This window comes from Cloacibacterium sp. TD35, assembly GCF_028864635.1.
Lineage (GTDB): Bacteria > Bacteroidota > Bacteroidia > Flavobacteriales > Weeksellaceae > Cloacibacterium.
The window spans coordinates 1,074,387-1,997,132 of the sequence record NZ_CP104850.1; the positions used below are offsets into that span (position 1 = coordinate 1,074,387).

General features: G+C 33.1%; 834 protein-coding genes, 23 tRNA genes, 3 rRNA genes, 1 pseudogene and 1 riboswitch (2 of these 862 running past the window's edge). Of the genes and pseudogenes, 507 read left to right on the forward strand and 354 right to left on the reverse strand.

Going from position 1 to position 922,746, the window contains the following annotated elements; all coding sequences use genetic code 11:
* From N7277_RS04910 to N7277_RS04920, 3 genes are all read right to left on the reverse strand, one after another.
* A protein-coding gene (locus N7277_RS04910) for an alpha/beta fold hydrolase (RefSeq protein ID WP_274780598.1) crosses the window boundary here: on the reverse strand, window positions 1-533 show its 5' portion. The gene continues 250 nt to the left of window position 1, outside the view; 533 of the gene's 783 nt are visible here — the first part of the coding sequence; its start codon is at window positions 531-533; the stop codon falls past the left edge of the window.
* A gap of 61 nt (window positions 534-594) precedes the next feature.
* Entirely contained in the window at window positions 595-1,098 is a 504-nt protein-coding gene (locus N7277_RS04915) for a hypothetical protein (protein WP_274780599.1), read from the reverse strand.
* A 65-nt stretch (window positions 1,099-1,163) separates the two neighbouring features.
* Window positions 1,164-2,090: a YeiH family protein gene (locus N7277_RS04920; protein WP_274780600.1), complete on the reverse strand. Its 927-nt coding sequence runs from the start codon at window positions 2,088-2,090 to the stop codon at window positions 1,164-1,166.
* A gap of 111 nt (window positions 2,091-2,201) precedes the next feature.
* Between N7277_RS04920 and N7277_RS04925 the strand changes: the two genes are divergently transcribed.
* Entirely contained in the window at window positions 2,202-2,588 is a 387-nt protein-coding gene (locus N7277_RS04925; protein ID WP_274780601.1) for a rhodanese-like domain-containing protein, read from the forward strand.
* A 77-nt stretch (window positions 2,589-2,665) separates the two neighbouring features.
* Here N7277_RS04925 and N7277_RS04930 read toward each other — a convergent pair whose 3' ends face one another.
* Complete coding sequence (locus tag N7277_RS04930) at window positions 2,666-4,711, reverse strand: protein-disulfide reductase DsbD family protein (RefSeq protein WP_274780602.1); 2,046 nt, start codon at window positions 4,709-4,711, stop codon at window positions 2,666-2,668.
* A 111-nt stretch (window positions 4,712-4,822) separates the two neighbouring features.
* Window positions 4,823-5,752, reverse strand: a complete 930-nt coding sequence (gene tilS / locus N7277_RS04935) for a tRNA lysidine(34) synthetase TilS (RefSeq protein WP_274780603.1) — start codon at window positions 5,750-5,752, stop codon at window positions 4,823-4,825.
* 89 nt (window positions 5,753-5,841) lie between these two features.
* Between tilS and N7277_RS04940 the strand changes: the two genes are divergently transcribed.
* The 5 genes from N7277_RS04940 to N7277_RS04960 all read left to right on the forward strand — a co-directional run bounded on the left by N7277_RS04940 (window position 5,842) and on the right by N7277_RS04960 (window position 9,783).
* A complete protein-coding gene (locus N7277_RS04940; protein ID WP_274780604.1) occupies window positions 5,842-6,678 on the forward strand; it encodes an OmpA/MotB family protein in 837 nt (278 codons plus the stop codon).
* Window positions 6,679-6,785: 107 nt separating this feature from the next.
* Window positions 6,786-7,430 carry an O-methyltransferase gene (locus tag N7277_RS04945; RefSeq protein ID WP_274780605.1) on the forward strand — a complete coding sequence of 215 codons (645 nt, stop codon included), beginning with the start codon at window positions 6,786-6,788 and terminating at the stop codon, window positions 7,428-7,430.
* A 46-nt stretch (window positions 7,431-7,476) separates the two neighbouring features.
* Complete coding sequence (locus tag N7277_RS04950; protein WP_274780606.1) at window positions 7,477-8,181, forward strand: C40 family peptidase; 705 nt, start codon at window positions 7,477-7,479, stop codon at window positions 8,179-8,181.
* Window positions 8,182-8,191: 10 nt separating this feature from the next.
* Window positions 8,192-8,530, forward strand: coding sequence for a cupin domain-containing protein (locus N7277_RS04955; protein ID WP_274780607.1), 339 nt, complete (start codon window positions 8,192-8,194; stop codon window positions 8,528-8,530).
* Window positions 8,531-8,541: 11 nt separating this feature from the next.
* Window positions 8,542-9,783 carry a 3-deoxy-D-manno-octulosonic acid transferase gene (locus N7277_RS04960; RefSeq protein WP_274780608.1) on the forward strand — a complete coding sequence of 414 codons (1,242 nt, stop codon included), beginning with the start codon at window positions 8,542-8,544 and terminating at the stop codon, window positions 9,781-9,783.
* A 67-nt stretch (window positions 9,784-9,850) separates the two neighbouring features.
* On the opposite strand, the gene N7277_RS04965 is transcribed toward N7277_RS04960, so the two are convergent.
* Entirely contained in the window at window positions 9,851-10,603 is a 753-nt protein-coding gene (locus N7277_RS04965) for a glycosyltransferase family 2 protein (RefSeq protein WP_274780609.1), read from the reverse strand.
* Between the two features lie 246 nt (window positions 10,604-10,849).
* Here N7277_RS04965 and leuS point away from each other — a divergent pair, with 246 nt between their 5' ends.
* The 9 genes from leuS (at window position 10,850) to N7277_RS05010 (ending at window position 20,699) form a co-directional block, all read left to right on the forward strand.
* Window positions 10,850-13,663: a leucine--tRNA ligase gene (gene leuS, locus N7277_RS04970; RefSeq protein WP_274780610.1), complete on the forward strand. Its 2,814-nt coding sequence runs from the start codon at window positions 10,850-10,852 to the stop codon at window positions 13,661-13,663.
* A gap of 267 nt (window positions 13,664-13,930) precedes the next feature.
* Entirely contained in the window at window positions 13,931-14,791 is an 861-nt protein-coding gene (locus N7277_RS04975; protein WP_274780611.1) for a MotA/TolQ/ExbB proton channel family protein, read from the forward strand.
* Window positions 14,792-14,877: 86 nt separating this feature from the next.
* On the forward strand, window positions 14,878-15,477 hold the full coding sequence (locus N7277_RS04980; RefSeq protein ID WP_274780612.1) for an ExbD/TolR family protein: 600 nt from the start codon (window positions 14,878-14,880) through the stop codon (window positions 15,475-15,477).
* A gap of 7 nt (window positions 15,478-15,484) precedes the next feature.
* Window positions 15,485-16,048, forward strand: a complete 564-nt coding sequence (locus N7277_RS04985; protein ID WP_274780613.1) for an ExbD/TolR family protein — start codon at window positions 15,485-15,487, stop codon at window positions 16,046-16,048.
* A 25-nt stretch (window positions 16,049-16,073) separates the two neighbouring features.
* The gene (locus N7277_RS04990; protein WP_274780614.1) at window positions 16,074-16,904 is read left to right on the forward strand and encodes an energy transducer TonB; all 831 of its coding nucleotides are present in this window, start codon (window positions 16,074-16,076) and stop codon (window positions 16,902-16,904) included.
* A 261-nt stretch (window positions 16,905-17,165) separates the two neighbouring features.
* Complete coding sequence (locus N7277_RS04995; protein ID WP_274780615.1) at window positions 17,166-18,032, forward strand: PstS family phosphate ABC transporter substrate-binding protein; 867 nt, start codon at window positions 17,166-17,168, stop codon at window positions 18,030-18,032.
* Between the two features lie 93 nt (window positions 18,033-18,125).
* Complete coding sequence (locus N7277_RS05000) at window positions 18,126-19,787, forward strand: tetratricopeptide repeat protein (RefSeq protein ID WP_274780616.1); 1,662 nt, start codon at window positions 18,126-18,128, stop codon at window positions 19,785-19,787.
* Window positions 19,788-19,865: 78 nt separating this feature from the next.
* Window positions 19,866-20,585 (forward strand): bacillithiol biosynthesis deacetylase BshB1, encoded by a 720-nt coding sequence (gene bshB1 / locus N7277_RS05005; RefSeq protein WP_274780617.1) that lies wholly within the window; start codon window positions 19,866-19,868, stop codon window positions 20,583-20,585.
* A 38-nt stretch (window positions 20,586-20,623) separates the two neighbouring features.
* Window positions 20,624-20,699 (forward strand) — tRNA-His (locus tag N7277_RS05010).
* Between the two features lie 55 nt (window positions 20,700-20,754).
* Here the strand turns inward: N7277_RS05010 and dtd are convergent.
* Window positions 20,755-21,204 (reverse strand): D-aminoacyl-tRNA deacylase, encoded by a 450-nt coding sequence (gene dtd / locus N7277_RS05015; RefSeq protein WP_274780618.1) that lies wholly within the window; start codon window positions 21,202-21,204, stop codon window positions 20,755-20,757.
* Window positions 21,205-21,213: 9 nt separating this feature from the next.
* Window positions 21,214-21,666: a hypothetical protein gene (locus N7277_RS05020; protein ID WP_274780619.1), complete on the reverse strand. Its 453-nt coding sequence runs from the start codon at window positions 21,664-21,666 to the stop codon at window positions 21,214-21,216.
* Between the two features lie 114 nt (window positions 21,667-21,780).
* Here N7277_RS05020 and greA point away from each other — a divergent pair, with 114 nt between their 5' ends.
* From greA to N7277_RS05055, 7 genes are all read left to right on the forward strand, one after another.
* Complete coding sequence (gene greA / locus N7277_RS05025) at window positions 21,781-22,248, forward strand: transcription elongation factor GreA (RefSeq protein WP_274780800.1); 468 nt, start codon at window positions 21,781-21,783, stop codon at window positions 22,246-22,248.
* 26 nt (window positions 22,249-22,274) lie between these two features.
* Window positions 22,275-22,664 (forward strand): HIT family protein, encoded by a 390-nt coding sequence (locus tag N7277_RS05030; RefSeq protein WP_274780620.1) that lies wholly within the window; start codon window positions 22,275-22,277, stop codon window positions 22,662-22,664.
* Window positions 22,665-22,719: 55 nt separating this feature from the next.
* Window positions 22,720-23,904 carry an ATP-dependent Clp protease ATP-binding subunit ClpX gene (gene clpX, locus N7277_RS05035; RefSeq protein ID WP_274780621.1) on the forward strand — a complete coding sequence of 395 codons (1,185 nt, stop codon included), beginning with the start codon at window positions 22,720-22,722 and terminating at the stop codon, window positions 23,902-23,904.
* Between the two features lie 166 nt (window positions 23,905-24,070).
* Window positions 24,071-26,020 (forward strand): hypothetical protein, encoded by a 1,950-nt coding sequence (locus tag N7277_RS05040; RefSeq protein WP_274780622.1) that lies wholly within the window; start codon window positions 24,071-24,073, stop codon window positions 26,018-26,020.
* 9 nt (window positions 26,021-26,029) lie between these two features.
* The gene (locus N7277_RS05045; protein WP_274780623.1) at window positions 26,030-26,251 is read left to right on the forward strand and encodes a hypothetical protein; all 222 of its coding nucleotides are present in this window, start codon (window positions 26,030-26,032) and stop codon (window positions 26,249-26,251) included.
* A 46-nt stretch (window positions 26,252-26,297) separates the two neighbouring features.
* Complete coding sequence (locus tag N7277_RS05050; RefSeq protein ID WP_274780624.1) at window positions 26,298-27,587, forward strand: peroxiredoxin family protein; 1,290 nt, start codon at window positions 26,298-26,300, stop codon at window positions 27,585-27,587.
* A gap of 44 nt (window positions 27,588-27,631) precedes the next feature.
* Window positions 27,632-27,705 (forward strand) — tRNA-Met (locus tag N7277_RS05055).
* A gap of 314 nt (window positions 27,706-28,019) precedes the next feature.
* On the opposite strand, the gene N7277_RS05060 is transcribed toward N7277_RS05055, so the two are convergent.
* The 5 genes from N7277_RS05060 to N7277_RS05080 all read right to left on the reverse strand — a co-directional run bounded on the left by N7277_RS05060 (window position 28,020) and on the right by N7277_RS05080 (window position 32,554).
* Window positions 28,020-29,057, reverse strand: coding sequence for a DUF3810 domain-containing protein (locus tag N7277_RS05060; RefSeq protein WP_274780625.1), 1,038 nt, complete (start codon window positions 29,055-29,057; stop codon window positions 28,020-28,022).
* Window positions 29,051-30,004, reverse strand: coding sequence for an ROK family protein (locus N7277_RS05065; protein ID WP_274780626.1), 954 nt, complete (start codon window positions 30,002-30,004; stop codon window positions 29,051-29,053). The genes N7277_RS05060 and N7277_RS05065 overlap by 7 nt, the downstream gene beginning before the upstream one ends.
* Window position 30,005: 1 nt before the next feature.
* Window positions 30,006-31,277 (reverse strand): MFS transporter, encoded by a 1,272-nt coding sequence (locus N7277_RS05070; protein ID WP_274780627.1) that lies wholly within the window; start codon window positions 31,275-31,277, stop codon window positions 30,006-30,008.
* A gap of 91 nt (window positions 31,278-31,368) precedes the next feature.
* Window positions 31,369-32,091 (reverse strand): lysophospholipid acyltransferase family protein, encoded by a 723-nt coding sequence (locus tag N7277_RS05075; RefSeq protein ID WP_274780628.1) that lies wholly within the window; start codon window positions 32,089-32,091, stop codon window positions 31,369-31,371.
* A 4-nt stretch (window positions 32,092-32,095) separates the two neighbouring features.
* Window positions 32,096-32,554 (reverse strand): GtrA family protein, encoded by a 459-nt coding sequence (locus tag N7277_RS05080; protein ID WP_274780629.1) that lies wholly within the window; start codon window positions 32,552-32,554, stop codon window positions 32,096-32,098.
* Between the two features lie 217 nt (window positions 32,555-32,771).
* Between N7277_RS05080 and N7277_RS05085 the strand changes: the two genes are divergently transcribed.
* The 11 genes from N7277_RS05085 (at window position 32,772) to N7277_RS05135 (ending at window position 49,381) form a co-directional block, all read left to right on the forward strand.
* On the forward strand, window positions 32,772-33,026 hold the full coding sequence (locus N7277_RS05085; RefSeq protein ID WP_274780630.1) for a hypothetical protein: 255 nt from the start codon (window positions 32,772-32,774) through the stop codon (window positions 33,024-33,026).
* Window positions 33,027-33,065: 39 nt separating this feature from the next.
* Entirely contained in the window at window positions 33,066-33,929 is an 864-nt protein-coding gene (locus N7277_RS05090; RefSeq protein ID WP_274780631.1) for a BadF/BadG/BcrA/BcrD ATPase family protein, read from the forward strand.
* A gap of 60 nt (window positions 33,930-33,989) precedes the next feature.
* On the forward strand, window positions 33,990-36,275 hold the full coding sequence (locus tag N7277_RS05095) for an NADP-dependent malic enzyme (protein ID WP_274780632.1): 2,286 nt from the start codon (window positions 33,990-33,992) through the stop codon (window positions 36,273-36,275).
* A 91-nt stretch (window positions 36,276-36,366) separates the two neighbouring features.
* Window positions 36,367-38,703 carry a beta-glucosidase BglX gene (gene bglX / locus N7277_RS05100; protein ID WP_274780633.1) on the forward strand — a complete coding sequence of 779 codons (2,337 nt, stop codon included), beginning with the start codon at window positions 36,367-36,369 and terminating at the stop codon, window positions 38,701-38,703.
* A 10-nt stretch (window positions 38,704-38,713) separates the two neighbouring features.
* Window positions 38,714-40,513 (forward strand): discoidin domain-containing protein, encoded by a 1,800-nt coding sequence (locus tag N7277_RS05105; protein ID WP_274780634.1) that lies wholly within the window; start codon window positions 38,714-38,716, stop codon window positions 40,511-40,513.
* Window positions 40,514-40,714: 201 nt separating this feature from the next.
* Window positions 40,715-43,510 (forward strand): SusC/RagA family TonB-linked outer membrane protein, encoded by a 2,796-nt coding sequence (locus tag N7277_RS05110; protein ID WP_274780635.1) that lies wholly within the window; start codon window positions 40,715-40,717, stop codon window positions 43,508-43,510.
* A gap of 12 nt (window positions 43,511-43,522) precedes the next feature.
* Complete coding sequence (locus tag N7277_RS05115) at window positions 43,523-45,001, forward strand: RagB/SusD family nutrient uptake outer membrane protein (protein WP_274780636.1); 1,479 nt, start codon at window positions 43,523-43,525, stop codon at window positions 44,999-45,001.
* Window positions 45,002-45,020: 19 nt separating this feature from the next.
* A complete protein-coding gene (locus N7277_RS05120) occupies window positions 45,021-45,863 on the forward strand; it encodes a LamG domain-containing protein (RefSeq protein WP_274780637.1) in 843 nt (280 codons plus the stop codon).
* 21 nt (window positions 45,864-45,884) lie between these two features.
* Window positions 45,885-47,258 carry a glucoamylase family protein gene (locus tag N7277_RS05125; RefSeq protein ID WP_274780638.1) on the forward strand — a complete coding sequence of 458 codons (1,374 nt, stop codon included), beginning with the start codon at window positions 45,885-45,887 and terminating at the stop codon, window positions 47,256-47,258.
* Between the two features lie 33 nt (window positions 47,259-47,291).
* Window positions 47,292-48,668: a glucoamylase family protein gene (locus N7277_RS05130; RefSeq protein ID WP_274780639.1), complete on the forward strand. Its 1,377-nt coding sequence runs from the start codon at window positions 47,292-47,294 to the stop codon at window positions 48,666-48,668.
* 8 nt (window positions 48,669-48,676) lie between these two features.
* A complete protein-coding gene (locus N7277_RS05135) occupies window positions 48,677-49,381 on the forward strand; it encodes a carboxylesterase family protein (protein ID WP_274780640.1) in 705 nt (234 codons plus the stop codon).
* Window positions 49,382-49,487: 106 nt separating this feature from the next.
* Here N7277_RS05135 and N7277_RS05140 read toward each other — a convergent pair whose 3' ends face one another.
* Entirely contained in the window at window positions 49,488-51,260 is a 1,773-nt protein-coding gene (locus N7277_RS05140) for an AMP-dependent synthetase/ligase (RefSeq protein WP_274780641.1), read from the reverse strand.
* Window positions 51,261-51,378: 118 nt separating this feature from the next.
* Here N7277_RS05140 and ruvA point away from each other — a divergent pair, with 118 nt between their 5' ends.
* The 9 genes from ruvA to rrf all read left to right on the forward strand — a co-directional run bounded on the left by ruvA (window position 51,379) and on the right by rrf (window position 65,397).
* Window positions 51,379-51,963 (forward strand): Holliday junction branch migration protein RuvA, encoded by a 585-nt coding sequence (ruvA, locus tag N7277_RS05145; protein ID WP_274780642.1) that lies wholly within the window; start codon window positions 51,379-51,381, stop codon window positions 51,961-51,963.
* Window positions 51,964-51,968: 5 nt separating this feature from the next.
* Entirely contained in the window at window positions 51,969-58,982 is a 7,014-nt protein-coding gene (gene sov, locus N7277_RS05150) for a T9SS outer membrane translocon Sov/SprA (RefSeq protein ID WP_274780643.1), read from the forward strand.
* 129 nt (window positions 58,983-59,111) lie between these two features.
* Window positions 59,112-59,489: a glycine cleavage system protein GcvH gene (gene gcvH, locus N7277_RS05155; RefSeq protein ID WP_104793984.1), complete on the forward strand. Its 378-nt coding sequence runs from the start codon at window positions 59,112-59,114 to the stop codon at window positions 59,487-59,489.
* 58 nt (window positions 59,490-59,547) lie between these two features.
* A complete protein-coding gene (locus N7277_RS05160; RefSeq protein WP_342455294.1) occupies window positions 59,548-59,844 on the forward strand; it encodes a VanZ family protein in 297 nt (98 codons plus the stop codon).
* A gap of 605 nt (window positions 59,845-60,449) precedes the next feature.
* Window positions 60,450-61,966: ribosomal RNA gene (locus N7277_RS05165) — 16S ribosomal RNA — on the forward strand.
* A gap of 120 nt (window positions 61,967-62,086) precedes the next feature.
* Window positions 62,087-62,160 (forward strand) — tRNA-Ile (locus N7277_RS05170).
* Window positions 62,161-62,173: 13 nt separating this feature from the next.
* A tRNA-Ala gene (locus N7277_RS05175) sits at window positions 62,174-62,247 on the forward strand.
* A 171-nt stretch (window positions 62,248-62,418) separates the two neighbouring features.
* A 23S ribosomal RNA gene (locus N7277_RS05180) occupies window positions 62,419-65,197 on the forward strand.
* Window positions 65,198-65,289: 92 nt separating this feature from the next.
* Window positions 65,290-65,397: ribosomal RNA gene (gene rrf / locus N7277_RS05185) — 5S ribosomal RNA — on the forward strand.
* The 16S, 23S and 5S rRNA genes sit together here with 2 tRNA genes alongside, the layout of an rRNA operon.
* A gap of 500 nt (window positions 65,398-65,897) precedes the next feature.
* Here the strand turns inward: rrf and sucC are convergent.
* The 3 genes from sucC to N7277_RS05200 all read right to left on the reverse strand — a co-directional run bounded on the left by sucC (window position 65,898) and on the right by N7277_RS05200 (window position 68,916).
* Entirely contained in the window at window positions 65,898-67,088 is a 1,191-nt protein-coding gene (gene sucC / locus N7277_RS05190; RefSeq protein ID WP_104794440.1) for an ADP-forming succinate--CoA ligase subunit beta, read from the reverse strand.
* Between the two features lie 113 nt (window positions 67,089-67,201).
* Complete coding sequence (locus tag N7277_RS05195) at window positions 67,202-67,588, reverse strand: DUF423 domain-containing protein (RefSeq protein ID WP_274780645.1); 387 nt, start codon at window positions 67,586-67,588, stop codon at window positions 67,202-67,204.
* On the reverse strand, window positions 67,588-68,916 hold the full coding sequence (locus N7277_RS05200) for a hydroxymethylglutaryl-CoA reductase, degradative (RefSeq protein ID WP_274780646.1): 1,329 nt from the start codon (window positions 68,914-68,916) through the stop codon (window positions 67,588-67,590). Before N7277_RS05200 ends, N7277_RS05195 begins: the two co-directional genes overlap by 1 nt.
* A 198-nt stretch (window positions 68,917-69,114) precedes the next feature.
* Here N7277_RS05200 and N7277_RS05205 point away from each other — a divergent pair.
* From N7277_RS05205 to abc-f, 14 genes are all read left to right on the forward strand, one after another.
* Window positions 69,115-69,185 (forward strand) — tRNA-Gln (locus N7277_RS05205).
* A 137-nt stretch (window positions 69,186-69,322) separates the two neighbouring features.
* Window positions 69,323-69,484, forward strand: coding sequence for a hypothetical protein (locus tag N7277_RS05210; protein WP_274780647.1), 162 nt, complete (start codon window positions 69,323-69,325; stop codon window positions 69,482-69,484).
* A 17-nt stretch (window positions 69,485-69,501) separates the two neighbouring features.
* A complete protein-coding gene (locus tag N7277_RS05215; protein ID WP_274780648.1) occupies window positions 69,502-69,762 on the forward strand; it encodes a hypothetical protein in 261 nt (86 codons plus the stop codon).
* Window positions 69,763-69,776: 14 nt separating this feature from the next.
* Complete coding sequence (locus N7277_RS05220; protein WP_274780649.1) at window positions 69,777-70,034, forward strand: hypothetical protein; 258 nt, start codon at window positions 69,777-69,779, stop codon at window positions 70,032-70,034.
* 115 nt (window positions 70,035-70,149) lie between these two features.
* Complete coding sequence (locus tag N7277_RS05225) at window positions 70,150-70,713, forward strand: hypothetical protein (RefSeq protein ID WP_274780650.1); 564 nt, start codon at window positions 70,150-70,152, stop codon at window positions 70,711-70,713.
* A 174-nt stretch (window positions 70,714-70,887) separates the two neighbouring features.
* Entirely contained in the window at window positions 70,888-71,445 is a 558-nt protein-coding gene (locus N7277_RS05230) for a helix-turn-helix domain-containing protein (RefSeq protein WP_274780651.1), read from the forward strand.
* A gap of 16 nt (window positions 71,446-71,461) precedes the next feature.
* On the forward strand, window positions 71,462-71,908 hold the full coding sequence (locus N7277_RS05235; RefSeq protein ID WP_274780652.1) for a response regulator: 447 nt from the start codon (window positions 71,462-71,464) through the stop codon (window positions 71,906-71,908).
* A gap of 6 nt (window positions 71,909-71,914) precedes the next feature.
* The gene (locus N7277_RS05240; RefSeq protein WP_274780653.1) at window positions 71,915-74,944 is read left to right on the forward strand and encodes a PAS domain-containing protein; all 3,030 of its coding nucleotides are present in this window, start codon (window positions 71,915-71,917) and stop codon (window positions 74,942-74,944) included.
* Window positions 74,945-75,457: 513 nt separating this feature from the next.
* Window positions 75,458-75,541, forward strand: a complete 84-nt coding sequence (locus tag N7277_RS11955) for a hypothetical protein (protein ID WP_446715134.1) — start codon at window positions 75,458-75,460, stop codon at window positions 75,539-75,541.
* Between the two features lie 4 nt (window positions 75,542-75,545).
* Window positions 75,546-75,848 (forward strand): YtxH domain-containing protein, encoded by a 303-nt coding sequence (locus tag N7277_RS05245; protein ID WP_274780654.1) that lies wholly within the window; start codon window positions 75,546-75,548, stop codon window positions 75,846-75,848.
* A gap of 45 nt (window positions 75,849-75,893) precedes the next feature.
* Entirely contained in the window at window positions 75,894-76,157 is a 264-nt protein-coding gene (locus N7277_RS05250; protein WP_342455295.1) for a GlsB/YeaQ/YmgE family stress response membrane protein, read from the forward strand.
* Window positions 76,158-76,198: 41 nt separating this feature from the next.
* A complete protein-coding gene (locus tag N7277_RS05255; protein ID WP_274780655.1) occupies window positions 76,199-76,717 on the forward strand; it encodes an energy transducer TonB in 519 nt (172 codons plus the stop codon).
* Window positions 76,718-76,749: 32 nt separating this feature from the next.
* Window positions 76,750-76,989 carry a hypothetical protein gene (locus tag N7277_RS05260; RefSeq protein WP_274780656.1) on the forward strand — a complete coding sequence of 80 codons (240 nt, stop codon included), beginning with the start codon at window positions 76,750-76,752 and terminating at the stop codon, window positions 76,987-76,989.
* Window positions 76,990-77,107: 118 nt separating this feature from the next.
* A complete protein-coding gene (abc-f, locus tag N7277_RS05265; RefSeq protein WP_274780657.1) occupies window positions 77,108-79,045 on the forward strand; it encodes a ribosomal protection-like ABC-F family protein in 1,938 nt (645 codons plus the stop codon).
* Here abc-f and N7277_RS05270 read toward each other — a convergent pair.
* The 3 genes from N7277_RS05270 to N7277_RS05280 form a co-directional block, all read right to left on the reverse strand.
* On the reverse strand, window positions 79,042-79,587 hold the full coding sequence (locus N7277_RS05270; protein WP_274780658.1) for a mechanosensitive ion channel family protein: 546 nt from the start codon (window positions 79,585-79,587) through the stop codon (window positions 79,042-79,044). The two genes, abc-f and N7277_RS05270, sit on opposite strands and share 4 nt — an antisense overlap.
* A gap of 252 nt (window positions 79,588-79,839) precedes the next feature.
* Window positions 79,840-80,346, reverse strand: coding sequence for a hypothetical protein (locus N7277_RS05275; protein WP_274780659.1), 507 nt, complete (start codon window positions 80,344-80,346; stop codon window positions 79,840-79,842).
* An 86-nt stretch (window positions 80,347-80,432) separates the two neighbouring features.
* A complete protein-coding gene (locus N7277_RS05280; protein ID WP_274780660.1) occupies window positions 80,433-82,685 on the reverse strand; it encodes a TonB-dependent siderophore receptor in 2,253 nt (750 codons plus the stop codon).
* Window positions 82,686-82,897: 212 nt separating this feature from the next.
* On the opposite strand from N7277_RS05280, the gene lnt reads away from it, so the two are divergent.
* The 5 genes from lnt (at window position 82,898) to ftsY (ending at window position 86,338) form a co-directional block, all read left to right on the forward strand.
* Window positions 82,898-84,523 carry an apolipoprotein N-acyltransferase gene (lnt, locus tag N7277_RS05285; RefSeq protein WP_274780661.1) on the forward strand — a complete coding sequence of 542 codons (1,626 nt, stop codon included), beginning with the start codon at window positions 82,898-82,900 and terminating at the stop codon, window positions 84,521-84,523.
* A 128-nt stretch (window positions 84,524-84,651) separates the two neighbouring features.
* On the forward strand, window positions 84,652-84,888 hold the full coding sequence (gene rpmB, locus N7277_RS05290) for a 50S ribosomal protein L28 (protein ID WP_069797241.1): 237 nt from the start codon (window positions 84,652-84,654) through the stop codon (window positions 84,886-84,888).
* A gap of 6 nt (window positions 84,889-84,894) precedes the next feature.
* A complete protein-coding gene (gene rpmG / locus N7277_RS05295) occupies window positions 84,895-85,077 on the forward strand; it encodes a 50S ribosomal protein L33 (RefSeq protein WP_039341297.1) in 183 nt (60 codons plus the stop codon).
* A gap of 19 nt (window positions 85,078-85,096) precedes the next feature.
* Entirely contained in the window at window positions 85,097-85,249 is a 153-nt protein-coding gene (locus N7277_RS05300; RefSeq protein WP_069797240.1) for a DUF4295 domain-containing protein, read from the forward strand.
* Window positions 85,250-85,381: 132 nt separating this feature from the next.
* A complete protein-coding gene (ftsY, locus tag N7277_RS05305) occupies window positions 85,382-86,338 on the forward strand; it encodes a signal recognition particle-docking protein FtsY (RefSeq protein WP_274780662.1) in 957 nt (318 codons plus the stop codon).
* Between the two features lie 83 nt (window positions 86,339-86,421).
* Here ftsY and sppA read toward each other — a convergent pair whose 3' ends face one another.
* A complete protein-coding gene (gene sppA / locus N7277_RS05310; protein ID WP_274780663.1) occupies window positions 86,422-88,173 on the reverse strand; it encodes a signal peptide peptidase SppA in 1,752 nt (583 codons plus the stop codon).
* Window positions 88,174-88,204: 31 nt separating this feature from the next.
* On the opposite strand from sppA, the gene folK reads away from it, so the two are divergent.
* The 5 genes from folK (at window position 88,205) to fmt (ending at window position 94,596) form a co-directional block, all read left to right on the forward strand.
* On the forward strand, window positions 88,205-88,627 hold the full coding sequence (gene folK, locus N7277_RS05315) for a 2-amino-4-hydroxy-6-hydroxymethyldihydropteridine diphosphokinase (protein WP_274780664.1): 423 nt from the start codon (window positions 88,205-88,207) through the stop codon (window positions 88,625-88,627).
* Between the two features lie 10 nt (window positions 88,628-88,637).
* Window positions 88,638-90,101 (forward strand): OmpA family protein, encoded by a 1,464-nt coding sequence (locus tag N7277_RS05320; RefSeq protein ID WP_274780665.1) that lies wholly within the window; start codon window positions 88,638-88,640, stop codon window positions 90,099-90,101.
* A 32-nt stretch (window positions 90,102-90,133) separates the two neighbouring features.
* On the forward strand, window positions 90,134-91,636 hold the full coding sequence (locus N7277_RS05325; RefSeq protein WP_274780666.1) for an OmpA family protein: 1,503 nt from the start codon (window positions 90,134-90,136) through the stop codon (window positions 91,634-91,636).
* A gap of 81 nt (window positions 91,637-91,717) precedes the next feature.
* Window positions 91,718-93,619, forward strand: a complete 1,902-nt coding sequence (locus N7277_RS05330; RefSeq protein ID WP_274780667.1) for a RecQ family ATP-dependent DNA helicase — start codon at window positions 91,718-91,720, stop codon at window positions 93,617-93,619.
* 29 nt (window positions 93,620-93,648) lie between these two features.
* A complete protein-coding gene (fmt, locus tag N7277_RS05335) occupies window positions 93,649-94,596 on the forward strand; it encodes a methionyl-tRNA formyltransferase (protein WP_274780668.1) in 948 nt (315 codons plus the stop codon).
* 38 nt (window positions 94,597-94,634) lie between these two features.
* Here fmt and ribB read toward each other — a convergent pair whose 3' ends face one another.
* From ribB to N7277_RS05370, 7 genes are all read right to left on the reverse strand, one after another.
* Window positions 94,635-95,756: a 3,4-dihydroxy-2-butanone-4-phosphate synthase gene (gene ribB, locus N7277_RS05340; protein ID WP_274780669.1), complete on the reverse strand. Its 1,122-nt coding sequence runs from the start codon at window positions 95,754-95,756 to the stop codon at window positions 94,635-94,637.
* A 91-nt stretch (window positions 95,757-95,847) separates the two neighbouring features.
* Complete coding sequence (gene murB, locus N7277_RS05345) at window positions 95,848-96,867, reverse strand: UDP-N-acetylmuramate dehydrogenase (protein WP_274780670.1); 1,020 nt, start codon at window positions 96,865-96,867, stop codon at window positions 95,848-95,850.
* A gap of 140 nt (window positions 96,868-97,007) precedes the next feature.
* Entirely contained in the window at window positions 97,008-98,201 is a 1,194-nt protein-coding gene (locus N7277_RS05350; protein WP_274780671.1) for a pyridoxal phosphate-dependent aminotransferase, read from the reverse strand.
* 128 nt (window positions 98,202-98,329) lie between these two features.
* Complete coding sequence (murA, locus tag N7277_RS05355; protein WP_274780672.1) at window positions 98,330-99,643, reverse strand: UDP-N-acetylglucosamine 1-carboxyvinyltransferase; 1,314 nt, start codon at window positions 99,641-99,643, stop codon at window positions 98,330-98,332.
* Window positions 99,643-100,269: a DUF4290 domain-containing protein gene (locus tag N7277_RS05360; protein ID WP_274780673.1), complete on the reverse strand. Its 627-nt coding sequence runs from the start codon at window positions 100,267-100,269 to the stop codon at window positions 99,643-99,645. Before N7277_RS05360 ends, murA begins: the two co-directional genes overlap by 1 nt.
* Window positions 100,270-100,315: 46 nt before the next feature.
* A complete protein-coding gene (locus tag N7277_RS05365) occupies window positions 100,316-100,720 on the reverse strand; it encodes a thiol-disulfide oxidoreductase DCC family protein (RefSeq protein ID WP_274780674.1) in 405 nt (134 codons plus the stop codon).
* A 1-nt stretch (window position 100,721) separates the two neighbouring features.
* Window positions 100,722-101,213 carry a heme-binding domain-containing protein gene (locus tag N7277_RS05370; RefSeq protein WP_274780675.1) on the reverse strand — a complete coding sequence of 164 codons (492 nt, stop codon included), beginning with the start codon at window positions 101,211-101,213 and terminating at the stop codon, window positions 100,722-100,724.
* A 254-nt stretch (window positions 101,214-101,467) separates the two neighbouring features.
* Between N7277_RS05370 and der the strand changes: the two genes are divergently transcribed.
* Together der and upp are read left to right on the forward strand one after the other, a co-directional pair.
* Entirely contained in the window at window positions 101,468-102,775 is a 1,308-nt protein-coding gene (der, locus tag N7277_RS05375) for a ribosome biogenesis GTPase Der (RefSeq protein WP_069799639.1), read from the forward strand.
* Between the two features lie 139 nt (window positions 102,776-102,914).
* Window positions 102,915-103,565, forward strand: coding sequence for a uracil phosphoribosyltransferase (gene upp, locus N7277_RS05380; protein ID WP_274780676.1), 651 nt, complete (start codon window positions 102,915-102,917; stop codon window positions 103,563-103,565).
* 3 nt (window positions 103,566-103,568) lie between these two features.
* Here upp and N7277_RS05385 read toward each other — a convergent pair whose 3' ends face one another.
* From N7277_RS05385 to N7277_RS05395, 3 genes are all read right to left on the reverse strand, one after another.
* The gene (locus tag N7277_RS05385; protein ID WP_274780677.1) at window positions 103,569-104,222 is read right to left on the reverse strand and encodes a ComF family protein; all 654 of its coding nucleotides are present in this window, start codon (window positions 104,220-104,222) and stop codon (window positions 103,569-103,571) included.
* Between the two features lie 46 nt (window positions 104,223-104,268).
* Window positions 104,269-104,718, reverse strand: coding sequence for a DUF4442 domain-containing protein (locus tag N7277_RS05390; protein WP_274780678.1), 450 nt, complete (start codon window positions 104,716-104,718; stop codon window positions 104,269-104,271).
* A gap of 130 nt (window positions 104,719-104,848) precedes the next feature.
* Window positions 104,849-106,978: a M3 family metallopeptidase gene (locus tag N7277_RS05395; protein WP_274780679.1), complete on the reverse strand. Its 2,130-nt coding sequence runs from the start codon at window positions 106,976-106,978 to the stop codon at window positions 104,849-104,851.
* Between the two features lie 125 nt (window positions 106,979-107,103).
* Here N7277_RS05395 and N7277_RS05400 point away from each other — a divergent pair, with 125 nt between their 5' ends.
* Window positions 107,104-107,907, forward strand: coding sequence for a head GIN domain-containing protein (locus N7277_RS05400; RefSeq protein WP_274780680.1), 804 nt, complete (start codon window positions 107,104-107,106; stop codon window positions 107,905-107,907).
* A gap of 91 nt (window positions 107,908-107,998) precedes the next feature.
* Here the strand turns inward: N7277_RS05400 and N7277_RS05405 are convergent, their stop codons facing one another.
* The 3 genes from N7277_RS05405 to N7277_RS05415 are packed head-to-tail and all read right to left on the reverse strand — an operon-like array spanning window position 107,999 to window position 109,810.
* Window positions 107,999-108,793 carry a TPM domain-containing protein gene (locus N7277_RS05405; protein WP_274780681.1) on the reverse strand — a complete coding sequence of 265 codons (795 nt, stop codon included), beginning with the start codon at window positions 108,791-108,793 and terminating at the stop codon, window positions 107,999-108,001.
* The gene (locus N7277_RS05410) at window positions 108,774-109,202 is read right to left on the reverse strand and encodes a TPM domain-containing protein (RefSeq protein WP_446715126.1); all 429 of its coding nucleotides are present in this window, start codon (window positions 109,200-109,202) and stop codon (window positions 108,774-108,776) included. The genes N7277_RS05405 and N7277_RS05410 overlap by 20 nt, the downstream gene beginning before the upstream one ends.
* Window positions 109,202-109,810: a LemA family protein gene (locus tag N7277_RS05415; protein ID WP_069799623.1), complete on the reverse strand. Its 609-nt coding sequence runs from the start codon at window positions 109,808-109,810 to the stop codon at window positions 109,202-109,204. Before N7277_RS05415 ends, N7277_RS05410 begins: the two co-directional genes overlap by 1 nt.
* 87 nt (window positions 109,811-109,897) lie before the next feature.
* On the opposite strand from N7277_RS05415, the gene N7277_RS05420 reads away from it, so the two are divergent.
* Entirely contained in the window at window positions 109,898-110,392 is a 495-nt protein-coding gene (locus tag N7277_RS05420) for a dihydrofolate reductase (RefSeq protein ID WP_274780682.1), read from the forward strand.
* Window positions 110,393-110,443: 51 nt separating this feature from the next.
* A complete protein-coding gene (locus N7277_RS05425) occupies window positions 110,444-111,010 on the forward strand; it encodes a DUF2892 domain-containing protein (protein WP_274780683.1) in 567 nt (188 codons plus the stop codon).
* A 71-nt stretch (window positions 111,011-111,081) separates the two neighbouring features.
* Here the strand turns inward: N7277_RS05425 and N7277_RS05430 are convergent, their stop codons facing one another.
* The 3 genes from N7277_RS05430 to N7277_RS05440 form a co-directional block, all read right to left on the reverse strand.
* Entirely contained in the window at window positions 111,082-111,714 is a 633-nt protein-coding gene (locus N7277_RS05430) for a trimeric intracellular cation channel family protein (RefSeq protein ID WP_274780684.1), read from the reverse strand.
* A gap of 22 nt (window positions 111,715-111,736) precedes the next feature.
* On the reverse strand, window positions 111,737-112,195 hold the full coding sequence (coaD, locus tag N7277_RS05435; RefSeq protein ID WP_274780685.1) for a pantetheine-phosphate adenylyltransferase: 459 nt from the start codon (window positions 112,193-112,195) through the stop codon (window positions 111,737-111,739).
* Window positions 112,196-112,287: 92 nt separating this feature from the next.
* Window positions 112,288-113,271: a D-alanine--D-alanine ligase gene (locus tag N7277_RS05440; RefSeq protein ID WP_274780686.1), complete on the reverse strand. Its 984-nt coding sequence runs from the start codon at window positions 113,269-113,271 to the stop codon at window positions 112,288-112,290.
* 105 nt (window positions 113,272-113,376) lie between these two features.
* Between N7277_RS05440 and N7277_RS05445 the strand changes: the two genes are divergently transcribed.
* The 5 genes from N7277_RS05445 to murI all read left to right on the forward strand — a co-directional run bounded on the left by N7277_RS05445 (window position 113,377) and on the right by murI (window position 118,617).
* Complete coding sequence (locus tag N7277_RS05445) at window positions 113,377-114,360, forward strand: PASTA domain-containing protein (RefSeq protein WP_274780687.1); 984 nt, start codon at window positions 113,377-113,379, stop codon at window positions 114,358-114,360.
* Between the two features lie 67 nt (window positions 114,361-114,427).
* A complete protein-coding gene (locus N7277_RS05450) occupies window positions 114,428-115,492 on the forward strand; it encodes an RluA family pseudouridine synthase (protein WP_274780688.1) in 1,065 nt (354 codons plus the stop codon).
* An 87-nt stretch (window positions 115,493-115,579) separates the two neighbouring features.
* Window positions 115,580-116,530 carry a PorP/SprF family type IX secretion system membrane protein gene (locus N7277_RS05455; protein WP_069799607.1) on the forward strand — a complete coding sequence of 317 codons (951 nt, stop codon included), beginning with the start codon at window positions 115,580-115,582 and terminating at the stop codon, window positions 116,528-116,530.
* A 75-nt stretch (window positions 116,531-116,605) separates the two neighbouring features.
* On the forward strand, window positions 116,606-117,730 hold the full coding sequence (hemW, locus tag N7277_RS05460; RefSeq protein WP_274780689.1) for a radical SAM family heme chaperone HemW: 1,125 nt from the start codon (window positions 116,606-116,608) through the stop codon (window positions 117,728-117,730).
* A gap of 65 nt (window positions 117,731-117,795) precedes the next feature.
* Window positions 117,796-118,617, forward strand: coding sequence for a glutamate racemase (gene murI, locus N7277_RS05465; protein WP_274780690.1), 822 nt, complete (start codon window positions 117,796-117,798; stop codon window positions 118,615-118,617).
* A gap of 9 nt (window positions 118,618-118,626) precedes the next feature.
* Here the strand turns inward: murI and rsmD are convergent, their stop codons facing one another.
* The gene (gene rsmD / locus N7277_RS05470; protein ID WP_446715127.1) at window positions 118,627-119,202 is read right to left on the reverse strand and encodes a 16S rRNA (guanine(966)-N(2))-methyltransferase RsmD; all 576 of its coding nucleotides are present in this window, start codon (window positions 119,200-119,202) and stop codon (window positions 118,627-118,629) included.
* A 24-nt stretch (window positions 119,203-119,226) separates the two neighbouring features.
* On the reverse strand, window positions 119,227-119,943 hold the full coding sequence (locus tag N7277_RS05475; RefSeq protein ID WP_274780691.1) for a DUF3822 family protein: 717 nt from the start codon (window positions 119,941-119,943) through the stop codon (window positions 119,227-119,229).
* 66 nt (window positions 119,944-120,009) lie between these two features.
* Here N7277_RS05475 and N7277_RS05480 point away from each other — a divergent pair, with 66 nt between their 5' ends.
* Window positions 120,010-120,327, forward strand: a complete 318-nt coding sequence (locus N7277_RS05480; protein ID WP_213196727.1) for a DUF6370 family protein — start codon at window positions 120,010-120,012, stop codon at window positions 120,325-120,327.
* Here the strand turns inward: N7277_RS05480 and N7277_RS05485 are convergent.
* Together N7277_RS05485 and N7277_RS05490 are read right to left on the reverse strand one after the other, a co-directional pair.
* Complete coding sequence (locus N7277_RS05485; RefSeq protein ID WP_274780692.1) at window positions 120,314-120,808, reverse strand: Smr/MutS family protein; 495 nt, start codon at window positions 120,806-120,808, stop codon at window positions 120,314-120,316. The genes N7277_RS05480 and N7277_RS05485 overlap by 14 nt on opposite strands.
* A 44-nt stretch (window positions 120,809-120,852) precedes the next feature.
* On the reverse strand, window positions 120,853-121,347 hold the full coding sequence (locus N7277_RS05490) for a metallophosphoesterase family protein (protein WP_274780693.1): 495 nt from the start codon (window positions 121,345-121,347) through the stop codon (window positions 120,853-120,855).
* A 42-nt stretch (window positions 121,348-121,389) separates the two neighbouring features.
* Here N7277_RS05490 and truA point away from each other — a divergent pair, with 42 nt between their 5' ends.
* The 25 genes from truA (at window position 121,390) to N7277_RS05615 (ending at window position 148,747) form a co-directional block, all read left to right on the forward strand.
* Entirely contained in the window at window positions 121,390-122,121 is a 732-nt protein-coding gene (truA, locus tag N7277_RS05495; protein WP_274780694.1) for a tRNA pseudouridine(38-40) synthase TruA, read from the forward strand.
* Between the two features lie 7 nt (window positions 122,122-122,128).
* Window positions 122,129-123,880, forward strand: a complete 1,752-nt coding sequence (locus tag N7277_RS05500) for an ABC transporter ATP-binding protein (protein ID WP_274780695.1) — start codon at window positions 122,129-122,131, stop codon at window positions 123,878-123,880.
* A gap of 70 nt (window positions 123,881-123,950) precedes the next feature.
* A complete protein-coding gene (rpsU, locus tag N7277_RS05505; protein ID WP_104794387.1) occupies window positions 123,951-124,148 on the forward strand; it encodes a 30S ribosomal protein S21 in 198 nt (65 codons plus the stop codon).
* Window positions 124,149-124,234: 86 nt separating this feature from the next.
* The gene (locus N7277_RS05510; protein WP_274780696.1) at window positions 124,235-125,119 is read left to right on the forward strand and encodes a tyrosine-type recombinase/integrase; all 885 of its coding nucleotides are present in this window, start codon (window positions 124,235-124,237) and stop codon (window positions 125,117-125,119) included.
* Window positions 125,120-125,151: 32 nt separating this feature from the next.
* Window positions 125,152-125,442, forward strand: coding sequence for an HPF/RaiA family ribosome-associated protein (locus N7277_RS05515; protein WP_213196722.1), 291 nt, complete (start codon window positions 125,152-125,154; stop codon window positions 125,440-125,442).
* Between the two features lie 107 nt (window positions 125,443-125,549).
* Window positions 125,550-125,623 (forward strand) — tRNA-Thr (locus N7277_RS05520).
* A 21-nt stretch (window positions 125,624-125,644) separates the two neighbouring features.
* Window positions 125,645-125,727: transfer RNA gene (locus tag N7277_RS05525), tRNA-Tyr, on the forward strand.
* A gap of 85 nt (window positions 125,728-125,812) precedes the next feature.
* Window positions 125,813-125,885, forward strand: a tRNA-Gly gene (locus N7277_RS05530).
* A gap of 48 nt (window positions 125,886-125,933) precedes the next feature.
* Window positions 125,934-126,005 (forward strand) — tRNA-Thr (locus tag N7277_RS05535).
* Window positions 126,006-126,219: 214 nt separating this feature from the next.
* On the forward strand, window positions 126,220-127,407 hold the full coding sequence (tuf, locus tag N7277_RS05540; RefSeq protein ID WP_274780697.1) for an elongation factor Tu: 1,188 nt from the start codon (window positions 126,220-126,222) through the stop codon (window positions 127,405-127,407).
* Between the two features lie 53 nt (window positions 127,408-127,460).
* Window positions 127,461-127,531: transfer RNA gene (locus N7277_RS05545), tRNA-Trp, on the forward strand.
* 12 nt (window positions 127,532-127,543) lie between these two features.
* Window positions 127,544-127,750 carry a preprotein translocase subunit SecE gene (secE, locus tag N7277_RS05550; protein ID WP_069799577.1) on the forward strand — a complete coding sequence of 69 codons (207 nt, stop codon included), beginning with the start codon at window positions 127,544-127,546 and terminating at the stop codon, window positions 127,748-127,750.
* Between the two features lie 10 nt (window positions 127,751-127,760).
* Window positions 127,761-128,303, forward strand: coding sequence for a transcription termination/antitermination protein NusG (nusG, locus tag N7277_RS05555; protein WP_069799576.1), 543 nt, complete (start codon window positions 127,761-127,763; stop codon window positions 128,301-128,303).
* A gap of 148 nt (window positions 128,304-128,451) precedes the next feature.
* Complete coding sequence (locus tag N7277_RS05560) at window positions 128,452-129,723, forward strand: Y-family DNA polymerase (RefSeq protein ID WP_274780698.1); 1,272 nt, start codon at window positions 128,452-128,454, stop codon at window positions 129,721-129,723.
* 166 nt (window positions 129,724-129,889) lie between these two features.
* On the forward strand, window positions 129,890-130,333 hold the full coding sequence (gene rplK, locus N7277_RS05565; RefSeq protein WP_274780699.1) for a 50S ribosomal protein L11: 444 nt from the start codon (window positions 129,890-129,892) through the stop codon (window positions 130,331-130,333).
* Between the two features lie 11 nt (window positions 130,334-130,344).
* The gene (gene rplA, locus N7277_RS05570; RefSeq protein WP_069799569.1) at window positions 130,345-131,037 is read left to right on the forward strand and encodes a 50S ribosomal protein L1; all 693 of its coding nucleotides are present in this window, start codon (window positions 130,345-130,347) and stop codon (window positions 131,035-131,037) included.
* A gap of 13 nt (window positions 131,038-131,050) precedes the next feature.
* Window positions 131,051-131,653: a 50S ribosomal protein L10 gene (gene rplJ, locus N7277_RS05575; protein ID WP_274780700.1), complete on the forward strand. Its 603-nt coding sequence runs from the start codon at window positions 131,051-131,053 to the stop codon at window positions 131,651-131,653.
* Between the two features lie 67 nt (window positions 131,654-131,720).
* Window positions 131,721-132,089, forward strand: a complete 369-nt coding sequence (gene rplL / locus N7277_RS05580) for a 50S ribosomal protein L7/L12 (RefSeq protein WP_104794381.1) — start codon at window positions 131,721-131,723, stop codon at window positions 132,087-132,089.
* Between the two features lie 267 nt (window positions 132,090-132,356).
* A complete protein-coding gene (gene rpoB / locus N7277_RS05585; RefSeq protein ID WP_274780701.1) occupies window positions 132,357-136,184 on the forward strand; it encodes a DNA-directed RNA polymerase subunit beta in 3,828 nt (1,275 codons plus the stop codon).
* A 30-nt stretch (window positions 136,185-136,214) separates the two neighbouring features.
* On the forward strand, window positions 136,215-140,483 hold the full coding sequence (gene rpoC, locus N7277_RS05590; RefSeq protein ID WP_274780805.1) for a DNA-directed RNA polymerase subunit beta': 4,269 nt from the start codon (window positions 136,215-136,217) through the stop codon (window positions 140,481-140,483).
* An 88-nt stretch (window positions 140,484-140,571) separates the two neighbouring features.
* Entirely contained in the window at window positions 140,572-140,874 is a 303-nt protein-coding gene (locus N7277_RS05595) for a DUF3467 domain-containing protein (protein WP_274780702.1), read from the forward strand.
* Window positions 140,875-141,008: 134 nt separating this feature from the next.
* Window positions 141,009-141,383, forward strand: coding sequence for a hypothetical protein (locus tag N7277_RS05600; protein WP_274780703.1), 375 nt, complete (start codon window positions 141,009-141,011; stop codon window positions 141,381-141,383).
* 16 nt (window positions 141,384-141,399) lie between these two features.
* The gene (locus N7277_RS05605; RefSeq protein ID WP_274780704.1) at window positions 141,400-145,134 is read left to right on the forward strand and encodes a WD40/YVTN/BNR-like repeat-containing protein; all 3,735 of its coding nucleotides are present in this window, start codon (window positions 141,400-141,402) and stop codon (window positions 145,132-145,134) included.
* A 94-nt stretch (window positions 145,135-145,228) separates the two neighbouring features.
* Window positions 145,229-147,379 (forward strand): TonB-dependent receptor, encoded by a 2,151-nt coding sequence (locus N7277_RS05610; protein ID WP_274780705.1) that lies wholly within the window; start codon window positions 145,229-145,231, stop codon window positions 147,377-147,379.
* A gap of 90 nt (window positions 147,380-147,469) precedes the next feature.
* A complete protein-coding gene (locus N7277_RS05615; RefSeq protein WP_274780706.1) occupies window positions 147,470-148,747 on the forward strand; it encodes an alkaline phosphatase family protein in 1,278 nt (425 codons plus the stop codon).
* Window positions 148,748-148,750: 3 nt separating this feature from the next.
* Here the strand turns inward: N7277_RS05615 and dinB are convergent, their stop codons facing one another.
* The 3 genes from dinB to lpxK all read right to left on the reverse strand — a co-directional run bounded on the left by dinB (window position 148,751) and on the right by lpxK (window position 151,965).
* Window positions 148,751-149,836, reverse strand: a complete 1,086-nt coding sequence (gene dinB / locus N7277_RS05620; protein WP_274780707.1) for a DNA polymerase IV — start codon at window positions 149,834-149,836, stop codon at window positions 148,751-148,753.
* 298 nt (window positions 149,837-150,134) lie between these two features.
* A complete protein-coding gene (locus N7277_RS05625) occupies window positions 150,135-150,950 on the reverse strand; it encodes a purine-nucleoside phosphorylase (protein ID WP_274780708.1) in 816 nt (271 codons plus the stop codon).
* Entirely contained in the window at window positions 150,934-151,965 is a 1,032-nt protein-coding gene (lpxK, locus tag N7277_RS05630) for a tetraacyldisaccharide 4'-kinase (protein ID WP_274780709.1), read from the reverse strand. The genes N7277_RS05625 and lpxK overlap by 17 nt, the downstream gene beginning before the upstream one ends.
* A gap of 188 nt (window positions 151,966-152,153) precedes the next feature.
* On the opposite strand from lpxK, the gene N7277_RS05635 reads away from it, so the two are divergent.
* The 13 genes from N7277_RS05635 to N7277_RS05695 all read left to right on the forward strand — a co-directional run bounded on the left by N7277_RS05635 (window position 152,154) and on the right by N7277_RS05695 (window position 161,744).
* Window positions 152,154-153,011 carry a YicC/YloC family endoribonuclease gene (locus tag N7277_RS05635; RefSeq protein ID WP_274780710.1) on the forward strand — a complete coding sequence of 286 codons (858 nt, stop codon included), beginning with the start codon at window positions 152,154-152,156 and terminating at the stop codon, window positions 153,009-153,011.
* Window positions 153,012-153,098: 87 nt separating this feature from the next.
* Window positions 153,099-153,662, forward strand: a complete 564-nt coding sequence (gene gmk / locus N7277_RS05640) for a guanylate kinase (protein WP_274780711.1) — start codon at window positions 153,099-153,101, stop codon at window positions 153,660-153,662.
* 25 nt (window positions 153,663-153,687) lie between these two features.
* Window positions 153,688-154,704 carry a quinolinate synthase NadA gene (nadA, locus tag N7277_RS05645; RefSeq protein ID WP_274780806.1) on the forward strand — a complete coding sequence of 339 codons (1,017 nt, stop codon included), beginning with the start codon at window positions 153,688-153,690 and terminating at the stop codon, window positions 154,702-154,704.
* Window positions 154,705-154,711: 7 nt separating this feature from the next.
* The gene (locus N7277_RS05650; protein WP_213196705.1) at window positions 154,712-155,221 is read left to right on the forward strand and encodes a hypothetical protein; all 510 of its coding nucleotides are present in this window, start codon (window positions 154,712-154,714) and stop codon (window positions 155,219-155,221) included.
* Window positions 155,217-155,576 carry a dihydroneopterin aldolase gene (folB, locus tag N7277_RS05655; protein ID WP_274780807.1) on the forward strand — a complete coding sequence of 120 codons (360 nt, stop codon included), beginning with the start codon at window positions 155,217-155,219 and terminating at the stop codon, window positions 155,574-155,576. Before N7277_RS05650 ends, folB begins: the two co-directional genes overlap by 5 nt.
* 63 nt (window positions 155,577-155,639) lie before the next feature.
* Window positions 155,640-155,710, forward strand: a tRNA-Cys gene (locus tag N7277_RS05660).
* A 114-nt stretch (window positions 155,711-155,824) separates the two neighbouring features.
* Complete coding sequence (locus tag N7277_RS05665; protein ID WP_274780712.1) at window positions 155,825-157,444, forward strand: LIC_10190 family membrane protein; 1,620 nt, start codon at window positions 155,825-155,827, stop codon at window positions 157,442-157,444.
* Window positions 157,445-157,486: 42 nt separating this feature from the next.
* A complete protein-coding gene (aroC, locus tag N7277_RS05670; protein ID WP_274780713.1) occupies window positions 157,487-158,548 on the forward strand; it encodes a chorismate synthase in 1,062 nt (353 codons plus the stop codon).
* Window positions 158,549-158,558: 10 nt separating this feature from the next.
* Complete coding sequence (locus N7277_RS05675) at window positions 158,559-159,116, forward strand: thioredoxin family protein (protein ID WP_274780714.1); 558 nt, start codon at window positions 158,559-158,561, stop codon at window positions 159,114-159,116.
* 44 nt (window positions 159,117-159,160) lie between these two features.
* Window positions 159,161-159,718 carry a TlpA family protein disulfide reductase gene (locus N7277_RS05680; RefSeq protein WP_274780715.1) on the forward strand — a complete coding sequence of 186 codons (558 nt, stop codon included), beginning with the start codon at window positions 159,161-159,163 and terminating at the stop codon, window positions 159,716-159,718.
* Window positions 159,719-159,834: 116 nt separating this feature from the next.
* Window positions 159,835-160,158 (forward strand): YkvA family protein, encoded by a 324-nt coding sequence (locus N7277_RS05685; protein ID WP_274780716.1) that lies wholly within the window; start codon window positions 159,835-159,837, stop codon window positions 160,156-160,158.
* A 77-nt stretch (window positions 160,159-160,235) separates the two neighbouring features.
* A complete protein-coding gene (gene miaA / locus N7277_RS05690; RefSeq protein ID WP_274780717.1) occupies window positions 160,236-161,141 on the forward strand; it encodes a tRNA (adenosine(37)-N6)-dimethylallyltransferase MiaA in 906 nt (301 codons plus the stop codon).
* Window positions 161,142-161,186: 45 nt separating this feature from the next.
* A complete protein-coding gene (locus tag N7277_RS05695) occupies window positions 161,187-161,744 on the forward strand; it encodes a thioredoxin family protein (RefSeq protein WP_104794362.1) in 558 nt (185 codons plus the stop codon).
* Window positions 161,745-161,804: 60 nt separating this feature from the next.
* On the opposite strand, the gene N7277_RS05700 is transcribed toward N7277_RS05695, so the two are convergent.
* The gene (locus N7277_RS05700; protein ID WP_274780808.1) at window positions 161,805-162,440 is read right to left on the reverse strand and encodes an MBL fold metallo-hydrolase; all 636 of its coding nucleotides are present in this window, start codon (window positions 162,438-162,440) and stop codon (window positions 161,805-161,807) included.
* Window positions 162,441-162,532: 92 nt separating this feature from the next.
* Here N7277_RS05700 and N7277_RS05705 point away from each other — a divergent pair, with 92 nt between their 5' ends.
* Window positions 162,533-163,741 (forward strand): type IX secretion system plug protein, encoded by a 1,209-nt coding sequence (locus N7277_RS05705; RefSeq protein WP_274780718.1) that lies wholly within the window; start codon window positions 162,533-162,535, stop codon window positions 163,739-163,741.
* A 37-nt stretch (window positions 163,742-163,778) separates the two neighbouring features.
* Here N7277_RS05705 and hemH read toward each other — a convergent pair whose 3' ends face one another.
* Together hemH and N7277_RS05715 are read right to left on the reverse strand one after the other, a co-directional pair.
* Window positions 163,779-164,810, reverse strand: coding sequence for a ferrochelatase (gene hemH / locus N7277_RS05710; RefSeq protein WP_274780719.1), 1,032 nt, complete (start codon window positions 164,808-164,810; stop codon window positions 163,779-163,781).
* Window positions 164,811-164,868: 58 nt separating this feature from the next.
* Window positions 164,869-165,747, reverse strand: a complete 879-nt coding sequence (locus N7277_RS05715) for a NifU family protein (RefSeq protein WP_274780720.1) — start codon at window positions 165,745-165,747, stop codon at window positions 164,869-164,871.
* A 129-nt stretch (window positions 165,748-165,876) separates the two neighbouring features.
* On the opposite strand from N7277_RS05715, the gene N7277_RS05720 reads away from it, so the two are divergent.
* Together N7277_RS05720 and N7277_RS05725 are read left to right on the forward strand one after the other, a co-directional pair.
* On the forward strand, window positions 165,877-166,398 hold the full coding sequence (locus tag N7277_RS05720) for a gamma carbonic anhydrase family protein (protein ID WP_274780721.1): 522 nt from the start codon (window positions 165,877-165,879) through the stop codon (window positions 166,396-166,398).
* A 55-nt stretch (window positions 166,399-166,453) separates the two neighbouring features.
* On the forward strand, window positions 166,454-166,939 hold the full coding sequence (locus tag N7277_RS05725) for a GNAT family N-acetyltransferase (protein WP_446715128.1): 486 nt from the start codon (window positions 166,454-166,456) through the stop codon (window positions 166,937-166,939).
* Between the two features lie 46 nt (window positions 166,940-166,985).
* Here the strand turns inward: N7277_RS05725 and N7277_RS05730 are convergent, their stop codons facing one another.
* A complete protein-coding gene (locus N7277_RS05730) occupies window positions 166,986-168,320 on the reverse strand; it encodes a cbb3-type cytochrome c oxidase subunit I (protein ID WP_274780722.1) in 1,335 nt (444 codons plus the stop codon).
* Window positions 168,304-168,690, reverse strand: coding sequence for a c-type cytochrome (locus N7277_RS05735; protein ID WP_274780723.1), 387 nt, complete (start codon window positions 168,688-168,690; stop codon window positions 168,304-168,306). Before N7277_RS05735 ends, N7277_RS05730 begins: the two co-directional genes overlap by 17 nt.
* Before the next feature lie 218 nt (window positions 168,691-168,908).
* On the opposite strand from N7277_RS05735, the gene N7277_RS05740 reads away from it, so the two are divergent.
* On the forward strand, window positions 168,909-171,041 hold the full coding sequence (locus N7277_RS05740; RefSeq protein ID WP_274780724.1) for a helix-turn-helix domain-containing protein: 2,133 nt from the start codon (window positions 168,909-168,911) through the stop codon (window positions 171,039-171,041).
* On the opposite strand, the gene N7277_RS05745 is transcribed toward N7277_RS05740, so the two are convergent.
* The 3 genes from N7277_RS05745 to N7277_RS05755 all read right to left on the reverse strand — a co-directional run bounded on the left by N7277_RS05745 (window position 171,038) and on the right by N7277_RS05755 (window position 174,211).
* Window positions 171,038-172,924, reverse strand: a complete 1,887-nt coding sequence (locus N7277_RS05745) for an ABC-F family ATP-binding cassette domain-containing protein (RefSeq protein ID WP_274780725.1) — start codon at window positions 172,922-172,924, stop codon at window positions 171,038-171,040. The two genes, N7277_RS05740 and N7277_RS05745, sit on opposite strands and share 4 nt — an antisense overlap.
* A 79-nt stretch (window positions 172,925-173,003) precedes the next feature.
* Entirely contained in the window at window positions 173,004-173,336 is a 333-nt protein-coding gene (locus N7277_RS05750) for a HopJ type III effector protein (protein ID WP_274780726.1), read from the reverse strand.
* Window positions 173,337-173,347: 11 nt separating this feature from the next.
* Window positions 173,348-174,211, reverse strand: a complete 864-nt coding sequence (locus N7277_RS05755; RefSeq protein WP_274780727.1) for a GH25 family lysozyme — start codon at window positions 174,209-174,211, stop codon at window positions 173,348-173,350.
* A 57-nt stretch (window positions 174,212-174,268) separates the two neighbouring features.
* On the opposite strand from N7277_RS05755, the gene N7277_RS05760 reads away from it, so the two are divergent.
* From N7277_RS05760 to deoC, 5 genes are read left to right on the forward strand one after another with little or no spacing between them, the layout of a single operon-like run.
* Window positions 174,269-175,534 carry an NAD(P)/FAD-dependent oxidoreductase gene (locus N7277_RS05760; RefSeq protein WP_274780728.1) on the forward strand — a complete coding sequence of 422 codons (1,266 nt, stop codon included), beginning with the start codon at window positions 174,269-174,271 and terminating at the stop codon, window positions 175,532-175,534.
* Window positions 175,531-176,211 (forward strand): tRNA (guanosine(37)-N1)-methyltransferase TrmD, encoded by a 681-nt coding sequence (gene trmD / locus N7277_RS05765; protein ID WP_274780729.1) that lies wholly within the window; start codon window positions 175,531-175,533, stop codon window positions 176,209-176,211. Before N7277_RS05760 ends, trmD begins: the two co-directional genes overlap by 4 nt.
* 53 nt (window positions 176,212-176,264) lie before the next feature.
* Window positions 176,265-177,221, forward strand: coding sequence for an endonuclease/exonuclease/phosphatase family protein (locus N7277_RS05770; RefSeq protein ID WP_274780730.1), 957 nt, complete (start codon window positions 176,265-176,267; stop codon window positions 177,219-177,221).
* 7 nt (window positions 177,222-177,228) lie between these two features.
* Window positions 177,229-177,699: an Lrp/AsnC family transcriptional regulator gene (locus N7277_RS05775; protein WP_274780731.1), complete on the forward strand. Its 471-nt coding sequence runs from the start codon at window positions 177,229-177,231 to the stop codon at window positions 177,697-177,699.
* 4 nt (window positions 177,700-177,703) lie between these two features.
* Window positions 177,704-178,447, forward strand: coding sequence for a deoxyribose-phosphate aldolase (deoC, locus tag N7277_RS05780; protein WP_274780732.1), 744 nt, complete (start codon window positions 177,704-177,706; stop codon window positions 178,445-178,447).
* 73 nt (window positions 178,448-178,520) lie between these two features.
* Here deoC and N7277_RS05785 read toward each other — a convergent pair whose 3' ends face one another.
* Window positions 178,521-178,880 carry a T9SS type A sorting domain-containing protein gene (locus tag N7277_RS05785; protein ID WP_274780733.1) on the reverse strand — a complete coding sequence of 120 codons (360 nt, stop codon included), beginning with the start codon at window positions 178,878-178,880 and terminating at the stop codon, window positions 178,521-178,523.
* 115 nt (window positions 178,881-178,995) lie between these two features.
* Between N7277_RS05785 and hemB the strand changes: the two genes are divergently transcribed.
* From hemB to N7277_RS05835, 10 genes are all read left to right on the forward strand, one after another.
* Window positions 178,996-179,988: a porphobilinogen synthase gene (hemB, locus tag N7277_RS05790; protein ID WP_274780734.1), complete on the forward strand. Its 993-nt coding sequence runs from the start codon at window positions 178,996-178,998 to the stop codon at window positions 179,986-179,988.
* A gap of 109 nt (window positions 179,989-180,097) precedes the next feature.
* Window positions 180,098-180,826, forward strand: a complete 729-nt coding sequence (gene lptB / locus N7277_RS05795; protein WP_274780735.1) for an LPS export ABC transporter ATP-binding protein — start codon at window positions 180,098-180,100, stop codon at window positions 180,824-180,826.
* A 36-nt stretch (window positions 180,827-180,862) separates the two neighbouring features.
* Window positions 180,863-181,438, forward strand: a complete 576-nt coding sequence (locus N7277_RS05800) for a cob(I)yrinic acid a,c-diamide adenosyltransferase (protein WP_274780736.1) — start codon at window positions 180,863-180,865, stop codon at window positions 181,436-181,438.
* 25 nt (window positions 181,439-181,463) lie between these two features.
* Complete coding sequence (locus tag N7277_RS05805; RefSeq protein WP_274780737.1) at window positions 181,464-182,084, forward strand: thiamine diphosphokinase; 621 nt, start codon at window positions 181,464-181,466, stop codon at window positions 182,082-182,084.
* 70 nt (window positions 182,085-182,154) lie between these two features.
* Complete coding sequence (locus N7277_RS05810) at window positions 182,155-183,549, forward strand: arginine decarboxylase (protein ID WP_104794341.1); 1,395 nt, start codon at window positions 182,155-182,157, stop codon at window positions 183,547-183,549.
* 52 nt (window positions 183,550-183,601) lie between these two features.
* The gene (speB, locus tag N7277_RS05815; RefSeq protein WP_274780738.1) at window positions 183,602-184,456 is read left to right on the forward strand and encodes an agmatinase; all 855 of its coding nucleotides are present in this window, start codon (window positions 183,602-183,604) and stop codon (window positions 184,454-184,456) included.
* A gap of 170 nt (window positions 184,457-184,626) precedes the next feature.
* Window positions 184,627-185,112, forward strand: coding sequence for a BON domain-containing protein (locus N7277_RS05820; RefSeq protein WP_274780739.1), 486 nt, complete (start codon window positions 184,627-184,629; stop codon window positions 185,110-185,112).
* Between the two features lie 235 nt (window positions 185,113-185,347).
* Entirely contained in the window at window positions 185,348-186,598 is a 1,251-nt protein-coding gene (locus N7277_RS05825; protein ID WP_274780740.1) for a dicarboxylate/amino acid:cation symporter, read from the forward strand.
* A gap of 152 nt (window positions 186,599-186,750) precedes the next feature.
* Window positions 186,751-187,854 carry an Mrp/NBP35 family ATP-binding protein gene (locus N7277_RS05830; RefSeq protein WP_274780741.1) on the forward strand — a complete coding sequence of 368 codons (1,104 nt, stop codon included), beginning with the start codon at window positions 186,751-186,753 and terminating at the stop codon, window positions 187,852-187,854.
* A 42-nt stretch (window positions 187,855-187,896) separates the two neighbouring features.
* The gene (locus tag N7277_RS05835) at window positions 187,897-188,148 is read left to right on the forward strand and encodes a NifU family protein (RefSeq protein WP_069797210.1); all 252 of its coding nucleotides are present in this window, start codon (window positions 187,897-187,899) and stop codon (window positions 188,146-188,148) included.
* A gap of 65 nt (window positions 188,149-188,213) precedes the next feature.
* Here N7277_RS05835 and N7277_RS05840 read toward each other — a convergent pair whose 3' ends face one another.
* The 3 genes from N7277_RS05840 to N7277_RS05850 form a co-directional block, all read right to left on the reverse strand.
* Window positions 188,214-189,839, reverse strand: coding sequence for an AMP-binding protein (locus tag N7277_RS05840; RefSeq protein ID WP_274780742.1), 1,626 nt, complete (start codon window positions 189,837-189,839; stop codon window positions 188,214-188,216).
* Window positions 189,840-189,944: 105 nt separating this feature from the next.
* Window positions 189,945-190,835 carry a Ppx/GppA phosphatase family protein gene (locus N7277_RS05845; protein WP_274780743.1) on the reverse strand — a complete coding sequence of 297 codons (891 nt, stop codon included), beginning with the start codon at window positions 190,833-190,835 and terminating at the stop codon, window positions 189,945-189,947.
* A 3-nt stretch (window positions 190,836-190,838) separates the two neighbouring features.
* Window positions 190,839-191,321: a SixA phosphatase family protein gene (locus N7277_RS05850; RefSeq protein ID WP_274780744.1), complete on the reverse strand. Its 483-nt coding sequence runs from the start codon at window positions 191,319-191,321 to the stop codon at window positions 190,839-190,841.
* Between the two features lie 81 nt (window positions 191,322-191,402).
* On the opposite strand from N7277_RS05850, the gene ruvX reads away from it, so the two are divergent.
* From ruvX to mazG, 4 genes are all read left to right on the forward strand, one after another.
* Window positions 191,403-191,819 (forward strand): Holliday junction resolvase RuvX, encoded by a 417-nt coding sequence (gene ruvX / locus N7277_RS05855; RefSeq protein WP_274780745.1) that lies wholly within the window; start codon window positions 191,403-191,405, stop codon window positions 191,817-191,819.
* Window positions 191,816-192,388, forward strand: a complete 573-nt coding sequence (def, locus tag N7277_RS05860) for a peptide deformylase (protein ID WP_274780746.1) — start codon at window positions 191,816-191,818, stop codon at window positions 192,386-192,388. The genes ruvX and def overlap by 4 nt, the downstream gene beginning before the upstream one ends.
* Window positions 192,389-192,470: 82 nt before the next feature.
* Window positions 192,471-193,037, forward strand: a complete 567-nt coding sequence (locus tag N7277_RS05865) for a DUF5606 family protein (protein WP_274780747.1) — start codon at window positions 192,471-192,473, stop codon at window positions 193,035-193,037.
* A 102-nt stretch (window positions 193,038-193,139) separates the two neighbouring features.
* Entirely contained in the window at window positions 193,140-193,907 is a 768-nt protein-coding gene (mazG, locus tag N7277_RS05870) for a nucleoside triphosphate pyrophosphohydrolase (RefSeq protein WP_274780748.1), read from the forward strand.
* Here mazG and N7277_RS05875 read toward each other — a convergent pair whose 3' ends face one another.
* The 26 genes from N7277_RS05875 to N7277_RS06000 form a co-directional block, all read right to left on the reverse strand.
* Window positions 193,908-194,300, reverse strand: coding sequence for a YidH family protein (locus N7277_RS05875; protein WP_274780749.1), 393 nt, complete (start codon window positions 194,298-194,300; stop codon window positions 193,908-193,910).
* Between the two features lie 84 nt (window positions 194,301-194,384).
* The gene (locus N7277_RS05880; protein ID WP_274780750.1) at window positions 194,385-196,244 is read right to left on the reverse strand and encodes a CocE/NonD family hydrolase; all 1,860 of its coding nucleotides are present in this window, start codon (window positions 196,242-196,244) and stop codon (window positions 194,385-194,387) included.
* Window positions 196,245-196,378: 134 nt separating this feature from the next.
* Window positions 196,379-197,500, reverse strand: coding sequence for an ABC transporter permease (locus N7277_RS05885; RefSeq protein WP_274780751.1), 1,122 nt, complete (start codon window positions 197,498-197,500; stop codon window positions 196,379-196,381).
* Between the two features lie 31 nt (window positions 197,501-197,531).
* Complete coding sequence (locus N7277_RS05890; protein WP_274780752.1) at window positions 197,532-198,638, reverse strand: ABC transporter permease; 1,107 nt, start codon at window positions 198,636-198,638, stop codon at window positions 197,532-197,534.
* 1 nt (window position 198,639) lies between these two features.
* The gene (locus N7277_RS05895; protein ID WP_274780753.1) at window positions 198,640-199,386 is read right to left on the reverse strand and encodes an ABC transporter ATP-binding protein; all 747 of its coding nucleotides are present in this window, start codon (window positions 199,384-199,386) and stop codon (window positions 198,640-198,642) included.
* A complete protein-coding gene (locus tag N7277_RS05900) occupies window positions 199,379-200,302 on the reverse strand; it encodes an ABC transporter ATP-binding protein (protein ID WP_274780754.1) in 924 nt (307 codons plus the stop codon). The genes N7277_RS05895 and N7277_RS05900 overlap by 8 nt, the downstream gene beginning before the upstream one ends.
* A 2-nt stretch (window positions 200,303-200,304) precedes the next feature.
* Window positions 200,305-201,282, reverse strand: a complete 978-nt coding sequence (locus N7277_RS05905) for an HlyD family secretion protein (protein ID WP_274780755.1) — start codon at window positions 201,280-201,282, stop codon at window positions 200,305-200,307.
* 21 nt (window positions 201,283-201,303) lie between these two features.
* The gene (locus N7277_RS05910) at window positions 201,304-202,554 is read right to left on the reverse strand and encodes a TolC family protein (protein WP_274780756.1); all 1,251 of its coding nucleotides are present in this window, start codon (window positions 202,552-202,554) and stop codon (window positions 201,304-201,306) included.
* A gap of 4 nt (window positions 202,555-202,558) precedes the next feature.
* The gene (locus N7277_RS05915; protein ID WP_274780757.1) at window positions 202,559-203,188 is read right to left on the reverse strand and encodes a TetR/AcrR family transcriptional regulator; all 630 of its coding nucleotides are present in this window, start codon (window positions 203,186-203,188) and stop codon (window positions 202,559-202,561) included.
* Between the two features lie 141 nt (window positions 203,189-203,329).
* Entirely contained in the window at window positions 203,330-204,427 is a 1,098-nt protein-coding gene (locus N7277_RS05920) for an MBL fold metallo-hydrolase (RefSeq protein ID WP_274780758.1), read from the reverse strand.
* Window positions 204,428-204,554: 127 nt separating this feature from the next.
* The gene (locus tag N7277_RS05925) at window positions 204,555-205,934 is read right to left on the reverse strand and encodes an NADH-quinone oxidoreductase subunit N (protein WP_274780759.1); all 1,380 of its coding nucleotides are present in this window, start codon (window positions 205,932-205,934) and stop codon (window positions 204,555-204,557) included.
* Window positions 205,935-206,007: 73 nt separating this feature from the next.
* Window positions 206,008-207,492 carry a complex I subunit 4 family protein gene (locus N7277_RS05930; protein WP_274780760.1) on the reverse strand — a complete coding sequence of 495 codons (1,485 nt, stop codon included), beginning with the start codon at window positions 207,490-207,492 and terminating at the stop codon, window positions 206,008-206,010.
* Between the two features lie 3 nt (window positions 207,493-207,495).
* Window positions 207,496-209,388 carry an NADH-quinone oxidoreductase subunit L gene (gene nuoL / locus N7277_RS05935; protein WP_274780761.1) on the reverse strand — a complete coding sequence of 631 codons (1,893 nt, stop codon included), beginning with the start codon at window positions 209,386-209,388 and terminating at the stop codon, window positions 207,496-207,498.
* Between the two features lie 5 nt (window positions 209,389-209,393).
* Window positions 209,394-209,720, reverse strand: coding sequence for an NADH-quinone oxidoreductase subunit NuoK (gene nuoK, locus N7277_RS05940; RefSeq protein ID WP_274780762.1), 327 nt, complete (start codon window positions 209,718-209,720; stop codon window positions 209,394-209,396).
* A 4-nt stretch (window positions 209,721-209,724) separates the two neighbouring features.
* A complete protein-coding gene (locus N7277_RS05945; RefSeq protein ID WP_274780763.1) occupies window positions 209,725-210,219 on the reverse strand; it encodes an NADH-quinone oxidoreductase subunit J family protein in 495 nt (164 codons plus the stop codon).
* Window positions 210,220-210,774 (reverse strand): NuoI/complex I 23 kDa subunit family protein, encoded by a 555-nt coding sequence (locus tag N7277_RS05950; RefSeq protein WP_274780764.1) that lies wholly within the window; start codon window positions 210,772-210,774, stop codon window positions 210,220-210,222. It lies immediately after the preceding gene.
* 71 nt (window positions 210,775-210,845) lie between these two features.
* Complete coding sequence (gene nuoH / locus N7277_RS05955; protein WP_274780765.1) at window positions 210,846-211,895, reverse strand: NADH-quinone oxidoreductase subunit NuoH; 1,050 nt, start codon at window positions 211,893-211,895, stop codon at window positions 210,846-210,848.
* Between the two features lie 37 nt (window positions 211,896-211,932).
* A complete protein-coding gene (locus tag N7277_RS05960; RefSeq protein ID WP_274780766.1) occupies window positions 211,933-212,943 on the reverse strand; it encodes a 2Fe-2S iron-sulfur cluster-binding protein in 1,011 nt (336 codons plus the stop codon).
* A gap of 45 nt (window positions 212,944-212,988) precedes the next feature.
* Complete coding sequence (gene nuoF / locus N7277_RS05965) at window positions 212,989-214,341, reverse strand: NADH-quinone oxidoreductase subunit NuoF (protein WP_274780767.1); 1,353 nt, start codon at window positions 214,339-214,341, stop codon at window positions 212,989-212,991.
* A 12-nt stretch (window positions 214,342-214,353) separates the two neighbouring features.
* Window positions 214,354-214,863: an NADH-quinone oxidoreductase subunit NuoE family protein gene (locus tag N7277_RS05970; protein WP_274780768.1), complete on the reverse strand. Its 510-nt coding sequence runs from the start codon at window positions 214,861-214,863 to the stop codon at window positions 214,354-214,356.
* Between the two features lie 101 nt (window positions 214,864-214,964).
* Window positions 214,965-216,188, reverse strand: coding sequence for an NADH-quinone oxidoreductase subunit D (locus N7277_RS05975; protein ID WP_274780769.1), 1,224 nt, complete (start codon window positions 216,186-216,188; stop codon window positions 214,965-214,967).
* A gap of 22 nt (window positions 216,189-216,210) precedes the next feature.
* A complete protein-coding gene (locus tag N7277_RS05980) occupies window positions 216,211-216,705 on the reverse strand; it encodes an NADH-quinone oxidoreductase subunit C (RefSeq protein WP_274780770.1) in 495 nt (164 codons plus the stop codon).
* A 131-nt stretch (window positions 216,706-216,836) separates the two neighbouring features.
* The gene (locus tag N7277_RS05985; RefSeq protein WP_069797184.1) at window positions 216,837-217,394 is read right to left on the reverse strand and encodes an NADH-quinone oxidoreductase subunit B; all 558 of its coding nucleotides are present in this window, start codon (window positions 217,392-217,394) and stop codon (window positions 216,837-216,839) included.
* Window positions 217,395-217,463: 69 nt separating this feature from the next.
* On the reverse strand, window positions 217,464-217,835 hold the full coding sequence (locus N7277_RS05990) for an NADH-quinone oxidoreductase subunit A (RefSeq protein ID WP_274780771.1): 372 nt from the start codon (window positions 217,833-217,835) through the stop codon (window positions 217,464-217,466).
* A gap of 117 nt (window positions 217,836-217,952) precedes the next feature.
* Entirely contained in the window at window positions 217,953-218,132 is a 180-nt protein-coding gene (locus N7277_RS05995) for a hypothetical protein (RefSeq protein WP_069797182.1), read from the reverse strand.
* Between the two features lie 10 nt (window positions 218,133-218,142).
* Window positions 218,143-219,267 carry a GNAT family N-acetyltransferase gene (locus tag N7277_RS06000; RefSeq protein ID WP_274780772.1) on the reverse strand — a complete coding sequence of 375 codons (1,125 nt, stop codon included), beginning with the start codon at window positions 219,265-219,267 and terminating at the stop codon, window positions 218,143-218,145.
* A gap of 110 nt (window positions 219,268-219,377) precedes the next feature.
* Here N7277_RS06000 and N7277_RS06005 point away from each other — a divergent pair, with 110 nt between their 5' ends.
* Entirely contained in the window at window positions 219,378-220,088 is a 711-nt protein-coding gene (locus N7277_RS06005) for a zinc metallopeptidase (RefSeq protein ID WP_274780773.1), read from the forward strand.
* Window positions 220,089-220,090: 2 nt separating this feature from the next.
* On the opposite strand, the gene N7277_RS06010 is transcribed toward N7277_RS06005, so the two are convergent.
* The 11 genes from N7277_RS06010 to rbfA form a co-directional block, all read right to left on the reverse strand.
* Complete coding sequence (locus N7277_RS06010) at window positions 220,091-220,696, reverse strand: IMPACT family protein (RefSeq protein WP_274780774.1); 606 nt, start codon at window positions 220,694-220,696, stop codon at window positions 220,091-220,093.
* 52 nt (window positions 220,697-220,748) lie between these two features.
* Window positions 220,749-221,417, reverse strand: a complete 669-nt coding sequence (locus N7277_RS06015) for a T9SS type A sorting domain-containing protein (protein WP_274780775.1) — start codon at window positions 221,415-221,417, stop codon at window positions 220,749-220,751.
* Window positions 221,418-221,429: 12 nt separating this feature from the next.
* Window positions 221,430-222,014 carry a phage tail protein gene (locus tag N7277_RS06020; protein ID WP_274780776.1) on the reverse strand — a complete coding sequence of 195 codons (585 nt, stop codon included), beginning with the start codon at window positions 222,012-222,014 and terminating at the stop codon, window positions 221,430-221,432.
* A 189-nt stretch (window positions 222,015-222,203) separates the two neighbouring features.
* Complete coding sequence (ribD, locus tag N7277_RS06025) at window positions 222,204-223,226, reverse strand: bifunctional diaminohydroxyphosphoribosylaminopyrimidine deaminase/5-amino-6-(5-phosphoribosylamino)uracil reductase RibD (RefSeq protein ID WP_274780777.1); 1,023 nt, start codon at window positions 223,224-223,226, stop codon at window positions 222,204-222,206.
* Between the two features lie 36 nt (window positions 223,227-223,262).
* Window positions 223,263-223,865, reverse strand: coding sequence for a hypothetical protein (locus N7277_RS06030; protein WP_274778688.1), 603 nt, complete (start codon window positions 223,863-223,865; stop codon window positions 223,263-223,265).
* A gap of 1 nt (window position 223,866) precedes the next feature.
* Window positions 223,867-225,651 (reverse strand): DUF349 domain-containing protein, encoded by a 1,785-nt coding sequence (locus tag N7277_RS06035; protein ID WP_274778689.1) that lies wholly within the window; start codon window positions 225,649-225,651, stop codon window positions 223,867-223,869.
* A gap of 176 nt (window positions 225,652-225,827) precedes the next feature.
* Window positions 225,828-226,562: a shikimate dehydrogenase family protein gene (locus N7277_RS06040; RefSeq protein ID WP_274778690.1), complete on the reverse strand. Its 735-nt coding sequence runs from the start codon at window positions 226,560-226,562 to the stop codon at window positions 225,828-225,830.
* A 61-nt stretch (window positions 226,563-226,623) separates the two neighbouring features.
* The gene (locus N7277_RS06045) at window positions 226,624-228,729 is read right to left on the reverse strand and encodes an endonuclease (RefSeq protein WP_274778691.1); all 2,106 of its coding nucleotides are present in this window, start codon (window positions 228,727-228,729) and stop codon (window positions 226,624-226,626) included.
* Window positions 228,730-228,929: 200 nt separating this feature from the next.
* Complete coding sequence (locus tag N7277_RS06050; RefSeq protein ID WP_274778692.1) at window positions 228,930-230,795, reverse strand: endonuclease; 1,866 nt, start codon at window positions 230,793-230,795, stop codon at window positions 228,930-228,932.
* Between the two features lie 58 nt (window positions 230,796-230,853).
* The gene (locus N7277_RS06055; protein ID WP_274778693.1) at window positions 230,854-232,065 is read right to left on the reverse strand and encodes an ABC transporter permease; all 1,212 of its coding nucleotides are present in this window, start codon (window positions 232,063-232,065) and stop codon (window positions 230,854-230,856) included.
* Between the two features lie 3 nt (window positions 232,066-232,068).
* Window positions 232,069-232,431, reverse strand: a complete 363-nt coding sequence (rbfA, locus tag N7277_RS06060) for a 30S ribosome-binding factor RbfA (RefSeq protein ID WP_069797170.1) — start codon at window positions 232,429-232,431, stop codon at window positions 232,069-232,071.
* A 221-nt stretch (window positions 232,432-232,652) separates the two neighbouring features.
* On the opposite strand from rbfA, the gene mce reads away from it, so the two are divergent.
* From mce to N7277_RS06080, 4 genes are all read left to right on the forward strand, one after another.
* Window positions 232,653-233,051, forward strand: a complete 399-nt coding sequence (gene mce, locus N7277_RS06065) for a methylmalonyl-CoA epimerase (protein ID WP_274778694.1) — start codon at window positions 232,653-232,655, stop codon at window positions 233,049-233,051.
* Between the two features lie 76 nt (window positions 233,052-233,127).
* Window positions 233,128-233,201 (forward strand) — tRNA-Ile (locus N7277_RS06070).
* Window positions 233,202-233,310: 109 nt separating this feature from the next.
* Complete coding sequence (locus N7277_RS06075; protein ID WP_274778695.1) at window positions 233,311-233,721, forward strand: Rrf2 family transcriptional regulator; 411 nt, start codon at window positions 233,311-233,313, stop codon at window positions 233,719-233,721.
* 53 nt (window positions 233,722-233,774) lie between these two features.
* Window positions 233,775-234,428: an NAD(P)-dependent oxidoreductase gene (locus N7277_RS06080; protein ID WP_274778696.1), complete on the forward strand. Its 654-nt coding sequence runs from the start codon at window positions 233,775-233,777 to the stop codon at window positions 234,426-234,428.
* 40 nt (window positions 234,429-234,468) lie between these two features.
* On the opposite strand, the gene N7277_RS06085 is transcribed toward N7277_RS06080, so the two are convergent.
* Together N7277_RS06085 and N7277_RS06090 are read right to left on the reverse strand one after the other, a co-directional pair.
* The gene (locus N7277_RS06085; protein WP_274778697.1) at window positions 234,469-234,612 is read right to left on the reverse strand and encodes a hypothetical protein; all 144 of its coding nucleotides are present in this window, start codon (window positions 234,610-234,612) and stop codon (window positions 234,469-234,471) included.
* Between the two features lie 78 nt (window positions 234,613-234,690).
* Entirely contained in the window at window positions 234,691-235,581 is an 891-nt protein-coding gene (locus tag N7277_RS06090) for a M23 family metallopeptidase (RefSeq protein ID WP_274778698.1), read from the reverse strand.
* Window positions 235,582-235,868: 287 nt separating this feature from the next.
* On the opposite strand from N7277_RS06090, the gene N7277_RS06095 reads away from it, so the two are divergent.
* Window positions 235,869-236,879: an NAD(P)H-dependent glycerol-3-phosphate dehydrogenase gene (locus N7277_RS06095; RefSeq protein WP_274778699.1), complete on the forward strand. Its 1,011-nt coding sequence runs from the start codon at window positions 235,869-235,871 to the stop codon at window positions 236,877-236,879.
* A 73-nt stretch (window positions 236,880-236,952) separates the two neighbouring features.
* Window positions 236,953-238,251, forward strand: coding sequence for an aminopeptidase P family protein (locus N7277_RS06100; RefSeq protein ID WP_274778700.1), 1,299 nt, complete (start codon window positions 236,953-236,955; stop codon window positions 238,249-238,251).
* Between the two features lie 38 nt (window positions 238,252-238,289).
* On the opposite strand, the gene N7277_RS06105 is transcribed toward N7277_RS06100, so the two are convergent.
* Window positions 238,290-238,922 (reverse strand): alpha/beta hydrolase, encoded by a 633-nt coding sequence (locus N7277_RS06105; protein WP_274778701.1) that lies wholly within the window; start codon window positions 238,920-238,922, stop codon window positions 238,290-238,292.
* Window positions 238,923-239,017: 95 nt separating this feature from the next.
* Complete coding sequence (locus N7277_RS06110; RefSeq protein ID WP_274778702.1) at window positions 239,018-240,220, reverse strand: aminotransferase class I/II-fold pyridoxal phosphate-dependent enzyme; 1,203 nt, start codon at window positions 240,218-240,220, stop codon at window positions 239,018-239,020.
* Window positions 240,221-240,373: 153 nt separating this feature from the next.
* Between N7277_RS06110 and N7277_RS06115 the strand changes: the two genes are divergently transcribed.
* Window positions 240,374-240,832, forward strand: coding sequence for an Lrp/AsnC family transcriptional regulator (locus N7277_RS06115; protein ID WP_274778703.1), 459 nt, complete (start codon window positions 240,374-240,376; stop codon window positions 240,830-240,832).
* Window positions 240,833-240,880: 48 nt separating this feature from the next.
* Here the strand turns inward: N7277_RS06115 and N7277_RS06120 are convergent, their stop codons facing one another.
* Both N7277_RS06120 and tyrS read right to left on the reverse strand, forming a co-directional pair.
* Complete coding sequence (locus tag N7277_RS06120; RefSeq protein ID WP_213189708.1) at window positions 240,881-241,636, reverse strand: acyl-CoA desaturase; 756 nt, start codon at window positions 241,634-241,636, stop codon at window positions 240,881-240,883.
* 119 nt (window positions 241,637-241,755) lie between these two features.
* Window positions 241,756-243,051 carry a tyrosine--tRNA ligase gene (gene tyrS / locus N7277_RS06125; RefSeq protein ID WP_274778704.1) on the reverse strand — a complete coding sequence of 432 codons (1,296 nt, stop codon included), beginning with the start codon at window positions 243,049-243,051 and terminating at the stop codon, window positions 241,756-241,758.
* Window positions 243,052-243,257: 206 nt separating this feature from the next.
* On the opposite strand from tyrS, the gene N7277_RS06130 reads away from it, so the two are divergent.
* The 8 genes from N7277_RS06130 to N7277_RS06165 all read left to right on the forward strand — a co-directional run bounded on the left by N7277_RS06130 (window position 243,258) and on the right by N7277_RS06165 (window position 253,044).
* Window positions 243,258-243,806, forward strand: coding sequence for an RNA polymerase sigma factor (locus tag N7277_RS06130; RefSeq protein WP_274778705.1), 549 nt, complete (start codon window positions 243,258-243,260; stop codon window positions 243,804-243,806).
* A gap of 80 nt (window positions 243,807-243,886) precedes the next feature.
* Window positions 243,887-244,753, forward strand: coding sequence for a lipoyl synthase (gene lipA / locus N7277_RS06135; RefSeq protein ID WP_274778706.1), 867 nt, complete (start codon window positions 243,887-243,889; stop codon window positions 244,751-244,753).
* A 103-nt stretch (window positions 244,754-244,856) separates the two neighbouring features.
* A complete protein-coding gene (locus tag N7277_RS06140; RefSeq protein ID WP_274778707.1) occupies window positions 244,857-245,642 on the forward strand; it encodes a dienelactone hydrolase family protein in 786 nt (261 codons plus the stop codon).
* A gap of 66 nt (window positions 245,643-245,708) precedes the next feature.
* Window positions 245,709-246,965, forward strand: coding sequence for a CinA family nicotinamide mononucleotide deamidase-related protein (locus N7277_RS06145; protein ID WP_274778708.1), 1,257 nt, complete (start codon window positions 245,709-245,711; stop codon window positions 246,963-246,965).
* 150 nt (window positions 246,966-247,115) lie between these two features.
* Window positions 247,116-247,778 carry a head GIN domain-containing protein gene (locus N7277_RS06150; RefSeq protein WP_274778709.1) on the forward strand — a complete coding sequence of 221 codons (663 nt, stop codon included), beginning with the start codon at window positions 247,116-247,118 and terminating at the stop codon, window positions 247,776-247,778.
* 102 nt (window positions 247,779-247,880) lie between these two features.
* Window positions 247,881-249,968 (forward strand): M13 family metallopeptidase, encoded by a 2,088-nt coding sequence (locus N7277_RS06155; RefSeq protein WP_274778710.1) that lies wholly within the window; start codon window positions 247,881-247,883, stop codon window positions 249,966-249,968.
* 160 nt (window positions 249,969-250,128) lie between these two features.
* Window positions 250,129-252,153: a M13 family metallopeptidase gene (locus tag N7277_RS06160; protein WP_274778711.1), complete on the forward strand. Its 2,025-nt coding sequence runs from the start codon at window positions 250,129-250,131 to the stop codon at window positions 252,151-252,153.
* Between the two features lie 57 nt (window positions 252,154-252,210).
* Window positions 252,211-253,044, forward strand: a complete 834-nt coding sequence (locus tag N7277_RS06165) for an alpha/beta hydrolase family protein (RefSeq protein WP_274778712.1) — start codon at window positions 252,211-252,213, stop codon at window positions 253,042-253,044.
* A gap of 260 nt (window positions 253,045-253,304) precedes the next feature.
* Here the strand turns inward: N7277_RS06165 and N7277_RS06170 are convergent, their stop codons facing one another.
* From N7277_RS06170 to N7277_RS06245, 16 genes are all read right to left on the reverse strand, one after another.
* The gene (locus N7277_RS06170; protein ID WP_274778713.1) at window positions 253,305-254,126 is read right to left on the reverse strand and encodes a flavin reductase family protein; all 822 of its coding nucleotides are present in this window, start codon (window positions 254,124-254,126) and stop codon (window positions 253,305-253,307) included.
* 50 nt (window positions 254,127-254,176) lie between these two features.
* The gene (locus N7277_RS06175) at window positions 254,177-254,539 is read right to left on the reverse strand and encodes a four helix bundle protein (protein ID WP_274778714.1); all 363 of its coding nucleotides are present in this window, start codon (window positions 254,537-254,539) and stop codon (window positions 254,177-254,179) included.
* A 55-nt stretch (window positions 254,540-254,594) separates the two neighbouring features.
* Window positions 254,595-255,842 (reverse strand): fumarylacetoacetase, encoded by a 1,248-nt coding sequence (gene fahA, locus N7277_RS06180; RefSeq protein WP_274778715.1) that lies wholly within the window; start codon window positions 255,840-255,842, stop codon window positions 254,595-254,597.
* 72 nt (window positions 255,843-255,914) lie between these two features.
* The gene (locus tag N7277_RS06185; RefSeq protein ID WP_274778716.1) at window positions 255,915-256,385 is read right to left on the reverse strand and encodes a hypothetical protein; all 471 of its coding nucleotides are present in this window, start codon (window positions 256,383-256,385) and stop codon (window positions 255,915-255,917) included.
* Window positions 256,386-256,388: 3 nt separating this feature from the next.
* Window positions 256,389-257,519, reverse strand: coding sequence for a 4-hydroxyphenylpyruvate dioxygenase (gene hppD, locus N7277_RS06190; protein WP_274778717.1), 1,131 nt, complete (start codon window positions 257,517-257,519; stop codon window positions 256,389-256,391).
* A 104-nt stretch (window positions 257,520-257,623) separates the two neighbouring features.
* Window positions 257,624-258,907 (reverse strand): acetyl-CoA hydrolase/transferase family protein, encoded by a 1,284-nt coding sequence (locus tag N7277_RS06195; RefSeq protein ID WP_274778718.1) that lies wholly within the window; start codon window positions 258,905-258,907, stop codon window positions 257,624-257,626.
* A gap of 195 nt (window positions 258,908-259,102) precedes the next feature.
* Entirely contained in the window at window positions 259,103-260,290 is a 1,188-nt protein-coding gene (locus N7277_RS06200) for a homogentisate 1,2-dioxygenase (protein ID WP_274778719.1), read from the reverse strand.
* 111 nt (window positions 260,291-260,401) lie between these two features.
* Window positions 260,402-260,830, reverse strand: coding sequence for a CBS domain-containing protein (locus N7277_RS06205; protein ID WP_274778720.1), 429 nt, complete (start codon window positions 260,828-260,830; stop codon window positions 260,402-260,404).
* A gap of 93 nt (window positions 260,831-260,923) precedes the next feature.
* Window positions 260,924-262,264, reverse strand: a complete 1,341-nt coding sequence (locus N7277_RS06210) for a UDP-N-acetylmuramate--L-alanine ligase (protein WP_274778721.1) — start codon at window positions 262,262-262,264, stop codon at window positions 260,924-260,926.
* Between the two features lie 61 nt (window positions 262,265-262,325).
* On the reverse strand, window positions 262,326-263,129 hold the full coding sequence (locus tag N7277_RS06215; RefSeq protein ID WP_274778722.1) for a lysophospholipid acyltransferase family protein: 804 nt from the start codon (window positions 263,127-263,129) through the stop codon (window positions 262,326-262,328).
* 93 nt (window positions 263,130-263,222) lie between these two features.
* Window positions 263,223-263,852, reverse strand: a complete 630-nt coding sequence (locus N7277_RS06220; RefSeq protein ID WP_274778723.1) for an NUDIX hydrolase — start codon at window positions 263,850-263,852, stop codon at window positions 263,223-263,225.
* Between the two features lie 455 nt (window positions 263,853-264,307).
* The gene (locus tag N7277_RS06225; RefSeq protein WP_274778724.1) at window positions 264,308-264,889 is read right to left on the reverse strand and encodes a hypothetical protein; all 582 of its coding nucleotides are present in this window, start codon (window positions 264,887-264,889) and stop codon (window positions 264,308-264,310) included.
* A 108-nt stretch (window positions 264,890-264,997) separates the two neighbouring features.
* Complete coding sequence (locus N7277_RS06230; RefSeq protein ID WP_274778725.1) at window positions 264,998-265,321, reverse strand: hypothetical protein; 324 nt, start codon at window positions 265,319-265,321, stop codon at window positions 264,998-265,000.
* A gap of 35 nt (window positions 265,322-265,356) precedes the next feature.
* Window positions 265,357-265,857 (reverse strand): hypothetical protein, encoded by a 501-nt coding sequence (locus tag N7277_RS06235; protein WP_274778726.1) that lies wholly within the window; start codon window positions 265,855-265,857, stop codon window positions 265,357-265,359.
* Window positions 265,858-266,409: 552 nt separating this feature from the next.
* Window positions 266,410-267,966 (reverse strand): ribonuclease E/G, encoded by a 1,557-nt coding sequence (locus N7277_RS06240; RefSeq protein ID WP_274778727.1) that lies wholly within the window; start codon window positions 267,964-267,966, stop codon window positions 266,410-266,412.
* Window positions 267,967-268,211: 245 nt separating this feature from the next.
* Window positions 268,212-268,502 (reverse strand): HU family DNA-binding protein, encoded by a 291-nt coding sequence (locus N7277_RS06245; protein WP_069797137.1) that lies wholly within the window; start codon window positions 268,500-268,502, stop codon window positions 268,212-268,214.
* 47 nt (window positions 268,503-268,549) lie between these two features.
* On the opposite strand from N7277_RS06245, the gene mutY reads away from it, so the two are divergent.
* The 6 genes from mutY to N7277_RS06275 all read left to right on the forward strand — a co-directional run bounded on the left by mutY (window position 268,550) and on the right by N7277_RS06275 (window position 275,797).
* Window positions 268,550-269,587, forward strand: a complete 1,038-nt coding sequence (mutY, locus tag N7277_RS06250; protein WP_274778728.1) for an A/G-specific adenine glycosylase — start codon at window positions 268,550-268,552, stop codon at window positions 269,585-269,587.
* 57 nt (window positions 269,588-269,644) lie between these two features.
* Window positions 269,645-270,199, forward strand: a complete 555-nt coding sequence (gldD, locus tag N7277_RS06255) for a gliding motility lipoprotein GldD (protein ID WP_274778729.1) — start codon at window positions 269,645-269,647, stop codon at window positions 270,197-270,199.
* A 52-nt stretch (window positions 270,200-270,251) separates the two neighbouring features.
* On the forward strand, window positions 270,252-271,172 hold the full coding sequence (locus N7277_RS06260; RefSeq protein WP_274778730.1) for a PfkB family carbohydrate kinase: 921 nt from the start codon (window positions 270,252-270,254) through the stop codon (window positions 271,170-271,172).
* A 95-nt stretch (window positions 271,173-271,267) separates the two neighbouring features.
* Window positions 271,268-273,118 (forward strand): hypothetical protein, encoded by a 1,851-nt coding sequence (locus N7277_RS06265; RefSeq protein WP_274778731.1) that lies wholly within the window; start codon window positions 271,268-271,270, stop codon window positions 273,116-273,118.
* Between the two features lie 79 nt (window positions 273,119-273,197).
* Complete coding sequence (locus tag N7277_RS06270; RefSeq protein WP_274778732.1) at window positions 273,198-274,550, forward strand: peptidylprolyl isomerase; 1,353 nt, start codon at window positions 273,198-273,200, stop codon at window positions 274,548-274,550.
* Between the two features lie 314 nt (window positions 274,551-274,864).
* Window positions 274,865-275,797, forward strand: a complete 933-nt coding sequence (locus N7277_RS06275; RefSeq protein WP_274778733.1) for an NAD(P)H-dependent flavin oxidoreductase — start codon at window positions 274,865-274,867, stop codon at window positions 275,795-275,797.
* Window positions 275,798-275,861: 64 nt separating this feature from the next.
* Here the strand turns inward: N7277_RS06275 and N7277_RS06280 are convergent, their stop codons facing one another.
* Window positions 275,862-276,158: a rhodanese-like domain-containing protein gene (locus tag N7277_RS06280; RefSeq protein ID WP_274778734.1), complete on the reverse strand. Its 297-nt coding sequence runs from the start codon at window positions 276,156-276,158 to the stop codon at window positions 275,862-275,864.
* Window positions 276,159-276,235: 77 nt separating this feature from the next.
* Between N7277_RS06280 and queG the strand changes: the two genes are divergently transcribed.
* Entirely contained in the window at window positions 276,236-277,171 is a 936-nt protein-coding gene (gene queG, locus N7277_RS06285) for a tRNA epoxyqueuosine(34) reductase QueG (protein WP_274778735.1), read from the forward strand.
* Between the two features lie 95 nt (window positions 277,172-277,266).
* The gene (locus N7277_RS06290) at window positions 277,267-277,947 is read left to right on the forward strand and encodes a TIGR02117 family protein (RefSeq protein WP_274778736.1); all 681 of its coding nucleotides are present in this window, start codon (window positions 277,267-277,269) and stop codon (window positions 277,945-277,947) included.
* Window positions 277,948-278,178: 231 nt separating this feature from the next.
* Here the strand turns inward: N7277_RS06290 and N7277_RS06295 are convergent, their stop codons facing one another.
* The 5 genes from N7277_RS06295 to N7277_RS06315 all read right to left on the reverse strand — a co-directional run bounded on the left by N7277_RS06295 (window position 278,179) and on the right by N7277_RS06315 (window position 281,939).
* Window positions 278,179-278,712, reverse strand: a complete 534-nt coding sequence (locus N7277_RS06295) for a hypothetical protein (protein WP_274778737.1) — start codon at window positions 278,710-278,712, stop codon at window positions 278,179-278,181.
* 128 nt (window positions 278,713-278,840) lie between these two features.
* Complete coding sequence (locus tag N7277_RS06300) at window positions 278,841-280,142, reverse strand: hypothetical protein (RefSeq protein WP_274778738.1); 1,302 nt, start codon at window positions 280,140-280,142, stop codon at window positions 278,841-278,843.
* 34 nt (window positions 280,143-280,176) lie between these two features.
* A complete protein-coding gene (locus N7277_RS06305; protein WP_274778739.1) occupies window positions 280,177-280,713 on the reverse strand; it encodes a YceI family protein in 537 nt (178 codons plus the stop codon).
* A gap of 306 nt (window positions 280,714-281,019) precedes the next feature.
* A tRNA-Leu gene (locus N7277_RS06310) sits at window positions 281,020-281,101 on the reverse strand.
* 70 nt (window positions 281,102-281,171) lie between these two features.
* Window positions 281,172-281,939 (reverse strand): MBL fold metallo-hydrolase, encoded by a 768-nt coding sequence (locus N7277_RS06315; protein ID WP_274778740.1) that lies wholly within the window; start codon window positions 281,937-281,939, stop codon window positions 281,172-281,174.
* 47 nt (window positions 281,940-281,986) lie between these two features.
* Here N7277_RS06315 and N7277_RS06320 point away from each other — a divergent pair, with 47 nt between their 5' ends.
* Window positions 281,987-283,420 (forward strand): TonB-dependent receptor, encoded by a 1,434-nt coding sequence (locus N7277_RS06320; RefSeq protein ID WP_274778741.1) that lies wholly within the window; start codon window positions 281,987-281,989, stop codon window positions 283,418-283,420.
* A gap of 13 nt (window positions 283,421-283,433) precedes the next feature.
* Window positions 283,434-283,880, forward strand: coding sequence for a GAF domain-containing protein (locus tag N7277_RS06325; RefSeq protein ID WP_446715099.1), 447 nt, complete (start codon window positions 283,434-283,436; stop codon window positions 283,878-283,880).
* A gap of 18 nt (window positions 283,881-283,898) precedes the next feature.
* On the opposite strand, the gene N7277_RS06330 is transcribed toward N7277_RS06325, so the two are convergent.
* Window positions 283,899-284,474, reverse strand: coding sequence for a pyruvate decarboxylase (locus tag N7277_RS06330; protein WP_274778742.1), 576 nt, complete (start codon window positions 284,472-284,474; stop codon window positions 283,899-283,901).
* Window positions 284,475-284,647: 173 nt separating this feature from the next.
* On the opposite strand from N7277_RS06330, the gene rpsO reads away from it, so the two are divergent.
* From rpsO to N7277_RS06355, 5 genes are all read left to right on the forward strand, one after another.
* Entirely contained in the window at window positions 284,648-284,917 is a 270-nt protein-coding gene (rpsO, locus tag N7277_RS06335; RefSeq protein ID WP_274778743.1) for a 30S ribosomal protein S15, read from the forward strand.
* A gap of 146 nt (window positions 284,918-285,063) precedes the next feature.
* Window positions 285,064-287,250, forward strand: coding sequence for a polyribonucleotide nucleotidyltransferase (locus tag N7277_RS06340; RefSeq protein WP_274780811.1), 2,187 nt, complete (start codon window positions 285,064-285,066; stop codon window positions 287,248-287,250).
* 391 nt (window positions 287,251-287,641) lie between these two features.
* The gene (locus N7277_RS06345; protein WP_274778744.1) at window positions 287,642-289,318 is read left to right on the forward strand and encodes a formate--tetrahydrofolate ligase; all 1,677 of its coding nucleotides are present in this window, start codon (window positions 287,642-287,644) and stop codon (window positions 289,316-289,318) included.
* A gap of 663 nt (window positions 289,319-289,981) precedes the next feature.
* Complete coding sequence (locus N7277_RS06350) at window positions 289,982-290,542, forward strand: YceI family protein (RefSeq protein WP_274780812.1); 561 nt, start codon at window positions 289,982-289,984, stop codon at window positions 290,540-290,542.
* A 101-nt stretch (window positions 290,543-290,643) separates the two neighbouring features.
* Entirely contained in the window at window positions 290,644-291,291 is a 648-nt protein-coding gene (locus N7277_RS06355; protein ID WP_274778745.1) for an alpha/beta hydrolase, read from the forward strand.
* Here the strand turns inward: N7277_RS06355 and N7277_RS06360 are convergent, their stop codons facing one another.
* Genes N7277_RS06360 through N7277_RS06370 form a run of 3 tightly spaced genes read right to left on the reverse strand, consistent with a single transcriptional unit; the run spans window position 291,292 to window position 293,840 of the window.
* Window positions 291,292-292,296: an MlaD family protein gene (locus N7277_RS06360; protein WP_274778746.1), complete on the reverse strand. Its 1,005-nt coding sequence runs from the start codon at window positions 292,294-292,296 to the stop codon at window positions 291,292-291,294. It lies immediately after the preceding gene.
* A 13-nt stretch (window positions 292,297-292,309) separates the two neighbouring features.
* Window positions 292,310-293,059, reverse strand: a complete 750-nt coding sequence (locus N7277_RS06365; protein ID WP_274778747.1) for an ABC transporter ATP-binding protein — start codon at window positions 293,057-293,059, stop codon at window positions 292,310-292,312.
* A 1-nt stretch (window position 293,060) separates the two neighbouring features.
* Window positions 293,061-293,840, reverse strand: a complete 780-nt coding sequence (locus N7277_RS06370) for an MlaE family ABC transporter permease (RefSeq protein WP_274778748.1) — start codon at window positions 293,838-293,840, stop codon at window positions 293,061-293,063.
* Window positions 293,841-294,007: 167 nt separating this feature from the next.
* Here N7277_RS06370 and N7277_RS06375 point away from each other — a divergent pair, with 167 nt between their 5' ends.
* The 3 genes from N7277_RS06375 to N7277_RS06385 all read left to right on the forward strand — a co-directional run bounded on the left by N7277_RS06375 (window position 294,008) and on the right by N7277_RS06385 (window position 296,535).
* On the forward strand, window positions 294,008-295,429 hold the full coding sequence (locus N7277_RS06375; protein WP_274778749.1) for an L-serine ammonia-lyase: 1,422 nt from the start codon (window positions 294,008-294,010) through the stop codon (window positions 295,427-295,429).
* Between the two features lie 71 nt (window positions 295,430-295,500).
* Window positions 295,501-295,890: a hypothetical protein gene (locus N7277_RS06380; RefSeq protein ID WP_274778750.1), complete on the forward strand. Its 390-nt coding sequence runs from the start codon at window positions 295,501-295,503 to the stop codon at window positions 295,888-295,890.
* On the forward strand, window positions 295,891-296,535 hold the full coding sequence (locus N7277_RS06385) for a DUF1684 domain-containing protein (protein WP_274778751.1): 645 nt from the start codon (window positions 295,891-295,893) through the stop codon (window positions 296,533-296,535).
* A gap of 160 nt (window positions 296,536-296,695) precedes the next feature.
* Here the strand turns inward: N7277_RS06385 and mtaB are convergent, their stop codons facing one another.
* Both mtaB and N7277_RS06395 read right to left on the reverse strand, forming a co-directional pair.
* Window positions 296,696-298,045 carry a tRNA (N(6)-L-threonylcarbamoyladenosine(37)-C(2))-methylthiotransferase MtaB gene (gene mtaB, locus N7277_RS06390; protein WP_274778752.1) on the reverse strand — a complete coding sequence of 450 codons (1,350 nt, stop codon included), beginning with the start codon at window positions 298,043-298,045 and terminating at the stop codon, window positions 296,696-296,698.
* Between the two features lie 196 nt (window positions 298,046-298,241).
* On the reverse strand, window positions 298,242-298,808 hold the full coding sequence (locus N7277_RS06395; RefSeq protein ID WP_274778753.1) for a cysteine dioxygenase: 567 nt from the start codon (window positions 298,806-298,808) through the stop codon (window positions 298,242-298,244).
* Window positions 298,809-299,016: 208 nt separating this feature from the next.
* Between N7277_RS06395 and glgP the strand changes: the two genes are divergently transcribed.
* The 10 genes from glgP (at window position 299,017) to recG (ending at window position 313,611) form a co-directional block, all read left to right on the forward strand.
* Complete coding sequence (gene glgP / locus N7277_RS06400; protein WP_274778754.1) at window positions 299,017-300,675, forward strand: alpha-glucan family phosphorylase; 1,659 nt, start codon at window positions 299,017-299,019, stop codon at window positions 300,673-300,675.
* Window positions 300,676-300,853: 178 nt separating this feature from the next.
* Window positions 300,854-301,837, forward strand: coding sequence for an isoaspartyl peptidase/L-asparaginase family protein (locus tag N7277_RS06405; RefSeq protein WP_274778755.1), 984 nt, complete (start codon window positions 300,854-300,856; stop codon window positions 301,835-301,837).
* A gap of 55 nt (window positions 301,838-301,892) precedes the next feature.
* Window positions 301,893-302,549, forward strand: coding sequence for a copper homeostasis protein CutC (locus N7277_RS06410; protein WP_274778756.1), 657 nt, complete (start codon window positions 301,893-301,895; stop codon window positions 302,547-302,549).
* Between the two features lie 108 nt (window positions 302,550-302,657).
* Window positions 302,658-303,698, forward strand: coding sequence for a glucokinase (locus N7277_RS06415; RefSeq protein ID WP_274778757.1), 1,041 nt, complete (start codon window positions 302,658-302,660; stop codon window positions 303,696-303,698).
* A gap of 30 nt (window positions 303,699-303,728) precedes the next feature.
* Entirely contained in the window at window positions 303,729-305,858 is a 2,130-nt protein-coding gene (locus tag N7277_RS06420) for a S9 family peptidase (protein ID WP_274778758.1), read from the forward strand.
* Window positions 305,859-305,985: 127 nt separating this feature from the next.
* A complete protein-coding gene (locus N7277_RS06425; protein ID WP_274778759.1) occupies window positions 305,986-307,641 on the forward strand; it encodes a peptide MFS transporter in 1,656 nt (551 codons plus the stop codon).
* Between the two features lie 102 nt (window positions 307,642-307,743).
* Window positions 307,744-309,249: a peptide MFS transporter gene (locus tag N7277_RS06430; protein ID WP_274778760.1), complete on the forward strand. Its 1,506-nt coding sequence runs from the start codon at window positions 307,744-307,746 to the stop codon at window positions 309,247-309,249.
* Window positions 309,250-309,322: 73 nt separating this feature from the next.
* Window positions 309,323-310,834 (forward strand): peptide MFS transporter, encoded by a 1,512-nt coding sequence (locus tag N7277_RS06435; RefSeq protein ID WP_274778761.1) that lies wholly within the window; start codon window positions 309,323-309,325, stop codon window positions 310,832-310,834.
* An 18-nt stretch (window positions 310,835-310,852) separates the two neighbouring features.
* Window positions 310,853-311,389, forward strand: a complete 537-nt coding sequence (locus N7277_RS06440; protein ID WP_274778762.1) for a thioredoxin family protein — start codon at window positions 310,853-310,855, stop codon at window positions 311,387-311,389.
* Window positions 311,390-311,517: 128 nt separating this feature from the next.
* A complete protein-coding gene (gene recG, locus N7277_RS06445; protein WP_274778763.1) occupies window positions 311,518-313,611 on the forward strand; it encodes an ATP-dependent DNA helicase RecG in 2,094 nt (697 codons plus the stop codon).
* Here recG and N7277_RS06450 read toward each other — a convergent pair.
* From N7277_RS06450 to dapA, 17 genes are all read right to left on the reverse strand, one after another.
* Window positions 313,608-314,318 (reverse strand): hypothetical protein, encoded by a 711-nt coding sequence (locus N7277_RS06450; RefSeq protein WP_274778764.1) that lies wholly within the window; start codon window positions 314,316-314,318, stop codon window positions 313,608-313,610. The two genes, recG and N7277_RS06450, sit on opposite strands and share 4 nt — an antisense overlap.
* Window positions 314,319-314,418: 100 nt before the next feature.
* Window positions 314,419-315,393 carry a cytochrome b/b6 domain-containing protein gene (locus N7277_RS06455; RefSeq protein ID WP_274778765.1) on the reverse strand — a complete coding sequence of 325 codons (975 nt, stop codon included), beginning with the start codon at window positions 315,391-315,393 and terminating at the stop codon, window positions 314,419-314,421.
* Window positions 315,394-315,473: 80 nt separating this feature from the next.
* On the reverse strand, window positions 315,474-315,866 hold the full coding sequence (locus tag N7277_RS06460) for a hypothetical protein (RefSeq protein ID WP_274778766.1): 393 nt from the start codon (window positions 315,864-315,866) through the stop codon (window positions 315,474-315,476).
* Window positions 315,867-315,955: 89 nt separating this feature from the next.
* The gene (locus N7277_RS06465) at window positions 315,956-317,053 is read right to left on the reverse strand and encodes a VIT1/CCC1 transporter family protein (RefSeq protein ID WP_274778767.1); all 1,098 of its coding nucleotides are present in this window, start codon (window positions 317,051-317,053) and stop codon (window positions 315,956-315,958) included.
* A gap of 10 nt (window positions 317,054-317,063) precedes the next feature.
* Window positions 317,064-318,362 carry a DUF3570 domain-containing protein gene (locus N7277_RS06470; RefSeq protein ID WP_274778768.1) on the reverse strand — a complete coding sequence of 433 codons (1,299 nt, stop codon included), beginning with the start codon at window positions 318,360-318,362 and terminating at the stop codon, window positions 317,064-317,066.
* 30 nt (window positions 318,363-318,392) lie between these two features.
* A complete protein-coding gene (locus N7277_RS06475) occupies window positions 318,393-318,611 on the reverse strand; it encodes a DUF4266 domain-containing protein (RefSeq protein ID WP_274778769.1) in 219 nt (72 codons plus the stop codon).
* A 2-nt stretch (window positions 318,612-318,613) separates the two neighbouring features.
* Window positions 318,614-319,534 (reverse strand): FAD:protein FMN transferase, encoded by a 921-nt coding sequence (locus tag N7277_RS06480; RefSeq protein WP_274778770.1) that lies wholly within the window; start codon window positions 319,532-319,534, stop codon window positions 318,614-318,616.
* Between the two features lies 1 nt (window position 319,535).
* Complete coding sequence (locus tag N7277_RS06485; RefSeq protein ID WP_274778771.1) at window positions 319,536-319,979, reverse strand: thioredoxin family protein; 444 nt, start codon at window positions 319,977-319,979, stop codon at window positions 319,536-319,538.
* 66 nt (window positions 319,980-320,045) lie between these two features.
* Window positions 320,046-321,179 (reverse strand): efflux RND transporter periplasmic adaptor subunit, encoded by a 1,134-nt coding sequence (locus tag N7277_RS06490; RefSeq protein ID WP_274778772.1) that lies wholly within the window; start codon window positions 321,177-321,179, stop codon window positions 320,046-320,048.
* 49 nt (window positions 321,180-321,228) lie between these two features.
* Window positions 321,229-321,795: a cytochrome b/b6 domain-containing protein gene (locus N7277_RS06495; RefSeq protein WP_274778773.1), complete on the reverse strand. Its 567-nt coding sequence runs from the start codon at window positions 321,793-321,795 to the stop codon at window positions 321,229-321,231.
* A gap of 7 nt (window positions 321,796-321,802) precedes the next feature.
* Window positions 321,803-323,023, reverse strand: a complete 1,221-nt coding sequence (locus tag N7277_RS11960; RefSeq protein ID WP_446715100.1) for a TolC family protein — start codon at window positions 323,021-323,023, stop codon at window positions 321,803-321,805.
* Window positions 323,024-323,035: 12 nt separating this feature from the next.
* Entirely contained in the window at window positions 323,036-326,206 is a 3,171-nt protein-coding gene (locus N7277_RS06500; RefSeq protein WP_446715101.1) for an efflux RND transporter permease subunit, read from the reverse strand.
* Window positions 326,207-326,278: 72 nt separating this feature from the next.
* Window positions 326,279-326,668 carry a hypothetical protein gene (locus N7277_RS06505; RefSeq protein WP_274778774.1) on the reverse strand — a complete coding sequence of 130 codons (390 nt, stop codon included), beginning with the start codon at window positions 326,666-326,668 and terminating at the stop codon, window positions 326,279-326,281.
* Between the two features lie 69 nt (window positions 326,669-326,737).
* Window positions 326,738-327,226, reverse strand: coding sequence for a GNAT family N-acetyltransferase (locus N7277_RS06510; protein WP_274778775.1), 489 nt, complete (start codon window positions 327,224-327,226; stop codon window positions 326,738-326,740).
* The gene (locus N7277_RS06515; protein ID WP_274778776.1) at window positions 327,223-328,287 is read right to left on the reverse strand and encodes a M48 family metallopeptidase; all 1,065 of its coding nucleotides are present in this window, start codon (window positions 328,285-328,287) and stop codon (window positions 327,223-327,225) included. The genes N7277_RS06510 and N7277_RS06515 overlap by 4 nt, the downstream gene beginning before the upstream one ends.
* Window positions 328,288-329,250, reverse strand: coding sequence for a YjgN family protein (locus N7277_RS06520; protein ID WP_274778777.1), 963 nt, complete (start codon window positions 329,248-329,250; stop codon window positions 328,288-328,290).
* A gap of 96 nt (window positions 329,251-329,346) precedes the next feature.
* Window positions 329,347-330,219 carry a 4-hydroxy-tetrahydrodipicolinate synthase gene (gene dapA, locus N7277_RS06525; RefSeq protein WP_104793359.1) on the reverse strand — a complete coding sequence of 291 codons (873 nt, stop codon included), beginning with the start codon at window positions 330,217-330,219 and terminating at the stop codon, window positions 329,347-329,349.
* Between the two features lie 160 nt (window positions 330,220-330,379).
* On the opposite strand from dapA, the gene N7277_RS06530 reads away from it, so the two are divergent.
* Genes N7277_RS06530 through recO form a run of 4 tightly spaced genes read left to right on the forward strand, consistent with a single transcriptional unit; the run spans window position 330,380 to window position 335,009 of the window.
* Entirely contained in the window at window positions 330,380-331,129 is a 750-nt protein-coding gene (locus N7277_RS06530; RefSeq protein ID WP_274778778.1) for a 5'-nucleotidase C-terminal domain-containing protein, read from the forward strand.
* On the forward strand, window positions 331,129-332,079 hold the full coding sequence (locus N7277_RS06535; RefSeq protein ID WP_274778779.1) for a bifunctional metallophosphatase/5'-nucleotidase: 951 nt from the start codon (window positions 331,129-331,131) through the stop codon (window positions 332,077-332,079). The genes N7277_RS06530 and N7277_RS06535 overlap by 1 nt, the downstream gene beginning before the upstream one ends.
* A 9-nt stretch (window positions 332,080-332,088) precedes the next feature.
* Complete coding sequence (porZ, locus tag N7277_RS06540; RefSeq protein WP_274778780.1) at window positions 332,089-334,326, forward strand: type IX secretion system anionic LPS delivery protein PorZ; 2,238 nt, start codon at window positions 332,089-332,091, stop codon at window positions 334,324-334,326.
* Window positions 334,326-335,009: a DNA repair protein RecO gene (recO, locus tag N7277_RS06545; RefSeq protein WP_274778781.1), complete on the forward strand. Its 684-nt coding sequence runs from the start codon at window positions 334,326-334,328 to the stop codon at window positions 335,007-335,009. The genes porZ and recO overlap by 1 nt, the downstream gene beginning before the upstream one ends.
* 33 nt (window positions 335,010-335,042) lie before the next feature.
* On the opposite strand, the gene N7277_RS06550 is transcribed toward recO, so the two are convergent.
* A complete protein-coding gene (locus N7277_RS06550; protein WP_274778782.1) occupies window positions 335,043-335,780 on the reverse strand; it encodes a hypothetical protein in 738 nt (245 codons plus the stop codon).
* A 75-nt stretch (window positions 335,781-335,855) separates the two neighbouring features.
* Here N7277_RS06550 and N7277_RS06555 point away from each other — a divergent pair, with 75 nt between their 5' ends.
* Window positions 335,856-336,287, forward strand: a complete 432-nt coding sequence (locus N7277_RS06555) for an RNA-binding S4 domain-containing protein (RefSeq protein ID WP_274778783.1) — start codon at window positions 335,856-335,858, stop codon at window positions 336,285-336,287.
* On the opposite strand, the gene N7277_RS06560 is transcribed toward N7277_RS06555, so the two are convergent.
* Complete coding sequence (locus tag N7277_RS06560) at window positions 336,265-336,786, reverse strand: shikimate kinase (protein WP_274778784.1); 522 nt, start codon at window positions 336,784-336,786, stop codon at window positions 336,265-336,267. The two genes, N7277_RS06555 and N7277_RS06560, sit on opposite strands and share 23 nt — an antisense overlap.
* Window positions 336,787-336,875: 89 nt before the next feature.
* On the opposite strand from N7277_RS06560, the gene N7277_RS06565 reads away from it, so the two are divergent.
* The 3 genes from N7277_RS06565 to N7277_RS06575 all read left to right on the forward strand — a co-directional run bounded on the left by N7277_RS06565 (window position 336,876) and on the right by N7277_RS06575 (window position 337,179).
* Window positions 336,876-336,948, forward strand: a tRNA-Lys gene (locus N7277_RS06565).
* 32 nt (window positions 336,949-336,980) lie between these two features.
* Window positions 336,981-337,063 (forward strand) — tRNA-Leu (locus N7277_RS06570).
* 43 nt (window positions 337,064-337,106) lie between these two features.
* Window positions 337,107-337,179, forward strand: a tRNA-Lys gene (locus N7277_RS06575).
* Window positions 337,180-337,268: 89 nt separating this feature from the next.
* Here N7277_RS06575 and panC read toward each other — a convergent pair.
* On the reverse strand, window positions 337,269-338,108 hold the full coding sequence (panC, locus tag N7277_RS06580; RefSeq protein WP_274778785.1) for a pantoate--beta-alanine ligase: 840 nt from the start codon (window positions 338,106-338,108) through the stop codon (window positions 337,269-337,271).
* A 112-nt stretch (window positions 338,109-338,220) separates the two neighbouring features.
* On the opposite strand from panC, the gene N7277_RS06585 reads away from it, so the two are divergent.
* From N7277_RS06585 to N7277_RS06620, 8 genes are all read left to right on the forward strand, one after another.
* On the forward strand, window positions 338,221-338,991 hold the full coding sequence (locus N7277_RS06585; protein WP_274778786.1) for a glycogen/starch synthase: 771 nt from the start codon (window positions 338,221-338,223) through the stop codon (window positions 338,989-338,991).
* A gap of 25 nt (window positions 338,992-339,016) precedes the next feature.
* Complete coding sequence (locus N7277_RS06590) at window positions 339,017-340,558, forward strand: DUF4270 domain-containing protein (protein ID WP_274778787.1); 1,542 nt, start codon at window positions 339,017-339,019, stop codon at window positions 340,556-340,558.
* A gap of 6 nt (window positions 340,559-340,564) precedes the next feature.
* On the forward strand, window positions 340,565-342,415 hold the full coding sequence (gene glmS / locus N7277_RS06595; protein WP_274778788.1) for a glutamine--fructose-6-phosphate transaminase (isomerizing): 1,851 nt from the start codon (window positions 340,565-340,567) through the stop codon (window positions 342,413-342,415).
* Between the two features lie 114 nt (window positions 342,416-342,529).
* On the forward strand, window positions 342,530-343,939 hold the full coding sequence (gene porK / locus N7277_RS06600; RefSeq protein WP_274778789.1) for a type IX secretion system lipoprotein PorK/GldK: 1,410 nt from the start codon (window positions 342,530-342,532) through the stop codon (window positions 343,937-343,939).
* A gap of 44 nt (window positions 343,940-343,983) precedes the next feature.
* Window positions 343,984-344,670, forward strand: a complete 687-nt coding sequence (gene porL / locus N7277_RS06605) for a type IX secretion system motor protein PorL/GldL (RefSeq protein ID WP_274778790.1) — start codon at window positions 343,984-343,986, stop codon at window positions 344,668-344,670.
* 49 nt (window positions 344,671-344,719) lie between these two features.
* Window positions 344,720-346,288 carry a type IX secretion system motor protein PorM/GldM gene (porM, locus tag N7277_RS06610; protein WP_274778791.1) on the forward strand — a complete coding sequence of 523 codons (1,569 nt, stop codon included), beginning with the start codon at window positions 344,720-344,722 and terminating at the stop codon, window positions 346,286-346,288.
* A 36-nt stretch (window positions 346,289-346,324) separates the two neighbouring features.
* Window positions 346,325-347,431: a type IX secretion system ring protein PorN/GldN gene (gene porN, locus N7277_RS06615; RefSeq protein WP_274778792.1), complete on the forward strand. Its 1,107-nt coding sequence runs from the start codon at window positions 346,325-346,327 to the stop codon at window positions 347,429-347,431.
* 64 nt (window positions 347,432-347,495) lie between these two features.
* Window positions 347,496-348,533: an NAD(P)/FAD-dependent oxidoreductase gene (locus N7277_RS06620; RefSeq protein ID WP_274778793.1), complete on the forward strand. Its 1,038-nt coding sequence runs from the start codon at window positions 347,496-347,498 to the stop codon at window positions 348,531-348,533.
* A gap of 29 nt (window positions 348,534-348,562) precedes the next feature.
* Here N7277_RS06620 and N7277_RS06625 read toward each other — a convergent pair.
* Together N7277_RS06625 and N7277_RS06630 are read right to left on the reverse strand one after the other, a co-directional pair.
* Window positions 348,563-348,649: transfer RNA gene (locus N7277_RS06625), tRNA-Ser, on the reverse strand.
* A gap of 23 nt (window positions 348,650-348,672) precedes the next feature.
* Complete coding sequence (locus tag N7277_RS06630; RefSeq protein ID WP_274778794.1) at window positions 348,673-349,698, reverse strand: asparaginase; 1,026 nt, start codon at window positions 349,696-349,698, stop codon at window positions 348,673-348,675.
* A gap of 86 nt (window positions 349,699-349,784) precedes the next feature.
* Between N7277_RS06630 and N7277_RS06635 the strand changes: the two genes are divergently transcribed.
* Window positions 349,785-350,450: a TrmH family RNA methyltransferase gene (locus N7277_RS06635; protein ID WP_274778795.1), complete on the forward strand. Its 666-nt coding sequence runs from the start codon at window positions 349,785-349,787 to the stop codon at window positions 350,448-350,450.
* Between the two features lie 6 nt (window positions 350,451-350,456).
* Here the strand turns inward: N7277_RS06635 and N7277_RS06640 are convergent, their stop codons facing one another.
* The 3 genes from N7277_RS06640 to tsaD are packed head-to-tail and all read right to left on the reverse strand — an operon-like array spanning window position 350,457 to window position 353,118.
* On the reverse strand, window positions 350,457-351,155 hold the full coding sequence (locus tag N7277_RS06640; protein ID WP_274778796.1) for an RsmE family RNA methyltransferase: 699 nt from the start codon (window positions 351,153-351,155) through the stop codon (window positions 350,457-350,459).
* A gap of 4 nt (window positions 351,156-351,159) precedes the next feature.
* Entirely contained in the window at window positions 351,160-352,041 is an 882-nt protein-coding gene (locus N7277_RS06645; RefSeq protein ID WP_274778797.1) for a DUF808 domain-containing protein, read from the reverse strand.
* 60 nt (window positions 352,042-352,101) lie between these two features.
* Entirely contained in the window at window positions 352,102-353,118 is a 1,017-nt protein-coding gene (gene tsaD / locus N7277_RS06650; RefSeq protein ID WP_069799422.1) for a tRNA (adenosine(37)-N6)-threonylcarbamoyltransferase complex transferase subunit TsaD, read from the reverse strand.
* Between the two features lie 5 nt (window positions 353,119-353,123).
* On the opposite strand from tsaD, the gene N7277_RS06655 reads away from it, so the two are divergent.
* The 5 genes from N7277_RS06655 (at window position 353,124) to ric (ending at window position 360,256) form a co-directional block, all read left to right on the forward strand.
* Window positions 353,124-357,896, forward strand: a complete 4,773-nt coding sequence (locus N7277_RS06655; RefSeq protein ID WP_274778798.1) for a translocation/assembly module TamB domain-containing protein — start codon at window positions 353,124-353,126, stop codon at window positions 357,894-357,896.
* A gap of 134 nt (window positions 357,897-358,030) precedes the next feature.
* Entirely contained in the window at window positions 358,031-358,501 is a 471-nt protein-coding gene (locus N7277_RS06660) for an Lrp/AsnC family transcriptional regulator (RefSeq protein WP_274778799.1), read from the forward strand.
* 69 nt (window positions 358,502-358,570) lie between these two features.
* Window positions 358,571-358,945 carry a hypothetical protein gene (locus N7277_RS06665; RefSeq protein WP_274778800.1) on the forward strand — a complete coding sequence of 125 codons (375 nt, stop codon included), beginning with the start codon at window positions 358,571-358,573 and terminating at the stop codon, window positions 358,943-358,945.
* A 63-nt stretch (window positions 358,946-359,008) separates the two neighbouring features.
* Window positions 359,009-359,443 (forward strand): RrF2 family transcriptional regulator, encoded by a 435-nt coding sequence (locus tag N7277_RS06670; RefSeq protein ID WP_274778801.1) that lies wholly within the window; start codon window positions 359,009-359,011, stop codon window positions 359,441-359,443.
* A gap of 93 nt (window positions 359,444-359,536) precedes the next feature.
* Entirely contained in the window at window positions 359,537-360,256 is a 720-nt protein-coding gene (gene ric / locus N7277_RS06675) for an iron-sulfur cluster repair di-iron protein (RefSeq protein WP_274778802.1), read from the forward strand.
* A 79-nt stretch (window positions 360,257-360,335) separates the two neighbouring features.
* Here ric and N7277_RS06680 read toward each other — a convergent pair whose 3' ends face one another.
* From N7277_RS06680 to N7277_RS06705, 6 genes are all read right to left on the reverse strand, one after another.
* Complete coding sequence (locus N7277_RS06680) at window positions 360,336-361,283, reverse strand: transketolase family protein (protein ID WP_104792343.1); 948 nt, start codon at window positions 361,281-361,283, stop codon at window positions 360,336-360,338.
* Window positions 361,284-361,303: 20 nt separating this feature from the next.
* Window positions 361,304-362,155, reverse strand: coding sequence for a transketolase (locus tag N7277_RS06685; RefSeq protein WP_274778803.1), 852 nt, complete (start codon window positions 362,153-362,155; stop codon window positions 361,304-361,306).
* Between the two features lie 123 nt (window positions 362,156-362,278).
* The gene (locus tag N7277_RS06690) at window positions 362,279-363,835 is read right to left on the reverse strand and encodes a sodium:solute symporter (protein ID WP_274778804.1); all 1,557 of its coding nucleotides are present in this window, start codon (window positions 363,833-363,835) and stop codon (window positions 362,279-362,281) included.
* 69 nt (window positions 363,836-363,904) lie between these two features.
* Window positions 363,905-365,305 carry an MFS transporter gene (locus N7277_RS06695; protein WP_274778805.1) on the reverse strand — a complete coding sequence of 467 codons (1,401 nt, stop codon included), beginning with the start codon at window positions 365,303-365,305 and terminating at the stop codon, window positions 363,905-363,907.
* Between the two features lie 178 nt (window positions 365,306-365,483).
* Entirely contained in the window at window positions 365,484-367,154 is a 1,671-nt protein-coding gene (asnB, locus tag N7277_RS06700; RefSeq protein ID WP_274778806.1) for an asparagine synthase B, read from the reverse strand.
* A 246-nt stretch (window positions 367,155-367,400) separates the two neighbouring features.
* A complete protein-coding gene (locus tag N7277_RS06705; protein ID WP_274778807.1) occupies window positions 367,401-368,603 on the reverse strand; it encodes an RsmB/NOP family class I SAM-dependent RNA methyltransferase in 1,203 nt (400 codons plus the stop codon).
* Window positions 368,604-368,846: 243 nt separating this feature from the next.
* Between N7277_RS06705 and N7277_RS06710 the strand changes: the two genes are divergently transcribed.
* Entirely contained in the window at window positions 368,847-369,590 is a 744-nt protein-coding gene (locus N7277_RS06710; protein WP_274778808.1) for a DUF3575 domain-containing protein, read from the forward strand.
* 24 nt (window positions 369,591-369,614) lie between these two features.
* Window positions 369,615-369,947: a zinc ribbon domain-containing protein YjdM gene (locus N7277_RS06715; protein ID WP_069799390.1), complete on the forward strand. Its 333-nt coding sequence runs from the start codon at window positions 369,615-369,617 to the stop codon at window positions 369,945-369,947.
* Window positions 369,948-370,276: 329 nt separating this feature from the next.
* On the opposite strand, the gene N7277_RS06720 is transcribed toward N7277_RS06715, so the two are convergent.
* On the reverse strand, window positions 370,277-371,215 hold the full coding sequence (locus tag N7277_RS06720) for a sulfate/molybdate ABC transporter ATP-binding protein (protein ID WP_274778809.1): 939 nt from the start codon (window positions 371,213-371,215) through the stop codon (window positions 370,277-370,279).
* 91 nt (window positions 371,216-371,306) lie between these two features.
* Here N7277_RS06720 and N7277_RS06725 point away from each other — a divergent pair, with 91 nt between their 5' ends.
* Together N7277_RS06725 and pheS are read left to right on the forward strand one after the other, a co-directional pair.
* On the forward strand, window positions 371,307-371,963 hold the full coding sequence (locus N7277_RS06725) for a YceI family protein (RefSeq protein WP_274778810.1): 657 nt from the start codon (window positions 371,307-371,309) through the stop codon (window positions 371,961-371,963).
* A gap of 142 nt (window positions 371,964-372,105) precedes the next feature.
* Window positions 372,106-373,116, forward strand: a complete 1,011-nt coding sequence (pheS, locus tag N7277_RS06730; RefSeq protein WP_274778811.1) for a phenylalanine--tRNA ligase subunit alpha — start codon at window positions 372,106-372,108, stop codon at window positions 373,114-373,116.
* Between the two features lie 75 nt (window positions 373,117-373,191).
* On the opposite strand, the gene N7277_RS06735 is transcribed toward pheS, so the two are convergent.
* Entirely contained in the window at window positions 373,192-375,618 is a 2,427-nt protein-coding gene (locus tag N7277_RS06735) for a DUF5916 domain-containing protein (RefSeq protein WP_274778812.1), read from the reverse strand.
* Between the two features lie 133 nt (window positions 375,619-375,751).
* On the reverse strand, window positions 375,752-376,516 hold the full coding sequence (locus N7277_RS06740) for a DUF3108 domain-containing protein (protein ID WP_274778813.1): 765 nt from the start codon (window positions 376,514-376,516) through the stop codon (window positions 375,752-375,754).
* 185 nt (window positions 376,517-376,701) lie between these two features.
* Here N7277_RS06740 and N7277_RS06745 point away from each other — a divergent pair, with 185 nt between their 5' ends.
* Window positions 376,702-377,754 carry an NAD(P)/FAD-dependent oxidoreductase gene (locus tag N7277_RS06745; RefSeq protein ID WP_274778814.1) on the forward strand — a complete coding sequence of 351 codons (1,053 nt, stop codon included), beginning with the start codon at window positions 376,702-376,704 and terminating at the stop codon, window positions 377,752-377,754.
* Between the two features lie 52 nt (window positions 377,755-377,806).
* Window positions 377,807-378,139, forward strand: coding sequence for a 2Fe-2S iron-sulfur cluster-binding protein (locus tag N7277_RS06750; RefSeq protein WP_274778815.1), 333 nt, complete (start codon window positions 377,807-377,809; stop codon window positions 378,137-378,139).
* Window positions 378,140-378,208: 69 nt separating this feature from the next.
* Here N7277_RS06750 and N7277_RS06755 read toward each other — a convergent pair whose 3' ends face one another.
* The 3 genes from N7277_RS06755 to N7277_RS06765 form a co-directional block, all read right to left on the reverse strand.
* Window positions 378,209-379,651, reverse strand: a complete 1,443-nt coding sequence (locus N7277_RS06755) for an aminoacyl-histidine dipeptidase (protein WP_274778816.1) — start codon at window positions 379,649-379,651, stop codon at window positions 378,209-378,211.
* Between the two features lie 78 nt (window positions 379,652-379,729).
* Window positions 379,730-380,113 carry a hypothetical protein gene (locus tag N7277_RS06760; RefSeq protein WP_274778817.1) on the reverse strand — a complete coding sequence of 128 codons (384 nt, stop codon included), beginning with the start codon at window positions 380,111-380,113 and terminating at the stop codon, window positions 379,730-379,732.
* A gap of 46 nt (window positions 380,114-380,159) precedes the next feature.
* A complete protein-coding gene (locus N7277_RS06765; protein ID WP_274780813.1) occupies window positions 380,160-380,762 on the reverse strand; it encodes a hypothetical protein in 603 nt (200 codons plus the stop codon).
* Between the two features lie 70 nt (window positions 380,763-380,832).
* Between N7277_RS06765 and recR the strand changes: the two genes are divergently transcribed.
* Window positions 380,833-381,444: a recombination mediator RecR gene (gene recR / locus N7277_RS06770; protein ID WP_274778818.1), complete on the forward strand. Its 612-nt coding sequence runs from the start codon at window positions 380,833-380,835 to the stop codon at window positions 381,442-381,444.
* On the opposite strand, the gene N7277_RS06775 is transcribed toward recR, so the two are convergent.
* A complete protein-coding gene (locus tag N7277_RS06775; protein WP_274778819.1) occupies window positions 381,441-381,935 on the reverse strand; it encodes a hypothetical protein in 495 nt (164 codons plus the stop codon). The genes recR and N7277_RS06775 overlap by 4 nt on opposite strands.
* Before the next feature lie 1,358 nt (window positions 381,936-383,293).
* Between N7277_RS06775 and N7277_RS06780 the strand changes: the two genes are divergently transcribed.
* Genes N7277_RS06780 through N7277_RS06795 form a run of 4 tightly spaced genes read left to right on the forward strand, consistent with a single transcriptional unit; the run spans window position 383,294 to window position 387,186 of the window.
* Window positions 383,294-384,244, forward strand: a complete 951-nt coding sequence (locus N7277_RS06780) for a hypothetical protein (RefSeq protein ID WP_274778820.1) — start codon at window positions 383,294-383,296, stop codon at window positions 384,242-384,244.
* Window positions 384,232-385,032, forward strand: a complete 801-nt coding sequence (locus tag N7277_RS06785) for a glycosyltransferase family 2 protein (RefSeq protein WP_274778821.1) — start codon at window positions 384,232-384,234, stop codon at window positions 385,030-385,032. Before N7277_RS06780 ends, N7277_RS06785 begins: the two co-directional genes overlap by 13 nt.
* 4 nt (window positions 385,033-385,036) lie before the next feature.
* Complete coding sequence (locus N7277_RS06790; protein WP_274778822.1) at window positions 385,037-386,167, forward strand: NAD-dependent epimerase/dehydratase family protein; 1,131 nt, start codon at window positions 385,037-385,039, stop codon at window positions 386,165-386,167.
* Window positions 386,164-387,186 carry a hypothetical protein gene (locus N7277_RS06795; RefSeq protein WP_274778823.1) on the forward strand — a complete coding sequence of 341 codons (1,023 nt, stop codon included), beginning with the start codon at window positions 386,164-386,166 and terminating at the stop codon, window positions 387,184-387,186. Before N7277_RS06790 ends, N7277_RS06795 begins: the two co-directional genes overlap by 4 nt.
* A gap of 51 nt (window positions 387,187-387,237) precedes the next feature.
* Here N7277_RS06795 and secG read toward each other — a convergent pair whose 3' ends face one another.
* The gene (gene secG / locus N7277_RS06800; protein ID WP_069799356.1) at window positions 387,238-387,576 is read right to left on the reverse strand and encodes a preprotein translocase subunit SecG; all 339 of its coding nucleotides are present in this window, start codon (window positions 387,574-387,576) and stop codon (window positions 387,238-387,240) included.
* 67 nt (window positions 387,577-387,643) lie between these two features.
* Window positions 387,644-388,132: a hypothetical protein gene (locus N7277_RS06805; protein WP_274778824.1), complete on the reverse strand. Its 489-nt coding sequence runs from the start codon at window positions 388,130-388,132 to the stop codon at window positions 387,644-387,646.
* A 114-nt stretch (window positions 388,133-388,246) separates the two neighbouring features.
* On the opposite strand from N7277_RS06805, the gene N7277_RS06810 reads away from it, so the two are divergent.
* Both N7277_RS06810 and N7277_RS06815 read left to right on the forward strand, forming a co-directional pair.
* Window positions 388,247-390,571, forward strand: a complete 2,325-nt coding sequence (locus N7277_RS06810; protein WP_274778825.1) for an ATP-dependent helicase — start codon at window positions 388,247-388,249, stop codon at window positions 390,569-390,571.
* A gap of 59 nt (window positions 390,572-390,630) precedes the next feature.
* On the forward strand, window positions 390,631-391,467 hold the full coding sequence (locus N7277_RS06815; RefSeq protein ID WP_274778826.1) for an alpha/beta hydrolase: 837 nt from the start codon (window positions 390,631-390,633) through the stop codon (window positions 391,465-391,467).
* Between the two features lie 4 nt (window positions 391,468-391,471).
* Here the strand turns inward: N7277_RS06815 and N7277_RS06820 are convergent, their stop codons facing one another.
* Both N7277_RS06820 and N7277_RS06825 read right to left on the reverse strand, forming a co-directional pair.
* On the reverse strand, window positions 391,472-391,855 hold the full coding sequence (locus tag N7277_RS06820; RefSeq protein WP_274778827.1) for a DUF3037 domain-containing protein: 384 nt from the start codon (window positions 391,853-391,855) through the stop codon (window positions 391,472-391,474).
* A complete protein-coding gene (locus N7277_RS06825; RefSeq protein WP_274778828.1) occupies window positions 391,842-392,621 on the reverse strand; it encodes a HipA family kinase in 780 nt (259 codons plus the stop codon). Before N7277_RS06825 ends, N7277_RS06820 begins: the two co-directional genes overlap by 14 nt.
* A 114-nt stretch (window positions 392,622-392,735) precedes the next feature.
* Between N7277_RS06825 and polA the strand changes: the two genes are divergently transcribed.
* The 11 genes from polA (at window position 392,736) to N7277_RS06880 (ending at window position 405,815) form a co-directional block, all read left to right on the forward strand.
* A complete protein-coding gene (polA, locus tag N7277_RS06830) occupies window positions 392,736-395,576 on the forward strand; it encodes a DNA polymerase I (RefSeq protein WP_274778829.1) in 2,841 nt (946 codons plus the stop codon).
* A 34-nt stretch (window positions 395,577-395,610) separates the two neighbouring features.
* Window positions 395,611-395,880, forward strand: a complete 270-nt coding sequence (locus N7277_RS06835; RefSeq protein WP_069797596.1) for a YciI family protein — start codon at window positions 395,611-395,613, stop codon at window positions 395,878-395,880.
* 3 nt (window positions 395,881-395,883) lie between these two features.
* The gene (locus N7277_RS06840) at window positions 395,884-396,750 is read left to right on the forward strand and encodes a glycosyltransferase family 2 protein (RefSeq protein WP_274778830.1); all 867 of its coding nucleotides are present in this window, start codon (window positions 395,884-395,886) and stop codon (window positions 396,748-396,750) included.
* 3 nt (window positions 396,751-396,753) lie between these two features.
* On the forward strand, window positions 396,754-398,418 hold the full coding sequence (locus tag N7277_RS06845) for an amidohydrolase (RefSeq protein ID WP_274778831.1): 1,665 nt from the start codon (window positions 396,754-396,756) through the stop codon (window positions 398,416-398,418).
* A 36-nt stretch (window positions 398,419-398,454) separates the two neighbouring features.
* Entirely contained in the window at window positions 398,455-399,495 is a 1,041-nt protein-coding gene (locus tag N7277_RS06850; RefSeq protein WP_274778832.1) for a hypothetical protein, read from the forward strand.
* Window positions 399,496-399,502: 7 nt separating this feature from the next.
* The gene (locus N7277_RS06855) at window positions 399,503-400,297 is read left to right on the forward strand and encodes an FkbM family methyltransferase (protein WP_274778833.1); all 795 of its coding nucleotides are present in this window, start codon (window positions 399,503-399,505) and stop codon (window positions 400,295-400,297) included.
* Window positions 400,298-400,362: 65 nt separating this feature from the next.
* On the forward strand, window positions 400,363-401,847 hold the full coding sequence (locus N7277_RS06860; RefSeq protein WP_274778834.1) for a lipopolysaccharide biosynthesis protein: 1,485 nt from the start codon (window positions 400,363-400,365) through the stop codon (window positions 401,845-401,847).
* Between the two features lie 223 nt (window positions 401,848-402,070).
* A complete protein-coding gene (hpt, locus tag N7277_RS06865) occupies window positions 402,071-402,625 on the forward strand; it encodes a hypoxanthine phosphoribosyltransferase (protein ID WP_213188699.1) in 555 nt (184 codons plus the stop codon).
* Window positions 402,626-402,716: 91 nt separating this feature from the next.
* Window positions 402,717-403,295 carry an adenylate kinase gene (locus N7277_RS06870; RefSeq protein WP_274778835.1) on the forward strand — a complete coding sequence of 193 codons (579 nt, stop codon included), beginning with the start codon at window positions 402,717-402,719 and terminating at the stop codon, window positions 403,293-403,295.
* Between the two features lie 86 nt (window positions 403,296-403,381).
* On the forward strand, window positions 403,382-404,365 hold the full coding sequence (gene obgE / locus N7277_RS06875; protein ID WP_274778836.1) for a GTPase ObgE: 984 nt from the start codon (window positions 403,382-403,384) through the stop codon (window positions 404,363-404,365).
* A gap of 199 nt (window positions 404,366-404,564) precedes the next feature.
* Complete coding sequence (locus N7277_RS06880) at window positions 404,565-405,815, forward strand: DEAD/DEAH box helicase (RefSeq protein ID WP_274778837.1); 1,251 nt, start codon at window positions 404,565-404,567, stop codon at window positions 405,813-405,815.
* 85 nt (window positions 405,816-405,900) lie between these two features.
* Here the strand turns inward: N7277_RS06880 and N7277_RS06885 are convergent, their stop codons facing one another.
* The 8 genes from N7277_RS06885 to N7277_RS06920 form a co-directional block, all read right to left on the reverse strand.
* Window positions 405,901-406,665 carry a TatD family hydrolase gene (locus N7277_RS06885; protein ID WP_274778838.1) on the reverse strand — a complete coding sequence of 255 codons (765 nt, stop codon included), beginning with the start codon at window positions 406,663-406,665 and terminating at the stop codon, window positions 405,901-405,903.
* Window positions 406,666-406,710: 45 nt separating this feature from the next.
* A complete protein-coding gene (locus N7277_RS06890; RefSeq protein WP_274778839.1) occupies window positions 406,711-407,223 on the reverse strand; it encodes a GNAT family N-acetyltransferase in 513 nt (170 codons plus the stop codon).
* Window positions 407,220-408,176, reverse strand: coding sequence for a GSCFA domain-containing protein (locus N7277_RS06895; RefSeq protein WP_274778840.1), 957 nt, complete (start codon window positions 408,174-408,176; stop codon window positions 407,220-407,222). The genes N7277_RS06890 and N7277_RS06895 overlap by 4 nt, the downstream gene beginning before the upstream one ends.
* A gap of 1 nt (window position 408,177) precedes the next feature.
* A complete protein-coding gene (locus N7277_RS06900; RefSeq protein ID WP_274778841.1) occupies window positions 408,178-409,149 on the reverse strand; it encodes a polyprenyl synthetase family protein in 972 nt (323 codons plus the stop codon).
* A gap of 101 nt (window positions 409,150-409,250) precedes the next feature.
* A complete protein-coding gene (locus tag N7277_RS06905; RefSeq protein WP_274778842.1) occupies window positions 409,251-410,393 on the reverse strand; it encodes an inorganic phosphate transporter in 1,143 nt (380 codons plus the stop codon).
* A 34-nt stretch (window positions 410,394-410,427) separates the two neighbouring features.
* Window positions 410,428-411,066: a DUF47 domain-containing protein gene (locus N7277_RS06910; protein WP_274778843.1), complete on the reverse strand. Its 639-nt coding sequence runs from the start codon at window positions 411,064-411,066 to the stop codon at window positions 410,428-410,430.
* 90 nt (window positions 411,067-411,156) lie between these two features.
* A complete protein-coding gene (locus tag N7277_RS06915) occupies window positions 411,157-411,879 on the reverse strand; it encodes a DUF2490 domain-containing protein (protein ID WP_274778844.1) in 723 nt (240 codons plus the stop codon).
* Between the two features lie 185 nt (window positions 411,880-412,064).
* Complete coding sequence (locus tag N7277_RS06920; RefSeq protein WP_274778845.1) at window positions 412,065-413,777, reverse strand: DEAD/DEAH box helicase; 1,713 nt, start codon at window positions 413,775-413,777, stop codon at window positions 412,065-412,067.
* A gap of 210 nt (window positions 413,778-413,987) precedes the next feature.
* Between N7277_RS06920 and N7277_RS06925 the strand changes: the two genes are divergently transcribed.
* Entirely contained in the window at window positions 413,988-414,641 is a 654-nt protein-coding gene (locus N7277_RS06925) for a DUF2461 domain-containing protein (RefSeq protein WP_274778846.1), read from the forward strand.
* A 34-nt stretch (window positions 414,642-414,675) separates the two neighbouring features.
* Here N7277_RS06925 and N7277_RS06930 read toward each other — a convergent pair whose 3' ends face one another.
* Both N7277_RS06930 and N7277_RS06935 read right to left on the reverse strand, forming a co-directional pair.
* Window positions 414,676-415,191 (reverse strand): TlpA family protein disulfide reductase, encoded by a 516-nt coding sequence (locus N7277_RS06930; protein WP_274778847.1) that lies wholly within the window; start codon window positions 415,189-415,191, stop codon window positions 414,676-414,678.
* Between the two features lie 23 nt (window positions 415,192-415,214).
* Window positions 415,215-416,840 (reverse strand): alpha-amylase family glycosyl hydrolase, encoded by a 1,626-nt coding sequence (locus tag N7277_RS06935; RefSeq protein WP_274778848.1) that lies wholly within the window; start codon window positions 416,838-416,840, stop codon window positions 415,215-415,217.
* A gap of 210 nt (window positions 416,841-417,050) precedes the next feature.
* Between N7277_RS06935 and N7277_RS06940 the strand changes: the two genes are divergently transcribed.
* The 22 genes from N7277_RS06940 to N7277_RS07045 all read left to right on the forward strand — a co-directional run bounded on the left by N7277_RS06940 (window position 417,051) and on the right by N7277_RS07045 (window position 435,655).
* Window positions 417,051-418,337, forward strand: a complete 1,287-nt coding sequence (locus tag N7277_RS06940; protein WP_274778849.1) for an adenylosuccinate synthase — start codon at window positions 417,051-417,053, stop codon at window positions 418,335-418,337.
* Between the two features lie 206 nt (window positions 418,338-418,543).
* Window positions 418,544-419,368: an energy transducer TonB gene (locus N7277_RS06945; RefSeq protein ID WP_274778850.1), complete on the forward strand. Its 825-nt coding sequence runs from the start codon at window positions 418,544-418,546 to the stop codon at window positions 419,366-419,368.
* A 190-nt stretch (window positions 419,369-419,558) separates the two neighbouring features.
* Entirely contained in the window at window positions 419,559-420,332 is a 774-nt protein-coding gene (locus N7277_RS06950; RefSeq protein ID WP_274778851.1) for a ParA family protein, read from the forward strand.
* 59 nt (window positions 420,333-420,391) lie between these two features.
* Window positions 420,392-421,279, forward strand: coding sequence for a ParB/RepB/Spo0J family partition protein (locus N7277_RS06955; RefSeq protein WP_274778852.1), 888 nt, complete (start codon window positions 420,392-420,394; stop codon window positions 421,277-421,279).
* Complete coding sequence (locus N7277_RS06960; RefSeq protein WP_274778853.1) at window positions 421,279-421,863, forward strand: DUF5683 domain-containing protein; 585 nt, start codon at window positions 421,279-421,281, stop codon at window positions 421,861-421,863. The genes N7277_RS06955 and N7277_RS06960 overlap by 1 nt, the downstream gene beginning before the upstream one ends.
* Before the next feature lie 11 nt (window positions 421,864-421,874).
* Complete coding sequence (gene dapB / locus N7277_RS06965; RefSeq protein WP_274778854.1) at window positions 421,875-422,576, forward strand: 4-hydroxy-tetrahydrodipicolinate reductase; 702 nt, start codon at window positions 421,875-421,877, stop codon at window positions 422,574-422,576.
* A 101-nt stretch (window positions 422,577-422,677) separates the two neighbouring features.
* Entirely contained in the window at window positions 422,678-424,333 is a 1,656-nt protein-coding gene (lepB, locus tag N7277_RS06970) for a signal peptidase I (RefSeq protein WP_274778855.1), read from the forward strand.
* Window positions 424,334-424,425: 92 nt separating this feature from the next.
* A complete protein-coding gene (locus N7277_RS06975; RefSeq protein ID WP_274778856.1) occupies window positions 424,426-425,052 on the forward strand; it encodes a WbqC family protein in 627 nt (208 codons plus the stop codon).
* The gene (locus N7277_RS06980) at window positions 425,052-426,746 is read left to right on the forward strand and encodes a S8 family serine peptidase (RefSeq protein ID WP_274778857.1); all 1,695 of its coding nucleotides are present in this window, start codon (window positions 425,052-425,054) and stop codon (window positions 426,744-426,746) included. Before N7277_RS06975 ends, N7277_RS06980 begins: the two co-directional genes overlap by 1 nt.
* Before the next feature lie 153 nt (window positions 426,747-426,899).
* Window positions 426,900-427,394, forward strand: a complete 495-nt coding sequence (locus N7277_RS06985; protein WP_274778858.1) for a lipocalin family protein — start codon at window positions 426,900-426,902, stop codon at window positions 427,392-427,394.
* Window positions 427,395-427,417: 23 nt separating this feature from the next.
* Window positions 427,418-428,113 carry an OmpA family protein gene (locus N7277_RS06990; RefSeq protein WP_274778859.1) on the forward strand — a complete coding sequence of 232 codons (696 nt, stop codon included), beginning with the start codon at window positions 427,418-427,420 and terminating at the stop codon, window positions 428,111-428,113.
* Window positions 428,114-428,204: 91 nt separating this feature from the next.
* Window positions 428,205-429,092: a decaprenyl-phosphate phosphoribosyltransferase gene (locus tag N7277_RS06995; protein WP_274778860.1), complete on the forward strand. Its 888-nt coding sequence runs from the start codon at window positions 428,205-428,207 to the stop codon at window positions 429,090-429,092.
* Window positions 429,089-430,405 carry an FAD-binding oxidoreductase gene (locus N7277_RS07000; protein ID WP_274778861.1) on the forward strand — a complete coding sequence of 439 codons (1,317 nt, stop codon included), beginning with the start codon at window positions 429,089-429,091 and terminating at the stop codon, window positions 430,403-430,405. Before N7277_RS06995 ends, N7277_RS07000 begins: the two co-directional genes overlap by 4 nt.
* A gap of 38 nt (window positions 430,406-430,443) precedes the next feature.
* Entirely contained in the window at window positions 430,444-431,169 is a 726-nt protein-coding gene (locus N7277_RS07005; protein WP_274778862.1) for an SDR family NAD(P)-dependent oxidoreductase, read from the forward strand.
* Between the two features lie 42 nt (window positions 431,170-431,211).
* Entirely contained in the window at window positions 431,212-431,781 is a 570-nt protein-coding gene (locus tag N7277_RS07010; protein WP_274778863.1) for a hypothetical protein, read from the forward strand.
* Window positions 431,782-431,857: 76 nt separating this feature from the next.
* Window positions 431,858-432,445 carry an HAD family hydrolase gene (locus N7277_RS07015; RefSeq protein WP_274778864.1) on the forward strand — a complete coding sequence of 196 codons (588 nt, stop codon included), beginning with the start codon at window positions 431,858-431,860 and terminating at the stop codon, window positions 432,443-432,445.
* Window positions 432,446-432,517: 72 nt separating this feature from the next.
* A complete protein-coding gene (locus N7277_RS07020) occupies window positions 432,518-433,660 on the forward strand; it encodes a cysteine desulfurase family protein (protein ID WP_274778865.1) in 1,143 nt (380 codons plus the stop codon).
* Window positions 433,661-433,766: 106 nt separating this feature from the next.
* A complete protein-coding gene (gene trxA / locus N7277_RS07025) occupies window positions 433,767-434,084 on the forward strand; it encodes a thioredoxin (RefSeq protein WP_069797670.1) in 318 nt (105 codons plus the stop codon).
* Window positions 434,085-434,211: 127 nt separating this feature from the next.
* Window positions 434,212-434,285 (forward strand) — tRNA-Asp (locus tag N7277_RS07030).
* Between the two features lie 32 nt (window positions 434,286-434,317).
* A tRNA-Asp gene (locus N7277_RS07035) sits at window positions 434,318-434,391 on the forward strand.
* A gap of 149 nt (window positions 434,392-434,540) precedes the next feature.
* Window positions 434,541-435,209, forward strand: a complete 669-nt coding sequence (locus N7277_RS07040; RefSeq protein WP_274778866.1) for a hypothetical protein — start codon at window positions 434,541-434,543, stop codon at window positions 435,207-435,209.
* A gap of 62 nt (window positions 435,210-435,271) precedes the next feature.
* Window positions 435,272-435,655 carry an acyl-CoA thioesterase gene (locus N7277_RS07045; RefSeq protein ID WP_274778867.1) on the forward strand — a complete coding sequence of 128 codons (384 nt, stop codon included), beginning with the start codon at window positions 435,272-435,274 and terminating at the stop codon, window positions 435,653-435,655.
* Window positions 435,656-435,676: 21 nt separating this feature from the next.
* Here the strand turns inward: N7277_RS07045 and N7277_RS07050 are convergent, their stop codons facing one another.
* The 8 genes from N7277_RS07050 to N7277_RS07085 all read right to left on the reverse strand — a co-directional run bounded on the left by N7277_RS07050 (window position 435,677) and on the right by N7277_RS07085 (window position 446,307).
* Window positions 435,677-436,624, reverse strand: a complete 948-nt coding sequence (locus N7277_RS07050) for a TIGR01212 family radical SAM protein (RefSeq protein WP_274778868.1) — start codon at window positions 436,622-436,624, stop codon at window positions 435,677-435,679.
* A 12-nt stretch (window positions 436,625-436,636) separates the two neighbouring features.
* A complete protein-coding gene (locus N7277_RS07055; protein ID WP_274778869.1) occupies window positions 436,637-437,155 on the reverse strand; it encodes a hypothetical protein in 519 nt (172 codons plus the stop codon).
* The gene (locus N7277_RS07060; protein WP_274778870.1) at window positions 437,155-438,498 is read right to left on the reverse strand and encodes a PDZ domain-containing protein; all 1,344 of its coding nucleotides are present in this window, start codon (window positions 438,496-438,498) and stop codon (window positions 437,155-437,157) included. Before N7277_RS07060 ends, N7277_RS07055 begins: the two co-directional genes overlap by 1 nt.
* 136 nt (window positions 438,499-438,634) lie before the next feature.
* A complete protein-coding gene (ahcY, locus tag N7277_RS07065; RefSeq protein WP_274778871.1) occupies window positions 438,635-439,948 on the reverse strand; it encodes an adenosylhomocysteinase in 1,314 nt (437 codons plus the stop codon).
* Between the two features lie 148 nt (window positions 439,949-440,096).
* Window positions 440,097-441,536 (reverse strand): TolC family protein, encoded by a 1,440-nt coding sequence (locus tag N7277_RS07070; protein WP_274778872.1) that lies wholly within the window; start codon window positions 441,534-441,536, stop codon window positions 440,097-440,099.
* Window positions 441,520-444,696, reverse strand: coding sequence for an efflux RND transporter permease subunit (locus N7277_RS07075; RefSeq protein WP_274778873.1), 3,177 nt, complete (start codon window positions 444,694-444,696; stop codon window positions 441,520-441,522). The genes N7277_RS07070 and N7277_RS07075 overlap by 17 nt, the downstream gene beginning before the upstream one ends.
* A gap of 23 nt (window positions 444,697-444,719) precedes the next feature.
* Window positions 444,720-445,802, reverse strand: a complete 1,083-nt coding sequence (locus N7277_RS07080) for an efflux RND transporter periplasmic adaptor subunit (protein WP_446715135.1) — start codon at window positions 445,800-445,802, stop codon at window positions 444,720-444,722.
* Window positions 445,803-445,929: 127 nt separating this feature from the next.
* Window positions 445,930-446,307: a hypothetical protein gene (locus N7277_RS07085; protein WP_274778874.1), complete on the reverse strand. Its 378-nt coding sequence runs from the start codon at window positions 446,305-446,307 to the stop codon at window positions 445,930-445,932.
* Window positions 446,308-446,456: 149 nt separating this feature from the next.
* On the opposite strand from N7277_RS07085, the gene N7277_RS07090 reads away from it, so the two are divergent.
* Complete coding sequence (locus N7277_RS07090; protein ID WP_274778875.1) at window positions 446,457-447,095, forward strand: 4'-phosphopantetheinyl transferase superfamily protein; 639 nt, start codon at window positions 446,457-446,459, stop codon at window positions 447,093-447,095.
* On the opposite strand, the gene N7277_RS07095 is transcribed toward N7277_RS07090, so the two are convergent.
* From N7277_RS07095 to porU, 4 genes are all read right to left on the reverse strand, one after another.
* On the reverse strand, window positions 447,092-449,326 hold the full coding sequence (locus tag N7277_RS07095; protein WP_274778876.1) for an FUSC family protein: 2,235 nt from the start codon (window positions 449,324-449,326) through the stop codon (window positions 447,092-447,094). The genes N7277_RS07090 and N7277_RS07095 overlap by 4 nt on opposite strands.
* A 118-nt stretch (window positions 449,327-449,444) precedes the next feature.
* Complete coding sequence (locus tag N7277_RS07100) at window positions 449,445-449,768, reverse strand: YegP family protein (RefSeq protein WP_274778877.1); 324 nt, start codon at window positions 449,766-449,768, stop codon at window positions 449,445-449,447.
* 93 nt (window positions 449,769-449,861) lie between these two features.
* Window positions 449,862-450,989, reverse strand: coding sequence for a type IX secretion system outer membrane channel protein PorV (gene porV, locus N7277_RS07105; protein WP_274778878.1), 1,128 nt, complete (start codon window positions 450,987-450,989; stop codon window positions 449,862-449,864).
* A gap of 11 nt (window positions 450,990-451,000) precedes the next feature.
* Window positions 451,001-454,921, reverse strand: coding sequence for a type IX secretion system sortase PorU (gene porU / locus N7277_RS07110; RefSeq protein ID WP_274778879.1), 3,921 nt, complete (start codon window positions 454,919-454,921; stop codon window positions 451,001-451,003).
* Between the two features lie 164 nt (window positions 454,922-455,085).
* Here porU and gldJ point away from each other — a divergent pair, with 164 nt between their 5' ends.
* Together gldJ and N7277_RS07120 are read left to right on the forward strand one after the other, a co-directional pair.
* Window positions 455,086-456,699 carry a gliding motility lipoprotein GldJ gene (gene gldJ / locus N7277_RS07115; RefSeq protein WP_274778880.1) on the forward strand — a complete coding sequence of 538 codons (1,614 nt, stop codon included), beginning with the start codon at window positions 455,086-455,088 and terminating at the stop codon, window positions 456,697-456,699.
* A gap of 63 nt (window positions 456,700-456,762) precedes the next feature.
* Window positions 456,763-458,037: a UDP-N-acetylmuramoyl-tripeptide--D-alanyl-D-alanine ligase gene (locus N7277_RS07120; protein ID WP_274778881.1), complete on the forward strand. Its 1,275-nt coding sequence runs from the start codon at window positions 456,763-456,765 to the stop codon at window positions 458,035-458,037.
* A gap of 33 nt (window positions 458,038-458,070) precedes the next feature.
* Here the strand turns inward: N7277_RS07120 and N7277_RS07125 are convergent, their stop codons facing one another.
* Window positions 458,071-458,646 (reverse strand): NUDIX hydrolase, encoded by a 576-nt coding sequence (locus N7277_RS07125; protein ID WP_342455282.1) that lies wholly within the window; start codon window positions 458,644-458,646, stop codon window positions 458,071-458,073.
* A gap of 73 nt (window positions 458,647-458,719) precedes the next feature.
* Here N7277_RS07125 and N7277_RS07130 point away from each other — a divergent pair, with 73 nt between their 5' ends.
* Window positions 458,720-459,109: an SRPBCC family protein gene (locus tag N7277_RS07130; RefSeq protein WP_274778883.1), complete on the forward strand. Its 390-nt coding sequence runs from the start codon at window positions 458,720-458,722 to the stop codon at window positions 459,107-459,109.
* A gap of 50 nt (window positions 459,110-459,159) precedes the next feature.
* Here the strand turns inward: N7277_RS07130 and N7277_RS07135 are convergent, their stop codons facing one another.
* Genes N7277_RS07135 through N7277_RS07145 form a run of 3 tightly spaced genes read right to left on the reverse strand, consistent with a single transcriptional unit; the run spans window position 459,160 to window position 462,174 of the window.
* A complete protein-coding gene (locus N7277_RS07135) occupies window positions 459,160-460,206 on the reverse strand; it encodes an anhydro-N-acetylmuramic acid kinase (RefSeq protein WP_274778884.1) in 1,047 nt (348 codons plus the stop codon).
* 54 nt (window positions 460,207-460,260) lie between these two features.
* Window positions 460,261-460,854: an LPS export ABC transporter periplasmic protein LptC gene (locus tag N7277_RS07140; protein ID WP_274778885.1), complete on the reverse strand. Its 594-nt coding sequence runs from the start codon at window positions 460,852-460,854 to the stop codon at window positions 460,261-460,263.
* Between the two features lie 48 nt (window positions 460,855-460,902).
* A complete protein-coding gene (locus N7277_RS07145; protein ID WP_446715136.1) occupies window positions 460,903-462,174 on the reverse strand; it encodes a hypothetical protein in 1,272 nt (423 codons plus the stop codon).
* A 183-nt stretch (window positions 462,175-462,357) separates the two neighbouring features.
* Between N7277_RS07145 and N7277_RS07150 the strand changes: the two genes are divergently transcribed.
* On the forward strand, window positions 462,358-463,476 hold the full coding sequence (locus tag N7277_RS07150; protein ID WP_274778887.1) for a DNA polymerase III subunit: 1,119 nt from the start codon (window positions 462,358-462,360) through the stop codon (window positions 463,474-463,476).
* A gap of 33 nt (window positions 463,477-463,509) precedes the next feature.
* Here N7277_RS07150 and N7277_RS07155 read toward each other — a convergent pair whose 3' ends face one another.
* Window positions 463,510-463,725, reverse strand: coding sequence for a hypothetical protein (locus N7277_RS07155; protein ID WP_274778888.1), 216 nt, complete (start codon window positions 463,723-463,725; stop codon window positions 463,510-463,512).
* A 133-nt stretch (window positions 463,726-463,858) separates the two neighbouring features.
* Here N7277_RS07155 and N7277_RS07160 point away from each other — a divergent pair, with 133 nt between their 5' ends.
* The 4 genes from N7277_RS07160 (at window position 463,859) to N7277_RS07175 (ending at window position 468,559) form a co-directional block, all read left to right on the forward strand.
* The gene (locus tag N7277_RS07160) at window positions 463,859-464,488 is read left to right on the forward strand and encodes a TetR/AcrR family transcriptional regulator (RefSeq protein ID WP_274778889.1); all 630 of its coding nucleotides are present in this window, start codon (window positions 463,859-463,861) and stop codon (window positions 464,486-464,488) included.
* The gene (locus N7277_RS07165; protein ID WP_274778890.1) at window positions 464,472-465,782 is read left to right on the forward strand and encodes a TolC family protein; all 1,311 of its coding nucleotides are present in this window, start codon (window positions 464,472-464,474) and stop codon (window positions 465,780-465,782) included. The genes N7277_RS07160 and N7277_RS07165 overlap by 17 nt, the downstream gene beginning before the upstream one ends.
* 35 nt (window positions 465,783-465,817) lie before the next feature.
* On the forward strand, window positions 465,818-466,903 hold the full coding sequence (locus N7277_RS07170; protein ID WP_274778891.1) for an HlyD family secretion protein: 1,086 nt from the start codon (window positions 465,818-465,820) through the stop codon (window positions 466,901-466,903).
* Window positions 466,904-466,981: 78 nt separating this feature from the next.
* A complete protein-coding gene (locus tag N7277_RS07175) occupies window positions 466,982-468,559 on the forward strand; it encodes an MDR family MFS transporter (RefSeq protein ID WP_274778892.1) in 1,578 nt (525 codons plus the stop codon).
* Between the two features lie 35 nt (window positions 468,560-468,594).
* Here N7277_RS07175 and N7277_RS07180 read toward each other — a convergent pair whose 3' ends face one another.
* On the reverse strand, window positions 468,595-469,497 hold the full coding sequence (locus N7277_RS07180; RefSeq protein ID WP_274778893.1) for a CorA family divalent cation transporter: 903 nt from the start codon (window positions 469,495-469,497) through the stop codon (window positions 468,595-468,597).
* 169 nt (window positions 469,498-469,666) lie between these two features.
* Between N7277_RS07180 and N7277_RS07185 the strand changes: the two genes are divergently transcribed.
* The 10 genes from N7277_RS07185 (at window position 469,667) to apaG (ending at window position 484,925) form a co-directional block, all read left to right on the forward strand.
* Window positions 469,667-470,689 (forward strand): 3-oxoacyl-ACP synthase III family protein, encoded by a 1,023-nt coding sequence (locus N7277_RS07185; protein ID WP_274778894.1) that lies wholly within the window; start codon window positions 469,667-469,669, stop codon window positions 470,687-470,689.
* A 220-nt stretch (window positions 470,690-470,909) separates the two neighbouring features.
* A complete protein-coding gene (gene ppdK / locus N7277_RS07190; RefSeq protein WP_274778895.1) occupies window positions 470,910-473,675 on the forward strand; it encodes a pyruvate, phosphate dikinase in 2,766 nt (921 codons plus the stop codon).
* A gap of 159 nt (window positions 473,676-473,834) precedes the next feature.
* Window positions 473,835-475,772 (forward strand): 1,4-alpha-glucan branching protein GlgB, encoded by a 1,938-nt coding sequence (glgB, locus tag N7277_RS07195; protein ID WP_274778896.1) that lies wholly within the window; start codon window positions 473,835-473,837, stop codon window positions 475,770-475,772.
* A 36-nt stretch (window positions 475,773-475,808) separates the two neighbouring features.
* Window positions 475,809-477,218: a glycogen synthase gene (locus tag N7277_RS07200; protein ID WP_274778897.1), complete on the forward strand. Its 1,410-nt coding sequence runs from the start codon at window positions 475,809-475,811 to the stop codon at window positions 477,216-477,218.
* Between the two features lie 66 nt (window positions 477,219-477,284).
* Entirely contained in the window at window positions 477,285-478,556 is a 1,272-nt protein-coding gene (locus N7277_RS07205; RefSeq protein ID WP_274778898.1) for a glucose-1-phosphate adenylyltransferase, read from the forward strand.
* A gap of 88 nt (window positions 478,557-478,644) precedes the next feature.
* Window positions 478,645-479,049, forward strand: coding sequence for a hypothetical protein (locus N7277_RS07210; protein WP_274778899.1), 405 nt, complete (start codon window positions 478,645-478,647; stop codon window positions 479,047-479,049).
* Window positions 479,050-479,124: 75 nt separating this feature from the next.
* Complete coding sequence (locus N7277_RS07215; protein ID WP_274778900.1) at window positions 479,125-480,162, forward strand: polyketide cyclase; 1,038 nt, start codon at window positions 479,125-479,127, stop codon at window positions 480,160-480,162.
* Window positions 480,163-480,342: 180 nt separating this feature from the next.
* On the forward strand, window positions 480,343-483,144 hold the full coding sequence (locus tag N7277_RS07220) for a 2-oxoglutarate dehydrogenase E1 component (RefSeq protein WP_274778901.1): 2,802 nt from the start codon (window positions 480,343-480,345) through the stop codon (window positions 483,142-483,144).
* Between the two features lie 59 nt (window positions 483,145-483,203).
* Window positions 483,204-484,430, forward strand: a complete 1,227-nt coding sequence (odhB, locus tag N7277_RS07225; RefSeq protein WP_274778902.1) for a 2-oxoglutarate dehydrogenase complex dihydrolipoyllysine-residue succinyltransferase — start codon at window positions 483,204-483,206, stop codon at window positions 484,428-484,430.
* 108 nt (window positions 484,431-484,538) lie between these two features.
* Window positions 484,539-484,925 (forward strand): Co2+/Mg2+ efflux protein ApaG, encoded by a 387-nt coding sequence (gene apaG, locus N7277_RS07230; protein ID WP_274778903.1) that lies wholly within the window; start codon window positions 484,539-484,541, stop codon window positions 484,923-484,925.
* 63 nt (window positions 484,926-484,988) lie between these two features.
* Here the strand turns inward: apaG and N7277_RS07235 are convergent, their stop codons facing one another.
* Genes N7277_RS07235 through N7277_RS07245 form a run of 3 tightly spaced genes read right to left on the reverse strand, consistent with a single transcriptional unit; the run spans window position 484,989 to window position 487,443 of the window.
* On the reverse strand, window positions 484,989-485,543 hold the full coding sequence (locus N7277_RS07235) for a 3'-5' exonuclease (RefSeq protein WP_274778904.1): 555 nt from the start codon (window positions 485,541-485,543) through the stop codon (window positions 484,989-484,991).
* Between the two features lie 21 nt (window positions 485,544-485,564).
* Window positions 485,565-486,527: a glycosyltransferase family 2 protein gene (locus N7277_RS07240; protein WP_274778905.1), complete on the reverse strand. Its 963-nt coding sequence runs from the start codon at window positions 486,525-486,527 to the stop codon at window positions 485,565-485,567.
* A 13-nt stretch (window positions 486,528-486,540) separates the two neighbouring features.
* A complete protein-coding gene (locus tag N7277_RS07245; protein WP_274778906.1) occupies window positions 486,541-487,443 on the reverse strand; it encodes a lysophospholipid acyltransferase family protein in 903 nt (300 codons plus the stop codon).
* A 112-nt stretch (window positions 487,444-487,555) separates the two neighbouring features.
* On the opposite strand from N7277_RS07245, the gene N7277_RS07250 reads away from it, so the two are divergent.
* Window positions 487,556-488,092 (forward strand): thioredoxin family protein, encoded by a 537-nt coding sequence (locus N7277_RS07250; protein ID WP_446715137.1) that lies wholly within the window; start codon window positions 487,556-487,558, stop codon window positions 488,090-488,092.
* A gap of 43 nt (window positions 488,093-488,135) precedes the next feature.
* Here the strand turns inward: N7277_RS07250 and N7277_RS07255 are convergent, their stop codons facing one another.
* The gene (locus N7277_RS07255) at window positions 488,136-489,497 is read right to left on the reverse strand and encodes an aldehyde dehydrogenase (protein ID WP_274778908.1); all 1,362 of its coding nucleotides are present in this window, start codon (window positions 489,495-489,497) and stop codon (window positions 488,136-488,138) included.
* A gap of 172 nt (window positions 489,498-489,669) precedes the next feature.
* Here N7277_RS07255 and N7277_RS07260 point away from each other — a divergent pair, with 172 nt between their 5' ends.
* The 6 genes from N7277_RS07260 to purF all read left to right on the forward strand — a co-directional run bounded on the left by N7277_RS07260 (window position 489,670) and on the right by purF (window position 498,735).
* Window positions 489,670-490,476, forward strand: coding sequence for an SDR family oxidoreductase (locus N7277_RS07260; protein ID WP_274778909.1), 807 nt, complete (start codon window positions 489,670-489,672; stop codon window positions 490,474-490,476).
* Window positions 490,477-490,610: 134 nt separating this feature from the next.
* On the forward strand, window positions 490,611-492,038 hold the full coding sequence (purB, locus tag N7277_RS07265) for an adenylosuccinate lyase (RefSeq protein WP_274778910.1): 1,428 nt from the start codon (window positions 490,611-490,613) through the stop codon (window positions 492,036-492,038).
* Between the two features lie 99 nt (window positions 492,039-492,137).
* Complete coding sequence (locus N7277_RS07270) at window positions 492,138-492,749, forward strand: hypothetical protein (protein WP_274778911.1); 612 nt, start codon at window positions 492,138-492,140, stop codon at window positions 492,747-492,749.
* Window positions 492,750-492,779: 30 nt separating this feature from the next.
* Window positions 492,780-496,475, forward strand: a complete 3,696-nt coding sequence (locus N7277_RS07275) for a phosphoribosylformylglycinamidine synthase (RefSeq protein WP_274778912.1) — start codon at window positions 492,780-492,782, stop codon at window positions 496,473-496,475.
* Window positions 496,476-496,496: 21 nt separating this feature from the next.
* Window positions 496,497-497,216, forward strand: coding sequence for a phosphoribosylaminoimidazolesuccinocarboxamide synthase (gene purC / locus N7277_RS07280; protein ID WP_274778913.1), 720 nt, complete (start codon window positions 496,497-496,499; stop codon window positions 497,214-497,216).
* A 34-nt stretch (window positions 497,217-497,250) separates the two neighbouring features.
* A complete protein-coding gene (gene purF / locus N7277_RS07285; RefSeq protein WP_274778914.1) occupies window positions 497,251-498,735 on the forward strand; it encodes an amidophosphoribosyltransferase in 1,485 nt (494 codons plus the stop codon).
* A gap of 87 nt (window positions 498,736-498,822) precedes the next feature.
* Here purF and N7277_RS07290 read toward each other — a convergent pair whose 3' ends face one another.
* From N7277_RS07290 to N7277_RS07305, 4 genes are all read right to left on the reverse strand, one after another.
* Window positions 498,823-499,434: a porin family protein gene (locus tag N7277_RS07290; RefSeq protein ID WP_274778915.1), complete on the reverse strand. Its 612-nt coding sequence runs from the start codon at window positions 499,432-499,434 to the stop codon at window positions 498,823-498,825.
* 159 nt (window positions 499,435-499,593) lie between these two features.
* Window positions 499,594-500,190, reverse strand: a complete 597-nt coding sequence (locus N7277_RS07295) for a porin family protein (protein WP_274778916.1) — start codon at window positions 500,188-500,190, stop codon at window positions 499,594-499,596.
* A 315-nt stretch (window positions 500,191-500,505) separates the two neighbouring features.
* A complete protein-coding gene (gene aroB / locus N7277_RS07300) occupies window positions 500,506-501,549 on the reverse strand; it encodes a 3-dehydroquinate synthase (protein ID WP_274778917.1) in 1,044 nt (347 codons plus the stop codon).
* 84 nt (window positions 501,550-501,633) lie between these two features.
* Entirely contained in the window at window positions 501,634-504,057 is a 2,424-nt protein-coding gene (locus N7277_RS07305; protein WP_274778918.1) for a TonB-dependent receptor plug domain-containing protein, read from the reverse strand.
* A 222-nt stretch (window positions 504,058-504,279) separates the two neighbouring features.
* On the opposite strand from N7277_RS07305, the gene N7277_RS07310 reads away from it, so the two are divergent.
* From N7277_RS07310 to kbl, 4 genes are all read left to right on the forward strand, one after another.
* Entirely contained in the window at window positions 504,280-505,452 is a 1,173-nt protein-coding gene (locus N7277_RS07310; protein ID WP_274778919.1) for a proline dehydrogenase family protein, read from the forward strand.
* Window positions 505,453-505,590: 138 nt separating this feature from the next.
* Entirely contained in the window at window positions 505,591-508,029 is a 2,439-nt protein-coding gene (gene priA / locus N7277_RS07315) for a replication restart helicase PriA (RefSeq protein ID WP_274778920.1), read from the forward strand.
* Between the two features lie 115 nt (window positions 508,030-508,144).
* The gene (gene dacB / locus N7277_RS07320; RefSeq protein WP_274778921.1) at window positions 508,145-509,590 is read left to right on the forward strand and encodes a D-alanyl-D-alanine carboxypeptidase/D-alanyl-D-alanine endopeptidase; all 1,446 of its coding nucleotides are present in this window, start codon (window positions 508,145-508,147) and stop codon (window positions 509,588-509,590) included.
* Between the two features lie 81 nt (window positions 509,591-509,671).
* On the forward strand, window positions 509,672-510,868 hold the full coding sequence (kbl, locus tag N7277_RS07325) for a glycine C-acetyltransferase (RefSeq protein WP_274778922.1): 1,197 nt from the start codon (window positions 509,672-509,674) through the stop codon (window positions 510,866-510,868).
* Window positions 510,869-510,918: 50 nt separating this feature from the next.
* Here the strand turns inward: kbl and N7277_RS07330 are convergent, their stop codons facing one another.
* On the reverse strand, window positions 510,919-511,380 hold the full coding sequence (locus N7277_RS07330) for a hypothetical protein (protein WP_274778923.1): 462 nt from the start codon (window positions 511,378-511,380) through the stop codon (window positions 510,919-510,921).
* Between the two features lie 100 nt (window positions 511,381-511,480).
* Here N7277_RS07330 and N7277_RS07335 point away from each other — a divergent pair, with 100 nt between their 5' ends.
* Complete coding sequence (locus N7277_RS07335; RefSeq protein ID WP_274778924.1) at window positions 511,481-511,912, forward strand: DUF4268 domain-containing protein; 432 nt, start codon at window positions 511,481-511,483, stop codon at window positions 511,910-511,912.
* Window positions 511,913-511,949: 37 nt separating this feature from the next.
* Here the strand turns inward: N7277_RS07335 and gldG are convergent, their stop codons facing one another.
* The 4 genes from gldG to N7277_RS07355 form a co-directional block, all read right to left on the reverse strand.
* Window positions 511,950-513,605, reverse strand: a complete 1,656-nt coding sequence (gene gldG, locus N7277_RS07340) for a gliding motility-associated ABC transporter substrate-binding protein GldG (RefSeq protein ID WP_274778925.1) — start codon at window positions 513,603-513,605, stop codon at window positions 511,950-511,952.
* A gap of 8 nt (window positions 513,606-513,613) precedes the next feature.
* Window positions 513,614-514,342: an ABC transporter permease gene (locus N7277_RS07345; protein WP_274778926.1), complete on the reverse strand. Its 729-nt coding sequence runs from the start codon at window positions 514,340-514,342 to the stop codon at window positions 513,614-513,616.
* Window positions 514,343-514,423: 81 nt separating this feature from the next.
* Window positions 514,424-514,987, reverse strand: a complete 564-nt coding sequence (locus N7277_RS07350; RefSeq protein WP_274778927.1) for a CopD family protein — start codon at window positions 514,985-514,987, stop codon at window positions 514,424-514,426.
* A gap of 53 nt (window positions 514,988-515,040) precedes the next feature.
* The gene (locus N7277_RS07355; protein WP_274778928.1) at window positions 515,041-515,868 is read right to left on the reverse strand and encodes an SAM hydrolase/SAM-dependent halogenase family protein; all 828 of its coding nucleotides are present in this window, start codon (window positions 515,866-515,868) and stop codon (window positions 515,041-515,043) included.
* Window positions 515,869-515,945: 77 nt separating this feature from the next.
* Between N7277_RS07355 and N7277_RS07360 the strand changes: the two genes are divergently transcribed.
* Window positions 515,946-516,905 carry a PhoH family protein gene (locus N7277_RS07360; protein WP_274778929.1) on the forward strand — a complete coding sequence of 320 codons (960 nt, stop codon included), beginning with the start codon at window positions 515,946-515,948 and terminating at the stop codon, window positions 516,903-516,905.
* Window positions 516,906-516,962: 57 nt separating this feature from the next.
* Here the strand turns inward: N7277_RS07360 and ffh are convergent, their stop codons facing one another.
* From ffh to N7277_RS07375, 3 genes are all read right to left on the reverse strand, one after another.
* On the reverse strand, window positions 516,963-518,330 hold the full coding sequence (gene ffh / locus N7277_RS07365) for a signal recognition particle protein (protein WP_274778930.1): 1,368 nt from the start codon (window positions 518,328-518,330) through the stop codon (window positions 516,963-516,965).
* A gap of 114 nt (window positions 518,331-518,444) precedes the next feature.
* On the reverse strand, window positions 518,445-518,702 hold the full coding sequence (locus N7277_RS07370; protein ID WP_274778931.1) for a hypothetical protein: 258 nt from the start codon (window positions 518,700-518,702) through the stop codon (window positions 518,445-518,447).
* Window positions 518,703-518,746: 44 nt separating this feature from the next.
* Window positions 518,747-519,694, reverse strand: a complete 948-nt coding sequence (locus tag N7277_RS07375; protein WP_274778932.1) for a kelch repeat-containing protein — start codon at window positions 519,692-519,694, stop codon at window positions 518,747-518,749.
* Window positions 519,695-520,062: 368 nt separating this feature from the next.
* Between N7277_RS07375 and N7277_RS07380 the strand changes: the two genes are divergently transcribed.
* Entirely contained in the window at window positions 520,063-520,386 is a 324-nt protein-coding gene (locus N7277_RS07380; protein WP_274778933.1) for a hypothetical protein, read from the forward strand.
* A 61-nt stretch (window positions 520,387-520,447) separates the two neighbouring features.
* Here the strand turns inward: N7277_RS07380 and N7277_RS07385 are convergent, their stop codons facing one another.
* Both N7277_RS07385 and N7277_RS07390 read right to left on the reverse strand, forming a co-directional pair.
* Window positions 520,448-520,642 carry a cold-shock protein gene (locus N7277_RS07385; protein WP_274778934.1) on the reverse strand — a complete coding sequence of 65 codons (195 nt, stop codon included), beginning with the start codon at window positions 520,640-520,642 and terminating at the stop codon, window positions 520,448-520,450.
* 163 nt (window positions 520,643-520,805) lie between these two features.
* Window positions 520,806-521,234 (reverse strand): cold-shock protein, encoded by a 429-nt coding sequence (locus N7277_RS07390; RefSeq protein WP_274778935.1) that lies wholly within the window; start codon window positions 521,232-521,234, stop codon window positions 520,806-520,808.
* 798 nt (window positions 521,235-522,032) lie between these two features.
* Here N7277_RS07390 and N7277_RS07395 point away from each other — a divergent pair.
* From N7277_RS07395 to N7277_RS07470, 16 genes are all read left to right on the forward strand, one after another.
* On the forward strand, window positions 522,033-523,097 hold the full coding sequence (locus tag N7277_RS07395; RefSeq protein WP_274778936.1) for an SBBP repeat-containing protein: 1,065 nt from the start codon (window positions 522,033-522,035) through the stop codon (window positions 523,095-523,097).
* Window positions 523,098-523,320: 223 nt separating this feature from the next.
* Window positions 523,321-524,244: a bile acid:sodium symporter family protein gene (locus tag N7277_RS07400; RefSeq protein ID WP_446715138.1), complete on the forward strand. Its 924-nt coding sequence runs from the start codon at window positions 523,321-523,323 to the stop codon at window positions 524,242-524,244.
* 321 nt (window positions 524,245-524,565) lie between these two features.
* A complete protein-coding gene (locus N7277_RS07405; RefSeq protein WP_274778938.1) occupies window positions 524,566-527,544 on the forward strand; it encodes a SusC/RagA family TonB-linked outer membrane protein in 2,979 nt (992 codons plus the stop codon).
* Window positions 527,545-527,553: 9 nt separating this feature from the next.
* Entirely contained in the window at window positions 527,554-529,005 is a 1,452-nt protein-coding gene (locus N7277_RS07410) for a SusD/RagB family nutrient-binding outer membrane lipoprotein (protein WP_274778939.1), read from the forward strand.
* Between the two features lie 71 nt (window positions 529,006-529,076).
* Window positions 529,077-529,838 carry a glycerophosphodiester phosphodiesterase gene (locus tag N7277_RS07415; protein ID WP_274778940.1) on the forward strand — a complete coding sequence of 254 codons (762 nt, stop codon included), beginning with the start codon at window positions 529,077-529,079 and terminating at the stop codon, window positions 529,836-529,838.
* A gap of 45 nt (window positions 529,839-529,883) precedes the next feature.
* Complete coding sequence (locus tag N7277_RS07420) at window positions 529,884-531,470, forward strand: calcineurin-like phosphoesterase family protein (RefSeq protein WP_274778941.1); 1,587 nt, start codon at window positions 529,884-529,886, stop codon at window positions 531,468-531,470.
* Between the two features lie 206 nt (window positions 531,471-531,676).
* Entirely contained in the window at window positions 531,677-531,940 is a 264-nt protein-coding gene (locus N7277_RS07425; RefSeq protein ID WP_274778942.1) for an AtpZ/AtpI family protein, read from the forward strand.
* 5 nt (window positions 531,941-531,945) lie between these two features.
* Complete coding sequence (locus tag N7277_RS07430) at window positions 531,946-532,317, forward strand: hypothetical protein (protein ID WP_274778943.1); 372 nt, start codon at window positions 531,946-531,948, stop codon at window positions 532,315-532,317.
* Between the two features lie 64 nt (window positions 532,318-532,381).
* Window positions 532,382-533,542, forward strand: coding sequence for a F0F1 ATP synthase subunit A (gene atpB, locus N7277_RS07435; protein WP_274778944.1), 1,161 nt, complete (start codon window positions 532,382-532,384; stop codon window positions 533,540-533,542).
* A gap of 60 nt (window positions 533,543-533,602) precedes the next feature.
* Entirely contained in the window at window positions 533,603-533,797 is a 195-nt protein-coding gene (atpE, locus tag N7277_RS07440) for an ATP synthase F0 subunit C (RefSeq protein ID WP_012782425.1), read from the forward strand.
* A gap of 85 nt (window positions 533,798-533,882) precedes the next feature.
* Window positions 533,883-534,380 (forward strand): F0F1 ATP synthase subunit B, encoded by a 498-nt coding sequence (locus tag N7277_RS07445; RefSeq protein ID WP_069796933.1) that lies wholly within the window; start codon window positions 533,883-533,885, stop codon window positions 534,378-534,380.
* Between the two features lies 1 nt (window position 534,381).
* A complete protein-coding gene (atpH, locus tag N7277_RS07450) occupies window positions 534,382-534,921 on the forward strand; it encodes an ATP synthase F1 subunit delta (protein ID WP_274778945.1) in 540 nt (179 codons plus the stop codon).
* 16 nt (window positions 534,922-534,937) lie between these two features.
* Window positions 534,938-536,515 carry a F0F1 ATP synthase subunit alpha gene (gene atpA / locus N7277_RS07455; RefSeq protein WP_274778946.1) on the forward strand — a complete coding sequence of 526 codons (1,578 nt, stop codon included), beginning with the start codon at window positions 534,938-534,940 and terminating at the stop codon, window positions 536,513-536,515.
* A 72-nt stretch (window positions 536,516-536,587) separates the two neighbouring features.
* A complete protein-coding gene (atpG, locus tag N7277_RS07460; RefSeq protein ID WP_274778947.1) occupies window positions 536,588-537,445 on the forward strand; it encodes an ATP synthase F1 subunit gamma in 858 nt (285 codons plus the stop codon).
* 540 nt (window positions 537,446-537,985) lie between these two features.
* Window positions 537,986-539,329, forward strand: a complete 1,344-nt coding sequence (locus N7277_RS07465; RefSeq protein ID WP_274778948.1) for a hemolysin family protein — start codon at window positions 537,986-537,988, stop codon at window positions 539,327-539,329.
* A gap of 40 nt (window positions 539,330-539,369) precedes the next feature.
* A complete protein-coding gene (locus N7277_RS07470) occupies window positions 539,370-539,657 on the forward strand; it encodes an ATP-dependent Clp protease adaptor ClpS (RefSeq protein WP_274778949.1) in 288 nt (95 codons plus the stop codon).
* 39 nt (window positions 539,658-539,696) lie between these two features.
* Here N7277_RS07470 and N7277_RS07475 read toward each other — a convergent pair whose 3' ends face one another.
* Genes N7277_RS07475 through tamL form a run of 3 tightly spaced genes read right to left on the reverse strand, consistent with a single transcriptional unit; the run spans window position 539,697 to window position 545,193 of the window.
* Window positions 539,697-540,398 (reverse strand): hypothetical protein, encoded by a 702-nt coding sequence (locus N7277_RS07475; protein ID WP_274778950.1) that lies wholly within the window; start codon window positions 540,396-540,398, stop codon window positions 539,697-539,699.
* Between the two features lie 21 nt (window positions 540,399-540,419).
* The gene (locus N7277_RS07480) at window positions 540,420-542,621 is read right to left on the reverse strand and encodes a M20/M25/M40 family metallo-hydrolase (RefSeq protein ID WP_274778951.1); all 2,202 of its coding nucleotides are present in this window, start codon (window positions 542,619-542,621) and stop codon (window positions 540,420-540,422) included.
* Between the two features lie 10 nt (window positions 542,622-542,631).
* Window positions 542,632-545,193, reverse strand: a complete 2,562-nt coding sequence (tamL, locus tag N7277_RS07485; RefSeq protein WP_274778952.1) for a translocation and assembly module lipoprotein TamL — start codon at window positions 545,191-545,193, stop codon at window positions 542,632-542,634.
* Between tamL and N7277_RS07490 the strand changes: the two genes are divergently transcribed.
* Window positions 545,179-545,907 (forward strand): TrmH family RNA methyltransferase, encoded by a 729-nt coding sequence (locus tag N7277_RS07490; protein ID WP_274778953.1) that lies wholly within the window; start codon window positions 545,179-545,181, stop codon window positions 545,905-545,907. The genes tamL and N7277_RS07490 overlap by 15 nt on opposite strands.
* Before the next feature lie 71 nt (window positions 545,908-545,978).
* The gene (locus tag N7277_RS07495) at window positions 545,979-546,908 is read left to right on the forward strand and encodes a diacylglycerol/lipid kinase family protein (RefSeq protein WP_274778954.1); all 930 of its coding nucleotides are present in this window, start codon (window positions 545,979-545,981) and stop codon (window positions 546,906-546,908) included.
* 9 nt (window positions 546,909-546,917) lie between these two features.
* Here the strand turns inward: N7277_RS07495 and N7277_RS07500 are convergent, their stop codons facing one another.
* The 5 genes from N7277_RS07500 to porQ form a co-directional block, all read right to left on the reverse strand.
* Window positions 546,918-547,421, reverse strand: a complete 504-nt coding sequence (locus N7277_RS07500) for a phosphoribosyl-ATP pyrophosphatase (protein WP_274778955.1) — start codon at window positions 547,419-547,421, stop codon at window positions 546,918-546,920.
* An 11-nt stretch (window positions 547,422-547,432) separates the two neighbouring features.
* Window positions 547,433-547,744: a phage holin family protein gene (locus tag N7277_RS07505; RefSeq protein ID WP_069796910.1), complete on the reverse strand. Its 312-nt coding sequence runs from the start codon at window positions 547,742-547,744 to the stop codon at window positions 547,433-547,435.
* 81 nt (window positions 547,745-547,825) lie between these two features.
* On the reverse strand, window positions 547,826-548,170 hold the full coding sequence (locus N7277_RS07510) for a YtxH domain-containing protein (protein WP_274778956.1): 345 nt from the start codon (window positions 548,168-548,170) through the stop codon (window positions 547,826-547,828).
* 123 nt (window positions 548,171-548,293) lie between these two features.
* Window positions 548,294-548,968 (reverse strand): (d)CMP kinase, encoded by a 675-nt coding sequence (cmk, locus tag N7277_RS07515; protein ID WP_274778957.1) that lies wholly within the window; start codon window positions 548,966-548,968, stop codon window positions 548,294-548,296.
* A 94-nt stretch (window positions 548,969-549,062) separates the two neighbouring features.
* Entirely contained in the window at window positions 549,063-550,061 is a 999-nt protein-coding gene (gene porQ / locus N7277_RS07520; protein WP_274778958.1) for a type IX secretion system protein PorQ, read from the reverse strand.
* Window positions 550,062-550,233: 172 nt separating this feature from the next.
* Between porQ and pyrH the strand changes: the two genes are divergently transcribed.
* Window positions 550,234-550,941, forward strand: a complete 708-nt coding sequence (pyrH, locus tag N7277_RS07525) for a UMP kinase (protein ID WP_069796895.1) — start codon at window positions 550,234-550,236, stop codon at window positions 550,939-550,941.
* Between the two features lie 29 nt (window positions 550,942-550,970).
* Window positions 550,971-551,525 (forward strand): ribosome recycling factor, encoded by a 555-nt coding sequence (gene frr / locus N7277_RS07530; RefSeq protein ID WP_274778959.1) that lies wholly within the window; start codon window positions 550,971-550,973, stop codon window positions 551,523-551,525.
* Between the two features lie 88 nt (window positions 551,526-551,613).
* Here the strand turns inward: frr and N7277_RS07535 are convergent, their stop codons facing one another.
* The 3 genes from N7277_RS07535 to N7277_RS07545 all read right to left on the reverse strand — a co-directional run bounded on the left by N7277_RS07535 (window position 551,614) and on the right by N7277_RS07545 (window position 556,495).
* A complete protein-coding gene (locus N7277_RS07535) occupies window positions 551,614-553,068 on the reverse strand; it encodes an LptF/LptG family permease (protein WP_274778960.1) in 1,455 nt (484 codons plus the stop codon).
* A gap of 252 nt (window positions 553,069-553,320) precedes the next feature.
* Window positions 553,321-553,950 (reverse strand): LolA family protein, encoded by a 630-nt coding sequence (locus tag N7277_RS07540; RefSeq protein ID WP_274778961.1) that lies wholly within the window; start codon window positions 553,948-553,950, stop codon window positions 553,321-553,323.
* Window positions 553,951-554,062: 112 nt separating this feature from the next.
* Window positions 554,063-556,495 (reverse strand): FtsK/SpoIIIE family DNA translocase, encoded by a 2,433-nt coding sequence (locus N7277_RS07545; protein ID WP_274778962.1) that lies wholly within the window; start codon window positions 556,493-556,495, stop codon window positions 554,063-554,065.
* 319 nt (window positions 556,496-556,814) lie between these two features.
* Here N7277_RS07545 and ccsB point away from each other — a divergent pair, with 319 nt between their 5' ends.
* From ccsB to N7277_RS07565, 4 genes are all read left to right on the forward strand, one after another.
* The gene (gene ccsB / locus N7277_RS07550) at window positions 556,815-559,994 is read left to right on the forward strand and encodes a c-type cytochrome biogenesis protein CcsB (RefSeq protein WP_274778963.1); all 3,180 of its coding nucleotides are present in this window, start codon (window positions 556,815-556,817) and stop codon (window positions 559,992-559,994) included.
* A 57-nt stretch (window positions 559,995-560,051) separates the two neighbouring features.
* The gene (locus N7277_RS07555) at window positions 560,052-560,411 is read left to right on the forward strand and encodes a cupin domain-containing protein (protein WP_274778964.1); all 360 of its coding nucleotides are present in this window, start codon (window positions 560,052-560,054) and stop codon (window positions 560,409-560,411) included.
* A 65-nt stretch (window positions 560,412-560,476) separates the two neighbouring features.
* Window positions 560,477-561,256, forward strand: coding sequence for an alpha/beta fold hydrolase (locus tag N7277_RS07560; protein WP_213196259.1), 780 nt, complete (start codon window positions 560,477-560,479; stop codon window positions 561,254-561,256).
* 146 nt (window positions 561,257-561,402) lie between these two features.
* On the forward strand, window positions 561,403-561,864 hold the full coding sequence (locus tag N7277_RS07565; protein ID WP_274778965.1) for an Lrp/AsnC family transcriptional regulator: 462 nt from the start codon (window positions 561,403-561,405) through the stop codon (window positions 561,862-561,864).
* A gap of 74 nt (window positions 561,865-561,938) precedes the next feature.
* Here the strand turns inward: N7277_RS07565 and N7277_RS07570 are convergent, their stop codons facing one another.
* Both N7277_RS07570 and N7277_RS07575 read right to left on the reverse strand, forming a co-directional pair.
* Window positions 561,939-562,547, reverse strand: a complete 609-nt coding sequence (locus N7277_RS07570) for an HAD family hydrolase (protein ID WP_274778966.1) — start codon at window positions 562,545-562,547, stop codon at window positions 561,939-561,941.
* Between the two features lie 12 nt (window positions 562,548-562,559).
* Window positions 562,560-562,994, reverse strand: a complete 435-nt coding sequence (locus tag N7277_RS07575; RefSeq protein WP_274778967.1) for a type I restriction enzyme HsdR N-terminal domain-containing protein — start codon at window positions 562,992-562,994, stop codon at window positions 562,560-562,562.
* 4 nt (window positions 562,995-562,998) lie between these two features.
* On the opposite strand from N7277_RS07575, the gene holA reads away from it, so the two are divergent.
* The 5 genes from holA (at window position 562,999) to N7277_RS07600 (ending at window position 566,655) form a co-directional block, all read left to right on the forward strand.
* Complete coding sequence (gene holA / locus N7277_RS07580) at window positions 562,999-564,030, forward strand: DNA polymerase III subunit delta (RefSeq protein ID WP_274778968.1); 1,032 nt, start codon at window positions 562,999-563,001, stop codon at window positions 564,028-564,030.
* 2 nt (window positions 564,031-564,032) lie between these two features.
* Window positions 564,033-564,995: a YitT family protein gene (locus tag N7277_RS07585; RefSeq protein ID WP_446715102.1), complete on the forward strand. Its 963-nt coding sequence runs from the start codon at window positions 564,033-564,035 to the stop codon at window positions 564,993-564,995.
* 146 nt (window positions 564,996-565,141) lie between these two features.
* Window positions 565,142-566,083 carry a thioredoxin-disulfide reductase gene (trxB, locus tag N7277_RS07590; protein WP_274778969.1) on the forward strand — a complete coding sequence of 314 codons (942 nt, stop codon included), beginning with the start codon at window positions 565,142-565,144 and terminating at the stop codon, window positions 566,081-566,083.
* A 4-nt stretch (window positions 566,084-566,087) separates the two neighbouring features.
* On the forward strand, window positions 566,088-566,453 hold the full coding sequence (gene crcB, locus N7277_RS07595; RefSeq protein ID WP_274778970.1) for a fluoride efflux transporter CrcB: 366 nt from the start codon (window positions 566,088-566,090) through the stop codon (window positions 566,451-566,453).
* A 117-nt stretch (window positions 566,454-566,570) separates the two neighbouring features.
* A tRNA-Ser gene (locus N7277_RS07600) sits at window positions 566,571-566,655 on the forward strand.
* A gap of 176 nt (window positions 566,656-566,831) precedes the next feature.
* Here the strand turns inward: N7277_RS07600 and N7277_RS07605 are convergent.
* Both N7277_RS07605 and N7277_RS07610 read right to left on the reverse strand, forming a co-directional pair.
* Window positions 566,832-567,545, reverse strand: a complete 714-nt coding sequence (locus N7277_RS07605) for a pirin family protein (RefSeq protein ID WP_274778971.1) — start codon at window positions 567,543-567,545, stop codon at window positions 566,832-566,834.
* 87 nt (window positions 567,546-567,632) lie between these two features.
* Window positions 567,633-567,950 carry a hypothetical protein gene (locus N7277_RS07610; protein WP_274778972.1) on the reverse strand — a complete coding sequence of 106 codons (318 nt, stop codon included), beginning with the start codon at window positions 567,948-567,950 and terminating at the stop codon, window positions 567,633-567,635.
* Between the two features lie 320 nt (window positions 567,951-568,270).
* Here N7277_RS07610 and N7277_RS07615 point away from each other — a divergent pair, with 320 nt between their 5' ends.
* The 8 genes from N7277_RS07615 to N7277_RS07650 all read left to right on the forward strand — a co-directional run bounded on the left by N7277_RS07615 (window position 568,271) and on the right by N7277_RS07650 (window position 578,114).
* Window positions 568,271-568,591 (forward strand): GNAT family N-acetyltransferase, encoded by a 321-nt coding sequence (locus N7277_RS07615; protein WP_274778973.1) that lies wholly within the window; start codon window positions 568,271-568,273, stop codon window positions 568,589-568,591.
* An 18-nt stretch (window positions 568,592-568,609) separates the two neighbouring features.
* On the forward strand, window positions 568,610-569,518 hold the full coding sequence (locus tag N7277_RS07620) for a pirin family protein (protein WP_274778974.1): 909 nt from the start codon (window positions 568,610-568,612) through the stop codon (window positions 569,516-569,518).
* Window positions 569,519-569,866: 348 nt separating this feature from the next.
* Window positions 569,867-570,328, forward strand: a complete 462-nt coding sequence (locus tag N7277_RS07625; protein ID WP_274778975.1) for a transcriptional regulator — start codon at window positions 569,867-569,869, stop codon at window positions 570,326-570,328.
* Window positions 570,329-570,349: 21 nt separating this feature from the next.
* Window positions 570,350-571,534 (forward strand): efflux RND transporter periplasmic adaptor subunit, encoded by a 1,185-nt coding sequence (locus N7277_RS07630; protein ID WP_274778976.1) that lies wholly within the window; start codon window positions 570,350-570,352, stop codon window positions 571,532-571,534.
* Window positions 571,534-574,677, forward strand: coding sequence for an efflux RND transporter permease subunit (locus N7277_RS07635; protein WP_274778977.1), 3,144 nt, complete (start codon window positions 571,534-571,536; stop codon window positions 574,675-574,677). Before N7277_RS07630 ends, N7277_RS07635 begins: the two co-directional genes overlap by 1 nt.
* Window positions 574,678-574,693: 16 nt before the next feature.
* Window positions 574,694-576,100: a TolC family protein gene (locus tag N7277_RS07640; RefSeq protein ID WP_274778978.1), complete on the forward strand. Its 1,407-nt coding sequence runs from the start codon at window positions 574,694-574,696 to the stop codon at window positions 576,098-576,100.
* Window positions 576,101-576,249: 149 nt separating this feature from the next.
* On the forward strand, window positions 576,250-576,852 hold the full coding sequence (locus tag N7277_RS07645) for a Crp/Fnr family transcriptional regulator (protein ID WP_274778979.1): 603 nt from the start codon (window positions 576,250-576,252) through the stop codon (window positions 576,850-576,852).
* A gap of 53 nt (window positions 576,853-576,905) precedes the next feature.
* Window positions 576,906-578,114 carry a hypothetical protein gene (locus N7277_RS07650; protein WP_274778980.1) on the forward strand — a complete coding sequence of 403 codons (1,209 nt, stop codon included), beginning with the start codon at window positions 576,906-576,908 and terminating at the stop codon, window positions 578,112-578,114.
* 79 nt (window positions 578,115-578,193) lie between these two features.
* On the opposite strand, the gene N7277_RS07655 is transcribed toward N7277_RS07650, so the two are convergent.
* The 8 genes from N7277_RS07655 to N7277_RS07690 all read right to left on the reverse strand — a co-directional run bounded on the left by N7277_RS07655 (window position 578,194) and on the right by N7277_RS07690 (window position 585,453).
* Window positions 578,194-578,742, reverse strand: coding sequence for a fasciclin domain-containing protein (locus tag N7277_RS07655; protein WP_274778981.1), 549 nt, complete (start codon window positions 578,740-578,742; stop codon window positions 578,194-578,196).
* 186 nt (window positions 578,743-578,928) lie between these two features.
* Complete coding sequence (locus N7277_RS07660) at window positions 578,929-579,696, reverse strand: ABC transporter permease subunit (protein ID WP_274778982.1); 768 nt, start codon at window positions 579,694-579,696, stop codon at window positions 578,929-578,931.
* Entirely contained in the window at window positions 579,693-580,406 is a 714-nt protein-coding gene (locus tag N7277_RS07665) for an ABC transporter ATP-binding protein (protein WP_274778983.1), read from the reverse strand. The genes N7277_RS07660 and N7277_RS07665 overlap by 4 nt, the downstream gene beginning before the upstream one ends.
* Before the next feature lie 88 nt (window positions 580,407-580,494).
* Complete coding sequence (nosD, locus tag N7277_RS07670; protein WP_274778984.1) at window positions 580,495-581,745, reverse strand: nitrous oxide reductase family maturation protein NosD; 1,251 nt, start codon at window positions 581,743-581,745, stop codon at window positions 580,495-580,497.
* A gap of 85 nt (window positions 581,746-581,830) precedes the next feature.
* Entirely contained in the window at window positions 581,831-582,244 is a 414-nt protein-coding gene (locus N7277_RS07675; RefSeq protein WP_274778985.1) for a nitrous oxide reductase accessory protein NosL, read from the reverse strand.
* Window position 582,245: 1 nt separating this feature from the next.
* On the reverse strand, window positions 582,246-582,833 hold the full coding sequence (locus tag N7277_RS07680) for a hypothetical protein (protein ID WP_274778986.1): 588 nt from the start codon (window positions 582,831-582,833) through the stop codon (window positions 582,246-582,248).
* An 89-nt stretch (window positions 582,834-582,922) separates the two neighbouring features.
* Window positions 582,923-584,923, reverse strand: coding sequence for a Sec-dependent nitrous-oxide reductase (gene nosZ / locus N7277_RS07685; RefSeq protein ID WP_274778987.1), 2,001 nt, complete (start codon window positions 584,921-584,923; stop codon window positions 582,923-582,925).
* A gap of 26 nt (window positions 584,924-584,949) precedes the next feature.
* The gene (locus tag N7277_RS07690) at window positions 584,950-585,453 is read right to left on the reverse strand and encodes a c-type cytochrome (RefSeq protein ID WP_274778988.1); all 504 of its coding nucleotides are present in this window, start codon (window positions 585,451-585,453) and stop codon (window positions 584,950-584,952) included.
* 206 nt (window positions 585,454-585,659) lie between these two features.
* On the opposite strand from N7277_RS07690, the gene N7277_RS07695 reads away from it, so the two are divergent.
* On the forward strand, window positions 585,660-586,031 hold the full coding sequence (locus N7277_RS07695; RefSeq protein WP_274778989.1) for a hypothetical protein: 372 nt from the start codon (window positions 585,660-585,662) through the stop codon (window positions 586,029-586,031).
* 60 nt (window positions 586,032-586,091) lie between these two features.
* On the opposite strand, the gene N7277_RS07700 is transcribed toward N7277_RS07695, so the two are convergent.
* Window positions 586,092-587,234 carry a methionine aminotransferase gene (locus N7277_RS07700; RefSeq protein ID WP_274778990.1) on the reverse strand — a complete coding sequence of 381 codons (1,143 nt, stop codon included), beginning with the start codon at window positions 587,232-587,234 and terminating at the stop codon, window positions 586,092-586,094.
* 52 nt (window positions 587,235-587,286) lie between these two features.
* On the opposite strand from N7277_RS07700, the gene N7277_RS07705 reads away from it, so the two are divergent.
* Window positions 587,287-588,300, forward strand: coding sequence for a M28 family metallopeptidase (locus tag N7277_RS07705; RefSeq protein ID WP_274778991.1), 1,014 nt, complete (start codon window positions 587,287-587,289; stop codon window positions 588,298-588,300).
* Window positions 588,301-588,518: 218 nt separating this feature from the next.
* On the opposite strand, the gene N7277_RS07710 is transcribed toward N7277_RS07705, so the two are convergent.
* From N7277_RS07710 to N7277_RS07720, 3 genes are all read right to left on the reverse strand, one after another.
* A complete protein-coding gene (locus N7277_RS07710; RefSeq protein ID WP_274778992.1) occupies window positions 588,519-590,024 on the reverse strand; it encodes a tyrosine-type recombinase/integrase in 1,506 nt (501 codons plus the stop codon).
* 29 nt (window positions 590,025-590,053) lie between these two features.
* Window positions 590,054-590,335, reverse strand: coding sequence for a hypothetical protein (locus N7277_RS07715; protein WP_274778993.1), 282 nt, complete (start codon window positions 590,333-590,335; stop codon window positions 590,054-590,056).
* A 140-nt stretch (window positions 590,336-590,475) separates the two neighbouring features.
* Window positions 590,476-590,913, reverse strand: coding sequence for a hypothetical protein (locus N7277_RS07720; RefSeq protein ID WP_274778994.1), 438 nt, complete (start codon window positions 590,911-590,913; stop codon window positions 590,476-590,478).
* 493 nt (window positions 590,914-591,406) lie between these two features.
* Between N7277_RS07720 and N7277_RS07725 the strand changes: the two genes are divergently transcribed.
* On the forward strand, window positions 591,407-591,580 hold the full coding sequence (locus N7277_RS07725) for a hypothetical protein (protein ID WP_274778995.1): 174 nt from the start codon (window positions 591,407-591,409) through the stop codon (window positions 591,578-591,580).
* A gap of 114 nt (window positions 591,581-591,694) precedes the next feature.
* On the opposite strand, the gene N7277_RS07730 is transcribed toward N7277_RS07725, so the two are convergent.
* From N7277_RS07730 to N7277_RS07740, 3 genes are read right to left on the reverse strand one after another with little or no spacing between them, the layout of a single operon-like run.
* Window positions 591,695-594,199, reverse strand: coding sequence for a GIY-YIG nuclease family protein (locus tag N7277_RS07730; protein WP_274778996.1), 2,505 nt, complete (start codon window positions 594,197-594,199; stop codon window positions 591,695-591,697).
* A complete protein-coding gene (locus N7277_RS07735; protein ID WP_274778997.1) occupies window positions 594,192-595,727 on the reverse strand; it encodes an Eco57I restriction-modification methylase domain-containing protein in 1,536 nt (511 codons plus the stop codon). Before N7277_RS07735 ends, N7277_RS07730 begins: the two co-directional genes overlap by 8 nt.
* Window positions 595,708-596,376 carry an SAM-dependent DNA methyltransferase gene (locus N7277_RS07740; protein WP_274778998.1) on the reverse strand — a complete coding sequence of 223 codons (669 nt, stop codon included), beginning with the start codon at window positions 596,374-596,376 and terminating at the stop codon, window positions 595,708-595,710. Before N7277_RS07740 ends, N7277_RS07735 begins: the two co-directional genes overlap by 20 nt.
* Before the next feature lie 428 nt (window positions 596,377-596,804).
* Here N7277_RS07740 and N7277_RS07745 point away from each other — a divergent pair, with 428 nt between their 5' ends.
* The 4 genes from N7277_RS07745 to N7277_RS07760 all read left to right on the forward strand — a co-directional run bounded on the left by N7277_RS07745 (window position 596,805) and on the right by N7277_RS07760 (window position 599,767).
* Window positions 596,805-596,981, forward strand: a complete 177-nt coding sequence (locus N7277_RS07745) for a hypothetical protein (protein ID WP_274778999.1) — start codon at window positions 596,805-596,807, stop codon at window positions 596,979-596,981.
* Window positions 596,974-598,542: a DNA methyltransferase gene (locus tag N7277_RS07750; RefSeq protein WP_274779000.1), complete on the forward strand. Its 1,569-nt coding sequence runs from the start codon at window positions 596,974-596,976 to the stop codon at window positions 598,540-598,542. Before N7277_RS07745 ends, N7277_RS07750 begins: the two co-directional genes overlap by 8 nt.
* A gap of 314 nt (window positions 598,543-598,856) precedes the next feature.
* A complete protein-coding gene (locus N7277_RS07755) occupies window positions 598,857-599,468 on the forward strand; it encodes a recombinase family protein (protein WP_274779001.1) in 612 nt (203 codons plus the stop codon).
* Window positions 599,465-599,767 carry a hypothetical protein gene (locus N7277_RS07760; protein ID WP_274779002.1) on the forward strand — a complete coding sequence of 101 codons (303 nt, stop codon included), beginning with the start codon at window positions 599,465-599,467 and terminating at the stop codon, window positions 599,765-599,767. The genes N7277_RS07755 and N7277_RS07760 overlap by 4 nt, the downstream gene beginning before the upstream one ends.
* On the opposite strand, the gene N7277_RS07765 is transcribed toward N7277_RS07760, so the two are convergent.
* The 7 genes from N7277_RS07765 to uvrA (N7277_RS07795) form a co-directional block, all read right to left on the reverse strand.
* Window positions 599,760-600,227, reverse strand: a complete 468-nt coding sequence (locus tag N7277_RS07765) for a hypothetical protein (protein WP_274779003.1) — start codon at window positions 600,225-600,227, stop codon at window positions 599,760-599,762. The two genes, N7277_RS07760 and N7277_RS07765, sit on opposite strands and share 8 nt — an antisense overlap.
* Before the next feature lie 480 nt (window positions 600,228-600,707).
* Window positions 600,708-602,162, reverse strand: a complete 1,455-nt coding sequence (locus N7277_RS07770) for a DNA methyltransferase (RefSeq protein WP_274779004.1) — start codon at window positions 602,160-602,162, stop codon at window positions 600,708-600,710.
* Between the two features lie 333 nt (window positions 602,163-602,495).
* Window positions 602,496-603,233 (reverse strand): hypothetical protein, encoded by a 738-nt coding sequence (locus N7277_RS07775; RefSeq protein WP_274779005.1) that lies wholly within the window; start codon window positions 603,231-603,233, stop codon window positions 602,496-602,498.
* 339 nt (window positions 603,234-603,572) lie between these two features.
* A complete protein-coding gene (locus N7277_RS07780; protein ID WP_274779006.1) occupies window positions 603,573-603,881 on the reverse strand; it encodes a T9SS type B sorting domain-containing protein in 309 nt (102 codons plus the stop codon).
* 232 nt (window positions 603,882-604,113) lie between these two features.
* Window positions 604,114-604,185 (reverse strand) — tRNA-Arg (locus N7277_RS07785).
* A 321-nt stretch (window positions 604,186-604,506) separates the two neighbouring features.
* Complete coding sequence (locus tag N7277_RS07790; RefSeq protein ID WP_446715103.1) at window positions 604,507-605,574, reverse strand: YheT family hydrolase; 1,068 nt, start codon at window positions 605,572-605,574, stop codon at window positions 604,507-604,509.
* On the reverse strand, window positions 605,471-608,254 hold the full coding sequence (uvrA, locus tag N7277_RS07795) for an excinuclease ABC subunit UvrA (RefSeq protein WP_274779008.1): 2,784 nt from the start codon (window positions 608,252-608,254) through the stop codon (window positions 605,471-605,473). The genes N7277_RS07790 and uvrA (N7277_RS07795) overlap by 104 nt, the downstream gene beginning before the upstream one ends.
* A 341-nt stretch (window positions 608,255-608,595) precedes the next feature.
* Between uvrA (N7277_RS07795) and N7277_RS07800 the strand changes: the two genes are divergently transcribed.
* The 5 genes from N7277_RS07800 to N7277_RS07820 all read left to right on the forward strand — a co-directional run bounded on the left by N7277_RS07800 (window position 608,596) and on the right by N7277_RS07820 (window position 615,446).
* Window positions 608,596-610,389: a TonB-dependent receptor plug domain-containing protein gene (locus N7277_RS07800; protein ID WP_274779009.1), complete on the forward strand. Its 1,794-nt coding sequence runs from the start codon at window positions 608,596-608,598 to the stop codon at window positions 610,387-610,389.
* Window positions 610,390-610,498: 109 nt separating this feature from the next.
* Window positions 610,499-611,128: a hypothetical protein gene (locus tag N7277_RS07805; RefSeq protein WP_274779010.1), complete on the forward strand. Its 630-nt coding sequence runs from the start codon at window positions 610,499-610,501 to the stop codon at window positions 611,126-611,128.
* Window positions 611,129-611,200: 72 nt separating this feature from the next.
* Complete coding sequence (gene dnaN / locus N7277_RS07810; RefSeq protein WP_069796875.1) at window positions 611,201-612,331, forward strand: DNA polymerase III subunit beta; 1,131 nt, start codon at window positions 611,201-611,203, stop codon at window positions 612,329-612,331.
* A gap of 239 nt (window positions 612,332-612,570) precedes the next feature.
* Complete coding sequence (pheT, locus tag N7277_RS07815; protein ID WP_274779011.1) at window positions 612,571-614,970, forward strand: phenylalanine--tRNA ligase subunit beta; 2,400 nt, start codon at window positions 612,571-612,573, stop codon at window positions 614,968-614,970.
* Window positions 614,971-615,047: 77 nt separating this feature from the next.
* A complete protein-coding gene (locus N7277_RS07820) occupies window positions 615,048-615,446 on the forward strand; it encodes an META domain-containing protein (RefSeq protein WP_274779012.1) in 399 nt (132 codons plus the stop codon).
* Window positions 615,447-615,488: 42 nt separating this feature from the next.
* Here N7277_RS07820 and N7277_RS07825 read toward each other — a convergent pair whose 3' ends face one another.
* The 4 genes from N7277_RS07825 to N7277_RS07840 all read right to left on the reverse strand — a co-directional run bounded on the left by N7277_RS07825 (window position 615,489) and on the right by N7277_RS07840 (window position 619,073).
* Window positions 615,489-615,731 (reverse strand): hypothetical protein, encoded by a 243-nt coding sequence (locus tag N7277_RS07825; RefSeq protein ID WP_069796870.1) that lies wholly within the window; start codon window positions 615,729-615,731, stop codon window positions 615,489-615,491.
* A 46-nt stretch (window positions 615,732-615,777) separates the two neighbouring features.
* Entirely contained in the window at window positions 615,778-617,100 is a 1,323-nt protein-coding gene (locus tag N7277_RS07830; protein WP_274779013.1) for a hypothetical protein, read from the reverse strand.
* 90 nt (window positions 617,101-617,190) lie between these two features.
* Window positions 617,191-618,081 carry a 3-hydroxybutyryl-CoA dehydrogenase gene (locus N7277_RS07835; RefSeq protein ID WP_274779014.1) on the reverse strand — a complete coding sequence of 297 codons (891 nt, stop codon included), beginning with the start codon at window positions 618,079-618,081 and terminating at the stop codon, window positions 617,191-617,193.
* A gap of 29 nt (window positions 618,082-618,110) precedes the next feature.
* On the reverse strand, window positions 618,111-619,073 hold the full coding sequence (locus N7277_RS07840; protein ID WP_274779015.1) for a Gfo/Idh/MocA family protein: 963 nt from the start codon (window positions 619,071-619,073) through the stop codon (window positions 618,111-618,113).
* A 215-nt stretch (window positions 619,074-619,288) separates the two neighbouring features.
* Between N7277_RS07840 and N7277_RS07845 the strand changes: the two genes are divergently transcribed.
* The 5 genes from N7277_RS07845 (at window position 619,289) to N7277_RS07865 (ending at window position 626,408) form a co-directional block, all read left to right on the forward strand.
* Window positions 619,289-619,939, forward strand: a complete 651-nt coding sequence (locus N7277_RS07845; RefSeq protein WP_274779016.1) for a protein-L-isoaspartate(D-aspartate) O-methyltransferase — start codon at window positions 619,289-619,291, stop codon at window positions 619,937-619,939.
* 5 nt (window positions 619,940-619,944) lie between these two features.
* The gene (locus N7277_RS07850; RefSeq protein ID WP_274779017.1) at window positions 619,945-620,670 is read left to right on the forward strand and encodes a nitroreductase family protein; all 726 of its coding nucleotides are present in this window, start codon (window positions 619,945-619,947) and stop codon (window positions 620,668-620,670) included.
* Between the two features lie 119 nt (window positions 620,671-620,789).
* Entirely contained in the window at window positions 620,790-622,787 is a 1,998-nt protein-coding gene (locus N7277_RS07855) for a urocanate hydratase (RefSeq protein ID WP_274780816.1), read from the forward strand.
* Between the two features lie 167 nt (window positions 622,788-622,954).
* Window positions 622,955-623,899: a fasciclin domain-containing protein gene (locus tag N7277_RS07860; protein ID WP_274779018.1), complete on the forward strand. Its 945-nt coding sequence runs from the start codon at window positions 622,955-622,957 to the stop codon at window positions 623,897-623,899.
* A gap of 118 nt (window positions 623,900-624,017) precedes the next feature.
* Window positions 624,018-626,408: a TonB-dependent receptor gene (locus N7277_RS07865; RefSeq protein WP_274779019.1), complete on the forward strand. Its 2,391-nt coding sequence runs from the start codon at window positions 624,018-624,020 to the stop codon at window positions 626,406-626,408.
* A gap of 20 nt (window positions 626,409-626,428) precedes the next feature.
* On the opposite strand, the gene N7277_RS07870 is transcribed toward N7277_RS07865, so the two are convergent.
* Window positions 626,429-627,967 (reverse strand): S41 family peptidase, encoded by a 1,539-nt coding sequence (locus N7277_RS07870; protein ID WP_274779020.1) that lies wholly within the window; start codon window positions 627,965-627,967, stop codon window positions 626,429-626,431.
* Between the two features lie 167 nt (window positions 627,968-628,134).
* On the opposite strand from N7277_RS07870, the gene katG reads away from it, so the two are divergent.
* The 4 genes from katG to N7277_RS07890 all read left to right on the forward strand — a co-directional run bounded on the left by katG (window position 628,135) and on the right by N7277_RS07890 (window position 632,117).
* Window positions 628,135-630,378 carry a catalase/peroxidase HPI gene (gene katG, locus N7277_RS07875; RefSeq protein ID WP_274779021.1) on the forward strand — a complete coding sequence of 748 codons (2,244 nt, stop codon included), beginning with the start codon at window positions 628,135-628,137 and terminating at the stop codon, window positions 630,376-630,378.
* Window positions 630,379-630,504: 126 nt separating this feature from the next.
* The gene (locus N7277_RS07880; protein WP_274779022.1) at window positions 630,505-631,005 is read left to right on the forward strand and encodes an RNA polymerase sigma factor; all 501 of its coding nucleotides are present in this window, start codon (window positions 630,505-630,507) and stop codon (window positions 631,003-631,005) included.
* Window positions 630,995-631,618 (forward strand): hypothetical protein, encoded by a 624-nt coding sequence (locus N7277_RS07885; protein WP_274779023.1) that lies wholly within the window; start codon window positions 630,995-630,997, stop codon window positions 631,616-631,618. Before N7277_RS07880 ends, N7277_RS07885 begins: the two co-directional genes overlap by 11 nt.
* Before the next feature lies 1 nt (window position 631,619).
* Window positions 631,620-632,117: a hypothetical protein gene (locus N7277_RS07890; RefSeq protein WP_274779024.1), complete on the forward strand. Its 498-nt coding sequence runs from the start codon at window positions 631,620-631,622 to the stop codon at window positions 632,115-632,117.
* Window positions 632,118-632,179: 62 nt separating this feature from the next.
* On the opposite strand, the gene N7277_RS07895 is transcribed toward N7277_RS07890, so the two are convergent.
* Entirely contained in the window at window positions 632,180-634,399 is a 2,220-nt protein-coding gene (locus tag N7277_RS07895; RefSeq protein WP_274779025.1) for an NADP-dependent isocitrate dehydrogenase, read from the reverse strand.
* Window positions 634,400-634,545: 146 nt separating this feature from the next.
* Between N7277_RS07895 and tpx the strand changes: the two genes are divergently transcribed.
* The 13 genes from tpx to argH all read left to right on the forward strand — a co-directional run bounded on the left by tpx (window position 634,546) and on the right by argH (window position 648,268).
* Window positions 634,546-635,043 (forward strand): thiol peroxidase, encoded by a 498-nt coding sequence (gene tpx / locus N7277_RS07900; protein WP_274779026.1) that lies wholly within the window; start codon window positions 634,546-634,548, stop codon window positions 635,041-635,043.
* Between the two features lie 74 nt (window positions 635,044-635,117).
* Window positions 635,118-635,573, forward strand: coding sequence for a nuclear transport factor 2 family protein (locus N7277_RS07905; RefSeq protein WP_274779027.1), 456 nt, complete (start codon window positions 635,118-635,120; stop codon window positions 635,571-635,573).
* 58 nt (window positions 635,574-635,631) lie between these two features.
* Complete coding sequence (locus tag N7277_RS07910) at window positions 635,632-636,048, forward strand: SRPBCC domain-containing protein (protein ID WP_274779028.1); 417 nt, start codon at window positions 635,632-635,634, stop codon at window positions 636,046-636,048.
* A 58-nt stretch (window positions 636,049-636,106) separates the two neighbouring features.
* A complete protein-coding gene (locus tag N7277_RS07915) occupies window positions 636,107-636,748 on the forward strand; it encodes a J domain-containing protein (protein WP_274779029.1) in 642 nt (213 codons plus the stop codon).
* 90 nt (window positions 636,749-636,838) lie between these two features.
* Window positions 636,839-639,697, forward strand: a complete 2,859-nt coding sequence (gene gcvP, locus N7277_RS07920) for an aminomethyl-transferring glycine dehydrogenase (protein ID WP_274779030.1) — start codon at window positions 636,839-636,841, stop codon at window positions 639,695-639,697.
* 255 nt (window positions 639,698-639,952) lie between these two features.
* Complete coding sequence (locus N7277_RS07925; RefSeq protein ID WP_274779031.1) at window positions 639,953-640,528, forward strand: GNAT family N-acetyltransferase; 576 nt, start codon at window positions 639,953-639,955, stop codon at window positions 640,526-640,528.
* Between the two features lie 5 nt (window positions 640,529-640,533).
* Window positions 640,534-641,730: an argininosuccinate synthase gene (gene argG, locus N7277_RS07930; protein ID WP_274779032.1), complete on the forward strand. Its 1,197-nt coding sequence runs from the start codon at window positions 640,534-640,536 to the stop codon at window positions 641,728-641,730.
* Window positions 641,723-642,682, forward strand: coding sequence for an N-acetyl-gamma-glutamyl-phosphate reductase (gene argC, locus N7277_RS07935; protein ID WP_274779033.1), 960 nt, complete (start codon window positions 641,723-641,725; stop codon window positions 642,680-642,682). The genes argG and argC overlap by 8 nt, the downstream gene beginning before the upstream one ends.
* Before the next feature lie 298 nt (window positions 642,683-642,980).
* Window positions 642,981-644,117, forward strand: a complete 1,137-nt coding sequence (locus tag N7277_RS07940; RefSeq protein WP_274779034.1) for an aspartate aminotransferase family protein — start codon at window positions 642,981-642,983, stop codon at window positions 644,115-644,117.
* A gap of 3 nt (window positions 644,118-644,120) precedes the next feature.
* Complete coding sequence (locus N7277_RS07945; protein WP_274779035.1) at window positions 644,121-645,062, forward strand: acetylornithine carbamoyltransferase; 942 nt, start codon at window positions 644,121-644,123, stop codon at window positions 645,060-645,062.
* A gap of 33 nt (window positions 645,063-645,095) precedes the next feature.
* Window positions 645,096-645,896 (forward strand): acetylglutamate kinase, encoded by an 801-nt coding sequence (gene argB, locus N7277_RS07950; protein WP_274779036.1) that lies wholly within the window; start codon window positions 645,096-645,098, stop codon window positions 645,894-645,896.
* Window positions 645,874-646,956 carry a M20 family metallo-hydrolase gene (locus N7277_RS07955; protein ID WP_274779037.1) on the forward strand — a complete coding sequence of 361 codons (1,083 nt, stop codon included), beginning with the start codon at window positions 645,874-645,876 and terminating at the stop codon, window positions 646,954-646,956. The genes argB and N7277_RS07955 overlap by 23 nt, the downstream gene beginning before the upstream one ends.
* A 1-nt stretch (window position 646,957) precedes the next feature.
* Window positions 646,958-648,268 (forward strand): argininosuccinate lyase, encoded by a 1,311-nt coding sequence (gene argH / locus N7277_RS07960; RefSeq protein WP_274779038.1) that lies wholly within the window; start codon window positions 646,958-646,960, stop codon window positions 648,266-648,268.
* Window positions 648,269-648,323: 55 nt separating this feature from the next.
* Here the strand turns inward: argH and N7277_RS07965 are convergent, their stop codons facing one another.
* From N7277_RS07965 to N7277_RS07975, 3 genes are all read right to left on the reverse strand, one after another.
* Entirely contained in the window at window positions 648,324-648,845 is a 522-nt protein-coding gene (locus N7277_RS07965; RefSeq protein ID WP_274779039.1) for an Lrp/AsnC family transcriptional regulator, read from the reverse strand.
* A 117-nt stretch (window positions 648,846-648,962) separates the two neighbouring features.
* On the reverse strand, window positions 648,963-649,658 hold the full coding sequence (locus N7277_RS07970) for a DUF1003 domain-containing protein (protein WP_274779040.1): 696 nt from the start codon (window positions 649,656-649,658) through the stop codon (window positions 648,963-648,965).
* A 32-nt stretch (window positions 649,659-649,690) separates the two neighbouring features.
* Window positions 649,691-650,785, reverse strand: a complete 1,095-nt coding sequence (locus tag N7277_RS07975) for a hypothetical protein (RefSeq protein ID WP_274779041.1) — start codon at window positions 650,783-650,785, stop codon at window positions 649,691-649,693.
* Between the two features lie 48 nt (window positions 650,786-650,833).
* Here N7277_RS07975 and dgt point away from each other — a divergent pair, with 48 nt between their 5' ends.
* Together dgt and N7277_RS07985 are read left to right on the forward strand one after the other, a co-directional pair.
* Window positions 650,834-652,192, forward strand: a complete 1,359-nt coding sequence (gene dgt, locus N7277_RS07980; protein ID WP_274779042.1) for a dGTP triphosphohydrolase — start codon at window positions 650,834-650,836, stop codon at window positions 652,190-652,192.
* A gap of 185 nt (window positions 652,193-652,377) precedes the next feature.
* Window positions 652,378-653,310 (forward strand): SPFH domain-containing protein, encoded by a 933-nt coding sequence (locus tag N7277_RS07985; protein ID WP_274779043.1) that lies wholly within the window; start codon window positions 652,378-652,380, stop codon window positions 653,308-653,310.
* A 48-nt stretch (window positions 653,311-653,358) separates the two neighbouring features.
* On the opposite strand, the gene N7277_RS07990 is transcribed toward N7277_RS07985, so the two are convergent.
* The gene (locus N7277_RS07990; RefSeq protein ID WP_274779044.1) at window positions 653,359-655,044 is read right to left on the reverse strand and encodes an APC family permease; all 1,686 of its coding nucleotides are present in this window, start codon (window positions 655,042-655,044) and stop codon (window positions 653,359-653,361) included.
* Window positions 655,045-655,229: 185 nt separating this feature from the next.
* On the opposite strand from N7277_RS07990, the gene N7277_RS07995 reads away from it, so the two are divergent.
* The 4 genes from N7277_RS07995 to N7277_RS08010 all read left to right on the forward strand — a co-directional run bounded on the left by N7277_RS07995 (window position 655,230) and on the right by N7277_RS08010 (window position 660,471).
* Complete coding sequence (locus N7277_RS07995) at window positions 655,230-658,184, forward strand: tetratricopeptide repeat protein (protein WP_274779045.1); 2,955 nt, start codon at window positions 655,230-655,232, stop codon at window positions 658,182-658,184.
* A 28-nt stretch (window positions 658,185-658,212) separates the two neighbouring features.
* Window positions 658,213-659,982, forward strand: coding sequence for a TonB-dependent receptor (locus N7277_RS08000; RefSeq protein ID WP_274779046.1), 1,770 nt, complete (start codon window positions 658,213-658,215; stop codon window positions 659,980-659,982).
* Window positions 659,983-660,041: 59 nt separating this feature from the next.
* A tRNA-Arg gene (locus N7277_RS08005) sits at window positions 660,042-660,113 on the forward strand.
* Between the two features lie 121 nt (window positions 660,114-660,234).
* On the forward strand, window positions 660,235-660,471 hold the full coding sequence (locus tag N7277_RS08010; RefSeq protein WP_274779047.1) for a YdcH family protein: 237 nt from the start codon (window positions 660,235-660,237) through the stop codon (window positions 660,469-660,471).
* 61 nt (window positions 660,472-660,532) lie between these two features.
* Here N7277_RS08010 and N7277_RS08015 read toward each other — a convergent pair whose 3' ends face one another.
* Window positions 660,533-662,656: a Tex family protein gene (locus N7277_RS08015; RefSeq protein ID WP_274779048.1), complete on the reverse strand. Its 2,124-nt coding sequence runs from the start codon at window positions 662,654-662,656 to the stop codon at window positions 660,533-660,535.
* A gap of 958 nt (window positions 662,657-663,614) precedes the next feature.
* On the opposite strand from N7277_RS08015, the gene N7277_RS08020 reads away from it, so the two are divergent.
* Together N7277_RS08020 and N7277_RS08025 are read left to right on the forward strand one after the other, a co-directional pair.
* Window positions 663,615-664,709 (forward strand): 6-phosphofructokinase, encoded by a 1,095-nt coding sequence (locus N7277_RS08020; protein ID WP_274779049.1) that lies wholly within the window; start codon window positions 663,615-663,617, stop codon window positions 664,707-664,709.
* 216 nt (window positions 664,710-664,925) lie between these two features.
* Entirely contained in the window at window positions 664,926-665,639 is a 714-nt protein-coding gene (locus N7277_RS08025) for a 3-ketoacyl-ACP reductase (RefSeq protein WP_274779050.1), read from the forward strand.
* 80 nt (window positions 665,640-665,719) lie between these two features.
* On the opposite strand, the gene N7277_RS08030 is transcribed toward N7277_RS08025, so the two are convergent.
* From N7277_RS08030 to N7277_RS08040, 3 genes are all read right to left on the reverse strand, one after another.
* Window positions 665,720-666,247 (reverse strand): hypothetical protein, encoded by a 528-nt coding sequence (locus N7277_RS08030; RefSeq protein WP_274779051.1) that lies wholly within the window; start codon window positions 666,245-666,247, stop codon window positions 665,720-665,722.
* A gap of 17 nt (window positions 666,248-666,264) precedes the next feature.
* On the reverse strand, window positions 666,265-669,987 hold the full coding sequence (locus tag N7277_RS08035) for a hypothetical protein (RefSeq protein WP_274779052.1): 3,723 nt from the start codon (window positions 669,985-669,987) through the stop codon (window positions 666,265-666,267).
* A gap of 67 nt (window positions 669,988-670,054) precedes the next feature.
* On the reverse strand, window positions 670,055-670,672 hold the full coding sequence (locus N7277_RS08040; protein WP_274779053.1) for a hypothetical protein: 618 nt from the start codon (window positions 670,670-670,672) through the stop codon (window positions 670,055-670,057).
* Between the two features lie 479 nt (window positions 670,673-671,151).
* Between N7277_RS08040 and typA the strand changes: the two genes are divergently transcribed.
* The 4 genes from typA to N7277_RS08060 all read left to right on the forward strand — a co-directional run bounded on the left by typA (window position 671,152) and on the right by N7277_RS08060 (window position 675,910).
* Entirely contained in the window at window positions 671,152-672,954 is a 1,803-nt protein-coding gene (typA, locus tag N7277_RS08045) for a translational GTPase TypA (protein WP_274779054.1), read from the forward strand.
* A gap of 33 nt (window positions 672,955-672,987) precedes the next feature.
* On the forward strand, window positions 672,988-674,079 hold the full coding sequence (gene ychF / locus N7277_RS08050; protein WP_274779055.1) for a redox-regulated ATPase YchF: 1,092 nt from the start codon (window positions 672,988-672,990) through the stop codon (window positions 674,077-674,079).
* A 177-nt stretch (window positions 674,080-674,256) separates the two neighbouring features.
* A complete protein-coding gene (locus tag N7277_RS08055; protein WP_274779056.1) occupies window positions 674,257-675,012 on the forward strand; it encodes an SDR family NAD(P)-dependent oxidoreductase in 756 nt (251 codons plus the stop codon).
* A gap of 109 nt (window positions 675,013-675,121) precedes the next feature.
* A complete protein-coding gene (locus N7277_RS08060; protein WP_274779057.1) occupies window positions 675,122-675,910 on the forward strand; it encodes a TIGR00266 family protein in 789 nt (262 codons plus the stop codon).
* Window positions 675,911-675,968: 58 nt separating this feature from the next.
* On the opposite strand, the gene N7277_RS08065 is transcribed toward N7277_RS08060, so the two are convergent.
* A complete protein-coding gene (locus tag N7277_RS08065) occupies window positions 675,969-676,673 on the reverse strand; it encodes a DsbA family oxidoreductase (RefSeq protein ID WP_274779058.1) in 705 nt (234 codons plus the stop codon).
* A gap of 171 nt (window positions 676,674-676,844) precedes the next feature.
* Here N7277_RS08065 and N7277_RS08070 point away from each other — a divergent pair, with 171 nt between their 5' ends.
* Genes N7277_RS08070 through N7277_RS08085 form a run of 4 tightly spaced genes read left to right on the forward strand, consistent with a single transcriptional unit; the run spans window position 676,845 to window position 682,509 of the window.
* Complete coding sequence (locus tag N7277_RS08070; protein WP_274779059.1) at window positions 676,845-678,725, forward strand: DNA topoisomerase IV subunit B; 1,881 nt, start codon at window positions 676,845-676,847, stop codon at window positions 678,723-678,725.
* Between the two features lie 28 nt (window positions 678,726-678,753).
* On the forward strand, window positions 678,754-679,254 hold the full coding sequence (locus tag N7277_RS08075) for a hypothetical protein (protein ID WP_274779060.1): 501 nt from the start codon (window positions 678,754-678,756) through the stop codon (window positions 679,252-679,254).
* A gap of 2 nt (window positions 679,255-679,256) precedes the next feature.
* On the forward strand, window positions 679,257-681,857 hold the full coding sequence (locus tag N7277_RS08080) for a DNA gyrase/topoisomerase IV subunit A (RefSeq protein WP_274779061.1): 2,601 nt from the start codon (window positions 679,257-679,259) through the stop codon (window positions 681,855-681,857).
* Window positions 681,858-681,867: 10 nt separating this feature from the next.
* Entirely contained in the window at window positions 681,868-682,509 is a 642-nt protein-coding gene (locus N7277_RS08085) for a rhomboid family intramembrane serine protease (protein ID WP_274779062.1), read from the forward strand.
* Window positions 682,510-682,814: 305 nt separating this feature from the next.
* Here the strand turns inward: N7277_RS08085 and N7277_RS08090 are convergent, their stop codons facing one another.
* From N7277_RS08090 to N7277_RS08110, 5 genes are all read right to left on the reverse strand, one after another.
* Entirely contained in the window at window positions 682,815-683,318 is a 504-nt protein-coding gene (locus N7277_RS08090) for a hypothetical protein (protein ID WP_274779063.1), read from the reverse strand.
* 147 nt (window positions 683,319-683,465) lie between these two features.
* Complete coding sequence (locus N7277_RS08095) at window positions 683,466-683,960, reverse strand: hypothetical protein (protein ID WP_274779064.1); 495 nt, start codon at window positions 683,958-683,960, stop codon at window positions 683,466-683,468.
* Between the two features lie 162 nt (window positions 683,961-684,122).
* Complete coding sequence (locus tag N7277_RS08100; RefSeq protein WP_274779065.1) at window positions 684,123-684,581, reverse strand: hypothetical protein; 459 nt, start codon at window positions 684,579-684,581, stop codon at window positions 684,123-684,125.
* Window positions 684,582-684,743: 162 nt separating this feature from the next.
* Window positions 684,744-685,214 carry a hypothetical protein gene (locus N7277_RS08105; RefSeq protein WP_274779066.1) on the reverse strand — a complete coding sequence of 157 codons (471 nt, stop codon included), beginning with the start codon at window positions 685,212-685,214 and terminating at the stop codon, window positions 684,744-684,746.
* A 5-nt stretch (window positions 685,215-685,219) separates the two neighbouring features.
* Window positions 685,220-687,076, reverse strand: a complete 1,857-nt coding sequence (locus N7277_RS08110; protein WP_274779067.1) for a hypothetical protein — start codon at window positions 687,074-687,076, stop codon at window positions 685,220-685,222.
* A gap of 424 nt (window positions 687,077-687,500) precedes the next feature.
* On the opposite strand from N7277_RS08110, the gene N7277_RS08115 reads away from it, so the two are divergent.
* The gene (locus N7277_RS08115) at window positions 687,501-687,983 is read left to right on the forward strand and encodes a hypothetical protein (protein WP_274779068.1); all 483 of its coding nucleotides are present in this window, start codon (window positions 687,501-687,503) and stop codon (window positions 687,981-687,983) included.
* Window positions 687,984-688,315: 332 nt separating this feature from the next.
* Here N7277_RS08115 and N7277_RS08120 read toward each other — a convergent pair whose 3' ends face one another.
* The 6 genes from N7277_RS08120 to N7277_RS08145 form a co-directional block, all read right to left on the reverse strand.
* Window positions 688,316-691,180 carry an alpha/beta hydrolase family protein gene (locus N7277_RS08120; RefSeq protein WP_274779069.1) on the reverse strand — a complete coding sequence of 955 codons (2,865 nt, stop codon included), beginning with the start codon at window positions 691,178-691,180 and terminating at the stop codon, window positions 688,316-688,318.
* Between the two features lie 65 nt (window positions 691,181-691,245).
* On the reverse strand, window positions 691,246-692,094 hold the full coding sequence (gene prmC, locus N7277_RS08125) for a peptide chain release factor N(5)-glutamine methyltransferase (RefSeq protein WP_274779070.1): 849 nt from the start codon (window positions 692,092-692,094) through the stop codon (window positions 691,246-691,248).
* A 13-nt stretch (window positions 692,095-692,107) separates the two neighbouring features.
* The gene (gene yaaA, locus N7277_RS08130; protein ID WP_274779071.1) at window positions 692,108-692,869 is read right to left on the reverse strand and encodes a peroxide stress protein YaaA; all 762 of its coding nucleotides are present in this window, start codon (window positions 692,867-692,869) and stop codon (window positions 692,108-692,110) included.
* A 212-nt stretch (window positions 692,870-693,081) separates the two neighbouring features.
* Window positions 693,082-693,693 carry an L-threonylcarbamoyladenylate synthase gene (locus tag N7277_RS08135; RefSeq protein WP_274779072.1) on the reverse strand — a complete coding sequence of 204 codons (612 nt, stop codon included), beginning with the start codon at window positions 693,691-693,693 and terminating at the stop codon, window positions 693,082-693,084.
* Between the two features lie 109 nt (window positions 693,694-693,802).
* Window positions 693,803-694,054 carry a GIY-YIG nuclease family protein gene (locus N7277_RS08140; protein WP_274779073.1) on the reverse strand — a complete coding sequence of 84 codons (252 nt, stop codon included), beginning with the start codon at window positions 694,052-694,054 and terminating at the stop codon, window positions 693,803-693,805.
* A gap of 38 nt (window positions 694,055-694,092) precedes the next feature.
* Window positions 694,093-694,165 (reverse strand) — tRNA-Met (locus tag N7277_RS08145).
* Between the two features lie 223 nt (window positions 694,166-694,388).
* Between N7277_RS08145 and N7277_RS08150 the strand changes: the two genes are divergently transcribed.
* The 4 genes from N7277_RS08150 to N7277_RS08165 all read left to right on the forward strand — a co-directional run bounded on the left by N7277_RS08150 (window position 694,389) and on the right by N7277_RS08165 (window position 699,179).
* Window positions 694,389-695,801: a CotH kinase family protein gene (locus tag N7277_RS08150; protein WP_274779074.1), complete on the forward strand. Its 1,413-nt coding sequence runs from the start codon at window positions 694,389-694,391 to the stop codon at window positions 695,799-695,801.
* Window positions 695,802-695,980: 179 nt separating this feature from the next.
* Window positions 695,981-696,340: a BlaI/MecI/CopY family transcriptional regulator gene (locus tag N7277_RS08155; RefSeq protein WP_274780817.1), complete on the forward strand. Its 360-nt coding sequence runs from the start codon at window positions 695,981-695,983 to the stop codon at window positions 696,338-696,340.
* 66 nt (window positions 696,341-696,406) lie between these two features.
* A complete protein-coding gene (locus tag N7277_RS08160) occupies window positions 696,407-698,260 on the forward strand; it encodes a M56 family metallopeptidase (protein ID WP_274779075.1) in 1,854 nt (617 codons plus the stop codon).
* Window positions 698,261-698,318: 58 nt separating this feature from the next.
* Window positions 698,319-699,179 (forward strand): GLPGLI family protein, encoded by an 861-nt coding sequence (locus tag N7277_RS08165; RefSeq protein ID WP_274779076.1) that lies wholly within the window; start codon window positions 698,319-698,321, stop codon window positions 699,177-699,179.
* A gap of 62 nt (window positions 699,180-699,241) precedes the next feature.
* On the opposite strand, the gene fsa is transcribed toward N7277_RS08165, so the two are convergent.
* On the reverse strand, window positions 699,242-699,895 hold the full coding sequence (gene fsa / locus N7277_RS08170; protein WP_069798232.1) for a fructose-6-phosphate aldolase: 654 nt from the start codon (window positions 699,893-699,895) through the stop codon (window positions 699,242-699,244).
* Between the two features lie 239 nt (window positions 699,896-700,134).
* Between fsa and pepE the strand changes: the two genes are divergently transcribed.
* Window positions 700,135-700,827, forward strand: a complete 693-nt coding sequence (pepE, locus tag N7277_RS08175; RefSeq protein ID WP_274779077.1) for a dipeptidase PepE — start codon at window positions 700,135-700,137, stop codon at window positions 700,825-700,827.
* Window positions 700,828-700,905: 78 nt separating this feature from the next.
* Here the strand turns inward: pepE and N7277_RS08180 are convergent, their stop codons facing one another.
* Window positions 700,906-701,316: an acyl-CoA thioesterase gene (locus N7277_RS08180; protein ID WP_274779078.1), complete on the reverse strand. Its 411-nt coding sequence runs from the start codon at window positions 701,314-701,316 to the stop codon at window positions 700,906-700,908.
* A gap of 136 nt (window positions 701,317-701,452) precedes the next feature.
* On the opposite strand from N7277_RS08180, the gene dnaA reads away from it, so the two are divergent.
* From dnaA to N7277_RS08195, 3 genes are all read left to right on the forward strand, one after another.
* Complete coding sequence (dnaA, locus tag N7277_RS08185) at window positions 701,453-702,904, forward strand: chromosomal replication initiator protein DnaA (protein ID WP_274780818.1); 1,452 nt, start codon at window positions 701,453-701,455, stop codon at window positions 702,902-702,904.
* 97 nt (window positions 702,905-703,001) lie between these two features.
* Window positions 703,002-703,460: a low molecular weight protein-tyrosine-phosphatase gene (locus N7277_RS08190; protein WP_274779079.1), complete on the forward strand. Its 459-nt coding sequence runs from the start codon at window positions 703,002-703,004 to the stop codon at window positions 703,458-703,460.
* A gap of 50 nt (window positions 703,461-703,510) precedes the next feature.
* Window positions 703,511-704,209, forward strand: a complete 699-nt coding sequence (locus N7277_RS08195) for an SAM-dependent methyltransferase (protein ID WP_274779080.1) — start codon at window positions 703,511-703,513, stop codon at window positions 704,207-704,209.
* 2 nt (window positions 704,210-704,211) lie between these two features.
* On the opposite strand, the gene N7277_RS08200 is transcribed toward N7277_RS08195, so the two are convergent.
* Window positions 704,212-704,607 (reverse strand): hypothetical protein, encoded by a 396-nt coding sequence (locus N7277_RS08200; protein ID WP_274779081.1) that lies wholly within the window; start codon window positions 704,605-704,607, stop codon window positions 704,212-704,214.
* Between the two features lie 96 nt (window positions 704,608-704,703).
* Window positions 704,704-705,177, reverse strand: a complete 474-nt coding sequence (locus tag N7277_RS08205) for an Mpo1 family 2-hydroxy fatty acid dioxygenase (RefSeq protein WP_274779082.1) — start codon at window positions 705,175-705,177, stop codon at window positions 704,704-704,706.
* A gap of 97 nt (window positions 705,178-705,274) precedes the next feature.
* Here N7277_RS08205 and N7277_RS08210 point away from each other — a divergent pair, with 97 nt between their 5' ends.
* Window positions 705,275-705,979, forward strand: a complete 705-nt coding sequence (locus N7277_RS08210; protein ID WP_274779083.1) for a class I SAM-dependent methyltransferase — start codon at window positions 705,275-705,277, stop codon at window positions 705,977-705,979.
* A 3-nt stretch (window positions 705,980-705,982) separates the two neighbouring features.
* On the opposite strand, the gene N7277_RS08215 is transcribed toward N7277_RS08210, so the two are convergent.
* Entirely contained in the window at window positions 705,983-706,471 is a 489-nt protein-coding gene (locus N7277_RS08215; protein WP_274779084.1) for a hypothetical protein, read from the reverse strand.
* Between the two features lie 197 nt (window positions 706,472-706,668).
* Here N7277_RS08215 and N7277_RS08220 point away from each other — a divergent pair, with 197 nt between their 5' ends.
* Entirely contained in the window at window positions 706,669-707,043 is a 375-nt protein-coding gene (locus N7277_RS08220) for a hypothetical protein (RefSeq protein ID WP_274779085.1), read from the forward strand.
* Window positions 707,044-707,092: 49 nt separating this feature from the next.
* On the opposite strand, the gene metG is transcribed toward N7277_RS08220, so the two are convergent.
* On the reverse strand, window positions 707,093-709,126 hold the full coding sequence (metG, locus tag N7277_RS08225; RefSeq protein WP_446715104.1) for a methionine--tRNA ligase: 2,034 nt from the start codon (window positions 709,124-709,126) through the stop codon (window positions 707,093-707,095).
* 363 nt (window positions 709,127-709,489) lie between these two features.
* Between metG and N7277_RS08230 the strand changes: the two genes are divergently transcribed.
* The 15 genes from N7277_RS08230 to N7277_RS08300 all read left to right on the forward strand — a co-directional run bounded on the left by N7277_RS08230 (window position 709,490) and on the right by N7277_RS08300 (window position 732,404).
* A complete protein-coding gene (locus N7277_RS08230) occupies window positions 709,490-712,207 on the forward strand; it encodes a SusC/RagA family TonB-linked outer membrane protein (RefSeq protein WP_274779086.1) in 2,718 nt (905 codons plus the stop codon).
* A 12-nt stretch (window positions 712,208-712,219) separates the two neighbouring features.
* On the forward strand, window positions 712,220-713,863 hold the full coding sequence (locus N7277_RS08235; protein WP_274779087.1) for a RagB/SusD family nutrient uptake outer membrane protein: 1,644 nt from the start codon (window positions 712,220-712,222) through the stop codon (window positions 713,861-713,863).
* Between the two features lie 20 nt (window positions 713,864-713,883).
* Window positions 713,884-715,011 (forward strand): SusE domain-containing protein, encoded by a 1,128-nt coding sequence (locus tag N7277_RS08240; protein ID WP_274779088.1) that lies wholly within the window; start codon window positions 713,884-713,886, stop codon window positions 715,009-715,011.
* Window positions 715,012-715,036: 25 nt separating this feature from the next.
* On the forward strand, window positions 715,037-716,434 hold the full coding sequence (locus N7277_RS08245) for a SusE domain-containing protein (RefSeq protein ID WP_274779089.1): 1,398 nt from the start codon (window positions 715,037-715,039) through the stop codon (window positions 716,432-716,434).
* Window positions 716,435-716,612: 178 nt separating this feature from the next.
* A complete protein-coding gene (locus tag N7277_RS08250) occupies window positions 716,613-718,775 on the forward strand; it encodes a glycoside hydrolase family 97 protein (protein ID WP_274779090.1) in 2,163 nt (720 codons plus the stop codon).
* 6 nt (window positions 718,776-718,781) lie between these two features.
* Window positions 718,782-720,626, forward strand: a complete 1,845-nt coding sequence (locus tag N7277_RS08255) for a glycoside hydrolase family 13 protein (protein ID WP_274779091.1) — start codon at window positions 718,782-718,784, stop codon at window positions 720,624-720,626.
* 31 nt (window positions 720,627-720,657) lie between these two features.
* Window positions 720,658-721,980, forward strand: coding sequence for an SLC45 family MFS transporter (locus N7277_RS08260; RefSeq protein WP_274779092.1), 1,323 nt, complete (start codon window positions 720,658-720,660; stop codon window positions 721,978-721,980).
* Between the two features lie 395 nt (window positions 721,981-722,375).
* Window positions 722,376-723,365 carry a phosphoribosylformylglycinamidine cyclo-ligase gene (purM, locus tag N7277_RS08265; RefSeq protein WP_274780820.1) on the forward strand — a complete coding sequence of 330 codons (990 nt, stop codon included), beginning with the start codon at window positions 722,376-722,378 and terminating at the stop codon, window positions 723,363-723,365.
* 68 nt (window positions 723,366-723,433) lie between these two features.
* Window positions 723,434-724,000, forward strand: a complete 567-nt coding sequence (gene purN / locus N7277_RS08270; RefSeq protein WP_274779093.1) for a phosphoribosylglycinamide formyltransferase — start codon at window positions 723,434-723,436, stop codon at window positions 723,998-724,000.
* Window positions 724,001-724,021: 21 nt separating this feature from the next.
* Window positions 724,022-725,536: a bifunctional phosphoribosylaminoimidazolecarboxamide formyltransferase/IMP cyclohydrolase gene (purH, locus tag N7277_RS08275; RefSeq protein ID WP_274779094.1), complete on the forward strand. Its 1,515-nt coding sequence runs from the start codon at window positions 724,022-724,024 to the stop codon at window positions 725,534-725,536.
* 110 nt (window positions 725,537-725,646) lie between these two features.
* On the forward strand, window positions 725,647-726,885 hold the full coding sequence (purD, locus tag N7277_RS08280; protein ID WP_274779095.1) for a phosphoribosylamine--glycine ligase: 1,239 nt from the start codon (window positions 725,647-725,649) through the stop codon (window positions 726,883-726,885).
* A 265-nt stretch (window positions 726,886-727,150) separates the two neighbouring features.
* Window positions 727,151-728,680 carry a glutamine-hydrolyzing GMP synthase gene (guaA, locus tag N7277_RS08285; protein ID WP_274779096.1) on the forward strand — a complete coding sequence of 510 codons (1,530 nt, stop codon included), beginning with the start codon at window positions 727,151-727,153 and terminating at the stop codon, window positions 728,678-728,680.
* A gap of 150 nt (window positions 728,681-728,830) precedes the next feature.
* Window positions 728,831-729,964 carry a porin gene (locus N7277_RS08290; RefSeq protein WP_274779097.1) on the forward strand — a complete coding sequence of 378 codons (1,134 nt, stop codon included), beginning with the start codon at window positions 728,831-728,833 and terminating at the stop codon, window positions 729,962-729,964.
* 57 nt (window positions 729,965-730,021) lie between these two features.
* On the forward strand, window positions 730,022-731,014 hold the full coding sequence (locus N7277_RS08295; RefSeq protein WP_274779098.1) for a hypothetical protein: 993 nt from the start codon (window positions 730,022-730,024) through the stop codon (window positions 731,012-731,014).
* Window positions 731,015-731,051: 37 nt separating this feature from the next.
* Entirely contained in the window at window positions 731,052-732,404 is a 1,353-nt protein-coding gene (locus N7277_RS08300) for a DEAD/DEAH box helicase (protein ID WP_274779099.1), read from the forward strand.
* Window positions 732,405-732,439: 35 nt separating this feature from the next.
* Here the strand turns inward: N7277_RS08300 and N7277_RS08305 are convergent, their stop codons facing one another.
* The 3 genes from N7277_RS08305 to N7277_RS08315 all read right to left on the reverse strand — a co-directional run bounded on the left by N7277_RS08305 (window position 732,440) and on the right by N7277_RS08315 (window position 735,767).
* A complete protein-coding gene (locus tag N7277_RS08305; protein WP_274779100.1) occupies window positions 732,440-733,099 on the reverse strand; it encodes a GDSL-type esterase/lipase family protein in 660 nt (219 codons plus the stop codon).
* A 45-nt stretch (window positions 733,100-733,144) separates the two neighbouring features.
* Window positions 733,145-734,515 carry an aminotransferase class V-fold PLP-dependent enzyme gene (locus tag N7277_RS08310; protein WP_274779101.1) on the reverse strand — a complete coding sequence of 457 codons (1,371 nt, stop codon included), beginning with the start codon at window positions 734,513-734,515 and terminating at the stop codon, window positions 733,145-733,147.
* Window positions 734,516-734,603: 88 nt separating this feature from the next.
* The gene (locus N7277_RS08315; RefSeq protein ID WP_274779102.1) at window positions 734,604-735,767 is read right to left on the reverse strand and encodes an iron-containing alcohol dehydrogenase; all 1,164 of its coding nucleotides are present in this window, start codon (window positions 735,765-735,767) and stop codon (window positions 734,604-734,606) included.
* Window positions 735,768-735,890: 123 nt separating this feature from the next.
* Between N7277_RS08315 and N7277_RS08320 the strand changes: the two genes are divergently transcribed.
* Complete coding sequence (locus N7277_RS08320) at window positions 735,891-738,437, forward strand: phosphoenolpyruvate carboxylase (protein ID WP_274779103.1); 2,547 nt, start codon at window positions 735,891-735,893, stop codon at window positions 738,435-738,437.
* Between the two features lie 48 nt (window positions 738,438-738,485).
* Here N7277_RS08320 and N7277_RS08325 read toward each other — a convergent pair whose 3' ends face one another.
* On the reverse strand, window positions 738,486-740,081 hold the full coding sequence (locus N7277_RS08325) for a S8/S53 family peptidase (protein WP_274779104.1): 1,596 nt from the start codon (window positions 740,079-740,081) through the stop codon (window positions 738,486-738,488).
* 104 nt (window positions 740,082-740,185) lie between these two features.
* Here N7277_RS08325 and N7277_RS08330 point away from each other — a divergent pair, with 104 nt between their 5' ends.
* The 3 genes from N7277_RS08330 to N7277_RS08340 are packed head-to-tail and all read left to right on the forward strand — an operon-like array spanning window position 740,186 to window position 742,810.
* Window positions 740,186-741,310 (forward strand): DegT/DnrJ/EryC1/StrS family aminotransferase, encoded by a 1,125-nt coding sequence (locus N7277_RS08330; protein ID WP_274779105.1) that lies wholly within the window; start codon window positions 740,186-740,188, stop codon window positions 741,308-741,310.
* Between the two features lie 36 nt (window positions 741,311-741,346).
* Entirely contained in the window at window positions 741,347-742,366 is a 1,020-nt protein-coding gene (gene galE / locus N7277_RS08335) for a UDP-glucose 4-epimerase GalE (protein ID WP_274779106.1), read from the forward strand.
* A gap of 6 nt (window positions 742,367-742,372) precedes the next feature.
* Entirely contained in the window at window positions 742,373-742,810 is a 438-nt protein-coding gene (locus N7277_RS08340) for an adenylyltransferase/cytidyltransferase family protein (protein WP_274779107.1), read from the forward strand.
* Window positions 742,811-742,845: 35 nt separating this feature from the next.
* On the opposite strand, the gene N7277_RS08345 is transcribed toward N7277_RS08340, so the two are convergent.
* The 4 genes from N7277_RS08345 to pnuC all read right to left on the reverse strand — a co-directional run bounded on the left by N7277_RS08345 (window position 742,846) and on the right by pnuC (window position 748,095).
* Window positions 742,846-745,371: a TonB-dependent receptor domain-containing protein gene (locus N7277_RS08345; protein WP_446715105.1), complete on the reverse strand. Its 2,526-nt coding sequence runs from the start codon at window positions 745,369-745,371 to the stop codon at window positions 742,846-742,848.
* Between the two features lie 138 nt (window positions 745,372-745,509).
* Window positions 745,510-746,547: an endolytic transglycosylase MltG gene (gene mltG / locus N7277_RS08350; RefSeq protein WP_274779109.1), complete on the reverse strand. Its 1,038-nt coding sequence runs from the start codon at window positions 746,545-746,547 to the stop codon at window positions 745,510-745,512.
* A 39-nt stretch (window positions 746,548-746,586) separates the two neighbouring features.
* Window positions 746,587-747,372 carry a diaminopimelate epimerase gene (gene dapF, locus N7277_RS08355; RefSeq protein WP_274779110.1) on the reverse strand — a complete coding sequence of 262 codons (786 nt, stop codon included), beginning with the start codon at window positions 747,370-747,372 and terminating at the stop codon, window positions 746,587-746,589.
* A gap of 60 nt (window positions 747,373-747,432) precedes the next feature.
* Window positions 747,433-748,095 (reverse strand): nicotinamide riboside transporter PnuC, encoded by a 663-nt coding sequence (gene pnuC, locus N7277_RS08360; RefSeq protein WP_274779111.1) that lies wholly within the window; start codon window positions 748,093-748,095, stop codon window positions 747,433-747,435.
* Between the two features lie 209 nt (window positions 748,096-748,304).
* Between pnuC and N7277_RS08365 the strand changes: the two genes are divergently transcribed.
* The 7 genes from N7277_RS08365 (at window position 748,305) to N7277_RS08395 (ending at window position 757,777) form a co-directional block, all read left to right on the forward strand.
* Entirely contained in the window at window positions 748,305-749,846 is a 1,542-nt protein-coding gene (locus N7277_RS08365) for an APC family permease (RefSeq protein WP_274779112.1), read from the forward strand.
* Between the two features lie 52 nt (window positions 749,847-749,898).
* Window positions 749,899-750,918, forward strand: coding sequence for a WD40/YVTN/BNR-like repeat-containing protein (locus tag N7277_RS08370; protein ID WP_274779113.1), 1,020 nt, complete (start codon window positions 749,899-749,901; stop codon window positions 750,916-750,918).
* Between the two features lie 77 nt (window positions 750,919-750,995).
* On the forward strand, window positions 750,996-752,354 hold the full coding sequence (gene hemN / locus N7277_RS08375) for an oxygen-independent coproporphyrinogen III oxidase (RefSeq protein ID WP_274779114.1): 1,359 nt from the start codon (window positions 750,996-750,998) through the stop codon (window positions 752,352-752,354).
* A 216-nt stretch (window positions 752,355-752,570) separates the two neighbouring features.
* A complete protein-coding gene (secD, locus tag N7277_RS08380) occupies window positions 752,571-755,462 on the forward strand; it encodes a protein translocase subunit SecD (protein ID WP_274779115.1) in 2,892 nt (963 codons plus the stop codon).
* Between the two features lie 100 nt (window positions 755,463-755,562).
* On the forward strand, window positions 755,563-756,810 hold the full coding sequence (locus tag N7277_RS08385) for a TCR/Tet family MFS transporter (protein WP_274779116.1): 1,248 nt from the start codon (window positions 755,563-755,565) through the stop codon (window positions 756,808-756,810).
* A gap of 32 nt (window positions 756,811-756,842) precedes the next feature.
* Window positions 756,843-757,202 carry a Sec-independent protein translocase subunit TatA/TatB gene (locus N7277_RS08390; protein ID WP_274779117.1) on the forward strand — a complete coding sequence of 120 codons (360 nt, stop codon included), beginning with the start codon at window positions 756,843-756,845 and terminating at the stop codon, window positions 757,200-757,202.
* Entirely contained in the window at window positions 757,202-757,777 is a 576-nt protein-coding gene (locus N7277_RS08395; RefSeq protein ID WP_274779118.1) for a phosphatase PAP2 family protein, read from the forward strand. Before N7277_RS08390 ends, N7277_RS08395 begins: the two co-directional genes overlap by 1 nt.
* Before the next feature lie 4 nt (window positions 757,778-757,781).
* On the opposite strand, the gene rlmH is transcribed toward N7277_RS08395, so the two are convergent.
* On the reverse strand, window positions 757,782-758,255 hold the full coding sequence (gene rlmH, locus N7277_RS08400) for a 23S rRNA (pseudouridine(1915)-N(3))-methyltransferase RlmH (protein ID WP_274779119.1): 474 nt from the start codon (window positions 758,253-758,255) through the stop codon (window positions 757,782-757,784).
* Window positions 758,256-758,348: 93 nt separating this feature from the next.
* Here rlmH and N7277_RS08405 point away from each other — a divergent pair, with 93 nt between their 5' ends.
* The gene (locus tag N7277_RS08405) at window positions 758,349-759,293 is read left to right on the forward strand and encodes a YihY/virulence factor BrkB family protein (protein ID WP_274780821.1); all 945 of its coding nucleotides are present in this window, start codon (window positions 758,349-758,351) and stop codon (window positions 759,291-759,293) included.
* A 62-nt stretch (window positions 759,294-759,355) separates the two neighbouring features.
* Here N7277_RS08405 and N7277_RS08410 read toward each other — a convergent pair whose 3' ends face one another.
* Window positions 759,356-761,272 carry a TonB-dependent receptor gene (locus N7277_RS08410; protein WP_274779120.1) on the reverse strand — a complete coding sequence of 639 codons (1,917 nt, stop codon included), beginning with the start codon at window positions 761,270-761,272 and terminating at the stop codon, window positions 759,356-759,358.
* 114 nt (window positions 761,273-761,386) lie between these two features.
* Window positions 761,387-761,593, reverse strand: a riboswitch (cobalamin riboswitch).
* A gap of 81 nt (window positions 761,594-761,674) precedes the next feature.
* Window positions 761,675-762,154, reverse strand: a complete 480-nt coding sequence (cdd, locus tag N7277_RS08415; RefSeq protein ID WP_069798332.1) for a cytidine deaminase — start codon at window positions 762,152-762,154, stop codon at window positions 761,675-761,677.
* A gap of 108 nt (window positions 762,155-762,262) precedes the next feature.
* Between cdd and namA the strand changes: the two genes are divergently transcribed.
* Entirely contained in the window at window positions 762,263-763,315 is a 1,053-nt protein-coding gene (namA, locus tag N7277_RS08420; RefSeq protein WP_274779121.1) for an NADPH dehydrogenase NamA, read from the forward strand.
* A gap of 42 nt (window positions 763,316-763,357) precedes the next feature.
* Here namA and nhaA read toward each other — a convergent pair whose 3' ends face one another.
* From nhaA to N7277_RS08435, 3 genes are all read right to left on the reverse strand, one after another.
* Window positions 763,358-764,530: a Na+/H+ antiporter NhaA gene (gene nhaA, locus N7277_RS08425; protein WP_274779122.1), complete on the reverse strand. Its 1,173-nt coding sequence runs from the start codon at window positions 764,528-764,530 to the stop codon at window positions 763,358-763,360.
* Between the two features lie 2 nt (window positions 764,531-764,532).
* On the reverse strand, window positions 764,533-766,737 hold the full coding sequence (locus N7277_RS08430) for a RelA/SpoT family protein (protein ID WP_274779123.1): 2,205 nt from the start codon (window positions 766,735-766,737) through the stop codon (window positions 764,533-764,535).
* A 130-nt stretch (window positions 766,738-766,867) separates the two neighbouring features.
* Window positions 766,868-767,308 (reverse strand): hypothetical protein, encoded by a 441-nt coding sequence (locus N7277_RS08435; protein WP_274779124.1) that lies wholly within the window; start codon window positions 767,306-767,308, stop codon window positions 766,868-766,870.
* Window positions 767,309-767,549: 241 nt separating this feature from the next.
* Between N7277_RS08435 and dacB (N7277_RS08440) the strand changes: the two genes are divergently transcribed.
* On the forward strand, window positions 767,550-768,899 hold the full coding sequence (gene dacB, locus N7277_RS08440; RefSeq protein ID WP_274779125.1) for a D-alanyl-D-alanine carboxypeptidase/D-alanyl-D-alanine endopeptidase: 1,350 nt from the start codon (window positions 767,550-767,552) through the stop codon (window positions 768,897-768,899).
* Window positions 768,900-768,929: 30 nt separating this feature from the next.
* Window positions 768,930-770,081, forward strand: coding sequence for a sensor histidine kinase (locus tag N7277_RS08445; RefSeq protein WP_274779126.1), 1,152 nt, complete (start codon window positions 768,930-768,932; stop codon window positions 770,079-770,081).
* Between the two features lie 60 nt (window positions 770,082-770,141).
* Here the strand turns inward: N7277_RS08445 and N7277_RS08450 are convergent, their stop codons facing one another.
* The 3 genes from N7277_RS08450 to N7277_RS08460 all read right to left on the reverse strand — a co-directional run bounded on the left by N7277_RS08450 (window position 770,142) and on the right by N7277_RS08460 (window position 773,782).
* Window positions 770,142-771,749 (reverse strand): M1 family metallopeptidase, encoded by a 1,608-nt coding sequence (locus tag N7277_RS08450; protein ID WP_274779127.1) that lies wholly within the window; start codon window positions 771,747-771,749, stop codon window positions 770,142-770,144.
* A 108-nt stretch (window positions 771,750-771,857) separates the two neighbouring features.
* Window positions 771,858-773,042 (reverse strand): sigma-54-dependent transcriptional regulator, encoded by a 1,185-nt coding sequence (locus N7277_RS08455; RefSeq protein ID WP_274779128.1) that lies wholly within the window; start codon window positions 773,040-773,042, stop codon window positions 771,858-771,860.
* Window positions 773,043-773,128: 86 nt separating this feature from the next.
* Window positions 773,129-773,782, reverse strand: a complete 654-nt coding sequence (locus N7277_RS08460) for a YggS family pyridoxal phosphate-dependent enzyme (RefSeq protein WP_274779129.1) — start codon at window positions 773,780-773,782, stop codon at window positions 773,129-773,131.
* 88 nt (window positions 773,783-773,870) lie between these two features.
* Between N7277_RS08460 and N7277_RS08465 the strand changes: the two genes are divergently transcribed.
* Genes N7277_RS08465 through arsB form a run of 6 tightly spaced genes read left to right on the forward strand, consistent with a single transcriptional unit; the run spans window position 773,871 to window position 778,165 of the window.
* Entirely contained in the window at window positions 773,871-774,200 is a 330-nt protein-coding gene (locus N7277_RS08465) for an ArsR/SmtB family transcription factor (RefSeq protein ID WP_274779130.1), read from the forward strand.
* Between the two features lie 23 nt (window positions 774,201-774,223).
* Window positions 774,224-775,063, forward strand: a complete 840-nt coding sequence (locus N7277_RS08470) for an arsenite methyltransferase (RefSeq protein ID WP_274779131.1) — start codon at window positions 774,224-774,226, stop codon at window positions 775,061-775,063.
* Between the two features lie 12 nt (window positions 775,064-775,075).
* Window positions 775,076-775,696 carry a class I SAM-dependent methyltransferase gene (locus N7277_RS08475; protein ID WP_274779132.1) on the forward strand — a complete coding sequence of 207 codons (621 nt, stop codon included), beginning with the start codon at window positions 775,076-775,078 and terminating at the stop codon, window positions 775,694-775,696.
* Window positions 775,697-775,705: 9 nt separating this feature from the next.
* Window positions 775,706-776,494, forward strand: a complete 789-nt coding sequence (locus tag N7277_RS08480; RefSeq protein ID WP_274779133.1) for a cation transporter — start codon at window positions 775,706-775,708, stop codon at window positions 776,492-776,494.
* A 4-nt stretch (window positions 776,495-776,498) separates the two neighbouring features.
* Window positions 776,499-777,113, forward strand: a complete 615-nt coding sequence (locus N7277_RS08485; protein WP_274779134.1) for an arsenate-mycothiol transferase ArsC — start codon at window positions 776,499-776,501, stop codon at window positions 777,111-777,113.
* Window positions 777,114-777,133: 20 nt separating this feature from the next.
* Window positions 777,134-778,165, forward strand: coding sequence for an ACR3 family arsenite efflux transporter (gene arsB / locus N7277_RS08490; RefSeq protein ID WP_274779135.1), 1,032 nt, complete (start codon window positions 777,134-777,136; stop codon window positions 778,163-778,165).
* A gap of 21 nt (window positions 778,166-778,186) precedes the next feature.
* On the opposite strand, the gene N7277_RS08495 is transcribed toward arsB, so the two are convergent.
* The 6 genes from N7277_RS08495 to N7277_RS08520 form a co-directional block, all read right to left on the reverse strand.
* The gene (locus tag N7277_RS08495; protein ID WP_274779136.1) at window positions 778,187-778,867 is read right to left on the reverse strand and encodes an SIR2 family NAD-dependent protein deacylase; all 681 of its coding nucleotides are present in this window, start codon (window positions 778,865-778,867) and stop codon (window positions 778,187-778,189) included.
* Window positions 778,864-779,190, reverse strand: coding sequence for a hypothetical protein (locus N7277_RS08500; protein ID WP_274779137.1), 327 nt, complete (start codon window positions 779,188-779,190; stop codon window positions 778,864-778,866). The genes N7277_RS08495 and N7277_RS08500 overlap by 4 nt, the downstream gene beginning before the upstream one ends.
* Before the next feature lie 4 nt (window positions 779,191-779,194).
* Window positions 779,195-780,754, reverse strand: coding sequence for an amidase (locus N7277_RS08505; RefSeq protein WP_274779138.1), 1,560 nt, complete (start codon window positions 780,752-780,754; stop codon window positions 779,195-779,197).
* Between the two features lie 49 nt (window positions 780,755-780,803).
* On the reverse strand, window positions 780,804-783,359 hold the full coding sequence (locus N7277_RS08510) for a heavy metal translocating P-type ATPase (protein ID WP_274779139.1): 2,556 nt from the start codon (window positions 783,357-783,359) through the stop codon (window positions 780,804-780,806).
* A 109-nt stretch (window positions 783,360-783,468) separates the two neighbouring features.
* Entirely contained in the window at window positions 783,469-784,008 is a 540-nt protein-coding gene (locus tag N7277_RS08515; protein WP_274779140.1) for a helix-turn-helix transcriptional regulator, read from the reverse strand.
* Between the two features lie 20 nt (window positions 784,009-784,028).
* A complete protein-coding gene (locus N7277_RS08520) occupies window positions 784,029-784,421 on the reverse strand; it encodes an acyl-CoA thioesterase (protein ID WP_274779141.1) in 393 nt (130 codons plus the stop codon).
* 184 nt (window positions 784,422-784,605) lie between these two features.
* Between N7277_RS08520 and N7277_RS08525 the strand changes: the two genes are divergently transcribed.
* On the forward strand, window positions 784,606-785,472 hold the full coding sequence (locus N7277_RS08525; protein ID WP_274779142.1) for an aldo/keto reductase: 867 nt from the start codon (window positions 784,606-784,608) through the stop codon (window positions 785,470-785,472).
* A 317-nt stretch (window positions 785,473-785,789) separates the two neighbouring features.
* Window positions 785,790-786,137, forward strand: coding sequence for an RNA recognition motif domain-containing protein (locus tag N7277_RS08530; protein WP_274779143.1), 348 nt, complete (start codon window positions 785,790-785,792; stop codon window positions 786,135-786,137).
* Window positions 786,138-786,208: 71 nt separating this feature from the next.
* Here the strand turns inward: N7277_RS08530 and N7277_RS08535 are convergent, their stop codons facing one another.
* The 3 genes from N7277_RS08535 to N7277_RS08545 all read right to left on the reverse strand — a co-directional run bounded on the left by N7277_RS08535 (window position 786,209) and on the right by N7277_RS08545 (window position 789,016).
* Window positions 786,209-788,008: a DUF4153 domain-containing protein gene (locus N7277_RS08535; protein ID WP_274779144.1), complete on the reverse strand. Its 1,800-nt coding sequence runs from the start codon at window positions 788,006-788,008 to the stop codon at window positions 786,209-786,211.
* Between the two features lie 79 nt (window positions 788,009-788,087).
* Window positions 788,088-788,477: a BlaI/MecI/CopY family transcriptional regulator gene (locus tag N7277_RS08540; RefSeq protein ID WP_274779145.1), complete on the reverse strand. Its 390-nt coding sequence runs from the start codon at window positions 788,475-788,477 to the stop codon at window positions 788,088-788,090.
* Between the two features lie 41 nt (window positions 788,478-788,518).
* On the reverse strand, window positions 788,519-789,016 hold the full coding sequence (locus tag N7277_RS08545) for a phosphatase PAP2 family protein (RefSeq protein ID WP_274779146.1): 498 nt from the start codon (window positions 789,014-789,016) through the stop codon (window positions 788,519-788,521).
* Window positions 789,017-789,301: 285 nt separating this feature from the next.
* Between N7277_RS08545 and pdhA the strand changes: the two genes are divergently transcribed.
* From pdhA to N7277_RS08650, 21 genes are all read left to right on the forward strand, one after another.
* Window positions 789,302-790,303: a pyruvate dehydrogenase (acetyl-transferring) E1 component subunit alpha gene (gene pdhA, locus N7277_RS08550; RefSeq protein ID WP_274779147.1), complete on the forward strand. Its 1,002-nt coding sequence runs from the start codon at window positions 789,302-789,304 to the stop codon at window positions 790,301-790,303.
* A gap of 96 nt (window positions 790,304-790,399) precedes the next feature.
* Complete coding sequence (locus tag N7277_RS08555) at window positions 790,400-792,013, forward strand: pyruvate dehydrogenase complex dihydrolipoamide acetyltransferase (protein WP_274779148.1); 1,614 nt, start codon at window positions 790,400-790,402, stop codon at window positions 792,011-792,013.
* A 130-nt stretch (window positions 792,014-792,143) separates the two neighbouring features.
* Window positions 792,144-792,809: an ABC transporter ATP-binding protein gene (locus N7277_RS08560; protein ID WP_069798382.1), complete on the forward strand. Its 666-nt coding sequence runs from the start codon at window positions 792,144-792,146 to the stop codon at window positions 792,807-792,809.
* A gap of 28 nt (window positions 792,810-792,837) precedes the next feature.
* Window positions 792,838-793,515, forward strand: coding sequence for a RadC family protein (gene radC / locus N7277_RS08565; protein WP_274779149.1), 678 nt, complete (start codon window positions 792,838-792,840; stop codon window positions 793,513-793,515).
* Window positions 793,512-794,408, forward strand: coding sequence for a hypothetical protein (locus N7277_RS08570; protein ID WP_274779150.1), 897 nt, complete (start codon window positions 793,512-793,514; stop codon window positions 794,406-794,408). The genes radC and N7277_RS08570 overlap by 4 nt, the downstream gene beginning before the upstream one ends.
* A 35-nt stretch (window positions 794,409-794,443) precedes the next feature.
* Complete coding sequence (locus N7277_RS08575; RefSeq protein WP_274779151.1) at window positions 794,444-794,953, forward strand: DUF7935 family protein; 510 nt, start codon at window positions 794,444-794,446, stop codon at window positions 794,951-794,953.
* Window positions 794,954-794,982: 29 nt separating this feature from the next.
* Entirely contained in the window at window positions 794,983-795,600 is a 618-nt protein-coding gene (locus tag N7277_RS08580; protein WP_274779152.1) for an inorganic pyrophosphatase, read from the forward strand.
* Window positions 795,601-795,778: 178 nt separating this feature from the next.
* Complete coding sequence (locus tag N7277_RS08585) at window positions 795,779-798,052, forward strand: sodium-translocating pyrophosphatase (protein ID WP_274779153.1); 2,274 nt, start codon at window positions 795,779-795,781, stop codon at window positions 798,050-798,052.
* 93 nt (window positions 798,053-798,145) lie between these two features.
* Window positions 798,146-799,231, forward strand: a complete 1,086-nt coding sequence (gene dnaX / locus N7277_RS08590) for a DNA polymerase III subunit gamma/tau (RefSeq protein ID WP_274779154.1) — start codon at window positions 798,146-798,148, stop codon at window positions 799,229-799,231.
* A gap of 203 nt (window positions 799,232-799,434) precedes the next feature.
* The gene (locus N7277_RS08595) at window positions 799,435-799,836 is read left to right on the forward strand and encodes a hypothetical protein (RefSeq protein ID WP_274779155.1); all 402 of its coding nucleotides are present in this window, start codon (window positions 799,435-799,437) and stop codon (window positions 799,834-799,836) included.
* Between the two features lie 12 nt (window positions 799,837-799,848).
* Entirely contained in the window at window positions 799,849-801,123 is a 1,275-nt protein-coding gene (locus N7277_RS08600; protein ID WP_274779156.1) for a TIGR00341 family protein, read from the forward strand.
* Window positions 801,124-801,158: 35 nt separating this feature from the next.
* A complete protein-coding gene (locus N7277_RS08605; RefSeq protein ID WP_274779157.1) occupies window positions 801,159-802,568 on the forward strand; it encodes a chloride channel protein in 1,410 nt (469 codons plus the stop codon).
* A gap of 110 nt (window positions 802,569-802,678) precedes the next feature.
* On the forward strand, window positions 802,679-803,758 hold the full coding sequence (locus tag N7277_RS08610; RefSeq protein ID WP_274779158.1) for a chorismate mutase: 1,080 nt from the start codon (window positions 802,679-802,681) through the stop codon (window positions 803,756-803,758).
* Window positions 803,759-803,830: 72 nt separating this feature from the next.
* Entirely contained in the window at window positions 803,831-804,757 is a 927-nt protein-coding gene (rsgA, locus tag N7277_RS08615) for a ribosome small subunit-dependent GTPase A (RefSeq protein ID WP_274779159.1), read from the forward strand.
* A 3-nt stretch (window positions 804,758-804,760) separates the two neighbouring features.
* Window positions 804,761-805,405: an alpha/beta fold hydrolase gene (locus N7277_RS08620; RefSeq protein ID WP_274779160.1), complete on the forward strand. Its 645-nt coding sequence runs from the start codon at window positions 804,761-804,763 to the stop codon at window positions 805,403-805,405.
* 77 nt (window positions 805,406-805,482) lie between these two features.
* Complete coding sequence (locus N7277_RS08625) at window positions 805,483-806,409, forward strand: mevalonate kinase family protein (RefSeq protein ID WP_274779161.1); 927 nt, start codon at window positions 805,483-805,485, stop codon at window positions 806,407-806,409.
* A gap of 70 nt (window positions 806,410-806,479) precedes the next feature.
* A complete protein-coding gene (locus tag N7277_RS08630) occupies window positions 806,480-807,373 on the forward strand; it encodes a UbiA family prenyltransferase (protein ID WP_274779162.1) in 894 nt (297 codons plus the stop codon).
* A gap of 78 nt (window positions 807,374-807,451) precedes the next feature.
* Entirely contained in the window at window positions 807,452-808,444 is a 993-nt protein-coding gene (locus tag N7277_RS08635; RefSeq protein ID WP_274779163.1) for a pseudouridine synthase, read from the forward strand.
* Between the two features lie 163 nt (window positions 808,445-808,607).
* Entirely contained in the window at window positions 808,608-808,994 is a 387-nt protein-coding gene (gene ytxJ, locus N7277_RS08640) for a bacillithiol system redox-active protein YtxJ (protein WP_274779164.1), read from the forward strand.
* Window positions 808,995-809,005: 11 nt separating this feature from the next.
* Window positions 809,006-809,584: a Crp/Fnr family transcriptional regulator gene (locus tag N7277_RS08645; RefSeq protein WP_274779165.1), complete on the forward strand. Its 579-nt coding sequence runs from the start codon at window positions 809,006-809,008 to the stop codon at window positions 809,582-809,584.
* 29 nt (window positions 809,585-809,613) lie between these two features.
* Window positions 809,614-809,877, forward strand: a complete 264-nt coding sequence (locus N7277_RS08650) for a GNAT family N-acetyltransferase (RefSeq protein ID WP_274779166.1) — start codon at window positions 809,614-809,616, stop codon at window positions 809,875-809,877.
* Window positions 809,878-809,917: 40 nt separating this feature from the next.
* Here the strand turns inward: N7277_RS08650 and N7277_RS08655 are convergent, their stop codons facing one another.
* The 3 genes from N7277_RS08655 to N7277_RS08665 all read right to left on the reverse strand — a co-directional run bounded on the left by N7277_RS08655 (window position 809,918) and on the right by N7277_RS08665 (window position 812,461).
* Entirely contained in the window at window positions 809,918-810,574 is a 657-nt protein-coding gene (locus tag N7277_RS08655; protein WP_274779167.1) for a 3-oxoacid CoA-transferase subunit B, read from the reverse strand.
* Window positions 810,575-810,576: 2 nt separating this feature from the next.
* Window positions 810,577-811,281 carry a CoA transferase subunit A gene (locus N7277_RS08660; protein WP_274779168.1) on the reverse strand — a complete coding sequence of 235 codons (705 nt, stop codon included), beginning with the start codon at window positions 811,279-811,281 and terminating at the stop codon, window positions 810,577-810,579.
* Window positions 811,282-811,384: 103 nt separating this feature from the next.
* A complete protein-coding gene (locus N7277_RS08665) occupies window positions 811,385-812,461 on the reverse strand; it encodes a M42 family metallopeptidase (RefSeq protein WP_274779169.1) in 1,077 nt (358 codons plus the stop codon).
* 55 nt (window positions 812,462-812,516) lie between these two features.
* Here N7277_RS08665 and N7277_RS08670 point away from each other — a divergent pair, with 55 nt between their 5' ends.
* Together N7277_RS08670 and N7277_RS08675 are read left to right on the forward strand one after the other, a co-directional pair.
* A complete protein-coding gene (locus tag N7277_RS08670; protein ID WP_274779170.1) occupies window positions 812,517-813,227 on the forward strand; it encodes a DUF4294 domain-containing protein in 711 nt (236 codons plus the stop codon).
* A 1-nt stretch (window position 813,228) separates the two neighbouring features.
* Window positions 813,229-814,020, forward strand: a complete 792-nt coding sequence (locus N7277_RS08675) for a S1/P1 nuclease (RefSeq protein WP_274779171.1) — start codon at window positions 813,229-813,231, stop codon at window positions 814,018-814,020.
* Here N7277_RS08675 and N7277_RS08680 read toward each other — a convergent pair.
* Both N7277_RS08680 and mnmD read right to left on the reverse strand, forming a co-directional pair.
* Window positions 814,012-814,428 (reverse strand): NUDIX hydrolase, encoded by a 417-nt coding sequence (locus N7277_RS08680; RefSeq protein WP_274779172.1) that lies wholly within the window; start codon window positions 814,426-814,428, stop codon window positions 814,012-814,014. The two genes, N7277_RS08675 and N7277_RS08680, sit on opposite strands and share 9 nt — an antisense overlap.
* A gap of 26 nt (window positions 814,429-814,454) precedes the next feature.
* The gene (gene mnmD, locus N7277_RS08685) at window positions 814,455-815,144 is read right to left on the reverse strand and encodes a tRNA (5-methylaminomethyl-2-thiouridine)(34)-methyltransferase MnmD (RefSeq protein WP_274779173.1); all 690 of its coding nucleotides are present in this window, start codon (window positions 815,142-815,144) and stop codon (window positions 814,455-814,457) included.
* Window positions 815,145-815,228: 84 nt separating this feature from the next.
* Between mnmD and N7277_RS08690 the strand changes: the two genes are divergently transcribed.
* From N7277_RS08690 to N7277_RS08700, 3 genes are all read left to right on the forward strand, one after another.
* The gene (locus N7277_RS08690; protein ID WP_274779174.1) at window positions 815,229-816,302 is read left to right on the forward strand and encodes a branched-chain amino acid aminotransferase; all 1,074 of its coding nucleotides are present in this window, start codon (window positions 815,229-815,231) and stop codon (window positions 816,300-816,302) included.
* A gap of 90 nt (window positions 816,303-816,392) precedes the next feature.
* Window positions 816,393-816,902, forward strand: a complete 510-nt coding sequence (locus tag N7277_RS08695; protein ID WP_274779175.1) for an FKBP-type peptidyl-prolyl cis-trans isomerase — start codon at window positions 816,393-816,395, stop codon at window positions 816,900-816,902.
* Between the two features lie 78 nt (window positions 816,903-816,980).
* Window positions 816,981-817,988: a peptidylprolyl isomerase gene (locus N7277_RS08700; protein ID WP_446715139.1), complete on the forward strand. Its 1,008-nt coding sequence runs from the start codon at window positions 816,981-816,983 to the stop codon at window positions 817,986-817,988.
* Window positions 817,989-818,050: 62 nt separating this feature from the next.
* Here the strand turns inward: N7277_RS08700 and N7277_RS08705 are convergent, their stop codons facing one another.
* Complete coding sequence (locus tag N7277_RS08705) at window positions 818,051-818,878, reverse strand: ion transporter (protein WP_274779177.1); 828 nt, start codon at window positions 818,876-818,878, stop codon at window positions 818,051-818,053.
* 152 nt (window positions 818,879-819,030) lie between these two features.
* Here N7277_RS08705 and N7277_RS08710 point away from each other — a divergent pair, with 152 nt between their 5' ends.
* The 6 genes from N7277_RS08710 to N7277_RS08735 all read left to right on the forward strand — a co-directional run bounded on the left by N7277_RS08710 (window position 819,031) and on the right by N7277_RS08735 (window position 825,391).
* Window positions 819,031-820,128 carry a Nif3-like dinuclear metal center hexameric protein gene (locus N7277_RS08710; RefSeq protein ID WP_274779178.1) on the forward strand — a complete coding sequence of 366 codons (1,098 nt, stop codon included), beginning with the start codon at window positions 819,031-819,033 and terminating at the stop codon, window positions 820,126-820,128.
* 3 nt (window positions 820,129-820,131) lie between these two features.
* Window positions 820,132-820,911, forward strand: coding sequence for a zinc ribbon domain-containing protein (locus N7277_RS08715; RefSeq protein WP_274779179.1), 780 nt, complete (start codon window positions 820,132-820,134; stop codon window positions 820,909-820,911).
* A 68-nt stretch (window positions 820,912-820,979) separates the two neighbouring features.
* Window positions 820,980-821,459, forward strand: a complete 480-nt coding sequence (locus N7277_RS08720; protein WP_274779180.1) for a PH domain-containing protein — start codon at window positions 820,980-820,982, stop codon at window positions 821,457-821,459.
* 7 nt (window positions 821,460-821,466) lie between these two features.
* Complete coding sequence (gene kdsA, locus N7277_RS08725) at window positions 821,467-822,279, forward strand: 3-deoxy-8-phosphooctulonate synthase (protein ID WP_274779181.1); 813 nt, start codon at window positions 821,467-821,469, stop codon at window positions 822,277-822,279.
* A 384-nt stretch (window positions 822,280-822,663) separates the two neighbouring features.
* Window positions 822,664-824,802 (forward strand): TonB-dependent receptor plug domain-containing protein, encoded by a 2,139-nt coding sequence (locus tag N7277_RS08730; RefSeq protein WP_274780822.1) that lies wholly within the window; start codon window positions 822,664-822,666, stop codon window positions 824,800-824,802.
* A gap of 88 nt (window positions 824,803-824,890) precedes the next feature.
* On the forward strand, window positions 824,891-825,391 hold the full coding sequence (locus N7277_RS08735) for a hypothetical protein (RefSeq protein WP_274779182.1): 501 nt from the start codon (window positions 824,891-824,893) through the stop codon (window positions 825,389-825,391).
* Between the two features lie 52 nt (window positions 825,392-825,443).
* Here N7277_RS08735 and N7277_RS08740 read toward each other — a convergent pair whose 3' ends face one another.
* The 3 genes from N7277_RS08740 to N7277_RS08750 all read right to left on the reverse strand — a co-directional run bounded on the left by N7277_RS08740 (window position 825,444) and on the right by N7277_RS08750 (window position 828,723).
* Entirely contained in the window at window positions 825,444-826,796 is a 1,353-nt protein-coding gene (locus tag N7277_RS08740) for an MATE family efflux transporter (RefSeq protein WP_274779183.1), read from the reverse strand.
* A gap of 16 nt (window positions 826,797-826,812) precedes the next feature.
* On the reverse strand, window positions 826,813-827,643 hold the full coding sequence (gene tatC / locus N7277_RS08745) for a twin-arginine translocase subunit TatC (protein ID WP_274779184.1): 831 nt from the start codon (window positions 827,641-827,643) through the stop codon (window positions 826,813-826,815).
* A 120-nt stretch (window positions 827,644-827,763) separates the two neighbouring features.
* Window positions 827,764-828,723, reverse strand: coding sequence for a KpsF/GutQ family sugar-phosphate isomerase (locus N7277_RS08750; protein WP_274779185.1), 960 nt, complete (start codon window positions 828,721-828,723; stop codon window positions 827,764-827,766).
* Window positions 828,724-828,857: 134 nt separating this feature from the next.
* On the opposite strand from N7277_RS08750, the gene recQ reads away from it, so the two are divergent.
* From recQ to N7277_RS08775, 5 genes are all read left to right on the forward strand, one after another.
* On the forward strand, window positions 828,858-831,059 hold the full coding sequence (gene recQ, locus N7277_RS08755; protein WP_274779186.1) for a DNA helicase RecQ: 2,202 nt from the start codon (window positions 828,858-828,860) through the stop codon (window positions 831,057-831,059).
* 101 nt (window positions 831,060-831,160) lie between these two features.
* The gene (locus tag N7277_RS08760) at window positions 831,161-832,231 is read left to right on the forward strand and encodes a glycosyltransferase (protein ID WP_274779187.1); all 1,071 of its coding nucleotides are present in this window, start codon (window positions 831,161-831,163) and stop codon (window positions 832,229-832,231) included.
* Between the two features lie 114 nt (window positions 832,232-832,345).
* Window positions 832,346-833,749, forward strand: coding sequence for a dihydrolipoyl dehydrogenase (lpdA, locus tag N7277_RS08765; protein ID WP_274779188.1), 1,404 nt, complete (start codon window positions 832,346-832,348; stop codon window positions 833,747-833,749).
* 126 nt (window positions 833,750-833,875) lie between these two features.
* Window positions 833,876-834,310, forward strand: a complete 435-nt coding sequence (locus tag N7277_RS08770) for a VOC family protein (RefSeq protein ID WP_274779189.1) — start codon at window positions 833,876-833,878, stop codon at window positions 834,308-834,310.
* 41 nt (window positions 834,311-834,351) lie between these two features.
* Entirely contained in the window at window positions 834,352-835,188 is an 837-nt protein-coding gene (locus tag N7277_RS08775) for a CvfB family protein (RefSeq protein WP_274779190.1), read from the forward strand.
* 30 nt (window positions 835,189-835,218) lie between these two features.
* On the opposite strand, the gene N7277_RS08780 is transcribed toward N7277_RS08775, so the two are convergent.
* Window positions 835,219-835,572, reverse strand: coding sequence for a DUF2116 family Zn-ribbon domain-containing protein (locus N7277_RS08780; RefSeq protein ID WP_274779191.1), 354 nt, complete (start codon window positions 835,570-835,572; stop codon window positions 835,219-835,221).
* Window positions 835,573-835,711: 139 nt separating this feature from the next.
* Window positions 835,712-836,344 carry a hypothetical protein gene (locus tag N7277_RS08785; RefSeq protein ID WP_274779192.1) on the reverse strand — a complete coding sequence of 211 codons (633 nt, stop codon included), beginning with the start codon at window positions 836,342-836,344 and terminating at the stop codon, window positions 835,712-835,714.
* 217 nt (window positions 836,345-836,561) lie between these two features.
* Here N7277_RS08785 and N7277_RS08790 point away from each other — a divergent pair, with 217 nt between their 5' ends.
* The 3 genes from N7277_RS08790 (at window position 836,562) to hisS (ending at window position 839,131) form a co-directional block, all read left to right on the forward strand.
* Window positions 836,562-836,891, forward strand: a complete 330-nt coding sequence (locus N7277_RS08790) for a single-stranded DNA-binding protein (protein ID WP_274779193.1) — start codon at window positions 836,562-836,564, stop codon at window positions 836,889-836,891.
* Window positions 836,892-837,210: 319 nt separating this feature from the next.
* Complete coding sequence (locus tag N7277_RS08795; protein ID WP_274779194.1) at window positions 837,211-837,696, forward strand: GNAT family N-acetyltransferase; 486 nt, start codon at window positions 837,211-837,213, stop codon at window positions 837,694-837,696.
* A 91-nt stretch (window positions 837,697-837,787) separates the two neighbouring features.
* Window positions 837,788-839,131 carry a histidine--tRNA ligase gene (gene hisS, locus N7277_RS08800; protein WP_274779195.1) on the forward strand — a complete coding sequence of 448 codons (1,344 nt, stop codon included), beginning with the start codon at window positions 837,788-837,790 and terminating at the stop codon, window positions 839,129-839,131.
* Between the two features lie 30 nt (window positions 839,132-839,161).
* Here hisS and N7277_RS08805 read toward each other — a convergent pair whose 3' ends face one another.
* Window positions 839,162-839,473: a YtxH domain-containing protein gene (locus N7277_RS08805; protein ID WP_274779196.1), complete on the reverse strand. Its 312-nt coding sequence runs from the start codon at window positions 839,471-839,473 to the stop codon at window positions 839,162-839,164.
* Between the two features lie 139 nt (window positions 839,474-839,612).
* On the opposite strand from N7277_RS08805, the pseudogene N7277_RS08810 reads away from it, so the two are divergent.
* Together N7277_RS08810 and N7277_RS08815 are read left to right on the forward strand one after the other, a co-directional pair.
* A pseudogene (locus N7277_RS08810) lies at window positions 839,613-840,411 on the forward strand (class I SAM-dependent methyltransferase).
* A gap of 245 nt (window positions 840,412-840,656) precedes the next feature.
* Window positions 840,657-841,925 (forward strand): OmpP1/FadL family transporter, encoded by a 1,269-nt coding sequence (locus N7277_RS08815; protein WP_274779197.1) that lies wholly within the window; start codon window positions 840,657-840,659, stop codon window positions 841,923-841,925.
* A gap of 221 nt (window positions 841,926-842,146) precedes the next feature.
* Here the strand turns inward: N7277_RS08815 and pruA are convergent, their stop codons facing one another.
* Entirely contained in the window at window positions 842,147-843,772 is a 1,626-nt protein-coding gene (gene pruA, locus N7277_RS08820) for an L-glutamate gamma-semialdehyde dehydrogenase (RefSeq protein WP_274779198.1), read from the reverse strand.
* Window positions 843,773-843,997: 225 nt separating this feature from the next.
* Between pruA and N7277_RS08825 the strand changes: the two genes are divergently transcribed.
* Window positions 843,998-844,528 carry a lipocalin family protein gene (locus tag N7277_RS08825; RefSeq protein WP_274779199.1) on the forward strand — a complete coding sequence of 177 codons (531 nt, stop codon included), beginning with the start codon at window positions 843,998-844,000 and terminating at the stop codon, window positions 844,526-844,528.
* A 150-nt stretch (window positions 844,529-844,678) separates the two neighbouring features.
* Here N7277_RS08825 and N7277_RS08830 read toward each other — a convergent pair whose 3' ends face one another.
* The gene (locus tag N7277_RS08830) at window positions 844,679-844,900 is read right to left on the reverse strand and encodes a hypothetical protein (RefSeq protein ID WP_274779200.1); all 222 of its coding nucleotides are present in this window, start codon (window positions 844,898-844,900) and stop codon (window positions 844,679-844,681) included.
* Between the two features lie 953 nt (window positions 844,901-845,853).
* On the opposite strand from N7277_RS08830, the gene N7277_RS08835 reads away from it, so the two are divergent.
* The 5 genes from N7277_RS08835 (at window position 845,854) to N7277_RS08855 (ending at window position 850,183) form a co-directional block, all read left to right on the forward strand.
* A complete protein-coding gene (locus N7277_RS08835) occupies window positions 845,854-846,843 on the forward strand; it encodes an IS110 family transposase (RefSeq protein WP_274779201.1) in 990 nt (329 codons plus the stop codon).
* Window positions 846,844-847,092: 249 nt separating this feature from the next.
* On the forward strand, window positions 847,093-848,001 hold the full coding sequence (locus N7277_RS08840) for a L,D-transpeptidase (RefSeq protein ID WP_274779202.1): 909 nt from the start codon (window positions 847,093-847,095) through the stop codon (window positions 847,999-848,001).
* Between the two features lie 150 nt (window positions 848,002-848,151).
* On the forward strand, window positions 848,152-849,537 hold the full coding sequence (gene mnmE, locus N7277_RS08845) for a tRNA uridine-5-carboxymethylaminomethyl(34) synthesis GTPase MnmE (protein ID WP_274779203.1): 1,386 nt from the start codon (window positions 848,152-848,154) through the stop codon (window positions 849,535-849,537).
* Between the two features lie 118 nt (window positions 849,538-849,655).
* The gene (locus N7277_RS08850; RefSeq protein ID WP_274779204.1) at window positions 849,656-849,928 is read left to right on the forward strand and encodes a DUF7683 domain-containing protein; all 273 of its coding nucleotides are present in this window, start codon (window positions 849,656-849,658) and stop codon (window positions 849,926-849,928) included.
* A gap of 69 nt (window positions 849,929-849,997) precedes the next feature.
* Complete coding sequence (locus N7277_RS08855; RefSeq protein WP_274779205.1) at window positions 849,998-850,183, forward strand: hypothetical protein; 186 nt, start codon at window positions 849,998-850,000, stop codon at window positions 850,181-850,183.
* 108 nt (window positions 850,184-850,291) lie between these two features.
* Here N7277_RS08855 and N7277_RS08860 read toward each other — a convergent pair whose 3' ends face one another.
* The 5 genes from N7277_RS08860 to N7277_RS08880 are packed head-to-tail and all read right to left on the reverse strand — an operon-like array spanning window position 850,292 to window position 855,365.
* Window positions 850,292-851,413: a hypothetical protein gene (locus N7277_RS08860; protein ID WP_274779206.1), complete on the reverse strand. Its 1,122-nt coding sequence runs from the start codon at window positions 851,411-851,413 to the stop codon at window positions 850,292-850,294.
* A gap of 55 nt (window positions 851,414-851,468) precedes the next feature.
* The gene (locus N7277_RS08865; RefSeq protein WP_274779207.1) at window positions 851,469-852,188 is read right to left on the reverse strand and encodes an ABC transporter ATP-binding protein; all 720 of its coding nucleotides are present in this window, start codon (window positions 852,186-852,188) and stop codon (window positions 851,469-851,471) included.
* A 5-nt stretch (window positions 852,189-852,193) separates the two neighbouring features.
* A complete protein-coding gene (locus tag N7277_RS08870; protein WP_274779208.1) occupies window positions 852,194-853,411 on the reverse strand; it encodes an ABC transporter permease in 1,218 nt (405 codons plus the stop codon).
* Window positions 853,408-854,622 (reverse strand): ABC transporter permease, encoded by a 1,215-nt coding sequence (locus N7277_RS08875; protein WP_274779209.1) that lies wholly within the window; start codon window positions 854,620-854,622, stop codon window positions 853,408-853,410. The genes N7277_RS08870 and N7277_RS08875 overlap by 4 nt, the downstream gene beginning before the upstream one ends.
* A complete protein-coding gene (locus N7277_RS08880) occupies window positions 854,619-855,365 on the reverse strand; it encodes an outer membrane lipoprotein-sorting protein (RefSeq protein ID WP_274779210.1) in 747 nt (248 codons plus the stop codon). Before N7277_RS08880 ends, N7277_RS08875 begins: the two co-directional genes overlap by 4 nt.
* A 1,117-nt stretch (window positions 855,366-856,482) precedes the next feature.
* Between N7277_RS08880 and N7277_RS08885 the strand changes: the two genes are divergently transcribed.
* The 4 genes from N7277_RS08885 (at window position 856,483) to N7277_RS08900 (ending at window position 859,092) form a co-directional block, all read left to right on the forward strand.
* Window positions 856,483-857,157, forward strand: coding sequence for a helix-turn-helix domain-containing protein (locus N7277_RS08885; protein ID WP_274779211.1), 675 nt, complete (start codon window positions 856,483-856,485; stop codon window positions 857,155-857,157).
* A gap of 480 nt (window positions 857,158-857,637) precedes the next feature.
* Window positions 857,638-858,111, forward strand: a complete 474-nt coding sequence (locus tag N7277_RS08890) for a hypothetical protein (RefSeq protein ID WP_274779212.1) — start codon at window positions 857,638-857,640, stop codon at window positions 858,109-858,111.
* Between the two features lie 23 nt (window positions 858,112-858,134).
* A complete protein-coding gene (locus tag N7277_RS08895; protein ID WP_274779213.1) occupies window positions 858,135-858,479 on the forward strand; it encodes a phage holin family protein in 345 nt (114 codons plus the stop codon).
* A gap of 169 nt (window positions 858,480-858,648) precedes the next feature.
* The gene (locus N7277_RS08900; RefSeq protein ID WP_274779214.1) at window positions 858,649-859,092 is read left to right on the forward strand and encodes a DUF2147 domain-containing protein; all 444 of its coding nucleotides are present in this window, start codon (window positions 858,649-858,651) and stop codon (window positions 859,090-859,092) included.
* Between the two features lie 32 nt (window positions 859,093-859,124).
* Here the strand turns inward: N7277_RS08900 and N7277_RS08905 are convergent, their stop codons facing one another.
* Window positions 859,125-860,897: an AMP-dependent synthetase/ligase gene (locus tag N7277_RS08905; RefSeq protein WP_274779215.1), complete on the reverse strand. Its 1,773-nt coding sequence runs from the start codon at window positions 860,895-860,897 to the stop codon at window positions 859,125-859,127.
* 121 nt (window positions 860,898-861,018) lie between these two features.
* Here N7277_RS08905 and N7277_RS08910 point away from each other — a divergent pair, with 121 nt between their 5' ends.
* The 3 genes from N7277_RS08910 (at window position 861,019) to N7277_RS08920 (ending at window position 864,072) form a co-directional block, all read left to right on the forward strand.
* Window positions 861,019-862,161, forward strand: a complete 1,143-nt coding sequence (locus N7277_RS08910) for an acyl-CoA dehydrogenase (RefSeq protein ID WP_274779216.1) — start codon at window positions 861,019-861,021, stop codon at window positions 862,159-862,161.
* Between the two features lie 90 nt (window positions 862,162-862,251).
* The gene (locus N7277_RS08915) at window positions 862,252-863,319 is read left to right on the forward strand and encodes a DUF2891 domain-containing protein (protein WP_274779217.1); all 1,068 of its coding nucleotides are present in this window, start codon (window positions 862,252-862,254) and stop codon (window positions 863,317-863,319) included.
* A 207-nt stretch (window positions 863,320-863,526) separates the two neighbouring features.
* Entirely contained in the window at window positions 863,527-864,072 is a 546-nt protein-coding gene (locus N7277_RS08920) for an energy transducer TonB (RefSeq protein ID WP_274779218.1), read from the forward strand.
* A 53-nt stretch (window positions 864,073-864,125) separates the two neighbouring features.
* Here the strand turns inward: N7277_RS08920 and N7277_RS08925 are convergent, their stop codons facing one another.
* From N7277_RS08925 to N7277_RS08935, 3 genes are all read right to left on the reverse strand, one after another.
* Window positions 864,126-865,295 (reverse strand): DUF4349 domain-containing protein, encoded by a 1,170-nt coding sequence (locus tag N7277_RS08925; RefSeq protein ID WP_274779219.1) that lies wholly within the window; start codon window positions 865,293-865,295, stop codon window positions 864,126-864,128.
* A 179-nt stretch (window positions 865,296-865,474) separates the two neighbouring features.
* On the reverse strand, window positions 865,475-867,070 hold the full coding sequence (locus N7277_RS08930; RefSeq protein ID WP_274779220.1) for a peptide chain release factor 3: 1,596 nt from the start codon (window positions 867,068-867,070) through the stop codon (window positions 865,475-865,477).
* Window positions 867,071-867,264: 194 nt separating this feature from the next.
* The gene (locus N7277_RS08935) at window positions 867,265-868,098 is read right to left on the reverse strand and encodes a T9SS type A sorting domain-containing protein (RefSeq protein WP_274779221.1); all 834 of its coding nucleotides are present in this window, start codon (window positions 868,096-868,098) and stop codon (window positions 867,265-867,267) included.
* Window positions 868,099-868,372: 274 nt separating this feature from the next.
* Between N7277_RS08935 and N7277_RS08940 the strand changes: the two genes are divergently transcribed.
* From N7277_RS08940 to N7277_RS08955, 4 genes are all read left to right on the forward strand, one after another.
* Window positions 868,373-869,212, forward strand: coding sequence for a CPBP family intramembrane glutamic endopeptidase (locus N7277_RS08940; RefSeq protein WP_274779222.1), 840 nt, complete (start codon window positions 868,373-868,375; stop codon window positions 869,210-869,212).
* 46 nt (window positions 869,213-869,258) lie between these two features.
* On the forward strand, window positions 869,259-869,828 hold the full coding sequence (rdgB, locus tag N7277_RS08945; protein ID WP_274779223.1) for an RdgB/HAM1 family non-canonical purine NTP pyrophosphatase: 570 nt from the start codon (window positions 869,259-869,261) through the stop codon (window positions 869,826-869,828).
* Between the two features lie 107 nt (window positions 869,829-869,935).
* Entirely contained in the window at window positions 869,936-870,850 is a 915-nt protein-coding gene (locus tag N7277_RS08950) for a ribonuclease Z (RefSeq protein ID WP_274779224.1), read from the forward strand.
* Window positions 870,851-870,918: 68 nt separating this feature from the next.
* Entirely contained in the window at window positions 870,919-871,686 is a 768-nt protein-coding gene (locus tag N7277_RS08955; protein ID WP_274779225.1) for a TIGR02757 family protein, read from the forward strand.
* 9 nt (window positions 871,687-871,695) lie between these two features.
* Here the strand turns inward: N7277_RS08955 and mgtE are convergent, their stop codons facing one another.
* A complete protein-coding gene (gene mgtE / locus N7277_RS08960) occupies window positions 871,696-873,045 on the reverse strand; it encodes a magnesium transporter (protein ID WP_274780823.1) in 1,350 nt (449 codons plus the stop codon).
* Window positions 873,046-873,178: 133 nt separating this feature from the next.
* Here mgtE and N7277_RS08965 point away from each other — a divergent pair, with 133 nt between their 5' ends.
* Window positions 873,179-873,706, forward strand: a complete 528-nt coding sequence (locus N7277_RS08965) for a coiled-coil domain-containing protein (protein ID WP_274779226.1) — start codon at window positions 873,179-873,181, stop codon at window positions 873,704-873,706.
* On the opposite strand, the gene rsmA is transcribed toward N7277_RS08965, so the two are convergent.
* On the reverse strand, window positions 873,703-874,476 hold the full coding sequence (gene rsmA / locus N7277_RS08970; protein WP_274779227.1) for a 16S rRNA (adenine(1518)-N(6)/adenine(1519)-N(6))-dimethyltransferase RsmA: 774 nt from the start codon (window positions 874,474-874,476) through the stop codon (window positions 873,703-873,705). The genes N7277_RS08965 and rsmA overlap by 4 nt on opposite strands.
* A gap of 89 nt (window positions 874,477-874,565) precedes the next feature.
* Here rsmA and N7277_RS08975 point away from each other — a divergent pair, with 89 nt between their 5' ends.
* From N7277_RS08975 to rluF, 6 genes are all read left to right on the forward strand, one after another.
* Complete coding sequence (locus N7277_RS08975) at window positions 874,566-875,465, forward strand: cell division protein FtsX (protein WP_274779228.1); 900 nt, start codon at window positions 874,566-874,568, stop codon at window positions 875,463-875,465.
* A gap of 12 nt (window positions 875,466-875,477) precedes the next feature.
* The gene (locus N7277_RS08980) at window positions 875,478-875,753 is read left to right on the forward strand and encodes a DUF3098 domain-containing protein (RefSeq protein WP_274779229.1); all 276 of its coding nucleotides are present in this window, start codon (window positions 875,478-875,480) and stop codon (window positions 875,751-875,753) included.
* 77 nt (window positions 875,754-875,830) lie between these two features.
* Window positions 875,831-876,646, forward strand: a complete 816-nt coding sequence (locus N7277_RS08985; RefSeq protein WP_274779230.1) for an undecaprenyl-diphosphate phosphatase — start codon at window positions 875,831-875,833, stop codon at window positions 876,644-876,646.
* Between the two features lie 21 nt (window positions 876,647-876,667).
* Entirely contained in the window at window positions 876,668-877,366 is a 699-nt protein-coding gene (truB, locus tag N7277_RS08990; protein WP_274779231.1) for a tRNA pseudouridine(55) synthase TruB, read from the forward strand.
* A 2-nt stretch (window positions 877,367-877,368) separates the two neighbouring features.
* Window positions 877,369-877,923 (forward strand): hypothetical protein, encoded by a 555-nt coding sequence (locus N7277_RS08995; protein WP_274779232.1) that lies wholly within the window; start codon window positions 877,369-877,371, stop codon window positions 877,921-877,923.
* 14 nt (window positions 877,924-877,937) lie between these two features.
* A complete protein-coding gene (gene rluF / locus N7277_RS09000; RefSeq protein WP_274779233.1) occupies window positions 877,938-878,657 on the forward strand; it encodes a 23S rRNA pseudouridine(2604) synthase RluF in 720 nt (239 codons plus the stop codon).
* A gap of 696 nt (window positions 878,658-879,353) precedes the next feature.
* On the opposite strand, the gene N7277_RS09005 is transcribed toward rluF, so the two are convergent.
* Both N7277_RS09005 and N7277_RS09010 read right to left on the reverse strand, forming a co-directional pair.
* Window positions 879,354-879,728 (reverse strand): DUF779 domain-containing protein, encoded by a 375-nt coding sequence (locus N7277_RS09005; protein WP_274779234.1) that lies wholly within the window; start codon window positions 879,726-879,728, stop codon window positions 879,354-879,356.
* A 76-nt stretch (window positions 879,729-879,804) separates the two neighbouring features.
* Window positions 879,805-881,310, reverse strand: a complete 1,506-nt coding sequence (locus tag N7277_RS09010) for an aldehyde dehydrogenase family protein (protein WP_274779235.1) — start codon at window positions 881,308-881,310, stop codon at window positions 879,805-879,807.
* Window positions 881,311-881,506: 196 nt separating this feature from the next.
* Between N7277_RS09010 and N7277_RS09015 the strand changes: the two genes are divergently transcribed.
* A complete protein-coding gene (locus N7277_RS09015) occupies window positions 881,507-882,451 on the forward strand; it encodes an AraC family transcriptional regulator (RefSeq protein WP_274779236.1) in 945 nt (314 codons plus the stop codon).
* Window positions 882,452-882,514: 63 nt separating this feature from the next.
* Here N7277_RS09015 and N7277_RS09020 read toward each other — a convergent pair whose 3' ends face one another.
* The 7 genes from N7277_RS09020 to N7277_RS09050 all read right to left on the reverse strand — a co-directional run bounded on the left by N7277_RS09020 (window position 882,515) and on the right by N7277_RS09050 (window position 891,096).
* The gene (locus N7277_RS09020; RefSeq protein ID WP_274779237.1) at window positions 882,515-884,290 is read right to left on the reverse strand and encodes an acyl-CoA dehydrogenase family protein; all 1,776 of its coding nucleotides are present in this window, start codon (window positions 884,288-884,290) and stop codon (window positions 882,515-882,517) included.
* Between the two features lie 21 nt (window positions 884,291-884,311).
* On the reverse strand, window positions 884,312-885,493 hold the full coding sequence (locus N7277_RS09025; protein WP_274779238.1) for a thiolase family protein: 1,182 nt from the start codon (window positions 885,491-885,493) through the stop codon (window positions 884,312-884,314).
* A 21-nt stretch (window positions 885,494-885,514) separates the two neighbouring features.
* Window positions 885,515-887,908 carry a 3-hydroxyacyl-CoA dehydrogenase/enoyl-CoA hydratase family protein gene (locus tag N7277_RS09030; RefSeq protein ID WP_274779239.1) on the reverse strand — a complete coding sequence of 798 codons (2,394 nt, stop codon included), beginning with the start codon at window positions 887,906-887,908 and terminating at the stop codon, window positions 885,515-885,517.
* Between the two features lie 13 nt (window positions 887,909-887,921).
* On the reverse strand, window positions 887,922-888,374 hold the full coding sequence (locus tag N7277_RS09035; protein WP_274779240.1) for a MarR family winged helix-turn-helix transcriptional regulator: 453 nt from the start codon (window positions 888,372-888,374) through the stop codon (window positions 887,922-887,924).
* Window positions 888,375-888,539: 165 nt separating this feature from the next.
* Window positions 888,540-889,463, reverse strand: coding sequence for an ABC transporter ATP-binding protein (locus N7277_RS09040; protein ID WP_274779241.1), 924 nt, complete (start codon window positions 889,461-889,463; stop codon window positions 888,540-888,542).
* 1 nt (window position 889,464) lies between these two features.
* On the reverse strand, window positions 889,465-890,436 hold the full coding sequence (locus N7277_RS09045; RefSeq protein WP_274779242.1) for an iron ABC transporter permease: 972 nt from the start codon (window positions 890,434-890,436) through the stop codon (window positions 889,465-889,467).
* Window positions 890,437-890,541: 105 nt separating this feature from the next.
* On the reverse strand, window positions 890,542-891,096 hold the full coding sequence (locus tag N7277_RS09050) for a TlpA family protein disulfide reductase (RefSeq protein WP_274779243.1): 555 nt from the start codon (window positions 891,094-891,096) through the stop codon (window positions 890,542-890,544).
* A 180-nt stretch (window positions 891,097-891,276) separates the two neighbouring features.
* Here N7277_RS09050 and N7277_RS09055 point away from each other — a divergent pair, with 180 nt between their 5' ends.
* From N7277_RS09055 to N7277_RS09130, 16 genes are all read left to right on the forward strand, one after another.
* On the forward strand, window positions 891,277-891,849 hold the full coding sequence (locus N7277_RS09055; protein WP_446715140.1) for a SanA/YdcF family protein: 573 nt from the start codon (window positions 891,277-891,279) through the stop codon (window positions 891,847-891,849).
* A gap of 78 nt (window positions 891,850-891,927) precedes the next feature.
* Entirely contained in the window at window positions 891,928-892,545 is a 618-nt protein-coding gene (udk, locus tag N7277_RS09060; RefSeq protein ID WP_213189146.1) for a uridine kinase, read from the forward strand.
* Complete coding sequence (locus N7277_RS09065) at window positions 892,545-892,904, forward strand: FtsB family cell division protein (protein ID WP_274779245.1); 360 nt, start codon at window positions 892,545-892,547, stop codon at window positions 892,902-892,904. The genes udk and N7277_RS09065 overlap by 1 nt, the downstream gene beginning before the upstream one ends.
* Window positions 892,905-892,926: 22 nt before the next feature.
* Window positions 892,927-894,126, forward strand: coding sequence for a methylmalonyl-CoA mutase family protein (locus tag N7277_RS09070; protein WP_274779246.1), 1,200 nt, complete (start codon window positions 892,927-892,929; stop codon window positions 894,124-894,126).
* A gap of 33 nt (window positions 894,127-894,159) precedes the next feature.
* Window positions 894,160-895,311: a class I SAM-dependent methyltransferase gene (locus N7277_RS09075; protein WP_274779247.1), complete on the forward strand. Its 1,152-nt coding sequence runs from the start codon at window positions 894,160-894,162 to the stop codon at window positions 895,309-895,311.
* A gap of 77 nt (window positions 895,312-895,388) precedes the next feature.
* Window positions 895,389-895,607, forward strand: a complete 219-nt coding sequence (locus N7277_RS09080) for a hypothetical protein (RefSeq protein WP_274779248.1) — start codon at window positions 895,389-895,391, stop codon at window positions 895,605-895,607.
* A 72-nt stretch (window positions 895,608-895,679) separates the two neighbouring features.
* Window positions 895,680-897,062, forward strand: coding sequence for a dipeptidase (locus N7277_RS09085; protein WP_069799013.1), 1,383 nt, complete (start codon window positions 895,680-895,682; stop codon window positions 897,060-897,062).
* Window positions 897,063-897,339: 277 nt separating this feature from the next.
* The gene (locus tag N7277_RS09090; protein ID WP_274779249.1) at window positions 897,340-898,086 is read left to right on the forward strand and encodes an electron transfer flavoprotein subunit beta/FixA family protein; all 747 of its coding nucleotides are present in this window, start codon (window positions 897,340-897,342) and stop codon (window positions 898,084-898,086) included.
* A gap of 38 nt (window positions 898,087-898,124) precedes the next feature.
* On the forward strand, window positions 898,125-899,072 hold the full coding sequence (locus tag N7277_RS09095; protein ID WP_274779250.1) for an electron transfer flavoprotein subunit alpha/FixB family protein: 948 nt from the start codon (window positions 898,125-898,127) through the stop codon (window positions 899,070-899,072).
* Window positions 899,073-899,299: 227 nt separating this feature from the next.
* Window positions 899,300-899,899 (forward strand): bifunctional nuclease family protein, encoded by a 600-nt coding sequence (locus N7277_RS09100; protein WP_274779251.1) that lies wholly within the window; start codon window positions 899,300-899,302, stop codon window positions 899,897-899,899.
* Window positions 899,900-899,977: 78 nt separating this feature from the next.
* On the forward strand, window positions 899,978-901,351 hold the full coding sequence (locus N7277_RS09105; protein ID WP_274779252.1) for a nucleoside permease: 1,374 nt from the start codon (window positions 899,978-899,980) through the stop codon (window positions 901,349-901,351).
* Between the two features lie 103 nt (window positions 901,352-901,454).
* Complete coding sequence (locus N7277_RS09110; protein WP_274779253.1) at window positions 901,455-902,633, forward strand: acetyl-CoA C-acyltransferase; 1,179 nt, start codon at window positions 901,455-901,457, stop codon at window positions 902,631-902,633.
* A gap of 107 nt (window positions 902,634-902,740) precedes the next feature.
* Window positions 902,741-904,264, forward strand: a complete 1,524-nt coding sequence (locus N7277_RS09115) for an MFS transporter (RefSeq protein ID WP_274779254.1) — start codon at window positions 902,741-902,743, stop codon at window positions 904,262-904,264.
* Between the two features lie 136 nt (window positions 904,265-904,400).
* Window positions 904,401-907,232 carry an excinuclease ABC subunit UvrA gene (gene uvrA, locus N7277_RS09120; RefSeq protein WP_274779255.1) on the forward strand — a complete coding sequence of 944 codons (2,832 nt, stop codon included), beginning with the start codon at window positions 904,401-904,403 and terminating at the stop codon, window positions 907,230-907,232.
* Between the two features lie 44 nt (window positions 907,233-907,276).
* Window positions 907,277-907,768 carry a GNAT family N-acetyltransferase gene (locus N7277_RS09125; protein ID WP_274779256.1) on the forward strand — a complete coding sequence of 164 codons (492 nt, stop codon included), beginning with the start codon at window positions 907,277-907,279 and terminating at the stop codon, window positions 907,766-907,768.
* A gap of 83 nt (window positions 907,769-907,851) precedes the next feature.
* A complete protein-coding gene (locus N7277_RS09130) occupies window positions 907,852-908,199 on the forward strand; it encodes a hypothetical protein (RefSeq protein ID WP_274779257.1) in 348 nt (115 codons plus the stop codon).
* Window positions 908,200-908,249: 50 nt separating this feature from the next.
* Here N7277_RS09130 and N7277_RS09135 read toward each other — a convergent pair whose 3' ends face one another.
* From N7277_RS09135 to N7277_RS09145, 3 genes are all read right to left on the reverse strand, one after another.
* Window positions 908,250-908,720, reverse strand: a complete 471-nt coding sequence (locus tag N7277_RS09135; protein ID WP_274779258.1) for a methylglyoxal synthase — start codon at window positions 908,718-908,720, stop codon at window positions 908,250-908,252.
* Window positions 908,721-908,801: 81 nt separating this feature from the next.
* Entirely contained in the window at window positions 908,802-909,434 is a 633-nt protein-coding gene (locus tag N7277_RS09140; protein WP_274779259.1) for a peroxiredoxin, read from the reverse strand.
* Window positions 909,435-909,591: 157 nt separating this feature from the next.
* Entirely contained in the window at window positions 909,592-910,791 is a 1,200-nt protein-coding gene (locus tag N7277_RS09145; protein WP_274779260.1) for a pyridoxal phosphate-dependent aminotransferase, read from the reverse strand.
* A gap of 94 nt (window positions 910,792-910,885) precedes the next feature.
* Between N7277_RS09145 and rsmG the strand changes: the two genes are divergently transcribed.
* The 4 genes from rsmG (at window position 910,886) to N7277_RS09165 (ending at window position 915,184) form a co-directional block, all read left to right on the forward strand.
* Window positions 910,886-911,521 carry a 16S rRNA (guanine(527)-N(7))-methyltransferase RsmG gene (rsmG, locus tag N7277_RS09150; RefSeq protein WP_213189132.1) on the forward strand — a complete coding sequence of 212 codons (636 nt, stop codon included), beginning with the start codon at window positions 910,886-910,888 and terminating at the stop codon, window positions 911,519-911,521.
* Between the two features lie 12 nt (window positions 911,522-911,533).
* Window positions 911,534-911,950, forward strand: a complete 417-nt coding sequence (locus tag N7277_RS09155; RefSeq protein WP_274779261.1) for a hypothetical protein — start codon at window positions 911,534-911,536, stop codon at window positions 911,948-911,950.
* 121 nt (window positions 911,951-912,071) lie between these two features.
* Complete coding sequence (locus tag N7277_RS09160; protein ID WP_274779262.1) at window positions 912,072-912,488, forward strand: DUF922 domain-containing protein; 417 nt, start codon at window positions 912,072-912,074, stop codon at window positions 912,486-912,488.
* A complete protein-coding gene (locus tag N7277_RS09165; RefSeq protein WP_274779263.1) occupies window positions 912,488-915,184 on the forward strand; it encodes a PD-(D/E)XK nuclease family protein in 2,697 nt (898 codons plus the stop codon). The genes N7277_RS09160 and N7277_RS09165 overlap by 1 nt, the downstream gene beginning before the upstream one ends.
* Window positions 915,185-915,219: 35 nt before the next feature.
* Here the strand turns inward: N7277_RS09165 and N7277_RS09170 are convergent, their stop codons facing one another.
* From N7277_RS09170 to era, 7 genes are all read right to left on the reverse strand, one after another.
* Window positions 915,220-916,452, reverse strand: coding sequence for a dihydrolipoamide acetyltransferase family protein (locus N7277_RS09170; protein ID WP_274779264.1), 1,233 nt, complete (start codon window positions 916,450-916,452; stop codon window positions 915,220-915,222).
* 57 nt (window positions 916,453-916,509) lie between these two features.
* Complete coding sequence (locus N7277_RS09175) at window positions 916,510-917,691, reverse strand: acyl-CoA dehydrogenase family protein (protein ID WP_274779265.1); 1,182 nt, start codon at window positions 917,689-917,691, stop codon at window positions 916,510-916,512.
* Window positions 917,692-917,833: 142 nt separating this feature from the next.
* Window positions 917,834-918,325 carry a hypothetical protein gene (locus N7277_RS09180; RefSeq protein WP_274779266.1) on the reverse strand — a complete coding sequence of 164 codons (492 nt, stop codon included), beginning with the start codon at window positions 918,323-918,325 and terminating at the stop codon, window positions 917,834-917,836.
* A gap of 180 nt (window positions 918,326-918,505) precedes the next feature.
* Window positions 918,506-919,087: an alpha-ketoglutarate-dependent dioxygenase AlkB family protein gene (locus tag N7277_RS09185; protein ID WP_274779267.1), complete on the reverse strand. Its 582-nt coding sequence runs from the start codon at window positions 919,085-919,087 to the stop codon at window positions 918,506-918,508.
* 124 nt (window positions 919,088-919,211) lie between these two features.
* Window positions 919,212-921,614, reverse strand: a complete 2,403-nt coding sequence (locus N7277_RS09190; protein WP_274779268.1) for an alpha/beta hydrolase family protein — start codon at window positions 921,612-921,614, stop codon at window positions 919,212-919,214.
* A 209-nt stretch (window positions 921,615-921,823) separates the two neighbouring features.
* On the reverse strand, window positions 921,824-922,234 hold the full coding sequence (locus N7277_RS09195) for a DoxX family protein (RefSeq protein WP_274779269.1): 411 nt from the start codon (window positions 922,232-922,234) through the stop codon (window positions 921,824-921,826).
* Between the two features lie 126 nt (window positions 922,235-922,360).
* On the reverse strand, window positions 922,361-922,746 hold the end of the coding sequence (era, locus tag N7277_RS09200; RefSeq protein ID WP_274779270.1) for a GTPase Era. It continues 490 nt past the right edge of the window; 386 of the gene's 876 nt are visible here — the last part of the coding sequence; its start codon lies off the right edge, out of view; it ends in the stop codon at window positions 922,361-922,363.

Genomic DNA, 922,746 nt, shown 5'->3' on the forward strand with positions numbered 1-922,746 from the left:
AATTGAGCAGCTTTTACGCCTTCTTTATTGGTAGATTTTGCGACGTTTTTTGCCAATTCTATTTTGCCTTCTAAAATATCTTTTTCATTATTGCTAAAAAGATTGGGGATAGAAGTTTTGACGAAAGTTTCAAAATTTTCATCAATTACTGCAATACTTCTTTTACGGATTGCTTTTTTCTCTTCATCATCTGCAACTGTAGTCGAGAAAAATAAAGTCGTGCTCTCCAAAATTTCAGGAAATTTTTCTGCAAAAGCCAGAGAAACATAACCTCCCAAAGAATGTCCTAGCAAATTGATTTTCTCTAATTTTAGAGCATCTATTACTTCTTTTACTTTTTCTGCCATCAATTCTACGGTGTGTATTTCTTGATAAACTTTAGATTTTCCATGACCGGGTAAATCTATTTTAATTAACGTGAAATCTTTAGAAAGATGAGCTTCCATCTCGTCCCAGATGGTTGTGTTTTCCATAAAACCATGAAGTAAAACCAATGGTTTTTTGCCGTTTCCTGAAATTTCGTGATGTAGCATAATTTTATATTTTTTAGATGCGAGAAACGAGATTCAATTTGCGTTAAATCTTTATTTCAACTTATTTCCAAATATCGATGTAATCTACAAAACCTTGAGCGTTTATTTTCTGTTGAAGTCTAAAGAAATCTCCTTTTCCTTCATCTCTGAATGTATTGCTGTTGCTCTTAGATTCTGTTTTACCATTGATGGTTTGTGTGATTTTTCCGTAGAAATTAATATGTTTTGGCGATACTCTGTCCGCTTTTCCATCTATAATGAGTATGTTTTTTCCAGATTTTGCATTTCCTTTTACTTCGTAACCATCACTCATAATTTTAGTGAAATTTACGGTTCCAGTTAGGGAAACGCCATCATCAGATACGAAAGTAAGTTTATGTTTTCCGCTTAAATCGCTGTAATTATTTTTGTTGTTCAATGCTCTTATGCTGTCATTGTATTTCATTCTCACCGCATTGATGGAGTCAATAATCTTAGTGCTGTCTACATCTTTAGCATTATTTTCTCCGGTTTTATTGCACGAGAAAGCGATTAGAATCAAAGGAATAAAAAATAGTTTTTTCATGGTTATCGAATTAATTTGTATTGTTTGAATACAAATTTAAACCAAACTTTTTATTCTTTCAATACTTACTTTAAAAATTGTAAAACAGCGTAAAGTGAAATGCTAGAAATGAAAATCCAAAGGATAATTCCTAAAAGAAGAGGCTTAATACCTATATTTTTGAGATTTTGTAAAGATAATCCTGCTCCAATTAAGAAAAGAGCAACCTTGAGTGTGTCTCTAGAAATTTCAGAAATGATAGAATTGAAATTTTGTAAAAATGGAAGGTAGGTTCCTGCTAAAATCGCTAAAACAAAGAAACCAATGAAATAAGGAATCTTAATTTTCCCTTCACTTTTGGTAAAAATAGAAATAAGAAAAGCCAGCGGGATAATCCATAAAGCTCGGGCTAATTTTACGGTGGTGGCAATTTGTAACGCTTCGTTGCCATATTTACTGGCAGCGCCAACTACAGAACTTGTATCATGAATAGCGATAGCGCTCCAAATTCCAAACTGATTTTGAGTTAAATTAAAAAAATGCCCAATTTCTGGGAAAATAAACAACGCAACAGCATTTAAAACAAAGACAATTCCTAAAGCTACAGAAGTTTGTTTGCTATTGGCTTTTAAAATGGGTGCAACTGCTGCGATTGCGCTTCCTCCACAGATTGCGGTTCCTGCGGAAATGAGTTGAGCAATGGTTTTGTCAATTTTTAAAATTCTAGCGAGTAATAAACCGAAAATCATGACCAAAGCAATCGTAGAAACCGTAAAAAGAAAACCTTGGCTTCCTGCTTTTATTGCAGTGTTCAGATTAATTCCGAAACCTAATCCTATAATAGAATACTGCAATAATTTTTTAACAAAAATATCTGTCTCTAGAACTTTCCCGAATATATTCACAAAAAGAATTCCGAATAATAAAGCAATTGGCGGAGAAACAAGTGGTGAAAAAGATAATACAACGAGTGCTAAAAATAGGAGTTGAAGAAGTAATTTTTTTTGAAGCATGTTCTTTCTGAAAAGTCGACTGCAAAATTATTCAAAACCAAATATTGCTATTGTAACTTTTGTTACATAAGAACTCTCGCTAATGAAATAGTTTTGTAAAAAATAGAAAAAATGAAAAAGTTAATATCAATATTGAGCTTAGGAGCTTTAGTTATCATGGGAACACAGTGTTCTTCTCCTAAACCAGCAGAAAATAATACTCAAGCTGAAGTCCAAAAAAAAGTTTCAATTAAAGAACAAGTTGCAAACGGGGCATTTTTGGTAGATGTAAGAACGCCACAAGAATTTGCAGAAGGAAGTGTAAAAGGAGCCGTGAATATTCCGCTTGATGAAGTAGAAAGTAGATTGAATGAATTCAAAGGAAAACCATCTGTAATTGTTTTTTGCAGAACAGGAAACAGAAGCGGACAAGCGAAAGCGATTCTAGAATATAACGGAATAAAAAATGTAACCAACGGAATTAATGCCAAAACGGTAAACGAAGAATTGGCTAAATAAAATGTTCTAAACAATTTACTTATAAAAAAAGCTTTCAAAATTTTGAAAGCTTTTTTTTTATCAATAAAATGATGATTCTATTTATGTTTTTTATAAAAATCTATTCCACATTCTAAGAATTTTTTGAAATCTTCTTTCGGCATATAACCAGAAACAGGCGTGTTAATCACTTTTCCTTCTGGAGTTACCAAAACGTAATGCGGTTGAGAATTATTATTAAAATTCACTTGTTGGAACATACTCCATTTATCACCGATGGTTTTAATGCGTTTCATTTGTCCGTTTCCTAAATCTACTTTGGTTTGTTCTGCTTCTGGCAATTCTTCTTTGTCGTCTACATAAAGAGAAGCAAGAATTACCTCGTTTTGTAAAGTAGGTAAAATATCAGGTTCACTCCACACAAATTCTTCCATTTTTCTGCAGTTTTCGCAACCATAACCTGTGAAATCTATCAAGACAGGTTTGTTTTCTTTCTTTGCCAGTGCTATAGCCTTGAAATAATCATGTTCGGGATGCATTCCTAGAATTCCGTCTTTTTCATCATGAAGATAACTCACATTAATTGGAGGCAAAATTCCTGAAAGCATCTGTAGTTTTGGTCTTTCTGCAGGAACTAATCCTTGAACTAAATATACTAAAAATCCAATTCCTAAAACTCCAAAAATTTTTCGGGTAACAGAAATTTTTTGGTTTTTATCATCATGTGGAAATCTTATTTTTCCAAATAAATAAAGCACTAAACCGATGGTAATGATAATCCAAATCGCGATGAAAAGTTCGCGTTTTAGTAAGAATGTTTTGGATACCAAATCTGCTTTTGATAAAAATTTTAATGCTAATGCTAATTCTACGAAACCTAGAACTACTTTTACAGTATTCATCCAGCCACCAGATTTTGGTAAACTTTGTAACGCTTGTGGAAATAATGCCAATAGTCCGAAAACGATTGCCCAGCTTAAACCAAATCCTGCTAAAGCAAAGGTTAATAGCATCGGAACGTTTGCAGAACCCGTAACGGCGCTTCCTAATAAACTTCCTAAAATTGGTCCGGTACAAGAAAATGAAACAATGACCAAGGTTAAAGCCATAAAGAAAATCCCGATGATTCCTCCAGCTTCTTCTGCTTTTGAAGATTTATTGGCAATAGAACTTGGCAATGTAATATCATAATATCCGAAGAAACTTCCTGCGAAGAATAAGAATATCAAGAAAAATGCAATATTTAAGCTAACTGATGTAGAAATTTGATTGAAAATGTTTCCCGCAATTCCATCAATAATGTGAAACGGAACGCTCAATAAAACGAAGATTAAAAGAATGAAAAATCCGTAAATAAATGCGTCTCTTTTTCCTTTTGCTTTGTCTTTTTGCCCTTTGGTAAAGAACGAAACCGTTAATGGAATCATTGGGAAAACGCAAGGTGTTAACAAGGCGATTAATCCTCCTAAAAATCCTAAAAATAAATAAGTGAGGTAGTTTTCAGATTTTTTCTCTTTCGCTACACCACAGTCTGTTAAAGGATTTTCGAAATCCAATGAAGAAACCTTTAAACCTTCTTGTTGCGGAGCAATTTCTATATTTTTAGTTGTTACAGGAGTAGCAGCTACAGATTTAGTAGAGTCTGTATTTTGTAGCACTTCTTTGTTTTCCTCAGTTTTTACAACTGCTGAACCTGCTATCGTTTTTTCAAATTCTAAAGATTCAGGAGCAAGACAGACTCTGTCATCACAAGTTTGATAGGTAAACTCTCCAATTACATTGGCTGGTTTTTCTGGGTTTTTGAGTTTAAATTTTTGCTTAATGGTTACATTTCCAGATAAGAAAATCAAATCTGTACCGAAAGCTTCAGAAAATTCGGTTTTTCTACTGCCTGTTTCTACAGGTTTTCCAATCAGTTGAATGTCTTTAGAATTCAGTTTTAATTCTGTGGGAATGGCTCCAGATTCTGGGTCGATGTCTTTAGAGTAAATATGCCATCCTTTGTCAATATTAGCGGTAATTACTGCTTCGTATTCGTTATTTGGGAGTGATTTTACATCGTATTTTATCGTGACGTGTTTCTGAATTTGCGCAGAGAACAATGAGGTAATAGCGATAAAAAGTAAAAGCAAAAACTTCTTCATTATTTAATTTTTAGAGGTACAAAAATATAAAATTGTAGGTCTTAAAAGATATAAACAGTCTGATTTAACTTATTTTAAGACTTATTTAAAAACAAAATTTATTTCAAAATATTATTTTGTCTTTTTTTTACAGATAATTTCCTTCTTCTTTATGGAAATCTCATAGGTGCTGCTTCGGAAAAATTTACCGTTTTCAGCATTCATGATTTTTTCGATTTCAATGCCTGTGAAACCGAGTTTTCTAATGATTTCAATGATGAGGACTTTCGGTTTTTGGAATAAAATGTCTTTCTTCAAAGTAAATCCTTCTTCATTTTCTTTTGTTAAAATTTCTTGAAAGGTCTTTTCGATTACGTATTGATAAAAATCGTTAACCGAACTTAAATAAGACAGACTTTCACCGAATTGTTCTAGAAACTGTGGAAAAATCTCTAGAATTTTTGGGGTGAGTTGATTACGGATTTTATTTCTAAGATAATCATTTTTTTCATTGGATTTATCTTCTCTGAAATCGATGTGGTTTTCTTCTGCGAAAGCATAAATTTCTGCTTTGGTAAACTTCAGAATTGGACGAAGAATGCTGTTCTCATTTTTCGGAATTCCGCTTAATCCTTTAATTCCAGAGCCGCGAGAAAGATTGATGAAAAAGGTTTCTAACTCATCATTGAGATGGTGTGCCGTAACAATATAATCAAGATTTTCTTGCTCTAAAATTTTAAAAAAGAAATCATACCTCAATTCTCTTGCCCAATTTTGAAGGGATTTCATTTGAGTTTTTTCTTCTTCGGAAACATCTTTTAGATGAAATTTTATTTGATTTTTTCTACAAAAATCTTCAACAATTTTTTGATCAAGATTAGAATCTTCTCCTCGGAAATGATAGTTTACATGAGCTACTTGAAACTCCAAATTTGAAAATTGAAATAAGTGAGAAAGCACCATAGAATCTGCACCACCCGAAACAGCCAAAAGAAATTTTTTAGAAAAAATATCTTCTCCTAAAACTTCTAAATTTTCCTTAAAATTGTTAAAATCTAACAAAACTGCCTATTTTTAGGCAAATATAATTCTTATTGTGGAATGATTTTTGTAATTTTGGTAACAATAATTTTAAAAAAGATAAAAGCTTTATGAAAATTTTAAAAATTTTTGCTGTTGGAGCAATCGCACTTACGCTTACTTCATGTGTGAGCAAAAAGCAATATGATGCATTAAATCTTAATTACAAACAATGTATTGAGAATGCAGGAGAGAGACAAAGACAAATTCAAGATTTACAAGCAGCAAATGCAGGTTTGACCAGTGAAAATAATTTATTAAGAGACCAAAACGGTGCCCTTAAATCTTCACTAGACGCTTGTTTGTCAAACGCAGGAAAAGGTTCTGCTAATATTGATAAATTAATCGGAGAGATTAATGCTTCTAACTCTTACATTAAGCGTTTGATTTCTACCAATTCTAAAAATGACAGTTTAAATTTAGCTTTATCTAATAAATTGAAAAGAAGTTTAGATAATGTAGCAGATGCAGATGTAGACGTAAAAGTTCTAAAAGGAGTAGTGATGATTTCACTTTCTGACAAAATGCTATACAAAACAGGAGATTACAATATTTTACCAGCAGCTCAAGAAGTGCTAGGAAAAGTGGCTAAAGTGATTAATGATTATGATACATATAGCGTTCTTATCGAAGGAAATACAGATAACGTTCCTTTAGCAAGTGCTAATTTACCAAGAGACAACTGGGATTTATCTGCATTGAGAGGAACAGCCGTTGCGAAAATTTTACAAACACAATTTGGGGTAAATCCTAACAGAATTACAGCAGGAGGTAGAAGCGAGTACAATCCTAAAACCACCAATGCTTCAGTTTCTGGACGTGCAGAAAACCGTAGAACGGAAATCATTATCATGCCTAAGTTAGATGAATTCATGAAATTAATGGACATCGCTCCAGTGAAAAAATAGAATCTTAGATTCATTATTTAAAAACCTCGAATTTTTTCGAGGTTTTTTTATTTTGGTGAATTTGGATTTAAAATCTTTAAATTTGTAAAAAATCATTACATTAACCAATGAGTTATTTCGAAGAGTTGCATCCAGAAATGGATAGATATTTAGAAGATACCGCTTCTGCAGAACCAGAAATTTTGAAAAGATTACGAAAAGAAACTTTTCAGAAAACTACACAACCGCACATGATTTCTGGTTATCTTCAAGGAAGATTGCTTTCTTTTATTTCAAAAATGGTTTCGCCGAAAAATATTCTAGAAATAGGCACTTTCACAGGTTATGCAGCGCTTTGTTTAGCTGAAGGTTTGCAGAGAGACGGGAAATTGACCACGCTAGATGTAAATGAAGATTTGGCTTATTTGCCTCAAAAATATTTTGCCCAAAGTGAATGGGCTTCTCAAATAGACTTTAAACTACAAGATGCTAAAGAATTTTTGAAAAATTCTAATGAAACCTTTGATTTGATTTTCATTGATGCAGACAAAGAAAACTATCCTAAATATTTAGAATTGGTGAAACCAAGAATGAAATCAGGAAGTGTCTTGATGATTGATAATGTACTTTGGTACGGAAAAGTGCTCGATGAAAAGGGAAATAAGCAAACCGAACAGATAAAACTCGTGAATAAATTAGTTGCCGAAGATGCAGAGTTTGAAAATGTAATTTTACCTTTGCGAGACGGAATTCATTTAGTTCGTAAAATTTAAAGACGAAAATAATTTTGAGTCTTTAAATTATATCAATACAATCATTATGGAAAAATACTACTGCAGCGTATCTGTTTCACCGATGAGAGCCGAAGTTTCAGAAAAATCTGAAATGATTTCTCAGATTTTATATGGTGAAACCTGTGTAATTTTAGAAACGGAAGGAGTTTTCAGTAAAATCAAAATGGATTTTGATGGTTATGAAGGCTGGATAAATACTTCAGTTTTGAAAAAACAAAATGCTGAAATTTCTAAAAATGTGATTACGCAGTCTTTTGGTGAATTTAATTTGCCAGAAGGTAAAAGTTTTCTTTCCATAGGAAGTGAAGTCGGTTTTGTAACAGAGAATGCTGTTGATACAGATAACCTTCGTGAAAGTTTAGTAGAAACGGCCAAAAAATTCTTGAATGTTCCCTTTTTATGGGGAGGAAGAAGCTTTTTTGGAATAGATGATAGCGGATTTGTGCAGTTATTATACAAAGTACACGGAATTACTTTACCGAGAGATCCAGAACAACAAGCTTTACAGGGAATAGCTCGTGATTTTGTAGAAGAAAGCGAAGCAGGAGATTTAGCATTTTTTGAAGATGCAGAAGGAAATATAGTGCATGTTGGTTTAGTGTTGTCACCTTTTGAAATCATTCATGCAAGCGGAAAGGTGAGAATAGATTCTCTAGATTTTTCTGGAATTTATAATGCAGAACATAATAAGCACACGCATAAATTGAGGTTTGTGAAAACTTTTCTTTAATTTAAAATTAATGATAAAAACTAAAGAAAATTCTGAACATTATTTTTGGGGAGAACAATGTGATTCTTGGATTTTTCACAATTCTGAAAATTTGGCGGTGAAACAAGAAATGATGCCGCCGAAAACTTTAGAAAAATTGCATTTTCATGAGTTGGCTCAACAGGTTTTTTATATTTTAAAAGGAGAAGCTACATTTTATATAGAAGGAGAAAAATTTATAGTAAAATCTGGAGAAGGAATTGCCATAGAACCCAAAAAGAAACATTACATTGCTAATGAAACTATAGAAAATTTAGAATTTTTGGTAATTTCTAATCCTTCGACTGATGAAGATAGGATTTTAGTTTAAACATACAGCATTTGAAAACACTCTACAGCATATCCATCTTTCACCTTGAATTAGCGTTCAAGGTTTTATCGTGGTTTAATGACAAAATTAAGCGCGGTTTAGAAGGCAGAAAACAATCTTTGGAAATTGTAAAGTCTAACATTTCTAAAGACGACAAAGTCCTCTGGATGCACGCTGCAAGTTTAGGGGAATATGAACAAGGTTTGCCCGTTTTAGAAAAGCTGAAAGAAAAATATCCGACTCATAAAGTCTTAATTACTTTTTTCTCGCCTTCTGGTTATGAAAATGTGGTGAAAAAGAATAAAGAAGATATTTTATGTTATCTTCCTTTTGATAAAAAATCTACGATTTCAGAATTTGTAAAAGCGGTAAATCCTGAAATTTTCTTTACCGTAAAATATGATTTTTGGTATCATCTTTTAGAAGAATTAAAAAAGCAAAATGCCAAAATTTTTGTGATTTCTGCATTGTTTTATGAGAATCAAGTCTTTTTTAAATCTTATGGAAAATGGTTTGTAAACGAACTGAAAAAAAATGTAGATTGGATTTTTCATCAAACCGAAAAGTCTCTTTCTTTAGCTCAAAAATTTGATTTAACCAAAGGTTCGGTTTCTGGCGATACTCGTTTTGACCGAGTGAAACAAATCAAAAACCGAGATAATTTTGTTGAATTTATTGACGAATTTAAAACAGATAAGAAATTATTAGTTTTCGGAAGTTCTTGGGAAGCCGAAGAAAAAATGGCTCAAATTCTTTCTCAAAAATTAGAAAATTTTAAAATTCTCATTGCTCCACACGATTTGAAAAGAGTGCAAAATCTAAAACAAATCTTTCCAAACGCAATTCTTTATAGTGAATTGGAGACTTCCAGTTTCCAACTCCCAGCGTCCAGCATTTTAATCATTGATTGTATTGGATTACTCTCCAAATTGTATTCTTACGCAGATATCGCAATTGTAGGTGGTGGTTTTCATGATAAAGGATTGCACAATATATTAGAAGCAGCAACTTTCGGGGTTCCCGTAATTTTTGGAAATAAATACAAGAAAAATCCTGAAGCTGATGCCTTAATTGCCCAAAATGGAGGGAAATCTTTTGATAACGAAGAATTGGCAGCTGATTTTGTACTTGAATTGTCAAAAAATTCAAATCTGTTACAAGAAATGAGTGAAAATGAAGGAAATTTTGTTCATTCTCAACCGTATTCTTCGGAAATTATTTTGATGAAAATTTTAGAAACTGTAAAATCGTAAAGTTATGAAGATGTGAAGTCGTTTTAGCGGTTTTACAACTTTACGAATCATCAACTTTGCAAAAAATCTAATTAAAAAATTTAGAATATTTCTTAAATCCATTGAAAGCCCAATTTGCAGTGTAGAACAAGGACTTAAAGGTAGAAAATTTCATATGTTCTTTATAAACCAGATACTGGTCTTTCATGATATTGGTTTTCTTTCTAGAGACACTACTCGCGTGCATTCTGTATTTTGCCAAAGTCTTTTTAAGCGGTTTTCCATATGGAATTTTTTTGAGTAAATTCAGCCACATAATATGGTCTTCACGCTTGCTCCCTTCAGGGAAAAATTCTTTACTCACTCTAGCGGAATCGTACATAGAAGCAAGTAGAGAAAGTCTACAGGTTTTGAGTAAATTATTAAAAGTTACATTGATATCTGCCTCGAAATCTGCAATTTTAGGTTGAAGATTTTCATCACATCTAGAATAAGTACAATACGCTAGTTCTGCATTTTCAGTTTTCATAAAAGACAACATTTCAGACAAGAAATTGGGCTCCCAATAATCATCAGCGTCCAGAAAAGTGATATATCTGCCTGTTGCTTTTTCTAGAGCAAGGTTTCTTGCATGGCCTGCGCCTCCATTTTTTTCTGCTTCAACTAAAATAATTCTTGAATCATGGTGACTTTTGATGATTTCTACAGAATTGTCTGTGGATTTATCATCAGTAATAATCCATTCCCAGTCTGTAAAATTTTGGTTAAGTACAGATTGTATAGTTTCTTCTAAAAATTGAGAAGAATTATAACACGGCGTTATGATGGAAACTTGTGGCATCTTTTGCAAATATACTTATTGTAATCAATAAAAATCTACCTTTACATAAACTATAATCATGGGTTGTTATTGGCGTTTATTTTGGGGTTTTTATTATAGGAACAATTTCTTCCTCTTTTGTCAAAAAATGGCATTTAAAAATAAATTTAAAGCCCTCATCTTTTAAGGTGGGGATTTTTCTTTTAAAAATCATAAATTTGTAAATTCTTAGAAATCAAGTTTAACAATACTTTAAAATATTACAGCGTGTTTTACGATCACAAGCAGATAGAGCAAAAATGGCAAAAGTTTTGGGAAGAAAACCAAACTTATAAAACTGAAAATAATTCTACAAAACCTAAATTCTACGTTCTGGATATGTTTCCTTATCCTTCTGGAGCAGGTTTACACGTAGGTCACCCTCTTGGTTATATCGCCTCGGATATTTATGCAAGGTTCAAGAGACATCAAGGTTTTAACGTTTTGCATCCTATTGGTTATGATTCTTTTGGTTTGCCAGCAGAACAATACGCGATACAAACTGGGCAACATCCTGCAATTACTACAGAGCAAAATATTACCAGATACGAAGAGCAGTTGCGTAAAATTGGCTTCTCTTTCGATTGGAGTAGAGAAGTGAGAACTTCTGATGCTTCTTATTACAAGTGGACACAATGGATTTTTATCGAATTGTTTCATTCTTGGTACAATAAAATTTCGGATAAAGCAGAATCTATCGATACTTTGGTAGAACATTTTTCAAAATTCGGAACTGAAAATTTAAATGCAGTTCAGAATGATGAATTAAACTTCACAGCAGAAGAATGGAACGCTGCTGATGAAAACAAAAAACAAGACATTTTACTCAATTACAGATTAGCTTACAGAGCCGAAACTACCGTAAACTGGTGTCCAGCTTTAGGAACGGTTTTGGCGAATGATGAGGTAAAAGACGGGAAATCTGAACGTGGTGGTTATCCTGTTTTTCAGAAAAAAATGATGCAGTGGAGTATGAGAATCACAGCGTATTCTGAAAGGTTGTTGAAAGGTTTACAAAAACTAGATTGGCCACAACCATTGAAGGATTCTCAAGAATATTGGATCGGAAAATCTCAAGGAGCAGCGGTAAAATTCAATGTTTCTGGAATAGATGAGCAGATTGAAGTTTTCACCACTCGTCCTGATACTATTTTTGGGGCAACTTTTATGGTTTTAGCACCAGAAAATCCTTTGGTTTCAACATTAACAACGGCAGAGCAAAAATCTGAAGTTGAAAACTATATTGAAGAAACTTCTAAAAAAACGGAACGTGATAGAATGGCAGACGTGAAAAACGTTTCCGGAGCGTTCACAGGAAGTTACGCTGTAAATCCTTTTACAGGGAAAAATATCCCAATTTATATTTCAGATTACGTTTTGATGGGTTACGGAACGGGTGCTGTAATGGCTGTTCCTGCGCATGATGAACGTGATCACCGTTTTGCTAAAAAATTCGGTTTAGAAATCATCAATGTGATTGAAAACGATTTTGATATTCAAGAAGAATCTTATGATTCTAAAGATTCAGTTTGTGTAAATTCTGAATTTTTGAACGGACTGAATTATAATGATGCGAAAGCAAAAATTATTTCAGAAATCGAAAAAATGGGAATTGGTCACGGAACTACGAATTACAGACAACGAGATGCTATTTTCTCTCGACAAAGATATTGGGGAGAACCCGTTCCTGTGTATTATAAAGAAGGAATGCCTTATACTTTGCCAGTTTCTGCATTGCCTTTAGAATTACCAGAAGTTGAAAAATATTTGCCAACAGAAGACGGCGATCCACCATTAGGAAACGCGAAAAATTTCGCTTGGGACGAAGCGAACCAAAAAGTGGTTTCTATAGATTTAATTGATGAAAAAACCGTTTTCCCGATTGAACTTTCTACAATGCCAGGTTGGGCAGGAAGTTCTTGGTATTTCTTGAGATATATGGATCCGAAAAATAACGGTGAATTCTGTGCAAAAGATCTATCAGATTATTGGGGACAAGTAGATTTATACATTGGCGGAAGCGAACACGCAACTGGTCACTTGTTGTATTCTAGATTTTGGAATATGTTCTTAAAAGACAGGGGTTACATCAACCAAGATGAACCTTTCCAAAAATTGATAAATCAGGGAATGATTTTGGGGATGAGTGCGTTTGTCTTCAGAGTTGATGGAACAAATCAATTTGTTTCAAAAAACTTAGCTAAAGAATACGAAACTCAAAAAATTCACGTAGATGTTTCTTTATTGAAAGGAACTTCAGACGAATTAGATATTGAAGCTTTTAAAAATTGGAGAGCAGAATTTAATGATGCAGAATTTATTTTAGAAGACGGGAAATATATCACGGAACGTGAAGTAGAAAAAATGTCAAAATCGAAATACAATGTTGTAAATCCAGATGATATTGCAGAAGAATACGGTGCAGATTGTCTGCGTTTGTATGAAATGTTCTTAGGGCCTTTAGAACAATCAAAACCTTGGAATACGCAAGGCTTAAGCGGTGTTTACGGATTTTTGAAAAAATTCTATAACCTTTATTTTGATGGAGATACGTTCTCAGTTTCAGATGAAGAACCAACGAAAGCAGAGTTGAAAGTGCTGCATACTTTGATTAAGAAATTTACGTTTGATATTCAGAATTTCTCATTCAATACATCGGTTTCTCAGTTTATGATTGCCGTAAACGAGTTGCAAAAAATGAAGTGCAATAAGAGAGCGATTTTAGAACCTTTAGCGGTAATTATTTCTCCTTATGCACCACATATTTGTGAGGAACTTTGGGAAAAATTAGGTAAAAATACATCAATAGAATTCGAAAAATTGCCAGAATTAAATGAAGCGTATTTGGTAGAAGATGAGATTAATTATCCGGTAAGTTTTAATGGGAAAATGAAGTTCACTTTAGCTTTAGCGGCAGATTTAGATGCCAAGCAAATTGAAGAAATTGCTATGAGTAATGATAAAGTTCAAGAGGTTTTAGCAGGAGCAACTCCTAAAAAAATTATCATCGTACCAAAGAAGATTATCAATATCGTGTTTTAACGAATTGTTAAATATTTTTTAAAAATTTATAAAAATTTATTTGAATATTTGAAAAAAAATAAGGCTAAAAATTTTGTAATTTTTATAATTTTAACGTGTTGAGAAAATATCTCACAAAAATTGCAAAAAATATTGTTAAATCTATAATGCACAATGGTTTTCTATTCATAAGAAATTTATCATTGAATGATTTTTAACTTGCATTTTACAATAAAATAGCTTTATTTTACAGCCTCAAAAAAATTAACAATTATAATTTAGTTTAATATGGAAATGAATGTTTCAACACAAGAGGAGCAAGTAGTTGCTAAAAAAGTAGGAGGTCTTAATCCTGCAGTTGTTTTACCTATTCTATATGTTATAGCGTTAGGTATTTATATTTTTATTTTAGGTAATCCTGGTAACTTTAAGAACGAAGGGGTTACTGGTCTTTCAGTTGCTTTTTCTGATGTAGAGAATAAGGATTTGCATCCAGATTCTTTCATGGGGATTATTTACATGGGTGGGCCAATCGTTCACATCTTAATTTTATTCATGATTACTGTAATCGTTTTCGCTATTGAGCGTTTCTTCGTTCTTAGAAAAGCAGCAGGTACAGGTAACTTAGAAAACTTTGTAGTAAAAGTTAGAAATTTACTTGACAAAAATAAAATTGATGAAGCTATTGAAGAGTGTGATGCTCAGAGAGGTTCTGTAGGTAACGTAGTAAAAGAAGGTCTTACTACTTACAAAGCTCTAGCAAACGATACAACGCTTAACAAAGAACAAAAAATGGTAGCACTTACTAAATCTGTTGAAGAAGCTACTACATTAGAAATGCCAATGTTAGAAAAGAACATGATGATTCTTTCTACTCTAGGTACAGTTGCTACGTTAGTTGCACTATTAGGAACGGTAATCGGTATGATTAAGTCTTTCCAAGCTTTAGGTGCTGCTGGAGGTACTCCTGATGCTGCTGCATTATCAATCGGTATTTCTGAAGCACTTATCAACACTGCATTAGGTATTGGTACTTCGGCTATCGCTATTATTCTTTATAACTTCTTTACTTCTAAAATTGACGGACTTACATACAAAATCGACGAGATTGGTATGTCTATCCAACAATCTTTTGCAGAATTTAACTAATCAGTTAATTTTTGGCAAAAAAATTGCACTCTTTAATATATAAAGAATGCAAAAACTAGAAGTTTAATTTAATAAAAAATAATAAAATGGCGAGAGTCAAACCAAAAAGACACGGTGTTGTAACAGACATGACAGCAATGTGTGATGTTACTTTCTTGCTTCTTACATTCTTTATTATGACTACTCAGTTTAAAAAGCCTGATGTAGAGCAAATTAAACCGCCAACTTCTATTTCTGAAAAATTACTTCCAGATGGAAACTTAATGACAGTTAATGTTACTCCAGACGGTAAGTTTTATTTCGCAGCTGTTGAAAACTTTAAAGAAAGATCAGAGTTGCTAGACAAAATGGGAGCTAAATATGGTGTAAAATTTTCAGACGCAGACAAAGTAGCTTTTTTCAAAACTCCTGCAATCGGAGTTCCAATGAATCAGCTAAAGAGTTTTCTTAATATGCCTGAAGATCAAAGAAAGTTTGTAAAAACTGCAGGAGTTCCATTAGACAGTACAAATAAGCAATTAATAGATTGGATTAGTAGCAGTCTTGAAATTAATCCAGAATATAAATTGGCTATTAAAGGAGATGCAAACACTAATTACCCTAAAGTAAAAAATTTATTTGAAGGGCTTAGAGATATAGAGTATTATAAGTTTTGGTTAATTACTAGCCAGGAAACTAATAAATAGTAAAGAAATGGCAGAAGTACAAGTACAAGACAAGAGCGAAAAGGGAGGCAAAGTCCGTTCCAAAAAGCAGAGTACTAAGGTTGACATGACACCAATGGTGGATCTTAACTTTTTGATGCTTATGTTTTTTATGTTTACTACTACATTTAGTAAACCTAATGTAATGGACCTTGGGTTACCAGCTAAACCAAAAGTAGATGCTCCAAAACCACCACCAACTGAAATTGATTTATCTAACTCAATTTCTTTGATTATTGGTAAAGATAATAGAATTTTCTATCACCAGTTAGATCAAGCAGGTCTTAATGAACAGACTTTACAAGAAACTACCTATGATAGAGAAGGGATTACAAAAGTAATCGAGCAAGCAAAACGTAATGCTAAAGATGTTACTAAGTTTACAGTAATTATCAAGCCTACAGATGATGCAGTATATAAAAATTTCGTAGATATTTTAGATGAAATGGCGATTACTAAGTCAGAACAATATGGTGTTACAGACATTAAGCCATGGGAAAAAGCTATCTACGAGAAAAAAGTTGGAGGTTCTACACCGGCACCAGCTCAATAATTAATTCAAAACTTATTTGAATATTATGGAAAATGAAAATTTAAATTACAATCCATCTTTAGATGAAATTGTATTTGAGCATAGAAATAAAGAATACGGTGCATATGATTTAAGATCAAGTTATAGAAGAATCTTAACAAGATCTATGATCATTGGAACTCTTATTTTCTGTATAGCAGCAATTACTCCATTTGTAGTAATGAAAATTAAGCAATTAACTGCTAAAGAAAAAACAGAAGTAGATGCTAACCTTATCGAAATTCTTCCTGAAGAACAAGTGAAAGAAGAGATTGTGGAAAAAGAAGAAACTCCACCACCTCCACCACCTAAAGTAGAAGAGAAAATAGAAATTCTACAAAACGTAGTACCTGAGCCAGTAAAGGCGCCTAAAGTGGAAACTCCACCTCCGCCGATTTCTGAGCAGTTAAAAACTACTACAGGTCTTGTAAATCAAGAAGGGGTAAAACAAACGAATTATGCACCACCTCCTGTTGCTGCTCCACCAAAAGCTGCTGCAGTAGAGTCTAAAGCTCCAAGTACTACAGAGGTTTATGAATCTGTAGACCAAGAAGCGGAATTCCCAGGAAGTTTAAATTCTTTCAGAAATAAAATTGCTGAAAATTTTGACAACTCTGCAATGGAAGGAGGCGAAGGGACGCTTAAAACTACAGTAACTTTTATTGTAGAAAGAGATGGTTCAATTTCTGATGTTAAAGCATCTGGATCTAACTCAGATTTTAATAGTGAAGCTGTAAGAACAGTGAAAAGTATTAGAACAAAATGGGTTCCTGCAAAAATTAATGGTCAGCCAGTAAGACAAAGATTTAGGTTACCATTAACTATGAATTTTGAATAAACTTACCAATTTTCATATAAAAAGAGAAGCGTAAGCTTCTCTTTTTTATGTCATTTATTAATAAACTTAATTGCTTGTATATGTTTAATTACTTATCTATTTTAATCGGATTATTTTATATTGCATTAGGTGTTTTTGTAATTGTATATAGGTTTTTTTTAGTACAATTAGATGAAATGCCATCTTACTTACTAGGTGGTTTACTCATTATATATGGTATTTTTAGAATAGTAAGAGCGATTTATTACATAAGAAGAAAAGATGAAGAAATTTAAGAGTTTTATTTTTTTTATTTTGGCGTTCTCAATCATTTCTTGTTCTCAAAATGAATCAAGCAGACCTAATAAAGGCGAGATAGTAATAGCCGCAGATGAATCCTTTAGAAACGTAACAGAAGCTCTAGCAGAAAGGTATGTTGCGCATTATCCAGAAACTAAACTTCATCTGAAATTTCAGAAAGAAGACTATGCCTTAATGGATTTATTAAAGCAAAATGTAAGAGTTATTGTGATGTCTAGAGAACTCACTGATAAAGAAAAAGAACTCTACAAACAAATGGTAGATTTACCATTAAAACCAGCGAAATTTGCTGGAGATGCAGCGGTATTCATCGTAGCTAAAAATTCCCCTAGAAACTCGATTAGTATAGAAGACATAAAAAAAGAGCTACAATCTGATGAAAAAAATATAATTTTTGATGGAGTAAATGCTAGTAATTTCAATTTTGTAGCACAGAAATTAAATTTACCTCCTCAAAAAATAAAATATTCACTAATCAAAGGCAATAAAGGAATAGTTGAACAAATCAATAAATTTCCTAATAGTATTGGGGTAATAAGTTTAAACACTATTTCTAATCCTTATTCTCTGGAAGCTAAAAATCTAAGAGAGCAAATTAAGATTCTACCTATTACAGTAAATAATACCTCTTATCTTCCTGATTTAGAAAATATTAGAAACATGAAATATCCTTTTACAAGGATTCTTTATTTTTTAACCAATGAAGGACACTTCGGATTAGGCAATGGCTTCATAAGATTTTCTTGTACACAAAAAGGACAGATAGTTGTAAGTAAAGAAGGACTTCAACCTTATAATATTTTTAAGAGAGAAGTAATGATGAGATAAAAAATTTTTAATTTTAATAGATTTAATTTAATTTTGGAACGAAAATTGTGTATTACTACTCAGGATAATACAGTAACAATAAAAAATAGAAAAATGAAATATATATTCGGACTTCCTAAAAAAATAGTTTTTGGTGCAGCGGCAACTTTTCTATTAAGTTTTGCAAGTGCACAAACAGTGTCAGAAGGGATTAATAATTTAGATAGCCATAAATATGCTAAGGCTAAAGAAATTTTTAATCAAATGATTGCCAAGTCACCTTCTGCAGAAAACTATTATTATTTAGGATACTCATATTTAAGTCAGTTTGAACCCAATTTTGAACTAGCTAAAGAAAATTTCGATAAAGGTTTAGCAATTGATTCTAAAAGCTATCTTAATAAAATTGGTCTTGCTACCATTAAATTAGGTAAAGGTCAAAAAGCTTCGGCACTTACTGAGCTTACTCAGGTTGCAAAAGAGTCTAAAGAAAAAGACGCAGAAGTTCTTTACAGAATCGGAGAAGCTCTTACCATGTTCGAAAATAATAATGATCCAGCTTTAGCCATTACTTATATTAATAAAGCAATTGAAAAAGCTCAGAAATATGGTGTTCCTGCTTATTATTACTACACTTTAGGAGATGCATATAGATTAACTAGAGATCCAGGAAATGCAATGACTGCTTACGATAGAGCATCTGAAGTAGCTAAAAATAAAGCATCTGTTTTTTACAGAATGGCTACATTATGGATGGCTGCTAAACAATATAAAAAAGCAGAAGAAAATATTGCAAAAGCAATCAATACAGATGCAACCTATGCTCCTGCTTACAAAGCTCAAGCTCAATATAACAAAATTTTCCAAAGACACGAGGAAACTACACAGAGTTTGATTAATTATACGAAGTATGCAGACGAAGATCCAAGTACAGCATTAGAAATTGCTAAATTATACTTTATTAATAGTGACTTTGCAGAATCTAAAGCGACTTTGGATAAAGTTTTTGACAAAGTAAATGATCCTATTAAATATAAATTAAGAGCTTATTTACAGTATAATGAAAATGATTTTGCAAACGCTAAAGCTAATCTAGAAACTTATTATGCAAAAGTTGAGCAATCTAGAATCATTCCGAGTGATGCTGGTTTAGAAGCGGTAATTTATGCAGGATTAGCATCTAAAGAAGCTGATGCTACTGTAAAAGCTTCTTTAATGCAGAAAGCAAACGAAAAATTAGCCGTAGTAAAAGCTGCTAAAGATGATACTTTAGATTGGAATTCAGAATTCGCGAAAGCATCAAGTGGTGCTGCAGAGCTTCAAGCAAAAGCAGACGCAGGTCCTTCTAATGATAACATCGTGGCACTAAAAAAACAAGTAGCTGCTAATAAAGAAGATACTACTGCATTGTTTAATTTAGCAATGGCTTATCAAGAAGTAAGCAATTGGAATGGAGCTGCTCTAGCTTGGCAGAAAATGAATGATCTTCTCCCAACATGGGAACCCGCTTATTACAGCAAAGGTTATGCATTACAACAAGCTGGGTATAAAGAACTAGCTGCTGTAGCTTTCCAGAAATATATAGATATAGCTTTGACTAAAACTCCTGCGGAGCAACAGGCTTTACACGAAACATTGTTCGGTGCTTACTATTCTGTAGCTTACTTGTTACATACTACTGATAAGGTAAAAGCAAATGAAGCTTTACAAAAGGCACTTGCGATGAAACCAAACGATCATAATTCACTTCTTTTACAAAAAGAATTAATGAAATAAAACAAAAAGCTTCTCAATCGAGAAGCTTTTTTAATTTTAAATTTTTAATTTTAATTTTAATTTCTGTATTTTTGGCCCATGAAAGTAGATATTTTAGCAATAGGAGCACATCCAGATGATGTAGAGTTAGGCTGCGGAGGGACTATAGCAAAATTAATTTCCGAAGGGAAAAAAGTAGCCATCATAGACCTTACCGAAGGCGAATTGGGAACTAGAGGAACGAATGAAACCAGAGCACAAGAAGCTGCTGCAGCATCCGAAATTTTGGGAATTTCTGCTAGAGAAAATCTTAAAATGAAAGATGGTTTTATCATCAATTCACAAGAATATCAGTTTAGAATTATAGAAATGATTAGGAAATACCAACCTGAAATCGTGCTTTGTAATGCGATTGACGACAGGCATCCTGATCATGCAAAAGCCGCAAAATTAGTTTCAGATGCTTGTTTTTTATCTGGATTGATTAAAATAGAGACCGAATTAAATGGTGAATCCCAAAAATTTTGGAGGCCAAAACAGGTTTTTCATTACATTCAGTGGAAAAATATTGAACCAGATTTTGTGATGGATATTTCTGGATTTTTAGACAAAAAAATAGAGGCTTGTTTGGCTTATAAAACTCAGTTTTATGACCCAACTTCCACAGAACCAATGACTCCCATCGCAACCAAAGATTTTTTAGAAAGTCTTACTTACAGAGCGCAAGATTTAGGGAGATTAAGTGGAGTAGATTATGCAGAAGGTTTCACAACTGAAAAGTTATTAGCATTTAAAAATTTTGAAGGAATTATTTGTTAATTGTTTTAAAAATTTTATATATTTGCACACGCAAAAACGGTGATTGTAGCTCAGTTGGTTAGAGCGTCGGATTGTGGTTCCGAAGGTCGTGGGTTCGAGACCCATCATTCACCCAAAAAATAGCATCCAAATTTTGGATGCTTTTTTATTTTATAAGTTTCTTGGGATTTTATACTTTGGTGATGCTGTCTAGAACCAGAGTTACAGGGCCATCATTCAGTAAAGATACTTTCATATCTGCCCCGAATATTCCGCTTTCTATTTTTAATCCAGATTTAGCAATTTCAGATTTAAAATATTCAAATAGAGGAATGGCTTTTTCTGGTTTAGCTGCTTTTATATATGAAGGTCTATTGCCTTTTTTGTAATCAGAGATTAAAGTAAACTGGCTGATACATAAAATCTCTCCAGCTACATCTTTTACAGAAAGGTTCATTTTTCCTTCAGTATCTGAAAAAATTCTTAAGTCTACCACTTTTTTAATTAACCAATTGGCATCTTCTTGAGTGTCATTTTCATCTACACCGATGAGAAGGAGCAATCCTTGAGAAATTTCTCCTACAATTTTTCCTTCTAATGCTACAGATGCCTCTTTTACACGTTGAACTACTATTTTCATGCCTCTAAATTAATTATAAATATTTAAAATATTGGAAGTAGAATTATAATTATAATAATATTGTTTCAGGGGATATGGACTTATAGAAGCTGGTGCTCCAGAATTGAGAAACCATTTCGCATTATCTTTTTTACAAATGACCAAGCTGCCATTTTCCACTTCTAATGTAGTGTCTGTGGATGGACAAATGTGGGGTGCGTTTCTATCGTAAATTTTGAAACCATCATTGGTTCTATAAACTATTAAGCCCCTGGTTCCAGATTGCTGTTCTGAGACGTAGATCCAGCCTCCAATATTGTTAAGAGGATAATAAGAAGGTAGGCTTAAATTGAGTTGAACAGAAATAAATTGGTTAGGAAAACAACTGGTAGTTTCTTCTCTGTTGGAACAAGAGTTGAGTGTTTTTAATGCGCTGAAAGCCAGTGAAATTGGGATAATTATTTTTAAAAGGGTTGGTTTCATATTAAAATTAATCATATCTTTGTAACTCGAATTTTTAATGAATATTGTCCGGCAAAGGTCGGATTATTTTTTTATATTAACATTAACGCAAAATAACCAGATATGAGTAAATTAATGAATTATGTAACCAAAGAAGGTTTGGAAAAAATGAAGGCAGAGTTAGAACAACTCGAAAGCATAGAAAGGCCTAAAATTACTCAACAAATTGCAGAAGCAAGAGATAAAGGAGACTTATCTGAAAATGCAGAATATGACGCAGCAAAAGAAGCGCAAGGCTTGCTAGAAATGAAAATCTCTAAAATTAAAGATATTATTGCAAATTCTAAAGTGATTGACGAAAGCCAACTGGACACTTCTAAAGTTTCTATACTTTGTACCGTTCGTCTTAAAAATAATGCAACCAAACAAGAACAAAAATTTACGCTTGTTCCAGATAATGAATCTGATATTAAAGCAGGAAAAATTTCTGTAAATACTCCTATTGCAAAAGGATTGCTAGGTAAAGCTGTAGGCGAAACAGCGGAGATTGTATTACCAAACGGTAATAAACTTTCTTTTGAAGTTTTAGAAATTTCATTGTAATTTTAATCTTTAAAAAATTACAAATTATGAGTTCTATATTCACCAAAATTGTAAACGGAGAAATCCCGTGCTACAAAATCGCTGAAGACGAAAATTATTTAGCTTTCTTAGATGCAATGCCATTAGCAAAAGGTCATACTTTAGTGATTCCAAAGAAACAAGTAGACTTAATTTTTGATTTAGAATCAGAAGAATTTAAAAATCTTTGGGGATTCGCTCAACAAGTAGCTAAAAAAGTTGGAGCATCGATGCCATGTGTAAGAGTCGGGGTGGCAGTGATAGGATTAGAAGTTCCTCACGCACACATCCATTTGGTTCCCATGAATACCATGCAAGACCTTAATTTTGGAAACAAAAGACTGAAACTTTCACCAGAAGAATATCAAGAAATTCAAAATAAAATAATTAACTCTTAAAATATATTAACTCAAATTTCATAGCGAAGTTTGAGTTTTTTCAAAAATAAAAAGAATGAATCCTAATCAATGCTCATTTTGCGGAAGAAAAAAATCTGAAGTGGAAATTTTAATCTCAGGACAAAATGGATTTATCTGTGAAAACTGCGTAGAACAAGCGCATGCTATCGTAAAAGAAAGTGTACATGAAGATGAGTTTTCGCCAGCTACCTCGATTGAAGAGCTTAAAAAACCTAGGGAAATTAAAGAATTTCTAGACGAATATGTTATTGGTCAAGATCAAGCCAAAAAACAATTATCAATAGCGGTTTATAATCATTATAAAAGACTTCTTCATAATAAAGACGAAAATAAATCTGTAGAGATTGAGAAGTCTAATATTATTATGGTGGGCGAAACAGGAACAGGTAAAACACTTTTAGCGAAAACCATTGCTAAGCAATTAAACGTTCCGTTTTGTATTGTAGATGCTACCATTTTAACAGAAGCTGGTTACGTAGGAGAAGATGTAGAAAGTATTTTGTCTAGACTTCTCATGGTGGCAGATTATGATGTGGAAAAGGCGGAAAAAGGAATTGTTTTTATTGATGAAATTGATAAAATTGCTAGAAAATCAGACAATCCGAGTATTACCAGAGATGTTTCTGGTGAGGGGGTTCAGCAAGGTTTATTGAAACTTCTAGAAGGTAGTATTGTAAATGTTCCGCCACAAGGAGGAAGGAAACATCCTGACCAAAAATACATTCAAGTCAATACTCAGAATATTTTATTTATTGCAGGTGGAGCTTTTGATGGGATTAAAGAAATCATTGAGAGAAGACTCAATAAGCAAGCGATAGGTTTCAGTACAGATAAACATTCTAAAGTAGAAGAAGAAAGCTATATTTTAGAAAAATTAAATGCTACAGATTTAAGAAGTTTCGGGCTTATTCCAGAACTGTTAGGTAGATTTCCTATTGTTACCCATTTGGATAAACTCACCAAAGAAACCATGCTTAGAATTCTTACAGAGCCCAAAAATTCTATTATCAATCAGTTTGTAGAATTATTTAGATTAGATGGAATAAAACTTTCATTTACTGAAGAAGCACTAGAAAAAATTGTAGATTATACTATTGATAAAGGCTTGGGTGCAAGAGGTCTTAGGGGGACTACAGAGAAGGTTTTAGAGGATTATATGTATAAAATAGATGAAATAGATAAAAATTTACAAATAGATAATGAGGATATTATGATATAAATGCTTTTTTTTATATAAAATTACTATATTTGTATATTCAAAGAGTTGTATAAATTCTTAAAAAAACACAAAAATGAAAAAACAATTATTAACTGTTGGCTTTCTAGTCCTATTTATTGGCATAGGAAGTGCACAAGTACTAACTCATGTTGGTGCAGATGCTAAGTTGTATGTTGGAAGTGGCGCACTAGTTTATTCTGGTGGAGATTTCCAACTTAATTCTACTGTTGAAAAATCAGTTGAAAATAAAGGTAGTATAACGATAGTTGGGAATTACCTTAAAGGAGCTTCTGCTGGTGCTTCTGCAGATGGAAAAGAATTTGTAAGCGTTTATACAGATGTTAATGACTATGGTCAAGTTCAAATTCTGGGTGGAGGAGCTCTTACAGATGCTAGAATGACTGTTCAAAGACCTGCCGCGTCATCATCTTATTTCAATGCTACTTTTCCTGTTGCTTTTCCCTATAAAGATAACGTAAAGTATTTTATGACGAGTTTTGGTAAAGCCGAAACCGACTTTAAGGGAGATTGTGCAATTGGAGCTAATTGTGGTCCTTCAATTTACAACATGACCCTTAGAAAATGGAATAATAACAAACTTGTAAACGATGCCGTGCCATCAGGAGCTGCATTTGTTGCTGGGGATTATTATCTTGTAAACCTTAGAGATACTGGAATGCAGAATGCTATGACGGGTATTATCGGTTACAAGGGTTTGCCTTCTCCAGGCGAATATAATGCTACAGCTAAAGGTCTTATTAATGGTTACGAGGCTACATTTTCGGATTTAGATTATAATACCTGGAAAGAGTATGTAAATCAGTATAACGAAAAGTATAAAACCTACCTAGGAGACATCAGTTCAACTAGTAAAACTTATGCTAAAAATACCTACAGATTTGGAAATCCTTACACATCTAATCTAGATTTAAGTGCATTTGATGGCGCTAATGCTTGGCTTTTCATAAAAAATAATAGTGGTAATAGAACCATAAAGCAAGCTACTACTGATTTAATGATAAAGGATTTTTATGTAAGCAAGAGAACTTCAAGCTATGGAATTACATGGAACCCAGTAAAAGGTTCAGAAGATAATAATACTTCAGGATCTTCTACTTACCACAAAGCAATGTTTGATGGAACACAATGGACAGGTGACGCTCAAGCGTTATTAATTAGACCATTTGAAACTTTCAATTTGAATTTTCCTTTAATTGATCCTAGTGCTACCAAACTAGGAAGTAGAATTATAGATATTGAAGTGAAATTTGGAGATAATCATAAAACTTATAGTTATAGCCCAAGTGGAACAATAGGTTCAACACCAGTGCCTTATGGAAGAGTCTCTTCTGGAGCATTAAAAACAGAATCAACAGCTCAAAAATTAGCTTCAAATACTTATAATTTTTATCAAGCAGGGATATTCCTAGTTAATAATGATAAAATTTTAGGTTCTCCTGCTTTCTTAGTTGGATCTAATTATAATACAGAGTCTGGAAGTGCTAGTACAAATACAAACGATGTATATGCTTTTGGAATAAATCCTGATACATCAGTAGCTTACAACAGTAAAAAAGATTTTAATACTTTTAATACTGATACTTATATTGGAAAACCTATGGGTATTGGATTTAATAATCTTGTTTTGGGTAATCAATATGAGCTTAGATTCAATCTTTATGAAGGGTCAATATTCAATGAGGTAAAAGACTTATCAGCTGATAAATTTTATTTATTAGATAAAGAAAATCAAAAAGTTACTGAAATATCTGCAGCAAATTCTTATAAATTTGTGGTATCAAACAGTGATTATAATTCTAGATTTGAGATTTATTGGAAATCTTATTCTCCTACGGGAACACTTGGTACAGATGTCGTTAAAAATGATAACAAATCTACATTTATTTACAGCGAAAATGCTCACAATAAAGTTAGATTTGAGAAATCTGGAAAAGCAGAATTGAGTATTTATGAAATGGGAGGAAAACTTATTACGAGTATTCCAAATGTTTCAACTACTAATGATTATATTTTACCGATAGATAATAATAGAGTATACGTAGTTATTGTTAAGTATAATGATGGAACCGTTAGAACGATAAAAACTATTAAATAAAAACATAAAATGATGAAATTAATAAATAAATTTAAATATAAGTTTATGTTATTGTTGGCTTTGGCTTATAATGGTTTAAGTTACGGCCAATTGGAAGGTGGAGATCCACCACCACCAGAAGGAGATGGTGCGCCAGCAACACCTATCGATAATTACATTTTTGTATTATTTATAGTAGCATTATTTGTAATAACATATACATACCGAAGATTAAAAATTAAGAATATATAAAACTAAAAAAACTCACTAATAGTGAGTTTTTTTTTATCTTTATTGCATGAAAAGAAAAATATCACAATTCGTATTTTTATTGTTGAGCTATTTGGTTTCAGCTCAATTTACCATCAAGATAGAAGCTCCCAAAGATTTTTCATTTAATGAAGCTTATCTCTATACTTTAAATGGGTCTAAGGATATTTTAGTAGATAAGGCAGAAAAAAAGAATGATACTTGGGTATTTAGTGTGAAAAATAATTATCAAGGATTATTAAAAATTTATTTTCCTCAGGCAAATACATCTGTGAATTTTATCTCAGAAAATAAAAATGTAGAACTTAGATTTACTACTAAAAATAACAAAGTGCACCAGATAGATTATATTGATGAGGCAAATAATATTTTTTACAGTATCCAGGATCAGCAGAAAAAAAAGGAGCAAATTTTACCTGCCCTCTACCAAATTCAAAATTTCTACAAAGAAAACTCTGATTTTGGCATAGCGCTTAAAAATGAAATTGCTCATCTAAGTTCAGACGTTACTTATGATTATGAAAAGCATCCTTTTTTAAATTATTATTTTAAAACCTATCAGATTTATTTACAAGAGTCTGTAGGGAAGAAAAATCCTACTAATGATGAAATTATCTCTTTTCTTAATAATACGCAGAATTTTTTAGAGACATCTTCTCTTCTTAAGCCTATTTTAATGGTCTTTTTAAGTAATACTAGCAGAACGAGCTTAGGGGATGAAATAGATAAACTGCTAACTACCGTAAACATAGAAACCCCACGTGGACAAACAATTTTGTCTGAATTAATAGAAATTTTTAATGTATACAGCATTAAAGATCTAAAGGAAAAATATCTTAAAGAAGCGAAGAATTTAAAATGTACAATTAATGATAGATTAGCCAATACTATAAAAGCCAATACAAATACAGAAATAGGTAAAATTATACCGAATAATATTTTCCATAATCCAGTAAATACTAAAGTGAAGTCTTTACACGAAGTAAAAGCAGATAAAAAGATTATTATATTATGGTCTTCTACTTGTTCTCACTGCGAAAAAGAAATTGGAGAGATGGTTCTTCAGTATAATAAATTAAAAGAAAAAAATATTGAAGTAGTGGGGCTTTCTTTGGATTCTGATGCTAAATCATATTCTGATAAAGTTAAAATGTTACCTTGGATTAATGATACTGAATTAAAAGGTTGGTACAGCAGTTATGTAGATACCTATAATGTACATGCTACACCAACTTTCTATATAGTAGATGCTAAGAATAAGATTATAGCTAACCCAGATAACTTTTCTGAAATTTTAGAATTATTACAGCTAAAATAATTTGTAGACTTTAAAATTATTTATATATTTGCACCACGAAAATCGGCGAGGTAGCTCAGGTGGTTAGAGCGTTGGATTCATAACCCAAAGGTCACGGGTTCAAATCCCGTCTTCGCTACAATAAAAGCAATGAATATTTTAATATTCATTGCTTTTTTTTTAATTTCATTATTATAATCAAAAATCATATTTTTTAACGTCAAATTATCAATTTGGATTGGTAGAGCCTTATTTTTAATAAATTATAATCTCTAGGAGGTATCAGGATAAGGGTGATAAAACAAATTAATTAAAAAAATATGTGAAAAATTTTGTTAGTTTAGAAGAAATATGTATTTTTACACCGCTTTCAATGGGCCATCGCTCGAAAGCAATAAATTTTTTTTCATCATTTGTGTTTTTAGAATCACATCCTAGGATGTGATTCTTTTTTTATGAATTTTTTCTTTCGTACAGAACTAATAAATCAATAAAATAAGAGTAAGTTACACTACCTTCCTGTTGATTAGACTTCAAGAAGATATCATTAGTAAAATAAAAAAAATCGGTTAGTAAAGAATCGTTTTTTTCTTTGAACATCCTTTCGTTTTTTAAGTCTTTTTTTACCTCTTTAGAGAGGAATAAGCTTGCTTGAGATGCAAACTCAGGACTAGAGCTGCGCAAAGCATTTACCAAACTTTTAGTGACAAATAAATAGGCACAGTATTTGAGTTCAGAATTGTCAGAATTTTTACAAATCAAAAAGCCTATAAAATTAGCTTCTTGTTCCCTTGCAAAACCTAATTGATGTGCATTTTCATGTGATATTGTAAATGGAAGGTAAGTATCAGGTAATTCTGAATTATATTGTGCTTCTGTGGTAAATGGATTGTAATAGCCAAGAATTCCTGTATAGCTTATTAATGGATTAAATAAGCTGGCTTTAAAGTTGTCAATGTTTGACGTTTCAAACGGATAATACTCTTTGGGTAAGCGCTTTTGAGAATGAAGTATGCTTGACTTTAATACTTCAATGTTTTCAATTTTGAATACATTCTTTGTTGCAATTTTTTTTCTTTCTTGATTGGTTAATGCAATGTATTTTAAAGTAAGTTTTTCTAATTCTTTGCTGGATATTTCTACTTTATTTTTGTCATAAAAAGGTTTTTGGAAATAGAGCATTCCCCACGAAATTTGATAAATAAAATAAGAAATATTTAGTATGATCAATAGAACTCTAAAGTTTCTACTCTTAATGCTTTTGAAAAGAAAAAATAAAAGGAAAAAGATGAAAATGATATAAAGAATATCCCCAAAAGAATATTTTAAATGAGAGAACGTCTCATTTTGAAACTGTTTTTTGAAATGAAAAAAAGCAATGAGTTGCTGAACAATTATTTCGCTTTTTGAAAAGATATAGAATAAAAGAAATTGGGCAAACAATAAGCCTGCCCAAAATAATGATTGTTTATTTTTTAAAATTTTTACCATACTAAAGCGCTTGCCCCAAGAATTGCAGCATCTGCTTCTTGTAAGTCACTGTACAAAATTTTAACTTTATTTTTGAAAACTTGTAATAAGTTGTCTTCCATAGCTTGTCTGGTTGGCTTCATGATAAGGTCACCAGCTTTCGTTAATCCACCGAATAGTACAATTGCTTCAGGTGCAGAAAAATGTACGAAAGTAGCTAAAGCTTCTCCTAAAATTTGACCTGTAAATTCGAAAACTTCATTCGCTAAAGAATCTCCTTGTTCTGCGCATTTAAATACGGTTTCACTGGTCAACTCATTGATAGGATAATTTTCTAATAAACTAGGAGAGTGCTGTGTTTCTTGTAATAATTCAATAGCGGTATCTCTTACACCTGTTGCAGATGCATAAGCTTCTAAAGAACCTTTCAGTCCAGTTCCTTTGTGCTCTCTACCACCGTTTCTTACAATTACGTGACCTAGTTCTCCTGCAAAACCGTTGTGTCCTAAAACGATTTTTCCATCAATGATGATTCCGCTACCTACACCAGTTCCTAAAGTAATGGTGATAAAGTTTTTCATTCCTTTAGCAGCTCCATATTGCATTTCGCCTACTGCAGCAGCATTAGCATCATTAGTTAATTTAGCAGGAATGTGGAATTTCTGTTCTAGAAGTTCAGCCATAGGAATAATGCCTTTCCATTTTAAGTTGGCAGCATATTCTATAGTTCCTTGATAATAATTAGCATTAGGAGCACCCATTCCTATTCCTACGAATGCTTGTGGGCCGCCATATTGCTCAATCATAGGATTTAGTTTTTCTGCTAAATCATCTATAAAAGCTTCTACGTTGTCATGTTCATTGGTTTTAATTCTGTCTTGAATTAGAATTTCACCTTTTTTATTTACGACACCGAATTTGGTATTGGTACCACCTACATCAATACCAATTGCATATTTTTCTTTCATATTAGTCAACTTTAATGTCTTTATTTACGTTTTTGCTTCCTACTAATGCATAGAATAGCATATAAGAAATACCTATTACCACTACCCAATAACTCTGTACATATCCGAAAATATCAGCAGCATAACCTTGAACTGCCGGGATAATACCACCACCACAAACCATCACCATGAAAATACCAGATGCAGCTGCAGTATATTTTCCTAATCCTTCTGTAGCTAAGTTAAAGATTCCTCCCCACATTACAGAAGTACACAGACCACATAATACCAATAGCATAATACTTACTGGAACTTGAGCTAAACCGAAAGAAATATCAGATTGGAAAACAGGCATACTTACCATTTGGTCTTTTGGTAAGAAGATTGCTAAAAGTACAAATACTAATCCTAGAACAGCTGCGAAACTTAACATTGATTTACTAGAAAATTTAGAACCTAAAACACCTCCAGTTAATCTTCCTATTAACATGAGGAACCAATATGTTCCTACTACAGTTCCTGCAGTGGTAGCATTGATTTGTAAATCGCCAGTCATATAAAGGTTAGCAATATTCGGGATTCCTACTTCTACACCTACATATACGAAAATTGCAATCGCTCCTAATACGAAATGTCTGAATGAAAGTGGACTGTGGGTATTTTTCTCAGTGCTTTTCTCTGCTACAATGTGTGGCTCTGGAATGCTCATAGAATATAATACGATAAATGCCAAAACAAAAATTCCTATTGCTAAGAATAATGCTGGATTAGCATCTGAAATAGTAGCCTTAGCTACATCTCCCATTAAATAACCTACTAATACTGGAACGATGGTAGCTCCCATAGAGTTTAAAGTACCACCGAATTGTAATAATTGGTTACCTCTTTTTCCTTCTCCTCCTAATGTATTCAGCATAGGGTTTACTACAGTATTCAGCATACACATAGAAAAACCTCCTACAAATGCTCCAATTAAATAAACGGCAAAACTTTCGATTTTACCAGAGAAGAAAGTAATTGCTACACCAGCAATACCTACCAAAATTGCAGTAAGAGCAGTTTTTTTATAACCAATTTTTTGCAGCATTAAACCTGCAGGAATTCCCATGAAAGCATAGGCGATAAAATTGGCAAAATTACCTAATTGTGAAAGTAAATTACTTGCCTGAAATTGGTTTTTAACAATTACTCCCATCGGATTTTGTAAACCTGTAACGAAGGCAATCATAAAAAAGAGTGCAAACATCATTGCAATCGGTAAAGCATAGCTTTGTTTGTTTTGGTTAGTGTCCATATTTTTGTTTTTAATTTATTTTTATAAATTGTGTTTAGAAAAAATTCTAACAAATATATCATTATTTTCTCGAAATGATATAATAGGAATTTTAATTATTTTGAAGGGTAAATTTAATAAGATTATGTGAAACTTCTTTCAATTCCTGTATGTTTTTTGTTGGCTCTAAAATCTCGTTAAAATAAATTTTAATTTTTCCTGGATAGCCTTTCCCATGGTCAAAAGGAAACATTTCCTTCAATCCTACAATGGTAAAAACAGCAAGAGGAGACTGGTGTTTGTTAGATAAAATAAAAGCTCCATCTTTAAATTTGTCTAAAATGACAGACGTGTCATCTGGAACGCCACCTTCTGGAAAAATCACAATGCTGTCTCCTTCTTCCATGCGTTCTGCACATCTTTCATAGACTTCTGCTCTGCTTTTGGGAGAACTTCTATCTACCATTACACAAATTCTTTTATAGATAGTACCGAAAATAGGAATTTTTACCAATTCTTTTTTGCCAACAAAACAAATAGGATGATGAGGAAATAATAAAACTGGAATAAAAATATCTACAATCGATGTGTGATTGGCAATAATAACGTATTGTTGGTTTCTGTCAATTTTTTTGTTGGTCTGATTAATGAGTTCATACCTGAATCCCATGCCGTAAAAAACGAATTTACACCATAATCTCACAAAAAAATAAGCGTATTTATAATGTTCTTTTTTTATAGAAAGGATGTAAACAGGAATGAAAAATAAAATAAGTAAAATTCCGGCAAGTAAAACCATCCAGCCTCGCCAAAGATAATTAAGTATTCTTGTCATACCATTAACCATTAAAAATCACATTTTTTTTGACTGAGTAATTAAGGATAGAAACCAATCCAATTGCAGCCATTTTACTTAAAATTTGCGGACTGAAGGTATAAATAATCATGTCTAGATTATCTCTGAAGATTGTATTGTAGAATAATTGGAAAAACAGCAAACTAAGTATGGTAGAAAAAAAAGAAATTACCATAAAGTAAGCAAATTCTTTTTTCTTAGAGTGTTTCCCGCGTTCGAAAACAAACCAAATGCTTAAAAAATAATTGAAAATAATACCACAAGTAGTAGACAAAATATTGCTCAACGGAAAATGAATTCCGTGAAAATTAGTTTCACTTGAATAAAAACGAGGGATATTAACACTGAATAATTTAAAACTCCCAATTTCTATAATCGCACTTAAACCTCCCGCAATAATAAAAAATAGAACTTGCTTTTGTTTTAATAAAAGTTGTTTCATAAAATTTTCTTACTACAAATTTAAACTTAAATGTTAAAGTTTAATAAATTATGATTAATTATTTTTTTATAACAAAAAATTATATAATTTAGTATTACAAAATACGCCATCAAAACCTGATAAAAAATTCATTTTCAATTATATATGAAAGTGATTTTTTTGTCTTGACACCAGATTGTTCATTGATATTTACCACACCAAATCAAAAAGTAAAAGTATGAAAACCCCGAGACCATACAGAAAATTTCAGTATAAGCAAGATAAGATTAAGGATTTAGAAGAACATAATCCTCGCTTCAAAAGAATCTATACAGAATTCGAAAATCTCTCAGACGAAATATGGGATATAGAAACTGGCGATAGAGCCTCTGTGCCAGATGATTTTATGTTTGCACTTAAATTACAAACGCATTATCTAGAAGATGAAATAGATCATTGGCTAGACCTAAAAGATGAGGAAAGCATAGAATAAAAAAGATTTTCCTAATTTAGCAATTTAAACGGTTTGTGTATGATTGCAATTGTTGACGGTGGTTCTACAAAATGTGACTGGGTAATACTAGATCATTCTGGTAAGATTTCTCAAAAAGCCAAAACACTCGGTTTTAATCCAAATATTATTAATGCAGATTTGATTCCTCAAGAAATAGAGAAGAATCCGCATTTGTATTTTCTTAAAGAACACTTAAAAGAAATTTATTTTTACGGCTCTGGTTGCGGTACTCCAGAAAATGCAGCTTTGGTTGAAACCAATTTGCAAAAAGCATTTCCACATGCCAAAGTAACTGTAAAAGAAGACATGACGGCTGCAGCCTATGCAGCATATAATGGTAAACCTGCAATTGTTTGTATTCTGGGAACGGGTTCTAATTCATGTTTTTTTGATGGAGAAGTCGTAAGAAGAGATTTGCCCTCGCTTGGATTTTTAATTGGGGATGAAGGAAGTGGTTCTGCACTAGGTAAACAATTGTTGCGCAGGTTTTTCATGAAAAAATTACCCAAAGATTTACACGAAGATTTTATGGCGACCTATCATCTTACGATAGAAGATGCTATTAAAAACATGTATCATAATCCTAGAGCTAATGCATATCTCGCAGAATTTAATAAATTTGTAGTCCTCAAAAAATCTCATCCATATTTTCAAAATATGATATTTGATGAGATGAAAAACTTCTTTGAATACCAAGTGCTTCCTTATGAAGAAGCCAGAGAAGCAGAGATTAACTTTATTGGTTCTATCGCTTTTGTGTACGAAGATATTTTGAGATCTGCTGCCGCAGAACTTAATCTTACCGTAGGAAAAATTGTACAAAGACCTATAGAAAGTCTAGTAGAGTATCATAAAAAATACATTTTTAATCAAGAGGAATAAAAATATTTCCTCTTATTTTTTTAATATAGAATTTACTTTTAATTAAATTTTTTAAAATTTATGTCAGATAAAACGAATAGAGATCAGGAACAATTTAGAAACGCAGCTCTTGATTATCACAGAAATGAACCTAAAGGGAAAATAGAAGTTATTCCTTCTAAACCTCACTCTTCACAGAGAGATTTATCGTTAGCATATTCACCAGGTGTAGCAGAACCTTGTTTAGAAATAGAAAAAAATCCGTCTACTATATATGAATATACCAGCAAAGGAAACTTAGTTGCTGTAATTTCAAACGGAACTGCTGTTTTAGGATTGGGAGACATCGGTGCAGAAGCTTCTAAACCAGTAATGGAAGGAAAAGGATTGCTATTTAAAATTTTTGCAGATATCAATGTTTTCGATATTGAGATTAATGAAAAAGATCCAGACAAATTTATAGAAATCGTTAAAGGAATTTCGCCCACTTTTGGTGGAATCAATTTAGAAGATATTAAAGCGCCAGAAGCTTTCTACATAGAACAAAGACTGAAAGAAGAGCTTAATATTCCTTTGATGCATGATGACCAACACGGAACTGCCATCATTTCTGCAGCAGCCTTACTCAATGCGTTAGAACTTGCAGATAAAAAGATAGATGAAGTAAAAATGGTAGTAAATGGAGCGGGAGCAGCAGCAATCGCTTGTACCAAATTATATATTGCACTAGGTCTTAAAAAAGAAAACGTATTGATGTGTGATTCTAAAGGAGTAATCAATCATAAGAGAGAAAACCTTACTCCAGAAAAATTAGATTTTATTGCACAAACAGATATTTCTACATTAGAACAAGCTTTGGAAGGAGCAGATGTTTTTGTTGGTCTGTCTAAAGGAGATGTAATGACCGCAAAAATGCTTAGTTCAATGGCAGAAAACCCTGTGGTTTTTGCTTTGGCAAATCCTACTCCAGAGATTGATTATAATCTTGCTATCGCAACCAGACCAGACGTCATTATGGCAACGGGAAGAAGTGATTTTCCTAATCAGGTAAATAACGTTCTTGGTTTTCCATATATTTTCAGAGGAGCATTAGATGTACAAGCCAATGGAATTAATGAAGAAATGAAACTGGCTGCTGTAAAAGCAATTGCAGAGTTAGCAAAAGAGCCAGTTCCTGAAATGGTAAAACTGGCTTACAATGTTAAAAACATGGGATTCGGCAGAGAATATTTTATTCCGAAACCTTTTGACAATAGACTATTAACCAAAGTTTCAATCGCAGTAGCAAAAGCTGCTATGGAAAGCGGAATTTCTAGAAAACCGATTGCCGATTTTGAAGAATACGAAAATCAGTTGCTAGACAGAATGGGTAGAGATGAAAAACTCATCAGAATGATGCAAAACAGAGCGCGCTCTAACCCAAAACGCGTTACTCTAGGAAATGCCGAAGAATATAATGTACTGAAAGCCGCACAGATTCTTTATGAAGAAGGAATTGCTCAACCTATTTTATTGGGAGAAAAAAAATTCATCAAAGAACAAATGGAGAAATTCGGAATTCATCTAGACGTTCCGATTGTAGATCCAATGGATGATGACCAAGACGATAATCGTAAAAAATACAGAGAAACCCTTTGGAAACTTCGCAACAGAAAGGGTGTAAATGAATATATTGCCAAAAGGCTAGTGAGAAACAGAGATTATTACGGCCCACTAATGTTGCAACATGGTGATACCGATGCTTTAATTGTTGGGTATTCTAAGAATTATAGAACTGTTCTGAAACCTGTTTTAGAAATTATAGAAAAAGCAAAAGGAGTAGATAAAATTGCTTCTATGATGATGATTTTATCAGACAAGAAACCTTATTTCTTTGCAGATACTTCAATCAATGTAAATCCTACACCAGAAGAAATGGCTAACATCGCGAAGATGGCAGAATACGCGGTTAAATCTTTTGCGATTCAACCAAGAATTGCCATGCTTTCTTACGAAAATTTCTCCGCCAATTCTGAGACGTCTAAAAAAGTAGCAAAAGCAGTAAATATTCTACATCAAAAATATCCAGATATGATTGTAGATGGAGAGTTTCAACCTGATTTTGCTATGAGTGCAGACCATCTTCAGGATTATCCTTTCTCAAAATTAGGAAAAACGCCTGCTAATACTTTTATATTTCCAAATTTAGAAAGTGCTAATCTTTCTTATAAAATTATCAGAGGGATGAAAGTAGCACAAGTAGTTGGTCCTATTTTATTAGGACTGAAACAACCGGTACACGTTTTACAAATGAGAGCAAGTGTAGATGAGATTGTAAACTTGGCTACTATAGCCGTTTTAGATGCTCAAATGCGCGAAAATCAATAATATTTAAACCGAGAATTTTCTCGGTTTTTTTAGTGTTAAAATTTTTTTCCCTCAAAAATAATTATCTAACTTTAGCCGTAAAATTAAAATTATGTTTAGCATAAAGTCAAAATTCTTATTAGCAGTAGTATTAATTTCTGGTTACGCTCATTCTCAAGAAGTTGTAAATAAACCGTACTACAATTACCAAACTAAAGAGGATCAATCTAAAAAGTCTGTTTTCGTAAATTCTTTGTTGAAAAAGATGACATTAGACGAAAAGCTAGGTCAACTTAATCTTCCTGGAGCTGGTGATATTACCACGGGACAAGCTCAAAGTTCTGATATCGCAAAGAAAATTCAAGAAGGAAAAGTAGGAGGTCTCTTTAATATTAAAGGAGTAGAAAAAATTAGAGAAGTTCAAAAAATTGCTGTTGAAAAAAGCAGACTGAAAATTCCTTTGCTTTTCGGGATGGATGTAATCCATGGTTATGAAACTAATTTTCCTATTCCTCTTGGTTTAGCTTCTTCTTTTGATACTCAATTAGTGCAGCAATCTGCAAGAGTAGCAGCAAATGAAGCAAGTGCTAGTGGTATTAACTGGACTTTCTCGCCAATGGTAGATATTTCTAGAGATCCAAGATGGGGAAGAGTAGCAGAAGGAGCTGGAGAAGATCCTTATTTAGGTTCTGAGATGGCAAAAGCAATGGTTTTTGGGTATCAAGGAAAAGATTTATCTCTTAATAATACGATAATGGCTTGTGTGAAACATTTCGCATTGTACGGAGCTCCAGAAGCTGGTAGAGATTATAATACAGTAGACATGAGCCATGTAAGAATGTATAATGAATACTTTCCTCCATATAAAGCTGCTGTAGACGCAGGTGTAGGCTCTGTGATGGCTTCTTTTAATGAAGTAGACGGAATTCCTGCAACAGGAAATAAATGGCTTATGACTGAAGTTCTTAGAAATCAATGGAAATTCAAAGGTTTCGTGGTTACAGATTATACCGGTATAAATGAAATGATAGATCACGGAATGGGAGATTTACAGCAAGTTTCGGCTTTGGCAATGAATGCTGGTGTAGATATGGATATGGTAGGCGAAGGTTTTCTTACTACCCTTAAAAAATCTGTACAAGAAGGAAAAGTAAATATCAAACAAATTGATTTAGCGGTAAAAAGAATTCTTGAAGCAAAATACGATTTAGGACTTTTCGATGATCCATATAAATATTGTGATGTAAACAGAACAAAAAATGAAGTTTTCAGTCAGGCTAACAGAGATATTGCCAGAAATATTGCAGCACAGTCAATGGTTTTAATGAAAAATACCAATGAAATTCTTCCTTTAAAATCTCAAAAAAATATCGCTGTAATTGGGCCATTAGCAGACAATGCTGAAAATATGCCAGGAACATGGAGCGTTGCCGCAAAACATAAAGAAGCGATTTCACTTTTAGCAGGTCTTAAAAAGACTTTCGGTAATTCTGTGAATTTTACTTATGCTAAAGGTTCTAATATAGATTATGACGCAACTTTCGAACAAAACGCTGCTCTGTTTGGCAAAAACACTTATAGAGATAGCAGAAGCAAAGAAGAAATGCTTAAAGAGGCTGTAGATATAGCCAATAAAGCAGATGTAATTCTTCTTGCCATTGGTGAAACTGCAGAAATGAGTGGTGAATCTAGTTCTAGAACTAATATTTCTATTCCACAAGCTCAAAAAGATTTATTAAAAGAATTGAAAAAAACAGGCAAGCCAATTGTTTTGGTATTATTTGCAGGTAGAGCAATGGAAATCAATGAGGAAAGCGAATTGGCAGATGCTATTCTTAATGTATGGTTCCCAGGTTCAGAAGCTGGCTTAGCAATTTCTGATGTACTTTTTGGTAAAGTAAATCCTTCAGCTAAATTACCGATGACTTTCCCAAGAAGTGTAGGTCAAGTTCCTATTTTCTACAATCACAAAAACACAGGAAGACCACTTTCTCAATCATCTACTGAAAAATGCCAATTTGATAAATTCCGTTCTAATTATTTAGATGAATGTAACACTCCGCTTTATCCTTTCGGTTACGGTTTAAGTTACACTCAGTTTGCATACAATAATCTAAATGTAAGTTCTAAAAATTTAAAAGGAAACCAAACTTTAAAAGTTTCTGTAGAATTGAAAAATTCTGGAAAATATGATGGTGCAGAAATCGCACAATTATACATCAGAGACATGGTAGGTAGCAATACAAGGCCAGTAAAAGAATTAAAAGGTTTCCAAAAAATATTCTTAAAAGCAGGAGAAGCCAAAACCGTTACCTTTAATGTAACTCCAGAAGATTTAAAATTCTATGATAATAACCTAAAATACGATTGGGAATCTGGTGAATTTGAAATTTTTGTAGGAGGCGATTCTCAAAAGACCGTTTCTCAAAAAATCACTTGGAATAAATAAATCTCAAAATATGAGAGCTTTTATCATCGCATTGTTTTCTGTTGTGTTCTTTTCGGCACAGCAGAAAACTTATTGTAATCCTATTAATATAGATTACGGATATACTCCCATTCCTAATTTTGCAACTCAAGGAAAACATAGAGCAACTGCAGACCCAGTAATTGTTAATTTTAAAGGAAAATACTTCCTTTTTAGTACCAATCAATGGGGATATTGGTGGAGTGAAGACATGTTAAATTGGAATTTTATTTCTAGAAAATTCTTAAAACCCGAAAACGAATTTCCAAACAAGGAAGCTGGTAAAGTAGATCATAAATTAGATGTTAATCATCAAGTTTATGATGAATTATGTGCTCCTGCAGTTTTCGAAATGAATGATGAATTGTACGTAATAGGTTCTACACACGGACCGAATTTTGCTATTTGGAAATCTAAAAATCCTACAAAAGATGAATGGGAAATTGCTGTAGATAATTTTAAAGTGGGAGCATGGGATCCTGCCTTTTTGTATGATAAAGATTTGAAAAAACTCTTCCTTTATTGGGGGTCTAGCAATGAATTTCCACTTCTAGGAACTGAGATTAATACACAAACATTGCAGTCCGAAGGTTACGTAAAACCATTGATGTCTTTGCATCCAGATGATCACGGTTGGGAAAGATTTGGAGAATATAATGACAATACCTTTCTCAAACCATTTATGGAAGGAGCATGGGTAACTAAGCATAATAATAAGTATTATCTGCAATATGGCGCTCCTGGAACTGAGTTTAGCGGTTATGCAGATGGAGTTTATGTCAGCAATAATCCGTTGGAAGGATTTTCTTATCAAAAACACAATCCTTTCTCATATAAACCGGGTGGTTTTGCAAGAGGAGCCGGACATGGTGCTACTTATCAAGATAATTTCGGGCAATATTGGCATGTTTCTACCATGGTCATTAGCCAAAAAAATAATTTTGAAAGAAGAATAGGAATTTGGCCAGCTGGTTTTGATCAAGATGATGTGATGTACAGTAACACAGCTTACGGAGATTATCCTACTTATCTCCCAAATAAAAATGCAGACCATATCAAAGGTTTGTTTACAGGTTGGATGCTACTGAACTACAATAAGCCCGTTAAAGTTTCTTCTACTTTAGGAAGTTTCCAACCCAATTTTGCAGTTGATGAAGATATTAAAACGTATTGGAGTGCTAAAACTGGCGGAGCTAATGAATATATACAAACCGATTTAGGTGAAAAATCTTTAGTGAAGGCTATTCAAATTAATTTTGCTGACCAAGATGCTGAGTTTTTAGGCAAAACTTTAGGAAAATCGCATCAATATAAAATCTACGCTTCTGATGACGAAAAAAATTGGAAATTAGTGGTAGACAAGTCAAATAACACCAAAGATGTACCTCACGATTATATAGAAATAGAAAAACCATTTACCACAAGATATCTTAAAATTCAAAATATTAAAATGCCGACTGGCAAATTTGCCATCAGTGGATTGAGAGTTTTCGGAAACGGAAGTGGTGAAAAGCCTCAAAAAGTAGAAAATTTTGTGGTTCTGAGAAATCCAAAAGAAAAAGCAGGGGAGAGAAGAAGTTCATGGCTAAAATGGAAGCAAAATAACTTAGCAGATGGTTATGTAATTTATTTTGGGAAGTCTCCAGACAAGTTGTACGGAAGCATCATGGTTTATGGTAAAAATGACTACTATTTTACAGGGATGGATGCTGCAGATACTTATTATTTTCAGATTGAAGCCTTCAATAATAATGGAGTTTCTGCAAAAACAGAAATTTCAAAAGTTGACTAATTCGTAAAAAAGAGCCTGTTTAAAAGCTTTGGTTTTGCTTTTTTAATGATTTTTAACATTTTTTTAAAATTTTAATAAAACAAATGTTATGCGTAGAATAAAATTGTACATTTGATTCTGCATTTTGTCACAAAATAAGATAATAAAAATAAATTTTAATTCATTATTGTTATGGTGAAAAACACTGTGAAATTAACAAGTATGATAGCTGCAATTTATTTATTTGCAGGATATCAGGAATTAAGCGCTCAAACAAAAGATTCGCTTAAAGAAAAACAAATAGAAGAGGTAGTGATGATTGGGTATGGAACGGCTAAGAAAAGAGATCTTACCGGTTCTATAGCTAAAGTTGGAGGAGATGTAGTTGCAGATAAACCAAATGCTAACCCAATAAACGCTTTACAAGGTCAAGTTGCGGGTTTATCTGTAGTAAATTCTGGTCAGCCTGGTTCCCAAGCTGATGTTAGAATTAGAGGGACCGTTACAATTAACCAGACTCAGCCTGTGTATATTGTAGATGGAGTTTTTGCCAATAATATTGACTTTTTGAACCCATCAGATATAGAATCTATGGAAGTTCTAAAAGATCCATCATCTCTAGCAATTTTTGGTAATAGAGGTGCTAATGGTGCAATTATTGTGACTACTAAGAGAGCAAAATCAGGAAAAACAACTATTAACCTTAGTTCTTCAATTGGGGTTAAATCTCTAGATAATAGACCTGATTTGGTAGGTGCAGAAGGCTTTAAAACACTTTATAATGAAGATTTAGCTAATCAAGGTCTTCCTGCATATAATTTATTTAATTTATTTAATGCAGATACCAATTGGATTGATACCATTAAAAAAGAGGGTGGAATTATTAACCAAAATAATTTAACTATTTCTAATGGTACTGATAAAAATAAAGTAAGTTTCTCTTTTGGTTATCAAACAGAAGATGGTTCTATTAAATATGAAAAATTTGATAGATTAACCATGAAATTTAATGATGACGTAAAAATTTCAGACAAAGTAAGAGCAGGTTTTGGAATTACAGGATCTTATTCTAAATTACCACAATTGAGAAGTTTTAGCTCAGCGCTTAATGCTACTCCTGTAGTTGCTCCTATAAACTTAACACCTGGAGATTATTTCGGTTTATATAATTCACTTCCTCAGCAAATAGGTGCAGCACAAATAGGAAACCCTTTAGCTGTAGTAGAAGGAATGAGAAATACTCAGTATAATAAAGATTTTCAATTTAACCCGAATGCATATTTTGAATTTGATTTCTTGAAAAACTTTACTTTCCGTTCTAACTATTTTGTAACATATCGTAATGGAACCGGAAGAGGTTATACACCAGTTTTTGATGTTTATGTAGCAGAATCTAATTCTTCTACTCCTTATTCTGGTAATTTACTTACTGGTATTAATCAATTTGAAAATAGAGACGTTACGTTCCAACAAAACCAGTTATTAACTTATAAAAATAAATTTGGGGCACATGATTTAACTTTGATGGCAGGTTTCGAGACTATTAATAGAGAATACTCTAGTATGTCTGGTAGCGCTAAAGGAAGTTTATCTAATCCTCTAGGTCAAATTCCTAATAACCCAAGATTTTGGTATCTGCATTCAGATTTTGTAGATTCTACAACTAAAGTAGTTAATACCAGTGCATACAAACAGAGACAAGCATCTTATTTTGGTAGAATGCTTTATAGCTTTAATAATAAATATATGCTTAATGCTTCTGTGCGTAATGATGGTTCATCTCAGTTAGCTCCAGGAAATAGATTTGACTGGTTCTGGTCTGTAGGTGGTGCTTGGGAAATTTCTAAGGAAAACTTCATGAGTGAGGTACAATTTATCAATTATTTAAAAATTAAAGGTTCTTATGGTGATTTAGGAAACCAATACACTCCATATAGCTATTTTGGATATCCAATATATGTAGAAGGTGGAACAGGTGTATTTAACGGGAATCTATATCCAGCATTCGTAAAAGCATACGAAGAAGCTACTGATTTAAAATGGGAACATTTAAAATCTTATGAATTTGGTTTTGAATCAATGATGATTGGCAGAAAACTATCTTTTGATGCTACTTATTATAATAAAAAAACAGAAGGCTTACTAAACTATGTGATTGGAAACCCTAATTACTTTATGAATGCCGGTTCTATTGAGGCAAAAGGTTTTGAATTTGTTTTAGGATGGAAAGATAGAATTTCACAAGATTTCACGTATTCCATTAATGGTAACTTAACCACTACTGAAACCAAAGTTCTTAATACATTAGAAGATGGTTATAAAGTATTTTATGGTCCAGCTATTTATAAAGAAGGCTTACCAGTAGGTGCTTTCTATGGTTATATTGTAGACGGATTATATCAATCTTATGCAGATATTCTTGGCTCACCAGCTTCTACAATTGGAGATGTTGCGCCTGGAGATTTTAAATACAGAGATGTAAATGGTGATGGTAAAATCACACCAGATGATAGAACTATTATTGGTGATCCAACTCCAGATTTCACTTACGGATTTAGTGTAGGTGCAGATTACAAAGGATTCTTCCTTAATGCAGATTTCTACGGAGTATACGGAAACGAAATTTTTAGAAATTGGGGTAATGGTAATTCATTTGCGCCATTTAACTATCGTGAAGAAAGATTAGACAGATGGACTGGTGCAGGAACCTCTAATTGGGAGCCAAGAAGTTACACCGCATCTGCTTATAACAGAGAAAACTCTACTTATATGATTGAGGATGGTAGCTTCTTCAGAATCAGAAATGTACAGTTAGGTTATAATTTCAATAAAGGTTTAATCGAAGGTTTAGGAATTCAAGCATTAAAAGTTTATTTCAATGTTCAGAATCTTAAAACTTGGGATAATGTGAATGGCTTTACTCCAGAATTTGGTGGTTCAGCTACAGAATTTGGTGTAAATAACAGTGGATATCCAAATCCTAGAATTACAAGTTTCGGTATTAATGTTACATTCTAAAAAATTAAAGTAATGAAAATAAATATAATTAAGAATCTACTTTTAGGTGGAGTTTTATTGATAAGTGCTAGCTCACTTCAAAGTTGTAATGATGATTGGTTAGATTTAAAACCAGAAGGAAGACCAGTAGGAGACGAAGTTCCTTTAGGTGGTTTTGAAGCAAGTGCTTTCGGTTTATATGCGAGTCTAAGAACAGAAGGTGGTGTAAGTGATTTTACTTACGTTTGGACACACTGTATCAGAGCAGATGACAATGAAAAAGGAAGTACAGCATCAGATGCTGCTACAGATGGTAATGTTTTTAATAATTTCGGTTATGTAGCAACTAATGGACACATTAAAAATAATTGGAATGGTCATTATAAAATTATTTATGATGCTAATGAATTAATCAATACAGCAGTAGCTTCTGGAGATACATCAAACGGAACGATGGTAAATATTGCAGAAGCAAAAGCAATTAGAGCATTTTGTTACTTTGAGTTAAGAAGAGATTATGGAGAAGTTCCAATCAATCTTAAAACGATAGACGTTCCTGCAGATGAGGTAGCGCCTAAAAGCACAGTGGCACAAGTAGACGCTCAAATCATAAAAGATTTAACAGAAGCTGCAGAAGTTTTACCAACTCAATGGCCAAGTTCTTACCTAGGTAGAGCAACTAAAGGAATGGCAAATGCACTATTAGCAAAACTTTACCTTTACCAAGGAAATTGGGCTAAAGCGCTTGAATTATCAGAAACAGTAATCAACTCTGGAGTATATCAATTAAATGCTTCTTATGATAATGAGTTTACAAAAGCAGGGAATAACTCTAAAGAATCTGTTTTTGAAATCCAAAAAACTTATGATTATCCAACTAAGTACACCAATAATTTCTACGAATGTCAAGGAGTTAGAGGTTCTGGAACTTGGGATTTAGGTTGGGGCTTTAATGTACCATCTGTAGAATTGGTAGCAGCTTATGAAAATGGAGATTTACGTAAGAAAACTACAATTTTAACTTCAGGAGGTCCAGATATTTATAGCAGTGCAGGATATACATTACCTAGTGTACCTACTGTAGCTCAACAGTATTGGAATGGAAAAGCTTATACTTATCCAGCAGAAAGAATTCAATATGCACAAAACAAAAACCACTGGGAAAATATCAAAATTATACGTTATGCAGATGTAGTTTTAATGGCTGCTGAAGCTGCTAATGAATTAGGACAGTCTGGTAAAGCGGCTAATTATGTAAATATGATCAGAAACAGAGCAGGACTTACAAATACTACTGCAGCAGATCAAGTTACACTAAGAACGGCTATTAAACAAGAACGTAGAATAGAATTCGCAATGGAATTCGAAAGATTCTACGACTTAGTAAGATGGGGAGATGCACCTGCAGTTTTAGGAGCAAAAGGATATACAGATAAAAACAAGTATTTCCCAATTCCTCAAGAAGCTATTGACAAATCTCAAGGAGTTTTAGTTCAAAATCCTAATTATTAATCTTTAAGACTTACAAAAAATGAAAAATAAAATATTCAAAATTTTTGGTGCTCTTTCTATTTCATTTTTGATGTTTTCTTGTCAAAATTTAGATAGACCAGAATTAGGAGATTATCCTAAAGATGCCAATCAACCAGGTGGACCGTTAAAATTTTATGTTGCTTTTGATGGTACTACTAGTAATCCATTAATGAATGCAGTAGACAGTATTAGAGCAAAATTCCCATCTGATAATCCATTAGCTTCAATTGATGGAGCAAAAGGAAAAGCAGCACAAGGTGCAAATTATAAGTATATCAAATATAGCAGTGCAAATGATTTTGCTAAAGAAGCAAAAAGTTTTTCACTATCTGTTTGGGTAAAAAAAGGAGATTTAAAAACAGATCATATTTTCAGTATGCCTGCTGCTTCTTCTTATCACTGGTCTGCAGCATCTATGTTTTTACTTACAGAAGGTTCAGTTGCACAGCCTGTAGTAAAGTTCTTTGTAAAAGATAAAACCAGTGAAAAATGGTTTGAATGGACAGGAGCTAATGCAGTTACAGGTCTGTATGATAATAACTGGCACCACTTAGCATTTGTTTATGATGCAGGTACTTCTAAAATGACGCTTTACAAAGATGGAGTAGCACATGCAAATGCACCAGAGTGGACAGGTCATGGAAATGTAGTTTTAGAGCCTACTAAAATTACAGGATTAAAAATTGGAGCAGGACCACAAGAATTTACTGCACAACAAGTAAGTCAAGGAGCAGATGATTGGTTGAAAAATTCATGGAATGGAGGTATTGACCAATTTAGACTGTATGCTACTGCACTTACTGCTGCCGAAGTAAATACTTTATACACTAAGAAAAAATAATAGATGAAATATAATAATTTCATGAAAATTTTAGCAACTGCCATACTTTTGTGTGGCAGTTGTTCTTCTGAGACTACCTCTGGAACAGAGCCAAATCCACCTACACCTACAGACACTCCCCAAACCTACACAGACCCAGAAATTATAGAAATGGTTCAGAAAGATGCACTTAAATATTTTTGGGATTATGCACAATCTAATTCTAAATTAGCCAGAGAAAGATATCATACCGATAATCCTGGTCAAGATGCTCATGTAGTTTCTACTGGTGGTTCTGGTTTCGGGTTGATGACGATTTTAGTAGGGATTAAAAATGGTTATGTAACGAGAACCGATGCCGTTTCTAGATTATCGACCGCTCTTAATTTCTTACAAAACGCCAATCGTTTTCATGGTGCTTGGGCACATTGGATGGATGAAAATACAGGAAATGTTATTCCTTTCAGCACAAAAGATAATGGAGGAGATTTAGTAGAAACTGCTTTTCTAGCTCAAGGTTTAATCTGTGTAAGAGAATATTTTAAAAATTCGTCAGATGCTACAGAGTTAGCCATTTCAAAAAAAGCAGACGATTTATGGAAAGGAATCGAGTGGAATTGGTATACTCAAGGTCAAAACGTTTTGTATTGGCATTGGTCACCTAATTATAATTTTGAGATGAATCACCAATTGCGAGGTTTTGATGAAACTTTAATCACATATGTTTTAGCGGCAGCTTCACCTAATTATGCTATTGAAAAAACGGTTTACACCGAAGGTTGGGCAAGAAGTGGTGCTATAAAAACATCTGCCTCACAATACGGAATTCCTTTAATAGTAAATCATAACGGAGCAAACGGAACAGTTGGCCCTATGTTTTGGTCAAATTATTCTTTCTTAGGATTAGATCCTAGAGGTTTAAGAGATGACTATGTAAATTATGGAGATGCAGTGGTAAATCATTCCAAAATTATGTATCAGTACTGTGTTACCAATCCTAAAAGTTGGCAAGGATACAATTCTAAAAGTTGGGGTTTAACGGCAAGTTATTCTAGAAATCCCCAAACTGGAGGAGATGATTATGCAGCTCATCAACCGAATAACGACTTAGGAATAATTTCTCCTACAGCAGCTATTTCGGATATGCCTTATACGCCTACAGAAAGTATGAATTTTTTAAGATTTTTATACAATGAAAATTATAAAAAATACATCGGTGTTGCAGGGCCTTATGATGCATATTCTGTACATTACAATTGGGTAACTCCAAGATATTTAGCAATAGACCAAGGAACAATCGCGCCGATGGTAGAAAACCATCGTTCGGCATTTTTATGGCAGTTGTTTATGAATGCTCCAGATGTAAAACAAGGTTTACTGAAATTAGGTTTCCATTCTACTCAATATGGATTCTAAAATTTATTCGAATAGGTTTAATTATTAATAAAAATGAAAAAAATAATCATATTTCTTTTTGCAAGTTTCACTTTGAGTTCTTGTCAGTCTCAAAAAACCGTGACTGAGACCAAGAATACAGAAACTTCAAAATTAACAGACCAACAATTAATGGATAAGGTTCAAAAAGATGCACTCAAATATTTTTGGAACTATGCAGAACCTAATTCATTGCTGGGAAGAGAACGTTATCACGAAGACAATATCTACCCTCAAAATGATAAACATGTAGTTACTACAGGTGGTTCAGGTTTTGGTTTAGCCACCGTTTTGGTAGGAGTAGAAAGAGGCTTTATTCCAAGAGACGAAGCCGTGAAAAGACTCAATACCATGATGGATTTCTTAGCCAAAGCAGATCGTTTTCACGGAGCATGGAGTCATTGGATTAATGGAGAAACCGGAAAAGTAGTTCCTTTTGGCAGAAAAGACAATGGTGGAGATTTAGTAGAAACCGCTTTTCTCACTTCAGGGATTTTAATGGTTCGCGAATATTTTAAAGATGGTAATGCAGAAGAAAAAGCATTGGCTCAAAAATGTGACGAACTTTGGAAAGGAATTGAATGGAATTGGTACACCAAAGGTGGCGAAAAAGTGTTGTATTGGCATTGGTCACCAGAATATCAGTGGGAGATGAATTTCCCATTGCAAGGTTATAATGAATGTCTGATTACCTATATTTTAGCAGCTTCATCGCCTACTCATGCTATAGATGCAGAAACTTATTATCAAGGCTGGACTAGAAACGGAACCTACCTTACAGATAAGTCTAAGTACGGACTTCCGCTTTATGTGAAACACAATTATTCTGAGGAATATGGAGGTCCTTTATTTTGGGCACATTATTCGTACATTGGTTTAGACCCAACTGGTTTAAGTGATAGACTTATCAAAAATTATTTTGATTTGAATAAAAACCAAGTGCTCATTGATTATCAATATTGTGTAGAAAATCCTAAAGATTGGAAAGGATATGGCGAAAATTATTGGGGACTTACCGCAAGTTACACCAGAAATAATGATGGTGGAGTAGGTTATACCGCGCATCAGCCCACTGAAGATAGAGGTGTAATTACGCCAACTGCTGCTTTGAGTAGTTTTCCGTATTCGCCTAAAGAATCGATGAAATTTTTAAGATTTATGTATACGCAGAAACCAGAATTTATTGGTAGTGCAGGTCCTTTTGATGCGACTTCTATTCATTATGATAATTGGTTTACGCCACGTTATTTGGCTATTGACCAAGGAACAATTGCTCCCATGATTGAAAATTATAGAACAGGTTTCCTTTGGAAGTTGTTTATGAACGCACCAGAAATCAAACAAGGGCTTAAAAAATTAGAATTCAAATCAGAGAAGTATAACATTAAATAAATATGAAGATGAAATTCATTTTAAAAATCACGGCGTTACTTGCATTTGGCTTTATCAGTCAAGCAAATGCTCAAGAAATAAAAGCAGAATTCAAGAAAGAAGTGAAAGTAGAAAAAAATATTTCTTACGTTTTTGATTATCCTCAAAACGCTAAAGGAAATGTTCCGCTTATTGTTTTTTTACACGGTTCTGGTGAAAGAGGAACCAATTTAGAAATGGTAAAAGCGCACAGTCCGTTTACCTATAAAAATTTAATGCAGGAACCTGTGGCAATTCTTGCACCGCAATGTCCCGAAAATATGTGGTGGGATACACAAGCCGTGTATTTTTTGATTCAAGAAATCGTGCAGAAATATAAAATAGATGCGTCAAGAATTTATATCACAGGTTTATCTATGGGAGGTTGGGGAACGCTGAAATTGGCAGGAGAACATCCTGAAATGTTTGCAGCAGTAGCTTCTGTTTGTGCGCCTACAGACAGAGTGATGCTAGCCAATATCCACAATTATAAAGACATGAACCTGAAAATTTATCATGGCGGAATGGATGATGTGGTGTTGCCAGAAAACGCGACTAATTTTTGGATGAAAGTTCACCCGATTAATCCAAAAGCAGAACTCATTATCTTCCCGAATGATAATCACAATTCTTGGGATTCTACTTATTCTAACCCAGAATTTTACAAGTGGCTTCTCTCACAGAAAAAGAAATAACAGTTTACAAATAAAAACCCCTCCAAATTTTTGGAGGGGTTTTGTTTTTTTAGACTTGTTAATATTTCTATTCAACTTTTCATATATGGTGAATTATAATCATCTTCTACGCATACATTCCCTCAATCAAAGCATTGAATTTTTCTAGAATAATTTTACGTTTTATTTTTAGTGTTGGGGTAATTTCGCCACGTTCTATGGTAAATTCTTCTGGTAAAAGTTTGAACTTTTTAATTTTTTCAAAACTTGCAAATTCCTTTTGAATATCGTTCACTACTTTTTCAAAAGTTTCTTTAATGAAAGGCGTTTCCAGTAATTTTTTCTTCTCTTCAATATTTAGAGAAAGGTAATTTTTAAATTCCTCGTATTTTTCCATTAAGGTTTCAAAATTCGGAACAATCACTGCAGAAACATAAGGTTTTCCTTCGGCAATTACCATCGCTTGTGCAATGTAAGGATTGCTTTGTAATGGGATTTCTATACTTTGTGGCGCAATATATTTCCCGTTAGAAGTTTTCATTAAATCCTTAATTCTATCGGTAATATATAGATTTCCTTCTTCGTCTATTCTACCAGCATCACCCGTTCTGAAATAACCATCTTCCGTGAAAACTTTAGCTGTTTCTTCTTCGTTTTTGTAGTAACCTTTCATCACTCCTTTATATTTTACCAAGATTTCATCATCTGCTCCTATTTTAATTTCTACACCTGGTAGAGCTTTTCCTACGCTTCCGTACACATAATTTTTCGGAGGAAGTGCAGTAACTGTAGCGGTAGTTTCGGTAAGTCCATATCCCACAATCACTGGTAAACCGATGGCTGCAAAAAATTCTGAAATTTCTTTTTTCAGCATCGCTCCACCACAAGGTAAAAACGAAAGATTTCCGCCCAATTCATTTTTAATTTTTCTGAAAACCAATTTGTCAAAGAAACTAAACTGTAATTGTAAACCAAACGGAACTTTAGCACCAGTTCTTTTTTTATCAGCTACTTTAGCGCCAACTTCCAAAGCTTTTTTGAAAAGTTTTTGTTTCGTAGGGGAAGAAGCTTCTATTTTTTTAACTAAAGTTTGATATACTTTTTCGTAGAATCTTGGTACGGCACACATTGCAGTTGGCTGAACATGTTTCAGCGTGTTCAAGATATTTTTGGGGTCTTCTAAAATGGCAACTTCACCACCTTGAGAAAGTACAAAAAGCGTCCAGCTTCTTTCGAAAATGTGACTTAATGGTAAAAAAGCCAAAGATTTCATATCGTACAAATTGTCGAAACTGAAAAATTCTTTGTGTGCCGCAACTACCGCTTTGAAGCCACCATGTGTAAGCATTACACCTTTCGGGATTCCTGTAGTTCCAGAAGTGTATAGAATGGTTGCCAAATCTTCATCTGAAATATCGATGAGGTTTCTTTCCGTAGCAAAATGCTTGATAAAATCTGGGAAATAAGTAATGTTTTCGGCTTCGTCTTTTATGACATGAGACGTGAAAATATGTAATTTTTTGCTCAAATGTTTCTCGGCACTTTTCAGAATTTCAAGTTGAGGCGTGTCTCCCACCAAAATGTGCTGCATTTCGGTTTGCTTGATGATGTATTCGGTCTGGTCGTAATTATTGGTGGCGTAAATGGGAATGGTAATGGCTCCCAACATTTGCACGGCAACGTCAAAAATAATCCAATCTTTAGAATTTTGAGAAAAAACACCTACACAATCTCCCTTTTTTACGTCTAGAGTATGCAATCCGTTTGCAGTTTGGCAAACCATTGCCCAGAATTTTTTCCAGGTAAGAATCTCTATTTCGTCACCGTTTCTAAAGCTAAGAGCGGTTTTCTGTGGGAATTTTTTGGTGTTTTCTTCTAAAAGCTGAAGTAGGTTTTTCATTGTTTGTTTACTATTTATATTATAACTTCCCAAAATTACGAATTATTGCATGTTTTATGCGTATAAATTGATTTTTAATTTTTAGAGATTTGTTATCTTTGAAGATTATTAAAAAACTATGATTTTTTCATTAAAAGGTATTGTTCAAGAACTTACTCCTACTTATGTGGTGATAGAGGTAAATGGAGTGGGTTATTATGTAGGTATTTCTTTGCAAACATCTCAGCGACTTTCTTTAGGGAAAGAAGTTTTTCTTTTTACACAGCAAATCATCAGAGAAGATGCACATTTGCTTTTCGGGTTTTATACCAAAGAAGAAAAAGAGATGTTTAATCTTCTTATTTCCGTAAACGGAGTGGGTGCAGTTTCTGCGCTTATTCTGCTTTCTTCATTAGATCTTAAAGACATTGCGCAAGCTATTCTCAATAAAAATTCTGCCCTGCTCCAAAAAGTAAAAGGAATTGGTGCTAAAACCGCTGAAAGAATTATCGTAGATTTACGAGATAAGGTAGAAAAATTCGGGGTTTCTACAGAGAACATTTCTGCTTTTGCAGACAATAAAGTGAAAGAAGAATCGTTATCTGCTTTAGAAGTTTTAGGGATTCCTAAAAAGATGAGTGAGAAGATTGCCGATAGAATTTTAAAACAAAATCCAGATTTGCAAACCGAAGAGTTGGTGAAACAAATTCTAAAAACTATATAACACAAGTGAAGAAAACTTTTCCTCTGCATAAAATCTATTTTTCGATTGTATTTTTATGTTTTTCTGCGCTATTTTTTGCGCAGCAAAAGCCTTTAGATACAGCGAATATTTCTATAAGGAAAGATTATGCCTTGCCCAATCCTACAAGGTACGAAGCGTTTTATGATGTAAAAACAGGGATGTATTATCTCTATCCAAAAGTTGGGAATATTGTAACAGGAGCGCCAATTGTTCTTACCCCAAAAGAATATTCTACTTACACACTTAATAATAGCCTCAAAGATTATTATCAGCAAAAAGCTTTCGGTGGAAATCTCTACAAAGAAGATAAAAAAGAAGCCGAAAATAAAGGCTTAATTCAAAGTGTTACCATTAAAAATAAAATTTTTGAAACCATTTTTGGAAGCAATAAAATAGAATTAATCCCAAATGGATTTGCGAGTTTTGATTTAGGAGGTTTGTACCAGAAAATTGAGAATCCATTAATTCTTCCCCAAAACAGAACCAATTTTGCGATTAATATTCAGCAGAGAATTCAGCTAGGTGTTTTAGGAAAGGTTGGAGAAAATCTACAACTCAAAGCCAATTACGATACGCAGTCTGGTTTTGCATTTGAGAATAGAATGAATCTCGTTTGGCAAGCCAAAGGAACCTGGAGAGATTTACAAAATCAAGCCATCAGCGAAGCAAAAAATCCACTGAAAGGAGGCGAAGATAAAATTATAAAAAGAGTAGAATTCGGTAATGTGAACATGCCACTTTCTACCAATTTAATCAGAGGTTCTGAATCTCTTTTTGGTTTGAAAACCGAATTTCAATTAGGAAAAACGTACGGAACTTTGGTGTTTTCTCAGCAACAAGGTGAAGCCAGAAATATTGTAGTTCAAGGAGGTGGCGTAATGCAAACCTTCAAAATAAATGCCTATGATTACGAAGATAATCAGCACTATTTCTTAGGTCAATATTTCTTAAATAATTATGACAATGCTTTAGCCAATTATCCTTTAATCAATTCTAGAATTTCGATTACTCGATTAGAACTTTGGGTTTTAGACCAAGGTTCTGGTAATTTGCAAGAGCAGAAAAGTATTCTCGGGATTAGAGATTTAGGAGAAGGAGGAAGTTTCCCGGACAATTCTAATTTAGGTGTTTATAATGCCGTAGCCAATCTTGGCGGAATAAGAGATGTAAACCAAACCTACAATTCAATTAACAATCAATCACTTCCGAATACTACAGGCGACCCAAGCTATAAAGATGGAGAACATTTTATCTTTAACCGAAAAGCAAAAAGATTAAATCCTGCTGAATATACCTTTAATCCACAAGTGGGTTATATTTCTTTGAATCAAAGATTAAATGACAATCAACTTTTGGCAGCGTCTTTCTCTTATACCGTTTCTGGTGACAGCAAAGTCTATAAAGTAGGGGAATTTTCCGAAGAAAGTCCAGTAGTGATTACCAAATTACTGAAACCGAACGTTTCCGTAAAAACTACTTCACCGATGTGGAATTTAATGATGAAAAACGTTTATTCATTAAATGCCAATCAAATTGACTCACAAAATTTCTTGTTAAATGTTTTATATCGTGATAATGACAGTGGGGGAAAAGTAAATTATCTACCAGGAACACCTGTTGCAGACCAAAATTTATTGAAATTACTGAATTGGGATAGACTGAATGTGAATAACGATATTCAGAACAATACGAATGGGCAACAAGGAGATGGTTTATTTGACTTTGTACAGGGAATTACGGTAGATGCACAAAACGGTAGAGTAATGTTTACCAAAGCTCAACCTTTTGGTAGCTACTTAGAATCTGTTTTAGGAAGCAATGATCCGAAATTTGTTTTCAATGAACTGTATACCCAACAAAAACAAGTCGCTTCTGAAAATAATTTAGCGCTTAGATATACCATCGAAGGTAGATATAAAGGTTCGCAGGGAACAGGAATTTCTCTGGGAGCGATAAATGTTCCGCGTGGTTCTGTAAAAGTAACTGCAAATGGAGTAGTACTTACAGAAGGCGTAGATTACACGGTAGATTATATGTTGGGCCAAGTTACCATTATCAATGAAATGGTAAAACAATCTGGTCAAGCTATCAACGTGAGTTTAGAAAACCAATTAACCTTCAACACACAGAGAAAAAGATTTTTAGGATTAAATCTCGAGAGAAAATTTAACGAAAATCTTACCATTGGTGCAACTGTGGTGAATTATTCAGAAACACCATTGACCCAAAAAGTACAAACAGGTTTCGAAGCGGTGAATAACACGATGGCTGGTTTTAATTTAATGTATAATAACCAATCACAGTTTTTAACCAGACTTACAGATAAAATTCCGTTTATCAATACAGAAGCACCGTCTAATATTAATTTGAAATTAGAAGGAGCATATCTTATCCCAGGTCAAAATAAAGGAATCAATGATGAATCTTACATTGATGATTTTGAACAAACCACTTCTAAAATTTCATTAAAAGAACCTGCGGTTTGGAGTTTAGCGTCTAAACCAGAAATTGGTTTCGGAAGTTCTAATAATAATGACTTGACCAATGGATATGGAAGAGGTTTACTCTCTTGGTACAATATAGACCCTAGGTTCTATGGAGTTGGAGGAAAAGCACCGAATGGAATTAATGCTGAAGCACTTTCTAATCACGCTTCCAGAAGAGTTCAAATGATAGAACTTTTTAACAATAGAGATTTTGTAGCGGGTGAACAAACGTTCACCAATACTTTTGATATTACTTATTATCCTAAAGAAAGAGGTCCGTATAACTTAAATCAAAATGCAGAAATCCCATCACAGAGATGGGCTGGTTTAATGAGACCGATTACGGTTTCTAACTTCAGAAGTTCGAATATAGAATATGTGGAATTTTGGATGATGGATCCTTATGCAGACGGTAAATATTTAGGAACTGCTCCTAAATTAATGTTGCAATTAGGAAACGTTTCAGAAGATATTCTGAAAGATGGCAAACTACAATATGAAAATGGATTGCCTACACCAAAAACTCCAGCGAAAACTTCTTCTACCAATTGGGGAACTCAGCCAGACCAATTCCCAGTTTTATATGCTTTTGGTACAGAAAACGAAGAAAGAACAGCTCAGGATGTAGGTTTTGATGGTTTAGATAATGTAGCGGAAGCTACTGCTTTTAATACCAATTTCATTAATCCAGTAAAAAACGAGCCAGACCCAGCTGCAGATGATTTTGTATTTTACCTTTCAAGTCAGTTTCAGGGTGCGTTAGCTTCATCTATGATTGAGCGTTATAAATATTTTAGAAACCCAGATGGAAACTCTCAGTCTAATTCTTTAGAAGTCTCTTCTCAAACTCCTGATGCAGAAGATGTAAATAAAGATTATAATCTAGACCAAAGCGAAAATTACAATCAGTATGATATTAATTTAGCACAAAGCGAATTGGTTTTAGGAAGAAATAATATTGTAGATGTAAAAGAAGTAGAAGTTAAATTCCAAAACGGACAAACTTCTAAAAATAAATGGTTCTTATTCAGAATTCCAGTTGCCAATTATAATTCTTCTACCGAAACTTCTGGTGCAGACCAAATTTTAAATAATGTGAGATTTGCCAGAATGATGCTTACTGGTTTTGATGAAACCGCTACCATAAGATTCGGAACTTTAGACCTGGTAAGAAGTGAATGGAGAAAATATGGTAAACAGATTTATGCAAATAGTGTAAATACTACTTCTGAAGGAACAGGTATTTCAGATAACTCTAAATTTGATGTAGGAAGCGTAAATCTAGAAGAAAATGCTTTGGGAACTCCACCTTATGTGTTGCCTCCAGGAATTGAGAGACAGGTTCTCAGCGGAAACGCAGGCGCACAAAGACAAAACGAAGCTTCTCTTTATATGAAAACTACTTTGCCTAAAAATGAAGCGAGAGGGGTTTTCAAAAATATCGCTTTGGATATGAGAAGATTCCAGAATCTAGAGTTGTTTGTACACGCAGAAGATTTAATTAATAAAACTTCAAATCTAGATAAAAACGCAAAATTCTTCATCAGGTTCGGTAGTGATGCTACAGATAACTACTATGAATATGAAGCTTCGCTAAAATATACCGCTCCGAATGCAACTTCTCCGCTTGATATTTGGCCGAACGAAAATACGGTGAGATTAGCCATTCAAAATTTTGTAGATTTAAAAATCTTGAGAGATAAGAACTCTGCTGTTACTACAGAACGATTTACATCTGCTGATTTTGGAGATGAAGATAAAAGTTTCTATGTAAAAGGTAGACCTAGTTTAGGAAACATTACCACTATGATGATTGGGGTAAGGAATAATGATGCAGTAGATAAAAACCTTATTCTTTGGGTTAATGAAATCAGACTTTCGGGTATAGAAAATAAAGGTGGTTATGCTGGAAATGCGAATCTTAACTTTAATTTAGGAGATTTTGCTACGGTAAATGCAAGTGGAGCATATTCTACCATTGGATTTGGTTTTATTAACCAAAAACCTGTAGAACGTTCACAAACCACTAACTCAGCCTTTGGTATCAATACGATGGTGAATGTAGATAAATTCTTACCAGAAAAATTAGGACTTAAAATTCCTGTGAATTATTCTTATTCTCAAACCATAGAAGATCCTAAGTACAATCCACTGAATGATGATGTAGAATTTAGCAAGGATCCAAAGAAAGACGAACTGAAAAAAGTAGCAAGAACGTATACGCAGCAAAGAAGTATTGGGGTACTCAATATGAGAAAGGATAGAATGAATCCTAATAAAAAACCAAAATTCTATGATGTAGAAAACCTATCCATCTCTCTAATGTATAATGATGACAAGTATAGAGATGTATACACCAAAGATAATTACAGACAATATTTAAGAGGAAATATAGATTACAGTTTTAATTTTAAACCTTGGAATCTTAAGCCATTTAATAAAATTATAAGTGATACCGCCAAATCTTATCCTTATCTGAAATGGGCAAAAGAAATTAATTTTAATTTAGTTCCTACCAAAGTTTCTTTCAGAACAGAGTTAGATAGAAATTATAATGAATTAGAATTTAGAAATATTGATGCGCTACTTAACGGGAATTCTTCAGCGGATTTTGATGTGATTAAAAACCGAAACTTCTTCTTCGGATGGCAATATAACGTAGGATTTAATTTAACCAAATCCCTCAAATTAGATATTTCATCTGCTACCAGAACGATTAATGACCAGCTAGATATTCAAACCTTTGACAGAAGTTCTATTTTCCAAAATGTTTTCCAAAAAGGAAGACCGGTTCTTTATAACCATAGAATTCAGTTGAGTTACAGATTCCCATTCGAAAATTTACCATATTTAGACTTTGTAAATACAGAAATTGGTTACGGCGTACAATACAATTGGAGTGCTCGTTCTACAGCAATGGTAGATACTAATGGAGTAAAACTGGGGAACTTGGCACAGAATACCAATAATATTAATGTATCGGGAGGTGCAGATTTTAATAGTTTCTTCAATAAGTTTAAGTATTTTAGAAAAGTTAATGATAAAATGAATGCCAGAAAATCCGAAATAGATTCTCTGAATAATGTCTATACTCAGAATTTTTTGAAAAAAGGAAGGCGAAATGCGTTCAAATCCTATACTTTTAAAAATAAATTGACACCTACTCAAGCTTTTGCTTATGCATTAACGGCGATAAAACAATTAGATTTTAATTATACTGAAAATAACGGAACCGTTTTACCGGGATTATTATCTTCTCCTAATTTCTATGGATACGGAAAAGGAATTGGCGGGCCAACTTTTGGATTCTTATTAGGTTCTCAAGCAGACATCAGAAGATATGTCATAGAAAACAGTTGGATTTCTTCTTCACAATACATGACGGAAGCATATTCTCAGATGACTACTAGAAATCTTACAGGAAATATTCAGATTCAGCCTATCAATGATTTTAGAATAGATGTGAGTTTTACTAAAAATTACATGAAGAATTTAATGCATGGTAATTTTAATGTAGATGCTATTAGCAGTACGCCTCAGTTTGATTTTTCATTCGCTAGTGAAATGATTACGTTTACCAATTCTAATATTCTCTTGAAAACAAGTTTTGGAAGCAATAATATTTACGAAAAAATCATTGATAACGCTAAGGCGATTTCTCAATTGTATGGAACACCACAAGCTGATGGTTATGCAGAACATTACAGCAAAGCCAATGCTTATGTTTTGATTCCAGCTTTCCAAGCAGCCATTGAAGGAAAATCTCCAACTAGAAATAACAATTTAGAAAAATCTAAATTCCCAATGCCAAATTGGAGAATTACCTATTCAGGAATTAAAAACATACCTTTTATTAATAGTCAGTTTGCTAAGTTTGATATTCTTCATGCTTACACATCTACTTATACCGCAACTGGAATTCAGAAAAGTGTAGACTATTATAATAAGAATGTAAATCCTGGAGCGCCTCAATATGATATCAATAATGATGTGTACAATCCATATACATTTAATACAATAGGCTATGTAGAAGACTTCTCTCCACTTTTAGGAGCAGATGTTACCATGAGAAACAATATGCAGTTCCGTTTACAATATAATAAGAACAGAATGTATACACTCGGTTTGGTAAATCATACCTTGACCGAAGATTTAGGCTCTGAATATGTTTTTGGTTTTGGATATATTTTAAAAGATTTAAAAATCAAAGTCAGATATCAAGGAAAAGAAAAAAATCTGAAAAGTGATTTAAATGTAAGAGCGGATTTTTCACTAAGAGATAATCAAACCAGAATCACCAATATATTATTAGATGACTCACAGATTACCGGAGGTCAAAGATTAATGAGCGTAAAAGTTTCGGCAGATTATAACATCTCTCAAAACTTTAATTTAAGATTCTTCTATGATCAATTAATGACCAAGTATAAAATTTCTACAGCATTTCCACTTTCTACAGTTAGAGCTGGTATTACCGCTACCTTTAATTTTGGAGGAGGTCAAGGTTTCTAAATACACGTATAATATATATAGTATATAATATAGAATAGAATCAAATTTATTTGGTTCTATTTTTTTTAGAAAAAACTTTTTTGCAACCTCCATATAATTTCATTAATTTTGGGAAAAATAAATTTAGAAATGAACACACCATCAGAATTAAAGTACACCAAAGATCACGAATGGGTTAAACTAGAAGGAAACGTAGCTACGGTAGGAATCACCGATTTTGCACAAAGCGAATTAGGAGACATCGTTTTTGTAGATGTAGATACAGTAGATGATGATTTGAATGCAGGAGAAGTATTCGGTAGCGTAGAAGCAGTAAAGACCGTTTCAGATTTATATTTACCAGTTTCAGGTAAAGTAATAGAGTTTAATGAAGAATTAGAAGGCGAACCAGAATTGGTAAACACAGATCCATACGGAAAAGGATGGATTGTAAAAGTAGAACTTTCAGAAGGTGCAGACCAATCAGAATTACTAACTGCAGAACAGTACCAAGAACTCATTGGATAAAATAACTCACATATTTAGATATTACGTATTGCCCATTTATTGGGCAATACTTACATATATGCTCCTCAAACCGGGAGTAGAAAACAAAGAATATTGGTTCATGTTCTCAGGAGTTGATAAAATACTACACATATCAATATTTGCCCTATTAGGATTTGTTTTTAGAATATCTTTTCCCAGAATGCTATTTTTTACATTTTTCTTTATCATGTTTATATATGGATTAGGCACAGAAATATTACAAAGAGAAATGCATTTAGGAAGAAGTATGGAATTTTTAGACCTTATTGCAGATTCATTAGGAGTATTAATAGGATATGTTACCTATCAAAAAATTAAAAACTATTACTTCTGAACTACTATAATCCCCAATTCTACTTAGAGTTTATACCTTATACCATAATAAACAAAGCGTATTTACTTATTGTGGATAACTTTGAAAACACATGTAAGTTATTTATTTTCAGAATGATGTTTTCCCCAATTTAAACAGCTGTATAAATTTTTTCAGAAAACATTTGCATCGTATTGGTTTATCGTTATACTTTTGCATCACCAAAATAACGGTAGAGCAGAAGCTAATTAAGAAAAAGAGACGAAATAAAAACTTAAAAATATTTCAAAAAATATTTGGAAGTTAAGAAAAAAGTCTTACCTTTGCAGTCCCTTAAATGAGGGAGCGCAGAAGAGTAGAGGTTTTTTTTGAAAGAGATAGATTAAGTTAAACTAACTAATAAAATAGTGCGACTGACGGTCTCGAAAAAAAATAAAAATTTTTTCAAAAAAAGTTTTGTCAATTAAAAAATAATTTATACTTTTGCACTCGCAAATCAGAAACGAAAGATGACAGAAAAGCTTTCTGAGGCGCGAAAGAAAAAGAGATCTTTGAAATACAATATAACAACCAAGTAAAAAAAATAAACCAAAGCGAAGTCAACTTTGAGTGAGTCAGACAAACATACAATGGAGAGTTTGATCCTGGCTCAGGATGAACGCTAGCGGGAGGCCTAACACATGCAAGCCGAGCGGTAGAGTTTCTTCGGAAACTTGAGAGCGGCGTACGGGTGCGGAACACGTGTGCAACCTACCTTTATCTGGAGGATAGCCTTTCGAAAGGAAGATTAATACTCCATAATATATTGATTGGCATCAATTAATATTGAAAGCTCCGGCGGATAGAGATGGGCACGCGCAAGATTAGCTAGTTGGTGAGGTAACGGCTCACCAAGGCGATGATCTTTAGGGGGCCTGAGAGGGTGATCCCCCACACTGGTACTGAGACACGGACCAGACTCCTACGGGAGGCAGCAGTGAGGAATATTGGTCAATGGGTGAAAGCCTGAACCAGCCATCCCGCGTGAAGGACGACTGCCCTATGGGTTGTAAACTTCTTTTGTATAGGGATAAACCTACCTTCGTGAGGGTAGCTGAAGGTACTATACGAATAAGCACCGGCTAACTCCGTGCCAGCAGCCGCGGTAATACGGAGGGTGCAAGCGTTATCCGGATTTATTGGGTTTAAAGGGTCCGTAGGCGGACTTATAAGTCAGTGGTGAAAGCCTGTCGCTTAACGATAGAACTGCCATTGATACTGTAAGTCTTGAGTATATTTGAGGTAGCTGGAATAAGTAGTGTAGCGGTGAAATGCATAGATATTACTTAGAACACCAATTGCGAAGGCAGGTTACCAAGATATAACTGACGCTGAGGGACGAAAGCGTGGGGAGCGAACAGGATTAGATACCCTGGTAGTCCACGCCGTAAACGATGCTAACTCGTTTTTGGGGCGCAAGCTTCAGAGACCAAGCGAAAGTGATAAGTTAGCCACCTGGGGAGTACGCTCGCAAGAGTGAAACTCAAAGGAATTGACGGGGGCCCGCACAAGCGGTGGATTATGTGGTTTAATTCGATGATACGCGAGGAACCTTACCAAGACTTAAATGGGAATTGACAGCTTTAGAAATAGAGCTTTCTTCGGACAATTTTCAAGGTGCTGCATGGTTGTCGTCAGCTCGTGCCGTGAGGTGTTAGGTTAAGTCCTGCAACGAGCGCAACCCCTGTCACTAGTTGCCATCATTCAGTTGGGGACTCTAGTGAGACTGCCTACGCAAGTAGAGAGGAAGGTGGGGATGACGTCAAATCATCACGGCCCTTACGTCTTGGGCCACACACGTAATACAATGGCCGGTACAGAGGGCAGCTACACAGCGATGTGATGCAAATCTCGAAAGCCGGTCTCAGTTCGGATTGGAGTCTGCAACTCGACTCTATGAAGCTGGAATCGCTAGTAATCGCGCATCAGCCATGGCGCGGTGAATACGTTCCCGGGCCTTGTACACACCGCCCGTCAAGCCATGGAAGCTGGGGGTACCTGAAGTCGGTGACCGTAATAGGAGCTGCCTAGGGTAAAACTAGTAACTAGGGCTAAGTCGTAACAAGGTAGCCGTACCGGAAGGTGCGGCTGGAACATCTCATTTTAGAGCGTCTTTAGACGTAAAACAAAATTAAAATAAGAACTTACTCAGTTCGCTTTGGTTTTTTACTGGTTGATATATAAAAATATACCCCTAATCATTAGTAAGAGGGAAGAGATTTAAAGTCTCGTAGCTCAGCTGGTTAGAGCGCTACACTGATAATGTAGAGGTCGGCAGTTCGAGCCTGCCCGAGACTACTAAAGAATTAGAGGGGAATTAGCTCAGCTGGCTAGAGCGCCTGCCTTGCACGCAGGAGGTCAAGGGTTCGACTCCCTTATTCTCCACAGTTTTAGAGGTCTAATTTAAAAGTGACGAATAGAGCCAAAAACAATATTTGTTCATTAGACATCTAAGAAGAAAAATAGATCATTGACATTAACGATAAAGACATCACAAAGAGATAACCGAGCACTTTCGAGTGCCGAGTATAAAAATATACTAATATAATTATTAGGAAAGAAATCGTTAAGGGCGTATGGCGGATGCCTAGGCTTTCAGAGGCGACGAAGGACGTGGTAAGCTGCGAAAAGCTGCGGGGATTGGCACACACGAATTGATCCGCAGATGTCCGAATGGGGCAACCCGGCATATTGAAGATATGTCACCCAGCAATGGGAGCAAACCCGGAGAACTGAAACATCTAAGTACCCGGAGGAAAAGAAATCGAAGAGATTCCGTAAGTAGTGGCGAGCGAAAGCGGATTAGCCCAAAAGTCTTTATATGTTTAGAAGAATGTTCTGGAAAGAACAGCCGTAGAGGGTGATAGCCCCGTAATCGAAAGGCATACATAGATGATAAATGAGTAGGGCGGGACACGTGAAATCCTGTCTGAATATGGGGGGACCATCCTCCAAGGCTAAATACTCCTGAAAGACCGATAGTGAACAAGTACTGTGAAGGAAAGGTGAAAAGCACTTCGAATAGAAGGGTGAAAGAGAACCTGAAACCGTACGCCTACAAGCGGTCGGAGCAGATTTATTCTGTGACGGCGTGCCTTTTGCATAATGAGCCTACGAGTTAATTTTACTAGCGAGGTTAAGGACTTCAGGTCCGGAGCCGGAGCGAAAGCGAGTCTGAATAGGGCGCATAGTTAGTAGGATTAGACGCGAAACCTTGTGATCTACCCATGGGCAGGTTGAAGCTCTGGTAACACAGAGTGGAGGACCGAACCGGTTGACGTTGAAAAGTCTTCGGATGACCTGTGGGTAGGGGTGAAAGGCCAATCAAACTGGGAGATAGCTCGTACTCCCCGAAATGCATTTAGGTGCAGCGTTGCGACAAGTTTATTAGAGGTAGAGCTACTGATTGGATGCGGGGGTTTCATCGCCTACCAATTCCTGACAAACTCCGAATGCTAATAAATGTTTCGCAGCAGTGAGGGCATGGGTGCTAAGGTCCATGTCCGAGAGGGAAAGAACCCAGACCAACAGCTAAGGTCCCCAAATATATGCTAAGTTGAAACAACGCGGTTGGACTGCATTGACAGCTAGGATGTTGGCTTGGAAGCAGCCATTCATTTAAAGAGTGCGTAACAGCTCACTAGTCGAGCGGTCCGGCATGGATAATAATCGGGCATAAGCATATTACCGAAGCTATGGATTTGTACATTAGTACATCTGGTAGGGGAGCATTCTATTTGCGCCGAAGCAGTATCGCGAGGTATTGTGGAGCGGATAGAAAAGAAAATGTAGGCATAAGTAACGATAAAGGGGGCGAGAAACCCCCTCACCGAAAGACTAAGGTTTCCTCAGCCATGCTAATCAGCTGAGGGTTAGTCGGGGCCTAACGCGAACCCGAAAGGGGTAGTGGATGGACAACGGGTTAATATTCCCGTACCTGTATAATAATAAAGTGACGGAGTTGGAAATTAGGTGCGTACTGACGGAATAGTACGTTGAAGTAACTGCGAGGTTACGATAGTACAGCAAGTCTTCGGATGCGCTGATAATCCTAAGGACCCGCTTCCAAGAAAAGCGATTTATACAGCCCGTACCAAAACCGACACAGGTAGTCGAGGAGAGAATCCTAAGGTGCTCGAGTGAGTCGTGGCTAAGGAACTAGGCAAAATAGTCTCGTAACTTCGGAAGAAGAGACGCCAGAGCAATCTGGCCGCAGTGAAGAGGCCCAGGCGACTGTTTATCAAAAACACAGGACTCTGCTAAATCGAAAGATGCTGTATAGGGTCTGACACCTGCCCGGTGCTGGAAGGTTAAGGAAGGTGCTTAGAAGTAATTCGAAGGCATTGACTGAAGCCCCAGTAAACGGCGGCCGTAACTATAACGGTCCTAAGGTAGCGAAATTCCTTGTCGGGTAAGTTCCGACCTGCACGAATGGTGTAACGATCTGGGCACTGTCTCAGCCACGAGCTCGGTGAAATTGTAGTATCGGTGAAGATGCCGATTACCCGCAATGGGACGAAAAGACCCTGTGAACCTTTACTATAACTTCGTATTGACTCTGAGTAAATAATGTGTAGGATAGGTGGGAGGCTTTGAAGCAGGCACGCTAGTGTTTGTGGAGCCAACGTTGAAATACCACCCTTTGTTTACTTGGAGCCTAACTTCGAAAGAAGGACATTGCGTGGTGGGTAGTTTGACTGGGGTGGTCGCCTCCAAAAGAGTAACGGAGGCTTTCAAAGGTACCCTCAGCACGCTTGGTAACCGTGCGTAGAGTGTAATGGCATAAGGGTGCTTGACTGTGAGACCTACAAGTCGATCAGGTGCGAAAGCAGGACATAGTGATCCGGTGGTTCCGTATGGAAGGGCCATCGCTCATAGGATAAAAGGTACTCCGGGGATAACAGGCTAGTCTCCCCCAAGAGCTCACATCGACGGGGAGGTTCGGCACCTCGATGTCGGCTCGTCACATCCTGGGGCTGGAGAAGGTCCCAAGGGTTGGGCTGTTCGCCCATTAAAGTGGCACGCGAGCTGGGTTCAGAACGTCGTGAGACAGTTCGGTCTCTATCTATTGCGGGCGTTAGAAGTTTGAGCGGAGTTGACTCTAGTACGAGAGGACCGTGTTGAACAAACCTCTGGTGTATCAGTTGTACCGCCAGGTGCACCGCTGAGTAGCTATGTTTGGAAGAGATAAGCACTGAAAGCATATAAGTGCGAAACTCGCCGCGAGATGAGACTTCTTTTAAGGGTCGTTGGAGATGACGACGTTGATAGGCTACAGGTGTAAAGGCAGTAATGTCATAGCCGAGTAGTACTAATTACCCGTAGATTTATAGCCTAATAAGGCACTCGAAAGAGATAAGGTTAGCTCTTTGTGAACGTTTTTATCGATAAAAAAAAGTTATAAACATAACTCTTATATACAATATTTAGGGTGGTTTTAGCAGAGGGGCTCACCTGTTCCCATTCCGAACACAGAAGTTAAGCCCTCTAGCGCCGATGGTACTGCTAACGCGGGAGAGTAGGTCGCCGCCAGTTTTTATTTTTAAATCCTCATCATGCAAATGATGAGGATTTTTTGTTTATACATACCGTGTACAATCATACCTAGGTTTATGAGGTAAAAAAAAGACACTAAATCTCTATATCTATCTTAAAACAAGTGATACAAATACAAAAAAACCTTTATTCTTATTTTAGAATAAAGGTTTTTTTTATTGTTTTTTATTTTTTAGACTTGGATTTTTAGAGTATAATTTCTATGTGGTTAAATGATGATGTATTATTATATTTAGGAATAAATATGCTAATTAGTATTAATTAGATAGATTGTCTATTGCAATAGGGATAGTAGTGGAAATCCTTTTTTGCTTAGCAGTTTGTAATTATTATCTGAAAGCGTTGGCAAAAAAATATTGTAACGGATAGCCCTACCGAATAAGCCTTGGGTTTTCATTGGGAATGAGGGATTGCCATAAAAATAAAAAATCCGTCCTAAAATAGAACGGATTTTAATTATTTGAAGTAAGTATGTTTTATTATGCTAAAACTTCTGATACTTTATTTGCAGCTTCTTCTAGAGTAATTGCTGAGTGAATTGGTAAACCAGCATCGTCAATCAATTGCTTAGCTTCTACAGCGTTTGTACCTTGAAGACGTACAATTAAAGGAACTGGAAGGCTTCCCATAGCTTTGTAAGCATCTACTACACCTTGTGCAACTCTGTCGCAACGTACAATTCCTCCGAAGATGTTAATAAGGATTGCTTTTACATTTGGATCTCTTAGGATAATTCCGAAAGCAGTTTGTACTCTCTGAGCATCTGCAGTACCACCTACATCTAAGAAGTTTGCAGGATTACCACCAGAAAGTTTGATAATATCCATAGTAGCCATTGCAAGACCAGCACCGTTTACCATACAAGCTACGTTACCGTCTAATTTCACGAAATTAAGACCAGCTTCGCCAGCTTCTACGTCCATAGGATCTTCTTCTCTAGTATCTCTTAATGCTGCTAAATCTTTGTGACGGAATAATGAGTTGTCATCTAAAGTCACTTTAGCATCTACAGCTACAATTTTATTGTCTGAAGTTTTAAGAACAGGATTGATTTCGAATAATGAAGCGTCAATTCCTACGTAAGCTTTGTAAAGTGCATCAATGAATTTTACAAATTCTTTGAAAGACTCACCAGATAAACCTAGGTTGAAAGCTATTTTTCTAGCTTGGAAACCTTGTAAACCTAAAGTTGGGTCGATTACTTCTTTGTGAATTAAATGAGGGGTAACTTCTGCTACGTGCTCAATATCCATACCACCTTCGGTAGAGTAAACCACAGTATTTTTACCTAAAGCTCTATCTAAAAGAATAGAAACATAAAATTCTTTAGTTTCTGTTTCGCCAGGATAATATACATCTTCTGCAACCAAAACAGAGTTTACCAATTTACCTTCTGCTGAAGTTTGAGGGGTAACTAATCTCATCCCAATGATGTTCTGAGCATTTTCCTTTAGTTTATCATAATTTGGTGAGAATTTTACACCGCCACCTTTACCTCTACCACCAGCGTGAACTTGAGCTTTTACTACCCAACCTTCGCTTCCGGTTAATTCTTTTAATTTATCAGCTGCTTCTACAGCTTCCTCTACGTTGTTTGCCACAAAACCACGTTGGATTCTAACGCCGTAAGAAGCTAAAATCTCTTTTGATTGATACTCGTGAAGATTCATAATATTTCTAAAATTTTTATTTAAAAGTTAGTTTTCACAAAAATATAAAAAAAGAGGCAAGTAGAAAGGAAAACCCATCAAGTTTTTTGCCTAATTTTTAATGATAATTTATTTTAAAACTTAGTCTTGGCGAAAACATAGATTAATAAAGCCCATCCTAAAATCATTAACAAACCTCCAATTGGAGTGATGGGACCTAAAAATTTAAGATTCGTCTTTAAAACGTCTTGAAAACTCAAGAAATAAATGCTCACTGAGAATAAAAAAGTTCCCAAAATAATGAGCCAAGCGGTAGTTTTTTCTATTCCTGTTTCAAATTTTAAGAAAAATCCTATGATGAGAAGGAGCAAAGCATGATACATTTGGTATTTTACACCTGTTTCAAAACTGGTCAATCTTTCTACAGAAAGAACTTTTTTTAAAGCATGCGCACCGAATGCTCCTAAAATTACAGAAGTTAATCCGTACAAAGCGCCGATGATTAAGGTAATAGTTTTCATTATTTATTTCTAAGTTTATTTAATTCTGAAATCACTTCGTGGTGACTTACGGTTTTATCTTTAAAATAGTTGACAAAATATTGTTTTTCTTCTTCGGTAGCACCAAATTGGTTTAAGATATTGAAAAGGTGCATTTTCATGTGCCCTTTTTGGATTCCTGTAGTTACTAAAGAACGAAGTGCAGCAAAATTTTGTGCCAAACCAGAAACTGCCAAAATACTCATCAACTCTTGAGCTGATGGTTTTCCCAGAAGTGCCAAAGAAAATTTCACTAAAGGATGAAGATTGGTTAAACCACCAACTACGCCAACAGAAATCGGTAAATCTATCCAAAATCTGAAAATTCCGTTGTCTGTGGTACAATGTGTAAGAGATTTATATTTTCCGTCTTTACTTGCGTAAGCATGCGCACAAGCTTCTGTAGCACGGAAATCATTTCCTGTAGCGATTACCACAGCATCTATACCGTTCATAACACCTTTATTGTGTGTAGTCGCTCTATATGGTTCTATTTCTGCAATGGTTACGGCTTGTTTAAATTTCCAAGCGAATTCTTCATTAGAAATTCCGCTGTCGTCTTTTAAATCGTCTATTTTACAAGAAACTTCTGCTCTTACGATACAATCTGGAGTGAAGTTAGACAGAATATTCATCACAATCTGAAGTGAGTTTTTCTCGTCTTCTGAAAAAGCATCAGATTGAGCTACTTCTTCTTTTAATGTCTTCCCGAACTGTTCCAGACAAGAATTAATGAAATTAGCACCCATAGAATCTACAGTGTTGAAACTGGCCTTGAGTTGATAATAATCTGCTAATTCCGAAGTTTTATCTATGAGTTTAATATCTAAAACTCCGCCGCCACGCTTTCTCATGTTTGCGGTGATGTCTTCTGTAGCTTCAAAGAGTTTTTTCTTTAAAGTAAAATTGAAAAAATGCAGTAATTTATGCGCTTCTACTTTAAAGATAAAATGTGTGTGTCCTAATTTCTCGGTGTTGATAATTGTGGTTTTGAAACCGCCTCTTTCTAACCAGAATTTTGCAGATTTAGACGCTGCCGCAACTACAGAACTTTCTTCTACAGCCATTGGTAATGCCATTAATTTTCCATCAATAAGGAAATTGGGCGCAATTCCGTAAGGCATATAAAAGTTGGTAATGGTATTTTCAGAGAATTCTTCGTGGAGTTTTTGTAAGTCTGGATTATCGTTCCAATATTGCTGAAGAATTTTTTGGTATTCTTGGTTTCCTTGTAAATATTCGTTTATTAACCAATCAATTTTGTGTTGTTTCGAAAGTTTAGAAAAGCCTTCAATTGGTTTATGATTCATAGAATTGTTTTTTTACTTTTCAAAGATACAAAATTTGAAGAAGAAGACTAGAGTAGTGTTTTTACAAATATACTATGAGAGAAAGTGATAAAAAAACAGTTTGAAATTCAAGTAAATAGAAATTTTTTGTAATTTTTTTTGTTTTAGCTATTGCAAATAGAAAATTTTGTATTAAATTTGCACCACCAAAAACGGTATAGACTCATGGTGTAACGGTAGCACTACGGTTTTTGGTACCGTCTGTCGGGGTTCGAATCCCTGTGAGTCTACACTTATAAAGAAACCTTCTGATTTTTCAGGAGGTTTTTTTGTTTCTAAAAATTCTATAAAATTCCCAAAAAATCCTATAATATACTGTTAATGTTATTGTTGAATCTTTGCAATGTAAACATCAAAGATTAAGAAAATGACAACGATAATACAAAACGCTACCACTTTTGGATACAAAATAGTACATGCTATTTTACAAAATGAATACGTGCAATTATCTGCTCAATATCTTACAGTAGATTTTATGATTATGGCATTAATCATAGAATCTAAGAAAATCCTACATAAAATTATCTAACACCAAAAAACGAAACTATGAATAATTTAAAACACATAGAGGATTATTTTATAAAGCTTCACAGGAATTTTGGTATTTCTGAATTGTCTTACCAGGATAGAAGGTTAGAACTAGACGAAAGCAATATGAAACACTTGGTTTTCGCTTCTGAAGCTTTTGATGAGGAATTTGAAAATCTCGTAGATCACTGCTCCATGATTTATGATGAATTACAAAAGGGCTTTTCTTTAAGAATAAGAAAAGATGTGAATAATAATTATTTAGTTAACGTAATTTAAAAAATTAGAAAGTCATGAACATTTTATTATTAATACTCGCAGCCATTTTTATTGGATATTCTATAGAAACCTTCCATGAAAGTAGAACCAAATTGAATATCGTAAAAGTTATCTTATTTTCATTTTTAGTAGCATTTCTCGCTAGTGGAATAAGTGCTTATGTTTTAGGAAAAAATCTATTTACAGATTTGTTTGACGGAACGCTTCTCTTCAGCGGAATTGTAACCTCTATTATTACCACTTATTTTTTGAAATCTATCGTAAGTGAATAATTAAAGAAATTCTGTAACAGTTTCAGAAAATCATATAAAACAAAAGATTTCAATTCTATACAACTTTGCAATAACATAAAAATAACACACCACTTAACACAAAAAATTTAAAATTATGAAAAACGTAAAAAGAGCTATTTTAGGAATAGGAATTTTATCAGCAGGTTTATTAAGCGCACAGAGTGCCGAAATGAATAACATGATTAAAATAGGAGGAAATGTAGGAATTGCAGCTCCGTCGACCAATGCATCTGCTAATTTAGGTTTAGATATTGCTTATCAGCATTTAGTAACTCCAGGCTTCGGGTTAGGGATCGCTACAGGTTATAATCATTTCTTCGGAAAAGATAATGATGGAATCGAAAATAATGATTTCGGAGTAGTTCCGGTAGCAGGTTTAATAAGAGTTTATCCTAAGCAAACAGGATTTTATTTTGGTACAGATTTAGGATATGCATTTATTACTGGTGATGAAAACGTAGCGGCTAATGCTCCTGTTGCAAGACCTGATGGTGGTTTTTATCTAAAACCAGAATTAGGATGGCATAATAGACATTGGAATGTAGCATTACAATATACTAAAGTATTCACAGGTTCTAAAGGAGACTTACCAGGGCAAGATTATAACGCAGCTTCTCTAGGTTTAGGTGTTGCTTATAATATTCCTTTGGGTGAATAATTTTATCATCAGAAACTAACAAGTAAAAAGTAGTTTTCTCTTCATATAGTTTATTATTTAGTTTAACTCTCACAAGTACGGATTATTTTGTTATTTGTGAGAGTTTTTAAGGTACTAGATAAAAACAATGATAACTTACTTTTTTTACTAACTTTATCAACTAAATAATGACCTATGAAAATATTTACAAAATTTGATTATAATGCAGTTTGTAAAAAAGTATTAGAAGAAAAATTAGACCAATTAGGAGCTAAATATAGAGTAGTGGCTTTTGGAGAAGTAGAATTTTTAGAAAAAATTCCTGTAGATAAGATGAAAGAATTCCGTGCAGAGTTAGAAGAATACGGTATTACCATCATCGAAAATCAAAAAACAGTCTTGATTGAAAAAATAAAAGAAGCGATCCTAGAAATGGTTCATTCTGAAGAGCCTATTAATGTAAAAGCATCTGTTTATCTTACCGATAAACTCAATCACAGTTATGGATATCTCTCCAATTTGTTTTCAGAAGTTACGTTCAGTTCTATAGAGAATTACATTATGATGCAGAAAATAGAACACGCCAAAAATTTAATCATTAAAGACAATCTTACTTTAACCGAAGTTGCATATAGATTAAACTACAGCAGTGTGGCGCATTTAAGTACACAGTTCAAAAATATTACAGGAATTACACCATCTCAGTTCCAGAGAATTATTACCAAACGTAGAGAAATTGCGAATAAAAAATAAATCTAAATAAAAAACTATGAACACAGATTACATTCACATCATCTTGGCAGATGACGACGAGGATGACAGATTATTCTTCACCGATGCTTTTTCTGAACTAAAAATTAATACCAAAGTTCATACCTATAATGATGGAGTAGAACTCATGAATTATCTTAATTCAGACGATGCAGTTTTACCACAGGTTTTATTTCTAGACTTGAATATGCCTAAAAAAAATGGAATAGAATGTCTGCACGAAATAAAAGCCAATAAAAAATTTGATGATATTGCCATAGCAATTTATTCTACCTCATCTTCAGAAGAGCATATAGAAGAAACTTTCGTAAGCGGTGCGAATATTTACATCAAAAAGCCGAATGATTTTGATACGCTCAAAAAAGTTTTGTCAGATGTAGTAGCGATTAATTGGCAATACCATACTTCTGGTCTTAACAAAGATAATTTTTTACTGAGAATGTAATCTTATATGAAATTTACCAGCAAACCTCTTTTCCTTAAAATCATTTTTGCTATTACCATAGCAATTATACTTTTTATTTCTTCGGTTTCATTCAAACATATCAAAGCTTTACATGATTCTAATGAAATCTTAGAGCACACTTATCGTGTTTTGATTAAAATAGAACATGTTTTTACTAAAATTAAAAATGTAGAAATAGACAGAAGAAATTATTTATTGACTCATGACAAAAAATTAATCCATCAAATTGAAATTGATAAAAATGAAATTAAAGAAAATCTAGATCAACTTAGAGAGATAACTTTAGAAAGTCCTTATCATTTTCAAACTACGAAACGATTAGAGTCTTTAATCGATAAAAAACTTAAAGTAGTAGATGAAATTCTAGATCCTAAATTTGATTTAAATGACAATGAAAGGGTTACAGAAAATATTTACAGAGGAAAAGCAATAATGGATGAAATTTCTGCCGTCATTAGAAATTTAAGGAAATCTGAGACTAATTTGCTGGAGGCTAGATCTTTGAAAAGTGATCAAGTAAATAAATTTACCCCTCTTATTAATTTATTAACCTTTTTTGTAACGATTATTCTCCTTGTTTTAGCCATTATAAAAATCAATAGAGATCTTAAAAACGCAACCATTATTAATGAGAAACTTATTTTAGCTAATGAAACGGCTAACCTTGCAGAAGAAATCGGTAATTATGGTACTTGGCAATTTAATTTAGAAACTAAAAAATATACTTTCTCCGAAAATGAATTTCGCTTACTAGATTATGAGCCAGACTCTCTAGAAGATAATTATGAAGGATTTATGAATAGAATTCATCCTGATGATTTGTATTACGTACAAGGAATTTTATCAGAGATGATTAATCATGAAAATCTCGCTCCATTTACCTATAGAATTATTAGAAATAATGGCGATGTGAGATACCTTCGTTCTTCTGGAAAAATGATTAAGAATCTTCAGAATGAAAAAATTTTTCTAGGGATTACAAGTGATGTAACAGAAGAAATTGAAAACCAAAAAAGTATATCAGAAAAAAATAAAGAATTTGAAAAGAAAAACAGAACTCTATTCTTAGCAAACGAAACCAATAAAGAAGCAGAAATTGCTGGTAATTACGGTACTGCACAATGGTTTGTAAAAGATAATAGATTTATATTTTCTGATAATAATTATCGCTTATTCGGTCTAGACCCGAAAGATAGACCAGAGTTTTCAGCATTATTTAATCAGGTACACCCAGATGATAAAGCACTTGTAGATGCTAAACTTGATGAAATGGCACAAAGTAAATCTTTCAATCCATATATCATTAGAGTAATAAGAGCAGATAATCAAGAGGTAAAATACCTGTCTATAAATAACAAGCATATAAAAGATGATAATAATGAAGAATATGTACTCATAATTTCCTTAGATGTTACCGAAATTTTCAAAGCACAAAACACCATTTTAGAGAGAAATAAAGAACTCGAAAAAATCAATAATGAAATTCTCCTCTCTAACACAGCTCTTAAATTCGGAGAGGAAATCGGAGGTTATGGAAATTGGAGTTGGAATATCAAAGAAAATACTTGGTATTTTTCAGATAATTTATACAAATTGCTTGGGGCTAAACCTAAATCTTTTGAATCCAATTTAGAAAATTATTATAATTACGTACATCCAGAAGATTTAGAATATTTTACAGAGGTCATGAACAAAATGAAGGAAGAAGAAAATCTTCCAGCTTTTACCTATAGAATTTTGAGACCTTCAGGAGAAATAATTTATGTAAAAGGAGTAGGAACACCTACTTATGATACGAGTGGAAATAAATTTTTAGCTGGGGTAGTGGTAAATATTACAGAAGAAGTAAGAAATAACGAAACGCTTCAAAAAACATTTGAGGAGCTTAAATATTATAATGAAAGTAGTAAAGAAGCAGAAATTATCGGTAAATACGGCTTCTGGAAATGGAATGTAGATAAAACAGAATTCGAATTTTCGGATAATATTTTCAGACTTTTTGGGGTAGAAAAAGAAAAATTTGACACCAGAGTAGACAGTTTTATTCCTTATGTTTATGCAGATGATTTAGATTTTGTTTTAGATAATCTCAAAAAATTACAGAATAAGGAAAAAAATGCTAAACCTTACGAACACAGAATCATAAAAAAAGATACTGGTGAAATAAGATACATCAGAGTTTCTAATAAACCGATTGAAGATTCAGATGAAGGCTTCTACTATTTAATGATTACGCAAGATATTACTGAGGAAGTCAATAAAAATATTGAAACCAATCAAAAAAATAGAGAACTAGAGGCATCTAATAAAGAGTTACAAGCATTCAATTACGTTGCCAGTCATGATTTACAAGAGCCATTAAGAAAAATAGAAACCTTTATTTCTAGATTGGAAGCCAAAGATTATCAGAATCTTACAGAAACTGGTCAGCAGTATTTTGATAGGATAAAAGTTGCAGCAGGAAGAATGAGACTACTCATCAAAGATTTACTACAATTCTCTAGAACCAATAAATCTGAACAGGTTTTCGAAAAAGCAGACCTTAATGATTTGCTGGAAAATGCTAAACACGAAATTGCAGAACCTATAGAAGAGAAAAAAGCAGTCATTTATGCAGAGCATCTTCCGAAAATGAAAGTGATTCCTTTCCAGATTCAGCAGTTGTTTATCAACTTGTTGGGGAATTCTATTAAATATTCTAAACCAAATGTAGCTCCAGAAATCAAAATAGATTACGAAAAAGCATCTTTTGAAAAAGTAGGGAATATAACTTTCTCTGCAAAGAGAATTTTCCACAAGTTTACTTTTACAGATAACGGAATTGGTTTCTCGCCAGAATATTCTGATAGAATCTTCGAACTTTTCAGCAGATTGCATAATAAAGACGAAATTGCAGGAACCGGAATTGGTTTAGCAATATGTAAAAAAATTGTAGACAATCACAAAGGCTTTATCTTCGCTGAAGGGAAACCAAATGAAGGAGCCACATTTACCGTTTATTTGCCAGAAGTTTAGATAATAGTTCTTATAAATGAAAACACGCTTTTAGAGCGTGTTTTTTTATGCAAATTCTATAAGAATAATACAATTTTTTGTAATGAGATTGGTTGGCAATTGTCACATCTTTGTCATGTAGAAAACCAGGAAAGCCTTCAGGGAAAAAGTTCATTCTATTCTACATCTTTATTTCTACTTATTACAAAAGATTAGTAAAAATATTGATGTTTTATAACATCTTAAAATTCTAAAAATTTTGATTAAAATGATGTAATAAATTGTAAATCAAAATTTTAAATCTTTGTAATGTTAAAATGAAGCATCAGAGTTTTATTCTTCATTTAAACAGAGAAGTAGCAATTATATAACAAAGCATTAAAATTATGTAATGAATAAAATAGGTTATTTTTAAAAATTTGCAGATTAAAGAGATGATATAAATTAAAATGAGTTATGAATAAATTTACCTACTTTACGGTTACATTGTTAATATTAATATGGGCAATTGGGTTTTTCTTTTTTGAAACAAGTATGCTGATTAACATATTATTTGTCTTAGCGCTTTGTATAATGATTTATGAAATTATAAAAGACGATATTAACAGTAAACAGTAAAATTATGAACACCACAGCAAAAAGAACATTAGGCGTAATAGGCGCAACAGCAGTAGGCGCAGTAGCAGGGATTTTATTTGCACCAGCAAAAGGAAAAGACACCAGAGCAAAACTAAGAACACAAGCAAAAAATGCTCAATCAAAAACCAAAGAAACGGTGAGTCAACTTTCTGAAAAGGCAAAAAATAAATACAATACTATTTCTAGCCAAATTTCAGAAAAAATAAAAGCAAACAAAGAGCAGATTCTGTCTTCTGCAAAAAGAGTAACGAGTGAAGTAGAAACAGAACTAGATGCTCTTAGATAAATCTATAAACACACACCAAAAATATAAACACTAAATCACAAAATTATGATCAATATTATTGCATGGATTATTTTCGGCTTAATCGCTGGAGCAATCGCAAGATTTTTAAAACCAGGAAATGACCCTGCTGGTTGGATTACTACCATCATCATTGGTATCGTAGGTAGCGTATTAGGAGGCTTTTTAGGAAGAATTTTCTTCGGAGCAGACGTAACAAATAATGTGTTCAGTTTTTATAGCTTAGCCATGTCTGTAGTAGGAGCCATTATTGTACTATACGCTTATAATGCACTTTCTAGAAAGGCATAAACACCCAAAATCAATCACATAAACACCAAAAACATTAAATTATGAAAAAGTTAGCAACCGCACTATCAATTGGTGCATTCTCTCTCGTGTTTTCACAGGGAGTAAATATTTCAAAATTTCACAGAGCATATATCGCTCAAGACGAAAATAATGTAGCATTTTTAGTAAAAGCTCCAGAAGATGATGGACCAGCTAAATTGCAAGCCAAAATTCAAGCAATTAAGGCTAAGGAAAAAGTAGCTCCATACTCACAAGTTCCACTTTTACCAGGAACAGAAAGGCCAAGTTTCGGACAAAGTAAACAAGATTTTATTAATGCTGTAAATGCTGGTATAGATAGAAACGCAGTTTCAGGTTCTGGTACACAATACACGCATGTAAGTTTCTTGGTTACAGAAACAGGTAAAATTTCAGACGTAAAAGCTTCAGGAAACAATGAATCACTGAACTTAGCAACTATTTTAGCGATTTATGAACTTAAACAAGGGTTTATTCCAGCTAAATACAATGGAGAAAATATGGCATCAGTAGTTCATATGAATATCCCTGTAGCCCTATAAAAACATCAAAATAAACATAAAGACACAAAATTATGGACAGATTAAATATCGCTAGAAGATTGCAAACTTTTGCAATGGCTGTAATGGCTACCCTAATCGGAGGATTAGTCTGGGCGCAAGAAAAAACAGCTCAGTTAGACGTAGATGTGGATGTAAATAAAGGAACGGATATGTCTAGTAACTGGATGCAGAATCCATTAATTTGGGTAATCGGCGCTCTAGTTCTCATCATTCTGATTGCATTAGTTGCAAGAGGAGGAAATAGTAAATAATTTTTTTATCATCATTTATATTTCTCTTTTTAACCAAAAAAAACTGTATCTTTTTATAAGGTGCAGTTTTTTATTTTTAAAACTTTATTTTTGCAGTCTCAAAAAATAACAAATTATTATGCTTTCAGTTCAAGGTCTTGGTCTTCATCATTCGGGAAATTATCTTTTTAGAGATGTAAATTTCACCATCAAAAAAGATGATAAGATAGGTTTGGTAGGGAAAAATGGTGCAGGAAAATCTACCCTTCTCAAAATGATTTCCGGTGATATTAACTTCTACGAAGGAAATATTGTTCCAGATGGTAATATTACGATCGGTTTCTTAAAACAAGATTTAGATTTCGTAAAAGGAAGAACCGTTTGGAATGAAACACTTCAAGCTTTCGAGCAAATTAATGCTTGGAAAAAAGAACTAGAAGAAGTAAATCATCAATTAGCAACTAGAACTGATTATGAATCAGATGCTTATCATGATTTAATACATAAAATGACAGATCTTAATGATTATCTTCATCATCATGATGCGTATAATCTGGAAGGAGATATAGAAAAAGTTTTATTAGGTCTTGGTTTCAAAGCTGCAGATTTTCACAGACTTACGGATGAATTTTCTGGAGGGTGGAGAATGAGAATAGAATTGGCTAAATTATTACTTCAGAATAATGACCTTTTGCTTCTGGATGAGCCTACCAATCACTTAGATATGGAGTCTATCATCTGGCTGGAAAATTTCTTGAAAGATTATAATGGAGCTATCGTTCTGGTAAGTCACGATAAACAGTTTATGACTTCGGTTTGCAACAGAACTTTTGACATTAATAACAAGAAAATAGACGATTATAAAGCCAATTATACTAAATATCTAGAACTTAGAAAAGACAGGAAAGAAAAACTGATTCAAGCGAAGAAAAACCAAGATGCAGAAATTAAACAAATGGAAGATAATATCAATCGCTTCCGTGCTTCTGCAACCAAAGCTTCTTTTGCACAATCTCTCATGAAAAAACTTGAAAAAATCGAAAGAATTGAAGTAGAGAATGAAGACGTTTCTAAATTTAATATTCGTTTTGTGCAGAGTGTAGTGCCAGGAAAAGTGATTTTCGAGGCACAAAACTTAGGCAAGAAATATGGCAACAATCAAGTTTTTGATAAAGTAGATTTTTTTGTTCAGCGTGGTGACAGAATTGCACTTTTAGGACAAAACGGACAAGGAAAAACCACTTTAGCCAAAATTTTAGCAGGTGAAATCAAAGATTATTCGGGAGAATGGAATCTTGGGCATAATGTAAACATAGGATATTTTGCGCAGAACCAAGAAGAAGTTCTAAATCCTGAAAAAACAGTTTTACAAGAAGCAGAAGACGCTGCAACCGAGGAAACTAGAACTAAAGTTCGTGATTTACTGGGAAGTTTCCTTTTTTCTGGAGAAGATGTAACTAAAAAAACGAAAGTGCTTTCTGGAGGCGAAAGAAACAGACTAGCACTTTGTAAATTGTTACTTCGTCCTTTCAATACCTTGATTATGGACGAACCTACGAATCACCTAGATATCCAATCGAAGGAAATTATCAAGTTGGCGCTGCAGAAATTCGAAGGAACCATTATTGTTATTTCTCACGACAGAGAATTTTTACAAGGACTGTGTGATAAGATTTTCGAGTTCAGAGATGGCAGTATGAAGGAGTTTTTAGGAAATATTAATGAATATCTAGAATACCGTCAAAAAGAATCTCTAAGAGAAATCTCTGCTGAAAAATCTAAATTAAGTCAGGAAGCAGAAATAAAAGTAGAAGAAAAGAAAGAAGCCGCTACTAACGAAGCGAAATCTCAGCAAAATACTTCAAATTTTGTAAGCAAAGAGCAGAAAAATCTTCAAAATAGATTAAAAAAAGTTGAAGAAAAAATTGCAGACTACGAAAAAGAAATTGCTCAACTAGAAAACATCTTTGCCAAGTCTAACCCATCTGAAGCAGAACTTAAAAAATATCAAGATTTGCAGGATGAACTGGCTTCTACCATGCAAGAATGGGAAGAAATCGCTGAAAAATTAGGCTAAGATTTTTTACTGTGATTGATAAAAGGAGTGTTAAAAATTAACTGATTGGGAACATAGACGGTTTCTCCGTTTTCTGTTCTCAGTTTGGTAGTAAGCATACTGATGTCTTCTACCGTTCCTTTTATATTGCTAATGGTTACTAGGTCCCCAATTTGAAAAGTTTTCTCAAAATTCACAGCTGCGCCTGCAAAAATTCCAGAAACCACATCTTTTAATGCAACACCAGCAATAACGCCAGCAATTCCTAAACTGCCTATGAATTTTACCATGAAACTACCCAAATGCATAATTTCTAAGGCAATATAAATTCCCAAAGCGTATAATATATATTTGGCAAGTTTTGCTAAAAGAAGAGGGGTGTTTTTATTGGCATTTTCGGGAAAAACGCGGTGTAAGATTTTCGTGATAATTTTAATCAGATATTTGCTTAAAAAAGAAAATATAATGGCAAAAACGATTAATAAGACCATATTGGGAACATAGCTTATAATAGTGTCCCACCAATTGTAAAACTTCTCTTGAATAACCTCTATATTTTTCATAGTACGAAAATAAAAAAAACGGCGAGACAAAATATAAAATATCTTATCCCGCCTAAAAACACAAATGAAAAAATGTTAATTTATTTAGATTATATCTATTTAATTAATAATAGCCTAACGAACGTTAAGGTGATTTTTAAACTTGTAAAAGTAAAGAAATCAGTATTTTATCTTGTATTAAACAAACTTTGCAAAGTTACAAATTATTATTTAATGCGCAATAAATTTTATAAAAAAATATTTTTTCAATAATTATGATATTGTCAAAAATAATGCCAAAATCAATCCAACTATTGTGATAATTATCCCTTTTTTGAAAATTTTAGATTTCGGATTAAACATCCAAAATGAAGAAATCACAAAAAAGAATAATGAAACTCCAAAAATCGTGTTCAATAAATAAAATTTATGTTTAGAATCTGATTTGTGCAGTTCAGTCATTTTCTTTAAAACGTAAGGAAGTTCTTTTTTAGTATATTTTGCCTCTCCTGTTTTTGCATTATAAGTTCCTTCTTTGAAGATGATGAGGTCTCCTTTTTGCTCTTTCACTTCTAACCCTTTTATTTTAAGTTCTTTTCCAAGCTTGTCATTAGGAATATTGACATCTATTTTTTTTTCGATTTTCTTTTCATTTTTCAGAAAATCTGTGTCTCTATAAATCAGTAATACACCACTAATTGCGTATACCGCCATAATTCCCGCCATAAAATAACCGATGTAGCGATGTAAAAGTCTCATTGTAGTTCTTGTGTTCTTCATTTTCTAGGTATAGCTTATTATTTTGTTTAAAAGATAAAAGTGGAAAATAAGTTTTTCCACTTTTTGATTAAAATAAATATAATGGATTAAAACTTATAATTAAATGTTAAATAAAAATTTCTAGGAGTAATAGGATTTACAGAGTAATTTTCGTGTACATTGTAATCTACCACATCGAAAATGTTTCCTAATCTTCCCTGAACGTTGAGTTTCTTAAATTGGTAACCTACAGTGAAATCTACAGTGGTAAAGCCACCAATTTCATACATTCTATTTGTTTTTTGGTTTCCGTTAGAGTCTTTTAGATTGTTCCAACCTGCAAGTCTCTCTCCTGTATAAAAGGCTGTGAATCCTAGTTTCAATCCTTTCATGTATTTTGGTAAGGTGTAGAAGATAGAAGCGTTCGCTGTATTTGCAGGGGTTCTTACTAATCTTTCTCCCTCTATGAAGCTTCCTTCAGAATCTGGGGTGTCTGTATAAACCATGTTGTTGTAAGCGTACCCAGCATTGATTGAGAGATTGGGAGTAGGGTTTCCAGTAATGTCTAGTTCTATACCACGGCTTCTGGTTGCTCCAGTCATTTCTTTCACATTGGTGTCTAAGTTTATGTTTCCGTTTATGTCCAAAGAAGCTGTTTGGGCTAAATTGCTATTGTCTATTTGATATGCGGTAATATTAAACGCTAAAGTGTTTTTCCATATATTTTTCTTTAAGCCAATTTCATATTGGTCTATTAATGAAGAGGGAAGGGGTAAGTTGTTAATATCTCTTCCAGAGTTAGGGTTAAACGAATTGCTATAACTTGCAAATGTGCTGAAGCTATTATCAATCTGATAAACTAATCCTACTCTTGGCGAAAATGCACTTTCTCTAGGATTTCCTGAACTTGCTTTATATGTTTTAGTGTTATTCAAATAGTTTTCTACAATGGTGCTCTTGTTTTCTAAATAAGACCATCTTAAACCAGCTAGAACTTTAAATTTATCAGTGATAGAAATTAAATCTTGAGCATAAATACCCACTCTTCTTGTAGGAATTCTGTTTAGATCCTTTTGTCTTGAATTTAGTATATTTCCAGATTTCCAAGTGTTTTCATCTGATATAGATATGTTTCCATTGCTGGTGTTTCCATTGGTGCTATAAACAAAGTTGTTTCCAGCATCTGCGAAGCTTCCATCTTGTTTTTGTAGTTGGTAAGCATAAGTGTCTGCTTGTAAATAATCAGCATCTGCACCAACTAAAAGTTTATGATTTAATTTTCCAGTTTTGAAATGACCATTTAAATTGAACTGAAGGCTTCCGTATTTTTGTTCTTGAAGTTGCTTGTTTAATGTTCTCTTCCAAATGTAATCGCCATTGGTTTGCAGATTCCACTGAATTCTTTCAGTTCCGTAAAAATCCCGGGTATAATCTTGGAAAAATGCAACCGTATTAAAGTTCCAGTCTGCATTTATTTCATGGTTTAATGTTACCGTAGAAGTAAGCATTTCATTGGTTTGATATTGCCAAGTAGCACCAGGGAATTTATTGATTCCTATAAGGGTATTAAGTTTAGATTCGCTAGTAGTACTATTGATTACTAATCCGCCTAAACCAAAATCTGGCGTAAAGTGGTGTTTGAGATAATCTGCTTCTATGATGATTTGTGTTTTTTCTGAAATGTTATAAAGGAAACTAGGGTTGAAATAGTGTTTTTCTGATTGTACAAAATCTCTGAAACTTTCTTTGTTTTCGTAGCTTCCGTTTACTCTAAAAGCTGAATTTTTAGTTAGTTTACCATACATGTCAATAGTAGGTTTAACATTATTCCAGCTTCCATAATTTAAAGCGATATTTCCACCAAAATTAAATAAAGGTTTTTTAGTTACCATGTTTACAATTCCACCAGGAGCCACGTTTCCATAAAGAATTGCTGCACTACCTTTTAATACTTCTACACGTTCTAGACCAGAAACTTCTGGGAAAATTCCTGAGTTTACTCTACTTCCGTTTTTGTAAATATTTTCATTGCCAAAAGTGTAACCTCTTGCCCCAAAACTATCTTGAGACGCACCTCTTGCTGAGGTGATATAAACACCATTTACATTTTTTACTACATCAGAAAGCTGTTGTGCTTGTTGCTGTTCTATTATTTCATGAGTTACGATGGCAATGGCTTGTGGAGTTTCCATAACGTCTAGCTGAGATTTTGTGGTAGAAACTCTTGCGTTATTAGGATTTCCTGTTTTATGAAGTTTTATGTCTTCTATTGTTCTGGTATATAAACTGTCTTTTTTTTGTTGAGCATTTACAGTAATTGATGCAGCAACAAATAAAAGGGGAAGTATTTGATTTCTCATTTAAATTTATTTAGAATGATTAAGAATAATATTGCAAAAATAAAAATGTAAGTCTAAATCACAAAATTTATTTAGAATAATTTTAAATAAGATTGAAAAAATTTTAATTTATTCAGATTATCAGTTGTTTATGAAATATGACTTTTATCATGTTTCTCTTTTCTAGCCCATGTAAAAACCTTAAATTTGCCCTTCACGAATAGGTTTTACTTATGAAATATATTTTTCTATCATTAATATCAGCTCTATTATTATCCATTTCTTGGCCCACTTACGGAATTCCGTTTTTTATATTTTTTGCTTTTGTTCCATTGTTATTAATGGAGCAAGAAATTTCTAAATTTTCAAAAATCAATAAAAAAGGATGGACTGTTTTTGGTTTAACTTACCTTGCTTTTTTTATATGGAATGTGTTAACTACAGGTTGGTTGTATCATGCTAAAAGTCCAGACGGAAATAACTCTCTTTTGGCAGTTGCAATTCCTGTTATTGTCAATTCTTTATTGATGAGTTTTGTTTTTCAATTGTACTATTGGTACAAGAAGGTAACGGGAACATATTTTGGGTTGGTATTTTTTGTTGCGATTTGGTTAAGTTTCGAAAGGTTTCATCTCAATTGGGAATTTACTTGGCCTTGGCTTAATCTAGGAAATTCGTTTTCAGAATATCCTCAGTTAATTCAGTGGTACGACACTATTGGCGCAACTGGCGGTAGTTTTTGGATTTTGCTAATTAATGTATTTGCTTTTTATACATTGAGAATTTGGCAAGCAGGAAGAATAAGAAAAGATTTGGTGAAGAATATTTCTATTTTAGTTACAATTATTGTTCTGCCTCTTCTGATTTCTATTTATAAATACAATTCTTATCAAGAAAAACCTGTAGGAGAAGTTACCACGCTTTTGCTTCAGCCAAAATTAGATCCCTATACCGAAAAATACAGCAAAGATTCTTTACAGATATTAGGAGAACTTTTGACTTTAGCTAAAGAAAATTCTAAAACAAAAGTAGATTTTTTTATTGCGCCCGAAACTGCATTTCCCGGGAACGGAAGCTTGAGCGAAAATGGTTTTAATAAAAGTACTTCTATTGCGATTGCCAAAGAATTTTTAGGAAAACACCCGCAATCTATATTTTTAACAGGAGCTTCTACGCATAAATTTTTGTTTGACGAAGCAGCAACTGAAGATTATTCTACTAAAATTCAAGAAGGAGTTTGGGTAAATTCTTATAATTCTGCATTGCAAATTATTCCAAATCAAGAAGTGGAGGTTTATCACAAAGCGAAATTGGTTCCTGGAGTAGAAATTTTCCCATATATTAGATATCTAAAGCCTATTTTGGGAGATGCGATGCTGGATTTCGGAGGTGCTAACTCATCTCTTGGAATCGATAAGGAAAGAAAAGTTTTCAGCAATAGATTTAACAAAGCAAAAATGGCTCCCATCATTTGTTACGAGAGTATTTATGGAGAATATGTAACCGATTATGTGAGAAATGGAGCGAATCTTCTCGCAATTATGACCAATGATTCTTGGTGGGATAATACCGAAGGTCACAAACAATTACTTTCTTATGCCAGACTGAGAGCTATAGAGACTAGGAGAGAGATTGTACGTGCTGCCAATAGTGGAATCTCGGCGCACATCAATGCAAGGGGAGACGTTCTACAAGACACCTTTTATGACGATAGAACAGCACTATTGATAAAGGCTAATTTGCTCGAAGAAAAATCTATTTACACAAAAATAGGTGATTTAATCTCAAGAATTGCTATATTTGTGCTCGGATTTTTAATTATTTACCACTTCGGAGAAAGAATAGCCTCTAAAAAATAATTTACAAAATTTAGATTAAATTTTTTTGAAAAATTACAAATTTATTTGTTTGAAAATTTGTGAGTTCAAAAAAATATCTATAATTTTGCACACTCAAAATACATAGTAGTAAAAAAGAACATCGAGATATGTCAAGAATTTGCCAAATAACAGGTAAGCGTGCAATGGTAGGAAACAACGTTTCTCACGCAAATAACAAAACGAAAAGACGTTTTGAAATTAATTTATTAGAGAAGACATTTTATCTTCCAGAGCAAGAAAAAAGCGTAACATTAAGAGTTTCTGCTCATGGTTTGAGAGTTATCAATAAAATTGGTATCGAGGAGGCGATTGAAAGAGCAACAAGAAACGGATTTTTAAAATAATAAGAAATGGCTAAGAAAGGAAATAGAGTTCAAGTAATTCTTGAGTGCACAGAGCACAAAGAAACAGGTGTGGCTGGAATGTCTAGATACATCACCACAAAAAATAAAAAGAACACTACGGAAAGATTAGAGCTTAAAAAGTACAATCCGGTTCTTAAGAAATATACAGTTCACAAAGAAATCAAGTAATCTTTAAAAATATTAAAAGATGGCAAAGAAAGTTGTTGCAACGCTTCAATCAGGTCAGTCTAAAAAAATGACCAAAGTTGTGAAAATGGTAAAGTCTCCTAAGACTGGAGCTTACGTTTTCGAAGAAAAAGTAATGAATGCAGACGATGTAGAAGCTTATTTAAAAAAATAATTCTACGTCTTGTATAAACATATAAAACTACTCAATTTTTTTGGGTAGTTTTTTTGTTATCTTTGTGAACCAAAAAATTATAAAAAAAAGAAAGGCTTTAGTTTTGAAGGTCTTAAATCTCAAATCTTACGTATGAGTTGGTTTAAAAATATATTTAAAAAAGAGGAAAAAGAATCTCTAGACAAAGGTTTAGAAAAATCGAGTCAAGGTTTTTTTGATAAAATTTCTAGAGCAGTAGTCGGAAAATCTAAAGTAGATGATGAGGTTCTAGATGAGCTAGAAGAAGTACTTATTGCTTCTGATGTAGGAGTAAATACCACTGTAAAAATCATCGAAAGAATAGAAGCCAGAGTAGAAAGAGATAAATATGTAAACACTTCTGAATTGGATAAAATTCTTCGTGAAGAGATCTCAGCTTTACTTTTAGAAAATCCACATTCTCAAACTAAAAATATAGATGAGACTAAAAAGCCATACGTAATTATGGTGGTTGGAGTAAATGGTGTAGGAAAAACAACTACCATTGGTAAGCTAGCCAATCAATTTAAATCTCAAGGCTTAAACGTAGTTTTGGGAGCTGCAGATACATTTAGAGCTGCTGCAGTAGATCAATTGGTGATTTGGAGTGAAAGAGTAGGTGTTCCTATCGTAAAGCAAAATATGGGTTCTGATCCTGCTTCTGTAGCTTTTGACACGGTTCAAAGTGCTGTGGCACAAAATGCAGATGTAGTCATCATTGATACCGCGGGAAGATTGCACAATAAAATCAATTTAATGAATGAGCTTTCTAAAATTAAACGTGTAATGCAGAAGGTTTTGCCAGAAGCTCCACACGAAGTTTTATTGGTTTTAGATGGTTCTACTGGTCAAAACGCTTTTGAGCAGGCAAAACAATTTACTGCAGCTACAGAAGTTACAGCTCTTGCGGTAACGAAGCTAGATGGAACCGCAAAAGGAGGTGTAGTAATTGGTATTTCAGATCAGTTTCAGATTCCTGTAAAATACATTGGAGTAGGAGAAAAAATGGAAGATTTGCAATTATTTAATGGTGAAGAATTTGTAGATTCTTTCTTTAAAAAGAGATCATAAGATATATTTTATAAAAAATTAAAATCGCCGTTTCAAAATTTTTGAAACGGCGATTTCGTTTTAATATGGATGGAAATGTTTTGCTATTTAATTGTAATCTGATAAGGGAGTGCCATTTGTACTCCATTATTCAGTTTCGGATTGGTTATTTTTTGGAAGAGTTCATAGTTTTCTTTTCCTACTTTTTTAGAAATTACTCTTGCGGCTATTTCATCTTCCTCGGTTTGTTTGAAGAATTCTTCTAGCGGACTAGATTTTCTAGGATAGCTGTCTAGTGAATAGTCTTTCAATTTTGCTTTGGTAGCGGCATAACTAATTGCTTGTTGAAGAGAGCCTAATTCATCTACCAAGCCTAATTGTTTTGCTCTGGTTCCGCTCCAAACTCTGCCACCACCAATTGCATCAATCTGTTCAAAAGATTTTTTTCTGTTTTGAGTTACAAAATATACGAATCTTTTATAAGTGCTTTCTACGCTTCTGGTTAAAATAGGGATGGTTCCAGGAGCTGCTCCAGAGAGTGGCGAGTAAACTTGTGAATTCGCATTAGTAGAAACAATGTCAGAACGAATACCGTTTCTATTGGCCAAATCTTTAAAATTCATGATCATGCCAAAAACACCTATAGAACCCGTTAAAGTATTAGGTGAAGAATAGATTTTATCAGCAGCCATAGAGATGTAATAACCACCAGAAGCCGCATAATCACCGAAAGAAACCACTAAAGGTTTTTTGAGTTTAAGTTGTTGTAATTCAAATAGGATTTCGTCTGAAGCATTTCCGCTTCCACCAGGTGAATTCACGCGTAAAACCACTGCTTTTATGTCATCATCTTCTGCTAAATCTTTGATGTATTTTATATATTTTTCAGAGTGAATATTTTGATATTCATCACCATTGAAGATTTCTCCAGCAGCGTAGAGAACGGCAATCTTGTTGTCATTACTTTTCTCTTCGTCTAAAGCATTGATGTATTTATTAACAGAGATTCTATTGATTTTTTCGTCAGACTTTAACTTGAGTTGTTTTTTTATTAGGTTTTCGTATTCAGATTTTTGTAACAGTTGGTCTGCCAATTTATTTTTTACAACTAATTCTGGAATAAAACCATATAAACTGTCTACTGCGGTTTTGAAACTAGCATCATCTAATTTTCTAGAAACTTTAATTTTAGTAGATATATTTCCCCAAATGTCATTGAGGAGTGTAGAAAGTTGCTCTTTGTTTTCAGGGGAAATGTCATTTCTTATAAAGGGTTCTACTGCAGCTTTGAATTTTCCGTGTCTGATAACGTCTACCCCAATACCGTATTTTGCGGCAAAATCTTTTAAGAAAGTTACTTCTGTAGACATTCCTTTGAGTTCTATCATTCCTACAGGATTTAGGTATAATTTATCTGCTACTGAGGCTAGATAATATGATTTTTGGGACATATTATTTCCGTAAGCATACACGAATTTGCCTGATTTCTTAAAATCTTCGATGGCAGCCCTTATGTCATCAGCCTGAGTGATTCCCGCTGGTAAATTGTCAACCTCTATACTAATCCCTTTGATTTTATCGTCTTTTTTAGCGTTATTAATTGCTTTTATTACGTCTAGAAGAAGTACATCTTTACTTTGACCAAAATCGAAGATGCTTTCTTCTTTTTCGGTGTAAGAGTCTATAACATTTCCTTTGAAGTTGATGGTGAGAACAGAATTATTGTCTACGTAAGGTTTTTGGTCGCTGCTCATAGTACTTGCAACAAAAAACAATATCATAAATCCAAATAAAACTATTCCGATTAAAAGAATGGCTACTATATTTGCAAATACATTTTTTATAAAATCTTTCATAATAATTTTGAAAACTTAATTATTGATTAATATGTCGTTACATTATGTGGTTTTGTTACTGGGTAGCAATTTAGGAGATACTCAGTCTAATTTAGATAAAGCGATTACAAAAATAGAAAAATGCTTGGGAAAAGTGATAAAAATGTCAGAAATGATAGAAACTCAACCAGTAGAGTTTGAAAGTAAAAATATTTTTCGTAATATTGCATTAGGCTTAACTACCACGCACTCGCCTTATTGTTTTCTGAATATAGTAAAATCTATAGAACGAGAGATGGGAAGAGAGCTTGATTCATCTGCAGTAGGAGGTTATATTGATAGAATTATAGATATTGATATTATATCATTTAATAATATTAATTTTGAATCTAAGAAACTGAAAATTCCTCATCATAAGCATTTATATGAAAGAGATTTTTCTAAGATTCTACTAGATAGTTTGAATATAAAATAAAAACACAAATATGAAATTAGGTTTATTAGCACTATTGTTATCTTTTCCTAGCTTTTTCTTAGCGCAAGATAACAAAGAGAATAGTGTGTATCCCAACACATTTACTTCTGGCTCTACAAAAGTGTCAAAATTTGACAATAAAGCCAAAAAGTATAATGATTGGGCTATCACTTTAGGAGGTGGTACATCAATTATGCAGCACAGTGATTTAACTTCTCTGAACCAAGACGGTAAAAACTACGGCTGGAACGCTTACGTAGGACTAGCAAAACAAATTAGTGATAAATTTGGGTTAGAACTACAATACCAAACTGGTAAAACTAAGCAGACTGGTAGAATTGTCACAAGACCTTCTTATGGATTAGGGGTAGCTACTACTAGGTACAATCAAGTAACCTTATTAGGTGATGTAAACTTTTCTAATTTTTTTAGAAGAACAGATAACAAGTCCCCTTTTAGGTGGTCTATACATGGTTATGCAGGTATAGGTTTACAAGGTTATGAGTTCGAAAGAAATGACGATAAGCCATTAACTACACTGCCAAATGGAAGTGTTATTGATGAAAATTATCAGAAATTTACGCAACCTTTTAGAATAGATTCATTCTTTTATCAAGGTGGAGCTGGTGTAAAATACAATTTGTCAAGAAGAATTGATATTGACACTAGATTTATGTATGTAATTTCTGGTGACGATGAATTTGATGGTGGTGGAGAAACACCTGACGGAGTTTATAATCAAATAAAGAGAAATTTCTCTGATAACATGATTGTTGCCAATATAGGCGTAACAATAAAACTAGGAAGACACAATACTCATTTATCTTGGTATGATGCTAATAATGAGGCTCTAAGAAAAGTTATTGCTTTAGAAAGTAGAGAGGTAGAACCTATCATTTGCGAGAGAGGAGATGCTGATAAAGATGGCGTTTGCGATGATTGGGATAGAGAACTAGATACACCTTTTGGAGCTAGGGTAGATGGTTCGGGTAAAGCATTAGATATGGATTTAGATGGAGTTATAGATCTAAATGATGCATGTGTTACCGTTCCAGGTCTTGCTAAAAACAAAGGTTGTCCTTACATAGCAGACGAAACTCTAGAAATTATCGAAGAAATCAACAAATTTGAAGGAATTGAGTTCGAATTGAATAAAGATGTAATCAGAGTTCAGTCTTATGCTAAGCTAGACAATGCTGCAGAATTAATCAAAAAATTAAATTCTACAGTTAAGTTCTATGTAATCGGAGGAACTGATACCAGAGCTTCAGATAATTATAACTTTGACTTGTCTGAAAGAAGAGCAAAAGCTGTTAAAAATTATTTAGTTAGCAAAGGGGTAGATCCAGAAGTACTTATTACTGAAGGTAGAGGCGAAAAAGACCTTAAATATCCAGAATGTAACCCAGCTACTAAGTGTCCAGAATGGAAAAATGAAGCCAACAGAAGAGTTTATTTCAAAGCGGCTCAATAATTTTAATCTTTCAATTTAAAAAATACAAAATCATGAAAATAAATTTTGCAACTTTCACATTAGCAATGCTTTTGCCTTTGTCAGTTACAGCACAACAAAAAGATAACTTTTATGTAGGAGATCAAAATAAACCTTTTACACAAAAAGAAAAAAAGTTTAACGATTGGGCAATCTCTGCTGGATTTGGTATCCCATTAATTCAATCGGGAGACCTAACTTCAATTAAAAATGGAGCAGGTAAAAACCTATTTGGATATTCAGCATATTTAAGTGTAGATAAAGCCATTACCCATGCTTTTGGGTTAAATCTTCAATATGATTTAGGAGAAACAAAACAAGGTTTAGCTAAAATTAATGAAGGTACAGTAGCTACAAACGTAGGGGCTAAAACCAAATATCAAGCAATAAGTTTGATGGGTGATGTTAATTTTTCTAATTTATTGAGAAGAGTAGACAATAACTCTCCATATAGATGGGCATTTCATGGGTATGCAGGACTTGGTGCTTTATCATACAAAGCCTATAGACAAGATAAAGGTTCGTCTTCAGCGCCGATGGTTACTGATATTAAGCTTTCAGCAAGCTCATTATTTGGACAAGCTGGGGCTGGAGTAAAGTTTAAGGTAAATAGAAGAATTGATATTGAAGGTAGAGTAATGTACGTAGTTACTGGTGACGATTCTTTTGACGGTGGAGGTAACTATTTAGGAAGTGAAGATGTGGGATACAAGGGATATGATAGCCCAGTGAATCTAAGAGAAGACCAAGTGTCTGATAACTTCTTCAATGCAACTTTGGGTATTTCTTTAAAATTAGGAAAACACCAATCGCACTTAATGTGGCATGACCCACTACAAGAAATTTATTACAAATTAGATGTTTTAGATAACAAAAATGTAGATGTAGAAGTTTGTAAAAAAGGAGACGTAGATAATGACGGTGTTTGTGATGATTGGGATAGACAATTAGATACTCCAATGGGAGCAAGAGTAGATGGAGCAGGTGTTGCGCTAGATGCAGATTTAGACGGAGTGATAGACTTAAATGATAAGTGTGTTACCGTTCCTGGACCAGTAGAAAACAATGGTTGTCCTAAGGTGGTAGTAGTAGATAAGAGCGCATTGGCTACAGATATAGAAATTGCATTAAGAGATGTTTTATTTAATTTTAATAAATCAACCATAAGACCAGAATCAAGTTCTAAATTAGACCTAGCTGCTCAGATTATTAAAGGTTCACAAGGTGGTACTTATTTATTAATTGGGCATACTGATAAAAAAGGTTCAGATGCTTATAACTTAGCACTTTCTAGAGCTAGAGCTGCAGAAGTAGTGAAAGAATTAGAAAAAAGAGGAGTTAACCCATCTCAAATTAAATCTAAAGGAGTGGGTGAATCTGAAGCTAAAGTAGCAGAATCAGCATCTGATGAAGCAAGATTACAAGACAGAAAAGTAGAAGTAAGATATGTGTTAGATTCTGAATGGAATTCTATACCAAAAAATGATATTCCTACGAAGTTAATCATTAAAAAATAATTTTTGAAATCAATACTAAAAGCTGCGTTTATCGCAGCTTTTTTTATGCAAAATTTTAAACTAAATTCTTAAATTTACCAAATGCAATCTTCTCATCATTTAGCTGAACTCACACAGAAAACCCTTACTCATTTTTGGGGGTATCAAGATTTCAGGGATTCACAACAAGACATCATTCATGCGGTTATTGCGGGTAAAGATACCATAGCACTTTTACCTACTGGTGGTGGTAAATCTCTTTGTTATCAGCTTCCAGCTTTGGTTTTAGAAGGCACATGTTTAGTTATTTCTCCACTTTTGGCTTTAATGAAAGACCAAGTTCAGCAGTTGAAATTAAGAGGAATAGAAGCAGAATATTTAAGTTCTGAATTAGATGAATTACAACAAGAAGAAATTTACGGTAGATGTATAGAAGGAATTACCAAATTGCTTTATATTTCTCCAGAAAGACTTCAGAATCGCCAATTTTTAGAAAGAATAGAAGAAATTCAGATTTCATTTATTGCAGTAGACGAAGCACACTGTATTTCTGAATGGGGACAAGATTTCAGACCGAGTTATCAAAATATTAAAAATTTTAGAACACTTTTTAAGAACGTTCCTTGCCTTGCGCTTACTGCTACAGCAACTCCAAAAGTTTTAGAAGACATTAAACTAAAATTGGGATTTACTCAATATCAAATTTTTAGAAAAAGTTTTAAAAGAGAAAATATTAGTATTTTTAATGATGAGGTAGCAGATAAATACCAGAGAGTTTTAGATTTGCTAAAACACAACCAAAACTCAGGGATTATTTATATCAGAACCAGAAAGGAAGCCGAAAATTTGACAGAATTTTTACAAAAAAATAAACTTAAAAATGTAGACTTTTTCCACGCAGGACTTTCTGTGAAAGAAAAGCATCAGAAGCAAGAAAAATGGCTCAAAAGTAACCAGAATGTGTTGATTTCTACCAACGCTTTTGGGATGGGAATTGATAAAGAAAACGTGAGATTTGTAATTCATTTTTCACCAGCACCCTCATTAGAAAACTACTATCAGGAAATCGGAAGAGCAGGTAGAGATGGCGAGAAAAGTTATGCTTTTCTGCTGTGGAACGAGCAAGAATTACTGAATTTAGATGATGTTTTTCAGAACCAGACTCCTTCTAAATCAGAGTTTTTAAAAGTAATTTCTTATCTGTATTCTACTTTTATGATTGCAGAAAATGAATTGCCGGAAAATATTTTTGAACTGAGTATTTCTAAAATTCAAAACTTTACTAAAATCTCTCAAGCCAAGATTAGAAATGTGCTTAATTTTCTGCATAATCAGGAGTTAATTTATCTCAATACCTCTAAAAATTTATCTACTTTAGAATTGAAATTTGAGGTAAGTGATTTAGAAAATTTGCAGAAAAAAGATAGTTATTTCATAGAATTATTGCTCAGATGTGTTGACGGTTTATCTACGCACAGAGTGCAGTTTAGCGAAGCGAATACTTGCAAAAAATTGGGAGTTGGCGCTCAAGAACTCAAAGAAAGACTGAAAGAAATTCACCAAAAAGGATATCTAGATTATCTGGACGGGAGTTTAGATTCTATCAGATTTTTGAAACCTAGAGAAGACCGAACTTTTTCTGGGAAATGGTGGAATCTTTTTGAGCAAATTCAGAAAAATAAATTGCAGAAATGGGAGGAAATGAAGTTTTATACCAGAAATCATGATTGCTGTAAAATGAAACTTATTCTTACTTATTTTGGCGAAAAAGAGACGAAAAATTGCGGAAATTGCTATGTTTGCACCGCCAAAAATTCTAAAACCAATCCTATTAGTGCGGAGAGACAAATTCTAGATATTCTACAGCAAAAACCAGCTACTTTAGATGATTTGAATGCGATTTTGTTAGAATATTCCAGAGAAAAAATTCAAGAAGTGCTCATCTTTTTGCTGGATTTAGGAAAAATTAGAATGTTAGATTTTAGAACGTATACCATTAAATAATTCTTTGTAAAAAGAAGATTCTTATAAAAATGAAAAATTTAAAAGTTGTTTTTTTCGGGACGCCAGATTTTGCGGCTAAATCTTTAGAAGCGATTCATCATTCTCATCACGAAATTGTGGGAGTAGTTACCGTTGCAGATAAGCCTTCTGGTCGAGGACAAAAATTAACCGAATCTCCTGTTAAAAAATTCGCTGTAGAAAATAATTTGCCTGTTTTTCAGCCAGAAAAACTCAGAAATTCAGAGTTTTTGGATGAAATGAGAAAACTAGAGGCAGATGTTTTCGTGGTGGTTGCCTTTAGAATGATGCCAAAAGTATTATTTGAAATGCCAAAAATGGGAACTTTCAATCTTCACGCAAGTTTATTGCCTGATTACAGAGGTGCGGCTCCAATCAATTTTGCGATTATTAACGGCGAAGAAAAAACGGGCGCTACTACCTTTTTCATCAATGAAAAGATAGATGAAGGAAACATTCTTTTGCAAGAAGAATTGCCTATTTCACCAGATGACAATGCAGGAAGTTTGCATGATCGATTGATGGAAATGGGTGCAAAACTGGTGGTAAAAACCTTAGATGGTTTAGCCGAAAATTCTATCACAGAACAACCGCAACCACAAGTTGCAGAGCGCAAAAATGCTTTCAAAATTTTCAAAGAAGATATGAGAATTCATTGGGGTCAAGAAACGGTTAATGTTCATAATTTTATCAGAGGAATGTCGCCTTATCCTTGCGCTTTTACCGCTTTGAAAATCGGTGAAGAAACAAAGGGTTTGAAGATTTATGCAGGAACTTTTGAAGTTTCAGAACATCAGAAAACGGCGGGAACTCTAGAAATTGCTAAAAATATTTTTAAAATTTATACGACAGACGGATTTTATTTGCCAACAGAAGTTCAGTTAGAAGGAAAAAAACGAATGAGTGTGAAAGATTTCTTAAACGGATTTCACAGTTTCGAGGATATAAAAATAGCGTAGAAATTTCTACGCTATTTTCGATTCATATTTTTAAGATTTTACATCTGTACCATTTCGGTAATTTCTACACCATAACCAGCAACAAGTGGTTTCTGATTAGGATTTTGAGTAATCACTCTGAATTTGGTGATGCCTAATTTTTTAAGAATTTGTGTTCCAATTCCATATTCTATGAAGTTTGCAGTAAGAGTAGGTCTTGCAACTTGTCCGTCTTGAAAGTTCAAGAATTGTTGCAGTTTTCTCATCGTGAGTTCTGCATTAGATACATTATTGATGAAAATAAGTGCGCCTTTTCCTTCTGCATTAATCATATTGGTTACTTTTTCCAGTTGAGGATTTTCACCGTTAATCAATCTGCTTAAAACATCAAAATAAGCACTAGAAGACTGAACTCTTACTAAAACTGGCTCATCTATTTCCCAATTTCCTTTGGTTAATGCAAAGTGAATTTGGTCTGTATGTTTTTCTTGGAAAGCATGGAAATCAAACTCACCGAAAGCTGTTTTTACTCTTCTAGACTCTATTTCGTTTACCAAATCACCTTTTTTCAATTGGTAATTGATTAAATCTTCAATTGAAATGATTTTAAGGTCTAATTTTTTAGCCAAAACCACCAATTCTGGTAATCTTGCCATGGTTCCATCTTCGTTCATAATTTCGCAGATGACACCACCTTCTTTCAGTCCAGCTAATTTGGTTAAATCAATCGCAGCTTCTGTATGACCAGCTCTTTTTAGAACGCCACCCGTTTTTGCACGAAGCGGAAAAATGTGACCAGGTCTCATGAAATCTGTCGGCTTAGTTTTTTCATCCATCAAAGCCAAAATTGTTTTTGCTCTATCACTAGCTGAAATTCCTGTAGAAACACCGTCTCCTAATAAATCGATAGAAACCGTAAAAGCAGTTTCTTTCGGGTCTGTACTTCTAGAAACCATGGCTTCAAGGCCTAGTTCATCACATTTTTTTTCAGGAAGAGGTGTACAGATTAATCCACGACCATGAATGGTCATAAAATTGATAATTTCTGGAGTGGTAAGTTCGGCCGCAGAAAGAAAATCTCCTTCATTTTCACGGTTTTCATCATCTACTACGATGATTACTTTACCATTTTTAAGGTCTTCTATTGCTTCAGGAATTGTATTGAGTTTAATTTCAGACATTTTTACTTTTTAATTTTGCGCAAAGATAAGCATTAGTGATTAGTTTTGAGTTTCAATATGACGAATTAATCAATTGATTTTATTGATAACTCTATAAAATATTGACTTCTCTTTCGAGTTCTATTCCGTATTTTTCTTTAACAGAGTCAATAATCTGGGTAGAGAAATCGTGAATTTCTTTTCCTGATGCGTTTCCAGTGGCGTTAATAATAACTAAGGCTTGTAATTTATGAGAAGCTACATTTCCTAATTGTTTGCCTTTCCAGCCTGCATTTTCTATGAGCCAACCCGCAGGAACTTTTACCCAATCACCATTTGCATATCCTTGAATTTCAGGGAATTTTTCCTTTAAATTTTCAAATTGAGCTATAGGAATGCTTGGATTTTTGAAGAAACTTCCAGCGTTTCCAATTTCGGCAGGATTTGGCAATTTACTTTCTCTGATATTGATAACCGCTTTAGAAACCTCTTGAATAGTAGGATTTTCAATTCCTAAATTTTTTAATTCTGTAGAAATTGCTCCATATTCTGTTTTGATGTGATGGTTTTGGGTGGTCAGTTTAAACGTGACTTTTACAATTACATATTTTCCTTTGGCAGAAGTTTTAAAGATAGAATCTCTGTAACCAAATTTGCAATCTTCCAAAGATAATTCCTCAATCTCTGAAGTTTCTAAATTTAGGGCTTTACAAGAAACGAAATAGTCTTTAATTTCTGTTCCATAAGCGCCAATATTCTGAATAGGACAAGTCCCTACATTTCCCGGAATGAGCGAAAGATTTTCTAATCCGCCATAATTTTTAGAAAGTGTATACAGTACAAATTCATGCCAGTTTTCACCTGCTTTTGCAGAAATGAGCACGTGATTTTCGTCTAAAATTTCTTCGGAAATCCCTTTTAAATTTAGTTTAATCACTAATCCATTAAAATCTTGGGTGAAGAGCAAATTACTACCGCCACCTAAAAAAAGCATTTTAAAATGATTGATTTTGGCAAATTCTGTGGCATATTTTAGCTCGTGTAAATCATGTACTTCGGCAAAATAATGCGCTTTTGCTTCAACACCAAAAGTATTGTAATTCTTTAAAGAGATATTTTCTTGAATTTTCATTTTTTTCAAAAGTCTTTTTGACTGCAAAGTATTTTCGAAGCCTTCAGTTTCTAATTTTTACAAATTTACTGAAAATAAGTTTTGCGAAAAGGAAATTGCTTAAATCAAAAAAAACGAACCGAAGTTCGTTTTTAAAAATTTTATTTTTTGTATTGCTCTAAAGCGATTTTCAGTAATTCTACGCTTCTTCGCAAGTCTTCTTCTTTTAGAACGTAAGCAATTCTTACTTGTTTTTTTCCGAGTTCTGGAACCGAATAAAAACCTGAAGCTGGAGCTACCATTACGGTTTCGCCGTTGTCAGAAAAATCTTCTAGTAACCATTGTGCAAAATCATCTGCATCTTCTACTGGTAATTCTGCTACACAGTAAAAAGCACCTTTTGGAGTAGGGCATTTCACACCCGGAATTTCGTTTAATAATTCTACCAAAAGATTTCTACGTTTGGTATATTCTTCACGAACCGATTGAATGTATTCTGCATCATTATCATGGGCTGCGGTTGCTAAAATCTGACCAATAAGCACTGGGGAAAGTCTTGCCTGAGCAAATTTCATGGCAGCATCATGAAGTGTTTTAGAACGAGTGACCAAACAGCCAATTCTTACGCCACACATAGAATAACGCTTAGATTCTGAATCAATGATTATAGAATGTTCCGCAATTTCTGGAAATTCTAGCATAGATACTTGCTTCTCGCCATCATAAACATATTCTCTGTAAACTTCGTCTGAAATGATAACGATATCATGTTTCAAAGCAATTTCTGCTAATTTTTGTAACTCTTCTCTGGTATAAAGATAACCAGTAGGATTTCCTGGATTACAAACGATAATCGCTTTGGTTTTATCTGTAATTTTCTTTTCAAATTCTTCAATAGAAGGTAGAGCAAAACCAGTATCAATAGTAGAAGGAACGGCTACTACTTTTACACCAATAGCATTGGTAAATCCGTTATAATTCGCATAATAAGGTTCTGGAATAATGATTTCGTCTCCGTCATCACACAATACAGAAAGTGCAAAATTCAATGCTTCTGAGCCACCATTGGTTACGATGAAATTATCCGTAGTTAAATCGGTGAAACCAAGAGAGTGGTAGTATTTTTCTAATTGTTTTCTGTACTCTAAATTTCCTTCAGAAAGGGCATATTCTAGAACTTTTAAATCGATATTTTTCAGTGCATCAAGAGCGGTTTTTGGTGTTTCGATGTCTGGCTGACCAATGTTCAGGTGATACACTTTTGTGCCTTTTGCTTTAGCAGCAATTGCATAAGGAACTAACTTTCTAATTGGTGAAGCAGGCATTCTTCCTGCTCTTACTGATGTTTTTGGCATATCTGAAATTTTGTAGCACAAAAGTAATGAAATTTTTTGATGAAGTGATAACCTAAAGTTTTATGAATGATGCAATATTGATTTTGATAAGAAATAAGAAACGCAGCTTGAAAAAGCTGCGTTTGGTTTTATAATTGAATTCTTTCGATATCTGCTCCTAGAGCTTTTAGCCTTCCATCAATGTTTTCATAACCTCTGTCAATTTGTTCAATGTTATGAATAATTGATTTTCCTTCGGCAGAAAGTGCTGCGATAAGAAGTGCGTTTCCTGCTCTAATATCTGGCGAAGTCATGTTTGTTCCACGTAATGGGAATTCATGATTAAGGCCTACTACAGTTGCTCTGTGAGGATCACATAGAATAATCTGAGCGCCCATATCTATTAATTTATCTACAAAGAATAATCTCGATTCAAACATTTTTTGGTGAATCAAAACAGTTCCTTTGGCTTGAGTAGCGACTACCAAAACGATAGATAATAAATCTGGTGTAAATCCTGGCCAAGGTGCATCTGAAACGGTTAAAATAGAACCATCAATAAATTTCTGAATTTTATAGTGTTCTTGCTCGGGAATAATAATATCATCACCACTTCTATCAATTTGAATACCTAATTTTCTGAATGTATTTGGGATAATTCCTAATTGTTCGTATGCGGTATTTTTGATGGTAATTTCTGAACGAGTCATTGCAGCAAGACCAATCCAAGAACCTATTTCTACCATATCTGGAAGCATGGTGTGCTCTGTTCCGTGAAGATAAGAAACACCTTCTATGGTTAATAAATTAGAACCAATTCCAGAAATGTTGGCGCCCATTCTGTTGAGCATTTTACAAAGTTGTTGCAGATAAGGTTCGCAAGCCGCATTGTAGATTCTGGTTTTTCCTTTGGCTAACACTGCAGCCATAATAATATTGGCGGTTCCTGTTACAGAAGCTTCTTCTAATAAAATAAATTTACCACGAAGTTCTTTTGCTTTTAAAGTATAGAAATATTCAGTTTCGTCATAATGAAATTCTGCACCGAGTTCTACAAACCCTTGGAAGTGAGTGTCTAATCTTCTTCTACCAATTTTGTCACCACCAGGAGTTGGCATATACGCTTCGCCAAATCTAGCAAGCATAGGTCCAAGAATCATAATAGAACCACGTAATTTGGCTCCATCTTTTTTAAACTCTTTAGATTTTATGTAATCAAAGTTAACTTGATCTGCTTTGAAAGTATAATCACCGTGGGCATTTTTAGTAATCTTCACCCCGAAATCTCCCAGAATTTCTATAAGGCGGTTTACATCATGAATATCTGGAATGTTTTTTATTCTAACTTCTTCGTCAGTTAGAAGCACTGCACAAAGAATTTGCAACGCTTCATTTTTGGCACCTTGTGGTGTGATTTCGCCGTGTAATTTTTTTCCTCCTCTTATTTGAAATGCTTCACTCATTATCTTTTTCGGTTTTTATTATAGTTGTTGAAACGTTTTTTAGGGGTGTTTTTTTGGTTTTTATTTTTGTTGCTAGAGTAATAAATTCTACTTTTCTCCAGCGAATCTATACTTGTAAGGTCTAATCTGTTTTCTGATAGTTCCTTTAAGTGGCGGAAGATTACCTCATCTTGTACGTGTTCTTTATTATACACATTATAAGATTTCTTCATGTTATTGGCAATCACTTCTATCAAAGCTTCTTTTTCTTCTCCATCTTCTAGTTCTATGGCTTTGTCTATCAGTTGAAGGATGCTTTTGCCGTAGAATTTATAATCTCCTTGAAGTTTTGGGTACTCCATTTTATTAGGTTTCTGTGCCAATTCTTCTCTGGTTGGGAAAGGATAGGGAGCATCTACATCTAAGTCATACTCTGCTAATATAAAGAGATGATCCCAAAGTTTATGTTTATAATTTTCCTCGTCACGAAGGTGCGGATTTCTCTGCCCCATAAAATCTACAATGGCGGCAGCCATTTCGTTGCGTTCTTCTTTGGTAGGAAGTTCTTTGCAACGTTCCACAAGCTGCTGAATATTACGACCATATTCTGGTAAATGGAGACGAGTTCTTTGTGTATTGTATTCCATAATTGCAAAGATAGTGATTAGAATGATAAAGCGCTAATTTAGGTAATTAGTCTATGAATTTTTTCTGTTGTTCTGGAGTGAGTATAGCGCAAGAATTCTTTATCAATCGATGGCGATTTCTTGCAATAAAATCATAAACCCCATCTCTCAAAAATCTAGGAATGATTTTAAAAATTGATGCTAATGAATACATCCCACCTAAGTTTTCGGCAATGGTGATGACTGCATTAGATTTATGGAGATAATATTTTTCTGGCTTCCAGAGATAAATGGTGTTGAGGTTTTTTTGTTCTAAACCTCTTTGTCTTAGAAATTCTTGTCCGAATTTTCCTTGTAAAGAGGCAAATAGAAATTGTTCTTTGGAGTCGTTTTTTAAAATCCAATGTACCCAAAAATTGCAGAAACCACATTCTCCATCGTAAAAGAGATAAAATTTATTTTGGTCTATCAAATTATTCTTCCTTAATTTTTAGTTGTTCATCAGTTAGATTGTTCATCATCGCGGTTACTTCTTTCATAGAAATGAAATACGCCTGTAGTTTTTGTTTTTGTTCAGGAGTAAGTTTTGCATTTTGATGAATCAGAAGGTAAGATTCTAACGGCATTTTGCCTTCCTCTATTTCGTGAGCAGATTTTTTAAGTTTTTTAGCTTGTCTTAATGGTTCGTAAGTGGCAAATGTAGAAAAATTAAGTTCTTTTCTTCCTTCGTCTATATGGTCTTTTATCAACCAACCGAATGGCTGAATATTGGTGTACCAAGGATATACAGATTCGTTTGAATGGCAATCATAGCAGCTTGTTTTAATTAATTGAGCTACATCTTCAGGTGTTTTTTTGATGGTTAAAAAATCCATGTTTTTGTCTACTGGCGGATTGGTTTTGTCAATCTGGAAAAATTGTAATAACGCAAAAGCCAAAACTAGAAGAAAAAATAGTTTTTTCATGATAGGTTTTTATTTAAATGTGAAGTTACAAATTATATTCATAATAATTTTACTAGTCGTTATTATTTTAGTCAAATTTTATGAATGTCATATCATAAAAATATTTCTTCATAAGAATTGAAAATCATAACCTTATTCAACAAATAAATTTAAAATCTTATCTTTGCAAAAATTTTAAGGCTCCCAAAGTGGGAGATACCTATTAATAACTTAATCCTATTTTATAATTTTTAGGGATTATTAATACAATTTTTATGAGTAATATCGTTGCAATCGTTGGGCGTCCCAACGTAGGAAAATCCACATTATTTAATCGTTTATTAGAAAGAAGAGAAGCCATCGTAGATTCTACGGCTGGTGTAACCAGAGACCGTCATTACGGTAAATCTGACTGGAATGGAGTAGACTTTACGGTAATAGATACTGGTGGTTATGATGTAGGTAGTGATGATATCTTCGAAGAAGAAATCCGTAAACAAGTTCAGTTGGCTGTAGACGAAGCTACTTCTATCATTTTTATGGTAAACGTAGAAGAAGGACTCCAAGATATAGACCACGAAATCTATAATCTTTTAAGAAAAGCCAATAAACCTCTATATTTAGTGGTAAACAAAGTAGATTCTGCTAAAGAAATGCTTGCTGCTACAGAATTTTATCAATTAGGAGTAGAAAAATATTATACGCTTTCTTCTGCTACAGGCTCTGGAACTGGTGAATTGTTAGATGACTTGGTTGCAGATTTCCCTACAACAGAATACAAAGATCCTTTCGAAGGCTTGCCAAAAATTACCATTGCAGGAAGACCAAACGTAGGAAAATCTACGCTTACCAATGCGCTTCTTGATGATAACAGAAACATTGTTACAGATATCGCAGGTACAACCAGAGATTCTATCGAAACGTTATATAATAAATTCGGGCACGAATTTGTGTTGGTAGATACTGCCGGAATGCGTAGAAAATCTAAAGTTTCTGAAGACTTAGAATTCTATTCAGTCATGCGTTCTATTAGAGCGATTGAGCATTCTGATGTGGTGATTATTATGGTAGATGCTACTTTAGGCTGGGAATCTCAGGATATGAACATCTTTTCTTTGGCTCAAAAAAACAGAAAAGGAATCGTAATTGTAGTGAATAAGTGGGATTTGGTGGAAAAAGAAACCAATACCATGAGAGATTTTGAAAATAAAATCAAAGAAAAAATCGCTCAGTTTAATGATGTTCCAATTCTTTTTGTTTCTGCATTGACGAAACAAAGAATCTTAAAAGCGGTAGAAACGGCAATGATGGTGTATGAAAACCGTAAGAAAAGAATCAAAACTTCTAAACTTAACGAAATTTTATTACCGATTATTGAGCAAACTCCGCCACCTGCAATCAAAGGAAAATATGTGAAAATTAAATATATTACCCAATTGCCAACTCCAGTTCCGCAATTTGCGTTTTTCTGTAATCTACCACAGTATGTGAAAGAACCATACAGAAGATTCATCGAAAACCAATTGCGTAAGCAATTTGATTTTACGGGAGTTCCTATTGATGTATATTTCAGACAAAAATAAATGATTAAGCCCTTTTAGAATGTTCTATTCTGAAAGGGTTTTTTCATTCAAAATGAAATTGATGTTCAAAATCATTTCAATCACTTAAAAAATATCAATAAATTTGTAAAAATTATTTTTAATAAATTCTCACATCCACATGGTAACTGTTCTTTCTCAAAATTTCTCATTAGTCAATTCTTGGATCAACGAACTAAGAAATGTAGAAACTCAAACCAATAGAGCCAATTTCCGTAAAAGCATGGAAAGAATCGGCGAAATTGCAGCTTTTGAAATTTCTAAAGGTTTAGAATTCAAAGAAATAGAAATTTCTACACCATTAGACAAAATTATGGTTAAAGAAATTGCAGTTCAACCTGTAATTACTACTATTTTGAGAGCAGGAGTTCCTCTTTTTGAAGGAATTCTGAATTATTTTGACAAAGCAGACTGTGGTTTTGTAGCCGCTTACAGAAAACACGATGCCAATGATTATTTCTCTATAAAACAAGATTATCTTACTTGTCCTAGTGTAGACGGAAGACCATTAATAGTAGCAGATCCCATGTTAGCAACTGGCGCAAGTTTAATAGAAGCGCTGAAAGATTTATTAAACCACGGAACACCTTCTCAATTGCATATTGTAGCAGTTATTGCAAGTAAACAAGGCGTAGAAACGCTTTCAAATGCATTTCCAGATGCGCATATTTGGGTAGGAGCCATCGATGAAAATCTTACTTCAAAAGGTTATATTTCTCCAGGATTAGGAGATGCAGGAGATTTGTCTTACGGACAAAAATTGCAGAGATAATCACTACGAATCAAAAGCCATCACCAAAACGCTAACTTCATTACTTGGATTTTTCAGTATTTCCCAAGCAATGGCACTTATCGTATTTCCTGTGGTGAAAACATCGTCAATTAACAAAACATGTTTTCCTGAAATTTCTTCGGTGAGCGAAAAATCATACTTGGTTTCAGCACGGTGAGATTTGTCTTTTTGGGCTTGTGCTTTTTGGTAAGTATTTCTTTTGAGTGCTTTTTTGTGATGAGGTATTTCCCAATTTTTAGAAAGCGTGTCTGCAAAAAGATGTAATTGGTTGTAACCTCTTTTCTTCAATTTTTTTGGATGAAGCGGAACAGTAATTATTACATCAAGTTTTTCATGGGTAAATTTTAACCTTTCTATAGTCCATTCAGCAATAATTTTCCCAACTTTTTCCTGAGAACGATATTTGAGTTGGTGAATGATTTTCTGACTCAATGCTTCTTCTTGAAATTCCATCACAGCATAAGCATTTTTCACTGGGAATAAAAGCTTACATCTCTGTTTCAGCGGATTTTCTTCATAGAAATTAAAGTGAGAAAATTTAATTTGAGGAAAACATACATGGCAAACCAATTCGTCTTTTGAAATGATGGTATTACAATGCAAACATCTGTTCGGGAACAATAAATCCAGAAGCATAAAGAATGGTTTTAGTTTTTTTTCAAAACTAAATTAGTGAAAATAATTAATTTTTTACTTTAAAACTCCAGGTAAATGAAAATTTAGAAACCAAGTCGCCTTTTTGGTCTTTACCTTCAGAAAACATGGTTAATGTTTGTCCTTCTCCAGTTTCGATGGCTTTTTGTAAAACGGCATCCAGTTCTTTTCCTTGATGACAAGAAAAAGTAACACTACCCACTGCTTTTTTGGTAAATTCAGCTTGGTTATGAACCACCAGCATAGAGATTTTTTTGCCAGATTTTCTAATTTTTTCGGCGCAAAGAAACCCCGTAGAAAATTCTGCAGCCATTCCTTGAACTGCCCAAAACATAGAATTGAAAGGGTTTTGGTTCAGCCAGCCAAATTTCACTTTGGTGATGCAGATTTCATCATTCATTTCTTTTAGACGCACACCTGCAATCCAAGAAATTGGGATTTTTAAAAACAGAAACAGGTGTAGTTGGAATTTGTTCATGTCACAAATCTAAAAATTTTAATCTTTGAAAAAAGAAAATTTACTATTCTTAAAATACAAAAAACCGCAGAAACGACTTCTGCGGTTTTTTTATTCACTATTGAATTGCGAAGTAAAATTCACATTTTATCTATTTCACAAATCCTTTGTTTTGTAGAAGTGGTTTAATGTCTGGAGTTCTTCCTGTAAAATCTTTGAACGCTTGATTCAAGTCTACAGAATTCCCTACAGATAAAATATATTTTCTGAAACGATCACCGTTTTCTCTGGTCATTCCACCATTGTCAGTAATCCATTTCCAAGCATCTGCATTCAAAACGTCGCTCCACATATAAGCGTAATAACCTGCAGAATAACCGCCTCCCCAAATGTGAGCAAAGTAAGGAGAATGATATCTTGGTGGAACTTGTGGCAAAGTAAATCCGTATTTGGTTAAGACTTCTTTTTCAAAATCTAAAGTAGGTTTTATTTCAGCTTCAGATTTTACAGAATGCCAAGCCATATCTAATGTTGCCGCAGAAACCAATTCTGTAGTGGCATAACCTTGGTTAAAAGTAGCCGCTTTTTTAATTTTATCTACCAAAGTTTGAGGCATTGGTTCTTTGGTTTCATAGTGTAGCGCATAATTTTTAAGAACTGAAGGTTCTAACGCAAAAAATTCATTGATTTGAGAAGGGAATTCTACAAAATCTCTAGGAACATTGGTTCCAGAAATGGTAATGTATTTTTGGTTGGCAAAAAGTCCGTGTAAAGTGTGCCCAAATTCGTGGAACATGGTAGACACATCATCATAAGAAATTAATGAAGGTTTTCCTGGAGCAGGTTTTTGGTAGTTGAACACATTTACGATTACAGGTTTAGTTCCTGTCATGAATGATTGTTCTACGAAGTTGCTCATCCAAGCGCCACCATTTTTATTATCTCTGGTATAAAAATCTAAGTAATAAATCGCTAAAGATTTTCCGTCTCTATCAAACACTTCATAAGCTACTACATCTGGATGATATACTGGTAAATCTTTTCTTTCTTTGAAAGTAATTCCGTAGAATTTTTCAGCAGCATAGAAAACACCTTTTTCTAAAACGGTAGAAACTTCAAAATAAGGTTTGATTTGGTTTTCGTCTAAATCAAATTTTGCTTTACGCACTTGTTCTGCATAGAAATTCCAATCCCAAGGTGCTAATTCGAAGCCTCCTTTTTGAGCATCAATTAGCGCTTGAATATCTACAATTTCTCTTTTCGCTTGCTCTACTGCAGGTTTTCCTAATTGGTAAAGAAGATCCATTGCGTTTTCTGGTTTTTTTGCCATTTGGTCTACCAAATTCAATTCAGCGTAAGAAGATTTTCCCATAAGATGAGCTTTCTCCATTCTCAGTTTCGCTTGTCTTTCGAGGATAGTTCTTGTATCATTTTCATCTCCTTTTTCTGCTCTGTACCAAGAAGCTTTGAATAATTTTTCTCTGGTCGCTCTGTTTTTAAGATTTTGAAGAAGCGGTTGTTGAGTTGTATTGAGCAAAGTCAAAAGATATTTGCCTTCATAACCAGCATTTTTAGCATCTGTAGCTGCAGCAGCGATTTCATCAGCAGATAATCCGTCTAATTCCTTAACGTCTGAAATTAAAACAGCTCCTTTTTTTCTCGCTTCTAGCAATTTACTAGAAAATTGAGTAGAAAGTGTTGCTAATTCTGCGTTTATTTTTTTCATTTGCTCTTTATCAGTATCAGAAAGATTAGCGCCAGCCAATTCAAAACGTTGCTTGTATACTTCTAATAATCTTTGATCTTCTGAATCTAAACCATCTGTTTTAATGGCTTTAATTCTATTATAAAGAGCAGAATTTAGATAAATTTTATCTGCATGAGATGCAAAAATAGGAGCGTATTGTTCTTCTATTTTCTGTAGATTAGGATTGGTATTAGAACCAGTAAGATTGTAGAAAACAATTTGTGCGCGTTTCAATACTTCCCCGCTTTTTTCGAGTCCCAAAATGGTGTTTTCAAATGTTGCTGCTTCCTTGTTGTTAAGTATTGCAGCAATTTCTGCTTCGTTTACTTTTAAACCGTAGTCAAAAGCGGGAGCATAATGCTCGTCTTTAATTTTGTCAAATTCTGGAGCCTGATACTGCAATGTACTTTTCTTATAAAAAGGATTGTTTAAAACAGCAGTATCATCAATTTTTGTGGTATTTTCTTTCATGGTAGAACAAGAAATGCTGAAACCTAATGCAGACATCAGCAAAATTGATGTAATATTTTTCATTGTTAAATTGTTGAATATTTATAGGGTTAAAGATACAAAATTTGTAGAAAGCGATTCAGTATTCTGCCAAAAGCAATTCTGTAACAAAAAATAAATCTAAACGTCTAATTATTAAAATATTAATCATGAAAAAAACGATTCCTGTCTTTCTTTTAAGCTTATTATTAGCTTCTTGCATCAATGTAAAATCTGATGATGGAAGCATTGGTGATATCTTCACAGGCAAAAAAGGAAATGGACCGATGACTGAGAAAACATTTTCGGGAGATTTCAATAGCATAGAAGTTTCTACTTCTATTCATGCAGATGTTATAAAATCTGATATAGAAAAAGTAGTCATTTCTGCGCCTTCAGATATTATTGAATTTGTGAAAGTAGAACAAAACGGAGAAAGCGTAAGAATTTACGTGAATTCTGATTTTAGAAATCCTATTTCTACAGAAAGAGTAAAAGCCATTATTTATGCTAAAGATTTTGATGAACTGCGTGCTAATTCTAGTGCTTCTGTTCGGGTGAAAGACACTTTTATGCAAGATAAACTGAAAGTAAATGTTTCCAGTTCTGCAGGTATTGATGGACATCTAGAAGCCAATCAATTAGATGTTTCTGTGAGCAGTAGCGGAAGTTTTTCTGGAAAAGTTTGGGCAGATTATGCTCGTTTCGAAGTTTCTTCGAGTGGCGATTTTTCTGTAGATGGAAAAGTGCAGCATGGCAGTATTCACGCCAGTTCTTCTGGTGATTTTAACGGGAGAAATTTAGAAGTAAAAGAAGGAGAGTTTCACGCTTCGTCATCAGGAAGTATTTCTGCGATGGTTTCTCAAAAAGCTTCGGCACAAGCGTCTTCTAGTGGAGATGTAAACCTTAAAAAACTGGGAAATCCCGTTATTTCTTCTTCTGAAAGCAGCAGTGGAAGCGTAAATATAAATTAAAATTCATTTTTCTTCATATACCAACTATTAAACCGAAAAAGCAACTCCATTTTGAGTTGCTTTTTATTTTTTTAATTTTATTCAAAATTTTCTACCAGCCTCCAGAAGCGCCACCTCCTCCAAAACTTCCGCCACCACCGAAACCGCCAAATCCACCGCCTGAACTTCCACCACCGAAACCTCCTCCAAAACTTCCTGGGAAGAAACCGCCTGGATAGACTCTTCTTCCTCTTCTGGTAATAATCACATCTCCGTCATCATTACCAAAACCTCCTCCATTGTTACTTTTTGATAAAATATAAATAATAAAGAACAGAATAAGTGCGAAAATAAGAATGTGTTTCAGGGAAATATCAATCGGTTGAGGTTCTGATTCAGAAAGGGGTTTAAATTTACCTCTTACGACATCCATTATAGCAGAAGTTCCAGAATTTATTCCTGCAAACCATTGCCCTTTTTTGAAATTTGGTGTTACCAAATAATCTAGTATTTGCCCTGCAACAGAAGCCGTAAGATATTGCTCTACACCACGACCTTGCTGAATAGACATTTTTCTGTCTTCGGTTGCAATGAGGAAAACAACGCCGTTATCAGGTTCTTTCTGACCTATTTTCCATTTTTCTCCCCATTGAGTAGCTACAAAATTCACATCTTCGCCATTAGTTGTAGGAATGATGACTACCAGAATTTCTGTAGAAGAAGAATCTGCAAATTTGATGAGTTTTTGATTAATTTCTTCCGTTTCTGTAGCGTTTAATAAACCTACTTCGTCATAAACAGGATAAATTTTACTGGGAGGTTCTGGAACATTATATTGTGCTGAAATAAAACTATAACAGCTCAGTAAAACTAAAACGAAGAAATTTTTAAGAGAAGGTAATTTCATTAGGTAATTCATTATGATTTTCTCCGTCAATTGGGAAGAATTTTTTCAATTCTAATCCGGCTTCTAAAATAGCATCTCGCAAACCTTCGAAATATTGACCTTGAGAGAAAGCTGAGGTTATTTTGTCATGCAAATCATTCCAGAATTTTTGATGCACTTTTTCATGTATACCTTTATCGCCAATAATGGTTAAGTATTTTTGTTCAAAATTTACATGAAAAAGTACGGCGTTTCTTTCTTTGGTTTTGTCCATTCCCAGAGATTTAAAAACGTCAAAAGCAATTTTGGCGTTATTGTCATCTGAGTTTTGGTCTATATGCACACGAATTTCTCCGGTAGAATGGTCTTCTGCTTGTTGAATGGCTTCCACTAGGGAAGCCATTTGAATATTGTTTAAAAAATTACTCATTATTCAGTGAAAACTTCAGGAGCTTTTTCAGCGCCTGCATCTGCTTTAAATAAAGGTTTTTCTTTGAAGTTAGAAAAATTTGCGATGATGTTATTCGGGAAAACTTTAATAGAAGTATTGTATTCTTTCACCGCTGCGTTATAGTTTACGGTTTCCGCTCTTATGCTGTTTTCTATCGCGGTATATTCTCTTTGGAAATCTATAAATTGTTGGTCAGCTTTTAGATTAGGGTATTGTTCTACTACTGCCATTAATCTGCTCAAAGCGCCAGACAATTCACCTTGTGCCGCTTGGAATTTTGCCAAATCTGCTTCGGTCATGTTGGTAGGGTCTATGGTTACTTGAGTTGCTTTAGAACGTGCTTCGATTACTTTGGTTAAAGTTTCTTGCTCGAATTTAGCGTAAGATTTTACGGTTCTTTCTAAGTTAGGAATAAGGTTTGCTCTTTTTTGGTAAACGGTTTCTACATTAGCCCATTTTTCGTTTACGTTTTGTTCGCTTCCTACAAAACCATTTCTAATGCCAATTCCCCAAAATATTACCAATGCGATTACGCCAATCAGCACCAAACCTATTGTTCCAATGCCAAAACATCCTTTGTTATTCATAGTTTATTTTTTTAAATTGTGTGTATTAAGTGATTCAGTAAACCAAATATACAAATATTATGCTAATTTTGTAAAATATACCTTCAAATGATTACAATAGTAGTAGCAATGGGAAAAAACAGAGAAATTGGTGTTGATAACCAGTTGCTTTGGCATTTACCTAAAGATTTAAAACATTTTAAAGAACTTACCAGTGGTCACCCTATTATTATGGGCAGAAAAACATACGAAAGTATAGGTAAACCGCTTCCTAATCGTACTAATATTGTGATTAGTAGAAAAAATGATTGGTTCGAAGAAGGAATTCTTATCGTAGGTAGTATTAAAGAAGCACTGAAATTTGCCAAAAAAATAGACGAAAATGTTTTTGTTATTGGTGGAGGTACTATTTATGAACAAACAATAGATTTGGCAGATCAATTAGAGATTACTTTGGTAGATGCTACTTTAGATGCTGATACTTATTTCCCAAAAATTGACGAGAAAATTTGGCAGAAAACCCAAGAAACTTGCCATGAAAAAGACGAAAAAAATCAATATGATTTTTGTTTTCAAACTTTTACAAAAAAGACTAGCGTCTAATGTCTGAAATCTAACATCTAATTTTTATATTTGCACACTTAATTTTAAGAGATGAATAAGTACATAAAATTTTTAATTGCTGGCTTAATGATTGCTGCGGGAGTTTACCTGATGATGAACCGTCAAATAGGGTGGGGAATTGTAGTCGTATTCTTTTCGCTGAGTCCTATTTTACTATTTTTCAAAAATGAATATATCTTATTGGCTTTTTGGCAAATGAGAAAACAGAATTTTATAAAAGCTGCACATTGGTTAACTTTCATTAAAAACTACCAGTCACAGTTGCACAAATCACAATATGGTTATTTTCATTACTTACAAGGTTTAACTCTAGCGCAAGAAAATCCTGCGAAAGTAGAACCGCTCATGAAAAAAGCTTTAGAATATGGCTTAAATATGAAGCATGATAGAGCAATGGCTACATTAAACTTAGCTGCAGCAGCACTTTCTAAAGGAAGAAAGCCTGAAGCTCAAAAATTATTAGAAGAAGCCAAAAGATTAGACGATCAAGGAATGATGGCTGATCAAATAAAAATGATGAAAGACCAATTGAAAATGCCTTCTATGCAAAAACATATGCATAATCCGCAGATGAGACATAGAGGGAAATTCTTCTAAACACGATAAAGAGAAAACAAAAAACTCCTGAAATTTTTCAGGAGTTTTTTTATTGTGATATTTTAAAGTTTTTACATCTCGGCATCATTAGTGTTTCCGTAGAATTTTGGCATTTGCCAATGATATTTTACAGCGAGCATTCTGATAGATACAATGAGAAGAATCGTAATAATTTGATTAATTTCTTCTGACAAGCCACTAAAATTTCTCAGGAGAATATAGACGAAACCGCCTAAAATAGCAGCGGTGGCATAAATTTCTTTTCTGAAAATCAGAGGAATTCTGTTCAGCAAAATATCTCTAATAATCCCACCAAAACAGCCAGTTATGGTGCCTAAGGTAATACCAATTATAGGATGTAAATCAGCATTCATTCCTTTTTGAACCCCTATAATCGTAAAAAGACCAAGTCCAAGGCTGTCAAACAGAAATAAAGTTACCTGGAATTTTTTTTCGATAGCTTTAAATAACATCGTAAAAATTGCTGTGAAAAAAATTATGCTTACTGTAAGCAAATCATGCATCCAAAAAACAGGCACATCTAGTAATAAATCTCTTACTGTTCCGCCACCTACAGAAGTAACAAATGCAATAATCATTACGCCAAATGGGTCAAAACGTTTTTGCATGGCTGCAAATGTTCCAGACATAGCAAACGACATGGTGCCTAGTATTTCTATTATAAATGTAAAATCAGGAAGCATAGGGTTAAAATTTTAGAGTTTTCTATACTCTTACAGCATCTGGAACAAATAATTGATATTCGCCTTTATTAGAAATAATTTCTCTCACAATACTGCTGCTGATAAATGATTTTCCAGAAGAAGTAAGTAAGAATACAGTTTCTAATTTTCTTTTTGCTAAAGTTCTGTTGGTGTGAGCGATCGCTTTTTCAAATTCGAAATCGGCAGGATTTCTGAGGCCTCTCAAAATAAACTGAGCTTCCTTTTTAATACAATAATTAATAGTTAATCCCTCAAAATAATCTACCTCTACATTTGGGAAATGCGCTACAGATTTTCGAATAAATTCCATACGCTTTTCTAGAGGAAACATATATTTTTTCTGAGAATTCTGCCCAATAGCGATAATTAGTTTATCAAACAGAGGAACTGCTCTTTCAATAATATCTAGGTGTCCTAAAGTAATTGGGTCAAAAGATCCTGGAAATACAGCTATTTTCATATTTTATTTAGCTTTCGGCAGTTAGCTTTTGGCTTTCCGCAATTAATATTATGATTTTTGCTGAAAGCTGAGTGCCTACAGCAGATTGCAAATTATTTAGCTAAAGCTTTTTCTACTTCGTTTCCACAAAGGTCTTTGATAGAAATTCCGTAAATTTTTGCTTGTTGAGGTAAGATAGAAGCGGGTGAAAATCCAGGATTGGTATTCATTTCCAGCATGTAAGGCGTTCCATCCATAATGATGTATTCACTTCTAGAGAAACCGCTCATTCCCAAAGATTCATACGCATGTTTTGCGATTTTTTCTACTTTGTATCTGGTTTCTTCATCTAATCTGGCAGGTGTAATTTCTTCAGAAGCACCTTCATATTTCGCTTCATAGTCGAAAAACTCTTTGTGCGGAACAATTTCTGTAATTCCAAGAACAATGGTTTCCCCTTTGTAATCGATAACACCTACAGAAACCTCCATTCCGTTTAAGAAAGATTCTATTAAAATTTCATCATCTTCTTTGAAGGCAAATTCAATAGCTGCTGCCAATTCAGACTTTTCTTTTACTTTAGAAATCCCGAGCGAAGAGCCACTTTGATTTGGTTTTACAAATAATGGAAGTCCTAATTCTTCTACAATTTTTTCTTCATTAATATTTTCTCCTTTTCTTAGGTAAAAACTTTTTGCAGAAGGAATGCCATATTTTGCTAAAACCGCAAGAGTATCTTTTTTGTTGAAAGTAAGAGCGCTTTTGTAGAAATCACAGCCTGTATATTTTTGACCAATAGCGTTCCAATAGCCTTGTAATTCACCATTTTCGCCAGGAGCTCCGTGAATAATGTTAAAACAAACATCAAATTTTAAAATTGCTCCGTTTGCAAGCGTTACAGAAAAATCTCCTTTGTTAATAAGAAGTTTTTCTTCGTTTTCGGTTAAAAAGTACCATTCGTCTTTTAGAACAACTACTTTATAAACCTGGTATAAATCTCTGTCTAGAGAATCATAAATCAATTGGCCGCTTTTCAGAGAAACCTTGTATTCATCAGAGAAGCCACCCATTACTACGGCTACATTTTTCTTGCTCATACTTTTTAAAAAACTAATAAACGCAAATGTAATTATTTTTCAACTTAAATATTTCATAATTTTATATTTATATTTGCGTTTATATTTCGAATAAATAAAAAATTTATGCTTCGATCTTTTTTCCACTGGAAAGTTTTTGTAAACTTAATAGTAGCACTTGTAATTTTTGTAGGAGTAGTTTGGCTTACCTTTCGATGGCTAGAGTTTCACACCAATCACGGTGAAGAAATTCAGGTCCCGAATGTTGTCAACATGAAAGTACACCAAGCGATAGAGGTTCTAGATGACCAAGGCTTAGAATATGAAGTAGATAGTTTTAAATACGATCCAAAATTTAAACCCTATCAAGTTCTGCAAATTTATCCATCACCTGGTTCTAGAGTTAAAGATGGAAGAACTATTGTATTAAAAGTAAACCCTAAAACATATGCGCCAGTTGCGGTTCCAGATGTTTTAGATAGGTATAAATACTTGGCTTTCAGGAAGTTTGATTTGTTGGGTTTAAAAGTAGGAGACACTATTTATGAGCCTAATATTCAGAAAGATGCAGTCATTAGAATGATGTTTAATGGAAGAGTTATCAAACCGGGAGAAAAAGTGCCGATGTATTCTACACTAGATTTGGTCATTGGGTCTGGGCCTATGAGAAATGTTGTAATACCTAATTTGGTAGGAAGAACCGTGGCAGAAGCGAAAGCAATAATTGCCCAAAACTATTTTGAGTTAGGGCTTGTAGACCATGAAGATGGACTAAATGATGATTCTGACATCATCTATTATCAAGATCCAGCAAGTGGTTCTGTAAGAGATCAGGGAATGCAGGTAGATTTATGGGCAAGTAAAAAAACGCCTGCAGAAATGCAATCTAAAATCCAAAAACTCAATAGCATTTACAGAACAGTAGATAGTAATGCAGTTCCAGAGCCTTCTGATAATGAATTTACTCCCGTTCCAAGTGAGGAACCAGTAAATACTACGCCAAAACCACCTGTAGAAAAGCCTAAAGCCACTACTAATACACCTACTACAAAACCTACAGAAACAAAACCAGCGGAAGAGAAACCCGCGAAAAAGGTAATTGTAGAGTAGTTTTTTAGAAATTAAAATAATTTATAGAACTTTGCCGAAAATTTTTGGCAAAGTTTTTTTGAATAATATGAGCGAAAAAGAAGATTTTTTAGAAGAAGATTTATTGTTAGAAGACGAAAATTCTAATGACGAAGAAAACTCAGGGTTGTTTGAACATCTCAATATTACAGTAGATAAAAAACAAGAACCTCTAAGAATAGATAAATTTCTTTTGATTTATCGCCAAAATTCTTCTAGAAATAAAATTTCGCAAACGTGTAGAGCAGGAAACGTCATCGTAAATGGTAATCCTGTAAAACAAAATTATAGAGTAAAACCAGGTGACGAAATTTCGGTTTTATTAACGCATCCTCCTCGCGAAAATGTTATTATTCCTGAAGATATTCCATTTAAAATTGTCTATGAAGATGATGACGTTTTGGTGGTAGATAAAGAGCCCGGAATGGTGGTGCATCCAGGTTTTGGGAATTGGCAAGGAACATTGGTTAATGCGGTAGCTTTTCATTTTCAGAAAAATGGATTTACCTCAGATTTAGATAGAGTAGGCTTGGTTCATAGAATAGATAAAGACACTTCTGGACTTATTGTTTTAGCCAAAAATGAATATGCATTAAGCTTTTTAGCCAAGCAATTTTTTGACCGAAAAACCAAACGTTTGTATTGGGCTTTTGTTTGGGGTAATTTAGAAAATGACGAAGGTACAATCAGAGGACACATCGGAAGACATCAGAAAAACCGAATGCAAATGGCAGTTTATGAAGATGGAAGCCAAGGAAAACATGCGGTAACGCATTATAAAGTCTTAGAAAGATTCAAATACATGACTTGGGTAGAATGTAAACTGGAAACCGGAAGAACTCACCAAATTAGAGCACATTTTAAACACATTGGTCATACTCTTTTTAACGATGAAAGATATGAAGGTCATCAAATCTTACGTGGCGTAAACTTACCAAAATACAAGCAATTTGTAAAAAATGTGTTTGAAGTTTTGCCTAGACATGCTTTACACGCTCATACTCTTGGATTTATACATCCTACTACTAAAAAAGAAATGTATTTTGAATCACCAATGCCAAAAGATATGCAGGATGCGGTAGAAAAATGGAGAAATTATCTGCAAAACTCTTAATTACAATCGTTTTCGGTCAGGTTTAAGACAAAGAAATTTTCAATTTCATACTTTTTACTTAAATTTGACGTTTAGAAATTCACAATCATGAAAAAAATATTATTCACTTTTTTTGCTGCTTTTTCAGGATTGAGCTATGCTCAAGAAACCATTCCTATGTATCAGCAGTATTTATTTGATAGTGAATTTCTCTTTAATCCTGCACATATTGGTAAAACAGATGATGTAAATCTGGTTGCCAACTATCAAAAACAATTTTCAAAATTTGATGAATCTCCTAATGTACAATCGGTAGGAATTCATGCTAATGCTTTTGATAGAGTAGGAATAGGCGCTTATTTTTTCCGTGACCAAAACGGGCCAATTTCTGCAAACGGAATTGCAATTGGTGCTTCTTATTTTGTTCCACTCAGTGATGAAGATGGCAGAAAAGACCAATTTTCTTTCGGAACTTCTGTAAATTTTTACAATCAGAACTTTGATGTTTCTAAAGTAAATGCTCAAGATCCAAACGATCCTTTGCTTTACGAAAATAACAATAGTATTTTCATTGCTTATGCTAACTTAGGATTACAAGCTACTTATAGCAGAGCTTTTGCAGGGATTTCTGTTGCAGATATTCCATTGAGTAACAATACACCAGTAGTAAATGGTATAGAACCTTCGCCAACTAGATTTTATCTCAATGCAGGGTATGACTGGGAAATTACCGAAGGATTTTCTGTAGAACCTTCTGTGATGATGAATTTGAATACCAATTCATCTAGAATGTTTGATATCAATGTTTTGATGAAATTGTATGGTGAAAGTGATTATTTTGCTGCGGGAATCAATTACAGAACTGCGAAAAGCGCTGTGGGAAGCCAACAGTTAAGCATGTCGCCTATTATTAAATTTAAGCTTAATAAACTCCATTTCGGAGCTTCATATAATTTAGGATTGTCTGATATTCAAGAATACGGCGGAAATTCGTTCATGCTGAGTTTAGGCTATGATATTCCTAATTTCATCAATCAAAGAGGATTTAGATATCGTTAAGAAATTTTAGAATTACGATTTCAAACTTACGATTTATCAGTAAATCATCTATCAAACATCTAACACACAACAGAATTGATTTACCTTCACATTCCTTTTTGCAAGCAGAAATGCAGTTATTGCAATTTTCATTTTTCTACTTCATTGAAGCAGAAAGACGAAATGATTTCGGCAATAAAAAAAGAAATTTTTCTAAGAAAAGAGGAGCTGGAAAACAAAACACTTTCGTCTCTGTATATAGGTGGTGGAACTCCGTCTATTCTTTCTGTGGACGAAATCAAATCTTTAATAGATGAGGTTTTGAAGTATTTTGAATTTGAAAAAAATATTGAAATCACGCTAGAAGCTAACCCTGATGATTTAGATAAAAATTTTCTGAAAGATTTAGCCAAAACCGAAATCAATCGACTTTCTATAGGAACACAAAGTTTTTTTGAAGAAGATTTAAAGCTCATGAATCGTGCTCATAATGCTTCTGAAGCCGAAAGTTCTATCAAAAGAGCGCAGGATTTTGGCTTTGAAAATCTAAGTATTGATTTAATTTATGGTTCGCCAACTTCCAATTTTGAAATTTGGAAAGAAAATCTTCAGAAAACCATAGAGCTTCAAGTTCCTCACATTTCTTCTTACGCATTGACCATCGAGCCCAAAACTGCTTTGAATGATTGGATTAAGAAAAATAAAATCGCAGAACCGAAAGAAACAGAGCAAAATAAAGAGTTCTATTACATGTCTGATTTTCTAAAAGACAACGGTTTTATACATTACGAAATTTCTAATTTTGCTAAAAAAGATTTTGAATCGAAGCACAATTCAGCGTATTGGAAATACAAAGAATATCTGGGAATTGGGCCTTCTGCACATTCTTATAACGGTAGAAACGAGCGCAGTTGGAATGTTGCTAATAACACCATTTATATTAAAAATTTAGCAGAAAATATCCTTCCAAAAGAAACCGAAAAACTTTCTGAAAAAGACCAGTACAATGAAATGCTCATGATTGGTCTCAGAACTATTTGGGGTGTAGATTTAGAAAAACTCAACGAAAAATTTTCTGATGAAATTTTAGAAATTTTTAAAAATAGCATTCAGCCAAAATTAGAAGAAGGAATTCTTGTTATAGAAGAAAATCACTTAAAAATTCCAGAAAAACATTGGTTTTTAGCAGATGGAATTGCTTCAGACTTATTTATTTTATAAAAAAAATCTTGAATCTGAAATCTCAAGTCTCAAATCTTTAGTATTTTTGTAAAAATTTCAAGCCCTTGAAACCAGATTATTCTCATCTTTCATCATTACAACCGATTGGGATTTTTGATTCCGGTGTTGGTGGACTTACCGTAGCCAAAGAAATAAAACGATTAATGCCGCACGAAAATTTTATTTATTTCGGTGACACTGCACATTTACCTTACGGCGAAAAATCTAGAGAAGCGATTATCGGTTATTCTTTAAAAATCACAAAATTTTTATTAGAAAATAATTGTAAAGCCATCGTTATTGCTTGTAATACGGCTACTGCAAACGCTTTGCAAGATGTGAAGGAATTGGTGGGAAATCAGGCTTTGGTTTTTGATGTTATTAATCCAGTTGCAGAAAAAGTAGCTTTCGAAATTCACCAAAATGTAGGAGTTATTGCGACTAAGGCAACGGTAAATTCTGGCTTGTACAGAAAATCTATCAGAAAACTGAATAAATATATTCAAGTAGATGAATTGGCGACACCTTTATTGGTTCCTGCAATCGAAGAAGGTTTTGTAAATCATCCTATTACACATGCAATTATTTATAACTATTTGAGCGACAAAAAGTTAAAAGATATAGAAACCCTTATTCTAGGTTGCACACATTATCCGCTTTTGATTGAAGAGATTAAAAAATATTACGGAACCAGAGTAAGAGTAATTGATTCTCCTAAAATTGTGGCGAGTTATGTAAGGGATATTTTGAGTAAAAATGACTTGCTTAACCCTCAGCACGAGGAAGGAAACACAGAATTTTATCTTTCTGACATCACGAAAAACTTCGAGAAAATTTCGAAAAAATTCTTTGGGAATAAAATTAGTTTGGAGCTAAAAAAACTTTAGAATCTAAAATTAAACTTCAGAGGTTTCCTCATTTTCTTTTGCTTCAAAGAAAGAAAAACTCACATTTCCGTATTTTCTTGTTTCGATTAATTGAGGATGCTCTAATTTCATTTTAGATTGATGTTCTAAAACAAAAGTTCCGTTTTCTTTTAAGAAATTATTATTTAGAACTAAAGAAATCAGTTCATTGTATTTTTTTTCTTCTAATTCAAAAGGTGGATCTGCAAAAACAATGTCAAAAGTTTTCTTGGATCTGTTTTTCTTTAACCATTCAAAAACATCACCACGCTGTACATTAATTTGAAGCGCCATTTCTAGTTCTGCAGCAGTAGAATTAATAAAAGCCGCATGTTTAGGATTCATTTCTACAGCGGTAACGTCTTTACAATCTCTAGAGGCAAACTCTAAACTGATAGAGCCAATTCCTGCAAAAAGGTCTAAAACTGAGCAAAATTCTACTTCGTGACGATTCGCCAAAATGCTGAAAAGTGCTTCTTTAGCAAAGTCTGTGGTAGGTCTTACATCGAAATTTTTAGGCGCAGAAATTCTTTTTGCTTTCCATTTGCCAGAGATAATTCTATACATGGTTGTTTTTTGATAAATGATTTTTTAAGAAAGAACAAAATTCTTTTTTGGAGCGTTGTCAAAATGAACTTTAATATTTTTAACAAACTTTCTCAATTCTGAAATAAAGGTTTCGTTTTCGTGAGTTTCTCCATAAATATGAAAATACGTTTCTGCGGTTCCAAAATTTATTTTGCTCAAAGAAAACATAATAAAATACAAGAAATCTACTTCAGAATCAGAATCTAAGTTATTGTAAAGTGCCACTTTTTTATTTTCAAAAGCGAAAAATTCTACTTGATGATGATATAGATTGATATGAATTTCTTTGTGGTTTTTAACAGTTAAAGCATTTAAAAATTTTTCGCCAGAGAAATTAAATTTCGTGGGTAATTTTTTTGCTTTAATTTTTTGGTAAAAATGCTTTGGAAAAGTGTAGTAAAATTGCACCGCAAATTTTTTGTTCACAGAAAGCATCAATTCTTCATTAGCTTCATCTACAGGAGCGTTATAAGAAATCAGTTTATAGCCCAACTCGTGCTCTGTAAGACTATCTGGAGTAAGCGAAAAATGATTGAGTGCAGAAATTACTTCTATTTCTTTATAGTCATCAAATTTTAAAACTTCATCTAGTTTTTCTTCTACCAAATGAGGCGAAGTTTCTTCTGTTACGAAATAAAATGCTTCTTCTAGCACTGATTTTCCTTTAGAAATGTGCCATTGTAAACCATCTTTGGTGAAAAGTAAAGAAAGTTTTTTCATAGTTTTTTACCAATAAATGCAAAGGTATTGATTTTTAAACTATTTTTGAAAGATAGTTAATGTAATATGAAAAATCTCGTTTTATTTATTGCACTTTTGAGTTTCACTTTTGGATTCTCTCAAGAGAAAAAGAAGCAAGTCGTAGAAGCAGCTTGCGGACAATGTCAGTTCAAAATGAAAGATAAAAAAGGTTGTGATTTAGCGGTAAGAATTGACGGGAAAAGTTATTTTGTAGAAGGTACTAAAATTAATGACCACGGAGACGCTCATGCTGACGACGGTTTTTGCAATGCGATCAAAAAAGCAGAAGTCATCGGCGAAGTAAAGGATGGGAAATTTGTGGTAAGTTATTTCAAATTACTGCCTAATTCTACAAAAAAGTAACCAAGACATTTCCCGTGCTGTGATAGAAAAAATCATGGTCTTCGTATTCTATTCCAGCGAAACCTTGTAAAACTTCGTGCACCATATTTTGCAAAACTCCATCTCCAATTCCGTGGATGATGTTTAGTTTTTTAATGTTATTGCTTCTGCAATATTCTAATTTTTCAATGAGTTTTTCTCGCTGAATCATCAATCTTTCCCAAGATTCAAAATCTTGAGGATTATTGACCAACTTTTCGAAATGTAAATCGATGGACTGCGGTTTATTTTGATTTTTTTTAGAAATTTTGGTAGACGTTTCCTTTTTTGCAGTGATAGAAATATCATCATAAATATTATGATTGTGGAGTACGACTTTTCTTTTTTCAATGTCATAATGAAAACCGTGTTCGTCTTCTATTTGCACCATATTTCCTTTGAAAGCAGAAATTTTCCCTTTCAAATCATCATCTATCACCGAAACTAAATCGCCTATTTTCACAATCTTTGATTGTTTTATTTTTAAAAATTAATTCCTAAATCCTTTTACCTAATTCCTAATTCCACCACTTCTAGATTTTCAATTTTCTCGCCGTTAATTTCAAATCTCAGCATAGTTCTCATTTTATGCCAACCATGTTTTCCAGCAGCGCCAGGGTTGAGATGCAGAATTTCTAGCTCTTTATCATACATTACTTTTAATATGTGAGAATGCCCAGAAATAAAAATTTGAGGTTTTTCTTCCTTTAATATTTGCTTCACTCGCGGTGCATATTTATTAGGGTATCCGCCAATGTGAATCATCACTACTTTTACTTTTTCATACTCGAAAACATTTATTTCTGGGAATTCAGCTCTTATTTTTGCCTCGTCTATATTCCCGAAAACACCTCGTAATGTTCCTGCTTTTTTCAGTTCGTCTATCACTTCTAAATTTCCGAAATCACCAGCATGCCAAATTTCATCAGCATTTTTAGCATATTCTAAAATTCTATCATCTATATAAGAATGGGTGTCGGAAAGTAGAAGGATTCTTTTCAAAAAAATGTATTTTTGCAGTTGAATTCCACAAAAATATAAAAATTGCGTTACTTTATTGAGTTTTCCTATAATGGTTCTACGTTTTTTGGCTATCAAATTCAGCCAAATGAGATTTCTGTGCAAGAAGAATTAGAGAAAGCACTTTCAATAATTCTGCGAACTGAAATTAAAACTACGGGAGCAGGAAGAACAGACACTGGAGTTCACGCCAAAAAAATGTTTGCACATTTTGATTTTGATGGAGAAATTTCTGAGAAATTAGTTCATCAACTGAATTCTTTTCTTCCGCCAAGTATTGCGATAAAGAGGATTTTTGAGGTAAAAGAAGATTTTCACGCGAGATTTTCAGCAAAATACAGAACGTATGAATATTATATTTCGCTAGAGAAAAATCCTTTTTCTGAAAAATTTGCATGGCAACATTGGAGAAAATCTCTAGATATAGAAAAAATGAATGAAGCTTGCAAAATTCTTTTTGAGTACGAAGATTTCGGGAGTTTTGCAAAAGTGGGAGCAGATAATAAAACCAATATTTGTAAAATCTATCGCGCAAATTGGGAACAAAACGGAAATGAACTTAAATTTACCATCTCTGCGGATAGATTTCTCAGAAATATGGTTCGTGCTATTGTAGGAACCATGGTAGAAATAGGCAGTGGAAAACTAAAACCTGCCGATTTAAGAAATGTGATAGAAGCTAAAAATAGAGGTGTTGCAGGTACTTCTGCGCCAGCTCATGCATTATTTTTGGTAGATGTAGGATACGATTTTTAAAAAAATTATGAACAAAAAACCAACCACCAGCAATATAATTCAACGTCTTTTTTTCATAGGAATGAAATTTAGAACGTGGTTTATTTTAGCCCTAATTATTTCTATTGTATTAGCAATAGTTTCGGTGTATAGACCTATTCTCACTCAGCAGATTGTAGATATTGATATCCTGAAACTGAAAGACAATACCATCTTGATGAAGGATATTTATTTCTTAATCGGTTTGGTAGTAGCAGAAACTATTTTGAATTTTTTCCTTGTTTTTCTTTCTAATTATATCGCACAAAATGTAATTAGAGACATCAGAGAAAGACTTTATCATAAACTCATTTATTTTAAAACTTCTTTTTTTGATAAAACAGCCATCGGAAATTTAGTGACTAGAGCGGTTGGAGATGTAGAAACCATTGCTACAGTTTATACGGATGGATTTTTGATGGTTTTCGGAGATATTTTGAAAGTGGTTTTCGTTTTGGTAGCGATGTTTCAGGTGAATACTGAGCTCAGTTATATTTCGCTTACCATTTTACCTATCATGTTGGTGATTACAAGGTTTTTCCAGAAAAAATTAAGAAAAGCATTTGGTGACGAAAGAGCTTGGACTTCTACTCAAAACAGTTTCGTGCAAGAAAGACTTTCGGGAATGTCACTCATTCAAGTTTTTAATAGACAAGAAGCAGAATTTAAGAAATTTGATGATATTAATGTCAATTTAAAAGCAGCTTTACTGAAAACGGTTTTCTATTTTTCATTGTTTTTCCCTGTAGTGGAACTGATTTCTTCTGTTTTTATAGGGCTGATTCTTTTTGTAGCAGGATATAATGCATTGACGGCGAGAGATATTTCTCCAGGGAGTATTATGGCATTTATTCAATTTATTAATATGCTCATTCGTCCTTTAAGACAAATTGCCGATAGATTTAATAATATTCAGCGTGGTTTGGTAGGCGCAGAAAGAGTTTTAGGAATAATGGACGAAGAAAACTCGATGCCGAATCTCGGTACCATCAAAAAAGACCATATCGAAGGAAAAATAGAATTCAGAGATGTGAGATTTTCTTACGACGAAAAGCAAGAAGTTCTAAAAGGAGTAAATTTCAAAGTAAATCCAGGCGAAACAGTTGCAATTGTTGGGGCAACAGGTGCTGGAAAATCTACGATTATTCAGTTGATTACAAGATTTTATGATATTAACTCAGGTAAAATTTTACTGGATGATATTGATATCAGAGATTATGAATTGTACGATTTGCGAAGTAAAGTAGGAGTAGTTCTGCAAGATGTTTTCCTTTTCCATGGTAGTATTTATGAAAATCTTACTTTGGGGGACACTATTCCGCTTGAAAAAATTAAAAAAATTGCCCAAGATATAGAAGTAGATGAATTTATTGAGCGATTACCGGAAGGTTATGATTTTGTAGTAAGCGAGAGAGGAAGCAGTATTTCTCTCGGTCAGAGACAGTTATTATCTTTCTTAAGAGCTTATCTTTCTGATCCTAAGATTTTGATTTTAGACGAGGCTACTTCTTCCATAGACCCAGAAAGTGAAAAATTGATACAGAAAGCTACTGAAAAAATTACCCAAAACAGAACTTCAATTATCATTGCACACCGATTGTCAACCATAGAAAAAGCGGATAAAATTCTCGTGATGGATTCTGGTAAAGTGGTAGAAGAAGGCAAGCACGATGAGTTGCTTTCTAAAAACGGATATTATGCAAATCTGTATAAAGCACAACTTCACAAAGAAATTTTTTAATTTTTATGATTAAATTTTGTTGGGTTTAAAAATTTTTATACTTTTGCAACCACAAAATGAGATGTAATATATGTTAATAATTCCAGTAAAAGACGGAGAGTCTATCGACAGAGCACTTAAAAAGTATAAAAGAAAATTTGATAAAACTGGTGTTGTAAGGGCATTAAGAGCTAGACAACAGTTTACAAAACCTTCTGTAACTTTTAGACAATCAAAGCTAAAAGCAGCTCATAAGCAAAGAGAATTAAGCAAAGAAGAACAAGCTTAATTAGTTTTTCTTTAAAAAAATATCAAAATCACTTTTCAAATTCTTATATTTGAGAAGTGATTTTTATTTTATATACCTATTGATTCATGATTGACAAGTTTCTAGATTATATATCTGTAGAGAAGCGTTATTCTAAGAATACGCTGGTGAGTTATAAAAAAGATTTAGAAGACTTGCTACTGTTTATTTCGGAAACCGAAGGGACAGAAGATTTAAAAAAAGTAGATAAAAAAATCATCCGTAATTTCATTGTCTCACTATCTGAGAAAAAAATACAGAAAAGAAGCATTAACCGTAAACTATCTAGCTTAAGGAGTTTTTATCTATATCTCCTGAAAATAGGCGAAATACAATTGTCACCATTAGAGACTATTTCTTCTCTTAAATTTTATGCCGAAAAACAAATTCCTATTTCAGAAGATGAAATGGAAAGTTTAGGTGAGATTTTAGAAAAAGAGCCAGAAAACTTATTAGAAAAACTCATTATAGAAACACTTTACCAGACCGGAATGAGAAAAACAGAGCTTTGTAATGTGTTATTGGAGCAAGTAGATTTTTCTAAATCTGAAGTTTTCATCAAAGGGAAAGGTAATAAGCAAAGAGTAGTTCCCATTTCTGAAAATCTGCTAAAACAGATGTGGGAATATTTGACGGTTAGAAAGCCGAATGAAGATTCTGGTATTTATTTTTTCGTTCGCGAAAATGGAAAAAAACTATCCGAAAAATTTGTGTATTCAGTGGTAAATCGCTACCTTAGTCTTATAACTTTAAAGAAGAAAAAGAGTCCACATATTTTAAGGCATAGCTTTGCTACTCATGTTTTGAATAATGGCGCGGAAATTTCTAAAGTTAAAAAAATCTTAGGTCATTCTAGTTTAGCTTCTACGCAAGTTTATACGAATGGCAATATAGAGCAATTAAAAAGAGTGTTTAATCAGGCTCATCCCAGAGCCTATAAAAAAGAAGACTAGTTTTCTTTTTTAATTTAAAAAATGTTAGCGTTATGAAAATTACAGTACAATCAATCGGTTTAACACCACATGCACCACTAGAAGAATATTTAGACAAAAAATTAAATAAATTAGATACCTTTTATGATAAAATTATCGAGTGCGAAGTGTTTCTAAAAGTAGAGAATTCTTCTGAAAAAGAAAACAAGACTGCTGAGATAAGATTACATGTTCCAGGTGATGATATTGTGGTAAAGAAGACAAGTGCTAGTTTTGAAGAAAGTTTAGACCAGTGTTATGATACTGCTAAGAAACTGTTAATCAAGAAAAAAGAAATGGCATAAAAAAATAATTAAAAAATTTTTAAAAAATATTTGTGGATTTCAAAAAAACTGTATTATATTTGCACTCGCAAAAAGGGAATAATAGTTCTTTTGAAATCTCAAATTTTGCCTCCATAGCTCAGTTGGCCAGAGCACGTGATTTGTAATCTCGGGGTCGTGGGTTCGAATCCCTCTGGAGGCTCATAATTTATAAAAAACAAGCGGGGAGATTCCAGAGTGGCCAAATGGATCAGACTGTAACTCTGCTGTCTTACGACTTCGCAGGTTCGAATCCTGCTCTCCCCACTTTTTTATAAATTTAATTTGCAGGTTTAGAAAAATTTTATAAATTTGCACACCGTTTACCAACAATAATTTGTAAACACAAATTGCGGAAGTAGCTCAGTTGGTAGAGCGTCAGCCTTCCAAGCTGAATGTCGCGGGTTCGACCCCCGTCTTCCGCTCAAAATAAATCACATTCCAAATAAGCGGTATGTGATTTTTTTTTCTAAGCCGACTTAGCTCAGGGGTAGAGCGCTTCCTTGGTAAGGAAGAGGTCGTGAGTTCAAATCTCATAGTTGGCTCAAAATAAAAGTCTCTCAAAGTTTTTTTGAGAGACTTTTTTATTTAAAATAAATTCTTAAATTTGTACCCTCAAAAATAAGATAATATCATAGTGTCAAACGTATTGAAACTGAATGTTGAAATTTTTTTTAACAAAAAGATTTTGGTATTCAAAAAATCACTATATTTGCGCACTGAAAATTTCAATAGTTAATAAATTTAAATATTAAAATCATGGCAAAGGAAACGTTTAATCGTAACAAACCACACTTAAACATTGGTACTATTGGTCACGTTGACCATGGTAAAACTACCCTTACTGCTGCTATTACTAAAGTATTAGCTGAGAAAGGATTAGCTGAAATGAAAGACTTCTCTTCTATTGACTCTGCTCCAGAAGAAAAAGAAAGAGGTATTACTATCAATACTGCTCACGTAGAGTATGAAACTGAAAACAGACACTACGCACACGTAGACTGCCCAGGTCACGCCGATTATGTTAAAAACATGGTTACTGGTGCTGCTCAAATGGATGGAGCTATCTTAGTAGTTGCTGCTACTGATGGTCCAATGCCACAAACTAGAGAGCACATCTTACTTTGCCGTCAGGTAAACGTACCAAGAATCGTTGTTTTCATGAACAAAGTTGACATGGTAGATGATGCTGAATTATTAGAACTAGTAGAATTAGAAGTAAGAGATTTATTATCTTCTTATGAATATGATGGTGATAACTCTCCAGTAATTCAAGGTTCAGCTCTAGGTGCACTTAACGGTGAACCAAAATGGGTTGCTACTGTAGAAGAATTAATGGCAGCTGTAGATAGCTGGATTGAATTACCAGTTAGAGATCAAGATAAACCATTCTTAATGCCAATCGAAGACGTATTCTCTATTACAGGTAGAGGTACTGTAGCAACTGGTAGAATTGAATCAGGTGTTATCAATACAGGAGATCCAGTAGACATCGTAGGTATGGGTGATGAGAAGTTAACTTCTACTATCACTGGTGTTGAGATGTTTAGAAAAATCTTAGATAGAGGTGAAGCTGGTGATAACGTAGGTCTATTATTAAGAGGTATCGAGAAAACTGACATCAAGAGAGGTATGGTAATCGCTAAGAAAGATTCTGTGAAGCCACACAAGAAATTCAAAGCTGAGGTTTACGTTCTTTCTAAAGAAGAAGGTGGTAGACACACTCCATTCCACAATAAATATCGTCCTCAGTTCTATGTAAGAACTACTGACGTAACAGGTGAAATCTTCTTACCAGAAGGTGTAGAGATGGTAATGCCTGGTGATAACTTAACTATCACTGTAGAATTGTTACAACCAATCGCTCTTAACGTAGGTCTTAGATTTGCGATCAGAGAAGGTGGTAGAACAGTAGGTGCTGGTCAGGTTACTGAAATCTTAGATTAATCATCTTAAATAAATAAAGCTTCCGTAAGGAAACTTACGGAGCTTTTTTAACTACGGGCATCGTCCAATGGTAGGATACCGGTCTCCAAAACCGTTGATCAGGGTTCGAGTCCTTGTGCCCGTGCAAATATAAATTATGAACTCACTTATCAATTTTTTAAAAGATTCTTATTCAGAATTTAGATATAAAGTAGAATGGCCAAAGTGGGCTGATTTACAATCTTCTACAATAGTAGTGGCTGTAGCTACTGTTATATTAGCATTGTTTACTTTCGGAGTAGATTCATTATTTAGCACAGCTATTAAAAATATATTAGCAATTTTCATAGGTTTCTTTAATTAAAAATTTTTCCATGAGCGATTTAAAATGGTATGTATTAAAAGCTATTAGTGGCCAGGAAAATAAAGTTAAGGCCTACATTGAGAGCGAAGTTAAAAGATTAAATCTTGAAGCTTATGTTACTCAAGTAGTTATCCCTATGGAAAAAGTGATCCAAGTAAGAAATGGTAAAAAAGTGCCTAAAGAGAAGCCTTTTTATCCTGGTTACTTAATGGTAGAAGCTAATTTGATAGGAGAAATTCCACATATTATTAAAAATTTACCTGGTGTAATATCTTTTTTAAGTCTTACAAAAGGAGGTGATCCTGTACCAATGCGTAAATCTGAAGTAAACAGAATGCTTGGTAAGATGGATGAACTTTCTGAATTTGCTACAGAAATGGAAATTCCATTCGTAGTAGGAGAGAGTGTAAAAGTAATCGATGGTCCTTTCAATGGATTCAATGGTACTGTAGAAAAAATCTTAGAAGATAAGAAGAAATTAGAAGTTTCTGTAATGATTTTCGGAAGAAAAACTCCTATGGAACTTTCTTACATGCAAGTAGAAAAATTGTAAAATTTATCATACAATATAATGAAGCCGCTCTAAACAGAGTGGCTTTTTTTGTGGATAAGTCTTTCTAAAAACGCCCTCTTTTGTCGTGCAATCTTTCTAATTTTACTCTCTCATTTTAGCGTTTTAATTCTTCTAAATTTCTTCTATTATGTTTGCGCTATTAGACTGTAATAATTTTTTTGTGAGTTGCGAAAGAGTTTTAGACCCTTCTTTACAGGAGGTTGCAGTCGTGGTTTTATCTAATAATGATGGTTGTGTAGTGTCTAGAAGTAATGAAGCGAAGGCTTTAGGGATTCCTATGGGAGCGCCAGTCTTTAAATATAGAGATTTATTTGAGCAACATAGCGTAAAGTGCTTCTCGGCTAAATTTGAATATTACAATTTCAAAAGTCAACAAGTTTCTGCGATTGCCAGTCAGTTCTCTCCTAATTTTGAGATTTATAGTATAGATGAACTGTTTCTAGATTTTCATGGATTCAAATACTTCAATTTGGACGAGTATTCTCAAAATATCAAAAACGTTATACTTCAGAAAACAAAAATTCCTGTGAGTATAGGAATAGCGCCTACCAAAACATTGGCAAAAGTAGCCAATAGAATTGCCAAGAAATATCCAGAAAAATTTCAAGGGGTTTGTATGCTCGATACTCCACAAAAGATAGAAAAAGCACTTCAGTGGTTAGAGATTGGCGATGTTTGGGGAATTGGCAGGAGATTAGGGAATAAGATGAAAGACGCTGGCGTTTATAAAGCGGCAGATTTGCTTAAAAAACCAGAAATTTGGGTTAGAAAATTGATGGGAATTCACGGCGTGAGAATGATGAATGAATTAAAGGGCATTAAACAATTAGAATTAGATCAGCCATCTCCTAAACAATCCATTGCTACTACCAGAAGTTTTATGGATATGATTTCGGATAAAGAAATGCTGAGAGAACGCGTAGAAACCTTTGCTTTCTCTTGTGCCGAAAAGTTAAGGAAACAAAACAGTTGTTGTAAAGTCATCTCCGTATTTCTACAAACGAATAGATTTAGAAAAGATTTGCCAGAATATAAAAACGGATTTTCTGTGGTTTTGCCTAACCCAAGTAGTTCTTCCATTGTTTTATCTAAAGCCGCAAATGCTATTTTTGAAGCAATTTATAAAGACGGTTTTTTGTATAAAAAGGCTGGTGTAATGGTATCTGATTTTGTGCCAGAAAATCAACGATTGATTAATATTTTTGAAGAAGATGTAGAAAATAAACACCTTCCGATTATGAAAGCCATGGATTCTCTGAACAAGAAATATGGCAAAAATAAAATAAGATTGGCCTCACAAAAAGGAAAACCTACCTACGAAAGAAAATTGCTTTCTCCAGAATATGAGGAATTTCTGAAAAGCAATACTTTACCCGAAGCTAATTTTAGGTTTCATTAAAAAATATTGAATATCTTTTTAAATTTCAGCGATTTACACTTGTTAGTTAAGAAATTTTTCTTAATTTTGCACCCACAAAAAGTAAGTTAGGAAGGTGAGATAATCTAACTTGCTGATTTATAAATGCTTCCACATTCATAAATTAAAAATTTTTAAAAATTAAAAAATGGCTAAAAAAGTCTTTAAAATGGTGAAACTCCAAGTGAAAGGTGGCGCTGCTAACCCTTCACCACCAGTTGGTCCTGCTTTAGGTTCTGCTGGGGTAAATATTATGGAGTTTTGTAAACAATTTAATGGAAGAACACAAGACAAGCCAGGGCAAGTTTTACCGGTTCTAATTACTGTTTACGAAGATAAGTCTTTCGAATTCGTAATTAAAACTCCACCAGCTGCAATCCAATTAATGGAAGCTGCTAAGGTAAAAGGAGGTTCTGGAGAACCAAACAGAGTAAAAGTAGGTTCAGTATCTTGGGAACAAGTGAAAAAAATTGCCGAAGATAAAATGGCAGACCTTAATTGTTTTACTATGGATTCTGCATTAAGCATGGTAGCAGGAACTGCTAGATCTATGGGATTAAGAGTAACTGGAACTAAACCGTCTAACGCTTAAAACTTATTGAAATGGCAAAATTAACGAAAAAGCAAAAAGAAGTTGCGAGCAAAGTAGAGAAAAACAAGGTATATAACCTTGATGAAGCTTCTGCATTAGTAAAAGAATTAAACTATGCTAAGTTTGATGCTTCTGTTGACCTTGCAGTTAGATTAGGGGTAGATCCTAGAAAAGCAAACCAAATGGTAAGAGGTGTAGTATCTCTTCCTCACGGAACTGGTAAAGATGTTAAAGTATTAGCATTAGTAACTCCAGATAAAGAAGCAGAAGCTAAAGAAGCTGGTGCTGATTATGTAGGTCTTGATGAGTATTTACAAAAAATCAAAGACGGTTGGACAGATGTAGACGTAATCGTTACTATGCCTGCTGTAATGGGTAAATTAGGTCCATTAGGAAGAATTTTAGGTCCTAGAGGTTTAATGCCAAACCCTAAATCAGGTACTGTAACTATGGAAGTAGGTAAAGCTGTTGCAGAAGTAAAAGCTGGTAAAATTGATTTCAAAGTAGATAAATACGGTATTGTACACGCTGGTATTGGTAAAGTGTCTTTCTCTCCAGAACAATTGAAAGAAAACGCTGCTGAATTAATTCATACATTAATTAAGTTAAAGCCTACTGCTGCTAAAGGTACTTACGTAAAATCTATCTATCTTTCTTCTACAATGAGTCCGGGGATTGCAATTGATACTAAATCTGTTAACTAAAATCTGAAAGACAATGACAAAAGAAGAAAAAGTATTAGTAATACAAGAGATTAAAGATATGTTACAAGACGCTAAAGTAGTGTATGTAGCAAATCTTGAAGGATTGAATGCTGCTCAGACTTCAGATTTTAGAAGACAAGCATTTAAAAATAACATTAAGCTTAAAGTAGTAAAGAATACTTTATTACAAAAAGCAATGGAGCAAATTGAAGGTGTAGATTATTCAGAAATGTTCCCAACTTTCAAAGGGAATACTGCTGTAATGATTTCAGAAACTGCAAACGCTCCAGCAAAATTAATTCAAGGATTCAGAAAGAAAGAAGCTTTCCCAGCTCTTAAGTCTGCTTATTTACAAGAAACTTTCTACGTTGGAGATAACAACCTAGATGCTCTTGCAAATATCAAGTCTAGAGAGGAAATGATTGGTGAAATCATCGGATTACTTCAATCTCCTATCCAAAGATTAATTTCAGCTTTAGAAAATAAAGAAGAAGCTAAAGGTGCTAAAACTGAGGAAGCTCCAGCTGTAGAAGCTGCTCCAGAAGTAGAGGCTCCTGCAACAGAAGAAACTCCAGAAGCTCCTGCAGCTGAAGGTGAAGCTCCTGCTGCTGAATAATTAAACCGTCTCAATAGACACTCAAAAAAAATAACATAAATCGTTCAACAATTTAAACATTAATACAATGTCAGATTTAAAAAATTTAGCTGAAACGCTAGTAAACTTAACTGTAAAAGACGTAAACGAACTTGCTGCTATCCTTAAGGATGAGTACGGAATTGAGCCTGCTGCTGCTGCTGTAGTTGTAGCTGCTGGTGGAGCTGCTGATGCTGCTGAAGAAAAAACTGAATTCGACGTAATCCTTAAATCAGCTGGTGCTTCTAAATTAGCTATCGTTAAATTAGTAAAAGATTTAACTGGTGCTGGTCTTAAAGAAGCTAAAGATATGGTAGATGGTGCTCCAACTGCAATTAAAGAAGGTGCATCTAAAGATGAAGCTGAAGCTCTTAAGAAGCAATTAGAAGAAGCTGGTGCAGAAGTAGAATTAAAATAATCTATTTACACCGTATAAGACTTAGACCTTCCCAGAATTGGGTAGGTCTATGTCTATTTTAAGAGTTAAATTGTTTTAAAACTTTAACTCATTGATTTTCAATTATTTGAAAATTTAAAATTCTAAAGAAAAAATATTTTGCACTACACTGTGAAAAGATATACCAGTGTTGCAGTTAGTTAAGAGCCAAGACCTTAGTCTTTAATCTTGCTGATATTTTTCAAAATAAAGTAAAATATTTTTTAACCCAACTTTTCTTACCATTTTATGAGTAAATCAAAAGCTATCACAAGCACTCAGGAAAATCAAAGAATTAACTTTTCTTCTGCGAAAGGGAACGTTGTGACTCCGGATTTCTTAGACATCCAGTTGCAATCTTTCAAAGAATTTTTCCAGTTAGATACACTTCCTGAGGACAGAGTGAATGAGGGTCTTTACAAGACTTTTCAAGAAAACTTTCCTATTACAGATTCTAGAAATCAATTCGTATTAGAATTTCTAGATTATTTGGTAGATTCTCCTCGTTATTCTATTGACGAATGCGTGGAAAGAGGTCTTACATACAGTGTGCCTCTTAAAGCAAGACTTAAATTATACTGTACTGACCCAGAACATGAAGATTTCCAGACAGTAATTCAAGATGTATATTTAGGTCCAGTTCCTTACATGACTCCTTCTGGTTCATTCATCATCAATGGTGCAGAACGTGTAATTGTAACACAATTACACAGATCTCCAGGTGTATTCTTTGGACAGACGTATCACGCAAACGGAACTAAATTGTACTATTCAAGAATTATCCCTTTCAAAGGATCTTGGATGGAATTTACTACGGATATCAATAACGTAATGTATGCGTATATTGACCGTAAAAAGAAATTACCTTTAACTACATTGCTTAGAGCAATCGGTTATGAGTCTGATAAAGAAATTCTTCAGATTTTTGACCTTGCAGAAGAAGTAAAAGTATCTAAAGCGAATCTTAAAAAAGTTCAAGGTAGAACTTTAGCAGCTAGAGTATTAAATACTTGGTTCGAAGATTTCGTAGACGAAGATACAGGTGAAGTAGTTTCTATCGAAAGAAATGAAATTATCCTTGACAGAGAAACTGTTCTTGAAAAAGAACACTTAGACCTTATTTTAGATGCTGGTGTTAAGTCTATCTTAATCCACAACGAAAATAGCGGTGAATTCTCTATCATTCAAAATACATTACAAAAAGACCCTACCAACTCAGAAAAAGAAGCGGTAGAATACATTTATCGTCAGTTACGTAACGCAGATCCACCAGATGAAGAAACTGCAAGAGGAATCATTGAAAAATTATTCTTCTCAGAACAAAGATATTCTCTTGGTGAAGTTGGTCGTTACAGATTGAACAAAAAATTAGGTCTTAACATCCCTACTACTACAGAAGTTCTTACTAAAGAAGATATTATATCTATCGTAAGACACCTAATAGAATTAGCTAATTCTAAAACTGAAGTAGATGATATTGACCACTTATCTAACAGAAGAATTAAAACTGTTGGTGAGCAATTAGCAGGTCAGTTTGGAGTAGGTCTTTCTAGAATTGCGAGAACAATTAAAGAAAGAATGAACGTAAGAGATAACGAAATCTTTACGCCACTAGACTTAGTAAATGCTAAAACATTAACATCAGTAATCAACTCATTCTTTGGTACCAACCAGCTTTCTCAGTTCATGGACCAAACCAACCCACTGTCTGAAATCACTCACAAGAGAAGACTTTCAGCTTTAGGACCTGGTGGTTTATCAAGAGAAAGAGCAGGTTTCGAGGTGCGTGACGTTCACCATACTCACTACGGAAGAATTTGTCCGATTGAAACTCCAGAAGGACCAAACATCGGTTTGATTTCTTCATTAGGATGTTATGCTAAAATCAATAATTTAGGTTTCATCGAAACTCCATATAGAAAAGTAGAAAATGGTAAAGTAGATTTCTCTGCAGCACCAATCTATTTAAATGCAGAAGACGAAGAATCTAAAATCATTGCACAGGCAAACGTAGATTTAGCAGAAGACGGAAGTTTCAATACAGAAAGAGTTATCGCTCGTCTTGATGGTGACTATCCAGTAGTAGAGCCTAGTCAAGTAGACTTATTAGATATTGCACCTAACCAGATTGCTGGTATTTCTGCATCTTTAATTCCTTTCTTGGAGCATGATGATGCGAACCGTGCATTGATGGGATCTAACATGATGCGTCAGGCTGTTCCACTTCTTAAACCAGAAGCACCAGTTGTAGGTACAGGTTTAGAAAAACAAGTAGCTGCAGATTCTAGAATCTTAATTAATGCTGAAGGAAATGGTGTAGTAGAATATGTAGACGCAGACAAAATCGTAATTAAATACGAAAGAAGCGAAGATGAGGATTTAGTACAATTCGAATCTGCTACTAAAACATATAACTTAACTAAGTTCAGAAAAACCAACCAATCTACAACTATTACGCTTAGACCAAACGTAAGAGTAGGAGATACCGTAGTAAAAGGACAAGTACTTTGCGATGGTTACGCTACCGAAAAAGGAGAATTAGCTCTTGGTAGAAACTTAGTGGTTGCGTTCATGCCTTGGAAAGGTTATAACTTCGAGGATGCGATTGTAATCAACGAGAAAGTAGTAAGAGAAGACTGGTTTACTTCTATCCACGTAGATGAGTATTCACTAGAAGTAAGAGATACCAAACTAGGTATGGAAGAATTAACTGCAGATATTCCTAACGTTTCTGAAGAGGCTACTAAAGACCTTGATGAAAACGGTATGATTAGAATTGGTGCAGAAGTGAAGCCTGGTGATATCTTAATCGGTAAAATTACTCCAAAAGGTGAATCTGATCCTACTCCAGAAGAAAAACTATTGAGAGCAATCTTTGGTGACAAAGCTGGTGATGTAAAAGATGCTTCATTGAAAGCAGATTCTTCACTAAGAGGTGTTGTTATCAACAAAAAATTATTCTCAAGAAATATCAAAGACAAGAAAAAAAGAACTGAAGAGAAGTTAAAACTTGAAGAAATCGAAAACAGATACAAAGCTCAATTCGATGAATTAAGAAATACCCTTCTTGAAAAACTAAATACTCTTGTTAATGGTAAAACTTCTCAAGGTGTTAATAACGACTTAGAAGAAGAAATCATTCCAAAAGGAGCTAAGTTTACACTGAAACTTCTTCAATCTGTAGAAGATTATGTAAACGTAAGTGGTGCAGATTGGACTGTAGATGCAGATAAAAATGAATTAATCAAACAGTTAATTCACAATTATAAAATTAAATATAATGATATTCAGGGGGTTAAAAACCGTGAGAAATATGCTATTTCAATCGGAGACGAACTACCAGCAGGTATCATTAAACTAGCTAAAGTATACATCGCTAAAAAACGTAAATTAAACGTAGGTGATAAAATGGCAGGTCGTCACGGTAACAAAGGTATCGTGTCTAGAATCGTAAGAGAAGAAGATATGCCATTCTTAGAAGACGGAACCCCAGTAGATATCGTATTGAATCCACTAGGTGTACCTTCTCGTATGAACATCGGTCAGATTTACGAAACCGTTTTAGGATGGGCTGGTAAAAAATTAGGATTAAAATTTGCTACTCCTATCTTTGATGGTGCAAGCTTAGAACAAATCACAGAATACACCGAAAAAGCAGGTCTTCCTATCTACGGAAGTACTTATTTATATGATGGTGGTACTGGTGAGAGATTTACTCAGCCTGCTACAGTTGGGGTAATTTACATGTTGAAACTAGGACACATGGTAGATGATAAGATGCACGCACGTTCTATCGGTCCTTATTCATTAATTACTCAGCAACCATTAGGAGGTAAAGCACAATTCGGTGGACAGAGATTTGGAGAGATGGAGGTTTGGGCTCTAGAAGCATTCGGAGCGTCTAACATCTTGAGAGAAATCTTAACCGTGAAATCAGACGACGTAATCGGTAGAGCGAAAACGTATGAAGCAATCGCAAAAGGTGAGGCTATGCCAGAACCTGGTATTCCAGAATCTTTCAACGTATTGTTACACGAATTACAAGGTCTAGGTCTTGATATAAGATTGGAAGAGTAATCCTCAATTTTTTAATTTTTATTTGAACAGATTATGTCAAAAAATAAAACAAGTAGATTTAGTAAAATCACCATCGGTTTAGCTTCTCCTGAAATCATTCTTCAAGAGTCAAAAGGAGAGGTGCTAAAACCAGAAACGATTAACTATAGAACTCACAAACCAGAAAGAGATGGTTTATTCTGCGAAAAAATCTTCGGTCCTGTAAAGGATTACGAATGTGCTTGTGGAAAATATAAGAGAATTCGATACAAAGGCATCGTTTGTGACCGTTGTGGTGTAGAAGTTACGGAGAAAAAAGTACGTAGAGAGAGAATTGGACACATTAATTTAGTGGTTCCAGTAGCTCACATCTGGTATTTCCGTTCACTTCCAAACAAAATTGGTTACCTTTTAGGATTACCTTCTAAGAAATTAGATATGATTATCTACTACGAAAGATATGTAGTAATTCAACAAGGTATCGCTAAAAAAGCAGATGGTTCTGATTTCGAAGAAATGGAATTCTTAACAGAAGAAGAATATCTAGATGTTTTAGAAACCCTTCCTATCGAAAACCAATATTTAGAAGACTCAGACCCTAACAAATTTGTTGCTAAAATGGGTGCTGAAGCAGTAGAAGAATTGTTAAAGAGAATTGATTTAGATGCTCTTTCTTACGATCTTCGTCACAAAGCTCACAATGAATCTTCTAAACAAAGAAGAACTGAAGCATTAAAAAGATTATCTGTAGTAGAAGCTCTTAGAGGTGCTAATACAAGAATGATTAACCGCCCAGAATGGATGGTAATGCGTGTTCTTCCTGTAATTCCACCAGAATTAAGACCATTAGTTCCACTAGATGGTGGTAGATTCGCTACATCAGATTTAAATGATTTATACAGAAGAGTTATCATTAGAAACAACCGTCTAAAGAGACTTTTAGAGATTAAAGCTCCAGAAGTTATCTTGAGAAATGAGAAGCGTATGCTTCAGGAAGCGGTAGATTCATTATTTGATAACACTAGAAAATCATCTGCTGTAAAATCAGAATCAAACAGACCATTGAAATCACTTTCAGATTCATTGAAAGGAAAACAAGGTCGTTTCCGTCAGAACTTATTAGGGAAAAGGGTAGACTACTCTGCACGTTCGGTTATTGTTGTAGGTCCTAACTTACAATTACACGAGTGTGGTATTCCTAAAGATATGGCAGCAGAACTTTACAAACCATTTATCATTAGAAAACTAATTGAAAGAGGTATTGTAAAAACAGTAAAATCTGCTAAAAGAATTATCGATAGAAAAGAACCAGTAGTATATGATATTCTAGAAAACGTGATGAAAGGTCACCCAGTTCTATTGAACCGTGCACCTACCCTTCACAGATTGGGTATCCAAGCGTTCCAGCCTAAAATGATTGAAGGTAAAGCAATCCAACTTCACCCGTTAGTAACTACGGCATTCAACGCCGACTTCGATGGTGACCAGATGGCGGTACACTTACCATTAGGCCCAGAAGCAATTCTAGAAGCTCAGTTATTAATGCTAGGTTCTCAGAATATCTTGAACCCTGCAAATGGTTCTCCTATTACCGTACCTTCTCAGGACATGGTTCTTGGTCTATATTTCATGACCAAAGAAGCGCATTCTACAGAAACGCACAAGGTAAAAGGTGAAGGTTTAGTATTCTATTCTCCAGAAGAAGTAGAAATTGCTTACTCTGAAGGTCAAGTTTCTCTTAACGCTAAAGTAAGATGTAGACTTCCATATAAAACAGAAGAAGGAGAAATCGTAACTAAACTTCAAGATACTACAGTTGGTAGAATTTTATTTAACCAAATTGTTCCTAAACAAGTAGGTTATATTGATGAATTATTGACTAAAAAATCATTAAGAAACGTAATTGGTAAAATCTTAGCAGATACAGATTTCCCAACTACTGTTAAGTTCCTTGATGATATGAAAAATCTTGGTTATATGAACGCTTTCAAAGGCGGTCTATCTTTCTCACTGGCTGATATTGTAGTACCAGCAGAAAAGAAAACCATGATTGCTCAAGCTATTGAAACAGTAGACGAGATTAAAGGGAACTATAACATGGGTCTTATCACAGATACAGAACGTTATAACCAAGTAATTGACGTTTGGACCAATACCAACGCTGGTCTTACTGAGATGATTATGAGCAGAATGAAATCTGACCAAGGTGGATTCAACTCTGTATATATGATGCTAGACTCTGGAGCGAGGGGTTCTAAAGAACAGATTCGTCAGTTATCTGGTATGAGAGGTTTGATGGCAAAACCACAAAAAGCAGGTGCAGTAGGAGCAGAGATCATCGAAAACCCAATTATTGCGAACTTTAAAGAAGGTTTATCAATTTTGGAATACTTTATCTCTACCCACGGTGCTCGTAAAGGTCTTGCGGATACCGCTCTTAAAACTGCGGATGCTGGTTACTTAACAAGAAGATTAGTAGACGTAGCTCAAGACGTAATCATTACAGAAGATGATTGTGGTACATTAAGAGGTACAGAAGTAGCTGCATTGAAGAAAAATGATGAAATCGTAGAAAAACTATCAGAAAGAATTCTTGGTAGAGTTTCTCTTCACGACATCTATAATCCAGAAAACGACGAAATTTTAGTTCATGCAGATGAGTTGATTAACGAAGAGCTTGCTAAAAAAGTAGAAGAAGCGGGTATAGAAACCGTAGAAGTTCGTTCACCATTAACTTGTGAAGCTAAAAAAGGTATCTGTGCAAAATGTTACGGTAGAAATCTAGCTACAGGTAAGATGATTCACATGGGAGAAGCTGTAGGGGTTATTGCAGCACAATCAATTGGGGAACCAGGTACTCAGCTTACACTGAGAACTTTCCACCAAGGGGGTACTGCAGGAAACGTTTCAGAAAATCCTACTATCGTTGCTAAGAGAGATGGTATCGTAGAGTTTGACGAATTAAGAACCATTATTTCTGAAGATGAAAACGGTAATGAAGCAGATATCGTAATTTCTCGTTCTACAGAATTCCGTTTAGTAGCGGATAATGCAGCTAGAACTCCATTAATGGTAGCAAACGTACCTTATGGTTCTGCACTTTCTGTAAAACCAGGTGATAAAGTGAAAAAAGGAGACCTTATTGCAAAATGGGATCCATATAACGCGGTTATCATCGCAGAAACTGCTGGTAAAGTAGAATACGAAGATATTATTCAAGGGGTTTCTTTCCAATTAGAAATCGACGAACAAACAGGTTTCGAAGAAAAAGTAATCTCAGAATCTAGAAATAAGAAAGCCATTCCTACCTTGAAAGTGGTAGATTCTAAAGGAGTTGAGCAAAAAGCATACAACTTACCAGTAGGAGCCCACTTAATGGTAAATGATGGTGAAAAAATTAAGGCTGGTAAAGTCTTAATCAAGATTCCTAGAAAATCTGCAAAAGCAGGGGATATCACAGGAGGTTTACCAAGAGTAACCGAATTATTCGAAGCGAGAAATCCTTCTAATCCTGCTGTAGTTACAGAAATTGACGGGGTAGTTTCTTATGGTAAAATTAAGAGAGGTAACCGTGAATTAATCGTAGAATCTAAAACTGGTGAGATTAAGAAATATTTAGTAAAACTTTCTAATCAAATCTTAGTTCAAGAAAACGACTTCGTGAGAGCTGGTTCGCCACTTTCTGACGGTTCTGTAACACCAGATGATATCTTAAGAATCAAAGGTCCAACAGCCGTTCAAGAGTACTTAGTAAACGAAATTCAAGAAGTTTACCGTTTACAAGGGGTAAAAATTGACGATAAGCATTTCGAAATCATCGTAAGACAGATGATGACTAAAGTAGAAATCGTAGACGGAGGTGATACCCAATTCCTTGAAAACAGTCTTGAACATAAATATGATTTCCTTGAAGAAAACAACAGAGTTTTTGGATTGAAAGTTGTAACTGAGCCAGGAGATTCTAAAATTTTCAAAGCTGGTCAAATGATTACCGCTAGAGAATTGAGAGACGAAAATTCTAAACTGAAGAGAGAAGACCTTCAATTAGTAGAAGTTCGTGAAGCACTTACTGCAACTGCAACGCCTGTATTACAAGGTATTACCAGAGCAGCTTTACAGACTAAGTCTTTCATGTCTGCAGCATCATTCCAAGAGACTACAAAAGTTCTAAACGAAGCAGCAGTGTCTGGTAAAGTAGACGAACTAAACGGTCTTAAAGAAAATGTAATCGTAGGACACAGAATTCCTGCAGGTACAGGTCTTAAAGATTATCAAAGTGTAATCGTGGGTTCTAAAAAAGAATTCGAGGATTTAAATTAATATGAATGTAAGGTTTAAAGACAGTTCTACTGTTCTTTAAACCTTCTTTTTTTTAATGTAAAATATTAACTTATTAAAACTTATACAAATGGATAACAACCAAAACCAAGATCAAAACATTAATATTCAATTAAACGAAATGGTAGCAGCTGGTGCTTATTGCAATCTTGCTTTAGTAAACCACTCTCCATCTGAGTTTGTATTAGATTTTATTCAATTAATGCCAGGAGTTCAGCAGGCTCAAGTAAGAAGCAGAATAATCCTTGCTCCTCTTCATGCAAAAAGAGTTTTAGCTGCTCTTCAACAAAATATCCAAAACTATGAAGCTCAATTCGGAGAAATCAAAGAAGTTGAACCTTTCGTAGTAGGTGCTGGTAACGCTCAAGCATAGAATATTATTTTAAATATATATGTATTCCCGACAATTATTGTCGGGTTTTTTTTTGTTTTTGAAGGTTATTTATTGATTGTGTTGAAGATGTTTTAATAATTTTTGTATATTCGTTTTCAATTTAAAATTTTAAAATGAGATCTTTTATTGTTTTTTTTATACTCATTATTTCTTGTAAATCCTCCCCAAAAAATATTGCAGATTCTAATTCAGATTATAAAACTAATATGGAAGCCTCATTTTTGAAGAAAGAAAGTCCAGATAAAAATTATATACTTTTCTACAAAATAGATCAACAAAAGAACTCACCAGCTCATTGGATAACCTTTTTTGTAGTGAAAACTAAAGATAAAACTATAGTAATACCACAAGAAGGTATTGCTGCTGAAGATATATATTGGAAAAACACAGATACTTTAGGTATTATAGTCTATAAAGAAGTAGAACAAGGAAGTACTACAGTAGTAGACAAAAACATAAATAACAATGAAATCACTATAAAATTGTAACTAATAAAAAAAAATAATGAGAAAACTTTATTTAAGGAGAATCTTCTTTACAGTAGGCTCTTTTATGGTTCTTAATGCATGTCAGCATTTTAATGAAACGAAAAGCAGCTACGGAAAAGAAAAATTTTCAGTATTTTCAAAAAGCATAAATGAAAAGCAAGTTTTAAAAAACTCGGAAAAAGAATCAAATAATGTAGATCTTTTAGCTACTAAAAAAATAGCTGATACTAATAATAATCAAGACTTGTATTCTAGGGTTTTTCAAAATTTTGGTGATGACGAAAATCAAAATAAATTAAGAAGTGATCTATTAAAATCTATGGCCAAAGATGGTGAGTTAGCCATGAGCCACAGAAAAACTAAAGCAGAAAGAATAGCTATCTTCGGAGATGAAAAAAAGGGGATAGAAGAGATGGCAGAGTACAGAAGGAAAATCACAATGCCTATCGGTACAGATAAGATGCTTTATGAAGAGGGGTATTTAATGAAAGAATACCAAAAAGCACAAAAAAGTGATATTCTTTCTAAAGCAAGAAGAGCGAATTTCAGATCAGCGAGTACTTATTCTTTGAACAATGTAGTTTGGAAAGAAAGAGGCCCTAATAATATACCAGGTAGAGATAGAATTCTAAAAGTATCTCCTTCTAATCCTGATAAATGGTATGTGGGTACAGCAGGTGGTGGAGTTTGGATTACAGAAAATGCTGGAACCAGCTGGAGAAATACTACAGATTATACAGTGCCAAGTTTAGCAACTTCTACCATAGGTATATCTAAATCTAATGCTAACATTATCTATGCAGGTTCTGGGGAGCCATTTAATAATTTAGATGCTTTAACAGGTGTGGGGCTGGTTAAGTCTACAGACGCTGGCGAAACCTGGTCTCATCTAGCCAATACCAATAGCTATGGTAGTGTAGGTAGAATCCTTGTAAACCCTACTAATGCTAATAATGTCATTATTGGTACATCTAGTGGTATTTATGTATCTACAGATGGAGGAGCTTCTTGGGTTAGAACTTTTACTCAAGGTATCGTTACTACTTTAAATGCTCAAGGTGTACCCGTAAACACTTCTTATAGTAATGCACAAGATATTGTTTCTACAAGTGATTTTTCGGTTATTTATGCTTCTGTTAATACATATGGTGTTTTGAAATCTACAGATGGGGGCAATACTTGGACAAGAGTATTTGATGCACCAAGCAAAGCAAATACGATCAAAAGAATAGAGTTAAGTGTAGCACCTACAGATAACAATAGAATTTTTTTAAGCTGTGAGGCGGGTAGTACAGTTGCATTTTATATTTCTGATGATGCTGGGGTTACTTTTAAAGAGCTTACTTATACTACCAGTGATAGCAAAGAGATTTTAGGAAGCCAAGGTTGGTATGATAATATGGTAACTACCAATCCTTTTGATAAAAATATAGTTTATGTAGGAGGCATCTATCTAGCTAAGTTAAATATTAATACCACCAATAATACATATTCTGTTTTACAAATTGCAAGTGGTTATAATACTGCAAAATTGAATGACCATGTACACCCAGATCAGCATAGTTTGGTATGTCAGGTTAATCCTAATAATACTTCTCAGTTCAGAATGATATTAACTAATGATGGTGGAGTATATTATACTGCTTATAAAACAAACCCAGGAGAAACAGAAGGAGATTGGGTAGGCCCGGTAACAAGTCTTAATACTACACAGTTCTACGGTGCGGATAAAAAGAAAGGAGAAGACTCCTACATTGCAGGTGCGCAAGATAATGGTTCTTCAGCAACTATAAGTAGTCCGTCTTCGGCTAATTCATCTTACAAAATGCTATATGGTGGAGATGGTTTTGAAGTTTTATGGAATTATAAAGACCCAAACAAACTGTTATTCGGTTCACAATACAATAATTTTATTGTTTCTAGAACAGGTATTAATGGATGGCAATACAGTGCTAGAAATGCAGATTATGGTTCGGCAAATTCACCTTTCTACTCTAAATTAGCAAATGCAAATAATAACCCAGATGTAGTATTTACTGTTTCTTCTAACGGAGTTTGGAGAAGTCCTGATTTTGGAGAAAGTTGGTCTTTAAGTACTTTTAATAATACTGATAACGGGACGTGGCTAGGAAATGCTTCTTATGCTACAGTAAAAGTCTCTACAGCAAATCCTAATGTAGTATGGGCTGGTGCTGCGGTGTCTGGAGGAACTGGCACGACATATAAAATTAATTTGTCAAAAGATAATGGTCTTACTTTTAATAAAACCATTAACACATCATTCCCGACAACTGGAAATTATTACATTTCAAGTATTGCTACTTCTCATGTAAATGAGGCTACAGCTTATGTTTTAATAAGTGCAACTAATCAACCAAAAGTGATTAAAACAACAGATTTTGGAGCAACTTGGGCGGACGTTTCAGGTTTTGATGGGACCAATGCTATTTCTACTAAAGGATTCCCGAATGTATCAGTACACAGTTTATTAGAAATGCCTTTTGATACAAATGTATTATGGGCAGGTACAGATATTGGTGTTTTTGAGACTGTAGATGGAGGAAATAATTGGTACTTGGTGACTAATTTCCCGCCAGTTTCTGTTTGGAATATGAAAATTGTGGATAATCAAGTTGTGCTTGCTACACATGGTAGAGGGGTTTGGACTGCAGAAATTCCTGAACTTAATACCTATACCCTTCCAATTTATGTAAGTCAACCGAATATTAAATTTGCAAGACAAGCTGGTATTCATAATAATAAAATTAATGCGGTATTTAATTATACAAGTAATGCAATTACTTCACTGAAAATTTACCAAGATGATGTATTAGTGAATACCATTACTTCTACTTTAGCAAATACAGATTACAGCTATACATCTGCTTCAAATTTGTCTGAAGGAATTCATAAAATATCAGTTAAAGGAATTTATCAACAAGCAGGAGTAGACAAAGAAACTATTTTATCTAATGCTAACGTAGAAATTGTCAATTATAATTCAGGTGCAGATAATATTAATATATCAACCTTTTCAACATCAGATGTTTATATCGGGAATGGAAAATTTGTAGTAGATAATGCTGGCAATAAGTTCACTTACAATGTACTAAATAACGTAGGGCATCCTTATGCAGATAAAACAACTTATAGCACCTATCTTAGAACTCCAGTTGTGATTGGGGCAAATTCTAATATGATATTGTCTCATATGGCTCTTACCGAAAAAGATTATGATTATGCATATGTAGAGGCTTCTAAAGATTTAGTAAATTGGACAACATTAGGATTCTATGATGAAGGTAATTATACAGAGTGGCTTCAAGCGTCTATTGTTACAGAAAGTTTATTTAGAAATAACGAACTTAATTTAACCAGTACTTTTAATACAGGAGACGAAGTAGTAATTCGTTTAAGACTTCAAACAGACGAGCTTGAAACAAGACAAGGTTGGTTCATAAAATCATTAAGACCAAGTTCTAGCTTATCTACAGTAGATGTTGCGAAAAATAGAGAAATATTTTTAGTGCCTAATCCAGCTAAGGAAAAAACCACAGTTATTTTGCCAAGTAATAATAAAGGATATGTAGATATATATCTTTATGACGCAGCAGGTAAACTAATTACTTCGGTTAAAAAAGTCTCAGGACAAAAAGTAGATTTAGATGTAACTAAACTCACAAAAGGATTATACCTAGTTTTAGTAAACGGAGAGTCTTTCAAAAAAGCATTAAAACTTGTTAAAGATTAGGTTTTATCATATTTTTGATAACAAAAAAGAGAGTTGAAATATACTCTCTTTTTTAATTTAGAAATCATTAATTTATATACAGAAGCAGTTTTTTATGAAAAAGACATTATGGTGCATGGCTCTAATTGCGTCAAATTTATCCCTGGCACAAGAGCAAAAAGCAGATAAAAATATTGAACAAATTACTTTAAAAGCAAGAAAAAAAGTAAATCAAGAGCGAAATGAATTCTCTAAAAACGCTCAAGCCACAGAAATTCTTTCAGATGAAGATCTTAATAGAAATAATTCTGCCCTTATAGAACAATCCCTCTCTACCATTTCGGGAGTTCAAGTAGATAAAAGAACAAACATCGGTGGGCAGAGAATTGTCATCAGAGGATTCGGAAATGACCAAAAATTTAATAATTGGGGCGTAAAGGTCTATTGGAACAATATGCCATTAACCAATGCAGAAGGAATTACCCTATTAGATGATGTAGATTTCTCTTATGTCAATAATATTGAAGTGATAAAAGGCCCTGCTTCTACCTTTTATGGAGGAGGAATTGGTGGAACCGTAAGATTTTATTCCCGAACTCAATACACGAAAGGAACTTCTATTGCTCAAAATACCATGTTGGGTTCTCATAAATATTTTCAGTCGATAACACAGCTTAATACGTCTGATGTTAATTATTCTTTGAATGTAAATTACGGTCACATAGAAACTGACGGTTACAGACCAAGTGGAAATGGCTTGAAAAATTTCGTCAATATCAATGGGGAATATAAGCTAAACCCGAAACAGCGCATAACCTTATTTGCAAGTCAAGGTTATTCCCACGAAAAAGTGTCAGGACAAATTTCCTATAACGATTACTATGCAGGAATTGATGACGGAAATCCTTCGTACATTATCAAAGGTTCTGGCAGTAAAATTCACTCTACAAGAGTGGGATTAGGTCACATTTGGGAAATTTCTAAGCACTTCAAAAATTCTACAACTGTTTTCTATTCTTCAATCAATCAAGACCGAATTGCAGACAAAGCTTTCGAGGTTTCTAGCAGTCCCAATGTAGGCTTCAGAACAGTATTCCAACACAATCATCAGTGGGGTAGTTTTATCAATCAATTAGATTTTGGAGCAGAAGTTCAAAATTCTCGCTCACAGATTTCTAATTATCGTTTTACAGGAACCAATCTCAATAATCCGCTAGAAATGTCACCTATTTCTAAAGGTTCTTATTTTAAGTATAACAATAACCAAAGCAATTATTTCGCAATCGAAAGACTCACTTACAAACCGTGGGATATTACCATTTTGGCGGGAGTAAGTTTGAACAGAATAAATTATGACAGAGAAGATCTTTTGGCTTTTGGCGGTTTAATTCCTGGCTATAATAAAGATTTATCTTTCAGTAAAGATTATAAAGCTGTGGCAACTCCTCATTTAGCGGTTCAAAAAAAATGGAAGAATCAGATTTTTAATTTGAGTTACAGCGAAGGTTATAATGCACCTACAGCTTCTACTTCTTTTGTTTCTGGCGGAACCATTAACACCGTAAATGATGATTTAGAAGCAGAAAAAGCGAAAATGTGGGATTTCAGTGTGCATGGTTTATTGATGAAAACCAAATTTGATTATCAAATTTCATTGTTTAATATCAATGTAAATAATAAACTCACACAGTTAAACGGAACAGATTCTGGCAATAATGTGTACAGTTATTGGGCTAATACTGGGAATCAAAAAAACAAAGGTTTAGAGCTCAGTTTAGGATACAATTATACCAATGAAAATGCTTTTATTTCTAAAATCACCCCTTTTATTAATTATTCACACTATAATTTTAAATACACTGATTTTGTAAATAGCGGAACCGATTTTTCGGGTAAAAAAGTAGTAGGAATTCCAGATGATAAATATGCTATCGGAATTGATTTCAATACTAAATATGGAATTTATTTGAATAATACTTTCAATTATTTAGGCAAAGTTTATTCGGATTTTGCAAACGAAAATTTGGTTAAGGATTATTCATTACTGAACATGAAATTAGGATATAAAAAGACATTCGGGAAATATGATGTAGATGTTTTTGCCATCGGAAATAATCTTACGAATCAAAAAAACTATACTTTTTTATTTGTAGGAAATAATACGAATGATAACAAAGCAACTAGTTTGCTTAACTATGCAGATGTAAATCCTGGGCCTAAAAAAGCTTACTTCTTTTTCGGGTTAAATATAAAATATCATTTATAAATTAAAAAACCACTTCTAAAAGTGGTTTTTTAATTATTAGTTCAATTTTTATTCAACAAATGTGATTATTTTTGTAGAAAATCATCTGTAATGAAAAAAATATTTTCGGGTTTCGCTATTTTTCTGTTTTCTCTCTTTTTTGCTCAACACAACCTTGCAGTAGACACTGCACAAGTTATTACTCCTAATAGATTCAATTCTGCAGAAGCAGTAGAAAAACCATATCTTATTTTTATTTCTGCAGACGGTTACAGATTTGATTACACCGAAAAATATAATGCTCAAAATCTCCAAAAATTTTCAAATGAAGGCGTAAAAGCAAAAGCTATGTTGCCAAGTTACCCAAGCATCACTTTCCCGAATCATTGGTCTATTATTACAGGTTTATATCCTTCTCATCATGGTTTGGTAGATAATTTTTTCTATGATTACACCAGAAAAGAAGCTTATGCGATGAATAAAAAAGAAAATGCAGAAGATGGTTTTTGGTACGGCGGAATTCCGCTTTGGAGTTTGGCAGAGCAACAAGGGATGGTTACCGCTTCTCTACAGTGGGTAGGCTCTGCAAGTGATGCTGGCAAAACCAGACCCACTTACTATTATCACTACCACGAAAAATTTTCACCAGAAGAAAAAATTAATAAAGTAGTAAATTGGTTAAAATTACCAGAAAATGTTCGTCCGCATTTTATTTCACTGTATTTTCCCGAGGTAGATGGAGCCGGTCATCGATTTGGACCAGAGTCTCCAGAAGCCGAAAAATCTGTACAATTGGTAGACAACACCATCGGAAATTTGGTAAATAAAGTGAATGAATTGGGTTTGAAAAACGTAAATTTCATCTTCGTTTCAGACCACGGAATGATTAAAGTTGATAAAGAAAATCCGCTTTCTATTCCAGAAATACTTCTGAATAAAGAAAAATTTGATATTTATAATTCTCAAACTTTACTCAGAGTGGTTGTTAAAAATCCAGATGAGGTAAAATTAGCATATCGTGAATTGAAAAACTCAAAAACAGAAGATTATCAAGTGTTTTTGACCAAAAAATTCCCGAAAGAATTGCATTATGGAACGAAAGATGATAAGTATAACCGCATCGGTCAAATTTTATTAGTGCCAAATGCACCCAAAATATTTTTAGAAAAAGGAAAAACCACTTCTTCAGGAAAACATGGTTACAATCCTAGAAAAACACCAGAAATGAAAGCTGCTTTTTATGCCTGGGGAAATGTTTTCAGAAGTCATGAAGTAATTGATGAATTCCAGAATGTGAGTGTCTATCCTTTGGTTGCAGAAATTCTTGGGTTAAAAATTTCAGAACCTATTGACGGGAAACTTTCAGAGGTTAAAAAAGCCTTGAAATAGATTTTATTCAAATTCTTCAAAAGGAATTTTGAGCTGTACAGAAATTTGTTTTTTCTCTTCTGTGTTGAGGTTAGAAAGCGATAAGCCTAACAAACGAATAGCTTTATTATAAGGTCTTAGTTCCCAAAGTTTCTGAGCAGTTTCGTAGAAATCTTCAGCGTTTTCATAGTAAACTTCTTGTGTTTTGCTTCGGGTGTATTGAGAAAAATCCTTGTATTTTATTTTTAAAGTCAATGTTTTACCCTTAATTTCCCTTTTAGAAAGCCTAGATTCTAATTCTTCGCTTAGCGATTTGAGTTTTTGCTGGAGTTCTTCATCTTCGTTGATATCATCCCAAAAAGTATGTTCTACACCTACACTTTTTTGAATTCGGTGAGGTTTTACTTCTCCGTGATGAATTCCACGAACCACATTATAGTAGTAAATTCCAGATTTTCCGAAAAGTCTTGCTAGTTCTTCCAGAGATTTTGCCTTCAGATCTTTGCCTTTGAAAATCTGTAAACTGTACATTTTATTAGCGGTAACTTTTCCTATTCCGTAGAATTTTTCAATCGGAAGTTCTTCTAAAAAGTCTAAAATCTGAGTAGGATGAATGGTTTTTTGTCCGTTGGGTTTATTGATATCCGAAGCTACTTTGGCCAAAAATTTATTCACCGAAATTCCCGCAGAAGCAGTGAGCCCTGTTTCATCAAAAATTTTTTGACGAATTTTTCTTGCAATCTCATTGGCAGACTCTATATTTTTCTTGTTTTCGGTAACGTCTAGATAGGCTTCGTCTAGAGAAAGCGGCTCTACCAAATCGGTATATTCATGAAAAATCTCTCTGATTTTCTGTGAAATTTCTTTGTAACGATGAAATCTTGGCTTTACAAAAATAAGATGCGGACATTTTTCTTTGGCAATTTTGCTCGACATGGCAGAACGAACGCCAAATTTTCGGGCTTCGTAACTTGCAGCAGCTACTACACCTCTGTGTTCACCGCCTACTGCAATGGGTTTTCCTTTGAGTTCAGGCTGGTCGTGCTGTTCCACAGAAGCGTAAAACGCATCCATATCTACATGTATGATTTTTCTCTGCGGGATTTGCATACACAAAGATAAGGAATTGGGATTTTTAGAATGAACAAAAAAAAACACCTCGAAAATCGAGGTGCTTCCTATGAAAAATATTTAGATTAGGTATAGTTATCTTTCCTCCTGAGAAGGAAATAGGCTACTTTAAAGGCAACTAATCTAAATGTATTCATTTTTTTCATTTTTACTATGAAACAAAATTAAGATGAGCTGAGCTCAGTGTTTTTACAGAATTTTATTTTTACGTTATAGAATTTTCATAAAAAAACGCTTCAATATTTTGAAGCGTTTGAATATTTTGAATTGAAAACGGTTATTGATAATTTTTCACCAAGCCTTTTACAATTTTAATCACATTTGGCATTGCTTTATTAGCCGCTTGTAAAACTTCTTCGTGAGAAACGGTGAAAGCGATTTCTGGTCCGCCAACATCCGTGATGATAGAAATACCGAAACAATCCATTCCCATGTGTTTCGCTACAATCACTTCTGGAACGGTACTCATACCTACTGCATCTCCTCCAATTGCTCTTACCATTCCGTATTCTGCAGGTGTTTCGAAAGTAGGGCCTTGAAGCGCAAGGTAACAACCTTTGTGCACTTTAATACCTAAGTTTTGTGCTGTTTCTTCTGCTACTGCAATCATTTTTCGGTTGTAAGGCTCACTCATATCTACGAATCTTGGTCCCAGTTCATCAATATTTTTACCACGAAGCGGATGTTCAGGCATCATATTGATATGGTCTTCGATAATCATAATATCTGCTACTCTAAAATTAGGATTTACCCCGCCAGAAGCATTAGATACGATTAAATTCTGAATTCCCAACAATTTAAAAACTCTGAAAGGAAAAGTTACTGTTTCCATAGAATGACCTTCGTAGTAGTGAAATCTACCACTCATCATCAATACTTTTTTGCCTTCTAAAATTCCGTAAATCAATTTTCCACCATGACCTACCACTGTAGTTTGTGGGAAATTAGGAATTTCGTGATATTCTAAAGTGTGAATAGCCTCTACTTCTTTTTGTAATTTGCCTAAACCAGAACCCAAAACGATCGCAAAATCAGGAGTTTCTTGAATAATATTTTGGATGAATTCGGCGGTTTGTTTAATTTTTTCTAACATAATCTTGAATGATTTGATTAAATTCTTCTGCGCGGTCTATTTCTACATTAATCGGCCAATAGTATAATTTTTCTCTTAAATAATCGAAACCTTTTAAGCGAACATAATCTTTTTCTGTAGTCAGAATCAGTCTATATTCTCCAAGTTTTTCGTATTCTTTTTTGATGAGAGAAATATCTTCTGTACTGAAACTGTGATGATCCTTGAATCGTAAGTGTTTTACATTTGAGCTGTATCTTTTTACTTCTTCCACAAAGGTTTTTGGGTTGGCAATTCCTGTAATCAGGAGAATGTCATAATAACTCATGTTGTTATCTGGAAGTTTCAATTTTGGGTCAAAACAAAAAATTTCTTCATCATAATTGATGGTTGAGAAGAACACTTTTTGATAATATCTGGGTTTAATTCTAGAAATATAGAATTGTTTTTTTTCTTCGGTGATATTTTCTGGACACTTGGTCACTACAATAATGTTAGCACGTTTTGCTCCACGTCTTGATTCTCTAAGATTGCCAGCAGGCAAAACAAAATCTTTGAAATATGGGTCATTATAATCTGTCAACAGAATATTAAAACCTGGTTTTATTCTACGGTGTTGGTAGCTATCATCTAGCAAAAGAACATCTAGATCCATATCTTCGATGATTTTTTTTGCCCCAAAAACACGGTCTTCACAAACTCCGATGGCAAATCTATTTTTAAATCTTTCGAAGAGTTGCATAGCCTCGTCTCCCACCATTTTAAAATTACTGTCGTAATTTACAATACCATAACCTTTGGTTTTTCTTCCGTAACCACGAGATAGAACGCCTGTTCTAAAATTTTTTGCAAGATAATCTGCCAAATACATTACCATAGGTGATTTTCCACTGCCACCTACAGATAGATTTCCTACGCCAATCATAGGAGTTTTAAATTTCGTAGAAGAAAAAATTCCCCAATCGTACATTCTGTTTCTAAGGGCAGTAACAAAATGATAAACCAAGGAAAATGGGTAGAGATACCATCTTTTCATGCAATAAATTTTCTTTCTGACGATTGAAATTCGCCATTTAATCAGGGGGCAAATTTACGAAATTTTTAAAGATTTTTTTTGTCTAATTCATCGACTTATTAACATTGAGAAGTCTAGACTGCTTTAAGTATTTAGAAAAAATTAACTTTCATCATCTTTTCTTATCTTTGTGCTTACATATATACATTATGATTTTATCAATGACAGGCTTCGGAAGAGCCGAAGGTATTTTTGAAGGAAAAAAAATTAGCATCGAACTTAAATCGCTTAACAGTAAATCATTTGACTTAAATCTGAGAATTCCACTTCGTTACAAAGAAAAAGAATTCGAAGTAAGAAAATTGTTAAATGATACCATTCTCAGAGGAAAAGTAGACTGCTATATCAATTGCGAAACCATCGATGATTGCAATGATGTAAAAATCAATCAAGACATTGTAAAAGCATACATGAATCAGCTGCGTGAGATTTCTCCCAATGCAGAAGAGTTCGAATACCTGAAAATGGCTATCAGAATGCCTGAAGCAATTAACGGGAAACCAGCAGAATTAAATGAAGAAGAGTGGAAATCTTTGGAAAATTTGATTAAAGAAGCTTTAGCAAAATTTGTAGATTTCAGAAAGACGGAAGGTGCAATTTTACACGAAGAACTGGCTAAAAATCTTAAAAATATTGAAGAAAATCTTCTCAAAGTCATTCCTTACGAAGACGAAAGAATGGTAGCGGTAAAAGAACGTTATCAGAATACTTTGAAAGAATTTGAAAACGTAGATGAGACCAGATTCTATCAAGAACTGGCTTATTACACTGAAAAATTAGACATTTCTGAAGAAAAAGTACGTTTAACTCAGCATCTAAAATATTATTTAGAAGTGATGCAAAGCGAAAACTTCAACGGAAAAAAACTAGGGTTTATTTCTCAAGAAATCGGCAGAGAAATCAATACATTAGGTTCTAAAGCCAATCACCACGAAATCCAAAAACTGGTAGTGATGATGAAAGACGATTTAGAAAAAATTAAAGAACAAACGTTAAACGTATTGTAATGATGAGTTATAAGTCATGAGTTATAAGTTGTTTTTTAGTCTCTAAATAACTCATCATTCATAATTCATCACTCATAACTATTAAAAATGAACAAAGTAATTATATTTTCAGCACCTTCAGGAAGTGGTAAAACCACTTTGGTAAAATATTGTTTAGGTGTTTTTCCTGAACTTCAATTTTCCATTTCAGCTACAACCAGAGCATTGAGAGGTGAAGAAATTCACGGGAAAGACTATTTTTTTCTTTCAGTAGAAGAATTTAAAAAACTGATTGCAGAAAATGCTTTTGTAGAATACGAAGAAGTTTATCAGGATAAATTCTACGGAACTCTAAAATCTGAAGTAGAAAGGATTTGGCAAGAAGGAAAAGTGGTCATCTTCGATGTAGATGTAAAAGGTGGCGTAAACCTGAAGAAAAATTTTGGTGAAAATGCCCTTTCTATTTTTATTGCACCGCCTTCTATAGACGAATTGGAACGAAGATTGATATCTAGAGCTACAGATGATTTGGAAACCATCAAAACCAGAGTAGCAAAAGCCAAAGAAGAAATGACGTATGCTGAAGAATTTGACCAAATTATCATTAATGATGATTTAGAAACCGCTCAGAAAGAAATTGAGCGAATTGTAAGAAATTTTATTGAAGAATAAAACCAACACCAAATACGATTACCAAATGGAACAAGCATTAGATATAGCAAAAAATAACCTTCCTGTGAAAGGATTTTTGGACCTAAAAGATATTCAAATTCCGCAAGGTCAAGATTTAATTGATGCGATTTTAAAGCTCAAAAAAGAAAAAAATGCCGTGATTTTAGCGCATTATTATCAGCCGGGTGAGATTCAAGATATTGCAGATTACTTAGGAGATTCCTTACAATTAGCAAGAGCTGCAAAAGATACAGATGCTGATATGATTGCTTTTTGTGGGGTGCATTTTATGGCTGAAGCGGCAAAAATCCTTAATCCTACTAAAAAAGTAGTTCTTCCAGATACTTTGGCAGGTTGTTCACTTGCGGATGGTTGCAGTGGAGAAGGTCTTAGAAAAATGCGTGAACAGCATCCTGGAGCTTTGGTGGCTACTTATATCAATTGTAATGCAGAAACCAAGGCAGAATCTGATATTATTGTTACCAGTTCAAATGCAGAAACCATTATCAATGCATTGCCAAAAGACAAACCGATTATCTTTGCGCCAGATAAAAACTTGGGAAGATATTTGATGAAAAAAACAGGAAGAGACATGATTTTGTGGGACGGAAGCTGCATCGTTCACGAAGCATTTTCTATGGAAAGAATTGCGAAACAATTGGCAGAAAATCCTGATGCTAAATTGATTGCACACCCAGAATCAGAAACTCCAGTGTTAGAGTTGGCGCATTTTGTTGGTTCTACTTCAGCTTTGCTAAATTATGTAGAAAAAGATGATTGTCAGAAATTTATCATCGCTACAGAAGAAGGAATTCTTCACGAAATGAAAAAGCGCGCTCCTCATAAAGAATTGATTCCAGCTTTGGTTTTTGACGAAAGTTGCAACTGTTCAGAATGTTTCTTCATGAAGAGAAATACACTAGAAAAGTTGTATTTATGCATGAAATATGAATTGCCAGAGATTACTATGGACGAAGAACTTCGCTTAAAAGCTTTGAAACCCATCGAAGCCATGCTTGAGTTGAGTAAAACGATAAAGTAATTTGAAAATGAAACAAATATTAATATTTCTTTCTCTATTTTTATTGAATAGTTTATTTGGACAGAAATCTCAAATCGAGAAAAATTTAGAAATTCAGATACATGAATTTGGAAGTTTTAATCAAAAAAGTGATTTTAAAAATTCAGTTAATTATTTACATCAAAATGTAATTAAATTATATGGAGGAAAGGAGAATTTTATTAAAAATTCATTAAAGTCTCTAGAAGAATATAAGAAAGCAGGATTTTTCTTTGATAGGTTTTACTATACCGATTTTTCACCAATATTAAAATATAAAGGAGAATTGCAAACTGCTGTTGTACAAAATATGGTTGTAAAAACAAAAAATGGAAAGTTTTTATCAAGGAATTCTATCATTGCTATATCAAATGATGGTGGAAGAATATGGAAATTTATAGGTGTAACTCAAGAAAATGTTGATAAAATAAAAAAAGTTCTCCCTAATTTAAGCCCCTCTATTAAATTAATAAATGAATTGCCAACAAAAATTGATTAGTTCTAAAATCCTTTTAGAAGATATTAAAATCTACGCATATCACGGTGTTTTGCCAGAAGAGAAAATTCTGGGAACATATTACATTGTCAATGCAGAGATTGTAGCAGATATCACCAAAGCTGCTGAGACAGATGACTTGAATGATACCATTAATTATGCTTTGATTAACGATATTATTCATGCAGAGATGAAAATTCCTTCACAATTATTAGAACATGTAGCTGGAAGAATTATCAAAAAAATAAAATCCGAATTTGCTCAAGTTCAAAAGGTTAAAGTAAAAATTACCAAAATCAAACCGCCAATGAAAGGCGAGATGAAAGGCGTAAGTGTAGAATTTGAAGAAAATTTTTAAAAAATCTATTTCTAAAATTTTTAAAAATCTGAAAAATCCCTATATTTGCACTCCGAAACACATGGTACTTTGGCCGAGCGGCTAGGCAGTGGTCTGCAACACCATCTACAGCGGTTCGAATCCGCTAGGTACCTCAAAATCCTGAAATTTTATAATTTCAGGATTTTTTTTATGAAATTATTCTAAGATTCTATACTTTTTTCTTTTTACTTTTTCCTTGGCTCTTAAAAAGTATTATCTTTACTTTAATGTTTATAATTTTACTTTCCATTATCATTATTATTCCTGTTTTAGCAGGTTTTGGCGAGATTTTTCAAAGACTTTTCGGGAAAATCTGGTCAGGACTTTCTGCTCAGTTTTTTTTAGGAATATTTTTCTTGGCAATGATTTGGCAAGTTCTTGCGTTTTTTATTCCGCTGAATATTTGGGTAGAAAGTATAAGTTTAGGAATAGGAATTTTGGCTTTTTTTTATTTTAAAAGCTACCAAAATTTTACTTCATTTACTAAAAATGAAATTTTAAAAATATCATTACTTATCATAATTATCACATTGGCAGGGAGTTATTATCCTTTTATTTTAGACCATTTTGGTTATTATGTTCCCACTGTAAATTGGCTCCACGAATTTGGTTTAACCAAAGGTTTGGCTAATTTTAGTTTAATCTATGCCCAAATGTCGGTTTGGCACATATTTCAGGCTGGTTTTTCTAATTTTTTTGATGTTTTTTATAGAATAAATGTCGTTTTTCTGGTGATTTATCTGCTCTATATTTTTGAAAAAAAGGCATGGAGTTTACTTTTTGTTTTACCTATTTTCCTGCTTTTTCTTCAATCTCCTAGTCCAGATTTACCCGCAATAGTGCTTTCGCTTATTATTTTAAATGAAATTCTCAAGGGAAATCAAAATGCTAAACTACTTTTTGCGTTTTCGGCTTTTGTTTTCAGCATAAAACCTACAATGGTGTGGTTACCTATTTTTGTTTTTTTATATTTTTTCAAAAGAGGTCATTTAAAATTTCTAAGATTAGGACTTGTTGTTTTGGGAATTTATATTTTTAAAAATGTTTGGGTTTTTGGGTATCCTTTTTTCCCGGTTCAGATGTTCGATTCAGGAGTTTCTTGGTCGCCAAATGCAGAGATTTTAAAACAATCTTCAGAAGTAGCGATTTTGAAAACCTACGATTTGAAGTTTACAATTTCAGAGATTCATCAATTCACGACTTGGGATTACATTTACCATTGGTTTACACTCCATTCATACAAAAAATATATACATATTGCCTTTGTTTTATTGATGGTGATTTACACTATTTTTACTTTTCTGAAAAAACAAAAAACGCTTTATTTATTGTGGATTTCTATACTGTTGAAAACGATTTTTATTTTATATTTTTCAGCGCAATTTAGATTTTTCCTAGATGTGTTTTTCGTAGTATTTGTAGTGATGTCTGGTTCAATTGTGAAAGAAAAAATATCATTATTAAGTTTCAGTTTGGGTGCGGTCATCGTTTTATTTTTGATGAGTTTTCCTAAAATTTTGCAATCACAAGTCCGTACTTTCAAACTTGGGCATTATATGCAGGGTTTTACCAAAACGCAATTTTATAGACCAGCGGTTTTTCAACTCAATTCTTATCAAATCTTTAAAATAGGAAATTTAGAATTTAATGTTCCCAACTACGATTTAAGTTTTGATACACCACAGCCTTCACTTTCTCCATCTTCTGTTAAAAAATATTACGAAACAGGGATTTTTCCTCAAAAAATCTCAGAAAACATACAAGATGGTTTCGTTTGGAAGAAACTGTCGCCTGAAGAAAAGGAAAAATTGAAAAAAATAATTTCTTCTTTAGAGAAAAAGCATTAACACATTACCTCATTATCACATTATCTCACTAACTTTGCTTTTATGAACAATTTAGGAAATTTTCTCACGCTTTCTACCTTTGGTGAAAGTCACGGAATAGCTTACGGTGGAATCATCACCAATTTCCCTGCAGGAATTGAAATTAATTTTGACGAAATTCAGCATCAGCTTGACCGAAGAAAACCTGGTCAAAGTTCCATCGTTACCCAAAGAAAAGAAAGTGATACCGTACAATTTCTTTCAGGTACTTTTGAGGGGAAATCCACAGGAACTCCTATTGGGTTTGTGATTTATAATGAAAATCAAAAATCGAAAGATTACGAACATATTGCCGCTGCTTACAGACCTTCTCATGCAGATTTTACCTATGATCAAAAATTCGGAATTCGTGATTACAGAGGTGGCGGGAAATCTTCTGCGCGAGAAACCATCAATTGGGTTGCTGCAGGAGCTTTAGCGAAACATATTTTACCCGAAAATGTAGAAATTCATGCTTATGTTTCTTCGGTGGGAGATATCTATTGCATGAAGCCATATCAGGATTTAGATTTTTCTAAAATTGAAAGTAATGATGTTCGTTGTCCAGACGAAGAAACTGCCGAAAAAATGATTTCTAAAATCAAGGAAATCAAAAAAGAAGGAAACACTATCGGCGGAACTATTACTTGTGTTATCAAAAATCTTCCTATAGGAATTGGCGAACCTGTTTTCCTAAAATTACAGGCCGAATTGGCAAAAGCCATGCTGAATATCAATGCAGCAAAAGGATTTGAGTACGGAAGCGGATTTTGTGGAGCAACCATGACCGGAAAAGAGCATAATGATTTGTTCAATGAAGATTTTACTACGAAAACTAATCTTTCTGGTGGTATTCAAGGTGGAATCTCAAACGGAATGGACATTTATTTCCGTGTAGCCTTTAAACCGATTGCTACAATTCTTAGACCTCAAGAAAGTGTAGATAAAGACGGGAATTTAGTTATTGTAGAAGGGAAAGGAAGACATGACCCTTGTGTTTTGCCAAGAGCAGTTCCCGTAGTGGAAAATTTGGCAGCATTTGTTCTTGCGGACTTGTTTTTGATGAATCAGATTAGAAAAATTTAAACTTTAAAAAATGAAAAATTACTGGCAAAACGCGGTCACTTTTGACGAATATATTAAAGAAACTGAACGCAGAATTGAAGTTCAAAATCCTGAAGATAACCATAATGAATACTATGAACTTGGGCTTCAAAGAATGAACAGAACTTTAAAAACCTATAAAGCAGATGAAGAGCAATTAGAAACGTTGAAATCTAAAAACTTCAATGGTAAAATCCTTATCATCACAGAACCTTGGTGTGGAGATGCAAGCGCAACCGTTCCTGCAGTTTCTAAATTTTTTGAAGGGCATAATGATGTGAGAATTTTCTACCGTGATTCTGATACTTCTTTAATTGACCAATTCCTAACGAACGGAACACAATCTATTCCTAAAATTCTAATCTTGAATGAAGATTTTTCTCTGAAAAATGTTTGGGGACCAAGACCGCAATATGGAACAGAATTGTTGAAAAAATTCAAAGAGAATCCAGAAACGTATCCTCGTGAAGAGTTTTATAACGATTTACAAGTGTATTACGCCAAAAATAAGGGTAAAGACGCGATTCAAGAAATTCTAGACCTGATTTAATGATTTGTTAATTAAAAATATCATCACATCAACACATTAAGAAAATGAACTTTTTAAGAAAAAATTGGCTCACATTATTGCTTTCGGTGTTTCTAGTTTCTATGTTTCTGTTTCCAGATTTTAGAGCGTTTGTTCAGCGACAGATTTTGATGAAACCTTCTTTAGAAAAAGTAGAAAAAGACGTCACTTTTACAGTTGATGAAATGAATATTCAATTGAAAGGCGTGAATGTTCCCGATGCAAATTTGGCAGATTTTAAGGACAAAGTCGTTTTCTTAAATTTTTGGGGAAGTTGGTGTCCGCCTTGTAGAGCAGAATATCCGAGTATTCAAAAATTGTACGACGCCAAAAAAGATAAAGTTACTTTCGTACTGATTGCCATGCAGGATGAAGAAGAAAAAGTGAAAAAATTCTTAGCAGATAACAATTATACTACACCAGTTTATTTTGCGACATCGCCACTTTCTGAAAAAATGTTGCCAAAAGTTTTTCCTACGACCTTTATTTTGGGCCAAAATGGAAGAATTTTGATGAAAGAAGATGCTGCAAAAGATTGGGATTCAGAGTCTGTACATCAATTTTTAGATTCTGTAGCTCCTTAAGAATTATTAAATAAAGTTAAAATCTATTAAAATAAAATAAGCAAAGAGTTTTTACTTTAAATTGGCAAAGATTTTGAAATCTTAATAACAACACACCTAAAAACTCAAAAGATAAAATGAAAAAAATAGCATTGTTGTTTCAAGCATTTAAAAAAGGAGGATTGCTTTCTAAGTTTCCGAAAATTTTAAAAATGTTTAAAGCGTACAAAAAAGGCGAATTTCAAATGGATTTCAAGAATGTAATCATTCCATTAGCAGCATTTGTTTATATCATTTCGCCATTAGATTTTTTGCCTGGGATTTTTTTAGATGACTTAGGGGTTCTGGCATTGGTTTTACCAATGGTTTTAAAAGAAGTAGACCGATTTACCATTTGGGAAAACGAAAAAAATGCTGCAAAAAAAGATAATAAAGTAATAAATGCAGAAATAATAGAGTAAATAAAATAATTTCATTTGTGTTTTTTTAATCGTTCCGAGATATTCTTGGGACGATTTTTTTTGAATAAATTTGCATTATGCAGAAAACACTCATTTCTATCATTGGTTCAACAGGAATTGGCAAGACAAAACTGGCTATAGAAGTTGCAAAACATTTCGGGACAGAGATTATTTCTTGTGATTCCAGACAGTTTTTCAAAGAAATGAAAATTGGTACTGCCACACCTTCAGATGAAGAATTAGCGAAAGCTAAACATCATTTTATTGGTCATCTTTCAGTTCAAGATTACTATTCCATAGGTCAATATGAAGTAGATGCTTTGGAAAAAATAGAGGAAATTTTTGAAGAAAATGATTTTGCAGTTTTGGTTGGTGGAAGCATGATGTATGAGAAAGCGGTAGTAGAAGGGCTGAATGATTTGCCTGAAGCCTATGCTGAAAACCAAGAAAAATTACAGAAAATTTGGGGTGAAGAAGGCCTGGAAAAACTCCAAGAGATTCTCAAAAATCTGGACGAAGAATATTATAATGTAGTTCACAAAGAAAATCCCAGAAGATTATTACGAGCCATAGATGTGATTTGGCAAACAGGTAGAAAATATTCTGAAATTATTGCAGAACCAAAGCATAAAAGAGATTTTAAAGTGGTAAGGATAGGAATTACCGCACCTAGAGAAATCATGTACGAAAGAATTAATCTTCGAGTAGATAAAATGCTGGAAAATGGTTTGATAGATGAAGTGAAATCTTTGACAGAATATAAAAACCTTGTTCCGCTACAAACAGTAGGGTACACCGAAATTTTTAAATATTTAGAAGGAACTTGGGATTTAGATTTTGCCGTAGAAGAAATCAAGAAAAACTCTCGCAGATATGCAAAGCGACAAGAGACTTGGAATAGAAAAGTAAAAAATGTGACTTGGCTTCCGTATGATTATTCAGATGAGCAGCTTCATGAGATTTTATCGAAGATAGAAAAATAAATTCCGTAATTTTGCAGTCAATAAATTAATGATAAATCCATAGTTATGGCAAATACACCTTCAAATATGCTCGCTTTAGGTACTAAAGCACCTTTTTTTGAACTCCCAAATCCTTCTCACAGCAATGAAATTCAATCTTTAGAAGATTTAAAAGGCGAAAAAGGAACGTTGGTGATTTTTATGTGCAATCACTGTCCGTTTGTGTTACATGTTATCGATAAACTTACAGAATTATACGAAGATTATCATACACAAGGAATAGAATTTATCGCAATTAACGCGAATGATGTAGAAAAATATCCAGCAGATTCTCCAGAAAAAATGATAGAATTTCAAATCGAAAGAAAATTTGAATTCCCTTATTTATTTGACGAAAGTCAGGCGGTAGCAAAAGCTTATGACGCAGCTTGTACACCAGATTTTTATTTCTTTGACGAAAAATTAGACTTGGTTTACCGTGGGCAAATGGACGATTCTAGACCAGGAAATCAAAAAGAAATCACAGGTGAAGACTTGATTATCGCTTTCGAAAATCTATTGTCAGGAAATCCACAAGAGGAATTACAAAAACCAAGCATGGGTTGTAATATCAAATGGAAATAATTAGAATTACCTCATAAAAAGTAAAAGAGTCAAGTGATAAACTTGACTCTTTTTTATTTTTTAGAAAAACGGATTGTGATTTTTCTCAAAGCCTATTTGCGTTGCGTTTCCGTGACCGCTATACACTTCTGTTTCTTCTGGCAAAGTAAAAAGTTTCGTGCGAATGCTTTCTAACAATTGCTCATGGTTTCCTCTGTATAAATCTGTTCTCCCAATGCTTCCTTGAAAAAGCGCATCACCAGAAATTACAAATTTTTGAGCTTCATTGTAGAAAGCCAAACTTCCCGGCGAATGTCCCGGAACATGAAAAATTTCAAAAGAATCTTCATCTATGAAATATTTTTCGCCTTCGTTTAAAAGTTCTATGTCGCCAAGAAAAGGTTTGAAGTCAAATCCATAATTTCTGGCAGACATCGGGTTTCTATCAAGTACATCTTTTTCTTCTTTGTGCATTTTTACGGCAACTTTATACGTGTCAAAGGCCCACTGTAAGCCTAAAACATGGTCTATATGAGCATGAGTCAGTAAAATATTTTGAATAGAAATCTCTTTTTCCTTGATGAAATTTTCTAGAATTTCATTTTCTTTTTCGTTCCAGTTTCCCGGGTCTATGATGACCCCGTTTTTTTGGTCATTAAACAATACATAAGTGTTTTCTGAAAAAGGATTGAATCGAAAAATATGAATATGGAGCATGTTTTGAAGTTTAGATTTTAAGTTTTCAAATTTAATCATTTTCAGCGTTTTAATTTTCAATATTTTGGCTCGATTTTCGTTATCTTCGTGATATGAAATTTCTAAAATTTACTTTTTTATTGCTTTCTGTTTGGGTTTTTGGTCAAAAAATTAGAAGTGTTCAGCTTTTTAATCCTCAGACCAATGATGAAACACCTGTCATCAAATTTGGGGAGCAATTGGTTTTGAATTTTGATGATCTAGAAAATAAATCTAACGTTTATCGATACACCATTAAGCATTTTGATAGGAATTGGAAAGATGACGGTTTGTTTTTCACAGAGTATGCAAAAGGTCCTGTGAATTCTTATATTCAAGATTTTAGATACTCTTTTAATACGGTTCAAAAATATACACACTACACTTTAAAATTCCCGAATGAGAAGACGCAACTGAAAATTTCTGGAAATTATGAAATCATCGTTTTTGATGAATCGGTCAATAAACCACTTTTTAAGAAAAGGTTTTGTGTGGTAGAAAATGGTGCGAATTTGGGAATTAATGTAACCAGATTTGCAGATAGCAAAGCGCCAAACCTTAATCAAAGAATAGAAGTTTCTGCCATTTCTAATGATGCAAGTTTGTTTTCTAGCCTTAATTCCATTAGTCTGAATGTGATTCAAAATAATAATTTTGGACTGGGAATTTATAATCAGAAACCCAATGCTGCGATGGGAAATAAATTGCTTTTTCAGCAGATGAATTTGGTTTTTCCGGGAAATAATGAGTTTTATTACTTTGATAATAAAAATATGAACCAGCCTTTTGATATGGTGGCTGCAACGAATAATAATGATGAAGGAAATCATACATATTTGCATTCGGTTTGGGCTTTTCCGCTTAACTATCAATATCAGCCAGATGTAAACGGAGCTTTTTATTTCAGAAGAAATGATTTGGGAATTGAAAGAAATGCAGATACAGAAGCAGATTATTCTTGGGTGTATTTTTCTTTGGATTCAGAAAAAACAGAAAAGGAAATTTATGTTTTAGGTGCTTTCAATGACTTTACTCCTTCAGATGAAAATAAAATGTTTTATGATGAAAATGCCAAAAAATACGTTGCTAGAATTTATTTGAAACAAGGTTTTTACAATTATATTTTGGCTACAAAAGATGCAACAGGCTTCATCAATCTAGGTGAAATTAATGGTAATTTTTGGCAAACCGAAAACTTATATCAGGCATTTTTATATTATGCTCCTTTCGATAGAAATTATGATGGTTTAATTGGTTACGGTGAAACCAGAAAACCTAGATAACTAAAAAATCCTTTCAAATACTGAAAGGATTTTTGTTTTATAATTCTTCTTCGCAAAGTTGTTTTACGACTTCTATCCATCTGTCTTCGTCGTTAAGACAAGGAACGTAGTGGAAATTTTCTCCACCTGCATGCAAAAACTCTTCTTTTCCTTCTACAGAAATCTCTTCTAGAGTTTCTAAACAATCACTTACAAAAGCTGGACAAACAATCGCTAGGTTTTTCACACCGTTTTTAGGTAGATTTTCTAAAGTTTCATCTGTGTAAGGCTCTATCCATTTATCTTTTCCTAATCTAGACTGGAAAGTAGATTTCACTTGACTATCTTCCAAACCTAATTTTTGTCTTACCAATTCGGTGGTTTTCAGGCATTGATGTCTATAACAATATTGATGTGAAGGATGATCTTCTTTGAAACAACAATCGCCTATTTTACAAGTTTTGGTAGGGTCTGTTTTGTAAATATGTCTTTCTGGAACTCCGTGATACGAAAACTGAAGCAAATCAAAATTTTCTGGTAATTTTTCTTTAATGCTTTCAGCCAAACAATTGATGTAAAGGTCTCTATTGTAGAAAGGTTTTACATAATTGATTTTGATGTTTGGGAAAACTTTCGCTTGAACTTCTTTTGCTTTTTCTACTACGGTTTCTGTAGTACTCATCGCATATTGCGGATAAAGTGGGAAAAGAACTATTTCTTCTACGCCTTTTTCTACCAGGTTTCTGATTCCGGTTTCTATGCTTGGTTCAGCGTATCTCATCCCAATTTCTACAGGAATATCAACTAATTTCTGCAATTTTTGTTGAATCTGTTTCGTGATGACAATCAATGGCGAACCTTCATCTGTCCAAACGGTTTTGTAAGCTGCCGCAGATTTTTTAGGGCGAGTATTGAGGATAATTCCTTTTACTAAAAGCGCTCTAAAGAACCATGGATAGTCTATCACACGTTCGTCCATCAAGAATTCATCTAGATATTCTTTTACGTCTTCTACTTTTGTAGATTTCGGCGAACCAAGATTTACGAGTAAAATTCCCTTTTTCGAGTTTTTAGCGATATTATTTTCCAAAATTTTTAATTTTTTAATTTTTAAACGAAGTTCTATTTTTCGAATTTCGCAATTCTTTTTATCCGTTTACAGCTTCTACTTTTTCTACTAAATCTGGCAAGAAATTTTTCAGAACTTGTTCTATTCCTCCTTTTAGCGTAGCAGTAGAACTTGGGCAACCGCTACAAGCACCTTGTAAAAGCATTTTTGCGGTTTTATTTTCTGCATCATATTCTAAAAGTGAAATTTTCCCACCGTCGTTTTCAACTGCTGGTGAAACATATTCAGTTAAAATATCAGAAATTTTTTGCTCAACATCTGTATACTCTCTGTTGATTATTTTTTCTACAGGGCTTTCGTGTTTCTGAGGTTCTTTATTGGTAATTTTGTGGCCATTTTGTAAAAACTCGGCAATTACATTTCTCACTACAGTCATCACCTCATGCCATTGTACAGAATCATCTTTGGTTACTGCCATGAAATTTTCTGAAACAAAAACTTCTTTTACAAATTTGAACTCATCATAAAGCACTTTGGCTAAAGGAACTTCATCCGCTTCTTCTCTAGATTTTACTTCTACGAAACCGTCTAATAATAATCTGTTTCCGCCGAATTTCATCACAGCAGGATTCGGAGTCATTTCGGCAAAGATTTCATATCTCTGTTGAGGTTTTTGTCTGTAAATTCTAGGATTGGCTAGAAGCTCATCTTCAATTACATTTTTAAGACTTTCTGCGATGTGCTCCCATTCTACGTGGTCTTCTTTAGCAACTGCTACAAAATTAGCAGAGATAAAAACCTTAGAAACAAAAGGATAATTGAAAAGTTCTTGAGCCAATGGAATTTCTGAAATATCAGAAGTTCTATCAAGTTCTAATGAACCTGGAATCAGGGTATAATCAGCCACAAACTTCATTACATTTGGGTTTGCAGTAGGTTCTATAATAATTGTATGCATTTTTTACTTAAATTTGAGATGCAAAAATACGGAAAGCAAGTCAGAAGAGAGAAGATGCAAGTTAGATTTTTTCAATTATTAATATTTTGCAAATTTTTAAAATTTTAACCACAAATTGTAGACTAAAATATGGCATTAGTAAGAGAACTTTTAGGCAAGACTCCAAAAATCGGGGAAAATACTTTTTTAGCAGAAACAGCTGTAATCATAGGCGATGTAGAGATGGGGAAAGATTGCAGTATATGGTATAATGCTGTAATCAGAGGAGATGTGCACTATATAAAATTAGGAAACAAAGTAAATGTACAGGATAATGTAATGCTGCATTGTACGTATGAAAAATTTCCTTTAGTGATTGGTGATAATGTTTCAATTGGGCATAATGCTTGTGTACATGGTTGCACAATTCATGATAATGTACTGATTGGAATGAGTTCTGTTGTAATGGATAATTGTGTGATAGAAAGTAATTCTATTGTGGCGGCTGGTTCTGTAGTTACACAAGGAACTCACATTAGAGCAGGTGAATTATGGGGAGGAGTTCCTGCAAAGAAAATAAAAGACGTTTCGCAAGAACTGATTTCAGGTGAAATAGACAGAATTGCGAATAATTACGTGAAATATTCTTCTTGGTACAAGGATGGACAATAATTTACCCATACTGTCCACATAAAGACTCATACTTTCACAGCCTACTATTTCAGATTTGGAGGATATTATTTTTCATGCCAATTCTACTTCGGAAATTACAAAAAATACCATTACTTTTCCTTATCCTTATGAAGAAAAGCATGCTCATTTTTGGCTAAAAATGGCAGAAGAGGGTTTTGCGAAAAAAGATGCTTACATTTTTGCTATTCGTGAAAAAGAAAATTTAAAATTAATTGGTGCGATTGGTCTTCATGTAGATTTAGCGAATCGAAAAGCAGAAGTTGGATATTGGCTCGGGAAATCTTTTTGGAACAAAGGCTATGTTACTGAAGCATTACAAAGAATTCTACAATTTGGCTTCGAAGAGTTACATCTAAATAAAATCTATGCTTCTCATTTTCCGTACAATCCTGCATCGGGAAAAGTATTGCAGAAAAACGGTTTCGAATTTGAAGGAATTTTGAAGCAAGAAGTCCTTAAGAATGGACAGTTTTTGGATTTACACCGATTTGCTATTTTTCAAGAAACGTATTTAAAATAAGAAAAATAAAATTAAAAGCCTGACTCGTGGAGAATCAGGCTTTTTTTTACTGTATTTTCTTTGTCACAGATTGCCAACTAAATTTAAACAAAGGATAGAGTAGCGCTATCAGTGCCAAAAGAAGTACAGCGCCAGAACTGGTGAAAATTTTGAAATAAATGCTCAAGGCGTTAATCATGTCATAAAAACTCTTGTTTTGCAAATTTTCAGAAATTTTCTGTAGTCCCATTCCGACTAAACAAACCCAAAATATAACCAATGATAAATTGAAGATCAAAAGACTCCAATTGTATCTTTTCCAATTTAAATAATGCGGCGCCACATCATCTACAATTAAAGTGATAGAAGCTAATAACAGTAAAGTATTGATGCCAATTGTAGAGCCCATTGCGTGCGCCACTGTAATATGTGTTCCGTGCGTATAGAAATTTATAGCAGGGATAGATATAGAAATAGAAAGTACCAAGTTGAGTAAAATCCAGATTTCTGCATAAGTAAGAATCTTAAACGAAAGCTTGTGGTTTTGGTGGTTCGCTTTTATATAAGTTTTTCTAAAAGAGTAAATAATATTTGCCAAAATAAGCAATTCCGTCATGCTAATGCTGTAAGCAATAAGTTTCACCGTTGGTGAAGCGGGTACTATATAAGTATGGTGTCCCCAGTTGAACATAAGATTCGTTAAGCCAAGGAAATAAAAGAAAAATGCAATTTTAGATTGATTGATTTTTTGATCTCCAGAGATTTTTTCCATAGCAAACATAGCAGTTCCGTACACCAGCATATTCCAAGAACCAACCATAGAACCCATAGCTTTCCACTGAATGGTTACATCTCGAATGATATTGTCATTAAAAAATGAGAATTGCCAAAGTTGAGCTTCTACTGTAGTAATCAAAAAGAAAATTAAACCCGTACTCCAGCTCCAGATGTAGACAGGGACTGTTTTGTAATTAGGTTTTACGGTCATGAAGAAATTATACATGAAAATCAACCAAGAACTCACAATCAAAATCACAATATATGGCGGGAATTCTAAATATTCTCTTCCTCCGAATTTTCCTAAGACAAAGAAAACTGTTACCAAAACCAATATTAAAATTTGCAAAGCGATTTGTAATTTCGCCAGTTTTTCAGAATAAATTTTTCTACCCGAAACTTCTGGTAAATAATAATAAATAATTCCTGTGGCTGCTGTAAAAATCCAGTTGATAGAAAGGTAAGTGTGAAGCGGTCTCATTTTTTGGAAAGACAAAGTATCTTTCAATAAATTGGGATAAAGATGTTGCAATCCTCCTAAAATCCCAAAAACAAGTCCTAAAAAAAGCGAAAAAATGGCAATGATAATAAACCAGCTTCCGATGATATTATTCTTCAGTTTCATGTGGTGTGGTGTTTTTATAAGAAAAAGCATTTGCGTCTACATATTTTAAATAATCTACCAATGCTTCTGTTTGTTCTTTACTGAAATGGAAATTAGGCATTCTGGTTCCGCCTCCATTTTCTATAAAAGCTTTTACATAGGATTCTCCACGAGTTTTATCTGAAATAGCAGTAGTAAGTTCTGGACCTAAATATCCTCCTAAACCAAAAATCTGATGGCAAGATTGACAATTGTACTCTTGATATATTTTTTTACCCAATTGTTGTCGGGTAGTCATTACGGTTCCGTAGTTTGTTGCGCCTGTATAAATCCAAGAAGAATAAGTGGCAAACGCAAAAAAGAGCGTCAAAAAAATCCATATCTTTTTCATAAGATTTTTCTTAAAAATTCTGGTGCAAAGTTAATTTCTTAGTCAATATCTTTTTTATGATTTGTATCATCTATTAACTTGATAGTTTTTATTTATCATTAAATCTTTCTCCATTTTTTGCATCAATAATTTTTTAAAATTTTAGATTTATGACCTTCACATCATCATATTGTCAAATCATCGCATCTTGATTTTTTTTCACTAATTTTGAACCTAGAATGAATAACCAACTTTTTGACCTTGTAGAAAACACTTCACGAAACATTTTCCTAACTGGAAAAGCAGGAACAGGTAAAACCACTTTTCTGAATAATTTCGTTAAAAAAACACGTAAAAAACACATTGTAGTAGCGCCAACTGGTATTGCAGCTATCAATGCTGGTGGTGTTACCATTCATTCTATGTTCGGGTTTCCACTCAGAACTTTTATCCCTACTTTAGAGCGAATTAATGAAAATCTGGCGATGAATATTCCAGATTTAATGCAGCATTTCAAGTACAGAAAAGATAAATTAAAATTGCTAAGAGAGGTAGAGGTCATCATTGTAGATGAGGTTTCTATGCTGAGAGCAGATGTGCTGGATATGATGGATTTTTCGCTGCGCCATATTCGCAGAAATCAAGAAAAATTTGGGGGTGTTCAGATGCTTTTCATTGGTGATTTGTACCAACTTCCGCCTGTAGTAAGAGACGAAAATGAATACATTATGAAGCAATTTTATGCTTCTCCATTTTTTTTCGATGCTTTTGTTTTAAAAAATACCAATCTCCTCACCGTAGAGCTTACAGAAGTTTTCAGGCAAAAAGATGAAGATTTTCTTGAAATTTTAAATGAAATAAGAGACGGAAATCTATCCAGAGAACATTACGAAAAGCTCCACGAAAGATACATTCCTGATTTTGAGCCAAAAGAAGAAGCCTACGTTTATCTTACTTCTCATAATAGAATTGCAGATGATATTAACACAAAAAAACTCAATGAATTAGGAGGAAAAACGTATCAATTTAAAGCTAAAATTGTTGGTGATTTTAAGGAATCTCAATTTCCGAATGAAGAAGTTTTAGAGCTGAAAGTTGGTGCACAAGTCATGTTTATCAGAAATGATGCCACTCAAGAGAAAAAATATTTCAACGGAAAATTAGCAGAGGTGGTAGACTTGTCTGCTGATGAAATTTGGGTAAGAATAGATGGAGATGACGAAGATTATAAACTGAAAAAAGAAAACTGGGAACAGAAAAAATACTCTCTCGATGCAGAAAAAAACATCGAAGAAGAAGTTTTAGGAAGTTTCGAACAGTATCCTATTCGTTTGGCTTGGGCGGTAACAATTCATAAATCTCAGGGGCTTACTTTTGATCGATTAATTGTAGATGCAGGGAAATCTTTCGCTTCTGGTCAGGTTTACGTGGCACTTTCGCGCTGTAGAACTTTAGAAGGAATTGTTTTGAAATCTAAAATTTCTAGCGATGTGATTTTCAGTGACAGAAGAGTGGCAGAGTTTCAAGATGCTACTCATGCAAATGACCGATTAGAAGAAATTTTGCATGCCGAAAAATACGATTACAGCATCAGAAAAGTGCTTCGCTATTTAGATATTTCATGGGCAAAAGAATCTTTGGAAACTTGGAATGATGCTTCTAAAGAAAGCAAATTTGTAGACAAAGAAAAAACTCAAAATTTATATTTTCTCATCAAAAAATCAATAGAAAATCTCACTGATATTTACCTGAAATTTGAAAAATTTATTTGGCCAAAAACTAGAAAGTTCATTCAAACGCAAGAAAATTGGGAAGAAATAGAAACCAAATCATCAGGAGCGGTAAATTTCTTTTTTACCAAGGTAAATGAAGAGATTTTCAAACCATTTAGAGAATTTTATGCCGAAACAAAAGGCGTAAAAGGAATGAAACAATACAATGAAGACACTCGAGTTTTTCTAGATGATTTAGAAGATTATTTGAACGATTTAAAGCAGGTTCACTTGTTAGAAAAACCTCTTTTTGATGAAAAAAATGACGAAAAAATTTCGGTGAAAATTGCCAAAGTTCCTTCTCATGTTTTATCTTATCAATTATTTGAACAAGGAAAAACACTTAACGAAATCGCTTTGTCAAAGGGAGTTCTAGTATCTACTATTTTTTCACACATGGCAAAAATTGCAGAACAGGGAGTTCTGGATTTTGAAGATATGAAAAGAATTTATCCTGTCGAAAAAATAGAAACATTCAAGAAAATTTTTGATGAAAATCCTCAACAAGAATTGAAAGATTGGTTAAAAGTCTTGCCAAAAGATTTTGAATTTCACGAAATCAGATTACTTTGGAATTTCTTTTTGAAGAAGAAAAATTAATTTAAAATTTCCTGTAATTCTAGCCAACGCATCTCGTATTCTTCTAGTTTTTCAGAAGCCTTTTCCAGCTCAGCAGAAAGTGTCGCTATTTTCTCGTAATCGACTTCATTATTGAGTTTTTCAAGAATTTCAGCACGTTTTTTCTCTAATTCTGGCATTTCTTTTTCTATGGTTTCTAGTTCGCGCTGTTCTTTGAAAGAGAGTTTCTTTTTTGGTTGTTGGTTGCTGGTTGTAGGTTGTTGGTTTGTCACACTGAGCGGAGTCGAAATGTCAGACTTTGGACTTCCGATTTCAGTCTTTTTCCATTCTCTATATTCGGAAAAATTCCCAACAAAATCTTTGATTTTTCCATCGCCTTCAAACGCCAAAACATGGTCTACAATTCTATCCATAAAATAACGGTCGTGAGAAACAATAATGAGACAACCTGCGAAATTCTGTAAAAAGTTTTCCAAAACCGTGAGCGTGGGCAAGTCTAAATCATTGGTAGGTTCATCAAAAATCAAGAAGTTAGGATTTTGATACAACACATACATTAAGTGCAATCTTCGTTTTTCGCCACCAGAAAGTTTAGAAATCGGTGAATATTGCGTTTGGTCATCAAATAAGAAAATTCTTAAAAACTGTGATGCAGAAATGGTTCTTCCGTTTGCTAAAGGGAAATTCTCAGAAATATTTTTGATAAAATCAATCACTCTTTCTTCTTCATTATATTGCAGCCCTTTTTGCGAGAAATAACCAAATTTTATAGTTTCTCCCGTTTCTATTTCGCCAGAATCTTTGGGCTCTAAACCTTGTATAATATTGAGAAGTGTAGATTTTCCTGCTCCATTTTTTCCTACAATTCCTACTTTTTCGCCTCGCTGAAATGAATATGAAAAATCTTTGAGCAAAACCAAATTTCCAAAACTTTTGTTGATGTTTTTGAGTTCCAAAATCTTTTTTCCCAATCTTTTCATCTCAAAATCGAGTTCCAAAGATTGCTTTTTAGTATTGGTTTTCGCTACCTTTTCGGTGTCGTAGAAAGCATCAATTCTAGATTTTGATTTGGTAGTTCTCGCTTTTGGTTGACGGCGCATCCATTCTAATTCTTTTCGGTAAAGATTGTTAGCTTTGTCAATTGTAGCGTTCAAATTATCTTCACGAATCATCTTGTTTTCCAGATAAGTCGCATAACTTCCGTTATGAACATACAGATTTTGGTCTTCCATTTCCCAAACTGTGTCGCAAACAGAATCCAGAAAATAACGGTCGTGGGTTACCAAAAGCAAAGTAATCATGGCTTTAGAAAGGTAATTTTCTAACCATTCTACCATTTCTACGTCTAAGTGATTGGTAGGTTCGTCCATAATCAGCAAGACGTGTCTGTGTTCTGCTCTGGTTTCTGTAAGGAGTTTTGCAAGGGCAACTCTTTTGATTTGTCCTCCAGAAAGCGTTCCCATTTTCGCCTCTAAATTGGTGATTTTTAGCTGCGAAAGAATTTGTTTCATTTCGGTTTCTAAATCCCAAGCTTTGTGAATTTCCATTTCTGCCAAAGCTTTTTCTATGAATTTTTGGTCAGTAGAATGAAGCGACTGATGATAGTTTTTAAGCGCTTGAATAGGCTTAGAATCTAGTGTCATCATGAATTCTTCCACAGTAAGTTGAGAGTCAAACTCTATTTCTTGGTCGAACAAAACTACCTGAACATCTTTGTTAATCACTACTTCGCCAGAATCTGCAATTTCTTTTCCTAAAAGGATTTTTAAAAGCGTAGATTTTCCAGTGCCGTTTTTGGCAACAATCGCAATTTTGTCTCCTTCATTAATATGGAAAGAAATATTCTTAAAAAGCGTTTTGATACCGTAAGATTTGGTCAGATTTTCTGCGGAAACGTAGTTCATTGTAGGTTTGGTTAATTCAAAAAATTGAGATTGCGAAAGTACAAAAAATGAAATGGGAAAAATTTTATTGTGGAAAGATTTATTTTTTCTTCAAAGCTTCTCCTTCGAAAATAATTCCATCCCAGCCAAATTTTATGAAATTTCTGATATTTTGGTGGTCTGTTCCTTCTGGATTTTTCAAAACGTCTTCTCTGTAAAACTCGCTGAATAATAAAAGAGTCTCTTCTGGAGAAAGTTGGTTGATTTTGGCAAAACTGAAAACCTTGCAAGAACCATTATTTTGATTGGCTTCGTTTACCGTATTTCCGTTAGTGAATTTAGTAGGTGTGAATTCGTAATGTTCATCTATATAAGCAATTACATTGTTGAAAATCAATTCTTCTGGTGTGTTTTTTAATTGTTCTAATATCATTTTATTTTTCTTTAATCAAGTTTTAATTCGATGAAACTCCATGAGTTTCCATTATAAATATTAAGGTCTACTTTCGTGTTAATTCCTTTTACGATACCTTTTTCCGTGAATTGCCACATTTTCCACGAGTCTTCTTCCGAAGGGACTAAAACATCATTGTAGTTGGCTAACCAAAGTGGATAATCATCAAACTCGCCACGCAAATAATCTTTGTAATAATGGTAGTAAGTGTAAATAATGGGTTTTTCGCCATATTTTTCTTCTATAATTTTACACCAAACCTTCAGGTCTTCTATCAATTTTTCCTTAGATTTTCTTCTGGGAATTCTTTCGATGTCTAAAACAGGTCGTAAATCTCCGCTTTCTAGATTTACACTTTCTAAGAAATTATTGGCTTGTAAAATGGGGTCTTCGTCTGCACGATAAAAGTGATAAGCACCTCTCGTAAGATTATTTTCTTTAGCCAATTCCCAAAAATCATCAAAATGTTTGTCTTTTTTTCGGTTTCCCATAGAAGCTCTCATAATCACAAATTCTAACGGAATAGAACCATTGGCAATGGTAAGGCTGTCCCATTTTATGTCTCGTTTGTGCTGATAATGAGAAATATCGAAACCAAAAATTTTATCATTATATTCGGTGACTATTTTGTTGATTCTTGCGGTTTCTTCTTCAGAATTTTTTAAGTTTTTATGTACAAATTTCTCAAAATACATGGCGTAATAAAATGCCACTTTGTCTCTGAGGTAAAGCCCAGTTCCTAGCAAGGTCAATCCTAAAATTGCTAACAAAATATATCTGCGAAAAAGATAATTTTTTCGTCTGGTTTTATGGATTTTTTTCCTTTTGGTAGCTTTTGGATTGGTTTTTGACATAAGTTTTGCAAAAGTAAAATTTTTAGAAAATAAATTCAGTAATTTTGCCATAATCTTATGGAAATTAGAGATAAAATAATTGTAATCGGTGGTGGTTTTGCAGGGTTGCAATTCGCTAAAAAACTTAATGGCAGTCTTACCAAGAAATTGGTGATGATTGACAAGGCGAATCATCATATGTTTCAGCCGTTATTTTATCAGGTGGCTTGTGGAAGAATTGAGCCTTCTAATATTTCGTTTCCGTTTAGAAAAATTTTTCAGCGTTCTAAAAATATTCAGTTTAGAATGACGGAAGTGAAACAGATTATTCCTTCGGAAAATAAAATTATTACAGAAGACCATGTTTTTCACTATGATAAATTGGTGATTGCAACTGGCTGTAAAACGAATTTCTTTGGAAATCAAAAAATGGAAAATCTGGCTTTTGGGATGAAAAACACTCAGGAAGCGATTTCTATAAGAAACCATGTTTTGCTCACTTTCGAAAAATTAATCATTGAAAAAAGTAGAAGTGATGATGGCAATTGGAACATCGTAATCGTAGGTTCTGGCCCAACTGGTGTGGAATTGGCTGGTGCTTTTGCCGAAATGAAAAGAGAAATCTTGCCGAGAGATTATCCTAGAATGAATTTTGATGATTTAGAAATTATTCTGGTGAGTTCTACCGAAAGACCTTTGGCGGTAATGAGCGAAGAATCTCAGGAAAAATCTGAACAATATTTGAAAGATTTGGGCGTGAGATTTATCTCAAATGATAGAGTTACAGATTATGATGGCGATAGAGTTTATCTAAGTTCTGGTAATGTTATTCCGAGCAATAATGTGATTTGGGCAGCAGGTGTTACTGGGAATATTATTGAAGGATTAACCGAAAATTCCATTAAAAACAATAGGTATATAGTAGATAGATATAATAAAATAGTAGGATTTGATGATATTTATGCAATAGGAGATATTGCTTACATGGAAACCCCGAAATATCCGAATGGTCATCCTCAAGTGGCGAATGTAGCGATTAATCAAGGAAAAAATTTGGCTAAAAATTTCTTAAAAAAAACAGAAAATGATTGGCAACCATACGAATATGATGACAAAGGAAGCATGGCAACCATTGGGAAACATAGAGCGGTAGTAGATTTACCAAAATTTAAATTTCAAGGGATTTTTGCGTGGTATTTTTGGATGTTTCTTCATTTAATGTTGATTTTAAGTGTGAGAAATAAACTCGCCATTTTCTTCAATTGGATGTGGAGTTACATTAATAGAGATTCTTCACTTCGCTTAATCATCATCCCGAATAAAAAAAATAAAACCGAACAATGAGAATAGATATTATAAGTGCAGTTCCTGATTTATTAGAAAGTCCTTTCAAAACTTCCATCCTGAAAAGAGCAATGGAAAAAGGTTTGGCAGAAGTTCATTTTCATAATGTTCGCGATTTTGCATTTAACAAACAACGTCAAATAGATGATACTGTTTATGGTGGCGGCGCTGGAATGGTGATGATGTGTGAACCATTAGATTTATGTATTTCTCAGTTAAAATCTGAGAGAGAGTATGATGATATTATTTATTTAACTCCAGATGGAGAAACTTTTAACCAAAAAATAGCGAATTCTTACTCGCTAAAGAAAAATTTAATTCTGCTTTGTGGTCATTATAAAGGAATAGATCAAAGAATTAGAGATTTACACATTACCAGAGAAATTTCGATTGGTGATTTTGTGCTAACTGGTGGTGAACTGGCAGCTTGTGTATTTGCTGATGCGATTATTCGTCTTTTGCCAGGCGTTTTAAATGATGAACAATCTGCTTTGACGGATAGTTTTCAAGATGATTTGCTTTCTCCGCCTATTTATACCAAACCAGAAGTTTATAAAGGGATGAGAGTTCCAGAAATACTTTTGAGCGGTAATTTTGGTAAAATTGAAGAGTGGAGACATCAGAAAGCAATAGAAATTACACAGCAGAAAAGACCAGATTTATTAAAAGATTTCTAATCATAATAAATTATTTTTACTAAATTTACAATCCGAAAAATTGAGGCAAGGCTATGGAGAATTTTTTGAAAAAAGAACTTGTCATGTTCTATAATGTAGAAAACTTGTTTTCTCCAGACCCTAAACCAAAACATTTTTTAGATCCTACCATTTCTGGATTAAGGAATTGGGACGAAAGAAAGTATCAGAATAAACTTCGAAAAATAGCTAATGTTTTCAGGCTTATCGAAGAAAAAGAAGAGGTACTTCCGATGATTGTAGGTTTGTGTGAGGTGAATAATGAAGAAGTTTTGCAAGACTTAATTCAACAAGAACCCCTTCAAAATTATGATTTTGTTCATTATAATTCTTTAGATGAAAGAGGCGTAGATACAGCGCTTCTGTACGATAAGAGAAAAATAGAATTAGTAGATTCTGAAGCCATTTCTTTTATTTTCGAAGGAGTTAATCAAGAGCAAAATGAGTATTATGATACAACCAGAGATGTTCTTTTTTGTAAATTGAAATACAATAATGAATTGATTAATGTTTTTGTGGCGCATCTTCCTTCAAAAAGAGAAAAAGATGTAAACAAACCCAAAAGAGATTACATTCTTAATTCGATTAAAGAAAGAGTACTTACTTTGTTAGAAAAAGAAGAACCTATAATAATTTGTGGAGATTTTAATGATGACCCGATTGAAGAAAATTTAAACAATTTATTATATGACAATGGGGTTGATAAGATTTTAGTAAATCCATACGTAGAACTTTACAATAATAAGGTTTATTCTACGTTTCACTACAATCAAGGTCTGCTGTTTGATCAAATTCTTTTCTCTAAACATTTCTTTTTGCCTATATCATCTTTAGCATTTAAAAGTGCTGCGGTCTTTAATTCGGAGAAGCTAAGTGCTTGGGACAAAAAGTTTAAAGGAAGACCTTTTAGAACTTTTGCAGGAACCAGATATCTTGGTGGGTATAGTGATCATTATCCCGTTTATACAATTTTAGAAACAAAAGATAATTAAATTAAAAATGAAAAGCGTTACAGAAGTAGGTTACAAACTAGATGCAATAGATAAAAAGATTATCTATATGCTTATGGACAATGCCAAAACATCTTTGGCTCAAATTTCTAAAAACATTGGTATTTCTACCACTGCTGTACATCAGAGAATTAAAAAATTAGAAACCGCAGGAGTAATAGAAAATTCTGTATCTTTTCTTAACCCAAGAAAAATAGGTTACAAAGTAGTTTCTTACATTGGTGTTTATATGGATCAGCCCAGCCATTTTCAAGAACTGATTAAATCTCTGAACGATATTAATGAAATCGTAGAAGCACATTACACCACAGGAAACTGGACGGTTTTCCTTAAAGTGCTTTGTATTGATAATGATCATCTCATGCAAATTTTAAGTAAAATACAGAAGCTAAAAGGCGTTACTAGAACAGAAACTTTCATATCTTTGGAGCAAAGTATTAATAGACAATTAAAAGTGTAACATTATGAAAATCAACACTTATTTAGATTCTACTTATCTAAAAACTCCAGCTCAATCTGGTCTTACTGAAGAACAAACGCTAGAAATGGTAATTAATCTTGCCAAAGAAGCTATCGAAAATGACATTTTTGCAGTAATGATAAGACCTGATTATGTTAAAAAAATGAAGGAATTCCTTACAGAACAAAATTCTAAAGTAATAATCGGTACAGTAATCGGTTTCCACGAAGGAACTTACTCTAAAGAACATAAATTAGCTGAAGCGCAAAAAGCAATCGAAGATGGAGTAGATGAATTAGATTTTGTAATCAATTATGAAGCCTACAAAAATGGTGAAGTAGATGCAGTAAAATCAGAATTTGTAGACTGTACGAAACTTTGCTTAGATAATGGTAAAATTGCAAAATGGATTATAGAAATCGCTGCACTTACCGATGAGCAAATTGCAGATATTACCAAAAAAATATCTACTTGGGCAGGAGAAAATTTCAAGGCAGAAGAATTACATAAAATATTTGTAAAATCATCTACAGGTTTCTATCAAACAGAAGGAGGAAAGCCAAATGGGGCAACTGTAGAAGGAATTAAAATTATGCTAGAAAACGCAGGCTCACTTCCTGTAAAAGCTGCAGGTGGTGTAAGAACGCCAGAAGAAGCAGAATTCATGATTAACCTAGGCGTAAAAAGAATAGGAACATCTTCTGCAAAAGCTTTAATTAAAAACGAAGAAGTTTCTGGAGGATACTAATGATTTTTCGAAATTTCTCAAAATAAAAAAACCATCGAATTTCGATGGTTTTTCTTTTTTATGGTTAAAAAAATTATTGCTGTTTTACTACTTGCGTTACCTTTTGGGTATTATCTGACAAGGTGTATTTCATTAAATATTTGCCAGGTTTCAGTTTGTCTAATCTAATTTCGGCGGTGTTCATATTCACCATTGTTTCTGAAATTTGAGTCCCAATAATCGAATAAAAAGTTACAGATTTTACCTTTAGCAAAGGATTTTTAGCCTTTACAATAATAAAATCTCTAGCAGGATTAGGATAAGCTACTAAAGCTCCATCATCAGATTTTTGAGAATCAGAAAACGGCTCTCTTAATGTTTGTTGAGCTTTTGCTTCGCCCGAAAACATTAATAGACCTACCGAAAATAATATAAAATATAAAGTTCTTTTCATTTTACTTTAATTATTCTTATCTCAAAGAATAAACAAATTTATTTAAACGAATTGATATACACAATAGTTATAAATAACTAAATTTGCAGTATATAAAACAAACACTGTTCCAAAAATGATAATTTTTTCAAGAAATAGAAGATTAAGAACCAACGAGAGCATCAGAAGTTTAGTAAGAGAAACCGTTCTTACAACTCATGATTTTGTTATGCCAATGTTCGTAATGGAAGGCGAAAACGCACAAGAAGCCATTCCATCAATGCCAGGAATTTTCCGCAGAACCGTAGATTTAACAGTGAAAGAATGTAAAGAACTTTTTTCACTAGGAGTGAAAGCGGTTAATATTTACATGAAAGTTCCAGAACATTTAAAAGACAATCTAGGAACCGAAGCTTGGAATACACTTGGTTTGATGCAAAGAACCATCAGAGAAATTAAAAATGCCATTCCTGAAATGATTGTAATGCCAGATGTTGCATTAGATCCTTATTCAATCTATGGACATGACGGAATTATTACCAATGGGCAAGTAGATAATGATGCTACCAATGATGCTTTGGCAAGAATGTCTGTTTCTCATGCAGAAGCAGGTGCAGACGTTGTAGCGCCAAGTGATATGATGGATGGAAGAGTTGCTGCAATTCGTCAAGCTTTAGAAGAAACTGGGCATATTAATGTAGGAATTTTGAGCTACGCCGCAAAATATGCAAGTTCATTCTATGGACCTTTCAGAAGTGCATTAGATTCTGCTCCGAAAGATTTTCAGGAAATTCCAAAAGATAAAAAGACCTACCAAATGGATTTTCATAATTCTAGAGAAGCCTTAAATGAAGTTTACAAAGACATCGAAGAAGGCGCTGATATTATCATGATAAAGCCAGGTCTTCCGTATTTAGATATTGTAGCTAAGGTTCGTCAAGAAATAGATTTACCAATCGCCGTTTATAATGTGAGCGGAGAATATGCAATGCTGAAAGCGGCTGCTCAAAACGGTTGGTTAGATAATGACAAAGCCATAATAGAAAGCCTTACTTGTATTAAAAGAGCAGGTGCAGATATGATTTTCACCTATGCTGCCAAAGAAGCTGCTATTCTTTTAAATCAATAAAATTTTAAAAAAAAATATTCAAAAAATCGTTCCTAGAAATAAGGAACGATTTTTGTTTCTTGAGAGTTCTGAACACTTTACATTCAACAATTTTTATATCTTTGTCTCTATGATTTTACGTGGCGAAAATTTAATTAAAGAATACGGACCCAAAAAAGTAGTAAAAGGTGTTACCGTAGAAGTAAAAAAAGGAGAAATTGTAGGTTTACTCGGGCCAAATGGTGCGGGAAAAACCACTACTTTCTATATGATTGTGGGATTGGTAAAACCTACTTCTGGCAAAATTACGCTTGACGGAAAAGATATTACTAATGATGCCATGTATAAACGTGCGCAAAAAGGAATTGGTTATTTGGCTCAGGAAGCTTCTGTTTTTAGAAAACTGTCAGTAGAAGATAATATTTTAGGCGTTTTACAACTCACCAATAAATCTAAAGAAGAACAAATACGCAGAACCAATGAACTGATTGAAGAGTTTTCTCTAGAGCACGTTCGTAAAAACCGTGGAGACTTGCTTTCAGGAGGTGAAAGACGTAGAACCGAAATCGCGCGTTGTCTTGCTACAGACCCAGATTTTATTCTTTTAGATGAGCCTTTTGCAGGAGTAGACCCTATTGCGGTAGAAGATATTCAGAAAATTATCAGAAGTTTGGTGAAAAAAGACATAGGTGTTTTAATTACTGACCACAATGTTCAACAAACTTTGGCAATTACCAATAAAACCTACATCATGTTCGAAGGAAACATCTTGAAAGAAGGTTTACCAGAAGATTTAGCTAATGATCCACAAGTAAGACAAGCTTATTTGGGTGAGAATTTTAGATTTGAAAAATTCTAAACATCCATCATCTAACATCCAACATCCTGCTATTTTATGAAAATCTACACCAAAACTGGCGATAAAGGCGAAACCTCTTTGTACGGAGGAACCAGAGTTTCAAAAGCTGCTGCAAGAGTAGAGTCTTACGGAACTTTAGACGAACTTAATGCGTTCATTGGTTTGGCAAAAGCCGAAATTTCCGATGAAAAAGTATTGAATCAACTGCAGAAAATTCAGTTTGATTTATTTACCGTAGGTTCAGAAGCAGCTACGCCAACAGATAAACTGATTTTAGCCAATGGTAAAAATCGTTTAGATTTAATGATTTCCGAAGAAGAAATATTAGAATTAGAATATTGGATGGATGATTTAGATGCGTCTTTAGAACCTTTACAATTCTTTATTTTACCAAGCGGTGGAAAAGCTGCTGCATCTATTCACGTTTGTAGAACGGTCTGCAGAAGAGCAGAACGCGCTATGGTTCATCTCAATGAAACCGAAGAAGTAAGAGCAGAACTCATCAAATATCTCAATAGATTGTCTGATTATCTTTTTATTTTGGCAAGATATATCTCTAAAATTTCTGGAGAAAAAGAAGAATACTGGAATCCTTCAGAAAGAGCTAAGTAAAACGCTCTAAACAATTATAAAATCTGTGATAAAATCTGCACTTCTTTTCATCAACGGAACTCCACCTCATGAACTTCCTCATTTGGAAGGTTATGATGTGATTGCATGTAGTGATGGGGCTTTTCATTATTTAAAAGATAAAAATTTCCCTCTGGATAAACTAGATTTTATTTCAGGAGATTTTGATTCTCATGAAGGCAGTGATGAAAATATTTACCACGAAAAATTTATTCATACTCCAGACCAAGATTTTACAGATTTTCAAAAAGCTTTAGACATTCTCAAAAAAAATGGAGTAAAAAGAGTAGATGTTTACGGAGGAAGTGGTGGTGAACAAGACCATTTTCTCGGGAATCTTCATGTAGCTTTTCTCTTTAAAAATGAAATGGAAATCACTTTTTTTGACGAGTTTTCCAGATACTTTTTCATCTCTAAAAATTTTAAAATACACGATGTAGAAGGAAAGATGATTTCGCTTTTACCATTTCCTTTTGTAGAAAAAATTTCGACCAAAGGTCTTAACTGGGAGCTCTTTAACGAAGAATTGAGCTTAACCAGAAGAGTAGGAACCCGAAATTTTGCCCGAGAAAATACCGTAGAAATCACTTATGAAAACGGCGATGTATTGATTTTTATAGGAAACTAAATTTGTGAATTTTTAACTCAAAAAATCCAATCTTTTTTCGCATTTTTGTAGTCTTAAATTTTTGCAATAAATGAAGATAAAATATGCTGAACTTATTGACCAAACACTTTACTTTCCGCAAGAGGAATTTAAGTATGAGGATCAACAGTTGTACTTTCATGATATTCCTTTGATGGACTTGGTAGAAAAATTCGGAACCCCGCTTAAGTTCAGTTATTTACCCAAGATTTCGCAAAACATTCAGCGTGCAAAAACGTGGTTTAAAGATGCCATCAAAAAGAATGAATATAAAAATTCTTACAGATACTGTTACTGTACCAAATCTTCGCACTTTTCTTTCGTATTAGAAGAAGCGCTTAAGAATGATATTTCTATCGAAACGTCTTCTGCTTTTGACATGAATATTGTTAAAAACCTATTCGAAACAGGGAAAATTGACAAGACAATAGAAGTGGTTTGTAATGGTTTCAAAACCGATGATTATTTGGCTAAAATTTCAGATTTAATCAATAATGGTTTTGAAAATGTGATTCCTGTTTTAGATAATTACAGAGAATTAGATAAACTGACCGAAAGTATAGATACTACCTTTGACATTGGAATTAGAATTGCTTCGGAAGAAGAACCGAAATTCGAATTTTACACCAGCAGATTAGGAATTGGGTACAAAGATATTATCCCTTATTACAGCCAAAAAATTGCAGAACACCCGAATGCAAGGTTGAAAATGCTTCACTTTTTCATCAATACCGGAATTAAAGATACAGCGTACTATTGGAATGAACTTTTCAAATGTTTGAGAGTATATGCAAGATTGAAAAAAATTGCGCCAGAAGTAGATTCACTGAATATTGGTGGTGGTTTTCCAATTAAAAATTCTTTGCAATTTGATTATGATTATGAATACATGGCAAATGAAATCGTGTATCAAATCAAAAAATTCTGTGAAGAAGAAGGAGTAGAAGAACCAAACATTTACACTGAATTTGGTAGTTTTACTGTAGGTGAAAGTGCTGGAAATTTATACAAAATCATTTCTCAAAAACGCCAAAACGACAGAGAAAAATGGAACATGATAGACTCTTCTTTCATGACTACACTTCCAGATTCTTGGGCGATTTCTAAGCGTTTTATCATGTTTCCGCTGAATCGTTGGGAAGATTCTTATGAAAGAGTTTTCTTAGGCGGATTAACATGTGATTCAGATGATTATTACAATTCTGAGCAACATGCAAATGCGATTTATTTGCCAGTATTCAGCGATACCAAACCATTGTACATTGGTTTCTTTAACACAGGAGCTTATCAAGAAAGTATTGCTGGTTTTGGTGGTGTACACCACTGTTTATTGCCTCAGCCAAAACATATTCTCATCCAAAAAGCTAAAAACGGAAAATTACAATACGAGGTTTTCAGCGAAGAGCAAAAACCTGAAGATGTATTGCATCTTTTAGGATATAAATAATTGGTTAATAGAATTTTATATTATAATAAAAACATAAAAATTTAAAATTTCAATGAAAACATACGCAGGAATTCCTGAAGAAAATGCACAGTTAGAAACTTCAAAAGTAATGCTTGTTACGGTTCCTTATGACGGAACTTCTACTTGGGGAAAAGGTGCAGATAAAGGTCCAGAACTTTTCTTAGATGCTTCAGAAAACATGGAGCTTTATGATATAGAAACAGATACAGAACCTTATTTAGAGGGAGTTTGGCTGGCTGGTGAAGTTTCAGAAAATGCTTCGCCTGAAGCGATGACAGAAGCGGTTTACCAAAAAACCAAAGAAATGATGCAAAACGAAGGAAAGTTATTTACACTTTTCGGAGGTGAGCATTCTGTTTCTATCGGTTCAATTAGAGCATTTGGAGAAAAATATCCAGATTTAACAGTTCTTCAGTTAGATGCACATACCGATTTGAGACCAGAGTTTCACGGTTCTACTTCTAACCATGCTTGTGCGGTTTTTGAAGCTTCTCAAAAATTAAATCTAGTACAAGTAGGAATTCGTTCTTGTGATGCAGAAGAAATGCAATACGTTCCAAAAGGACAGTGTTTCTGGGCGCATGAAATTGCTAAAAATCCGAATTGGATAGATGATGTTTTAGAAAAAGTTTCTGCTAATGTGTATATTACTATTGATTTAGATGCTTTTGATCCGTCATTTGCACCAAGTACAGGAACACCAGAACCAGGAGGTTTAGAATGGTACCCTACATTAGAATTATTGAAAAAAGTGTTCGAAAAGTGTAATGTAGTAGCTTTTGATATTGTAGAATTAATGGATTCTCCTTACGTGAAACCTACTGCGTTTTTAGCAGCTAAGTTGTATTACAAAATGTTGGCTTACTATCATTTAAACCAAAAATAAAAAATTGATTTATTCAAAATAAATTTAAAAAGCATCAGAATTCTGGTGCTTTTTTATTTAGCTCTGATTTGAAATTTCAAAAATTTAATAAAACTTTATAAAAATTGTATAAAGTAGACCTAGTTTTTATCTTTACATTTGGAAACAATAATCATTAAAACCTTCTCATTATGAAAAAAACGATTAAAATCACTGCTTTAGCTTTCGTGGTTTCTTTTGCCGCTATCTCATGTCAAAAATCTGTTTCAGATGCAGAACTGACTACGCAATCTACTACAGCTATTTCTGCGTATCCTGAAACTTCTGTTGAGGTAAAAGATGGAGTGGCGCATTTAAGCGGAACTTTTGCTTCTCAAGGTGATAAAGATGCTGCCATTGCTGCGATTAAAAAGATTAAAGGAGTAAGAGATGTGATGGATATGGCAAGTGTAGAAGCTGCAGATCCTGTAATGGAGACGATTACAGCGATAGACCAAGATACACAAAATAAAGTAGCAGATGCTATTAAGGATTTCCCATCGGTAAAAATGGATGTAGAAAATGGCGAACTTACTTTAACTGGAGAAGTTACAGCAGAACAGGCTAAAAAGATTAAAATGTCTGTAGATGCATTGAAGGTAGGAAAGGTAAATTATGATTATAGCATTAAAGACTAAACGCCATGTCATCTTTATGTTTATGGAAACCTATATAAAGTTTAATTTTACGAAAATCAGTAAAATATGAAAAAAAGGTTACGCTTTTCCAGATATTTAAAAGCTTAATTCAAGTCTCAAAAATATATTTACAGTCCCGAATTTTTCGGGATTTTTTTATTTTTTTAATTGAATTCTTAAAATTTTGGCGGAGTATGATAAAAACTTATATTTGTATTCTATAGAAAATCAATATATGAAAGGACAAAACAAACTCTTCTTTGCAATTATCATTGCTCTTGTTTTAGGGGTAATTATTGGTGGGGTAGTTCACACTCAGTTTCCAGAAAATACAGAATCTTTTTCTAAAAATATAAAACTTCTCGGAACCATCTTTATCAGATTGGTACAGATGATTATCGCACCATTGGTTTTCACTACATTAGTTGTGGGAATTGCGAAAATGGGAGATACTGCAATGATTGGTAGAGTAGGAGGTAAAGCGATGCTTTGGTTTATTACAGCTTCTTTGGTTTCGCTTATGTTAGGTTTAGTTTTGGTAAACTGGTTAGAGCCTGGTCATGTTACCAAATTACCAATTCAAGATGCAACGTCTGCTAAAGAAATCTTGGATAATTCCAAAGGATTTTCTCTGGAAGATTTTGTGAAACACGTAGTCCCAAAAAGCGTTTTCGAAGCTTTTGCTACCAATGAGGTTCTACAAATTGTATTGTTTTCTATCATGTTTGGGATTGCCCTTTCTCATTTGGGTGATGAATATTCTAAACCTGTTATCAAGTTTTTAGATATTTGCGCACATGCTATTCTGAAAATGGTAGGTTATATCATGTGGTTTGCTCCACTGGGTGTTTTAGGAGCTATTGCAGCAGTTGTGGCAACCAATGGTTTCGAAATTTTCAAAGTTTATGCGATTTATCTTCGAGATTTCTTCTTTGCACTTGGGGTTTTATGGTTGATTTTATGTATTGTAGGATATTTTATCTTAGGAAATAGATTATTCGAATTACTAAGAAGAATAAAAGAGCCTTTACTTATCGCCTTTTCTACCACCAGTTCAGAAGCGGTTTTCCCGAAATTGGTAACAGAATTAGAGCGCTTTGGATGTAATAACAGAATTGTATCATTCATTTTACCACTAGGATATTCTTTCAATTTAGATGGAAGCATGATGTATATGACTTTCGCATCTATTTTCATTGCTCAGATTTATGGAATCGACATGACGGTTGGTCAACAAATCACCATGCTTTTGGTGTTAATGCTCACTTCAAAAGGAATTGCAGGAGTTCCAAGAGCGAGTTTGGTGATTATTGTAGCGACTTGTTCTATGTTCGGAATTCCGCCAGAAGGAATTGCACTCATTTTACCGATAGACCATTTCTGTGATATGGGAAGAAGTATGACCAATGTTTTAGGAAACGCACTCGCTACTTCAGCCGTTTCTAAATGGGAAGGACAACTGGATAACCACGGTGGTGAATTATAAATTTTTATAATGACAAAAATTAAAAACTTCGGAACTATCTGAAGTTTTTTTTATTGTAAATCAATTCTATCAATTACCATTATTGTTATTTTTATTCATTCCAAATTAATTATTTTTATGTAAATTTGTATCTCAAAAAATTTCAAAAAATTATGTTGACGAAAACTAGAGTTCAGGAGTTTCTGAAAGAAATAGAAGTTGATGATTTAGTACAAAACTTCCAAGTAATGGGTGATGATGTGTACATTGATATGATTGCACATTCCCCAGCAATGCACGAAAAGAAGAAGCTAGAAGCAGCTATGAAGCAGGCTTTTGCTACGGAATTTGGTGACCAAGTAGTGCTGAAACTTAAAATTACTTCGCCTGAGCCCTCGCAAGTTCAACAGAATCAAATCAAAGGAAAAGAAATCCCAGGAATTCAAAATATTATCTCCATTGCTTCTGGTAAAGGTGGCGTAGGAAAATCTACAGTTACTGCAAACTTAGCTGTGACTTTACAAAAAATGGGATTCTCTGTAGGCGTTCTTGATGCAGATATTTACGGACCATCTGTTCCTACTATGTTTGATACCGAAGCAGAAAAACCAATTTCTGTAGAAGTAGATGGTAAAAATATGATGAAACCTATCGAAAATTACGGCGTTAAAATGCTTTCGATTGGTTATTTCTCTGGAGCTAATCAAGCAGTAGTGTGGAGAGGACCTATGGCAAGTAAAGCTTTGAATCAAATGCTTCGTGATGCAGCTTGGGGAAATCTAGATTTCTTATTAATAGACCTTCCTCCAGGAACAGGAGATATTCACCTTTCGATTATTCAAGAAGTTCCTGTAACGGGTGCTGTAATCGTTTCTACACCACAACATGTAGCTTTAGCAGACGTGAAAAAAGGAATCGCTATGTTTACGATGGAAAGCATTAATATTCCAGTTTTAGGTTTAATTGAAAATATGGCGTATTTTACACCTGAAGAATTGCCAGAAAATAAATATTACATTTTTGGAAAACAAGGAGCTCAATTCATGGCAGAAGATTTAGGAATTCCTGTTTTAGGTGAAATTCCTTTAATTCAAAGCATCAGAGAAGCGGGAGATGTTGGTAGACCAGTAGCATTGCAAGAAGGTTCTAAAATTGCAGAAATCTATAAAGAAACTGCACAAAAAATGATAGAAAGCTTAGTGGAAAGAAATAAAAATCTACCACCAACTGAAGCGGTGAAAATTACAACAATGGCAGGTTGTTCGCCTAAGAAATAATTAGGGCAATTACAATTTTTGAATACAAATTTTGAATAAATTATGAATAAAGATAAACTCACTCACGAAGAAATAGTAACCAAAGTAATGGAAGCTTTGGAAAGTATTCGTCCGTTTCTAAATAATGATGGTGGTGATATAGAATTGGTAGATGTTATTGATAATAGAGTAATGGTAAAATTGCAAGGAAACTGTTCTGGTTGCCCTATGAGTTTTTCTACCATGAAACTAGGTGTAGAAAATACCATCAAACAATTTGTGCCAAGCATCAAAGAAGTGGTGAGTGTAGACTAATCTTTTTTGCGAAAAAATAAATGAAGGCTGCAATTTTGCAGCCTTTTGTGTTTTTATGTTTCAATTTATTTTTTGCCTAACCCGAGTTCTTTAATTGCCATTTCGCGCATTTCTACTTTTCTTACTTTTCCCGAAATCGTCATTGGGAATTCTTGTACGAATTTCCAGTATTTGGGAACTTTATAATGGGCAATTTGTCCTTTGCAGAAGTTGACAAGCTCTTCTTCGGTTAAAGAAAATCCTTCTCTTACTTTAATCCAAGCCATTACTTCCTCTCCGAATTTTTCACTCGGAATGCCAATAACTTGAGCATCTAAAACATTAGGATATTGATATAAAAAATCTTCAATTTCTTTAGGAGAAATGTTTTCCCCTCCTCTGATAATCAAGTCTTTAATTCTTCCAGAAATATGAATGTAACCTTCTTCGTCCATCATGGCTAAATCGCCAGTATGCATCCATCTTGCGCTGTCTAAAACTTGATTGGTTGCTTCTGGATTATCCCAATATTTTAACATTACAGAGTAACCTCTGGTACAGAGTTCTCCATTTTCGCCTCTGTTCACGATTTTACCGGTTTCTGGATTGATGATTTTAATTTCTAAATGGTCATGAATGGTTCCTACTGAGTGAATTTGTTTTTCAAAAGGAGTTCCAATTTTAGTCTGAGTAGAAACCGGCGAAGTTTCCGTCATTCCGTAGCAAATGGTCACTTCTTTCATGTTCATTTGGTTTTCTACTCTTTTCATTACTTCTGGCGGACAAACTGCTCCTGCCATAACCCCCGTTCTAAGGCTCGAAAGATCATAATTTTTTAAATCCAGTTCATGCAAAGTAGCGATAAACATCGTAGGAACGCCATAAAGGGACGTACATTTTTCTTTTTCTACCACTTCTAAAGTTATTTTTGGATCAAAACTATCATTAGGAATAACCATGGTAGAACCGTGAGCGGTACAACATAAATTTCCGATGACCATTCCGAAGCAATGATAAAAAGGAACAGGAATACAAACTCTATCTTTTTCGGTATAATGAAGTCTGATGCCAATGAAATACCCATTATTCAAAATATTATGATGAGATAAAGTAACTCCTTTTGGGAAACCTGTAGTTCCAGAAGTATATTGAATATTTACAGGGTCGTCAAACTGAATTTGGTTTTCATAATTTTGAAGTTCTTCATCAGAAATGTGAGCCGCTCCTTTTAGAAAATCATCCCAGTTTTCATCAAAAAAGACTTCATCTAGTAGCGTAGAGGTAAATTCTCGAGCATCGTCTACCATTTTTTTATAATTGCTGGTTTTGAAACTCAAGGAAGCAAAAATATATTTGATTTGAGATTGATTCAATACAAAAATTAGTTCACTGGTTCTGTAAGCAGGATTAATGTTAACCAAAATCACTCCAATTCTGGCAGTTGCATATTGCAGTAAAACCCATTCATAACGATTGGGAGACCAAATTCCAACTCTATCACCTGGTTTTGCGCCTAGATGTAAAATTGCTTTGGCAACTTGCGAAGTTTGCTCATAAAATTCTTCGTAAGTAGCTCTGTAATTTTGGTGTGAACATATCAGAGCATCATTTTTAGGAAATCTTTCTACTGTTTTCTTTAAATTTTCGCCAATAGTTTCTCCTAAAAGTGGAATAGAAGAATCGCCGTGAACATAGGATAATTGAGTATTCATTCTTTATATTTTTTGTAAGAAAAAAAACCTTTCTTTGCAGAAAGGTAGAATAAAGGTATAAAGAATTTGTAATAAATGGGTTATATGTATATTAATTTAGCAAGATTATGAAGATTTCTTTTTCACTTTATCATAAATGCTGTGAATTAATCCATCTGCAACAGAAATTTTTGGAACGAAAATCTGTGAAATTTCTGCCCAACCTAATACTTTATTGAAAATTTCTAGTGCCGGAACAATTACATCTGCTCTGTCTTCTCTCAAATTATGTTTCAGCATTCTTTCTTCTACGGTAAGTTCTTTTAAATCTTTATAAAAAGTTTTGAGCATATTCGCGGACATTGGTTTTCCGTCTTTGGTTTTGCTCATACTGAAAATTTTATTGATGTTTCCGCCAGAACCAATTGCAACCATAGGTTTTTTGCTCACGACTTTTGTTTTGATTTCGGTTTTCATTTCTTCCCAATTTTCTTTGGTGACCAAATTATTGAGTAATCTAATCGTACCAATATTGAAAGAATGTTCATATTTCATTTTCCCATTTTCGTAGTATGTTAATTCTGTAGAACCACCACCTACGTCTATATACAAATATCCAAAATTTTTATCAAGACCTTCTGCTACGTGATTTTCGTAGATAAGAGTAGCTTCTTCGTCTCCAGAAATAATTTCTATTTCTATGCCAGATTCTTTTTTGACCAAATCTCTGATTTCTTTACCGTTTTTGGCATCACGCATGGCACTTGTAGCACAAGCTCGGTAATATTCTACACCATAAATTTCCATCAATTGAGAGAAAACTTTCATAGATTTAATGACCATTTCCTTTCTTTCTTTGCCAATTTCGCCAGTAGTAAAAACATCTATTCCCAATCTGAAAGGAATTCTTAGAAGATTCAGTTTTACGAATTCTGGCTTTCCTTTTTTAGATTCTTTTACTTCATTAATGAGCAACCTCGCTGCATTACTCCCGATGTCTATTGCTGCAATTTTCATGTTTTATAATTCTTTTGGGGTGTGGAAGAATAAGAAATTTTTCTCTGCATTTTTAAAATCTTTCCAACTGTTAGCAGAAATTTTAAAAGCAACTACAGAGCAAGTTGGCATATGTTCTATATTTTCATTAGTTAGAGAATTGGCAAAATATGTAATCCCATTATTATGAGAAAAAATGGCAATGTGTTCTAAAGAATCGCTTAAATTTTCTATTACTTCTAGAAATTCTGTAGGCGAAGCATTGTATAATTCTTCTGTTTTTTGAATGTTTTTATTTTCATACACTTCAGCAAAATATCTACAAGTAGTCAATGCTCTTTTTGCAGGACTGGTTACAAATGCGTCTATGGTTGTAGGAATTTCTTTGAGAAATTTCGCCATTTTAGGTGCATCTTTGTGTCCGCGCTCATTTAGTGATCGGTCAAAATCATCTGTGTTCGTTGGCCAATCACTTTTGGCATGTCTTACTAAAAGAAGTGTTTTCATAGAGTAGAAAAGTTTCTGAGTTTAAAATTAGCAAAAATTTGAATTTCTACAAGCTGAAAAATTTTAGTAAATTTGCAAACTATGAGTCAAGTAGTTGCCATTGATTACGGAAAAGCGCGTTGCGGAATTGCAGCTACAGATGATATGCAGTTGATTGCTAGTGCATTAACTACTGTAGAAACCAAAAATATATTTTCTTTTTTAGAAAAATATTTTTCAGAAAATAAAGTTGAAACGCTGGTGATAGGTTTACCTACTGATTTGAAAGGAAATTTATCAGAAATAGAGACGGATATTTTAATATTTATAGAAAAAGTGAAAGAACTTTTTCCTGAAGTAGAAATTCATCGATTTGATGAACGTTTTACCTCAAAAATGGCTTCGTTTTTTATCTCTCAAAGTGGGAAAAATAAAAAGCAGAGACAAGAAAAAGCGCTCATCGATAAAGTGAGTGCCACGATAATTTTACAGAATTTTTTAGAACAAAAACAAAGATGATTTTACCAATCAGAGCATACGGAGACACGGTTTTAAGAAAAAAAGCCCATGATATTACGCCAGATTATCCTGAGCTTAAAGAACTTATAGACAATATGTTCGAAACCATGAACGCAGCACATGGAATAGGTCTTGCTGCGCCTCAAATAGGCTTAGATATTCGTCTTTTCATCGTAGATGTAACTCCATTAGCTGATGATGAAGACTATGAAGATATTGCAGATGAATTGCAAGATTTCAAAAAAGTATTCATTAACGCTAGAATTTTAGAAGAAAGCGGTAATGAATGGAAATTTAATGAAGGTTGTCTTTCGATTCCTGATGTAAGAGAAGATGTAAGCAGAAAAGAAACCATTTTGATAGAATATTTTGACGAAAATTTCGTTAAACATACCGAAACTTTTTCAGACATTAGAGCCAGAGTAATTCAGCATGAGTATGACCACATCGAAGGTGTACTTTTTACGGATAAACTCAGTCCATTAAAGAAAAAAATAATCAAAGGGAAATTAACTAAAATTACTTCAGGAGATATTCATGTAGGATATAAAATGAGATTTCCGAAGTAACAAATATCTCAAGTTCGAGACTTATAGAATCACCAAAAAATCTTGAACAAAACTATTTTGAACTTAAAAAAATAAAAATAAAATGCAGTTAGAAAAAATAATTTCGATTTCTGGGAAACCAGGTTTGTTTACCCTAGTAACGCAATTAAGATCAGGTTTTATTGTAGAAGATATTTCTACAGGAAAAAAAGCAAGTATTTCTAATACTTCACAAGTAAGTTTATTAGACAATATTGCCATTTATACTTTTGACCAAGAAGTTCCACTTTTTCAAGTAATGAAAAATATTGCTGAAAAATATGATTATAAAGAAGCTATTAATCACAAATCTTCTGATAATGAACTAAAAGCATTTATGTCTTCAGTTTTACCAAACTATGACGTAGATAGAGTTTATGGTTCAGATATTAAGAAATTAGTACAATGGTATAACTTATTACAAAAAGCAGGATTTATTACTCCAGAAGCTTTTGTAAAAGCAGAAGAACCAGCGGTAGAAGAAGCTGAGGTAGTAGAAGAAAAGCCAGCAGAAAAGAAAGCAGCAGCTAAAAAAGCGGCTCCAAAAACAGAAAAACCAGCTGCCCCAAAAGCGAAAGCATCTTCATCTGCTAAAACTACCGTAAAATCTACTCAAAGAAAACAAGGATAATCTTACTTTTTGCTTTTAGCAATAAGTAATTTGCATAGCTTTGTCAAAGTTCCGAACTTTGACAAAGTTTTTTTTATCACATAATCTCATCCACACATCATCATGAATTCCAAAGAACAAAAACTAGACGCCTTCTCTAAATTACTCGATATCATGGACGATTTGCGAGAAAAATGTCCATGGGATAGAAAGCAAGATTTACAATCTTTGAGACATTTGACGCTAGAAGAAGTCTATGAACTTTCTGATGCTTTACTCGAAGAAAATCTTACAGAAATTAAGAAAGAATTGGGTGATGTTTTATTGCATTTGGTTTTTTATGCTAAAATTGGTTCAGAAAAGAAGAGTTTTGATATTGCAGATGTGATTAATTCACTTAACGAGAAACTCATTTTCCGTCATCCTCACATTTATGGAAATGTAGAAGTGAAAGACGAAGAAGAAGTGAAGCAAAATTGGGAAAAACTGAAGTTGAAAGAAGGAAACAAGTCTATTTTAGCAGGAGTTCCGAAAAGTTTGCCACCGATTATTAAAGCATATCGAATTCAGGAAAAAGTAAAAGGAATCGGTTTTGAATTTGCTTCTGTCGAAGATGCTTGGAAAAAAGTAGATGAAGAACTCGCCGAATTTCATGCCGAAACCAATCCAGAAAAAAAGGAACAAGAATTAGGAGATGTTTTCTTTTCGCTGATTAATTACGCCAGACTTTCTGGGCTTAATGCAGACTCTGCTCTGGAACGCACCAATATTAAGTTTATCAAACGTTTCCAAACGCTAGAAAAATTGGCTTTAGAAAAAAATCTTAACCTTGCAGAAATGTCTTTAGAAGAAATGGATATTCTTTGGGAAGAAGCCAAGAAAACGGTTTAATTATTTCGCATAAGATTCTACGCTGGTAATCAAATACCAAATGAGAATCAAGGTGAAAACAATCAAAATAATGGTTGAAAGCCCGATTAAAAAAGAATTGTTTTTAAATGAATCTTCATTAATCTGTTTTTCAGTTTTTTTATAACGGAAGTATCCAAAAATGGAAATAATAAGCCCAAAAACAACTAATAAGATTCCTATCTCTGCTGAATAACTTTTGTTATGAATGATGTTTGGGTTCCCGAATATCAGTGAAAATTGTTTCAAAAAAAGAGAGAATTTTACCACTACAAAACCAAACGCCATCACTCCAATTCCCGTTCTTAACCATGCTAAAAAAGTTCTTTCGTTAGCAAGATGGTCATTAAGGTTTTTAGGTTTATCGGGTTGCATAACCAATTTTTCTTGACAATTTAAGTATTATTTTTTGATTGAAAATAAATTGGCAGAATATTTCTTCTGCCAATTCTACATTTTTTATTTCAAAATCTCCACTTCAATCACTGAGTTGTTAAATATTTTTTGGAAAGCTTTAGTATAATCAGATTTTTCTGCTTTGTAAGGATTTTCTATAAATTTCTGAGGATTTACAGCAAATAGAGGATAAGCTGTACTCTGCACTTGAATTTGGATTTTGTGTCCTTTTTTGAAAGTGTGCAATACATCTTGAAGGTTAAAAACCACTTCTGTTTCTTGATTAGGAACTAATGCTTCTGGTTTTTCAAAAGAATTTCTAAATCTCGCAGGCATGATTTCGCTTCTTACCATTTGGTGATAATTTCCGTAGATTACGCCCGGTTTTTCTTTCATTCCTTTTTCGTCTGCAGGATAAATATCAATCAGTTTTACGAAAAAGTCTGCATCTGTTCCTGTAGTCGCTATTTTTAATTTTACTTTAATTTCTCCAGCCAAAGTAAGGTCTTCTGCAAGGATTTCTGTGGTGAAAGAAGCTACATCTGGTCTATTTTCTGCAAATCTTTGGTCTTCACTCATGTAATTTCTAGGTGTAAAACCATTGAAGTCTTTCAAATTAGTACTGCTCGGAACAGGTTTGTTTGGATCAGAATAATATTCTGTGAAAGATACATTAGTAGGTGATTCTATACTAAACTGTCCGTTTTCTCTTAAATAAAAAGCAGTTTTTTGAGCATTTTTCGGTGGCCATTCTGCAAATTGTTTCCATTCCTTTTTACCAGTATCAAACATATAGGCTTCAGGAAGGTCAATTGCAGATTTGGTGTTCTTTAAATGATGATTAAAGAACGGAGTTTCTATATTTTTTTGATAAAAAGTAGCAATGCTATCCCCGAAATATACTTCATTATGAAAATGTTTTCCCATTTCATAAGACCATCCACCATGAGAAAAAGGCCCCATTACAATAGAGTTTTTAGCTTTAGGATTGTTATTTTCAATGGTTTTGTAAATGTGAAGCGGACCTCTCAAATCTTCTGCGTCAAACCAACCGCCAACTGTCATTACGGCGTGTTTTATGTTTTTGAGATGAGGTAAAAGGTCTCTTTTTTTCCAAAAATCATCATAATTAGGATGGTCTACAATTTCATTGATGAAAAAATTATCTCTTCCATAATATTTGTCAATGCCTTCTTTTAACGTTCCCATTTCATTGAAGAAAAGTGAACCATCTTCAGATTTTGCACTTAATTTTTTGCTTTGTTCTGTATACCAAGCAGAATTCTCTGGCTTAGTTTTTTGTACTCCAAATACAGGGAAAGTTCTAAAATATCCCATCATAAAAGCTCCATTGTGATGAAAATCGTCAAACCAGAAATCAGAAATAGGAGCTTGAGGAGAAGAAGCTTTCAGAGCAGGATGATTTGCTAAAGTGCCTACTGCAGCATAAAAACCAGGATAAGAAGTTCCGTATTGACCTACATTTCCGTTATTATTTTCAATATTTTTGATGAGCCAATCAATCGTGTCATAAGTATCGGTACTTTCGTCTACATCTTTTTTTGTTTTATGGTCTACTTGAGGCGTCATATTGGTAAATGTACCTTCGCTCATGTATCTTCCGCGAACGTCTTGATAAACGAAAATATATTTATCGTTTTGCAAAAATTTATTCGGACCAAGGCTTCTTTTGTATTGATCTTCACCATAAGGCGCTACAGAATAGCATGTTCTCTGCATTAAAAAGGGATATTTGTTTTTAGCAGAAATATCTTTCGGAATGTAGATAGAGGTGAATAATTTTACACCATCTCTCATGGTGATGTATACTTCTTTTTTGGTGTAATTGTCTTTTACAAAAGTGTTTTGAGCAGAAAGCCAAACAATGCAAAAAATTGCTAAAAGCGCAAGTATTTTCTTCATAAGTCAAATAAATTTTAACAAAAATAATAATTAATCGTTATTATGATTACTAAAACTGAATTTTATTTTAAAAAGATGAATTCTTTAACCCTAAAAAATTAAAAATAGTAAGAAAATCTAGACGTTTTTTCAAATTAAGAAGTCTTTCTGTAATTCCAAACAGCCCAAGAGTTAAAGAAAACAGCCATTCCTAAAATGGAGACAAACTGAGGAATTAAATCTTTGAAACCAGAATTTTTGAGCATAATTAATCGAATGACTTCTATTAAATATGTAAGCGGATTAAGAAGCGTCAATTTTTGAGACCATTCTGGCATGCTTTCAATTGGCGTATATAAACCGCTCATCATTATAAAAATCATCATGAAGAAAAATATGGTAAACATTGCCTGTTGCTGCGTTTCACTATAGGTGGAAATCAATAAACCAAATCCTAAAATGGCTAAAAGATAAACTCCTACAAAGAAATAAAGTAGTGGTAAACTCCCATAAATTTCTATCCCATAGACAAATCTGGAAACCAAAAGTCCCATGGTAAAAGCTACATTTGCCAAAATCCAAAAGGGAATAAGTTTCCCGAGGATGAAAGTAGATTTTTTGATGGGTGAAACATTAATTTGTTCAATTGTGCCAATTTCTTTCTCAGAGACAATGTTTAGCGCAGAAAGCATTCCGCCAACTAGAGTCACAAGAAATGCCAAAATACCAGGAACCAGAGCCAATCTGTAGTTGTAAAATCTATTGAACCAAAGGGTAGCATTTACTTCTAGACCTGCATTTTTTTGAAATTCTAACAATTGTGGTGAGAGTTTTGTTTGGATATTTTGGTTGTAGTCTTGTAGAATTTGTGCTAGATAGCTTCCTCCCAATCCTGCTTTAGTGCCGTTTATTGCATTAATAGCAACTAATACTTTTTGTTGATTTTCCCTCACCAGGTTTTGTTCAAATTTTGGTGGAATTTCTAGAATAATATCTGATTTTTCACTTTCAATGGTTTCAAAAGCCTTTTGGTAGTCTTCACCATAATACTGCAATTTGAAATAGTTACTTGCGGTAATTTTTTGAATTAATTCCCTTGAAAAACTAGAGTGGTCATGGTCTACCACAGATAGATTGATGTTTTTTATCTCATAACTTGCAGCTAAAGGCAAGATGATGAGCTGCATCATGGGTGCAACGAAAATAATTGCCAATATAGATTTGTTCCGAAAGATTTGTCGGAATTCTTTACGAAGTAAGAAGAGTAGCTGTTTCATAGTTTTCCAATTTTGCTATGCATGTGAATCATCATTCTAACCTTATTTTAAATTTTTTCACAGCAATCGTGAAAAGAACCATCATCATTCCGATTAAAATCAAAAGAGATTTCCAGATTACGGCGAGTCCTGTTCCTTTGATCATAATATTTTTAATCATTATATAATACCATTTTGCAGGTATAATATTAGACATCACTTGTAATGGAATGGGCATATTTTCTATAGGAAACATAAATCCGCTTAGCATGAGTGTAGGAAGCATAGTCCCCATCATCGAAAAGAGCATAGCTTGTTGTTGAGTTTTTGAAAAGATAGAAATTAAAATCCCGATAAGTAAATTGGTGATGATGAAAATAGTGCTCACAAAAAATAGCAAAATAATGCTTCCTTTTATGGGTAAATCCAGTAAAAAATAACTTAAAAGTAGAATCACTCCAAGAATTCCCATCGCTAAAATAAAGTAAGGAATTGCCTTAGAAATAATAATAAATTGGGGTTTGATAGGCGAAACCAATAGAATTTCCATAGTTCCTGTTTCTTTTTCTTTTACGATGGCAATTGCGGTCATCATCACGCAAACAATCAATAAAACGAGTGCTATAACTCCGGGAACGAAATTAGGTGCTCCTTTCAGTTGAGGATTATAAAGCATTTTTATTTCTGGAGAAACAGAAAACGTTTGCATTGTTTCTTTTTGTTGATTTTGATAGAAATCGAGTACAATATTTTGAAAATAATTCGCGATTTGATTTCCAAGGTTTACATCTGTCCCGTCAATTAAAATCTGCAATTTTGCTTTTTTTTCTTGGGTTAAATTTTCTGAGAAATCAGAAGGAATGACGAGGAGTAGCTTTGTTTTTCCGTCTTTAAAAGCGTTTTCAAAGTCTTTGTTAAAAGTCAGATTTTTTTCAATATCAAAATATTGATTTTCATGAATTTTAGAAACCAATTGTGCTGAGATGATGCTTTTATCTTGGTCAAAAATAGCAACTTTGGTGTTTTTAATCTCCGTAGAAAGTGCAAACCCAAATAGTAAAACTTGTACAATAGGCAAAGCAAAAAGCATGAGCAAAACACGTCTGTCTCGCAAAACGTGATAAAATTCTTTTCGGATAAAAGGGAATAACTGTTTCATTTTAATCAGCACTTCTTTTTGCGCCTCTGGCTAATTGATAAAATACTTCGTCCATGGTTTTTGTTTGAAAACTTTTTTTCAAATTTTCAGGAGAATCAATTGCCGCAATTTTTCCGTCAACCATGATGGAAACTCGGTTGCAATATTCGGCTTCGTCCATATAGTGTGTAGTTACAAAAATGGTAATTCCTTGTTCTGCAGCATCATAAATTAAGTCCCAAAATTGTCTTCTGGTAATGGGGTCTACACCACCAGTTGGTTCGTCTAGAAAAACGATTTCTGGCTGATGAAAAATGGCGACCGAAAATGCTAGTTTTTGTTTCCAACCCAATGGAAGTTCGGATACCATCTTGTTTTTTTCTTGTTCTAAACCTAATTTCTCAATAAGTTCTTTGCTTTTTAGTTTGATTTCCTTCATGCTTAACCCATAGATTCCGCCGAAGAATTCCAAATTTTCTAAAATGGATAAATTCTCATACAAAGAAAACTTTTGACTCATGTAGCCTATGTTTTTTTTGATTTGTTCAGCGTTTTTGTAGACATCAAAACCAGCAACCATCGCTTTACCAGAAGTAGGAATAGAGAGGCCACAAAACATACGCATTGCAGTGGTTTTTCCAGCTCCATTTGCACCTAGAAATCCGAAGATCTCTCCTTTTTTTACTTCAAAGGAAATGTGGTCTACCGCAGTGAAATCTCCAAAGATTTTAGTGATTTGTTCAGCTTGTATGGCGATTTCTTTATTCATGATTTGAGAGTAAAAGAATAAAACTATCTTCTATGGTAGCTTCTATTTTATTGATTTCAATTTTGTTAAATCTTTTTTCTTGTAAAAATTTCTCAAGAGTTTCCTTTTTAAAATCTTTTTCTTTTTTAATCACCACATGTACAAATTCGCCAAAGGCATATGTATTTTTAGTGGTTTCGTATTCTTTAAGAATTTTGATGAGTGCAGGAATATTTTCGGTTTTTACTTCGTATAAATCTTCAGGATAGCTATTGCAAATGTTTTGTGGAGTGTCAATTTTTAAAATTTTCCCGTTTTGCATGAGAGCAACTCTGTCACAGAGTGTGGCTTCATCCATGTAAGGTGTTGCTACCACGATGGTGATGCCTTGTTGTTTTAAGCGTTTCAGCATCTCCCAAAATTCTTTTCTCGAAACAGGATCTACTCCAGTAGTGGGTTCGTCTAGAAATAGTACTTTTGGTTTGTGAATCAGAGCGCAAGAAAGAGCTAATTTTTGTTTCATTCCGCCAGAAAGTTTCCCTGCTTTTCGGTCTTTAAATGGTTCTATCTGTTGATATATATCTTTTATTAATTCATAATTTTCTTGTATGCTTGTATTGAAAACACTTGCGAAAAATTCTAGATTTTCTTCTACAGATAAATCTTGATACAGAGAAAATTTTCCGGGCATATACCCTAAAATCTGACGGATTTTCTTGTAGTCTTTAACCACATCAAGTCCTTCAATTTCTGCAGAACCAGAATCTGGATGTAGAAGAGTAGTTAGCATTCGGAAAATAGAGGTTTTGCCACTTCCATCTGGGCCAATCAATCCGAAAATTTCTCCATCTTCTACCGAAAAGGAAATATTATCTACCGCAAGAATTTTTTGTTTTTTTTCGCCGTAAGATTTTGATATGTTTTCTACTTTAATCATTGTTAATTAATTCTAACTTCTCCGTACATTCCAATTTTTAGGAAGCCATCATTTTTAACATGTATTTTGGTAGCGTATACTAGATTGGCTCTTTCATCTTTGGTTTGAATGGTTTTGGGAGTGAATTCAGATTTTTGTGAAATCCAGTAGATTTTTCCAGTAAGTTCTTTGGTGTTGTCATCACCTGCATCTACGAGCACTTTAACATTTTGACCAACTTTTACTTTTGCCAATTGGTCTCCTGTAATGTAAGCTCTCAGTGTCATTTCATCTAAATTCGCTATTTTATAAATGGGTTTTCCGATAGTGGCAAACTCGCCTTTATTCATGTATTTTGTAAGTACAATTCCTTTAATGGGCGAAGAAATAACATTATGTTTTAGCTGTTCATCTATTTGCAAAACTTTCTTCTCGGTAGGATTTTTCTCACTTAAAATAGCTCTGTTTTGAATTTTCACTTGCTCTAGAGTAGAAGAAATCTGTTGTTTTAAAATTTCTGATTGTGATTTTGCCGTTGCTATTTGTTTTTGAATTACCACAACATTTCCGTTTAAATCATCTAATTGCTTGCGCGTTGCAGCATCTGATTTTACAAGATTGGCGGTTCTGTTTCTTTCTCTCACTGCATTGTTTAATTGCTCTTGAAGCACAGTAATTTGAGAATTTTGTGTAGCCAACTGAGATTGTAGAACTGCAATTTGAGGTGCAGCATCATTGGTTTTTTGTTCGATGGCATTGATAGAAGCCAAAACCTGTTCTTTTTGTAATTCTACGCCTTTTCCGTCAATAAGACCTAAGTTTTGATTGGCTGTTAATGCATCTCCTTCATTGAGATTGAGTTCAAGAATTTTTCCTGTAGCTTCCGCCGTAACGATGATTTCATCTGCTTCGAAAGTTCCGGAAGCATCATAATCTTGGTCTGCTCTTTTACAAGAGAAAATTGTGAAAACAATTGCTGAAAATATTAATGTTTTTTTCATGTTTAAATTTTTGCAGGATTCTTAATTATTCAATTGAGCTTTCAAATTATATTGTGTCAATAAATATTGAATTTCGTGGGTAATTTTTGTGAGAATTGCTTGTTCTTCGGCGGTTACTTCGCGCAGATAATCATTGGTATTGATAACGCCATTTTCTAATTGGGCAAGACTTGCTGTTTTGATGTTTTTTCTTAGTTCAATCAGTTCAGTGTCTTTGTCAATTAAATTTTGAATTTTTTCAAGGTCATTTATTTGTTGAATTTCAATAAAATTTTGATTAAACAAGAAGTTTTCTCTTTGGATTTCGATTTCTTGTGACTGATTTTCTAACAAAGCCAAATCGTTTTTCTGAGTGTAAAATCCAGAAATCGGGATATTAAGTCTAATTCCACCAATATAGAAGAGGTCAAACTCATTTTTCAGCATATTAAAACCCGGTTTTCCGTATCCTCCTGTGAAAAAAGCTCCTAGTTTTGGAGTGTTTTTAGTGTTGATGATTTTTCTTTGCGTTTCTAGAAGTTGTTTTTGTGCATCAAAAAGTTTTAGTTCTGAGCGATTATTATTTTTCGTTAAGAGAATTTTTTCAGGAGTTTCAAGCTGAGTGTTTTCGTCGATATTTTTTTTGATGAAGTAAGAAAGCATTTGCATGAAATTTTGCTTTATGGCTTGAAGTTCAATTTCTTTTTGTTCAATTTTTACCAATTCTGCTTTTAAAACATCTAGATTACTTCTAAAAATAACCCCATTTTTCAATTGTGCTTCTGCTTTTTTGATGCCTTCTTTGATGTCAATTTTTGTGAATTTCAGTTGAGTCCATTGTTTATTGGTTTGAAGAATCCCAAAATAGAGTTGATTAATTCTCTCTTTCAGTTTGTCTAATTCCACTTCAGTTTGTATGTTTTGAACTTCGGACTGGATTTTGGCTAAATTTTTCTGATTTCTAATATTTCCACCATCGTAAATAGTTTGTGAAACATCTGCAAACACTTTGTATTGGTCTTTGCTGAGAGGATCTACATTCACGTTTGGCAATTTCACGGGAAATTGAGTAACATCATTTTGGTAAGTAGCTTGCGCAGTAATGTTTACTTGAGGAAGCCAGCCTTTTAGGGCGTTTTCTGTAGTGTATTGCTCTGCTTTTTTAATCAATTCTTGTTTTTTGATTAAAGGATAATTTTCTCGTGACCATTGGTAACATTGTTCAAGGGTAATGGTTTCTTGGGCATTGACAAGCCCTACGAATAGGAGGAAAATGTATTTAAGTTTTTCCATCGTTTTAAAGATTTTCAGTTTTTATTTCTAAAAGTTGTTTCATCCACATAGGAACGAGTTTTCTTCTTTCACCAATAAATTGGTAGTATTCTTCTTCATTGGTGAGTTCAAAAGCATTAAAAACGGGTTTTGCCATGAAAGGAAAAATGCTCATAGCCAAAAAGTTTACCAAATAATGCAATGGATTGATTTCTGGTCTCTTTTCCTTGATTTGTTTGATGATAATAGAGTTATCAAAAATTTTATTTACAGGAATAATCTTCGTGATGTTAGAGTTTTTTTTCTGAATTTCACTGATTACAAAAAGAGGGAGGTTAGGGTTTTTCGATAAAATTTCGAAATATTTTTCGGAGGCTAAGTCTATTTTTTCTTCTAATGATGTTTTTTCGTTGCTTAGAATAGGGAAAATTTTTCCGAAGAGCAGCACTACTTTTATCTTCATCACTTGCTCAAAAAGTTTTTCTTTACTTCGGAAGTAGTAATTAAGTAGTGCCAGATTTATTCCTGCTTTTTCGGCAATATCTCTGGTTCTGGTTCCTGCAAATCCTTTTTCGGTAAATACTTCTGAAGCAGCTTCTAGAATTTTTTCTTCTGTAGTTTGCTCCTGTTCATTCATCTGTTTTTCACTTTTCATGAAGCAAATGTACAATTAAAAATTTGATTTAAACAAATTATTTAATCATTTGATTAAAAATTATTTTGAATTAGTGCGCGAGCGAAGCGAGCGCCAATTTTTTCAAAGAAAAACGCAACTCATTGCTGAATTGCGTTGCATTTATTTATATTCTTTCCACCACTTAGGATAAATTTTTTCATCATCTTGCCAAAAAACTTTTTCACCAATTTTTGGAGTGATTACTCTCAATTTTTCGGTATTGAGCTCATGAAGTTTTTCCATAGGTTCATACCAAGAGTGAAGCGCCAATTTGAATTTAGAATTATGAACTGCAATCATTCTGTCGGCATTTAAATCTTTCATTGCTTGTAATTGCTCACCAGGAAGCATGTGGATGTATTTCCAGGCATTGTTATATTGTCCGGTTTCTAGAATTGCTAAATCTAATTTTCTATACTTTTCACCAATTTTTTTGAAATGAGTGTCATAACCAGAATCTCCACCAATGTAAATTTTAGAATTTGGTGTTTCCAAAACAAAACTTGCCCAAATTGCTTGGTCTCTTTTGAATCCTCTACCAGAAAAATGTCTGGCTGGTTCTGCATTAATTTTAAATCCGTTACCTAAGTCAGAACCTTCAAACCAGTCTAATTCTATAATTTTGGTTGTTTCATAATCCCAAGATTCTAAATGCGTGCCAGTTCCTAATCCTGTGATGACTTGCTTTACTTTTGAACGAATTTTAGTAACCGTTTCGTAGTCTAAATGGTCCCAATGATCATGCGTAATCACCAAATAGTCTAATTCAGGAATATCATTTGAGGTGTAAATATCTGTTCCTTCAAATGCTTTATTGGTAATTTTTAAAGGAGAAACGCTACCGCTGAAAACGGGATCAACTAATATTTTTTTCCCATCAATTTGAATAAAATACGATGAATGTCCCATCCAAACATAGATGTTTTCGTTTGGGTTCAAGTTTTTTAAATCTGTTTTTGTGAAATTGAATTTCTTTTTGGGAGTTGCATTTTCAACTTTAGAAAAGAAAAAATTGAAAAATACTTGAGTCATTGAAGTTCCTTCTGCCAATTGTGGAGTAGGATTCAGGTTTTGAAATTTTCCGTTTTTGTAATGAGGGGATTTTAGAATTCTTTCTAATCTTTTTCCAGAAGGTAATTCTCCGAATTGTTTTCCTTGCATAAAAAGATAAGTTCCTATTGCAATTGCTGCAATAAGTATTATAAATGTTATTGTCATTTTCTTTAATAATTTCATATAATTATTGAGACGTTTGAGTTTTTGATTTACTTTAATATTAATAAAATAAAAACAAAAACACAACCCATTTCTGAATTGTGTTTATTTTATGATATAGACTTTCTAATTAAAGTCCGAATAATATTTTGAAAAGGTCTGGATAGATACCAATCGTAAGAATTGCTACAATGATAAATACCGCAGTAATATTATACGTAATGCTTACTTTTTCTGAACTTTTGAATGAAGTTTCTGTATGAAAAAACATTGAAATAATAAGTTTTAAATAATAAGCGATACTTAGTGCAGAACCAATTACAGCAATTAAAACTAAGAAAGCAGCTCCATTCATTGCTTGTGCAAAAATGTTAAATTTCGCTACGAACCCAGCTGTTAATGGAATACCTGCCATTGATAATAATGAAACCGCAGTTACAACAGCTAATAAAGGTTCAGATTTTGCTAATCCTTTGAATGCTTCAAACGAAGTTTCTCTTTTCAGTTTTTCTACCCAAATTAAAGTCATAAATACTCCAACTGTAGATAGTGAATATGCGAATAGATAAAATGCTAAATTATATACAGATAAGCTGTTTGCTCCAAAGAAAATTAAACCTAAGTAACCTGCATGTGAAATAGAAGAATAAGCAAGCATTCTCTTAGCATTGGTCTGTGCTAATCCCATTGCGTTGGCTAATAAAAGCGTGATGATTACTAAAACGCCTAGAATGTTAATCCATTCTTTGATGCTTCCTGCAAAAGCAAGATTCATAACCTTGAAGAAGGCAAAGAATGCAGCAATTTTTACTACAGAAGCCATGAATGAAGTAATCAATGATGGAGCACCTTGGTAAACATCTGGACTCCACATGTGGAAAGGAGCTAGAGAAACCTTAAATGCCATTGCTACGAGCATTAACATGATTCCCATTACAAACATTAAATCTTTAGGATTTGCTATGCTAAATGTATTGATTACATGAACGTCAAAACTCCCAGTGCTTCCATAAATTAGTGCAATCCCAAAAAGAAGGAATCCTGTAGCAAATGCTCCCATTAAGAAATACTTAATTGAAGCTTCGTTTGAGCGTAAATCTGTCTTGTTACTTCCAGCCATTACATATAGCGGAATAGATAAGATTTCGATTCCTAAAAATAGCGTTACTAAATTTGTAAAACTGAAAAGAATTACTGCTCCAATTAATGAAAATAACATTAACGAATATAATTCTGATTGGTGACTACGGTGATTGTTAAATGCAAAACCTCCCAAGAAGAAAATTAACAATGTAACCACTAAAGAAATTTTGGTAAATAAAGCCGCATTTTCATTAAAATCAAACATAGATTTGTATTGATTAAAAAATGCTAACTCAGGAGAGAAGCTTACACAAAGTGCAACCAAAAGTCCCAAAATTCCGATATATCTTGCAAATTTTCCTTGATTATAAACTCCAGAAAATAATGCTAATACTGCCGTAAGGAATAAAACTACTAAAACACTCATTATTTATAGATTTGAGATTTAAGATTTGAGATTTGAGATTCTCAAAAAACAAATTCTAAAATTTATTATTTTTTTAACCCTTAATAGAAGAGTAGATAAACTTCAACGAACTATTCACCATTTCTAAAACACCGCTTGGGAAAACTCCTAATAAGATTACCACTACAGCTAAACTTGCCAATACTACAAATTCTACATTAGAAATGTCTTTTAAGGTACTTACCACTCTTTCATCACCGGTTCCAAACATGGCTTTTCCATACATTCTGAGCAGATAAACTGCTGCTAGAATAATAGTAAGACCTGCAAAAATGACTACCACTTTGTCATAATCAAAAATAGATTTTAATAAAATAAATTCGCCGATGAATCCATTCGTTAATGGAACTCCCATAGAACCAAGTAATAAAATCATGAAAAGCGTAGCAAATTTAGGGGCTGCTTTAGCGTAACCTCCCATTTGTCTGATGTCTCTTGTTTTAAATTGTTTGATTAAAATATCAGCACAGTAGAATAAACCTACTACGTTAATACCGTGTGCAAAAGTTTGAACTAAAGCTCCCTGGGCTCCTTCGAAAGTGAAATTCCCTTGAGCCGTAAGGATAGCAGAAGCAAAAATACCTGCCACCATTAATCCTACGTGAGAAAGCGATGAGAAAGCGATAATTTTCTTAATATCATGGTGTACAATCGCGATAAGCGCTCCGTAAACCACTCCTAGAATAGAAAGAATCATCACTACTTGCCCTGAAGTTCCGAGTAAAGCAGTTGGTGCAATTGGTAATAAATATCTTAAAACACCATAAATAGCCATTTTAAGCATGATACCAGAAAGCAACATCGTTCCTTGAGTAGGAGAGAAGGTGTAAGTGTCTGGTTGCCAATTGTGAAGTGGGAAAATCGGTAATTTTACAGCAAAAGCTAAGAAAATTAACCAGAAAACCACTACTTGTTGTACTTCGTTTAAGTTAGCGTTATATAAATCTGTTAGTTCAAAAGATGCAGAATGGTTGTAAACATAAATCAAACCAATGAACATAAATAATGAACCTACAAAAGTATATACGAAAAACTTGGTGGTAACTTTAATTCTCTTTTCTTCGTCTCCCCAAAGTCCAGCGATGAACCAAATTGGGATAAGAGTTACTTCCCAGAAAACGTAGAACAATAATCCGTCTAGAGCGGTGAAAACACCTACTAAACCAAACTGCATTAATAGGATTAACGCATAGAAATTATTATTGTATTTCTCGTTTTCATTGAAAGAAGAAAGAATAATCAATGGAACTAAGATGTTTGTTAATAATAACAAAAGCATACTCATTCCGTCTACACCAAAGTGTAATGTGCTTTTAATATATGATGACCACGGTTTGATAATCTCAAATTGCAATTGAGAGTCTACCGTAGGTACATTATTAAATTGTGATAGCATGTAGAATGTTAAAAACATCTGCACGAAAGCAATTCCTACTGCTAAATATTTGCTATTAGAGTTTCTAAACGCAAAAACTAATCCTGAACCAATTAAAGGTAAAAGTAACAGTGCTTCTAACATTTGCTATTGTAATAAAAAGTTAACAATTAAAATTAAACCGATTGCCAAAGACATAATGAGAACATAATTTTCTACATTACCATTTTGGAATTTTTTAAACGATCTTCCAGATTCTACTGCTCCGAAACCTACAAAATTGAAGAATCTATCCATCAGTTTATCAAACATTCTGGTGCCTTTTCCAAGACCTTCTACAGGTTTCACTACCGTAGCATTGTAAAGCTCGTCTATTAATAATTTTTTAGCTGATAGTCTTTCCCAGCCTTTATAATTTTCTTCTGGTTGAGCCATTTTGTTTTTAGTAACATAAATATTTCTTACAATGAAGAATACCGCTGCTACCATTACTAATGTAATCGCCAAAAGAATCATTTCAATATTAAATGGAACTTCTGCATGTTTCGCTCCATATACGTAAAGTGGTTCTAACCAATGTGCTAAATTTTGATATTCACCATGACCTATGAAATGAGGTAAATTAATGAAACCTCCTACCACTGATAATACAGCTAATACTACTAATGGTAAAGTCATAGAGATAGGACTTTCGTGTAAATGATGTTTTTGTTCTTCTGTTCCTCTGAAATTTCCAAAGAAGGTTAAGAATAACAATCTAAACATATAAATTCCAGTTAATGCAGCACTGAACAATGTTAAGCCCCAAATTACTGGAGATTTTGCCCAAAGTGCAACTAAAATTTCGTCTTTAGAAATCATACCAGACAATGGCGGAATTCCAGCAATGGCTAATGTTCCGATTAAGAAAGTCCAATAGGTTACAGGAATTTTAGATTTTAAACCTCCCATAAATCTCATATCTTGTTCTCCACTCATCGCGTGAATTACCGAACCAGCTCCTAAGAATAACAATGCTTTGAAGAAAGCGTGCGTCATTAAGTGGAACATAGCAGAAGTATAGGCTTCTACACCCAGTGCTATAAACATAAGTCCTAACTGAGAAACAGTAGAGTATGCTAACACTTTTTTGATATCATTTTGTCTTAAACCGATGAATGCTGCAATTAATGAAGTAGCAAGACCTATTACAAGAATAAAGTCTAAAGTGCTCGGTGAAAGATGATATAAGAAATTAGAACGTACAACTAAATAAATACCAGCTGTAACCATGGTTGCCGCGTGAATTAACGCAGAAACTGGGGTAGGACCAGCCATCGCATCTGGTAGCCATGTAAATAAAGGAATCTGTGCAGATTTACCCATAGCTCCAATGAATAAACTAAGTGTGATAAACATAATCACCACTCCGTCAAATTCAAATTTTGAAGCGTTTTGTGCTACAGAAAGATAATCTAGTGCATTGGTTTGTGAAGCGATTAGGAAAATACCAATCAATAAACCAAGGTCACCAATTCTGTTCATAATGAAAGCTTTTCTAGCAGCTTTACCATATTCTGTATTTTCGTACCAGAAACCAATCAGTAAGTAAGAACAAAGACCTACACCTTCCCAACCGATGAAAAGAATAAGGTAATTGCTTCCCATTACCAAAAGGAGCATGGAGAAAATAAATAAATTCAAATAAGTGAAAAACTTGTAGAAACCTTTGTCATGGCTCATGTAGCCAATAGAGTACAAGTGAATCAAAGAACCAATTCCTGTAACAATCATCATCATCATTAATGATAATTGGTCTATTTGGAACCCGAAATTTACTTGAATTCCACCGATGGTGAACCATTCAAATGCTTTTACAATAACTGGTGTTCCGTCTGCAGGAAAACCTATAAAAATACTTACAGAAATTAGAAAAGCAGCGAATACTACTAATGTAGCTAATCCGCCAACCAAAGCTTTTGGTAAGCGCTTTCCGAATAATCCGTTGATTACAAATCCAATTAAAGGAAGTAAAACGATTGCGTATACTAAATTTTCCATCTGCATTATCCTTTTAATTTGTTAAAAATACTTACATCTACATTTCTGGTATTTCTGTACATCATAGTGATAATCGCTAGACCTACCGCAACTTCTGCAGCGGCCACTACCATGATAAAGAATACCAAAATTTGTCCGTTTCCATCTCCTTTATAAGCAGAAAATGCAGCCAAAAGTAGATTTACAGAATTAAGCATTAATTCTACACATCCTAAAATGATGATGGCATTTTTACGAACGAGAACTCCTAAAACTCCTAAACAAAACAATGTAGTACTTAAAATAATGTACCAATTGAGCGGTATGTTTTGTAAAAATGAATTGACTTCCATAATTCTATAAATCTTTTTTACCAATTAATACTGCGCTTACAATACCTGCTAAAATCAGTATAGAAGCGAGTTCGAATGGTAATACATATTCGTTAAACAATAATTTTCCAAGGTTTTTAGTCAAACCGATGCTGCTATCAATATTATCAACAACATTCGATTGAGAAAGGCCTTTATAAGCTCCTAACATTCCTACGAAAAGGATTCCGGCAGAAAAAATACCGATAAATTTCGTAAGGTTTTGTTTTTTGCTTTCGTCTTTAGAATTAAGATTAAGCATCATTAATACATAAAGGAATAACACCATGATGGCTCCTGTGTACACGATAATTTGTACAATTCCTAAGAACTGCGCATTTAATAAAACATATAATGCAGCAATGCTAAAGAAAGTTACAACTAGTGATAAAATGGCGTACAAAGGATTTCTTGCAAATACAAAGTAAACAGCACTTGCAACCGCTACTAAAGCGATAAAAAAGAATAAGAACTGTTCCATTTATTTAAGAGCTTTTTTTTGTGATTCTGTTTGTCTGTCAGAAATATCTATTCTGTTTTCCATGCTTTCTACCAAAAGATCTTTGCCGTAGATAAAAGAGCCTCTGTTTTGTTCTGGTTTTACAATTCTATCGGTAAGATAAATTGCAGATTTAGGACAAGCTTCTTCGCATAATCCACAGAAGATACATCTTAGCATATTGATTTCATATACTTCGGCATATTTTTCTTCTCTGTAAAGATGTTTTTGCTCTTTGGTACGTTCTCCTGCAGTCATGGTAATGGCTTCAGCCGGACAAGCTACCGCACATAATCCACAAGCAGTACATCTTTCTCTGCCTTCATCATCACGCTTTAGAACGTGTAATCCACGATAAATTTTAGAAAATTCTCTTTGCTCTTCAGGATAGCTTACCGTAGGTAATTTCCCAGTAAGAGTCATTATCGCATGTTTTCCGGTAATTCCCATTCCTTTGAAAATTGCAGGGAGATAAATTTTCTCTGCAAAAGTCATCTTTTTGTTAGAAGCTACCTTTGATCTATTGGTTAATTTCATATTGTTAGATTTCAGATTTTAGATGTTAGATTTATTTTAATCTACACCAATTATCATTTATCACTTATAATTTAAATCCATTGATAATGTTGGTTCAAAAGAACTACAGCTCCAGTTACCAACAAGTTTACTAATGCAAGCGGAATTAATGATTTCCAACCTAGGTGCATTAATTGGTCATATCTAAATCTAGGTAAAGTCCATCTAATCCACATAAATGTAATGATTACAGCAATGGTCTTAACCAAGAATGCTAAAATACTCGCAATTCCAGCAGCGTTTTCTCCCCAGTTTTCACCAATCCATGCTAATCCTGGGAAATTGTAACTTCCTAAGAAAAGGGTAGTGATTAATGCTGAAGAAATAAATAAGTTTACATATTCGCCGAATAAGAAAAGTCCTAGTTTCATTGCAGAGTATTCTGTATGGAAACCTCCTACTAATTCTGTTTCACATTCTGGTAAATCAAACGGAGCTCTATTGGTTTCTGCTAATGCTGCTACAAAGAAGATGATAAATGCTAATGGTTGGAAGAAGATATTCCATTTCATACCATACCATCCACTTTGAGATTCTGCAATTACCTTAAGGTCTAGAGAACTGTTCATCATGATGATAGCTAATAGAGATAGCCCCATTGCTAATTCGTAAGAAATCATTTGAGATGAAGCTCTAATTGCTCCGATTAATGAATATTTATTGTTAGAAGCCCAGCCTCCAATCATAATTCCGTAAACACCGATAGAAACCATTCCCATTAAGTAGAGAACACCTACATCTAGATTGGCTACTTGTAAATCAAAAGATTGTCCGCCAATATTAAGAGATTTTCCCCATGGAATTACGGCTCCTGTAATGAGTGAAATAAACATTACTAAACCAGGCCCGAAGAAAAATAAGAATTTTTCTGCTTTTTCTGGGATAAAGTCTTCTTTGAAGAAGAATTTTCCACCGTCAGCTAATGGTTGAAGTAAACCGAATTTCCAGCTTCTGTTGGGACCAATTCTGTCTTGCATAATAGCAGCCACTTTTCTCTCTGCCCAAGTAGAGTAGGCTGCTACAGCCATAGAAAGGGCGAAAAGTGATACTACAAGTATTGTTTTGAAAAGTATTAAATCCATTTCTTTGATTTATGAATTTTTATTTTATTCTTTTTAATTAAGCGTTATGTTGTTCGTCTTCTGCGCTAATTTCTTTAGCGGTTTCATTTTCTAACGCTTTTACCACCATTTCTTCTGGTTTTTGGTAATGGTTAAGAGAAATTACAGAATGTCTGCTGATGTGTCTAGGTCCTTCTATGTTCCAGTGTTTTACATCTTTTTTCTCGAATCTACATTCGTTACAGATAAATTCTTCTACTTCTCCGTATTGGTCTTTTCTGGCAGTTACTCTTACGATTTCGTCTCCTTTCATCCATAGAACTGCTTTACCAGAACATTTAGAACAAGTACAAGTAGCATCTACTGGTTTTGTAAACCAAACTCTGCTTGCAAATCTTGCAGTTCTATCTGTTAATGCTCCTACTGGACAAACGTCTATCACGTTTCCAATAAAATCATTATCTAAAGCTTTATTTAAGTATGTAGAGATTTCTGCATGCTCACCTCTGAAAAGAATACCGTGCTCTCTCTTGTTAGTTAACTGATTTGCCACCAAAACGCATCTTGCACACAAGATACATCTGTTCATATTTAGCTTAATGTTTGGACCTAAATCATCAGCATCAAAAGTATTTCTTTCGAAATCAGTTCTGGTTTGCTGAAGACCATGTTCGTAACCTAAATCTTGAAGGTGACATTCACCAGCCTGGTCACAAATAGGGCAGTCTAGTGGGTGATTTAATAAAAGGAATTCAGTAACGGCTTTTCTTGCTTCTTGCGTTTTTTCAGAAGTAAGATTTTTCACTTCCATTCCGTCCATTACTGTAGTTCTACAGCTTGCCACTAATTTTGGCATAGGACGAGGATCTGCTTCAGAACCTTTAGAAACTTCTACTAGGCAAGTTCTGCATCTACCGCCACTATTTTCTAATTTACTGTAATAACACATAGCCGGAGGTACAGATTTACCACCAATCTGGCGCGCTGCGTTTAGAATGGTAGTTCCTGGCTCTACTTCCGTAGTTTGCCCGTCAATGGTTACTTTAAATTTTTTAATTTCTTCGCTCATTTCTATGTATTATGAATTAAGCTTTAGCTTTATTAATGTCTAATATTATTGTTTTTCAACTACCGGAAGTGGATCTGCATAATGTGCAATTCCATAGTTTCTGGTTAAGCATTCTGGATTATTGATATGCCATTCGAACTCATCTCTAAAATGACAAATTGCTGCTGCTACAGGCCAAGCTGCTGCATCTCCTAATGGGCAAATGGTATTTCCTTCAATTTTTCTCTGAATATCCCATAGCAAGTCGATATCTTTCATTTCGCCTTGCCCTGATTCTATTTTTTTCAGAATTTTATACATCCATCCTGTTCCTTCACGACATGGTGTACATTGTCCGCAACTTTCGTGGTTGTAGAAATGTGCTAAGGTCATGGTGTGTTTTACCACACATTGGTCTTCATCTAAAACAATGAAACCACCAGAACCCATCATAGTTCCTGTAGCGAAACCACCATCAGAAAGAGATTCGTAGTTCATGTATCTTGGTTCACCTGCAGCTGTTTTAAGCAATAGATTTGCTGGAACAATTGGAACTGAAGAACCTCCAGGAATACACGCTTTTAATTTTTTACCATTCGGAATTCCGCCACAATATTCATCAGAGTAGATAAATTCTTCTACGGTGATGGTCATGTCTATTTCGTAAACTCCTGGTTTATTGATGTTTCCACAAGCGGAAATTAATTTAGTACCTGTAGAACGTCCTAAGCCAATTTTAGCGTATTCTGCTCCTGTAATATCAATTATTGGAACTACTGCAGCGATGGTTTCTACGTTATTTACCACAGTTGGAGATTGCCAAAGACCTTTTACCGCAGGGAAAGGTGGTTTTAATCTAGGATTTCCACGTTTTCCTTCTAGTGATTCTAGAAGTGCAGTTTCTTCTCCACAGATATAAGCACCAGCTCCTCTCTGAACATAGATTTCTAAATCGAAACCACTGCCTAAAATATTTTTACCAAGGAAACCTGCTTTTTTAGCTTCGTCAATTGCTTGTTCTAAAATATCTGGAATCCATGCATATTCTCCTCTGATGTAGATGTAAGAAGTATTAGAACCTAATGCATAAGATGCGATAATCATTCCTTCAATCAATAAATGAGGGATATGCTCCATCAAATATCTATCTTTAAAAGTTCCAGGTTCAGATTCGTCTGCATTTACAACCAAATATCTAGGCACACCTTCTGGTTTTGCTAGGAAACTCCATTTCATACCTGTAGGGAAACCAGCGCCACCACGCCCTCTAAGACCAGAAGTTTTTACTTCTTCTACAATTTGGTCTGGAGTCATTTTCAGTGCTTTTTCTACAGACTGGTAACCACCATGTTCTCTGTAAGTATCAAAGTTTCTGATACCTTCTATGTGTGCGTTTTTAAGTAAAAGTTTTTTACTCATAACTGTTATTTATTAATCAATAGCGATTTGTCCTTGTCTACAAAGGTCAAGAATTTCGTCTACTTTTTCTTTAGTTAAATTTTCGTGATAGAATTTTCCAAGTTGCATCATGGGTGCATAACCGCAAGCTCCAAGACATTCTGCAGGTTTTAGGGTAAATAAACCATCTGCAGTAGTTTCGCCTGCTTTAATGCCTAATCTTTCTTTAATGTGATTTACAATATCATCACTTCCTCTTAGCATACATGGCCCTGTAACGCAAACTTCTAAAACGTATTTTCCTACAGGCTGCATGTTAAACATGGTGTAGAAAGTAGCTACTTCATACACTTCTATTGGAGTAATTTCTAAAACACTTGCTACATAATCCATCACAGGAACGTCTAACCAACCTCCAAATTCTTTTTGTGCTAAGTGAAGCACAGGAATTAATGCAGATTTTTGTTTTCCTTCTGGATATCTTGCAATGATTTGTTTTACTTTTTCTAAAGTTTCTGGTTTAAAAGCAATTGTTTCGCTCATAATTTTATTTAGATTTCAGACACTGTATTTCAAGTGTCAGATTTTTAAATTTATAATTATTGATGTCTTATATATGGTTTCTGATATTAGACATCTCATTTTTATCCGTCTAATTCTCCAGCAATTACATTCATACTACTCATGGTAACGATTGCATCAGAAATTACAGATCCTTTAATCATTTCTGGATATGCTTGGTAGTAAATGAAACATGGTCTTCTGAAGTGTAATCTGTATGGGCTTCTACCGCCATCACTTACTAAATAGAAACCAAGTTCACCGTTTCCACCTTCTACGGAATGGTAAACTTCACCAGCAGGAACATCAGTTTCGCCCATTACGATTTTGAAGTGATAAATTAATGCTTCCATGTTGCTGTAAACCTCTGCTTTTTCTGGTAAGAAAAATTCTGGTACATCTGCATGGAAATCTCCTTCTGGTAAATTATTATATGCTTGGTTAATGATTTTTAAACTTTCCCAAATTTCTTGTTGACGAACCATGAATCTATCATAAGTATCTCCTGCAGTACCAATTGGGATAATAAAATCAAAATCTTGATAAGATGAATAAGGACTTGCCACCCTTACGTCATAATCTACACCTGCAGCTCTTAAGTTAGGACCTGCAAAACTGTAGTTTAATGCACGTTCAGCACTAATAGCACCCGCACCAATGGTTCTGTCCATAAAGATTCTGTTACGCTCTATTAAGTTGCTGAATTCTTGGAATCTTGCGGGGAATGTTTTTAAGAAGTCTTTTAATAATTCGTGGAATTTAGGAGTGAAATCTCTGTCAAAACCACCAATTCTTCCCATGTTTGTAGTCATTCTGGCGCCACAAACTTGTTCGTACATATCGTAAATCTTTTCTCTGTCTTGGAAAACATAGGTGAAACCTGTTAAGGCTCCTGTATCAACACCAATTACAGAGTTACAAACCAAGTGGTCTGCAATACGAGCTAGCTCCATCATGATAACACGCATGTAATCTACTCTCTTTGGCATTTCTATACCAAGAAGTTTTTCTACAGTCATGTGCCAACCAATGTTATTGATAGGTGCAGAACAATAATTTAAACGGTCTGTAAGTGTAGTGATTTGAGTGAAATTTCTACGTTCAGCTATTTTTTCAAAAGCTCTGTGGATATAACCTACGGTTTGTTCAGAATGAAGAATTCTCTCACCATCCATGGTTAACACATTTTGGAAAATACCGTGTGTAGCAGGGTGGGTAGGACCGAGGTTCAGTGTATATAGTTGACCATCTACTTGCTCTTGAGCATCATACTGGTTAAGTATATTTGATAATTGATTGTCTTTCATAATAATTTAGATTTCAGAATTTTTATCTACCGAACATAGAGTCGTCTTTGTCAGTTCTTGATCCATCTTCTAGCGCATACTCTTTTAGAAGAGGGTGATAACCTAGCTCTTCCATGTTTAGAATAACTCTTAAATCTGGGTGACCTTTAAACGTAATTCCGTAGAAATCATATGTTTCTCTTTCCATCCAATTGGCTCCTGAATACAAGTCTGTAATAGAATCTACCTCGGCGTTATCTTTTGGGAAAAAGCTTTTGATTCTTATTCTAAAATTTTCTTGTAAATTATGAAGGTGATAGATTACCCCAAGTTCTTTCTCCTTATTGTCTGGATAATGAATACCACAAATATCTGTAAGGAACATAAAATTAAGGGAAGACTCTTTAAGATGATGAATCACTTTTTTAAGCTCTTCTTTTTTTACTTCTACAGTAAGAAATCCATAAGGTTCAGACGAAGAAATCACTGCTTCTGGAAATTCTCTATTGATGGCTTCTAAAACAAATTCGCTTGTCATATTATTAATTTGAAAATTTGAAATCGAGGTAAATTACATCGCCTTCAAAAATTTGTTTCTATTATTGTTTCAAATTTATTTTTGATAAACGCAAGATTTGAAACTTATTTTCAAATCATTACATTTTCAAATTACTTAATTCCGTAGCTTTCTAATAAAGCTTTGTATTCTGGTAAATCTCTTCTTCTTAAGCTTTCGTTTTCTGCCAAAGCTTGTACTTGCATGTAGCCTTCTAGAATTTGTTCTGGTCTTGGTGGGCATCCTGGTACATAAACATCTACAGGAATAATTTTATCAATTCCTTGTAAAACAGAATAAGTATCAAAAATACCACCGCTACTTGCGCAAGCACCTACAGCAACTACCCATCTTGGTTCTGCCATTTGTGTATAAACTTGTTTAAGAACTGGAGCTAATTTTTTAGAAATAGTACCACAAACCAGTAGGATATCTGCTTGTCTTGGCGAGAAACTCATTCTCTCTGCCCCGAATCTAGATAAATCATAGTTAGGAGCCATAGTTGCCATAAATTCGATACCACAACAAGAAGTAGCAAATGGTAATGGCCAAAGTGAAAACTTACGAGCCATACCGATAATATCGCTTAATTTTCCTGCGAAAAAGCCTTCACCTTCAATTCCTGGAGGCGCAGGTGCATTAGTATTGATTACAGGTTTATTATCTGACATTTTTAATTTTTTTAAAGTTTTTTTTTGAAAATCTTACTCTAATGTGCATAACACTTTAGCGGTATAAATTTACTTATTCCAATCTAAAGCTCCACGTTTTAGTACATAGAAAAATCCTATGAAGAAAATTGCTATAAAAGTAGTTACAGCAAGAAATCCTTCAAATCCTAATTCTTTAAAATTTACAGCGTAAGGATAGAAAAAAACAATTTCTATGTCGAATAAAACGAATAAAATTGCGGTAAGAAAATATTTTACAGAAAACGGGGTTCTGGCATTTCCATCTACTTCAATTCCACATTCGAAAGTATCATCTTTAGTAGCTCCAGAAGTATGTCTTTTAGGACCCCAATTGTGTGATGCGTATAAGGTAAACAACACAAAACCTAAACCTACTGCCGCCTGAATAAGAACAGGGATATAATTATCAGGTAAATTCATCTCTATTAAGTATTTCTAACACGCAAATTTACGAAATATAAATAGAAAAGAGAATTTTTTTTGATGACTTTTGTCTTTAAAAAACGGTTTTTAGTAATTTAGAATTAATAAAAATAACTATTTATTTTTGAGATTTTTTAAAACCTTAAAAGCAATGAATGCAATGTACCCAAAAAGAAAGCTAGCAAACAAAATATTAATGATAGCGTTTGTTTTCTCATCTTTTACCTGAAAGAACTGATTGTACATCACGTACATGATGATAATGCCAATGTAATAATAAAGTTGAGTTTTCATTTCTAAATTTTTAAAATTCTAAAGCGTAAGTTCTTCTTCTCTTGTGGTTTACAGGATTATAATCTTGCCAAAGTAACTGGATGTTTTTGTTCTCTTCTAACTCTGGATTGGTCTCTAAAAATTTCACGCCTTTTTTCTTAAAAGTTTTCCAGATTTCTTTGAAAATAATAGCGGTAACTCCTCTTCTTTGGTATTCTGGATGAATTCCGATTAAATAAAAGTTAGCTCTCTCGTTTTTTCTTCCAGCATTTAGCAGATGGTACCATCCGAATGGTAATAAACTACCATTGGCTTTTTGTAAAGCTCTGGAATATGAAGGCATGGTAATCGCAAAAGAAATCAACTTGTCATCCTTATCAGTAATGCAGATAATGTAATCTTTGTCTATAAAACCGAAATATTTTTCTTTATAATTTAGGATTTGCTCATCGGTAATAGGAGTGTAAGTCGAAAGATTTTTGTATGTTTCGTCTAGTAACTTAAACATTGGTTCTACCAAAGGAAGAATTTCTTCTTTAGAATTGAATTTTATGGTTTTTAGTTGATATTTTTCTGCAATAAGTTGGCTGAATTTTTCAACTTTATCTGGTAAAACGTCAGGAAACATAATTTCGAATTCTACCCATTCTTTTTCTTTCACCAATCCCAATTTTTCTAAATGTTTTGGGTAATAACTGAAATTGTAAATCCCAATCATTGTCGCCAATCTGTCAAACCCAAAAGTGAGCATTCCGGCTTTGTCTAAATTGGTAAAACCCATTGGTCCTTCTATTTTTTTGATGTTTTTTTCTTTAGCATAAGCTATAGCAGTGTCAATAAGTGCTTTAGAAACACCTTCATCATCTATAAAATCTAACCACCCGAATCTTACCTTTTCTATGCCGAGTTCTTGTGCTTCTTTGTGGTTAATCATCACTGCAATTCTTCCTACGATTTCATTATTTTTATAAGCCAAAAATTGCTTGGCTTCTGAATAGGCAAGAGCGGGATTTTCTTCTTTATTCCAAATGCTTTTCTCATCTTTGATTAAAGATGGTACGTAATTTTGATTATTTTTGTACAGATTCATCGGGAATTTGATAAAATCTGATAATTGTTTTTCGGTAGTAACTTGAATGATTTTTACTTCAGACATGTTGATAAAAAATTAGAATAACAAAGATAGCGTAAAAGATGACAATGCCCAAGTTTGGCATAGTTTTTACTTCAAAAAGGATAAATAAAAATAAAAAAGAAAATAAAAATATGACAGGTTATTATTTAATTTTAGGAGCGTTAATGCTTGTGAGTTGGTTGGTTTCGGCAAGATTGAAGTCGAAATTCCAACATTATTCTAAACTTCATCTCAGAAATGGAATGTCTGGGAAAGAAATTGCCGAAAAAATGCTTCGCGATAATGGTATTCATGATGTGCAAGTGATTTCGGTTCCAGGGCAATTAACTGACCATTATAATCCAGTAAATAAAACAGTAAATCTATCGGAAGGAGTTTACATGCAGAGAAATGCAGCTGCAGCAGCGGTTGCGGCTCACGAATGTGGTCACGCCGTACAGCACGCAGTAGGTTATTCTATGTTGCAGCTTCGTTCTAAACTGGTTCCGCTAGTAAATATTAGTTCTACGCTTTCTCAGTTTGTAATTATTGCGGGTATTTCTGTAATGGTGGCCTCTAGAAGCATACAGAATCCACAAGGAAATACTACGGTTTTGGCGATTGGTGTTTTACTCTTTGCGGTGACTACACTTTTTGCATTCATCACTTTACCAGTAGAGTATGATGCGAGTAAAAGAGCGCTAGTTTGGTTAGAAAATTCTGGAACATTAGGCAGAGAAGAACATTCTGCAGCAGAAGATTCTCTAAAATGGGCAGCTAGAACTTATGTTGTGGCAGCACTTGGTTCATTAGCGCAATTGCTTTATTGGGCATCAATGCTTTTCGGAGGAAGAAGAGAGTAATCTTATTCTAAAAATTTAAAATTTACATATTGAATCTCGGACAAAAGTTCCGAGATTTTTTCTTTTTCTGACAAATTGAGCCTTGCGGTAATTGTACAGTCTTCTTGCGCATCAAAATTCAAGACTTTCGCATCAAATTTGTTGAGAAGAGAAAAAATGATGTTTTGTTGAGAGAATTTAAAATGAATTTCGAGTTCGGTTTCTAATTCTTTGGTGATGATTTCGGCGTGTTCCAAAGTATATTTGGTACTTTCTTTATACGTTTTTACCAAACCTGAAACTCCTAATTTGGTTCCGCCATAATAACGAACAATGACTACTAAAATATTGGTAAGATTGTGAGCGAGAAGTTGATTGTAAATAGGTAGACCAGCACTTCCTGAAGGTTCGCCGTCATCATTTGCGCGGTAATTTTCACCATTAATTCCTATTCTGAAAGCATAGCAATGATGAGTAGCTTTAGGATGTTCTTCTTTTAACCCTTCTAAAGCAGTTTTGAGTTCCTTTTCATTATTCACAGGAAATGCAAAACCGATAAATTTGCTCCCTTTTTCTTTGAGCAAAATATCTCGTACTTCAGATTTTATGGTGGTGTAATTGTATTGCATAAAAAAAACACCTCAAAAGTATGAGATGTTTTTTGTTTTATAAAATTTAATTTTAGTTTTTAATCAATTTTAATGTTTCTGAGTTGGTTTTTAGTAAATAAATTCCAGTATTAAGGTTAGAAACATCAAAGTTGTTTTGTCCTTTTTTAAGGTTAAACTTTTTAATTAATTTTCCTTGATAATCAAATAACTCAGCATCTTGATTAAGAGGGGAAAGAATATCAAGAGAATTTTTTACCGGATTAGAAGTTAGTAAAAGTTTATTTTTTGATAATTCTTCTGTGCTCAGATTGGTGCTTTGTACTGCTCCGGTTAGTGTTCCGTTACCTGAAGTAAGATTCCCTCCACAAACACCTCCAGTAATATCGGTGTTTTCTGTCCAAACTCCTAATGTTAAATTTGGTGGATTAGGTATAGAAGCAGAAGAGTTATGATAAATGAGAAATGGACTAGAAAAATCTCCATTTCCTCTATCCGCTAAAAATTCCCATCTGTTATTAGTGTTATTCCAAGAAATTTGGAATTCGCAAGTTCCTACACCGCTACAATCTTGTGCACCATCAATTGGAGTGGTTTGGTAAACGTTTCGCCCGTTAACATCAGTGCTTGTTTTCGTGAAAACAAAAGTTTGATTGTCAAATAAATTAACACATCCCGAAAATGTAATCGTTTGTGAATAAGCCAAAGATGTAAATAAAAGAAAGATTAATAGTTTTTTCATGCTTTCTTTTTTTTAATTTCTAGATGGATAAACACCTTGTAAAGCAATATAATAACCTATTGACAGATAAGGTTGCATGTTGTTTATAGGAGTGCCATTTCCTGTGTTTACTACCATTGTTGGGTTCATTGTAGTGTTTGCGGTAGCACTAGAATATTCTTTATCTAATGTTTTAGTGTCTGCTGGAAGATTGTTGGTTGGTGAATTTTGATTTCCTTCAGAATTAACCGCTTTAATAGAATGATTGTGAGGAGGTAGATTAGTAACCAATAAAGTATTGGTCTCTGTACCAGCCATTTCACCTAGATTCTTAGGAGTTAATCCAGGTCCATTTCCAATACCTACAATTACTCTTCCTCTTAAATCTGGCAAAGCAAAAGTATTTATTCCGTCGCCACCATAAGTTGTTCCTAAAAGAGAGAATAAAGCTGTGTTTTGTGCAATAGATAATAATCTTCCATCGCATAAAGCCCAACCTTTTGGTTCGAAGTTGTATGGGAAAATTGCAATTTGTCCAATGTAAGGATCAATCTGTGCTTTCACAGTAGTTGTACTGCTGAAAAATACAATTACAAAAAATAATAGAATTTTTTTCATGTGTAAAAAAGTTTTTTGGTTACTACACAAATTTAACTTAATTATAGTTATGTTTATGAAAAATAATGTTAATATTTTGTAATTATATTTTTTTGTTTTTATTCTATTTATAATAATAAATGTAATTATTTTGAGAATAAATTATTATTTTAATAAATGATAAGCGGTTAAATAAATTTGAAATAAAAGTTATGTATTTCGAAAAATTACCAATTTATTATCTCTAAAAAGTTTTTCTTCCGCCAGTTTTCCATTAAATTTTGGAGCTTTTGTGCCATTTTCTAATAGGAGGTTTTCATTTTTTATGATAATGACTTCATCCCAAAGATTTTGATCAATAAAAGTTTGTAAAGTTCTGCTTCCACCTTCTACTAAAACCGATTGAATTTGATTTTCGTAAAGTTTTTGCATCAATTCTTCCGTGAAATTCTCTTTAGAAATTTTAATAAATTTTACATTTTCTTCTTCTGCCTCTTTTTCTTGGTTAAAAACCAGGGTAGAGGCTTCATCATTATAAATTTTAAAATTTCTAGGAACTTTTAAATCGAAATCAATCAAAATTCTCACAGGATTTCTGCCTTCCACTAATCGAGTAGTTAAGCTAGGATTATCATTCAAAGCAGTCTGAGTTCCCACCAAAATAGCATGTTCCTCGCTTCTTATTTGATGTACAAATTGAGAAGCTAATTCATTAGATATTTTAGTAGGTTTGAAATCTTGGTCGATAAAACCATCTTTACTTTCTGCCCATTTTAGAATCAAATAAGGACGCTTTTTCTCATGAAAAGTGAAAAATCTTTTGTTTAAATCTCTGCATTCTTCTTCCAGAATTCCAGAAACGGTTTCTATTCCTGCATCCATAAGGATTTTTTTGCCTTTTCCGTTTACTTTATCATGGCTGTCCATTGCGCCAATCACCACTTTCTTAAAACCAATTTCTTTTAATTTCAATGAACAAGGTGGCGTTTTTCCGAAATGCGCACAAGGTTCTAGGGAAACATAAATGGTAGATTCTGGTAAAAGTTCTATGTTTTTCACAGAATTGATGGCGTTTATTTCTGCATGAGGTTCACCCGCTTTTTGGTGAAAACCTTCGCCTATGATTACATCATTATGAACAATTACTGCGCCGACTAAAGGATTTGGATATGTTTTTCCAGTCGCTTTTTTGGCAAGTTCTATACAGCGTTTTATGTAAGTTTCGTGATTCATTTTATTTGAAAAAAAATTCCGAAAGAAATTCCGGAATTAGTTTGTTTTTAAATTTACAGAAGGAATGTTCATGGTAATAATTCCTTCTAAAAGTTTATTTCTTTTTTTGCCGATTGATTTTTGGAAGTCCTTAGCATTTCCAGTAGATTTTTCTTTATACGCTACAATCATAAAAGTGCTTCCTTCGCCTAATAGGGTGTTTCTGAATCTGTAGATGTTATAATCTGCTAATTCTACTTCTGTTACCTCTTGTTTTTTATCTTTTGGAACATTAGTTGTCATGAAGTCTACAATAAACTCAGTTCCGTTAGGGTTTTCGGTAATATTGTAAGTGCAATACTTGTCAGTTTCTGCTCTTCTGTCTAGCTCTTCTGTTTTTTGATAAGTAGCTTCTTTAGCATCTATATTTTTATTGAAAAAATAAATGGTAATTACCGCAGAAGCATCTTCTATTCTTTCGTCTTCTAAAATGTATTCTTGTACAAATTGGACTTTAGATTTTTGCTGAGCAGAAGCCAATACATATTTGCTTTCGTTAAAAGTAAGTTCTGGCACACCAATTAAGTCTTCGGTGTTTTGTGAATAAAAAATCCCCGAAAATAGTAAAATTACAACTATCGAAAACAGTTTATGTATCATGCTATTCTCCCGAAATAATGTGGTGAAGATTTTGTTTTAACATTTCTAACTGAGCTTTTTTGTCATCAATCTTATCAAAAGTATCTTTCAATAAAGGATTATCACGAGATACTTTGCCAAAGAAGCCTAAGTTGTTTTCTAATTTTACAATTTCAGCTTCTAAATCAGCTACTTGATTTTTGATTTTTCTAGCTTTATCAGTTAATTGAGATTCAGTAAGACCTTCTTCTTTCAAATCAAATTCATTGATTTTGTTTAGTCTTAATTTTTCTCTCATTGTTTTATTAAACTCTGTATTGATAGCCATTTTATCTCTTGGTACTTTTCCGATGTTGTTCCAAGCAGTTTTAATGTTTTCAATTTTTTCTACGCTTCCTTCTTCGTCCCCAATTTCTTTTAATTCATCTAAAAGCGCACGTTTTTGTTTGTAATTTTCTTTCCAGTCGTCTGTTACAGCATTGTTTTTAGTTCTGTAATTGTTGAAAAACGTGTTGCAAGCTTCACGGAAATCATCCCAAACTTTATTGGTCATACTTCTAGGAACATGACCTATTTTTTTCCAGTCTTCTTGTAATTTTTTGAACAATGGAACTGCAATTTCCCAATCTTCAGAATTCATATTATCCTGAGCAGTTTGTATGAGTTTCAGTTTTTCTTCTAAATTGGTGTGCTGAGAGTTTTTTAGCCCTTTGTAGAATTCATTTTTCTTCGCATTAAAAGCTCTAAGCGCTAATTTAAATTCGTTCCAGTTTTGGTTAGAAATTTTTCTAGGAACACTTCCTAATTTTAAGAAATCTGCTCTTAGACTTTCTACGGTATTGATGGCATTTTGCCAATAGTTATGATTTGGTGCTTTATCTGGAGAAGTCAGTTTTTTAATCGTTTCTATAATCTGATTTTTCTTCTCTAAATTTGCTTGCTGTTCGCCTTCGATTACTGCTAATAATTCTGATTTTCTTTCGTGAATTTTGTTAGAAATTTCTTTGAATTCTTCCCAAGTTTTATCACGAAATTCTTCAGCAACTGGTTCAGCTTCTTCTTTCCAAAGCTTGTGTAAAAACTGTAATTCGTTTAATGCTTTTTGTACTACAGGTTCGTTTTGTAATTCTTTGGCTCTGGCAATAATATGCTGTCTTTTTTCTAGATTATGTGCGTATTCTTGCTCTCTGTATTCTTTATTTAAATCTAACATTTGATAGAAATTATTCAAATGATAGAAATAATTATTATTAAGATTTTTGAATTCTGATTTTGCTACTTGTCCAGCGTTGCTCCATTCTTCTTTAATTTCTCTGATGGCGCGGAAAAGATTGGTATTAGGTTCAGAATGGGTATATAGGTTTTTTAGCTTTTCTATGATTGAGATTCTCTTTTCGAGATTGTCTTTTTGCTCAGATTCTTGTTTTCTGTGGAAAACATCATATTTTTCTTTGAAAATATTGCTTAGTGCAGAAACTTTTGATTGAAGAGGATGTTCATAATGTGCATCTGCTTCTTTTTGGTCTTCACTTTCTAGGTTTATTTTGTGAAGAAGCATTTCTTTTACTGCATTAAATTTTTTATGATTAGCTCCAGCATCTTCAGCATTAATCAGTGCTTCTAACTTGGTCATTAATTCACCCGAAGTCATTTTTTCATGTTCGTGGTGTTCTACCATATCATGAGTTTCTTCTTCATGAACTTCTGAATCATGACTTTCTTGATGAGCAACAGTTTGATTAGCAGTTTCTTCGTTTGGATTTAGAATGTTTTCTTGAGCTTCAGAATTAGGGTTATCTGTAATCATAGCAAATTAATTTTAAAAGTAATATGCTTTTTTCAAACACTTTTTTTGAATGTTTGAACGCATTTCGGCACTAAATTAAGGGTTTTTTATGAAATATGCAATTTTTTTGAAAGCGAGATGAGTGTGTTCACTTTCAAAAATTACATCTGTCTAAATCTTTGATGGCTCATAAGTGTTTACATTTCTTCATTCCAAATTTCCCAAGCTTTTTCGGCTTGTTGTTCTAGCATGAAATAACCGTTAATGGTTTTAGCGCCTTTTTCGGCAGCATTTTTTAGAAATTTAGAAAGAGTAGGGTTGTAAATTAAATCGATGACGAGATGATTTTCTGTAATATTTTCAAATGGGAAGACAAGAGTTTCTTCTACATTAGGAAAAGTCCCAACTGGTGTACATTGTATAATGATGAGGTTCTCTAGAACTTGATTTTCAGCGAGATTCTGATAATTAATTTCTGTATTTCTAGAAACTGTAATAAACGGAATATTATTCTTTTTCAATACAAATTGAATGGCTTTTGCAGCACCGCCATTTCCTAAAACAATGGCAGATTTTTGATGTGGTTTTTTGTGCAGTAGAAGTGTTTTTTCAAATCCAAATGCATCGGTATTGAAACCTTTTGTTTTTCCGTTTTTGATGGAAATACAATTGATGGCGCCTATTTCTTGGGCTTCTTCGCTCAGTTCGTCTAGATAAGGAATAATTTGTTCTTTGTATGGAATGGTCACATTAAGTCCTACAAGATTTTCGGTTTGAAAAATAGCAGGAATAGTCTGAAGATTTTCGATGTCAAATACTTCATAGGAATGGTTTTTCAAGAAAAGTTTTTGAAATTTCTGTTCGAAATATTTTTTTGAAAACGAGTAGGAAATATTTCTTCCTATAAGACCTAATTTTACTGATTTTTCCATAGTTCAAAGGTAATAAAAAAGGCTGGAAATTTTTCCAGCCTCGCAATGATTTGTATCAAGTTTATTCTATGATTATTTTCTGGCTTTGATTATCGTAAGTGATAATGTAGTTGCCTTTTGGTAAGTTTTTAAGATTAAGTTTATTGGTTTTAGCAAATGGTTTTACAGCTTCGTAAAATAATTTACCGTTCATGTCGTACACTTTTACATTTTCCACTCCTTGAATGTTTCCTTTAAAGAAAACTTCTTTATTTTTAACAGGATTTGGATAAATGCTAATTTCTGAATTTAGATTTTCATTAGGCATCATTCTCGCAGTTCCTGTTGGGTTTACAGTGCCAATATTAGAGCAAGTATCTACAGTGTAAGAAGTCCACTCAGAAGCCAAATAAGTAGTTCTAGGTTTAGAAACATTTCTTCTTAATGTTACATCTATTGCAAAATTCGCAGATGAACCAGAAGTTCCGATAATGTCTATCAAAACATTGTTTTTGAATAAACCTACGGTATCATTTCCATTAAAATCTAAATTAGTAGTTTTTAAATTGATGGTTCCGCCACAAGTAAGCGCATAAGAACTATGAGCTACTACATAAGTAGTATTGTTGGCCAATGTTCCAGATAATGTAGCAACTGCAGTCCAAGATGTAGAACCGTTTACTTGTTTTTTGATAGAATAAGCAGATAATGCGATTGAGGAACCCGTTCTGTTGCTTATTTCAATGGCTTTGTTATTACTGCTTCCTTCTAAATATTCTGAAAAATATAATTCTGTAAAAGTTGCAGCAGCTGTAGTGGTTAAAGATAAAGCTGTAGAACTTGCAGAAGAATTTCCTGCTGCGTCATAAGCTTGAACGGTTATAGAATAAGTAGTTCCAGCTGTTAAACCTGTTAAACCATAAGATGTAGAAGTAGAAGTCCCAACTTGAGTTCCGTTTCTGAAAATTTTATACCCGGTTACACCCACGTTATCTGTAGAAGCCGTCCAAGAAACGGTAGCAGAAGTTTGGGTAATATTGCTTGAAGTTAATCCAGAAGGTACAGACGGAGCTGTAATATCAGCGGTATTATTGTCAGTGGTTAAAGATAAAGCTGTAGAACTTGCAGAAGAATTTCCTGCTGCGTCATAAGCTTGAGCAGTAATAGAATAGGTAGTTCCTGCTGTTAAGCCAGTTAGGTTATAAGATGTAGAAGTAGAGGTGCCTACTTGAGTTCCGTTTCTGAAAATTTTATAACCTGTTACGCCTACATTATCAGTAGAAGCCGTCCATGAAATGGTAGCAGATGTAGTGGTAATTGAGCTAGCAGTTAAATTGCTAGGAATTGTAGGAGCGGTGGTGTCTGTAGAAGTTCCTCCCCAGATTAAACCTACATATTCTGGATGGTCAATAAAAGGATTTCTATTTCCTTGAAAAGTGTAAGATGCGTTATTTCTATTGATTTCTGCTTGAGAAACTGGGTCTGCATTATGCCATGCCAAAAGTACATCTCTTTCCCAAGTTTGTAAACCTGGATAAGCAGAAGTTCCTAGCATGTTACCAGTGGTAAAAGTAGAGAGTTTTGATTCGTATCTTGTCACAAAATAGAAGATCATTCTAGCAATATCTCCTTTGAATTCATCAATAGGTTCGAAAACCGTTCCTGCGTAACCAGCAGAAATAGAATTTCCTAGTTTTCCTCCATTTCTAGAAGTGAAAGTTACTGTTCCTACTTTACCGAAAGGATAGTTGCTTCTCATTCCGTTTACTTTGCCATCAGTTGCTCTAATATGATGTACATCAGAAACCATAGGTGCAGCTTGGCTAAATAAACTCTGAGGAACTACATGTTCTCTGTTATAACAATCACCTTCTACAGAATAAGTACCGCATTGATCGGTGGTTACTATAAATTTATAAGGGTCTGTTCCTGATGGGTTTTCTGAGTACATATCTAAGATGCTTCCATCATTCTCGTAGTTTTGGTCTATGTCTGTAGTTTTATAAGCAGTCCATAATCCTGCATACCCTTTGTCTACGTGTCCGTTGGTAATAATTGTAGAAAGTTTGGTTTTAAGTGCTGCTCCCGATAAACCAGTGGCGCTGTCATAATATCCAGTAGGGATTTGAGAAAATAAAGAGGTGCTAATTAAGAAAAGCACCATGAATAGGTAGTTTTTTGTCTTCATAAATTTTGATTTTTAACTAACCTAAAATAATGAATTTTAATATATCAAAAATTAACAATTGATTAATTTTTTGTAATTTTTTTAAAAAATATGTAATACTTTGATACTCTTTTAGAAAGAATAAATAATAAAGTTATTTTATTTTGCATAAAAAAGCCAAGGCAATATACCTTGGCTTTTATAATTATTATTTTTTGTTTTTATTGTAAAATTATTTTCTCAGACTTTTCGTCGGTTTTTATGAAATAAACACCCTTTGGTAGCTCATGGACTTTAATAGAAGTATTTTTGATAAAAGGATTATTTATTTTTTTCATGAGTTTTCCTTCTATGGAATAAATTTCTAAAAATTTTATTGCCTTTAAATTTTCACCACTGAAGAAAATTTCACCATTTTTTATAGGATTAGGATATATGGTGAAATATTTTTTTATGGCCTGTTCTGTAGCTAAAGGTTGAGGGTTTACAATTCCTAGATTATCACAGTTGGCAGAAGTAGAAGAGATTGTATAAGAGTCCCATTCCGTAATGTCAAATGTGGTAGAAGGGGTGTTGGTTTTTTTTCTCAGATTTACATCTTCTGCAAATATAGTAGCGTTGTTAAAAGTTCCTATAATGTCTATTAAAGTCCCAGATTTAAATAAACCAATTGGGTCATTCCCATTAAAATCTAGAGGTGAACCACTAACGGATTGTGCTGTAAATGTACAAGATAAAACTGTAGAAGAATTCTTAAGTGCAATAGTTGAGTTTGGACTTAAATTTCCTGAGAGTATCAATTCATTTACCCAGCTTCCAGCTCCGTTTGCTTGTTTTTTAATTGAATAATTGGATAAAGAAACAGTAGAAGAAGTAGGGTTGGTGATTTCAATAGCTTTGTTATTGCTTAATCCTTCATAGTATTCTGAAATGTATAATTCTGTGCCAGGTAAGTTTCCGCCTCCAGATGATGCTGTAGTAGTTCCAGAGGCAGTATTACTAGCAGAGGATTTATTACCTGCCGCGTCTTTTGCTATGATGTAAAAGTTGTAGCTGGTGCTGGGAGTTAATCCAGAAATAGTGGCAGATGTTCCTGTGACTGAAGTTTTGAATGCACTATTCATATAGATTTCATATGCTGAAACTCCAATATTATCAGTAGAAGCGGTCCAGCTTAATGCGATGGAATTAGATGTAACCGTACCTATTGTTAAATTACTAGGATTAGTAGGGACTTCTGTATCTATAGTTGGTGAACCCCAAATAGATGTTACATATTCTGGGTGATCTATATAAGGATTTCTATTTCCTTGAAAAGTATAAGAGGCGTTATTTCTATTTATTTCTTCTTGAGAAACTGGATCAGAAGAATGCCAAGATAATAAAACGGCTAATTCCCAATCTGTAATTCCAGGAAAAGTGTTTGAACCAATGATGTTTCCTGATGAGAATGTTAATAGTTGAGATTCATATCTCGTTACAAAGTAAAAAATCATTCTTGCTACATCTCCTTTGAAGGCATCAATAGGCTCAAAAACAGTTCCTGTGTAATTAGGAGAAATAGAAGTTCCTAATTTAGAACCGTTTCTAGAAGTAAAACTTACTGTACCTACCTTTCCAAAAGGATAATTACTTCTCATTCCATTTACTTTTCCATCTGTTGCTCTTATGAAATGTATGTCAGAAACCATAGGGGCATCACCATCGCCACTTTTGTCTACATCAAACAGACTTTGAGGAACAATATGTTCTCTGTTATAACAATCACCTTCTACAGAATAAGTTCCGCATTGATCTGTAATCAGTGTAAATTTATAAGGATCTGTTCCAGAGGGATTTTCTGAATAGATGTCTAGAATACTGCCATCATTTTCAAAGGTTTGGTCAATGTCAGTCGTTTGATAAGCAGTCCAGAGACCAGAGTAGCCTCTGTCTATGTGTCCTGATGAAATGATTTGTGAAAGTTTTGTTTTAAGAGCTGCGCCAGATAATCCTGCTGCTGCATCATAGTAACCTGTAGGAATTTGTGCAAAAATATTGACTGCAGAAAACAGTAGTCCTACAATAAGTAAAGTTTTAATCTTCATGATGATAAGTAATAAAAAGGGGATACAAATTTATTACAATTATCATTATGATAATCAATTAATTTTCATTAATATTCTCTTTATTTATTTTTGAAAATATCCAAGAGACAGAAACTCCGAAGAAAAGTCCTATTAAAGCCACATAGAAATAATTAGGCCAGTAGATTTTAACCGGAAAAGGGAGCGTTTCGGTGGCCTTAAAAATACCAGTTTGTATTTGGATGACACAAATAATCGTTCCCAATATTAAGCCAGAGATTACCCCAAACAGTACAATAAGTAATCCAGTATTAAAGTAGGTCTTTCTTAAATCATTGATGGTAAAGCCTAAAGAAATCAAAGATTTAGCTTGATCTTTTTTGTCAAGCTGAAGAATAATAATAGCACCTGCGAGGTTAAATGTAGTAATGAAAATCACCAAAGCAAAGATGAGGTAAATCATCAGTTTTTCGGTGTTAATCATTTTCCAGAAGGCGGCATTTTCTTCTGCTTTTGTTTTTATGGTAACCTGACTGCCGAGTTTATTTTGTAAATCTTCTTTTACGGCATCTGCTTTTTCAGGATTTTTTAGTTTTATGGCAATCTCGTAAGCAGAATTTTTAGGCAAGTTCAATAACTCCGAAGTCAGTTCCAGAGGAGCAATAATATAATTGTTCAGCTGGTCATTTCCAGGGAAAATTCCAGTAACATAAATATCTCTTTTGTTGAAAATATCTTCTTCTTTATTGATGATTCCTTTGCCAGGTTTTGGCATAAAAAGAGTCGCTACATTTACATCATTGGCTACGGGAATTGCCAATCTATTGTTCAGTTGAGCCTCCATAATCACTTCATTCATAAATTTAAATGAAGGATAACTTCCGTAGAAAATGTTTTTGTCAATAGGATTTACTTTTACATAAGCCGAATCTACGCCTCTTATGTAAGCTATTTCGCCCGTATTGTTATAGTCTATGTATACTTTTTCTTCAATCATTTTAGAAAAATGATTGATTTCGTTTTCAGATTTCAGGGTAGAAGTTACTTTTTGAATATTAGGGATAACTTTTCCTTGAGAGCTTTTCAGCGTAAGATCGGCATGAAGATTAGAGATAAAATCCTTGTTAAGGTCTTCTAATCCAGAAAAAACCGAAATAATAATAAACATAGCGGCTACCGCTACCATCATAGCAAAAGCAGCCAATCCTGTAATAAAACTTACAGCCTGGCTTCCTTTTTTAGCAATGAGATATCTTCTCGCGATATAAAAAGCGGTATTTCCTTTGGCCATTTTTTATAAAATAGGATTGTCTCCCAGACCTTTTAGTTCTTTTTCTATACGTTCTACATCATCTAATGTAGTGTCTAAATAGAAATTAAGTTCAGGAATAATTCGCACTTGTTTTGCCATTTTCTGACCAATAAAATTTCTATAGAAAGACTTATTTTCGTCTATCTCCTTCATAATTGGCGTTCTAAATTCTTGCGGAAAGATGCTCAAATAAATTTTAGCAATGCTTAAATCAGCCGTTACCTTTACATCAGAAACGGTGATTAGAAAATTTTGTTTGCTCTCTGAAGCGAGTTTTCTAAAAAGTTCAGCAAAATCTTCTTGAATAATCTGTGCTACTTTTCTTTGTCTGTTACTTTCATTCATGTTGCAAATTTAGTATTTTTGTTTGAGATTTTGGGCGTGTCCTTTTCTTTTTGCCAATCGCAAGGTCTTGACCATAAAAAGAAAAGGTCGGTATTCGGCTCCCACTTTTTTCTAAATTTTTTATTAAAACCTATGCCTTTGCATAAAAATTTAGAAAAAGAGTTCCGCCTACTCCCTCACGCAAACCAAGATTAGAGATTAAAAATAAATAAAAAGTCAACATGAAAATAGAGCACTTAGGAATCGCTATCAAAAGTCTAGAAACGTCAGACAATCTTTTTGCAAGATTATTGGGAAAGAGCCATTATAAACAAGAATCGGTAGAAAGAGAAGGCGTAACTACTTCTTTTTATCAATTAGGAGAGAGCAAAATAGAACTTTTGGAAGCTACCAATCCAGAAAGTCCAATTGCTAAGTTTATCGACAAAAAAGGAGAAGGAATACACCATATTGCTTTTGGAGTAGAAGATATAAGAGCAGAAATAGAAAGATTAAAAGCAGAGGGTTTTGTTTTTATTTCCGAAGAGCCCAAAGATGGCGCAGATAATAAGTTGGTGGTTTTCTTACATCCTAAGTCTACAAATGGGGTTTTGGTAGAATTGTGTCAAGAAAAACCTTAATTTTTTTTTGAATTTTCCGAAAAAATCTTACATTTGCACACCCAATTGAAATAAAGATATTTTATCATAAATATTTGGCCTTGTAACTCAGTTGGTTAGAGTAGCTGACTCATAATCAGCAAGTCCTTGGTTCGAGCCCAAGCTGGGCCACAAAATCCTCAGAATTTCTGAGGATTTTGTTTTTTTAGAATAAAATTTTTTAACCTTAATTGTAATAAGATTTGTTACAATTTAAAATTTGTATATCTTTGCATCAGAAATGAACAATACTAGATTTTCCACAGCACTTCATATTATGACTATTCTTGGTACTAAACCAGAAGAATGGCACACCTCTGATTGGCTGGCGGGGAGTATCAATGTAAATCCTGTAATCGTTAGAAAAGAAATTTCTGTACTTAGAGAAGCGGGTTTGGTAGAAAGCAAAAAAGGGAAAGAAGGTGGCTCTAGATTAGGAAAAAACCTGGACCAAATTACCATGGCAGAGATTTACAATGCCGTAAAAAACTCAGAAGTTTTAGGAAAAAAAAATCAGCATCCTAATCCACACTGTGAAGTAGGAAAGGTGATTAATAGGCATCTGGATTTTCTTTTTTCTGAAACAGATGAGGTAGTGGTGAATTTCTTAAAAGAAAAATCATTGAAAAATTTTATAGAACAGTTCAAATAAAATTTTTTATACATAAGTGTAACAAAAATTATTACAATTTAAATTATAGAAAAATGAAAAAAATAGCAGTAATAGGAGCTACGGGTTTTGTAGGCACTCAATTAGTAAAAGAATTAGCAAATAGAGGATATTTCGTAAATGCCTTGGCTAGAAATACTTCTAAAATTGAAAAAACAGAAAATGTAAAAGCAATAGCTGTAGATGTTTACAATACCGATGAATTGTCAGAAATACTAAAAGGGAATGATGCGGTAATTAGCGCATTCAATCCGGGCTGGGCAAATCCTAATATTTTTGAAGATTTCTTAAAAGGGGCAGTCAGCATAGAAAAAGCGGTAGAAGAATCTGGAGTAAAGAGATTTATTACGGTAGGTGGAGCAGGAAGTTTATACATTGCCGAAAACTTACAATTAATAGATACCACAGAATTTCCTGCGGAGATAAAACCTGGCGCAGAAGCAGCCAGACAATATTTAGAAATCATTAAAAAGAACGAAAATCTAGATTGGACATTCTTTTCTCCAGCTATAGAAATGCATCCGGGTACAGCTGGCGTAAGAAAAGGAACATACAGAACGGCGCTAGAAAATCCGGTTTTTGATGAGGAGGGAAGAAGCGTACTTTCTGTAGAAGATGTAGCAGTAGCTTTGGTAGACGAATTAGAAAATAATAAGTTTGTGAAGCAAAGATTTACAGCGGCTTATTAATCGGTTAAATATTTTGAAACTGACCCATCTGAGTAGTTTTTTATAGGTATTCGTCTCTTATTTCTTTACTTTTTGCAAAGCAAACTGGTGAAGAATTTTCATGGATGATGATTTCCTTCTTCTCAGCAGAATTTTTTTTAGTAGAATTCTTTTTGGTCTTTTTAGGAACTTTGTCTTTTTTCATAACTCAAAATTTTCACTAAAGTTAAATAAAAAAAGCATCCAATCAGATGGATGCTTTTTTACATTTTATAGTTCGATTTTATAAATTCAGAAATAATTTAGGGTTTACAGGAGTATTGTTCTTATGAACTTCGTAATGCAAATGTGGACCAGTACTTCTTCCTGAATTGCCAGATTGTGCGATTACTTCTCCCGCTTTTACACTTTGGTTAGCCTTTACATTAATTTTAGAAAGGTGAGCATAGAGCGTAGCTAAACCGTTACCATGGCTTATGATTACGCAGTTTCCATACCCGCTTTTTTGACCTGCAAAAATTACTTTTCCAGTGGCGGTACACATTACATTACTGCCGTAATCTACACCATAATCTATTCCCTTGTGGAATTGCATTTGGTCTTTTTCAGCAGGAGCAGCGTTTTTTGATGCTATGTTAACGTTACTTTTGTTGATTACATTTCCAGTGCTGTCTTTTTCTATTTTTTCAGATGAAATAGCAAGAGGTCTTGCAGAAGCGAGTAGGATTTTCTTAGACGGAATAGGATTTTTTCTCATTCCGAAATTAGACGATAGAAAACCGTTGTCTATAGGATGTCCAACTGGTACTTGTTGTAAACGTTTTTCTAATTCTACGAGATATTCAGAATATCTAGAACTCTGGTTAGACAGATAAACCGAACTAGATAAACTATCTCTAGATAGAGCTTCAATGCTTAGGTTAGAGGCGTTTTTTGCCTTTAAATAATTGTTGATTGTTCTTACTGTGTTTTCTACAGAGGCTAAATCATTTTTTAATTTAAAGAAATCTAAGCTGTCTTTTTGGGTGTTAATTTTTACTAAATTGACTTGATAGTTTTTGTCATCTTTTTCTGAATATAATTTTGCAATAACAAAACTTTGTAGAAGGATAACGAAAAGAAGAGCGCCCATAAACAGCTGAACATTCTTCTTTTTTATAAATAAATTCTTCATTACTTTTTTCTCAGTTTTCAATTTTTAGCGACGCCAAAATTAATTAAAATATTTTAAATCAATGTTTTTGCTCAACCAAAAACGATGAATTATGATAAAAATTATGCCAAAGTATTGTTAATAAATTTATAAAATTGTTAATAATAATTAATTATGGTTAAATTTATTGTATCTGAAACTCAGGAGATAAAGTCAATCTGTGAAATCTATTTTTGTTAACATGATTTTTTTAAGGTGTAGCTTCTCACTATAATTTGTATCTTTGTTTTTCTACCAAATTTTTTAAAATGGCTAAAAAGAAAGGCAAAACATTGCCAACTGTGGGGGTTGTAGGAAGCGGTAGTTTCGCTACGGCAATTGTAAAAATGCTATTAGAAAATGCGAAATTGGTGCATTGGTGCGTGAGGAATGAGTTTGTAAAGGGAGCTCTAGAATTGCGTGGTCATAATCCTAATTATCTTACTGCGGTTGCTTTTGATGTAAGAAAACTGAAAATCACTACAGATATTAATGAGTTAGTTTCTGAGTGTGATATCATTGTTTTAGCAACTCCTTCTATCTATCTTTCTGATGCAATAGAAAAAATGACTTGTAATTACGAAGGGAAATTATTCGTTTCTGCAATCAAAGGGATTGTCCCTAAACATAATGATGTAGTAGCACATTATTTGAGAGATGTTTTTAAAATTGGCTTCAGAAATCAAGCCGTTATTGCGGGGCCATGTCATGCAGAAGAAGTAGCGATGGAGAGATTGTCTTATCTTACTATAGCCGCAGCAGAAAAAGAAAATGTAGATGCGCTTAGAGAACTTTTTACTTCTGATTATATTAAGGTAAGCTGTTCCAAAGATATTTTGGGTAATGAGTATAGTGCGATTCTTAAAAATATTTACGCCATCGCAGCAGGAATTGCAAGTGGATTAGGATATGGAGATAACTTTAATGCAGTTCTGGTTTCTAATGCGATTAGAGAGATGGAATTATTTTTAGATGCTGTGTATCCAGAGGCTAGAGAGGTGAATGATAGTGCATATTTAGGAGATTTACTGGTAACCGCTTATTCACTCTTTTCTAGAAATAGAAATTTAGGAAATCTTATCGGTAAAGGCTACACCGTAAAATCTGCGGTGCAATCTATGAGTATGGTTGCAGAAGGATATTACGCAACTCGTGGAATTTATGAAATCGCTTTTGAAAAGAAACTGAAAACCCCAATTATCAATACTGTTTTCAGTATTTTATATGAAGGAAAAGACGCCGAAAAACAATTTAAAAAATTAACTGAAAAATTAACGTAAAATTAATGGTGCTAAAGCCTTATCGCTTTTTTCAAAAATCATTAACTTTACCACACTTTCTAATTTTCATACAATGACAACTAAATACGAACAAATTTCTAGTTCACTTTTTATCAAAAATCGTAAAAAGTTTGTAGAAAAAATGCAGCCTAATTCTTTGGCTATTTTTAATTCTAATGATATTTATCCAGTAAGTTCAGACTCTACCATGCCTTTTGCGCAGCACAGAGATATTTTTTATCTGAGTGGAGTAGGCCAAGAGGAGAGTGTTTTGTTGATTTTTCCTGATGCTTACAATGAAGAACACCGTGAAATTCTTTTCTTAAGAGAGACCAATGAACATATCGCTGTTTGGGAAGGCGAAAAATTAACTAAAGAAAAAGCAACTGAGGTTTCTGGAGTGAAAACAGTGCTTTGGCTATCAGATTTTGATAGAATTTTCTATAATTTGATGAACGAAGCAGAAAATATTTATCTCAATAGAAATGAGCACTATAGAGCTGTTTTAGAAGTGCAAACTCGTGAAGACAGATTTATAGAAAGAGTAAAGAGAGAGTTTCCGCTTCATAAAATTTTAAGAAGTAATCCTATTCTTCAGCATTTGAGAAGTATCAAAGAACCAGAAGAGCTAGAATTATTACAAAAAGCGTGTAACATCACTGAAAAAGGGGTGAGAAGATTGCTTTCTTTCGTGAAACCAGGAGTTTGGGAATACGAAATTGAAGCAGAGCTCATGCACGAATTTTTGAGAAATAGAAGTAAAGGTTTTGCATATACACCTATTATTGCCAGCGGAGAAAACGCAAATGTCTTGCACTATATTGCCAATAATATGCAATGTAAAGATGGAGACTTAATTTTATTAGATATTGGTGCAGAATATGCCAATTATTCATCAGACCTTACCAGAATGATTCCTGTGAATGGTAAATTTACAGCGAGACAAAAAGAGATCTACAATGCAGTTTTAGACATGAAAAACTTTGCGACTTCTCTTTTAGTTCCTGGAAATAACTGGTACGATTATCATAAAGAATGTGGAGAGTTTTACACTTCTAAATTCTTGGAATTAGGACTTCTTGATAAAGCTGATGTTCAAAATCAAGACAAAAACTGGCCGGCTTATAAAAAATACATGATGCACGGCACATCTCACCATTTAGGTCTAGATACGCATGATTACGGAATTCTAAAAGATAAATTTGTAGAAAATATGGTATTCACCGTAGAGCCGGGAATTTATCTCCCAGCAGAAGGTTTTGGGGTTAGAATAGAAGATGATGTGGTTATTCAGAACTCTGGTCCTGCTTTTAATCTGATGAAAAACATTCCTATTGAAGTAGAAGAAATAGAAGAATTGATGAATTCTTAAAAAAATAAAAAGGTGTTTCTAAATCAGAAACACCTTTTTTATGAGGTAAAGAATTTAATTAAATCCATGTAGTTTTTTTGATTCACGCCATGTCCGTTCATGTATTCTCTGAAAGTAAAAAATGCTCCCAGTTCATATAAGAAATCTGCTGCTTTTCTTCCCCATTCTAATGGGATTACAGCGTCTTCAGTTCCATGAGAAATAAAAAATCTAAGATGCTGAATTTCTTTTTTACCTTTAATGTTTTTAAGGATTTTAGGTTCAGGATACGCACTTAAACAAGCGATTTTCTGAAAATATTCTGGGTAAGTAAGCGTCATAGCATACGTAAGAATTCCGCCTTGCGAAAATCCCATCATATTGGTTTTCCCTTCTAGCTGATAATGATGTTTAATGTTATCAATAGATTTCATAATCGCTTTCATAGAATCTACAGCCTGTTCTACATCTATAAATTTTTCAGCATCGTTAAAATCAATGTCGTACCAAGAAAAACCATTGTAATCGGTCATTTTTGGAGCTCTATAACTCACGATAATCCAATCTTCTGGCAAATCATGACGAAAAGAAAATAAATCTTCTTCATTACTGCCATAGCCATGAATCATCACCAAAAGTTGAGTGTTTTGAGTAATGTTTTCGGGCTCTCTTACGATAAATTGTAAATCCATATTGCAAAGATAATTTTGTTTTTGAATTTCAAAGATTAAACCAAATAAAAAAAACTGACACAAGGTCAGTTTTTAAAAATTTTATGTTATGATATTTATAAAATCCCCACTTTTACCATACAAGCTTTCATCTTTTGGTAAGTTCTTTCAATGTCATGGTCTAAACCTATTGAAAATCTGATTAAACCGTCAGAAAGTCCCATAGAAATTCTTTCTTCTTCAGGAATTTCAGATGAGGTAGAACTTCCGCTGCAAGAGAATAAAGTTTTATAAAAACCTAAACTTACGGCGAGGTAGCCTAAGTTTTCTTGTTGCATCATTTCCATCAATTCATTGGCTTTGTCTACGGTTCCTGCATCTAAGGTTAATAAACCACCAAAACCATATTCTTGGTGCATCATAGATTTCATGAGTTCATGATTTCTGTGAGATTTTAAACCAGGATAATTTACTTTCAAGCCATCTTTTTCGAATCTTTCAGCGAGATACATTGCATTATCACTGTGTTTTTTCATTCTGATGTGCAAAGTTCTTAGGTTTTTCAAAATACTTGCCGAACGAAAACTATCCATAGTTGGGCCGAGAAGCATACAGCTTCCGTTATTTACATTTTTGGTGTCGTCTATAAATTGTTGAGATGCGCAATAAACACCGCCCACTGTATCACTGCTTCCGTTGATGAATTTCGTTAAACTGTGAATCACAATATCTGCACCTAAATGTATAGGCGAAATCTGCAACGGAGAAAACGTATTGTCAACAATCAGCTTTAAATTATACTTTTTACAAATTTCAGACAGTTTTCTCAAGTCTGCTACTTCTAATAAAGGATTGCTCACGCTTTCGCAATAAATCACCTTCGTATTAGGTTTGATGGCGTTTTCTATTGCTTCAAAATTGTTAATGTCTACAAAGCTTGTTTCAATGTTAAAAGGAGGCAGGAAGTTTTTCAAAAATGCGTAAGTTCCACCATAAATTGTTCTGGCTGAAACAATGTGGTCGCCACTTTTACAGACTTGAAGTAGAGTAGAAGTAATCGCGCCCATTCCAGATGCGGTAACGTTCGCTGCTTCTGTTCCTTCCATTTTTGCTAAAGCTTGAGCTAAATATAAATTCATCGGAGATGAATGTCTTGAGTATAAATAGCAACCTTCAGCATTGCCCTCGAATGTATCGAACATGGTTTTTGCAGATAAAAAAGTGTAGGTAGAACTGTCTGAAATAGAAGGGTTTACCCCGCCGAATTCTCCAAAATATTGTAAGTCTTGAATGGCATTTGCTGCATCGAAATTTTCCATAATATTGAATTTAAGAGCAATAAAATTCTAAAAATTCCAATATTATTACAATGATATTTTTAAATTATAGAAAATAAATCTATATATTTTTAAATTAATAGAAAAAATTATGATTATATTTGGTTTTTGTAAACTTTTTCCAAAAAATAATCTATGGAACTTGACTCAATTGATAAAAAATTACTCTATTTTCTTCAGGAAGATAGTAAACAAACAACTAAAGAATTGTCTCACAAGTTAGATTTGTCTGTGACGGCGGTTTATGAACGCATCAAAAAATTAGAAAAGCAAGGTGTCATTTCTAAATATGTAACGCTGATTGATAAACATAAGGTGGAGAAAAATTTCATCGTGCTCTGTCATGTGAAATTAACGCAACACAAGAAAGAATACGTGTTACAGTTTGAAAAAGAGATTATGACTTTGCCAGAAGTAACGGAATGTTTCCACGTGAGTGGCGATTATGATTATATCTTGAAAATCTGTGTAAAAAACATGGAAGAGTACAGAAATTTTATGGTGACTAAGCTCACTACTTTACAACACATCGGCTCTACACACAGTTCTTTTATGATTGCCGAAGTGAAAAATACAACTACGATTGAGGTTTAGAAAATAAAAAAAACACGCAAATCTGCGTGTTTTTTATTATGTAAATTTTTAGATTTCTCTTTTTGGAGTTGCCATCACTCGGTTCATTTTAATCCAGCCTAATTTTTCTAAGAGCAACATAATCATGTAAGTCACATCTATTTCGTGCCATCTTACGCCGCCGAAATTAGCTCTTCCACCGAATTTATGATGATTGTTGTGATAACCTTCGCCGAGCATTAACCAATCAAAACGGAATAAATTTTTAGAAGTGTCATTCACTTTGAAATTGACATATCCGTAAATGTGACCAAACCAATTGATAATCATTCCGTGGATTGGAGCCATTAAAATAGCCACAGGTAATAATAACCAATGCCACCAATATTCAGAAAAAATAATAAAGAAAACGGTGTAAAATGCTCCCCAACCAATTCTTGAGTACCATGAACTGGCAAACTTGTCGAATGATTTCCATTGAGGAACGTTTTTCGTAAATTTTTCTTCGATGGCAATTTTTTGTTTGTTGATTTGTTGATAAACATTTTTCGTTCTCCACATCATTGCAAGTGGATTAGGGTCGTATTTTGGAGAATGCGGGTCTTTTTCTGTATCAGCAAAAGCGTGATGCATTCTGTGCATTACACCATAACCATACGCTGAAAGATAATTAGAACCTTGGGTAATCCAAGTAAGAATAAAACACAGTTTTTCACCAAATTTAGACATGGTGTAGGTTTGATGTGCTGCGTAACGATGAAGGAAAAAAGTTTGAAAAAATAGTCCTGAATACCATAGGACGATGATGAAAATAATAATAACCATTAATAAGAATTTATAAAGGTACAAAGGTAGACATTTGAAAAATGAATGATAACAAAAAACACGCTCTAGAGCGTGTTTTTATAATTTATTTAACTATGTATAGCGTTGTAAATTTTATTCTAGATGGCTTTTACAATAAAATATTGTTTTTTACCTTTTTGTAGCAATAAAAATTTGCCGTCAATTAAATCTTTTTCAGCAGCTACGAAATCGTCTTTTACTTTTTCTTTGTTTACAGAAATAGCATTTCCTTGTAATTCGCGTTTTGCTTCGCCTTTAGATTTTAAGAAACCAGATTTTTCTGATAATAAATCAATAATGTTGCTTCCTAAAACGTCTGATTTTGCTACTTCCGCTTGTGGAACTCCATCAAAAATCTGTAAGAATAATTCTTCATCTAAGCTTACCAAATCTTCCGCTGTACTTCTCCCGAAAAGGATTTCAGAAGCTTTTAATGCTTTTTCGTATTCTGCTTTTCCATGAACCCAAATCGTAACTTCTTCAGCCAGTTTTTTCTGCAATTTTCTTTCGTGTGGAGCAGTTTGGTGCTCTTCAACCAAAGATTCTATTTCTTCTTTTGGTAAAAAAGTATAGTATTTAATGAATCTTTCAGCATCAACATCAGAAGAATTTAACCAAAATTGATAAAATTTATACGGAGAAGTTCTTTTGGCATCTAACCAATAATTTTCTCCCGCTTCAGATTTCCCGAATTTAGAACCATCAGCTTTCGTAATTAACGGAACGGTTAATGCATAAGCTTCGCCTTGCGCTTTTCTACGAATTAATTCTGTGCCTGTGGTGATGTTTCCCCATTGGTCAGAACCTCCCATTTGTAGTTTTACTCCGTTATTTTTGTATAGATGTAAGAAGTCGTAACCTTGTAATAATTGGTAGGTAAACTCTGTAAAGCTCATTCCGTCAACTCCAGCTTCTCCAGAGAAACGTTTTTTTACAGAATCTTTCGCCATCATATAATTTACGGTAAGATGTTTCCCAATATCTCGCACGAAATCCAGAAACGTAAAGGTTTTCATCCAATCGTAATTGTTTACCAATTCCGCTTTATTCGGTTCGTTTCCTTCAAAATTTAAAAATCTAGAAAGTTGACCTTTTATGCAATCTACATAATGATTAAGCGTAGCTTCATCTAATAAATTTCTCTCCGAAGATTTTCCAGAAGGATCACCAATCATACCTGTTGCACCACCAACTAGAGCAATCGGTTTATGACCATGCTGTTGAAAATGTGCCAAAACTTTTATAGGAATTAAACTTCCGATATGAAGTGAATCTGCGGTAGGATCAAAACCAATATAAGCAGTAGTCATTTCCTTATTCAGTTGTTCATCCGTTCCGGGCATCATATCAGCGTACAAACCGCGCCATTTTAGTTCTTCAATAAAAGCGTTCATTTTCTTAAAAATTTTGAATGGCAAAGATAGGAAATTTGCAGGAAGTAGGAAGCTGGATGTGAGAAGTTTTTTTAATCAAACAGTTTATTTACACCATTTTGTAGTGAAATTTTATTTGATTTTTAAAAATTATAGACATCATCTAAAAACCAAATACATTTTACTTTTTCTTTAGCTTTATCAAATTCCTTATCTTTGCATTTGCAATGGAAAAACCAGAACTTTTAAAGCTCATCTTTTTGGCCAAAGAGAAGAATCAGAAAGCGCAAACTAAACTGATTAATCAATTTTGGACAGACGTTTTTTCTTTCGTGATGAAAAAAGTTCATGATGAAAACGCAGCAGATGAATTGACGGTTTCGGTTTTTTCTAAAGTATTGGCGAAATTAGATTTGTATGATGAGAATTTCCAATTTAAAACGTGGGTTCTTACCATCGCTCAAAATACAGTAATAGATTATTGGCGCAAAAAAAATCGGGAAACCGAAGAAACTATGGACGGTTTTCAGGATTTTAAAAATCAATTCGAAAAATCTCCTGAAGAAATTATGATTTCTGTGCAAGAAGAGAAAAAAATCATCGATGCGGTTGCCAAAATGGATCACAATTATCAAAAAATTATCCATTTGAGATTTTTTGAAGAAAAAAGCATCAAAGAAATTGCAGAAGAACTCAATCTTTCTGTTGCCAATACCAAAGTGAGAATTATGAGAGCCAAAAAAGTTTTGGCAGAATTGTTAAACGAAAATGAGTAGAATCTCTCGCTGATTATGTAGATTGAGCAGATGAAAATCAACCGAATCAGCTAAATCTGCGAGAAAAATTTTAGATATTTATGGAAAATCAAATTCAAGATACCACTACCAATAAACCAAAATGGATTCGTGTAAAACTTCCTACAGGAAAAAATTACAGAGAATTAAGAACATTGGTTGATAAATATAAACTGAACACCATTTGTCAAAGTGGTTCTTGTCCGAACATGGGAGAATGTTGGGGAGAAGGAACCGCCACTTTTATGATTTTGGGAAATATCTGTACCAGAAGTTGTGGATTCTGTGGCGTGAAAACAGGTAAACCGCTTGATGTAAACTGGGACGAACCCGAAAAAGTAGCACGTTCTATTAAGTTAATGAAAATTAAGCACGCCGTTTTAACTTCTGTAGACCGAGATGATTTGAAAGATATGGGTTCTATTATCTGGGCAGAAACAGTAAATGCGGTGCGCAGAATTTCTCCGGGAACTACTATGGAAACGTTGATTCCAGATTTCCAAGGGATTCATAAACACATTGATAGATTGGTAGAAGTAGCACCAGAAGTGATTTCTCACAATATGGAAACCGTAAAAAGATTAACCAGAGAAGTAAGAATTCAAGCGAAGTACGAACGTTCTTTGGAGGTTTTAAGATATTTAAAAGAAGCAGGACAAAACCGTACCAAAACTGGAATTATGCTCGGTTTGGGCGAAACGAAAGAAGAAGTTTTTGAAACCATTCAGGATGTGAGAAATGCAAATGTAGATGTGATTACGATTGGGCAATATCTTCAGCCAACTAAAAAACATTTACCAGTAAAACGTTTCGTAGAACTGGAAGAATTTGAAGAATACAGAATTTTCGCAGAAAGCTTAGGTTTCCGTCATGTAGAAAGTTCGCCTTTGGTTCGTTCTTCTTATCATGCAGAAAAACATATTCACTAAAAAAAGACAAGTATAATATTTTTAAATAATCGTTATCAATTTTTTTGATAGCGATTTTTTTTGAAAAAGATTTTCGTTTTATAGCTTAGCAAAAAAATATATTATGAAAAGATTTAGTTATAGTTTATTGTTATTTTTCGTATTTGGTTTTGTTTTTTCTCAGTCAAAAATTGTTGTTAAAGAAACCACTTATTCATCAAAAGGGAAAAATTTTAAATCTTATGTAGCTTATGACGCCTCTAAAAAAGGAAAATTACCAGTGGTAATGATTGTTCCAGAATGGTGGGGCGTAAATGATTATGCAAAATACAGAGCCAAAAAAATTGCAGAATTAGGTTATTTTGCAATGGTTGTTGACATGTATGGCGATGGAAAATTTGTAGAAACGCCTCAAGAAGCTCAAGAGTTAGCAACTCCTTTTTATCAGAATGCAGTTTTGGCAAAAGAAAATTTTGATGTGGCAACAGCTTATGTTAAAACGTTCAAAAATGTCAATTCTAGTAAAGTTGCAGCAATTGGATACTGTTTTGGAGGAGCAATGGTGCTGAATATGGCAAGACAAAACCCAGAATTGAAAGGCGTAGTAAGTTTTCACGGGAATTTAATGACCGGTGTAAAACCAACACATAACAATGTGAAAATTTTAGTTTGCAATGGTGCTGCAGATAATTTTGTTCCTGAAAAAGAAATCGAGGAATTCAAAAAAGAAATGATGGAGAATAAGTTTGATTATCAATTCATTAATTATCCTGATGCAGTTCACGCTTTTACCAATCCTAATTCTACTGCGGTGGGCAAAAAGTTTAATATGAATATTGCTTACAATAAGTCTGCAGATGTAAAATCTTGGCAGGAAATGAAAACCTTTTTAGCGAAAATTTTCAAATAAAATTGGCGGATTTTATTCCGCTTTTTTTATGAAAATAAACTAAATTTATCCTTCAAAAATTGATTAATGAAAAACGCTGTCCTTATTACGATAGGAAACGAGGTTCTGTCTGGAACTACGGTAGATACCAATTCTAATTTTATTGCAAAAGAATTATCAAAAATTGGGATTTCTGTTTCGCAGATTTTTACCATTTCAGATGAAATAGAAATTATTAAAAATACATTACAATCTGCCTTTCAGTTGACTGATTTGGTAATTACAACAGGCGGGCTTGGCCCAACCAAAGATGATAAAACCAAGAAAGCTTTTTGTGAATTTTTCAATGATGAAATCGTTTATGACGAAGAAACTTTTCAGCATCTGAAAACCAGATTAGAACGCATAGGAAGGTTAGAAATCATCGAAAGAAACAGAGAACAAGCCATGATTCTTTCTAAATCTAAAGTTTTCCAAAATCATAATGGAACAGCACCGAGTTTAATGGTAGAAGATAACGGCAAAATAGCGATTTGTCTTCCTGGTGTTCCTTATGAAGTGAAACCTCTAGTTAAAGACCAAATTATTCCTTATCTACAAAAAGAATTTGAATCTAATTTTTTGAAAATTAGAACTGTTTCTGTGGTGAATTATCCTGAGAGTTTATTGTCTGATGCTTTAGAAGAATGGGAACTGAATTTGCCTGAAAATTTTTCACTTTCATATTTGCCAATCGCCAATAGAGTTAAGTTGAAATTAACGGCTTCAGGAAAGGATTTAGAAGTTTTGGAAAATCAATTAGAAGAAGAGATTTCTAAAATAAGACCATTGCTGAAAGCGCATATTATTTCTGAACACGGTGACAAAATAGAAGAAATTTTACATGATTTTTTAATTTCAAGAAATTTAACTATTTCTACGGCTGAAAGTTGTACTGGTGGAGAATTATCACATTTAATAACAAGTGTTTCTGGAAGTTCAAATTACTTTTTAGGCGGAATTTGCACCTATCAAACACAGAAAAAAATTGAAATCTTAGGTGTTTCTGAGGATTTAATTCAAGAAAAAACAGTAGTTTCAGCAGAAGTAGCACAAGCGATGAGTTTAGGTTGCCAGAAATTATTTAAAACGGATGTTACACTTTCTACCACTGGTGTTGCAGGACCTAATTCAGATGAATTCAATTCAGAAATCGGCACTGTTTTTTATTCGATTAGAGTAAAAGATTTTGAAAAGACTTTCAGATTGTATCTTCCTCATTTAGAGCGCAAAGATTTTATGAATTTTGTTTCTCAGAAGGTTTTGCAAGATTTAATTCAGATTTTAATTCAAGAAAATCTTTAAAATTCGCCTTTCTCATGTAATAAAATGGGACAAACAGTTGTTATATCTTTAAAATAATTTAGAATGAAATCGCTATAATTGAAAGAACTCAAACGTCAATGAATGTTCAGCGATTGCATAAGACCTTTAAAAAACAATAAATATCTACTTATGAAAAAAATAATTTTTAGTTTCCTAGTTCTTTTGGTTCAGGTAGCTTATTCGCAAACTTCCAAAAATTTTGGAGATTTCAGCGCAGTAAAGGTTTATGATAGAATTAATGTAACCCTTGTAAAATCCAGTGAAAATAAAATTCAGGTTAAAAATGATAACCCAGATGTAGAAATTGTCAATAAAAATGGTGACCTCAAAATCAGAATGATTCCTACTAAGCTCATGCAAGGCGACAAAGCTGAGGTAACTGTTTTCTATGAAGATATTAACGAAATTCAAGCCAGTCAAGGTTCTAAAATTACTTCTGATGGAGCAATAGATAGCAAAATGCTCAGCATTACTTCAAACGAAGGTTCTACTTTAAATTTACAGGTAGATGTGAATTTATTGAATTCTAAAGCCAATTCTGGTGGAATCATTAATGTGTCTGGAACCGCAGAAATTCAAGATGTTTTGGTGAATTCTGGTGCACAATTTAATGGTAGAGATTTAGATTCAGAAACTGTTACCATCACTACAAATGCAGGTGGGAATGCAGAAGTAAATGCCTCTAAAATTATTAATGCTACAACTAGAGCAGGCGGAAATATAGACGTCTATGGTTCTCCCAAAGACAGAAATACCAAAAATGTTTTAGGCGGAAAAATAACATTCAAATAAATATTATAAAGCCAGAGTTTTAAACTTTGGTTTTTTTGATTATTTAACCGTAACAATTTCTTATAAATTTGTACTTATTCATCATTAATTAATCATACAGAAATGAAAAAAATATCAATCGCTGTGTTAGCTTTTTCAGGAATGCTCATTTTAGATTCTTGTGGCACTCAGAAACAAGCAACTACAGAAACTACTCCTATTCCAATTGAAGAATTGAAACCAGCAGAACTTCCAGAAAACGGAATTGCCATTGAACTGATGGACAAATCAGTTCGTCCGCAAGACGATTTTTACAACTACGTAAACGGAACTTGGATGAAAACGGCTCAGATTCCTGCGGATAAAGCAAGTTGGGGAAGTTTCAATGAATTAAGAGAAAAAACAGACTTAAATTCTCTTAAAATTTTAGACAATTTGTTGAAAGAAACTTACGCAAAAGGAACTGAAGGTCAAAAAATTCAGGATATTTATGCTACTTACATGGATATGGATAAGCGTAATGCAGACGGAATTGCTCCTATTAAAGGTGATTTAGCAAAAATCGATGCCATTAAAACGATGGCAGATTTACAAAAATATTTAGTAGAAGCTACCAAAACTGGTGATAATCCTTTCTATTCTTGGGGAGTTTATGCAGACCTTAAAAATTCTACAGATAATGCCGTTTACATGGGAGATGTAAACCTTGGTTTAGGAAGAGATTATTATCAAAAAGATAATGAAGAAAACACCAAAACCATCGGTCAATACAAAGATTATTTAACCAAATTATACACGGTTTTAGGATATAAGAATCCAGAAGTTGCGGCTCAAAAAGTAATTGACTTTGAAAAAACTGCAGCACAAACTTTAATCCCTAACGAAAAAATTAGAGATGCTAATCTTCAATACAATCCGAAGACTTTACCAGAACTGAAGACTTTGGTGAAAAATGTAGATTTACCATCTTATCTTAAAAACGCTGGTGTAAATACAGACCGAGTAATCATTGGTGAATTAGATTACTATAAGAATTTAGATAAATTTTTGAATGCTAAAAATTTACCATTCATCAAAGATTTCTTAAAAGTGAAATTATTAAACGGAAGTGCTTCTGTTTTAGACCAAAAATTAGACGATTTACAGTTTGATTTCTACGGAAGAACTTTGAGCGGACAAAAAGAACAACGCGCGATGAATAAACGTGCACTTTCTACCATAAATGGAGTTCTTGGTGAAGCTTTCGGGAAATTATATGTAGATAAATATTTCTCTGCCGAAGCTAAAGCAGAAATGGTAACCTTAATTGATTATCTTAAAAAATCTTACGTTCAGCATATTTCTAATCTTTCTTGGATGAGTGATGAAACCAAAACGAAAGCATTAGATAAATTGTCTAAATTCACTGTAAAAGTAGGTTATCCAGATGAATGGAAAGACTATTCTAAATTACAAGTGCTTTCTAAAAACGAAGGAGGAACACTGTACGGAAATCTTAAAAATGTTTCTTTTTGGGCTTATCAAAAAGAATTAGATAAAGTAGGTAAGAAAGTTGATAAAAAAGAGTGGGGAATGACTCCTCAAACTGTAAATGCTTACTACAATCCGGTAAATAACGAAATCGTTTTCCCTGCTGCTATTTTACAAGCGCCATTCTTTGATTTCAAAGCAGATCCTGCTGTAAATTTCGGCGGAATCGGAGCGGTAATTGGTCACGAAATTTCTCACGGATTTGATGATTCTGGAGCAATGTTCGATGGAGATGGAAACCTTAAAAATTGGTGGACTGATGCTGATAAAAAGAACTTCGAAGAAGCTACTAAAAAATTAGCGGAACAATACAGCAAATATGAGCCAGTAAAAGGAACTTTCGTAAACGGTTTATTTACAAATGGCGAAAATATTGCAGATTTAGGTGGAGTTGCAATTGCTTATGATGCATTACAAATGTATCTTAAAGACAAAGGAAATCCAGGATTAATTAGTGGTTACAACCAAGATCAAAGATTTTTCTTAAGTTGGGGAACCATCTGGAGAACTAAATCTACTGAAAAATACATGATTAATCAGGTGAAAACAGATCCACATTCACCAGGTTTATACAGAGCTTTTGGTCCTCTAGTTAATACAGAATCTTGGTACAAAGCTTTCGAAGTGAAAGAAGGTGACCAGCATTATAAAAAACCTGAAGACAGAATTAAAATCTGGTAGAAAACTAAATTTTTCTTAAAAATAAACAATTTAAACCACAGAATTTTCTGTGGTTTTTTATTATTTATAAATTCAATTGAAACAAATTCAAATTTTTATCAACTAATGATAATAAAACTGATGATTTTATTAAATTTGAACAATTAATAATTAACTATATATGAAAAAAGTACCTTTTCTAGTGCTGGCAGCAGCAGCTGTGCTTACAGTTAGCTCTTGTGCATCACAAAAACAATTACCAGAAAACGGAATTGCTCTTCATTTTATGGATACTTCAGTTCGTCCACAAGATGATTTCTTCACTTATGTAAACGGAAACTGGGTGAAAACGGTAGAAATTCCTTCGGACAAAGCAAGTTGGGGAAGTTTTAATGAACTTCGTGAGAAAACAGACGAAAACTCTTTAGCCATTTTGAATAATATTTTGACAGAGAAATATGCAGAAGGAACAGAAGGCAAAAAAATTCAAGATTTGTACTCTTCTTTCATGAATTGGGACAAGAGAAATGCAGACGGAATTAACCCAATAAAAGCAGATTTAGCAAAAATTGATGCTATTAAAACTGTAGCAGATTTACAAAAATATTTGGTAGAAGCTACTCCAAATGGCGATAATATTTTCTATATGTGGAGAGTAGGCGCAGACCTTAAAGCGTCTAATGATAATGCGATTTATCTTGGCGGTCCAGCTCTAGGTTTAGGAAAAGATTACTATCAAAAAGAAAACGAAGCCAACACCAAAACCCTTGCAGAATACACCAAATATGTTTCGAGCATGTTGACAGTTTTGGGTTATCAAAATGCAAATGAGACTGCTACAAAAATTGTAGATTTAGAAAAGAGATTAGCAAAAACTTTGTTAACCAACGAAGAAGGAAGAGATGCTAATAAGCGTTACAATCCTAAAACCGTTTCAGAGCTTTCAGGGTTGGTTAAAAATGTAGATTTAGCAGGATATTTAAATCAAGTTGGTGTAAAAACTGATAGAGTAATTCTTGGTGAACTAGGATATTTTAAAAACTTTGATGCTTTCGTAAACGAGGCGAATCTTCCTCTGCTAAAAGATTACATGAAATACCACATGCTTTCTGGAAACGCTGGCGTTTTAGATAAAAAACTAGACGATATGCGTTTTGATTTTTACGGAAAATATCTTCAAGGTCAAAAAGAACAACGTGCCATGAACAAGCGTGGGCTAGAAGTAGTAAATGGTATTTTGGGTGAAGCTTTCGGTAAATTATATGTAGAAAAATATTTTCCAGCAGAAGCAAAAGAAGAAATGGTAACCATGGTAGATTATCTTAAAAAAGCATACCATGACCATATCTCAAACCTTGATTGGATGAGTGATGATACTAAAGTGAAAGCTCTTGATAAATTATCGAAATTCAAAGTGAAAATTGCATATCCAGACCAATGGGAAGATTATTCTAAATTAACGGTAAGCCCAGATTCATATTTCCAAAACAGACAAAATATCACGACTTGGAATTATCAGAAAAATGTAGAAAAAATTGGAACAAAAGTAGATAAAACAAAATGGGGAATGACCCCTCAAACCGTAAACGCATATTACAGTGCTTCTAATAATGAAATCGTTTTCCCTGCCGGAATTTTACAAGCGCCTTTCTTTGATTTCAAAGCAGATCCTGCAGTAAATTTTGGAGGAATTGGAGCGGTAATTGGTCACGAGATTTCTCACGGATTTGACGATGGTGGTTCTAGATTTGACGGAGATGGAAACCTTAACAATTGGTGGACAGACGAAGACAGAAAGAAATTTGAAGTAGCTACTGCTAAGCTAGATGCTCAATATTCTGCTTACGAACCAGTAAAAGGAAGTTTCGTAAACGGTAAATTTACCATGGGAGAAAATATTGCAGATTTAGGTGGTGTAAATATCGCTTTTGATGCGCTTCAAATGTACCTTAAAGACAAAGGAAACCCAGGCAAAATCAGTGGATTTGACCAAAATCAAAGATTTTTCTTAAGCTGGGCAACCGTTTGGAGAACCAAAGGAACTGAGAAATTCTACATTAACCAAGTGAAAACAGATCCGCACTCTCCAGGAATGTACAGAGCAGTTGGCCCACTAGTAAATACAGAAGCTTGGTATAAAGCATTTGGTGTAAAAGAAGGTGACAAACATTTTAAAAAACCAGAAGAAAGAATCAAAATCTGGTAATCAATAGAAATTATCAAACCACCGAATTTTCGGTGGTTTTTTTATTAATTTTATCCAATGAAATTTACTGTAGAAAAAAATATAGTTTTAGAAAATCCTGCAACCAAATCTTTTTTGGCTGATGCTTTTGTTCCAGAAAAAGAAGGAAAATTACCACTCGTGATTTTTGCCCATGGTTACAAAGGTTATAAAGATTGGGGTGCTTGGAATTTGGTGGCGGAAAAGTTTGCTAAAAACGGATTTTATATCGTGAAATTTAATTTCTCGCACAATGGAACTTCGCTTGAGAATCCAGGTGATTTTGCAGATTTAGAAAGTTTCGCACAAAATAATTATTCTAAGGAATTGAGCGATTTAGATTATGTAATAGAATATTTTAGTATAGATAATCGAGTAGATGCAGAAAATATTACCTTAATCGGACATTCTAGAGGTGGTGGAATTTCCGTCATTGCTGCTTCTGAAAATTCTAAAATCAATAACATCATCACTTTGGCAAGTGTAGACACATTGAATAGATTTCCTGTTGGCGAAAAATTAGAAGAATGGAAAAATCAAGGTGTTTATTACAATTACAACAGCCGAACCAAGCAACAGATGCCTCATCATATTCAGTTTTTAGAAGATTATTTAGCAAATGAAGATAGATTTTCTGTAGAAAATGCTGCTAAAAATTTTAAAGGAAATTTCTTAATTATTCACGGTTCAGAAGATGAAGCAGTTCCGTATTCTGCTGCCAAAAATTTACATTCATGGGCAGTAAATTCAGAATTGATCTTGGTTGAGAAAGGCAATCATACTTTCGGTGCCAAAGAACCTTGGTTAGATTTTAAATTGCCCACTTTGCTGAATACTGTGGTGAATGATTGTATCAAATTTTTGAAAAAATAAATAGGGTCTTAAACTTCCAAGGTTTAGATTCTTACAGAATGACAAAGGAAATACTTTATTTAAAAAAATCGAAGATTTTTTTAAATGATCTCAGTTTCGGAGGCGTTAAAAAAAAGAATTCAAAATTCGTTTAAAAATTCCTGTTGTTTGAACTCGTCAGAATGACGAGAGAGTTTCAGGGATTTTAGAATTTTAAATTCTTTTTTAGCCGAAGAAAGTGAAGTCTTGATTTTTGATTCTTTTCATCAAGGAAAAGAATATTAAATATTCAAAATCTTCCAAGCTTCTTCTATTTTACTCTCTAAAAGAAGTTTTTGAGCTACTACATGTACCTTTTCATCTGCTGAAAAATTTCCTTGAAGTAGTTGTTCTACATTCGCCAACATTCCTAAATCATTTCCTGTAAAAACGCTAGAATGTTTAATCTCTGAAGGCAACTGATCAAAGCCAATTCCTTTGGTAACCAATGGTTTTGGAACTTCGAATAGTGTTTCTACAGTTGTTCTTCCGTACCAGTTTCCGCCCAATCTAGAAACCAAATCTAGTTTTTTCTGGTCTAGGTTTCCTTCTTCATTTAAAAACTCTTCTCTAATATGAATTTTTAAAACTTCACAGATGACTAAATTTCCAGCGCCACCTTCGTTTCCAAGAGGTTTTACTTCGATGACTTTACATTCAAAATTCACAGGTGATTCTGCAATGAGTGGTGGTTTTACCAATTCTGCTGGGTTTTTAGTTAATCCAGATTTAATAAATTCATCTACACCCGTTTCATATTCTGTAGACGAAAGTGAAACTTGCTGAACCATGTCAAAATTCACATTTCCGATTACAACTTCTGGAACTTCTAGCACATTATGAAGCGTGTCTTTTGTAGAATTATCTCGAACTCTTCTCGCTGGAGAAAAAATTAAAATCGGTGGATTAGAACTGAATAAATTAAAAAAACTAAACGGCGAAAGATTCACATTTCCGTTTTTGTCTATGGTAGAAGCTAGTGCGATAGGTCTCGGAGAAACAGCTGTTTGCAAAATCATTTGTACTTGCATAGGCGACAATTCTGATGGATTGATTGTTTTCATTTTATATTAAAGCGATGAAAGTTATAAATGTTATACAAGTTATGAAAGTTTTACTTTTCATTGATTAATGATTTTTTAAGATTTGTCAGCATTATTCTAATAAAAATTATTTGTTTTTTTATTTCATCATTTAAAGTGATATATTTTAATTTTTCAGCAATTTCTAATTGAGTTTCGAGTTCTGAAAGTGAGCCTTGAGAAATACTAAGAAATCTAAAGAATTCTTGATTTGATTCTCTTCCAGCTCCTTCTGCAATATTGGAAGGAATAGAAATGGCTGCTCTTTTTATTTGATTAGTAAGTATAAATTTTTCTTCATCTGGAAATTGTTCTAAAAGTTTATAGATTTTTACAACAAAATCCATGGATTCTTGCCAAACTTTTAAGTCCTTATGTGAATTTATTTTCGACATATATTATTCTAAAATCTATACTTTTTAACTTTTATAACTATATCACTTTCATAACTTACTTAGCTGGTAAAACTTTTCCTCTTACTTCTCCGAAACCTACTCTTATTCCGTCTTTTTCAGAGAAACCTCTCATAATGATTGTGTCGTGGTCTTCTATAAATTTTCTTTCGGTTCCGTTTGAAAGTTTCAGCGGATTTTGTCCGCGCCAAGTCAATTCTAGCATCGAACCAAAACTATTTTGTTCACTTCCAGAAATAGTTCCAGAAGCATATAAATCGCCAACTTCCACATTGCAACCATTGATGGTGTGATGCGCCAACTGTTGCGCCATATTCCAGTACATGTATTTGTAGTTGCTTTGGCAAATCAGGTTTTCTTCGCCGTTTTCTGGTTGCAAATACACTTCTAGATTAATGTCGAAATTTTTATCTCCTTCAAATTTCAAATAATCTAACACTTCTGGTTCCTGCTTTGGTGTTGCACTTCTAAATGGTTCTAATGCTTCTAAAGTCACCACCCAAGGTGAAATAGACGAACAGAAATTTTTCCCTAAAAACGGACCAAGAGGAACATATTCCCAACTCTGAATGTCTCTAGCACTCCAATCATTGAAAATCACCATTCCGAAAATAGCGTCTTCGGCTTCTTGGGTAGAGATGCTTTCTCCAATTTCTGTGTTTTTATTCAATACAAAAGCCATTTCTAGTTCAAAATCCAATTGTTTTGAAGCTCCAAAAATCGGTTTTTCTGCATCAGCCGGTTTCATTTGACCTTTTGGTCTGTGAAAATTAATTCCCGAAACCACGATAGACGAAGCGCGACCGTGATAACCTACTGGTAAATGTTTCCAGTTCGGGAGCAATGCATTTGCAGGGTCACGAAACATTTTTCCCACATTGGTAGCGTGTTCTATGCTGCTGTAAAAATCAGTGTAATTCTGTACGTGAAGTGGCATCATCATTTGTACTTTATCTAAATCATAGAAACATTCTTCTATGGTTTTTTCGTCATGAGAAAGTGATGAACCTTCTAATAAAAGTTCCTGAATTTTTAAACGAACAGCATTGGTTACTGGTTTTCCTAGTTCTATAAATTCATTGAGCGTGTACGCTTCGAAAACGTTTTCATTTAACCCTTCTATCTCGTCAAAAAATCCGTAATCGTATAAAGTAGCAAGGTCTATGACCAAATCGCCAATTCTGGTACAACAAGCAATGTATTCTCTGTTAAACACCGCTACACCAAAAGGAATATTATGAATAGAAAAATCTGAATTTTGAGGATAATTTATAAAAGATTTCATGTCTTAAAATTTGTTTTAAAGATATAAAAAAGCCCGAAAACAAAAGAATTTCGGGCAATATTTCATGATTTTTTATTTTACCAGCGTTGTGTCAATCCACTTTTCATTATTATTCATGTTGATTAAGAAAAGGATACCGTCTCTTTCTTGAATCATGAAGTTATATGTAAGCGGAATACCAATTTTTTGACCTTCTAAAACGTCTGCTCTTACAGAAATGTAATTGTTATTTCTAATGAAATCACCAGAATACAGTTTGGTCGTTTTGCTCTCAGCAGAAGTATCATTTATTAATTCTACTATATTGATATTTTTATCTGCTAAAAAACTTACAACGTGTTTGTATACCAAAGTTCCTTTATTCTGAATCAGCACAAAGGTTTTTCCTTCTAAATTCACATTCAGTACTCTTTTTTCTACCTCTCTTTCTTTTAAAAGGCGGTCTAATTTTGCATTAATGTCTTCGTAGTCTCTAGTATTCGTTTTTTGAGCGAATGAAAAAGCGAATGAAAAGATGGTGAAAAATAAAAATATTTTTTTCATAATTTATAGGTTGCCTCTTCTGGCTTGTTCTCTTTCTAATGCTTCAAATAATGCTTTGAAATTACCAGCTCCGAAGCTTTGCGCGCCATGTCTTTCTATAATTTCGTAGAAAAGAGTAGGGCGGTCTTCTACAGGTTTTGTGAAAATTTGTAATAGATAACCTTCTTCGTCACAGTCGATTAAAATTCCTAAGTCTTGAAGTTTTTTAATGTCTTCATCTATTGTTCCCACTCTTTCAGGAACCATTTCGTAGTAGGCTTCTGGCGGTGCTGATAGAAATTCTACCCCTCTCGCTTTCAATTCTGTTACTGTTTTTATAATATCTTTGGTCGCTACTGCGATATGCTGAACACCTTCTCCTTCGTAGAAATCTAGATATTCTTCTACCTGAGATTTTTTCTTTCCTTCTGCTGGTTCATTAATAGGGAATTTAGCAAATCCGTTTCCGTTGCTCATTACTTTTGACATGAGTGCAGAATATTCGGTGTTAATTTGCTTATCGTCAAAACTTAAAATATTCACAAATCCCATTACTTCTTCGTACCATTTTACTACAGGAATCATTCTGTCCCAACCTACATTTCCTACGCAATGGTCTACATAAAGCAATCCACAATCCGAAGGGTTATAATCAGATTCCCATTTTTCGTATCCTGGCATAAATGGCCCGTCGTAATTTTTTCTTTCGATGAACATGTGAACGGTTTCGCCGTAGGTATAAATTCCAGACATTTTTACCTCGCCGAATTCATCTTTTAGCGTTTTTGGTTCCATGTAAGGTTTTGCACCACGATTTGTGGTTTCTTCAAATGCTTTATAGGCATCATCAACCCATAGTGCAAGAATTTTCACACCATCACCATGTTTTCTTTGGTGCTCACAAATTGGTGAATCCGAAGATAAACCAGAGGTAAGAACCAATCTTATTTTACCTTGTTGAACTACATAAGAGGCTCTGTCTCTTACGCCAGTTTCTGGTCCTGCATAAGCTACGCTCTGAAAACCGAAAGCAGTTTTGTAATAATGGGCTGCTTGTTTAGCGTTTCCTACATAAAATTCTATATAATCTGTTCCGTTTATAGGAAGAAAATTCTCTGCCTGCGCTATTTTTTCGGCAAAAGTAAGTGTGCTCATTTTTCTCTTTTTATTTGGAGTTTGTTATGTGCCAAATTACAAATATTGTGTGATGCGCACAAAAAAAATCAACAAAACCTATCTTTTTGATAGGTTTTATTATGTTATAATGCGTGTGATTTAAATCGTTCGAAGCAGAATTTATCGAGCATTTCTCTGTCATCAGGATGGGCAATGTCTATGAGAAGTTTTGCACGCTGTCTCATGTTTTTTCCATACAAATAAGCTACTCCATATTCTGTTACCACATAGTGAATATGACCTCTGGTTGTTACTACACCAGCTCCTTCTTTTAGGTAAGGAACAATTCTAGGAACTCCTTTTTTGGTTCTAGAAGTAAGGGCAATAATAGGTTTTCCACCTTCAGAAAGTGCAGCGCCACGAATAAAATCCATTTGTCCGCCAATTCCTGAATATTGATACGTTCCGATAGAATCTGCACACACTTGACCTGTTAAATCTACTTCTATAGCAGAATTGATGGCTACTAATTTTTTGTTTCTTCTAATGATGGATGGATTGTTTACATGGGTAACATCCATAAACTGGAAGGAAGGATTGTTGTCGATAAAATCGTATAATTTTTTTGTTCCAAAACAAAACGCAGTAATGGTTTTATTGAGGTGTGTTCCTTTATATTTATTATTTACCACGTCATTCGCAACTAAATCTATTATTCCGTCACTAATCATCTCGGTGTGTACACCTAAATCCTTGTGATTGTGAAGTGAACTTAGAACCGCATCTGGAATCGTACCAATTCCCATTTGAAGCGTAGATTTATCTTCTACCATTTCGGCAATATATTTTCCGATGGTTCTTTCATCATCAGAAACTTTTGCTGCGTAATCTACCGTTAATAAATCGGTTTCATGCCACACCATTTTATCAATTCTTTTCACATGAAGCATAGAATCTCCTAGCGTTCTTGGCATTTTAGGATTTACCTGTGCAATCACATATTTTGCAGAATCTACGGCGCTTCTCGCTACATCTATAGAAGTTCCTAGTGAACAGTAACCATGCTGGTCTGGTGGCGAAACATGAATAATAGCTACATCTAATGGAAGAATATTGTTTTTAAATAAAATAGGAATTTCACTCAAAAAAACAGGAACAAAATCTCCTCTGTCACTGTTTACCGCTTCTCTTACTGGTGCCGAAACAAAAAGAGAGTTGATGTAAAAACTGTCTCTATATTCTGGTTTTGCGATTTCTACTTCACCTTGAACGGTGATGGAAACCACCTCTACATCTCTTAATCTGTGGGCTTGCTTTGCTAATTCCGAAATCAAATAATTAGGAGTACAAGCACTCCCGTGAAAAAATATTCTTTGGTTGCTCTGGACAAGTGATAAGGCTTCTTCTGCCGTGACGTAATTATACATAATATAATCGTTTTTATGTTTCTAAACTTTTCAATTTTCTCTGTTTCCCAAAGTTACATTTTTATGAAGAATGTAAAAGATGAGATTTATCAAATAAACTTCTGATTTTTTGATAATATTGACCTGTTTTTGTGCTAAAGTGCATAAAAATAGGAATTTTTAACCCATAAATTTTTTAAATGTTTATTCGGGTTTTTACTCTTGACTTCTGTCGTGTAAATAATTTTCTTCGGTGTCTAACCAACTGGTAGCGTATGATTTATCTTCCACTTTCATCGCTTCTTCTGTAATTTTAAGTGGTCTGAAAGGATCTATCATTACCGCATATTCTTCGGTGAATTTTTTGCCAATGCTTCTTTCCATCGCGCCAGGATGAGGTCCGTGAACAATTCCGCCAGGATGAAGGGTAAAGTCTATTAAGTCAATATGATTTCTGCTCATAAAATCTCCTTCAGTGTAAAAAAGAACCTCGTCTGAATCTATATTGGAGTGGTTATAAGGTGCAGGAATCGCTTGAGGATGATAATCGTACATTCTTGCCACAAAAGAACAAATCACAAAATTATGTGCTTCAAAATTCTGATGAATGGGTGGTGGTAAATGCACTCTTCCAGTAATCGGTTCAAAATTTTTGATGTTGAATTTATAAGGATAGAAATAACCGTCCCAACCTACCACATCAAAAGGATGTGTAGCGTAAATAAAATCCCAAATCAAGTTTTCTTTTTTTACTTTAATCAGAAATTCTCCTTTTTCGTCTTTGGGTTCTACAAAAGTGGGTGCGATAATATCTCTTTCGCAAAAAGGTGAATGTTCCAGCAATTGCCCAAACTCATTTCTGTATCTTTTTGGCGTATAAATTGGTGAATGTGCTTCTAAAAAGAAAAAAACATTTTCTGTAGTTTCTAAATCTACTTGATAAATAGTTCCTCTTGGAATGATAAGGTAATCTCCTTTTTCGAAGTCTAAATTACCTACAAAGGTTTTCAGTGTGCCTTTTCCTTCGTGTACGAAAAGCAGTTCATCACATTCTGCATTTTTATAAAAATAATCTGTAGATTTTTTAGGCTTTGCTAAGCCCATTTTTAAATCGTTGTTTAACAACAAAACTTTTCTACTTTCTAAATAATCATTTTCGGGAGTTACTTGTACACCTTTAAACATTCTTGGAGTAATGTTTCTGTCTACAGCAATTTTTGGAGTAACATCTTTTGGCGAACCAATAGATTTAATCTGTGTAGGTCTGTGAATATGATACAGTAACGAAGAGATTCCGTGAAAACCTTCAGTCCCAAAAAGCTGTTCGTAATAGAAATTCCCTTCCTCGGATTTAAAAATGGTATGCCTTTTTTGCGGAATTTTTCCTAATGTGATGTATCTCATTTCTACTGGTGTTCTGATTTTCCCAAATATAATAAAATTTAGAAATCTCACTCCATAAAAAACTCCCGACGAAATTCGGGAGTATAATAGAAATGAGTTAAGACGAAAAATTTAAGTGTTGATATAGTGGGTAAGATTTTCGATGACGTCTTTTTGGTGCAATAAAACCTCGTCTAGAAGGTCTTTTACAGAAATTAGACCGATGAGTGTTTCATTTTCTACCACTGGCAAATATCTCACATTGAGTTGAGTCATGATTTCCATACATTTTTCGATGGGGTCATTTTTAGAAAGTTTTGGGAGGTCTGTTCTCATAATTTCTCTTACCGGAAGTTGCTTAGAACTTTTGTTGAGGAGAACAACTTGGCGAGCGTAATTTCTCTCCGAAAGAATGCCGAGATATCGTGTTCCATCCATTACAATAACAGAGCCTATGTTTTTGTCTGCCATTAATTTTAAAGCTTCGAAAACGGTTTTTTCAGGTTCGATGATGGCGAGTTCTCTTGATTTTCTATCAAGAATGTGTTTTATAGTTCTCATATTCATGTGGTTTTAGGGTGTCACTAAAATTAATAAAATATTTTGAATATGAAATAGTTAGCGAAAAAAAATCTAAATTTTTTGAGAAAAATATTAGTTTTCGGTCAAAGAAATTCCGCCAAGATTTCCGCTACTCATCATCAGGAAAGCAGAATTTGATTTTTCTAGATTTTGCCAAAAATTTTTCAAATCATCCACATTGGTAAAAACCTGTAAATTTTCTTTCCCGAAAGATTCTTTAATCAACTCAGGCGAAATAGGCGACATGTTTTTGATGTGTAAAGCCTCCAAATCATAAAAAACAATCGCTTCATCGAGTTTGGCTAAAGTATTTTTATATTTTGGCAAAAATGCTGGATTAAGAGAAGAGTAGGTGTGGAGTTCTAGAAAACCTACTTTATTCATCGCAGGAAATTGTTCTGCAAAAGCTTCTACAGATGCTTTTACTTTGCTCGGAGCATGTGCAAAATCTCTGTACAAGATGATGTCGTCATTTCTTTTCACCTTTTCTAAACGTTTTGATGCGCCAGAGAAACTCATCATAGCTTCGTAGAAATCTTCGTCTAGAATGCCCAATTGATTACAAATAAGCCTTGCTCCTTCTAAATTCAGTAAATTGTGCTTTCCGAAAATTTTAAGCGGAATTTGCCCCATTTCTGTCTCTACTGAAGTTTTACCGTTTTTGGTTTCGTAGTTGGGCGTTTTGTAAGGCATTTTTCTGAAATAATTCTCCGCTTCGTCTACCAGTTTTACTACGGTTTCATCTTCTTCATTGTACACCAGAATTCCACCAGAAGTAATGTTTTTAATGAAATTTCTGAAAGCGTCTACATATTCTTCCTCAGTTTTGAAAACATTGATGTGATCCCAAGAAATCCCAGAAATCAAAGCAATATTCGGATGATAATGCAAGAATTTCGGACTAGAATCTATCGGCGAAGAAAGATATTCATCTCCTTCAAAGATAATAAAATCATTTTCCGAAGAAATTTTCACCATGCACTCAAAACCATCTAACGGCGCTCCCACCATAAAATCTGTGTCAAAATGATGGTATTGTAAAGCATGAAGAACCATCGAAGTAATGGTAGTTTTCCCGTGAGAACCTGCAATCACCACTCTGGTTTTTTCTTTGCTCTGCTCGTACAGAAATTCCGGATAAGAATAGATTTTAATGCCTAGTTCTTGGGCTTTCAAGAGTTCTGGATTATCTTTTTTGGCGTGCATTCCTAGAATGACAGCGTCTAGATTTTCAGAAATTTTCTCAGTAAACCAACCTAAACTTTCAGGAAGAAGTCCGTTTTTTTGCAATTGAGAAAGAGAAGGTTCAAAAATAGCATCATCTGAACCTGTGATTTGGTAACCTTTATTTTTGAGAGCTATGGCAAGATTGTGCATCGCAGCACCGCCAATCGCAATGAAATGAATGTTCATATTTCAATTAAAATTAAAAAGAGCCAAGTAAAAAGAGCCAAGTAAAATTTCAGAAATAATTTTACTCGTCTTTTTTCTCTTGTTTTTTGCGCTCCTGATATTCTTTGTCGTAATCGTGAAGCACATTATGCTCAGGTGTTTGCTCGATGGCGTGCATAATTTTTTTCAGAATATCTTCTGCTTTTTCGTTGTCGTAATCTATGTCCAGTGGAGCTTTAAATTGCATAGTTGGTTCTACACCCGTCACTTTTATTCTCAATCCTTTTTTGTCAAAAGCTCTACGGAAACCATTGATTTTGATAGGAATAACGATAGAACGCTGTTGCTGAATGAGTTTAGCAGTTCCTTTTCTACCTTGTGCAAAAGCAGAAGTAGTTCCTTGAGGAAACGAAATTACCCAACCATTATCTAGCGCTTTCATAATGTTTTCTACTTCTCTTAAATCTACCATTCTGTGCACGTTTTTGCCTTCGGCGCGCCAAGTTCTTTTTACCGTAACTGCACCCGCCAATTTAAAAATTCTTGCCAAAATCCCTTTATTCATGGTTTCTTCTGCGGCTACGTAGTAGAAATCTACTTTTGGATTGAGCAGGTAAACAGGATTTTTGATGGTGTTCATATATCCATTATTTACGGCACAGAAAACGTGGTACATTGCCGCTACATCAGCAAAATACGTTTGGTGATTGGATACGAATAATACATTGGTTTTCGGGAGGTTTACCAAATGCTCGGTTCCTGTAATTTTCAGTTTGTTGAACCCATTAAATCTTCTGTAGGAAATCATTCCCAAGATGAAGATGATAAATCTTTTTAAAAAGTAAATATTCCCGAAAGAATCTGTAAAAATGCTTTTCTTCGCCATTTTTCAAGCAGCTTGAAGCTAAATTTTGTTAAACACAAATGATAAAATCACTATTGTCTACGATTGATAAAATAAACAGTGGACTTTGCAAATTTAAACATTTTTTAGCAACTCGTTCAATTCACTCAAAATCATAGAAGTGGCACCCCAAATTTTGTGGTTTTGGAAATCAAAATAAGGCACTTTATATCCATTAGTTCTTGGTAATTCCATGGTTAGAGGTGGTTTTGGTAAATCTCGAATCACGGAAAGCGGAACTTCTAGAATTTCTTGAACTTCGGTTTGCTGATGATTAAAATCTGGCCAATTTTCGGTGTAAGACAAAAAAGCATACACGAAAAAATTACTTGGCGGAATATAAATAGGGGAGAGTTCTCTCACGATTTTGATTTGAGACATGGTAACGCCTATTTCTTCCCAAGTTTCTCTGATGGCGGTTTCTGCAAAATCTGCATCGGTGTCATCTTTTTTACCACCAGGAAGCGAAATCTGCCCAGAATGTCTATCATTCTCATTATGTGTTCTGTGAATGAGCGGAAAGTACCATTCTCCGTTTTTGGGATACAGTAAAATATTGACGGCGGCGTATTTAGGATTTTTAGCCAAAATTTCTTCTTGCGTGAGTAGAGAACGATAAGGTGGTGCATAGATTTTTTGCGCATCAAAACCGCCCAACTCTGCATCTTGCAACTGCTGTAATAGTATTTCTAAAGAATTTTGCATCTCTCAAAAATATGAAATTTTTAGCAGAGCTTGTTTTAAAGGATTGTTAAATGTTGATAAGATTTTTTACGACTCAAGTTAGGGTATGAGTAGAGTTTCTTTTTACGTTTGTTCGTGGTTTGTTCGTAATTTACGGTACTTTTCCGAGCTTGATTCGAAGGAAACACGAACAAATCACGAGCAAACACGAAGTATGACTGCTCTTTTACCCGAAATGAAGTAGAAACTTCTTTCATAAAAAAATCCTCAGAACATTCTGAGGATTTTTAGTTTATATGAATGTACTTACATATTGCAAATCCTCGATATCTGGGCGATGAGTGTTTAAATTTTTTTTTAATCTGTAATAAAAGAAAAGTCGGAAGAAATTTTCTTCCGACCATTACTAGACTTATGCCCGTGCTTTTAATTTGTTATATAGCTCAAAGTCTGGAGACTTTGCGTAGCGGAGGAAATTACAATATTGGAGCGGCGATTATTGAATTTTCATCATGAAGTGATCCAAAATTATAAATATTCCATGTAGGGTTAGTACTTCCTGCCCATTGGGAATTTTCTTTCCAATAATAATATCTTTTCGTTGCATTTGTTGTATTATTAAATGTTATACTTCCTTGCAATAATGCATATTGTGCAGGACCAATCAATCCTCCTGAGATACGATATGAAGGACCAATTATATCTGTACTATATCCAAATGTGCTAGAACTATCACAGAATGTAGAACGAATCCATAAACCAGCCCCACTTTGTAAGTCAACCCCATAATTGATAATCATTGTTACGGTTACGTTCCACTTACCAGGTGGTAAGTCTATGTAAGACCCAGTATACACATAATTTTGATTCAATGGGACAGCCGAAGTAGCAGTACTTATTGTTCCAGATATAAGATTTACTGCAGAATACCGCCACGTCGCCACTCCATTAGCATCAGAGGTAAGTACTTTACCAGCGTTTTGGTTTCCGTCTGTGTACTTTAATCCACCTGTTGTTGGTGCGTCTATGGTAAGCTGGTTGGCCGCTGTGGTGGTCACCGTAGTCGGCTTTATAAGAGTACCACCCAGCTGTATGTTGCTTCCTGTTTTAGTAAGGCCATTATCTGCCGTGGTAGCTACTGTACCACTGCCATTTGCTACCTTCTGCTATAGGGTACCATCAAAATAATAAAGCCCTGTAGCGGTAATATTTGCTCTGGGTCCTGCATTATCTCCTGCAGATACATCTGTAATATATACCTGTGCCCCTGTTTGTGCCGCAGTATATAAAGTACCCTTGGCGGTAAGCTGTGCTCTTGTAAGCCTAGGTACCTGCATGCCGTCTGTATCTGTAGCGCCCAGCTTGCCGGTAACGTCTAATGTAGTATTAGGCGTAGTGGTGTTTATCCCCACTCTCCCTGTTTGTGCATTTGTAGCCATAGATATTGCAATAAATGCAATAAGTGCCAGTTTTTTAAAATTATTTTTCATCTGTTTTTTTTTTAATAATTAGTAAATGATTTTGTTTATTTGTTTATGAGTGTAAAATACTTAGGAAGCAGTATTTTTATTATAGAATGGTAATTAGAGTAGGGTGGTGGTCTTATAAAAGCAGAGGCCGAACAAGCCCCTGCAAAGAACACGAACATATAAAACGCTACTAAATGCGCATCATATTTTATTTCTAATAACGCTAGGAAATAGTACAAATCTACTATTGTTTTTAGCCTATAGTCATTAGTACACCCTATTGCTGTTTGTACTTTACCATAAAGCAAAGCGGTGGTGTTATCAGGATTTTTGGGTGATATTTGGTTAGCTTTTGTTTGGTATATTTTTTTTGTTTCGGAAGATGCTTTTCTTGGATTTTTTATTTCCATCAGCTTCTTTTTTACATTTTTTTGCTTCTTTTTGGGAAGTTCTGCGGGTATTTTTTCGTATAGTTCAATAAAAATATCCCCTTTAATAATAGCCTCCTCTGCTATGAAGAGTACGCTTTTTTCAGTGCTTTTTTGCGAAGTTAACATAATGGAAATTATGTCAAATTCTCTTTTTAAATAATTGATTTAAAGCGACATATAAATCAAATAAAGTATTGTTTGTAGAATTTTAACTACAACAATGCTGTTGTTTTTTTACATTTTTTTTAATTTATCTCCACAGAAATAAATCTTCATTCAAATTGATTTATAAGAAATTTGTCAAAGAATATTTAATCTTCTTTATAAAGTGCTCCGTTTGTACTCTGAAGGTAAACGAATAGTCTAGTTTATCTGTAATAAAGTGACAAATACGCTTCTAAAATGAAAATAATGTGGATTTTCTGTACATCATTTATGAATGGTTTTTTTGCAAAAAAAGGGCTTATTATGATGTGTGTATTATCTAGTTATTTTTGTTTTCCTCAAAATCAAATTGGAGAAAGTACACCCAATACCCCTCAAAAAAATAAGGACGACATAATTTCCATTATGTTAAATAAAACAGGCTATTTTATCCTCAGATGTTTTTAAATAAAAAAAATCGCTGCATTACTGCAACGATTTTATAATTTTCAATTATCTACTTTCCTTTTTCAATTAATTCGAGTAGCTTCCGAGTTCTTTTTTGTCTGCATCGTAGAGTCTGTACTCCAGATATTTAAAAGAATCTCTTGGGATAATGGTTACCCATTTTTTGTACTTGATAAACCATTTCATTTGTTGGCTCATCAGTCCTTTTGTAAGATATGCTTCTACAAACGGATGCGTGTGTAGGTATAATTTGCCCTTGTTTTTGGTAAGAAATCCATTTAGGCGTTCTTCCATGCGTTCTACCACAAAAATAGGAGCCAAGATTTCGCCGTCTTTGTTCGGGTTTTCTTCTTTGGTGTCTATTTGTTTTTCTGGTCTTACACGTTGTCTGGTGATTTGTATCAAACCAAATTTACTAGGCGGTAGGATTTTGTGCTTTGCTTTGTCGCGTTTCATTTCTTCGCGCAAGTGTTCGTACAGGTCTTTTCTGTGGTCAGGATTTGGCATGTCTATAAAATCTACCACAATAATTCCGCCCATGTCTCGCAATCTGAGTTGTCTTGCAATTTCTGTAGCAGCCATTTTGTTCACGTTTAGGGCGTGTTCTTTATTGGCGGTGCCAGAAGAAATGTTGTTCCCCGAGTTCACGTCTATTACGTGTAGTGCTTCTGTGTGTTCTATCACGAGGTAAGCACCTTTAGAACTTGGGATGTTTACGTGTTTTCCAAAAGATTGTTTCAGCTGTTTTTCTACATTGTAATATTCCAGAAGTGGAATGTGAGAATCATAAAATTGTACAATGTTCTTGCGTTCTGGAGCAATGACTTCAAGGTAATTTTTCATATCGTTTACCATTTGTTCATCGTCACAAATGATAGAAACGAAATCTTGATTGAAATTGTCTCTCAAAATAGCCGAAGCTTTGTCTTCTTCACTAAGAACTTTCGCAGGAGTTTTATTTTTTTGGATATTTTTGAAGCAAACGTTCCATTTGTCAACCAGTTGGTTCATATCATTATGGAGTTCTGCAACTTTTTTTCCTTCTGCTACTGTTCTGATGATTACACCGAAACCTTCAGGCTTTATGCTTTCGATAAGCGTTTTGAGCCTAGCTTTTTCTTCGGTGCTTTTAACTTTTTTAGAGATAGAAACCTTATTATCAAAAGGGATAAGTACTAGAAATCTACCGGTTAATGAAATCTGGGTAGAAATTCTGGGACCTTTTGTAGAAATAGGTTCCTTGGTAATTTGCAATAAAACTTCGTCTTGAGCAGCCATCACTTTGTCTACAGTGCCATGCTTGTCTATTTCTGGCTGAATTTGGAAGTTTTTGAGCGAAGAAGTTTGTTGTCTTTTGGATACCGTATCGTGCAAAAACTTGCGATAGGTAAGATACTGCGGACCGAGATCCTGATAATGCAAAAAAGCATCTTTCTCGTAACCTATATTTACGAAAGCAGCATTGAGATTAGGAGCTAATTTTTTAATTTTTCCCACAAAGATATCACCTACTACAAAATCTGTATTCTGCTGTATCTCGTGGAGCTCGAATAATCTACCGTCTTCAATAAGGGCAATTTTAGAAGCATCATCTTCATAAGAGATTATTAATTCTTTCTTCATTTTCTAAAATTTCTTTTTAAAGTTTTTAATTAAAACAAAAATATAGTTAGTGCTCATTATAAAGATAAAAACACCAACTATATTATATTGTATCTAAACAGAAAAGATTATTTTTTCTTATGTCTGTTTGCTCTTCTTCTTTTCTTTCTTTTGTGGGTAGCCACCTTGTGTCTTTTTCTTTTCTTTCCGCTTGGCATAGTTAGAAATTTTTAAAAGTTAATATTTGAATTTTTTTTGAACCTAAATTATTTTACAGCAACCTTAGTTTTAACTTTTTCTACGAAAGTTTTAGAAGGTTTGAAAGCTGGGATGTTGTGAGCAGGAATGTTGATAGCTGTATTTTTAGAAATATTTCTACCTGTTTTTGCCGCTCTGGTTTTGATTACAAAAGAACCGAAACCTCTTAAATATACGTTATCTCCATTATACATAGAAGTTCTTATTTCTTGCATAAAAGCTTCGATAACTTTTTGTGTATCATTTTTTTCTATTCCTAATTTGCTTGAGATGGTGTTTACCAATTCTGCCTTTGTCATTTCCTTTTTTGTTTTTATTTTTGGTGTGCAAATATAAAAAATATTTTTTGAAAAAGAAGAACAAAAATACTGATTTTCTAAACATTGGTTTAAAACTCATGAAATGGTATGATTTGAATGCGAGAGATTTACCTTGGCGAAAAACCAAGAATCCTTATCATATTTGGGTCTGCGAAATCGTTTTACAGCAGACTAGAGTAGAGCAAGGCAAGAATCATTACCTGAATTTTGTAGAAAGATTTCCTACAGTAAAGTCTTTAGCCAAAGCAGAAATAGATGAAGTTTTACTTTATTGGAAAGGTTTAGGTTATTATTCCCGAGCGATTAATCTGCACAAAGCAGCTCAACAAGTGATGGAAGGTTTCGGCGGGGAGTTTCCTAATCGATTTGAGGAGATTTTAAAACTAAAAGGCGTGGGAAAATATACTGCAGCAGCGGTTTCCAGCATTTGTTTTGATGAAAAAGTTCCTGCTATTGATGGGAATTTTTACCGTGTACTGAGTAGAGTTTTTGCGGATGACTTTGATGTTTCCTCGCCAAAAGCGTATGCTTATTTCTATGAATTGGCTTTACTTATTATGCCTGATGAAAATCCGGGGAACTTTAACCAAGCGATTATGGATTTGGGTTCGGAAATCTGTAAGCCTAAAAATCCACAGTGTGAAACTTGTCCGATTCAAGAAAACTGTCTGGCTTATGAAACGGGAAAAGTGCTAGATTTCCCTGTGAAATCTAAAAAAGTAAAGGCTGTAGATTTAAAATTACACTATTATTATATAGAGTACGATGGGAAATTTCTCATCAAACAACGAGATGATTCCTTTATTTGGAAGAAATTATATGATTTTCCAGAAAGCATTTCTCGGGAATTGGAAGATTTTATAGTAGAGGAAAAAACAGTGTATCATAAACTTACACATAAAAATCTGGAAATCAGTATTTCTAAAGTGATTTTGAAGGATAAAATGAGTTTTGAAAAATATGCTCAGAAGCATCAATTGCAGATTACAGATTATGAAAATTCTCATCAGAAGTCATTTCCAAAACCTTTAGAAAATTATTTGAAGAAAACGTTTGAAAATTAAATCTTTAAACTTGATTTTCGAGAAAATTCTTCCACAAAAAATTCTTACTTTTGCACAATGTTTAAAAAATTAGCAGTCATTTTGTTAGCATTTTCTGCATTGGCTTGTAGTGAAGAAGCAAAACCAAAACCCAAGGGTGAATTGCGTCTGGAATATCCACAGCCTCATTATCAAGCATTTATTAATCCATGTGCTTATAGTTTTGAATATTCAGATTTTGCAGCGATTTCAGATGCTAAGGAAACGTGTTGGTATAATTTACGTTATCCCAAAATGAAAGCTAATGTTTTCATTACATATTTTCCGGTGAAAAATGATTTTGATGCGCATGTAAAAGAGGTAGAAAAAATGGTTTACGGACATACCATTAAAGCTTCTGCCATCGAAACCAAGTCTTTTTCTTATCCAGAGAAAAAAGTTTACGGAAATATGTATGAATTAAAGGGCGAAAGTGCTTCTAATATTCAGATTTTTATCACAGACAGCACCAGACATTTTGTAACAGCGAATTTATATTTCAATACAAGACCAAAACCAGATTCACTCGCACCAGCAGTAGATTATATTAAAAAAGACTTGCTGCACATGATTGAAACTTTCCAATGGAAGTAGTTTTAGTTGGAGAGAAAAAATAATATATAAAAACAATAAACAATATCTACATATGAAATTATTAGCAGTAGGAACTGTAGCATTTGATGCCATAGAAACGCCTTTTGGTAAAACTGATAAAATTTTAGGAGGAGCAGCTACTTATATAGGTTTAGCCGCTTCTGTAATGAAAACAGACGTGAGTTTGGTTTCGGTAATTGGGGGAGATTTTCCACAGCACTATTTAGATATGATGACTTCTAAAGGAATCAATATCGATGGAGTAGAAATGATTAATGATGGAAAAACATTTTTCTGGAGTGGTAAATACCATAACGACCTTAATTCTAGAGACACTTTAGCTACAGAACTGAATGTTCTAGAAAATTTCGACCCAAAAATTCCAGAATCTGCAAAAGATGCCGAAGTTTTACTTTTAGGAAATCTGCATCCTGCTGTGCAATTAGCGGTGTTAGATAGAATGGAAAAACGTCCACAATTGGTGATTTTAGATACCATGAATTTCTGGATGGATCTTACTTGGGATTTATTATTAGAAGTAATTGCTAAAGCAGACGTTATTACCATTAATGATGAAGAAGCACGTCAGCTTTCAGGAGAATATTCTCTGGTAAAAGCAGCACAAAAAATCCATGATATGGGCCCTGAGTTCGTAATTATCAAAAAAGGAGAACACGGAGCCTTATTATTTAATGATGGTAAAATCTTCGCAATACCAGCATTGCCATTAGAAGAAGTTTTTGATCCAACTGGAGCTGGAGATACTTTCGCAGGTGGTTTTGCAGCGTATTTGACTAAAAAACAAGAATTTACTTTCGAAGAAATGAAATCTGCATTAATTGTAGGTTCTGCAATGGCAAGTTTCACGGTAGAAAAATTCGGAACGCAGCGTTTAGAAGAGGTTTCAGAAGCCGAAATGATTGGCAGAATAAAACAATTTAAAGAACTCACCACTTTTGAAGTGAAACTTTAAGAAATAATTAACTCCCTTTTAAATTTTATTTGAAAGGGATTTTTTTTAGCTTTGAGGCTGTAAATTTTTGGAAAGATGAATGTTATGATTTCCAAATGCAAATGAAAATTGAAGAAAACATGAAAAAAACTTTAGGTTTAGTACTTTTTTTAGCTTTTGTAAGCTATCAATCACAGTATCTTATTGTAGGAAAAGACAGTATTTCTGTAGATAAATTCAAAACAGAAAATAAATATGGTTTAGAAAATTCTGGTATAGAAAATACCGTGAAAACATATGTAGATTTTAAGTTGCTCCAGAATTTTGCTTTAGAAAAAAAAGCAGATACTTTAGGTTATTTCAAGAAAACAATGACCGAAAAAGAACAACAACTTAGAGAAGAGAGTTTTTATCCTAAAGAAATCATGCAGTCTTCGCTTCAGCAGTATTTTTCGTCAAATCTTGTTGAAAAGAAAATTCAAGTTTTCTATGTAGAAAAAACAGATGCTGATAAAACCGATTACAACCAAATTTATAATGACGTAAAATCTGGTAAAATTACCTTAGAAAAAGCGATTATAGATTACACTAAACAGAAACCAGAACCATTTTTTGTAAAGTCTGGGAATATAGATGTAGAACTAAATAAGCAACTAGAAGTCTTACAGTCTGGTCAGTTTACACAATTGGTGAATAGCGCTACAGTTGCTGCTTTTGCGAAATTGGTAGACAGAAGACCTTCATTAGGTTATATTGTTTTTGGAATGATTTCTTATCCTAAAAATGAGGAATCAGAAAAAATGAAATCTCAAATTTTCGAAGCTCTGAAATCAGGGAAAAAATTCGAAGAAGTAGCAGAATTATATGGTTCTACCGAAACTGAAAAGAAAAATGCAGGCGTAGTAATGGGTTCCCCAGTTTTGCCAGATTTAGTATACGAAGCTTTTAAAAATAAAAAACAAGGAGAATATACAGAACCCATTCTAATCGGCGAAAAATATTTTGTTTTCAATCTTTATTCGGTGATTCCTTATCAGAGTTCAGAAAAATACAATCCCATGTTCATTAGAGACATGATGGACTCGCCTTTTGCAGATGTAGCGTATAATAAACTGATAGAATCTTTGGTTCAGTCTGCTGATTATAAGGAATTTCCAGATTTCAAAAAAATTAAAAAATCATATACAGATTATTTGACGTTTAAGAATGATAAAGCGGTTTTATATCAATTCAATAAAGATACTTTCACTTTTGGTGATTTGAAAACACTTTTGTCAGAAAATTTTAAAAATGCAGATAAATTAACGAAAGAACAATGGTCTGCTTTCCTAGATTCTAAAAGAGGAAATGATGTTTTTGCCGTTTATTCTATAGACTTTGTGAAGAAGCCAGAAATTAAACAGGAGCTTATAAAAGCACAGCAAAATTTGCTTGCAGATTTTCTTTTCAGTGAATGGATTGAAAAGGAAATCACCAACAAGCCAGAATTATTGGATGATTACTTCAAAAAAAATCAACAAAAATATATTTGGGAAAAAAGAGCAGATGCAAGGGTGGCAATTTTAACTGATTTAAGTTTAGAAAAAGACATCACCAAAGAAATTAAAGATGCTAAAAACTGGGATACTCTCAATAAAAAATATTACGGAAAACTGAATGATAAACAGCAATTGGTAGTGCATTTTGAAAAAGGAGAAATGTCTGAAAATGCAGAAGTTTTCCAAGTGAATAAGGTTCCTTTCGAAAAAGGTATTCAAAAAGTGAAACTTGGAGATAGATTGCTCATCATCGCTATTGATGGAATTTTACCAAGTTCACCAATGACAAAAGAAGAGGCCATGGAAGAATTGAGAGCAGATGTGAGAGAAGATATTTTAGCAAAAACGATTGCAGAACAACGTCAGAAAACAAAAATTGTAATAGAACCAAGTTTTAATGCTGAACTTGAGAAGAATTTTAAGAAATAATTATAATAAAAATTATAGGAAATCTCGCAGAGAATCATAATTTTGCAAATCAGTTAAAAATTTAACAATGATTAAAAACATGAAATATTTATTTGCATTGAGTTTTTTGGTAACGCTCATTTCTTTTAATGCAAATGCACAAGTGAAAAAAGGAGATTTAGTAGATGGAATTTCTGCAGTGGTAGGAGGTGAAATTGTATTAGAATCAGATATTTTAGAACAACAAAATTACGCTGCTCAACAAGGTGCTGCACAAACCAATAAATGCGAATTTATGGAGCAGATTTTGAGTAATAAACTTTTAATTTATAAAGCTAAAAAAGATACTCTTATTCAAGACAGAACAGCTGCGATTAGAGCACAAGCTGGTGATAAATACAATCAGATTTTATCTCAGTTCCCGTCAGAAAGAGCTATGTTAGATGCTTATAAATTTCGTTCTTCATACGAAATGAAAAACGTTATTGAGAAAATGGATGTTGATAACTATTATGGTCAAGCTAAATATGCGCTGATTACAGATAAAGTAAATATCACGCCTAATGAAGTAACCGATTTTTATAACGCTTTCAAATACCAGTTGCCACAAGTAAAAGATGAGGTAGTGCTTTCTAAAATTGTAATGTTTCCTAAACTTACAGATGCACACAAGCAAGAAATCATCGATAAACTTAAAAAAATCAAACAAGATATCTTAAACGGAGAATCTTTTGAAAATAAAGCGAGAATCTATTCTGATGACCCAGGTTCAGCTGCAAATGGTGGTTTGTATACCAACATCGGAAGAGGTAAAATGGTGAAAATTTTCGAAGCTACAGCACTTAATCTTCAAGAAGGAGAAATTTCTGATCCTGTAGAATCTGAATTTGGTTTCCACATTATTCAATTGGTTAAAAAATCAGGTAAATTGTACGATGCAAGACACATATTACTAAAATCTGAAGCAAATGCTGAAGAAATAGCAGCTGCAAAAGCAGAAATGGAGCAAATTAGAAAAGATATCCTTGAAGGAAAAATTACTTTCAAAGATGCAGCCTACAAACATTCTGATGATAAAAACACTAAGTTTAATGCAGGCGTAATTCCAGCAGAAGACGGTTCAGACAGACAAGAAAAAATTAATCTTCCAGCAACTATTGCTTATCAAATTGCAGGGGTAAATAAAGGAGATTTAACAGAAGTTTTCATGGATGAACTCAATCAGAAAAAAGCCGTAGTATTAATGAAAGTGAATGACATTATTCCTGAACATTCTCTAGATATTGCTACAGATTTTGAAAGAATTAAAAGTTTTGCTCTAAACAAAAAGAAAAATGAAGTCTTAGAAAAATGGGTAAAAGAAAATCTAGCAGATACTTTTATCTCATTAGACAATCGTTACAAAGATTGCCAGTTTAAAACCGATTGGAACAAAGCAGCAATCGTAAAATAATTTTAAAAATTTTCAACTATAAAAATCCCGAAATTTTTCGGGATTTTTTATTTTAAATGGATTTAGATTTTAACAATAAAAATCGAAGATTTTTTTAAATGACCTCAGTTTCAAAGGCGTATAGAAATTTAAAATAAAATCCGTTAAAAATTCCTGCTGTTTGAGCTAGTTATTATGACGAGAGAGTTTCAGGAATTTTAGGATTTTATTTTTAATTTTAGCCGAAGAAAGTGAAGTCTTGATTTTGTGTTCTTTTCATCAAGGAAAAGAACACAATTAATTTTTAAAAATCTTATCTTTAAACAAAAAAATTCATGAACAGAATTACTCAACTTTTTAATATTAAATATCCCATCATTCAAGGAGGAATGATATGGCATTCTGGCTACAAATTGGCTGCTGCGGTTTCTAATGCTGGTGGATTGGGTTTAATTGGCGCAGGAAGCATGTATCCAGATGTTTTAAGAGAGCATATTCAGAAATGTAAAAAAGCTACGGATAAACCTTTTGGGGTAAATGTTCCGATGCTTTATCCTAATATTGAAGAGATTATTCAGATTATTCTTGAAGAAAAAGTTCCTATTGTTTTTACATCGGCTGGAAATCCGAAAACGTATACTGAAATTTTAAAAAAAGAAGGTAGAAAAGTTGCGCATGTAGTATCTTCTGTAAAATTTGCAAAAAAATGCCAAGAAGCAGGAGTAGATGCAGTTGTAGCAGAAGGATTTGAAGCAGGAGGGCATAACGGAAGAGAAGAAACCACTACACTTTCTCTGATTCCTAATGTTCGTAGAAATATAGAAATCCCATTGATTGCAGCAGGAGGAATTGCCGTAGGAAGCCAAATGAAAGCTGCGATGATTTTGGGAGCAGATGGTGTTCAAATCGGTTCTAGATTTGCAGCAACCGTAGAAGCAAGCGCTCATGAAAATTGGAAACAAAAAATTGTAGAAACTCAGGAAGGAGATACGCAATTGACTTTAAAAGAGTTGGCGCCAGTTCGTTTGGTAAAGAATAAATTTTTCTATGAACTGGAAGAAATCTACAAAGAAGGAAAAGATATTGAATGTTTACGGGAAAAACTCGGAAAGCGAAGAGCAAAAAGAGGAATGTTCGAAGGAGATTTAGAAGAAGGTGAGTTAGAAATTGGGCAATCTTCTGCTCTAATTGATGAAATTTTAACCGTAGAACAAGTTTTTCAAAAATTATTGAAAGAATTTGAGGAAGCAGATTATGCGAGATTTTAAAAATAAATAACCAGCGCTCCCAATTTGGGAGCGCTGATTGTACAAAAAAATATGAAAACTCTTATTAATTATTTTTATAATGCTCTAATGCAGCATGTAATTGCATAAAACCACCACCGTTATAGATGTTCTCTAAGCCGTTTTGAGCTAGAAATTGGCAAGCTTGTCCGCTTCTTCCTCCACTTCTACAGAAAATGATTTTTGGGCCTTTCATTTCCTTGATTTCGTCTAGTCTTAAAGGAACAGTTGCTAATGGTATATTTACAGCGCCTTCTATTGCACCGTCCATCTTTAATTCTTCTGGTTGTCTTACATCGATTAAGTGATATTCACCTGAATTTAAAATTTCTTCAAAAGTCATTTTTTATTTTTTTAATTATTATTAATTCATTTTTAAAGGGCAAAAATAGAAAAAAACTTAACTTCGCACTGTAATTTATGTTACAGACTATAAATCATACCAAAATAATTAAGCAAAAAGCCGAAAAATTCGGGTTTCAATCTTGTGGAATTTCTAAAGCAGAATTTCTAGAAGAGGATGCGCCGCATCTTGAAGCATGGCTTAATAAAGGCTATCACGGCGAAATGAAATACATGGAAAATCATTTCGACAAAAGGTTGAATCCTACACTTTTGGTAGATGGTGCAAAATCTGTTATTTCGCTTTCTTATAATTATTTCCCTAAAGTAAAAATAGATGAAATCAATAATTTCAAAATTTCAAAATATGCTTACGGAGAAGATTACCATGAAGTCATAAAAGATATTTTAAAAGAAATGGTGGCTGAACTTCAGGAAGAAATTGGTGAGTTTGGTTTCAGGGTTTTTGTAGATTCTGCTCCTATTCTAGAAAAAGCTTGGGCTAGAAAATCTGGTTTAGGTTGGGTAGGGAAAAATGCGAATCTTATTACCAAAAAGCATGGTTCTTTTTATTTTTTAGCAGAAATTATTTGTGATTTAGAGCTAGAGTATGATTTGGCTGTTACAGATCATTGTGGGAGTTGCAGAGCGTGTATAGATGCATGTCCTACTCAAGCTATTGTTTCGGATAGAATAGTAGATGGAAGCAAGTGTATATCTTATGCTACGATTGAGTTGAAAAACGAAATTCCAGATTATTTTAACGGAAAAATGGATGATTGGATTTTTGGCTGTGATGTTTGCCAAGATGTTTGCCCGTGGAACCGATTTTCTGCACCTACTTTGCAGGAAAAGTTTGCGCCTCATTTCCAAAAATTAAATTTCAGAAAAAGTGAATGGAAGGAGCTTACTCAAGAACTCTTTTCTGAAATTTTTAAAAAATCTGCTGTTAAAAGGACTAAGTTTTCTGGATTGATGCGTAATATTAACTTGTTGAATGATAATTCTTTGTAAGTTTTGTAAAATAAGAAATAATTTTTTACAAAGCTTTTTCGGAGCATTTACAATTTTAATTTTTGGTTTACCTTTATCTTCGAGAAAAAATTATCATGAAGAAATTCTTTAAAATTTTATTGAAAACCGTTGTTTCTATTGTTGGATTGGTGGCTTTGTATTTGTTGAGCGCTTATTTATTACCTTTTATAGAAGTTCCTGCGGAAAAAACTGATGAACCCAAAAATGTAGAAGCATATATTTTGACCAATGGAGTTCATACCGATTTGGTTTTTCCTGTAAAGTCAAAAGAAATAGACTGGAGTCAGAAATTCCCTTACGAAAATACGGTTGCCAAAGATTCTACTTTGAGATACATCGCTATTGGTTGGGGAGATAAAGGATTTTATCTGGATACGCCAACTTGGGCAGATTTAAAATTTTCTACGGCTTTCAAAGCGGCTTTTTGGTTGGGGAATAGTGCGATTCATGCTACTTTTTATAAGGAAATGAAAATAGGGGAAGATTGTAAGAAATTAGAGATGACTTCGACACAATATCAGAAATTGATAAAGTTTATTGATGATGCTATGGATAAAAATGCTGAAGGGAAATACATTAACATCAAAACGAAAGCAGTTTACGGCAAAAATGATTCCTTTTACGAGGCAAAAGGCAGTTATAGTTTCTTATTTACCTGCAATACTTGGACGAATGAAGGCTTGAAAATTTCGGGGCAAAAAGCAGCGTTTTGGACAGCTTCTGATAAAGGAATATTTAAACATTATCAGGAATAAATCCAAGATAGTAGAATAGCACACAAAAGAAAATTGATTTTTTGAAGAGAGTGTGTCTCAATCAAAAAATCAATTTTTATAATTTTTCTGAATTCTTTTTGGTGGAAATTTAATTCTTACTTTAGTTCTTTTAGATGGTGTTTGTTTTTTGTACATGATTCTTGTGATTTGTGTATTCTAAAATTAAGAAATAAATCATTTTCATGTACTTATGTTAAGAAAAATTAATATTTAATGCTTTACTTTAAGACTTACAGCTAAGTTCAAATCATCTTTTACGCTTACCATTCCACCAAATTTTTTAGGAGGAACTATATCAAATTCGCTAAAACGAAGTGTTTTGTTTCCTACCAAAGCTGAATCCTTTAAGATAAGATCTAAAGAGTATTTTTTTACTTTATTCATCATTTTTACTTGTACAAAAGCTTTGTAGCTATTGTGGTCTTTTTTGTCTAATGATAAGAAAGTAATATTAAGGAAAGGATATTTTTCTGCGTGTAAAATATCTCTGAAATCATGAGTCATGATTCTGTTTCTGCAATCAAAATCATTTACGATAAGATTGATAGAAGTTTCCGCAAATTTATTATCATTAGAATGATTTAATGATAAGGGAACTGCTTGGTGAAAACTATTGTTTACGCATTTAAAAGAGTTTACGTTTGTAGTGCCATTAATACTTACGTATGAGTTTTTTTCTTGTGCTGATAAGTTAAGAGATAATAACAAAACCGCTGTTTTAAGCACCGTATAGAGCGTTTTCATTTTTATAATTTTTAAGTTGTTTTTATACTATAAAATTACGAAAAAATATAGTTAAAAAATTTTGATTTTTATCATTAAAAAAGGGGCAATAGATGCCCCTTTCTTTCATTCTTCTATTTCGTTTTAGATTAGAATCCGATAGTAGCTTCGAAAACTACACCATTGAATTTACCTCCGTATAGTGCTGAAGTTGTACCCCAAGCAGCGCTTTTATCGTAAGTTTGGTTTACGTATTCTAATTTAGCCATAATGTTTTTAGTCATTAACCAACCACCAGCTAAGTTGAAACGATCGATTTTTCTTTCAGCAGCACCGTCATAATCTTTACCACTTACAGTGTTATATTTAGTACCTACATAGAATTGTTCTTTTCCACCGAATCTGTAAAGTAATTCAGCTGCGATTTGGTTGTATGCACCATCAGAACTTCTTTTAGTTGTAGCGTTTACTAATTTGTTACCAGAAGCGTGTTCATAAGTACCAAAGAATTCTAAACCTTGATATTTAATGAATGGGTTAATTTGGATAGCAGTCATTTCTTGGAAACCAGGGTTGAATCTACCAGTTGAAGGGTTAGAAGTTCCCATAGCATCAGCTGTAGTTAATAATACATAGTAGTATCTAGAACCACCTCTGTCATCACCATATAATTTACCGTTAGTGTTTAAACCATTAGTTTTTAAGATAGAACCTGATAATCTGAATCTTAAATCTTCGCTAATTTGTTTGTCATAAGCAAGTTTTGCGTAGATAGAAGGAGCGTTATCACTTGTTCCTTTTACAGCAGATTGGTTTAATTTACCGTTAGATAAACCTACCATACCCATGAATCCATTAGTGTAGTAGTAAACTTCACCAAAAGCTTGAGTGGTGAAAGAATCCATAATATTATTTTCTACGAATGGGTTGTTGATAGCTTCTGCGTTATCAGTTCTTCTGAAGTGAGAATCACCGTAGTTTAATTCATCCATACCAACTTTGATTCTTGTATTTTTCATAAGACCACTTAAGAATCCTTGAGAAATGAAATCTAAGTTATCAATTTGAATATAACCACCTTTTACCCAAGCTTCGTTATGGTGTCTTGCAGAAAGATAAGTTCTTAAGTGCATTTTAACACCTTTAGCTAAGTATGCATTGATATCTAAGTTAGCAGTAGGTAAGTTGAAATCAGAACCCATAGTTACAAGTGGAGCTGCAGTAGTTCCTTTTGTGCTATGATCTAGAGATTGGAATTGTAATGCGAAGTCACCACCAATGCTTACTTTTACTCCATTGTATTCAGGAGTTTCTGCTTTAGGGTCTTCGAATACGTTTCTTGTAGCTTTTTCAGGAGCTAGATAATCTCTCATGTCTGTTTCTTGTGCATAGAAAGCTGTGCTTGTTAATACAGTTGAAAGAACAGCGGTTTTAATCCATAAAGTTTTCATACTTTTTTTATTTAATTGTTATTCATATTTATTATTAGTTCGCTACGATATTTACATTAACTGTAACAGCGTCGCCAGTATTTACACCTAAGAATCCTGGAGTTTCCATGCCATATTCAGACATTTTTAAACTTTCAGACCCAGTAATTTTATAAGAATTACCATTTTTCTCTACATTTACTGTAATGCTTACATTTCTAGTAACTCCAGCAATACTTAATTTACCAGCTACGCTACTTTTTCCAACAGGTAATGAAGCGGCAGTGAAAGTAATATTAGGGTTTGCGTCAGCTTTTAAAGCTTTGTAAGCTTTATTGTCCATCATTTTACCTTTTTCACTTTTTAAGTTTTTGCTAGCCATTACAAATTTTACATTAGTAATTGCATTACCACTTACTGTACCAGTGAAAACAGCAGATGTAGAAGTCATAGTCCAATCATGCATTGGAGACGTTCCGTTTACTGCAACTTTGAAAGATTTTCCAGTAACGCTTTGTGCATAAAAAGCAGTTACTACTAAAAGTGAAAGTAAGATAAATACTCGATTAAATGTTTTTGCTAAATTTTTCATTATTTTTATTTTTTTAAAATTTTATTATGAATTGTTGAATTTTTCTTAGACAAAGATATATCTAAATTTTGAATAATTCCTAAAATTTTCTAAAATATTTATATGATATTTGTCAATCAGCTTGTATTCTTATGAAATTCATAATAATATTTGCTATAAAGATGATTATTGTCATGTGTTTTAATATTGAAAAATATTGAATTGGCACAGAAATCAAAGGACTTTTAAGGATTGTTTTGATTTTGACAATAAAATTTGAATTATTGCCAAAAAAAAAGAGAACTCTATTGAAGAGTTCTCTTTTTGTACCCAGTGCCGGAATCGAACCGGCACATCTTTCGATACTAGAGTTTGAGTCTAGCGCGTCTACCAATTCCGCCAACTGGGCATTAAAAATTGGTGGTGCAAATATAAAATAATTTTAATGTAAAAAAAGAAAATTTCAAGAAAATATTTTCTTAAAACTCTATTTCTAGCCCATCATACGCAGGATGGATATTCGCAGGTGTTATGGCTTCTATCTCATCATGGAAGCCAAATCTGTTGCTAATATGAGTAAGATATGTGGTTTTTGGTTGTAGTTTTTCAACCAATTCTAGAATTTCTGGTAATATATAATGTGCAACATGTGGATCATCTTTTCTTAAACAATTAATAATAAGAACGTCTAAATGTTTTAGTTTTTCTTGCTCTTCTTCTGAGATGAAGCTTGCATCTGTTATATAAGCGAGATTTTTGAACTTATAACCTAAAATCGGTAGTTTATAATGTATAACTTGTATAGGAATGATTTCTGTGTTTTCTATAATAAAAGGCTTATTTCCTATTTCTGTGATTTCAAAACTCGGAGCTCCTGGATATTTATCTTCTGTAAAAGCATATGGAAACCTATTTTGGATCTCTTTTCCTACTCTGGGTAAGCAGTAAATGGAAATATCTTTTCTTTTTTGGAAAATAATAGGGCGTAAATCATCTAACCCAATAACATGGTCATTGTGTTCATGGGTGATTAATAATGCGTCTACATTACTCTCTTGGTTGGATAGCATTTGTTGACGAAAATCTGGGCCACAATCAATGAGGATCTTTTTCCCATCATCATCAGTAATCATGACAGATGACCTTAGTCTTTTGTCTTTAGGATTAGTAGATAAACAAACAGGATGAGTAGAGCCAATCACCGGCATGCCCTGTGAAGTACCAGTTCCTAGAAATTTCAACTTCATTTTTGGGTTTTTGTGAGATTTTGGTAAATTTACGCAAAATTTTATTCATGTCTATAATTAAGCAATATCTTACTCCTAAACAAAAAGCTTTAGCAATCAATTTAGACCCTAATATATATGGTACTTTTGCAGAGATTGGAGCGGGGCAAGAGACTGTTCGTCATTTCTTTAGAGCTGGAGCAGCTTCTCAAACGATTGCAAAAGCAATGTCTGCTTATGATAAGGACTATAGTGATGCTATATATGGTAAAGAAGAAAAAAATAGATATGTAACTCAGAATAGACTGAAAAAAATGCTTCGTCATGAAGTGGGTCTTATTCAAGAGCGTTTAGATAATGAAGAAAATTCACATCGTAAATTTTTCTCTTTCGCGAATACAGTAACTACGATTAACTACCAAAAGACCTTTTTAGGACACGGTTGGGTAGGCATTATGTTTCAAGCGCAACCTGGTCAAGAGTACAGCGAAATTGTATTGCATGTGAAATTTAAAGAAAACGATGCTACGCTTCAGCAAGAGACCTTAGGAAATCTTGGGGTAAATCTAGTGTATGGAGCATTTCATCTGTATGATAATCCTAGAAGGTTAATCAAAAGTTTGTATGATGATATTTCGATTGATAAAATTGAAATTGACATGATTGATTTTCAAGGGCCTGCTTTTCCTTACGTAGATAATCGCTTGATGAGTCTTCAGCTGATTAAAAATTCTATGACGGAAGCAGTAATCTTCAATTCTGAAGGTAAAAACATGCTTCCAGCAGATTTATTGTACAAAAAAGATGTTTTTGCGGTAAGAGGAAGTTTTAGACCAGTAACTCTGGTTAATGTAGATATGTTCGAAAACGGTCTTAAAATGTTCCAAAAAGATACTGAGGGAAATCCCGAAGATACCGTTATTCTTTTCGAAATTACTGTTTCTAACCTCAAAGCCTCTGGGAATTTAGATGAAAGAGACTTTCTCGATAGAGTAGATGTTCTGGCGAAACTGGGTTATACTGTAATGATTTCTAATTTCTCAGAATATTATAAGTTGGTAGATTATTTCACTTCTTATAATGTAAGGTATACCGGAATTGCAATGGGCGTAAATAATTTATTGATGGTTTTTGATGAAGATTATTACAAACATCTTTCTGGTGGAATATTAGAAGCATTCGGTAAGTTCTTTAAAAAAGATGTAAGAGTATATCTGTATCCTTATAAAGATCCTAAAACACATGAACTGCTCACATCTGATAACTTAAAAGTAAATGATAATCTCAAAGAGTTATATAAATATTTTAAACATAATAGAAGAATTGTGGATATTAAAGATTATAATCCAGAGCATTCCGAAATTTATTCCAGAGAGATTTTGCAGAAAATTTCGAATAGCGAATCTGGCTGGGAAGAACAGCTGCCAGATGGTGTAGCAGAGATGATTAAAGAAAGAGGAATGTTCGGTTACAAAGAAGATATTACATTCGAGGAATATTAAAAATTTAAAAATTATGGAAATTAAAAAAAGACTTTCATCTATTATTGAAAGCCCAAGTCACAATACCAACGAAAAATTAGAGAAAATTTGTCATCTTCTAGACCAGGAGTTTGATTATTTTAATTGGACTGGTTTTTATTTTAGAAATGGCGATAAAGAAGAATTGGTTTTAGGGCCTTATGTTGGTGCGGCTACAGATCACACTGTAATTCCTTTTGGTAAAGGGATTTGTGGACAAGTTGCCGTTTCAAATGAAACTTTTGTAGTGCCAGATGTTTGGGAGCAAGATAATTATTTGGCTTGTTCGCTAGAAACCAAAGCAGAAATTGTAGTTCCTATTATTAAAGATGGTAAAAATATTGGTCAAATAGATATAGATTCTCACAAAAAAGACCCTTTTACAGAAGAAGATAGAGAACTGCTAGAATGGTTATGTGCAGAATTGGCAAAGATTTTATAAAATTCTATAAATAGAAAATTATTCAGAAGCAGGAGTAGTCATATTCCTGCTTCTTAGTTCAGTAATCATGTTTTTGATGACATTTGCGGTGCCTATTTTTATGGAATTTTCTGCACTGCCCAATAATCTGCCACTTCCTTTATAGGTGTCATAAGAGTTTTCTATTACCAATTCTCCATCATTATTATACATTTTCATGCTAATGATGACTTGATTAGAAAAAACATATTTTCCAAGACCTACTTTAAAATATTTCACCTTCGGAACAATGGCAATTTCTGCACCGTTATTTAGACAAGATTCTTTAATCATATTCACATCTACGCTGTCATATTTAATGTTAGCATTATTGATGTGCATGATTTTATAATTGCCATAATTGTTCAGTTCATCAGAGACAGCACTGTAAATAACATTATTAGTAGGCTCTTTTATTCCTTCGAAATCAGGATAAACCTCTGGGTCAAAATAGACAATTCTATCTACATGTTTTAGCTTAATAGAGTGGTTAAGCTTCACCAAGGAGCTTCCGAAATTTTTGCAACTTATGATGATAAGGCTTGCCGCTAAACCATAGAATAGAATTTTTTTCATATCAAAAAGATGTGGCAAATTTACGCAGAATTTCAGTAAGTTAATTATAGAATTTAAGAATTTGTTAACATTATTATAGAAATGTCTTTAGAATATGGGAATAAATTTTTCGGTTTAAAAATAAAGTTGTACTTTTGCACCTCGTTACATAATAATCATTAAATAATATTGGCATGTACTTAACATCTGAGAAAAAACAAGAAATCTTCGCTAAACACGGAGGAAACGCTGCAAACACTGGTTCTGCAGAAGGACAAATCGCTTTATTCACATTCAGAATTAACCATTTGTCTGGTCACTTAAAGAAAAACCACAAAGATTATGCTACTGAGAAATCTCTAGTAAAATTAGTAGGTAAAAGAAAAAGATTGTTAGATTATCTTAAGAAAACTGAAATTTCTCGTTATAGAGCAATTATTGCTGAATTAGGAATCAGAAAATAATCAGATACAAGAAAATTTAAGAAGCAACTCAATTTTGAGTTGCTTTTTTGTTATAACTTTTTTAAATTCCGTATCTTTGCCATCGAAAATTTAAAAAGTTTAAATATTAACGCAATCAATACGGATTGCACAAGACAGTAAATTTTATGAATGCTCCAGAAGCAATTATTGAAAAATTTCAATTAAAAGACGGGAGAGAAGTCTCCATTGAAACAGGAAGATTAGCAAAACAAGCTAATGGTTCTGTAGTAGTAAAATGTGGTGGAACAATGCTTTTAGCAACAGTTGTAGCCAACAAAGACGCAAATCCAGGGGTAGATTTCTTACCTCTTACAGTAGATTACAGAGAAAAGTTCTACGCAGGTGGTAAAATCCCAGGAAATTTCTTTAGAAGAGAAACTAAACCTTCTGATGATGAGGTTCTTACCATGAGATTAGTAGACAGAGTACTTCGTCCACTTTTCCCAGAAGATTTCCACGCAGAAGTTCAGGTAATGATTTCCCTAATTTCTTACGACAAAGAAGTAATGCCAGAAGCTTTAGCTGGTTTAGCCGCTTCTGCTGCAATTGCGATTACAGATATTCCTTTTAATGGGCCAATGTCTGAAGTAAGAGTAGTAAGAATTGATGGTCAACTTTCTATCAACCCAAGTATCGAAAATCTTAAAAAAGCAGATTTAGATATTATGGTAGGTGCTACCAAAGATTCTATCGTAATGGTAGAAGGTGAAATGAAAGAAATTTCTGAAGCAGAAATGCTAGAAGCGATTAAATACGCTCACGAAGAAATTAAAGTTCAAATCGAAGCACAAGAAAGATTAGCAGCGAGAATTCCTGCATCTCAAACCAAAAGAGAATACTGCCACGAAACGCACAACGAAGAAATTCGTGAGAAAGTTTGGGCAGAATGTTATGATAAAGTTTACAACGTAGCAAAAACTCCTTCTGCAAAAGAAGAAAGACACGAAAAATTTGCTGCTGTTTTAGAAGAATTTCTTTCTCAATATTCAGAAGAAGAAAGAGCAGACGTAGAACCATTTGCTAAAATTTACTACCATGATGTAGAAAAAGAAGCAATGAGACAAATGATTCTAAACGAAGGAATCAGATTAGATGGTAGAGATCCTAAAACAATTCGTCCGATTTGGTCAGAAATCGATTATTTACCAGGAGCTCACGGTTCTGCAATCTTTACCAGAGGTGAAACGCAATCTCTTACAGCGGTAACTTTAGGTTCTGTAAAAGATGCGAACATGGTAGATTCTGTTGCCATCAATTATGACGAAAAATTCTTCTTACATTATAATTTCCCACCATTCTCAACGGGTGAAGCAAGACCTCTAAGAGGAACTTCAAGAAGAGAAGTTGGTCACGGAAACTTAGCTCAAAGAGCTTTAGCAGGAATGATTCCTCACGAAAATCCATATACCATCAGAGTAGTTTCAGATATTTTAGAATCTAACGGTTCTTCTTCTATGGCTACTGTTTGTGCAGGAACTCTTGCATTAATGGATGCTGGTGTACAAATTACAAAACCAGTTTCTGGTATTGCAATGGGATTAATTACTGATCCTAAATCTGGTAAATTCACTGTACTTTCTGATATTTTAGGAGACGAAGATCACTTGGGTGATATGGACTTCAAAGTAACAGGTTCTGCAGACGGAATTACCGCTTGTCAAATGGATATCAAAATCCAAGGTTTAACAATGGATATCATGGAAACTGCATTAAACCAAGCAAGAGAAGGTAGATTACATATTTTAGGAGAAATCCTTAAAACCATCGATAAGCCAAGAGCAGATGTGAAACCTCACGCTCCGAAAATGGAAATTTTAGAAATTTCTAAAGATTTCATCGGTGCTGTAATTGGACCTGGTGGTAAAATTATCCAACAGCTTCAGAAAGATACAGATACTGTAATCTCTATTGAAGAAATGGGAGAGATTGGTAGAATTGAAATCTCTGGAACTGACCGTGAGAAAATCAATGCTGCTATTGCTAGAATTAACGAAATTACTTTCGTGCCAGTTGTAGGAACAGTGTATAAAGGTAAAGTAGTAAAAGTAATGGATTTCGGTGCTTTCGTAGCGATTGCTAAAGGAACCGAAGGTTTACTACACATCTCAGAGATCGAATGGAAGAGATTAGATAAAGTTCCTTATGCTGAAGGTGATGAAGTAGAAGTGAAATTTATGGGGTATGATGATCGTAAAAAAATGAGACTTTCTAGAAAAGTACTTTTACCAAGACCACCAAGACCAGAACAAAAGCCTAGAACTGAAGGAGACGCTCCAAAACCACAAGGAGAACAACCAACAGAACAAGCATAAAACAAAAACTCCACTCAATTTGAGTGGAGTTTTTTATTACGTTTCTTTCACGCTGTAATATTCCAAAAGTCTATTCAGAATTTTTTTAAATTGTAGTTTAATAGCCTTCATATTTTTACTTTTAGATTTTCAAAAATAGGGGTCTCCTTTTTGCGATTCAATTACACTTTTGTATAATTTTTTGATGAATTTTTTAGAAAAAATTAAAAATGTTTTTCGGAGTGTATTCATAGATTGTTATTTTTCTTTAGATAGTATTGATATTATTTAGTTAAATCTATCAAAACATAAAAAATATTCTCATTTTTTAGTGGCTGATAAATCTCAACTGTAAAATTTTTATGGTTTAGTCAAATTCTTGTATTTTTGAGAATAAACAAATTAAAATATTATGAGCTTTCCTACAGACTTAGAAATAGCGCAATCAGCAGATATTAAACATATTAGAGAAATTGCAGACAAAATCGGCATAGACCGAGAAGATTTAGAGTATTACGGGAAATACAAGGCAAAAATCCCTTTGAAATACATCAACGAAGAGAATATAAAAAAGTCTAAATTGATTTTAGTTTCGGCTATTAATCCCACTCCAGCTGGCGAAGGTAAAACCACCGTTTCTGTAGGTTTGTGTGATGGCTTGAATAAAATCGGTAAAAAAGCGATCGCTGTTTTACGTGAGCCAAGTTTAGGCCCAGTTTTCGGGATAAAAGGAGGAGCTGCAGGTGGTGGTTACGCACAAGTAATTCCTATGGTAGACATTAATCTGCATTTTACAGGAGATTTTTCGGCGGTAGAAAAAGCCAATAATTTACTTTCTGCATTGATTGATAATAATCTTCAAGATAAAAAAAGAAGCCTAAATATAGACCCTAGAACCATAGTTTGGAAACGTGTAATGGATATGAACGACCGAAGTCTTCGTCATATAGTAGTAGGTTTAGGCGGTTCTAATAACGGAATTACGCGTGAAGAAGGTTTCAATATTACACCAGCATCAGAAGTGATGGCGATTCTTTGTCTTTCTAAAGATTTCGAGGATCTAAAAAACAGATTAGGAAATATTTTTGTAGGCTATACTTTTGACAAAAAACCAATTTACGCCAGAGATTTAAATGCTCAAGGAGCGATGGCGATTTTATTAAAAGATGCCATTCGTCCGAATTTAGTTCAAACTTTAGAAGGCAATCCTGCGATTCTTCATGGCGGACCTTTTGCGAATATTGCGCAAGGAACTAACACGATTATCGCAACTAAAATGGGACTTTCTTTAGCAGATTTTGTTGTAACAGAAGCAGGTTTCGGAGCAGATTTAGGAGCAGAAAAATTCATGCATATCAAAGGATATTATGGGAATTTAAAACCGGATGCTTATGTTTTGGTGGCTACTATTAGAGCTTTAAGATATCACGGTGGTGCTAAAAAAGGCGAATACGAAAAACCGAATCTCGCAGCAGTAGAAAAAGGCATTGAAAACCTTAAAAAACATATCGAAAACGGCTTTAAATGGCAATTAAAACCAATTGTGGCGATTAATCATTTTGCAACAGATTCAGAAGAAGAAATTAATTTTGTAAAAGCAGAATGCGAAAAACTAGGGGTAAAAGCTATTTTGGCAGATGAATTTACGATGGGTGGAGAAGGCATGAAAGCACTTGCAGAAGAAGTGGCGAGCTGTGCTTTTAATTGTGGTAATAATTTTAAACCTTTATATAATGTAGAAGATTCTGTGGAACACAAAATCGAAACAATTGCCAAAGAAGTTTATGGGGCAGACAACGCTGTATTTTCTCAGAAAGCTAAAAATCAATTAAAATCAATTTATGAACTTGGACTGGATAAGTTACCGATTTGTATGGCAAAAACTCAAAAATCTTTAACTGATGATGAGAAAAAAATCGGAAGACCAACTGGTTTCAAAGTAACCGTTCGTGAATTTGAATTTGCAGCAGGAGCAGGATTCATTATTCCAATTTTGGGGGATATGATGAGAATGCCTGGTTTACCAAGCATTCCAGCAGCAGAAGGAATGAATATAGACAAAGATGGCGTAATTACTGGCTTAAGCTAATCTTTAGACCATATAAAATAGCAAACCGACTTTTTGTAAAGTCGGTTTTTTTGTGAAATTCTATAAACATTTATTGGAATTCTGTAAAATAATTTTCATGGATTTGTAGAATCTTTGTGTCAGTAAAATAACCTAGCACGAAAAATAAGAACTCAATTATGAAAAATGTTAAATCAAAAATATTCACAGCAATATTAGCTTATGTAGCTCCTATCGCAATTAATTATATAGTGAATAGATTTTTGAACAAGAAATCTAAACCGCAAGTAAAATCTACGCTATAACACTATAGTTTCAACATAAATCAGTTTTCTCAATTATTTAATTTTTTAGCTCTCGAGATGTTATTTTAACTTTCGGGAGCTTTTTAATGATAAAACTCAGATGATTATTTTTTGAATATTTCAGATAAAAACGATAACTTTATGAAATGAAAGATAATAACTTATAAAATGTAGATGGCTTTTTTTAAAGTCTCAATTTTATAACTATTTTCATAATTTTTAAGTTTTTATGTTAGACTTCGCTTGAGCCATTCAAGCGAAGTTTTTTTTTCAAATAGAAAGCATCAAAATCAGAAATTGAAATTTCTTAACATACATCAATGACTTTGCATCATAATTAAGACTACTTTTGTCTCATTAAAAAAATAAAAAGATTATGATTAAAAAAATTGCACTAGCATTAGTATTAGTTTCTGGGTTAGCTTTCGGACAAGCTAAAAAAGTAGTTTCTTCTGACGTTCACTGGTGGGGGTATAAGTTAGCTAAAACTGAAGCTTCTTCTCACGATGGAACAGTAAACGTGAAAAACGGAACAGTAGTAGTTAAAAACAACAGTTTAGTAGGAGGTACTTTCGTATTAGATATGACTTCTATTAACGCTACTGACTTACAAGGTGAGTATCAACAAAAATTAAACGGTCACCTTAAGACTGGTGATTTCTTCGAAGTTGATAAATATCCTACTGCTACTTTCAAAATTACTTCTGTAAAAAAAGGAGCTAATGGTAAAAGCGTAGTTACAGGAAACCTTACTGCTAAAGGTAAAACTAATGTAGTTTCTTTCCCAGCTAAAATTTCAGTTAAAAGCGGTGTAGTAACTTTAGAATCTGATAAATTTACTATCGATAGACAGAAATGGGACATAGCTTATAAATCTACTATGCAAGATGTAGTAGTAAAAGACGATATAGATTTGGTTGTTAAATTAACAGCGAAATAGTTTTTTTCAATTGTGTTTTTAGAGAATCCTAAAGAAAATTTCTTTAGGATTTTTTGTTTTTAATCTGTAAATTTATACAGTATTTCTAAACTAATAATCAGATGAAATTATATGTCATTAGTGGATTGGGAGCAGATGGAAGTATTTTTGAATACATTCATTTTCCTAAAAAATTTACCGAAATTATCTACATTGATTGGCTAATTCCTAATTACAATGAAAGTTTCGAAAACTATGTCAATAGAATGGCTGAAAAGGTAAATCCTAATGAAAAATTTTGTCTCCTAGGGTACTCTTTTGGAGGGATTATGGTGCAAGAAATCCACAAACTGAAACCTGCAGAAAAAGTAGTGATTCTGGGAAGTATAAAATCTGATAAAGAAATGTCTATTACTTTCTATCTAGCCAAAAGCTCTAGGATTTTTGCTAAACTTCCCGAAAGTTATTTCTCTGAAAAAACCATAAAATCATATGCCTTTTTTAGGAAATTATTTGACCCAAATAATCCTAAACTTTGGCAATATTTCAAGGTACAAAATCCTACTTATCTGAAATGGAGCATCAATAAAATTTTAGAATGGAAACACGAAGAAGATAAAAACGTTATCCAAATTTTAGCAGATAAAGACATTGTTTTTCCTGTGAAAAATTCTAAACCTAATTATGTCATAAAAGGCGGAACGCATCTTTTTCCAGTGACTAAAGCCAAGGAAGTTTCTAAAATTTTAGAAGAAGTTTTCAATGAGTAATTATTTCTGGCCTTTCTGAGCTTTTTGTTTCTCTTTTTCCAATTTTTTAAAATAACCTCTGAAGAAAATATTATGCTTCAATGCTTCTAGATTTTGGTTCAATAAAACACTTGCCTGATTTAGGTTATTCATCGTAGAGTCTATATTTTTCACCAAATTGGCATCGTTAGAAAGGTAATTGATGGCGCCTTTTCCGTTTTTAGCATTGCTGATGGTTTCGTTTAGATTGACTACGGTTTGATTGATGTTTTGAGAAGATTCATCAAGGTGAGTAAGTGCTCTTCTCATTTTATTAGCCATGGCAGAATCTTTAAGCACCGCAACAATGTTTTCTTTATCATTAATTCCTGCTAGAATTTTATTTACTTCATTGATGGTTCTAGTTGTTTCGTAACTTGTTTTCTTAATGTTTGCAATACTGTTTTTAAGGTCAGAAATTCCATATTTCACATCTTGACTTAGGGTTTTGTCATTAAGTAACATACTGAGCGTTCCTGTTCCATTATTTATTTTTTTAGAAACTTCTAGAATATTAGTAGTGATTTGTTCTGCATTGTTATTGGTTTTGTTAAGGGTTTTAAGCAAATCCTCTGTTGTGAGTCTTTCTTCGGCTTTTAGAATATCTCCAGATTTAGCAAGGGCAGCATTTTCTGAACTCGGTGTGATATTTACAATCATATTTCCTACCAAACCATCAGAAGTAATGCTGGCAATCGAATTATTTTTGATGAATTTCATGGCACTTTTGTCAATGTTCATTTCTACATTAATGAGTGTATCGTTTATGATTTCTATCTTTTTAACATAGCCCACATTAATTCCACAAAAACGAACATTGTTTCCTTCTTGTAATCCATTTACATTTTCGAAATGCGCTTGTAAGGTTTCGGTTTTACCAAAAAATTGCTGTCTGTTTCCAATAAAATAAACAGCCAAAATAAAAATGATGGTTCCGAGGATAACAAATATTCCGAGTCTTAATTTTTGAGCAACTGATTTTTCCATGTGTTTAAAAAACTTATTTAAAAAATGCTTTTACTTTTGGGTCTTGTGAAGTGGAAAGTTCGGCAAATGTTCCTTCTGCATAATTTTTTCCGTCAATCAGTAAAATCATTCTATTAGCAATAACTCTAGCACAGTCTACATCATGCGTAATGATGATAGATGAGGTTTTATATTTTTCTTGCACAGATTTCATGAGCAAGATAATTTCTTTTGAAGTAATAGGGTCTAGACCTGTAGTAGGTTCATCATATATGATGATTTTCGGTTTCAGAATAAGCGTTCTGGCAAGAGCAACTCTTCTTTTCATACCACCAGAAAGTTCATTCGGCATTAAATCAATCACATTTTTGAGTCCTACATTTTGTAGCGCTTCTTCTACCAATGGCAAAGTATCTTTAACATTTCCTAGTTTAGCAATATGTCTTCTGAGCGGAAACTCTAGATTTTCTCTCACCGTCATAGAATCATAAAGCGCACTTCCCTGAAATAAAAATCCAATGTCTGCTCTTATTTCATCTAAATCTTTCAGAGAAAGATGCTCTAATTTTTGGCTCATAATTTCTATACTGCCACTGTCAGGAATTTCTAAACCAATCAGGCATTTTATCATCACCGATTTTCCAGAACCAGATTTTCCCATAATCACAAGGTTTTCTCCTTGATAGAGATTAAGGTTGAAGCCGTCCAAAACCACATTGTCTCCATATTTTTTATAGAGATTTTCAATTTTGATAATCGGTTCATGTGCAGAATTAGGGTTCATCTTATTCTATAAAAATATTAGTAATCAATACGGCGATAAAATCGATAATAAACAATAACATAGAGGAGTAAACCACCGCAGAATTGGCAGCAATTCCTACACCTCTTGTTCCAGATTTACACTGGTATCCTTTGAAGCAACCTACCATTCCTATGGCAAAACCAAAGAAAAAAGTCTTGATGGTTGCAGGAAGTAAATCACTAAATTCTATATTGTCAAAAACTTGATTAAAATATTGTAAAAAAGAAACATCACCTTTTAAATTTTCTACCAAATAAGACCCGAAAATCGCAATGAAATCACTGTAAAAAACCAAAATCGGTAACATGGCAGTAGTAGCAAGAATTCTGGTCACCACTAAATATTTAAAAGGATTGGTTCCAGAGACTTCCATAGCGTCTATCTGTTCGGTTACGCGCATAGAACCTATTTCTGCACCTATTCCAGAGCCTATTTTCCCTGCGCAAATCAGCCCAGTAATAATCGGACCGATTTCTCTAATGATAGAAATACTAACCATAGAAGGCATCCAAGAAACAGCCCCAAATTCCATTAAGGTAGGACGGGTTTGTAAAGTGAATACTAAACCGATGATAAATCCCGTAACAGAAACTAGAAAAAGTGAGCGGTTACCAATGCTGTAACACTGTTTCAGAAATTCTTGAAATTCATAAGGTCTTTTATAAAATTCTTTTAAAAATCTTATGCTGAAATAGCTCATTTCGCCTATCTCTACGATGAAGTTTTTTAAAGATTGTGATATTTGATAAAAAACTTTCATAATAACATTTAAGCTTTTATCAAATTTACTGATAATTATTGATTTATACTTAAACTTATTGTGAATAATTTGAAAAGAATTACAATCATTAATAGGATTTTAATACAGATTATTTTATGGTTTGCCTAATAATTTTATCTTTGTAAAAATCATTATCAATAATCAATATGGAGAGTATTTCGGTTTTTGAAATCATAAAAGTAGGAATTGGGCCGTCTTCGTCTCATACGATGGGACCTTGGAATGCAGCGGAAATGTTTCTGAGCGAAATCAGAAGAAATCACCAGATTTCAGAAGTGGCAGAAGTGTATGTGGAGTTTTTTGGCTCGCTTGCCAAAACAGGAATCGGTCACGGAACAGATATTGCCGGAATGCTGGGTCTAAGCGGTGAAAATTTTAAAAAAATAGATACCGATAAAATAGATGCTAAAATTGCTGAAATCAAAAATTCTGGGAAATTGATTTTAGGAGCTGAAAAAGAAATTCCTTTTATTTATGGGAAGCATTTGGTACTCAATATGCAAGAATCTTTAGATTTTCACCCAAATGGAATGATTTTCAAAGCGGTTTTTAACAATGGCGAAATTTTAGAAAAAGATTATTATTCTGTAGGAGGTGGTTTTGTAGCTACACAAGAAGATAATTCTATTGAAAGTCACTGTATCAGAACACCTTATCCTTGTCATAAAGGGGAAGATATTTCAAAATATTGTGAAAAATTAGGTGTACAGAGACTTTCTGATTTGGTGTACATCAATGAAGAAGCTTGGAGAACCAAAGAAGAAACTAGAAGTGAAGCGCTCTATATTTGGCAACAAATCAAAGAATGCATTTACAAAGGCGTTAACAAAGAAGGGGTTTTACCAGGTGGACTTAATGTAACGAGAAGAGCTGCTGATTTTAACAGAAAATTATTAGGCGAAGATGTTATTTACAAAAATATAGACGAATGGTTTGCTGCGGTAAAAAATTCTCCTAAAAATTTCAATCAAATTACCCGTTGGATTTCGTGTTTTGCATTGGCAGTAAACGAAGAAAACGCCAGTTTTGGTAGAATTATCACTGCGCCAACTAACGGAGCGAGTGGTGTAATTCCTGCGGTGCTCATGTATTCTCAAACCTTTACAGAATTCAATTCAGAGGAAGATATCATCAGATTTATTTTAGTAGCGGGAGAAATTGGTACGCTTTTCAAGAAAAATGCAACCATTTCTGCAGCAATGGGAGGTTGCCAAGCAGAAATCGGCGTTTCTTCTGCTATGGCTGCAGCTGGTTTGACAGAAATTTCGGGCGGAACTCCTGCTCAGGTTTTGATGGCGGCAGAAATTGCTATGGAACATCACCTAGGTTTGACTTGCGACCCAATTGGTGGATTGGTTCAGATCCCGTGTATTGAGAGAAATTCTATGGGCGCCATGAAAGCAATTACCGCTTGTCATATCGCGCTAGAAAGCGATCCTTCTAAAGCCAGAGTTTCTCTGGATGATGTGATTAAATCTATGTGGGAAACCGCTCTTGACATGAATTCTAAGTACAAAGAAACTTCTGAAGGTGGTTTAGCAGTTGCCGTGAACGTGGCAGAATGTTAATGAAATTTTGAGGAAGATAACCTCCATTTATTTTCTAAAAATTCTTAACTTGTGCCGTTCAATTTTTATCAATGGCTACCATTATCAAACCCAATATTGCTCCGGAATTGCTCTCACAACTCGACACTAAATTCGAGGAAGAGAAGCAAGTCATTGTGCACTGTGGTTTTCAAAATAATTATTTGATTGGAAATCTGGTGAGAATTTGGCGCACCACGTTCTTGGTGGATAAATTTACGGGGCACAGAAGCCAACTTTTATTCTGGGAAAATATCTCGATGTTTCCTTATTGGACGGAAGTTCCGCCTGTGAAAGAATATTGGTTTACCCTTATTTTTTCTGGATTGCCTAAGGATTGCAAAATCTTTGATTTTGTAGAAGAAATTCCACAAGAAGGAGGTTTTCTGGTCACCGATATTGATAGAAATGAAAGCGATGTTTATACTATAAAATTAATTTAAATGAAGAAGATTTACTTACTTTTACTCTTAGTTTCAAGTTTTGCCTTTGGTCAAGGTCTTAAAAATAAAACCGACAAAAAACAATTTCCTGCCGAAATTCTAGAAATCGAAACGTTCCAAAAAGAACTTAATAGAGAATACAAAACAGAAGAAGAAACACCTTTGCGTGGCTCTAATTTCAAGAAATTCAAATCTCATCCGTTTTTTCCTATCGATTTAACCTATCGTGTAAAAGCGAAATTGGTAAAAACTGAAAACGCGGTTCCTTTTGAAATTCCTACTTCGTCTGGAAGAACCAAAAAATACAGAGAATTCGGGAAAGCCTATTTCACACTAAATGGAATAGAACAAGTGTTAACGGTTTATCAAAGTTTAGCTTTGTTAGATGACCCAGAATATCAAGATTATTTGTTCTTGCCTTTCAGAGACGAGACCAACGGAAAAGATACGTATGGTGGCGGAAGATATTTGGATTTAAGAATTCCTCAAAATGATGAATTAATTATTGATTTTAATAAAGCTTATCATCCTTTTTGTGCTTATAACGCTACGGATTACAGTTGCCCAATTGTTCCTCAGAATAACTGGTTGCAGTTACCTATAGAAGCGGGTGTAAAGTATCAGGATGTTTGGTTTGAGCATTAATCTCCAGATATTAGATTCTAGAGACTAGACATGAGATGTGAGAATCTCAAAAGGTTGCATAAAGCAAAAATTCAAAATTTACTTTCTTTGAATAGAGGAAAATAAATTTTGAATTTTTTATTTATTAAAAATCTGATATTATTTGTAACAGGAACATTCCCTAAACTTTCGATAGAAATTCCTCAAAAATAGGAGAGATAGAAACGGTTCCGTCTGGTTGAATTTTATCCAGTTTTACCATTTCTATTTGGTTGATTGAACTCGCGTCAAAAGGTTTCTGAACTCGCACATAATTTTCGGTGAAGCCAAACATTTTTCCATCTTTTTCTTCGTGTTCCCAAAGTACAGGTAAGGTTTTCCCTAATTGTGTTTGGTAAAATGCCATTTTCTTTTTCTCAGAAAGAATTCTGAGCATTTTGTTGCGTTTTTTACGTTCTGCAATCGGCACTATACCTTCCATTTCTACCGCTTCGGTATTTTCTCTTTCAGAATACGTGAAAACGTGTAAATAGGTGATCGGCAGTTGATTGATGAAGTTATAGGTTTCTAAAAATTTCTCTTCGGTTTCTCCTGGAAATCCTACAATCACATCTACACCAATCGCAGCATCTGGCATTACTTCTCTAATTTTAGAAACTCTGTCGCTGTACAATTTGGTGAGGTATCTTCGCTTCATTTTTTTGAGCAAATCATCACTTCCACTTTGCAACGGAATATGGAAGTGCGGTACAAAACTCTTGCTTTCAGCTACCAAATCTATGGTTTCGTCTTTCAATAAATTTGGTTCTATAGAAGAAATTCTAATTCTCTCAATTCCCTCTACTTTATTGAGTTCTTTCACCAAATCTAGGAAAGTATGTTCGTGTTTTTTATTGCCAAATTCACCTTTTCCGTAATCGCCAATGTTTACCCCCGTCAAAACAATTTCTTTGATGTCTTTTTCGGCAATTTCTTTGGCATTTTTCACTACGTTTTCTACGGTGTCACTTCTAGAAATTCCTCTAGCCAAAGGAATCGTGCAATAGGTACATTTATAATCGCAACCGTCTTGCACTTTTAAGAAAGCTCTGGTTCTGTCGCCAACAGAATAACTCCCGATGAAAAAATCGGTTTCTTCTATTTCGCAAGAGTGAACTTGAGCGTGATGTTCAGTTTTTTCTAAATCATCCAAATAGCTTAGAATATTGAATTTTTCTTTGGCTCCCAAAACTAAATCTACGCCTTCAATCGCAGAAATTTCTTCAGGTTTTAACTGGGCATAACAACCCACAATCACCACCAAACCATCAGGATTAGCTTTCATCGCGCGTTTTACGTGAAGTTTACATTCCTTGTCTGCATTATCGGTTACAGAACAGGTGTTGATGATATAAACATTCGCAGCATCGTCAAAACTTACTTTTTGGTAACCTGCACCAGTTAATTGTCTAGCAATAGTAGAGGTTTCTGCAAAGTTCAGTTTGCAACCCAGCGTGTGAAAAGCAGCGGTTTTTGTAGTGAAATTTTCCATAATAAATTGGGTGCAAATTTACGGAAAAATTTTAAGTTAGAATTTGTATAATGTTCTTTTCATTGATGAAGAGTGCCAAAATTGTCTTCAAATTTTATGCTCTTTGCAGAGGTTAAATAAAAAATCCACAAACAATATGATTTGTGGATTAATTGGAAAATAGAGTTTTAAGTTTTAATAGCTTTGATGTTTTGTTTTATAGTTGATAAATTTTTTCAAAAGCTTCTTCTGGTAAGTTCCAAGTGCAAGATGGCGCTTTGTCGTTTAAAACGGCCCACTTTTTGTGCTCTAAGTCAAAGATTCTTACTCCACTAAGGTTCAGTTGATTGGTTTTGTAAATATGTAAACTTACTGATAGTGTAGGTTTATTGTTCACAATGCTGTGAATTCCACCCATTTCTTCAGCAAAAGAAATACCTTCCATGGCTACACCAGCGCCTTCATATTCTATAAAATCTTTTGTTTCTTTATAATACACTTCGGTTAATTCACCTTTGAGTACTTTTATTTTTCCCTCGTAGTTTTTGTGGTCATGAATCGCTGTTTTATTTTGAGCGCCCCATAACATAAGAATAGCTACAGCATTTTCATTGTTAAAAACAGGGAATCTTTTATACGTTTTGGCAGGAACATCTAGTTCATTAATTTTGTACTCTTCGAAACTGAATTCGAATAGGTTTTCTACAACGGTATTAAAGTCTGCCGAGACATTTTTTAAGTCTTCTAAAGTTTGGGCTAGGGGTTTAGTCATTGTTCTTTCCATAATTTTTACAAGCATGATTTTCAGTTGGTAAAATTATTAAAAACTGTGTTTTGTGACACCTATTTTGAGATGATTTACATCATGCAAGATTGCTGATTTTATAAAAGAATTTATGATTTTTATCAAAGTTTTTATTCTTAACATACATTCCGCCTCAGTTTTCTAAAAAAATAATACCTTTGCACCTGATTTTAAAGAAACGAGAATAATGGATTTTAGAAATTATCAGATGCCATATAGCATCAACCCGAATTACAGCAAGAAAGTTGCGTATTTTTCGATGGAATTTGCCATTGATCAAGCATTGAAAATATACAGTGGAGGTTTAGGATTTTTGGCAGGTTCTCACATGAGAAGTGTTTATAATCTTAAGCAAGACACCATCGGAATAGGTATTTTGTGGAAATTTGGTTATTATGACCAAGCCAGAAATCACGATCAAACGCTTAATCCAGTTTGGACTAAGAAAATGTACAGCTTCTTGGAAGATACAGGGATTAAATTCCAAATTGACATTCACGATGCGCCAGTTTGGGTAAAAGTAATGTACCTGAACCCAGAAACGTTTAAAACTGCACCTATCTTTTTACTTTCTACAGATGTGCCAGAAAATGACCACGTTTCTAAAACCATCTGCCACAGATTATATGATGCTAATGAATCTACAAAATTGGCACAATACATTCTTCTAGGAAAAGGTGGAGCTAAATTATTAGACGAGTTAAACCTAGAAAGAGAAGTATATCACTTAAACGAAGCGCACGGTTTACCAGCAGCATTCTATTTATTGAAAAAATTCGGTGGAGATTTAGAAAAAGTAAAAGAAAGACTGGTTTTCACCACACACACTCCAGAAGAAGCTGGAAACGAGAAGCATAACGTACACCTTTGTCACCAGATGTCTTATTTCTCTGGCTTAAGCTTAGAAGAAGTGAAGAAACTAGAAGGACAAGATAATGACCAATTTAACCACTCATTGTGTGCTTTGAGAATGGCAAGAATCGCAAATGGAGTTTCTCAGTTACACGGTGTAGTTTCTAACGAAATGTGGGGTAAATATCCGGGAATTTGCGAGATTAAAGCAATTACCAATGCACAAGATTTCAAATATTGGGCAGATAAACCACTCTATAACGCTAGAGAAGAAAGAGAAGACGAAGAATTCGATTTTAGAAAAAAATACCTTAAAAAGAGAACTTTCAGAATTGTAGCAGACCAATGTGGTAAATTGTTTGATTCTAAAGTATTCACCATGGTTTGGGCAAGAAGATTTGCAGGATATAAAAGAGCAGATTTATTGTTACAAGACAAAGAAAGATTCAGAAAATTATTGGAAAACAAGAAATATCCAGTGCAGATTATTTTTGCAGGAAAACCTTATCCAGTAGATTACTCAGCAATTTCTACTTTTAACAACCTGGTTGAAGAAAGTAAAAATCATAAAAACATGGCAGTACTTACGGGTTATGAATTGTCATTAAGTAAATCTCTAAAACAAGGTTCTGATGTTTGGTTAAACAACCCAAGAGTTCCTAGAGAAGCTTCTGGTACTTCTGGTATGACGGCTTCTATGAACGCTTCAGTAAACCTTTCTACAGACGATGGTTGGATTCCAGAATTTGCAAAAAATGGCGTAAACTCTTTTGTAGTGCCAAAAGCAGATTATGCGAACATGAGCGTTTTCGATGTAGACAATTATGATATGAACCAATTGTATGACATCTTAGAAAACCAAATCTTACCAATGTACTACGAAAGACCAGATGAGTGGAGACAAGTAGTGAAAAATGCAATGGATGATGTAAAAGAGCAGTTCAATTCTGATAGAATGGCTGATGAATATTACAAGATTATGTATAATAATTAATCCATATATTAATATTTTTTACGTCTGGGGCGCTTCCTTTGGAAGCGCCCCAGATTTTTTGTATAATAATAATTTAGTATTAGAAAAAATAATTTATCTTGTAGCTATGAATTAATGTTCAGAAAATGATCTTTCAGCATTAGTAAAATAATCACTTTATAAAAAATGTCAATGTAAGATGGTAACCAGAAGAAAATTTTTGAAAAATGCAGGAATTTTATCTGCAATCTTAGCTTTAAACCCTTTAAAAGCCGAAGAAATTCTTCCGAAAAATAAAAAAATAAGAAAACCAGTCGTGCTTTCGACTTGGAGATTTGGCATTCAAGCCAATGAAGAAGCGTGGAAAGTCCTTTCTCAAGGAGGAAAAGCTCTGGATGCTGTAGAAAAAGGAGTAAGGTTGGTAGAAGACGACCCGAATGAGAGAAGCGTAGGTTACGGAGGAAGACCAGATAGAGACGGAAGAGTAACGCTAGACGCTTGTATTATGGATGAAAAAGCGAATATAGGTTCGGTTGCGTCTTTAGAACATATCAAAAATCCAATTTCTGTAGCCAGAGCCGTGATGGAGAAAACACTTCACGTCATGTTAGTTGGTGATGGAGCTTTGCAATTTGCGGTTTCTCAAGGTTTTGAAAAAATGAATTTACTCACATCAGAATCCGAAAAAGAATGGAAAGATTGGCTCAAAACATCAGAATATAAACCAGTGGTAAATATAGAGAATCATGATACGATTGGCATGATAGCATTAGACAAACACGGAAATCTTTCTGGAGCGTGTACAACCTCTGGTATGGCTTTTAAAATGCATGGTAGAGTTGGGGATTCTCCAATTATTGGAGCTGGACTTTTTGTAGATAATGAAGTGGGTGCTGCAACAGCAACTGGTCATGGCGAAGAAGTAATTAGAACTTGCGGTTCACATTTGGTGGTAGAATTAATGCGACAAGGGAAATCTCCTCAACAGGCTTGTGAAGAAGCGGTGAAGAGAATTTATAAGAATTTTGTGAATCAAAACCGTAATGTGAAAGACACTCAGATTGGTTTTATTGCCATCAATAAATTTGGTGAAACAGGAGCATTTTGTTTGCAAAAAGGTTTCAATTACGCTGTTCACACTCAAGAAAGTAATCTTTTAATTGATGCCAAAAGCTTAATTTAGAATTTTAAAAACGCAATCTTGAATCTAGGTTCTCGATTCTCAAATCTAAAAAAATATGTTAGAAATAGCTTGTTTTAATAAAGAATCTGCCGTTATCGCAGCAAAAGCTGGAGCAGATAGAATAGAGTTTTGTGCAGATTTTCATTTGGGCGGAACCACTCCAGATTTAGAAGATTTCCAAAATTTAAAAAAGGAAATAGATGTACCTATTTACGTGATGATTCGTCCGAGAGAAGGAGATTTTTTCTATTCAGATGAAGGTTTCAGCTTAATGAAACACCAACTGCAAAATTTTTATAACGTTGGAGCAGATGGTTTTGTTTTTGGGATTTTAGACCAAAATAATGAGGTAAACGAACAGCAATGCAAAGAGCTTATTCAATTTGCAAAAGGAAAGCCATGTACTTTTCATCGCGCTTTTGATAGAACTAAAAATCTTGAAAAATCATTAGAAATACTTATCAATTCTGGATTCTCTACTGTTTTAACTTCTGGCGGAAAAGCTAATGTAGAAGAAGGCAAAGAAATGCTCAAAAAATTAGTGGAAATTTCAGCAGGAAGAATAGATATTTTATGCGGAGGAGGGTTGCGCTCTTCTAACCTTCTTGAAATCAAAAGTTTCACTGATGCAATAAGTTTTCATTCCTCTGCGATTATGGAAGGAGAAGTATCAGATTTTCTTGAAATAACAAGACTAAAATCATGTTTTTAGAAGGTTTTTAATAAGGTGTAAATTGCTGAAAAGCCTTATTTTTAGGGGATTTTTTTTCAGAGTAATTTTATTAAAATTAAACAACACATTATTTAAAATTTTCACACTATGAAATTTCCGCTTTATTTACCACAAATCGAAAATCCAGCAAACAATAACCTTTCAATTCTAGCTGCAGATGTGGGTGGAACCAAAACCAATATTGCACAATTTGTTTCGCAAAATGGGAAAATGATTCTTCAGTTAGAAGAAACCTATACCACGAATCATCATAATTCTTTGACTGAAATTATTCTAGATTTTATCAAAAAAAATAATTTTGAGAAGCCAAACAGAATTTCTATTGGAGCTGCAGGGCCTGTAGTAAATGGAACTTGTCACACCACAAATATAAAATTTAAAATAGATGTAACAGAACTTAGTAGAGACCTACAAATAGATAAAGTCTATCTATTTAATGATTTAGAAGCTACTGCTTTTGGGATGACTGATATGGATGATGAGTTTATGGTGACCCTAAGAAATGGGAACCCTTCAGTCGGTGGTCATATTGCTATTTTAGCACCTGGAACAGGTTTAGGCGAAGCTTGTCTTTTCTGGGATGGAAAATATCTAAGACCTATGCCTTCAGAAGGTGGTCACAGTGAGTTTGCGCCGAGAACAGATGTAGAATTTGAATTGGTAAAATTTTTACAAAAAACCTATGGCGAAATTATCGTTTGGGAAAGATTGGTTTCTGGACCGGCTATTTACAAAATCTACGAATTTTTGAGAGATGTAAAAGGCTACGAAGAACAAGCTTGGCTTACCCAGAAATTAGCAGAAGCTAAAGATAAATCTGCCGTAATCAGTGAAACTGCAATGTCTGGATTATGTACCACTTGCGTTTTGGCAATGGAAATGCTGGTAGATTTTATGGCGAGAAGAGCCAATAATATGGTGCTCAATTATAAAGCAACGGGAGGATTAATTTTAGCAGGTGGAATTCCGCCAAGAATTTATAACTTTATCAACAAAGAAAAAATAGAAGAAAGCTTCTTAAAATGTGACGAAATGGAACCACTTTTAGCTGGAATTCCTATTTATTTAAACCTAAATAGCAAAACAGCATTATATGGAGCGGCATATTATGGAGCTTTTTCTGAATAATAACATTTAGAAAAATTTAAAAATTAAGGAATGAAGAAATTGTTTTTAACATTAGGTTTCTTGGGAATGATGCATTTTGGCTTTGCTCAAGAAATTACTCTAGAAAAAATCTATTCGGGTTACTACCGTGGCAAAAACATTGCGGGAATCGCTTCTCTTAAAAATGGAGAAAACTATGCCGTAATCGAAAGAGGCGGTATTGCAAAATATTCTTACAAAACCACTGAAAAAGTAGGCAATATTGTAGACGGAAGTTTTGAGAGTTATATTTTTTCTGATGATGAATCAAAAATTCTTTTGCAAAAAGAATCTGAGCCTATTTACAGACATTCATTTTTAGGGAAATTTGATGTTAAAGACCTTACTTCAGGAAAAATAATCAGTCTGAACAACGGAAACTTCGTTCAAGAGCCTAAATTTTCGCCTAATGGAAAATTGGTTGCTTTTATTTCAGACAATAATTTATTTTATCAAGATTTAGCATCTGGAAAAATCACCCAAATTACCAATGATGGAAAGAAAAATTCAGTGATTAATGGATTGGGAGATTGGGTTTATGAAGAAGAATTCGGGCATGCAGATTTCTATCAGTGGAACAAAGGAAGTGACGCCATCATTTTTGTAAGATTTGATGAATCGCAAGTTCCAGAGATGAACATGCAGATGTATAATAAATCGCTTTATCCTACAGATTATCGTTTTAAATATCCAAAAGCTGGAGAGAAAAACTCAGAAGTTTCTGCACATTTATATCAGGTAAATTCTGGTAAAACCATCCATTTAGATTTGGCAGGTTTTGAGAATTATTATATTCCACAAGTTTTTAGCACTGCTAAAAATGATGAGGTAGCGATTGCTACTTCTAACAGACATCAGAATAAAGTAGAAATTTTAAAAATTAATACCGCTTCTGGAACCGTTTCTAAATTATTAACCGAAACAGACCAAGCTTGGATTGATACGGATAATCTTACGTTAGAATTTTTAGATGACAACTCATTTTTATGGGCTTCAGAGAGAAGCGGTTTCAGACATTTGTATTGGTATGATGCTAAAGGAAAACTGAACAAGCAAGTAACCAAAGGAAACTGGGAAATCACTGATTATTATGGTTTTAACCCAAAAACGAAAGAAGTTTTCTTACAAACAACCGAGAAAGGAAGCATCAATAAAGTAGTTTCTAAATTTAATATTTCATCAGGGAAATCTGTATTGCTTTCTCAAGCGGAAGGAAATAACAGAGCAGATTTTTCTAAAAATTTCCAATATTTTATTGAGACTAATTCTACTGCTAAAAAACCATTCACTTATACTTTAAAAGATGGAAACGGGAAATTTGTAAAAGAATTGCAGAATAATGACGCACTTTTAAGCAAATTAAATGCAGATAATTTGGTAACCAAAGAATTTATGATGATTTCGAATGAAGCAGGAGACCAAATGAATGCTTACATCATGAAACCAAAGGATTTTGACCCAAATAAAAAATATCCACTTTTCATGTTCCAATATTCAGGACCGGGTTCTCAGCAAGTTTCTAATTCTTGGGACGGTGGAAACGGACTTTGGTTCAATCATTTGGTGCAAAAAGGATATATCGTAGTTTGTGTAGATGGTCGTGGAACGGGTTATAGAGGAACAAAATACAAAAAAGTAACCTATAAAAACCTGGGAAAATACGAAATAGAAGACCAAATTGCAGCTGCAAAATGGTTAGGAAATCAATCTTATATTGACAAGTCTAGAATTGGTATTTTCGGATGGAGTTATGGTGGTTATATGGCAAGTTTAGCCATGACAAAAGGTGCAGATGTTTTCAAAGCAGGAATTGCGGTAGCGCCAGTAACCAATTGGAGATATTATGACAGCATTTACACCGAAAGATTTTTACAAACTCCACAAGAAAATCCTGAAGGTTATGACCAGAATTCGCCGACTACTTTTGCGAAATTACTAAAAGGTAAATTCCTTTTGATTCACGGAACAGCTGATGACAATGTACATTTCCAAAATTCTATGGAATTTTCAGAAGCATTGATTCAAAGCAATAAGCAGTTTGAATTTATGGCGTATCCAGACAAAAATCACGGAATTTATGGCGGTCAAACCAGACCTCAATTGTATAAAAAAATGACTGATTTTATTTTAGAGAATCTTTAAAATAGTTAGAAACTCAATATTAAGCGGACTTTAGTCCGCTTTTTTTATTTTCAGAGTAAGTGATTTTTAATCTCTACTTATTTTTTGCATTCAATATAAAAACTTATTTTTGGGAAAAATAAATTTTATGAACAATAAACATCCAAAAGGTTTACCGTATTTGTTTTTCACAGAAATGTGGGAAAGATTCGGGTATTATTTAATTTTAGGAATTTTTGTATTATATCTTATTGAGCCAGAAGGAATGAGAGGAGGATTAGGACTTCCTGATAAAATGGCAGATGATATCTTCGGGACTTATATTGCCCTTACTTATCTTACTCCATTTATTGGCGGTTTCTTGGCAGATAGAGTTCTAGGATACGTAAAATCTATTTATATCGGTGGTATTTTGATGGCTGCAGGTTATATTGGGATGGGCGTTTTTAAAGATTTACCACTTTTTTATACTTCTTTAGGATTAATCATTGTAGGTAACGGTTTCTTTAAGCCTACCATTTCTACACTTTTAGGAAATCTTTATTCAGACGAAAAATACAAAGCCAACAAAGACTCAGGTTATAACATTTTCTACATGGGAATTAATATCGGTGCTTTCATTTGTAACATTATTGCAGCATTTATGCGTAATAAATTCGGTTGGGGAGAAGCGTTTATTACTGCAGGAATTGGGATGTTGGTCGGTTTAGTGGTTTTTACCGTAGGAATGAAACATTACAGACAGGCAGCAGAAATGAAGCCAGTACAAGAAGGAGATACCAAACTTTCTGAAATTTTGGTTAAAGTATTCTTACCTGCAATTATCGCTGGAGCAATCGGTTGGTTCTTACCAGGAGAAATCTTCGGAAGTGATAGTACAGATGCGTTTATTTTTGCATGTATTCCTGTTATTTATTTTTATGTTTCCCTTTATTTCAAAGCGAATCAGAAAGAAAAACCTGCAATTGGAGCATTATTATCCATCTTCTTAATTTCGATGTTTTTCTGGGCGGTTTTCAAACAAAACGGAACAGCTTTAACACGTTGGGCAAATTATTATACAGATAGAAGTGTTCCTGCAAGTGTAGAGAAACCTCTGGAAGATATTTATATGGTAGATGGAAAAGACTTCAAAGACAAGGAAGTTTCTGTGTATGATGACCAATATCAAACCCAAAAAGATGAAGAAGGAAAAACCTTAAAAACTCAAGGAAAAGATATCTATTTCAGAAATATTAAGCCTGAACAAAAAGCGCAATTGGAGCAAAATCCTTCCCAGAAAGTGTTCTTGTACAATACAGAGCTATTCCAGTCCATTAATCCATTTTGGGTAATTGCGTTAACTCCAGTTATTGTAGGAATCTGGGCTATGCTCAGACGAAAAGGAAAAGAACCTTTAACTCCTACTAAAATTGTCTTGGGATTATTTATCTCGGCACTCTCTTGTTTGGTGATGGTTCTCGCGGTTTATGCTGGTGATAATGGCGCAGTGAAGGTTTCACCGTGGTGGTTAGTAGCAAGTTACGGAGTAATTACAATTGGGGAATTATGCTTATCACCGATGGGACTTTCTTTCGTGTCAAAACTTTCGCCAGCGAGAATTACCGCATTAATGATGGGTGGTTTCTTCTTAGCGAATTCAGTAGGAAACAAACTTTCCGGAATTTTGGCAAGTACTTGGTACAGTTATGATAATAAGATGAATTATTTCTTGGTGAATTTTGCTTTACTCATTTTTGCGACTTTACTAGGAGCATCTATGCTAAAGCGTTTGAACAAAATTATGAAAGACCAAGGTCATTAATTAAGAAGATATAAGTCAGTACTTTTAGTGCTGACTTTTTTATTGACTAAACCAAAAAAAAACTATATTTGCTAGTCTTAACAAAAAATTAACAATAAAAATATGGATACAGCACAACAAAAAGGACATCCTAAAGGACTATACCTTTTATTCATGACTGAAATGTGGGAACGTTTCTCTTACTACGGTATGAGAGCAATTTTTATCTTATATATGACGAAAATGCTTCTTATGCCAGATTCTGATGCTTCAAATATCTACGGTAGTTATACAGGTTTGGTATACTTAACACCACTTTTGGGAGGTTATCTTTCTGATAGATTTTTAGGAAACAGAAGAAGTATAGAAATTGGAGGTATATTAATGGCTCTTGGTCAGTTTGCGATGTTTTTTAGTGCTTCTGCTTCAGGTGGTGCTGCTATTTCATTAATGTGGGTAGGTCTTACTTTACTCATCATTGGAAACGGTTTCTTCAAACCAAATATTTCTACAATGGTAGGCCAATTGTATCCAAAAGGAGACAGAAGAGTAGATGCTGCATTTACCATTTTCTACATGGGTATTAACTTAGGAGCATTCTTCTCACCATTAATTTGTGGAACTTTAGCAGAAAAAATAGATTTCAAATGGGGCTTTTTAGCAGCAGGAGTTGGGATGATTATCGGCCTTATCACTTTTGTTGCTCAAAAAAATAAACTTCTAATTGATGCAGATAATAACCCTATTGGTTTGCCTACACAGAAATTTGGCGTAAAACAAATAGGAATTGTAATCGCTTCTACCGCTTTGATTTTCTTCTTAATGAATTTCAAAACGATGTTCAATAGCGAATTAGATATTATTGGATATTTAATCTACGGAGCGATGATTGCAATGCCACTTATTATTTTAACAGATAAATCCCTTACAAAAGACGAAAGAGACAGAATTATGGTAATCTTCATTCTAGCATTCTTTGTAATTTTCTTCTGGGGAGCATTCGAACAGGCAGGAGCTTCGCTTACTATTTTTGCAGACAGACAAACAGATAGAACTTTATTCGGTTGGGAAATGCCAGCTTCTTATTTTCAATCTGTAAATCCATTAGCAATTATCCTTTTAGCGCCATTATTCTCTTCACTTTGGTTAAGATTAGGGAATAGAGGATTAGAACCTACTTCTCCTAAAAAAATGGCGATTGGTTTATCTTTAGTAGCTCTTGGTTATGTAGTAATCGCATTTGCAGTTTATGGTTTAGGAGCAGTGGATAAAGTATCTATGTTCTGGTTAATCGGTCTTTATGTGATTCACACTATGGGAGAACTTTGTTTATCACCAATTGGATTATCAATGGTTTCTAAACTTTCACCAGCTAGATTTTCATCATTATTGATGGGAACTTGGTTCCTAGCAAACGCAGCAGCGAATAAATTTGCAGGAACACTTTCAGCATTAATTCCTGGAGGTGGAGAAGCAGGAGAAGGCGCTGCTACTACCTCTTTCTTAGGTTTCCAAATTGCTAATTTATTTGATTTCTTCTTAGTATTCATCGTAATGTGTGGAGTTGCAGCAGCAGTTCTATTCGTGATGAGTAGATGGTTAGAAAAGAAAATGCATGGCGTAAATTAAAATTATCATAAAACTTACTAAAACCTCTGCAATGTCAGAGGTTTTTTTTATTTTCGTTACATAAATTTTTACAATGGAATTAACTCTCGAACAAATTCAAGATTTTAAAGGTAAATATCCTCGCCAGATTTGGTCACTCTTTTTCTCTGAAATGTGGGAACGTTTCTGCTTCTACGGAATGCGCGGAATGCTTGTGTTTTTCATGATTTCTCAACTCAATTTTGGAGATGAACAAGCCAATTTACAATACGGAGCTACTCAAGCTTTTGTATATGCTTTTACTTTCGTGGGCGGACTTTTTGCAGATAAAATACTTGGCTTTAGAAAATCTTTATTTTGGGGAGGTTTACTGATGATTGTTGGGAGTATTATTTTATCTATAGATCCACATAAGTTTTTCTTTTTAGGAATTGCTTTTACGGTAATTGGAACAGGTTTTTTTAAACCCAATATTTCTACTATGGTAGGGAAACTCTACAAAGCGGGAGATTCTAGAACAGATGCAGGTTTCTCACTTTTTTATGCAGGAATCAACTTAGGCGCTTTATTGGGAGGTTATTTCTGTATCGCTATTGGTAAAGGAGAAATGTTTTCTAGTTTTATTCCAGAAGATAAAAGATGGAATGTAGCTTTTAGTTTAGCCGCGATTGTTATGGTGGTAAGTTTGGTAAATTTTATCTTTACTCAAAGAAGATTAGGACCTATCGGTTTACAGCCTCAAACATTAAATGCAGATGGAACTTTTTCACCCATGGCAAAATGGAAAGAATATGGAGTTTATGTCCTTTCTTTGGTTTTTGTACCTATAATTATGACGATGGTTTCTATAACCGAATATACAGATTTGTTCATGTATATCGTAGGTCCATTGACGCTCATTTATTTATTCTATGAAATGACAAAGGTTACTCCAGCTGAAAGAAAAAAATTGTGGGCAGCTTTGGTTTTCATTATTTTCTCTATTCTTTTCTGGGGAATTTATGAGCAGAGTGGAGGGTCTTTGAGCATTTTTGCTGCTAATAATTTGAACAAAGACTTACTAGGATTAGACCCGAATGGAGTTAACAATTCTGGAGGTGCATTTTTCATTATTTTCTTAGCACCAATTATTGGTTTATTATGGATTTGGCTAAGTGAAAGAAAACTAGAACCTAATACTTTAATCAAATTCGGTTTAGGATTTATCTTTTTAGGATTAGGATATTATCTGCTTTTTGCAACTAAATTTTTCGCCAATCTTCAAGGGATTACTTCTCTGAATATTTTTACAATTGCTTTATTGGTTATTACTTTTGGAGAATTATGCTTATCGCCAATTGGTTTGTCTATTATGACGAAACTTTCTACAGAAAAACTACAGGGAATGATGATGGGAATGTGGTTTTTGGCTTCAGCTTACGGACAATATGTCGCAGGAATTATTGGAGCAAACATGGCTTCAGCAAAGGAAGGTGCAACCAACTATGAAAAATTAATTACTTACACAGAAGGATATAAAGATTTAGGAATATACGCTTTAGTAGCTGGTTTGGTACTGATTTTGATATCTCCTTTTGTGAAAAAATTAATGCAAGAGGTTCATTAACCACATAAAAACTACTGTATGAAAACTACTTTATCGATGTTATTTCTTTGGGTGTTCAGTTTTTCCTTTTCACAAGTGAATTGGATGACGATGGAACAAGCGCTAATTGCTCAAAAGACCAATCCAAAAAAGATTCTCATCGATTTTTATGCAGATTGGTGTGGGCCTTGTAAATTGATGGATAAACAGACCTATTCACATCCTATTATTTCGAAATACATCAATGAAAATTTTTACGCTGTAAAATTCAATGCAGAAGGCAATCAGACGGTTAATTTTTACGATAGGGTTTTCACCAATCCAGATTATGCTACCAAGGCAAAAAGCAGAAATGCGATGCACCAGTTCGCGAAGTTTATGAATGTGAATGGCTATCCAGCTCTGGTATTTTTAGACGAAAATTCTCAACCGATTACCAATTTGATGGGATTTTTCTCTGCCAAAGAATTAGAACCCTACATCACATTATTTTCCAAAGGAGATTATAAGAATATCAAAACCCGTGATCAATGGGAAAACTACCAAAAGAAGTTTAAATCAAAAATTAAAGAGTAAACTCTTATATTATAATTTATAAAGTAAAATGAGCAAAGACTTTCATGTATTGAAGGTCTTTCTTTTTTAGTTTTGAACAAATTTCCTTAATTTCACATCGTAAAACTCGAATCTCGTAACTCGAAAAATTGAATCTAGATACTTCCATAGAATTTTTAAAAGGAATTGGTACAGAACGTGCCAAATTGATTGCTAATGTCTTAGATATTAGAACGGTGGAAGATTTTCTGCACTTTTTTCCGATAAGATATTTAGATAAATCGAAAGTCTATAAAATTGTAGACATCAAGGAAGATAATTTAGAAATTCAGCTGAAAGGCAGGATTACAGAATTACAGGAAATTACTTATGCTAAAGGAAAAAAACGACTTTCGGGGAAGTTTACAGACGGAACAGGAACACTAGATGTAGTTTGGTTTCAGTATTCTAATTGGATGAAAGAACAGATTCCCGTAAACCGAGAAATCTATATTTTTGGGAGAATTCAGGAGTTTAATCACGCTTTTTCTATGCCTCACCCAGAAATTGAGTTAGAAGACAAGAAATCGGCAGAAGAAAGACTCAGACCTATTTATCCAAGTTCAGAAAAATTGACGAAACGAGGATTGAACCAGAAATTTTTTCAAACGGTTCAAGCCAACATCATTTCGCAGATTCCAAAGTTGATAGAAGAAAATTTGCCAGTCTCTATCATGAAATCTCTGAAACTCATGAGTCGTCAACAAGCGTATCTTAACATTCATTTTCCACAAAATGCAGATTTTGCCAAACATGCAGACAGAAGATTAAAATTTGAAGAAGCGTTCTTTTTCCAGTTGGGTTACGGTCTCAAAAAAAATTACAACAAAAGTTTTACGATTGGGAATCCTTTTCCGATAGTAGGCGAAAATTTCAACAATTTTTACGAAAATTTCCTTCCTTTTGAACTCACCAATGCTCAAAAAAGAGTGCTGAAAGAAATCAGAAATGATTTAAAAAAGCCTATTCAGATGAACCGATTATTGCAAGGTGATGTGGGTTCTGGTAAAACGATGGTGGCACTTTTAGCGATGCTTTTAGCCATGGATAATGGTTTCCAAAGTTGTATGATGGCGCCTACAGAAATTTTGGCAACGCAGCATTTTAATTCGATTGCAGATTTATTGAAGGAAACGGATGTTAAAGTAAGATTACTCACAGGTTCTACCAAAACCGCCGAAAGAAAAATTATTCATGAAGAATTATTAAGCGGCGAACTTTCGATTTTAGTAGGAACTCATGCGGTTTTAGAAGATATTGTTCGGTTCAAAAATTTAGGATTGGCAATTATTGATGAGCAACATAGATTTGGAGTAGCACAACGTGCGAAACTTTGGGCTAAAAATAAAATAGCGCCTCATATTTTGGTGATGACGGCTACACCTATTCCCAGAACTCTGGCAATGAGTTACTATTCAGATTTAGATGTTTCTGTGATTGATGAAATGCCTGTTGGTAGAAAACCAATTATTACCGCTCATAGAAGAGAAAAAGATAGAAATTCTGTCTATGGTTTTGCCAAAGAAGAAATTGCCAAAGGCAGGCAAGTGTATTTTGTATATCCATTAATTGAAGAATCTGAAACACTGGATTATAGAAATTTAATGGAAGGCTTTGAGCATATTTCAGAAATTTTTCCGCTTCCAGATTATAATACAACCATGCTTCACGGGAAAATGAAACCAGATGAAAAAGATGCTGCCATGAATTATTTTGCCAAAGGAAAAGCAGATATTATGGTGGCAACTACAGTAATAGAAGTGGGTGTAAATGTGCCAAATGCTTCAGTAATGGTCATAGAAAGTGCCGAAAGATTTGGGCTTTCACAGTTGCACCAGCTTCGTGGTAGAGTAGGAAGAGGAGCAGAACAAAGCTATTGTATTCTGATGACGGGTGATAAACTCTCCACAGAATCTAGAAAACGCATCAAAACCATGTGCGAAACCAATGACGGTTTTAAAATTTCTGAAGTAGACATGCAGTTGCGCGGACCTGGAGATATTCTAGGAACTCAGCAAAGCGGAATGGTAGATTTTAAACGCCTAGATTTGGTAAATGATGGTAATATCATAAAAGCAGCAAAAGAAACTGTAGAACACTTACTGAAAATAGATGGAAATCTACAACTTCCAGAGCATCAAACTCTTAGAAATTACTACGTAAAACAGTACAAAGGCAAAAATAAATGGGGAAAAATCTCTTAATTTTTACTTTTAATTTTTGCTGGAGGAGGCGGAGTTTCATAAACTTCTACTTTTTGGGTGCCTTCTGCTTTTTTTACTTCTACTAAACCATTTAAGAATCGGTCTAACTCTGCTTTATTTTGGTTAAAATATTTAGCAAAAGCATAACCAGTAACAGAACAATATCCATTATCTGTAAGAAAAGCATACATTTGATATTCGAAATCTAGCCCTTTGTTATTCGCTATGTATCTTAAGTAAAGGACATTTAGACCATTTACAGTTCGGTATTCAGATTCTTTTAATCTAAAATAATCAGCTCTGTTTTTTGTGCTGATAACTACAAGTTCTTTTAAGTTTTTTAAACTGCCTACTTCTACATTTTCAGAAATTAATAGTCCAAAAATATTAGAATTTGAATTGTTTATAAATGCATATTCTAAAACTGGAGTTTTAAAAGCATCGGTAATTTTCCAGATTTTAGGATTTACATAAACTCCCGCATTTACTTTTTTGCTTCGGTATAAAAATGTGGAAGCTTTATCTTTAGTGAAAGGAGTTTCATTGGTAGTGATGGTTTCTAGAATTTTTGCATCACTATCATTAGTAAATTTCCAAGTTCCATTATCAAATAGAACAACTTCTTTTCCTTCGTCAGTTACAGCTTTGATTTGAGCTTCAGCTTGATAGCTCAATAAAATTAGGGCCGTGATTATTAGTTTTTTCATAGGACTAATTTACAAAAAATCCTTTATTGAAGAACAATAAGAAAGGTTCAAAAAAAATACCGATGAAATTTTCATCGGTATTTTCTATTATCTTTTAAAATTAATCATCATCTTCATCATAATCATGATGTTCTCTTTTTTCATGATGATGTTTAGAATGTTCTTCATGTTCATAATATTCACGCTCATCATTATTGTTTTCGGTGTAATATGGTGAGTTTTGTGCATAACTCTGAACGGAATTAGTTTCAGTATTCACAGTGTTATTAGTCTCTGTCTGTCTACTGCTAGACGCCGAACTGGTTCCATCTACATTGCTTCTGTTTTTAGTTAATTTCACAATGAGATTCATTGGTGATTTTTCAGAATTTTTGTCAGGATAGAGCAACGATTCCCATTCATCTTCTTCCTCATTTTCTCTTTCATTACCTCTTTCATTTACAGGTAGACCGAAGGCAAGGTAGAATAAAATCATAGGTACGCCTAACCAAACAATAGAGAAGATTTTGTGAAAAGCATTCGTTTTAGCAGCTTCTGCTTGTACGTTTTTATATCCAGTGAAAATAGATCCCAAAGTCCCTGTTTTTCTGTGAAAAATAGTGTCTGCAAATATTCCTGCTAGATGAGCAAATACAAGAATTAAGAATAATTTGGCACCAATTTCGTGGCTTTCTTCTACCATTTCTTCGGTGAAAGTAAATCCTAAAAAATGTGCTGATTCTGTAGCCCATAAATAACCTGTAAACGCTGTGAAAATTCCTAAAAACATCATAGAAAACATGACTAAAGATGCTAGAGGATTATGTCCCACATACGTGTGGTTTTTAGAGAAATAATTTTTAATGAAATCTATTTGTTGAGAAACTCCCATCGGGAAATCCTTGAAATTAGAATATTTTGGACCAATAATTCCATAAAGAATTCTGAAAAATAAAATTCCACCAACTAATGCTCCAAAAGCATAGTGGTAATTCATTTGCCATTCATTTTCGCCGGTGATATAGGCTACGGTAAATCCTATGGCTAAAAGCCAGTGCGAGATTCTGGTCGTCAAAGACCAAGTTTTTGTTTTCATTTTCTTAAATTTTAATGTAATAGGAATGTGAGATGTATCTTTTTCTTTTGAAAAAGATAAAGTTGATGTAAATCAAAGAATTACATTAAAATTTCTGGAGGTTGAAAAATTGAGTATTGAAACTCAGAAATGAAGTCATTTTTATAAATGAAAAATTTATTATTTTCTGTAAATAAGCGCTTGGGGGTTTCAATTTTTAAATCACTGAGAGATTCTACCACAAAAACGATGGTAGAAAAATTAGTGAAATCTATTTGTTTGAAAGGAAGTTTCTGATCTTGAGCATAATCATTATCCATAACATTTCCACTGAAATAGTGGTGGTTAAGAAAATTAACCAATGAAAATTCACCATTTTCTATCCTATGTTTTACAATATGCTCTACCAAAGTAGGCAATTTGAAAACTTGTCTAAACTCTTGAAAAGAAAATAGATAAACAGAAATGAATAATATGGAAATAAATTTTTTCAACTCAGTATTTTAGATACAAAAATTAGGCTAAAGTTAAATTTTATCAAAAATAAAGTGATTCATTTTCACTTTAGCCATTAATTTTATGATTATCCTATAACGGAAACGCCAATTAATTTACCGATTCCGAAAGTGATTGCTGCAGCCAATAATCCGAAAATAACTTGTCTGAAACCTGAATACCAAATGCTCTTTCCTGTGAACAGCGTAATTGCAGATCCTATTAAAAATAAGCCAATCGAACTTGATATAGCACTTGCAATAATTGCTGGAGTTCCTCCTAAAAAGAAAAACGGGAAAAGTGGTAAAATTGCTCCAATTGCAAATAATACAAAAGAAGAAATCGCTGCTTCCATAGCAGACCCTTTTAGTTCTTCGGAGTTGATTCCTAATTCTTCTTTTACCAAAAATTGATGTGCAGAATTTTTGTCATTCATGAGTTCTGTTGCCATTTGTGCTGCTTGATCAGCTGGAATTCCTTTCGCTCTGTAAATCAATTCTATTTCTTTTAATTCTCCTTCAGGGTTTACTTCTAATTCGTCCATTTCCAGAGACATTTGGTTTTCGTATAATTCTTTGGAACTCTGTACCGAAATCCATTCTCCTAATGCCATGGAAAGCGAACCAGCCAAAAGCCCAGCTAAACCTGCAAGTAGTACTTCTTTTTGTCCGCTACTTGCTCCTGCAACTCCCATAATTAATGAAAAGTTAGAAATTAACCCATCATTTCCCCCTAAAACAGCTGCCCTAAGTGCGTTTCCGCCAACAGAACGGTGTCTTTTTTCAAAACGAGAAAGAGCATTTCCGCCTATTTTATGATTATTTTCAAGAATATTTTCAAGAATTTTCACATGGGCAGTATCCGAAATAGAAGCTTGCGTTTGGGTATTGACTCTGGCTTTTCCGATAGAGCTTGATAGTGATTTTTCGGTATCCATTAAAACACCTAAAACATAATCATAACCTAAAATTCCTCCAATTTTTTTAAGAATTTTTGCTCTGGTAGAAGGCTCTGGCATGTCTTTTTCAGTCAGTCCTACTTTCTGTAAAAATGCTACTGCATGAGATTTTTCGATTGCAGACATTTGTAAAAAAATTTCTTTTACGTTTGGGTCTTCTTCTTTCTCTGCTAATAAACCGTACAGAAAAGAGGCATCTACTTCGGTTTGGATGTTTTTTAAGTTCATTTTGTGATGGTTATTTAAAGGTTATAGCAAATGTAAGATTATGTGCTGACAATCCCTCACTTCTTTTATAAAAACTATACCTAAAATCTACACTTTTAAAAATCTTAGATTCTAAAGGTAAATAATGAAGATTTAACCCAATGTTTTGGCTATTAAAACTAGATAAATCATAGTCTGAAGAATAATATTTTTCGCCATGATTGTGCTGTCCATAAGGTTTAAAATAATCATTGCTGGTCTGATGATGATATCTGTAAAAAGGACTTAATGAAACAAATGGCGAAATTTTTATCGGGATTTCTAATTGTGCAGTATGTGCTTTGATTCCCCAATCATCAAAGAAATAACGATAATATGTTCTGAAAATGAATGTTTCGCCCAAGAAATAATTAAGTCTCATTCCTAATGGGATTTTCATTCTTTGCATAGGCAATTTTTCGCTGGAGACAGTATTATTGGTAAAATATACTCTGTTGTATGGAATAGAAAGCAAACCATCTTGAAATGCAAAATCTGCCAACAATGAAACTTGTAACCTTGGATTGATGATTTGAGAATAGGCAAAATTTACACTATAAGAATTTTTGTTCCAAAGTTTATAATTATCATCATTTCCTTCATGCTCATCATCGTCAGATTTTTTGTTGTTTACTCCTGTAGTAACAGGTCTAAGTTCTACAGGCAAAATTTCTAGTCTTTGGTCAAAAAATGCCATTGCTTTTACGCTGAACTCAGCATTATTATCTTGAGATGCTTTTACAAAAGAAAGTTCACCACCAATGGATTGATAGTCAAACTCTCGGGAAAAGTATGCTCCAATTCCATAAGTAGTATTTCGTTCTAAATTTTTAGCAAAATAATTAATAGAAGGATAAATTCTCCAACCTACAAATTTAGATGAAGCACCAGTAACGCTGCTAGTTCCTGTAGAGGCGGCAGTTCTGGCACTTATTTTTCCATTGTATAAATTGGTAGGGGAACCATCTGGAACATTATTTATCAATTTGGTAGAAGCAGAAGTGTGATGGTCTACTGCAACGGCAACGTCTAGTCTATGTTCATATTTCTGACTGTTTTTAAGCAATCTTACCTGTATAGAATTAGAAATATTGGTCAAAGCTTCATCACCTTTTCCTCCACCAATAGAAGAGTGGTCACCTTCTTGAGTGTAATATCCTGATACAAAGTTAATTTCGTCAATTTTTAGTTTTCTCGCTTCGTAAAGTGAGTCTTTTTCTTGTGCTTTCGATTTTCCGAAGAAACCAAACGTGATGGCTAGTAAAAATACGGATACTATGCTTTTTTTCATCGTTAATGCTTGTATTGATTCATATTTTACTTAGTTGCAACCGCAACCGCCACCGTTTTTCCCACCATCTGCACCAGAAGCTGCTTCTCTGTACAAAAGAAAATTATTTTCTGTTTTAGCAGATTTTTTGGTAGAAAGTTGCATTTCACTATCGTTCACATAGTTTTTTTCGTATTCTTTTACAGATACGCAGTTTTGCACCATTATCGAGACGAAGAATAGTGCGAAAAATACTTTAAAATAGTTCATTTTTATATGATTTTGATGTTTTCTGAGTAATAAATATTGTTATCATCATCTATGATGATGCATTCTATATCTTTCATTTGATTAATCAAAGAAAGTCCAGCTTTTATGCCCATAATCGAAATAGGTGTTGCGAAAGCATCAGAAATTTCTGCGTTTGGACTAATCACTGTTACGCTTTTAATTCCGTGAATAGGAAATCCTGTTTTTGGGTCTATGGTATGCGAATATTTTTTGCCATCAATCATCACGAACTTTTCGTAATTTCCAGATGTTGCGATGGCTAAATCTGTTACTTCAAGCGTAGAAAATGGCATTCCCGAAAAATCAGGATGCGCAATTCCTATGGTCCAAGATTTTCCGTTTTCGGGGACTCCCCAACAAGATAAATCTCCTGAAGCATTGATAATTCCTGCTTTTACGCCAAGACTTTTTAGTAGATTTTTGGCTTTTTCTGCAGCATAGCCTTTTCCGATGCCCCCAAAACCAATTCTTATTCCTTTGTTTTTGAGAAAAACGGTTGTGTTTTCTGGATTGAGTTCGATATTTCTATAATCAATTAAAGCGATGCTTTTTCTAGCCAAATCTTCATCAGGGAGTGATGTCATTTCGGTATCAAAATTCCAAAAACGTTTATCAATAGAGCCGTAAGTAATATCAAAAGCTCCCTGAGTAATTTCAGAAATTTTCTTCGACCTTGCGATAATCGAAAAAGTTTCATCACTCACTTTTACAGGTTTTATTCCTGCATTTTCATTGATGAGATTGGTTTCGCTGGTAGATTGATAAGTAGAGAGTAATGCTTCTATTCTAGAAATTTCTTCTACCGCTTTTTTTAGAAAAAAATCTGCTTCTGCATCTGTTTTGGCTTCTACAGTAATTTCAAACCGATTTCCCATCAAAAGCTGGGTCAGTTTTTTTTGCATGCTATTTACCAGTAGATTGATTAATTTCTTGAATCATCGTATTTACAGTCGCATTGTCAAAACCTTCCCAAGTTTTTAGAATTTTGCCATTAGCATTCAATAAGACCATTTTAGGAAAAACGCCTTGTTTATTGTAAATGTCTGCTAATTCTTTATTTCTTGTGATGATATTGGCACTTAATTTCCCTTTTTTTCTAGGGAAATCTGCTTCTACATAGACCAGGTTTTTAGAAATATACTCTTGGAAAACAGGGTCATCAATCACTTTTTTTTGCAACTTAATACATGGAATGCACCAGTCTGAGCCTGAAAATTTGAGTAGAATACTTCTGTTTTCTTGTTGAGCAGCGTCTTTAATTTGTTGAAACTTGCTGAATTTTTCTTGTGAAAAAACGAATAGGCTGAAGAGTAGTAATATGCTAAATATTACCTTTTTAGTTCTCATTTATTTAACTTTTTAATTGTAACGTTGTTAATTGTGTAATTATTATAAAAATGTTTTAGAAAATATTTATTCTTCTACATTTTTAAGTCCCATCAATAGATAATAAGCTCCTTTCGTTACAAATTTCTTGTTTTTAGCCTTTTCGTCAAGGTTCAAAATTTCTGTTCTACCATTTTCCGAATTTCCTATGGTTACAGGAAACATTTTATAGTTTTTTGGTTGTACTTCTTCAAAAATATATTGTTTGCTTTCCCAAGTTACCACGGCATCATCTGGAACAGTATTGCCTGTTTCAGTTTTAGTTTCTACTTCTGCATTCATGTATGTTCCAGGGATTAAACTTTTGTCATATTCCATAAAATGACAATGAATGATTACAGATTTGTCTGGTTGAAAATCTCTACCAATTAAAATAATATTTGCGGCGTATTTTTTCTGTGGATTTTGGTTGGTATAGGCAAAAACTCTTTGGTTTAAAGCAATTTTATTCAAATCTTTTTCAAAGACCTTTAGAGCAAGATGAATATCTCCTGTGTTTACTACATCAAAAAGTCTTTCTGTAGGCGAAACATATTGTCCCATTTTCACATTTACACTAGAAATATAACCAGAAACTGGCGATGTAACTGCTACACTTCTTTTGATGTTTCCAGCGTTCAGATTATTCGGATTTATTCCAAGAGCTCTCAATTTTTCAGCCATTCCTCTCATCAAAATATTTTGATTTTGAGCTTCAGTTTGGGCGAGTTGCATCGCTTTATCTGATGCAGCTTTGCTTTGATTTAATTCACTTTGTCTAGAGTAATCTTTCTGTGCGTAACCTAAATTAGATTTTGCCAAAAGATAATCTTGCTGTAACTGAACAATCTGTGGATCTTCTAAAACAGCCAAAGTTTCACCTTTATCTACGTGCATTCCTGGCATATGACGAATAAAACGCACATAACCGCCACTTGGTGCAGAAACGCTTGCTAAATTCTGAGGCGGAACATCTACAGCTCCGTTGAGGATTATTTTTGCTGAAATATCTTCGTATCCTAAATTTCCTATTTCTATACCCGCATTTTTAATTTGAGTATCGTTTAGTGTAATTTGGTTTTCAGCAGGTACTACTTCAAATTCTTCTTTGGCAGTTTCTTCTTTTTTGCCACAAGAAAAGAGTAGAAGCGTCATCGTTATAATTGAAATTATTTTTTTCATTTTTGATTCATTTTTGCTTAAAAAATTAAAACTTACAGTTGATTAAGGATTATTCTCCTCCAATCATTTTAGAAACAATTCCTTTTTTGTTGGTCAATTCTGCAACTGTAATCCCTACAAAGTGAATAACGATGAATGCAGGCATCCAATAAATGGCTAGTTTGTGAATTTCTTCGGCTTTTTCTAAAATATTTTCTCCAGCTAATTCAAATTTTAACATCATACCTGTTGCAGCTTCTACCGCCACTAAAATGTAGAAAATAAAATAAATAGTCCCTTGGAATTTTTCTTTTCCAGAAGCCGTTTTAGAAAAAGGATTAGGGAATTTAATGCCTTTTACCAGCATATAAATTATCCTTAAAACAAAAGCAAAAACCAATATATAAGCAAAGTTAACGTGCCACTCAAACATTGGATTGATTATGGATTTTGCAATAGCACGAACGCTTTCTTCTGGTAATGCTAAACCTTTAGCGGTAAGTTCGTTATTGATAGCAGCAGAAATGGTTTTTCTGCCCATCCAATACATTCTTAAAAATCCAGTGGCTAATAATACGAACATTGAAATTGCGATAACCCAATGTATTATTCTATGTGTTGCGGTAAATTTTTTCATCTTTTAATTAATTATCGCTTTTCAGCGCGTTGATTTCTATAATAATGTCATTGAGTTCTTTTAATCGATCCGTGTATTTGTTTTCAATTTCAAATGCTTGATTCACTAAAAGAGTCCATTCTAAATAATTGATTTCTCCGTTATAATACTGGTTATTGGCAGTTTTTAAGATGCTTTCGCTGTTTGCCAAACCTGTTTTCTGATAGTATGAAATCTCATTCGTTAGTTTTTGATAAAGATTAAAGTTCTGTGTGTATTGATTTTTCAGTTTTAATGAACCTAGCTGATAATTATTTTCAGCGATTTGTTGGTTGATTTTCTGCGCTTCAATCACTGATTTTTGTGCAGAATTGAAAACAGGTAAACCTATTCCTACCATTCCAGAGTGAAATCTTGCCGAACGCTCATAGAATTTATCATCTGCACCAGTTCCGTACATAGACATATTGTTGTATCCAATGTTAAAACTAGGAGTAAGCTTAGATTTTTCAGCCAAAAGTTTAGCGTTTTGAATGTTTTTTTCTTGCTCCAATTGTTTTAAAATAATTGGATTTCCTGAGAAATTTTCGCTAAGATTGTTAATGTCTAAAACAGCATATTTTTCTTTATCATTTTGGTAAAAAGTTCCATCATTGATGAGGAAATTAAATTTCTGCAAAGAAATTTCTCTGTCTTTTTCAAGTGCATTGAGTTGTAATTCTGCTTGACTTCTCAAGTTTTCGGCAGTCGCTTTTTCTAAGAGATTGCTTTCTCCTTTTTTCAGTCTGAGTTCTGCTCTTTTGTAATATTGAGAAAAGATGCTGTCTGCTTTTGTGAGCAGTTTTTTCTTCTCGTCTAGATATTTTAACTCATTGTAAATCAAAGAAATTTCTTTTTTGATTTGCCACTTATGAACATCTAATTGTAACATAGAATTTTTATATTCTTCTGCTAAAACTTTCTTCTGACTGTTGTAAAATTTTGGTAATCTAATTGTTTGAGAAACCGAAAATTTATTGTCAACATAAGCTGAATTCATTTGCCCGATTTCTCCAGATATCATCAATGGGTCAATAACTGTAGCAGAACGTTGCATTTTTTCTTGGTATTGTACCTTTAATGTTCCGTCTTTGATGGCTAGGTTATTGTTCAGAGCTTTATTGATGGCACTTTCTAACGAAATAGGAGTTTGTGAAAATCCTATTCCAAAAATTAGAAAAGTGAATATTTTTAAAAATTTTTCTTTCATGTGATACTTTTTTTAAAGTTGATAACCATCTTCGTCATCACTTATTTCGTGTAGATTTCTACGAGTATCTGGGAAGTGTTTTTCGAACCAAATGTACATTACTGGCAATAAATAGAGTGTAAGGTAAGTGGCTAATAATAAACCACCAATTACAACTGTAGCGAGAGGTCTCTGAACTTCTGCACCTTCACCTGTAGAAATTGCCATTGGCAAGAATCCTAAAGATGCTACAAATGCAGTCATTAAAACAGGTCTTAATCTGGTTCTACCACCTATAATCACTGCAGTTTTTAAATCTGGCTGTATTGTTTTTTGGCGGTTAAATTCCGAAATAAGAACAATACCATTTAAAACCGCAACCCCAAATAATGCTATGAAACCTACTCCTGCAGAAATACTGAAATTCATATCTCTTAACCAGAGCGAGAGGATTCCTCCAATCGCGGAAAGCGGAATAGCAGAGAAGATGAGCAATCCGTATTTTACTGAATTAAATGCAAAATACAGCATCAATAAAATTAATAATAAACTCACCGGAACGGCTATTGCTAAACGGGATTTCGCTTGTTGAAGATTTTCAAAAGTTCCACCATATTTTATGGAATAACCAGCAGGAAGTTTCAATTGTTTTTCTACATTTTGTTGTAAATCTTCTACCGTAGACTGTATATCTCGGTTTCTTACATTAAAACCAACGATGATTCTTCGCTGAGCATTTTCACGCTGAATTTGGTTGATACTTTCTTTAAGGTCTACATCAGCTACTGTACTGAGCGGAATTTCGATTCCAGAAGGGGTAGAAATGAGTAAGTTGTTTACATCATCTACATTTTTTCTTTGGTTTCCGTCTAAACGAACCACCAAATCAAATTTCTTTTCTCCTTCGAATACAGAGCCTGTAGCTTGTCCTGCAAAAGCGGTATTTACGATATTGTTGACATCACTTACATTAAGTCCAAACTGTGACATGGCTTCACGTTTGTAAGTAATCACAATCTGTGGCATTCCTGAAACGGGTTCTACATAAATGTTTTGTGCGCCCTGTATTTTTTTAGAAATCTTACCTAGTTTTTCTGCATAAACTTTTAAGGTATCTAGATTTTCTCCATAAATTTTACAAACTACGTCTTGTCTCGCTCCAGTCATTAATTCATTAAATCTCATTGCAACAGGATATTGGAAAGAGTAGGTCACGCCAATCATATTTTTTTTCAGTTCGGCAGACATTTTTTCGGAGAGTTCATCATAGGTTGTAGCAGAAGTCCATTCAGCACGAGGTTTTAAGATAATCATCATATCACTCGCGTCAATTGGCATAGGGTCGGTTGGGATTTCGGAGCTCCCTGTTTTTCCTACAATTTTCTCTATTTCTGGGAATTTTTTCAACAAGATCTGTTGAGATTTCATCACCGCTTCTGTAGAGGTTTTCAGATTACTACCTGGTAAAACTCTGGTGTCTACTGCGAAATCTCCTTCAGGAAGACTAGGAATAAATTCTCCTCCAAGTCTAGTCATTATAAAGATGGCAAAGAAAAATACTGAAACAATCCCGAAGAATATTAAATTAGGAATTTTTAAAACTCTTTCTAATGATTTATCGTAGTTTTTCTCAATTTTTTCAATCATTTTATCCGAAATGGTCTTCTTATTGTCAATTTTTTTAGACAAGACAAGAGAGCTCATCATCGGGATATAGGTTAAAGAAAGAATAAATGCTCCCAATAATGCAAAAATTACGGTTTGCGCCATCGGAATAAACATTTTACCTTCTACACCTTCTAAAGTGAGAATCGGTAAGTAAACGATAAGAATAATAATTTGTCCAAACACCGCAGAATTCATCATTTTGCTGGAAGAAGTATAGACTTCGTCATCCATCATGGTTTGAGAAATGCTTTGGTTTTGATAGACTTTCAAGTGTTGTAATCTATGCAAAACCGCTTCTACAATGATGACGGCTCCATCCACAATTAACCCGAAATCTAGTGCACCTAGACTCATTAAATTTCCTGAAACTCCAAAAATGTTCATCATAATGATGGCAAAAAGCATGGAGAGCGGAATAACAGAAGCTACCAAAAATCCAGCACGCAGATTTCCTAGGAATAATACCAATACGAAAACAACAATTAATGCTCCTTCTAAAAGGTTTTTTTCTACCGTTCCTATCGCATTATTAACCATTTTGGTTCGGTCTAAGAATGCATCGATTTTTACGCCTTCTGGTAATGTTTTTTGAATTTCTTCTATTCTTGTTTTTACTTTTTTAATGACTTCGTTTGAGTTTTCTCCTTTCATCATCATCACCACGGCTCCTGCAACTTCTCCTTTTCCATTGTAGGTCATCGCGCCGTATCTGATGGCTTTTCCGTATTGTACGGTTCCAATGTTTTTAATAAGAATTGGAGTTCCGTCTTCTAAATTTTTAACTACAGTGTTCTCAATATCTGTAATTTTACCCATTAATCCTTCAGTTCTGATAAAAAGAACACTCGGACCTTTTTCTATATAAGCGCCGCCAGTATTTTGATTGTTTTTTTGTAATGCATCAAAAACTTCGTTCATGGTTACGCCCATAGATTTCAGTTGAGAAGGATTTACGGCAACTTCATATTGTTTTAAATCTCCGCCGAAACTCGCTACATCTGCAACTCCTTCTGTCCCTAATAATTGTCTACGAACAATCCAATCTTGAATGGTTCTGAGTTGCATCGCATTGTAACGGTGTTCATAGCCTTTTTTCGGGCGAACTACATATTGATAAATTTCTCCTAAACCTGTAGAAATGGGTGCCATAGAAGGCGTTCCTAAACTGGTAGGAATGTCTTTAGAAACCTGCTGTAGTCTTTCTGCAACTTGTTGACGTGCCCAATGTAAATCTACTTCATCATTAAAAACAATGGTAATTACAGAAAGTCCGAAACGCGAAAAACTACGCATTTGTTTAATTCCTGCAATATTATTGTTGGCTTGTTCTAGCGGAAAAGTAATGAATCTTTCTACATCTGGTGCTCCCAAACTCGGAGAGACTGTAATAATCTGTACCTGATTATCTGTAATATCAGGAACAGCATCTATAGGTAATTTTCTTACCTCAAATATTCCATAAATGATTAAACCAAGCGTGAATAAAGTGATAATCAGTTTATTCTTGATGGAAAATTCTATTATTTTGTTAAGCATTTTAATTTAATTTATAGAGTGAAACGTCTCAAAACCATATAGTAATAGTAATGAGTTTTCTATACAAATAAATTAAATCAGCTCTGGCGGTTGAAAAAATGAAAGTAAATGTGGATTGATAAAACTTTCAGAGTAATGAAAGTTTTGGTTTTTTTCTTCAAAAATGTTTCTGTTTTGAGTTAAATTTAGCTCAAAAGATTTTGGTAGGTCTTGGATTGCAAAGCTGACTGAAGAAATTTCATGAGCTTTAAAAGGCAGTTTCATGTCTTTTTCATAGTCACTGTCTTTTTGGCTACCACTTAAATAATGAAGAGCGATAAACCCGATAACGCTTAGGTCTTTATTATGGGCTTTGTGTTCCTTATAATGTTCGATTAATGCAGGGATTTTCAATACTTCTTTTGCCTCTGTAAAACTAAAGAGGTAAATTGTTAAAAGAAATATTGAAAAAAATCTTTTCATCTGAATTTTTCACAAAGTTAGTGAAAAAATCAATAGAGAGTATCTATTATATGTTAAAGATATGATAATTTATGCATTCCATTCCATCAGGTAATCGTCCATCACGAAGCCATTTCCAATGTCAAAGACGCCTTCTTCATAGACTTTGAAGCCTTGTGAAAGGTAAAAATGATAAGATGGATTTTCCTTATTGACATTAAGAATAATTCTTTGGTCGCCTACTTCTAGAATTTGATTTTTAAGAAACTGAATAGCTTCTTTTCCTAGACCTTTTCCTTTTCCATCTTCGGTAATGTAGATTCTATGGAGTTTAGTAGTGTTTTGTTCGTAATGATTTTCGAAGCCCATGATTCCATAGAAATTTTCTTCATTACCCAAAAGATAGTAATGATAATTGGGATTATTGAATTGACTGGTGATTTCTTCTTCAGAATACATTAAATCCAGCATGAAATCTATTTGTTCATGGGAAATAATTCCCGGATAATGACTTCTCCAAGATTTTTGCGCTAAATCTTGAATTAAAGGAATGTCTTTTATGGTGGCTTTTGTGATCATTTTTTGAGTTCGGTAAAAAGTTGTTCTAATTCTTGATGCGGAATTGAGGTATATTCGTTTTGATGAATTAATTTTTTGGCAAAATTTATTCTGTCATTCGTGATAGGATGAGTAGAAAGAATTTTAGGGATTTCTAGACCTTCTTTCTCTTTTAAGATAGAGAACAGTTCTTCTAAACCTTTAGGATTGATTTTATTTTTTCTGAGAATCTGATAACTTCCTGCATCAGAAGATTCTTCAAAATCTCTAGAATAAGATAGATTATTCAATTGATTGGCATTATCTGCAATGGTATACATAATTCCGTTTACATCGCCAGTTACAGCAGAAACTATAATGTAGCCAGAAATGGCTCTCGAAAGAATTTTGATGCTGTGTCTTTCTTTCACGTGAGTAGCTTCGTGGCCAAGAAGCGCAGCTAATTGCTCATAATTAGATATTTTATCTAAAATTCCTGAATGTACCAAGATGGTTCCGTTTGGCAAAGCATAAGCGTTTACTTCACTATCATTTACTACTTTGAACGTCAGTTTTCTAGAAGTTTCAAAATCGATATTTGAAGCAAATTCTTGAAGGATTCTTGATTTTTTTTGGTCAATTTCAAGAATACTTTCCATCTGGTTGTATTGAGAATCTCCTATCTTATTGTCAAATTCTACAGGCGTGATTTCGGTAACACGCTCACTCATCCAAGGAATCACAAAAACATAAAATAAAGCAATCGCTGCAACTACTGTAACGGTGGCAATTGCATAAAATTTAAATCCTAAATCTAGAATGTTTTGGTACCATGAAATGTTTCGAGATTTTTTAGCAGATTGGTAAATAAGATTGATAATGTAAGGATTGTCTATTCTTAAACTTTCTGCGTGATTCTCTTTTTTGGTAATGTAGAGCGTATCGCTATTTTTTTCAAAAGAAACTTCCTCGAAATTCCAATTGAGCTTTCGATTATTGAAGTAAAAAGAAATTTTTTTTTCGGGCCATATTTCTAACTCTACGTCATAGGGTTTAGAAGTATGGCCGTCAAAATATTTACCATATGCTTTAGTAAAACTCATTTAGATTACTCCGCTTAAATCCATTACATCTAATGCTTCGTCTCCGAAAGCGTTTTTGTATTCTGCTTCAGTCTGTTGAATCGCATCTAAATCGATATCGCCATAAATCTGAAGTTTGGAAAACATAGTAGTTAAAGTTCTCACTTCTGTAAAAGCATAACCTAATCCTAACGTGAAAACAATAATAATTAAATTGATGATTAATAATTCAAAAATATCTCCTGCACTAAGGTGAGATTTGAATTTAACCTTTTTGTCATGATGATGAAGACTTAAATGGTCAAAATAAAAGTTAATGATGTCTCTTTGGAACCAAAAACTGTAAATTCCTAGCGTAATATAGGTTAAAATTACTCCTTTTAAATTGAGGAAAAAATAATCATCACCATTTGCATGATGTTTAAATGATGCGCTCCCAAATTTCACATTACTCAAGGTGTAATTTCTAAGGTGAATTGTCATCCAAGAGCTATAAATCCCGAACGTAAGTATGGTCAAAAATAAATCTCTGAAATACATTTTTACCAAAGTGCTTCTGTCTCCTCTGTAACCGAATCTTATTCCTCTCCATGAAGTTCTAGACATTCTATATCTGTAAAATCCGTGAATAGCAAAAGGGATAATTCCTAAAATAAATGCATAGAATAAAAGAAGAATTATCGCAGAAAGTGCCGCGTTTTGTGATTGTGCAGCAAATAAAAATGCTAAATACAGGAATAAAAACATTCCAAATACTTTAATAAAACCTACGAACATTTCTTTTCCTGTTCCAGAAAATTGAAATCTGTCATTTTCTAAGTAAGTGTTCGCGTACAAATATTTTAGGGTTCTTTCTTTTGCCCAAGGATAATATAATCCCAAAGTAATAACAGTCAATAGCCAGTTGATAACAACTACGCCAAAAAATTCGCTGCCTTTTCCTCTGAAAGAAGAAGAGTAGTTTCTCATGTCAGTTTTCTCCATAAAAGTTTTCTTAGTTTATATAGTTATGATTGTTTTTTTATAAAAGTTGAGACGCGAAAAATCGCGCCTCAATATAGTAAAAAATTGGTTTTCTGATTAAATTTTTGCCATTTCTGCTTTTATTTTGGCTTGTAAGCCTTCAGAAGCAACAACTAGAGGCAGTCTTAAGTAGTTTTTGATAATTCCTTTCTCTGCTAAAACGGTTTTAATTCCGCAAGGATTTCCTTCAGCAAAAATAAGTCTGGTAATTTCTACCAATTTGTTGTGAATTTCATAAGCTTCTTTTACTTTTCCTTCGAAAGCAAGTTGTACCATTGTAGAAAATTCCTTAGGATAACCTTGTCCAATTACAGAAATTACACCATCTCCACCAGCTAAAGTTACTGGAAGCGTATATTCATCATCTCCAGAAACTAAAGAGAAATTTGCGGGTTTTTTTCTTAAAATATCAAAATATTGTAAGATGTTTGGTGCTGCTTCTTTAATCATAAAAAGATTAGGGAACTCATTTGCTAAACGCAATGTGGTAGAAGCCTCTATGTTTTGACCAGTTCTTCCCGGAACGTTATAAATAATAATTTGTTTTCCTGTAGAAGCCAGCATTTTGTAATGCTGATAAAGTCCTTCTTGGTTTGGTTTGTTATAGTAAGGAGATACTGATAGAACTGCATCAAAATCAGTTAAATCTGCTTCTTCAATTTGTTTTTTAACTTCTAGAGTGTTGTTTCCACCGATTCCTAAAACCAATGGTAAACGTTTATTATTAATCTTTATAACGTGTTTTATAACTTCTTGTTTTTCTGCTGCAGAAAGAGTAGCAGCTTCTGCTGTGGTTCCTAGAACTACTAAATAATTGGTGCCATTTTCGATGTTGTATTCTACTAATCTCGTTAGCGAATCAAAATCTACTGATAAATCTTCGTTGAAAGGTGTTACTAATGCTACACCTACTCCTTTTAAGTTACTCATTGTTAAATTGTGTTATAAAAATTAATTTGTTCAAAATTAGTGAAAATCTTTAAATTTTAGGTTTTTATAAGTAAGAAATTTTTGGAATAAAATAATTGTGAAGTCTCATAATATCATAACTCATAATCAATTATATTTGCATTACAATTTTTATAAAATCATGAAAAATAAAATTTGGTTGTTGGCCATCGTTGCACTTACTGCTTCTGCTTGCAGAACACCGCTTCAAGTGGCTCAAGTTCAACCGCAGAAAAATACTTCTATTACTTCTGAAATTGCAGAAAATCAGAATTTCGTATCCGTTATTGCTCCTTACAAAGTAGAGTTGGAGAAAAAAATGAATTCTAAAATTTCGTACACTTCTGTAGACCTTAATAAATCGGGTGACAATTCTAATTTAGGGAACCTTTTAGCAGATTTTACTTATGATGGAGCAGAAGAATGGGGCGAAAAAAATAATATTGACATAGATGCTGCAGTAATTAACATCGGTGGAATTCGTTCTACGATTGGTGCAGGAGATATTTTGACCAAACATGTTTTCGAAGTAATGCCTTTTGAAAATGAAGTGGTAATCGTAAAAATGAAAGGGAGTGATTTAAGAGGTTTATTTCAATATTATATAGAAACACAGAAAAATAACCCCGTTTCTCATCTTTACATAGAAACAGAAAACGGTAAAATTAATCAAGCCTTAATCGATGGCGAAAACGTGGAAGATGATAAGGTGTATTACATCGCTACATCTGATTATCTTGCTTTAGGTGGTGATAATATGAAATTTTTCAGCAAAGGAGAACTCATTTCTACAGGAATTAAATTAAGAGATTTATTTTTAGAATATTTCAAGAAAAATCCAGAAGTAAAAGCTAATACAGACATTCGTTTAAATTTTAAAGGAAAAAACTAATGAACAGAAAAGAATTTTTAAGAACAATAGGAGGTGGAACATTAGCACTTTCTTTAGCGCCTAATTTAGTTTTTGCCAGTCAAAAAAACATTCTTGATAAAAATGCGGCATATAAATTGACCGTTTTGCATACCAATGACCAACACAGTAGAATAGAACCGTTTGATTCTAGCTACTCTAGAAATCCTAATCAAGGAGGTTTTGCAAGACGTGCTACCTTAATTCAGCAGATTAGAAGCCAAGAAAAAAACGTTCTTTTGTTGGATGCAGGAGATATTTTTCAAGGAACGCCATATTTTAATTTTTATGGAGGTGAACTAGAGTTTAAATTAATGTCTATGATGGGGTATGATGGGGCAACGATGGGAAATCATGATTTTGACAATGGTTTAGAAGGTTTCTTGAAGGCTTTGCCGAATGCTAAATTCCCTTTTATCACTTCTAATTACGATTTCAGCAATACCATTCTTGACGGGAAAACCGAAAAATATAAAATCTTCAAAAAAGATGGAATTAAAGTTGGTCTTTTCGGCGTAGGAATAGAATTAGATGGTTTGGTGGGCAAGAAGCAATATCAGGAAACTAAATATTTGGATCCAGTAGAAATAGCACAGCAGTATGCAGATTTTCTGAGAAAAGAAAAAGGTTGTGATTTGATAATTTGTCTATCGCATATAGGTTTTGATTATAGAGATGATGCTGATAAAATTTCTGACAAAAAATTAGCGGTTCAGACTGATAATATTGATTTAATATTAGGAGGTCATACCCATACTTTTTTAAAAGAACCATTAAGTTTCACTAATAAAAGTGGCAAAAACGTTTTGGTGAATCAAGTAGGTTGGGCTGGGTTGCTTTTAGGAAGAATAGATTTTTATTTTGACAAAAATAAGAGCTTACAAAATATTTCTTGGAACAATCAAGTTATAGATGAAAGCATTATTGGTTAAAAATTATAGATGAAAAAAAATATATTCATTTTTTTACTGTTATTATCCTATATTTCTGTTTTTGCGCAAAGCACTAAAAGTAAGTGGAGCGATTTGTTCTCATACAATAATGTGCTTGCTTTCAAAGAAAAAGACGGAAGAATCATTGCGGCTACTGAAAATGGTGTTTTTTATTACAATACCATTTCGGGTGAAATAACCAAACTTTCTAAAGCCAATGGTTTGCACGAAGTGAAAATTTCAGCGTTTGATTATGATGCTGCTACTAACACTGCTATTATAGGTTATAAGTCTGGCAACTTAGATGTGGTAACTACAGATGGTGTAACATATGTAGTAGATATACCGCTCTCGCAAAGTTATACAGGGAGTAAAACGATTAATAATATTTCCATCAATGGAGACAAGGCTGTAATTTCTGTAGGTTATGGTGTTTCTATTTTTAATATTACCAAAAAAGAATTTGGAGATACTTGTTTCTTTTTTAATGGAGCTTCTTATGAAAATGTGTTAGAAGCCACCATAAAAGATAATACCGTTTATGCAATTACAGGAAATAGTCTTAAATATCATCCCATAGATGTAACTTTTTCGGTGTATAGTAATTGGAATTCCGTTACTGGGAATTATACTCAGATAGATTCTAAGTCTATTTTAGCTTTGTCTAATAACAACACGGTGTATTATGGAAATGTAGGAACACTAAACTCTATTCCACAAAATTTCACTAAAATTAAAGACCTTAAAATTACGGATTCACAAATTATTGTTGCAGACCATAGCAAAGTGTATGTATATACCCTTACAGGAACATTACAAAAAACAGTAGATATTGCAGAAGAAGTAAATACTGCTTATGTGATAAGCAATCAAATATATACGGGTACCCAGTTTTCAGGCATTTATGATGAGTCTAAAAACTCTTACAAACCAGATGGACCATATTCTAATATTTCTTACAAAATAAGTTTGTTAGACAATCAATTATGGGTTTCTACAGGGGGAAGAGATGCTTACAATACTCCTTTTTACATGGGTTTAGGGTATTATCATTTTGATGGGAGTAAATGGAATTATCCAAATTATTTCAAAAATTCTAGCTTCGGATGGAATATCCTAGATGTAGCTCCTAATCCTTCTAAACCTACTGAGGTTTTTTTTACTAACTATTCATTTATTTTAGGTGAAAAAGGCATTTATAAAATGGATAATAATGTTTTTATAAAAGCATATAATCAAACGGACTCTAATAATTTCTATAATAGACCAGTAGGTTGTATTTTTGATGAAAACAATCAACTTTTTTGCTCGGTAGGCGCTTTACAAAACCAGAAATATACAGAAGGTGTTTATGTGTATGATAAATCTACTGATCAATTTGTTATTAATTCATTAGTTTCAGCAGGCGGTATTCAGAAGCCGATTGTAAAAGAAGGCAAATTATTTATTCCGTCACCTTACTATAATCCAGGAGGTTTAATTATTTCTGACTATAAAAATACGCCGCTAAGTTTTTCAGATGATAAAACAATAATTATCAATGCAAAAAATGGACTGGCAGCTTCTGGAACAGTTTCAGCAGCTATAGATAAAAATGATGATATTTGGTTAGGAACTAGACTTGGACTTAGAATTTTACCAAATGCGTCTAATGCTGTTAATAACACAGATAACACAGCGGAACCAATTGTCATCACCCAAAACGGAATTCCAGAAGAGCTTTTTAAAGATTTAGTTATTCTTCAAGTAGAAGTAGATTCAGGAAATCAAAAATGGGTGTCTGTAGAAGGAGGAGGCGTTTTTTATCTTAGTTCAAATGGTGAGAATACTATTTCACATTTCACAAAATCTAATTCTCCATTACCAAGTGATGTAGTAACAGATATTAAGGTTGACTCAAAAACAGGTAAGGTTTACTTTGTAACCTTTGATGGTATTGTGGTTTATCAAGGAGATGTAATTGACGTTTCAAGTAATTTTTCTAAGATAAAAGTTTACCCAAATCCAATTGTGACGAGTCAATATAAAGGAAATGTGAAAATCACAGGACTTGCAGAAAAAACCAATATTAGAATTACAGATGCAGCAGGAAACGTGGTGCATCAAGCTATAGCAAGAGGTGGTTTTTATGAATGGAATCTCAATAATCAAAGAGGAATAAGAGTAGCATCGGGAATTTATTTTGTTTTAATGACCAATGAAGATGGAACTGATAAAGCTACCGCTAAAATCGCCGTGGTAAATTAATGGAAAAAAACACAGGATTTTTACTCTCTTATATAAAGTACGGAGATCATGATGCGATTATAAATTGTTATACTCTAGAAAGTGGTTTTCAGTCGTTTTTTATGAGAGGAGTGTATTCTGTCAAAAATAAAAAAAAAGCTTTTCTTTCGCCGCTTAATGAGCTAGAAATTACTTTTTCTACTCATCATGGTAATCTTCCTACAATTAAGAAAGTAGAATTGAGCGAAAAATTACAAGATGAGGTAAATGTTCATCAAAATGCAGTGATTTTTTTTCTGGCTGATTTTCTCAATCAAATTTTAAAAAACGAAAGTCAGCAAATTCCTCTTTATCGAGAAATTAAATTTTTCAAACAGAAGATTTTAGAGAAAAAAATGCACGCACATTATTTTTTTCTGATTAGGATGCTCCTGTTTTTTGGAATATCACCACTAATTTCAGAAGAAAAATTTTTAAACATAGAAAAAGGAATCTTTCAAGAAGAAATCTCACAAAAAGAATTAGGCGAAGAGTTGTCTTCTCTCTGGAAGAAAATTTTAGATGAAGAACTGAATGAAGATTTTTTAGTAGAAAAAAAATACAGAAAACCTCTATTAGATTCTATTTTACAATATTATAAAATACATTTTCCAGAATTTTATTCCCCTAAATCATTACCAGTAATTTTAGAAATATTCGAATAAATACAACCGCCTAATTAGGCGGTTGTATTTTTTTTAGTCATCTGCAGAAGTTCTGGTCTCTGTTTTATATACTTGGAAGTTAAAAACAAAGCTTCTGTTTTTAAAGCTGATGGATGAGAATGCAAAATGCTCATCTCTAGCATAAGCCGCCCTAGAAGGCACAATGATTACTCCTTGTAAATTATAATCAGCATCATCGGGAATTTCACAGCTTTGGAAGTTTTTAATCGCTTCTTGGAAGCCTTCCATTTCATAGAACGTTCTCGTTTTAGTAGTTTTATTATCAGTATTGTATTTGGTTAAAACACTGTTTCTTACATAATAATAAGCGGGATCTATTTCTGGAGTCCCACTGCTTATAATAGTTGTTCTGAAAGGAAATTTTGAATCAAATTTTACGATATTATCACTACCTTTTACTGCTACATAAGTTTGAGTATTATGCATGATTCTGATTTTATCAGTTGCTGCAATCGTTTTCCCGTTAGTAGGAGTATATCTGCTGATATAAACAACACCAGAATTAAGTTTTACAGGACTATATTCAGAAAGAGGTTTTTCATTATCGTCTGTAGTAGAAGTACTGCTAAACGCTACAATATTTCCTCTAGAATCAAAATAATTATCTTTTAAAAATTTTTGAATAGCCTCATCATCATATGCGTTCTGTGTTTCTATACTTACTTCTTGTGTAGTGTTATTATCATCATCATTTTTACATGATGTGATTGCTAAAGAAGCTAAGGCAAGAAACAAAAGTATTTTTTTCATAAGTTTTTTTATCCTTTAGATTTGTTTAATTAAATTGCTCGATATTTTCAATAACTGCAAAAGTATAAATAAATTATGAGAATTGATAAATTTTTATGGAGTATTAGGTTTTACAAAACTAGAAATATCGCAGCCGAAGAGATTAAGAAAAATAGAGTTTCTATAGGAGAAAATACCGTAAAATCTTCCAAAGAAGTAAAAGAGGGAGATGTAATCAAGATAAGAAAGAACCAAATAGACTATAAAATTAAAGTTTTACAAATTCCCAAAAGTAGAATAGGAGCCAAGTTGGTTGCACTTCATGTAGCAGACATGACCGAGAAAGAGCAATATGAATTGCTAAAACTCAGAAAAATGTCTCAGGATTATTATCGTACCAAAGGAGAAGGAAGGCCAACTAAAAAAGACAGAAGAGATATGGATGATTTCTTAGAAACAGACCATGATGAAACTTCTATGACAGAGGAGGATTGGGATTCTTTCTTTAAGGATGTAGCTGAAGAATAGTAGTGATTTCCTCTACTATTTCTTCCGGCGTTTTATGATCGGTATCTACAACGTATTGTGCTTTATTGTAAAAAATATTTCTCTCAAAAAGGTGTTTGGCGATAAATTCTGGTAAATCTTCGTCGCTTATTCTAGCAATAAGAGGTCTTTTTTCTTTTTGTTTAGATAATCTTTGAACCAGCGTGCCAATATTAGCTCTTAGATAAATTGTGATAGAATTATTATTAAGAATTTCCATGTTATTGTAGTAAACGGGAGTGCCACCACCCAAACTGATGATACAGTTTTCTTGTGCAGCAAGTAATTCTTCTAAAGTTTCTTTTTCTGACTTTCTAAAGTAGATTTCACCCTTTTTTTCAAAAATTTCGGGTATTGTCATGTTTTTTTTTCTGGAAATTTCTTTATCAAGGTCAAAAATTTTAAAATTTATTTTTTCTCCCAATAATTTGGAAATGTGAGATTTACCGCTCCCCATGTAGCCTAGAAGTGAAATAATCATAATTTTATTTTGTACAAAGTTCTTAAAAAATTTTGAGAATTTAAAAAAAGGCGTATCTTTGCACCACTTTTTAACAGAGATGTTAAGGAGACCTGGTAGCTCAGCTGGTAGAGCAATACACTTTTAATGTATGGGTCCTGGGTTCGAATCCCAGCCAGGTCACAGTAAATTCCGTAACATTACGGATTTTTTTTGCCTACGTGGTGAAATTGGTAGACACGCCATCTTGAGGGGGTGGTTTCCTAAGGATGTGCTGGTTCGAGTCCAGTCGTAGGCACGAAAGCAAAAATAAAAAACTTAGAAATTTTTATAAATTTCAAGACCTGGTAGCTCAGCTGGTAGAGCAATACACTTTTAATGTATGGGTCCTGGGTTCGAATCCCAGCCAGGTCACAATTTACGAAAGTAAATTTTTTTCATATTAATATTTTGTGATTTGGTGTTTAAAAGCCTTCAAGTTATCTTGAAGGCTTTTTATTTTATTACAAGTGCAGATTATCTATTAGTCTTACTATGTCTGCATATGCTACGATAAATGCTCTGTATTCTTTGTTTTCATCTATAGCATTTGCTTCTTTGAGCGTTTCTTCGTCTGCAATAACGAAATATTCTAAATCAAAATTAGAATGTTTGAAAATATCTTGAACCCTTTGTTTAATCTCTTCTAGAGGAATTAGCCTGAACCATTCTTTTACTTTTATGAGTGTTTCGTAGATGATTGTAGCCTCTTTTCTCTGGGTTTCTGTGAGTCTCATGTTTCTAGAGCTTAGTGCTAATCCATCTTTTTCTCTTAGTGTAGGAATCCCATGGATTTTAATGGGCAGCCTTGTTTTTTCTACCATTTTTTTTATGATAGCCAACTGTTGGTAGTCTTTTTCGCCAAAATAGGCATTGTGTGGTTGTACTTGTCTGAAAAGCTCTTCTACGATGGTTCCTACTCCATCAAAGTGTCCTGGTCTGTATTTGCCTTCCATTTCGTTTTCCAGGCCATCAAAATCGTATTTTTTACTGCTTAATCCATCTGGATACATTTCTTCTACATTGGGAACGTAAACTGCGTCTACACCTTCTTTTTCTAAAAGTTCTAAGTCTTTTTCTAGGGTTTTGGGGTATTTTTGAAAATCATCTGGATTGTTAAACTGGGTAGGGTTTACAAAAATGGAAGAAATAACCTCGTCATTTTCTTTTTTGGCTGCTTTGTAAAGAGAAAGATGACCCTCGTGAAGAGCTCCCATTGTAGGGGCAAAACCTATTTTTTTACCCATTTCTCTCTGTCTTTCAATGTAATCAATCAATGTTTTTTTACTTTTCAGAACTTTCATAAAAATTGTATTTAGGGTAAAGTTATAAAAAATTGTTAATTAAAAGAAATTCGGTTATTTTTTTGTATTTTTGCATAATTAACCGTCTTTGTATAGAGAAGAAAAAAATATTATGCCGAATCAAAAGATTTTATACGTCACCACAGAGATGTTTCCATATCAGGAAGATAGTAATATGGCGATGATGGTGAACAAGATGGCACTGAAGATGCACCAAGAAGGCAATGACGTAAGAGTTTTTATGCCGAGATTTGGATTAATCAGCGAGAGAAAATTTCAGTTGCATGAAGTGATTAGATTATCTGGAATGAATATTATTATCAATGATCTAGACCAGCCTTTAATCATAAAAGTAGCTTCTTTGCCAGGAGAGAGATTGCAAGTTTATTTCATAGATAATGAAGAGTATTTCAAAAGAAAATTATATTATCAAGATGAAGATAATAAACCCTTTGAAGATAATGATGAGCGAGCAATTTTCTTTGCAAGAGGTGTAATAGAAACCATTAAAAAACTGAATTGGGTTCCGGATATTATCCATTTTAATGGATGGATGGCGTCTTTTATCCCTATTTATCTTAAAAATTACTATAAGACAGATTCTTATTTTAACGATACTAAACTTGTACTTTCTGTGTACAATGAAAAAGATTTATCCCTAGGTGACAATATTACTGAAAAATTAAAGTTTGATAATATTGAAAACCTAAAAGCATTAGAAAATCCAACCATCCAAAGTTTTGTAATAGAAAGCATGGATTTGGTAGATACTATTGTAAAAGGAGATGAATTTTTAGAAGAAAAACTAGATAAAGCTTTTGAAGAATCTAAAACCTCTAAAAGCGAATATGTAGACGGAGGCTCTATAAGCGAAATTTACTAATCACAAATCACATATAATTACTTAAATGATAAAAGAAATTCAGAATATCTTTAGGCTATTTTTTATTTTAATTTCGGGTGCAGCTATTACGGTAGCTTGCGAGCCAGAACCAGATCAACTAGGAATGCAGTTTTTCCAAAACGGTACTGCAGAAGGTACAGAGGCTAGTTTTGATGTTATAGCTTATAATGTTTACAATAATGATGTATTAGAAGCAGATAATGATAGACTTGCAGAAGCTACTTTAGGTGCTTTTGATGAAGCTAACTTTGGGATGCAAAAATCATCCTATGTTACCCAAGTAAGATTATCTACTTATGATCCGGATTTTGGAAAAAATGCAATAGTAGACTCAGTAGTTTTACAGATGAAGCCTCTTTATCATACTGCTACTGATTCTGTAGTAACTAAAACGTATGAAGACTACATCCATCCAGATAATGTAGCGGCAAAAAAAGTAGTGACGTCTTATCCTATAAAAAAATATGGTAAAGCAAAAAGAAATTTCACCATAAATGTACATGAGGTTACAGATTTCCTATCCTCTACAGAGTCTAATTTTTATTCAAATCAGCAGGTAAATACAGGAGCTTTATTGGGCACTAAATCATTTGACGGATATCTTAGAGCAATTAAAATTACAAAAGATTCAGATAACTCTGAACTTTTCAGTAGAGATGCAGCATTAAGAATTTCTTTAGATAAAAACTTTTTTCAATCCAAAATTATAGATAAAAAAGGCTCTTTTGAATTAAAAGATGTAGCTAGTTTTATCAGATATTTTAGAGGTTTGAAATTTTCAGTTGCAGAAAATGATGGATATATTTTTAATTTTAATCCAAATGAACTGTCAGTAATTATCTATTATAAATATGATAAAACTGAAAACAATGCTACAACCAGAACAGATGGAAGCTATACCCTAGATTTAGGTTCTACAAATGTTCATTTTAATCAAATTCAATACAATCGTAGCAATACTTTCTTAACGTATGTTTCTAGCACTCCCAATACTACAGGTGATACCAAGTTATTCCTTCAAGGAATGGGCGGGCCAGGTGCAGAAGTATTGATTCCAGATGCTACTATTGCTCAACTTAAAAATCTATATAAAAACGAAAAAATAGGATTGCTTTCTGCTAAAATTAGATTGTATTCTGATGCTGCTTTATGGAATAATACTTATGCAAAACCAGATACTTTTGCAACACTATTAAAAACAGTAGATACAGATAATAAAACTACATTTTCATTCTTTCCAGATAATACTACTTTTGCTTACTCAGGAGTTTATAAGATGGTAAAAGCAGTAGATTTAGATAAGAATCCTGCTTATTATGAAATAAGCATTACCCAACTTGTTAAAAATATTATCGAAAAAGAAGAAGCAAATAAGCCTATTTCTATCAATGTAGGAAGTTTCCAAACATCTTCTTCTACAGGTGCACTTTTAGGAAGTGATTATACTACTAAAGCCTATACTCCAAATAGAATAGTACTGGTAGGCTCAGATCCTAATAATGCACAATATAAAGCTCAATTAAAACTAATTTACTCAAAAAAATAAATAACTATGTGCGGAATTGTAGGTTATACAGGTTTTCAAGACGCTTATGAGATTGTTATCAACGGCTTGAGAAGATTAGAATATAGAGGTTATGATAGTGCAGGAATTGTACTTGAAGATAAAAACAATAATTTTGAGGTTAAGAAGACCAAAGGTAAAGTATCTGATTTAGTTGCTATTTCAGAAAATCTAAAAGGAACTTCGCACATCGGGATGGGGCACACAAGATGGGCTACTCATGGTGTTCCTAGTGATAGAAATTCTCACCCACATGTTTCAAACGATGGTAAAATTGCTCTTGTGCATAATGGTATCATCGAGAATTATGATACCATTAAGACAATGCTTATTGGTAAAGGTTTTACCTTTTTATCAGAAACAGATACAGAAGTTTTAGTAAATCTTATCCAATACATATTAGATACTCAAAAAGTAGATTTTCCACAAGCAGTAAGATATGCTTTAAACGAAGTTTATGGAGCCTATGCAATCACTGTAATGCACAAGGATTATCCAGGAGTTTTAGTAGTTGGAAGATTAGGTTCACCATTAGCAATTGGTTTAGGAGATAAAGAATATTTTATCGCTTCAGACGCTTCACCATTTGTAGAATTTACTAAAGAAGCGGTTTATCTAGAAGATGGGCATATGGCTACTATTTCATTAGAAAAAGGTGTGGATATTAGAAGCATCAAAGAAAATGAAAAGATAGAGCCTGCTATTCAAGAACTTAAATTATCATTAGAACAAATAGAAAAAGGAGGCTACGAGCATTTCATGTTAAAAGAAATTTTCGAACAGCCAAAATCTATTCAAGATACATTGAGAGGTAGATTGTTAGTAAATGAAGGCATTATAAAAATGGCCGGAATTTGGGATCACCTTGATAGAATTAATAAAGCAGAGAGAATCATCATCATTGCATGTGGTACTTCTTGGCATGCTGGTTTAATCGGAGAATATCTTATCGAAGAATTTGCAAGAATACCTGTAGAAGTAGAATATGCTTCTGAATTTAGATACAGAAATCCTATCATTACCGAAAAAGATATTGTAGTTGCTATTTCTCAATCAGGAGAAACCGCAGACTCTATGGCAGCGATTAAGTTGGCTAAAGAAAAAGGAGCATTCATCTATGGAATTTGTAATGTAGTAGATTCATCAATTGCAAGATTTTCAGATGCTGGTTCTTATACTCATGCTGGTCCAGAAATTGGCGTAGCATCTACCAAAGCATTTACTGCTCAATTAACTATTTTGTCACTTATCGCCCTTAAATTAGGCAAGCATAATGGTAATCTAAGTAATGCCGAGTTCATGAGACTCATCACGGAATTAGATAATATCCCTAAAAAAGTAGAAGAAGTTTTAAAATCTACACATGATTATGTGAAAAAAATTGCTCATGATTTTGTGAATTCTACTAATTTCTTATACCTAGGTAGAGGATTTAATTTCCCTGCAGCATTAGAAGGAGCGCTTAAACTGAAAGAGATTTCATATATTCACGCAGAAGGTTATCCAGCAGCAGAAATGAAACACGGACCTATTGCTTTAATAGACGAAAATATGCCAATCGTAATTATAGCACCTAAAAAAGGTCATTATGATAAAATCGTGAGTAACGTACAGGAAATTAAAGCAAGAAAAGGTAAAGTAATAGCAGTAGTAAACTATGGAGATGAGCAAGTAGCTTCTATGGCAGATTATGTAATAGAAATCCCTGATACATCAGAATGTTTTTCACCAATTGTAGCTTCTATTCCGCTACAATTATTAGCTTATTATATTGCTGTTTACAGAGGTGCAAATGTAGACCAACCAAGAAATCTTGCTAAATCTGTAACCGTAGAATAAATTTTAATCAAAAAAATAAAATATTTTAGTTTAATTTTCGTTTAAAAAAAATCTTAAGGATTTGTTAAAAAAAAAATTAATTATATATTTACCGCTTTAAACTATAACAGTATAATGAAAAGAATGTTTCTTTTGATGCTTGCAGCATCTTTTGTGGTTTCATGTTCTAAAGGTGGAAGAAGAGCAAGCTCTGGAAAACCAGACTCTAGAGGAGAATTGGTGCCGAAAGAAAGTAAAAAGTCTTTTGAGGCTCAAAGACCTTACGGTATGGTAGCCATTCCTGGTGGTTCTTTTGTGATGGGGCAAGGTGATGCAGACTTTACTGCTACTCCAGAAAAAGCACCCCTAAAAACAGTTACCGTTTCTTCATTTTTTATGGATGAAACAGAGGTAACCAATTCAGAATACAGACTCTTCGTAAATTATGTGAGAGACTCTATTGCTAGAACATTATTAGCAGATGCTGCAGGTGATGGAGCTGGAGGAGCTGGAATTGATAATTATGCATTTAAATCAAAAAAAGCAGGTGCAAATGTTACACCATATGAAACATTTTTACAATCACAAGGAGATAGAGATGGTTATAATGACTCTAGAAAACTAGATTGGAGAGTTCCATTATACTGGAAAACAAGTCAATATCCTGATGAAAAATATGCTGAAGTAATGGAGTCACTATATTTACCACCAGCTAAAAGAATAAACAACGAAAGACTTCTAGATACTCAAAAGTTAAAATATTCTTACGAGTGGGAAGATGTAGCAACTGCAGTAAAAGATAAAACAAGAAGCGCTAGCTATCTTAAAAAAGAAAGTATTGCCGTATATCCTGATACCACAGTTTGGGTTAAAGATTTCAACTATGCTTATAACGAACCATTGTTTGATAGATATTTCTGGCACAAAGCATACAAAGATTATCCAGTTGTAGGAGTTACTTGGGATCAAGCAAGAGCATTCTGTGATTACAAAACCAAAGCAAAAAGAGATTATGTAAAGTCTGGTAAAAAAAGAGGAGATAATCCTATGAAATTTAGATTACCTACTGAAGCAGAATGGGAATATGCTGCTAGAGGAGGTCTAGAAAACGCTACATATCCTTGGGGAGGTCCTTATCTTACGGATGATAGAGGTTGCTATTTAGCAAACTTTAAACCTAAAAGAGGTAACTATATAGAAGACGAAAAGAAAGGAACTTATCCATACACAGCTCCAGTAAAAAGATTCCACAGAAATGGTTTTGGACTTTATGACATGGCTGGTAACGTAGCAGAGTGGACGGAATCTCCTTACAGTAATGCAACTTACCAATTCTCATCTACCTTAAATCCATACTTGTCAAATCAAGCATATAGAGAACTTAAAAAATCTGTAAGAGGAGGTTCTTGGAAAGATGTAGGTTACCTACTGATGACTGGTTATAGAGACTGGGAAAGAAAAGATTCTGCAAGAAGTTATATTGGCTTCAGAACAATTCAAGACGTTCCAGCAGGAACTGCTAGATTAAGAAGATCAAGTAAATAAAAAGTAAAAATAAAATTATTAAAAACTATTAAAAAATCAAAGGTATGATTGGGAATCCGTTTAAAACTAAAGAATCAACTTTAAACTTTATTTATTCTGCAGGTGCGGCTGTAGTAATTTTAGGAGCATTATTTAAATTAAATCACTGGAACATTGGACCACTTACTGGGACATGGATTCTAGCAATAGGTTTAGGAGTAGAAGCATTTATTTTCTTAATTTTTGCGTTCGATGCACCTAAAGAAGAGTCTAACTACGCTTGGGAAAATGTTTATCCAGAATTATTAGATGCAGATGCTCAGCCCAAGGCTAGAAAAGTAGCTACTGTAGAGACTTCTGATTTAGATGTTACACTATCAAATAAATTAGACAAAATGTTAGCTGATGCGAAACTAGATGTAGAGTTATTCGAAAGACTTAAAACAGGAATTGATAAATTTTCAACTTCTGTTGATCAAATAAATGCTACTGTAGATGTATCACAAGCTACCACTAAATATAACGATCAATTAACTTTAGCTGCTAGTCACTTAGAAAGCATGAATGCATTATATGCGCTACAATTAGAGCACGGTAAAGCACAAAGCGAAATGAGCAAAAAGTATGTAGAAGATATCCAAAAATCTGCAGACCAATCTCAGAAATTCAACGAGGAATTAGCAGGTCTTACATCTAATTTAAATAATCTTAATAGAGTTTACGGAGGTATGCTTTCTGCTATGAAAGCTTAATTTTCTTTCAATATTTTAATCAATAAAAATTTTAAAAAGAAGAATTAAAATGGCAAAAGGAAAACAAACACCCCGTCAAAAAATGATTAACCTGATGTATCTGGTTTTCATTGCGATGCTTGCAATGCAGATAGACCAAGAAATCATCAGATCATACCAAGATACTAATCAATCTCTTACTGATTCTAGAACATTGGCAGAAGAGAAAAATAAAATCTTTGAAATAACCTTAAAAGCTAAAGCTGATAACTCTCCCGAAACCTTTGGTTTGGCAAGTCAACAGTACCAAGGAATGAGATCTAAAGCTGACGATTTAGTTGGTTTTATTGAATCAATAAAAGGACAACTGAAAACAGAAGCAGGTTTTGATGCAAACAAAAATGTAGAAGATAATTTTTCTTCTCTAAACAATACAGATGCTGTAACCAAAAAATTCTTTAAAGGAGGTGATGCGGAGTTACCTTCTAAAAATTCTGAGGAATTAAAAACTAAAATGGCTGCTCTTCAAAATTATATTATCCAAAATTTTGGAAACAATAAAGATTTAGTTTCTGTAGTAGATAGAGCTAAAAAAAGATTGTCAACTGATGATGCTCCATACAAAAAGCAGGGTAAAAACTGGTTACAGTATAAGTTTTATAATCAGCCTTTAATTGCTGCACTTTCTAACTTAGAAGTTATCCAGTCAGAAGCTAGAAATTTACAATCTGATGCTCTTTCATTAATGCTAAGAGAAAAAGTAGACGCAGATATCAAATTTGATGCTTTCGAAGCTGTAGTTGCTGCTCCAGATGTAATTATTCAAGGAGAACCAGCTGAAGCAAAAGTATTCATTGGTACTTATGACAGCAACCTACCAGGATTTGGTGTTGCTGGTGCAGACAGAACAGAAAACGGAATTGGTTATAAATCATTAGTTTCTTCTACTCCAGGTGAATATACTTTTAATGGTGTAGTTTCATTTAACGATGCTAATGGTAAAAAATTAGAATACAAATTCTCTCATCCATATAGAGTAGTTCCAGGAGCTAAAGAAGTAGCCTTCGAAAGTGGAGCTTTATTATCTGCTGATAAAATGAATGTTTTATACCGTGGAGTTCAGAACCCTATTTCAGGTTCTATCCTTGGTGCTGATAATAGCCAGACTACACTTACTGCAACAGGAGGTACAGTTACTAAAAAAGGTGGGGGATCTTGGGTAATTACTCCAGGTTCTGGTAATTCTACTACATTAACTATTTCAGGGAAAGGTCCAAAAGGTCAGGTTATTTCTCAGAAATTTGAGTTCAGAATTAAAAACGTTCCTGCTCCTCAAGGGCAAATTAGAGGTGAAAACGAGGTAACTATGCCAGCTACTTCTATTGCTAATCAAACAGTAGGTGCTGCCATTCCAGATTTTGATTTCCCTGTAGCGTTTGAAGTAACAGGTTTCAAATTCAAAGTTCCAGGAAAAGCTGCTATGTTTGTAAATGGAAACTCATTAAGCTCTGTAGCGGGACTTACTAAAAACCTAAGATCAGGAGATATTTGTTACATTGCAGGTATCCAAGCTACTGCAACTGGTTTAGGAGGTCAAACTCTGAAAAAAATCAGTCCTATTGTAATAAATGTTCAATAATTTAGTTATAAAGAATATACATATCATATCATTAAAATGAAAAAGATTTTAATTTTACTATTAGCATTAAGTGTTTTTTCTGTAGACGCTCAGACTAAGAGAAGAACTACGAAAAAGAAAGCTGCTAAGAAAACTACTGCAGCAGCAACACAACAAACTCCAGCTCCAACTCCTGCAGCTGAAGTAGCTCCTGTTACTCCTAATGTTAATAATGAAGTTACCGCTACAGGACAACTAGAAGCTGATTTAGAGCCGATTAACTCATTGTCTATTTTAAATGCTAAGTCTCCTGCAGCTTTCAGAGTGTACAGAGAGATAGGTACTGTTAAAAAAGGAGACTCTGTACTTTCTTTAAGAAATAAGCCACTTAGCTATGGGTATATTGATGAGAAAGACGTTCTTAGAAGCATGGTTGTATGGGAAATTATTGATATGAATGAAAAAATCAATCAGCCTTTTTATCATAATTCTGATGGGATAGTTTCTCAGAATAAATCACTTTATCAATTGCTTATTGATAATATTATGAGTGGGGATATAAAAGAGGTTTATGATGATGAAATGTTCATGACAAAATTGCCTCCTGAAGCAATTAAACAAAGATTATCTGTTACTAAAGAATCTGACTGGTTAATTGATAAAAGAAATGCAGGAGAAAAACTTACAGCCGAAGACATAAAAGCTGGAACAGATGTTATAGAGACCAAAACTGAAAGTGTAAAACTTCTTAAAGTTAAAGGAATGTGGTACGTAGACAGAAGAGATGGTCAAATGAAATACAGACTTCTAGGTATTGCTGCGATGGGGCCAGATCCTACCATGATGGCAGAAAAAACTGCAGATGGTGTTTCTTTAGGTAACAAAGATGAATTAATTGATCTTTTCTGGGTGTATTACCCAGATGCTAGAGAAGTTCTTGCAAACTCAGTAGTTTTCAATAGCAAAAACTTATCTTCAGATTTAACTTATGATGATATTCTTAATGCTAGAAGATTTTCTTCAATTATCTATAAATCAGATAATGGTTTAGGAACAGGAATCATTAAAGATTATATTCCTAATGATGCCGAAGAACAATTAGAAGAATCAGACAGAATTAAAAATCAAATTCTAGAAATGGAAAACGATATGTGGAATTATTAATCCAAATATCCTTATATAAACAAAAACCTAAGTATCTTTGCTTAGGTTTTTTTATTGACAGTTTATGACAAAATCCGTAGAGTATATTATCGTAGGAGATGGTTATGCAGCAATGTTTTTAGCGCATCAATTCATTAAAAATAATATATCATTTTTACTTTTTACCGAAGGCAAAAAGAGTGCATCAATGGTTTCTGCTGGGATGATAAATCCTGCGGTTCTTAAACGTTTTACCACGTTTTGGCTGGCGCAGCAGCAAATAGATTCTCTTAAAAATACCATGACCGAAATTGAACAATATACAAGGCATAATTACCTGATAGAAAAGCCTATTCTAAGAGTTTTTCATGACGAAAAAGAAAAAGAATTATGGCTGAAAAAATCAGATGACAATAACTTGAAACCATTTCTTTCCAAAGATTTTATAAAACTTAATTCTGTCAAAAATCCATTTGAATGTGGAGTAGTGAATCAATCCGCTCGGTTAGATGTAAGAGGTTTTTTCACAGATATGATGAACTTTTTAGAAAGTCAAAATTATCTTATCAAAGAAAAATTTGATTATAAATTATTGAAACCAAATGATTCTACCTACAAAGATATTTCGTTTAAAAAAATAATCTTTGCCGAAGGAATGGCGGTCAAAGAAAACCCATTTTTCGCAGAAATCCCTGTACATCAGAATAAAGGCCATCATTTAGAAGTTCAACTTTCTGTCCCTTTAGAAGATGGGTTTACGATCAAAAAGAAGCATTTTATTTTCCCATTAAACAACGGGAATTATTACTATGGCGGAACGTATGACCGTGAACAAATCCATCATAAAATAGACGATGCTGCGGTAGAAAAACTCACAAATGCTTTAGGAGAGTTTTATCCTCATGATTTCGAAGTAAAAGAGGTGAAATTTGGCTTCAGACCTACAGTTAAAGATAGAAGGCCTATTTTAGGAAATCATCCTGAATTTGGTAATTTATATGTATTTAATGGATTGGGAGCAAGAGGAATTCTCAATGGAAATTATTTCTCCATTAACCTATACCATCATTTAGAAAACGGTGAAGAAATTCATCCAGAAGTAGATTTAAAAAGATTTCAATAAAAAATCCGCAATAGTTTGCGGATTTTTTGCAGAAAGGAAGGGATTCGAACCCTCGATACAGTTACCCGTATACTACCTTTCCAGGGTAGCTCCTTCAACCACTCGGACACCTTTCTTTTTCAGATGGCAAAGGTAGAATTTATTCTTCAATTTCCGAAATTTCTCCGCGCAGATTTTTCTTGAAATTTTCTGCAAAATTTCTTGAATAATTCGGGTTATCGATTAAATGCATTGCCTTTGCTAAGGCACTTTCGGCAGTGATGTCATGACCGCTTATTGCGCCTATCTTTTTGAAAATATTACTGTTATTATATTTCCCGATGCTTATTCCACCAGAAACACATTGAGAAATCACTACGACTTCAGTTCCGTTATTTCTGATTTTTTGAAGCACTTCTTCCGTTTTTTTATTGCTAAAAATCGTTCCAGAACCAAAAACTTGAAGAATTAAAACCTTGATTTGAGAAATTTGTGGTAAACTTTCTAAATTGATTCCAGGGAAAATTCTCCATAAAAGAATGCTGTCATTCAAATGTAAATCTACTGAAAAATCTTCTTGATGAGGCGTTCTGTACAGCATGGCTTCTTCCACCTTCAAGTGAACACCAGATTCTCCTAAAATAGGGTAATTTGGACTGATAAATGCATCGAAATTCTCAGCAGAATATTTTAAACAACGGTTTCCTCTCAATAATTTATATTCGAAATAGAGCGCCACTTCTTGTACCACCGCTTCATCATTTTGATATAAACTCGCATAATAAAGACTGGTAAGCAAATTTTCTTTGGCATCAGTTCTTAAATCTCCGATTGGCAATTGCGAACCAGTCAAAATCACAGGTTTTCTTAAATTTTTGAGCATGAAACTTAGCGCAGAAGCAGTGTAAGCCATCGTATCTGTTCCGTGAAGAATTAAAAATCCATCAAAATTGTGATAATTTTTCTCAATTAATTGAGCGATTTCCTTCCATTCTTTTGGCCCAACATCTGATGAATCCAAAGGTTCTGAAAACTGATGAACGCTTACTTCGCATTCAAGCAGATTCATCTCTGGGATTTTATTGAAAATATGATTGAAATCAAAAGCGCGAAGACTATTGGTTTCATAATCTTTCTCCATTCCGATGGTTCCGCCTGTGTATATGATGAGGACTTTTCTTTTCATGTAAAATTTTCTTTTTTGTAGAATTTTTCAGACTTTAAAGTTAAAAATTTAAAGTTAATTTCTAAAATATTTTGCAATTTTGCCAAATGATTCCTAAAAACAGACTTCAAGAAACTTTTGATTATTTGAAACAATTTCTTACCGATGAAAGATTGAGCAAAATAGAGTATTTTTCTCAGGAAAGTTCAGATTTTGTACTTCCCGTGATGGAAGATGTGTATCAGTTCCGTAATGCAGCAGCGATTGTAAGAAGTGTAGAAGCGTGTGGTTTTCATCATGTGGTTGCATTGGAAGAAGAAAATGTGTTCAATCCAAATTTGAAGGTAACAAAAGGTGCAGAAACTTGGGTGAAAGTTGAAAAAATGCCCAATAATTTATATTCTTTAAAGGAAATCAAAAACAGAGGGTATAAAATTTTGGCGGTTTCTCCAGAGAATAACGCGACTATGTTACCTGATTACGAAGTAAAAGAACCAATTGCTTTGGTTTTCGGGACTGAGTTGGAAGGCGTTTCAGATGAAATTTTAGATTTTGCAGACGAAACTTTGGCAATTCCCATGTATGGTTTTACTAAGAGTTTTAATGTGTCTGTTGCCGCTGCAATTTGCATGTACGAATTGAAGCAAAAGCTTATGAAATCTGGAATTGATTACAAACTTTCTGAAGAAAAATTACTGGAAATGAAAATCAGATGGACAGTAAATTCTATAAGAAGTGGCGAAGAACTTTTGGAAAGATTTTTGAAAATTTAATTTAAATTATTCACTAATAGATTTATTATAATTCCACGCGGCTACGAAAATCCCTGCGGTTTCTGTTCTTAATCTTTGATGTCCAAGAGAAACAGCTTTAATGCCTTTTTCGGCTAACATTTTAATTTCTTTTTCAGAAAAATCACCTTCTGGACCAATCAGAAAAGTAGGATTGGCCAATTCTGGAATTTCACTAAGGTTGATGCGTTCAAAAGCAACATCGCAATGCGCCACAAAAGTCATTTCCGGATTTACATTTTTAATAAAATCTGATAATTTCGTAACATCATTAATTTTTGGAAAAAAGAATCTTAAACTTTGTTTAGAAGCTGCAACAGATTGTTTTCTAAGCTTTTCGATGTTCAGATTTTTACGTTCTGTTTTTTCAGTATTCAGAATAGTTATCTCCGAAATGCCCATTTCTGTTGCTTTTTCAACAAAAAATTCAATTCTGTCGATGTTTTTGGTAGGTGCAATCGCAATATGCAATTGTCTGGTAAGTTTCGGGAAATATTCTTGAACTTCCGTAACGTTCAGATTGACTTTTTTTCCTTCAAAAATGAGATTTCCTTTGGCGAGATTTCCTTTTCCGTCTGTCACGAAGATTTCCTCACCTTCTTTCATACGAAGAACTTTCACGATGTGCTGTTGCTCTTCGTCATTAATTTTTACATCGGGGATAATTTCGCCAAAGAAAAGTTTCATTTTTTTATTTTTTGAACAGTGAAATAATTTTTTTTACTAAAGTAATCACCAATACCATGATGATACCGCCTAAAATTCCAGCGCCAAATTCATTGACAATAGCAGGTGTAGGTAAATCTTCAACCAAATGATGTAAATATTCTACGTTGTGAAGAAAAATTCCACCAGCAACTAATAGTAAAGCAATAGTACCTACTACTCCTAAAATTTTAATTACCCAAGGCAACATATTGATAAGCAATTGCCCTAGATTAAACAAAATACCACCTTCTTTTTTAGACTTTTTTTGCAGTTTGTAACCAGCATCATCCATTCTTACAATTAAAGCTACAATTCCGTAAACGCCAACTGTTGCTATAATTGAAACTAAAGTTACAGTGAGAATTTGTTGCAATAGGGGTTGATCTAATGCTGAACTTAGTGCAATAATTACAATTTCTAAAGACAAAATAAAATCGGTGGTAATAGCAGATTTTACTTTTGCTTTCTCAGCTGCGATAGGATCATCCATCACATCTAATGCTTCTTCGTGTTCTGTTTTGTAATCGTTTTTATGGAAAAAATATTCAATTATTTTTTCTACACCTTCATATGCTAAATATAGACCTCCTATTACTAGAATCACTTTTATGGCAATAGGGAATAGCCAGTTTAGTAAAAATATAATGGGTAAAATAATTAACTTGTTAATAAAAGAGCCTTTGGTGATAGCCCAAAGTACAGGTAATTCTCTAGAAGAAAGGAAGCCAGTTGCTTTTTCAGCATTTACAGCCAAATCATCCCCTAAAATTCCTGCAGTTTTTTTGGTTGCCAGTTTTGTAGTCATTGCTACATCGTCCATTAATGCAGCGATATCATCTAAAATTGCAAAAAAGCCTGAAGCCATAAGTGTTTAGTTATGTGTTTTTTTAAAATTTCTATTTATACTTTTGTAATCTATTATTAATTACATATCATATCTTGCAGTTGCACTGGTTCTTAAATCTGTAAATTCTCCACGTTCGAATTTCAGTTTTGCCACCATGGCAATCATTGCTGCATTGTCTGTAGTGTATTCAAATTTTGGGATGTAAACGTTCCATCCTAATTTTTCTACATTATTCTGCATGGCTTCTCTCAAACCAGAATTTGCAGAAACGCCGCCTGCAATCGCTACTTCTTTCACATCGTAATCTTTGGCCGCTTTTTCTAATTTTTTCATCAGAACATCGATTATGGTTTTTTGAACAGAAGCACAAAGATTTTCTACATTTTCTTGAATGAAATTTGGGTTTTCTTTCAGTTGTTTTTGAAGAAAATATAAAACCGAAGTTTTAATTCCGCTGAATGAATAATCGTAGTTTTCGAGTTTAGGTTTTCCAAAAGTAAAAGCATCAGGATTTCCTAATTTAGCGAGTTTATCAATAATTGGACCTGCTGGATAATCAAGGCCCATGATTTTTCCGATTTTGTCAAAAGCTTCGCCAGCAGCATCGTCAATGGTTTTCCCGATGATTTCCATGTCGAAATAATCTTTTACCAAAACAATCATGGTATGTCCCCCAGAAACGGTAAGACAGAGAAATGGAAATTTGGGTGGCATCGGATTTGCATCTTCGATAAAATGGCAAAGAATATGCGCTTGAAGATGGTTAACTTCAATCAATGGAACATCTAAACTCATCGCCAAAGATTTGGCAAAAGACGTTCCTACAAGCAGAGAGCCTAAAAGTCCAGGTCCGCGAGTAAATCCTATGGCAGAAATATCTTTTTGTTGTATATTTGCTTTAGTGAAGGATTTTTCCACTACAGGAATAATGTTTTGTTGGTGGGCTCTAGAAGCCAATTCTGGAACTACGCCACCATATTCTTGGTGTACAGTTTGATTTGCTGCTATATTAGAAAGGATTTTATTTCCGTTAATAATGGCAGCAGAAGTATCATCACAAGAAGATTCTATTCCTAAAATAATTGGTTCATTCATAATTAATGGCAAATTTAGAAAATAATAACTCCGAAAACAACAAACCAATTTCAGAAAAAGTTGGTGAAAAAATAACTGATGTTGCAGATGGCGTAAAACACACTATAGAACATCCTGTAGAAGCAGCCAAAGAAACTGTAGCTCAGGCTGTGGAAGATGTGCAAAAGTTTTCTTGGTGGGCCAAATTGTTTCTTTGGTTTGCTGCAATTGCATCTTTTTTGATTCTTACTTTTTTAATCATTATCAATCTTCCTGCAACCAAGGATTATGCAGCCAGTAGAGCTTTAGGCTTTCTAGAGCAAGATTTTGGGGTGAAAATTTCAAAAGAAAAAGTAGAAGTGAATATTCTAGGAGATGTTATTATACATGGCCTAAGAATTAAAGACGATAGAAATAATGATTTAATCTATGCTAGGCAATTTAGAGCAGATTCTGACTGGTTATCTATCTTAAAAATTGGAAAATCCAGACAGCTTGATTTTTCTACATTGACGCTATCTGAAGCAGAGGTAAAAGTAGTGACTTATAAAGGAGATTCTATTGATAACTTTGACCGATTTATTACCAAATTTGATGACGGAAAGCCAAGAGATCCCAAAAAACCTCCTTTCAAGCTCAATTCTAGGGTAGTTATTTTAAATTCTAAAATTTCTATCATCAACCAAAATTATGAAGGTGATGCAGGAAAATGGTTGCAGGCAGAAAATGTAAATCTTATTGCGCCGCATCTAAACATAGCAGGACCAGATATTACCGCCAGAATTAATAATTTTAGTTTTAAGACAAAAAGATGGGGGAAAGTACACACTTTAGATACTTTTTCTACAGATTTTTCTATGTCTAAGGAATTTTTGAGTTTAAAGGATTTAACACTTTATACCGATCATTCGCTTTTACAAGGTGACCTTACTTTTCATTTAGATAAAGAAACCAAGTGGCAAGATTTTAATAATAAAGTAGTTTGGGAAATGAAAATGAAGCGCGGAAGTGCTGTTTCAGGCTATGATATTTCCTATTTTGCTACCAAATGGGATAATTATACCGCCATCAATCTTTCGGGAGAGATGAATGGACCGCTGAATAATTTCAGACTCAATGATTTCCTTTTATCAGGAGAAAATGTAAATATTTATACGCCGAATACTAAGTTTAGAAATTTATTGAATGGGAATTTCAATATTGTAACCAATAATATTTCTACCAATTTTACTTATCCTGCTCTTCGAGCGATGGTTCCGAGTTTTGTTGCAGGAAAAATGAAAAACTTTGCAGACCCTTTCGGAAGAATTCAGTACAAAGGAGCGGTAGATGTTACGCCAAAAAGAGTTATTGCCAAAGGAAATGCCATTACAACTATTGGTAGGGCTACTGCAGATATTGTTTTGTCTGATATTGACCAGCAAAATCCTCGATATGTTGGAGTTTTAGATGTAAATGATTTTAATACTTCTGCGATTACTAAAAACAATGCGGTTGGTTTAATTTCTGGGAGATTTGATGTAGATGGAAGAGGTTTTGATGTCAATACTCTGACTTTAAGAACCAAATCTAATATTTCTAAAATTGATATCACAGGAAAAACGATTAATAATCTATATCTAGACGGAACTCTTGATAAAAAACAATATAACGGTATCATCACCATCAATGATGAAGAAGCAAAAGGAAAAATAATTGGAAAAATAGACTTTTCTACGCCAAGATTTTTTGCTGATATCAAAGGAAATATAGATTATCTTAATTTAAGTTATTTCGGAGTTCAAGGTAACGGGAAATCAGTTTTTAGTGGAAATGTAGAAGGTAAATTAGCATTCAAAGATTTGAATGATATGAATCTAGATGCGCAAATGAACAATGTAATTTTCTATGCAGGAGATCAAAAAATAGACGTTCCGAATGGTAGCGTAAAAGCCTACTTCGAAAATGGCAATAGAATTGTAAATGCAGACATTCCGAATGTGGTAAAAGGAAACATTTCTGGAAAATATAATTTGGGAGATTTAGGAAATATGCTCCAAAATGGGTTTGATAAAATTTTGGTCGGAAATCCACAAAGAAGATTGTACAAAGGTCAACAGTTTACTTATAATTTTGATGTGAGTCAAAAATTGGTGAATTATTTTGAACCGAATTTAAAAATTCCAGAAGGTGCTAAAATTGACGGTTCATATGACGGAAACACCAATGATTTAGTTCTGAACCTTAATTCGTCTTCGCTGAAATATATTTTAACTAAAAAACAAGAGATTTCTCAAGCAGACAGACTTTTGGCACAAGCAAATCCAGAATATAAATTAGACGAAAACAAGGTGACTAAAGATTCTGCGATGATTAATAATGTCATCATCAGAATCAATACGGCAAATCCTTCTGAGCAGATATTTGCCAATATTGGCAGGGTAGAATATAGCAAAAATGTATTGAGAGACGTTACGCTTACTGGTAGAAACGAGAATAATACATTGCTTCATTTGGCCGCGAATTTCAAACATGGAACACTACAAGATGAAGAAAATGAATCCATGAAATCTTATGTCATAAACATTAACCAGGGCGTAGATCTCAATGGTGATTATGTTATAAAATTTGAGCCAACAGAACTGAAATTGAACAATTTTATTTGGAATGTAGATACCTCACCAGAACTCAATCATAGTATAACTTATCGAAAAAAAACAGGTGATTTCCTCATCAACAATCTTCGATTGTATTCTGATGAAAGCGAATTGTTTGTTAAGGAATCGACTTATAAAGATGCTAAAGATTTCACAGCAAATATAGATGTGAAAAATGTGGAAATTTCTAAAATCTTAGATTTATTGCCAAGTCAAAAAGGAAACCTTGATCTAAAAGGAATTGCCAATGGAAACATACAGTTGAAAATGAGCAAAACCAGCTTTGAACCTTTGATTGATTTAGAGATTAAAGACATTTTCTTGAGCGGAAAAAAAGTGGGAGATATGGTGATATCTGCTGATAATAGTGATCAACTTAATGTTTTTGATATCAATGCGAAAATTCTTTCTTCAGAATTTTTAGGAAAAAATCAATTAGAGGTTAAAGGAACGGTAGATAATAATACTGCTTCTCCTACCTTGGATTTGACCGCAGATTTACAAGAATTTAATCTAGGTTTTGTTCAGGCTTTTGTAACCAATATTTTCTCTAATTTCCGTGGAAAAGCAACTGGAGTAGTTGCGATTAATGGTCCGTTAAACGACATTAATTACGGTGGAGATATTGCTTTAAAGGATTTTGGTCTGAAAGTGAATTTTAACGGAGTAGATTATACCTTTGCAGATGCCACTGTCTTGTTACAAAACGGAAACATCTTAGTTACAGAACCCGTAAAAATTAAAGATGGCAGAAATAATTCTTCTGGAACGCTTTCATTGGCACAAATTAATTTAAGCAATCTTTCTAACATCGGAGCCAACGTCTTAATTACTTCTGATAACTTGATGCTTTTGGATACCAAACAAAGCGATTTTGATTTATTCTGGGGTAAAATTTATGGAAAAGGAGACTTATTCGTAGGATTTGATAACGGAAAACTCAGTATTACTGCTGGTAAAGATACACCTACAGATTCAGAAGCTTTCCAAATTTTGAATAACAGCATATTCACTTTAAATAGTAACACTACCTCTTCTGTAGATGAGTTTAAAATGCTGAGATTTTTGAAAGAAGATAAAACAGGTGTGGTAAGTATAGATGAAGGCACTAGAAAAGGAGTTAATATGGATATAAACATTCTTTTGAGTGTTAATAAAGGTTCTACTGTAAGTGTTTTGGTGGGAGATGATATCGGTGATATTGTAGTAAGGGGTAATTCGGATAAATTAAAATTTGTAATGAAACCAAACGGTAGAATTTCTCTAGACGGTACGTATTCAGTAGATAATGGGACCTATATCTCTAAGGCTATTCTAGAAAAGACCTTCCAAATTGATAAATTTAGTAGCATCTCATGGGATGGAGACCCATTTAATCCAGCCTTGAATATTACCGCAAATTATTTTAGAACAGTATCTAATGCCACAGAATATTTAGGCGTAGGTAATTTGCCGCCGATTAATGTGATGCTCCAAACGAAAATTACACAAAACCTCAAAAACCCAAAAATTGAGTTTGATGTACAGGCACCAGATGTTTCTTCTCAGGTAAAAGAAGCATTGACGGTAAGAATGAGTAATAATGACGAAAAAACCTTGCAGTTTGGTTCTGTACTGCTTCTTAATAATTTTAATACTTCTAGTACAGGTGGATTTGGAAATATCAATATCGGGAATGTAGGTTCTGATTTGGGGTATAATTTGGTTTTAAAGCAATTAGGTAACGTAATCAATACGATTAGTGAACAGTTTCAAATAGACCTTAATTATATTAAAGGAGATCAAGCTTCTAATACTGTAGATAGAGCTAATATTGGTGGTAATTTTATTCTTTCCCCAAGAGTGACCTTGAAAACAGGTTTTGGTATTCCTGTGGCTAAAACGGATAATATGTCTGGGAATTATCTTTCTGGTGAAGGGATTATAGAATATGATGTTTCTAAGAAAAATGATGGTTCATTAATCCTTAGAGCTTATTCTAAACCATCTAACTTAGGTCTAGGAAACACATTTACTTCTACTGCAAACCAAACTTATGGAGCAGGGGTGGTGTATAGTAAAAGCTTTAATAATCTTTTCAAAAAGAAAAATAAATCTAAAGATTCATTAAAAAATTCTAACAAAAATAAACCCGAAACTATTAAAATTGATTCTACTAAGTGATAGATTTTTAGAAATTTTGTGATAAAAATCAATGTTTTTTTATCAAAATAATATTTTATATTCTCGATTAAATTTCATAAATTTGCAAAAATATATAGCAATTTTTATAAATTTAATAATCTAAAAATACTGGTATGAATTATCAATTAGATGAAATAGACAAAAAAATCTTAGATTTTTTAGTTGAAAATACAAGAATGCCTTTCACTGAAATCGCTAAACAGATGGATGTGTCTGCGGGTACTATTCACGTAAGAGTAAAGAAAATGGAAGATGCTGGGATTATCCTAGGTTCTTCTCTAAATATAGATTATGGTAAATTAGATTATCATTTTACTGCATTTATTGGAATTTTATTAACCAAATCAAACAGAACTCAAGAAGTTCTTAAAGAATTAGCGTCTATTCCAAATGTGGTAGAAGCTAGCGTAATTTCTGGAAAATATAACATCTTCTGCAAAGTAAGAGCTAAAAATACTGAAGATGCTAAAAGAATTATTTATCAAATAGATGATATTCAGGATGTTATGAGAACTGAATCTATGATTTCTATGGAAGAATATCTAAGTGATAAAAATAGATTAATTAATGCTATTTCTGTATAATAATTTATTATTTTCGCAAAGTATAAAGCTTTTGAATTTTCAAAAGCTTTTTTTATAAATTTAAAAAGAATGGAAGATAACTATTTTGATAAAAATCCTCAAAAAACCACTTTTTTTTATGTTGCCATTTTCTTCTTGGTAGCATTATCTTTTTTAGGAATAGGAGTAGATCTTACAGAGTATTCTCAGAGAACAGACATTAACATTCCAGTTTGGTACTTTTATATGATTTTTACCATAGATGCTATTGGTCTTTTATCAATAGTAGGAATTTATTTTTATAGAAAAATAGGGGTATTCTTATTCCCAATAGCAATTTTGCTACATTTTTTCATGCATGAATTTTATCTTTCTACTATGCTTTATTCTGATTTATTTACTTTATTCTCTTATGTGGCGTTAGGACTATTAGCAATCATACCAAAATGGAATTTTTTCAAATAAGATAAAAAAATCCGAATAAATTACTTAACTTTGATGAAGTAATGATGATTAAAATGAATAAAAATGTTTTCTAAAGCTTGTGAATACGCTATAAAATCTGTGATTTTCATAGCACAAGAAGCTCTTGCTGGTAAAAAAACCAATGTAAAACAAATCGCTGAAGCTACGAATGCTCCAGAAGCTTTTGTTGCAAAAATTTTACAACCTCTTTCTAAAAAGGGAATATTGACGTCTAATAAAGGAAAACAAGGTGGTTTTTCGGTAGAATTAGACAAGATTGATAAGATTAAACTCATAGAAATCGTACTCGCTACAGATGGACCAGATATTTTAACAAGGTGTGCATTTGGTTTAGAAAAATGTACTTCAGAGAAACCGTGCCCTTTTCATGATAAATTCAAAGGAATAAGGGAAGAGTTAAGAGATTCTCTCAGTGAGATATCAGTCTATGATATGGCGCTTAAAACAGAACAAGGTATAGCCTTCTTAAAGAACTAGAGATAGTTCTTTTTTTATTTCTTAAATTTAATTCGGATAAATTTGTCCTGTTAAGATATTTTTGTAATTTTGTCTTGTCAAAAAAGAAAAGTTATGGAAATAAAAGACAAAACAATAGGCGGAATAGTAGCCGAAGATTTCAGAACAGCTGCTGTATTTAAAAAATACGGAATCGATTTTTGTTGCAAAGGAAATAGAAGTATAGAAGAAGTTTGTGCAGTGAAAAAGAAAAATCCAGAAGATATTTATGCAGATTTAGAAAGAGTAACGCAAAATGCAACTCAGAACATCGATTTTAAAACTTGGGATTTAGATTTATTATCAGATTATATCGAGAAAACGCACCACCGTTATGTAGAAGAAAAAACCATTTACTTGCTTCAGTTTTTAGATAAATTAAGAAGAGTAAAAGGCGATAGATATCCAGAGTTAATCGAGGTTCACGAATTGTTTAAACAATCTGCCGAAGATTTAGGTGCTCACATGAAAAAAGAAGAATTGGTGTTATTCCCATTCATTAGAAACATGGTAGAAGCAAAAAGAAGAGGCGTAGAATTGCCAAAAGCACATTTTGGCGCAGTAGAAAATCCAATTGAGATGATGAAGCATGAACATGAAAATGAAGGAGATCGTTTCGAAAAAATTGCCCAACTTTTAAATCAATATATACCACCTGCAGATGCATGTAATACGCATCAGGTTACTTATAAGATGCTTCAGGAATTCGAAGAAAATTTACATACTCATATCCATTTAGAGAATAATATTCTGTTTCCAAAAGCAATTGAGTTGCAAAAAGAATTGCAAAATTAAATTCACTTTAATTGTTTTTTTCAAAAAATAACCCTAGAATTTTTCTCTAGGGTTATTTTATATGGTATGATAAGTTAAATTATCTTGCTAAAACTCTTTTTACCGCTTTTACTACAGCTTCTGCATCTATTTCGTATTTGTGCATTAATTCTGCTGGAGTTCCACTTTCTCCGAAAGTATCATTTACGGCAACAAACTCTTGTGGAGTTGGTCTTTTTCTAGATAACATTCCTGCTACAGATTCACCTAAACCACCTAAGTAATTGTGCTCTTCTGCGGTAACAATTTTACCTGTTTTTTCTACAGATTTTAGAATAATTTCTTCATCTAAAGGTTTGATGGTGTGAATGTTAATCACTTCACAAGAAATACCTTCTTTTTCTAATTCTTCCGCAGCAAGAAGAGATTCCCAAACTAAGTGTCCAGTTGCTACAATCGTAACATCTTTTCCTTCTTGTAGTAAAATTCCTTTACCAATTTCGAAAGGCATATCTTCTGGAATGAAAACAGGAACTACAGGTCTACCAAATCTTAAATAAACAGGGCCTTCATATTCTGCAGCAGCTAGAGTAGCTTGTTTGGTTTGGTTATAGTCACAAGGATTGATTACGACCATTCCTGGTAACATTTTCATTTGACCGATATCTTCTAAAACTTGGTGAGTAGCACCATCTTCTCCTAAAGTTAAACCAGCGTGAGAAGCTGCGATTTTCACATTTTTATTAGAATAAGCGATAGATTGACGAACTTGGTCTAAAACTCTAGAAGTAGCAAAGTTAGCAAAAGTTCCTGCGAAAGGAATTTTACCAGCAGTAGCTAGACCAGCAGCAATACCCATCATATTTGCTTCTGCAATACCTGTTTGTACAAATCTTTCTGGAGCTTTTTCTATGAATTTCTCCATTTTTAGAGAACCGATTAAGTCTGCACAAAGTGCTACTACATTTGGATTTTTGTCTGCTAACTCAGCTAAACCTGCTCCAAAACCGCTTCTTGTATCTTTTTTTTCTGTGTATGTAAATTTCATGTGTATTAAATTTAGAAGAATTAATAATCTGCTTCGGTTTCTACATAAAGTTGAGAAAGTGCACTTTCTAACTGTGTATCATTCGGAGCTTTTCCGTGCCAAGCATGAGATCCCATCATAAAATCTACACCTTGTCCCATTTCTGTATGAAGAATGATGGCAACTGGTTTTCCGTTTCCTGTTTTAGATTTTGCATGTTCTAAAACTGCAATTACTGCTTCTAAATCGTTTCCGTTTTTCTCTTCTAAAACTTCCCAACCGAAAGCTCTTAATTTAGCGTTTAAATCTCCTAAAGATAATACATCATCTGTATCACCGTCGATTTGTCTTCCGTTATAATCTATTGTAGAAATTAGGTTGTCTACTTTTTTAGCTGCAGCAAACATTAATGCTTCCCAGATTTGTCCTTCTTGTAATTCTCCGTCTCCATGAAGGGTATATACTAAAGATGAATCTCCATCTAATTTTTTAGCTAAAGCTACCCCTATTCCTACAGATAAACCTTGACCAAGAGAGCCAGAACTCATTCTGATGCCTTCTAAATGTTCGTGTGTCGTAGGGTGTCCTTGCAATCTAGAATTTAATTTTCTAAAAGTAGAAAGTTCAGAAATTGGGAAAAATCCGTTTCTTGCTAATGTAGAATAGAAAACGGGAGAAATGTGACCGTTAGAAAGGTAGAAATGATCTTCGCCTTTTCCTTCCATAGAGAAAGGGAGTTTGTAGTTCATTACTTTGCCATAAAGTGCAGTAAAGTACTCTACACAGCCAAGACTACCTCCTGGGTGTCCTGAATTTACGGCGTGAACCATTCTTAAAATGTCTCTTCTGATTTGTGTTGTCTGAGCTTTTAACTCTTCAATAGATTTACTCATGATTTAAAAAATAAGTTTTGCAAATTTACTAAAATTAAGGGGCATGTAAGAACTAAAAATGAAAAGATTTCTTACTTTTTGAAATAAAAAAATTCGGCAATGATTTACCGAATTTTTTAAAATTTATTTCTTTCTCACTAACCATAGTCCTATAAAGGTGAGAAGTCCGTTTAGAATAATCAGTTCTACTCCAATTTTATAGTCACTGAAATTACTTACCACATAATTAATTAGATAAGTGAAAATTGGTGCGAGTATGGTTACTGATAGAATTGCATATTTTTTAGAAATCGTGTGCTTCGTAAAAATACCGAAAGCAAATAAGCCTAAAAGTGGACCATAAGTATAACCCGCTACTTCCATGATGAGGTAAACGATAGATTTATCATCAATCCATTTGAAAATCATAATGAGAAGGAAGAATACTACAGTGAAAATTAAGTGAATTTTCATTCTCAATGTTTTCTTTTGTTTTTCGGCTCTGGTAGTATCTTCGTTTAAGTTTAATAAATCTACACAGTAAGAACTCGTAACTGCGGTTAAAGCACCATCAGCAGACGGGAAAAGAGCAGAAGTAAGCCCGATAATGAAAATAACAGAAATAAACATAGGAAAATAACCTTGCAGAGAAAGTGCTGGGAATAAATCGTCTCCCATAATATTGTTAATATTTCCCGCAGCGTCTTTAAACCCAAAAATATTGGTAATATTTTCTTTACCATTGACTACATCTACCAATTGCGAGTATTCTGCGCCGTTTTGCATCGCAAAAAGATAAAGTAAACCTCCTAAAAACAAAAATGCCAAGTTTACTAGCAACAGCGTTCCAGCAAAAGTGAGCATGTTCTTTTTAGAATTCTTAAGGTTATCTACAGAAATATTTTTTTGCATCATTTCTTGGTCTAGGCCAGTCATGGCAATGGTAATAAACATTCCGCCTAGAATTGTTTTTAAGAAAAATGTTTTAGAATTAATATCAGTATTAATGAAATGGGTGTAGTCTTTATCTGCCAAAATGTTGAAGGCTTCAGGAGTAGAAAGATTAAGATTTGATAAAATATAAATAATACAGGCAACTAGGCTGATAATCATAAATGAAGTTTGTAATGTATCTGTAATAACAATGGTCTTTACACCGCCTTCATAGGTGTAGAGCAGTACCATTAAAAGTATTACTGCTGCAGTAACCCAAAATGGGACACCAAGATTTTCTAATAAAAATAATTGCAAAACATTAACCACTAAATATAATCTTGCAGTGGCACCAATAGCTCTAGAAATGATGAAGAATAAAGAACCAATTTTGTGAGCTTCTACATTAAATCTTTTTCCTAAATAGGTGTAGATAGAAGTAAGATTCATCTTGTAATAAAGAGGAAGCAAAATAGCGGCAACAATGAAATATCCGATGAAAAAACCAATCACCATCATGTAATATTCAAATCCGCCAAAAGGATAATTACCGGCAGTCATTTTACCTACGGTTCCCGGAACAGAAATAAAAGTTACACCGCTTAAACTAGTGCCAATCATTCCAAAAGCAACGAGCCACCATTTACTTTTTTTGTTCCCGATGAAAAAAGATTGATTGTCTGAATTTCTACTAGTGAAATAAGAAATTACGAGAAGTCCTACAAAATATACAAATACAAAAATTAGCAACACCTTTGCTGAATCCATTCTTATAAAATTTAAGTTGAGCAAATATAGTTTTTTTAGCGTTTTCAGAAAGTTATTTCAGGGAAAGTTTTAAGACTTCATGTTTTCTCCGTCTCTAAAATGTAGTCTTCTAAAGACAAAACCAGATAAAATAGTGAGAATTCCCATGACTAAAAAAGTATATCGAAATGCATTGTGAATATTTCCTTTGATAAGCTGCGTATCTCCTTCGAAAAGTTTTAAAATGATTAAGCCAAATGCAATTCCAAACCCAATAGCAATTTGTTGGTTTACAGAGATTAAGGAGTTTCCACTGCTCGTGTGACTGTCTCGTAAATCCGAAATGGAGATGGTATTCATAGAGGTAAATTGAATAGAATTAAAAAATCCTAAAACCAAAATTAAAGGAATGAACCAATAAATAGGAGCGTTAATTCCTGGGATTGCCATTAAACAGATAAGTGTTCCGATGAGAAAAGTATTGAACATCAGAGTTTTTCGATAGCCAAAACGATTCAGGATTTTAATAACGGCAGATTTTCCAAACATGGCGGTAATAGCCATAGGAGCTACAATCCATCCAGAAACTACTCCAGATTGTCCATAAGCAATTTGTATCATCAAAGGAATCAATAGCGGAATAGAGCTAATGCCTAATCTCGTAGCTAGGTTTCCTAAAAATCCTACTCTGAAGGTTCTTACCATGAATAATTCTAAAGGAAAAATAGGGTTATCTTGTTTTTTGGCATGTCTATAATAAAGGTAAATAAAAATAAAACCCATTAAAAATACCAATAGAACAGGGGTTATATTTTTAGCATTACCCATCCATTCTAAAGAGATGGAAAGTAATAAAGATGCTGCGGCAAAGAAAAGAAAACCTTTGAAATCAAAATCTATGATTTCTGAAAAATAATCAGGCATATATTTTATGCTAAGCACTACACCTAAAATCCCAATAGGAATATTCATTAAAAATATCCAATGCCAAGAAAGATAATCTACCATATACCCTCCAATTAATGGGCCGAGAACAGGGCCAATAAGTGCTGGAACTATTGCAAAATTCAATGCTTTTAGGAGTTCGCTTTTATCAAAAGTTTTAATAAGGGCGAGTTTGCCAACTGGCGTCATCAAGCTTCCTCCAATTCCTTGAATGACTCTTGATATTACTAAAAATGTTAAGTTTGGGGAAAGTGAACATAGCAGAGAGCCTAAACTGAATAGGATTAATGAAATGATAAATATTTTTTTCGTTCCAAATTTATCTGCCAGAAAACCACTAACAGGCATGAATAAAGCTAATGTTAAAACATAACTGATAATGGCATTTTGCATATTTAGCGGTGATTCGTTTAAATCTTTTGCAATAGATGGTAGAGAGGTGTTGAGAATAGTAGAATCCAACATCTGCATAAAAATAGCAGTAGCCAATATTAATGGAAGAATTTTTTTAGTGGTTTCTATATTTTCAATCTGGGATGGTTTCATTTCATCAAATTTACAAAAAATAAAACCTCTAAAATGTTAAGTTTTGATAGTTTATACTAATCGTTTTTGTTGTTTTGAACAATGAAAGCTTTAACAAAGTTTTTTGGTTTCAAATTAAAAAGCCTGCCCAAATTTTTTGGACAGACTTCTCTTCATATCAAATTTCAAATAACAATTTCTAATAAGAATCTTCATGAACGGAAATCACGGCTCTTCCGCTCGGATCATTCATTTTTTTGAAAGCTTCGTCCCATTCCAAAGCAATTGGCGTAGAACAAGCTACCGAAGGTACAGATGGAACGGTTAAAGCTGCTGTTTCACTTGGGAAATGCTCTTCAAAAATTGTTCTGTATCTGTATTCTTCTTTATTTTGTGGGGTGTTTTGAGGAAAACGGAATTTTGCATTCGCCATCATTTCATCAGTCACTTCTTTTTCGGCAACTTCCTTTAAAGAGTCAATCCAGCTATAACCAACTCCGTCAGAAAACTGCTCTTTTTGTCTCCAGGCAATCGATTCTGGTAATAAATCTTCAAAAGCTTTTCTCAATAACCATTTTTCAATTTTTGGTTCGTGAGCAGTAACCATTTTATCCGCAGGATTTACGGTCATGGCAACATCCATAAATTCTTTATCCAAGAAAGGAACTCTTCCTTCAATTCCCCAACTCATTAATGCTTTGTTGGCTCTCAAACAGTCGTATAAGTGTAATTTCCCTAGTTTTCTTACCGTTTCATCATGGAATTCTTTAGCATTTGGAGCTTTGTGGAAATATAAATATCCACCAAAAAGTTCATCGCTTCCTTCACCAGAAAGTACCATTTTAATTCCCATTGATTTAATGACTCTCGCTATTAAATACATCGGGGTAGAAGCACGAACTGTTGTTACATCATACGTTTCGAGGTGATAAATCACATCACGAACGGCATCTAAACCTTCTTGAACGGTGAAATGAATTTCGTGGTGAACAGAGCCTATATGTTCTGCAGCTTTTTGAGCGGCAGCTAAATCTGGAGAGCCTTCTAATCCTACTGCAAAACTGTGCAATCTTGGGTACCAAGCTTCCTGTTCGTCTCCACTTTCAATACGTTTTTTAGCATATTTTGCCGCAATTGCCGAAATAATAGAGGAATCAAGACCTCCAGAAAGTAAAACTCCATAAGGAACATCACTCATCATTTGTCTGTGTACTGCATCTTCTAAATCTTTTCTAATGGCTGCAATACTGGTTGCGTTGTCTTTTACATTTTCAAAATCTTCCCAGTCTCTTTTGTACCATTGTTGAAGTTCTTGACCGTCTTTGCTGTATACAAAATGCCCTGGTAAAAAAGTTTCTATTTTATTGCAAACGCCTTCTAAAGCTTTCAGTTCAGAAGCTACAAAATAGTTTCCGTGTTTGTCCCAACCTTGATAAAGCGGACAAATCCCCATGTGATCTCTTGCGATTAAATAAATGTCGTTTTCAATGTCATAAAGTGAAAATGCAAAAATTCCGTTAAGTTTTTCAATAAAATCCTTACCGTATTTTCTATAAAGTGCCAAGATAACTTCACAATCAGACTGAGTAAGAAATTCATAATCAGGGAATTCTTTTCTGAGTTCTTGGTGGTTGTAGATTTCGCCATTTACGGCAAGCACTACTTTTCCATCTTTGGTAAATAAAGGTTGCTTCCCAGAAGTTGGGTCTACAATCGCTAATCTTTCGTGAGAGAAAACTGTTTTTTCTGATTGGAAAATACCGCTCCAATCTGGACCGCGGTGTCTAATTTTTTTAGACATTTCTAATATCTGAGGACGCAGGGCGTCTGTTTTTAGTTTCGCATCAAACAAGCATACAATTCCGCACATATCTTATATAAATATTTTAAAAGTTGATTAAATGTTTACATTTCGTATGCAAAAATAGATTTAAAGTTTATAAATAAAAATAAAATATTAAAATTAGTTAATAATTTAAACTAATAAATTTTATTTTAGAAAAATTTTAATTTAAACAATTGTTTTGAAACAAGGATGCGAATTTTTTTAAGTTGAAAAAACAAAAAAAGCAACCTTAGATAAAGGTTGCTTTAGAAACTATATTTTGAAATTTATTTAAACTCTTTCAATCAGCGCCATATAAAATCCGTCAAAACCCGTACTTGGCATTACTTTTTCTTCTTTCACTAATTTAAAATCAGGGTTGTTTTTCAAGAAATTTTCTACCTGTTCATTGTTTTCACTTGGTAAGATAGAACAAGTGGCGTAAACCATTTTACCACCTTTTTTAATGATTTTAGAATAATCTTGAAGAATGGTTTCTTGCTCTTTTCTAATTCTATCGATGAAATCTTGGTCTATTTTCCATTTAGAATCTGGGTTTCTTTTTAAAACGCCTAAACCAGAACACGGTGCGTCTATCAAAAGTCTGTCTGCCTTTTCGTGCAGTCTTTTGATGACTTTATTATCTGTAATTTCTCTGGTTTCTATATTATGAGCTCCCGCTCTTTTTGCTCTTCGTTTCAGTTCGGCTAATTTCCAACCGTGAATATCCATAGCAATAATTTGCCCTTTGTTTTCCATCAAAGCAGCCAGGTGAAGCGTTTTTCCGCCAGCTCCAGCACAAGCATCTACTACACGCATTCCGGGTTTTACGTCTAGAAATTCTCCAATTTTTTGCGAACCAGCATCTTGTACTTCGAAAAAGCCATCTTTAAAAGCTGAAGTTAAGAATACATTTTTCTTTTCTTCTAATTGAACAGCATTTTCGAAGCCTGGAACTTGAAAACTTTCTACATTTTCGTGTTTTAGTTCTTCAATTAAGTGTTTTGTTGAGGTTTTCAAAGAATTAGCACGCAATATAGTTGGCGCTTGTTCATTGAGTGCAATCATTTCTTTTTCCCAGTTTTCACCGAGTTCTTTTTCTAAAGTTTCTACCAACCAATCTGGGATAGAATGTTCAAAAGCTTTAGTAGGAACGGTTCCTTTCTTCAATTTGGTAATAATGTCTGCAACTTTAATTCCTTGAAATTCTTCAAATTTTTTATATTCAGTTTCGCTCCAAAGCAAATAAGCTAGGATGAGCTTATATATATTTCCAGGTTTTGCGCCTTCACCAATGTAATATTCTAGGCGTTTTTTCCAACGGATAATGTTGTAGAAAATTTCAGAAACTACCTTTCTGTCGTCGCTTCCCCATTTTTTATGAGCCTTCAAAAGTCTTTCTATAACTTTATCTGCGTATTTATTTTTTTCGAAAAAAGTTTCTTGTAGTGCATCGTGAATACCGATGAGTAGATTTCTGTGAATAAGTTGCATAGAGATTATTGAATTATGAATTTTAGATTTTATTTCTAAAATTTTTGCAAAAATACGGAATTATTTGATGATTTCAATTTTGGATATTTTTTACTTTTAGAGTGAATTGTTGTTTGTTTTTGTTGTTTAATGATTTAAAAAGTGTTTTTTTTATGTTAATAAATTGTAAAATAGTTAAAAAAAGTAAAAAATGACTCTTTTTATTATAGATAAAAAAATTATATTTGCCGAAAATCAAAATAAATGAGAAAACTACTATTTGGAACATTATTTTTACTGAGTTTAGGAATGAATGCTCAGGAAAATGACACACAAAGAAAAAACATCATCAAAACCAACGTTACTGCTTTTGCATTTAAAAATTTTCAATTGAATTATGAAAGAGTTTTTACAAAAACGTTTTCATTATCTGTAAGTTATGGTATGATACCAGAAGGTAAGTTACCATTTTCTTCATTATTTTCTAGTGATACAGACGCAAACCTAGAAGAAATACAATTGGGAGGAAGTAATGCAACAGTAGAAACCAGATTTTATTTAGGGAAAAAAGGATATGGTCAAGGTTTTTATTTAGCTCCATATTATAGATATTCTACCTTCAAAGTTTCTAATTTTACTGAAACCATAGATATGGAAGCCAATGGAGTAGTATATGATACTGTAGATGTAACTTTCAAAGGGAATTCTACAGCTCACAGTGCTGGTTTATTAATCGGTGCGCAATGGTTTTTAGGCAAAAAAGATAATTTTGTTTTGGATGCATGGTTTTTAGGTGCGCATTATGGTGCTTCTACAGGTGAATTAGATGGTATTACTGATAGAGTGTTATCTTCAACCGAGCAACAGCAAGTTCAGCAAGAGCTGGATAATCTAGATATCCCAGTAGTAAAATACAAAGCTACTGTAAATGCAAACGGTGCTAATCTAAAAGTAGATGGACCTTGGGCTGGTTTAAGAGCGGGGATTTCTTTAGGTTACAGATTTTAAAGTATCTTTGCAAAAAATTAAAAAATGAGTGAATTAATGCCTTGCCCAAAATGTGGCAGCGAATTTACCTACGAACAAGACAATCTTTTGGTTTGCAGCCAATGTTTCCATGAGTTTGATCCTGCAGAAGTAGGTGCAGAAGATAAAATTTTCGATAGCAACGGAAATGAATTGCAAAATGGTGATTCTGTGGTAGTTATTAAAGATCTACCTGTAAAAGGGGCGCCGAAACCTGTAAAAGCAGGAACTAAGGTGAAAAATATTAGATTAAGACCAGGTTCTGATCATAATATAGATTGTAAAATAGATGGTTTCGGAGCAATGGCATTAAAGTCTGAATTCGTTAAGAAAGCTTAATATTTTAAATGCGAAGATGAAAATCAGAGATTTTCATTATAAATGCAATAATTTTAAAAATATGAAACGCAAGGATTTAATCTTTGCGTTTTTTTATGCATAAAAAAAGGAAAGATTTGGCAGGGTTCTTTTCTAAGACTTTGATTGTTCGTATGAAACGAATCTAATTTCAGTCCATCAAGGCAGAAAGAGAATTAACCAAAAATTTCCTTACGTTTTTCAGGGATGACAAAATTAATAAATTTTCTACAAATGAGTAAAAAATTTTTGTGAACTTGATGATTAATGAAGTTCTAAAATTTTGAAATGATTGTGAATAGCTGAATTTTCTAAATATTGATTTTAATTTTCACATTTCCCTCTAATCTGTTTTCTGAGTACATAATAAGCGGAATATTATGAACCAAAATTTTATTCCAATAATGGTTTCCTGCGAATCTACTCTCTACAATTTGAGCATCTAACCCATTTTCGGTGAGTTTTACTTGATGCGGGAAGAAATAATTTTTAGAAATGTCTAGTACAGATTTTTCTTCTTCGGAAATGGTGTTTACTTCGCCCAGAAGTTTTGCTACGTATGCGTTGTAAGGATTTCTGAAGGTTTCTTCAGCATTGTCATTTTGAATCAATCGTCCTTCTTGTAACACAATAATTTGGTCAGTCCAAGGAAGAATTTCTTGAATTTCGTGGGTAGAAATCATCACAGAAAGTTCATGTTCTTTAGCATAATTAAACAAACGCTCTCTCAATTCCATTTTTCTAGAATAATCCAAATTACTGAAAGGTTCGTCTAATAGAAGTAGTTTCGGCATTACAGAAAGTGCTCTGGCAATGGCAACACGCTGTTGCTGACCACCGCTCAAGTTTTTTGGCAAAATATGAGCGTAATCTTCTAATCCTACTACTTTTAAAAGCTCCTGAATTTTTTGCTTTTTCTCCGAAAGATTGGTGTTAGAAATAAATTTTCCTATGTTTTCTGCCACGGTAAGATAGGGCATTAAATCATAATTTTGAGAAACCAGCTTCATGCCCAATTCTCCTGGAACAATGTTACCTTTCGGTCCGAAAAGTCTTTCGTCTTCCAAATAAATTTCTCCGCTTTGCCAATCAAACAAACCGTAAATAATATTAAGAAGAGTAGATTTTCCACAGCCAGATTCGCCAGCCAAAGCAATAATTTTACCTTTTACTACAGAAAGATTGATATTTCTGAAAAGTAAAGTTCCGGGTTTGTAACCGAAATATAAGTTTCTAACATTCAAAAGCATATACAAAAATAAGCATAATAAAAGAATTTTTGAAAATTTGAAGAGAAATTTCTTACTTTAGCAGAAGTAAAATGATAAAAAACAGTTAAAAATGAAAAAGAATTTATATAGAGCCTTAGGGATTTTAGCCATCTCATTTTTAGTTCTTTCTTGTGGTAAAGATAAACCTGTATCTAGCGAAGCTAACGAAGTTTTAACCGAAACAGATGGTGTACTCTACAAAGTAGACACCATGAATAGTAGAATAGAGTGGAAAGGTTATAAAGTGCTAAAGTCTGATCAAACCACACATTTTGGTTCTATAAAATTTGAAAGTGGAGATGTTACCGTAAAAGAAGGTAAACTGCAATCAGGAAAATTTGTGGCGGATATTACCACATTAGAAAATATAGATTTAAAAGATGACCAAGAAATGAAAGCTAAATTAGAGGGTCATCTAAAAAGTGGAGATTTCTTCGAAGTAGAAAAATTTCCTACTGCTTCTTATGAAATAACCAAAGTAACCGAAAATACAGCTGGAGATTACAATACGCTTTTAGAAGGAAATCTTACGATTAAGGGTATTACAAAACCAGTACATTTTAAGGCAAATGTAACCGTTTCTGGCGAAAATGTAAACATCGCAACTGAGCCTACAGACATTAACAGAGAAGATTTCGGGTTGAAATTTGAGCTTCCTCTAGAAAATGGTTTGCTGAACAAAGAAATTAACCTTCAGATTTTGGTAAAGGCTTTAGAAAACAAGTAATTCTAAAGCGCCAAGTTGAAAAAAATAGGAACTCGCAGTTTTGTGAGTTCTTTTTTTATGACTTAAGTTCGGGATTATTCTGTGAAGGTTTTTGTGGTTAAAAATTAAAAATCGTATTTTTGCAATTCTATAAAGCAAACCGATGTTAGAAAAGATAGATGAGTTATTGAAAGAAGTGCAAGGTTTTACTTCTACTAACAAAGACGAAATAGAACAATTTCGTATCAAATTCAATGGTAAAAAAGGAATTTTAAATGATTTTTTCGAAAAATTTAAAGAAGTTCCGAATGAGCAGAAAAAAGAATTTGGTCAAAAAATCAATACACTCAAACAAGTCGTAAATACTAAGTTAGAAGAGTTGAAAGAAGCTACTTCTAGCCAAATCATTTTAGAAAAAGAAGACCTTACGAAACCTGCTTTTCCGTTGGAATTAGGTTCGCGTCATCCTATTAATTTAGTTAAAGGCAGAATTATTGAGATTTTTAAATCTATTGGTTTTGCAGTTTCTGATGGACCAGAAATAGAAGATGATTGGCACAACTTTACTGCGCTTAATTTACCAGAATATCATCCTGCAAGAGATATGCAAGATACATTCTTCATTGAGCAAAATCCAGATGTTTTATTAAGAACGCATACTTCTTCGGTGCAGATTCGTCATATGGAAGAAAATCAGCCGCCAATTAGAATTCTTTCTCCGGGAAGAGTTTTCAGAAACGAAGCTATTTCTTCTCGTTCACACTGTATTTTTCACCAAATAGAAGGTTTATATATAGACGAAAACGTGAGTTTTGCAGATTTGAAACAGACTTTGCAGTTTTTCACTACAGAACTTTTCGGAAAATCAAAAATCAGAATGAGACCTTCTTATTTCCCTTTTACAGAGCCAAGTGCAGAAGTAGATGTATATTGGGGACTGAATTCTGAAACTGATTACAGAATTACCAAAGGAACCGGTTGGTTAGAAATTATGGGTTGCGGAATGGTAGATCCTGCCGTTCTTAAAAATGTAAATATTGATGCGGATAAATACTCTGGTTATGCATTCGGAATGGGAATTGAGAGAATCGTAATGTTGCTTTATCAATTGGGAGACATCAGAATGTTCTTCGAAAATGATAAGAGAATGCTAGAGCAATTCGGGCATTTATAAATTAGAATTTATTATTGAAATTTTCAGAAATGATAAAAAGAAAGCGTTCAAAATTTTTTGAACGCTTTTTTATTTTTAAGATTTTTTGAACCAATTTTTTGCTCTGTTGTAATCTAAGAAATAAGTAATTCTGAGTGAAAGGTTGTTAATCATAGGTTCATTGAACAATCGGTCAAAATTATCTCTCATGCTTAATCTGGCTACATCTAAGAAATTTTGAGCTTGATTTCTGTACAGTAAAGTGAGCTGTGAACCTGGTGCAAACCACCAACTGTAGCGTAAATCTAGATTCCATGAATTGAAGGTTCCGTCTCTGTTTTCTGTGAAACTAGTGTCTGGATTAAGTTCTCCATTATCTTTTAATGTATAAAATTGTCTGTAGGCAACTTCTGAAAAATAATGACGGAAAGTAAGGTTAATCGCCATTTTTTCATTAAATGTATATTGAGAAGAAACACTATTTTCTACAGAGTTTCTTAATCTTCGGCCAATGAAAATGTTCGTGGCATCTTTTCCTACAAATCCTGTTTCATTGTTATAATTAGCATAATTTAAAGTATGAAAAATAGAAAAATGGTCATTAAATCGATATCGGGTATTGATTTCAGACATGTAGGTAATTCTCTTGTCTTCATTATATTTATAAAACTCTACATAACCACCGATTTTGAATTTTTTCCTTTCGTCTGTATTGGCAAAAATCCAAGGATTATACATGGCTGGAATAAATAAGTATTTACCAAAAGTTCTCGGTTCGTAAATATCATTAGTTCCAAGTGGTTTTACCATTAATCCTCCTCCGTAATTGAAGAAATTTTTATTGGTAATTTGTAAATTTTGGTGAATCACGAAATCTGCAAATAAATCAGTTTCTAACCTTCTGTTGTTGTTTACTTTAAGGCTGTAATTTAATTGATTGATATTGCCTTTTGGTTGCAAATAACGGTAATTATAATTAGCACTATAATTCACATAATTGGTCTGTCCAGTAAATCCTAAGTCATTAATGTCATAGTTTTTATCTCTCAAAAAAACATCTGCACCGAATTGATGGCCTTTAATAATTTGATTAAAACCAGCATTTGTTTCAAAGCCGAATTTTTGTTTTTGATTTTCGAAAACCCAACTTCCTTCTGTGGAACCGTAAACATTAAAAGTATTTTTCTTATTGGTTAAATCGAGGAAAACTCCAGTTGCATTAGCATCTCTGAAATCTCCGCTTCTCATTACGCTCGTATTGATGAGTGAAACCGAAGAGTTTTCGCGAAATCTTTGGTCTAAAACAAAAACATTATAATTTGCCAAAGGTTCTGTTACTTCTTTTCTGATTTCACCAGTGTTGATATTTCTGATGGAAGCTTCGGTTTTTTCGGTAATGGCATTGAAAAATCCAATTCCTAAGCCTTTCTTAGTTCTTCCTGAAATTTTAGTAGCGTTGAAAAGTTTTACTTTTTCTGGATTTTCAGCAAATTTTTCATTGGCAGCAAGATGAGGGAATTTACTCGGGAAACCACCAATTCTTCTGGAATAAAACATGTTTCCTTTGTTGAAAAGTTCTGTTCCTTCATTGAAAAACGAACGCTGTTCACTGAATTGTTGTTCAAATGGTCCCAAATTTAGAACGGTAGCATCAAAATTGGTTTGTCCAAAATCTGGAATTAAAGTGGTGTCTAATGTAAAAGCGTCATTAATTCCATATTTCACATCCATTCCGCCATTTACATTGGTAGTGGTTTTTCCGTCATAATAATTTACATAACTCGAAAAATAGGGAAGGAATGACAATCTGGTAGGCGTTTGTATATTTTCTACACCATTTAGAATACCGTCATATAATAAGAAGCTTCCTTTTTGATTGTTCACATGATTCCATGTATAAGCGGTTTTCAATCTATTAATTTGTCGGAAAAAATTAATTCCCCATTGTTGTCTTTCGCTTTCAGGAAATCTCATTTCGAAATAAGGGATTTTCATTTCTACAGACCAACCATTTTCTAAAATTTTCACGCCAGAATACCAAATTCCGTTCCATGAAAAATCTTCGCCATTTTGGTTAGTAATTTTACTATCTGCTTGTACACCTGCAGCCGTTACGAATAACTCTAAACTCTGCTGTTTATCATTATATCCATTAATAAATAGTACGAAAAAATCATCATTTCCTATATTGTCTCTTTCGGTAAGTTCTTTCCCGATTTTAGAAGGTTCTTTGTCATACATCATCGCAGAAACATAAATCCCGGTATCGTCATAAGCGACTTTTACTTCTGTTTTGAAGTCAGGATTTTCAGTTTTACCATTATTAGGTCTTAGTTCTATAAAATCGTTGGCAATAGGTGCGTTTTTCCAAATATCATCATCAAGAATTCCATCAATCTTTGGTGCTTTTTCTACTCTTACTGCATTGATGGTTTTCCGGGTAATGTTTTCGGTTTTTTCTTCTTGTGCCGAGGAAAAACCTACAAAAAGAAAAGTGAATAAGATGATGATTTGAACTTTCATGTATTTTTATTTAGAGAAATTAGTTGCAAAAAAAAATCATTTGTTTCAAGTAGAACAACTAATCTTTTAGTTTTATTACATAAAGCGCAAAAAAATCCAACAATTTTTGTCGGATTTTATATTTCTTAAAATTTTATTTAGAAAAATTCAAAGGGTATTTTACATTAGCGTATCCGTCTATACTTGCTTTTAGAGAACCTACTAGAAGTTCTGCTCTAATTTCTACAGGAACGTGGTTCTCGTCGTTGGTTACCCACATTGTAACGCCTTCTTGGGATTTAAAAATTCTACCACTCATTACGTAAGGTTTAATTTTAAGGCAAGAAATGTCCCCAAATTTGGTGGTTTTGTTTTCCACAGCAACTACTTTTAGCATAAAAGGATAAGATTCATCATCAATCCAAACGTTCATTTTAATATTGCTCCCTACTTTAAACTTTGACTGATCCATACTTCTAAGATTGTAAAAAGAAGAAAGCATGTCTTGAATTCCTCTCATGGTTTTAAAATTTTTAGAAGTCTGGTCTAGTTTGTTGGTGAGTGTAAGTGATTGATTATCATGGTTAAATTCGGTTTCGTAATGTCTTCTGTAGCCACCTTCCGAAACGTTTCTCACATAATAACTTGGCAATCCAGTTGCGATATTTATATAACTTTCATAGATATCATCTACTTTGAAAAAAGCTCTTACTGCACCAGTACTTCTCCCAACTCCTGTCACTCTGTAATGAGGTTTTCCTTTAAAAGTGATTTGGTTAGTGGTCAATGTAGCAGTGCCTGCATTTAAGAAACCATAGTGCAGTCTATAAGAAAGTTTTTCACCACTTTTAATATTGTCAATTTGTGAAAAAACAGTGATTGAAATTAATAAAAATATAAAATTGAATATTTTTTTCATAATCGATTTTTAAATAATTATTCCCTCGCAAATTCTTTGCCAAAATTTTAAAGTGGCCGTTTTATAGATAATCAGTATTGATAAATCTCATAAAAGTTACATAGGCCAAACCACAAAATTTGCTATATTTGCAAAAAATGAAAAGTTTTTATTCGTAATTCAAATTTACAATAAAAAATATATAAATGATAAATACAGATTTATTGATTATCGGAGCCGGACCAACCGGTCTTTTTGCTGTTTTTGAGGCAGGGTTACTTAAAATTAAATGTCACATCATAGATGCATTACCACAGCCTGGTGGTCAACTTGCAGAGTTATATCCTAAGAAGCCAATTTTTGATATTCCTGGTTATCCATCAGTGTTAGCGGGGGAGTTGGTAGATAATTTAATGGAACAAATTAAACAGTTTGAACCTGGATTTACCTTGGCAGAAACTGCAACTACTCTTCATAAATTAGAAGACGGAACTTTCGAAGTGATTACCAATAAAGGTACAGTTCACCGTGCAAAAGCCGTTGCAATTGCTGGTGGTTTAGGAACTTTCGAGCCTAGAAAACCTTTGATTGACAATATTGCAGACTACGAAGAAAAAGGGGTAGAATATTTTGTGAAAAATCCTGAGCATTTCAGAGATAAAAATATTGTAATTGCTGGTGGTGGTGATTCTGCACTAGACTGGAGTATTTTCTTGTCTAATGTGGCAAAATCTGTTACACTTATTCACCGTAGAAATGAGTTTAGAGGTGCTCTTGACTCTGTAGAAAAGGTACAAGAACTTAAAAATGCTGGTAAAATTAATTTGATTACCCCAGCAGAAGTAATTGGTTTAAAAGGCGATGGTCATATAGAAGCGATTACGATTGACAAAGAAGGTGAAGTTTACGATTTAGAAACAGATTATTTTATTCCGCTTTTTGGATTGACTCCTAAATTGGGTGATATAGCGAACTGGGGATTAGAAATAGAAAAAAATGCGATTGTAGTGAATAACGCTTTGGATTATCAAACCAATATTGAAGGTGTTTATGCAATTGGCGACGTAAATACTTATCCAGGAAAATTAAAACTAATTTTATGTGGTTTCCACGAAGCAACTTTGATGTGTCAAAGTGTCTACAATAGAATGAATCCTGGTAGAAAATATGTCTTAAAATATACCACTGTAAGTGGAGTAGATGGTTTTGACGGAACTAGAAAAGAAGCTGAAAAAGCAGTAGTAAAGAAAATTGATTAAGTGGTAAGATGCTTGATGTTGCATCCATCATCTTACACCCAACAAAAATATTATGGCATTAGACGTAAACATAAAAATTACAGATAGAAACGGAGTTACCCATGAAGTAGCAGCGCCTACAGACATGGCTATGAACTTAATGGAAGTAGTAAAACTCTATGAATTAGCGGAAGAAGGAACGATTGGTGTTTGCGGAGGAATGGCAATGTGTGCTTCTTGTCAATGCTATGTAAATAGTGATACTTCGCTTCCTGAAAAATCAGATGAAGAAGAAGCGATGCTTTCTGAAGCTTATAATGTGAGAGAAAATTCAAGATTAGGCTGCCAGATTCACATCACCGAAGATTTGGAAGGTTTAGAAGTAGAATTGGCACCTTATGAATAATTGAAGTAAAAAGATAAAGAAAAAAGACGCAAATTTTTGCGTCTTTTTTTATGGGTAATTATTTGATAATTAATTTTTTACAGGAATGTTTTTCAAGATTTCTTGTAAATATTTCCAGAATTTTTGAGCAGATGGAATATTCGCTCTTTCGTCTGGAGAATGCGCTCCTCTAATCGTAGGCCCGAAACTTACCATTTCCATTTTTGGATAATTAGCGCCAATAATTCCGCATTCTAAACCAGCATGACAAGCAACAACGTGAGGTTTTGCTCCGAAATCTTTTTCATAAATTTCGGTCATGATTTTAATGATTTCTGCACCTGGTTTTGGTTTCCAGCCTGGGTATGATCCCGAAAAGTCAACTTGCATTCCTGCCAGTTCAAAAACAGATTTCAGTTGTTCGGCAACAGCCATTTTGGTAGATTCTACTGAAGAACGAGTAAGATTTAAGATTTTTAAACCTCCGTTTTTCAATTCTACTCTTGCAATATTATTAGATGCTTCTACTAAATCTGCAACGTCTGGAGACATTCTGTATACACCATTGTGAGCAGATTTTAAAGCTAAAATAATTTTTTTAGAGTCATCCACAGAAAGTCCGTTTTCTGTATTTTCAGCGGTATCGAAATTAATTTCTAAATCTTTTTCAACCGAAGCTAGTTCTTCTAAAATATCAGATTTAATGGCTTCTAATTTTTGTAAATATTCAGAAGTATTATTTACGGCAACCAAAGCGTGAGCTTCTCTAGGAATAGCGTTTCTCAATCCGCCTCCGTCAATAGAAATCAATTGAATTTGGTTTGAAACTCCAGTATAAAGTAATCTTCCCAGAATCACATTAGAGTTTCCGAAACCTTTGTGAATATCCATTCCAGAGTGACCACCTTGTAAACCTTTGATTTCAATTTTTACAAAATTTGCAGAAGTGGAAGTCAGATTATAGCTTGCAGAAGCCGTTACATCGATACCACCAGCACAACCTATATCTATTTCGTCATCTTCTTCTGTATCTAGATTTAATAAAATTTCACCCGTTATTTGACCAGGTTTTAAACCAAGCGCACCTGTCATTCCAGTTTCTTCATCTATGGTAAAAAGAGCTTCAATAGAAGGATGAGCAATGTCTGTACTTTCTAAAATACTCATAATGGCTGCAACTCCTAGTCCGTTATCTGCGCCTAAAGTGGTTCCTTTTGCTTTCACCCAGTCTCCGTCTACATACATTTCGATTCCTTGTGTTTCAAAATCGAAATCTACATCATTATTTTTCTGACAAACCATGTCAAGGTGAGATTGTAAAACCACTGTTTGACGGTTTTCCATTCCTGCGGTTGCTGGTTTTTTGATGATGACGTTTCCTACTTCGTCTACAGAAGTTGATAAACCAAGATTTTCGCCAAAATTTTTAATAAAAGCGATAACTCTTTCTTCCTTTTTAGAAGGACGTGGAACGGCGTTGAGTGCCGCGAAGTTTTTCCAAATATTTTGAGGTTCTAAATGGGTAATTGACATATAAAATGATTTCTTACAAAGATAATGAATCATGAAAATGTAAGCACAAAAAAAACCTGCAAAATGCAGGCTTTTCTTTTATTCTTTAGCAAGTAAATCTACTTGTTCGTAAATTCTTTTTTTGTATTGTTCTAATTCTTCGTTGTATTTTTCTAAAAATAATTGAGCACTCATTTCGTAAACCGCCTTATTAATGGTGGTAAAGTCTTTTTCGTTTTGCTTCATCAGTGTTTTGTAATCTTCATCAGAAAGTTGCTCTTTTTTTGATTTAATATATTTTTTTATGTCAAAATAATATTTGCTAATTTCTAGATTTGCTTCATTATTTTTGAACAAATTATCATTAACTGTAAAATAAGTTTGATAGTTATCGCTCTCTCTCTTTACATTATTAGAAGCGCTTTGCTGCGCAAAAGTAGTCACAGAAAAGATTATTGCAGAAAGTAATATTAGTTTTTTCATAAGTTATTGGATTTTATTAAAGATAATAAGTATTTTATATTCGATGTTAACCTTTTGCTCTTTCTAAAAGAACCATCATCATTAGGCTTAAAACCACTAAAGTTTCGTCTTCATCTGCAATATCATTGATTTGGTCTAACTGAAATTTTCTACCAAAAAATGAAGGCATCTTTTTCAAACGATAAATTTCTTTTCCATTATTGTCATGAACGATATAAGTAGGATTGAAAAAATAACCTGTAAAAATCCCCAAAATAGGAATCTCGGTAAAGAATCCGTCTATAATTTTTACCCAAGCATTTTCTTCCTGAACTTTATATTTTTGGTCGTCAAAAGCATCTAAAACAAAATATGTTGCTTTCCAAATAGAGCGCATTCCTTTTCTGGTGATTTTTCCTAAATTCTTTCCAGTGTGGTCTGTTATGGCATAACTTGCGTTAAAATCTATCCATTGATTGGCTCTAATTCTAAAGTTTTCCTGCGTTCTAGTTTCATTATTGTAAACAACTACATCTTCTTTTAGTTTGAATAATTTTTGACGAACATAAGCCAAGGAATTTCCGTTTTTGTCAGAAATATTGAAATCACTCGCCAATGTAGAAATTTTGAATTTTAAAAATAGCGGATACTGAAGATTCTGCATAGAAATATATTTTGGATAAAGATAATTTTAAATATTCAGATTTTCAGATTTTCAAATTAAAAAGTACATTTGTATAATGAATTTTCCTAGTAAAGTTTTAGAAAAAGCCGTAGAAGAAATTTCTAGTTTGCCTGGAATTGGCAAAAAATCTGCATTGAGACTTGCTTTGCATCTGCTTCGCGTTCCAGAATCTCAAGGAATGGCGCTTGGTAAGGCTATACAGAAATTGGTAACAGAAATTAAATACTGTCAGGAGTGTCATAATTTTTCAGATGAGGATATTTGCGAAATTTGCAGTAATCATAAGAGAAATGATGACGTGCTCTGTATTGTAGAAGATGTAAGAGATGTAATGGCGATAGAAAATACAGCTAAATTTAATGGTAAATATTTGGTTTTGGGCGGTAAAATTTCTCCCATGGAAGGAATTGGACCACACCAATTGAATATTTCTTCGATTGAAAGAAAGTTGAACGAAGGAAAAGTAAAAGAATTAATATTTGCCCTTTCTGCAACCATGGAAGGTGATACTACAGCATATTATTTATACAAAAAATTCAAAGAATTTCCGGTGACTTTTTCTACTATTGCTCGTGGAATTTCTGTGGGTGATGAACTAGAATATGCAGACGAAATTTCCCTAGGAAGAAGTATTGTAAACCGATTACCTTACAACGAGTCTAATTAATTATAAATTATTAATTCTGTATCTTTTGGAAGCTGTTTTTTTAAATTTTTAAGAGACTCAAGTAAGTCTTTTTTTAAATTACTATTTTGGGGAATATAAAAACTTACTTTGTTATCACCGAATACTTGGTGATGTAGATTTTTTAATTCTGCAATTTTTACTCTCGTCTTCATTTTATCATTGGAAAACCAGCTGTCGTAAATTACCATTAAATCATAATTTACATGATTTAGATAGTATTTATATTGTTCTGGATTATTTTTCTTTAAAATTAAAATATTAGTAGAGCCTAGTCCCATTAAATCTATAATTTTTACATCTGAGAAGTAACAAATTGCACCAATATCATTAGCGATTACAGTTTTTATTTTTTTATTTTTTTGTAAAAACATCCCTATTTGTACTTGTTGACTATAAATATTCTTTGCAGAAAATTCTAAATCTTTTTCAGATTGTAAAAATCTAGGTGTGAAGAAGGCAAAAATGAGCAATATAGTAGCTAAATAATATCTGTTTGTGTATTTTATTACGTTTTTTTTAAAAAATAATGGAACAGATACGATAATTAAAGTGAGGAGATACGATTCATATCTGTATAACCAATTAAATTTTGCAAATAATGAATGTAATATAATAGTAATGAATATTATTAAAAAAGTATCATTTTTTAATAAAATATTATATAATTTTTTATAAAGTTCCTTTTTCGTTTTTTTATTAAGCGTAAAATTTAAAAATATAATAATGATTAAAAAAAATATAATTGAGATTATAATAATCTTCCCTATAATACTGGTTTGCTGAAAAAAAACGAAAGGATTTAATGATAAGTTACCTTTAACTAATAAACTGTTTGGGAAAAAAAGCCACCTTTTTTTATGGAAAATAATCCAAAACTTATAACTGGGATTAATGATAATGTTAAAATTGTGATGGCTTCGAAATTTCTTTTTTTTATCAATAGAAAAATTATAGCTGGAAATAATATAAATAAGCTTTCGTATCTAGAAATAATTAAAAAGAAGGATGAAAGATAAACAAGGTATAGATGGTTATTTTTTAAGTAATTACTTTCAACCCATTTAAATAAACTTAACCAAAAAATTGTGATAAAAGATATATGCAAAACATGTTCTAATCCCGTAACTGTTTGTATTTTTAATAAAACAATGAAATATAAGCCAGTAAATATAGATGCTAATACTTATTGGTTCATCTTTGAAATATAAATAAATAATTATTAGAAATAAATTTGCAATGAATATGTTTAGATATAATGATACAAGTGGATTATTCTCCCATAAATTCATTAAAGATGACAATAAAATGCTAAAAAATGGAGATGATGAAGTACTACTGAATTCATGTCTAGTAATACCCCAAACTTCATGAAAACTAATGTTTTTAGCTATACTAAGATGGATGTAACTGTCGTCTAAAGGATAATAGTAATCTCCAAATTTTTCTTTTAAATCGTTTATGTAATTTATGACATCAAAATTGAAAATTACTATGGCAAGTATTAAGATAAAGAAGGATAAATATATGTTTTTTTTCATTAGAGTATGACTATAATACAAATGTAAATAAATTTATAGTATGCTATATTTTTGTATCAAGGGTAGTTTTTGTATTTTAGTAAATAAATTTAGAGATGTATAATTGCTCCATAAAAAAAATAAATGTTTTATTATTAATTTACTTGTTTATAAATAGTTTGTTTATAATAAAATATACTTCCAATTTTGAAGTTTTTATATTGATTATCTATAATTTATTGATTTTTAATTTATTGTGTTTCTATGATAAAATAAACTTAAATGAAAGGATATATACATTTCTCTTTTTCATGTTTATTATAGTTTTTTTTCTTTTTACTATTTATCTAAACTATTCTGTAGACGGTAATACTCTAAATGTAGATCGATGGTCTGCTCTGGAAAACGGAGTAAAAGCTCTAATTAATGGAGATTATCCATATAATTTCTTAAGTCACATGCAGCATAAATCATCTAATTTGCCTATGCTGATGATTTTAGGATTGCCTTTTTATCTTATTTTTGGGAGTGTAGGGTATTTACAATCTTTTTGTTTTCTTCTTTTTGCCTTTTTAATCTATAAGATGTTTGAATCTTACAAAGAAAGGATATTAATACTTTTACTCATCATATTATCTCCAAGTTATGTATATGAAGTATACACCAAAAGTGATATGATGTCTAATTTTATAATCTTGCTATTGGGAATGTATTTAATTTTGAGAAACCTAGAACAAAAGAGTGCAAAAAAAATAATGATTTTAGGATTATTTTCATCAATGCTATTTTTAACAAGAATATCTAGTGTTATTCCTTTACTCTTGGTTTTATTTTATCCATTCATAAGTTTTTCTTTAAAAGATAAATTAATTTTTATAATATCATCCCTTACAACTTCTATCATTATATTATATATAGGTTTTCATAATGCAGATAACTTTTCAGAAATTGTAAAAAATAATCCTTTTACAGTTCAGGCTACTAGGCAACCTTTATATATTACTCTAAGTTTTGTGATTTTATCTATTCTATTGTCTTTTAGGATTAAAGCTAAGTCACAATATTATAGTTTTTCTGGACTTTTATTGTTTATGATGATCTTCATTTTCTTTATAATAAGTTTATTAAATTATGGATTACAAAATGTTATCGCGAATTCCTATTTTGATGTCAGTTACTTTAATATGTGTATGCCCTTTGTTATAGTGTCAATTGGGTTAATGTTTTTTAATAATAAAAGATTAAAATTGTGGTCTCTGTAATTATTCCTCTATATAACGCAGAAACTACCATTTTAGCAGCACTAGAATCGGTAAAGAATCAATATGGTAATTTTGATTTTGAAATTATAGTAGTGAATGATGGCTCTACAGATTCTAGTATATATAGAGTAAAGGAATTTATAGAAAAAAAATCAGAACTCAATATTCAGTTGATTCATCAAGAAAACAAAGGGGTTTCTGCGGCTAGAAATACGGGTTTGAGAATGGCTAAAGGTGAATTTATAGCTCTTCTTGATGCAGACGATGTGTGGCTTCCTCATAAAACTGCTGAACAATTAAAAATATTACAACAGCTTTCGTTAGATGTTGATTTTATTTCATGTAGAATTAATGATAACAAGTTGCTTTTTCCTTACTTTTCTAAAAATAAATTAGTGAAAGTTACATTTAGAAAACTGCTCATTAGAAATGGAATTCCTACACCTACAGTAATTTTTAAAAGAAAAGTACTTTCTAACACAGGTTTTTTTGATGATAATCAGAAATTTGCTGAAGACCACAACTATTGGTTGAAAATTTCACTTCATAACAAAATGTATATATTAGACGAGAGTTTAGTGATTGCTGGAGGTGGAAAAAGAACTTTTGGTGTTTCTGGTTTATCAGCTAATTTGAAAAAAATGAAAAAAGGTTTTGCTAAAAATATTTTAGAGATGTATGAGGGTAATAGAATAAATGTAATAGAATATTTTTGTTTGAAATTTTTTTATGAAGCAAAATATTGGTTACTTTTAGTTAGACAATTTTTTTTTAACCTCAATAAATAATTCTATGAATATATTGATAACTGGTGGCGCTGGCTTTATTGGGAGTAATCTTAGTCTCAGACTTTTAGAAAAAGGTTATCAGGTAACCGTTTTAGATAATTTATTGCCTCAAGTGCATGGCGAAAATCCAGAGGAAGAATCTCCGCTATTTCAGAATATTTTAGGTAAAGTAAATTTTATTAAAGGAGATGTAACCAAAAAATCTGATTGGTTAAAAGCTATTAAGCAGCAAGATAGCATTATCCATTTGGCTGCATTAACAGGAACTGGTCAATCTATGTATCAGATAGATAAATATACAGATGTTAATGTTTCTGGAACTGCAAAAATGTTAGATGTTTTGGTAAATGAGAATCATCAAATTAAAAAAGTAATCCTAGCATCTTCCAGAGCAGTTTATGGTGAAGGAAAATATTTTCATAAAGATTTAGGGATTGTTTATCCAAAATCTAGAAATTTAGAAAATATGGAAAAAGGTGAATTCGAAATAAAAAATGAAAGTGGAAAAACACTTAAGCCACTTCCTACTGACGAATCATCACTACTGCAGCCTATTTCGGTTTATGGAATTACCAAACAAATTCAAGAACAACTAGTAATGTCTGTTTGTAGTTCAGTTAATATTGATGCAATTGCGCTAAGATTTCAGAATGTATATGGTGCTGGACAGTCTTTACAAAACCCGTATACAGGAATTCTTTCTATTTTTTCTAGTCAAATATTGAATGATGAAAACCTCAATATTTTTGAAGATGGTGAAGAATCTAGAGATTTTATTTATATAGACGATGCAGTAGAAGCTATCATTTTATCCCTAGAAAATACAGATGTAAAGAATAAAGTTTTTAACATCGGGACTGGAGTTTCTACTACCGTTTTAGAGTTGGCAAAAACTCTAAAAAAATATTATAATAAAGATATTGAAATTAATATTTCGGGACAGTTTAGAATAGGAGATATTAGACATAATTTTGCAGATATTTCTTTAGCGCAAGAAAAACTGAGTTTTTTCCCAAAAGTTTCTTTTGAGGAAGGCATTAGAAAATTTACTACTTGGGTTCTCAAACAAAATATGGGTAAAATAAAATATAATCAATCATTACATGAGATGATTGAAAAAGGACTTTTAAAATGAATCAACTTAAAAATAAAAGAATACTTTTTATTTCCGTACATTTTTTTTACTACGAAAAAGCAATTGTTTCTAAACTCGAAGAATTAGGAGCAGAAGTTGATTTTTATGATGATAGACCTTCTAATTCTCTCATTACTAAAGGTATTGTAAGATTAAACAAAAAACTGGTTTCTTTTAAAATTAATAATTATTATAAAAGCATTTTAAAAGAAATAAAACATAAAAATTATGATTATTTTTTTCTCATAAAAGGAGAGGCTATTCCTCAATTTTTTATAAAAGAATTGAAAACAAATCTTCCTAATCTCAAGACAATATATTACAGTTTTGACTCATTTGAAGAATATCCTCATCTTATTTCCCATTTAGATGATTTTGATGAAAAATTTACTTTTGACAGAAACGATGCGCAAAAATTCGGTTTACATTTCCGACCTTTATTTTTTATAGATGAGTATTTTAAAGAAAGGTTGGTAAAAAAAACTATAGAATTTGATATTGCATTTGTAGGAAGTGCACATACAGACAGATACATTATCGGCGAAAAAGTAAGAAATGTTGCGGAAAAACTTCATTTAAAAACTCATTTTTATTATTACGCAATGAGTAGATTTATTTTTATGATAAAAAAAATATTTGATAAAAAATTAAAATATTTCAATATAAAAAAGCTTAGTTTTAAAACACTTTCTCATCAACAAATTATTGAAATTTATCAAAAGACAAAATCCGTATTAGATATCAATAAACCATTTCAAAATGGATTAACCATTAGAACTTTTGAAGTTTTAGCATTAGGCAAAAAACTCATTACCACAAATGCAGATGTAATAAATTATCCATTTTATCATCCACAAAATATTTTGATTATAAACAGAGAAAATATAATCTTAGAAAAATTTTTCTTTGAAACAGAATTCAAAGAAATTGAAAATAAAATTTTACAGAAAATGTCTTTAGAATCTTTTATAGAATGCCTTTTTGTAAAAAATCAAGATGAATATTGGAACAACCAATAAAAAAGCGATTCAGAATTTCTGAATCGCTTTTTAAATATCGTAAATAATAAATTATTTCGTAGCAGTTGGTTTTTGAACCGGAGCCTGTGGAGCTGATTGAGCAGGAGCTTTAGCTTCTTTTTTCTCTGGTGCATTTACGTCTTTAATTTGTACGCTTGGTTTTGCTGTAAGCACTACACTTAAGAAAATCAATGAAACAATGATAATTGCTAATACCCAAGTTGCTTTTTCCATAAAATCATTCGTTCTCTGTACGCCGAATTGTGCAGAAGAACCGCCGAACGTAGCAGATAAACCTCCACCTTTTGGGTTTTGTGCCATTACAATAATAACTAATAAAACACAAGCTATGATGATTAACACCATGAAAAGACTAAATATAGTACTCATCTTATATTAAAATTTTTGAGTTGCAAATGTAGTGATTATTTTTATAAAATTTGTAAAATATTATAAATTAATTTGTTGGTAAAGGTGCGCCAACTGGAATATCACATCTGTGACCAGGCTGTCCGTGTGCAGGATTCATACCATCTGCTACTGTTGTAGAATTGGCATTGTTTTCTGTTGGAGCAATAGGATTAGTTGTAGTAGTTTGAATATCAGGGGTTTTTACCGTTATAGCTTCTGCTTTTTTAGAATTTAATGGAGCGCCAACTGGGATGTCACATCTGTGATTCGGTTGTCCGTGTGGTGGATTCATTCCCGGTGCAGTTTGCTGCGGCTGATTGCTTGAAATGGTGTTGCTCTGTGATGCAGTAGGCGCAGAGTTATTCATCGTGATAGGCGCAGAATTCTGTTTACTTACAGCATTTGATGAATCAGAAGCCGATGCATTTTCCTGCTCATAAGATGCCAATTCAGGAGAAAGGGTTTCAGGGGCTTCATTTTTTTTCTGACAAGAAAGCAAAGCGAGCGCTATTAAAACTAAAGATATTTTTTTCATATTTTTTATTTAAAATCAAAACGATAAAATTAACTTGATATTTATTGATTGTAAATCTAAGTAAAATTTAGATTTAAATTTTATAAATTCGCAGCACAAAAATTTTTGCACAGAATGGATTATTTGAAAGGACTCAACGAACCTCAGTATGAAGCAGTTACCACTTTGCACGGACCATTGATGGTTTTGGCAGGGGCGGGTTCTGGTAAAACGAGAGTTCTTACGATGAGAATTGCACATTTAATTACCAACGGAATTGATCCTTTTAATATTTTGGCACTTACATTTACCAACAAAGCCGCCAAAGAAATGAAACTGCGTATTGCAAAAGTAGTAGGAGAAGGAAATGCCAAATCTCTTTGGATGGGAACTTTCCACTCTGTGTTTGCTAGAATTCTGAGAAGCGAAGCACATTATCTCGGCTTTCCTTCTAATTTTACCATTTATGATACGCAAGATTCTCTGAATGTTCTTAAAAAAGTCTTGAAAGACCTGAATATTGACCAAGAATTATACAAGCCTAAAAAAGTTCAATCCAGAATTTCTACCTATAAAAATAATCTAATCACGGTTCGTGCGTATCAGAATAATCCTGAATTAATCGAAGCAGACGAACGTGCAAACATGAAATACATTGGCAAAATTTACGAGAAATATGTAGAGCAGTGTTTCAGAAATGGCGCGATGGATTTTGATGATTTACTCTTGAGAACCAATGAATTATTGACCAGATTTCCTGAAGTTCTAGCGAAATATCAAGACCGTTTCAGATATATTTTGGTAGATGAGTACCAAGATACCAACCATTCTCAATATTTAATTGTAAAAGCACTTTCTTCAAAATTTGAAAATATTTGTGTAGTAGGAGATGATGCACAGTCCATTTACTCTTTCCGTGGTGCGAATATTTATAATATTTTGAACTTCAAGAAAGATTATCCAGATGCCAAAACCGTTTCTCTGGAGCAGAATTACCGTTCTACGCAAAATATCGTGAACGCTGCGAATGTAGTCATTGCCAGAAACAAAGAACAGTTCAAGAAAAATGTATTCAGTGATAATGAAGTAGGCGATAAAATAAAGGTTTTCAGAGCGCTTTCAGATGCAGACGAAGCCAATTTTGTAGCGAATAATATTTGGGAACAGCACAATGCAAACCAAAGAAAATTTACAGATTTTGCCATTTTATATAGAACCAATTCCCAGACCAGAGCTTTCGAAGATGCGCTGAGACGTAAAAATATTCCGTACAGAGTTTATGGCGGTTTAAGTTTCTACCAAAGAAAAGAAATCAAGGATTTGGTGGCGTATTTAAGACTTTTGGTCAATGAAAATGATAGTGAAGCTTTGCTTAGAGTCATCAATTATCCTACTCGTGGAATTGGAGAAACGACTCAAAATAAATTGATTGTTTTTGCGGATTCACAAAATGTGAGTTTGGCAAACGTTTTAGATAATTTGGGGATTTATGCACCACATTTAGGTTTTAACAATGGCGTGATTTCTAAATTAGCAGATTTCTGGAGCATGATTAAAGCCTTCCAAGTGATGCTAAAAACCGAAAATGTGTACACCGTTGCGATGGAAGTTGCCCAAAGAAGTGGTTTAATCAAGTTTTTGAAAGACGACCAAACTCCTGAAGGAATTTCTAGAGTAGAAAACGTGCAAGAACTCATGAACTCTATGCAGGGTTTCATAGAGGAGCAGCAACAGTTAGAAGACGGTGACCCAAGTTTATCAAATTTCCTAGAAAATATTGCTCTTTCTACAGACCAGGACAAGAAATCTGAAAACGAAGACCAGGTTTCTTTGATGACGATTCACTTGTCAAAAGGATTGGAGTTTCCAGTGGTTCATTTGGTAGGTTTAGAAGAAAATTTGTTCCCAAGTTTTATGAGTTCTTCCACACGTGAAGAGCTGGAAGAAGAGCGAAGATTATTCTACGTAGCTTTAACCAGAGCCGAAAAACAGGTGTTCTTTTCTTATGCCGTTTCTAGATTTCAATGGGGTAAAATTACAGATGCAGAACCTTCCAGATTCTTAAGCGAAGTAGACGAAGAGTATATAGAATTCTTAAATCCAGTGTTAGAAAGCAGATTTGTGAATAAATCTGGGTTAAGTTCTGATATTTTTGGAGATAACTTTTCAGAACCAAGATTCTTCAAAAAAGCAGAAAAGAAAAAACTGCCAAGTTCTGATGAGCCAAAACCTTTACCTAAAAATTTAAAGCCAGTTGCTTCGGCAAAAATCATCAATCCGAGCGGAAATTCTTCTCAAGATATTGAAGTAGGAGACCGAGTTCGCCATGATAGATTTGGAGTAGGAGAAGTGATTTTCCTTGATGGAACCGACCCAGAAAACATTAAAGCTAAAGTGAAATTTGTAACTGAAGGAGAAAAAAATCTAATCCTAAAATTTGCAAAATTGACGAAAATATAAACGATGAAACGTGCTTATTTGCACGTTTTTTATTTTTTTAACCAAATTCAATTTCTACTATGAAAAAGTTGTGGGCATTTTTATTTTTCATCTTTATTTCAATACAATTATTTGCACAAAATAAAGATTATCAAACGATTACGAATATTAATTATTATAGTGAATCTATTAATAAATCAGATGTTTATATCAATGAACGTTGTGTTTTAGATGTTTATATTCCTAAAAATGTGAAGAATTTTTCTACGGTTATTTGGTTTCACGGTGGTGGATTAACTGGCGGAAACAAAGAAATTCCTAAATATTTACAGGAGAAAGGAATTGCGATCATTGGTGATAATTACAGACTTTCACCTCAGGTAAATGCAGCGAAAGCAATTGAAGATGCAGCTGCGGCAACAGCTTGGGTTTTTAAAAATATTAAAAATTATGGTGGTAATGAAAATTTAATTTTTATCTCAGGACATTCTGCAGGTGGTTATTTGGCGAGCATGGTTGCGCTAAACAAAGATTACCTTGCAAAATACGATATTGATGCGAATAGATTGGCGGGAATTATTCCTTTTAGTGGACATACCATTACGCATTTTACTATCAGAAAAGAAAAAGGTTTTCCAGAATATAAACCGCTGATTGATGAATATGCACCGCTGTATTTTGTAAGAGCAGATGCGCCCCCTATGTTGTTAATTACAGGCGATAGAGAATTAGAATTATTCGGTAGATACGAAGAAAACGCTTACATGCAAAGAATGATGAAACTAGCTGGTCATCAACAAACTACCTTGTATGAATTGCAAGGTTTCGACCATGGCGGAATGGCAGAACCAGCATTTCCATTGCTTTTAAAAGAAATAAAAAAAATAGAAAAATTGAAAGAAGTAAAAGTGAAATAATTTTTTATTTAACTAATTCTTCAAATAATCGTTCGAAAGTTTTGTCAAGGTCTTTAGATTTCCCAGGATGAGGTCTGGATGTTTGAATCACAGCACTTCTTACTGCAGTGAGCCAACGAAAACGTTCAGGAATATCTAGCAAAGCAATTGGACCACCTTCTTTTTCGCCTTTGGCAACTTTTTGAAAGTTTTCCAGATTTTTAAAAACTTCATCGTAGTCTAATTTGCTGTGCATCAGTTGGAATTTATCTTTGCAGAGATAAAATTCTACTCTTATGTATTTCTCTTTCTTAGAAAACATCACCAATCCTATGTTGAAAAATTCTTCTCTTTCAACCTTCGGAACGAGTCTTATGACTGCGTATTCGTAAATTTTATCCTCTTGCATTTTTGGCTTCGTTTAAAAAGATTTCTGAATGTTCTAATCTGGTTTTCAAGAAATTAAAATAAATTTCTCGTATTTCTTCTGGCGATTCATCGGCATCATTCCATTGCAACCAATCTTCAGGAATTAAATTCACAATCGCTTTGAAAACGTCATCATTTAAAACCGATTTTGCAAATGCATCTGCTTCGTCTAATTTGCTGGCTTGAGGAAGCAAAACGTGGTCTTTTATATATTTGAAAGGCGTTTTTGCTGCTGTATCAAAATTTTGCCATGAATGATGGAAGTAAAAAGAAGCTCCATTATCAATCACCCATAATTCTTTATGCCACCAAAGAAGATTAGTATTCTTGAAAGTACGGTCAATATTGGTAATGAACGCATCGAGCCAAACAATTTTGGAAGCTAAAAGTGCATCTATTTTCATGCTTGGATCATACGCAATGGCACCAGAAAGATAATGCAAACCTAAGTTTAAACCTTCTGAAAATTTCAGTAAATCCTGAATTTCTTCATCGGCTTCAGTTCTTCCGAAATCTACATCCAGATTTGCAAAAACCAATTCTGGAATTTTCAAGCCTAAAATTTCAGCGATTTTACCGCCCAAAAGTTCAGAAATCAGCATTTTTACACCGTGACCAGCACCTCGAAATTTCAAAACGTATTTAAAATCATCATCCGCTTCTGCTAATGCAGGCAAACTTCCACCTTCACGAAGCGGAAGAATATAACGCATTACCGTAACGTTCCTTAAATTCAAATCTTTCATTGAGCCAAAAATACGATTTATTTATAAAATTTGGATGAAAATACATCCAACTTTCAGTCCAAAAAACTTTTTACTAGGTTATTTTTACTTGGCTCTTTTTATTACCTTTGTTTTATGACAAATTCTGACAAAAGACTTTTTCTCATCGATGCTTATGCGATGATTTTCCGCGGTTATTACGCTCTGATTAGAAACCCTAGATTAACTTCTAAAGGTTTTGATACGTCTGCTATTTTTGGATTTACCAATTCATTAATTGAGTTGATTAGAAGAGAAAAACCAACGCATTTGGCTGTGGTTTTTGATGTGGGAAAAGAAAATGTGAGAACCGCTGATTTTACAGAATACAAAGCCAATAGAAGTGACACTCCAGAAGCGATAAAAAATGCAGTTCCCTATATTCACAGAATTTTAGAAGCCATGCATATTCCGATTTTGGGAGTTGAAGGTTATGAAGCAGATGACGTGATAGGAACCATTGCCAATAAAGCCGAAAAAGAAGGTTACAGCACCTTTATGGTAACGCCAGATAAGGATTTTGCGCAGTTGGTCACCGACAGAATTAAAATCTATAAACCAGGTTTAAAAGGAGGTGATGTAGAAATTTTAGGAGTGGAAGAGGTTAAAGCCAAATACGAAATTGAAGATCCGAAACAGGTCATCGATTTCCTTGCAATGATGGGAGATGCTGTGGATAATATTCCAGGATTAGAAGGAGTGGGCGAAAAAACAGCTATGAAATTTTTGAAAGAATTTGGCAGCATCGAAAATCTTTTGGCAAACACAGACCAGCTAAAAGGTAAACTTAAAGAAAAAGTTGAAAACTCTGCAGAAAGAGGGATTTTGTCAAAAAAATTGGCTACGATTATTTGTGACGTTCCCGTTGAATTTCACCAGGAGCAATACGATTTAGATATTCCAGATTTTGAAAAAGTTCGTGAGATTTTTGACGAAATAGAATTCAGAAGATTGTATGAAAATCTGTACAGAGCATTTCATCAGAATCAGGAACCGAAAAGCGAGAATCAAGACAATTCAATTGAAAAAACAGTTGAAACTTCCCAACCTTCAGCTTCCAGCAATAAACCACAACAGCTCGATTTATTTGCAGATTTCGAAGCGTTAGAACAATCTACTTCTACTACACTCAACATAGAAACTACGGATAAAATTTATCAATATATCGATACCGAAAAAGCACAGAAAATTTTAGTCAAAAATCTTTTGGCTCAAAAAGTAGTTTGTTTTGATACAGAAACCACTTCTCTTAATGAAATGGACGCAGAACTCATCGGGATGAGCTTCTGTTACAGAAAAGGATTGGCTTATTACATCCCGATTTCTGAAAATCAGGAAGAAGCAAAGAAAACTTTAGAAATTTTCCGTCCGTTTTTTGAGAAAAAAGAAATTTTAAAAATCGCTCACAATCTTAAGTTCGATTATAAAGTTCTGAAACATTATGGTGTAGAAGTAGAAGGAGCGATTTTTGACACCATGATTGCCCATTATCTTCTGAATCCAGACGGAAGACACGGAATGGATTATCTTTCAGAGATTTATCTGAATTATAAACCTGTTTCTATTGAAAGTTTGATTGGCAAAAAAGGTAAAAATCAAGGAACATTGCGTGATGTTTCACTGGAAGACCAAACCAATTACGCTGCGGAAGATGCAGATGTAACGTTTCAATTGTACGAAATTTTTGCGCCTCAACTGAAAAAAGAAGGGGTAGAAGATTTGTTTTATCATATAGAAATGCCATTAATGCGCGTTTTAGCCAAAATGGAATTTGCAGGAATTTCTTTAGACGAAAATTGGTTGATTCAAGAAAGCAAGGATTTAGAAAACGATTTGAAAAACCTTGAAACCAAAATTTTTGAACTCTGTGGCGAAGAATTTAACATGAATTCTCCGAAACAACTCGGCGAAATTTTATTCGAAAAGTTGAAATTAGATCCGAAAGCGAAAAAAACCAAAACCGGTCAATACGCTACTTCGGAAGATATTTTGCAGAAATTGGCTTCTAAACATGAGATTATCCAATATATTTTAGAATACAGAACCTACCAAAAACTGAAATCTACCTATGTAGATGCATTGCCGAATCAGATTGATAAAGACACGAAAAGAGTACATACCAATTTTTCGCAAACCACTGCTGCTACTGGAAGATTGGCTTCTCTGAACCCGAATTTACAGAACATTCCGATTAGAACTTTGCGTGGTCAACAAATTCGTGGAGCTTTCGTAGCAGATGAAGGAAACAAACTTATTTCTGCCGATTATTCTCAGATAGAATTGAGGTTGATTGCAGAAATTTCTGGCGAAGAAAACATGATAAAAGCCTTCCAAAATGGCGAAGATATTCACGCTTCTACTGCGGCAAAATTATTTAAAATCCCAATCGAAGAAGTTACAAAAACGCAGCGTTCACAAGCCAAAACCGTTAATTTTGGAATTATTTATGGTCAAGGTGCTTTTGCTTTGGCAGAGCAAACTGGACTTTCACGAACGGAAGCAAAACAACTCATCGATTCTTATTACGAAACTTATCCTAAATTGAAAGAATTTATGGCAGAACAAGTTGCCAAAGCCAGAAAATTAGGGTATGTAGAAACGATTTTGGGCAGAAAACGCCATTTGCAAGACATCAATTCTAATAATTTTGTGGTAAAAGGTCACGCCGAAAGAAATGCCGTAAACGCACCGATTCAAGGTTCTGCTGCAGATATTATCAAATTGGCGATGATTAAAATTCAGGAAGTTCTGGAACAGGAACATCTGAAAACCAAAATGCTCTTACAAGTGCATGACGAATTGGTTTTTGAAGCGCCAGAAAACGAAGTAGAAACCGCCAAAAAACTCATTAAAGAAAATATGGAAAACGCCTACAAAACTGAAGTTCCTTTATTGGTGGAAGTTGGCGTTGGTGAAAATTGGCTTGAAGCACATTAGAATTTGAAAATTAAATGTACCAAAACATAAAAATATGAAAACAGTAGTTCTTTACGAAACCGCACCAGATACGACTATGGAAAAAATGATGGAAGTTTTTCCTGCGCATCAGGCCAATGAAGAAATCTTTGTAAAAGCTGGAAAAATATTGGGAATTGGTCCGTTTGCAATTCCGGGAGAAGGAGCGATGGCGATTTTTACTGATAGAGAATCTGCCGAAGAATTTGTAAAAGGTGATCCATTTGTAACCACAGGTTTGGTTTCGAAAGTAATCATTAAAGAATGGCATGACGAATTAATGTAATCCATGAAGTTTTTCATTATAATTCCCGCTCACAACGAAGAAAAAAACATGCTTCCATGTTTAGAATCGCTGAAAAATCAGACGTTTCAGGATTTTAAATGCGTAATTGTGAACGATGGCTCTACGGATAAAACCCAAGAAATTGCAGAAAAATTTATTAATAATGTCACATTGAGCGGAGTCGAAGCATCAAGTTTCAAAGTTTTAAATTTAGAAAAATCCGAACATCAACCCGGTGCAAAAGTCGTGAGAACTTTTAATAAAGGTTTAGAAACTGAGAATTTAGAAGAATACGATGTGGTTTGTAAATTCGATGCAGACATTATTTTCTCTGCTGATTATTTAGAAAAAGTAAATGAAGTGTACGAGAAAAATCCAAAAGCAGGAATGGTTTCTGGTTTGGTTTACATTGAAAAAAATGGAGAATGGGTTTTCGAAAATCTGTCTTCCAAAAATCACGTTCGAGGTCCTATAAAGTCTTATCGAAAAGAATTATTTCTTAAAATGAAAGGTTTGAGAGCGGTTCTCGGTTGGGATAATATAGATGTGATGCTGTGTAAAATGCACGGATTTGAAACGGTAACAATTCAAGAGCTTTGTGTGAAACATCTTCGCCCAACAGCCTATAAATATAAATCTCAAAAAGCCCAGAAATTGGGAGAATATTTTTACAATATTGGTCTTAATTTTCCTTTAGCTGTGATTTCTTCAGCGAAATCTTCTTGGAAAAATAAATCGGTTTCAGAGTTTTTTATCACCATGAAATCATTTTTGAATCAGAAAAATCCTAGAGTTTTAAGCCAAGAAGAAATTGCATTTATCAGAAATTTGAGATGGAATGAAATGTTTAAAAAAATTATGAAATCATAAAATATGAAAAACCTACAAATATTCTTTTTACTATTCTTCGGATTGTTTTCCGCACAGAAAAAAGCAGATTTAATTGTTTACAATGCTAAAATTTATACGGTAAATCAAAACTTTGATGTTGCTGAAGTCATGGCGATTTCCAAGGGGAAAATTGTAGCCATTGGAGGAAAAGAAATACTGAAAAAATACACCGCTACTCAAAAAATTGATGCTCAAGGAAAGCCCGTTTATCCAGGTTTTATAGATGCTCATTGCCATTTTACAGGCTATGCAACAGACCGTTGGAAAAGTGATTTGGTAGGAACTCAATCTTGGGAAGAAATTGTAGAAAAAATCAAAAAATACAGTGAAACGGCTCCTAAATTTTGGTTATATGGAAGAGGCTGGGATCAGAATGATTGGGCGGTAAAAGAATATCCAACCAAAGAAAAACTAGATGAATTGTTTCCTAATCGTCCGGTTTATTTAAAAAGAGTGGATGGTCACGCTGCCATAGCCAATCAAAAAGCCTTGGATTTGGCTAAAATTTCAACCGAAACTAAAGTTTTGGGAGGAGATATTGAACAGAAAAACGGAAAATTAACCGGAATTTTAGTTGATAATGCCATGGATTTGGTAGAAAAAGTGATTCCAGAGATTGAAGATGATTTGGCAATCAAATATTTCGGGGAGTTGCAAAAAGAATGCTTTGCTTTTGGTTTAACTTCTCTTCACGATTGTGGTATTTCTGAACATACTTTGTCACTTTTAGAAAAATCCCAACAGCAGAAAGTTTTAAAAATGAATGTTTTTGCGCTTTTAAGTGACAATCCTGATTATTATGAAAAATGGACTAAAAAAGGTCGATACACAAACGGAAAAATCACTGTTGGTGGTTTTAAAGTTTATGCAGACGGCGCTTTGGGAAGTAGAGGTGCGTGTTTGTTAAGTGATTATCATGATAAACCAAAATGGAGAGGTTTTCTATTAAGCGAAAAATCTCATTTTGAAAATTTAGCTAAAAAATTGGTTAATAGCAATTTACAGATGTGTACTCATGCCATTGGTGATTCTGCGAATAGAGAAATTCTGAAAATTTATGGTGATGTTTTAAAAGGCAAAAACGATAAAAGATGGAGAATAGAACACGCACAAATTGTAAATCCTGCTGATTTTCAGTATTTTGGAGAGTATAATATCGTTCCGTCTGTTCAGCCAACTCACGCCACTTCTGACATGTATTGGGCGGAAGAAAGATTGGGAAGTGAACGCATTAAAACGGCGTATGCTTATCAAGATTTGTTGAAGCAGAACGGTTGGGTTGCATTGGGAACTGATTTTCCTGTGGAAGATATCAATCCGTTTAAAACGTTTTTGGCTGCAGTAGCAAGAAAAGATGCGCAAAATTATCCTGAAAATGGTTTCCAGAAAGAAAATGCCTTAAGCAGAGAACAAACCTTAAGAGGAATGACAATTTGGGCTGCAAAATCGGTATTTCAGGAAAAAGAAAGAGGAAGTTTAGAAGTGGGAAAAAATGCAGATTTTATAGTTTTAGATAGAGATTTAATGAGTATTGATGAAAAGTTTATACTTAATGTAAATGTTGTATCCACTTTTATTGATGGGAAGAAAGTTTTTGATAATGGTTTATTAGAAGTGCCAGAACCAATTAGAAATCCTAATAATTAGATTCATTTGAAACATTTAAATAATGAATTCAGAAAGTTGAAAAAAATCGCTTACATAGAACTCGATACTCACGCAGAAATTGCGCTGAATTTTATGGAATTAATGAATGATTCCGTTGCATTTTCTGTGGATTATTATTTCAGCGAAAAGATTCTGAGATTCTTCGGCTTCGCTCAGAATGACAAATTGCCTGAAAATATCTTTAAAGCGACACCAGAAAAACTTTTACAACAACTATCAACCAACAACTATCAATTAATTATCATCGGAACGGTTCATCGTTATTTTAATGTTTTTGAGAAAGTTGTGGAACAATTCAATACTTCGATTATTTGTCATAATTTGAATTTTTTGAAGGCTTCAAACTTTGATTTGTTGAGTTCTATTTTCAAGGAAGATTTTCAATATCGATTAAAATTATTGTTGAAAGATGGTTTGTTGAGTAAGTCAAAAGTTTACAAAAAAGCAAAAAATCTTTTGGTTTTAGACCAGACTTTGGCAAAAGGAACTTATAAAAATCTTCCCATTTTTTATACCAAATTTTCTGAAAAATCAGATAACCCAATATTTACAATAGTCATTCCGGGAGCGGTTTCCCAGAAAAGAAGAGATTATGAAAGGGTTTTGAAATCAATTATAAAATTTCATTTTCCTTTCGAAATTATATTTCTAGGAAAAGCACAAGGAAAAGAATTAGAAATACTTCAAGATTTTGAACAATCAAAACCAGAAAATATTTCCATAAAATATTTCACAGAAAAAGTTCCACAAGATGTTTTTGATGATTATATGCAAAAAGCAGATATTTTGTGGTGCCCTATCCAACAAGAAACGGAGTTTCTTAGCCAAAAAGAACTCTATGGAATAACCAAAATGAGCGGAAACATTGGCGATGCAATTAAATTCGGCAAGTTGGCGATTTTTCCAGAAAATTATCCTTCAAAATATTCCTTTATTGTTCCTGAAAAAGGAGGTTTGGAAGACTTTCTATTTACAAAAAAAGATGTGGATTTTTCAGATTTCAGCAAAGAAAAAGTCTTACAAGAGCTAGAAAAAACTATTTTTGCACTCTTATAACTAATCCATGAAACTCTACCAATTTCTTATAGAAGCTTCTCAGTATATCATTCCTCAATTGTATAAACAGAGGTTTTTTAAAAAACAAAATCAGCTTACCCGCGAAAATGTTATTTCTAGAAAAGTAGAGCCAGAATTGCTTTGGTTAACAGAATTTCTTCCGAAAGATGCTGTTTTTATAGATGTTGGCGCAAACGTGGGACATTTTATTTATCAGTTAGAATATCATCTTTTTCCTCAAAATATTTATGCTTTTGAACCCAATAAATCTTTGAACAGAAGATTGAAAAGGCTATTTCCGAAGGTTAAACTATTTTCCGTGGCTTTGTCAGACGAAAATACGGTTGCAGAATTTAAAATTCCAGTTCTGAAAGGCGAGAAAGTGAATTCCAGAGGAACTTTGCAAACCAAATTCAGAGAAGAAAACGAAGAAAAAACCATTATTCAAAAGGTAAAAGTGGTGAAATTAGATGATTTTGCTCCAATTCAAAAATTACAAAAAGTAGATTTCATCAAAATAGATGTAGAAGGAAACGAGATGAAAACGCTCTTCGGAGCGAAGGAAACGATTTTGAAATTTAAACCAACGGTAATGGTAGAAATGGAGCAGCGCCATCATCAGGAACCTGTTTGGAACTTGATTTCAGAAATGGAAAGTTGGGGTTTCGAGGCTCATTATTTAGATAGAAATACTTTTGAATTGAAAAGACTTACAGAAGAGTTTATCAAATCTCAAAATGCTATCTTTGCAAAAGATTACGAAAATTACATTAACAATATTATTTTTATTGCAAAATCGTAAAACTGTTAAGATGTTTTTCCTACTTAACAATTTTATAACTTCACAAATCAACAACTTAAAAAAGAATGAGCGTAGTAGCCAGACAAAGTTTTAAATATTCTATCATAGGATACCTTGGTTTTTTACTGGGAACTGTTTCTGCTATTTTTATATTTCCGTTTGATATGGTTTTCTACGGAAAACTACGTTTCGTTTTGTCGGCTACCTTAATGCTGGTTCCTTTTGTTGTTTTCGGGTTGAGTTATTCTAACGTTTACTTTTTCGGGAAAGCCAAAGAAGAAGGAAAACATCAAAATCTTTTTAGCCTTTCTTTAGTAGGAGTTGGGATTAATTTCTTGATTTTTTTATTCGGATTTTTTGCTTTTTTCTATATTTTTTCTTCGTTTCAGGAAGATTCTGAGTTATGGGATATGAAGCGCTTGATTTTACCAATGGTTTTGGTGATGTCGCTTTCCGCGGTTTTTAACCGATATATTTCTAATTTCAAAAGAATAGTTGTTCCAAATATTTTTGAAAATATTTTCCCAAAATTAGCCAACTTAGGGGCTTTTTGTCTGTTCTTTTTCTTGGGTGCTTCAGAAAAAATCTCTTACGGATTTTTCTTAGGCGTTTTTGTTCTGGGATTAATTGGTTATATTCTGTATACCAATAAATTAGAGAAAATATCGCCTGATTTCAGTACAGATTTTGTCAAAAAAGACAAACTTTGGAAAGAAATTTTGAATTACAGTTTCTACGGGTTTTTAGGGAATTTAGGGAGTTTTTTAGCTTTGAATATTTCCAATTACATGATTGGCGAAAAGCTTTCATTCGAAGAAAACGGAATTTACAGCACTGTTTTTTCGGTGGTGCAGCTCATCAGCATTCCTTCAATGGGATTGTATAATATTTCTGCGCCGATTATCAGCAAACATTTTGCTGATAATACCATTAAAGAACTAGATGTTTATTATAAAAAAACCTCTCTGAGTTTATTTTTTCTGGGTTTGGTGCTATTTTCTTGTATTGCAGTTGGTTATCCTTATCTCACGGATTTTATGCCAAAATCTGGAAAATTATTACTGGAAGCGCAACCGCTGGTTTGGGTGATTGGTTTTGCATTGTTATTTGAGTTGGCAACAGGTTTTAACAGTCACATTATTTCCATGTCAAAATATTATCGATTTAATATTTACGTGATGTTGTTTTTGGCGGTTCTTACCACGAGTCTTAACTTTTATTTCATCAATAAAACTAGTTTAGGAATTCTGGGAATTTCTATTTCTTACGCCGTTTCATTGACGATATTTAACTTGACCAAAATTGCGTTCAACTACTATCAATTCAAGGTTTCTCCTTTTACGATAGAGATGTTGTACAGCGTTATTTTAGCAACTTTAGCTATTTCTGTAGCGATTGTTTTACCTAATTTTTCAAATAGTTTTTTGAATTTGGTATACAAGCCAGCTTTGGTTTTGATTATTTTCTTCGTGGGGAATCACTTTATGAGAATTTATCCTTTAGATAAATTTTTAACCAAAGATTTTCTAAAGTCACTTTTTAAGTTTTAAAAAATCTCACCTCTAAAATTTTTATGGCAATCTTTTTCTGCCATTACTTTTGCCAAAGCAAGAAAAAGTCGGGCTATTCGTTACAATCTTTTATTTTTCCATTTGTCAAAGAAAAATAAAAGGATTTTCACTTCTATCCATATTGCAGAAATATATACCTTTTAACCAAATTTACCCTCCAAAATTCCTAAAATTTCTGTAAATTTGCGACTTACAACAAGTTATGGAAAGCATACAAATTCACGACAAATCTTTCGTGCCTTACCTAAAGCACGACGAACTTCAAGAAATCGTAAAAAAACTTGCAGAAAAAGTTTACGAAGATTATAAAGATGAAACTCCTGTTTTTATCGGGGTTTTAAACGGTGTAATCATGTTTTTTTCTGATTTTCTAAAGTATTATCCAGGGAAATGCGAATTGGCGTTTATCCAAATGTCTTCTTATTCAGGAACACAATCTACAGGGATTGTTTACAAGAAAATGGACTTGACAAAAGAAGTAGAAGGAAGACACATTATCTTAATGGAAGATATTGTAGATACAGGTAATACTATCGAAAGTTTATATAATTATTTCGAAAATACACAAAGACCAAAATCTCTAAAAGTGGCAACGCTTTTACTAAAACCAGAAGTCTATAAAAAAGATTTCAAAATACATTATGTAGCCAAAGAAATTCCTAATAAATTCGTGTTGGGTTATGGATTAGATTATGATGAATTAGGAAGAAACTTACCAGATTTGTACCAATTAGAAGATGGTAGAATAAATCACTAATAGAAAACAACCCCATAATATTTGTTTAACATTTGAATTTGAAAATTTATAAAATCTCAAATTTCAAATCTTAAATCTCAAATCTATAAAAATGATAAACATCGTTCTATTCGGTCCTCCAGGTAGTGGTAAAGGAACCCAAGCGCAAAACCTAATTGAAAAATTTAACCTTAAGCAAATTTCTACAGGAGATTTATTCCGTTTTAACATGAAAAATGATACGGAGTTAGGTAAATTAGCAAAATCTTATATTGATAAAGGAGAATTGGTTCCAGACCAAGTTACCATCAATATGTTAGTAGATGAGCTTAAAAAACCTACAGAAGCAAATGGTTTCATTTTCGATGGTTTCCCAAGAACTTCTTACCAAACTGAAGTTTTAGACCAGATTGTAAAAGACCAGTTACATTCAGAAATTTCTGTATGTCTTTCACTTATTGTAGAAGACGAAATCTTAGTTCAAAGATTAGTAAAGAGAGGTGAAACTTCTGGTAGAGTAGATGATAGTGAAGAAGGAATTATCAGACACAGAATTGAAGAATATTATGCTAAAACTGCTGAAGTAGCAGAACTATATAAACAACAAGGCAAATATGTAGAAATTAATGGAGTAGGAGAAATCTCTGAAATCTCTGAAAAACTTTTTGCCGAAGTAGAGAAAATAAAATAGATTTTTAGGTAATAGGATTTAGGAAATAGCATTGAAATTTCAAAAAAACTAAATCCTAAATCCTAAACCCTAAATTCTTATAAAACATGAGCAATTTTGTAGATTACGTAAAAATACATTGTAAATCAGGTCACGGTGGTGCAGGTTCTGCGCACCTTCGTAGAGAAAAATATATCCCAAAAGGTGGACCTGATGGTGGCGATGGAGGAAGAGGAGGACATGTTATTATGAGAGGAAATGCTCAGGAATGGACATTGCTTCCACTTCGTTATACTCGTCATGTAAAGGCAGAACGCGGCGAAAATGGTGGTAAAAACCAATTGACTGGAGCTTATGGAGCAGATGTTTACATTAATGTTCCTATTGGTACAATTGCCAAAAATGAAGAAGGCGAGATTATTGGTGAAATAATGGAAGATGGTCAAGAAATCATCATCATGAAAGGAGGAATGGGTGGTCTTGGAAATGAGCATTTCAAGTCTTCTACCAATCAAACTCCAAGATATGCACAACCTGGAATGCCTGGCGAGGAAGGTTACGTAGTTTTTGAACTCAAAATTTTAGCAGATGTAGGATTAGTTGGCTTTCCAAATGCTGGGAAATCTACACTTTTAGCTGCTGTTTCTGCGGCAAAACCAAAAATCGCAGATTACGCCTTTACTACATTGACTCCCAATTTAGGAATTGTAGAATACAGAAATTTCAAGTCTTTTGTAATGGCAGATATTCCCGGAATTATTGAAGGAGCTGCAGAAGGAAAAGGTCTTGGTCACAGATTTTTAAGACATATTGAGCGAAATTCTATCTTGCTTTTTATGATTCCTGCAGATTCTGAAGATCATTACAAAGAATATCAAATTCTACTGAATGAATTAGAAGAATACAATCCAGAATTAGTAGATAAAGACATTATTGTTTCTATTTCTAAATCAGATTTGCTAGATGATGAATTGAAAAAAGAAATCACGGCAGAGTTTCCAGATAAACTGAAACCGCTATTCTTTTCAGGTGTTACCCAAGAGGGTTTGGTAGAACTGAAAGATGTAATCTGGAAGAAATTACACGGATAAAAAATATAGAAAGCGTTCATTTTGTGAGCGCTTTTTTTCATTTATTTCTAAAAGACTATCTTTGTCCCATTATTCGCGGCATTCTTTAGCCAAAGTAGAAGATACTTTTTCAAATATCTGTAAATATTTCACAGATTTTTTGAGCAAAAAATGTTGAAGTAAAATACTTCGCCCGCACACATTTTTAAAATTTAAACATTTGTTATTTACAGATTTACAATTGATTAAGCCCATCCTAGATGCGCTTACCCAAGAAGGTTATGAAAAACCAACACCTATTCAATCACAAGCGATTCCACATTTATTAGAAGGCAAAGACTTATTAGGAACTGCTCAAACAGGAACCGGAAAAACTGCTGCATTTGCCATTCCTATTTTGCAGAATCTTTATCATAAAAACACCAAAAACCATCAAATTAAAGCATTAATTTTAACGCCAACCAGAGAATTAGCGATTCAAATTGAAGAAAGTTTCAAAGCTTACGGAAGACATTTGCCGCTGAAAACTTTGGTAATATTTGGAGGCGTAAAACAAGGCGCTCAAGAACAAGCTCTTAAAAAAGGTGTAGATATTTTAGTAGCAACTCCAGGAAGATTACTCGATTTCATCAATCAAGGTATTATTTCGCTTAAAAATTTAGAAATTTTTGTTCTCGATGAAGCAGATAGAATGCTCGATATGGGTTTTGTGCATGATGTGAAAAGAGTAGTAAAGTTACTTCCGCCGAAAAGACAGACCTTGTTTTTCTCAGCGACTTTTCCTAAAGAAATTCAGGAATTGGCCAATTCTATGCTTCATAAGCCTGTAAAAGTAGAAGTGGCTCCTGTTTCTTCAACTGCAGACACGATTAATCAATCGATTTATTTTGTAGAAAAAGACGACAAATTAGATTTGTTGACTCACATTCTTCAAGATGATAAATTAGACCAAGTATTGGTTTTTGCCAGAACAAAACACGGTTCTGATAAAATTGCTAGAAAACTTCATAAAAGCAATATTTCTGCTGAAGCCATTCATGGAAATAAATCTCAGAATGCCAGACAAACAGCATTAAGCAATTTCAAAAATAAGAAAACAAGAGTTTTAGTAGCCACTGATATTGCTGCGAGAGGAATTGATATTGATGACTTAAAATATGTGATTAATTTCGAACTTTCTGACGTTTCTGAAACCTACGTTCACCGAATTGGTAGAACGGGAAGAGCAGGAGCAGAAGGAACTTCTATTTCGTTTGTAGATGGACTAGATTTGGTGAATTTAAAAAATACCGAAAAATTAATTGGAAAGAAAATTCCTGTTGTAAAAGATCATCCTTATCATCCGGATAATTTGGTAGAACAAAAAAGAGATTCTAACAATAAACCTTTTGTACCCAAACCTAAACCTCAAAAAAAAGAAGATATTAATTTTAAAAAACCGAAAAAGAAGGTTTTTTATAGAAAGAAATAATTTCTCTAAATTGAAATAAAGAAAAAAAAGACCGTAATGACATTCATTGCGGTCTTTGCTATTTTTTTTGCGACTTTGCGAGAATTTATTTTCCGAAAATACGATGTGCGTTTTCGGTAGTGATTCTATCAATTTCTGCAAAATCTTTGTTGTAAATATTGATCAATTTTCCAACGACCAAATCCAGGTAAGAACTTTCATTTCTTTTTCCGCGGTGCGGAACTGGTGCCAAATAAGGCGAATCTGTTTCCAGAACAATTTTTTCTAAAGGAATTTCATTTAAAAATTGGTCGATTTTACCATTTTTAAAAGTAACAACGCCACCAATTCCTAGTACAAAACCTAAATCTATCGCTCGATTTGCTTGTTCTAAATTTCCAGAAAAGCAATGAAAAATTCCTCGTAATTTCGGGTGTTTTTTTCTTTCTAAAACCTCGAAGGTTTCATCAAAACTTTCTCTGGTATGAATGACAATGGGTAAATCTCTCTCAATCGCCCAATCTATCTGTTGTTCAAAAGCTTTTATCTGAATATCAAGCGTAGTTTTGTCCCAATACAAATCAATTCCGATTTCGCCAATGGCAGGAAATGGTCTTTGATTCAAGTAATTTTCTACGATGTCTAATTCTTTTTTCCAAGTTTCTGGTTTTACATAACAAGGATGCAATCCCATCATTGCGAAAATCTGGTTGGGATATTCTGCTTCTAAATGAAGCATTTTTTCGTGAGATTCTGAATCTATGGCAGGTAGATAAAATTCGGTAACGCCCTTGTTAATGGCGCGATGAATCATTTCTGCCCTGTCTTCATCAAATTCTTCTGAATATAAGTGTGTATGTGTGTCAATCATTTTTTTAGTTGAAAATTGAAATACAATTCTCAATTTTTTAATTTCTTAATTAATAAAACGTTTCATCAATAAATCAGTCTGTACATCTTCGCCTAGAGTGAAATCATGTTTTCCGAAGATTTCAAAACCATTTTTTTCGTAAAAACGAATGGCTCTGTGGTTTTCTTCCCAAACGCCAAGCCAAACATATTCTAAATTCTTTTCTCTTCCGATTTCTATTGCTTTATCAAAGAGAATTTGTCCGATTTTTTGGTCTAAAAATATTTTTAAAACATAAATTCTTTCAATTTCGAAGTAGTTTTCTTCTAATTTTTCGGTTTGAGCATCTTTGAAATTCAGTTTCAAGTAACCCAAAATTTCATCATTGTTTTCAGCGAAATAAAACTCCGAATTTGGATTTTCTAACTCAGATTTTAGCTTTTCAATGCTCAGATTTTCATGGAGATATTTTTGCATATCTTCTTCGGTATTTACTTCAGAGAAAGTTTCCTTGAAGGTTTGAATGCTGAGATCTCTAAGCGTTTCTAAATCGTCGATATTGAGTTTTCTGATTTTCATTCTATAAAAATCTTATGTTTTACTTTAAGTTGTTGAAGCGCTATTTTTTCTTTTAATTTTTCTAAAAACTCCAAATATTTTGGAGATTTTTCGTCATTTGGTCTGTGTTCTAAAGCTGCTTTTATTTTGTAGTTTTCAGTAATGAAATCTTTTACTTCTTCTGAAAAATAAACATTGCCAAATTTTTCCCAAATGTACTGTATCGCTTGATTATTGGGATGAATTAAGTCTTCTTTGTAAAACCTGTAATCTCGCAAATCGTCCATCATGATTTCGTAAATCGGTAAATAATGACAGTTTTCGAAATGGGAAAGGGTTTCATGAAGCGCACAAATCAACTTGGATTTACTCAATTGATTTTCCGTCATTCCATCTTTGGTGTGACGAACTGGTGAAACTGTAAATAGAATTTGAACGTTATTTTCACAAATATCTTTTAGATTCTCTATGGTTTCTGTAATGGAAGTTTTCAATTCCTCATCTGTTAAAAGTCTTTTGTTGAAAAACTTTTGCGGAATTTTATGACAATTCGCCACCAATTGATTTTTAGGCAAAAATTCATATATAAATGAAGTGCCGTAGGTGATAAATACCCAATTGGTTTTTTGTAGAAATTGATTTCCCGTTTCTATGTTTTGATTGATTCTTTCTAGGGTTTTATGTGCATAAAAACTATTGAAAGAAGTGTGGTGATTTAGAGAAATGTACTCTTGATTATAAAGAATTAAATCTTCTTCTTTATATTTTTTGCAATCGTGTAGATTTTTGATGGCGATATTCAACGAAAATGGGTTAAAAATCGTTCCAAAAGGATTGCAAAGTGTTTGCATTTGTCCGTTTTTGAGCAATTTAGACATTTCTGCAGCAAAGCAAGAACCGACAGAAAAAATGCTGTCGGTTAAAAGGATTTTCTTTTCAGAAATAGGAATATTGACTTCTGTTCTGAATTTCATTTTAAGAGTTTCTTCTCAATAAATAATTGGCCAATTCCATGAAAGGTTTTTTCTTTTCTTCTGGTGCGTCAATTTGTTTTAAGAAATCGTGACCTATTTCGTTGTGTTTTTGGATAAGTCTTAACACTTTTTCGTCTACCTTATTTCTTCTGAAAATTTTCTCTACGCTGTAGATTTTGTCTACATTTTCAGTTTTTTTAGAATACCAAAAATCGAGTTCTTTTTTCTCTGCTTCATTGGCATGCTCCATAGCAAGGAGATAAAGCACTGTTTTTTTATTTTCGAAGATGTCTCCAGCGTGTTTTTTACCGAATTGCTCTACATTTCCGAAAACATCTAAATAATCATCCATAATTTGGAACGCAATACCAATGTGTTTTCCGAAATTATAAAGAAGTTCTGCATCTTCTTTTTTAGCACCAGCAATGAGTGCTCCTATTTGGAATGAAGCGGCACTTAGAACTCCTGTTTTGTTGGTAATCATTTCTATGTAATCATCATAGGTTACATTTTCCATCGTTTCGAAGTTCACATCCATTTGTTGACCTTCACAAAGAACTGCACCTGTTTCAGAGAAAATTTTAATACATTCTTTGAAAAGTTCGGGTTCTAAATCTTCAAAAAATTGGTAAGCTTTTATCAGTAATGCATCGCCAGAAAGTATGCCGATATTGATTCCGTGTAAAGTATGAATGGTAGGTTTTCCTCTTCTGAGAGGTGCTTCATCCATAATATCATCATGAATGAGTGTGAAATTATGGAAAAACTCTATGGCAAGAGCTGGTTTCATTGCTTTTTCTGTGTCTCCACCAAAAAGTTCATTAGCCATAAGAACCATAATGGGTCTTAATCTTTTTCCGCCATGAGAAATGATGTAATTCATGGGCTCGTAAAGTTCGGTAGGCTTATTTTTGAAGGAGTGTTTTTCGATTGCTTTGGCAACTATTTCTTGATATTTGTCTATGAATTCCATACATGTTAATTTTTACAAAAATACAATTCTTAAGGTTTAAAAAAAAGAAAAACTACTTGTAAAGACAAGTAGTTTAAATATTATTTAAAAAATATTATTTTTTATAAAGCCATTACGCCAAGATAGCATAATGCTGCAATAATTGCACTAATAGGAATAGTAATTACCCATGCCCAAAGTAAACTGATGGTAACTCCCCATCTTACTGCAGAAACTCTTTTGGTAAGTCCTACACCAATGATAGAACCTGTAATGGTGTGTGTAGTAGATACAGGAATACCAAGATGGTCTGTAAGGAATAAGGTAATAGCACCAGCAGTTTCAGCACTTACACCTTCTAGTGGAGTCACTTTAGTGATTCTAGTACCCATGGTTTTTACAATTTTCCAACCACCACTCATCGTTCCTAAACCTATGGCTAAGAAAGATACGAATGGTACCCAAATATAATCTGTGGTAAAGTGATTAAAGCGATCAGCACTTTCCATAGTGGCATATACATCTGTACCACCAATCATATTTACGTGGTAATAAATAACAGCAGCACCTATGATTCCCATTACTTTTTGAGCATCATTTAATCCGTGACCTAAACTGAAAAGTGCAGAAGAAAACAACTGCCATTTTTTAAACTGTTGATCAGCTTTGTGTGGATTAGATTTCTTAGAAAAGTAAACAATGATTAAAGTAATGATTACCGAAACAATCATCCCAATAATAGGCGCTAAAAATATGAATAAAAAGATAGGTATTACCTTTTCATATTTTACTACGTTTTGGGTAAAGAGCTCACTAAATGCGAACTTTATTTTTTCAATCATTGAAAAATCAGGGTGTGCAAGAGCTACTGCATTGTAGTCTAAAACTAAAGCATGCATAAGAGCAGCTCCTAAGAAACCACCAATAAGTGTATGTGATGATGATGAAGGAATACCAAACCACCAGGTTAATAAATTCCAAGCGATAGCCGCGATAAGTCCTGAGAAAATTACTTCTAGGGTAATGTAATTTTCATTTACTGTTTTGGCGATGGTATTACCGATTTTAAATTCTCCGATGACGTATGCTGCAAAGAAAAAAGCAACAAAATTCCAAAGTGCAGCCCATAATACTGCCTGAAACGGCGAAAGTACTTTAGTAGAAACTATGGTTGCAATAGAATTCGCGGCATCGTGGAAACCGTTGATAAAATCAAAAATTAATGCAAGGGCAATAATGATGATTAATAGTATGGGAAAATCCATTCTCTATAAATTTTTAAGGTTAATGAAAATAGATTTATGCGTATTTAATAACAATGTTTTCAATGGTATTGGCTACGTCTTCCGCTTTATCAGTTACGATTTCTAGATATTCTAAAACTGATTTTACTTTAATGATTTTGATTGGGTCATTGCTTTCAAAAACATCTACGATTCCTTGGCTCAGTACATCATCAGCAATGTTTTCGTAAGAATTAATTTTGATGCAAGATTCTTTAACTTCTTTAGGATTAACAAACTCTTTTAAGTTTTTAATCGCGTTTTGAATTTCTACACAAGATTTGTAAATCAATAAAGAAAGTTCTGAATATTGTTTTACTTCTGGGCTTTTGTACAAATAGATGTATTTTGCTGAAGCAAATAAATAATCTGCAATATCATCTAAACCAGCTGCAAGATAATTAATATCTTCTCTGTCAAAAGGAGTGATGAAGTTTTCACCTAATTGAACAAAAATTTCGTGAGTAAGGTCATCCATTTGATGCTCGTAATCACTCATTTTTTTTAGTAAAGTATCATCATTGATGTCAAAATCTGTAATTCCTTCGTGAAATTCTTTTGACATGTCTATCAATTTTTCTGCTACTTGTTCAAACAATACAAAGAAAATTTTGTCTTTTGGTTGAAATGCTCTGAAAATGTTTCCAATTCCCATTGTTTTATAATTTATTTATAATTTGTTACAAATTTCTGAAAAAAATGTGTTGCGATTGTTATAGTTTTGTTAAGTTTTATTAACATTGACCTAGTCGGCTACGTTAAATGGTTCAGAATGACCAAGTTTAGCTCTGTCTAAGGTAAAATTAAATCCTAGGTATAAAAAATGTAAACTTCTCTGGCTAGGGTAGAGTTCTCTTTGCCACATATAACCTAAATTAGCTGAAACTAAAGGGCTGAACACATATCCTAAACCTCCGAAAATTCTATTTCTCTTAAATAAATCTCCATTTGGACCAATAAAAACTTCGTTAAAAGCATTGGCGAAAATTGTTTTTGGAGCCATTTTTTCATTGTTAAGAGGCATCGTTAAAGTGGTTCTTAGTCTATATCTTTCATCATTGGTGTCTACATCTGTTACGGCGTTGTGAAAGAAACGTTTTTCTAGTCGTAACCTATTGTCTATTTTTAGTTTATCTACACTAAATGAATAAGTGTGTTGTAGCCAGATTCTAAATTCTTCGTTTGCAATTCTGCTTTCTTTATAGGTGGCATATCTTCCTAAACCCACGAAAGACTGGTTGTTTTTATTAATATTGTAACCTATTCCTCCTTTTATTTCGTAATAATCTGGCAAGCTGAAATCTTCTATAGAACGCTGTTGAAGTTCCAGGTAAGCACTCCATTTTTGGTCATGTTTGTAATTGAGAGAAACTACAGTAAAACCAGAAATATGTTCTGAATTATTACTTTGTGATTTTGCGAAAATTGCAAAAGTAATCAGAAGGATAAAGCAAAATTTGCGTATCATTAGAATGCTTTTTTTGAGTGGTGCGAAGCTAATCATAATAAAGAAAATTAATGTTACGGTAATGTTAAATTAACATTTAAAATAAATGTTTACCATAACTTTAAAAATTTTATCTTCATACAAATGTACATAAAATAAAAAAACGCTACCGAAAAAGTAGCGTTTTTATGTTAAGTTAGAAAAAATTAGTTGGCCACTTCGGCGCGCATATCTTTTCCTTTGAATTTCTGAGTTTGTAAACCTTTTAGAACTTCATCTTTGAAAGATTTTTCAACTTCGAAGAAAGAGAATTTTTCTAGGATTTCTATGTCACCAATATCTGCACGTTTCTTAGATTTAGCCGTAGCTTTATTGATGATTTCTAGCATGTCCATTTTCTTTAGATTGTCTCTTTTACCAAGATTAAAGAAGAATCTGGTCATGTTTTCGTTTCTTCTTTTTGGTTTTCCTCCTCTTTCTCTTCCTCCGTCTCTGTCGCCTCTTTCAAAACGATTTCCTCTATCTCCTCTGTCTCTGTCTCTTCCTCTATCTCTGTCACGGTCTCTTCTGCTACCTCTATCATCTCTGTCGTTTGAGAATTTTTGGTCTGCCAAATCTTTTTTGTCTTTGTAGAACAGTGCCAAATCTCTTAGCTGAAGTTGAAGCAACTGGTGAACCAATTCTTCTTTAGTGAATGCAGATAAATCTGGGATAAGACTGTCATCAAAAGTAAATAAATCTTCGTGTTCTGTAAACAGTTTTTCGAAAACACCTTCTACTTGAGCTTTGATAATTTCTTCACCCGTTGGGATTTTCTTCTCTACAATTTCAATTTTTGTAGAAAGCTTGATTTGTTTTAGTTTTCTAGATTCTTCAGGTTTAATTAAAGACATAGAAATACCATCTTTACCAGCTCTACCAGTTCTACCACTTCTGTGTACGAAAACTTCTGGGTCATCTGGAAGCGAGTAGTGAATTACGTGTGTAAGAGAATTTACATCTAAACCTCTAGCTGCTACGTCTGTTGCAACCAAAATATCAATGTTTTTCAAACGGAATTTTTTCATTACCGTATCTCTCTGCGCTTGAGATAAATCACCGTGAAGTGCATCTGCTGCATACGCATTTTGCATCAAGAAATCTGCAACTTCCTGAGTTTCCATTCTTGTTCTACAGAAAATAATAGAATATTGATTAGGATTGGCATCCAATAATCTTTTTAATGCTTCTTTTTTCTGTCTGTAACCTACCACATAATATTCGTGCTTAATGTTTTTCTTAACTTCGTTAATAGAACCTACAGAAATTCTGTGCGGATTAGTCAAATAATTTTTGGTAATACGTTCTACTTCTTTGCTCATCGTAGCAGAGAAAAGTAGCGTTTGTTTTTCAGAAGGTGTTTCGCTTAAAATAGTTTCCAAATCATCTTTGAAACCCATAGAAAGCATTTCATCAGCTTCGTCTAAAACGAGCCAATGGATTTCTGAAAAATCTAAAGCTTTTCTACCAATTAAATCAATTACACGTCCTGGAGTTCCTACAATAATCTGTGGTTTCTCACGAAGTGAACGAATTTGGTCTGTAATACTGCTTCCTCCATAAACTGCGGTAGTTTTTAGGTTAGGAAGGTACTTTGTATAGTTTTTAATGTCTTTGGTAATCTGAAGGCAAAGTTCACGAGTAGGGCAAAGCACTAATAACTGGATTTTACGACTTGCGTCGTCTATCATATCCAGAATCGGAAGCGAAAATGCTGCTGTTTTGCCTGTTCCTGTTGCCGCAAGTGCGATGAGATCGCGAGTATCCGAAAGGATAAAAGGAATAGTCTGTTTCTGGATTTCTGTCGGCTGTTCGTAGCCGAGTTCGCCAATTGCCTTCAATAAATCAGGACTTAAATTGGATTCCGTAAATAAATTCATTTAAAGATCGTCTATAATAATTAAGCGGCAAAGATAGTGATTTTATTTTTAATAAAAAAAATAGGGTTTTATTGGGGATTTTTTAAAGTTGATTGATGTCGTAGTCTAGATGTTGGATTTTATTTGAATTTTTGCGAAGATTGCAGATTAAACTGAGTCAATAACCAAAGTGTTCTAAAATTCATTAATTTTGAATAAATAAATTACATTATGCAATCATCCACACTTCAATTTCTTAGAAATTTAGAAAAGAATAACAATAGAGAATGGTTTAATGAAAATAAAACGCTTTATCAAGAAGCGCAACAAGATGTGATTTCTTTTGTGGAGAAATTAATAGAAGAAATGGCGGATTTTGATGAAGAAATGGGAAAACTAGAGGCTAAAAAATCTGTTTTTAGAATTTATAGAGACACAAGGTTTTCTAAAGATAAAACACCTTATAAAACCAACTTCGGAGCTGGTTTAGGAATGGGGAAAGGCAATAAAATTTCAGGATATTATTTGCATATAGAACCCGGAAAATCTTTTTTAGCAGGTGGTGTTTATAAGCCAGAACCATCGGTTTTAAAAACGATAAGACAAGAAATTTCTGCTTTTGGTAATGAGTTCAAAGTAATTTTAGAACAAGATGAGTTTAGAAATTATTTCCGAGGATTAAGTGTAGAAGATAAGTTGAAAAAAGTGCCACAAGGTTTTGAAAAAGACGATAAAATGGCTGAATATTTGAAACTCAAGCATTTTATTGTAACACATCCTGTCTCTGATGAACAATTGCTCAGTGAAAATGCGGTTAAGGAATTTGCTAAAATTTTCAAAGCCATGAAACCGCTCAATGATTTTTTACAAACACCTTTTATATAAAGAAAAAGTCAGAGTGTAATTACTCTGACTTTTTTTATTTTGATAAATCGTCTATCGTTTTCTGAATTTCTGCATCTTCTGGAGAAATCGCGTAATATTTTGCAATTCCAGATTTTTGATTGACTACCAAGTATCTCGGAATCCAGTTGAGGTCTATATAGTTATTAAAATCATTTTTCCAACCTACATGGAACCAATAATTTTCTTTTTGGGTTATGTCATATTTTTGTAATCCTTTTTTCCATGCTTCTTCGTTTCGGTCTAGAGAGAGGAAAATAAATTTCACATTCGGATTTTTATCTTCTAATTCCTTGGCTTTTGGCATAGACTGTATACAATCTCTACACCAACTTGCCCATAAATCAAGCACGAGGATTTTTCCTTTATTTTGTTCTAAAATTTTAGAAATACTGATGGTTTTACCATTAATATCTGTTACTTTTTGAGCCAAAGCTTCTTTAGAAAACTTGGTTTTCAAAACCTTTGGAACTTGTTGCGAGACTCCCCATCCAAAGATGAGAAGCGCAAACAATAGGATAAACTTTTTCATATTTTTTAAAAACAGAATTTTAATTATAACTTTTCATACAAAACTATGCCAAATTCTGAATCTATGGAAACTTTTCCGTTAGTAACTTTTGCAGTTTTTCCGCTATAAGCGTCTCTTAACCTCGTTCCATTTTCGAAAATTCCTGCTACAGAAACTTCTTTTACGCCAGAATTTAAATCTAAACCTACTAAAACTTTGTCGTCTTTGTAAGCTCTGGTAAACCAATAGGGTGAATTAGAAACCATCTGATGTTTCCCAGCACCTACTGCTGCATGATTTCTACGGAACTGACCTATTTTTTGCCAGTGTGTTAATACTTTTTGGGTTTCAGGATTGTTTTTTACCTCATCCCAATTCATATTGCTTCTTAGGTTTGCATCACCAGTTGCGCCTTCCACAATTAATTTTCTAGCGGTTTCGTCGCCGTAATAAACTTGTGAAATTCCCGGAGCAAGTAGAAGTTTGGTTCCTGCTTCGTAATTTCTTTTTCTTTCTTTGTCAAAAGGCCCACCATCATCGTGAGAAGAAATGTAGTTCATTACGGTATTTCCAGAAAGGTCTGCGTGCAAAATTTGATCATAATTGCTGAAAATTTCTTCATAAGATTTATTGGCATCTCCTTTGAAATCGAAATTAATTAAAGAATTCAATCCGTTTTGGTAATAATTGACTTTTTTGTCTCCAAAATCATAAAATCTTTTCTGAGAAATTCCGTAACCATAAAGTTCTCCAATGGTGAAGAAAGGTGAGTTATCTAGAATTTTTTTAGGATTATTGAGTTTGTATTCAGCAAAAGCTAAGTCGCAAACTTTTTTGAAATCTTTCCAAACGTCTTCATTGGTGTGTTTCAGTGTGTCTATTCTGTAACCATCGATTCCATATTTTACAATATAATCAGCAAGCCATTTCATAATATAATATTTAGGCGCTCTCGGAAATCCAGTTTTTACGAAAAATACATTCAGTTCAGACATTTCTTTTTCGTAACGGCCTTCTTTTCTCCATTTTTGTTCTAACATTGGCGGAAGTCCTACATTCTCATCACTTTCTGTAAGTACATCTGGTAAATTTTTAACCAAAGTACAAGCTGTAGTGGTTTCGTAAGAGCTATAAGTGCATTGTGGTTCTGTTCTTACCCACTTATTAGGATATTCTGGATCTGCATACGTAACAGGTCCTGTGTGATTAATCACGGCATCTAATACGATTTTTATTCCGTTTTGGTGCGCTTTTTCTACCAATTCTTTTAAGTCTTCTTCCGTTCCAAAATTGGGGTCTAGAGCTGTCCAGTCTTTAGTCCAATATCCATGAAAAGCATAGGTGAGGCCAGTGCCTTCATCAGTAGCTCCGTGAATTTGTTCTACAATTGGAGTAAGCCAAATCGCGTTAATGCCTAATTCGTTGAAATAACCTTCGTCTATTTTTTGAATGACACCTCTTATGTCTCCACCTTCAAAGCCTCTTAAAACAGCAGCTTTTTCGGTTCTGTTGAAATTGACATCATTATCAGGATTTCCATTATTGAATCTATCGGTCACTGCGAAATATACATTGGCTCCTTTCCAATCAAAAGATGATGAGGTTGTGGTGTTTTGTGATGCGCAACTTGCTAAAAAAGCTAACGCGGAAGCTAAAACTATTTTTTTCATAAAGAATCTTATTATTTGAAATGAAAGCAATTTTAGGGCTAAATTTCTTTAACTCAAAAAAATGGCGGCATAAATTTAAGGAATATTCACGGAAAGCGGCTATCAAAAGGAATGAAATTTTTCAGGGTTTAAATTCATCAAAACTTAATTTGGCGATACGGTTTTTTACAATTACCTTTGTAAAAATCTAATAAAAAATTCTAAAAATTTATGTCAACTTACGTTGTTGTTGGTCTTCAATTCGGAGATGAAGGTAAAGGAAAAATTACCGATGTTCTTTCAGCTAAATCAGATTATGTAGTTCGTTTTCAAGGCGGTGACAATGCTGGTCACACTGTTTATGTAGGCGAAGATAAGTTTGTGCTACATTTACTTCCTTCTGGAGTTTTACAGTGCAAGGGAAAATGCATTATTGCGAATGGAGTAGTGGTAAATCCTAAAGCTTTTTTAAGAGAAATAGGACAATTAGAAGCTAAAGGTTATAAAACCGACCACGTTTTTATCAGTAGAAGAGCGCATGTAATTATGCCTTATCATATCATGCTCGATACTTACAGAGAAGAGGAATTGGGCGGAACGCAAATTGGAACGACCAAGAAAGGAATCGGACCTTGTTATGAAGACAAAATTGCAAGAGTAGGAATCAGAATGATTGACCTCTTGAATCCAGAAGTTTTAAAAGAAAAAATTGAAAAGAATCTTAAAATTAAAAACAATCTTTTCGAGAAATATTTTGGAAAACCAGCAATGAGTTTTGACGAAATTTACAATGAATTTATAGAAATTGGAAAACAACTTCAAGATAGAATTGTAGATACAGAATTAGAATTAAACGAAGCGATTCGTGATAATAAAAACATCCTTTTCGAAGGAGCACAAGCATTGATGCTTGATATAGATTTCGGTACATATCCTTACGTAACTTCTTCTTCGCCTTCTACTGGTGGAGTTTGTACAGGAGCAGGAGTTCCGCCAACTTCTTTACAGAATTTAATTGGTGTTTCCAAAGCTTATACTACTAGAGTTGGTCACGGTCCTTTTCCTACAGAATTAGACAATGATTTAGGAGAACACATTAGAAAAGTGGGGCATGAATACGGAGCAACCACAGGAAGACCAAGAAGAACAGGTTGGTTAGATTTGGTAGCATTGAAACACGCTTGTATGATTAATGGTATCAATAATTTAGTGATTACTAAATTAGATGTTCTTACAGGAATTGATACGCTGAAAATCGCTACGCATTATAAAACTGAAGACGGAAAAATCATTGATTATTTCACTTCTTCTACTACAAAACTATACGATTACGAAGCTATTTATACCGATTTACCAGGTTGGACAGAAGATATTACCACGGCTAGAACTTTTGATGAATTGCCAGAAAATGCTAAGAAATATATTGGTTTTATTGAGGAATATCTTGGAATTAATGTATACTTGGTTTCTGTAGGTCCAGAAAGAAGTCAAAATATTATTAGAAAAGAATTATTCTAATCATAATTTTTTATAAAGTATTGAAAATCACGTTTATAGCGTGATTTTTTATTTTGAAATTGTGTTATTTTCATTGAAAACAAATAAAACATTGAATTTTAAATAATTTTTTGGCAAGGTAATTGAATTACTTTAATTACTTTTTGCAAAAAGATAAAAAATTAATAATCGTGCTCGAAATTTGTTTAACCCATAAAAATCACACAATGAGCAAAAATTTCTTTACTTATGACCCGCATCAAGCGCTGAACGAAGTTGTTTTCGAGAAGAGAAACAAAGAATATGGAGCATATGCTCTACGAAACGAAGCTAATGTCTTTCTAAAAAAAGCTTTATTTATTGGAGTCGGATTATTTGGTCTTTTAGCAATGACGCCATTACTTATTAATACGCTAAAGCCTAAAGCTGCAAAAACAACTATTTATGTACCTATCAATCTAAAAGATTTAGATAGACCAGATGATAGAATAGAAAAACCAGAACCAAGAGTTATTCCTCCGAAAGCTCCAGTTCAGGTAAAAACGCAAAGTTTAACTCCGCCTACTCCAACCAGAGACGCTGTAAAAGAGGAGACAATTAATCAAAAAGTAGAAGATGCCGTAATTTCTACTACTACAACTCCGGGAGTTGCTGTTACCAACCCTAATCAGCATGTAGTTACAGGAGCAGAAAACGGAAAAGAAATTGTAAAAGAGACTACGAAACCTAAATCAATTGAAATTATTACAAATGTAGATGTAGAAGCAGATTTCATCGGTGGAGTAAATGCTTTTAGAGCTAAAGTTTTACAGAATTTTGATTCTAGTGTTATCGAAAATGAAACTGGTGAGGTGGTGAAAGCAGTCGTAACTTTCGTAGTAGAAAGAGACGGAACAATTTCTAATATTAAAGTTTCTGGAGCGAATACAGATTTTAATAAAGAAGCAGAAAAAACGATAAAAGGAATTAAAGGAAAATGGAATCCTGCAAAATTTCAAGGCGAAAACGTTCGTTCTTATTTTAGATTTCCTATTTCTATGCAGTTTGAATAACCATTTAGAATATATAATTTTAACATTGTCTTATCAATAGCCATTCAATTAATTATCCACATTTTCTAAAAATTGTGGATAATTTTTTTGTGCTTTAACCCATTAATTCACAATAGTTTAATATTTTTGACAGTTATTAACATTCAACCGAATTACTATTTATTGTATTTTTGGAAACTAATTCATTTTTATGGGAAAAATTATTGGAGTTGCCAATCAAAAAGGAGGCGTAGGTAAAACCACTACTGCAGTGAATTTAGCAGCTGCGCTTGGCGTTTTAGAGAAGAAAGTTTTATTAATAGATGCAGACCCACAGGCTAATGCTACCTCTGGTCTAGGTATAGAAGAAGTAAATTTTTCTACCTATAATTTATTGGAGCACAGTGCAGATGTGAAAGAATGTATTCAGAAAACATCTTCTCCAAATCTAGACCTTGTACCTTCTCATATTGATTTGGTAGCAGCAGAAATTGAGTTAGTAGACCGTGATAAGAGAGAATATATGCTTAAAAAAGCATTAGATGAAGTGAAATCTGAGTATGACTACATCATCATAGATTGTGCACCGAGTTTGGGACTTATTACGGTAAATGCACTTACTGCTGCAGATTCTGTTATTATCCCTATTCAGTGTGAGTATTTTGCTCTAGAGGGTTTGGGTAAATTGTTGAACACCATTAAAAATGTTCAGAAAATTCATAATAATGATTTAGACATTGAAGGTTTATTACTCACCATGTACGATTCTAGACTAAGACTTTCTAACCAAGTAGTAGAAGAAGTCAACACGCATTTCCCAGAAATGGTTTTCGAGACTGTAATTTCTAGAAATGTAAGACTTTCTGAAGCGCCAAGTTTCGGAGAAAGCATCTTGATGTACGATGCCGAAAGTAAAGGTGCAATTCAATACATTCAATTAGCAGAAGAAGTACTTCTGAAAAACGAAAAATTACAAAACGCATAAAATTTTAGAATTGAGAAGAAACATTGTTTATTCTCATGACTAATGACTTATCATACAATATGAAAGACAAAAAAAGAGCAATGGGACGTGGTTTGGGTGCTATTTTAAGTGCCGAAAGCAAAAGTACCATTAATTCTGCAACAGATACTGGAGCCGAAAAATTAGTAGGAAATATGGTAGAAGTAGCATTAGAAGATATCTATCCTAATGCAACTCAGCCTAGAACTTATTTTGATGAAACTGCCCTTAATGAATTGGCTCAATCCATAAAAAACCTTGGAGTAATTCAGCCTATCACTTTAAGAAAAGATGGCGATAAATTTGAAATCATCTCAGGAGAAAGACGTTACAGAGCTTCTAAAATTGCGGGTCTTAAATCTATTCCAGCATACATTAGACTGGTAAATGACCAAGAATTGCTAGAAATGGCTTTGGTAGAAAATATCCAGCGTGAAGATTTAGATGCCATAGAAGTAGCACTTACTTATCAAAGATTATTAGAAGAAATAGGTCTTACTCAGGAAACTTTAAGTTCTAGAGTAGGTAAAGAAAGAAGTACCATTACCAATTCTATTCGTTTATTAAGGTTAAGTCCAGAAATACAAAATGCGATTAGAAGCGGCGAGATTTCTGCAGGTCATGGTAGAGCAATCATCAGTGTAGAAGATTCTGAGCTTCAACAAGAACTTTTTAAAAGAATCATCAAAGAAGGATTAAACGTAAGACAATCCGAAAAAGCAGCTTCGGAACTGAAAAATCCTAAAAAATCTATCCAAAAAACTGAAAAAGAACTTCCGAATCATTTAAGAAAAGTAGAAAAATCATTGGCGGATGTTTTAGAAGTAGGGGTAGAAATAAAATCTTCGGGCAAAGGGAAAAAAGGGAAAATCATCCTTGATTTCAATAACGAAGATGAACTGAACAAAATTCTTTCACATTTTAATTAATGAGAGCAGTATACTCCATCATATTATTGTTGTTCTTTGGGTTGTGTTTTTCTCAAGAAATTAAACCTTTTGACACCATCAAGACCGAAAAACAGGTAGTAGAGGAAATAGAAAAAGCCAGCGTGAGCACCATTCAAAAATACAATCCTACAAAAGCAGGGTTGTATTCTGCTGTTTTTCCAGGCCTTGGTCAGTACTACAACAAGAAATATTGGAAAATCCCAATTGTTTGGGGAGCTGTAGGAACTGGAGTAGGGATTATTATATATAATGATAAGCAATATCGTCGTTATAGAACAGCGTTTTTAGCAGAGTTAAATGGTCAGCCTCACGAGTTTGATGATTTACCTTATGTAGACGCTACGGTTCTAGGAAATACGCAAGACAGAGCCAAAAGACAAAGAGATTACGCCATCGCCATTACCGGAGTTTTATACATTTTAAATATTGTAGATGCGGTAGTAGATGCACACTTATACGACCAAAAGAAAGACCCAGATTTAGCCATTAAACCTACCATTATTTACGATGATTTAGGTGTAGCAAATGGTAAAGCTGGATTGTCTTTGAGTTTTAGATTTTAAAAATTAAAAAAATGAAAATAGCATTAGTAGGTTACGGAAAAATGGGCAAAATCATTGATGAAATTGCCACAAAAAGAGGACATGAAGTTGTAGCAAGATTAAACGAGACGCCTACCAAAGAAAATCTGAACAATCCAGATGTAGTCATAGAATTTTCGCAACCAGAAGTAGCTTTTAGCAATATAAAGACCTGTTTAGAAAATAAAATTCCAGTAGTTTGTGGAACTACAGGTTGGCTAGAACAAAAACCAGCCATCGAAAAAATAGCTTTAGAAAATGGAACTGGATTTTTATACGGCTCTAATTTTAGTTTAGGCGTGAATCTTTTCTTTGCGTTAAATGAAAATTTAGCAAAATTGATGCAGAAATTTAGTGATGATTATACCTGTCAACTCGAAGAAATTCACCACATTCACAAAAAAGACGCGCCAAGTGGAACTGCAATTTCCATTGCAGAAGGAATCTTCAAGCATTCAGACTTTAATTCATGGAAATTAGACGAAACCGAAGGAACATCTTTAGGAATTGAGGCAATTAGAGAAGGAGAAGTCCCAGGAACACATAGCGTTTATTATCGTTCAGAAGTAGACGAAATCGAAATAAAACATACTGCTTTTAATAGAAATGGATTTGCATTAGGTGCAGTAATTGCTGCAGAATGGTTACCAGGAAAAGTAGGAAACTTTGGAATGAAAGAAGTTTTAGGACTTTAATCTGAGTTTAATTTTCCGAGTTAAAACTTTGAGCTCTGAACCTTAATGTAACAAATCACGAATTACATTACTAATTACACATCACATATTAATTATAGAAAATGGATTACATCTTACAATATTCTATTTTTATACTGATTTTATCAGTTTTACTAGGACTTTCGTCTTTTAAATTATATCAAAAAATGGGTTACAAAGGCTGGGAAGCTTTTGTTCCTTTTTATAATTACTACATCATTCAGAAAGAAGTAGGCGAACCAAAATGGTGGGTTATCTTGGCTTATTTGCCAATTGTGGGACCTATTATGATGACTGTTTTCCATTTGTTTTTGATGAGAAAATTTGGAAGAACTTCAGCGCTAGAACAAATTCTTACTGCTTTGCTTCCTTTTGTTTATTTGGCGTATTCGTCATATTTTCAGTTAAACAAGGTAGACAGATTTGCGGTAGATGATCCGAAAGCTAAAAAAGAATCTTTCATAGGTTCTATTACTTTTGCGGTAGTTTTTGCTACGATTATTCACGCTTTTGTTACCCAACCATTTGCCATTCCTACAGGTTCTATGGAAAGAACTTTGTTGGTAGGAGATTTCTTATTCGTAAACAAATGGAGCTATGGTTACAGAATGCCAATGAGACCAGTTGCTTTGCCATTTTTACAAGGAACTATTATGGATACCCAGAAAGATGGAAATCCTAAAAACGATCCAAAATCTTATGTAGATGCTATTAAATTGCCTTATTTTAGAATTGGTGAATTTAAAAAACCTAAGAAAAATGACATTGTAGTTTTCAATTATCCAGGAGATTCTGTTCATACAGCGATTGATAGAAAAGATCCATACGTAAAACGTTGTGTAGCGGTAGGTGGTGATGTGGTAGAAATGAGAGCCGGGAATTTATACATTAATGGCAAGCCAGAAGTTCAAATGGCAGATGCTGAAGTTCAGCGTTCTTACACCATTTATACACGTTCAGAAATAGACATCGATTATTTATGGAAAAATCTTGCCTATTTACCGATTACAGATGAAGGACAAACTAAAGAAGGACTACATTATTATCAGTTTCAAGGACTAACTAAAGATTTATTGGCTCAGATTAAAGCCATTCCAGAATTTGTAAAAGCTGAAGAAGTTTTAGGCGAAAAAGGAAAAGGAGCTGTTTCTTACTATCCAGTTATAGACGAAAACGGTCAATACGTAAATGATGGAACAGGTCACGCTTTAATGTCTAAAAAAGTAGACATTTCTCAATCTATTTTCCCGATTAATAAACCTTGGAACCAAGATTGGTACGGACCTCTTACCATTCCTAAAAAAGGAGATGTCATTACCATTACTCAAGAAAATTTACCAGAATATAAAAAACTGATTACAGAATTTGAAAGAAATATTTTAGAATTCAAAGGAGGTAAATTCTATATCAATGGTGCTCAAACCGACAAATATACCGTAAAACAAGACTACTATTTTATGATGGGAGATAACAGAGATGCTTCTCTAGATGCTCGTTTTTTCGGTTTTGTTCCAGAAACTCATATTGTAGGAAGCCCGATGTTTACTTGGCTTAGTTTACAAGGAACTTTTGATGAAGGGCCTAAAAAAGTAAGATGGGAACGTATGTTTAAAGCAACAAACACTGGCGAAAAAGATAAAACTTCTTATTGGTGGGTTGCGGCTGCAATTTTAGTTTTATTCTTCGGTTGGGAATTTTTTGTAAAACTTTTCAAAGGCAAAAATAAAGAAGAAGAGTAGAATTTAGAAAATTTAAAATAGATAAATAAAGTTCATTGTTTCGGCATTGAACTTTATTTTTTTAACTTTGGACACTCAATTTTAGAATGAAAATGAAAACGTTATTACCTATATTTTATTTGCCACCAGTTTCTTGGTTTGCAGAATTTTTAAAAGACGAAAACGAAATTCTTCTTGAGCAACATGAGAATTTTCCGAAACAGACCTACAGAAGCAGATGCAATATTTACGGTGCAAATGGTAAATTGGCGCTCATTTTGCCAATTCATCATAACGGAAAACGTGCGATGAAAGATTTAGAAATTTCTTATGCAGAAGATTGGCAAAAACTCCACTGGAAATCTATTAAAATCGCTTACCAAAGTTCGCCTTATTTTGAATATTATGAAGATAAGTTGAAGCAGATTTTCTCAGTGCAGCCTACTTCTCTTATTGAATTTAATCTCAATGCTTTGAAAATAATTCTTCAAATTTTAAAGGTTGAAAAAGACTATTCACTCACTACTGAATTCGAAAAGACACCAAATGCAGTAGATTTAAGAGAGCGTTTTTCAGCCAAAAAAGAGTCAGAATATCATTTGCCAGAATATTACCAAACATTTAGTGATAAATTAGGATTTATCAAAGATTTATCAATACTAGACGTGGTTTGTAACATTGGCCCAGAATCTGCTACGTATATTAAAAAAGTAACTCAATCAATACAAAATATATCATAATGAAAAGAATAATCATTGCAGCTGCATTTTTAGCAGGATTCCATTTTGGTTTTTCGCAAGAAGCCAAAACTGAAGATAAAGATTTGATGACTTGGTATCACAAAGATTTCTCTACAGCAAATGTTTACGGAGTAAATACACAAAATGCATATAAATTTTTTGAATCAAAAGGTCTAAAACCTAAAACGGTAATTGTAGGTGTAATAGACAGTGGGATAGAAGTAGACCATCCTGGTTTAATAAAAAATATGTGGAAAAACGTAAACGAAGTTCCTAATAATGGTAAAGATGATGATGGAAACGGTTATGTAGATGATGTTTACGGTTGGAACTTTATTGGTGGTAAAAATGGAGATGTAGAGATTGACAATGTAGAAGTAACCAGAGTTGTAAAACAATATAAGCCTATTTTTGAAGGGGCAAGTTCAGAGGTAAATAAAGCCAATCAAGCAAAAATGCCTACAGAATTTGAGATGTATCTTCGTGCAAAAGATATGTACAATAAAAAAAGTATCGATGCAAAACAGCAGTTTCAGTTTTATTCAGAATTTGCAAAAGTGATACCTAGTGTAGCAGCTACATTAAAAGGGAAAACACTGACAAAAGAGAATTTAGATTCTATAAAGCCAACTACACAAGAAGAAGCTAGAAATCTATCTATATTAAGTCAAGTAGTTAATGATCCTACAATGGTAGGGAAATCTCAAGCAGAAGTAGAAGAGTTTTTAAACAAAGAAATCAAAGGAGCTTTAGAATATTTCGAACCTCAAGCTACTAAACAATATAACTTGGATTTTGATCCTAGAGCAATTGTAGGAGATAATTATCAAGACAAAACAGAAAAATTCTACGGAAATAATCATTACGAAGGTCCAGATGCTCAACACGGAACTCATGTTGCGGGAATCATCGCTGGTTATCCTCAAGGGAATGAAGTGCAATACGGTATAGCATATAAAGTTGCAAAAATTATGACAGTAAGAGCTGTTCCAAACGGTGATGAGCGTGATAAAGACGTGGCTAATTCTATTCGTTATGCGGTAGATAATGGTGCTAAAGTTATTAATATGAGTTTCGGTAAACCTGTTTCTCCAGAAAAAGAATTGGTGTGGGAAGCATTTCAATATGCTAAAGACAAGGGTGTTCTATTGGTAAAAGCTGCAGGGAACGAAAACGAAGATATTCAAGAAAATCCTTATTTCCCCACTAATTTTAAATCTACTAAAGACGAAAAACCTTTCATTAACAACATGATTGTAGTAGGTGCAAGCACCAATAATAATGAGTTTTTAAGAGCCGGATTCTCTAATTTTAACCAAAAAATGGTAAATGTTTTTGCGCCTGGTGATAAAATTTATTCTACCGTTCCAGATGGTAAATATGAATATTTACAAGGAACTTCTATGGCTTCGCCAGTAGTAGCGGGAGCTTCTGCGGTTCTATTGGCTTATATGCCTAATTTAAAACCAGAACAAGTAATAGAATCTCTAGTAAAATCAGTAAATAAATCTGAGGTAAATGCAATGTTGCCTACCAATACCAACAATAGATTTGATTTGATTTCAGAATCTGGAGGTGTAATAGACCTATACAAGGCAGCACAATATGCTTATACACATTTCTACAAAGCGGCTCCTGCAAAATCAGTGAAAAAAGCGGTGCTTAAAAAGAAAAAAGTAGTAAGAAAAAAATAATTTATCATACTAATGAATTGAAAGGCTGTTTTATACAGCCTTTTTTATTTGTTTAATTTTAAGAAAAGTTTATAAGATTATCATATTGGCACAGTTTTTACAATTAACTTCATAACTTTACATTCATAAATAACAACCAAATTTAAGTAAAAGATGAAAAAAGTACTATTGACTCTAGCTCTCGGCTCATTATTTGCCGTTTCTTGCTCCTCTGTTAAAAAAGCAGAAAGTGCTCAAACTTCTAGAGCAGAATTTTTAAAAATGAAAGGTGATTGGGAAATTACCAGTGTAAATTATGATAAAGGATTTCAAATAAAGCCTTTTGATGAAGGAGCAGATGCTCAGTGTTTTGTAGGAAGTCATTGGAGACTTATCCCGAATAATTATTCTGGTGCTTATACCATAAAAGGTGGAGGAAACTGTCCTACAGTAACTCAACCCATTAAATTTGAAGTAACTAGAGATAATGAGTTTAAATTCAAGAAATTAGTAGCAGACACTAAAGCTAAAAACGTAACTGCTGGTTATATTTTACAAATCGAAAGACAAGACACAGACAACTTTACCTTAGTTCAAAGCGTTCCTTTTGAAGGAAATGTAATCAAAGTATATTACAATTTCGTAAGAACAGGAATGGAACAAAAATAACTTTTTAAAATTTAAAAAAAATTATGAAACTAATCAATAAATCAAGCGTAGCAGCATTATTTTTATCATCAGCAATGGTGTTAACCAGCTGTGAAGCTATTCAGAATGCAAATAATACTCAAAAAGGTGCCGTAATTGGTACTGCTGCAGGTGCTGTTTTGGGCGCTGTAATCGGTAATAATGTAGGAAAAGGGGGTAATGCTCCTCAAGGTGCTGTTTTAGGCGGTGTAGTTGGTGGAGTAGTAGGTGGAGTAATCGGTAATAAAATGGATAAACAAGCCAAAGAAATTAAAGAAGCTTTACCAGGTGCAGAAGTGGTGAGAGTAAATGAAGGGATTAAAGTAACTTTATCAGAAAATACAGTAAACTTTGATTTTGATTCCTCTAATCTTACTTCAGTAGCTAAATCTAACTTGAATAAATTAGCAGAAGTCCTTAAAAACAACCCTGATACTAATATCAATATATACGGACATACTGATTCTAGAGGAACAGATGAATACAACCAGAGCTTATCTGAAAGAAGAGCAAGTTCAGTAGTTAATTATTTAGTTTCTCTAGGCGTAGCAAAATCTAGATTATTTGCAATGGGAGTTGGAGAAAAAGAGCCAATAGCAGATAACAGTACTGAAGCAGGTAGAGCTAAAAACCGTAGAGTAGAATTTGCAATTACTGCAAACGAAGAAATGATTAAAGATGCTCAGGCAGAAGCTAAATAACATACAGAAAACATAATCTACTTAAATCGCCTTGTTAGCAAGGCGATTTTTATTTTTTTATTCTTAAATTTGTATAGTATAAAAACTTTTGATGAGAAATTTTTTAAAACTTTTACGTGTAGAACAATGGGTGAAAAACCTTTTTGTTTTTACACCGCTTTTCTTTTCGGGTAATGTTACACATGTGGATTTAACGCTAAAAAGCATTTTCGCTTTTTTAGTTTTTTCTTTTACTGCAAGTTCCATTTATATATTGAATGATTACACAGATATAGAATCAGACAAAAAACATCCTGAAAAATGTAATAGACCTTTAGCAAGTGGTGCCATTTCTAAAACAGCTGCTAAAATTATTTTTGTACTTCTTGTTTTATCTGTTTTAATGATGATAATCTTTGGTGGAGACTATTTTCAAAGAGATTTTACCAAATTTTCTATCATCATCGCCTCTTATTTTTTCATGAATATAGCGTACACTTTTAGATTAAAACATGTAGCCATTATAGATGTTTGTATTATTGCATCGGGTTTTGTTTTCAGAGTGTTAGCAGGAGGTTATGCTACAGGAATTGTAGTTTCACAATGGGCTATTTTATTGACCTTTGTTTTGGCATTGGTTTTAGCGATTGGCAAAAGAAGAGGAGAGTTAATAAACGCAGAAGTTTCAGGGAAAACTAGAAAAGCACTTGATGGTTATAACGTACAGTTTGCAGATATTGCTCTTTCTATTTCGGTAACTTTGGCAATTGTTTGTTATCTCATGTTTACCTTAACTCCTGAAGTTCAAGAAAAATTTGGGGTTAGAGTTTTTTATACCGTTTTATTTGTGGTTTTTGCTTTTTTAAGGTATTTACAGCAAACATTGGTGTATAATAAAACCGAATCTCCTACTAAAATTGTCTATAAAGACAGATATATACAAATAACCATTCTCATTTGGTTAATAGCATTTTTGTTATTAATATATTTAAAAAAATGAAGCCAGATTTCATAAAAAATGTTTCTACATGGGGTAACTATCCCATCGTGAAAAAACTGTTCAAAGCAGAAGAAGATTACGGTAAAATAAGAGAATTTCTAAAACATAATAACGAAGTTATTGCGTACGGAAACGGAAGATGCTATGGAGATGCTGCCTTGGCTGAAGCTATGTTTTCTACAAAGAAATTAAATAAATTTATAAGTTTTGACCGTTTAAATGGCATTTTAGAATGTGAGTCTGGAGTTTTGCTTTCAGAAATTTTAGAAATCACGGTGCCTCAAGGTTACTTTTTAGCCATCACACCAGGAACTAAATTTATTACATTGGGTGGAGCGATTGCGTCAAACATTCATGGGAAAAATCACCATGCAGAAGGTGGTTTTTCGGAGTGTGTAATTGAATTTAAAATGATGGTAGAAGATGGCGAAATCATCACGTGTTCTAGAGAAGAAAATGCAGAGAAATTTTGGGCTACTTTCGGAGCAATGGGACTTACCGGAATTATTCTTTCTGCTAAAATTAAACTCAAAAATATAGAATCGGCATACATTCGTCAAGAATCAATTAAGGCTGAAAATCTAGACGAAATCTTCCAACTTTTCGAAGAATCAGAAGACTGGACTTATACCGTGGCCTGGATAGATTGCTTGCAAAAAGGTAAAAACATAGGCAGAAGTATTTTAATGAGAGGGGAGTTCGCGCTCAGAGCAGAGTTGCCCCAAAAATGGCAAGAAAATCCATTGAGATTAAAGAAAAAACTCAGTCCTACCATTCCGTTTTATTTTCCAAGTTTTGTATTGAATAGTTTTTCTGTAAGAGCTTTTAACTTTATGTATTTCAATAAACAAAGACAAAAAGAAGTGAAAAATTATATAGATTACGAGACTTTTTTCTATCCTCTAGATGCCATTAATGACTGGAATAAAATTTACGGAAAAGGTGGTTTTATTCAATACCAAATGGTGATACCAAAAGAAAAAGGAAAAGAAGGCATGAAAAAAATCTTAGAAACCATTGGTAGAAGTGGTCAAGGTTCGTTTTTAGCAGTTCTTAAACTTTTTGGCAAAGGAAATCCAGAAGCGTATAATTCTTTCCCATTTGAAGGTTATACCCTCGCCTTAGACTTTAAAATCAATAGAGAATTAAGACAATTGGTAGATAATTTAGATAAAATTGTAGAAGAATTTGGTGGTAGAATTTACTTGACCAAAGACAGCATGAGCAAATCTTCACTCACCAATTATCTGAAAAATGTAGACAGCTCTAAATTTGTTTCTCTTCAAAGCAAAAGAATAAAAAGAGGTTCTTAATCAAAAAAACTAAATCATTCATAACTAACTTATTGCACATGATTATTCTTGGTTCCACATCAGAAGTTGCACAAGCATTTGTAGAAAAAGCACTAGCTGCTGGTGAAAAATTCCCTAAAATTTATCTGGTTACTTCTAGCCGAGAAACCACAGAACGTTTTGCTAAGCATATCGATGTGAAATTTCTACAGCCATCAGAAATCATAGAATTAGATTTGACTCAAGAAATCAATTATTCTGTTTTTGAAAATGTAGACTCAGATTTGCTTTTCTGTGCTACTGGTTATTTAGGTTTGGGAACCGAAGATGGTTTGTATGATGATAAAAACACCGAGAAAATCATCGACATTAATTACGCAAAATTGGTTCCTGTAATCAATTATTTTGCTAAAAAAATGGAAAGCAAAAGAAGCGGAAACATCATCGCGCTTTCCTCTGTAGCAGGAGATAGAGGAAGACAGAGTAATTTTATCTATGGAAGTGCAAAAGCAGCTTTTACAGCCTATTTAAGCGGATTGAGAAATTATCTTTTTTCTAAAAAAGTTCATGTGATGACGGTAAAACCAGGTTTTATGGAAACCAAAATGACCGAAGGTTTACCACTCAATCCAAAGCTTACAGCAACACCAAAACAAGCGGCAGAATGCATTTATAAAGCCTATAAAAAGCAAAAAAACATAGTTTATGTTTTGCCAATTTGGAGATTAATCATGCTCATCATCATTCATATTCCTGAATTTATTTTTAAGAAATTGAAACTGTAAGTGAAACAAAAAATATTGTATAAATCAAATCTAATTTCTATTATGAATGTATTTTTCGTAATAGGAATTATTTTTTGTGGTTTAATGATAAAATTAACTTTTCATAGTGATTTTCCTGAAAGAGAATCAGAAGAGTTTTATATTGTTTTAATTATCACTTCTTTATTTGGAATAATGATTTTAGGTTGTTTATATTATTTGCTTAAAATTCAAATTCTAACCCTTACCAAAGAAAATTTAGTTTTGTCATATCTGTTTTTTCCTTATAAAATAAAAATTAAGTTTGATGATATAAAACAAATTAGACAAATTTCAAAAGAGGTTAAAACTTCTGGAACTCTTTTTTCAGAGGGAATTCATATCACAAATTCGTTTGAAACGTATATAGATTTAGAAAACGGAAAGTCTATTAAAACTTATGCGTTAAACAAATATGAATATCAAGAAGTTTTAAAATTAATAAGGAAACTAAAAACAGGCGAAGGTAAACTAGAAGTGTATAAGCAATCATGGATAATATTTCTTCTTGAAAATTTTATCGCTCTTGTATTTTTAATATTAGTTTTAGTTTTGACTATAGGATTGTCAAACGCTCTATTCTTTAATAACTAAATTTCTTAAATTCGCCAGCGAATACTTAATGTTTCTTAAGAATTTAATGTATTCTTAATGGTTTAATAATAATTTGATGAAAAAGCTATATCTGTTTGATTTTGATGGGACGATTACGTACAAAGACACCATGTTTTTGTATCTACAGTTTTATAATGAAAAAAAATATTTCTGGAATTTTCTGAAACATATTCCGCTATTTATTTTGGTGAAATTACACTTGGCAAATGCAGAAAAAGTGAAGAAAAGTTTCATCAGTTCTATTCTAAAAGGGGAAAGAGAAGAAAAAATCAAGAGAATTTCTCAAGATTTTATCGATAAATTTTATCCGAAAATCATCAGAGAAAACGCTTTAGAATTTATAGAAAATATTGATAAAGAACTTACAGAAAGTTACTTAATAACCGCTTCTCTTGATATTTGGGTGAGACCTTTTGCCGAAAAAATGGGAATGAAATTTTTGGCTACAGAAGCCCGTTTCGAAAATGGAATTTTCACTGGGCATTTCAAAACCAGAAATAACAACGGTAAAGAAAAAGTAAACCGAATTAAAAAAGAAATAGAAGGCAAAAAGTACGATAAAATCATCGCTTTTGGGGATACTTCAGGAGATTTGCCCATGCTTTCTCTCGCACACGAATCTCATTACAGATTTTTTCATTAATTTCGTCGCGTTAAATTCTAAAATTGAGAAATTAAGATTTTCTATCTTAATGCTCACAAATATTTCCTAAAAATGACACAGATATATTTAGATAATGCTGCTACTACACCACTTTTAGACGAAGTGATAGATGCGATGGTAGTGGTCATGAAAAACAATTTCGGGAATCCTTCTTCTACACATACCCTTGGTCAAGAAGCCAAAACGATTCTAGAAGAAACCCGTAGAAAAATTGCCACTTCTTTACATGTTTCCCCAGCAGAAATTATCTACACCTCTTGCGGAACTGAAGCCAATAATTTAATTCTGAAATCTGCGGTTGAAGATTTAAAAATCGAAAGAATTATTACCACAGAACTAGAACATAAATGTGTAGCAGAATCGGTAGAAAATCTCAAAAATTCTAAAAACGTAGAAGTAATCTACCTCAATGTCAATGAAAAAGGAGATGTAGATATAGATCAATTACAGCAGCTTTTGAAGTCTTCAGATAAAAAGACTTTGGTGAGTTTAATGCACGGCAATAATGAAATCGGTAATCTTTTAGACCTTGATAAAGTTGCAAATATTTGCAAAGAAAACGGAGCGTATTTTCATTCGGATACGGTTCAAACGATGGCACATTTGCCTTTGGATTTTTCTAAAACTTTAGTAGATTTTGCAAGTTGTAGTGCGCACAAATTCCATGGGCCAAAAGGTGCAGGTTTTGCTTTCATCAGAAAGTCTACTCATTTAAAAGCTCAAATTCACGGTGGAACTCAAGAGCGAAATTTAAGAGCTGGAACTGAAAACGTGGTAGGAATTGCAGGATTAGGAAAGGCATTTGAAATTGCTACTGACAATTTAGAAAAATTCTCTTCTCATATTCAAGAAATTAAGGATTACGCCATCCAAAGACTTTCAGAAAAAATTCCAGGAATTCTTTTTAATGGAAGAAGTGCAGAAAGTGATATGAGTCTTTATACGGTTTTAAGTGTTTCTTTACCTTCACAGAATCCGTTGATTGGGTTACAGCTAGACATGAAAGGAATTGCAGTTTCACAAGGAAGTGCATGTAGTTCTGGAGCAGCAAAACCATCATCTGTACTTTCTAAAATTTTAAGTGAAGAAACCCAGCAAAACACTACTCCGCTTAGAATTTCTTTTTCTCACAAAACAACAAAAGAAGAAATAGATGCGCTGGTTAATGCATTGGTAGAAATCTTGCGATTATAGAAAAAGATAATGGTTCGCATAGACAATACTTTTAAAAAATTGGCAAGAATATTGTAAATTTGTAACCTGAAATCAATAAATAATTAAAAACAAATATTAAAGAATTATGGCAGTAGAATTAACAGACAGCAATTTTCAAGAATTGGTATTAAATTCAGATAAACCAGTATTAGTAGATTTTTGGGCAGCTTGGTGTGGACCATGTAGAATGCTTGGACCAATCATTGAAGAACTTCATGATGATTTCCAAGGAAAAGCGATAGTAGGAAAAGTAGATGTAGATAATAATCAACAAGTATCTATGGATTATGGGATTAGAAATATCCCTACTGTTTTGATTTTTAAGAACGGAGAAGTAGTAGATAAATTCGTAGGTGTAGCTCCTAAAGCGGCTATTGCAGAGAAATTAAACGCATATTTGTAAAAAAAATATAATTGAAAATGAATGCTTTCCGTTTTGGGGAGCATTTTTTTTATAAAAATATTTGCAGTATTCAATAAAAGTTGTAATTTTGCCATCACGAAAAAAGAGCAATGTTCTTTAATTAAAAGATCCGGTAGTTCAGTTGGTTAGAATGCCGCCCTGTCACGGCGGAGGTCGCGGGTTCGAGTCCCGTCCGGATCGCAAAAAGTTTATCAATTACTTTTCAAAAAATTGATCCGGTAGTTCAGTTGGTTAGAATGCCGCCCTGTCACGGCGGAGGTCGCGGGTTCGAGTCCCGTCCGGATCGCAAGCAGAAATACAAAATCTAAAAAACCCTTTAAATGAAAATTTAAAGGGTTTTTGTTTTTTAAGACTTATATTTTTTGATAAGAAGTAAAATCTTAAAAAGAAATCAATAAAATTAAATTTTTCAAAAATAAATTAAGAAAATCTACAATGAAGACTAAACTATTTTTATCTATAGCCTTTTTGTTTACATCGATTATGCTTTTAGACGCGCAAGAAACTGCTACTGTTCAAATAAAAAATCCACCAGTAATTGTGGAAACTGTTTTTGGAGATAAAGCATTAGGATTTCAAACTACTTTTCAGAAAAAATTGACAAGTGCTCCTAAATTTGGAATATTTGCAGTAAGTGACATTATCGGAACATGGGATAAGGATGATACTGATGGTTATATGGTTCAAGGGAATATTACTTACGAGTTTACGAAAAATTTTAACTTAATGGGAGGTTTTCACATGGCTACAGGTGTAGATATCAGACCAGCAGTAGGAGTGATTTATTCTAAAGGCTCTCCAGATTATGTAATTGTTTTTAATCCGCGTTACTATATAGATGATAATGGAGAAGTGGAGGCTTTTTTAATGGGAGAGTATAAACCAAAACTTTCAGAAAATTGGAGATTTTATTCCAAAATTCAAGCGATGTATGCTGCACTTACCAATGAAGGTAATCCTCACACCAGAAGCTATCTTAGATTAAGAGCTGGTGTTAATTACAATGAAATTTCTTTCGGGTTAGCAAGTAATTTTGAATATTTTGGCCCACAAAAGTTTAACCAGAATAATTTTGGAGTTTTTGTATCTACCGCATTATTCTAAAAAAGTATGTTTAGTTTGTCTTTTTATGAAAATTAAGTTGGTAATTTTATAAAAATTTTAAAATGAAACTGGTTCATATCAAAGAAATTGTAGTAAGTGACGAGCATTTAGACCAAAATAATCATGTGAATAATGTTCAATATGTACATTGGGTAGAAGAAATGGCAAAAGAACATTGGGATATTTTAAAAAATAGTACTCCATTTGCAGATGATTTTTGGGTGCTTTCTGACCATCATATCCAGTATAAGAAGCAAGTTTTTAAGGGAGAATTGCTTACACTGAAAACATATCCCGAAAAACCAGAAGGAATAAGGCAACCCAGAAAAGTAGAGTTTTATAGAGGTGAAGAATTGGTAGTAGATTCTAGAACGCTTTGGATTCTGATGGATAGCCAGAATTTAAAAATTAAAAGAGTTCAAGATGATTGGTTAGAAAAAATATAGAAATTTCTAAACGCTCATTTCTCATCTATACTCACTTCCTTGAATGATGTTTCTTCTCTCCAGTTCAGCATCAATGTAATTTTGAATTTGAGACTTTTTTAAGCCCCATTTTGGTGCGATGAGCATATCTACATCAGATAAAGCAAAAAGTCTTTGTATGACGATGTCTGGCCTTAATTTTGGCAGAATTTCACAGAGAATGTCAGTGTATTCTTCCAAAGTGAAGAGCGGGAAGGGTTCTCTTTTGTATTTTACACCCATAATAGAGCCTTTTACGATGTGTAAGTGATGAAACTTCACGAAATTAATTTTCTCAAACATGTTAATTTCATCAGCATATTTTACAATCATTTCTCGTGTTTCGCCTGGTAAACCCAAAATGGTGTGAACGCAAACATCTAATGAAGAATTTTCTAAAAGTTTCATGGCAGAAATGAAATCTTCATGAGTGCAACCACGATTAAGATTTTGCAAAGTTTCGTTGTAAATAGATTCTATTCCCAGTTCTATATCTACCTCTAAACCTTTGTTTTTATAACTTTCTAGAAGTGTTACAATCTCTGCATTAATACAATCAGGGCGTGTTCCTACGGATAAACCTACAATATTTTCTGAATTTATTTTTAACGCTTCATCGTACAATAATTTTAGTTCTTCTACTGGCGCATAAGTATTAGAATTAGGCTGAAAGTAAATAATAAATTTTTCTGCTTTATAATTTTGAGTAGCGTTTTCCATGCCGTGTAAAACCTGTTCACGAATAGAATCTAGATTTCTAGAAGCAGGAGTAAAAGAATCTGTATTGCAATAGGTACAACCGCCATAACCTTTGGAGCCATCTCTGTTTGGGCAGGTAAAGCCACCGTCTACAATGGCTTTATACACGCGCTTTCCTTGATATTTTTCTCTGAGGTAAGCACTGTAATAATTATAGTTTTTTTCTCCGTAAGCAAGCGTTTTGACAGACATTTTAAAATGAAGTTAATGCGATTTGGTTTTTGGTCGATTCAGTATGGAATTTTCTGCAAAATTTTTGAGTTGTTCCATTTCGGTTTTTGCTTTTTTCTGACCGATTTTTGTTGCCAAAAAAGTAAACAATAATAAAACCAATGCAAAGATAGCAAGATAAATTGCCCACGGAAAATCATTGCTATTAATTTGTTTTGTAACAACCCAAATGGTGATAAAAACCATGAAAATAATAGAAAAAATAAAGTAAAGGAACATAAAAAAAGTCCAAACGGCTGCACTTGGACCAAAAGTTCCTCTGATAATGGTTTTTTCATCTTCCTTTTCTGCTCTGAGAGAAAGATAAGGTTTCCAAAATTCATTATGAGCAGTTTTTACCCAAATAGAAGCCACTTCTTTATTAATGTTTCCCTGGATTTCAGTGTTTTTTTGAAGTTTGGTTTTTAAATTCAATTCAAAATCCTCTTTACTCAAATCAGTTTCTAATTTGAATCGAGGTCTGGTTCTGATGGTATTGAGTTTTTTATCCATTAATTTTCTTGATAAGGAATAGGGTCTTTTAGAACAAATTCTTTGATTAAAGTTAATGAATTTCTTAGAAGTTTTAGGGTAATTGTTTTTTCTTCTTCAGACATAAAAATCTCATTGATTTGTTGAAGTGTCATATCAGAAGTCTTTTTGCCATTGATTTCTAAGAGTTTGTCTCCTTTTTTTATCTCTGCTAAAAACCCTGGTGAGTTTTCTCTAACTCCTGCAATAGAATACTCTGGTTTTAATACAAATTTGTATTGAAATTCACTGGTGTTTTGTATTCTAATGGTGGTTCCCTTTTCGTTATTAGACTCTGGAAGTGTAGGAATATCTACTTTTACAAGGTCTTTTTCCCATTTCATCCTATCATGTTTGATGTCTAAACCGCTCATGTTAAATCTGAAAGGTTCTTTGATAGATTTGTTCTTTTTAATGAAAAATACGCTATTTTGATAGTCAAAACCAATGGTGAATCTTTTTAGAACATCTGCACCTATAGAGCCTATTCTTTCTTTTACGAAATTCATAGATTTTACTGATTCTTCGCTAGGCATAGCTACAATTGGTGTATTTAGAATGTTGTTTCCTAGTTTCAGTGCATGAATTCTGCTGCGTTTTCCATAGATATCTCCATTGAATCCTCTTCCTAAAAAATCGTCTATATTAGGTTTGTTATAATTGAAATTGGGAATTCTATTAGGGAACAGCCACATAGCATCACTATTTCCTAAATCGATGAGCATTTTTGCTGGGAAAAAATCTTTGGTTTGTTGTACTTCGGCAATGTGATAAGGTTTTTTAGCCTCAATACTCATAGGTAGTTTTTCAAATTTTCTAAAGTTTTTTTCAGAATAGAATTTTCTATTGTAAACAGTAATGAGATGCTTTTCAAAATCTATTTTTATAGGATTGTTTTTAAAAAAATGATAACCAATAATACCATTAACAGGGATTCCTACATGAGAAGAGAAGTTGAAATCTTCATCTAAGATGATATAAATTTCGTGACTGAAATCAACTAAAGTTTTATTGACTTCTACTTTGTTTTTCGTAGATTTTATGCCTTCTATATAATTGCTTCCTCCTAACCCTGTAAATCTTATTTTTTCTACGTTTTCGAAGACTACTTCTTTATTTTCTAAGCTAAAAAGTAAAGTTTCGGAAACGCCAGTGTCTAATAAAAAAGTAAGGTTTACATTATTGACTTTTAAATCCAGAAAAACTAAATTGTTGATTTGCCGAAAAGGAATATTTACCTTTTTCTTATCCTCTAATATCTGAAAGCCATCTTGAGCATTGATGGATAAAGAAATAATCAGAAAAAGAAAAGATAAGATTTTCATAGTCTGAAATTACAAAGAATATTTTAATAAAATTCAAAATATTTTGTGGACATAAAAAACTCCTCAGAATTTCTGAGGAGTTTTAGTATAAATTAATTTTCAGTCTTCCATCTTTCGATTTCTGACTTCCAAATTTTTAGTATCTGTAGTATTCTGGTTTGAAAGGACCTTCTACTTCTACACCAATATATTTAGCTTGTTCTGGAGAAAGTGTTTCTAACTCTACACCTAATTTTTTAAGGTGAAGTGCTGCTACTTTTTCATCTAAATGTTTTGGTAACATGTACACTTTGTTTTCGTAAGCTTCAGAATTTGTCCAAAGTTCAATTTGAGCTAAAGTTTGGTTGGTAAATGAGTTAGACATTACAAAACTTGGGTGACCAGTTGCACAACCAAGGTTTACCAATCTACCTTCTGCTAAAATGATAATTTCTTTACCATCTACATTGTAAATATCTACTTGTGGTTTTACTTCAGTTTTGGTATTAACATAGTTTTCGTTTAACCAAGCCATGTCAATTTCGTTATCAAAGTGACCAATATTACAAACGATGGTCTTATCTTTCATTTTTTTGAAATGTTCAGCTCTAACAATATTAAAGTTACCAGTAGTAGTGATTACAATATCAGCATTTTCGATTACAGTGTCTAGTTTTTTCACTTCGTAACCTTCCATAGCAGCTTGTAAAGCACAGATTGGGTCTATTTCTGTAACAGTAACGATAGAACCAGCTCCTCTAAATGAAGCAGCAGTACCTTTACCTACATCTCCGAAACCACAAACTACAACTCTTTTACCAGCTAGCATTACGTCTGTCGCTCTTCTGATTGCATCTACAGCAGATTCTCTACAACCATATTTGTTATCAAATTTAGATTTAGTAACAGAATCATTTACATTTATTGCAGGCATTACTAGAGTTCCGTTTGCCATTCTTTCGTATAATCTGTGAACACCAGTTGTAGTCTCTTCAGAAAGACCTTTGATTCCAGCAGTTAATTCTGGGAATTTATCAAAAACCATGTTTGTTAAGTCACCACCATCATCTAAAATCATGTTTAATGGTTTTCTGTCTTCTCCAAAGAAAATCGTTTGTTCAATACACCAATCGAATTCTTCTGCATTCATTCCTTTCCATGCGTAAACTGGGATTCCAGCAGCAGCAATAGCAGCAGCAGCATGATCTTGAGTAGAGAAAATATTACATGAAGACCAAGTTACTTCTGCACCAAGGTGAACCAAAGTTTCGATGAGAACAGCAGTTTGAATAGTCATGTGAAGACAACCCGCAATTCTAGCCCCTTTTAATGGTTGAGAAGGACCATATTCTTCTCTTAACGCCATTAAACCTGGCATTTCTGCTTCGGCAAGTTGAATTTCTTTGCGTCCCCATTCTGCTAGGGAAATATCCTTAACTTTGTAAGGTAAATATTGAGTTTTAGTTTCCATTAATTGAAAAAATTTTTGCAAAAATACAATATATTTTTTTAAAAAATTTGAAATAATTACAGTTAAAATCTATCATAGTAATTCACTAAAAAACTCCACTATAGAAAAATCTATAGCAGAGTTTCGGTTGATAGAAAAAAAGAATATTTTATTTCCAGCCTCCGCCTAAACTTTTATAAATTTCGACTACAGAGGTGAGTTGGTTTTTTTGTGCTTCTACAAGTTCTATTTTAGCATCTAGTAAATCTCTATTATTCATCAATACTTCAAGATAGTCTGCTCTAGAATTTTTGAAAAGAAGTTGAGCAATGTCTATTGATTTTTCTAATGCTTTACTTTCTTGGTTTTTTAATTCATAATATTGATTAAGGTTTTTGATTTTTGACATTTTGTTAGAAACCTCTAGGTAAGCGTTCAGTATGGTTTTATCATATTCATACAATGCTTCTAACTGTTTAGCATTGGCATACTGAAAATTGGCTTTAATTGCAGATTTATTAATCAGTGGTCCTGCTAATTCACCAGCAAGGTGATAGGCTACTGATTCTGGAAATTTTACCAAATAACTTGGTTTAAAGGCTTCTAACCCTAGCGAAGCAGATATTCCCAAAGAAGGGTAGAACTCTTTACGAGCCACTTCTACATCTAATTTTGAAGCGGTAAGTTCATATTCTGCTTGTCTAATATCTGGTCTGTTTTCCAGCAATTGAGAAGGAATTCCTGTAAAAATTTGTTCAGGAAGAGGAGGCATCATATTTTCGGTAGAGCGTTCAATATTTTGCGGAAATCTTCCCGTTAAAGCATTAATTATGTTTTCTTTTTCGGTAATGTCTTGTTTGATTACATATTCTTCGGCTTTTGATTTTGCTAATTCTGCTTCGAATTTTTTCACAGCTAATTCGGTAGTTGCCGCTGCTTCTTTTTGAATTTTTGCTATTTCTAGAGCTTTTTCATTAATCTGAATATATTGATGAATAATATCTAACTGGCGGTCAAGAGCAATAAGTTCATAATAATTATTTGCAATTTCTGCAATTAAATTGGAGAGAATGAAATTTTTTCCTTCTACAGTAGAGAGATAATGTGCCACTGCAGCATCTTTTTCGTCTCTTAACTTTTTCCAGATATCTATTTCCCAACTTGCATTTAACCCACCTTCATAATTAAATAGTGGGTCTGGAATAGGTTGGTCTCCTTCCATTTTGGTACTTGCATCACCAGCGCCTTCACTGGTGTATCTTCCTGCTTTTTTTACGCCAATAGAGCCACCCACATTTACAAAAGGAGATAGTTTCCCTTTTTGATAAAGAACATTGCTTTTGGCCATTTCTATTTCTTGATAAGTTTTCATCAGCTCTTGGTTATTGGCCAAAGCTGTTTCTATCAATTTTTGAAGATTTTGGTCTGTGAAAAACTCCTTCCAAGGATTATTTCCTATGTTTCTTGTTCCATCATTGGTAGATTGAGCGAAATTTTTAGGGAGATTTTCTTTCGTTTCATCTTTAATCACAGTAGGCATAGGAGCTTTACAACCTATTAATAATATGGTGAAAAAAGAAAGGCTTATGTTTTTATAAAATCGGTTCATTATTGTCAATTTCTTCGGTTAAAGGATTTTCGTCTTCGTGTTCTGCCATTCTGAGTTTATCTGAAATTGTTCCGAAAAGGAAGTATAAACCTGGAATAATGATAAGTCCAAAAACGGTTCCTATCAGCATTCCTCCAGCTGCTGCTGTTCCTATGGTTCTGTTTCCTATAGCTCCCGGTCCAGTTGCTATTGCTAGTGGTATAAGCCCAGCAATAAATGCAAATGAAGTCATCAAAATAGGTCTAAAACGTAAAGTAGCGGCTTGTATAGCTGCTTTGGCAATTTCTTCTCCAGCAGCTCTTCTTTGTACAGCAAATTCTACAATTAATACTGCATTTTTTCCCAATAAACCTATGAGCATAATCATGGCAATCTGTGCATAAATATTATTTTCTAAACCAAATAATTCTAAGCACAAAAACGCTCCGAAAATCCCAATTGGTAAGGATAAAATAATAGGTAATGGTAAAACAAAGCTTTCGTACTGTGCTGATAAGATGAGGTAAACAAATCCTAAACATACCAAGAAAATATAAATAGCTTCATTTCCTCGGCTTACTTCATCTTTAGAAATACCTGCCCAATCGATGTCAAACCCTCTAGGTAAAGTTTTTTCGGCCACTTCTTTTATGGCATTAATCGCTTCACCACTACTGTATCCTTCAGCGGGATTACCACTTACCTCAGAAGAATTGTAAAGATTATGACGAGTAATTTCAGACATTCCATATACTTTTTCTAAGTGCATAAAATCTGAATAAGGAACCATTTGGTCTTTATCATTTTTAGTGTATAATTTGAGTAAATCTTGTGGCAATGCACGATATTGTGGCCCAGCTTGAACAATAACCTTGTAAGGTCTGTCAAATCTTATAAAACCCGTTTCGTAATTAGACCCAATAAGTGTAGAGAGATTATCCATGGCTTTTCCTACGCTTACTCCTTTTTGCTCTGCCATATCATTATCTACTCTCATCATGTACTGAGGGAAACTTGCGGAATAAAAAGAAAAGGCATTACCAAGTTCTGGTCTTTTTTTAAGATCTTCTACAAATTGTTTGCTCACTTCTTCCATTTTATGATAATCACCACTACCAGCTTTGTCTAATAAACGAAGTTCAAAACCTCCTGCTGCTCCATAACCTGGGATAGAAGGTGGCTGGAAAAACTCAATATTAGCTCCTGGAATTTCTTTGGCAATCTCTTCTAACTGTTCTATGATTTCTGTAGCAGAATGTTTTCTCTCACTCCAGTTTTTAAGATTAATTAGACAAGTCCCAGTATTAGAACTTGTTCCTTCGGTAAGAATTTCGTACCCGGCTAATGAAGAAACAGACTGTACGCCTTCTATCTTTTTCGTTTTTTTCTGCAGGTCTAAAGCGATTTTATGTGTTCTCTCTAAGGTAGAGCCTGGCGGAGTTTGTACTATGGCGTAAATCATTCCTTGGTCTTCTCCAGGGATGAATCCAGAAGGAACCTTGTTGCTCAAGAAAAATGTTCCCAAACAAAAAATCAACAATATCGGAAGGGTAAACATTTTTTTTGTGACAAATTTTTGAAGTAATCCTTCGTATTTATTTGCACCTCTGTTGAAGAAATTATTAAACTGATCTAGAAAATTATTGACAGGTGTTTTCTTTCTTTGTTTTCCGTGATTATTTTTGAGAATTAAAGCACACAGAGCAGGGGTTAAAGTAAGTGCAACTAAACCAGATAGGATAATTGCGGAAACCATAGTAATGGAAAATTGTCTATAAAAAACACCTACAGGTCCAGACATGAAAGCAATAGGGATAAATACAGATGCCATTACCAAAGTGATGGCAATGATTGCGCCACTTATTTCGTGCATGGCTTCTTCAGTAGCTTTTAACGGAGAGAGATTTTTTTCTTCCATCTTGGCATGTACTGCTTCTATCACTACTATGGCGTCATCTACTACCACCCCAATTGCCATAACTAACGCGAATAAGGAAATAAGATTTAAGGTAATCCCAAATGCAGACATTACTGCGAAAGCTCCAATTAATGAGACGGGAACGGCAAGTGTAGGAATAATGGTTGAACGTAAATCTCCTAAGAATAAGAATACAACAATTGATACCAGAATAAACGCCTCGAAAAGAGTATGAACTACTTTTTCCATAGAAGCATCCAAAAATCTGGAAACATCATAACTTATTTCATAATGCATACCTTTTGGGAAGTCTTTTTTTTCTAATTTGGTCAAGAGTTCTTTTACATCTTTAATTACTTGACTCGCATTAGAGCCATAAGATTGCTTAATGGTAATTGCTGCAGAAGGTTTCCCGTTTAAGGTAGAGTAGATATCATACATCATGCTTCCAAATTCTACCTCTGCTATGTCCTTTAACCTTACAAATTCACCATTAGAATTCGCTTTTATAATAATATTCTTGTATTCTTCTTCTTTGGTAAATCTACCGGGATATTTGATGACGTATTCGAAACTTTGTGAGACTTTACCAGAACTTTCGCCAGTTCTACCCGGAGAAGCTTCTAAACTTTGTTCGTTTAAGGCTTCCATTACTTCATCAGCAGAGATGTTGTAAGCAGTCATTCTATCTGGCTTTAACCAAATTCTCATGGCGTACTGTCGGTCTCCTAAAATATCAGCAAAACCTACACCGTCTATTCTTTTGAGTTCAGGAAGAATATTGATATCTGCATAGTTGAACAAGAATTTTTGGTCTGCTTTCTTGTCATTACTGTAAAGATTTACATACATCAACATGTTGGGCTCTTCTCTGGTGATTTTCACCCCTTCTCTTACTACAATTGGCGGAAGTTTATTAACTGCAGACGAAACTCTGTTCTGTACATTTACTGCAGCAATATTAGGGTCTGTTCCTAGGTTAAAAACCAATTGTATAGAGCCTTCTCCGTCATTTCCAGCATCAGAAGTCATGTATTTTAAACCCGGAACTCCATTGAGAGATTGTTCTAGCGGAATGATTACAGATTTTACCATTAATTCATTATTAGAACCAGGATATTCTACTGTAATATTTACTTTGGGCGGCGAAATAGATGGAAACTGCGTCACTGGCAATTCTATGAGGGCAAGCGCACCGAGAAAAACTACAATCAATGAAATGACTATAGAGAGAACGGGTCTTCTTATATATTTATTAAACATAATTTTTTAAAGGATTTATGAAGTTAATTCGCTTTTATTTTTAAAGATTTGAAAACTTCTTGAGGGTTTACAAATTTTATTTGCACGTGTTGATTGTCTTTTACTTTTTGTACGCCTTCTAGCAAGAATTTTTCATTTTCTTGAAGTCCGTTTGAAACCACGTAAATGTCTGGTAGCTCATGAGCAATAGTTATTTCTCTAGACTTTATTTTTCTGTTTTGGTCTACTACAAAGACATATGTTTTGTCTTGAATTTCGTAAGTCGCTTTTTGTGGAATCTCTAGAACATTCTCAAGAGGCAATGACATTTTTATTTTTCCTGTTTCGCCATTTCTCAGTAATTGATTAGGGTTAGGGAACTTAGCACGGAAAGCTATATTTCCTGTTTCACTATCGAATTCACCTTCTATGTTTTGAATAAATCCTTTTTCTGGAAATAACTCACCGTTTGCCATGACCAGATTCACTCCTTTGTCACCTCTTTCTGCGGCATGCATTTGATAGTTAAGATATTCTGGTTCAGAGAGGTTGAAATAAGCGTAAATGCCAGAATTATCTGATAATGAAGTAAGTAAATCTCCTTCGTCTACCAAACTCCCTAATTTTAAAGGAATCCTATTGATAATCCCTGAAAATGGAGCTCTAATGGTGGTAAAAGATAATTTGGTCTGAGCCAGTCTTAATTCTGCTCTTGCTGCATCTAGTTTTGCTTTTGCCATTCTTTGTTCGTTTCTAGAAACTACATTATTTACAGCTAGTTTGGTTGCGTTTTCTAGTTCTATAATAGATTGGTCTACTTCCGCTTTTGCTTTCATCACTTCTGCCTGAAGAATTTGAGGCATAATTTGAAACATAGGTTGTCCTGCATGTACATATTGGCCTTCGTCTACGTATATTTTTTGTAGAAATCCTTTTTCCTGAGCACGAATTTCAATGTTTTTAGCAGATTGAATTTTGGCTACATATTCTTTAGTAATATCTGTATTTGTTTTTAGGGGAATAGTAGCTGGATAAATGGAATTTTCTACTTTCTCTTCTTTTTTTTCTGAACAGCTAAATGCCAGTAATAATACCATTAGACTTACTAATGATGTGAATTTTTTGATCATCATATGATTGAAAATTTATGAAATTTAAAATGGTAAAGTGCACATAATCAATGTTTAATGACTTATGTGTAATGAGGTTTTTCTCTTAAATAAGAGAAATTTTAAGAAGGGGAAAATAGAAAAATCAAATTCGTAGATTACGAATCAGAATGTAAATTTTAGATTGTAGAGTGAGTAAGGTCTTGTTTCTTAATTCTATTTTTTTCCAAATAAAATCTGTAGGAATATTAAAATTAAGATGATAAAGATGATCTGCTAGAGAAAAATCAGAGAAACCTCCAGAATGTGAAAGCTCTTCTTCGTCTAACTCAAAAACTACATTGTCTAAATTTTGTGTTTCATCTGAAACACTTATAAAATTATTGCCTTGTAAATGTTTTTCTATGTTTTTGTGAGAAGAAACATTTTCAACAGCAAACGTTTTAGGAAATACATGAAGTTTTCCTCCTACTAATAAAAGTAAGAGAATATTGGTAATGATAAATTTAGACCAAGTCTTCACGCAGTAATTATTTCAAGGGACAAAATTACTATTATATTGAATAGTTAAATCATGATTAACAAAAATTAACATTCTTAAACTTTTAAATTAAACGTTTTAAAAAATTATAGAATTGAAATTATTTAGTAATTTTACCGTAAAATAAATATATGCCTTTCTATCATGATTATTCTGATGAAAATGCTGTAATTCTTTATTGGAAGTATAGTGATGATGACGAATTTAACGCAGAAGAACTCATAGAACCCGAAAATCTGGAAAAAGCCAAAGATTATCATCCCAAAAAGTTATTAGAACATTTGATGGTAAGAAAAATGCTAAAAATGCTACTTCCAGAGCACAAAATTCTTTATAAAACCATCGGCGAACCTTATCTCTGGCCAGATTCAGCACACATTTCTATCACGCATTCTTTTCCATTTGCTTCTCTAGCGGTTTCTAAAAACAGAGTAGGAATAGATTTAGAGAAAATAAATTCTAAGATTCTAAGAATCAAGCATAAATTTCTACACGAATCAGAACATGTTTGGACTCAAAATAGAGAAAACGAAGTAGATCTATTGACGATTATTTGGGTAATCAAAGAAAGTCTTTACAAGGTACACTTGTCTAAATATTGGTCGTTAAAAGATCATTATCAAATATTTCCTTTTGATATCAATAACCTTTCTGAAATAAAGTGCAGAGTTTTTGATGATTTTTTCAGTCATGATTTTACTGCAAAAGTTTTTAAAATAGAAGATTTTTATTTCGCCATTGTAGAAGAAAACCGCGATTTAGAAGATTAATCAGTTACTTTTTCTGCAATTTTTCTTTGGTCACGAGCCTGATTATAAATAAGTTCTAGCAATTCTCTGATGTTTTTGAGCTCAGTAAGATGAGAAATATTTTTAGGATCTCGTCTGTCATAGAATTCATTTTCGGTGATTTCTTCTTTTCTTTTTTCTAAAAGTTCATTCACCAAATCTTCTGGCGTGAGCTTGCTTTCTGCAAAATCATCTTTTTTAATTTCTTGTTTTTGCAAAATAGCGATGGTGCGAGAAAGTTCAGCATTAATCTTATTTTTCCAATTTTCGAAGTCTATTTCACGATAAACTGTGTTTTTTTGTGCATACTGAGAAAGAGATGCGCTGTAAGCGGTAAAGAGGTGAGAAGTGGTCACAAATTGGTGTACGTTTTCTAAATTTTTCTGTTGACCTTTTGGGTCAGAAAGCATTTTCTGGAAATTATCAGAAAGGTTTGCCAAACTCACTACAGCGTGTTTTCGGCTGATTTTATAGTCTTGAATGGCGATACTTTTTTGCTGAAGAATTTCAATGATAGTATTTAAATATTTATGATTGGCAAGGATGTAATTCAGCATAAAAGTTTTGTTTTTCTGATGTTCCCAAACGGGTAGAACCAGGTAAGAAACTAGAAAAACAATTACACCTGCAATTGCAGTGTCAATCAATCTTTCGATAAAAAGTTCTGAAAATTCTCCTGGTTTTAGGAAGTTGAACATCAAGAAAATATAAATCGTCATGAAGAATACAGACCATGCATATTTATCTTTGAGTAAACTGAAGGTGAGAACCAAACAGATTAAGAAAATCACAAATTGTGCAATAGGATTCGTGAGGAAATAAATGACAAACAATCCAGCAGCGGCTCCGCCGATTGTTCCGTATAATCTAAGAATGTTTCGGTGTTTGGTAATGCTGTAAGCAGGCCTCATAATCGCCAAAATGGTAATGAGAATCCAGAAAGTCTTTTGAATATGAAAAATTTCGATTTTGGAAATAGTGTAAGCTACTAATAATGCAGTAGTTATTCTTACGGCATGTCTGAAATGATTAGACTTGATAGAGAAATTTTCCAGAAAAACCTTTGAGTTAAGTTTTTCTTCTTTTTGTACAAATTTTTCTAAATCTAATCCTGTAGAAAGGCTTTTTGCTAATTTAATATCTTGAGATTTTAAAAGATATATTTTTTGAGTCTCTTCTGAAATGGCAGAAATTCTATGCATGATTTGTCTTAAAATCATGAAATCTTCTAGCGTTTCAGCATTCATGTGTTGGTTTCTGAGTTGGTAGTATTCTTCGTGCAGGGCGTGAACTTCTGCAGAAATATCAGAAATGGGTGAGGTTTTTAAACCTCCTTGAATAGAGATTCCTATGTGAACTAATTCATTGGATAGTAAATTGAGGTAATTGTGAATTTTTTCTAAAATATTTTTATTGCCAAAAGTATTTTGAAGTTTTCGATAGTCGTTGGTTGAGGTCAATAAAATCTCATAAAGGTCTAAGGAATTTAAGAAAAGCTGCATCAGTAATCTACTGGTAGAAGTAGATTCTCTGACGATTTGTCGGGTTTTGAAAACTACTTCTCTTGTTGCTTCTTGGTGTTCTTTGATTCTAACTTGTAATGCGAAAATTTGCTTATAAAGAGAATCAAAATCTGGCTTAGAATGGTAAAATTGAGCTTTCAGTTTCAAATAATTACCCAATTCTATATAATTTTCGCCAATCATTTGTTCTGCCAGTTTATAGGGTTTAATAACCGTTACCAGCATGAAAACCAAGATAAACCAAATTCCGCCTAAGGTAAAAATTATGGCATTATAAAATGCAGAATGACCACCTGGAGCCCCATCTATAAAAATCGCTAAAACCACTAATGTAAGGGAACCTACAGCTGCTAAACGCTGTCCGTAAACGCCTAACATGGTAAAAAACATACCAAATAAAATAATTTCTAGAAAGATAAGCGGTGGAAAATTTTTTACTAATCCTGCAATGAGGGAAACAAAAAAGTAAAATCCTACTGCAACAATAAGTGCATTTCTTCTTCGGTGAAAAGGACCTGTAGAATCCGTAAGTGCTAGGAAAAGGGTTCCTAATGGGAATAAGAAAAATTCTTTCAGCAAACCTAAATATGCCAAAATAATACTCGGGATTACAACGGCTAAAGCAATTCTAGTTCCTGAATAGATGTATTGACCAGTGATAAATTTTTTAAGTTCCGAAGCATAATTCATTTTGCAAAGATAGCAATTGTCTCGGAAGTCTGATGGGTATTAAATGTTACTATACTTTGAATTTTTACTAAAAAAACAAGCGCCGAATTGAAAATTCGGCGCTATTATTAAAAAGATTTTAATCTTCTACAACTTCTGCATCTGGTGCATTTTTCTTAACAGATTCTATACCGTTTTCTCTAGCTGCTTCAGATTCGTAGAGTTCACTCGTACCTATGATTTGCCCGTTTCCAGCTTTTAAGTTGAACATTGGTTTACCATTGTTACTTACTTTTCGCTCATATTTTGCATCATCTGGAGCATTTTTTTTCACAGATTCTACACCGTTTTCGCAAGCTGCTTTGGTGGTGTAAACTTCGCTGGATAAAATTACTTGTCCGTTTCCAGCTTTAAGGTCAAATTTAAAGCCAGTTGCTGTGGTTTTCATTACAAATTTTCCCATAATCTTTTGAAATTTAGTGATATTCAAAGTTATAGAAAATAAAAAAAATCTCAATGTTAAATTGAGATTTTTTAAAATTTATTTCAAAAGATGTTAATAATCTTCATTGTTATAAGATTCTTCGCCAATGTTCCAAGTAAGGCCAAATCTTAAGGTATTATCAAGAGCGGTGTTTACTTTAGAAGTATTGATGAGGTAAGATAAATCTAGGCCAAAAGAGTTGTAATTAAGACCTACACCCACGGTAGCAAATTGTCTTGCTCCTTGAATTTCACTCTCTCTGAAATAACCAGTTCTCACAGAAAAAGCATTATCGTAAGAGTATTCTAAAGAACCGCTATACATGATGCTTTCTTTATTGCTAAAAGATTTACCAATTCCTTCTATTACGCCTACATTTGGAACGTTTCCTGTGCTGTCTGGACCTGGAACGAGTAATTTAGAAGCTTCTAAAGTCAAACCAACTTTGTTTACTTCGTCTAAAAACAAATCGTAACCAGCACCTAATCTAAAAGTAGTAGGTAAATATGAACGTGAATTTTCGTCACCTGTGTAGTCTAATCTTGGGCCTAAATTTTGAATTGCCCAACCTGCTCTTACTCTTCCTTCGTAATCACCAAAACTGGTATGTTTGAAAGTCTGTAAATAACCAGAAACGTCTACTGCAAATGAATTGGCTGGTTTAAGAGAGCTATCTGTGTTAAATCCTCCAGATAAATCAGAACGGATGTATCTACCAGTTACCGCCATAGAGTAAGTATCAGATAATTTTAAAGCATAAGCTACATCTATTGAAAATTCATTAGGTTTTGCAGTTCCTTCATTTACTACTTCGCTTCCTACTAATCTGGTAAGGTCTACAGAACCCATGTTAAAGTAGTAAATACTTGCAGAAAGTGAAGAACGATCTTCTTCTCCTAACATGGTATTAAAACCTAAATACATTAAAAATACATCGTTGGTAAGTTTTCCCATCCATGGAGTATAACTTACTGCAGCAGAAGATGTATTTCTACTAAATGGATACTTAGAAGCATTCCAAAATTGTGAAAAAGCATCTGCGCTTGTTGCTACACCTTGGTCTCCTAAACCTCCAGCTCTAGCATCTGGAGAAATCCTTAAAAAAGGAGCTCCTGTAAGCACAGGATAAGTATTTTGTGCCATCGCCAAACTTCCGATTCCAATACTTAGCCCTAAAAAGAGTTTTTTTGTTAATTTCATATTTGTTTTTTCTATTTTAAAATCACTAATTTTTCTACTAAAGAGGCAGTTCCTTTACATTTTTCTTGATTTTGACTCTTTACTAAAACTTTGTAAATGTAAGTTCCTTTTCCTACAGGAGCACCAAAATCATCATTTCCGTCCCATTCTATGGCAGTTCTGTGTGTTCTATATCCTTCTAAAAATGGAGTAGAAGTAACAGTAGTACTGAATGTTCTTACTAATTTTCCTGTAATGGTATAGACTTGAACATTTACATCTAAAACATCATCACAATTGTGCTCAAACTGTATATAGGTCTTACTGGTAAAAGGATTCGGCCAATTTAGTAATTTTTTAATAACTAAATTTTCGGCTTCTGGATCTCTTACTACAAAGTTTAACGTTTGAGTAGTCGAATTATTGTTAATGTCCCAAACTTTAAAGGTCAGTTGGTGATTTCCTGGTTTTAGATTTTGGAAAGGATAGAGTACAGAGCCTTTTTGATAATCTAAGAAAGAAGCATTGATGCATCCGTTTCCTGTTCCTGGGGTGTAGAAATCATTTAAAACGGTAGTATTAATGACTTCGCCGTCAAGAACTACGGTGATGTCATGACCAATTCCTGAACCAGTAGAGTTAATTCCTGTATTGTCTGTTACACATGCCAATAGGTTAGGATTAGAGTCTGTAATTCCTCCATCTACAAAATTGGTGTTATTTAAGTACAACTGAACTTTTGGAACTTCATTATCATTAATCCCATTAGGATTGATATCTCCTATTTTTTGTGTTTTATTATTGAACACATCAAAAACATTATTATCTGCATAAGCCAATATTCTACCGTCTCCCACAGTATAATTGATGTCTTTTGGCATATAGAATTCTACGGTAAAAGTTCCATTAACAACTGTTCCAGAAGCTTTCACAATCGGGCTTCCTTCTTCAAAATAATTAAGAATTGGTGTTAAGTTTCCATCATTGTTGAGGGTCTTCTTGGCTAATTTTTTATCAAAAATATTGATGACTATTTTACCGTTAAACGTATTGTCAATAGCTCCTGACTGATTATTAATGTGACCCGTAATTTTTACAAAATCTAGCGCTCTTAGTTGGCCAACAACAGGTGAATCAATATTGTCTATGGTAATGAGATTTTTGGGTCTGCTCAATTTAAGGGCCGGATCACCCAAAAGATTTACTTTTAAGTGGTTAGAATCTACTCCATATTCCCTTTTTGCAGTAAGGAAAGCATCTCCAATAGACAAAAAGTCGTTATTAAATAATTTGAAAAGATTTCTGGTAAAGGTTTCTGTAAATAGTCTTCCGTATACGGTAGCAATCGCCCTAGAAGAGGTAATCATAGAATTGGCTCCACCTTGTGGTAGTTTCATGACTTGCTCACCAGCAGATGAAGTGTTATGATCATCCCAAAGTGTAAATTCGCAGGTAATGGTACTCATAAAAGGAAATCTGCTGTATGCGTTATTGTAATTATTAAAAGCAGCAATTTCTTGAGTGGTAAGAACTCTTTCCTGTGCCCATCCATTGATTCCTCCGTGTCCGAAATAATACAAGTATAAACTGTTGCTCATGGCATTGGTAATGGCTTGATTTACTTGCGGAAATCTTTGTCCACCAGCTGTACTTTGACCAGGAAAAGCATCTAAATATAATTTTTTGACATTATATTCAGGTTTATCTGTATTTCCTTCAAAATTATTGGCCAAGACCAAGTTCATCACATCATGGAAAGTTCCTCTAAGATATGGGTTGCTACTGGTGTCTACACGGCTGTCTTGGTCGTCATCTACCACAAAATTCATTTTTAATCTCCAATCACCGAAAGGCGAGGACTGACCAGGGATTGCATTGTAATAGGAAAGCGTTTTGTCTACTAAATTTTTAGCCTCAGCAATATTTTCTGCAGGAAGTCTTCCTACTGGGATATCTGGGAGTATAGCATATATGTAATTGGTGTTTTGTGGATTGGTCATCCCAAAATAATCATCCGTTACGAATGATGCTTCAAAGTTTTCACTGTAATCACTTTGGTAACTAGGGATGTAATTTTTATTATTGGTTGTAATGTTTCTAAAATCAAACGTAGTGTCTCCTAGAATAAGTACGTATTTTAGCGTTCCCGATGGGGTATTTAATTGGGTGATGAAATCTCTGATCGCTGTTAAATCTTGTCCACCAGAAGAAAATTCATTGTAAATTTTTTTTACATCTGCTACTTCTACATGATAATTTTTTTGAGTTCTGTAATAATTGGCAATTCTCTCTGCCTGTGGAGTGAAATCACGAGTGGTGACGATGAGATAATCTACATTTTTTAAACCAGATAAATCTTGATTTTCTACTTTTTCTACAAAAAGTGGTTCATAAGAAGCAGAATTTTTGAAAGCTACAAATTCATTATTAAAATTCGGAGAGTTTGCTACATAGCCAAAAGAAAACTGTGCACCAGAAGCTTTATTGACTATTTTTTTAGCATTCGTAATGTCTGAAACATCCCAAATTTGCTCTACATTTGTGGCATTATCTACAGTAAAACCATAAGTTTGTCCAGAGCCAGTAGGGATTTCATAGACCCTAAAGTTCATCTGAGCATCATTATATAAAAGATCTTGTTTGTATTGAACTTCTGCATAATCTAGATAATAAGCAACCAATGGATTAGAAGATTCTAATGTATAATCTATTTTGATAGTGTTTCCACTTAAATTATTAGCATAGAGAGACCAAGGAATTTCTTTAATTTTTAATTCAGGAGTATTATTTACCGTAAAACTGCTATTGTTTTGTCCATTTACACTGTATGTAATTTTATCATTGGCCGCATTTTTCACATATACAGAAGATTTTATTCTTACAGTATCGGTGGGTTTAATAGCGGTTTTTGTAGTAAATGAAATAGATTTATTACTGTTAAAAGCGTCACCTACCCAAAGTCTACCAATATTTAGAAAATTGCTTTTTTCCTCATTGATGAATTGATAGTCATCATAGCGGGTAAATATTTTGGAAGAAGGATTAACATCTGACAGTGTTACTCTTTTTCCTTCACCTTTATCAAAATTGATGAAATAATATGCGTAATTTTCGTAAATATTTACACTGTTGTCACTGATGTGGGTAAGTCTGGTTTCGTTACGTTTGTAACCATTTCCATTATTCGTATTATAAAGATTATAACCGTGAGGCCCTTGAGCATAGAATAATGTGTAATCGTTTTCGTCCCATTTTCCGTCTTCTTCACCAATGACTTGTATAGCATTTTCTTGTAAAGCTGCATATCGAAAGTCTTGATTGTATTCAGGTAACATTAACCCACCATTACCATAAATTCTGAAGTTTTTAGGGTTTATGTTTGATGGATTGATGCCATTATCCCTCAAAAATTTCGTAGTAATTTTAAAAATTCCAGATTTATCAACTTTAATTTTATAAAAATTTCCAGATTTTAAAGGATTTTCTGTAGTGCCAATTAAATCAGAAGTTCTAGATATTCTTTGATTAGTAGTTGTTTTTTTTACCAATTCAAAAGAAGTTAATCTATAAAGTGTGTTTTGATCTTTTTTAATAGTAGCAATAACTACATTGGTCAAGAATTGCCCGTTAATGGTTTGCTTTTGACTATTAGAATGAGCAATTTCGTTACTCGGAATATTATAGGAGTTTAAACCAAAAATTTGATGATTAGGAATTTTTTCCCAAGTTAAATTTTTAAAATCATATTGAGAAAATTCCTTTTCTTTTTTAGTAAAAGTAAGATAAGGAACTCCATTAATCACAGAGTAATTTTCGTTTTTAAAAAACGGAAGATTGTACTGGAAACTTCCGTAATCCATTATTTTATTTCCTTCCCACTCTATAGTAGTCTTTTGACCGAATAAATGGCCAATAAAAAATACATAAAGAAGTAGTAATAAATTTTTTTTCATGGTCTAAATTTGCGATACAAAATAAACGAAAAAAACAAAATTTTCATATCAAACAATAAAATAAATTTTAATACGTTAAAAAAAACATAAAAAATCTTACTTTTGATGTTTGATTAATAAAATAAATTATTTTTCTTTGTAGCTCGAAATTATCTAAAACAATTATGAAAAAACTAAAGTTTATTTCATTGCTTACACTAGGTGCAATATTACTTCTAACCAGTTGTGGTGGAGGCGGTAAAGTAAAAAGTGGAGGTGGAACCAAAAAATTTACCAGCAAAACAGGTTGGAAACCTAATGACTCGAAAGGTTGGTTCTTTACTGGTAAAAAACAAAAACCAAAAGGATGGCCAGGAATGGTCTATGTAGACGGAGGTACTTTTACCATGGGGTTGGTAAAAGACGATGTAATGCATGATTGGAACAATACCCCAAGAAGAATGCAGGTGAGTGCATTTTTCATAGGTGAGACAGAAATCACTAACTATGAATATAGAGAATACGTGACTTGGCTTAAGTTTGTATTCCCTCCATCAGATCCTAGTTTTAAAAATATCTATACTGGTGCTTTACCAGATACTTTAGTTTGGAATAACAAATTATCTAGAAATGATTATGCAGAAACGTATTTTCGTGCTCCAGAATATGATTACTATCCTGTAGTAGGAGTTTCTTGGCAACAGGCAGCTAGATATTGTGATTGGCTGACGAATGTTACGAATGAAAAGGAATTAATGAACCAAGGCATTATCAGCAAAGATTATTATACGAACGATGCAAACAATCAAGGCCCTAACGCATTTAATCTAGATAAATTTAAAGCTAATGATCCTGAATTAGATGCATACCTAAATAAACAAAGATTACAACAAAAATCTGGTATCAAAACTTCTAACGCTAGAATTCAAGCGGCAAACAGAAACGCAACCGCAGGCTTAGTAACCAAATTCCGTCTTCCTACAGAAGTAGAATGGGAATATGCAGCGCTTGGTTTACAGAAAAATAGAGAGTATAACAACTACCTAGGAAAAAAACCTGAAATTGAAAAATTAAGAGGCAAAAAAGGTAAAAACAGAGGGATGTACCTAGAAAACTTTAAACAAGGTAGAGGTGACTATTCTGGTGTAGGTGGTTGGAATAATGACGGTTCTCCTACAACTGCAGACGTAAGGCAATATCCTTCTAATGATTTAGGAATTTATGGAATGTACGGAAACGTAGCAGAATGGACGGCAGACGTTTACAGACCAATCATAGATGAAGAAGCCAGCGATTTCAATTACTACAGAGGAAATATGCCACAGCAAACTGTGAAAAATGCTGATGGAACTTATAAAAAAGTAGATCCAAAAGACATGAAGTTCGAAAGATTAGCTGACGGTAGAGAAATCTACAAAGGCTTACCTGGAACTTATGAAAGAAAAACTGTAGAAGATCAAAGAAATTACAGAGATGGTGATTTCATGTCTTCATTAGAGGCTGGTTATGGCAAAGAAGCAGATAGCTCTATGGCAGATTACAATATGTATAATTCTCCAAAAACTCAATTCATCGTAGATGATAAAGGTAGAGTAATTTTACAAAAAGATAATAAACCTAGAACAACTAAAGTTTCTAATACTGTAAGAGTTGTAAAAGGTGGTTCTTGGATGGATACAGCATATTGGTTAGACCCGGGACAAAGAAGATTCAAAGAAGAATCTAAATCTTTCGGATGGATTGGTTTCCGTGTAGCACAAGATGCTAGAGACACCAATAATAAGAGAACGAAGAGATAAAATTTCTTTTAAATAATTTAAAATCCTTTCCTTTTTTGGAAAGGATTTTTTTATTTTTACCAAATGAATATTACAGATTTTTATGCGCTTTATTTACAAGCCAATAAAGTAACCATAGACAGCAGAAAAATTGAAAAAAATGATATTTTTTTCGCCTTTTCTGGTGATAATTTTAATGCGGCTACTTTAGCTGAAGCAGCAATAGATAATGGTGCTCTTGCCGTAATCGTAGAAGATAAAAATTTTGAAAATACCGCTAAAAATATTTTTTATGTAAAATCTACTCTAGAGTTTTTACAAGATTTAGCAAAACATCACAGAGCACAATTGAGAATTCCTATTATTGCTTTAACAGGAAGTAATGGGAAAACCACCACTAAGGAAATCATTCATGCTGTTCTTTCAAAGAAATACAATACTCAATATACTTTTGGAAATCTCAATAATCACATTGGTGTTCCCTTAACCATTCTTTCCATAAAGCCAGAACACGAAATGGCGGTTGTAGAAATGGGTGCTAATCACCAAAAAGAAATAGAATTTTTATGCACTATCGCTCAACCTAATTTTGGGTATATTACTAATTTCGGAAAAGCACATTTAGAAGGTTTCGGTGGAGTAGAAGGTGTAATCAAAGGGAAATCTGAATTGTATGATTACCTCAAAACAAATAATCAATTTGTAGTAGTGAATGAAAATGATCCTATTCAAGTTGAAAAAACAGAAGGATATGATTTGGTGATTCCTTTTGGAAGAAGAGATTCTGAATTTTATTTCGAAAAATTCACAGAAAATAATTGCGTAGGAATTATTTATAGTGATATAGAAGCACTATCTAAACTTACGGGAGATTACAATTTTACCAATCTTTGTGCAGCTACCAGTTTAGGTTTGTATTTTGGGATTGATTTTAATTTAATCAAAAAAGCCATTGAAGAATATACACCAACCAATATGCGTTCGCAAATCGTGAAAAAAGGAGATAAAACCTTGGTTTTAGATACTTACAATGCGAATCCTAGTTCTATGAAAGTTTCATTAGAAAATTTCAATGATTTTATTGGAACTAAGACCATCATCATTGGTGATATGCTAGAATTGGGAGAAGAAAGCGTAACGGAACATTCTCAAATTTTAGAATTGGCGAAATCGCTTAATTTTAATGAAATCATTACTGTTGGGCCAAATTTTAAAGAAGTAAATGCTTCTGGAGTGGCATTTTTAAGCACTCAAGATTTAATCAGTTATTTAAACGAAAATGAAGTTCATTCGCAGAACATATTGCTGAAGGCTTCACGAGGAATCGCACTAGAAAAAGCATTAGAATTCATTAAATAATAAAAAAGGTTGAAAGTAAAATTTCAACCTTTTTTAAATTGCAAAAACCTCGCTCAAAATCAGCTTTATATTTTTAAAAGTATTCGGCAAAACTTCTTGTTTTATTTCACTTTGTGTTTTCCATTCTACTTTTGTAATTCCTTCTTCGGTTTGAGGAATAGGTTGTTTTTGACCTACATATGTCATTTTAAACCAATGCGTAGCTTTTAGAATTCTTTCTTCCTTTCCTTGTCTTTTTTCTTTGTAAATATGGAAAGTAGTATTCACAAAATTTTCCAGAATAAGCTCAGTAAGTCCAGTTTCTTCTTCTAATTCTCTGAGTGCAGCATTCTCTAGAGACTCTTCAAGTTCTATTTTACCTTTCGGTAAATCCCATCTTCCTAATCTGTGAATGAAAAGGATTTTGTTTTCATGATTGAAAACAATTCCTCCTGCAGCCTCTACCACTCTGTGCATAGAAGTAAGGTCTTCCCAGATTTCATCTAAATGTTCGCCGTAGATGTTAATCTCTGGTGTAGAAGTGTTTTCTAATAAATCAAGGGCAATTTCTACCGTTGTAGTCCCTTCATAAGGCAAGTTCTTCTCAATGGGAATTGGAGATTTACTCATGCTTAATCTTTTTTCATTGACAAAAACTTTATACATTTGTAATTATATTAATTTTTACAAAAATATTAAAAAAATGAATTTAGAAGGAAGAAAAATTGTAGTAAATAAATCTTCAAAGCAACTTTTTGAAATGCTTAAAAATCCTGAAGATTACAAACACTTAATGCCAGATAGTTTAACCAGTTTTGAGCACAGAGAAGATGGCTTTAAATTTGGTTTAAAAGGAATGCCAGAAGTTGCTCTTAAAATCGCTGAATTGGTAGAAGGCCAAAAAGTAGTTCTGAAATCTGCAAGTTCTTCATTAGACTTCTCACTTACAGGAAACATCTCTCCAGTAAACGAAAACCAAACAGAAGTTCAGTTATTATTCGATGGAAATTTTAATCCATTCATCAAAATGATGGTAGAGAAACCATTACAAAACTTCTTAAACGCACTTACAGACAAGTTAGAGCAATTGTAATAACATTTAAACGATAATTAAAAGGTTTTAGAATTATTCTAAGACCTTTTTTATGCCAGTATTCCGCTACAGTGATTCTCTGAACTTCCTGTTGCCGAACAAAGCACATTTACCTCATTTCTGAGTCTTAAAACGCCCATAAAAGCGAAAATAAGCGCTTCTTTGAAGTTTATAATGTTTTCATCTGGAATAATGAGTTCTGTATGAGATTTTTTTCGAATTTTTTCTAATAAAAAAGTGTTAAAAGTTCCGCCACCAGTTACCAAAATGGTTTTGAGTTGATTATCATTAAAAACTTTGGTAATTTGCTCGGCAATATGTTCTGTCAAAGTAGCGATGATATTTTCTGGAGTTTCGCTTTTTAACAAAGGAAAAACCTCAGAGTTCACAAACTCTACGCCGAGTGATTTGGGAGCGGGTTTTTGATAAAAGTTTAAAGCGTCTAATTGCTCTAAAATTTTGAAATTAATTGCACCATTTCTGGCAAAATCGCCGTTTTCATCATAGTTTTTGCCTAATTTTTCTGAAAAGAAATTCAAAACTACATTTACAGGGGAAATATCAAAAGCTATTCTTTGATGGTTTTTCTGTAAAGAAATATTAGAAAATCCGCCCAAATTGAGACAAGCATCATATTGCGAAAATAAAAGTTCATCACCTATGGGAACTAATGGAGCACCATTTCCGCCCATTAAAACATCTTGACTTCTAAAATCGTAGATTATAGGCTTTTTGGTGATTAATTTTATGGCTCTTCCATCACCGATTTGCAAGGTGAATTTTCGTTGTGGTTGATGAAAAACAGTATGTCCGTGAGAAGCAATAAAATCTAAATGGGTAATATTATTTTTAGAGATAAATTCTTGTGTTTTTTCGCCGAGATAGAAGCCATATTCTTTGTCTAGCGCCAATAAATCTTCAGCCGAAAGAAGAATAGCATTTTGCAGACGATTTTTCCATTCTAGAGAATATGGAATGGTTTCGGTTTTTAGAATTTCAAATTCCCAATGTGTTTCATTTTGGAATTGAGCATAGCAAATATCTAAACCATCAAGGCTGGTTCCGGACATTAAACCAATGGCGAAATATGTTTTCATGAAGTTTTAAAAACCTAAAGTTACAAAGAAATTATCAAGAAAAATAATAGAAACTTAATTTCCAGAATTCGGCATTTTCTTCACATTGAAGTCTCCCGAATTATTGTAAAAGGTATATTCAGAAAAATCATCTTTTGCATTCATTCCATTTGCCGCCACGAAAATTGAACCGTCTTTATCTGTAATGAATACGGTGTCTTTAGTGTACATTCTTTGTTTCGCTTTGTCCCAATAAATAGATTGCATTGCAAAAGTTTGTCCTTCATTATTGATGACTTTTACATTTCCTCTAGCTTCGTAGAATTGCTTTTTATCGATGATTTTGGCATATTTAGCCCAAAGTTTTCCTGGAGTTTTTGGTTTCTTAGAATCATAAAATTCTAGATACAGACCTTTTCTTACCACTACATAAGGAGTGTCTATAAACTCATATTCTTCAAGCAAAGGTGCTTTGAAACGCACTTTTACCATTCCAGAATCCTTTTTTACAATATCTGCATTATAGATAATTCTAGAAGCGAAATTGGTGCTTTTTTTATCATTTACTTTAGCCAAATCTTCTTCGCAAGAAGTCAAAGCAAAAAATATAGCCAAACCTGAAAAGGTGACTATATTTTTAAATAATATTCTTGAGAATTTTTTCTGCATTTTTATAGATTTAACTATAAAATTTATGAATAAATTATATTGTTCGGTTTATTCGTAAACTCTTTTCTGGAACCATTTATCGGCAAAATTAATTCCAACTTTTACATTGAAGAAATTTTGTTGGATAAGATTATTTTCTAAAGTTCCTCTTCTACCAAATTCTAATCCTAAATCTATACCACTCATTCTAATGGCATTAGATTTTTCGAAAGGTAAGGTAACGCCAGCAGTAACTCCATATTGGTTAATGCTAGTTCCGTTAATGCTTAGATTTCCCTTTTCATAGAAAGCACCATATCTGTAAACTACACGGTTTAAATAACTTCTGAAGTCATTATAATTGGGCACATACCATCCCCCAGCAGAAATTCTATAAGAATCTTCATAAGTGAAAGGCTGGCCTAAAAACATAGTGGTAGAACCTTTTTTGTAATCCATTTGAGCTGAAGCAAACCATTTTGCATCGTGACCATAACCAATCCCGAAAGAGGCTTCCGTAGGAATGAGATTTTTATCCTCACTGCTCTTGTTTTCTATTTCGGTAATGTTTAGTTTTTGGTCTAGATAGTAATAGTAAGTGCTGTTTAGGAACTTAGTTTTTACATTACCAGTTGTACCAAAGGTGTAAGTAGCACCTAAAGTAAGTTTTTTATCATTTTTGAATTTTTTCTGGTAAGTAGAGCCTAGTGTAAAGTTAAAAGTTTTAATTCTATTAGAAGTTTCAAAACCATTGATCAATTCTGCATTAGAATAAGCCAATTCTTCTACATCTGCTAATTTACCGAAGTAGAAATTACTTCTTAACCCTACTGCCAATTCTTTATTAACTTGATAACCGAAAGCAGCTTGAATGGTATTTAATGTACCTTCGCCATAAAAATGGTTTGCTTTTACTGTTTTGTCAGCCAATGAATCTTTAGTAATGATATCATATCTTTTTGAACTATAAGGCTGATAACCGAAGCCAAATTTCAATTTTTTTGAAATAGGAAAAGCTATAGAGATGTTAGAAAGATAATTAGAATGTTTATTAGCGCTTAATCCATTAAAATCAGTTTTTAAAGATTGGTTCTCATTGGTCATTTGAACCCTAAATGAAGTAAGCTCTAGATTGGTGTTTGCAGCTGGGTTTTTAAAGTTAAAACTATTGTTGAAATCCCAAATGTAAGCGGTGTTAATACCACCCATTGAATTGGTTTCTACCGAGTTATCATATTTTACTTCGCCGATACCAAATGCTGCATAAGGAGAATTACCTAAACTTTGCGCTTCTACACTTAAACCAACAGCAATGAAAGGTAAAAGAAAAATTCTTTTTATCATTATCTTTTTTAATTAATGCGCAAATATCTTAATTATTACTGAAACGTGAAAGTTAATAACCGTTAAATTTCACAGTATTAAAGACGAATTGATTAGAAATTTTTACAAAATTAACATAAAATCGAAAAAACTTGCAACATCCAGCTTTTCACTTCCCGCCAAATTCTTATCTTTGAAACTATGAATTGGGAAGAAATTGTAGGACAAAAAAAAGTTATAGAAACGCTTAAAGACGCTATAGATAAAGAAAGAGTAGGCCATGCTCAGTTATTTATTGGCGAAGAAGGTTTCGGCGTTTTACCATTGGCTCTAGCTTATGCTAAAGAAATTCTTAAAAGAGAAAATGAACATGCTGCTTCTAAAGTAGAGCACCTTAATCACTTAGATTTACATTTTAGTTTTCCAGTTTTTACAGAAAAAAGCAACGCATTAAGTCAGCGTTTGTTTGAGGATTTTAGAAATATGATTTTAGAAAATCCTTACGCTTCCATCAATGATTGGAATGAAACATTAGACGCTCAAAACAAGCAATTGTTTATTTCTGCTGATGAAGTAGATGCACTGAATCAGAAGTTTGCGCTCAAAAGTTTTGAAGGAGGAACTAAAATTCTCATTGTTTGGCGTGCTGACAAAATGAATATTACTGCAGCCAATAAGTTTTTAAAATTTTTAGAAGAGCCACCCAAAAAGACAATTATCTTGCTTCTTGCAGAAAAAATAGACACCATTTTGCCTACCATTTTATCAAGGTGTCAAGCGATAGAAGTGCCTAGAATAGATGACGAAAGTTTAGAACAAGGAATCAGAAGTCAATTTGATATTTCCGAAGAAAAAATAAAAGAAGTCATTCACCAAGCGCAGGGGAATTACAATACAGCGCTACAATTGCTTCAAAATGATTCAGCAAATGATGAATTTGAAGAACTTTTTATCGATTGGGTGAGAAATGCCTTCATGGCGAAAAAGAAACCAGAGGTTTTGAGAAATATCGTTCTTTGGGGAAGAAATATCGCTTCTTGGAACAGAGAAAAACAGAAAAATTTCTTAGATTTTTGTTCTGAGATGTTCAGATTGGCATTATTGCAAAATTATGATGCAGAACATTTGGTTTACAAGCGTTTATCTAAAAACGGATTCAATTGGGAAGCATTCACCAATTTTATTCATGGGGCTAATATTGTAGATATTTTAGAAGAAATCTCCGATGCTGATTTGCATCTTTATAGAAATGCAAACGCCAAAATAGTTTGGACGGATTTAGGCATAAAATTAACCAGATACATTCACCGAAGTGCATAAAAAAATCCCGAAATTTTCGGGATTTTATTTTTTCTAAGCTGCTTTTTCTTTTTTAGCAGCACAACAAGATTTTTTGTCTTTGTTGGCTTCAGCTTTACAGTCTTTTTTGTCTTTAGAAGCGCACTCTTTTTTGTCTTTAGAGCTGCATTCTTTTTTATCTTTTTCGGTGCAACAAGATTTTTTCGGTGTTTCTTGAGCCATGCCTAATGTAAATAGTGAAATGGCTAATACTGCGATAATTTTTTTCATATAATTTAATGTTTATTATTTCAAAAGTAATTAAAATTATAATATCTAACACTTTTCATTGATAAAATAAATCAATCAATCGTTTGATTGATTTCTAAATTTGTTTACATTTGCGCCTTCAAAAATCAAAACAATGGAACATTCTACGGATAAAAAAATTCTCTATACTGCAGAAAAACTATTTGCAGAAAAGGGTTTTGATGCTACTTCTACTAGAGATATTGCAAAATCTGCTGGAGTAAATGTCTCGATGATTTCTTATTATTTCGGGTCGAAAGAAAAGCTTTTCGAAGAAATTTTTAAAGTGAGAATGAAGGAAGGACAATCTTTTGCCTATGAAATTTTAGAAAATCCAAAGCTCAATGAATGGGAAAAACTCATTAAAATCATAGAAAACTATATCAATCGTGTGAAGACTTTGCCAGAGTTTTATTCTATTCTTCAATCGGTTTATAATATCAATAATAGCGGAAACGAACAGATTTTAAGTTTTCTAAGAACTTCTAAAATTGGTTATATCAAAATTTACCAAAGAATTTTAGAAGAAGGCTGTGAAAATGGTGTTTTTACCAAGAAACCGGATTTGTTTTTTCTCCATTCGGTGATTGTAGGAACGGTTTTTTATTCTAAACAAGGCATGAATTTGTATAGAGAACTTTCTGGAAATCAGTCAGATGAATATTATAATATCTATTACGACAATCTTACCCAAAATTTAACCATATTATTAAAAGACCTTTTAGGTTATGAACAAAAAAATTAGAAACATCTTTGGGATTTTACTTTTTAGCATGAGTATTTCCCAGATTTCGAGCCAAGAAACTAGAGCTATTTCTCTGAATGAAGCGGTAAAACTTGGAATCGAAAATAGCAAAAATCTAAAAATAGATGCTGCTAAAATAGAAGAAAGTACAGCTCAATTGCTGGAAGCAAAGAACAATCAGCTTCCTAGCCTGAAATTGGGAGCTACTTATTTACATCTTTTCAGCCCAAATGTTAATCTTAAAACAGAAAGTGCGGGTGCGGCGAATAGTTTGAAAATTAATGATGTAATGTACGCTTCTGCAAATCTTTCTTATCCCATTTATGCAGGTGGAAGAATAAAATACGGAATTCAGTCTGCTGAATATTTGGTAGAAGCTTCTAAATTATCTGCAGAAAATGACAAGGAAGCCATTGCTTATAATATTTCTCAGGCTTACAATAATTTATTCAAAGCATCTCAAATCATCAATGTTTTAGAAGAAAATCTTTCGGCTTCACAGAAAAGAGACGAAATATTTTTGAAATTAGAAAATAACGGTTTGATGGCAAGAAATGACAGATTGAAAGCTCAGTTGCAAACGTCTAATATTGAACTTCAGCTTTTAGATGCCCAAAACAATTACAGCATTGCCAATATTAATATGGACTTGCTTTTAGGTTTGTCCGAAACTACAATTCTAAAAGTAGATGAAGATTATATTAATGAAATTTCAGAAAACCAGCCTGTTTCTTATTACCTAAGTCAAGCTTTACAGCACAGAAAAGATTTACAAGCACTCGATTATCAGAGAAAAGCTGCAAACTTAGGAACCAAAGCTGCAAAAGCTGAAAATTTACCAAGTTTAGCAATTACAGGTGGTTATGTAGCAGCAGATATTCCAGGATTTGTAACTATTACTAACGCGATTAATATAGGATTAGGTGTTTCATATAACTTAGACAATCTTTGGAAGAAAAATTCTTCTTTGCTAAAATCTCAAGCAAGAGAAAAACAATTAGAAGCCAATAATGAACTTCTGAATGACCATATAAAACTAGAACTCAATAAGGATTTCCAGAATTCTAATTTGGCCAAAAAGAAAATAGAAGTTTATGAGCGTGCATTAGAACAAGCGACAGAAAACTACAGAATTACTAAAAATAAATATGATAATGGCTTAGCGAATATTACCGATTTGCTAGAAGCAGACGCAGCTTTGGTAGGTGCTAAAGTAAATGTAATTAACTCTAGAGCAGATGCGGCATTAGCATACAAAAAACTATTACAAACCTCAGGGATTCTTAATCAATAATCAAACTCAAATTTAGATATAAACATTATTATAAAATGGAAAATCAAACAAAAAATAAAAAAAGTCCAGTTTTTGGGATTATTTTAACCATCGTTATTGTGGTAGGTGCTATTTATGGTTACAAAAAATGGTCTTATAGCAATGCTCACGAAGAAACAGATGATGCACAAATTGCATCTAATGTAAGCCCTGTGATTTCTAAAATTTCTGGTTATGTGGCAGAAGTAAGAGTAAAAGACAATCAGTTTGTGAAAAAAGGTGATACCTTAATTATCCTTGAAAACAAAGACCAATTAATGGCTTTACAACAAGCTGAAGCTGCGCTAGGAACTGCAAAAAGCAATCTAAATACCGCTCAAGCTGGTGCTGCAGCAGCGAATAAAAGCATCAGTACATCAAACGCAGCAGTGGCTACTGCAAATGCACAGATTGAAGCGGCTAAAGTAAACGTTTGGAAAACTACCCAAGATTTAAAACGTTACGAAAATCTAGTAAAAGACCATTCGATTATGCAGCAACAATATGACCAAGTTCTGGCAGCGAAACAAGCAGCAGATAAGCAATTGCAAATTTTGGTAGAACAAAGAAATCAAGCTGCTCAGCAAACAGGTTATGTATCTTCTCAATCAGAAGCAACTTCTCAACAAATTGGCGTAGCAAGTTCTATGATTAAACAAAGAGAAGTAGATGTGCAAAATGCTAAATTAAATCTTTCTTATACCGTAATTACTGCGAAACAAGATGGTTATGTTTCTAAAATTCCAGTACAAGTAGGTCAGTTTTTACAAGCAGGAGCACAGTTATTCAGCATTGTTTTAAATAATGACAAATGGATTGTAGCAAATTTTAAAGAAACACAATTAAACAAAATGGTAGAAGGTCAAAAAGTAGAAATTAAAATAGATGCTTTCCCAAATGATGAGTTCGAGGGAGTGGTAAGTTCTATTTCGCCAGCTACTGGTTCCACCTTTTCTTTACTTCCTCCAGATAATGCAAGTGGAAACTTCGTAAAAGTAGTTCAAAGAGTTCCTGTGAAAATCACTTTTAAGGATTTAAAGCCTGAAGTAGCCAAAAGATTAAGAGCTGGAATGAATGTTTTAGTAGACGTAGAAGTAAAATAGAAAAAAGTTAAATGAGGAATGTTCAGGATTAAAAAAAATAAAATTCTAAACGAAACTCAAAACTTGAAATAAAAATTTATGCAAGATTCATTAGTAGAATATGGTGCAAGACGAGTGATTATTACCATCACTGCCATTCTCTGTGCATTGCTAGAGATTGTAGACACTACCATAGTAAATGTAGCGCTGAACGAGATGAAAGGGAATCTCGGCGCTACACTTTCTGAGGTAGGTTGGGTAATTACCGCTTATGCGATTGGTAACGTCATCATAGTGCCTATGACGAGTTGGCTTTCGCAACAATTCGGGAGAAGAAATTATTTTGCGGCTTCTATTGTGATATTTACGGTTTTCTCATTTTTATGCGGAAATGCGAGCAATATTTGGGAACTCGTTATTTTTAGATTATTACAAGGAATAGGAGGTGGTGCACTTTTGGTAACTTCTCAAACGATTATTACAGAGTCTTATCCCATCGAAAAAAGAAGTATGGCACAAGCTATTTATGGTTTGGGTGTTATTATTGGTCCTACATTAGGTCCGCCATTGGGAGGTTATATTGTAGATAATTTTAGTTGGCCATATATATTTTATATCAATATTCCTATTGGGATTGTAGCGACTTTGCTTACGCTTCAGTTTGTAAGAAGTCCTAAATATTCTGAGAAAAAATCTGCAAGTGATGTAGATTGGTTAGGGATATTTTTATTGGCAATAACGGTAGGTTCTTTACAATATATTTTAGAAAGAGGTCATGAAGACGATTGGTTCGAAAGTAAAGTAATCCTTACTCTTACTTTGATTTCTTTCTTTGGTTTCATCTTTTTTATCTGGCGAGAATTAACCTACAAATATCCAATTGTAGAACTTCGGGTCCTTAAAAATGGAAATTTAAGAATAGGTACGGTCATGTCATTCATTTTAGGCTTTGGTTTATACGGTTCTACTTTTATTATTCCGCTTTATACGCAGAGTATTTTAGGTTGGACAGCTCTACAATCAGGTGCTTTAATGATTCCAGCGGCATTAACCACCGCTTTTATGATGCCCATAATCGGTAGATTGTTAACTCGAGGAGCGAAACAGCAAGTTTTAGTAGCTTTAGGATTGTTTATCTTTTTCATTTATAGTTTTTGGGGATATAAATTATTAACTCCAGATACAGGAAAAGACGCCTTCTTTTGGATGCTTATTGTGAGAGGAGCTGGTTTAGGATTGTTATTTATTCCTATTACATCACTTTCATTAAGTACATTAAAGGGAGCTCAAATTGGTCAAGGAGCAGCTTTTACAGGGATGATGAGACAGTTGGGAGGCTCTTTTGGGGTAGCTGCAATTACCACTTTTATTTCTAATCAAAATATGTTTTACAGAAGTGATTTGGTATCGAAATTAGATGTCAATAGTTTGCAGGTTCAACAAAGAATTGCTGCGCTAAAAGCTAATTTTATTGCCAAAGGAATGACGCCTGATCAAGCGCTCGCTTCGGCGTATAAAATTCTAGATTTTTCTGTGATGAAACAAGCTACGGTGCTTTCTTATATGGATGTCTTCCTCTATTTAGGAGTCATGTTCCTTATTTGTATTCCTTTTATTTTATTCATCAAAGAAAGAAAAGGAGGCAGAACAATAGATCCCAATGAAGCCATGCATTAAAAATAAAAAAGACATCAAATTTTGATGTCTTTTTTTTACCATTTTTTCCTACGTATGTAAATAAAGGTAATAATCACGATGAGCCCCATCAAACCTAATGTTGCAAAGTAGCCATAAGGTTTTGTAATTTCTGGCATATTTTCGAAATTCATTCCATAAACTCCCGCAATGAAGGTAATAGGCAAGAAATAAACCGAATAAATGGCTAGCATTTTCATTACCTGATTGGCTTTTTGATCAGAGAGTGCCAGGAACATACTCATTAAATTGTTGGTTTGTAAATGCAGGTGGTAAAAATCACTGATGGCATCTTTATAGCTGTCTTTCAAGTCCTTTATTTCTACAGAATCTAGAGGCAATTTTTCATAAGAACTTACCCAATCTGATGAAAGATTCAGCACTTTCAGATTGAGTCCTACTTTTCTTTTGAAACGGTAGAGTCTTTTCAGCTGTGCAGAATTAGAAACGTTTTTTAGAAAAACTTCGTTTTCCATTTTATCTAATTGGTCTAGAAAAACCTCGTTTTCTTGTTCAAAAGAGGTAAATATTTTTTGTCCCAAATGAAGCGCTAACTGATAAGGTGTTTTGAAATTTTCTGGGTGAATTGCTATTTCTTTCAATAGAGATTTTATGGCATCATTTTCTATTCTGTGAACAGTAAGAATGAGATTGTCTTTCAAGAAAATTCCTAATTTGGTACTTACATCACTTATCGTATTGAGGATGAGTCTTTCGGTGGAAGTATTTAATCTGGTTAGGAAAAATTTTATTTGGCCATTATCTTCGAATTTTGGCAAGTGATTTGGGTCTATACAATCTTCTAACCAATAGTGATTTATATCATATTTTTTAGAAATTTCGGCGATGTCTTCTGGCTTCATTTCTAAGATGTCTATCCATTCATATTCTATGGTTTTGTGAAGTACACTCTCGGTCATAGTCTAATTGCATTAATTTTATCAAATGTATAAATTTTTTAAATACGTTAAAAAATGCTTATTTATATAATTATTTTAAAAGGCTTTAATACATAATATTTATTGCTCATGTTAATTATATGTTAAAAATAAAGTCTTATTTTTGTAGCCCACAAATTTTAAAAACTTTATGATTAAGAGTGTAATAAAAGGATATGGTTATTATGTTCCTGAGAATGTGGTAACGAATGACGATTTGTCTAAGTTGATGACTACAAATGACGAGTGGATTACAGAGAGAACTGGTATCAAAGAACGCCGTCATAGAAAAGATAGAAACGATAGCGAAGAAACGACAGCTTTTTTAGCAAAAAAGGCAGCTGAAAAGGCTTTGGAAAAAGCAAATCTAACAGCTAAAGATTTAGATTTCATCGTTTTCGCTACTTTAAGTCCAGATTATTTCTTCCCAGGAAGTGGTGTAGTTTTACAAGAAATGCTAGGCTGTGATACCATCGGTGCATTAGATGTAAGAAATCAATGTTCAGGATTTGTATATGCAACCAGTGTAGCAGATGCTTTTATCAAAACAGGTACTTATAAAAATGTATTAGTTGTAGGAGCAGAAGTTCACTCTTTTGGTTTAGATTTTACTGATGATGGTAGAGGGGTATCTGTAATTTTCGGAGATGGAGCAGGAGCTATTATTCTTTCTGCGTCTGAAGATGAAAACGAAGAAGGTATTTTAGCAGTAAACATGCACTCAGAAGGTAAATACGCAGAAGAATTAGCTGTAAAATTCCCAGGAAGTAAACTAGGATGGATGGATAGAGTCCTTTACGAGCCAGAAGCTGTTGCAAGACAAGATATTTATCCAGTTATGAATGGTAATTTCGTATTTAAACATGCGGTAACCAGATTCCCAGAAACCATGATGGAAGCATTAACTAAAGCTGGGAAAACTCCAGATGACTTAGATATGTTTATTCCTCATCAAGCGAATTTGAGAATTGCTCAGTTTGTACAACAGAGATTTGGTTTACCAGACGAAAAAATATTCAATAATATTCAAAAATACGGTAATACTACTGCAGCTTCTATCCCTATCGCACTATGTGAGGCTTTAGACCAAGGGAAAATTAAAAAAGGAGATTTGGTTCTTCTTTCAGCTTTCGGAAGTGGTTTCACTTGGGGAAGTGTGCTCTTTAGATATTAATTTATTTGATAAATGATAATTAAGACCTTTCAGTATTTTCTGAAAGGTTTTTTTTGTAACTAAAGTGACGAAATCGAAAAATTATTAGCCTCTTTTTATTAAATTTACATGACATTTATCAAAATTGACAAATGTCAGCAAATAATAAAGGAATTTATTATACAGTAGTTTGTAATTTTGTTACAGAAATTATAAGAGAAAAATAACAAATTAATATATTATGGCTACAACAGCAAAAAATGAAAAGTATGTGTATTCCTTCGGTGGTGGTAAAGCCGATGGAAATGAGTCAATGAAGAATCTACTTGGTGGAAAAGGGGCTAACTTAGCAGAAATGGCTGGTCACAAAGATCTTAAATTACCTGTTCCTCCTGGTTTTACCATCACTACAGAAGTATGTACATATTTCTACGCTAATAAAAGACAATATCCTTCTACATTAGAAAAGCAAATAAAAGATGCACTTGCTCAAGTTGAAAAATTAATGGGCAAAAAATTCGGAGATGTTAAAAATCCTCTATTAATGTCTGTTCGTTCTGGTGCTAGAAAATCTATGCCAGGGATGATGGATACTGTTCTTAACATCGGTCTTAATGATGAAACCATCAAAGGTCTTATCGCAGAAAGCGGTGACGAAAGATTTGCTTATGATGCTTACAGAAGATTAGTAATGATGTACGCAGACGTAGTAATCGAAAAAGCAGGCGGTATGGAACCAGCGAAAGGTATTGGTATCCGTAAAATCATGGACGAAAGATTAGAAGAAGTTAAAAAAGAAAAAGGCGTAGAATTAGATACTGATCTTTCTGCTGATGATCTTAAAAAATTAGTAAAAGAATTCAAAGCTTTAACTAAAAAACACCTAAAACAAGACTTCCCTGAAACTCCATGGGATCAATTAATGGGAGGTGTAGGTGCTGTATTCGCTTCTTGGAACGGAAAACGTGCAATTGAGTACAGAAGAATCGAAAGAATTCCAGATGAATGGGGAACTGCTGTAAACGTACAAGCTATGGTATTTGGTAACATGGGGGATAGCTCTTGTACAGGTGTAGCTTTCACTAGAAACCCAGGAAACGGTGAAAATAAATTCTATGGAGAATATTTAGTAAACGCTCAAGGGGAAGACGTAGTAGCAGGGATCAGAACTCCAGCTCCTATCAACCAATATTCTAAAAACGACCATAGTAAAAATTTGACTACTCTAGAGAATTTCATGCCAGAGCAATACAAAGAGCTTGATGAAATTCAACAAAGATTAGAAAAACACTATAAAGACATGCAGGATATAGAATTTACCATCGAAAAAGGTAAACTATATATGCTACAATGTAGAGTGGGTAAAAGAAATGGTGTATCTGCAGTAAAAATGGCTGCTGATATGTACAAAGAAGGAATGATAGATGCAGAAACAGCAATCCTTAGAGTAAATCCTAATCAATTGGTAGAATTATTATTACCAATGTTCGACCCAGATATCGAAAAAACGCACAAAGTAATTGCTAAAGGTTTACCAGCTGGTCCTGGTGGTGCTGTAGGTAGAGTGGTATTCTCTTCAGAAGAAGCAGTAGAATGGGCTTCTAAAGGCGAAAAAGTAATTCTAGTAAGAGAAGAAACTTCTCCAGAAGACGTAGATGGTATGCATAAAGCAGAGGCTATTCTTACTACAAAAGGTGGTATGACTTCTCACGCGGCTTTAGTAGCTAGAGGTTGGGGTAAATGTTGTATCGTAGGATGTAGCGAAATATCTATCCATGATAAAGAAAAATATTTTGTAACCAAAGACGGTAAAAAAGTAAAAGAGGGAGATTGGGTATCTCTTAACGGTAGTAAAGGAACTGTTTATGAAGGTTCTTTACCATTAATTGATGTAGATTTAAATAAAAATCAAGCCTACAAACAATTAATGATTTTGGTAGACAAATATAAAACAATGGGTGTAAGAACAAATGCTGATACTCCTAAAGATGCTCAACAAGCGACTTATTTTGGTGCAGAAGGTATCGGATTGTTTAGAACAGAGCACATGTTCTACGGTGAAGGTAGTGATAAACCATTATTCTTATTAAGAAAAATGATCATGAGCGACACCGAGCAAGAAAGAAAAGTAGCGCTTAATGAATTATTTACTTTCGTAAAAAGAGACATCAAAGCAACTTTAGAAGTAATGAAAGGAAATGCAGTAACCATCAGATTACTAGACCCACCTTTACACGAATTCGTGCCTCACGATAAAGCGAAGTTACAAGAACTTTCTAAAGAGTTAGGTGTAAGCATGAGCATCTTAAACAGAAGAATCCTTGCATTACACGAAAACAACCCAATGCTTGGTCACAGAGGTGTACGTTTAGGAGTTTCTTATCCAGAAATTACCGAAATGCAAGTAAGAGCAATCTTCGAAGCAGCAGGTGAATTACAAAAAGAAGGCGTAAAAGCATTCCCAGAAATTATGATTCCTGTAACTTGCGGTAGACACGAACTTTCTCACCAAAAAGCAATCGTAGATAGAGTTTACGATGAAACTTTAGAGAAATTAGGAGTTAAAAAAATTCCTTACATGTACGGAACCATGATTGAGATTCCTAGAGCAGCACTTAAAGCAGATTCTATGGCGCAAGTTGCAGATTTCTTCAGCTTTGGTACCAATGACCTTACTCAGATGTCTTTTGGTTTCTCTAGAGATGATATCGGTGGATTCTTACCTACATATCTAGATCTTAAACTATTACCTGGAGACCCATTCGTATCTATTGACCAAACTGGTGTAGGCGAATTAATCAAAATAGGAGTAGAAAGAGGTAGAAAAACAAAACCAAACTTAAAAGTAGGTATTTGTGGTGAGCACGGTGGTGATGCAGAATCAGTAAAATTCTGTCATTCTATTGGTATGAATTATGTAAGTTGTTCTCCATTTAGAGTTCCTATCGCTAGATTAGCTGCTGCACAAGCTGCAATCGAAGATAAAAAATATGTGAAAACTTCATAACAATATTTATAATTAACAATAATAAGCCGCATAGAATTTCTATGCGGCTTGTTTTTTACTAAATTTAAGAAACATTTAACCTCCTAAAACTTTGTACTCTCGTTTACTTGCAGTAAATTAGTGTGTTTATTTAACACTTCTAAAAACGCTAATATCACCATGACATACCAAGTAGTACCTCACTCCCTTTTTTCTGAATTTGATATCCATCTTTTCCGTGAAGGAAAACACTTTAAGCTCTATGAAAAAATGGGTTCTCATAAAGTAGAGATAGACGGTAAAACGGGCGTTTATTTTGCGGTTTGGGCTCCTAATGCAAAACAAGTTTCCGTAATTGGAGATTTCAATAATTGGGATTCTAGAGTTTCTGAACTCAAAATCCGTTGGGATGGTTCTGGGATTTGGGAAGGTTTTATAGAAGGGTTAGATTTTGGCGTGATTTACAAATATGGCATTCAGACTTATAGCGGTGCTTATTTAGAAAAAGGTGATCCCTATGCTTTAAAATGGCAACAAACCATTCAGGCCGCTTCTATTGTAGATACTACTTTCTACGAATGGAAAGACCAAGAATGGATGAAAAACCGCCATCAAAACAATTCTTTAGAATCTCCTATTTCGGTTTACGAAGTTCATTTGGCTTCTTGGATGAGAGGAACAGATGATCCTAACCGTTTTTTCACTTACAGAGAAGTTGCAGAAAGACTCGTTCCTTATGTGAAGGAAATGAATTTTACACATGTAGAATTTATGCCCGTGATGGAATATCCTTTCGATCCGAGTTGGGGTTACCAAATAACTGGTTTCTACGCGGCGAGTTCTCGTTTTGGAACGCCACAAGATTTAATGTATTTGATAGAAGAATTGCACAAAAATGAAATTGGTGTAATTCTCGATTGGGTTCCTTCTCATTTTCCAGGAGATGCCAATGGTTTACATTATTTTGATGGAAGTTTTCTCTATGAGCACGAAGATCCAAGAAAAGGATTTCACCCAGATTGGAAATCTCATATTTTCAACTACGGAAGAAACGAAGTAAAATCTTTCTTGATTTCAAATGCTTGTTTTTGGTTAGATAGGTATCATGCCGATGGTTTAAGAGTAGATGCAGTGCGTTCGATGCTTGAGTTAGATTATTCCAGAGCAGATGGAGAATGGGAGCCAAATAAATATGGAGACAATAGAAATCTGGAAGCGATTGATTTCATCAAAGAGATGAATACTATTGTGTACAGAGAATTTCCAGATATACAAACGATTGCAGAAGACAGTAGTGATTTTCCTAAGGTTACCAAACCTATTTATGATGACGGATTAGGTTTCGGAATGAAATGGATGATGGGCTGGATGCACGATACCTTAGATTATTTCGAAGAAGACCCTATTGCTAGAAAATATCATCATCATAAACTCACTTTCAGTACCATGTATATGAATAATGAGAACTACATGTTGCCATTATCTCATGACGAAGTAGTACACGGAAAAAGTAGTTTGATTTTTAAAATGCAAGGCGACGAATGGCAGAAACACGCCAATTTAAGAGCATTGTATACGTATATGTACACGCATCCAGGTAATAAATTGCTTTTCATGGGTGGTGAATTTGGTCAAACTCACGAATGGGATTTTAGCCAAAGTTTAGATTGGCATCTTCTGCAATATCCAATACACAAAGGATTGCAGAATTTTGTGAAAAATTTGAATACAGTTTTCAAGTCCGAAAAAGCACTTTACGAAAATAATTTTAATCCATACGGTTTTGAATGGATTGAAGCAGATGACGAAGATAATTCTATCTATGTTTTTCTAAGAAAAGGAAAATCTGAAGATGAAGTACTCATGTCTGTTTTGAATCTTACTCCTAGAACTTTCGATTATAAAATTGGAATAGAAGAAGGAACAAAATGGAAAGTGATTCTCAACTCAGATGCTCCAGAATTTGGAGGAAGTGGAGTAGTTCCAGAAATCAAATGGTACGAAGAAACCCCATGGAATAATAAACCCAACTCTATGATTGTTACTTTGCCTCCGCTTTCAGGAATAATTTTAAAACAAACCGAGAAAATTAAAAAGAACCAAGTAAAAAGCAAATAATAACATATAATTCATAACTTATAACTCAAACTCAAAATGAAAGTTTTCCATTTAAGCGTAGAATGTTTTCCGGTAGCTAAAGTAGGCGGTTTAGCAGATGTAGTAGGTGCGCTTCCTAAATACCAAACCAAAATGGGAATTGATGCCAAAGTAGTAATGCCTTGGTATAATAAACCATTTGTAAACGAGAACGAATTCGAAGTGGTTTTTGATGGTTTTATTCATCAGATTCATCACATGTACCAAGTATTGGTCATGAAAGAAAAACATAATGTTTTAGGATACGAATTGTATTTGGTGAAAATTCCATGGTTGTTAGATAGAGATCAAGTGTATGGTTATTTAGATGAAAGTCAGCAGTTTATTGCGTTTCAGCATGCAGTTTTGCACTGGCTTTCTGCTATGGAAATTCGTCCAGATGTCTTGCATTGTCATGATTATCATACGGGTTTAGTTCCGTTTATGGTAGAACATTGCCAAGATTTCGACTTTTTAAAAGGCGTAAAAACCGTAGGAACCATTCATAATGGGGAATATCAAGGAACTATGGATTGGCAAATGTCTAATTATATGCCACGTTTTGACGCTTGGAAATGGGGCCTTCTCGATTGGAACGGAAGGATTAATCCTTTGGCGACCATGATTAAGTGCAGTCATGAATTCACTGCGGTTTCTCAAGGTTATATGCATGAGTTGTTTGAAGATGCGCAAGGATTGCAAGACTTAATTAGACAAGAACACAGAAAAGCACATGGAATCATCAATGGAATAGATACAGAAGTTTGGAATCCTATGACGGATATAATGCTTAATGATCATTATTCTAGAGAGAGCTTTGAAGAAGGTAAAGAGAAAAATAAAACATGGCTTTGTGAAGAATATGGCTTGAATCCAGAACTTCCGCTTTTTGCATTTATTGGAAGGTTTGCTGGCGAAAAGGGAGCAGATATGTTACCAGATATTGTAAGAAGAAGTATCTCAGAAACCGAAGGTGCTTTAAATATTCTCATCTTAGGTTCTGGAAATTCACAAATAGAAAATACACTGAAACAGCTTCGAGAAGAATTTCATGTAAATTTTGCGATGGATTTAGGATACAAAGAAGATTTATCACACAAAATTTATGCAGGTGCAGATTTCTTATTGATGCCTTCTCGAGTAGAACCTTGTGGATTGAATCAGATGTATGCCATGAGATACGGAACCATCCCAATTGTGCGTTATACAGGTGGTCTAAAAGATACCGTAACAGACATTTCTTCAGGAGGTTATGGCTTAAACTATACCTTCCCAGGAACTGATGATGCTGTGCATGCTATAAAAAGAGCACTGTATCTATACGATGATAAAGAAGAAATTCAAAATTTACGAAATACAATAATGAATTTGGACTTTTCATGGCAGAAATCTGCCGAAAATTATGTAAATTTATATCGTAAAAATTAAATATAATTTCATTTATGAAGTCTATTTTCACTTTTTATAAAAATTCAAAATAAAACCACAAAATATATGAAACCAAGTGTTATATCTATTGTATTAGGAGGAGGTAGAGGTAGTAGGCTATTTCCACTTACAGATAAGCGTTCTAAGCCCGCAGTTCCCATCGCAGGAAAATACAGATTAGTAGACATTCCAATTTCTAATTGCCTTAATTCTGGCTTTAATAGAATTATGGTACTTACACAGTTTAACTCGGCGTCGCTTAATTCTCATATCAAAAACACCTATCACTTTGATATTTTTAGCAAAGGTTTTGTAGATATTTTGGCAGCAGAACAAAGCACAGATAATGAAAGTTGGTATCAGGGAACAGCAGATGCAGTAAGACAATCTATGCGTCATTTAGACAAATATGATTATGACTATATTCTTATTCTTTCTGGTGACCAATTATACCAGATGGATTTTAGAGAAATGATAGATTTCCACATTCAAAATGTTGGAGACATCACCATTGCTACCATTCCTGTAAACAGCAAAGATGCTACTGGTTTTGGTATTTTAAAAGCGAATGACGAAAACCAAATCACATCTTTCGTAGAAAAACCATCTGCAGATGTATTACCAGAATGGAATTCTGAGGTTTCTGATGATATGAAGCAACAAGGCAGAGATTACCTTGCTTCTATGGGGATTTATGTATTCAATAAAAAAGTTTTGAGAAAAATGTTTGAGGAAGACAAAGGAGATGACTTTGGCAAAGACCTCATCCCAAATGCAATCAATAACGGGTATAATACGCTAAGTTATCAATACGAAGGCTATTGGACAGATATAGGAACCATCGGTTCTTTCTTCGAAGCGAATATGGATTTAACCAATGAATTGCCAAAATTCAACATGTTTAGCAATTCACCTATTTACACAAGACCTAGAATGTTGCCACCTTCTAAAATAAATGGTTCTTTCGTAAATAAAGCCATTTTTGCAGATGGATGCATCATCATGGCAGATAAAATAGAGCATTCACTCATTGGGAACAGAACCAGAATAGAAAAAGGAAGTACTGTAATTCGTTCTTATATTATGGGAGCAGATTATTATCAAAGTCCTGAAGACATGGCAGAAAATGATGCCAAGGGAATTCCAAACATCGGGGTAGGTAAATTCTGCTATATAGAAAATGCTATTTTAGATAAAAACTGTCATATTGGGAACAATGTAAGGATTATAGGTAGCAAACATTTGCAAGATGGAGATTTCAAAACCCATTCTATAAAAGACGGAATAATCGTGGTAAAAAAAGATGCCATCATAAAAGATGGAACAGTGATACCATAGAGTTTTTTTATTTTTAGAAAATCGGGCTTGTAATTTTTTTGCAAGCCCGATTTTTAATTCTAAATTTGCTCAACTAAAAATTAAACAAATGAAAAAAATCAAATTTTTATTCACCGTAATGGCTGTGTTTTTTATGAGTCAAGTCGTTTCTGCGCAAACCAGTGAGTGGAAAGAAAAAACAGAGTTTCATAAAATTATGAGCCAAACGTTTCACCCTGCCGAAGAAGGAAATTTTGCACCAGTTAAAAGCAGAATAGATGAAATGGAAACCAAAGCTATTGCTTTCAAAAACTCAGAAATTCCTGCAGATTTCGGTAATAAAGAAGCTATTAAAAAATCTTTGAAAAAATTAGTGAAAGAAACGAAAGCTTTCAATAAAAAAATTAAGTCTGGAGCATCAGATGAAGCCCTTAAAAATGATTTTATGGCACTTCATGATACGTTTCACACGATTGTAGGACTTTGCAAAGCAGAAGACGAACACGAACATTAATCTATAAATATATGTAATGAGTAATGAGCAAAAGATTACATTTGCTGATTACTCATTATTATTTTAAACTATAATATGCGTTGGTATAAATTTGTAATTTATATAAGTATCTTTTTATTTTCGGTGTATGCCATTTCTATGCTTTTTTTTGAAGAAAGCAAAAGTTTTACTGTAGAAAAAGAAATTAATTATCCTATAGAAAAGGTTTTTCCGCAGTTTAACAATTTACAGAATTTCACCCAATGGAATGAATTTTTTCTTTCAAAAGAAGATTACACTTTCGCATTTTATACACCTTACGAAGGGCAAGGCTCTTCTTTGAATTATCAAAGCAAGAAAAATCAATCTGATTATGGAGATTTCTTTATCCGTTATGAGAATCCCTTTTCTACTCTTAAATATCAACTCTTCGAAGGAAAAAACGATAATCCATACAGCATTAATGTAAAATTTGTACCACAAGGAAACAAAACCAAGGTCATTTGGTTTGTTCACACCCCTAGATTGCCATTTTTGAAACGTTCGCTTAACTTACTTTCAGAAGATTTTGTAGCAGGAAATATAGACCAATCTATGGCAAATTTATCTCAACTGTTGAGTGGGAAAGTAGACAAAGAAATCTTACTTTCTAAAATTAAGTATGACACACTCATGGTCGAAAAGCAAGACGGCCAGTTACTTTTGGGGATTAATGTTTCTACAGTAAACAAAAAAGGGGATTTAATTAAAAATATAGAACTGAATCATAATAAAGTGATTAGTTTGGTAACCAGAGATTTAGTTAAAAAAGAAGATGAATTCGGTGTTCCACTTTTGATTACAGAGCCAGGAAGTTACAAAGAAAAAGAGGTTTCTTATTTCTATGGAGTTCCCGTGAAAAAAAGAGAAGGACTGTCTGATAATAATTTCAACTTTCGTACATTGAATGCCTCAGAAAACTACATCATGTATTATAAAGGCAGATATGAAAATAGAGTAAAAGCCATTGCTCAACTCTTGCAAAAAGCTCAAAAAGACAGCATGAGAAATGGTCAGTTGCAAGAAACTTTCATAGAAGCTCCGAATGCAAAAAAGGAAGTCACCATAAAAATTTCTTTACCAGTCTACAGATAGCGAAAAAACATCTTTTTTAACTACTTTTTAACATAATTTAATTTTATTTAACGATTTTTTAGGTTGAATAAATTTTTATTATGTAAACTATACCTTTTAACCACATTTTTAAGTTCCTTTATTCGCTTTTTTTTAGTAATTTTGCCTAAACTATACTTCTAACAAAGAAAAAGGCAGAAAATGGACAGATTTTCATTTCTAAATGCAGCACATTCTCAATTTATTGAAGATTTATATCAGCAATATTTAAAGTACCCAGATTCTATAGAACCTTCGTGGAAATCATTTTTCCAAGGTTTTGATTTTGCAATAGCAAATTATGGTGACGATGAGGTTTCTATTACCCAATTAGCTTCTAATGTAGTCGCTACTGGGAATATTCCAGAAAACATTGAAAAAGAGTTTAAAGTAATCAATTTAATTAATGATTACAGAAGACGTGGTCACTTGTTTACCAAGACCAATCCTGTACGTGAACGTAGAACGTATTCTCCAGATTTATCGATAGAGAATTTTGGTTTATCTCCAGCAGATTTACAAACCAAATTTAATTCTGCTACAGAAGCTGGTATGAATGGTGCAGCTACACTTCAAGAAATCATTAATCATTTAGAAAAAGGATATTGTGATTCTATTGGGGTAGAATATATGCATATTCAAAGCGTAGAAGAGAAAAAATTCATCAGAGAATGGATTAATGTGAATGAAAATCACCCAACTCTTTCTGCAGCTGAGAAAAAAGAGATTTTACATAAATTAAATCAAGCAGTAGCTTTCGAAAACTACTTGCATACAAAATTCGTAGGTCAAAAACGTTTCTCTCTAGAAGGTGGAGAATCATTAATTCCTGCGCTAGACCAATTAATTTCTCGTTCTTCTCTTCATGGAGTAGATGAGGTAATTCTTGGGATGGCTCACAGAGGTAGATTAAATGTTTTAACCAATATTTTCCAGAAATCTTACAAGCAGATTTTCTCAGAATTCGAAGGAAAAGAATTTGAAGAAGATGTATTCTCTGGTGACGTAAAATATCACCTGGGTTCATCTAAAAAAATAACTACAGCTTCTGGTGAAGAGGTAAGAATTAACTTAGTTCCTAACCCGTCACACTTAGAAACCGTAGCTTCTTTGGTTGGCGGAATTTCTAGAGCTAAAATTGACCACACTTACCAAGGAAATGCTAAAAAAGTATTGCCAATTGTTATCCATGGTGATGCTGCAATCGCAGGACAAGGAATTGTGTACGAAGTAGCACAGATGATGACGTTAGAAGGTTATAAAACAGGTGGAACGGTTCACATTGTAGTGAATAACCAAGTTGGTTTTACTACCAATTATTTAGATGCTCGTTCTTCTATTTACTGTACAGATATTGCTAAGGTTACAGATTCTCCAGTAATGCATGTAAATGCAGATGATGTAGAAGCAGTAGTTCACGCCATTAGATTTGCAGCAGATTATAGAGCACAGTTTGGTAAAGATGTATACATAGATTTATTAGGTTATAGAAAATATGGTCATAACGAAGGAGATGAACCAAGATTTACCCAGCCTAGTTTGTATAAAACTATTTCTAAACACCCTAATCCCAGAGAAATTTATAAGAAAAAACTCGTAGAAGAAGGAGTGGTTTCAGATGCTGTAATGTCTGAAATGGAAAAAGAATTTAAAAATTTATTAGACCAAAACTTTGATGAAGCTAAGGAAATCGAAAGAAATACCATGGCAATTTTCATGGAAGATGACTGGAAAAATTATGCTTCACTAGGAAAACTTCAGCAAGTTTTAGAAAAATATAATACCACTTATGATGTAGAAAAACTAAGAGAATTAGCCGTTAAAATTTCTACATTGCCAGCAGATAAAAAATTCATCAATAAAATCTCTAGATTATTCGAAGCCAGAGTAAAAATGGTAGAAAATAATGCTCTAGATTGGGCAATGGGTGAATTATTAGCGTATGGAACACTTCTTACCGAAGGCAGCACCATAAGAATTTCTGGTGAAGACGTAGAAAGAGGTACTTTCTCTCACAGACATGCAGTGGTAAAAACAGAAGATAATGAAGAAGAATACGTTCCATTAAAACAAGTTTCTGATAACAAGTTTGATATTTACAACTCTCACCTTTCAGAATATGGTGTTTTAGGTTTTGATTATGGTTATGCGATGGCTTCTCCTAATACTTTAACAATTTGGGAAGCACAGTTTGGAGATTTCGTGAATGGAGCTCAAATTATTATTGACCAATACTTAGTAGCAGCAGAAGAAAAATGGAAAGTTCAAAACGGTTTGGTAATGCTTTTACCTCACGGTTTCGAAGGACAAGGTGCAGAACACTCTTCAGCAAGATTAGAAAGATTCCTCAATTTATGTGCAAACGGAAACATTATTGTGGCGAATTGTACTACACCTGCGAATTATTTCCACTTATTAAGACGTCAGCAAAAATTCCCATTCAGAAAACCATTGGTGGTGATGACACCTAAATCATTACTTCGTCACCCAAGAGTAATTTCTACTGTAGAGGACTTAGCAAACGGAAGTTTCCAACCAGTAATTGATGATGTTACAGCTCAACCAGAAAAAGTAGAAAAATTAGTTTTCTGTTCTGGTAAATTATACTATGAATTACTGGCTAAGAAAGAAGAATTAAATGATGATAAAGTTGCTTTGGTAAGAATCGAACAATTATATCCATTGAATCCAGAAATTATTCAAGGTATTTTCGATAAATACTCTAATAGAAAAGAATTTGTTTGGGCGCAAGAAGAGCCAGAAAATATGGGAGCTTGGACATATATGTTGCGTAATTTCCGTAACGAAAACATTCAAGTAATCGCTCCTGTTGCAAGTGGAACGCCAGCTCCTGGTACTCATAAGAAATTTGAGAAAAACCAAAAAGGAGTCATCAATAGAGTTTTCGGGATAGCAGAAGAGAATGTAGAGTTAGTAAAACCTATTACCACTGTAAATGACTAAAAAATAGTTAACCTTCAAAAGAAAACTTACTTAATATTTAAAATAAAAAAATACATACAATGTCAATACTAGAAATGAAAGTTCCTTCTCCGGGAGAGTCAATCACAGAAGTAGAAATTGCAACTTGGTTGGTAAAAGACGGAGATTATGTAGAAAAAGATCAAGCAATTGCTGAAGTAGATTCAGACAAAGCTACACTAGAACTTCCAGCAGAACAAGCAGGGATCATTACCCTAAAAGCGGAAGAAGGAGAAGTAGTAAAAGTAGGTCAAGTAGTTTGCTTAATTGATATGAGTGCTGCTAAACCAGAAGGTGCTGCTGCTACGGTTGCAGAAGCTCCAAAAACTGAAGAAGCTCCAAAAGTAGAGGCTCCAAAACCTGCTGCTGCTCCAGCTGCTACTTACGCTACCAATTCGCCATCTCCAGCTGCTAAGAAAATTCTAGACGAAAAAGGAATTGATGCTTCTGCAGTTTCAGGAACAGGTAGAGACGGAAGAATTACCAAGGAAGATGCGCTTAATGCAACTCCTGGTGCTCCAGCAATGGGTGTTTCTTCTGGTAACAGAGCTCAAACCACTACTAAACTTTCAGTTTTGAGAAGAAAATTGGCTGCGAGATTGGTTTCTGTGAAAAACGAAACAGCAATGTTAACTACCTTCAATGAAGTTGACATGTCTGAAATTTTCAGAATCAGAAAACAATACAAAGAAGAATTCGCTGCAAAACATGGAGTAGGTCTTGGTTTCATGTCTTTCTTTACAAAAGCGGTAACCAGAGCTTTACAGATGTATCCAGATGTAAACGCAATGATTGATGGAGATTATAAAATCAACAACGAATTCTGTGATATTTCTATCGCTGTTTCTGGCCCTAAAGGTTTAATGGTTCCTGTATTAAGAAATGCAGAAAACCTTACTTTAAGAGGAGTAGAAGCAAGTATTAAAGAACTAGCAACCAAAGTAAGAGATGGTAAAATCACCATCGAAGAAATGACAGGCGGTACATTTACCATTACCAATGGTGGTGTTTTCGGGTCTATGCTTTCTACACCAATTATCAATCCACCTCAATCTGCAATTTTAGGTATGCACAACATTATCGAAAGACCAGTTGCGGTAAATGGCAAAGTAGAAATCAGACCAATGATGTATTTAGCAGTTTCTTATGACCACAGAATTATTGATGGTAGAGAATCTGTAGGTTTCTTAGTTGCAGTAAAAGAAGCGCTAGACAATCCAGTAGAAATTCTAATGGGTGGCGACGAAAGAAAAGCCCTAGAACTTTAATTTCTTAGAAAAAAAAGTCATAAATATTAAGTATTTATGAAATAAATAACTCCCGCTGATTTTTCGGCGGGATTTTTGTTATCTTTATTTCATCATAAAATTTTAAAAATGTATTCTTCAATTACTCAAAACATCAAAGTTTCTGTAATCCCAGAATATGATGTTAAAAACTCCTTTCCTGCAGATAATCGCTTTGTTTTCAGATACAATATTGTCATAGAAAACCTAGGAAATGATGCAGTAAAACTCATGAAAAGAAGGTGGCTTATTTATGATGTAAGTTTCGGATTTACAGAAGTGATGGGAGATGGCGTAATCGGCATGACACCAGAATTACAACCAGGAGAGTCTTTCAGCTACTTTTCTAACGTCATTTTGCGTTCAGGAGTAGGTAATATGCAAGGAAATTACATTTTTAAAAATTTAGAAACTCTAGAAAATTTTGAGTCTGATATTCCTAAATTTAATCTGGTTTCAGAAGTCCTTTGCAATTAGTTTTAAAATAAAAATTCACGTAAAGAAGTCGGAGCTGGTGTTCTGACTTTTTTATTTTAGATATTATAAAACTTTCAAATTCTTACTAAAAAGTGCTGGTAATTCATCATTTTCAGTAATCAGAAGTCTTTCAAAGGCCAATAAAGAAATTTTAGCGCAGACTTCTGCATCTGCTCCAGCTCGGTGATGCGTAAATTGTATATCATGACAGTTAGCGAGGTTTTTCAAACCATAACTCGTTAGATTTTTCCAAGATTTTTTGGCAATCTGTATGCTGCAGAGATATTCTGTTTTAGGCTTGAAAATTCCATAATAATCAAGGCAACTGCGCAAAACTCCTGCGTCAAAAGAAGCATTGTGGGCAATCATAAGATTTCCGTAGAGCAAATCTTCTATTTCGTACCAAATTTCGTCAAAAGTAGGAGCATGAGCTACATCTTTTGGATAAATCCCATGAACATTGATGTTGTGTGGATTGAAATAAGGGAAACTCGGCGGTTTAATGAGCCAAGTTTTGGTTTCTACAATTTCAGAATTTTCTACCACGCAGATTCCTAATTCACACGCAGAGTTTCTCTCGTGTGTAGCTGTTTCGAAATCTAATGCAACAAAATTCATGTGTATTTTTTTGAAATAATATTAAAGAAAATGTTTAAAAATCAACCATTTACTTTGGTAATAGTCTTTAATTTGATGTTTGCTTCTTAATTTTAAACTTTCGGCAAACATTCCATAAAAACCAAAATGTGCTTTTAGTACGGCAATTAAGTGAGGGAATCCATCTTTCATCCCGAAATAAATGCCTGCAATTCCATCTAAAACCAATCTTAATGGAATAATCCAAAAAAGACTAGAAGTAGGTAAGTTTTTAAGGAGCATGGTCAAATTGTTTCTAAAATTAAGAAACGTTTTTTGTGGAGATTGCTTGTTAAGTGTTCCACCGCCAACATGAAAAACAGTAGATTTTCCGCAATAATAAATTTTTCTTCCAGCATTTTTGAGACGCCAGCATAAGTCTATTTCTTCTTGATGGGCAAAAAATCTTTCATCAAAACCTTTCATCTTCCAGAAATCCTCTCTTCTAATGAATAAAGCACAACCAGTTGCCCAAAAAATCTCTTTTTCATCATCATATTGTCCCAAATCTTCTTCTATCGTTTCGAAAACTCTCCCTCTACAATAAGGATAACCAAGATGATCAATCATCCCGCCTGCTGCACCTGCAAATTCAAAATATTTTGAATTTTTAAAAGCCCTAATTTTAGGCTGAATTGCAGCGATATCAGGATTTTTGTCAAAAAGTTCCAGAATAGGTGTAATCCAATTTTCGGTCACTTCTACATCAGAATTCAGCAAACAATAGATTTCTTCATTTATATGTTGTAAACCTTCGTTGTAACCACCAGCAAAGCCAGAGTTTTTAGCATTGATGATGATTTTTACGGTAGGGAAATATTTTTCTACAAAAGCAACAGAATCATCTGTAGAAGCATTGTCTATTACATAAACCGTAGCTTCGTCAGAATATTCTAACACGTTTGGTAAGAATTTTTCTAACCATTTTTTTCCGTTCCAATTGAGTATAGCGATAGCAGTTTTCAAAATAAAATTTTCGTTAAATAGGGTAGTCTTTTCCTTGGTACATCATTTCATCAGTAAGACGGTTTTTATATTTCCATCTTTTATGTGTCCAAAGCCAGTTTTCAGGTTGTTTTTTGATGAGTTCTTCTAATAATTTCATGTATTTAATCACCAATTCTTCACCTTCGAATGTTTCGTTTTCTGGAGTGATTTCTGAGAAGGTTAATTGATATTTACCGCGTCTTACTTTAATGATTTCTGTAAAACAATACATGAGATTTTCTTTATTTGGCAACCTGTTGTACCCTGTAAAAACAGGAGTCCTTTGATTTAGGAAGTTTACACCAAGTTGGATTTTGGTTTTAAACGGAGATTGATCTGCAGCAAAGCCATAAAGAGAATTTCCATCACTTTTTTCAGTGAAAAAATGTTTCATTACATTTTTTGTTTCCAGTAATTTAATTCCGAATTTTGCTCTAGACTGAATGATTTTTTTGTCCCAAAAATCGCTTTCTAGTTTTTTATAAATGCCATAAAAATTTTCTTGAGGGACATTGTTTTGTAAAGCAATAGAAAGTTCCCAGTTAAAATTATGCCCAGCCAATAAAATCACATTTTTCTTTTCTTCATGCGCTTTTTTTAAAACATCGAGACCTCTATAATCTACCAATTCAGAGAGTTCTTTTTCGCTTATTGAGAAAATTTTAAGTGTTTCTATCATAAAATCGCCAAAGTTTCTAAAAAACTTTTTGCTGATATCTTTCAATTCTGCTTCAGATTTCTCGGGGAAAGAATTTCTAAGATTTTCTAAAACCATTTTCTTTCGATACCCGATTATATAATAATTAAGGTAGAAAAATACATCCGAAAAGCGATAGAGTACTTTTAAGGGAAGTTTAGAAAAAAATAATAATATTTGGAATGATAATTGGTTCACGGTTCTAAATTAAGTTGCAAATTTACAAAATCATTACTTTAGTTGTTTATTTATTATATTTGAACCGAAATAAAAATCGAAAATACTAACTTCATCTTACAGAAATATGAACATTAAAAAATCAATACTAAAATTAGCTTTTGTGAGCATTTTGTTGCCAACTGTTTTTTCGGCACAAACTTCTACTTTGACAGGAGCTGAAAAATTAGAAGCTAAGAAAAAATCAGAAGCAGAAAAGGCCTCTTATGCAAAACCTTATGACGAAGCCGAAAATGCAGAACAAAAAATTGCAGAATTGGTAAAAAAAGCGAAAAAAGAGAATAAAAACATCATGCTACAAGCAGGAGGAAACTGGTGTATTTGGTGTTTGAGATTTAATAATTTCGTGCAAACTACCCCAGAATTAAAGAATTTGGTAGATGAAAATTACATTTATTATCACTTAAATTATTCTCCGAAAAATAAAAACGAGAAAATTTTTGCGCAATACGGAAATCCCGGTGAAAAATATGGTTATCCTGTTTTCATAGTTCTTGATAAAAATGGAAAGCAAATTCATACGCAAGAAAGCGGTTCGCTGGAAGAAGGAAAAGGCTACAGCCTAGAAAAAGTAAAAACGTTCTTCGAAGCTTGGAAACCTAAAAAATAATAAAAAAAGAGTTGAAATTTTTCAACTCTTTTTTTTGTAAATTTTACAATAATTTTTTCAAAATATTGAGCTTAGCGTTAGAATAAGGAGGATATTTCAATTCTGGCTCTAGATAATTAGATTTTTTGAGAATTGCTTTTTGATGAGAAAATGCAATAAATCCAAATTTTCCATGATAATGCCCGATTCCAGAATTTCCTACACCTCCAAATGGAAGTCTGTCATTGCTCAAATGCATCAAAGTATCATTGATACAGCCGCCACCAAAACTTAATTTCTCGGTGAAAAGTTCTTGTTCTTTAGCATCATTGCTGAATAAATAGGCAGAAAGCGGTTTTTCACCTTCCACTACGGTTTGCATTGCAGTTTCTAGATTTTTATAAGTCAAAATCGGTAAAATAGGACCGAAAATTTCTTCTTGCATTACTAAATCCTCCCAAGTTACGTTGTCTAAAACAGTAGGTGAGATGTATCTTTTTTCACGGTTAGTTTCGCCTCCGAAAACCACTTTTTCGTGGTCAATCATCTTTTCTAATCGGTCAAAATTCCTCTCGTTGATGATTTTACAATAATGGTCTACGTTATCAGTATAGTTTCTTTTTTTGATTTCTTCGATGAGAACTTTTAAAAATTTCGCTTTAATATTTTCTGCAACGTACAGATAATCAGGTGCTACACAAGTTTGACCAGCGTTGATGAATTTTCCCCAGACAATTCTTCTCGCTGCAATGTTTAAATCAGCTTTTTCGGTCACGAATGCTGGAGATTTTCCACCCAATTCTAAAGTTACTGGCGTTAAATGTTCTGCAGCAGCTTTGTAAACGATTTTTCCAACTCTTGGGCTTCCAGTGAAAAATATTTTGTCAAATCTTAGTTTTAAAATCGCTGTGGTTTCTTCTACACCGCCTTCTACCACGTATAAAAATTGAGCATCAAAATTTTCATTGATGAGTTTTGCCATGGCTTTCATCGTGCTTTCAGGCAGTTCGCTGGGTTTAATCATGCAAGTGTTTCCAGCGGCAATTGCAGCAATTACAGGTGTTAAAGTCAATTGATAAGGATAATTCCACGCACCGATAACCAAACAGTTTCCGAGCGGTTCAAAAACGATTTTGCTGCTTCCCATTTGGTTTACAATATTGGTGAGAACATTTTTGGGCTTGGCAAAAGATTTTAAATTTTTTAAATAATAGTCGATATCTTTATAAACAAAAGAAATTTCAGTGCCGAAAGTTTCAAATTCAGATTTCCCGAAATCTTGATAAATGGCATCATACAGTAATTTTTCATTGCTTTTTACTACTTTTTTCAGCTTTTGCAATTGTGCTTTCCTGAAATTTAAGTCTTTGGTAGCGTGAGTGTTAAAAAAAGTTTTCTGTTGTTGTAAAATATCAGCGTAATTCATTATTTTAGACATTGATTTTCACAAAGATAAAATAAACTGTAGATTTTTGATGCAATATTTTCTCAGTTTTCAAAAGACTTTATGTGAGAAATAATAGTTTTTAGAATTTTAAAGAAAACGAATGCTTTTCTGAAGTATCTTACCCTGTTTAATAAAAGAAAAAATAATTGATATGGAGTTTAAAAATAAAAAAGTACTGATTACAGGTGGTTGCTCTGGAATTGGTAAAATCATGGCAAGAAAATCTCTGGAAAGAGGTGCCTCAAATTTGATTATTTGGGATATTAATGAAGAAGGTTTAGCCAAAACTAAAGAAGAATTTGCAAAATTTGGGAAAGAGATTTCTACATATAAAGTAGATGTTTCTAATCTAGAGGAAATTAAAAACGCTGCACAAAGAGTAAGAACAGAAGTGGGAAAAGTAGATATTCTCATCAACAATGCAGGAATTGTAGTAGGGAAATATTTCCATGAACATACCCACGAACAAATTCAGAAATCTCTATTGATTAATGCTAACGCTTTAATGCACATCGCACTAGAATTTTTACCAGAGATGATGAAAGAAAACTCTGGAGCCATTTGTAATATCGCTTCTTCAGCAGGATTGATTTCTAATCCTAAAATGTCTGTTTATGCAGCTTCAAAATGGGCAGTAAACGGTTGGAGTGATTCTTTAAGATTAGAAATGCAACAACTGGGTAAGAATATTTCTGTCACTACGATTATGCCTTTTTACATCAACACAGGAATGTTTGACGGAGTTAAATCTAAATTACTTCCGATTCTAGAACCAGAACCAACTTCAGAAAGAATTATCAAAGCCATAGAAAAAGGAACCAAGATTTTGGCAATGCCACTTCCTTATTGGTTTATCCGTCTTTCACAAGGAATTTTACCAATTCCAGCCTTTGATTGGGTGATGAAAAACGTCTTTGGAATTTATGATACCATGAAGGATTTTACGGGCAGAAAATAAATATGAAACGCAGGAAATTTTCCTGCGTTTTTTATTGAAAGTTAATTAAATGTTAATTTTCTTTAAATAAATTGGTGCCAAAAGCATTATTATCGTATTTTTGAGCATCTAATAAAAGTAAAAAAAGACCTTCGATGAATTCTTATAAAAATCCATTAGAAGAGCGCTATTCTAGTGAAGAAATGCTCTTCAATTTCTCGCCTAATCAGAAATTTAGAACTTGGAGAAAACTGTGGATTGCGCTCGCAGAAATAGAAAAAGACCTCGGTTTAGACATTACCGATGAGCAAATTGCTCAGCTCAAAGAACATTCAGAAAACATAGATTTCGAAAAAGCAGCACACTACGAAAAGAAGTTTCGTCATGATGTGATGGCACATGTTCATACCTATGGAGATGTAGCACCATTAGCTAAACCAATCATTCATTTAGGTGCAACTTCGGCATTTGTAGGAGATAATACAGACCTTATTCAAATTAGAGACGGACTGCAAATTATCAGAAAACAATTGGTGAATGTGATTAAAAACCTTTCTGATTTTTCACTTCAATATAAAGATTTACCAACGCTTGGTTTCACACACTTTCAACCGGCACAGTTAACTACTGTAGGAAAACGTGCTACGCTTTGGTTGCAATCTTTACTTCTGGATTTAGAAGAATTAGAATTTTTCCTCGAAACATTAAGATTTAGAGGTGTAAAAGGAACCACAGGAACCGCAGCAAGCTTTTTAGAGCTTTTTAACGGAGATTATTCTAAAGTGAAACACTTAGACAAAGAATTGTCCAAACGTTTTGGTTTTGAAAAAGTTTTCGGAGTTTCTGGTCAAACTTACGATAGAAAAATTGATGCAAAAGTTTTGGCGTTATTGTCAAATATTGCACAATCTGCTCATAAATTCACCAACGATTTAAGACTTTTACAGAATTTAAAAGAAATAGAAGAACCTTTTGAGAAAAATCAAATTGGTTCATCTGCGATGGCTTACAAACGTAATCCTATGCGTTCTGAAAGAATTTCTGCATTAGCAAAATATGTGATGTCATTGCAAAATTCATCTGCAATGGTAGCGGCTACTCAATGGTTCGAAAGAACTTTAGACGATTCTGCAAATAAAAGATTAACAATTCCTCAAGCGTTTTTAGCAGTAGATGCTATTTTATTGATTTGGAATAACATTATGAATGGTATCGTAGTATACGAAAACAGAATTCATAAACATATTATGGAAGAGCTTCCGTTTATGGCGACAGAATACATCATCATGGAGGAAGTAAAAGCAGGTGGTGACCGACAGGAAATTCACGAAGTGATACGCGTTCATTCTATGGAAGCCTCGAAAAAGGTAAAAATGGAAGGCAAAGAAAATGACTTAATCGAAAGGATCATGAATGACGACTCCCTGAAATTAGACAAGTCGAAATTAAAAGAGGTTCTAGACCCTAAAAATTTCATCGGCTTCGCACCTATCCAAACCGAGGAATTTGTTCAGCAAGAGATTCAACCTGTTTTAGAAAAATACGCCGACCTAATTGGCTTAGAATCAGAACTAAAAGTATAAATTTGTGCAGCGTTGTCGCTGCACTTTTTGTTAATATTAATAAAAATAAATTTTCATAATACTTTAAAATTAATTTAATAAAAAAACTAAAAACCACATATGAAAAAAGTTGTGATTAAATTTTTTTATTTTTTTTCTTTGACAATGTTGTTAAACTGTTATTCTATTAATAAACCTACATCAAATAGTTTTTTAGAATTTAACCCAACAAATGGAGAAGTTGTAAATTATAAAACAACCATGAATATGGTAATAAAAGACCGTTTTATAATAAATGATGAAAATTATAATAAATTAATTAATCACTTAAAAGATGAACTAAAAATCAATATTGATAATAAAGATTTGGTGATAAATTATGTTTTTAAAAATGACCCATGCAGAAGAAATTCAGCTGACTATTCATTTATAGGTGAGGGAAATATTAAAAATATACAGGTTAAAAATTTTGAAAAAATTCATCCAAACTTAAAATTCATATTTTTGATAGAAGAAGGAAGAAATTTCCATAAAAGTGTTTTAAATGATGAACAAAAGGTTATAGATAAAGGAGGCTTTTTTAGAAAAAACGTTTTCAATAAATTTTCTGGATGTGGCAGTTCCATACTTTTATTAAGGGACCATTCAGGTATTTTTATCGAAAGGGATGTTCACATTGCCGGAGCGCAATTATATTTAGATAATAATCAAGGAGGAAGTTATATACAGTAATAGTTAATTATTAATAAAATCTGACATCTAATGTCTCATAAAAAAAGAATTTTCGTAGAAAAAAGAGGAATTTTCGATGTAGAAAGTCCTAAAGTTTTAAATGAAATTAAATCGATTTTGCCAAACATTCTATCGGTGAAAGTCTTTAATATCTATGATATTTTTGGCTTAGACGAATTGGAGTTTGAAAAAGTAGTCAACAATACTTTCGTAGATCCAGTAGTGGATATTTTGCATCATGAAAATCCTGCAAAATCCATTTATTTTGCAACAGAATTTCTTCCTGGTCAATATGATCAAAGAGCAGATTCGGCACAGCAATGTATTGCTTTACTCACTGGAAATGAGAAATCTACCGTAAGAAGTGGTAAATTGATTGAATTACAAGGAATCAATGATGCTGATTTGCCTAAAATCAAAAATTTACTCATCAATAAAGTGGAATCTCAAGAAAAAAATCTTGAAATTTTAGAAATTCCAGCGGAAGAAATTCCAGATAAAATCAAAATTTATCACGATTTCAACGATTTAACAACTCAACAACTTAACGATTTTTACAACAATCACGGTTTTGCATTTGGTTTTGATGATTTGCAGTTCATTCAAGACTATTTTAAATCAGAAAACAGAAATCCTACCGAAACAGAACTAAAAGTTTTGGATACGTATTGGAGCGATCATTGTCGTCATACTACTTTTGAAACAGAACTAACTGATATTCAATTTGAAGGAAAGTTCAAGGAGACTTTAGAAAATATTTTTAATGATTATTTAGAAAAAAGAAAATTCTTGGGCAGAGAAGCAAAACCTGTTTCATTGATGGATTTAGCTACTGTTTGCGCAAGATATTTCCATAAAACAGGCAGGCTAGAAAATCTTGTAGTTTCAGATGAAATCAATGCGTGTACTATAGAAATTGAAGCTGAATTTGATGGCAAAAAAGAGCCATGGTATTTGTTATTCAAAAACGAGACGCACAATCACCCTACAGAAATTGAACCTTTTGGTGGTGCTTCTACTTGTTTAGGTGGTGCAATCAGAGATCCATTATCCGGTAGAGCTTTTGTTTTCCAAGCGATGCGTTTAACAGGTGCTGCAGATGTTTTAGAGCCTATTTCTGATACTTTGCCAGGGAAATTGCCACAAAGAACCATTTCTAAACAAGCGGCAAATGGCTATTCTTCTTACGGAAATCAAATTGGGTTGGCAACTACTCATGTTTCTGAAATTTATGACGAAGGTTACAAAGCGAAGAGAATGGAAGTTGGTTTTGTTGCAGGGGCGGTTCCTAAAGATTGGGTTCGCAGAGAAAAACCAGCTGTTGGAGATGTAGTAATTGTTTTAGGTGGTGCAACAGGAAGAGATGGGGTTGGTGGTGCAACGGGAAGTTCTAAAGAGCAAGACGAAACTTCAATTCATACCATGAGTTCTGAGGTGCAGAAAGGAAATGCTGTGGAAGAACGTAAAATTCAAAGATTGTTCAGGAATCCAGAAGTAACAAAGTTGATTAAAAAATCAAATGATTTTGGAGCGGGTGGAGTTTCCGTTGCGATTGGCGAAATTGCTGATTCACTGGAAATTAACCTTGATATTTTACCTTTGAAATATGAAGGTTTAAATGGAACAGAACTCGCTATTTCGGAATCTCAAGAAAGAATGGCGGTAGTTATTGAAGCTCACGAAAAAGAAAAATTTATCAAATTCTGTGAAGCAGAAAATATAAAAGCCGTTGAAATTGCAAAAGTTACAGACAGCGGAAGAATGCAAATGTTCTGGAACGGACAAAAAATTGTAGATCTCAGCAGAGCTTTTCTCGATACAAGTGGTTGCGCAAAGAAACAAGATGCTAAAATATCTCATTTGCAAGAAGTTAACTCAAATTCTATTGAATTTAATGAAGAGAATTTCTACAAAATTTTAGCAGAAAAAAATACGGCATCTCAAAAAGGATTGGTTGAAATGTTTGATTCCACAGTTGGTGCTACAACAGTTGCGCTTCCTTTCGGTGGGAAATATCAAACTACTGAAACCGAAGGTTGTGTGCAAACTTTGCCGATTCTCAATGCTGAAAATATTGAAACGGTTTCTTATGCGAGTTGGGGTTTTGATGCTGAAATTTCCAAACAAAATTCTATGATTGGGGCAAGTTTAGCAGTTGTAGAATCTGTTGCTAAAATCGTCGCAATGGGAGGTGATTTTAGAAATATCAGACTGAGTTTTCAGGAATATTTTGAGAAACTAGGAAACCAACCTGAAAAATGGGGCAAACCTTTAGCTTCACTTTTAGGTGCTTATGATGCGCAAATGAACCTTGGTTTAGCAGCAATTGGAGGTAAGGATTCTATGAGTGGAACGTATCAAGATATCAACGTTCCGCCAACCTTAATTTCATTCGCTTGTGCTGATGGAAAAAAATTAAACACTATTTCTCCTGAGTTCAAAAAAGCTGGAAACTTCATTTATCATTTCCATCACAAAACTCAAGAAAATGGATTGCCAAATTATCAAAATTTAATCGAAGTTTTTGATTATGTTCATCAAGGGATTCAAGACAAAAAAATCATTTCTGTTAAAACCATTAAAGATGGTGGAATTGCAGTTGCGGTTGCTAAAATGAGTTTTGGAAATCTTATAGGTGCAGAAATTTCTATTGATGAAAAATTCTTACTCGAAAAAAATATCGGTGGATTAGTAATAGAATCTACTGAAAAACTAGATAGTAATTTACTTCAATTAATAGGTGAAGTTAAAAATTCAAATATAATCAAAATCAATAATTTAGGTTTTGAAATCAATAAATTACTTGAAGTTAATTCTGTAACATTTGAAAATTTATTTCCAACTAAAGAAAAGGAAAGAATTCAAATTAATTTTGATGAAAATCTAAACGGAACAGAGAAAAAATCAATCAACATTATTTCTCATAAAATAGGAAAACCTAGAGTTTTTGCGCCAATTTTCCCAGGGACCAATTGTGAATACGAAACACAAAATGCTTTCAGAAAAGAAGGTGCATTAGTAGATAGTTTACCACTGAAAAATTTAACCCATCAATTGCTTGATGAAAGTATAGAAGCTTGGGTAGAAAAAATTAAACAGTCACAGATTTTAGTGTTTTCAGGAGGCTTTTCAGCAGGTGATGAACCAGATGGTTCCGCTAAATTTATTGTGAATGTTTTGAAGAACGAAAAGATGAAAAATGCAGTTCACGAATTACTTTCCAGAGACGGAATGATTTTGGGAATTTGCAACGGTTTTCAAGCTTTGGTAAAATCTGGTTTGCTTCCTTATGGAGAAATCAGAGATTTAGATGAAACATCGCCAACTTTAGCGCACAACGCTATTGGAAGACACATTTCTCAGATGGTAGATGTAAAAGTCATCAATGATGATTCTCCTTGGTTAAAGGGAATGAAAGGCGAGGTTTATACCATCCCGATTTCTCACGGTGAAGGTAGATTTATGGCTTCGGAAGAAGTGTTGCTAGATTTATATAAAAAAGGTCAGATTGCTACGCAGTACATCGATACTGATGGGAATATAGCACACGGAATGCCATTTAATCCTAATCAATCGCTGTTCGGAATTGAAGGAATTACCAGCGAAAGTGGTAAGATTTTTGGAAGAATGGGGCACCCAGAACGTTTCGCAGAAGGTTTGTTCAAAAACATTCCTACCGCTAATTATCATAATATTTTCAGAAACGGAGTTGAATATTTTAAATAAATCCTAAATAAAAAGTTAGATATGAATAAAGGTGAAATGCTTTACGAAGGAAAAGCAAAACAAGTTTTCGCAACAGAAAATCCAGAAGAAGTAATCGTAAAATTCAAAGACGATGCCACAGCATTTAATGCACAAAAACGTGGAAGTTTCGATTTGAAAGGCGAAATGAACAACGCAATTACGACGCTAATTTTTGAATATTTACAAGAAAAAGGAATCCCAACTCATTTCATTAAACAATTAAATGAAAGAGAACAATTGGTAAGAAAAGTGAACATTATTCCTCTAGAAATGGTGGTGAGAAACTATGCTGCAGGAAGTATGGCTCAAAGATTAGGAGTAGAAGAAGGAATTAAATCTCCAGTGACTATTTTTGATATTTGTTACAAAAAAGACGAATTGGGAGATCCTTTGATTAATGATTATCACGCCATTTTCCTAGGAGCTGCTACGAAAGAAGAATTAGATGAAATGTATGCTTTAACTAACAAAATCAATGAGTTACTGAAAGAATTGTTTGACAAGATGAACATTATTTTGGTAGATTTCAAAATCGAATTAGGAAAAACATCTGATGGTAAAATTATTCTCGCAGACGAGATTTCTCCTGATACTTGCAGACTTTGGGATAAAGATACCATGAAAAAATTGGATAAAGATAGATTTAGACGTGATTTAGGAGAAGTAACCGAAGCGTACGTAGAAATCTATGAAAGATTGAAAAAAGCTCTAGGAAAGTAATTTTCTGAAAGATTTTCACCTATTTATAAATAAAATGAAAGATATAAAATTAACATATCAAGAACAATTTAGCCAAGAGTTTTATGGCAGAAATCTTTTAAGGACTCAAGAAGAGGAATTCTTAGATGCTCCAAAAGAAGAATGCGGTATTTTTGGATTATATTCTGATAATGAAGTAGATACATTCTCGCTTTCGCAGTTCGGGTTGTTTGCTTTGCAGCATCGCGGGCAAGAAGCTTGCGGTATTTCTGTTTCTTCTCAAGGCAAAATTATTACGGTAAAAGATGAGGGTTTGGTACTGGATGTTTTTAAAACCATTCCAAATCCTGAAGCATTATTGGGAAATGCAGTGATAGGACACACGCGTTATACTACTGCTGGAGATAAAAAAACCTATAATTTTCAGCCATTTTTTGCGAAAAATGAGTACGACCAAATTATTTTGTCTATTGCTCATAATGGTAATTTAACCAATGCGCAAGAACTCAAAGCGGAGTTAGAAGCTGAAGGTGTAGTTTTTAAAGCAACTTCAGATTCTGAGGTAATACTGAGATTGATTCAGAAAAATCTAGATTTAGGATTGCGTGGTGCGATAAAAGCTACCATGGAAAAAATAGAAGGTGCTTATTCCGTTGTAGGAATGACTAGAAATAAATTTTTTGCTTTCAGAGATTTTCACGGAATTCGTCCTTTGGTTTTAGGAGCGATAGATGAAAAAACTTTCGCTTGTGCTTCTGAAACATGCGCACTAGATGCTGTAGGAGCGCAATATGTAAGAGATATTCTTCCTGGTGAAATTGTTTACACTTCTGAGCATCACGAAGGTTTACAGAGTTTCTTGGTTAAAGAAAATTGTGAAAGAAGAATCTGTGCTTTTGAATATATTTATTTTGCAAGACCTGATACCACTTTAGAAGGAATTAATGTACATGAAATCCGAGAAAAGTCTGGCGAAAAAATTTGGGAACAAGCTCCTGTAAAAGCAGATGTGGTAATTGGGGTTCCAGATTCTGGGGTTCCAGCTGCAATTGGCTATTCTAAAGCTTCTGGGATACCATTTAGACCAGTTTTAATTAAAAATAGATACATTGCAAGAAGTTTTATTGTTCCGTCTCAGGAAATGAGAGAAAGAGTGGTAAATCTTAAATTAAACCCTATTGTTTCTGAAATTAAAGGAAAATCTGTGGTCATCATTGATGACTCTATTGTAAGAGGAACAACTTCTAAACGATTGGTGAAAATTTTAAGAGACAGTGGAGCGAAAGAAATTCATTTCAGAAGTGTTTCTCCGCCTATTATTGCGCCATGTTTCTTAGGAATTGATACTCCAAAAAAAGATGATTTAATTGCAGCGAATATGTCTGTGGATGAATTAAAAGATTATTTAGGAGTAGACAGCCTAGAATTTTTGAGCATTGATAATTTAAAAGTGATTTTAGGTTCTTCTGACCATTGTTTCGGTTGTTTTACAGAAAAATATCCGGTAAATAAGCCAAAAGAGACGCATTTGTTTGATTAATCTTAGACTTATAAATAATAAAAAACTCGAGAATTTCTCGAGTTTTTTTGTTAATGATAGGGTTGTATGTATGAAAGTGTTAGTGTTCTAAAAGTTGAAATCAAGACCTATTTGTAAGTTGTTATTCTTAGAATTGCTTAAGAAATAATCGGTTACGTTTCCATTTTTTCCAATTCCTGTTAAACCGAAAGTATAACGAGCGTTGATGCCTAAATTTTCATTGATTTTAAGTCCAGCGCCCACTCCAGCACCTACGTTGAATCGGTTTAAGTAATCCATGTTAATATCTGTAGAAGGTGAAATAATAGTATTTAAACTTTGGTTTGCAGAAAGCATGTAGCTAAACTCTGGTCCCACTTCTAAATATAAATTACTTGGCAAATTATACTGTAACATAATCGGTAATGATAGATAATCTAGTTTAGTTGTTGTAGAAACTTGGCCAATAATTCCTCCGAAATCATATAAATCGGTTTTTGCTCCCATTTGGTTGTATACCAATTCTGGTTTAATGCTGTAAGATTCTGTAATCGGGAAAGTAGCTGTTACACCTGCATAAAATCCAGTTTTCATTTTCGTGTCTACTGCGGTAGAGGTATTAGAAATGTCTGATAAGTTAAGACCTGCTTTTACTCCAAATTGTTGAGCAAAAGAAAGTGAACTTGCTAAAACGGTTAATCCCAAAAATATTTTTTTCATAATCTTTATTTTTCTTAATTAAATATTTGTTTGATATTTTCATATTTCCAAAGAACATGCCAAAAATGTTACCGAATGCTCAATACTCTGATATGCAGCAATAAAAAAACCGAAGAAAATTCTTCGGCTTTTTATTTTTTTTCATCAAGTGTTCTTTCATTAGAACTTTATATTTAAACCAACTTGAAAAGCATTGTTTTTGTTTTTCGCGTCAGTTGAAGGTCCTGATTCTTTCGTGATGTCACTGAAGCCAGCTACATATCTTGCGTTAAGACCTACATTTTTAGAAATGTCAAATCCTAGACCTAGACCAACTCCCATGTTGAAGCTATTGAAGTCATCTTTATTTAACTCTGTTACGCTTGATGAGTTACCATCATCATATTTTTGTTTAGCGCCTACTAAAAATCCAAATTCTGGACCTGCTTCTAGATAAAACTGTGGAGTGGCTTTGTATTGGAACATTACAGGTACTGCTACGTAATCTAAGTTAAGGGTAGAAGAATAAGTAGTTCCTAATACGGTAGAAGATACTTTAGAGCCTAAATTGTTATATAAAACTTCTGGTTGAATGCTGAATGATTCTGAAACTGGAACGTTCATAAATACACCTGCGTAATAACCTACTTTTGATTTAGTGTCATCAAATCCTTCGTCTGAAATAGATGAAACGTTCATACCTGCTTTTGCTCCGAATTGCTGTGCAAATGTCAGTGAGCTTACTGCTACTGCAGCGGTTAAAAATAATTTTTTCATAATTTTAAATTTTTTGTTCTTATTAATTTCTAATTTTTAAGTTTTATGTTTTTGTCTTTGCAAAGTTTCAATTTTCACAAATGCTTCTTGTTATAAAATTTTAAACAATTGTTTCAAAATTTTTGCTCCATACTTTTAAGCTTTATAAAAAAGAAAAGTTGTTCAGATTTGTAAGGCAAAGTTGTAGCATTTCTGAAAATTTTATTTTACAAAATTTTCATTGTTTTTTACAGAATTCTATAAAAAAAAGTTTGGCCAAAGCCAAACTTTCAAATATGTTGCCAAAAAACCTTTTGTTAAAGGGTTTTTATTATGTTATGCATTGATATTTCTGTAGTAATCTAAAGCTTGTTCTATGTGCTCTTGACTTACTTTGTAGTCATAGTTGCATTTGCCTAAACCTTCTAGAATAGAGAAATTAATCTTTCCATGGTCATTCTTTTTGTCATTGAGCATCAGTGAGAAAATTTCTTCATTGCTAAATGCAGAAATCGAAATATATGGATAGTATTTTTGAATATTTTCAATAATGTGTTGCGCTTTTTCTGGCGAAATAAGATTCTCTAACTCTGAAATTTTCGTTTCGATAATCATTCCAAGCGCTACCGCTTCACCATGTGGAATTACGTGATGTGTTTTCAGGCAAAGACTTTCTACAGCATGACCAATAGTGTGACCAAAATTTAATATTTTTCTAAGACTTTTTTCTTTGTAATCTTTTACCACCACATTTTCTTTAATCATCATAGAGTTTTCTATATGCGAAGCGATATTTTCGGGCGAAAGTTCTTCTATGGTAATGAGATCATTCCAGTGAGAAACATCTGCAATTAAGCCATGTTTTAGCATTTCTGCAAAACCGCTTCTTAGCTCTACAAAGTCCAGCGTTTTTAAAAATTCTGGATAAACCAAAATATGCTCTGCTTCGGCAAAAGTTCCTACAATGTTTTTGAGATATTGATGGTCTATTCCTGTTTTTCCTCCAATAGAAGCATCACACATTGCTAGAAGTGTAGTAGGAATATTGATGAAAGAAATCCCTCTCTTGTAAGTAGATGCTACGAAACCGCCCAAATCTGTAATCACCCCACCTCCTAAATTGAGAAGTAATGATTTTCTATCAGCTTCAAAATCTGATAAAATCTCCCAAAGTTGAACAACGGTAGAAATATTTTTAGCATCTTCTCCTGATTCTATTTCTATGATTTCGAAGTGAATATCGGTATCTAGATTTCCTAAAAGTGTAGGAAGGCAATGTTGATGAGTGTTTTCGTCTACCAATATGAATATCTGACTAGGATTTTTTTCTTGTATAAAGGTATTAAGTGCTGAAAATTCTGAGTCTAAAATAGAAAGCATGCTAAAAATTTTTGCAAAAATAACAATAAAAAGCACACCAAATTTTTGGTGTGCCGTGATTTTTGTCTTGTCTTGTTTAAAAAATTAGAATTTGTAAGTAAGCATAGTGTAAACCTGTCTTCCTGCAAACCCCATTTGAACTGGGTCAAAAATACCTCCAGATTCTGTATTTCCATCAGAAACATGGTCATATTGTAGTGTTGGGTATCTATTAAAGATATTTTTCCCACCTAGAACCCAAGAAAATTTATCTGAAAATTCATATCCGAAAGATAAATCTGTGGTGATTCTTGCATCATAATCTTGGAAATCAGTATCTCCACCGTAACCAATTAACCTTACTTTGTCAAATCTTACCAATTGAAGATTTGTGGTAAGTTTATTGATTTTATAATTTAAATTAAGGTTAATCTTTGATTTGGGTGCAGAAGCTAGGATAAATGCTTTTTCTCTTTCGCTTAAAAAGATACTTTCTAAACCAGTTAAAGAAGCTGGTGCATTCACTTTAGAAATTTCCATATTGTTGAAGTTTCCAGCTAGGGTGGTGGTGAGTTTTCCGCTACCGATATTTTCTGCATAGGTTAAAATAATATCTACTCCTTTGGTTTTAGTATCTACCGCATTCGCGAAAAATTGTGCTTGTTCTACATTAGAAGGCAATGTTGGGATCTCAGCATTGGTAAAATATCCTGAAAGTACAATTCTGTCTTTTACATTTACCATGTAACCATCTACAGTTGCGGTGAATTTGCCCGTGTTGTAAGTGAAACCTGCACTTCCGTTTACAGATTTTTCTTCATTAAGTTGTTCTATACCAGCGGTTTTGGCAAGGTTACTATCATTAGAGCCTAATTGAATAGTTACTAATTCTCCTCCTTGGAAATTAGTGAATTGTAAACTGTAATATTTTTGAACTAAAGATGGCGCTCTGAAACCAGTTGAAAAAGAACCTCTAAAGGCAAACTCTGGAGTGAAAGCATATCTCGTAGCAAATTTACCATTTAAAGTACTTCCAAAGTCACTGTAATTTTCATAACGAGCTGCTCCAGAAATCATCCAATTATGAGTAATGTCTAACTCTGCATCTACATAAGCAGCATAATTGGTCCTGCTCTTTCCTAAATCTATAGAATAACCGGGGAATCCTTGTGAGCCACCAGGTCTTACGTTTCCTGAATCTGGATTGGTTACAAGTAAATTGGCTGGAGTGGATGCTGTTACTACGTTTCCATTAATATCGTAGGCTGCATAAGAAGCTTGTTCTCCTTTGTTGATGTTGAATTTTTCATAACGGTATTCTGTCCCTAGAGCAATGTTTAATCCTTTTAATACATCAAAACTTTTGGTAGCGCTTAGACCTGTAGTGTTTTGTAAAAGAGAATGTCCTCCTGCGTCAAATGTTGTTGGTGAATTGGCTCCAAGAGTCGCGTTAATCGTATGGGTAATGTCATAATGGAAATCATTATTTCCTAAAGCATTATAAAAGTCTAAATCCCAATTCCCCCATTTGAATTTTAAACCATTGTTAAAGGTGAAATCTGTAATTTTAGTATCTTGAATTGGGTTAAATCCATTAGGGTATACAGATGGAATATTTCCGTCTGCGTCTGCGCTTCTAGTCCAAGCGTAAGCTTTGGTATTTCTATGTGAAAACCCTGAATTGTTGTAAAACTTCACGTTTTCAGAAAGCGGAATTTCTGTATTTAAGAAAGCGTACATGTTTTTTGCTGCTGCATCTCCGAAGCGCTGTCTTGGTGCATCAAATTTATCTGGATTGGCATTTCTGATGGCATAATCTTTATTCACGAAATCTAGAGTAAGGTTCATGAAGCCACCTCTTTTTCCTATGGAAGTCCCGGTATTTAAGCTTAAGTCTAAGGTGTTTCCATCAAGTTTTTTGTCTGAAACCACATCGTTGTTTCCAGGACTTTTGAACACATTTAGTCCATAAAAAGCATTAACTTCAGTTCCTTTATTTCGGTCATTTAAAATCACATTGATTACACCAGCGATGGCATCTGAACCATATTGTGCAGAAGCGCCATCTCTTAAAACTTCTATTTTTTTGATAGCAGCAACGGGAATAGTGTTCATGTCAGAACCTGTGTTTCCTCTTCCTCTAGTTCCAAATAGATTGACCAAAGAAGATTGGTGATATCTTTTTCCATTGATGAGTAATAATGTTTGGTCTGGGCCTAAACCTCTTAATGTAGCTGGGTCTACAGCATCTGCGCCATCTGAACCAGATTGTTTATTAGAATTAAAAGAAGGTGCGGAAAACTGTAAAAGCTGATTAACTTCTACTTGTCCAGTGCTTTGGCTGAGCTGTTTTACCTCTATTACATCTACGGGAACAGCTGAGTTTACTACTGTTCTTTTCTTGTTTCTAGAGCCTGTAAGTATTACATCTTCTATGTTTCGGTCTGCCTTTATGGTGTCTTTTTGCTGTCCGTATGATAAACTAACGGAAAAAAATAACGCTGCAATAGTAAGTTTTCTAATCTTCATATCATTTGATTTTGTTTAATTTTAACAAAACTAATAAAAACACGGTTATTATCTGTAATAAATTTCATTTTTTATTATGAAAAAAATACTAAAATTTATAAATTATCTTGTTTTTTAATAAAGTGATATGGGTTAACAGCCTTTTTTTACTAAAAAGTATGATAAAAATTCTTTTTATTATTTGCATAACAATCATTAAATTTGAGCGTCAAATAATTACATATGTCAATTTTCAACGATACTAAAATTGCTTTTGCTGAAAAGTCAACGGCGCAACTAGAAAAAGCTAAGTGGATGTTTACCGCTATTAAATATCCTAGCGTAACCAATGTGGGAATTAACTTTCTGAATTTCACCATTAAAAATAATTTTCCTTTTGTAACAGATTTGGTAAAAACTACTCTTTTTGAGCAATTCTGTGGTGGCGAAACTCGTGAACAAAGCATGAAAGTGGTAGACAAAATGTTTACACATCACGTAGGAAGCATTTTTGATTATGCCATTGAAGGAAAAGAAGAAGAAGCGGCTTTTGATAAAACTTGCGAAGAAATTAAAGAAAACATAAAATTTGCAATAGGCAATCCTGCAATTCCTTTTGTAGTTTTTAAGCCAACAGGCTTCGGAAGATTAGACCTATATGCAGATGTTTCTGCGGGTAAGGAATTAACCAGTTCTGAAAAAGAAGAATGGCAACGTGTAAGAAATCGTTATGAAGAAGTTTGCAAAATGGCTTATGACAATAAGGTAATTCTGATGATTGATGCAGAAGAATCTTGGATGCAAGATGCAGTAGACCATTTGGTAAACGAAATGATGGAGAAATACAACAAAGAGAAAGCCTACATCTGGAATACACTCCAAATGTACAGAACAGGAAGATTAGAATACATGGCTCAAGATTTAGAGCGTGCAAAATCTAAAAACTATTTCTTGGGATATAAATTTGTTCGTGGTGCATACATTGAAAAAGAAAGAGAACGCGCTGCCGAAAAAAATTACCCAGACCCAATTCAGCCAACCAAAGAAGCTACCGATAATAATTATAATGCAGCAGTAGATTTTGTTTTAGAAAATTTAGACAGAGTAGCAGCATTTTTCGGGACTCATAACGAGAAATCTACAGAATTGGCGATGGATAAAATGCAAGCCAAAGGTTTACCTCATGACCACGAAAATATTCATTTCGGACAGTTATACGGAATGAGTGATAACATAACTTATTACCTTGGTGAGAAAAAATACAATGTTACCAAGTACTTACCTTACGGACCAGTGAAAGATGTAGTGCCTTATCTTACCAGAAGAGCACAGGAAAATACTTCTGTGGCAGGACAAACAGGTCGTGAACTTTCATTGATTCAAAAAGAATTAGAAAGAAGAAGAAAAGAAAAGTAATTTTTCTAAAATACAAAACTAAAAACTTCAGATTTTTCTGAAGTTTTTTCTTTTTAATCCTAATTAGGTTTAGACTTAATGGTTTAAAATTCCTATTTTTGAATAATTTTCAAATTAGCTCATTTTCAAGTTTTCAAATTGAACTACGCACAAATCATTCTACCACTTAATCTCAAAGGGACTTTTACTTACAAAGTTTCGGAAGAATTTTTGTCGAAAATCGAAGTAGGAATGCGTGTTCTGGTTCCTTTTGGAGGGAAGAAAATTTATACAGGAATTGTTGCAGAAATTCATCAGAACGAACCCGAAACTTTTTTGCCAAAAGACATTCATTCATTGCTGGATGCAGAACCTATTGTTCCAAAACAGCAGTTAGAATTCTGGAGATGGCTATCTGAATATTACCTCTGTAATATTGGCGAAATCTACCGTTTTGCGTTCCCAAGTTCTTTAAAATTAGAAAGTGAAACCTATCTAAAAAGAAATCCGAATAAAGAAATAGACTGGGAAGTTCTGGATGCCAATGAAACCTATTTATTGCAGGCTCTAGAAGTGAAAAGCCTCGTCAGTTTGTCAGAAATAGAAGCGTTTATTCCTAAAAAAGAAATTGTAAGAACCGTGAAAGCGCTCATCGACGAACAATTAATTTTAATAGACGAAAAAATCTACGAAAAATATAAAGCCAAAGAAGTGGCTTATCTTCAAATTGATGAAAATATTCTCGGTAATCTGTCAGAAATTCTACAAAGCTTAACCAAAGCTAAAAAGCAAAAAGATTTGTTTTTAACAATTTTGGAGGCTCAGCAAACACATAATCAGCCTCTACGAAAATCTCAATTTTTTGAAAATGGAGTTTTCAATGCCTCGCATTTAAGAGGTTTAGTTGAGAAAAACTTGGTGCAGGAATATTATCTTCAGAAAGATAGAATCGAGACTTATGAAGGTGAAATAGAAAATCTGGAAAAACTTTCTGAAGTTCAAGAAAAAGCTTTAGCAGAAATCAATGAAGGTTTCCATGAAGACAAAAATGTCTTGCTTCATGGCGTTACCAGTTCTGGAAAAACGCATCTATATTTGGAAAAAATAGAAGAAACCATTGCCAATGGAAAAAATGTGTTGTTTCTACTTCCAGAGATTGCTTTAACGAAGCAAATTACCCAAAGATTAGAAAAAAAATACGGAAAGCAACTTGGTTTTTATCATCAAAAACTCACGGATTTCGAAAAGGTAGAAGTGTGGAGAAAAGTTAAGAATAATGAGATTAAAATTCTCATCGGAACCAGAAGTTCGCTGTTTCTTCCGTTTCAGAATTTGGGCTTAATCATCATCGATGAAGAGCATGATTCTGCTTACAAACCTCGTGAAGTTAAACCTTTTTTCAATGCAAAAGATGCCGCTTTGGTTTTGGCATATCATTATCAAGCGAAAGCGATTTTGGGTTCTGCAACACCTTCTGTAGAAAGTTATTATGCCGCAAAAAATGGAAAGTTAAAATACGTTTTTTTAGGAGAAAGATTTGGTGAAGTGGCTTTGCCAAAATATGAAATCATCAATTTCAAAGAAGCGCAAGAATCTAAACTTTCGGTAGGGCATTTTTCTCAGTATTTAATCGATAAAATTTCTGAAAATTTAGAACATAAAAAGCAAACCATCATTCTGCACAACAGAAGAGGCTACGCAAATGTGGTAGAATGCGAAAGTTGCGGTCATGTTACCTATTGCAGCAATTGTGATGTAGTGATGACGTATCATAAATCTACCAACGAGATGAAATGCCATTATTGTGGTCAAAAAGCGCAAAAACCTAAAATTTGTCCGAAATGTCAAAGTACAAATCTCAATACTCGTGGAATTGGTATAGAACAGATAGAAGAAGAAACGCAGAAAATTTTTAAGGAAGCACAAGTAGAGAGAATGGATGTAGATAGCATGCGTAAGAAATTTGCCTACGAAAAACTCTACGAAAAAATAGAATCTGGAGAAGCCGAAATAGTGGTAGGAACACAAATGATTTCTAAAGGTTTGGATTTTGATAATATAGAATTGGTGGCGATTCCAAAAGCAGATTCGCTGTTGTATGTTCAGGATTTCAGAGCAGAAGAAAGAGCCTATCAATTGATTACGCAAGTTTCGGGAAGAGCTGGTAGAAACTCTGGGAAAGGTAAAATTTATATCCAGACATACAATCCTAATCATGCGCTTTTTGAACTGATTAAAGAAGAAAATTCTGCAAAAATTTATGAGCATTTCCTCAAAGAAAGAGAACAATTTTTATATCCACCTTTTGTGAAATTGGTTTTAATAGAACTCAAGCACAGAAAAGAAGAAAAATTACAAAGAGCTTCTCAGTTTTTAAGTTCGGTTTTGCAAAAATATTTGCCCTTACCATGTATTTTAGGGCCAGAAAAAGCACCGATTGGTAAAATAAATCTCCTGTATCAGTATCAGATTTTACTCAAATTACCAAGAGGCAAAAAATACCAGGAATACAAAGATTACGTGCTGAAATCTCTAGAAGAGTTTGAAGAAATTACCGCTTATAAAAGTATTAAAATAGATACGTTTGTTGATTTTTAACAAAATTTAACAATTCTTGGGACAGTTTTAGCTATACTAAAAGAATAGAAAATGGCAATAATTTATAAATTTGTCCCGTTAGAATATTGAAAATCTGATTATTATAAAGTCTAAAATGAGAGAATTGAAAAGAATAGCTATAGCTGCAACTGTGCTTTTGCAAACTGCAGTTATTGCCCAAACTTCATCAGTTTCTTCTAATATATATACAGAAAAAAGTGGAATAGGAAGTGCTGGAATAGAAAAACCCGTGCTTTCTCCCAAAGAACAGTTAGAAGAAAATATAGAAAAAATGAAAAAAGACCCTCTCTTGCGCAATGCAAATTGGGGTTTTGTAGTTTACGATACCAAAAAAAAAGAAGTCATCACAGGTTATAATGAAGACAAACCTTTGATTCCAGCTTCTACTACTAAATTGCTTTCTACCGATGCTTCTATGGCGCTTTTGGGAGGAAGATTCAAATGGATTACTCAATTAGAATACTCTGGAACAATCGACGAAGCGGGAACGCTCAACGGAAATCTTTTCGTAATTGGCAGTGGTGATCCTTCTATGGGAACAGGTAAAGCGGGAGCGTGGTCTTATTCTCAAATTATCAGCGATTATTTATCTAAAATCTCAGAAGCAGGAATTAAAAAAATCAATGGAGATATTGTAGTACAAACGGCTGTTTTTCAAGATGTAAGATTAGAATTACCCGAAAAAATAGTTTGGTTAGAGCATAACAATTACTATCTTCCAGTAGGAAATACCAATAATATCAACCCTAAAAACGAGAGAATTGCAGTAAAAGCAAAATCTGTTTTTGACACTTCAAAAAGATATTTTTACGTATCTCCTTATATGCACAAAATGGCTTTCACCGAAAAATTTGAAGCCAATAATTTAATTTCAACGATTCCAGCAGCTCCAGCGTTATTAGCCAATAATCTTAGAGCAATTTTGATTAAAAATAGAATTCCTATCTCTGGAAAAGTCATCAATAGAGTTACAGATCCAAATCCTGAAGAAAGACAGTTTTTAGCGAAATATTCTTCGCCTACAATGGTGGATATTATTTATTTCACCAACCAAAAAAGTGATAATGCTTTAGCGGAATCCCTTTTGAAAACGGTAGGTTTTTACAAAACAGGAAATGTTTCTTTAGAATCGGGACGAGAAACCATCGTGAGACATTTAGAAGAAAAAAGATATGATTTTGATGGCTTGGTATTAGCGGATGGAAGTGGTTTATCGAGAGCAAATAAAGTAAAACCGATTTCTCAGGTGAAGTTTTTGGCAGATGTAATGAAAGAGAAATATTATGACGATTTTCTTAAATCTTTGCCTATTGCAGGAGAAACAGGTACACTGAGAAGAATGTTTAAAACAAGTAACAATTACGGTCAAATTTTTGCTAAAACAGGAACGCTTAACGGGGTGAAATGTCTTGCAGGTTACATTAAAACAAGAGACGGAAGAATACTTTCTTTTTCTTTGCTAATTAACGGTTATTTAGGCTCAGTAGATCAAATAAAAGTCAGAATGGAACAATTGCTGGAACCTGTGATTGATTTGTAGTGAATCCTTATTTTAATATAGAAAGCCTTCTTTTATGAGGGCTTTTTTTATTACATTTGTGAAAATCAAAAAATCTAAAAAATGATTTCAGAAAAATACCTTAAACACTTACAAAACGAGCTAGAAAATATCGAAAATGACGGATTGTACAAGCGTGAAAGAATTATTACGTCTCAGCAGTCTGCAGAAATTGTAGCCAATGGAAAATCATTATTGAATTTCTGTGCCAATAATTATTTGGGACTTTCTAACCATCCAGAAGTGATGAAAGCATCTCAAGACATGATTGCTTCTCACGGTTACGGAATGTCATCAGTGCGTTTTATCTGCGGAACTCAGGATATTCATAAAGAATTAGAAGCTAAGATTTCTGAATTTTTAGGAACCGAAGATACGATCTTATATGCAGCATGTTTTGATGCAAATGGTGGGGTGTTTGAACCGCTTTTCACAGAAGAAGATGCTATTATTTCAGACGAATTAAATCATGCTTCTATTATTGATGGGGTTCGTCTTTGTAAGGCAGCGAGATATAGATATAAAAATAATAATATGGAAGATTTAGAAGCACAACTCATTGAAGCTTCTAAACAAAATCACCGATTCAAAATCATCGTAACAGATGGAGTTTTCTCAATGGATGGAATTGTAGCAGATTTAAAAGGAGTTTGCGATTTAGCAGAGAAATATGATGCGCTGGTAATGGTTGATGATTCTCACGCAACAGGTTTCATTGGTAAAACAGGACGTGGAACTCACGAAGCTAACGAAGTGATGGGAAGAGTAGATATTATTACCTCTACCTTAGGAAAAGCTTTGGGTGGCGCTTTGGGAGGTTTTACTTCTGGTAAAAAAGAAATTATCGACATGCTTCGTCAACGTTCGCGTCCGTATTTATTTTCAAATTCTCTAGCTCCAGGAATTGTAGGAGCGGCTTTGAAAGTTCTGGAAATGCTTTCTAAAGACACTTCACTTCGTGATAAAGTCATGGAAAACGCAGAATATTTCCGTACGGAAATGAAAGCCAAAGGTTTTGATATTCCAGATGGTGATGCTGCGATTGTTCCTGTAATGTTATACGATGCTAAATTAGCGCAAACTTTTGCAGAAAAAATGATGGAAAACGGCGTTTATGTAATCGGTTTCTTCTACCCAGTAGTTCCGAAAGGAAAAGCGAGAATTAGAGTTCAGCTTTCTGCAGGACATACCCGTGAACATTTAGATAAAGCCATTGCTGCTTTCGAAAAAGTAGGAAAAGAATTAGGCGTTATTTCTTAATCAATGAAATAAAAAAAGATAAAATTAAAGCGGATGAAAGTCCGCTTTTTTTATTCTCTTTTATTAGGATTGATGGGTTTTTCTTTGGTGATGACTATTCCGCGGATATAGTTTCGGTCTTGATAAACCCAAACGCTTAAAAATTTAATTTCAGGATTCTTTTCCGTTTTTGCATTGAAAATAAACAATTCTACAGGATCTGAAGTCAATGAAATTTTATAGAAATAAGCAGAGTTGAGATTTTGCAATTCTATTTTTCCTAAATCTGTTTCATTTTTTTGACAGATATCACTTATTTTTTCATCTAAAAACATCTCAAATTTCTTGGCAATATTGAATTTTTCAAAAGAGGTGAAGTTCTTATTTTCACATTTATTGAGAAACTCTTGAATAAAATTTTTGGCAATGGTTTGTCTTTCTGTGTTAATGTTTTTATCCGAAATTTTCTTGTAATAACTTTGAGCTGAAAGTAAAGAACTGAAAAATAAGGCAATAATGATGAGGTTTTTCATGGTTTAAATTTCCTCAAAACTAATATTTTTTAACGAAATAAAATAAGATTTGAGCAGAATTTCCCTATTTTCGCCAACTCATAACTTATAACTAAATAAAATGTTCAGCAAAGAAGAAGCTGCAAAAATAAAAAAGGAATTTTGGACCAGTTTCGGGAAGTCGTTTCCGAAGAAATGGATTTTGTACGATACTAAAATCAAAGATTTCGCTTTTAAATTCTATTGTGATAACAAAAAAGCTGAGGTTTCTATAGACATAGAAATGAAAGATGAAATCTTCAGAAATGCTTATTATGAAAAGCTTTGGTCTTTAGAAGGGATTTTAGAAGATGAACTGAAATGCGAGGTGTATAAAGATGAATTCTACACCTTAGAAAACGGAAAAGTGATTTCTAGATTTTGGGTGGAAAAACATGGAGTTTCCATCTACAATAAAAACACGTGGCGAGAAATTTTCGAATTTTTTGTCGAAAAAATGACTGCTTTTGAAATGGTGTATTATGAATACGAAGATTTTATAAAAGATGTGTAAAAAATCCTTAAAGTTTTAAACTTTAAGGATTTATAATTTATCCGAATTTCTTCTTTCTCAACCAGAAGAAAATTCCACCGAGAAGTCCTAAAATTGCAAGAGGAGTTAATAAATTAAACCATTGCCAGTTTGTTTTTTCTTCGTCTATTCTTCTTCTGTCTAGCAAGCGAGATTCTATATTTCTGTTTCTGAGTTCTATGAGATTAGAATCATCGAGAAGCCAATCTAAGCAGTTTCTCAAAAATTGTTCGTTTCCGTAGAGTTGGTCGGTTAATAAATCTGCTCCTAAAGGTAAGTTTTGACCTTTCATCATTTGATTTCGGCCAACATCACCATCAGAAATAACAATCATTTTATTGTTTTCAGACACTTCATTTTTGAAATTTGGGAATCCGTTTTTCTCACTTCTATTCGCATAGGCAGAGGTAAATTTCCCTTCTAAACTCACTGCAAAAATCTTAGGTGTAGTAGGTTTTTCCATAACAGAAAGACTGTCAAGATTTGCCATTTCTGAAAGCTCCACATAATTAGGAACCGATTTAGCAGTGGTTCTTTCACTTGATTCGTAAAGCACTTGAGTTTTGATATTTTTTCTTCCCAATGTATCAATAGCAGTTGGGAATTCAAATTTTACAGGATTAATATTTTTGGTAATCGGATTATTATTTTCATTAATTCCCAAAGGAAAATAAGGCCAAATTAAATTGGAGTATTGAGGATTTCCTGCCACTTCGCCAACTTGCAGTCTAATCAAAGCAGATTTTTGGAAATCTTTAATCAAAGGCGCTTTGATTCTCACGCCGTAATTAAAGAAAAAATCGGTCATATTGATGTCGATAGGATAAGCCATGAGTTTTTTCTTGGTCATCAAAGTATCCATTTCTGCATTTACGGCGTCAATCATCCAAAGTGTTTTTCCACCGTTCATAATGTATTGGTCTAGAATCACTTTTTCACCGTCAGTAAAGGCTTTTCTAGGCTTTGCAATTACCAGAGCATCCATTCTTTCTAAATTCGGAAGATCTTCTAAAGTCAACTCTTTTTTGTTAACAGGAATTACAGGACCAGCATTGTAATTTTCGAGTGTCATGTCCATAAAACTGCGAAATTCATCTACTCTTAATTCATCTTGATTCACCAAAACACCTACGTTTTTCTTTTGGTCTGTCACCAAAGATTTAATGGTAGATGCGAAGTTAAATTCCAGATTTTCAATGGATTTGGTTAACTGTTCCGTTGCATCTATTCCCATTTGATTGGTTATCAACGAAATAGAAGTTCCGTAACCTTTATATTTCAGGGCTGCATAAGGAAAAAGCACAATTTGAGAAACTTTCCCGTCTTTCATATCAGGCAACATAGAAGGTTGCATTCCCATTGCTTGAAGCGTATCTTGAGACATTTTAGTCGCAATAGGATCGATGAATTTGTAATCAATTTTTGGATTGATTTTTCTGAATTCTTCTAAAAGAAACTGCGTTTCATTCTGCAATTGCTTGAAACTGGCAGGAAAATCACCTTCCAGATAAACTTCTACAGTCAGTGGTTCTTTTACAGATTTCAGCGTTTCTACCGTAGCATCAGAAAGGGTGTAACGCTTCTCTTTAGTCAAATCAAAACGATGAGAAAATACCCCGAAAATTCCTAATAATAGGATGATGGCTGGAATAATATATTTTAAATTTTGTTTCATTTTTGTAATTATTTCTTATTCCCTACAAAATATTTAGCCAAAAACAAACTCAATCCAATCACGAACAAGAAGTAAAATACATCTTGGGTATCAATCAAACCTCTTGTAAAAGCGATAAAATGATGATAAAAGCCAAGATTTTGAAGCAAATAATCTGCACCTCCTAACAATTTGAAATTGGCCAATTGTTCTATCCCAAAGTATAAGATGAAATTCAAGAAAACGCCCAATAAATAGGCCATAATTTGATTGGTGGAAAGTGAACTTGCCAAAATCCCAACAGCAGAAAATGTAGCAATGAGAAGAATAATCCCGAAATAGCTTCCTAAAGTCGCTCCGAGGTCTAAATTTCCTGCAGGAACTCCTAAAGCGTAAACAGAGTACAGGTAAACCAATGAAGGGAGTAAACATAAAATCCCTACTAAAAATACTGCTAAAAATTTCCCTGAAACGATTTCAGAAATACTTAATGGTTGAGAAAAAAGCCATTGCAATGTTCCGTTTTGTTGTTCCTCAGCAAAAGATTTCATGGCTAATGCAGGAATAATGAACAAAAACAACCATGGTGAAAGCGTGAAAAAGCTCTGCAAACTGGCAGTTCCGATTTCTAGAATATTGAAATCATTCTCGAAAAAAAATAAAAATAAAGCAGAAATAAAAGAAAATGCACCGATGATAATCCATGCACTCCAATTCCCGAAATAACTCCAAAGTTCTTTTTTTAGTATTGCTATCATATTTTTTTGGGTGTTAGATGATGGGCGTTAGATATTTTTTTGGATTTTCATCCAGCATCTAACTTCCAGCATCCAAAAAATTTATTTTTTCTTATTCACCAATTTTACCGTCATCATAATTACCAATACAATAACGATGAATCCTATAAATAATTGCCACCAATATTGCAATGCGGTAGATTTTAATACAGCCACAAAAACCACTAAAAATAAGATGAAAGTAGCGATTTCGTTGCTTTGTCTAAGTTTAAGATTAGCTGTAGATAAATCTTGGTTATTGAGGTGTTTAATTTCTAAAACTTTTTTCCAACACCAGTAATGGTAAACGAAAAGTCCAATTAAAAACAAAATTTTATAGTAAAACCAAGATAAGGAAGGTTTAGCCATTAACAAAGGGAAATTAGGATAGTAATAAAAAACCATCCAAACACCAAAAATGGTCATCAAAACAAACGCAGGAACCGTAATAATGTTCCATAATCTTCTTGCCATATAAACATATTGCTCACGAAGAATTTCCTTTTTAGGACTTTCGAAAGCATCAGTGTCTTTGTAATACACAAAAATTCTTACGAGATAAAAAATTCCCGCAAAATAACTCACCATAAAGATGATATGTAGCGCTTTTATGATTAAATAAGTCATAGCTTATACTTTTTTGTTTCGTTTTTAGAGTTCCAAATAATCTTGCTTCTTTTTTACTCAAATTGTAAATACACTTTGTCCCCCACTTTTAAGCCAAAAAGCGAATTGGCACCATTGTTTTTTGTACCTTTATAAATGGTGATTTCTAATAAATCTTGGCCATTAAAAATAGCAGAAGCTTTGCCATGGTATTCGTTTTCTTTTTCCCAATCTGTGACGATGTCTGTGTATTTACGATTGATGTTTTTCAGTAAAATATTTCGAATGTTAATCTCAAAATTGTTGAAATTCACCATCGTTTTATCAAAAAATAATTTGCTGATATTGGTTACGCAATTCCCGAAATTATCAATGTACATCACTTCGCCAATCAGCATTTTTTCGGGTTCATTAAAGTAAGGTTTTGCAAAAGTAGTACACTTGTATTGCTTAATTTTTCTACCGATGAGTTCTGGCAAACCACCCTTAGTCAAATGTGCTGCGACGGGAACGAAAATATCTACACTCGCAAATTTTACCTCGTCGTCAAAACGATTATTGATGGTAATTTCGTAAATGGCTTCTGGTTTTTGGTCAAAAAAAGTGAGACTCATCAAACCATTGTCAGCGGTAATAAAATAATGCCCATCCATTTTTAACAAAAGATTTTTACGGTCTTTGTGAAAAAAACTGTCTACGGAAACAATATGCACACTCTCTTTAGGGAAATGTGCGTATGCATTTCTAAGAATATAAGCGGTTTGGATAAGATTATACGCCCCAATTTCATGGGTAATATCAATAATTCTAGCATCTGGATTAAGCTGGAGAATACTGCCTTTAATGGCTGAAACTCTGTGGTCTAGATTTCCATAATCTGATGTAAGGGTAATTATTGGCATTTTTAATAGTAAAAATTTGAAAAAACAAAGATATTGCTTATTTTTGGTAAGATAAAATTTTTAAAAATATAAACAATTTGTACGAAATCACTTACGAACTCAGGGGAATAGACACTAAAATTTTTTATGGTGTTAATAATCAGTATTTTAATTTGCTGAAATCTACTTTTCCTACGCTGAAAATCACGGGGAGAGATAATTTCATTTTTGCAATGGGAAATCAGGAAACTCTAGATGTACTTAAGCAGAAATTAGATGATATCGTGAGTTATATTTCTACCAATAATTCTATTGGACTTAAAGATTTAGAAAACATTCTCAAAATAAAAAGTGAAGAGGAAAAACAATTGGTTTTTGACCAAGATATAATTGTAAAAGGCGTAAATGGTAAGGTAATCAAAGCTAAAACGACCAACCTTAAAAAATTAGTAAAGGAATGTGATAAGAAGGATATGGTTTTTGCCATCGGTCCTGCAGGAACAGGGAAAACCTATACCAGTGTTGCTTTGGCAGTGAGAGCATTAAAAGATAAAGAGGTAAAAAGAATCATTTTAACCAGACCCGCAGTAGAAGCAGGAGAGAGTTTAGGGTTTTTGCCTGGCGACCTCAAGGAAAAGCTAGATCCTTATTTACAGCCGCTTTATGATGCGCTTAGAGATATGATTCCTTTTGAGAAATTAGAAGGTTATATAGAACGTAATATAATAGAAGTAGCCCCATTGGCTTTTATGAGAGGAAGAACTCTAGATGAAGCTTTTGTAATTCTAGATGAGGCGCAGAATACTACACACTCTCAAATGAAAATGTTTCTGACGAGAATGGGTATGAATGCTAAATTTATTATTACTGGAGACCCTAGTCAGGTAGATTTACCGCCTAAACAACATTCTGGCCTAAAAGAAGCCATGAGAATTCTAAAAGGTGTTCATGAAATAGGTTTTGTACATCTTACAGAAGAAGATGTGGTAAGACACCCTGTAGTGAAAAAAATTATCTTGGCTTATAACTCCGAAGAGAAAAGACAAAGAGAAGAATAAACTAAAAAATCCTGAGAAATTTTTCTCAGGATTTTTTTATATCATTAATTAAAAATTTTATTTTCCAAAAAGGTTACCGCCCATTCCCGGCATACTTGGCATACCTTTGCTCATCATCTGCATGAGTTGTTTTCCTTGAGGTCCTTGCATCATCTTCATCATTTTGCCCATCTGTTCGAATTGTTTCATCAGTGCATTTACATCTTCTAATTTTCTACCAGCACCTTTAGCGATTCTTTTTTTACGGTTCATATCAATCACAGAAGGTCTTCTTCTTTCTTCTGGAGTCATAGAGTAAATAATGGCTTCTATATGCTTGAAGGCATCATCATTAATGTCTACATCTTTTATCGCTTTTCCTACGCCTGGTAACATTCCCATTAAGTCTTTCATGTTACCCATTTTTTTGATTTGGTTAATCTGCGTTAAGAAATCATCAAAACCAAATTCATTTTTAGCGATTTTTTTATGAAGTTTTTTAGCTTCTTCTTCGTCAAATTGTTCTTGAGCTCTTTCTACTAAGGAAACTACGTCTCCCATTCCTAGAATTCTGTCTGCCATTCTTTCTGGGTAGAATAGGTCTAGAGCTTCCATTTTTTCGCCAGTAGAAATAAACTTAATTGGCTTATGAACGACAGAACGAACAGTAAGCGCAGCACCACCTCTGGTATCACCATCTAATTTGGTAAGAACTACACCATTGTAATCTAAAACATGGTTAAAGGCAAGAGCTGTATTTACCGCATCTTGACCCGTCATCGCATCTACTACGAAAAGGGTTTCGGTAGGTTTTACGGCTTGGTGAACGTTTCTGATTTCGTTCATCATGGCTTCATCTATGGCAAGACGACCTGCGGTATCTATAATCACTACATCATGCTTGTTATCTTTAGCAAACTGAATAGCGTTTTTAGAAATCTCTACAGGATTTTTATTTTCGATTTCTTTATAAATGGTTACGCCTACTTGGTCTGCAAGAACAGTTAACTGGTCTATTGCAGCGGGTCTGTAAACGTCACACGCAACCAATAAAGGGTTTTTGCTTCTTTTTTGTTTTAAATAATTGGCTAATTTTCCAGAAAAAGTAGTTTTACCAGAACCTTGTAAACCAGCAATTAAAATAATGGTAGGTTTGTCAGAAAGATTGATGCCTTCCTGAGTAGTACCCATCAATTCTACCAATTCATCATGTACAATCTTGGTCATCAATTGCCCTGGAGTAATAGAGGTAAGCACGTTTTGTCCTAGTGCTTTGTCTTGAACTCTTTTGGTAAGGTCTTTGGCTACTTTGTAATTAACATCGGCATCTACCAGAGCGCGGCGAATTTCTTTAACTGTTTCTGCTACGTTAATTTCTGTAATTTTTCCTCGGCCTTGAATGTTTTGTAAGGCTTTATCTAGCTTGTCCTGAAGACTATTAAACATATTGAATGATTTTTTAAGATGTGCAAAAATAAGGAATTTTGTTGGTTTTTCAAGTTGATTTTACTTTACTCTTTATTAAAACTCAAAAAGATTAATTTTTACAGTAAACTTATCTTATTCGCTTTTATCGGTTATAAATTTGAAGAATTGATTGTTCAATTTTATTTCTTTGATTCTTTTATCCTGTTGATTTTTTTGTTCTAGAATTACATCATCATAATCTACATCTAGAATTAGACTAATTTTTGTTTTCAAACTGTTTAAGGTAGCTTCTCTTTTACGCAGTACAGTATTAATACTCTGGCTGTTAATAGATTTTTCTATGATTCCATTAAGGTTATGAATAAGGATGTAATTTTCTAAATTATTCATGAGATAACTTAAAAGAGATTGTTCTAATGATGATAAGTTCTCAATTATTGAGCCATTGTAATGAAATAAATCATTTTCTGGGTCATATAAAATAATTGATTTTTTTCTGTAGTAATTGATTTATGTCTTGTTTTTTTCTTTTTCTTCGTTTTAATTTTTAACCAAAATACTATTGATAAGAATGATATAAAAACACCACCATATATCCAGTTAGAGTAATAAAAAATAGGATTGGTGTAAAATTTATCTACTTCTATTGGGTTTTGAAAAAAATCTTTTAGAGGAATAGAGGTGAACTCTACCTGTCTCGTAGCTGTTTTTACAGTTAGGTAATTGAGTGTTTTATTTTTAGGATTATAAATAATTTTTTCATTATTTATAGGGATTTTGGTTTTATAATAGGTGATTTTATTATTTAAAATATCTACAATAGCAGAATATCCAAAATCAGTAATATAAATTTTTTGGTCAGCTATGAAGTTATTTTTTCCTAAGCCATTATAAAAAGGAATATTGTATTTTAAATTCACTATTCCTATTGATTCCCATGTATAATTTTTTAGATTATATTTCCATAATTTATTAGGATTGTTGGGCTTAGGTCCAAAGCTTATTTCGTCTTCTCTATACCCACCGAATAAATAAAAATGGTTTCCTATTAGTATGTGGTACTGATCTGTTCCAGGGAAAGGTTTTTCTTTACTTTTGTTGCCTACTAGAAACCATTCTTTTGTAGAAAAGTCAAATTTGGTAAGTATATTCTTGTAGGTAAATAGCCCATATCCTCCAAAAAGATACATTTCATTATTGTACTGGAAATGAGAAGCATGGAATTGGTTTTTATGAAGGAACGAATGATCAATTCTTTTTAAATGCCCATCACTATACTCTAAAACTACGCCTCCGCCACTATTTACAAAATAATTTTTTTGGTTAATGCTATATTGATATTCATAAAAGGAAAGATTTTCTGGAAAATCTCCTTTAATCAATTTTTGTTTTTTATTGAACCCATTTGTATAAATTATAGAATCATTTTTTATGATTTTTATATCTTGAGTTTTAGCGTCTAAAAAAATATAATATTGATTTTTTATCTTATCTTCTTGAGAAAAGGACAAAATAAATGAGAATAAGAGGTTAAATAATATAATTTTCGTACTCCATGTATACATACCGTGTTTTTTTATTAATTTTTTTTTCAAAATTAAATTTTTTTAATTAAATGCTAAAAAATAAAATGGATGTATGTATACATAATGTATAATTGTGTGTGATTTTTCATGAATAAAATGTTATGATTCATAAATTTGGATGTATAATTTTAATTATATAAAGCGTCTAAAAATCATACAAACCAATGAAAAACAAAACTAAAAACTTTTTAAACCTATGTACTTCAATTTTAATAGTTACCATTTGGAACTATTTTCCTTACAAATCAGCTTGTTTTAATTGTGATGGCAATTCAGATTTTTGGTGGAACTTGCCTATTCATCAATTGGATTATCAAGGAATAAACTGGGATAGCTATTTTTTTATTAATTTTATATTTACCATTTTGGCTATTTTTTTTAGCCAATCTATAATTATTATTTCATCAAACTTTGATAATTTAAAACTACAAAATATTAGATTATTTATTCATAACTATATGTTTGTTGATCAAAATAGACATACGTAGTCAATAAAAAAAGCGACCTTTTAAAAAGTCGCTTTCGTGTATATAGAATACCAAAAAGAGATTACGCTAATTTTACTTGAGTAGCATTTAATCCTTTTTGTCCTTGTGTTACTTGGTACACAACTTTGTCATTTTCTTTAATTGTTCTAGTGCTTAGACCAGAAGAATGTACAAAAATGTCATCTCCTCCATTGTTTGGAGTAATAAATCCGAAACCTTTTGTTTCGTTATAAAATTTTACGGTGCCTTCTTGCATAGTAATGGGTTTTAAATAGGCATTTTTAGGATGCCTTTGGTTAATGTATTAAGAAATAGTAAACCTTAGTTTTTATTTCTTAACGGTTAATAGCGCTTTTGCGCACTTTATGAAGTAAAGAGAATTAAAATCAATGGAAATAATTCCATTTTTTTTGTTCTCGTTATTTAATCAGTTCTATATTGATTGCAGAGAATCCTTTGGCTGATCTTTCTTTTTCGAAAGATACTTTGTGTCCTTTTTTAAGAAGTTCTTTGGCATTATTTTGGTGGAAAAATACATTTTCTTTTGAGCGGTCTTCGGTGATGAAACCATAACCTTTTTCGCTTAAGAAAGTGATAATTCCAGATTTTCTAGTTTCTTCTTCAGGAATAGGAGCAGCTCCTAATTGAATATCGTCTAGAGAAACCTCTTGTCTTTTTTCTGGCGGAGTAGTTGTAATTCTTCCGAACTCATCTACATAGGAAAACATATCTTCTAGTTCTTTTCCTTTGTTGTTGTTCGCTTTACGCTCTTCACGGCGCTGTGCTTTTTCTTTTTGTTTTTGAATTTTTTTCTTAAAGTTTTCTTTTTTTGAGAAAGAATCTGCCATAAATAATGTTCTGTTTGTTTTTTAATGAATGATAAAACCAATGGTTATTGGTGTATTGCGTGCTATAAGAAATCTACTGTTTTATAAACAGAGCGCTTATATCATAAGGATCAGGGGAACTTCGTCCAGGTTATTTTGCCTTGTTTTGCTTTCAGGGTTATGTGCATCTGTGAGGTGTTATTCTAAAAAGGGACGCTGAAAAAGCAAAAACTGAAAAAGAAATAAAAAAATATTCTAAACTGTAACAGATAGCAAAGGCAGTAACCTATTTTATAAATTATTCTACAAAGGTACACTAAATAAATGACGTGACCTAATGATGAGTTTTTGGGTGAGGATTTCACCATGATTAGGGTTGGGGTTGAATCAAGTGGCAATCAAAGTGCAGTCTTGTTCGGAAAAAGTACCGTTTTTCCGAAGCAGACTCGAACTTGATTCGAACAAGACTCGAAGGAAAGTGGAAAAAAGGAGAGTAAATGAGTGTGTTTTTTTGGAGATAATAAGAGAGGGTGATGTCTAGTTGTACAGCAACTGAGGTGCAATTATCCTGCCTCTATCCTGCAATTATCTAGGAGGGTTCTATTAAGTAAATTACTGATGATTTTATTACATGTGTTAGTAAGGTGATATCTATGATTTATTTAATAAATTGATATTCAGTTGGTTTTTGTTTTTGTTGGAAAGTTGTTTTGAAAAAATAATAAGGGGTTGTTAACGCTTTTTAACGCCTAAAATGATTCGTTTCTGTAAAACTACATCTAGATTTGCAGCATTAAAAATTAATAAAAAAAGATATTTATGAAACAAAATTATTTTCTTAGACTTCTTAAGTCTTTAATCATTTCTATTTTTGCTTTTGGTACATGTGTACAATTTTTTGGACAAACGTCTACTACCATTGCATCAAATGTTGATCCTTATGGGATTGCGGTAGATTCTAATGGTAATGTTTTTTTTGGGGATCTTACTACATTTGAAGTAAAAAAAATAGATGCAATTACTGGAGTGGTTACAACCTTTGTTTCACTAGGAGCCTACACTTATCCTTATGGATTAGCAGTGGATTCAAAAGGGAATGTTTATGTTTCTCTTTATACAATGATAAGAAAATTTAATTCTGATGGTGTAAAGGTAAAAGACATTGGGCCAGTTTATTCTCCTTATGGTTTGGCTGTAGATGGTGCAGATAATTTGTATGTTGCCAATAGTGGAAGTAATAATGTTCTTAAATTTCCTGCAGATGGATCAGCAAGTAAGACATTAGGAACGGGTTTTAAGAGTCCTCAAGCAGTTGCTGTAGATTCTGCGGGTAATATTTATGTAGCCGATTATTTAAATCAGTCAATAAAAAAAATGGACGCATCAGGAGCGAATATTGTAACTTTAGGAGCAGGTAGAGTAGCTCAACCCAATGGAGTAGCTGTAGATTCTGAAGGAAATATTTACGCAGTGTCTGGCGGAATGTCTGGAATGGTGAAAATGGATGCAAACGGTCAGATTGTTTCAAATATTAATTCGGTTAAAAATCTTCCTGCTGTCGTTATAGATTCAAAAGATAATATTTATGTATCTAGCCCCAGGACAAAAACGGTAGAAAAACTTGTGTCTTCAACTACCTTGTCTACAACAGATAGCTTAACAGAGCCACAGGTTGGAATTTATCCCAATCCAGCGAAAGATTTTGTAACCATTTCTAATCTTAAAAAAGGGCAGGAGATAGTCATTTATGATGTTACAGGTAAATTGTTATACCGTACTACTGCTACACAAACCGTAATGACGCTGAATACAACTTTTTATAAAAATGGTTTGTATCTCGTAAAAATAGGAAATGAATCAATGAAGTTGATGATTTCTAAATAATAAAATAACAAATGATGAAAAAACTCGCCTTTTACTGAAAAGTAAAGGGCGTTTTTTTACCCCAAAGAATTATAAGAAGTAGATATTGCTCTTCAAGACTATAAAATTCTAATCTTTAATTTCTAAAATGTAATATCTGTCTTATCTTTGTGTAAAATCTGGGAGATTGAATTTTAAAAAATTAGCAGATAAACAAAACATCTTTTTATTGTTATTGCTCGTGATGGTAATAGCGGGAAAACTCATTCCTTACCAAGAATCTTACAATCAAATATTTAACCTAGAACAATTCATCGATTGGGGAATTGCGGGAATTTTCCTTTTGTACGGGCTAAAACTCAACTTGAGAGAAGTCCTGAAAGATGTTTCCAACTGGAATTTGCACCTTTTGGTTCAGGCGGGAACTTTCATTCTTTTTCCAGCATTGGTTTTGGTTTTTTATCCAATTTTTAAAGATTCGCTGTACTTCCAAAGTTGGCTTTCCGTATATTTTTTAGCGTGTTTGCCTTCTACGGTTTCTTCATCGGTAGTGATGGTTTCTATTGCCAAAGGAAATGTGACTTCGGCTATTTTTAATGCATCTATTTCTGGACTTATTGGCATTGTAATGACGCCTTTATTGATGGGGTTTTTCTTAAATGCTCAAGCTGCCGAAAGTCATCAGTCTGAAATAATCCAACAATTATTACTCAAAGTTCTTTTGCCGATTATCTTGGGAATTCTCCTCAATCCTATTTTAAAAAATTGGGTAACGAAATACAGTAAAATCATTGCAGAATTTGATCGATTGATTATTCTATTGATTGTCTACGAAAGCTTTTCTAAAGCATTTATTGAAAATATTTTTTCTACCGTTCCTTCATTGGTTTTTGTGGTGATTACTATCGCTGCGGTGGCGCTGTTTTTTATCGTTTATGAGATTTTAAATCGCATTTCGCACCGATTAGGTTTCAGCAGAGAAGATACTATTACCACCACTTTTTGTGGTTCTAAAAAATCTTTGGTTCATGGCAGTTTATTCGTGATGATTCTAGGAATCCCAGAAGAACAAAAAGTTCTTTTCCTATTGCCGATTATGATTTACCACAGTTTCCAATTGTTCTATGTAAGCGCTCTCGCCAATAAAATCGCAAAAAACAAAATTTAAAACCACCATAACCCTCATAACCCTCATAACCCTCATAACCACCATAACCTCTATAAATTTATAACATTCCTTAAATTCCCTCATTTTCAAATTTTCAAATTCTCTTATTAACTTTTCTTAAAAAGCTTCTTTCAATGTTAAATCCTCAATCTCCCAAAGATGAGAGTTTTAGATGTTTTCACTCTTTTACTTTTAATGTTTTGGCAAAATAACATTCATTTTTGATTAAAATTTGGTTGACGAATAATTTAAAGAATGTTAAAAGCTTGTTAAAATACTTAACGACCGTATTAGAATACTTTTGAGCAAAAAAAAAGTAAAATGCAAAAACGAACACAGCAGATTATTTTATTAGCTGCTCTAGGTCTGGTAAGTGTAACCCATTTACAGGCGCAATCTAAGAAAGCAAAATTAGATTCCGTAAGAAACATAGACGAGGTAGTAGTAACTGCTTTGGGAATCAAAAGACAAGACAAATCCCTAGGCTATGTAGCAGAAAAAGTGTCATCAGAAGAGTTTGAAAAAACACAAAACAACAACTGGGCACAAGCGTTAGAAGGAAAAGTGGCGGGGCTTAAAATCCAAACAGCAGGTGCAGGTCCTTTGGGAAGTGCTAAAATTACCTTGAGAGGAAGTATTTCCATGAATTTGGACAACAATGAAGCATTGATCGTAGTAGACGGTGTTCCATTGGGCGGAACCAATACAGGTACAGGAAACGCGGCGTATGGTGCAGGTTCTGGAGGCGATTTGCCTGTAGATTACGGGAACAATTTTAACAGTATTAATCCAGATGACATCGAGAATGTAACGATTCTAAAAGGAGCTACCGCTTCTGCGTTGTACGGTTCTAGAGGTGCGAATGGTGCCATCATGATTACTACAAAATCCGGGAAAACTAAAAACGGAAAAATAAGAGTAACGTTTAATTCTTCTACAAGTTTTGATACCGTTTTGAAATGGCCAGATTGGCAATATGAATACGGTCAAGGTACATTGGCAAAAAATAAAGATGGTCAGTTTTACTATTCTTATGGCGCTTCAGCTGATGGAGTGAGTACGGGTGGAACAAGTAGCGCATTCGGGCCTAAATTCGATGGGCAATATTATTTTCAATATGACCCAACCGTTGAAGGACAAAGTTTAGAAAGACAATTGTGGAGACCTTACAAAGACAATGTTAAAGGTTTTTGGCAAATGGGAACTACCTATTCTAACAGCATCAGTATCGAAAGTTCTAATGATAAAACTTCTTTCCGAACTTCACTAAGCGCTGTAAACAATACTTGGATGATGCCGAATACCGGTTTTGATAGATATAATTATGCTTTGTCTTTTGATCATAAGGTAAGCAAGAAATTGAGGGTGGCTTCTAAATTTGCCTACAATTATACCAAGAGTGATAATTTACCTTCTACAGGATACAACAATCAATCAATTTCTTATTTCATGATTTTCCAGAATCCAAATGTAGATTTATCATGGTATGAGCCCATTTGGAAGAAAGATAAATATCAGGTAGACCAGATTCACCCTTTCAGTACATTTATAGATAACCCTTATCTTATCGCTTATGAAATGCTAAATGGTGTAAACAAAAAATTAATCACTGGTAATATTACAGCAACTTATAATTTCAATAATAATTTTGAAATGATGCTAAGGTCTGGTATCGAAATCACAGACGAAGAAAGAACAACCAAGAGACCTTACAGTTCTGCCAATTACCTTCAGGGATACTATCGCGAACAATACATTAAAAATTCTGAGTATAATACAGACTTACTTTTTACGTATAAAAATAATTTTGGGAAATGGGGCGTTTCTGCTTCAGCAGGAGGTAATATCAGAGCAAATGAATATGTGCTGAATGATTACAGAGCCATCGGTCTTAGAGTTCCCGGGATTTATCAATTAACCAATGCGATTTCTCTAAATACAAGAATTGCTCAACCGAATGACAAAGAAACCAATAGTGTTTACGGTTTAGCATCATTCAATTATGATAACCTTTGGTTTGTAGATTTCACTGCGAGAAACGACTGGAGTAGTACTTTACCAAAAGCTAATCGTTCTTATTTCTACCCATCGGTTTCTACCTCTTTAATTCTTTCAGACATTTTGAAAATGAATTCTAAAAGCTGGAATTATTGGAAGTTGAGAGCTTCGTGGTCTCAAGTAGGAAACGATACGCAGCCGTACAAATTACAACAGTTCTATAACACGAGTGATTTTGTAGGTTCGGCAGAAAATATTGCCAATTTCCAAAACCCTAATCTAAAACCTGAAATGAACCAAAACATAGAAGCAGGGATGGATTTCAGTTTCTTCAAAAATAGATTAACGTATAACGTTACCGTTTATCAAAACAGTACTAAAGACCAAATTGTAAACGTACCTTCATTAATTGAAACTGGGTATTCTACACGTACTATTAATGCTGGTGAAGTAAGAAATAGAGGGGTAGAAATGACACTGAATGCATTCCCAATTAAAAATAAAAGTTTCCAATGGAATGTTACCGCAAACTGGTCTATGAATAAAAACAGAATTATGTCTTTGCCGGCAGAATTCCAAGGGGAGCCGTATACTATGGGAAGTGTAGGTGGAGTAGTGTTCTTTAATGCTGTAGTAGGAGGTTCTCTAGGAGATATGTACGGATATAAATTACAGTACGCTCCAGACGGACAGGTGATTTACGGTAGTGATGGTCTTACTGCCAAATCTACAGAAATAGAATACGTAGGAAATGCCTATGCAAAATGGAGAGGAGGTTTACAAAACGCTTTTAAATACAAAAACTTTTCTTTGAGTTTCTCTTTTGACGGGCAATACGGTGGTAGAGTCTACTCACAGTCTCACCATAAAATGTCTGAACAAGGAAAACTTACCCATACTTTAGTAGGAAGAGATAATCCAAACGGTACAATTGTAGGAGTAGGAGTGGTTCAAAATCCAGATGGGTCTTTCTCTCAGAATACCAAAGCAGTATCTCTAACTTCTTACTATGCAGATTATTACAGAAGAGCTAATGTGGAAACTAACTCATTTGATGCATCTTATGTTAAACTAAGAGAAGCCAATATCACTTTTTATTTCCCTAAACAAATCGTGCAGTCATTAAACATGTCAGACCTAAGCGTATCGCTTTTCGGAAGAAATCTTTGGATGTGGACTAAGTTCCCATTGTTTGACCCAGAAGCAGCTACTCTGAACGATTCATCAATTACTCCAGGGGTAGAAATAGGGCAACTTCCTACTGCCCGCACTGTAGGAATTCAACTTAATGCTAAATTCTAATCGAAAACTATGAAAAATATATGGATAAAAGCAGTAGCGTTCTGCGTAATTTCTCTAGCCGCTTCTTCTTGTAGCAGGTCTTTTGAAGAAATCAATACTGATAACAGCAAGATTTTAGAACCTACACCTGCCAGTTTATTGGCACCTATTCAATACAATATGGCTTCTAATGCTTATTTAAGAGCCAATGATTTCACTTTTGATATCATGCAGATAGCAATAGATTTCCCGGGAGAAGGAAATAATATTTCAAGATATTATGTAACAGAATCTACAGGAAACTCATATTGGAACACTTCTTATAAATGGCTGAAGCAAGTAAAACAAATGCAAGACTTGGCAGTTCAGCAAAACAATAAAAATTATCAGGCGATTTCTATGGTAATGAATGCATGGTTATATTCTAATCTTACTGATACTTTTGGAGACATTCCGTTCTCTGAAGCTTCTAGAGTAGAAGAAGGCATCACTCAACCGAAATTCGATAAACAAAAAGACATTTACGTAAAATTATTAGACGATTTAAAAGTAGCAAATGCTCTTTTTGTAACCAATACTACTTTAGCAGGACAAGATTTATTCTACAATGCGAATAATGATGTCAATGGAATCACGTATTGGAAAAAATTCTGTAACACTTTGTCTTTAAGGTTGTTAACTAGGATTTTAAAGAAAAAAGGGGAAATAGATGTATATGCAAGAATTCAAGAAATAGTAAACAATCCTACCGTTTACCCAATCTTTCAGAGCAATGCTGAAAGTGCCTTGATGAATGTTACAGGCGTAGCGCCTATGCTTCCGCCATTGGCAAGACCTCAAGATTTTACTTCTTATAGAGCGGTAGGGGAGTTTTTTGTACAGACATTAAATGACAACAAAGATCCTAGAATGGCACAATTTTTTACTCAAGCAAAAAACTTAAGTGATAATAAAAATATTGGTTACAAAGGTGCTCCAGTTGCTTACATGAACGGAACTACGTTTACGTATCAACCGTCTAATTTTAACCAGAATTTAGCTAAAGCACCGCTTAAAGTCTTGATTTTACCATATGCAGAGTTGCAGTTCATTCTATCAGAATTAGCATTTAGAGGAATCATCACTGGAAACGCTCAAACGTATTATGAAAACGGGGTAAAAGCAGCTATCGAACAATGGGGTGCTGTGGTTCCAGCCAATTATTTTGCTAATCCTAAAGTTGCCTATGATGGAACTCTAGAAAGAATTATGTTGCAGAAATATGTAGCACTGTTCTTTGTAGACCAGCAACAGTGGTTTGAACAAAAAAGAACAGGTTATCCAGTACTACCCAATAATGGCGGGTTATTAAATGACGGTAAAATGCCTCAGAGATTATTGTATCCTACGCAACCAAAAATATTGAACAATGCTAATTATAACGCCGCAGTTCAATCATTGGGAGGAGATAATATCAACGTTAAAGATTGGTGGAATCAATAAAAATTTAAAAAAAGAATACATTTTTTACAAGCGATGATTAGCTTTGTAAAAGATTTGTAACGATATTCAATATGAAAAAATTAATTCTTTTGGCCACTTTAGTTGGCGCCAATTTTTACCACGCACAGACTCAAGTGATTGCTCACAGAGGTTTCTGGAAAACCAATCCTACTACCTCTGAAAATTCTATTGCTTCGCTTAAAAATGCTCAACAATTGAAAGTGTATGGCAGTGAGTTCGATGTGAGAATGACCAAAGATGGCGTTCTGGTCATCAACCATGATGAACACATCAATGGGGTGGAAATTGCGGCTACGGATTTTAAAAGTTTGAAGAAACAGAAATTATCAAACAGTGAAAATCTATCTACTTTAGAAAAGTATTTGAAGCAAGGTAAAAAATCTGCGGTAAAACTCATCCTTGAGATAAAACCCGCCAAAACTCCAGAATTGGAAACCGAAATGGTAGAAAAAACACTGGCAATGGTAGAAAAATACCAACTGCAAAATCAGACTGAATACATCTCATTTAGTCTGCATATTGCCAAAGAATTAAAAAAGCAAAATCCTAAAGCTTTGGTGCAATATCTTGCAGGTGATCTTTCGCCACAAGAGATTAAAAATTTAGGAATTGATGGCATAGATTATCATTATAATGTATTCTTAGAAAAACACCAAGATTGGATAGAACAAGCCAAAAATTTGGGTGTTATCACGAATGTGTGGACCGTAAATGACCCAGAAATCTATAAAAAATTGTATGATGCTGGTGTACAATTCGTAACCACCAATACACCAGATGTATTTTTAAATATCAATAAATCTAGAGAATAGTTTCATAACCATTGAATATACTCTCATAAAATTACAAATCAACAAATGAAACAATCATTTTTAATACTTTTCTTGTGCTCTGCATTTTCTTTTGCACAGCAACAAGCAACAGGATATGTCTTCGAAGACACCAACAAAAACGGTATCAAAGACCGTAAAGAAAAAGGAATTGCCAACGTTTCTGTTTCTAATGGAGTAGACGTAGTAAAAACAGACGAAACGGGAAAATATACCTTGCCTGTAGAAAATGACAATATTATTTTCGTCATCAAACCAGCCAACTATGCTACCCCGAAAAGCAACACGCAGTTGCCACAGTTCTACTACATTCACAAACCTGAAGGTTCGCCAAAAGACATGAAATATGCAGGCGTAAAACCTACGGGAAAATTGCCAAAAGAAATCAACTTTCCATTATATGCACAAAAGGAAAACACACAGTTCAAAGTATTGGTGTTTGGTGATCCTCAACCGTATGATGAAAAAGAAATCGATTATTTTAAAAGAGGAATCATCAATGAAGTGAAAAACAATAAAAAAGATGCTGTTTTTGGCATTAGTTTAGGAGATTTGGTAGGAGATGATTTAAGTTTACATCCATTGTACATCAATGCGGTTAAAGAAATCGGTTTGCCTTGGTATAATGTGATGGGTAACCACGACATGAACTACGAAGCAAAAGATGATAAACTGTCAGACGAAACTTTCGAAGCGAATTTTGGCCCGAATAATTACGCTTTCAATTATGGCAATGTACACTTCATCGTGTTAGATGATATTCTTTATCCAGATCCTAGAGATGGAAAAAGCTATTGGGGCGGTTTCAGAAAAGACCAGTTAGACTTCGTGGAGAATGATTTAAAAAACGTAAATCCTAATCAGTTGGTAGTGTTTTCATTCCACATCCAGTTGACACCGGAAAATGATGGGGACAAACACTTTAGAATGGAAGACAGAAAGAGGTTGTTTGAGATTTTAAAACCTTTCCAAAATGTATTGATGATGTCTGCACACACGCACAAGCAAACCCAATTGTTCTACGGAAAAAAAGAAGGTTGGGAAGGCATCAAACCGATTCATGAGTTCAATGCAGGAACCACTTCTGGAGACTGGTATTCTGGGACGGTAGATGAATTGGGTGTACCAAAATCTGTGATGAGAGACGGAACAGAAAGAGGTTATTCTTTTGTGAGTTTCAATGACAATCAGTACGAAATCACGTATAAAGTAGCAGGAAAACCAGAAGATTATCAAATCAATCTTTGGGTACCGAAAGTGATTCCTTTCAAGACGAAAAATGCAGCAAGAATTGTAGCTAATTTTTTTATGGGAAGCAAGCATGATAAGGTAGAATACAGAATAGATAATGGCGAATGGAAGGAAATGGATTATACAGAATCAATAGACCCAGATTATACGAATGATGTGTTGAAATGGGATACCACACAAGAACTGTTCACTGGAAGAAGACCTAGCAATCCAGAAGCTTCAAAACATATTTGGACAGCCCCTTTTTCTAGAAAATTAGAATTGGGAACCCACGAAGTAGAAGTAAGAGCCAAAGACCGTTACGGAAAAACTTACACCACAAAAGCTACTTTTGAAGTAAAAAACTCAACGTTAATTCCATAAAGAACATATAAACATTGTAAATCAAAAAAGCCAACCATAAGTTGGCTTTTTTTTTGATTGTTGGAAGATTTTTTTATTTTGAGTATACTTAAATTACTTCTATAATTTCATTACTTTTATTCAATCCAAAAACCTAAAACATGACATTTATCATATTTTTTGTCATTCCGCTCAGATTTATATAGTTTTACACCAAATTAAAAACAATGGCTCTAGAAGACCCAAATGCTCCGAAAACCCCTGAAGAACAACAGGAAGAGTACAAAAAAAATCCCATGCGCTTGTACGGAATTTATTCTTCCATCGTGTTTCAGATGTTGGCCATCATTGCTTTAGGATTTTGGGGTGGAAAGAAAATTAATGATTATCTAGAATTGCCTAATGATTTATTAACCGTTGCCATCGGATTAGCAGGATTAGGATTAGCCTTGTACAGTACATTAAAACAATTAGAAAACATAAACAAATAATACGCATGAAACAGTCTACCTCTTGGTTATACATTGTTCTATTTATTCTGGTCTTTTTTTTACATTTTGCGATATGGCAACTTTATGTAAATGACTTTCAAGTCATATTTATTCGCTATTATCTTTTCTTAACCATTTTATTTATGATGGTCATCACCATTATGTCTATTGTGAAAAAGATTTATCCCGAGTATATCGGTTTTACTTTTATGGGGCTCATGCTCTTTAAGTTGAGCATTATGTTCTTGGTAATGAATAAATTACAGTTGTCTGAGGTGCCGTATCACAAGTATCATTTTATACCACCTTACCTTGTTTCACTACTATTAGAAACATTGTTCGCAATCGGTTTATTGAAAGAACAAAAAAATAACTAAATCATGCTTTGTTAATTTGTTTTTTTATCATATTTTTGCAAAACTTTTAAAATAACATAAATCAATGCTGAAAAGAGGAGTTTTATTAATCGGTTTTTTATCTACATTTTCACTTTCTTTGGCGCAACACCATGAGGCTGCAGCAGAAACTAAACCTGCTACAGAAACTAAAGTTGTAAGTGCTGAAGAAGCAGAAAAAGAACAAATAAAGAAAGAGAATAAGGAGTTTATAGACCATCACTTGTTAGATGCTCACAGCTTTGATATTATGGTGGAAAAGAAAGCTGACGGTACAGAACACCACATCGGTTTCCCACTTCCTGTTATTTTCTATGATGAAGCAAACGGTCTTCATGCATTTATGAGTTCAGAATTTCACCACGGTAAAGAAATGAAAGATGCTCATGGCAAAAAATACAATGTAGTAGAAAGCAATGGTGCAAACTACGCTCTTTACCACGAAAAAATTGTGAAAACTGATGCTTCTGGTGTGATTACTTTAGATGACCATGGTCACGCTACCAATGCAAAAGTTTTAGACTTATCTATCACTAAAAGTGTTTTAATGATTTTATTCGCATCGTTATTGATGATTGTAATTTTCGGTTCTATGGCTAGAAATTATAAAAAATCACCAATTCCTACAGGTGCAGGTAAATTATTTGAACCATTAGTAATCTTCATCAGAGATGAGATTGCTATCCCAAACATCGGAGCGAAATATCACAAATATATTTCTTACTTATTGACTATTTTCTTCTTTATTTTATTCCTAAATGTATTTGGTTTATTGCCTTTCGGGATTAATGTAACAGGGAATTTAGCCATTACAGCTGCTTTAGCAATTTTTACCTTTATTATTACGCAGTTTACTGCAAACAGAAACTATTGGCAACACATCTTCTGGATGCCAGGTTTACCGTTCTTAATGAAATTGGTAATGATTCCTATCGAATTAATCGGGATGGTAATTAAGCCGTTTGCATTGTTAATACGTCTCTTTGCAAACATGTCAGCAGGTCACATAGTAATTATGTCATTAATTGCGATGATTTATTACTTCCAAAATGTAATTGCAGGCGTTGCATTCCCATTCTTAACATTTGTATTGTATTTATTAGAGATATTAGTAGCATTTTTACAAGCTTATATCTTCACCATGCTATCTGCGGTTTACTTCGGTATGGCAAATGAAGAGCACCACCACGAAGAAGCTCATCACTAATCAATAGAAGACTTTGTAAAAGCGTAATTAAACAGAAACTAATTTTTAAAATTATATATTATGGAAATTCCAAAACTAGTAGGTGCAGGTTTAGTAGTAATCGGAGCAGGTTTAGGTATCGGTAAAATCGGTGCTGCTGCTTTAGAAGGTATGGCTCGTCAGCCAGAACAAGCTGGTAAATTACAAACTGCAATGCTTATTGCTGCTGCACTAGTTGAAGGTCTTGCATTTGCTGCATTATTTGCTGTAAACTAAGACTCAAAAAAATAGCACTCCCCCGTAACGGTTGGTTACGGGAAGTGTTTTTAAAAATTAAATAAAAAAAATATATAAAAATCTTATGGGATTATTAGAGAATTTTTCGTCAGGTTTGTTCATCATTCAGTCAGTTATTTTCTTGATACTTCTTTTCGTGTTAGGAAAATTTGCATGGAAACCTATCCTTACTGCTTTAAATGAGAGAGAAGTTTCTATTCAAGACGCTATTAACCAAGCTAAATTGGCTAAAGAAGAAGTTGCAAATCTTAAAGCAGACAATGAGAGAATCATCCGCGAAGCTAAAGCTGAACGTGATGCCATCTTAAAAGAAGCGCGAGAGTTAAAAGACAAAATCGTAGGTGAAGCAAAAGATCTTGCAAAATCTGAAGGAGACAAAATGATTGAACAAGCAAAACAATCAATCAATGCTGAAAAAAATGCAGCAATGGCTGATATCAAAAATCAAATAGGTTCTCTTTCTGTAGAAATTGCGGAAACCATTCTAAAACAAAAATTAGATAACGCTGATGCTCATAACGCATTAGTTGAAAAAATCATTAATAAATCTAACTTAAATTAATATGCTAACCTCTAAAGTAGCGAAAAGATATGCACAAGGTTTACTAGACTTTACTCAAGAGTCTGGTAACACGGCTTCTATTTTTTCGGAAATGAAAGATGTGGTAAAGATTTTTAATGATTCTAAGGAATTAAAGAACTTCTTTGCTTCGCCAATCATAGACGCTAAAAAGAAAACCAAAGCTGCCTTAGAAATCTTTGCTCAGTTTTCACAGTTAAGTAAGAATCTCATTACTTTGGTGATTAAACAAGGTAGAGAAAGTCATCTTCAAGATATAGCTCAAGAGTTTATCAATAAAGTAGAAGACTTACAAGGCGTACAGAGAGTTACCTTAACAGTAGCTTCTGAACTTTCTCAGAAAAATGTAGAAGACATTGTAAAATCTTCATCTTTAGTAGACCATACTAAAAACTACGACTTAAAAGTGGTAGTAAACCCTGAAATTATTGGCGGTTATATCTTAAGAGTAGGAGACCAACAGGTAGACACTTCGGTAAGAACCAAACTAAGCCAAGTGAAAAAAGAATTTCAATTAAATTAAGTTAAAAAACCATAAAATGGCAGAAATAAATCCGGCTGAAGTTTCAGCAATTTTAAAACAACAGTTAGCCAACTTTGATACACAAGCAAGTGTAGAAGAGGTAGGTACAGTATTACAAATTGGAGATGGTATCGCTCTAGTTTACGGTTTAGAAAATGTACAATACGGTGAATTGGTAAAATTCGAATCAGGAATTGAAGGTATTGTATTAAACCTTGCAGAAGACAATGTAGGTGTTGCGCTTCTTGGGGAATCTAAAAGAGTAAAAGAAGGAGATACCGTAAGAAGAACAGAAAGAATCTCTTCTATTAGAGTAGGAGAAGGTATGTTAGGTAGAGTAGTAGATACTTTAGGTAACCCTATCGATGGTAAAGGTCCTATCACTGGTGATCTTTATGAAATGCCATTAGAAAGAAAAGCTCCAGGGGTAATTTTCCGTCAACCGGTAAATGAACCACTTCAGACAGGTATCGTAGCGATTGACTCTATGATTCCAATCGGAAGAGGACAAAGAGAGCTTATCATCGGAGATAGACAAACAGGTAAAACTACCGTTGCTATCGACACTATTTTGAACCAAAAAGAATTTTATGATGCTGGTGAGCCTGTATTCTGTATCTACGTTGCTGTAGGTCAAAAAGGTTCTACTGTAGCACAAATCGTAAAAACTTTAGAAGATAAAGGAGCTTTAGCTTACACAGTAGTTGTAGCAGCAAATGCTTCAGACCCTTCTCCAATGCAGGTATATGCGCCAATGGCTGGAGCTGCTATCGGAGAATATTTCAGAGACACTGGTAGACCAGCATTAATTGTTTATGATGATTTATCTAAACAAGCGGTAGCTTACCGTGAGCTTTCTCTATTATTAAGAAGACCACCAGGCCGTGAAGCATATCCTGGAGACGTTTTCTACCTTCACTCAAGATTATTAGAAAGAGCTGCTAAAGTAATCAAAGACGATACTATCGCTGCTCAAATGAATGATTTACCAGAATCATTAAAAGATAAAGTGAAAGGAGGTGGTTCATTAACGGCTCTTCCAATTATCGAAACACAAGCAGGTGACGTATCAGCATATATTCCTACCAACGTAATTTCTATTACAGACGGACAGATCTTCTTAGAGTCAGATTTATTCAACTCTGGGGTTAGACCAGCTATTAACGTAGGTATTTCTGTATCTAGAGTAGGAGGTAACGCTCAGATTAAGTCTATGAAAAAAGTTTCTGGTACATTGAAACTTGACCAAGCACAGTACAAAGAATTAGAAGCTTTTGCTAAATTTGGTTCTGACTTAGATGCTGCTACTATGGCGGTAATCGCAAAAGGAGAAAGAAACGTAGAAATTCTTAAGCAACCAGTAAACTCTCCACTACCTGTAGAATCACAAGTAGCGATGATTTACGCAGGAACTGAAAACTTATTAAGAAACGTTCCTGTAAGAAACGTAAGAGAATTCCAAGTAGAATACGTAGACTTCTTAAAAAACAAACACCCAGAAGTAATGGCTGCTCTTAAATCTGGTAAGATTGATGACAGTTTAACTGGTGTTCTTAAGCAAGTAGCTACAGATTTAGCTTCTAAATACAACTAAAAAATCATTCAAAATTCCGAATTCAAGATTCTGATTTTGAATTCGGAATATTAAATTTTGAATCCATAAAATATGGCAAATTTAAAAGAAATTAGAGGAAGAATAACTTCTATTTCATCTACAATGCAGATTACGAGTGCGATGAAAATGGTTTCGGCTGCGAAACTAAAAAAAGCACAAGATGCGATTGTAATGTTAAGACCTTATTCTGAGAAACTTCAAGAAATCATTCAGAATGTGAGCGCAAGCTCTGATTCTGATAACGTTTCTTCTTTTGCACAAAAGAGAGAGGTGAAGAAAGTTTTGTACATCGCTATTACTTCTAATAGAGGTTTGGCTGGTGCTTTTAACTCATCTGTTATCAAAGAATTAAACCACAGAATTTCTAATTCTGCTGTAGAAGTAGAAGTGTTAACCATTGGTAAAAAAGTTTTTGATGCAGTAAAGAAAAACAGAACAGTATATGATAACCAAAGTGCCATCTTTGATCATATGAGTTTTGAAAAAGTATCAAAAGTTACTTCTGCCGTGATGAAGGATTTCAGTCAAGGAAAATTTGATGAAGTACATCTAATTTATAATAAATTTTTAAATGCTGCTAATCAAGAAGTAAAAACTGAGCAGTTATTACCAATATCAATGCCGGAAACTGATGGTAATGCAAACAGTGATTATATTTTTGAACCAAACAGAAACGAGATTTTGGAAAGCCTAATTCCTAAATCTATTAAAACGCAAGTGTACAAAGCAGTGCTAGATTCTATCGCATCTGAACATGGAGCGAGAATGACAGCGATGCACAAAGCTACTGATAACGCACAGGCACTTAAAAATGATTTGGTAATTTTTTATAATAAAGCGCGTCAGGCTGCTATTACCAATGAAATTTTAGAAATCGTTTCTGGTGCAGAAGCACTTAAAAATAGCTAAGAGATATTTCTTTTATACGATAAATGAAAGGGCGTCAACTCAGGTTGATGCCCTTTTTTATATTTTAGAAATGATTTGTACATTTTAAGAGTTCACTTTAATGGATAAAATTCCGCGATAAATGCTTAATTTTGAATAGTTTCATGAAAATTCTTTGTGCTATAAGACAAAGAGTTATAAATGAAAAAATAAAATACGTAATTAAGCGTATTGTGAATCATCACGTTAAGGGTTAATTTTGGAGTGTAGATTTAAAGAAAGTAATTCCCCTAGAGGTAATAAAAGAGAAATAAATCGTTTTAAATTTGCACCATAATGACCCAAAAAAACACAAATGATGATAAATTTTCTACTGCAGTTTAAATATTTGGTTATTATGGGACTGCAGTAGAAATTTTTTTTAACGGAAGTAGTAATTTTCTTCATATTTCGATTTTTAGACCAAAAAAAGGGTGCGTTTACGTACCCTTTTTTATTAACCTTTCATATCAAAAATAATCATATATTTGCATAGATTAATCAATTCACAATTTTTTATAAATGGATTACGATAGTGTCGTCAAACTTCTTATTGCATTATTACTCGTATTATTAAACGGATTTTTCGTAGCGGCGGAATTTTCAATCGTTAAGGTTCGTTATTCTCAAATTCAGCTAAAAGCAGCTGAAGGCAACAAAATGGCTAAACAAGCCGAACATATCATTAAACATTTAGATGCTTATTTATCAGCTACACAGTTAGGGATTACTTTAGCTTCGTTAGCATTAGGTTGGGTAGGAGAAAGCGCTCTGGAACATGTTTTCCATGGCATATTTACTTACTTCAATGTCAGCATTGCTCCTGCTATGATTACTACGGTTTCAGTTATAGCAAGCTTCCTTATTATTACCATTATGCACATTGTTTTTGGTGAATTAGTACCTAAATCTATTGCGATTAGAAAATCAGAAGCCACTACATTATTTATTTCTGCACCGCTTAGACTTTTCTATAACATATTCAAACCATTTATTTGGTTAATGAATTTATTCTCTAATGCTTTCTTAAAATTGATAGGTATTCACCCTGTTTCTGAGCATGATATTCACTCTTCTGAAGAATTACAGTTATTGGTAAAACAATCTGCAGACAGTGGAGAAATAGAAGAAGAAAACTACGAAATCATTAAAAATGCTTTTGATTTTACAGATCACACAGCAAAACAAGTGATGGTGCCTCGTCAAAACATTATTTCTATTGATATAGAAGATGATAAAGAAGAAATTTTAAAACAAATCATTGATTGCGGATACTCTAGAATTCCAGTTTTTGAAAACTCTATTGATAACATCATCGGGCTTTTCTATACTAAGGAAATCATGAGAGAATATATCAAAAACAAAGATCTTGATTTAAGAGAGTTTTTGAGAGAAGCATTCTTCGTAGTAGGAAGTAAAAAGATTTCAGATTTATTGAATGTTTTTCAGCAAAAGAAACAGCATTTAGCAATCGTTATCGATGAATTCGGAGGTACAGAAGGTATTCTTACTTTAGAAGATATTTTAGAAGAATTGGTAGGTGAAATTCAAGATGAAGAGGATGATGAAGATAAAATAGTTGATAAAGTAGGCGAAAACGTTTTCTGGGTAAAAGCGACTCAACCTTTAGAAGAAATCAACGAACACTTACCGAAGGAACTTTCGGAAGTGGGAGAATATAATACTTTAGCTGGATTTATTCTGCATCAATTAGAAGATATTCCAGAAGAAAATCAGGAGTTTGATATTGATGATTATCATTTCAAAATTTTGAAAATGAATAATAAGTCGGTAGAATTGGTAGAATTGGTGTACGAACCCAAAGATATTGTAGATGATTTAACCGAAGAAATTGGCGAAATCTAAAGATTTTTTAATCTTTAATACTTTAATTCTTAATTAATAAATGAAATTTTACGATAATCCTCAAAGAGAATATCAAGAAGAAGTAGCGTTTCTAGAACAGGAAGATGAAGTCTATAAATTAGTGCTGCATAATGATGATGTAAACACTTTTGATTTCGTGATAGAGTGTTTAATCGAAATTTGTAAACATACGCTAGAACAAGCCGAACAATGCACCATTTTGGTACATTACAAAGGCAAATGCACGGTGAAAACTGGTAGTATGGAACTTCTGAAACCCATGCATGAAAAATTAATTTCCAGAGGTCTTACTTCTGAGATAGTATAAATAAAAAAACTCGCTGAAAAGCGAGTTTTTTTGTCTGAATTAAATATTAACCTTTTTTACTTTACAAATATAGTAAGGTACAGGTTCAAAGTAATTGTCGTTTTCAAGAAAATGTCTTAATTCTTTTGAATTTTTAATTTCATCAAACAATTTATATTCATTAAGATTCAAATTGAATTTTTGTTCTAAGATAGAGCTCATATCATTACAATGAAAACTATGAAATGAGCCATCGCATTCAACACCAATTATATCATAACCGAGTAATGTTTCATCATTTTTTTCATGAGTCTTTTTTAATAAGTTATTTCTTAAGCAAAAATTACCATTATTATAATTATAGTCATTGTTATGAAAATTTTCCCTAAAATCATCAATTAAAAGATTGGTGTCTATTTCCGAAAAGTTAATACTATATATTTCTAAGTCATTAGTTTTAATTAAAAACTTGTTTTTAAATTCTTTAGCGTATTCTAAATTTGGAAATAAATTTGGGATATTATCAAAATTTTCATTAGTCCATTGTTGAATTTCTTTAATCTTATTTTCATCAAGATTTAAAACTGCTTTTTCTTCATCTGATAAATTCTCAGTTGTCCAAGATTGACACCAACTATCAAAAACAGAAAAATTAATACAGCTACTACAAGTATGAACTATTTCACCTTTTAAATTCCCATATTTTAAAGGCTTTAATTTTATAATTTGATATCCTCCTAAATAATATTGGACTTCATTCATGAAATTAATTTTTTCAGAAAACTAAAACTTCACCTTAAAAATTTTAGTTTCTCCATTTCTAATCACGGTAACGTCTTTTTCGTCTCCAGCATTAAGTTTTGATAAACAGTCCATGTAAGAATAAACTTCTGTGATTTTGCAATCTCCAATTTGGGTAAGAATATCTCCAGACTGAATTCCAGCAACTGCAGCAGGTCTGTTATCAGTAACTCCGTCAATGTGCAAACCATCTTTGGAATCGCCATAACTTGGCATAATTCCCAGTGTTACTTTATATTTTGGGACAGACTTGGTAGAAGAGGTTTTGGTCTTCGTAAACGGAATTTCAGATTTCTGAGAAAGTTCATTCGCAATGCCAAAAACATATTGGGTGATGGTTTTTACGCCATCGAAATTTATTTTATCACTGTCATCACTTGGTTTGTGATAGTCAGCATGCGTTCCCGTAAATAAAAATAAAACAGGAATATCTTTCAGATAGAAGCTGGTGTGATCAGAAGGACCAACTCCAGATTCATCAAGTGTAATATTATATCCTGCAGGTTTCACTTTTTTCACCAAATCTGGGAAAATAGGAGAGGAACCTACACCTCCTACGGTAAGGTTTTTATCTTTGTCTAATCTTCCTACCATATCCATGTTAATCATGGTGACTACATTAGGATATTGAAATTTTACATTTTCTGCGAATTTTTTAGAGCCAATCAGTCCGTCTTCTTCTGCAGAGAAAAGCACAAAAACGTAATTTACTTTTTCCTGAGTCTTATTTTTGGCAAAAATTCTCGCCAATTCCATCACTGCCGAAACGCCAGAAGCGTTATCATCTGCACCATTGTGAATTTGTCCGTCAGAATTCATCAGCGTAGATTGATGATGTTGGTTCAATCCTAAATGGTCGTAATGTGCACCAATGACAATCGTTTTAGCGGCTTTATTGTCTAAATATCCTATCACGTTGGTTCCTTTACTTTGGGTAGAAGAATTTTCATCGTGTGGATTTAGTTTAATGGAATATTCAAACGGCTGTAAATGGGTTTTAAGTCCTAATTTTTTAAAATATTTTTGAATATAATTTGCAGCTTTTTGCTCGCCTTCACTTCCTGCTAATCTGCCTTGTAATTCATCACTAGCAAGATAAGTAAGATGATTTTTAAGTTGAGTTTCGTTTACATTTTCTGCTTCGTCTGTGTCTACCCAATCTGCGATGAAAACATTGGTTTCTCTCGGTTTAGACTGATTTCTATTGCTGCTGAAAACCAATTTTTTTCCGTCTTTGGAAAACATCGGAAATGCATTGAATTCACTTTCGTAGGTAATTTGTTTCAGATTTTTTCCTTCTAAATCAATAGTATATAACTGGAAATCATAACCTCTCGTAGAATGATGATTACTCGAAAAAATAATTTTCTTATCATTTGGAGTGAAATAAGGCGCCCAATTCGCTTTTCCAAGATGCGTAATTTGTTTTAAATCTGTTCCATCAGCATTGATGGTGTAGATTTCCATATTGGTAGGTGCAACTAGATTTTGAGCCAAATAATCTTTGTATTCTTTAATTTCTGCAACGGTTTTTGGTCGAGAAGCACGGAATACAATTTTTTTAGAATCATGAGAAAAAAACGCACCACCATCATATCCTAAACCGAACGTAAGTTGTTTCAGATTTTTCCCGTCAATATCCATAGTCCAGAGTTCTAAATCGCCAGTTCTGGTAGAAGTGAAAACAATTTTTTTACCGTCTGGAGAAACCACCGCTTCTGCATCATAACCAGGAACATCTGTCAATTTTTTAACAATTTTACCGCTCAAATCTGCCATATAAATGTCAAATTCTGGATAAATAGCCCAAAGATATTTTCCGTCTTTAGAAACAGGCGGAGCTGGACAAGCGTTGCTCGCTTCATGCGTAGATGCGTAGAGAATATGTTGGTTATCTGGCATAGAGAAAGAGCAGGTTGTTCTTCCTTTTCCTGTAGAAATTAATTGTAAATTATCAGATTTTTTAGAATAATCCTTAGATAAATCATAGGTAAAAATCTGGTCACATTCTGCTCCCAAATTTTTATTGGTGACTTGCATGGTCAGAAATTTTCCATTGGGAGAGAAGTACGCCTCGGCATTATCTCCACCATCAGTCAATTGCTGAATGTTTCTAAGATTTCTTTCTTGTGAAAATAAGAAAACACTGTTAAGTAGTGCAAGAATGATTAAATTTTTCTTCATATGCGTTTTTTTAGAAAGGATAACCAATCGAGAAGTTGAAGGTTGGTTTAAATGGTTTTATTTTGTCAAAAACCCATCTTTCGCCTTTTGGCTGATTTGGGTCGTGTAATTTATAGGCTAAATCTATTCTTACCGTAATATATGCCACATGCATTCTCAATCCGAAACCAGAACCTAGCCCCATTTGAGAAATAAATTTATTGAACTTAAATTCATCGCCAATTCCTGAATCTTTGGTGCTCCAAATGTTTCCAGCATCTGCAAAAACAGCACCTTCAAACATGTCATTAAATGGATATCGGTATTCTATGTTAGTGGTAAGTTTTACGTTATCCATCATATAAGCTCTTACTTTTTGGTCAATTTGTGTGTCCGCAGGACCTAATCCGCCAAAAGCAATCCAAGCCCTGATATCATTACTTCCTCCATTGAAATAAGAACGTATAAATGGCATGTTGCTAGAATTTCCATAAGGAATTCCTACGCCTATGAATTGTCTTACAATGAACTGTGATTTGTTTTTGAAAGTGAAATATTTTCTCGCATCAATATCGAATTTTACAAACTGAGAAATCGGAATTCCGAAAATTGTTTTGCTATTAGTCAAAACCCCAGAATCGGTATTGTTTTTACTGAAAATACTCAATAAATTCCCAGCCAATTCTACTTTAGCATCTAGAAAGAATGGGTTTTGATAGCCTTTTTTTCCAATTTCATTATAGATATAGTTATAAGCCAAAGAATTGATAAGTACGTCTTGTGTTAATCGGTCTTTTTTAATGGTAGACTGTCTGAAATTGAGCAATAAATCTAAACCACTTGACGAAAGACTATTCGCAAAACCTGTATCATTAAGCAGTAATCTAGATTTGGCTTCGGTGTCTAAATTAATAGCACTCGGATTATAGATGTCATAAAGATTAAAAATTCCGTCTTTAATGTTTCCTTCCGTTTTGAATAAATCATAATATTTATCCTTATTTCGAGTAAATGAAAACTGCGTATTAAAAACGGATAATCGGTGAGAAATCACTTCATTCACCGTGATAAAATAATTTAATCCAGCGTTTACGTTGATTCTATCCATCCCAATATTGTTCTGTACCGAAGCTCCTAAATTCACAGTAGAAACAGGCGAATATTTATTTGGGACAAATTTTTCGGTGTTAAAAGGCAGGAGCAATCTAGGGAAATTTAACCCAAATTGCAGTGAATATTCAGAAGCGTTAAACAACGCGTTTGGATGTTTCTCATCGTAAACGGTACCAAAGGTTCCAGAAACACTTCCAGTGAAGTTTTCGGCACCACCAAAAATATTTCTAGTTGTCAATTCGGCAGAAGGAGAAAACCCTAATTTCAAAATTTGAGAATAATGTAAATCTAGCGCCGTTTTAAAATTATATTTCGGTAACGGAATGAGCTTGTATTTTACATTGATAATCGTATCATTTGGATTGCTATATTTATCTGGAGAAGCTTTATAACTGGCAATGCTGAAATTATTAAGCGCTAAGAAATTTCTTTTGGTAAGGTCTAGGTTTTTTTGGTTGTAAATTTCACCTTTTTTAAGCGTAATAGGTCTCCAAAGTGCTTTTACATTATATTGCCCGTCTATTCTTTTGATAGTGGCATTTTCGTATTCTTTTACGTCTACATTGGCCGTGTCAGTAAGTTTTTCTAAATATTGAATTTCTACGTTGCCAATGGTGTATTGTTTATAGGGTGTTTTCAGTGTATCTTTCAAAATATCCATGGTGAGTGGAACTTGCTTTCTGCTTTGCAAAGTGTCTGCCGTAAAATAAATTTCGCCACCATCTCTATTGAAGCTATAATAACCCCTTTCTTGCATGATTTCGGTAATTCTTTTTACCTCGTCTTCTAATTTTTCTTGGTCTAAAACAGCTCCTGATTTTACTTTAGATTCTGTAATTTTTTCTTCGTAAATATTTCGGATGTTTTCGTAGGGAATATTGTAGTAATATCCGTTGATATAAGTAGGATCTTTGTACGTAATTTTGTAATTGGCTTGTGCTTTTTTTGCTGCAGAATCTAGTTTATGAGAAAAATCTACATGAGCGTCCCAAAATCCTTTATATACCAAGAATTTCTTAATAGAATTTGCACTTGTTTCGGTTTTTCCCTGCTCTAAGATAATAGGAGGTTTCCCTAAAGAATGCCAAACTCTGTTCCAAAACAAACTATTGCCCTTCAATTCTGGATGGTTGTATTTTAGATAAAGAGAATCTCTCAGTTTTTGATTTCTCATTTGTCTCGGAAATGTTTGGTACTCGTTTAGAATGCTGTCATATTTTGCATTCGCCATATTATAAATCCATAATCGAGTAGGGAATAAATAGAGGCCTTTTTTATTGGGTTTTTGACTTACAAAATCTGGAATTCTATCGTTGAAATCCTTTCGGTCTACATATTCAAAATTATTTTTGGTCAATAAATACTCACCATTCGGAACTTTCTTGGTACTATTACAAGCGTAAAGAAACCAAACGAGGATTGCAAAAGAAAAAAATATGTGGTATTTTTGAAAATATTTAAAAAAATGCTTACTGCTCATAAAATTAAAGTTTTTCAGTCGCTAGACAAAAAGAAGTTCAGACAAAAATACAATTTGTTTTTGGTTGAAGGTAACAAAATAATCCAAGAGTTGAAACATTCTTCTTATAAAATTCAAGAAATTTTTTCTATTCAACCCGAAGATTTATCCTTCCCAGAAACAGAGATTCATTCTATTACAGAACGTGAACTGAAGAAAATTAGTTTTCTGCAAACACCTAAAGATTCTGTAGCAGTAGTAGAATTGCCTTCTCCTAAAATACTAGAACAACAAAAAATACAGATTATTTTAGACGGAATTCAAGACCCGGGAAATCTAGGAACCATCATCAGATTAGCAGATTGGTTCGGAATTGAGCAGGTGATTTGCAGTCAAGACACCGTTGATGTTTACAATCCAAAAGTGATTCAGTCTACCAAAGGTTCTTTTGCCAGAATCAATTTGGTGTACACTGATTTAACCGAATATTTGCCTAAAGCTGAAGCAGTAAATATAGGAACAGACATGGTTGGAGAAAATATTTATCAGTTTGATTTTCCTGAAAAATTCAATCTTATTTTAGGGAATGAAGGAAACGGAATGCGACCAGAAGTAGAAAAATTAGTTTCCCAAAACATTACGATTCCACGATTCGGACCAAAACAATCTACAGAAAGCCTCAATGTTTCGATGGCGACAGGAATAATTTTAGGACAGATTTTTTCTAAAATTTAAGAATTAGGGATTAGAGATTAGTTTTGAGAAAAATGTTTATCTTTAAAAGCTAATCTAATCTTAACTTTTTTATGCCGAAAATCGCCTTTTTCATCAATCCTACCATTAGACATTTCAAGAAAATTGAAATCGATATTCAGCATCATTTTCTTAATCAAGACTATCAGTTTTTTATTTCAGAATATTCTGGGCATTTTTTAACCTTGCCAAAAAGAGCGGTGGAAGAAGATTTTACCCATTTTATTGCAGTTGGGGGAGATGGTACGCTCAATGAGATTGTGAATGGATTGATAGAAGCTTTTCGCACGGAAAATGGCTATGATTGGGATAGGATTTCACGAATAAAAATTGGAATTTTACCATCAGGAAGCGGAAATGATTTTATCAAAAATCTAGGTTATACAACCATAGACGAATTGCAATCGCTTATTGCAAAAGATTCCTCTGCGCTTGTAGATGTGGGTTTTGCAGAATTTCTGAACCGTGAAAAAGAAAAATCAGAGCGTTTTTTCATCAATGTTTCAGATGTAGGAATTGGAGGAGAAGTAGTTATCAGTAAAGAAAGATTGCCTTTGGTTTTTCCGGGCGAGGTGAATTATTTTATTGCCATTCTTTCTACTTTTTTGATGTACAAAAAGAAAACCATCAAGGTCACTGCCAAAGATTTTACTTGGCAAGGAAAAGTGCTGAATTATGTAGTAGCCAATGCCAAGTATTTCGGGAATTCTATAGGAATTGCGCCTCACGCAGAGATTTCTGATGGCGAATTTGCCATTACCAATGTAGGTGAAATTAGTTTGTTAGATTATTTTAGAAATATTGGAACTGCTAGAAAATGCAAAAAAATCAATGATCCACAAGTTTCTTATACTTCGGCTCAGGAAGTTTTCATTGAAAATGCAGATGGTTTGGCTTTAACCATTGATATGGATGGAGAATTTATAGGTTATGCACCGGTAAAATTCACTTGTTTCAAAGAAAAATTACGTTTTTTGAAGTAAAATTTAGATTTAAATAATTTCTTCTAAACTTTTTAAAACTTCACGTTCTTCGTATTCTTCTAATTTTTCCCTTAAAAATTTTAAAACCATGGGAGCCAAATAAATAAGCGCAATGCTGATTATTTTTTTCTTCCAACTGGTGTGATAGAGGTTTTTCTTCGCAAAATTGGTAACTACGGCTGCTAATCCTATTTTAATGGCGTTTTCGGCGATGCTTCCTACTACGTTTTGAGTATTGATACCTATTTTTTCTTCGCCGTATTCGTTGATTTTGGTTTTGATATAATTTTCTGAAGCGCCACCTGTTGCAAAACTCAATATTTCTGCAGGTTTCATATTTAATCGGTGTTCTCCGTTTTCGTCAGTTTTGTCTACTAAAAATTGGTCGGTGAATCCATGAGAGATCGCACTTAAACTTTCTTTAGGATTTTTAAATGCTGCGATATCTTCTAACTCAGCAATTTCTTTTCTTAAAGTTTCCTTGCGTTTTCTTAAGTCTTCTAAGTTTTTCATGTCATGGAATTTTAATCGTTAAACAGCATTTCTATTGCCTTATTGGTAATGATTTTTTTAATGTAGTTTCTCATTAAAAAGACCAATAAGATTAGCAATAAATAGAATCCTGCAAGAATGAGGAAGCCATAAGCAAAGTTGTGGAGCCAATTTCCTAAGAATAAACCTAAACTTACGTTTAACAAAAAGATAAAGAAAATGGCAAGTACAGAAATAATCATTACAGGTACTGAAACTCCAATGATTTTAAGAGATTTCTCGGTTGCATCTAGCTTTACGAGTTCTATTTTTTTTTCCGCGTAATCTTTAATGAGATCTATCATGGCAAATTTCTTTTTTAAATGTACAAAAAAAGGAACTTTTATGATAAGTTCCTTTATAAAATTTTATAAAAACTTTACAGATTATTTTAAAGCATCTAGCTCTGTTTCTACTTCTTTTACTACTTCCGAAGCTTTATTGGCTGCCGTATGTTTGTATTTTTCGTAGTTTTCTTTAACACTAGAAACTACTTTATCTAAGTTTTCTTTTGCTTTTTCTGATAAATGTCCGTATTCCGACTTTACTTTTTCAGATACTTTATCGTATTCGTCTAATGCTTGATCTTTTAAATCATTCGCTTTAGCTTTTAGTTTTTTTCTGGTTTCTTTACCTTCTTCTGGAGCGTAAAGCATTCCTAGAACTACACCTACTGCAGCACCTGCTAGAAGACCTGCAATAATTCCTGCTGTATTTTTACCTTTTCCCATTTTGTAATAATTTAGTGTTAATAATTTATTTTCATTTACCTCTTCATTCGCACAACTTCTATACCAAATATAAGGAAATTTTTCACAAATTTATGTTAAAATTGTATGAATAGATTCTATTTTTTATTTCGAAATATGTGATAGAATCAATGCTATGGTTTCTTCTTTGTTCAGTAAGGTATTGTCTATCAAGATGGCATCATCTGCTTTTTTCAGCGGAGCTACAGCTCTTTCGCTATCGATTTTATCTCTGGTTTTTAGGTTTTCGTAAACTTCTTCTCTAGAAATGTCTACGCCAGAATTTTGCAGTTCTAGATGTCTTCTTTTGGCTCTTTCTTCTGGACTGGCGGTGATGAAGAATTTATAATCTGCATCAGGTAGAATAACAGTTCCTATGTCTCTTCCGTCCATTATTACGCCACCTTTTTTAGCCAAATTTCGTTGAAAATCAAGTAAAAAAGCTCTTACTTCTGCTTGTTTTGCAATAAGACTTACATGGTCAGAAACTCTAGGTTCACGAATTTCTTTATCAATGTTTTTGCCATTGAGGAAAAGTTCTAAAACGCCATTGTTTAAAATAAATTCCAAATGAATTTGGTCAAATTTTTCAAAGAGTGACTTTATGTCTATTTCTTGGCTATCATTAAGACAGTTTTCTAAAGCGAAATAGGTAATTCCACGGTAGAGCGCACCTGTATCAATATGGATGAGGTCAAGTTTTTGGGCAATTATTTTAGAAATTGAACTTTTTCCGGTAGATGAAAATCCGTCAATAGCAATAACTGGTTTTTTGTTCATGCTACAAATTTCGTTAAAGTTTTTTGAATTTGAAAATGTTTTGAATGATGGATGCTAGATGATGGAAGTTATCGTTACTCAAAACTTACAACTGCTAACGTCTATTTCCAGAAACTTCTACCAAATCCAGCATTAAGCCAATTTGATTCACATTGTCGGCGTTGTGATAACGAACGTGAGAATAATCAAACCTAAAAGATGAGATTTTGATTCCAAAGCCAAAACTCAATCCAGAGAAATTTCTTTGGTCCAGAACAGCGAGTTCGTTTCCGCGTTTTACGTTGTAACCAATTCTGATGTTGAAGGCTTGTTCGGGAAATAATTCGATGCCGCCAGAAAGATGGTCCATCAATTTTCTGCCAAAGCCTACTTCTTTTCCATTGATATCATACGATTGAGATATATTGAATTGCTGCAAATCATGATAAGTAAGGGTGTAAGCCAAAGGAAAATCTGGTAAAATTCTGGTGTAACCTATATCTGCTCGGAAAGGCAATTGTTCTTTGACACCGTTATAAGATTTGATTTGATATCCAAAATTTCTGAAGACAAGAGCCACTGTTTCTTTGGATTGTTCATTGTGATAAGTCACTCCAGCATTCGCGGAAATTGCAGAAGAGGTATAATTGTCGATTTTAGAAGTGAGGTAATTCACATTGGCGCCAATCGTGAAATCATCATCAAACTGATAGGCATAACCTACGCCAAACGAAGCGTCCATTGCAGAAAATTCGCCGTTTACATTCCCGAATTCATCAGTTCTGGGTGTTTTTCCGAAGTCTAAAACTCTGGCATTGACTGAAATGAAATGTCCTGCCGTTAAATCTTTCACGTAATTAATGCTTCCCAAATTAGAACCGGCAATGTAAGAACCGTAATTAATCCCGATTCTATTGTCCATGTCTAGATTCATGAGAGCAGGATTGATGGCTGCAAAATTCACGTCATAATCTCGTACAGAAACCGCATCTCCACCTAAAACAGCTTGTCTGGCAGAAACGGGAACATTGAGAAAAGGATAGACCTTGGTTCCAGTTTGTGCAGAAGCCCATAATGCGAATAAACAGAAGGATGTGGTAAATAGTTTCTTCAAAATTTCAATTATAACTTTGCAAAAATAATTTATTTTACACTTTAACAAAAATTAAAAGCTAAAACATAATTCTATTAACGAAATTCTTTACGATTCATTATATTTGCATTAAATTTATTTTTTGCCTCAAATCTATACTTTTTGAGACACAAGTTTTGATAAAAATATAACAATGAAATACAAAAGAGTTCTTTTAAAATTAAGCGGAGAAGCTTTAATGGGTAGCAGACAATACGGGATTGATAATGATAGATTGGTAGAATATGCTAAAGAAATTAAAAAAGTAGTAGATGCAGGCGTAGAATTAGCAATTGTAATAGGAGGAGGAAATATTTTCCGTGGAGTAGCTGGAGCGGCCAAAGGTATGGATAGAGTGCAAGGCGATTATATGGGAATGCTGGCTACCGTAATTAATGGAATGGCGTTACAAGGCGCACTAGAAGACCAAGGCATTAAGACCAGATTACAGTCTGCAATAGAAATGGATAAAGTAGCAGAGCCTTTCATCAAAAGAAGAGCCGTAAGACACCTAGAAAAAGGAAGAGTGGTGATTTTCGGAGCGGGAACTGGTAATCCGTATTTTACGACAGATACTGCAGCTACATTGAGAGCAATAGAAATAGGCGCTGATGTAATTTTGAAAGGAACGAGAGTAGACGGAATCTACGATTCTGACCCAGAAAAAAATGCAGATGCAGTGAAATTCAACTCGCTTTCTTATGACGAAGTTTTTGAGAAAGATTTAAAAGTAATGGACATGACTGCATTTACCCTAAGTAAAGAAAATAATTTACCCATCATTGTTTTTGACATGAATAAAGACGGTAATTTATTAAAAGTAGTCTTAGGCGAAGAAGTAGGAACTCTTGTTAATATATAATGTGTAACTTATCAAATTTTCAATATACAATGGAAGAATTAAACATGATTATGAATATGGTAAAGCAGGAAATGGATGCTGCAATTAAGCATTTAGATCACGCTTTCCAAAAAATTAGAGCAGGTAGAGCTTCTACGTCTATGGTTCAAGATGTTGTGGTAGAATATTATGGAGCAATGTCGCCAATCAATCAAGTTGCGAATGTATCTGTTCCAGATGCGATGACGATTTCTATTCAACCATGGGATAGATCAGCAATTAACGCCATTGAAAAAGCGATTATCAATTCTAACCTTGGTTTTGCACCTTCTAATAATGGAGATACGATTATTCTAAACGTTCCGCCATTAACTGAAGAAAGACGTAGAGATTTAGCTAAACAAGCTAAAGCAGAAACCGAACAAACCAAAGTAACCATCAGAAATGCTAGACATGATGGAATGAAAGAACTTAAAAAATTAGATGGCGTTTCTGAAGACATCATCAAAGATACAGAAGCTAAAATCCAAGAATTGACAGATAAATTTGTGAAATTAGCAGATGATCATCTAAAAGCTAAAGAAGTAGATATTTTCAAAATCTAATTCTAAAAAATTAATAATAAAAAAACTCCAGAATTTTCTGGAGTTTTTTTATTATTAATTTTTTTATTTTAAATGTAGAATCTCAGACTTATTGGTATCTCTGGTGCTCTCTTTCTTTCACAAACTTGCTCCAAATAGGCTTGGTCAATGCTTTGTATTTTTCTACATCGAAAACTTGAGAATCGGTAAGTGCTTTATACGTGAGCCAAACACCAAAAGGAAATAAAACCAAATTAGAAAGCCAAGCTCCGAAATAAGGATTGAGTTTTCCCTTCCAAGTAATATTTTCTACGGTCAAGTTCATCACGTAGAAGACAATAAAAATAATAATCGCAATCACCACTGGTAAACCAACACCGCCTTTTCTGATGATAGAACCCAAACTAGCGCCTATCATAAAGAAAATAAGACACGTCACCGAATAGGCAATAATCCCTTGTTGATACATGATAATCTTGTTGTAATACTTTACAATATCTAAGATTTGAGTATCCTTATTCTTTTTTTCGTTTTGTAGAAAAGAAATTTTAGTATACGCTTGATAAAGGACTTCTAACCTTTTATCTTCTTTTAATTTTTCTACTTTAAAAGGTTCTGTAGGTTTGGCAGGATTTTTTATTTTGTCAATATAGGTAACATAATTATTGGTTTGTCCTACCATTTCTGAATTAATAGAATTAAAACTATAATCGTTTTCTTTCTTTACCTTTACAATCGTTTTATTAATCTCTTTATAGTTTTGGAAACGATAGTCATCCGTAATTTTTTCTTCTTCTATGGCTTTGTTGATGACATCACTCACATCAAAATGCTGCACCAGCGAATCAAATTTTACTGATTGGCCAGGCTGTTTCAGTCGTTCTAAATAATTTTTATCCTGAATATTGTCTTCGAAAATATACCCATCATATAAAACCAACTTCAAAAAATTTCTGTTGGCAGCTGGTGTAAATTCACCTTTTTTAGCGATAATAGTTCTTTGGTCTTCATAAGCATTTGCTACTTTGTGCACAAAAACGCCTTCTAAATGTTCACCTTTTTCACCATAAATTTTGTCGAATTTTACCGTTGCTCCAGGCAATGAATTGATGAACTGTCCCGGTGTAAAATTAATGGCGGGTTTGGTGGCGGCAATATTATACATCATGTTTTTGGCCTTCCTCTGAAAATCTGGAATCACATTATTCGAGAAAATAAAAAGCATGATAGAAAGTAAAGAAACGATGGCAAATAAAGGCATCATAATTCTGGTGAGGGAAATTCCTGCAGATTTCATGGCGGCGAGTTCATAGCGTTCTCCAAAATCTCCAAAAGTCATAATCGAAGCCAAAAGAATGGTCAATGGTAAAACCATTTTGACAACGTTTACACTCAGATAAAACAAGAATTTTACAATTTCCCAATTGCTCAAGCCTTTTCCTGTAAACTGCGAAAGCTGAATCCATACAATATTCACCATAAAGATGAAAAACAGCACGCTGAAAATAAATAAAAAAGGCCCGAAAAAGGTTTTTATAATATATTGATCGAGTTTCTTTAACATTTGCCAAAATTATGAAAAAAGTTAGAATTATTTTGGTTTTAGTTCTTTTGTCTTGAAACAAAAGAACCAAAAGTTCAAGACTTGAATGCTCGGCTAAATAATTGAAATCTATTCTAAAATCCCTGAAACTTGTCTTCCCTTTGCTTCGACTTCAAACATCAGGAATTTTTTAACGCCTAGATTTCAATTATTTTTAACGCCTCCGCATTCTATGTCATAGAAAAATCCTTCTCAAAATGAGAAGGATTAATATTATAATTCTGTAATGAGGTAATTCTTGTACTTGTTTTTATCAAAGCTGAACGTAGAGGTACTTAATTTCTGGTTTTCTTTGTATTGATTTACGGTAATCACTGCCAAATCATTTCCTGATGAAGTCTGTACAATTTTAGCAATCTGCTTTTTAGGCGTATTGATATATAATACTACACTTTTTACCCCATTATCTTTTACAGGAACCATTTTGATAAGGTCTAGACCGCCATTTTTTCCTGCATAGGTTACCGTGTATCCTGTTTTGTATTCATCAAGATAATTGATAGGTGAAAGTGCTTTTTCTGAACCATTCGGTTGAGCAATCGTCACTTCTTGGTCTTCTTTAGAAATATTGTACACTTTTTTTCCGTCAAAAATCTGCTCATTTCCCATAATATTTAGTTTATACTGAGTAGGAGTAGAGTAGAAGATTCCTGTTTCGGTTTTACTTACTTTTCCGGTTCCCGTTCCGTAAGAGAATTTGAAGTAAGTATTTTTCTTGGCTTTATAATTTTTAGAAACAGTTTCTAAAATGTTTTTGGCTTTAGTATCTACTTTTTGTGCGAATGAAAAGGTAAAACTTCCAACCAAAGCACTTGCTAATATAATCTTGTTAAAATATTTCATGTTTTTATTTTTAATGATTCTTGGGGTAGATTTCAAAAAGCGAGCCAAGAAGTTTTAAAGAGTGTTAAATAAGAGTTTAAATTACTTAATTAATTCTAAATTTCCAGCAAAATTACTTTCTCAATTCCTCCAAGAAACTTTCCAAAGAATTCAAATCAGAAATCATGACTTCTCTTGCTTTAGCACCATTGAAACCGCCTACAATTCCTGCAGCTTCTAACTGGTCCATAATTCTTCCTGCTCTGTTGTATCCCAATTTTAATTGTCTTTGAAGCATAGAAGTAGAACCTTGTTGAGTAGAAACAATAATTCTAGCCGCTTCTTCGAAGAGTTGGTCTTTTTCATTCGGGTCAAAGCTTCCAACTGTAGAAGTGGTTTCTTCACCTGAATATTCCGGCAACATAAATGCAGAGGCGTAACCTTTTTGTTCGCCGATGTATTCTGCAATTTTTTCCACTTCTGGAGTATCTACAAATGCACATTGCAATCTCAATAAGTCATTTCCGTTGAAATAAAGCATATCACCTTTTCCTATCAATTGTTCTGCACCAGTAGAATCTAAAATCGTTCTGGAATCCACAGAAGAAATTACTCTAAAGGCTGCTCTCGCTGGGAAATTGGCTTTAATCATCCCTGTAATTACGTTTACAGACGGTCTTTGTGTAGCTACGATTAAGTGAATTCCTACCGCTCTTGCCAATTGGGCTAATCTGGCAATTGGGAGTTCTACTTCTTTCCCTGCCGTCATGATAAGGTCTGCAAATTCGTCTACCACAAGAACGATGTAAGGCATGTAACGGTGACCGTTTTCAGGATTAAGTTTGCGTTCTGTGAATTTCTTATTGTATTCCTTAATGTTTTTACAAAAAGCATTTTTCAGCAAATCATAACGCGTATCCATCTCTATACAAAGAGAATTCAGCGTGTTAATTACTTTATGTGTGTCCGTAATAATAGCGTCTTCGCCATCGGGAAGTTTTGCCAAGTAGTGTCTTTCAATTTTTGAATACAATGAAAGTTCTACTTTTTTAGGGTCTACCATCACAAATTTCAATTCACTAGGATGTTTTTTGTAAAGCAGTGAAGTAAGAATGGCGTTAATCCCTACAGATTTTCCTTGTCCAGTTGCTCCAGCCATCAATAAGTGAGGCATTTTGGCTAAATCTGCCACGAAAACTTCATTAGAAATCGTTTTCCCGAAAACCACTGGCAAATCCATATCTGCATTTTGGAATTTCGGAGAAGAAATAACACTTCGCATAGAAACCATCGAAGGATTTTTGCGTGGAACTTCTATTCCTATCGTTCCTTTTCCCGGCATCGGTGCAATAATTCTGATGCCCAGAGCAGATAAATTCAAGGCGATGTCATCTTGTAATTTTTTAATCGCAGCTACTCTGATTCCTGCTTCTGGAACTATTTCGTAAAGCGTAACAGTAGGGCCAATGGTTGCTTTAATTTCTGCAATGCCTACGTTGAAGTTTTTCAGTAACCCAACGATTTTATTTTTATTTTCTTCTAGTTCGTCTTTATTGATGGCGATTTCTTCGTTGCCATATTCTTTGAGCAACTCAATCTTTGGCATTTGGAAATTCGCCAAATCCAATTTATGGTCATATAAACCATGTTTGTCTACCAAATCTTTTGCTTTTCTTTCAGAATCGTCTAAATCTTCTTTCACTTCTTCAATGCTGAAAGCAATATTGTCTGCAGGTTTTGTAGGCGTTTCTTCTTTTTGAAAACTAAAACCCGTAGGTTCTAAATCTTTTTTAACTGGAATATTGATGGGAGTTTCAGCTACAACTGGCGGCGCTTCAAAACCTGTCTGATGAGGTGTTTTAATGGTTTCAAAAGTTTCTGTTTTAGGAGCTTCTACTTCTGAAGTGACTTTTAGATTTTCAAAATTGGGCTCTTCTTTCAGTTCTTTGTCTGCTTCGAAATCTTCATCTGCATCATAATCTGGGGCAAACTTATCTTTAATAGAGTCAATTTGATTTTTGATTGAACTAGGTCTTAGATTAAATTCTAAAACAAAATATAGAATAATCGCCGCTAAAAGCGTCATCCATAATCCGAAATCCCCAATAATAGAAGCTAAATATTCTTGAATTTCATTCCCGAAAACGCCACTTAATGTTCCGTTTCCTTTGGTGATGGCACCCATAAGAATAGGAAGCCAACAAAGAAAAAAGATAGAGTGAGAAAGGGTTTTCCAGATTTTAAAATAGTTTTTCTTCAGGATTTGGAACCCAAAAACCATAAGCAAAAAAGCTACAATGAAAGCAGCAATCCCTATACTGTCGAAAATAAAAATATTCCCGAGCCAGTCTCCCACTTTTCCAAAAATATTAGAAGATTTAATGCTTTTATCCAGCATAGCGCCAGTCTGGCTTTGGTTAGCCTTCCAGTTCAGTAAATAAGATGCGAAGGATAGCGCAAACACTACCGATAAAAACAAAAATAAAAGTCCGAAAAAAATTCTGGGTTTAGATAGCGTCTTGCTTTCTTCTACCTCTTGTCTATTGTTAGATGCTAATTTTGCCATAATGTGATAACACGCAAAGGTAATATTTTATATGAAAAATGAAAACATTTGAAATCGTTTTTTGATTTTAAAAATAGTAACTTTTTAGCTAGAAATGGCATTTAATTTTTTGATTTTTAAGACTTTCAATGAAAAATGACCTTGTTTCTTTTAAAAGGAAAATTTTTTAAACGAGAAAAGCAAATGGTAAGACGAATTAGAGAAGGTTCAAAAAGCAAAATTTTATAAAAATTTTAACACAGTTATAGATAAAATCCAACTATCAAAATTCGCTAATTCAATTTATAGAATGTATTTTTGCACAGTTTAAAAATCTAAAATGAAAAAACTGATTAATATTCTGATTTCTACGAGAACAATGGCTGTTTTATTGTTCGTTTATGCTTTTGCAATGGCTTATGCCACTTTTGTAGAAAACGATTTCGGAACACCTACTGCCAAAGCTTTAATCTATGAAGCAACATGGTTCGAAATAGTGATGGTTTTACTCATCCTTAATTTTATAGGTAATATTAATAGATATAGACTTTGGAAAAGAGAAAAATGGCCATTATTGGTGTTTCACTTGGCTTTTGTCTTTATTTTTATTGGTGGTGCAATCACCCGTTACATCAGTTATGAAGGGCAAATGCACATCAGAGAAGGAGAAACTTCTAATGAAATTATTACCGATAAAAATTTCTTTAAAATTCAAATCGAAAGAGGTGGCGACCGTTTAAGCTATGCCGAAATTCCTTATATGATGGCTTCTCAAGAACCATTGATTGCGAAAATTATTCCACACAAATTTAAGGCAAAGTATGATTTCCACGGAGAACTTATCCAAGTAGAGCAACTAGAATATATTCAGAGAAAAAAAGACAGTTTAGTAACCAGCGATTCAGGTAAAGAATATCTTCACTTGGTTTCAACCAATGATAATGGAAGAGAAGATATTTATTTGGGTTCTGGTGAGGTAAAAAGCATCAATGGATTCCTAGTTTCTTTCAATAAAGGTATAGAAGGAGCAGTAGAATTCAAACAAGAAAACGGGAATTTATTTATCAAAACGCCTGTAGAGGCTAATTATATGACCATGGCAACTCAAGCTACTGGTGTTACTAAGAAAGATGAATTCCAGCCATTGGCTTTGAGAAGTCTTTATACCATCGAAAATTTAAAATTGGTAGTTCCAGAACCGCTGAAAAAAGGAAACCTAATTGCGTATTCTGGGGATAAAAAAAGAGACCAAAACGTTCCTGATATGTTAAAAGTTTTGGTGAAAGGTCCTAAAACAGAACAAACCATCGACTTATCTGTAGAAAAAGGAAATCCTAACGCATTTAAACAAATGACAATTGACGGATTAAACATCATTCTTGGATTCGGTCCGAAAGTATATCAAACTCCATTTGCTTTGAAATTAGATGATTTCGTGATGGAAACTTACCCAGGAAGTGATTCTCCATCAGCGTATGAATCACACGTACAAATTGTAGACGAAGGCAAACAAACGCCTTATAAAATTTATATGAACCACGTTTTAAATCACAAAGGTTATAGATTCTTCCAAGCGAGTTTTGACCCAGATAGACAAGGAACCGTACTTTCGGTAAACCACGATTTCTGGGGAACTTTGGTAACATATATTGGCTACACATTCTTATTTTTAGGATTGTTTGTAGCACTTTTCTGGAAAGGAACACACTTCTGGAAACTGAACCAGTCTCTAAAAGATATGGCGAAAAAGAAAGTAGCGATTTTCCTTTTATTGTTCTCAATGGTTGGGTTAAATGCTCAAGAGCATCAACACAAAGAAGGAGATGTACATGCTGAAGCTGCGCCAACTGCTCAACCGCAAAGTGTGCCACAACAAATGGTTCACGCCGAAATATCTAAAGAACACGCTGATAAATTCGGGTATCTTCTCGTGCAAGGTTTTGACGGAAGAATTGAACCGATGAATACTCAAGCATTAGATGTTTTGAGAAAATTAGCCAAAAAAGAAAAATGGGGAGAGCTCAATGCGAACCAGTGGTTCTTGTCGATTAACATCAATCCAATGGCTTGGATGAATGATAAAATCATCAAAATCGGTACAAAAGGTGGCGAAGAATTGAAGAAAAAAACCAAAGCCAATGACGAAGGATATACTTCTATGATGAATCTTTTCGTAACCGATGCGATGGGAATGCCAAAATTCATTTTAGAAGAAGATTTCAATACGGCTTTTAGAAAAAAACCTGCGGAACAAAGCAATTATGATAAAGAAGTTATTTCTGTAAACGAAAGAGTACAAGTATTCTACGGATTGCTTTCTGGGCAATATTTCAGAGTGGTTCCTGTTCAAAACGACCCTAATCATACTTGGAACTCTTGGCTAGATGCAGAACAAAAAGCAGATGCACAAGCACAAAACGTTATTGCACCTTATTTCATCAGCGTAGTTGATGCTTCTAGAAACGGAAATTGGACAAAAGCAGACGAAGCGCTAACAAAAATTCAAGAATATCAAAAGACTTGGGGTAAAAATGTGCTTCCAGATGAGAGTAAAGTGAGACTTGAGGTTTTCATGAATAAAGCAAATCTTAACTTTTGGTTGTTGATTTTCTACACGATGGTGGGAGGTTTATTAATTGTTTTAGGATTTATAGAACTTTTCAAGCCAAATAAAATATTACATAAAGTAATCAAGTCCATCATTTACATTGGAGTAGTAGGGTATTTCCTTCACTTCTTAGGATTAATTGGAAGATGGTATATTTCTGGTCATGCTCCTTGGAGTAATGGTTATGAAGCCATTGTATTTATTTCTTGGGTGGGGATTTCAGCAGGTTTAATGCTGTATAGAAATGCTAATGCACTCATTCCAGCTGCAGGATTTATGGTAGCTGTAATCATGATGGGATTTGCACATGGAGGTTCTCAATTAGACCCACAAATCACACCTTTAGTTCCAGTGTTGAAATCATACTGGTTAATTATTCACGTGGCGATTATTACCAGCAGTTATGGTTTCTTTGCTTTGTCAATGATTATTGCAGTGATTTCATTGTTTTTCTATATAATTTCAAGTAAAAATACATTTGATAAACATGACCATTCTACGATTAAAGAATTAACCATCGTTTCAGAAATGTCCTTAACCATTGGGTTATTTGCATTAACCGTTGGTAATTTCTTAGGAGGTATTTGGGCGAATGAATCATGGGGTAGATATTGGAGCTGGGATCCGAAAGAAACTTGGGCGTTCATTTCTATCATTGTTTACGCATTTGTACTTCACATGAGATTAGTTCCAGGTTTGAGAGGAAGATACGCCTTCCACTTAATGACCATGTTTGCATTCTGTAGTATGGTAATGACCTATTTTGGAGTAAATTATTACCTTTCAGGATTGCATTCTTATGCAGCAGGAGATCCTATTCCTGTTCCAGCTTGGGTGTATATCAGTGTTGGAGTAATGACGGCATTAGGTCTAGGTGCTTATTACAAACACAAAAAATTGACTGCAAAGTAATATAAAATTCAAACCTTTATCTTTAATTTTGATAAAGGTTTTTTAATAATAGTTTTAATGGAAAAGAAATATAAAATTCAGAAAAATCCTTTTTTAGTGCCTACTACAGATGGTAAGTTAATTCAAGAACATTGGGGAAATTCTACAGGGAATGCTCAAATTTCTATTGCGCACATGATTGCGCCACCACATTGGAGCGAACCGCATCAAACGCCAGAGTTTGATGAATTCACCATCATTATGAGAGGGAAAAAGCAGTTTGAAATAGATGGGGAAACAGTAGTTTTAGAAGCTGGACAAAGCATTTTAATCCAAAAAGGTGCAAGAATTCGTTACAGCAACCCTTTCGAAGAAGAATGTGAATATTTAGCCATATGTCTGCCTGCTTTTTCTATGGATTTAGTCAATAGAGAATAAAAAATTAACGAAAAATTAATTCTATTTATTGCATAATATTATATTTTTGTAAAAAAGTTAAAAATTTGATTTCATATACTATTTATCAAAATTCTGAAAGTGCAGAATGGGTGACCTTTGTGCATGGAGCTGGAGGGAGCTCTACCATTTGGTTCAAGCAAATTAGAGAATTTCAGAAGAAATTTAATGTCTTATTGCTCGATTTACGAGGACATGGTAGTTCTAATAAATTAAAGGCTAAGAAATACACCTTTCAATCCATTGCGCATGATATTTTAGAAGTTATTGATCATCTTAAAATCAAGAGTTCTCATTTTGTGGGGATTTCTCTCGGGTCTATTGTGATTCGTCAGTTGGCAGAAATGCGCCCAGAACGAGTGAAATCTATGGTGATGGGAGGAGCTATTCTGAAAATGAATTTCCGCTCACAAATTTTAATGAAAATTGGCAATGTTTTTAAATACATTTTACCATATTTGGTTTTATATCGTCTTTTTGCCTTCATTATTATGCCCAAGAAAAACCATAAATCTTCTCGAAATCTTTTCATCAATGAGGCAAAGAAATTATACCAAAAAGAATTTATCAAGTGGTTTAAATTGACAACAGAAATCAATCCTGTTCTGCGTTGGTTCAGACAAAAGGAGCTGAATATTCCCACTTTTTATGTGATGGGAGAAGAAGATTACATGTTTTTGCCTTCGGTAAAAGAAGTGGTAAAAAACCACGAAAAATCATCGAGTTTATTGGTGATAGAAAATTGCGGTCACGTAGTCAATGTAGATGCTCCACACGTTTTTAACAGCAAAGTGATTCGATTTTTAGAATCACTTAAGAGATCTTAAATTCATCTATCACTCAACACACATCACATTATTAAATAATAAATCTACAAAATGAGTTTTGTAGATTTTTTTTATGGTCAAACTTCCAAAATAGATGGTATTTTAAAAATAATTCTTATTTTTGACTTCATTTTTAGATAAAATTTATGAAGTCACTCGATAAATTAGATTACAAAATTCTCAATATTCTGCAAGAAGATAACACTATTGCCATCAAAGATTTGGCAGAAAGAATTGGTTTATCTTTCACACCCACTTACGAAAGAGTAAAGTCTCTCAAAAACAAAGGAATCATCAAGAAATATGTAGCCATCGTAGATAGAGAAAAAGTTGGGTATGAGCTGGTGGCGTATTGCAACGTAACCATTAAAAATAAATCAGTGGAAATCTTGAGAGATTTCGAGGAGAAACTCAATAAATGTCCTGAAATTGTAGAAGTAGTGAGCGTTTCTGGAGTGTATGATTACATGATTAAAATTGTGACCAAAAACATAAAAGAATACAACGATTTTGTAGAAAAAACATTTACCAATTATCCGCATATCGGCGATTATCATAGCAGTATCGTACTCTGTACGGTAAAAGAAGAAACCAAAATTTTCTTGTAAAATTTTTAAAATAAAAGATAAAAAGTCACATCATAACGATGTGACTTTTTTGATGAAATATGTTTTTAAAGAATTTAAAAATCTAAACCTAAATTTTTAAGTTCGGTTTCTAAATTGATATTTTTATTCACATGAACCGTGATGAAATCTAAACTTTTTGCCGTTTCAATGTTGTGGAAGTTATCATCGATAAAAACAGATTCTTCGGCTTTTATTTGATATCGGTCGAGGAGAACTTCCCAAATTTTAGGATTCGGTTTGATGAGTTTTTCTTCACCAGAAACTACAATTTTCCCTTCAAAAACATTGAAAAATTCATAATTTGCCAAAGCGTAAGGGAAAAACTCTGCCGACCAATTCGTGAGCCCGAAAAGTTCATATTTTCCTTTTAATTTATGCAAAACGTTTACGTTTTCTGGAATGTCTGAACGCAACATGATGTGCCAGTTTTCATAATACGCCAATATCTCTTTTTCCCATTCTGGATGCTTAGAAATGAGCAAAGCATTAGCTTCAGCTACGCTTCTGCCTCGGTCTTGTTCGGCATTCCATTCATTAGTGGCTATATTTCCCAAGAAATATTCCATTTTTTCTTCGTCATTGAAAAAATCTCTGAAAAAATAACGCGGGTCCCAGTCCATAACCACTCCGCCAAAATCAAAGATGATATTTTTGATATTCATGCTTTTCTTATTTTAAAATTCTACATTTTCGAAATGATAGGTTCCGTTTTCAAATCTTGCAGCAATATGCTGTAAACCATTGCTCAAAATAATTTTTTCAGCACCAATTACTGAATTGTACCGGGCAATTTGTTCAAAAGTTTGTTCGGTAAGGGTAATGTTTGGTGCTTTAAGTTCTATCAAAATTTTAGGAACTGTTTTTTCGGTAATCAAGAGGTCTATTCTTTTGATAGTTCCGTTTAATTCTAGTTTTTTTTCAAGAATTAATGCAGATTTCGCATACTTTTTTACTTGAGTGAAATAATGCACAAAATGCTGTCTTACCCACTCTTCAGGAGTGAGAACCAACCAAGATTTCCTTACCATATCATAAATAAAAAACGTATCTTTGTCTCGCTTGAGATCAAAAACAAAATCTTCTTTAAAATTTAATTTCGGCAGCTGCATTCAGATGAAAGAATTAGAACAGATTTTCAAACATATTAAAAATAGGGAATTTTTACCCATCTACTTTTTCCATGGCGAAGAAGCTTTTTTTATAGACGCAGCTGTAAAAGCATTAGAAAATGATGTGCTTACAGAAGACGAAAAAGCTTTTAACCAAACGATAGTCTATGGCAAAGATACCAATTATAATGATATTTTGGCACTTTCTAGACAGTATCCTATGATGGGAGACAAGCAACTCATCATCGTAAAAGAAGCGCAAGATTTAAAATTAAATGAAGAAGAAGCAAGAATTCTAGAAAACTACGCAGAGAATCCTGTAGAATCTACCATTTTGGTCTTTGCGCACAAGCATAAAAAAGTAGACAGCCGAAAAAAAGTTTTCAAAAATTTAGACAAAGGAAATATGCTCTTTCACAGTGAACCTGTAAAAGATTATAACTTGGCGAAATGGATAGAAGACGAGGCTAGAAATCTTCAAATAAAATTAGCACCGGGAATTGCTCAGCTATTGGCAGATTATTTAGGGAATGACCTTTCCAGAATTTCCAATGAACTCAATAAAATGAAGTTGGTGCTGAAAGAAGGTGAAGTTTTAGATGGTAAACTGGTAGAAACGCACATTGGGATTTCAAAGGAATTTAATGTTTTTGAATTACAAAAAGCACTCGGAAAAAAAGACAGCAATCAAGCCTTCAAAATTGCTTATTACATGGGAAAAAATCCCAAAACCAATCCTATTGTAATGACCATAGGAAATCTCTATACTTTTTTTAGCAATGTGGTGATGTATCATACTGTAGCGAATCAAGGACAAAGTCTTATCGCTTCGGCATTAGGCGTGAATCCTTATTTTGTGAAAGATTATGCAGAAACTGCTAGAAATTATCCTTTGAAATTTTCGACCAGAATTATATCAGTCTTGAGAGAAATTGATTTAAAATCAAAAGGTCTAGGAGCGGTAAATATGGAAGAAAGTGAACTTTTAAAAGAAATGGTCTACAAAATTCTAAACATTGATAAAATCAAAAGCTAGAAATGATTAAAAACATCTGGAGACATATCATTTTACTCATTCTTCGTTTACAAGGCGAGGCAGATACAAGTCGATATAAAGTTATTAAAACCAAAAATAATATTTTGGTTTCACTAAGAAACGAAGTCAAAAATATTTTACTCATCACCATCGGAGTATTCTCTGCAGGTTTCGGTTTTAAAGGATTTCTTTTGACCAATAAATTTATTGATGGTGGCGCAACAGGAATTTCGTTGTTGGTTTCTGCGTTGACAGAAATTCCGATTTATTACTTAATTCCTCTCATCAATTTGCCCTTCATTATTATGGGGCACAAAACGGTGGGAATTAATTTTGCGGTAAAAACAGCACTTGCAATTGGTGGATTGGCTTTGGTTTTAGCGAATGTAGATTTTCCAAATGTGACCAATGATAATATTCTAGTGGCAGTATTTGGAGGTTTCTTTTTAGGAGCAGGAATCGGACTTTCTATTAGAGGAGGTGCTGTAATTGACGGAACCGAAGTTTTAGCGCTTTATCTGAGTAAAAAATTAGGGACGACTATTGGAGACGTGATTATCATTATCAATGTGATGATTTTCTCTGCTGCAGCTTATTTTTTAGGAGTAGAAATCGCGTTATATTCTATGATTACGTATTTATCGGCTTCTAAAACGCTGGATTTTATTGTAGAAGGGATTGAAGAATACATCGGGGTAACCATCGTTTCTTCAAAATGTGAAGAGATTAAAGAGATGATTTACAATAAATTAGGAAGAGGAGTTACCGTTTATAATGGTAAAAAAGGCTTCGGAAAACGAGGAATGAAAGAAGATAGCGATATTATTTTTACCGTTATTACCCGTTTAGAAGTGAGCAAACTGACTACGGAATTAGAAAAAATAGCACCTACCGCATTCGTAGTGATGCATACCGTAAAAGATACTAAAGGTGGAATGATTAAGAAAAGACCATTGAAAAATTAATTTCAAGTTTTCATCATATAAAAATTTTCAAAATTGAAAAATCAAATCAAAAATTGCTTTCATTGAAAAAATTCATGAGTGAATCATAATGAAAACAATAAAATTCACGAAATTTGCAACTCAAAAAATAACAACCCTTATATTCTATGGAAAATAATATATTAGATTGCGTGATTGTAGGTTCTGGGCCATCTGGTTACACTGCTGCTATATATGCAGCCAGAGCAGATTTAAAACCTGAACTATATACTGGTTTAGAGCCAGGAGGTCAATTAACAACAACTACAGAAGTAGAAAATTTCCCTGGTTATCCAGAAGGAATTACAGGTCCTGAAATGATGATGGATTTGCAAAAACAAGCCGAAAGATTCGAAACCAAAGTACACTATGAAATGATTACGAAAGTAGAATTTTCTAAAGAAGTAGGGGGCGTTCATAAACTTTGGGCAGGAGAAAAAGAAATTTCAGCAAAAACAGTCATTATTTCTACAGGGGCTACAGCTAAGTATCTAGGTTTAGAAGATGAGAAAAAGTATTCTGGAGGTGGAGTTTCTGCATGTGCTACATGTGATGGATTTTTCTATCGTGGAAAAGATGTAGTAGTTGTAGGAGCAGGAGATACTGCAGCAGAAGAAGCTACTTATCTTTCTAAGTTGTGTAACAAAGTAACCATGTTGGTAAGAAAAGACCATTTCAGAGCTTCTAAAGCGATGATTCATAAGGTAAACAACACACCAAACATAGAAGTGAAATTTAATCACGAATTGATTGCTATCGAAGGAGAAAATAGCTTAGTAGAAAGAGCAGTGGTAATCAACAATCAAACGCAAGAAACATCTAAGATTGACGTTCATGGTATTTTCATTGCTATTGGTCACAAACCGAATACAGATGTTTTTGCTGGTCAGATTAATTTAGATGAAAACGGATACATCATCACAGAAGGTAAATCTTCTAAAACCAATTTACCAGGTGTATTTGCAGCAGGTGATGTACAAGACCACGTTTACAGACAGGCAATTACTGCAGCAGGTTCTGGTTGTATGGCAGCAATAGATGCAGAACGTTATTTATCAGAATTAGAATAATTCATTGAAAACCTTAGTTTACATATTTTTAGGGGGCGGATTAGGGAGTGTAATGCGGTATTTGGTATCGTTTTACACTTCCAAACTCCTTCCTATTGGGAGCTTTCCTCTCGGAACATTCTTGGTAAACCTCATAGGCTGTTTTTTAATAGGTCTTTTTTCGTCTTATTTTATTAAAGTAGACAATTCGCTTAAATTTCTATTGATTACAGGTTTTTGTGGAGGTTTTACCACGTTTTCTACTTTTGCTGCAGAAAACTATTCTTTATTACAAAATCAAAATTATATAGTGTTAATTTCTTATGTTTTATTGAGCATAATCTTAGGAATTATAGCAGTAATATTAGGTTTTCAGGTAGCAGGCAATTAATTTTTGATATTGAAAATTAATGCGTTATAAAAAATGTAGAAAAATCTAAAAAAATAATTTTGTCAGAATTTAAAAAGGTTCTATATTTGCACCACTGAAAACGATATAATCGTTTCTGGAGAGTTGGCAGAGTGGTCGATTGCGGCAGTCTTGAAAACTGTTGACTGTAACAGGTCCGGGGGTTCGAATCCCTCACTCTCCGCTAAAATTTGTTAAAGCCCTTTTATAAAGGGCTTTTTTATTTTTAAGAAATTCAAAATAGAACAAAAATAGAACAGTTTGTAATACCAACGTTCTTGATTATTTGAAACAAAAAAAGTGGTAATTAAAATATTAACCACCACTTTCAATTAAATAAGTATGTTGAAGAGAAAAAAATTACATTTCCATTGGTACATCCATTACTAAAATTTTTGTACTATCAGAAGTAGATTTTACAGTTATTTTATCGGTTTCCCAAACGCCAAGACCATCTCTTCTTTCCATTTCTTGACCCACGATTTCAGCAGAACCTTCTAAGATGAAAAAGTAAACACCATTGCCGTTTTTCTTTACATCGTAAGTGGTTTCAAAATCTTGGTCCATAGTTGTTAAACTGAACCATGCGTCTTGGTGTATCCATACTCCTTCAGTGTTTTGATTAGGCGATAGTATCTGTAAAAACTGGTTATTTTGGTCTCCGTCAATTTTCTTTTGGTCATATCTAGGAGTTACATTTCTTTCTCTAGGAAATAACCAAATCTGAAGGAATTTCACGTCTTTTTCTTTATTGGCATTAAATTCACTGTGTACAACACCAGTTCCAGCGCTCATGACCTGTATTTCGCCGTGACGAATGATGCCATGATTACCCATACTATCTTTGTGTTCTAAATCTCCTTCTAAAGGAATACTGATGATTTCCATATTATCATGTGGATGTGCGCCAAAGCCCATTCCGCCACTTACTTGATCATCATTTAATACACGTAATGTACCAAAATGAATTCTTTCTGGATTATAATAATTGGCAAAACTAAAAGTGTGATGACTTTTTAGCCAACCGTGGTTTGCAAAACCTCTGCTATCTGCTTGATGAAAAATTGTTTTCATATGAATATTTTATTTTTTTTAATTTTTTATTATGATGCAAATGTATTTCAAAAGTAACCTCCTTCGCATTGATGAATGATAAGAAAATTATTCACTGTTAGTGTCTTGCTCTTCTGGGAAGAGTTGGTAGACTTCAGTCTTTAGTAATCCGCTTCCTCCACCATAATGTTCTATTACTTTTACCTTAAAATTTTCGGCAGCAGCTTTCAAATTTTCTTCGGTTTTTTGTGTTAGTCCTGAACTCAGAAATAGAATGTCAATTTTTTTTTCTGAAATGAATTGTATGGCTTCGGTCTCTTCTTTGGCAATAGTAACATGCCATTGCTCTTTTTCTAAAAGCCTTTTCAATACGATAAGAATTTCATCGTTAAGACCACATACTAAAAATTTTAAATTCTTCTTCATAAATTAATTTTGAGAAGGGTTTAATTATTTACATTGCAAAATTATTGTAGAATATATTGCTATGCATTGATATACGTTAAGAATTTAGAAACCTATTAGAAATCTAGATTTTTTATTCATAAGTCTAAAATATTTCTTACCGTAAATCAATGTCTTGCCGTTCTGTTTGCATTTATCTTTGTATCATAAAATTTAATGTAAAAAAGAGGGCAGTAAAGAAAGTATTTGATAACTTCGAGATACGAAATTGCTGATCTATAATTATTAAAAGGTTTATAAACAGCCTTTCACAAAATATCAAATGAAATAAAAAGTAGATTATGGATAACAATTTAGACCAAATAGAATTGGTGAAAAACGAAAGAAAGAGAAGATTCGAATTAGAAGTCAATGGTTTTCTAGGTTTCATTAATTATGGGGATTTCGGTGGTGGAAATTACGCATTGGTACATACCGAAATAGATCCTGCACTAGAAGGAAAGGGCGTAGGGAAGGTACTGGTGTTAAAAACATTGAACTATATAAAAAATGAAGGAAAAAAAATATTACCTTATTGTCCTTTCGTTTTTGCTTACATAAAAAGACATCCTGAGTGGAAACACCTTGTAGATGAAAATTTTGAAGGATACAGTCAGTTATAATTTTAAAAATTTTAAAACATGCAATCACAAGTAGGACTTATTTTAGAAGAAAAACCTGCCGATATAGGGAATTTTTTAGTGGGGCGCCTTCTTCCTTTTAGAGACAAACGTTCCGTAGGCCCATTTGTTTTTATTGATCATATGGGACCAAGTTGTCTAAAAAACCATCAGAATTTTGATGTTTTGCCTCATCCTCACATAGGCTTAGCTACGCTTACATATCTTTTTGAAGGAGCAATTTTTCATAGAGATAGTATGGGAAATGCTTTAGAAATAAAACCAGGAGAAGTAAACTGGATGACAGCAGGAAAAGGAGTAAGGCATTCCGAAAGAACACCTGATTATTTGAGAGATTCACCACAGTTTCTGCATGGTTTTCAAATTTGGATAGGTTTACCAAAGCATCTGGAGCAAAGTGAACCTGCTTTTACTCATGTAGAAAAAAATGACCTTCCTTTTTGGGAGCAAGACGGGGTAAATTATAAACTTATTGCTGGAGAAGTAATGGGCAAAAAATCCCCAGTTCCCGTGTATAGTCCTCTTTATTTCTTAGAAATCAAAACACAGAAAGCCCAAAAACTAAATTTAGGAGAATATTTTTTTGGTGAAGTAGGAATGTATGTGTTAGATGGCACAGTAAAAATAGATGGACAGGGGTTTGGAACGAAGCAACTTTTGATTGCCAAAACAGCCACAATTTGTGAATTCGAAACGAGTGAAAATGCTACCATTTATCTTTTTGGTGGCGAACCTCTGAGTGAACCAAGATATATGTTTTGGAATTTTGTGAGTTCTGATATAGATTTAATTGAAAAGGCAAAAAAAGATTGGTATGATCAAAATACCGAAGCGTTTCCGCTGATTCCAGATGATGATGAGGAATATGTGCCACTGCCGAAATCTATTTTTGATGTCAAAAAAGATTGAAAATCAGAAATAGAATGAGTTTTAGAAAAAATGAAGAGCAATTAAAAAAACTCAATGCGATTGCAGAAGCATGTCCTATACATGAACTTTTAAAAGGGAGTTTGGAGATTAATACTCATATTAGTTTTTAAACTATTGTAAATCTGATGATAACAAAAAAGGCCTTTTTATTAAGGTCTTTTTTGTGGTTTAAATTTTCTAAATAGTTCCATAGCCAGATAACTTCATCATCATATTATCAAATCACCACACCACCTTCAAAAAATAAGTATCTTTGATAAAATCTATCCATCTTAGTTCGTTTAGTTCCGAACTAATTGGTAAATTAGCGCCTCAATTCATTTCTAGATGAAGAATAGCTTACAAATAGAGCCTCAAGTGTATCAAGAATTAGTAGAATTCTATGGTCAACTCTTTGATATGCCACCACTTTCTGCTAAAATATATGCCTACCTTGCTTTTGATTTTGAGCGTAAAGGATTATGCTTTGATGAATTAGTGGGAACTTTTTGTGCAAGTAAGAGTTCTATCTCTTCGAGCATTAATTTTTTGCTCAATGCAGAACTCATAAAATCATTAAATAAAATTGATGAAAGAAAGAGATATTTTCTCATCAACGAAAGCTTTATCAACATCAGATTTGAAGAAATTGTGACTAGAATGAAACGAGAGATAAAAATTTTAGACCAATTAAGTGATTTCAGAAGAACTCGAGTAGACAATACTGAGTATGAAAAACGTTATATATTGTATAAATCGCTGTTAGAAAAAAACATTGCCAATATTCAGGAAACATTAGATAAATTATAAATCATTGAAAAATTTAATTATATGAAAAATATTTTCTTAGTACTCATCTTATCTTTACTGTCTGTTATTTCTTGTAAAAAACAAGAAGAGAAAAAAGACGGTCCTAAACCTTATCCAGTAATCAGTGTAGAAACAAGAAACGTAACGGGATATGATGTCTATCCAGCTGCGATAAAAGGAGTGGTAAATAATGATGTACGTGCAAAAATACAAGGATATATTACTCAAGTTTTAGTAGATGAAGGCCAATACGTAACGGCTGGTCAACCACTGTTCAGACTAGAAACCAACATTCTGAGCGAAAATGCAGATGCGGCTAAATCTGGAATTACTGCGGCACAAGCCAATGTTTCTGCAGCAAGAGCGGCCGTAAATGCTGCGCAAGTGGAGGTAAATAAATTAAAACCTTTGGTAGAAAAAAATATCATCAGCAATGTACAATTACAGACGGCTTTAGCAAATTTAGCCAGAGCACAAGCACAACTGTCACAAGCAGTGGCTTCTCAGCAACAGGCATCTGCCAACTATAAATCAGTACAGGCGAATATCAATTATTCCATCATTAGAGCGCCTATTTCAGGAATTGTAGGTAAACTACCATTAAAAGTAGGGAGTTTGGTAGGACCTTCTGATGCTACACCGCTCACTACCATTTCAGACACACGTTCGGTATATGCGTATTTCTCAATGAATGAAAAAGAATATTTAGATTTCTTAGAAAAATCTTACGGAGCTACAGTTCCTGAGAAAATCAAAAATCTACCAAATGTAGAGCTAGAATTAGCCAATGGAAGTCTTTATCCAGAAAAAGGTAGAATAGAGGTTGTAACAGGTCAAATAGACCCAGCTACAGGAACCATTCAGTTTAGAGTAGGGTTTCCTAATCCTTCTAAATTACTCACCAACGGAAACAGTGGAGCCATCAGATTTCCTAAATTCTACGACAATACTTTAGTGGTTCCAGAAAGTGCTACGTATGAACAACAAGGCATGGTATATCTTTTCAAAGTAGAAAAAGATACTGCTAAAAACACAGTGATAGAAGTGCAAGACAGAATTAATAACATGGTTATCATCAAATCTGGTGTAAACAAAGGAGACAAAGTAGTAGCTGCAGGAATTGGCGGATTGAAACCAGGAACGGCAATTATTCCAAAGCCTGCAAAATTTGATAGCATTGTACAATCTATAAAACCGCTTTTCTAATGATAAAGAATTTCATCAACAGACCGGTTTTATCAACCGTAATTTCAATTCTCATCGTTATTTTAGGGGTGTTGGGATTGGTCGCTTTACCTGTGACACAATATCCAGATATCGCACCGCCTACCGTAAGTGTATCGGCAAATTATACAGGAGCCAATGCAGAAACGGTGATGAAAAGTGTAGTAGTGCCTTTAGAAGAACAAATCAACGGGGTAGAAGGAATGAGCTATATTACTTCTTCTGCTGGAAATGATGGTTCGGCAAATATTCAGATATTTTTTAAACAAGGAGTAAACCCAGATATCGCTGCGGTAAACGTGCAGAATAGAGTAGCCAGAGCTACCCCTCTTTTGCCAAGCGAAGTAACGCGTTCTGGGGTGGTAACACAGAAGCAACAGACCAGTGCGCTGATGTACCTCTCTTTTTACTCAGAAAATGAAAAAATAAATGATGTTTATCTTCAGAATTATTTGAATATCAACGTTATTCCAAACATCAAAAGGATTAATGGAGTAGGTGATGCCAACGTAATGGGTGGAAAAAATTATTCCATGAGAATTTGGCTAGACCCAAATAAACTAGCAGCTTATGGCTTGAACCCTACAGATGTTACCGCTGCAATAAACGAACAGAGTAGAGAAGCGGCAGCAGGTTCTATCGGACAAAACAGTGGGAGTTCTTTTGAATATATCATCAAATACGTTGGGAAATACAACAGCAAAGAACAATATGATAACATCATCATCAAGTCTTTAGGAAACGGACAAAACCTAATGCTGAAAGATGTGGCCAAAGTAGAATTGGCAGCGCAATCTTATACAGGAAGAGGAGAAAACGGTAATTCTCCAGCCATCAGTATGGGGATTTTTCAAACGCCGGGTTCTAATGCACAAGACATCATCAATGATATCAAAGCTTACCTAAAAACAGCTGAAAGCGACTTACCAGAGGGAATTCATTATACCGTAAACTTTGACACCAATGAATTTCTGGATGCTTCCATCGAAAAAGTAGTCCATACCTTAATTGAAGCGTTTATCTTGGTATTCATTGTAGTATTTATCTTCTTACAAGATTTCCGTTCTACATTGATTCCGGCAATTGCAGTTCCAGTATCTATCATAGGAGCGTTTTTCTTCTTGAATCTTCTAGGATATTCCTTGAATTTATTGACGCTTTTTGCCTTGGTTTTAGCGATTGGTATTGTGGTAGATGACGCCATCGTAGTAGTAGAAGCAGTACACGCCAAAATGGAGCACGGCATTAGCGATGCCAAAAAAGCTACCATTGAGGCCATGCACGAAATTACAGGGGCAATTATCTCTATTACTTTGGTAATGGCTGCCGTTTTCATTCCGGTAACTTTTATTCAAGGCCCTACAGGTGTGTTCTATAAACAGTTTGGGATTACCTTGATTGTGGCGATTTTAATCTCAGCAATCAACGCATTAACATTGAGTCCAGTGTTGTGTTCATTATTTTTGAAACCACAACATCACGATAAAGAATACGAAGAAAAAACCACAATGGGAAAATTCTTCCACAGATTTAATGCAGGTTTCAAAGCATCTACAGACCGTTATGGTAGAGCATTTGTATATCTCATCAGACACAAGAAAGTAACGGTTATTATTTTTGCAATTACCATGGGAATTTTATGGTGGGCAAATGCTTCCATGAAAAAAGGTTTCGTTCCGAATGAAGACCGTGGAATCATCTTTACAGATGTTCAACTTCCTGCAGGAGCTTCTATGGAAAGAACCTATAACGCTTTGAAAGCAATTCAACAAAAAGCGCTACAAATTCCTGGAATTAAAAACGTAACCATTTCTACGGGAAGAGGTTTCTTATCTGGAAATGGTAGCAATAATGGTTTGGCTTTCATCAGACTAAAACCTTTTGAAGAAAGAACCAGTGACGACGAAAAAATAGAAAACATTACCAAAAAATTATTCGGAATGGCAGCTACGGTTCCAGATGCGAAAGTAGTGTTCTTCCAACCGCCTTCTGTTCCAGGTTTTGGTAGTAGTGCAGGTTTTGAAGCTGTTTTACTGGATAAATCGGGTGGTGATTATGCAGATTTAGACAAAGTGACGCAAGAATTCATCGGGAAATTAATAGAAAGACCCGAAATAGAATTTGCACAGACTTCTTTTAATACCAAGTATCCTCAGTATCAAATGTCGATTAATGTTCCAGTTGCAGAGCAATCTGGCGTTTCGGTGACGGATATTTTGAATACCATGCAAGGCTACATCGGTGGAATTTATGCGGCAGATTTTACCAAATATGGAAAACAATTTAGAGTGATGGTGCAAGCCTTACCAGATGCTAGAAAATCGCCTGAAAGTTTAAATGCCTTATACGTAAAAACGAAATCTGGAATAATGGCGCCGATTTCTCAGTTTGTAACCTTAGAAAAAACCTATGGTCCCCAATCAGTAAGCCGTTACAACTTATTCACTTCCGTGAAAATTACAGGTTCTAATGCACCGGGTTACAGTACCGGAGACGCGATTAGAGCAGTACAGGAAGTGGCAGAAGGTGGGCTCAACCAAAACTACGAAGTAGAATTTACAGGTTTGTCAAGAGAAGAATTAGCTTCTGGCTCTCAGACGCTATTGATATTCCTCTTGAGTTTGGTATTTGTGTATTTCATTTTAGCCGCGCAATATGAAAGTTATATCTTACCGTTAATTGTGATTATTTCCCTTCCATTAGGAGTAATGGGAGCATTTTTAGGTCAAAAATTAGCAGGCTTAGAAAATAATATTTACTTCCAGATTGCCCTAATCATGTTGGTAGGTTTATTGGCCAAAAATGCCATTCTAATTGTAGAATTTGCCGTTCAAAGACGCCATCATGGTGAAACCTTGGTTATGTCTGCCATCAATGCAGCCAAAGCGAGGTTAAGACCGATTTTAATGACTTCGTTTGCGTTTATTTTTGGTTTATTGCCTCTAATTTTCGCAACAGGAATTGGAGCAGTAGGAAACCGTTCGATTGCAACAGGTGCTGCCGTAGGTTTATTGATAGGTACATTTTTAGGATTAGTGGTAATTCCTGTATTATTTGTGATTTTCCAATATTTACAAGAAAAAATAAGTCCGCCTAAAAAACTGGAAATTAATCTGGCTGAATAATTTTAAAACTAAATGTATGAAAGTAACAATCCATAAAATAATTCTAATATTTTTCATAAGTTTTTTGGTGTTTTCTTGTCAAACCAGACAGAATTACCAAAGAGCTAAGGATGTAGTAGATGAAAAGCTTTTCAGAACAGATGCCTTGCCAAAAGATAGTTTAAGCATGGCAAATCTCTCTTGGAAAGAAATTTTTACCGATGCTGTTTTGCAAAAACACATTGCCAAAGCTTTAGAAAATAATTTAGACATCAGAATCGCATTACAAAATATTGCGAGTGCAGAAGCGTATCTGAAACAATCAAAAGCTGCTTATCAACCTACCATTTCCGTTGGACCTGATTATTCTTTTAATACTTCTTCGCTCAATACGCAGTTCGGACAAATTGTGGGAGAAAGAAGATACATCAATCAATTTGATATAACTGCAAATCTAGGTTGGGAATTAGACCTTTGGGGAAAACTAAAAGGACAAGAAAAAGCGCAATATGCAGCATATCTGGGTTCTGTTGCGGCGCATCAAAATGTAAAAAGCAATTTGGTGGCTTCTATTGCGACGGCGTATTATCAACTGTTGACTTTTGATGAACAGAAGAAAATTTTCAGCAATACCATAGAAATTCGCAAAAAGAATTTAGAAACCACCAAAGCATTAAAAGAAGCAGGAATTGTTTCGGAAGTGGCGGTTCAGCAAAGCGAAGCATTGGTTTATAATGCAGAAGCTTCTTTAGTAACTTTAGAGGTACAAATTCAGATGTTAGAGAATACCATTTCTTTGTTAATGGGAGAGCCTTCTCACGAAATCGAAAGAACTTCACTGAGTACACAAAATTTTGCGCTCAATACAGATTTAGGTTATCCAAGTGCACTTTTGGCGAATCGTCCAGATGTGAAACAAGCAGAATTTAACCTCATCAATGCTTTTGAACTCACCAATTCTGCGAAAGCACAGTTTTACCCTAGTCTTAGAATCACAGGGAGTACAGGAGTACAATCGGTAGATATTGACAAGTTGTTTAGTGGAAATTCTATTTTCGCCAATGTTTTGGTAGGATTGGCTCAACCGATTTTGAACAAAAGACAAATAAGAACCAATTACGAAGTTAGTCTCGCGAACCGAGAAAGAGCTTATCTGAATTTTAGAAAAACGATTCTGAATGCTGGAAATGAAGTTTCGGATGCGTTGAAAATGTACAATGCACAAGACCAATTCATCGCTTTTAAGAAAAAAGAATTATCAGCATACGATAAATCGGTAGAGTTTTCTCAGGAATTGGTGAATTACGGTATGGCGAATTATTTAGAAGTGTTGAATGCTAACGTGAATAAACTGAATGCCGAAATTAATATTGCCAATGCTCAATATTCAAAATTACAAGCAGGAGTAGAGCTGTACCGCGCTTTAGGTGGCGGTTGGAGATAAAAAATGTTTTAAAATTTTTGTTATATAGGCGTTCAATTTTAGAATTGAGCGCTTTTTTTGGCTTTAAATAAGATTGTTACGGTCTTTTTAAAATTCTATAGAAAAGGTCATTTATATTTTGTAAATTGCAGAAGTTAAAATGGTTTGAGATGAGTTTTATTATAGATCAAGAATTTAGTTTTAACACAAATGCTGAGTTAAAAAAATACAAAAAAGACGACCTTATTCATAGTGAAGGAAGTCATTCGCATTCGTTTTATTATTTAGTAAAAGGAGAACTTTCTGTCTTTCACTTTACCGAAGAAGGAAAAGAATTTTTGCAACACAAAGTGTTTGACCAAAGTTTTTTCGGGGAACCTGCTGTTTTGTTAGGGAGGCCTTTTCCGGGAAATGTAGTGGTGACTTCAGAATGTGCAGAAGTTTACAAAATCAACAAAGATAATTTCCTCAATTATCTCAAACAAAAACCCGATTTACTCATAGAATTTACCAAGTCTATTGCCGAAAAATCCATCAGCAAAAGCAATTCCATTAAAAACATAGTTTTCTTAAATCCAGAAAGTAGAATATTGAGTCAGCTGGTGGAGTATAAAAAACTTAAAACCAGTGAGGATGAGAAAATTCTGATTGACATTACCCGAAAAGAGCTTTCGAATATGACGGGTCTCAGAACCGAAACCATCATCAGAACCGTAAAAAAAATGGAAAGAGATGGCAAGTTAGAAATCAGAAATGGTAAAATTTATTTTTAGTCGCTGTGATTACAGTCATAGAATTAGCGTTTTAATTTCTCTAATTTTAGGGCATGAAAAATCAAGCATTCTTACTTAAGTTTTCAGTTTTCAGTTTTGTAATTGTTGCGGTTTTAGGTGTATTGATGCGCTATAAGATTGCCTTTTCTTTGCCTTTTGTAGAACAAAAACATCTTCAAGAAGCGCATTCTCATTTTGCTTTTTACGGCTTCATCACTTCTTGCATTTACATTTTAGTAGCCCAATATCTAAGCAAAACCGTCGAAGGAATTCACTTGAAAAAATACCAAATATTGATTGGGATTAATTTTTTCGCTTCTTACGGAATGCTGTTGAGTTTTCTATATGCAGGATACTATTGGTTATCCATCATTTTTTCCACCATCGCTTTACTGAATAGTTTTGTGTACTATTTTTTCTTGTACAGAGACCTTAAAAACCTTCAGGAAACCTCCAAAATTTGGTTTTTAGCTGCTTTTTTCTTTGCTGTATTGTCATCATTAGGCGTTTTTACATTGAGTTATATGATGGCGAGTAAAAACGTGGTTCAGGAATTATACTTAGCGTCTACCTATTTTTATCTGCATTTTCAGTACAACGGATTTTTTATTTTTTCATGTTTAGGTTTGCTCTTTTATCACCTCAAAGAAAAAGGAATTCTAATCAGTTCAAAAGAAAACAGAAACATATTTTGGTTGTTGTTCATAGGATGTTTCGTAGGCTTCGGTTTATCGGTTTTATGGTTGAAACTGCCTGTTTTTATTTATTTGGTAATCGTTTTGACAACACTTGCTCAAACTTATGGTGCTTTTCTGTTTTTTAAATGGATAAAAAACCAATGGCCAACGATAAAAACCACCACTAATGCTTTACAGAGATTTGTTTTCATCTATGTAGGCTTTGCTTTTGCGGTGAAAATTTTATTGCAGTTGGGTTCTGTAATTCCTGCGGTTTCTCAATTTGCGTTCGGTTTTAGAAATGTGGTGATTGCTTATTTACACTTGATTTTACTGATGTGTGTTGCGACTTTTTTATTGAGTCAAGTCATTCAAAATTTTAAAACAAGCCCTAGATTAAATGCAGGATTAAGATATTTTCTTTTGAGCGTTTTTCTGAATGAATTTTTATTAGGATTAATGGGCATTTTCTCGATAAAATATGTGGCTATTCCTTTTGCTAACGAATTTTTATTTGGAATTTCTGTACTCATTTTAATTTCCATTCTAATTATATTCAACAACTTAAAGGAAAAAAATAATTAAAACCCTTACTTTTTTATAAATCCCAAAAAGGCTTACTGAATTTCAGTAAGCCTTTTGTTGAAAAAAACCTATTTAATAATTATTCTGGTAAAATAACACCATCTACTACATATACAATTCCGTTAGATGCAGGAACTGTAGCAATAATATTTACGGTTCCGTTGATGGTTGGTTTGCCATTCACCATTTTAATAGTAATATTTTTACCGTCTACCATGCCTAATGATTGACCGTCAGTCATTTGTTCTGTTTTAATAACACCTACATATGTGTGGTGTCCTAAAATATCACCCAATTTGCCATTATTTTCAGGCTTTAATAAATCATCTACTGTTCCAGCAGGTAATTTATCAAAAGCAGCATTTACAGGCGCAAAAACAGTAAATGGACCTGCATTACTCAGTGAAGTAGTGAGTCCCGCTGCTTCTACTGCGGTAACGAGGGTAGAAAGATCTTTATTTCCTGCCGCTAATTTTACAATGGTAGGAGCAGAATCTTCGTCTACTACAGCTTCTTGACCACCAGCTACAGCTTCTGTAGAGGTAGAGGTTTCAGTGTTAGCTTCGGTTTTGTTGCAAGAGATAAGTCCTAGTGCAACACAAGAAACGATTAGAAATGTCTTTTTCATATTTTTATAAAATTTTGAATAAAATTACATTCAAACCCCGTCATCCTTTTATGATTGTAATCATAAAATAAACTGCTGAAAATGTGAATTTTATCAGAAAATTGAAAAGAATTAAAATGAAATTTTATCAAAAAAAATCTTCCCACTGAGGGGAAGAAATACGTAACAAATATTGATGATAAAAAATTATAAGTCCTTTTTATTGAATTGAATATAAGACAGTAGAAATGGCACTGCAATCCAAATGAAGAGAATGACCATAGAAATTCCCATGCCACCACCCGAGCCAAAGATTTCTTTGAAAACTGCTCCAGAATAACCTAGCATAGCAGAAATATTGAGTTGCAAAAGCACGAAAATTCTGGCAAGACCAATCGGATTAATTGCTGCTAAAGTCGCCATTATTCCTTCAATAGGATAATCTGCGAACTGGAACATAAGAACCAATAAAATGCCGTCATAAATAATAGCGAAAAACAGCCATACAAAAATCGAAATACCTATTCCTTTCGCACGGTCTCTACTTACAATAGAAGACAGCATGGCAAATGCCGTGAAAATAACCGAAAGCATAACCCCGATAATGATAAGCGAAAATCCTGTTTCTATAGAAGAATAGAGCAAAATAGGAACGCCACAACCAATCAGATACGCCAAAATCAATGCTGAGGAAAGCCCAATAAAAATATTGAACCAAATCTTGCCTCTTGCAATCGGTTGACTGAGCAATAATTCTATAAACTGACTGCTGTTATATACATAAATCGTAGAAAAAATAATGCTCACGAGTGGAACCACCAATAAAACAATATTGAGCAAACTAAGAGTAGCTTTGGTGTAATTGCTGTCTAATCCCAGTACAGACCAAGAAATGACAAAGAGGAGTACGGTGTATAATAAGACGATTTTATTTTTTAAAATGTCAAAAAAGATGAATTTTGCGATATTGTTCATGGCTTCATTTCCTTTAAAATACTGATGATACTTTCTGAGATTTTCTCGGTTTTTCTTTCAGTCATTAATTCTTCTACAGATTGGTGAACAATGACTTTTCCTTCATTCATAAAAACAATTTCACTGACGATATCATCTAATTCGCTCAAGAGGTGAGACGTGATAATGATGAGTTTTCCTTTATTTTTTTCTTTGATGATTTTATTTTTTAAAATTTCAGAAGCGAGAGGGTCTAAACCTGCCGTAGGTTCATCTAAAATAATAATCCCAGGATTGAATAAAAAAGCTAAAACGGCACTTACTTTTTGGGTAGTTCCGCCAGAAAGGGTACGCATTTTTTTGTCGAAAATACTTTCCAGTTCGAAAGCTTCTAAAAGTTCGGTATCTAATTCGTTTTCAGAGACTTTTCGGGTGTCTTTAATCATCTGAATGGTTTGCGCGATGGTCATATTCTCAGGATATCGACCAATTTGAGGCATGTAACCAATATTTTTTCGGTAGAGATAATGTTCTTTTACACTTTCATTATTGACCAAAATATCGCCATCTTCTACTACATTTAATCCGAGAATACATTTAATAAGGGTAGTTTTTCCGCATCCATTGGGACCAATGAGTGCTACAGAATGCCCATCATTAAAGTTGATATTCACCTGATTAAGCGCAGTGAACTTATTGAATTTTTTGGTTAAATTTTTTATTTCAATCATAACTTTTTAATAAAAATAATTTTTTAAATCACAAAACAGTGAATTAATGATATTCCAACTTCCAACATTTCATAACCTTATAACTCCATTACCTCATCACTTTATTCGGTTTCATCTCCGGTTTTTCGTCTACAAAATTTTCTGGAGTAAGACTTGGGATTAAGCGTTCGGAACGGTCTAATATCTCCACAAAAAATGCTCTGTATAACAACATAATCATAGGGTTTTGCTCAGAAAGCACAGAGTATAAACTCAAGGGATGAAAAGGAACATCACCAATTTGATCTTTGTCCAGATCATAACCTTCATATTTGTCCCAATGATTGTTTTTAAAAATATTCATTACAAGGCTTCCACTCGTGCTCACATCGAAAGTATTGTTTTCGAAATTATTCTTCATGAGACGGTTTTCCATGCAGTTGGCATTGAGTTTTATTCCCCAACCGTTGTTAGAAAACTGATTGTTATAGAGGTCTACTTTAGATGAACCATCCATAAAAATGGCAGCCGTGTTATTGTTGAAAATATTGTGTTTGATTTTACTGAACGTAAGGTCTTTGAGCAAGAGTCCATAAACGCCATCTCCCCAATTGTCTAGGAATTTATTCTTGTACATGCCTACATTTCGGCTGTACATTACAGCAACTCCAGCGTCATTATTCTTAAAAATATTTCCGGTGTAGACATTGTTATGAGCGAACATGAAGTGCAACCCGTAACGTTTATTTTTTTCGGAAATATTTCTAAAAACAAAGGTGTTGTTAGCTTTTTCTAAGTAAATGCCATCTTTGTGACCAGAAATGTAATTGTTTTTTATCCAGATTTCAGCACTGGACCAAACGTGAATCCCATCTCCGATTAATTCTTGAGATTTTCCTCTATTGGTGGTGATTTTATTGTTTTGAATCAAACACTGGTAACCTCTCTGAATAGTAATCCCGAAGTAATTGTTCTCAAAAATATTATTTTTAATGGTTGAAAACTGACTGTCATACAAACGAACAGCACCTATGTTTTTGACTTCATCTTCCCCAGAATTGATGATTTTAAAACCTTGCAAAAGAATTTTATTCGCTCTTAGAGAAACGATTTCGTACTTCATTTGACCGTCCAGAACAGGTCTGTCGATTCCAATAAGGGCAATAGATTTTTGGATGTTGATGTTTCCTTCTTTGTAATGTCCTTTTTGTACCAAAATCGTATCGCCATTTTGAGCTTGAGCAATGGCAGAGTTAATGGTTTTGTAAGCCTGATTTTTACCGACTACAAGTGTTTTCGCTGAATGATACGCAAAATTCAGGAGAAAGAGAAAAGATAATATTTTGTATGAATTTTTCAAGATATTTCAAAAAAATAGGCTTTGCTAAAAATATTAAAAATAATGTTTCTCACAAAGCCTTTTGAGCTATAAGTTAAAGTGAAATTTATTTTTCTAGGAAGCTCGCTCCTAATTTTTGAGCTTCTTCTTGGGCTTTGGTTTTGTCGATAAATGCAGCTACATTACCATTCATAGGGCTTTTTATTGCACCACCTGTAATAAGAGATGCTTTTTCTATTGGGAAAAGTTCATGTGTAAGAAAATCTGGCACATAAAGTTTTGCTTGTCCTACTTGCTCTGCATTTTCGGTGGCATAACTTTGCATACAGTTTAGGTCATCGAATTTATAGATTCTGCCTTTTTCTGTAATAAGTTCTGTGGCGAATTTAGGGTCTTCTATTCCCATTTTGCAAAGTTCACATTGGTCTTTCCCGAAGTTTATTTTTTCTGGGCCTTTCGGTGAACAGGAAAAAACTACGCCTAAAAAGATGATTCCTAGAATGTTAAATAATGTTTTCATTTTATATTACTTTTTTGGAAGATTTTATTTCTAAATAAGATAAAACAACAAGGATAATTCCTACACCAAACATAATCCAGCCACCAATATCAGGATAAGAATACGCACCGAAATTCAGAAGTTGTTTAAAACCTAAAAGCGGTGGTTGGTAACTCATGCCCGGAACTACAATCGCTGCATTTGGATTAAGATTATGACCATAATCGTACTCCCAAAGATAGAAGTCTACCATGAAAGCTACTCCAAATATAAGAAATAAAGCGGCAAAGAAATAAAGCCATTTCTTATTATTAATAAATACGGTGAGAAATGCCAACGCTGCAAAGAATCCTAACGCATAAGGTAAAATTTTAAATTCCCAAAAATCTTCCTGATGAATTTCTTTCATCCCGATGTAATGGTTTAGACCATTGATAATTTCGTAGTCTCCTGTGATTTTATGAGCATGAAGAAACATACCTAATCCTTCTGGATATTGTGGAGCTTCTAGATAAATAGCCCATATGGGAACGAAGATGCTAATGATTAATCCAATTCCGCTAGTGATAAGCAAAATTTTAGAGAGTTTGGATAATGAATTGTTTTTCATTGTTTTTATATTGAAATAAGAAGTTCTTATAGAGTGTAACTTATGTTACAGAAGTAAAAAAGGGCAGTAGAAACCGCCCTTTTAGAAATTTATTTTGTCACTGCTGTTTTCACAGGGCTTTTAGCGTTATCCGCTTTATTATTTAGGCTGTAAGTAAGAGGAACATTGCTTCCTGCTGGAGAAACTCTTACATATCCTTGCATTTCTTGGTGCAATGCAGAACAGAAGTCTGTACAATACATTGGCCACATTCCTGGTTTTTTAGGAACCCATTTCAGTGTACAAGTTTCACCTGGCATAATGAGCAATTCTGCATTTTGATTACCTTTGATGGCGAATCCGTGTGGTACATCCCAGTCTTGTTCTAAGTTGGTCACGTGGAAGTAAACTTCGTCACCTACTTTTATTCCTTCTATATTATCTGGAGCAAAGTGCGAACGGATAGAAGTCATATAAACGTGTACCTTATTGCCTTGTCTTACCACTTTAGATTCTGCTTCACCTTTGGTTGCATAAGGGTGTTTATTGTCTGCAATATTGTAGAACTTCACCTGATTGTCTTTAATAAGAGAAGCTGGAACAGCCTGTGCATAGTGTGGCTCACCAAAAGTAGGGAAGTCTAATAAGAGTTTCATCTTATCTCCACTAATGTCATACAACTGTGCAGATTGGGTTAATTCTGGACCTGTAGGTAAGAATCTGTCTTTTGTAATTTTATTATAAGCAACTAGATATTTACCATATGGTTTTTTAGTATCACCACCTACTACCATTAAGTGACCTACAGAGTAGAAAGTTGGTTGTCTGTCAAGAACTTTTAATGTTTTGATATCCCATTTTACTACTTCAGAAGAAACGAAGAATGAAGTATAAGCATTTCCTTTTCCGTCAAATTCTGTGTGTAATGGACCTAAACCTGGTTTTTGAACTTCACCATAAAGAGTAGATTCATATTTTAAGATAGGAATACCATCATATTCACCTGCAAATTCTTTGTTTTCAATCGCTTTAAGCATTTTGGTAAAGCTGTGTACAGGAATAAGAGCTGCCAATTTACCAGAACCTACAATGTATTCGCCAGTTGGGTCTACGTCACAACCGTGAGGTGATTTAGGAGTTGGCATGAAATAGCAAATATCTTTTAATTCTTTAGCAGAAAGTACAGTCACTTCTTGCTCCATTTTAGAGGTAGCAGTTTGAGTAGATTCATCAAATTTATTGTGAGCATACTGAGTTTTTACTTTTCTACCTTTACCAGCTTTTAGATATTCTTCAGCTTTTTTCCAGTTTACCGCCATGATAAAGTCTTTATCATTTTGAGAAGCGTTAACCTCTAATAAAGTATTCGCTTGTTCTGAATTATAACAAGAGAAGAAGAACCAACCGTGAGATTTTCCTTTACCAGCGTGAGAAAGGTCAAAGTTTACACCTGGAGCTTCAATCTGGAATGATAAATTCATATCACCAGTTTCTTTATTAACTCCGATAAAAGAAATCACTCCTTTGAAGTTTTCTTTGAAAGAATTAATAGGAACGTCTCCGTTCATATCATCTGTAGGAACAGCAAAACGAGTACCTGCCACTACATATTCTGTATTTTCGGTAATAAATGGAGAAGAGTGGTTACCAGCAGAGTTCGGTAATTCTATAATTTCCTCAGTTCTGAAGGTTTTAAGGTTTACTCTTGCCACACGTGGAGTGTTATTAGCATTCGCAAAAATCCATCTTCCGTCTTGTTCACCATTTGTTTGAGATAATTCTAAGTGATGCTGGTCATCCCAAGGAATAAAACCGTGCGAGGTTTCTAACATAGGCTTAGTTTCTTCACTGTAACCATACCCATTTTCTGGATTTACAGAGAAAATAGGAACTACCTTAAGTAATCTTCCGCTCGGTAAACCATAAACGTTCATTTGTCCGTTAAAACCACCACTTACAAAATTGTATACCTCATCATATTTTCCAGGAGCTACATATACTTTTTCTGCGGCGTCACCACTTACAGCGGTTTCTGTACCTTTAGGTTTACAACTGCCCAAAAATGCTAAAGAAGCAAAGGCCGAAATCCCAAATAACTGAATAATTTTCATATATTTATTTTTATTGTCTATCTAAATTACTTTGCACCATCGATTTCTCTCATGTACTCTAGCACTTGTCTTGCTTCAGTATCATTAAGACCTTGGTTTGGCATTCTTACTAAACAAATCTCTAGTTGTTTTTGTAATTCTGGGTCTACATTAATCATAGGATCTGGATTACTGATGAAGTTCAAAATCCAATGTGGAGTTTGTCTTGTAGTCACTCCTTTCCAACCTGGCCCCACCAATTTTTCTTCTGTAGGTTTATGACAAGAAGCACATTTTACCTCTGCCACTTTCTTGCCTTCAGCAGCCATAGCAGCGTCAAATTTGCTCACATCTACGTTGCTTTCGTCATATTTACCTAAACCTCTTTTCGGATCATATTGTCCTGATTCAGAAGATGCGCTAGTTTCTGTAGTAGCAGCAGATGTTTCTGTAGATGAGGTAGATGCAGAAGCGTCTGCAGGCTTGTCATTACCACAAGAAACCATCGCGAAAGCCATCATAGGAAGAACTAGAAATTTCAAATTTTTCATATATTTTTATTTTTAATATTAATTTGATAACAAATTTAACGTTGTTTAATAGTTGGGATTTATGACTTGAGTCATAAAATAAACATGACATTTATTAGCAAATTTGCACCTGTAAAACGAAAGAGCATTTTTGTGATTATTTTTTAAAATAATGACTGCTCATATAGTGGACTCATTTCTTTCAAAAAAAATAGTATTGAATCAATATGAAAAATAACTGGATAATCTTAGCAATATTCGCTTTGGTAATTTCTTGTAACAAAGAATCTGCTTCTGTTACAGAAAACACCCCGATGATAAGTGACAAAAATTCTAAAGAAGTTTCTTTAAAACAAGAGGCAAAAACATTGACCAATGATAAAGGAGAAACCATAGTGGTAACGTATTTTGCAGAAGGGGTAGACTTGGCAATGACGCTTAAGAAAAATGATGAAGAAGAACATAAATTGGTGGCAAAAGGAACAAATCCAAAAGGAGAACCTATTTTTACAGATGGTTTTTATGCTTGGGAACTGTCTGATGATGGAAATTCGGGAAGACTGACAGACAAGCAAGGAAATGTTAGTGTTTTCAAATAAATAGCTTTATTACGTTGTTTAAAAAATCCTCAAATTGATTTCAATTTGAGGATTTTGGTTTTATAATAATTTTCTTAGGTTTTCTGCAGCTTTTAAAATGGTTTCTGGCTTTTTACTGAAGCAGAATCTGATTAATCCTGTGTTTCTTTGGTCTTGATAAAACGAACAAAGAGGTATTGTGGCAACTTGGTGCTCTTTCGTGAGCCAAATGCAGAATTCTTTATCAGATAAATCAGAAATTTTCTCATAACTGGCAATCTGGAAGTAGCTTCCTTCTGATTTTTCCTTAAATGTAAAAGGCAAATCTTTAAATTGTGCTAAAAAGAAATCTCTTTTTTCCTGTAAATACTGTTGATTTTCTTCAGGATTAAAAACCTCTAAATATTTGGCCAAAGCATATTGAGCAGGAGTATTCACACTGAAACTGATGTACTGATGCACTTTTCTAAAAGCTTTGGTCAATTCTTCACAAGCCAAAACATACCCAACTTTCCAGCCGGTGAGATGAAACATTTTCCCAAAAGAAAAAATCGCAAAACTTCTGTTTCTGATTTTCGCATGATGAAAAACACTGTGAAATTCAGCATTGTCAAAGGTAATTAAATCATACACTTCATCAGAAATAACGATGATTTCGGTGTCTTTGATGATTTGATAGAGATGTTCAAAGTCTTCTTTTCTCCAGATTTTTCCCGTAGGATTGTGCGGGGAATTGATGAGGATAGCTTTTGTTTTTTCAGTAATAGCTGCTTTTATTTTCTCAAAATCGGGTAAAAAATCTTCATTCAAAGAAACCAAAACAGGTTTTGCGCCATTCATTTCAATCGATGGAATATAGCTGTCATAAGCAGGTTCCAGGACAATGACTTCATCACCAATTTCCAAAATAGCAGAAAGCGCCGTGTAAATTCCATAACTCGCTCCTGGCGTAATTGTAATTTCCGAAGTATTAAAATCTATCAGTGTTTTTCTGGCATGATTAAACGTGATGAGATTTTCAATCAACGCAGGAAAACCAAAACTGGGAGCGTATTGATTAAAATTTTTATTCGTTCCTTCTGCAAGGAATGTTTTCAAAGCTTCATCGATATCATCATCAGGAAAACCTTGAGATAGATTCACCGCTCCAAATTGATTGGCAAGTGCCGTCATTTCAGAAAAGATGGTGATTTCGGCTCCGTTATGTTTTTTTGGTAGTTTCATAAGCGATATTTCATCAAAAATACTATTTTTACGTATTAAAAATTATGAAAAAATGAAATTAGCGAGAATTTTTGTTCCAATAGTAGCCTCAGTGTTATTGTACAGTTGTGCTTCTAATAATCTATCCTACGAAGGAAAAGCTTTTAAAAGCGCTTATGAATCCATCAAAGCAGATGAACTGAAGAAAAACCTTATGATAATTGCTTCAGACGAGATGGAAGGCAGACAAACCGGCTCTGAAGGTCAAAAGAAAGCAGGGGTTTATATGATAGATTTCTATAAAAATATTGGGGTTTCTTATCCAGAAGTTTTAGGGAGTTATTATCAAAAAGTACCTAAAGAAGCTTTGAAAAGTAGAAGAGGAGAACTTTCAGATTCAGAAAATATCTTAGCGTTTATAAAAGGAACAGAAAAACCTGAGGAAATTATTGTGATTTCTGCACATTATGACCATGTTGGGACTAATAATGGCGTAGTGTACAATGGTGCTGATGACGACGGAAGTGGGACAGTAGCCGTAATGGAAATTGCAGAAGCTTTTCAACAAGCCAAAAAATCAGGAAAAGGCCCGAAACGTTCCATTCTTTTCTTACACGTTACTGGTGAAGAACACGGTTTATTGGGTTCTAAATATTATTCAGATAATCCAGTATTTGATTTAAAAAATACGGTGGTAAACCTCAATATCGATATGATTGGTAGAAGTGATAAAGAAAACTTAGGTGAAAATTATGTCTACGTAATTGGTTCTGATATGCTTTCTGCTGAATTGAAAAAAATAAATGTAGCAGCCAATAAAGCCACTCAAAATCTAGAACTCAATTATAAATATGATGATCCTAATGACCCAATGAGATTATACTACAGAAGTGACCATTATAATTTTGCAAAACACGGCATTCCTGTGGCGTTTTTCTTTGATGGAATTCACGAAGACTATCATCAGCCAACAGATGATCCAAAAAAGATTGATTATCCATTACTTCAAAAAAGAGCACAATTAGTTTTTGCTACAGCTTGGGAATTAGCCAATCGCAAGGAGAGAATTGTGGTAGATAAAAAATAATTGAATATATTTTCAATTTTCAATTCTCCATTTTTAATTAAAAAAGTAGCCCCACCAAGAATCGAACTTGGATCTAAAGTTTAGGAAACTTCTATTCAACTTTTAAGATTTTAAATGATTGATTATCAATGTTTTAATACTTTTGTTTTATGAATCTTTTACTAAATTATGCAGTAGTTACTGCAGTATTTATTGCAGAGTATAAAAAATAGAGGATGTTAATATCCTCTATTTTTTTCTTTTAATCTTAAACTTCTAAATTGTTTTGTAGTTTCTTTTAGTGTTGAACTCACTTCTTCTGTGTGGTGTCTTTCATTAAGATAAATTAGTGTTGTATTAATGTTTGAATGAACAAGAATTTTTTGAATTGTTTGGATTGGTATTTTAGCTTGTAATAAATGATTTGCAAGAGTATGCCTAGGGGAGTGACCTGTTATTTTTGTGATGTTGAGATGATTAGAAATTCTTCTTAAGTTACTATTATGACTTGCTTTTGCTTTATGGATGAGATATTCCTGTTTTTCATTTAATCTCTCCCATTCATCTTGCTTATTATTATAAGATGATTTGAATTCTTCCCAATTTAATTTTGGAAATAAGAATTGCGTTGGTAATTTTTTAATCATTCTAAAGAAAGTAAGAGTAAGTTCTTCTTTTATTATTTCTTCAACTTCATATAGAGGTTCTATAAGTTGTTTTAGCTCAAAATTGTTTTTCGATAGATTAACGATTTTTTGGATTAATTCTTGTACATCCGTAGTGTTCATTTCATTTAAGTTGTCTAAACCTTCTATTCTATTAAGAATCTCAATAGTAGAGGTGTTCAAACTTAAATCCCCTAATTTTACTTTTGTGTTTGCAGTGTGGTATTCATTGGGATAATAATTTTTTAGTGCTGTTACTTGTTCATAATTGAAAGGGAATAATTCTACTCTTTCACTTTTTTTTATCTTTATTTCTATACCCTTTTCTTTTATGCTTTTATTGGTAAGTAGTAAGGCATCTTGAATTCTAATACCCCCTGTGTTATATTGAAATAAAAATAAAGATTTAGATAATAGTTTAGTTTCACCTGATTTATATCCAAATGGGTTATAATCTTCAATTAGTTTTATTTCTTTGTGGGTTAAGGTATTAACAATTTTCTTTGGGTTTTTTCCTATATTAGAAGTAAGTGGATTAGTATTTATAGGAAATTGAGTGCCACTATTTTCATTCCAATGACTTATGTAATGACTAAATACAGACATATAGCACTTCCAACTTGCATTAGTTTTGAATTTTCCGGGATTTCTATTACTTTTTCTGATTTCAGATTTTAAAATTTGTATAAATTTCAAATCTCTTAATTTCTTGAATGGTAATGATTGCATACCAAGATTTTTGTAAATAACTTTTTGGAAATTTTTTAGAATATTATTGTATTTTTTTAGAGTTGGGTTGGTAAGCTTACCAGTATCTAAATTCAATCTCATATATTCAATTGCACATTGGTTGTCATCACCATCGGATAATTCTAAATTTTCAATATTAAAATTTTCTATTTTTTCATCTATAAGTTTATTAATTTCATTTGCGTTGAGATTGTTTTTTTTAATCCTATTTGCACCTTTTATCCAATCGTTATAAGGAACTTTTACACCTAAAGAAGTTCTACTAATAACTTTCTTACCATCATATATCATTGCATACAAAGTCCCAAGATTTTTATCTTTGGTTTTCATCAATATAAAAGTAATTTTTTTGGACATTTTTATGCTATTTTTCTGTAATATTCTTTTTTATCTTCTTGTTTTGTATTTAGATTAATTTTTCCTGTTCTATTAATTCTTTCTACAGGAATTAGTTTTATTTCCCATTTTTTTAGAACTAAAAATCTTTTTACACCATCTACAATTTCATTTCTATCAATTAAAATTGGTGGAATTTTATCTATTTTCAGATTTTTAATTTCACTTTCTTTCTTTATAATTTGGTTAAGTGTAATTTTTCTCTCTGCTGGGATTTTAATCATTTCTATATCAATTAGTTCCATAGTAAGTATTTTTAATTTATTAACCTATTTATATTTGTAAAAAGGTTAGAGGTTATTTACGAGAACAAAGATATAAAAAAAAACAAAAACATTGAAAATATTTTGCAATGTTTTTGTTGGGGTGTTTATTTTTGATAAATTTATATTAGTTCAATAGGACAGGTTTTATTTAGATATTCTTGTATTTTTTTTGGCACATCATAAAATAGATTTGAGTCTTTAAGTCCCTTTGGATATTGTTCTAATGAACCAATATATACACTGATATATGGTGTTTTTTTGTAATTACCTTTGAACTTATACTTCCATTTTATTTTGGCTACAATACTTGGTTTAGCATTTCTGTTTTTGATTATTGAGAGTGTGAAAGGTGGGTTTATTCTATATTTAATTTCTTCAATTTTGTCTTTCCAAAACAGATAAGTATTTATTACATCTTTGTTATTTTCAATAAAATTTTGAAAATCTTTTTCTAATATCGGGATGTAAAAATTCTCAATTATTTCTTTTGAATTTTTGTATGAATCGGATGTATATACTTCTTGGTATTTTGATTCATTTAATTTTAGTATTTTCATTATATTACATTATTTTTATTTTGCAATGTAATATTTTTTTTTATATTACTACAGTTTTAATCAAATTTTTTTTTGATTTATTTAGAATTTTTTTTTGTATTCTTTTTTAAATAATTCTATGTTCCGAGTTGGGTTGGGGTAATCTAGGTTCTAGATTACGACTTTTTACAGCCTTGGTTCTTCAACTGATTTCTCAGCCCCGTGAGTCTTTATCAGAGATTATCTCCGACCCCATCTATCCAACTCCGTTCAATGGGGATTTTTATATATAATAATTCATTCGCCAACTTCATATCCACTTTTTCTCTTGGTTGGCTTTATCAGGTCTTTTTCAAGACCTGTCGTTTATGTTTATTTTTTTAAGATGAATTAATAATTTCCATTTGATAATTTACTTACTATAATAAATAGTCCATATTTAATTAAAATCAAGCTTAAAATAATTTTCGACTAAATTTTAGATAAATATTGTAATTTTAAAAAAAATAAAATAATGGAAACAAAATATCAAGAACTACAAAATTTAATTAATTTAAAAATTCAAGAATTACAGGAAAAAATTAAATTACATAAAATTAACTTCGAAAAAAATCAAACTTGGGGACATATAGGTGATTTAGAACTAATTAATAAAGAATTGGCAGAATTAGTAAATAGTTTTAAATAAATTATTATGTTCTTTTCTTTTATTGTCAAGTCTAAATTTACCTATTACTAATTTACCACCTAATCTATCAAAACTTCATATAATTCAAATGGTCATTGTTGATTCTTTTTTTGTCTAATTTTCATTCAAAAAAGATTCATCATAATCTGTTCTTTTAACGATAGTGTCGTAAAGTCCAATATCTTCTCCTTCGTGTTTATTTATACCCACATAAGATAAACTTGAATCTTCATATCGCTTGAATTTATAAACAGCATCGTTCATTAAAGCAGAATTGAATACACCCAAACTTACAAGTAGTTCAAAATCTTTTACGGAAAGTCCTGTAACCTTCTTAAATAATCCTGGCTCAAGTTGTGTAATAACATCCTTCAAACTTCTTTCTCGATAATCAGTTAGATACATAAACACAGGGACACGAGTTGCAAATTTTATAAGTTTATCTTGTATCTGTTTTCTTAAACTCTTGTATTCCTTCTCGTCCTCTGTGAGTTCTTTTTTTTCCTTCGGAGTTAAATCTCTTTCGTTTGCTTCTTTTTTAGCTTTTTTAACAGATTCAGATTTATTTATGATGGTTTCAATGTCTTGATTTAAGTTACGGAAACCTTCAATATTCATAAGAGCTTTCATTGCTTCATCATTTGACATCAATCGTGATAGAGTGTTATTATCAACATTAACCAACAATGCACTTTCCCATCTTCTTGCCAAAAGAGTTGCGGTGGTTCCACTCATTGCCATATCTAAAATGCCAGCCGCATCAATTTGTTTCATTGATGAACCATCATAAGCTAATACAGGAAGGAAGTTAATAAACTCTTCAACCTTCTTTTCAGGATTCGCATCATTAACATTTAATCTGCAACTATAATCTGCAATTTGTCTTAATGCTCTATCAGGAGCAAAGTCAAACACATAACATTCCTCTTTGAGTATTTCTACTTTGTTTGGTGACTTGTCATCAGGATTTTTGATAGTCCAAGGCGTTTGAACTCTAAATGCCGCTTGAAAGTATGTTTCAGGACTTGAAGAATTTCGTAACATAAAAATACCTGTCCAAGGCTTAACTGAAACACCTGTTGTTAATTTACCACAAGAAAGGGTTATCGTTTTAGACTCAAGAGGGTTATTAGTCATCCCTTCTAAAACAGGAGGTAGTGCATTTACTCCAATACCTGCTTGAGTTCCAGCCGAAATTATAACTTTATAGGAATGATAAAAAATATTATTTCTACTTTTCAAAAGATTTGCCATTGCAAAACAAGAGGAAACGGATGGCAGAAACCAAAATGTATGATTTAATACACGCAACAATGGAGCATGCGAAAAGGGTAGTGGAGGTTTAGAAGCACCTAATTTTAGGTCGTCAATAGTTGTTTCAGAAAACGAACCACGGATTAAATCCAACCACTTTTGAACTTCATTTTCATACTTGAATTTAGCATTGTCACCTGTCCCATCAGCCGAGAAAAACACATTCAAATCAAATCCATCAAATTCTCCTTGAAGAGCAATTTGTCTAATGGAATCAGGTAGTTGATAGGTCATCATTACCATTCTCGGTAACGATAAATATGGATTATTGTCACCACTCCAATTTTCTTTTGCTCTTTGTTCATCAGAATAAGTCCAATTGAAAATTTGCTCTTCAATAAATTCGCCTGATGCTATCGCTCTAAATGGTGTGCCGGAAAGATATAAGTAATGATTGGTGGTGATGGGCATATTTTCCTCCTCAAAAAACTCCATCCCTTCACCTTCAGCAAATTTTGCTTCTTTAGCACCCTCTGCTTCAAATAAGTCTTTTGCATTTTCTCTCCAAGCACCATAGTGGTATTCATCAAAAACCACAATATCCCAATTAGTGGTATGAACCCATTCGTTTCTTGCTTTAATTCCTCCGGCATCATTTTTTCCTAAATAATCTTGAAACGAACCAAAACAAACAATTGGTTTTTTAGGGTCTGCTTCTTCAAAACTCATTCCGTTACGGGAAATAAACTGCCAACCTTCAAAATCAGTATGGGTCATTAAATCTTCGTCCCAAGCATTTTGAACGGCAGGTTTGAAGGTTAAGACCAATATCTTTTTCCATCCTTTTTTCTTTGCCAATTGATAGGTGGCAAAAGTTTTACCAAACCTCATTTTTGCATTCCATAGGAAATGTGGGGTTTTAGTAGGATTCTCTTTTTTGAAACTATCAAAGTAAGTTATGGTTTTATTTACCGCCTCTTCTTGTTCAGGTCTCATCCCAAATGAGTTGGTTCTATTTTCTTCTGTTCTAACCCCTGTTCTTAATTCGTTAATTGCAACTTGGATAGGGGTTAAGTCACAGACAAACCATTCTCCTTCCGGATTTTTTATTCTCTTTTTTCGTAAAATACGATGTACATCTTTATCTGTAAAAGAACCTCCATCATTTTTCATTGCAGTTTCTTCCAACAATATTTTATATTTTACTGCTGATGTTTGAAGTTGCTCTTTAATTCTTGTTTGAGCATCTCTATCGGTGTAACCCACTTTTAACCATCCCTGTTGTGATGGAACACCAACTAATTCATAAACATAGATTGTTGGATTTATTTCAGGTCGTGATGGAAAGAATGTTTTTTTACTCATCTGATTCAACATTATCATTTACACCTAAATTTTTGATTTTGGAGTCAATAAAAGACCATTCATCTTCAGTAATTCCCCATCTCTCAATTAGCATTTTATCCGTGTATTCACCTTCATATTTTCCAAGGTCAGGAACAAATTGGAAGTTATTTTTTGTTACATCTTGTGAAACAACAGTTTGTAAAAGTAAAAATCTAACAATCTTAGTGAAAATATATGATTTATAAGCTAATACTTCTTTTTCTGAAGTAAATGCACCTAAAACAATGTATGATTCAGTACAACATTCACCAGGTTTTGCAATTTTTGTATTACCGTCATAATAAAACCCAACTGGTTTTGCAAAATCTGTTTGACCAGCAATTGGTGATTTAGGGGCTATAAATTTCCATTTATTTATAATTTTATTGTCATCTGTTACATCCTTTTCATTTGCGAATTTTAATCCAATTTTTTGAATAAACCAACAAGGAATTCCAACATTTTTAGGAGAGTAATTTGTTGGCAAACCGAATGGTTTTCTTGAAGAAACTATTTCACTTAATCTTTTACCATTATTTTCATTTTTGGATAATACTTTGTGAATTATAGGAATTGCTTTGCCATTTCTAACAAGAATAGGGAATTCATCCAAATATCTTTCAGATTTCACTTTTTTTCCTTCAACAATATTTTCCATTTCACAAACTCCCTTATAATCTCTATCCCAAAGAAAGTAACATATACCTCCAGCAACATCAACGCCAGGAAATACTTCGTTTGAATTTTCAAAATCAACTAATTTTCTAATTCTTTTATCAGAAAGCATTTCAGCTCTGAAATTATCTAAACCCTTTCCTCCGGCATACCATCTTGCGGGTATTATCATAGTTAAAAATTTCGGGTTTAATTTTTTAGCTTGCTCAATAAATTTATGATAAATTGGTTTTGCACTTTTTGAATTACCACCATCATTTAATTGATATGGAGGGTTTCCAATAATTACATCAAATTTCATATTAAAAATAGTTTCAGGGTTGTTTGTATGAATAAAATTGTAAGCGTAGGTTTCTAATTCATCTTCTCTGTCATATACCTCTTGACTTGCTCCACAAAAAATACATTTTCCTCCTTGCCAAGAATGATTTAATCGTTCATAACGAATATTACCTTGTTCATCACTAAAAGAATCGCAGAAAGAATATTGCCCGTTTGCTATTTTAGAGCCATACACACTCCTTCTTGAAAGTAATGAGGTTAGTTCGGTTATTGCGATTCCATATAGTTGATTCTTGAATATATGATTTATTCTTTCTTTTTTGTCAGCAATAATATTTTCTAAACCCTTATCTAATCTTTTGGCTATTTCTCTTAAAAATACACCGCTTTTTGAAACTGGGTCTAAAAATTTTGTATCAGGGTTACTCCATATTTCAATTGGAAGTAAATCTAAAATATCATTAACCAAAGATGGTGGTGTAAATACCTCATCATTACTTAAATTGGCAAGGCAAGAAAGCACATCGGGGTTATAACTCGTTTGTATCATCGTCTCCAAGTTTTAGGAAGTGAATAGGTTTGTAATCTTGAATTTCTTGGTCAAAATATTGTGCTGAGTTATTTTCATCAAAAAAAGTTAATTGCATACTTTTTTCAACAAGGAATTGGAACATATAATCTTTTCTTTTAATCAAAGTTCCGTTAATTGGTTTCCATTCAGAAAAAATAATAGGTTTTTTTGTTACGGGGTTAGTGAAGTCCAAGGCGTCTCCCCACAATACATTTCTATGTAAAAGATATTTTACACTTCTTTTACATTCCTCTTTACATTCTTGTTTGAATAGTTTTTGATAATACTCATTGAAGATGTTAAATAATCGCTCCCTACATTCTTGTGCGTTGTCCTCTAATATATCAACTCCATAGATACTTGATATTGCTATAACTGCATATCTTTCCCATTCAAATTGACTTTTTTTATATCTATCAGTAACAACTTTTAATTTTCGTCTTAATACTTCTGCTAAAAAATTTCCATTCCCACAAGCAGGTTCCAAAAAGGTTGATTCAATCCTTTCTGTTTCTTGCTTTACAAGGTCAAGCATTGCATTTACCTCTCTTTCGTTTGTAAAAACTTCTCCGTGGTCAGAAACTCTTTTTTTTGATTTTACTTGGCTATTGTTTTTGTTCTTCTCCATAAAAACTTCTTTTTCTAAAAGAAAGCAATATAAAAAAAAATATATTAAGCTACAATATTGTAGCCTATGTATTTTGTGTTTAGTAAGTTAAAAATACTAAAATAAAAACACATTCACAATAAATGTGTTTTATTAAATTAATGTTCAAACGGATGTGCTAATACCTACTTGTAAAATTATCTTCTTAAGAGACCAATTGAACTTTCAAAAATTGCTAAATTGCATAGTAAATTTTTAATTTATGGGTCTTTTAATATCATTAAACGAAGAAGGTTATTTAACTCTAAAAAAATGACCGAGAAATTATTCTTAACAAGATTAAAGAACTTGAAATAATTCTTGATGAATTAACTCCAGCCTATAATCATCTTCAACCTTTTTATGAACCTAAAATTGAAATTATTATTTCTGACATTAATAATGAAAAAATGTATGTTGGAAAATCATTAATTCCTGTGCCGGATAAAGTTATGAAACATAAAATGCAAGTTGAAATTGGATTAGTTGAAAATTACAAAGGTATTGATGATGAAAATCTAATTTTAGATTCAAAGAAAAAAGTAAGAGACTATATGTCAAAAAGATTCCGAACTTATTTTGATTAATTATGCAAATAAAAAAATTCACAAATCAAAAATATTTCCAAACCCTTTTATTGATAAATTATACGGGAAATTTTCATTTCAGTCTTATGAAGATATAAAATTTTATGAAAATATAGTTGAAAATGGAATTCAGACCCCTCTAATAATAGCAAAATCGGGTCTAATAATCTCGGGGAACAGAAGATATTATTGTGCTGTAAAAAGTTCAGTAATTAAAGAAATTCCCGTAATAATTAAAGACATTGAAGATGAAAATATAACAGAATATATGATAGTTTCACTTCAACTTCAAAGAATAAAAAATGAAATTCAAATTGCAAGAGAATACAAAATTATTGGCGATTATTACAAAATTAATAGAGGAAAGGGAAATGAAATAAAAAACAAATTAGGTAGAGAGGAAAGAGACTTGTTGATGAAAAACTCCCCTTACTCAGAAACAACTATTAAAAGAGTTTTAGAATCCTATAAGTTAATCAAAAAGATTGAAGATGATTTGACTGATGATGATTTATGGAGAAAATTAGAAAATGATATTAAAACAAAATCTATAAGTGCTATTCATAAAAAACTAAAAGAAATTGATGGAGAAATTTTAAATAATAAATTGGCAAAAAAAATAGACATCAGTAAATTTAAAAATTTTAGAATTTTCACAAGAAGTTGTGATGACTTAAGTGATATTGTAGAAGATAATAGTATAGATTGTGTATGTACATCACCTCCATATTATAATGGTATAAGAACCTATTCTGAGGATAAAAAAAACATCAAAAAAGGTTTTGTTAATGAAGAATTAGAACAACTTGGACACGAAAAAACTCCTGAAGAGTATGTGGCGAAAATGGTGAAATACCTTTTAGAATTTAAAAGGACATTAAAAAACACAGGTAGTATATGGGTAAAAGTAATGGACGTTAGGAAAGAAGGAAAATATTTTAATGTTCCTGAAAAACTTTTAATTGCTTTAGAAAATGAAGGGTTTATAACTGCACAAAAATGCATTTGGTTTAAGAATAATCCACCATATGATAATAATGATGTATTTCAACCATCTATGGAACATATCTTTCATTTTGTTTTAGATACAAAAAAATATAAATGGAAAGATGATTGGTATGATAGTGCCGATGAATTTTTAGGAAAAATAACATACGGAGATAAAGACAAAAAAAGAAAATTCAGAAATGTTTTTATATACCCAACTAATAAGGATGAAAGAAATGAAAGAAATGGAGAAGGTTTTGTTAATAGTTTAATTGAAACGAATGTAATAAATAATTCATATCTTAAAAAACTTCTTCAATCAAAAGGGTTTCATCTTCAACACAATGCACTTTATGACCTTGAAATTCCAATGATATGTATTTTATCAACCACAGAATCGGGTGATTCTGTTATGGATATTTTTAACGGGTTGGGTACAACGGGATTGATTGCCTATGCTAACGAATGTGATTATATAGGAATAGAATTGTCAAGCGTTTATTCTGCTCAAACAATTATTAGGTTTGAAGATTTTTTAGAAAAAACAGGGTTGGCAAGTATGTATAATCCATAAATTTTTACATTATTCAAATTTTCAGTGTTTTTCTTTTTCACTTTAATTTAATATAAGTTTTATTGCCATCAGAATACACAGCGAAAGAATCATTATCTAAATTTATTTCATAAAATTGCCACTTATTTTTATGCTTTTTATTCTCTAAAATAATTTCATTAATTGTATCATTAGATTTTCCATAAAATTGAAACTATTCCTAAATAAATCAAAATAAAAATTGAAACACTTTGTATCCCGCATTAATAAAGGAAAATTTAGGCAAATCGGCTTTTTCGCTCTAAATTAGCATTGGGATATAAAATAGTACAATTATGAGAGTTAAATACAATCGTGTAAGCTCCATTTCCCAAACAGGAAATAGATTTGAGGAAGATACAGAAAAATATGATTTAGTATTGTTTGATAAGGTTTCAGGTTCGGTTCCTTTTTTTGAAAGAACAAAAGGTTCAGAACTTAAAATATTAGTTGAGAAACATAAGATAAAAGAAATAGTGGTTGAGGAGTTTTCAAGACTTGGAAGGAACACAGGTGATGTAATCAACACTCTTGATTGGTTAGAGAAGTATGGAGTAAATGTTTATGTCAGAAATATCGGTTTGTATTCAAGACCCAATGGAGTCAAAAATCCTATATGGAGGATGATTTCTTCCGTAATGTCATCTCTTTATGAAATGGAGTTGGAAAATATTAGAGAAAGAACCCGTGTGGGTAGGTTAATTTATATTCAGAAAGGAGGAGCCTTGGGTAGAAAAGTTGGAACTAAAGAAAGAGAAAGTGATTTTATCAATAAGCCTAAATCTAAGAAGGTATTAGATTATCTCAAAAAAGGATATAGTTTTAGGGAAATAAGTAAAATTTGTAAAGTATCGCTAGGAACAATTGTCAAAGTAAAAAAAGTAGGAACTAAATTACAATTATTATGAACGATTATGAATATGAAATAACTATGCTAAATAAGTTATTAAATAGAATAATGAAAAAAGATTGCAAAGAATTTTTAGCGGCAAGAATAAACCCACTTCAGTATATAGCTAACAGGGAAAATTACAATATTTATTGTCCAAAAGTATTGGATGTAAATATTAAATTAAAAAATTCTCCAACAATTACGGAAAAGTTAATTATAAGAAATGAACTTTTGAAGCTTTTGAATATTTTAATTAGTTTTGTTGGGGCATATTCTTATGCACCCATAGATGATATTAAGTTAAGATTTATTTAACACTCCAATTTCTAAATTCTGAACCAAATACATTCCAGCCGATATTCAGTTGGGACAAATTTTCAAGCTTATTTCTAAGTTTTGTTTTGTCTCCAACTTCAATAGAAATATTAAGTGGTGATATGATTTTATTGATTCTTGAAACGATTATATCTTTATCTATTCTTTCATCAAAATCCCTTTTGATTTGAAAGAAAATATCAAAATTTACCACTTTGTCTGATATTTCATAACGATAAAAACCTCCTTCGCCTATAAGGTCATTAAAGTATTCTCTGTTGTTTTGTTTGGGTCTGCCAAAATCTTCAGTGTGGGGAAAACTTATTTTTCCATTTTTTAATTTTTTCATAAAATCACCAATGGAGGAACATTTAGAAAAAAACTCTTTATAGCTAATGGTTAATTCTAAAAATACATATTCCTTATCCGAAGTAACATTGTTGTTTCTTTCTTCTTTCATATTTTTTATGATGTTCTTTATTCTTTTTCTCACTAAATTCATAAAATAAGTGTTTGTTTTACATAAGGGATAATCCCTTTTTATTGATTGGGAGTAGTTACAGACATTTAATCTTAAACTACTAATAACAGTTCCTGGCAAATAATGTCAGTATTAGTGTTGATAAAAGGTAAATAAACCACACATTTATCATTATTTTCAATGTTTATTGTTTAATAATTTACTATATTATTATTTTAATTAGGTGCTAAAAAATCTTAACTATAAATAGTAGTAATTCAGAAAATGTTAGAATTTTTCTAAAAAATTTTTTTTAATTTTTATAAGAAATTTCACATTTTGCTCTGATGGAGGAAATAAAAACAATTGATAGTAATGACGGGGGGATACTTGCAACAAGAAGTAAGGAAGGAGGGAAGGAAGGGGGTATGAAAAAAATCCGTAATCATTTTACGGATTTTTGAAACCAATTAACTATTTTTAGGCTACATTTTCAAGAATATAATCAGAAAGCCTTATTTCAGAAGCCATAACAAACTGAGGACTCAATTCATAACCAATATATCTTCTGTTAGTTAATAATGAAGCCTCTCCTGTAGTTGAGGTTCCGCTAAACATATCTAATATTGTATCTCCCGGATTTGATGTGGATAATGTAAATATTAACGGTAGCGTGATGGGGAATGTCGCAGAGTGTTCCATTAAAAAACCTTTTTCTAAACATTTGTTTCTTAATTCTACAGTATTTGAAATATTATGTTTTATTATGTTATCTCTAAAATCAATACCTGATATTAATTTTGGAGCCTTTAAGTTGGTCCCTACTGATATTGTGTTATTTTCGTCAATAAAATCTTTCAACCATTCTTCATCGTAGTAGTAGTTTTTTATATCTTTCACAAAATGGTAAATAGGTTCAAAATTTCTAAGACTTCTTTTCCCTGTACTATATTGACTATTAGGTTTTATCCATTGATATTGGTCTATATATTTCCAGCCTTTTTTTATCATTTCACATAAAAATAATTCAGGAACAGATTGGTACTCTCCATCAATAATACAATCGTTAATATTGACAAATAAAGACCCCTCATTACTTAAAACTCTTTTTGCGTCTTCAAATAATTCTACTAAATTATAAACATAGGTTTCTTTTTCTTTTTCTAAGCCTAATTGGTTCTTGCCAATACCATAGTCTCTCATATTAAAATATGGTGGAGATGTCATAATGGTTTGAATGTATCCATCAGGAATTTCACTCATATTTTCACAAGACTTATTGTATATACATGCTTTATCGGAAATCAATTCATAAAACTCAGGAATTTTATCCTCATTATTTTTCTTAAGAAGTTTTTCTTCTAATTTTATATCTAATTGATTTAAAGTAATTTCATTCTTATCTACTTTTGACAGTTCCAAATTTAATTTTTCAATATCATTACCATAAAGTAGAAAAACCTTTTTTTCAATAGCTTTAAGTTTATTGACTGTATATTTTCCTATTTTATTTAAGACAGCATCTTTTTCTTCTTTTACAATTTTTAACTGAGGGTCTAAATCTGTTCTTTGTCCTCTTTTTAATGAGTAATATTTTTCAAAAAATCTTATTTCAGTAGCAATTTCAACTAAAGTTTTCTTTCTGAATTGATTAGAAGAAACTGCAAGAATATCTTTATCACATTCTTCAACATCAATAAAGACAACAGGTATTTCATTAATGTTTAGTTCTAAAGCTATTTGATATCTTAAATTGCCTGAAATAATTTCATAGTTCCTGCTAATTAATAAAGGTGTTAATATACCGAATTCTCTAATGTTTTCTCGAATTTCTTCATAATTCTCAGGAGTTGAGTATAAAGAATTTAAGGTTGAATTTGTTTTTAAAAGATTTGTAGCCACCAAAGAAAATTTTGGCATAACTTTAATGTTCATAATACTTTTTTTTTAAATAAAAACCATAACGATTGGTTGCTTCGGGTTTTAGATTTTGAGTTTCTCCTCTCAATATTTTTTAATGACGTTTTATCGTCTCTGCCGGCAGGAAATAAGATGAATTAATAACTTACATTATTAAAAATAACATTTTGGAAAAACGCAAACGAATTTAAAAATGTTTTTTCCCCTTATAATGTTATTTATTCATTATTGAAATTATTACATCATCTAATCTCGAGTCAAAGCTAATAAGCATTTCGGAAAATAGCAAACGTTTTTGCAACTATTTTTATTATTTTTTCAAAACTGCCTATTCATGCCTTTTTCAGGCTATTTATTTTTAGGGATATTGATGAAAACAGGGTGATTTTTATCTAAAAATTGAGAAATTACTTGACGAATTTCTCTATCTAAATCTTCTTTTTGGTAATTTTCAATACTTTTTTGTTTTAAAGTATATCTTTTAAGAAGATAACGGGGAGCTTTTTCTTTGTTTGGGATATTAAATCCCCATTTTATGTTAATTATTACCTTGTCAGATTGGTCTTTTTTTGATTGAGAAAGATAATAAATAGGAGATAATCGGTATTCTAGCTCTTTTAATTTCTCTTTCCAATATTCATACAATTCAACCTCATATTTCATTGAAGATAAGTCTTTTGTATCAATTATATCTAATGGGGATTTCTCTAAAAAAAAGTGTCTTATTTTTTCAGTGGCTATTTTTGGAATATTTTCATCAAATTTCCCTTCAGGAAAGTTATTTTTATTGCCTAAATAAACTGAAATACTTTTATCTTCTAAATAGTTACCTTCATATAGAAATTTCCATTTGACATTAGCAATAATACTTTCAGAAGTATTCCTATTCTTAATTTCATATAATTTATATTCAGGTGCTTTAAGGTATTCTTCTTTCTCACAGTTAAGTTTCCAATTTTCATAATTAATAATTGAACTCTTGTGTCTCTCATAAAAATTATTCAATGATTGCTTTATAAAATCAATCACTGCTGAATTAAAGTTTTCAAAAGAAAGAATCCTTTCTGTAAGCCTTAGCATTTCCATAATATGTAAGCAAAAATAAGCAACTTTATATTAATAGAAAAAAAAATACAATACTAATAAAAAAATAGAATCAACCTATCCACAATTCTTATGAATTAGAAATCAAATAATAATTAATAATCAAAGAATAATAAGTTAATATTTATTTGAATATTCTTTGAGTAAATTTGATATTATAATTCCATTTACTCCAACAAATTTCAGGTATTTATAAAAGTATTTAATAAATAAACTTTTTTTTTTGAAAACTCTCCTAAAGTTTTTTATAAATGGTATCCATTTTTTGCTTACGATTTACAGTTTTTCATAAATCAGAGATTAAATTAATTTAATCTCTGATTATTCATTTTTAATTGCTAAAAACCCTTTTTTTTCTTCTCCGTTCTCAAATAATAAAATATACCAATATACACCCGATGGTAATTGTTTGTTATTATATCTTCCATCCCATTCAAAATTTACATTTCCATTTAAATTGACTTTTTTTCTCAAAATTTCACCTCCTTTTGAATCAATAATTATGATGGTTGTATTAGGGAATTTTTGAAGACCAGATATTATCCATTTATCATTTTTTCCATCTCCATTAGGTGTTATAATATTAGGAATAATAGTTGTTGATGATTTAGAGTGATTAACGCTTTTCAATAGTTCTAAGTAACAGTTATTAAATATTAACTTAATTATATTTGAGAAGAGGTTATGGTTATTTTTTTGGAAATTTAATTAAAGAAAATATAAGAAAAGTATGGACTGTATTTTCTAAAACCGATGTCAATTATTTTCTAACTACTGCAGTTTTTACTGCAGTACTATCAAAAAGAAGGGAAAAATTTAAGGGTTTAAAAATGGATAAAAACCAATGCTGGATAAGTTTTTGTAGCCTCAACAGGAATCGAACCTGTATCTAAAGTTTAGGAAACTTCTATTCTATCCATTGAACTATGAGGCCAATAAACAAATTTAAAAAATTAAAATCAGACCTTAGGTCTGATTTTTTTATGATTTTGGTCAATGAAATAGTAAAAGAACCCGCCCTTTAGAAGCGAGTTCAGTAGATAAAGACATCTCATTTTTTTAGTTAAAAGCCAAAAGAAAAGGGAAGCCGACGATGCTTCCCTTAAATTTTTATCTCAAAGTGAATAATGATTTCTAGTGAATTGGATACAGAAAAATGCATAACTTTTATTTTTCTGAATTAAAATTACAAATTATTCTAAATCACTATATTAACGGAATGTTAATATTCACATTTTCTACACAATTTTTTTGTTTATAAATATTGCTGTGCAAATTCTAATGATTTATTTTCGGTGTAAAAGGTGTTGTTTTTATCCAAAAATCCTACATGTCCACCAAAGTCAGGAATCTCTAAATGTAAAAAAGAATTAACTAAAGCCTCTTCTTTAGGAAAACAACTTTCAGAAAGGAAACTATCATTTTTAGCATTTATAAGGAGAGTAGGAATTTTGATTTTCTTTAAAAACTGTTTAGAACTGCATTTTTCGTAATAGTCAAAAGCATCTGTAAATCCATTAACCTTTGATGTGTATACATCATCAAATTCCTTTAAATCTTTGATGTTTTTAATTTCTGATTCAGATAAAAATTCTGGAAATCTTTTGCACTTAAGTAACGTTTTCTTTTTTAGGGTTTTCAGAAAATTGTTTGCATACAAAAGATTTCTTTTAGAGGTTAATTTGTGCATAGAACCTTTTAAATCTATTGGTGTAGAAATGGCAATAACTGCTTTTATTTTATGAGAAATTTCTCTTTCTTCACCAGCGTATTTCAAACACAAATTTCCACCTAGGCTAAACCCGTTTAGAATAATTTTTTCATAGTTTTTAGAAAGCACATTTTCTATCACTTCTTGCACATCATCTGTTCTTCCAGAATGATAAGAATAATTGACTCTATTGCTTTCTCCAGAACAATCCCTGTGGTTTACAGCACAACAATCAAACCCGTTTTCATTGAATATTTTTGCTGCTCCCAACATATAATGTCTCTGTGCGCTACCTTCTAAACCATGAAATAAAATAATACAACGGTCTGTTTTTTCTTTGGCAAAACTCCAATCTAAATCCAGAAAATCGCCATCAGAAAGTTCTAGCCTTTCTCTTTGTTGAGTTACATCAGATACTTTTCTAAACAAAGCACTGTAAATAGTAGAAAAATCTCCATTTCTGAAGATTTTTTTAGGTTGATATTCGGAATGGAGAATAGGCATTTTATTACAATTTTTCAGCAACAAACTTTGCTGTTCTAGAGAATTTATCTTGTGCCAACTCTTCTGGAGTTCCTGCAAAAACCACTTCGCCACCGTGCTTTCCAGCATCTGGACCTATGTCTATAACGTAATCTGCAGATTTTATAATATCTGGTTGGTGTTCAATCACAATCACAGAATGTCCTAATCCAATTAACGCTTGAAGTGATTTCAAAAGTTTATTAATATCATGAAAATGCAATCCTGTACTCGGTTCATCGAAAACGAAAAGCGTTTTTTCTGTTGTTGCTCCTTTTACCAAAAACGAAGCCAGTTTTACTCTTTGAGCTTCACCACCAGAAAGCGTAGAAGAACTTTGCCCTAATTGCAAATACCCCAAACCTACATCTTGAAGTGGTTTTAGTTTGGTCACAATTTTTTCTTCGTGGTTTTCAGAGAAAAATTCAAGTGCTTCATCTACAGTCATGTGTAAAATATCCGAAATATTTTTTTCATCATATTTTACTTCCAGAATTTCGTCTTTGAAACGTGTTCCGTGGCAATGTTCGCATTCTAACTCAATATCTGCCATAAACTGCATAGAAACCGTAATTACACCTTCTCCTTTGCATTCATCACATCTTCCACCATCTACGTTGAAAGAAAAATGTTTTGGTTTCAGCCCTTGAACTTTTGCAGATTTTTGTTTCGCAAAAAGGTCTCTGATGTCATCATAAGCCTTCAAATAGGTTACAGGATTAGAACGAGACGATTTTCCGATAGGGTTTTGGTCAATCAACTCTATATTTTGAATCACTTTTTTAGGGAATTCCACCGAATCGTAATCGGCTTTTTTACCGCCCATTCCCAATTCTATCTGAATGGCATTCGTGAGGATTTCTTTCATTAAAGTAGATTTTCCACTTCCCGAAACGCCCGAAATTACGGTAAGAACTTCCAAAGGAACATCTACATCTATATTTTTAAGATTGTTCTGTCTTGCTCCTTTTATTTTGATGAATTCTTTCGGTTTTCTTCTGGTTTTAGGAACTTCTATTTCTAATCTTCCTGTTAAATATTTTGAGGTTAAAGTATCTGCATCTTTCAATTCCTTGAAATTTCCTGCAAAAACCAATTCGCCACCCAAAAATCCAGCTTCTGGACCGATGTCTATAATGTAATCCGCCGCTTTCATTACGTCTTCATCATGTTCTACCACAATGACCGTATTTCCTAAATCTCGAAGATTTTTAAGAACTTCTATTAAATTTTCGGTATCTCTAGAGTGTAAACCAATACTTGGTTCATCTAAAATATAAATACTTCCCACCAAAGAACTACCGAGTGAAGTAGCCAAGTTTATCCTTTGTGATTCGCCACCAGAAAGCGTGTTAGAAGTTCTATTTAAAGTCAAATATCCTAATCCAACTTTATTCAAAAATTCTAAACGAGTAACAATTTCATAGGTTAGTCTTTTGGCGATTTCCGCATCGTGTTTGTTCAGTTTCAAGTTTTTCATCAATGGTAAAAGCTCGTCCAAAGGAATTTCTACCAATGATTGAATGTCATGACCATCAATTTTCACATATTCTGTTTCCGGACGAAGACGTTTTCCTTCACAAGTTGGGCAAAGTGTTTTTCCACGGTATCTGGAAAGCATGACTCTGTACTGAATTTTGTACAAATTTTCTTCCAGCATTTTGAAAAAATTATCAATGCTCGGGAAGTTTTTGGTTTTATCGCCTCTCCAAAGATAATTTTTCTGCTCTTTTGTGAGTTGATGATATGGTTTATGAATAGGGAAATCTTTTGCTTTTTTAATGAAATCTCTTTTCCATTCGCTCATGGTTTCACCACGCCAAGAAGCAACTGCATCTTCAAAAACCGACAAATTTTTATTCGGAATCACCAGATCTTCATCAATTCCGATTACTTTTCCGTAACCTTCACATTCTGGACAAGCGCCATAAGGATTATTAAAACTGAAAAAATGAACATTGGGTTCGTTAAAAGTAATGCCATCTAGTTCAAATTTATTAGAAAATTCTTTTACGTTTTCGGTTTCAATTTCTTTTAAAGAGCAAGTTCCGTGACCTTCATAAAAAGCCATTTGAACAGAATCTGCCAATCTTTGAAGAAAATGTTCGTCATTATCATAAGAAAATCTATCTATCACGAGATGAATTTCCATCGATTCTTCTGGAACGAAACCAAAACTTTCTAAATCTTCAATATTGGCAAGGTTTCCATTGATTTCTAATCTTGTAAAACCTGCAACTTTTAATGTTTTAAGTTGTTCTTTGAATTTTTTAACTTCAAAAAGAAGCGGCGCTCTTAGAAGAAAAGTTTTCCCTTCATTATTAGCGATATAATCTATCACATCTGTCACCGAATCTTTTTTAACTTCGTCTCCAGAAATAGGAGAGTAGGTTCTGCCAACTCTGGCAAATAGCAATTTTAGATAATCATAAATTTCGGTAGATGTTCCAACTGTAGAACGCGGATTACTAGAAATAACCTTCTGCTGAATTGCGATAGAAGGTGCTAAGCCTTTGATATCATCAATTTTTGGTTTTTCTAATTTACCAAGAAACTGACGAGCATAAGAACTCAAAGATTCTACATAACGTCTCTGTCCTTCCGCATAAATAGTGTCAAAAGCAAGCGAAGATTTTCCGCTTCCTGAAACACCAGTAATCACGATGAGTTTGTTTTTCGGAATCAGTACATCTATGTGTTTTAGGTTGTTTAGATGTGCGTTTTTTACGAAAATATGTTTTTTGATGTCGATATCTTGAGTTGTAATCATAATGAATTGAAGAAGAGCAAAATTACGTAAAAATTACTGAATTTTGAAAGGATAAGCCGATGTAAAAGTTGTAAAATTTAACATTAATATTTTTGAATATTTAAAAAAATATTTAATATTTGTAGTGCAAATTGTAATTAAAAGTAATTATGAAAAGACTCATTAAACAATTAATTGCACATTTGATGAGAATGAGGTAGCTAGTAATAATTATCTAGTAACCATAAAGGACACAGATTTTTTTTGTGTCCTTTTTTGTTTATTAAGAATTTTAAGGATTTAGATTTTTTTACTCTAAATTTTTCATATAAATTTGGCCGATTTTTTATGAAAATTAAAATATGAAAAAAACAATTTTAAGCGCAGCTCTGTTAACCCTTTTCGTAAGTGTTAATGCGCAAGAAAGAACAATTGAGGAGGTAGAATTAACTGGTAAACTGGTGAATATGCCTTTCAAAAAATCTAATGTAAATATCACAGTTATTACAAAATCTGAAATTAAGAATATTCCTGCACAAAGTATTGATGAAGCGATTGCTTATTATACGGGTGTAGATATTAGAAAACGTGGTGCAAATGGCGTTCAGACCGATATTTCTCTCAGAGGAAGTTCTTTTGAACAAGTTTTGGTTCTGATCAATGGTGTAAGGATGAATGATGCACAAACTGGTCATAATACTATGAATTTTCCGTTTGATTTAGCTTCTGTAGAGAAAATTGAAATCTTGAAAGGTCCTGCCGCAAGAAGATACGGACAAGGTGCTTATGCTGGTGTTGTAAATGTAGTGACCAAAGTTTCTTCGGAAAACAACTTAACGATTAATGGAGAAGTTGGGGATTTTTCTACACATGGTTTCGGTATTGCTGCAAATTTCGGCGGCGAAAAATTTAGAAATTTTATTCAGGTTAATAATACAGAATCAGATGGTTATCGATACAATACAGATTATAAAATTAAAAATATCTGGTATCAAAATCAATTTGATATAGAAAACGGAAACGTAAAAATTCAAGCGGGAATTCAAGAAAAAAAGTTCGGGGCCAATGGTTTTTATGCTTCACCAGCTTTTAAGGATCAATATGAAGAAGTTCAAACCTCTTTGGTGGCAGCTTCTTTAGAGAAGAAAATGGGAGAAAATTTAGGTTTTGCGACTCGTTTGTATTGGAGAAGAGCTCAGGATATGTACTTGTTTGTTAGAAATAATCCTGCAGCTTATAGAAATATGCACATCGGGAATAATATAGGAATTGATGCAAATGTAAATTACAAATCTGAATTCGGAATTACAGGGCTAGGTATAGATATACGAAAAGAATTTCTTGAAAGTAACAGATTAGGAAGCAGAGAAAGAACCGTTACCAATGCTTTTTTAGAGCATCATTTGTCATTTTTTAAAGAAAAATTAAACATTACGCCAGGTATTTCTTTCACGAGTTTTAGCAATGATAAAACATACTTTTATCCAGGAATTGATGCGAGTTTTACCAACGGAGATTCTAAGTTTTTCGGAAATTTTTCTAAAGTGAATAGAATTCCCACTTATACCGACTTGTATTACGTAAGTCCTTCTGAACAAGGAAATGCCAATTTGATGGCTGAAGAAGCATTAACAGGAGAGTTAGGTTACATTTACAAAACCAATAAAACTTTGCTCAAAGCATCTGCGTTTTGGAGAAAGTCTGATAACGCTATCGATTGGCAAAAAGCTACGCCAACTTCACCTTGGACTGCACAAAACATCGGAAAAATAGAAACGAAAGGGTTGGAAGTAGAAGCAGATTATCAATTCGCTTCATGGGTTGGAACTTCTGTAGGTTATACGTACATAGATAATCAAAGATTAGCCAGCAACATTGTTTCCAGATATTCTTTAGACAATTTAAAACATCAGTTTGTAGCTAAGTTGAGAAATAAGTTTGGGAATTTTTCAAATGAATTGATTTACAGGTATAATGACAGGGTTTCTCTAGGGAGTTATAATCTATTAGACAATAAATTAAACTACACTGCAAAACAGTTTAACATCTACGTTTTGGTGAATAACATTACCAATGTAAAATACACCGAAACCTCTCTGGTAGAAATGCCAGGAACATGGTTTCATTTAGGGTTTAATTATCAATTTAAATTATAATTGTTAAATCCCGAGAAAAAATCTTTTCTCGGGATTTTTTTATAAAAAATGCTCATTAAAAAAGAAAAATTTCGTTACTTTTACCAAAGTATTAATCATTTTTAAAACCATGAAAAAACTTATTATTCTTTTCTTTTCCATCTTTTCATTATGCTCTTATTCACAAGAAGATTTTAAGAAAAAAATAGCGCAAGATGCATGTAAATGCATAGGAGAAATTAAGCCCGAAAAAAAATCTAAAGAAGTAATGCAAATGCAATTAGGGCTATGTTTTATAAAGGTGGCAACTCCTTACAAAGAGCAAATAAAAAAAGAATATGGCATAGATTTATCAAAAGATATTTCTAATGAAGCTAAAATGGAAGAATTGGGTGAGAAATTAGGTGTACTTATGGTTTCAGAATGTGCAGATACTTTTATCAGTTTTGTAGATAAATCAGGATATGGAGAACAGTATGCTCAGGAGACAGCTGAGGAAAGTTCGGCAGATTTTATGAATGGTGAGATCACCAGAATAGAAAAAGATGCTTTTGTGATTTTTTATTTAAAAGGCGATAATGGTATATTGACTAAATTTTATTGGATTTCTAATGTAGACTCTAATATAGAACTCGAAAAAAAATATCAAGATTTAGTAGGCAAAAAAGTAAATATTAGTTATTACTCTGCTGATATCTTTGATCATAAAATAAATGACTATAGAAAAGTCAATATTCTCTCAATGTTGAAAACTGAATAAAATTTAATGATTTTCGACTTTGTCTATTATTATCAAAATTGTATCTTTGTATACTTAATAATTTTTTAATTTATGAAATTTATAGTTGCAAGTGGCGAATTACAGAAAGCTCTAAACGTGGTAAGTGGTGTAATTTCTAGTTCGCAGTCAAGACCCATTTTAGAAAATTTTCTTTTTGAATTAGAAAATGAAATTCTAAAAATAACTGCTTCTGATGGCGAAACCACACTTATTACTTCTCTTGCTGTAAAATCTGATGATCAAGGCAAAATTGCTGTTCCTGCAAAAATTTTTCAAGATTTAATTAAAACTTTTGGAGACCAACCGCTTACTTTTTCAGTTAAAGATTCTGAGTCTGGTGAAGGTGGTCTTTTAGAAATTTTAGACGAAAAAGACAATTACGAAGTAGCGCTAGATAATGCAGAAGATTATCCAGAATTACCAGAATTTGACGCGTCTCAAAAAGTAACGCTTGCTTCTGGTGTTTTAGCAGATGCGCTAAGCAATACCTTGTTTGCAACAAGCAACGATTCTCTAAGACCTGTGATGACAGGGGTTCTTTTCCAGTTTACAGAAAAAGAAACCAATTTCGTATCTACAGATTCTCATAGATTAGTGGTTTATAAAAGAACAGATGTTACCAATAAAGAAGCGGTAGAGTTTATTATGCCGAAGAAACCGTTGTCTATTTTCAAAAATATTTTGTCAAATTCTAATGACGAAGTAACCATCGAGTTTAATGAAAATATGGCGAAATTCACTTTCGGAGAAAATATCTGGATTTGTAGATTAATTGACGGAAAATATCCTAATTACTCTGCAGTAATTCCTAAAGAAAATCCTAATGTTTTAACGGTAAACAGAAACTTATTGTTAAGTTCTATTAGAAGAGCGAGTATTTTATCAAACAAATCTACCAACCAAGTTAGATTTAAGCTTTCTGGTAATGTATTGCATCTTCATGCAGAAGATACAGAATATGCAAACAAAGCAGATATGAATATTCCTTGTGATTATAAAGGTGAAGATATCAACATCGGTTTCAGTTCTAAATTTTTAACAGAAATGTTATCTGTTTTAGGTTCTGAAGACATCACGATGAAAATGTCTCAGCCAAACAGACCAGGAATTGTAGAACCAGTAGATGGTTTAGACGAAAACGAACACATCTTAATGCTTTCTATGCCAGTAATTGGAATGTAATATTTTTACAATAGCCAGGTAAAAAGGCAAAAGTAAAAAGTGTAAAATATTAATAGAGTCGTCTCGAAATTTCGAGACGACTTTTTTATTGAATTTCAATTTGGCTCTACCCAAAACCTAATTTGCAATTCTAAAATTTCCTTATCTCTCAAAAAATCACGATATTTGCAAACTTATAAAAGTTATTTGTTTTTTGATACCTCAAATCTCAAATCTCAAATCTCAAATCTTTTTAAAAAATGAAAATCTCAAACAATTGGTTAAAAGACTTTATTAAGACAGATTTAGCAACAGATAAAATTGGTGCTTATCTTACAGATATTGGTCTTGAAGTAGAAGGAATAGAAAAATTTGAATCTGTAAAAGGCAGTTTAGAAGGAATCGTAGTAGGAAAAGTATTGACTTGCGAACAACATCCTAATGCAGATAAACTCAAAAAAACTACTGTAGATATTGGCGGTGACCAAATTTTAGAAATTGTTTGTGGCGCTCCTAATGTTGCTGCCGGTCAAACTGTTCCTATTGCTGTAATTGGTACTAAAATCTATGCTAAAGACGGCAGTGCCTTCGAAATGAAAGAAGCAAAAATTCGTGGAGAAAAATCTCAAGGAATGATTTGTGCAGAAGATGAGTTAGGGCTTTCGGACGATCACGGCGGAATTATGGTTCTAGACGAAAAAATCTACAAAGTAGGAGAACCTTTTGCAAAATATTTTGATTTAACTAATGACGAGGTATACGAAATCGGTTTAACACCAAACAGAACAGACGCGATGTCTCACTATGGTGTAGCTAGAGATTTACATGCTTTTCTTTCAACCAACGGTTTAAAGTCTGAATTCGAAAAAGTTTCTACTGTTTTAGTGAATACAGAAGGTGAACATGGTTTTGAACTAGAAGTAGAAGATGAAACATTATGCCCAAGATATATTGGTGCTGTAATCGAAAATGTGAAAATTGAAGAATCACCAGAATGGTTGAAAGACAGATTAAAAGCCATCGGACTTTCCCCAATTAATAATGTAGTAGATATTACCAATTATATTTTACATGGTTTTGGTCAGCCTCTTCACGCTTTTGATGCAGATAAAATTGCAGGCAAAAAAGTAAAAGTAGGCGTAAATGATGCAGGAACTAAGTTTGTTACTTTAGATGGTGTAGAAAGAACCCTTAATGGTTCAGAAATCATGATTAAAGACGGAAACAACAAGCCAATGTGTATTGGTGGTGTTTTCGGAGGAAATGACAGTGGCGTTTCAGAAACTACTACGACTATTTTCTTAGAGTCTGCCTACTTCAATCCAGTAGCGATTAGAAAAGCTGCAAAAGCTCACGGATTAAATACAGATGCTTCTTTCCGTTTCGAACGTGGAGTAGACCCTAATAATACCCGAACGGTGATTACTCATGCCATCAAAATGATTGAAGAAATCGCTGGTGGTAAAAAAATAGGAAATCTTTTAGAGTTTTATCCTAAAAAAATAGAAGATGCTAATGTTATTTTTAGATATTCTCAACTCGATAAAATTTTAGGAATTAAAATTCACAGAGAGAAAGTAAAAGAAATTTTAAAATCATTGGATATTTCTGTTCTTAATGATATTCCAGATGGATTAGAATTGTCTGTTCCTGCTTATAGAGCAGATGTGACTAGAGAAATAGACGTAATAGAAGAAATTCTTAGAATTTACGGTTATAATAAAGTAGATGCGCCTCAAAAAATAGCATTTACTCCAGTAAAATTAAGTGTAAATGACCAAGATGAACTAGAAAATTCTTGGGCAAGAACGCTCCAAAGCAATGGCTTCAATGAAGTGATGAACAATTCATTAACCAGCGTAAAAGACGAAAACAACGCTGTAAAACTCTTGAATCCTTTGAGTGGAGATTTAGCTTTTATGAGAAAATCTTTATTAGAAGGGCTTTTAGAAAATGCAGTATACAATATCAATCGTAAAAATGCGGATATAAAATTCTTTGAATTAGGTAAAATTTATCACAAATTTGAGAAGTATGAAGAAAGAAAACAATTAGCATTGCTTACAACAGGTAGAACGTATGCAGAAAACTGGTTAATGCCAAAATCTTCATCTGATTTTTACATGCTAAAAGCTTATGTTAAAGTACTTCTTGATAGATTAAATCTAGTTACACAAGAAAAATCTTTAGAGGACGAAAGATTCGGTGATGCTCTAGAAATTACAGCAAACGGAAAAACCATTGCCAGATTAGGGAAAGTATCTCCTAAACTATTGAAAGAGTTTGATATAGAACAAGAATGCTTCTATGCAGAAATAGAGTTAGAAACTTGTCAAGCGCTTAGAAATACAGATAATTTCAAATTCGTAGATATTCCGAAATTCAATAAAATCAGAAGAGATTTAGCGCTATTGGTAGATAAAAATGTTTCTTATGCAGATCTATACGCTTCGGCGAGAAAAAATAAATCTAAATTCCTTAAAAACATCAATCTATTCGACGTTTACGAAGGAAAAAACTTACCAGAAGGCAAGAAATCTTACGCTATGAGTTTCGAGTTGTTAAACGAGGAAAAAACCTTAGAAGACAAAGAAATTACAGAAGTGATGAACTCACTGATTAAGAATTTTCAAAAAGAATTCAGCGCAGAATTAAGATAATTTAGTAAAAATTTAAGTCGAGATGAGAATAGAAATCTCGACTTTTTTCTTACATTTGAAAGATAAATTTTTAGAATATGAAAAAAATATTTTGGGCACTTGTGATTTCTACAACCGTGATTTCATGTGCTACAATTTCTAAAATTGGTTCTAAACAAGAATCTGTAACCAATACAAAATGGACTTTGGTAGATAATAATTTTTCAGGAGCGAAAGCACCTACTTTAGTGATAGAAGGAAAGAGAATTACAGGAAACGGAGGTTGCAATAACTATTTTTCTGATGTGGTGATTACCGCTTCAAACGGGACTTTTGATGTAGGAAATGTAGGAGCTACTAAAATGGCTTGTGATAATATGATGACTGAGCAAAGTTATTTTTCAGTGTTAGAACAAGTGAACAAATATGTAGTCAATGAAGGTTATTTAGAACTTTATAAAGATAATTTATTGCTATTGAAATTTAAGAAACAATAAAAAAAGAATCCTCGAAAATTATTTCGAGGATTTTTTTATGATTTAGTCTTCATCTTCTTCGTCATCATACTTAGCTAACTCTTCGTCGCACCATTTGAATGCTTGTTCTACTACTTGAGTAGCTTCGTTAGCGATGGTTTCTTCGTCGTCACCTTCTAGATCATCTAACCATTCTACCTCTTCTTCTTCTACGTTTAGGATGAATCTTGGGTATTCTGTGTGTACTACAAATAAATCTTCTGGAAATTCAGAGTTATCTGCCATTAAAAATTTAGGGAGTTTCATATTTTTAGAATTTTAATTTCTTAAGTACAAAGTTAATGAAATTTATTTATTGAAATTTGTTTTTGTTCATTTTCACTTTAGATTCTATCTTAAATTTTGTTAAAACTTCTTTTTTTAAAGAATCTTCAGGCTTTTCGGTGATGTAAACTCTAGGGTTTATTGTGCTTATTATTTCAGAAATTTTAGAACTGCTGAAATTTTCGTCTTTAATAGGTCTATAATAGTAAATTTTACTGTTAATAAGATTTTCTTTAACCAAAAATTCCTTCATTTTTTTTCTGTTTTCCAAATAATTACCTCTGGAAAGCCAACTGAAAACAAAACCTGTCGTCAAACTTAAAAAAGCGATTGCAAAAACCAGTTTTCCAAAAATTTGATTAAGTTTTTTGAAATAAACCAACCAAATTCCGAAGGTGAATGGCGCCAATAAACGATAATCTAAAGCATCTGTTTGATAAAAATATTGAATGAAAAACGAACAAATGATCCCGAAAACCGATAAGAAAACAATCATCTTTTCAGTTGCCGAAAGTTTATTTTTAATGAAAATAAAGATAAAAAATGCAATATTCAAAAAGCCAATTCCTAGAATTCCTACATTGAGAATTCCACCATTAGGATTGAGAATATGTATAAAAGGATTGAAACTCGTCCCGATAGCCAAAATGAACTCTTTAACGAGCAATGAAGTTGGTTTCAAGCCAATTTCTAGAAATTTGTTGATGTAGTTTTGGTTAAAAACATCAATAAAGAAGAGTTTATAGCCGGCAACATAAAATAATCCGATAATACTCGAAATGATGTAAATTTTTGAAAAACTTTTCTTGTAGCTCAACACTCCGAAAGCAAATAATCCACCCATGAAAAATAATCCGCTATACCGAATATTAAATAGCAAAATAACGCATAAACTCAATAAGAAAATGCTTAAAATTTTAGAATATTTTTCTAGCAAAATATTTCTCGAAACATAGAAAAATACAAATAAAAAAGGCAGGAATAATGTTTCGCTGAGTGTGGCTGCAAACAATGAAACCATAGAAAATAATGCTCCTACTAAAAGGCTTTCTCGCCAATAAAATTTCTTTTTCCAAGCGAAAAAAACAATGAATAGATAACACAATATTCCTACAACTTTACTTGACCAAAATTCATCTGTGAATAGGGTGAAAATCTTAATGAACAGAGGATAAAGTAGTGGAGCAGTAGTATTGTCAATTTCTGGGAAAACATGCGCTTGCCTCATAAAACGGATAGAATCTGGTGAGACTCTTCCTTTTTCATTGAGCAAAAAACGCAAAACAATCATCAACAAAGTAATGATGAATAAAGAAATTTTTAAATAGTTTTCTTGAGTTCGGTTTCGCATAAAAAATCGCTGATTCAACAAATTTACAGATTATTACTAGAAATCTGCATCATTAGCTCAATCAGCGAAAGAATTTATAAAGTTTCAAAATTATTTTTGAAACATTTTTGCTACTTTTTCTGCTTTTTTAGATTCTGAATAGTCATAGAAACCTTCGCCAGATTTCACACCTAATTTTCCAGCAGTTACCATATTTACTAATAGCGGATTTGGAGCGTATTTAGGGTTTTTGAATCCGTCATACATTACGTTTAGAATCGCTAGACAAACGTCTAGCCCAATGAAATCGGCCAATTGAAGTGGCCCCATAGGATGAGCCATTCCCAATTTCATTACCGTGTCAATTTCTTCTACGCCAGCAACTCCGTTGTAAAGCGTTTCAATAGCCTCGTTAATCATTGGCATTAGAATTCTGTTGGCCACAAAACCAGGATAATCATTCACTTCTACAGGAACTTTTCCTAGCGTTTTAGACATTTCAAAAATCGCATCAAAAGTTTCTTTAGAAGTAGAATAACCTTTGATAATTTCTACCAATTTCATAATCGGAACAGGATTCATAAAGTGCATTCCAATTACTTTTTCTGGGCGTTTTGTAGCTGCAGCAATTTTAGTTATAGAAATAGATGAAGTATTGGTAGCGAGAATACAATTTTCTGGTGCTAATTCATCCATTTGCTTGAAAATTTTTAACTTCAAATCTTGGTTTTCTGTTGCGGCTTCTACAATAAGCTCAGCATTTCCACAAGCGTCTGAAAGTGCTGTAAAAGTGATAATATTTCCAAGAGTTTCTGCTTTTTGTTCTTCGGTAAGGTTACCTTTTGCAATAATTCTGTCTAAATTGGTAGTGATGGTTTTAATTCCTCTATCTAATGCTTCCTGCGAAACATCTACCAAATTTACTTTAAAACCAGTTTGAGCAAAAGTATGGGCAATTCCGTTTCCCATGGTTCCAGCTCCGATTACAACGATGTTTTTCATTTTAGTTATTTAAATTTTTATGTATTAAATTAAGAAATCAGTTTCATAATCTCCAAAGCTACTTTCAGAGCTTCTGTTCCGTCTTCTAATGAAACTTCTACTTCACGGTTTTCATTAATCGCATCAGCAAAAGAATTTAGCTCGTCTAAAATGGCATTATTCGGTTGAATGTTAGGATATTCAAATAAAATTTGAGATTTTTCACCATCTGCATTTTCGATAATCATGTCAAAATCTGTAGGGTTTTCCGGCGCTTCTTTCATTCTGATGACTTCTGCTTTTTTCTCCAAGAAGTCTACTGAAATATAAGCATCTTGTTGGAAAAATCTAGATTTTCTCATTGCTTTCATCGAAATTCTAGAAGTAGTAAGATTCGCTACGCAACCGTTTTCAAACTCAATTCTGGCGTTGCAAATATCTGGTGTTTTAGAAACTACACAAACTCCGCTTGCATGAATATTTTTCACCTTAGATTTTACAATAGAAAGCAAGATATCCAAATCGTGAATCATTAAATCCAGTACCACCGAAACATCAGTTCCTCTAGGATTAAATTCTGCCAATCGGTGAATTTCAATGAACATAGGATTTTGGATGAAATCTTTGGTAGCGATAAATGCAGGATTATATCTTTCTACATGTCCTACTTGTGCTTTTATACCATTTTCTCTGCATTTGTAGAGAATTTCTTCTGCTTCTTTAAGCGTTTGTGTTACGGGTTTTTCTATAAAAAAATGAAGCCCTTTTTCTATGGCTTTCATTGCGTAATCATAGTGATAAATGGTAGGTGTAACAATGTCTAACATGTCTATTTCTGCCAATAAATCATCAAATTTTTCAAAATATTTGTATCCGAACTCTGCTTCTAGTTTTTTTCCGTTTTCTACATCTTTGTCGTGAAAACCTACGAGTTCATATTTATCTGATTGATTAAGAAGTTTTAAGTGAATTTTTCCAAGGTGACCAGCACCTACTAAACCTGCCTTTAACATAGAAATTTTGTTTTCCCAAATTTACTTCTTTAACGCAAAGGCGCAAAATTAATTTTGAAAATATTACGCTTTTATGGCGCAAAGTTTTGCGAACAAAGTTCACAAAAATGGAAATATGTTAAAATTGAAAATCTTTTATTTTCTTACGCCTTAAAAACATCATTAACAATAAAAATTTCATTGCGCCTTTGCGTTTAAAATGCTATTTTTGTGAAATGCAGGATTCATTTGTACATAAAGGAAAACGTAAAATTTTGGTAGAATATCTACGCGAAAAAATTGGAATTTCAGATGAAAATGTGTTAAAAGCCATGAATGAAGTTCCGCGTCATCTTTTTTTAGAAAGTGTTTTTGAGGATTTTGCTTATGAAGACAGAGCATTTCCTATTGCGGCCAATCAAACCATTTCGCATCCTTCTACAGTTGCCGAACAAACCGAATTGTTAGAAGTTCAGGAAAAGGAAAAAATTCTGGAAATTGGTACAGGTTGCGGTTATCAAACAGCGGTTTTGGTAACCATGAATGCATTTGTTTACACTGTAGAAAGACAAAAAGATTTACACGATTTTGCACAAAAAAAATTGCGTGAAATGCATCTTCGTCCGAAATTTCAAAGTTTTGGAGATGGATTTGCAGGTTTGCCCACTTTTGCGCCTTTTGATAAAATTTTGGTGACTTGTGGAGCAGAAATTCTTCCAGTAGAACTGTTGAAACAACTCAAAATAGGAGGGAAAATGGTGATTCCTATGGGAAAAACAGACGAACAAATTCTCTATAGATTTACCAAAATTTCTGAAAAAGAATTTGAAAAAGAAGAATTCGGAGCTTATAAATTCGTGCCGATGTTGCAGGATAGAAATAAATAAAAATTATGAAAACTTTTGAAGAAATAGTTAATTACCGCCGCTCTGTAAGGCATTATCAAAACGTAGAAATTGATGCAGAAAAGGTGAAGCATTGTATAGAATTGGCTACTTTATCGCCCAATTCTTCTAATATGCAACTGTGGGAATTTTACCATGTTACAGAGCCAGAAGTTTTGAAAAAACTGGCTGTTGCTTGTTTAAGTCAGGAAGCAGCAACTACAGCAAAACAAATGGTAGTTTTCGTGACGAGACAAGATTTGCACAGAAAAAGAGCCAAAAAAATGGCTGAGTTAGAAACTCAAAACGTCTTGAAAAATACGCCTCCCGAAAAACAAGAAAAACGCATCAAGCGTTGGCAAATGTATTACGGAAAAGTAATGCCGTTTTTATATTCTAAATTTCTAGGAATTCTGGGAGTTTTTAGAAAAATTTCAGTAATTGTGATTGGGATTTTCAGACCGATTACGTATCAGGTTTCTGAAAATGATGCGAGAGTCGTGGTGCATAAAACTTGTGCTTTGGCGGCGCAAACCTTCATTTTAGCGATGAGCAATGAAGGTTATGATACTTGTCCGATGGAAGGTTTTGACAGCAGAAGAGTGAAAAAGATTCTCAATTTACCTTTTGGTGCAGAAGTCAATATGATTGTTTCTTGCGGAATAAGAGATGAAAAAGGAGTTTGGGGCGATAGAATGAGAGTTCCTTTTGAGGAAGTTTATAAAAGATTTTAATTCTTGAAAATTTAAATATATGAGCGTTCATTCTGAACGCTTTTTTTTGTGTAAAGAAATTTGTTTCGTATTTTTAAATTAAAGTATATTTAAAACCAGATTGAATTTCGAATTTTATGATGACTTTCCAACAACAGATACAACAAGGAATTCCTAGAGAATTGCCTCAAACAAAAACATACGAACCACAAATTAATCACGCTCCGAAACGTAAAGAAATTCTGAATGAAGAAGAGAAGAAATTAGCGCTCAAGAATGCTTTGCGTTATTTTGAGCCGAAATTTCATGCAGAATTATTACCAGAATTTAGGGATGAATTAGAGAAGTATGGTAGAATTTACATGTATCGTTTTCGTCCAGATTACGAAATGTATGCAAGACCAATTTCAGAATATCCGGGGAATTCTTTACAGGCGAAATCTATCATGCTCATGATTCAAAATAATTTGAGTTATGCAGTTGCGCAACATCCTCATGAACTGATTACTTACGGTGGAAATGGCGCGGTTTTCCAAAATTGGGCGCAATATCTTTTGACGATGAAATATTTGTCAGATATGACAGATGAACAGACTTTGGTGATGTATTCTGGTCATCCTATGGGATTATTTCCAAGTCACAAAGATGCTCCAAGAGTTGTCGTAACCAACGGAATGGTTATTCCTAATTATTCAAAACCTGATGATTGGGAGAAATTTAATGCTTTGGGAGTTTCTCAGTACGGACAAATGACGGCGGGAAGTTATATGTACATTGGTCCACAAGGAATTGTACACGGAACTACAATTACGGTTCTGAATGCTTTTAGAAAAATTAATAAATCGCCAAAAGGTGGACTTTTTGTGACTTCTGGTTTAGGTGGAATGTCTGGAGCTCAACCAAAAGCAGGAAATATTGCAGGTTGTATCACGGTTTGTGCAGAAGTGAATCCTAAAATTACCAAAATTCGTCACGAACAAAAATGGGTAGATGAAATTCATGAAAATTTAGATGAATTAGTTGCTAGAGTAAGAAAAGCACAAGAAAATGAAGAAGTTGTTTCTTTGGCTTATCTCGGAAATGTGGTAGAAGTTTGGGAGAAATTTGATCAAGAAAATCTAAAAATTGATATAGGAAGCGACCAAACTTCGCTTCACAATCCTTGGGCTGGAGGTTATTATCCCGTAGGAATTTCGTTTGAAGATTCTAATAAGATGATGGCAGAGCAACCAGAATTATTCAAGGAAAAAGTACAGGAAAGTTTAAGAAGACACGCTGCTGCTATTAATAAACACACCGCAAAAGGAACGTATTTCTTTGATTATGGAAACGCTTTTCTGCTTGAATGTTCTAGAGCTGGAGCTGATGTTTTGTCGGAAAATCCAACTTTAGGTAGAGAGTTTAAATACCCCTCTTATGTTCAAGATATTATGGGACCGATGTGTTTTGATTATGGATTTGGACCATTCCGATGGGTTTGTGCTTCAGGAAAACCTGAAGATTTACAAAAAACCGATGAAATCGCTTGTGAAGTTTTAGAAGAATTGATGAAAAATTCTCCTGTGGAAATTCAGCAACAAATGCAAGATAACATTACTTGGATAAAAGGAGCGCAAGAAAATAAATTGGTTGTTGGAAGCCAAGCCAGAATTTTGTACGCTGATGCAGAAGGAAGAATGAAAATTGCAGAAGCCTTTAACAAAGCCATCAAAAATGGAGAAATCGGACCTGTAGTTTTAGGAAGAGATCATCACGATGTTTCGGGAACGGATTCACCTTACAGAGAAACTTCTAATATTTATGACGGAAGCCGTTTTACAGCAGATATGGCGATTCATAATGTTATTGGCGACAGTTTCCGAGGTGCAACTTGGGTTTCAATTCACAATGGAGGTGGAGTTGGTTGGGGAGAAGTGATTAATGGCGGTTTCGGGATGCTGCTTGATGGAACCGAAGATGCAAATAGAAGATTAAAATCAATGCTTTTTTGGGATGTAAACAACGGAATTTCACGCAGAAGTTGGGCTAGAAACGAAGGTGCAATTTTCGCCATAAAACGGGCTATGGAAGCAGAACCAAATTTGAAAGTGACTTTGCCGAATTTTGTGGATGAGAGTTTATTTAATGTAAAAATTTAATATATCTTAATGTAGAGTTTTTAACTATCAGAAAATTAATACTTTAAACTTCCTTTTTCATAAGGGAGTTTTTTTATAAATAACTAATATAGTAAATTTCTATACTAAAAATTATAAATTAGAAAAATAACATACTAATTTAGCTTCGAATTAAAAAAGTAATTATTATGAAAAATCTAATTAAAAAAATTGGCCTTGTTCTTTTAGGAACATTTATTTTAAGTTCATGTTCAGATGATGATGATAATTATGACAAAAATGTATATAACATTGTTGCAAATGATGCAGATTTCTCTAATTTAAAAGCTGCTATAGACAAGGCAGGCTTAGCAACGACTTTACAATCTAGCGGAACTTTTACTGTTTTTGCGCCTTCTAACGCTGCTTTCACTGCTTTTCTTCAAGCAAATGGTTTTGCATCATTAGATCAAGTTCCAAATGCTGTCTTGAAAGAGATTTTATTAAACCACGTACTTTCTACAGAAGTAAAAGCAGCCCAAGTTACTACAGGTTATGTTTCTACTTTGGCAAAAGGTGGTGCTTCTAGTTCTAGAAATTTAAGTATGTACATTAACACTTCTAACGGTGTTAAAATCAATGGTGTTTCAAACGTTACAAAAACCGATATTGATGCAACCAATGGCGTTATTCACAAAGTAGATGCGGTAATTGGTTTGCCAACTATCGTAACTCATGCTACTGCAAATCCTAATTTCACCACTTTAGTTGCCGCTTTAACCAGAAATGATATGCCGAATTTTGTAAGCATTCTAAGCGGAACAGCTAATTCACCATTCACCGTTTTTGCTCCTACCAACACTGCATTTTCTGGATTGTTGACTGAGCTTAATCTTTCTGGATTGAGTGCTATTCCACAAGCTACTTTAGAAAATACTTTGAAATATCACGTAGTAGCAGGTGCTAATGTAGCTTCTACAGATTTAACCAATAATATGACCGTTACTACCTTCCAAGGTGGAAAATTTACCATAACCACAACTGGTGGTGCAAAAATTACCGATGCCAAAAATAGAGTTTCTAATATTGTGGCTACGGATGTACAATGCTCTAATGGAATTATTCATGTGATTGACAAGGTCATTCTTCGATAATTTCATAGTTTTTATAATGGTTGTTTTTAAGGGGAAATGACGCTTTCTATAAGCGTCATTTCTATTTCTTATCGTATTTTCTAAACAAATGTTTTATTTTTGCTAAAAATATATTTTGATGTATAAAAAATTAATTACCAGTTTATTTTTATTAGTGACCACAGTAGTTTTGGCGCAAGTAGGGAGTGTTACCATTTCTGTTTTTGATGAGTTTTCTAAAAAACCACTTTCGGCTACAGTTTCTATTCAAGGTGGTAAAGATGAAATTTTTATCGGGAACGGAAGTATTTTAATCCCTGAAATTCCTACAGGAAACTATAATTTTAGAATTTCAGCAGAAGGTTATGATGATGGCTTTCTGAATGACATCAACGTAGTTCCTAATCAGAATCTTACTTTTTCTATCGGGTTGAATAAAGTGGCTACTCAGATTAAAGAGGTAACGATTACCAAAAAAGTTTACAAAACTACTGCAGAATCTCCAGTTTCACTCAGAAATATTACCAGCGAAGAAGTGCAAAAAAATGCTGGTTCTAACCGTGATGTTTCCAAAGCAATTCTAAGTTTCCCAGGAGTGGGAAGTACAGCAACTTTCAGAAATGACCTTTTTATCCGTGGAGGAAGTTCTGCAGAAAATAAATTTTATATCGATGGAATAGAAGTTCCCGTGATTAATCACTTCCAAACGCAAGGCGCAAGTGGCGGGCCAAGAGGAATTATCACCGTAGATTTCATTAAAGATGTAGATTTTTATAGCGGTGCTTTTCCTGCAAAGAGAAATGGCGTTTTGTCTTCGCTTTTTGAATTTAATTTAAAGCAAGCCAGAAAAGATAAACTCGGGTACAAAGCGATTGTAGGTCTTGATGATTTACAATTGATGATGGACGGACCTCTAAGCAAAGACCAATCATGGAGCGGACTATTTTCTGTGAGAAAATCTAATCTTCAGTTGCTTTTCAAAGGAATTGGTTTGCCTTTTTTACCAAGTTATTATGATGCAACCTTTAAAGTTTCGAAAAAATATAAATCTGGTGACGAATTGTATTTCATAGGTTTAGGTGCAAAAGACCAGTTTGATTATAATTTTGATGCTAAAAAAACACTTTATAATCTTACTTTGATAGACAGATTGCCGAATTCGCCACAGTGGAATTATACTGTAGGAGCAGGTTACAGACATTTGGTAGAAAATGGAAACTGGTTATTTACTTTGAGCCGAAATATGCTGGATAACCAAGCGATTAAATATTATAGAAATATAGAAACTCCGGATAATTTATTGTACAATTATCAGTCTAGAGAAGCCGAAAACAAATTGAGAATAGATAGAAATTTCAGTTGGAATGATTACCAGTTCAGCGCAGGAACTAATATTAATTTCGCAAAGTATACCAATGATTCTACCGTGAAACAAGTCAATCAAAATTCGGTAGATTATGATGTAATTAACTCTGAATTAAATCTAGTTCAGTATGGATTATATCTTCAAACTGCGAAGAAATTTCTAGAAAATAAAGTTCAAATTTCACTAGGAGCGAGATTAGATGCAAGCAACTACTCAGATTTAACCAATAATCCTTTAGAGCAGTTCTCTCCGAGATTTTCATTGAATTATAAATTTGCAGAAAATTGGGCGTTTAATTTCAATACAGGAATTTTCTATCAACTTCCAGCTTACACGAGTTTAGGGCTTAAACTGAATGAGATTTTGGTGAATGAAAATTCTTTGAAATACATCAGAAATGCACATTTAGTTGGTGGTCTAGAATTTAATGGAAAAGACAATTTAAGAATTACCGTAGAAGGTTATTATAAAAAATATAAAAACTATCCTTTCTCACTCAGAAATCAGATTTCTCTAGCTAATTTAGGCGGAGGTTTCGGTGTGGTAGGAAACGAACCTGTAGATTCTAGAGGTTTCGGAGAAACCTACGGTTTTGAAATTTTAGCCCAAAAAAGAACTTTGAACAATTTCTACGGAATTGTAGCCTATACTTTCGGAAATTCTAAATTTTCTAATGCTAATGGAGAATTATTGCCTTCTAGTTGGGATTCTAAGCATATCCTTTCTTTAACTACAGGAAAATATTTTAATAGAAATTGGAATGTAGGTGCAAGATTCCGTTTGCAATCTGGTTTACCAGAAACACCTTATGATTTAAACAGAAGTGCTTTGGTTAATATTTGGAACGTTGCCAATGGGCCAGTTTCTAATTTTGCACAATTAAATACTTTGAGAGGAAACGTAGCGCATCAATTAGATATAAGAGCAGAGAAAAAATGGATTTTCAGCAAATGGCAATTCACATTTTATATGGATGTAGTGAATGTATATGGTTCTAAAAACGCCAGCAATTTGCCAGTGGTAAATCTGCAAAGAGATGCTTCGGATAATGGAATTGTTGCCAATCCTAATGCTCCACAAGATCAACAGTATTATTTGTTAGATGTAGGAGAATCTGATCGAAATATGCCACTTCCTTATTTCGGATTTATATTTGAATTCTAATCATAAAACGAAAAACTTCTCTATTGCAGAGAAGTTTTTTTGTTTTGAATATCTTTTAGAATCCATTCTAATTCTACATCTTTTCGTTCCAGAATTTGTTGAAAAGTAGGTTTTATTTCTACATCTGGAGTAACTCCTTTCATGGTATGATTGAATTCTATATTGGGCTGAACCAAAAACAAACCAATCGGCAATTTTAGTTTAGAATAGGGCAGTTTTTGAGTACTGTATATTCCAGCAACTGTTCCATCATTAGCGCCGCCAGTTTCTTCTCCTATAATTATTGCGCGCTTGTCGTTTTTTAATTTTGCAGAAATTACAGAAGATGCAGAAAAACTGCTTCCGTTGATGAGAACATAAATTTCCCCTTCGAAAGCATCTTTTTTAGGCTTTTTCGGGGTAAAAATGTTCTGAGATTTTAAATAATATTTATCGTTTTTATGACGAACCATCAATAAACTGGTTAATTTAGATTGTAAATATCCTATTGCAGCAATCGGTTTCAGATAATTTGGAAAGTGTGAGAAATAATCAGCATGAGTAATGGAAGTTCTATTGGCTACCTCTAAATCATTGATGAATCTGAACTTCTCTTTTGCTAAATAGCTGTATAAATTTGTGATTTCGGCAAGAGAACCACCCAAATTATCTCTGATGTCTAAGATGAGGTATTTAGATTTCGCTTTTTTTATTTCTCGAAAAGTTTCTCGGTAAAATTTTTGAGAATAAGTTCCTGAGAATGTTTTGATTTTGATGTATGCTACACTGCTGTCTTTTTCTAAAAATTTCAAATTTCTATTGAAACTCTTGGTCACGGGATTGTAGTCTTTGGTTTTCTTTTCTTCTGTAGGTTTTTTATCGGTTTTTTCCTTCTTTTTATCTTCTTTTGATTTTTTTTCTCGGGTAACTATTTTTTTGTAAAGGGTATTTTCGGATTTTAAATCTATTTTCACACTATCCATAATTCCATATTCTATAGTGAAAAAAGTAGGAAATCTTCTTGCCATCGAATATTTTTGATAGGTGGTGTTATAACCATCACTTGTGATGAGGGGTTCGTATTTTTTAAGCAGTTTTTCTATTTCTAAATAGTTAATGGCAATAATTTCTGAACCGTTTTTGATATTGGCTACTTTTTCTGGGTTGTCCTTTACATAAAGTTTGTCGTTTTCTACATAATAAGATAACCTTCCCAGAAGTCCTTTTTGTTCTTTGAGTTTTTTAATTTCCTTCTTGGTAAGTTTTTTCTCTGGCGGAACCAATCTTAAATGACCTTGTCTCACTTCAGCAACAACCGGTGCAAGTTTAAAATAAAACTCTAAAGGCTTTAATGGTTCTCGAATCGTGTTTTTAAGACTATCAAATTTATAATCTAATTTCTCTTTGGGTATATAACTATATAGAGTAGGGTGAAGTTTTTGAAGTTTTAAATAGGTGTAATCTATGTCTTGTTTTAGCTTTTCGCTTGAAATGGGTGTTTCTAGGCGTTCATTGTACTTTTTTACTGAAATACAAGAATTTAGAGTTAAAATAAAGAGGAGGAATGCAATTTTTTTCATAAATTTATTTGTTCAAAAATATGATTTTTTAAAAAGATTTTTAATAGTTATAATTTATTGAAATTTTATTTTTGATTGTCAAAATCTATAACTCGAATTTTTTTAATGAATTGAAATTATACTTCACAAGACCATTAAACTTTTAATTTTGACAAAAAATAATCAATATGAGTACATCAGAGCAAGGGAAATGTCCATTTCCACATCATGAATTACCAAAAGAAAACAACCCTCATCATGGAGGAACTAGTTCAGGAAAATGCCCTGTAATGCATGGCGCAAATACAGGCAGTGATCAATCAGTAATGAGTTGGTGGCCGAAAGCTTTAAATCTTGATATTCTTCATCAGCATGACAAAAAAACAAATCCTCTGGGAGAAGAATTCAACTATGCAGAAGAATTTAAAAAATTAGATTTAGAAGCAGTAAAAACTGATTTAAAAAATTTAATGACAGATAGCCAAGACTGGTGGCCTGCAGACTGGGGGCACTATGGCGGTTTAATGATTAGAATGGCGTGGCATTCTGCTGGTACATATAGAGTTGCAGACGGAAGAGGTGGAGCAAATACAGGAAACCAACGTTTTGCACCGCTTAATTCATGGCCGGATAATGGAAACTTAGACAAAGCGAGAAGGTTGCTTTGGCCAATCAAGAAAAAATATGGAAACAAACTTTCTTGGGCAGACCTTATGATTTTGGCGGGTAACATGGCTTATGAAACTATGGGTTTCAAAACTTTCGGTTTTGCAGGTGGTAGAGAAGATATTTGGCACCCAGAAAAAGATATTTATTGGGGAAGCGAAAAAGAATGGTTAGCGCCATCAGGTAGCGAAGGTAGCCGTTATTCTGGAGAAAGAGATTTAGAAAATCCTTTAGCAGCAGTAATGATGGGATTAATTTATGTAAATCCTGAAGGGGTAGATGGTAATCCAGATCCATTGAAAACTGCTAGAGATATGCGTATTACATTCAAGAGAATGGCAATGAATGACGAGGAGACTGTAGCACTTACAGCAGGTGGTCACACTGTAGGAAAAGCTCACGGAAACGGAGATGCATCTACATTAGGCCCAGCTCCAGAAGGGGCAGAAATAGAAAATCAAGGTTTTGGTTGGATGAATCCTAAAGGCGGTGGTGGTAATACAGTAACTTCTGGCGTTGAAGGAGCTTGGACTACTCATCCTACAAGATTTGACAATGAATATTTTGATTTACTATTAAAATATGATTGGCAATTAACCAAAAGCCCTGCTGGAGCTTGGCAATATGAACCAGTAAACATTGCTGAGGAAGATAAACCAGTAGATGCGCATAATCCTAATGTTCGTAGAAATCCTATGATGACAGATGCGGATATGGCGCTAAAAGTAGACCCTGAATACAGAAAAATTTCTGAGAAATTTCACCAAGATCCAGCGTATTTCCAAGAAGTATTTGCAAGAGCTTGGTTTAAATTAACCCACAGAGATTTAGGCCCTAAATCTAGATACCTAGGAGCAGATGTTCCTGCCGAAGATTTAATTTGGCAAGACCCAATTCCTACAGTAGACTATACACTTTCTGATGCTGAAATCGAAGAATTAAAAACTAAACTTCTTAATTCTGGATTAACCAGGACAGAACTCATCAATACAGCTTGGGATTCTGCGAGAACTTTCCGTGGTTCAGATTTCAGAGGTGGAGCAAATGGTGCTAGAATTAGACTAGAGCCTATGAAAAACTGGGAAGGAAACGAACCAGCAAGATTAGAAAAAGTCTTAAATAAACTTACAGAAATTCAGTCTACTTTAGACAAAAAAGTAAGCATTGCAGATTTAATCGTTCTAGGAGGAAGTGCAGCAGTAGAGCAAGCTGCTAAAGATGCAGGTTTTGATGTAAAAGTTCCATTTGCAGCAGGAAGAGGAGATGCTACACAAGAGCAAACAGATGTAGAATCTTTCGAAGAGCTAGAACCATTACATGACGCATACAGAAATTGGCAGAAAAAAGATTACGTAGTAACTCCAGAAGAACTGATGCTAGATAAAACACAATTGCTTGGTCTTACTGCTGCAGAAATGACTGTCTTAATTGGTGGTATGAGAGTTTTAGGAACCAATTACGGAGGAACTCAGCACGGTGTATTTACCGATAAAGTAGGAGTTTTGACTAATGATTTCTTTGTAAATCTTACAGACATGAACTTCAAATGGGAGCCAGTTGCAGAAAATCTATACAATATTGTAGATAGAAAATCTGGCGCTACTAAATTCACTGCAACAAGAGTAGATTTAGTATTTGGCTCTAATTCTATTCTGAGATCTTATGCAGAAGTATATGCGCAAGATGACAACAAAGAGAAATTTGTAAATGATTTCATCAAAGTTTGGACGAAGGTCATGAATGCAGATAGATTTGATTTGAAATAAATTTTTTTGTTTTTTATTACTATTTAAACGGGCATTAGTGCCCGTTTTTTTATTTTAGTACATTGGTAGTGATTTTTTTGTAACATTTTTACAACTTCTTTACTAACTCCATAGAAACGCTAATTAATGAAAACTTTAGAATCAGAATTTTTAGAAAAAATAGAAAGTCATAAAGGGATGATTTTCAAAGTTTCTAAAATGTACGTAGATGGTAAAGAAGATAGAGAAGATTTGTTTCAAGAAATCATTTATCAACTTTGGAAATCTTACCAAAATTTCGAAGGCAAAAGTCAGTTTTCTACATGGTTATACAGGGTAAGCATCAATACAGCACTTACTTTTCTTAATAAAGAAAAAAAGAAAACAGATAATGCTTCTTTAACTGAAAATATAGATGTACAAGACGAAAATTCTGACGAAAAAGAAACGCAATTAGAATTTTTTTATAAAGCAGTTCATGAACTCAATCCTGTAGAAAAAGCGCTGATTTTTTTATTTCTGGAAGGTCAAAGTCATAAAGAAATCGCCACCAATCTAGGGATTACAGAAGTTAACGCACGTGTAAAACTCAACCGAACCAAAGAAAAATTACAACAAATTATTAAAAATTACGGCTATGAATTTTGATAAATTAAAAGAACAATGGAATCAAGAAAGCAACGAGGTTTCATTACCCCAAAATCTAGATAAAATAAAAGAAGCACATAATCCTATTGACAGAGTGCGAAAAAACATGAAATTCGACCTTATTTCTCAGGCGGTTTTAACGGTATTAATTGGTTTTGTGCCATATATTAAAAGAAACGAATGGGATTTTCAGAGTATTTCTATTTTTGCGTTGTTTTACGTGTTGATGGTAGGTTTCATGATATATTACACCTTAAAATTTTACAGATTTTATAAACAAAGCTACAATTTGTCTTATGACAGCAGAAAAAATCTGATGTGGTTTGCTTATGAATTAAGACTTTTCATAGAACTTTACAGAGCGCTTACTTTTATCATGATGTTTTTGGGTATGGCTTTAGGATTGTATTTTGGGATGCATTTTAACACTACTGGTCAAGATATTTTCCATTTGAAAGATGCAGATTTTTTGAAATTATTCGGAGTTTTATTCTTTATGGTAGCTTTCTTGCTTGGATTGGTGGTTATTTTTATGGAATTTGTCATCAATCATTATTATGGGAAATATTACAAGAAAATTAAAAATATTCTTAACCAATTAGACGAAGAATAACATGAAAACCTACACTGCAACATCACAAAATTCTAGAAATTTTATTCTAGAAAACGAAAATCAAGAAATTTTAGGTGAATTAATCTACCCAAAATGGTATTCTACCAAAGCAGAAATTCATATCGGTTCAAAAATTTTTAAAACTGATACCAAAGGTTTTTGGACGACTTCCGTAGAAGTTACAGAATATGAAAGGGTTTTACTGAAATTTAAAATGGATTGGAAAGGAAATATCATCATGACCAGTTTACTGGATGGCGAAAAACATTTCATCATCAAGAAAGAAAAATGGTACAGTAATATTTTGGTCATGAAAGACGAAAACGAAAAAGTATATTTTCATCTGAAAAGAAATTTTAAATGGAAAGATTTTAAATTCCACTATGAAATTGCTTTAGAAAACGAATTAGATACTGTTACTTTGCTTAGCATTATTCATGTAGTTAATTACTTTAGTTCAGAAGAAGATAGTACTGCTGCTACAGCGGCAACTGTATAAAATAAAAACCTCCTGAAATTTTCAGGAGGTTTTTTATGATTTAAACTCTAAATTTTAGAATTTTATAAAGAATCTACAATTGCATTTAATGTAGCCGATGCTCTCATGGCTGAATAGGTTTTCGTAGAATCTGGTTGATAGTAACCACCGATGTCTTGTGATTTACCTTGAGCTCCAATCAATTCTTTATTAATTTTTGCTTCATTTTCTAGCATTGATTTGGCAATTGGTGCAAAAGTAGCTGCTAATTCAGCATCTGCAGTTTGATTTGCCAAAGCTTCAGCCCAATACATTGCCAAGTAGAAGTGAGAACCTCTGTTGTCTATTCCGCCTACTTTTCTTGCAGGAGATTTATCTGTTGCTAAGAATTTAGCATTTGCTTCATCAAGAGCATCAGCTAGAACTTGAGCTTTAGTATTGTTTTGAGTCTGAGAAAGGTGCTCTAAACTTGCTTGTAAAGCTAAGAATTCACCTAGAGAATCCCATCTTAAGTAACCTTCTTCTAAGAATTGTTGAATGTGTTTTGGTGCAGAACCACCAGCTCCAGTTTCAAATAAACCACCACCGTTCATTAATGGAACAATAGAAAGCATTTTAGCAGAAGTTCCAAGCTCTAAAATTGGGAACATATCTGTTAAATAATCTCTTAAAACGTTTCCAGAAACCGAAATCGTGTCTTTACCTTCTCTACCTCTTTTTAAAGTTTCAAGCATTGCGTCTTTTACATCCATAATTCTGATGTCAAGACCGGTTAAATCGTAATTTTGAAGATATTTTTCTACTTTTTTGATAATTTGTGCATCGTGAGCTCTTCCTTTGTCTAACCAGAAAATAGCTGGAGTGTTAGAAAGTCTAGCTCTGTTTACCGCTAGTTTTACCCAGTCTTGGATAGGAGCATCTTTGGTTTGGCACATTCTGAAAATATCACCCTTTTGAACATTTTGTTCTAAAAGTGTAGTTCCGTTTTCGTTTTCAATTTTTACAGTTCCTTCTCCAGAAATTTGGAAAGTTTTATCGTGAGAACCGTATTCTTCAGCTTTTTGAGCCATTAAACCTACGTTTGGAACGGTTCCAAAAGTAGTAGGGTCTATTGCACCATTTTGTTTCATTTCTTCTACAATTGCATCGTAGAAACCAGCATAAGTTCTGTCTGGGATAATGCAAACCGTATCTTCTTCTTTTCCTTCTTTGTTCCACATTTTACCGCCACCTCTTACTAAAGCTGCCATAGAAGCATCTACGATTACGTCTGAAGAAACATGGAAATTGGTAATTCCTTTATCAGAATTTACCATCGCAATTCTTGGTCCGTTTTCAATAGTTTTTTCAATATCTGCTTTTATTTCAGCTTCTTGAGCATGACCACCGATTTTTTCGAAAAGGGTAGCTAAACCAAAGTTAGGGTTAATGTCTAATTCATTGAAAGTTGCAGCATATTTCTCAAAAACATCTGCAAAATAAGTTTCAACAACCGCTCCGAAGATAATTGGGTCAGAAACCTTCATCATCGTAGCTTTGAGGTGAGCAGAAAGAAGTACGTTTTTTTCTTTCGCTTCTTTCATGGCTTCTTTTACAAAAGATTTTAGTGCAGAAATATTCATCACAGAAGAATCGATTACTTCACCAGCTTTTAGAGGTGCAAAATCTTTCAAAACTATAGATGAACCATCATTTCCGTAGAATACAATTCTGTACTTGCATTCATTTTCTAAAGTGGTAGAGTTTTCTGTACCATAGAAATCTCCATTGTTCATGTAGGCTACAGAAGTTTTAGAATCTGCATTCCAAGTACCCATTCTGTGAGGGTTTGCTTTTGCGTAATTTTTAACTGCTTTAGGCGCTCTTCTGTCTGAGTTTCCTTCTCTAAGAACAGGGTTCACAGCACTACCTAAAACTTTTGCATATTTTTTATTGATGGCAATTTCTTCTTCCGTTTTTGGTTCTGTAGGATAGTTAGGAACTGCATAGCCGTGTTTTTGTAATTCTGCAATTGCTTCTTCTAATTGTGGAACAGAAGCAGAAATATTTGGTAATTTAATGATATTAGCTTCTGGCTTAGTCGCTAATTCTCCTAATTCTGCAAGTGCATCTGCAGTTTTTTGTTCTTCGGTTAAATATTCTGGGAAATTTGCCAAAATTCTTCCAGCCAAAGAAATGTCTCTAGATTCTACATTAATTCCAGCAGTAGAAGCATATTTTTGAATGATTGGTAATAATGAGTGAGTTGCCAACATTGGCGCTTCATCTGTATACGTGTAGATGATTGTTGAATTGTTAGACATTATATTTCTGAGTTTTTAATTATTTGAAATTAAGAAGTTAGCAAATTTAGTGATTTTATAGAAATTATGAAACACATGTATTTATAATTCCTTTTATTTATTATAGCTAAAAACTATATCTTTGACAAAGTATAAAAAATAAAAAAATGGCAAATATTACATTACAAGGAAACGAAATTCACACTTCAGGAAATTTACCAGAACTAGGGTCTGTAGCAAAAAATTTTACATTGGTTGCAGAAGATTTATCAGAAAAAACATTATCTGATTTTGCTGGTAAAAAAGTAGTACTTAATATTTTCCCGAGTATAGATACAGGAGTTTGCGCTGCTTCTGCTAGAAAATTTAACGAAGAAGCATCTGCTTTAGAAAATACACTTGTTGTAAATGTTTCTAAAGATTTACCATTCGCTTTAGGAAGATTTTGTGCTTCAGAAGGGCTTAAGAATGTAATGAATCTTTCAGATTACAGAGGAAACTTCGGCGAAACTTATGGATTAACAATAGCTGACTCTCCGCTTAAAGGTTTGTTAAGTAGAGCAGTAGTGGTTTTAGACGAAAACGGAACTGTAAAATATACAGAGCAGGTTCCAGAAATTGCTCAAGAGCCTAATTATGCAGCAGCTTTAGAAGCTGTAAAATAAATTTAAATTTTTTGTGTAAGCGCACTTTTTAGTGCGCTTTTTTTTATCTTTGGTTTAGACTAAAACCAAAGAATATGAAAAAAATCCTTTTGTTTATAGCTATGACTTCGCTTTTTTCGTGTAAACAAAGTGAAGAAAAAATGGTTTCAATAAAAGAAACTTCATCGGAAAACGAAAAAATAGTAAAACAACTTTTCGTGCATTTTAATAACCACGATTGGGAAAAAATGGCAGATTTGTACACAGAAAATCCTGAATTTAAGGAACCAACATCTGGAATGAAGCCTCATGTAAAATCTAGAAACCAGATTGTGAAAGAATATACAGAATTGCAAAAGCAAATACCTGATGTAAATGATTCTTTGATAGCGGTTTATCCCTCCGGGAAAGATAAGGTGATTGTAGAGTTTATAGCTTCTGGAACTTTACCGGATAAATCTAAGTATCAATTGCCAATCTGTACTATTTTTACCATAGAAAACGGAAAAATCACAAAAGATTACACTTATTTTGATAATTCTCAGAACTAGAAAGAACCAAGTAAAAAGTTTTTTTTACATCAATCATCCATCATCCAACATTTAAAAAATGGAACCACTTATTGTAAATGTCACTATCAATGCCCCAATTGAAAAGGTCTGGGCGTTTTTTATCGAAACTGAGCATATTGTAAATTGGAATTTTGCACACGAAAGTTGGCACTGTCCGAAAGCTGAAAACAACTTAGAAATTGGCGGCGAATTTTTCTATACCATGGCTGCTAAAGACAAGTCTGCAAGTTTTGTCTTTCATGGAACATATACAGAGATCATTCCGCTTCAGAAAATTGAATATCATATAGAAGACGGCAGAAAAGTAGAAGTTTTTTTTAATAAAATAGATGAAAATACTACTGAAGTTTTCGAACGTTTCGAGCCAGAAATGATTAATGCTTTGGAAATGCAAGAGCAAGGATGGCAAAGCATTCTCAATCAATTTAAAAATTATACAGAAGGAAACTCTTAGCGGTTTCCTTTTTCAAAAAAACTTATTTTTCTATTTTTGCTCCTCAATAATTAATCCATTGAAAGACTACTACTATTTTCTAGGAATAAAACCGAATGCTTCTTCTGAAGACATTAAAAAAGCGTATCGTAAACTTTCGCTGAAATATCACCCTGATAAAAACGAAAATGATGAGTTTTTTACAGAGCGTTTCAGAGAAATAAAAGAAGCTTATGAAACTTTGATTGATGAAGGATCTAGAAAAGTTTATGATCAGCGATTTGGGAGTTTCCAAAGAAGTCAAAAATCAATGCTTCCGCCAAAAATTAAAAACTTTCACGCAGATAAGATTAGAGCGCAAAAAGGAGACGAAATTACTATTCATTGGCAAACCTATGATGCAGATTTGGTGAAAATCACGCCATTTGGTTTAGAAAAGTCTCAAGGTGATCGAAAATTTAGAATCAAAGAATTTGATAAAGAAGGTAAGTTTCAGATTATTCTTCATGCTACCAATACATTATTACACAAAACAGTAGTTCAAGGAATTACCATTACCGAAGTTTCTGGGGAAATAAAAGCTAATACAAATGAAGATATTCCCATGCGAAATTCGACTCCCACCCCTCAGAAAAGGGAAGAAGTTAATACCCGTTTTTATTATAAGTTGTTGGCTATTATTCTTTTAGCAATAGCTTTATACTTGGTTTTTCGCCAATAGTTTTTATAGAAAAATAGAATTTTACTATTCATAAAAAATTCCTTATTTTTACGAAACTTACAAAAAGTAAAAATAATACCTAAAATTTTTATGAACACACAGCAATTTGTGAACCGTCACATCAACTTCAATGAAGCTGATAAGAACGCTATGTTACAAAAAATTGGCGTTTCTTCTGTAGAAGAATTAATTTCTCAAACTATTCCAGATGCAATCAGATTAGAAAATGAATTAGATATTTCTGCTCCTTTATCTGAGTATGAAATGCTTCAGCATTCTAAAGAATTGGCAGCTAGAAATCTAGATTATGATACCTACATTGGGTTTGGTTATCATAACAGTATTTTGCCAAGTGTAATCCAAAGAAATATACTAGAAAATCCTAGTTGGTACACCGCTTACACACCTTATCAAGCAGAAATTGCACAAGGTAGATTAGAAGCGTTACTTAATTATCAAACATTAATTACCAATCTTACTGGTTTTCATTTAGCAAATGCTTCTCTATTAGATGAAGGAACTGCTGCTTCTGAAGCCATGAGCATGTTCTTTTCGAACAGAACTAAGGACCAGAAAAAAGCAGAAGCCAATAAGTTTTTTGTTTCTGATTTGGTTTTACCTCAAACTATTGCCGTTCTTAGAACCAAAGCTGATGGCTTAGGAATAGAAATCGTGGTAGGTAATCATGAAAATTTTGAGCTTAATGCAGAATTTTTCGGAGCTATTTTACAATATCCAGGTAAAAACGGAATTGTGATTGATTATACTGAGTTAATTTCAAATTATAAGGCATTAAATCTTCAAGTAGTAGTTGCTTGTGATCCACTTGCTCTAGTGAAATTAAAATCACCGGCAGAAATGGGTGCTGATTGTGCAGTAGGAACTACACAGAGATTCGGTATTCCATTGGGTTATGGTGGTCCTCACGCAGCATTCTTTGCTTGTAAGGAAGATTATAAGCGTGATATCCCAGGTAGAATTATTGGGGTAACTCAAGATGCTTACGGAAAACGTGCTTTGAGAATGGCTTTGCAGACAAGAGAGCAGCACATTAAACGTGAAAAGGCGACTTCTAATATTTGTACAGCTCAAGTTTTATTGGCGGTAATGGCTTCTATGTATGCTGTGTATCACGGTAAAGCTGGTTTAGAATATATTGCAGATCAAATTCATTATAAAACCAATGCTCTAAGAGATGCGCTTTCGGTTTTAGGGTATGATACTATAAAAGAGCCTGTTTTTGATACCGTAAAAATCAGCATGTCTGAAGAAGAAAAAGATAAGTTAAAGAGATTAATGCTTGATCATAAAATCAATTTAAATTATTATACTGAAGGTTTTGTAAGTATTTCTATCAATGAAACTACAACTACCGAAAAAATTGATAAAGTAGTGGCAGCTTTTGCACAATTTAAGCAAAAACAAGGTTTCAAATTAGAACCAAAAGCCGTTTCTACACTTCCAGAAAATTTATTGAGAAAAGACGAAATCTTAAAAGAAGAAGTTTTCAATAAATATCATACAGAGACAGAACTGATGCGTTACATTAAGCGTCTCGAAAGAAAAGATTTATCATTAACGCATTCTATGATTTCTTTAGGTTCTTGTACCATGAAACTGAATGCAGCTACAGAAATGATTCCACTTTCTTGGGAACATTGGGGAGCGATCCATCCGTTTGTGCCTATTAATCAAGCTGATGGTTATCAGAAATTAATCAAAACTTTAGAAAAAGATTTAGCTACGATTACAGGTTTTGCTGCAACTTCACTTCAGCCAAATTCTGGAGCTCAAGGCGAATATTCTGGTTTGATGGTAATTAGAGCGTATCAAAAATCTATCGGTCAAGGTCATAGAAATATTTGTTTAATTCCTCAATCTGCTCACGGAACCAATCCTGCTTCTGCGGTGATTGCTGGTCTTAAAGTGGTTGTGGTGAAAAATCTAGAAGACGGACAAATAGATTTCGAAGATTTAAAAGCTAAAGTGGAAGAGCATAAAGATAATTTATCTGCTTTCATGATTACTTATCCATCTACTTATGGTTTCTTTGATGATAACGTAAAAGAAATTACAGACTTAATCCATGAAAATGGTGGTCAAGTTTATATGGATGGTGCAAATATGAATGCTCAAGTTGGCTTCACTTCACCAGGTAATATCGGTGCAGATGTTTGTCACTTAAATCTTCATAAGACTTTTGCAATTCCTCACGGTGGAGGTGGACCAGGAGTTGGGCCAATTTGTGTAGCAAAACATTTAGTACCTTTCTTGCCTCAAAATCCTAATATTCCAACAGGTGGAAGCCAGGGAATAGACGCTATTTCTTCTGCGCCTTATGGTTCTGCATTAGTTCTTAATATTTCTTATGCTTATATTAAAATGTTAGGAGCGGTTGGTTTGAGAAACTCTACAGAATTTGCCATTATCAACGCAAATTATTTAAAAGAAGTTTTGGGAGAGCATTTCCCAATTTTATATGCAAATAAAAAAGGAAGAGTAGCTCACGAATGTATTGTAGATTTCCGCCAGTTTAAACCTTTAGGAATTGAGGTGGCAGATGTTGCCAAACGTTTGATGGATTATGGTTTCCATGCTCCTACGGTTTCGTTCCCTGTTGCTGGCACGTTAATGATTGAGCCTACAGAATCAGAATCTAAAGCAGAATTAGACAGATTTGCTGAAGCTTTAATTTCTATCAAAGCAGAAATTGAAGAAATTGCTGAAGGAAAAGCAGATGCTCATAATAATGTATTGAAAAATGCTCCGCATACAGAACAAGTGGTGATTTCAGATGCTTGGGATAAACCATATTCTCGTGAAAAAGCAGCTTATCCGCTAGAATGGGTTAGAGATCACAAGTTCTTTGCTACAGTTTCTAGAGTAGATGAAGCTTTCGGAGATAGAAATTTGGTTTGTACTTGTGAGCCAATAGAAAGTTACATGTAATGTAAGCAGATATTTTATAGATATTTTAAATCGCTAAATTCATTTTTAGCGATTTTTTTTGTTTGTAGTATGTCTTGTTTTGTAAAACCTTCATAATTAATGGTTTATGTTAAAGTGCTAAAGTTAAAACAAATAAAAACTGCCAAATAAGATTATTTTAGCAATAAATTATCTTTTAAATATTTAAAAATAAAGATAAAAAATCTTTTATTTGAACTTTATTTGTATATTTGCACTCTAAAACTATTTATTTAAATGGAATTTATCATTAGAAAAACAACCGCTGATGATTTTTGTTTTGCAGACGAGATTGTAAAAGAAATGGAAGAGTCTGCCAAAATTAGAGGAACAGGTATCGCCAAAAGATCTCCAGAATATATTAAGGAGAAGATGGAAAAAGGCGATGCGGTTATCGCAATCACACACAATGGAATTTGGGCAGGATTCTGCTATATCGAAACATGGACCAATGGTGACTATGCTTCTAATTCGGGATTGATTGTTTCGCCAAGGTATAGAAATATCGGTTTAGCAAGTAGAATAAAAGAATCTGTGTTTAATGTGACCAGAGAAAAATATCCAAACGCTAAATTATTTGGGATTACCACAGGTTTGGCGGTAATGAAAATTAATTCAAGATTGGGTTATCATCCAGTTCCTTTTTCGGAACTTACTCAAGATGATCAGTTTTGGGATGGTTGCCAAAGTTGTGTCAATTATTCTATTTTACAAAGCAAAGGCAGAAAAAATTGTCTCTGCACAGGAATGTTATTCGTTCCACCCAAAGAAAAAAATAAAAGAGATTTAAGTTACTATATGCAAAATTATTAATAGATATGAAAAAAGTTGTTTTAGCATTTAGCGGAGGTTTAGATACATCTTTTTGCGCAGTTTATTTGCAGCAAGATTTAGGCTACGAAGTTCATGCAGTTACGGTAAATACAGGTGGTTTTAATGAAGAGGAGGTCAAAAAATTAGAGCAGAAAGCAATTTTGCTAGGTGCTAAAACTTTTACATGTCTAGATGTTGTGAAAGAATATTATGATTCTTGCATTCAGTATCTGGTCTTCGGAAATGTTTTAAAAAATAATACCTATCCACTTTCTGTAAGTGCAGAACGTACCATTCAGGCAAAATCTTTGGCAGAATATGCGCTTAAAATCGGTGCAACAGCAATCGCTCACGGAAGTACAGGCGCTGGAAACGACCAAGTTCGTTTTGATGGAATTTTTAATATCGTTTGTCCGCAGATGGAAATCATCACACCGATTCGTGATTTGAAACTTTCTCGCGAGGCGGAAATAGAGTATTTAACGAACAAAGGATTTTCAGGAGATTATACCAAATCAGTATATTCTATTAATCAAGGACTTTGGGGAACTTCGGTTGGTGGAAAAGAAACGCTTACTTCTCATAGCAATTTGCCAGAAGAAGCCTATCCTTCTCAATTAAAGAAGCAAAATCCAGAACAATTGACTTTGGAGTTTGAAAAAGGACATTTAATTAAAATCAATGACCAAAAATTTTCTCATCCTTCAGAAGCGATTGTAAAACTCAACGAAATTGCTTCAGAATTTGCCATTGGTAGAGATACTCACGTAGGCGATACGATTATTGGGATTAAAGGTAGAGTAGGTTTCGAAGCAGCTGGTGCTATTTTGACTTTAAAGGCTCACCATTTGCTAGAAAAACACGTACTTTCTAAATACCAATTGATGATTAAATCTCAAATGGCAGATTGGTACGGAACTTGGCTTCACGAAGCACTTTTCTTAGATCCTGTGATGAGAGATATTGAAAAATTAATGGAAAATTCTCAGCAAAAAGTTACAGGTAAAGTATTTATTACGCTTCTTCCTTATCGTTTTGAACTAAACGGAATAGAATCTAAATATGATTTAATGACTTCTAAATTCGGAAGTTATGGTGAAATGAATAAATCTTGGAGCGGTGAAGACGTGAAAGGTTTCTCTAAAATTTATACCAATTATTTGTCAATTTATCATCAAGTAAACGCTGAAAATAATGATTAAAGCAGGAATTATTGGTGGAACAGGTTACACAGGTGGCGAACTGATTCGTTTGTTGCTCAATCACCCAAATGTAGAACTTTCGTTTGTGACGAGTTACTCTAACGTGGGTAAAAAAGTAACCGATTTGCACCAAGATTTAATTGGAGAAATTGATTTAGAATTTATTGATAATTCTACCGATGCAGATGTTCTTTTTCTGGCTTTACCGCATAAAGAAAGTAAAATTTGGCTCGAAAATAATAACGTTGGGAACGCAGTTGTCATAGATTTAGGAAACGATTTCAGAATTGGAGAAACGTATCAAGGAAATTCTTTTGTTTATGGACTTCCAGAATTGAATTTAGATAAAATTAAAGGAGCAAAACTCATTGCCAATCCTGGTTGTTTTGCTACGGCTATTCAATTAGGAATTATCCCGATTCTTCAAAATGAAGAGGTTTCAGAAATTTACACTACTGGAATTACAGGAGCGACTGGTGCTGGAAAATCACTTTCTGAGACCACGCATTTCAGTTGGAGACAAAATAATATTTCGGCGTATAAGACTTTAATGCATCAGCATTTAGGCGAGATAAATTTTCAATTAAAAGAGTTGAGCAAAGTGCCGTTTTCGGTACAATTTGTTCCATGGAGAGGAGATTTTGCAAGAGGAATTTTTGTGAGCTCTACGTTTAAAACTTCACTTTCTTTAGAAGAATTATTTGAACTCTATGAAAATTTCTACGAAGGGCAAATTTTCACCACGGTTTCAAGAAAAGAAATCAATCTGAAACAAGTAGTCAATACCAATAGGTGTTTGATTAATATTGAAAAAAATGGAGATTTTGCAGTGGTACATTCTGCAATTGATAATCTCTTGAAAGGTGCTTCAGGACAAGCTATTCATAACATGAATATATCATTCGGGTTTCCCGAAAACGCAGGTTTGAAACTCAAATCTATCGCTTTTTAGTAATAAAAAGTAAAAATGAAAGGTACTTTGTCAAAGTTTTTGCAAAGCAAATTAATCTTTGACAAAGTTTTTTTAAAAGAAAAATATTAAAATAAATGACATAAGATTCGGAGGCGTTAAAAAATTCTGAAAATAATTCGTCAAAAAATCTCTGCTGTTTGAGAAAGCGATGGGAATGTTGAGGCTCAAGTTTCAGAGATTTTAGAATTAGTTTTAGAATTTTAGCCGAGAATCTGAGTCTTGAATTTTTGGTTCTTTTGTTTCAAGACAAAAGAACTTAACCAAAAGAAATAATTAAATGAAACTTTTTGATGTATATCCTTTAATAGACGTAACTCCTGCAAAAGCAGAAGGAAGCTATTTTTGGGACGAAAACGGAACAGAATATCTGGATTTATATGGTGGTCACGCTGTGATTTCCATAGGACATTCTCATCCAACTTATGTAAAATATATTACAGAACAACTCCATAATATCGGTTTTTATTCTAATTATGTGAAAATTCCGATTCAAAATCAAGTAGCTGAACAACTGACCAAGTTGTCTGGTTATGACGATTATACACTTTTTCTTTGCAATTCTGGTGCTGAAGCCAATGAAAATGCCATAAAATTGGCTTCTTTCCACACCGGAAAAAAGAAAATTATTTATTTTTCTGGAGCTTTCCACGGAAGAACTGCGGCTGCTGTAGCTTGTACAGACAATCCGAAAATTGTAGCGCCAGTAAATCAATCTGAGAATTTTGTAAAACTTCCATTCAATGATTTGGAAGCTTTAGAAAATGAATTCAAAACCAATTCAGATATTGCTGGAGTGATTGTAGAAGGAATTCAAGGAGTTGGCGGTGTTCAGATTCCTACCACAGCATTTTTACAGAAAATTCAACAATTATGTAATGAGAATAATGCAGTTTTCATCGCAGACGAAATTCAATCTGGCTTTGGAAGAAGTGGTAAATTTTTCGCTCATCAACACGCTGGTGTAACTCCTGATATTATTTCGATGGCAAAAGGAATGGGCAATGGTTTTCCAGTTGCAGGAATTTTAATTTCACCTAAATTCAAAGCTTCGTACGGTTTACTCGGAACAACTTTTGGAGGGAATTTCTTGGCTTGTGCTGCTACAAAAGCGGTTTTAGATGTTATTGAAAAAGAAAATCTATTGCAAAACGCTCAAAAAGTGGGAGATTACTTGGTTTCTTTGCTACAAAATCAAAAAAATATCAAAGAAATTCGTTATCAAGGTTTAATGATTGGGATTGATTTGGCTTTTCCTTGCAACGAAGTAAGAAATAGATTAGTTAAAGAACACAAAATGTTGACAGGTAATGCATCTACACCAAATACTTTGAGAGTTTTACCTGCTTTAAATGTGAAAAAGGAAGATGTGAAAAAATTCGCAGATGCTTTAATTCAAATTTTAAACGAATATTAAAAAATGAAACAGTTTCTATCTATAAATGACGTAGAAAATCTTGATGATCTAATTCAAGATGCTTTAGAATACAAGAAAAATCCTTTGAAGGACGAGAATTTGGCTAAAGGTAAAACTTTGGGCTTAATTTTTATGAATTCTAGCCTCAGAACAAGGATGAGCACTCAAAAAGCGGCTGAAAATTTAGGTTTTAAAGTGATGACTTTCAATGCTGGACAAGATTTCTGGGCTTGGGAAACTGAAGATGGAGCAGTGATGAATGGCACTACTGTAGAGCATATTAAAGATGCAGCTACGGTAATTGGACAGTATTGCGATGTGGTTGCGATTCGTTGTTTTGCAGATTTAAAAAATAAAAAATCTGATACGGAAGAAAAGATTTTAACGCTTTTCCAAAAGTATCTCAATAAACCATTGATTTCTATGGAAGCTGCTACCAGACATCCTTTGCAGAGTTTGGCGGATACTATTACCATAAAAGAACAGTGGAAAGAAGCCAGAAAACCGAAAGTTGTTTTAACGTGGGGTCCACACATTAAGCCAATTCCACACGCTGTTGCCAATTCTTTTGCAGAATGGATGAATGCACAAGATGTAGATTTTGTGATTACACATCCTGAAGGTTTAGATTTAGACCCAGCTTTTGTTGGCGATGCTCAAGTGACTAATAATCAAGAAGAAGCATTAAAAGATGCTGATTTTGTGTATATTAAAAACTGGAGTTCATTTAATGATTACGGAAAAGTAGTAGAAGGTTATGATGATTGGATGCTGACTGAAGAAAAAATGAAAATCACCAATAACGGAAGACCAATGCATTGTTTACCAGTTCGTAGAAATGTTGAGGTTAGCGATGAGGTTTTGGATTCTGAACAGTCATTGATTTTTGAACAATCATACAACAGATTGTTTGCTGCACAAGCAGTCTTGAAAAACATACTTTAAAAATTTAAGTACTCAACCACAAAAAAGTTATTGATGAAACAAGAACTATACATCATCAAAATTGGTGGAAATGTAATAGATCATCCCGAAAAGTTAGATGCTTTCTTGAAGGATTTTTCTGAAATTCAAAAACCTAAAATTTTGGTTCACGGTGGTGGAAAATTGGCAACCAAATTAGCTGAAAAACTAGAAATTCCACAAGAGTTTTTTGAAGGTAGAAGAATTACCAATCAGGAGACCAGAGATGTTGCAGTGATGGTTTATGCAGGTTTGATCAATAAAAATATTGTGGCTACTTTACAGAAAAATGGTTTGAACTCCATCGGTTTTTCAGGTGCAGATGCTAATCTTATTCCGGCGCACAAAAGACCTGTGAAAAAAGTAGATTTTGGTTGGGTAGGAGATGTGGAAACAGAAAAAATCAATGCTTCATTTTTAGAAAAAGTAATATCTGAAAATATTTGTCCGGTTTTTTGTGCCATTACACACGATGGAAACGGTAATTTACTCAATACCAATGCAGATACCATTGCATCGAGTTTAGCAGTGGCTTTATCAGCACATTTTGAAGTAAATTTGGCGTATTGTTTTGAGAAAAATGGAGTTTTAGAGAATGTAGAAGATGAAAATTCAGTCATTGCTAAAATAACACCAGAAACCTATATTCAACTCAAGGAAAAAAATATTGTGAATGACGGAATGATTCCGAAGATCGATAATGCTTTTGCAGCTATAGAAAAAGGAGTAAAATCTGTATTCATTGTAAAAGAAACTTTTTTGAAGAAACTAATTAACGAAAACGACAGAACGAGTGGAACAGAAATCACCCAATAATTTTTTAGAACTTGGCGATAATGCTGTAGAATTGCTCAAAAAGCTAATCTCTATACCTTCTTTCAGTAAAGAAGAAGATAAAACGGCTGATTTAATTGAGGAATATCTTCAGGGAAAAGGGGTGAAAACTCATCGTCAACAAAACAATGTTTGGGTTTTCAACCAAAATTTTTCCCCTGAAAAACCTACCATTCTGCTCAATTCTCATCACGATACGGTAAGACCCAATTCTGGTTATACTTTAGATCCTTTTACACCGATTGTAAAAGATGGTAAACTGTATGGTTTAGGCAGTAATGATGCTGGTGGAGCTTTGGTTTCTTTAATGGCGGCTTTTCTTTATTTTTATTCGGCAGATGATTTAAAATACAATATCGTTTACGCAGCAACTGCAGAAGAAGAAAATTCTGGTTTAGATGGAGTTGAATCGGTGCTGCCACATTTTGGGAATTTAGAATTTGCGATTGTGGGCGAGCCTACAGAAATGCAGATGGCGATTGCTGAAAAAGGTTTAATGGTGGTAGATTGCGAGGTTTCGGGAACTTCTTCTCACGCAGCGCATCCTAATGATGATAACGCCATTTACAACGCAATTAAGGATATAGAATGGATTAAAAATTATCAGTTTCCGAAAAAATCTGATGCTTTAGGCGATGTGAAAATGACGGTAAGCGTCATCAATGCTGGGAAATTGCACAATATGGTGCCCAACACTTGCAGTTTTACCATAGATGTAAGGACTACAGATCAATACACCAACCGTGAAGTTTTAGAAATTATTCAACAAAATATAAAAAGTAAAGCAGTAGCAAGAGGATTTAGATTGAATTCCTCTTCTATTTCTGTGGAGCATCCTATTGTGAAAGCAGGTTTAGAATTGGGCAGGACTACTTATGGTTCGCCTACCACTTCAGATCAAGCTGTAATTCCTTACCCATCACTTAAAATGGGGCCGGGTTTGTCGGCGCGTTCGCACAGCAGTGACGAGTTTATTTATGTAGATGAAATTTATGAAGGCATAAAAATTTACATTCAATTATTATCAAAAATTGTATTTTAAAATGAGTAAAAAACTTTGGCAAAAAAATAATTTATCTGAAAATCAGCATGCTGCTTTGGTGGAAAAATTTACCATTGGTAGAGATGCTGAATTTGATTTGCAACTCGCAAAATACGATGTTTTGGGAAACAAGGCGCATGTGAAAATGCTTGCAACTATTGGTCTGATTGAAGAATCTGAATTGCCAAAAATTTTAGAAGAATTAGATAATATTGCACTTAAAATAGAAGAAGGAAGCTTTGTCATCGAAGAAGGAATAGAAGATGTGCATTCTCAGATAGAATTTCAATTGACAAAGAAATTGGGTGATATTGGCAAGAAAATTCACTCTGCACGTTCTAGAAATGACCAAGTTTTAGTAGACATCAAGCTTTTCCTCAAAAATGAAATTCTAGAAATTAAAGATTTGGTGAAAAATCTTTTCCAGACTTTACAAAAGTTAAGCAACCTGCATCAAGATAAACTCATTCCCGGTTATACACATTTTCAAATTGCGATGCCTTCCTCTTTTGGACTATGGTTTGGTGCTTATGCAGAAGCATTGATAGATGATTTAGAAATGCTTTTGGCTGCGTACAAAATCACCAATAAAAATCCTTTAGGTTCTGGCGCAGGTTATGGTTCTTCGTTCCCGATTAATCGTACTTTAACTACAGAATTACTGGAATTTGAGACGCTAAATTACAACGTAGTTTATGCACAAATGACACGCGGAAAGTCTGAAAAAACTTTGGCAACTGCTATTGCTGCTATTGCACATACTTTGAGCAAATTAGCCTATGATGTCTGTTTATATATGAATCAAAATTTTGGATTTATCACGTTTCCAGATACTTTTACTACGGGAAGCAGCATTATGCCACATAAAAAAAACCCAGATATTTTCGAGTTAATTCGAGGTAAATGTAATATTCTTCAAGGCGTTCCTACGGAATTAACATTGTTGACCAATAATTTACCTTCTGGTTATCACCGAGAAATGCAACTGACCAAAGAAGTGCTTTTTCCTGCAATTAATACCATTAAAGATTGTCTTTACATTTCAGAATATACCTTGAATCACATTCAAGTAAAAGATAATATTTTGGAGGACGAAAAGTATCAATACCTTTTCAGTGTGGAGAATGTAAATGATTTGGTTTTGAATGGAGTTTCATTCCGTGATGCTTATGTACAAGTTGGTCAAAGTATTGAAAATCAAAATTTTGAACCTAATAAAAACTTAAAGCACACGCACGAAGGAAGCATCGGGAATCTTTGCAACGAAGAAATTAGAGAAGAATTCTCAAAAGTTTTTGAGAAATTTAAATAGGATGGAGTGGAATAATTGAATTTAAAAAAAGCTTTAAACTGTATAGGTTTAAAGCTTATTTTTTTTTAGACGAATTTTTCTCATTTTCCATATCCAGTTGATGTTCTTTTTCTAAGAGTTTATAAGTGTTTTCTCTTTTGATTTCGTTCAGAACAATGCTACTGTGATATTGATAAATATTAGGGGTATTGGCTAATACGTTGGTAATAAAGTTGTTATAAGTGTCGATGTTGTTGGTAGCAATTTTCAGCATATAATCATAAGTTCCAGACAAACTGAGCACTTCTTGTACTTCATCATATTTTCTAATTTCCTTCTCAAACTCATCAAGGGATTGCTTCGATTGATTTCTAATCGTCACGTTACAGTAAGCCACTAAATCAATGCCTATTTTCTTACGATTGAGAATAGCAGCATATTTTTCTATAAAACCATTTTTTTCTAAATACTTAATTCTGTCGTAAGTTGGAGTAAAAGATAAGCCAATTTTCTCGCCGATTTCTTTTACCGAATAGTTAGAATTTCTTTGAAGCAAATCTAATATTTGTAAATCTTTTTGATCTAAATTTTGACTCATTAGCTTTATTTATAGTGGTTCAGAAACAAATATACACTAAATTTTTTAATTTTTTTAACAGAATTCTTCATCATTGAAGTAAAACTTTAGCTTAAAAATATTTTCAGAATTTTTATTTTATTCTTTCTTCACATTATGTAAAATATTTTCTAATAAGTCTATTTGAGTTTTCTGAATTTCGAGTAAATCTTGTTGATAATGAATGATTAAATGGTCTATTTTTTCGTGTAATTCTCTAATTTCTAATTCACTTTTTAGATTGATTTTGTAATCTTTTTTGGAGCGTTCTCTATCTTTTTCTTCTTGTCGGTTTTGGCTCATCATAATCACAGGAGCCTGAATTGCCGCAATACAAGACAAAATTAAGTTCAATAAAATGAAAGGGAAAGGATCAAAACCATGATTAGAAAGCCAAAAAACATTCAATAAAATCCAAGCAACTAAAAAGGTCATGAAAAAGATGATGAAGCCCCAACTTCCACCGAATTCTGCTACTTTATCTGCCAATTTTTGACCGAAAGTAATTTCTTGTTCATCTTCTTCCACTTCTGTAGAAATCATGGTGTTTTTAGAAACAGATTGAATCACTTGTCTTTCTACTTCTGTTAGGTTTCCTAATTTTTTATTGAGAAATTCAGAAATATATTTTTCTCGGTATTCATTCATTTCTTCAATACTCAAAAAACAACTTTTAGAAAAATTAGGATGTGTTTTATTGATAAAATGAAGCAGGGATTGTCTGAGATTTTTAGCGGAAACCCTTTCGTTTTCGGGAAATTCTTTCCCAGATAAATCACTTCTGAAAGTACTCATATTGATTAAATTTTATGAAGTTTTTACTGTGCTTAAACACCAAAATAGAGATTGGTTTTTTTAGAAATCTTCCATTTTCCATTGATAAATTCTGCACTAATGTTTCCTGAACCTTTTTGATCAGCATAATCTAAATCATAAGTATTAGAATAGAATTTATTTTCAGAAATTTTGCTGTATTTTACACTGAAAAAATGGTCTAAAACATCTTCTTTAATAGGAATTTGTTCTTCGGTGTTATAAAAAAGAAATTTTCTGTTTTTGGGATTGATTTGATTGAAATAATCACAGTCGGTCAAAACTTCTGTGAAACTGTAATGCGTTTTTGGTGAAGTTTCATCTACTATTGCTTCGTACATTGCAGAGAATTTAGAAGAAACAGATGCGTATCGAGGATTAGCATCTTCGAAATCATTAAGTCCATCATCATCGCTATCGTTTTTGGCAGGATTTAAACCAATGAATTGTTCAAATAAGTCATTGTAACCATCTTTGTCACTATCTTTTTTAATTTCAGCAAGTGGAATAGAAAATTCTACATCATCTTTTATCACTTCATATTTTGGCAAAACAGGAAAAGATGAAAGTCGGGTAACTTTTACGATGCTTCCGCTTAAATGAATTGCATTCTTACTTAAAAATGTGAAATTAGGTGCATTAAAATCATAATTCACAAAAGCATTCTGTGTAAGCCCAAGAAAGTAAGGTTTCGCTTTTTGATTTCCAGATTTTTCAATGAGCCAAAGTCCGTATTTATTTTTGGCGAGAGCAAACTGATTTTGTTTAGAAAGATATTGAAATTCAGGTAAATCGCTTATAAAATCTTTAAAAATAGTTTGATATTCTGGAGAATCAATGAATTGTTTTTCTTTTTCTGTTTCTTTATTGAAAAAATCTAAATTTCCTTCAAAATTACTTTTGTTTTCAACGGTTTTATATTGAATATGTTTCGGGAAATTCTGTAAAATATCTTCTTTTGTAGGCTCTGTGTATTGCTTTTTGGGCTTTTCTTTGCCCACTTTTACAATCTGAAAACAATTTTCTTCAATAGATTTTTGATTGAAAGTTTCTGGTTTTTTGTCGCAAGAAAAAAGCGCAACCAAGAATAAAAAATTTAAAAATTTCATAGCTAAATTTTTAGATATTAAATTTAAGACTTATTTTTGAATTAGATTATGATTCTAAACACAATTTTTACCAATCAGAGAACTGGAAATCACATTCAGAACATTGTTTCACGTACAGATTTCCAGAGAGATTTTGACCGAATTATCTTTTCTTCGGCATTCAGAAGATTACAAAATAAAACTCAGGTTTTCCCGCTTCCAGGAAGTGTTTTCGTGCACAATCGTCTCACGCATTCGCTAGAAGTTTCTTCTGTGGGAAGAAGTTTGGGGAGTCTTGCTGGTAAATTTATCGTTCAAAATTTTGAAAACGAACTCACCGAAGATTCTAAAAATTTCTATCTCTATAATCTCAATAATGTGATTGCAGCGGCTTGTCTTTGTCATGACATTGGTAATCCTGCATTCGGACATTCTGGTGAAGATGCAATTGCTAGTTTTTTTGAAAAGAATGAATCAGAATTAAAGCCAAAATTTACTGAAAAAGAATGGGCAGATTTGGTGAATTTCGAAGGAAATACCAATGCCATCAGAATTCTTACGCACAAACAAACGGGTAAAGACGAAGGCGGAACTCAGCTAACATATACTACTTTAGCAAGTATCGCCAAATATCCTTGCGAAGCGATTGCTAAGAAAAAAGGTCACGTTAATCGCAAGAAATTTGGGTTTTTCCAAAGTGAAAAACAGACTTTTCTAAATATTGCGAATGCTACCAAAATGATGGTGGAAAGCGAAGAACCTACAGTTTTTAAACGTCATCCTTTCGTCTGGTTGGTAGAAGCTGCAGACGATATTTGTTATAACATTATCGACATGGAAGATGCACACAGATTAGGAATTATTTCTACTTCTGACTGCGAAAATCTTTTCATGGATTTGATAAAGTCTGTCAACGAAAAAGACGCCAAAAGAAGTGCAGAGAAATTGCTTTTATTTTCGAATAAAAACGAAAGAATTTCTTATTTGAGAGCCAAAGTGATTAATGCACTCATCAATAAATTTACAGAATTATATCAACTACATTTTTCTGAAATTATAGACGGAACTTTAAATAAAGCTTTGCTAGATATTTTTAAATCTGAGAGTATATCTTTTCAAGAAGTGGAACGTTTTTCTATCGAAAAAATATATGGTCACAGAAGTGTGGTAGAAATAGAAAACGCTGGTTATAACGTAATGTATGAGCTTTTGAACCATTTTATTCCGCCAATTATTAAAGAAAAATCAGAGCGTAAAGGTTTTGAGAAAAAAGCATTACAATTGATTCCTTCACAATTTATCTATGAAGATGGAACGGTTTATGAGAAAGTTCTCGGAGTTCTAGATTTCGTTTCTGGAATGACGGACAATTTCGCAACAGATTTGTATAGAAAAATTAAAGGAATAGATATAGGAATGACGATGTAATTTTGCAAGAGCCAATTAAAAAGAGCCTTAAAATAAGTGTTAATAATGAATTCTCCTAGTTTTACAAATTAGCGATTTCATGACTTTACCACTTTAAGGCTTCACGACTTCACGAGTTTATAAAAATTTCGTAACTTTAAAGAACATTTCAAGACTTATTAGAAAATTTTTAAAAACAATAAACTATGGAAGTATTAGGCGTTTTAGTCTTTTTGGGACTCGTTATTTTATTCGCTTCTTTTTTCACTGTAAAACAAGAAACAGCGGCAATTGTAGAGCGTTTTGGTAAATTTCAATCGGTTAGACAATCTGGTCTTCATCTTAAAATTCCTTTTGTAGATCAAATTGCAAAAAGAATGAATCTTAGAATTCAGCAGTTAGATGTAATGATTGATACCAAAACTTTGGATAATGTTTTCCTTAAAATGAAAGTTTCTGTGCAGTATCAAGTGATTAGAAATCAAGTTGGTGATGCTTATTATCGTTTAGAAAATCCACAAGATCAAATTACATCATATGTTTTTGACGTAGTAAGAGCCGAAGTTCCGAAACTGAAATTAGATGATGTTTTCGTGAAAAAAGATGATATCGCAATTGCAGTTAAAGGTGAGTTGCAAGAAGCGATGCAATCTTATGGTTATGATATCATTAAAGCATTGGTGACAGATATTGACCCAGATGAACAAGTGAAACATGCCATGAACAGAATTAATGCTGCTGAACGTGAAAAAACAGCTGCAGAATATGAATCTGAAGCACAAAGAATTAGAATTGTAGCCGTTGCAAAAGCAGAAGCAGAATCTAAAAAATTACAAGGTCAAGGTATTGCAGATCAGCGTAGAGAAATTGCAAAAGGTTTAGAAGAATCAGTAAGAATGCTGAATAATGTGAATATCGGTTCTCAAGAAGCATCTGCGTTAATCGTAGTGACACAGCATTATGATACGCTACATTCTGTAGGTGCTAATAACAGAAGTAATTTGGTTCTATTGCCTAATTCTCCTACTGCTGCAAGTAATATGCTTAACGATATGATGGTAGCTATGACTGCGGCAAATAAATTAGAACAAGCAGATCAAGGTAAAATGCCACCTCCACCAAAACAACATACTCATTAATCATAAAAAAATCCCGAGAAATTCTCGGGATTTTTTGTTTAAAATATATTAATTGTTCGTTTCAATATTCTTAGGATTCAACTTACTATTTTTCTTTCCGTAGAAGAAATAAATTCCTAATCCTATGATAAACCATAATCCGAACCAAAACCAGTTATTATGTGTCATTCCTGTTAATAAATACAGACAAGAAGTTAACCCTAATAATGGTATTAGAGAAAGGTTTTTGAGATAAGCCAATACTACTAAAGCTAAATTAATAATCAAGAAAATGATGATAGAAAGCCTAAATTCACCTTCATGCTCATCTGTAATGTTCCATAAATTATGGAAAAATTCTGGCTGCCAAAAATAGAAGCCTACTAATCCACCGATAAATAATATAGGGAAAATATATTTAGCATTGATGTAAGGCAAGTGAAATCTACCTTTTAATTTTTCTTTTTGAGGCATCAATAAAATTCCTCCATTCACCAATACAAATGCGAAAATAGTACCGATACTGGTAAAATCTAAAATAAATGTTTTATCAGTAAATAAAATAGGTAAGCCAACAGCAACTCCAGTGATAATGGTAGCGAAACTTGGTGTTTTGTATTTTGGGTGAATTTCTGCAAATTTTTTCGGCATTAATCCGTCTCTACTCATACTCATCCAAATTCTTGGCTGTCCCATTTGGAAAACCAATAAAACGGTAGTAATCGCTACAATGGCAGTAACAGAAACCACAAATTCCATCCAAGGAATATTGGCATTTTGAGGAGCGAAAATAAAAGATAATGGATCACCAATCCCTTCAAATTTTCTATAATCTACAATTCCTGTTAAAACTAAAGTGAGTACAATATAGATTGCTGTACTCAAAACCAAAGAAATAATCATTCCTTTTGGTAAGGTTTTTTCAGGATTTTTAGTTTCTTCTGAAAGTACGCTCAAGGCGTCAAAACCTATGTAAGCAAAGAAAACTCCTGCTACAGCACTCATTACTCCTGTAAAACCATTGGGCATAAAAGATTTCACACCTTCATTGTTCGTAGGAACCCAATTTTCTGAATTGAGATAAAAAACACCTACAGCAATAATTAAAAATATTACAGCTAATTTTAAGATTACCAATAAGTTATTGAAATTTCTACTTTCTTTGATTCCGATATAAACTAACCAAGTGATTAAGGCATTGATAATTAAAGCGGGAATATCTACGATGAATTTAACTCCAGCAATGATAGGAGCAGATTTCCATGCGTTTACCAATTCTTGGTTTTGTGAACCTGCCATGAAAGCTTTTTTGGCTTCCGTATAACTTGTCGTCAAATAATCTGGAATTCCGAAACCTAATCTTTCCACAAAAGACGTAAAATAATCGCTCCAAGAAAAAGCGACATAAATATTTCCAAAGGAATATTCCATAATGAGCGCCCAACCAATAATCCAAGCGATTAACTCGCCGAAACTGGCATATGCATACGTGTAAGCACTTCCTGCAGTAGGAATCCTACTGGCAAACTCTGCGTAAGACATGGCGGTAAATGCACATGCAACAGCACAAATAATATAGAGGGAAATTACACCAGGTCCGCCTCGGAAAATAGCCTCACCTAAACTACTGAAACTCCCAGCTCCAATGATGGCAGCTAAACCAAAAAATACAATGTCCCAAGTACCGAGAGCTCTAATCAATTCAGATTTATGCTCTTTTCCAGTGTAATGTTTTCTTCTGAAAAGTTGATTCATTCTTGTTTTTTAAAAATTACAAAGTAACAAATGTAATTAAAAATCTGAAAAATGTAGATTTATTTATCTTTTTTATGTCTTTTTATAGATAAAAAATTTGATTCTTAATCCTTAAAAAACTTGCTTCTACAATAAGTTTTCTGTATTTTCGTTCTAATTATTACAATTCTAATTCATCAAAAATAATGAATCAAAGAAATAAAATTTTATTGCTATCGGCCATTTCATTATCTGGCCTTTCAATGGCTCAACAATCACAATTTTTCGCAGACAAAGAACAATACCGTTTCAATCTAGCCGAAAATCTTTACCAAAATAAAATCTACGCAGCTTCACAATACGAATTTTCAAGACAGTATTTTTTTAACCAAAATTTAGAAAATTCTAAGAAAGAAACTGCCCGTTTTTTCAGCAATGTTATTGGAGTAATCTTAGCTCAGAATCATGCAGAAGACGGTTTAGATGCTTTTATTAAAGATTATCCTAAATCTGCACTTTTTGCTCAGGCGAATTTGCCTTTAGCGGATTATTATTTGGCTAAAAAGGATTTTCCTAAGGCTTTAGAAACGCTTCAAAAAGTCAATCAATATCAATTAGATAAACAGGAAAACACACAGTATATCTTGAAATTGGGATATGCCAAATTCATGACTGGAGATTCTAATGGTGCGATTGATGCATTGGAAGAAGCCTATAAAAATGCCGAAGATAAAGGTGATATTGCGTATATGCTGGGACATTTATACTATGCGAACCAACAAAACGAAAAGGCTTTTCAGTTTTTCGATGAAATCAAAAATAATGAAAAGTACGCCAAGTTGGTAAAACCGTATTATGTACAATTGTATTTTAATGAAAAAGACTATGAGAAAGCCATTGTAGAAGGAAATGATTTGCTAAAGGAAGATATTTCTTCGGCTTATAAAGCAGAAGTTCACAAAATTATTGGCGAAAGTTATTTCATGCAAAAGCAATATGCAGAAGCATATCCTCATCTAAAAGCGTATTTACAAACCCAACAAAATCCTTCGGAAAGTGATTTGTATGAAATGGGATTTGTAGCGGCAAATCTTCAAAAATTTGACGAGGCGATTTCATATTATAATCAGTTGGTCAATTCTAATTCTGCCTTTTCTCAAAATGCGTATTATCAGCTAGGAAATGCATATTTAGAAGTAGGGAAGAAGCAAGAAGCTTTGTCAGCGTTTCGTTCTGCAAAAGACATGACGTATGATAAAAACGTATCGAAACTAGCACATGAGCAGTACGCTAAACTAAGTTACGACATCGGAAATCCATTTGAAAGTCCACAATTGGCCATTAAATCATACCTAGAAAAATATGGTTATTCTAAAGAATTAGAACAACTTTTGGTAAAATCTTACTTGTATTCTGGTGATTATAAAGGCACCATAAAAACCATCGAAGAACTCTCTGGAATAGATGCTCAAACCGAAAAAATCTATCAAGAAGTTTTATTTCTCTACGGAACAGAACTCTTCAATAAAGGAGAACTAGACGCAGCGGAACAGAATTTCAAGAAAAGTTTAAAATATAACCTCAATAAAACTTTCAATTTAAGAGCGCAATATTGGTTAGCGCAAACCTATTACCAAAAAGGAGATTATGCAACTGCAATTTATGGTTTTGAAAAGTTAGATAGAAATGTAGAATCGTTTCCAGAGAGACAACAATTGAGTTACGATTTGGGTTATGCTCATTTTAAATCTAAAAATTTTGCTAAGGCTAAAGAATACTTTAAAGAATATTTGAAAAATCCAAAGCCAGAGTTTCAATCTGATGCAGAATTGCGTTTAGCAGATACTTATTACGCCGGTAATGAACTGAATGAAGCGATTGCAATCTACAATAAAACAGAAGGCGCAAATGATTACACGCAGTTCCAAAAAGCAATGGCAATAGGTTTTAAAGGAGATACAGAAGCTAAAATTGTTGAATTGAAGAAATTAATCTCCAATTATAAAAATTCTGAATATCAAGATGATGCGTATTATGAATTGGGAACTGCTTATGCTTCCATTGACCAATATCAAAATTCGAGTGATGCGTTTTCGCAAGTGATAAAATTGAGCGCTGATAAAGACTTGGTTGCCAATGCAGAAATCTACAGAGCACAGAATTACGAAGACTTAAACCAGCCAGAAAAAGCTTTAACAGAATTAAAAGTTCTTGGAAATAAATATAAAAATACGGCCTATGCAGAAAAAATTGTAGCTGCAGCCAAACCGATATATCTGAAAAACGGTGACGCTTCTGGTTACGAATATTTTGCAAAGAACTTGGGCGTAAATATTGCTCAAACGGATTTAGACGAAATTAATCTTTCTCTGGCTCAATCGCTGTTTGCGAAGAAGGAATACACAAAAGCTATCCCTAATTATGAGAAATTTTTAACCCAAAATCCAACGGGTGAAAAATTCTATCAAGCGCAATATGAATTAGGAGAAAGTTACTATCAAACCAAGAATTTTACGAAAGCCAAATTGGTTTTAGGGGAAATTGCTAATGCCCAAAATGATTATCAGGAAGATGCTCAAGTAAGAATTGCTCAAATTTTATTGAGTGAAAACAACAGTTCTGAAGCGAAAATTTATTTGGAAAATCTCGCCAATTCATCCAATGTGACGATTAAAAACTTCGCGAGTATAGAATTGATGAAGATTTATGCAGAGGAAAAGAATTTTTCACAGGCAGAAAAATATGCGAATGAAGTCTTGAAATATTCTAAAAACTCAGCAGCAGTTTTAGAACAGGCGAAGGTGATCAAAGCAAGAAGTTTGATGAATCAAGGCAAAGATAAAGACGCACAAACCGCCTATGCTGCGTTAGAAAAATCTGCAAATACAGAAGTAGCTGCAGAAGCACTCTATGCAAAAGCTTTTTATCAAAATAAAGGAAAGGCTTTCAAATCTTCCAACGAAACCATTTTTAAACTAGCGAATAATTATGCTTCCGAAGAATTTTGGGGCGCAAAAGCTTTAGTGTTGATGGCGAGGAATTATTTGGCACTGAAAGACAATTATCAGGCAAGTTATACTTGTGATCAAATCATAGAAAACTATCAGGATTTCCCAGAAATTGTTTCAGAAGCTAGGGAAGTGAAATCGATGATTAAGTAATTTGATAATGAATTTAACTTTAAAGAAAATGAACAAAAACATAAAAATATTATCTCTCGTTTTAGTAGGAATTTCTCAGTTTTCTTTGGCTCAAATCAAAGAAGAAAGATTGATTCTCGACAGAAAACGTGAACCTGAAGTAAAGAAAATCGAAAAGAAAAAAACTTCTGTAGAATCAGAGAAAAATTATCCTCCAAAAGAAAAAGAGCAGGAACCTGTGGAATACAAAATTACCAATGTTCCGATGGTTTCAGATTTTAAAACGTCTACGATTGAAGGAGAAGATATTTCTCCGAAATTCAATACAGACAGCCAGAGAAATTATTTTCAGGTAGGTTATGGTAATTATTCTAAATTTTTGGCAGACGGAAATATTTCTCATCAGTTAGACAAAAATACAGAAGTGGGAATAGACGTTCATGGAATCACTACGAATGGTTTAGAAAAAGAATACGACTGGAGTTCTAAGCAAAGTGATTTTAATGTGGCAGCCTTCATTACCTCGAATACAGAAAAGGGAAAAGCCAATATCACCGCAGATTTTGGGAATCACAACTACAATTATTATGGAATTTACACCTTGAAACCAGCTGCTGATATAGATTTGAAACAAAGTTATAATGAATTGAAAATCAATGGATATTATGATTTTTTCAAAAACAATTGGATTAATGACATCAGATTTAAGTCGTCTATTTTAGCAGACCATTTCGATGCGAAAGAAAATTCTGGAGAAGCTCAACTGAATCTTTCAAAATATGATTTGCCACTTTTTTCGGCGCAAGACATGAAAATTAATGCAGATTTGGGCGTAAAATTATCCACGCAAAAATCGAGTTTTGAATTGCTGAACAAAAACGAATCACAATATTTGCTTTTTGCCTTGAATCCTAAAGTGTCTTTCTACAAAGGAAATTCTTATTTAGCAATTGGTTCAGATTTTTCTCTGATTAACGGAAAAACTTCTGATAAAAACACCCCAGAAGCAAAAACCAACAATTTCAGATGGTTTCCTTTTGCAGAAGTGTTGTATGAAGCTACAGAACAATATAAATTCTATGCAGGAATAGATGGTGGCGTAAAAATGAATTCTTATTCCAGTTTATTGCAAGAAAATCCGTTTTTGATATCAGATGTTGTGCTGAGACCTACAGAAACCAAATATCACTTCTATCTTGGTTTAAAAGGAGATGTAGACCAAACCTTTAAATATGATGTAAATGCTGGTTACAGTGAGCTCAGAAATGCACAGTTTTTCAGAGCGAATGATTTATTTGACTATGTAAACACACTTAATCGTTCTGCTTATAATTTTGCTAACAATTTTTCGGCGATTTATGATGACGGAACCTTGAGCGAAGTAAAAGGAAGTGTACAATATTTTCCGTTACAGAATTTGGTTTTAGATGCAGAACTTCACTTCATGAAATTTAAATTAGACCATCTCAATGAGGTGTATTATAAACCAGTTGTACAAACCACGCTTGGTGCGAAATATTCATTACTTGACAGAAAGTTAAATCTAGGTTTCAAAGGGATTTTTGTATCAGAAAGGTCTACCAATTCTTACGATATAGCAGTGAATACTGCTGTGCCAAGTCAATTTACTTCTACAGAAAAAACAAAAGAATCTTTACCTTCTTACTTAGATATAAATTTAAATGCAGATTATAAAATCAATAAAAACTTCACCGTTTTTATAATGGGGAATAATTTATTGAATAAAAAATACGAGCACTATTTAGGTTACAAAGTTCTCGGAGCGCAGGTTTTAGGAGGTTTGAGAATTGCTTTTTAAAGGAAAACCTTTATTTTTGTAATCTTATAAATTAGAAATCAAAAATCTCGAATAAAATAGGCCGCATAGTTTAATGGATAGAACTACGGATTTCGGCTCCGTCAGTGAGGGTTCGAATCCTTCTGTGGTCACTAATATTTTAAAAATCAGCTGTAAAGCTTAAATAAATGACAATTTTCATATGGGAAGTTGTCTTTTTTTTATGTAACTTTAATGTATTAAAAAAATGTTCAACCATTTAATTCTAACAATATGGAAAATCATACATTAACCCACGAATTCCCAGAATATGTTCAAAAAATCGCAGAGCTGAAAGCTTCAGATGAAAAATTCTTAAAAATGTATGTGAACTACGAAGAAGTGAATGCGCTGATTTCTCACTACGAAGACGGCGAACAAAATCACACCACTGATGAGCATCTTACAGATTTAAGAAAGAAAAGAGTTCATCTGAAAGACGATATTTATAATTATTTACATCAGAATTAATATCTGAAACTTTTACGAAAAAATATAATTAAAGCGACTCAAAAGGTCGCTTTTTTATTCTTTACAAAATCATCGTTAATTGTATTCTTTTTCTTTGTTCGTCTATTTCCAGAACTTTTACCTGAACATGCTGATGCAATTTTACCACTTCATTCACATCAGACACAAAACCATCTTTCAGTTGAGAAATATGAACCAATCCACTTTCTTTTATCCCTACATCTACAAAACACCCAAAAGCGGTGATATTGTTCACAATTCCAGGTAAAATCATGCCTACATGCAAATCTTTGATGGTTTTTACATTTCGGTCAAATTCAAAAACTTTGGCAGATTTTCTAGGGTCTAATCCAGGTTTTAGGAGTTCTTTCAAAATATCTTTAATTCCTAAAATTCCGATGTCTTCGGTTGTATATTTTTCTGGAATAATTTGGTCTATTTTTTCTTTATTGGCAATCAATTCTTCGGTTTTTAAACCTAAATCTTTTGCCATTTTTTCTACCAAAGCATAAGCTTCAGGATGTACTGCAGAATTATCAAGCGGATTTTTAGCATTTTTAATCCTTACGAATGCTGCTGCTTGTTGATATGCTTTTTCGCCTAACCTCGGCACTTTTTTCAAATCTTTTCTGGAAGTAAAAGCACCATTTTCTGCTCTGTAATTCACAATGTTTTCTGCCATTTTTTCGCCAATTCCAGAAACGTAGGAGAGGAGTGATTTACTTGCGGTATTCAGGTTGATTCCAACAGAATTTACGCATCTAATTACGGTATGGTCTAGTTCTTCTTTCAGTTTGGTTTGGTCTACATCGTGCTGATATTGTCCTACTCCTATAGATTTTGGGTCTATTTTTACCAATTCTGCCAATGGATCAGAAAGTCTTCTGCCAATAGAAACTGCACCACGAACCGTTACATCATAATTTGGGAATTCTTCTCTGGCAATTTTACTGGCAGAATACACAGATGCTCCTGCTTCAGAAACCACGAAAACCTGTAATTCTCTGTCAAAACCAATTTTCTTGATGAACTGTTCTGTTTCTCTGCTTGCGGTTCCATTTCCTATAGAAATGGCTTCTATGTTGCAAGAATTCACCAAAGATTTTATCTTTTTCATCGCCATTCCCGTTTCGTTTTGTGGAGCATGCGGAAAAATGGTTTCGTTGTGCAAGATGTCTCCTTTTTCGTCTAGACAAACCACTTTACAGCCTGTTCTGTAACCTGGGTCAATTGCTAGAATTCTCTTTTCACCAAGTGGAGCAGCCAGTAATAATTGTTGAAGATTTTCTGAGAAAACTTCAATCGCTTTTTGGTCGGCTTTTTCTTTGGCTTCCTGCAAAGTTTCATTAGAAATAGCAGGTTCCAAAAGTCTTTTGTAAGAATCTGCAATCGCCAATTCTATTTGCTTGGCACAATCGTTTTGGCTTTTGATGACGGCATTTTCCATGATTTCTAGAGCTTCTTCTTTTTCTACTGAAACCGAAACCTTTACAAAACCCTCGTTTTCTGCTCTCAACATAGCGAGAAGTCTGTGAGAAGGTGTTCTTTTCAATGGTTCTTGCCAATCAAAATATTGAGAGAATTTCTGTGCTTCTTCTTCGTCTTTTTTGGTTTTTACCACTTTTGTAGTAATCATGGCTTTTCTTTGGAATAATCTTCTCAGATTTTTACGGATATAGAGATTTTCATTCAGCCATTCTGCGATAATATCTCTTGCACCTTGCAAAGCATCGTCTTCATCTGCAACTTCTTGATTCAAATATTTGGAAGCGAGATATTCTACATCATCAGATTTTTGAGACATAATGATTTTTGCCAAAGGTTCTAAACCTTTTTCACGCGCTGTATCTGCTTTGGTTTTCTTGCGTTTTTTATAAGGAAGATAAAGGTCTTCTAGTTCCTGTAAGTCAAAACTTTGTGTTACTTTCTGTTGAAGTTCAGGCGTGAGAGCATTTTGTTCTTCTATTGATTTTAAGATGCTTTCTTTACGCTTTACAATTTCATCAAAACTTTTATTAAGTTTAAAAATTTGTTCGATGGCTACTTCATCTAGATTGCCTGTTTTGTCTTTTCGGTAACGTGCGATGAAAGGGATAGTGCAGTCTTCAGAAAGCAACTGAAGTGTGTTTTCTATGCTTTTGCTAGGAATAGGTAAACGTTCCTGAATGTATTTTTCTACGGTCATTCTCTCAATTTTCTGAGTGCTAAAATACGAGGGATTTATGGAAAAATCAATTTTTGTTTGTCCTGTTTTGTCCACTTTTGTCTGTGTTGCTTTTGGTTTTCTTCGAGACTTCTTCGATAGTGGTGTTGGTGTTCTTCGGAAAAGAGGGTGTTTTTCCGAAGGAGACTCGAACAAGACTCGAAGAAGAGTAAGAGTCTGAAAATGTTTTTAGATAATATTACTTGCTGGGTTTAATTTTCTTGTTTTGAATAATTATATAGTGTAACTCGCAGTTTGACAATGTGTTATATTTTTTATTTGGTAGATTATTTTTTAATGTAGTATTATTTCTACGTCATGTAAAATTTCTTTCTACGTTTATTATTCCTATGTCTCCTTTCAAATGATTTATTTTGCATTATGATAATTAAGAGGTATTAGAGTTTCTTTTTACCCGATAAATAAAGCATAAAAACGCAAAGCAACAAAAAAACAATAACCATGAATACCCAAATCACATATTTATAGTCTGTGATTAATTAGAAAAACAGCAAACTTATCTTTGCTGTTTTTTTTTGCAAATGCTCTAAAACACTTATTACCCAAAACTGCAGATTTATAATCGTGGCTCATAAACTCACAATTATTCTACTCTAATATCGATTTATTTACCTATTATTTATCATAAGAAATCTTTTGGGAAGTTTTACCTAGATGTCTAGGATTTATAATCCGTGACATATAAACCACATTGCAAACTTTGAGCAATGATAAAAAGTGACAAATGAATTTTGGAAATAGCGTAATAAGCCAAATACATTATAACTTTTATTTTAAAAAAAATACTGTCAAAAATCATTGGAATATCTTCTTAAAAACAAATTATAAACAAAAATATAATGGTAAATTTGAAAAATATTTAAAAACATAGGTTTCAACAAAAAAATGTTGATGAAATAGATAAGAAATAGATATTAAAATGAAAAGAGTATTAGTAGCAACAGGAGGTGGAGATTGTCCAGGATTAAATGCGGTAATGAGAGGCGTAGTAAAAAGAGCTTCTCAAGAAAAAGATTGGGAAGTGGTAGGAAGCATCAATGCGTATGACGGAATATTAAAAGAACCCACAGAAATTATGGTTTTAGATGATAAAACCGTAGCAGGAATTCATAAAGATGGTGGAACGATTATAGGAACTACTAACAAAGGAGGTCCATTTGCTTGGCCTTACAAGAATAAAGATGGAATTTGGGAAGCGGTAGACAGATCAGATGAAATGATTCGCAAATTGCAATATTTAGGCGTAGATGCCGTAATCAGTATAGGAGGTGATGGTTCACAAAGAATTTCACAACAATTATATGAAAAAGGGCTTAACATTATTGGCGTTCCAAAAACTATTGATAATGATTTGTCTGCTACCGATTTTACCTTTGGTTTTCAGACTGCCGTACAAATTGCAACAGAAGCCGTAGATAGATTGGTGACTACCGCTGCAAGTCATAACAGAGTTTTGGTACTAGAAGTAATGGGGAGATATGCAGGTTGGATTGCTTTGCACGCTGCTATTGCAGGTGGTGCAGAAGTTTGTTTGATTCCAGAAATTCCTTATGACATAGAAAAAGTGGTGAAAAAACTCAATAGCAGATTCAATAAAGGAAAAGGAAATGCCATTGTAGTAATAGCAGAAGGTGCAATTCCGAAAGGTGGAAGCCTACTTTCTGAAGTAAGTGATGAAGTTGGATATGAAAATGTAAGATTAGGAGGTGTAGCTCATAAATTGGTTCATGATTTGAAATCTATTGGTTTTGAGGCAGATATGCGCGAAACGGTTTTGGGGCATTTACAAAGAGGAGGTACGCCAACTGCTTATGATAGAATTTTGGCAACACAATTTGGGGTAAAAGCATTCGAAATGGTGTTGAATGAAGAATACGGAAAAATGGTTGCTTATCGCCATCCAAATATTATCGCGGTACCATTCAAAGAAGCGATAGACCGTCCAAATTTTGTAGATCCTAATTGCGATATGGTAAAAACTGCAAAAGGTGTAGGAATTAGCTTTGGTGATTAATGGAGATTTTATTCTATTAGTAATTACATCAATGAATAATAAAAGCCAACTTCAAGAAAATGAAGTTGGCTTTACTTTTTTTCGTAATTCATAAACTCGTAGTAATCTCTTCTAATATTGATTTATTCACCTATTTCTTTAGATTTTATTCATCATCAAAAACCTTTTGAGCGGTTTTATTTTCTTAATTTTGCAAATGTTAAAAAATAAAAAGTTATGAATTTAAAAGGTAAAAATGCACTCATCACTGGTGGTGGAAGAGGTCTTGGGAAAGCCGTTGCAATCGCTTTGGCAAATGAAGGCGTAAATGTAGGAATTACAGGTAGAAATGAAGAACACCTAAAGTCTACCGTTGCAGAATTAGAAAAATTAGGAGTAAAAGCAGTGTATTCTGTTTTTAATGTAGATGAGATGGCTCAAGTAGAGCAAGGGGTGGCTTCTATCGCTTCTCAATTGGGTGGCATAGACATTTTAATTAATAATGCTGGAGTAGGTGATTTTGGTAGTTTCGAAGATATGCCAGTAGAAACTTGGGAAAAAGTAATGAAGGTGAATCTTTTTGGCGTGTATTATGTAGCAAAAGCAGCATTGCCTTATTTGAAACAAAATAAAGAAGGAGACATCGTAAATGTAGCTTCTACTGCTGGATTAAAAGGCGGTCCGAATATGTCGGCGTATTGTGCTTCTAAAGCAGCGGTAATTTCTCTTTCTCAGTCATTGATGGCAGAGCTTAGAAAATTCAATATTCGTGTGATTACGTTAACACCGAGTACCATTGCTACTGATATGAGTATAGAAGGCGGACTTACTGATGGTAATCCAGAAAAAGTGCTTCAGCCAGAAGATTTTGCAGAATGGGTGAGAGATATTTTGAAAATGAACAGAAGAGCCATGATTGCCAATGCTTCTATTTTTTCTACCAATCCATAAAGATATAACATAACAATAATAAAAAAGCCATCTCTAGAGATGGCTTTTTGCTTAACAAATCATGTTTGGGTTGGCTTAATTTATTGTTTCCAAAAACTCCAAACAGTGCCATTAAAAACGGCTAATTGTTTTGTAGTAGTATCATATACCATCATTCCAGGAGATGGGTTTACTATATTCAAATGAGGAGAAGCCACTTTGGGAAGAATCATTACTGCATGATGATCTCCTAAAACTAAAATTCCAGGAGTAGTATCAGTATTATGATCTCCACCAATCATTACTTTGGCTTCGTTTACATCTGATAAAGAGTTTTGTAATGAAGTGTCTACAGTTCCTGTAGTATCTACACTTAGGTCTTTCCATCCAGATGCATATTTTACATAGACTTTTTTATCAGTCGTGTTATAAACAAAAGTTCCATTTACTGCTCCAGCTACATCACTTAATGAAGTAACCCACGGCAGAACCAATCCTCTTTTATTATCTGCCCCATCATAAAATTCTAATGACACAGCTGTAGATGATAGATTGGTCTTTCCAATTGCTACTTGAGCAGAAGCAGAAGCAGCAAAGAATATTGATAATGTCAAAAATATATTTTTCATAATTATTGAGTCTTTAATTAATCAGGACAAGCTTGTGTATTATAAGTTCTCCAACCAGCATGAGTACCATCAATATTAATTTGAAGGTTATCTATTGTGGTATTATAAATAATCATACCTTCTCTTAAATCAGACTCAGGTATTTGATCTAATTGAGAATCAGTAAGTCTATTGATTACGAATCCCTTGTTTTTAGATTCTAAAACCAACCATGCTCCTTTTCTTACCATAGGCCAGCTGTTACTATCTGTACTGGCTCTGCCTAGAGAGGTAATACCAGTTTTTCCATCTAGAGCAGTTCCTGTAGTTTGTGCTGGTTTATAGCAGAAACAACCAGACTGAACAGCCGCATTGTATGCTTCTCCCTTTCCTTGTCCTTGATCAGAACCTATATCTGCTGCACCTCCGCTATTTACTAATTGAGGAACACCGTTTGCGTCAACAGGTAATGGAATGCTGTTAGCAACCAGTTGTGATGTACTCACGTTTTCGTCTCCTTCTGCAGCATCAGGACAACCGTCACCGTCAGAATCTAAATCTAGTCTGTTAGGAATTCCATCATTGTCAACATCTAAATTAAATGGTGTAAAAACAATATTGTCTATTCCTACATCATTACCACTACTTCCGCTTGGTTGCTGGTTAATAATTTCTAATATAACGGTAGTAGTTGTGGCAGTAAAATCAAAGCTTAATCTTCTCCATACATCATCATTTACGCCTAAATCTGTAGATGATGCAGATGCTAATTCATTGTTTAAAGCGTCTTTAACTGATATTTTTAAAATAGGAACATCTGGTAAACCGTTAGCAAGTCCTGCTAAGTCTATTCTAAAACGATATTTCTTTCCTTTAGTTGTTGAAATATTGGTTACTCTATAAATAGCTAAGTTGTCAAAACTTGGAGAATTTATATTGATCATTAGATATCTGCCATCGGTAGAACCGTTAGAAATTATTGGATTTCCTGCGTCTATATTACCTATAAGGTCAGTTTTTGTATGCATTGCAGTTTGACTATTAGAAGTAGTTACAGCGTAAAATCCGTCATTAGGATCTGTTGCATCATATGCGTGTCCTATAACATTGCTATCTGTGGTAGGAGCACCTGTTCCAAAATCATTGACATAAATAGGAGTTCCTTCTATACTATCTTCTACGGTGTCTAGAATTCCATCATTATCATCATCTAAGTCATCAGCTTCTGCTACACCGTCGTCATCAGTATCACTTTGTATGGTGATGGTTAATGCTGTTTGGGCGGTACAACTTGGCGAACTTAAATTGATTGCTGTAATCTTATAATCAGTTCCACTGGTTCCTACTATAGGATAGGAGGTGAATGTTAATGTTCCTCCATTACCAAAATAAGAAGTACTGGCATCTGTTCCAGTGCTTGTCTCTAGTGTGTATAAAACTCCACTAGTAGAATTTGTAATACTTATAGATTTTGTAGCTCCTTCTGTTACACTAAAACTTGTAGGGGTAACCGTAGGGGATGTAGGAGAGGTACAAACTAATGTTGCCGTTACGGTATTAGGGCAGATTACTTCTGCATTACTACCTTCTATGATACCTATGCTTAACACACCACCACCATATATTTTGTTGCTACCTACGGTTATAGACCATGTGGTAGTACTTGTAGTGGCTTGACCAATATATGAACCATCTATATATAAATTTACCTTGGTAGAAGCGACTGCAGTAGCTAAAGTTCCACTTACTGTTGTGTCTGTAGTGTTTACAGGAGAAGTAATAGTTCCGCATCTGGCACTACTAGTTGCTGTAAGAGTAGTCACGATGTTAGATTTAGCACTTACTCCACATGAATTGGTTACTGTGCTGTAATAACTGGTTCCAGCAACAGCCACGGGTGTAGTTAATGACCATTTACCGTTACTATCTACTGTAGCTGTGCCAATGAGTGTGTCGCCTGTATTATTTCTAATGGTAACAGTAGCTCCTATGTAGCCTGAAGTTCCAGAAATTGATTGGCCAGCTGCAATGCTTCCATTGTTGTTATTAATCACTGGAGGTATAGTATTACATGGGACAGCAGTTGCAGTTACACCAGCTGAAGGACTAAAACAACCTGAAGCAGCTACTTGGTATATCTCTCCCGCGATAATAGTTAAATCGCTAACATCAAAACTAAATGAAGTTCCTGCTGAAGCTGTAGTAATGGTTTTATTTGGAACAGGGATCTTATTTCTATACAACATAAAATTTGTTCCTGTAGGTGCGCTTGCAGAAGTAGTAAAATTGATTGTAGAAGTGTTATCGTTGATAGTAGTGGTTGTAATTGAAATAGTTGTTGTTGAAGAGCAATTGCCCTGTGCGGCAGAGGTAAAAGAACACCCATTAGTATCAACCTGTGTAAAGTAATAAAAACCATTACTTAATGTACTGTTTCCACTGGTACAGTTAATATCTGATATTGTCCCACCATCAGCATATGCAAAGTTAGATGTTGCTGTAGGGGTGAATGTTGTTAAAGGAGTAGAAGTTCCTAATTTATAAAGAGTAATAGTATTATTCGCAGGAACATTAAGAATAGTAAGTTTTTTCCCATTGACACAATTAAAAGAAACTGGGGTTGCTATGGTACACGTAGAACCTACAACTCTTACTTCGTTACTCTTATAACAATCTGTAGCATCTGTGGTAGAAGCTTTAGCGTATATGAGATCATTTGTTGACAAAGCTGTTGTAGTGTAGGACCAAGAGCCTCCACTGGTGGCTGTTGTGGTTCCTAATAATACATTGTTTTTAAATATTTCTATTGTAGCAGTAGTTGCTGTTGAATAACTTGCCTTAGTCCAGGTTCCTGTAATGGTGGTAGCACCAGCTGCAAGAGGAGAGTTCACAGTAGGAGGTGCTGAACATGGTAATGGAGAACAAGTACCTTCTGCTATCTGGGTTGGGGTACACTGTGGTTGCTGTGTAACGTTATTTACAGGGTAAGCATCTGAAGTAGGTCCACACAAAGCAGTATCTGGAGCCATTACTGTTCCTGGTTGAAAGCGCAATGCAGTATTCGCATTTACGGTAGTAGAACCTGTAAATGAAGAATACGGAACATAGAAATCAATAAAATAATCAGGAGTTCCAGTATTTGTGGTATATGCTAGAGATGTTTGTACATATTGCGGATTTGTGGCTAAATTTCTTGTCCATACTTCTGTACATGAAGTTCCACTATTTACATCGTATACAGAAATTTTAAATCCAGTTTGTACACTAACTTCGTATTCGTAACCGGGGTTGGTAGAGGTGTAATTAGGATCTTCTGGGCCAAATTTTCCATCAGCATCTATTATTAATGCACTATAGCCGTATGATCCTGTAGACATGTTTCCAATTCTTAATCTAAAGTAGATATTGGTTCCATCAGAATAAGCGTAAAAAGATCTGCCATTGGCATCCGGGACTAAATCACTAAAACTTCCATTAGGTCCTCTAGATAAGTCTCCACTTGGTTCTAGATACATAAGGGCAAGGGGGTAATAGTTTATTTCACTAGCAAGTCCTAAGTCTGTAGTAGTAAAACCACTATTAGTAAGAGAAATATAACCATCTTTGTTAGGATCTAGTATTGCTGATTTTGTTTGAGGGGGAATATTTCCTGCGCCATCTCTAATGATAAGGCCAGGTGTTTGTGATAAGGCTAAGCCATATAATAAAAATGCTATAAGAAATAAACATTTTTTGTAGTAATAAGTAATTTTTTTTATCATCTTTATAAGTCTGTGTATGAATAATTTTTTAGAAGAATGAATAGCAAAATATTGCATTCTATATTTTTTAACTCAATATAGACGGAGGAGGTCTTGTAAATAAATTAAATTCTAAAAGTTTAGAATAATAAATAGTAAAGAGTATATTTTGTTTTTCTTGGTAGGTAAAAACAAAACTAAAACGTATTTTTTCATTAAGAATTGAATTGTCAAGTGTTTTGTGACTATCTTGACTATTGAGTCCTATATTGAGGACATAAGAATGAACAGAAAAACTACTTTCTGTTTCGGTGTTGGGATAAAAAGTTATGAACGACTGGCTTTTTGGGGGGATTTGTCTGTCAATTTTTGCCAGTTTCTTTTTTGGAGCAAAAGTATTTTTATCTTTTAAATCTTTATTAGACTTAATGGTTATTTTTTCATTGTTTTCAGTTTTATTATTTTCAATAGAACTATCTTCTATCTTAGAGTTATTAGAATCTAGAATAACTACAGTAGCACCATCTGAAACATGAATATTTTCTATACCAGAAATGATTGATTCCTGAGCAGAATAACGGGTAAATGATAAAAAGATTAATAAAAAAGTAAAAACACAATGAGACTTAATGCTACATAGAGCACTAAGGATAAAATTTTTGCATAGTATTACAAAAGAACTTTTATCAGTGTAAAATTTCCTCAATTTTCTTCATTTGTGTTTTTAGACTTGGTAAAAATACAAAAAAAAATGAAAAATTGATTTTTTTTTAAAAAAAATACGATTATGAAATAAGGTTAATAGTTTGAGAGATAGAAGTTAAGCTATTAATGAATAAAATAGTATGTTTTTTTTGAATTCAAAAAAATATGAATATATTTTTAAAATTAGATAATCAAAATTCTTATTAAGTTGATGAAGATTAGTTGCTTTTCCTCATTAAAGTCTGCATAATTTTATTATTATATCAGTTGCATATTGTTAATATTTAAATATAGTTTTTTATCATTCAAGGGTGTAAGCCAATAGTCTTTGAGTTTTTTTTATTTCTTTTCCTTTGTTTTCTGTAAAATAAAATCTCAAAAAGATTTCATTATCAAGGTTTTAATGAATTGTTAATCTTGTATCTTCATGCTTCCATCTTCCAAATTTTTTCACTACTTTTGCACCTTCAAAAAATATATATGCAAAATATCAGAAACATCGCAATTATTGCCCACGTAGACCACGGGAAAACCACACTGGTAGATAAAATTATCCATGCTACCAATGTTTTCAGAGAAAATCAAGAATCTGGAGACTTAATTATGGATAATAACGATTTAGAGAGAGAAAGAGGAATTACAATTCTTTCTAAAAATATTTCAGTTACGTATAAAGATACTAAAATTAATGTAATAGACACTCCTGGTCACGCCGATTTCGGTGGTGAGGTAGAGCGTGTGTTGAAAATGGCAGATGGTGTTATTTTGTTGGTAGATGCTTTCGAAGGACCAATGCCGCAAACTCGTTTCGTTTTGCATAAAGCTTTAGAATTAGGGCTTAAACCTATTGTTGTCATCAATAAAGTAGATAAAGAAAACTGTCGTCCTGATGAAGTTCATGATAAAGTTTTTGATTTATTCTTTGCTCTTGATGCTACCGAAGAACAATTAGATTTCCCTACTTTCTATGGTTCTTCTAAACAAGGTTGGTTCAATACCTCTTTAGAACCTACAGATAGTATTTTACCAATTTTAGATGGTATTTTACAATATGTTCCAGCACCTAAAATAGAAGAAGGTAACCTTCAGATGCAGGTGACTTCCCTAGATTATTCTTCATTCTTAGGAAGAATTGCAGTAGGTAAAGTAATCAGAGGTTCTCTTAAAGAATCTCAATGGATTGGTTTAGCACAAGAAAATGGCAATATTTTAAAAGGAAAAGTAAAAGAATTATATGTTTTTGAAGGTTTAGGCAAGAAAAAAGTTACAGAAGTTCAAGCAGGTGATATTTGTGCAGTAGTAGGTTTTGATTCCTTCCAAATCGGAGATACTTTCGTAGATTTAGAAAATCCTGAACCAATGACGAGATTGTCTATTGATGAGCCTACGTTGAACATGACGTTCTCTATCAATAATTCTCCTTTCTTTGGTAAAGATGGTAAATATGTAACTTCTAATCACCTTAAAGAAAGATTAGAAAAAGAACTAGAGAAAAACTTAGCATTAAGAGTAGAACAAACTGAAGATGCAAATACTTTCTTAGTTTTTGGTAGAGGTATCCTTCACTTATCGGTTTTAATTGAAACGATGAGAAGAGAAGGTTACGAAATGACGATTGGTCAGCCACAAGTAATCCTTCACGATGTAGACGGAGAAAACCACGAACCTTACGAAAGTTTAGTAGTAGATGTACCAGAAGAATACGCTTCTAGAGTAATTGATTTGGCTACACAAAGAAAAGGTGATCTTCACATTATGGAAACCAAAGGTGAAATGCAGCATATGGAATTCGAGATTCCTTCAAGAGGTTTAATCGGATTGCGTTCTCAAATGTTGACTGCAACAGCAGGTGAAGCCATTATGGCGCACAGATTTACCGATTATAAACCTTTCAAAGGAGCAATTCCAGGAAGAAACAATGGGGTTTTGATTTCTAAAACACAAGGTCCTTGTACAGAATATTCTATCGCAAAATTACAAGATAGAGGTAAGTTTTTTGTAGATCCAGGTGAAGAAATTTATGCAGGGATGATTATTGGTGAGCAAAACAAACCTGGAGACTTAGTAGTAAACATTGTAGAAGCAAAACAATTGAATAACATGCGTGCCGCTGGTAAAGATAAAGACGGAAACATTGCTCCAAAAATCTTATTCTCACTAGAAGAATGTATGGAATATATTCAAGCAGATGAATGTATAGAAGTTACACCAAACTTCATCAGAATGCGTAAAAAAATCCTTTCTGAAGAAGATAGAAAACGTGCGGAAAGAAACGCAAAATAAAATTAGAACTACAAATTTCAAATATAAATTACAATGAAATGTGGAATTGTAGGTTTACCAAACGTAGGTAAATCAACCTTATTTAACTGTTTAAGTAACGCCAAAGCACAATCTGCTAACTATCCGTTTTGTACGATTGAGCCTAACTTAGGAACGGTTTCTGTACCAGATACTCGTCTTTTTGAGTTAGAGAAATTGGTGAATCCTGAGCGTGTTTTGCCTGCAGTAGTAGAAATTGTAGACATCGCAGGTTTGGTAAAAGGAGCTTCTAAAGGTGAAGGTTTAGGAAACCAGTTTTTGGCAAATATCAGAGAATGTGAAGCAATTATTCACGTTTTAAGATGCTTTGATAATGGTAATATCGTTCACGTAGAAGGTTCTGTAGATCCTATGAGAGATAAAGAAATTATCGATATAGAACTTCAGTTAAAAGACCTTGAAACGCTTGGAAAAGCGGTTGAAAAAGCTAAAAAGTTCATTAAATCAGGTAAGAAAGAAGATATTCTTACTTACGAAACGCTTCAAAATCTTCAGAAATTTGTTGAAGATGGTAAGAACGTAAGAGAATTCCCTACGGATGATTTCACTCAATCTATAATTGATGAGGTTCACCTGTTAACCAAAAAACCAGTTCTTTACGTTTGTAATGTTGATGAAAATGCAATTAAAAATGGTAACGATTGGATTGCGAAAATCGAAGAAATGGCAGCTAAAGAAAATGCTGAAGTAGTAGTTTTAGCAGCACAAATAGAAGCAGATATCAATGAACTTGAAACTTTCGAAGAAAGACAAATGTTCTTAGAAGAATTAGGTCTTGATGAACCAGGAGTTAACAGACTCATCAGAAAAGCATACGATTTATTACACCTTCAAACTTATTTTACAGCTGGTGTAAAAGAAGTAAGAGCTTGGACAATTGGTAAAGGTTGGACAGCTCCACAAGCTGCAGGTGTAATTCACACTGATTTTGAAAAAGGATTCATTAGAGCAGAAGTTATCGGTTATGATGATTTCGTGAGCTATGGTTCTGAAGCGAAAGTGAAAGAAGCTGGAAAAATGAGAGTAGAAGGAAAAGAATACATCGTAAAAGATGGTGATGTGATGCATTTCCGTTTTAACGTGTAAACTTCATTCTTGATGAATAATAAATATAAGCGAACTTTTAAGTTCGCTTTTTTGTTTCTAGGATATGTCTTTTAGCTATTAAATAATTTAACTTTCTATTTAAAAATTATAACAAAGTCTTAACGCTTGTTTTCAAAATATAGTCGTAACTTTATAGATATCCAAAAAATAAACATTATGAAAAAATTAGAAAATAAGGTAGCTATCGTTACGGGAGCAGGTTCTGGTATTGGTAAAGCCACTGCACTTTTGTTTTCAAAAGAAGGTGCAAAAGTAGTAGTAAGTGATATTAACGAAGAACACGGTAAACAAGTTACAGACGAAATTATAAATGGTGGAGGCAATGCTATTTTTGTAAAAGCAGATACTTCTAAAGCAGAAGACCATAAAAAATTGGTAGATGAAACCCTCAAAGCTTTTGGAAAATTAGATATTGCGGTAAATAATGCGGGAATTGGTGGAGAAATTAATAAAGCGGGAGATATGTCTCTGGAAGGATGGCAAAAAGTAATTGATATTAACTTGTCAGGTGTTTTCTATGGCGTGAAATATCAAGCTCCAGAAATGGTAAAAAATGGCGGTGGAAGTATTGTAAATATCGCTTCTATTTTGGGTCAAGTAGGATTTGAAAACTCTGCTGCTTATGTTGCAGCAAAACATGGAGTTGTAGGACTTACCAAAACTACTGCTTGGGAATATGCTAAAGAAAAAGTTCGTGTGAATGCAGTTGGGCCAGGTTTTATTTATACAGGCTTGGTAAATGAAGAATCTATGGGAAAAGAAGCACTTCATTATTTAGAAAGTAAGCATGCTTTTGGAAGATTAGGTGAATCACAAGAAGTGGCCAATTTAATTCTCTTTTTGGCTTCAGATGACGCTTCTTTCGTTACAGGTTCTTATTATCCAGTAGATGGTGGATATTTGGCAGTTTAGATCAAGAATAAAGATATTATTTTTAAAATTTAAAAAAAGCGAACAATAGAGTTCGCTTTTTTTGTAACGATTTCAAGTGTTTCAAAACTAATTATAAAAAAATATAAAAATGAACAATCACGAAATAGACTACAAAATTCACGGTGAAGAACTGCAATGTGTTGAAATAGAATTAGATCCACAAGAAGCGGTAATTTCTGAACCTGGAAGTTTTATGATGATGACAGATGGTATCCAAATGCAAACCCTTTTTGGCGATGGAACAGAAACTGGCGGATTATTAGGGAAATTATTCTCTGCAGGAAAAAGATTATTGACAGGAGAAAATCTTTTCATGACAGTTTATACCAATACTTCTTATCAGAAAAGACAAGTAACATTTGCTGCGCCTTATTCTGGAAAAATTATTCCTTTGGATTTATCAGATTTAGGAGGTAAAGTGATTTGTCAAAAAGACAGTTTTCTTTGTGCTGCAAAAGGTGTTTCTGTTGGAATAGAATTTCAGAGAAAATTAGGAACCGGACTTTTCGGGGGAGAAGGTTTCATTATGCAGAAACTAGAAGGAGACGGGATGGCTTTCGTGCACAGTGGTGGTTATGTAGTAGAAAAAGAACTGCAACCAGGCGAAATTTTAAAAATCGATACAGGTTGTATCGTAGCCTTTACTCAAACCATTTCTTACGATATTCAGTTTGTTGGCGGAATTAAAAATACTATTTTCGGTGGAGAAGGTTTATTCTTTGCGCAATTGCAAGGTCCGGGAAAGGTTTGGATTCAGACGCTTCCTATCAGCAGATTGGCAAGTAGAATTTTACAATATGCAGGTCCTTCTGGAAGAAGAGAAGAAGGAAGTGTTTTAGGGAAATTAGGAAATATGCTCGATGGAGACGGATTTTAATATTTAACTATTGATTTCAAAAAATAAAAGCGAACTGTTTAAGGTTCGCTTTTTTATTTTAATCACAATTTCCATTGATGTCGCAAGAATCTCCAGAATTGATGAGCTGTAAACCTTTGTCACCGTTAGAAAACTCTTCCCAAGTTTTTTCTAAAGCTTCCAAGAACAATTCGGGTTGTTGCGCACCAGAAATTCCATATTTGTCATTAATCACAAAGAAAGGAACTGCATTGATGCCTAATTGTGAAGCCAGTTGCATATCTTGTTTCACGAGATAACCTAATTCATCAGATTGTAAGGCGTTTTTAGCCTCATCTTCAGTGATTCCAATAGATTTTGCTAACTGAATCAATGTGTCATCATCATCGATGTTTTTCCCATCTAAAAACTGTGCTTCAAAAAGCGCTTCTTCCATTTTATTGGTTAAATTTTTAGTTTTTGATAACTGAATCAGCAAATGTGCTTTATAAGAATTAGCCACTTTAGAATCATCAAAATTAAAGTCGATTCCCGCTTCTTTTCCTGCCATTGCAGCGCCTTCATGCATTGCTTTTGCTCTTTCTACGGTAATTCCTTTTGCTTTAGCAAAATATTCATAAGGACTCACTTCTGGCTGCGTTACCAATTGTGGGTCTAGCTGAAAACTGTGCCAAGTAACTTCTAATTTATCAGCATGGGGAAATTTCTCTAATGCTTTTTCAAATTTCTTTTTTCCTACAAAACAAAACGGACAGCGAACGTCACTCCAAATATTTATTTTCATAATTTTTCTAATTTGCTCTGCAAATATAGTTTAGTTTAAATGTGATTGCATTGATGTATGATAAAATCAATAAAAAAAACTTTTCCACAAAATTTTTTCTATAAAGTTAGTTTCGTTAAATTTGTGAGTTATTGGTTTTAATTAACTTTCAAGCGGTAAAGCAGGAAATATATGAGTGATAATCTACAGGTAAATTATTCGGAAGAAAACATACGAACGCTCGATTGGCAGGAACACATTCGTCTTCGTCCTGGTATGTACATTGGGAAACTAGGAGACGGTTCTTCTGCAGATGATGGGATTTATATTTTGTTAAAGGAAATCATTGATAATTCTATTGATGAATTTCGTATGAAATCTGGAAAAAGAATCGAAATCAAATTAGATGAAGGTAAAGTTACCATTAGAGATTATGGTCGTGGTATTCCTTTAGGAAAAGTAGTAGATGCGGTTTCTAAAATGAATACAGGTGGTAAATATGACTCTAAAGCTTTCAAAAAATCTGTAGGTCTTAATGGTGTAGGTACCAAAGCGGTAAATGCACTTTCTGATTATTTTAAAGTGCGTTCCTTCCGTGATGGAAAAATGAAAGTGGCAGAGTTTTCTAAAGGAAACATCACCGAAAACCATCCTGAAACTGATACTTCAGATAGAAACGGAACAGAGATTTCTTTCATTCCTGATTACAGTATTTTCACGCATTTTAAATTCAGAAAGGAGTACATCGAAAGAATGCTTCGCAATTACGCTTATCTGAATCCGGGGCTTAAAATAATCTTTAACGGAGAAACGTATTACTCAGAAAACGGATTAAAAGACCTGTTAGAAGAAGAGTTAGAGGGCGAAATTCTTTATCCAATCGTTCACTTGAATGATGAAGACATAGAACTCGCGATTACCCATTCTGATAAATCACAAACCGAAACCTATTTCTCTTTCGTAAACGGACAAAACACTACACAAGGTGGAACTCACCTTAATGCTTTCCGTGAAGCGTATGTAAAAACGATTAGAGAATTTTTTAATAAAAACTTTGAAGCGGCAGATATTAGAAAATCTATTATTGCAGCTATTTCAATTAATGTAGAAGAACCCGTTTTTGAATCACAGACCAAAACTAAATTGGGTTCTAACGATATCGGGCCAAATGGTCCTTCTGTAAGAACTTTTATAGTAGATTTCTTAAAAAATAAACTGGATAATTTCTTGCACAAAAATCCAGAAGTAGCCGAAGCGATTTTAAAGAAAATTATTATATCTGAAAGAGAAAGAAAAGAACTTTCAGGAATTCAGAAATTGGCGAGAGAAAGAGCGAAAAAAGTTTCGCTTCATAATAAAAAGCTGAGAGATTGTAGACAGCACTACAATGACCAAAAAGCGTCTAGAAAGTCAGAAACCATGATTTTTATTACCGAAGGTGATTCCGCTTCTGGTTCTATTACCAAATCTAGAGATGTAGAAACTCAGGCAGTTTTTTCTTTAAGAGGGAAACCGCTCAATTGTTATGGTCTTACAAAAAGAGTGGTTTATGAAAACGAAGAATTTAACCTCCTTCAAGCGGCTTTGAATATAGAAGATTCTTTAGAAGATTTACGTTATAATCATGTGATTATTGCAACAGATGCAGATGTTGACGGAATGCACATTAGATTATTGATGATAAGTTTCTTCCTGCAATTCTTTCCTGATTTAATTAAAAATGGACATTTGTACATTCTTCAAACGCCACTTTTTAGAGTAAGAAATAAAAAGGAAACAAGATATTGCTATTCTGATGCTGAAAGAATAAAAGCATTAAATGAACTAGGGAAAAATCCTGAAATTACAAGATTTAAAGGTCTTGGTGAGATTTCTCCTGATGAATTCAAAAATTTCATAGGAAAAGATATTCGCCTAGAACCAGTAGTGATTGGTAAGGATAGTACGATTAATGATTTGTTAGAATTTTACATGGGTAAAAATACTCCAGACAGACAAACTTTCATTTTAGAGAATCTGGTAGTAGAAGACCCGGATATTGATAAAAAAGAAGTTTTAGACGACGCTTCATAAAAAAGCTATTACAAAAAAAAACTAACCAATGAGATTAAGTAATAGAAGTAGAGTGCCAATCTACAATTTTGTTCTCACATTGATTAATATGTTTATCATAATAGGATTTGCAGCTTTTATTTTAGAAAAAACAAGATTAGCCATGTTTGGCAATGAAAGTTTTTTATTTATTATTATTCCTATTTTGATGCTTATTCTTTTTTGGGTAAGAGGAAGACAAATTTTTGAATATGATAGTGATGGAGAAGCCGTCAATTTTAAAAATAAAAATATTATTCCTTTTCTAAGTAAAGAAATAAGAGATGAGTTTCCTAAATATAAAATTCTATCTTACGAAGTGGTAAATGCTTACATATTCAAGAGATTATACGTAAGAATCAAAAGCCGTAAGGAGCCTCATCATGCAATTATTTTGAAATATGATATATCCTATCTTAGAAATAAAGAAGTTAATGATTTAAGATTTTCTTTGAAAAAGATAGTAAAAGCCAATAAAGAAGCAAACATAGAAGGAAAAACGCAACGTTAATAATGGAAGAACACGAGCACAAGGAAGAATCCTTAAAAAAAGTATCAGGTTTATATAAAGATTGGTTTCTAGATTACGCATCATACGTAATTTTAGACAGAGCCATTCCGTCTATTTATGATGGTTTTAAACCAGTACAGCGTAGAATTATGCATTCTATGCGTGAATTAGAAGACGGTAGATATAATAAGGTTGCCAATATTGTAGGAAATACCATGAAATATCACCCTCATGGTGATGCTTCTATTACTGATGCGATGGTGCAAATTGGCCAAAAAGAATTACTTATTGATACACAAGGAAACTGGGGGAATATTTACACCGGAGATTCTGCTGCTGCTGCCAGATATATTGAAGCAAGATTGACTCCTTTTGCGTTAGAAGTGGTTTTCAACCCGAAAACTACAGAATGGAGCAAATCTTATGACGGTAGAAATAATGAACCAATTGACTTACCCGTAAAGTTTCCTTTGCTTTTGGCACAAGGTGTAGAAGGAATTGGGGTAGGACTTTCTACAAAAATTATGCCTCATAATTTTAATGAATTGTTAAGTGCTTCTGTTGCTTATTTGAAAGGCAAAAAATTTGAACTTTATCCAGATTTTCAAACGGGAGGTTTACTAGATGTAAGCAATTATAATGATGGTCAACGTGGAGGAAAACTTCGTACTAGAGCCAGAATTATTCAAAAAGATAAAAATACGCTTTGTGTTACCGAGCTTCCTTTTTCTAAAAATACGAGTGATTTAATAGATTCTGTAATCAAAGCCAACGAAAAAGGGAAAATCAAAATCAAAAAAATAGAAGACAATACTTCTGATAAGGTAGAAATTAATATTCATTTAGCCAATGACGTTTCTCCAGATAAAACCATAGACGCGTTATATGCTTTTACCGATTGCGAAGTTTCTATTTCACCAAATGCGTGTGTTATTGTAGGCGATAAACCAGAGTTTCTTTCGGTTTCTGAAATTCTCAGAAGAAATACTGACCACACCGTTTCTTTGCTCAAAAAAGAATTAGAAATAGAACTCCACGAACTCGAAGAAAAGTGGCATTTTGCAAGTTTAGAAAGAATCTTCATTGAGAATGAAATTTATCAAGAAATAAAAGGTAAAAATTCTAAAGAAGAAGTATATGCTGCGATTGATAAAGCACTGAAACCATTCATTAAAAAGCTAATGAGAGAAGTTACGGTAGAAGATATCATCAAGCTGACGGAGCTTCCTTTCATGAGAATTTCTCGTTATGACAGAGATAAAGCCGAAGAAAATATCCTCGCTCTAGAAGGTAAAATGGAACAGGTGAAACATCACTTGGCGAATTTAATTGCTTATGCTATTGATTATTTCACCAATATTCAGAAAAAATACGGAAAAGACAAGGAACGTAAAACGGAACTGAGAGTTTTTGATAATATTGACGCTACCAAAGTAGTTTTAGCCAACGAAAAATTCTATGTCAATAGAGAAGAAGGTTTCATAGGAACTTCGCTTAAAAAAGACGAATACGTTTTCGATTGTTCTGATATTGATGACATCATCACCTTCCAAAGTGACGGAACGATGAAAGTGGTAAAAGTAGAAGCTAAAACTTTTATCGGAAAAAATATTGTACACGTTGGCGTTTTCAAAAAAGGAGACAAACGTACTGTTTACAACATGATTTATCGTGAAGGAAAAGAAGGACCTTACTACATGAAACGTTTTTCTGTAACGGGTGTTACCAGAAATACAGACTACAAATTGGCTTCGGATAAAAAGGGTTCAGAAATGTTGTACTTCTCTGCCAATCCTAATGGTGAAGCAGAAACTGTAACCGTTTTATTGAAACCAAATTCTAGAGTTAGAAAAAATAAAATTGAGATTGATTTCTCAGAATTGGCGATTAAAGGAAGAGATTCCAGAGGAAATCTCGTAACCAAATACGCTGTGAAGAAAGTTGACCTAAAAGAAGAAGGCGTTTCTACTTTGGCTCCAAGAAAAATTTGGTTTGATGATACGATTCGTAGGCTCAATGCAGACGGAAGAGGTACATTATTAGGCAGTTTCAAAGGAGATGATAAGATATTAACCGTAAATCAAAATGGTGAAGCCAAATTGGTGACTTTTGACTTATTAAACCGTTTTGATGACGAATATTTAATTCTTGAAAAATGGAAGCCTGAACAACCGATTACATGTATCTATTTTGATGGTGAAAAAGGTATCTATTTTATCAAACGTTTCTTGCTGGAAAATACCACGAATGTTCAGCATTTTATGCCAAGTGAACATGTGAAATCTTTCTTAGAATTTGTGGGAACTTCTGATGGTTGTACTGCGGAAATTATCTTCCCGAAAGATAAATCAGGCAAAGAAAAAGAGCCAGAAATCATCAATATTGACGAATTTATTGCTGTAAAAGGTATTAAAGCCATCGGAAATCAGTTTATCAAAGAAAAAGTAAAATCTATTAACATTACCATTCCAGAACCAGCTGAAGAAGAACAAGAGTCAGAAGATTCTGCCAATGAAGAGATTGATACTGATTCTGACGTTAATGAAATTCCAGAAGAAGGTCAAATTGGGGATTTATTCTCAATTGATGAAAATAATGAATAATTAAAAAAGCATGCATCCAATATTATTAATAATCATTGCTATTACTGTAGTCATCAGTATTATGGGATTCCAGAAAATCCATATTTTTGAAAAATATAAATTCAACGTTTCGGCGATACAATACAGAAAAGAATACATCAGACTTCTTTCTGCAGGATTTCTTCATGCAGATTGGGGACATTTGTTTTTCAATATGTTAACATTGTATTTCTTTGCACCAGTTGTGTTATATGTGTATGGAGTTTCAGGGTTTTTGTTGGTATATTTAGGCTCAATTGTTATTGGGAATTTATTTTCTCTGTATTTGTATAAAAGACAAAGCTGGTATTCGGCGATTGGAGCCAGTGGAGGCGTTTCAGGGATTTTATTTGCGGCAGTAGCTTATGCACCGAACCAAATTGAAGTAAATTTCTTACCAGGTTATATTTTTGGAGCTTTGTATTTTGGGTATTCCGTTTACATGATGCTTAATCCAAGACCGCATGATAATATTGGTCACGCTGCTCATTTAGGTGGCGCTGCTTTTGGATTGGTTTATGCAGTTGCACTAGAGCCAGAAATTGCCATGAATAATGCAGTTTATTTACTGATTATGTCACTTCCTTTGATTTACATGAGCTACCAAGTTTTTGTAAAGAAGAAAATAGGGTAGCTTTTATTTTCAATTTAATATATGAAGCTCCTCAAAAAAATTGAGGAGCTTTTAGAATCTTTTTGAGTAAACACAGTTTCATATCTAATATTTTGGGAAAAACCTTTAGCACAAAATATTACATAAAAAATTATTTTTTTTCATAATTTTAATTTACAGTTATAATTTCTTTCCATCCAAAGGTTTCACCTATAGTACCGCCAAGATGTAGCCCATCTCCTCTGGGTTTGTCAGGGATTGCGCTGTCATCAGTAGAATTGCCGTTATAATCATTTAGTCCTCTGGTGCCAGATTCCCATCCTGTTTTACTTTACTTTTATATACCGTAAATAATCCCCTTCCATATATTTCATATTATTTTCTTTAGTTGCAGGAACAAAAGGCATATATACATATAAAGCCAATATACTGTCTTTTTTACGGTAATAAATGCTTATACCCCCACCCTCATTAAAATACGGTCTAGTTGATACACTTAGATCCATAGTAGGATAATTTTCTTTAAAGTTATTTATGTAGAATAATTTATTTTTAACCTTTTTTCCGTTTAATTTTCTTGTGTCTATATCAATATAATCATTCGCAGTAATAGTAGTATCAGGATGTATTTCAATAATTATTGATTTACTATTGGGAAGATTAAATCTTTTTTTACTGATAGAATCTAATCCATATTTGCCAACTAATTTAGAGAAAGGAAACTCTTTATTACGGTCAAGTATAATAAAATTATCATCCAAAACTATAGGAGAACTATGACCACCGCAAGAATAGAAAATAACAAAAAGTAAAATAATTAAATTTTTCATAATTTTTAATTTACAGTTATAATTTCTTTCCAGCCAAAGGTTTCACCTATAGTGCCGCCAAGATGTAGCCCATCTCCTCTGGGTTTGTCAGGGATTGCGCTGTCATCAGTAGAATTGCCGTTATAATCATTTAGTCGCCTTCCTGTTTTACTTTACTTTTATATATCTAAGATAATCCCCTTCTCTATATTTATAATTATTTTCTTTTGTACCAGGAATAAAGGGCATATATAAGTATAAAGCCAAAACACTGTCTTTTTTGCGGTAATAAATATCAAGCCCACCCCCTCCATTAAATTTCTCATTTATTGTTCTCAAATTAAGGAATGATTCTTTAAAATTATTAGTATAAGCTAACCTTCCTTTAAACTTTTTCAAAAGCAAACTATCAGTTTTATAATCTAAATAATTTTCAGCTATAAAAGAAGAGTCAGAATGTACTTCGATAATTATTGGCTTAGTAATGGGAATGTCAAATCTTTTTTTACTGATAGAATCTAATCCATATTTGCCAACTAATTTAGAGAAAGGAAACTCTTTATTACGGTCAAGTATAATAAAATTATCATCCAAAACTATAGGAGAACTATGACCACCGCAAGAATAGAAAATAACAAAAAGTAAAATAATTAAATTTTTCATAATTTTTAATTTACAGTTATAATTTCTTTCCAGCCAAAGGTTTCACCTATAGTGCCGCCAAGATGTAGCCCATCTCCTCTGGGTTTGTCAGGGATTGCGCTGTCATCAGTAGAATTGCCGTTATAATCATTTAGTCCTCAGGTACCAGATTGCAAGCCTGTTTTACTTTACTTTTATATACCGTAAATAATCTCCGTGTTCCTGTCCTTTTAATGGGGGCGTATATACATAAAGGGTAATTACGCTATCCTTTTTTCTGTAATATAATTCAATTCCCCCACCTTTATTTAGTTTATAGCAACTCATATAAATCCTTTTATCATCATTCGCATAAAAAAGTGTACTCTCCAATTTTTTATTGCTAATGAGCCAAGTTTTGGCATCAACATAATTATTTGCAATAAGTTTTTTATCAGGTTGAATTTCTAAAGTTAAATCTATTTCTTTCGGAATTTTATATCTTTTTTTAGAATCGTTATCAAGTTTATAAAATCCAATTATTTTCTCAAAAGGTAACCCCGAATATCCTCTATCTTCAAAATTTTCATTAAAAGCTGCTTTTGGTCCATCTTGGCAACTTAATAGACTTAATAATAAGGATAATAAAATAATATTTTTCATAATTTTTAATTTACAGTTATAATTTCTTTCCAACCAAATGTTTCACCTATAGTACCGCCAAGATGTAGCCCATCTCCTCTGGGTTTGTCAGGGATTACGCTGTCATCGGTAGAATTGCCGTTATAATCATTTAGTCCTCTGGTACCAGATTGCCATCCTGTTTTACTTTACTTTTATATACCGTAAATAATCTCCGTGTTCTTGACCTTTTAGTGGATGAGTATATACATATAATACAATTGCACTATCCTTTTTTCTATAATACAGATTTATTACTCCCCCATCATTTAACTCTGGGCAACCAATATTTGTTCCTATTTTGTCACTATAATAATAATAATAATAAGAAAATTTCATTTTTTCATTTTTCAGTTTCCAAGTTTTTACATCTAAATATTTGTTTGCAATAATTTTTTTATTTTTTTGTATGTCTAACATTATAAATCCTTTATCAGAAATGTTATACCTTTTTTTAGAATCATTATCTAAAACATATTTCCCTACTAGTTTTTCAATAGGTATTTTCATTGTTAGAGCTATAGGAACAAACTCGTCATTAAAAGCTGCTTTTGGTCCATCTTGGCAATTTAATAAGCTTAATAGTAAAAACAACAATAAAATAATATTTTTCATAATTTTTAATTTACAGTTATAATTTCTTTCCAGCCAAATGTTTCACCTATAGTACCGCCAAGATGTAGCCCATCTCCTCTAGGTTTGTCAGGGATTATGCTGTCATCAGTAGAATTGCCGTTATAATCATTTAGTCTTCTTGTGCCAGATTGCCATCCTGTTTTGTTTTTTACAATAAACGTAAGTTCGTATTGTTTATTTCCTAATGCTCTTATATAAACATCAGTCTGATAAGAACCTAAACAAAACTGCATCCCGTCTAGTTTTGTAATGGTATCTATAGTAGCGTCTGTTCCAAAGTGCCATTCTCCATTTACCATTGCAAAAATATTTTGTTTTATCTGATTAACTACTTTATTTCTTAAAAACATTATTGAGTTTTCATCAGGATTGCCATTACTTAAGGTTTTATGGGTAGTAAGATGTCTCATATTTACATCGTATGGATTTCCGCTAATGGTGTAATCTGCACCAGCAAAACCTAAAGTAGGAAGATTAGTGGTACTATTAACAGGGTAATTACCTAATTCAAAAAGCCAAGAGCCAATTACATCTTTCCATGTCATAGTATGTACATCATAATTAATCAACCCTTCATTATGAATTTCTGCCCGTATTTTATCAATCCCTTTGTTGGCATATACTAAAGTTTCTGGGTATTTATCTGTTACTTTTTTTAATGTAGAATATACATATTTGCCAAACTTAACAGCTGTAGGTACGCCTTTCTTAAATTTTTCTTTCATTTTTAATTTCAAATCATCCATATTAGACCAAGAAGTGTCTAGAAGATTTAATATGTTTAATTGATTATTTCTTAATAAATCTAAAGCTGCCAATGCTGCAGAATTTGCTAATTCTACATCTTCTGAATTTGATACGTCAAAGTCGTCAAAACTTAGTATATACATATCTTGTGGATTGTTTTTAAAATACTCTGCGGCAAGAGAATTATTACTAAAAAAATTAACTTGCCAATTTATTAATTGTTTATTTTGTAAAGAAGAATCAAAGCATAGATTGTTTACAATATTATTAAAAAAAGAAATATTTTGATCTGCCCAGTTTTGATTGGCAGAATATAAAGCATAGATAAATTCATCACTATCTTGCTCCTCACAAGCTAGTAATTTACTTCTTGTAGAAGAAGGGATGAATACACTACTTCCGCTTCCAGCAATATTATCTGTAGTTATTTCAATAGGTGATTCTCCTCCAGATTCTCCACCTGCTCCACATAAGGTAACCTCAAAATGATAAGATCCAGAGCCGTCACACCATTCACCTGGTCCATTCTGGTAGTGTACATATCCATATTCACAAGCAACTTCTACATAGGCAGTCCAGCAACCATCACCTGCTATTCTATTTTTTTTGTTTTGAGGCTTGGTGTCGTTGTAAATTACCTGTGCCAAACCATTTAAATTTTTATAATTATTTTTAATAGAAGCAATTGTCGGTGAATATTTTATTATGGTTTGTGATATATTTCCTAGACTATCTTTTTTTACATAAAGGTTATATATATTTTTAGGATCATTATCTATTGATGGTACTAATCTCATGGAATATGTTGTTTCGTTTTTCATTTTAACCATTAATATTTTTGATTCATCAATACTAAAATTTTCTAATATATCATTTTTAGATTTAGAATTTTTATCAGACTTTATCCTTGTACTCAGAACAATATTATTTTGGTTTTTAACGGAAGATAAAAAAGATTGGTAGGAAATTTGTTTTGCAATGCTTTCTTCAGCTACTCTCTTATCTTGTGTGAAATTATTATCTGTTCTACAAGAAGAAACAATTAGTAATAACAAAAATAAAAAGGCTGTTTTTAATAAATTGATTTTTTTCATTTGTGATTGTATTTTATTGATAAAATTATTTTTATAAAATGATTTGTGAAAATGTACACTCCCCGAATAATTCCAAATCATAAAATTATTCGGGACGCTTCTCAAAGAGTAATAAAATTTTTAGAGTCATGAGTTCGGGTTATTAGTTATAGTAAAAGTAGAAGAATCCTCTATTATTTTCTCATTTCAGAACTCGTTATTTAAAAAAAATCACTGTCTTTTCATAAAAAATACATTAATTTCACATAAAAAATCATTTTTATTTAACATAATTACTTTTTTTGAGTATTTTTTTAATTAAAAAATAACTTGTTGTTTAAATTTTGTTATTTTTGAAAAGGTGTTTTTATATATATTATGATGATGCTTTAATATTTTTATAAAATCTTAAAAAAACTAAAACCAATAAAAAATTAAACATATTATGTCAATTACCAATTTAAACAACACGCATCTTACTGCTCAGCAAATTACAGATGCACAGAATGCACTTACTCAATTAGAAGCAGCGCTACAAATCATTAATGTAAACCTAAGCGCAGAAGACCGCCAAAAGTATGGGAGCATCAATGAGCAAAACAAACTTTTCGTAAACAAGGTTTATGATTTTCACAAGAGTCAACCTGACTTATCTTCTTCTGATGTAGATTGGGAAGAATTTGAGAATGATCATAACAGCAGAAAAAATCTAGAAGCATTTATTACCCGTTTAGACAGCTTGTCTACTAAACTTAAAAATGCAAAAATTCTTCACGATTATGTTAATTACCAAGCTGCACTTACAGATTATGCCTATACCAATTATAAGGCAGGTACAGCTTCACCAGGTTTCGAAACTAAACTGAATGAAACCAAACAATTCTTTGGTGAAACTTCTAAGACCATAGAAACGCCACCTACAGAATAATAGAAAACATAAAAATATCCTGCAAATACTACTGCAGGATATATTTTTATTCCTTCTGATATATTTTTAACTCATCTCAACCTTTAAATAACTATTTCAGATACGTTTAGAAGTATTCTGTAGAGGTTCTGTAGTAATCTGATAGGGTTATGTAACCTAAAATTTGGGGTTCTGAACCCTAAATTTACAGTCTAAAATCCTAAGCTATGAGTTAAGTAACTTATATTTTCTGTTAAAGAACCTCAAGAGATGGATAAAAGACCAAAAAATATGAGTTCAGAACATGAAAATATAATTTCCAAACCAAAACGGAAGTGCTTGGAAAGTATATATTAAGGTTTTTCGTCTGTTAGTTCAAATCCCCAATCTATTCCTTTCAAAGTAGATGGAATTCCTCTAGTCATCCAAACGGGTGCTTTTGCATCTTTCAAGTAATAATCAAAGAACTGTTGTTCACGAATTTGAATGTCTTTTCTATTTTGTCTTTTGGTAAGGTTATGATCATCATTATTATAGTTCAGCAACCACACTTTTTTGTCTAATCTTTTTAGAGCAGTAAACATCTCTATTCCTTGATACCATGGCACTGCACCATCTTTATCATTGCTCATAATAACCACGGGAGTTGTTACTTTGTCTAAATGAAAAAGAGGTGAATTTTCTATATATAATTCTGGAGCTTCCCAAAGTGTTTTACCAATTCTACTCTGACTTCTTTCGTACTGAAACTGACGGTTCATTCCTGTAGACCAACGGATTCCACCATACGCAGAAGTCATGTTTACTACAGGTGCGCCAGACCAAGCAGCGGCATACATATCGTTATGAGTGATAAGATAAGCGACTTGATAGCCCCCCCAACTTTGCCCTTGGATTCCTATTTTGTCGCCATTTACCCAAGGATTTTTCTTTAAATATTCTACCCCTGAGTTAATGAATTCTACAGCAGACTGACCAGGATGTCCGTCTTCATAGGAAATATCTGGTGCGAAAACTAAGTATTCATTGCTTACAAAGAAACTAATATTTAATCGGGAAGGAGTAGGAGCCGGTGCAATATATCGGTTTAATCCATCTGAAAGTTTTTCGTAGAAATAAACAATCATTGGATATTTTTTATTGGGGTCAAAATTTTCAGGTTTATAAAGAATACCTTTTGAAGAGTAACCTTTGGGAGTAGTCCAAGAAACCAGTTCTGCAGTTCCCCAATTATATGAATTTTGTTGAGGATTTATTTTTGAAACTTGATGTTCGGTTTTAAAATAATCAGAGACATAAACATTAGGAGAATTTTGGAAAGATTCTTTCGTGTAAGAATAGACTTCTGCATTTTTGGCTTTTATGAGGTTTTTATATCCGTAAAAATCTCCCATTTGTAATAGTTCTGGATTTTTTGAGGCTTCAATTTTAGATTTGAATATTCCTGACTGTTTATTTTCTTCATTGAAAGCAAAAAGATACATTTCGGTTTTTCTATTATAACTTTTAATGTCTTTATCCAACTGATACATGTCAAAAGATATTTTGTTTTTTCTTCCAAAACCATTGGTGATGTTTTTTGGAGCAGATTTTCCATCTAAAAAGAATTCCCAAAGGTCATATCTATCTTTAATGATTACAGAAAAGTCAAGGTCTGTAAATCCTTCTAATCCGTATGAATTAGGATAATCTGGCATATCAAATTCTTCATTTGTAAATTTTACCTGTAAACCTTTATTCAGTTGAAAAGTAGATTTTTTTACAACATTATAAGCATACCAATTTCCATCTTCTCTGTTGAAATAAACCATGTAATTTCCCAAAGGAGACGGATAAACTCTACCGTTAAGATTTTTTACAAATTCTGTAGTTTCTCCAGATAGGTTATTAACGATAAAATATGTGTTCTTTTCAGCGCCAGTCCATTGAAATTCAGCTCTAGAATTATTGTTGGAAATTCCTACTGAAAAAGGAGCATTTCCTTCATTAATTATCGCTATTGAATCCATTTTAGGATGCGTAATTGCTGTTAGAATTTCAGGGTTTTGGGTTTGAATGACCGCGTCATAAGACTTTTTTAAATCTTTACTTAAATTTTTAAGTTGAATAGTTTTTAAGTAATCATCATTATGGCTCCATATATCTAAAATAGCGTGATCATTTGTGATAAGCGCTGTATCTTTTGCTATGGGTTTAGGAGCAATTCCGAAATATAATTGTTTTCCGTTTTTGCTGAAGGTAGGCATTTTATTTTCTGAAATGACCCAACCTTTTGGCATTTTCAAAGAATTATGATTGAGAACTGCTTTTTTGTTACTTGAAAAATAATACAGATTATAATTTTTTACCAAATCATTTTCAGCAGAAGTGGTTCCTACAAGTGAAAAATGATTACCAGATTTATCAAACGATAATTGGGAAAAATCTCCTTCCTCTTCGATTAACTTGTTCACTGCGAAATTTTCTAAATTCATCAAATGAACAGACTGTAGGGCATATTTTTTAGGCTTAGATTTGTCTTTTGATTTTACTTTCTCCTTGTCTTTAGCATCATCATTTTTCTCTTCAGGTTTTTGAGTGACAAAAGCCAATTGCTTTCCGTTTTCGCTAAACTCATATCTAATCACATTCTGAAAACTTTGTTTTTTTCCTGTTAAAAGATTTTCTATGATAAGTTCCGAAGGTTTATTATTTTTATCATCACCAGCATCTTCCTTGTCATCATCTTTTTCAGCTTCTGTGGATTTGTCTTTTAGATTTTCTAAAAGGTAAGCTACCACAGAACCGCCTTTAATTGGGATTTTGTAAGATTTTACATTTGGGATTTTAGCTGTTTTTGAGTTTTGTAGGTTTACAATAAAAAGAGAATCCTTAGTTAATTTATTTTTTTTGAGTTTTTTATCTTTCACCGCCTTTATATCTTTATAAAAAGGTCTTACGCTGAAAACTGCAAATTTAGAGTCGCTAGTTATCGCCAATTTATTAGCTCTAGGAAAATTTTGAGAAGTCTTTTTGTCTGTGGCAAATAGGAGCAGAGTTCCATCGCCTTCTTGAACATCTTTACTATAACCTAGCCATTTTCCGTCATTAGAAAGCACACGATTTCCAATAGATTCCCACGAATCATAAACGCTGTGGTCTAAAGATTTTTTTTGTGCAATGATAAAATTTGAAGAAAAGAATAAAAAGCAAAAAAGAAAAAGTTTTAATTTAAGCATAATTTAAATATTGTTGTATTATGCTTTAAAATTAACAAAAATTTATAAAAATGAGTTCACTTTTATTACTTTCTTCCTATTATAAATCTATCGTTTCCAGATAAATCTTTTACCAATTCGCTTTCTGAGAAATTTTTGAACAGTTCTAAGGTTTCATTTCCTAATTTTTGATTGATTTCAAGGAAAAACTGTCCGTTTTCATTTAAGTGTTTTTCGCAGTCTTTTGCTATCTTTCTGTAGAAAATAAGTGCATCTTGAGTTGGTGAGAATAGTGCAATATTGGGTTCAAAACCTTTTACAGAATCTTCGATTTCTGCATTTTCATCGATTCCAATATAGGGAGGATTGGAAATGATTATGTCATAATTTTCGGTTAAATCTGTATTTAGGTAATCTGCTTGGAAAAAACGAATTTCGGTTTTATGAAATACTGCATTTTTCTGAGCAATTTCAAGTGCTTTTTCAGAAATGTCCATTGCTGAAACATCTGCCTTCGGAAAGTTTTTTTTCAAAGTAATCGGAATGATTCCGCTTCCTGTTCCAATGTCAATAATTTTGAAATCTCTAGTTTCGTGTCTCGAGTCTCGAATCTTGTTAATGGTTATTTCTAGAAGTTCTTCCGTTTCAGGACGAGGAATGAGAACATTTTCATCTACAGAAAATCTTAATTTATAAAATTCTGTATATCCCAAAATCTGTTGATATGGTTTTCCTGATTTTAGTTTTTTCAGAATCTCTACTAAATCTTCTTCATCACTAATTAAAAGCTCTTGGTGAGAGAATTTTCTTTGCTGAAAAGTATCAAAACCTACTTGATGATATAGAAAAATAGAGTAAAGTTTTGCAATTTCTGCTTCAGAATATAAATCAACCAATTCACTTTTAAAGTGTCTTTTGCATTCTAGTATTGTCATAAATATATTGTAATTATCTCACAAAAACCAGTTTGTTTTCGGTAGAAAGTTCTTCGTTAATCAAGTAATTTTCGTAGTTAAATGCTTTTACATCATTCAGCGTTTTAGCATTGGTTTCCGCGCAAAATCTGGCGACTAAACCTCTTGCATGTTTGGTGTAAACTACAATGGTTTTTAGTTTTCCGTTCGGTTGAGTTTGATAGAATTCAAAATCTACAACAGGATTGTTGAGTTTTTTTCTGTTGATAACTTTTCCGTATTCATTACTTGCTAGATTAAGCAATAATTCATTTTTTTTGAGTTCAGCATTGATTTGTTCTGTGATTTTGTCACTCCAAAATTCATACAGATTTTTATAATGCTCAAATTCGAAATTTCTACCCATTTCTAAGCGGTAAAGCATTACTTTATCTGAAGGTTTCAGAAGACCATACAAGCCAGAAAGTATTCTATGGTTTTTCTGTAAATAATCTACCGCATTTTTATCTAGAGTTTTAGCATCTAGACCTCTGTAAACCTCTCCTGTGAAAGCAAAAAGAGCAGGTGCAGATTCTTTGGCAGTAGGTTTTGGTTTCCAAACTTGGTTTCTGTGCCAGTTTTCATCTGCTAATTTTGCGGAAATTTCCATTAATTCTGATAAATATTGTGGCGTTTTTTCTTTGAGATAAGAATGTATTAAAGTCGCTTCTTCAATGAATTTTGGAGTAGTGGTTTTCAAAAATTCTGTAGAATTTTCTACATTCATTAATTTGGCAGGTGAAGTAATGATTTTCATTTGGATTTAGACGTTTGAAATTTGAAATTGAATGTTCAAAAATAAAACAAATTTTAATTTTTACAACCTATATCTATGATAGACGAAAAGTGAACCTTTGATTGAGCTGAACTCTTTTTGTGAAATGTAATATTGCAAAAAAGTGAGAGTGGGAAGAGAAACCTAACGAAGAGACTCGATAACTTTAAGAGTAATATTTTACGGCTAAAAAATTATAATTCGCCTTTTCCTTCTCTCAGGATTTCTGGTTCGCCACTGGTTAAATCTACGATGGTAGAAGCTACATTATCTCCATAACCAGAATCAATGACGATATCTACCAAATGATCATATTTCTCTGCGATAAGTTCTGGGTCAGTAGAATATTCTATCACTTCGTCATCATCTTTTATGGATGTAGAGGCAATAGGATGGCCTAGTTTTTCTACAATGAGTTGTGGAATAGGATGATCTGGAACTCTGATTCCTACAGTTTTTTTTCCTTTGTAAGCCAGCGGTAAATTTTTATTAGCCTCTAAAATAAAGGTAAAAGGACCGGGTATTTTAGATTTTAAAAGTCTGAAAGTAGACGTTTCGATAGGACGAGTAAATTCTGAAAGATGACTGAGATTGTTGCAAATAATAGAAAATTGTGCTTTGTCTAATGTAGTATTTTTAAGACGAGCGAGTTTTTCCATGGCTTTTACATTGTAAATATCACAACCCAACGCATAAACCGTGTCTGATGGATAAATAATCAATCCACCATCTTGTAGCGTTTTAATCACCTCATTCATGTAATTCTCTTGAGGATTGTCTGGGTATATTTTCAGGATTTTTGCCATACCCAAAGGTAATAAATAAAAAAGAGAATCAAAAATATTTGATTCTCTTCTTAAGCTTAGTAGCGAGACGTGTTCGCTTTAGCGAAACTGGACTCGAACCTGTGTTCGCCTAGGCGAATATGAGCCCTTTAATAAATTCTCTTCCCTTTCCTGTTTTTAAATATTTTTCGCGAATTAAAGCATCATTTTTGTTGTCGAAGAATTCTACATGTAAAACTTTCCAAGGTCTAAAATTTTTAGTGAACCCTTTTTGAGATAGGGAATTGTGAGACTTAAATCTTTCAATAAGATTAGAAGTAAAACCTACATAAGTTTTACCATATTTTTCTGAAAATAATATGTATACTATAAATTCATCCATAAAAAAAGAGGACTATTTGAATAGTCCTCTTAGCTTAGTAGCGAGAACAGGACTCGAACCTGTGACCTTCGGGTTATGAGCCCGACGAGCTACCTACTGCTCCATCTCGCGATATTGTGGTGCAAAGATACGAATAAATTTTAAAATTGCAAATCTTAATTGAAAATTGAATTTAATAATTTGAAAATGAGATAGAAAAATTTTATTTCATGTTATTAAAAAAAACAAAAAGTAGGATAATAGAGTATTGAAAAACTGATAAAAACCATTAAAAATCATTCAAGATTATTATTTCAATCATTTTCTATGTCTTAATTTAGCTGAAAATTTTGCAATGAAAAAGTTTTTTCTGTTCAGTATTCTTTTACTTTTAGTTACTTGTAGAAATCAAGAAGAAAACAATCCTAAAACTCCAGATCCTCCATTATTTCAACAAGCTTATCAACCGCCTTATTTTCAAACAGATTCTCAAAAATTCATTTATGATATTAATGCATTGCCAGAAATTACGGTAGAAGTTTCTCTTGCAGAATGGAATAAATTTTTGAATTATTACGACCAAAATCCCAATAATGAAGAATATGTAGCCGGAAAATTCACTTGGGTGAAAAACGGAACTACAGAAATTTTAGATAATATAGGATTGCGACTTAAAGGAAATACCAGCAGAAGAAGACCAGAGGGAAATCCTGGAGAAACGCATAATACAACCAATCCAGATTGGCATCATGCAAGTTTTACAGTTAGTTTCAAGAAGTATAATAAAACTCAACTCTTTCATAATTCAGAAAAAGTGGTGCTTAAATGGTTTAAAGACGATGCCATGTATGCCAGAGAAGTCTATTCTTATGATTTATTTGAGAAATTTGGAGTTTGGACTGCGTCACAATCCAGTTATTGTAAACTTACCATAAAAGTGACTGATGATAACAAAGCCGCTTATTTTGGAGTTTATCAGTTGCAAGAACCTGTTGACGATGTTTATTTAGCTAATAGGAGTACATTTTTTTCTACGACTGGAAATTTATGGAAAGCGAATTGGGGAGCAAGTTTTAAAGATGCTTCCACTTCGAATATGGGAATTGAAGATGTAACTTTAACGTATACCAATACGCCAATTTATGATTACAAAGGAAGTAAATCTAATTTGGAAACAGCCAAAACACAATTAGCAGATTTCATCACGAATGTCAATGCTAAAAATGGAGATGATTTTAAAACTTATATTTCACAAAAAATGGATGTAAATCTATTTTTGAAAGCCTACGCCGTAAATGTAATGGTAGGAATGTGGGATGATTATTGGAATAATTCTAATAATTTTTATTTCTATTTTGATGCTGCAGGAAAATTTTATTTCATTCCTTATGATTATGATAATACTTTGGGAACATCACTTCTAATGACAGATTCTGGCATTCAGAATCCTTTAACTTGGGGAAAAAGCGACCAAAATCCTTTGGTTTCTAAAGTTCTATCTATTCCTGAATACAAAGCACAATATATAAAATACCTCAATGATTTGATTGACAAAAAATACGATTTATTTTATCTCGATTACAGTCAAAAAAGAATTCAGAAATGGCAAAATATGATTGCAGCGCATGTTTCTAATGATACTGGCGAAGATATGACCATTACAGATATTCCTGCATCTTGGGGAAATTGTGGTTTCTACAGATTAAGAGGCAACAGTTCTACGGATAATTATTTCGTGAGAAAGGCTGCAAGTATTCCTGAAAATTAATTTATTCTATTGTATTTCAGTTTGTTGTGAAAATTTAACAATATTTTAACTAATTTTTTAGTGATAAAAGAAAATCTTTTCTAAATTTGTATCACTAAATTATTAGTTATGATTTCTTTTTTGTTAAATTTGATTTTAGAAATAGTTAATTTCTTCTTATCAATAATGATGTAATGATTATGACAGCAAAAACACTTACAAAAGCAGAAGAACAAGTAATGCAATATCTCTGGGAACTAGAGACCGGTTTCTTAAAAGATATACTAGAACTTTTTCCAAAACCGAAGCCTCATACCAATACCGTTTCTACCATTTTAAAAATTTTGATGGAAAAAGAGTTTGTGGGGCATAATGTTCACGGAAGACAGCACGAATATTTCCCGCTCATTTCTAAAGAAACCTACAGCGGAAAATCCATAAAAAGTTTGGTGAAGAACTATTTTGAAGGTTCTTACAAAAACGCTGTTTCATTTTTGGTAGAAAAAAATGAGATGAGTGTAGAAGATTTAGAAATGCTTCTAAAAGAACTTAAAAAATAATGAGTAAGAAGTGTAACAGCTTCATCATTTACAATTACTTATTAATCAACACTTAAAACAAAAACTATGGAAACAATATTCCTGTATTTCGGAAAGATGATTTTAGTTTCGGCAGTGATGTCGGCGTATTATCTTTTGTTTCTTCGTGACAAAACTTTTCACCATTATAACAGATTTTACCTTCTGGGAACGATGGTTTTAAGCCTTTTGTTACCGCTTTTAAAAGTAGAATATTTCACTATAGAAACCGATAGTAGAATTTTATTATTGCTGAATCAATTTAATCAAAATTCTTCTCAAGAAGTTGAAAACACTTTCAATGTTTGGAATTTTGGAGCTTTGATTTTGGGAATAATTTCCTTTTTTCTTTTGGCTAAATTAACTTTAGGATTGGTGAAAATTCATCAGCTCAAAAAAGAATTTCCAAAGGAAAGCATAGAAGGAATTACCTTTTATAACACCAACTTGCATGATGCTCCGTTTTCGTTTTTTAGAAATTTGTTTTGGAAAAAATCGATTCTGATCAACTCAGATTTAGGAAAACAAATCCTGAAACACGAAATGGTACACATAGAACAAAAACACAGTTTTGATAAACTGTTTGTCCAAATGATTCAATCGCTGTTTTGGTTTAATCCAATTTTTTACTTCATCAAAAAAGAAATCACCCTTATTCATGAATATCTGGCAGACAAAAAAGCTGTGAAAAACGCGGACACTAGAGCATTTGCGCAGATGCTTTTGGCGAGTAATTTCTCTGGAAATGTATTGCCTGCAACCAGTCCGTTTTTATCATCAAACCTTAAAAAACGACTAAAAATGCTTACACAGAAAAATACAAAATACAGTTATGCGCGTAGAATTTTGGCTTTGCCAATTCTTTTCGGGGTTTCCTTTGCGCTATTGGTAAATGCTAAAAATATTGAAATTAAAAAGCAAAATAAAGCCATAGAAATTGCAGTTCAGGAACTTAAAAAAGATACCGTTAAAGAAAAAGATGTGCAAAAATTGTTAGAAGCTCAACAAGCGAAAATTAATAAAGCTTCTGAAAAAATTAAAAAAGAGAACGAAAAAATAACTACACTTAGCGAACAAACCCGTAAAAAATCTGAAGAGTTACAGAAAATTGCTAAAGAAAAAGGTGCAGATAGTTATGATTATGAATTGAAAGCCAAAGAATTAGAAAATATTGGAAACGAGATTGATAGAATTGCTAATTCTGAAGCGTATCAGAATAATTGGAAAGAATTTGAGTTAAATTTTACTGAAATGGATAAAGTTTTTAATTCAGATGAATTTAAAAATCAGTTCAAAATGAATGAGGAAAAAATGAAGGAGCTCGAAAAGAAATTTAATTCTAAAGAATTTAAAGATAAAATGATTAGAGTTCAGAAAATGAGAATTCCTCAAATGATGGATGTAGAAGTTCCAGCTCCGATAACTCCACCTATAAGTATAGAAAAGTTAAAAAACAGCCCAAATTCTAATCTTACGAAAGAAGAAATTAAAAAATTAGATAAACTTTCAAAAGAAAGAGCAGAACTTTCAAAAAAACAAGCAGAACTTGCTAGAAAACAAGCAGAAATTGCCAAACAACAAGCAGAAATTTCTAGAAAATATGTTCAAAATAATCCTTGGGTTATCGCTATTGATGCTGTTGAACCTAAAACTGATGTTAGAAAATATCCACGTTTAAAAGCAGATGTTATGTATGTTGATAAAAATGGAAATGCTGAAATTTCTGGAATTAAAGAAATGGATTTAATGCCATCTCCAAAAACTAAAATCTACATCAATGGTAAGCTTTCTACCAAAGAAGAAATGGATAAATTAAACCCTATTGATATTGCTACTGTAAACGTAAATAAAAACGTGAATAATGGCAAAGAAGAAGGTGAAATAAGAATTCAAACCAAATAAAAACTTAAAATCCTTCAAGGATTCTAAATCCTTGAAGGATTTTTTAAATTAATACACTATGAAAAAATTACTTTTTACTTTTTTATTGATTTCAGCATTCTTTTCGGCGCAGAATAGATTTATCTATGATTATAAATTTGTTACGGATTCTACCAATAAATCAGAAGTGAAATCAGAACTCATGTATTTGGATATTTCTGATAAGGGTTCTAAGTTTTACAGCAGAGAAGTTTACGTTTCAGATTCTATTATGACTGCTGCTTTTGAGAAGCAAATAAAAGCGACGGGAAGCATGAATGTAGATATGAAAGCCATGTCTATGAGAAAAGGCAGTGTACGCTATAAAATTCATAAAAATTATCCTTCTTTCGATACCTATTCATTAACCAGAAGCGGAATGGATGCTTATAAAGTTTGGGACAAAAGAAAAATTCAATGGAAAATTCTTCCAGAAAAACAAAAAATAGGAGAGTTCGAGGCACAAAAAGCGGTTACAGAATTTGCAGGAAGAAAATGGACGGCTTGGTTTACCGAGGAATTACCTTTTCAAGATGGTCCTTATAAATTCAGAGGATTACCAGGACTGATTGTGAAATTAGAAGATGCTACTCAGTCTCACATTTTTGAACTAAAAGCAGTAGGTAAATATAAGGAAGAAATTCAAAAAGTTTCTGAATTTGTAGGCAATGATAAATACATAGAAGTAAATCAAGAACAATACAAAAAGATATTTTTAGAAGACCGAAATGATCCAGCAAAATCGATGAAAATGGCGATGGCAAATGGAGCAGGTCTTCAGTTCAGAGATCAAAGCGGAAACGAAATTTCTGCATCTGAAATGATTAAAAGAAGAGAACAACAAGTCAAAGAAAATAATAAGCGAGACAATAATATTTTAGAGTTAGACTTACTTCAATAACAAATAAAAATCCTGAAAATCTAAATTTTCAGGATTTTTTTATGTTTAATTTTCAGCAAAAATTACATCATCTTTTTAGAATCTGCAATAAATTGAGCTAAACCGTTATCAGTTAAAGGGTGTTTTAGTAAAGATAAAATCGGAGCAAGAGGCGTAGTAACTACATCTGCACCAATTTTTGCACAGTTGATAATGTGCATAGAATGACGAATAGAAGCTGCTAGAATTTCAGTTTTGTAATCGTAGTTATCAAAAATAATTCTAATTTCTTCAATTAATGCTAATCCGTCTGTAGAAACATCATCTAATCTTCCTAAGAAAGGCGAAACGTAAGTAGCGCCAGCTTTTGCAGCAAGAAGTGCTTGTCCAGCAGAGAAAATTAAAGTACAATTGGTTTTAATTCCTTTATCTGTAAAATATTTTAAAGCTTTAATTCCGTCTTTAATCATAGGAATTTTCACCACGATATTTGGGTGAATTGCTGCCAATTCTTCTCCTTCTTTAATCATTTCTTCGTAAGTAGTACTTAGAACTTCCGCCGAAATATCACCGTCTACAATTTCGCAAATCGTTTTGTAATGATTTTTAATTGCTTCAGCTCCAGAAATACCTTCTTTCGCCATTAAACTTGGGTTGGTGGTAACACCATCTAGAATTCCTAAATCTTGTGCCTCTCTAATTTGGTCTAGGTTAGCCGTGTCAATGAAAAACTTCATATTAAATTTATTTTTTTGCAAAGATAAGAATTAGGGATTAGTTTTCAGGGATTAGTTTTTAGTTTTTTTTAGCGCACATTTCCAGCTTTCGCTACTCGCTTCCTAAAAAAAATCCAAACCAAAACCTTTGCTTTTTTTGGGAGAGCTCAAACATGCCGCTCAATCTGGGGCGCAATTTTGGTTTAAATTTCGCATTTTTCCATAAATTTGAAAACTCATAACTTATAATTCATAACACAATGAACGTTTTATTAGCTTCCACATCATCACTTTTTGGTGGGAAATATTTAGAATATATCAAAGAAGAAATTGCTGAATTATTCAGTGGAATAGACGAAATCATCTTTATTCCTTTTGCAAGACCAAGCGGAATTTCACATGAAGAATACACGCAAATTGCGAGTGATTTTTTTGAACAGATTAATATTAAAGTAAAAGGATTACATGAATTCCAAGATAAAATTACAGCGGTAAACGATGCAAAAGGCTTTTTTACAGGTGGCGGAAATACTTTTCTCCTCGTGAAAACTTTGCACGAAGAAAATTTAATGACCGTTTTATCAGAAAATGTAAAATCTGGTAAACCATATTTAGGGACTTCTGCAGGAAGTAATATCGCAGGAATGAATATGAAAACTACGAACGATATGCCGATTGTGTATCCGCCAAGCTTTGATTGCATGGGTTTGGTTCCGTTTAATATTAATCCGCATTATCTAGACCCTAAACCAGAATTGAAGCATAATGGGGAAACCAGAGAAACCAGAATTAAAGAATTCCTTACTCAAAATGATGTGAAGGTTATCGGTCTAAGAGAAGGAAACTGGATTAGAGTTCATGGCAACAGAATTACAACAGAAGGAACACAATTGTCTAGAGTTTTCGAGAAAGGAAAAGAACCTTATGAAATAGAATCGGGCAATTTGCTGTAAAATCTTGATAAAGAATTTGGGAAAATAAAAAGTGAAATGATTTTTGTCATCTCACTTTTTTATTTTTATTTTTTTAATCTATTCTTTCCATTTTTTTTGAATGAGTTCCATTAAGAAATCTGGGCATCTAGACACTTTGTTGGTTGTAGCGTCTAAGAAAAATAGAGTAGTAGAAGCTTCCGTAATTTTTTGTTTAGAATCATTATAAATTTCATACTCGAATTCTATTTTTACTCCAGGAATTTTTTTTACATAAGTATGAATTTCTAAAACTTCGTCATAAAAAGCAGGTTTTAAATACTTGATTTTGTACTCAGAAACAGGCAGCCAAATCCCACGTTTTTCGATTTCATCATACGAAATTCCTAGCGTTCTGAATAGCTCAACTCGAGCAACTTCTAGGTATTCTGCATAGTTGCCATAATAGACGTATTTCATAGGGTCTGTTTCTCCGTAACGTACTCGTAATGTGTGAGTTGTGTATATCATTTTAACTTTTCTTTAATACATACAAATATATTTTTAAAAAAGCAATACCCCAAAAATTTTTTTAAGAAAAAAATATTTTTCATATTTGTCTTTCCGATAAAAATTAATCAGAGAAAACTATTTAGCAGACAAAATGATGGATCAAAACTTAGGCTTGATATGGGAACGCTGTCTCAAATTTATGCGAGACAATTTGAGTGCCTCCGAACATGAAGACGTTAAAAAATTAGAACATTCGTTCGATTTATTATTTGACAGAGTGCAACCTATGTCGCTTATTAACCACAATCTTACTCTGTTGGTTCCATCAGATTTTTATAAAGAATATATAGAAGAAAATTATCTTTCATTATTATCTGCTGCCCTTAAAAAAAATATCGGAAAAGGTGTTAAATTGTGGTATTCTGTAATGGAAAATAAACCACAAGGATTAGAAAAACCCACTACTCAAAATTACAAAGGAATTTCTGTACAAGCTCCAAAAGTTCAAGAGGTGCTTCCTACCACTGTTTCTAAAAGTTTAGTAAATCCTTTTGTAGTTCCGGGAATCAAGAAGGTAAACATAGATGCTAACCTTAATCCCAATTTATCATTTGATAATTTTGTAGAAGGCGAGAGCAATAAATTTGCCTGTACAGTTGCTAAAACCATTGCCAAAAGACCTGGTGCTACTTCTTTTAACCCATTATTTATTCATGGTGGAGTAGGTGTAGGAAAAACGCATTTAGCTCATGCAATTGGTTTAGATATTAAACAGAATATTCCAGATAAGGTTGTACTATATTTATCATCAGAAAAATTTATCCAACAATTTGTTTCTGCTGCGAAAGCTCAGAATAAAACAGATTTTGGTAATTTTTACCAAATGGTAGATGTGTTGATTATAGATGATATTCAGTTCCTTTCTGGGAAAGCTGCCACTCAGGATATGTTCTTCCATATTTTTGATCATTTGCATCAAAACGGAAAACAAATTATCCTAACTTCGGATAAAGCTCCTGCAGATATTCAGGATATTCAAGAAAGAATTGTTTCTCGTTTTAAATGGGGATTGAGTGCAGAAGTAAAATCTCCAGATTTTGATACGAGAAAGAAAATTATCGTAGATAAACTTCACAGAGATGGTATCGTTTTAAAGGATGATATGGTAGATTTCTTGGCGGGAGAAGTAAAATCTAACGTTAGAGAACTCATTGGTGTGATTAATTCTGTGATTGCGCATTCTATGATTTCTAAATCAGATTTAAGTCTAGATTTATTAAAAGAAACCATTAATAAGATTGCAGCAAATCAAAAGAAAACAATCAATATTCCATACATTCAAGAAGTGGTTTGCGAATATTTCGGTATTCAGAGAGAGCAATTGCTGTCTAAAACCAGAAAAAGAGAAATTGCATTGCCTAGACAATTAGCCATGTATTTCGCAAAAGAATATACCAATGCTACTTTTACCAAAATTGGTGAAGAAATGGGCGGAAAAGACCATTCTACGGTAATGTATGCTTGCGAAACCATCAGAGATGTTTCTAAAATTGACAAAGAACTTAAGAAATATCTAAAAGAAATTAAAGATAAAATTTTTGAATAGAATTTAGGTCTATGACCTATTCATGAAAAATATATTGAGGAATTTTTTAAATATTATATTTGAAAAGTTCCTTTTTTAATTAAATAACTATTTACTTATGAAAATTTTAATGGTTTGTCTCGGGAATATATGCAGAAGTCCATTAGCAGAAGGAATTTTACGTTCTAAAATTTCAGAAAAACATATCGTAGCAAGTGCAGGAACGATTTCTTTTCACAAAGGATCGCCACCAGATGATCGTTCTACCAAAATTGCCAAAGAATATGACGTAGATATTTCTTACCAAAGAGCCAATCACTTTACTGAGAGTCATTTGGAAGAGTTTGATAAAATTTTCTGTATGGATTTTAAAAACTTAGAAGATGTACTTTCTAAAGCCAGTTTTGAGGAACAAAGAAATAAAGTTGCTCTGATTATGGAGGAAGCTGGCGTTTTATCTGATGAGAAAATAGAAGTTCCAGATCCGTATTACGGTGATATGAGTGATTTCGAAAATGTGTACCAAATGTTAGATCAAGCTTGTGAGGCAATTGCAGAGAAGTATAACTTGAAGTAAATTGTTCTAAAAATTGATTACTTTTATTTATAATTAAATTTTTTTAAAACATGTTGTTTCTAATTCCAGCTTATTTATCCGAAGATTCTCCGATAGACTATTTTGCACCATCAATTAAAGAATACATTCTAAAAACCGATTATTTTTTCGTGGAAAACGAAAAAACAGCCAGAAAAGTCATCAAATTTTTTGCACCAGAGAAAAAACAAAGTGATTTAAAGCTTTTTCTTTTGGATAAATATTCAGAGAATGCAGATTTGAAGGAGGCGCAGAAACTCATGAAGTCTGGTCAGGATTTCGGTTTGCTTTCCGAAGCTGGATTGCTTTGTATTGCAGATCCTGGAAATCTTATGGTAAAATGGTGTCATGAGAACAATATAAAAGTCATCCCAATTAATGGGCCAAGTTCTATCATTTTAGCCCTAATTTCGAGTGGTTTTAATGGTCAAGAATTTACCTTTCACGGATATTTGCCAATTGATAAGGAGCAAAAGAAAAAACAGATTCTCTTTCTAGAAAATCAAGTTCAAAAGTCGGGATATTCTCAGATTTTTATGGAAACACCGTACAGAAATAATCAATTGTTGGAAGATTTAATTAAATTTCTTAATCCAAATACCAAACTTTGTATCGCAGCAAATATTAATCATCCAACTGAAGAATTTATCAAAACCTTAAAAATCTCTGATTGGAAAAATAAAAAACCGGAACTTCATAAAATTCCGGCGGTATTTGTTTTGGGGAAATAAACTTATTTTTTCTTGTAAGTATAAGTATATCCGTCATTTACGTCATCACTTAGAATCAATGTTTTTTCTTCATTGTTTACAATCATTTTGTCTGGAGCATTAGAAAAATCGATATAAACTCTTTCGTAATGTTCTAAGTTAGAGACATTTTTATAAAGAGAAAAGGTACCTTCATTGGTTACTGTACCATTAGTAGTAATGGTGTATTTTTTATCAGAATCTAATTTCATAATAATGGTTTTTCCGCTTGAAGCTGGCGTTTCTGTAGTGTTTCCAACTCCACCTGTAGAAGAAACCCATTCCCATTCTCCAACTACTGGACTTACATCTGTATCGTCTTCACTTCTACAAGAAAAAATAGTCAAAAATGCGAATATTGCAAGGATTAAATTTTTCATACTTTTTTATTTTATACAAATTTAGTCATAATTTTCTATTCATTTTATTGAATAAAATCATGTGAATTTATAGTTCTTAGTTTTTATTTATTTCATTTAATATGGGATTCTGATTTTTTTTAAAATAAAATGTAAAAGCCAAATTGGTCCAACTAGTAAAAACTGTAAATCCTTTAAAAAGCTCGGTTTTTTACCTTCGATTTTATGACCGATGAACTGAAAAATCCATGTGATGATAAAAATGGAGAGATAAATAATCCAAGAATTTTCTTTGAAGTGTACATTGATAGCATATGCAAAATGTTCCATTAAAAGCATCATCAATAACATGATGATGGAAATTCTCCATGAAAGATTAAAGTAAAAAATACTTACCAAAACAAGCGCAACAATGCTTGCAACGCTTATGCAACCAAAGTAAGGAGCGCAAAAATGAGGCGCAGGAATAAGGCTGATAAATCCTATTATGGTAAAGAAAATTAAAGGAACGCAAATCCAGTGAATGAATTTATTGGTTTGGTTTTGGTGACTTTCTGCGTATTCTGCGAATAGTTGGTCTATTTTTCTCATATTTTTTAAATTTTATTAAAAGTAATAAATCCTTTCTAAAGTCAGAATATTTTTTGAAATTTTAAATTATGTGATTCCTAATTAATATTTTTGCAAAATGAAAGACTTAATGGGACGCGCGATTTGGGATTATTATTACCAAGAAAATCCTGAAGATTTACAAACCGAAACTTCTATTTCTGAGTTGGATGATTTACCAGTTTCTTATCTTTTCAGAGATTATCAAGAAATGAATGCTTTAGAAAAAAAAGCATTGGATTTGTCTTTTGGAAAAGTTTTAGATGTAGGCTCTGGAGCGGGCTCACATAGCCTTTATCTGCAAAATGAAATAAAATTAGAGGTAACAGCGCTAGATATTTCTCCTAAATCTATTGAAATTTGTAAAGCAAGAGGTGTAAAAAATGCCATCTGTGAAGATTTACTTCAGTTTTCTGAAAAGAATTTTGATACTGTTCTGCTTCTCATGAATGGTACTGGGATTTTTCAAAGTCTGGAACACATTGACCAATACTTGCAAAAACTGAAAAGTCTAGTAGCTGAAAACGGACAAATTCTAATAGACAGTACAGATATTCTGTATATGTATGATCAAGATGAAGATGGTGGAGTGCTGGTTCCTGCTACTGGTTATTACGGAGAATTAGATTATTATTTACATTACAAAGGAGATTCTGAACTGCCAATGAAATGGCTTTATTTAGATTTTAACACCTTAGAAAATGCAGCGATTGCCAATGGTTTTAAAATTCAAAAAATTAAACAACTAGAAGATTCTTATTTGGCTAAACTTACGTTAAAGTAAGGTTTATTCTACATTCCAAAGTAGAAAATTGATAATGTCAATTCTTTTTCTTTGGTTTTCATCAAATAAATCTTGAAAAATTTCAAAACGATAAGGAACCGTCAATGCAAACTTATCACGATTGATTTCATCTGTGATTTTAGAAAGTTCTATATAGATTTCATTAGGGATTTGTTTAGAAATTTCTAGGAAAATAGCATTATATTTTTGTTTTTCTTCGTCTGATAATTTTTCATCCGATAAAAGATTTCCTCTGTTAAAGAAAACTGCGTTGATGTCTGGGTAAGATTGTGATAGGAAATTACTATATAGTATTTTAAAGAAGTTTTGTGAGTCACTTTTTTCAAAAAAAGGTTGAGTATTTGCTTCTTCAATAATATTTAATCTTTCAGAGTATAATTGTTCTAATTCTAAAAATTTGCTTGATTGAATGATTACTCTTTTATTAGAAAATTTTTTCTTTAGATTTTTATCAAATTTTTTTAAAAACATAATTTTTAAAGAATCGTTAAAATTTAATGATTGAGCTTTAAAATTTCCCAATCCAAAAAATAAAAATAATAGCAGAAGCGGTTTTAGAATTTTCATAAAAATAGTTTTATTAAAAGTAATAAAGATTTTGGAAATTTAACTTTTATTAACCTAGAATTTAAATATTTTATTTTTAACTTTATAAGAAATTTAAATCCATGTCTGAAAAAAAATTAGCAGGCTTATGGATTGACCGCCAAAAAGCGATTGTGGTGACCAATCATGATAGCCAAGATGTTTCAGAGTTTAAAATCGCAGGAACTGTTGAAACAGAAGTTAAAGATCCTAAATTTTACGAACAGGCGGCACATAGTGCAGAGAATAAGCTTAGAGTACAATTTTTTAAAGAAGTAGGTCAGTTAATTACCAATAGCGAAGAGTTATTTATTACTGGACCAGGTATTTCACAGGAAGAACTCAGAAATTATTTATTAGAGACACCACAATTTAAAAATTTAAAAATAGAGTTGGGTGTTTCTCAAAAAATGGATGAAAAAAATGTTCTTAAAGAAGTTATTCATCATTATTCATAAAAAAAATAGCTTGTTGAAAAACAAGCTATTTTTTATTTATAGTAAGATTTTAACCTATTTCAATTCCGTTTTCTACTGTTTCATCAGGAGTTACGAAACTCAATTTTCCATCAGGTTTGGTTGTTAAAAGCAACATTCCTTGAGATTCTATTCCACGGATTTTTCTAGGCGCTAGATTTAATAAAATCATCACTTGTTTTCCTACCACTTCTTCTGGAGTAAAACTCTCTGCAATCCCAGAAACTACGGTTCTTACATCCACTCCAGTATCTACTTTTAGTTTTAATAATTTATCTGCTTTTTCTACTTTTTCAGCTTCTAAAATGGTAGCAGTTCTTAAATCTATTTTGGTAAAATCGTCAAAAGTGATTTCTTCTTTCATAGGATTTGCTTTTGGGTTGGTTTTGGCGTTAGATATTTTTGTGTTTTCTAATTTTTGAATTTGTAAATCAATGGTTTCATCTTCAATTTTTGAGAAAAGAAGAGAACTTTCATTGATTGTATGTCCTGTTTTTACGAGAACTTTAGCATTTTCAACTTCTTGCCAAGAAATTTTCTCGGTATTGAACATTTTTAATAATTTTTCCGAAGAAAAAGGCATAAATGGTTCACACAATTGTGCTAAACCAACCGCAATTTGTGCTCCTACAAAAAGAGAATTGGCTGCTTTTTCTGGATTATCTTTGATGGTTTTCCAAGGTTCTTCTGTCTGTAAATATTGATTTCCGAAACGTGCTAAATTCATTAATGCAGAGAGTGCATTTCTAAACTCATATTTGCTTAAATATTCATTGATTTCTTTTGCGGCTTTAGAAATTTCAGAAAGTTCTTCTGCATTTTCATTTCCTGCAGGAATTACGCCATTGTAATATTTGTGAATCAGCACGGCAACTCTATTGATGAAATTCCCAAAAATTCCTACTAGTTCAGAATTGTTTTTGGTTTGGAAATCCTTCCAAGTAAAATTATTATCTTTAGTTTCAGGAGCCGAAGAAAGGAGTGCATAACGCAAAACATCTTGTTGACCTGGGAATTCTTCTACATATTCATGCGCCCAAACTGCCCAATTTCTAGAAGTAGAAATTTTATCGTTTTCAAGATTTAAAAATTCAAAAGCAGGAACATTACTTGGCATAATATATTTTCCGTGAGCCTTCATCATTGCAGGGAAAATAATACAGTGGAATACAATATTGTCTTTCCCGATAAAGTGAATTAAGTCTGAATCTTCAGATTGCCAATAGTCTTCCCAATTTTTTCCGCTTTTAGCAGCCCATTCTTTGGTAAAAGAAATATAACCAATTGGTGCATCAAACCAAACGTACAATACTTTTCCTTCTGCATCTGGTAGAGGAACTTGTACGCCCCAGTTTAAATCTCTGGTCATTGCTCTAGGTTTCAAACCATCATTGAGCCAAGATTTTACTTGTCCGTAAACATTAGGTTTCCAGTCGTCTTTATGTCCTTCTAAAATCCACTCGTTTAAGAAATCTTCATATTCATTTAAAGGAAGATACCAGTTTTTAGTTTCTTTAAGTACAGGAACGTTTCCACTCAATGCAGATTTTGGATTAATCAATTCTGAAGGAGAAAGCGTAGAACCGCATTTTTCGCATTGGTCTCCATAAGCTCCATCATTTCCACATTTAGGGCAAGTTCCTACAATGTATCTGTCTGCCAAAAATTCGCCAGCTTGTTCATCATAATATTGTTCTGAAACTTCTTCTGTAAATTTTCCGTTTTCGTACATTTTTAGGAAGAAATCTTGAGACGTTTTTTTGTGATTTTCTGAAGAAGTTCTAGAATATTCATCAAATGAAATTCCTAAGTCTTCAAAAGATTTTTTTATGATTGCATGGTATTTATCTACAATATCTTGAGGAGTTACGCCTTCTTTTTTTGCTCTGATGGTAATGGGGATCCCGTGTTCATCGGAACCACATATAAAAGCTACATCGCTTCCTAATCTTCTTTGGAAACGTGCATATACATCAGCAGGAATATATACTCCAGCTAAATGACCGATATGAACAGGACCGTTTGCATATGGTAATGCAGCGGTAATCATTTTTCTCTTCTGCATGGAAATTTTTTTTGCAAAGATAATGTTTTGTTTGCCTTTTTGAAAAATTTTGACTTGTAGGTTAAGATTTTGGTTAAAATTTTCTTTGTTAACATTTGCTTAACATGTGAAATTGCTAAACATTCGTTTGAAATATTGCGAAATCTCTTATTGTCTCATCGATGAGATAATAAATATTATAATATTGTTAATCAATATTTTAGCTTTTAATTAATACAAAAGTGACTGATTCTTATCATGAATAATTAACAATTTTTACATAAATTTAATAAATATTTAAAAATTTCATAAATTGGCAGTGCCTAATTGTGATAACAATTAAGTGATGTGAAAAATGAATATTAATCCTTAAATTTTATTTTTGTGAGAAACTATAGTAAAGTTTTAAAAATTGCTCCCGCTTTTTTATTAGCAGGAACAATTATGCTAGAAGCTCAACAAAGAGATTCAATTAAACAAAGAGACATTGAACAAGTTGTGCTTATTGGTTACGGTAAACAAAAGAAAACAGACTTAACAGGTTCTATTGCTTCCGTTACAGCCAAAGACTTTAATGGTGGTGCGACCTCGCCAGCTCAATTAATTCAGGGTAAAACTCCAGGTGTACAGGTAACTACTAATAGTGGTGCTCCAGGAGCAGGAGCTTCAATTAGAGTTCGTGGTACTGCATCATTAAATGGGAACCCAGCTCCTTTAATTGTAATTGATGGAGTGCCTCAAGATTTTTCTGGAATTAGCGGTGCTGCAGATCCATTGTCTTTAATTAACCCAAATGATATTGAATCATTTGATATTTTAAAAGATGCTGCGTCTACTGCAATTTATGGTAACCGTGCTACGAATGGTGTAATTTTAATTACTACTAAAAAAGGAAGTGCAGGTAAATTTAAAGTGAACTTCTCTACTATGACTTCTGTTTCTACCAAAATGGGTAATGTAGATGTTTTAGATGCAAACCAATATAGAGAATTTGTAAACGCTTATGCTAATGATAACTACAAATCTAAATTAGGAATTGCGAATACCAATTGGCAAAATCTAATTTATCAAGTAGCTTGGGGTACAGATAATAACTTAGTTTTTTCTGGAGGTGTTAAAGGTTTACCTTATAGATTATCATTAGGTTACAACCATCAAAATGGTATTGTTAAAACCAATGAATTTAAAAGAACTTCATTAGGACTTAATTTAAATCCTAAATTCTTTGACAATCACTTAACAGTGAATGTTAATTTAAAAGGTACTTATACAGACAATAGATTTTTACCAGATGGAGTAATTTCTAGTGCAACTTATTTTGATCCTACTCAACCGGTTTATTCTGGAAACTCTAATTATGGAGGTTATTATGAATGGTTATTGAATGGTGGATTAAACGTAAATGCTAATGCTAACCCACTGGCAATGTTAGACGCTAACAGAAAACTTTCTTCTGTATACAGGGCTTTGGGTAATATTCAGTTAGACTATAAATTCCATTTCTTACCTGATTTACATTTTAATGTGAACGCGGGTTATGATTATGCAAAAGGTGAAGGTGTAAATACCACATATGGTCAATATAAAGGGGGTTATGCAGATAATGGTAGATATAATGAATATTCACAAGAAAAGAAAAATAAACTATTAGAAACTTACCTTAACTATACTAAAAAAGTTTCTGTAGTGAATATGGATTTGACTGCTGGTTACTCTTATCAAGACTTTTATAACGAGGAGCCTAGTTTCTTTAGTTATACTGGAAAAAATACTCCCCCAGTTCCGTCTACTCCAAAAGCTAACCAAACAACTTTACTTTCATTCTATGGAAGAGCAATTTTTACTATAGCTAATAAATATATTATCAATGCTTCAATGAGAAGAGATGGTTCTTCTAGATTTTTTAATAAAACAAAAGATTATGTTTGGGGTAACTTCCCAGGAGTTTCTGTTGCGTGGAGATTAGACCAAGAATCTTTCTTAAAAGGTACAGGTGTAAATACCTTAAAATTAAGAGGAGGTTGGGGTCAAACAGGTCAACAAGAATTACCAATTTCTTATGGTGCATTTGCTAAATATAGTGAGAGCCAGATTGGTGCAGAATATCAGTTTGGGGGTAATTTCTATACCATGTATAGACCAGACGTATATAACCCTTATTTAACTTGGGAAACTACTACTACTAAAAACTTAGGTTTGGATTTTGGATTTGCTAATAACAGAATTTCTGGTTCGGTAGATGTATTTAGAAAAGATACTAAAGATTTATTAGTATTTAGCCCTATTCCAGCAGGGGATTTAAGTAACTTCAACTGGTTAAACGTAGGTACTATTAAAAACGAAGGTATAGAAGGAGTTATTAATTTAGTTCCTGTTAAAAATGAAAATACAACTTGGGAATTAGGATTTAATGCAACTCACTATAAACCAATTGTTAATAAGTTAATTAATAATGCTACTAATGATTATTTCATTGCAACAGGAGGAATTTCTGGTGGTGTAGGTAACACTATTCAGGCACACGCTGTAGGTTATAATCCTAGTTCATTCTTAGTATATCAACAAGTTTATGATGTAAATGGAAAACCACTAGATGGAGTATATGTAGATAGAAACGGAGATGGAATGATCAGTGCACAAGATAAGTATTATTACAAATCTACAACACCAGATGCTATCTTAGGATTCTCTACTAAATTAACTCACAAAAATTGGGATTTCAGTATGAGTGGAAGAGCAGTTTTAGGAAACTACGTTTATAATAACGCTGCTTCTAATAGCTCTATTAACTCTGCATTGACTAACGAATATTTACAAAACGTATATTCTACTGCTAAAACTTATGCATTTAAAGGAAACGAGTTATTCTCAGATATTTTTGTAGAAGATGCATCTTTCTTTAGATTAGATAATGTAAACCTAGGATATGTATTTAAAGATTTTATCTCTAGCGGAAACAGTCTAAAAGTATATGGAATGGTACAGAATGTATTTGTAATTTCTGATTATTCAGGTATAGATCCAGAAGTATTTGGAGGAATAGATAATGGTTATTATCAAATGCCAAGAGTATATTCATTAGGATTTAATTTTCAATTTTAAAAGGTAATTTAAATGAAAACAAATAAAATTAATATAAAAGCAATCGTAGGAACATTATCTCTTGCACTATTCTTTTCTTTATCATCTTGTACTAAAGATTTAGAAAGAACACCGATAATAGAAACTACAGGAGATGCTATTTTTTCGGATTTTAATAATTATCCAAACGCACTCGCTAAATTATATGGAGGTTTAGCACACGGTGGTCAAGAAGCTGGCGGTGGTAATGCTGATATTAGTGGTATTGATGGGAACTTCTCTCAATATACCAGACAGCTTTTCACCCTACAAGTTCTTCCTACTGATGAAGCTGTAATTGCATGGAATGACGGTACATTACAGACCATTCACAAAATGACTTGGGATTCATCTAATGAATTTGTTGCTGCTATGTATTATAGAATTTATACAGAGATTGCTTTCTGTAATGAATTTCTTAGAAATACTACAGATGCTAAATTAACAGCTAATAATATTACAGGAACTAATTTAACTGAGGCTAAATACATGAGAGCTGAAGCTAGATTCTTAAGAGCACAGTCTTATTATCATGCTTTAGATTTATTTGGAAACGTTCCATTCGTAGATGAAACATACTTACCAGGTTCGCCTACACCTCCAAAAAGAATCGTAAGAGCTGATTTATATAAATTTGTAGAATCAGAACTATTAGCAGTAGCTAATGAATTAAAAGATCCTAAAACTAATGAATATGGTAGAGCAGATAAAGCTGCTGCTTGGACTCTATTAGCTAGACTTTATCTTAATGCAGAAGTATATGCAGGAACTGCTAAATATGCAGATGTAATTACCTATACTCAAAAAGTTATTAACGCAGGATATGGTATAAAACATACTTATGTGAAAGATAATAATGGAAATGTTATTGATGATAAAGGTTATCCAGAATTATTCTTAGCAGACAACCATTTAAATAATCCAGAAGTTATTTTCCCAGTTGCTTTTGATGGTGTACATATCAAAACTTATGGCGGTACTACATATTTAGTTCATGCAGCAGTAGGAGGTAAAATGCCAGCAAGCGATTTTGGAATCAACGGAGGTTGGGGTGGTCTTAGAACTACTAAAGCTTACGTTAACCTATTCGGTGGAGCAGGAACTAATGATAAGAGAGGTAACTTCTACACAAATGGCCAAACTTTAGAAATTAATGATTTAAGTAATTTCGCTGATGGTTATGCATTTGTTAAATTTAAAAATGTTACAAGTGCAGGTGTTGAAGGTGCAGACGGACCAGCTAAAGGTTCAGGAAATTTTGTAGATGCAGATATTCCTCTATATAGATTAGCAGATGTATACCTTATGTATGCAGAAGCAGTTCTAAGAGGTGGAGGCGGAAGCACAACTACAGCATTAGCTTATGTAAATGATTTAAGAGTAAGAGCTGGTGCAACTCCTGTTACATCAATCAGTAGAGATTTTATTTTAGACGAAAGAGCTAGAGAATTAGGTTGGGAAATGACCAGAAGAACAGACTTAATTAGATATGGTAAATTTACTTCTGCTTCTTACTTATGGCCATGGAAAGGTGGAGTAAAAGAAGGTCAAGCAGTTGGTGATTATAGAAATCTATACCCAATTCCTGCTAAAGATATTGTTGCTAACCCTAATTTAGTTCAAAATCCTGGATATTAAAATTCAAAATTGTAATTAAAATGAAAAATAACATATTTAAAGGAGTATTTCTCTTATTAATATCACTTTTGGGGCTTATTTCTTGTAGTGATAGAGAGATTGTGACGGTTGATAATCAGTCTGCTCCAATTTTAATGGATGTATCTAAAGAATCTGTTTTCTTAGATAAACATTTTCCTGATAACCCTGCGTTTAATGTAACATGGGATGTAGCTAAATATACAGTTCCTGTACAAATTACTTATAAAATAGAGGTTTCTGCAGATAATAAATTTACAAAGCCTTTTGTCTTGGGTACTGTTGCTAACTCAGCTAGAACCGCTACATTTACTAATGCTCAAATGAATACAGCGGCACAAACTATTGGGTTGGTTAAAGATGTAGAAGGTACTATGTACATTAGAGTTTCTTCATACTTAGGTAATGGAGAGAACTTGACTTCTACTTCTAATGTATCTATGATTAAAATCACACCTTACGAGTTAGAATATCCAACTTTCTACATTGTAGGTGCTGCTTCATTCGTAGGTTGGTCTGCTGTAGATGCTCAAGTTTTATATAAATCTTCTAATAAATCTATGATTTATACTTATTTAGAAGGTGGTCAACCTTTTAGATTTTTAGGTCAAAAAAATTGGGATCCATTAAACTATAGTATTGACTTAGCGGGAACTAGAGAAAATTATAGATATTTCAAACAAGTTTCTAGTAATTTAATACAAGATGGAGAAGAAAATATGAAGTTTACTGGAGCAACAGGTATTTATAAAATCACTATTAATGCAGCTACAGGTGTACAATCAATAGATGTTGCAGAATCTGCAATTCCTACATTTGATTTCCCTCAAATTTATATAGTAGGTACAATTAATGGTTGGGATGCAGCTACTGCACCAGCTATGACTAAAGTAGCTCCTGGTGTATATGAATATACAGTAAAACTTGATGATAACTCAGAATTTAAATTCTTAGGTCAACGTTCTTGGGGAGATATAGAATGGGCTAATATTATGAAAGATAATGCTGGTAACTCTGGTTTCTTAGGTCCAAAAGGAGATAATGGTAATGTGAAATTTAATGGTGGTGGTAAAACTTATAAGATTACAGCTAACGTAAAAGCAGGAATCTATACCATTGTTGAGCCGTAATTTATAAATTTTAATAAATTTAGTTATGAAAAATATTTTTAAAATAATTTCAATATTATTGTTAATTCCTCTAGTTTTCAGCTCTTGTAGAGACGAACAATATGATGATAATTGGAAATCAGCTGATCCATCATTTACATTATACAATACTACTCTTACAAGTAATGTATTGTATCCTACAATGGATAAAAATCCATTCAGATTAACTTGGGATAATTCATTAGGAGGAACTACATATAATGTAGTATTCTCTACAACGAGTGATTTTGCTACCAAAATTGCTTTTGGAACATCTAATACCAATTCTTACAGTACTACTATAGGTGCACTTAATACTGCATTATTACAAGCAGGTTATTCACCATATGGTCTTAAAAAAGTATATTTTAGAGTAGAATCAGGGACTAAAGTGTCAAATGCCGTTTCATTTGATGTTACCCCTTATCCTGCAACTGTACCAGTAATTACTAATCCTACTGCAGGAAAATCTTATGTGTTAAACAAAAATTTACCTGAAGATAATGCTCTTACTATGCTTTGGTCAGACTACAATGCATATGGGGTAGACGTTACCTACACAATAGAACTTGCTAAAACTACTGCTACAGAATTTGTAACTCTAGGTACTGTTAAAAACTTAAGAACTTTAGATATCACAAATAAAATTTTTAATGATGCAGTTCTTAAATTGGGATTAGTTCCTGATGTTGAAGCATCAGTAGATATGAGAGTTACTGCTACTACAAAATCTGTAGGGGGAACAATCAATAAAGTTTCTCAAGTGGTTACAGTAAAAGTGACTCCTTATGTTGCTTTCAAAAACCTATTCTTAGTAGGAGATGCTACAGCAGCTGGTTGGAGTACTAATAATAATAACCAAGCTATTTTCAGAGATGCTTCTAATCTTAATAAGTTCTACTTTACAGGTAAATTTGGAACCAGTATGTTTAAGTTGTTAGAAATCTTAGGAGATAATACATGGCAACCGCAATGGGGAGTTAAAGGTGGAGCTGTTGCAAACAGTGATGGTGGTGATCCAGATCCATTCACAGTTTCTTCTGCAGGATATTATTCTTTTGAAGTAGATATTCTTGCTAAAACTTACTCAATCACTCCTTATTCAGGAGCTATGACTACTTACACTTCTATTGATATAGCAGGTAGTTTAAACGGGTGGAGTGGAAGCACTGTACTTACTCAATCTAGTTTTGATCCTCACCAATGGTATATCAAAGATTTAGTAGTATCATCAAATGGTGAAGCTAAATTTAGAGCAAATGGTAATTGGGATGTTAACTGGGGAGCTGGTTCAGAATTCTCTGGTCAAGGTACTCAAGGAGGTGCAAACATTCCTCTAAACGCAGGTACTTATGATGTTTATTTCAATGACATCGACGGAAGATATGTTTTCGTTAAAAAATAATTGATTTTAAACAGCTAAACCATATTAAAGCCGCATTTTTTGCGGCTTTTTTATGAAATAAAACATGTATTTTTATGCTAATTTTATTGGAATAGTTCAATACTTTGTTTACTTTTAGTCGTTCTATTTTTTTAGAATAAGAAATACCTAAATTACTGTAAATTAAACAACTTGCTTTATGAAAATTGTGAAAAACAGCGTGCTTTTCCTAATGCTTTCTCCTGCATTATTTTTGGCACAATCTCTAAAATCTCCAGACGGAAACTTCGAAATGAATTTTCAATTGAAAAATGGAGTTCCTTATTATCATCTTAATTACAAAGGGAAAACAGTAATCGAAGATTCTAAACTAGGCCTTCGATTGCTTAAAGATAATACCATCGCTTTTGATAATGTCAACAAACTGCCAGATGGTAAAAATCTCAATTCTGACTTCGAAAAAATTGCAGAAAACAGAGATTCTAAAAACGAAAATTGGGCTCCCGTTCTTGGAGAAAAAAAATATTATACCAATCATTATAACGAACTTTCGGTTACTCTTAATCAACCCAATGAAGACCGTAAAATCATTGTTAAGTTTAGACTTTTTAATGATGGTTTAGGTTTCAGATATGAGTTTCCTCAACAGAAAAATCTTAATTATTTCGTTGTAAAAGAAGAAGATACCGAATTTAATTTTCCTTATGATTTAAAATCTTGGTGGGTTCCTGCAGACTATGATACGCAGGAATATAGACCTACAACCAGTTTGGTTTCTCAGATTTCTACAAAATGGGAAAGCAGTTTTGATAGTAACGCATCTCAAACTTTGGTTAAAAATGCGGTTCAATCACCTCTTATGTTGAAAAAAGAGTTTTCTGGTAAAGAAAAACCACTGTACATTAACCTTGCAGAAGCGGCTGTAATCAATTATCCAGCTTCTCATCTTGAAGTAGATTCAGAAAATTTTGACTTTAAAACCCATCTTACTCCAGACGCACAAGGTGCAAAAGGTTATATGCAAACACCTGCAGTAACACCATGGAGAACCGTTATCGTTTCAGAAAAAGCAGAAGAAGTGCTAGATTCTAAAATGATTTTTAACTTAAATGAGCCAACTAAATACACTGATACTTCTTGGATTCATCCTGTGAAATATATTGGAGTTTGGTGGCAAATGTTCGTTCCAAACCGTGGAACTTGGAGTTATTCCAATTTAGACAATATACATCTTGGCGTTACAGATTATTCTAAAGCGAAGCCAAACGGAACACACGCTGCGAATAATGATAATGTTAAAAAATACATTGATTTCGCTTCTAAACATGGCTTTGATGCTGTTTTGGTAGAAGGTTGGAATGAAGGCTGGGAAGATTGGTTCGGAAAATCGAAAGAATTTGTTTTTGATTTTATCACACCGTATCCAGATTTTGATATTAAAATGCTCAATGAATATGCGTATTCTAAAAATGTGAAACTCATTATGCACCATGAAACATCTGCTTCAGCAACCAATTACGAAAGATGGCTTGACCCAGCTTTTAAATTAATGAAAGAACATGGTTATGATGCGGTGAAAACAGGTTACGTAGGAAATATTATTCCTAGAGGCGAACATCACTATTCTCAGTGGATGATTAACCATTATCAAAGAGTTGTAGACAAAGCTGCAGAATATAAAATCATGGTTAATTCTCACGAAAGTGTTCGTCCTAGTGGTTTAAGCAGAACTTATCCGAACTGGATTGCTGCAGAAGCAGCTCGTGGAACAGAGTTCGAAGCGATGGGAGGTAATAATCCAGATCACACTACCATTTTGCCATTTACAAGATTTATGGGTGGACCAATGGATTACACTCCAGGAATTTTCCAAACACAATACAATTATTATGATGCTAACAATAAAAGCTTTGCCAATACTACTTTAGCTAAGCAGTTAGGATTATATGTAGTGATGTATTCTCCACTTCAGATGGCTTGTGATTTACCAGAAAACTACGAGAGACATTTAGATGCTTTCCAATTCATCAAAGATGTAGCTGTAGATTGGGATGATACCAAAATTTTGGCTGCAGAACCAGGTGATTATATTCACACTGCGAGAAAAGGGAAAGGTTCAGAAAATTGGTTTGTAGGAGGAGTTACAGACGAAAATGCTAGAGATTTCACTGTAGATTTTTCTTTCTTAGAAAAAGGAAAAAAATACGAAGCTACTATTTACGAAGATGGTAAAAATGCTGATTACGAAAAAAATCCGCAAGCTTATCATATTTACAAAAAAGTAGTAACCAATGGTTCTAAAATCAAGATTCACCTTGCAAGAAGCGGTGGTTATGCTATTTCTTTAAAGCCAATTAAATAGAATGATATGAAAAAGCTATTTTCAATTTTTGCCATTGCAATATTCAGTTTTTCTATGGCGCAATTCCAAAGAGTAGAACCTGCTTTTTGGTGGAAAGGAATGAAAAATCCTGAGCTTCAGATTTTGTTATATGGCAAAAATATTGCCCAACAAAATATTGAACTTTCAGATGGAATTCAGATTAAGGATTTAACGAAGGTAGAAAATCCTAATTATGTGTTTATCACCATTAATACTAATGAAATTAACACGCCTCAATTTAAAATTTTCCTTAAAAATGGCAAAAAAACCATTAGTACATATCAGTATGAATTGAAGGAAAGAACGCCTAATTCATCTGCGCGTGAATCTTATACTTCTAAAGATGTTTTCTACCTGATTATGCCAGATCGTTTTGCCAATGGCGATGAAAAAAATGATTCTAACAAATCTCTCATCGAAAAAGCAAACAGAAAAAGTGAAGGTGGAAGACATGGTGGTGATTTAAGAGGAATTATCAATAATTTAGACTATCTTAAAAATCTTGGAGTGACTACACTTTGGCTCACTCCAGTTTGCGAAGACAATGAAAAAGTGTATACCTATCATGGTTATGCACAGACTGATTTATATAAAATAGATGTGCGCTACGGAACCAATGAAGAATACCGTGAACTTTCTACTGAGCTCAAAAAAAGAGACATGAAATTGGTGAAAGATTACGTGACCAATCACTGGGGAGTTTCGCATTGGTTGATTCAGGATTTGCCTACTAAAGATTGGATTCACTGGTTTGAAGATGGTAAGAATGGTTTCAAACGTTCTAACTACAGAACCAATTCTCAAATGAATCCTTATGCTGCTGCTATCGATAAAAAAGTAGCTTTAGATGGTTGGTTTGATACCACAATGCCTGATCTTAACCAAAGTAATCCATTGGTTTTAAAATATTTAATTCAAAATGCAATTTGGTGGATTGAATATGCGCAATTAGATGGTTATAGAGTAGACACTTATCCTTATAACGACAAAGAGGGAATGGCAAAATGGTGTAAAGCCATTACAGACGAATATCCAAACTTCAATATTGTAGGCGAAACTTGGATGTATGACCCAGCTCAAATTGCTTTTTGGCAAAAAGATTCTAAAGTAGGCGAAATAGAAAATTACAATTCTAATTTACCTTCGGTAATGGATTTTATGTTGTATGAAAACCTTCCAAAAGCTTTACAAGAAGAAGAAAATTGGGACAAAGGAATGATTAGACTTTACAATTCTTTTGCCAATGATTTCTTATTTCCAAATCCTAAAAACATAATGGTTTTCTTCGAAAATCATGATACTCCTAGAATCAATGAAATGTTCAACGGAAATCCTGCTTATTATAAATTGGCATTAACGATTGTTTCTACTATCAGAGGAATTCCGCAATTGTATTATGGTTCAGAAATAGGAATGCGTGGAGATAAAAACAAAGGAGACGCAGACATCAGAAGAGATTTCCCAGGAGGTTGGAAAGGTGATGCTCAAAATGCTTTTGTTTCCAGAACACCAGAGCAAAATGAATTTTTTGATTATACCCAAAAATTATTAAACTGGAGAAAGTCTAAAGATGTTATCCACAATGGGAAAACCAAAAACTTTTCGCCAGAGAGAAATGTTTATGTTTATTTCCGTTATAATGATGAGGAAAAAGTAATGGTAATCATCAACAGCAGTGACAAAGAACAAACCATCGAAATGAATAGATTCCAAGAAATGGTTCCTTCTAGTTTTACAGCAAAAGATGTAATGAAAGATGCTACGGTTCAAATTAAAGATTTGTTAACTATTCCTGCAAAATCTTCATTGATTTTAGAAATAAATAAGTAAATTCGTTAAAAACAAATAAAAACTATAGTATATGAATAATACACAGAAAAAACCACTCTTGTCTTTCTGGAAAATCTGGAACATAAGTTTTGGTTTTTTGGGAGTGCAAATTGGATATTCTCTTCAGAACGCAAATACCAGTAGAATTCTTTCAGCAATCGGTGCAGATGTACATCATTTAAGCTATTTTTGGTTAGCAGCTCCTCTTGCAGGACTTTTTGTACAGCCCATTGTAGGACTTTCTAGTGATAAAACATGGACGAGATTAGGTCGTAGAATTCCATTTATTTTAGGTGGAGCAATTGTTTCTGCATTGGCTATGTTTTTTATGCCAAACTCAGAACATTTTGCACAATTATTTCCTGCCGTTTTCTTTGGTGCGATGATGTTGCTTTTCATGGACGTTTCTTTTAATGTTACTATGCAACCATTCCGTGCTTTGGTAAGTGATATGGTAGACGAATCTCAAAGAAATAAGGGATATTCTATCCAAAGTTTTTTAATTAATGTAGGAGCTGTTTTCGGTTCACTTTTACCATTTTTATTAACATGGTGGGGAATTGCAAACGAACCAGAAGCTGGTCAAAAAGTAGCACCTACGGTAATTTGGTCTTTCTATATTGGCGGAGCGGTTTTATTAGCTTCTGTTTTATGGACTTCTTTTAGAACTAAAGAATATCCGCCAGAAGAATATGCGAAGTATAATAATTTAGAAGAAAAAGAAAATGAAACTCCAGAAAAAGTAAGTTTCTTTACTTTGATTAAAAATGTACCAAATGCTATGAAGCAATTGGCAGTTACACAGTTTTTTTCTTGGTTTGCATTGTTTTTAATGTGGGTTTACACCACACAAGGAATTGCACAAAATATTTGGGGAACTACGGATGCTACATCTAATGCTTATAACGAAGCAGGAAACTGGACAGGTGTAATTTTTGCAGCTTACAGTGTTTTTGCAGCTTTATTTTCTTTAGTTATCACTCCATTAGCTAACAAATATGGAAGAAGAAATGTATATGTATTCTCTTTAATTTTGGGTGGACTTGGTTTGTTATCAATGATGTTTATCAAAGACAAGAATCTTTTATTTTTGCCAATGATTGGAGTAGGTGTAGCCTGGGCAGCTATTCTAGCATTGCCTTATGCAATTTTATCTTCTAAACTTCCTGCAAAACAAACAGGAGTTTATATGGGGATTTTCAATGCTACGATTACTATTCCGCAGATTACTGCGGGTTTATTAGGAGGAGTTTTACTTTCTGCTTTAGGAGGGACGGCAATTAACATGGTTGCATTGGCAGGAGTTTCTATGGCAGTTGCAGGTATAGCAGCATTTTTAGTAATTAAAGAATAATTCAATTTAGGGTTTGGAAATGATTCTGAAATCTTATTGATAGAAGTTCCTATGGACTTGCCAAAAATCTAAAAAAGATGTTAAAAATGAAAAAGAATATGCAAAATGAAATTTTTCTATTGCTTTTTGTCAATAAAAAAACTAATTTTGCAAAATCAAATTCCAAACAAATTGAATATTAAATCGCAATATTTTGGCTCTTGTTTATTCCAAGAAATTGGAAAGCTAAAATACGCAGCAAAATAATTGAGGCCGATAATCAGAAAGATTGTCGGCTTTTTTTATGTCGTTTAAGTTTGATTTTCAATGCGTTTGCAGTTTGAAATAAATCTAGTAAAACCTGAATCTTGCAGGTGAAAAGCCTGCAAGTCATTCAGAAAAAACCAAAAAGAAAAATGAATAATACGTATAAATCAGCTGGTGTAGACAAAGAAGAAGGCTACAAAACCGTAGACAAAATAAAATCTGCTGTAGCCGAAACGCACAATAAAAATGTACTGAACAATCTAGGAAGTTTTGGAGCTTTCTATGAAATTGGTGGCTATAAAAATCCTGTTTTAGTTTCTGGAACTGATGGTGTAGGTACCAAATTAAAAATCGCGTTAGATACTAAAAAATATGATTCTATTGGTGTAGATTGTTTCGCAATGTGTGCAAATGATATTCTCTGTCATGGTGCAAAGCCTCTTTTCTTCTTAGATTACCTAGCTTGCGGAAAACTAGATGCAGAGGTAGCAGCAGAAATTGTTCTAGGAATGGTAAATGCTTGTAAAGACAATGAGTGCGCATTAATTGGTGGTGAAACCGCAGAGATGCCAGGAATGTATCAACCAGGAGATTATGATGTGGCTGGTTTCTGCGTAGGAATTGTAGAAAAAGACCAAATTATTGATGGTTCTAAAATAAAAACTGGTAATAAAATCATCGCTTTGCCAAGTTCAGGATTCCATAGCAATGGTTTTTCATTAGTAAGAAAAATTTTCCCAAATTTTGAAGAAGAATTCGAAGGAAAACCTCTATACGAGACACTTTTAGTTCCTACCAAACTCTATTACAAAGACGTTTTTAAACTGAAAGATAATATAGAAATTTCAGGTATTGCTCACATTACAGGTGGCGGGTTGATAGAAAACGTTCCAAGAATTATTCCGAATGGATTGTGTGCGAAAATAGACACTTCTAAAATCCAAATTCCAAACGTAATGTTAGAATTAGAAAAACGCGGAAACATCGAAAGAATGGAAATGTTTGGTACGTTTAACATGGGAGTAGGAATGGTTCTAGTAGTAGATGAAAGTCTTGCAGAAAAAGCACTTTCTTTAATTGAAGATGCTTATTTAGTAGGTGAAATCGTAGAGAACGAAGATAAAATAATTTTAAAATAGACTAAAGAATCAAGAACCGAGAATCAAGATTTTTTTGGTTCTTAATTCTTGTATCTTGGCTCTTAATCATGAAAAATATCACAGTTTTAGTTTCGGGTTCTGGTAGCAATTTACAACGTATCATTGATTGTATTGATAGTGGAGAAATTTCAAATGCTAAGGTCAGTTTAGTGGTTGCGGACAGAGATTGTTATGCTTTAGAAAGAGCCGAAAATCATCAAATTCCGCATCAACTCATTAAAAGAGGAAAAGATTTCTCTGAAAATTTAGAAAAGCTTTTACCCAAAAATACAGATTTGATTGTATTAGCTGGTTTTCTATCGATTCTGAGCAAAGAATTTTGTGAAAAATATAATAGAAAAATAATCAATATTCATCCTGCTTTATTGCCAAAATTTGGTGGAAAAGGAATGTGGGGACATCACGTTCACGAAGCTGTAATTGAAGCCCAAGAAAAGGAAAGTGGTGCAACAGTTCATTTTGTAACTTCAGGAATTGATGAAGGTGAAATTATCCTTCAAGGGAAATTTAGCATTGATGAAAATGAAACTCCAGAAACTTTAGCACAGAAAGTGCATCAAATTGAGTACGAAATTTTCCCGAAAGCGATTGATAAAATTTTGAATAAAAATTAAATAAAAAGTAATAAAATAAAAATGAAAAAACGAGCATTAATCAGTGTCTCCAACAAAAACAATCTAATTGATTTTGCTAAATTTTTAGAATCTAAAAATTACGAACTCATATCTACAGGCGGAACATTTAAACATCTTAAAGAGGCTGGACTTAACCCAATTCAGATAGATGAAGTGACCAATTTCCCTGAAATGTTAGACGGAAGAGTAAAAACCCTTCATCCAAAAGTTCATGGTGGTCTTCTTGCTGTTCGTGATAACGAAGAACATATGAAAACCGTTCAGGAACACGGAATAGAGCTGATTGATATGGTAATTGTAAACCTTTATCCGTTTTTCGAAAATGTAAATAAAGAAATTTCATTAGAAGAAAAAGTAGAATTCATCGATATTGGTGGGCCATCAATGCTTCGTTCTGCAGCTAAAAATTTCGCTTCTGTGACTGTTGTTACCGATGTGGAAGATTATGCTAAAGTTCAACAAGAAATCGCAGAAAATGGCGATACTACAATAGAAACTCGTAAAAAATTAGCAGGTAAAGTATTTAACCTAACTGCAGCGTATGATGCAGCGATTTCTCAAATGCTTCTCAATGAAGATTATCCTGAATATTTACAGGCTTCTTACCAAAAAGTTTCTGATTTAAGATATGGCGAAAATCCTCATCAATCTGCAGCGTATTACGTTTCTACTACAGAAAACGGTGCGATGAAAGATTTTGAAATTTTAGGAGGTAAAGAATTGTCTTTCAATAATTTGAGAGATATGGATTTATGCTGGAAAGTAGTAAACGAATTCAAAGATGAGATGGCTTGTTGTGCGGTAAAACATTCTACACCTTGTGGAGTTGCCATCGGAAATTCTGCTTTAGAAACTTATGCTAAAACTTTCGAATGTGACCCGATTTCTATTTTCGGAGGAATCATCGGAATGAACTATAAAGTTGATGCTTCAACAGCGGAAGAATTGAATAAAACTTTCCTTGAAATTGTAATGGCAACTGATTTTGATGAAGATGCATTAGAAATTTTGAGAAAGAAGAAAAATCTTAGAATAATAAAAATCAAAAATCCAGTTTCAGACAAAAAAACTTGGGTGAAAATAGATGGCGGAATTTTGGTTCAAAATGTAGATGACCAGTTTTCTACAGATTTTAAAGTAGTTACAGAAATTAAGCCAACAGAACAGCAAGAAAAAGCACTTTTATTTGCTCAAAGAGTGGTAAAATATGTAAAATCTAATGCTATAGTAGTTTCAAACGGAATTCAAGCGTTCGGAATTGGAGGTGGACAAGTAAACAGAATTTGGGCTACAGAACAAGCGATTTCTAGAGCTAAGGAAAAATTCAGTGGCGATTTAGTTTTGGCTTCAGATGCGTTTTTCCCTTTCAGAGATGTAGTAGATTTCTGCGCTAAAGAAGGAATTACAGCGATTGTACAACCTGGTGGTTCTGTAAAAGATGAAGATTCTATTGCAGCTGCAAATGAACATAAAATTCCAATGATGTTCACAGGAATGAGACATTTTTTACATTAATCAAATCAATTTTTTAGCAACTCAAAGAATAAATATATCGCAAATTTTATAGAAATTTTATAACAAATCGTTCATAGGATTTCGTAAATTTGTAAGAAACCAAGTATCATATGAAAGTATTAATAATAGGAAACGGAGGTAGAGAATCTGCTATTGCAAAAAAATTGTCAGAAGACAAAAGAATCAGTCAAATGTTTTTTGCAAAAGGCAATGCTACAACAGAAAATTTAGGTAAAAACTTGCCTTATGAAAGTGTAGCAGAATTAAGAGATTTCGCTCTTAGAGAAAAAATAGATTTCACATTCGTAGGTCCAGAATTACCTTTAGTTAATGGTATTGTAGACGAATTTCAGAAACATAATCTAAAAATTTTTGGCCCTACAAAACGTGCCGCAGATTTAGAAGGAAGCAAAGCTTTTTCTAAAAAATTTATGCAAGATTATGGCATCAGAACAGCTAAAGCTGCTATTTTTGATTCTTACGTAGAAGCAGACCAATATATCCAAAATCATTCTTATCCTTTGGTGATTAAAGCCAGTGGTTTAGCCAGCGGAAAAGGAGTAGTTATTTGTGAAGACAAAGAAACAGCGCACCATACTTTACACCAATTCATGATAGAAAGAATTTATGGAGATGCTGGAATAAAAGTTGTCATTGAAGAATTTTTACAAGGTTTCGAAGCGTCTATTATCGCTTTTTGGAATGGTGAAAAAGCTTTTCCATGTGTTTCTGCTAAAGATTATAAAAAAGTAGGAAACGGAAATACTGGCGCCAATACAGGTGGAATGGGAAGCGTAGCTCCAAGTCCAGAATTTACAGAGCAGCATTTTGCAGATTTCAATAAATACATTTTAGAACCTACCGTTAAAGGAATTAAAGACAAAGCACTTGATTTTGTAGGGATTATATTTTTTGGCGTTTTGGTACAAGATAATCAATGTTATTTGTTAGAATATAACATGAGATTTGGCGATCCAGAAACACAAGTCATCATGGCACTTTTAGAGAATAATTTGCTGGATGTTATCCATGACTGTATCGAAGGAAAAGATTTAGATTTACAGTTTTCAGATAAAAAGGCGATTTGCCTCGTGATGTGTTCTGGTGGTTATCCTGCTAATTATGAAATCGGTTACGAAATCAAAGGTTTAGATAAGGTAAAACACAGCAATGTTCTCTTTGCAGGAGCAGAGCAAATTGCAGGAAAAGTAGTCACCAATTCTGGTAGAGTACTTAATGTGGTTGCAACTGGCGATACTTACGAAGAAGCACGCGAAAAAGTCTATGAAGATGCTAAAACACTTCATTTCGACTACGCATTTTACAGAGAAGATATCGGAAAATTTTAATAAAATGAGGGAATTTTCCCTCAATTTTTTTAGGAGCTAATCCTGCTTTCCGCACTCGCTTTTTTAGAAATTTTTGCCTGATAAATCCATTTATAAATTTCTAAAAAGAGCTCAGACAAATGCTTCAATCAGGGCTAGTTACGCACAGAAATAAAAAGTAATTTTTTTTAAGAATTTTAATTTTTTAGCCGAGTTTCCAAGTCTTGAATTTTTGGTTCTTTTGGTTCAAGCCAAAAGAACATTAAAGTAAAAAATAGAAAAATAAATGAATAAAGGAATCATCATTTTGGACTTCGGTTCACAATATAACCAATTGATTGGTAGAAGAATACGCGAAATGGAAGTGTATTCAGAAATTCTACCTTTTAATACCTCTTTAGAAGAAATAAAATCCAAAAATCCTGCAGGAATTATCCTTTCTGGTGGGCCAAGTTCTGTAAACTCTCCAGATGCACATTTGGTAGAAAAAGAATTATTCGAATTGGGAATTCCAGTTTTGGGAATTTGCTACGGAATGCAACTTACAGCACATCTTTTGGGCGGAAACGTAAAAAAAGGTGAAAAAGGTGAATACGGAAAAGCAACTCTAGAAATCACTAAATCTAATCCACTTTTTACAGGAGTAAGCAGATTTTCTACCGTTTGGATGAGCCATTTTGATGAAGTAGAAACTTTGCCAGAGAATTTTGAAATTTCAGCGAAGTCTGGTGTGATTGCAGGGATTTTTAACGAAAAGAAAAATATTTATTGCGTTCAGTTTCATCCAGAAGTTTCGCACAGTGAATATGGAGCTAAAATGCTCGAAAACTTTGTTTTCCAGATTTGTAAAGCAGAAAAAAATTGGAAACTGACCAATTATATCGAAAAAACAGTTGCCGAAATCCGTGAAAAAGTAGGAAATGATAAGGTCATTCTTGGGCTTTCTGGTGGTGTAGATTCATCGGTAGCTGCGGTTCTTATTCATAAAGCTATTGGAGACCAATTGCAATGTATTTTCGTAGATACGGGACTTTTGCGTAAAGATGAAGGCAAAAAAGTAATGGAAAATTACGGAGAACATTTCCATATGAATATTGATATGGTAGATGCTTCAGAAAGATTTTTGTCAAAATTAGCTGGCGTTTCAGACCCAGAAGAAAAACGCAAAATCATCGGTAGAGAATTTGTGGCAGTTTTTGATGAAGAATCTCACAAAATAGAAGGTGCTAAATTTTTGGCTCAAGGAACCATTTATCCAGATGTTATTGAATCTCAATCGGTAAAAGGGCCTTCTGCAGTAATAAAATCTCACCACAATGTAGGTGGATTGCCGGAAGAAATGAAACTTCAACTTCTAGAACCGCTTCGTGAGCTATTTAAAGACGAAGTAAGAAAAGTAGGTGAAGAATTAGGAATTCCGCATCATTTGGTGTACAGACATCCTTTCCCAGGCCCAGGTTTAGGCATTAGAATCTTAGGAGAAGTAGATGCCGAAAAAGTGAAAATTTTACAAGAAGCAGATGATATTTTCATAGAAGAATTGTATAAAAATGAATTGTATGAAAAGGTTTCTCAGGCTTTTGTGGTGTTACTTCCCGTAAAATCTGTTGGAGTAATGGGAGATGAAAGAACGTATGAATACACAGCTGTAGTTCGTTCTGCGAATACTACAGACTTTATGACGGCAACTTTCAGCCATTTCCCTTGGGAATTTTTAGAAAATGTATCGAACAGAATTATCAATGAAGTGAAAGGAATCAATAGAGTCGCTTATGATATTTCGAGTAAACCACCAGCAACGATTGAGTGGGAATAAAAAAGAATAAAAACTTACCTTATGGGTAAGTTTTTTTTATTATGATTTTTGTCTTATTTCTTAAATTATTCTCTGCTTAGCATAATTTAGTCCTTTCTGAATGATAATTTTGTAACTTCAAATTTAAATGATTGTTTAAAAATAATGAAGATGAAGAAAATTCTTTTATTCAGTTTTGTATTGTCCAGTTTTGTGATTTTTGCGCAAAATGATTCTAAAAAAGACACCATTTCTAACTATTCTAAAATTTTAAGAAACACCAGTTTTAGCGGTTTGTTGCAGACCAGATATTTGGTTTCTCTCACCGAAAATGTAGATGTAAACGGTGTAAATATAGCAGACCAACAAAAATTAGTGACCAATAGTTTTAATGTAAGGAGAGCAAGATTTTTATTAAAATCTAAAATTAATGACCGTTTTGACTTGGGAATGATGCTTAATTTTTCTGAATTTAACAGCAGTAGCCTTACGGGAAAAGTCCTAGAACAAGCTTTTGTAAGATATTCTCATAATAAGCATCTCAAAATTCAGATGGGGCAGTTTCGTCCCTATTTTGGAATAGAAGACGAAATTCCGAGTGAGTTTATAAAGTCTGTAGATTTTTCAAATGGTTATTATTTATTGGGGAAAAACGGTTGGCAAAGTTTCCAAACCGGAATTGCTGTTTATGGTGATATCAATAATGCTAAAAATCCTTTGAAATATTACATAGGAGCTACCAATGGAAATTCTCGTGGTTCTGAAATTGATAATGACCAAAGCAAACACGTTTATGCCAGATTAGAAAAAGATTTTAAAGATGATTTAAAAATTGGTCTGAATGGTGGAATTGGCAGTTACATCAATCAATCGGGCAATGTAATCGGGGCAGATATAGAAAAAACCTTTACCATCAATCCAAAATGGAATCTAGAAATCATTTCTGAATACAAAGAAGGAAACAATTTTTCAGAATTTGGAGTATCTAAACTTTCGCCAAAACCAGAGCTGAAAGACTTTAGATTCAGAAGTTTTTATATCAATCCTATTATTCGATATAATCTAAATTTACCAAGATTAAGAAGTATAGAATTCTCTAACCGATATGAGTATCTAAATCCTAATTACCAATTAGAAGGGAATGTAAGAACTACTTTTACACCTATGCTTACATTAGAATTTGCTGACCAATATTTTGCTTGTTTGCAAATAGGAGCCATGATTGATGATTACCAAAAAAATATTCCGCTTACTTCAGAATATGACCATACTACAATGTTTATGCAAGTTCAGGCAAGATTTTAGTGATAAAAAGCATTTTATAGTTTCTAAGAAAACCCTTATTTTTAGGAAAATTTTTAAATGAAAAAACTGATAATCTTATTAACCATTCTAAGCAATTCTGTACTTTGGGCGCAATCGCAAGAAAATAATACTGTAAATTTTACTTTTGAAAATACAGCCATTACTATTCCTCAATCTAGTTATTACAATACGATACAGATTTTAGATATTAGAAAGCAAAAAGAAGATGTAGGTTTTGTGAAATATGGAGGTCAAAGTTCCAAGAAGAAACTTTTACTGTCTAAAACCATAGAAAATATTTTTATAGATTATTTTAATCAATTGTTACCGCAAAATTCTGCATCTAAGAATCTTACTTTTCTTTTGAGAGATTTCTATATTTCTGAGACGCCAAATCGAGCTAATTTTTTATTAAAAGGAGCATTTTTTAGTCAAGAAAATGATATTTACTATTTAGTCTCTAAAGTGGAAAAGAAAATATCATTTAATAGCACTGATAAACTCATATCACTTCAAAAACACGTTAATAATCTGATTTCTACTGAAATCAAAACCGCTATGGAATCTAATACATTTCTAATGGAAAGAGCATTTACATTAAATGATATGATTTCCTATGATGATATAATGAAAAGTGAAATTCCACTGTATAGTAATAATAAATATCCAGACGGTATTTACAAAAGTTTTGAGTCTCTTAAGCATCTGAAACCAGATTTTACTATTCAGGAAATTGCATTGTCGCCTTCAGGAATTAAAAAAATTAAATATAAGGACAATTCTGGAGAAATAGTCAATGCAAAACCTATTACTTATGCTATTATTAAAGACAATAATATTTATATCAAAGGACTTAATTTTTATGGAGTAATCAAAGAAAAAAATAACTTTTACTTCGTAGGAGAAGTTATTCAAGGTCCTTCTTTTGGTGATGTACTTCTAGGAACTGCAATTGGAGGAGTAGGAGGCGGAATCGCCATGTCACAATCTACTACACTTACCTATAAATACAGAATAGATTACGAAACTGGCGAGTTTGTAAGAGATTAAAATTTTAGCTCTATTTTAAAAATTGTATTTTTGCCAAATGAAAGTATCATTTGCAGATTTTGATTTGCCAAAACAACTCAACAGTGCTCTAGAAAAATTAGGAATTTCTGAGCCAACACCTATTCAGCTGAAATCTTTTTCGCCAATTATGTCTGGAAAAGACGTAATGGGAATTGCACAAACCGGAACCGGTAAAACATTAGCTTATCTTCTTCCAGTTCTTAAAACTTGGAAATACAATAAAAACGGAAGTCCAACGGTACTTATTCTTGTTCCTACACGTGAATTGGTGGTGCAAGTTGCCGAAGTTGTAGAAAAACTGACAGAAGATATGTCAACAAGAGTTTTAGGCGTTTATGGAGGTGTAAATATCAATACTCAGAAACTTTTGGTTTACGAAGGTGTAGATATTTTGGTGGGAACTCCTGGAAGAGTAATGGATTTGATGAAAGATGCTGTTTTGAACTTGAAAGATTTGAAAAAACTGATTATAGATGAGTTTGATGAGATGCTTTCATTGGGTTTCAGAAGACAGTTAGAAGATATTTTCACGATGATGAGTGAGCGCAGACAAAACATTCTTTTCTCTGCAACCATGACAGATGATGTAGATGCCATGCTAGACGAATATTTCAAAAATCCACAAGAAATTTCTTTAGCAAGAAGCGGAACTCCACTCGAAAAAATAGCTCAATCTGCTATTCCTGTAAAGAATTTTAATACCAAATTAAATCTATTGGTTCACCTTTTAAGAACGCAAGATGAATTTGAAAAAATTCTAATTTTTGCTAATAATAAGAGACACGCCGATTTAATTTTTAATAAAATAGACGAAGAATTTCCTGGAGAATTTGGGGTTATTCACTCGAATAAATCTCAAAATTTCAGATTGAGAACGATGAAATCTTTCTCAGACAATGAATTGAGAGGAATTATCACCACTGATGTAATGGCGAGAGGTCTTGATATACCAGATGTTTCTCACGTTTTTAACTTTGAAATTCCAGAAATTCAGGAGCAATATATTCACAGAATTGGTAGAACGGGTAGAGCAGATAAAGACGGAATTGCGATTTCTTTTTATACGCCAAAAGAAGAAGAACGTTTCATAGAACTAGAAATGTTTATGAACAAGGAAGTGAAAAGAATAGAGTTTCCAGAAGAAGTGAAAGTTTCTGAGGTGAAAATTGCATCAGAAAAAGAAGTTGTAGTGATGAAAAATCCAGTTCAGTATAAGAAAATTGAACCGGGATCTGCTTTCCACGAGAAAAAAGACAAAAATAAGAAAGTGAATCTTGGTGGACCCAGCAAAAGAAAACCACCCAAAACCAAACCGGGAAACAGAGCTCAAGCTAAAGCAAAATCTATAGCGAAGAGAAAGAAGAAATAATAAAAAAAACCGCTCCGAATTTCGGAGCGTTTTTTTTATCTTAAATAAGGATACATCACTTTGGTCCAGATTCTATAGCCTTCAGGTTTCATGTGCAGCATGTCTTCTAAGTAAATGTCTTTTCTTACGTTGCCCTTTTCATCATTCATAGCTTTAGTAACGTCTATAAATCCTGCATTTTTCTTAGTATTCATGAAGTTTTTAATTTTTTTATTCACTTGCTTCATGGTTGGCCAATATTGTTCTCTACTTGGCGAATATTTGATGGAAACATAAACGATATTTGCTTCAGGATAATGAGCTCTTACCGTTTTATAAAATTGTTTAAATCTTTTAAATACGTCATTTGCAGAAGGTTTTTCATCATGTGCAATGTCATTTTCGCCGCAATAGATAACCACCTGTTTCGGTTGATAAGGATTCAGTAAATCTTCGGAATAGTAATTTAGATTAAGCAATCTAGAACCTCCAAAAGCTCTATTGATGATGGTTTTATCAGGAAAATAATCTGCTACGTCTTTCCACATGGTAAAAGATGAACTTCCTAAGAAAAGTATAGCGTCTTTTGGTGGTGTTTTTTCTGAATCTAATTTTTTAAAATGTTGAATGTCGTCATAAAAATCTGCTTTTTGAGCAAATAGACTACCAAAAATAAATACAAAAAAGAGGAATGAAATTTTAAGAAAATTCTTCATGATAAAAATATTAGGATAAACTTTTCAAATTTAGGGAAACCTAAATTACTTATTGAGCAATTCTCTCATGAAATTCATCAGTTTATCAATATCATTTTTAGTAGTGGCAATTCCTACAGAAATTCTGGTTGCGCCACGCATTTTTCCTAAAAATTTAATCATGTCTTTGTAATCTCCTTGTTCGTGAGAAGAGTAGTAGGTTGCTAATTCACTGTCTGTTAGGCAGTTGTTGACTTCATCAATGCCTGGATTACAGAAACAGCCTGAACGAAGTGAAATGTTATGCTGATTCGCCATTTCTTCTATTTGCTCGAATTCATAACGAACGCCTTCTTGGTTGTAAAACCCTAAAATAATGGTTCCTCCAAGATTTTGATGGTCTTTTGGCCCGAAAATCTGAATCAGTTTTCTACCATTATCGTGTTGTAAACTTTCTAAATTTTCGAATAAATATTTTCTGAGAGAAGCTACACGTTCATTAATGCGTTGTATTCCTATATTTTCAATGTAATCTAAACCAATTTTTACCGCAGGAATGTCTAAATAATTGAGCGTTCCATCTTCGAATCTCTCATGGTTATTAATCAAGAAATGATGAATAGCATTCACCGAAACCAAACTTACGGTTCCACCTGCAAACCACGGTTTTTGTAGTTTTTTAAACTTTTTTTTATTCACCAGAAGGCAACCAATTCCTGTAGGATAGCCAAAAATTTTATAAAAAGAAACACAAACAAAATCTGGTTTCACTTCCTTTAAATCCAATTGATTCGTTGGTACAAATGCTGCTGCATCTAGTAAAACATCCCAACCTAAATCTTGTGCTTTTTTAATCCAAGACAAATCGTGTTTCACTCCAGAAACATTTGACTGAGCAGGAAATGCGAAGAGTTTATTTTCAAAATTTTCAGATTCTTGAAGTTTTTCCATCACGAATTTTTCATCCATTCTTAAATCCTGATAATAAATAGGAGCGTAAGTTACTTTTCCACCTTTTGATAGACAAAACTGACGAATTCCATTTACTGAATTATGGTTGTCTGCAAGAAGTAAGAAATGTGATTTTTCGTTGAATGGATAAGATTCTCCTACAATTTTCAATGCATTAGAAGCGTTTTGTGTAAAAATGCAGTAGTAATCTTCCGCATTGAAGTAGTCAATTACCTTTTGTCTCGCTTCTTCTACCAATTTTGTAGACAATTGAGATGTAGGATTGGTAGAATGCGGATTGCCGAGAATATTATTGATAAGCAAATCTTGATGTTCCAAAATCTGTGATTTAGCATAGAGATTTCCTCCTGTAAAATCTAGATAAACTTGTTTGTGTGTATCTAAACGTTTGTATTCTACATTTCTCAGAATTTCGAAGAAATCATTGTGTGCTAAAACGGTCTTATTCTCTGCTAATGCATTCATTTTTACTTTTTTTCAAAAATAAAAAAAAAATCACAGAATTCTCTGTGATTTTGTGAAAGTTATTTTGAGCATATAATGAACGAGTTCATTAGTACGCCATTTCTACTATTTTTTTAGCATCTTCAGGTTTTACAATACCTTTTTCACCAATTGCTAACCAGTTTCTAGCTATGAAAGCTTCTTGAATTTTTTCTGCTGTTCCTTGGTAGTTTTCGGTATACTCTGATAATTTGGTTTTTATACCTAAACTTTGGAAGAAAGCTTCCATTTTTTCTATTCCTTTCAGCGCTTTTTCTTCAGTAGTGCCTTCTGTTACATTCCAAACTCTTTCTGCATATTGTGCTAATTTTTCTTTTTTAGCATCAAAATTATAACGGTAATGAGAAGATGCAATAATGGCTAAAGTTCTGGCGTGGTCTATACCAAATTGAGCGGTTAATTCATGACCAATCCCGTGAATTGCCCAGTCAGAAATGACTCCTTTTTGAATCAATCCGTTTAAAGCCATGGTACAACTCCACATAAAATTAGCCGCTGAATCATAATCGAATTCTTCTTCCATCATTTTTGGAGCAATTTCTTGTAAAGTTTGTAAAATGCTTTCAGCAAAACGGTCTTGTAAAGTAGCAGAAGTTTTCACGGTCATATATTGCTCTAAAACGTGAGTGTAAGCATCTGTAATACCGTTTGCAATTTGTTTTTTAGGGATTGAACGAATCACTTCTGGGTCTAAAATTGAAAATTGAGGGAATAAGCCAGGACCTCCCATTCCTAATTTCTGACCTATTTCTCTTCTGGAAACTACTGCGCCAGAATTCATTTCAGAACCTGTTGCAGGAAGCGTAAGTACAGAAGCAAATGGTAAACCTTTTCCTTCTTCGGTTCTAATTCCTTTTTGTAGAATTTCCCATGGTTCTCCTTCGTAATTAGCTGCAGCAGAAAGGAATTTTACCCCGTCAATTACAGAACCACCACCTACTGCTAACATGTAAGTGATATTTTTTTCTTTGATGATTTTTAAGGCTTCTAATAAAACTTCGTATTCTGGGTTTGCAGGAATTCCTCCGAATTCTTCCCAGTTGTAACCTTCTAATGCTGCTTTTACTTGATCGTAAACACCATTGGTTTTAATGCTTCCGCCTCCGTAAAGCACTAATATTTTTTCTGTTTTCGGAATTTCTCTAGAAATTTTAGCGATTTCGCCTTTACCGAAAATAATTTTTGTAGGATTTTTAAATTCAAAATTTAACATATCAATAAATTTTTTTCCAAAATTACGAAATAAGATTCCGAAAGTGATGAAAATTAATAAAAATTTAAGATTGAAAATTTCAATAATATGCTATAAATAAAGAGTTTTTAATACCTTTGTTTCATGATTAATGAAGCCCGTTTAGAAAAATTTCGTCAGGTTGTAGAAAATAAATTTCAGATTTATAACAGCCTGTTTATGAGTCTTCCGTATGATAAAATGACCAACATCGGAATGCTTTTACCATTTCTTTATGAAGAAAGTAGAGATGGTTATGAAGAAGGAAAATCTCCAGAAGAAATTGTTGAAGAATTCTTCAGGAAACATACAGAAGTTACTACAGAAGAACAGAAGCAGGAACTGCTTTTTAAGATTATTCAATACATCGAAAGACAAGTAGTACTTTTTGACAGTATAGAAGATGCAGCTTTTCAACAGTTGCACTCAGAAAGTGATGCGGGAACAGTAATGCAGTTGCATGAAAGAGCTTTGCAAGAGCATAAATTAGGAAAAGTTAGAGAAAAGTTAAAAGATTTTGCCGTAAAAGTTGTTTTTACAGCGCACCCTACACAGTTTTATCCGAATGCTGTACAAAGAATTTTGCATGATTTACGTTCTGCTATTTTAAAAGATGATATCAATGAAATAGATCTTTTACTTCAGCAGTTAGGGAAAACTCCTTTTGTAAATAAAGAGAGACCAACTCCGCTAGATGAAGCATTAAGCATTATTTTTTACTTGAGATATGTGTATTATGACACAATTGGCGAATTGTATAAAAAACTGAAACAATCTTTCGGAAGTGAACATTTTGATATTCATCAAGACGTTTTTCAATTAGGTTTTTGGCCAGGAGGAGACAGAGATGGTAATCCTTTTGTGACGGCAGATGTTACGCTAAAAGTTGCCAATGAACTCAGAAATTCTATTCTCAAAAATTATTACAATCATTTAAAAGATTTAAGGAGAAGATTAAGTTTCAGAGGGGTTTCAGAAGTTTTAGAAAAACTAAGCAATGAATTGTACAATAATATTTTCAAAAATGAAAATTCTATTTCAAGTGAAACGATTTTAAAATATTTATCAGAAGCTGAAAATATTCTGAAAACTCAGCATAATGGACTTTTTACCAATATATTGGTAGATTACAGAGACCGAGTTAAGATTTTTGGAACTCACTTTGCAACTTTGGATATTCGTCAAGATAGCAGAATTCACCAAAAAGTGATAGATGAATTGGTGGCAAAATATTCTAAGCAAAATGTGGCAGAGCTTACCAATTCTGAAAAAGTAAATATCTTGATTTCTGAACATATTCTGGCTAATCCGAATGATTTCGAAGATGAAATCATTAGAGAAACGCTGAAAAGTGTCATCAATGTTAAAGAAATTCAGACCAATAATGGCGAAAGAGGGATGCACCGTTACATAATTTCTAATTCTGATACGGTAGAAGATGTGATGAATGTTTTCGCTTTGTTCAAAGTTTGTGGTTATGAAGATGAAGACATCAACATAGATATTGTTCCGCTTTTTGAAACCATGGAAGGACTTGCCAATGCAGAAAAAGTGATGCAGGATTTATATAATGATGCAGTTTATCAAAAACATTTGGCGAAGAGAAAAAACGAGCAGACAATTATGCTTGGCTTTTCTGATGGAACCAAAGATGGTGGTTATTTAAAAGCCAATTGGGAAATTTATGCCACAAAAGAGAGACTTTCTAAAGTTTCTGAAGAGAATGATGTAAAAGTGATTTTCTTTGACGGTAGAGGAGGCCCTCCAGCTCGTGGTGGTGGTAAAACGCACCAGTTCTATGCAAGTCAAGGCAAAACAATTGCCAATAACAAGATAGAATTAACCATTCAAGGTCAAACCATTACTTCGGTGTTTGGAAATAAAGATCAAGCAAAATATAATTTTGAGCAACTTTTGACTGCTGGAATCGAGAATGAAGTTTTTAAAAACCATAAAAAAGATTTAACCGAAAAAGAAAGAACTTTAATCGAAGAATTGGCAGAATTGAGTTATGTAAAATATGTTGATTTAAAAGAAAATCCACTATTTGTGCCTTACTTGCAAGAAATAAGTACGCTTCAATATTATGGTAAAACCAACATAGGAAGCAGACCTAGTAAACGTGGCGCAGGAAATGAATTGAAATTCGAGGATTTAAGAGCCATCCCGTTTGTGGGAAGTTGGAGCCAACTGAAGCAAAATGTACCAGGATTTTTTGGTTTTGGAACTGCAATTAAAAAATTAAAAGACGAAAGTAGAATAGAAGAAGTAAAAGATTTATTTAGAAATTCTGATTTCTTTAAAACATTGGTGCTTAATTCTATGATGGCGATGAATAAATCTTATTTTCCGCTTACGTATTACATGAAAAATCATCCTAAATTCGGGGCGTTTTGGCAAGTTTTGTTTAGTGAGTATGAATTGTCTAAAGAGATGATGTTCGAAATTACAGGTTTTCATAGTTTAATGGAAGAAGAACCTGTAGGAAGAAAATCCGTAAAAATTAGAGAAAAAATAGTTCTTCCGTTGTTAAGCATTCAGCAGTATGCGCTCATGAAATTACAGAAAAACGAAGATGATAGAGAAGTACTCGAAAAATTGGTTACTCGATCACTTTTTGGTAATATTAATGCGAGTAGAAATTCAGCATAAAGAATCAAATAAAAAGTAAGCCTTCAGAAAATCCTGAAGGCTTTTTTATTATTCTTTTATAAATTTTTCTACGGTTTCAGAAGTATTGGTTTTAATCTTCAAGAAATAAAGTCCTTTTTCTAATTTCTCTATATTGATTTTATTAAGTTTACTTTTAAATAAAAACTGACCTAAACCATTATAAACAGATATGTCTTCAATTTTTTCAGTAGAAGAAATGTTGATTTCTTGTTTTGCAGGAATAGGATATATGGATATTTTATTTTTGGGAGTAGATTCATTTGTTTTTAGGAAAGACGAAAGAACTTGTCCAAAATTTAAAATCCCATATCCCAACTGGTCAGTGTAGCTAGGAGCTAGTGAGGCAGTATATCTTAGGCTGTTTTTCAATAGTTCTCTATCGGTGGAACTTGGTACCGCTTGTAATAGGCATGCAAAACCGCCAGCTGAAAGTGGAGTAGCGTAAGACGTTCCATTTCCTGATGAAAAACCATTGTTAAATGCATAATAAGTGCCTGTTGCTCTGGCTGATGCGTCTGGTTTAACCTTTCCTGCAGAGTTTGGCCCAAGAGAAGTAAAAACTGATGGGTTTCCAGTACTATCTACGCCTCCTATAGTAAAGACTTTTTCATTATCTGCGGGGGTAACGATGTATCTCCAAGTTTTGTCTCCTTCATTGCCTGCAGCTACTACTACAATTATACCTTTTTCTGCGGCAATTTGTGCTGCTCTTGCAATAAATGATGTAGTACCATTCATTTGAGAATAAGAGTAGTTATATCTAGCATCATCAAAGAAGTTTCCATACCCTAAAGAGGTAGAAATAATGTCTACTCCTTTTCTATCTGCTTCTTCAGCGGCTTCTATCCAATACAGTTCCTCTTCAGGAATTTCTTTATCTCCTACTTCTGTAGCGTAGAGATAAAAATTTGCATCAGGAGCAGAACCTACAAAACTTCCATCTATATACCCACCGATAATTCCTAGGCAATTGCTTCCATGATAGTTGAGAGATGTATTATAAACATCATTATTTTTTGAAATAAAATTATAAACATCTTTTATTTGCCCATTATTCCTCATTCTTGCAAATGCAGAACCTGTATTTACCGTAGGAAAACCTGTATCTATTACTGCAATGGAAACTCCTGCGCCTGTAAAACCTTGTACATGAAGTGTTCTCAGGTTTATTTGTTCTATTTGAGCTAAAGAATTTCCGTAATTAAAGTTAATTTTTGCAGATAAATTTTTTTGAAATTTTTCTTTTTTAGAAATTTTACCAGATGGGTTGCTTTTTACAAAACTTTCTACTTTTAACACATAAGGTTCAGCTTGTAATTGTGTAATTTGAGCTGCGGTAGCGTTTACAGCTACACCATTTAGCCATTTTGATTGATCGGTAACGGTAAAACCTAAATTTTTAATATTCTGAATATACGTATTCTCTATAGGTGCATCTTGAGCGGTAATAGAAATCCCTAGATTGCTTCTTCTGTCAATTGCTTTTTGAGATAATTCAGAAAGAGGATTGGCTAAAAAAACTGTTGCATTTGGTTTATCTTTGAAATAAACAAATACTAATTCAGTTTGAGAGAAAGTAAAACTAAAAAAGAATAAAAAATACAAATAAATAAATTTTTTCATCGTTTTAAATTTTCTACGAATTTATAATATTTTGATAATATGTATTTTAAAAAATTCACTTATTTTTCCTTACAAATTCCGTATTTTTGCTAAAATTTTTAGAAATGAAAAAAATCCAAATGGTTGACTTACAAAGTCAGTATCAAAAAATAAAAAATGAAGTTGATGAAAAAGTGCTAAACGTGATGCAAAGTGCACAATTCATCAATGGTCCAGAAGTTCAGAATTTTCAAAAAGAATTAGAACACTATCTTGGTGTAAAACACGTAATACCTTGTGCTAATGGTACAGATGCTTTACAAATAGCTCTGATGGCGCTAGATTTACAACCTGGTGATGAGGTAATCACAGCAGATTTTACTTTTGCAGCAACTGTAGAAGTTGTTCATCTTTTAAAATTAAAATCAGTTTTAGTAGATGTAGATTATGATACTTTCAATATTGATATTGAAAAATTAAAAGCTGCGATTACCCCAAAAACGAAAGCGATTATTCCTGTACATTTATTTGGACAGTGTGCCAATATGGAAGCAGTTTTAGAGGTAGCAAAAGAACACAGTTTATTCGTAGTAGAAGACAATTGTCAAGGAATTGGTGCAGATTACACGTTTTCTGATGGTACAGTAAAAAAATCTGGAACTATGGGAACTATTGGAACCACAAGTTTCTTCCCATCTAAAAATTTAGGTTGTTACGGAGATGGTGGTGCTATTTTTACCAATGATGATGAGTTGGCTTATAAAATGCGTGGAATTGTAAACCACGGAATGTACAAGCGTTATTATCACGATGAAGTAGGCGTAAATTCTAGATTAGACAGTGTTCAAGCTGCAGTTTTAAGAGTGAAACTTCCACTTTTAGATTCTTATAATGCTGCAAGAAGAAGTGCTGCAGATTATTATGACAAAGCTTTTGCGAATCATCCAAATATTTTAACACCTAAAAGAGCTGAAAACTCTACACACGTTTTCCATCAATATACACTTAGGATTTTAAACGGAAAAAGAAACGAATTACAAGCGTTTTTAGCAGAAAAAGAAATTCCAGCGATGATTTATTACCCAGTGGCTTTGAGAAAACAAAAAGCATATTACCAAGAGTCTAATGATGCAGATTTTGTTAACACAGATAAATTATTAGATCAAGTGATTTCTTTGCCAATGCATACAGAATTAGATGAAGATCAATTGAAATTAATCACAGATTCTGTTTTAGAGTTTATGAAATAAATCTAATTAGAATTCTGAAAGCATAACAAAATAATCATGACAATACTCGTAACAGGCGGATTAGGATATATTGGCTCTCATACTGTGGTAGAACTGCTCCAAAATAATTTTGAAGTAGTCATCATCGATGATTTATCCAATACCGAAAAATTTATCCTTAAAAATATTGAAGAAATCACGGGCAAAAAGCCCATTTTCTATCCTTTTGATTTAAAAAGAAAGGAATTATTGAAACAAGTTTTTGATGCTCATCAAATCGAAGGTTGTATTCATTTTGCAGCGTATAAAGCAGTGGGGGAATCTCAAGTAAAACCAATTGATTATTATGAAAATAATCTGTTTTCGCTCCTAAATCTTTTGCAAGAAATGAAAGAAAGAAATATTTCTAATTTCATTTTTAGCTCTAGTTGTACGGTTTACGGACAAGCGGATAAAATGCCAATCGATGAAAGCACACCACTGAAATTGCCAGAATCTTCATACGGGAAAACCAAACAAATGGGCGAAGAAATTCTAAAAGATTTTGCAACCGCTCATCACAAAAGAGTGACTTTGTTGAGGTATTTCAATCCAATTGGGGCGCATCCTTCTGCAAAACTAGGTGAACTGCCTATCGGAATTCCGAATAATTTGGTTCCTTATGTGATGCAAACCGCAGCTGGAGTTCGTGAGAAACTTTCTGTTTGGGGAGATGATTATCCTACAGAAGATGGAACAGCGATTAGAGATTATATTTATGTAGTAGATTTGGCAAAAGCGCATTTAAAAGCTCTACAAAAGTTAATTTCTGAAAATTCTAACACAGTTATAGATATTTACAATTTAGGAACAGGAAAAGGAAGTTCTGTTTTAGAAGTAGTTCATGCTTTTGAAAAAGCCAATGATGTAGCGGTTCCTTACCAAATTTGTGAAAGAAGAGCTGGAGATATTACCATCGCTTATGCGAATGCTGATAAAGCCGAAAAAGAACTCGGTTGGAAATCTGAAACTTCATTGGAAGAAGCACTCAGAACGGTTTGGCAATGGCAGAAATATTTAGAAACCAGAGAAAAATAAAATACTATGAAAACTCAAAAAATAGGAATTACTTTTTCATCTTTTGATTTGCTTCATGCAGGTCATATCAAGATGCTAGAAGAAGCAAAAACGGTTTGTGATTATTTGATTGTTGGGCTACAATTAGACCCAGCTTATGATAGACCTACTAAAAATAAACCTACTCAAACGGTTGTAGAACGCTATATTCAGCTAAAAGCTGTGAATGCAGTAGATGAAATCGTTCCATATTATACAGAGCAGGATTTAGAGGATATTTTAAGGTCTTTTGTGATTGATGTGAGAATTATTGGTGACGAATATAAAGACAAAGATTTCACAGGAAAGCAATATTGCGAAGAAAAAGGAATTGAAATTTTTTATAATAAGAGAGACCACCGATTTTCTTCCACCGATTTAAGAAAAAGAATCTTCGAAGCTGAAAAAGCGAAGTTAGATAAATAAAAAAATCCGAGAAATTTTCTCGGATTTTGTTTTTATTACATTGGTGGCATTTGGTCATCGCCGCCATTGTCATTATTGTTAATGTCTTTTTTACGTTTTTGACTTTCTACTTTTTCTCCTTGTTTAAATCTGTAGCTTAATGATACGGTAAATGTTCTTGGCATCATTTGCATATAAGAAGAGTTGGTATACGTCTCTGTGGTAAATGCAGTTTCTCTTGCTCTGGTATTGAAAATATCCTGTACATTGAAACTTAGTGTACCGTTTCCTTTCCAGATGGTTCTATTGGCACCTAAACTTACAGCATACATTGCTTTTTGTTCGTTACTTGCAGTTTTTTGTCCACCTCTAAAGAAAGATTGAATTTGGAAACTTGTATTTTTATCTGGTCTGAAAGTATTGGTAAGTCTCACTCTAGAAGAGAAACCATCTCCTGTATAATCTATTCCTTGATATTTACCATCAGTTTTATAACCGAATAAATCTAAATTACCCATTACTTTCCACCATTTGGTAATGTCTACACTTGCATTAAGGTCTAGACCATAGGTTTGTTCTGTTCCTAAGTTTATAGGTTTAGTCGTAATAACGGTGTTATTGTTTGCATCAAGAGTTCTTTCTTGATACATTTTAATATCATCTACAGTATTTCTATAGTATAATGTTGGAGTAATACTGAATTTATTTTTTTGTAAGCTGTACCCGAATTCATAAGAATGTACTAATGATGGATTCAAATCTGGATTTCCTTCGAATAAGTTTCTGTTATTGTTCAAGGACATAAACGGAATAAGGAAGAAAGATCTTGGTCTTCTAATTCTCTCGGTATAGTTTAATAAGAATTGATTGTTTTTAGAAATATCATAACTTAAGAAAACTGTAGGAAATACATTAGTATAATCTTTTGGTACTTGCTTATTCAATCCATCTGCTCTGTCAAAACTTAAATCAATATTGGTGTTTTCTACTCTTAAACCTAATTGATAAGAAAGTTTATCATTTATTTTACTCTTAAACTGAGTATATGCAGCAGAAATTTTTTCATCATAACTGGTAACACTAGTGTACATAGGTAAAATTGCTGCTGTTCCGCCATTTATACTTCTAGTAACTTCGTAGTCGTAATCATTTTTATTGGCATCAAATCTAGCGCCAGCCTCTAACTTAGATTTCTCACCAATAGGTAATTCATAATCTGTTTTTAAGAGAATTGTTCTGTTTTTAGAATTCTGAACACTTATATCATTGCTCGTAGCATTGTTAGAAGTGGTTTCTTTGATATCTGAACTGCTATCATTATTTGAAGTCTGGAAGCTTGCTGAAAATGAAATCAATTGACCTTTGTCGTCTATTTTATGGTCAAGACCTGCATCTGCCTGAAAAGATAAGTTTTCACCCTTTCCATCACTATTACGATTGGTTTGTTGTAATACACTCGTGTTACCGTTATAAATATTCTCATCATAATCAGTATTAGATTCATTATTACTGTTAGAACCTCTAAGCATGATAGAAGAACTAATCGTAGTTTTCGGAGTGATGTCGTAAGATAAACCAGTATTTACGTTGTAAGATTTGTTATAATTATTGGTTTCACTTTCTTGGTGTGAGTTAAGGAGTGTTCCTGCAACAGGTGATACAACATTGGTGTTTAAAGCGTAGTCATTTCTCGAAGTAAATTTTCCTTCATTATAGCTGCCGCCACCATTTAGATAGTATGTTAAATTTCCTTTTCTCCAGCTTAAGTTGGTATTTAATCGAGTAGTTGGTAAATAACCAAGAGTTCCTTCTACGCTACCATTAAAACCAGTTTTCTTGGTCTTTTTAAGGATGATATTTAAAATTCCAGCAGTTCCAGCAGATTCAAATTTAGATGAAGGATTGGTAATCACTTCTATTTTTTCTATTTGGTCAGCAGGAATAGATTGAAGAGCATTTGCATTATCATCAATCCCTAGCATAGAAGAAGGTTTACCATTAATTAAGAATCTTACATTAGAGTTTCCTCTCATCGAAACAGTTCCGTCTGTTTCTACTGAAACTGAAGGTACATTTTGTAAAACATCTTGAAGATTTCCGCCTTTTGTGGTAATATCTGCACTTACATCATACGTTCTTTTGTCTAATTCTACTTTGTAAGGTTTTGCAGTAGAGGTAAGAGTTACACCTTCTATATCTTTGGTTTTAGCGTTGGTAACTTGTTGCTCAGATTCTATTTTGATATTTCCTAAATTAGGATTTTTACCTATGCTTTTGGTCACCACTAATTTTTTGAAATCTACTGCATCAATGGTGATTTCGTAGTTTCCAGGAATGAGATTGATGGTAAAGCTTCCTTTGTCATCCGTTAATGTAGCATCACTAAAGAGTGCAGCATTTTCTTTTACAGTTTTATTACTGAATGATATAGAAGCATAGGGAACAGGATTATTTTGCGCATCTACAATTTTACCTGAAATTTGTTGTTTTTCTTGAGCAAAAGCAATTGCTGCAACAGAAAGAACGAGGGTTAGACCTAATGTTTTTTTGGTAATTAAATTTAGAATTTCTGTTTGAATCATCTTCATTAATTTTTGTGTTGTGAAGCAAATTTTCGCTCCAGATTATTTTTTTAATGTTTAATAAATAAAAAGATTTCTGTGGATTAGACGCAGAAATCTTAATTATGTTAAAACTAAAAAAGTTAAAGTTTTGTTAATTTATTGAGTAATGTTTTTAGAATTTAGCCAATCTTGATAAGCTTTTGCATTAGCAGCATGTTCTACATCATTGTCTGTAAATTTATGATAACCCATTCTTTTTGGGTCGGCACACATATAAATATAATTGTTATTTTCTGCGTTTAGAACAGCGTCCACAGAGTTTTTGTCAACCACGCAAATTGGTCCCGGTGGAATTCCTTTTACTGCATAAGTATTGTAAGGAGAAGGGAAGGAAAGATGCTTGTAAAGTACTCTTTTTATATCTTGAGTAAAATTGTTTTCTTTATTAATAGCGTAAATCACGGTAGGGTCAGATTGTAGTTTCATGCCTTTTCTTACACGATTAAGGTATAATCCTGCGATGGTTTTTTGCTCGTCTGTTTTACCGCCAGATTCTTTATAAACAATAGAAGCAAGGGCATAAATTTCTTCTCTAGAAAGGTTGAGTTTTCTCTCTTTGGCAAGTCTTTCTTCGTTCCAAAATTCTTGATATTGTTTTTCGAATTTATTAAAAAAATCTGCAGGTTTTACCGTCCAAAAGAATTGATAAGTATCTGCAAAGAAGTATTTTTTTAAGTCTTCGGCATTGTTAAGACCTTTTTCTGTAGCTATTTTATTGAATTCTTTTACAAAAGTTAAAGAATCTGCTTCCGTTTTTCTAGAAACTCTTCCTATCATTTGATAAACATCATTGAAATCTCCAATTCTAAAACTACTTTCTGTTTGGTTTCCAGCCTTAATCATGTTTACCAAGTCTGTGTTATCTGTTCCTGATTCAATTTTATAACGACCAGGCTTAATTTTTTGGTCAAGATTTTTCTTGAGCGCTACTTCTTTGAAGCTTTCTTTATTTTTAAGATAAGGAGAAATAGAATCAAGCACTTGTTCGAAATTTGCACCCGTTGGAACGAGAATATAGCCTTCTTTTGCTACGTTTCCGAGTTTATATTTTTTCAAAAAATTAAATGCAAAGTATCCGCCAACCAGAAAAGCGATTAGCACAATAACAGCGATGATAGAACATCCTTTTTTCATATAATTTTTAATTATTTTGAGATTTGAAGTTGATGAGAATTAAAGATTGATTTTTCCTTTGAAAACTTGTTTTGCAGGACCTTCTAGCCAAACGTTTTTAAAACCGTTTTCAGTTTCTTCTGCGTATACTTTTAGAATGCCACCCAGAACTTTCACTTCTACTTTATCTACATGATTTTGAAGCATGTAAACCAATGAACAAGCAGTTACACCAGTTCCACAACTGTAGGTTTCGTCTTCTACACCACGTTCATAAGTTCTTACGAAGATTTTATTTTCATCAGTTTTTTCTACAAAATTTACATTGATGCCTTCTTGAGCGTATCTTTCAGAATTTCTGATGGAATAACCATTTTTGTAAACATCGAAATTTTCTAGATTTTCTACATATTTCACAAAATGAGGAGAACCAGTATTGAGTTCAAAATCTTCATCAATGTTTTTAATGTTTTCTACATCTATCATTTTCAATTTAACCGTTCCGAAATTCATTTCAGCTTCATGTATTCCATCGATAGCGATAAAAGTACATTTATCTTCGAAAATGTCTAAAAAATGTGCAAATGCTACAATGCATCTTCCACCATTTCCACACATGGTAGATTCATTTCCGTCTGAATTGTAATACACCATTTTGAAATCTGTTTTGAAATCTCCTTCAGGTGCATTTTCTAATAATATGAGGCCATCACCGCCAATTCCGAAACGTCTGTCGCAGAGATTTTTGATGATTTCTGTATCTTTTGGGAAACTCAAGTCACGATTGTCTATCATCACAAAATCGTTTCCTGTTCCTTGATATTTATAAAAATCTAGTGTTGTCATTAATTTTTAAAGTTGAAATAATGAATAAGTTTGCAAATATATCTTAGATTATTAGAATTTTTACATTTTTTTGATTGATTTTTTCCATTCTAAATATCCTAGATAAGCCATTACCGTAAAAACCAAATATTGTACCGAAGTAATTCCTAATCCTTTGTAGAGCATCATTGGGATGCAAATAAAATCGCCAATCATCCAAAAAATCCAGTTTTCTATTTTTCTCTTTGCCATAAACCACATTCCTACTAAAAATATAGAAGTGGTGAATACATCTAACCAATTTGCCCAATCGAGATGATGCAGTCCTAAATTTACATTTTCGGTAGAAAAATGATTGTCAATTGCGGGTTTGTAATAATAAACAAGGGTAACCAATCCTAAACTGAAGACAAACAAAACTAACGCGAAAAGCCATTGTTTAAAATTTGCCCACGAAACTTCTATGTGGATATTATCTTCTGAACTTGCTGACCAAAGAATCCAGCCATAAATGCTCATAATCGTATAATACACATTAATCATAGCATCTCCTAAAAGTCCAAAATTAAAAAGTATATACACATAAAGTGCCGTAGAAACAATGCCTGTAGGATAAACCCATATATTTTTTTTGATAGAAAAATAGACACTCAGCAACCCGAAAATAGCTGCAGTCGCTTCTAGAAAAATCTGGAAATTGTTATATGCTTCGTAGGGTTTGAGAAAAAGTTCGTAAAGATTCATCGTTTCAAAGATAAATATTTCATGATGAAAAATAGGAAGGTTATATAGAATTTAAAAATTCGCAAAAAAATAAATAAAAAAATGATAATCTTTCAATACTATTATTTACGGAAATCTACCATCTCTGTTAAAAAATTGAATAAAAGTTCTTAATACTTCTAAAAAATTTATATTTTCGTGAATTCTAAAATGTAAAAAATTGATTTAATATGTCGAATATTTGGATTAAAAAGCCGATGGAAGCTTATGAGGCAGACATCAAAAAGAGTCAGCTGAAAAGAGTTCTCGGGAAATGGAGTTTAACAGCCATAGGAATTGGAGCCATTATTGGTGGTGGTATTTTTGTGTTGACAGGAACTGGTGCTTATTATAATGCAGGTCCAGCTCTTGCACTTTCTTTCGTAATTGCTGGAATTGCTTGTGTATTTGCAGCACTGTGTTACGCAGAATTTGCATCAATTCTACCCGTAGAAGGATCTGCTTATGCGTATGCTTATGGAACAGTAGGAGAGATTTTTGCATGGATTATTGGATGGGGATTGATATTAGAATATGCAATGGGTTCTATGACTGTAGCGGTTTCTTGGTCAGGGTATTTTGGAAAATTACTCAAAATGTTTGGCTTGCATCTTCCAGCTTGGTTAACTACCGATCCTCAAACATATTTAGCAGCAGGAAACTCAGGTTTTTCTATGAATTTACCTGCGTTTTTCATTGTTCTAGTAGTTATTTCTATCTTATTGAGAGGAACCAAAGGTGCTGCAAAAGCTAATAATTTTATTGTAATGCTGAAAGTAGCTGCCATTATTTTCGTAATTGTAGCAGGAGCATTTTTTATTGATCCAGTTAACTGGACGCCTTTCATTCCAGAACCAACTGTAATTACTGAAAACGGAGTTTCGCACAGTGCTTATGGTTATGCCGGAATTATTGCGGGTGCTTCTGCAATTTTCTTTGCTTACGTAGGTTTTGATGCGGTTTCTACACAAGCTGGTGAAGCTATTAATCCTAAAAAAGATGTACCATTTGCAATTATTGCTTCTTTATTAATCTGTACTTTATTGTACATTTTAGTTTCATTGGTTTTAACGGGAATGATGCATTATACAGATTTCAATCCACTAGGTAAATATCCAGATGCGATTAAAGCTCCAGTAGCTTATGCGTTTGATATTGCTGGTCAAGCTTGGGCAGGATACATTATTACAATAGCTGCTACAGTAGGTCTTATTTCTGTATTGATGGTAATGATTATGGGGCAGTCTAGAATTTTCTTAGGAATGTCTAAAGACGGTTTAATTCCTAAAACTTTCTCTAAAGTAAATGCAGAAACAGGTGTTCCAAGTAAAAATTTAATGATTTTAGGTGGTATTATATCAGTGGTTGCTTCTTTTACACCTATTAATGATTTAGCACATATGACAAGTTTCGGAACGTTATTCGCATTTACAATGGTTTGTGTTGCGGTTTGGGTATTGAGAGTAAAACAACCTAATCTTCAAAGAAATTTTAGAGTTCCAGCACTTCCATTAATTGCTACTTTAGGAATTTTAATTAATATCTATTTAATTATTAATTTAAGTATAGAAGCGCAAACTTATTCAGCTGTTTGGTTACTATTAGGTTTTGTGATTTACTTCTTATACAGTAGAAAAAATTCTAAACTTCAAAATGGTGGTTTCGGTGAAACTTTCAAAGCAGAACAAGAGCCTTTAGAAGAAATAGAAATAGATATCGATAATAAAGATTAAAAATTAAATCCCACTGTATAGTGGGATTTTTTATTTTTGTAAAAAAGTAGAAATGAAAAAATTAATATTCACCTTTTGTTTATTGGTTCATGTCTTTGTAGTGGCTCAAAGTTTATCATTTACGGCTTTGGCAGATCATTACAACATGAGTGTAAGAGCAATTCAAATATGGCAAAACAAAGTGTATTATGCCGCCACAGATTCTAAATTTGGATACATTCATTTAAAAGAGCCGACAATTAGAAAGCAAATGAAATTGTCAGATGCGAATCTTCAATTCAGAACTCTTGCACAGACTAAAGATTTATTTTATACTGTAAATATCGAAAGTCCTGCTACTTTTTATAAAATATCCAAAAACACTTTTACAGCAGAAGAAGTCTATACAGATACCATTAAAACTGCATTTTATGATGCTTTTATGTTTGATGAAAAAGGAAGAGGATTAGCAATTAGTGACCCAAGAAAAGAAGGAAGACCTCATTTTAGAATTATTTCCAGTAAAAATTTTAAAAACGAAGGCGGTATTATGCCGAAATATCAAGAGGGAGAAGCACATTTTGCAGCGAGCAATACCAATATTGAAATGAAAGGAAATACCGTTTGGATAGCAACAGGAGGAACCGTTTCCAGAATTTTTAAATTCAATTGGGATAAACCTTATTTTTGGAATGTTTATAATACACCTTTTGTCAACGGGAAATCTTCTACAGGAATTTATTCTATAGATTTCTATGACGAAAAATTCGGGATTGCGGTAGGCGGTGATTATACCCAGCAATCAGATAATGTCAATAACATTGCAACGACTTCAGACGGTGGCGAAACATGGCAAATTCAAGCTTCTGGAAAAAATGGAGGCTATAAAACTTGTGTGAAAATTCGTCCGAAATCTAAAGGCAAAGACATCATTGCGGTGGGAGACCAGAATATAGAATTTTCTAGCGATTATGGAAAAACTTGGAAAACCATTTCTCAAGAAAAAAATCTTTACGTTTGCGAATGGATAGATGAAAATAGCCTCGTTTTTGCCGGGAAAAATAGAATTTTAAAAGCGGAATTTAAAGATTAAAAATTTCTATCAAAATTCCTACAAACAGTGGCAAATAAAATCCCTATTTTTGCAGTCTTAAATTTAAAATTACAGAAATGAATTCTTTAATCGATAAATATAATATTCCGGGACCTAGATATACTTCTTATCCTACCGTTCCTTACTGGGACAATGATGGTTTTAATTCTGAGCAATGGCAAAAAACTGTTATTCAGTCTTTCAACGAGAGTAATGCTCAAGAAGGAATTTCTATTTATATTCACCTTCCTTTTTGTGAGCAATTGTGTACTTTTTGTGCTTGTCATAAACGTATTACCAAGCAGCATTCTGTAGAAACACCTTATTTAGAAAGTGTTTTAAAAGAATGGAATCTTTATCTTAATCTTTTTGAAGAAAAACCAAAACTTAAAGAATTGCATTTGGGCGGTGGAACTCCTACTTTTTTTTCACCAGAGAATTTGAGAATTTTATTAGAAGGAATTTTTAGCACCGTAGAAATTGCCGAAAATCCTGAATTTTCTTTTGAAGGTCACCCGAATAATACTACAAAAGTACATTTGCAAACTTTGTATGATTTAGGTTTCAGAAGATGTAGTTTCGGAGTGCAAGATTATGATGCAAAAGTTCAGAAAGCCATCAATAGAATTCAGCCTTTCGAAAATGTGAAAAACGTTACAGAATGGGCTAGAGAAATTGGTTATAAAAGTGTTTCTCACGATTTGGTTTTTGGATTGCCGCACCAGACTTGGGATGCAATGGAGTTTACCATCAGAAAGACTTTGGAATTAAAACCAGATAGACTAGCGTTTTATTCTTATGCTCACGTTCCGTGGATTAAAGGTGTTGGTCAACGTGGTTTTGACGAAAATGATTTGCCAAGTGGCGAAGAAAAACGAAAACTCTACGAAAATGGCAAAAAATTGTTAGAAGAATTGGGTTATATAGAGGTAGGAATGGACCATTTTTCACTCGAAAAAGATGATTTATACCAATCTTTAATTCATAAAAAATTACACCGAAATTTCATGGGGTATACTTCAAGTAATACTCAATTGATGGTAGGTTTAGGAATGTCTGCGATTTCGGATTCTTGGTATGCTTTTGCTCAAAACGAAAAATCAGTAGAAGAATATCAAAAAAGAGTAGAAGAGGGAATTATTCCTGTGGTGAAAGGTCATATTTTAAACGAAGAAGATTTAAAATTAAGAAGACATATTCTCAATTTAATGTGTCAGTTAGAAACCACTTTTACATCCGAAAATTCTTTTGATGAATTACCTGAAGCATTGAAAAAATTAGAAGAAATGCAAGAAGATGGATTGGTGGAAATTTCAGGAAATACCGTGAAAATTACTGAAAAAGGAAGAGTTTTTACCAGAAATGTTGCCATGGCTTTTGACTTAAGAATGATGAGAAAAATGCCAGAAACCAGATTGTTTTCGATGACGGTTTAATCTGTGAAATCCATTAAAATATATTGAAAAGACGCAAATCATTGCGTCTTTTTTGTTTTCAAATTCACAAATTTTTTGTGAATTTGGGATTCCTTTGTCGCTTTATTACCTTAATTCTGTGAAATATCTTCAAAAATCATGTAAACAAAATTTTTATTTCAACTGATAATCATTATATTTGCCGACTATAATTTTAAATGTTGTAAACTATAAACAATGCAAGGAAAAGGACTTATTACGATTGTAGCGATTGTTCTTGGGCTTATTTGTATCAACGAGTTGTTACCAACTTGGTATGCAAGTAAAATAGAAAACGAAGCCAAAGCTATTGCTGGTGAAGACGAAGCAAAATATAATAAAGAAATTGCACGTCTTTCTAAAGATACCATCCATTTAGGATTCACTCAACTGAACTATCCTGAAGCTAAGCAGAAAGAAATGAAGCTTGGTTTGGACTTAAAAGGTGGTATTAACGTTCTATTAGAAATTAACCAAAGAGATTTAGTAAATGATTTAACCAATTATTCTACTAATCCTATCGTTATAGAAGCGCTAGACAGAGCTGACAAAGTTCAGAAACAGTCTACAAAACCTTATATTGAAGATTTTTTCACTCAGTTTGACTTAGTTAATCAAGAGAAAAAAGCTGGTCTTAAATTGGCTAGCCCAGAAGTTTTTGGAACTCAAAAATTAAGTGGTCAAATTAAATTCAATACTACAGATGAGCAAGTAAAATCTATTATTAGAAATAAAATTGATGCTTCTGTAGGAACTGCATTCGAAGTAATTAGAACCAGAATTGATAAAATGGGAGCGGTACAACCAAACGTACAGCGTGTTCCAGGAACTGGTAGAATTGCGGTAGAAATGCCAGGTATTAAAGATAAAGACAAAGTGAAAAAAATGCTTTCTACTTCTGCTAAATTGCAGTTCTGGGAAGTACAACAAATCAATGAAGTTGCTCCTTATCTAGAAACGCTTTCTAAAATTGTTCCAGCAAAAGCAGATTCTCTTGGTGTTGCTAAAAACACTAATTTAATCAACATGCTTCAGCTGAATACCCTAAGACAAGCTGGTATTGGTAATATTAAGTTATCTGATACAGCTGCAATGAACAAAATTCTAAATAGCGAAATTGCAATAAAACTAAGACCAGCAAATCTTAAATTTACTAAATTTATGTGGGGTTACAAGCCAGATGCTGCAGATCCAGATAATTTAGTACTTTATGCTATCAGAGGAAATATCAACCAGAAAGCTCCAGTAGATGGTGCTGTAGAAACTGCTAGAATTAACTATGATAATCTTGGTAGAATTGTAGTAGACATGCAAATGGATACTGAAGGTACTAGAGACTGGAAAACACTTACAGAGAAAAACGTAGGAAAACCAGTTGCAGTAACTTTAGATAATATTGTTTACACTGCTCCAAATGTAAATGAGCCAATTCCTTCTGGTAGATCTCAGATTTCGGGAAGTTTTACTCAAGAAGAAGCTAAAGACCTTACAGACGTATTAAGTGCAGGTAAATTACCAGCTTCTGCTAAAGTAGTTCAGGCTGATGTAGTAGGACCTTCTCTTGGTCAAGAATCTATTTCTGCAGGACTTTGGTCTTTCTTTATTGCATTCTTAATTATTGTAGCATATATCATTTTCTACTACGGTGGTGCTGGTGTTTATGCGATTATAGCAATGATATTTAACCTATTCTACCTTTTCGGAATTATGGACTCTATCAATGCTACGCTTACCCTTCCTGGTATTGCAGGTATTGTATTAACCATGGCAATTGCGGTAGATACAAACGTAATCATCTACGAAAGAACTAAGGAAGAATTATTCGCTGGTAAATCTATTAAGCAAGCATATACAGACGGTTTCAAACATGCATTAAATGCTATTGTAGATGGTCACCTTACTTCGTTATTAACAGCATTGGTTTTATTTATCTTCGGTACAGGACCTATTAAAGGTTTCGCAGTAACTACAGGTATTGGTCTTATCATGACTTTCTTTACTTCTGTATTGTTATCTAGAGTAATGATTTTCCAAAGATTAAATAAAGGAAAAGGACTTTCTGTATGGACTCCAATTACTAAAAACTGGTTCAGAAATATCTGGATTGATTTTATCGGTAAAAGAAAATATTCTTACATCGTTTCTACAATTCTTACTGTTGCGAGTTTATTCTCAATTTTCAACTATGGTTTCAAAACTGGGGTAGACTTCAAAGGTGGTAGAAGCTATGTAGTAAGATTTGATAAAGATGTAGAAGCTACTAAAGCTCATGAATCTCTTGCTAAAGTATTTGTTTTAAATGGAGAATCTCAAGCGGTAGATGTTAAAACTTTTGGTAATGCAGACCAATTGAAAATTACAACTGACTATAAAATTGATGATGAATCAATCGAAGCTGACCAAGATATTGAGAAAAAATTATACGAAGGTCTAAAACCTTTCTTATCTCCTAATACTACATTAGCAGATTTCAAAGATGCACACGGTTCAGAATTAGGAATTGTTTCTTCTTCTAAAGTAGGACCTACGGTAGCAGATGATATTAAAACAGGTGGTACTTATGCAGTATTAGCATCATTATTAGGAATCTTCATTTATATCTTATTTAGATTTAATAAATGGCAATTCTCATTAGGTGCTGTAGCAGCTTTAGCTCACGATGCGATTATCATTCTTGGGGTATTCTCATTCTTTAAAAATATCATGCCATTCAACATGGAGATTAACCAAGACTTTATCGCTGCGATTCTTACAGTCCTCGGTTACTCGATAAATGATACCGTAATTGTATTCGACAGAATTAGAGAATACTTGAGAGAGAAAAAATCTCTTACTCTAGCAGGATTGTTTGATGACTCTATTTCTAGTACACTAGGTAGAACTTTCAACACCTCTATTACTGTATTATTAGTAATTATGGCTATTTTCTTCTTCGGAGGAGATAACCTAAAAGGATTTATGTTCGCATTATTCTTAGGTATTTTCTTCGGAACTTATTCTTCCGTATTCATTGCATCAGCAATTGCATACGATTTCTTAAAAACAGGAAAAGAAGAAGCTCCACACGAAAGAACAACTACAGAAAAATAATAAGAAGCGCTCGAAAGAGCGCTTTTTTTATGAGATAAATAGATATATAAAAGTTAAAAAATTTCTAGAAAATCGAAAAAGATGTATCTTCGCTTTCTGTATGAAAAATTCAAATAAGACAGCTGCCATTTGGTTTATATTTCTCACCTTAATTATTGATATTACAGGGTGGGGAATTGTAATCCCAGTAGTTCCTAAATTAATAGAAGAATTGATTAATGGAGATGTAAGCGAAGCTTCTAAATACGGAGGTTGGCTGAGTTTTCTATATGCTTTCATGCAATTTCTTTTTGCGCCAGTTTTGGGTAATTTGAGTGACAAATATGGTAGAAGACCTGTGATTTTATTTTCACTTTTAGGATTTTCTATTAACTTTTTTATTCAAGCTTGGGCGCCTACTATTTTTTGGCTTTTTGTAGGTCGTATTTTTTCTGGAATTACGGGAGCAAGTGTTACTACTGCTTCAGCATATATTGCAGATATTTCAGATGATAGCAATCGTTCTAAAAACTTTGGAATGATAGGTGCAGCTTTTGGATTGGGATTTATCATTGGGCCTGTAATTGGTGGATTATTAGGGCAATTCGGTTCTAGAGTTCCATTTTATGCAGCCGCTGTTTTATGTTTGGTGAATTTCGCTTACGGATACTTTATATTGCCAGAAAGTTTAGGAAAAGAGCACAGAAGACCTTTTGAATGGAAAAAAGCCAATCCTGTGGGTTCATTATTAAAAGTAAGAACACATCCCGAAATTTTTAAACTTTTCATTGCTTGGTTTTTGGTGTATTTGGCAAGCCATGCGGTACAAACCAATTGGGCATACTTTACGATGTACAAATTTGCCTGGGACGAAAAAACTGTAGGGATTTCTCTAGGAGTAATGGGAGCTTTTACTGCATTTGTTCAAGGTTTTTTAATTAGAAAGGTTCATCCTAAATTGGGTAGTGAAAGAAGTATTTTATACGGGATTATGTTTTACTGTACTGGAATGTTGCTTTTTGCATTCGCTCAAAAAGAATGGATGATGTACGCTATTCTAGCCATTTATTGTCTTGGTGGAATTGCAGGGCCAGCTTTACAGTCAGTCATCTCCTCTAAAGTTTCACCGAAAGAACAGGGAGATTTACAAGGAGCTTTAACAAGTGTAATCAGTATTACGTCTATTATCGGACCATTATTGATGACTCAAATTTTCTATTTTTTCACTCATCCAGATGCTAAAATTAAACTTTTAACCTTAGAATTAAAACCTCCATTTCAGTTTTCTGGAGTGCCCTTTTTCTTAGGATTTGCATTGATGGCAGTGAGTGCTTATTTTGTTTATTATGTTTTTCACAGAAAAAAGTAAATAGTTATTAATTAATAATTTAAATTTGCAGAATGGAACTAAGTTTTGGAGAAATGCTGATGATTGCTTTGGTAATCGTCGTTTTATTTGGACCTAATAAAATCCCTGAAATTGCAAGAGGATTAGGACAAGGAGTGCGTAAAATGAAAGATGCGATGGAAGATGTAAAATCGGAAATCATGAAGGAAACAGATAACCCAGTCTCGGAAATAAAGCGTGAAATAGAAAAAGTAAAAAAAGCGGCTCAAGAATACGATCCTACCGAAAAAATAAAACAAGAATTAGATTTAAGAAAACAAATCGAAGGTCAATCTTCTGATGAATTAATTCAAGAGTCTAAAGAAGAAATCAATAAATTAAGCGACGAATATCAAGGCCCAGTTTCAAGATAATGGAAGAAATTATTCTAGAAGACAAACAAGCCATGATTTTCCTAAATAATTTAGGAAGTTCTACTTTTGATCCTTTTTGGATTTTAGTCTCTGAAAAGTGGTTCTGGATTCCGCTTTATGTTATTTTTTTATATTTTCTTTATAAAAATTTCAATAAAAAATCATTGTTCTACATATTGCTTTTTGTAGCATTAGGAATTACTGCTTCTGACCAAATCGCCAATATTTTTAAATTTGGATTTGAGCGATTAAGACCTTGCCATGACCCATCATTAGAAGGTTTGTTGAGAGAAGTAAAATGCGGTGGTAAGTTCGGGTTTTATTCTGCACACTCTTCTAATTCTTTTTTTGTAGCTACTTATCTTACCATTCTTTTAGGCAAAAAAATAAAACAATTGCCTTATTTTCTATATGTTTGGGCAGCTGTAGTTGCATACAGTAGAGTATATCTTGGGATGCATTTTCCTGGAGATATTATTGTAGGCGCCATCATGGGAATTTTATTGGCTTTATTCTTTGGGACTTTAGCAAAAAAAGTAATCAGGAAATCAGAAGTTTTTACTCAAGACTCATAACTCATTAGTCATTATGATATGGTTTTCCTTGTAGGATTTGGTCTGCCCGGTAAATCTGTTCTACAAAGAATAATCTAATCATTTGATGCGTAAAAGTCATTTTAGAAATGGATATTTTTTCTTGGGCTCTTTGATACATTTCTTCCGAAAAACCATAAGCTCCGCCAACTAAAAAACAGATTTTTTTGATAGAATTGTTTTGATAAGAATCTAATTTTTGCGCAAATTCTCTGCTGGTAAATTGTTTTCCTTTTTCGTCTAAAAGCACTACCAAATCTGTATTTTCTATAATATTGAGGAATAATTTGGCTTCTTCTTTTTTAAGTAAATCAGGTGTGAGATTTCTGGCATTTTTAACATCTGGAATTTCTGTAATTTCAAAATTCCAATGTCTAGGAAGTCTTGTAAGATAGTAATTGATGAGATTTTTAATTTCTTTATCATCCGTTTTTCCTATGCAGAGTAAATTAATTTTCATTCCTTATCTTTGTACAAATATAAAATAACGATTTTGAAACTTCCTACTTTCCTTAGAAAAATTCATCGTTTTTTAGATGGCATACATTTGCCCATGTTAGGCATTTCTCTCTGGGAAATGTTTGATATTTATGTAAGAGGAGTTTTTAAAAACCGTTTAATCGCGAAAGCTTCTGCCATTTCGTGGAGTTTCTTTTTAAGTTTATTTCCGTTTTTATTGTTTTTGCTTTCCATTTTACCTTATTTACCGCATTATGATAAGCTTCAGTTTTATATTTTTGAAGTATTGATGCATAATGTTTTTCCTGCGCACATGCATGCAGATGTGACGAATTATATTACCAAAAGTATTGTTCCGAATATGAAGAGCATCAGTAATTTTACCATTATTTTTGCTTTGATTTTTGCAACCAACGGAACTTTTTCCTTAATTGATGGATTTAATGATTATACAGAAGAAAAACGCTCAGATGTTTATGAGTATATTTTGTCTTTTTTCATTACCATAGGTTTTATTGCGATTATCTTTTTAGCGCTTTTCGGAGTGTATTATTCTGAGGTGGTTCTTAAGCTTTTTACACCAGCTTATGATATTTCTTGGTTTGTAGATAATTTATCGAAAATCATTGGTTTTGTTTCTTTTCCATTGTTTTATTTTCTATTGTTGGCGTTATTTTATTGGGTAGGAACTGCTAAGATTATCAGATTCAGACAAGCGCTTCCAGGGGCTTTCTTTACCACTATTGTATTTGTGATAACTACATACTTCTTTGCAGTTTATGTGAGTGATTTTGCTAAATATAATGTTTTATATGGCTCAATTGGTTCGTTTATTTTATTGATGGTTTGGGTGAATTTAAATGTGATTTTGCTTCTTTTGGGTAATGAATTAAACCTTGCCATTAGAAAACTCAGAATAGAGAAAATTTTGGCAGATGAAATGAAACACGAAATAGAAGAATATCATCAAGATATCGAAAACTTACCTGAAGCAAGTTCTGAACATACCATCAAATTAGATTCTGATAAAAATTCATAAAAAAACTTCAGCAAATAAATTGCTGAAGCTCGAAACACAAGTGGAATAATAAAAATTAATCTTTAAAATTTATATTCTACTCCTAAAGTTATATTCCTAGGTTTTGTAGTAAAACCGATGACGTCTGTGTAACTGTTATTCAATACGTTTCCTACGTTTAAATAAGTATCTAGAGATTTAGTGATTTTCTGATTGATATTGAGGTTAAATAAATGAAACGCGTCTAATTCTACATTTTTTGTACTGTAATTGGTTGAATCAAAGTACGCATCATTTCTTTTTGACGTATATTGATAAGAAATGTTGATTCTATTATTTTTAAGTGGTAAAATTTCTAAAAAAGCATTTGCTCTTTGTTTCGGTGAGCGTAATCTTGTTGCAGGATTGTCTTTTTCAGCGAAAGAGAAATTACCTCCTATATTTACTTTTTCATTGAAATGATATTGAACTCCTAGTTCTACACCCTTTACTTTATTGCTTTCTACGTTTAAGAATTTCCCAGCATAAGTATTAAAATCTACAATATTATACACGAAAACATCTTTTTCTTTTCTACTGAAAATACTTGCATTCACCACAAAAGTTCTGTCTTTCTTTCCAAAACTGAAATCCAATTCATGCGAAGCATTGGTTTCTGGTTTTAAATCAAAATTTGGTAAAACATAAGGCAGTGAACCGTAAGATTGATATAGAGTAGGCGCGATAAATGCCGTAGCATAAGAATAGCCTATTTTTAAGAAGTTATCGTCTAAATCCGTTAAAATAAATGGATTTACGCTGTAAACAAAGTGATTATCATATTTAGAATGATTGTTTAATCGAACTCCTAAATCCAAATGAAAAATTTGATATTCTAAATTTGCATTGGCAAAAACATCAAAATTACGAATTTCTGTTTCGCCTAGAGTCATTACATTTTGCATAGAAGTTCCGCCCCAAGGTAAAGATTTAGAACCTAAATTCTGAGTTTCATACTGAATTCCCGCTACTAAATTAATATGCTCAGAAAATTGAGTTTGATTGTACAATTCTGCAAAAATATTTTGACCTTGATAGCTGTATTGGTCTTGATATTTGTTATTGTTGAGATTTCTCACGATTCTTTCATTGGCAGAAATTCTAGAATTGAACGTGATACTTCCTTTGTCGTATGAATATTGAGCATTGACTCCGCTAAATTTTTGCGTGTCATTGCCTTTGTATTTTCCATCTTCAAAAGCACCATTGTCAAAATCATAATAATGATGTTGATAACCAGCGTTTACATTTACATTGAAATTTTGAGTGCTGTAACCAACAGTAGCATTTGCATTTTGCTTTTCAAAACCATCTTTATCGAAATTTTCTCCAAGAGCTGCCGAAATTCCGTCTGATTTTTCATTAGAACCAGAGAATTGATAATTCCATTGATTGATTTTTCCTTGAGCACTAATATTTTGTCCAAAAGTTCCGAAACTGCCAATTCTTGCTCCAATTCTTCCTTCTAAAGCTTGTTGCGAAGATTTTTTAGTTTTAATGTTAATCACAGAAACGGTAGCATTAGAACCATATAAAACCGAAGATGCTCCATTCAGAATTTCTATAGATTCTATGTTTTCTGAAGCAAAAAGTCTAAGGTCTGTAGCGGTATAATCATTTCCGGTAACATCTTTTAACGGAATTCCATCTACTAAAATCAAAACATTGGCTAATTTCCCACCTCTTATTTTTAGAGATTTCGGTTCAGAACCGTTGTTGAAATTTCCAGTGATTTGATAACCAGATACTTGATTAAGGATTTCTGCTGCATTTTGTCCTTTGAATTTTTCTAAATCTTTAGAAGTAATGAGTTGAACATTTTTACCTGTTTTGTGAAGCTGCTGCTTAGCTTTTGCAGCGATGGTTACTTCTGGAATTAATTTTTCTTCTTTTTCTTGAGCTTTTAATTGTGAAATTCCCGTCACAAAAAGCATTCCTGCGAAGATTAAGTTTTTCTTCATTGTTAAATTTTAAAGTTAATGACTGCTATCAACAACTTTTGGAAAAGAAATAAAGAAAAACCACAGAAGAACTGTGTTTTTTACAGGATTTCTCTACTTTTCCTCCGAAAGTATTGATAATGAATGTTTTTGGCAGGTCTCCTGACTTTCGCATTTTTTGCGCCTTCTCATCTTTTCAAATAAGATAATGGCTTTTTTTGCAAAAAATTCCTTCGATTTTCACCGAAGCACGATTTACAGTTGCGGGGACAGTTTCGGATTTTCACCGAATTCCCATTTTAATTCCGACAAACATCGGAAACCAAAAGCGTGACAAATGTACGTTTAAACCAGAAATTGTGAAAATTTTTGGTCTATATATTTCAAAAAAAATAGAAAACCCTGAGGTTTTCTATTTAGATTTTATAAAAAAGAAGCATCAAACGAGAACGGAAGTAAATCTTTAATTGAATCACATTTATAAACCGCTCCATCAATTCCAGAAAAATAAATTTCTATCGGCTCATTTTGCTTCGTCTCATATTCTAGTAAACTCTGTCTGCATGCACCACAAGGTGGAGTAGCGGTAGTAAAAGTCTCTTCTCTAGATGGACCACCGATAACGTATAGTTTTTTAATTTTTACATTCGGATAATTGGCACCTATATTAAAAACAGTGACTCTTTCTGCACATAAACCAGAAGGATAAGCTGCGTTTTCTTGGTTGTTACCTGTAACAATTTCTCCGTTTTCCAGAAGAACTGCGCAACCTACATTGAAATGAGAATAGGGAGCATAAGCGTTTTTTCTAGCATTGATAGCTGCTTCATGAAGGGTTTTCTCTATATCTGAAAGTTCGTTTCTTTCTATTTGAGAAAATTTAATTCTTAATTCTTTTTCCATTTTAAAAAAATCGGAGAGTAAAATTACAAAAATTTTGTGAAACCAAAGAATTAATCGTGATTTTCTGCGTAAAATTGATAAATTTGGGGTTAAATAAATGTTGTAAATATGAGACTTTTTACCCCAATTAAGTTTAGAAATTTAGAAATAAAAAACAGAGTAGTGATGGCGCCTATGTGTATGTATTCTGCGAAAAATGGCGTAGTGAATGATTTTCATTTGGTGCATTATGCAACTCGTGCTTTTGGTGGAGTAGGATTAATCATTGCAGAAGCTACTGGTGTAGTTCCAGAAGGTAGAATTACTGATAAATGTGCCGGAATTTGGAATGATGAACAAGCTGAAGCATGGAAAAAAATAGTAGAATTTATCCATCAAAACACAGAAACCAAAATTGGGATTCAATTAGGTCATGCTGGTAGAAAAGCTTCTACTTGGAATGGCAAACAAACTTCTTTGGAAGAAAACGGATGGATTACGGTTGCTCCTTCAGAAATTCCTTATCTAGAAGGTGAAAGAAAGCCTCATGCTTTAACAAAATCTGAAATTTCTGAATTGGTAAACGCTTTTAAAGAAGCTGCAATAAGAAGTTTGAAAGCAGGTTTTGATGTGATTGAAATTCATGCGGCGCATGGTTATCTTATTTCTCAGTTTTTATCTCCTTTAAGTAATATGAGAACAGATGAATATGGAGGAAGTATAGAGAACAGAGCGAGAATTTTACTAGAAATTGTAGATGCTGTAAATGAAGTTTTAAACGAAAATGTTCCTTTGTTTGTGAGGATTTCTGCAACAGAATACGCTGAAAACGGTTGGAATGTAGAGGATTCTGTTGTGCTTTCTAAAATCTTAAAAGAAAGAGGTGTAGATTTAATTGATGTTTCTAGTGGTGGAAATATTTCTGGTGCTAAAATCAATGTTTTTTCTGGTTATCAAGTTCCTTTTTCTCATCAAATAAAGCAAGAAGCAGAAGTGAAAACAGGTGCAGTTGGCTTGATTACAACTGCAACTCAAGCCGAAGAAATTTTGCAAAAAGAAGAAGCAGATGTAATTTTGTTAGCAAGAGAGCTTCTTAGAAATCCATATTTTGTGGCAAAAAGCTCTTGGGAAAATCATGAAGAAAGTTTCTTTCCACCACAATACGAAAGAGGTAAGCCTTAAAATAAAAAAGGGTTTCTATATTTTAGGAACCCTTTTTTTATTTTAAATATTTTCTTTATAATCAGAAATTGTGACCTTCTTTTTAGCTAAAAGTTTTAGTAAAAAATAACCAGAAAATCCAGAAATAGCAGAAGCGACAAGAATCGCAAATTTGGCTTCGTCTTGTATTTCGGTGTGTCCTTTGTAAGAAAGCAACGCAATGAAAATAGACATGGTAAAACCAATTCCTGCCAATAAACCTGCCCCAATCATTTGAGACCAATTGCTATTTTTTGGTAAGTCACTTAATTTTAATTTGATGGCAATCAAGGAAAATAGATTGATTCCTATTACTTTTCCTACAACTAAACCTAGAATAATTCCGTAGCCGAAATTGCTAAATAATCCTTCTATCATTCCGCTTTTAAATTGAATATTGGTATTCGCTAATGCGAAAATCGGCATGATGAAATAATTAACGGGTAAGTGTAATTTTTCTTCTAATTTTTCTAAAGGCGAAATTTCTGTAGAACTCTCATTCGTAGGAATTGTAAATGCCAATAAAACCCCTGCAATAGTAGCATGAATGCCACTGTGATGCATAAAATACCATAAAAATAATCCCGGAATGATATAGAAAATATGCTTTTTAACTTTGAAGAAATTCAAAAGAATCAAAAGGAGTAAAATAGCACCACTCAAAGCTAAATAAGTGGATTCTAATTTTTCTGTGTAGAAAATTGCAATCACTACAATTGCTCCTAAATCATCTACAATTGCAAGAGCAGTAAGGAAAATCTTAACAGAAGCGGGAACTCTTTTCCCTAGCATAGAAATGATGGCGAGAGAAAAAGCAATATCTGTAGCCATAGGAATTCCCCAACCATTTTGGTATTCTGTTCCGTAATTAAAAAAAGTGAAGATTAATGCAGGAACCAGCATTCCGCCAATCGCTGCAAAAATAGGAAGAGAAGCGTTTTTAAGGCTAGAAAGCTCTCCTTCTACCAATTCACGTTTAATTTCTAAACCTACCAATAAGAAGAAAATGGCCATTAAACCATCATTAATCCAGAGGCTTGTGGAATATGGTCCTATTTGATAATCTAATGCATTTTGAAAATCATCTCCTAAGCTAGAGTTAGCAATCATTAATGAAACGATGACGCAGATAATCAATAAATTTCCTGAAGATTGAGCTATTTGGAAAAATTTTCTAAAATAATTGGTAATCAGCATGTTTATAATCTTTTTACTTGGGTTACACTCAGTACATTTCTGAGTTGTTTTAGTGTTTCTTCTAGTTGGCTTTTGTTTTTAACTTCTAGAGTGATGGTTCCTAAGAAAATACCGTCATTACTTTCGATAGAAATACTTTTCATGTCAATATTCATGGCATTGCTAATCACTTCAGTAATATCGTTGACTAATCCTTTTCTGTCGATTCCTTCGATTTCTATTCTTACTCTGCTGCTGTAACGCTGTTCATTTACCCATTTTGCAGGCATTACTCTGTAATCGTAATTGGCTCTAAGGTTAATCGCGTTCGGACAGTTGTCATTATGAACTTTAATTCCGTCTGAAATGGTGATAAATCCAAAAATTTTATCGCCTGGAATTACGGTACAACACTTGGCAAAGCTGTAATTCAGTTTTTCTTCATCTTTACCGAAAACGATTAAGTCTAAATCTGTGGTTGGACTTTCTTCGTAAGCGGTATTGATATTAGGTGACTTTCTAAATCTCTGGAAGAAGTTTTTCAGTGCACTTTTAGAATCGGCATATTTTTTTAAATCTGTGGTATCATAAGTGCCATCGTAGAATTTTAAAAATAAATCTTGAGAGGTTTTATGATTGAAAAATTTCTGAATATTATTCACTTCTTCCTCTGAAAAGGTGAGTTTTGCATGTCTTAATTTTCTTTGGAAAATCTCTTTTCCTTCTGCAACTTGACTGTTTTTTTCGGAATTAAGAGCAGCTTTAATTCTAGACTTTGCTTTAGATGTGATGACAATATCTAGCCAATCTTGTTTTGGTTTTTGATTTTGAGAAGAAAGAATATCTATTTGGTCTCCGTTTTGTAAAACGTAAGAAATAGGAACCAGTTTTCCATTGATTTTTGCACCTAAACATTTCATACCCAAATCAGTGTGAACCGAAAACGCAAAATCTAAAGCTGTAGAGCCTACTGGTAAAATTTTAATTTCTCCTTTTGGAGTGAAAACAAAAACTTCTTTGGAATAAAGATTAAGTTTAATATTGTCAAGAAGTTCTGTGGTAGAAAGGTTTTGTTGTTGTTCGATGACTTCTCTAATCTGAGAAACCCATTGTTCAAAATTCTTATCGTCACTGCTTTGTTTGAAGCCTTCTTTGTATTTATAATGTGCTGCAACACCTTTTTCAGCGATTTCGTCCATTCTTTCGGAGCGAATTTGAACTTCAATCCATTTTTTGTCAGGACCTAAAACGGTCAAATGTAAGCTTTCGTAGCCTGTAGAACGCGGATTGGTAATCCAGTCACGCATCCTTTGCGGATTGCTGTGGTATAAATCAGTAACGATGGAATAGATTTTCCAAGCAATGAATTTTTCGTTTTTAGCATCTGATTTATAAATAATTCTAATTGCGTAATTGTCAAAAACCTCTTCAAAAGGTACGTTTTGCTTCAGCATTTTTCTATAAATAGAATTAATGGCTTTCGCTCTACCTTTGATGGTGAAATTAAGATGCTCTTCTTTAAGTTGTTCTGAAACTTCTTTTTTAAATTCTTCTACATACTTTTCACGAGTGTCTTTGGCAAGTTCTAATTTATTGGCAATGTCATAATATACTTCAGGATTATTGTATCTAAGAGATAAATCTTCAAGTTCAGATTTTATGTTGTAAAGGCCTAATCTATGAGCAAGAGGAGCGTAGATATAAACGGTTTCTGAGGCGATTTTCTTTTGTTTGTCATCTCTCATGCTCTCTAGTGTTCTCATATTATGCAATCTGTCTGCAATTTTGATGAGAATTACACGGAAGTCTTCAGAAAGTGTAAGGAGTAGTTTTCTGTAATTTTCAGACTGAACCGAAATGTTTTGATGGTTCATTACCGAAATTTTAGTCAATCCATTGACGATATCTGCTATTTTTTGACCAAAAATTTTCTTGATGTCTTCATAGGTGTATTCAGAATCTTCTATTACGTCATGAAGTAATGCGCAAGCAATAGAAGTAGCTCCTAATCCTATTTCATTTGCGACAATTTTTGCCACTTCAATAGGGTGGTAAATATAGGGTTCGCCAGTTTTTCTTCTTTGGTCTTTGTGAGCATCTAAAGCAATATCAAATGCTTTCCTGATGAGTTTATTCTGTTCTTCATCAAGAGTTCTGTATGTATTAGAGATTAAATCTTTATAGCGATACTGAATTTCTTTATTTTCTTTTTCTAAATCATAAACCATCTTTGAGCCTCTTTAATATCACGAAAATACAAAAAAAAGCTTTATAATAAAAGCTTTACCGCAATTCACAAAAATAAAACCCGAAATTTATTTTCGGGTTTAGTCTGAAAAATTAATTTGATATGAAGAATTATGTGTTTGAACTTACCTCGGAATTTATTCCTATACTGATTCCTGTATGAGAAGTTCTAATTTCTGGCATTGCGTAAATAAGCGCTTTTGCTTTTAAAGCCACTACTTTTTTTATGTAATCTAAATCTACCGCTTTTGCAAAATCTACTTCTTGTAACTCATAAGTGTTTATTACTTTGTTTTCGTTGAAGGCGTCTTTTGCTAATTGCGATTCGGTTTCATTATTAATAGCCACACTAGTAATCAAGGAGTCTACAGAAGTAGCTTCTTGGTCTATTTCATCTGTAAAAATTTTGCTCCAAAAAGATTTTGATACTGGCTTATTTTGACTAAGGTAAATAATGTAGTCAGAATTTTTAAATCCTTTTTTTTCTAAACTTTCAGAAACTGCCTTTGCTTGATCTTGGCTTGCGAACAAGCCTACAATTGTGTATGACATAATTTTAAAAATTTTATTCTGTTAATTATGATGCAAATATATGCTTAAAAAATAATAATAAAATGTTAAAAAATAAAAATTTAATATAAAATTGATAAAAATCATTCTTTATTTTATTAATTAGATAATTGTTTAAAATATTTAAATTGTTAAAAAAACATTTATTTCTTTGTTTTTTTAATTTTTTAGGAAGAAGTAAACAATTTTATTTTCTTTATATTTGAAAAAACAATTATTCTTTATGAAGAAATTTTTTGCTTTTATAACGGTTTTTTGCTTACAAATATTTTATTCCCAGTCGGTTATACAAAATTTAGATAAGGCAGTTCAGTCACTTTTGGCTTCGTCTCCTATGTATTCTGGGAATCTCTCTTTTTATGTAGCAGATGAAAGCGGAAACTTTGTTTATGAATATCAAGGAAACAAAGGATTGTCTACCGCTTCTACTATGAAGATTTTTACGGCTGCAGCGGCTTTGGAAACTTTAGGGAAGAATTATCAATATAAAACTCAGATAGCATTAGATAAAAATCTCTATATTTTTTCTAATGGAGATCCTACTTTGGGAAGTTGGCGGTATGATGATTATAAACCTGAGCACTTCATTTCAAAAATTATACAAAGTCTGAAATCTATAAACATCAAAGAAATTTCTGGAGATTTGGTGATAGATGACACGTATTTTGATTTTCAGAAAATTCCTGGAGGATGGCCTTATAATGACATTGGAAATTATTATGGAGCTGGAGTTTGGGGTGTAAATTGGCGAGAAAACCAATTTGATATTAATACCTTTGGCAAGGATTTTAAAAATTTTAATATCAATTTAGAAGGTGTACATTTTGTGAATGATGCAAGAACGGAAGGAACTTCAGACAGAAGCATCATTTTTACTACTCCTTATAATGATGTGGCGCATGTAATGGGCACGCTTCCTGCAAAAAATTTGACGATTTCTGGAGCTACACCTAATCCGCCAAAACAATTGGCGCTAGAAATTATAGCAGAATTAAAGAAGCAAAATATCGCTTTTAGCGGAAAAATCATCATCAATTCTGAGAGATTAATTGAAGGGCAAAATCCTTTAGTATTTCCTAAAAATAAAGTGATTTTAGAATATTTATCGCCTACTTTAGATAAAATGGTCTTTTGGTTTTTGAAAAAAAGCATCAATTTCTATGGGGAAACTTTCGTGAAAACAATGGCTAAAGAAAAAACAGGAAATTCTTCTTTTGAAAGTGGAATGAAATACCTTAAAAATTTTTGGAAACAGCGCGGGATAGACGAAAGAATGATTAATTTTGTAGATGGTAGTGGATTGTCTCCGCAAAATTATGCAGCAGCTAGAGCCGAAGTTTTAGCTTTGATTTGGGCGAAAAAACAACCATGGTTTGCTGAATATTTTGAGGGGTTTCCGGTGCAAGGAAATGGTATGAAAATGAAAAGCGGAAGTATAAAAGATTGTAGAGCTTTTGCTGGTTATCATACTTCTAAATTTGGTCAGAAATATGTTTTTGCGATTATTATGAATAATTATCAGGCCAATGATTTGAGTGATGCGCTGTATAAAGTTTTGAATCACTTGAAATAATTCAAAAAAAAGATTTTAAATTATAAATTCTTGAGAAACAACTTTATTTCTAAGATAAACAACTGGTTTGTGTTTGTGCTATTAACCATAATAGTTGCAGGATTGGCTATTTCCTCTAACTTTTTAATCAATCATCTTAGAAAAAAAGAAACAGATAGGATAAAATCTCTTGCTACGGCTGTTAAATATCTTCAAGACAATAATGTAGATTCTCGATTGAATGACTTGTCACTCAATGTTATTGACGAAAATAAAGATATTCCGATTATTATCACTGATAAAAAGAGAAATCTGATTGATAGCAAAAACATCGACGAAGAAATCTTAAATAATCCCGAAAAACTGAAACAGAAAATCGCAGAAATGGATGATAAATATCCTCCGTTTGAGATTCAGTTGCCTCATTTTAATAACCAATTTGTTTTTTATGATAATTCAGACTTTCTTAATTATCTTAGATATTATCCTTATGCATTAGGTTTGTTCATCGGGTTATATCTTTTGTTTTCTTTTTGGTTTTTGCGTACCATCAAAAAATCAGATGAATCTATGCTGTGGGCTGGTTTAGCTAAAGAAACTGCACACCAAATCGGAACTCCGCTTTCTTCTATGATTGGTTGGGTAGAAGTGATGAAACTCGATGCCAATAGAAATGACGATGGTTTACTTGAAATCAATAAGGATATCAATCGTTTAAAAACCATTTCTGAGCGTTTTTCGAAAATTGGTTCGGTTCCAGAACTAAATGACTTGAATTTAAAGGAAACAGTTCAACAAAATTTTGATTATCTGAAATCTAGAATTTCCAGAAAAGTAAATTTTGAACTCAAAGTTCCCGCAAGAGAAATATTAATTCCTCACAATAGAATTTTGATGAGTTGGGTGATTGAAAACCTTGTGAAAAATGCGGTAGATGCGATGAAAGGAGAGGGTAAACTGGAAATTTCTCTTTATTCTAAGAATAATTACGTGTTGATAGATATAAAAGATTCTGGCTCTGGAATGACTAATACGCAAATGCGAAGTGCTTTCAAACCGGGTTATTCTACCAAAAAAAGAGGTTGGGGTTTAGGTTTGTCTTTGGCAAAACGTGTCATCAACGAATATCACAATGGCGACATCAAAATCGCAGAATCTGAAGTAGGAAAGGGAACCACTTTTAGAATTGCGCTGAAATCTTAAAAAAAAAGAGCTTAGAAATCATGTTTCCAAACTCTTGTATTCTTTAAATTTTTTTGAATCTTAAATCTTCATGAAATTTACGAAGTAATTATCATTAAACTTTACCTCTTTTTTGTCTTTCAGTTTAATGGTTTGCCATTCTTTAGTTGGGGTTAGAGTTGTGTTTTCTATTCTGATAGGTAAGTTGAAACCTTCTACAGTATTTGTCCATCTGTATTTTAACGTTTTTCCGTTTTGAGAAAATTCTAAAGTTGGGATTTGAGTGGTTCTTAAATATTGTTCAAAAACAGTGGTGAAATCTATTCCCGATTTTTCAGAAATATAATTTTCAATTTGCTGAGTAGTTACCGTTTGATGATAAAAATCTTTACCGATTCCTCTTAAAATTTGTCTGAATTTTTCATCATCGTTTATGGCAGTTCTAATCGTGTGAAGCATATTGGCACCTTTGTAGTACATGTCACCACTTCCTTCGTTTCTTACTCCATATTTTCCAATAATAGGCTTGTCATTATCAATATTTTGTCTGATTCCTTTAATGTACAATTCTGCTTTTTCTTTGTTTAAATAGTTTTGAGTAAAAAGTGTTTCTGAGTAGCACGTAAAACCTTCGTGAACCCACATATCAGCTTGGTCTTTTGCGGTAATATTGTTAGCAAACCATTCGTGACCAGATTCGTGAATAATAATAAAATCCCACTCTAAGCCTACACCAGTTTGAGATAAATCCCTACCTAGATAACCATTCAGATAATGATTTCCATAGGCTACATTAGACTGATGTTCCATTCCTAAATAGGGAGTTTCTACCAATTTATATCCGTCTTCGTAGAAAGGATAAGGTCCAAACCAATATTCAAACGCCTGAAGCATTGGTTTTACCTGTGTAAATTGTTTTTTTGCTTTGTCTAAATTGTATGAAAGTACATAATAATCACAATCTAGCTTGCCATTTTCGCCATTATAGATTTCAGAAAAATGTTCAAATTTCCCAATGGTAGGAACAATGCTGTACAGATTGATTGGGTTTTTAACTTCCCAAGTGAAAACATTTTTGCCTTTTTCTATGGTTTGAGAAATTAATTTGCCATTTCCTACACCAGTTAAATTTTTTGGCGTAATAATTTTCATTTCTATGCCTTCATCTGGCTCATCACTCCAAATATCTTTTGAGGGTAACCAAAGGCTGGTTCCGTCTCCTTCTTGTGCTACAGAAATCCAAGGATTTCCTTTTTCATCTTGGGTAAATACCCAGCCTCCATCCCAAGGTGCGTGTTTTGCGATTCTAGGATTCCCGAAATATTCTAAAATCATGTAAAAGCGTTCTCCTTTTTTGAAACTTTGTTGAGTTTCTATAAAAATGAAATCGTCTTCGGTTTTTACATTGGTGTAATTAAAATTTCCCATGAAGTTTTTAGAATTCATAGGCTTTTGAAGGTCTAATTGAAACGTAGGATTTTCTACATCTTTGGTAATTTCAAAAAAAATGGTGTTTTTTCCGCTGACTGATTGATCCTGAATATTAGGTTCTACAGTGAGCTCGTATTTTTTGACATCCCAAAAATTTCTAAATGCCGTATCAGAACCTTTTAAAGTATCTTTTTTGGTAAAAGTTTGTGCAAAGATTATTTGACTAAAAACTAAAAGAAATAAACAGATTTTTTTCATGAATAAATTTTTTCAGTGTTTAAAAATAACAAAAACCACGCTATTTTGCGTGGTTTATAATATAATTTTAATTTTTAATTTTTTTTGAGTTTTCCATCATCCATTTTACTATTTTCTTACGAAAGCTGCTACATCTTCTTCGCTTACAGGATTTCCGCCCAAAATAATTAAACGTTCTACTACGTTTCTCAGTTCACGAATGTTTCCTGTCCATGAGAAATTTTGCAATGCTTTTATTGCTTTATCATCAAATTTTCTAACTGTATTTCCTTGTTCATCTGCAATGATTTGAGCAAAATGTTCTACCAAAAGCGGAATGTCTTCCTTTCTAGCATTTAATGGTGGTACATAAATTTCAATGACAGAAAGTCTGTGATATAAATCTTCTCTAAACTTGCCAGCTTCTATTTCTTTTTGTAAATTTTTATTGGTTGCAGCTACCACTCTTACATCTACTTTTATTTCTTTATCACTTCCTACAGGTGAAACTCTGCTTTCCTGAAGTGCACGAAGAACTTTGGCTTGTGCAACCAAACTCATATCCCCAATTTCGTCAAGGAAAATAGTTCCTCCATTTGCTAATTCAAATTTACCTTGTTTGTCTTTTATAGCACCTGTAAATGAGCCTTTTACGTGACCGAAAAGTTCAGATTCTATTAATTCTGATGGAATGGCCGCGCAGTTTACCTCAATCATTGGTCCTCTACTTCTTTCACTTTGTGCATGAATAGAGTGGGCTACCAACTCTTTACCAGCACCATTAGGACCTGTAATCAAAACTCTAGCATCTGTAGCCGCTACTTTTTCAATCATATTCTGAATTTTAGTAAGCGCTTCAGAAGCCCCAATCATTTGATATTTTTTATTAACTTTTTTCTTCAGTTGGGTATTCTCTTTTTGAAGAACTTTAGTAGTTTGAACTAGATTTTTACGGTCAAGAGCATTTCTTACGCTGGTAATCAATCTATTGATGTCTATAGGTTTTGAAATAAAATCATAAGCACCATCTTTAAGAGAATTTACTGCGGTGTCTATATCAGCATGACCAGAAATCATTACAAAAGTGGTATCTGGTTTTAATTGAAGTGCTTGTTTTAACAATTCAGTACCTGATAGTTTTGGCATTTTTATATCTGAAATCACCAATGCGAAATCATCTTTTTCAATGAGTTTGTAGGCTTCTAAACCATCTTCTGCTACCAAAACTTCGTAATTGGTTAATTCATCTGATAAAATACTGTGCAGTACACCAGAAATTGCTTTTTCGTCTTCTACGATTAATACTTTTTGCATAAGGCAAATTTAATGATTTATATTCAGTTTTAGTCTTACAGAATTTTGATTAAATTTTTCAAGTATATAATGAAAAATATAAGATTTTAATAGTTTCTAGCCCCGAAAATTGCAGAACCAATTCTTACAGAAGTAGAACCACATTCTATTGCAAGAGCAAAATCGTCACTCATTCCCATAGAGAGTGTTTCTAGTTTTCTGAAGGTAGAAAGTTCATCAAATAAAGATTTGAGTATCAAAAATTCAGATTTTACTTGAGTTTTGTTGTCTGTAAAAGTAGCCATCCCCATCAATCCTAGAATTTCAATATTTGGATATTGATGTTCTAAATAATTACTGAAAATTTCTTTAGCTTCTGAGATTTCAAGACCATACTTGGTTTCTTCTTCGGCAATTTTTACTTGAAGTAAAACTTTAATTATCCTATTGTTTTTTACTGCTTCTTTATTAATTTCTAATAATAATTTTTCAGAATCTACACTTTGTATGGTATCTATAAAAGGAGCAATGTATTTTACTTTATTGGTTTGTAAATGCCCGATTAAATGCCATTTAATATCAGCGGGGAGTTCATTTACTTTCGATAAAAGTTCTTGTACTTTATTTTCTCCAAAAACTTTTTGTCCGCAATCATAAACTTCTTTAATTTTTTCAACAGGATGAAATTTAGAAACGGCTACTAGTTCTACGTTTTCTGGAATTTGAGCTTTTATTTTATGGTAATTTTCTTGAATAGACATGATTTTGAATTTCTTTTTCAAATTTATGAAGAATATTTTGGTTTTGAAAATTATATATCGTAATATTGCAATATGAAAATATAAAAATATGGGAATTTCTAAAACTGAACATTTCACAGAAGAACAAAATGAAGTCGCAAAATTGATGAAAGCGCTTTCTCATCCTGCTAGGATTGCGATTGTAGAATATTTACTTTCTGTAGATTCATGTATTTGTAATGATATTGTAGAAGAGATAAAATTGGCCCAACCTACTGTTTCTCAACATTTGAAGGAATTGAAGAACGTAGGGATTATTCAGGGTGAAATAGACGGGAAAGCCATTTGTTACTGCATCAATCCAGAAACATTGAAAAAAATGGAACATTTTATTTCTGAAATTTTCCAAAAAATAGAAAAACAAAATAACTGTTGCTAAATAAAAATCTAAAAATATTAATTATGAATTCTAACGAAGAAATCAAAGAAATGGTAAAGCAAAAATATGCAGAAATCGCTTTACAAAACCAGGATACTAACGCTTCATCTTGCTGTGGTAGTGGCGGTTGTAGTACAGAAGTGTACAATATTATGACTGATGATTATGACCATTTGGAAGGATATAATCCAGATGCAGACCTTAAATTAGGTTGCGGTTTGCCTACAGAATTTGCCAAAATTAAAAAAGGAGATTATGTAGTAGATTTAGGAAGTGGAGCGGGGAATGACTGTTTCGTAGCTCGTGCAGAAACTGGCGAATCTGGAAAAGTGGTTGGGATAGATTTCACTCCTGAAATGATAGAAAAAGCCAGAAATAATGCAGATAAATTAGGTTTCAATAATGTAGAATTCCGTTTGGGAGATATCGAGAACATCCCTTTAATGAGCAATGTTGCTGATGTTGTGGTAAGCAACTGCGTAATGAATTTGGTGCCTAACAAACCAAAAGCTTTTGCAGAAGTTCAACGAATTCTGAAACCAACTGGTCATTTTTCTATTTCAGATATTGTTTTGGTGGGAGATTTGCCAGAGAAAATTAAAAATGCTGCAGAAATGTACGCTGGATGTGTAGCTTCGGCCATTCAAATGGAAGATTATTTGAAAATCATCGAAAATTCTGGTTTCAAAAACATTACTTTACAGAAGAAAAAACCGATTATCGTTCCCGATGATATTCTAAAAAATTACCTGAACGAAGAAGAAATTCAGCAGTATAAAGATTCTACAACTAGAATTTACAGTATCACTGTTTACGCAGAGAAAGTAGTTGGTTGTTGTACTCCAAATACTGGGTGTTGTTAAAAAATTGAAAACATGGAGTTTGACAAAAAACAACATTGGGAAAATGTTTTCGCCACAAAAAAAGAAACGGAAGTAAGTTGGTATCAAAAAAAACCTGAAACCTCTCTACAGTTTTTTGAAAGAAATGAAATTCCAAAAAACGCCAAAATTTTAGAAATTGGCGGCGGAGATAGTTATTTGATTGACAATCTTTTAGAGCAAGGTTATGAAAGTATTACTTTACTTGATATTTCAGAAAATGCGATAGAAAGAATCAAGAAAAGACTAGGCGAGAAAGCAGAAAAAGTACATTTTGTAGTGTCTGATATTTTAGATTTTTCTCCTTCAGAAAAATTTGATGTGATAAATGATAGAGCGAGTTTTCATTTTTTGACCAAAGAAGAAGATATTCAAAAATATGCTACTTTGATGAGCGAAATTTTAGGAGAAAACGGACTGTATTTTGTGGGAACCTTTTCAGAATCAGGACCTCTGAAATGTAGTGGTTTAGAAATTACGCAATACAGCAAAGAGAAGTTCTTGAAAATTTTCGGAACTCATTTTTCGCAGCTCCATAGTTTTGAAGAAGTACATAAAACACCTTTTGAAACTACTCAAAACTTTATTTTCTGCGAATTCCAAAAGAAAATGTAATTTTATGTGATGAAAAAGTCCAAATTCAAAATCCATAAAATGGATTGCCCTTCAGAAGAGCAAATCATCAGAATGAAGCTTCAGAATTTTACATCGATTGAAGCCTTGGATTTTGATATTCCCAATCGAGAATTATTGGTTTTTCATCATGAAAATGAAGAAGAAATTTTCAAACAATTAGAAACGCTAAATTTTGATACACAGCATATTTCTACAGAATTTACCCAAGAAAAACTCCAAGAACACAAAAATCAAACACAATTGCTTTGGAGTGTTTTAGGAATCAATTTTTTCTTTTTTTTGTTAGAAATTTTCTATGGTTTTTGGTCTAATTCTATGGGATTAGTTGCCGATAGTCTAGATATGTTGGCAGATAGTTTTGTGTATTTATTGGCTTTATTTGCAGTAGGAAAAGCCATTGAAAGAAAGAAAAATGTTGCCAAAATCAGCGGATATTTTCAGTTGATTTTGGCAATTTTAGGTTTAACAGAAGTTTTGCGAAGGTTTTTTGTGAAAACAGAAGTTCCAGAATTTCAAATGATGATGCTTATTTCGTTTTTTGCATTATTAGGAAACGCAGCTTGTCTTTATCTTTTGCAAAAAAGTAAAAGCAAAGAAGCTCATATTCAGGCGAGTGTAATCTTTACCAATAATGATGTGATGATCAACCTGGGTGTGATAATTGCTGGGATTTTAGTCTATTTTACACATAGCAAAATGCCAGATTTAGCCATTGGAACTCTTATTTTTATCTTGGTGACGAGAGGTGCTTTTTCGATTTTAAAACTATCAAAATAATCAAATGAACTTAAAAATTAGAGAAATAATTGCTCAACTTTCCACGGAAAGAATTTCTGAGGAACGAAAAATAATACTTCAACCTTTAATTCAATTTATATCTTCTAAATTATCTAAAAATGAAGAAGTTAGATTAAATTTTATTTGTACTCATAATTCCAGAAGGAGTCATCTTTCACAGATTTGGGCGCAAACGATGGCTTATTATTATCAAATTGAAAATGTTTTTTGTTATTCTGGTGGAACAGAAGCGACAGCAATGTTTCCGAAAGTAGCAGAAACGCTTGCAAATCAAGGTTTTGAAATTTTAAAATTATCAGAAACTGAGAATCCTGTTTATGCTGTAAAATTTGCCGAAAATGAACATGCTGTGATTTGTTTTTCTAAAAAATATGATGATAATTTCAACCCAAAATCAGAATTTGCTGCTATTCTCACGTGTGATTCTGCAGACGAAAATTGCCCGATTGTTTACGGTGCAGAAGCCAGAATTCCCATAAAATATGAAGATCCAAAAAAATCTGACGGAATAGCTGAAATGAATGAAACGTATTTCAATAGAAGTTTAGAAATCGCTACAGAAATGAAATTTATTTTTGAAAATATAAGAAAATCATAAATCAAACTCATAAAATTAACATGAAACCCAAACTAAAATTTCTTGACAGATATTTAACATTATGGATTTTTTCAGCAATGATTTTTGGAGTTTTGCTAGGGAAATTTGTGCCAGCGATTCCAGAAACCATCAATCAGTTTTCTAGTGGGACGACTAATATTCCATTGGCGATTGGTTTGATTCTCATGATGTTTCCGCCTTTAGCTAAAGTAGATTATAGTCTTTTGCCTATGGCTTTTAAAGACCGTAAAACGATGGGAGTTTCTTTGCTTCTGAATTGGATTATTGGTCCGATTTTGATGTTCGTTTTGGCGATTATTTTTCTGAAAGACGAACCCAATTATATGGTTGGGCTGATTTTGATAGGTTTGGCAAGATGTATCGCGATGGTTATCGTGTGGAATGATTTGGCTTCTGGAAATCGTGAATATGCCGCAATGTTGGTGGCACTTAACAGTATTTTTCAAGTGTTTACGTACAGTTTTTACGCTTGGTTGTTTATTAATTTTTTACCACAATATTTAGGTTTTGGAAATTTTGAAATCTCAGTTCCCATGAAAGATGTAGCGATAAGTGTTGCCATTTATTTGGGAATTCCTTTTGTTGCAGGTTTTTTGACAAGATATTTCTTAATTCAACAAAAAGGAAAAGAGTGGTACAATAGAGTTTTCGTTCCGAAAATTTCGCCCATTACGTTATATGCTTTGCTGTTTACAATAGTGGTAATGTTCAGTTTAAAAGGCGATAAAATTGTAGAATTGCCTTTTGATGTGCTTAAAATAGCAGTTACATTGGTGATTTATTTTGTTTTGATGTTTTTCACCAGTTTCTTTATCAATTATAAATTAGGAATTGATTATGATAAAAACGCTTCGGTTTCTTTCACCGCCACTGGAAATAATTTTGAACTCGCGATTGCTGTTGCCATTGCTGTTTTTGGGATTCATTCTAAAGAGGCTTTTGCAGGAGTAATTGGACCACTCATAGAAGTTCCTGTGCTTATTTTACTGGTAAAAGCAAGTCTTTGGTTAAAGAAAAAATGGTATAAATAAAGCGAGAAAAAATCTCGCTTTTTATTTTAATAATCGTTCTCTTAAAATCCTCATTCCTTCTGTAGCAGATGTTTTTAAGAAATTTTCGTGTTTGGTGAACTGGTTTTCTAAATGTGGATCAATCACAAAAATTTCACAATTTTTAGGAACGTAATGTATCAATCCAGCAGCTGGATACACTTGCAAAGAAGTACCTATGACAATGAAAATATCAGCTTCAGAAGCAATTTCGGTGGCATGATCCATTTCTGGAACCATTTCGCCAAACCAAACAATATGCGGACGAAGTTGATCTCCAAATTCATCTAAATCACCTAAATTACAGTCATTTTCCCAGTCGTAAATTTTCGTTTCATCATTTACCGAACGTACTTTTTTCAATTCTCCGTGTAGATGTATCACTTTATTAGACCCTGCTCTTTCGTGCAAATCATCTACATTTTGAGTAATGATGTGTACGTCAAAATGTTGTTCTAAATCTGCAAGAATTTCGTGAGCGAGATTGGGTTTTACTTCTTTCAGTTGTCTTCGTCTCAAATTATAAAAATCTAATACCAACTGAGGATTTCTTGCAAAACCTTCTGGCGAAGCCACATCTTCTATTCTGTGATTTTCCCAAAGTCCGTTAGAATCTCTAAATGTAGAAATTCCGCTTTCTGCCGAAATTCCTGCACCAGATAAAACGACGAGTTTCTTTTTCATTCCTCAATTTTTTTCTTACTTAATTTCTTTCTAAATTCTAGTTTTTGAAGTTGTCTTTCGATAATTAATTTGGCAATGGTTTTGCCAGAACTGATGGTTTTGTCTTCATTTTGAAGGGCAATTTTCAGTTTTTGTTCGCTGATGTCAATTCGGTATAATAAGTTGATTAATTTATTGAAGTCTTTGTCTATCAATTCATTAATATAAACGGCGAGATTGTTTTCTAGATCTTCTGCGGAATATTTTTCCAAAACTTCAGGAAACTCGTGAGAAATGAGTTTGTTCATTAATTGCTCGGGATTATATTTCTGAATATCAGACATTTTCCTAATTTTTGAATTGTGGAACTAATCTCTGTGGATTTTTTTGCTCAAAAGTATACGCCATGTTGATGAGTTTTCCCTCGCTCCAAGCTTCTGCGTAAAACAAAATTCCAACCGGTAATCCATCAATGTTTCCCATAGGAACGGTAATGCTAGGATAACCAGCAATCGCAGCAGCGCCAGAACCTTCAAAAATATAATTGTCGCCATTTACCATATCCGTTTTCCAAGCTGGACTGGTAGAAGCGGCGATAAGAGCGTCTAATTGATATTTTTTCAGTGTGGCATCAATTCCGTTTTTGCGGCTTCCTTCCTGAATTTCTTTTAATAATTTAGCGTAATTTTCATCTTGCATTCCTTTTGTAGCCTGTGTCATTTCTAGAAATTCTTGTTTGAAATATTTCATTTCTTCAGGATTGTTTTTATTGAATTCAATCAATTCTTCAACTGATTTTATTTTTGCATTCTGTCCTAAAGATTTGAAATAATTGTTCAATCCATCTTTGTATTCCAATATCATTAAATCAAAAGATTTTCCTTGAATTTCATTTGCAACGGGCTCCTCTGAAATTTCAACTAAAATAGCGCCTTCTTTTTCCAAAAATTTCAAATTTTCTTGAAAAAGTGCATCTACTTTTACATTTCCGCTTGATTTTTTAGAATAACCAATTCGTTTTCCTTTTAAACCGTCTAGTTTTAAGAAAGAAGTATAATCTGTTTTTGCTATATTTTTGGAAGCTAAAGTATGCGCGTCTTTTTCGTCAACACCTGTCAAAATTCCAAGTGCAATCGCAGCATCTTTTACCGTTCTCGTCATTGGTCCTGCTGTATCTTGCGAAACAGAAATTGGGATAATTCCGCTTCTGCTCACTAAACCAACCGTAGGTTTTAAACCCACAATTCCGTTTACGCTACTCGGACAAATAATAGAGCCGTTGGTTTCGGTTCCAATGGCAAAAATTCCCAAATTTGCAGAAATGGCAGCACCAGAACCTGCACTAGAACCACATGTATTTCTCGTTAAATCATAAGGATTTTTAGTTAAACCACCATTTCCACTCCAGCCAGAAACAGACATCATTCCACGGAAATTGGCCCATTCTGAAAGATTGGTTTTTCCGATGATAATGGCACCAGATTTTCTTAATTTTTCAACCAAAAATGCATCATGCAGCGGAAAAGAATCTTTCATAGCCAAAGAACCTGCTGTATTAGGCATTTTGTCTTTGGTGTCAATATTATCTTTCAGCAAAACAGGAACGCCAAAAAGTGCACCTTTCCTTAATTGCAAAGGGACTTGGTCTAAACTGTCTGCAATCTTCATTGCATCAGGATTTATTGTAATTACTGAATTGAGTTTTGCTCCATTTTTATCAACTTTTTCTATTCTTTCCAAGTAAGATTTTACAACATCTGTAATTTTATATTCTTTCTTTTGATAGCCTTTTTGAAGCTTTTCGATGTCGTATTCTAAGAATTTAAAATCTTTGTTATAATCTGTATTTTGAGCTTTCATTAAGAAGAATGAAGCTACTGAAAGCAGTGATAAAAGTTTTCTTTTCATTCGAGATATTATTTAACTCAAAGATACATTTTTAGACTAAAAAATCAAGTTAAATTTTCAATTTTACGTTGTTCAATCTCAAAGAATTAGCAATTACAGAAACAGAAGAAAAACTCATTGCCGCCGCAGCAAACATTGGTGATAATAAAACGCCAAAAATAGGGTAGAGCAAACCTGCAGCAATCGGAATTCCGAGCGTATTGTATGCAAAAGCAAAAAACAAGTTTTCTTTTACGTTTTTCATCATTTTTTCACTCAAAATTTTAGATTTAGCCACTCCAGAAATATCGCCTTTCAATAAAGTAATTTCTGCAGAATTCATTGCGATGTCTGTTCCTGTTCCCATAGCAATACCCACATTGGCTTGTGCAAGTGCAGGAGCGTCATTAATTCCATCGCCAGTCATGGCAACAATTTTTCCTTGATTTTGGAGGTTTTTAACCTCGTTTATTTTATCTTGAGGGAGACAATTTGCATAGAATTTTTTAATTCCGAGATTTTCAGCAACATGTTTTGCAGTAGCTTCGTTGTCGCCAGTCATCATGATGATTTCGATGCCTCTGTTTTGTAAAAATACTATAGCAGATTTAGCATTGTCTTTGATTTTATCTTTAAATCCGAAAACAGTAACTGCTTTTCCATCAATCGTTAAGTAAGAAACAGTATTCGCTTCGTTTTCTAAAATTTGGGATTTTTGAAGTAGATTTTCAGATATTTCAAAGTTATTTTCTTTGAGATAATGAATATTTCCTAGGAACAATTTTTTGCCATCAATTTCGCCCAAAATTCCTCTACCTGAAATGTTTTCAAAGTTTTTAACCTCTTTTAAACCCAAATCTTTAGCTTTATTTAAAATAGCTTGAGAAAGCGGATGTTCTGAATTTTTATTAAGAGAAGCTGCCAGTTGCAATGCTTCATTTTCATCAATATTTTCAGTTAAAATTTGAGTCAAAGAAGGCTTTCCTTCGGTTAAAGTTCCAGTTTTATCGGTGATAATTACGTTTACTTTCTGCATTTCTTCCAAGGCTTCTGCATTTTTAATCAAAATTCCGTTTCTGGCGCCTTTGCCAATTCCTACCATTACAGACATTGGTGTTGCTAAACCAAGAGCACACGGACAAGCCACTATCAATACTGCTAAAGCATTCACCAAAGCAAAAATCGCACGATTTTCTCCTCCGAAAAAGTACCAGAAAATGAAAGTTAACACTGAAATAGCAATCACCACTGGAACAAAAATTTTAGAAACTTTATCCGTTAATTTTTGAATGGGTGCTTTACTTCGGCTTGCAGAATTGACCATTTCTATAATTTGTGAAAGAAGCGTGTCTTTGCCAATTTTCTCTGTTTTCATGAGGAAAACTTGGTTTCCGTTGATGGTTCCAGAAGTGACTTTATCTCCCAATTTTTTTTCCGAAGGAATCGGTTCTCCAGTAATCATACTTTCGTCTATCGTGGTATTTCCTTCGATAATTTCTCCGTCAACTGGAATTTTTTCTCCTGGTTTTACTTTTAAAATATTACCAATTTTCACTTCTGAAATCGGAATGTTTTTTTCTGAATTATTTTGAATGAGATGTGCTTCTTTTGGAGACAAATTCATGAGTTCTTTGATGGCGTTTCCTGTTTTTTGATGGGCTTTTGCTTCCAACATCTGTCCAAAAATGACCAACGTTAAAATCACCGCTACCGCTTCGAAATATAGCGGAACTTCGTGATGATTTTGCATAAATTCATGCGGAATTAAACTTGGAAAAGTGAGTGCGAAAATGCTGTAAACAAAAGCTGCACTTGCTCCCAAACCAATCAGTGAAAACATATTAAGATTCCAAGATTTAAAAGAAATCCAAGCTCTTTTGAACAAAAACCAACCCGTGAAAAATACGACTGGAAGGGTGAAAATTAATTGTAAAATTCCAGAAACTCTTGAACTAAAAGGAAATTCAAAAAACATTCCGCCCATAGATAATAGGAAAACGGGAAGGGTAAAAGCTACAGAAATCCAGAATTTCTTTTTCAAATTTTTATAGGTATCGTCTTCAGATTCATCATCATTTCCTGTGATTTTCACCAAATCCATTCCGCAAACTGGGCAACCTACATTTTCGGGATAGGTTTTATCTCCTTCACAAAACATCGGACAATAATATTCTCCCAATTTTTCTGAAAAAGTTTCCACATGATGCTCATGTTTGGTTTCGTGGTGATGCTGATGCATTCCTTTCTTGCGATTTTCTTCTTTTTCTTCAATCGGTACACAGTACATATTACAAACTGGGCAACGTTTACCTTGCACGAAATAGACTTTGTCGCCTTCGCATTCCATCGGGCAATAATAGACAGAACTCATCGAAACTCTGTCTTGAGGTGGAATAAATTCTGTAGATTTCGGTTTTTCTGGGTCTTCTAAAACGTAGTTTCCTGCATTTTTAAGCTCAGAATTAAGTTTTTCTAAGTCGATTTCTTGTTCAGAAGTGATTTCAACGAAATTTCCTGCGAGGTTTACATCTGCTTTTATTCCTTCTAAATCATTTAAAGTAGAAGAAATTTTTTTCTGACAGCCTTCGCAAGACATTCCTAGAACATTATATTTTTTGGTATTCATCTTTCTTAATTTTGATACAAATTTCAAAATTAATCAAATAAAAACCATTATCAAATCTTGGCAGAATGTTATGAAATTTAGATTTTTAAGATTTTGTGAAAAGAAAATTTTAAATCAAATCAATAGGAAGTCTCTTTTTTTCTTTGAGTTCCTGAAATTGTGATGGCGAAAATCCAGTGATTTTTTTGAACTGTTGAGAAAGATGTTGAACTGTTTTATAACCTAGTTTGTCTGCAATCTGAGAAAGGGTAAGTTCGCGATAAATCAAAAGCTCCTTTACTTTTTCAATTTTCTGAAGAATGAAATATTGTTCTAAAGTGATGTTTTCTGTTTGTGAAAAAACCTTAGAAATACTGCTGTATTCTTTGTTAAGTTGATCTGAAAGGTATTTAGAAAGCAAGAAATCTTCATTAATATCAAGATTTTGAACTTTTTCTAAAATCAGTTTTTTGATGTTTTCGATTTGTTTCTGTGAAGCATCTTCTAGAATTTCAAAACCTATTTTTTTTAGGATTTCGTTGAGTTTTTCAAGTTGATTTTTTGAAATTTCTGTAGAAATATCCACCCATCCCAAATTCACAGAAACGAAATCAATTTCAGAATTTCGGAAAACATCTTCCACTGCAGTGATACAGCGGTTACAAACCATATTTTTAATAAAAATTTGCATTATCCTTTGCCTAATCGGTCTTCTACATATTCCACTTCGGTTTTTCCGTGTGGTTGTGGATTTCCATTTTCATCCAAAGATACAAAAACAATTTTGTCAATAGTAATAATGGTTTGGTGAGTCATTTTGTTTCTTACCTCGCAGCTAAGTGTTATAGAAGTTCTCCCGAAATTGGCTACTTCAATTCCGATTTCTATAATATCTCCTTGTTTTGCAGAATTTACGAAATTAATCTCGGAAATATATTTGGTAACTGTTCTAGGATTTTCTAATTGGATAATAGCGTACAAAGCGGCTTCTTCGTCTATCCATTGTAATAATTTGCCTCCAAAAAGAGTATGATTGGCGTTTAAATCTTCTGGTTTAATCCATTTTCTTGTGTGATAATTCATCTACATTATTTTTTCAAGCCACAAAATTATGCTATAAATATGAACTGAGCGTTAGTTTAAAATACTTTCTTTTCATTGATTTTATTGAAGGAAACTATAATTGTTTTGATGTGAATCTTCTGTTTTTACGAATAATTGCTTCAAAATTGAAGAGATAATTTTAACTTTGATAAAAATTAAAATTATGGATTTTTCAAAAATTATCATTGGGGTAATGCGATGGGGAGTTTGGGGAGCCAATCATTCTGTAAGTGGCGTTCAAAAATTAATAGAAAGCTCATTAGAAGAAGGTTTGTATACTTTTGACCATGCAGATATTTATGGTGGTTATACTACAGAAGAGTTATTTGGAAACGCTTTTTCTGATATGAAAATTGAGCGTGAAAAAATTCAGTTGATTACCAAATGTGGAATTTGTATGCCTTCTGAAAAGAAGAATTTTCCGCTGAAATACTATAATTATTCTAAAGAATATATTCTAAATCAGGTAGATGAAAGTTTGAAAAATCTAAAAACAGATTATATAGATTTGTTATTGTTACACAGACCATCCCCATTGATGAATCCTGAAGAAATAGCTGCTGCATTTGGGATTTTAAGAAGTTCTGGAAAAGTTAGAGATTTCGGGGTGAGCAATTTTTCTGTGACTCAGTTTGATTTAATTTCTAAATATTTTCCTCAATTGGTAACCAATCAAGTAGAAATTTCTTTGACGGAAACCAAAGCTTTTTACGATGGAACGATTAATCAAATGATGATGAAAAAGTTGCAACCTATGGCTTGGAGTGTGATGGGAAGTTATTTCGCAGAAGATTCTGAAAGAACAGCGAGAATAAAGTCTGTTTTGTCTGATTTGTCTAAAAAATATAATGCAGACGAAGCACAACTTTTGGTGGCGTTTCTTCTAAAACATCCTGCTAAAATTTTACCGATTATAGGAACGTCTAAAGCAGAAAGCATAAAATCTCTTAGAAAATCTCTTGAAATAGATTTAACTGTAGAAGATTGGTTTACTCTTTTAGAAGCCAGTTTAGGACATAAAGTGCCGTAGTGAAAAGTAGATATAAAGGTTAATATATTTCACTGAGGTTTATTTTAGAACCTAAGTTTTTGCGTGAGTACGAAGCGATTTGTCTGAGCTCTCCCGAAAATTTATTTTCGGGAAGCGAGTGAGCGTAGAACGACCTATTTTTCAGGGATTTAGGCTTTTGGAAATAGAGCACGCCAAAATAAAAATTGTTTATGTCATTTATTGTTGTATCTTGCGCAAGATTTCTTATAAATGTTTTTCAAAATAATGTTCATTCGTTTTTTGTCTTCTTTTATAATTCATCATTTAGGACAATTTTAATTTAATTTTTTTTAACAATGAACATTTTTGTTTCAAACATCAATTACGTAACTAAAGATTATCAGTTACAAGATTTATTTTCAGAATTTGGCGAAGTTACTTCGTGCAAAATTATTACAGACAGAGAAACGGGAAGAAGTAGAGGATTCGGATTCGTAGAAATGAATAACGATGAAGGACAACAAGCGATTGACGCTCTAAACGGTAAAGAATTTAACGGAAAAGAGCTTAACGTTTCTGAAGCTAAACCAAGAGAAGAAAAACCAAGAAGAAGTTTCGATAGCAACAGAGGTGGTGGTTACGGAAACAGAGGTGGTTACGGAAATAACAGAGGTGGAAACGATAGAGGTGGAAGCCGTTGGTAAACAATCTTTTTTCAAAGAAAAAAATGAAGCGACTCAGTAATGAGTCGCTTTTTTATTGGTCTATTTCGAAATTATTTTTTCTTGATTAAGATGACCATCTCTTTCGTGAAAATGTTATCTTTTTTATTGATTTTGTTATTGGTAATTTCTGAAAAATATACTTTGAAATGATACTGGTGCAGATCAAATTCTGTAGAAATTTCTTCCAATGGAGTATTGAGTTGGTCTGCATTATCTTTTTCTAATTGTTTTTTGAGAAAAGGAGTTAAATCATAAGATTGAGTAACTTTGGTAGGTGATTCTAAATCAATGATATATCCTGAGAAAATGTAACCATCTCTGATAGGTCTAGTTTGCAACATATAATCGTCAATATGTTCTTCATTTTGAATGTCAGTATTGCTAAAAACAATAAGTTTTTCGTAGTTCTGAATGTCATAATTTCTTTTGTTAGAAAACACACCTTGGTAATCGTTCTGGTAATTATTCTTTTCCTTAGATTTAATGGTGTTTTTGAAAGAAATTCTTATTTCTGAATTAGCCAAATATCTTTCTTGTTCAAATATTTTTTTGAATTTAGAAAAATGAGTTTCCGGGATATAACTTAGGAGAAAAGTCTGTTGTTTTCTTTCGTTTAGAAATTGAAATTTATTAGCAATTTCCAAAACTACAGAATCTTGAGTAGCTTTTTCGAAATTGATTTTTCCTTTTTCTAGAAGGTGATTTTTGGTTAGAATCTGTATTAATTCTGTTTTTTGACTTCTTTTAGCGGTAGAAAAAGCATTAACATAAGGGAAAATCAATGCAAATACACCGAAGGCAAACAGTGAAATTGGTACAAATTTAATAGTAGCTTTTCTATAAAAGATAGAATAGAAAACGACTGTGGTAAGCCAAAGTGCCAATAGCAAAACGAAATATCTAGGTTCTGTGTAGCCATATTGTAAAATTCTGGTAAAAATAGCTACAAATAATAAAACCAATAATGGAATAAGTGTGTAATAGAAAATTTTGGAGAAAACTTTTACCCAAGATTTTGCAGAAGCTTCTTTCAGAGGATGGACCAACAGCAAGGCTAAAATTCCGACCACTGAATAAATTAAGATGAGATAAGAAACCCACCCTCTTGGTAGTTCCCAATTAATCAATATTTTACCAGCGTAAAAATATAAAATGGTTACATAAATTAATAAAAGGGGAATAAGAACAAACTGTGTGAAGAATTTTAGGATTTGTGGGTAGCTTCCGTCTTTTTCAAGTTGAAAAATTCCTTTATCATTAAATATTAAAAATATAAAAGTACTTCCTAAAATGGCTAAAAATAGCATAGTTTTAGGATAAAGATTATTATTAAAATTAAAGTCAAATAATTTATCTACCGCTAAAATTGCTAAAACAACTCCTAAAACTAAAACGCCCGTAAAAACTGCAGTCAGGAAAATATTGATGAATAAATTTTTATTGAATTGCCAAAAATTAAGTTCAGGCTTTTTATTTAGAAATCCTGAAAACGAGACGAATAAATGTAATAAAATGACTAATGAAAAAATAACATAACCATTTACTACAGTAAAATTTTTCTCAGAATCTGGTAAATAAAAATAAAACCAAACCAAGAATGCAGCTCCCAAAATTTCTATAAAAAAACCTCTGCCAATTCTTTGGGAAAGCATTTTGATACCAAACATAAGCGAAATTCCCAAACAGCCAGCAAAAGCTAATTTGGTTACCAAAAATTGATTGGCTTGATGGTCAATTTCTATTGCAACAACCGAAGAAATAGCTGCAATAAGTGCTGCGGTAAGCACCATAGGATATCTTAAAACGACATCGTCGGTTTTCCCCCAGATTTCTTTAAATTTTGTAATCATGATTGTGTATAGTTTGAAATTGGAAAAAGGTATTCTATTACATAAACTTATCACATGTAACATCTATTATCCAAGAGAATTATTTTTTCTTTTTCTTTTTCTTCTTTTTCTCCTTATCCTTATCCTTATCTTTTTCGGGTACAGAGAGTTTTACCATTCCTTCATTCATTAAGTCCATTAATAAAGCATTAGGATTATTATCGTAAAAATTAAGAATGAAGTTCTTTAAAAGTGTTTTTTTATAATTATCCTGAGTTACAGAGATTTCATACTTATGAATTCTTCCTTCAGAAAGAGGTTTTAGGTAGTTTTTGGTAACCAGGTTTTTCAAAAAAGTAGAAACGGTATTTTGGTGTGGCTTCGGCTCCGGAAAAGCAAGCATGATGTCTTTAAGATAAGTAGGGCCAAGTTTCCAAATAATTTTCATGACTTGTTCTTCGCCAGAAGTCAAGGATTTTAGATTTTCCATATTCTTGAAATTGAATTATAAATGTAGTAAAAATTTTAAGATTATAGAAATGTCTGAATATTAAAATATAGATAAGATAAAGATACTACTGTGCCTATGAAGGCTCCCATGATGACTTCTTTCGGGGTGTGTCTATTGAGGATGATTCTAGAAATAACTACAAATGAAGTGAGAACGAGCCAAATAATGCCCAAAGTAGGACTTAAAGAAAAGAATAATGCCGTTACAAAAACATTAAAAGCGGTATGCATAGAACTTTTGATGAAAAAATTACTGATGTGCATAATCAGCATGAGTATAAACAAGAAAACAATTATGAAAAGCAAGTCAGTTCTTTGTTTAGTATAATACAAAACTCCAGTATAAATGGTAATGACTATAAAATTAAAGAGATAAAGACTGTTTCTCTGTTTTCGGTCAGACACATCCATGTTGGTGTAGTTTCCTTTCTTCACATTCCAGCCAATCCATGAGAAAATAGGAATAACTACTAAACCAATCATTAATAAAATATTGACTAAAGATTCTTCCCAGGTCATTTTTACGTATGCAAAACAAACAAAGAAAATTAATAAAGAAAAAAGTGGATTGAGTAGATTAGAAATTACTTTAGAAAGGGATACAACCGCAGAAAAACTTTTCTAAGACATGGATTTATAAATGTTTTTTCAAAAATACTTTATTTAAAGAAACAAATATCATCATTATTTGTGACATAAGTTTTCTTATAAACAAAAGAATTTTACTATTTTTGCATATTATTCAGAAAAATGCTCTCAACAGGCATTTTAAATTTTGAAAAATCAACAAATTAAAACTTATCAATGAAAGAGTTTTCTAAAGAAGTTTATTTGCAATGGTATGCAGATATGACAATGTGGAGAAGGTTTGAAGACAAATGCCGTTCTCTTTATCTAAAACAAAAAATTAGAGGTTTTTTACACTTATACAATGGCCAAGAAGCAATTCCAGCAGGATTTGCCCATGCTATGGATCTTACTAAAGATGCTATGATTACAGCATACAGATGTCACGTGCATCCTATGGCAATGGGAGTAGATCCTAAGAGAATTATGGCAGAGTTATGTGGTAAAGCAACTGGAACTTCTAACGGATTAGGTGGTTCTATGCACATTTTCTCAAAAGAGCATAGATTCTATGGAGGTCACGGAATTGTAGGTGGTCAGATTCCATTAGGAGCAGGTATAGCATTCGCAGATAAGTATTTTGAAAGAGGTGGAGTTACCATTTGTTATTTTGGTGATGGAGCTGTAAGACAAGGTGCTTTACATGAAACCTTTAACATGGCAATGAACTGGAAACTTCCAGTAGTTTTCGTGGTAGAAAATAACCAATATGCTATGGGAACATCAGTTTCTAGAACAGCAAACCACGAAGACATTTACAAATTAGGTTTAGGTTACGAAATGCCTTGTATGCCTGTAGATGCTATGGACCCTGAAAAAGTTGCAGAAGTAGCTTACGAAGCTGTAGAAAGAGCAAGAAGAGGAGACGGGCCTACTTTCATAGAAGCTAGAACTTACAGATTTAGAGGTCACTCTATGTCAGATGCTGAACCTTATAGAACTAAAGAAGAAGTAGCTCTTAAAAAAGAAGAAGACCCAATCGTTTTAGTTAAAAACAGAATTTTAGAAAACAAATGGGCTACTGAAGAAGAATTAGAAGCTATCGAAGAAAAATCTAAAATGTTCGTAGAAGAATGCGAAGCTTTTGCAGAAGAGTCTCCATATCCAAATGCTGAAAAAGTATATGAATATGTATATTCTGAACCAAACTATCCATTCTTAGATAAATTAGAAAATTAATTTTAAATTCATTTGAAATTTGAAATTTGAGTTTGAAATTCTTTGAGTTTTAAATCTCGAATCTCGAATCTCGAATCTCAAATCAATATAAAAATTATGGCTGAAGTAATTACAATGCCCAGACTTTCTGATACAATGACCGAGGGAAAAGTATCAAAATGGCATAAAAAAGTAGGTGATACAGTAAAAGAAGGCGATGTTTTAGCCGAAATCGAAACAGATAAAGCCGTTCAAGATTTTGAATCAGAATTTAACGGTACTCTTTTATACATTGGTACAGAAGAAGGAAGTAATTCTCCTGTAGATAGCGTTTTAGCAATTATAGGAAATGCCGGAGAAGATATTTCTGGTTTAGTTTCAGGAGGTAGTTCTGCTCCTCAAACAGAAGAAAAGAAAGAAGAAGTTGCAGTTTCTGCACCAGAAGTTTCGGCCGTTTCAGCAGAGATTCCTGCAGGTGTAGAAGTAATTACTATGCCTAGACTTTCTGATACCATGACTGAAGGAAAAGTAGCTAAATGGCACAAAAATGTAGGAGATGATATAAAAGAAGGTGATATTCTTGCAGAAATCGAAACAGATAAAGCGGTTCAAGATTTTGAATCAGAATTTAAAGGAACGCTTCTTTACCAAGGTGTTTCAGAAGGAAATGCCACTAAAGTTGATGAAATTTTAGCTATTATTGGTCCTGCTGGAACAGATGTTTCTGCAATTGTTGCAGGTGGCGGAAAAGTTGCTGCTCCAGTTGCTCCAGAAGCTCCAAAAACAGAATCTGCACCAGCGGTAAATGCTACAGTTTCTACTACAACTTCTACTGGCGGAAGAATCAATATCTCTCCTTTAGCTAAAAAAATGGCTTCAGAAAAAGGAATTGATATCTCAACCGTTAAAGGAAGTGGTGATAACGGAAGAATCGTTAAAAAAGATATTGAAAATTATCAACCAAGTGCAGCTCCAGTTCAGCAAACTGCTGCGGTTTCTACAAGCGTAGCTTCAGCTCCTGCTGCTCAAGTTGCTATGAATTTCGTTGCAGGTGAAACTACAGAAACAGTAAACTCACAAGTAAGAAATATTATTGCAAAAAGACTTTCTGAAAGTAAATTTACTGCACCTCACTACTATTTAATGGTAGAAATCAACATGGACAAAGCTATCGAAGCTAGAAAAGAGCTTAATAGTTTACCAGATACTAAGGTTTCTTTCAATGATATGGTTATTAAAGCTACTGCTTTAGCATTGAGAAAACACCCACAAGTAAATTCTTCTTGGGCTGGTGATAAAATTATTCACCACGGAAATATCAACGTAGGTGTAGCAGTTGCAATTCCAGATGGTTTAGTAGTTCCTGTTCTTAAAAATGCAGATTATATGAATTATAATCAAATTTCTGCATCTGTAAAAGACATGGCTTCTAGAGCGAAATCAAAAGGTCTTAAAGCTAATGAAATGGAAGGTTCTACTTTCTCTATCTCTAACCTTGGTATGTTTGGAATCGAAACATTTACTTCGATTATTAACCAACCGAATTCTTGTATCCTTTCAGTAGGTGCAATTATTGAAAAACCAGTGGTTAAAAATGGCCAAATCGTGGTAGGAAATACTATGAAACTTTCTTTAGCTTGTGATCATAGAGTAGTAGATGGCGCTACAGGTGCACAGTTCTTACAAACGCTTAGAACATACCTAGAAAGTCCATTAACAATGTTACTGTAAAATTTTACAATTTTATATAATAAAAATCCTTTCATTTTTTTGAAAGGATTTTTTATTTGTGGTTTTAGAATATTTAAAAAATCTCATGTCTCATATCTTGTATCTCACATCTATTTACTATTTTTGAACTATGATTAAAGCGAAAAATATTCACAAATCTTACGGTGATTTAGAAGTTCTAAAGGGAGTAGACTTAGAAATAAAAACAGGAGAAATTGTTTCAATTGTTGGGGAATCAGGAGCTGGTAAATCTACTTTGTTGCACATTCTGGGAACTTTAGATTTACCTTCACATATTGATAAATACGGAACTGAATTAACGATAGGTGATCAATCGTTTCTAAAAATGAATGACAGAGAGATTTCTAAGTTTAGAAATGAAAACATAGGATTCGTATTTCAGCATCATCAATTATTACCAGAATTTACAGCTTTAGAAAATGTACTGATGCCAACGAGAATTTCTGGGAAAAACGAAAAAGAATCTATGGATAAAGCATTTCTGTTGTTCGAAGAATTACACATTGCGCATAGAATTCAGCATAAACCGAAAGAACTATCTGGTGGTGAAGCGCAGCGTGTAGCCGTAGCCAGAGCTTTAATCAATTCTCCGAAAATTATTTTTGCAGACGAACCCACTGGAAACTTAGATTCTAAAAATGCAGATGCACTACATCAACTTTTCTTTGATTTAAGAGACAGATATAATCAGACTTTTGTGATTGTAACACACAATAAAGAACTGGCAGAAAGTACTGATAGAAAATTAGTGATGAAAGACGGACTTATTTTATAAAAGAACCAAGTTTAGCTTAACCTAAAGAATGTCCATAAAATTCCTTTCAGAAGATGATAGACCAAGAGAAAAGTTTCTTTTGAAGGGTAAATCTGCGCTTTCAGATTCAGAATTATTAGCGATTATTTTAGGAAGCGGGAATACAGAAGAATCTGCGGTAGAACTGGCTCAGAAAATTTTGAAAAGTGTAGGTAATAACTGGCAAAACCTGAGTTTACTTTCTATAAAAGATTTAATGAAATTCAAGGGAATTGGTGAAGCGAAAGCCATTTCTATTGCTACTGCACTGGAAATTGGCAGAAGAAAAGCTTCACAAGAAATTCCAGAAAAATTAGTTATAAAAAGTTCTGAACAAGCCTATAAAATACTTTTACCACATCTTTCTGACCTCAGAACAGAAGAGTTTTGGGTAATTTTTTTGAACCAGAAAAATCAACTGATTAAAAAATCACAAATTTCAAAAGGTGGTATTTCTGCAACTCATGTAGATGTGAGAGTGCTCTTTAAAGAAGCTTTAGATAATTTTTCTACCAGTATCATTGTAGCACATAATCATCCTACTGGTGTTCTCACGCCTAGTGAAGCAGACATTAGAATGACTAAAAATATTCAACATGCTGGTGAAATTTTAGACATTAAATTATTTGACCATATCATCATTGGCGAAAATTCATTTTACAGTTTTGCAGAAGTAGGTTTATTATGATAAAGCAACTGAAATATGAAGAAATAGACTGGCTGAAATATCAAAATTGTTTAGATAATTCTGAACAAAAAATATATTCTGCTGAAAAAAAATTTCTAGATGTTACTGCTAAAAATAATTGGGATATGCTCGTTTTTGATGATTATAAGGCGATAATGCCTGTCCCTTTTATTAAAAAATTAGGATTTAAAATAGTGGTAAATCCTAAGCTTACACAGCAACTTGGTGTTTTTTCTCATAAAGATTCTGTAGATGTAAATGAGCTTTTTTTAGATTTTTTACAGAAAAATTATAAAGTCTGGTATTATGCTTTTAATGAAAAAAATAGTTTCAAAACTGAACTTAAAAGAAGAAAAAATTTTGTTTTAGAATCTGATTCTTACGAGAATATTAGAGATAAATACTCTCCAAAAAGAAAAAGAAAGCTAAGGTTAAATCCTGATGTAGCAGATTTTTCTGAAATTAAAGAAAATGTATATTTTGAAGATGCTAAAAAATTCATTGAAAATAACTTGCTTGGTGCAGAAAATATAAGAGATAAAAATAGTTTTTTGGAGATTATTCAAAGATTTTATGAAAATAAGTTGATTGATTTTTATGGCTTTTATTTTAAAGGAAGATTGATAAATTTAATAGCAATTTATCAAGAAAAATATACATCAGTTTTATTAGGAACTTATAATTTAAAAGAATTAGTCAAATTTAATGGAGCATCAAATTTAATTGATTATGCTATTAAAAAAAATATAGAATTAAGAAATTTTGATTTTGAAGGAGGAGAATTACCAAACATGGAAGAGTATTTTAGAGGTTTCAGGGCTGCAGTAAAATCTTATCCTTATATAGAAAATTCTAAAATTCAGTTACTTAAATCGTATTTTATTAGACAATAATTATTCATATCTTTGCACCCTCAATTTTTCGTGAAATGAATTTTGAAAATATGCTTCCTTATGCTTTTGCATTAATCATTACGCTCCCAATAATTTTTTTATTGAGGCAATTTGTTTTCACCTACATTAGGTTGAAGAACAAAGAATTAAAGCTTTTGGCAGTAAAAGCAAATGGGGATTTGAAAATGCAAGCTTACGAAAGAATGACGCTTTTTTTAGAAAGAATAAAACCATCGAATTTGGTAAATAAGTTTGATAAAGACTTAGCTATTCATGAGTTTATTTTCCTTTTAGAAAAAAATATTACAGAAGAATTTGAATATAACAGTTCCCAGCAATTGTATATTTCTAGAAATTCTTGGGAAAATATTGTAGCTTCTAAGAATAATGTGATTCAGCTGATGAAAAGAACTTATGAAAGCCTTAGTAACACTGCAAGTTTACAAGATTTCAAAACCATATTTTTAATGAATTATGTAAATGGCGAAGATTTTATAGCAAATACTATAGAAGATTTAAGAAAAGATGCCATTTTATTATCTTAACTTTGTAAAAATTAGAAACAATAATGATTATGATACCAAATTTTAAAGCACATCCATGGCATGGAATTTCTGCAGGAGAAGATGCTCCAAATGTAGTAACTACTTTCATAGAAATAGTTCCAGCAGATACGATTAAATATGAAGTAGACAAAAAAAGTGGATATTTAAAAGTAGACAGACCACAAAAATTTTCAAATATTATTCCAGCATTGTATGGGTTTATTCCTAGAACGTATTGTCACGAAGAAGTTAAAAAATTAGCCATTAGAGAAGGAGCAGTAGATGTTTCGGAAGGTGACCATGATCCATTGGATATTTTGGTGTTAAGTTCACACAATATTCACTCTGGCGGTTTATTGATGGATGCTATTCCTGTAGGTGGTTTTAAAATGATTGATAAAGGTGAAGCTGATGATAAAATCGTAGCAGTGATGGTAGGAGACCAAGTTTATGGGCATATTAGAGATATCTCAGAATTACCACAAGCAGAAGTTTTCAGACTAAAACATTACTTCTTAACTTACAAAAATCTTCCTTACGAAGAAGCAACTTGTAGAATAGAAGAAATATATGGTGCAGAGCATGCAAAAGAAGTGATTGCAGCTTCTCAAAAAGATTATTCTGATAAATTCGGGGGAACTATATAAAAACCGAAATTTGAGTAAATATACAAAATCTAGCGAATATTCGCTAGATTTTTTTGTTTTATTTTCAGTGCTTTACGATATAAATCATAACTTAAAAAATCTTAAATCTAAATTTGTTTTTTGTGTTATTGTTTTTATTATATTAGTTCCCTAAATTGTTAACAAAAATTAATATTCTATGAATTTACTATTTTATTTGGTACCTCTTTTTGGTGTCATAGCCTTACTTTACACCTTTGTACAGAGTTCTTGGGTAAGTAAGCAATCTGCAGGTAATGACAGAATGAAAACCATTAGTGGTCATATTGCAGATGGAGCGATGGCTTTTCTAAAAGCCGAATATCGCATCCTTACTTATTTTGTAATTGTGGTAGGTATTTTATTGGGAATTATGGGGTTTAGCAATGCTAATTCTCATTGGAGTATAGGAGTTGCATTTGCTGTAGGAGCTGTATTTTCGGCTACAGCAGGTTATATAGGAATGAAAATCGCAACTAAATCAAATGTGAGAACAGCAGAAGCTGCTAAAACTTCATTAGCTCAAGCGCTTAAAGTTTCTTTTACAGGAGGTTCTGTAATGGGAATGGGAGTTGCAGGTCTTGCTGTTTTAGGTTTAGGTTCTTTATTCTTAATTATTAAACAAATTTTTGCACCAGAAGCCAGTGTAGACTCTCACGAAATGGAAAGAACCATCGAAATATTGACCGGTTTTTCTTTGGGAGCAGAATCTATTGCTTTATTTGCAAGAGTTGGCGGTGGTATTTATACCAAAGCAGCAGATGTAGGTGCAGATCTAGTAGGAAAAGTAGAAGCAGGTATTCCTGAAGATGACCCTAGAAATCCAGCTACCATTGCAGATAATGTAGGAGACAATGTAGGAGATGTAGCAGGAATGGGAGCAGATTTATTTGGTTCTTATGTTGCTACTGTTTTAGCAACCATGGTTTTGGGAAGAGAAACTTTATCGGTAGATAATTATGGTGGTTTCGCGCCAATACTATTACCAATGCTAATTGCAGGAACTGGAATTGTATTTTCTATTATAGGAACTTTTTTTGTTAAAATTTCAGATAAAACAGAAGATACCACTGCTAAAGTTCAAAAAGCATTAAACATGGGGAACTGGGGTAGTATTATTCTAACTGCGGTTGCTTCTTATTTTTTAGTGAATTTCATTCTTCCTGAAAATATGACATTAAGAGGTTTTGAGTTTACCAGAATGGGAGTTTTCGGAGCGATTATGGTAGGTTTAATAGTGGGAACATTGATGTCTATCATTACAGAATATTACACAGCTATGGGAAAAAGACCTGTAACAAGTATTGTAAAACAATCTTCTACAGGACATGCAACTAACATTATTGGTGGACTTTCTGTAGGAATGGAATCTACTTTATTGCCTATGATTGTACTTTCTGCGGGAATTTGGGGTTCTTATCTTTGTGCAGGTTTATATGGGGTAGCCATTGCTGCTGCAGGAATGATGGCAACTACAGCTATGCAATTAGCGATTGATGCTTTTGGACCAATTGCAGATAATGCAGGAGGAATTGCAGAAATGAGTGAATTGCCAAAAAGTGTAAGGGAAAAAACAGATATTTTAGATGCAGTAGGAAACACTACGGCAGCCACAGGAAAAGGATTTGCAATTGCTTCTGCAGCACTTACCGCATTAGCGTTATTTGCAGCATTTGTTGGTATTGCAGGAATTGATGGCATCGATATTTACAAAGCAGATGTTTTATCGGGGCTTTTTATTGGAGCAATGATTCCTTTTATTTTCTCGTCATTAGCGATTAATGCAGTAGGAAAAGCAGCTATGGCAATGGTAGAAGAAGTAAGAAGACAGTTCAGAGAAATTCCAGGAATTTTAGAAGGAACTGGACAACCAGAATATGATAAATGTGTTGCTATTTCTACGGATGCTTCTATCAAAAAAATGTTATTACCAGGTTCTATCGCTATTGTTACACCATTATTAGTTGGTTTTATTTGGGGACCTGAAGTTTTAGGAGGATTTTTAGCAGGAGCTACTGCAAGTGGTGTCTTACTAGGAATGTTTCAAAATAACGCAGGTGGAGCTTGGGATAATGCGAAAAAATCTTTTGAAAAAGGAGTAGATGTAAATGGTGAAACTTATTACAAAGGTTCTGAAATGCACAAAGCTTCAGTAACAGGAGATACAGTAGGAGATCCGTTCAAAGATACTTCTGGACCTTCAATGAATATTTTAATTAAGTTAATGTCAATTGTCTCTTTGGTTATTGCACCTACATTGGCATCTATGTTTGCAGAAAAAATTGAAAAAGACAGACAACATAAGATAGAAACCATGATTTCTGCCTCTCAAAAGAAATCTGTTTCTATGACTAATTGTAATACAGAATGTATGAAAGAATGTTCCGCTCAAGGAAAAAATTGTGAAACCGAACATTTCCAATGTTGTAAATAAAAATCTAACCGTCGTATTTTTTACGGCGGTTTTTTTTGAAAAACTTTGTCATTTTAATTTTTAAAATTTCATTTATTTCCCTATTTTTGACCAATGGAAAATTTTATCGTATCCGCAAGAAAATATCGTCCGCAAGAGTTTGACACTGTTGTAGGGCAATCTCACGTTACAGATACCTTAGAACATGCCATAGAAAACAGTCAGTTAGCTCAAGCATTGCTTTTCTGCGGACCAAGAGGCGTAGGGAAGACTACTTGTGCTAGAATTTTGGCTAGAAAAATTAACGAAAAAGATGGTTCTACCTCAGAAGACGGATTTGCGTATAATATCTTTGAATTAGATGCTGCTTCTAATAACTCAGTAGATGATATCAGAGATTTAACAGACCAAGTTCGTTTTGCTCCACAAGTTGGGAAATATAAAATTTATATTATAGACGAGGTACATATGCTGTCTACAGCGGCATTTAATGCATTTCTTAAAACATTAGAAGAACCACCTGCACACGCTATTTTTATTTTAGCAACTACCGAAAAACATAAGATTATTCCTACCATTTTATCAAGATGCCAAATTTATGATTTCAAAAGAATCACCATCGAAGATATACAGGAACATCTTAGAAAAATTGCCGAAAAAGAAGGCGTAAATTATGAAGATGATGCATTGTTCTTAATTGCTCAAAAAGCAGATGGAGCACTGAGAGATGCACTTTCTATTTTTGATAGGCTTACCACTTTTACTCAGAAAAATATTACACTTGCTAAAGCAGCAGAAGTTCTTAATATTCTAGATTACGATCAATATTTGAAAATTGTAGATTTAGCGAAAGAAAATAACATTCCAGGAATCCTTACTGCTTTTAATGATATTGTTAAAAAAGGTTTTGATCCTCATTTATTTATTGGTGGGTTGGGTAGTCATTTCCGTGATTTAATGATGGCGCAAAATGCGTCTACACTTGCTTTAATAGAAGTAGGTGAGAACACGAAACAAAAGTTTTCTGAACAAAGCAAAAACTGGAGTGCTCAGCAACTCATAGATGCTATAGAAATCTGTAATCATGCAGATATTAATTACAAAAATTCTAAAAATCCTAGATTAACGGTAGAAATCGCTTTGATGCAGTTAGCCAGTCTTACTGTTGCAAAAAGTGATGATAAAAAAAAAAGTTCTTAATTCTAGCGCCACTATTTCGTAAAAAGGAAAGCGAAAAGCCAAAAGTAGCTTCAGAAAAGCCACAAGAAACTTTAACGTCAATACAAAAATCAGAAGAATCTGTTCCAAAAACTGTTCAAAAAATTACTGAACCAATTGTTAAGAAAACCATTGTTTCAGAATTTAGCATTCTTGCTACACTTAATAAAAAAGAGGAAGAAGAAGTGGTTGTAACTCCTCAGAAAAAAGAAGAAGATTTACCAGATCATCATTTCACCGAGAAAGATTTACAAACAGAATGGCAAGTTTTTCTAAGTGATTTATTTATAAAAGATCAAGTCACGTATTTTGCCGTAAATACTGCAAAACTTCATAAAAAGGAAGAAAATGTAGTAGAGATTTTATATCCTTCAGATTTGGTAAAAACTGAGTTTGAGAAAATTCAAGCGCAATTTTTTAATCATTTCAAGAGAAAAGTCAATAACTACAAAATAGAAGTTTCTTACCGAGAAGACAAAAAACTCATCAAAAAGCAAGAAACGAAAAGAGATATTTTCCAAAAATTTATAGAAATTAATCCCATTTTAAAAGATTTAGATGAATTGATGAGATTAGATTTAAGTTAAAAATTCCATTTCATGTTTAGACTATTAGATTTACATAAAGGAGAAGAAAACAAACAAAAAGTTTTAGAAAACGTAAAAGATAATATTTCTTTTTCTGGTTCTAATTTATGGATTCTAATGGCTGCGATTCTTGTAGCATCTGTAGGTCTTAATGTAAATTCTACAGCAGTGGTGATTGGAGCCATGCTTATTTCTCCTTTGATGGGACCTATTGTAGGTGCTGGTTTTGCACTTGGTGTTTTTGATTTTGAATTACTGAAAAAATCATTGAAAAATTTACTTATTGCTACCATTGCGAGTTTATTAGTTTCTACCATCTATTTTTATATTAGTCCTTTCAAAGAAGCTCAATCAGAATTATTAGCAAGAACATCTCCTAATATTTATGACGTGCTTATTGCATTTTTTGGCGGCTTAGCTGGTGTTATTGCAATAACTAGAGTGGAAAAAGGAAATCCTATTCCTGGAGTTGCCATTGCTACAGCTCTTATGCCACCATTATGTACGGCAGGCTTTGGTTTGGCAACAGGTAATTTTAAATTCTTTTTTGGAGCATTATTTCTTTATACTATTAATTGTGTTTTTATAGGAATTTCTACATTTTTAATTGTTAAATTTCTTAAATATCCATCGGTTAAATTTGTAGATTTAAAAGAAAGAAAAAGAGTACAAAATCTGATAACCCTACTTTCATTACTTGTTCTTTTGCCAAGTATTTATTTTGCCTATTCATTATATAAAGAACAGGAATTTAGAATTAAGGCAGACCAGTTTATTGAAAAAGAATTTATAGAAAAAGGAAATACTTTAGTTTATAAAAAAATAAATTTTCTAAGCAATCCTCGGAAAATAGAATTAGCTTTTTTAAAGAGAAATTTTACTCAAGATGAAATAAAAAAAATGAACCGAAGTCTTTCAGAAATTGGTCTAAATAATACCGAACTTATTATTAAAGCTAATAATTATCAAAATTTGGAAGTTTTAAAAGACGATATTCTTAATGAAATCAATAAAAATTCTGAAAGAGATAAAGAATTATTGGCTTTAAAAAGTCAAACTTCATCTTTAGAAAATAACATGCAGTTGCTTAAAGAAGCTCAAGTTTTGTTTCCAAATGTCAATGCGATAAATGTTTCTGAACTCAGTTTTGCACAAGGTGATTCATTAGTTGAAAAACCTGTACTTATTTATCAAGCATCAGAAAATCTTACTGATGAAGAACAAATAAAACTGAAAAACTGGATTGAGAAAAGGCTCAATAAATCAAATGTAGAAGTTTATAAATAAATTTTAAAGCTTCAAATCATGTAAAAAAATATTCAATGAATTTTCATTTCAAAAGATTGCTGGTTCCCCTTCGGAAAAATTTTATTGTAAGAAATATACTTTCTTATTTTAAAAACTTATACCAAAGAACCACTTATGCCAATTCTACCCTCAAAAAGCAGTTTCTACAGTTTTTACCCTTTTTATTGGCTTCTTTTATCACTGGCTTTGTGGCCTTTTTGTACAGTAAAATATTCACCTTTTCAGAAAAATGGTCTCATGAAATTTTTCATCAGAATAAATTATATATTTTCATTCTCACGCCTTTGAGTTTTTTCATTTCATGGTTTTTGGTAAGAACTTTTGCTAAATATTCAGCAGGAAGCGGAATTCCGCAAGTCATGGCTTCAGTAGAATTGTCAAAACCAAACACGCATCATCTCGTTAAAAGATTTCTGAGTTTAAGAATAATCATTATCAAAATTTTAGCAAGTGCCGTAAAAGTTTTTGGTGGTGGAATTGCAGGAAGAGAAGGTCCAACCATTCAAATTGCGGGTTCTATTTTTGTGGAAATTCATAAAAGATTGCCAAAATGGTGGGTGCCGATTTCTGAAAAAAATGTAATGATTGCAGGAGCAGCTTCTGGTTTGGCTGCTGCTTTTAATACACCACTTGGCGGAATTATTTTTGCGATTGAAGAATTAGCTAAAACTCATATTAAGTATATTAAATCTCCACTTTTTGTAGCAGTTATCATCGCAGGTCTCACTGCGCAAGGTTTTGGTGGTAGTTACTTGTATCTAGGTTATCCTAAAACCAATTACTCTGGATGGATGGTTTTTGTAGGAATCTTTATTACGGCTATTTTTGCTGGATATTTTGGAAGTAAAATGTGTAGCATTATCATTGCAGTAATGAATTTTTTTGAGAGATTCAAGAAAAATTATCAACAAGTTTTTATTGTTTTTTTCTGTGGATTTTTTGTGGCAACTTTCATCTATTTTTTCGGAACTGAAGTCATGGGGTCTGGTAAAGAATTAATGGAAAGACTGCTTTTTACCTCAGATAAATCTGTAGAATGGTATTTGCCGTTTTTGAGAATGAATGGTTTAATTGCTACTTTCAGTTTTGGCGGAGCTGGAGGCGTTTTTGCCCCTTCACTAAGTTCTGGAGCAAGCTTTGGAGCATTAATTGCTCAATTGTTACAATTAACAGGAGATAATGCTAATTTATTGATTTTAATTGGTATGACTGCTTTTCTTACAGGAGTAACCAGAGCGCCATTTACTTCTGCAATTATTATTTTTGAAATGACTGATAGGCATAGTATTATCTTTTTTCTCTTGTTAGGAGCAGTCCTTGCGTCTTTGGTTTGTAATTTTGTAACCAAGAGAGCTTTTTATGATGTTTTGAAAGAAAAATACATCGAAAAGGCTCTTAATCAAGAAAATATTGAAAAAAAATAAAAACAAATAGTCGTAATTTTCTATATTTGAAAAATATTTCAAAAAAAACATAATTGAACACGCTTTTTGCGTGTTCTGTATTTTATAAAAAGTTGTAAGAATCACGGAGTATGAATTTAAAAGATTTACAAAACGATTGGATTAATGAGTTCCCAAAACCATTAATTATAGCAGGACCATGCAGTGCAGAATCAGAAGCACAGATGATGGAAACTGCCCAAAGATTGAAAGAAAGTGGTGCAGAAGTTCCCGTTTTTAGAGCAGGAATTTGGAAACCAAGAACCAAACCAAATGGTTTTGAAGGAGTAGGAGTTATTGGTCTTAATTGGCTTAAAAAAGTAAAAGACGAATTTGGTTTTAAAACAGCAACTGAAGTTGCCAATGCGCATCACGTTTATGCAGCGTTAGAAGCAGATGTAGATATTCTTTGGATTGGTGCACGTTCTACCGTAAATCCTTTTACAGTTCAAGAAATTGCCGTTGCATTAAAGGGAACCAATAAACCCGTTTTGGTAAAAAATCCGGTAAACCCAGATTTAGCACTTTGGATTGGCGCTTTAGAAAGACTTTTAGGTCAAGATGTTAAAAATCTAGGGGTAATTCACAGAGGGTTTTCATCTTATCAAAAAACAAAATATAGAAATTTACCCAATTGGCAAATCGCATTAGATTTTAAACACCAGTTTCCAAATATCCCAATGTTTGTAGACCCTTCTCATATTTGTGGTAGAAGAGATTTACTTTCAGATGTTACTCAGGAAGCATTTAACGTAGGTTACGAAGGAGCGATGATAGAATCTCACTGCAACCCAGATGCAGCTTGGAGTGATGCAGCTCAACAAATTACGCCAGAAGTTTTAGCAGATATGTTAGGAAATCTACAAATTAGAAACTCTGATATTTCTGGATTTGATGAAGAAATGGGTAAACACAGAGCTTTAATTTCTGATATCGATTTCCAATTAATAGAATTATTGTCAAACAGGATGAAAATTTCTGAAAAAATTGGAGCGTTAAAGAAAGAGAATAATATCGCAATCTTCCAGCCAGACCGTTGGAAAGTCATTGCAGAATATGCCTCTGCAAGAGCCGAAGAATCTGGAATGGATAAAGATTTTATAGAGAAAGTTTTCAAAGCGATTCACGAAGAATCCATTGAAGTTCAAAACAATATCATGATTGATAAATAACAAGAAAACACGCTGAAAAGCGTGTTTTTTTATTGTGAGAAGATTTCGTAAATTGCACAAAAGAAATTCGTTTTGAAAGGACTCATCACAAAATCTACAGGAAGTTGGTATCAAGTTTTAGATTTGGAAACTCAACAAGTTTTCGAAGCGAGAATTCGTGGGAAATTTAAACTAATAAAAACCAGACTCACCAATCCTTTGGCTGTGGGTGATTTTGTAGAATTTCAACTTGAGCAAGATGATATTGCATGGATTACAAAAATAGAACCTCGCAAAAATTATCTCATCAGAAAATCTGTAAATTTATCTAAAGAAGCTCACATTATTGCGAGTAATTTAGATTTAGCTTGTATTATTTTTACCTTGCAATCTCCAGAAACATCTTTAGGATTTTTAGACCGATTCTTGGCGTGTTGCGAAGCGTATAATATCCCCGTTCTAATTCTTTTTAACAAAATAGACTTGCTCAATTTTGAAGAAGTAGAATTGGTTGAGGAATTACAAGCCATGTACGAAAATTTAGGTTATCAAACATTGCAAGTTTCTTCTGCTGAAAAACTCAATTTAGAAAAACTTCAAGAAATTTTAAAAGATAAAACTTGCGTTTTCTTTGGTCATTCTGGAGCTGGAAAATCTACTTTGGCAAATGCACTTCAACCTGATTTGAATTTGAAAACCAACGAAATTTCTGAAACGCATAATAAAGGAAAGCATACTACTACTTTTGCTCAAATGCATTTTTGGCATTTTGGTGGTGCTGTAATAGATACACCTGGTGTTCGTGAATTTGCAATGATAGACGTAGAAAAAGAAGAAATTCAACATTATTTCCCGGAAATTTTTGAAAAAGGGAGAGCTTGTAAATTCCATAATTGTAAACATATTAACGAGCCAAAATGCGCCGTTTTAGAAGCGTTAGAGACTGGCGAAATTTTGGAAAGCAGATATATCACTTATCTTAAATTAATGGAAGAAGCTGAGGAGCAAAATCAGTTATAAAATTTGATAAATACAATCTACATAATCAGTGGACTTGGAGCTGACAAAAGAATGTTCCAGAATTTTACTTTTGAAGGTTTTGAAGTTGTTCATATTGATTGGATTTTGCCACTAGAAAATGAAACTTTGCAAAGCTACGCTCTAAGAATTTCTGAGAATATAAAAGATGAAAATGCGATTTTAATCGGTCTTTCTTTTGGAGGAATACTTTCTGTAGAAATTTCAAAAATTAAAAAATTCAAGAAAATTTTTCTTTTATCTTCTGCTAAAACAAAGTTTGAAATCCCATTCTACTATAGATTGATAGGCAAATTAAATATTCTTAAAATACTTCCAAATTCAATTTTGAAAAGAGTGAATTCTTTAACTTATTTAGTTTTTGGAGCTAAAACTAATGATGAAAAGTCTTTGTTGAAAGATATTGTAAGAAATACTGATGAGAGATTTTTGAAATGGGCTTTACATCAAATAATGAACTGGAAAAATGAAGATTATTCCGAAAATATTATTCATATTCAAGGAGATAGTGATTTAATTTTACCCCATATTTTTGTCAAGTATGATTATCTACTCAAAGGTGGAACTCATTTTATGACATTGAATCAATCAAAAGAAATAGAGACAATTATCATAGAAAATTTGTTATAGATTTTATTGATAATCAGTATCTTTACATAGAAAAAGAATTTTTATTATCTTTGCAACACCAAACATAGAATAGATTAATGACCAACCCATTATTTTACGCTAAAATATTACTTTTCGGAGAGTACGGAATCATAGAAGATTCTCAAGGATTAACCTTACCGTACAGTTTCTACAAAGGCACGCTTAAATTCTCTGAAAATCAATCTGATTTCGAGAAAAAATCAAACGAATCTCTATCTAAATACGCTCAATATTTATCTGAATTAAATCTTCCAGAGGCTTTTAAAATAAATGTAGAAGCCTTCAAAAAAGATATAGAAAAAGGATTGTTTTTTGATTCTAATATTCCGCAAGGTTATGGCGTAGGAAGTTCTGGAGCTTTGGTGGCTGCTATTTTCGAAAAATATTCTTTCAAAAAATACAGTCCCGAAAATATTTCTAAAACTCAACTGAAAGATTTGAAAAAAGTTTTCGGAGAATTAGAGTCTTATTTTCACGGTAAATCTTCTGGAATTGACCCATTGATTTGCTACATGAACCTTCCGATTTTAATTGAAAATAAAGAAAGTGTAGACAAGGTTTCTATCCCTAAAGAAGAAGCTGGGAAAGGCGCTATTTTCTTAATAGATTCTGGTTCTGTTGGCGAAACTGGACCTATGGTTCAAATTTTCTTTGAAAAATTGAAAAATGAAGGTTTCAGAAAAACTTTGAAAGAAGAATTCATTAAGTACAATAATGCTTGTATCGATACTTTCTTGAACAAAGAAATGACTCCGTTTTTCAAACATTTGAAAGACCTTTCTAAATGGGCTTATGTTCATTTTAAACCGATGATTCCTACCAATCTTTACAACGCTTGGAAAAAAGGTCTTGATACCAATGCTTATTACTTAAAACTCTGCGGAAGTGGAGGCGGTGGTTATATTCTTGGTTTCGCTAAAGATTATGAAAAAGCTGATAAAATGCTAGAAGGCTTCAACAAAGAAGTGATTTATAGATTTTAAGATTTTTGTAAAGAAGTCTGAAATTTTCAAATTTTTTCTCTGAAATCTGACATCTAAAATCTCAAATCTAATGAGTAACAATCCCATTCTTCATCGTTTATCTCAATTGGTGAGTTTGCTTTTAGGAGCGAGGATTTTTGTATTGGCATTGTTCACTTTCGCATTATATGTTTCTACTTTTTTCCTTTTTAACCAAGAAGAAAGTCTTAGAAAATTTGTTTTCGATTATAAAGTACACGGAATTATTTTCTGTGCCATGCTTAGTATTGCGGCAGGCGGAATTATTAATCGGTTTTATGACAAAGAAAAAGACGAAGTAGAAAAGCCATTTAGAAGCAGATTACAAAGTTTCTTAAAAGAAAAATATTTCTTGTATAGCTATGTTATTTTGAATGTTTTTTCTTTGGGAATATCAGCGATGCTTTCTTGGAGAATTTTTATTTTTTTCTTGATTTATCAATTTATTATTTGGTTTTACAGTCATAAATTGAGTAAAGTACTCATTATTAATAATCTCACTTTTGTGAGTTTAACCCTGTATCCTTTTTTTGGATTATTAGTTTATTATAAGCATTTTTCGTACAAATTATTTTTAATGGCAGCTTTCTTATTTTTAATTATGCTGACTATAGATTTGATTAAAGATGTCTTGACGAGTAATGTAGATAGAGTTTTTGGATACAATACAATTGCAAATGTTTTTGGAAAAAAAGTAAGTTATATTACCATTGGAATGGTGATTTTTGCAAACGTTTTGGTTTCTATTCTGTTGCTTTTCTTTATTCCGAAAACCAATTATATGCTAGGGTACTTTTCATTGAGTATTATTTTCTTTGTCTTCTTGAGTTTTCCTATTCTTTCCTATCAAAAATCTAAATTATTCTGGGTAATCAATTTTTTTAGAATTTGGGTTTTTGTCGGTGTAATTTTTATGCTCTTGAATGGAATTTTTGAGAAATTTTAGAGATTCAAAATTCATCATCACTCTTCCAACAATCATCATCCGACAAAAATTCACTATCTTTGCAAAAATTTATTATTTATGAGCAGAGAAAGAAATTCAGGAAAAAGTAACAATAGAAATTCTGAGAGGAGACCTTCCTCACCTAAAAGCTCAAAACCTTCATTTGATAAACCAAAGAGAACAAGAGGAACTGACACCCCGAAAAGAGGTGGCGAGAAAACTTTTGATACTAGAGAAAAATATGTAAAAGGTGATTTGAAGTTAAGCAAAAAACCTTTTAAGAAATTTGAAAAAGACGAAGATAAAGCAAAATCTTTCGTTCAAAAGAGACGTTTAGAAAAACTCACGAAATCTGAGAACAAGGAAACGATTCGTTTAAATAAATATATTGCCAATTCAGGGATTTGTAGTAGAAGAGAAGCAGATGAATTGATTGCTCAAGGTTTGGTAGAAGTAAATGGTAAAGTAATCACAGAATTAGGTTACCAAGTACAGAAAACAGATAGAGTAGTTTTTGACGGACAAGGAATTACACCAGAAAAACCAGTGTATGTTTTACTTAACAAACCAAAAGGTTATATTTCTACAACTAAGGACGAAAAAATGCGTAAAACCGTAATGGATTTGGTTGCAAATGCTTCGCCTTATCGTTTATTTCCTGTTGGAAGACTAGACAGAAGTACTACTGGAGTTATTTTATTGACGAATGATGGCCACATGACAAAAAAATTGACGCACCCATCATTTAACATGAAAAAAATCTATCACGTAACGCTTGATAGAAAAATCTCTAAAGAAGATATGCAAGCTATTGCAGACGGAATTAGATTAGAGGAAGGTGTAGCAGAAGTAGATGCGATTTCTTACATCGATGGAAAACCTAAAAATGAAGTGGGAATAGAAATCCACATTGGGTGGAATAGAGTGGTTCGTAGAATTTTCCAGAAAATGGGCTATGAAGTAGAAGCGCTAGACAGAGTAATGTTTGCAGGTCTTACCAAGAAAAATGTAAAAAGAGGCTACTGGCGAATTCTTACAGATTTAGAAGTTAACAACTTGAAAATGTTATAGTAAAATAAAGAAATTGAAGAGCGTTTTATAACGCTCTTTTTTTATTTAAAATTTAAATTAAAATAATTGATTTAAAAAGTTCTAATTCTTCGGGAAAATGACGAAATTTGAATGAGGATTTTAGAGAATAAAATCTTAATCATCATTTATAACAATTTAATGTATGAGTATTTTTAATAATTTATTTGGCGGGAATTCTAATGTTTCTTCTTTGAAGGATTTTTGGAATGAAATTCAGTCTGAAGAAGATTTAGAAGCTATAGTAGAAGCGTCAAAAAAAGAGAAAATTGTGATTTTTAAGCATTCTACTAGATGTATTATTAGTAAAACGGTTCTTAGAAATTTTGAAAAACAAATTGAAAAACAAACAATTGACTTACCGAAATTTTATTATTTGGATTTATTGAATCATCGAGATATTTCTAATGAAATTGCCCATAAATTTTCTGTAGCTCATCAGAGTCCACAAATTGTCGTCATAGAAAATGGCCATGCTATTCATAATGCCTCACATGATAATATTAATCTAAGTACCATCTTAACATTATAAAAACTAAACAGTTGGAAAATTTTCAATTTCAAATTTCTAAATTATTTGATGCTCCTATAGAAGTTGTGCAATTTTGTAGTGAGAAAATCAAAGTAAAAAAAGTAAATAAAGGCGATTTTTTCTTGCAGCCAGGCGAAGTATGTAATGATACATTTTTTGTGAATAAAGGCTTGCTAAGAATGTATAGCATTGACAAAAACGGGAAAGAACATATCCTGCATTTTGCTCCAGAAAACTGGATTTTAGTAGACCGAAGTAGTCTTTATCTTAATCAGCCTTCAGATTATTATATAGATGCTGTAGAGCCTTCAGAAGTTTTAGTGCTTTCGCCAGAATATTTTGATTTTTTGGCGGAAAAACAACCTTCTATAATTTCTAAACAAAATGTTCTTTTACATAAGCATGTAAGCAGTCTACAAAAAAGAATTACGCAATTATTAGGTGCGACAGCAGAAGAAAGATATGTGGATTTTTTGAAGACTTATCCTAATATTTTCGAAAGGGTTCCGCAGTGGATGGTTGCATCTTATTTAGGAATTACTCCAGAAAGTTTGAGCCGAGTAAGAAAAGAATTGGTGCGAAGGAAATAATTTTTTATATTTATATAAAATATGCACAAATGGAAATTAATAAATTGGTCAAGGGTTTTGAAGCCTCTGAAAATGGTCAAAAAATTGGACATGTTGAGTTTTATATAGTTAATGGTATAATGAAAATTACCCATACCGAAGTAGATAAAAATCATACTGGAAAAGGAATAGGCATAGAATTGGTAAATACAGCCGTAGAATATGCAAGGCATAAAAATTTAAAAATAAAACCACTTTGTTCATATGCTTCACATGTGCTAAAAAAAGATGATTACTCAGATATTCTAGAATAAAAAAAGGAACTTCAATTGAAGTTCCTTTAGTTTTTTACTTTTAGAAAACCATTTCAGGTACATTGTCATCAATGATTAATTTTCCAGCAGTTGCTTTTTTAATATCTTCTACAGAAACTCCAGGAGCTCTTTCTAAGCAATGAAATGCGCCATCTTTAACTTCATAAACGCCTAATTCTGTTACGATTTTTTTAATACATTTCACTCCAGTTAAAGGCAAAGTACATTCTGGTAGAAGTTTGCTTTCGCCATGCTTGTTCACTTGTTGCATTGCTACGATAATATTTTTCGCCGAAGCAACTAAATCCATTGCACCGCCCATTCCTTTTACCATTTTTCCAGGGATTTTCCAATTGGCAATATCTCCATTTTGTGAAACTTCCATTGCGCCAAGAATTGTTAAATCTACTTTTTGAGCTCTAATCATCCCAAAACTTGTAGCACCATCAAAAATAGATGCACCTTTTAGTAAAGTAACGGTTTGTTTTCCTGCATTAATGAGGTCTGCATCTTCTTCACCTTCATAGGGAAAAGGTCCCATTCCCAGAATTCCGTTTTCAGATTGTAACACTACATTAAAACCTTCAGGAATGTAATTCGCTACCAATGTAGGAATACCAATTCCTAAATTTACATACGTGTTGTTTTTTATTTCTCTTGCAATTCTCATTGCAATTTGTTCTTTTGTTAAAGCCATGATTAATAATTTTTTGGTCTTACAGTTCTCTGTTCAATACGCTTTTCATAATTTTCGCCTTGGAAAATTCTATGAACATAAATTCCTGGAGTGTGAATTTGGTCTGGATCTAGTTCTCCAGCTTCTACCAATTCTTCAACTTCTGCTATGGTAATTTTACCAGCCATTGCCATCATTGGATTAAAATTTCTAGCGGTAGAACGATAAATGAGATTTCCTGCAGTATCACCTTTCCAAGCTTTTACAATCGCGAAATCTGCATCAAAAGCATATTCTAACAAATAATCTTTTCCATTAAAATTTCTCACTTCTTTTCCTTCTGCAACTTCTGTTCCTACACCAGCTGGAGTGAAAATAGCTGGCATTCCGTAACCTGCAGCCATACAGCGAGTTGCCAAAGTTCCTTGAGGAATCAACTCAACTTCTAATTCTCCAGAAAGTAATTGACGCTCAAATTCAGCGTTTTCGCCCACGTAAGAAGAAATCATTTTCTTAATTTGCTTTTTTTGCAGCAATAAGCCCAACCCGAAATCATCTACACCTGCGTTATTAGAAATACAAGTAAGGTTTTTAACTCCCTTTTTTACGAGTTCGGCGATAGAATTTTCAGGAATTCCGCATAAACCGAAGCCACCGAGCATAATGGTAGCGCCATCTTGAATATCAGCACAAGCTTCTGTTACGTTTTTTACTGTTTTATTAATCATTAGATTTTTCGTTTGCTCTAAAATACAAAATTTTTGAAATCTAAAATAAAAAACGCTTCCAAGTTCTAATCCCTTGAAAGCGTGATATTATCATGAATTTTGGTTAAAAATATTTTAAACTCATGTTTGGTTTTATTTGAAGTAATGTTTCATAAATGAGTTTAATAACATTGGCCACATCTTCTTTTGATACCATTTCTACGGTAGTGTGCATATATCTTAATGGTAGAGAAATCAGTGCTGAAGGAACACCTCCGTTAGAAAATGCAAAAGAATCTGTATCAGTTCCTGTTGCTCTGCTTAAAGCGTTTCTCTGGAAAGGAATTTTCTTTTTCTTAGCGGTATCAGTTATCAAATCTCTGATGATGTGATGAACAGATGGTGCATAAGCAATTACTGGTCCGTCTCCACATTTCATGTGACCTTCTTTTTTCTTCTCGATATGTGGAGTAGTGGTGTCATGTGTCACGTCTGTAACGATTGCGATATTTGGCTTTATAGTTTGTGCAATCATCGTTGCTCCATATAAACCAACTTCTTCTTGTACAGAATTGGTAATATACAACCCGAAAGGTAATTTCTTTTTGTTTTCTTTTAAAAGTCTAGCTACTTCTGCAATCATAAATCCGCCCATTCTGTTGTCTAGCGCCCTACAAACGAAATAACGGTCGTTGAGTTCAAAAAATTCATCGGGATAAGTAATCATGCAGCCAACATAAATTCCCAGTTTTTCTACTTCTTCCTTAGATATACAACCACAATCGATGAAAATATTTTCAATTTTTGGAACAGGTTCATGAGGATTTGCGCTTCTTGTATGAATCGCTGGCCAACCGAAAACTCCCTTTACAATGCCTTTTTCTCCGTGGATGTGTACTGTTTTAGAAGGAGCAATCATTTGGTCTGAACCTCCGTTTCTAATTACGTAAATCATTCCATCATCAGAAATGTAATTTACGTACCAAGAAATTTCGTCTGCATGAGCTTCTATCACTACTTTGAACTCCGCTTCTGGATTGATGATTCCGTAACAAGTTCCATAATGGTCTACTCTTATTTCATCTACATAAGGCTTAATATAATCTGCCCAAATTTTCTGTCCGTTCTGCTCAAAACCTGTTGGTGAAGCAGTATTTAAATATTTTTCTAAAAATTTTAAAGATTTATTTTCAAATTTCATATAAAGGAACGATTTTTGTGATACTTAAAATTAAATTTTAATTCAGGTAAAAATAATGAAATTTCAGAACATTTTCACCATATTTCTTTTGTTGTTTAGCTTATCTTTTCAGGCTCAGCAAGATACTATAAAAATAGAATTGAAGGCACTAAAAGATATTCCGAAAGAAAAACTTCAAAAAGATGAATTCGGGAATATTTTTTATTACGACGAAAGACAAAAAGCTAGAATTTACGAGATAAACGGAGAAAAAGTAGTGGTGATGGATGAGTTACTTCTCATGCAAAGACCACATTTTAATAATCAACTTGACCGTAATTTCTATTATTTCCTCAATAAAAAATTGAATAGAGTTTATCCTTACTTTATTACAGCACTCGAGCAATATAGAGATATTCAAGACGAACTTTCTAAAATTGATGATGACAGAAGAAAATCATACATTAGAAAAAGACAAGAAGAGCTCGCGAATCAATATGAAACCCAATTAAGGGATTTGACGACAACAGAAGGAAGAATTTTCGCTAAATTAATGCACCGAGCTACTGGAAAAACAGTATACGAAATTATTAAAGAATTGCGAGGAGGATGGAGTGCTTTTTGGTGGAATGTAAAGGGAAATATTGCAGATGTAGATATTAAACAGCCTTACGATCCGTATTCAAATAGACAAGACGCTTTTGTAGAATCTCTTTTGTTTTCTAATTGGAATTTAGGATATTTGCAACCTTATGAAGGATACAGGGATTTTAAAATCAAAAAATAACATGAAATTTTTATTCAAACTATTATTTACGGTAAGTATTTTATATTCAGCAGAAGCTTACTCATGGGGAATTATTGGGCATAGAACCATCGCAGAAATTGCAGAAAATCATATTTCTAATAAATCAAAGCGAAAACTTAAAAAGATTATCGGAAAACAAAATCTAGCTTACGTTGCTAACTGGCCAGATTTCGTGAAATCTGATACGCTAAATACCTATAAAGAAACAGAAGTTTGGCATTATGTAAATGTAAAACCAAACCAGAATTTTTCTGAGTTCGAGAAATCTCTAAAAGAACTTAATACCCCAAATCTTTACAATCAAATTATTAAGCAAAAAGAAATTATCGCAAGCAAAAATTCATCAAAAGACGAAAAAATTGTAGCGCTTAAGTTTTTGGTTCATTTAATGGGAGATTTACACCAACCAATGCACGTGGGAAGAGCGGAAGATTTAGGTGGAAATTTAATCCAGTTAACTTTTAATAGAGATCAAACGAATTTACACAGTTTATGGGATACTAAATTGGTAGATTATCAAAGATATTCATATAAAGAGTTTGCTAAAGTGCTAGATTATAAATCTAAAGAGGAAATCCAAAAAATACAAAGCGGAACTCTTGAAAATTGGTTGTATGAAAGTTACACGAAAGCCAATAGAATCTACACGCAGACTAAACCAAATGGTGTATACAGTTATGATTATAATTATAAATTTTCAGGATTATTAGAAGAACAATTAATAACAGGCGGACTAAGACTGGCTAAAGTTTTAGACGAAATCTTACAATAATTTTTCTTTCAGTTTCTGAAAAACAATTTGATCAATAGGCAATTCTAATGGGTTTTCTTCATGTAAGGAAATCCATTTTATTTTTTCAATGCTTTCATCTAAAATCTGCAATTCATCTAGATTTAAAATATCTACTTTATAATATATAGTAAGCAATTGCTCGTTTTTTCTAAATCTAGAAACCAAAAAATCTTCTTGAGTGTAAAAATGTTCTACTATGTTAATTTTCAGGTTAAGTTCTTCTGCAAATTCTCTGTGAAGGCATTCTAAAGTTCCTTCGCCAAATTCTAAACCACCACCAGGTAATTTAATCAGTTTTTGTCCGGCATAACCTTCATCTAGAGCCATTATTTCTTGATTTTCATTAATGTAAATGGCATAAACTCTTATGTTAATTTTATCTATCATGTTTTGTTTAATTTAATTGGCTCTTTTTACTTATAACTTGGTTCTTTCAAAACGGCATTAATCATTTCGCGTTTTCCTTTTGGGCCTTCTAATTTAGTGACTTCGAAATTAAGTTCCTTCAGAATTCTTCTTACGCTTCCTTTTGAAGAGTAAGTAGTGAGTAGTCCACCTTCTTTCATTTTACTTTTTACGATTTCAAACAGTGGCTTTTCCCATAAATCAGGTTGAACTTTAGCACCGAAACAATCATAATACACTAGGTTAATTGCAGGTAAATTTATCTCTTTTATCTGAAAAAAGTCCAAATTATATTTAGTAAAAAAGAAATTTGGGAAAATTTCATGTGTTTTATTCCATTCTAATTCATGAAGTTTTTGATAAATTTCCTGCGAATTTTCAAACTTAAAATGCTCTGCATAGTTCAATTCTAAGATTTCTTCATCATTTACGGGATATTTTTCGAATGTGATATAGTGAAAAACATGATTTTTATCATTTTTCAAATATTCATTAATTGTGACTAAAGCATTAAGACCTGTACCAAAACCCATCTCTAAAATGTTGATTTCGTAATCATAAACGTTTTTTAATCCATTTTTTATAAATACATGTTCTGCTTCTTGTATGGCTCCGTTGTGAGAATGGTAGTGTTCATCTAAATCATTGATATACAATGTTTTACTTCCGTCTAGCGTAGTTTTTATTTCTCTTTTCAAAGTATTTTTTGTCAAAAATAAATTAAAATTTTGATATTTAAAAAATTATATTAAATTTGTAGAAACTCAACTAAAATTTTTAAAATGATAATTCAAAAAACTTCAAACTCAAGAATTGGTCAATTTGACCCAGAAAACATTGGATTTGGTACTGCATTTATAGATCATATGATTATTTGTGAGTACGAGAATGGAAAATGGGGTGAAGTGAGGCTTATGCCATACGGTCCACTTCCTTTTACACCAGCGATGATGGGCGTAAACTATGGACAAGCTTGTTTTGAAGGCATGAAGGCTTATAAAGATAAAGATGGAGAAATTTATCTTTTCCGTCCTGAGAAAAATTTTGAGAGAATTAACAAATCTGCGAAACGTCTTGCAATGCCAGAGATTCCTGAAGAAGTTTTCCTTGGTGGTCTTAAAGCATTAGTAGATGTTGATAGAAACTGGATTCCTTATGGAGAAGGAAAAGCACTTTATATTAGACCTTTAATTTTTGCAACAGAGGAAGGTTTAAAAGCAAGAATTGCTAATAAATTTATGTTTGCAATTGTTGCGACTCCAGTACAAAGTTATTACACTGAGCCTGTTTCTGTAAAAATTTCAGATTTTTATTCTAGAGCTGCAAGTGGTGGGGTAGGTTCTGCTAAAGCTGCCGGAAATTACGCCGCTTCATTCTATCCTACAAAATTAGCTGCTGAAGAAGGTTATGAGCAAATCATCTGGACAGATGACGCTACACATAAATATTTTGAAGAAAGTGGTACAATGAACGTTTTCGTAAGAATAAACGATACAATTTATACACCGCCAACTTCTGAAAAAATTCTAGATGGGGTAACTAGAGATAGTTTCCTTCAGTTAGCAAAACACAAAGGCATTGACGTAAAAGTAGAGCCAGTAGAAGTTGCTAAAGTACTAGAAGCACATTCAAAAGGAGAATTAATAGAAGTTTGGGGAGTAGGAACTGCCGTAGTAACTAGCGTTTTCAAAGCGATTGGTTACAAAGACCAAAAATTAACTTTACCGGAACTTTCAAAAGAAGAAAGTTTCGCTTTAACTCTTAAAAAAGCATTGGTAGATATTCAAACCAATAAAGCTGAAGATCCTTTTGGATGGAGAGTAAAAGTAGAAAAGCATATTTTAGAAACTGCTTAGAAATAAGACTTTAAATATTTTAAACCGAGGAAATCTTTTCTCGGTTTTTTCGTTGTTATTTATTGAGTAATTAGTATTTTCGCAGTCAATATGAAAAAGGTAGTTTTCGTTTCAATATTATCACTTTTGTCTTGTGTTAAAAATTCACCAGCTCATCCTCCAGTTGGCGGTGTTTTATCACAAGAAGACTTAAATGTGTCTAAAAATAGAGCTAAAAATCTCAATTTATTAGAAAGAAAACAAATTCAAGATTGGATAGACCAGCAAGACAAAAAATTCTACTCTACAGGACTAAATTATTGGACGGATATCAGTGATTCTGAATCTAGGGATAAGAAAAAAGATGGTGAATTAGTTTCGTATGAATATGATTTATACGATTTCAACCAAGAAAAACTATACGAAAAGCCCAATCAAAATATAGATGCCCCATTAGGAAAATTTGAAGAATTGAAAGCGGTAGAAGATGCGGTGCGATATATGAAAAAAGGGGAACAAGCCACACTTTTAGTGCCTTCAGTTCTGGCTTTTGGGACGTATGGAGATGATGAAAAAATCCCAAATGACATGCCTTTAATCATTAAAATTAAAATTTTGTAAATTCATAAAATGAAAAAAATACTTTTATTAACTATTGCAATTATTACTTTAATTAATTGTACTCCAATTTATAAAAAAATGAATATAGACAAAGATTTTTACAACGGTCTTCAAGACGGTGTTTACGCTAAAATGGAAACTTCTAAAGGCGAATTGATTATCCAATTTTTTGATCAAGACGCACCTGTTACAGTAGCTAACTTCGTAGGTCTTGCACAAGGAACTATCGAAAATAAAGCAAAAGCAAAAGGGGTTCCTTATTATGACGGAATTGTTTTCCACAGGGTTATTAAAAACTTTATGATTCAAGGAGGTGATCCTCAAGGAACAGGAATGGGAGATCCTGGTTATAAGTTTGATGATGAGAAAAACGACCTAAAACATGAAGGAAAAGGTTATCTTTCTATGGCGAACTCTGGACCTAATACTAATGGTTCTCAGTTTTTCATTACAGAAGTTCCTACGCCTTGGTTAGATGGAAGACATACTATTTTTGGAAAAGTAATCAAAGGAGAGGATGTAATTGATGCGATTGCTAATTCTGAAACTGGTGCTCAAGATAGACCAAAAGAAGAAATTAAAATCGTAAAAGTAACAGTTTTCACTAAAGGTGATGCTTACGAAAAATATGACGCTGCTAAAATCTTTAACGAAGGTAAAGCAAAAATCCAAGAAAACAATAAAGCTTACATCGCTAAACAAGAAGCAGAAGCTGCTAAAAAATTAGAAGATTTAAAAGTTGGAATGACTAAAACTGCTTCTGGTTTAATGTATAAAATTACAAAAACTAATCCAGAAGGAAAAGCTCCAAAAGCTGGTAATATGGTTTCTGTGCACTATGCAGGGAAATTAACGAATGGTCAAGAGTTTGATAATTCATTCAAAAGAGGTGAGCCTATCGAAATTCCAATCGGAGTTGGTCAAGTAATTAAAGGTTGGGATGAAGGAATCCAACTTCTAAAAGAAGGAGAAGCTGCTACTTTATTGATTCCATCTGAATTGGGTTACGGAACAAGAGGAGCAGGAGGTGTAATTCCACCAAATGCTTGGTTAATCTTCGATGTAGAATTAGTGAAAGTAAAATAATATTACTTCATATATTTCATAGAAAAAACGTGCTTTTTAGCACGTTTTTTTATGTTAATTAATTAGGATAACTTTTCACCACAAGTCTTACAATATCTTGCATCTTCATCATTTTCACTATTACCACATCTGTCACAGAGTCTTGTTTTGGCCATTTTTCTTCTCATTTCAGAGGTTACAATTCCTGTAGGAACAGCAATGATGCTATAACCGCATAACATTAATACCACTGATAAAAATTTACCAAATGGAGTTACCGGAGAAATATCACCATAACCAACTGTGGTAATGGTTACAACGGCCCAATAAATGGAAGTAGGAATATCCACAAATCCATTTTTACCGTTTTCTACCACAAACATGAGTGAACCAATAATGGTTACCAAAATCATAATGAAAAGAAGGAAAATATAAATTTTTCTAGAGCTGTTTTTTAGTGCTTGAACGATGTATTGACCATCATTCATATAGTCTAATAAGTTGAGCACTCTAAAAATCCTTAGCATTCTCAATAATCTAATAATAGAAAGAAATTTGGTGAAAGGGAAAAATAAACTTAAGAAAAATGGAAGTAGTGATAACAAATCTATCACCCCTAAAAAACTGAAAATATAATCTTTCTTATTTTTAATCACAGAAATTCTCAGAATGTATTCTATCGTAAATGTAATAGTAATTAGCCATTCTAGACTTACCAAAAGAGAATGATAATGCTCGTCTATAGTATGAACACTCTCCATCATTACGATAAAAGTACTCAAGAATATCATCAGAAGAAGTAACAAGTCGAAAACCTTTCCTGATGGCGTATCAGAAAAATAGATAATCCTGAAAATTTTCTTTTTCCAAGGTGTATCTTCTGCAATTAAATTATGTTCTCTTTTCTGCATTTTATATAAAATTAATTGTTTTTGTGCCATTTTAATCAAATGACAGCTTCCTCTTGTCAAAAATAAGAGAAATATTTAGATTTCAAGAATATAAAAGCAAGAATGAAATTGTATTTTTGTAAAACTTAATTTTTAAGAATAATTATTTGAAAATGATTTTAAAAGAATTTACTTCAGAATTAGATAAACTATTTTCGCTTAAACAAGCTGAAGATTTTGATAATGTAGGCTTACTGTGTGGCAATCCTAATCGTGAGGTTTCGGGAGTTTTGGTATGTCATGATGCATTAGAAAATGTAGTAGATGAAGCTATTGCGAAGAGTTGTAACGTGATTGTAACGTTTCACCCAATCATTTTTTCAGGATTAAAATCCATCACTGGCAAAAACTATGTAGAACGTTCGGTTCTAAAAGCCATCGAAAATAAAATCGCTATTTATGCCATTCACACAGCTTTTGATAATGATTATTTCGGCGTGAATTATAGAATTTGCAATGAATTAGGTTTGAAAAATCAAAAAATTCTAATGCCAAAATCAAATCATCTTTTGCAATTGGTGGTTTATGTTCCTTCAGAATATTCAGAGAAGGTGAAGAATGCTTTATTTGAAGCAGGAGCAGGAAATATTGGCTTTTATGATGAATGCAGTTTTTCTGTAAAAGGAAATGGAACATTCAGACCTATTGAAGGTTCTAATCCTTTTTTGGGAACATATAATGTGAGAGAAAATGCTGATGAAGAAATGATTTCTGTGATTTTTGAAAGTTTCAAAAAGAATCAGATTTTATCAGCGATGAAATCTGCACATCCTTATGAAGAAGTTGCGTATCAACTTTACGCTTTAGAGAATGATAATCAATATGTTGGCTTAGGACGATACGGCGAATTAGAACAAGAAATGGAAGAAAAAGATTTCTTGAAATTCGTAAAAGAAAAATTTAATTTAGAAGTGATTCGTCATTCTGAATTCCTGAATAAAAAAATCAAAAAAGTAGGCGTTTTAGGAGGAAGTGGAGCAAGTGGAATTTCGGCAGCAAAAGCTTCTGGATGTGATGCTTACTTAACAGGAGATGTAAAATACCATGATTTTTTCCAAAGCGAAAACCAAATGTTAATCTGTGATATAGGACATTTCGAATCAGAACAATTTGTTACTGAGCAATTAGTTGAGATTTTGTCGGAAAAATTTCCTACATTTGCATTCTCAAAATCCACAGAAAAAACTAACCCTGTAAATTATTTCTATTAAGATATGGCAAAAAAAACTGTAGAAATTCCAGTAGAAGAAAAATTAAGAGCTCTTTATGATTTACAAATCATAGACTCTAGATTAGACGAAATCCGCAATACAAGAGGTGAATTACCAATTGAGGTAGAAGATTTAGAAATCGAAATCGAAGGTCTTAACAAGAGAGCACAAAAATTCGAAAACGAAATTAAAGACTTAAATGATGACATTAATAACAAAAAAGAAGTTATTAATCATTCTAAATCTTTGATGGAAAAATATAAATCTCAACAAGACAACGTAAGAAATAATAAAGAATTCGAAGCGCTTGCTAAAGAAATAGAATTTCAGGATTTAGAAGTTCAGTTGGCTGAAAAGAAAATCAAAGAATTTACTGCAAAAATTGCTCACAAAAATGAACTTTTAGATGAGTTGAAAGGTAAAATTGCAGAGCTAGACAGTCACTTAAACTTTAAGAAAAACGAACTAGATACCTTAATCGCAGAAACGCAAAAAGAAGAAGATTATCTTATCGAAAAATCTAAAGAATTTGCGGAAAAAATAGATGAAAGATTACTAGCTTCTTATAACAGAATCAGAAATAATTCTGGAAACGGATTAGCTGTAGTAGGTCTAGAAAGAGGTGCGCCAAAAGGTTCATTCTTTACTATTCCGCCACAGAAACAAATGGAAATCGCTCAACGTAAGAAAATTATCATCGATGAGCATTCTGGTAAAATCTTGGTAGACGATGAGTTGGTAATGGAAGAGAACGAAAAAATGGCTTCTATCATTAAATTCTAAAAATGTTAAATCAATATAAATTCCGTTCTTTTTGAACGGAATTTTTTATTTTTGCATAAAACAATGATATGAAAGAATTTGTGAATGCCAAAATGGATAAATGGACGTTATTTTACACCATTTTATACATTTTCTTCTCTATCGGAATGGTGATTTTCATGTTCGAGACTGAAGAGTCCAAATTTCCATTAATTTTGGTGGGCAGCATTCTTTCAGGAGCTTTTATTTTTACTTATTTCATGATTCCCAAAATAAGTTTGAGTGAAAACGCAATCCATGTAAAAAATTCTTTTGTTAACTTTAAAATTTCAATTCAAGACATTTCTCAAATTGAAAAAGTAGAAAAACTAGGCTTAAACATCAGAACATTTGGAGCAGGAGGCGTTTTTGGTTATTTTGGTTATTTTAATGGAAATTATGTTTGGTACGTAACCAATATTTATAAAAAAGTAAAAATTACCATGAAATCTGGGAAAATCTATATGTTTTCACCAGAAAATACAGAAGATTTTATTCAACAAATCACAAACCTAAAATCTAAAATTTAAAGTTATAATGATACAATTACTTGATAAAATTCATCACAAAGATTCTAAAAATTTCTTCTTAATTGCTGGTCCTTGTGCTATTGAAGGTGAAGAAATGGCATTTGAAATTGCCGAAAAAATTGTAAAACTTTCAGATAAATATAAAATTCCTTACATTTTCAAAGGGAGTTTTAAAAAAGCAAATAGAAGTAGAGTAGACAGTTTCACAGGAATTGGCGATGAAAAAGCTTTAGAAATCATCAAAAAAGTAGGAGAACATTTTAACATTCCTACCACTACAGATATTCACGAAAACGCTCATGCAGAACTCGCAGCTTCTTATGGAGTAGATGTTTTGCAAATTCCTGCGTTTTTGGTTCGTCAGACGGATTTGGTAGTTGCTGCTGCAAAAACGGGAAAAGCAGTGACTTTGAAAAAAGGTCAATTTCTTTCGCCAGAGTCTATGAAATTTGCGGTACAAAAAGTTTTAGATTCAGGAAATGATAAAGTGGCGATAATCGAGAGAGGAAATTCTTTCGGATATACAGATTTGGTGGTAGATTTCAGAGGAATTCCTACCATGCAAAATTATGCGCCAGTGATTCTAGATGTTACGCACTCTCTTCAACAACCGAATCAAAATTCTGGAGTAACAGGAGGAAGGCCAGAATTGATAGAAACAATTGCTAAAGCTGGAATTGCAGTAGGAACTGACGGAATTTTTATAGAAACGCATCCAGATCCTTCTTGTGCAAAATCAGACGGAGCGAATATGCTGAAACTAGATTTACTCGATGATTTATTAGGAAAGCTAACCCGAGTAAGAGAAGCTATTTTATAATATAAACCAAGCATTTTTGCTTGGTTTTTTCTTTGCAAAAAGATATAACTTACCATTGAAATAAATCTTTATCAATTTGATTAAATTTTATAAATTTATCCTTTAAAATATAACCTTTTGAAAAAGCTCATATTATTCTTAGTTCTCACATTTCCAATCTTGATTTTTTCACAAATCAATTTGAAAATTTTAGATGAAAATGGAACTCCTGTTTCTGATGTTAAAGTCACTTATAACAATCAAAACTATACCACCAATGCACAAGGTTTTGTTAAAATTCCTGTAACTGAAACAGAACAAGTATTGACGGCCGAAAAGGAATCTTATGTTTCTTTTACCAAAAAAATTAACCCTAAATTAAGATACCAAAACTTAAATGTTTTGATGGTTCTTTCTATAAAAACTAAAGATATTCAAGAAATTACCTTTCGTGGAAGAGGAAAACCAAAGAATACAGATCTTACTTCTCTAGAAATTTCTGCAAAACAGGCACAGGTCGTTGCATCACTTTCAGGAGGTGTAGAAGGTTTGATTAAGTCTTTACCTTCGGTAAATTCTAATGCCGAACTATCATCACAGTACATGGTGAGAGGTGGTAATTATGATGAGAATTTAATTTACATTAATGATATTGAGATTTACAGACCATTTTTAGTTAGAAATTCTTTACAGGAAGGAATGAGTATCATCAATCCAGATATGGTTTCTATGATTAACTTTTCTGCAGGTGGTTTCGAAGCGAAATATGGTGATAAAATGAGTTCTGCGCTTAATATTTATTACAGACAACCTTCAAAAACGGAAATCTCTGGTGAAGCAAGTCTTATTGGCGGAAGATTATCATTAGGTTTAGCTTCTAAAAATAAGAAATTATCAGCTTTATTCTCAGGAAGATATAGAAACACCAATTTGGTTCTGAATACTTTAAATGAAGATACAGATTTTAATCCTCAATATTTTGATTTTCAATCGTATATAAATTATTACATCAATGATAAATGGTCAGTATCATTTTTAGGATACTGGTCAAAAAATGACTATGAAATGATTCCAAATTACAAAGAAGTAGATTTTGGAACCGTACAACAGCCTATAAAATTATTGGTGGGCTATGAAGGAAAAGAAGATGATTCTTATAAAAATATGATGGGAACTGCTTCTATTACTTATAAACCAAGCAAAAAATTAAGTGTTACACTAGATAATTTTGCCTATCAAAATAGAGAAAGAGAATATTATACCATTGCTTCGGGTTATTTATTGCAAACCTTTAATCCTGTGACTGGAGACCCAAATTCTAGTTATGATGCGGGCGGACAAATAGATCATGCAAGAAACGATTTATTGGCAAGAACTTATGGAAGTCAATTGAGAGTTAAATTTTCACCTGATGCCAATACAGATATAGAAGTAGGTGCAAAAATGGAAAAAGAAATGCTTAAAGATCTTACGAATGAATGGCAATTGGTAGATTCTTTAGGTTACAGCACACCAAGAACTTATTTGAATCCTGGAGTTTTAGACGCTTCTGATTTAAAATTGAAATACAATATTTCTGGAAATAATGAAATCAATCCTACGAGAATTTCTGGTTATGCACAGTTTTCTAAAAAGTTGTATTGGGGAGAAAACAGAGTGTTCATTAACGGTGGGGTAAGAGCGCAACAATGGAGTTTCAATAAAGAAACTTTAATTTCGCCAAGAGCACAGTTCGCAATAAAACCAGATTGGGATGCAGATATGCTTTTCAGAATTTCGGGAGGAGTTTATTATCAAGCGCCTTATTACAAAGAAATCAAAGATTTAGACGGAACATTTAACGAAAATATTAAAGCTCAAAAATCAATTCAACTTATTTTAGCGAATGATTATGAGTTCAAAATGGTTGAGCGACCATTTAAGCTGACCACAGAATTATATTACAAAAAAATGAATGACTTAATTCCGTATTATATTGATAATGTTAGGATTAGATATTCAGGAAAAAATAATTCTGAAGGTTATGCTTATGGAATAGATACTAGATTATTTGGAGAATTTGTTCCAGGTGTAGATTCTTGGATTTCTGTAAGTTATGCCAGAGCAAAAGAAAATATTGATGGAAGAGGCTACATTGCAAGACCAACTGACCAAAGATTTAGATTTTCTATGTTTTATCAGGATTACATGCCGAAATTCCCTAGCATGAAAGTAAATCTTACTTTATTATTTGCAAGTGGTTTACCAAATGGAGCTTCGTTATTTGCAGACCCTTATGAATACACCAAAACTTTACCTTCTTATAAACGTGTTGACATTGGTTTAGAAAAAGTTTTTATCGACCAAAAAGACAATAAAGCAACGGGTGATTTCTGGAGAAAATGCAAAGAATTATCATTAGGCGTGCAAATATTCAATGCTTTTAATATAAACAATACTATTGCTAACCAATGGATTACCGACGTTAATTCAAGTTATATTTATCCAGTTCCTGTAAGATTAACCGGTAGATTTTTTAATGTAAAATTGAATTTTAAATTTTAGTAATCTATTTTTGAGTTAACTTTATTTAAAGAAAATATTGCTAAATTTTTAAAAATATTACTACTTTTGAATTCGAAATAATAAATAAATGAAAAGAATAATCAAAGCTTTAAGTCTTTTATCCTTTATTTTCTTTGGAACTCAGGAAATCAAAGCACAGTTGTATGATGTAGCAGTTGGCGGACAGGTAGATACAGGTGTAGGAGAGTCTTTGGTAGGTGTTTCTATAAAATATCAACCATTTCAGTTTGTAGGGATAGAATTTTCTGGAAATTATGGTGGTGGCTTTACAGCATTACAAGTTATTCCACAGTTTATTTATACAGTAAGTGAACAAACGGATGGTCTTGCTGTTTATGTAGGCGCTGGACCTTCATACATTACGGGTGGGCATCCTGAGAAAGTGAAGGCCTTCAATATTGTAGGAGTTGCAGGAGCAGAATTTGAATTGGTAGATTATCCTATAAGTTTCTTTGCAGATTGGAGACCTAGATTATACCAAGAAGACCCAGGTTTTTACAATACCATGCAAATAGAAAAAGGTTTCGAACCAGGTAGATTTAGTTTTGGGTTAAGATATACTTTCTAACAATTTTATAAAAAATAAAAGTCTTGAAAAATTCTTCAAGACTTTTTTATTTTTAGTTAGATTGAGCTTTAATTCTTTTCTCCGAAAGATTTCTAAATCTTATCACCAAAAGCACTGCAGAAATGGTAAGTCCTATTCCTAGAGCAATCCACATTCCGAAAGCACCCATCTTCATAGAAACCGTCAGATAATAACCTAATGGAATAGTGATGACCCAATAAGCAATAAAGGTAAGAATAGAAGGGATTTTCACATCTTGTATTCCTCTGAGACAACCTAATGCGGTTACTTGTACACCGTCTGATAATTGAAATAATGCCGCTATAATCATCAATTGAGACGCCAATTCTACAACAGCAATGTCTTCTTTTTTGGTGAAAAATGTAGGTAAAACATCTTTTCCAAGAATAAAAACCAATCCGCACATCAGCATAAAGATAAAAGCGATTTTCAGATTGTTAAAACCTACTTTTTCTAAGTTTACAAAATCTTTTTCGCCTAATTTTCTTCCAATCATTACCGTAGAAGCTACACTGAATCCTACACAAAGATTAAAAGTGAAACTCGCCATAGATAGCGCAATTTGATGTGCAGCAATATCTTTTGCAGAAATCAATCCACAGATAAAAGCAGCACCAGCAAAAGCCGTTACCTCAAAAAACAGTTGCAATGCAGTAGGAAAGCCCAATCTGATTAATTTTTCGAACATTTCCTTGCTGAAATTCTTTATTTTTAATGAAAAATCTTTGATATATCTTCTCGTTTTTTCTTCTTTTATCAATACATAATACAAGAAAACCATCATAGCAACTCTTGCAATAAAAGTGGCCCAAGCTGAGCCTGCAACTCCCATTTTAAAATGTTCTATAAAAACATAATTGAGAATAACATTGATAATATTTGCGAAAATAGTGGCTTTGGTTACCCCAATCGTAAAAGAAAGCCCTTCTGAAACTTCTCTCATCGTTTGAAAGATCATAAATGGAATGATACTCAAGGTTACGATGGAAAGAAAGGTAATCATATCTGGTAAAATTTCTTTTGGCTGATTCAAATAAGGAAGAAAAGGAATGATTCCAAATATCAAAAGCATTAAAACAAAAGCTAAAATAATGTTCACCACAAACCCGTGTCGGAAAATACTGTTAATTCTGTTGTGATTATGTTGCGAATGCGCTTCAGAAACTAATGGCGGAATCGCAAGTGAAAATCCTAATCCAAAGATGAAAATAGAGAAAAACATAGCATTTCCAAGAGAAACTGCAGCCAATGCTTTTGCACCAAGAAGTTTCCCTACAATAATGTTATCAAACAAGTTCACAGAAACTTGCCCTACTTGTGTAAGCATTACTGGGAGCGCAAGTTTTAAGGTTTCTTGCGTAAACTGTTTATTGAGAAATTTCATTTGTTAATTTTAATGGTTATGAGTTTCTTTTGGCTAATTCTTTTTGTTCTGCTTTTTGAATTTTTTTGTAAACATAAATGCTCATTAAAACACTAAATTCATACAAAACCAAAAGCGGAAATGCTGCGGCCAACATACTGAAAACATCTGCCGGTGTTACAATGGCGGCAACTACCATAATAACTACAATCGCATGTCTTCTGTAAGTTTTCAAAAATACAGGCGTTAAAATTCCTATCGTTGTTAAAAAATAAACGACTACTGGAAATAAGAAAACCAATCCCATTCCTAAAACCACTTGCAAGAATAGAGTAGTGTAGTCTGATAAGTCAAATAATTGTGTAATAGAATCTGAAATGGTAAACAATAATCCGAAATTAATTGCCAATGGAAGGATAAGAAAATATCCTACTAATGCACCAATAATAAAAAGAATCCAAATGAAATTAATCACAAATGAAGAATTTTTTCTTTCTCTAGGATGAAGTGCTGGACTAATAAATCTCCACAATTCCCAAATAATATAAGGAAGCGCAAGAACCATTCCTCCAAATATAGAAACAGACATCATTACATCAAACTGTTGCAATAATTTTTTCTGTTGAACTTGAAACGTATCTGGCAAAACGAAACTTTCGTGGCCAAAAAACTCTTGAGAATAATGATTGATAACTCTAAAAGTAATAAAATCATTTTTGGTAGGTGCAAAAAACACATGATCCATAATCCAGTTAATATTGAAACCTACAATTAAAGCTCCAATAATTATTGCGATAATACAACGAATAAGATGCGATCTTAGTTCACCTATGTGTCCTAAAAAGGACATTTCTTTCTCTTCTGCCATATATTCTAGTTCCGAATTTTCGGGTTTAATTTTTTATTATTTAAACTTATAGTTTAATTATTTTTTGTTTGAAATGTTTTATCTTTTTTCTTGAATCTTGGCTCTTGATTCTTGTCTCTTCTAATTTATCCCTTCATCCAGCAATCTGTGCAAATCTATAATTCCGAAATAATTTCCATTATCTGTTACAATCAGTTGGCCTATATTATTTTGTTTCAAAACTGTCATAGCTTCTTTTGCAAGCGCATTTTTGTCAACTGTTTTCGGATTTGCAGACATTAAATCTTTTGCTAAAATTCCAGTAAGATTTTCTGTTTTCAGAAGCATTCTTCTTAAATCTCCATCGGTAATTACACCTACTATTTTTTCTTGGTCTGTTACCACTGTTATTCCATGCTTAGAACTTGAAATAGAGAAAATTACATCTTTTATACTAGAATTTACTTCAACTAAAGGTCTCTGTTCAGAAACGAATTGTTCTACTCTTGCCGTTAAGTTTTTTCCTAAACTTCCACCAGGGTGAAACTTGGCAAAATCTTGGTCTTTGAAATTATTGAGTTCCATTAAACAAACCGCCAATGCATCTCCAATTGCCATTTGAACCGTAGTAGAACTTGTGGGCGCTAATTTATTTGGGCAAGCTTCCACTTTTACCGAAGAATCTAAGACCACATCAGAAGCTTCTGCCAATTTAGATTTTAGATTTCCTGTCATCCCGATTAAAGCAGCGGAATAATCTTTCAAAAATGGCAGTAAATAAACAACTTCTGGCGAATTTCCAGAATTTGAGATACAAAGCACTACATCATTTTTTTGTATCACCCCTAAATCTCCGTGAATCGCTTCCGCAGCATGTAAAAACTGCGAGGGTGTTCCTGTGGAATTTAGCGTAGCTACTATTTTGTTTCCTACGTGTGCAGATTTACCAATACCTACTACAATCAGTTTTCCATGAGAGTTATTGACTATGTTTACCGCTTTTTCGAATTGTTCATTAATTCTACTTTTAAGCGATTCTAACTCAGTAACTTCTACTGCAATAGCGTTTTTGGCAAGGCTAATAATGTCTATTTTTTCCAAAATACAATTTCTTAGATTTATAAGTTTCTTAAAGGATAAAACATAGTTTTTTTTAAATTTTTAAAAATTTTCAAATCTCATTAAAAAGTTTTATCTTTGGTAGGATGCAAATTTAGTAAAACTTACTTGAACAGATGAAGACTAAACATGAAGATTTAACAAGTGCACTAAAAAAATATTTCGGATTTTCTACTTTTAAGGGAAGACAAGAAGAAATTATTTCCACATTATTGAGTGGTAATGATGTTTTCGTATTGATGCCAACTGGCGGTGGTAAATCGTTGTGTTACCAACTTCCTGCACTTCTTTCAGAAGGAACTGCCATAGTAGTTTCTCCTCTGATTGCTTTAATGAAAAACCAAGTAGATGCCATTAATGGTATCTCTGCCGAAGAAGGAGTAGGTCATGTCCTGAATTCTTCTCTCAATAAAACCCAAACAAAACAAGTTTTTGATGATATCAAAAGCGGGAAAACCAAGTTGCTCTATGTAGCTCCAGAAAGTTTAGTAAAAGAAGAATATCTTAATTTTTTGAAAGAAATAAAAATTTCTTTCGTAGCGATAGACGAAGCCCACTGTATTTCGGAATGGGGGCATGATTTCCGTCCAGAATATAGAAATCTCAAATTAATTATTGATAAAATTGCAAAAGTTCCAGTTATTGCTCTTACTGCTACTGCAACCCCTAAAGTTCAAGATGATATTCAAAAAACTTTGGGTATGAACAATGCAAAGGTTTTTAAAGACAGCTTTAATAGACCCAATCTTTACTACGAAATTCGCCCTAAAGTAAACGTAGATAGAGAAATTGTAAAATTTATCAATCTACACAAAGGTAAATCAGGGATTGTCTATTGTTTAAGCCGAAGAAAAGTAGAAGAATTTGCCCAATTACTTCAAGTTAATGGGATTAATGCACTGCCTTATCACGCTGGTCTTGACCAAAAAACTAGAGTAGCAAATCAAGATAAATTCTTGATGGAAGAAGCAGATGTAATTGTGGCTACCATAGCTTTCGGAATGGGAATAGACAAGCCAGATGTAAGATTTGTGATTCATTATGATATACCGAAATCTCTCGAAAGTTATTACCAAGAAACTGGTAGAGCTGGTAGAGATGGTGGAGAAGGTCATTGTCTTGCTTTTTATGACCCAAAAGACATTGAAAAATTAGAAAAATTCTTAGCTCAAAAACCAGTTTCTGAACGTGAAATAGGTCTTCAACTGTTGAATGAAGTTGTAGGTTACGCCGAAACTTCTATGAGCAGAAGACAATATTTACTGTATTATTTCGGAGAAGAATTTGACCCAATTCATGGTGATGGTGCTAAAATGGATGACAATTCTGTAAATCCACCAAAATTGAAAGACGCTTCTAAAGATTTGAAAAAAGTTTTAGAAATCGTAAAAGATTTAGAAGAAAAATTCAGAACCAAAGATCTTATTTCGATTATTTCAGGTAAGGAATCTGCAACTACCAAAGCTTACAAATTAGAGAACTCTAAACATTTCGGAATTGGTAAAGCAGAAAATGATAATTATTGGAAATCCATCATCAGACAAGCTACTGTACAAGGTTATCTTACCAAAGATATAGAAACTTACGGCGTTCTGAAACTTTCTGACAAAGCAAAAAAATTCCTTTCTGGAAAAGAAACTCCAGAATTTTTGATTGCCGAAGATAGAGAATATGATTTGGCAGCAATTGCAGATGCAGAACAAGTACAGGTACAAGCTGGAGGTGGTCTTGACCAAAATCTTTTCGCTCAGTTAAAAGAATTGAGAAAAAAAGTAGCAAAAAAACATGGCATTCCACCTTACACGGTTTTCATGGATCCAAGTTTAGAAGACATGACCGTGCAATATCCTATTACAGTAGACGAAATTGCCAAAGTTTACGGAGTAGGTGAAGGAAAAGCTAAAAAATACGGAAAAGAATTTGCAGAATTCATCGCGAAATATGTAGAAGATAACAACATTGAGAGAACTCAAGACATGGTGCTAAAAACAGTCGCCAATAAGTCTTCTCACAAGGTTTTTATCATTCAAAATACCGACAAAAAAATAGATTTAGAAGACATTGCCAAGGCGAAACATCTGAGCATGGATGATTTGCTTTCTGAAATGGAATCTATTGTTTATCAAGGAACTAAACTCAATATAGATTATTACATAGAAGAAAATTTTGACGAAGATATTGTAGATGATTTTATGGATTTTATGAAAGAATCCGAAAGTGACTCTATGAAAGTTCTTTTGGCAGAATTTGGCGATGATTTAACTGATGAAGAAGTAAGAATGCTTAGAATCAAGTTTATTTCAGACGTAGCAAATTAAAAAAATATAACTCTTACATGTCATTCTGAATGAAGCGAAGCGTAATGAAGAATCTTTTAGATTTCCGCTTCTTTTATTCAGAATGATTTTTTTGAAAATGAATGAAAAAGTCTATCCTTTTTATCCTTCCAGATCTTAATGCAGGTGGTGCAGAACGCATTGTAACAACTATTGTCAATCATTTGCCAAGAGAAAAATTCTCTCCAAGCATTTTATTGTTGAGAAAAGAAGGTTTGTATTTAGATTTTTTACAAAATGATGTAGAAATTATTGACATTAAAACGCCAAGAATTCGTCATGCTCTAAAACCGATTTTACAGCAAATCAGAAAAAGAAAGCCAGACATAGTTTTCAGTGGTTTTGGCGAAGTGAATGCTTATTTATCATTATTCATTAAGCTTTTCCCGAAAACTAAGTTTATTGCAAGAGAAACCAATGTTGTTTCTCAACATGTTACCAGAAAAGAAATCCGATTTTTCTATAAATTTTACAATAATTACAATAAAATCATTTGCCAAAGTGATGATATGATGAATGATTTGGTGGAGAATTTTAATATTAAAAAAGATAAACTCATCAAAATCAACAATCCCGTAGATTTTAGTTTCATAGAAGAAAAATTAGAAAATTCTACGAAACCTGAAAGCTATCGAGAAGGATTCAAAAATATTGTCGCCATTGGAAATTTATCTTCAAGAAAGGGTTTTGATAACTTATTAAAAGTATTCAATAATCTGAAAGATAAAAACATTTTATTGCATATTTTAGGAGACGGAAGAGACAAGGAATTGCTTCTTCAAATGAAACAAGATTTAGGTCTGGAAAACGTAATTTTTCATGGAATACAAAAAAATCCTTATCCGTTCCTTAAGTTTTCAGATTTATTTGTTTTGAGCTCCAGATATGAAGGTTTCCCAAATGTCTTATTAGAAGCAGGAGCTTGCGGAACGTATGCTTTAGCCAACAATTGCAAAGGCGGAATTAATGAAATTATTCAACCAAAAGTCAACGGAGAAATTTCTGATATAGAAAATCAAGAAGTATTTGCTACTAAAATTGTAGAAATTCTAGAACAAAATCACGATTCATTAGCGATTAAAAATTCAATACAATCTAGATTTTCAAAAGAGATTATTTTAGAGAAATATTTTGAAGTTTTTGAAGAGATTTAAACGATAGTTTTTAAGTCATTGATTATTATTTAAAATCTATAGATTCTGTGCTTTCTGTGGGAAATATTTTTTGTAATTTAGCGAAAATTAAAATTTAATAAAAAATAATATAAAATGTCACAATTTGATGTTACTGTAATTGGTTCTGGACCTGGTGGTTACGTAGCTGCATTAAGATGCGCACAATTAGGTTTCAAAACTGCTCTTATCGAGAAATATTCTAGTCTAGGTGGAACTTGCTTAAATGTAGGTTGTATTCCGTCAAAAGCGCTTTTAGACAGCTCAGAACATTTCGAAAATGCAAAGCATAATTTTGCAAATCACGGAATTATTATCAACGAACCTCAAGCTGACTTGGCAAGAATGGTGGCTCGTAAAAACGAAGTAGTAGACCAAACTACCAAAGGAATTAATTTCCTGATGGACAAGAATAAAGTAACTGTTTTTGAAGGTTTGGGTAGTTTCGAATCTGCTACTCAAGTAAAAGTAACGAAAATTGATGGTTCTTCTGAAGTTTTAGAAACCAAATATGCAATTGTTGCTACAGGTTCTAAACCATCTACTTTGCCTTTCATTACCCTAGATAAAGAAAGAATTATCACTTCTACTGAAGCGTTGAATTTAAAAGAAATTCCAAAACATTTGGTAGTAATCGGTGGTGGTGTAATTGGTCTAGAATTAGGTTCTGTTTATTTGAGATTAGGTTCTCAGGTAACCGTTGTAGAATATATGGACAAAATTATCCCTACAATGGATGGTGCTTTGTCTAAAGAATTACAAAAAGTTCTTAAAAAACAAGGCATGAAATTCATGCTTTCGACTGGAGTTCAATCTGTAGAAAGAAATGGAGATTCTGTAAAAATAACTGCTAAAGACAAAAAAGGAGAAGAAGTAACCGTAGAAGGAGATTACGTTTTGGTTTCTGTAGGTAGAAAACCATTCACTGAAGGTCTTGGTCTAGAAAAAGCAGGAGTTGAATTAGACGAAAGAGGAAGAGTAAAAGTAAACGATCACTTACAAACCAATGTTGCAAATATTTATGCAATTGGAGACGTAGTAAAAGGAGCTATGTTGGCTCACAAAGCTGAAGAAGAAGGCGTTTTCGTAGCTGAAACTTTAGCAGGTCAAAAACCTCATATCAATTATAACTTAATTCCAGGTGTAGTTTACACTTGGCCAGAAGTAGCAGGAGTTGGTAAAACAGAAGAGCAATTAAAAGAAGAAGGAGCAGCTTATAAAGTAGGTTCTTTTCCAATGAGAGCACTTGGAAGAAGCCGTGCTTCTGGAGATATTGACGGATTAATTAAAATTTTGGCTGAAGAAAAAACAGACGAAGTTTTAGGTGTTCACATGATCGGTGCAAGAGCTGCAGATTTAATTGCAGAAGCCGTAACTGCTATGGAATTCCGTGCGAGTGCAGAAGATATTTCTAGAATGTCTCATGCGCATCCTACTTATGCAGAAGCGATTAAAGAAGCTGCATTAGACGCTACAGGAAAACGTGCGATTCACATGTAATTTTTGATTGTAAAATTTAAAATTAAATATATAAAGATTAAAGAGAAGTTTCGGCTTCTCTTTTTTTGTGTTTCGTCTTGAAAAAAAGGTTAATTTTATAATTCTAACCAACTAAATATTTCGAAAATGATTACAAAACCTATATTTCCATGTCTTTGGTACGATGGAAAAGCCAGAGAAGCTGCAGATTTTTATTGCCAAATTTTCCCTAATTCTAAAGTCCTTTCGGATAATGGAATGGTCGTAAAATTTGAACTGAACGGAAGAGAATTCATGGGATTAAATGGCGGGCCAAATTTCAAATTTGATGAAGCCGTTTCTTTTTGTATAGAATGCGAAACACAAGAAGAAATAGATTACTACTGGGAAAATCTGCTAAAAAACGGTGGTAAAGAAAATGTTTGCGGTTGGCTTTCAGACCAATTCGGAATGTGTTGGCAAGTCTATCCTAAAGTTTTGATGGAATTGATGAATGACACCGAAAAAGCACCAAAAGCAGTTGAAGCATTTCAGAAAATGGTAAAATTTGATATACAAGCTTTACTTGATGCTGTGAAATAAAACCTTACCTTTGCAAAACTTACCAATTATCAATTATAAAAATGCAGTTAGGAAAAACTCAAACTTTAAAAATCGCAGAAAAAAATACCTCTGGACTTTTCTTAGAATCTCAAACCGGTGAAAGAGCTTTTTTACCTAAAATTTTTACAGACGAAAATGTAGAAATAGGTGATGAAATATCAGTTTTCGTGTATCAAGATGATTCTGCGTTGAAAGCTACTACAGAAATTCCGCTTTGCGAAGTAGGAGAGTTTGCAGTGATGACTTGTGTGCAATCTTTGCCAAGTGGCGCTTTTATGGATTGGGGAATTATCAAAGATTTGTTTATTCCATACAAGCAACAAAAAGGTAAAATCCTCGAAGGAAAACGTTATTTAGTGTACGTTTATGTTGATGATGTTTCTGACAGAATTACGGGTACAACTAAGTTTAAGAGAAATCAGTCTTACGAAAATGTTCCTTTCAAAAAAGGAGAAGAAGTAAATCTTATTATTGCAGGAGAATCAGAAATTGGATTCAATGTAGTGGTAAATAAAAAATATTTAGGCTTAATTTATACTTCGGATGTATTTAAAAAATTATATCCGCTGTCTGAAGAAACAGGCTACATCAAAACCATCAGAGAAGACGGTAAAATAGATGTTACACTTCAAAAACAAGGCTATGAAAACAATCATGATGAGTTTCAACAAAAAATTATTCAGAAATTAGAAGAAAATTACGGAATTCTTTATCTCTCAGACAAATCAGAACCCGAAGAAATAAAGCAAGAACTCCAAATGAGCAAAAAGAATTTCAAAAAGGCAATTGGCGGTTTATATAAAGACCAAGTCATAGAAATTCTGGAAGACAAAATCAGACTCATTAGCGAAGAATAAAACAAAAAGAGCAGAAATTTCTGTTCTTTTTTAATTTTCATCTTTTCTTACAATCAGAATAAAATCATCTTCTAAGAATTTATACCCAAAATCGTACACAAAAAAATATTGTGCGCCGTTTTTATAGTTTTTAATATTGGTGAAATATTCGAAATCAAAACCCGCTACCGAAAGTTTGTTTCTAGTGGTTTTGGCTTTATTTTCTACAAAATTCTGTTCTGATAGAATCCTAAAATTTTTGCGCAGTTTATTGTTAATATTGCGCATAAGGTTGGTTTGGTCTTTGTTTTGTTTATTGTTATAGGCGTTTCTACAAGCATCACTGCAGAATTTCTTATCTATTCTGCCCATGATTTTTTCGCCACATTCTAGACAGTTTTGCATAATCTGTGTTTTAAAGTAAAGATAAAAAAATCCGTTTGTAAACGGATAAGGATTTTTGTTTTTTTATATTTGATATAGAGTTAGATTGTTTCTAAGTTTGTTTTTAAGTCAAATTTTTAAAAGCTTATATTGTCTTAAGTTATATTATATAGGTCTTTCTTAAAGTTTCAATTAATTCTCTAGTTTCTATAATATTTTCGAAATGAAGATTTATATTTTCTCGGACTTTTGGATATTCGTCAATAAATTCAAGATTCTCAATCTCATTTAAATTAAATCGATTCATTATACTTCTGAACTTATCTTCATTATTCCCCCAATATTTAAGATATTTACTTTCGTCTACATATATTTCTGTTAAATTCTCATTATCCTGATAAATTAATCCCCAAATTAACAAAGTGTCATGAATTAACTCCGTTTTGTATTTTTCTAAATATTTTAAAATTTTAAATTTATTTTCATAAAATCCGTAATTGATTTCAGAATCTATATACCCAAAAATTAAAGCACAATTTTCAGGAAGAGTTTCTTCAGACAAAGTAATTATTAAATTCCAAAGCTGCGGATTATCAATATTTATTTCAGCATAAAATTCAAATGGTAAATCAATATTGTCAGGATTGTCATCTTTAGGCTTAAAAACATAACCTGGAACAATATTCGCATTTTTGCTTTCTCTTAATCTTTCCAATATAGATGAATTCATAGGAACTTCATTTTCTTTTGGGAATCTTATTGTTTTTGGTAATACTAGCGTTGGCTTTGTCATAATTGCTGATAACACTCAAATATACACAATAATCACAAAAATTTAAAATCCTTATAAGCAATTGATTTTCAATTATAAAAAATCATGCAAACGACTACAAACGGATATAAATGACTAAATACCGAATAATATCTCACTTACGTCACAACTTTGCCACAGAGATTCGAGGAAAATACAGAACGACTCGATTCTAACGTTTAATTTAAAATCTATTATTATGTCTTTAAGAAACAAAGTGACGCTTATTGGTCACACCGGAAAAGAAGTAGAAATCGTAAATTTCGAAAAAGGAAAAATCGCTAAAGTAACTTTGGCAACCAATGATTTTTATACCAACGCTCAAGGAGAAAAAGTAGAAGAAACGCAGTGGCATAATCTCGTAGCCAGCGGAAAACTCGCAGATATTATGGAGAAATACGTGCAAAAAGGAAAAGAAATTGCCATCGAAGGAAAACTTATCTACAGAACGTATGATGACAAAGACGGACAAAAACGCTACATCACCGAAATTAGAGTAGAAGAACTTTTGCTTCTAGGAACAAAATAAAGGAGAACTCACAAATGAAATTATAGCCTTGTCATTTTTTAGCAAGGCTTTTTTTAAAATCGAAGATTTTCCATTTGACCTGATTTTCGAAGGCGTATAAAAATTAAATTTAAAATTCGTTAAAAAATTCCTGCTGTTTGAACCCATTAGAATGATGAGTGAGTTTCAGGGATTTTAGAATTTTGAATTTAATTTTAGCCGAAGAAAGTGAAGTCTTTATTTTTGGTTCTTTTTATCAAGAAAAAGAACATTGGTTTAAATTTTTATTATGTTTTTATATATTTAAAACAATAGAAATAATTTTCACTATTTTTGAAATATGAAAATCAATATCAGACCTATTCAATCATCAGACAACGCTATTTTAGCTAAAATTATCAGAAGTTGTTTCCATGATTTCGAAGTAAAATGTACCGCAGGAACCGTTTATACAGACCCTACGACAGATGATTTATATTCGCTTTTTCAAACACCTAAATCTCAACTTTGGGTAGCAGAAGCAGATGATAAAATCGTAGGCTGTTGCGGAGTTTTCCCCACCGAAAATCTACCAGAAGGTTGTACAGAACTCGTAAAATTCTATATTTCTAATGAGGGAAGAGGAAAAGGAATTGGCAGATTACTGTTAGAAAAAACCATAGAAACCGCTCAGGAATTAGGATATTCGCAGATATATTTAGAAAGCATTCCAGAATTTTCTACCGCTGTTTCTATTTATGAAAAACAAGGTTTTCATTACTTGAATCAACCTCTGGGAAATACAGGCCATGATGGTTGTAATCTTTGGATGCTAAAAGAAATGTAGAAATTACATCATTAGCTTAATTTCTTTAATTTCACTACTTTTGCAAAGATTTTTACATCATTATCACATTTTCAAATTATCGAATTATCAAATGAAGCCAAGTTTAGCGAAAGGAACCAGAGATTTTACAGCGCAGGAAGTTTATCGCAGAAAATACATTATCAATACTTTACAGAAGAATTTTGAATTGTTTGGATTCCAACCTTTGGAAACGCCAAGTTTTGAAAATTTATCAACTTTGACAGGTAAATACGGAGAAGAAGGAGACCGATTGATCTTTAAAATTCTAAATTCTGGAGATTACGCTGCCAAAACAAAAGAGGAAGATTGGAATGCTAAAAATTCTCAAAAACTAATCGCTCAGATTTCAGAGAAAGCTTTAAGATATGATTTAACCGTTCCTTTTGCACGTTTTGTTGCCATGAATCAAGGAACGCTTACTTTTCCTTTTAAACGTTATCAGATTCAACCTGTTTGGAGAGCAGACAGACCTCAAAAAGGACGTTTCAGAGAGTTTTATCAGTGCGATGCAGATGTGGTAGGAAGCGAAAGCCTTTGGCAAGAAGTAGAATTGGTTCAGCTGTATTTGAAATCTTTCAAAGAATTACAAATTCCTGTAAAAATCCATATCAACAACCGTAAAATCCTTTCTGGATTAGCTGAATTTACCAATATTTCTGAGCAGTTGATTGATTTTACCGTGGCGCTTGATAAATTAGACAAAATCGGTAAAGAAGGCGTAGTAAAAGAACTTCAAGAAAAAAATATAGCTGATGAGGCGATAGAAAAACTATCTTTCCTTTTCGAAAATAAACCTCAAAGCGAAGTTTTAGAAATTCTTAAAACCAATTTCGCCAATGTAGAAATCGGGAAAAGTGGAGTAGAAGAACTAGAATTTGTTTTAGATAATTGTAAGAATCTAGGCATAGAAGATGAGTTGGTGTTCAACATCACTCTGGCGCGTGGTTTAGATTATTACACAGGTGCTATTTTCGAGGTGAAAGCACAAGGTGTAGAAATGGGTTCCATTGGTGGCGGTGGTAGATATAACAACCTTACCGAAGTTTTCGGGGTAAAAAATATTCCGGGGATTGGGATTTCTTTCGGGTTAGATAGAATTTATCTGGTGATAGAAGAACTGAATCTTTTCCCACAAAACTCTGAAAGAAAAATAGAATATCTTTTTGCCAATTACGGAGAAAAAGAAGCTGCAGAAGCCATGAAGGTTTTAGCCAAACTTCGTGAAAAAGGAATAGCCGCAGAAATCTATCCTGAAAGTGCTAAACTGAAAAAGCAATTTACCTACGCCGAAAAGAAAGGCATAGAAAATCTCATTTTCCTTGGCGAACAAGAAATTGCAGAAGGTAATATTACCATAAAGAATCTGACTTCTGGTGAACAGAAAACAATGAAAACAGAAGAATTTTTATCATAAAAAAAGCCATCTTTACGATGGCTTTTTTGTTTATGCTTTTTGTATGTTTTCTATTTTTTCTTCGATCATCTCTTTTACTTCATCTACTTTAGCTTCTGCTTTATCTTTCAAATCGCTTATTTTTTCTTCAGCCTTGTCCTTTAAGTCCTCTGCTTTGTCTTTTAAATCTTCAGCTTTAGATTTTAGCTCATTACCATATTTGGTAAGGTTATCTTTGGCGTTATGCAATAGGTCATTTACTTTTTGTTTTTCTTCAGGAGTTGCTTTTTTATATCTCCAAAAAGCAAGTGCTCCAAGACTACTAATGCCTAAAAGGGTTAATAGTTTAGTTTTTGTTTTCATAATTTTGGTATTTAGTGATGTGTATAAATAGTTGTTTCAAAATCAAAATTACTTGATTATCAATGATTAAAGTTACAAAATATAATTAAAACATTACAGGATTTCTACATTTAATTTATCTTTGAATAAATTAAAAACAATGGATTATATCAATATCAATAAAAATTCTTGGAACGCCAAAGTAGATTATCACTTAAAATCTGATTTCTATTTCGTAGAAGAATTTATTGCAGGAAGAACATCTCTTAATGAGCCAGAATTAGAACTTCTAGGAGATATTCAAGGAAAGAAAATTCTGCATTTACAATGTCATTTTGGTCAAGATTCTATTTCTTTGGCGAGAATGGGAGCAGAAGTTACTGCAGTAGATTTATCTGATAAAGCCATCCAGGAAGCTAGAAAACTTGCCGAAAAATGTGGAGTAGAAGTCAATTTTATTGAATCTAATGTGTATGATTTACCAAATGTTTTAGATGATAAATTTGATATGGTTTTCACCAGTTATGGTGTAATAGGTTGGTTGCCAGATTTAGAAAAATGGGCAAAAGTGATTCAGCACTTTCTTAAGCCCAATGGCGAATTCATCATGGTAGAGTTTCACCCTGTAGTTTGGATGTTTGATGATGATTTTACCAAAATAGCATATGATTACCAATCTACAGAACCTATTGTAGAAACCTACGAAGGAACCTATGCAGATAGAGAAGCTAATATTTCCCAAGAATACGTCATGTGGAATCATGCACTTTCAGAAGTACTTCAAAGTGTAATTAATCAGAATTTAGAAATTAAACACTTTCTAGAGTATGATTGGTCCGTATGCATGTTTTAAACATACCATAGAAGTAGAGAAAGGGAAATATAGAATCCAGATATTTGAGAAAAAAGTACCTTTAGTATTTTCTATAAAGGCGGTAAATAAAGAATTTTCAACTTAATCGTGAATTAGTTTTGATATTCACAAATATTTTCTATATTTGTTCCATAATCATTATGATTTGAGAAAAACCTATGAAAAAATGTACCTTTCGCATTAGCGAAAGGTTTTTTATGCTCATTGAAATACATAATGGTAAAATTTATACAGCAAGTGGTAGTTTTCATGAAACATGACAAATGACAGCAAGTGATTTAAAATCAATAGGATAGCTCGTTGTAATTTTATGATACTAAAAACAACTTTATGAAACGTATATCGATTACTCTTGGTATTTTATTTTCAGGAGTTATGATGGCTCAAGTGGGTCATCTCATGCAAGGAATAGGTTCTGTAAATATGAGTATGGGTGGTGCAGCTACAGGACAGCCTATAGATATCAGTGGTGCGCTACAGTGGAATCCCGCTGGTATTACAGATTTTAATGGAAATATGGTCTCTGTAAATGCTGGTTTGTTTATGTCTAATCCAGAATTGTCTTCTTCTTATGGACCAATGTCTGGCGTAACCGAAGACCAAAAAGCTAATTCTATCATGCCTGCTGTAGCAGTAACTTTTGGTAAAAATCCTCATCATAAATTTGGTATATCTGTTTTCGGTGTGAGTGGTTTTGGAGTAGAATATCCAGAAAGCACTACTAATCCTATCCTTATGTCTCAGCAATATGGCGGTTTTGGAAAGGTAGAATCTAATTATATGTTGATGCAAGTAGGCTTTGCTTATGCCTATAAATTCAATGAAAATTTCTCTATGGCGATACAGCCTAATGTGAATTATTCTGCTCTCAAAATTCACCCTAATCCATTGGCTACGCCAAGTATGACGGCGGGGTATCCTAACTCTAACAATGCTTCTGCAATAGGTTTCGGAGCACAAGTGGGGATGTATTACAAAACCAACAATGGTTTTAAACTAGGCCTTTCTTATAAATCACCTGTTTACTTTAATGAATTTAAATTTGAAAATACTTATCTGGATAATTCTAAAGGAGAAAATAAATTTACCATGAATTTCCCTGCAATTTATTCAGTGGGTGCGGGTTACTCTAATGCTTTATTAGACTTGGCTTTGGATTACAGATATGTAGATTATGCAAACACCAGTGGTTTCTTGGCAAACGGCTGGAATTATGATGGCTCTGTTAAAGGTTTTGGCTGGGAAAGTATTGATGTGATTTCTGCGGGTGTACAAATCAAAGCCATCGAAAAAATGCCAATTAGACTAGGATACACTTACAGTTCTAATCCTATTAACCCAGAATTGACGATGTTCTCTGTTCCTGCTTCTGCTATTATTAGAGATGCTTACGAAATAGGAATAGGGTATAAACTGAATGACAAAGTAACCATCAATGCAAATTACCATTACGGAGCTAGCGATGGCAAAACATCTGGTTCATTGCTTAATCCTATGATGGCTTCACCAGATAATCCTTATGGCGCAATCCCAGGAAGTACTGTAGCTTATGAAATGACTACATCTATGGCTCAAATAGGAGTAGATTTCAAATTCTAATAGATGAATGATGTGAAAACGCTTTACTTTACAAGTGAAGCGTTTTTGTTATTTTTATCCAAATAATGGTAGTTTTTATAAATAAAGTGCATTTATTTTTTTTACAATGCAGAATTATTTTAACTTTGTACTCAGAAAAAGGAGAAAACACAAATGATTAAAAAGAAACGCCTCTCAAAGTATTTTGAGAGGCGTTTCTTATTTATTAATTTCAAATGATCTTACCCTAAGAATGGATACTTATAATCGGTAGGAGATAAGAAATTTTCTTTGATACTTCTTGCAGAAACCCAACGAAGAAGATTCATTTTAGAACCTGCTTTGTCATTAGTTCCAGAAGCTCTAGCACCACCAAAAGGTTGTTGACCTACTACAGCACCAGTCGGTTTATCATTAATATAGAAATTTCCTGCTGCATTTTCTAGGGCTTTAGTAGCCTCGTTAATTGCATATCTGTCTTGTGCAAATACAGCACCTGTTAAGGCATAAGGTGAAGTTTCATCTACTAATTTTAGGGTAGCTTTCCAATCTTGATCTTCATATACATAAATCGTAAGAATAGGGCCAAAGATTTCTTCTTCCATACTCTCGTAGTGAGGATTTTTGGCTTGAATAACGGTAGGCTGTACAAACCAACCTTTGCTGTCATCACAACCACCACCGAAGATTACTTCTGCATCATTGGCATTTTGAGCTCTTTCGATGTAGCCTTTGCATTTTTCAAATGAAGCTTTATCAATTACAGCATTTACGAAATTAGAAGGATCTTCTGGAGTTCCCATTTTAATTTCTGCCAATTGTTCTCCCATTATTCTTTTTACTTCTCCCCAAAGTGATTGCGGAACGTAAGCTCTAGAAGCAGCAGAACATTTTTGACCTTGATATTCGAAAGCACCTCTTACCAAAGCAGTAGCAACTTGACTAGGAACAGCAGAAGGATGGGCTACTACGAAATCTTTACCTCCAGTTTCACCTACAATTCTAGGGTAAGTTTTATATTTATGAATATTTTCGCCGATTTGTCTCCATAACGATTGGAAAACTTCTGTAGAACCTGTAAAATGGATTCCAGAGAAATCTGGGTGTTCTAGGATTTGTTTAGAAGTTTCTGCACCACCAGAGAAAACCATGTTGATAACACCTGCTGGTAAACCTGCTTCTATCAATACATCCATAATGACTTTAGCTGAATAAATCTGTGTAGCAGATGGTTTCCAAACCACTACATTTCCCATCATCGCCATAGAAGTAGGCAAGTTAAGAGAAATTGCGGTAAAGTTAAACGGCGTAATGGCATACGTAAAACCTTCTAATGGTCTATATTCTGCTCTGTTCCAGATTCCTGCATCAGAAACGGGTTGTTCAGAATACAATTCCGTCATAAATTGTACGTTAAAACGTAAGAAATCTATCGCTTCACAAGCTGAATCTATTTCTGCCTGCATTGCATTTTTACTTTGACCAATCATCGTAGCAGCGTTGATTTTATCTCTGTAAGGACCAGCCAATAAATCAGCAGCTTTTAAGAAAATAGAAGCTCTTTGCTCCCATGGTAAATTAGCCCATTCTGCTCTTGCTTTCAGACAAGAATTGATGGCATCGTCTACATGTTGTTTATTTCCTTTGTGGTAATATCCTAAAGTGTGTTGATGATCTTGAGGAGAGTGTAGTGATACCTTTTCACCAGTTTTCACTTCTTTTCCGTCAATAACCATTGGGATTTCTACTTCTTCTGACCACATTTTTTGGTAAGTAGCAATCAGGGATTTAATCTCTGCAGAACCATGAGCATAGCTTCTTACAGGTTCGTTTTTAGGAGTAGGAACTTGCGAAATTGCGAATGACATATACTTTTAAATTTTAGATTTTAATTTGTTGATGAAGATGAGAAACAGTTCTTATTCATATCCTACAAAAATACAATATAAACCTTCACCCACCAAAACACTTCGGTTACATTTTATGGAACTACAAGAAAATAAGTCTGATAGAAAAATAAAATAAAAACATTTCCCACAATTCTATAATTTTGCTTCACTAATTTAACCGAAATTTGTAGAAAAATAAAGACAATGAAAATCATAAAAGGATTTGCCATCATGGCAGTAGTAGCCACCATTTTTACTTCATGTGTAGGAATTCCAAAAGGAGTAACGGCGGTACAAAACTTTAACAAAGACAAATATCTAGGCAAATGGTATGAAATCGCCAGATTTGATTTCCGTTTCGAAAGAAATCTAGACAATACTACAGCGCAATATTCCATCAATCCAGATGGTAGCATCAAAGTACTGAACCAAGGCTACAACTATGTAAAAAAAGAATGGGATTCTGCTGAAGGAAAAGCTAAATTTGTAGGCTCTGAATCTGAAGCGAGACTCAAAGTTTCTTTCTTTGGGCCATTTTACGGCGGATATAACGTAGTAGACATTGACGAAAATTATCAAAATGCCCTTATTTACGGGAATTCTACAGAATACATGTGGATTCTATCAAGAACGAAGACCATAGACGAAGCCACCAAAAAAAGATTCATCGAAAAAGCTAAAAAAGACGGTTTCGATGTTTCAAAACTCATCTGGGTAAATCATAACAAAGACTAAAACTCATTTCAATAACAAAAAACTCGAGACTAGAACTCGAGTTTTTTTAATGATATTCTTTTTCTTATATCTTTGTTTACACAAAAAAGAAAGGCAGGATAAGCAATTATCCTGCCTTTATCTTGCCATTGTTTTGCAAGTATTGTACTCTTATTTCAGAGGTTTATTGGGAGCAATAAAATCAATAGATTTTTCAAACTCTTCTAAAGTAATCTGATGATACTGACAAAACTTAATTACAGGTAATGGTCTTTTCGGAGGAATATTATATTCCAACTTAAGTTCTAGCAAGTATTTTCTTGCTGTACGCGGTGAAACATTATGGAACACTTCTAAATGTTTCGGACTGATGAAGAGAATTTTCTTTTTCATAATTTGTTTTTTTAATTTTGATGAATATTTGTTGTGAGTTTGAAAAATGTTTAATTCTGTATACATAGATTTTAATATTTAAATTGTTAAAAATTAATTTTAGATTGACTAGATTTCTTACGGGATCTTTGTTTCTGTATTTTTTCATTGTACTGGTATTTTTAGGATTAAAAAATTATTGAGCTAAGGTATAGAAGGGTTTCTCTAAAAACTGTAACATTAAAACGAAAAGAAAAAGTCTATTTTTTCGTGGTGTTATTATTGACAGAATCGGTATTATGTTTAGATTTTTTTCTTTATGACAGTTACAGCCTTTTAGAAAAGAATTAATTTTCGGTTTTAGGTTTTTGTAAATATTCATTTTGCTTTATTATTATTCAAATTTCAGGATGTAGAAATAAAATTCTGTGACGCATTTTTTCTCATGTTTATTTTCGTTTCAAATATCTTTTTATGTCTTTATTCGTAAAAGGACACCTTTTCTACATTTCCTTAAAACTATTATGAATAAAGAGGTTTGTAGATTTTTGCACGAAGTTAGGGGGGCTATAAAACAAAAACTGTAACATTAAAACGAAAAGAAAAAGTCAATTTTTTCTAGCTCTGCCTTCTACAGGCTCAGGCAACGGGATGAGAAGTGAGAATGTGCCTTCGTGAACTTCGTTCGCAGACCTTCAGTCTGTGCTCAGGCAACGTGTAATAGAAGAATTGGTGATTTCGACAGGCTATTAGATTTGCAAAAGAAAAAGTAACTTTAAATATTAATTTAAGTTATACTGATACCAGAGGCGCTATGGTGAACTAGTTCGACTAATAAATAAGACTTATACTGAGCATTAGACCTTAGCGCCTTTTAGGTTCTTGAACCATTTAGAATTTTAAGTTTCTAGACTTAGTAATAGCGTTAGTTAGAACCTTGCTGGAAATCAGAATGACCTTTCAATTGTAAATTTATGAAAAATCTATTTATTGGAATTGATATTTCCAAAGAGGTATTTGATTATTGTGCTATTGATGAGCAAAACCAAATAATCATCAATAAACAAGTTGCCCCAAATTCCAAAGATGGAATTGAAAAATTTTGTCAAAAACTTGACCAATTAAAAGAGTATTCTATCTGGATTGCCATGGAACACACTGGGCATTATGGAAGTTTACTATGTTATGAGTTCTCTATTCGTCAACTTTGTTATTCCTTAATCAATCCTTTAGAAATGAAACATGCTACTGGAATTAGCAGAGGAAAAACTGATGCAGTAGATGCTTGGAGAATCGCAAGTTATGCTTTAGCTAATAAACATAAACTAAAACCATACATATTACCAGCAAAAGAACTTAGAAAACTCAAAATATTAATGAGTTCTAGAGAACGTTTGGTTAAAGTCCATGTACAAATGAAAAACGGTTTAAAAAGCTTAGAAATAGAAGCAAAAATAATCTCTCTAAAGTCTCACACTCAAGAAATGGAGCGAATCATTCTTCAAATAGAAAAATCTATATTGTCTACGGAAAAACAAATGAGAGAAATTATTATACAAAACGATGAATTGAAAAACAACTTTCAGAAAATAACTTCTGTTATTGGTGTAGGAGAGATTACTGCTATAAAATGCATTCTTGAAACGGATAATTTTACCAAATTCAACAACCCAAGAAAGTTCAGTTGTCACTGCGGTTTAGCCCCTTTTAAATATCAATCTGGAAGCAGTATTAGAGGGAAAACTAAAACAAGTTCGCTCTGTGACAAATCCCTTAAAAGCATCCTTTTTAAAGCTGCTTGCTCAGCTATACAGCATGACCCTCAACTGAAAAATTATTACTTAAGAAAAACTTCTGAGGGAAAACACAAATTATCTGTAATAAACGCTGTAGCAAGTAAAATTGTGCTAAGAATTTTTGCCGTATCTAAAAGAAAACAAAATTTTGTAAAACTTTTTAACTAAACTCTTGTTTTTATCTTAGAATGCTCAGGCACCGAAAGCAACACGGTGATTGAGCGGAGCCGAAATCACCAGATGAAAAAAATGCACTTCTGCCTTCGTGAACTTCGTTCGCAGACCTTCAGTCTGTGCTCAGGCATCGGGAGTAGTAATAATAAATCTTTCCTACAAATCCTTGAAAATCTGCTATTTCTTTCGTAAATTTAGGGTATCAAAAAAATAAAAATTATACTGATCTTTAATCATAATAGCATGAACTGTTTTAGAAGCTTTATCTATCTTATCGGTGTGTTCTTGTTGGTTCAGTGCAATAAAAGCGCTGGAGCAGAGGAGGTGCATTATGATACCACTCAGCAGCAACAGAAAGCAGATACCGTCCAAAAAGATACGGTGGTGAAAAAAGAAATAAAGTATCATGCTTTTGTGGTTAAAAATAAAAATAAAGACTTTAACACTTTAGAGAAAAAGTATTCTCAAGAAGAACTGCATGCTATTTTAGCCATCAATCGTTTGGATTATAAAAACAAATGGAGAGCCGATACCTTAGTGGTTCCAGACGTTTTGGAGAAAGATTTTACAGTGTACAGTCCGTTTCCTAAAAACGTTTCTGCGGCTAGAAACATTCAGAAATTGGCGATGTTCAGTTATAGTATTCATGCCTATGCCTTGTATGAAAACGGGAATCTCATCAAGTGGGGACCTACCAGTATGGGCAAAAAAGCAACGCCTACCAAAATGGGGCTCACCTTTACCAATTGGAAAAAGGAAATCGCCATCAGTACCGTGAATTCTGATTGGAAATTGAGATGGAATTTCAATTTGTATAATTATTTAGGCATCGGTTGGCATCAGTATGATTTGCCGGGGCATCATGCTTCACACTCTTGTGTTCGTTTGTTGGAAGAAGATGCCTACTTTATGTACAATTGGGCAGACGAATGGATTCTGAACAAAAAAGGGACTGTAGCTTTGGCTAAAGGTACACCTGTGATTATTTTTGGACCGCCGGTATTCAATAAAAAACCTTGGTTACAGCTCATCAAATCTCCTCATGCCAATGATTATACCGAGGATCAAATCAACCATGAGATTCAACCGTTCTTACCAGAAATTCTGAAACAACAAAACATTAAAAGGGATTATCTAGAACACGCTCCATAGTCATTTGCTTTTTCAATGTTAAGCATTAAAAGCATTTCATGTAGCATCAGAAGAAAATTTATATTAAGATTTAATCCGTCATTTTTATACATCAACAGAAGCTTTTTAGGCTTTTTTTGAAAGCATTTTAAGTTTTACTACCTTTGTGGCATGAATCAAGACACTATTTGTGCACTCGCGACTGCCAATGGAATTGGAGCGATAGGAATTATTAGAGTTTCTGGAGAACAAGCCATAGAAATCTGTGAAAAATGCTTTGATGGAAAAGCACTTACCCAACAGAAATCTCATACGGTACATTATGGTTTCATTAAAGATGGAGATGAAGTCATCGATGAAGTAATGGTTTCTATCTTTCTGGCTCCCAAATCTTTCACTACCGAAAATTCTGTGGAAATTTCTTTCCATGGTTCACCGCATATTGGCAAAAGAATTTTAGAAGTCTTGATTAAAAATGGAGCCAGAATGGCAAAAGCAGGGGAGTTTACCATGCGTGCATTTATGAACGGTAGAATAGACCTCAGTCAAGCCGAATCTATTGCAGACCTTATTGCTTCGGAGAATGAAGCTTCCAGAAAAGTGGCCCTTCAGCAACTGAAAGGTGGAATTTCTCAGGAGATTTCTGTTTTGAGAAATGACTTGCTCAATTTTGTTTCTTTGATTGAATTAGAATTAGATTTTGCGGAAGAAGATGTGGAATTTGCAGATAGAACTGCATTGGTACAACTGCTCCAAAAAATAGAAAGCAAACTAAAATCTTTGATTGACAGTTTCCAATACGGAAATGCCATTAAAAGTGGAGTAGCAGTAGCCATTATCGGAAAGCCAAATGCTGGAAAATCTACTTTACTGAATGCTCTTTTAAAAGAAGAAAGAGCCATCGTTTCGGATATTGCTGGAACTACGCGTGATACGATAGAAGAAGTGTTGCACATCAAAGGAAATGCCTTTAGATTGATTGATACCGCAGGTTTGCGTGAAACAGAAGATGCTATAGAAGCGATAGGCGTGGTAAAAGCCAAAGAAAAAGTGGCTCAAGCTGATGTTTTGGTGTATCTGATTGATGTTGCGACTACCGATTTAAAAGACGACCTTGCGATGCTACAGGAATTAGCAAGAGAAGATTTGAAAATCATTATTTGTCTTACTAAAATTGATGAAGTAGAACAGGCTGAAGAAAAATCGCAAAACATTGCCCAAATCCTTCAATCTGAAATTCCTGTACATGAGTTGTTACAAATTTCGGCTAAGGAAAATATTCATCTTCAGGATTTAAAAGATGAACTTTCTACCTATGTAGAACACCTAAAATCTGAAAGCAACGTGGTAATTACCAACCAAAGACACTACGAATCTCTTCAAAAATCTATTGACGCGGTTTATAAAGTAAAAGAAGCCATTATTCATCAAATTTCTACTGAATTATTAGCCTACGAGCTTAGAAATGCTTTGGAACATCTGGGCGAAATCTCAGGTGAATTTACCAACGATGAAGTATTGGGGAATATTTTTTCTAAGTTCTGTATCGGAAAGTAGTGATGATGTGATGATGTGATGATGTGATGATGTGATGATGTGAAAATTTGCGTGCTTTTGATAAATTGAACTGTATTGTCACGGAACTATTGCACCATTATTAGTACTATAAAAATTAATGAAAACACAAAAAACAATAGAAGTTTATAGAAGGGATAAAAAAAATTCTAAAAAAACATACAACATAGAGTTTGTTGCTGAATATAATGTTTCAGAAATAAGTATAAGTGAATTAAAGAATATTATCAACCCAAATAAAGATGATGAAAACGTTTTTTTAATATATACGTTAGATATTCCTCAAATAATTGAAATTCAGAATAAATCAAATATCTTTTTTGAAATAGATAATGAAAAATTTATTTATATGCTTAGTCAATACTCTTCGTAAACATAGAATGCTCCGCAACATCTTAGACCAAGTATCATATTCTAATAAAAAACAAATACGAAGATAAAAATGATAGACTTTATTTTTGGCTTTTTCGGATTATTTATCAGACTTGCTTTTGTGTATAAGTTTGATTTAAAAAAAATGAACGCAAATACCTCTCCTGAACAAAGTCATAAAAACACAATAGCAGGATTACTTTTGATACCTATCGTAATTATTATTGGAGTTATAGTGTTTTTTATAGAAAAATAAAGAATAACTCTCTGAATTTTTAACATCGTTTGAGATAAATAAAAAGCCAACTTTAAGAGTTGGCTTTTTTTATAGATATTGCTATTTTAATTTTCGTATAAATAACTTTTAAAAACTCCATCGTCCTCTTACGAACACTTGTGTTGCAAGGTTATGATAAGATTGATTTTCTTTTGCAAAGAAAGATTGTGCTGTAAAATCTAAGTCAAAATTATTGGCGACGTTCCAAAGATAAGTTGGGACAATAATCAGCGTGTTTTTCTCAGGAGAATAAATAAAAGAACAACTTACCGTAGAAATAGGAGAGATGGTTTTCATGACCATACTATGGAAATTATACCTGAAAGGGAAAAGTGTTTTGGCAGAAAGCTGACTGCTAAATACATTGCCTGAAAACAAAGAAAAATCAGAAGGATTGCTATTGTATAACGCTGATACAGAAACATACCAATCATTTTTGAAAGTCTGGTCAGCCATCAGTGAAATACTGAAACTTTCTTTAGAAATCAGTGTGTTTTCTTTTGGGATAAAGTAGCTCCATTCTCCTTTGAAACCTGCGTTTTTAATGTTTCCAGCCCAACCACCACCGATGACATAATCGGTATTATAGATTCCTGCTAAAAACTGAAAATCATATTTCCATTTATTGAATTTATAGAGTAAAGCAGCAGTATGCTCGTCTTTGGTTTTGCCAGGTTTATAGGCCAATTCCAGAGAAGCATTTTCTTTTACATTTCGTTCAATGCGTATTGCATCGTTACCTGGGCGTTCTTCATAATCAAAATCTAAAAAATTGTAGGCATTAAAAATATCATTAGGATTCCAGACATTGTTAATTCCCCAATTGATGCGCTGTCTTCCTAGAGTGATGTTCCAATTATCATCTGCATAATTTATTAGAAACCTATCAATTTCTGAATGTGCTACCAAAGATTTTTCATCTATCCACACTTTAGAAAGATTGAAAAGTTCATTATTCTGACGAAGCAGTTGGCTGAAATCTGGTGTTAATTTGACTTGTTCACCAAAGAAAACACGGTTTCTGATTTCTAACCTTGCTGTCCAATTTGTAGAAATATTGTATTTAAAATTCAATCGGTTATGAAGTAGACTTGCAGATGCATTATCATCAATATCTCCCATGAAAAGAGTGCTTTGCATTCCTTTCACATAGCCTTTCAGTTCTAATTTTGAAGGTATAGAATCTGTTTCCTGTCCGATAAGACTCATCGAAAAGCTATAAAAAATAAGAAGCCATATGTATTGATAATAACGCATTTGAGCTTTATTTTTCGGCGGTTTCGTGTATGATAGCAGTTTCTGCGGTGTCTGCTACAATTTTTCCATCTTCTAAGGTAATCACTCTTCTTGCTCTGTTGATGACTCTTTGGTCATGGGTAGAAAAAACAAAGGTCATGTTTTCCTCCTGATTCAGTTTGAGCATCATGTCTAATAAATTTTCAGCAGACACGGAATCTAAATTGGCGGTAGGTTCATCTGCTAAAATAAATTGAGGTTTTGGAGCGAGTGCCCTAGCTACAGCAACTCTTTGCTGTTGACCACCTGATAATTCTTGAGGTCTTTTATTGATTTTGTCTTCCAATCCTATCTGTTTTAAAAGTTCCAATACACGCTTTTCTGTTTCATTTTTTGGTCTTTTCTGCAGTAGCATGATGAATTCTATATTTTCTTTCGCAGTAAGCACTGGGATGAGATTGTAAGACTGAAATACAAAACCTATGTTGTTTAATCTAAAATCAATGAGCGCATTTCCTTTGAGTTCTGTAATATTCGTTCCATTAATTTCCACAAAACCTTCAGAAGGATTGTCTAAACCGCCAATCATATTCAGCAGTGTGGTTTTTCCTGAACCAGAAGGCCCTTTAATTGCGGTAAATTCACCTCGTGCAATATGCAGATGTACATGGTTTAACGCATATACAGGAATGGTTTTCTCATCGTATATTTTCGATAAATTATGCGCGTCTATTACTGTTTCTTTCATAATAGTTACTTTTTAAGAGCTTGGGCTGGATTTAATTTCAAAGCTCTTCTTGCTGGGAATAAAGCGGAAATTAAAGCAGTGAGAACCACCAACCACAAAACAGTTTTAATTTGATTAAAAGTGAGAGAAGGGTAGATGATGGCATCATACCCAAAGCTAGAATAAGTGTCAGAATATCTACTTAAATCTATTCCTGTATGTTGGGTTATCGTTACAGAAATGGCCGCTAAAATAATTCCGATAGGACAGCCTGCCAGAATCAAAAAGAGCGTTTCCAAGAGAATCATGATAAAGATTTTAAATTTATTCATTCCCAATGCGAGCAGCATTCCTATTTCTCTTGTTCTTTCTAAAACCGCCATCATCATGGTATTAACAATTCCGAAAGTCAGGGCAATTAAAATAATTCCCATGAAAATAAGCGTCATTTGGTCTCCCACAGAAATGGTTAAACCAAGCTCTGGAACGATTTCTTTCCAAGTTTTAATTTCTGTATTGGGAAAATTTTGACTAAATTTTTCTTTGCTTTTATCTAAATATTCGTTGGATTTTAGTAAGACTGCAATTTCATTAAAAGCGTTATCTATTCCCGCCAAAGAATCTATAGCTGTATTTTTCACAAAAACATTGCTTTCATCATAAGGCCCGTTGATGGTTTTATAAATGGCAACCACTCGAAAAGCTTCTGCTGCGAGATTTCCTTCCTTGTCCTGAAAAGTTAGAATCGCTTTTTTATGAAGTTGTAACTTTAGTTTTTTTCTGATTTTTTCGCTAATGATAATTTCATTGGTTTTATCTGGATTAAAATATTTCCCCTCTATAATTTTACTATCCAGCTTGGTGATGGTATTTTCTATTTTAGGCTCTACACCATTAATGGTAATACCACTGCTTCCTGATGCTGAAGCCATCATTCCTTTGATGATGACACGACCAGTCACTGCTTTTACTAAAGTGTCTTTTTTAATGGACTGAAGCATTTCTTGACTTTTGGGCAAGAAATATCTGATGTCGTGATCATTTCTAAATTTTGGATGATGCAACTGAATGTGAGAAACTTCTTTGCCAATTGCAGAGTTGATTCGCTGTTCTATCATCCCGTTATAAAATGCAATCAAAAAAGTTCCTGCCCACAAACCAATGCTTACCGCAGAGATGATAATGAGACTTCTTTTTTTGTTTCTCCAAAGATTACGACTTGCTATTTTGATAAGCATTTTCATTTTTTCATCGCTTTTACTGGATTTAGACTATTCACAAACCAAAGTGGATACAATCCTATCAACAATGCCATTACCATAACAATTAGCGATTGATTGATAAAGATATTGACATCTACTTCTGTAGGAAATATTGCCTCAAAACCAAACTGTTCATAGCTTTTGGCCAAATCTCCGGTTAATTGCATCGGATTTTTTTTAAGATAAGCAGTCACGGGAAAACTCAAAAGCATACCTAGCAGAATTCCGCACAATGTAATCAATACGGTTTCGCTCCATAAAATTATTTTCAGTGTAGATTTTTTCATGCCAATGGCAAGGAGCATTCCGAATTCAAACGTTCTTTCTACCGTCATCATCATGATGGTACCAAACAATCCGAACCCTATAATCAAATACAATATACCCGAAAAAATATAGAAGGAAAAACCATCTGCTTTGATATGATTCGCTACATCTGGCATGAGTTCTTGCCAAGTCATGACTTCATATTCTTTTCCGATGCTGTTTTCTAATTCTTCAGTTAGTTTTTCTGCATTTTTGGGATTATCAATTCCCAAAGAAAGAGTTGTTAAGCGGTTTTCGGCAGTTAAAAAATATTGACAAGTTTTTAGAGGCAAATACACAAAATTATCATTCATTTCTGGCGAAGCTAAATGCAGAATGCCTTTTACGTGATATTTTCCTGCAGCCATTACTTCCTGGTAACCCTGTCCGTATAAGACAATGGTGTCATTGACTTTCAGTTGCAGTCTTTTGGCTAAGCCTTCGGAGAGCATGACTGCTTCGTCATTATTTTTAAAATAAGTGCCTTTGATGATTTTATTTTGTAATTGGGTTAAACGGCTTTCTTTATCGGTATCTGTTCCTATGAGTACACAACCTTTGGTTATATTTTTATTAGACGCCAAAACAAAAGTCTCTAAACGAGGAACAATTTCGGTAACCGCTTTATTTTTTTGAAGTTTTGTAAAAAGTTGAGCATCTTCTGTAAAACTATTTTCTAAAATTTGCTCGTCCCAATATCCTTTTTGATGAACTTGCACATATCCAGTGTAATAATTAACCACGTTTTTAATTAAATTATTGAAAACCCCTTCCTGAAGAGATTGCATGAGAATTGCAAACAGCACTGCAAAAGCAATAGAAGCAATGGTGATCAATGTTCGACGACTGTTTCGCCAAAGATTTCTCCAAATTAATTTGGCTATCATTTTACTTTCGTTATATTTTGAGTACTAAAGAACTGGTCAGTAATAGGAGTGTCAAAAATTAAAGACTTGTAGGTTAATATGGTTTTGTTGCCTTTTTTATCCGCTGGAATCATTTCCATTTTCGCAGGGAGTAATTTTCCTCCAAGCATTTTAACATCGCTGCAATGCATGGTGTTCATGAGTTTTCCATCTTCATCAAAATATTCTGCATGAAGCATCATATAATCTTTTTTGTCGATAGAGAGTATTACTTTTCCCCAAACTACTGCCGATTTAGGTTTAGGAATTAATTGAATTTTGTAGCAATTTCTCCCATCTATTTCAATATCTTCCAGAAAAGTATGATTGTAATCTTCTAAAATTGAAGCTTCTTTTACCAAGTCATCATTGGTAAAATCTGTTCCCATCCAGCTTTGGCTCATCATAGAAGGCGGCATTTTAATGTTTCTTTCGATGGATGGAACCCAATTCCATACTTCTTTTTTCTTTTTTAGAAAGACTACACCTTTTTCCTTTGCTGGGGTTAGTACCAAAATCATGGTTAAATCATTTCCTTTAGTCCATGCTTTTACAGTCATTTCTCGAGTCCAATTAGGACGAATGGTCTGGATTGAAATTAAAGCAACGGAAGTATTTCCTTTGGCTTTTTCGTCAGCTTTTTTGACAATAGATTTGGCGTCCTGTGCTAAGATTATACATGGGAACAATATAAGGAAAACGAATATTGATAGGATATTTTTCATTTTCGCCTATTTAAATTGTTACAGAATTATAACAGTATCATCAAAGTTAACAAAATAAAATGAAAAATAATATAATTTAATTGACATTTTTAGCTGATTTTCAGCAGATTAAAAGTTACGAAAACGATGTAGTAACTTTATTTGTGACATTGAAAAAATTGTTAAAATTTTGCAGCGTCAAAAACAACGTTGTATAAATCATGTAGAAATGTTAAAATACCAATTTTTTTAAAAATTTTATTCTTTTTATAAGACTTTATTGCATAATTAAACAGTCATTTAATAAAAACATGTTATTTGTCATATTTTATAGAAAAATTGTTAAACATAATGTTAATTTTTATTAACTTTATAGTAAATAATAAATTATTATTATCAATATTTAGTTAATAATTAATAATTTTTTACAAAATTCAGAATTTAACAAATATGTAAGTTTTTAAAAAACAGTTAGTTATTAAAAATTTAAGATAAAGACACTTAATTATTGTTTTTTAATGGATTAGATATCAATTATTAAAATAAATTTGACGTCTTTAAATTTTAAAAAATTATTAGTAAAGATCATTTAAAGGAAATTATTAAACTTATTATAAACTTATTATAAAAATTATTTGTTCCTCTCCCTAAAATTGAGCAAATATCTATTTCATCGTTTGTGTTTGTTTTGTGTGTTTTTATGGGGGAGGTTTTTTTTAATAAGTATTGAGTATAAAGATTAATTGTTATTTGCAATTAAAATAAACTTCAAAAATTAATTTTTAGATTATTTAATTCACAACAGCAAGTAACATAGTTCTCCAGTTCTTAAGTAATTTGAGGCTGGAGATTATTTTCAGAGATAATTTTTAAATTATATCACAAAGACTAATAACTAACAGAGTGTTAATTTTTATATTCAGATTATATGTCTAGTAATTATTTAGTTTTTAGAAAGATTATCTATCTGATTGTCTCTTTTTCTACAATTAGTACTGAAAACCCATGTGAATCTATTCTTCAAAAAGAAAATCTGTATTCGTTTGCACAAAAAAAAGTAAATAGTTTTTCTACTTTTAAAGAGTCTATTTATCAATATACCCATCATTCTTCCTTCAGTAATATCAAAAACTGGAAGATGACAAATTTTACTTTTTTACAAGACTCATCTGTAAATGACATCGAAAAAAAATATAATCCTATTTTAGTAAAACATTTCAATGATAGTTTTCACAGAATAGAGTATAACATCAAAAGAAATACTGTATACTTTAATATTCTCATCTATTTTTTAATTTATTATTTTTATTGGGATCTCTCAATAAAAATGAGAAGGTTTAAAGTATTTGATTTGTCATCATCTCTCAATCAGATATTTTCAGAACAAAAAGTACAACCAACAATTAGAATTATTCAAAACGATTCTATAAATGATTTAACCGAAAAATATATTCTCAATGGTTTAAAAAATTTCGAGGAGAAAACTATTTTTCTACAAAAGAATATTACTTTAGGAAAGTTAGCTACAGAATTAGACACTAATGTAAAATATTTATCTATTGTAATTAAAAAGCACAAAGCAGAAAACTTTAACAGTTACGTTAATAAACTAAGAATTAATTACATTACTCAGAAATTGGAAAATGAAAATAACTTTGTAAAATATAAAATAAGTCATTTATCTGATTTATGCGGTTATTCTTCGCCAGCAGCTTTTACCAAGTCTTTTACAGAAATCATAAAAACAACTCCTTCAGAATTCATCAGAAATATAAAAAAGAAGAGAAATGAAGTAGAATTAGAAACAGTATAAATAGGTAGTGATTTCTCTTTAATTAAATGTTTTTCCGAATTTGACAAATATAAAACTTTTTTATCCTAATAAGAATATTTAATTTTATCAAATCAGTAACTAACATACCGTTACTGAAAATTTCAACTACTAAAAATAAACAATTAATATAAAATTATTGAATTTTAAATTGCCTTCTCCCTTCTAAAGTTAGCAAATATATATTTCATCGTTTGTGTTTGTATTTTTTTGGGAAAGGCTTTTTTAGGTTTTTCACTTTTCATATAATTAAATTGTTATTTGCAATTAAAATATAACTTCATATAATTTTAATTTTTAATTAGCACATGCAAATAACAAATACTTCTCCAGTTCTTAAATACAATTTAAGACTGGAGAGTTTTTTTTCAAGCAAGAAAAATTTTATATTTCTGTAATGAAGAAATTCATTAGAAACATTGATTTTTAATCTTTTAAATTTTATTAACTTTAAAAGAAAAAATGAAATCTCTTCTTTCTTTATTAATTACTTTTTCCTTTTTGGTTTCTTGCCATAATAAAAGTTCTGAAAACACATCAGAAATTTCTAAAACGGATACTATTCTTCAAAAAAATGGGCAATTACTTACTTATACTGTATACAAAAAGCCTCTCCTTAAAATGAAAAGAGACCGTAGTGAATACAGTGAAGCTTATCAAAAAAGAATTGCAAAGTTGGTAGAGTATTACTTAGATAAAAACAACCAAAATGCGGTACAATTTCAACTCAAAAATCCAGAAGCTCATTTGGGGTATTCTACAGAAGAAACCGAGTGGGAAGGCGTGAAATATACCCAAATTGGACTTTTTACCAAAGGTAAAACCAATATGAAAACTTTTCAATGGCTTTTTTACAACACCAAGACACAAGAACTTTATGAATTTGATGTTCCTAAAAATACTCCTATCTTATTTTCTTATCAAAAAAATAACTAAATTTACTATCAAAATCACCAATTATGAACACTATTATCAAACTCATTATTACTGCTGTTGTGGCTTATTTATTGCCTAACATCTTAAGCGGAGTACATGTGACTACCTTTTCTGCCGCAATTATTTTTGCCATCGTATTAGGACTATTAAATTTATTTGTAAAACCCATTTTAGATTTATTTTCATTTCCTATTACATTGCTTACTTTAGGATTATTTGCTTTGGTTATTAATGCTATTATTATTCTTTTGGCAGATTATTTTACAGACGGCATTCAGATAGAAGGATTTTGGTGGGCTATTATTTTCAGTATTGCCTTATCTATTATTACTTCTATTTTAGAAAATATTTTCATAAACAAAGAATAAGATTAATTTTCTAAAAAACATTATAAAAAAACCTCAATTCCTTGAGGTTTTTCTTTTTACTAAAAACTTTGTAAATACTATATAAAATTTTGTAAAATATTTTCTAACTGGCTTTCTCATCTTTACAAAACATTAAAAACAACCCATTAACCTTTTAAATTGTAAAGACATGAGTAGAATATTCTTTATTTTATTATTTCTGATTTTTGGAAAGATAAATGCTACCCATCCTAATGATGTTTTAGGTACATGGATGAGTGTAGACAACAGTGTAAAGGTAAAAGTTTATAAAGTCAACAACCAATTCAGAGCTAGAATCATTTGGTTTAATCATCTTTTAAGCGAAAGCAAAAAACCAATGCATTTGTCATTAGATATTCATAATCCTAATCCCAACCTTAGAAACAGAAAAATTCTAGGTATGGAGATTTTAGATGGTTTACGTTATGATGTCCAAAAAAAAGAATGGGTTGACGGAAAAATATACGATGCTTCTAGTGGTAGATATTGGAACTCTAGCGCTAAATTACTTCAAAATGGAATATTAAAAGTTCGTGGATTCTGGAAAGCAGAATGGATAGGAAAATCTATTTCATTTAGAAAAGTAACATAAAAAAAGACCTCTAATTGTGAGGTCTTTTTGTTTTATGCTCTATCATATAATCTTTCATAAAGATTAAAGAATTTTTCTTTTACTGCTTTACGTTTTAGTTTCAAAGTAGGAGTAAGCAATCCATCTTCAATAGTCCAAAGAGTAGGAGTAAGCTCTATTTTCTTAATTTGTTCCCATTTTCCTAAAGTAGCATTCAGCAATTCTATATCTTTCATAATTCTTGCTTTTAGTTCAGGAGAACTAGCCATCTCTTCTGGAGTTTTTCCAATTTTAAGATTTTTTCTTTCTGACCAAAGTTTAGCAAAAGCATAATCTGGCTGAATTAAAGCACATGGCATTTTTTCGCCATCACCTACTACCATAATTTGCTCAATAAATTTAGAACCTTTCGCTAAATTTTCTAAAACCTGAGGCGCTACATATTTACCACCAGAAGTTTTGAACATCTCTTTTTTACGGTCTGTAATGTGTAAGAAGCCTTCTTCATCAATATGACCGATATCTCCCGTCATGAAGTAACCGTCTTCCGTAAATGCTTCTTTGGTTTTTTCATCGTCTTTATAATATCCTTGGAAAACAGAAGGCCCTTTTACAGTAATTTCTCCATCTGCTTGGATTTTTACATCTAAATTGTCTAAAACATGACCTACCGTTCCTATTTTCACTCTTTCGAATGAGTTTACCGCAATTACTGGAGAAGTTTCTGTAAGGCCATAACCTTCTAAAATAGGAATACCCGCACCATGGAAACTTCTATTAAGTTTACTAGATAAAGCAGCAGAACCACTTACTAGAGTGATCATATTGCCTCCTAAACCTTCTCTCCACTTAGAAAACACCAATTTATCCGCAATTCTATGTTTTAGAGATTTTGGTTTTTTGATGTCATAATTTTCAAGCAATGATAGTGCCCAGTAGAAAATTTTAGTTTTTAACCCTCCTGCAGCAGCACCTTTGTCTACAATCTTATCATATACTTTTTCTACCAATCTTGGTACTACAGTCATGTAATGAGGTTTAACTTCTTTTACATTATCCCCAATTTTATCTATACTTTCTGCAAAGTGAATTGAGAAACCATTGTACATGAACAAATAAGAAATCATTCTCTCAAAAATATGACAGATTGGTAAAAAGCTTAATACTTTAATATCTGTATATTCTAACTTCCAATTTCTAGGAATTCTGTGGTCAGAAGCCAATACGTTAGAAACAATATTTCTATGAGTAAGCATTACTCCTTTTGGTCTACCAGTAGTTCCAGAAGTATAAATTAAAGTTGCTAAATCATCTGGTTGAATTGTTCTCGCAATGTCTTCTACTTCTTGTTGATTGTCATCATTTTCTCCCAAATCCAGCACTTCCTTCCAGTTTGGAGCTCCAGGAATGTCATCAAAAGTAAAAATTCCTTTCAAACTTTCTACTTGAGGTTTTACTTGAAGTAATTTTTCGTACAAATCTTTATCCGAAACAAAAACATATTTTATTTCAGCATTGTTAAAGATGTAAATGTAATCTTCAATAGAAATGGTAGGATATACAGGAACATCTATTGCACCGATTTGCAAAATTCCCAAATCCATAATGTGCCATTCTGTGCGGTTATTAGAAGAAATAAGCCCAATTTTATCACCTGGCTTAATCCCTAATTTTAACAATCCTCTGGAAATTTTATTTCCTTGACTCACATATTCTTTTGTAGAAGTTTTTGTCCAAACTCCATTATATTTGGTCACCAATGCATCTTCTTTCGGGAATTTATATAATGCATGATGAGCAAAGTCAAACAATCTTGTAACTGACATACTTTACGGTTTTTGATTTTTGTAAAAATAATACTTTTTCTTAATTAACAAATAGTTAATATCAATTTTCGTGGAAATCCTTAAAAAATGTATATTTACGGCAAATAATTTTAATACAAAAATGGATTTTAATTTAACAGAAGAACAACTGATGATTCAGCAAGCAGCGAGAGATTTCGCGCAGACTGAACTTTTGCCTGGCGTAATAGAAAGAGACGAACACCAGAAGTTTCCTTATGAACAAGTAAAGAAAATGGGGGAATTAGGATTCCTAGGAATGATGGTAGACCCTAAATACGGTGGAGCAGGAATGGACAGCGTTTCTTACGTTTTAGCAATGGAAGAGATTGCAAAAGTAGACGCTTCTGCAGCTGTAGTAATGTCAGTAAACAATTCTTTGGTTTGTGCTGGTCTAGAAAAATTCGCTTCTGAAGAACAAAAACAAAAGTACCTAGTTCCTCTAGCAAAAGGTGAAGTAATCGGTGCTTTTGCACTTTCTGAGCCGGAAGCTGGTTCTGATGCTACCTCTCAAAAAACAACTGCGATTGATATGGGAGACCATTATCTATTAAACGGTACTAAAAACTGGATTACCAATGGTGGAAATGCTCAATATTACATTGTGATTGCACAAACTGATGTAGAGAAAAAACACAAAGGAATCAATGCGTTCATCGTAGAAAAAGGATGGGAAGGCTTCGTAGTGGGTAAAAAAGAAGAAAAATTAGGAATTAGAGGTTCTGACACGCATTCATTAATGTTTACAGACGTAAAAGTACCTAAAGAAAATAGAATCGGTGAAGATGGATTTGGTTTCAATTTTGCAATGGCGGTTCTTAATGGTGGTAGAATTGGTATCGCTTCTCAAGCATTAGGTATTGCCTCTGGAGCTTATGAATTGGCACTTAAATACGCTAAAGAAAGAAAAGCTTTCGGTACAGAAATCATCAATCACCAAGCAATTGCCTTCAAATTAGCAGATATGCATGTAAATATTATGGCTGCAAGAATGCTTTGCTACAAAGCTGCTGCTGAAAAAGACGCTGGTTTAGACATTTCAGAGTCTGGAGCAATGGCAAAACTTTATGCTTCTCAAGTAGCGATGGATACTACCATTGAAGCTGTTCAAGTTCACGGTGGATACGGTTACGTAAAAGAATATCACGTAGAAAGAATGATGCGTGATGCTAAAATCACTCAGATTTACGAAGGAACTTCAGAAATTCAGAAGATTGTAATTTCTAGAAGTATTGCTAAAAAATAATTGGCAAATTCTTTTCAAAATATTAAAGTCGGACAAGCAATTGTTCGACTTTTTATTTTCATATTTATCAAATTTTCATACTTTTATTCAATGAAAAAATTAAGTCTTTTAGTCGTATTGTTTTCCTTAAATCTTTCAGCGCAGATTCCTACGCTTACTGATGAAATTGCGTTTCAATTATCGGAAAAACCTGTGCATTGCATTAATCAAGAATACCCCAATAAAACTGCACATGTCATCAATAATGAAATTGATGTAAAACTGACTCCCAAAGAATTACACCCTAGCTTTTATGGCTGTTTTGATTGGCACTCATCCGTTCATGGACATTGGATGCTGGTAAAATTACTCAAAGACATACCATTTCTTAAAAACAGAGAGGAAATTATTCGCATTTTGGATGGTTCTTTTCAAGCCGAAAAAATAAAAACAGAAGCAGAGTATTTCAATAAATATCAAGTGGCTAAAGGTTTTGAGAGAACTTATGGCTGGGCTTGGTTGCTTCAATTAGACGCAGAATTGGCCAATTGGGAAAATCCACAAGCGAAAACTTGGCATCAGAATTTAAAACCATTAACCGATGAAATAGTAAAACTTTGGAAAGAATATCTACCCAAACAAACATATCCGAATAGAACAGGAGTTCATCCGAACACAGCCTTTGCACTAAGTTTTGCAATAGACTGGGCAAGAACGGTTGGCGAAAAAGATTTTGAAAACCAACTCATCGAAAAAGCAAAATATTTCTATCTAAAAGACGAAAAAACGCCAGCTTATTTAGAACCAGACGGAAGTGATTTTTTCTCGCCAAGTTTAGAAATCGCTGATTTAATGACCAGAATTCTTCCGCAGGATGAATATGTAAAATGGTTTAATAAATTCTACGAAAAAAGAAGTATTGAAAATATTTCTCAGATTCCTGTAATTTCGGATATTAATGATTATCAAACAGTTCACTTGGTTGGTTTAAGTTTTACTAGAAGTTGGTGCATGAAAAATATTGCTCAAGTTTTACCTAAAAATCACCGATACAAAAAACATTTTGAAGAAACATCTGCTAAATTTTTAGAAAATGCTTTGCCATTGGTTTTTAAAGGAAATTATGGTGGTGATCATTGGCTAGCGAGTTTTGCGGTGTACGCGATGAGTAATAAATAATAAACTATAAATAACCATGAAACCAAAAAAACATTCTCTCTTTTTCTATTTTTTACAGCCTTTTTAAATGCTCAAATTTTAGATGAGTTTCCAAAAAATCAAAATTTTTACAAAGGCGGATTACAAGAATTATATAAGGATATCAACACAATTGCTTCAGAGAAAAAACTTTCTTCTTGTGATAAAAAGGAGATTTATCAAGCAAAATTGCTATTGACCAAGGAAGCCAAAATAAAATTTATCACTGATTTTGACTCTGCCAATATCAAAAAAAACAAATGTGCATACAATTTCACTTTAGAAGTTCTGAGAGAACTGAGACTTAGTGACAAGTGGATTTCTGCGAAAATTAAAGATCAAAATTTTGATTCAATTGTTAGATTATTTTTTGTTCCCAATCATTTGCTAGATAAATACACAAAAAATTATACCCCCGAAAAATTTTACATTCCTATAACTTACAAAGGTGGAAAAAAATTGATGGATAAGGATATTCATGATAATTTTATGTCTATTTTTAACGATTACCATGTTAACGGAAACCTTTTTTTAGATTTTGTTGTTGACGAAAATGGTGAAATCCTTAATCCTATTGTTTCACCTAAAATAGATAATGAATCATTTAATAAAGATATTGTTCGCTCCATCAATAGAACAAAAGGAAAATGGAATCCCGCTATATTAGATGGCGTTCCTGTGAAATCTAGAATTACTATCCCTCTAAATTTTTCAACATCTTTCTATGAAAAATAACAAAAAGGCCGTTCATTTTTTGAACAGCCTTTTTACTATATCTTAATTTCTCATTACTCTTTCGGCATATATTTAGAAATATCGTCATCTTTTTTATTTTCCTCAGTATTAGTTGGTGAATTTTGAGATATTTCTTCTGATGGTGTTTTTAATGCTTCTGCTGCTTTTATTTTTTCTTTTTCTATAGCGAGTTGTCTTTGGAATTCTTCTTCGCGTTTTTTCTTATTTCTTTTTGCCACAAAATACCAAACAATTCCAGCAATCAAGAAAATAGGCCAAAACGGAACGAGTGCTAAAAATAAACTTCCCAAAACTGCAAATCCTTTCATAAATGCATTAGAAGATTTATCTACGAAAGTTTCGTCTTTTTGTTCATCATTAAGAATGTTTAAATCTTCTGAAGTTTTATTAAGGTCTGGGGTGTTATCTACTAAAGTCAATTCCACATCGCACATTTGGCTCCCTACATAATCTTTGCCTTCTACTTCTGTGTTTTTAGATTCTACATTACCCAGATTGCTCATTTTATTAACCAATTCATCAAAATTGCTTAAAGGAACTTTTACCGTAACATATTGTTTGGCAATTCCTTCGTTTTCGGTATAATTTTCTGTAATTACATCTGCTTTATAAACACTTAAATCCTGATTCAGAATTGCTTTTGCAGCAGCCAAATCTTCTACAGAAACTTGCAGTCTAATCGTTTTAGCAATAGGATAGAGTTCACGCTGAGGGATAGGTTGTTTCTGTACTTGATTTTGATTTTGAACTTCTGGCTCTGGTTGGTTTTGAGTATTATTTTGTGAAGTTTGTTTTAATATTTTATCCGCTGTTTCAGCAATTACTGCAGCTGCATTATCACCGCTTTTTATAGCGTTATTTGCGGAGTCTATGGCTTTTCTAATATCTTGAGCTTGTATGTTTTTATGATTTAATTTTTTAAAAACCTTGTTGATAGAATCAATATTAACATTACCGTTTTTAATCGCTTCTTCTATAATTTTTTTATGTTTATTAAGCTCTGGAGCAATTACTTTTCCTACAGTACTGTTAGAATCATTTACAATTTTAGATATAGTATCGATGGTTTGATAACTTTCTTTTGCTTGATTAAAAAGACTATCTGCGGTTTTAAAAGAATCTGCAGTTTGCTGAATATCGGTTTTATTACATGCAACCAAAAATAGAGTAGCGGTAAAAAGACTAAAAATTGTTTTCTTCATTTTAATAGTTTTGTTGATGCCAAACTTAATACAAAAAATGTTCCTTAAAAGTAAGGAAAAATTCATATTTCTATTAAAATAATCAAAATCAATGAATTGTAAAATAAATTTGAAAGTTTTTACAAAAAAAATCTCCAAGTTCCCTTGAAGATTTTTAGATGTTTTATTTAAACTTATGATTATTTCGCGTTATTCCATTCACTGATGAAGTGCAGTTTGACATTCGGGAATTTTTCTTGAGTCATGTGAATAGTGAAAGCAGAATCTGCCAAAAATACCAACTGACCATGATTATCTCTTGCCATAAAACGCTGTTTTAATCTTGCAAATTCTTTGAATTCATCAGATTTTTCGTCGGCTTCTATCCAACACGCTTTATGAATTCCAATTGGCTCATAAGTACATTTTGCACCGTATTCATGCTCTAATCTGTATTGAATTACTTCGTACTGAAGCGCACCTACTGTTCCAATAATTTTTCTACCGTTCATTTCTAGCGTAAATAATTGCGCCACACCTTCATCCATTAATTGGTCAATACCTTTAGCCAATTGTTTTGCTTTTAATGGATCATCATTATTGATATAACGGAAATGTTCTGGCGAGAAGCTAGGAATTCCTTTGAACTGTAATTTTTCTCCAGCAGTTAAAGTATCACCGATTCGGAAACTTCCTGTATCGTGTAAACCTACAATATCTCCAGGGAAACTTTCGTCTACCACTTCTTTTTTATCTGCAAAGAAAGCATTCGGCGAAGAAAACTTCATTTTTTTACCTTCTCTTACTAGAAGATAGTTTTCATTTCTCTTAAAAGTTCCAGAAACAATTTTCACGAAAGCCAATCTATCACGGTGTTTCGGATCCATATTAGCGTGAATTTTAAACACAAATCCTGTAAAATTCTTCTCTTCTGGTTTTACCAATCTAAGGTCAGATTCTTTGGGTTGAGGCATTGGCGCAATTTCTACAAACGCATCTAGCAATTCTCTCACTCCAAAATTATTCAAAGCTGAACCAAAAAACACGGGTTGTTGGTCACCAGAAAGATATTGTTCTCTGTCAAATTCTGGATAAACAGATTCTATGAGTTCTAGTTCATCTCTTAAAGTAGCAGCAGCTTTTTCACCGATGGTTTCATCTACTGAACTGTCATTAATATCATTGATGACGATGGTTTCACCAACTTTTTGTTTTTTTTCTTCTAAAAACAACTGAATGTTTTTCTCCCAAATATTATAAATTCCTTGGAAATCACTTCCCATACCAATCGGAAGAGAAAGCGGAACCACTTTTAAACCTAATTTTTGCTCAACTTCATCCAGCAAATCAAATGCATCTTTACCTTCACGGTCTAATTTATTGATGAATACCAACATCGGGATTTTACGCATTCTACAAACTTCCACCAATTTTTCAGTTTGCTCTTCCACACCTTTTGCTACGTCTATTACTACAATTACAGAGTCTACCGCAGTAAGCGTTCTATACGTATCTTCCGCAAAATCTTTGTGACCAGGTGTATCAAGAATGTTGATTTTCTTTCCTTTGTATTCAAATGCTAAAATAGAAGTTGCTACTGAAATCCCTCTCTGTCTCTCGATTTCCATAAAGTCGGAAGTTGCTCCTTTTTTGATTTTATTTGATTTTACGGCACCTGCTTCCTGAATAGCTCCCCCGAAAAGAAGTAATTTCTCCGTCAAAGTGGTTTTTCCAGCATCTGGGTGAGAGATAATCCCGAAAGTTTTACGTTTTGATATTTCTTGTAATAAACTCATTTCTAAATTTTGAAGTTGCAAAAATCGTGAATTTTTGCGAAAATTCCCATAAAGTTAAAAGAATTACTTGGAATTTTTATTTTGACTCTTATTTTAAGGTTATATGTAGAAGATTTCCGCTTCAATGATAAAATATTTAAGTAAAAAAAAACTGCCCAAAATTTTTGGACAGCTTTATATTGGAATTATAATTTTTAATTTTTAATGAATTTTGTGTTATAAGTGCCTATTTCAGTATATATTTTAACAAAATAATTTGCCTTGTTGAGATTTTTAACATCAATTTTATTAAAATTCTGTTTAATATCAATTAATTTTTTACCACTGGCATCATAAATTTCGATTTTTTTAACCTTGTAAGGAGAATCTACATTGATGGTTTCTGTTGCAATGCTAGGAAATACTTTAATTTTATTAAGCTTTTCTTTTAAATCATTTGTACTCAGAAAAGATGAGTCTTTAACCCAAGTAAAGGCGTCAAAACTAGCATACTGATAATTACCACCAAGAGTTATTTGGAGTTCATCAATCACAATATTAGAATAATTTTGTCCATTAAGATTGGTTAAATCTATAAGAGTAAAACCATTTGTAACTGTATATTGTTTGTTAAAACCAGATGTTTTGGTTTGGCTATATTGAGTTACTCCAGCTCTTTTCCCAGTTATGGTAACTGTTCCTACAACATTAATATTTGTTGTAGCATCTGCAGCATACAACCAGAATTTATTTACTTTAAACAAATTTGAAGTCGTCTTAATACTAAAAGATGAACCTGCTGATTGGTTACCCGAACCACTATTATCAATATATGCATTATCATTAGCCGTTCCACTCCATCCTGTGCCTGGAAAATCCGCATCAATAGAATAGCTATTAACGTTTGAAATGATATTGAAAATCACTCCGTTATCTGTGAAGCTAGTACTTCTGTTAGTTTCTGTCTCAAAAACTTCTGTTGAACTTTGAGCTTTGTAAAAATTCAGTGTAAAGAAACTGATTAAAATAAAAATGTAAATTTTCTTCATAAACAATAATTATAGTTATTTTGCAAAAGTAAAGTTATTTTATTAATTATGTTAAATTTGTGAAACTTTAATATGCTAACCCTAGATTATCAAGAAAGAGTTAGAACATATTTTTAAATACCATTTTTTAAGTTTCATCAAACATTGCGATGACATTAATAACAAAACAATTTAGATTTTCTGAAATTTTAAAGTACTCACAAAAAAATAATAAAGAATTTATTAAAAGTATTGTTTCTTTGCTAGAAAACTAAATGGACCAATTTTTTTGCTTATGAATAAAAATAATTCAAAATACAGAAATTATATTTTTGATTTCAAGGAGGCTACAGCTTTATTTGCTGGACTATTTATTGGAATTATGGTTTTAGGCTTATACACGCTTTTTGCTTATTTTATTCTTAAACAAGGCTATGCAGAAATCCAAAGCAGTATGGTATTTTTCATCGTGAGTTATCTCTGTACTGTTCTTTTTCCGATTATAGGTTTTGATGTTTTCGTGATGAAAAGTCAAGGAAAAAAACTCAATTTTAACATGCAAACCAGACCTTTTCATGTTTACCTTATGATTTTTCCTATGATGCTGGGAATGATGCTGGTTTCTGAATTTTTAGTTACTAGAATTCCAATTGAAGGGGAGTTTTTTGGTCCTTTGTACGATCAAATGTCTAATGCTTTTAGTACTATCGCAACTGATACTGCGGGAATTTATCTTCTTACTGTACTTTTTGCACCAGTATTAGAAGAAATTCTCTTTCGTGGAATTATCCAAAAAGGATTGATTAATAAAGGTATAAAACCAGCAAAAGCAATTGTTTTTTCAGCTTTAGCCTTTGGAATTTTTCATCTTAATCCTTGGCAAACAGTCAATGCATTTTTATTAGGATTAGTTTTAGGATTGGTATATTATAAAACTAAATCCTTATTAATGCCCATTTTATTGCATGGTTTTAATAATTTTATTTCTGCCTATTTATTACTAAATGGAAACTCAGAAAGTGTTACAGAAAACTTACATCTTCCTGAATATTATGGTCTTATAGTAGGAATTGTACTTTTATTTGTTTCTTATTATTTATTCATGTACCGAAATAGAATTTATTACAGAGAATAAACGCTAAAAATTTAAAAATTACAAACTTTATATTTAATACTACCTAATGGAAATCCTCGTTGCCACGCACAACTTACACAAAAAAGAAGAAATTCAACAAATTTTAGGAGAAAAATACCACATTACTTCTCTTACCGATTATCATATTCACGACGAAATTATAGAAGACGGAAATTCTTTTCATGAAAACGCCTTGATTAAAGCTAAATTTTGCTTCGAAAAAACTGGAAAACCGAGTTTAGGAGACGATTCTGGATTAGTTGTTCCAGCGCTTGATGGAAGACCAGGAATTTATTCTGCTCGTTATGCTGGGAATCATGATTTTGATAAAAATATGGCAAAAGTTCTAGAAGAAATGCAAAACAAAAATGACAGAGAAGCTTATTTTATTACGGTTTTATGTTTGTATAAAGAAGATGGAGCAGAATACTTTGAAGGTAGAGTGTATGGGGATTTAAGCACAGAAAAAAGTGGAAACAAGGGTTTTGGTTATGACCCGATTTTTATCCCCAAAAATCATGAAATCTCTTTTGCAGATATGCCTGCTGAACAAAAAAATGCCATGAGTCACCGCAAAAATGCTTTAGATAAATTTCTTGCATTTTTAGAAAAATAGAAATTGCAAAAATTAAAAGATTTATAAACCATTATAACTTTTGCTATTAGAATAATTTTCACGAAATTTGCAGACTTTAAACCTCTAAAAATCATCATTTAAGCATTTTGAGCACCTATTTAACAATTCTCGGATTTAACTCAGCTATTCCTACCGTGAAATCCGCACCTACTGCGCAATTTCTAGAAATGGAAGAGCGTTGTTTCCTCATTGATTGTGGTGAAGGGACACAAGTTCAATTGAGAAAAGCTAAAGCCAAATTTTCTAGAATTAATCATATTTTTATATCGCACCTACATGGTGACCATGTTTTTGGTCTACCAGGTTTAATTTCTAGTTTTAGACTTTTGGGCAGAGAAACTCCACTTCACGTTTACGGTCCGAAAGGGATTAAAGAAATGATGGAAACAATTTTTAGAATTACCGAAACGCACCAAGGTTTCGAAGTGGTTTTTCATGAACTTTCTTCTAAAAAATCTGAAAAAGTCTATGAAGATAATAGAGTAGAAGTTTTTACCATTCCATTAGATCATAGAATTTACTGTAACGGCTATCTTTTTAAGGAAAAACCAAAAGAAAGACACCTAAACATGCAAGAAATTTCTAAATATCCTGAGATTGAAATTTGTGACTATCATAATTTAAAACGTGGCAAAGACCTTCAGTTGAGTGATGGATATATTCTAAAAAATGAAGACTTAACAAAACCTGCAGAACCTTCTGTTTCTTATGCTTTTTGTAGTGATACAAGATATTTAGAGAGCATTATCCCGATTATTAAAAATGTAGATGTATTGTATCACGAAGCTACTTTTTTACACGATTTAAAGGAAATGGCAGACTATACAGGTCACACTACCGCTCTAGAAGCGGCGAAAATCGCTAGAAAAGCCAATGTTAAAAAATTAATTTTAGGCCATTTTTCTAATCGTTATAATGACTTATCAGTTTTCTTGAATGAGGCTAGTGAAATTTTCCCTGAAACCTATCTGCCACAGCAATTAGAACCTGTAAAAATTTAAGATTTTTCGATTGACAATTTATACAAGAAAAGATTACTCATATCAATCATCCATTATCATTTATAAAAATGAACGAGCAAGAAATCTTTGAATTTCTCAATCAAAAAGCGGGACAATATAATCATGTAGATTTTATTGAATTGGACCCTATTTCTATTCCGCATCAGTTTTCATTGAAACAAGACATAGAGATTTCTGCTTTTTTTGCTTCTACCATTGCTTGGGGAAATAGAAAATCTATTATTACATCTGCTCAAAAAATCATGAATTTCATGGGAAATTCTCCGTATGATTTCGTGATGAATGTTACCCAAAAAGATTTCAAAAAATTAGAAAATAAAGCCGTTCACAGAACTTTTTCAGCCGAAGATTTTCAAAAGTTCATTTTAAATTTAAAAAGTGTTTATTCTGAATTTGAAAGTTTAGAAAACTTATTTCTTTTAAAAGCAAACGAAGAAAATTATTGTCACGCTATCGAAAGATTTAGAGCTCGTTTTTTAGGAAAAACCCCACACAGAAGCCATAAACACGTGAGTTCACCGTATAAAAATTCGGCTTCAAAAAGATTGGTCATGTTTCTAAGATGGATGGTTCGCCAAGATAAAAAAGGCGTAGATTTTGGCATTTGGAAAAACCTTTCTCCTCAATATTTATCTATTCCATTAGATGTTCACACTGCTAATATTTCAAGAAAATTAGGAATTCTACAAAGAACTCAAAACGATTGGAAAGCAGTAGAAGAACTTGACCAAATCATCAGAAAATACAATCCAGAAGATCCTGCGGTATACGATTATGCGCTTTTTGGCATTGGAGTTTCTAAGGAATTATTATAAAAAATATTTCTAAATGTGAAGGAGTGCTTTTGCGATAGCAAAGTAGATTAAAACTCCTAAAATATCATTAGAAGTGGTGATAAACGGACCAGTAGCAATTGCGGGGTCTATTTTATTTTTCTCCAGAACAATAGGAACAATGGTTCCGATAATTGCCGCTACCATAATTACTGCCAAAAGAGAGAGAGAAATGGTCACAGAAACCATCAAATCATTATGATTAATCAATAAATTAAAACCAAAAATAATTAAAGAAAGTATCATTCCTGATGCTGCAGAAACGCTTACTTCTTTGAATAAAGTCTTAAAAGTATCTTTCCCTAAAGTGTTATTCGCTAAACCTTGTACGATAATCGCCGAAGCTTGAACCCCAATATTTCCCGCTGTTGCTGCAATTAGCGGCACGAAAAACATCAAAGCAGGAATGTCATGCATAGCGGTTTGATTGCTTTGCAATACTCTAGAACCAATTAAACCACCTACCATTCCAATGAATAGCCAAGGTAATCTCGCTTTAGTTAAATGAAAAATGGTGTCACTAGAGTCTACGTCTTGAGAAATCCCCGATGCTAACTGGTAATCTTTTTCTGCTTCTTCTGTAATAAAGTCGATGACATCATCTACCGTAATTCTTCCAACTAATTTTCCTAACTTATCTACAACTGGGACTTCGAACAAGTCATATTTTTGCATGAAACGCGCAACTTCTTCAGCAGATTCTGTATCTTTAACGTATTGAATTTTAGAATTATAAACATCTAAAACTCTAGTAGAAGATGAAGTGGTTAATAATTTTTTGAGACTTAATAAACCGAGTAACTTTTCTGAATCATCTACTACATAAATAGAGTAAACTTCTTCCATCTCTTCGGCTTGTTTACGCATCTCTTTGACGGCAGAAATGATTGAAAGATTTTGATTTACTTTTACCAATTCGGTAGCCATTAAACCTCCTGCAACATCTTCATCATAACGCAAAAGTTCTACAATATTCTGTGCGTGCTCCTCATCATTTAAGTGCTGAATAATTTCATCTTGTTGATATTCAGGTAATTCCGCAATAATATCTGCTGCGTCATCGGAATCTATTTCGTTGATGATATTATCTGCAATTTCTTTGGTAGAGAAGTTTCTCAGGAATTTTTTACGCTCGTCTTCGTCAATGTAGAGTAGTACTTCTGCAGAGAGCTCGTTATCCATAATTTCGTAAAGAAATTTTTGATCTTCTTCTTCTAGAATTTCAAAAATATTGGCAATATCTACCGCTTCCACTTCCGAAATAGCTTCAGAAACAGCTTTTACATTTCTTTCTTCGATGAGAAATTGTAAGGTGTGAGATATTTTTTGCTCTTCAATCACAGAAATTAATAGGGATAAAAAGTTAGAATTTTTGCAAAAATACAAAATAAGAGTTCAAAAATTCGCATTAATAATCATTAAAGTCAAATTTTAGTCGATTTTTAATCGTAATTTTGTCAAAAAATTAAGTAAAATGAAGTTAAGAGATATCAAAACAGAAAATAGTACGATGCTAGATAAGATGGCAGACAGCGTTATCAGTTGGATTGGTTCTACCGCTTCATTGGTCTTTCACACTATATTATTTATTGTCAGTTTTTTACTTCCACTTTTCAAAGTGGTAGAGTTCGAAGAAATGCTTTTGGTTCTCACTACGATTGTGTCTTTGGAAGCAATTTACTTGTCTATTTTCATTCAAATGTCTGTGAACAAAAGCAATAAACACATAGAAGTGATTAAAGAAGATGTAAACGAAATTCAGGAAGACATTGATGAAATCCAAGAAGACATCGATGAAATTCAGGAAGATATTGACGAAATTCAAGAAGACATCGACGAGATTGCTGATGATGAAGACGAAGATGAACACAAAGAAAAAGCTCAAAAAGTAATTCTCAAGAGCAATGTTTCTAATAATAAGCAAGAAATCAAGGAACTAAAAGCTAAAATTCACGACTTACAAGCAAAATTAGAAGATCTTATTCAGAAAGATTTTAATTAATTTTCTGCAGCTTTCCATTCTTGAGTAAAGTTGATAAAATCTTCTACACTCAGTTCTTCTGCACGTTTATCCATAAAAGTATGAGATTTTAACACTTCTGGAATATCTAGAGATTTTAGTGCATTGCTCAGTTTTTTCCTTCTTTGGCCAAAACCCGTTTTTACAATTTGTTTGAAAAGAATTTCATTTCCTTCTAAACCTTCTTTTCTATTTCTGGTGAGTTTAATTACACCTGATTTTACTTTTGGAGGTGGGTTGAAAACATTTTCGTGAACGGTAAACAGGTATTTTACATCATAATAAGCTTGAACCAAAACCGACAAAATGCCATAATCTTTAGTTCTGGGAACCGCAGCTGTACGTTCTGCCACTTCTTTTTGGAACATCCCTACCATTTCTGGAATCTGCTGATAATTTTCTATAATCTTAAAAAGAATCTGGGAAGAAATATTATAAGGAAAATTGCCAATTACCGCAACTTCTCCAGAAAAAACATCACCTAAATTAATTTTGAGAAAATCTCCTGTAAAATGCTTATTTTCAAGTTTTTGATAATGTAATTTCAGATATTCTATGGATTCTGTGTCTATTTCTGCAACGTAAGTTTCTGTAGGTTTTTCGAGGAGATATTTGGTTAAAACACCAGTTCCAGGACCTACTTCTAGTACATATTGATACGGTTGAAAGTCAAGACCTTCTACAATTTTTTTGGCAATATTTTCATCAGTTAAAAAATGCTGACCAAGATGTTTTTTTGCTTTTACGTTCAAAATTTTTAAGATTTTTTAACACAGTTTTGTGTTTGTTCAGGGGCAAATTTCGGAGTTTTTTTTCTATTTTAGCAGAAAATTTTTTATTGATGGCAAAATTAGCAGAAGATTTAAACAAGAAAAGGCTCCGTTCTAGCAACATTACCGTATCAATTAGTATTGCATTGGTATTATTTTTAGTAGGACTTTTTGGGTTGATATTGATAAATGCTCAAAAATATTCGGATTATATCAAAGAGCAATTGGTAGTAGAAGCTTATTTTGATGATTATATAGACCCTAGAGATTCTGCCAAAGCAGAACAGTTACAAAAGGTAACTTACGAAAGAATAAAATTGCAGCCTTTTGTGAAAAAAGCTAAATTTATTTCTAAGCAAGAAGCTACAGAACTTGCCAAAAAACAATTGGGTATAGAAACAGATGCACTTTTTGAAGGAGATATTTTCCCACCATCTGTAGAAGTTACTTTGAAACCAGAATATGTAGACCCTGCAAAAATAAATGATGTTGTAAAAAAACTGAATGAAGTAGAAGGGGTAAAAGAAGTGAAAAACGACAGTAAATTGACAATTGAAGTTTACAATAACCTCAATAGAATTTTGACTTGGATTTTGGCCTTTTCTATCTTATTCTTAATCGTAGCAATGGTGTTGATTAACAATTCTATTCGTTTAAAAATATTTTCTAAACGTTTCATTATCAAAACAATGCAATTGGTAGGTGCAAAACGCAGATTCATCCTAAAGCCATTTGTAAAAGAAGCAGTGATTTTAGGAATCATCGGTGCTATTATTGGTTTAACAGCTTTATTCACGGGTTGGTATTTCTTTACCAGCGAAATCGGAACTCCATTTGTACAAGATACCAATCAATACGTTTGGTTAGTAGCAATCGTTTTTGGTGTAGGTATTCTAATTACCGTAATCAGTACTGTTTTTGCTACTTGGAGATTCTTAGCATCTAGTGTAGATGATTTATATTACTCATAGAAAAATTATAAAATGTCTAAAAAACAAAATATAGAAAAGTCTGAACCACAGCACAATCCTTTTTATTTTGGCAAAAAAAATTATCAACTCATGTTGATAGGATTGGCTTTAATTTTAGCAGGATTTCTCTTAATGCTTGGTCCAGATGCCAATACTGTTAACGGAAAACTAGATCCTAATACTTGGAATGAAGACATTTTTTCCATCAGAAGAATCAGAATAGCGCCGCTGTTAGTGATTGCTGGATTTATAGTTCAGGTTTTCGCTATTCTTAAAAGAAACAAATAAAAACATTTAAAAACTAAAGAATTAAAAGATTTGAATTGGTATTTGAATCTTTTAATTTTTTTATTACAATACAGTTTATGGATTTAATCAGAGCAATTATTATTGCAATTGTAGAAGGACTTACTGAATATTTGCCAGTTTCTTCTACTGCACACATGATTTTCACGAGTTCATTTTTTGGAATTCAAGAAGATGAATTTGTTAAAATGTTTCAAGTTTCTATTCAGTTTGGAGCCATTTTAGCGGTAGTCTTTTTGTATTGGAAGAAATTTTTTGATTTTAAAAACATCAAATTCTATTTAAAATTAGGAGTAGCCGTTTTACCAGCTTTGGTCCTAGGGAAATTATTTGATGATAAAATAGAAACAGTTTTAGAAAAACCTATTCCCATCGCAGTAGTTCTTATTTTGGGTGGTGTTATTTTACTTTTTATCGACCAAATTTTCACCAAACATACGATAGATGATGAAAAAGATATCACTTTCAAAAAAGCATTAACGATTGGTTTTTGGCAATGTCTAGCAATGATGCCAGGAACGAGTAGAAGTGCGGCTTCTATCATTGGTGGAATGCAACAAAACCTCACCAGAAAAGCTGCAGCAGAGTTTTCATTCTTTTTGGCAGTTCCTACGATGTTAGCGGTTACTGCTTATTCTATTTTCTTAAAAGATTGGAATCATAATGGTTTGGTACAAAAAGGATATGAAATGATTTTTGCCACTCCAGAAAACACGATGAGTTTTTTCGTGGGAAATTTGGTAGCATTTGTAGTAGCTGTTATTGCAATTAAATTTTTCATTGGCGTATTGACCAAATACGGTTTCAAACCTTGGGGTTGGTACAGAATTATCGCGGGGATTTTATTGCTGATTTATTTTGGTTGGGTAAAATAATTTCATTTTATACTTTTTACTTTGAACGCAGAAGATTTCTTAAACGGACAAATACTTTTGGTGGACAAACCTTTGGATTGGACCAGTTTTCAGGCTGTTAATAAATTGAAGTACAAACTCAAAAGGGAGTTCAATCTTCCTAAAAAATTTAAAATAGGCCATGCTGGAACGCTTGATCCTAGAGCAACTGGCTTATTGATTGTTTGCACCGGAAAATTCACCAAGAAAATTCCAGAAATTCAAGATGCGCCAAAAGAATACATCGCCGAAATAAAAATTGGCGTACAAACAGAATCCTACGACACCGAAAAACCAGAAATTCTACCTACTGATTATTCACACATTACAGAAGATTTCATCAAAGAAATATTATCAACATTTGTAGGAGAAATTGAGCAAAAACCACCTGTTTTTTCAGCCATAAAAATAGATGGAAACCGTGCTTATGATTTAGCAAGAGCGGGTCAAGAAGTAGAAATGAAATCTAGAAAAACAACCATTCATTATCTCAACAACATCGAAATTCATCTTCCTTTTGTCACTTTTACCGTAGGTTGTAGCAAAGGAACTTACATCAGAAGTTTGGCGCATGATATTGGTCAAAGTTTAGGAGTTGGCGCTTATCTTACTCAACTCAGAAGAACCAAAATAGGAGAGTACCATGTAGAAAATGCTCATGCAGAAATTTTAGAAAATGAGTTTAGATTTGAAAATTTCTAACCATGAAAAACTATTACTTTTTATTCATTTTTATTAGTTTTTTAGGATATTCTCAAAAAGGCAGAAATCTTAATCAAGGAATTTATTGGAGTACCGATGGACAAGTTGCCTATGGATTGGCAAAAGCAGTTGCAGACATCGTCAATGAAGATAACAATGTAGATTTTAATGCCAATGCTGGAATCACTTCTGTTATTGGTTTTCAACCGATTCATAGAATAGGTTTAGGCGCTGGTTTTCGATACAATTACATTTATGACAATATCCATAATTTGTACTTTTTGGTTCAGTCAAAAATTTATTTAGACAATACCTCAGATTCTGGATATATCTATCTTAATGCAGGATTTGCCCTTACTAAAAGTGATGTAAGAAAAGCCAGAGTATATACTTTAGGCATTGGTGACCAAAACCCAATCAATGTGAGAATGAATTATTATTACTCCTTTTTTCTGGAAAATCATAGCATGAATTTCGGAGATGGACTGAAAAGTAATTTTTATATTGGGTTAAATCTTGGAATTACTTTTCACTCCAATAAAGTGAGAGAAGAATAAAAAAATTAAAATTTGTGGAAACGCGTATTAATAAATATTTATCAGAAGTAGGTTTTTGTTCGAGAAGAGAAGCTGATAAGCTTTTGGAACAAGGCAGAATTACCATCAATGGCAAAAAGCCAGAATTAGGAACTAAAGTTTCTGATGCTGATGAAATTTGCGTAGATGGCAAAAACATCAAAAAAACAGAAGAAAAACACGTTTATATCGCCTTTAACAAACCCATCGGAATTGTTTGTACTACAGATACCAAACGTGAGAAAAATAATATTGTAGATTACATTAATCACCCAAAAAGAATTTTCCCCATCGGTAGACTTGATAAACCTAGTGAAGGATTGATTTTATTGACTTCTGACGGTGATATTGTGAATAAAATTTTACGTGCCAGAAACAACCACGAAAAAGAATACATTGTACGTGTAGACAAACCGATTACACCCAAATTTCTAGAAAAAATGCGCAATGGTGTTCCGATTTTAGACACCGTAACCAAAAAATGCGAAGTAGAACAAATAGATACTTTGCAATTTAGAATTGTACTTACCCAAGGTTTAAACCGCCAAATTCGTAGAATGTGCGAATATCTAGGCTATGAAGTAAAAAAACTGAAGCGTATTAGAATTATGAACATCAAACTGGATTTACCTATAGGAAAATGGAGAGATTTAACCGATGATGAAATGGCTCAACTGGCTCAACTTCTCCAAGATTCTAGTAAAACGGTGGATTAAATTCATCAGAATTTCTCACAAAAAAAAGACTGATGGCAAAACTTCTTTGCTTTTCTTAAAGCATTGTCGTTTCTGTCATCAGTCCAGAAACATTGCCTCTGCAACCTTTATTGCTTCAACTCCCGAAAAATGTTTAACTGCATCTTTTTAAATTCTATCCGCAGATATTTCTAAAAATTTTGCCATTTTTCATTAAAACATATTCCATTGCTCGAGCAATTTGATCAACTTGAATTTGGATTAAATTATTTTCTTATCAAACACTTTCGTATTCTTCTGGAAAACACCATAGTCTAAGTTGACTGTTTAAGTCTTGCTTTGAAGATTCAAAATCTTTTTTACCTTTTCACTTCAAAATCGTTGTGAGACCATCTTGAAAATTACTCAAATAAATTAAACCCTGTTTCTTTTTTCGGTTTCTAAATCAAGTATGAAGAAACTCCACAACTCTCATTTTTCTACCTAAAAGTTTGACTTGTTTGTTGATGTAAAGGTAATACAGAAATTTACTTTTTATAGACTATTTTGCTTTCTCTTTATTCACTTTTAGATATGATTTATGCACAATCATTTTCCTATAAAAGTCTTTATTGATGAGGCTTTATAATTTTATTCACAGAATGAGCATTTAGGAAGCCTCATAAAAATGTATTAGTTTTTGATTTTCAACAGGTTGAAAAGTTCTAAATTACCAGATTATTCCATTCTTTTTACAGGCTCTAAATCTCTTAATTCTTCTTCAGTAAAAAGTCTGTAAATAATTTTAAAGGTTTTTCCTAACGGTGTCTCTAGAGAAAAACCACCTGGTCCAAAACCGTCTGTAACATCTAGCGTAAAATGAGAAAATTTCCAGTATTCAAATAAATCTCTATCGATCCAAAATTCAAAACCATCTACCAAACCAATCATGGCATCATTGGTTCTTACGTAGAAACCTCCTTTTTCAAAACATTGAGGCTGGGTTCCTTCGCAGCAACCCCCAGCTTGGTAAAACATTAAATCACCGTGTTTTTCTTTTAGCGTTTTAATGACTTCCAACGCTTTTTCTGTTACGTCTAATCTTTTTACCATTGATTTAATTTTTTTATAAAATTAAAAAAAGGAATGCTGATGAACAACATTCCTTCAAGTTTAAAACACAAGTTAACTAGAAAAATCCTAGTTTATTTTTGTTATAGGAAATCAACATATTTTTTGATTGTCTGTAATGATCAAGCATCATTTTGTGATTTTCTCTACCAATACCAGATTGTTTGTAACCACCAAAAGGTGCACCAGCTGGATATGCGTGATATTGGTTCACCCAAACTCTACCAGCTTTTATCGCTCTTGGCACTCTGTATAATTCATGTGCATCTCTGGTCCAAACTCCTGCTCCTAAACCATACATGGTATCATTCGCAATTTCTATCGCTTCTTCTGTAGATTTAAAAGTAGTTACTGCTAAAACTGGCCCGAAAATCTCTTCTTGGAAGATTCTCATCTTGTTGTGCCCTTTGAAAATGGTTGGCTGAATGTAATATCCACCTTCTAAATCTCCACCCAAATGATTTACTTCTCCACCGCAAAGCAATTCTGCACCTTCTTCTTTGCCTAATTTGATGTAAGAAAGGATTTTATCTTTCTGAATTTGTGAAGCTTGAGCTCCCATCATTACGGTTGGGTCAAGAGGATTTCCTGTTTTGATGGCTTTTGTTCTTTCTACCACTCTTTCTAAGAATTTATCAGCAATAGATTCATGAACCAATAATCTAGAAGGACAAGTACAGATTTCACCTTGATTTAAAGCAAATAATACCGCTCCTTCAACCGTTTTGTCTAAAAATTCATCATCTGCATCCATCACAGAAGGGAAAAATACATTTGGTGATTTACCTCCTAATTCTAAAGTCACTGGAATAATATTTTCTGTAGCGTATTGCATTACCATTCTACCCGTAGCTGTAGAACCTGTAAACGCTGCTTTTGCCACTTTTGGATTGGTCACTAAAGTTCTTCCTAACTCAGCGCCGAAACCATTGACAATGTTTATAACACCTGCAGGAAGTAAATCTTCAATTAATTCCATTAAAACCATAATAGAAACAGGGGTGCTTTCTGCTGGCTTAAGCACTACACAGTTTCCAGCAGCAAGAGCAGGAGCCAGTTTCCAAACTGCCATTAGAATAGGGAAGTTCCAAGGAATAATTTGTGCAATTACACCAATGGGTTCGTGTACAATGATAGAAACGGTATCCTTGTCTAATTCAGAAATAGAACCTTCTTCTGCTCTAATAACACTTGCAAAATATCTGAAATGGTCTACGGCCAAAGGTAAATCTGCAGCCATCGTTTCTCTAATGGCTTTACCATTATCTACTGTTTCTACTGCTGCTAAATATGGCAAGTTTTCTTCAATTCTATCTGCAATTTTATTCAAAATAATACTTCTTTGAGTAGCAGAAGTTTCGCTCCATGTCTTGAAAGCTTCAGAAGCAGCATCTACAGCCATTTCTATGTCTTGTTTCGCAGAATGCGCTGCTTTAGCCATTAATTTACCATCAAGTGGTGAAAGCACTTCGAAATACTGTCCTGTAGAAGGAGCAGTCCATTTTCCATTAATGTAATTGTCGTATTTTTCTTTTAAAACCGGACGATTGATTTGTGTTGACATAATTTGTTGAATTTTTTAATTTTCAGCCAAATTATCTTAAACATGACAAATGTCATGGTAAAATCGTCTCAAATGATAGTATAATAGTGTTTTTGAAATATGGGTAATAATACTTTAATACAAATCTTGTTTGATTAAAAAAATATCATATATTTAGCCATATTGATTATTTTATCAAAAATATCATTCATGTTATATGATACAAGAAGACAAACATTTGCTCTACACGCCTGAATTAACGGGGCATGAGCATTTACAGAACACCATAGAAAACAAAACTACTTTTACCTTAAATAATTGTGAATTTTCTCTGTATGAAACGCACAAGAAGACAGAAGATGTTAAACTAAAGTTTAATGATTTGACTTTTACAGCGATGTTACGAGGGAAAAAGCACATGAAATTGGAAAATAAATCTGAGTATTTTGATTATTTTCCTGGTGAAACGGTTTTAGTTTCTCCAGGCGAAACGATGGTCATCGATTTTCCAGAGGCAGACGAAACTCCTTCGCAGTGTATTGCATTAAGTTTCAGTCCAGATTTTGTTGAAGAATCTTTACATTATCTCAATACCAAATTGATGAAAGTAGACGAAAGCACTTGCTGGAGAATTTCTAGTGAAGAATTTTATCTGTTCAACAGTTTACCGCTGGCTTCTGCAACTAATAATCTCATGAGAATTGCCATGGAAGATAATATGAATAAGGATATTATGGCAGATTTGGCGCTGAAAGAATTGTTGGTAAGACTCATGCAAACTCAAGCAGGAAAACTAATTGAAAACGATTACAAAACACTGAAAACATCAAACAGATTGGCTTTTATCATAGACTATATCAAAAACAATCTTCATCAAAAATTAAGTATCGAACATTTGGCAAAATTGGCTTTCGTAAGTAAATCTAATTTCTTTAAACTCTTTAAATATGAACTCGGAACATCACCAAATGAATATATTCTTCAGCAAAGAATAAAACGTGCCAAAGAACTCCTCAAAGAAAACCAAAGCATCAAAGAAGTAGCTTTTGCGACTGGTTTTTCTGACACCAATCACCTCATCAAAACCTTTAAAACTTTTGAAGGTATTACTCCGAAAAATTATCAACGAAATTTATTTTCAGAATATAAAATCGTTTCTTAAATAAACAAAAAGCCGCTTCAAAAATTTGAAGCGGCTTTTTTATAGCTATTGAATTAACAAATTTTAGTAAGAATTTTTCTCTACAAAATGCTTAGCAATTTTCTCAGTTAACGCGATTACGTTTGGCTGGTTGGTGTATTTTGTAAATCTTCTTAAACCAGAAAGCATCATTCTTTGCTCATCTCCATCAGCGAAAGAAATAATTCCTTCTTTAGCAGCTGTAATTACAGCTTCTACCGCTTTGTAAAGGTTTAATTGAGCCATTGAAGCTTCTATAGAATCTGGACCGAAGTTTTTCTCAACTCTTAAAATAGCAGATTCAGCCATGTAAATTTGGTTTAAAATTTCTGAAGCATTGATTAACAAGTGTTGTTGTTTTTCAATCTCCATCATAAATTTCTTAAGAGCAGCACCAGAAACCATTAAGAATACTTTCTTAAGATTAGCGATAATTGCTTTTTCTTCTGACATAAATTCTGAATAGTCAGGAGTTTCGAAAGAAGGAATACCCATTAATTCTTTACCAACTGCCATTGCAGGAGACATTAAATCAATTTCGCCTTTGAAAGCTCTCTTAATCAACATTCCTACAGAAAGAAGTCTGTTGATTTCGTTAGTACCTTCATAAATTCTAGAAATTCTAGCATCTCTCCAAGCTGCTTCCATTGGTGTATCTTCAGAGAATCCCATTCCACCGAAGATTTGAATTCCTTCATCTGTAGCTTTTTGAGCGATGTCTGAAACATAAACTTTAAGAATAGAACATTCTACTGCGAATTCTTCTACACCTTTTAATTCAGCTTCTTGATGGTTCATACCACCAGCAACTAAAGCATCTATTTTATCTTGAATATCTTGAGCCGCTCTGTAAGAACCAGCTTCTGAAACGAAAGTAGCAGTAGCCATTTCCGCTAATTTTTTTCTAATTGCTCCGAAAGTAGAAATTGGCGTATTGAACTGTTTTCTTTCGTTGGCATAATTTACTGAAAGGTTGAAAACTCTTCTCTGTGCATCTAAACAAGCAGCAGCCAATTTAATTCTACCAACATTCAATGCATTTAAAGCAATTTTGAAACCATTGTTTCTTTCGCCAAGAAGACATTCTACAGGAACTTTCATATCATTGAAGAAAACCTGACGAGTAGAAGAAGCTCTAATTCCTAACTTATGCTCTTCTTCGCCGAAAGTAAGGCTTTCAGGATTTTCTAGTTCGCTTCTGTTTACTACGAAACCAGTGATATTTTTATCATCATCGATTTTAGCAAAGAATGTGAATGTATCTGCGAAACCTGCGTTAGAAATCCACATTTTTTGTCCATTGATGATATAATGTTTACCGTCTTCAGACAATTTAGCTCTTGTTTTTCCAGAGTTTGCATCAGAACCAGCATCTGGCTCAGTAAGACAGTATGCTCCAAATTTAGTTCCAGCTGCTAAATCTGGTAAATATTTTTGTTTTTGTTCTTCAGTTCCGTACAATAGGATAGGAAGAGTACCAATACCTGTGTGCGCGCCATAAGCAGTTGCTAATGAACCAGTTGCACCAGATAGGTAATCACAAGCAATCATAGTAGATACAAAACCTAAACCAAGACCTCCGTAATTTTCAGGAACTGCGATTCCTAAGAATCCCATTTCACCGATTTGTTTCATACATTCTTCTGTGAAACCGTAGTCTTTTTTCTCGAATCTTTCTTTGTTAGGAACTACAACTTTGTCAATAAATTCTTTTGCAGAGTCGCGAAGCATTTTTTGTTCCTCAGAAAAATCTTCCATAGTGAAGATATTCTTAGCTTCTATTTCTTTTATTAGGAATTCTCCTCCTTTTAATGTGCTCATTTTATATATTAATTTTTTATTTTACAATAGTTCAATTACAGAAGCTGCGCCTTGTCCTGTTCCTACACACATAGAAACCATTCCGTATTTCACACCTCTTAATTTCATTTCGTCAAGAAGCTGAACGGTCAATTTAGTTCCTGTACAACCTAGAGGGTGACCAAGAGCGATTGCTCCACCATTTACATTTAAAATTTCTGGGTTTAAATCCAATTCTTTTTTAATTGCAACTGACTGAGAAGCAAAGGCTTCATTCAATTCAATTAAACCAATATCTTGAAGAGAAAGCCCTGCTTGTTTTAACGCTTTTGGAATGGCGTAGATTGGGCCAACTCCCATAATTCTTGGCTCTAAACCAACAGCTGCATAAGAAACTAATCTTGCAATTGGCTCAAGGTTTAATTCTTTTACCATTTCTTCTGACATTACTACTACGAAAGCAGCACCATCAGACATTTGAGAAGAGTTTCCTGCGGTAACAGAACCTCCAGCTGCAAAAACTGGTCTTAATTTTGCCAAACCTTCAACAGAAGTATCAGCTCTAGGACCTTCATCTACAGAGAAATCAAATTTTTTGGTTTGAACTTTTTGGTTTTCGTCTAAGAAGTTATATTCTACAGGAATTGGAACGATGCTTTTTGCAAACTTTCCTTCAGCAATTGCTTTCAAAGCTTTTTGATGAGATTCAAAAGCAAATTGGTCTTGTTCTTCTCTTGTAATTTTATATTGCTTAGCAACTTCTTCTGCAGTGTAACCCATTCCCCAATAATAATCTGGGTGAGATTTTGCATAATGACTTTCTGGAACTGGTTTATAACCACCCATTGGAATGAAAGACATACTTTCTGCACCTCCTGCAATAATACAATCTGCCATTCCTGCCTGAATTTTTGCAGATGCAATCGCAATTGCTTCAGAACCAGATGCACAATATCTGTTTACGGTAACTCCTGGAACTTTATCAGTATTTAATCCCATTAAAGAAATCAAACGAGCAACGTTTAAGCCTTGTTCTGCTTCTGGCATTGCATTTCCTACGATTAAATCGTCGATTCTATCTTTATCTAGCTGAGGCAAATCTGCCATCAATTTTTCTATAACCTTTGCAGCCATTACATCTGGTCTGGTAAATCTTAAACTTCCTTTCGGAGCTTTACCCACCGCTGTTCTGTAACCTGCTACTATATATGCTGTTTTTGACATTTTTCTTAAAATTTTTAAAAATTAATTTCTTAGCGGTTTACCTTTTTGTAACATATACTGAATTCTCTCAAGTGTTTTTCTTTCACCACATAATTGTAAGAAAGCTTCTCTCTCAAGATTCAATAGATATTGTTCTGTAACAACTGTTGGTTCAGAAAGATTACCACCTACCATTACATATGCTAATTTATCTGCAATTTTCTTGTCGTGTTCAGAAATGTAATTTCCTGTTAACATTTGGTCAGTTCCTACATAGAACATACCTAATGCACCTTGACCAAGAACTTTTACTTTTTGTTGAATTGGTTGAGTATAACCTTGTTCTGCCATTAATTTAGCTACTTTTTTAGCTTCAGCAATTTGACGGTTTTTGTTTACTACCACGATGTCTTTATGATTTTGAAGAATACCCATATCATAAGCTTCGTGAGCAGAAGTTGCTACTTTACCCATTGCAATATTCATGAACGCTTCACGCATTCTGTTGTTTTTCACGTCATCAGCTGCGAATTCTTTAGAAGTTCTCAAAGCGAATTCTTTCGTTCCGCCACCTCCAGGAATTACACCAACTCCAGTTTCTACTAGACCAATGTAAGTTTCTGCAGCAGCAACTACTTTATCAGCATGCATGGTCATTTCGCAACCACCACCTAGAGTTAATCCGTGAGGCGCAACCACAACAGGAACAGAAGAATAGCGAACTCTCATCATCGATTTTTGGAAGTAAGCAATTGCCATGTTCAGATCATCCCAATCTTGCTCAATTGCCATCATCAGAATCATCGCTAAATTTGCACCAACAGAGAAATTAGCACCTTGATTTCCGATTACTAAACCGTCGTATTCTTTTTCTGCTAAGTCGATAGCTCTGTTTAAACCATCTAGAACTTCACCACCCAAAGAATTCATTTTTGAACGAATTTCAAAATTGATGATTCCATCTCCTAAATCTTGGATTGCAGAACCAGAATTGCTCCACAATGTTTTGTTTTTTCTAATATTATCAAGAATAATGAAAGCTTCTTGACCAGGAATATTATTGTAATTTCCAGAATTTTTGTCGAAGAAAATGCTTTGACCTTCTTCATTTACTTTGTAGAAAGATTCTACTGATTTTACCCATTCTGAAACAGTGAAACCAGCTTCTGTAGCCAATTCAATTCCTTTTTGAACACCTACAGCATCCCAAATTTCGAAAGGACCATTTTCCCAACCGAAACCAGCTTTCATCGCATCGTCTACTTTGTAAAGCTCGTCAGAAATTTCAGGAATTTTGTGAGAAACATAAGCGAAGAGAGCTCCCAGAGATTTTCTGTATAATTCTCCTGCTTTGTCTTTTCCACCAATTAAAACTTTGAATCTGTCAATTGGTTTATCTATATTTTTAGTGAGTTCAAGCGTTGCAAAATTTGCTTTTCCTTGATTTTCGTATTGATAAGAATCTAAATTAAGACCGTGAATTTCTGATTTCCCTGCTTCATTTTTCACTTTTTTGTAGAAACCTTGTTCCGTTTTAGAACCTAACCATTTGTTTTCCATCATCATATTGATGTAATCTGGAAGGACAAAAGTTCCTTTGAATTGTTCATCTTCTACACCAGAAGCGTGAACTCCGTTTGCTACGTGAACCAAAGTATCTAAACCTACCACGTCTGCAGTTCTGAAAGTTGCAGATTTTGGTCTACCAATTACTGGACCTGTTAATTTATCTACTTCAGTTACATTAAGACCAATAGATTTTACATTGTGAAGTAAATTCATCATAGAAAAAACTCCAATTCTGTTTGCGATGAACGCTGGGGTATCTTTTGCTAAAACAGTAGTTTTTCCTAAGAATTTAGCGCCATATTCCATGTAGAATTTCACGATTTCAGCATCGGTATCATTGGTAGGAATAATTTCTAAAAGAGGTAAATATCTTACTGGATTAAAGAAGTGTGTTCCTGCAAAATATTTTTTGAAATCATCACTTCTTCCTTCTGCCAACATATTAATTGGAATACCAGAAGTATTAGAAGACACCAAAGTTCCAGGTTTACGGAATTGTTCGATTTTTTCGTAAACAGATTTTTTAATGTCTAATCTTTCTACTACCACCTCGATAATCCAATCTGTATTTTTGATTTTTTGCAAATCGTCATCAAAATTTCCTACAGAAATTCTTTCCGCAAACTCTTTTTTATAAAGTAGAGCAGGGCTGGCTTTTACTAATTTAGCCAAACTTTCTGTAGCAATTCTGTTTCGTACTGCTTTGTCTTCTTTGGTAAGACCTTTTTTCTGTTCAGCTTCTGTTAATTCAAACGGAACGATATCAAGAAGGAGAACTTCTACGCCAATGTTTGCAAAGTGCGCAGCAATTCCGCTTCCCATAATTCCTGAACCAAGAACTGTAACGTGTTTAATTCGTCTTTTCATTATAAATATAGGTTTATTTTTTATTGTTCATATCATTAGCAATTTTCAAAATATCTCCCATGACTTCTTTGAAAACAGCAAATTTCTCTGGGTCTATTTTTTCTAACACTTTTTTATTAAATCCTACAACCACCTCTTTTGAAAGGTTTCTAGATTTAAGTCCTTTGTCTGTAAGTTTAATAATTACTTCTCTTTTATCAGAAGTTGTTTTTTCTTTGTAGATATAACCATTATCTTCTAAAAGCTTAATTATTCTAGTCAAAGAAGTGGGCTCAATAGCCATTTTAGGACCAAGATTGGTACTTCTTGTTCCTTCTTTAGGATCGATTTTAAGTAGTGTTAAAGCTTGTACAGCAGTAGAATTATGCATAGAAGCTTGTTCGGAGTACATTTTACTGACTGTCAACCAAACTGATTTAAGCATTAAGTCTACATTTTCTACTTTCTCTTTAGTCTTAGTTTCCATTTTTAAAAAATGTTATGCGTGCATAGCAAATATAAAAAAAATACTATGCGTGCATAGTAATTTTTGTTACAAACTGATAACTAACTGATAATGTGACAATTATTTATTATGTAAAGAATAAGAGAAAGAAAATGAAAATGAAGAATTTTAAACGAAAAACACTGATTATAAGCAATTTCTAATTGATAACAGTATTTCGTCAATAGATTGACAAGAAAACCTATTATTTTGGTGAAAAATCTCCCAAAATGCACCCTGAAATTCTATTTTAAAACCAGAAAGGTCTCTTTTAAAGTTTTTTTGCAAAGCAGAATACAACATTTCTTTTTCTAAAAAAGGTGCAGTAATTTCAGGAGAAACAAAATCTTCATTGATGGTAAAAAGTCGAGGATTGGTCAATAAATCATTCTTCAAGAGAATGTCTTCTGCCAAACCTTCTTGAAGATTTTGGTCATTAATAAACCAAATTTTATCAGCAAATTCTTTAGCCAATCGCCAATCATGAGAAGAAAATAGAATAATCTTATTGTGATTTTTCGCTAAGTCTCTCAGCAGTTTTAAGATGATAATTTTATTCTCTTCATCTAAATGAGTTGTAGGTTCATCTAAGATAATCATCGGGGAATTCTGAGCTAAAGCTCTTCCAATAAAGGCCTTCTGAAGATTACCGTCTGACAATTTCTGTAACTGAATATTTCTATATTCTTCTAGTTTTAGCTGAAAAATAATGCTGTTAACATGTTCTAAATCTTCATTTTCTAACTGATAATAAAAAGGCAAATGAATGAATTTTCCAAGGGAAATTAAATCTTCTGTGGTGTAGTTCGCAGGAATTTGAGATTTTGCAAAAACCACTGCTATTTGTTCAGCAATTTCTTTATCAGTAAGTTTCTCAATATTTTTTTGATGTATCAAAATCTCACCATTCAAAGTAGAAATCTGATGAAGAATACTTTTAATCAGTGTGGTTTTGCCAACACCATTATTACCAATTAGCAAACATACATCACCGTAATCCAATGATGCATTAACCACGGAAATAAGAGGTTTTTGGTAACCGATTGTTGTATTTTTTATTTGTAAAAACATATTATTTTTTCTTCAAAATCATCATCAGAATAACTGGAACTCCGAACAAACTGGTAATGACATTAATTGGGAATTGGGAAATCTCTGAAATAATAGAGAAAAACTCCATAATAAAAACTCCCAAAATCATATTCAAAATCCACTGTTGCCACAATTTCGCAGGCGAATAAATCATTCTGCTAAAATGAGGAACTACTATTCCTATAAACAAAATAGGCCCTAAAAAAGCAGTAACAGAAGCAGAAAGTAGGGAAGAAGCTATGATAACAAAATATTTCAGCTGCTCTAAATTTACACCTAAACTTTTAGCATATTGATTTCCTAAACTATTCCCGATGAGCGGTTTTATGCTTTTGAAACTTAAAAACAGACCAACTAATACTACAATTAACAGCACCCAAAGTTGATTTCTTGTCACCTGATTATTTGCGCCAAAACTCCATAAAATATAGTTTTTTAAACTTTGGTTTTCTGCATATAACTGTAGAATAGAAATTACTGCTCCGGCTAAAGCAGAAACCAAGAAACCGAAAATAATCAGATATGATTTATCTTGAAATTTTTTAGAAAAAACCAATAAAATGGTCATTAAAAGTAGGCTTCCAAGAATTGCAGAAATACTAATAAAACCATTTTGCAAAAACTCTGGTAAGATAAAATCTTGAGAAAAAAAGATGTAAAAAGCAACACTTAAACTGGCGACAGAAGTAATACCAAGAACCGAAGGTCCCGCTAATGGATTTTGAAAATATTCTTGTAAAAGAAATCCAGAAGTAGGAATAGAAACTCCTGCTAAAAACATTGCTAAAACACGATTAATTCTGAGTTCTGCAATTTGTGAGTTCTGAGCATTAGCGTCAACAAAATCTGCTAAACCTAGTTTTATAAAGCCTATATTTAAATTGATGAGAATCGTAATCACCACCAATGAAAATAGGAAAATAAGAATGGTTTTGAAGGTTTTATTGTTCACAGATTTTATTTAAAAACTTCACAAATTTAACTGAAAAAATATTGCAAAAAAAATTCCCGCAGATTTTATAAATATCTACGGGAAATTTTTAATATATATATCGATTTATTTAAAAGAATTCAGTTTTGCATCTAAATCTTCTTTGCTCATCATTCCAACTGTTTCTATTTCTTTATCGCCTTTTTTAATCACGGTAAAAGGAATAGAGCCACCATCCCAAGTCTTAGTAATGGTAGTAAAATAATCTGGTGCAATCATAGAAGCATCAAAAAGAACTACATTTTTTCTGATATCATATTCATCTGCAAAATCACTTACTGCAGTGTTCCAATCTTCTTTAGCATCTACACTTACAAAAGTAAATTTCACTGGTTTTCCTTTTAATTCTTCCATTTTTTCTTTGAAATGCGGAATCTCTTTCATACAAGGTCCACACCATGTTGCAAAAAAATTGGTTACATAAATGGTATCATTTTTTTGTGGTGCAACCATTGCTTTTAATTGCTCTTGACTCACTTCAGGCAAAGCATTTGCAGGAGTTACAGCTGAGCTGTCTACTTTTTCAGTGGTTGTTTCTTCTATCAGCTGGTCTGGAGCTTCATTCTTTTTACAAGAAAATAGTGCGGTTAATATAAGTGTGGAAAAGATTAATTTTTTCATAAATATTAATTGTTTATTTTTGTTATGGAATTGATTATTGAGTCGATTTTACAAATATAATAAAATCAAAATGCTTCTTTTGATATATTTGTTACAAACGAATTGAGAATTATTTTATTGAGAATTATTTTAAACATATTTAAAAAATTTTTCTTGTTGATAGAACTAGGATTTTTGCTGATGTTATTGGCAAACTTCTGGGTGTTTTCTCTCACCGAAGGAAGAACGTATACTAAAATTTCAAAAATTCCGCCAAGAGAAGTAGCATTGGTTTTAGGAACTTCTCCAAAAACGATGGCAGGAAATGCCAATCCTTATTTTATTTCTAGAATGGATGCTACTGCGCTGCTTTATCATCATGGAAAAATCAAAAAAATCATTGTAAGTGGCGAAAAGAGTGAAGGGTATAATGAACCAAAAGCCATGAAAAATTTCTTAATTTACCAAGGTGGAGTTCCCGAAAACATCATTCTAGAAGACCCAAAAGGTTTTAATACTCGCGAAAGCATTCTCAGATGCAAAAATGAATACAAACAAAAAAACGTAATCATTGTTTCACAAGGATTTCATAACCTTAGAGCTTTATTTTTTGCAAGAAACATTGGTATGAACGCATTAGGATTTGATGCCCAAGATGTTACTAAATATCAGAGTTATTACAGAAATCACCTTAGAGAATTTCTTGCAAGAGTACAAGCTGTAGTGTATTATATTTTCGGGATTTCAAATGAAGAAGAACATCTGAAAAAATAGAGTTTCAGACCAAAAAAGAACGCATCAATAAACCAATTATTTAGGAATTTAGCTAAATTTGTAAAAAATATATTTTTAATGTTAGTAATAGGTATTGCAGGTGGAACTGGTTCTGGTAAAACCACCGTAGTGAATAATATTTTGCAACAATTGAATGCAGAAGGCGTAAACGTACTTTCTCAAGACAATTATTACCATGATAATCACCAATTATCGCTCTCAGAAAGAGAAGCGCTGAATTATGACCATCCAAAATCAATAGATTTTGAATTATTGGTAAAACATGTAAAAGCTCTTAAAAGAGGAGAAAACATAGAACAGCCTTTGTATTCTTTCGTAACGCATTCTAGAACGGGAGACCACGTTACTGTAGAACCTAAAAACGTTTTAATCGTAGAAGGAATTTTGGTTTTGACCAATCAGGAACTTTTAAAGGAATTCGACCTTAAAGTATTTGTACATGCAGATTCAGACGAAAGATTAATTAGAAGAATTAAGCGTGACACACAAGAGCGCGGAAGAGATTTACATGAAGTTCTTCACCGTTACCAAACTACGCTGAAACCGATGCACCAAGAGTTTATAGAACCTTCTAAAAACGAAGCAGACCTTATTGTTCCTAACATGAGAAAAAATTCTGTAGCTATTGATTTTCTTTCTACAGTCATTAACAATTCTCTTAAAAAAGCCTATTAATGAAGGAACTAATTAAAGATATTCAGAAAAAATCTCCGAGTTGGCGTTTCGTTCAGAAATACCTTCTCAATAAATATTTTATTACCATTTTTCTTTTTTTGGTATGGATGATTTTTTTTGATTCTACATCTTGGTTAGTAATCAAAGACTTAAACAAAGAAATAGACAAATACGAAGAACAACTCTGGTATTACAAGTCTGAATATCATAAAAATGATGCTTTCTACAAAAAGCTCATGAACAACAAAGCAGAAAAAGAAAAGTTTGCGCGAGAAAATTATTTTATGAAAAAGAAAAATGAAGAAATTTTCATTCTCGTGGTAGACAGTTCTGCCATCAAGAAAAAAGAAAAAGAATAAACAAATTTATCTTGAATTTCAAATGTTGAAAAACATTTGTACACAAAACAAAAAACCATACATTATGTTTGCTCAAGTTACACTTCAGGATTGGGAAAATCTGGTCAAAAAACAATTGAAAACAGAAGATATTTATGCCGTTCTTACCAAAGTAAACTTGGAAGGTATTTCTGTAAAACCTTATTATGCCGACACTGATTTTGTCTTAAAAAATCTGCCAAAAGTAGAAGAATCTACACATTTGGTTGCAAAATATCAAGATAATTTAGAAGAACATGCTTATGCGTTTTTATTGGAGCATAATGTAGAACATTTAACCGAAAAAACGCTTTTCGTAGCCAATAAAGATTTGGCAGGACACATTTCTCTTGCAGATGATAATCAATATATTTCATTGATAGATGTTTTTGAAAATCAAGAAATCAACACGCAATTAGCGGAAGAATTACTTTCAAAAAATTTCAAAAGAAATATTGCCGTAGATACCACTTTATATCAAAATGCTGGAGCTTCTATCACACAACAACTGGCTCTAGCATTAGCAAAAGTAAAAGATTTGGCAGAAGTTTTTGGGGCTGAAATTTTAGAAAAATTGGTTTTCAAATTTGCAGTAGGCGGAAATTATTTCTTTGAAATTGCAAAAATCAGAGCATTTAAAATCCTTTTCAATCAACTTTCCAAAGAATTCGGACTAGACAGCATTCCTTATATTTTCACAGAAACTTCTCTTAGAAATAAAGCTAAAAACGACGAAGAAAATAACCTTATTCGTTCTACTCTAGAACTTTCCGCAGCCATGATTGCTGGTTCTGATGCGGTTTATAGCAATGATTTTAAGGTGCAAAACTCTAATTCACTTTCAGAGGAAATTTCATTTAAACAACAAATTGTTTTGGCATACGAAAGTATTATTAATGTCTTTGACGATGCAGCCAACGGAAGTTATTATATTGAAGAAATCACCCATCAATTCTCTGAAAACGCTTGGAAATTATTCTTAGAACTCGAAAATTCTGGTGGTTTTGTAGAAAATCTAAAATCTGGAAAAATTGCTAAAATGATTTATCAACAGGCAATTGCAGAACAAAATTGGGTAGAAGAAGGTAAAATAAAACTCATTGGTGTAAATCTTTACCCAAAACTAGAAAAAACTAAATCTGTAGAACAACTTTATAACCCTCAGGAAATAAAACCAGTAAGATGGGCTGAAATGTTTGAGTAATTAATTATAAAAAATTTTAACTTTCAAAATTAATTGGTGAAACTATTAAACCAAGAAATACAAAAATATATTAATGCAAATCTAAACGCAGATTTGCATTCTTTGTTATTAAAAAAATCTCCATTTTCAGAGATTTCTATGCAAGAATTGGTTCAGCAAATAAAAGGTAGAAAAGTAGCAGAGAAAAAGTTTCCTTTTTTGAATCAAGAAAACATTATTTTCCCACCCAATCTTAATCTAGAACAGGCATCATCACAAGATACCGCAGACTTTAAAAAACAGTTTTTTAAAGGAAGAAAATTCATTGATTTAACTTGTGGTTTTGGAATTGACGCTTATTTTATTTCTCAAAATTTTGAAGAAATTACTTTAATAGAGCAGAATACAGAGCTTTTAGACATTGTAAAACATAATTGGGAAGTCCTCGGAAGAAAAGCGAAATTAATCAACCAAAAATTAGAAGATTTTCTCAAAAATAATAAAGAAAAATTCGATTTAATTTATCTAGATCCCGCTAGAAGAGATAACCATAACAGAAAAGTATTTCTTTTGGAGGATTTATCACCCAATATTATTGAAATTCAAGAGCAACTAATTGACATTTCAACTGAAATTTTAATAAAACTGTCACCACTGATTGACATTCAGCATTTGGTTTCTTCACTCAAAAATATTTATAAAATCTGGATTATTGCGGTTAAAAATGAAGTAAAAGAAGTTTTGGTTTATCTCAAGAAAACAAAAAATAAACCAGAAATTTTTTGCATAAATTTACAATCTACAGAACCTGATTTTCACTTTAATTTAGATGATGAAAAACACTGTCAATCAGAATTTTCAATTCCTAAAAAATACATTTATATTCCAAATAATTCTGTATTAAAATCTGGAGCATTCAATTTAGTTTCAGAAAAATTTGGTTTGAGAAAATTACATCAAAACACACACATTTACACTTCCGAAGAAAAAATAGCATATTTCCCAGGAAGAATTTTTGAAACTGAAGAAATTAATTCAAAAGCGATTAAAAAAGGTGAACAATTTAATATCATCACGAAAAATTTTCCTTTAAAACCAGAAGAAATCAAGAAAAATTACAAAATAAAAGACGGCGGAAACCAATATCTTATCGCGGTAAAATCTCTTTCTGGAAATCATTTCTTGGTAGGAAAACTTCTTGATTAAGAAAATTTTAAGTTTTTTTTGTGGTAAACTCAATATTTCTTACTTTTGGAAAAATTTATAAACGTAATAATTTAGATATGAAAAAATTGGTATTTGCTGTAGCTGCAGCGTCTTTTTTAGTTTCTTGTGGTTTACCTGAAGGAGGAAACAAGGGAGTTTTGAAAAAAACTGAAGATGTAGTAAGATATGACGATGAAAATGCTGAAGCGCCTACTTACAAAGAAAAAATGGACTCTGCAACTGTAGAACAACCAGCTGCTGCAGAAGTTAAGGTAGATAGCACTGCAAAAAAATAAGATATTTTCTCATACAAAATAGATGTCTTGCAATTGCGAGACATTTTTTATATTTACTAAAATTTTAAAACAATGTCGGACACACAAAGTTATATCCAACAAAACAAGCAACGTTTTCTAGACGAATTGATAGAATTATTGAAGATTGCTTCTATTTCTGCAGACCCAGCTTACAATCAAGATGTGCTCAATTGTGCTGATGCTGTGGCAAAACACCTTGCCAATGCAGGAGCAGATCAAGTAGAAATCTGCGAGACCAAAGGTTATCCTGTGGTTTATGGTGAAAAAATCATCAATCCAGAATTACCAACCGTTTTGGTTTATGGTCACTATGATGTTCAACCTGCAGATCCATTAGAATTATGGGAAAGCGGGCCTTTTGAACCCGTGGTTAAAAAGACAGAACTTCACCCAGAAGGTGCTATTTTCGCAAGAGGAAGCGCAGATGATAAAGGCCAATTCTTCATGCACGTAAAAGCTTTTGAAGCTATGATGAAAACCAATTCTCTACCTTGTAATATTAAATTCATTATTGAAGGAGAAGAAGAAGTAGGTTCAGTAAGTTTAGCTGGATTTTTAGAAGAAAATAAAGAAAAACTTTCTTGTGATGTAATTTTAATTTCAGACACGCATATTTATTCTAACGAACAACCGACTGTGACTACTGGTCTTAGAGGTTTAAGTTATATGGAAGTAGAAGTAGAAGGTCCGAACAGAGATTTACACTCAGGTTTATATGGTGGTGCTGTTCCTAATCCAATTAATGTTTTAGCAGAAATGATTGCTAAACTTCATGATGAAGAAGGAAGGATTACCATCGATGGTTTTTATGATAATGTAGAAATCGTTTCTGCTGAAGACAGAGCAGAAATGAATAAATTAAAAGACAACCCAGAAGAATTCAAAAAATCAATTGGATTAAGTGGGGTAGAAGGCGAAACTGGTTATACTACCTTAGAAAGAACTTCTATAAGACCTACTCTTGATGTAAACGGAATTTGGGGAGGTTACACAGGTGAAGGCGCTAAAACCGTAATTCCGAGCAAAGCATTTGCTAAAATTTCTATGAGATTGGTTCCTTATCAAACTGACGAAGAAATCACTGAAAAGTTTACAAAATATTTTGAAAAAATAGCTCCAGCTTCTGTTAAAGTAAAAGTTACGCCTCATCACGGTGGAATGCCTTATGTTTTACAAAGCAATACCAAAGAATTCCAAGCGGCTAAAAAAGCTATGGAAAAAGCCTTTGGTAAAGAAGTTTTACCATATAGAAGTGGCGGAAGTATTCCTATTACTTCTCTTTTTGAGAAAATTTTAGGAGCAAAATCAGTTTTAATGGGCTTCGGTTTAGATTCTGATGCAATTCACTCGCCAAATGAACACTACGGATTGTATAATTTCTACAAAGGAATAGAAAGTATTCCATATTTCTTTGAATTTTATACTCAACAATAAATTTTATGTTAATCCTCAATCGAAAAGATTGAGGATTTTTTATTTCTAGTTAAATTTTAAGAATTAACTCCACATTTTTGGGAAAGAAAAAACCATTAATTTATGGTAATATTTAGCGATTCCAAAAATTATTTAAGAAATAAAACCTCAATTTTTCCTTTATTTCAGGCAATTATCGTATATTTATGCATTGAATATAAATAATTTTAGAGTATTATGCATGCATAATATTTTTTTATTTAAATTAGCAAAATTCAAATAAGAAAAATTAAACCTTATGAAAATATTAGTTTGTATTAGTAGTGTTCCAGATACTACTTCTAAAATTAACTTTACTGCAGATAAATCTGCTTTTGACAAAAACGGAATTCAGTGGGTAATTAATCCTTACGACGAATTTGCTCTTACAAAAGCAATAAAATTACAAGAATCACAAGGCGCTACCGTTACCATCGCTACTGTAGGTGATGCTGCTGCTGAGGCTGTAATGAGAAAAGCTCTTGCCATAGGTGCAAATGACGCGATAAGAGTAAATGCTGAACCACAAGACAGTATTACCGTAGCTAAAGAATTGGCTAAAATTGTAGAAGAAGGAGGGTATGACTTAGTATTATGCGGTAAAGAATCTATTGATTATAATGGTGCTGCAGTTCCAGCAATGATTGCTCAATTGCTTAATAAACCTTTCGTAAATGCATGCGTAGGTTTAGAAGTAAATGGTGCAGAAGCTACTGCAGTGAGAGAAATTGAAGGAGGAAAAGAAACATTATCTGTTAAACTTCCTGCTGTAATCGCTGGTCAAAAAGGTATGGTAGAAGAAAAAGACCTTATTATTCCTAACATGAGAGGAATTATGTCTGCTAGAACTAAACCATTAACGGTAAAAGAACCGACTGAAACAGATGTTAAAGTAAGTGCAGTATCTTTTGATGCTGTTCCGGCAAGAGCTCAAGTAAAACTAGTTTCTGCGGATAATCTAGATGAATTGGTAAGATTACTTCACGAAGAAGCAAAAGTTATCTAATTCTAATCTTTAATTTTAACTCTCAAATTTTAAAAATTATGTCAATTTTTGTATATACCGAAAATATTTCAGGAGCATATAAAAAAGCGGCTCTAGAAGCTGTTTCTTACGCAAAAACAGTTGCAGATATGTCTGGAACTGATGTAGTAGCTGTAAGCATTAACCCTACAGACGCTGCAGATGTTCTTTACAAATATGGAGCTTCTAAAGTTGTTACTCTAAAAAGTGATGCGCTTAAAAACTTTAATCCTAAAGCTTATGCAGAAGCTCTTGCTACTGTAGTAGATGGAGTAGTAGTATTCCCACATTCTACAGATGCCAGTTCTGTAGCTCCTATGCTTGCTGTGATTAAAAACGCTTCATTATTAACCAATGTAGTTTCTGCTCCAGTTGCAGTTTCTCCATTCGAAGCGAAGAGAAAATCTTTCTCTGGAAAAGCTTTTATGGATGCTAAAGCTCATGGTGAAAATGTAGTTGTTACGATTTCTCAAAACTCTTTTGGAATAAAAGAAAATCCAGTAGCGGGTTCTGAAGAAGTAAAAGAAGTTTCTGTTTCTACAGAAGGTCTTACAGTAGTGAATCAAGAAAAATCTTCAGGAAAATTAGACCTTAAAGAAGCAGAAGTAGTAGTTTCTGCTGGTAGAGGCATGAAAGGTCCTGAAAACTGGGGAATGATCGAAGAATTAGCTAATGTTTTAGGTGCAGCTACAGCTTGTTCTAAGCCTGTTTCTGATATCGGTTGGAGACCTCACTCAGAACACGTAGGACAAACAGGTAAGGCCATCGCTCCTAATTTATATGTAGCAGTAGGTATTTCTGGTGCTATTCAGCATTTAGCTGGGGTAAACTCTTCTAAAACCATCGTAGTGATTAATAATGATGCAGAAGCACCATTCTTTAAATCTGCTGATTATGGTGTAGTAGGAGATGCTTTCCAAATTATTCCTGCTCTTACAGAAAAAATTAAAGCATTAAAAGGACACTAAAATATCATCCTTTTTAAAAATATCAATCCGAGATTTTTATCTCGGATTTTTTTGTCGTTGCAAAAGCCAAAAATTTTTATTTCTTTTGAAGAATAAATGAATTTCTCATTATATAAAAATTAAAAATAATTTTATCCTAAAAACTTGTGAAATATATCATTTAAGGACATTGATAAAATTTTAAATAACAAATGTTAAATTTTAAAAATTAAAGTATATTTGTATTCATGGATTATAAACAACTAATCATACGCGGAATATCTTATAGCCAAACTCAGTCTGGAGCATATGCACTGCTTCTGGAACATGAAGAAACTGGCGTAAAACTACCTGTAGTAATTGGTAATTTTGAGGCTCAATCTATTTCTTTAGGCTTAGAAAAAGACTTGAGACCACCTCGTCCACTCACGCATGATTTATTCACCAAATTTGTAAATTCTACCCACTACACACTAGAATCGGTAATTATATACCAAATTATAGACGGAGTATTCTTCTCTAATCTCAATTTTAAAAATACAGAAAACGGTGAAGAACTTATTTTAGATGCCAGAACTTCTGACGCTGTAGCGATGGCAGTTCGTTTTGATGCCCCAATCTATACAACAGAACAAGTATTGAACGAAGCTGGAATTCTTCTAGAAATTGATAATGATAACGAATTACCAGAACCCGAAGTGGCTTCAGAACTTGAAACTTCTAACCTTAGAAAACTTAGTACAGAAGAATTACAAATTTTATTAGATGATGCTGTGAGAGAAGAAGATTATGATACTGCTATGGAAATACAGGAAGAACTCAAAAGACGAAATAAAAAAATTGACTAGCACTAAAAATTAAAAATAAATAATAAACTCTGAAAACACACAACGGTTTCTATACCGTAAAAGAAAAAATTACTACTTATGAATATTAAATTTAGACTGACATTGCTAAGTTTTCTGCAATTTTTTGTTTGGGGAGCTTGGTTAATCACCATCGCAAATTATTGGTTTGGAACCAAACAATGGGATGGAACAAAGTTTGGCGCTGTATTTAGCACTATGGGAATCGCTTCTGTATTTATGCCTACATTAGTAGGTATTATAGCAGATAGATGGATTAATGCTGAGAGAATTTATGGAATTCTACACATTTTATATGCTGCCGTTCTTTTTTATTTGCCACAGGTTACCACGCCAGATACATTTTTTGTAGTTATGCTTCTAGCAATGGTTTTTTATATGCCTACGATAGCATTAGCAAACTCTATTTCTTATACTTTACTTAAAAACAATAACTATGATGTGGTAAAAGATTTTCCACCGATTAGAGTATGGGGAACAATTGGTTTCATCGTAGCGATGTGGATTACTAATTTATCTGGTAATAAAGCTTCAGAATATCAGTTCTATATTGCAGGAACCGCAGCAGTATTACTCGGTTTATATTCATTTGCATTACCAGCTTGTAAACCACAAAAATTAATTTCAAAAGACTCTTCATTAGTAGAAGTTTTAGGTCTAAATGCATTCAAACTTTTTGGAAATTACAAAATGGCTCTTTTCTTCATATTTTCTATGTTTTTAGGAGGCGCTTTACAATTAACCAATGCTTATGGAGATGTATTTCTTAGCGAATTTGAGAATTTCCCAAAATATGCTGATTCATTCGTAGTGAAATATTCTACCATTATCATGTCTATTTCTCAAGTTTCTGAAACTTTATTCATCCTTGCTATTCCTTTTTTCTTAAGAAAATATGGAATCAAAAACGTAATGTTAATGAGTATGTTTGCTTGGGTATTAAGATTTGGTTTATTCAGTTTTGGCAATCCTACTTCAGGACTTTGGATGATTATTTTATCATGTATTATCTACGGAATGGCTTTTGATTTCTTCAATATTTCTGGTTCACTTTTCGTAGAAACCAATACCAATTCTAAAATTCGGTCTTCAGCTCAAGGTTTATTTATGATGATGACCAATGGCTTCGGAGCAATTATCGGAAGCGTTTCAGCTGGTTGGGCTATTGATAAATTCTTTACTCATAAATTCTCAACCGCAGATTCTTTAGCTGGATTTTTAGATACTACAGTAGATAATTCTAAATTTGTAGAATTCATTGGAAAACAAGGTTCTTCTATTGTAAATGGTACGTTAACTAAAGAAATTGCCATGAAAGATTGGCCACATATTTGGTTAGCTTTCGCTGCATATGCTTTAGTGATTGCAGTACTTTTCGCCTTAATGTTTAAACACAAGCACAATCCAGAAGCAATAGGAAACGTATCACATTAATCTAAACCACTGATAATAAACATAAAACACACTTTTTAAAAAGTGTGTTTTTTTTTGTACTTTGGCGAAAAGAATTTTAAAATTTAAATCTCAATTAAATATCATGAAAGAAGTATTTATCGTTTCAGCTGCAAGAACACCTATGGGAAGTTTTCTAGGAAGTTTATCTAGCATTCCTGCCCCTAAATTAGGTTCTATTGCTATCAAAGGAGCGTTAGACAAAATCAATCTTGACGCAAAACACGTTCAAGAAGCTTATATGGGTAATGTTTTACAAGCTGGAGAAGGTCAAGCTCCTGCTCGTCAAGCAGCATTAGGTGCTGGATTATCAAACGAAACACCTTCTACTACGATTAATAAAGTATGTGCTTCTGGGATGAAAGCCGTAATGATGGCATCACAGTCTATTAAATCTGGTGACCAAGACGTAATCGTAGCTGGTGGAATGGAAAACATGAGCCAAGTTCCGCATTATTATAGCGCAAGAAATGCTGTAAAATTGGGAGATGTAAAAATGCAAGACGGAATGTTAGTTGACGGCTTGACTGATGTTTACAATAAAGTTCACATGGGAGTTTGTGCAGAAAAATGTGCTGCAGAATATCAATTCTCAAGGGCAGACCAAGACAACTTCGCGATTCAGTCTTATAAAAGAAGTGCAGAAGCTTGGGCTTCTGGAAAATTTAAAGATGAAATCGTTCCTGTAGAAATTCCACAAAGAAAAGGAGAGCCTATCATTTTCGCAGAAGACGAAGAATATAAAAATGTAAATTTTGACAGAATCGGAACTTTGCCTACTGTTTTCCAAAAAGAAAATGGAACGGTAACGGCTGCTAATGCTTCTACCTTGAATGATGGAGCTTCTGCATTGGTTTTAATGTCAAAAGAAAAAATGGAAGAATTGGGCTTAAAACCTTTGGCAAAAATCGTTTCTTATGCAGATGCTGCTCACGAACCAGAATGGTTTACCACCGCTCCTTCAAAAGCATTGCCAATTGCTCTTAAAAAAGCAGGACTAGAAGTTTCTGATATTGATTTCTTCGAGTTTAATGAAGCTTTTTCTGTAGTTGGCTTAGTAAACAATAAAATTTTAGGTTTAGACGAATCTAAGGTAAATGTAAATGGTGGCGCTGTTTCACTAGGACACCCACTGGGAAGTTCTGGCGCTAGAATTATCGTTACGCTGATTAATGTTCTTAAACAAAACAATGGTAAATACGGTGCTGCTGCAATCTGTAACGGAGGTGGTGGTGCTTCTGCAATTGTGATTGAGAATTTATAATTTTCTCATCTTACAAATCATTAACCATTAAGATTTATTGATTTTTTAGTCAATTTCTTAATGGTTTTTTTATTTTTGTGTAATAATTCCCTTTTACGGAAAAAACTATGAAACAAAATATCAAAAACAACCCTAAAATTATGAAAGCTTGGGCTTTCTACGACTGGGCGAATTCTGTTTATTCACTGGTAATTACTTCTACCATTTTTCCTATTTATTATTCTATTATTACTACTGCCTACGAAAAAAGTGAGTACGTAACCGAAACTGGAAAATGGATAAAAGTTCCTGTGAGGAATATGATTAATATTTTCGGAAAAGATTATCAACCAGATGCTGTTTATGGCTATTCTCTTACGATTTCGTTTTTGATTGTGGTCATTTTATCGCCTATTTTATCATCTTTAGCAGATACCATTGGAAACAAAAAATCCTTTTTACAATTTTTCGCTTATTTAGGAGCTACTTCTTGTATGGGATTAGCCATGTTTACCAATATGAATAACGTTTTTTTAGGATTGCTTTTCAGTATTACTGCGAGTGTAGGATTCTGGGGAAGTTTGGTTTTTTACAATTCATTCTTGCCGGACATTGCTACGCCAGACAAGCAAGATGCACTTTCCGCAAAAGGTTACGTTTATGGTTACATTGGTTCAGTAATTTTAGTGGTGATTTGTTTAGCATTGATTATGTTTTTTGCAGACACTCCAAAAGAAGCACTTTTATACACTAGAATTTCTTTCTTATTCACTGGTGCATGGTGGTTTGGGTTCTCTCAATATACTTTCAAACATTTACCCCAATTTGGTGAAGTAAAAGACCAATTACCTAAAGATTTAGTATTGCTGAATCTTAAAAATATTTTCAAAAGTCATAAATCAAATGGTGGCTTTGTAGAAGTCTTAAAAGATAATATTATCTTCTATATTGAAATTGTAAAAGAAAGCTTCAGAGAGTTATATAAAGTTGGCACACAATTATTTAAAACCTCTAATCTCAAGTATTTTTTAGCAAGTTTTTTCTTTTACAGCGTTGGGATGCAAACCATTTTCTTAATGGCTACTCTTTTCGGAAAGAGCGAAATCAACCTTGAACAAGGAAAACTAATTATGACCTTATTATTGATTCAAATTGAAGCAATTATTGGTGCTATTTTCTTCTCAAGATTATCAAAAAGAATAGGCAATAAAAATGTCATTAGCATAACCATTATTCTATGGATTTTCGCTTGTCTTTCAGCTTATTTCCTCAAAAAAGAAAATCCAAATGTAGAATATCAATTTTACGGAATTGCAGCCATTATCGGTTTAGTAATGGGAGGCATTCAGTCTATGTCTCGTTCTACGTATAGTAGACTTTTACCAAAAGATTCTATGGATAATACTACGTATTTCAGCTTTTATGATGTGTTAGAAAAAATTGCGATTATCTTAGGAACATTTATTTTTGCTCTATTAATAGACAATTATGATGCAATTAGATTATTCTTCTCTCAAGAATGTTCATTGCAATTACCTACCACTTCAGGAATGAGATTTGCAGCACTTTCTATGTCGGTTTTCTTTGCATTAGGATTATTCTTCATTAGATTTTTAAAATTCAATAAAATATCAGACAAAGAAACTTTGTAAATCTTTAGATAATATATTCACAAGAACCTCAAATTTGAGGTTCTTTTTTTGTGTGGAAATCTTACGATTGATAAACTTTTTCAGAGAATAATTCCGTATTTTTGTAAGTCTTGATTTTTTTGACGAGATTGATATTATGAGTACAGAAAAAGAATACATCGAAATATACGGAGCCAGAGAACACAATCTTAAAAACATAAATGTTAAAATACCTAGAAATGAATTAGTTACCATTACTGGGCTTTCAGGTTCTGGGAAATCTTCTCTCGCTTTTGATACCATTTTTGCGGAAGGACAAAGACGTTATATCGAAACTTTTTCTGCCTATGCTCGTCAGTTTTTGGGAGGTTTAGAACGTCCAGATGTTGATAAAATCGAAGGACTTTCTCCTGTAATTGCCATCGAACAAAAAACCACCAATAAAAACCCACGTTCTACAGTGGGTACCGTTACAGAATTGTATGATTTTCTCCGTTTGCTTTTTGCCAGAGTTTCAGATGCTTATTCTTTAGAAACAGGCGAAAAAATGGTGAGCTACACAGAAGAACAAATCCTGGAAACCATCAAAGAAAATTATAAAGGCGAAAAAGTTTTACTTTTAGCACCCGTTATTCGTTCTAGAAAAGGGCATTATCACGAACTTTTTGTACAATTGGCTAAAAAAGGTTATTCACAAGCCAGAATTGATGGAGAATTACAAGATATAGAATACGATTTAAAATTAGACCGCTATAAAATGCACGATATAGAAGTGGTAATAGACCGATGGATTATCGGCGAAAACGCTACTGAAAGCAGAATGGCAAAATCGCTGAAAACGGCTTTGCAAATGGGAGAAGGAGTAGTAATGATTCAGAAATTAGGTGCTACAGACTATCAATATTTTTCTAAAAATTTGATGGATGCACACAGCGGAAATGCTTTGCCAATTCCAGAGCCTAACACGTTTTCTTTCAACTCGCCAAAGGGAAGTTGCCCAACTTGTAAAGGTCTTGGAACCATCAAAAAAATCAATGAAGAATTTTTGGTGGAAAATCCTAATTTTTCTATCAATCAAGGCGCTTTATTACCTCTAGAAGTTTTAAAAGGAAACAAATGGCTTCTCACTCAAATTAAAAATATTTTAGAAATTTTCGGGCTAGGTTTAAATACTTCTTTCAATGAAATTCCTCGTGAAGCAGTAGATTATATTTACTACGGATGTCAAAAAGAATTTACCGCAGATTTAAAATACGCTGGAATTTCTAAGAAAATAAAAATTAATTTTGAGGGTCTGGTTCCTTATCTAAGTCAAGTTATCGAAGATAAAGAAAATTATGATGCAGTATTACTTGAAAGACAATTTACCACCGAAGAAACTTGTCCAGAATGCAACGGAGCGAGACTTCAAAAAAGCAGTTTGGCTTTTAAAATTGATGGAAAAAACATTGCGGAAATCAATGCTTTGAGTCTGTTAGATTTAAAAGATTGGATACATGAAGTTAAAGAAAAATTCAGCGAAAAAAATAAAATCATTGCCAATGAAATTCTGAAAGAAATTGAAACTAGATTGCAGTTTTTATTAGATGTTGGTTTAGATTATTTAAGTTTGAGTAGAAGTTCTAGAACGCTTTCTGGTGGCGAATCACAGAGAATAAGACTCGCTACACAAATTGGTTCACAATTGGTCAATGTATTGTATATTTTAGATGAACCAAGCATTGGTTTGCATCAAAGAGACAACGAAAGACTCATCAATTCATTGAAAAATCTTCGAGATATTGGAAATTCGGTTCTCGTGGTAGAACATGATAAAGACATGATTCTAGAAGCCGATTACGTTCTAGATATCGGTCCTAGAGCTGGTAAACACGGCGGCGAAATTCTTTGGCAAGGAAAACCTGAAGATTTAATTAAAGCCAATACCATTACCGCAGATTACCTAACAGGAAAAAGAAGCATAGAAATTCCAAAAGAAAGAAGAAAAGGAAACGGAAAATTTCTTAAATTAAAAGGCGCAACTGGTAATAACCTGAAAAATGTAAACCTAGAAGTTCCTTTAGGAAAACTGGTGGTGGTAACGGGAATTTCAGGAAGTGGAAAATCTTCTTTGATTAATGGAACGCTTTATCCTATTCTCAATAAACATTTTTACAGAGCGGTTCAAGAACCTTTGCCTTACAAAAAATTTGAAGGCATCGAAAATATTGACAAAATTGTAGATGTAGACCAAACTCCGATTGGCAGAACGCCACGTTCTAATCCTGCAACTTACACCGGAATGTTCACCGATATTAGAAATCTTTTTGCAGAATTGCCAGAATCTAAAATCCGTGGTTACAAAGCGGGAAGATTCTCTTTCAACGTAAAAGGCGGAAGATGCGAAACGTGTCAAGGTGGTGGTTTAAAAGTGATTGAAATGAACTTTTTACCAGATGTTTACGTGCATTGCGAAACCTGCAACGGAAAACGCTTCAACAGAGAAACTTTGGAAGTTCGCTACAAAGGAAAATCGATTTCTGATGTTCTAGAAATGACGATAGATGAAGCGGTAGATTTCTTCCAACCGATTCCTAAAATTTATGCAAAAGTGAAGACATTACAAGACGTTGGTTTGGGTTACATTACACTTGGGCAACAATCTACAACGTTAAGTGGAGGAGAAGCGCAACGTATAAAACTAGCGACAGAACTTGCCAAAAAACAAACAGGAAACACGCTTTATATTCTAGATGAACCTACTACAGGTTTGCATTTTGAAGATGTAAAAATTCTAATGGAGGCCATCAATCAATTGGTAGAACTGGGCAATTCTTTTATTATTATTGAGCATAATTTGGACGTCATTAAATTGGCTGACCACATTATAGACATAGGTCCAGAAGGAGGAAAACACGGTGGCGAAATCATCGCAACGGGAACTCCTGAAGAATTGATAAAATCTAAAAAATCTTTGACTGCAAAATTTTTGAAAAAGGAAATGAAGTAAAATTTCATCTTTAAAAATAAAATAAACCTAATCTTAGATAAAAAATGAACTACCAAATCCGTGAAATGCTTCAAGAAGATGGAGCGAGAGTTTTAGAAATTTTCAAACAGGGAATTGATGGTGGCAATGCTACTTTTGACAAAGAAGTTCCAAGTTGGGAATTTTGGGATAATAAATTCTTGAAAGTATGTAGATTGGTTTTAGAAGACGAAAATGGAGTAGTGCAAGGTTGGGCTGCTATTCAACCAATTTCTGCTAGAGTTTGCTATAAAGGCGTGGCAGAAGTAAGCATATATCTTGATAACTCGGTTCATGGAAAAGGATTTGGCGAAATGCTTCTTCATAAATTAATAGAAGAAACCGAAGAATATCATTTTTGGACATTACAATCTGGTATTTTTCCAGAAAATGTAGCCAGCATTAAAATTCATGAAAAATTAGGCTTCAGAATCATTGGAAGAAGAGAAAGAATTGCTGAAATGAATGGAGTTTGGAGAGATGTAATTCTCTTAGAAAGAAGAACTAATAGATTTTAAATACGTTAAAGTTTTCTTAAAAAATAAGATTTTGGCAAAGCTTTTGTTTTAAAGAAGATATCAACCCCCAAAATCCTAAAGAAATGAAAAATATATTTAAAATATTTGGCGCTTTAGCACTCACGATAGCCGTAGTTTCTTGTGGCACTAGTAATACTAGAGTTTACCGAGCTCCAGATGGTAGAGTTTACAGACAAGGTGAAATTTACAGAACACCTAATGGAGATGTTTACCGAAACGGTGTTTTAATTAGAAGCGGTTCTACCGTAATTATTGTAGATGATAGACCTCTACCTCCTGGACAAATGAAAAAAGTCTATGGAACCAAGTCTGCTAAAGTTTTTGCACCAGGTCAACAAAAGAATGATAGATATTATTATGATGAACACGGCAAAAAAAGAAAAATAAAGCACAAAAAGAATCACCGATAAAAACAGAGATTAAATATTGATAATGAAAGCCCGAAAATTCGGGCTTTTTTTTATGAAATTCCCTTTTCTATATTTCTATTTAAATACACTTTATAATCGGGAATTTCTATCTCATATTCTGTATGCATATAAGGTGAGCTCATTATAAAATCTGCAGTAGATGCATCACATGCTACGATAATATTCCAAACGGCACAGATTCTTAAAAATGCCTTCACATCTGGATCATGAGGCTGTGCTTCCATAGGATCCCAAAAGAAAATAACGATATCTATTTTTCCTTCGGCAATCATAGCACCCAATTGTTGATCTCCACCAAGTGGTCCACTCATTACTCTGTGAACAGGAACACTCAATTCATTTTCTATCAATTTTCCCGTGGTTCCCGTAGCAATTAATTGGTGTTGCTGAATCACTTCACTGTGTTTTTTCACCCATTCAAGTAATTCATCTTTTTTATGGTCGTGAGCAATAAGCGCTATTGTTTTTTGAGGAGAAAGCAACCTTACATTTTTAGTCATTTCATACATTTTTGAACAAGTAAATTTACAAAAAAAGCAGAACAAAATGTTCTGCTTTGGTATTAATTGTATTTTAATATTTTAGTTTTGGCTAAGATATTCTGCAGTAGCAGATCTAGTAGCATTCATTGCTGCTTTACCTTCTTGCCAGTTTGCTGGACAAACTTCTCCGTATTTTTGAACGTGAGTATAAGCATCAATTAATCTTAAATATTCTGCTACGTTTCTTCCAAGAGGCATATCATTTACACTTTCGTGGAAAACTTTTCCTTCTTCATCTATTAAATAAGTCGCTCTGTAAGTTACATTAGACCCAGAAAAAGTTTCGTTTCCTTCTTCATCATATTCGAAATCTTGGTCTACAATTCCTAAAATATTAGCCAATTGTCTGTGTGTATCAGCTAAAAGTGGATAAGTCACTCCTTCGATTCCTCCCATATTTTTTGGAGTAGATAACCATGCGAAGTGTACCTCGTTTGTGTCACAAGAAGCACCAATAACCATAGTGTTTCTGTTTTTAAATTCTTCTAAAGCAGCTTGAAAAGCGTGTAATTCTGTTGGACAAACAAAAGTAAAGTCTTTTGGATACCAAAATAATAATACTTTTGATTGATTTTTTACTGCTTCTTCTAAAACGTTAATTCTTAAATTTTCTCCTGATTTAGAGATTGCGTCTACCGTTACATTTGGAAATTTTCTTCCTACTAATGCCATTTTTTTTGTTGTTTTTACTATTATATTTTCAGACTGCAAAATTAATCAATTTTAAAAATTTTAAAACGAGAAACCGATAATTTTTTTCTATGATTCATAAAAAGCAAAAAATCTTCAGCTTTTGGCTGAAGATTTTAAGGATATTTTTAAAAATTTGTTAATGAATTTCTGCTTCTTTTAAAGCTTTTTTAATTCTATTCATCGCTTCTTTTAATTCTTCTTCAGAAGCTGCATAAGAGAATCTGATACAATTAGCATCACCAAAACTTACACCTCCTACACAAGCTACATGTGCTTTTTCTAATAAAAACATCGCAAAATCATCAGAATTATTGATGAGAACACCGTCAATGGTTTTCCCGATGTAATAAGAAATATCTGGGAAGAAGTAGAAGGCAGCTTTTGGCAAATTAACTTTAAATCCTGGAATATCTTTAATCAATTCAAAAACCAAATTTCTTCGTTTTTCAAAACTTTCTACCATAAAATGATATTCACTCGGATCTGTTTCCAATCCTGTAATCGAAGCTCTTTGTGCAACTGTATTCGCGCCAGAAGTCATCTGTCCTTGCACTTTATCACAAGCTTTGGCTAACCATTCTGGACAAGCGCTATAACCAATTCTCCAACCAGTCATTGCAAAAGCTTTAGACATTCCGTTGATTACTGCAGTTTGTTCATAAACTTGTGGAAATTCTGCAATAGAAGTGTGTTTTCCATCGTAATTGATATATTCGTAGATTTCATCAGAAATAATCGTTACATAAGGATATTTCGACACTACGTTAGCAATTTTTTCTAGTTCGTCTTTTGTGTAATAACTTCCAGAAGGGTTACAAGGCGAACTATAAAGAATCACTTTGGTTTTTGGAGTAATCGCTGCTTCTAGTTGTTCAGCCGTCATTTTAAACTCTGTGTCAATATTCGTTTCAATAAAAACAGAAGTTCCGCCCATCATTTTAACCATTTCGTCATAAGAAACCCAATAAGGAGCTGGTAAAATAACTTCGTCACCATCATTTACTACCGTAGCTAATACATTGAGAATAGACTGTTTTGCACCATTTGAAACACAAATTTGAGTCGGCTTATAATCTAGATTATTATCTCTTTTCAGCTTTTTAGCAATCGCTTGTCTCAATTCTAAAAATCCTGGAACAGGCGAATAATGAGAGAAATTTTGATTAATGGCATCAAAAGCAGCTTGTTTGATATTCGCAGGAACATCAAAATCTGGCTCACCAAGAGTTAAAGAAATCACATCTATTCCGGCAGCTTTCATTTCACGGGCTTTATTGCTCATTACGAAAGTTTGGGAATAACTTAATCTGTTTAATCTATCTGACAGTTTATTCATTTTTACGATTTTTAGCAAAGATAAATTTTAAAGTATAAATTCCGAAAGATTTCCGCGATAAATTCTTTATTTTTGTTGAAATATTAGAATGCATATGTCCTCAGAAATTATTTTAAAATATTTTCCAAATTTAACAGACCAACAAAAATCTCAGTTTCAACAGCTTGAAACACTTTATAAAGATTGGAACGAAAAAATTAACGTGATTTCGAGAAAAGATATTGATGAATTCTACGAAAGACACGTTCTCCATTCATTGGGAATTGCAAAAATTATGGAATTTGCAGATGGAACCAAAGTTCTAGACATAGGAACTGGTGGTGGTTTTCCAGGAATCCCATTAGCGATTTTATTTCCTAATGTAGAATTTACTTTGGTAGATTCTATTGGCAAAAAAATTACGGTAGTGAATGCAGTTGCCGAAAGTCTTGGATTAAAAAATGTAAAAGCCTATCACGAAAGAGCTGAAAAAATAAAAGACAAATTCCATTTTGTAGTGAGCAGAGCAGTTACTCAAATGCCTGTTTTCTTGCGTTGGTTAAAAGGAAAATTCGAAAAAGAACAATTTAACCCAAAACACAACGGCGTTTTATACCTAAAAGGTGGAGATTTAGGAGAAGAACTTGCTGGAATAAAATGTGAAATTTACAATCTGAAAGACCAATTCGAAGAAGAGTTTTTTGACACTAAAAAAGTAGTATATTTATCCAAAGGAAATTTTAATTCATAAAAACTAAAATTAATGAAGAAAATTTTTAACCTCAGTGTAATCGCTTTATTAGCTGGATTTATCGCTGTTTCTTGTGATAGAAATGACGAAGACGAAATACAAAATATAGAATCTATCAAAATAGATAGTGTGAAAATTGCACAAGATACGATGGATGTTTTCACCATTCAAACCATCAAAACATATTCTACTTATCCTAGTGCTTGTGATGATTTTTTTGGATATGATTACATCAGAAACGGTTTAGAAAGAAATGTGGTAGCATATTCTTATACGATTAACGGAACTTGTACTCAAGCAACAAGAGTTGGAGTGAATGGTTTTAACTTTAGACCAGAAGAAAAAGGTATTTACACTTTCAAATTTTGGAACGGAAAAGACAGCAGCAATCAAAACATTTGGATTGAGAAAAAAATTGTAGTAGAGTAGCATGAAGAAGACTTTCAGCCTTATTTTATTGTTTTGTTTTTTAACTGTTTTTTCTCAAAAATTAGTCTGGAAAGAAGGAACAAAACTTAATTGGAGCCTTTTTAAATCACCAGAAAACAAAATGAAAAGTGACAGCACCATTGTCAGTTATTCTTCTTGTGGACTAAGTTACACCGCTTTTAAAGACAAAGCCAATAATAAAATGAAGGTGAGAATAGATGCTACTTTTGACCCAAGCAAATCTTGGAAGCATCCTATTAAGACCAAAAATCTCAATATCAATCATGAACAAGCTCATTTTGATATAGCCGAAATTTACGCTAGAAAACTGAGAAAAGAATTTCTAGAAAATGTAAAAACGGAGAAAGATTACCAATTGAAATTTAAGTTGATTTATCAAGTGATGTATGGTGAATTTCTCGATTATCAAAACTATTATGATAATATTACCAAACGAGGAACCAATGCAGAAAAACAAAATGAGCTAGAAGCAGAAATTAAAGCTCAACTCAAAAAACTAGAACGCTATAAAAACTAATGCTAAACCAAAAATTTTTACAAAAAGTAATATCAGAAATACTTGAAAAATCTTCGGATTTATCGGGTTTTTCATTTATAATACCCGGAAAAAGACCCGTAGTTTTTATTAAAAAGATTTTAAAAGAAAAAAACTATAACGGGTTGCTCCCAGAGTTTTTTACGATTGATGAATTGGTACATTCCATCAGTCAAAAACAAGAAATCAAAGGCATTGCACTTTGGCTTTTTGCCTATCAAACTTATAGTCAACTTTATCAAGATGAAGATCTTGCTACATTTCTAAAATGGTTCCCAACATTGCAAAAAGATTGGGATGATATGCTGAAATTTCATGGAAATGATAAAGAAATTCTGGAATGGATGCTCGCTGAAGAGCGCATCAAAAACTGGGGCGAAAATCTGGGCGATGAAGAAGGCGCTAGAAAGAGAAATCTCAATTTTTGGCGAAAAATGAATGCTTTTCTTCCTTTTTTACAAGAAAAATTAGAGGAACAGCAATTGGCCACTTCAGGAATGATTCATCTTTATACCAGAGAAAATTTAGAAAATTATTGCAAAAATTTCAATCATAGAGCCGTTTTTATCGGATTTAACGCTTTTACTCCCGTTGAAGAAAAACTGGTAAGAACCCTTTTACAATGGGACAAAGCTGATATTTTCTTTCATGCAGATGAATATTATTTCAATGACGAAAGACAAGAAGCCGGGAAATTTCTTCGCGAATACAAAACTTGGAAAGAATTCAATGATTCTAGAAATTTCAACTGGATTGAAAATGAATTTTCTGTAGACAAAAACATAAAAGTTTATGAGGTTTCAGGAAATATTGCTCAAACCAAAGTTTTGCCAGAAATCCTTTCAGAAATACACACAGAAAATTCTGATTATCAAAATACTGCGGTAGTTTTATTAGATGAAAATTTGCTTCCTGCAACGTTAGATTCTCTCGCATCTGTTGAAAAACTGAACATTACAATGGGCTTTCCGTTGAAAAATTTGGCATTTTCAAATGCGATGAAAAAACTGTTTCATCTTCATAAACAACTAGAAAAAAACGCTTCTTCATATTATTACAATGATATTTTGCCTATTTTAGATGAGCTTCCAAAAAATGCACAAGACGAAAATATCATCAAAAATTTCATAGCAACCTTAGAAGAAAGAAATATTGTTTACATTTCTAAAAAACAATTAAGCGAATTATTGAACGGACTATCTTTCTATAATTTGTTTGAAAAACAAAACGCTGAAACTTTACTTAATACTTTAATTCAATTTTGTAAAGATTTAAAATACAACGAAATAGATAACGTACAATATGAAAACATTTCTCATTTTGAGAAGAGTTTCATCATCATCAAGAATCAACTTTCGCCTTATCAATATCAGGTGAAAATCGAAACATTGGAAGTTTTGATTAACCAACTCATCAATTCAGAATCTATAGATTTCGTGGGAGAACCTTTAGAAGGTTTACAATTGATGGGACTTTTGGAAACCAGATTGTTGAATTTTGAAAACATCATTCTTCTTTCTGCCAATGAAGGAAAATTACCATTGGGAAATTCGCAAAATACTTATCTTCCATTTGACGTAAGAAAGCAGTTTAATCTACATACTTTCTTAGAAAACGACGGAATTTATGCATATCACTTTTACCGATTTTTACAGAATGCCAAGAATATATATTTGCTTTACAATGCTCTTGGTTCTGGCGTAAATACAGGCGAAAAAACGAGATTCATTACCCAAATTGAGATGGAATCTCTGCATAAAATAGAGCATATCATCATCGAAAATACTTCTGAACCCATTAATCAAGAACCAATTACGATTGAAAAAACAACTGCTGTTCTTGAAAAATTAGAAGAATGGAAGCAGAAAGTTTCGCCGTCACATTTGGTAACCTACCTTTATAATCCTATTGATTTTTATCTGGATAAAATTCTCAACACCAGAGAAACTACAGAAATTGAAGAAGAGCTTTCTCAACGTAATTATGGAACTTTAGTTCACAATGCTTTAGAATATTTATACGGAAAAATAATTGGTAAAGTATTAAATAGTAGTGATTTAGAAAGTTTACTTCAACAAGTAGATGAATCTATTGACAAAGCGATTGAAAGATTAAAGCATCAACCAGAGTTCTACGAAAAAGGAATGAATTTCGTTCACAAACAAATTGCCAAAAGAGTAGTAGAATCTGTTTTGAATTATGATTTAGAACTGGTTAAATACGGAAATGTGTTAGAAATTGTAGCTTTAGAAAGAAAAATAGAAAACATTTCTTTCAAAATTGATGACAATAATGAAGTGATTTTCTACGGATTTATTGACAGAATTGATATTCTCAACGGAACTTTAAGAATCATTGATTATAAAACTGCGAAACCTAAAAATCTGAAAATCAAAATTGAAGAAGCTAATGTTGAAACTCTTTTCTTTGAAGACAAATACAAACAAGCAATGCAATTGTGTATGTATCAATACTGTATTTCACAAATAGGTGAGTTTAAAAATCGTGAAATAGAAACGGGAATTTGGAGTTTTGCTGAAGTGAATAATGGGGTACAAAACGTAGAATTTGTGAAAGGCAATTTTGAAGATTCCATGATTTCTGTTAAAAATTTAATTTTAGAAATTCTTAATCCAGAAATTCCTTTTACAGAAAAAGTTCATGAAAGCTGGAATTGATAAAAAAAATATAATCAACAAATAAAATGGAGCGTTTAATAACGCTCCATATTTTTTTTAATCTCTGTTAAGAATTTCGAAGCAAGAGCGCCATCTACAATTCTGTGGTCATAGCTTAAAGACAAAGTCATCACCGATTGAGGCAATATTTTCTCTTCGCCATTTTCTTCTATAATCCAAGCTCTTCTGAGAATATTTCCCAAAGCGAGAACTGCAACTTGTGGCCTGGAAATAATAGGCGTTCCGCTTTCTGAACCGAACATTCCCGTATTAGAAACCGTGAAAGTGGTATCCTGAATATCGTCTGGTTTCAGTTTTCCATTTTTAGCTCTTGTTCCTATTTCAGAAACCTGTTTAGCAATTTCTACAACGGATAAATTCTGTGCATTTTTAATATTCGGAACGATGAGATTACCGTCTGGAAGTGCTGCTGCAAAACCTAAATTGATATTTTTCTTTTCTAACAATTCTTCATTATTAAACCAAGAATTTAGAGTAGGATAGACCTTAACAGCGTCTATCACCGCTTTCATGATCAAATGCGTATAGGTTAATTTCACCACATTTTCTTGTAGAAATTTTTCTTTAATTTCTTCGCGATAAGCAACCAATTTTGTCACATTTACGTCCATAAAAGTAGTAACGTGTGGAATGCTTCGCCAAGATTTTTCCATATTTTCGGCGATAAGTTTACGCATTTTAGAAAGTGGTTCTAACGTTTCGTCGAGTTCTACTTTGAGTTGAAGTTTTTCTTCAACAAATGGAGTAGAAGTATTTTGTTTTCTTGGTTTTAAGAAATTTTCTACGTCTTGTTTTCTGATTCTACCGTTTTCACCAGTTCCATTAATTTTCTGCAAATCTTCTAAACTCAAGCCGTTTTCTGCAGCCATTTTTCTTACTACTGGAGAAAGAAATGCAACTATTTCAGAGTTGCGAGGAGTCAACTTAGTATTCTTAATTTCAGAAACAGTTTCTACAGATTGCTTTAGAGTTTCATTACTTGCAATAACTTTTTCTTCAACAGCATCATCAACTTCCATTGTACAAATAGTAGTTCCTACAGAAACTTCTTCGCTTTCTTTTACAAGAATTTCTTTCAGCGTTCCTTCGTATTCTGAGAAAATCTCCGAATCTACCTTATCTGTTCCAATTACAGCAAAAAGTTCATCTCGTTTGATGAAATCTCCAGGTTTTTTAAGCCATTCTACAATTTTAGCTTCTGTGGTAGATTCTCCTATTTTAGGTAATGGTATGTTGATGGTTTTCATTATAAATTAAAAAAGTAGGGACAAATCGTAACTTGTCCCTACAAAATATATTTTTTGTTAAGAAAATGCGTTAATTCCTGTAATATCTAGACCTGTGATGAGCAAGTGAACGTCTTCTGTTCCTTCGTAAGTGATTACAGATTCTAAGTTGGCAGCGTGGCGCATCATTGGGAATTCTCCCATAATTCCCATTCCTCCAAGAATTTGACGAGATTCTCTTGCTATGTTAATAGCCATTCTCACGTTGTTTCTCTTAGCCATAGAAATTTGAGCAGGTGTAGCTTTGTGGTCATTTTTCAATGTTCCTAATCTCCAGCAAAGCAATTGCGCTTTTGTAATTTCAGTTAAAAATTCTGCTAATTTTTTCTGTTGAAGTTGGAAACTTGCAATCGGTTTTCCGAACTGTGTTCTTTCTTTAGAATACTGAACAGCAGTGCAATAACAATCAATTGCTGCGCCAATTACTCCCCAAGAAATTCCGTAACGTGCCGAATTTAAACAAGAAAGAGGACCTTTTAAACCTTCTACGTTTGGTAAAAGATTTTCTTTAGGGACTCTAACGTTATTGAAAACTAATTCACCCGTTTTAGAAGCTCTCAAACTCCATTTATTGGTAGTTTCTGGAGTGGTAAAACCTTCATAACCGCGTTTTACAATCATTCCGCGAACTTTTCCGTCTTCACCTTTTGCCCAAACTACAGCAATATCACAAAGTGGAGCATTGGTAATCCACATTTTAGCACCATTCAATAAATAATGATCACCCATATCTTGGTAATGTGTTTCCATTCCTCCTGGATTAGAACCGTGATTAGGCTCTGTTAAACCAAATGCACCGATAAATTCACCAGAAGCTAATTTTGGAAGATATTTGCGTTTTTGGTCCTCTGAACCAAACTCAAAAATAGGAAACATTACCAAAGAACTTTGAACAGAAGCTGCAGAACGAACGGCAGAATCTCCTCGTTCTAATTCTTGCATAATTAAACCGTAAGAAATTTGGTCTAAACCAGCACCTCCATATTCTTCTGGAATATAAGGACCAAGAGCACCGATTGCTCCTAATTCTTTCATGAGATAAGGAATGTCTTTATGATGTTGCGCTGCATCATCAATTTGAGGCATAATAAATGACTGAACCCAATCTCTTACAGAGTTTCTTATTAATATATGTTCTTCTGTAAGTAAATCATCTATTCCATAATAATCTGGAATGCTATTTAAAGGATAATATGACATTGCGTTTAAATTTTGCTAAAAATACGAGGATTTCGCATAGTATCAAAATACCTAATAGAAAAAGTAAACTGCAACTATTTGTAGAGAAAAAAATAAAAATTTAATCTAAAATAGGGTAGAATAGCATGAAAATTTACTAACATTATTTACATTTAACAGGCGATAAAACTCTTCCAGATTTAAAATCTACACTTTTATCATTCACAATAATCATGGTAGAATCGTTCTTTTGGTTCAAAGCAGTAATTCCTTCGTAAAGTTTGTTTTCTTTCGTCAAAAAGCGAACATCTATTAAAGAATGCATTCCTTCAGAAAACATGTCGTAAGTTAATTTTAAGGTATCACCAGATTTTATACCATACACTTTTCCAGTTGAACCATCTTTTTCATAATTATCATAGCTCATTTTTCCTTTTACTGAATCTGTAGGATATAGAGTATAAGAAAGGTGCAAAGAATCTTTGCCAACCACAGAAACATAACAAAATTGCAGTGTATCTTTATTCGGCTCAAAAGTTTCTGTATAATTCTGGTGAATGGTATCTTCAGGAATTATGTTATATGAAGATGTTTCTTTTTTGTTACAATAGACAAAAGAAATGCTTATCAAAAGAATAATTACAAAATTTTTCATAATTTTTTTTGTAAAAGTATGGCGTAAAACCTTTTATAACTTTATAGAATTCTCTTCAATGATTATAAACATTCAACGGATTAAAAGAATGAGAAGGTTAGGAAACTATAAATATTTAGAAGTTGTATAAAATACAATTTAACATAATATAAATTATAGGAATTAATTGAAATATTATATTTAATCGTTTACAATTGTTCTAAATGTTAAATTTATTCTTGGCTCACAGATTTTAGCATTTGTATAAAGCTTGTGTTTCCAATAGATTTGAGTTTCATCTTTCATGATGAGTAATGAACCATTCTCAAGCTCTAGAGAAATTTCTTCTTTACTAAAATTATGTTTGAAACCAAATTTTCTTTCCGCTCCAAAACTTACAGACGCAATTGCAGAATGTTTCAGAATTTCTTTTTCGTTATCAGAATGCCAACTCATCGCTTCTGAACCATTGTGATAATAGTTCAATAAACACGCATTAAATTTTTCGCCTGAGATTTGTTCCACCGTAGATTTTATTTCTAAAATAAATTTTAGCCAATTCTCAGCGATTTTATTTTTACCAGAATATTTATAAGAAACTCCTTCATCTCCTAAAAAAGCAACTTTTCTTTTGGTAGTAATCTCTTTTCCAAAAATTTTAACTACATCATGTTGCCAATTGATTTCCTTAAGCAATTTAACATAATATATTTCACTTTGTTCCTCTGTGAAGATTTTCCCATAATAATGTACAGTGCCGTCTTTTGGTAAAAGATTATTCATTTCTTAGATATTAGATATGAGATTTCAGATGTGAGATTCTAGACTTTTTTTAAAATTACGAATTTTAATAACATTCAGGATTATTTTAAAAATAAAAAAGACGCTTTTCAGCGTCTTTTAAAATTTATTTTTTCAAACATTTTTCTAAGAATTGGTCTTGTTCCCAAAGTAAATGTAAAATGTTTTCTTTAGCAACATAACCGTGAGCTTCTTTTGGTAAAATCACCATTCTTACAGGTGCTCCCAAGTTTTTCAACGCTTGGAAATAACGTTCTGTTTGCAGTGTAAACGTACCAGGATTGTTATCTGCTTCACCATGAACTAAAAGCATTGGTTTTTTCATTTTATTAGCGTTCATAAATGGCGACATTCCGTTGTAGATTTCAGGAACATCCCAATAATTACGCTGTTCACTTTGGAAACCAAATGGCGTTAAAGTTCTATTATAAGCGCCACTTCTTGCAATTCCACACGCAAAATCATTAGAATGCGTTAATAAATTAGCCGTCATAAACGCTCCATAAGAATGTCCACCAACTGCTACTCTATTTCTGTCTATATAACCTAATTGATCCACTGCATCAATCGCTGCTTTGCCATTAGCAATCAATTGCGGAATAAAGGTATCATTCGGTTCTGTAGTTCCTTCACCAATAATTGGGAAACTTGCATCATCTAAAACCGCATAACCTTTAGTCACCCAATAAATAAACGAACCATAACTTGGGAAGGTAAATTCATTTGGATTAGCAGTGTTTTGTCCAGCAGTTGCTTTATCTTTAAATTCTTCTGGATAAGCCCAAACTAAAAGTGGCAATTTTGGTTTCTTTTTGAAATCATAATTTGCTGGTAGATAAAGCGTTCCTTTCAGCTCTACTCCATCGTTTCTTTTGTATTTAATGACTTCTTTATGAATATTAGAAATACTAGCAAAAGGATTTGCAAACTGAGTTACAGCTTCTGCTTTATTATTTTTAATATTTCTTACAAAATAATTAGGGTACTGATTTTTAGACTGTTGTGTTACTAAAACCGTCCCTTTATTGGCATCAATAATGTCAATAATATCTTCTTTTACATTTGGTGTTTTAGAAGTGTATAATCTTTTGGTTTGGAAGTTTTTAAAATCAAACTCATCAATGAAAGGAAACTGACCATCCTTGGTAAATCCATCACCAATTAAGTGTGCTTTTCCGTTTTTTATGGAAATTACATATTGTCCGAATTCATTTTTATCGGTTTGGAAATTTCCTGGATCTGCATAAACATTTTGATAATTTCTTTCGGCAATTTCTTTATTTTCCCCTGTTTTTGGATTAAGGAAATACGTTTTTTGTGAACGCGTGTCATACCAAGAATCCATCACAACTGCATTTTCTTCATTCCCAAATTGAATTCCTCCAAATCTTTGTTTGGTTTTCATCAAGGATTTAGGTTCAGCAGAAAAAGGTGCATCCCAAGTAAAAATTTCGTCTCTGAATTCTGCTTTTTTGCTTTGGTCACCGCCATCTAAAGCTTCTACAAAATATAAACTTGCAGGTTTATCTGCTCTCCAAGACATATTTCTTTTGCCCGTTCTTACTGATGAAAAACCTTTTGGCATAATTTCATTCAACGGAACATCATTTACTGTTTTCACTAAATTTCCTTGTAAATCAAAAACTTGAACATTCATCGGAAATCTAGAAAGCGGAACGATGTATGAAAATGGTTTTTTAATGGTAGAAATCATCACATAATTTCCGTCTGGCGAAAGTTGGATTCCTGCATAAATATCAGCAGATTTATAAGGAGTTTCTGCTCCATCAATATTCATTTTCACCAATTCTGCTCTTGTTAAAGTCTCAAAATTGGCTTCATCCATAGGATTTTTTAATAAATCTTGATACGTTCTGTTTTGAGAAACTTTTCCGTCTGCATTAGAAACAATTGGTCCCGCTGGAAGATTTTTCTTTTCATTTAAAAGAGCTGGTCTGTTAGCTGGAAGTTTTCTTACGATTAATTCTTGAGAATTTTTCAGCCAAATAAAAGGAGAACCTAAATTGGCATTAAGATTATCATTTGAGATTTTCTTTGCAGTTCTGGTTTCTAAATCTAAAATCCAAAGTTCTACTCCTTTTTCTGTAGTATTGGTAAATGCTAATTTTTTTTCGTCGGGAGACCAAGAAAGATTCGTGATTTTAGGATTTTGAGGTAATCCAATTACTTGTGTTTCTTGCTTTTCGTTGAATTTTCTAACTTTTAAATTATTGATATACGTAACAGAACTCGAAATGTTGGTTACAGGATTTACACGCAAACCTGCCAATTTCATTTCTTCTTGGTTAAGGTCGTCTAACGTTTTATAAGTAGGTCTGTAAGAAAAAACCATCCAATCTTTTTTGCTGTTCATAGAAACAGAAGGTGTTCTTTGGAAATCAGCGAGTTGAAGAATTTCAGCAGAAGGTTTTTGGTAGGTTAAATTTTCTTGCGAAAATCCACAAATGGATAAAGCGAGAAATAAAACAGAAATTTTGATAGATCTCATATTTTAAATTTTTGATTTTTTGATTAGTGGTTTTATTGAAGGGAAAGTTACAATTTTTCCTGAAATTTCTGAAGATTTCTGCGTCTGCGCTCACGATGGAAGCGGCATCCTTTTTCTTTGGTTTTGGAAAACGCTTTGGAAAGAAAAAGATACAGCGAACAGCGTGTCAAAGCGCCATAAAAAAAGACGCTCAAAAAGCGCCTTTGAATTTATTTTCGATTAATCATTCTGTCGATAGAAATGCTTCCGGGGCCTGCTACAAATATTAAAATGTAGTAGAATAAATAGAGCAAAGCCATTTCTTGTTTGGCAAATGGATCATTACCATGTACAACGAAAACCGCAACTAACATGGTGATAATAAGCGGCATAGAAACAAATCTGGTAAAAAGTCCTAAAATTAAGAATAGTGAACAGAGAACTTCTGCAAGAACTGCTAAAATAAGAGATGTTTTGGTACCGATTCCGAGAAAATTAATAAAATCATGACTTCCTCCAAGCAGTTGCATGAGTTTAGGAAATCCGTGGGTGAGCATTCCTAATCCTACAAAAATTCTAATGGCTAATAACGCCCAGTCTAACAAAGTCTTGTTATAACCCGTTGTATTAAGATTCTTCATTTTTTCTTTTTATTTAGACTACCAAAAATAAAAAATAAATTTGAATAAAGCATATTTAATCATTTTGAGATAATAATTTTTTTATAAGAGCTAAAAAAACTCAACCGAAATGATTGAGTTTTAATGTTATCTGTAACCAAAATTTTTGAGGTCTCTTTCGTTTTTACGCCAGTCTTTTTTAACTTTTACAAAAAGATTAAGATGAATTTTCTTTGAAAAGAATTTCTCTAAATCTATTCTGGCTTCGGTTCCCACTTTTTTGATGGCTTCACCTTTGTGACCTATGAGAATTCCTTTTTGCGTGTCTCTTTCTACGTAAATAATAGAGTCTATAAAGATAATTCCTTCTTTTTCTTTGAACATTTCTGTTACCACTTCTACAGAATACGGAATTTCTTTGTCGTAATTCAGCAATATTTTTTCTCTGATGGTTTCGTTTACGAAGAAACGTTCAGACTTATCTGTAAACTGGTCTTTGTCGTAATAAGGCGGATTTTCGGGCAATAAAGCTT

Excerpts from the sequence above, each read along its gene's own strand:
- N7277_RS07540 (WP_274778961.1), bottom strand. The coding sequence starts at position 553,950 with ATGAAATATTTTAACAAGATTATATTAGCAAGTGCTTTGGTTGGAAGT.
- hisS (WP_274779195.1), top strand. The coding sequence starts at position 837,788 with ATGAAGCCAAGTTTAGCGAAAGGAACCAGAGATTTTACAGCGCAGGAA.
- N7277_RS06130 (WP_274778705.1), top strand. The coding sequence starts at position 243,258 with ATGGAAAAACCAGAACTTTTAAAGCTCATCTTTTTGGCCAAAGAGAAG.
- N7277_RS08000 (WP_274779046.1), top strand. The coding sequence starts at position 658,213 with ATGAACAAAAACATAAAAATATTATCTCTCGTTTTAGTAGGAATTTCT.
- N7277_RS05990 (WP_274780771.1), bottom strand. The coding sequence starts at position 217,835 with ATGAATTTACCTGATAATTATATCCCTGTTCTTATTCAGGCGGCAGTA.
- N7277_RS05110 (WP_274780635.1), top strand. The coding sequence starts at position 40,715 with ATGATAGCTGCAATTTATTTATTTGCAGGATATCAGGAATTAAGCGCT.
- lnt (WP_274780661.1), top strand. The coding sequence starts at position 82,898 with ATGAAATATATTTTTCTATCATTAATATCAGCTCTATTATTATCCATT.
- N7277_RS08515 (WP_274779140.1), bottom strand. The coding sequence starts at position 784,008 with ATGGTTTGTAACCGCTGTATCACTGCAGTGGAAGATGTTTTCCGAAAT.
- N7277_RS08240 (WP_274779088.1), top strand. The coding sequence starts at position 713,884 with ATGAAAAATAACATATTTAAAGGAGTATTTCTCTTATTAATATCACTT.
- N7277_RS08150 (WP_274779074.1), top strand. The coding sequence starts at position 694,389 with ATGAAAAAGTTTTTTCTGTTCAGTATTCTTTTACTTTTAGTTACTTGT.
- N7277_RS08155 (WP_274780817.1), top strand. The coding sequence starts at position 695,981 with ATGACAGCAAAAACACTTACAAAAGCAGAAGAACAAGTAATGCAATAT.
- N7277_RS09190 (WP_274779268.1), bottom strand. The coding sequence starts at position 921,614 with ATGAGATCTATCAAAATTTCTGTTTTATTTCTCGCTTTATCCATTTGT.
- N7277_RS06905 (WP_274778842.1), bottom strand. The coding sequence starts at position 410,393 with ATGGATTTTCCCATACTATTAATCATCATTATTGCCCTTGCATTAATT.
- atpH (WP_274778945.1), top strand. The coding sequence starts at position 534,382 with ATGCTAACCTCTAAAGTAGCGAAAAGATATGCACAAGGTTTACTAGAC.
- N7277_RS06450 (WP_274778764.1), bottom strand. The coding sequence starts at position 314,318 with ATGAAAAAACTAATAATCACGGCCCTAATTTTATTGAGCTATCAAGCT.
- rpmB (WP_069797241.1), top strand. The coding sequence starts at position 84,652 with ATGTCAAGAATTTGCCAAATAACAGGTAAGCGTGCAATGGTAGGAAAC.
- N7277_RS07015 (WP_274778864.1), top strand. The coding sequence starts at position 431,858 with ATGAAAAAGCTATATCTGTTTGATTTTGATGGGACGATTACGTACAAA.
- N7277_RS06975 (WP_274778856.1), top strand. The coding sequence starts at position 424,426 with ATGAAAACGTTATTACCTATATTTTATTTGCCACCAGTTTCTTGGTTT.
- N7277_RS07290 (WP_274778915.1), bottom strand. The coding sequence starts at position 499,434 with ATGAAAAAAATATTTTTGGGATTAACCGTTTTAGCAAGTTCACTTTCT.
- N7277_RS07575 (WP_274778967.1), bottom strand. The coding sequence starts at position 562,994 with ATGCAGCTGCCGAAATTAAATTTTAAAGAAGATTTTGTTTTTGATCTC.
- N7277_RS05400 (WP_274780680.1), top strand. The coding sequence starts at position 107,104 with ATGAAAAAAACGATTCCTGTCTTTCTTTTAAGCTTATTATTAGCTTCT.
- N7277_RS07535 (WP_274778960.1), bottom strand. The coding sequence starts at position 553,068 with ATGTTAAAGAAACTCGATCAATATATTATAAAAACCTTTTTCGGGCCT.
- N7277_RS08480 (WP_274779133.1), top strand. The coding sequence starts at position 775,706 with ATGAAAAAGTCCAAATTCAAAATCCATAAAATGGATTGCCCTTCAGAA.
- N7277_RS05280 (WP_274780660.1), bottom strand. The coding sequence starts at position 82,685 with ATGAGAAATCAAATACTTCCCCTTTTATTTGTTGCTGCATCAATTACT.
- nuoK (WP_274780762.1), bottom strand. The coding sequence starts at position 209,720 with ATGGAAGTCAATTCATTTTTACAAAACATACCGCTCAATTGGTACATT.
- N7277_RS08695 (WP_274779175.1), top strand. The coding sequence starts at position 816,393 with ATGAAAAAGGTAGTTTTCGTTTCAATATTATCACTTTTGTCTTGTGTT.
- N7277_RS08160 (WP_274779075.1), top strand. The coding sequence starts at position 696,407 with ATGGAAACAATATTCCTGTATTTCGGAAAGATGATTTTAGTTTCGGCA.
- N7277_RS06320 (WP_274778741.1), top strand. The coding sequence starts at position 281,987 with ATGTCTATAATTAAGCAATATCTTACTCCTAAACAAAAAGCTTTAGCA.
- N7277_RS05975 (WP_274780769.1), bottom strand. The coding sequence starts at position 216,188 with ATGAAAGACAATCAATTATCAAATATACTTAACCAGTATGATGCTCAA.
- lepB (WP_274778855.1), top strand. The coding sequence starts at position 422,678 with ATGGATTACATCTTACAATATTCTATTTTTATACTGATTTTATCAGTT.
- N7277_RS05320 (WP_274780665.1), top strand. The coding sequence starts at position 88,638 with ATGAAATTAGGTTTATTAGCACTATTGTTATCTTTTCCTAGCTTTTTC.
- N7277_RS06670 (WP_274778801.1), top strand. The coding sequence starts at position 359,009 with ATGTTTTCTAAAGCTTGTGAATACGCTATAAAATCTGTGATTTTCATA.
- N7277_RS05370 (WP_274780675.1), bottom strand. The coding sequence starts at position 101,213 with ATGAAAAAACTATTTTTTCTTCTAGTTTTGGCTTTTGCGTTATTACAA.
- N7277_RS09040 (WP_274779241.1), bottom strand. The coding sequence starts at position 889,463 with ATGTTTTTACAAATAAAAAATACAACAATCGGTTACCAAAAACCTCTT.
- N7277_RS09030 (WP_274779239.1), bottom strand. The coding sequence starts at position 887,908 with ATGAAAAGACGAATTAAACACGTTACAGTTCTTGGTTCAGGAATTATG.
- N7277_RS07790 (WP_446715103.1), bottom strand. The coding sequence starts at position 605,574 with ATGCTGGAAAGCACGGTGGCGAAGTGGTTTTTGCAGGAACTCCAGAAG.
- argC (WP_274779033.1), top strand. The coding sequence starts at position 641,723 with ATGATTAAAGCAGGAATTATTGGTGGAACAGGTTACACAGGTGGCGAA.
- N7277_RS05045 (WP_274780623.1), top strand. The coding sequence starts at position 26,030 with ATGATGAAATTAATAAATAAATTTAAATATAAGTTTATGTTATTGTTG.
- N7277_RS07760 (WP_274779002.1), top strand. The coding sequence starts at position 599,465 with ATGAACGATTATGAATATGAAATAACTATGCTAAATAAGTTATTAAAT.
- pepE (WP_274779077.1), top strand. The coding sequence starts at position 700,135 with ATGAACGTTTTATTAGCTTCCACATCATCACTTTTTGGTGGGAAATAT.
- N7277_RS08180 (WP_274779078.1), bottom strand. The coding sequence starts at position 701,316 with ATGATATACACAACTCACACATTACGAGTACGTTACGGAGAAACAGAC.
- N7277_RS06275 (WP_274778733.1), top strand. The coding sequence starts at position 274,865 with ATGAACAGAATTACTCAACTTTTTAATATTAAATATCCCATCATTCAA.
- atpG (WP_274778947.1), top strand. The coding sequence starts at position 536,588 with ATGGCAAATTTAAAAGAAATTAGAGGAAGAATAACTTCTATTTCATCT.
- N7277_RS07220 (WP_274778901.1), top strand. The coding sequence starts at position 480,343 with ATGGACAGATTTTCATTTCTAAATGCAGCACATTCTCAATTTATTGAA.
- N7277_RS06370 (WP_274778748.1), bottom strand. The coding sequence starts at position 293,840 with ATGAAAGTTTTTTATCAAATATCACAATCTTTAAAAAACTTCATCGTA.
- N7277_RS08905 (WP_274779215.1), bottom strand. The coding sequence starts at position 860,897 with ATGTCAGTTACAAGATTGTTTGACTTTGCTCATCATGCATTATATAAA.
- N7277_RS09080 (WP_274779248.1), top strand. The coding sequence starts at position 895,389 with ATGAAAAAATTGGTATTTGCTGTAGCTGCAGCGTCTTTTTTAGTTTCT.
- N7277_RS07425 (WP_274778942.1), top strand. The coding sequence starts at position 531,677 with ATGGCTCTAGAAGACCCAAATGCTCCGAAAACCCCTGAAGAACAACAG.
- bshB1 (WP_274780617.1), top strand. The coding sequence starts at position 19,866 with ATGAAAGTAGATATTTTAGCAATAGGAGCACATCCAGATGATGTAGAG.
- N7277_RS05980 (WP_274780770.1), bottom strand. The coding sequence starts at position 216,705 with ATGACAAGCGAATTTGTTTTAGAAGCCATCAATAGAGAATTTCCAGAA.
- dacB (WP_274778921.1), top strand. The coding sequence starts at position 508,145 with ATGAGAGAATTGAAAAGAATAGCTATAGCTGCAACTGTGCTTTTGCAA.
- purH (WP_274779094.1), top strand. The coding sequence starts at position 724,022 with ATGAAAAAACGAGCATTAATCAGTGTCTCCAACAAAAACAATCTAATT.
- N7277_RS08910 (WP_274779216.1), top strand. The coding sequence starts at position 861,019 with ATGGATTTTAATTTAACAGAAGAACAACTGATGATTCAGCAAGCAGCG.
- N7277_RS06455 (WP_274778765.1), bottom strand. The coding sequence starts at position 315,393 with ATGAAAACAAAAACTTGGTCTTTGACGACCAGAATCTCGCACTGGCTT.
- N7277_RS08840 (WP_274779202.1), top strand. The coding sequence starts at position 847,093 with ATGAACTGTTTTAGAAGCTTTATCTATCTTATCGGTGTGTTCTTGTTG.
- N7277_RS06050 (WP_274778692.1), bottom strand. The coding sequence starts at position 230,795 with ATGAAGATTAAAACTTTACTTATTGTAGGACTACTGTTTTCTGCAGTC.
- N7277_RS06010 (WP_274780774.1), bottom strand. The coding sequence starts at position 220,696 with ATGCAATACAATTACACCACCATAAAATCTGAAGTACGAGATATTTTG.
- N7277_RS06160 (WP_274778711.1), top strand. The coding sequence starts at position 250,129 with ATGAAAAAAGTACCTTTTCTAGTGCTGGCAGCAGCAGCTGTGCTTACA.
- N7277_RS06860 (WP_274778834.1), top strand. The coding sequence starts at position 400,363 with ATGAGCGTAGTAGCCAGACAAAGTTTTAAATATTCTATCATAGGATAC.
- N7277_RS06095 (WP_274778699.1), top strand. The coding sequence starts at position 235,869 with ATGGCTAAAAAGAAAGGCAAAACATTGCCAACTGTGGGGGTTGTAGGA.
- N7277_RS05675 (WP_274780714.1), top strand. The coding sequence starts at position 158,559 with ATGAAAAATTACTGGCAAAACGCGGTCACTTTTGACGAATATATTAAA.
- fahA (WP_274778715.1), bottom strand. The coding sequence starts at position 255,842 with ATGAAATCTTTTATAAATTATCCTCAAAATTCAGATTTTTCTATTCAT.
- N7277_RS08890 (WP_274779212.1), top strand. The coding sequence starts at position 857,638 with ATGAAATCTCTTCTTTCTTTATTAATTACTTTTTCCTTTTTGGTTTCT.
- nhaA (WP_274779122.1), bottom strand. The coding sequence starts at position 764,530 with ATGCTGATTACCAATTATTTTAGAAAATTTTTCCAAATAGCTCAATCT.
- N7277_RS06405 (WP_274778755.1), top strand. The coding sequence starts at position 300,854 with ATGGTAACCAGAAGAAAATTTTTGAAAAATGCAGGAATTTTATCTGCA.
- N7277_RS05700 (WP_274780808.1), bottom strand. The coding sequence starts at position 162,440 with ATGCTCCATATTCATATTTTTCGATTCAATCCTTTTTCAGAAAACACT.
- N7277_RS06045 (WP_274778691.1), bottom strand. The coding sequence starts at position 228,729 with ATGAAGACAAAAAACTACCTATTCATGGTGCTTTTCTTAATTAGCACC.
- mltG (WP_274779109.1), bottom strand. The coding sequence starts at position 746,547 with ATGAAAAAAGGATGTTCTATCATCGCTGTTATTGTGCTAATCGCTTTT.
- N7277_RS08460 (WP_274779129.1), bottom strand. The coding sequence starts at position 773,782 with ATGTCTATTCAAGAAAATTACCATAAAATAAAAGCTCAAATTCCAGAA.
- N7277_RS05845 (WP_274780743.1), bottom strand. The coding sequence starts at position 190,835 with ATGAAAATTGCAGCAATAGACATCGGGAGTAATGCAGCGAGGTTGCTC.
- def (WP_274780746.1), top strand. The coding sequence starts at position 191,816 with ATGATTTTACCAATCAGAGCATACGGAGACACGGTTTTAAGAAAAAAA.
- rpoB (WP_274780701.1), top strand. The coding sequence starts at position 132,357 with ATGAGTAAATCAAAAGCTATCACAAGCACTCAGGAAAATCAAAGAATT.
- N7277_RS08310 (WP_274779101.1), bottom strand. The coding sequence starts at position 734,515 with ATGAATGCATTAGCAGAGAATAAGACCGTTTTAGCACACAATGATTTC.
- N7277_RS06425 (WP_274778759.1), top strand. The coding sequence starts at position 305,986 with ATGAACAATAAACATCCAAAAGGTTTACCGTATTTGTTTTTCACAGAA.
- typA (WP_274779054.1), top strand. The coding sequence starts at position 671,152 with ATGCAAAATATCAGAAACATCGCAATTATTGCCCACGTAGACCACGGG.
- N7277_RS07070 (WP_274778872.1), bottom strand. The coding sequence starts at position 441,536 with ATGAACCGATTTTATAAAAACATAAGCCTTTCTTTTTTCACCATATTA.
- N7277_RS05270 (WP_274780658.1), bottom strand. The coding sequence starts at position 79,587 with ATGAAAAATATAGAGGTTATTCAAGAGAAGTTTTACAATTGGTGGGAC.
- rbfA (WP_069797170.1), bottom strand. The coding sequence starts at position 232,431 with ATGAATGAAAGTAACAGACAAAGAAAAGTAGCACAGATTATTCAAGAA.
- N7277_RS06620 (WP_274778793.1), top strand. The coding sequence starts at position 347,496 with ATGACAAAATCCGTAGAGTATATTATCGTAGGAGATGGTTATGCAGCA.
- N7277_RS08080 (WP_274779061.1), top strand. The coding sequence starts at position 679,257 with ATGGAAGAACACGAGCACAAGGAAGAATCCTTAAAAAAAGTATCAGGT.
- N7277_RS08020 (WP_274779049.1), top strand. The coding sequence starts at position 663,615 with ATGAAAAGAGTATTAGTAGCAACAGGAGGTGGAGATTGTCCAGGATTA.
- N7277_RS09185 (WP_274779267.1), bottom strand. The coding sequence starts at position 919,087 with ATGAATAATCTTTTACCAAAAGACGGCACTGTACATTATTATGGGAAA.
- N7277_RS05745 (WP_274780725.1), bottom strand. The coding sequence starts at position 172,924 with ATGAACTACGTTTCCGCAGAAAATCTGACCAAATCTTACGGTATCAAA.
- N7277_RS07720 (WP_274778994.1), bottom strand. The coding sequence starts at position 590,913 with ATGAAAATACTAAAATTAAATGAATCAAAATACCAAGAAGTATATACA.
- N7277_RS08805 (WP_274779196.1), bottom strand. The coding sequence starts at position 839,473 with ATGAAAACAAAAACTAAACTATTAACCCTTTTAGGCATTAGTAGTCTT.
- N7277_RS08250 (WP_274779090.1), top strand. The coding sequence starts at position 716,613 with ATGAAAATTGTGAAAAACAGCGTGCTTTTCCTAATGCTTTCTCCTGCA.
- N7277_RS07510 (WP_274778956.1), bottom strand. The coding sequence starts at position 548,170 with ATGGGAAAAGGTAAAAATACAGCAGGAATTATTGCAGGTCTTCTAGCA.
- N7277_RS07675 (WP_274778985.1), bottom strand. The coding sequence starts at position 582,244 with ATGAAAACATTATTTAACATTCTAGGAATCATCTTTTTAGGCGTAGTT.
- N7277_RS07715 (WP_274778993.1), bottom strand. The coding sequence starts at position 590,335 with ATGGAACTAATTGATATAGAAATGATTAAAATCCCAGCAGAGAGAAAA.
- N7277_RS07725 (WP_274778995.1), top strand. The coding sequence starts at position 591,407 with ATGGAAACAAAATATCAAGAACTACAAAATTTAATTAATTTAAAAATT.
- N7277_RS07630 (WP_274778976.1), top strand. The coding sequence starts at position 570,350 with ATGAAAAATATTTTCTTAGTACTCATCTTATCTTTACTGTCTGTTATT.
- N7277_RS06375 (WP_274778749.1), top strand. The coding sequence starts at position 294,008 with ATGGAGAGTATTTCGGTTTTTGAAATCATAAAAGTAGGAATTGGGCCG.
- N7277_RS08735 (WP_274779182.1), top strand. The coding sequence starts at position 824,891 with ATGAAAAGAATAATCAAAGCTTTAAGTCTTTTATCCTTTATTTTCTTT.
- N7277_RS08105 (WP_274779066.1), bottom strand. The coding sequence starts at position 685,214 with ATGAAAAATATTATTTTATTGTTGTTTTTACTATTAAGCTTATTAAAT.
- N7277_RS05825 (WP_274780740.1), top strand. The coding sequence starts at position 185,348 with ATGAAAGGACAAAACAAACTCTTCTTTGCAATTATCATTGCTCTTGTT.
- N7277_RS07620 (WP_274778974.1), top strand. The coding sequence starts at position 568,610 with ATGCAATCACAAGTAGGACTTATTTTAGAAGAAAAACCTGCCGATATA.
- N7277_RS06990 (WP_274778859.1), top strand. The coding sequence starts at position 427,418 with ATGAAACTAATCAATAAATCAAGCGTAGCAGCATTATTTTTATCATCA.
- N7277_RS11955 (WP_446715134.1), top strand. The coding sequence starts at position 75,458 with ATGCTGATTAACATATTATTTGTCTTAGCGCTTTGTATAATGATTTAT.
- N7277_RS05730 (WP_274780722.1), bottom strand. The coding sequence starts at position 168,320 with ATGAAACTGAAGAATAATATCATCGGAAGCTGGTTTATTATCATTGCC.
- N7277_RS06585 (WP_274778786.1), top strand. The coding sequence starts at position 338,221 with ATGCCGAATCAAAAGATTTTATACGTCACCACAGAGATGTTTCCATAT.
- N7277_RS07770 (WP_274779004.1), bottom strand. The coding sequence starts at position 602,162 with ATGAACATTAAAGTTATGCCAAAATTTTCTTTGGTGGCTACAAATCTT.
- radC (WP_274779149.1), top strand. The coding sequence starts at position 792,838 with ATGTCCATAAAATTCCTTTCAGAAGATGATAGACCAAGAGAAAAGTTT.
- N7277_RS07150 (WP_274778887.1), top strand. The coding sequence starts at position 462,358 with ATGAATTGGGAAGAAATTGTAGGACAAAAAAAAGTTATAGAAACGCTT.
- apaG (WP_274778903.1), top strand. The coding sequence starts at position 484,539 with ATGTATTCTTCAATTACTCAAAACATCAAAGTTTCTGTAATCCCAGAA.
- N7277_RS05615 (WP_274780706.1), top strand. The coding sequence starts at position 147,470 with ATGAAAAAAATATTTTCGGGTTTCGCTATTTTTCTGTTTTCTCTCTTT.
- N7277_RS08540 (WP_274779145.1), bottom strand. The coding sequence starts at position 788,477 with ATGGAAAATCTAAAATCCTTGACTTCTGGCGAAGAACAAGTCATGAAA.
- N7277_RS06950 (WP_274778851.1), top strand. The coding sequence starts at position 419,559 with ATGGGAAAAATTATTGGAGTTGCCAATCAAAAAGGAGGCGTAGGTAAA.
- N7277_RS06360 (WP_274778746.1), bottom strand. The coding sequence starts at position 292,296 with ATGGAAAAATCAGTTGCTCAAAAATTAAGACTCGGAATATTTGTTATC.
- N7277_RS07330 (WP_274778923.1), bottom strand. The coding sequence starts at position 511,380 with ATGAAAAACCTCATCATTATTGCCTTATTTTTCAGTTCTTTACTTTCA.
- N7277_RS06410 (WP_274778756.1), top strand. The coding sequence starts at position 301,893 with ATGTTAGAAATAGCTTGTTTTAATAAAGAATCTGCCGTTATCGCAGCA.
- N7277_RS06325 (WP_446715099.1), top strand. The coding sequence starts at position 283,434 with ATGGAAATTAAAAAAAGACTTTCATCTATTATTGAAAGCCCAAGTCAC.
- N7277_RS05945 (WP_274780763.1), bottom strand. The coding sequence starts at position 210,219 with ATGGAACAGTTCTTATTCTTTTTTATCGCTTTAGTAGCGGTTGCAAGT.
- N7277_RS09010 (WP_274779235.1), bottom strand. The coding sequence starts at position 881,310 with ATGTCAACACAAATCAATCGTCCGGTTTTAAAAGAAAAATACGACAAT.
- N7277_RS07740 (WP_274778998.1), bottom strand. The coding sequence starts at position 596,376 with ATGGAGAAGAACAAAAACAATAGCCAAGTAAAATCAAAAAAAAGAGTT.
- secD (WP_274779115.1), top strand. The coding sequence starts at position 752,571 with ATGCAAGGAAAAGGACTTATTACGATTGTAGCGATTGTTCTTGGGCTT.
- N7277_RS07260 (WP_274778909.1), top strand. The coding sequence starts at position 489,670 with ATGGAGTTTAAAAATAAAAAAGTACTGATTACAGGTGGTTGCTCTGGA.
- N7277_RS09100 (WP_274779251.1), top strand. The coding sequence starts at position 899,300 with ATGGATTATAAACAACTAATCATACGCGGAATATCTTATAGCCAAACT.
- N7277_RS07060 (WP_274778870.1), bottom strand. The coding sequence starts at position 438,498 with ATGAAAATCTTATCTTTTCTTTTTCTGATTATTTCTTTATCCATCAAT.
- N7277_RS06955 (WP_274778852.1), top strand. The coding sequence starts at position 420,392 with ATGAAAGACAAAAAAAGAGCAATGGGACGTGGTTTGGGTGCTATTTTA.
- N7277_RS07735 (WP_274778997.1), bottom strand. The coding sequence starts at position 595,727 with ATGATACAAACGAGTTATAACCCCGATGTGCTTTCTTGCCTTGCCAAT.
- N7277_RS05395 (WP_274780679.1), bottom strand. The coding sequence starts at position 106,978 with ATGAAAAATATTACATCAATTTTGCTGATGTCTGCATTAGGTTTCAGC.
- abc-f (WP_274780657.1), top strand. The coding sequence starts at position 77,108 with ATGCTTTCAGTTCAAGGTCTTGGTCTTCATCATTCGGGAAATTATCTT.
- lpdA (WP_274779188.1), top strand. The coding sequence starts at position 832,346 with ATGTCACAATTTGATGTTACTGTAATTGGTTCTGGACCTGGTGGTTAC.
- tatC (WP_274779184.1), bottom strand. The coding sequence starts at position 827,643 with ATGGCAGAAGAGAAAGAAATGTCCTTTTTAGGACACATAGGTGAACTA.
- N7277_RS08315 (WP_274779102.1), bottom strand. The coding sequence starts at position 735,767 with ATGTTAAATTTTGAATTTAAAAATCCTACAAAAATTATTTTCGGTAAA.
- hppD (WP_274778717.1), bottom strand. The coding sequence starts at position 257,519 with ATGAGCACACTTACTTTTGCCGAAAAAATAGCGCAGGCAGAGAATTTT.
- N7277_RS06300 (WP_274778738.1), bottom strand. The coding sequence starts at position 280,142 with ATGAAAACTTTATGGATTAAAACCGCTGTTCTTTCAACTGTATTAACA.
- N7277_RS07095 (WP_274778876.1), bottom strand. The coding sequence starts at position 449,326 with ATGAATTATGCTTCGGAACTTAAAAAATTTATCACTGGTCAATACATC.
- gcvH (WP_104793984.1), top strand. The coding sequence starts at position 59,112 with ATGAACACACCATCAGAATTAAAGTACACCAAAGATCACGAATGGGTT.
- N7277_RS08030 (WP_274779051.1), bottom strand. The coding sequence starts at position 666,247 with ATGAAAAATATATTTTTGACATTATCAATATTCTTTGCTGCTTCTGCT.
- N7277_RS09195 (WP_274779269.1), bottom strand. The coding sequence starts at position 922,234 with ATGAAGAATCTTAATACAACGGGTTATAACAAGACTTTGTTAGACTGG.
- N7277_RS07495 (WP_274778954.1), top strand. The coding sequence starts at position 545,979 with ATGCCGAAAATCGCCTTTTTCATCAATCCTACCATTAGACATTTCAAG.
- N7277_RS07615 (WP_274778973.1), top strand. The coding sequence starts at position 568,271 with ATGGATAACAATTTAGACCAAATAGAATTGGTGAAAAACGAAAGAAAG.
- hpt (WP_213188699.1), top strand. The coding sequence starts at position 402,071 with ATGGAAAGCATACAAATTCACGACAAATCTTTCGTGCCTTACCTAAAG.
- nadA (WP_274780806.1), top strand. The coding sequence starts at position 153,688 with ATGGAACAAGCATTAGATATAGCAAAAAATAACCTTCCTGTGAAAGGA.
- N7277_RS05160 (WP_342455294.1), top strand. The coding sequence starts at position 59,548 with ATGCTCCTCAAACCGGGAGTAGAAAACAAAGAATATTGGTTCATGTTC.
- N7277_RS08655 (WP_274779167.1), bottom strand. The coding sequence starts at position 810,574 with ATGGCTTTAACAAAAGAACAAATTGCAATGAGAATTGCAAGAGAAATA.
- N7277_RS06420 (WP_274778758.1), top strand. The coding sequence starts at position 303,729 with ATGAAGAAATTGTTTTTAACATTAGGTTTCTTGGGAATGATGCATTTT.
- arsB (WP_274779135.1), top strand. The coding sequence starts at position 777,134 with ATGAAACCCAAACTAAAATTTCTTGACAGATATTTAACATTATGGATT.
- N7277_RS08885 (WP_274779211.1), top strand. The coding sequence starts at position 856,483 with ATGACAAATTTTACTTTTTTACAAGACTCATCTGTAAATGACATCGAA.
- N7277_RS09165 (WP_274779263.1), top strand. The coding sequence starts at position 912,488 with ATGCTAAACCAAAAATTTTTACAAAAAGTAATATCAGAAATACTTGAA.
- N7277_RS07840 (WP_274779015.1), bottom strand. The coding sequence starts at position 619,073 with ATGTTAAAGGCAGGTTTAGTAGGTGCTGGTCACCTTGGAAAAATTCAC.
- odhB (WP_274778902.1), top strand. The coding sequence starts at position 483,204 with ATGTCAATACTAGAAATGAAAGTTCCTTCTCCGGGAGAGTCAATCACA.
- N7277_RS05130 (WP_274780639.1), top strand. The coding sequence starts at position 47,292 with ATGAAAAAAATAATCATATTTCTTTTTGCAAGTTTCACTTTGAGTTCT.
- rplL (WP_104794381.1), top strand. The coding sequence starts at position 131,721 with ATGTCAGATTTAAAAAATTTAGCTGAAACGCTAGTAAACTTAACTGTA.
- N7277_RS07755 (WP_274779001.1), top strand. The coding sequence starts at position 598,857 with ATGAGAGTTAAATACAATCGTGTAAGCTCCATTTCCCAAACAGGAAAT.
- uvrA (WP_274779008.1), bottom strand. The coding sequence starts at position 608,254 with ATGATTACAACTCAAGATATCGACATCAAAAAACATATTTTCGTAAAA.
- guaA (WP_274779096.1), top strand. The coding sequence starts at position 727,151 with ATGAATAAAGGAATCATCATTTTGGACTTCGGTTCACAATATAACCAA.
- N7277_RS06735 (WP_274778812.1), bottom strand. The coding sequence starts at position 375,618 with ATGAAAGTTCAAATCATCATCTTATTCACTTTTCTTTTTGTAGGTTTT.
- N7277_RS07745 (WP_274778999.1), top strand. The coding sequence starts at position 596,805 with ATGTATGTTGGAAAATCATTAATTCCTGTGCCGGATAAAGTTATGAAA.
- N7277_RS08085 (WP_274779062.1), top strand. The coding sequence starts at position 681,868 with ATGCATCCAATATTATTAATAATCATTGCTATTACTGTAGTCATCAGT.
- N7277_RS05735 (WP_274780723.1), bottom strand. The coding sequence starts at position 168,690 with ATGAAAAAGATATGGATTTTTTTGACGCTCTTTTTTGCGTTTGCCACT.
- N7277_RS06345 (WP_274778744.1), top strand. The coding sequence starts at position 287,642 with ATGAGCTTTCCTACAGACTTAGAAATAGCGCAATCAGCAGATATTAAA.
- N7277_RS08325 (WP_274779104.1), bottom strand. The coding sequence starts at position 740,081 with ATGAAAAAATTTATTTATTTGTATTTTTTATTCTTTTTTAGTTTTACT.
- N7277_RS04955 (WP_274780607.1), top strand. The coding sequence starts at position 8,192 with ATGATAAAAACTAAAGAAAATTCTGAACATTATTTTTGGGGAGAACAA.
- N7277_RS07000 (WP_274778861.1), top strand. The coding sequence starts at position 429,089 with ATGAAGCCAGATTTCATAAAAAATGTTTCTACATGGGGTAACTATCCC.
- N7277_RS05840 (WP_274780742.1), bottom strand. The coding sequence starts at position 189,839 with ATGAATACTCAATTATCCTATGTTCACGGCGATTCTTCTATTCCACTT.
- N7277_RS08995 (WP_274779232.1), top strand. The coding sequence starts at position 877,369 with ATGAAAAACTATTACTTTTTATTCATTTTTATTAGTTTTTTAGGATAT.
- N7277_RS05715 (WP_274780720.1), bottom strand. The coding sequence starts at position 165,747 with ATGCATACAATTATTATAGAACCTACTGCAAACCCAAATGTAATGAAG.
- N7277_RS06490 (WP_274778772.1), bottom strand. The coding sequence starts at position 321,179 with ATGAAAAAAATAATTTCAATTATAACGATGACGCTTCTACTCTTTTCT.
- dacB (WP_274779125.1), top strand. The coding sequence starts at position 767,550 with ATGAAGAAATTTTTTGCTTTTATAACGGTTTTTTGCTTACAAATATTT.
- N7277_RS05390 (WP_274780678.1), bottom strand. The coding sequence starts at position 104,718 with ATGAACAAATTCCAACTACACCTGTTTCTGTTTTTAAAAATCCCAATT.
- N7277_RS06295 (WP_274778737.1), bottom strand. The coding sequence starts at position 278,712 with ATGAAAACGCTCTATACGGTGCTTAAAACAGCGGTTTTGTTATTATCT.
- N7277_RS08625 (WP_274779161.1), top strand. The coding sequence starts at position 805,483 with ATGACCAACCCATTATTTTACGCTAAAATATTACTTTTCGGAGAGTAC.
- N7277_RS07210 (WP_274778899.1), top strand. The coding sequence starts at position 478,645 with ATGAAAAAAATCAAATTTTTATTCACCGTAATGGCTGTGTTTTTTATG.
- N7277_RS05905 (WP_274780755.1), bottom strand. The coding sequence starts at position 201,282 with ATGAAAAAAACATTAATATTTTCAGCAATTGTTTTCACAATTTTCTCT.
- N7277_RS06500 (WP_446715101.1), bottom strand. The coding sequence starts at position 326,206 with ATGCTTAACAAAATAATAGAATTTTCCATCAAGAATAAACTGATTATC.
- N7277_RS08815 (WP_274779197.1), top strand. The coding sequence starts at position 840,657 with ATGAAACGTATATCGATTACTCTTGGTATTTTATTTTCAGGAGTTATG.
- N7277_RS06480 (WP_274778770.1), bottom strand. The coding sequence starts at position 319,534 with ATGCAAAAAAAACTGACCCAGCTTTTGATGGGAAATCGGTTTGAAATT.
- N7277_RS08220 (WP_274779085.1), top strand. The coding sequence starts at position 706,669 with ATGTCTGAAAAAAAATTAGCAGGCTTATGGATTGACCGCCAAAAAGCG.
- N7277_RS07895 (WP_274779025.1), bottom strand. The coding sequence starts at position 634,399 with ATGTCTAACAATTCAACAATCATCTACACGTATACAGATGAAGCGCCA.
- N7277_RS04975 (WP_274780611.1), top strand. The coding sequence starts at position 13,931 with ATGGAAATGAATGTTTCAACACAAGAGGAGCAAGTAGTTGCTAAAAAA.
- hemN (WP_274779114.1), top strand. The coding sequence starts at position 750,996 with ATGAATTCTTTAATCGATAAATATAATATTCCGGGACCTAGATATACT.
- argG (WP_274779032.1), top strand. The coding sequence starts at position 640,534 with ATGAAAAAAGTTGTTTTAGCATTTAGCGGAGGTTTAGATACATCTTTT.
- N7277_RS07680 (WP_274778986.1), bottom strand. The coding sequence starts at position 582,833 with ATGAAAAACAATTCATTATCCAAACTCTCTAAAATTTTGCTTATCACT.
- N7277_RS07855 (WP_274780816.1), top strand. The coding sequence starts at position 620,790 with ATGACTTTCCAACAACAGATACAACAAGGAATTCCTAGAGAATTGCCT.
- N7277_RS05865 (WP_274780747.1), top strand. The coding sequence starts at position 192,471 with ATGCAGTTAGAAAAAATAATTTCGATTTCTGGGAAACCAGGTTTGTTT.
- tamL (WP_274778952.1), bottom strand. The coding sequence starts at position 545,193 with ATGAGCAGTAAGCATTTTTTTAAATATTTTCAAAAATACCACATATTT.
- N7277_RS08345 (WP_446715105.1), bottom strand. The coding sequence starts at position 745,371 with ATGATTCAAACAGAAATTCTAAATTTAATTACCAAAAAAACATTAGGT.
- N7277_RS06020 (WP_274780776.1), bottom strand. The coding sequence starts at position 222,014 with ATGAAAAAAATTCTATTATTTTTTGTAATTGTATTTTTCAGCAGTACA.
- N7277_RS06150 (WP_274778709.1), top strand. The coding sequence starts at position 247,116 with ATGAAAAAAATAATTTTTAGTTTCCTAGTTCTTTTGGTTCAGGTAGCT.
- N7277_RS05625 (WP_274780708.1), bottom strand. The coding sequence starts at position 150,950 with ATGTTAGAAAAAATTAAACAAACCGCCGAATTCATCCAAAATATTATT.
- ftsY (WP_274780662.1), top strand. The coding sequence starts at position 85,382 with ATGAGTTGGTTTAAAAATATATTTAAAAAAGAGGAAAAAGAATCTCTA.
- N7277_RS05800 (WP_274780736.1), top strand. The coding sequence starts at position 180,863 with ATGAAAATCTACACCAAAACTGGCGATAAAGGCGAAACCTCTTTGTAC.
- N7277_RS07605 (WP_274778971.1), bottom strand. The coding sequence starts at position 567,545 with ATGAAAACAATTTTTCATCAAGCAGATAGCAGAGGTTTTGCAAACCAC.
- N7277_RS06745 (WP_274778814.1), top strand. The coding sequence starts at position 376,702 with ATGATAAATACAGATTTATTGATTATCGGAGCCGGACCAACCGGTCTT.
- N7277_RS07585 (WP_446715102.1), top strand. The coding sequence starts at position 564,033 with ATGATTAAAAACATCTGGAGACATATCATTTTACTCATTCTTCGTTTA.
- cdd (WP_069798332.1), bottom strand. The coding sequence starts at position 762,154 with ATGGAAAAAGAATTAAGAATTAAATTTTCTCAAATAGAAAGAAACGAA.
- lpxK (WP_274780709.1), bottom strand. The coding sequence starts at position 151,965 with ATGAAAAGATGGTATCTCTACCCATTTTCCTTGGTTTATCATTTTGTT.
- N7277_RS05665 (WP_274780712.1), top strand. The coding sequence starts at position 155,825 with ATGTTTATAATTTTACTTTCCATTATCATTATTATTCCTGTTTTAGCA.
- N7277_RS08575 (WP_274779151.1), top strand. The coding sequence starts at position 794,444 with ATGAATTTTGAAAATATGCTTCCTTATGCTTTTGCATTAATCATTACG.
- N7277_RS06635 (WP_274778795.1), top strand. The coding sequence starts at position 349,785 with ATGATTCCTAAAAACAGACTTCAAGAAACTTTTGATTATTTGAAACAA.
- N7277_RS06105 (WP_274778701.1), bottom strand. The coding sequence starts at position 238,922 with ATGGATTTACAATTTATCGTAAGAGAGCCCGAAAACATTACTCAAAAC.
- N7277_RS06530 (WP_274778778.1), top strand. The coding sequence starts at position 330,380 with ATGAAAAATAAAATTTGGTTGTTGGCCATCGTTGCACTTACTGCTTCT.
- N7277_RS05235 (WP_274780652.1), top strand. The coding sequence starts at position 71,462 with ATGAACACAGATTACATTCACATCATCTTGGCAGATGACGACGAGGAT.
- N7277_RS07205 (WP_274778898.1), top strand. The coding sequence starts at position 477,285 with ATGAAACCAAGTGTTATATCTATTGTATTAGGAGGAGGTAGAGGTAGT.
- N7277_RS05920 (WP_274780758.1), bottom strand. The coding sequence starts at position 204,427 with ATGACAATAACATTTATAATACTTATTGCAGCAATTGCAATAGGAACT.
- N7277_RS08705 (WP_274779177.1), bottom strand. The coding sequence starts at position 818,878 with ATGCAGAAAAGAGAACATAATTTAATTGCAGAAGATACACCTTGGAAA.
- N7277_RS07650 (WP_274778980.1), top strand. The coding sequence starts at position 576,906 with ATGAAAAATCAAGCATTCTTACTTAAGTTTTCAGTTTTCAGTTTTGTA.
- N7277_RS05510 (WP_274780696.1), top strand. The coding sequence starts at position 124,235 with ATGATTGACAAGTTTCTAGATTATATATCTGTAGAGAAGCGTTATTCT.
- N7277_RS06220 (WP_274778723.1), bottom strand. The coding sequence starts at position 263,852 with ATGCAAAATTCTTTAGAAATACTATTACAGCAGTTGCAAGATGCAGAG.
- N7277_RS07890 (WP_274779024.1), top strand. The coding sequence starts at position 631,620 with ATGAAAACCTACACTGCAACATCACAAAATTCTAGAAATTTTATTCTA.
- N7277_RS06305 (WP_274778739.1), bottom strand. The coding sequence starts at position 280,713 with ATGAAAAATTTAGCAAAAACATTTAATCGAGTATTTATCTTACTTTCA.
- N7277_RS05425 (WP_274780683.1), top strand. The coding sequence starts at position 110,444 with ATGAATAAGTACATAAAATTTTTAATTGCTGGCTTAATGATTGCTGCG.
- N7277_RS06005 (WP_274780773.1), top strand. The coding sequence starts at position 219,378 with ATGACAGGTTATTATTTAATTTTAGGAGCGTTAATGCTTGTGAGTTGG.
- rpmG (WP_039341297.1), top strand. The coding sequence starts at position 84,895 with ATGGCTAAGAAAGGAAATAGAGTTCAAGTAATTCTTGAGTGCACAGAG.
- N7277_RS07970 (WP_274779040.1), bottom strand. The coding sequence starts at position 649,658 with ATGAGTACTTTCAGAAGTGATTTATCTGGGAAAGAATTTCCCGAAAAC.
- N7277_RS07405 (WP_274778938.1), top strand. The coding sequence starts at position 524,566 with ATGCAAAAACGAACACAGCAGATTATTTTATTAGCTGCTCTAGGTCTG.
- N7277_RS04930 (WP_274780602.1), bottom strand. The coding sequence starts at position 4,711 with ATGAAGAAGTTTTTGCTTTTACTTTTTATCGCTATTACCTCATTGTTC.
- N7277_RS05720 (WP_274780721.1), top strand. The coding sequence starts at position 165,877 with ATGGCATTAGTAAGAGAACTTTTAGGCAAGACTCCAAAAATCGGGGAA.
- N7277_RS05085 (WP_274780630.1), top strand. The coding sequence starts at position 32,772 with ATGAAAACCCCGAGACCATACAGAAAATTTCAGTATAAGCAAGATAAG.
- N7277_RS07910 (WP_274779028.1), top strand. The coding sequence starts at position 635,632 with ATGGAACCACTTATTGTAAATGTCACTATCAATGCCCCAATTGAAAAG.
- N7277_RS05595 (WP_274780702.1), top strand. The coding sequence starts at position 140,572 with ATGGATAACAACCAAAACCAAGATCAAAACATTAATATTCAATTAAAC.
- N7277_RS08450 (WP_274779127.1), bottom strand. The coding sequence starts at position 771,749 with ATGAAAAAAATCTGTTTATTTCTTTTAGTTTTTAGTCAAATAATCTTT.
- N7277_RS08690 (WP_274779174.1), top strand. The coding sequence starts at position 815,229 with ATGATAATTCAAAAAACTTCAAACTCAAGAATTGGTCAATTTGACCCA.
- N7277_RS05875 (WP_274780749.1), bottom strand. The coding sequence starts at position 194,300 with ATGCAACCCGATAAACCTAAAAACCTTAATGACCATCTTGCTAACGAA.
- N7277_RS06925 (WP_274778846.1), top strand. The coding sequence starts at position 413,988 with ATGCAATCATCCACACTTCAATTTCTTAGAAATTTAGAAAAGAATAAC.
- N7277_RS05880 (WP_274780750.1), bottom strand. The coding sequence starts at position 196,244 with ATGAAGAAAATACTTGCGCTTTTAGCAATTTTTTGCATTGTTTGGCTT.
- N7277_RS06435 (WP_274778761.1), top strand. The coding sequence starts at position 309,323 with ATGGAATTAACTCTCGAACAAATTCAAGATTTTAAAGGTAAATATCCT.
- N7277_RS06845 (WP_274778831.1), top strand. The coding sequence starts at position 396,754 with ATGAAAAACCTACAAATATTCTTTTTACTATTCTTCGGATTGTTTTCC.
- N7277_RS09180 (WP_274779266.1), bottom strand. The coding sequence starts at position 918,325 with ATGAAAAATTTTGTAATTATTCTTTTGATAAGCATTTCTTTTGTCTAT.
- N7277_RS06820 (WP_274778827.1), bottom strand. The coding sequence starts at position 391,855 with ATGCAAGAGGATAAAATTTACGAATACGCAGTCATAAGACTCGTTCCG.
- N7277_RS09025 (WP_274779238.1), bottom strand. The coding sequence starts at position 885,493 with ATGTCAAAAACAGCATATATAGTAGCAGGTTACAGAACAGCGGTGGGT.
- N7277_RS06485 (WP_274778771.1), bottom strand. The coding sequence starts at position 319,979 with ATGAGAACTAAAAAGGTAATATTTAGCATATTACTACTCTTCAGCCTA.
- N7277_RS09020 (WP_274779237.1), bottom strand. The coding sequence starts at position 884,290 with ATGAGCACATTAAAAGGAGGAGAATTCCTAATAAAAGAAATAGAAGCT.
- metG (WP_446715104.1), bottom strand. The coding sequence starts at position 709,126 with ATGCAGAAGAGAAAAATGATTACCGCTGCATTACCATATGCAAACGGT.
- N7277_RS05070 (WP_274780627.1), bottom strand. The coding sequence starts at position 31,277 with ATGGACACTAACCAAAACAAACAAAGCTATGCTTTACCGATTGCAATG.
- N7277_RS06040 (WP_274778690.1), bottom strand. The coding sequence starts at position 226,562 with ATGGAAAAATCAGTAAAATTAGGTCTTATAGGAAGAAATATTTCCTAC.
- murA (WP_274780672.1), bottom strand. The coding sequence starts at position 99,643 with ATGAGTGAAGCATTTCAAATAAGAGGAGGAAAAAAATTACACGGCGAA.
- N7277_RS05080 (WP_274780629.1), bottom strand. The coding sequence starts at position 32,554 with ATGAAACAACTTTTATTAAAACAAAAGCAAGTTCTATTTTTTATTATT.
- N7277_RS06840 (WP_274778830.1), top strand. The coding sequence starts at position 395,884 with ATGAAGTTTTTCATTATAATTCCCGCTCACAACGAAGAAAAAAACATG.
- N7277_RS06900 (WP_274778841.1), bottom strand. The coding sequence starts at position 409,149 with ATGGAATTCATAGACAAATATCAAGAAATAGTTGCCAAAGCAATCGAA.
- tpx (WP_274779026.1), top strand. The coding sequence starts at position 634,546 with ATGGCAAATATTACATTACAAGGAAACGAAATTCACACTTCAGGAAAT.
- N7277_RS05695 (WP_104794362.1), top strand. The coding sequence starts at position 161,187 with ATGGCAAATACACCTTCAAATATGCTCGCTTTAGGTACTAAAGCACCT.
- nuoL (WP_274780761.1), bottom strand. The coding sequence starts at position 209,388 with ATGGAAAATTTAGTATACGCAATCGTTTTACTTCCTTTAATTGGATTT.
- prmC (WP_274779070.1), bottom strand. The coding sequence starts at position 692,094 with ATGACAATACTAGAATGCAAAAGACACTTTAAAAGTGAATTGGTTGAT.
- N7277_RS07465 (WP_274778948.1), top strand. The coding sequence starts at position 537,986 with ATGGATTACGATAGTGTCGTCAAACTTCTTATTGCATTATTACTCGTA.
- N7277_RS06080 (WP_274778696.1), top strand. The coding sequence starts at position 233,775 with ATGAAAAAAATAGCAGTAATAGGAGCTACGGGTTTTGTAGGCACTCAA.
- N7277_RS05440 (WP_274780686.1), bottom strand. The coding sequence starts at position 113,271 with ATGAGCAAGAAAAATGTAGCCGTAGTAATGGGTGGCTTCTCTGATGAA.
- N7277_RS07270 (WP_274778911.1), top strand. The coding sequence starts at position 492,138 with ATGAAAAAAGTTGTGATTAAATTTTTTTATTTTTTTTCTTTGACAATG.
- pdhA (WP_274779147.1), top strand. The coding sequence starts at position 789,302 with ATGAAAGAGTTTTCTAAAGAAGTTTATTTGCAATGGTATGCAGATATG.
- N7277_RS04915 (WP_274780599.1), bottom strand. The coding sequence starts at position 1,098 with ATGAAAAAACTATTTTTTATTCCTTTGATTCTAATCGCTTTCTCGTGC.
- N7277_RS06100 (WP_274778700.1), top strand. The coding sequence starts at position 236,953 with ATGACAACTAAATACGAACAAATTTCTAGTTCACTTTTTATCAAAAAT.
- N7277_RS07805 (WP_274779010.1), top strand. The coding sequence starts at position 610,499 with ATGAAAAAACTTATTATTCTTTTCTTTTCCATCTTTTCATTATGCTCT.
- lipA (WP_274778706.1), top strand. The coding sequence starts at position 243,887 with ATGGAAAATCAAATTCAAGATACCACTACCAATAAACCAAAATGGATT.
- N7277_RS08570 (WP_274779150.1), top strand. The coding sequence starts at position 793,512 with ATGATAAAGCAACTGAAATATGAAGAAATAGACTGGCTGAAATATCAA.
- N7277_RS07255 (WP_274778908.1), bottom strand. The coding sequence starts at position 489,497 with ATGAATTACGCTGATATTTTACAACAACAGAAAACTTTTTTTAACACT.
- N7277_RS08665 (WP_274779169.1), bottom strand. The coding sequence starts at position 812,461 with ATGAAATTTGAAAATAAATCTTTAAAATTTTTAGAAAAATATTTAAAT.
- N7277_RS06705 (WP_274778807.1), bottom strand. The coding sequence starts at position 368,603 with ATGCAACTTATTCACAGAAATCTACTCATCGGTATTCACGATGCACTA.
- N7277_RS07335 (WP_274778924.1), top strand. The coding sequence starts at position 511,481 with ATGTTCAGCAAAGAAGAAGCTGCAAAAATAAAAAAGGAATTTTGGACC.
- N7277_RS06960 (WP_274778853.1), top strand. The coding sequence starts at position 421,279 with ATGAGAGCAGTATACTCCATCATATTATTGTTGTTCTTTGGGTTGTGT.
- N7277_RS07985 (WP_274779043.1), top strand. The coding sequence starts at position 652,378 with ATGGAAGTATTAGGCGTTTTAGTCTTTTTGGGACTCGTTATTTTATTC.
- N7277_RS07645 (WP_274778979.1), top strand. The coding sequence starts at position 576,250 with ATGAGTTTTATTATAGATCAAGAATTTAGTTTTAACACAAATGCTGAG.
- glgB (WP_274778896.1), top strand. The coding sequence starts at position 473,835 with ATGACATACCAAGTAGTACCTCACTCCCTTTTTTCTGAATTTGATATC.
- N7277_RS08405 (WP_274780821.1), top strand. The coding sequence starts at position 758,349 with ATGTTAGGCATTTCTCTCTGGGAAATGTTTGATATTTATGTAAGAGGA.
- N7277_RS06165 (WP_274778712.1), top strand. The coding sequence starts at position 252,211 with ATGAAATTTACTGTAGAAAAAAATATAGTTTTAGAAAATCCTGCAACC.
- N7277_RS06330 (WP_274778742.1), bottom strand. The coding sequence starts at position 284,474 with ATGAAAAAAATTCTATTCTATGGTTTAGCGGCAAGCCTTATCATCATA.
- pruA (WP_274779198.1), bottom strand. The coding sequence starts at position 843,772 with ATGTCATTCGCAATTTCGCAAGTTCCTACTCCTAAAAACGAACCTGTA.
- atpE (WP_012782425.1), top strand. The coding sequence starts at position 533,603 with ATGGAAATTCCAAAACTAGTAGGTGCAGGTTTAGTAGTAATCGGAGCA.
- N7277_RS08340 (WP_274779107.1), top strand. The coding sequence starts at position 742,373 with ATGAAAACTCAAAAAATAGGAATTACTTTTTCATCTTTTGATTTGCTT.
- N7277_RS07640 (WP_274778978.1), top strand. The coding sequence starts at position 574,694 with ATGAAAGTAACAATCCATAAAATAATTCTAATATTTTTCATAAGTTTT.
- N7277_RS07310 (WP_274778919.1), top strand. The coding sequence starts at position 504,280 with ATGTCAATTTTCAACGATACTAAAATTGCTTTTGCTGAAAAGTCAACG.
- N7277_RS06910 (WP_274778843.1), bottom strand. The coding sequence starts at position 411,066 with ATGGGAATTGGAAACATTTTCAGAGCATTTCAACCAAAAGACAAAATT.
- N7277_RS08165 (WP_274779076.1), top strand. The coding sequence starts at position 698,319 with ATGAAAAAATTACTTTTTACTTTTTTATTGATTTCAGCATTCTTTTCG.
- N7277_RS08485 (WP_274779134.1), top strand. The coding sequence starts at position 776,499 with ATGAACTTAAAAATTAGAGAAATAATTGCTCAACTTTCCACGGAAAGA.
- N7277_RS05445 (WP_274780687.1), top strand. The coding sequence starts at position 113,377 with ATGCTTCGATCTTTTTTCCACTGGAAAGTTTTTGTAAACTTAATAGTA.
- N7277_RS07705 (WP_274778991.1), top strand. The coding sequence starts at position 587,287 with ATGAAATTAGCGAGAATTTTTGTTCCAATAGTAGCCTCAGTGTTATTG.
- N7277_RS06340 (WP_274780811.1), top strand. The coding sequence starts at position 285,064 with ATGAATGCTCCAGAAGCAATTATTGAAAAATTTCAATTAAAAGACGGG.
- N7277_RS05135 (WP_274780640.1), top strand. The coding sequence starts at position 48,677 with ATGAAATTCATTTTAAAAATCACGGCGTTACTTGCATTTGGCTTTATC.
- N7277_RS07005 (WP_274778862.1), top strand. The coding sequence starts at position 430,444 with ATGATTATTCTTGGTTCCACATCAGAAGTTGCACAAGCATTTGTAGAA.
- N7277_RS08980 (WP_274779229.1), top strand. The coding sequence starts at position 875,478 with ATGTCTAAAAAACAAAATATAGAAAAGTCTGAACCACAGCACAATCCT.
- N7277_RS06280 (WP_274778734.1), bottom strand. The coding sequence starts at position 276,158 with ATGACTTTTGAAGAAATTTTAAATTCAGGTGAATATCACTTAATCGAT.
- N7277_RS08880 (WP_274779210.1), bottom strand. The coding sequence starts at position 855,365 with ATGAAAAATATCCTATCAATATTCGTTTTCCTTATATTGTTCCCATGT.
- N7277_RS05760 (WP_274780728.1), top strand. The coding sequence starts at position 174,269 with ATGGAAATTAGAGATAAAATAATTGTAATCGGTGGTGGTTTTGCAGGG.
- N7277_RS08780 (WP_274779191.1), bottom strand. The coding sequence starts at position 835,572 with ATGCAAAACTGTCTAGAATGTGGCGAAAAAATCATGGGCAGAATAGAT.
- mce (WP_274778694.1), top strand. The coding sequence starts at position 232,653 with ATGAAAATAGAGCACTTAGGAATCGCTATCAAAAGTCTAGAAACGTCA.
- N7277_RS05750 (WP_274780726.1), bottom strand. The coding sequence starts at position 173,336 with ATGATATTAGAACAATTAAAAAACACACCAGAAGAATTGATTTTCAAC.
- N7277_RS05350 (WP_274780671.1), bottom strand. The coding sequence starts at position 98,201 with ATGCCAAAAACATCAGTAAGAGCAGGAAGAATGCCTGCTTCACCAATT.
- N7277_RS05635 (WP_274780710.1), top strand. The coding sequence starts at position 152,154 with ATGATTTTATCAATGACAGGCTTCGGAAGAGCCGAAGGTATTTTTGAA.
- N7277_RS05385 (WP_274780677.1), bottom strand. The coding sequence starts at position 104,222 with ATGCTTCTGGATTTATTGTTCCCGAACAGATGTTTGCATTGTAATACC.
- greA (WP_274780800.1), top strand. The coding sequence starts at position 21,781 with ATGAATTATGTAACCAAAGAAGGTTTGGAAAAAATGAAGGCAGAGTTA.
- N7277_RS11960 (WP_446715100.1), bottom strand. The coding sequence starts at position 323,023 with ATGAAAGAAAAATTTTTAAAAATATTCACTTTTCTAATTTTTGGAATA.
- N7277_RS06790 (WP_274778822.1), top strand. The coding sequence starts at position 385,037 with ATGAATATATTGATAACTGGTGGCGCTGGCTTTATTGGGAGTAATCTT.
- N7277_RS06795 (WP_274778823.1), top strand. The coding sequence starts at position 386,164 with ATGAATCAACTTAAAAATAAAAGAATACTTTTTATTTCCGTACATTTT.
- N7277_RS08975 (WP_274779228.1), top strand. The coding sequence starts at position 874,566 with ATGGCAAAATTAGCAGAAGATTTAAACAAGAAAAGGCTCCGTTCTAGC.
- rplA (WP_069799569.1), top strand. The coding sequence starts at position 130,345 with ATGGCAAAATTAACGAAAAAGCAAAAAGAAGTTGCGAGCAAAGTAGAG.
- dtd (WP_274780618.1), bottom strand. The coding sequence starts at position 21,204 with ATGAAAATAGTAGTTCAACGTGTAAAAGAGGCATCTGTAGCATTAGAA.
- N7277_RS07345 (WP_274778926.1), bottom strand. The coding sequence starts at position 514,342 with ATGATAGCAATACTAAAAAAAGAACTTTGGAGTTATTTCGGGAATTGG.
- N7277_RS06465 (WP_274778767.1), bottom strand. The coding sequence starts at position 317,053 with ATGAACTTAAAAAACATCCAAACCGAAGTAGATGCCTCTTTTCTGTAC.
- N7277_RS06680 (WP_104792343.1), bottom strand. The coding sequence starts at position 361,283 with ATGAAATTTACATACACAGAAAAAAAAGATACAAGAAGCGGTTTTGGA.
- ppdK (WP_274778895.1), top strand. The coding sequence starts at position 470,910 with ATGGCTACAACAGCAAAAAATGAAAAGTATGTGTATTCCTTCGGTGGT.
- N7277_RS08635 (WP_274779163.1), top strand. The coding sequence starts at position 807,452 with ATGAGCAGAGAAAGAAATTCAGGAAAAAGTAACAATAGAAATTCTGAG.
- N7277_RS05900 (WP_274780754.1), bottom strand. The coding sequence starts at position 200,302 with ATGATTAAAGTAGAAAACATATCAAAATCTTACGGCGAAAAAAAACAA.
- porK (WP_274778789.1), top strand. The coding sequence starts at position 342,530 with ATGAAAAGAATGTTTCTTTTGATGCTTGCAGCATCTTTTGTGGTTTCA.
- N7277_RS06205 (WP_274778720.1), bottom strand. The coding sequence starts at position 260,830 with ATGAGAACTATAAAACACATTCTTGATAGAAAATCAAGAGAACTCGCC.
- aroC (WP_274780713.1), top strand. The coding sequence starts at position 157,487 with ATGAACAATTTAGGAAATTTTCTCACGCTTTCTACCTTTGGTGAAAGT.
- N7277_RS06550 (WP_274778782.1), bottom strand. The coding sequence starts at position 335,780 with ATGAAAAAAATACTTTTGTTTCTTGCCTTAGCTTCTTTAGCAATCACA.
- N7277_RS07505 (WP_069796910.1), bottom strand. The coding sequence starts at position 547,744 with ATGATAGATCTCATTAAAGATTACGCGGAAAAAAAAATAGAACTCGTA.
- N7277_RS05450 (WP_274780688.1), top strand. The coding sequence starts at position 114,428 with ATGAGCGAAAAAGAAGATTTTTTAGAAGAAGATTTATTGTTAGAAGAC.
- N7277_RS08095 (WP_274779064.1), bottom strand. The coding sequence starts at position 683,960 with ATGAAAAATTTAATTATTTTACTTTTTGTTATTTTCTATTCTTGCGGT.
- gldJ (WP_274778880.1), top strand. The coding sequence starts at position 455,086 with ATGAAAAAACTAAAGTTTATTTCATTGCTTACACTAGGTGCAATATTA.
- fmt (WP_274780668.1), top strand. The coding sequence starts at position 93,649 with ATGAAAAATTTAAAAGTTGTTTTTTTCGGGACGCCAGATTTTGCGGCT.
- holA (WP_274778968.1), top strand. The coding sequence starts at position 562,999 with ATGAAAGAATTAGAACAGATTTTCAAACATATTAAAAATAGGGAATTT.
- N7277_RS06290 (WP_274778736.1), top strand. The coding sequence starts at position 277,267 with ATGAAGAAATTCTTTAAAATTTTATTGAAAACCGTTGTTTCTATTGTT.
- N7277_RS06240 (WP_274778727.1), bottom strand. The coding sequence starts at position 267,966 with ATGAAGAAAGAATTAATAATCTCTTATGAAGATGATGCTTCTAAAATT.
- N7277_RS08260 (WP_274779092.1), top strand. The coding sequence starts at position 720,658 with ATGAATAATACACAGAAAAAACCACTCTTGTCTTTCTGGAAAATCTGG.
- kdsA (WP_274779181.1), top strand. The coding sequence starts at position 821,467 with ATGATACAATTACTTGATAAAATTCATCACAAAGATTCTAAAAATTTC.
- rpsO (WP_274778743.1), top strand. The coding sequence starts at position 284,648 with ATGTACTTAACATCTGAGAAAAAACAAGAAATCTTCGCTAAACACGGA.
- N7277_RS08140 (WP_274779073.1), bottom strand. The coding sequence starts at position 694,054 with ATGGATGAATTTATAGTATACATATTATTTTCAGAAAAATATGGTAAA.
- N7277_RS05985 (WP_069797184.1), bottom strand. The coding sequence starts at position 217,394 with ATGTCAGATAATAAACCTGTAATCAATACTAATGCACCTGCGCCTCCA.
- N7277_RS05050 (WP_274780624.1), top strand. The coding sequence starts at position 26,298 with ATGAAAAGAAAAATATCACAATTCGTATTTTTATTGTTGAGCTATTTG.
- N7277_RS06895 (WP_274778840.1), bottom strand. The coding sequence starts at position 408,176 with ATGAAATTCAGAACAGAAGTCAATATTCCTATTTCTGAAAAGAAAATC.
- N7277_RS09130 (WP_274779257.1), top strand. The coding sequence starts at position 907,852 with ATGAAAAATATATTTAAAATATTTGGCGCTTTAGCACTCACGATAGCC.
- argB (WP_274779036.1), top strand. The coding sequence starts at position 645,096 with ATGAAACAAGAACTATACATCATCAAAATTGGTGGAAATGTAATAGAT.
- N7277_RS07830 (WP_274779013.1), bottom strand. The coding sequence starts at position 617,100 with ATGCGAAACCGAACTCAAGAAAACTATTTAAAAATTTCTTTATTCATC.
- N7277_RS06710 (WP_274778808.1), top strand. The coding sequence starts at position 368,847 with ATGAGAAAACTACTATTTGGAACATTATTTTTACTGAGTTTAGGAATG.
- N7277_RS06915 (WP_274778844.1), bottom strand. The coding sequence starts at position 411,879 with ATGATACGCAAATTTTGCTTTATCCTTCTGATTACTTTTGCAATTTTC.
- N7277_RS07395 (WP_274778936.1), top strand. The coding sequence starts at position 522,033 with ATGAAACAAAATTATTTTCTTAGACTTCTTAAGTCTTTAATCATTTCT.
- N7277_RS06505 (WP_274778774.1), bottom strand. The coding sequence starts at position 326,668 with ATGAAAAGATTTTTTTCAATATTTCTTTTAACAATTTACCTCTTTAGT.
- N7277_RS05140 (WP_274780641.1), bottom strand. The coding sequence starts at position 51,260 with ATGAAAAACCTACTTCAGCTTTTAGAAGAAAACACCAAAAAATTCCCA.
- N7277_RS05810 (WP_104794341.1), top strand. The coding sequence starts at position 182,155 with ATGAAGATAAAATATGCTGAACTTATTGACCAAACACTTTACTTTCCG.
- N7277_RS05095 (WP_274780632.1), top strand. The coding sequence starts at position 33,990 with ATGTCAGATAAAACGAATAGAGATCAGGAACAATTTAGAAACGCAGCT.
- N7277_RS08530 (WP_274779143.1), top strand. The coding sequence starts at position 785,790 with ATGAACATTTTTGTTTCAAACATCAATTACGTAACTAAAGATTATCAG.
- N7277_RS09065 (WP_274779245.1), top strand. The coding sequence starts at position 892,545 with ATGAAGGAACTAATTAAAGATATTCAGAAAAAATCTCCGAGTTGGCGT.
- N7277_RS06110 (WP_274778702.1), bottom strand. The coding sequence starts at position 240,220 with ATGGAAAATTTCGATGCAGCAAATGCCATTCAAGACTTACAATATTTT.
- recR (WP_274778818.1), top strand. The coding sequence starts at position 380,833 with ATGAATTTTCCTAGTAAAGTTTTAGAAAAAGCCGTAGAAGAAATTTCT.
- N7277_RS06665 (WP_274778800.1), top strand. The coding sequence starts at position 358,571 with ATGGAAGATAACTATTTTGATAAAAATCCTCAAAAAACCACTTTTTTT.
- N7277_RS06885 (WP_274778838.1), bottom strand. The coding sequence starts at position 406,665 with ATGATTGACACACATACACACTTATATTCAGAAGAATTTGATGAAGAC.
- N7277_RS07610 (WP_274778972.1), bottom strand. The coding sequence starts at position 567,950 with ATGAAGAAGAATTTAAAATTTTTAGTATGTGGTCTTAACGATGAAATT.
- N7277_RS05605 (WP_274780704.1), top strand. The coding sequence starts at position 141,400 with ATGAGAAAACTTTATTTAAGGAGAATCTTCTTTACAGTAGGCTCTTTT.
- N7277_RS09140 (WP_274779259.1), bottom strand. The coding sequence starts at position 909,434 with ATGGCATTAGTAGGAAGAAAATTTCCAAATGTAACGGTAGACGCAATC.
- N7277_RS08835 (WP_274779201.1), top strand. The coding sequence starts at position 845,854 with ATGAAAAATCTATTTATTGGAATTGATATTTCCAAAGAGGTATTTGAT.
- N7277_RS06000 (WP_274780772.1), bottom strand. The coding sequence starts at position 219,267 with ATGTCTGAAGTAAAAATCATTCAAGTTACTACCGAAAAACAATTATCA.
- N7277_RS05515 (WP_213196722.1), top strand. The coding sequence starts at position 125,152 with ATGAAAATTACAGTACAATCAATCGGTTTAACACCACATGCACCACTA.
- yaaA (WP_274779071.1), bottom strand. The coding sequence starts at position 692,869 with ATGAAAATCATTACTTCACCTGCCAAATTAATGAATGTAGAAAATTCT.
- N7277_RS05325 (WP_274780666.1), top strand. The coding sequence starts at position 90,134 with ATGAAAATAAATTTTGCAACTTTCACATTAGCAATGCTTTTGCCTTTG.
- N7277_RS08955 (WP_274779225.1), top strand. The coding sequence starts at position 870,919 with ATGAACGAGCAAGAAATCTTTGAATTTCTCAATCAAAAAGCGGGACAA.
- N7277_RS05930 (WP_274780760.1), bottom strand. The coding sequence starts at position 207,492 with ATGTTAGAAGCACTGTTACTTTTACCTTTAATTGGTTCAGGATTAGTT.
- N7277_RS07820 (WP_274779012.1), top strand. The coding sequence starts at position 615,048 with ATGAAAAAAATATTTTGGGCACTTGTGATTTCTACAACCGTGATTTCA.
- N7277_RS08675 (WP_274779171.1), top strand. The coding sequence starts at position 813,229 with ATGAAATTTTTATTCAAACTATTATTTACGGTAAGTATTTTATATTCA.
- N7277_RS08895 (WP_274779213.1), top strand. The coding sequence starts at position 858,135 with ATGAACACTATTATCAAACTCATTATTACTGCTGTTGTGGCTTATTTA.
- N7277_RS06235 (WP_274778726.1), bottom strand. The coding sequence starts at position 265,857 with ATGTTAACTTCGCAAAAAAGCACTGAAAAAAGCGTACTCTTCATAGCA.
- porL (WP_274778790.1), top strand. The coding sequence starts at position 343,984 with ATGATTGGGAATCCGTTTAAAACTAAAGAATCAACTTTAAACTTTATT.
- recO (WP_274778781.1), top strand. The coding sequence starts at position 334,326 with ATGGAAAAAAACACAGGATTTTTACTCTCTTATATAAAGTACGGAGAT.
- N7277_RS07555 (WP_274778964.1), top strand. The coding sequence starts at position 560,052 with ATGGAAAAGAAATATAAAATTCAGAAAAATCCTTTTTTAGTGCCTACT.
- mtaB (WP_274778752.1), bottom strand. The coding sequence starts at position 298,045 with ATGGAAAATTTCACTACAAAAACCGCTGCTTTTCACACGCTGGGTTGC.
- N7277_RS05220 (WP_274780649.1), top strand. The coding sequence starts at position 69,777 with ATGAACATTTTATTATTAATACTCGCAGCCATTTTTATTGGATATTCT.
- rdgB (WP_274779223.1), top strand. The coding sequence starts at position 869,259 with ATGGAAATCCTCGTTGCCACGCACAACTTACACAAAAAAGAAGAAATT.
- N7277_RS08775 (WP_274779190.1), top strand. The coding sequence starts at position 834,352 with ATGCAGTTAGGAAAAACTCAAACTTTAAAAATCGCAGAAAAAAATACC.
- N7277_RS05125 (WP_274780638.1), top strand. The coding sequence starts at position 45,885 with ATGAAAATTTTAGCAACTGCCATACTTTTGTGTGGCAGTTGTTCTTCT.
- ruvX (WP_274780745.1), top strand. The coding sequence starts at position 191,403 with ATGAGTCAAGTAGTTGCCATTGATTACGGAAAAGCGCGTTGCGGAATT.
- rplK (WP_274780699.1), top strand. The coding sequence starts at position 129,890 with ATGGCTAAAAAAGTCTTTAAAATGGTGAAACTCCAAGTGAAAGGTGGC.
- N7277_RS08320 (WP_274779103.1), top strand. The coding sequence starts at position 735,891 with ATGATTAATGAAGCCCGTTTAGAAAAATTTCGTCAGGTTGTAGAAAAT.
- N7277_RS08390 (WP_274779117.1), top strand. The coding sequence starts at position 756,843 with ATGGAACTAAGTTTTGGAGAAATGCTGATGATTGCTTTGGTAATCGTC.
- N7277_RS05500 (WP_274780695.1), top strand. The coding sequence starts at position 122,129 with ATGAACAAAAAACCAACCACCAGCAATATAATTCAACGTCTTTTTTTC.
- trmD (WP_274780729.1), top strand. The coding sequence starts at position 175,531 with ATGAGAATAGATATTATAAGTGCAGTTCCTGATTTATTAGAAAGTCCT.
- N7277_RS06395 (WP_274778753.1), bottom strand. The coding sequence starts at position 298,808 with ATGGAAAGAACAATGACTAAACCCCTAGCCCAAACTTTAGAAGACTTA.
- murB (WP_274780670.1), bottom strand. The coding sequence starts at position 96,867 with ATGAAAATTCAAGAAAATATCTCTTTAAAGAATTACAATACTTTTGGT.
- N7277_RS06385 (WP_274778751.1), top strand. The coding sequence starts at position 295,891 with ATGAAGAAGATTTACTTACTTTTACTCTTAGTTTCAAGTTTTGCCTTT.
- N7277_RS06085 (WP_274778697.1), bottom strand. The coding sequence starts at position 234,612 with ATGAAAAAAGACAAAGTTCCTAAAAAGACCAAAAAGAATTCTACTAAA.
- N7277_RS07090 (WP_274778875.1), top strand. The coding sequence starts at position 446,457 with ATGCCTTTCTATCATGATTATTCTGATGAAAATGCTGTAATTCTTTAT.
- N7277_RS05000 (WP_274780616.1), top strand. The coding sequence starts at position 18,126 with ATGAAATATATATTCGGACTTCCTAAAAAAATAGTTTTTGGTGCAGCG.
- N7277_RS07470 (WP_274778949.1), top strand. The coding sequence starts at position 539,370 with ATGAAATTTTACGATAATCCTCAAAGAGAATATCAAGAAGAAGTAGCG.
- dnaN (WP_069796875.1), top strand. The coding sequence starts at position 611,201 with ATGAAATTTATAGTTGCAAGTGGCGAATTACAGAAAGCTCTAAACGTG.
- N7277_RS08055 (WP_274779056.1), top strand. The coding sequence starts at position 674,257 with ATGAAAAAATTAGAAAATAAGGTAGCTATCGTTACGGGAGCAGGTTCT.
- N7277_RS05225 (WP_274780650.1), top strand. The coding sequence starts at position 70,150 with ATGAAAAACGTAAAAAGAGCTATTTTAGGAATAGGAATTTTATCAGCA.
- N7277_RS06090 (WP_274778698.1), bottom strand. The coding sequence starts at position 235,581 with ATGAAGAATTTATTTATAAAAAAGAAGAATGTTCAGCTGTTTATGGGC.
- N7277_RS08500 (WP_274779137.1), bottom strand. The coding sequence starts at position 779,190 with ATGTCTGATATTCAGAAATATAATCCCGAGCAATTAATGAACAAACTC.
- N7277_RS05970 (WP_274780768.1), bottom strand. The coding sequence starts at position 214,863 with ATGAGCGAAACAATTGCTTTTAAACCAGAAACTTTAGAAAAAGTAAAA.
- N7277_RS07565 (WP_274778965.1), top strand. The coding sequence starts at position 561,403 with ATGAAGTCACTCGATAAATTAGATTACAAAATTCTCAATATTCTGCAA.
- N7277_RS09015 (WP_274779236.1), top strand. The coding sequence starts at position 881,507 with ATGATACAAGAAGACAAACATTTGCTCTACACGCCTGAATTAACGGGG.
- N7277_RS05065 (WP_274780626.1), bottom strand. The coding sequence starts at position 30,004 with ATGAAAGAAAAATATGCAATTGGTATTGATGTAGGTGGTACCAATACC.
- N7277_RS07295 (WP_274778916.1), bottom strand. The coding sequence starts at position 500,190 with ATGAAAAAATTATTTTTAACCGCTGCAGTAGCAGTAAGCTCACTGACA.
- N7277_RS07545 (WP_274778962.1), bottom strand. The coding sequence starts at position 556,495 with ATGGCAAAATTAGCATCTAACAATAGACAAGAGGTAGAAGAAAGCAAG.
- N7277_RS06690 (WP_274778804.1), bottom strand. The coding sequence starts at position 363,835 with ATGGATTCAGCAAAGGTGTTGCTAATTTTTGTATTTGTATATTTTGTA.
- N7277_RS08365 (WP_274779112.1), top strand. The coding sequence starts at position 748,305 with ATGTCGAATATTTGGATTAAAAAGCCGATGGAAGCTTATGAGGCAGAC.
- N7277_RS06695 (WP_274778805.1), bottom strand. The coding sequence starts at position 365,305 with ATGAAACCATCCCAGATTGAAAATATAGAAACCACTAAAAAAATTCTT.
- tsaD (WP_069799422.1), bottom strand. The coding sequence starts at position 353,118 with ATGAATGAACCAATTATTTTAGGAATAGAATCTTCTTGTGATGATACT.
- dapF (WP_274779110.1), bottom strand. The coding sequence starts at position 747,372 with ATGACAACACTAGATTTTTATAAATATCAAGGAACAGGAAACGATTTT.
- N7277_RS09115 (WP_274779254.1), top strand. The coding sequence starts at position 902,741 with ATGAAACAAAATATCAAAAACAACCCTAAAATTATGAAAGCTTGGGCT.
- N7277_RS05770 (WP_274780730.1), top strand. The coding sequence starts at position 176,265 with ATGGAGAATTTTTTGAAAAAAGAACTTGTCATGTTCTATAATGTAGAA.
- N7277_RS08305 (WP_274779100.1), bottom strand. The coding sequence starts at position 733,099 with ATGAAGAATTTTCTTAAAATTTCATTCCTCTTTTTTGTATTTATTTTT.
- N7277_RS08190 (WP_274779079.1), top strand. The coding sequence starts at position 703,002 with ATGAAAATTTTAATGGTTTGTCTCGGGAATATATGCAGAAGTCCATTA.
- N7277_RS08795 (WP_274779194.1), top strand. The coding sequence starts at position 837,211 with ATGAAAATCAATATCAGACCTATTCAATCATCAGACAACGCTATTTTA.
- N7277_RS08915 (WP_274779217.1), top strand. The coding sequence starts at position 862,252 with ATGAAAAAATTAAGTCTTTTAGTCGTATTGTTTTCCTTAAATCTTTCA.
- panC (WP_274778785.1), bottom strand. The coding sequence starts at position 338,108 with ATGAAAGTTCTGAAAAGTAAAAAAACATTGATTGATTACATTGAAAGA.
- N7277_RS06535 (WP_274778779.1), top strand. The coding sequence starts at position 331,129 with ATGAACAGAAAAGAATTTTTAAGAACAATAGGAGGTGGAACATTAGCA.
- N7277_RS08395 (WP_274779118.1), top strand. The coding sequence starts at position 757,202 with ATGGAAGAAATTATTCTAGAAGACAAACAAGCCATGATTTTCCTAAAT.
- porU (WP_274778879.1), bottom strand. The coding sequence starts at position 454,921 with ATGAAAAAAAATTTATTACTACTTCTTTATGTATTTTTTATTGGCCAT.
- N7277_RS09175 (WP_274779265.1), bottom strand. The coding sequence starts at position 917,691 with ATGTCATATTATCCTTTAAATAGCATTCCAGATTATTATGGAATAGAT.
- N7277_RS06630 (WP_274778794.1), bottom strand. The coding sequence starts at position 349,698 with ATGAAAAGAAAAGTCCTCATCATATACACAGGCGGAACCATCGGAATG.
- N7277_RS08015 (WP_274779048.1), bottom strand. The coding sequence starts at position 662,656 with ATGACCGTAGAAAAATACATTCAGGAACGTTTACCTATTCCTAGCAAA.
- N7277_RS05020 (WP_274780619.1), bottom strand. The coding sequence starts at position 21,666 with ATGAAACCAACCCTTTTAAAAATAATTATCCCAATTTCACTGGCTTTC.
- N7277_RS07415 (WP_274778940.1), top strand. The coding sequence starts at position 529,077 with ATGAAAAAATTAATTCTTTTGGCCACTTTAGTTGGCGCCAATTTTTAC.
- upp (WP_274780676.1), top strand. The coding sequence starts at position 102,915 with ATGGTAACTGTTCTTTCTCAAAATTTCTCATTAGTCAATTCTTGGATC.
- N7277_RS05830 (WP_274780741.1), top strand. The coding sequence starts at position 186,751 with ATGTTGACGAAAACTAGAGTTCAGGAGTTTCTGAAAGAAATAGAAGTT.
- N7277_RS09055 (WP_446715140.1), top strand. The coding sequence starts at position 891,277 with ATGTTATTGGCAAACTTCTGGGTGTTTTCTCTCACCGAAGGAAGAACG.
- N7277_RS05705 (WP_274780718.1), top strand. The coding sequence starts at position 162,533 with ATGAAATTTCTAAAATTTACTTTTTTATTGCTTTCTGTTTGGGTTTTT.
- N7277_RS05120 (WP_274780637.1), top strand. The coding sequence starts at position 45,021 with ATGAAAAATAAAATATTCAAAATTTTTGGTGCTCTTTCTATTTCATTT.
- N7277_RS05255 (WP_274780655.1), top strand. The coding sequence starts at position 76,199 with ATGAAAAAGTTAGCAACCGCACTATCAATTGGTGCATTCTCTCTCGTG.
- deoC (WP_274780732.1), top strand. The coding sequence starts at position 177,704 with ATGAAAATCAACACTTATTTAGATTCTACTTATCTAAAAACTCCAGCT.
- N7277_RS08770 (WP_274779189.1), top strand. The coding sequence starts at position 833,876 with ATGATTACAAAACCTATATTTCCATGTCTTTGGTACGATGGAAAAGCC.
- N7277_RS08035 (WP_274779052.1), bottom strand. The coding sequence starts at position 669,987 with ATGATAAAAAAAATTACTTATTACTACAAAAAATGTTTATTTCTTATA.
- N7277_RS06930 (WP_274778847.1), bottom strand. The coding sequence starts at position 415,191 with ATGAAAAAGTTTATCCTATTGTTTGCGCTTCTCATCTTTGGATGGGGA.
- N7277_RS05455 (WP_069799607.1), top strand. The coding sequence starts at position 115,580 with ATGAAAAAAATATTATTCACTTTTTTTGCTGCTTTTTCAGGATTGAGC.
- bglX (WP_274780633.1), top strand. The coding sequence starts at position 36,367 with ATGTTTAGCATAAAGTCAAAATTCTTATTAGCAGTAGTATTAATTTCT.
- miaA (WP_274780717.1), top strand. The coding sequence starts at position 160,236 with ATGCAGAAAACACTCATTTCTATCATTGGTTCAACAGGAATTGGCAAG.
- dgt (WP_274779042.1), top strand. The coding sequence starts at position 650,834 with ATGATTCTAAACACAATTTTTACCAATCAGAGAACTGGAAATCACATT.
- N7277_RS04990 (WP_274780614.1), top strand. The coding sequence starts at position 16,074 with ATGGAAAATGAAAATTTAAATTACAATCCATCTTTAGATGAAATTGTA.
- N7277_RS08865 (WP_274779207.1), bottom strand. The coding sequence starts at position 852,188 with ATGAAAGAAACAGTAATAGACGCGCATAATTTATCGAAAATATACGAT.
- N7277_RS08495 (WP_274779136.1), bottom strand. The coding sequence starts at position 778,867 with ATGAAAAAGAAACTCGTCGTTTTATCTGGTGCAGGAATTTCGGCAGAA.
- N7277_RS07130 (WP_274778883.1), top strand. The coding sequence starts at position 458,720 with ATGAATTTAGAAGGAAGAAAAATTGTAGTAAATAAATCTTCAAAGCAA.
- N7277_RS06195 (WP_274778718.1), bottom strand. The coding sequence starts at position 258,907 with ATGTATAATTACGTCACGGCAGAAGAAGCCTTATCACTTGTCCAGAGC.
- N7277_RS07235 (WP_274778904.1), bottom strand. The coding sequence starts at position 485,543 with ATGAATTTTGTTGCATTAGATTTCGAAACAGCTACACACGAGAGAAAC.
- uvrA (WP_274779255.1), top strand. The coding sequence starts at position 904,401 with ATGAGTACAGAAAAAGAATACATCGAAATATACGGAGCCAGAGAACAC.
- N7277_RS05785 (WP_274780733.1), bottom strand. The coding sequence starts at position 178,880 with ATGAAAAGAACTTTATATTTTATATTATTTTCGGTAGGTCTATTAATG.
- N7277_RS05090 (WP_274780631.1), top strand. The coding sequence starts at position 33,066 with ATGATTGCAATTGTTGACGGTGGTTCTACAAAATGTGACTGGGTAATA.
- clpX (WP_274780621.1), top strand. The coding sequence starts at position 22,720 with ATGAATCCTAATCAATGCTCATTTTGCGGAAGAAAAAAATCTGAAGTG.
- N7277_RS08200 (WP_274779081.1), bottom strand. The coding sequence starts at position 704,607 with ATGAAAAATTTAATCCTTGCAATATTCGCATTTTTGACTATTTTTTCT.
- N7277_RS08385 (WP_274779116.1), top strand. The coding sequence starts at position 755,563 with ATGAAAAATTCAAATAAGACAGCTGCCATTTGGTTTATATTTCTCACC.
- ruvA (WP_274780642.1), top strand. The coding sequence starts at position 51,379 with ATGATTTTTTCATTAAAAGGTATTGTTCAAGAACTTACTCCTACTTAT.
- N7277_RS06985 (WP_274778858.1), top strand. The coding sequence starts at position 426,900 with ATGAAAAAAGTACTATTGACTCTAGCTCTCGGCTCATTATTTGCCGTT.
- N7277_RS07885 (WP_274779023.1), top strand. The coding sequence starts at position 630,995 with ATGAATTTTGATAAATTAAAAGAACAATGGAATCAAGAAAGCAACGAG.
- N7277_RS07430 (WP_274778943.1), top strand. The coding sequence starts at position 531,946 with ATGAAACAGTCTACCTCTTGGTTATACATTGTTCTATTTATTCTGGTC.
- N7277_RS04995 (WP_274780615.1), top strand. The coding sequence starts at position 17,166 with ATGAAGAAATTTAAGAGTTTTATTTTTTTTATTTTGGCGTTCTCAATC.
- N7277_RS08370 (WP_274779113.1), top strand. The coding sequence starts at position 749,899 with ATGAAAAAATTAATATTCACCTTTTGTTTATTGGTTCATGTCTTTGTA.
- udk (WP_213189146.1), top strand. The coding sequence starts at position 891,928 with ATGTTAGTAATAGGTATTGCAGGTGGAACTGGTTCTGGTAAAACCACC.
- N7277_RS07135 (WP_274778884.1), bottom strand. The coding sequence starts at position 460,206 with ATGAAAACATATTTCGCCATTGGTTTAATGTCCGGAACCAGCCTTGAT.
- N7277_RS07420 (WP_274778941.1), top strand. The coding sequence starts at position 529,884 with ATGAAACAATCATTTTTAATACTTTTCTTGTGCTCTGCATTTTCTTTT.
- N7277_RS08470 (WP_274779131.1), top strand. The coding sequence starts at position 774,224 with ATGAATTCTAACGAAGAAATCAAAGAAATGGTAAAGCAAAAATATGCA.
- N7277_RS07665 (WP_274778983.1), bottom strand. The coding sequence starts at position 580,406 with ATGATTGAAATAAAAAATTTAACCAAAAAATTCAATAAGTTCACTGCG.
- N7277_RS08545 (WP_274779146.1), bottom strand. The coding sequence starts at position 789,016 with ATGACCTGGGAAGAATCTTTAGTCAATATTTTATTAATGATTGGTTTA.
- N7277_RS05200 (WP_274780646.1), bottom strand. The coding sequence starts at position 68,916 with ATGAATCATAAACCAATTGAAGGCTTTTCTAAACTTTCGAAACAACAC.
- N7277_RS06995 (WP_274778860.1), top strand. The coding sequence starts at position 428,205 with ATGAGAAATTTTTTAAAACTTTTACGTGTAGAACAATGGGTGAAAAAC.
- der (WP_069799639.1), top strand. The coding sequence starts at position 101,468 with ATGAGTAATATCGTTGCAATCGTTGGGCGTCCCAACGTAGGAAAATCC.
- N7277_RS06380 (WP_274778750.1), top strand. The coding sequence starts at position 295,501 with ATGGCTACCATTATCAAACCCAATATTGCTCCGGAATTGCTCTCACAA.
- porZ (WP_274778780.1), top strand. The coding sequence starts at position 332,089 with ATGAAAAAAAATATATTCATTTTTTTACTGTTATTATCCTATATTTCT.
- N7277_RS06265 (WP_274778731.1), top strand. The coding sequence starts at position 271,268 with ATGCAAATGAAAATTGAAGAAAACATGAAAAAAACTTTAGGTTTAGTA.
- N7277_RS08825 (WP_274779199.1), top strand. The coding sequence starts at position 843,998 with ATGAAAATCATAAAAGGATTTGCCATCATGGCAGTAGTAGCCACCATT.
- N7277_RS06170 (WP_274778713.1), bottom strand. The coding sequence starts at position 254,126 with ATGAAAACAATCAATCCATCAGAATTGTCGCCTATGCAAGTACAAATG.
- N7277_RS06365 (WP_274778747.1), bottom strand. The coding sequence starts at position 293,059 with ATGAACCCTAATTCTGCACATGAACCGATTATCAAAATTGAAAATCTC.
- folK (WP_274780664.1), top strand. The coding sequence starts at position 88,205 with ATGTCGTTACATTATGTGGTTTTGTTACTGGGTAGCAATTTAGGAGAT.
- N7277_RS08010 (WP_274779047.1), top strand. The coding sequence starts at position 660,235 with ATGGAAAATCATACATTAACCCACGAATTCCCAGAATATGTTCAAAAA.
- N7277_RS07170 (WP_274778891.1), top strand. The coding sequence starts at position 465,818 with ATGGAAAATCAAACAAAAAATAAAAAAAGTCCAGTTTTTGGGATTATT.
- N7277_RS07370 (WP_274778931.1), bottom strand. The coding sequence starts at position 518,702 with ATGAATAATTTAGAAAATTACATCCTTATTCATAACCTTAATGGAATC.
- N7277_RS08330 (WP_274779105.1), top strand. The coding sequence starts at position 740,186 with ATGAAAAAAATCCAAATGGTTGACTTACAAAGTCAGTATCAAAAAATA.
- N7277_RS06145 (WP_274778708.1), top strand. The coding sequence starts at position 245,709 with ATGAAAAACGCTGTCCTTATTACGATAGGAAACGAGGTTCTGTCTGGA.
- porN (WP_274778792.1), top strand. The coding sequence starts at position 346,325 with ATGAAAAAGATTTTAATTTTACTATTAGCATTAAGTGTTTTTTCTGTA.
- N7277_RS08965 (WP_274779226.1), top strand. The coding sequence starts at position 873,179 with ATGAAGTTAAGAGATATCAAAACAGAAAATAGTACGATGCTAGATAAG.
- N7277_RS04985 (WP_274780613.1), top strand. The coding sequence starts at position 15,485 with ATGGCAGAAGTACAAGTACAAGACAAGAGCGAAAAGGGAGGCAAAGTC.
- N7277_RS05820 (WP_274780739.1), top strand. The coding sequence starts at position 184,627 with ATGAAAAAAACGATTAAAATCACTGCTTTAGCTTTCGTGGTTTCTTTT.
- N7277_RS08100 (WP_274779065.1), bottom strand. The coding sequence starts at position 684,581 with ATGAAAAATATTATTTTATTATCCTTATTATTAAGTCTATTAAGTTGC.
- purF (WP_274778914.1), top strand. The coding sequence starts at position 497,251 with ATGAAAGATATAAAATTAACATATCAAGAACAATTTAGCCAAGAGTTT.
- ytxJ (WP_274779164.1), top strand. The coding sequence starts at position 808,608 with ATGAGTATTTTTAATAATTTATTTGGCGGGAATTCTAATGTTTCTTCT.
- N7277_RS07945 (WP_274779035.1), top strand. The coding sequence starts at position 644,121 with ATGAAACAGTTTCTATCTATAAATGACGTAGAAAATCTTGATGATCTA.
- N7277_RS08610 (WP_274779158.1), top strand. The coding sequence starts at position 802,679 with ATGAATTTAAAAGATTTACAAAACGATTGGATTAATGAGTTCCCAAAA.
- ffh (WP_274778930.1), bottom strand. The coding sequence starts at position 518,330 with ATGTTTAATAGTCTTCAGGACAAGCTAGATAAAGCCTTACAAAACATT.
- N7277_RS07655 (WP_274778981.1), bottom strand. The coding sequence starts at position 578,742 with ATGAAAAAGACATTTCTAATCGTTTCTTGTGTTGCACTAGGACTTATC.
- N7277_RS05995 (WP_069797182.1), bottom strand. The coding sequence starts at position 218,132 with ATGAAAACTCAACTTTATTATTACATTGGCATTATCATCATGTACGTG.
- N7277_RS06155 (WP_274778710.1), top strand. The coding sequence starts at position 247,881 with ATGAAAAAAATATCAATCGCTGTGTTAGCTTTTTCAGGAATGCTCATT.
- porM (WP_274778791.1), top strand. The coding sequence starts at position 344,720 with ATGGCAAAAGGAAAACAAACACCCCGTCAAAAAATGATTAACCTGATG.
- N7277_RS05405 (WP_274780681.1), bottom strand. The coding sequence starts at position 108,793 with ATGAAATTACCTTCTCTTAAAAATTTCTTCGTTTTAGTTTTACTGAGC.
- N7277_RS05950 (WP_274780764.1), bottom strand. The coding sequence starts at position 210,774 with ATGAAATTAACCAATAGATCAAAGGTAGCTTCTAACAAAAAGATGACT.
- N7277_RS09135 (WP_274779258.1), bottom strand. The coding sequence starts at position 908,720 with ATGACTAAAAATGTAAGGTTGCTTTCTCCTCAAAAAACAATAGCGCTT.
- N7277_RS05330 (WP_274780667.1), top strand. The coding sequence starts at position 91,718 with ATGCAATCTTCTCATCATTTAGCTGAACTCACACAGAAAACCCTTACT.
- rlmH (WP_274779119.1), bottom strand. The coding sequence starts at position 758,255 with ATGAAAATTAATTTACTCTGCATAGGAAAAACGGATGATAAAGAAATT.
- N7277_RS07100 (WP_274778877.1), bottom strand. The coding sequence starts at position 449,768 with ATGGGAAAATTTGTAATGAAAACCACAGCAACTGGCTTTAAATTTGAC.
- atpB (WP_274778944.1), top strand. The coding sequence starts at position 532,382 with ATGCTGAAAAGAGGAGTTTTATTAATCGGTTTTTTATCTACATTTTCA.
- N7277_RS05420 (WP_274780682.1), top strand. The coding sequence starts at position 109,898 with ATGATTACAATAGTAGTAGCAATGGGAAAAAACAGAGAAATTGGTGTT.
- pheT (WP_274779011.1), top strand. The coding sequence starts at position 612,571 with ATGAAAATCTCAAACAATTGGTTAAAAGACTTTATTAAGACAGATTTA.
- N7277_RS07475 (WP_274778950.1), bottom strand. The coding sequence starts at position 540,398 with ATGAATGAAGTCCAATATTATTTAGGAGGATATCAAATTATAAAATTA.
- N7277_RS06200 (WP_274778719.1), bottom strand. The coding sequence starts at position 260,290 with ATGAGATACATCACATTAGGAAAAATTCCGCAAAAAAGGCATACCATT.
- N7277_RS08740 (WP_274779183.1), bottom strand. The coding sequence starts at position 826,796 with ATGAAATTTCTCAATAAACAGTTTACGCAAGAAACCTTAAAACTTGCG.
- sucC (WP_104794440.1), bottom strand. The coding sequence starts at position 67,088 with ATGAATCTTCACGAGTATCAATCAAAAGAGATTTTAGCTTCTTACGGC.
- N7277_RS06835 (WP_069797596.1), top strand. The coding sequence starts at position 395,611 with ATGAAAACAGTAGTTCTTTACGAAACCGCACCAGATACGACTATGGAA.
- N7277_RS08025 (WP_274779050.1), top strand. The coding sequence starts at position 664,926 with ATGAATTTAAAAGGTAAAAATGCACTCATCACTGGTGGTGGAAGAGGT.
- N7277_RS05480 (WP_213196727.1), top strand. The coding sequence starts at position 120,010 with ATGAAAAATCTCGTTTTATTTATTGCACTTTTGAGTTTCACTTTTGGA.
- polA (WP_274778829.1), top strand. The coding sequence starts at position 392,736 with ATGACAAATTCTGACAAAAGACTTTTTCTCATCGATGCTTATGCGATG.
- pheS (WP_274778811.1), top strand. The coding sequence starts at position 372,106 with ATGTTAGAAAAGATAGATGAGTTATTGAAAGAAGTGCAAGGTTTTACT.
- N7277_RS06655 (WP_274778798.1), top strand. The coding sequence starts at position 353,124 with ATGGCAAATTTAGAAAATAATAACTCCGAAAACAACAAACCAATTTCA.
- N7277_RS07200 (WP_274778897.1), top strand. The coding sequence starts at position 475,809 with ATGAAAGTTTTCCATTTAAGCGTAGAATGTTTTCCGGTAGCTAAAGTA.
- N7277_RS09110 (WP_274779253.1), top strand. The coding sequence starts at position 901,455 with ATGAAAGAAGTATTTATCGTTTCAGCTGCAAGAACACCTATGGGAAGT.
- N7277_RS05850 (WP_274780744.1), bottom strand. The coding sequence starts at position 191,321 with ATGAAAACACTTCTTTTAGTAAGACATGCCAAAAGTGATTGGCCAACG.
- ribB (WP_274780669.1), bottom strand. The coding sequence starts at position 95,756 with ATGTCTGAAATTAAACTCAATACAATTCCTGAAGCAATAGAAGACCTT.
- namA (WP_274779121.1), top strand. The coding sequence starts at position 762,263 with ATGAGACTTTTTACCCCAATTAAGTTTAGAAATTTAGAAATAAAAAAC.
- N7277_RS06760 (WP_274778817.1), bottom strand. The coding sequence starts at position 380,113 with ATGAAAAAACTAATATTACTTTCTGCAATAATCTTTTCTGTGACTACT.
- N7277_RS07765 (WP_274779003.1), bottom strand. The coding sequence starts at position 600,227 with ATGAAAGAAGAAAGAAACAACAATGTTACTTCGGATAAGGAATATGTA.
- N7277_RS06685 (WP_274778803.1), bottom strand. The coding sequence starts at position 362,155 with ATGAGTAAATCTATTGAAGAGTTAAAAGCTCAGACAACACAAATCAGA.
- N7277_RS06750 (WP_274778815.1), top strand. The coding sequence starts at position 377,807 with ATGGCATTAGACGTAAACATAAAAATTACAGATAGAAACGGAGTTACC.
- N7277_RS05245 (WP_274780654.1), top strand. The coding sequence starts at position 75,546 with ATGAACACCACAGCAAAAAGAACATTAGGCGTAATAGGCGCAACAGCA.
- N7277_RS08110 (WP_274779067.1), bottom strand. The coding sequence starts at position 687,076 with ATGAAAAAAATCAATTTATTAAAAACAGCCTTTTTATTTTTGTTATTA.
- N7277_RS07660 (WP_274778982.1), bottom strand. The coding sequence starts at position 579,696 with ATGAACAATATCGCAAAATTCATCTTTTTTGACATTTTAAAAAATAAA.
- secE (WP_069799577.1), top strand. The coding sequence starts at position 127,544 with ATGAACTCACTTATCAATTTTTTAAAAGATTCTTATTCAGAATTTAGA.
- N7277_RS06210 (WP_274778721.1), bottom strand. The coding sequence starts at position 262,264 with ATGAACATTCATTTCATTGCGATTGGCGGTGCTGCGATGCACAATCTT.
- N7277_RS08670 (WP_274779170.1), top strand. The coding sequence starts at position 812,517 with ATGAAATTTCAGAACATTTTCACCATATTTCTTTTGTTGTTTAGCTTA.
- N7277_RS08115 (WP_274779068.1), top strand. The coding sequence starts at position 687,501 with ATGTCAATTACCAATTTAAACAACACGCATCTTACTGCTCAGCAAATT.
- N7277_RS06725 (WP_274778810.1), top strand. The coding sequence starts at position 371,307 with ATGAAAAAGAATTTATATAGAGCCTTAGGGATTTTAGCCATCTCATTT.
- porV (WP_274778878.1), bottom strand. The coding sequence starts at position 450,989 with ATGAAATTAACAAAAAAACTCTTTTTAGGGCTAAGTATTGGAATCGGA.
- N7277_RS05910 (WP_274780756.1), bottom strand. The coding sequence starts at position 202,554 with ATGGAAAAACTTAAATACATTTTCCTCCTATTCGTAGGGCTTGTCAAT.
- N7277_RS05680 (WP_274780715.1), top strand. The coding sequence starts at position 159,161 with ATGAACTTTTTAAGAAAAAATTGGCTCACATTATTGCTTTCGGTGTTT.
- N7277_RS05560 (WP_274780698.1), top strand. The coding sequence starts at position 128,452 with ATGTTTGCGCTATTAGACTGTAATAATTTTTTTGTGAGTTGCGAAAGA.
- N7277_RS05215 (WP_274780648.1), top strand. The coding sequence starts at position 69,502 with ATGAATAATTTAAAACACATAGAGGATTATTTTATAAAGCTTCACAGG.
- N7277_RS05885 (WP_274780751.1), bottom strand. The coding sequence starts at position 197,500 with ATGAAACAGCTACTCTTCTTACTTCGTAAAGAATTCCGACAAATCTTT.
- N7277_RS07185 (WP_274778894.1), top strand. The coding sequence starts at position 469,667 with ATGATTAAGAGTGTAATAAAAGGATATGGTTATTATGTTCCTGAGAAT.
- N7277_RS08060 (WP_274779057.1), top strand. The coding sequence starts at position 675,122 with ATGAACAATCACGAAATAGACTACAAAATTCACGGTGAAGAACTGCAA.
- N7277_RS05650 (WP_213196705.1), top strand. The coding sequence starts at position 154,712 with ATGAAACAAATATTAATATTTCTTTCTCTATTTTTATTGAATAGTTTA.
- N7277_RS08505 (WP_274779138.1), bottom strand. The coding sequence starts at position 780,754 with ATGAAAAGAAAACTTTTATCACTGCTTTCAGTAGCTTCATTCTTCTTA.
- dnaA (WP_274780818.1), top strand. The coding sequence starts at position 701,453 with ATGGATCAAAACTTAGGCTTGATATGGGAACGCTGTCTCAAATTTATG.
- N7277_RS05915 (WP_274780757.1), bottom strand. The coding sequence starts at position 203,188 with ATGAAAAGTGAAAAACAGATGAATGAACAGGAGCAAACTACAGAAGAA.
- N7277_RS07860 (WP_274779018.1), top strand. The coding sequence starts at position 622,955 with ATGAAAAATCTAATTAAAAAAATTGGCCTTGTTCTTTTAGGAACATTT.
- N7277_RS04940 (WP_274780604.1), top strand. The coding sequence starts at position 5,842 with ATGAAAATTTTAAAAATTTTTGCTGTTGGAGCAATCGCACTTACGCTT.
- N7277_RS05075 (WP_274780628.1), bottom strand. The coding sequence starts at position 32,091 with ATGACAAGAATACTTAATTATCTTTGGCGAGGCTGGATGGTTTTACTT.
- N7277_RS08475 (WP_274779132.1), top strand. The coding sequence starts at position 775,076 with ATGGAGTTTGACAAAAAACAACATTGGGAAAATGTTTTCGCCACAAAA.
- N7277_RS08235 (WP_274779087.1), top strand. The coding sequence starts at position 712,220 with ATGAAAACAAATAAAATTAATATAAAAGCAATCGTAGGAACATTATCT.
- N7277_RS05060 (WP_274780625.1), bottom strand. The coding sequence starts at position 29,057 with ATGGTAAAAATTTTAAAAAATAAACAATCATTATTTTGGGCAGGCTTA.
- N7277_RS06510 (WP_274778775.1), bottom strand. The coding sequence starts at position 327,226 with ATGATCACAAAAGCCACCATAAAAGACATTCCTTTAATTCAAGATTTA.
- nusG (WP_069799576.1), top strand. The coding sequence starts at position 127,761 with ATGAGCGATTTAAAATGGTATGTATTAAAAGCTATTAGTGGCCAGGAA.
- aroB (WP_274778917.1), bottom strand. The coding sequence starts at position 501,549 with ATGCTTTCTATTTTAGACTCAGAATTTTCAGCACTTAATACCTTTATA.
- N7277_RS06815 (WP_274778826.1), top strand. The coding sequence starts at position 390,631 with ATGAAAAAGTTGTGGGCATTTTTATTTTTCATCTTTATTTCAATACAA.
- rpsU (WP_104794387.1), top strand. The coding sequence starts at position 123,951 with ATGTTAATAATTCCAGTAAAAGACGGAGAGTCTATCGACAGAGCACTT.
- N7277_RS07800 (WP_274779009.1), top strand. The coding sequence starts at position 608,596 with ATGAAAAAAACAATTTTAAGCGCAGCTCTGTTAACCCTTTTCGTAAGT.
- N7277_RS09105 (WP_274779252.1), top strand. The coding sequence starts at position 899,978 with ATGAATATTAAATTTAGACTGACATTGCTAAGTTTTCTGCAATTTTTT.
- N7277_RS05600 (WP_274780703.1), top strand. The coding sequence starts at position 141,009 with ATGAGATCTTTTATTGTTTTTTTTATACTCATTATTTCTTGTAAATCC.
- N7277_RS07045 (WP_274778867.1), top strand. The coding sequence starts at position 435,272 with ATGAAACTGGTTCATATCAAAGAAATTGTAGTAAGTGACGAGCATTTA.
- N7277_RS07400 (WP_446715138.1), top strand. The coding sequence starts at position 523,321 with ATGGTAATAGCGGGAAAACTCATTCCTTACCAAGAATCTTACAATCAA.
- N7277_RS06030 (WP_274778688.1), bottom strand. The coding sequence starts at position 223,865 with ATGATACATAAACTGTTTTCGATAGTTGTAATTTTACTATTTTCGGGG.
- N7277_RS05775 (WP_274780731.1), top strand. The coding sequence starts at position 177,229 with ATGAAAAGCGTTACAGAAGTAGGTTACAAACTAGATGCAATAGATAAA.
- N7277_RS06890 (WP_274778839.1), bottom strand. The coding sequence starts at position 407,223 with ATGAAAATCAGAAAACTCAATATCGACGATTTAGAAACGCTTAGAGAT.
- N7277_RS05105 (WP_274780634.1), top strand. The coding sequence starts at position 38,714 with ATGAGAGCTTTTATCATCGCATTGTTTTCTGTTGTGTTCTTTTCGGCA.
- purM (WP_274780820.1), top strand. The coding sequence starts at position 722,376 with ATGAATAATACGTATAAATCAGCTGGTGTAGACAAAGAAGAAGGCTAC.
- argH (WP_274779038.1), top strand. The coding sequence starts at position 646,958 with ATGAGTAAAAAACTTTGGCAAAAAAATAATTTATCTGAAAATCAGCAT.
- N7277_RS09070 (WP_274779246.1), top strand. The coding sequence starts at position 892,927 with ATGTTGAAAAACATTTGTACACAAAACAAAAAACCATACATTATGTTT.
- kbl (WP_274778922.1), top strand. The coding sequence starts at position 509,672 with ATGATTTCAGAAAAATACCTTAAACACTTACAAAACGAGCTAGAAAAT.
- N7277_RS06115 (WP_274778703.1), top strand. The coding sequence starts at position 240,374 with ATGGAACTTGACTCAATTGATAAAAAATTACTCTATTTTCTTCAGGAA.
- galE (WP_274779106.1), top strand. The coding sequence starts at position 741,347 with ATGACAATACTCGTAACAGGCGGATTAGGATATATTGGCTCTCATACT.
- N7277_RS08585 (WP_274779153.1), top strand. The coding sequence starts at position 795,779 with ATGAATTTACTATTTTATTTGGTACCTCTTTTTGGTGTCATAGCCTTA.
- N7277_RS07445 (WP_069796933.1), top strand. The coding sequence starts at position 533,883 with ATGGGATTATTAGAGAATTTTTCGTCAGGTTTGTTCATCATTCAGTCA.
- N7277_RS06755 (WP_274778816.1), bottom strand. The coding sequence starts at position 379,651 with ATGTCAATTACCCATTTAGAACCTCAAAATATTTGGAAAAACTTCGCG.
- lptB (WP_274780735.1), top strand. The coding sequence starts at position 180,098 with ATGATTTTACGTGGCGAAAATTTAATTAAAGAATACGGACCCAAAAAA.
- N7277_RS06260 (WP_274778730.1), top strand. The coding sequence starts at position 270,252 with ATGAAATTATTAGCAGTAGGAACTGTAGCATTTGATGCCATAGAAACG.
- N7277_RS05685 (WP_274780716.1), top strand. The coding sequence starts at position 159,835 with ATGAAAAAAATAGCATTGTTGTTTCAAGCATTTAAAAAAGGAGGATTG.
- N7277_RS08510 (WP_274779139.1), bottom strand. The coding sequence starts at position 783,359 with ATGAATACCAAAAAATATAATGTTCTAGGAATGTCTTGCGAAGGCTGT.
- N7277_RS08580 (WP_274779152.1), top strand. The coding sequence starts at position 794,983 with ATGATACCAAATTTTAAAGCACATCCATGGCATGGAATTTCTGCAGGA.
- mazG (WP_274780748.1), top strand. The coding sequence starts at position 193,140 with ATGAATTCCAAAGAACAAAAACTAGACGCCTTCTCTAAATTACTCGAT.
- N7277_RS05755 (WP_274780727.1), bottom strand. The coding sequence starts at position 174,211 with ATGTCAAAAACCAATCCAAAAGCTACCAAAAGGAAAAAAATCCATAAA.
- N7277_RS08600 (WP_274779156.1), top strand. The coding sequence starts at position 799,849 with ATGTTTAGACTATTAGATTTACATAAAGGAGAAGAAAACAAACAAAAA.
- N7277_RS08535 (WP_274779144.1), bottom strand. The coding sequence starts at position 788,008 with ATGATTACAAAATTTAAAGAAATCTGGGGGAAAACCGACGATGTCGTT.
- N7277_RS07690 (WP_274778988.1), bottom strand. The coding sequence starts at position 585,453 with ATGAAAAATTTGAAATTTCTAGTTCTTCCTATGATGGCTTTCGCGATG.
- N7277_RS09035 (WP_274779240.1), bottom strand. The coding sequence starts at position 888,374 with ATGGAAACTAAGACTAAAGAGAAAGTAGAAAATGTAGACTTAATGCTT.
- N7277_RS07350 (WP_274778927.1), bottom strand. The coding sequence starts at position 514,987 with ATGACTTATTTAATCATAAAAGCGCTACATATCATCTTTATGGTGAGT.
- N7277_RS05835 (WP_069797210.1), top strand. The coding sequence starts at position 187,897 with ATGAATAAAGATAAACTCACTCACGAAGAAATAGTAACCAAAGTAATG.
- N7277_RS06870 (WP_274778835.1), top strand. The coding sequence starts at position 402,717 with ATGATAAACATCGTTCTATTCGGTCCTCCAGGTAGTGGTAAAGGAACC.
- N7277_RS08210 (WP_274779083.1), top strand. The coding sequence starts at position 705,275 with ATGAAAGACTTAATGGGACGCGCGATTTGGGATTATTATTACCAAGAA.
- N7277_RS08435 (WP_274779124.1), bottom strand. The coding sequence starts at position 767,308 with ATGTCATACACAATTGTAGGCTTGTTCGCAAGCCAAGATCAAGCAAAG.
- N7277_RS06230 (WP_274778725.1), bottom strand. The coding sequence starts at position 265,321 with ATGAAAAATAATTTTAAAAAACTGGCACTTATTGCATTTATTGCAATA.
- N7277_RS06715 (WP_069799390.1), top strand. The coding sequence starts at position 369,615 with ATGAGTGAATTAATGCCTTGCCCAAAATGTGGCAGCGAATTTACCTAC.
- N7277_RS08430 (WP_274779123.1), bottom strand. The coding sequence starts at position 766,737 with ATGGTTTATGATTTAGAAAAAGAAAATAAAGAAATTCAGTATCGCTAT.
- N7277_RS08925 (WP_274779219.1), bottom strand. The coding sequence starts at position 865,295 with ATGAAGAAAACAATTTTTAGTCTTTTTACCGCTACTCTATTTTTGGTT.
- N7277_RS04950 (WP_274780606.1), top strand. The coding sequence starts at position 7,477 with ATGGAAAAATACTACTGCAGCGTATCTGTTTCACCGATGAGAGCCGAA.
- N7277_RS07775 (WP_274779005.1), bottom strand. The coding sequence starts at position 603,233 with ATGGAAATGCTAAGGCTTACAGAAAGGATTCTTTCTTTTGAAAACTTT.
- ribD (WP_274780777.1), bottom strand. The coding sequence starts at position 223,226 with ATGAATCACGAAACTTACATAAAACGCTGTATAGAACTTGCCAAAAAA.
- dapB (WP_274778854.1), top strand. The coding sequence starts at position 421,875 with ATGAAAATAGCATTAGTAGGTTACGGAAAAATGGGCAAAATCATTGAT.
- N7277_RS07700 (WP_274778990.1), bottom strand. The coding sequence starts at position 587,234 with ATGAAACTACCAAAAAAACATAACGGAGCCGAAATCACCATCTTTTCT.
- purN (WP_274779093.1), top strand. The coding sequence starts at position 723,434 with ATGAAAAATATCACAGTTTTAGTTTCGGGTTCTGGTAGCAATTTACAA.
- N7277_RS07825 (WP_069796870.1), bottom strand. The coding sequence starts at position 615,731 with ATGAAACTCCCTAAATTTTTAATGGCAGATAACTCTGAATTTCCAGAA.
- N7277_RS06740 (WP_274778813.1), bottom strand. The coding sequence starts at position 376,516 with ATGAAAAAAATATTCAATTTTATATTTTTATTAATTTCAATCACTGTT.
- N7277_RS07160 (WP_274778889.1), top strand. The coding sequence starts at position 463,859 with ATGGAACATTCTACGGATAAAAAAATTCTCTATACTGCAGAAAAACTA.
- N7277_RS08660 (WP_274779168.1), bottom strand. The coding sequence starts at position 811,281 with ATGATTAATAAAACAGTAAAAAACGTAACAGAAGCTTGTGCTGATATT.
- N7277_RS08710 (WP_274779178.1), top strand. The coding sequence starts at position 819,031 with ATGATTTTAAAAGAATTTACTTCAGAATTAGATAAACTATTTTCGCTT.
- N7277_RS08855 (WP_274779205.1), top strand. The coding sequence starts at position 849,998 with ATGATAGACTTTATTTTTGGCTTTTTCGGATTATTTATCAGACTTGCT.
- N7277_RS09170 (WP_274779264.1), bottom strand. The coding sequence starts at position 916,452 with ATGAAAACCATCAACATACCATTACCTAAAATAGGAGAATCTACCACA.
- N7277_RS07380 (WP_274778933.1), top strand. The coding sequence starts at position 520,063 with ATGAAAAACAAAACTAAAAACTTTTTAAACCTATGTACTTCAATTTTA.
- N7277_RS08295 (WP_274779098.1), top strand. The coding sequence starts at position 730,022 with ATGAAAAAACTGATAATCTTATTAACCATTCTAAGCAATTCTGTACTT.
- N7277_RS06980 (WP_274778857.1), top strand. The coding sequence starts at position 425,052 with ATGAAAAGAATAATCATTGCAGCTGCATTTTTAGCAGGATTCCATTTT.
- nuoF (WP_274780767.1), bottom strand. The coding sequence starts at position 214,341 with ATGAGTAAAAAACTTTTACTTAAAAACGCACACATAGAAGGTATCAGA.
- mnmE (WP_274779203.1), top strand. The coding sequence starts at position 848,152 with ATGAATCAAGACACTATTTGTGCACTCGCGACTGCCAATGGAATTGGA.
- N7277_RS07410 (WP_274778939.1), top strand. The coding sequence starts at position 527,554 with ATGAAAAATATATGGATAAAAGCAGTAGCGTTCTGCGTAATTTCTCTA.
- N7277_RS07625 (WP_274778975.1), top strand. The coding sequence starts at position 569,867 with ATGAAGAATAGCTTACAAATAGAGCCTCAAGTGTATCAAGAATTAGTA.
- N7277_RS06035 (WP_274778689.1), bottom strand. The coding sequence starts at position 225,651 with ATGATTACAGATAACCCTAATTCTGAAGCTCAAGAAAACATTCTAAAT.
- N7277_RS05260 (WP_274780656.1), top strand. The coding sequence starts at position 76,750 with ATGGACAGATTAAATATCGCTAGAAGATTGCAAACTTTTGCAATGGCT.
- N7277_RS05300 (WP_069797240.1), top strand. The coding sequence starts at position 85,097 with ATGGCAAAGAAAGTTGTTGCAACGCTTCAATCAGGTCAGTCTAAAAAA.
- N7277_RS05475 (WP_274780691.1), bottom strand. The coding sequence starts at position 119,943 with ATGAAAAAACTTTCTTTACTTTTCACCAAAGATGGTTTACAATGGCAC.
- N7277_RS08730 (WP_274780822.1), top strand. The coding sequence starts at position 822,664 with ATGGTTCTTTCTATAAAAACTAAAGATATTCAAGAAATTACCTTTCGT.
- N7277_RS05610 (WP_274780705.1), top strand. The coding sequence starts at position 145,229 with ATGAAAAAGACATTATGGTGCATGGCTCTAATTGCGTCAAATTTATCC.
- secG (WP_069799356.1), bottom strand. The coding sequence starts at position 387,576 with ATGAGTACTATATTTAGTCTTTTCATGGTGTTAATCATCATAGCTTGT.
- ahcY (WP_274778871.1), bottom strand. The coding sequence starts at position 439,948 with ATGGAAACTAAAACTCAATATTTACCTTACAAAGTTAAGGATATTTCC.
- N7277_RS05275 (WP_274780659.1), bottom strand. The coding sequence starts at position 80,346 with ATGAAGAACACAAGAACTACAATGAGACTTTTACATCGCTACATCGGT.
- N7277_RS05895 (WP_274780753.1), bottom strand. The coding sequence starts at position 199,386 with ATGAATAAAGAAATCGCCATACAAGCTGAACAAATCACTAAAATCTTT.
- N7277_RS07695 (WP_274778989.1), top strand. The coding sequence starts at position 585,660 with ATGAAAAATAACTGGATAATCTTAGCAATATTCGCTTTGGTAATTTCT.
- N7277_RS07155 (WP_274778888.1), bottom strand. The coding sequence starts at position 463,725 with ATGAAAAAAATTATCGCAGTATTAGCCATTTCACTATTTACATTAGGC.
- N7277_RS05230 (WP_274780651.1), top strand. The coding sequence starts at position 70,888 with ATGAAAATATTTACAAAATTTGATTATAATGCAGTTTGTAAAAAAGTA.
- ychF (WP_274779055.1), top strand. The coding sequence starts at position 672,988 with ATGAAATGTGGAATTGTAGGTTTACCAAACGTAGGTAAATCAACCTTA.
- N7277_RS06920 (WP_274778845.1), bottom strand. The coding sequence starts at position 413,777 with ATGAATTTATTTACGGAATCCAATTTAAGTCCTGATTTATTGAAGGCA.
- N7277_RS08875 (WP_274779209.1), bottom strand. The coding sequence starts at position 854,622 with ATGATAGCCAAATTAATTTGGAGAAATCTTTGGCGAAACAGTCGTCGA.
- N7277_RS07050 (WP_274778868.1), bottom strand. The coding sequence starts at position 436,624 with ATGTCTGTCAAAACGCTTGCTTACGGAGAAAAAAACTATAATTATTAC.
- N7277_RS07165 (WP_274778890.1), top strand. The coding sequence starts at position 464,472 with ATGAACAAAAAAATTAGAAACATCTTTGGGATTTTACTTTTTAGCATG.
- purC (WP_274778913.1), top strand. The coding sequence starts at position 496,497 with ATGAATAAAGGTGAAATGCTTTACGAAGGAAAAGCAAAACAAGTTTTC.
- N7277_RS07020 (WP_274778865.1), top strand. The coding sequence starts at position 432,518 with ATGACACAGATATATTTAGATAATGCTGCTACTACACCACTTTTAGAC.
- N7277_RS07870 (WP_274779020.1), bottom strand. The coding sequence starts at position 627,967 with ATGAAAAAAATTGCATTCCTCCTCTTTATTTTAACTCTAAATTCTTGT.
- N7277_RS09145 (WP_274779260.1), bottom strand. The coding sequence starts at position 910,791 with ATGAATAAACTGTCAGATAGATTAAACAGATTAAGTTATTCCCAAACT.
- N7277_RS08245 (WP_274779089.1), top strand. The coding sequence starts at position 715,037 with ATGAAAAATATTTTTAAAATAATTTCAATATTATTGTTAATTCCTCTA.
- dinB (WP_274780707.1), bottom strand. The coding sequence starts at position 149,836 with ATGCAAATCCCGCAGAGAAAAATCATACATGTAGATATGGATGCGTTT.
- N7277_RS07355 (WP_274778928.1), bottom strand. The coding sequence starts at position 515,868 with ATGCCAATAATTACCCTTACATCAGATTATGGAAATCTAGACCACAGA.
- pnuC (WP_274779111.1), bottom strand. The coding sequence starts at position 748,095 with ATGAATCTTTACGAACTTTTTCTCAAACCCTACGAAGCATATAACAAT.
- glmS (WP_274778788.1), top strand. The coding sequence starts at position 340,565 with ATGTGCGGAATTGTAGGTTATACAGGTTTTCAAGACGCTTATGAGATT.
- N7277_RS05740 (WP_274780724.1), top strand. The coding sequence starts at position 168,909 with ATGAATAACCAACTTTTTGACCTTGTAGAAAACACTTCACGAAACATT.
- N7277_RS08900 (WP_274779214.1), top strand. The coding sequence starts at position 858,649 with ATGAGTAGAATATTCTTTATTTTATTATTTCTGATTTTTGGAAAGATA.
- trxB (WP_274778969.1), top strand. The coding sequence starts at position 565,142 with ATGGAAAATAATATATTAGATTGCGTGATTGTAGGTTCTGGGCCATCT.
- N7277_RS06945 (WP_274778850.1), top strand. The coding sequence starts at position 418,544 with ATGAGCAAAAATTTCTTTACTTATGACCCGCATCAAGCGCTGAACGAA.
- N7277_RS07940 (WP_274779034.1), top strand. The coding sequence starts at position 642,981 with ATGAAACTTTTTGATGTATATCCTTTAATAGACGTAACTCCTGCAAAA.
- rplJ (WP_274780700.1), top strand. The coding sequence starts at position 131,051 with ATGACAAAAGAAGAAAAAGTATTAGTAATACAAGAGATTAAAGATATG.
- N7277_RS08940 (WP_274779222.1), top strand. The coding sequence starts at position 868,373 with ATGAATAAAAATAATTCAAAATACAGAAATTATATTTTTGATTTCAAG.
- purD (WP_274779095.1), top strand. The coding sequence starts at position 725,647 with ATGAAAGTATTAATAATAGGAAACGGAGGTAGAGAATCTGCTATTGCA.
- N7277_RS08870 (WP_274779208.1), bottom strand. The coding sequence starts at position 853,411 with ATGAAAATGCTTATCAAAATAGCAAGTCGTAATCTTTGGAGAAACAAA.
- N7277_RS05250 (WP_342455295.1), top strand. The coding sequence starts at position 75,894 with ATGATCAATATTATTGCATGGATTATTTTCGGCTTAATCGCTGGAGCA.
- N7277_RS06215 (WP_274778722.1), bottom strand. The coding sequence starts at position 263,129 with ATGGCGAAGAAAAGCATTTTTACAGATTCTTTCGGGAATATTTACTTT.
- N7277_RS08860 (WP_274779206.1), bottom strand. The coding sequence starts at position 851,413 with ATGAGTCTTATCGGACAGGAAACAGATTCTATACCTTCAAAATTAGAA.
- N7277_RS08700 (WP_446715139.1), top strand. The coding sequence starts at position 816,981 with ATGAATATAGACAAAGATTTTTACAACGGTCTTCAAGACGGTGTTTAC.
- N7277_RS07305 (WP_274778918.1), bottom strand. The coding sequence starts at position 504,057 with ATGAAGATTAGAAAACTTACTATTGCAGCGTTATTTTTTTCCGTTAGT.
- N7277_RS06175 (WP_274778714.1), bottom strand. The coding sequence starts at position 254,539 with ATGTCGAAAATAAATTCACATAAGGACTTAAAAGTTTGGCAAGAATCC.
- gldD (WP_274778729.1), top strand. The coding sequence starts at position 269,645 with ATGTTTAAAAAATTAGCAGTCATTTTGTTAGCATTTTCTGCATTGGCT.
- dapA (WP_104793359.1), bottom strand. The coding sequence starts at position 330,219 with ATGAGTAACTTAAAAGGAGTAGGTGTAGCATTAGTAACACCTTTCAAC.
- rsmD (WP_446715127.1), bottom strand. The coding sequence starts at position 119,202 with ATGTATAGAATTATCTCTGGCAAATGGAAAGCAAAAAGAATTTCTGCG.
- N7277_RS07730 (WP_274778996.1), bottom strand. The coding sequence starts at position 594,199 with ATGAGTAAAAAAACATTCTTTCCATCACGACCTGAAATAAATCCAACA.
- N7277_RS06440 (WP_274778762.1), top strand. The coding sequence starts at position 310,853 with ATGAAAACTACTTTATCGATGTTATTTCTTTGGGTGTTCAGTTTTTCC.
- N7277_RS07480 (WP_274778951.1), bottom strand. The coding sequence starts at position 542,621 with ATGAAGAAAAATTTAATCATTCTTGCACTACTTAACAGTGTTTTCTTA.
- gmk (WP_274780711.1), top strand. The coding sequence starts at position 153,099 with ATGAACAAAGTAATTATATTTTCAGCACCTTCAGGAAGTGGTAAAACC.
- N7277_RS09005 (WP_274779234.1), bottom strand. The coding sequence starts at position 879,728 with ATGGTAAAAAGATTAGACGTAACAGAAAAAGCGTTGGAAGTCATTAAA.
- N7277_RS07040 (WP_274778866.1), top strand. The coding sequence starts at position 434,541 with ATGAAGACTAAACTATTTTTATCTATAGCCTTTTTGTTTACATCGATT.
- N7277_RS06470 (WP_274778768.1), bottom strand. The coding sequence starts at position 318,362 with ATGAAAAAAAGCATAGTATCCGTATTTTTACTAGCCATCACGTTTGGT.
- N7277_RS06645 (WP_274778797.1), bottom strand. The coding sequence starts at position 352,041 with ATGGCTTCAGGCTTTTTTGCAATTTTAGATGATATCGCTGCATTAATG.
- N7277_RS08135 (WP_274779072.1), bottom strand. The coding sequence starts at position 693,693 with ATGGCAAAAATCCTGAAAATATACCCAGACAATCCTCAAGAGAATTAC.
- ric (WP_274778802.1), top strand. The coding sequence starts at position 359,537 with ATGGAAATAAAAGACAAAACAATAGGCGGAATAGTAGCCGAAGATTTC.
- N7277_RS09050 (WP_274779243.1), bottom strand. The coding sequence starts at position 891,096 with ATGAAAAAATTAATCTTTTCCACACTTATATTAACCGCACTATTTTCT.
- N7277_RS07390 (WP_274778935.1), bottom strand. The coding sequence starts at position 521,234 with ATGGCAGATTCTTTCTCAAAAAAAGAAAACTTTAAGAAAAAAATTCAA.
- N7277_RS05210 (WP_274780647.1), top strand. The coding sequence starts at position 69,323 with ATGACAACGATAATACAAAACGCTACCACTTTTGGATACAAAATAGTA.
- frr (WP_274778959.1), top strand. The coding sequence starts at position 550,971 with ATGGAAGAATTAAACATGATTATGAATATGGTAAAGCAGGAAATGGAT.
- N7277_RS08195 (WP_274779080.1), top strand. The coding sequence starts at position 703,511 with ATGTTGTTTCTAATTCCAGCTTATTTATCCGAAGATTCTCCGATAGAC.
- sppA (WP_274780663.1), bottom strand. The coding sequence starts at position 88,173 with ATGAAAGATTTTATAAAAAATGTATTTGCAAATATAGTAGCCATTCTT.
- N7277_RS05115 (WP_274780636.1), top strand. The coding sequence starts at position 43,523 with ATGAAAATAAATATAATTAAGAATCTACTTTTAGGTGGAGTTTTATTG.
- N7277_RS05360 (WP_274780673.1), bottom strand. The coding sequence starts at position 100,269 with ATGGAATACAATACACAAAGAACTCGTCTCCATTTACCAGAATATGGT.
- N7277_RS07055 (WP_274778869.1), bottom strand. The coding sequence starts at position 437,155 with ATGGATAAAAAACTCAATACCATCAGAACCAGACCTCGATTCAAATTA.
- N7277_RS08785 (WP_274779192.1), bottom strand. The coding sequence starts at position 836,344 with ATGACAAAGCCAACGCTAGTATTACCAAAAACAATAAGATTCCCAAAA.
- N7277_RS09125 (WP_274779256.1), top strand. The coding sequence starts at position 907,277 with ATGAACTACCAAATCCGTGAAATGCTTCAAGAAGATGGAGCGAGAGTT.
- N7277_RS08985 (WP_274779230.1), top strand. The coding sequence starts at position 875,831 with ATGGATTTAATCAGAGCAATTATTATTGCAATTGTAGAAGGACTTACT.
- N7277_RS06270 (WP_274778732.1), top strand. The coding sequence starts at position 273,198 with ATGAAATATTTATTTGCATTGAGTTTTTTGGTAACGCTCATTTCTTTT.
- N7277_RS06825 (WP_274778828.1), bottom strand. The coding sequence starts at position 392,621 with ATGAAAGATTTGAATTTAAGGAACGTTACGGTAATGCGTTATATTCTT.
- cmk (WP_274778957.1), bottom strand. The coding sequence starts at position 548,968 with ATGAACAAAAAACCAGTTATTGCTATTGACGGATTTTCATCTACCGGA.
- N7277_RS08630 (WP_274779162.1), top strand. The coding sequence starts at position 806,480 with ATGAGTAACAATCCCATTCTTCATCGTTTATCTCAATTGGTGAGTTTG.
- N7277_RS07995 (WP_274779045.1), top strand. The coding sequence starts at position 655,230 with ATGAATCAAAGAAATAAAATTTTATTGCTATCGGCCATTTCATTATCT.
- N7277_RS08065 (WP_274779058.1), bottom strand. The coding sequence starts at position 676,673 with ATGAAAATAAATATTTGGAGTGACGTTCGCTGTCCGTTTTGTTTTGTA.
- N7277_RS09155 (WP_274779261.1), top strand. The coding sequence starts at position 911,534 with ATGAAGAAAATTTTTAACCTCAGTGTAATCGCTTTATTAGCTGGATTT.
- N7277_RS08650 (WP_274779166.1), top strand. The coding sequence starts at position 809,614 with ATGGAAATTAATAAATTGGTCAAGGGTTTTGAAGCCTCTGAAAATGGT.
- atpA (WP_274778946.1), top strand. The coding sequence starts at position 534,938 with ATGGCAGAAATAAATCCGGCTGAAGTTTCAGCAATTTTAAAACAACAG.
- N7277_RS08680 (WP_274779172.1), bottom strand. The coding sequence starts at position 814,428 with ATGATAGATAAAATTAACATAAGAGTTTATGCCATTTACATTAATGAA.
- N7277_RS07975 (WP_274779041.1), bottom strand. The coding sequence starts at position 650,785 with ATGAAATTTTTAAATTTTTTATTCTTGGTTGCGCTTTTTTCTTGCGAC.
- N7277_RS07125 (WP_342455282.1), bottom strand. The coding sequence starts at position 458,646 with ATGAGTAAATCTCCAATTCCCATTGAGAAGAACTTGCCTTATGAAGGG.
- N7277_RS06780 (WP_274778820.1), top strand. The coding sequence starts at position 383,294 with ATGTTTATTATAGTTTTTTTTCTTTTTACTATTTATCTAAACTATTCT.
- N7277_RS07880 (WP_274779022.1), top strand. The coding sequence starts at position 630,505 with ATGAAAACTTTAGAATCAGAATTTTTAGAAAAAATAGAAAGTCATAAA.
- N7277_RS08465 (WP_274779130.1), top strand. The coding sequence starts at position 773,871 with ATGGGAATTTCTAAAACTGAACATTTCACAGAAGAACAAAATGAAGTC.
- dnaX (WP_274779154.1), top strand. The coding sequence starts at position 798,146 with ATGGAAAATTTTATCGTATCCGCAAGAAAATATCGTCCGCAAGAGTTT.
- N7277_RS05960 (WP_274780766.1), bottom strand. The coding sequence starts at position 212,943 with ATGAGCGAAGAAATTAAAAAATTTAAAGTAACCATTGACGGGCAAACT.
- N7277_RS07075 (WP_274778873.1), bottom strand. The coding sequence starts at position 444,696 with ATGTTTAATAAATATATAAGAAGACCCGTTCTCTCTATAGTCATTTCA.
- N7277_RS06015 (WP_274780775.1), bottom strand. The coding sequence starts at position 221,417 with ATGAAAAAACTATTAATCTTTCTTTTATTTACATCTTTGGCTTATTCA.
- gldG (WP_274778925.1), bottom strand. The coding sequence starts at position 513,605 with ATGAAACAAAATTTAAAATATATTATTCCAGCCATCATCCTATTATTA.
- N7277_RS06140 (WP_274778707.1), top strand. The coding sequence starts at position 244,857 with ATGAAAAGATTTAGTTATAGTTTATTGTTATTTTTCGTATTTGGTTTT.
- N7277_RS07500 (WP_274778955.1), bottom strand. The coding sequence starts at position 547,421 with ATGAAAAACTTAGAAGACTTAAGAAAACGCAAGGAAACTTTAAGAAAA.
- trxA (WP_069797670.1), top strand. The coding sequence starts at position 433,767 with ATGGCAGTAGAATTAACAGACAGCAATTTTCAAGAATTGGTATTAAAT.
- N7277_RS05430 (WP_274780684.1), bottom strand. The coding sequence starts at position 111,714 with ATGCTTCCTGATTTTACATTTATAATAGAAATACTAGGCACCATGTCG.
- N7277_RS08850 (WP_274779204.1), top strand. The coding sequence starts at position 849,656 with ATGAAAACACAAAAAACAATAGAAGTTTATAGAAGGGATAAAAAAAAT.
- N7277_RS07010 (WP_274778863.1), top strand. The coding sequence starts at position 431,212 with ATGAATGTATTTTTCGTAATAGGAATTATTTTTTGTGGTTTAATGATA.
- N7277_RS08830 (WP_274779200.1), bottom strand. The coding sequence starts at position 844,900 with ATGAAAAAGAAAATTCTCTTCATCAGTCCGAAACATTTAGAAGTGTTC.
- N7277_RS09085 (WP_069799013.1), top strand. The coding sequence starts at position 895,680 with ATGTCGGACACACAAAGTTATATCCAACAAAACAAGCAACGTTTTCTA.
- asnB (WP_274778806.1), bottom strand. The coding sequence starts at position 367,154 with ATGTGCGGAATTGTATGCTTGTTTGATGCGAAACTAAAAACAGACGCC.
- N7277_RS07965 (WP_274779039.1), bottom strand. The coding sequence starts at position 648,845 with ATGAGTCAAAATTTAGATCAAAAAGATTTACAAATATTAGATTTGCTT.
- N7277_RS04945 (WP_274780605.1), top strand. The coding sequence starts at position 6,786 with ATGAGTTATTTCGAAGAGTTGCATCCAGAAATGGATAGATATTTAGAA.
- obgE (WP_274778836.1), top strand. The coding sequence starts at position 403,382 with ATGAGCAATTTTGTAGATTACGTAAAAATACATTGTAAATCAGGTCAC.
- gcvP (WP_274779030.1), top strand. The coding sequence starts at position 636,839 with ATGAACACACAGCAATTTGTGAACCGTCACATCAACTTCAATGAAGCT.
- N7277_RS06590 (WP_274778787.1), top strand. The coding sequence starts at position 339,017 with ATGATAAAAGAAATTCAGAATATCTTTAGGCTATTTTTTATTTTAATT.
- N7277_RS07845 (WP_274779016.1), top strand. The coding sequence starts at position 619,289 with ATGCAGGATTCATTTGTACATAAAGGAAAACGTAAAATTTTGGTAGAA.
- N7277_RS04925 (WP_274780601.1), top strand. The coding sequence starts at position 2,202 with ATGAAAAAGTTAATATCAATATTGAGCTTAGGAGCTTTAGTTATCATG.
- N7277_RS07635 (WP_274778977.1), top strand. The coding sequence starts at position 571,534 with ATGATAAAGAATTTCATCAACAGACCGGTTTTATCAACCGTAATTTCA.
- N7277_RS06075 (WP_274778695.1), top strand. The coding sequence starts at position 233,311 with ATGAACAATACTAGATTTTCCACAGCACTTCATATTATGACTATTCTT.
- N7277_RS08930 (WP_274779220.1), bottom strand. The coding sequence starts at position 867,070 with ATGAGTTTATTACAAGAAATATCAAAACGTAAAACTTTCGGGATTATC.
- tyrS (WP_274778704.1), bottom strand. The coding sequence starts at position 243,051 with ATGAACGCTTTTATTGAAGAACTAAAATGGCGCGGTTTGTACGCTGAT.
- coaD (WP_274780685.1), bottom strand. The coding sequence starts at position 112,195 with ATGAAAATAGCTGTATTTCCAGGATCTTTTGACCCAATTACTTTAGGA.
- N7277_RS07275 (WP_274778912.1), top strand. The coding sequence starts at position 492,780 with ATGTCTCATAAAAAAAGAATTTTCGTAGAAAAAAGAGGAATTTTCGAT.
- N7277_RS09160 (WP_274779262.1), top strand. The coding sequence starts at position 912,072 with ATGAAAAGTGACAGCACCATTGTCAGTTATTCTTCTTGTGGACTAAGT.
- N7277_RS08455 (WP_274779128.1), bottom strand. The coding sequence starts at position 773,042 with ATGCAAAAAGTATTAATCGTAGAAGACGAAAAAGCAATTTCTGGTGTA.
- N7277_RS06935 (WP_274778848.1), bottom strand. The coding sequence starts at position 416,840 with ATGAAAAAAATAGTTTTAGCTTCCGCGTTAGCTTTTTTAGCAAGTTGC.
- N7277_RS08070 (WP_274779059.1), top strand. The coding sequence starts at position 676,845 with ATGAGTGATAATCTACAGGTAAATTATTCGGAAGAAAACATACGAACG.
- glgP (WP_274778754.1), top strand. The coding sequence starts at position 299,017 with ATGGATTTTAGAAATTATCAGATGCCATATAGCATCAACCCGAATTAC.
- N7277_RS06555 (WP_274778783.1), top strand. The coding sequence starts at position 335,856 with ATGAGAATTGATAAATTTTTATGGAGTATTAGGTTTTACAAAACTAGA.
- N7277_RS08300 (WP_274779099.1), top strand. The coding sequence starts at position 731,052 with ATGAAAGTATCATTTGCAGATTTTGATTTGCCAAAACAACTCAACAGT.
- tuf (WP_274780697.1), top strand. The coding sequence starts at position 126,220 with ATGGCAAAGGAAACGTTTAATCGTAACAAACCACACTTAAACATTGGT.
- N7277_RS06315 (WP_274778740.1), bottom strand. The coding sequence starts at position 281,939 with ATGAAGTTGAAATTTCTAGGAACTGGTACTTCACAGGGCATGCCGGTG.
- N7277_RS08605 (WP_274779157.1), top strand. The coding sequence starts at position 801,159 with ATGAATTTTCATTTCAAAAGATTGCTGGTTCCCCTTCGGAAAAATTTT.
- N7277_RS07175 (WP_274778892.1), top strand. The coding sequence starts at position 466,982 with ATGCAAGATTCATTAGTAGAATATGGTGCAAGACGAGTGATTATTACC.
- N7277_RS08790 (WP_274779193.1), top strand. The coding sequence starts at position 836,562 with ATGTCTTTAAGAAACAAAGTGACGCTTATTGGTCACACCGGAAAAGAA.
- N7277_RS08715 (WP_274779179.1), top strand. The coding sequence starts at position 820,132 with ATGGCAAAAAAAACTGTAGAAATTCCAGTAGAAGAAAAATTAAGAGCT.
- N7277_RS08560 (WP_069798382.1), top strand. The coding sequence starts at position 792,144 with ATGATTAAAGCGAAAAATATTCACAAATCTTACGGTGATTTAGAAGTT.
- N7277_RS07490 (WP_274778953.1), top strand. The coding sequence starts at position 545,179 with ATGCTTACTGCTCATAAAATTAAAGTTTTTCAGTCGCTAGACAAAAAG.
- N7277_RS07850 (WP_274779017.1), top strand. The coding sequence starts at position 619,945 with ATGAAAACTTTTGAAGAAATAGTTAATTACCGCCGCTCTGTAAGGCAT.
- N7277_RS05925 (WP_274780759.1), bottom strand. The coding sequence starts at position 205,934 with ATGAGTGTTTTAGTAGTTTTATTCCTTACGGCAGTATTAGCATTATTT.
- N7277_RS08520 (WP_274779141.1), bottom strand. The coding sequence starts at position 784,421 with ATGAATTATCACACAAGAAAATGGATTAAACCAGAAGATTTAAACGCC.
- N7277_RS05195 (WP_274780645.1), bottom strand. The coding sequence starts at position 67,588 with ATGAAAACTATTACCTTAATCATCGGCGCTTTGTACGGATTAACTTCT.
- N7277_RS06430 (WP_274778760.1), top strand. The coding sequence starts at position 307,744 with ATGGATACAGCACAACAAAAAGGACATCCTAAAGGACTATACCTTTTA.
- speB (WP_274780738.1), top strand. The coding sequence starts at position 183,602 with ATGAAAACATACGCAGGAATTCCTGAAGAAAATGCACAGTTAGAAACT.
- N7277_RS06245 (WP_069797137.1), bottom strand. The coding sequence starts at position 268,502 with ATGACAAAGGCAGAATTGGTAAACACCATCTCAAGCAAATTAGGAATA.
- N7277_RS05410 (WP_446715126.1), bottom strand. The coding sequence starts at position 109,202 with ATGAGTAATTTTTTAAACAATATTCAAATGGCTTCCCTAGTGGAAGCC.
- fsa (WP_069798232.1), bottom strand. The coding sequence starts at position 699,895 with ATGAAGTTTTTCATTGACACGGCTAACCTAGACCAAATTAGAGAGGCA.
- N7277_RS08935 (WP_274779221.1), bottom strand. The coding sequence starts at position 868,098 with ATGAAGAAAATTTACATTTTTATTTTAATCAGTTTCTTTACACTGAAT.
- N7277_RS07180 (WP_274778893.1), bottom strand. The coding sequence starts at position 469,497 with ATGACCGAGAGTGTACTTCACAAAACCATAGAATATGAATGGATAGAC.
- N7277_RS07120 (WP_274778881.1), top strand. The coding sequence starts at position 456,763 with ATGAATATTACAGATTTTTATGCGCTTTATTTACAAGCCAATAAAGTA.
- N7277_RS06355 (WP_274778745.1), top strand. The coding sequence starts at position 290,644 with ATGAAATTATATGTCATTAGTGGATTGGGAGCAGATGGAAGTATTTTT.
- nosZ (WP_274778987.1), bottom strand. The coding sequence starts at position 584,923 with ATGAAAATTATTCAGTTATTTGGGATTTCGGCCTTTGCTTCTTTAGCA.
- N7277_RS06560 (WP_274778784.1), bottom strand. The coding sequence starts at position 336,786 with ATGATTATTTCACTTCTAGGCTACATGGGGAGCGGTAAATCTCACATT.
- nuoH (WP_274780765.1), bottom strand. The coding sequence starts at position 211,895 with ATGGATTTAATACTTTTCAAAACAATACTTGTAGTATCACTTTTCGCC.
- N7277_RS07925 (WP_274779031.1), top strand. The coding sequence starts at position 639,953 with ATGGAATTTATCATTAGAAAAACAACCGCTGATGATTTTTGTTTTGCA.
- N7277_RS06415 (WP_274778757.1), top strand. The coding sequence starts at position 302,658 with ATGAAATTTCCGCTTTATTTACCACAAATCGAAAATCCAGCAAACAAT.
- N7277_RS07215 (WP_274778900.1), top strand. The coding sequence starts at position 479,125 with ATGCGTTGGTATAAATTTGTAATTTATATAAGTATCTTTTTATTTTCG.
- recQ (WP_274779186.1), top strand. The coding sequence starts at position 828,858 with ATGAAGACTAAACATGAAGATTTAACAAGTGCACTAAAAAAATATTTC.
- N7277_RS05240 (WP_274780653.1), top strand. The coding sequence starts at position 71,915 with ATGAAATTTACCAGCAAACCTCTTTTCCTTAAAATCATTTTTGCTATT.
- N7277_RS08525 (WP_274779142.1), top strand. The coding sequence starts at position 784,606 with ATGGATTTTTCAAAAATTATCATTGGGGTAATGCGATGGGGAGTTTGG.
- N7277_RS08205 (WP_274779082.1), bottom strand. The coding sequence starts at position 705,177 with ATGAGAAAAATAGACCAACTATTCGCAGAATACGCAGAAAGTCACCAA.
- N7277_RS08760 (WP_274779187.1), top strand. The coding sequence starts at position 831,161 with ATGAAAAAGTCTATCCTTTTTATCCTTCCAGATCTTAATGCAGGTGGT.
- N7277_RS08090 (WP_274779063.1), bottom strand. The coding sequence starts at position 683,318 with ATGAAAAATTTAATTATTTTACTTTTTGTTATTTTCTATTCTTGCGGT.
- N7277_RS07385 (WP_274778934.1), bottom strand. The coding sequence starts at position 520,642 with ATGCAAGAAGGCACCGTAAAATTTTATAACGAAACAAAAGGTTTCGGA.
- N7277_RS06495 (WP_274778773.1), bottom strand. The coding sequence starts at position 321,795 with ATGAAAAAATTTACCGCAACACATAGAATAATACATTGGGTTATCGCA.
- N7277_RS06475 (WP_274778769.1), bottom strand. The coding sequence starts at position 318,611 with ATGAACTATTTTAAAGTATTTTTCGCACTATTCTTCGTCTCGATAATG.
- ccsB (WP_274778963.1), top strand. The coding sequence starts at position 556,815 with ATGAAAAAACTGATTAATATTCTGATTTCTACGAGAACAATGGCTGTT.
- katG (WP_274779021.1), top strand. The coding sequence starts at position 628,135 with ATGAGTACATCAGAGCAAGGGAAATGTCCATTTCCACATCATGAATTA.
- hemB (WP_274780734.1), top strand. The coding sequence starts at position 178,996 with ATGATAATTTTTTCAAGAAATAGAAGATTAAGAACCAACGAGAGCATC.
- N7277_RS04980 (WP_274780612.1), top strand. The coding sequence starts at position 14,878 with ATGGCGAGAGTCAAACCAAAAAGACACGGTGTTGTAACAGACATGACA.
- rsmG (WP_213189132.1), top strand. The coding sequence starts at position 910,886 with ATGTCCTCAGAAATTATTTTAAAATATTTTCCAAATTTAACAGACCAA.
- N7277_RS08215 (WP_274779084.1), bottom strand. The coding sequence starts at position 706,471 with ATGTTTTTAAAAAAATTTGATAAAAATCTAAAGAAAAAATTTTCTAAT.
- N7277_RS06805 (WP_274778824.1), bottom strand. The coding sequence starts at position 388,132 with ATGAAAAAAATATCTTTAGTTTTAATAGCGCTCGCTTTGCTTTCTTGT.
- N7277_RS08555 (WP_274779148.1), top strand. The coding sequence starts at position 790,400 with ATGGCTGAAGTAATTACAATGCCCAGACTTTCTGATACAATGACCGAG.
- N7277_RS08410 (WP_274779120.1), bottom strand. The coding sequence starts at position 761,272 with ATGAAGAAAAACTTAATCTTCGCAGGAATGCTTTTTGTGACGGGAATT.
- N7277_RS08290 (WP_274779097.1), top strand. The coding sequence starts at position 728,831 with ATGAAGAAAATTCTTTTATTCAGTTTTGTATTGTCCAGTTTTGTGATT.
- N7277_RS04920 (WP_274780600.1), bottom strand. The coding sequence starts at position 2,090 with ATGCTTCAAAAAAAATTACTTCTTCAACTCCTATTTTTAGCACTCGTT.
- N7277_RS07905 (WP_274779027.1), top strand. The coding sequence starts at position 635,118 with ATGAAAAAAATCCTTTTGTTTATAGCTATGACTTCGCTTTTTTCGTGT.
- N7277_RS06810 (WP_274778825.1), top strand. The coding sequence starts at position 388,247 with ATGGATTATTTGAAAGGACTCAACGAACCTCAGTATGAAGCAGTTACC.
- N7277_RS06660 (WP_274778799.1), top strand. The coding sequence starts at position 358,031 with ATGAATTATCAATTAGATGAAATAGACAAAAAAATCTTAGATTTTTTA.
- N7277_RS06120 (WP_213189708.1), bottom strand. The coding sequence starts at position 241,636 with ATGGTTATTATTATTTTCATCATCGTCCTATGGTATTCAGGACTATTT.
- N7277_RS08075 (WP_274779060.1), top strand. The coding sequence starts at position 678,754 with ATGAGATTAAGTAATAGAAGTAGAGTGCCAATCTACAATTTTGTTCTC.
- N7277_RS08255 (WP_274779091.1), top strand. The coding sequence starts at position 718,782 with ATGAAAAAGCTATTTTCAATTTTTGCCATTGCAATATTCAGTTTTTCT.
- queG (WP_274778735.1), top strand. The coding sequence starts at position 276,236 with ATGTTACAGACTATAAATCATACCAAAATAATTAAGCAAAAAGCCGAA.
- N7277_RS06855 (WP_274778833.1), top strand. The coding sequence starts at position 399,503 with ATGAAACTCTACCAATTTCTTATAGAAGCTTCTCAGTATATCATTCCT.
- N7277_RS05890 (WP_274780752.1), bottom strand. The coding sequence starts at position 198,638 with ATGAAACAGTTATTCCCTTTTATCCGAAAAGAATTTTATCACGTTTTG.
- N7277_RS05415 (WP_069799623.1), bottom strand. The coding sequence starts at position 109,810 with ATGAATAACAAAGGATGTTTTGGCATTGGAACAATAGGTTTGGTGCTG.
- N7277_RS07570 (WP_274778966.1), bottom strand. The coding sequence starts at position 562,547 with ATGAATATCAAAAATATCATCTTTGATTTTGGCGGAGTGGTTATGGAC.
- N7277_RS07710 (WP_274778992.1), bottom strand. The coding sequence starts at position 590,024 with ATGAAAACCAAAGATAAAAATCTTGGGACTTTGTATGCAATGATATAT.
- N7277_RS06940 (WP_274778849.1), top strand. The coding sequence starts at position 417,051 with ATGTCAACTTACGTTGTTGTTGGTCTTCAATTCGGAGATGAAGGTAAA.
- N7277_RS06640 (WP_274778796.1), bottom strand. The coding sequence starts at position 351,155 with ATGAAACTTTTCTTTGGCGAAATTATCCCCGATGTAAAAATTAATGAC.
- N7277_RS06720 (WP_274778809.1), bottom strand. The coding sequence starts at position 371,215 with ATGCTTTTGAATGTTAGAAACTTATATTTCGGTTACAAACCCGGAACT.
- N7277_RS08120 (WP_274779069.1), bottom strand. The coding sequence starts at position 691,180 with ATGCTTAAATTAAAACTTTTTCTTTTTTGCTTTTTATTCTTTTCTTCA.
- N7277_RS06515 (WP_274778776.1), bottom strand. The coding sequence starts at position 328,287 with ATGAGTTTTACTAAAGCATATGGTAAATATTTTGACGGCCATACTTCT.
- N7277_RS07990 (WP_274779044.1), bottom strand. The coding sequence starts at position 655,044 with ATGAATCAACTTTTCAGAAGAAAACATTACACTGGAAAAGAGCATAAA.
- pyrH (WP_069796895.1), top strand. The coding sequence starts at position 550,234 with ATGAAATACAAAAGAGTTCTTTTAAAATTAAGCGGAGAAGCTTTAATG.
- N7277_RS06520 (WP_274778777.1), bottom strand. The coding sequence starts at position 329,250 with ATGGAGAAAACTGACATGAGAAACTACTCTTCTTCTTTCAGAGGAAAA.
- N7277_RS09090 (WP_274779249.1), top strand. The coding sequence starts at position 897,340 with ATGAAAATATTAGTTTGTATTAGTAGTGTTCCAGATACTACTTCTAAA.
- N7277_RS06055 (WP_274778693.1), bottom strand. The coding sequence starts at position 232,065 with ATGGCCAAAGGAAATACCGCTTTTTATATCGCGAGAAGATATCTCATT.
- N7277_RS05030 (WP_274780620.1), top strand. The coding sequence starts at position 22,275 with ATGAGTTCTATATTCACCAAAATTGTAAACGGAGAAATCCCGTGCTAC.
- N7277_RS08720 (WP_274779180.1), top strand. The coding sequence starts at position 820,980 with ATGAAAGAATTTGTGAATGCCAAAATGGATAAATGGACGTTATTTTAC.
- N7277_RS06185 (WP_274778716.1), bottom strand. The coding sequence starts at position 256,385 with ATGAAAAAAATATTTTTATTTTTCACCATCTTTTCATTCGCTTTTTCA.
- N7277_RS07140 (WP_274778885.1), bottom strand. The coding sequence starts at position 460,854 with ATGCAGAAAAAATTCTCAAGAATATTATTTAAAAATATAGTCACCTTT.
- N7277_RS07835 (WP_274779014.1), bottom strand. The coding sequence starts at position 618,081 with ATGAAAAACATCGTTGTAATCGGAGCTGGAACCATGGGAAACGGAATT.
- purB (WP_274778910.1), top strand. The coding sequence starts at position 490,611 with ATGAATTCTTATAAAAATCCATTAGAAGAGCGCTATTCTAGTGAAGAA.
- N7277_RS04965 (WP_274780609.1), bottom strand. The coding sequence starts at position 10,603 with ATGCCACAAGTTTCCATCATAACGCCGTGTTATAATTCTTCTCAATTT.
- N7277_RS07865 (WP_274779019.1), top strand. The coding sequence starts at position 624,018 with ATGTATAAAAAATTAATTACCAGTTTATTTTTATTAGTGACCACAGTA.
- N7277_RS09095 (WP_274779250.1), top strand. The coding sequence starts at position 898,125 with ATGTCAATTTTTGTATATACCGAAAATATTTCAGGAGCATATAAAAAA.